721 protein-coding genes, 4 tRNA genes and 7 pseudogenes (2 of these 732 only partly in view) are annotated in these 922,746 nt (G+C 72.2%); 376 read left to right on the top strand and 356 right to left on the bottom strand.

Translation table 11 applies throughout. From position 1 onward, the window contains the following. From EDD30_RS09100 to EDD30_RS09085, 4 genes are all read left to right on the top strand, one after another. Nucleotides 1-1,209 carry the 3' portion of an ABC-F family ATP-binding cassette domain-containing protein gene (locus tag EDD30_RS09100; protein ID WP_071803531.1) on the top strand. Its footprint begins 396 nt before the window's first position, so the window shows 1,209 of its 1,605 coding nt (coding positions 397-1,605); its start codon lies off the left edge, out of view; it ends in the stop codon at nucleotides 1,207-1,209. Nucleotides 1,210-1,717: 508 nt separating this feature from the next. Beyond that, complete coding sequence (locus EDD30_RS09095; protein WP_015620263.1) at nucleotides 1,718-1,945, top strand: helix-turn-helix domain-containing protein; 228 nt, start codon at nucleotides 1,718-1,720, stop codon at nucleotides 1,943-1,945. Then, nucleotides 1,942-2,721 carry an enoyl-CoA hydratase/isomerase family protein gene (locus tag EDD30_RS09090; RefSeq protein ID WP_071803530.1) on the top strand — a complete coding sequence of 260 codons (780 nt, stop codon included), beginning with the start codon at nucleotides 1,942-1,944 and terminating at the stop codon, nucleotides 2,719-2,721. The genes EDD30_RS09095 and EDD30_RS09090 overlap by 4 nt, the downstream gene beginning before the upstream one ends. Nucleotides 2,722-2,817: 96 nt before the next feature. Further along, nucleotides 2,818-4,755, top strand: a complete 1,938-nt coding sequence (locus EDD30_RS09085; protein WP_394328213.1) for an ABC transporter ATP-binding protein — start codon at nucleotides 2,818-2,820, stop codon at nucleotides 4,753-4,755. 136 nt (nucleotides 4,756-4,891) lie between these two features. On the opposite strand, the gene EDD30_RS09080 is transcribed toward EDD30_RS09085, so the two are convergent. Together EDD30_RS09080 and mug are read right to left on the bottom strand one after the other, a co-directional pair. Further along, on the bottom strand, nucleotides 4,892-5,623 hold the full coding sequence (locus EDD30_RS09080; protein WP_084556150.1) for a hypothetical protein: 732 nt from the start codon (nucleotides 5,621-5,623) through the stop codon (nucleotides 4,892-4,894). Continuing rightward, a complete protein-coding gene (mug, locus tag EDD30_RS09075) occupies nucleotides 5,620-6,162 on the bottom strand; it encodes a G/U mismatch-specific DNA glycosylase (RefSeq protein WP_071803528.1) in 543 nt (180 codons plus the stop codon). Before mug ends, EDD30_RS09080 begins: the two co-directional genes overlap by 4 nt. Nucleotides 6,163-6,462: 300 nt before the next feature. Here mug and EDD30_RS09070 point away from each other — a divergent pair, with 300 nt between their 5' ends. Both EDD30_RS09070 and EDD30_RS09065 read left to right on the top strand, forming a co-directional pair. Further along, entirely contained in the window at nucleotides 6,463-7,473 is a 1,011-nt protein-coding gene (locus EDD30_RS09070; RefSeq protein ID WP_071803527.1) for a threonine ammonia-lyase, read from the top strand. A gap of 100 nt (nucleotides 7,474-7,573) precedes the next feature. Next, nucleotides 7,574-8,209: a M15 family metallopeptidase gene (locus EDD30_RS09065; protein WP_071803526.1), complete on the top strand. Its 636-nt coding sequence runs from the start codon at nucleotides 7,574-7,576 to the stop codon at nucleotides 8,207-8,209. A gap of 4 nt (nucleotides 8,210-8,213) precedes the next feature. Here the strand turns inward: EDD30_RS09065 and EDD30_RS09060 are convergent, their stop codons facing one another. Beyond that, entirely contained in the window at nucleotides 8,214-8,969 is a 756-nt protein-coding gene (locus tag EDD30_RS09060) for an SDR family oxidoreductase (protein WP_071803525.1), read from the bottom strand. Between the two features lie 87 nt (nucleotides 8,970-9,056). Here EDD30_RS09060 and EDD30_RS09055 point away from each other — a divergent pair, with 87 nt between their 5' ends. Then, nucleotides 9,057-10,337 carry a hypothetical protein gene (locus EDD30_RS09055; protein ID WP_071803524.1) on the top strand — a complete coding sequence of 427 codons (1,281 nt, stop codon included), beginning with the start codon at nucleotides 9,057-9,059 and terminating at the stop codon, nucleotides 10,335-10,337. Nucleotides 10,338-10,481: 144 nt separating this feature from the next. Here the strand turns inward: EDD30_RS09055 and pulA are convergent. Then, nucleotides 10,482-13,694, bottom strand: a pseudogene (gene pulA / locus EDD30_RS09050) (pullulanase-type alpha-1,6-glucosidase); the annotation flags it as partial. A gap of 89 nt (nucleotides 13,695-13,783) precedes the next feature. Beyond that, a complete protein-coding gene (locus tag EDD30_RS09045; RefSeq protein ID WP_071807326.1) occupies nucleotides 13,784-14,173 on the bottom strand; it encodes a hypothetical protein in 390 nt (129 codons plus the stop codon). 188 nt (nucleotides 14,174-14,361) lie between these two features. Between EDD30_RS09045 and acnA the strand changes: the two genes are divergently transcribed. Beyond that, nucleotides 14,362-17,136, top strand: a complete 2,775-nt coding sequence (gene acnA, locus EDD30_RS09040) for an aconitate hydratase AcnA (protein WP_071807325.1) — start codon at nucleotides 14,362-14,364, stop codon at nucleotides 17,134-17,136. A gap of 96 nt (nucleotides 17,137-17,232) precedes the next feature. Beyond that, nucleotides 17,233-17,478, top strand: a complete 246-nt coding sequence (locus tag EDD30_RS09035) for a DUF2630 family protein (protein ID WP_071807324.1) — start codon at nucleotides 17,233-17,235, stop codon at nucleotides 17,476-17,478. 103 nt (nucleotides 17,479-17,581) lie between these two features. On the opposite strand, the gene EDD30_RS09030 is transcribed toward EDD30_RS09035, so the two are convergent. After that, a complete protein-coding gene (locus EDD30_RS09030) occupies nucleotides 17,582-18,499 on the bottom strand; it encodes a serine protein kinase RIO (RefSeq protein WP_071807323.1) in 918 nt (305 codons plus the stop codon). Nucleotides 18,500-18,652: 153 nt separating this feature from the next. Continuing rightward, entirely contained in the window at nucleotides 18,653-19,303 is a 651-nt protein-coding gene (locus tag EDD30_RS09025) for an HAD family hydrolase (protein ID WP_071807330.1), read from the bottom strand. 160 nt (nucleotides 19,304-19,463) lie between these two features. Between EDD30_RS09025 and EDD30_RS09020 the strand changes: the two genes are divergently transcribed. From EDD30_RS09020 to EDD30_RS08995, 6 genes are all read left to right on the top strand, one after another. Next, nucleotides 19,464-20,039 carry a TetR/AcrR family transcriptional regulator gene (locus EDD30_RS09020; RefSeq protein WP_071807322.1) on the top strand — a complete coding sequence of 192 codons (576 nt, stop codon included), beginning with the start codon at nucleotides 19,464-19,466 and terminating at the stop codon, nucleotides 20,037-20,039. 63 nt (nucleotides 20,040-20,102) lie between these two features. Then, a complete protein-coding gene (locus EDD30_RS09015) occupies nucleotides 20,103-21,014 on the top strand; it encodes a TIGR04222 domain-containing membrane protein (protein ID WP_071807321.1) in 912 nt (303 codons plus the stop codon). After that, the gene (locus EDD30_RS09010) at nucleotides 21,011-21,832 is read left to right on the top strand and encodes an MbnB/TglH/ChrH family RiPP precursor modification enzyme (protein WP_071807329.1); all 822 of its coding nucleotides are present in this window, start codon (nucleotides 21,011-21,013) and stop codon (nucleotides 21,830-21,832) included. The genes EDD30_RS09015 and EDD30_RS09010 overlap by 4 nt, the downstream gene beginning before the upstream one ends. Beyond that, complete coding sequence (locus EDD30_RS09005) at nucleotides 21,829-22,266, top strand: SCO6045 C-terminal-like domain-containing protein (protein ID WP_071807320.1); 438 nt, start codon at nucleotides 21,829-21,831, stop codon at nucleotides 22,264-22,266. The genes EDD30_RS09010 and EDD30_RS09005 overlap by 4 nt, the downstream gene beginning before the upstream one ends. 178 nt (nucleotides 22,267-22,444) lie before the next feature. Then, entirely contained in the window at nucleotides 22,445-26,326 is a 3,882-nt protein-coding gene (locus EDD30_RS09000) for an nSTAND1 domain-containing NTPase (protein WP_170047456.1), read from the top strand. Between the two features lie 132 nt (nucleotides 26,327-26,458). Beyond that, nucleotides 26,459-26,971 carry a hypothetical protein gene (locus EDD30_RS08995; protein ID WP_071807319.1) on the top strand — a complete coding sequence of 171 codons (513 nt, stop codon included), beginning with the start codon at nucleotides 26,459-26,461 and terminating at the stop codon, nucleotides 26,969-26,971. A 64-nt stretch (nucleotides 26,972-27,035) separates the two neighbouring features. On the opposite strand, the gene EDD30_RS08990 is transcribed toward EDD30_RS08995, so the two are convergent. Then, on the bottom strand, nucleotides 27,036-29,531 hold the full coding sequence (locus tag EDD30_RS08990; protein WP_071807318.1) for a S8 family serine peptidase: 2,496 nt from the start codon (nucleotides 29,529-29,531) through the stop codon (nucleotides 27,036-27,038). Nucleotides 29,532-29,662: 131 nt separating this feature from the next. Here EDD30_RS08990 and EDD30_RS08980 point away from each other — a divergent pair, with 131 nt between their 5' ends. Continuing rightward, entirely contained in the window at nucleotides 29,663-31,540 is a 1,878-nt protein-coding gene (locus EDD30_RS08980; RefSeq protein WP_244945578.1) for a polysaccharide deacetylase family protein, read from the top strand. Nucleotides 31,541-31,757: 217 nt separating this feature from the next. On the opposite strand, the gene EDD30_RS08975 is transcribed toward EDD30_RS08980, so the two are convergent. Together EDD30_RS08975 and EDD30_RS08970 are read right to left on the bottom strand one after the other, a co-directional pair. Continuing rightward, complete coding sequence (locus EDD30_RS08975) at nucleotides 31,758-33,227, bottom strand: aminopeptidase P family protein (RefSeq protein ID WP_071807316.1); 1,470 nt, start codon at nucleotides 33,225-33,227, stop codon at nucleotides 31,758-31,760. Nucleotides 33,228-33,335: 108 nt separating this feature from the next. Continuing rightward, nucleotides 33,336-34,010, bottom strand: a complete 675-nt coding sequence (locus tag EDD30_RS08970) for a superoxide dismutase family protein (RefSeq protein WP_084556678.1) — start codon at nucleotides 34,008-34,010, stop codon at nucleotides 33,336-33,338. Nucleotides 34,011-34,126: 116 nt separating this feature from the next. Here EDD30_RS08970 and EDD30_RS08965 point away from each other — a divergent pair, with 116 nt between their 5' ends. Next, a complete protein-coding gene (locus EDD30_RS08965; protein WP_123678188.1) occupies nucleotides 34,127-35,065 on the top strand; it encodes a carbohydrate kinase family protein in 939 nt (312 codons plus the stop codon). A gap of 9 nt (nucleotides 35,066-35,074) precedes the next feature. Here the strand turns inward: EDD30_RS08965 and EDD30_RS08960 are convergent, their stop codons facing one another. From EDD30_RS08960 to EDD30_RS08945, 4 genes are read right to left on the bottom strand one after another with little or no spacing between them, the layout of a single operon-like run. After that, nucleotides 35,075-35,470: a thioesterase family protein gene (locus EDD30_RS08960; RefSeq protein WP_071809494.1), complete on the bottom strand. Its 396-nt coding sequence runs from the start codon at nucleotides 35,468-35,470 to the stop codon at nucleotides 35,075-35,077. A 9-nt stretch (nucleotides 35,471-35,479) separates the two neighbouring features. Then, on the bottom strand, nucleotides 35,480-36,871 hold the full coding sequence (locus tag EDD30_RS08955; RefSeq protein WP_071809495.1) for a PH domain-containing protein: 1,392 nt from the start codon (nucleotides 36,869-36,871) through the stop codon (nucleotides 35,480-35,482). Continuing rightward, on the bottom strand, nucleotides 36,868-37,473 hold the full coding sequence (locus EDD30_RS08950; protein ID WP_084557735.1) for a PH domain-containing protein: 606 nt from the start codon (nucleotides 37,471-37,473) through the stop codon (nucleotides 36,868-36,870). Before EDD30_RS08950 ends, EDD30_RS08955 begins: the two co-directional genes overlap by 4 nt. A gap of 30 nt (nucleotides 37,474-37,503) precedes the next feature. Next, nucleotides 37,504-37,710 carry a hypothetical protein gene (locus EDD30_RS08945; RefSeq protein WP_071809496.1) on the bottom strand — a complete coding sequence of 69 codons (207 nt, stop codon included), beginning with the start codon at nucleotides 37,708-37,710 and terminating at the stop codon, nucleotides 37,504-37,506. Between the two features lie 328 nt (nucleotides 37,711-38,038). Between EDD30_RS08945 and EDD30_RS08940 the strand changes: the two genes are divergently transcribed. The 4 genes from EDD30_RS08940 to nhaA (EDD30_RS08925) all read left to right on the top strand — a co-directional run bounded on the left by EDD30_RS08940 (nucleotide 38,039) and on the right by nhaA (EDD30_RS08925) (nucleotide 42,576). Beyond that, nucleotides 38,039-39,235 carry an AAA family ATPase gene (locus tag EDD30_RS08940; protein ID WP_071809512.1) on the top strand — a complete coding sequence of 399 codons (1,197 nt, stop codon included), beginning with the start codon at nucleotides 38,039-38,041 and terminating at the stop codon, nucleotides 39,233-39,235. Nucleotides 39,236-39,245: 10 nt separating this feature from the next. After that, nucleotides 39,246-40,265, top strand: a complete 1,020-nt coding sequence (locus tag EDD30_RS08935) for a DUF58 domain-containing protein (RefSeq protein ID WP_071809497.1) — start codon at nucleotides 39,246-39,248, stop codon at nucleotides 40,263-40,265. Then, complete coding sequence (locus EDD30_RS08930; RefSeq protein ID WP_071809498.1) at nucleotides 40,262-41,212, top strand: 26S proteasome regulatory subunit RPN10; 951 nt, start codon at nucleotides 40,262-40,264, stop codon at nucleotides 41,210-41,212. Before EDD30_RS08935 ends, EDD30_RS08930 begins: the two co-directional genes overlap by 4 nt. Before the next feature lie 98 nt (nucleotides 41,213-41,310). Beyond that, the gene (nhaA, locus tag EDD30_RS08925) at nucleotides 41,311-42,576 is read left to right on the top strand and encodes a Na+/H+ antiporter NhaA (protein WP_071809499.1); all 1,266 of its coding nucleotides are present in this window, start codon (nucleotides 41,311-41,313) and stop codon (nucleotides 42,574-42,576) included. Here nhaA (EDD30_RS08925) and EDD30_RS08920 read toward each other — a convergent pair. Continuing rightward, complete coding sequence (locus EDD30_RS08920; protein WP_071809500.1) at nucleotides 42,564-42,968, bottom strand: ATP-binding protein; 405 nt, start codon at nucleotides 42,966-42,968, stop codon at nucleotides 42,564-42,566. The genes nhaA (EDD30_RS08925) and EDD30_RS08920 overlap by 13 nt on opposite strands. A 208-nt stretch (nucleotides 42,969-43,176) precedes the next feature. On the opposite strand from EDD30_RS08920, the gene EDD30_RS08915 reads away from it, so the two are divergent. From EDD30_RS08915 to EDD30_RS08900, 4 genes are read left to right on the top strand one after another with little or no spacing between them, the layout of a single operon-like run. Beyond that, the gene (locus tag EDD30_RS08915; RefSeq protein WP_071809501.1) at nucleotides 43,177-44,181 is read left to right on the top strand and encodes a multicopper oxidase domain-containing protein; all 1,005 of its coding nucleotides are present in this window, start codon (nucleotides 43,177-43,179) and stop codon (nucleotides 44,179-44,181) included. Then, nucleotides 44,178-48,080 (top strand): ThuA domain-containing protein, encoded by a 3,903-nt coding sequence (locus EDD30_RS08910; RefSeq protein ID WP_071809502.1) that lies wholly within the window; start codon nucleotides 44,178-44,180, stop codon nucleotides 48,078-48,080. Before EDD30_RS08915 ends, EDD30_RS08910 begins: the two co-directional genes overlap by 4 nt. Nucleotides 48,081-48,082: 2 nt before the next feature. Further along, nucleotides 48,083-49,612 (top strand): OmpL47-type beta-barrel domain-containing protein, encoded by a 1,530-nt coding sequence (locus EDD30_RS08905; protein WP_071809503.1) that lies wholly within the window; start codon nucleotides 48,083-48,085, stop codon nucleotides 49,610-49,612. Continuing rightward, nucleotides 49,609-50,586, top strand: a complete 978-nt coding sequence (locus tag EDD30_RS08900) for a hypothetical protein (protein ID WP_071809504.1) — start codon at nucleotides 49,609-49,611, stop codon at nucleotides 50,584-50,586. The genes EDD30_RS08905 and EDD30_RS08900 overlap by 4 nt, the downstream gene beginning before the upstream one ends. Nucleotides 50,587-50,594: 8 nt before the next feature. Here EDD30_RS08900 and EDD30_RS08895 read toward each other — a convergent pair whose 3' ends face one another. Next, a complete protein-coding gene (locus tag EDD30_RS08895; protein WP_244945176.1) occupies nucleotides 50,595-51,710 on the bottom strand; it encodes a neprosin family prolyl endopeptidase in 1,116 nt (371 codons plus the stop codon). Nucleotides 51,711-51,930: 220 nt separating this feature from the next. On the opposite strand from EDD30_RS08895, the gene EDD30_RS08890 reads away from it, so the two are divergent. Then, nucleotides 51,931-53,079, top strand: coding sequence for a sensor histidine kinase (locus tag EDD30_RS08890; RefSeq protein WP_244945175.1), 1,149 nt, complete (start codon nucleotides 51,931-51,933; stop codon nucleotides 53,077-53,079). Between the two features lie 44 nt (nucleotides 53,080-53,123). Here the strand turns inward: EDD30_RS08890 and EDD30_RS08885 are convergent, their stop codons facing one another. Further along, nucleotides 53,124-53,672 carry a DUF1062 domain-containing protein gene (locus EDD30_RS08885; RefSeq protein ID WP_071809505.1) on the bottom strand — a complete coding sequence of 183 codons (549 nt, stop codon included), beginning with the start codon at nucleotides 53,670-53,672 and terminating at the stop codon, nucleotides 53,124-53,126. A 362-nt stretch (nucleotides 53,673-54,034) separates the two neighbouring features. Between EDD30_RS08885 and EDD30_RS08880 the strand changes: the two genes are divergently transcribed. The 3 genes from EDD30_RS08880 (at nucleotide 54,035) to yidC (ending at nucleotide 56,055) form a co-directional block, all read left to right on the top strand. Beyond that, a complete protein-coding gene (locus EDD30_RS08880; protein WP_071809515.1) occupies nucleotides 54,035-54,517 on the top strand; it encodes a GNAT family N-acetyltransferase in 483 nt (160 codons plus the stop codon). Nucleotides 54,518-54,636: 119 nt separating this feature from the next. Beyond that, nucleotides 54,637-54,918, top strand: a complete 282-nt coding sequence (locus EDD30_RS08875) for a DUF6412 domain-containing protein (RefSeq protein WP_244945174.1) — start codon at nucleotides 54,637-54,639, stop codon at nucleotides 54,916-54,918. 231 nt (nucleotides 54,919-55,149) lie between these two features. Then, on the top strand, nucleotides 55,150-56,055 hold the full coding sequence (gene yidC, locus EDD30_RS08870) for a membrane protein insertase YidC (protein WP_244945173.1): 906 nt from the start codon (nucleotides 55,150-55,152) through the stop codon (nucleotides 56,053-56,055). 608 nt (nucleotides 56,056-56,663) lie between these two features. Here yidC and EDD30_RS08865 read toward each other — a convergent pair. Genes EDD30_RS08865 through EDD30_RS08855 form a run of 3 tightly spaced genes read right to left on the bottom strand, consistent with a single transcriptional unit; the run spans nucleotide 56,664 to nucleotide 59,952 of the window. Then, nucleotides 56,664-58,205, bottom strand: a complete 1,542-nt coding sequence (locus EDD30_RS08865; RefSeq protein WP_071809506.1) for an alpha/beta fold hydrolase — start codon at nucleotides 58,203-58,205, stop codon at nucleotides 56,664-56,666. Nucleotides 58,206-58,231: 26 nt separating this feature from the next. Beyond that, on the bottom strand, nucleotides 58,232-59,035 hold the full coding sequence (locus EDD30_RS08860) for an ABC-2 transporter permease (protein ID WP_071809507.1): 804 nt from the start codon (nucleotides 59,033-59,035) through the stop codon (nucleotides 58,232-58,234). Then, the gene (locus EDD30_RS08855) at nucleotides 59,032-59,952 is read right to left on the bottom strand and encodes an ABC transporter ATP-binding protein (protein WP_071809508.1); all 921 of its coding nucleotides are present in this window, start codon (nucleotides 59,950-59,952) and stop codon (nucleotides 59,032-59,034) included. Before EDD30_RS08855 ends, EDD30_RS08860 begins: the two co-directional genes overlap by 4 nt. Nucleotides 59,953-60,109: 157 nt before the next feature. Here EDD30_RS08855 and EDD30_RS08850 point away from each other — a divergent pair, with 157 nt between their 5' ends. Genes EDD30_RS08850 through EDD30_RS08835 form a run of 3 tightly spaced genes read left to right on the top strand, consistent with a single transcriptional unit; the run spans nucleotide 60,110 to nucleotide 64,337 of the window. Continuing rightward, complete coding sequence (locus EDD30_RS08850) at nucleotides 60,110-61,792, top strand: sensor histidine kinase (protein WP_244945172.1); 1,683 nt, start codon at nucleotides 60,110-60,112, stop codon at nucleotides 61,790-61,792. Further along, complete coding sequence (locus tag EDD30_RS08840; RefSeq protein ID WP_071809509.1) at nucleotides 61,783-62,421, top strand: response regulator; 639 nt, start codon at nucleotides 61,783-61,785, stop codon at nucleotides 62,419-62,421. The genes EDD30_RS08850 and EDD30_RS08840 overlap by 10 nt, the downstream gene beginning before the upstream one ends. 2 nt (nucleotides 62,422-62,423) lie before the next feature. Then, nucleotides 62,424-64,337: a sensor histidine kinase gene (locus EDD30_RS08835; protein WP_071809510.1), complete on the top strand. Its 1,914-nt coding sequence runs from the start codon at nucleotides 62,424-62,426 to the stop codon at nucleotides 64,335-64,337. On the opposite strand, the gene EDD30_RS08830 is transcribed toward EDD30_RS08835, so the two are convergent. After that, nucleotides 64,271-64,567 carry a hypothetical protein gene (locus EDD30_RS08830; RefSeq protein ID WP_170208264.1) on the bottom strand — a complete coding sequence of 99 codons (297 nt, stop codon included), beginning with the start codon at nucleotides 64,565-64,567 and terminating at the stop codon, nucleotides 64,271-64,273. The genes EDD30_RS08835 and EDD30_RS08830 overlap by 67 nt on opposite strands. An 88-nt stretch (nucleotides 64,568-64,655) precedes the next feature. Here EDD30_RS08830 and EDD30_RS08825 point away from each other — a divergent pair, with 88 nt between their 5' ends. Further along, on the top strand, nucleotides 64,656-65,327 hold the full coding sequence (locus tag EDD30_RS08825) for a response regulator transcription factor (protein ID WP_071809760.1): 672 nt from the start codon (nucleotides 64,656-64,658) through the stop codon (nucleotides 65,325-65,327). A gap of 56 nt (nucleotides 65,328-65,383) precedes the next feature. Here the strand turns inward: EDD30_RS08825 and EDD30_RS08820 are convergent, their stop codons facing one another. The 3 genes and pseudogenes from EDD30_RS08820 to EDD30_RS40475 all read right to left on the bottom strand — a co-directional run. Further along, nucleotides 65,384-66,019 carry a phosphatase PAP2 family protein gene (locus EDD30_RS08820; RefSeq protein WP_244945171.1) on the bottom strand — a complete coding sequence of 212 codons (636 nt, stop codon included), beginning with the start codon at nucleotides 66,017-66,019 and terminating at the stop codon, nucleotides 65,384-65,386. Nucleotides 66,020-66,406: 387 nt separating this feature from the next. Continuing rightward, nucleotides 66,407-68,641 carry a putative bifunctional diguanylate cyclase/phosphodiesterase gene (locus EDD30_RS08815; RefSeq protein ID WP_071809759.1) on the bottom strand — a complete coding sequence of 745 codons (2,235 nt, stop codon included), beginning with the start codon at nucleotides 68,639-68,641 and terminating at the stop codon, nucleotides 66,407-66,409. A gap of 54 nt (nucleotides 68,642-68,695) precedes the next feature. Then, nucleotides 68,696-69,176 (bottom strand): annotated as a pseudogene (locus EDD30_RS40475) (methyl-accepting chemotaxis protein); the annotation flags it as partial. Between EDD30_RS40475 and EDD30_RS40470 the strand changes: the two are divergent. Further along, nucleotides 69,166-69,561, top strand: coding sequence for a hypothetical protein (locus EDD30_RS40470; RefSeq protein ID WP_123678186.1), 396 nt, complete (start codon nucleotides 69,166-69,168; stop codon nucleotides 69,559-69,561). The pseudogene EDD30_RS40475 and the gene EDD30_RS40470 sit on opposite strands and share 11 nt — an antisense overlap. A gap of 495 nt (nucleotides 69,562-70,056) precedes the next feature. Beyond that, on the top strand, nucleotides 70,057-71,577 hold the full coding sequence (locus tag EDD30_RS08800; protein WP_084556456.1) for a methyl-accepting chemotaxis protein: 1,521 nt from the start codon (nucleotides 70,057-70,059) through the stop codon (nucleotides 71,575-71,577). On the opposite strand, the gene EDD30_RS38920 is transcribed toward EDD30_RS08800, so the two are convergent. Continuing rightward, nucleotides 71,574-73,526 (bottom strand): MFS transporter, encoded by a 1,953-nt coding sequence (locus EDD30_RS38920; RefSeq protein WP_071806050.1) that lies wholly within the window; start codon nucleotides 73,524-73,526, stop codon nucleotides 71,574-71,576. The genes EDD30_RS08800 and EDD30_RS38920 overlap by 4 nt on opposite strands. Nucleotides 73,527-73,716: 190 nt before the next feature. Between EDD30_RS38920 and EDD30_RS08790 the strand changes: the two genes are divergently transcribed. Then, nucleotides 73,717-74,148: a universal stress protein gene (locus EDD30_RS08790; RefSeq protein WP_244945170.1), complete on the top strand. Its 432-nt coding sequence runs from the start codon at nucleotides 73,717-73,719 to the stop codon at nucleotides 74,146-74,148. Between the two features lie 24 nt (nucleotides 74,149-74,172). On the opposite strand, the gene EDD30_RS08785 is transcribed toward EDD30_RS08790, so the two are convergent. Both EDD30_RS08785 and EDD30_RS41420 read right to left on the bottom strand, forming a co-directional pair. After that, complete coding sequence (locus EDD30_RS08785) at nucleotides 74,173-74,811, bottom strand: HNH endonuclease family protein (protein WP_071806048.1); 639 nt, start codon at nucleotides 74,809-74,811, stop codon at nucleotides 74,173-74,175. Nucleotides 74,812-75,004: 193 nt separating this feature from the next. Beyond that, nucleotides 75,005-75,133, bottom strand: coding sequence for a hypothetical protein (locus tag EDD30_RS41420; RefSeq protein WP_280526137.1), 129 nt, complete (start codon nucleotides 75,131-75,133; stop codon nucleotides 75,005-75,007). 355 nt (nucleotides 75,134-75,488) lie between these two features. On the opposite strand from EDD30_RS41420, the gene fabG reads away from it, so the two are divergent. The 6 genes from fabG (at nucleotide 75,489) to EDD30_RS08755 (ending at nucleotide 81,045) form a co-directional block, all read left to right on the top strand. After that, a complete protein-coding gene (gene fabG / locus EDD30_RS08780; RefSeq protein ID WP_071806047.1) occupies nucleotides 75,489-76,193 on the top strand; it encodes a beta-ketoacyl-ACP reductase in 705 nt (234 codons plus the stop codon). Nucleotides 76,194-76,214: 21 nt separating this feature from the next. Continuing rightward, entirely contained in the window at nucleotides 76,215-76,982 is a 768-nt protein-coding gene (gene fabI / locus EDD30_RS08775; protein WP_071806046.1) for an enoyl-ACP reductase FabI, read from the top strand. A gap of 116 nt (nucleotides 76,983-77,098) precedes the next feature. Further along, on the top strand, nucleotides 77,099-78,127 hold the full coding sequence (locus EDD30_RS08770; protein ID WP_071806045.1) for a ferrochelatase: 1,029 nt from the start codon (nucleotides 77,099-77,101) through the stop codon (nucleotides 78,125-78,127). After that, nucleotides 78,124-78,903 (top strand): HAD-IIA family hydrolase, encoded by a 780-nt coding sequence (locus EDD30_RS08765; RefSeq protein ID WP_071806044.1) that lies wholly within the window; start codon nucleotides 78,124-78,126, stop codon nucleotides 78,901-78,903. The genes EDD30_RS08770 and EDD30_RS08765 overlap by 4 nt, the downstream gene beginning before the upstream one ends. A gap of 3 nt (nucleotides 78,904-78,906) precedes the next feature. Further along, the gene (locus tag EDD30_RS08760; protein ID WP_071806043.1) at nucleotides 78,907-79,512 is read left to right on the top strand and encodes a class I SAM-dependent methyltransferase; all 606 of its coding nucleotides are present in this window, start codon (nucleotides 78,907-78,909) and stop codon (nucleotides 79,510-79,512) included. A 30-nt stretch (nucleotides 79,513-79,542) separates the two neighbouring features. Further along, nucleotides 79,543-81,045, top strand: a complete 1,503-nt coding sequence (locus EDD30_RS08755) for a PP2C family protein-serine/threonine phosphatase (RefSeq protein WP_071806042.1) — start codon at nucleotides 79,543-79,545, stop codon at nucleotides 81,043-81,045. A gap of 4 nt (nucleotides 81,046-81,049) precedes the next feature. Here the strand turns inward: EDD30_RS08755 and EDD30_RS08750 are convergent, their stop codons facing one another. Together EDD30_RS08750 and EDD30_RS08745 are read right to left on the bottom strand one after the other, a co-directional pair. Further along, entirely contained in the window at nucleotides 81,050-81,454 is a 405-nt protein-coding gene (locus EDD30_RS08750; RefSeq protein WP_071806041.1) for an ATP-binding protein, read from the bottom strand. Next, nucleotides 81,447-81,785 carry an STAS domain-containing protein gene (locus EDD30_RS08745; protein ID WP_071806052.1) on the bottom strand — a complete coding sequence of 113 codons (339 nt, stop codon included), beginning with the start codon at nucleotides 81,783-81,785 and terminating at the stop codon, nucleotides 81,447-81,449. Before EDD30_RS08745 ends, EDD30_RS08750 begins: the two co-directional genes overlap by 8 nt. A 140-nt stretch (nucleotides 81,786-81,925) precedes the next feature. On the opposite strand from EDD30_RS08745, the gene EDD30_RS08740 reads away from it, so the two are divergent. Together EDD30_RS08740 and EDD30_RS08735 are read left to right on the top strand one after the other, a co-directional pair. After that, nucleotides 81,926-82,672: an alpha/beta fold hydrolase gene (locus tag EDD30_RS08740; protein ID WP_211277815.1), complete on the top strand. Its 747-nt coding sequence runs from the start codon at nucleotides 81,926-81,928 to the stop codon at nucleotides 82,670-82,672. A 55-nt stretch (nucleotides 82,673-82,727) separates the two neighbouring features. Further along, on the top strand, nucleotides 82,728-83,915 hold the full coding sequence (locus tag EDD30_RS08735) for a methyl-accepting chemotaxis protein (protein WP_071806039.1): 1,188 nt from the start codon (nucleotides 82,728-82,730) through the stop codon (nucleotides 83,913-83,915). Nucleotides 83,916-83,984: 69 nt separating this feature from the next. Here EDD30_RS08735 and EDD30_RS08730 read toward each other — a convergent pair whose 3' ends face one another. Next, nucleotides 83,985-84,488 carry an NUDIX domain-containing protein gene (locus EDD30_RS08730; RefSeq protein WP_071806038.1) on the bottom strand — a complete coding sequence of 168 codons (504 nt, stop codon included), beginning with the start codon at nucleotides 84,486-84,488 and terminating at the stop codon, nucleotides 83,985-83,987. Further along, entirely contained in the window at nucleotides 84,481-85,263 is a 783-nt protein-coding gene (locus EDD30_RS08725) for a hypothetical protein (protein ID WP_071806037.1), read from the bottom strand. The genes EDD30_RS08730 and EDD30_RS08725 overlap by 8 nt, the downstream gene beginning before the upstream one ends. Nucleotides 85,264-85,351: 88 nt before the next feature. Between EDD30_RS08725 and EDD30_RS08720 the strand changes: the two genes are divergently transcribed. Then, on the top strand, nucleotides 85,352-86,161 hold the full coding sequence (locus tag EDD30_RS08720) for a DUF3097 domain-containing protein (RefSeq protein ID WP_071806036.1): 810 nt from the start codon (nucleotides 85,352-85,354) through the stop codon (nucleotides 86,159-86,161). A gap of 322 nt (nucleotides 86,162-86,483) precedes the next feature. On the opposite strand, the gene EDD30_RS08715 is transcribed toward EDD30_RS08720, so the two are convergent. Continuing rightward, nucleotides 86,484-87,797 (bottom strand): serine hydrolase domain-containing protein, encoded by a 1,314-nt coding sequence (locus EDD30_RS08715; RefSeq protein WP_071806035.1) that lies wholly within the window; start codon nucleotides 87,795-87,797, stop codon nucleotides 86,484-86,486. A gap of 118 nt (nucleotides 87,798-87,915) precedes the next feature. Between EDD30_RS08715 and EDD30_RS08710 the strand changes: the two genes are divergently transcribed. The 3 genes from EDD30_RS08710 (at nucleotide 87,916) to EDD30_RS38915 (ending at nucleotide 90,349) form a co-directional block, all read left to right on the top strand. Continuing rightward, nucleotides 87,916-88,365, top strand: a complete 450-nt coding sequence (locus EDD30_RS08710; protein ID WP_071806034.1) for an NfeD family protein — start codon at nucleotides 87,916-87,918, stop codon at nucleotides 88,363-88,365. A gap of 10 nt (nucleotides 88,366-88,375) precedes the next feature. Then, nucleotides 88,376-89,491, top strand: coding sequence for an SPFH domain-containing protein (locus EDD30_RS08705; protein WP_071806033.1), 1,116 nt, complete (start codon nucleotides 88,376-88,378; stop codon nucleotides 89,489-89,491). Between the two features lie 168 nt (nucleotides 89,492-89,659). Then, a complete protein-coding gene (locus EDD30_RS38915) occupies nucleotides 89,660-90,349 on the top strand; it encodes a hypothetical protein (RefSeq protein WP_071806032.1) in 690 nt (229 codons plus the stop codon). A gap of 100 nt (nucleotides 90,350-90,449) precedes the next feature. On the opposite strand, the gene EDD30_RS08695 is transcribed toward EDD30_RS38915, so the two are convergent. Further along, nucleotides 90,450-90,995 carry a GNAT family N-acetyltransferase gene (locus EDD30_RS08695; RefSeq protein WP_071806031.1) on the bottom strand — a complete coding sequence of 182 codons (546 nt, stop codon included), beginning with the start codon at nucleotides 90,993-90,995 and terminating at the stop codon, nucleotides 90,450-90,452. Next, nucleotides 90,982-91,815 carry a TrmH family RNA methyltransferase gene (locus tag EDD30_RS08690; RefSeq protein WP_084556455.1) on the bottom strand — a complete coding sequence of 278 codons (834 nt, stop codon included), beginning with the start codon at nucleotides 91,813-91,815 and terminating at the stop codon, nucleotides 90,982-90,984. The genes EDD30_RS08695 and EDD30_RS08690 overlap by 14 nt, the downstream gene beginning before the upstream one ends. A 62-nt stretch (nucleotides 91,816-91,877) precedes the next feature. On the opposite strand from EDD30_RS08690, the gene EDD30_RS08685 reads away from it, so the two are divergent. Beyond that, a complete protein-coding gene (locus tag EDD30_RS08685) occupies nucleotides 91,878-92,996 on the top strand; it encodes a MalY/PatB family protein (protein WP_071806029.1) in 1,119 nt (372 codons plus the stop codon). 89 nt (nucleotides 92,997-93,085) lie between these two features. Beyond that, nucleotides 93,086-95,824 (top strand): hypothetical protein, encoded by a 2,739-nt coding sequence (locus tag EDD30_RS41415; protein WP_280526135.1) that lies wholly within the window; start codon nucleotides 93,086-93,088, stop codon nucleotides 95,822-95,824. 110 nt (nucleotides 95,825-95,934) lie between these two features. On the opposite strand, the gene EDD30_RS08675 is transcribed toward EDD30_RS41415, so the two are convergent. Next, entirely contained in the window at nucleotides 95,935-97,251 is a 1,317-nt protein-coding gene (locus tag EDD30_RS08675) for a MurL-like N-terminal domain-containing (RefSeq protein WP_483400366.1), read from the bottom strand. 64 nt (nucleotides 97,252-97,315) lie between these two features. On the opposite strand from EDD30_RS08675, the gene murD reads away from it, so the two are divergent. The 18 genes from murD (at nucleotide 97,316) to EDD30_RS08595 (ending at nucleotide 115,065) form a co-directional block, all read left to right on the top strand. Next, nucleotides 97,316-98,668 carry a UDP-N-acetylmuramoyl-L-alanine--D-glutamate ligase gene (gene murD / locus EDD30_RS08670; protein WP_071807298.1) on the top strand — a complete coding sequence of 451 codons (1,353 nt, stop codon included), beginning with the start codon at nucleotides 97,316-97,318 and terminating at the stop codon, nucleotides 98,666-98,668. 283 nt (nucleotides 98,669-98,951) lie between these two features. After that, entirely contained in the window at nucleotides 98,952-99,926 is a 975-nt protein-coding gene (locus EDD30_RS08665; protein ID WP_071807297.1) for a MurR/RpiR family transcriptional regulator, read from the top strand. Between the two features lie 46 nt (nucleotides 99,927-99,972). Further along, nucleotides 99,973-101,280: an extracellular solute-binding protein gene (locus EDD30_RS08660; protein ID WP_071807296.1), complete on the top strand. Its 1,308-nt coding sequence runs from the start codon at nucleotides 99,973-99,975 to the stop codon at nucleotides 101,278-101,280. A gap of 62 nt (nucleotides 101,281-101,342) precedes the next feature. Then, nucleotides 101,343-102,326, top strand: coding sequence for a carbohydrate ABC transporter permease (locus EDD30_RS08655; protein ID WP_071807295.1), 984 nt, complete (start codon nucleotides 101,343-101,345; stop codon nucleotides 102,324-102,326). Beyond that, entirely contained in the window at nucleotides 102,326-103,225 is a 900-nt protein-coding gene (locus tag EDD30_RS08650; protein WP_071807294.1) for a carbohydrate ABC transporter permease, read from the top strand. The genes EDD30_RS08655 and EDD30_RS08650 overlap by 1 nt, the downstream gene beginning before the upstream one ends. A gap of 36 nt (nucleotides 103,226-103,261) precedes the next feature. Beyond that, complete coding sequence (gene ngcE / locus EDD30_RS08645; protein ID WP_071807293.1) at nucleotides 103,262-104,692, top strand: N-acetylglucosamine/diacetylchitobiose ABC transporter substrate-binding protein; 1,431 nt, start codon at nucleotides 103,262-103,264, stop codon at nucleotides 104,690-104,692. Between the two features lie 48 nt (nucleotides 104,693-104,740). Further along, nucleotides 104,741-105,652, top strand: a complete 912-nt coding sequence (locus EDD30_RS08640) for a carbohydrate ABC transporter permease (protein ID WP_071807292.1) — start codon at nucleotides 104,741-104,743, stop codon at nucleotides 105,650-105,652. 19 nt (nucleotides 105,653-105,671) lie between these two features. After that, nucleotides 105,672-106,604 (top strand): carbohydrate ABC transporter permease, encoded by a 933-nt coding sequence (locus EDD30_RS08635; RefSeq protein WP_071807291.1) that lies wholly within the window; start codon nucleotides 105,672-105,674, stop codon nucleotides 106,602-106,604. A gap of 37 nt (nucleotides 106,605-106,641) precedes the next feature. Beyond that, nucleotides 106,642-106,803: a hypothetical protein gene (locus EDD30_RS38910; RefSeq protein WP_170047450.1), complete on the top strand. Its 162-nt coding sequence runs from the start codon at nucleotides 106,642-106,644 to the stop codon at nucleotides 106,801-106,803. Between the two features lie 41 nt (nucleotides 106,804-106,844). Then, the gene (locus EDD30_RS08630; protein ID WP_211277879.1) at nucleotides 106,845-108,611 is read left to right on the top strand and encodes a bifunctional 3'-5' exonuclease/DNA polymerase; all 1,767 of its coding nucleotides are present in this window, start codon (nucleotides 106,845-106,847) and stop codon (nucleotides 108,609-108,611) included. 574 nt (nucleotides 108,612-109,185) lie between these two features. Beyond that, nucleotides 109,186-109,518 (top strand): hypothetical protein, encoded by a 333-nt coding sequence (locus tag EDD30_RS38905; RefSeq protein ID WP_071807290.1) that lies wholly within the window; start codon nucleotides 109,186-109,188, stop codon nucleotides 109,516-109,518. Nucleotides 109,519-109,698: 180 nt separating this feature from the next. After that, nucleotides 109,699-111,339: a type I-E CRISPR-associated protein Cse1/CasA gene (casA, locus tag EDD30_RS08620; RefSeq protein WP_071807289.1), complete on the top strand. Its 1,641-nt coding sequence runs from the start codon at nucleotides 109,699-109,701 to the stop codon at nucleotides 111,337-111,339. Further along, on the top strand, nucleotides 111,336-111,971 hold the full coding sequence (gene casB / locus EDD30_RS08615) for a type I-E CRISPR-associated protein Cse2/CasB (RefSeq protein WP_084556670.1): 636 nt from the start codon (nucleotides 111,336-111,338) through the stop codon (nucleotides 111,969-111,971). The genes casA and casB overlap by 4 nt, the downstream gene beginning before the upstream one ends. Further along, on the top strand, nucleotides 111,968-113,086 hold the full coding sequence (gene cas7e / locus EDD30_RS08610; protein WP_071807288.1) for a type I-E CRISPR-associated protein Cas7/Cse4/CasC: 1,119 nt from the start codon (nucleotides 111,968-111,970) through the stop codon (nucleotides 113,084-113,086). The genes casB and cas7e overlap by 4 nt, the downstream gene beginning before the upstream one ends. Further along, complete coding sequence (cas5e, locus tag EDD30_RS08605; protein ID WP_071807287.1) at nucleotides 113,083-113,796, top strand: type I-E CRISPR-associated protein Cas5/CasD; 714 nt, start codon at nucleotides 113,083-113,085, stop codon at nucleotides 113,794-113,796. The genes cas7e and cas5e overlap by 4 nt, the downstream gene beginning before the upstream one ends. Further along, nucleotides 113,787-114,461 carry a type I-E CRISPR-associated protein Cas6/Cse3/CasE gene (gene cas6e / locus EDD30_RS08600; protein ID WP_084556668.1) on the top strand — a complete coding sequence of 225 codons (675 nt, stop codon included), beginning with the start codon at nucleotides 113,787-113,789 and terminating at the stop codon, nucleotides 114,459-114,461. Before cas5e ends, cas6e begins: the two co-directional genes overlap by 10 nt. Nucleotides 114,462-114,629: 168 nt before the next feature. Beyond that, on the top strand, nucleotides 114,630-114,782 hold the full coding sequence (locus EDD30_RS38900) for a hypothetical protein (RefSeq protein WP_170047446.1): 153 nt from the start codon (nucleotides 114,630-114,632) through the stop codon (nucleotides 114,780-114,782). A gap of 46 nt (nucleotides 114,783-114,828) precedes the next feature. Further along, nucleotides 114,829-115,065, top strand: a complete 237-nt coding sequence (locus EDD30_RS08595) for a hypothetical protein (protein WP_071807285.1) — start codon at nucleotides 114,829-114,831, stop codon at nucleotides 115,063-115,065. 12 nt (nucleotides 115,066-115,077) lie between these two features. On the opposite strand, the gene EDD30_RS08590 is transcribed toward EDD30_RS08595, so the two are convergent. Continuing rightward, the gene (locus tag EDD30_RS08590; protein ID WP_084556666.1) at nucleotides 115,078-116,253 is read right to left on the bottom strand and encodes a PucR family transcriptional regulator; all 1,176 of its coding nucleotides are present in this window, start codon (nucleotides 116,251-116,253) and stop codon (nucleotides 115,078-115,080) included. A 178-nt stretch (nucleotides 116,254-116,431) separates the two neighbouring features. Between EDD30_RS08590 and EDD30_RS08585 the strand changes: the two genes are divergently transcribed. The 3 genes from EDD30_RS08585 to EDD30_RS08575 all read left to right on the top strand — a co-directional run bounded on the left by EDD30_RS08585 (nucleotide 116,432) and on the right by EDD30_RS08575 (nucleotide 119,100). Beyond that, complete coding sequence (locus EDD30_RS08585; protein WP_143162818.1) at nucleotides 116,432-116,878, top strand: hypothetical protein; 447 nt, start codon at nucleotides 116,432-116,434, stop codon at nucleotides 116,876-116,878. Nucleotides 116,879-116,955: 77 nt separating this feature from the next. Beyond that, complete coding sequence (locus EDD30_RS08580) at nucleotides 116,956-117,483, top strand: RICIN domain-containing protein (RefSeq protein WP_084556664.1); 528 nt, start codon at nucleotides 116,956-116,958, stop codon at nucleotides 117,481-117,483. A 444-nt stretch (nucleotides 117,484-117,927) separates the two neighbouring features. Continuing rightward, nucleotides 117,928-119,100 (top strand): DUF8189 domain-containing protein, encoded by a 1,173-nt coding sequence (locus EDD30_RS08575; protein WP_143162817.1) that lies wholly within the window; start codon nucleotides 117,928-117,930, stop codon nucleotides 119,098-119,100. Between the two features lie 352 nt (nucleotides 119,101-119,452). Here EDD30_RS08575 and EDD30_RS08570 read toward each other — a convergent pair whose 3' ends face one another. Then, nucleotides 119,453-119,743, bottom strand: a complete 291-nt coding sequence (locus tag EDD30_RS08570) for a DDE transposase family protein (protein ID WP_071807280.1) — start codon at nucleotides 119,741-119,743, stop codon at nucleotides 119,453-119,455. A 190-nt stretch (nucleotides 119,744-119,933) separates the two neighbouring features. Here EDD30_RS08570 and EDD30_RS08565 point away from each other — a divergent pair, with 190 nt between their 5' ends. The 3 genes from EDD30_RS08565 (at nucleotide 119,934) to EDD30_RS08555 (ending at nucleotide 123,184) form a co-directional block, all read left to right on the top strand. Continuing rightward, nucleotides 119,934-120,518: a GNAT family N-acetyltransferase gene (locus EDD30_RS08565; RefSeq protein ID WP_071807279.1), complete on the top strand. Its 585-nt coding sequence runs from the start codon at nucleotides 119,934-119,936 to the stop codon at nucleotides 120,516-120,518. 250 nt (nucleotides 120,519-120,768) lie between these two features. Next, the gene (locus EDD30_RS08560) at nucleotides 120,769-122,691 is read left to right on the top strand and encodes an amylo-alpha-1,6-glucosidase (RefSeq protein ID WP_071807278.1); all 1,923 of its coding nucleotides are present in this window, start codon (nucleotides 120,769-120,771) and stop codon (nucleotides 122,689-122,691) included. Between the two features lie 10 nt (nucleotides 122,692-122,701). Then, a complete protein-coding gene (locus tag EDD30_RS08555; protein ID WP_123678183.1) occupies nucleotides 122,702-123,184 on the top strand; it encodes an NUDIX hydrolase in 483 nt (160 codons plus the stop codon). Between the two features lie 4 nt (nucleotides 123,185-123,188). On the opposite strand, the gene EDD30_RS08550 is transcribed toward EDD30_RS08555, so the two are convergent. Together EDD30_RS08550 and EDD30_RS08545 are read right to left on the bottom strand one after the other, a co-directional pair. Beyond that, entirely contained in the window at nucleotides 123,189-123,875 is a 687-nt protein-coding gene (locus EDD30_RS08550; RefSeq protein ID WP_071807277.1) for a response regulator, read from the bottom strand. Beyond that, a complete protein-coding gene (locus EDD30_RS08545) occupies nucleotides 123,872-125,068 on the bottom strand; it encodes a sensor histidine kinase (protein ID WP_244945168.1) in 1,197 nt (398 codons plus the stop codon). The genes EDD30_RS08550 and EDD30_RS08545 overlap by 4 nt, the downstream gene beginning before the upstream one ends. 222 nt (nucleotides 125,069-125,290) lie before the next feature. On the opposite strand from EDD30_RS08545, the gene EDD30_RS08540 reads away from it, so the two are divergent. The 4 genes from EDD30_RS08540 to EDD30_RS38895 all read left to right on the top strand — a co-directional run bounded on the left by EDD30_RS08540 (nucleotide 125,291) and on the right by EDD30_RS38895 (nucleotide 132,934). Beyond that, entirely contained in the window at nucleotides 125,291-125,743 is a 453-nt protein-coding gene (locus tag EDD30_RS08540; protein ID WP_071807244.1) for a DUF1707 SHOCT-like domain-containing protein, read from the top strand. A 92-nt stretch (nucleotides 125,744-125,835) separates the two neighbouring features. Further along, entirely contained in the window at nucleotides 125,836-126,657 is an 822-nt protein-coding gene (locus EDD30_RS08535; protein ID WP_071807243.1) for a metal-dependent hydrolase, read from the top strand. 282 nt (nucleotides 126,658-126,939) lie between these two features. Continuing rightward, nucleotides 126,940-129,552, top strand: coding sequence for an MGH1-like glycoside hydrolase domain-containing protein (locus tag EDD30_RS08530; RefSeq protein ID WP_394328283.1), 2,613 nt, complete (start codon nucleotides 126,940-126,942; stop codon nucleotides 129,550-129,552). A gap of 58 nt (nucleotides 129,553-129,610) precedes the next feature. After that, nucleotides 129,611-132,934 carry an SCO7613 C-terminal domain-containing membrane protein gene (locus EDD30_RS38895; RefSeq protein ID WP_170208263.1) on the top strand — a complete coding sequence of 1,108 codons (3,324 nt, stop codon included), beginning with the start codon at nucleotides 129,611-129,613 and terminating at the stop codon, nucleotides 132,932-132,934. 115 nt (nucleotides 132,935-133,049) lie between these two features. Here the strand turns inward: EDD30_RS38895 and EDD30_RS08520 are convergent, their stop codons facing one another. From EDD30_RS08520 to EDD30_RS41410, 5 genes are all read right to left on the bottom strand, one after another. Further along, nucleotides 133,050-133,319: a hypothetical protein gene (locus EDD30_RS08520; protein ID WP_071805751.1), complete on the bottom strand. Its 270-nt coding sequence runs from the start codon at nucleotides 133,317-133,319 to the stop codon at nucleotides 133,050-133,052. A gap of 43 nt (nucleotides 133,320-133,362) precedes the next feature. Continuing rightward, nucleotides 133,363-133,941 carry a DsbA family protein gene (locus EDD30_RS08515; RefSeq protein WP_071805752.1) on the bottom strand — a complete coding sequence of 193 codons (579 nt, stop codon included), beginning with the start codon at nucleotides 133,939-133,941 and terminating at the stop codon, nucleotides 133,363-133,365. Nucleotides 133,942-133,952: 11 nt separating this feature from the next. Beyond that, nucleotides 133,953-134,765 (bottom strand): class I SAM-dependent methyltransferase, encoded by an 813-nt coding sequence (locus EDD30_RS08510; RefSeq protein ID WP_071805753.1) that lies wholly within the window; start codon nucleotides 134,763-134,765, stop codon nucleotides 133,953-133,955. Between the two features lie 127 nt (nucleotides 134,766-134,892). After that, complete coding sequence (locus EDD30_RS08505) at nucleotides 134,893-136,476, bottom strand: DHA2 family efflux MFS transporter permease subunit (protein WP_071805754.1); 1,584 nt, start codon at nucleotides 136,474-136,476, stop codon at nucleotides 134,893-134,895. Nucleotides 136,477-136,782: 306 nt separating this feature from the next. Next, nucleotides 136,783-136,917 carry a hypothetical protein gene (locus EDD30_RS41410; RefSeq protein WP_280526134.1) on the bottom strand — a complete coding sequence of 45 codons (135 nt, stop codon included), beginning with the start codon at nucleotides 136,915-136,917 and terminating at the stop codon, nucleotides 136,783-136,785. A gap of 363 nt (nucleotides 136,918-137,280) precedes the next feature. Here EDD30_RS41410 and EDD30_RS08495 point away from each other — a divergent pair, with 363 nt between their 5' ends. Beyond that, complete coding sequence (locus EDD30_RS08495) at nucleotides 137,281-138,447, top strand: helix-turn-helix domain-containing protein (RefSeq protein WP_071805766.1); 1,167 nt, start codon at nucleotides 137,281-137,283, stop codon at nucleotides 138,445-138,447. Here the strand turns inward: EDD30_RS08495 and EDD30_RS08490 are convergent. The 3 genes from EDD30_RS08490 to EDD30_RS08480 form a co-directional block, all read right to left on the bottom strand. Beyond that, nucleotides 138,444-139,727, bottom strand: coding sequence for a reverse transcriptase family protein (locus tag EDD30_RS08490; protein WP_071805756.1), 1,284 nt, complete (start codon nucleotides 139,725-139,727; stop codon nucleotides 138,444-138,446). The two genes, EDD30_RS08495 and EDD30_RS08490, sit on opposite strands and share 4 nt — an antisense overlap. A gap of 244 nt (nucleotides 139,728-139,971) precedes the next feature. Next, nucleotides 139,972-141,774 (bottom strand): anthranilate synthase family protein, encoded by a 1,803-nt coding sequence (locus EDD30_RS08485; RefSeq protein ID WP_071805757.1) that lies wholly within the window; start codon nucleotides 141,772-141,774, stop codon nucleotides 139,972-139,974. A gap of 161 nt (nucleotides 141,775-141,935) precedes the next feature. Beyond that, the gene (locus EDD30_RS08480; protein WP_143162698.1) at nucleotides 141,936-142,454 is read right to left on the bottom strand and encodes a hypothetical protein; all 519 of its coding nucleotides are present in this window, start codon (nucleotides 142,452-142,454) and stop codon (nucleotides 141,936-141,938) included. A gap of 228 nt (nucleotides 142,455-142,682) precedes the next feature. On the opposite strand from EDD30_RS08480, the gene yiaA reads away from it, so the two are divergent. After that, nucleotides 142,683-143,174, top strand: coding sequence for an inner membrane protein YiaA (yiaA, locus tag EDD30_RS08475; protein ID WP_084556413.1), 492 nt, complete (start codon nucleotides 142,683-142,685; stop codon nucleotides 143,172-143,174). A 2-nt stretch (nucleotides 143,175-143,176) separates the two neighbouring features. Here the strand turns inward: yiaA and EDD30_RS08470 are convergent, their stop codons facing one another. Next, a complete protein-coding gene (locus tag EDD30_RS08470; protein ID WP_071805759.1) occupies nucleotides 143,177-143,416 on the bottom strand; it encodes a hypothetical protein in 240 nt (79 codons plus the stop codon). Nucleotides 143,417-143,583: 167 nt separating this feature from the next. On the opposite strand from EDD30_RS08470, the gene EDD30_RS08465 reads away from it, so the two are divergent. Beyond that, the gene (locus EDD30_RS08465; RefSeq protein ID WP_071805760.1) at nucleotides 143,584-143,958 is read left to right on the top strand and encodes a response regulator transcription factor; all 375 of its coding nucleotides are present in this window, start codon (nucleotides 143,584-143,586) and stop codon (nucleotides 143,956-143,958) included. Nucleotides 143,959-144,000: 42 nt separating this feature from the next. Next, complete coding sequence (locus EDD30_RS08460; RefSeq protein WP_170047279.1) at nucleotides 144,001-145,965, top strand: ATP-binding protein; 1,965 nt, start codon at nucleotides 144,001-144,003, stop codon at nucleotides 145,963-145,965. Nucleotides 145,966-146,027: 62 nt separating this feature from the next. On the opposite strand, the gene EDD30_RS08455 is transcribed toward EDD30_RS08460, so the two are convergent. Continuing rightward, the gene (locus EDD30_RS08455; protein WP_071805762.1) at nucleotides 146,028-147,800 is read right to left on the bottom strand and encodes a M4 family metallopeptidase; all 1,773 of its coding nucleotides are present in this window, start codon (nucleotides 147,798-147,800) and stop codon (nucleotides 146,028-146,030) included. 133 nt (nucleotides 147,801-147,933) lie between these two features. Further along, on the bottom strand, nucleotides 147,934-149,142 hold the full coding sequence (locus tag EDD30_RS08450; protein ID WP_071805763.1) for a pyridoxal phosphate-dependent aminotransferase: 1,209 nt from the start codon (nucleotides 149,140-149,142) through the stop codon (nucleotides 147,934-147,936). Between the two features lie 92 nt (nucleotides 149,143-149,234). Here EDD30_RS08450 and EDD30_RS08445 point away from each other — a divergent pair, with 92 nt between their 5' ends. Together EDD30_RS08445 and EDD30_RS08440 are read left to right on the top strand one after the other, a co-directional pair. Then, the gene (locus EDD30_RS08445) at nucleotides 149,235-150,932 is read left to right on the top strand and encodes a methyl-accepting chemotaxis protein (protein WP_071805764.1); all 1,698 of its coding nucleotides are present in this window, start codon (nucleotides 149,235-149,237) and stop codon (nucleotides 150,930-150,932) included. Between the two features lie 21 nt (nucleotides 150,933-150,953). Next, entirely contained in the window at nucleotides 150,954-152,150 is a 1,197-nt protein-coding gene (locus EDD30_RS08440) for a benzoate/H(+) symporter BenE family transporter (RefSeq protein WP_244945167.1), read from the top strand. 189 nt (nucleotides 152,151-152,339) lie between these two features. Here the strand turns inward: EDD30_RS08440 and EDD30_RS08435 are convergent, their stop codons facing one another. From EDD30_RS08435 to EDD30_RS08425, 3 genes are read right to left on the bottom strand one after another with little or no spacing between them, the layout of a single operon-like run. Continuing rightward, nucleotides 152,340-152,624 carry a YciI family protein gene (locus EDD30_RS08435; RefSeq protein WP_071805765.1) on the bottom strand — a complete coding sequence of 95 codons (285 nt, stop codon included), beginning with the start codon at nucleotides 152,622-152,624 and terminating at the stop codon, nucleotides 152,340-152,342. Nucleotides 152,625-152,657: 33 nt separating this feature from the next. Further along, nucleotides 152,658-153,395 carry a hypothetical protein gene (locus tag EDD30_RS08430; RefSeq protein WP_148088123.1) on the bottom strand — a complete coding sequence of 246 codons (738 nt, stop codon included), beginning with the start codon at nucleotides 153,393-153,395 and terminating at the stop codon, nucleotides 152,658-152,660. Next, a complete protein-coding gene (locus EDD30_RS08425) occupies nucleotides 153,299-153,922 on the bottom strand; it encodes a hypothetical protein (protein ID WP_071805750.1) in 624 nt (207 codons plus the stop codon). Before EDD30_RS08425 ends, EDD30_RS08430 begins: the two co-directional genes overlap by 97 nt. Nucleotides 153,923-154,067: 145 nt before the next feature. Here EDD30_RS08425 and EDD30_RS08420 point away from each other — a divergent pair, with 145 nt between their 5' ends. The 3 genes from EDD30_RS08420 to EDD30_RS08410 all read left to right on the top strand — a co-directional run bounded on the left by EDD30_RS08420 (nucleotide 154,068) and on the right by EDD30_RS08410 (nucleotide 155,138). Next, complete coding sequence (locus EDD30_RS08420) at nucleotides 154,068-154,442, top strand: response regulator transcription factor (RefSeq protein ID WP_071805749.1); 375 nt, start codon at nucleotides 154,068-154,070, stop codon at nucleotides 154,440-154,442. Between the two features lie 271 nt (nucleotides 154,443-154,713). Then, on the top strand, nucleotides 154,714-154,950 hold the full coding sequence (locus EDD30_RS08415; protein ID WP_071805748.1) for a hypothetical protein: 237 nt from the start codon (nucleotides 154,714-154,716) through the stop codon (nucleotides 154,948-154,950). Continuing rightward, nucleotides 154,947-155,138: a hypothetical protein gene (locus EDD30_RS08410; protein WP_071805747.1), complete on the top strand. Its 192-nt coding sequence runs from the start codon at nucleotides 154,947-154,949 to the stop codon at nucleotides 155,136-155,138. The genes EDD30_RS08415 and EDD30_RS08410 overlap by 4 nt, the downstream gene beginning before the upstream one ends. 237 nt (nucleotides 155,139-155,375) lie before the next feature. On the opposite strand, the gene EDD30_RS08405 is transcribed toward EDD30_RS08410, so the two are convergent. The 7 genes from EDD30_RS08405 to EDD30_RS08375 all read right to left on the bottom strand — a co-directional run bounded on the left by EDD30_RS08405 (nucleotide 155,376) and on the right by EDD30_RS08375 (nucleotide 166,297). After that, entirely contained in the window at nucleotides 155,376-156,080 is a 705-nt protein-coding gene (locus tag EDD30_RS08405; protein WP_071805746.1) for a DUF3159 domain-containing protein, read from the bottom strand. 30 nt (nucleotides 156,081-156,110) lie between these two features. After that, nucleotides 156,111-157,025: a phosphatase PAP2 family protein gene (locus EDD30_RS08400; protein ID WP_071805745.1), complete on the bottom strand. Its 915-nt coding sequence runs from the start codon at nucleotides 157,023-157,025 to the stop codon at nucleotides 156,111-156,113. Between the two features lie 44 nt (nucleotides 157,026-157,069). Further along, nucleotides 157,070-159,382, bottom strand: a complete 2,313-nt coding sequence (locus EDD30_RS08395) for a transglutaminase TgpA family protein (RefSeq protein ID WP_123678178.1) — start codon at nucleotides 159,380-159,382, stop codon at nucleotides 157,070-157,072. After that, nucleotides 159,376-160,503, bottom strand: coding sequence for a DUF58 domain-containing protein (locus EDD30_RS08390; RefSeq protein WP_071805744.1), 1,128 nt, complete (start codon nucleotides 160,501-160,503; stop codon nucleotides 159,376-159,378). Before EDD30_RS08390 ends, EDD30_RS08395 begins: the two co-directional genes overlap by 7 nt. Nucleotides 160,504-161,189: 686 nt before the next feature. Continuing rightward, nucleotides 161,190-162,176 (bottom strand): AAA family ATPase, encoded by a 987-nt coding sequence (locus EDD30_RS08385; RefSeq protein ID WP_071805743.1) that lies wholly within the window; start codon nucleotides 162,174-162,176, stop codon nucleotides 161,190-161,192. A gap of 10 nt (nucleotides 162,177-162,186) precedes the next feature. Next, the gene (locus EDD30_RS08380; protein ID WP_394328257.1) at nucleotides 162,187-164,868 is read right to left on the bottom strand and encodes a fibronectin type III domain-containing protein; all 2,682 of its coding nucleotides are present in this window, start codon (nucleotides 164,866-164,868) and stop codon (nucleotides 162,187-162,189) included. 124 nt (nucleotides 164,869-164,992) lie between these two features. Continuing rightward, nucleotides 164,993-166,297: a fibronectin type III domain-containing protein gene (locus EDD30_RS08375; protein WP_123678177.1), complete on the bottom strand. Its 1,305-nt coding sequence runs from the start codon at nucleotides 166,295-166,297 to the stop codon at nucleotides 164,993-164,995. Between the two features lie 222 nt (nucleotides 166,298-166,519). On the opposite strand from EDD30_RS08375, the gene EDD30_RS08370 reads away from it, so the two are divergent. Continuing rightward, nucleotides 166,520-167,791: a lamin tail domain-containing protein gene (locus tag EDD30_RS08370; RefSeq protein WP_244945166.1), complete on the top strand. Its 1,272-nt coding sequence runs from the start codon at nucleotides 166,520-166,522 to the stop codon at nucleotides 167,789-167,791. Between the two features lie 73 nt (nucleotides 167,792-167,864). On the opposite strand, the gene EDD30_RS08365 is transcribed toward EDD30_RS08370, so the two are convergent. Then, the gene (locus EDD30_RS08365; RefSeq protein WP_071803883.1) at nucleotides 167,865-169,112 is read right to left on the bottom strand and encodes an MFS transporter; all 1,248 of its coding nucleotides are present in this window, start codon (nucleotides 169,110-169,112) and stop codon (nucleotides 167,865-167,867) included. 211 nt (nucleotides 169,113-169,323) lie between these two features. Here EDD30_RS08365 and EDD30_RS08360 point away from each other — a divergent pair, with 211 nt between their 5' ends. Further along, nucleotides 169,324-171,195 carry an adenylyl cyclase gene (locus tag EDD30_RS08360; RefSeq protein ID WP_071803882.1) on the top strand — a complete coding sequence of 624 codons (1,872 nt, stop codon included), beginning with the start codon at nucleotides 169,324-169,326 and terminating at the stop codon, nucleotides 171,193-171,195. A gap of 126 nt (nucleotides 171,196-171,321) precedes the next feature. Further along, the gene (locus EDD30_RS08355; protein WP_071803890.1) at nucleotides 171,322-172,626 is read left to right on the top strand and encodes a hypothetical protein; all 1,305 of its coding nucleotides are present in this window, start codon (nucleotides 171,322-171,324) and stop codon (nucleotides 172,624-172,626) included. A 16-nt stretch (nucleotides 172,627-172,642) separates the two neighbouring features. On the opposite strand, the gene EDD30_RS08350 is transcribed toward EDD30_RS08355, so the two are convergent. Continuing rightward, nucleotides 172,643-173,083: a hypothetical protein gene (locus tag EDD30_RS08350; protein WP_071803881.1), complete on the bottom strand. Its 441-nt coding sequence runs from the start codon at nucleotides 173,081-173,083 to the stop codon at nucleotides 172,643-172,645. A 200-nt stretch (nucleotides 173,084-173,283) separates the two neighbouring features. Between EDD30_RS08350 and EDD30_RS08345 the strand changes: the two genes are divergently transcribed. Genes EDD30_RS08345 through EDD30_RS08335 form a run of 3 tightly spaced genes read left to right on the top strand, consistent with a single transcriptional unit; the run spans nucleotide 173,284 to nucleotide 175,983 of the window. After that, the gene (locus EDD30_RS08345; protein WP_143162589.1) at nucleotides 173,284-174,453 is read left to right on the top strand and encodes an EAL domain-containing protein; all 1,170 of its coding nucleotides are present in this window, start codon (nucleotides 173,284-173,286) and stop codon (nucleotides 174,451-174,453) included. 29 nt (nucleotides 174,454-174,482) lie between these two features. Further along, on the top strand, nucleotides 174,483-175,223 hold the full coding sequence (locus tag EDD30_RS08340; protein ID WP_071803879.1) for a YdcF family protein: 741 nt from the start codon (nucleotides 174,483-174,485) through the stop codon (nucleotides 175,221-175,223). A 40-nt stretch (nucleotides 175,224-175,263) separates the two neighbouring features. After that, nucleotides 175,264-175,983, top strand: a complete 720-nt coding sequence (locus tag EDD30_RS08335; protein ID WP_071803878.1) for a glycosyltransferase family 2 protein — start codon at nucleotides 175,264-175,266, stop codon at nucleotides 175,981-175,983. On the opposite strand, the gene EDD30_RS08330 is transcribed toward EDD30_RS08335, so the two are convergent. Next, nucleotides 175,957-177,786, bottom strand: a complete 1,830-nt coding sequence (locus tag EDD30_RS08330; RefSeq protein ID WP_071803877.1) for a sensor histidine kinase — start codon at nucleotides 177,784-177,786, stop codon at nucleotides 175,957-175,959. The genes EDD30_RS08335 and EDD30_RS08330 overlap by 27 nt on opposite strands. Further along, entirely contained in the window at nucleotides 177,783-178,478 is a 696-nt protein-coding gene (locus tag EDD30_RS08325; RefSeq protein ID WP_071803876.1) for a response regulator transcription factor, read from the bottom strand. Before EDD30_RS08325 ends, EDD30_RS08330 begins: the two co-directional genes overlap by 4 nt. Nucleotides 178,479-178,568: 90 nt before the next feature. On the opposite strand from EDD30_RS08325, the gene EDD30_RS08320 reads away from it, so the two are divergent. From EDD30_RS08320 to EDD30_RS08305, 4 genes are all read left to right on the top strand, one after another. Continuing rightward, the gene (locus tag EDD30_RS08320) at nucleotides 178,569-179,804 is read left to right on the top strand and encodes an efflux RND transporter periplasmic adaptor subunit (protein ID WP_211277711.1); all 1,236 of its coding nucleotides are present in this window, start codon (nucleotides 178,569-178,571) and stop codon (nucleotides 179,802-179,804) included. After that, the gene (locus EDD30_RS08315) at nucleotides 179,801-180,505 is read left to right on the top strand and encodes an ABC transporter ATP-binding protein (RefSeq protein WP_071803875.1); all 705 of its coding nucleotides are present in this window, start codon (nucleotides 179,801-179,803) and stop codon (nucleotides 180,503-180,505) included. The genes EDD30_RS08320 and EDD30_RS08315 overlap by 4 nt, the downstream gene beginning before the upstream one ends. Next, nucleotides 180,502-181,716 carry an ABC transporter permease gene (locus EDD30_RS08310; protein ID WP_244945165.1) on the top strand — a complete coding sequence of 405 codons (1,215 nt, stop codon included), beginning with the start codon at nucleotides 180,502-180,504 and terminating at the stop codon, nucleotides 181,714-181,716. The genes EDD30_RS08315 and EDD30_RS08310 overlap by 4 nt, the downstream gene beginning before the upstream one ends. A 216-nt stretch (nucleotides 181,717-181,932) precedes the next feature. Beyond that, nucleotides 181,933-182,628, top strand: a complete 696-nt coding sequence (locus EDD30_RS08305; protein WP_071803874.1) for a DivIVA domain-containing protein — start codon at nucleotides 181,933-181,935, stop codon at nucleotides 182,626-182,628. A gap of 17 nt (nucleotides 182,629-182,645) precedes the next feature. Here the strand turns inward: EDD30_RS08305 and EDD30_RS08300 are convergent, their stop codons facing one another. Next, the gene (locus EDD30_RS08300) at nucleotides 182,646-183,197 is read right to left on the bottom strand and encodes a TetR/AcrR family transcriptional regulator (RefSeq protein ID WP_084556199.1); all 552 of its coding nucleotides are present in this window, start codon (nucleotides 183,195-183,197) and stop codon (nucleotides 182,646-182,648) included. Nucleotides 183,198-183,433: 236 nt separating this feature from the next. Between EDD30_RS08300 and EDD30_RS08295 the strand changes: the two genes are divergently transcribed. Then, nucleotides 183,434-185,050 carry a CocE/NonD family hydrolase gene (locus EDD30_RS08295; protein ID WP_071803873.1) on the top strand — a complete coding sequence of 539 codons (1,617 nt, stop codon included), beginning with the start codon at nucleotides 183,434-183,436 and terminating at the stop codon, nucleotides 185,048-185,050. A 156-nt stretch (nucleotides 185,051-185,206) separates the two neighbouring features. After that, nucleotides 185,207-186,187: an EamA family transporter gene (locus EDD30_RS08290; RefSeq protein ID WP_071803872.1), complete on the top strand. Its 981-nt coding sequence runs from the start codon at nucleotides 185,207-185,209 to the stop codon at nucleotides 186,185-186,187. A gap of 5 nt (nucleotides 186,188-186,192) precedes the next feature. Here EDD30_RS08290 and EDD30_RS08285 read toward each other — a convergent pair whose 3' ends face one another. Then, nucleotides 186,193-187,239, bottom strand: coding sequence for a hypothetical protein (locus EDD30_RS08285; RefSeq protein ID WP_071803871.1), 1,047 nt, complete (start codon nucleotides 187,237-187,239; stop codon nucleotides 186,193-186,195). Next, the gene (locus tag EDD30_RS08280) at nucleotides 187,236-188,966 is read right to left on the bottom strand and encodes a YncE family protein (RefSeq protein WP_071803870.1); all 1,731 of its coding nucleotides are present in this window, start codon (nucleotides 188,964-188,966) and stop codon (nucleotides 187,236-187,238) included. The genes EDD30_RS08285 and EDD30_RS08280 overlap by 4 nt, the downstream gene beginning before the upstream one ends. Before the next feature lie 150 nt (nucleotides 188,967-189,116). On the opposite strand from EDD30_RS08280, the gene EDD30_RS41405 reads away from it, so the two are divergent. Next, a complete protein-coding gene (locus tag EDD30_RS41405) occupies nucleotides 189,117-190,580 on the top strand; it encodes a GGDEF domain-containing protein (RefSeq protein ID WP_071803869.1) in 1,464 nt (487 codons plus the stop codon). Nucleotides 190,581-190,592: 12 nt separating this feature from the next. On the opposite strand, the gene EDD30_RS08270 is transcribed toward EDD30_RS41405, so the two are convergent. Beyond that, nucleotides 190,593-192,167, bottom strand: coding sequence for a methyl-accepting chemotaxis protein (locus EDD30_RS08270; RefSeq protein ID WP_071803868.1), 1,575 nt, complete (start codon nucleotides 192,165-192,167; stop codon nucleotides 190,593-190,595). 92 nt (nucleotides 192,168-192,259) lie between these two features. Between EDD30_RS08270 and EDD30_RS08265 the strand changes: the two genes are divergently transcribed. Genes EDD30_RS08265 through EDD30_RS08255 form a run of 3 tightly spaced genes read left to right on the top strand, consistent with a single transcriptional unit; the run spans nucleotide 192,260 to nucleotide 196,490 of the window. Then, the gene (locus tag EDD30_RS08265) at nucleotides 192,260-193,108 is read left to right on the top strand and encodes a transporter substrate-binding domain-containing protein (protein WP_071803867.1); all 849 of its coding nucleotides are present in this window, start codon (nucleotides 192,260-192,262) and stop codon (nucleotides 193,106-193,108) included. 33 nt (nucleotides 193,109-193,141) lie between these two features. Further along, nucleotides 193,142-194,332, top strand: coding sequence for a MarP family serine protease (locus EDD30_RS08260; RefSeq protein WP_071803866.1), 1,191 nt, complete (start codon nucleotides 193,142-193,144; stop codon nucleotides 194,330-194,332). A 31-nt stretch (nucleotides 194,333-194,363) separates the two neighbouring features. Then, a complete protein-coding gene (locus EDD30_RS08255; protein ID WP_071803865.1) occupies nucleotides 194,364-196,490 on the top strand; it encodes a M14 family zinc carboxypeptidase in 2,127 nt (708 codons plus the stop codon). Here the strand turns inward: EDD30_RS08255 and EDD30_RS08250 are convergent. After that, nucleotides 196,442-197,191: an SGNH/GDSL hydrolase family protein gene (locus EDD30_RS08250; RefSeq protein ID WP_071803886.1), complete on the bottom strand. Its 750-nt coding sequence runs from the start codon at nucleotides 197,189-197,191 to the stop codon at nucleotides 196,442-196,444. The two genes, EDD30_RS08255 and EDD30_RS08250, sit on opposite strands and share 49 nt — an antisense overlap. A 33-nt stretch (nucleotides 197,192-197,224) precedes the next feature. Between EDD30_RS08250 and EDD30_RS08245 the strand changes: the two genes are divergently transcribed. Continuing rightward, nucleotides 197,225-198,250 (top strand): alpha/beta hydrolase, encoded by a 1,026-nt coding sequence (locus EDD30_RS08245; RefSeq protein WP_071803864.1) that lies wholly within the window; start codon nucleotides 197,225-197,227, stop codon nucleotides 198,248-198,250. Here the strand turns inward: EDD30_RS08245 and EDD30_RS08240 are convergent. Then, on the bottom strand, nucleotides 198,244-200,022 hold the full coding sequence (locus EDD30_RS08240) for a methyl-accepting chemotaxis protein (protein ID WP_244945164.1): 1,779 nt from the start codon (nucleotides 200,020-200,022) through the stop codon (nucleotides 198,244-198,246). The genes EDD30_RS08245 and EDD30_RS08240 overlap by 7 nt on opposite strands. Before the next feature lie 213 nt (nucleotides 200,023-200,235). Here EDD30_RS08240 and EDD30_RS08235 point away from each other — a divergent pair, with 213 nt between their 5' ends. Next, nucleotides 200,236-201,390 (top strand): RNA ligase RtcB family protein, encoded by a 1,155-nt coding sequence (locus EDD30_RS08235; protein ID WP_071803863.1) that lies wholly within the window; start codon nucleotides 200,236-200,238, stop codon nucleotides 201,388-201,390. Here the strand turns inward: EDD30_RS08235 and EDD30_RS08230 are convergent. From EDD30_RS08230 to EDD30_RS08220, 3 genes are all read right to left on the bottom strand, one after another. Beyond that, nucleotides 201,387-201,752, bottom strand: a complete 366-nt coding sequence (locus EDD30_RS08230; RefSeq protein WP_084556198.1) for an STAS domain-containing protein — start codon at nucleotides 201,750-201,752, stop codon at nucleotides 201,387-201,389. The two genes, EDD30_RS08235 and EDD30_RS08230, sit on opposite strands and share 4 nt — an antisense overlap. Next, the gene (locus EDD30_RS08225; RefSeq protein ID WP_071803861.1) at nucleotides 201,749-202,531 is read right to left on the bottom strand and encodes an ATP-binding protein; all 783 of its coding nucleotides are present in this window, start codon (nucleotides 202,529-202,531) and stop codon (nucleotides 201,749-201,751) included. The genes EDD30_RS08230 and EDD30_RS08225 overlap by 4 nt, the downstream gene beginning before the upstream one ends. A gap of 117 nt (nucleotides 202,532-202,648) precedes the next feature. Beyond that, nucleotides 202,649-203,491 carry a nitroreductase/quinone reductase family protein gene (locus EDD30_RS08220; protein ID WP_071803860.1) on the bottom strand — a complete coding sequence of 281 codons (843 nt, stop codon included), beginning with the start codon at nucleotides 203,489-203,491 and terminating at the stop codon, nucleotides 202,649-202,651. A gap of 338 nt (nucleotides 203,492-203,829) precedes the next feature. Between EDD30_RS08220 and EDD30_RS08215 the strand changes: the two genes are divergently transcribed. Further along, nucleotides 203,830-204,414 (top strand): AMIN-like domain-containing (lipo)protein, encoded by a 585-nt coding sequence (locus EDD30_RS08215; RefSeq protein WP_071803859.1) that lies wholly within the window; start codon nucleotides 203,830-203,832, stop codon nucleotides 204,412-204,414. A gap of 239 nt (nucleotides 204,415-204,653) precedes the next feature. Here EDD30_RS08215 and EDD30_RS08210 read toward each other — a convergent pair whose 3' ends face one another. From EDD30_RS08210 to EDD30_RS08200, 3 genes are all read right to left on the bottom strand, one after another. Then, a complete protein-coding gene (locus tag EDD30_RS08210) occupies nucleotides 204,654-204,836 on the bottom strand; it encodes a hypothetical protein (protein WP_071803858.1) in 183 nt (60 codons plus the stop codon). Between the two features lie 284 nt (nucleotides 204,837-205,120). Beyond that, the gene (locus EDD30_RS08205) at nucleotides 205,121-205,531 is read right to left on the bottom strand and encodes an SSI family serine proteinase inhibitor (protein WP_084556197.1); all 411 of its coding nucleotides are present in this window, start codon (nucleotides 205,529-205,531) and stop codon (nucleotides 205,121-205,123) included. Between the two features lie 271 nt (nucleotides 205,532-205,802). Then, nucleotides 205,803-206,825, bottom strand: a complete 1,023-nt coding sequence (locus EDD30_RS08200) for an SMP-30/gluconolactonase/LRE family protein (RefSeq protein ID WP_071803857.1) — start codon at nucleotides 206,823-206,825, stop codon at nucleotides 205,803-205,805. Nucleotides 206,826-207,035: 210 nt separating this feature from the next. Here EDD30_RS08200 and EDD30_RS08195 point away from each other — a divergent pair, with 210 nt between their 5' ends. After that, nucleotides 207,036-208,127, top strand: a complete 1,092-nt coding sequence (locus tag EDD30_RS08195; protein ID WP_123678074.1) for an IS630 family transposase — start codon at nucleotides 207,036-207,038, stop codon at nucleotides 208,125-208,127. A 188-nt stretch (nucleotides 208,128-208,315) separates the two neighbouring features. Here the strand turns inward: EDD30_RS08195 and EDD30_RS08190 are convergent, their stop codons facing one another. The 10 genes from EDD30_RS08190 to EDD30_RS08145 form a co-directional block, all read right to left on the bottom strand. Then, nucleotides 208,316-209,512, bottom strand: a complete 1,197-nt coding sequence (locus EDD30_RS08190; RefSeq protein ID WP_211353743.1) for an IS701 family transposase — start codon at nucleotides 209,510-209,512, stop codon at nucleotides 208,316-208,318. 1 nt (nucleotide 209,513) lies between these two features. Further along, entirely contained in the window at nucleotides 209,514-212,318 is a 2,805-nt protein-coding gene (locus EDD30_RS39830; RefSeq protein ID WP_123678176.1) for a helix-turn-helix transcriptional regulator, read from the bottom strand. Between the two features lie 197 nt (nucleotides 212,319-212,515). Next, nucleotides 212,516-215,353 (bottom strand): helix-turn-helix transcriptional regulator, encoded by a 2,838-nt coding sequence (locus EDD30_RS08180; RefSeq protein WP_170047713.1) that lies wholly within the window; start codon nucleotides 215,351-215,353, stop codon nucleotides 212,516-212,518. Then, on the bottom strand, nucleotides 215,350-215,775 hold the full coding sequence (locus EDD30_RS08175; protein WP_071809906.1) for a hypothetical protein: 426 nt from the start codon (nucleotides 215,773-215,775) through the stop codon (nucleotides 215,350-215,352). Before EDD30_RS08175 ends, EDD30_RS08180 begins: the two co-directional genes overlap by 4 nt. Before the next feature lie 101 nt (nucleotides 215,776-215,876). Next, on the bottom strand, nucleotides 215,877-217,325 hold the full coding sequence (locus EDD30_RS08170) for a PepSY-associated TM helix domain-containing protein (protein ID WP_071809904.1): 1,449 nt from the start codon (nucleotides 217,323-217,325) through the stop codon (nucleotides 215,877-215,879). 77 nt (nucleotides 217,326-217,402) lie between these two features. Beyond that, nucleotides 217,403-218,188, bottom strand: coding sequence for a TroA family protein (locus EDD30_RS08165; protein ID WP_071809914.1), 786 nt, complete (start codon nucleotides 218,186-218,188; stop codon nucleotides 217,403-217,405). Beyond that, nucleotides 218,112-218,996, bottom strand: a complete 885-nt coding sequence (locus tag EDD30_RS08160) for a metal ABC transporter permease (protein WP_071809902.1) — start codon at nucleotides 218,994-218,996, stop codon at nucleotides 218,112-218,114. Before EDD30_RS08160 ends, EDD30_RS08165 begins: the two co-directional genes overlap by 77 nt. After that, on the bottom strand, nucleotides 218,993-219,634 hold the full coding sequence (locus EDD30_RS08155; RefSeq protein ID WP_071809900.1) for a metal ABC transporter ATP-binding protein: 642 nt from the start codon (nucleotides 219,632-219,634) through the stop codon (nucleotides 218,993-218,995). Before EDD30_RS08155 ends, EDD30_RS08160 begins: the two co-directional genes overlap by 4 nt. Further along, nucleotides 219,631-221,250 (bottom strand): class I adenylate-forming enzyme family protein, encoded by a 1,620-nt coding sequence (locus EDD30_RS08150; protein ID WP_071809898.1) that lies wholly within the window; start codon nucleotides 221,248-221,250, stop codon nucleotides 219,631-219,633. The genes EDD30_RS08155 and EDD30_RS08150 overlap by 4 nt, the downstream gene beginning before the upstream one ends. Further along, complete coding sequence (locus EDD30_RS08145; protein ID WP_071809895.1) at nucleotides 221,247-222,851, bottom strand: CoA transferase; 1,605 nt, start codon at nucleotides 222,849-222,851, stop codon at nucleotides 221,247-221,249. The genes EDD30_RS08150 and EDD30_RS08145 overlap by 4 nt, the downstream gene beginning before the upstream one ends. 64 nt (nucleotides 222,852-222,915) lie before the next feature. Here EDD30_RS08145 and EDD30_RS08140 point away from each other — a divergent pair, with 64 nt between their 5' ends. Beyond that, nucleotides 222,916-224,040 carry an acyl-CoA dehydrogenase family protein gene (locus tag EDD30_RS08140; RefSeq protein ID WP_211278067.1) on the top strand — a complete coding sequence of 375 codons (1,125 nt, stop codon included), beginning with the start codon at nucleotides 222,916-222,918 and terminating at the stop codon, nucleotides 224,038-224,040. Here EDD30_RS08140 and EDD30_RS08135 read toward each other — a convergent pair. Further along, complete coding sequence (locus tag EDD30_RS08135) at nucleotides 224,009-224,995, bottom strand: hypothetical protein (RefSeq protein ID WP_071809893.1); 987 nt, start codon at nucleotides 224,993-224,995, stop codon at nucleotides 224,009-224,011. The two genes, EDD30_RS08140 and EDD30_RS08135, sit on opposite strands and share 32 nt — an antisense overlap. Beyond that, a complete protein-coding gene (locus EDD30_RS08130; RefSeq protein WP_084557899.1) occupies nucleotides 224,992-226,155 on the bottom strand; it encodes an MFS transporter in 1,164 nt (387 codons plus the stop codon). Before EDD30_RS08130 ends, EDD30_RS08135 begins: the two co-directional genes overlap by 4 nt. A 140-nt stretch (nucleotides 226,156-226,295) precedes the next feature. Here EDD30_RS08130 and EDD30_RS08125 point away from each other — a divergent pair, with 140 nt between their 5' ends. From EDD30_RS08125 to EDD30_RS08115, 3 genes are all read left to right on the top strand, one after another. Continuing rightward, nucleotides 226,296-228,089: an alpha/beta hydrolase gene (locus EDD30_RS08125; RefSeq protein ID WP_123678175.1), complete on the top strand. Its 1,794-nt coding sequence runs from the start codon at nucleotides 226,296-226,298 to the stop codon at nucleotides 228,087-228,089. Nucleotides 228,090-228,192: 103 nt separating this feature from the next. Further along, nucleotides 228,193-228,540 carry a hypothetical protein gene (locus EDD30_RS40455; RefSeq protein ID WP_244945163.1) on the top strand — a complete coding sequence of 116 codons (348 nt, stop codon included), beginning with the start codon at nucleotides 228,193-228,195 and terminating at the stop codon, nucleotides 228,538-228,540. Beyond that, nucleotides 228,540-228,824 (top strand): hypothetical protein, encoded by a 285-nt coding sequence (locus EDD30_RS08115; RefSeq protein WP_071806487.1) that lies wholly within the window; start codon nucleotides 228,540-228,542, stop codon nucleotides 228,822-228,824. Before EDD30_RS40455 ends, EDD30_RS08115 begins: the two co-directional genes overlap by 1 nt. 63 nt (nucleotides 228,825-228,887) lie before the next feature. On the opposite strand, the gene EDD30_RS08110 is transcribed toward EDD30_RS08115, so the two are convergent. The 7 genes from EDD30_RS08110 to EDD30_RS08080 form a co-directional block, all read right to left on the bottom strand. After that, nucleotides 228,888-230,279 (bottom strand): outer membrane protein assembly factor BamB family protein, encoded by a 1,392-nt coding sequence (locus EDD30_RS08110; RefSeq protein WP_071806486.1) that lies wholly within the window; start codon nucleotides 230,277-230,279, stop codon nucleotides 228,888-228,890. A 17-nt stretch (nucleotides 230,280-230,296) separates the two neighbouring features. Further along, on the bottom strand, nucleotides 230,297-231,631 hold the full coding sequence (locus EDD30_RS08105) for a hypothetical protein (RefSeq protein WP_143162754.1): 1,335 nt from the start codon (nucleotides 231,629-231,631) through the stop codon (nucleotides 230,297-230,299). Nucleotides 231,632-232,134: 503 nt separating this feature from the next. Then, the gene (locus tag EDD30_RS08100) at nucleotides 232,135-232,806 is read right to left on the bottom strand and encodes an enoyl-CoA hydratase-related protein (RefSeq protein ID WP_071806484.1); all 672 of its coding nucleotides are present in this window, start codon (nucleotides 232,804-232,806) and stop codon (nucleotides 232,135-232,137) included. Nucleotides 232,807-232,868: 62 nt separating this feature from the next. Next, nucleotides 232,869-233,507: a transcriptional repressor LexA gene (lexA, locus tag EDD30_RS08095; protein ID WP_123678173.1), complete on the bottom strand. Its 639-nt coding sequence runs from the start codon at nucleotides 233,505-233,507 to the stop codon at nucleotides 232,869-232,871. 54 nt (nucleotides 233,508-233,561) lie between these two features. Further along, entirely contained in the window at nucleotides 233,562-234,620 is a 1,059-nt protein-coding gene (locus EDD30_RS08090; RefSeq protein ID WP_071806482.1) for a tartrate dehydrogenase, read from the bottom strand. Beyond that, on the bottom strand, nucleotides 234,620-236,224 hold the full coding sequence (locus tag EDD30_RS08085) for an SLC13 family permease (RefSeq protein ID WP_071806481.1): 1,605 nt from the start codon (nucleotides 236,222-236,224) through the stop codon (nucleotides 234,620-234,622). The genes EDD30_RS08090 and EDD30_RS08085 overlap by 1 nt, the downstream gene beginning before the upstream one ends. Before the next feature lie 12 nt (nucleotides 236,225-236,236). After that, nucleotides 236,237-238,141 (bottom strand): acyl-CoA dehydrogenase family protein, encoded by a 1,905-nt coding sequence (locus EDD30_RS08080; protein WP_071806480.1) that lies wholly within the window; start codon nucleotides 238,139-238,141, stop codon nucleotides 236,237-236,239. A 194-nt stretch (nucleotides 238,142-238,335) separates the two neighbouring features. Here EDD30_RS08080 and EDD30_RS08075 point away from each other — a divergent pair, with 194 nt between their 5' ends. Then, nucleotides 238,336-239,625: a GGDEF domain-containing protein gene (locus tag EDD30_RS08075; RefSeq protein WP_071806479.1), complete on the top strand. Its 1,290-nt coding sequence runs from the start codon at nucleotides 238,336-238,338 to the stop codon at nucleotides 239,623-239,625. On the opposite strand, the gene EDD30_RS08070 is transcribed toward EDD30_RS08075, so the two are convergent. Continuing rightward, nucleotides 239,603-240,763 (bottom strand): alkaline phosphatase PhoX, encoded by a 1,161-nt coding sequence (locus EDD30_RS08070; RefSeq protein ID WP_071806478.1) that lies wholly within the window; start codon nucleotides 240,761-240,763, stop codon nucleotides 239,603-239,605. The genes EDD30_RS08075 and EDD30_RS08070 overlap by 23 nt on opposite strands. Nucleotides 240,764-240,979: 216 nt before the next feature. Here EDD30_RS08070 and EDD30_RS08065 point away from each other — a divergent pair, with 216 nt between their 5' ends. Next, nucleotides 240,980-241,786: a universal stress protein gene (locus tag EDD30_RS08065; RefSeq protein WP_071806477.1), complete on the top strand. Its 807-nt coding sequence runs from the start codon at nucleotides 240,980-240,982 to the stop codon at nucleotides 241,784-241,786. A 19-nt stretch (nucleotides 241,787-241,805) separates the two neighbouring features. Here EDD30_RS08065 and EDD30_RS08060 read toward each other — a convergent pair whose 3' ends face one another. After that, the gene (locus tag EDD30_RS08060) at nucleotides 241,806-243,305 is read right to left on the bottom strand and encodes an FAD-binding oxidoreductase (RefSeq protein ID WP_071806476.1); all 1,500 of its coding nucleotides are present in this window, start codon (nucleotides 243,303-243,305) and stop codon (nucleotides 241,806-241,808) included. Between the two features lie 284 nt (nucleotides 243,306-243,589). On the opposite strand from EDD30_RS08060, the gene EDD30_RS08055 reads away from it, so the two are divergent. The 9 genes from EDD30_RS08055 (at nucleotide 243,590) to EDD30_RS08015 (ending at nucleotide 252,454) form a co-directional block, all read left to right on the top strand. Next, on the top strand, nucleotides 243,590-244,636 hold the full coding sequence (locus tag EDD30_RS08055) for a hypothetical protein (RefSeq protein WP_071806475.1): 1,047 nt from the start codon (nucleotides 243,590-243,592) through the stop codon (nucleotides 244,634-244,636). A gap of 171 nt (nucleotides 244,637-244,807) precedes the next feature. Next, nucleotides 244,808-245,326 carry a sigma-70 family RNA polymerase sigma factor gene (locus EDD30_RS08050; RefSeq protein ID WP_244945162.1) on the top strand — a complete coding sequence of 173 codons (519 nt, stop codon included), beginning with the start codon at nucleotides 244,808-244,810 and terminating at the stop codon, nucleotides 245,324-245,326. Then, nucleotides 245,310-246,419: a hypothetical protein gene (locus tag EDD30_RS08045; RefSeq protein ID WP_071808066.1), complete on the top strand. Its 1,110-nt coding sequence runs from the start codon at nucleotides 245,310-245,312 to the stop codon at nucleotides 246,417-246,419. The genes EDD30_RS08050 and EDD30_RS08045 overlap by 17 nt, the downstream gene beginning before the upstream one ends. After that, entirely contained in the window at nucleotides 246,416-247,426 is a 1,011-nt protein-coding gene (locus EDD30_RS08040; RefSeq protein WP_071808067.1) for an ABC transporter ATP-binding protein, read from the top strand. The genes EDD30_RS08045 and EDD30_RS08040 overlap by 4 nt, the downstream gene beginning before the upstream one ends. Further along, entirely contained in the window at nucleotides 247,423-248,271 is an 849-nt protein-coding gene (locus tag EDD30_RS08035) for an ABC transporter permease (protein ID WP_071808065.1), read from the top strand. Before EDD30_RS08040 ends, EDD30_RS08035 begins: the two co-directional genes overlap by 4 nt. Before the next feature lie 492 nt (nucleotides 248,272-248,763). Beyond that, complete coding sequence (locus EDD30_RS08030; protein WP_071808064.1) at nucleotides 248,764-249,954, top strand: S8 family peptidase; 1,191 nt, start codon at nucleotides 248,764-248,766, stop codon at nucleotides 249,952-249,954. Nucleotides 249,955-250,061: 107 nt separating this feature from the next. Further along, nucleotides 250,062-250,706: an HNH endonuclease family protein gene (locus EDD30_RS08025; protein ID WP_071808063.1), complete on the top strand. Its 645-nt coding sequence runs from the start codon at nucleotides 250,062-250,064 to the stop codon at nucleotides 250,704-250,706. Between the two features lie 87 nt (nucleotides 250,707-250,793). Next, nucleotides 250,794-251,501 (top strand): substrate-binding periplasmic protein, encoded by a 708-nt coding sequence (locus EDD30_RS08020; protein WP_071808062.1) that lies wholly within the window; start codon nucleotides 250,794-250,796, stop codon nucleotides 251,499-251,501. Then, complete coding sequence (locus EDD30_RS08015) at nucleotides 251,498-252,454, top strand: cation diffusion facilitator family transporter (protein WP_123678171.1); 957 nt, start codon at nucleotides 251,498-251,500, stop codon at nucleotides 252,452-252,454. Before EDD30_RS08020 ends, EDD30_RS08015 begins: the two co-directional genes overlap by 4 nt. Nucleotide 252,455: 1 nt before the next feature. Here EDD30_RS08015 and EDD30_RS08010 read toward each other — a convergent pair whose 3' ends face one another. Then, nucleotides 252,456-253,340 (bottom strand): sulfotransferase domain-containing protein, encoded by an 885-nt coding sequence (locus EDD30_RS08010; RefSeq protein ID WP_123678170.1) that lies wholly within the window; start codon nucleotides 253,338-253,340, stop codon nucleotides 252,456-252,458. Between the two features lie 189 nt (nucleotides 253,341-253,529). Beyond that, nucleotides 253,530-254,357, bottom strand: a complete 828-nt coding sequence (locus EDD30_RS08005) for a M10 family metallopeptidase domain-containing protein (protein WP_123678169.1) — start codon at nucleotides 254,355-254,357, stop codon at nucleotides 253,530-253,532. Between the two features lie 158 nt (nucleotides 254,358-254,515). Here EDD30_RS08005 and EDD30_RS08000 point away from each other — a divergent pair, with 158 nt between their 5' ends. After that, the gene (locus tag EDD30_RS08000; RefSeq protein WP_123678168.1) at nucleotides 254,516-256,468 is read left to right on the top strand and encodes a S8 family serine peptidase; all 1,953 of its coding nucleotides are present in this window, start codon (nucleotides 254,516-254,518) and stop codon (nucleotides 256,466-256,468) included. A gap of 202 nt (nucleotides 256,469-256,670) precedes the next feature. On the opposite strand, the gene EDD30_RS07995 is transcribed toward EDD30_RS08000, so the two are convergent. The 3 genes from EDD30_RS07995 to EDD30_RS07985 are packed head-to-tail and all read right to left on the bottom strand — an operon-like array spanning nucleotide 256,671 to nucleotide 259,983. Beyond that, complete coding sequence (locus EDD30_RS07995) at nucleotides 256,671-257,003, bottom strand: hypothetical protein (protein ID WP_123678167.1); 333 nt, start codon at nucleotides 257,001-257,003, stop codon at nucleotides 256,671-256,673. Beyond that, complete coding sequence (locus tag EDD30_RS07990) at nucleotides 257,000-258,163, bottom strand: alpha/beta hydrolase (protein ID WP_123678166.1); 1,164 nt, start codon at nucleotides 258,161-258,163, stop codon at nucleotides 257,000-257,002. The genes EDD30_RS07995 and EDD30_RS07990 overlap by 4 nt, the downstream gene beginning before the upstream one ends. Then, a complete protein-coding gene (locus tag EDD30_RS07985) occupies nucleotides 258,160-259,983 on the bottom strand; it encodes a phosphatidylglycerol lysyltransferase domain-containing protein (protein ID WP_170208262.1) in 1,824 nt (607 codons plus the stop codon). Before EDD30_RS07985 ends, EDD30_RS07990 begins: the two co-directional genes overlap by 4 nt. 476 nt (nucleotides 259,984-260,459) lie before the next feature. Between EDD30_RS07985 and EDD30_RS07980 the strand changes: the two genes are divergently transcribed. Genes EDD30_RS07980 through EDD30_RS07965 form a run of 4 tightly spaced genes read left to right on the top strand, consistent with a single transcriptional unit; the run spans nucleotide 260,460 to nucleotide 265,949 of the window. Beyond that, on the top strand, nucleotides 260,460-261,674 hold the full coding sequence (locus tag EDD30_RS07980) for a hypothetical protein (protein WP_123678164.1): 1,215 nt from the start codon (nucleotides 260,460-260,462) through the stop codon (nucleotides 261,672-261,674). Continuing rightward, the gene (locus tag EDD30_RS07975; protein WP_123678163.1) at nucleotides 261,671-262,210 is read left to right on the top strand and encodes a hypothetical protein; all 540 of its coding nucleotides are present in this window, start codon (nucleotides 261,671-261,673) and stop codon (nucleotides 262,208-262,210) included. The genes EDD30_RS07980 and EDD30_RS07975 overlap by 4 nt, the downstream gene beginning before the upstream one ends. Continuing rightward, entirely contained in the window at nucleotides 262,207-262,866 is a 660-nt protein-coding gene (locus tag EDD30_RS07970; protein ID WP_123678162.1) for a hypothetical protein, read from the top strand. Before EDD30_RS07975 ends, EDD30_RS07970 begins: the two co-directional genes overlap by 4 nt. Then, on the top strand, nucleotides 262,863-265,949 hold the full coding sequence (locus EDD30_RS07965) for a coiled-coil domain-containing protein (protein ID WP_123678161.1): 3,087 nt from the start codon (nucleotides 262,863-262,865) through the stop codon (nucleotides 265,947-265,949). Before EDD30_RS07970 ends, EDD30_RS07965 begins: the two co-directional genes overlap by 4 nt. Nucleotides 265,950-265,966: 17 nt before the next feature. On the opposite strand, the gene EDD30_RS07960 is transcribed toward EDD30_RS07965, so the two are convergent. Together EDD30_RS07960 and EDD30_RS07955 are read right to left on the bottom strand one after the other, a co-directional pair. After that, nucleotides 265,967-266,443, bottom strand: a complete 477-nt coding sequence (locus EDD30_RS07960; RefSeq protein ID WP_280526132.1) for an NUDIX domain-containing protein — start codon at nucleotides 266,441-266,443, stop codon at nucleotides 265,967-265,969. 10 nt (nucleotides 266,444-266,453) lie between these two features. Continuing rightward, complete coding sequence (locus EDD30_RS07955; RefSeq protein ID WP_244945161.1) at nucleotides 266,454-266,789, bottom strand: hypothetical protein; 336 nt, start codon at nucleotides 266,787-266,789, stop codon at nucleotides 266,454-266,456. A gap of 369 nt (nucleotides 266,790-267,158) precedes the next feature. Here EDD30_RS07955 and EDD30_RS07950 point away from each other — a divergent pair, with 369 nt between their 5' ends. Genes EDD30_RS07950 through guaD form a run of 4 tightly spaced genes read left to right on the top strand, consistent with a single transcriptional unit; the run spans nucleotide 267,159 to nucleotide 273,178 of the window. Beyond that, entirely contained in the window at nucleotides 267,159-268,604 is a 1,446-nt protein-coding gene (locus EDD30_RS07950; protein ID WP_211353742.1) for a xanthine dehydrogenase small subunit, read from the top strand. Further along, nucleotides 268,601-271,039, top strand: coding sequence for a xanthine dehydrogenase molybdopterin binding subunit (xdhB, locus tag EDD30_RS07945; RefSeq protein ID WP_123678158.1), 2,439 nt, complete (start codon nucleotides 268,601-268,603; stop codon nucleotides 271,037-271,039). The genes EDD30_RS07950 and xdhB overlap by 4 nt, the downstream gene beginning before the upstream one ends. Next, nucleotides 271,032-271,880 carry a xanthine dehydrogenase accessory protein XdhC gene (gene xdhC, locus EDD30_RS07940; protein ID WP_123678157.1) on the top strand — a complete coding sequence of 283 codons (849 nt, stop codon included), beginning with the start codon at nucleotides 271,032-271,034 and terminating at the stop codon, nucleotides 271,878-271,880. Before xdhB ends, xdhC begins: the two co-directional genes overlap by 8 nt. After that, a complete protein-coding gene (guaD, locus tag EDD30_RS07935; protein ID WP_123678156.1) occupies nucleotides 271,877-273,178 on the top strand; it encodes a guanine deaminase in 1,302 nt (433 codons plus the stop codon). The genes xdhC and guaD overlap by 4 nt, the downstream gene beginning before the upstream one ends. Before the next feature lie 53 nt (nucleotides 273,179-273,231). Here guaD and EDD30_RS07930 read toward each other — a convergent pair whose 3' ends face one another. Continuing rightward, nucleotides 273,232-273,786 (bottom strand): hypothetical protein, encoded by a 555-nt coding sequence (locus EDD30_RS07930; RefSeq protein ID WP_123678155.1) that lies wholly within the window; start codon nucleotides 273,784-273,786, stop codon nucleotides 273,232-273,234. Between the two features lie 213 nt (nucleotides 273,787-273,999). Here EDD30_RS07930 and EDD30_RS07925 point away from each other — a divergent pair, with 213 nt between their 5' ends. Together EDD30_RS07925 and EDD30_RS07920 are read left to right on the top strand one after the other, a co-directional pair. Continuing rightward, nucleotides 274,000-274,797, top strand: coding sequence for a thioesterase II family protein (locus EDD30_RS07925; protein ID WP_123678154.1), 798 nt, complete (start codon nucleotides 274,000-274,002; stop codon nucleotides 274,795-274,797). Next, a complete protein-coding gene (locus tag EDD30_RS07920; RefSeq protein WP_123678153.1) occupies nucleotides 274,782-275,195 on the top strand; it encodes a YkvA family protein in 414 nt (137 codons plus the stop codon). The genes EDD30_RS07925 and EDD30_RS07920 overlap by 16 nt, the downstream gene beginning before the upstream one ends. 19 nt (nucleotides 275,196-275,214) lie before the next feature. Here the strand turns inward: EDD30_RS07920 and EDD30_RS07915 are convergent, their stop codons facing one another. Together EDD30_RS07915 and EDD30_RS07910 are read right to left on the bottom strand one after the other, a co-directional pair. Continuing rightward, nucleotides 275,215-275,487: a superoxide dismutase gene (locus EDD30_RS07915; protein WP_123678152.1), complete on the bottom strand. Its 273-nt coding sequence runs from the start codon at nucleotides 275,485-275,487 to the stop codon at nucleotides 275,215-275,217. Then, nucleotides 275,484-276,104 carry a superoxide dismutase gene (locus EDD30_RS07910; RefSeq protein ID WP_123678151.1) on the bottom strand — a complete coding sequence of 207 codons (621 nt, stop codon included), beginning with the start codon at nucleotides 276,102-276,104 and terminating at the stop codon, nucleotides 275,484-275,486. Before EDD30_RS07910 ends, EDD30_RS07915 begins: the two co-directional genes overlap by 4 nt. Before the next feature lie 127 nt (nucleotides 276,105-276,231). Here EDD30_RS07910 and EDD30_RS07905 point away from each other — a divergent pair, with 127 nt between their 5' ends. Continuing rightward, entirely contained in the window at nucleotides 276,232-276,786 is a 555-nt protein-coding gene (locus EDD30_RS07905) for a sigma-70 family RNA polymerase sigma factor (protein ID WP_244945160.1), read from the top strand. 19 nt (nucleotides 276,787-276,805) lie between these two features. On the opposite strand, the gene EDD30_RS07900 is transcribed toward EDD30_RS07905, so the two are convergent. Both EDD30_RS07900 and EDD30_RS07895 read right to left on the bottom strand, forming a co-directional pair. After that, the gene (locus EDD30_RS07900) at nucleotides 276,806-277,471 is read right to left on the bottom strand and encodes an HAD family hydrolase (protein WP_123678149.1); all 666 of its coding nucleotides are present in this window, start codon (nucleotides 277,469-277,471) and stop codon (nucleotides 276,806-276,808) included. A gap of 7 nt (nucleotides 277,472-277,478) precedes the next feature. After that, entirely contained in the window at nucleotides 277,479-288,725 is an 11,247-nt protein-coding gene (locus tag EDD30_RS07895) for a non-ribosomal peptide synthetase/type I polyketide synthase (RefSeq protein ID WP_123678148.1), read from the bottom strand. A 78-nt stretch (nucleotides 288,726-288,803) separates the two neighbouring features. Between EDD30_RS07895 and EDD30_RS07890 the strand changes: the two genes are divergently transcribed. The 10 genes from EDD30_RS07890 (at nucleotide 288,804) to EDD30_RS07845 (ending at nucleotide 300,667) form a co-directional block, all read left to right on the top strand. Then, complete coding sequence (locus tag EDD30_RS07890; RefSeq protein ID WP_123678775.1) at nucleotides 288,804-289,793, top strand: 1-aminocyclopropane-1-carboxylate deaminase/D-cysteine desulfhydrase; 990 nt, start codon at nucleotides 288,804-288,806, stop codon at nucleotides 289,791-289,793. Between the two features lie 92 nt (nucleotides 289,794-289,885). Continuing rightward, on the top strand, nucleotides 289,886-291,415 hold the full coding sequence (locus tag EDD30_RS07885; protein WP_123678147.1) for an alkaline phosphatase family protein: 1,530 nt from the start codon (nucleotides 289,886-289,888) through the stop codon (nucleotides 291,413-291,415). 79 nt (nucleotides 291,416-291,494) lie between these two features. Then, nucleotides 291,495-292,676: a sensor histidine kinase gene (locus tag EDD30_RS07880; protein ID WP_123678146.1), complete on the top strand. Its 1,182-nt coding sequence runs from the start codon at nucleotides 291,495-291,497 to the stop codon at nucleotides 292,674-292,676. Continuing rightward, nucleotides 292,673-293,344, top strand: a complete 672-nt coding sequence (locus EDD30_RS07875; RefSeq protein WP_123678145.1) for a response regulator — start codon at nucleotides 292,673-292,675, stop codon at nucleotides 293,342-293,344. The genes EDD30_RS07880 and EDD30_RS07875 overlap by 4 nt, the downstream gene beginning before the upstream one ends. Nucleotides 293,345-293,439: 95 nt before the next feature. Beyond that, nucleotides 293,440-294,225 (top strand): ABC transporter ATP-binding protein, encoded by a 786-nt coding sequence (locus EDD30_RS07870; protein ID WP_123678144.1) that lies wholly within the window; start codon nucleotides 293,440-293,442, stop codon nucleotides 294,223-294,225. Next, nucleotides 294,222-296,702, top strand: coding sequence for an ABC transporter permease (locus EDD30_RS07865; protein ID WP_148088122.1), 2,481 nt, complete (start codon nucleotides 294,222-294,224; stop codon nucleotides 296,700-296,702). The genes EDD30_RS07870 and EDD30_RS07865 overlap by 4 nt, the downstream gene beginning before the upstream one ends. Nucleotides 296,703-296,777: 75 nt before the next feature. Further along, on the top strand, nucleotides 296,778-298,103 hold the full coding sequence (locus EDD30_RS07860; RefSeq protein WP_071809411.1) for a GH1 family beta-glucosidase: 1,326 nt from the start codon (nucleotides 296,778-296,780) through the stop codon (nucleotides 298,101-298,103). Further along, nucleotides 298,100-299,335, top strand: a complete 1,236-nt coding sequence (locus EDD30_RS07855; protein WP_123678142.1) for an MFS transporter — start codon at nucleotides 298,100-298,102, stop codon at nucleotides 299,333-299,335. The genes EDD30_RS07860 and EDD30_RS07855 overlap by 4 nt, the downstream gene beginning before the upstream one ends. Nucleotides 299,336-299,393: 58 nt before the next feature. Further along, nucleotides 299,394-299,777 carry a PadR family transcriptional regulator gene (locus EDD30_RS07850; protein ID WP_071809404.1) on the top strand — a complete coding sequence of 128 codons (384 nt, stop codon included), beginning with the start codon at nucleotides 299,394-299,396 and terminating at the stop codon, nucleotides 299,775-299,777. Further along, on the top strand, nucleotides 299,774-300,667 hold the full coding sequence (locus EDD30_RS07845) for a hypothetical protein (protein WP_071809405.1): 894 nt from the start codon (nucleotides 299,774-299,776) through the stop codon (nucleotides 300,665-300,667). Before EDD30_RS07850 ends, EDD30_RS07845 begins: the two co-directional genes overlap by 4 nt. Nucleotides 300,668-300,739: 72 nt before the next feature. On the opposite strand, the gene EDD30_RS07840 is transcribed toward EDD30_RS07845, so the two are convergent. From EDD30_RS07840 to EDD30_RS07830, 3 genes are all read right to left on the bottom strand, one after another. After that, nucleotides 300,740-303,898, bottom strand: a complete 3,159-nt coding sequence (locus tag EDD30_RS07840) for a penicillin acylase family protein (RefSeq protein ID WP_071809406.1) — start codon at nucleotides 303,896-303,898, stop codon at nucleotides 300,740-300,742. Nucleotides 303,899-304,024: 126 nt separating this feature from the next. Then, nucleotides 304,025-304,987, bottom strand: a complete 963-nt coding sequence (locus tag EDD30_RS07835; protein WP_071809407.1) for an MBL fold metallo-hydrolase — start codon at nucleotides 304,985-304,987, stop codon at nucleotides 304,025-304,027. A 141-nt stretch (nucleotides 304,988-305,128) separates the two neighbouring features. Beyond that, nucleotides 305,129-306,001: a serine hydrolase gene (locus tag EDD30_RS07830; protein WP_071809408.1), complete on the bottom strand. Its 873-nt coding sequence runs from the start codon at nucleotides 305,999-306,001 to the stop codon at nucleotides 305,129-305,131. Between the two features lie 23 nt (nucleotides 306,002-306,024). Here EDD30_RS07830 and EDD30_RS07825 point away from each other — a divergent pair, with 23 nt between their 5' ends. Next, complete coding sequence (locus EDD30_RS07825; RefSeq protein ID WP_071809412.1) at nucleotides 306,025-306,990, top strand: LysR family transcriptional regulator; 966 nt, start codon at nucleotides 306,025-306,027, stop codon at nucleotides 306,988-306,990. Between the two features lie 28 nt (nucleotides 306,991-307,018). Here the strand turns inward: EDD30_RS07825 and EDD30_RS07820 are convergent, their stop codons facing one another. From EDD30_RS07820 to EDD30_RS07810, 3 genes are all read right to left on the bottom strand, one after another. Continuing rightward, entirely contained in the window at nucleotides 307,019-307,483 is a 465-nt protein-coding gene (locus EDD30_RS07820; protein ID WP_071809409.1) for a GNAT family N-acetyltransferase, read from the bottom strand. A 63-nt stretch (nucleotides 307,484-307,546) separates the two neighbouring features. Continuing rightward, the gene (locus EDD30_RS07815) at nucleotides 307,547-309,091 is read right to left on the bottom strand and encodes a serine/threonine-protein kinase (RefSeq protein ID WP_170208261.1); all 1,545 of its coding nucleotides are present in this window, start codon (nucleotides 309,089-309,091) and stop codon (nucleotides 307,547-307,549) included. Between the two features lie 221 nt (nucleotides 309,092-309,312). Then, complete coding sequence (locus EDD30_RS07810) at nucleotides 309,313-309,822, bottom strand: Lrp/AsnC family transcriptional regulator (RefSeq protein ID WP_071804155.1); 510 nt, start codon at nucleotides 309,820-309,822, stop codon at nucleotides 309,313-309,315. Nucleotides 309,823-309,941: 119 nt separating this feature from the next. Here EDD30_RS07810 and pdhA point away from each other — a divergent pair, with 119 nt between their 5' ends. The 4 genes from pdhA to EDD30_RS07790 are packed head-to-tail and all read left to right on the top strand — an operon-like array spanning nucleotide 309,942 to nucleotide 315,714. Beyond that, the gene (gene pdhA, locus EDD30_RS07805; RefSeq protein ID WP_071804149.1) at nucleotides 309,942-311,027 is read left to right on the top strand and encodes a pyruvate dehydrogenase (acetyl-transferring) E1 component subunit alpha; all 1,086 of its coding nucleotides are present in this window, start codon (nucleotides 309,942-309,944) and stop codon (nucleotides 311,025-311,027) included. Nucleotide 311,028: 1 nt separating this feature from the next. Beyond that, the gene (locus EDD30_RS07800) at nucleotides 311,029-312,054 is read left to right on the top strand and encodes an alpha-ketoacid dehydrogenase subunit beta (RefSeq protein ID WP_071804147.1); all 1,026 of its coding nucleotides are present in this window, start codon (nucleotides 311,029-311,031) and stop codon (nucleotides 312,052-312,054) included. After that, on the top strand, nucleotides 312,051-313,364 hold the full coding sequence (locus tag EDD30_RS07795) for a dihydrolipoamide acetyltransferase family protein (RefSeq protein WP_071804145.1): 1,314 nt from the start codon (nucleotides 312,051-312,053) through the stop codon (nucleotides 313,362-313,364). The genes EDD30_RS07800 and EDD30_RS07795 overlap by 4 nt, the downstream gene beginning before the upstream one ends. Nucleotides 313,365-313,380: 16 nt before the next feature. Beyond that, nucleotides 313,381-315,714, top strand: a complete 2,334-nt coding sequence (locus EDD30_RS07790; protein WP_244945158.1) for a transketolase-like TK C-terminal-containing protein — start codon at nucleotides 313,381-313,383, stop codon at nucleotides 315,712-315,714. A gap of 1 nt (nucleotide 315,715) precedes the next feature. Here EDD30_RS07790 and EDD30_RS07785 read toward each other — a convergent pair whose 3' ends face one another. Further along, complete coding sequence (locus EDD30_RS07785; protein WP_071809428.1) at nucleotides 315,716-316,315, bottom strand: TetR/AcrR family transcriptional regulator; 600 nt, start codon at nucleotides 316,313-316,315, stop codon at nucleotides 315,716-315,718. Between the two features lie 78 nt (nucleotides 316,316-316,393). Here EDD30_RS07785 and EDD30_RS07780 point away from each other — a divergent pair, with 78 nt between their 5' ends. Then, a complete protein-coding gene (locus EDD30_RS07780) occupies nucleotides 316,394-317,335 on the top strand; it encodes an LLM class F420-dependent oxidoreductase (protein WP_084557676.1) in 942 nt (313 codons plus the stop codon). A gap of 25 nt (nucleotides 317,336-317,360) precedes the next feature. Here EDD30_RS07780 and EDD30_RS38880 read toward each other — a convergent pair whose 3' ends face one another. The 7 genes from EDD30_RS38880 to EDD30_RS07745 all read right to left on the bottom strand — a co-directional run bounded on the left by EDD30_RS38880 (nucleotide 317,361) and on the right by EDD30_RS07745 (nucleotide 321,975). Further along, nucleotides 317,361-317,711 carry an STAS domain-containing protein gene (locus tag EDD30_RS38880; RefSeq protein ID WP_071809427.1) on the bottom strand — a complete coding sequence of 117 codons (351 nt, stop codon included), beginning with the start codon at nucleotides 317,709-317,711 and terminating at the stop codon, nucleotides 317,361-317,363. Between the two features lie 250 nt (nucleotides 317,712-317,961). Continuing rightward, entirely contained in the window at nucleotides 317,962-318,873 is a 912-nt protein-coding gene (locus EDD30_RS07770) for an ATP-grasp domain-containing protein (protein WP_071809430.1), read from the bottom strand. A gap of 87 nt (nucleotides 318,874-318,960) precedes the next feature. Then, entirely contained in the window at nucleotides 318,961-319,299 is a 339-nt protein-coding gene (locus EDD30_RS07765) for a hypothetical protein (RefSeq protein WP_071809426.1), read from the bottom strand. Nucleotides 319,300-319,389: 90 nt separating this feature from the next. Continuing rightward, nucleotides 319,390-320,160, bottom strand: a complete 771-nt coding sequence (locus tag EDD30_RS07760; RefSeq protein ID WP_211278038.1) for a cytochrome c oxidase assembly protein — start codon at nucleotides 320,158-320,160, stop codon at nucleotides 319,390-319,392. Between the two features lie 7 nt (nucleotides 320,161-320,167). Continuing rightward, entirely contained in the window at nucleotides 320,168-320,674 is a 507-nt protein-coding gene (locus tag EDD30_RS07755) for a DUF2243 domain-containing protein (RefSeq protein WP_071809425.1), read from the bottom strand. A gap of 90 nt (nucleotides 320,675-320,764) precedes the next feature. Beyond that, nucleotides 320,765-321,664: a hypothetical protein gene (locus EDD30_RS07750; protein ID WP_123678140.1), complete on the bottom strand. Its 900-nt coding sequence runs from the start codon at nucleotides 321,662-321,664 to the stop codon at nucleotides 320,765-320,767. After that, a complete protein-coding gene (locus tag EDD30_RS07745; protein WP_071808103.1) occupies nucleotides 321,658-321,975 on the bottom strand; it encodes a PadR family transcriptional regulator in 318 nt (105 codons plus the stop codon). Before EDD30_RS07745 ends, EDD30_RS07750 begins: the two co-directional genes overlap by 7 nt. A gap of 174 nt (nucleotides 321,976-322,149) precedes the next feature. On the opposite strand from EDD30_RS07745, the gene EDD30_RS07740 reads away from it, so the two are divergent. Next, nucleotides 322,150-325,563: a Tc toxin subunit A-related protein gene (locus EDD30_RS07740; RefSeq protein ID WP_071808102.1), complete on the top strand. Its 3,414-nt coding sequence runs from the start codon at nucleotides 322,150-322,152 to the stop codon at nucleotides 325,561-325,563. Continuing rightward, nucleotides 325,560-331,355 carry a toxin TcdB middle/N-terminal domain-containing protein gene (locus EDD30_RS07735; protein ID WP_170208260.1) on the top strand — a complete coding sequence of 1,932 codons (5,796 nt, stop codon included), beginning with the start codon at nucleotides 325,560-325,562 and terminating at the stop codon, nucleotides 331,353-331,355. Before EDD30_RS07740 ends, EDD30_RS07735 begins: the two co-directional genes overlap by 4 nt. 47 nt (nucleotides 331,356-331,402) lie before the next feature. Here the strand turns inward: EDD30_RS07735 and EDD30_RS07730 are convergent, their stop codons facing one another. From EDD30_RS07730 to EDD30_RS07715, 5 genes are all read right to left on the bottom strand, one after another. After that, nucleotides 331,403-331,759: an alpha/beta hydrolase gene (locus EDD30_RS07730; protein WP_071809413.1), complete on the bottom strand. Its 357-nt coding sequence runs from the start codon at nucleotides 331,757-331,759 to the stop codon at nucleotides 331,403-331,405. Further along, nucleotides 331,729-333,756, bottom strand: coding sequence for an AAA family ATPase (locus tag EDD30_RS07725; RefSeq protein WP_071809414.1), 2,028 nt, complete (start codon nucleotides 333,754-333,756; stop codon nucleotides 331,729-331,731). Before EDD30_RS07725 ends, EDD30_RS07730 begins: the two co-directional genes overlap by 31 nt. Before the next feature lie 133 nt (nucleotides 333,757-333,889). After that, the gene (locus EDD30_RS38875; RefSeq protein ID WP_170047687.1) at nucleotides 333,890-334,063 is read right to left on the bottom strand and encodes a hypothetical protein; all 174 of its coding nucleotides are present in this window, start codon (nucleotides 334,061-334,063) and stop codon (nucleotides 333,890-333,892) included. 11 nt (nucleotides 334,064-334,074) lie between these two features. Then, the gene (locus tag EDD30_RS07720) at nucleotides 334,075-334,521 is read right to left on the bottom strand and encodes an SRPBCC family protein (protein ID WP_071809415.1); all 447 of its coding nucleotides are present in this window, start codon (nucleotides 334,519-334,521) and stop codon (nucleotides 334,075-334,077) included. A gap of 131 nt (nucleotides 334,522-334,652) precedes the next feature. Further along, nucleotides 334,653-335,432, bottom strand: coding sequence for a sulfite exporter TauE/SafE family protein (locus EDD30_RS07715; protein ID WP_071809416.1), 780 nt, complete (start codon nucleotides 335,430-335,432; stop codon nucleotides 334,653-334,655). Nucleotides 335,433-335,891: 459 nt separating this feature from the next. Here EDD30_RS07715 and EDD30_RS07705 point away from each other — a divergent pair, with 459 nt between their 5' ends. Further along, nucleotides 335,892-337,571 carry a hypothetical protein gene (locus tag EDD30_RS07705; protein ID WP_123678137.1) on the top strand — a complete coding sequence of 560 codons (1,680 nt, stop codon included), beginning with the start codon at nucleotides 335,892-335,894 and terminating at the stop codon, nucleotides 337,569-337,571. Nucleotides 337,572-337,640: 69 nt separating this feature from the next. On the opposite strand, the gene EDD30_RS07700 is transcribed toward EDD30_RS07705, so the two are convergent. The 3 genes from EDD30_RS07700 to EDD30_RS07690 form a co-directional block, all read right to left on the bottom strand. Continuing rightward, nucleotides 337,641-338,825 carry an RNA polymerase sigma factor gene (locus EDD30_RS07700; protein WP_071802680.1) on the bottom strand — a complete coding sequence of 395 codons (1,185 nt, stop codon included), beginning with the start codon at nucleotides 338,823-338,825 and terminating at the stop codon, nucleotides 337,641-337,643. A gap of 20 nt (nucleotides 338,826-338,845) precedes the next feature. After that, entirely contained in the window at nucleotides 338,846-339,202 is a 357-nt protein-coding gene (locus tag EDD30_RS07695; protein WP_071802679.1) for a YciI family protein, read from the bottom strand. A gap of 64 nt (nucleotides 339,203-339,266) precedes the next feature. Continuing rightward, nucleotides 339,267-339,680 carry a DUF6069 family protein gene (locus tag EDD30_RS07690; protein ID WP_071802678.1) on the bottom strand — a complete coding sequence of 138 codons (414 nt, stop codon included), beginning with the start codon at nucleotides 339,678-339,680 and terminating at the stop codon, nucleotides 339,267-339,269. Nucleotides 339,681-339,929: 249 nt separating this feature from the next. Between EDD30_RS07690 and EDD30_RS07685 the strand changes: the two genes are divergently transcribed. Beyond that, entirely contained in the window at nucleotides 339,930-341,123 is a 1,194-nt protein-coding gene (locus tag EDD30_RS07685; RefSeq protein WP_071802677.1) for a sensor domain-containing phosphodiesterase, read from the top strand. A gap of 68 nt (nucleotides 341,124-341,191) precedes the next feature. Here EDD30_RS07685 and EDD30_RS07680 read toward each other — a convergent pair whose 3' ends face one another. Next, nucleotides 341,192-343,606: a hypothetical protein gene (locus tag EDD30_RS07680; RefSeq protein ID WP_123678136.1), complete on the bottom strand. Its 2,415-nt coding sequence runs from the start codon at nucleotides 343,604-343,606 to the stop codon at nucleotides 341,192-341,194. 104 nt (nucleotides 343,607-343,710) lie between these two features. Beyond that, nucleotides 343,711-344,832 (bottom strand): MFS transporter, encoded by a 1,122-nt coding sequence (locus EDD30_RS07675; RefSeq protein ID WP_071802675.1) that lies wholly within the window; start codon nucleotides 344,830-344,832, stop codon nucleotides 343,711-343,713. Nucleotides 344,833-344,932: 100 nt separating this feature from the next. Between EDD30_RS07675 and EDD30_RS07670 the strand changes: the two genes are divergently transcribed. The 3 genes from EDD30_RS07670 (at nucleotide 344,933) to EDD30_RS07660 (ending at nucleotide 347,137) form a co-directional block, all read left to right on the top strand. Beyond that, a complete protein-coding gene (locus EDD30_RS07670) occupies nucleotides 344,933-345,979 on the top strand; it encodes a DUF5937 family protein (protein WP_071802674.1) in 1,047 nt (348 codons plus the stop codon). Between the two features lie 267 nt (nucleotides 345,980-346,246). After that, on the top strand, nucleotides 346,247-346,828 hold the full coding sequence (locus EDD30_RS07665; RefSeq protein WP_071802673.1) for a hypothetical protein: 582 nt from the start codon (nucleotides 346,247-346,249) through the stop codon (nucleotides 346,826-346,828). A 6-nt stretch (nucleotides 346,829-346,834) separates the two neighbouring features. Beyond that, on the top strand, nucleotides 346,835-347,137 hold the full coding sequence (locus EDD30_RS07660) for a hypothetical protein (RefSeq protein WP_071802672.1): 303 nt from the start codon (nucleotides 346,835-346,837) through the stop codon (nucleotides 347,135-347,137). On the opposite strand, the gene EDD30_RS07655 is transcribed toward EDD30_RS07660, so the two are convergent. Both EDD30_RS07655 and EDD30_RS07650 read right to left on the bottom strand, forming a co-directional pair. Further along, nucleotides 347,126-347,557 carry a VOC family protein gene (locus EDD30_RS07655; protein ID WP_143162514.1) on the bottom strand — a complete coding sequence of 144 codons (432 nt, stop codon included), beginning with the start codon at nucleotides 347,555-347,557 and terminating at the stop codon, nucleotides 347,126-347,128. The two genes, EDD30_RS07660 and EDD30_RS07655, sit on opposite strands and share 12 nt — an antisense overlap. 303 nt (nucleotides 347,558-347,860) lie before the next feature. After that, complete coding sequence (locus EDD30_RS07650; RefSeq protein ID WP_071802670.1) at nucleotides 347,861-348,205, bottom strand: MmcQ/YjbR family DNA-binding protein; 345 nt, start codon at nucleotides 348,203-348,205, stop codon at nucleotides 347,861-347,863. Nucleotides 348,206-348,355: 150 nt separating this feature from the next. On the opposite strand from EDD30_RS07650, the gene EDD30_RS07645 reads away from it, so the two are divergent. The 9 genes from EDD30_RS07645 to EDD30_RS07605 are packed head-to-tail and all read left to right on the top strand — an operon-like array spanning nucleotide 348,356 to nucleotide 358,788. Then, on the top strand, nucleotides 348,356-349,327 hold the full coding sequence (locus EDD30_RS07645) for a VOC family protein (RefSeq protein ID WP_071802669.1): 972 nt from the start codon (nucleotides 348,356-348,358) through the stop codon (nucleotides 349,325-349,327). Between the two features lie 59 nt (nucleotides 349,328-349,386). Beyond that, a complete protein-coding gene (locus EDD30_RS07640; protein WP_071802668.1) occupies nucleotides 349,387-350,391 on the top strand; it encodes a hypothetical protein in 1,005 nt (334 codons plus the stop codon). Further along, nucleotides 350,388-351,593, top strand: a complete 1,206-nt coding sequence (locus tag EDD30_RS07635; RefSeq protein ID WP_071802667.1) for an NAD(P)/FAD-dependent oxidoreductase — start codon at nucleotides 350,388-350,390, stop codon at nucleotides 351,591-351,593. Before EDD30_RS07640 ends, EDD30_RS07635 begins: the two co-directional genes overlap by 4 nt. Continuing rightward, nucleotides 351,590-352,393 carry a VOC family protein gene (locus EDD30_RS07630; RefSeq protein WP_071802666.1) on the top strand — a complete coding sequence of 268 codons (804 nt, stop codon included), beginning with the start codon at nucleotides 351,590-351,592 and terminating at the stop codon, nucleotides 352,391-352,393. Before EDD30_RS07635 ends, EDD30_RS07630 begins: the two co-directional genes overlap by 4 nt. A gap of 18 nt (nucleotides 352,394-352,411) precedes the next feature. Beyond that, nucleotides 352,412-353,389, top strand: a complete 978-nt coding sequence (locus EDD30_RS07625) for a VOC family protein (protein WP_071802665.1) — start codon at nucleotides 352,412-352,414, stop codon at nucleotides 353,387-353,389. Between the two features lie 3 nt (nucleotides 353,390-353,392). Next, entirely contained in the window at nucleotides 353,393-354,874 is a 1,482-nt protein-coding gene (locus tag EDD30_RS07620; protein WP_071802664.1) for an FAD-binding oxidoreductase, read from the top strand. Next, nucleotides 354,871-356,412, top strand: a complete 1,542-nt coding sequence (locus tag EDD30_RS07615) for a class I adenylate-forming enzyme family protein (protein ID WP_084556014.1) — start codon at nucleotides 354,871-354,873, stop codon at nucleotides 356,410-356,412. The genes EDD30_RS07620 and EDD30_RS07615 overlap by 4 nt, the downstream gene beginning before the upstream one ends. A gap of 5 nt (nucleotides 356,413-356,417) precedes the next feature. After that, complete coding sequence (locus tag EDD30_RS07610) at nucleotides 356,418-358,097, top strand: CoA transferase (RefSeq protein WP_143162513.1); 1,680 nt, start codon at nucleotides 356,418-356,420, stop codon at nucleotides 358,095-358,097. Continuing rightward, on the top strand, nucleotides 358,090-358,788 hold the full coding sequence (locus tag EDD30_RS07605) for a PIG-L deacetylase family protein (protein WP_071802661.1): 699 nt from the start codon (nucleotides 358,090-358,092) through the stop codon (nucleotides 358,786-358,788). The genes EDD30_RS07610 and EDD30_RS07605 overlap by 8 nt, the downstream gene beginning before the upstream one ends. Nucleotides 358,789-358,803: 15 nt before the next feature. Here EDD30_RS07605 and EDD30_RS07600 read toward each other — a convergent pair whose 3' ends face one another. Beyond that, complete coding sequence (locus EDD30_RS07600) at nucleotides 358,804-359,658, bottom strand: helix-turn-helix transcriptional regulator (protein ID WP_071802660.1); 855 nt, start codon at nucleotides 359,656-359,658, stop codon at nucleotides 358,804-358,806. Between the two features lie 29 nt (nucleotides 359,659-359,687). Then, complete coding sequence (locus EDD30_RS07595) at nucleotides 359,688-360,953, bottom strand: ABC1 kinase family protein (RefSeq protein ID WP_084556013.1); 1,266 nt, start codon at nucleotides 360,951-360,953, stop codon at nucleotides 359,688-359,690. 188 nt (nucleotides 360,954-361,141) lie between these two features. Here EDD30_RS07595 and EDD30_RS07590 point away from each other — a divergent pair, with 188 nt between their 5' ends. Together EDD30_RS07590 and EDD30_RS07585 are read left to right on the top strand one after the other, a co-directional pair. Next, the gene (locus EDD30_RS07590) at nucleotides 361,142-361,948 is read left to right on the top strand and encodes a helix-turn-helix domain-containing protein (protein ID WP_071802659.1); all 807 of its coding nucleotides are present in this window, start codon (nucleotides 361,142-361,144) and stop codon (nucleotides 361,946-361,948) included. Between the two features lie 147 nt (nucleotides 361,949-362,095). After that, nucleotides 362,096-363,967 carry an AfsR/SARP family transcriptional regulator gene (locus EDD30_RS07585; RefSeq protein WP_071802689.1) on the top strand — a complete coding sequence of 624 codons (1,872 nt, stop codon included), beginning with the start codon at nucleotides 362,096-362,098 and terminating at the stop codon, nucleotides 363,965-363,967. On the opposite strand, the gene EDD30_RS07580 is transcribed toward EDD30_RS07585, so the two are convergent. The 9 genes from EDD30_RS07580 to EDD30_RS07540 all read right to left on the bottom strand — a co-directional run bounded on the left by EDD30_RS07580 (nucleotide 363,968) and on the right by EDD30_RS07540 (nucleotide 377,902). Beyond that, nucleotides 363,968-364,618: an NADPH-dependent F420 reductase gene (locus tag EDD30_RS07580; protein WP_071802658.1), complete on the bottom strand. Its 651-nt coding sequence runs from the start codon at nucleotides 364,616-364,618 to the stop codon at nucleotides 363,968-363,970. It abuts the gene before it with no gap. A gap of 15 nt (nucleotides 364,619-364,633) precedes the next feature. Then, complete coding sequence (locus EDD30_RS07575) at nucleotides 364,634-365,080, bottom strand: acyl-CoA thioesterase (protein ID WP_071802687.1); 447 nt, start codon at nucleotides 365,078-365,080, stop codon at nucleotides 364,634-364,636. 5 nt (nucleotides 365,081-365,085) lie between these two features. Then, entirely contained in the window at nucleotides 365,086-370,716 is a 5,631-nt protein-coding gene (locus EDD30_RS07570) for a type I polyketide synthase (protein ID WP_071802657.1), read from the bottom strand. A 10-nt stretch (nucleotides 370,717-370,726) separates the two neighbouring features. After that, on the bottom strand, nucleotides 370,727-371,680 hold the full coding sequence (locus tag EDD30_RS07565) for an RnfABCDGE type electron transport complex subunit D (RefSeq protein WP_071802656.1): 954 nt from the start codon (nucleotides 371,678-371,680) through the stop codon (nucleotides 370,727-370,729). Between the two features lie 36 nt (nucleotides 371,681-371,716). After that, nucleotides 371,717-373,609: a CRTAC1 family protein gene (locus tag EDD30_RS07560; RefSeq protein WP_071802655.1), complete on the bottom strand. Its 1,893-nt coding sequence runs from the start codon at nucleotides 373,607-373,609 to the stop codon at nucleotides 371,717-371,719. Then, nucleotides 373,606-374,592: a DUF1702 family protein gene (locus EDD30_RS07555; protein WP_071802654.1), complete on the bottom strand. Its 987-nt coding sequence runs from the start codon at nucleotides 374,590-374,592 to the stop codon at nucleotides 373,606-373,608. The genes EDD30_RS07560 and EDD30_RS07555 overlap by 4 nt, the downstream gene beginning before the upstream one ends. 156 nt (nucleotides 374,593-374,748) lie before the next feature. Beyond that, entirely contained in the window at nucleotides 374,749-375,675 is a 927-nt protein-coding gene (locus EDD30_RS07550) for a hypothetical protein (protein ID WP_071802653.1), read from the bottom strand. Further along, nucleotides 375,672-377,201 carry an aminotransferase class I/II-fold pyridoxal phosphate-dependent enzyme gene (locus EDD30_RS07545; RefSeq protein WP_071802652.1) on the bottom strand — a complete coding sequence of 510 codons (1,530 nt, stop codon included), beginning with the start codon at nucleotides 377,199-377,201 and terminating at the stop codon, nucleotides 375,672-375,674. Before EDD30_RS07545 ends, EDD30_RS07550 begins: the two co-directional genes overlap by 4 nt. Further along, nucleotides 377,201-377,902 (bottom strand): VOC family protein, encoded by a 702-nt coding sequence (locus EDD30_RS07540; protein WP_071802651.1) that lies wholly within the window; start codon nucleotides 377,900-377,902, stop codon nucleotides 377,201-377,203. Before EDD30_RS07540 ends, EDD30_RS07545 begins: the two co-directional genes overlap by 1 nt. Nucleotides 377,903-378,055: 153 nt before the next feature. Here EDD30_RS07540 and EDD30_RS07535 point away from each other — a divergent pair, with 153 nt between their 5' ends. Continuing rightward, a complete protein-coding gene (locus EDD30_RS07535; protein ID WP_071802650.1) occupies nucleotides 378,056-378,421 on the top strand; it encodes a VOC family protein in 366 nt (121 codons plus the stop codon). A gap of 98 nt (nucleotides 378,422-378,519) precedes the next feature. Here EDD30_RS07535 and EDD30_RS07530 read toward each other — a convergent pair whose 3' ends face one another. The 6 genes from EDD30_RS07530 to EDD30_RS07505 all read right to left on the bottom strand — a co-directional run bounded on the left by EDD30_RS07530 (nucleotide 378,520) and on the right by EDD30_RS07505 (nucleotide 384,540). Continuing rightward, nucleotides 378,520-378,939 (bottom strand): ester cyclase, encoded by a 420-nt coding sequence (locus tag EDD30_RS07530; RefSeq protein ID WP_071802649.1) that lies wholly within the window; start codon nucleotides 378,937-378,939, stop codon nucleotides 378,520-378,522. A 77-nt stretch (nucleotides 378,940-379,016) separates the two neighbouring features. Continuing rightward, a complete protein-coding gene (locus tag EDD30_RS07525; RefSeq protein WP_071802648.1) occupies nucleotides 379,017-379,970 on the bottom strand; it encodes a TIGR03619 family F420-dependent LLM class oxidoreductase in 954 nt (317 codons plus the stop codon). An 8-nt stretch (nucleotides 379,971-379,978) separates the two neighbouring features. Continuing rightward, complete coding sequence (locus tag EDD30_RS07520) at nucleotides 379,979-381,574, bottom strand: DegT/DnrJ/EryC1/StrS family aminotransferase (RefSeq protein ID WP_071802647.1); 1,596 nt, start codon at nucleotides 381,572-381,574, stop codon at nucleotides 379,979-379,981. 19 nt (nucleotides 381,575-381,593) lie between these two features. Beyond that, the gene (locus EDD30_RS07515; protein WP_084556010.1) at nucleotides 381,594-382,493 is read right to left on the bottom strand and encodes a VOC family protein; all 900 of its coding nucleotides are present in this window, start codon (nucleotides 382,491-382,493) and stop codon (nucleotides 381,594-381,596) included. After that, on the bottom strand, nucleotides 382,487-383,512 hold the full coding sequence (locus EDD30_RS07510; RefSeq protein ID WP_071802645.1) for a methyltransferase: 1,026 nt from the start codon (nucleotides 383,510-383,512) through the stop codon (nucleotides 382,487-382,489). Before EDD30_RS07510 ends, EDD30_RS07515 begins: the two co-directional genes overlap by 7 nt. A gap of 95 nt (nucleotides 383,513-383,607) precedes the next feature. After that, nucleotides 383,608-384,540 carry an NADP-dependent oxidoreductase gene (locus EDD30_RS07505; protein ID WP_071802644.1) on the bottom strand — a complete coding sequence of 311 codons (933 nt, stop codon included), beginning with the start codon at nucleotides 384,538-384,540 and terminating at the stop codon, nucleotides 383,608-383,610. 76 nt (nucleotides 384,541-384,616) lie between these two features. Here EDD30_RS07505 and EDD30_RS07500 point away from each other — a divergent pair, with 76 nt between their 5' ends. Genes EDD30_RS07500 through katG form a run of 3 tightly spaced genes read left to right on the top strand, consistent with a single transcriptional unit; the run spans nucleotide 384,617 to nucleotide 387,777 of the window. After that, nucleotides 384,617-385,015 carry a winged helix-turn-helix transcriptional regulator gene (locus EDD30_RS07500; RefSeq protein ID WP_071802643.1) on the top strand — a complete coding sequence of 133 codons (399 nt, stop codon included), beginning with the start codon at nucleotides 384,617-384,619 and terminating at the stop codon, nucleotides 385,013-385,015. Between the two features lie 38 nt (nucleotides 385,016-385,053). Then, nucleotides 385,054-385,491, top strand: a complete 438-nt coding sequence (locus EDD30_RS07495; RefSeq protein ID WP_071802642.1) for a Fur family transcriptional regulator — start codon at nucleotides 385,054-385,056, stop codon at nucleotides 385,489-385,491. A gap of 15 nt (nucleotides 385,492-385,506) precedes the next feature. Continuing rightward, nucleotides 385,507-387,777, top strand: coding sequence for a catalase/peroxidase HPI (gene katG, locus EDD30_RS07490; protein WP_071802641.1), 2,271 nt, complete (start codon nucleotides 385,507-385,509; stop codon nucleotides 387,775-387,777). A gap of 59 nt (nucleotides 387,778-387,836) precedes the next feature. On the opposite strand, the gene EDD30_RS07485 is transcribed toward katG, so the two are convergent. After that, nucleotides 387,837-388,745: a cyclase family protein gene (locus tag EDD30_RS07485; protein WP_071802640.1), complete on the bottom strand. Its 909-nt coding sequence runs from the start codon at nucleotides 388,743-388,745 to the stop codon at nucleotides 387,837-387,839. Between the two features lie 104 nt (nucleotides 388,746-388,849). Here EDD30_RS07485 and EDD30_RS07480 point away from each other — a divergent pair, with 104 nt between their 5' ends. Next, nucleotides 388,850-389,494, top strand: a complete 645-nt coding sequence (locus EDD30_RS07480; RefSeq protein WP_071802639.1) for a LysE family translocator — start codon at nucleotides 388,850-388,852, stop codon at nucleotides 389,492-389,494. 69 nt (nucleotides 389,495-389,563) lie between these two features. Continuing rightward, entirely contained in the window at nucleotides 389,564-390,217 is a 654-nt protein-coding gene (locus tag EDD30_RS07475; RefSeq protein WP_071802638.1) for a TOPRIM nucleotidyl transferase/hydrolase domain-containing protein, read from the top strand. Here the strand turns inward: EDD30_RS07475 and EDD30_RS07470 are convergent. Further along, the gene (locus tag EDD30_RS07470; protein ID WP_084556009.1) at nucleotides 390,174-390,797 is read right to left on the bottom strand and encodes a phosphotransferase; all 624 of its coding nucleotides are present in this window, start codon (nucleotides 390,795-390,797) and stop codon (nucleotides 390,174-390,176) included. The two genes, EDD30_RS07475 and EDD30_RS07470, sit on opposite strands and share 44 nt — an antisense overlap. Before the next feature lie 173 nt (nucleotides 390,798-390,970). On the opposite strand from EDD30_RS07470, the gene EDD30_RS07465 reads away from it, so the two are divergent. From EDD30_RS07465 to EDD30_RS07450, 4 genes are all read left to right on the top strand, one after another. Continuing rightward, a tRNA-Lys gene (locus EDD30_RS07465) sits at nucleotides 390,971-391,043 on the top strand. A 1-nt stretch (nucleotide 391,044) separates the two neighbouring features. Beyond that, nucleotides 391,045-391,121 (top strand) — tRNA-Met (locus EDD30_RS07460). A 2-nt stretch (nucleotides 391,122-391,123) separates the two neighbouring features. Further along, nucleotides 391,124-391,196, top strand: a tRNA-Val gene (locus EDD30_RS07455). A gap of 15 nt (nucleotides 391,197-391,211) precedes the next feature. Beyond that, nucleotides 391,212-391,287, top strand: a tRNA-Asn gene (locus EDD30_RS07450). On the opposite strand, the gene EDD30_RS38870 is transcribed toward EDD30_RS07450, so the two are convergent. From EDD30_RS38870 to EDD30_RS07440, 3 genes are read right to left on the bottom strand one after another with little or no spacing between them, the layout of a single operon-like run. Next, nucleotides 391,288-391,449 (bottom strand): hypothetical protein, encoded by a 162-nt coding sequence (locus EDD30_RS38870; protein WP_170047047.1) that lies wholly within the window; start codon nucleotides 391,447-391,449, stop codon nucleotides 391,288-391,290. Then, nucleotides 391,446-391,874 carry a DUF2231 domain-containing protein gene (locus EDD30_RS07445; RefSeq protein ID WP_084556008.1) on the bottom strand — a complete coding sequence of 143 codons (429 nt, stop codon included), beginning with the start codon at nucleotides 391,872-391,874 and terminating at the stop codon, nucleotides 391,446-391,448. Before EDD30_RS07445 ends, EDD30_RS38870 begins: the two co-directional genes overlap by 4 nt. A 6-nt stretch (nucleotides 391,875-391,880) precedes the next feature. Continuing rightward, nucleotides 391,881-392,963, bottom strand: coding sequence for a carboxylate-amine ligase (locus EDD30_RS07440; protein ID WP_071802636.1), 1,083 nt, complete (start codon nucleotides 392,961-392,963; stop codon nucleotides 391,881-391,883). Between the two features lie 273 nt (nucleotides 392,964-393,236). On the opposite strand from EDD30_RS07440, the gene EDD30_RS07435 reads away from it, so the two are divergent. Then, nucleotides 393,237-395,951, top strand: a complete 2,715-nt coding sequence (locus tag EDD30_RS07435; RefSeq protein WP_143162512.1) for a winged helix-turn-helix domain-containing protein — start codon at nucleotides 393,237-393,239, stop codon at nucleotides 395,949-395,951. 21 nt (nucleotides 395,952-395,972) lie between these two features. Here EDD30_RS07435 and EDD30_RS07430 read toward each other — a convergent pair whose 3' ends face one another. Genes EDD30_RS07430 through EDD30_RS38865 form a run of 4 tightly spaced genes read right to left on the bottom strand, consistent with a single transcriptional unit; the run spans nucleotide 395,973 to nucleotide 398,792 of the window. Next, nucleotides 395,973-396,449: a hypothetical protein gene (locus EDD30_RS07430; protein WP_071802635.1), complete on the bottom strand. Its 477-nt coding sequence runs from the start codon at nucleotides 396,447-396,449 to the stop codon at nucleotides 395,973-395,975. A 12-nt stretch (nucleotides 396,450-396,461) separates the two neighbouring features. After that, nucleotides 396,462-397,856, bottom strand: coding sequence for a hypothetical protein (locus tag EDD30_RS07425; protein WP_084556006.1), 1,395 nt, complete (start codon nucleotides 397,854-397,856; stop codon nucleotides 396,462-396,464). A 5-nt stretch (nucleotides 397,857-397,861) separates the two neighbouring features. After that, complete coding sequence (locus EDD30_RS07420) at nucleotides 397,862-398,263, bottom strand: DUF7144 family membrane protein (RefSeq protein ID WP_084556005.1); 402 nt, start codon at nucleotides 398,261-398,263, stop codon at nucleotides 397,862-397,864. Between the two features lie 55 nt (nucleotides 398,264-398,318). Next, on the bottom strand, nucleotides 398,319-398,792 hold the full coding sequence (locus tag EDD30_RS38865; RefSeq protein ID WP_071802633.1) for a DUF6069 family protein: 474 nt from the start codon (nucleotides 398,790-398,792) through the stop codon (nucleotides 398,319-398,321). 177 nt (nucleotides 398,793-398,969) lie between these two features. On the opposite strand from EDD30_RS38865, the gene EDD30_RS07410 reads away from it, so the two are divergent. After that, nucleotides 398,970-399,500 carry a DUF1269 domain-containing protein gene (locus EDD30_RS07410; RefSeq protein ID WP_071802632.1) on the top strand — a complete coding sequence of 177 codons (531 nt, stop codon included), beginning with the start codon at nucleotides 398,970-398,972 and terminating at the stop codon, nucleotides 399,498-399,500. On the opposite strand, the gene ppk2 (EDD30_RS07405) is transcribed toward EDD30_RS07410, so the two are convergent. From ppk2 (EDD30_RS07405) to EDD30_RS07380, 6 genes are all read right to left on the bottom strand, one after another. Next, nucleotides 399,452-400,237, bottom strand: coding sequence for a polyphosphate kinase 2 (ppk2, locus tag EDD30_RS07405; RefSeq protein WP_084556004.1), 786 nt, complete (start codon nucleotides 400,235-400,237; stop codon nucleotides 399,452-399,454). The two genes, EDD30_RS07410 and ppk2 (EDD30_RS07405), sit on opposite strands and share 49 nt — an antisense overlap. After that, the gene (locus EDD30_RS07400) at nucleotides 400,234-403,038 is read right to left on the bottom strand and encodes a cation-translocating P-type ATPase (RefSeq protein ID WP_071802631.1); all 2,805 of its coding nucleotides are present in this window, start codon (nucleotides 403,036-403,038) and stop codon (nucleotides 400,234-400,236) included. The genes ppk2 (EDD30_RS07405) and EDD30_RS07400 overlap by 4 nt, the downstream gene beginning before the upstream one ends. A 75-nt stretch (nucleotides 403,039-403,113) precedes the next feature. Continuing rightward, entirely contained in the window at nucleotides 403,114-403,656 is a 543-nt protein-coding gene (locus EDD30_RS07395; RefSeq protein WP_071802630.1) for a DUF308 domain-containing protein, read from the bottom strand. Next, the gene (locus tag EDD30_RS07390) at nucleotides 403,638-404,753 is read right to left on the bottom strand and encodes an AI-2E family transporter (RefSeq protein WP_244945157.1); all 1,116 of its coding nucleotides are present in this window, start codon (nucleotides 404,751-404,753) and stop codon (nucleotides 403,638-403,640) included. Before EDD30_RS07390 ends, EDD30_RS07395 begins: the two co-directional genes overlap by 19 nt. Nucleotides 404,754-404,762: 9 nt before the next feature. Beyond that, complete coding sequence (locus tag EDD30_RS07385) at nucleotides 404,763-405,218, bottom strand: DUF7144 family membrane protein (protein WP_071802628.1); 456 nt, start codon at nucleotides 405,216-405,218, stop codon at nucleotides 404,763-404,765. 54 nt (nucleotides 405,219-405,272) lie between these two features. Then, the gene (locus tag EDD30_RS07380; protein WP_084556003.1) at nucleotides 405,273-405,734 is read right to left on the bottom strand and encodes a hypothetical protein; all 462 of its coding nucleotides are present in this window, start codon (nucleotides 405,732-405,734) and stop codon (nucleotides 405,273-405,275) included. 137 nt (nucleotides 405,735-405,871) lie between these two features. Between EDD30_RS07380 and EDD30_RS07375 the strand changes: the two genes are divergently transcribed. Beyond that, the gene (locus tag EDD30_RS07375; RefSeq protein WP_170208259.1) at nucleotides 405,872-407,161 is read left to right on the top strand and encodes a cation:proton antiporter; all 1,290 of its coding nucleotides are present in this window, start codon (nucleotides 405,872-405,874) and stop codon (nucleotides 407,159-407,161) included. Between the two features lie 14 nt (nucleotides 407,162-407,175). Here the strand turns inward: EDD30_RS07375 and EDD30_RS07370 are convergent, their stop codons facing one another. From EDD30_RS07370 to EDD30_RS07360, 3 genes are read right to left on the bottom strand one after another with little or no spacing between them, the layout of a single operon-like run. Further along, a complete protein-coding gene (locus EDD30_RS07370; RefSeq protein WP_071809932.1) occupies nucleotides 407,176-407,418 on the bottom strand; it encodes a hypothetical protein in 243 nt (80 codons plus the stop codon). 34 nt (nucleotides 407,419-407,452) lie between these two features. Continuing rightward, nucleotides 407,453-408,232: a polyphosphate kinase 2 gene (gene ppk2 / locus EDD30_RS07365; protein WP_071809930.1), complete on the bottom strand. Its 780-nt coding sequence runs from the start codon at nucleotides 408,230-408,232 to the stop codon at nucleotides 407,453-407,455. A 57-nt stretch (nucleotides 408,233-408,289) separates the two neighbouring features. Continuing rightward, on the bottom strand, nucleotides 408,290-410,998 hold the full coding sequence (locus EDD30_RS07360) for a winged helix-turn-helix domain-containing protein (RefSeq protein ID WP_071809928.1): 2,709 nt from the start codon (nucleotides 410,996-410,998) through the stop codon (nucleotides 408,290-408,292). 181 nt (nucleotides 410,999-411,179) lie between these two features. On the opposite strand from EDD30_RS07360, the gene EDD30_RS07355 reads away from it, so the two are divergent. Then, nucleotides 411,180-412,613, top strand: a complete 1,434-nt coding sequence (locus tag EDD30_RS07355) for a DUF2252 domain-containing protein (RefSeq protein WP_071809926.1) — start codon at nucleotides 411,180-411,182, stop codon at nucleotides 412,611-412,613. Between the two features lie 18 nt (nucleotides 412,614-412,631). Here the strand turns inward: EDD30_RS07355 and EDD30_RS07350 are convergent, their stop codons facing one another. Next, nucleotides 412,632-413,498: a M48 family metallopeptidase gene (locus tag EDD30_RS07350; protein WP_071809942.1), complete on the bottom strand. Its 867-nt coding sequence runs from the start codon at nucleotides 413,496-413,498 to the stop codon at nucleotides 412,632-412,634. A gap of 154 nt (nucleotides 413,499-413,652) precedes the next feature. Here EDD30_RS07350 and EDD30_RS07345 point away from each other — a divergent pair, with 154 nt between their 5' ends. Further along, nucleotides 413,653-414,993, top strand: a complete 1,341-nt coding sequence (locus EDD30_RS07345) for a diacylglycerol/lipid kinase family protein (RefSeq protein WP_071809940.1) — start codon at nucleotides 413,653-413,655, stop codon at nucleotides 414,991-414,993. Further along, nucleotides 414,990-415,778 (top strand): metallophosphoesterase family protein, encoded by a 789-nt coding sequence (locus EDD30_RS07340; RefSeq protein ID WP_071809924.1) that lies wholly within the window; start codon nucleotides 414,990-414,992, stop codon nucleotides 415,776-415,778. The genes EDD30_RS07345 and EDD30_RS07340 overlap by 4 nt, the downstream gene beginning before the upstream one ends. Before the next feature lies 1 nt (nucleotide 415,779). Here the strand turns inward: EDD30_RS07340 and EDD30_RS07335 are convergent, their stop codons facing one another. The 3 genes from EDD30_RS07335 to EDD30_RS40450 form a co-directional block, all read right to left on the bottom strand. After that, nucleotides 415,780-416,196 (bottom strand): RDD family protein, encoded by a 417-nt coding sequence (locus EDD30_RS07335; protein WP_071809922.1) that lies wholly within the window; start codon nucleotides 416,194-416,196, stop codon nucleotides 415,780-415,782. Between the two features lie 7 nt (nucleotides 416,197-416,203). Continuing rightward, entirely contained in the window at nucleotides 416,204-416,710 is a 507-nt protein-coding gene (locus tag EDD30_RS07330; protein ID WP_071809920.1) for a hypothetical protein, read from the bottom strand. Nucleotides 416,711-416,917: 207 nt separating this feature from the next. Then, nucleotides 416,918-417,775, bottom strand: coding sequence for a hypothetical protein (locus EDD30_RS40450; RefSeq protein WP_244945156.1), 858 nt, complete (start codon nucleotides 417,773-417,775; stop codon nucleotides 416,918-416,920). A gap of 120 nt (nucleotides 417,776-417,895) precedes the next feature. Between EDD30_RS40450 and EDD30_RS07320 the strand changes: the two genes are divergently transcribed. The 7 genes from EDD30_RS07320 (at nucleotide 417,896) to EDD30_RS07290 (ending at nucleotide 426,600) form a co-directional block, all read left to right on the top strand. Next, nucleotides 417,896-418,402 (top strand): DUF1269 domain-containing protein, encoded by a 507-nt coding sequence (locus tag EDD30_RS07320; RefSeq protein ID WP_071809918.1) that lies wholly within the window; start codon nucleotides 417,896-417,898, stop codon nucleotides 418,400-418,402. Nucleotides 418,403-418,484: 82 nt separating this feature from the next. Further along, nucleotides 418,485-418,937 (top strand): DUF7144 family membrane protein, encoded by a 453-nt coding sequence (locus tag EDD30_RS07315; protein ID WP_071809916.1) that lies wholly within the window; start codon nucleotides 418,485-418,487, stop codon nucleotides 418,935-418,937. A gap of 14 nt (nucleotides 418,938-418,951) precedes the next feature. Continuing rightward, nucleotides 418,952-419,518, top strand: a complete 567-nt coding sequence (locus tag EDD30_RS07310) for an Rv1733c family protein (RefSeq protein WP_084557908.1) — start codon at nucleotides 418,952-418,954, stop codon at nucleotides 419,516-419,518. Then, nucleotides 419,515-421,272 carry a SulP family inorganic anion transporter gene (locus tag EDD30_RS07305; RefSeq protein WP_071809934.1) on the top strand — a complete coding sequence of 586 codons (1,758 nt, stop codon included), beginning with the start codon at nucleotides 419,515-419,517 and terminating at the stop codon, nucleotides 421,270-421,272. The genes EDD30_RS07310 and EDD30_RS07305 overlap by 4 nt, the downstream gene beginning before the upstream one ends. Before the next feature lie 56 nt (nucleotides 421,273-421,328). Then, complete coding sequence (locus tag EDD30_RS07300) at nucleotides 421,329-424,067, top strand: MGH1-like glycoside hydrolase domain-containing protein (RefSeq protein WP_123678773.1); 2,739 nt, start codon at nucleotides 421,329-421,331, stop codon at nucleotides 424,065-424,067. After that, nucleotides 424,064-425,536, top strand: a complete 1,473-nt coding sequence (locus EDD30_RS07295) for an alpha-amylase family protein (RefSeq protein WP_071808082.1) — start codon at nucleotides 424,064-424,066, stop codon at nucleotides 425,534-425,536. The genes EDD30_RS07300 and EDD30_RS07295 overlap by 4 nt, the downstream gene beginning before the upstream one ends. Next, nucleotides 425,500-426,600, top strand: coding sequence for a YhjD/YihY/BrkB family envelope integrity protein (locus tag EDD30_RS07290; protein ID WP_071808081.1), 1,101 nt, complete (start codon nucleotides 425,500-425,502; stop codon nucleotides 426,598-426,600). The genes EDD30_RS07295 and EDD30_RS07290 overlap by 37 nt, the downstream gene beginning before the upstream one ends. Here the strand turns inward: EDD30_RS07290 and EDD30_RS07285 are convergent. From EDD30_RS07285 to EDD30_RS07250, 8 genes are all read right to left on the bottom strand, one after another. Then, complete coding sequence (locus EDD30_RS07285) at nucleotides 426,515-427,945, bottom strand: MFS transporter (protein WP_071808080.1); 1,431 nt, start codon at nucleotides 427,943-427,945, stop codon at nucleotides 426,515-426,517. The genes EDD30_RS07290 and EDD30_RS07285 overlap by 86 nt on opposite strands. A gap of 119 nt (nucleotides 427,946-428,064) precedes the next feature. After that, nucleotides 428,065-428,802: an urease accessory protein UreD gene (locus tag EDD30_RS07280; RefSeq protein WP_071808079.1), complete on the bottom strand. Its 738-nt coding sequence runs from the start codon at nucleotides 428,800-428,802 to the stop codon at nucleotides 428,065-428,067. A 4-nt stretch (nucleotides 428,803-428,806) separates the two neighbouring features. After that, entirely contained in the window at nucleotides 428,807-429,514 is a 708-nt protein-coding gene (gene ureG, locus EDD30_RS07275; protein ID WP_071808078.1) for an urease accessory protein UreG, read from the bottom strand. Then, complete coding sequence (locus EDD30_RS07270) at nucleotides 429,504-430,148, bottom strand: urease accessory protein UreF (protein ID WP_123678133.1); 645 nt, start codon at nucleotides 430,146-430,148, stop codon at nucleotides 429,504-429,506. The genes ureG and EDD30_RS07270 overlap by 11 nt, the downstream gene beginning before the upstream one ends. Continuing rightward, nucleotides 430,148-431,866: an urease subunit alpha gene (locus EDD30_RS07265; protein WP_071809667.1), complete on the bottom strand. Its 1,719-nt coding sequence runs from the start codon at nucleotides 431,864-431,866 to the stop codon at nucleotides 430,148-430,150. The genes EDD30_RS07270 and EDD30_RS07265 overlap by 1 nt, the downstream gene beginning before the upstream one ends. Further along, complete coding sequence (locus EDD30_RS41400) at nucleotides 431,863-432,333, bottom strand: urease subunit beta (RefSeq protein ID WP_071809666.1); 471 nt, start codon at nucleotides 432,331-432,333, stop codon at nucleotides 431,863-431,865. Before EDD30_RS41400 ends, EDD30_RS07265 begins: the two co-directional genes overlap by 4 nt. Beyond that, the gene (locus EDD30_RS07255; RefSeq protein WP_071809665.1) at nucleotides 432,330-432,632 is read right to left on the bottom strand and encodes an urease subunit gamma; all 303 of its coding nucleotides are present in this window, start codon (nucleotides 432,630-432,632) and stop codon (nucleotides 432,330-432,332) included. The genes EDD30_RS41400 and EDD30_RS07255 overlap by 4 nt, the downstream gene beginning before the upstream one ends. A gap of 179 nt (nucleotides 432,633-432,811) precedes the next feature. Next, a complete protein-coding gene (locus EDD30_RS07250; protein ID WP_148088121.1) occupies nucleotides 432,812-433,069 on the bottom strand; it encodes a three-helix bundle dimerization domain-containing protein in 258 nt (85 codons plus the stop codon). A 269-nt stretch (nucleotides 433,070-433,338) separates the two neighbouring features. On the opposite strand from EDD30_RS07250, the gene EDD30_RS07245 reads away from it, so the two are divergent. Beyond that, nucleotides 433,339-434,598 carry a PP2C family protein-serine/threonine phosphatase gene (locus EDD30_RS07245; protein WP_244945155.1) on the top strand — a complete coding sequence of 420 codons (1,260 nt, stop codon included), beginning with the start codon at nucleotides 433,339-433,341 and terminating at the stop codon, nucleotides 434,596-434,598. 27 nt (nucleotides 434,599-434,625) lie between these two features. Further along, complete coding sequence (locus EDD30_RS07240) at nucleotides 434,626-435,429, top strand: DUF6745 domain-containing protein (protein ID WP_071809662.1); 804 nt, start codon at nucleotides 434,626-434,628, stop codon at nucleotides 435,427-435,429. Here the strand turns inward: EDD30_RS07240 and EDD30_RS07235 are convergent. Beyond that, entirely contained in the window at nucleotides 435,411-437,393 is a 1,983-nt protein-coding gene (locus EDD30_RS07235; RefSeq protein WP_071809661.1) for a protein kinase domain-containing protein, read from the bottom strand. The genes EDD30_RS07240 and EDD30_RS07235 overlap by 19 nt on opposite strands. Before the next feature lie 88 nt (nucleotides 437,394-437,481). On the opposite strand from EDD30_RS07235, the gene EDD30_RS07230 reads away from it, so the two are divergent. After that, nucleotides 437,482-437,823 carry a hypothetical protein gene (locus EDD30_RS07230; protein WP_143163051.1) on the top strand — a complete coding sequence of 114 codons (342 nt, stop codon included), beginning with the start codon at nucleotides 437,482-437,484 and terminating at the stop codon, nucleotides 437,821-437,823. 11 nt (nucleotides 437,824-437,834) lie between these two features. On the opposite strand, the gene EDD30_RS07225 is transcribed toward EDD30_RS07230, so the two are convergent. Beyond that, nucleotides 437,835-438,536: a VIT1/CCC1 transporter family protein gene (locus tag EDD30_RS07225; RefSeq protein ID WP_244945573.1), complete on the bottom strand. Its 702-nt coding sequence runs from the start codon at nucleotides 438,534-438,536 to the stop codon at nucleotides 437,835-437,837. 222 nt (nucleotides 438,537-438,758) lie between these two features. Here EDD30_RS07225 and EDD30_RS07220 point away from each other — a divergent pair, with 222 nt between their 5' ends. The 9 genes from EDD30_RS07220 (at nucleotide 438,759) to EDD30_RS07185 (ending at nucleotide 450,119) form a co-directional block, all read left to right on the top strand. Beyond that, nucleotides 438,759-439,778 carry a LuxR C-terminal-related transcriptional regulator gene (locus EDD30_RS07220; protein ID WP_170047700.1) on the top strand — a complete coding sequence of 340 codons (1,020 nt, stop codon included), beginning with the start codon at nucleotides 438,759-438,761 and terminating at the stop codon, nucleotides 439,776-439,778. An 86-nt stretch (nucleotides 439,779-439,864) separates the two neighbouring features. Then, a complete protein-coding gene (locus EDD30_RS07215; protein WP_071809657.1) occupies nucleotides 439,865-441,307 on the top strand; it encodes an amidase in 1,443 nt (480 codons plus the stop codon). A 19-nt stretch (nucleotides 441,308-441,326) separates the two neighbouring features. Further along, nucleotides 441,327-441,578 carry an alcohol dehydrogenase catalytic domain-containing protein gene (locus tag EDD30_RS40440; RefSeq protein ID WP_342353760.1) on the top strand — a complete coding sequence of 84 codons (252 nt, stop codon included), beginning with the start codon at nucleotides 441,327-441,329 and terminating at the stop codon, nucleotides 441,576-441,578. Continuing rightward, nucleotides 441,541-442,005 carry an MDR/zinc-dependent alcohol dehydrogenase-like family protein gene (locus EDD30_RS07210; protein WP_071809655.1) on the top strand — a complete coding sequence of 155 codons (465 nt, stop codon included), beginning with the start codon at nucleotides 441,541-441,543 and terminating at the stop codon, nucleotides 442,003-442,005. Before EDD30_RS40440 ends, EDD30_RS07210 begins: the two co-directional genes overlap by 38 nt. Before the next feature lie 138 nt (nucleotides 442,006-442,143). After that, nucleotides 442,144-445,812: a nitrate reductase subunit alpha gene (locus EDD30_RS07205; RefSeq protein WP_071809654.1), complete on the top strand. Its 3,669-nt coding sequence runs from the start codon at nucleotides 442,144-442,146 to the stop codon at nucleotides 445,810-445,812. Next, nucleotides 445,812-447,542, top strand: coding sequence for a nitrate reductase subunit beta (gene narH / locus EDD30_RS07200; RefSeq protein ID WP_071809653.1), 1,731 nt, complete (start codon nucleotides 445,812-445,814; stop codon nucleotides 447,540-447,542). The genes EDD30_RS07205 and narH overlap by 1 nt, the downstream gene beginning before the upstream one ends. Beyond that, nucleotides 447,539-448,162, top strand: coding sequence for a nitrate reductase molybdenum cofactor assembly chaperone (narJ, locus tag EDD30_RS07195; protein ID WP_071809652.1), 624 nt, complete (start codon nucleotides 447,539-447,541; stop codon nucleotides 448,160-448,162). Before narH ends, narJ begins: the two co-directional genes overlap by 4 nt. Next, on the top strand, nucleotides 448,159-448,917 hold the full coding sequence (gene narI, locus EDD30_RS07190) for a respiratory nitrate reductase subunit gamma (RefSeq protein ID WP_071809651.1): 759 nt from the start codon (nucleotides 448,159-448,161) through the stop codon (nucleotides 448,915-448,917). The genes narJ and narI overlap by 4 nt, the downstream gene beginning before the upstream one ends. Beyond that, nucleotides 448,914-450,119, top strand: coding sequence for an MFS transporter (locus tag EDD30_RS07185; protein ID WP_071809650.1), 1,206 nt, complete (start codon nucleotides 448,914-448,916; stop codon nucleotides 450,117-450,119). Before narI ends, EDD30_RS07185 begins: the two co-directional genes overlap by 4 nt. On the opposite strand, the gene EDD30_RS07180 is transcribed toward EDD30_RS07185, so the two are convergent. From EDD30_RS07180 to EDD30_RS07135, 10 genes are all read right to left on the bottom strand, one after another. Then, nucleotides 450,109-450,288, bottom strand: coding sequence for a hypothetical protein (locus tag EDD30_RS07180; protein WP_071809649.1), 180 nt, complete (start codon nucleotides 450,286-450,288; stop codon nucleotides 450,109-450,111). The two genes, EDD30_RS07185 and EDD30_RS07180, sit on opposite strands and share 11 nt — an antisense overlap. 40 nt (nucleotides 450,289-450,328) lie before the next feature. Further along, the gene (locus tag EDD30_RS07175; protein ID WP_170047701.1) at nucleotides 450,329-452,464 is read right to left on the bottom strand and encodes a (Fe-S)-binding protein; all 2,136 of its coding nucleotides are present in this window, start codon (nucleotides 452,462-452,464) and stop codon (nucleotides 450,329-450,331) included. A gap of 52 nt (nucleotides 452,465-452,516) precedes the next feature. Next, entirely contained in the window at nucleotides 452,517-453,491 is a 975-nt protein-coding gene (locus tag EDD30_RS07170) for an electron transfer flavoprotein subunit alpha/FixB family protein (RefSeq protein ID WP_123678131.1), read from the bottom strand. A 44-nt stretch (nucleotides 453,492-453,535) separates the two neighbouring features. Beyond that, entirely contained in the window at nucleotides 453,536-454,315 is a 780-nt protein-coding gene (locus EDD30_RS07165; RefSeq protein WP_123678130.1) for an electron transfer flavoprotein subunit beta/FixA family protein, read from the bottom strand. A gap of 112 nt (nucleotides 454,316-454,427) precedes the next feature. Further along, the gene (locus EDD30_RS07160; protein WP_071808170.1) at nucleotides 454,428-454,856 is read right to left on the bottom strand and encodes a YbjQ family protein; all 429 of its coding nucleotides are present in this window, start codon (nucleotides 454,854-454,856) and stop codon (nucleotides 454,428-454,430) included. A gap of 66 nt (nucleotides 454,857-454,922) precedes the next feature. Continuing rightward, nucleotides 454,923-456,749, bottom strand: coding sequence for a GMC family oxidoreductase (locus tag EDD30_RS07155; protein ID WP_123678129.1), 1,827 nt, complete (start codon nucleotides 456,747-456,749; stop codon nucleotides 454,923-454,925). Beyond that, entirely contained in the window at nucleotides 456,742-458,175 is a 1,434-nt protein-coding gene (locus EDD30_RS39825) for a hypothetical protein (RefSeq protein WP_211277764.1), read from the bottom strand. The genes EDD30_RS07155 and EDD30_RS39825 overlap by 8 nt, the downstream gene beginning before the upstream one ends. Next, complete coding sequence (locus tag EDD30_RS07145) at nucleotides 458,138-458,902, bottom strand: FadR/GntR family transcriptional regulator (protein ID WP_211277763.1); 765 nt, start codon at nucleotides 458,900-458,902, stop codon at nucleotides 458,138-458,140. The genes EDD30_RS39825 and EDD30_RS07145 overlap by 38 nt, the downstream gene beginning before the upstream one ends. 45 nt (nucleotides 458,903-458,947) lie before the next feature. After that, the gene (locus tag EDD30_RS07140) at nucleotides 458,948-461,857 is read right to left on the bottom strand and encodes a galactose oxidase family protein (protein WP_071805097.1); all 2,910 of its coding nucleotides are present in this window, start codon (nucleotides 461,855-461,857) and stop codon (nucleotides 458,948-458,950) included. 169 nt (nucleotides 461,858-462,026) lie between these two features. Next, nucleotides 462,027-462,374, bottom strand: a complete 348-nt coding sequence (locus EDD30_RS07135; protein ID WP_071805096.1) for an ABC transporter permease — start codon at nucleotides 462,372-462,374, stop codon at nucleotides 462,027-462,029. An 84-nt stretch (nucleotides 462,375-462,458) separates the two neighbouring features. On the opposite strand from EDD30_RS07135, the gene EDD30_RS40435 reads away from it, so the two are divergent. Next, nucleotides 462,459-463,109: a hypothetical protein gene (locus EDD30_RS40435; RefSeq protein WP_071805095.1), complete on the top strand. Its 651-nt coding sequence runs from the start codon at nucleotides 462,459-462,461 to the stop codon at nucleotides 463,107-463,109. 47 nt (nucleotides 463,110-463,156) lie between these two features. Here the strand turns inward: EDD30_RS40435 and EDD30_RS07125 are convergent, their stop codons facing one another. Further along, nucleotides 463,157-463,531, bottom strand: coding sequence for a cupin domain-containing protein (locus tag EDD30_RS07125; protein ID WP_071805094.1), 375 nt, complete (start codon nucleotides 463,529-463,531; stop codon nucleotides 463,157-463,159). Between the two features lie 55 nt (nucleotides 463,532-463,586). On the opposite strand from EDD30_RS07125, the gene EDD30_RS07120 reads away from it, so the two are divergent. After that, entirely contained in the window at nucleotides 463,587-464,057 is a 471-nt protein-coding gene (locus EDD30_RS07120) for a MarR family winged helix-turn-helix transcriptional regulator (protein ID WP_071805093.1), read from the top strand. Here the strand turns inward: EDD30_RS07120 and EDD30_RS07115 are convergent. The 3 genes from EDD30_RS07115 to EDD30_RS07105 all read right to left on the bottom strand — a co-directional run bounded on the left by EDD30_RS07115 (nucleotide 464,054) and on the right by EDD30_RS07105 (nucleotide 468,061). Beyond that, nucleotides 464,054-464,929, bottom strand: a complete 876-nt coding sequence (locus tag EDD30_RS07115; protein ID WP_143162654.1) for an ATP-binding protein — start codon at nucleotides 464,927-464,929, stop codon at nucleotides 464,054-464,056. The two genes, EDD30_RS07120 and EDD30_RS07115, sit on opposite strands and share 4 nt — an antisense overlap. A gap of 136 nt (nucleotides 464,930-465,065) precedes the next feature. Then, nucleotides 465,066-466,406, bottom strand: a complete 1,341-nt coding sequence (locus EDD30_RS07110) for an ABC transporter substrate-binding protein (protein ID WP_071805092.1) — start codon at nucleotides 466,404-466,406, stop codon at nucleotides 465,066-465,068. Between the two features lie 11 nt (nucleotides 466,407-466,417). After that, nucleotides 466,418-468,061, bottom strand: coding sequence for a methyl-accepting chemotaxis protein (locus tag EDD30_RS07105; RefSeq protein ID WP_170208258.1), 1,644 nt, complete (start codon nucleotides 468,059-468,061; stop codon nucleotides 466,418-466,420). A 499-nt stretch (nucleotides 468,062-468,560) separates the two neighbouring features. Between EDD30_RS07105 and EDD30_RS07100 the strand changes: the two genes are divergently transcribed. Together EDD30_RS07100 and pntB are read left to right on the top strand one after the other, a co-directional pair. After that, on the top strand, nucleotides 468,561-470,084 hold the full coding sequence (locus EDD30_RS07100) for a Re/Si-specific NAD(P)(+) transhydrogenase subunit alpha (RefSeq protein WP_071805090.1): 1,524 nt from the start codon (nucleotides 468,561-468,563) through the stop codon (nucleotides 470,082-470,084). A 4-nt stretch (nucleotides 470,085-470,088) separates the two neighbouring features. Then, nucleotides 470,089-471,537, top strand: coding sequence for a Re/Si-specific NAD(P)(+) transhydrogenase subunit beta (gene pntB / locus EDD30_RS07095; protein WP_123678127.1), 1,449 nt, complete (start codon nucleotides 470,089-470,091; stop codon nucleotides 471,535-471,537). 103 nt (nucleotides 471,538-471,640) lie between these two features. On the opposite strand, the gene EDD30_RS07090 is transcribed toward pntB, so the two are convergent. The 4 genes from EDD30_RS07090 to EDD30_RS07075 form a co-directional block, all read right to left on the bottom strand. Beyond that, nucleotides 471,641-472,057 (bottom strand): ATP-binding protein, encoded by a 417-nt coding sequence (locus tag EDD30_RS07090; protein WP_244945153.1) that lies wholly within the window; start codon nucleotides 472,055-472,057, stop codon nucleotides 471,641-471,643. Beyond that, complete coding sequence (locus tag EDD30_RS07085; protein WP_084556346.1) at nucleotides 472,050-473,954, bottom strand: PP2C family protein-serine/threonine phosphatase; 1,905 nt, start codon at nucleotides 473,952-473,954, stop codon at nucleotides 472,050-472,052. The genes EDD30_RS07090 and EDD30_RS07085 overlap by 8 nt, the downstream gene beginning before the upstream one ends. 13 nt (nucleotides 473,955-473,967) lie before the next feature. Further along, entirely contained in the window at nucleotides 473,968-474,288 is a 321-nt protein-coding gene (locus EDD30_RS07080; protein WP_071805088.1) for an STAS domain-containing protein, read from the bottom strand. A 122-nt stretch (nucleotides 474,289-474,410) separates the two neighbouring features. Beyond that, on the bottom strand, nucleotides 474,411-475,535 hold the full coding sequence (locus EDD30_RS07075) for a baeRF2 domain-containing protein (RefSeq protein WP_123678126.1): 1,125 nt from the start codon (nucleotides 475,533-475,535) through the stop codon (nucleotides 474,411-474,413). A 126-nt stretch (nucleotides 475,536-475,661) separates the two neighbouring features. Here EDD30_RS07075 and EDD30_RS07070 point away from each other — a divergent pair, with 126 nt between their 5' ends. Further along, complete coding sequence (locus tag EDD30_RS07070; protein WP_071807437.1) at nucleotides 475,662-476,039, top strand: DUF2795 domain-containing protein; 378 nt, start codon at nucleotides 475,662-475,664, stop codon at nucleotides 476,037-476,039. Nucleotides 476,040-476,087: 48 nt separating this feature from the next. On the opposite strand, the gene EDD30_RS07065 is transcribed toward EDD30_RS07070, so the two are convergent. Together EDD30_RS07065 and EDD30_RS07060 are read right to left on the bottom strand one after the other, a co-directional pair. Further along, nucleotides 476,088-478,313, bottom strand: coding sequence for a M4 family metallopeptidase (locus EDD30_RS07065; RefSeq protein WP_244945152.1), 2,226 nt, complete (start codon nucleotides 478,311-478,313; stop codon nucleotides 476,088-476,090). A gap of 87 nt (nucleotides 478,314-478,400) precedes the next feature. Then, nucleotides 478,401-481,157, bottom strand: coding sequence for a helix-turn-helix transcriptional regulator (locus tag EDD30_RS07060; RefSeq protein WP_071807436.1), 2,757 nt, complete (start codon nucleotides 481,155-481,157; stop codon nucleotides 478,401-478,403). Nucleotides 481,158-481,345: 188 nt separating this feature from the next. Here EDD30_RS07060 and EDD30_RS07055 point away from each other — a divergent pair, with 188 nt between their 5' ends. The 5 genes from EDD30_RS07055 (at nucleotide 481,346) to EDD30_RS07035 (ending at nucleotide 489,707) form a co-directional block, all read left to right on the top strand. Continuing rightward, a complete protein-coding gene (locus tag EDD30_RS07055; RefSeq protein ID WP_143162833.1) occupies nucleotides 481,346-483,193 on the top strand; it encodes a GGDEF domain-containing protein in 1,848 nt (615 codons plus the stop codon). Nucleotides 483,194-483,358: 165 nt separating this feature from the next. Further along, a complete protein-coding gene (gene lanKC / locus EDD30_RS07050; protein ID WP_071807434.1) occupies nucleotides 483,359-485,971 on the top strand; it encodes a class III lanthionine synthetase LanKC in 2,613 nt (870 codons plus the stop codon). Between the two features lie 5 nt (nucleotides 485,972-485,976). Then, nucleotides 485,977-486,096, top strand: a complete 120-nt coding sequence (locus EDD30_RS07045) for a SapB/AmfS family lanthipeptide (protein WP_071807433.1) — start codon at nucleotides 485,977-485,979, stop codon at nucleotides 486,094-486,096. Nucleotides 486,097-486,192: 96 nt separating this feature from the next. Beyond that, nucleotides 486,193-487,893 carry an ATP-binding cassette domain-containing protein gene (locus EDD30_RS07040; protein ID WP_071807432.1) on the top strand — a complete coding sequence of 567 codons (1,701 nt, stop codon included), beginning with the start codon at nucleotides 486,193-486,195 and terminating at the stop codon, nucleotides 487,891-487,893. Then, nucleotides 487,890-489,707, top strand: coding sequence for an ATP-binding cassette domain-containing protein (locus EDD30_RS07035; RefSeq protein WP_123678124.1), 1,818 nt, complete (start codon nucleotides 487,890-487,892; stop codon nucleotides 489,705-489,707). Before EDD30_RS07040 ends, EDD30_RS07035 begins: the two co-directional genes overlap by 4 nt. Here EDD30_RS07035 and EDD30_RS07030 read toward each other — a convergent pair. The 3 genes from EDD30_RS07030 to EDD30_RS07020 all read right to left on the bottom strand — a co-directional run bounded on the left by EDD30_RS07030 (nucleotide 489,620) and on the right by EDD30_RS07020 (nucleotide 492,210). Next, nucleotides 489,620-490,228, bottom strand: coding sequence for a response regulator transcription factor (locus tag EDD30_RS07030; RefSeq protein WP_071803724.1), 609 nt, complete (start codon nucleotides 490,226-490,228; stop codon nucleotides 489,620-489,622). The genes EDD30_RS07035 and EDD30_RS07030 overlap by 88 nt on opposite strands. A 158-nt stretch (nucleotides 490,229-490,386) precedes the next feature. Next, complete coding sequence (locus EDD30_RS07025; protein ID WP_071803725.1) at nucleotides 490,387-491,229, bottom strand: hypothetical protein; 843 nt, start codon at nucleotides 491,227-491,229, stop codon at nucleotides 490,387-490,389. 684 nt (nucleotides 491,230-491,913) lie between these two features. After that, nucleotides 491,914-492,210 carry an antibiotic biosynthesis monooxygenase family protein gene (locus tag EDD30_RS07020; protein WP_071803726.1) on the bottom strand — a complete coding sequence of 99 codons (297 nt, stop codon included), beginning with the start codon at nucleotides 492,208-492,210 and terminating at the stop codon, nucleotides 491,914-491,916. Nucleotides 492,211-492,295: 85 nt separating this feature from the next. On the opposite strand from EDD30_RS07020, the gene EDD30_RS07015 reads away from it, so the two are divergent. The 5 genes from EDD30_RS07015 to EDD30_RS06995 all read left to right on the top strand — a co-directional run bounded on the left by EDD30_RS07015 (nucleotide 492,296) and on the right by EDD30_RS06995 (nucleotide 500,551). Beyond that, nucleotides 492,296-492,628 (top strand): PadR family transcriptional regulator, encoded by a 333-nt coding sequence (locus EDD30_RS07015; RefSeq protein ID WP_071803727.1) that lies wholly within the window; start codon nucleotides 492,296-492,298, stop codon nucleotides 492,626-492,628. Beyond that, nucleotides 492,625-493,701 (top strand): hypothetical protein, encoded by a 1,077-nt coding sequence (locus EDD30_RS07010; RefSeq protein WP_071803728.1) that lies wholly within the window; start codon nucleotides 492,625-492,627, stop codon nucleotides 493,699-493,701. The genes EDD30_RS07015 and EDD30_RS07010 overlap by 4 nt, the downstream gene beginning before the upstream one ends. A 212-nt stretch (nucleotides 493,702-493,913) precedes the next feature. Further along, on the top strand, nucleotides 493,914-495,158 hold the full coding sequence (locus EDD30_RS07005; RefSeq protein ID WP_071803729.1) for a BtrH N-terminal domain-containing protein: 1,245 nt from the start codon (nucleotides 493,914-493,916) through the stop codon (nucleotides 495,156-495,158). Between the two features lie 153 nt (nucleotides 495,159-495,311). Continuing rightward, nucleotides 495,312-499,220, top strand: a complete 3,909-nt coding sequence (locus tag EDD30_RS07000) for a Pls/PosA family non-ribosomal peptide synthetase (protein WP_425321276.1) — start codon at nucleotides 495,312-495,314, stop codon at nucleotides 499,218-499,220. Then, nucleotides 499,217-500,551, top strand: coding sequence for a M1 family metallopeptidase (locus EDD30_RS06995; protein ID WP_071810228.1), 1,335 nt, complete (start codon nucleotides 499,217-499,219; stop codon nucleotides 500,549-500,551). Before EDD30_RS07000 ends, EDD30_RS06995 begins: the two co-directional genes overlap by 4 nt. A 2-nt stretch (nucleotides 500,552-500,553) precedes the next feature. Here EDD30_RS06995 and EDD30_RS06990 read toward each other — a convergent pair whose 3' ends face one another. After that, on the bottom strand, nucleotides 500,554-502,140 hold the full coding sequence (locus EDD30_RS06990) for a methyl-accepting chemotaxis protein (RefSeq protein ID WP_071810226.1): 1,587 nt from the start codon (nucleotides 502,138-502,140) through the stop codon (nucleotides 500,554-500,556). Nucleotides 502,141-502,288: 148 nt separating this feature from the next. Between EDD30_RS06990 and EDD30_RS06985 the strand changes: the two genes are divergently transcribed. Beyond that, entirely contained in the window at nucleotides 502,289-503,149 is an 861-nt protein-coding gene (locus EDD30_RS06985; RefSeq protein WP_071810227.1) for an ABC transporter substrate-binding protein, read from the top strand. Here EDD30_RS06985 and EDD30_RS40430 read toward each other — a convergent pair. Then, nucleotides 503,146-504,975: a flavodoxin domain-containing protein gene (locus EDD30_RS40430; RefSeq protein WP_244945571.1), complete on the bottom strand. Its 1,830-nt coding sequence runs from the start codon at nucleotides 504,973-504,975 to the stop codon at nucleotides 503,146-503,148. The genes EDD30_RS06985 and EDD30_RS40430 overlap by 4 nt on opposite strands. Further along, the gene (locus tag EDD30_RS40425; protein WP_244945150.1) at nucleotides 504,897-506,558 is read right to left on the bottom strand and encodes a molybdopterin-dependent oxidoreductase; all 1,662 of its coding nucleotides are present in this window, start codon (nucleotides 506,556-506,558) and stop codon (nucleotides 504,897-504,899) included. Before EDD30_RS40425 ends, EDD30_RS40430 begins: the two co-directional genes overlap by 79 nt. Nucleotides 506,559-506,800: 242 nt before the next feature. Between EDD30_RS40425 and EDD30_RS06975 the strand changes: the two genes are divergently transcribed. Next, on the top strand, nucleotides 506,801-507,055 hold the full coding sequence (locus EDD30_RS06975; RefSeq protein ID WP_143162997.1) for a hypothetical protein: 255 nt from the start codon (nucleotides 506,801-506,803) through the stop codon (nucleotides 507,053-507,055). Here EDD30_RS06975 and EDD30_RS06970 read toward each other — a convergent pair. After that, nucleotides 507,033-507,980 (bottom strand): saccharopine dehydrogenase NADP-binding domain-containing protein, encoded by a 948-nt coding sequence (locus EDD30_RS06970; protein ID WP_071808989.1) that lies wholly within the window; start codon nucleotides 507,978-507,980, stop codon nucleotides 507,033-507,035. The two genes, EDD30_RS06975 and EDD30_RS06970, sit on opposite strands and share 23 nt — an antisense overlap. A 98-nt stretch (nucleotides 507,981-508,078) precedes the next feature. Here EDD30_RS06970 and EDD30_RS06965 point away from each other — a divergent pair, with 98 nt between their 5' ends. Together EDD30_RS06965 and EDD30_RS06960 are read left to right on the top strand one after the other, a co-directional pair. Next, complete coding sequence (locus EDD30_RS06965; RefSeq protein WP_170047670.1) at nucleotides 508,079-508,558, top strand: MarR family winged helix-turn-helix transcriptional regulator; 480 nt, start codon at nucleotides 508,079-508,081, stop codon at nucleotides 508,556-508,558. 179 nt (nucleotides 508,559-508,737) lie between these two features. Next, nucleotides 508,738-510,294, top strand: a complete 1,557-nt coding sequence (locus tag EDD30_RS06960; protein ID WP_071808987.1) for an FG-GAP repeat domain-containing protein — start codon at nucleotides 508,738-508,740, stop codon at nucleotides 510,292-510,294. On the opposite strand, the gene EDD30_RS06955 is transcribed toward EDD30_RS06960, so the two are convergent. Beyond that, the gene (locus EDD30_RS06955) at nucleotides 510,276-510,896 is read right to left on the bottom strand and encodes a TetR/AcrR family transcriptional regulator (RefSeq protein WP_084557524.1); all 621 of its coding nucleotides are present in this window, start codon (nucleotides 510,894-510,896) and stop codon (nucleotides 510,276-510,278) included. The genes EDD30_RS06960 and EDD30_RS06955 overlap by 19 nt on opposite strands. Before the next feature lie 65 nt (nucleotides 510,897-510,961). Here EDD30_RS06955 and EDD30_RS06950 point away from each other — a divergent pair, with 65 nt between their 5' ends. Then, a complete protein-coding gene (locus EDD30_RS06950) occupies nucleotides 510,962-512,572 on the top strand; it encodes an FAD-binding oxidoreductase (RefSeq protein ID WP_071808986.1) in 1,611 nt (536 codons plus the stop codon). A gap of 20 nt (nucleotides 512,573-512,592) precedes the next feature. Then, a complete protein-coding gene (locus EDD30_RS06945; protein ID WP_071808985.1) occupies nucleotides 512,593-513,192 on the top strand; it encodes a gamma carbonic anhydrase family protein in 600 nt (199 codons plus the stop codon). Here EDD30_RS06945 and EDD30_RS06940 read toward each other — a convergent pair. The 7 genes from EDD30_RS06940 to EDD30_RS06910 all read right to left on the bottom strand — a co-directional run bounded on the left by EDD30_RS06940 (nucleotide 513,159) and on the right by EDD30_RS06910 (nucleotide 519,742). Next, a complete protein-coding gene (locus EDD30_RS06940) occupies nucleotides 513,159-515,051 on the bottom strand; it encodes a family 20 glycosylhydrolase (protein ID WP_071808984.1) in 1,893 nt (630 codons plus the stop codon). The genes EDD30_RS06945 and EDD30_RS06940 overlap by 34 nt on opposite strands. A 57-nt stretch (nucleotides 515,052-515,108) precedes the next feature. Then, on the bottom strand, nucleotides 515,109-516,302 hold the full coding sequence (locus EDD30_RS06935; protein ID WP_170047668.1) for an ROK family transcriptional regulator: 1,194 nt from the start codon (nucleotides 516,300-516,302) through the stop codon (nucleotides 515,109-515,111). Nucleotides 516,303-516,433: 131 nt separating this feature from the next. Then, the gene (locus EDD30_RS06930; RefSeq protein ID WP_143162996.1) at nucleotides 516,434-517,402 is read right to left on the bottom strand and encodes a hypothetical protein; all 969 of its coding nucleotides are present in this window, start codon (nucleotides 517,400-517,402) and stop codon (nucleotides 516,434-516,436) included. 64 nt (nucleotides 517,403-517,466) lie between these two features. Further along, nucleotides 517,467-517,817: a hypothetical protein gene (locus tag EDD30_RS06925; RefSeq protein WP_123678121.1), complete on the bottom strand. Its 351-nt coding sequence runs from the start codon at nucleotides 517,815-517,817 to the stop codon at nucleotides 517,467-517,469. Nucleotides 517,818-518,141: 324 nt separating this feature from the next. Continuing rightward, nucleotides 518,142-518,429, bottom strand: a complete 288-nt coding sequence (locus EDD30_RS06920; protein WP_071808980.1) for a hypothetical protein — start codon at nucleotides 518,427-518,429, stop codon at nucleotides 518,142-518,144. Then, a complete protein-coding gene (locus EDD30_RS06915) occupies nucleotides 518,426-519,304 on the bottom strand; it encodes a hypothetical protein (RefSeq protein WP_123678120.1) in 879 nt (292 codons plus the stop codon). The genes EDD30_RS06920 and EDD30_RS06915 overlap by 4 nt, the downstream gene beginning before the upstream one ends. Nucleotides 519,305-519,544: 240 nt before the next feature. After that, entirely contained in the window at nucleotides 519,545-519,742 is a 198-nt protein-coding gene (locus EDD30_RS06910) for a hypothetical protein (RefSeq protein ID WP_211278010.1), read from the bottom strand. A gap of 20 nt (nucleotides 519,743-519,762) precedes the next feature. Between EDD30_RS06910 and EDD30_RS06905 the strand changes: the two genes are divergently transcribed. Then, the gene (locus tag EDD30_RS06905) at nucleotides 519,763-519,915 is read left to right on the top strand and encodes a hypothetical protein (protein ID WP_211278009.1); all 153 of its coding nucleotides are present in this window, start codon (nucleotides 519,763-519,765) and stop codon (nucleotides 519,913-519,915) included. A 21-nt stretch (nucleotides 519,916-519,936) separates the two neighbouring features. Here the strand turns inward: EDD30_RS06905 and EDD30_RS06900 are convergent, their stop codons facing one another. Then, the gene (locus tag EDD30_RS06900; RefSeq protein WP_071808978.1) at nucleotides 519,937-521,004 is read right to left on the bottom strand and encodes an alkene reductase; all 1,068 of its coding nucleotides are present in this window, start codon (nucleotides 521,002-521,004) and stop codon (nucleotides 519,937-519,939) included. Between the two features lie 176 nt (nucleotides 521,005-521,180). Between EDD30_RS06900 and EDD30_RS06895 the strand changes: the two genes are divergently transcribed. Further along, nucleotides 521,181-521,672, top strand: a complete 492-nt coding sequence (locus EDD30_RS06895; protein ID WP_071808977.1) for a MarR family winged helix-turn-helix transcriptional regulator — start codon at nucleotides 521,181-521,183, stop codon at nucleotides 521,670-521,672. 443 nt (nucleotides 521,673-522,115) lie between these two features. Next, nucleotides 522,116-522,637 carry a PASTA domain-containing protein gene (locus EDD30_RS06890; RefSeq protein ID WP_084557516.1) on the top strand — a complete coding sequence of 174 codons (522 nt, stop codon included), beginning with the start codon at nucleotides 522,116-522,118 and terminating at the stop codon, nucleotides 522,635-522,637. 89 nt (nucleotides 522,638-522,726) lie between these two features. Here EDD30_RS06890 and EDD30_RS06885 read toward each other — a convergent pair whose 3' ends face one another. The 18 genes from EDD30_RS06885 to EDD30_RS06800 all read right to left on the bottom strand — a co-directional run bounded on the left by EDD30_RS06885 (nucleotide 522,727) and on the right by EDD30_RS06800 (nucleotide 539,032). Then, the gene (locus EDD30_RS06885) at nucleotides 522,727-522,978 is read right to left on the bottom strand and encodes a hypothetical protein (protein WP_071808975.1); all 252 of its coding nucleotides are present in this window, start codon (nucleotides 522,976-522,978) and stop codon (nucleotides 522,727-522,729) included. 53 nt (nucleotides 522,979-523,031) lie between these two features. Then, nucleotides 523,032-525,290 carry a heavy metal translocating P-type ATPase gene (locus EDD30_RS06880; protein WP_071808974.1) on the bottom strand — a complete coding sequence of 753 codons (2,259 nt, stop codon included), beginning with the start codon at nucleotides 525,288-525,290 and terminating at the stop codon, nucleotides 523,032-523,034. A 12-nt stretch (nucleotides 525,291-525,302) separates the two neighbouring features. Then, nucleotides 525,303-526,283: a hypothetical protein gene (locus EDD30_RS06875; RefSeq protein ID WP_071808973.1), complete on the bottom strand. Its 981-nt coding sequence runs from the start codon at nucleotides 526,281-526,283 to the stop codon at nucleotides 525,303-525,305. After that, a complete protein-coding gene (locus tag EDD30_RS06870; protein ID WP_071808972.1) occupies nucleotides 526,280-526,495 on the bottom strand; it encodes a heavy-metal-associated domain-containing protein in 216 nt (71 codons plus the stop codon). Before EDD30_RS06870 ends, EDD30_RS06875 begins: the two co-directional genes overlap by 4 nt. Nucleotides 526,496-526,838: 343 nt before the next feature. Further along, nucleotides 526,839-527,243, bottom strand: coding sequence for a hypothetical protein (locus tag EDD30_RS06865; RefSeq protein ID WP_071808971.1), 405 nt, complete (start codon nucleotides 527,241-527,243; stop codon nucleotides 526,839-526,841). A gap of 26 nt (nucleotides 527,244-527,269) precedes the next feature. Continuing rightward, nucleotides 527,270-527,773 carry a MarR family winged helix-turn-helix transcriptional regulator gene (locus EDD30_RS06860; protein WP_084557496.1) on the bottom strand — a complete coding sequence of 168 codons (504 nt, stop codon included), beginning with the start codon at nucleotides 527,771-527,773 and terminating at the stop codon, nucleotides 527,270-527,272. 229 nt (nucleotides 527,774-528,002) lie between these two features. Further along, nucleotides 528,003-529,172, bottom strand: a complete 1,170-nt coding sequence (locus tag EDD30_RS06855; RefSeq protein WP_071808970.1) for an ABC transporter permease — start codon at nucleotides 529,170-529,172, stop codon at nucleotides 528,003-528,005. Nucleotides 529,173-529,231: 59 nt separating this feature from the next. Next, on the bottom strand, nucleotides 529,232-529,636 hold the full coding sequence (locus EDD30_RS06850) for a hypothetical protein (RefSeq protein ID WP_071808969.1): 405 nt from the start codon (nucleotides 529,634-529,636) through the stop codon (nucleotides 529,232-529,234). Further along, entirely contained in the window at nucleotides 529,633-530,295 is a 663-nt protein-coding gene (locus tag EDD30_RS06845) for an ABC transporter ATP-binding protein (RefSeq protein ID WP_071808968.1), read from the bottom strand. Before EDD30_RS06845 ends, EDD30_RS06850 begins: the two co-directional genes overlap by 4 nt. Further along, nucleotides 530,285-531,523: an ABC transporter permease gene (locus EDD30_RS06840; RefSeq protein ID WP_084557492.1), complete on the bottom strand. Its 1,239-nt coding sequence runs from the start codon at nucleotides 531,521-531,523 to the stop codon at nucleotides 530,285-530,287. Before EDD30_RS06840 ends, EDD30_RS06845 begins: the two co-directional genes overlap by 11 nt. Nucleotides 531,524-531,533: 10 nt before the next feature. Then, nucleotides 531,534-532,682 (bottom strand): chromate efflux transporter, encoded by a 1,149-nt coding sequence (chrA, locus tag EDD30_RS06835; RefSeq protein WP_071808966.1) that lies wholly within the window; start codon nucleotides 532,680-532,682, stop codon nucleotides 531,534-531,536. After that, nucleotides 532,679-533,713 carry an ABC transporter ATP-binding protein gene (locus tag EDD30_RS06830; RefSeq protein ID WP_244945570.1) on the bottom strand — a complete coding sequence of 345 codons (1,035 nt, stop codon included), beginning with the start codon at nucleotides 533,711-533,713 and terminating at the stop codon, nucleotides 532,679-532,681. Before EDD30_RS06830 ends, chrA begins: the two co-directional genes overlap by 4 nt. A gap of 14 nt (nucleotides 533,714-533,727) precedes the next feature. Beyond that, nucleotides 533,728-534,564 (bottom strand): ABC transporter permease, encoded by an 837-nt coding sequence (locus EDD30_RS06825; protein WP_084557489.1) that lies wholly within the window; start codon nucleotides 534,562-534,564, stop codon nucleotides 533,728-533,730. Next, the gene (modA, locus tag EDD30_RS06820; protein WP_071808964.1) at nucleotides 534,561-535,340 is read right to left on the bottom strand and encodes a molybdate ABC transporter substrate-binding protein; all 780 of its coding nucleotides are present in this window, start codon (nucleotides 535,338-535,340) and stop codon (nucleotides 534,561-534,563) included. The genes EDD30_RS06825 and modA overlap by 4 nt, the downstream gene beginning before the upstream one ends. Nucleotides 535,341-535,345: 5 nt before the next feature. Next, nucleotides 535,346-535,618 (bottom strand): MoaD/ThiS family protein, encoded by a 273-nt coding sequence (locus EDD30_RS06815; RefSeq protein WP_071808963.1) that lies wholly within the window; start codon nucleotides 535,616-535,618, stop codon nucleotides 535,346-535,348. Between the two features lie 11 nt (nucleotides 535,619-535,629). Then, nucleotides 535,630-536,406 carry a HesA/MoeB/ThiF family protein gene (locus tag EDD30_RS06810; protein ID WP_071809001.1) on the bottom strand — a complete coding sequence of 259 codons (777 nt, stop codon included), beginning with the start codon at nucleotides 536,404-536,406 and terminating at the stop codon, nucleotides 535,630-535,632. 396 nt (nucleotides 536,407-536,802) lie between these two features. Then, nucleotides 536,803-538,335 (bottom strand): sensor histidine kinase, encoded by a 1,533-nt coding sequence (locus EDD30_RS06805; protein WP_071808962.1) that lies wholly within the window; start codon nucleotides 538,333-538,335, stop codon nucleotides 536,803-536,805. A gap of 13 nt (nucleotides 538,336-538,348) precedes the next feature. Continuing rightward, on the bottom strand, nucleotides 538,349-539,032 hold the full coding sequence (locus EDD30_RS06800) for a response regulator transcription factor (protein WP_071808961.1): 684 nt from the start codon (nucleotides 539,030-539,032) through the stop codon (nucleotides 538,349-538,351). Between the two features lie 637 nt (nucleotides 539,033-539,669). Between EDD30_RS06800 and EDD30_RS38185 the strand changes: the two genes are divergently transcribed. The 3 genes from EDD30_RS38185 (at nucleotide 539,670) to EDD30_RS06785 (ending at nucleotide 541,471) form a co-directional block, all read left to right on the top strand. Then, complete coding sequence (locus tag EDD30_RS38185; RefSeq protein ID WP_143162995.1) at nucleotides 539,670-540,239, top strand: hypothetical protein; 570 nt, start codon at nucleotides 539,670-539,672, stop codon at nucleotides 540,237-540,239. Nucleotides 540,240-540,296: 57 nt separating this feature from the next. Continuing rightward, on the top strand, nucleotides 540,297-540,662 hold the full coding sequence (locus EDD30_RS06790) for a hypothetical protein (protein WP_143162994.1): 366 nt from the start codon (nucleotides 540,297-540,299) through the stop codon (nucleotides 540,660-540,662). Between the two features lie 68 nt (nucleotides 540,663-540,730). Then, a complete protein-coding gene (locus EDD30_RS06785) occupies nucleotides 540,731-541,471 on the top strand; it encodes a GntR family transcriptional regulator (RefSeq protein WP_071808958.1) in 741 nt (246 codons plus the stop codon). A gap of 20 nt (nucleotides 541,472-541,491) precedes the next feature. Here the strand turns inward: EDD30_RS06785 and EDD30_RS06780 are convergent, their stop codons facing one another. Further along, complete coding sequence (locus tag EDD30_RS06780) at nucleotides 541,492-542,853, bottom strand: phytase (RefSeq protein ID WP_071808957.1); 1,362 nt, start codon at nucleotides 542,851-542,853, stop codon at nucleotides 541,492-541,494. Between the two features lie 97 nt (nucleotides 542,854-542,950). Between EDD30_RS06780 and EDD30_RS38860 the strand changes: the two genes are divergently transcribed. Together EDD30_RS38860 and EDD30_RS06770 are read left to right on the top strand one after the other, a co-directional pair. Then, entirely contained in the window at nucleotides 542,951-543,136 is a 186-nt protein-coding gene (locus EDD30_RS38860; RefSeq protein ID WP_071808956.1) for a hypothetical protein, read from the top strand. Then, entirely contained in the window at nucleotides 543,133-543,675 is a 543-nt protein-coding gene (locus EDD30_RS06770; protein WP_071808955.1) for a GNAT family N-acetyltransferase, read from the top strand. The genes EDD30_RS38860 and EDD30_RS06770 overlap by 4 nt, the downstream gene beginning before the upstream one ends. Before the next feature lie 10 nt (nucleotides 543,676-543,685). Here EDD30_RS06770 and EDD30_RS06765 read toward each other — a convergent pair whose 3' ends face one another. Together EDD30_RS06765 and EDD30_RS06760 are read right to left on the bottom strand one after the other, a co-directional pair. Beyond that, complete coding sequence (locus EDD30_RS06765) at nucleotides 543,686-544,480, bottom strand: isocitrate lyase/PEP mutase family protein (protein ID WP_071808954.1); 795 nt, start codon at nucleotides 544,478-544,480, stop codon at nucleotides 543,686-543,688. Between the two features lie 20 nt (nucleotides 544,481-544,500). After that, nucleotides 544,501-545,433 carry a LysR family transcriptional regulator gene (locus EDD30_RS06760; protein WP_071808953.1) on the bottom strand — a complete coding sequence of 311 codons (933 nt, stop codon included), beginning with the start codon at nucleotides 545,431-545,433 and terminating at the stop codon, nucleotides 544,501-544,503. 80 nt (nucleotides 545,434-545,513) lie between these two features. On the opposite strand from EDD30_RS06760, the gene EDD30_RS06755 reads away from it, so the two are divergent. Then, entirely contained in the window at nucleotides 545,514-546,182 is a 669-nt protein-coding gene (locus EDD30_RS06755; RefSeq protein ID WP_071808952.1) for a type 1 glutamine amidotransferase domain-containing protein, read from the top strand. Here EDD30_RS06755 and EDD30_RS06750 read toward each other — a convergent pair. Beyond that, on the bottom strand, nucleotides 546,166-547,716 hold the full coding sequence (locus EDD30_RS06750; RefSeq protein WP_071808951.1) for an alkaline phosphatase D family protein: 1,551 nt from the start codon (nucleotides 547,714-547,716) through the stop codon (nucleotides 546,166-546,168). The genes EDD30_RS06755 and EDD30_RS06750 overlap by 17 nt on opposite strands. A 154-nt stretch (nucleotides 547,717-547,870) precedes the next feature. On the opposite strand from EDD30_RS06750, the gene EDD30_RS06745 reads away from it, so the two are divergent. Continuing rightward, nucleotides 547,871-548,350: a nitroreductase/quinone reductase family protein gene (locus EDD30_RS06745; protein WP_170047666.1), complete on the top strand. Its 480-nt coding sequence runs from the start codon at nucleotides 547,871-547,873 to the stop codon at nucleotides 548,348-548,350. 35 nt (nucleotides 548,351-548,385) lie between these two features. On the opposite strand, the gene EDD30_RS06740 is transcribed toward EDD30_RS06745, so the two are convergent. The 5 genes from EDD30_RS06740 to EDD30_RS06720 form a co-directional block, all read right to left on the bottom strand. Further along, nucleotides 548,386-549,177: an SDR family NAD(P)-dependent oxidoreductase gene (locus EDD30_RS06740; protein WP_071808950.1), complete on the bottom strand. Its 792-nt coding sequence runs from the start codon at nucleotides 549,175-549,177 to the stop codon at nucleotides 548,386-548,388. Nucleotides 549,178-549,228: 51 nt separating this feature from the next. Beyond that, nucleotides 549,229-549,864, bottom strand: a complete 636-nt coding sequence (locus tag EDD30_RS06735; protein WP_211278008.1) for a TetR family transcriptional regulator — start codon at nucleotides 549,862-549,864, stop codon at nucleotides 549,229-549,231. Between the two features lie 94 nt (nucleotides 549,865-549,958). After that, the gene (locus EDD30_RS06730; RefSeq protein WP_170047664.1) at nucleotides 549,959-550,435 is read right to left on the bottom strand and encodes an ATP-binding protein; all 477 of its coding nucleotides are present in this window, start codon (nucleotides 550,433-550,435) and stop codon (nucleotides 549,959-549,961) included. 116 nt (nucleotides 550,436-550,551) lie between these two features. Beyond that, nucleotides 550,552-551,112: a TetR/AcrR family transcriptional regulator gene (locus EDD30_RS06725; protein WP_071808947.1), complete on the bottom strand. Its 561-nt coding sequence runs from the start codon at nucleotides 551,110-551,112 to the stop codon at nucleotides 550,552-550,554. Beyond that, complete coding sequence (locus EDD30_RS06720; protein WP_071808946.1) at nucleotides 551,105-551,938, bottom strand: alpha/beta fold hydrolase; 834 nt, start codon at nucleotides 551,936-551,938, stop codon at nucleotides 551,105-551,107. Before EDD30_RS06720 ends, EDD30_RS06725 begins: the two co-directional genes overlap by 8 nt. Before the next feature lie 154 nt (nucleotides 551,939-552,092). On the opposite strand from EDD30_RS06720, the gene EDD30_RS06715 reads away from it, so the two are divergent. The 5 genes from EDD30_RS06715 to EDD30_RS06695 all read left to right on the top strand — a co-directional run bounded on the left by EDD30_RS06715 (nucleotide 552,093) and on the right by EDD30_RS06695 (nucleotide 557,227). After that, nucleotides 552,093-553,313: a PQQ-binding-like beta-propeller repeat protein gene (locus EDD30_RS06715; RefSeq protein ID WP_170047662.1), complete on the top strand. Its 1,221-nt coding sequence runs from the start codon at nucleotides 552,093-552,095 to the stop codon at nucleotides 553,311-553,313. Between the two features lie 71 nt (nucleotides 553,314-553,384). After that, nucleotides 553,385-553,765 (top strand): hypothetical protein, encoded by a 381-nt coding sequence (locus EDD30_RS06710; protein WP_071808945.1) that lies wholly within the window; start codon nucleotides 553,385-553,387, stop codon nucleotides 553,763-553,765. 106 nt (nucleotides 553,766-553,871) lie between these two features. Beyond that, entirely contained in the window at nucleotides 553,872-554,762 is an 891-nt protein-coding gene (locus EDD30_RS06705) for a hypothetical protein (protein ID WP_071808944.1), read from the top strand. 279 nt (nucleotides 554,763-555,041) lie between these two features. After that, a complete protein-coding gene (locus EDD30_RS06700; protein WP_071808943.1) occupies nucleotides 555,042-556,346 on the top strand; it encodes a choice-of-anchor B family protein in 1,305 nt (434 codons plus the stop codon). Between the two features lie 71 nt (nucleotides 556,347-556,417). Continuing rightward, a complete protein-coding gene (locus EDD30_RS06695) occupies nucleotides 556,418-557,227 on the top strand; it encodes a hypothetical protein (RefSeq protein WP_244945149.1) in 810 nt (269 codons plus the stop codon). Between the two features lie 36 nt (nucleotides 557,228-557,263). Here EDD30_RS06695 and EDD30_RS06690 read toward each other — a convergent pair whose 3' ends face one another. Next, on the bottom strand, nucleotides 557,264-558,409 hold the full coding sequence (locus EDD30_RS06690; protein WP_071808942.1) for an FAD-dependent monooxygenase: 1,146 nt from the start codon (nucleotides 558,407-558,409) through the stop codon (nucleotides 557,264-557,266). 60 nt (nucleotides 558,410-558,469) lie between these two features. On the opposite strand from EDD30_RS06690, the gene EDD30_RS06685 reads away from it, so the two are divergent. Then, nucleotides 558,470-559,090, top strand: coding sequence for a TetR/AcrR family transcriptional regulator (locus tag EDD30_RS06685; protein WP_071808941.1), 621 nt, complete (start codon nucleotides 558,470-558,472; stop codon nucleotides 559,088-559,090). A gap of 20 nt (nucleotides 559,091-559,110) precedes the next feature. Here EDD30_RS06685 and EDD30_RS06680 read toward each other — a convergent pair whose 3' ends face one another. Together EDD30_RS06680 and EDD30_RS06675 are read right to left on the bottom strand one after the other, a co-directional pair. After that, nucleotides 559,111-559,947 (bottom strand): LacI family DNA-binding transcriptional regulator, encoded by an 837-nt coding sequence (locus EDD30_RS06680; protein WP_071808940.1) that lies wholly within the window; start codon nucleotides 559,945-559,947, stop codon nucleotides 559,111-559,113. Nucleotides 559,948-559,960: 13 nt separating this feature from the next. Then, nucleotides 559,961-561,166 (bottom strand): ROK family transcriptional regulator, encoded by a 1,206-nt coding sequence (locus tag EDD30_RS06675; RefSeq protein WP_084557475.1) that lies wholly within the window; start codon nucleotides 561,164-561,166, stop codon nucleotides 559,961-559,963. Between the two features lie 217 nt (nucleotides 561,167-561,383). Here EDD30_RS06675 and EDD30_RS06670 point away from each other — a divergent pair, with 217 nt between their 5' ends. Genes EDD30_RS06670 through EDD30_RS06655 form a run of 4 tightly spaced genes read left to right on the top strand, consistent with a single transcriptional unit; the run spans nucleotide 561,384 to nucleotide 566,840 of the window. After that, a complete protein-coding gene (locus tag EDD30_RS06670) occupies nucleotides 561,384-562,697 on the top strand; it encodes an ABC transporter substrate-binding protein (RefSeq protein WP_084557473.1) in 1,314 nt (437 codons plus the stop codon). Next, the gene (locus EDD30_RS06665; protein ID WP_244945148.1) at nucleotides 562,694-563,563 is read left to right on the top strand and encodes a carbohydrate ABC transporter permease; all 870 of its coding nucleotides are present in this window, start codon (nucleotides 562,694-562,696) and stop codon (nucleotides 563,561-563,563) included. Before EDD30_RS06670 ends, EDD30_RS06665 begins: the two co-directional genes overlap by 4 nt. Then, nucleotides 563,560-564,381 carry a carbohydrate ABC transporter permease gene (locus EDD30_RS06660; protein ID WP_084557471.1) on the top strand — a complete coding sequence of 274 codons (822 nt, stop codon included), beginning with the start codon at nucleotides 563,560-563,562 and terminating at the stop codon, nucleotides 564,379-564,381. Before EDD30_RS06665 ends, EDD30_RS06660 begins: the two co-directional genes overlap by 4 nt. A gap of 14 nt (nucleotides 564,382-564,395) precedes the next feature. After that, nucleotides 564,396-566,840, top strand: coding sequence for a glycoside hydrolase family 2 protein (locus EDD30_RS06655; RefSeq protein WP_071808939.1), 2,445 nt, complete (start codon nucleotides 564,396-564,398; stop codon nucleotides 566,838-566,840). Between the two features lie 151 nt (nucleotides 566,841-566,991). On the opposite strand, the gene EDD30_RS06650 is transcribed toward EDD30_RS06655, so the two are convergent. Next, nucleotides 566,992-567,735 (bottom strand): SDR family NAD(P)-dependent oxidoreductase, encoded by a 744-nt coding sequence (locus EDD30_RS06650; RefSeq protein ID WP_071808938.1) that lies wholly within the window; start codon nucleotides 567,733-567,735, stop codon nucleotides 566,992-566,994. Between the two features lie 39 nt (nucleotides 567,736-567,774). Next, the gene (locus EDD30_RS39815; RefSeq protein WP_071808937.1) at nucleotides 567,775-568,053 is read right to left on the bottom strand and encodes a TetR-like C-terminal domain-containing protein; all 279 of its coding nucleotides are present in this window, start codon (nucleotides 568,051-568,053) and stop codon (nucleotides 567,775-567,777) included. 468 nt (nucleotides 568,054-568,521) lie between these two features. Between EDD30_RS39815 and EDD30_RS06640 the strand changes: the two genes are divergently transcribed. Continuing rightward, nucleotides 568,522-569,214 (top strand): hypothetical protein, encoded by a 693-nt coding sequence (locus EDD30_RS06640; protein WP_211278007.1) that lies wholly within the window; start codon nucleotides 568,522-568,524, stop codon nucleotides 569,212-569,214. Nucleotides 569,215-569,263: 49 nt separating this feature from the next. Continuing rightward, nucleotides 569,264-569,626: a hypothetical protein gene (locus EDD30_RS06635; protein ID WP_071808936.1), complete on the top strand. Its 363-nt coding sequence runs from the start codon at nucleotides 569,264-569,266 to the stop codon at nucleotides 569,624-569,626. A 132-nt stretch (nucleotides 569,627-569,758) separates the two neighbouring features. Here the strand turns inward: EDD30_RS06635 and EDD30_RS06630 are convergent, their stop codons facing one another. Next, nucleotides 569,759-570,250: a MarR family winged helix-turn-helix transcriptional regulator gene (locus EDD30_RS06630; protein WP_244945147.1), complete on the bottom strand. Its 492-nt coding sequence runs from the start codon at nucleotides 570,248-570,250 to the stop codon at nucleotides 569,759-569,761. 88 nt (nucleotides 570,251-570,338) lie between these two features. On the opposite strand from EDD30_RS06630, the gene EDD30_RS06625 reads away from it, so the two are divergent. Next, complete coding sequence (locus EDD30_RS06625; protein ID WP_071808935.1) at nucleotides 570,339-570,755, top strand: SRPBCC family protein; 417 nt, start codon at nucleotides 570,339-570,341, stop codon at nucleotides 570,753-570,755. Between the two features lie 189 nt (nucleotides 570,756-570,944). On the opposite strand, the gene EDD30_RS38850 is transcribed toward EDD30_RS06625, so the two are convergent. From EDD30_RS38850 to EDD30_RS06620, 3 genes are read right to left on the bottom strand one after another with little or no spacing between them, the layout of a single operon-like run. Continuing rightward, nucleotides 570,945-571,091, bottom strand: a complete 147-nt coding sequence (locus EDD30_RS38850) for a hypothetical protein (RefSeq protein ID WP_170047660.1) — start codon at nucleotides 571,089-571,091, stop codon at nucleotides 570,945-570,947. A gap of 11 nt (nucleotides 571,092-571,102) precedes the next feature. Continuing rightward, entirely contained in the window at nucleotides 571,103-571,270 is a 168-nt protein-coding gene (locus tag EDD30_RS38845; RefSeq protein ID WP_170047658.1) for a hypothetical protein, read from the bottom strand. Nucleotides 571,271-571,301: 31 nt separating this feature from the next. Further along, entirely contained in the window at nucleotides 571,302-572,303 is a 1,002-nt protein-coding gene (locus EDD30_RS06620; RefSeq protein ID WP_071808934.1) for a glycoside hydrolase family 26 protein, read from the bottom strand. A gap of 242 nt (nucleotides 572,304-572,545) precedes the next feature. Here EDD30_RS06620 and EDD30_RS06615 point away from each other — a divergent pair, with 242 nt between their 5' ends. Beyond that, entirely contained in the window at nucleotides 572,546-573,442 is an 897-nt protein-coding gene (locus tag EDD30_RS06615; protein ID WP_071808933.1) for an ABC transporter permease, read from the top strand. Between the two features lie 117 nt (nucleotides 573,443-573,559). Here the strand turns inward: EDD30_RS06615 and EDD30_RS06610 are convergent, their stop codons facing one another. Further along, entirely contained in the window at nucleotides 573,560-573,988 is a 429-nt protein-coding gene (locus EDD30_RS06610) for a GNAT family N-acetyltransferase (protein ID WP_071808932.1), read from the bottom strand. Between the two features lie 107 nt (nucleotides 573,989-574,095). Between EDD30_RS06610 and EDD30_RS06605 the strand changes: the two genes are divergently transcribed. Further along, the gene (locus EDD30_RS06605) at nucleotides 574,096-574,518 is read left to right on the top strand and encodes a VOC family protein (RefSeq protein WP_071808931.1); all 423 of its coding nucleotides are present in this window, start codon (nucleotides 574,096-574,098) and stop codon (nucleotides 574,516-574,518) included. A gap of 59 nt (nucleotides 574,519-574,577) precedes the next feature. On the opposite strand, the gene EDD30_RS06600 is transcribed toward EDD30_RS06605, so the two are convergent. The 10 genes from EDD30_RS06600 to EDD30_RS06555 all read right to left on the bottom strand — a co-directional run bounded on the left by EDD30_RS06600 (nucleotide 574,578) and on the right by EDD30_RS06555 (nucleotide 586,307). After that, nucleotides 574,578-575,975: a M36 family metallopeptidase gene (locus EDD30_RS06600; RefSeq protein ID WP_071808930.1), complete on the bottom strand. Its 1,398-nt coding sequence runs from the start codon at nucleotides 575,973-575,975 to the stop codon at nucleotides 574,578-574,580. A gap of 87 nt (nucleotides 575,976-576,062) precedes the next feature. Beyond that, nucleotides 576,063-578,045: a purple acid phosphatase family protein gene (locus tag EDD30_RS06595; protein WP_394328316.1), complete on the bottom strand. Its 1,983-nt coding sequence runs from the start codon at nucleotides 578,043-578,045 to the stop codon at nucleotides 576,063-576,065. Between the two features lie 64 nt (nucleotides 578,046-578,109). Then, nucleotides 578,110-579,123: an NADP-dependent oxidoreductase gene (locus tag EDD30_RS06590; RefSeq protein ID WP_071808928.1), complete on the bottom strand. Its 1,014-nt coding sequence runs from the start codon at nucleotides 579,121-579,123 to the stop codon at nucleotides 578,110-578,112. Beyond that, the gene (locus tag EDD30_RS06585; protein ID WP_071808927.1) at nucleotides 579,120-580,268 is read right to left on the bottom strand and encodes a phosphotransferase family protein; all 1,149 of its coding nucleotides are present in this window, start codon (nucleotides 580,266-580,268) and stop codon (nucleotides 579,120-579,122) included. The genes EDD30_RS06590 and EDD30_RS06585 overlap by 4 nt, the downstream gene beginning before the upstream one ends. Beyond that, on the bottom strand, nucleotides 580,265-581,011 hold the full coding sequence (locus EDD30_RS06580; protein WP_071808926.1) for an SDR family oxidoreductase: 747 nt from the start codon (nucleotides 581,009-581,011) through the stop codon (nucleotides 580,265-580,267). Before EDD30_RS06580 ends, EDD30_RS06585 begins: the two co-directional genes overlap by 4 nt. Beyond that, complete coding sequence (locus EDD30_RS06575) at nucleotides 581,008-581,820, bottom strand: SDR family NAD(P)-dependent oxidoreductase (protein WP_071808925.1); 813 nt, start codon at nucleotides 581,818-581,820, stop codon at nucleotides 581,008-581,010. The genes EDD30_RS06580 and EDD30_RS06575 overlap by 4 nt, the downstream gene beginning before the upstream one ends. Beyond that, nucleotides 581,817-583,082, bottom strand: coding sequence for an acyl-CoA dehydrogenase family protein (locus EDD30_RS06570; RefSeq protein ID WP_071808924.1), 1,266 nt, complete (start codon nucleotides 583,080-583,082; stop codon nucleotides 581,817-581,819). Before EDD30_RS06570 ends, EDD30_RS06575 begins: the two co-directional genes overlap by 4 nt. 71 nt (nucleotides 583,083-583,153) lie before the next feature. Then, complete coding sequence (locus EDD30_RS06565) at nucleotides 583,154-584,164, bottom strand: AraC family transcriptional regulator (RefSeq protein ID WP_071808923.1); 1,011 nt, start codon at nucleotides 584,162-584,164, stop codon at nucleotides 583,154-583,156. A gap of 31 nt (nucleotides 584,165-584,195) precedes the next feature. After that, nucleotides 584,196-584,657: an SRPBCC family protein gene (locus tag EDD30_RS06560; protein ID WP_071808922.1), complete on the bottom strand. Its 462-nt coding sequence runs from the start codon at nucleotides 584,655-584,657 to the stop codon at nucleotides 584,196-584,198. A gap of 69 nt (nucleotides 584,658-584,726) precedes the next feature. Next, nucleotides 584,727-586,307 (bottom strand): COG1361 family protein, encoded by a 1,581-nt coding sequence (locus EDD30_RS06555; RefSeq protein ID WP_071808921.1) that lies wholly within the window; start codon nucleotides 586,305-586,307, stop codon nucleotides 584,727-584,729. A 262-nt stretch (nucleotides 586,308-586,569) separates the two neighbouring features. Here EDD30_RS06555 and EDD30_RS06550 point away from each other — a divergent pair, with 262 nt between their 5' ends. Further along, the gene (locus EDD30_RS06550) at nucleotides 586,570-587,799 is read left to right on the top strand and encodes a hypothetical protein (RefSeq protein WP_123678118.1); all 1,230 of its coding nucleotides are present in this window, start codon (nucleotides 586,570-586,572) and stop codon (nucleotides 587,797-587,799) included. Nucleotides 587,800-587,947: 148 nt separating this feature from the next. On the opposite strand, the gene EDD30_RS06545 is transcribed toward EDD30_RS06550, so the two are convergent. Together EDD30_RS06545 and EDD30_RS06540 are read right to left on the bottom strand one after the other, a co-directional pair. Continuing rightward, on the bottom strand, nucleotides 587,948-588,757 hold the full coding sequence (locus EDD30_RS06545; protein WP_123678771.1) for a DUF4142 domain-containing protein: 810 nt from the start codon (nucleotides 588,755-588,757) through the stop codon (nucleotides 587,948-587,950). A gap of 143 nt (nucleotides 588,758-588,900) precedes the next feature. Continuing rightward, nucleotides 588,901-590,406 carry a GGDEF domain-containing protein gene (locus tag EDD30_RS06540; RefSeq protein ID WP_071808014.1) on the bottom strand — a complete coding sequence of 502 codons (1,506 nt, stop codon included), beginning with the start codon at nucleotides 590,404-590,406 and terminating at the stop codon, nucleotides 588,901-588,903. A 190-nt stretch (nucleotides 590,407-590,596) separates the two neighbouring features. Between EDD30_RS06540 and EDD30_RS06535 the strand changes: the two genes are divergently transcribed. Beyond that, on the top strand, nucleotides 590,597-591,052 hold the full coding sequence (locus EDD30_RS06535) for a hypothetical protein (protein ID WP_071808015.1): 456 nt from the start codon (nucleotides 590,597-590,599) through the stop codon (nucleotides 591,050-591,052). 5 nt (nucleotides 591,053-591,057) lie between these two features. Continuing rightward, complete coding sequence (locus EDD30_RS06530; RefSeq protein ID WP_071808016.1) at nucleotides 591,058-592,014, top strand: hypothetical protein; 957 nt, start codon at nucleotides 591,058-591,060, stop codon at nucleotides 592,012-592,014. A gap of 11 nt (nucleotides 592,015-592,025) precedes the next feature. Here EDD30_RS06530 and EDD30_RS06525 read toward each other — a convergent pair whose 3' ends face one another. The 9 genes from EDD30_RS06525 to EDD30_RS06485 all read right to left on the bottom strand — a co-directional run bounded on the left by EDD30_RS06525 (nucleotide 592,026) and on the right by EDD30_RS06485 (nucleotide 600,957). Further along, nucleotides 592,026-592,580, bottom strand: coding sequence for an RNA polymerase sigma factor (locus tag EDD30_RS06525; RefSeq protein WP_071808017.1), 555 nt, complete (start codon nucleotides 592,578-592,580; stop codon nucleotides 592,026-592,028). Then, the gene (locus EDD30_RS06520; protein ID WP_170208257.1) at nucleotides 592,577-593,986 is read right to left on the bottom strand and encodes a dynamin family protein; all 1,410 of its coding nucleotides are present in this window, start codon (nucleotides 593,984-593,986) and stop codon (nucleotides 592,577-592,579) included. Before EDD30_RS06520 ends, EDD30_RS06525 begins: the two co-directional genes overlap by 4 nt. Before the next feature lie 20 nt (nucleotides 593,987-594,006). Next, entirely contained in the window at nucleotides 594,007-596,328 is a 2,322-nt protein-coding gene (locus tag EDD30_RS06515) for an Hsp70 family protein (protein ID WP_123678116.1), read from the bottom strand. Then, complete coding sequence (locus tag EDD30_RS06510) at nucleotides 596,329-596,631, bottom strand: hypothetical protein (protein ID WP_071805951.1); 303 nt, start codon at nucleotides 596,629-596,631, stop codon at nucleotides 596,329-596,331. Then, nucleotides 596,628-597,581 carry a cysteine peptidase family C39 domain-containing protein gene (locus EDD30_RS06505; RefSeq protein WP_071805950.1) on the bottom strand — a complete coding sequence of 318 codons (954 nt, stop codon included), beginning with the start codon at nucleotides 597,579-597,581 and terminating at the stop codon, nucleotides 596,628-596,630. Before EDD30_RS06505 ends, EDD30_RS06510 begins: the two co-directional genes overlap by 4 nt. Further along, the gene (locus EDD30_RS06500; RefSeq protein WP_071805949.1) at nucleotides 597,578-599,476 is read right to left on the bottom strand and encodes a dynamin family protein; all 1,899 of its coding nucleotides are present in this window, start codon (nucleotides 599,474-599,476) and stop codon (nucleotides 597,578-597,580) included. Before EDD30_RS06500 ends, EDD30_RS06505 begins: the two co-directional genes overlap by 4 nt. Before the next feature lie 125 nt (nucleotides 599,477-599,601). Next, nucleotides 599,602-600,162, bottom strand: a complete 561-nt coding sequence (locus tag EDD30_RS06495; protein ID WP_244945568.1) for a riboflavin biosynthesis intermediates N-glycosidase — start codon at nucleotides 600,160-600,162, stop codon at nucleotides 599,602-599,604. A gap of 121 nt (nucleotides 600,163-600,283) precedes the next feature. Next, nucleotides 600,284-600,493: a hypothetical protein gene (locus tag EDD30_RS06490; protein WP_071805947.1), complete on the bottom strand. Its 210-nt coding sequence runs from the start codon at nucleotides 600,491-600,493 to the stop codon at nucleotides 600,284-600,286. Between the two features lie 104 nt (nucleotides 600,494-600,597). Beyond that, entirely contained in the window at nucleotides 600,598-600,957 is a 360-nt protein-coding gene (locus EDD30_RS06485) for a hypothetical protein (RefSeq protein WP_071805946.1), read from the bottom strand. Here EDD30_RS06485 and EDD30_RS06480 point away from each other — a divergent pair, their 5' ends adjacent. Then, nucleotides 600,958-601,845, top strand: a complete 888-nt coding sequence (locus EDD30_RS06480) for a hypothetical protein (protein ID WP_071805945.1) — start codon at nucleotides 600,958-600,960, stop codon at nucleotides 601,843-601,845. A 3-nt stretch (nucleotides 601,846-601,848) separates the two neighbouring features. Here the strand turns inward: EDD30_RS06480 and EDD30_RS06475 are convergent, their stop codons facing one another. Next, nucleotides 601,849-602,634 carry a copper resistance protein CopC gene (locus EDD30_RS06475; RefSeq protein WP_143162707.1) on the bottom strand — a complete coding sequence of 262 codons (786 nt, stop codon included), beginning with the start codon at nucleotides 602,632-602,634 and terminating at the stop codon, nucleotides 601,849-601,851. A 226-nt stretch (nucleotides 602,635-602,860) separates the two neighbouring features. On the opposite strand from EDD30_RS06475, the gene EDD30_RS06470 reads away from it, so the two are divergent. Continuing rightward, the gene (locus EDD30_RS06470) at nucleotides 602,861-603,715 is read left to right on the top strand and encodes a S1 family peptidase (protein ID WP_071805953.1); all 855 of its coding nucleotides are present in this window, start codon (nucleotides 602,861-602,863) and stop codon (nucleotides 603,713-603,715) included. A gap of 17 nt (nucleotides 603,716-603,732) precedes the next feature. On the opposite strand, the gene EDD30_RS06465 is transcribed toward EDD30_RS06470, so the two are convergent. From EDD30_RS06465 to EDD30_RS06455, 3 genes are read right to left on the bottom strand one after another with little or no spacing between them, the layout of a single operon-like run. After that, a complete protein-coding gene (locus tag EDD30_RS06465) occupies nucleotides 603,733-605,037 on the bottom strand; it encodes an MFS transporter (protein WP_084556437.1) in 1,305 nt (434 codons plus the stop codon). A 3-nt stretch (nucleotides 605,038-605,040) separates the two neighbouring features. Then, the gene (locus EDD30_RS06460; RefSeq protein ID WP_071805943.1) at nucleotides 605,041-606,522 is read right to left on the bottom strand and encodes a flavin-containing monooxygenase; all 1,482 of its coding nucleotides are present in this window, start codon (nucleotides 606,520-606,522) and stop codon (nucleotides 605,041-605,043) included. Beyond that, a complete protein-coding gene (locus EDD30_RS06455; RefSeq protein WP_071805942.1) occupies nucleotides 606,519-607,865 on the bottom strand; it encodes a cytochrome P450 in 1,347 nt (448 codons plus the stop codon). Before EDD30_RS06455 ends, EDD30_RS06460 begins: the two co-directional genes overlap by 4 nt. 133 nt (nucleotides 607,866-607,998) lie before the next feature. Here EDD30_RS06455 and EDD30_RS06450 point away from each other — a divergent pair, with 133 nt between their 5' ends. The 13 genes from EDD30_RS06450 to EDD30_RS06390 all read left to right on the top strand — a co-directional run bounded on the left by EDD30_RS06450 (nucleotide 607,999) and on the right by EDD30_RS06390 (nucleotide 625,721). Next, nucleotides 607,999-608,628: a TetR/AcrR family transcriptional regulator gene (locus EDD30_RS06450; RefSeq protein WP_071805941.1), complete on the top strand. Its 630-nt coding sequence runs from the start codon at nucleotides 607,999-608,001 to the stop codon at nucleotides 608,626-608,628. Nucleotides 608,629-608,963: 335 nt separating this feature from the next. Further along, on the top strand, nucleotides 608,964-610,343 hold the full coding sequence (locus EDD30_RS06445) for an asparagine synthase-related protein (protein WP_143162706.1): 1,380 nt from the start codon (nucleotides 608,964-608,966) through the stop codon (nucleotides 610,341-610,343). A gap of 445 nt (nucleotides 610,344-610,788) precedes the next feature. Further along, a complete protein-coding gene (locus tag EDD30_RS06440) occupies nucleotides 610,789-611,727 on the top strand; it encodes a zinc metalloprotease (RefSeq protein ID WP_071805939.1) in 939 nt (312 codons plus the stop codon). Nucleotides 611,728-612,403: 676 nt separating this feature from the next. After that, on the top strand, nucleotides 612,404-613,429 hold the full coding sequence (galE, locus tag EDD30_RS06435; RefSeq protein WP_071808144.1) for a UDP-glucose 4-epimerase GalE: 1,026 nt from the start codon (nucleotides 612,404-612,406) through the stop codon (nucleotides 613,427-613,429). 11 nt (nucleotides 613,430-613,440) lie between these two features. Further along, the gene (locus EDD30_RS06430; RefSeq protein ID WP_071808143.1) at nucleotides 613,441-615,873 is read left to right on the top strand and encodes a glycosyltransferase family 2 protein; all 2,433 of its coding nucleotides are present in this window, start codon (nucleotides 613,441-613,443) and stop codon (nucleotides 615,871-615,873) included. Next, nucleotides 615,870-617,231 (top strand): FAD-dependent oxidoreductase, encoded by a 1,362-nt coding sequence (locus EDD30_RS06425; RefSeq protein ID WP_071808142.1) that lies wholly within the window; start codon nucleotides 615,870-615,872, stop codon nucleotides 617,229-617,231. Before EDD30_RS06430 ends, EDD30_RS06425 begins: the two co-directional genes overlap by 4 nt. Before the next feature lie 2 nt (nucleotides 617,232-617,233). Next, complete coding sequence (locus tag EDD30_RS41395; RefSeq protein ID WP_148088120.1) at nucleotides 617,234-619,027, top strand: ABC transporter ATP-binding protein; 1,794 nt, start codon at nucleotides 617,234-617,236, stop codon at nucleotides 619,025-619,027. Further along, complete coding sequence (locus EDD30_RS06415) at nucleotides 619,024-620,829, top strand: ABC transporter ATP-binding protein (RefSeq protein WP_084556063.1); 1,806 nt, start codon at nucleotides 619,024-619,026, stop codon at nucleotides 620,827-620,829. Before EDD30_RS41395 ends, EDD30_RS06415 begins: the two co-directional genes overlap by 4 nt. Further along, entirely contained in the window at nucleotides 620,826-622,004 is a 1,179-nt protein-coding gene (locus EDD30_RS06410) for a glycosyltransferase family 4 protein (RefSeq protein ID WP_071802912.1), read from the top strand. The genes EDD30_RS06415 and EDD30_RS06410 overlap by 4 nt, the downstream gene beginning before the upstream one ends. Continuing rightward, a complete protein-coding gene (locus EDD30_RS06405; protein WP_084556244.1) occupies nucleotides 621,991-623,007 on the top strand; it encodes a GNAT family N-acetyltransferase in 1,017 nt (338 codons plus the stop codon). Before EDD30_RS06410 ends, EDD30_RS06405 begins: the two co-directional genes overlap by 14 nt. A gap of 1 nt (nucleotide 623,008) precedes the next feature. Then, the gene (locus EDD30_RS06400; protein ID WP_071802910.1) at nucleotides 623,009-623,647 is read left to right on the top strand and encodes a PIG-L deacetylase family protein; all 639 of its coding nucleotides are present in this window, start codon (nucleotides 623,009-623,011) and stop codon (nucleotides 623,645-623,647) included. Then, complete coding sequence (locus EDD30_RS06395; protein ID WP_071802909.1) at nucleotides 623,641-624,552, top strand: polysaccharide pyruvyl transferase family protein; 912 nt, start codon at nucleotides 623,641-623,643, stop codon at nucleotides 624,550-624,552. Before EDD30_RS06400 ends, EDD30_RS06395 begins: the two co-directional genes overlap by 7 nt. After that, nucleotides 624,549-625,721 (top strand): glycosyltransferase, encoded by a 1,173-nt coding sequence (locus EDD30_RS06390; protein WP_071802908.1) that lies wholly within the window; start codon nucleotides 624,549-624,551, stop codon nucleotides 625,719-625,721. Before EDD30_RS06395 ends, EDD30_RS06390 begins: the two co-directional genes overlap by 4 nt. Here the strand turns inward: EDD30_RS06390 and EDD30_RS06385 are convergent. Then, nucleotides 625,702-626,886, bottom strand: a complete 1,185-nt coding sequence (locus EDD30_RS06385; protein ID WP_143162531.1) for a hypothetical protein — start codon at nucleotides 626,884-626,886, stop codon at nucleotides 625,702-625,704. The two genes, EDD30_RS06390 and EDD30_RS06385, sit on opposite strands and share 20 nt — an antisense overlap. Before the next feature lie 146 nt (nucleotides 626,887-627,032). On the opposite strand from EDD30_RS06385, the gene EDD30_RS38180 reads away from it, so the two are divergent. Then, the gene (locus EDD30_RS38180; RefSeq protein WP_148088119.1) at nucleotides 627,033-627,656 is read left to right on the top strand and encodes an FIMAH domain-containing protein; all 624 of its coding nucleotides are present in this window, start codon (nucleotides 627,033-627,035) and stop codon (nucleotides 627,654-627,656) included. Nucleotides 627,657-627,677: 21 nt separating this feature from the next. Here EDD30_RS38180 and EDD30_RS06375 read toward each other — a convergent pair whose 3' ends face one another. The 5 genes from EDD30_RS06375 to EDD30_RS06355 are packed head-to-tail and all read right to left on the bottom strand — an operon-like array spanning nucleotide 627,678 to nucleotide 639,214. After that, nucleotides 627,678-628,541 carry an SDR family NAD(P)-dependent oxidoreductase gene (locus tag EDD30_RS06375; RefSeq protein ID WP_280526217.1) on the bottom strand — a complete coding sequence of 288 codons (864 nt, stop codon included), beginning with the start codon at nucleotides 628,539-628,541 and terminating at the stop codon, nucleotides 627,678-627,680. Nucleotides 628,542-628,572: 31 nt separating this feature from the next. Beyond that, on the bottom strand, nucleotides 628,573-629,955 hold the full coding sequence (locus tag EDD30_RS06370) for a phthiocerol/phthiodiolone dimycocerosyl transferase family protein (RefSeq protein ID WP_123678114.1): 1,383 nt from the start codon (nucleotides 629,953-629,955) through the stop codon (nucleotides 628,573-628,575). Then, on the bottom strand, nucleotides 629,952-630,914 hold the full coding sequence (locus tag EDD30_RS06365) for a phytanoyl-CoA dioxygenase family protein (RefSeq protein ID WP_071802903.1): 963 nt from the start codon (nucleotides 630,912-630,914) through the stop codon (nucleotides 629,952-629,954). The genes EDD30_RS06370 and EDD30_RS06365 overlap by 4 nt, the downstream gene beginning before the upstream one ends. 12 nt (nucleotides 630,915-630,926) lie before the next feature. Next, nucleotides 630,927-632,105, bottom strand: a complete 1,179-nt coding sequence (locus tag EDD30_RS06360) for an FAD-dependent monooxygenase (protein WP_071802902.1) — start codon at nucleotides 632,103-632,105, stop codon at nucleotides 630,927-630,929. Continuing rightward, nucleotides 632,102-639,214 carry an amino acid adenylation domain-containing protein gene (locus tag EDD30_RS06355; RefSeq protein ID WP_071802901.1) on the bottom strand — a complete coding sequence of 2,371 codons (7,113 nt, stop codon included), beginning with the start codon at nucleotides 639,212-639,214 and terminating at the stop codon, nucleotides 632,102-632,104. Before EDD30_RS06355 ends, EDD30_RS06360 begins: the two co-directional genes overlap by 4 nt. 631 nt (nucleotides 639,215-639,845) lie before the next feature. On the opposite strand from EDD30_RS06355, the gene EDD30_RS06350 reads away from it, so the two are divergent. The 16 genes from EDD30_RS06350 to EDD30_RS06280 all read left to right on the top strand — a co-directional run bounded on the left by EDD30_RS06350 (nucleotide 639,846) and on the right by EDD30_RS06280 (nucleotide 658,973). Next, nucleotides 639,846-640,226: a hypothetical protein gene (locus EDD30_RS06350; RefSeq protein ID WP_071802900.1), complete on the top strand. Its 381-nt coding sequence runs from the start codon at nucleotides 639,846-639,848 to the stop codon at nucleotides 640,224-640,226. After that, entirely contained in the window at nucleotides 640,213-640,734 is a 522-nt protein-coding gene (locus EDD30_RS06345) for a hypothetical protein (protein ID WP_071802899.1), read from the top strand. Before EDD30_RS06350 ends, EDD30_RS06345 begins: the two co-directional genes overlap by 14 nt. A gap of 29 nt (nucleotides 640,735-640,763) precedes the next feature. Beyond that, nucleotides 640,764-641,126 carry a hypothetical protein gene (locus EDD30_RS06340; protein WP_071802898.1) on the top strand — a complete coding sequence of 121 codons (363 nt, stop codon included), beginning with the start codon at nucleotides 640,764-640,766 and terminating at the stop codon, nucleotides 641,124-641,126. Further along, on the top strand, nucleotides 641,119-641,913 hold the full coding sequence (locus tag EDD30_RS06335) for an SDR family NAD(P)-dependent oxidoreductase (protein WP_071802897.1): 795 nt from the start codon (nucleotides 641,119-641,121) through the stop codon (nucleotides 641,911-641,913). The genes EDD30_RS06340 and EDD30_RS06335 overlap by 8 nt, the downstream gene beginning before the upstream one ends. Continuing rightward, nucleotides 641,910-643,439 carry a pyridoxal phosphate-dependent decarboxylase family protein gene (locus EDD30_RS06330; RefSeq protein ID WP_071802896.1) on the top strand — a complete coding sequence of 510 codons (1,530 nt, stop codon included), beginning with the start codon at nucleotides 641,910-641,912 and terminating at the stop codon, nucleotides 643,437-643,439. Before EDD30_RS06335 ends, EDD30_RS06330 begins: the two co-directional genes overlap by 4 nt. Continuing rightward, nucleotides 643,424-644,506: a GNAT family N-acetyltransferase gene (locus EDD30_RS06325; protein WP_123678113.1), complete on the top strand. Its 1,083-nt coding sequence runs from the start codon at nucleotides 643,424-643,426 to the stop codon at nucleotides 644,504-644,506. Before EDD30_RS06330 ends, EDD30_RS06325 begins: the two co-directional genes overlap by 16 nt. Nucleotides 644,507-644,537: 31 nt before the next feature. Further along, nucleotides 644,538-645,722: an MFS transporter gene (locus tag EDD30_RS06320; protein WP_170047073.1), complete on the top strand. Its 1,185-nt coding sequence runs from the start codon at nucleotides 644,538-644,540 to the stop codon at nucleotides 645,720-645,722. Next, nucleotides 645,719-646,852 (top strand): pyridoxal-phosphate-dependent aminotransferase family protein, encoded by a 1,134-nt coding sequence (locus EDD30_RS06315; protein ID WP_071802893.1) that lies wholly within the window; start codon nucleotides 645,719-645,721, stop codon nucleotides 646,850-646,852. The genes EDD30_RS06320 and EDD30_RS06315 overlap by 4 nt, the downstream gene beginning before the upstream one ends. A gap of 150 nt (nucleotides 646,853-647,002) precedes the next feature. Further along, the gene (locus tag EDD30_RS06310) at nucleotides 647,003-650,080 is read left to right on the top strand and encodes an AfsR/SARP family transcriptional regulator (RefSeq protein ID WP_071802892.1); all 3,078 of its coding nucleotides are present in this window, start codon (nucleotides 647,003-647,005) and stop codon (nucleotides 650,078-650,080) included. 41 nt (nucleotides 650,081-650,121) lie between these two features. After that, on the top strand, nucleotides 650,122-650,277 hold the full coding sequence (locus EDD30_RS38840) for a hypothetical protein (RefSeq protein WP_170047071.1): 156 nt from the start codon (nucleotides 650,122-650,124) through the stop codon (nucleotides 650,275-650,277). Then, the gene (locus EDD30_RS06305; RefSeq protein ID WP_071802891.1) at nucleotides 650,270-650,803 is read left to right on the top strand and encodes a hypothetical protein; all 534 of its coding nucleotides are present in this window, start codon (nucleotides 650,270-650,272) and stop codon (nucleotides 650,801-650,803) included. The genes EDD30_RS38840 and EDD30_RS06305 overlap by 8 nt, the downstream gene beginning before the upstream one ends. Beyond that, entirely contained in the window at nucleotides 650,791-651,720 is a 930-nt protein-coding gene (locus tag EDD30_RS06300) for a sporulation-delaying protein SdpB family protein (RefSeq protein ID WP_071802890.1), read from the top strand. Before EDD30_RS06305 ends, EDD30_RS06300 begins: the two co-directional genes overlap by 13 nt. 50 nt (nucleotides 651,721-651,770) lie before the next feature. Further along, complete coding sequence (locus EDD30_RS06295) at nucleotides 651,771-652,790, top strand: radical SAM protein (RefSeq protein ID WP_071802889.1); 1,020 nt, start codon at nucleotides 651,771-651,773, stop codon at nucleotides 652,788-652,790. After that, nucleotides 652,787-655,342, top strand: a complete 2,556-nt coding sequence (gene lanKC / locus EDD30_RS06290; protein ID WP_071802888.1) for a class III lanthionine synthetase LanKC — start codon at nucleotides 652,787-652,789, stop codon at nucleotides 655,340-655,342. Before EDD30_RS06295 ends, lanKC (EDD30_RS06290) begins: the two co-directional genes overlap by 4 nt. A 200-nt stretch (nucleotides 655,343-655,542) precedes the next feature. Then, nucleotides 655,543-657,240 (top strand): ABC transporter ATP-binding protein, encoded by a 1,698-nt coding sequence (locus EDD30_RS06285; RefSeq protein ID WP_071802887.1) that lies wholly within the window; start codon nucleotides 655,543-655,545, stop codon nucleotides 657,238-657,240. Next, nucleotides 657,237-658,973 carry an ABC transporter ATP-binding protein gene (locus tag EDD30_RS06280; RefSeq protein ID WP_244945145.1) on the top strand — a complete coding sequence of 579 codons (1,737 nt, stop codon included), beginning with the start codon at nucleotides 657,237-657,239 and terminating at the stop codon, nucleotides 658,971-658,973. Before EDD30_RS06285 ends, EDD30_RS06280 begins: the two co-directional genes overlap by 4 nt. On the opposite strand, the gene EDD30_RS06275 is transcribed toward EDD30_RS06280, so the two are convergent. Continuing rightward, nucleotides 658,970-663,046 carry a hypothetical protein gene (locus EDD30_RS06275; RefSeq protein WP_143162530.1) on the bottom strand — a complete coding sequence of 1,359 codons (4,077 nt, stop codon included), beginning with the start codon at nucleotides 663,044-663,046 and terminating at the stop codon, nucleotides 658,970-658,972. The two genes, EDD30_RS06280 and EDD30_RS06275, sit on opposite strands and share 4 nt — an antisense overlap. 139 nt (nucleotides 663,047-663,185) lie before the next feature. On the opposite strand from EDD30_RS06275, the gene pyrF reads away from it, so the two are divergent. Continuing rightward, nucleotides 663,186-663,893 (top strand): orotidine-5'-phosphate decarboxylase, encoded by a 708-nt coding sequence (pyrF, locus tag EDD30_RS06270; RefSeq protein WP_123678112.1) that lies wholly within the window; start codon nucleotides 663,186-663,188, stop codon nucleotides 663,891-663,893. 23 nt (nucleotides 663,894-663,916) lie between these two features. On the opposite strand, the gene EDD30_RS06265 is transcribed toward pyrF, so the two are convergent. Both EDD30_RS06265 and EDD30_RS06260 read right to left on the bottom strand, forming a co-directional pair. Further along, nucleotides 663,917-664,603 carry a class I SAM-dependent methyltransferase gene (locus EDD30_RS06265; RefSeq protein WP_071802884.1) on the bottom strand — a complete coding sequence of 229 codons (687 nt, stop codon included), beginning with the start codon at nucleotides 664,601-664,603 and terminating at the stop codon, nucleotides 663,917-663,919. A 140-nt stretch (nucleotides 664,604-664,743) separates the two neighbouring features. Beyond that, nucleotides 664,744-667,821 carry an ExeM/NucH family extracellular endonuclease gene (locus EDD30_RS06260; RefSeq protein ID WP_071802883.1) on the bottom strand — a complete coding sequence of 1,026 codons (3,078 nt, stop codon included), beginning with the start codon at nucleotides 667,819-667,821 and terminating at the stop codon, nucleotides 664,744-664,746. 241 nt (nucleotides 667,822-668,062) lie between these two features. Between EDD30_RS06260 and EDD30_RS06255 the strand changes: the two genes are divergently transcribed. Together EDD30_RS06255 and EDD30_RS06250 are read left to right on the top strand one after the other, a co-directional pair. Then, a complete protein-coding gene (locus tag EDD30_RS06255; RefSeq protein WP_244945144.1) occupies nucleotides 668,063-668,461 on the top strand; it encodes a hypothetical protein in 399 nt (132 codons plus the stop codon). Next, on the top strand, nucleotides 668,458-669,645 hold the full coding sequence (locus EDD30_RS06250; RefSeq protein ID WP_071802881.1) for a zinc-dependent alcohol dehydrogenase: 1,188 nt from the start codon (nucleotides 668,458-668,460) through the stop codon (nucleotides 669,643-669,645). The genes EDD30_RS06255 and EDD30_RS06250 overlap by 4 nt, the downstream gene beginning before the upstream one ends. Nucleotides 669,646-669,719: 74 nt before the next feature. Here the strand turns inward: EDD30_RS06250 and EDD30_RS06245 are convergent, their stop codons facing one another. The 3 genes from EDD30_RS06245 to EDD30_RS06235 all read right to left on the bottom strand — a co-directional run bounded on the left by EDD30_RS06245 (nucleotide 669,720) and on the right by EDD30_RS06235 (nucleotide 672,611). Further along, nucleotides 669,720-670,163: a DUF4383 domain-containing protein gene (locus tag EDD30_RS06245; protein ID WP_071802880.1), complete on the bottom strand. Its 444-nt coding sequence runs from the start codon at nucleotides 670,161-670,163 to the stop codon at nucleotides 669,720-669,722. A gap of 195 nt (nucleotides 670,164-670,358) precedes the next feature. Next, nucleotides 670,359-671,948, bottom strand: coding sequence for an FAD-dependent oxidoreductase (locus EDD30_RS06240; protein WP_084556061.1), 1,590 nt, complete (start codon nucleotides 671,946-671,948; stop codon nucleotides 670,359-670,361). A gap of 51 nt (nucleotides 671,949-671,999) precedes the next feature. Next, complete coding sequence (locus EDD30_RS06235) at nucleotides 672,000-672,611, bottom strand: TetR/AcrR family transcriptional regulator (protein ID WP_071802878.1); 612 nt, start codon at nucleotides 672,609-672,611, stop codon at nucleotides 672,000-672,002. 119 nt (nucleotides 672,612-672,730) lie between these two features. On the opposite strand from EDD30_RS06235, the gene EDD30_RS06230 reads away from it, so the two are divergent. Further along, on the top strand, nucleotides 672,731-673,966 hold the full coding sequence (locus EDD30_RS06230) for a cytochrome P450 family protein (RefSeq protein ID WP_071802877.1): 1,236 nt from the start codon (nucleotides 672,731-672,733) through the stop codon (nucleotides 673,964-673,966). 60 nt (nucleotides 673,967-674,026) lie between these two features. Then, on the top strand, nucleotides 674,027-674,629 hold the full coding sequence (locus tag EDD30_RS06225; protein WP_071802876.1) for a hypothetical protein: 603 nt from the start codon (nucleotides 674,027-674,029) through the stop codon (nucleotides 674,627-674,629). A gap of 11 nt (nucleotides 674,630-674,640) precedes the next feature. Here the strand turns inward: EDD30_RS06225 and EDD30_RS06220 are convergent, their stop codons facing one another. The 3 genes from EDD30_RS06220 to EDD30_RS06210 form a co-directional block, all read right to left on the bottom strand. Further along, nucleotides 674,641-676,455, bottom strand: a complete 1,815-nt coding sequence (locus EDD30_RS06220) for a dynamin family protein (RefSeq protein WP_071802875.1) — start codon at nucleotides 676,453-676,455, stop codon at nucleotides 674,641-674,643. A 155-nt stretch (nucleotides 676,456-676,610) separates the two neighbouring features. Next, nucleotides 676,611-678,242: a hypothetical protein gene (locus EDD30_RS06215; RefSeq protein WP_071802874.1), complete on the bottom strand. Its 1,632-nt coding sequence runs from the start codon at nucleotides 678,240-678,242 to the stop codon at nucleotides 676,611-676,613. Nucleotides 678,243-678,365: 123 nt separating this feature from the next. Further along, nucleotides 678,366-680,696, bottom strand: a complete 2,331-nt coding sequence (locus EDD30_RS06210) for a helix-turn-helix transcriptional regulator (protein WP_071802873.1) — start codon at nucleotides 680,694-680,696, stop codon at nucleotides 678,366-678,368. A gap of 318 nt (nucleotides 680,697-681,014) precedes the next feature. Here EDD30_RS06210 and EDD30_RS06205 point away from each other — a divergent pair. The 11 genes and pseudogenes from EDD30_RS06205 to EDD30_RS06155 all read left to right on the top strand — a co-directional run bounded on the left by EDD30_RS06205 (nucleotide 681,015) and on the right by EDD30_RS06155 (nucleotide 694,798). Beyond that, nucleotides 681,015-682,488, top strand: a pseudogene (locus EDD30_RS06205) (dynamin family protein). A gap of 94 nt (nucleotides 682,489-682,582) precedes the next feature. Continuing rightward, entirely contained in the window at nucleotides 682,583-684,727 is a 2,145-nt protein-coding gene (locus tag EDD30_RS06200; RefSeq protein ID WP_123678111.1) for an Hsp70 family protein, read from the top strand. A 443-nt stretch (nucleotides 684,728-685,170) separates the two neighbouring features. Continuing rightward, nucleotides 685,171-686,847, top strand: coding sequence for an ABC transporter substrate-binding protein (locus EDD30_RS06195; RefSeq protein ID WP_244945143.1), 1,677 nt, complete (start codon nucleotides 685,171-685,173; stop codon nucleotides 686,845-686,847). A gap of 93 nt (nucleotides 686,848-686,940) precedes the next feature. Next, complete coding sequence (locus EDD30_RS06190) at nucleotides 686,941-687,948, top strand: ABC transporter permease (protein WP_071802870.1); 1,008 nt, start codon at nucleotides 686,941-686,943, stop codon at nucleotides 687,946-687,948. 14 nt (nucleotides 687,949-687,962) lie between these two features. Continuing rightward, the gene (locus EDD30_RS06185; protein WP_071802988.1) at nucleotides 687,963-688,904 is read left to right on the top strand and encodes an ABC transporter permease; all 942 of its coding nucleotides are present in this window, start codon (nucleotides 687,963-687,965) and stop codon (nucleotides 688,902-688,904) included. A 6-nt stretch (nucleotides 688,905-688,910) separates the two neighbouring features. Continuing rightward, nucleotides 688,911-689,894 carry an ABC transporter ATP-binding protein gene (locus EDD30_RS06180; RefSeq protein WP_071802869.1) on the top strand — a complete coding sequence of 328 codons (984 nt, stop codon included), beginning with the start codon at nucleotides 688,911-688,913 and terminating at the stop codon, nucleotides 689,892-689,894. Then, complete coding sequence (locus tag EDD30_RS06175) at nucleotides 689,891-691,090, top strand: ABC transporter ATP-binding protein (protein WP_244945141.1); 1,200 nt, start codon at nucleotides 689,891-689,893, stop codon at nucleotides 691,088-691,090. The genes EDD30_RS06180 and EDD30_RS06175 overlap by 4 nt, the downstream gene beginning before the upstream one ends. Nucleotides 691,091-691,216: 126 nt before the next feature. Next, nucleotides 691,217-691,714 carry a hypothetical protein gene (locus EDD30_RS06170; protein ID WP_244945140.1) on the top strand — a complete coding sequence of 166 codons (498 nt, stop codon included), beginning with the start codon at nucleotides 691,217-691,219 and terminating at the stop codon, nucleotides 691,712-691,714. A 182-nt stretch (nucleotides 691,715-691,896) separates the two neighbouring features. Then, a complete protein-coding gene (locus EDD30_RS06165; protein ID WP_071802866.1) occupies nucleotides 691,897-692,592 on the top strand; it encodes a helix-turn-helix transcriptional regulator in 696 nt (231 codons plus the stop codon). Between the two features lie 98 nt (nucleotides 692,593-692,690). Continuing rightward, nucleotides 692,691-693,068, top strand: coding sequence for a VOC family protein (locus tag EDD30_RS06160; protein WP_071802865.1), 378 nt, complete (start codon nucleotides 692,691-692,693; stop codon nucleotides 693,066-693,068). A gap of 278 nt (nucleotides 693,069-693,346) precedes the next feature. Beyond that, nucleotides 693,347-694,798: a gluzincin family metallopeptidase gene (locus EDD30_RS06155; protein ID WP_071802864.1), complete on the top strand. Its 1,452-nt coding sequence runs from the start codon at nucleotides 693,347-693,349 to the stop codon at nucleotides 694,796-694,798. A gap of 187 nt (nucleotides 694,799-694,985) precedes the next feature. Here EDD30_RS06155 and EDD30_RS06150 read toward each other — a convergent pair whose 3' ends face one another. Beyond that, nucleotides 694,986-695,609 carry a DUF4360 domain-containing protein gene (locus EDD30_RS06150; protein WP_071802863.1) on the bottom strand — a complete coding sequence of 208 codons (624 nt, stop codon included), beginning with the start codon at nucleotides 695,607-695,609 and terminating at the stop codon, nucleotides 694,986-694,988. Between the two features lie 245 nt (nucleotides 695,610-695,854). Beyond that, nucleotides 695,855-696,718: a polysaccharide deacetylase family protein gene (locus EDD30_RS06145; RefSeq protein WP_071802862.1), complete on the bottom strand. Its 864-nt coding sequence runs from the start codon at nucleotides 696,716-696,718 to the stop codon at nucleotides 695,855-695,857. A gap of 187 nt (nucleotides 696,719-696,905) precedes the next feature. On the opposite strand from EDD30_RS06145, the gene coaD reads away from it, so the two are divergent. Both coaD and EDD30_RS06135 read left to right on the top strand, forming a co-directional pair. Next, nucleotides 696,906-697,343: a pantetheine-phosphate adenylyltransferase gene (gene coaD / locus EDD30_RS06140; protein WP_071802861.1), complete on the top strand. Its 438-nt coding sequence runs from the start codon at nucleotides 696,906-696,908 to the stop codon at nucleotides 697,341-697,343. 116 nt (nucleotides 697,344-697,459) lie between these two features. Beyond that, nucleotides 697,460-698,440 carry a zinc-binding dehydrogenase gene (locus EDD30_RS06135; RefSeq protein ID WP_071802860.1) on the top strand — a complete coding sequence of 327 codons (981 nt, stop codon included), beginning with the start codon at nucleotides 697,460-697,462 and terminating at the stop codon, nucleotides 698,438-698,440. A 45-nt stretch (nucleotides 698,441-698,485) separates the two neighbouring features. On the opposite strand, the gene EDD30_RS38835 is transcribed toward EDD30_RS06135, so the two are convergent. Further along, nucleotides 698,486-699,403 carry a DUF4328 domain-containing protein gene (locus EDD30_RS38835; RefSeq protein WP_071802859.1) on the bottom strand — a complete coding sequence of 306 codons (918 nt, stop codon included), beginning with the start codon at nucleotides 699,401-699,403 and terminating at the stop codon, nucleotides 698,486-698,488. Nucleotides 699,404-699,671: 268 nt separating this feature from the next. On the opposite strand from EDD30_RS38835, the gene EDD30_RS38830 reads away from it, so the two are divergent. From EDD30_RS38830 to EDD30_RS06100, 6 genes are all read left to right on the top strand, one after another. Further along, the gene (locus EDD30_RS38830; protein WP_170047069.1) at nucleotides 699,672-699,950 is read left to right on the top strand and encodes a hypothetical protein; all 279 of its coding nucleotides are present in this window, start codon (nucleotides 699,672-699,674) and stop codon (nucleotides 699,948-699,950) included. 320 nt (nucleotides 699,951-700,270) lie between these two features. Next, nucleotides 700,271-703,009, top strand: coding sequence for an ATP-binding protein (locus EDD30_RS06120; RefSeq protein WP_244945139.1), 2,739 nt, complete (start codon nucleotides 700,271-700,273; stop codon nucleotides 703,007-703,009). A 122-nt stretch (nucleotides 703,010-703,131) separates the two neighbouring features. Next, on the top strand, nucleotides 703,132-703,995 hold the full coding sequence (locus tag EDD30_RS06115) for an ABC transporter ATP-binding protein (RefSeq protein ID WP_211277648.1): 864 nt from the start codon (nucleotides 703,132-703,134) through the stop codon (nucleotides 703,993-703,995). Then, nucleotides 703,992-704,975, top strand: coding sequence for an ABC transporter substrate-binding protein (locus EDD30_RS06110; protein ID WP_071802855.1), 984 nt, complete (start codon nucleotides 703,992-703,994; stop codon nucleotides 704,973-704,975). The genes EDD30_RS06115 and EDD30_RS06110 overlap by 4 nt, the downstream gene beginning before the upstream one ends. Continuing rightward, on the top strand, nucleotides 704,972-707,101 hold the full coding sequence (locus tag EDD30_RS06105) for an iron ABC transporter permease (protein ID WP_084556055.1): 2,130 nt from the start codon (nucleotides 704,972-704,974) through the stop codon (nucleotides 707,099-707,101). The genes EDD30_RS06110 and EDD30_RS06105 overlap by 4 nt, the downstream gene beginning before the upstream one ends. A gap of 26 nt (nucleotides 707,102-707,127) precedes the next feature. Then, entirely contained in the window at nucleotides 707,128-708,027 is a 900-nt protein-coding gene (locus EDD30_RS06100; protein ID WP_071802985.1) for a siderophore-interacting protein, read from the top strand. Between the two features lie 58 nt (nucleotides 708,028-708,085). Here EDD30_RS06100 and EDD30_RS06095 read toward each other — a convergent pair whose 3' ends face one another. The 8 genes from EDD30_RS06095 to EDD30_RS06055 form a co-directional block, all read right to left on the bottom strand. Further along, a complete protein-coding gene (locus EDD30_RS06095) occupies nucleotides 708,086-708,433 on the bottom strand; it encodes a hypothetical protein (protein WP_071802854.1) in 348 nt (115 codons plus the stop codon). Between the two features lie 255 nt (nucleotides 708,434-708,688). Beyond that, complete coding sequence (locus EDD30_RS06085; RefSeq protein WP_071802853.1) at nucleotides 708,689-709,210, bottom strand: hypothetical protein; 522 nt, start codon at nucleotides 709,208-709,210, stop codon at nucleotides 708,689-708,691. A gap of 41 nt (nucleotides 709,211-709,251) precedes the next feature. Next, nucleotides 709,252-710,400, bottom strand: coding sequence for a WD40 repeat domain-containing protein (locus tag EDD30_RS06080; protein WP_071802852.1), 1,149 nt, complete (start codon nucleotides 710,398-710,400; stop codon nucleotides 709,252-709,254). Nucleotides 710,401-710,788: 388 nt separating this feature from the next. Next, on the bottom strand, nucleotides 710,789-712,837 hold the full coding sequence (locus EDD30_RS06075) for a galactose-binding domain-containing protein (RefSeq protein WP_211277647.1): 2,049 nt from the start codon (nucleotides 712,835-712,837) through the stop codon (nucleotides 710,789-710,791). A gap of 478 nt (nucleotides 712,838-713,315) precedes the next feature. Continuing rightward, nucleotides 713,316-713,612, bottom strand: a complete 297-nt coding sequence (locus tag EDD30_RS06070) for a MoaD/ThiS family protein (protein ID WP_071802851.1) — start codon at nucleotides 713,610-713,612, stop codon at nucleotides 713,316-713,318. Continuing rightward, nucleotides 713,609-714,703, bottom strand: coding sequence for a WD40/YVTN/BNR-like repeat-containing protein (locus EDD30_RS06065; RefSeq protein WP_244945138.1), 1,095 nt, complete (start codon nucleotides 714,701-714,703; stop codon nucleotides 713,609-713,611). Before EDD30_RS06065 ends, EDD30_RS06070 begins: the two co-directional genes overlap by 4 nt. Nucleotides 714,704-715,024: 321 nt before the next feature. Then, on the bottom strand, nucleotides 715,025-716,494 hold the full coding sequence (locus tag EDD30_RS06060; protein ID WP_071802849.1) for a GGDEF domain-containing protein: 1,470 nt from the start codon (nucleotides 716,492-716,494) through the stop codon (nucleotides 715,025-715,027). Beyond that, the gene (locus tag EDD30_RS06055) at nucleotides 716,494-717,672 is read right to left on the bottom strand and encodes an FIST signal transduction protein (protein WP_071802848.1); all 1,179 of its coding nucleotides are present in this window, start codon (nucleotides 717,670-717,672) and stop codon (nucleotides 716,494-716,496) included. Before EDD30_RS06055 ends, EDD30_RS06060 begins: the two co-directional genes overlap by 1 nt. Nucleotides 717,673-717,899: 227 nt before the next feature. On the opposite strand from EDD30_RS06055, the gene EDD30_RS06050 reads away from it, so the two are divergent. Further along, nucleotides 717,900-718,631 (top strand): VOC family protein, encoded by a 732-nt coding sequence (locus EDD30_RS06050; protein WP_071802847.1) that lies wholly within the window; start codon nucleotides 717,900-717,902, stop codon nucleotides 718,629-718,631. A gap of 324 nt (nucleotides 718,632-718,955) precedes the next feature. Here the strand turns inward: EDD30_RS06050 and EDD30_RS06045 are convergent, their stop codons facing one another. Together EDD30_RS06045 and EDD30_RS06040 are read right to left on the bottom strand one after the other, a co-directional pair. Next, a complete protein-coding gene (locus tag EDD30_RS06045; RefSeq protein WP_071802846.1) occupies nucleotides 718,956-719,363 on the bottom strand; it encodes a nuclear transport factor 2 family protein in 408 nt (135 codons plus the stop codon). Nucleotides 719,364-719,646: 283 nt separating this feature from the next. Further along, nucleotides 719,647-720,495: an alpha/beta fold hydrolase gene (locus tag EDD30_RS06040; protein WP_071802845.1), complete on the bottom strand. Its 849-nt coding sequence runs from the start codon at nucleotides 720,493-720,495 to the stop codon at nucleotides 719,647-719,649. A 280-nt stretch (nucleotides 720,496-720,775) separates the two neighbouring features. Between EDD30_RS06040 and EDD30_RS06035 the strand changes: the two genes are divergently transcribed. Together EDD30_RS06035 and EDD30_RS06030 are read left to right on the top strand one after the other, a co-directional pair. Then, a complete protein-coding gene (locus EDD30_RS06035; protein WP_071802844.1) occupies nucleotides 720,776-722,608 on the top strand; it encodes an alpha/beta hydrolase in 1,833 nt (610 codons plus the stop codon). A gap of 492 nt (nucleotides 722,609-723,100) precedes the next feature. Further along, on the top strand, nucleotides 723,101-726,448 hold the full coding sequence (locus EDD30_RS06030) for a S8 family peptidase (protein WP_071802843.1): 3,348 nt from the start codon (nucleotides 723,101-723,103) through the stop codon (nucleotides 726,446-726,448). 335 nt (nucleotides 726,449-726,783) lie between these two features. Here EDD30_RS06030 and EDD30_RS06020 read toward each other — a convergent pair whose 3' ends face one another. Further along, nucleotides 726,784-727,332: a hypothetical protein gene (locus tag EDD30_RS06020; protein WP_071802983.1), complete on the bottom strand. Its 549-nt coding sequence runs from the start codon at nucleotides 727,330-727,332 to the stop codon at nucleotides 726,784-726,786. A gap of 222 nt (nucleotides 727,333-727,554) precedes the next feature. Here EDD30_RS06020 and EDD30_RS06015 point away from each other — a divergent pair, with 222 nt between their 5' ends. After that, nucleotides 727,555-728,763 (top strand): amidohydrolase family protein, encoded by a 1,209-nt coding sequence (locus EDD30_RS06015; protein WP_071808505.1) that lies wholly within the window; start codon nucleotides 727,555-727,557, stop codon nucleotides 728,761-728,763. Here the strand turns inward: EDD30_RS06015 and EDD30_RS06010 are convergent. After that, the gene (locus EDD30_RS06010) at nucleotides 728,732-729,589 is read right to left on the bottom strand and encodes a nicotianamine synthase family protein (protein ID WP_170047610.1); all 858 of its coding nucleotides are present in this window, start codon (nucleotides 729,587-729,589) and stop codon (nucleotides 728,732-728,734) included. The two genes, EDD30_RS06015 and EDD30_RS06010, sit on opposite strands and share 32 nt — an antisense overlap. A 2-nt stretch (nucleotides 729,590-729,591) precedes the next feature. Beyond that, nucleotides 729,592-730,125, bottom strand: coding sequence for a GNAT family N-acetyltransferase (locus tag EDD30_RS06005; protein ID WP_170047612.1), 534 nt, complete (start codon nucleotides 730,123-730,125; stop codon nucleotides 729,592-729,594). A gap of 904 nt (nucleotides 730,126-731,029) precedes the next feature. Between EDD30_RS06005 and EDD30_RS06000 the strand changes: the two genes are divergently transcribed. Further along, a complete protein-coding gene (locus tag EDD30_RS06000) occupies nucleotides 731,030-731,686 on the top strand; it encodes a DUF305 domain-containing protein (protein ID WP_211277974.1) in 657 nt (218 codons plus the stop codon). Between the two features lie 122 nt (nucleotides 731,687-731,808). Here the strand turns inward: EDD30_RS06000 and EDD30_RS05995 are convergent, their stop codons facing one another. The 3 genes from EDD30_RS05995 to EDD30_RS05985 form a co-directional block, all read right to left on the bottom strand. Continuing rightward, nucleotides 731,809-732,528, bottom strand: coding sequence for a VOC family protein (locus EDD30_RS05995; protein ID WP_071808508.1), 720 nt, complete (start codon nucleotides 732,526-732,528; stop codon nucleotides 731,809-731,811). 113 nt (nucleotides 732,529-732,641) lie between these two features. Next, complete coding sequence (locus EDD30_RS05990; RefSeq protein ID WP_244945137.1) at nucleotides 732,642-733,874, bottom strand: MFS transporter; 1,233 nt, start codon at nucleotides 733,872-733,874, stop codon at nucleotides 732,642-732,644. Continuing rightward, nucleotides 733,871-735,388, bottom strand: coding sequence for an FAD-dependent oxidoreductase (locus EDD30_RS05985; protein ID WP_071803031.1), 1,518 nt, complete (start codon nucleotides 735,386-735,388; stop codon nucleotides 733,871-733,873). Before EDD30_RS05985 ends, EDD30_RS05990 begins: the two co-directional genes overlap by 4 nt. 400 nt (nucleotides 735,389-735,788) lie before the next feature. Between EDD30_RS05985 and EDD30_RS41765 the strand changes: the two genes are divergently transcribed. The 4 genes from EDD30_RS41765 (at nucleotide 735,789) to EDD30_RS05965 (ending at nucleotide 738,545) form a co-directional block, all read left to right on the top strand. Further along, the gene (locus tag EDD30_RS41765; RefSeq protein ID WP_071803019.1) at nucleotides 735,789-736,505 is read left to right on the top strand and encodes an ArsR/SmtB family transcription factor; all 717 of its coding nucleotides are present in this window, start codon (nucleotides 735,789-735,791) and stop codon (nucleotides 736,503-736,505) included. 84 nt (nucleotides 736,506-736,589) lie between these two features. Next, on the top strand, nucleotides 736,590-737,276 hold the full coding sequence (locus EDD30_RS05975) for an arsenate reductase/protein-tyrosine-phosphatase family protein (protein WP_071803020.1): 687 nt from the start codon (nucleotides 736,590-736,592) through the stop codon (nucleotides 737,274-737,276). Between the two features lie 77 nt (nucleotides 737,277-737,353). Then, a complete protein-coding gene (locus EDD30_RS05970; protein ID WP_071803021.1) occupies nucleotides 737,354-738,100 on the top strand; it encodes an aquaporin in 747 nt (248 codons plus the stop codon). A gap of 37 nt (nucleotides 738,101-738,137) precedes the next feature. Continuing rightward, nucleotides 738,138-738,545: an arsenate reductase ArsC gene (locus tag EDD30_RS05965; RefSeq protein WP_071803022.1), complete on the top strand. Its 408-nt coding sequence runs from the start codon at nucleotides 738,138-738,140 to the stop codon at nucleotides 738,543-738,545. Nucleotides 738,546-738,752: 207 nt separating this feature from the next. On the opposite strand, the gene EDD30_RS41390 is transcribed toward EDD30_RS05965, so the two are convergent. Further along, a complete protein-coding gene (locus EDD30_RS41390) occupies nucleotides 738,753-738,884 on the bottom strand; it encodes a hypothetical protein (protein WP_280526131.1) in 132 nt (43 codons plus the stop codon). A gap of 342 nt (nucleotides 738,885-739,226) precedes the next feature. Between EDD30_RS41390 and EDD30_RS05960 the strand changes: the two genes are divergently transcribed. Further along, nucleotides 739,227-740,879: an alkaline phosphatase D family protein gene (locus EDD30_RS05960; protein ID WP_071803023.1), complete on the top strand. Its 1,653-nt coding sequence runs from the start codon at nucleotides 739,227-739,229 to the stop codon at nucleotides 740,877-740,879. A gap of 105 nt (nucleotides 740,880-740,984) precedes the next feature. On the opposite strand, the gene EDD30_RS05955 is transcribed toward EDD30_RS05960, so the two are convergent. The 4 genes from EDD30_RS05955 to EDD30_RS05945 form a co-directional block, all read right to left on the bottom strand. Beyond that, nucleotides 740,985-741,959 (bottom strand): GGDEF domain-containing protein, encoded by a 975-nt coding sequence (locus tag EDD30_RS05955; protein ID WP_071803024.1) that lies wholly within the window; start codon nucleotides 741,957-741,959, stop codon nucleotides 740,985-740,987. A gap of 189 nt (nucleotides 741,960-742,148) precedes the next feature. Continuing rightward, nucleotides 742,149-742,904, bottom strand: a complete 756-nt coding sequence (locus tag EDD30_RS05950) for an SDR family oxidoreductase (RefSeq protein WP_071803025.1) — start codon at nucleotides 742,902-742,904, stop codon at nucleotides 742,149-742,151. A 370-nt stretch (nucleotides 742,905-743,274) separates the two neighbouring features. Then, a complete protein-coding gene (locus EDD30_RS41760; protein WP_342353759.1) occupies nucleotides 743,275-743,391 on the bottom strand; it encodes an HAD family hydrolase in 117 nt (38 codons plus the stop codon). Between the two features lie 20 nt (nucleotides 743,392-743,411). Continuing rightward, nucleotides 743,412-743,612, bottom strand: a complete 201-nt coding sequence (locus EDD30_RS05945) for an HAD family hydrolase (RefSeq protein WP_071803026.1) — start codon at nucleotides 743,610-743,612, stop codon at nucleotides 743,412-743,414. A 110-nt stretch (nucleotides 743,613-743,722) separates the two neighbouring features. Here EDD30_RS05945 and EDD30_RS05940 point away from each other — a divergent pair, with 110 nt between their 5' ends. Continuing rightward, entirely contained in the window at nucleotides 743,723-744,070 is a 348-nt protein-coding gene (locus EDD30_RS05940; protein ID WP_071803027.1) for an ArsR/SmtB family transcription factor, read from the top strand. A gap of 79 nt (nucleotides 744,071-744,149) precedes the next feature. Here the strand turns inward: EDD30_RS05940 and EDD30_RS05935 are convergent, their stop codons facing one another. Beyond that, a complete protein-coding gene (locus EDD30_RS05935; protein WP_071803032.1) occupies nucleotides 744,150-744,521 on the bottom strand; it encodes a hypothetical protein in 372 nt (123 codons plus the stop codon). A 333-nt stretch (nucleotides 744,522-744,854) separates the two neighbouring features. Here EDD30_RS05935 and EDD30_RS05930 point away from each other — a divergent pair, with 333 nt between their 5' ends. Further along, complete coding sequence (locus EDD30_RS05930) at nucleotides 744,855-745,232, top strand: hypothetical protein (RefSeq protein ID WP_143162538.1); 378 nt, start codon at nucleotides 744,855-744,857, stop codon at nucleotides 745,230-745,232. 113 nt (nucleotides 745,233-745,345) lie between these two features. Here EDD30_RS05930 and EDD30_RS05925 read toward each other — a convergent pair whose 3' ends face one another. Both EDD30_RS05925 and EDD30_RS05920 read right to left on the bottom strand, forming a co-directional pair. After that, nucleotides 745,346-747,160, bottom strand: a complete 1,815-nt coding sequence (locus tag EDD30_RS05925; RefSeq protein WP_071803029.1) for an AMP-dependent synthetase/ligase — start codon at nucleotides 747,158-747,160, stop codon at nucleotides 745,346-745,348. 308 nt (nucleotides 747,161-747,468) lie between these two features. Beyond that, nucleotides 747,469-748,425 carry a DUF808 domain-containing protein gene (locus EDD30_RS05920; protein WP_071803030.1) on the bottom strand — a complete coding sequence of 319 codons (957 nt, stop codon included), beginning with the start codon at nucleotides 748,423-748,425 and terminating at the stop codon, nucleotides 747,469-747,471. A gap of 790 nt (nucleotides 748,426-749,215) precedes the next feature. Between EDD30_RS05920 and EDD30_RS05915 the strand changes: the two genes are divergently transcribed. From EDD30_RS05915 to EDD30_RS05870, 10 genes are all read left to right on the top strand, one after another. Further along, complete coding sequence (locus EDD30_RS05915) at nucleotides 749,216-749,425, top strand: MbtH family protein (RefSeq protein ID WP_071803033.1); 210 nt, start codon at nucleotides 749,216-749,218, stop codon at nucleotides 749,423-749,425. A 429-nt stretch (nucleotides 749,426-749,854) separates the two neighbouring features. After that, nucleotides 749,855-755,668: a non-ribosomal peptide synthetase gene (locus EDD30_RS05910; RefSeq protein WP_170208256.1), complete on the top strand. Its 5,814-nt coding sequence runs from the start codon at nucleotides 749,855-749,857 to the stop codon at nucleotides 755,666-755,668. After that, nucleotides 755,665-758,883, top strand: coding sequence for a non-ribosomal peptide synthetase (locus tag EDD30_RS05905; RefSeq protein ID WP_071803014.1), 3,219 nt, complete (start codon nucleotides 755,665-755,667; stop codon nucleotides 758,881-758,883). Before EDD30_RS05910 ends, EDD30_RS05905 begins: the two co-directional genes overlap by 4 nt. Continuing rightward, nucleotides 758,880-760,220 (top strand): FAD-dependent oxidoreductase, encoded by a 1,341-nt coding sequence (locus tag EDD30_RS05900; RefSeq protein ID WP_071803013.1) that lies wholly within the window; start codon nucleotides 758,880-758,882, stop codon nucleotides 760,218-760,220. The genes EDD30_RS05905 and EDD30_RS05900 overlap by 4 nt, the downstream gene beginning before the upstream one ends. Nucleotides 760,221-760,227: 7 nt before the next feature. Then, entirely contained in the window at nucleotides 760,228-760,965 is a 738-nt protein-coding gene (locus EDD30_RS05895) for a DUF6875 domain-containing protein (RefSeq protein WP_071803012.1), read from the top strand. Beyond that, nucleotides 760,965-764,276, top strand: coding sequence for a non-ribosomal peptide synthetase (locus EDD30_RS05890; RefSeq protein WP_071803018.1), 3,312 nt, complete (start codon nucleotides 760,965-760,967; stop codon nucleotides 764,274-764,276). The genes EDD30_RS05895 and EDD30_RS05890 overlap by 1 nt, the downstream gene beginning before the upstream one ends. Then, on the top strand, nucleotides 764,273-768,730 hold the full coding sequence (locus tag EDD30_RS05885; RefSeq protein WP_123678107.1) for a non-ribosomal peptide synthetase: 4,458 nt from the start codon (nucleotides 764,273-764,275) through the stop codon (nucleotides 768,728-768,730). Before EDD30_RS05890 ends, EDD30_RS05885 begins: the two co-directional genes overlap by 4 nt. Before the next feature lie 46 nt (nucleotides 768,731-768,776). Next, a complete protein-coding gene (locus EDD30_RS05880) occupies nucleotides 768,777-770,240 on the top strand; it encodes an MFS transporter (RefSeq protein ID WP_244945565.1) in 1,464 nt (487 codons plus the stop codon). Next, complete coding sequence (locus tag EDD30_RS05875) at nucleotides 770,240-771,280, top strand: methyltransferase (RefSeq protein ID WP_071803009.1); 1,041 nt, start codon at nucleotides 770,240-770,242, stop codon at nucleotides 771,278-771,280. The genes EDD30_RS05880 and EDD30_RS05875 overlap by 1 nt, the downstream gene beginning before the upstream one ends. A gap of 94 nt (nucleotides 771,281-771,374) precedes the next feature. Beyond that, nucleotides 771,375-771,722 (top strand): FtsX-like permease family protein, encoded by a 348-nt coding sequence (locus EDD30_RS05870; protein ID WP_170047086.1) that lies wholly within the window; start codon nucleotides 771,375-771,377, stop codon nucleotides 771,720-771,722. A 420-nt stretch (nucleotides 771,723-772,142) separates the two neighbouring features. Here the strand turns inward: EDD30_RS05870 and EDD30_RS05865 are convergent, their stop codons facing one another. The 5 genes from EDD30_RS05865 to EDD30_RS05845 all read right to left on the bottom strand — a co-directional run bounded on the left by EDD30_RS05865 (nucleotide 772,143) and on the right by EDD30_RS05845 (nucleotide 777,773). Then, complete coding sequence (locus tag EDD30_RS05865) at nucleotides 772,143-773,078, bottom strand: sensor histidine kinase (protein WP_071803008.1); 936 nt, start codon at nucleotides 773,076-773,078, stop codon at nucleotides 772,143-772,145. Next, nucleotides 773,075-773,977 (bottom strand): MEDS domain-containing protein, encoded by a 903-nt coding sequence (locus EDD30_RS05860; protein ID WP_170047082.1) that lies wholly within the window; start codon nucleotides 773,975-773,977, stop codon nucleotides 773,075-773,077. Before EDD30_RS05860 ends, EDD30_RS05865 begins: the two co-directional genes overlap by 4 nt. A 67-nt stretch (nucleotides 773,978-774,044) precedes the next feature. After that, the gene (locus EDD30_RS38175) at nucleotides 774,045-774,440 is read right to left on the bottom strand and encodes a hypothetical protein (RefSeq protein ID WP_143162537.1); all 396 of its coding nucleotides are present in this window, start codon (nucleotides 774,438-774,440) and stop codon (nucleotides 774,045-774,047) included. A 91-nt stretch (nucleotides 774,441-774,531) separates the two neighbouring features. Further along, nucleotides 774,532-775,215, bottom strand: coding sequence for a response regulator (locus EDD30_RS05850; RefSeq protein ID WP_071803005.1), 684 nt, complete (start codon nucleotides 775,213-775,215; stop codon nucleotides 774,532-774,534). Continuing rightward, nucleotides 775,212-777,773 carry a sensor histidine kinase gene (locus EDD30_RS05845; protein WP_071803004.1) on the bottom strand — a complete coding sequence of 854 codons (2,562 nt, stop codon included), beginning with the start codon at nucleotides 777,771-777,773 and terminating at the stop codon, nucleotides 775,212-775,214. Before EDD30_RS05845 ends, EDD30_RS05850 begins: the two co-directional genes overlap by 4 nt. A 191-nt stretch (nucleotides 777,774-777,964) precedes the next feature. Here EDD30_RS05845 and EDD30_RS05840 point away from each other — a divergent pair, with 191 nt between their 5' ends. Beyond that, complete coding sequence (locus EDD30_RS05840; RefSeq protein ID WP_394328209.1) at nucleotides 777,965-778,363, top strand: hypothetical protein; 399 nt, start codon at nucleotides 777,965-777,967, stop codon at nucleotides 778,361-778,363. 52 nt (nucleotides 778,364-778,415) lie between these two features. Here EDD30_RS05840 and corA read toward each other — a convergent pair whose 3' ends face one another. Continuing rightward, nucleotides 778,416-779,504: a magnesium/cobalt transporter CorA gene (gene corA, locus EDD30_RS05835; protein WP_084556078.1), complete on the bottom strand. Its 1,089-nt coding sequence runs from the start codon at nucleotides 779,502-779,504 to the stop codon at nucleotides 778,416-778,418. Nucleotides 779,505-779,805: 301 nt separating this feature from the next. Further along, on the bottom strand, nucleotides 779,806-780,159 hold the full coding sequence (locus EDD30_RS05830; protein ID WP_244945136.1) for a saccharopine dehydrogenase family protein: 354 nt from the start codon (nucleotides 780,157-780,159) through the stop codon (nucleotides 779,806-779,808). A 178-nt stretch (nucleotides 780,160-780,337) separates the two neighbouring features. On the opposite strand from EDD30_RS05830, the gene EDD30_RS05825 reads away from it, so the two are divergent. Next, nucleotides 780,338-781,390: a helix-turn-helix transcriptional regulator gene (locus EDD30_RS05825; protein ID WP_071803002.1), complete on the top strand. Its 1,053-nt coding sequence runs from the start codon at nucleotides 780,338-780,340 to the stop codon at nucleotides 781,388-781,390. A 171-nt stretch (nucleotides 781,391-781,561) separates the two neighbouring features. On the opposite strand, the gene EDD30_RS05820 is transcribed toward EDD30_RS05825, so the two are convergent. Beyond that, nucleotides 781,562-782,455 (bottom strand): ATP-binding protein, encoded by an 894-nt coding sequence (locus EDD30_RS05820; RefSeq protein ID WP_071803001.1) that lies wholly within the window; start codon nucleotides 782,453-782,455, stop codon nucleotides 781,562-781,564. Nucleotides 782,456-782,986: 531 nt separating this feature from the next. On the opposite strand from EDD30_RS05820, the gene EDD30_RS05815 reads away from it, so the two are divergent. Both EDD30_RS05815 and EDD30_RS05810 read left to right on the top strand, forming a co-directional pair. After that, complete coding sequence (locus EDD30_RS05815; protein WP_071803000.1) at nucleotides 782,987-783,253, top strand: STAS domain-containing protein; 267 nt, start codon at nucleotides 782,987-782,989, stop codon at nucleotides 783,251-783,253. Between the two features lie 278 nt (nucleotides 783,254-783,531). After that, nucleotides 783,532-784,278: an ATP-binding protein gene (locus EDD30_RS05810; protein ID WP_143162536.1), complete on the top strand. Its 747-nt coding sequence runs from the start codon at nucleotides 783,532-783,534 to the stop codon at nucleotides 784,276-784,278. Between the two features lie 180 nt (nucleotides 784,279-784,458). Here EDD30_RS05810 and EDD30_RS05805 read toward each other — a convergent pair whose 3' ends face one another. Together EDD30_RS05805 and EDD30_RS05800 are read right to left on the bottom strand one after the other, a co-directional pair. After that, entirely contained in the window at nucleotides 784,459-785,853 is a 1,395-nt protein-coding gene (locus EDD30_RS05805) for a hypothetical protein (RefSeq protein ID WP_123678106.1), read from the bottom strand. Next, nucleotides 785,850-786,644 (bottom strand): alpha/beta fold hydrolase, encoded by a 795-nt coding sequence (locus EDD30_RS05800; protein WP_071806791.1) that lies wholly within the window; start codon nucleotides 786,642-786,644, stop codon nucleotides 785,850-785,852. The genes EDD30_RS05805 and EDD30_RS05800 overlap by 4 nt, the downstream gene beginning before the upstream one ends. 138 nt (nucleotides 786,645-786,782) lie before the next feature. Between EDD30_RS05800 and EDD30_RS05795 the strand changes: the two genes are divergently transcribed. Further along, the gene (locus tag EDD30_RS05795; RefSeq protein ID WP_071806790.1) at nucleotides 786,783-787,598 is read left to right on the top strand and encodes an alpha/beta fold hydrolase; all 816 of its coding nucleotides are present in this window, start codon (nucleotides 786,783-786,785) and stop codon (nucleotides 787,596-787,598) included. A 163-nt stretch (nucleotides 787,599-787,761) separates the two neighbouring features. On the opposite strand, the gene EDD30_RS05790 is transcribed toward EDD30_RS05795, so the two are convergent. Beyond that, nucleotides 787,762-788,775, bottom strand: coding sequence for a sulfotransferase family protein (locus EDD30_RS05790; RefSeq protein ID WP_071806789.1), 1,014 nt, complete (start codon nucleotides 788,773-788,775; stop codon nucleotides 787,762-787,764). Nucleotides 788,776-788,907: 132 nt separating this feature from the next. Here EDD30_RS05790 and EDD30_RS05785 point away from each other — a divergent pair, with 132 nt between their 5' ends. The 5 genes from EDD30_RS05785 (at nucleotide 788,908) to EDD30_RS05765 (ending at nucleotide 793,293) form a co-directional block, all read left to right on the top strand. Continuing rightward, on the top strand, nucleotides 788,908-791,040 hold the full coding sequence (locus EDD30_RS05785) for a glycosyltransferase (protein ID WP_170208255.1): 2,133 nt from the start codon (nucleotides 788,908-788,910) through the stop codon (nucleotides 791,038-791,040). Between the two features lie 122 nt (nucleotides 791,041-791,162). Continuing rightward, nucleotides 791,163-791,378, top strand: coding sequence for a DUF2795 domain-containing protein (locus tag EDD30_RS05780; protein WP_143162784.1), 216 nt, complete (start codon nucleotides 791,163-791,165; stop codon nucleotides 791,376-791,378). A 411-nt stretch (nucleotides 791,379-791,789) separates the two neighbouring features. Beyond that, the gene (locus EDD30_RS05775) at nucleotides 791,790-792,452 is read left to right on the top strand and encodes a phosphoribosyltransferase (RefSeq protein WP_071806787.1); all 663 of its coding nucleotides are present in this window, start codon (nucleotides 791,790-791,792) and stop codon (nucleotides 792,450-792,452) included. 44 nt (nucleotides 792,453-792,496) lie between these two features. After that, complete coding sequence (locus EDD30_RS05770) at nucleotides 792,497-792,742, top strand: hypothetical protein (RefSeq protein ID WP_071806786.1); 246 nt, start codon at nucleotides 792,497-792,499, stop codon at nucleotides 792,740-792,742. Nucleotides 792,743-792,876: 134 nt separating this feature from the next. Continuing rightward, nucleotides 792,877-793,293, top strand: coding sequence for a CBS domain-containing protein (locus EDD30_RS05765; RefSeq protein ID WP_071806785.1), 417 nt, complete (start codon nucleotides 792,877-792,879; stop codon nucleotides 793,291-793,293). 236 nt (nucleotides 793,294-793,529) lie between these two features. Here the strand turns inward: EDD30_RS05765 and EDD30_RS05760 are convergent, their stop codons facing one another. Further along, nucleotides 793,530-794,165: a superoxide dismutase family protein gene (locus tag EDD30_RS05760; protein WP_071806784.1), complete on the bottom strand. Its 636-nt coding sequence runs from the start codon at nucleotides 794,163-794,165 to the stop codon at nucleotides 793,530-793,532. An 89-nt stretch (nucleotides 794,166-794,254) separates the two neighbouring features. On the opposite strand from EDD30_RS05760, the pseudogene EDD30_RS41960 reads away from it, so the two are divergent. The 3 genes and pseudogenes from EDD30_RS41960 to EDD30_RS05745 all read left to right on the top strand — a co-directional run. Further along, a pseudogene (locus EDD30_RS41960) lies at nucleotides 794,255-794,401 on the top strand (SulP family inorganic anion transporter); the annotation flags it as partial. Nucleotides 794,402-794,804: 403 nt separating this feature from the next. After that, complete coding sequence (gene cspE / locus EDD30_RS05750; RefSeq protein WP_071806782.1) at nucleotides 794,805-795,008, top strand: transcription antiterminator/RNA stability regulator CspE; 204 nt, start codon at nucleotides 794,805-794,807, stop codon at nucleotides 795,006-795,008. Nucleotides 795,009-795,626: 618 nt separating this feature from the next. Then, the gene (locus EDD30_RS05745) at nucleotides 795,627-797,987 is read left to right on the top strand and encodes a putative bifunctional diguanylate cyclase/phosphodiesterase (protein WP_071806781.1); all 2,361 of its coding nucleotides are present in this window, start codon (nucleotides 795,627-795,629) and stop codon (nucleotides 797,985-797,987) included. A gap of 332 nt (nucleotides 797,988-798,319) precedes the next feature. Here the strand turns inward: EDD30_RS05745 and EDD30_RS05735 are convergent, their stop codons facing one another. Together EDD30_RS05735 and EDD30_RS38170 are read right to left on the bottom strand one after the other, a co-directional pair. After that, nucleotides 798,320-799,345, bottom strand: a complete 1,026-nt coding sequence (locus EDD30_RS05735) for a fatty acid desaturase family protein (protein WP_123678102.1) — start codon at nucleotides 799,343-799,345, stop codon at nucleotides 798,320-798,322. Further along, entirely contained in the window at nucleotides 799,342-799,881 is a 540-nt protein-coding gene (locus EDD30_RS38170; protein WP_143162783.1) for a sigma-70 family RNA polymerase sigma factor, read from the bottom strand. Before EDD30_RS38170 ends, EDD30_RS05735 begins: the two co-directional genes overlap by 4 nt. 296 nt (nucleotides 799,882-800,177) lie before the next feature. On the opposite strand from EDD30_RS38170, the gene EDD30_RS05730 reads away from it, so the two are divergent. Further along, nucleotides 800,178-800,915 carry a GAF and ANTAR domain-containing protein gene (locus EDD30_RS05730; protein WP_280526130.1) on the top strand — a complete coding sequence of 246 codons (738 nt, stop codon included), beginning with the start codon at nucleotides 800,178-800,180 and terminating at the stop codon, nucleotides 800,913-800,915. A gap of 58 nt (nucleotides 800,916-800,973) precedes the next feature. Continuing rightward, the gene (locus EDD30_RS05725) at nucleotides 800,974-801,681 is read left to right on the top strand and encodes an ANTAR domain-containing protein (RefSeq protein WP_244945133.1); all 708 of its coding nucleotides are present in this window, start codon (nucleotides 800,974-800,976) and stop codon (nucleotides 801,679-801,681) included. A 54-nt stretch (nucleotides 801,682-801,735) separates the two neighbouring features. Here EDD30_RS05725 and EDD30_RS05720 read toward each other — a convergent pair whose 3' ends face one another. Continuing rightward, entirely contained in the window at nucleotides 801,736-802,188 is a 453-nt protein-coding gene (locus EDD30_RS05720; protein WP_071806779.1) for a DUF5994 family protein, read from the bottom strand. Nucleotides 802,189-802,202: 14 nt separating this feature from the next. Between EDD30_RS05720 and EDD30_RS05715 the strand changes: the two genes are divergently transcribed. The 5 genes from EDD30_RS05715 (at nucleotide 802,203) to EDD30_RS38165 (ending at nucleotide 806,205) form a co-directional block, all read left to right on the top strand. Beyond that, a complete protein-coding gene (locus EDD30_RS05715) occupies nucleotides 802,203-802,931 on the top strand; it encodes a DUF5994 family protein (protein ID WP_071806778.1) in 729 nt (242 codons plus the stop codon). After that, nucleotides 802,931-803,875, top strand: coding sequence for a nitroreductase family protein (locus tag EDD30_RS05710; protein WP_143162782.1), 945 nt, complete (start codon nucleotides 802,931-802,933; stop codon nucleotides 803,873-803,875). The genes EDD30_RS05715 and EDD30_RS05710 overlap by 1 nt, the downstream gene beginning before the upstream one ends. A gap of 189 nt (nucleotides 803,876-804,064) precedes the next feature. After that, nucleotides 804,065-804,289: a hypothetical protein gene (locus tag EDD30_RS05705; RefSeq protein ID WP_071806792.1), complete on the top strand. Its 225-nt coding sequence runs from the start codon at nucleotides 804,065-804,067 to the stop codon at nucleotides 804,287-804,289. A gap of 449 nt (nucleotides 804,290-804,738) precedes the next feature. Next, the gene (locus EDD30_RS05700; RefSeq protein ID WP_071806777.1) at nucleotides 804,739-805,107 is read left to right on the top strand and encodes an STAS domain-containing protein; all 369 of its coding nucleotides are present in this window, start codon (nucleotides 804,739-804,741) and stop codon (nucleotides 805,105-805,107) included. A 354-nt stretch (nucleotides 805,108-805,461) separates the two neighbouring features. Then, the gene (locus tag EDD30_RS38165; RefSeq protein ID WP_143162781.1) at nucleotides 805,462-806,205 is read left to right on the top strand and encodes a hypothetical protein; all 744 of its coding nucleotides are present in this window, start codon (nucleotides 805,462-805,464) and stop codon (nucleotides 806,203-806,205) included. 57 nt (nucleotides 806,206-806,262) lie between these two features. Here the strand turns inward: EDD30_RS38165 and EDD30_RS05690 are convergent, their stop codons facing one another. Further along, entirely contained in the window at nucleotides 806,263-807,471 is a 1,209-nt protein-coding gene (locus EDD30_RS05690) for an MFS transporter (RefSeq protein WP_244945132.1), read from the bottom strand. Nucleotides 807,472-807,989: 518 nt separating this feature from the next. On the opposite strand from EDD30_RS05690, the gene EDD30_RS05685 reads away from it, so the two are divergent. The 4 genes from EDD30_RS05685 to EDD30_RS05665 all read left to right on the top strand — a co-directional run bounded on the left by EDD30_RS05685 (nucleotide 807,990) and on the right by EDD30_RS05665 (nucleotide 811,364). Then, nucleotides 807,990-808,331 (top strand): ArsR/SmtB family transcription factor, encoded by a 342-nt coding sequence (locus tag EDD30_RS05685; protein ID WP_071806774.1) that lies wholly within the window; start codon nucleotides 807,990-807,992, stop codon nucleotides 808,329-808,331. A 3-nt stretch (nucleotides 808,332-808,334) separates the two neighbouring features. Further along, entirely contained in the window at nucleotides 808,335-808,820 is a 486-nt protein-coding gene (locus EDD30_RS05680; protein ID WP_071806773.1) for an SRPBCC family protein, read from the top strand. Nucleotides 808,821-809,361: 541 nt separating this feature from the next. Continuing rightward, nucleotides 809,362-810,195, top strand: a complete 834-nt coding sequence (locus tag EDD30_RS05675) for an aldo/keto reductase (RefSeq protein ID WP_071806772.1) — start codon at nucleotides 809,362-809,364, stop codon at nucleotides 810,193-810,195. 698 nt (nucleotides 810,196-810,893) lie between these two features. Next, a complete protein-coding gene (locus EDD30_RS05665; RefSeq protein ID WP_123678100.1) occupies nucleotides 810,894-811,364 on the top strand; it encodes a hemerythrin domain-containing protein in 471 nt (156 codons plus the stop codon). Between the two features lie 51 nt (nucleotides 811,365-811,415). On the opposite strand, the pseudogene EDD30_RS05660 reads toward EDD30_RS05665, so the two are convergent. The 6 genes and pseudogenes from EDD30_RS05660 to EDD30_RS05635 form a co-directional block, all read right to left on the bottom strand. Further along, nucleotides 811,416-812,221 (bottom strand): annotated as a pseudogene (locus EDD30_RS05660) (IS5 family transposase). Between the two features lie 141 nt (nucleotides 812,222-812,362). Beyond that, entirely contained in the window at nucleotides 812,363-813,754 is a 1,392-nt protein-coding gene (locus tag EDD30_RS05655; protein ID WP_071803650.1) for a glycosyltransferase, read from the bottom strand. Between the two features lie 369 nt (nucleotides 813,755-814,123). After that, a pseudogene (locus tag EDD30_RS05650) lies at nucleotides 814,124-814,513 on the bottom strand (transposase); the annotation flags it as partial. A 382-nt stretch (nucleotides 814,514-814,895) separates the two neighbouring features. Beyond that, nucleotides 814,896-815,105 carry a hypothetical protein gene (locus tag EDD30_RS05645; protein ID WP_071803652.1) on the bottom strand — a complete coding sequence of 70 codons (210 nt, stop codon included), beginning with the start codon at nucleotides 815,103-815,105 and terminating at the stop codon, nucleotides 814,896-814,898. A gap of 162 nt (nucleotides 815,106-815,267) precedes the next feature. Continuing rightward, nucleotides 815,268-816,839 (bottom strand): chaperonin GroEL, encoded by a 1,572-nt coding sequence (gene groL / locus EDD30_RS05640; protein WP_071803663.1) that lies wholly within the window; start codon nucleotides 816,837-816,839, stop codon nucleotides 815,268-815,270. A 750-nt stretch (nucleotides 816,840-817,589) separates the two neighbouring features. Further along, nucleotides 817,590-818,303: an SDR family NAD(P)-dependent oxidoreductase gene (locus EDD30_RS05635; RefSeq protein WP_071803664.1), complete on the bottom strand. Its 714-nt coding sequence runs from the start codon at nucleotides 818,301-818,303 to the stop codon at nucleotides 817,590-817,592. Between the two features lie 115 nt (nucleotides 818,304-818,418). On the opposite strand from EDD30_RS05635, the gene EDD30_RS05630 reads away from it, so the two are divergent. After that, nucleotides 818,419-819,357 carry an AraC family transcriptional regulator gene (locus EDD30_RS05630; RefSeq protein WP_071803653.1) on the top strand — a complete coding sequence of 313 codons (939 nt, stop codon included), beginning with the start codon at nucleotides 818,419-818,421 and terminating at the stop codon, nucleotides 819,355-819,357. 31 nt (nucleotides 819,358-819,388) lie between these two features. Here the strand turns inward: EDD30_RS05630 and EDD30_RS05625 are convergent, their stop codons facing one another. The 3 genes from EDD30_RS05625 to EDD30_RS05620 form a co-directional block, all read right to left on the bottom strand. Beyond that, on the bottom strand, nucleotides 819,389-820,291 hold the full coding sequence (locus EDD30_RS05625; RefSeq protein WP_170047153.1) for an RNA polymerase sigma factor: 903 nt from the start codon (nucleotides 820,289-820,291) through the stop codon (nucleotides 819,389-819,391). After that, nucleotides 820,281-820,586, bottom strand: a complete 306-nt coding sequence (locus EDD30_RS38825; RefSeq protein WP_071803655.1) for a hypothetical protein — start codon at nucleotides 820,584-820,586, stop codon at nucleotides 820,281-820,283. Before EDD30_RS38825 ends, EDD30_RS05625 begins: the two co-directional genes overlap by 11 nt. Nucleotides 820,587-820,883: 297 nt before the next feature. Continuing rightward, nucleotides 820,884-821,804 carry a universal stress protein gene (locus tag EDD30_RS05620; RefSeq protein WP_071803656.1) on the bottom strand — a complete coding sequence of 307 codons (921 nt, stop codon included), beginning with the start codon at nucleotides 821,802-821,804 and terminating at the stop codon, nucleotides 820,884-820,886. Nucleotides 821,805-822,097: 293 nt separating this feature from the next. Here EDD30_RS05620 and EDD30_RS41955 point away from each other — a divergent pair, with 293 nt between their 5' ends. The 5 genes and pseudogenes from EDD30_RS41955 to EDD30_RS38820 form a co-directional block, all read left to right on the top strand. Further along, nucleotides 822,098-822,262, top strand: coding sequence for a hypothetical protein (locus EDD30_RS41955; RefSeq protein ID WP_123678099.1), 165 nt, complete (start codon nucleotides 822,098-822,100; stop codon nucleotides 822,260-822,262). A gap of 556 nt (nucleotides 822,263-822,818) precedes the next feature. Next, the gene (nhaA, locus tag EDD30_RS05610) at nucleotides 822,819-824,135 is read left to right on the top strand and encodes a Na+/H+ antiporter NhaA (RefSeq protein WP_071803657.1); all 1,317 of its coding nucleotides are present in this window, start codon (nucleotides 822,819-822,821) and stop codon (nucleotides 824,133-824,135) included. A 231-nt stretch (nucleotides 824,136-824,366) separates the two neighbouring features. Continuing rightward, nucleotides 824,367-824,573 carry a hypothetical protein gene (locus tag EDD30_RS38160; protein ID WP_143162574.1) on the top strand — a complete coding sequence of 69 codons (207 nt, stop codon included), beginning with the start codon at nucleotides 824,367-824,369 and terminating at the stop codon, nucleotides 824,571-824,573. A gap of 508 nt (nucleotides 824,574-825,081) precedes the next feature. Beyond that, on the top strand, nucleotides 825,082-825,516 hold the full coding sequence (locus EDD30_RS05600; RefSeq protein ID WP_071803659.1) for a response regulator: 435 nt from the start codon (nucleotides 825,082-825,084) through the stop codon (nucleotides 825,514-825,516). 117 nt (nucleotides 825,517-825,633) lie between these two features. Then, a pseudogene (locus EDD30_RS38820) lies at nucleotides 825,634-825,804 on the top strand (cation:proton antiporter); the annotation flags it as partial. 66 nt (nucleotides 825,805-825,870) lie between these two features. Here the strand turns inward: EDD30_RS38820 and EDD30_RS05595 are convergent. Together EDD30_RS05595 and EDD30_RS05590 are read right to left on the bottom strand one after the other, a co-directional pair. Continuing rightward, complete coding sequence (locus EDD30_RS05595; RefSeq protein ID WP_071803660.1) at nucleotides 825,871-826,470, bottom strand: STAS domain-containing protein; 600 nt, start codon at nucleotides 826,468-826,470, stop codon at nucleotides 825,871-825,873. Then, on the bottom strand, nucleotides 826,467-826,769 hold the full coding sequence (locus EDD30_RS05590) for a hypothetical protein (RefSeq protein WP_071803661.1): 303 nt from the start codon (nucleotides 826,767-826,769) through the stop codon (nucleotides 826,467-826,469). The genes EDD30_RS05595 and EDD30_RS05590 overlap by 4 nt, the downstream gene beginning before the upstream one ends. A gap of 147 nt (nucleotides 826,770-826,916) precedes the next feature. Here EDD30_RS05590 and EDD30_RS05585 point away from each other — a divergent pair, with 147 nt between their 5' ends. The 3 genes from EDD30_RS05585 to EDD30_RS05575 are packed head-to-tail and all read left to right on the top strand — an operon-like array spanning nucleotide 826,917 to nucleotide 829,506. Then, the gene (locus tag EDD30_RS05585; protein WP_071803662.1) at nucleotides 826,917-827,600 is read left to right on the top strand and encodes a response regulator transcription factor; all 684 of its coding nucleotides are present in this window, start codon (nucleotides 826,917-826,919) and stop codon (nucleotides 827,598-827,600) included. Beyond that, nucleotides 827,597-828,940, top strand: coding sequence for a sensor histidine kinase (locus EDD30_RS05580; protein WP_123678098.1), 1,344 nt, complete (start codon nucleotides 827,597-827,599; stop codon nucleotides 828,938-828,940). Before EDD30_RS05585 ends, EDD30_RS05580 begins: the two co-directional genes overlap by 4 nt. Further along, nucleotides 828,937-829,506, top strand: a complete 570-nt coding sequence (locus EDD30_RS05575) for a GerMN domain-containing protein (protein ID WP_071808121.1) — start codon at nucleotides 828,937-828,939, stop codon at nucleotides 829,504-829,506. The genes EDD30_RS05580 and EDD30_RS05575 overlap by 4 nt, the downstream gene beginning before the upstream one ends. A gap of 6 nt (nucleotides 829,507-829,512) precedes the next feature. Here EDD30_RS05575 and EDD30_RS05570 read toward each other — a convergent pair whose 3' ends face one another. Then, complete coding sequence (locus EDD30_RS05570; protein WP_143162897.1) at nucleotides 829,513-829,935, bottom strand: STAS domain-containing protein; 423 nt, start codon at nucleotides 829,933-829,935, stop codon at nucleotides 829,513-829,515. A gap of 146 nt (nucleotides 829,936-830,081) precedes the next feature. On the opposite strand from EDD30_RS05570, the gene EDD30_RS05565 reads away from it, so the two are divergent. Together EDD30_RS05565 and EDD30_RS05560 are read left to right on the top strand one after the other, a co-directional pair. After that, entirely contained in the window at nucleotides 830,082-830,972 is an 891-nt protein-coding gene (locus EDD30_RS05565; RefSeq protein ID WP_084557009.1) for an ABC transporter ATP-binding protein, read from the top strand. Continuing rightward, nucleotides 830,969-832,606, top strand: a complete 1,638-nt coding sequence (locus tag EDD30_RS05560) for an ABC transporter permease (protein ID WP_071808117.1) — start codon at nucleotides 830,969-830,971, stop codon at nucleotides 832,604-832,606. Before EDD30_RS05565 ends, EDD30_RS05560 begins: the two co-directional genes overlap by 4 nt. A gap of 433 nt (nucleotides 832,607-833,039) precedes the next feature. Here EDD30_RS05560 and gsmA read toward each other — a convergent pair whose 3' ends face one another. Beyond that, nucleotides 833,040-834,167 carry a sporangiospore maturation cell wall hydrolase GsmA gene (gsmA, locus tag EDD30_RS05555; RefSeq protein ID WP_123678097.1) on the bottom strand — a complete coding sequence of 376 codons (1,128 nt, stop codon included), beginning with the start codon at nucleotides 834,165-834,167 and terminating at the stop codon, nucleotides 833,040-833,042. A 323-nt stretch (nucleotides 834,168-834,490) separates the two neighbouring features. Next, on the bottom strand, nucleotides 834,491-834,982 hold the full coding sequence (locus EDD30_RS05550; protein WP_244945131.1) for a CAP domain-containing protein: 492 nt from the start codon (nucleotides 834,980-834,982) through the stop codon (nucleotides 834,491-834,493). A gap of 455 nt (nucleotides 834,983-835,437) precedes the next feature. Between EDD30_RS05550 and EDD30_RS05545 the strand changes: the two genes are divergently transcribed. Next, a complete protein-coding gene (locus tag EDD30_RS05545; RefSeq protein WP_244945130.1) occupies nucleotides 835,438-836,976 on the top strand; it encodes a CBM96 family carbohydrate-binding protein in 1,539 nt (512 codons plus the stop codon). A gap of 214 nt (nucleotides 836,977-837,190) precedes the next feature. Here the strand turns inward: EDD30_RS05545 and EDD30_RS05540 are convergent, their stop codons facing one another. Continuing rightward, nucleotides 837,191-837,946: an aminotransferase class IV gene (locus tag EDD30_RS05540; protein ID WP_071802601.1), complete on the bottom strand. Its 756-nt coding sequence runs from the start codon at nucleotides 837,944-837,946 to the stop codon at nucleotides 837,191-837,193. A 127-nt stretch (nucleotides 837,947-838,073) separates the two neighbouring features. On the opposite strand from EDD30_RS05540, the gene EDD30_RS05535 reads away from it, so the two are divergent. The 5 genes from EDD30_RS05535 (at nucleotide 838,074) to EDD30_RS05515 (ending at nucleotide 847,442) form a co-directional block, all read left to right on the top strand. Beyond that, the gene (locus EDD30_RS05535; protein WP_071802602.1) at nucleotides 838,074-839,483 is read left to right on the top strand and encodes an acyl-CoA carboxylase subunit beta; all 1,410 of its coding nucleotides are present in this window, start codon (nucleotides 838,074-838,076) and stop codon (nucleotides 839,481-839,483) included. A 149-nt stretch (nucleotides 839,484-839,632) separates the two neighbouring features. Next, nucleotides 839,633-842,404, top strand: coding sequence for a hypothetical protein (locus EDD30_RS05530; RefSeq protein ID WP_071802603.1), 2,772 nt, complete (start codon nucleotides 839,633-839,635; stop codon nucleotides 842,402-842,404). A gap of 2 nt (nucleotides 842,405-842,406) precedes the next feature. Then, nucleotides 842,407-845,088 (top strand): LuxR C-terminal-related transcriptional regulator, encoded by a 2,682-nt coding sequence (locus tag EDD30_RS05525; protein WP_071802604.1) that lies wholly within the window; start codon nucleotides 842,407-842,409, stop codon nucleotides 845,086-845,088. A 582-nt stretch (nucleotides 845,089-845,670) separates the two neighbouring features. Continuing rightward, nucleotides 845,671-846,336, top strand: a complete 666-nt coding sequence (locus tag EDD30_RS05520) for a helix-turn-helix transcriptional regulator (RefSeq protein WP_244945129.1) — start codon at nucleotides 845,671-845,673, stop codon at nucleotides 846,334-846,336. 77 nt (nucleotides 846,337-846,413) lie between these two features. After that, the gene (locus EDD30_RS05515; protein WP_071802605.1) at nucleotides 846,414-847,442 is read left to right on the top strand and encodes a GDP-mannose 4,6-dehydratase; all 1,029 of its coding nucleotides are present in this window, start codon (nucleotides 846,414-846,416) and stop codon (nucleotides 847,440-847,442) included. 70 nt (nucleotides 847,443-847,512) lie between these two features. Here the strand turns inward: EDD30_RS05515 and EDD30_RS05510 are convergent, their stop codons facing one another. Then, nucleotides 847,513-847,821 (bottom strand): hypothetical protein, encoded by a 309-nt coding sequence (locus EDD30_RS05510; RefSeq protein ID WP_071802606.1) that lies wholly within the window; start codon nucleotides 847,819-847,821, stop codon nucleotides 847,513-847,515. 101 nt (nucleotides 847,822-847,922) lie between these two features. Here EDD30_RS05510 and EDD30_RS05505 point away from each other — a divergent pair, with 101 nt between their 5' ends. From EDD30_RS05505 to EDD30_RS05485, 5 genes are all read left to right on the top strand, one after another. Further along, entirely contained in the window at nucleotides 847,923-874,931 is a 27,009-nt protein-coding gene (locus tag EDD30_RS05505; RefSeq protein ID WP_123678095.1) for a type I polyketide synthase, read from the top strand. Further along, nucleotides 874,928-884,485: a type I polyketide synthase gene (locus EDD30_RS05500; RefSeq protein WP_123678094.1), complete on the top strand. Its 9,558-nt coding sequence runs from the start codon at nucleotides 874,928-874,930 to the stop codon at nucleotides 884,483-884,485. Before EDD30_RS05505 ends, EDD30_RS05500 begins: the two co-directional genes overlap by 4 nt. 33 nt (nucleotides 884,486-884,518) lie before the next feature. After that, nucleotides 884,519-899,905 (top strand): type I polyketide synthase, encoded by a 15,387-nt coding sequence (locus EDD30_RS39810; RefSeq protein WP_123678093.1) that lies wholly within the window; start codon nucleotides 884,519-884,521, stop codon nucleotides 899,903-899,905. A gap of 155 nt (nucleotides 899,906-900,060) precedes the next feature. Then, entirely contained in the window at nucleotides 900,061-915,036 is a 14,976-nt protein-coding gene (locus tag EDD30_RS05490; protein WP_071802610.1) for a type I polyketide synthase, read from the top strand. A gap of 44 nt (nucleotides 915,037-915,080) precedes the next feature. Then, nucleotides 915,081-922,746: the 5' portion of a type I polyketide synthase gene (locus EDD30_RS05485; protein WP_123678092.1), read on the top strand. The gene runs 21,386 nt beyond the window's last position; 7,666 of the gene's 29,052 nt are visible here — the first part of the coding sequence; its start codon is at nucleotides 915,081-915,083; the stop codon falls past the right edge of the window.

Below are 922,746 nucleotides of genomic sequence, written 5' to 3'. Positions count from 1 at the left end.
GCCGAGGCCGCCCGGATCTGCTCCAACCTGGGCCTGCCCGATCGCGCGCTGGCGCAGACCATCGGCACCCTCTCCGGCGGTCAGCGCCGCCGGATCGAGCTGGCCCGGATCCTGTTCGCCAACTCGGGCCAGAACGGCAAGGGCATCCTGCTGCTCGACGAGCCGACCAACCACCTCGACCAGGACTCGATCGCCTGGCTGCGCGGCTACATGGCGCAGCACAAGGGTGGACTCGTGGTGATCAGCCACGACGTGGAGCTGCTCGACGCCGCGGTCAACAAGGTCTGGTATCTCGATGCCAACCGGTCGGTCGTCGACATCTACAACGTCGGCTGGAAGAAGTACCTCGAGTCGCGCGAGACGGACGAGCGCCGTCGCCGCCGCGAGCGGGCCAACGCGGAGAAGAAGGCCGGCGCCCTGATGGCCCAGGCCGACAAGATGCGCGCCAAGGCGACCAAGACGGTGGCCGCGCAGAACATGGCCCGCCGCGCGGAGAAGCTGCTCGGCGGGCTGGAGGAGGTGCGCGCCTCCGACAAGGTGGCCAAGGTGCGCTTCCCCAACCCGGCCCCGTGCGGCAAGACCCCGTTGACCGCGGCCGGCCTCTCGAAGTCGTACGGTTCGCTGGAGATCTTCGCCGACGTGGACGTCAACGTCGACCGGGGGTCCCGGGTCGTCATCCTCGGCCTGAACGGTGCCGGCAAGACCACCCTGCTGCGGATCCTCGGCGGCCTGCTCAACTCCGACACCGGTGAGGTACGGCCCGGGCACGGCCTGCGGCTGGGTTACTACGCCCAGGAGCACGAGACCCTGGACGTGGACCGCACCATCCTCGAGCACATGCGCAGCGCCGCCTCGGAGCAGACCGACACCGAGCTGCGGAAGATCCTGGGCGCGTTCCTCTTCTCGGGCGACGACGTCGACAAGCCGGCGGGCGTGCTCTCCGGCGGGGAGAAGACCCGGCTGGCGCTGGCCACGCTGGTCTGCTCGGGCGCCAATGTGCTGCTGCTCGACGAGCCCACCAACAACCTCGACCCGATCAGTCGGGAGCAGGTGCTCGACGCGATCGCCAACTATCCGGGCGCGATCGTGCTGGTCACCCACGACGCCGGCGCGGTGCAGGCGCTGAAGCCCGACCGGGCGATCCTGCTGCCCGACGGCGACGAGGATGCCTGGAGCGACGACCTGCTGGAGCTGGTCGAGCTGGCCTGACCCGGTCCGTCGCGGCCCACACGGCCGCGCTTGATCGGGGATCATGGGCATCGTCAGTTGTCAACTGGTGCCCACACAGACAGTGCGACGTCGATCGGGCATCCATCCCCGTACGGCCTCACGATGGCGTGCCCGGACCGGGTCGGCGGGGCCCGGTGAGCTCAAGATCGTATCTCAGGGTGAACGTTCGTTAGACGCTGCGTGACAGCGTTGTCGGTCCCTCGGCCGGATGATGTTTGTGCAGGTCAACAACGCTTGATCGGGTCGGTCGGGGCGGCGCCTGAAGCGGTGCCGGAGCTCCCGCGAAAGGCGTCCGAGGCGCTTCATTGGCGCTCGATCGGGACCCACTGGCAACTGTCTGACATTGATGAGCGTGGTCATCGTCGGGTTCCTGACACCGCCAAAAGGGCACGTTCGCTAAGCCGAGATACCTAGCGCATGATCGTTGGAGGCGGTCTAATAGGTGGGACCGTATCGAACCGCACAGTCTGGGACGTGAGGATTCAACATGGCAGCCACGGGCACAGCCACCAGCACTGAGAAGGGTCGTCGAATCGTCGGAAGCGAGCGCCAGACGCTCGCCAAAGACCTGGTGAAGCGCTACACCTCCGGCGAGAGCATTCGTGCCCTGGCCGCATCCACCGGACGGTCGTACGGCTTCGTGCACCGGGTGCTGACCGAGTCCGGCGTGCAACTGCGCCAGCGGGGCGGCGCACGGCGTCGGAAGAAGGCGTGACGACCAGCGTAACCCCCGGATCCGAGGCCGGTGTTCGGTATGAGCAGGACGGGCCGGTCGCGACGGTGACGTTGAACCGGCCCGATGTGCTCAATGCGCAGACGCCGGCCATGTGGTCCGAGCTCGTCGACATTTCCCGGAAAATGCCGGGGGAGGTCCGAGTCGTCATTGTCCAAGGAGCGGGACGCTCTTTTTCCGCCGGACTCGACTTGTCGGTGGCGCGGGGAGAGGGCGATTCTTCGCTACCCGTCCTAGCCCGCTTGTCGCCGGAAGAGTGCGCGGATCGGATTGCCGGCTTCCAGGAAGCCTTCACATGGTTGCGGCGGCCGTCGCTGGTCACGATCGCGGCCGTCCAGGGGCATGCCATCGGCGCCGGATTCCAGCTCGCCCTCAACTGCGACATGCGGATTCTGGCCGACGACGCCCGCTTCTCCATGGCCGAGGTGACCCTCGGTCTCGTCCCGGACCTCGGGGGCACCAAGCGGCTCACCGAGCTCGTCGGTCCGTCCCGGGCGCTGGAGATCTGCGTCACCGGTCGGCGGATCGCGGCGGACGAGGCGGACCGGATCGGCCTGGCCACCGCCGTCGTGCCCCGCGACCAGCTCGACGGCGCGGTCTCGGACCTCGCCGCGGCGGTCCTGACGGCGGACGTGGGTGCGGTCGCCGAGATCAAGGCGCTGCTGGCCGGGGCGCCGGGACGCTCGTACGACGAGCAGGACCGGGCCGAACGGGAGGCGCAGACGCGCCGGCTGCGTGATCTGGCGGGGATGGAGTAAGGACCGCGCCGGAACAACGGGGTTACCGCTCAGGTTGTCATACCCAGCGGGCACACTTGTGGCCTGCTGAGCAGAACGACGCCTGGGAGGTGACGCATGGGGCCTATGTCCGGTGGATCGAGCTGGGCCATGCTGCGCTCGATTCAGAATTCCGACCGGGTCACCCAGCACCGGCTCAGCCAGGGCACGACCCGGCGCATCCTGCGGTTCGCCCGGCCCTACCGGCGCGACATCGTCGTCTTCCTCGTCACTGTCGTGTTCGCCGCGGGCATCGGCGTCGCCACTCCGGTGCTCGCGGGTCACGTCATCAACGCGATCACCACCGGCGGCGACGACGCCGCGTCGGCCGTCGTCCGGCTCGCGCTCGCCATCGCCGCGCTGGCGGTCGCGGACGCCTTCCTGTCGCTGGCGCAGCGGTGGTATTCGGCCCGCATCGGCGAGGGCATCATCCTCGACCTGCGCACCCGGGTCTACGACCACGTCCAGCGCATGCCCCTGCAGTTCTTCACCCGGACCCAGACCGGCGCGCTGGTCAGCCGCCTCAACAACGACGTCACCGGCGCCCAGCGCGCGTTCACGTCCACACTGTCCGGCGTGGTCAGCAACGTGATCCAGCTCGTGCTCACCGCGGCCGTGATGTTCACTCTCTCGTGGCAGATCACCGTGCTCTCGCTCGTGTTGCTGCCACTCTTCATCATTCCGGCGCGCCGGGTGGGCAAGCGGCTCGCCGAGATCACCCGCGAGTCCTACAACCTCGACGCCAAGATGAACGCCACGATGACCGAGCGCTTCAACGTCTCCGGGGCGCTGCTGGTCAAGCTGTTCGGCCGGCCGGAGACGGAGGCCGCCCGCTTCGGCGAGCGCGCCCAGCGGGTCCGGGACATCGGCGTGCAGCAAGCCATGTATTCCCGCACCTTCTTCGTGGCGATGCTGCTGGTCGCGTCCCTCGCCCAGGCCCTCACGTACGGCCTGGGCGGCTGGCTCGCGGTCACCGGCAGCGTCACCGCCGGCACCGTCGTGACCCTCGCGCTGCTGCTCACCCGGCTGTACGGTCCGCTCACCGCGCTCAGCAACGTCCGCGTCGACGTGATGAGCGCGCTGGTCTCCTTCGACCGGGTGTTCGAGGTGCTCGACCTCGAGCCGGGCATCGAGGAGAAGCCCGACGCCGTCGCCATCCCGGCCGGAGCGGGCCGGCTGGAATTTCGCGACGTGCACTTCCGCTACCCGAGCGCCGCCGAGGTCTCCCTGGCCACGCTGGAGGACGTGACGGCGCTGGACCGGACGGAGAACGCGCCCGTCCTGCGCGGCGTCGACTTCACCGTCGAGCCGGGGCAGATGGTGGCGCTGGTCGGCCCGTCCGGCGCCGGCAAGTCCACGACCTCGATGCTCGTGTCCCGGGTCTACGACGTGACCGAGGGCGCGGTCCGCGTCGGCGGCATCGACGTGCGCGACGCCACCCTCGACTCGCTGCGCGACACCATCGGCGTGGTCACCCAGGATTCCCACCTCTTCCACGAGACCATCAGGGAGAACCTGCGCTACGCACGCCCCGGCGCCACCGAGGAACAGATGTGGGAGGCGCTCCACGGCGCTCAGGTCGCCGCCCTCGTCCGTGCCCTGCCCGACGGCCTCGACACGGTGGTCGGCGAGCGCGGCTACCGGTTCTCCGGCGGCGAGAAGCAGCGCCTCGCGATCGCCCGCCTCCTGCTCAAGCAGCCGTCCATCGTCATCCTCGACGAGGCGACCGCCCACCTCGACAGCGAATCCGAGGCCGCGGTCCAGCGAGCGCTGTCCGCGGCACTCACGGGCCGCACCGCGCTGGTCATCGCCCACCGGCTCTCCACCGTCCGCGAGGCCGACCTGATCCTGGTCCTCGACGACGGCCGCATCGTCGAACGCGGCAACCACACCGACCTGGTCGCCGCCGGCGGCCTGTACGCGGAGCTGTACCGCACCCAGTTCGCCGACAGCAGCCCCCTCGCCCCGGAGGTGGAACCCGTCATCATCCCGATCCCGACACCGATCGAGCCCTGAGCCGCCCATCTCCGGCCGAGCCTTGATCCGGCCGATCTGCTCCGGGCCACCGCGACCCGGCGCCAGGCCGGCGCGAGGCCGCTGGGGGCCGGTGGGGACGTGGGCCGACGCCGCGGTCCGGTGCGGTCGGTCGGGTTCACGTGGGTGGATCGAGGCCGCCACGGCGTGCGGGGTCTGTGGACGCCGACGCCAGCCGTAGGATTTCGGCCGTCACCGCCTCCGGGTCGCACACCATGTGGAGGTGACCGCCGGTCATGGCATGCACCGGCCAGCCCCTGCCCCGCGCGTCGGCGAGCTCTGCCGCGTAGCCGTCGCCGAAGGCCAGGTACGCCGCCGGGACGTGATCCCAGCCGGCCGGCAGGTCGACCCTCGCGGAGAGGTAGCCGAACGGAACCCGCTGTTGCTCGGCTGCCACCCTGCGCCTCGTCGCCGCGTCGGGGAACAGCCCCGCGACGTCGTCCTCCGGCCACCAGTCGGTCCACGGCGGCAGCCGGCCGTCCGCGTCGACCCGGTCGCGGAGCAGGTCCTGCATCGGCGCCGGGGCCGTCGGAAGGTCACCGGTCGGCGGTGGCAGTACCGCGTCCACGAACACCACGTTGCGGACCCGCGGGTCGGTCACCAGCCCCGGCACGTAGAGCCCGGCGTTGCTGTGCGGCACGAGGACGAGGTCGTCCCGCTCCGGAAGCTGGTCCCGCAGGGTGGCGAGCACCACCGCGGGGTCGGCGACGGCGGGCACCGGCGGCGTGGGCACCACCGCCGTCAGACCGAGGCGACGCATCGCCGCGGCGACGGGCTGCCACGCGGCCGGACCGAGGTAGACGCTCGGGATCAGTACCGGCGTGCAACGCGTCGCGGACCGGGGGGTCACCGGCAGGCGGCCGTTCTGAGCTCGGCGAAGGCCGCGCCGAGGGTCTCGGCCGTGTAGTGGGCGTTCAGGCCGCTCGGGTTGGGCAGGACCCACACGGGGACGCCCGCGATGCGCTCGGCCTGCGGTCCCATCGTCGCCTTCTGCCGGGCGAAGGCGGTCCGGTACGCCGTCACGCCGAGCACCGCCAGGAACCGGGGCCGCCACTGGCTGACCAGCGCGGCCAGGATCTCGCCGCCGGCTACCAGCTCCGCGGTGGACAGTTCGTCGGCTCGGGCGGTCGCTCGGGCCACCACGTTGGTGATGCCCAGCCCGGCCTCCAACAGCGACCACTGCTCGGACGGGTGCAGCAGCCGGGGCGTGAAACCGGAGCGGTGCAGGGCCGGCCAGAAGCGGTTGCCGGGCCGGGCGAAGTGGTGGCCGGTCGCGGCCGAGTAGAGGCTCGGATTGATGCCGGAGAACAGCACTTGCAGGCCGGGACCGACCAGATCCGGGATCGTCCGGCCCGCTGCCGCGGCAACCTCCGCGGGCGTCGGCCGCACCGGCGGCGACGAAAGCGGCGGCGCGGGCGGTGACCAATGCGGGGACGCGGGTGGGGATGAACGCGGCGGCGCGGGCGGTGATGAACGCGGCGGCGCGGGCGGTGATGAACGCGGCGGCGCGGGCGGAGGCGAATGCGGCGGCGCGGGCGAGGACTGGGGCGCGGGCCGGGGCGTCATGCGGCGAGCCTATCCACCGAAAGTCGCAGACCCGCCGCTCGCATGATCTACCCGCGGACCGAGGTCGCGCTGAAAGTTCGCTGTGAGACTCGGGCCCGTTGGTCGATGGGCAGGGGGACGGGCATGGGGAGTGCGGTCACGCAGCGGCGGCTCGCGCGGGCCGACGTCGAGGAGGCGGCGCGGTTCCTCGAAGGGCGGGTGGTGCGGACGCCCGTCGTGCGCTCGGCGGCGCTCGACGCCCGGGCCGGGGCACGGCTGCTCTTCAAGGCCGAGAACCTGCAGGACGGGGGCTCGTACAAGATGCGGGGTGCGACCGTCGCCGTGGGCCGGCTGGCCGAGGCCGGGGGTGCCACCGGCGTCGTCTGCCAGAGCACCGGCAACCACGCGCTGGCCGTCGCGCTCGCCGCCCTTCGGCACGGGCTCGCCGCCGTCGTGGTCCTGCCGCCGGATGCTCCCCCGACCAAGGTGCGGCAGGCCGAGGCGGCCGGTGCGCGCGTCGTCGTGGGTGGCGCGAGCGCCGAGGAGCGGTTGCGGCTGGTCGGCAGCATCCACGCCGAGACCGGGTACGCCGTGATCGACGCGTACGACCATCCGGACGTGGTCGCCGGGCAGGGTACGGCCGCCCTCGAGCTGATCGAGGAAGCGGAGCGGGCCGGCACCCCGCTGGACGCCCTCGTCGTGCCGGTCGGGGGCGGGGGAGGCGCCGCCGGGGCGAGCCTGGCCGCGGCCGGCCGCGCCATCGACCTGTACGGCGTCGAGCCGATCGGCTGCGACTCCCTGGCCCGCAGCCTCGCCGCCGGTCGCCGGGTGCCGGTCGTCCCGGCGCCGACCCTCGCCGACGGTCTGCGGCCCACGTGCGTCGGTGCCCTGCCCTTCGACATCCTGCACGAGGCCGGCATCGGCGCGGTGCGGGTGGGCGACGACGCCATCTCCGAGGCGTTCCGCCTGGTCCTTTCCGAGCTGCGCCTCCTGGCCGAACCTTCCGGCGCGGCCGCGCTCGCCGGCGCGCTGCGGGTGGCCGAGCCCGGCATCCACCGTACGATCGGCGTCCTGCTCACCGGCGGCAACGTCGAAGGCGCCCTCGTCGCCGATCTGCTGGCGAGCGGCGGAAACATGACCCGGGAGGCAGCATGACCGTGTGGTGCGACGAGCGGACGTGGCACTCGACCGGCGATCCGGAGAAGCAGGTTGCGGGGGCTGCGACGGGACGGTGGTACGTGAACGAGCTCGAACGATGATCCTCCTCTCCGATCCCCGCGTCGCCGCGGTGCCCAGCGTGGACGGCGGCGAGCCGATGATCGACCTGCGCGAGGTGCCGGAACTGAGGCTCGACGGCCGCGTCGCCGACGCCGAGGGCTCCTACGCCCGGATGCGCGCCGAGGTCGCGTCGCGGCTGGTGGACGCGCAGCGCAAGCTTCCGGACGGACTGCGCCTGCTGGTCGTCGAGGGATATCGGCCGTACGCGGCGCAGCACGCCATCTGGACCCGCTACCGCGACGAGTTGCGCCGGCGCCACCCGTCCTGGCCGGCCGGGCGGCTGCTGGTGGAGACGAGCAAGTTCGTCTCCCCGGTCGAGGTGGCCCCGCACAGCACCGGCGGCGCCGTCGACCTCACCCTGTGCACGGCGGACGGCATCGAGCTCGACATGGGTACGCCGATCGACGCGACTCCCGTCGAGTCCGGAAACGCCTGCTTCACCGATGCCCGCAACATCGCGGCCGCGGCGGGCGAGAACCGCCGGCTGCTGATCGACGCGCTCTCCGCGGTGGGCATGGTGAACTATCCGACCGAGTGGTGGCACTGGTCGTACGGCGACCGCTACTGGGCCCTCACCACCGGCGCGTCGCACGCGCCGTACGGACCGGTCTGACCGATCAAAGCGTGCGCAGCGCGCCGCCGTCGACGGGCACCGAGATGCCGGTCAGGTAGCCGGCCGCGGGGGAGAGCAGGAACGCCGCCACCCGGCCGAATTCCTCCGGTTCCCCGAGCCGGCCGAGGGGTACCGACGCCGCCGCCTCGGCCGCCGCGCGTTCAGGGTCGCCGGTGGCCTCGAACAACTCCCGATTGCGGTCGGTCATCACCCGGCCGGGGAGCAGGCTGAGCACCCGGACGCCGCGGGGGCCGTACTCGTCGGCCATGTCCTTGGCGACGCCGGCCAGGCCGGGCCGCAGGCCGTTGGACAGGCCCAGGCCCGGGATCGGCGTGCGCGACGACGTGGACAGGACGAAGCCGATCGCGCCCCCGGCCGGCAGCGCCGCCGCGAAGGTCCGGGCGGCGCGCACCGCGCCGAGAAACACGGTCTCGAAGGCGGCACGCCACTCGTCGTCGGTGCGGGAGGCGGCCGTGCCCTGGCCCGGCCCGCCGACCGAGATGAGCGCGCCGTCGCAGCGGCCGAACCGTTCGGTCGCGGTGCGCAGCAGCAGGTCCGGCGTGCCCGGAGCGGTGAGATCGGCGGGAACTCCGGCGGCGGCATCGCCCAGGGCGGCGATGGCCGCCTCGACTCCGGCGGGTGACCGGGAGGAGATCACGACCCGCGCGCCGTCGGCCACGAGGGCCCGCGCGGTGGCGAAGCCGAGGCCCCGCGAGGCTCCGGTGAGGATGTAGACGCGGTCGGCGAGGCCCAGATCCATGCCCCGATCCTGCCATCACCGCCGGCGAGGCTCACCGCGACGGCACGAGTGCGACGGCACGCGGGTCACGACGGGTAGGGTGCCCCGATGCTCGACGTCCACGGGGTGAACCAGGCGGCATTGACCGGGAGGGATCCGGAGGCCCGCCTCGCCGCTGTGGGAGCGCTGACCGTGCGCTGCCAGGAGTCCCGGTCGGCGCCCGCACTGCTCGTACCGTTGCTGGAGCCTTTGGTGCGCGATCCGCGGGCGTGCGACGAGGCGGTGCTGGCGCTGCGCCGATGTGGCCGGGCCGCGGCCCGGTATGCCGGCTTCCTCGGCGAGGTGGCGGCCGCGTCGCCGGAGCTTGCCACCCGGCGCCGGGCGGTCGAGACGCTGATGCTCCTCGGCGATCCGCGCTGGGTCGACCCGGTGGTCCGAGAGGGAGAGGCCCTGCTGCCGCATTCCCTGATGCCGTTGCCGTGGCCGAGCGAGGTCCGCGACGCGGTCCGCCGGCGCCTCGCCGCCCTCACCGGGTCCGAAGGGGTTCTGTGCGAGATCGTCGCCCGGTGGGGGACCGAAGCCGCGGACGTGGTGCCGGAACTGCTCGGTGCGCTGCCGCATGCACCACAGGCGGCGACCCGGGCGCTGCTGGCGGTGGGCCACCTAGGTGCACCGATGGTTCCCGGGCTGCGGGCGGCCGCGTCCCGGCCCGGAGGACTGCTCGCCGCCACCGCGCTGTTCCGGCTCACCGGTGACCCCGCGCCCGCCCTGCGGGCCCTGCTGACCGCGCGCCCGCCCGTGCCGCCCGGCGTGGTCGCGCTGCTCGGCCCGCTGGCGATGCCGCTGGTGCCGGAGTTCGAGCTGCTGCTGACCGGGGAGGCCGCCGACAGCCCACCGCAATGCGCCGCGCAGCTCCTCGCGGCGCAGGTGGTGATCGCCGCGACGGGAGACACGACCGCGGCGCTCCCGACCCTGCACGCCGTCCTCACTGCCGGCGGGCACCGCGCGGTGCTGGCCGCCGCCGTGGTGGCCGACCTGGCCGGCTCGGGAATGAGCGGGGTCGGCGGGTGGCGCGGCGAGATGGCTGTCTGGAAGCCCGAGCTGCGGGAGCTGCTGGACGACCCGTGGGCCGGTGTGGCGGCGGCCGGTGCCCTGTGGCGGCTCGGCGCGCCGGCCGGTGAGCTGGTGCCGGTCGTGGTGCGGGCGATCGAGGAGGGCCGGCGCCCGGCCGCGGCGGTCTCCCTGCTGCACGAGCTGGGCGCGGCGGCGGAGGCAGCTCGGCTCGCCGCGCGCGACGAGCGCTTGCCCGTCGGCGGCGCCGACGACGACATCGTCATCAACGACGAGCTCCTGCGCGACCGACTCCTCGCGACGGCCGCATCCCGTTGAGCGCGACTCGAACCTTCAGCCGCAGTCCACTGCCGCCGAGAGGCGACGTTCGGTCAGCAGTCAGGCCTGATCACTGCCGACATGCCGACGATGGCCGGCGAACAGCGGTGAGTGCGACAGGCCGCTGCTGGCGGGTCACCTCCCTCAAGCCAGGTCGGCGACGAATACGGCCACCGACCGGGGCGGCACGGTGAGCAGGCCGCCGTCGGCGCCGGCGGAGCGCAGCAGCGGGTCCGCCGACGCCACGAGTTCCGGGTGCAGGCAGAGGCGGACGTCCGCCAGCTCCGGCACCGTCTCCTCGGCCGGGGCTCCGGTGGCGTTGAAGACCGTGACGACCGTGCCCCAGCGCGGGTCGAGGCCGGTGCCGTCGAGGCACATCACGATCACACCGGGGGTCTCGTCGGGGCCGCCGCGCGGGAAGGTCAGGCGCCGCTGCACCTCGTCGGCCGTGGGTAGGCCGAACACCGGTGTGGAGCGGCGGATCCGGAGCAGTTCGGCGTAGCGTGCCGCGGTGCGGTCCATGTGCTCCGCCGACGGGACCAGGGACGGCTTCGCGAGCAGCGGGCGGGCCCACGGCCACTTGTCCTCGTTGTCCTCCGCCGGGGGAAGGCCGCGGCCGAAGCCGTTGCCGTCCGCGCCGTTCCACAGAATCTGGTTGAACCAGTCGCCGGAGTTGTACGAGTTGCGGTCGAGCGACTTGGAGCGCAACCGTTCGGTGCCGAGCGTCACGAAACCGACGCCCTGGCCGAGGACCACCAGGGCGAGCGCGAGCACCTGCATCCGCGCCCGGTCGGCCATCGGCAGGCCGGCCGGCAGCTTGAACGCCATCGCGTCGTAGAGGATCTCGTTGTCGTGGGCGTCGACATAGGTCACGCACTCGCCCGGGGCGGCGGTGTAGCCGCTGGGCGAGCCGTTGTAGTCGATCTGCGCGCCGCTCAGCTCGACGCCGCTGTGGGTGGTGAACCGGTACGTGGCCAGGCCACCCGAGAGGCCCACCTTGATCCGGTCGTGCAGGGCGAGCGGGGTGTCCGCGCCGAGCCCGGTCGCGAAGCCGCGCACCGAAGGGTCGTCGCCGTGCGAACCGCCGCCGCGGACCGCGTCGCGCAGGCGGTCGTTGAAGGTGCCGATGCCGGTGCCGGCCATGTTGACCTGGGTCGCCTGGGCGAAGCGGGAGTCGTACGCGACCTCGCCGAAGTTCCAGCCCTCGCCGTACAGATAGATGTCACGACCGCCGTCGAGGCGGTCGAGGGCGGCCCGGGTCTCGAGGATGTTCGCCCGCGGGTGGTGCCCCATGAGGTCGAAGCGGAAGCCGTCGATCCGGTAGTGCCGCGCCCAGGTGAGGATCGAGTCGATCACCAGCCGGCCCATCATCCGGTGCTCGGGCGCGGTGTTGGAGCAGCAGGTGGACTCGGCGACGGTCCCGTCGTCCAGCAGCCGGTGGTAATAGCCGGGCACGATGCGGTCGAGGACGCTGAACGGCGCGAGGCCGTCGGCCATCGTGTGGTTGTAGACGACGTCCATGATCACGCGCAGCCCGGTGGCGTGCAGGGCCGCGACCATGCGGCGGAACTCGACGATGCGGGCGGTGCCGCAGGGATCGGTGGCGTAGCTGCCCTCGGGCGCCGTGTAGTGCAGCGGGTCGTAGCCCCAGTTGAAGCCGTCGTGATCGGCGACGGCCATGACCGCGTGCTGCTGCTCGGGCGAGTCCGGCGGGAACGACGCCAGGTCGCAGGTGGGCACGGCCTGGCTCGAGCGCCGGTCGGGCACGGTGGCGAAGTCGAACGCGGGCAGGAGGTGCACGTGGGTCAGCCCGGCGTCGGCGAGCATGCGCAGGTGCCGCATGCCGGCCGTCTGCTCGTCGGTGAAGGCCAGGTAGGTGCCGCGGTGCGCCGCCGGCACGGTGGCGTCGGCGATCGAGAAGTCGCGGATGTGCACCTCGGAGATCTGCATCCGGGCCGGCGCCACGGCGGGCGGCCTGGCCTGGGTCTCCCAGCCGGGCGGGCACAGCGCCGGGTCGTCGAGGTCGACGATCTGGCTGTGGGTGGAGTCGGCCGACAGCGACAGCGCGTACGGGTCGGTCACGCTGGTGGTCACCACCCGCTGAGCGGCCGGGTGCCACACCTCGACGCGGTAGCGGTAGTAGCGCCCGAACCACTTGCGCTTGCCGGCGATGCTCCAGACCCCGGTCGCCGGGTCGCGCTCCATGGGCAGGATCTTCGGCTCGTCGTCCGGCGTGCGGGACAGCTCGAGCGAGACCGCGCGGGCGGTGGGCGCCCAGACGGCGATGGTGGGCCGGTCGCCGTCGACGGTCATTCCCAGCGCGGCATCGGCGGCGTCCGCGTAGAGGTCGTCGAGCACGCCGGGCAGTTGCACGGCGGTGGTGGTGGCCACGTGCCCCGCGTGGTCGCGGCCGATCACGAGCAACTGCCCGCGCAGGAGGTGGCCGAGGGCCGCGTCACCCAGCTCCGGCACCGCGAACGCCCGGTAGGCCCGCAGGTGCGGGAACTTCCGGCTCTGCGCCTGGAAGAGCCCGCCGGGTCGCGGCGTCAGCGGCAGCATGATCCGCTCGCCGGACAGCTCGTCGCCCTCCCTGCGCAGGTCGCCGCCGGCCGCGGCGACCAGCGCGAACCCCTCGGCAAGCTCGGCGATCCGGGCGGGCAGGGCGATGGTGGTGCGGTCCACGAAGACCGCCAGCGCGCGTGCCGGGTCAAGCTCGGGACCCAGGGACCGCAGATCTGGACGTACGGGCGCAGGCTCCCCCGCAAGCAGCCACACCTCGCGCCCCACGGAGAAGTCCAGGCGCTGGTCGTCGGGCAGGTCCTTGTGGTCGTCGCGGTGGATGACGAAGCGCAGGCCCGCCGCGTCGGGCCGGACCGGCACCCGGAACACGGCGCCGAAGGCATCGAAGCGCGCGGGAGCCAGGGGGCGGTGCCAGACCGGCTTGTGGGGCGTGCCCTCCCAGGCGTGGACGCCCCAGCCGCGGTAGTCGCCGTCCGTGCGGCGGTAGTGGATGACTGCGACGTCGTCCTCCGCGAAGGGCAGGATGACGCCGGCTTCCGCGGCGCTCGCGTACACCCGGGGATCGCCGGACCGCAGCCAGATCTCGGGGGTGACCGCGGGGTCGACGTGGCGGTCCTCGGCGACGTCCTTCGCGCCCGCACGGTCGGCGACCAGGAAGCCGACGTCGCGGGCCCCCTCGGCGAGCCGGACCCAGGCGAAGCGCCCGTAGGCGTCCTCGCCGGCGAACGCTCTGCCGCCGGGAAAGTCGGTGACCGCGGCCGGATCGATGTCGCCCCACGCATACAGGACCCGGTCGTCGTAGCCCGCGTCGTCACGCCGGTAGTGCACGACCAGCCATTGCGGCCGGTGCGGCGCGGTGAGGGCGTCGGCCTGGGCGATCTCGATCGTGGTCACCTGGCCATGATGGCACCGGCGTCCGACGGTTTTCAGCGCGTGGCGATCACCGTAGTGATCCGCGGCCCGTCGACGTCGGCACGGATCAGGTAGCGGTAGCGCTCGCCGGGCACCGCGTTGCCGAGGCTGTCGAGGTACTCCCACTCGACCGCGACCAGCGCCAGCGCGTCACTGAGCCACTGCACATCGTGCAGTTGTGCGTGCGCGGCCACGATCTGCTGCTCCTGGTACGCCGGAGCCGCTCCGAGAAACGACAGCGCGACCGCCGCCGGAGAGGCGAAGGTGAAGCTATACGAGTCGGACACGACCAGGCCGGGCAGCGCGTAGCACCCCGCCACCGCCGCCACGTCGCCCCTGGTCAGGGCGGAGCCGTAGCGGCCGAAGAAGTCGGTGAGAGCGTCGAGCTCGGTAGAGGACTGCACGGAACGCCGTGTTCCCGATGATCACCGGCGGTAAACCTTCGGACCGGGTTGCACGCAATAACAAGACGGACGTACGGTTTACCGGAGACGTGAACCCTGAGTTAGGTAGCCCTAACTGGCGGGCGGCCGTGACCGGTGCGACAGACTGCTGAGGACTACTCACAGTCGCTGGGTGTGAAGGAGATGACGTGGCCAGCCTCGACACCTTTGGTGCGAAGAGCGAGCTGCGCGTCGATGACGCGAGCTACGAGATTTTCACGATCGACAAGGTGGAAGGGCACGACCGTCTGCCCTACTCCCTGAAGATCCTGCTGGAGAACCTGCTCCGCACGGAGGACGGCGCGAACATCACCGCCGACCACATCCGGGCCCTGGGCGGCTGGGATCCCACCGCCGACCCCAGCGTGGAGATTCAGTTCACCCCCGCGCGGGTGCTGATGCAGGACTTCACCGGCGTGCCCTGCGTCGTCGACCTCGCCACCATGCGCGAGGCCGTCAACGACCTGGGCGGCGACCCGAGCAAGGTGAACCCCCTCGCGCCGGCCGAGCTGGTCATCGACCACTCCGTCATCGCCGACCTGTTCGGCCGCGAGGACGCCTTCGCCCGCAACGTCGAGCTGGAGTACCAGCGCAACCGCGAGCGCTACCAGTTCCTGCGCTGGGGCCAGACCGCGTTCAACGAGTTCAAGGTCGTGCCGCCCGGCACCGGCATCGTGCACCAGGTCAACATCGAGTACCTGGCCCGCACGATCATGGAGCGCAACGGGCAGGCGTACCCGGACACCGTTGTCGGCACCGACTCGCACACCACCATGGTCAACGGCCTGGGCGTGCTGGGCTGGGGCGTGGGCGGCATCGAGGCCGAGGCGGCCATGCTCGGCCAGCCGGTCAGCATGCTCATCCCGCGCGTGGTCGGCTTCAAGCTCTCCGGCGAGGCGCCGGCCGGCACCACCGCCACCGACCTGGTGCTCACCATCACCGAGATGCTGCGCCAGCACGGTGTGGTCAGCAAGTTCGTCGAGTTCTACGGCCCCGGCGTCAGCGCCGTGCCGCTGGCCAACCGGGCCACCATCGGCAACATGTCGCCCGAGTACGGCTCGACCGTCGCGATCTTCCCGATCGACGAGCAGACCATCGAGTACCTCAAGCTCACCGGTCGCACCGAGGCGCAGGTCAAGCTCGTCGAGGCGTACGCGAAGCGCCAGGGCCTCTGGCTGGACCCGAACGCCGAGCCGGACTACTCCGAGAAGCTCGAGCTGGACCTCTCGACGATCGTCCCGTCGCTGGCCGGCCCGAAGCGTCCGCAGGACCGCGTCCCGCTGAACACCGCGAAGCCGATGTTCCGCGACGCCCTCAAGAACTACGTGCAGCCCGAGGGCCACGCCGACGAGGCCAGCGCCGAGTCCTTCCCGGCCAGCGACTCGCCGGCCAACGGCGTCGACGACCCGGCCGACAGGCCGCACGTCTTCAGCGCGGCGGCCGGCGCGAACGGCCGCCCCTCGAAGCCGACCCGGGTCAAGGGCGAGGACGGCGTCGAGTACGAGCTGGACCACGGCGCGGTCGTCATCGCCGCCATCACGTCCTGCACCAACACCTCGAACCCGCAGGTCATGATCGGTGCGGCGCTGCTCGCCAAGAAGGCCGTCGAGCGCGGCCTGACCCGCAAGCCGTGGGTCAAGACCACCCTCGCCCCCGGCTCCAAGGTCGTCTCGGACTACTACGACCGGGCCGGTCTCACGCCGTACCTGGACAAGATCGGGTTCAACCTGGTCGGCTACGGCTGCACCACCTGCATCGGCAACTCCGGTCCGCTGCCCGAGGAGATCTCCGCGGCGATCAACGAGGCCGACCTGACCGCGGTCAGCGTCCTCTCCGGCAACCGGAACTTCGAGGGCCGGATCAACCCGGACGTCAAGATGAACTACCTGGCGTCCCCGCCGCTGGTCGTCGCGTACGCCCTGGCCGGCTCGATGGACATCGACATCACCACCGAGCCGCTCGGCATCGGCGCGGACGGCAAGCCGGTCTTCCTCTCCGAGATCTGGCCGAGCGCCAAGGAGATCGACGACGTCATCGCCCACGCGATCGGCGCCGAGGGCTTCAGCACCGCGTACCAGGACGTCTTCGCCGGCGACGAGCAGTGGCAGTCGCTGCCCACCCCGACCGGCAAGACGTTCGAATGGTCCGAGGACTCCACCTACGTCCGCAAGCCCCCGTACTTCGAGGGCATGGCCGCCGACCCGAGCCCGGTGAACGACATCTCCGGCGCGCGGGTGCTGGCCAAGCTCGGCGACTCGGTCACCACCGACCACATCTCGCCGGCCAGCTCCATCAAGCCGGACTCGCCCGCGGGCAAGTACCTCGCCGAGCACGGGGTGCCCCGGCACGAGTTCAACTCGTACGGCTCACGCCGCGGCAACCACGAGGTCATGATCCGCGGCACGTTCGCCAACATCCGGCTGCGCAACCAGTTGGTGCCGGGCGTCGAGGGCGGCTTCACGGTCAACCACCTGACCGGCGACCAGACCACCATCTACGACGCGTCGGTGGCCTACAAGGAGGCCGGCGTCCCGCTGGTCATCCTGGCCGGCAAGGAGTACGGCTCGGGCTCGTCGCGCGACTGGGCGGCCAAGGGCACCATGCTGCTGGGCGTCCGCGCCGTCATCGCCGAGAGCTACGAGCGCATCCACCGCTCCAACCTGATCGGCATGGGCGTGCTGCCCCTGCAGTTCCCGCAGGGCCAGAACGCCGAGTCGCTCGGCCTCACCGGCACCGAGACCTTCTCCTTCGCCGGCGTCACCGAGCTCAACGAGGGCCGCACGCCGCGCACGGTCAAGGTCACCACGGACACCGGCGTGGAGTTCGACGCCGTCGTGCGCATCGACACCCCCGGCGAGGCGGACTACTACCGCCACGGCGGCATCCTGCAGTACGTCCTGCGCAAGATGCTCACCAGCAACTGACCGTACGCACGCGAAACGCCCCGTCGTCCCGGGTGGACGGCGGGGCGTTTCGCGTCGGCGTACCCGTGCCTGCGTCGCAGGCCGTAGGCTCACGCCATGGATGACAAGACGGTGCTGAACCGCATCCACGGCCTGGTGGACGAGGAGCACAAGCTGCGCGAGCAGCTCCGCCGCGGCGAGATCACCGGCGAGGAGGAGCGCACCCGGCTCCAGGAGCTCGAGGAGGCCCTCGACCAGTGCTGGGACCTGCTGCGCCGGCGGCGGGCCGCCCGGGAGGCCGGCCACGACCCGGACGCCGAGCGGGCCCACAGCACCGGCGAGGTGGAGAACTACCTCCAGTGACGCGGCGCCGGCTCCGGCCGCCGGGTGGCCGGCGGCCGCGGACCGAATCGCGCGCGGCCGACCGCCGGGATGGCCGGCGGCCGCGGACCGAGTCGCGCGCGGCTCAGCGCAGGCCCGCCTCGTAGGAGAGCCGCTCGATCACCTCGTCGACGTCCACCCGCAGCCCGCGCGAGGTGAACCAGGCCCCGACGTTGCGCACGTCGCGGGCGAGGAACTCGCCGCCCTGCGGGTTGGCGATCACGTCGACCACCTGCGGCAGGTCGATGAGGACCAGCCGGCCGTGGTGGACCAGCGTGTTGTACGGCGACAGGTCCCCGTGGGCGAGCTGCGCGCGGGCGAGCACGCTGAGCGCGTCCACCATCTGGGCCCACAGGTCCTCGAGGCCGTCACGGTCCGGGCGCACCTGCGCCAGGCGCGGTGCCGCCTCGCCGGTCTCCCAGTCGCCGATGAACTCGAGCATCAGCTCGGTGCCGAGGAGCTGGACCGGGTACGGCACCGAGATCGTGCCGCCCTCCTGGCCGACCTGCCAGAGCCGGGACAGCGCGCCGAACTCGGCGGCCGCCCACTGGCCGGCGATCAGTTCCTTGCCGAAGGCCGTACGGTTGGTCATCGCCCGCATCTCGCGGGACCGGCGCACCCGGCGTCCCTCGAGGTAGCCGGCGTCGCGGTGGAACAGGCGGTGGTCGCCGTCGCGGTAGCGCTTGGCCGCGAGCATGCTGACCTCGCCGGTGGCCGGGACCGCACGGCGGACGAGATGGACATCGGCTTCCTTGCCGGTCTTGAGCATGCCCAGCTCGGTGTCCACGGCGCCGTGCTCGGTGCGGACCCAGTCCGGTCGGGGTGCGGGACCGTGCAGGGCACCGTCCCACGTCGACCAGCGGTCGCCGGTCCCGGGCAGGTCGGGATCCTCGGTGAGCCGCGGCTCGAGCCGGCCGCGCCTTACGAAGTCGGAATCGTCGTCGTCGAACTTGCGGCGGCCGCGGCGCATGGTGGACGGGCCGAAAGAGTCGTGCTCGCGCACTGGAGGGTCTCCTCGGAGAAGGAAGAAGGAAGTTTCGGAACCTGGGCACGGCGAAGGACAACGACAGCCATGAGGGTCCACCCCCTTCTCTCTCGAGGAATCTCGCGGAACACGTACGGGAGCACTCTGTCGGGTGATCCCGGGTCACGCAACCTATTTAGCGGTCGCCATGATGGCGGACAGGCCCTGGATGACGTTGCCCACCACGCGGGTCGGCGCGAAGCGGTTGTCGATCCACTCCCGGCCTCGGTGCAACCACACGCTGGGTAGTCCCATCGCGGCCGCGCCGCCGATGTCGGCCTCGGGGCTGTCGCCGCAGATCCAGGCCCCGCTCAGCCGCATCCGGACCCGCTGGGCGGCGAGCGCGAAGATGCGCGGGTTGGGCTTGCTCACCCCGGCCTGCTCGGAGATGACCCAGTCGGCGATGTAGCGGTCCAACCCGGTGCGCCGGATCCGGGATTCCTGCTGCTCATGGGGACCGTTGGTGACCACGACCGGCACCCATCCGGCGTCACCGGCGATCTGCAGCGCGCAGGCGACGAGCGGGTCGAGGCGCTCGTAGGCGAGCGGCCCTTCATGCAGCTCCTCCATCAGATCGATGGAGGGGACGTCGAGCTGGTAGCGGTCGCGGATCAGGTCGGCGAGATCCCACCGGGAGGTGAGGCCGTCGGCGTCCACGGACAGTAACCAGTCGAGGTCTTCCTGTGGCGCCGCGATCTCGTCGAGGAACCCCTTCGCCCACAACTTGAACGCACCGCTGCGGTCGAGCAGGGTGTCGTCCAGGGCGAGGAAGACGAGAGGCACCCGGGCACTGTACGTGAGTGAATACGGCAGCGAACAGCCCACGAGTGCTAACTCGGGTCGGTCTGCCGGGTCTTTTTGCACCATCAGGAGGCTGAGGCCGAACTGCCAAGCCGTACGTACGGATTGCAAGCGCGACCGAGGGCGTGACACCATCGCTTCCGTGCCCAGGGTAAGTCAGGACCAGCTAGAGGCCCGCCGCCACGAAATCCTCGCCGCGGCCCGCGGATGCTTCGCGCGGTACGGCTACGAGGGCGCCACCGTGCGCCGCCTCGAGGAGGCCACCGGCCTGTCCCGGGGCGCGATCTTCCACCACTTCCGGGACAAGGACTCGCTGTTCCTGGCCGTGGCCGAGGACGACGCCGCCGCGATGGTCGAGACCGTCGCCCGTAACGGCCTCGTCCAGGTCATGCGCGACCTGCTGGAGCGGGCCGGGGCGAGCGGCGACACCGCCGGCTGGCTCGGCACCCAGCTCGAGGTCTCGCGCCGGCTGCGCACCGACCCCGAGTTCGCCAAGCGCTGGACCGAGCGGGCCGCCGCGATCGAGTCCGCCACCCGGGAACGCCTGCAGCGCCAGCGCGACGCCCGCGTGCTGCGCGACGACGTGCCGGTCGACGTGCTGACGCAGTTCCTCGAGCTGGCGTACGACGGGCTCGTGCTGCATCTGGCCACCGGCCGCCCGGCGGGGGAGCTGGGCCGGGTTCTCGACGTCGTGGAGGAAGCCGTCAGGCGGCCGTGACCTGGATGTTGCATAGATCTGCACAATGAGGGCCAGCAACCCTGCGAACCCGGGAGGTCACACATGGCCCTCGAAGCACAAGGCGACACCTGGGGCATCCCCGGTCCGACCTTCCTCCTGCTCTACGTCGCCGCGATGGTCGCCGTGGCGATCATCGCGGTCGTCCACCGCCGCATCCTGTTCGCCGGCCCTCGCGACGCCATCGTCAGCACGCTCGGGCCGCAGCAGATCGCCTACCTCAACGGCGGCGACAAGCTCGCGGTCTACGCGTCGCTCGCCGGGCTGCGCGCCGCCGGTGCCATCCGCAGCTCGGCGGGCAGGAATCTCGCTCAGAGCGGTCCGATGCCCGCCGGCGTGACCCCGCTCGACACCGCCGTCTACAACGCCGCGGGCCGCCGGATCCGCGCCCGCGAGGTGTTCACCGACGCCTGGGTACGCTCGGCGTTGGGCCAGCTCCGCGACGGCCTGGAGCAGAGCGGGCTCGCCGTCAGCGCGGCGAAGGCACGCGCGGCCAGGTCGTGGATGTTCGCCGGCCTGGCACTGATCCTGCTGGGCGCCGCCCGGCTCTACGCCGGATTCGCCGGCGACAAGCCGATCGGCTTCCTCGTCGTCGCCCTGATTCCCGCCGTCATCCTCACGATCGCACTGGGCCGGGTCACCCGCCGCAGGACCTACGGCGCCAGCAAAGCCATGGGTGAGCTCCGGCGCCGCCACGATCACCTTTCGCCCCGCCAGTCCCCGTCCTACGCCACCTACGGCGCGGCGGGCGCGGCGATGGGCGTGGCCCTGTTCGGCGCGGCCACGCTCTACACGATGGACCCGGCCTTCGCGGCGGAGGCGGAGATCCAGCGCGCCGCCGCTTCCGGCGGCACGAGCGGCTGGACCTCCACCTCTTCGTGCGGTAGCAGCAGTTCCTCCTCCTGCGGAGGCGGTTCCTCCTCCTGTGGCGGCGGTGGAGGCGGGTGCGGCGGGTGAGCCTGCCCGCGTACGGCGTCGGCATCGGCTGGCGCCCCGAGATCTCCGGCTACGTCGCCGGACTTCCCGGGCTGCGCTTCGCCGAGGTCGTCGCCGAGTCGGTGCACGCGCACGCGGAGCTGCCACGAGGCCTCGCCGAGCTGCGCGAACGCGGCGTCGCCGTGATCCCGCACGGCGTCAAGCTGTCCCTCGGCGGCGCGGAGCCGGTCGAGCCGGCCCGGGTCGCCCATCTGGCGGCGGTGGCCCGGCGGCTCGGCGCCCCGCTGGTCAGCGAGCACATCGCGTTCGTCCGGGCCGGCGGGGTGGAGGCCGGGCATCTCCTTCCCGTGCCCCGCAGCCGGGAGGCCGTCGACGCGGTGGTCGCCAATGTGCGGCGTACCCGCGAGGATCTGGACGTGCCGCTCGCGCTCGAACCGATCGCCGCGCTGTTCGACTGGCCGGACGACGAGCTCGACGAGGGTGCGTTCCTGAGCGAGATCCTCGAGCGTACGGACGCCCTGCTGCTGCTCGACGTGGCGAACGTGTACGCCAACGCGCGCAACCGCGGCACCGACCCGGCGGCCCTGCTCGACCGGCTGCCGCTCGAACGGATCGCGTACTGCCACGTGGCCGGCGGCTCGGCGCACGACGGCGTCTACCACGACACGCACACCGACGCCGTGCCGCCGGAGGTGCTCGACCTCGTCGCGGAGCTCTGCCGGCGGCACCGTCCCCCGGCGCTGATGCTGGAGCGCGACGGCGCCTACCCGCCGGCCGCGGAGCTGACGGAGGAACTGGACGCGATCGCCGCCGCATCCGGCTACCCGGCGATCACATGACGTCCCTGGCCGCGCGGCAGGCGGCGCTCGTGGCAGCGCTGACCTCGGGCGCGCCCGTACCCCCGGGTTTCGACGCCCGGCTGGTCGAGATCGCGCGGGTCGCGCTGCTGCGCAAGCGGGCCGGCGAGGTTGCGCGGCAGTGGCCCGAGCTGGCCACGGCCCTGGGCCCGCGGTGGCCGGGCGCGTGGGCCGGGTGGGCCGCGACCCGCCCTACCCGGGGTTCCCTACGCGACGGCTGGGACCTGGCCCGCGACCTCGCCGGACGCGGCGCCCTGCCGGCGGCCGCCGCGGCCGAGCTCGCCGCGCGGGAGGCGGCGATGCGCTACGACGGCCGGTCGGCGCCCCGCACCCGCCGCCTGCCCGCCCTGCGGCGCGTCGCCGGGTCGGTGGCCCTCCAGGCCGGTGGCCGGGTCCGCATCCTCCGCCGTCCCTGACTTACAGTTGTCGTCCGCTTACGGTTCCGCCGTGGTGTCACGGTAATGTCCGCCCCCGAGTCGGATGCATCGACATTCGTCGACGGCGATCGGGATGGACGGAGAATGCCAGATGGCGGAACGGGGTTTGGCGGCCACGGAGAGGCCCGGACCGGATGCCCCGAATCCGGAGCGGATCGTGACCCGGGACGACTTCGGCCGGGAGCTGACCCTGCTGCGCCAGGAGGCGGGGCTCAGCGTCCGTCAGGTCGCGGCCCGGACCGGTAGCTATCGCCATCACAGCACCATCGGAGACTGGTTCGCCGGCCGTGGCTTGCCCGCCGCGTCGTCGCGTGAGCTCTTCGTCCAGGTACTTCAGGCGTGCGGCGTCACCGAGCCGGAGCCGATCTCCGCATGGGTAGCGGTCTGGCAGCGCGTACGGCGGGCACCGGGTCCTCGTGCGCAGGGCCCGGAACCGTACCGGGGCCTGGCGAGCTTCGAACCCGAGCACGCGGAATGGTTCTTCGGACGCGAGACCCTGACCGCTCAGCTCATCGAACGACTCGCCACCGCGTACGAGGCGGGTGGCGGGATGCAGGTCGTCGTCGGCGCGTCCGGTTCGGGGAAGTCGTCGCTGCTGCGCGCCGGGCTGATCCCCGCGGTCCGGCACGGCAAGCTCGCCGGCGACGGTTGGTCGGTACGGCTGTTCACCCCCGGCCGGTCGCCCCTCGACGAACTCGCGGCCCAGCTCGCCGCCGCGACCGGCCTGCCGGCCGAGGACGTGGCGTCCGACCTGCGCGACCGCCCCACCCGCGCGGCGGATCACGCCCACCGCGCCGATCCCGACCGGCACCGCCTGCTGCTCGTGGTCGACCAGTTCGAGGAGATCTTCACCAACTGCCTCGACGGGGCGCAGCGGCAGGCATTCGTCACCGCACTGTGTGCCGCCGCCGAGCGGGGCCCGGCCCTGGTCGTGATCGGGCTACGGGCCGACTTCTACGCCCCGCTGCTGCGCCACCGCGAGCTCGTCGCCGCGGTCTGCGCCCACCAGCTCACCGTCACGCCGATGGCGGACGCGGACCTGCGCCGCGCGATCACCGAACCGGCCCGCAAAGCCGGCGTCGAGGTGACGGACGGTCTCGTCGAGTTGCTGCTCAGCGAGGTCGGCTCCGGCGGCCCTGGCGACGGTCCCACCCGGACGCCCGACGCTGCCGTACTCCCGCTGCTGTCCCACGCGCTGCTCGCGACGTGGCGGCACAGCCGCGACCGCCGGCTCACGGTCGCCGACTACCGTGAGGTCGGCGGAATCGACCGCGCCGTCGCGGCCTCCGCCGACGAGGTCTACGCGGAGTTCGACGAACATCAGCGCCACCTCGCGCGGCAGGTGTTCCTCGGCCTGGTCCACATCGCCGCGGACGCTCCGGACACCCGGCGCCGCCGCGAGTGGGCCGAGCTCGTCACCGAGTGCGACGGCTCGACGGGCCAGGTCACCGAGGTGCTCGACCGCTTCGTCGCCCAGCGACTGATCACCGTGGACGCCGACCGGATCCAGCTCAGCCACGAGGCGCTGCTGACCGCCTGGCCCCTGCTCCGCGGCTGGCTGGAGATCGACCGCGCGGGCATGCTCACCCGCCGCCACCTCGTCGAGGCCGCCACCACCTGGCAGCGTGAACAGCGTGACCCCGCAGCCCTGTACCGGGGTGCCCGGCTCGCGGTGGCACGGGATTGGGCGCAGCGCTCCGGCGCGCCGGCGCTGAGCCCGGTGGCCCGCGACTTCCTGGCCGCCTCGGTGTCCCGCGAGCTCGCCGAGCAGCACGCCGATCGGCGCCGGACCCGCCGCCTGCGCCAGTTGGTCGCCGGGCTCACCGTACTGTTCCTGCTTGCCACGACCATGACCGTGCTGGCGGTCCGGGCCCAGCGGATCTCGACCCAGCAGCGGGACGAGGCCGTATCCCGGCAGGTCGCCGAGGAGGTCCACCTGCTCCGGGGCGACAACCCGGCCCTGGCCAACCAGTTGAGTCTCGCCGCGTACCGCCTGGCCCGCACCCCGCAAGCGCGGGGTGCGCTGCTCAGCTCGTTCGCCGCGCCGTACTTCATCCGGTTGACCGGGCACACCGGGTACGTGCACGCCGTGAAGTTCAGCCCCGACCACCGGCTCCTCGCCAGTGCGAGCAGCGACCGGACCGTACGGCTGTGGGACACCACCCACCCGCACCGCCCCACGCTGCGGGCCGCGCTCGACGCGGCGTCGGACTACGTGTCGTCGGTGGCGTTCAGCCCGGACGGCGCCACCCTCGTCACCACCAGCGCCGATCGCACGGTAGGCCTGTGGGACGTCCGTGACCCGAGCCACGCGACCCGGATCACCGTCCTGACCGGTCATGCCGACGCCGTCAACCAGGCGGCGGTCAGCCCGGACGGCCGCACGCTGGCCACGGCGAGCAGTGACCGCACCGTCCGGCTGTGGGACGTCACGGACCGGCGACACCCTCGGCCGCTCGCCACACTCACCGGCAAGCGGGCGATGTTCTCCGTGGCGTTCAGCCCGGACGGCCGCACCCTGGCCGCCGGCGACGAACGTGATGTCCGGCTCTGGGACGTCACCGATCCGCTGCGTCCCGCCGTCACCGCCATGCTGACGGGACACACCGACGCGGTGAGCGCGATCGCGTTCGGTCCCGACAGCCGGACCCTGGCCACCGGAAGCTACGACCGCACCGCACGGCTGTGGAGCCTCACCGACATCACCGCACGGGCCGGCACCGCATCGAGCGTCCTGAGCGACCACACCGGCCTGGTGTACTCCGTGGCGTTCAGCCCGGACGGCCGGACCCTGGCCACGGGCGGCGGCGACGCCACGGCGAGGCTGTGGAACGTGACGAATCCCCGCAAGCCGGTGGCGGTCACCACCCTCGACCGTCCCACCGACGAACGCGGCGACACGAACGCCATCGCCGGCGTCGCGTTCAGCCCGGACGGCCGCAGCCTGGCCACCGGAAGCTACGACTACACGGTCCGGCTGTGGGAGCTGACCGGCCCGGCACCGACCGGCCAACCCGATGCGGTTCGTCAGCTCCGGTTCGGCCCGGAGAACCGCCGGCTGCTCCTCGGACCCGGCCAGACTCCGACGGTGAGGACCTGGACGGTCGACGACCGGTCACGGATGACCGATCCGACCGACGTCCCGGCGGAGGGTGCGGTGGCCTTCTGCCGCGGCTCCCGGCTGCTCGTCACCGCGACGGCGACCGCCGTACGGTTGTCCGACCTGGGCGACATACGGCACGTCACGGAGCTGGCGCGTCTGCCCCACGGCCCGGCCGACGACGTGCCCCTGCCCGTGTGCAGCCCCGGCGGGAGCCTGCTGGCCGTGCTCGGCGCGCGAAGCCGGACCGCTCGACTGTGGGACGTCACCGATGCCCGCCGCCCGGCCGCCCTGTCCACGTTGTCGATGTCGAGTCACACCAACGCGCTGAACACGGCCCTCTTCAGCGCCGACAGCCGGCTCCTCGCGACCGCCAGCCTTGACCACACGGCACGGTTGTGGGACCTGACGGACCCCCGCCGCCCGATCGAGGCGTCGACACTCGCCGGCCATACCGACGCGGTCAACACCGTCGCATTCAGTCCGGTCGGGCGGCTCCTCGCGACCGGCGCCAACGACGGCACCATCCGTCTCTGGGACGTGACCGACCCCTACCATCCGTCCGCCCTCGCCACACTGACCGGGCACACCAGTTACCTCGAGGAAGTCACGTTCAGTCCGGACGGCCGCACCCTGGCCAGCAGCAGTGGCGACCACACCGTGCGGTTGTGGGACGTCGGCGACCCCGGCCGGCCTGTGAAACTCGCCACCCTGACCGGTCACACCGCCACCGTCAACACCCTGACGTTCACCTCCGACGCTCACCACCTGGCCACGGCGAGCGCCGACGGCACGGTCCGTATCTGGGACCTGGACCCCGAACGGATCGCCGACCGCGTGTGCGCGCTCGCCCACCCCACCGTCACCCGCGCCGAGTGGGACCGTCACTTCCCCGGCATCGGCTACCGGCCGCCGTGCCGTACGGCCTCGTCCGGATAACCGTCCCACCTGGTCCGGCAGCCGTCCGGGCTCGTCCGGATAACCCCGCCACCCCTTTCCGGCCGAGCTCCGTGGGCCCGATCGTCAACGGCACGTCCGGCAACGAGGGCCGGCAACGAAAGGATCTCCACCATGGCCATGCAATCCGTACGGGCACTGAAGCGCGCGATCACCGGGGTCACCGCCGCTCTGCTCGTCACCGCGGGATTCGCCGCCACCGCCTCACCCGCCCAGGCGGGTCGCATCGGCGCCTGTGCCGAGATGCGCGCCTTCACCCTGACCCTCGGGTCCGGGGGTGACGACCTGCGGCACAACTCGGAGGTCGTCGTGTGGCTGACCGGCACGCCCGGTGGCGACACGGAGCTCCAGCACGTGTGGGGTGGGATCCCGAACTGGAGCAACCGTACGTACTCGATCTCGTACCAGAACACCAACTGGCACGTGAACAGCTGCTCCGTGACCGGCATCAGGGTGCGGATGATCTCCCACAACGGCACCTTCGAGACCAACGACAACTGGAACATGCAGTCGATCACCCTCCACGGATTCTCCGACGGGGGCGCGCCTGCGTACGCGATCTCCGCCAACGGAGACCCGGTCAAGCGGTTCACGGGCAGCGCTCCCGAGTGGACCCGTCGCGGCTGACGCCGGCGTAGGCGACGCGGGGACCGCCCCCGACCGGCACGGTCCGGCCGGGGGCGGTCGTCTTTCAGCGGCCGAGGACCCGCGGACCCGGGGCGCCGGGCGGGCGGAAGATCACGCCGCCGCCCTCGCTGACCACGCCGGCGCCGTACGAGAACTGCAACCCGTCCGTGCCGTCGGCGTTCTCGATGCCGATGGTGGCGCTGCCGCCGTCGGAGAGGGCACCCTGCAGGCCCCGGTGGTGCACGGCGATCGTGCCGTCGCGGCCGAGCACCACGCTGATCGAGATGCGCTGCGACGGGTCACCGTAGAACCGCACGTTGCGCCACTCGATGACCACCGTGTCGGTGCCGATCCCGGTGTAGATGCCGCCCAGCTCGTCGACGTAGAGGTCGTCCCAGAACGCGGAGATCATGTGGTTGGGTGGCAGCGGGTCCGGGATGGCGAGGTTGGTGAACGCGGTCTCCGGCCCGCCGAACGCGATCTGGCCGTTGGTCGACACCCACGCCGCCGACTGCGGATGCCCGTAGTACGTCATCGGGAACGGCAGGTCGATCCGGGCCGTTCCGTCGTCGGGAACGTCCGGCTCCAGCCGTCGGGTGCCCTCGGCGTAGCCGCCGGTGGTCGCCCCGCACGAGTACCCGTAGGCGTCGCGGTGGGCCGGCAGCGTGAGGTCGACCGACATGTCGGCGGTGAAGTCGACGCCGCGGGTACGGACGCCGTCGCAGCCGTCGCGCGGCTCCACCCGCAGGTCGTACCGGCCCGTCGGCGCGGTCAGGCCGAACCGGCCGTCCGCGTCGGTCCGGGTGGCCGCGGGCGTGCCGGCGAACCTGACCGTCGCGCCGGCCACCGGCCCCTGCGCACCGGTCACCGTCCCGGTCAGGGTCGCGACCGGTGCAGGGTCGAGGGTCGCGTCGAGCCGGGCGGTCTCCCCGGCATCGACGACCACCGTACGGGTGGTGGCGCGGTAGCCGTACCGGGTGACGGTGGCCTCGTAGGTGCCCGGCGGAAGGAGCGCCAGCCGGTATGCGCCGTCGGCCCCGGCGGTGCCCTGCCGCGCCACCGGGCCGGAGACGGAGACCGTCGCCCCGGACAGTGCGGCGCCCTCCGCCATCACGGTGCCGATGAGCACGCCGGACGGCTGCCGGGCCCCGGACACCGCCGCGTACGCGTCGAGCCGGCCCTCGCCGTACACATGGTTGTCGGCCGGGGTGCCGCCGCACGACGTGTCGTCGGTGTCCGTGGCGGTGGCGTCGAGCACCTGCCGGGTCGTGGCGACGTCGCGTCGCAGGCCCGGCACCGCCGACCAGAGCAGGGCGACCGTCGCCGCGGTGTGCGGCGACGCCATCGAGGTCCCGCTGAAGCTGGCATATCCGCCGGGAACGCTGGAGACGACGTCGACCCCGGGCGCGGCGATGTCGGGCTTGACGGTGTCGTCCTGGCCGCCACCCCGGCTGGAGAAGGAGGCGATCGCGCCGGCCGCGTCGTGGGCGCCGCTGGCGTACGCCGCGGTGTAGTTGCCCGGAGAGCCGGCGCTGGCACACCCGGGCCCGGCGTTGCCGTTGGAGAAGGCCGGGAAGATGCCGGCCGCCAGCCACGCGTCGACGATCTGCGAGTACCAGGGGTCGAACCCCCAGCCGCCCCAGGAGTTGTTCACCACGTCGGGGGCGAGGTCGGGCCGCGGGATGTTCCCGGCCCGGTCGGTCGGCGCGACGATCCACTGGCCGGCGGCGAGCAGCGAGGCGGTGGAGCAGGCATGCGACTCGCAACCCTTGGCGGCGATCCACCGGGCGCCGGGCGCCACGCCGATCGCATGGTCGCCGTCGAGACCGACCATCGTGCCGGTCGTGTGGGTGCCGTGCCCGGCGTTGTCGCACGGTACGCCGTCCACGCACAGGCCGGTCGGGTCGAACCAGGAGTAGTCGTGCTGGAGCGTGCCGTCCGCCGCCCGGCCCCGGTAGCTCGCGGCCAGCGCCGGGTGGTCGTACTGCACGCCGGTGTCGACGGTGGCGACGATGACCCCGTCGCCGCGGACGCTCATGTCGTCCCACACCCGCGGCGCCTGGACGCGAGCGAGGTTCCACTCGGCATTCTGCGTGCCGCTGCGGACGCGGGGGAGCGTGGCGGCGGGCGTCAGCTTGGGCAGCGGGACCACCTTGTCCGCGAGCACCCGGCTGACCTCGGGCCGTTCGGCGACGGCCGCAGCAAGGCGGGCGTCCCCCGTGACCCGGATGGTGTTGGCGATCCAGTACGGCGTGAAGCGCGCCCCGCGGGACGCCAGCAGCGCGCGTACCGGAGCCTGGCTGCGCGCGGCGTGCTCGGTGGCGGCCCGGTACACGCGGGCGGCCCGCTCGTCGCGGGCGGCGCGCCGGGCCGGGCCCAGGTCGGCCCGATCCCTGAGCACCACCCAGAAGGTGGTGCTGCGGTTCTCCGCGAGCTGGGCACGCAGCTCCGGCTCGAGTTTGGAGTCGCCGGAGGCCGCGTATGCGGGCACCGCGACGGTGGTCAACGCCAGGACGAGCGCCGCAACAAGCGCACTTCCCGGCCGGCGGTGGACAGACAACGATCTACCCCCTCTGCGCGGCCGCGGTGTTCCCACGGCCGCAGGGGAGTCTCGCCGCATGTCGTTAAGTGACGGTTACCGATGCCTTGCCCATGTAAATTCTTCCGTAGCCCGCAAGAAATTAACTCGTGATGGAGGTCGGCCTCGACGGCGGTTCGGGTGATCCGTACGGCCTGCTCGGCGTGCGGCAATCCGATGCCGCCGGGCGCGGCGACGGTGACGGCTTCGACGGTGCGTGTCTCGGATCGGCCGTGACCGCGGTCGCGCGTCCGGTCACCGGCCGGGATCTGCGCCAGGGCAGCCGTTCGAGTTGTTCGAACAGGGTCGGCTGGTTGCTCTCCACCTGCACAGGGCCTGGGTTCCAGTCCGCCCCGGGGTCGATCGACAATGCCGATCCGCTGCGCGCCGGCGGCAAGGGCGCGGCGCCCGGAAACGACCAGTTCGCCGAGGCGATCGACGGTTCTTCATCGCTGTCGGTAAGCCTTGTACTACAGGCCCAGATCGTGAAAGGGGGGCCACTAGCACCGGGATCTCCTGCCGGTCGACCGGGTACTAATGTGGCGGCCATGAGTGATCCAGTACGGCGCACGTCCCACCGAACCCCGTCGCGGCGATCCCTGCTCAAGGCGAGTGCGGTCGGAGCTGGCGCGGTGGTCGCCGGGGCCGGTGCCACCATACTGGGTACCAGGATCTTCAACAGCGGATCGGCCCGCCCCGTGTGGCTCAGCGCGCCCTTCTCCGTTGCGGCATTGACTCCGGCGTCCTGGTCGCAGAACTTCCAGAAGGGCCATGGCTGGACCGCCACCGGCGGCAACGTCGAGAAGGTCATCCTCGACGACACCACCGAGTTCGTACGCGGCACGCAGTCGGTTTCGCTGACCACCGCCGGGAAGGCGGGCGAGGACGGGACCAATGCCGACCAGGCCAGCGTGGAGCGGCTGGGCGGCCCAGCGGTGAACCTGAAGGGTAAGGCCATCCGCCTGATCTTCAAGGTGTCCGACGTGAACAAGCTGCGCTGGATCAACTTCTACGTCGGTACGTCCGGCCTGGCCAACGCCTTCCGGTGGCGGGTGCACACGCACTCGAACAAGCAGAACTGGGTGCAGTCCGGCGAATGGGTGGCGGTCACCCTGCAGTGGGGTGACCTCAACGCCTCCAGCGGGACGTACAAGATCAATGCGGTCCGTGTGCCCTCCGTCCAGGCCGGGTTCACCGACATGCGGTTCTCGGTGATCGACGCCGGCACGGGCCCGTGCACCGTCCGGCTCCAGGCGGTCGAGATCGTCCCGGACACCAACTCCACCTATTCCAACGGGCTGGTGTCAATCACCTTCGACGACTCGTGGCAGGACGTTTTCACCAACGGCCGTCCGCTGATGGACAAATACGACTTTCGCGGAACCACGTACACGATCGCCGACCAGATCAACACGGGCGGCAAGTTCACGACGGACCAGCTGCGGGCGGCGCAGAACCTGTCCGGGTGGGAGGTGGCCGGGCACTCCTATGAAGGCGCCGTGCATGCCGCCCGCTACAGCGGTGTGAGCGCTGAGGTGGTCGACAAGGACGCCGGCGCGCTGCGCGGCTGGATGAGGGAGAACAACTTCCACAGCGACTCGTTCGCCTATCCCGGCGGCCAGTTCGGGAAGACGACCGACGGCCACAGCGTCGAGGCGATCGTGCAGCGTTACTTCTCTACCGGCCGGTCGATCCTCGCCGAGGACAACCGGGAGTGCACCCCGCCGCCGATGCCGATGCGGCTGCGCTCCCTTACCGGCATCAGCTCCACACAGAAGGGGATGTCGAACCCGGACACCCTGATCGGCCCGGGTGGCCTGCTCGACCGCGCCCAGTACGCCGGTGGCTGGCTCATCCTCTGCTTCCACCGGGTCGTCACGACGACACCGGCGAACAGCTCCGAGTGCCATCGGGACGACTTCGCGAAGATCATGCGGGCAATCAAGGTTCGGGGCATGGAAGTCCGTACGGTCGGCGAGGTGATGAGCTGACCGCCCCACGGGGAGGCACGCGCTTAGGCCGGTGCGGCGGGGGAGACGAGGAAGTGCCCTCGGCGCCCCGGACCGGCGGTGGACAGCCACGGTGAGTGTCGGTGTGCACGCCGGGTGCGAGGCCGGGCTGACCAGCGGCCCGGCCCCGTGCGGGAGCCGGGCCGGGGCTTGCGTCGGCGAGAGCCGGGCGGGGCCGGCGTCGGCGAGGGCCGCCGGATCACTCCGGGAGGCGGGGGCCGGCCTCTCGCTGCGCGACCAGCCAGGACTCCACCTCGGCGGAGGAGCGGGGCAGGCCGGCCGACAGGTTGCGGCAGCCGTCGGCGGTGACCAGGACGTCGTCCTCGATGCGGACGCCGACGCCGCGGAGCTCCTCGGGGACCAGGTCGTCCTCGGGCTGGAAGTAGAGACCCGGCTCGACGGTCAGGACGTAGCCCTCCTGGAGCGGGCCGTCGCGGTAGGTTTCCTTCCGGGCGGCCGAGCAGTCGTGGACGTCGATGCCGAGCATGTGGCCGAAGCCGTGCAGCGTCCAGCGGCGGTAGACCGTGGACTGCTCGGACATCGCCTCGTCGACGCTGACCGGCAGCAGGCCCAGGTCGTGCAGGCCCTCGGCGAGCACGCGCATGCAGGTCTGGTGGACGTCGTGGAACTTCACGCCGGGCTTGATCGCGTCCATGCCGGCCTGCTGCGAGGCGTGCACGATGTCGTAGACCTGGCGTTGCAGCGGCGTGAAGGTGCCGGAGACCGGGACGGTGCGGGTGACGTCGGCGGTGTAGAACGAGCGGGCCTCGACGCCCATGTCCATGAGCAGCAGCTCGCCCGGGACGGTGACGCCGGTGTTGCGGACCCAGTGCAGGATCGTCGCGTGCGCCCCGGCGCCGACGATGCTGCCGTAGCCGACGTCGTTGCCGTCCGTGCGGGCGCGCAGCGCGAAGACGCCCTCCAGCAGGCGCTCCTTGACGCCGCGGTCGGCGGGCAGGATGCGCGCCACGTCCTCGAAGCCGCGGACCGTCGCGTCGATCGCCTCCTGGAGCTGGGCGATCTCCCACTCGTCCTTGACCAGCTTGAGCTCGGAGATCACGCTGGCGAGGGCCCGGTCACGCCGGAGCGCAGGGTCGGGGTCGTAGGGCAGCACGGCCCGATCGACGGCGGCGTCGAGCCCGCGCAGCACCCGGGTGCGGCCCGGCGCGCAGTCGGCCAGCGCCCGGCCGAGCCCGGTGTAGGACGCGGTCTCGATGCCCAGCTCGGCCGACTTCTCGCCGAGGGTGTGCCGGCGACCGACCCACAGTTCGCCGTTGCGGCTGCGGAAGAAGGCGTCGGTCGCCTTGGAGTTGCGGTCGTGGGTGTAGAGGACCGCGTCGTGGCCCGAGCCGCTGGGGCGCAGGACCAGCACGCCGTCGGGGTCGCTGTCGCCGGTCAGGTAGACGAAGTCGCTGCCGGGCCGGAACGGGTAGTCGGTGTCGTTGGCGCGCACCTTCTCGTTGCCGGTGGGGATGATCAGCGTCTCGCCGGGGAAGGCGTCGGAGAGCGCCGCGCGGCGCTTGGCGTAGTGGGGCGCCTCGGGCCGGGCGGTGACGTCGAGCGCGTCCTCCCGCCAGCCGCTGCGCATGAATTGCAGGAACGCCTCGGGGAAGTCGGGGTCGTGCGATTCCGTCTTCGCCGCCGTCGTGCTCTCGCCTTGCTCGGCCATGGTGGCTCTCCCTTCTCCCGCGTGGCGTCCCTGACGTTACCGCCTCGGTGCGACGGATTTCGCGGGCGGAGTGCCTCGGCGGGCGAAGCGCGGCGTGATCGGCGACATTCAGCCGCGCAGGGTCAGGCAGGCCACTCGCGCACCGGCGGTCCCGGCCTTCCCGGGATCGGTACGGGTGAGCTGCGCATGCAGCACGAGCGACCGCGGAGGGCGCACCGGATCGAACGTCCAGCTCTGCTGCGCCGCGATCGTGGCGGCGCCGCGAGGATCGGTGGTGAAGTCCAGCCACACCTCGTTGCGAGGGTTGGCGAACGCCGGGTCGACCGACGGCTGCGAAGGGTCCGCCTGGTGCTGGTAGTGCGGGCCGGCGTCGTCCGGCACGGAGGTACAGGTCTTCGTGTGCAGGTGCGCCCCGTACGCCCGGCGGCTGACCAGGCCCGTGACGGCCAGCCGTACGCGGATCCCCTGGGTGGTCGTGGCGACGCTGACCTGGGCCGTCGCACCCGGCGGAACCGCCGTCGAGTCATAGGTGATGGCCTGGGTGCCCTCCGGGGCGGGCTGGAAGGTGCCGGACGCCGTGCCCACGGTCAGCGGCGCCTGGCCGGAGGGGGTCGGGAGCGGGGGGTTCGAGGCGTCCGGGTCGGGAATGCCGCTGGAGACGATCCAGGGGGTGCCGGCCGGCGGCGGTGACGGGGGAGTGGTGGCGGGGACGGTGCCGCCCGTCCCCGAGCAGCCGGCGAGCGCGGCCAGGGCGACGGTGAGGAACGGCAGAGGACGGCGCATGGGCGAAGTATGCCAAAAACCGGCATATCGGGCGAGCATCCGCCGAGTGCTAGCTTTCTCCCACCGCGGGCGGCAGGGTGACGGACAGACGGCGGTGGAACGTGGAGGGCTCGTACATGGGTTACGCGGTGGTGCTCGGGGAAGCGCTCGTGGATCTCCTGGAAACCGTGCGTGACGGTGAGCTGATCTACCGGCAGGCGATCGGCGGCGCGCCCCTGAACGTGGCGGTCGGCGCCACCCGCCTCGGCGGCGAGGTCCGCTACGTCGGCTCGCTCGGCAACGACACGCTCGGCGACCGGATCGCCGCGTTCCTGCGCCAGACCGGGGTCGGCACCGCCTCGACGACCCGGGTGCCGGTGCCCACCACCCTGGCGGTCACCACCTTCGAGGGCGCGGAGCCGACCTTCCAGTTCTACGGCGAACCCCCGTCGTATTCGCTGGTGCGCCCGGAGGACGTCGACGAGGCGACCGTCGCGGGCGCCGACGTGCTCTACGCCGGCTCCATCGCGCTGATGCGCGAGCCCTTCCAGGCGGCGGCCCGCAAGGCCTGGTCCGTGCCGGGTCCGCTGCGGGTCTTCGATCCCAACGTACGCCCGAAGCTCCTGCCGGACGCCGCGGCGGTCGGCGCCCTGCGCGACCTGGTCGAGGAGTTCTTCGCGACGGCGGACCTGGTGAAGCTCAGCTCCGCGGACGCCGGCGTCCTGTGGGACGGCGCGACTCCGGCGGCGGCCGCCGATCGCATCCTCGGGCTCGGCGCCCGCGCGGTGGTCGTGACCTGCGGCTCCCAGGGTGCCTACGTGGCGGCGGCGGACGGGTCGGCGATGCTGAACGCCCCGGCGGTCACCGCGATCGACGCGACCGGCGCCGGCGACTCGGTCATGGCCGCCCTCGTGCGCCGCCTGCTCGCCGGAGGCGTGCCGGACGGCGTTGCCGGCTGGCAGCAGTACGTGACCTTCGCGCTCGCGGTGGCGGGCCTGGTCTGCGAACGCCACGGCGGCGCGGTGGCCATGCCGACGCAGGACGAGCTCACCGCCCGCTGGGGCGCCCTGATCTGAGCCGGGGCCTCACGCCTCGCCCAGCGCCTTGGCGATGAACCGCTGGCGGTCGAGCATCACCCGCTCGACGCGGACCTCGGCCACCAGCTCCTCGCCGTCGCGGAGGACGACGTCGAAGTGCAGCGTGCGGCCGTCCACCTTGGCCAACGTGGCCAGGGCGGTGACGTGGCGCCCCACCGGCGTCGGCGCCCGGTGCTCGACCTCGGCGCGGGTGCCGACCGTCGTGACACCGCCCGGCATCTGCCGGGCCGTCGCGGCGACCGTGGCGGCCTCGGCAAGGGCCAGGACCCGGGGTGTGCCGAGCACCGGCACGTCGCCGGAGCCGAGGGACTGGGCGGTGTCGGCATCGGTGACGGTCAGCTCGACCCGTGCGCTGAGACCGGCGGTGAACTCCGGAAGCTCCATGGCACCAGCTTAGGGGTGTCGCGCGGCATCAGGTGTGTCGCGCGGACCGGCCGTCGTCGTGGACGTCAGTAGAGGCGCCGGGCCGCGGGCCGCGCGGGCCCGGATCGACAACTGCTCCGCGAGCCACCAGGCCTCCGCCAGGTCCCGGTCCTCGGCCACGCCGGATCGTCCGCCCGCGGTGTCCGCGTAGACCGACGCCAGGCCCAGCAGCCGCTGAACCGGCCCCTGCAGCACCCGCACGCTCTGCAGGCGGGCGTACGGCACCAGCGTCATCTCCCGGGTCAGCAGGCCCGAACGCGACACGAACACCTCGGCCGTCAGACCGATGCCGAGGTAGCGCAGGCCGATCGGGTGCTTCCAGCGGGCCCGGGGCGGCGGTGTCACGGTGGCCAGCGCCGCCAGGTCGACGCCGGGCAGCACCTGGAAGACCAGTTGCCGTGCCGCCTGGAAGTCGCCGACGGGCAGCAGCCGGTCCGAGTGCTTGGCGTCGCCGGACTGCGGTCCGCCGTACCCGGCGATGTCGAGGCGCAGGTGCAACCAATCCTTCACCCGCCACAGCAGCGGCCAGGTCACGCCGATGGTCTGCACCCGGTGCAGCGGCACGATCTGGCTGCGCGTCTCCAGCAGGCCGTAGTGGACCGCCAGCCGGCCCTCGGCGTCATGCGCCAGCCGGAAGTCCCAATCCTGCAGCACGCGGCGGATCGGCTGCAGGATGACGCCGGCCATCGCGGTGACGGTGCTCGCGATGCCGACGAAGGTCCACGAGCCGTCGAGGATGAACTGCATGACCACGAAGGCCACGCCGATGGGCAGGAAGAACGCCTGCGGGGTCAGTGACTGGCTGATCAACAGGTCCCGGTTGGCGACGCGGAACAGCGGCCGTTCGGGCGCCGGTCCGGCGTGCTCGGCGGCCGCCGGATCCGCGGGGTCCGGGGCCCGTCCGGCGAGAGCCAGCAGCCGTCCGCGCAGCGCGGCGGCCTCCCGTACGGTCAGGTAGGCCAGCGGCGCCTCGGTCTTGCCGCCGCCGACCACCTCGAGGCGCAGCTCGGCCAGGCCGGTGAGCCGGGCGAGCAGGGGGCGGCGCAGCTCGACGGCCTGCAGCCGGTCGAGCGGGATGGCCCGGTTGCGGCGCCACAGCAGCCCGTCCTGGATCCGTAGCTCGCGGCCGACGACGTGGTAGCCGGTGTTGAGCCACCCGACCACGGAGAAGACCACCACGCCGACCGCGAGCACGGCGACGACGAGGGCGAAACGCTCCAGACCGACCTGGGAGAGCGTCTGCCAGCTCAGTGCGGCCACGATGACGGCGATGGACTTGGCACCGTGCAGGAGCGGGCTGAGCGGGTGCAGGCGCTTGCGCGGTTCGTCACCCTGACGTACGGCTTCCGGCGGCGCGGTCACAGGCCCTCGGCCCGGTCCTCGCCGAGCGCGGTCAGGCGGTCGCGCAGCCGGGCCGCCTCCTCCGGAGGCAACCCGGGAATCCTGGCGTCACTCGCCGCCGAGGCGGTGTGCAACTGGACGGTGGCCAACTGGAACGCGCGCTCGAGCGGTCCGGCCGTCACGTCGACGAACTGCATCCGGGCGTACGGGACGATCGAGAGCCGGCGGATCACCAGGCCGTGCCGGACCAGCAGGTCGTTGTCGCGCTCGGCGTAGCCCCAGGCCCGGACGGCGCGCACGGTGACGAGGCAGCGCCAGATCCCGAGCAGCAGGACCGCCGCCATGGCCGCCGGCCAGAGCCGGGAAGCGGTGATCACCCAGCCGGTCGTCAGCCCGGCGAGCAGGACCACGATCCAGGCCGCGCGTTCGAGCAGCTCCACAGTGATCAGCTTCGGGGAGACCGGACGCCAGTCGACCGTGTCCGGCCACGGCTCCAGCGCAGTGATCGCAGGGAGCGGGCCTGGGGCGGCGGAGCCGGCGGCCGGGCTTGCAGCGGTGGGGTCGGCGGCCGGGCTTGCAGCGGTGGGGCCGGCGGGTGTCGGTGCCGGGGCGGCGGGGCTCACCGGTGCGCTGGGCTCGGTCACGACGCAAGCCTAGGCCGTGGTGCGGAACTCGGTCACCTCGCGCAGGAAACCCCGAACGCCCAGGAAGTCGCCGAGGGTTTCGCGGTGCCGCGCACAGGCGAGCCAGGTCTTGCGGTAATCCGGCGTATGCAGCCGGGGGTTGTTCCACCGCAGCTCCCACTCGGCGGCCGCGCGGCAGCCCTTGGCGGAACACTGGGGTGCAAGCTCCTCGACCACTCCGGGAGCCTATCGAGGGCCGGAGGGGAGTTGAGCGCCGGGCGACCACGGGGGAAGTCGCCCGGCGACGCGCTGAATGTTACACGGCTCATCCGGCCCGGCGTCTACCCGATGGGCGTGCCCGTCCGTGCGCATCGCGCAGAAAGATCGACATGTTCGTACCCTTGTGGTCGGCGCGTAATACGGCTCCGCCGGACCGCTTCGGCGCATGGTCGTGTAAGTCTTGAGCGTCGGCACCCGCGCCGGCGCAGACCGCGAAGTGCGACACGCTGTTGGAGGACCGGTGGCCGACCCGACCACACCCGAGGGCACGACCGGCGCGACCGGCATGACCGGCACCCCCGGCGCGACCGAGCCTGCCGGGGGTGCGCCGGTGCCGCCCGCGCAGGACGCCACCCAGCTCGAGCGGGCCATGTTCGAGGTGAAGCGGGTCATCGTCGGGCAGGACCGGATGGTCGAGCGGATGTTCGTCGCGCTGCTGGCCCGGGGGCACTGCCTGCTCGAGGGCGTGCCCGGCGTGGCCAAGACGCTCGCGGTGGAGACCCTGGCACGGGTGGTCGGCGGCACGTTCTCCCGCGTCCAGTTCACCCCCGACCTGGTGCCCGCCGACATCGTCGGCACCCGGATCTACCGGCAGTCCAGCGAGAAGTTCGACGTCGAGCTCGGTCCGGTGTTCGTCAACTTCCTGCTTGCCGACGAGATCAACCGGGCACCGGCGAAGGTGCAGTCGGCGCTGCTCGAGGTCATGGCCGAGCACCAGGTGTCGATCGGCGGCGAGAGCCACCGCGTGCCGGACCCGTTCCTGGTGATGGCGACGCAGAACCCCATCGAGCAGGAGGGTGTCTACCCGCTGCCGGAGGCCCAGCGTGACCGCTTCCTGATGAAGATCCTCGTGGGCTACCCGACCGACGCCGAGGAACGCGAGATCGTCTACCGGATGGGCGTCAGCGCACCCGAACCCAAGCCGATCTTCACGTCCGAGGATCTGCTCGGCCTGCAGCGCCGCGCCGACCAGGTTTTCGTCCACAACGCGCTGGTCGACTACACCGTGCGGCTCGTGCTGGCCACCCGCGCCCCGGCCCAGCACGGCATGCCGGACGTCGCCCAGTTCATCCAGTACGGCGCCAGCCCGCGCGCCTCACTCGGCATCGTGCGCGCCACCCGGGCCCTGGCGCTGCTGCGCGGCCGGGACTATGCGCTGCCGCAGGACGTGCAGGACATCGCGCCGGACATCCTGCGGCACCGGCTCGTTCTCAGCTACGACGCGCTCGCCGACGACATCCCGGCCGACCACATCGTGGCCCGGATCATGGCCAGCGTGCCGGCGCCGTCGGTGGCCTCCCGGCAGGACGCGGCGGTCAACGGCCACGTAGCGCCCGCATCCGGCATTCCGGCTCCGGCGAGCGGAGCCCCGGCGTTCGGCACCCCCGCGCCGGCATTCGGCACCCTCGCCCCGGGGAGCGGCGGCCCGGCGTACGGCGCGCAGCAGCACCCGCCGCACTCCGCGTGGCCGGGACAGCAGTGACGGTCCACTCGTGACGACAGCCGACATCCCGTCCCCGACCGCCGGGCCCGGCTCGGCGCGTGCCGAGGCAGTCCTCTCGCGCCTGCAACTGCTGGTGACCCGCAAGCTCGACGGGCTGCTCCAGGGCGACTACGCCGGCCTGCTGCCCGGGCCGGGCAGCGAGGCGGGGGAGAGCCGGGAGTACCGCCCCGGCGACGACGTACGCCGCATGGACTGGCCGGTCACCGCCCGCACGACGCTGCCGCACGTCCGGCGTACGGTCGCCGACCGCGAGCTCGAGACGTGGATGGCGATCGACCTCTCGGCAAGTCTCGACTTCGGTACCGCCCGGTGCCTCAAGAGCGACCTGGTGCTGGCGGCGGCCACCGCGATGGCGCACCTCACCGTGCGCGGCGGCAACCGGATCGGTGCCGTCGTCGGCACCGGCTCGGGGCAGGTGGCCGCCGAGCCCGGGGGCGGCGGCCTCGGCTGGCTGCGTCGCAAGCGCCCGCCCGCGGCCGTGCCCACGCCCGCGCCGGTCGTGCGCCTGCCCGCGCGACCCGGGCGCAAGGAGGCGCAGGGGCTGCTGCGGGCCATCGCGCGTACGGAGATCAGGCCCGGCCGCACCGACCTGGGCGAGCTGATCGACATGCTGAACCGCCCACCGCGCCGCCGGGGTGTCGCCGTGGTCGTCTCGGACTTCCTGGCACCGGTCGAGGGCTGGGCGCGGCCCGTGCGCAAGCTCGCGGTGCGCCACGACGTCCTGGCGATCGAGGTCGTGGACCCCCGGGAACTGGAGCTGCCGGACGTCGGCGTGCTGACCCTGGCCGACCCGGAGACCGGTGCGCTGCACGAGGTGCAGACGGCCGATCCGGCGCTGCGGGCCCGCTACGCCGAGGCGGCCGGGCAGCAGCGCGGCGAGATCGCGCGTGCGCTGCGCGCGGCCGGGGCCGCCCACCTGAGACTGCGTACGGATACCGACTGGCTGCTGGACATGGTCCGTTTCGTCGCGGCCCAACGACACGCTCGCACCCGGGGGACCACCCGATGATCCGTTTTCTGCAGCCGTGGTGGCTGCTCGCCGCGCTGCCGGTCCTGCTGGTGGTAGCCGCCTACGTCTGGCGCCAGTTCCGCCGGCGCCAGTACGCGATGAAGTTCACCAACGTGGACCTGCTGCGCTCGCTCGCGCCGAAGGGTCTGGGCTGGCGCCGGCACGTGGCCGCCGGGGCCTCCCTGCTCAGCCTGTTCGTGCTCGCCCTGGCGATGGCGCGCCCGTCGGTCGACCGGGAGGAGCCGCTGGAGCGGGCCACGGTCATGCTGGCGATCGACGTGTCGCTGTCGATGGAGGCCGACGACGTCGCGCCGAACCGCATCGAGGCGGCGCAGGAGGCGGCCAAGGCGTTCGTCCAGGAGCTGCCGCCGACGTACAACCTGGGCCTGGTGTCGTTCGCCAAGGCCGCGAACGTGCTGGTCTCCCCGACGAAGGACCGCGCGGCGGTGATCGCCGGCATCGACGGGCTGACGCTGGCCGAGGCGACGGCGACCGGCGAGGCGGTGTTCACGTCGCTGGACGCGATCCGCTCGGTGCCGGCCGACGGGGCCGACGGCGCGCCGCCAGCGCGGATCGTGCTGCTCTCCGACGGTTACCGCACGTCGGGGCGCTCGGTGGAGGATGCCGCGACGGCCGCCTCGGCGGCGAACGTCCCGGTCTCGACGATCGCCTTCGGCACGGACTCCGGCGTCGTCGACATCCGGGGCGTGCTGCAACGCGTACCGGTGGATCGGCTGTCGTTGCAGCAGCTCGCGGAGAAGACCAAGGGGTACTTCTACGAGGCCGCCTCGGTCAGCGAGCTCAAGCAGGTCTACGAGGACATGGGCAGCTCGATCGGGCACCGGGTGCAACCCGAGGAGATCACCCAGTGGTACGCCGGCGCGGCGCTGCTGCTGGGCCTCGCGGCGGCGTTGCTGAGCCTGCTCTGGACGTCGCGACTGCCGTGATCGCGGGTCGCGTGGCGCCGTCAGCCGGTAGGGTTGGCGGCGGTGCGCCGGGAAGTCTGGTCGGCAAGTGGATCGACCGACCCCGGAAACGGAGCCTTGTGACCCCCAACCTGTTCAGTCGCGGTTCGTGGCCCGAGGCCCGGCGGATCGCCGACGTGCTGCGCAAGGAGACGATCGGCGGGGCGCTGCTGCTCGCCGGGGCGCTGATCGCGCTCGTCTGGGCCAACTCGTCGTGGGCGGACAGCTATCACGCTCTGCTCGGTCTCAGGGTCGGGCCGGCCGCCTGGCACCTCGACCTCTCCCTGGCCACGTGGGCCGCCGACGGCCTGCTGGCGATCTTCTTCTTCGTCGCCGGTCTCGAGCTCAAGCGCGAGTTCGTCGCCGGCGACCTACGCGATGTACGCCGGGCGGCGGTGCCGGTGGCGGCCGCGGCCGGCGGCGTGGCCGTGCCGGCGTTGTTCTACACGGCCGCGAACCTGGGTGGCGCGGCCCAGGGCTGGGCGATCCCGACCGCCACCGACATCGCCTTCGCTCTGGCCGTGCTCGCGGTCGTCGGGCGCCACCTGCCGACGGCGCTGCGGACGTTCCTGCTCACCCTCGCGGTGGTCGACGACCTGCTGGCCATCGTGATCATCGCGCTGTTCTACACCGCCGATCTCGCGGTGCTGCCGCTCGGGCTGGCCCTCGTCCCGCTCGTCCTGTTCACCGTGCTGGTGCAGCGCCGGGTCCGGTCGTGGTGGCTGCTGCTCCCGCTCGCCTGCGCCGCCTGGGCGCTGGTGCACGCGTCCGGCGTGCACGCCACCGTCGCCGGCGTCCTCATGGGCTTCGCGGTGCCGGTGCTGCGCCGCGACGGGGCCGACGAGCCGGGCCTCGCGGAGCACTTCGAGCACCGGTTCCGTCCGCTGTCCGCCGGGTTCGCGGTGCCGGTCTTCGCGCTGATGTCGGCCGGCGTCACGGTCGGCGGCCTGGACGGGCTGTTCTCGGCGCTCACCGACCCGGTGGCGATCGGGGTCGTGCTGGGCCTGGTCGTGGGCAAGCCGGTCGGCATCACGCTCGCGACCTGGCTGGCGGCCAGGTTCACCCGGGCGACGATCGACGCCGGGCTGGCCTGGATCGACGTCGTCGCGCTGGCGGTGCTCGGCGGGATCGGTTTCACCGTGTCCCTGCTGATCGGCGAGCTGGCGTTCGGCGCCGGCACGGCACGCGACGCCCACGTCAAGGTGGCCGTGTTGACCGGCTCGCTGACGGCGGCGGTGCTCGCGACGGTCATCCTGCGTCTGCGGAACCGCACCTATCGGCGTCTGCACGAGGCGGAGCAGGTCGACGCCGACGGCAACGAGATTCCGGACGTCTACGAGCGGTGAGCCCGGTGCCCGGCCGGGCAGGGGAGGAGATCGGCCCAGACCTGCTTTCCGCCCTGGTGGTCGCGGACTCCCCAGCGGGTCGTCAGTGCCTCGATGAGCGCGAGCCCGCGGCCCCCGCAGGAGTCGGCGTCGCGGCGCCGCGGCACGACCGACGAGCCGTCGGCGACCAACAGGGTGACCCGGCCGTGGTGGCACTCCATGCTCACCTCGACGCACCCGCCGCCGTGGCGTACGGCGTTGGTCACCAGCTCGCTGATCACCACGGCCGCCTGGTCGAGCCAGATGTCGTCCCGATATCCCCAGCCCGTGAGCACGGCCGTCGTGGCGTGCCGTGCCGTGCGGGGCGCGTGGGCACCCAACGGCACGTCGAAGCGGGCAGTCAGCACACTCATCGTCGGATCCGGTCTTTCTCCCCGCCGCTGGTCACGCGGAGCAGCCGGTTACCCCGATGAGCGCGACGGCCAAACCTGCGAACGCCGTCATCGCACGATCGTGCGAGCCGGAGATCGACGACTTTCCGAGGACGGAACCTTTACTTTCGTCGGCCGCAACGCATAGATTGCTGTCAATTGATGAAAGTACCGGCCGGACGGAGTGCGCATGGACGACAACGTTGTCGGCCGGGCCGTGTCGCGCCGTGCAGTGCTCACCGCCGGGGCCGCCGGGCTCGCCGTGCCCGCCGTGGCGGCCGGCGCGTCCCTCGCCGGGCGGCCCGCCGGAGCCGCGGCCGGCGCCACCCGCAAGGTCACCATCTACGCCGAGGCGCTGCCCGGCGGGCTCTACGGTTACGGCCTGGCTCCGGGGCGGGCTACCGTACCCGGGCCGATCCTGGAGATGTGGGAGGGCGACACTCTCGAGATCACCCTGGTGAACCGCACCGACCAGCGCCTGTCCATCCATCCGCACGGCGTCGACTACAGCACCGACTCCGACGGCAGCCCGCTGAACGCGTCCTTCAACGGCCCGGGCGAGACGCGTACCTATGTCTGGCGCTCCCGCGAGATGGTCGCGGCGGAGGGGCGGCGGTTCCTGCCGGGCAGCGCCGGTTACTGGCACTACCACGACCATGCGATGGGTACCGAGCACGGCACCGGCGGCGTCGCCAAGGGCCTCTACGGCGCGCTGATCGTGCGGCGGCGCGGCGACCTGCTGCCGGAGAAGCAGTTCACCGTCGTCTTCAACGACATGCTGATCAACAATCGGACGGCGCCGGACACCCCGATGTTCGAGGCGAACCTCGGCCAGCGCGTCGAGTGGATCGCCATCGGCCACGGCGGCACCTTCCACACCTTCCACCTGCACGCCCACCGGTGGGCGGACAACCGGACCGGCCTGCTCGAGGGGCCCGCCGACCCGAGCGCCGTCATCGACACCAAGGACCTGAACCCCGGCGGTTCGTTCGGCTTCCAGGTGCGGGCCGGAGAGGGCGTCGGCCCGGGCGTGTGGATGTACCACTGCCACGTCCAGTTCCACTCCGACGGCGGCATGGCCGGGCTCTTCCTCGTCCGCAACGCCGACGGCAGCATGCCGCCCGGCGCCGAGGACGCCATCCACCGATTCCACGGCCACGCACACGCGGCGCATCACGAAGGGGTGCTGGAATGAGACATCGGATCGGCCTCGTGGCGACCGTGGTGGCCGCGCTGCTCGCGAGCTCGGCCCCGGCGGCCCCGGCCGCGGTGCAGGAGGAGCCGTTGCGGGTGCTCGTCTTCCACGGCCCGGCGGCGGAGCAGCAGGACCCGGTCGAGCGCGCCGCGCAGACCATCGAGGACCTGGGGGCCGCCGACGACATCGCGGTGACCCGGTCGAACGACCCGGCGGTGTTCACCGCGGCCGGGCTGGCGCAGTACCGCGCGGTGGTGTTCCTGTCGGCCACCGGCGCCGGCCTCGGCCGTGACCGGGAATCGGCGCTGGAGGCCTATGTCAAGGCCGGCGGAGGCTTCGTCGGCATCGGGGACGCGGCCCGGGCCCAGCTCGACTCCGCCTGGTTCACCGGGCTCATCGGCACCCGCCCCGCCGGCAGCATTCCCACGGCGGAACCCGTCGCGCGCGTCGGCGCCAACGCGGAGAACCCGCCCCAGGAGACCAAGGAGAAGCTGACCGACGGCGACGCCACCACCAAGTGGCTCGCGCGCACCCCGACCGCCTGGATCACGTACGAGCTGACCAGACCCACCGCGATCAGCGGCTACGCCCTCACCTCGGCCAACGACGCCCCCGGGCGCGACCCGAAGGACTGGACGCTGCAGGGATCCGCCGACGGGACCACCTGGACGGACCTCGACCGGCGCACCGGGCAGACGTTCCCGGACCGCTTCCAGATCCGCCGGTTCACCGTCGCCGCCCCGCGCGAGTTCGGAATCTACAGGCTCTCCGTCACCGCCAACGCCGGCGAGCCGCTCACCCAGCTCGCCGACCTGCGGCTGTTCACCGGTGCCGTGACCACGCCGCCGCCTCCGGCCGTCCGCGAGGCCGTGGTGGACATCCTCGACCGGCAGCACCCGGCCACCCGGGCCCTGCCGCCGACCGTGCGGCGGGCGGACCGCTGGACCAACTGGGACCCCAACCCGGTCGGCACGGTGCACACCCTCGCGCAGGTCGAGGAGCGTTTCTACGACCCGGGCCCGGGCGCCAACGGCCCGTTCCACCCGATCTCCTGGTGCCGGGACTACGACGGCGGCCGCTCCTTCTACACCGGGATGGGCCACACCGCCGACGGGTACGCCGAGTCCGGCTTCCGCGCCCACCTCGCCGGCGCCCTGCGCTGGACCACGGGCATCCAGCGCGGTGACTGCCAGGCCACCATCGCCGCCAACTACCGGGTCGAACGGCTCACCGCGGCCAACCAGGCCGGCCGGCTCGACCAGATCGGCGAGCCGCACGGGCTCACCATCGCGCCGGACGGCACGGTGTTCTACGTCGGCAAGGCCGCCTGCCCGAGCGGCCCGGTCGTCGACTGGTCCGACCCGGACGTGGGCCTGGGCTGCGGCACCATCCACGCGTACGACCCGGCGAGCAAGCGGGTCACGCTGCTCACCACGCTGCGGGTGATGGGCAACCGAGGCAGCGGCTCCGAACTCGTGAAGAACGAGGAGGGCCTGCTCGGCATCGTGACCGACCCCGCCTTCGCCACCAACGGCTGGCTCTACGTCTTCTGGATGCCGCACGAATCGATCGACCGCGAGAACCGGATCGGGCAGCGCACCATCTCCCGGTTCACCTACGACCGCGCGGCCGCGACCATCGACCAGTCCACCCGCAAGGACCTGCTGCGGTTCCCGGTGCAGATCCACAGTTGCTGCCACGCCGGCGGCGGCATGGCCTTCGACCACCAGGGCAATCTCTACGTCGGCTCGGGGGACAACAACTCCTCCGAGGGGTCGAGCGGATACTCCGGCAACAACTGGACCGCGGAGTACAAGGGCGTCTCCTACCAGGACGCGCGGCGTACGTCCGGCAGCACCAACGACCTCGCCGGCAAGATCATCCGCATCCACCCGGAGCCCGACGGCACGTACACGATCCCGCAGGGCAATCTCTTCCCGCCGGGCACCGCGAAGACCCGGCCGGAGATCTACGTGATGGGCGTCCGCAACATCGCGCGGCTGGCGATCGATCCGGTGCACCGGTGGCTCACCGCCGGCTGGGTCGGTCCGGACGCGCCCGCGCCCAGCCCCACCCTCGGCCCGGCCAAATACGAGACCGCCACGATCATCACGTCCGCGGGGAACCAGGGCTGGCCGTACTGCATGGGCAACCGGCAGCCGTACCGCGACCGCAGCGACACCGACGCGACGGTCCTCACCGGCTGGTACGACTGCGACGACCTGAGAAATACCTCGCCGCGTAACACCGGCCTGGTCGACATCCCGCCGGCCCGCGACAACATGATCTGGTACGCGCCCGGTGGCGGCGGGCCGGTCTTCCCCACCCGTACGGATGGCAGCGGCCTGCCCACCTACAACGCCGCCGACGCGACGTACACCCAGCCCTACCTGCGCGGCGGCGGTCAGGCGATCATGTCGGGGCCGACCTACCACCGGGAGCTCGTCGACACCGCCAGCGGGGTCGCGTGGCCGGCGTACTGGGACGACAAGTGGTTCATCGGCGACCAGTCGAACTCGCAGAACCGGGTGGCGGTCACCGTCGACCCGGCCGGGGTGCCGCGGCAGGCGCCGCCGCTCTTCGGCGAGTCCCTGCGCGCCATCATCCCGGCCGGCAGCGGCGACACCCGGCTGCAGAGCTGGATGGACGCCAAGTTCGGCCCGGACGGCGCGCTCTACCTGCTCGACTACGGCGGCGGATTCTTCAGCCTGCACCCCAACCAGAAGCTGATCCGGGTCACCTACCACGGCGGTCCCGCCACGCCCGCACCCTCGGCGTCGTCGGTGGCCGTGCAGAACAAGCCGTTGACCGTCGCCTTCGACGGTGCCCGCTCCGGCGGCGTCTCCCACCGGTGGGAGTTCGGCGACGGCGCCACGTCGGCCGAGGCGAACCCCCGGCACACCTACGTCCGGCCGGGCTCGTACCCGGCGAAGCTGACCGTCACGTACGCCGACGGCGAGACGGCCACGACGCGGATCACCGTGACGGCCGGCTGCGCGACGCCCGATCGCCGGGACACCGTGTGGCTGGGGGAGGCGGACACCGGGGTCCCCAATCGGTCCGCCGGCGGTGACTGCACGGTCGACGACCTCATCGACGACGAGAGCACCTGGCCGGACCACGACGGCTTCGTCCGCCACGTCACGGCCGTCGCCGACCGGCTGCGCGCCGACGGCGTGATCGGCGCCCGCGAGGCCGGCGCGCTGACCCGCACGGCCGCCGGATCGCCGATCGGACGCCCGGGCCACACCGGGTACGAGTCGCTGTTCGACGGCACCGCGGAATCGCTGCTCGCCTGGCAGCAGGCCGGGCCCGGAGCGTTCACCATCCAGCCGGACGGCTCGCTGCGCGCCGGCGGCGGCCTGGGCATGCTCTGGTACGCCCGGCGCCCGTACGGCGACTTCTCGCTGAAGCTGCGGTTCCGCGACGTGGCGCCGGGGACGGTCCGCGCCAACAGCGGCGTCTTCGCCCGCTTCCCCGACCCTCGCATCCCGCTGGACCAGCGCCCGCCCGACAGTTGCGGCACCGTCGGGGCGGCCCGCACGTCCGCGGCCTGGGTGGCGATCTACTGCGGACACGAGATCCAGCTCTACGACGGCGACACCGGCGAGCCGCAGAAGACCGGCTCGATCTACAACTTCGACCCGGTGCCGGTGCCCGGCACGACGCCGAAGAATCAGTGGAGCGACTACGAGGTCCGGGTCACCGGCCAGCACTACACGGTCGTCCGCGACGGTGTGGTGATCAACGAGTTCGACAACACACCCGGCAAGCAGTCCGCACGCGCCGGCGATCCGCCGACGGATCTGAGGCAGTTCGCCTCGGGTTTCCTCGGCCTGCAGAACCACGGGGACGCCGACCTCATCGAGTTCCGCGACATCCGGGTTCGCGAGCTCTAGCCATGGTGTCGCGAGCGCTGGTGAGCGTGCTCCTCTTCGTCGCCGCGGGCCTGGTCGCGCCGTCGCCGGCGGTCGCCGCCGCGGTCCTCACCTGGACCGCGGACGATGACATCACCCGCTACAAGTCCGCGCCCGCGCAGGCCGAGGCCGGGGCGGTCACGATCGTCTTCGAGAACAGCGCGGCGACCGGCAACGCCACCGGGATGCCGCACACCCTGACCTTCGACACCACCACGCCCGGCTACAACCACGACGTCAGCCTCAACATCCTGGCCGGGCCCTTCGACACGAACAACGGCCGCCACGAGGCGACGGTCACCCTCACGCCCGGGCGCTACCGATACTTCTGCGCGATTCCCGGCCACGGCCAGATGGCCGGCGAACTGGTCGTCACCGGCGGCGGGCCGGACACCACCGCGCCGACGGTCGGTGCCGAGGTCGCGGGGGAGCGGAACACTGCCGGGGACTACCTGGGCCGGGCCACGGTGACCGTTGCCGCATCCGATGAGGGGTCCGGTGTGGACACGATCGAACACCAGCTCGACGGCGGCGGCTTCGTGCCGTACACGAACCCGATCGAGGTCGGCGCGGTCGGCGACCACGTGGTGCGCTATCGCGCCACGGACCGGGCGGGCAACGTCAGCGAGACGGGCACGGTGTCGTTCCGGATCGTCGAGCCCCCGCAGCAGGACACCACGCCGCCGACGGTGACGGCCCAGGTCTCCGGGTCGCGCGACCCGTCGGGCGCATACCTCGGTACGGCAACCGTCACAATCTCCGCCACGGATGCCGGATCCGGCGTGTCCGAGGTGGAGTACAGCCTCGACGGCGGTGCGTTCGTCGCGTACGCCGCACCCCTGGTGGTGAACGGCGCGGGCGCGCACATGGTGCACTTCCGGGCCACGGATGCCGCGGGCAACAGGTCGGCGGAACAGATGGTGGGCTTCACCGTCGTCGTGCCGCCCGCGGAGGACACGACGCCGCCGCAGACCTCGGCGTCGGTGGCCGGCGAGCGGGATGCGACCGGCGCCTACCTCGGCCGTGCGACCGTGACCGTCGTCGCGTCCGACGCCGGCTCCGGCGTCGCCGCCGTCGAGTACGCCCTCGACGCGGAGGCATGGATGATCTACCGCATGCCGGTGGTCGTGTCGGCCACGGGCTCGCACACCCTCCGCTACCGGGCCACGGACGCGGCAGGCAACATCGCTTCGGAGCGGACGGTCGCCTTCACGGTGGTGCCGACGGGTGCGGACCCCTGCCCCGCCTCCGACACCCGAGCGACGGTGATCATCGGTTCCGAGGACACCGGAGTGCCCAATGTGGACACGGGAAACGGCTGCACGGTGAACGATCTGATCGCCGAGCATGCCCCGTACCCCGATCACGGCACCTTCGTCCGCCACGTCGAGGCGGTCACCGAACCGCTGGTCGCCGCCGGCACCCTGACCCGCCGGCAGCAGGGCGTCATCGTGCGGGCCGCGGCCCGCTCAGACGTCGGCACGCACATCCACCGACATGGAGTAGCGCAATGAGACGTACCGCCGCCACGCTGGCGCTCATGGGCACCGCCGTCCTCGTGTCGACGCTGGTGGCCGCACCCGGTGCCCACGCCGGACTGGTCACCCACTGCGTCGGCACAGGTGGTGCGGTGACCGTACCCAACGACCTGTACGTGCCGCCGGGCGAGTCGTGCGCCCTCACCGGCACGACCGTCACCGGCAACGTCAGCGTCGCCGCGGGAGCCAACCTCGTCGTCACCGGCGGACGGCTCAGCGGCGAGATCCAGGTCGCCGCGGACGGCTATTTCGACGCCACCGACACGACCGTCGGCGGCGCGGTCGAGCTGGCCTCGGGCGGCTACGGCGTCTTCCTCTCCAACGTCCGCAGCGGCGCCGTCAACGTCCGGGCCAAGGGCACCGCGACGATCGACAGCTTCCTGTTCGCCGAGCGCAGCACGATCGACGGCAACGTCACCACCCACGCGGGCGAGGTGCGCCTCGACCGGACCACGCAGGTCACCGGCAACGTCAGCAGTTCCGGCACCTACTACACGGACCTGCACGACTCATTCGTCGACGGCACGTTCTCGGTGCTCAACAGCGCCACCGGCAGTGTCGTCTGCGGCAGCGCGGTCCGCGGCAGGGCCACCTTCGCCGGCAATCTCGGCGGGGTGCAGCTCGGCCCGAACGGCAGCCTCGACGGCTGCGCGTCCGGCGGATACTGGGGTCGCGACGTCAGCATCACGAACACCACGGGCGGCGTCACCGTCGACGACACCATCATCGACGGACAGTTGACGGTGACCGCCAACAACCCGGTCGCGCGCATCGCCTCGAACAACCGCATCCGCGGCGGCGTCGTCGGCGAACAGGCCTCGGCAGCGGCCCGCTCCCGGGCCGCTCTTGACGGAGCCGCCGACCGAGGCGAGGCCGGTGACCGGCGTGCCGGCACGCGGCGGGCAGCCGCCGTCGAGGAGGCTCAGGTGGCCGGAGACGCCGGTCTCTGACTCCTCGGTCAGCAGGGGCCGTTGCCCGGTCCGCCGTACCGGAAGGTGCTGGGGCTGAGCGACAGGACGCCGTAGTGCGGATTGGTGCTGCGCACCGACGCGTTCGGATCGGGCCCGTTGACCATCTGGATCGTGCCGATGCGCGACGCCGTGCCGTCGGTGGGAGGCAGCCCCTTGCCCATGTCCGTACACGTGCTCTCGGTGGCGCTGGCGACCTCGCCGAACCACTGGGTCGCGCCCGCGCGGGTGAAGGTGCCGTTCCACAGCTTGTCGGGGAAGTAGCCGACCCACTCCGAGTCGTAGGCGATCCACCACGCCGCCCCGGACCGCTGGACGCCGAAGCGCTTCTGCACGCCGGTCGGCAGCGTGGCGCCGGGCTTGATCGTGGCCTGGCTGTAGACCTCGAACCCGCACGCGTTGTAACAGGTCGGCTTACCGTCCTTCCAGTGGAAGACGAACAGGTGAGGATCGTCGTCGCCGTTGACCTTGCGGTCCACGGTCCAGCCCACCTCGACGACCTGCTTGCCATCCGCGGACTGCACCGCGATCTCGGTCAGCGTGTGTGCGTCCGCGGAGGCGAGCTCGGGCTTGGCGACGTGGAGATTCGCCGAGGTCCCGTCCGTCGCACCGATCTGGGAGCCCGCCGCGTAGTGGTAGAACGTGCCGGACCGGTCGCCCCGGTTGCCTCTCTCGACCTTGGCAGCCGTCACGCCCGGGGCGCTCGTCGCGGCCCTCTCCGCCTGGGCGGCCCTCTTGGCCCGCTCCGCCAGGGCGGCGGGTGCCTGTGCGATCGTGATCCGCGTCGGCTCCTCGGACACCGCGACGTGGCCCTTGGGCGCGAACACGGGCTCGGGCTCCCGCGATTCGCCGGCCTCGGCCGGTGCGGCGTCCGCACCGGCGGCCGCGACCGCGGCACTGCTGAGGCCGGCCTGCGCGCTCTTCAGCCGGGAGGGCCGCTCGCCCCAGGGCAACAGGGCGGGCGGCACGGGCTCGCCCGCCTCGGCGGCGGCGACCGGGGGCGGTGCCTCCTCGGCGTACGCGTTCAGGGTCCAGCCGGTGCTCAGGGATCCGGCAACGACGGCGGTGAGGCCCGCGGCCAGCCAGCCGCGGCGGGTGTTCGACACGTGTCAGTCCTCGTTCATCGGCAGTGGCTGAGGCGTCGGTGACCATACAACGACCTGGATGTATCTGGCTGCCTCCGGGTCCGCATTCGAGCTGAACGGCTGAGCCGGCGGATCTTCGTACGACGCGACCGGATCCTGCCGCGTCATCTCGCCGAGGCACACTTGGGGAGCTAATTGTCGGATATATCCTGCTCCTATCAGCCGTCGACGGATGCAGCGCTTGTTCGGGACCGGGCCGCGCATCGCGGCCCGGCAATCCGCCGCGCTCTTCGCCCTCGCCGGGACGCTCGCACTCGTCGGCATCCGGAACGAGCCGGGGCGCGCCCACGATCTGCTCCTGATCGCCATCGCCGATCTCCTGCTGGCCGGCATGGCGTGGATCCTGCCGTGGCACCGGTGGTCGCGCCGGAGTCCCGCCGTCCTCGCCCTGCCGGGCCTCGCCGTCCTCGGCTTCTCCACCTGGGCTTTCGGCGGGGTGGCCACCGGCACCGGACCCTTCCTGGTGCTGCTCTACACCTGGGCGGCACTGCACTTCCCGCGGTGGATCCTGCTGGCCCTGCTCCCGCCGGCGGCAATCGCGTACGTGGTCCCGCTGATCGTCACCGCCCAACCCCCGGTCGTGCTCGGCAGCGCCCTCATCCTGCTGCCGGTCGCCCTCGCCGTCGCGCTGCTGATCGAGGCGCAGGCGCGGCACCTGCGTGACGACCGCGAGCGCCTCTCCCGGATCGAACGCTGGCGTGCCGCCATGATCGGCGCACTCGCGCACGACGTACGGTCGCCGCTGGCCACCGTACAGATGACTCTCGAGGAACTGCGCGACGGCGCGACCGGGCACACCACGCGGATGGTCGACGCGGCGCTGCGGCAGACCTCGCGCATCGACCGCCTGGCCGCCGGCCTGCTCGACCTGAACCGCATCGACACCACCGGCCACCTGCGGCTCGACCGGCAACCGACATCCGCCCGCGAGGCGGTGTTGTCGGCGCTGTCGTACGTCAGCTCGGCGGACGTACGGGTCCAGATCCCGCACGACCTCACGCTGGACGTGGACCGCGAACGGTTCGAGCAGATCATCGTCAACCTGGTGGGCAACGCCCTGCGCTACGGCGGCCCGCCGGTCATCGTGACGATCACGAGCGACGGGACCACCGACCGCCTGGAGGTCCGCGATCACGGCAAGGGCGTCCCGGAAGAAGTCCGGCCGCGCCTGTTCACCCGCTTCGGCGCGGGCGACCGCGAGGGCGTCGGTCTCGGCTTGTGGATCGTGCGCGAGCTCGCCCAGGCGCACGACGGGGAGGCGCATTATGAACCCGGCGATCCCGGGGCCCGCATGATCGTGACCTTTCCCGCGGCGGGCACCCGCGGTTAGGGCCTGCCCGGCGGCTGTTGCCGGACAGGCCCCTGGTGCCGAGATCAGCGTTTGAGCGTGAAAGTGAAGTCGCCGCAGAGCTTGCCGCTCAGCCGGACCGCCGAGACGAGCTTCCCCTCCGTGATCAGCCTCTCGACCTCGGCCCGCGAGAGACCGCAACCGTCGGCGATCAGTCGCACCGGCCGGACAGGAATCCGCGCCGCAAAGCGGACCGAGACATCGATCACTTCCCGGTCGAGATGATCCGATCCGCCGGTGTCGAGGCGCCAGGCGTTGTTCCAGTCCAGGGCGATGCGATTACGGCGCTGCACGAGCGGATCCTGGATCAGCTCGGCTGTCAGGCGAGGATCGTTGTCATGCAGTCGGTCCAGCAGCTCAGGTCGTATGGAGCGCACGTTCATCCGCTCCAGGAGCGTGAACTTTGCAGTGTCCCCGCAAGCGGTGCACAGCGCGAGGAGCCAGGCGTCGATGAGCTTGTGGTTTGCGTTGATGCGAAATTTGCCGCTCGCCCGGAAGCGTTCGGACGCGCACGCGTGGCAGCGGCGGAGGACCAGAGGTAGGCAGGTGGGCACGACCGCCCAGTTATTGAGCACAGAAGTACACCGTTTTCAGTGAGAAGTCCGCAGCAGGAAGAAGCGCGGCGCACATGCGCGACGCGCGACGAATCAGCGCTCGGGAGGTCTCACAGGGTGTACAACGGCACGTCCTTGCCTAGACGACGTGGTTCGGCAGCACGGTAGTGGCGCACAGCGGCGCTGTTCCACTGGTTTTCGAGCGCCTCACCGCCGGGCTCCGTTCCCGCGGGTCATGGCGGTGCCTAGGGAAGACGTAGTGGGCGCGTCGATGCGGCCTGCCCGGGTCGACGTCCGCTCGGACGCCCTGCTTCCGCACGCCGTTCGCCGACGAGCATTTGTGTCGCTCGTGGACGGTCCGCACCGTGTGCCAGCATCACACCATGCCTGAGTTGATCGTGCGCCCGATGCGAGAGTCCGAGTTCGACGAATGGAACGAGGCGACCAGAAAGGTGCTGGCCGCTTCGCAGGTCGCCATCGGCAACTGGTCCTCCGAAAACGCTCCGGAACTGGCCCGCAAGGCCCGCCGTGACCTGCTGCCGGACGGCCTCGCGACGGAGGGCATGCTCTTCCTGAAGGGCCTCCGGCCGGACGGCACCCCGGTAGGCGCGGCATGGCTGGGTCTGACCCACCCTCGCGGCGTTCCTGACTGCGCATTCCTGTACTTCATCCATGTTGATGAGGCACATCGCGAAACGGGCTACGGACGCGCTCTGCTCTCGGCAGCCGAGGAGGCCGCCTTGTCCCATGGGATGAAGTCGTTGGAGCTCAACGTATTCGGGTTCAACGCCCCAGCCATCCACCTGTACGAAACCTCGGGATACCGCGTCGTGACACAACAGATGAGGAAGTCCTTGGGCGCGTAAATGGCTGGTCTGAACTCGTGATCCCGGCTCGGTCCTGCGTCTCGTTGCTAACCGACAACGGACGCCAGTGCGTTTGATGTACGCGATGGGAAGTTGCACCCTGACGGTACGGTAGCGGCGTGATCTGGTTCGAGGCGTTCCGGCAGGTGGTCAGCGTGCTGACTGATGCCGGCCCGACCGGTCTGCTCGTCGGCACGGGTGCCCTCGCCGGCGTGCTGCTGATCGCTGTACTCGCCGCAGGCGTGGTGCTGAGCCGTCGCGCCACCTCGGTCACCCCGGTCATCACCCGCCGGGCGTTGCGAGAGTGCGCAGGGCGTACCGGCGTTCCACGCCATCGTGATCCCGATGCCGCAGGACGTACCCGGCCGAGAGGGCCCACGGGGCTCCTCGCGGCCGCCTGAGCGTCTTCGCCTCACTGCTCGAATCCCTTACCGCTCGTCGCGGCCGCTGGCGATTACCCATGTCCTGATCCGGCCACTGCCGTTCTTCGAGGGGTTCGTCATGCCCATTGTCCTGCCCTGTCTCGCCGCCGTCGGGTATCCACCCGGCAGCGGTCACACGCCTTCCGAATCCCACTCACGCCGAGCCTTGTCGCCGGCTTCCCACACCTTTCAACCCCGGCGGGTTGCGCGATGAGTGCACTGTTCAGCCCGCTGATGGCGGTGGTCTACTCGGCAATCTCCGCAGTCCTGCTGTTCTGGCACGCTGCCTGGGACACGGTGCTGGAGGGTGCGAACGGCTGGCACACGAACTGGTCCTGGGTGCTCGGCATCGTCTTCCTGGTGCTGACCGTCCGGACCGCACTGATCCCGATCGTGATCAAGCAGGTCAGGTCACAACGAGCGGTGCAGCTGCTGCAACCCAAGGTCAAGGCATTGCAGGGCAGGTACACAGGTGACCGGCAGACCCTGCACAAGGAACTCCGAAAGCTCTACCGAGCGGAGCAGGTCAACCCCCTGATGAGCATCCTGCCGATGCTGCTGCAGGCCCCGGTCCTGTTCGGGTTGCTCCACGTGTTGCGTCACCTCAGGCCGACCGTCACCAGCGACGCCTCCCGCACCCTGTACGGCTGGACTTCGGCACAGTTCGACAGCGCGGCGAACGCACAGCTTTTCGGCGCGCCGATCGCCGCGAGCTTCAGCTCGACCGGAGGCACAGTCAAGATCGTGGCGGCGGTCCTGATCGCGGTGATGGTGGCCACAACCTTCCTCACCAGCCGACAGATGATCCTCAAGACCGGATGGGCTCCGGACCCGCAGGCGAGAACGGTGCAGCGACTGATGCTGTTCGGCATCCCCTTGTCACTGCTCGTCTCCGGCGCGCTGTTCCCCATCGGCGTGGTCCTCTACTGGACAACGCAGACCCTGTTCGCCTACGGGCAACAGGCGTGGATCCTGCGCAGGTACCCACCAACGGACACCGCGAACACCACCGGAATGCGGATCGTTCCCGCCGAGAACACGAGCGGCCGAGCCCCGACATCCGCAGCACCCAAAGTCGGTGCCAAGCCGACGAAGCAGAAGAAGCCCTCCAACTAGGCGACGACCGTGCCGCCCGGTGTCGGGCAGGTGGTTGTGGTCACCTGCCCGACTGTCGTCATGCCGTGCTCAAGGGGCTCGAATAACGCCGGGAGGTCGCGGTAGCCGACGGCTTCACCGCATGCGTTAAGCGCTGCCTCCTGCAGTTCGCCTCGCCGTCGGCCACCGCCACCGCTGCAAGCCCCACCACCACCGCGACCGTCTGCAGCGGCCTCAACCGCGTTCCGGCCGCGCAAGTAATCGCCCGGCCAGCCGTGCCAGCCAAGCGGCGAAGCCGGCCGATGAGCGCACCTCGTCGGAGAATCGGCAACGAACGCCTTCGCCGGATTTCCCTGAACCGCGTTGCAGACGGCACCGTCGACGCGCTGCGCTGCGGCCACACCGGCGGTCCCGGGCGGGAGCCGGTCGCTTCCTGGCCGGGTGCTGGGTCGCTTCCGGGCGGGAGCCGGTCGCTTCCGAGGCCGAGAGCCGGTTGCTTCCTGGCCGGGCGCTGGTCGCCCCGAGCCAGCACCAACGGCAATTCGGCCGACGGAACCGCCACGATCGTTGCGATGACAGTCCTTTCCCTCCAATGCGCACGATCGAGGTGAACGTCTCGGCGCGGCAGGCTATGGGGAGCAGGTCAAATCGGATGCAGGCAGGTTGCCGCTAACTAGGTAGGTGTTCACGGCCGTATCGACGCATGCGGACCCTCGGAACAGATAGACGCCGTGGTCGCGGACACCGGCCAGAGTGATCATTCGGGAACCGGTGAGGGCGCGATGCATGGCCTGGCCCATCTCCAGGGTCGCGTTGATGTCGCCGGCGGCCTGCACGATCAGGGCTGGAACGCCCGTCCTGATGCGGGTCGCCCCCGCCCGCGGCAGCCTCGGCCAGAATGCACACGGGTTGATGTTGCTGGCCAATGGGCCGAACAGGGGTGCCTCGGCGCGTGCCGCCTGGACGTCGCGCCAGTATGTCTGGACGTTGCGCGATGCCGGCGAGTCACCGCACAACATGGCGGTCGCTGCGCTGCGCTGCGCGGAGTCCCGCCCGGTCAACTGTCCCTCCAGCGTGGCCGCGAAAGCCGGCGTCGGTTCGGCGCTGCCATTGTCGGTCGCCCGCGCCAGCACGCGCACCGTGGCCGCCAATTCGAGGGCGTTCTCCTCGCTGTCGCCGACCAGGAGTGTGCCGATGACACCGGGGATGATGGTGTCGTCGACCAGGTAGGCACCCACACGCAGAGGTGTGCGGGCGGCGGCCAGATACACCCGGTTCACCGTCTCGAGAACCCGTTCGGTCGTCGTCCCGAGGTGAACACTCGCGTCGTGCGCCGCGGCCCATCCGGCCCATTCCCGAAGTGCCGCCTCATGACGTGCGGTCGCCGTGCGGTCACGCAGGATCGCTACTCCGGGGCGATTCGGGTCGATGGCGCTGTCGAGGACGATGCGCCCGGCCCTCTGCGGGAACTGCGCGATGTACTGCGCGCCCAGATAGCTTCCCTGCGAGTAGCCGAGGAAGGACAACTTCGGCGCACCCAGCACGGCCCGGATGACGTCCATGTCGCGGGCGGCGTTCTCCGCGCTCGCGTACGGCAGGAGGTCGGCGTGAGCGCGGACACATCGGGAGGCCAGGTCGTTCGACATCGTGACCATCCGGCGGAAGCTTTCCCGGTCCGCGCCGGCGGAGCGCGGCAACCAGCTCGCCGGCCAGCCGCAGTCGATCGGCGTGCTGCGCCCGGAGAATCGGATGTCCATGCCGATGATGTCGAATCTGGCGCCGGTTTCGCCCAAGCCCTGCCTGGCCTCCGGAACGCGGGAGAGCACCGGGTTCGCGGGACCGCCCAGGTTGATCAGCAGCGGCCCGGCGTAGTGAGCCGGGTCGGTGGCCTTGCTGCGGGCCACAGCGACCGTGATGGTGCGCCCGCGCGGCCGGTGGTAGTCCAGTGGTACGCGGACGTCACCGCATTGCACTCCCGCCTCGTCCAGAGCGCGTCCGTCGGCGTCGTCCACGCCGTGCTGACACGACTTCCAGTCGATGGCCTGGTGATGGAACCAAGCGAGTCCTTCGTCAGCGTCCTGCGTCGTACCGGCCTGAGCGGGAACGATTCCCACCCCCGCCGTAGTGGCCAACACTGCGGCCAGCACCGCGCCCAACCGTGGTCGTTTCATCGAATTCTCCTGATAGGGGTGGCAGCTCAGGCATCCCGGCGGCGCAGTTGCCACGCGGCCAGCCCGAGCACGATTGCGGTGTAGAGACAGAACAACCCGAATCCGGCCCACGGAGCGAGCGTGACCGGGTCTCTGTAGACGCTGCTGACGGCCGCGCCGGCCGGGGTCGGCAGATACCGGTAGGCCGCGTCTGACATCGACTCCGGCAGCAGCCCGAATACGAGTTGCGGGGCGAAGAGGAGTCCGAACAAAGCCGAGATCCCGGCGGCGGTGTTACGCAGCAGCGCGCCCAGACCGAGGCCGAGCAGGCCCACCGCGGTGAGGAACAAAGCACTGCCGAGCACGGCCCGCATCACGCCAGGCTGGCCGAGGCTGGTGTCCAGGCTTTCGGCGGCCAGGATCGATTGGCCGGCGAGGAACGCGACCAGCACGGCGGGCACTGCCAGCAGGAGAGTAGTGAGGCCGAACGTGATTGCCTTGCCCCACAACATTGGCAGGCGGCCCGGCACCGCCGCCAGGCTTGCCCTGATCGATCCCGTGGCGTATTCGCCGGTGATGAACAGCACGCCCAGTACGCCGATTGCCAACTGTGCAAGCTGTACACCGGCAAGGCTGACCGCGGTGGAATCGAAGGTGGACGGATCGGCCGGCGGCCGGGCGGCGCGCAGGCTGGCGTACGCCAGCCCGACGCCGATGACGAGCGCGACGGTAGCCGCCAAGCACCAGATCGTGGATAGCAGAGAACGCAGCTTCGTCCACTCGGACCCGATCACGCGGAGGTAGGTGACACGCTGTTCGTGGCTGTAGGGCGGAAGGAAGAGACTCGTCACGACGGCGCTCCGACGGTAGCCGCGCGGTATTCGACCGCGTCGCCGGTCAGGTCGATGAAGGCGTCCTCCAGCGAGGAGTGTTGTGCGGTGAGCTCGAGCAGCGTGATCCCCGCCGCACCGGCGGCCTTGCCGATCTGGTCGGTGGTCAATCCGGACACGGTCAGTGCTTCGTCCGGCTCGAACGAGACCTCGATGTCGGGCCCCGTCAGGTGGGTGATGAGCGCATGAGGTTCGGCGGTGCGTACCCGCACCACGCTGCGAGCGTGAGCTCGTAGGAACTCCGCCATACCGGTGTCGGCGATCAGGCGACCCTTACCGACGACGATGAGATGCTGGGCGGTAAGTGCCATCTCGTTCATCAGGTGCGAGGAGACGAAAACGGTGCGTCCCTCGGCGGCGAGGCTTTGCAACAGCGCACGCACCCAGCGGATGCCCTCGGTGTCGAGACCGTTGAGTGGCTCGTCGAGCACGATCGTGCGCGGGTCGCCGAGCAACGCCGTGGCGATGCCGAGCCGCTGCCCCATCCCGAGCGAGAACCTGCCGGCCCGCCGCCGTGCAACGTCGGAGAGACCGACAGCCTCGATCACGTCGTCGACCCGCGAGCGGCGGATGCCGTTGGTGCGAGCCAGTGCCAGCAGATGGTGGAACGCGGTGCGGCCGGGGTGGATCGAGCGTGCCTCCAGCAGCGCGCCCACCTCGTGCAGCGGTGCCGGGTGTGCCCGATATGGCCTGCCGTTCACCAGCACCGAACCACTCGTGGGCGTGTCCAGGCCGAGAATCATCCGCATGGTGGTGGATTTGCCGGCGCCGTTGGGGCCGAGGAAGCCGGTCACCAGGCCTGGGCGGACAGTGAACGTCAGCTCGTCGACGGCAAGCTTCTCGCCGTACCTTTTCGTCAGGTTGCGTGCCTCGATCATTGGTTGCTCCTCATGTCGTCAGGCCGGTGTTGACGCTGCCAGTGCACGAGGGCGCTGTAACTGGGGTTGGCAGCCCCATCGCCTTGGGGTTTTCCCTACCCTGAGACGTGGGGTACGCCCGATGGCCGACTGGCGCCGGCATCCCTACCGTGAACGCATGACCCGCAGCTCGAACGAAGTCGCGACGCACCCGAGGCCCTCCAGGCCCGTGATGCTGCTGCGCTCGCTGGCTTCGCCGGAAGCCTGGCGCGCGACCTTCCATGTGGTGACCGGGATGCTCTTCAGCGCCGTGACGGGCGCCACTATCTGGCTTCTGGGTGTGGTGTGGTGGGCGTCCCTCGCCAGCCTTGTCGTCGGGCCGACCGGTCACTGGCTGCTACCCGTTCTGTACGTAGCCGTCACCCTCACCAGCCCGCTGGCACTCCTCGGCTGTGTGCGGTTCCTCAGCGCGATGCAACGGGAGCGGTTCCGGGCCGTGCTCGGTCTCGACATCGCCGCGCCGATGCCCGACCCGGGCACGGGTTGGCACCGCATTCTCCGGCCGTGGACCGCCGCCTCCGTGTGGCGGCAGCTCGCCTACCATCTGCTCGCCCCGCTGCTGGGCGGCCTCGGCGGGGTGGTTGTTCTGTTCTGTTGGTTTGCGCCCGTGCTCGCGATCCTGTCCGGCGACAATCTGTCTCTGCGGAGCTCCGTGGTGTGGTTCGGCGGCGCCGCGGTGCTGCTGTTCGCAGCGCCGTGGGTCGCGCGCGGCGTCGCCGTGGCCGACACGGCCGCGGCCCGACGCCTGCTTGGTCCTGGCCGTGCCGAAAAGCTCGCCGAGCGGGTCGAGTCGCTGGCACGCAGCAGGGCAGATCTCGTGGACGCCGCCGACGCCGAACGGCGCCGCATCGAGCGCGACCTGCACGACGGTGTGCAGCAGCGCCTCGTCTCGCTCGCGATGAATCTGGGCATGGCCCGCGCGACACTGTCCGACCGGTCACCGGACGTGCAGGAGGTCGTTGCCGCTGCCCACGAAGAGGCCGTGACCGCGCTGGCCGAGCTGCGTGACTTCGTCCGCGGCCTGCACCCGGCGGTGCTCAACGACCGGGGACTCGATGCGGCGCTGTCCGGCATCGTCGCCCGGGCACCCCTGCCGGTGAAGCTTCGCGTCGATGTCGCACAGCGCTGCTCGCCGAGCATCGAAGCGATCGCCTACTTCGCCGTATCCGAAGCGCTGACCAACGTCGTCAAGCACGCGAACGCGAGCAGGGCCGAGGTCGTGGCGGAACGCCTCGGTGACCGATTGATCATCACGGTGACCGACGACGGGCACGGCGGCGCATCGGTGGACGGCACCGGCCCAGCCTCCGCCTCCGTCTCCGCCTCGGGCTCGGGCTCGGGCTCAGGCAGGGGCTCGGGCACAGGCTTGCGCTCGGGCATGGGCCTGCGCACGGGCACGGGCACGGGCTCGCGCTCGGGCATAGGCACGGGAACGGACTTGGGTTTGGGCAACGGCGTGGGCGTGGGCAACGGCGTGGGCGTGGGCAACGGCGTGGGCGTGGGCAACGGCGTGGGCCTGAGTAGCGGCGTGGGCACGGGCACCGGTACCGGCACGGACTTGGGCACCGGCACCGGCACCGGCACCGGCACTGATCTGGGCTTGGACATGGGCGCCGGCTTGGGCTCGGGTTGGCCCTCCGGCTCCGGTCACGGCTTGAATTCCGGCTTCGGCTCGGGCGGCGGCGCCGGCACCGGGCTGCGAGGGCTGGCACAGCGGGCGGCGGCCGTCGATGGAAGTCTGACAGTGGTGAGTCCCCCGGGAGGTCCCACGACCGTTACCGTGTCTATCCCATGCGAGTAGTGCTAGCCGAGGACTCCGTTCTCCTGCGAGCGGGTCTTACGAAGTTGCTCACCGATGGTGGCTTCGAGGTCGTCGCCGCGGTGCCCGACGCCGACCAGTTGCTGGGCGCCGTCGATGCGTACCGGCCCGATGTCGTGGTGATCGACGTGCGGATGCCACCGACCTATACCGACGAGGGGATTCGCGCCGCCCTTGTCATCCGGCGGCAGCATCCGGAGATCGCGGTGTGTGTGCTCTCGCAGTACGTGGAGGAGCGGTACGCCACCGACCTGCTCTCGGTCGACACCAGCGGCATGGGTTATCTGCTGAAGGACCGGGTCGCGCACGTGTCGGATTTCCTGGACGCGCTGCGCCGTGTGGCTGCGGGCGGCACGGCGTTGGACCCCGAAGTCATCTCCCAACTACTCGTGCGGCACGACGACCCGATGCGGCGTCTGACACCGCGCGAGCAAGATGTGCTCAGGTTGATGGCAGAGGGCCGCTCCAACGGCGGCATCACCGAGGCGTTGAAGGTCAGCCACAGCGCGGTGGAGAAGTACGTGAGCCACATCTTCGTCAAGCTCGACCTGCCACCGACCGACACGGACCACCGCCGGGTCCTGGCCGTGCTCAAGTATCTCGGGAGCTAGGGGTGGTCCGTGGCAAGGCATACGGCGGCCTTCATCTCCTGTCGGCCGAGCCGCGCGATCTCAGCATGCAATCGGGTGTGGGCATCGGAGAGGCGGACGCGGACCACCAACTGGTGCAGCGCCCGGTCGGTACGGTACCTCTGGTGGTGAATCTGACGAACCTCCGGGACCGGATCGCGACGGCGGGCACGGGGGCGGTCCTGCGGGTGTCGCTGCTTTGGGCGGTGATGTGCCTGTCCCTCGCCGTGAGCTCAACGGGCGACGGCCGTCCGTGGTGGAGCCTGGCGCCGAGCGTGGTCGCGATCACCGCCGGGTTGTGGTTGAGCCGTTTCCGTCCGCTCGCCGCGGTGCTGGCCGTCCTGACCGTCAGCGTGCTGGACTGGCGCTTGTTCGTCGCTGTGTTGTTCATGGGCTACCACGCCGGGCGGCGCCGTCCGGTGACTGCCGGGTCGCTCGGCGGGTTCGCCGCAGTGGCAGCCATCGGCAGTATCGTGCAGTCACTGCAGGGCTCGGATCTCTACACGATGCTGGTGTGGCTCGGCGGCGCAATCGTTCTCGGCCTGTTCCCGCTGCTGATCGGGTCGTCGCGCCGGTTGCGGGCCGAGCTGGTGATCTCCGGCTGGGAACGGGCCGCCCAGCTCGAGCGTGAGCAGCGCATCGTGGCAGAGCAGGCGCGCCTGCAGGAGCGGGCGCGCATCGCCCGGGACATGCACGACTCTCTCGGGCACGAGCTGAGCCTGGTCGCCCTCCGCGCGGGCGCGCTCGAACTTGCCGAGGGGCTCGAGGCGCGGCATCGCGCAGCGGCCTCCGAGCTTCGGGCCGGGGTGGCGACCGCCTCGGAACGGCTCGGCGAGATCGTCGGGTTGTTGCGTGATGAGGCCGACGAGGTGCCTCTGTACCCGGTCGACGAGCAGATCGAGGAACTTGTTGTCCGTGCCGCGAAGTCTGGCGTCCCGGTGACTCTGCACGTCGGTGGCGAATACGACGACGTGGCACCGATGCAATACCGCGCTGCTTACCGCGTGGTGCAGGAGTCGCTCACCAATGCGACCAAGCATGCCCCGGGCGGTTCGGTGAGCGTGAGCCTCGGCCGGGTGGAAGACGAAATTGTGGTGTCCGTGCGGAACAAGGCGTCCCCGCACCGCGCCACCGTGTCACCCATGACCGGCGGGCGCGGCCTTGCGGGGCTACGAGAGCGGGTCAGCCTCGCCCGTGGGGTGCTACGCGCCGAGCCTTGCGACGGCGGCTTCGAGGTCGAAGCGCGAATCCCCGCGAATCCAGATCCGGATCTCGTATCGGCTGGCGAGCCGGAACCGGCACGCATAGGTCCGGGCAGGCGTGAGGTGTCGGCTGGCGGGTGGGGGGCGGCTCGCGTGCGTGGGGGCGAAGGCGGGGTGTCGGCTGACGGGTCAGGGGCGGCTCGCGTGCGTGGGGGCGGGCGGGTGTCGGCCGGCGGACGAAAGTCGGCAAGCCAGCGTCCGGGGCGGGCTCAGGTGTCGGCTGGGTCGGAGCCGCTAGCTGTGGCTCCTGCGTACGCGGCCGGATTTCGTGACGCCGACCGCAATGCGCGACGCGGGCTCGTGCTTGCCCTCAGTGTCCCGTCGGTGCTGGTCGCGGTCCTCGTCGGCACCTTGATGCTGGTGTACGCGCACGACAGCCTGACCTCGCGCCTTGCCCCGGCCGACTTCCGCGCCCTGCAGCTTGGCGCCGGCCGCGATGAGGTCGCCGACCGGCTCCCGGGCCGGCAGGTGCCGGAACGGCGCGATACTGCCGGCCCGTTCCCGCTGCCCGGCGCCACCTGTGAGTACTACCGGTCCGCCGCGGGTTTCGTGCCGGCTCCCTTCGACGTCTACCGGCTGTGCTTCCGCGACGGCCGGCTTGTCACCAAGGACGTGCTGCCGCCGCCGGGCGGGTGAGGGCGCTGCTGCCGGGTCGCGGCGGTGGCGTGCGGGGGCGCGGCGGTGGCGTGCGGGGGCGCGGCGGTGGCGTGCGGGGGCGCGGCGGTGGCGTGCGGGGGCGCGGCGGTGGCGTGCGGGGGCGCGGCGGTGGCGTGCGGGGGCGCGGCGGTGGCGTGCGGGGGCGCGGCGGTGGCGTGCGGGGGCGCGGCGGTGGCGTGCGGGGGCGCGGCGGTGGCGTGCCGGCGCAACCGGTGTATCTGCCGTGCTCCGCGCGGGACACGCGGCGGCTCAGCGGAACGTGTCCCGGTGTGGCGACGATACGAGGAAGGTGTGAATGTGATCCGGGTGTTGCTGGCCGACGATGAGGCGATGATCCGGGCCGGGGTGCGGGCCATCCTGGCCAGCGAACCGTCCATCGAGGTCGTCGCCGAGGCCTCAGACGGACACGATGCCGTCGAGCGGGCGCGGCTGCACCGTCCCGACGTTGCCTTGCTCGACATCCGGATGCCTCGGCTCGACGGCTTGCAAGCGGCCGCGGAGATCCGCCGGCTGGTCCCGGGGACCGCCGTCATGATGCTGACGACGTTCTCCGAGGACGAGTACATTGCTCGTGCGCTTGCCGAGGGTGCCGCCGGATTCGTGCTGAAGACGGGCGATCCGCGGGAGCTGATCGCCGGCGTGCAGGCGGTGGCGGACGGTGGCGCCTACCTTTCGCCCAAGGTTGCCCGGCGCGTCATCACCCACTTCAACGGCGGGTCCACCAGCGGGCACCTGACCCGGGGAGCGGCGGCGCGCACCCAGCTCTCCGGGCTCACCCACCGTGAGCGCGAGGTGCTGCGCCTGGTCGGACATGGTCTGTCCAATGCGGAAATCGCCGCTCGCTTGCAGCTCGTCGAGGGAACCGTGAAGACCCACGTCAGCACGATCCTGAGCCGGCTCGGGGTGCGCAACCGGGTGCAGGCGGCGCTGCTCGCGTATCAGGCGGGGCTTGCCGACCCGGAGATGTGAAGATCTCGGCCGGTAACAGCCCGTGGTCACGGCTGTGTCGTGCGGTGTGCCGGAGATCAGCGCCGTTCGGCGGGGGACATCGTGGTGTCGTGCGGTGTGCCGGCGGTCAGGAGTCTGCCCACAAGCGGCCTCCCGCGCATCCTGCCGACGAGGGCGGTTGACGGGCGGACAAGGGACGGTGTCAGGACCAGGACGGTAAAGGCGCCCAAGAGGAAGCCGGCCGCGACATCGTGCGGGTAGTGCACTCCCACGAACACGCGGGAGAACGCGGCCGCTGCGCCGATCGGCACGGCCGGCAAGCCGACGCGCCAGGATGCGAGCAGGATCGCGGCGGCCAAGGCTCCGGCGATCGTGGAGTGGTTACTCGGGAACGACCAGTCACCGGTCGGCGGGCACTCATTGGCGATGATCACGACGTCGGCGAAGGTGCGGCAGGGGCGTTCCGCCTCGAGGTAGGTCTTGGCCCATTCGCTGAGCGCGTACGAGACCACCACGCCGACGCCGCCGAGGAGCGTGAGTGCCATGGTGCGGTCCGCCTTGCGGCGGGCATGCCACCACACGAGCGCGAGCAGCCCGGCGAGCAAAACGATGGCCAGCTCGGTGAAGTGCTCCATAAAGGTCTGGATCGGCCTCGGCGTGCCGGCGGCGAACTTCACGACGGCGAGGTACCACTCCCCGAAGATGTCGGGCACATTCGTGATCGTGACGGTTCGGACCTCGGCGAAGGCGAACGCCGGGGACGGCGCCGTGCCGACCACCGTCAGCGCCGTCAACCCGACGCATGCGGCCACATGATTCGATGTCGTCGTCATACCTACGCTCTCTGCATGCCGTGAGCGGTGTCCGCGCATGTACGTCGACCGTAGGGCGCCTTCACGGACCCGCCATCCGGCGTTGGTCAGGGTGGACCCCTTACTTTCGTAAGGCCGAGGCGGCCCCGGAGGCGACGCGCCGACCACGACAGAAAGCCGGCCGACCACGACAGAAGCCGGCCGACCACGACAGAAAGCCGGCCGACCACGACAGAAAGCCGGCCGGCCGCGGCGGAAAGCCGGCCGGCCACCGCCGACGGGTCGGCGTCAAATCGCGGCGGGATCCACCGCGCTCTCCCGATTGCGGCGGAAGTCCGGCTGAGCCTCGGGTATGCCGAAGTAGTAGCCCTGTGCCAGCCGGTACCCGAGGCGTTCGAGCTCCGCCGCCTGCTCCGCGGTCTCCACCCCCTCGGCCACGGCCGTCAACCCCAGACCGTCGGCGACCTGGATCAGGGCCGTGGCGATGACCGCGTGCCGACCCGCCATGGTGATGGTGTCGACGAAGCTCTTGTCGACCTTCAGCACGTCGACCGGCACGGTCTGGAGCAGCCCCAGCGACGAATGCCCGGTGCCGAAGTCGTCGAGCGCGATGCGGACGCCGAGGTCGTGCAGCCGGTGCAGGGTGTCGACGGCCGGCCCACCCTCGAACACCGCGGTCTCGGTGACCTCGATGGTCAGCCTCGTGGCGCTCAGACCGCTGTCCTCCAGCGCCGACGCCACCAGGGCGGCGAAGCCGCGGTGGGCGAGCTGGCGGGCGGAGGCGTTGACGCTGATGTGTTCCGGTGCGACGTCGCCCAGCTCGGCGTACCAGCGGGAGGCCTGGTGGCAGGCCTCGCGGAGGATCCAGGCGCCCAGTTCCATGATGAGGCCGTTGCGTTCCGCGACCGGAATGAAGTCGACCGGGCTGATGAACCCGCGTTCGGGATGATCCCAGCGGACCAGGGTCTCCACGGCCTTGATGCGGCCGTGCGGCAGTTCGACGATGGGCTGGTAGACGAGCCGGAACTGCCCGGAGTCCAGGGCCGTGCGCAGCTCCGCGCCCAGCCGGGCCTCCTCGCCCGCCTGCTGGTCCAGCTCCGTGGCGTACCAGCGGCAGGTTTCGCCGCTGGTCTTGGCGGCGTACATGGCGATGTCGGCGCGGCGGACCAGTTCCATGGCGTCGGTGGCGCCGGTGGCGTCGGCCATGCCGACGCTTCCGTTGACCAGTAGTTCGTGGCCGCCGACGCGGAAGGCGTCGTGCAGGGCCGCGGTGATGGCGTCGACCACGGCGGCGGCCGAGTCGGGGGTCGCATCGTCGATCAGGATGGCGAACTCGTCGCCGCCCATGCGGGCCACCTGGGCACGGTCGTCCATGCCGGTGGACAGGCGCCGGCCGACGGCGACGAGAAGTTGGTCGCCGACGGCGTGGCCGAGCTGGTCGTTGACGGATTTGAAGCCGGTCAGGCCGAGCAGTGCCACCACGGGCCGGCCGCCTCTGTGCAGCGCCTTGCCGAGGTCGCGTTCGAAGCGGCGCCGGTTGGCCAGGCCGGTCAGGTCGTCGCGCATGGCCATGTCGGTGAGCTGCCGGGCCTGGCGCTGCACCTGGCCGACGAAGCCGGACATGCGCAGCAGCACCAGGAGGAACAGCACGATCGCGCCGATACCGATGGCGGTGCGGTCGTTGACGTTGCCGCCGATGCGGGGCACGAGCAGCAGCGCGGGTCCGAGCAGCGAGCTCGTGGCCAGTAGCAGGATGCGTCCCGCGGTCATCCGCGACTCGACTTGGGCGACGGCGACGCGGGGGAACATCGACGGATGCAGGGCGGCGGCGCCCCACGTCACGTACGAGAGCATGAACGCCGCGTCCAGGAGGGTGCCGTCGGAGTCGGTGTACAGGTCGAGCAGCGAGTAGCCGGTGTCGGCGATGAGCAGCAGCACCACGCCGACGGCCAGCAGTCGCATGGTGGGTGTCCAGGCCGCCATGCCGAAGGCGAGCCGCGCGAGCAGGGCCAGCAGCAGCACGTCGACGGCCGGGTAGGCGACGCTGACGAGGCGTTCCAGCATCGGCGCGGTGGAGTCGGAGGCGACGGGCTCCATCATCGCGACCCAGAACACCAGTCCCAGGCCGGTCGCGAGGATGGTGGCGTCGACCAGGCCGGCGAGGTCCCGCCTGCCGTTGTCGCGGGACATCCGGTGCAACGCGAACAAGATCATCGGGTACGCGCTGAGATAGAACGCGTCGGCGGCCGAGGGGTACGGCGCCTCGACCTCGGTGTACTGGTAGTACTCGTAGACGATGTCGCCGACGACCCAGACGGCCTCGGCGGCGGCGAACCAGTACCACATCGCCGGGTGCGGCGGCCGGTGCAGCCGGATGGCCAGCACGATGCCGAGCGCGGAGGCCAGGCCGATCACGTTGTAGACGATGTTGCGGCCCATGCCGCCTTCCGGCAGCAGGTAGTAGCTGCCGGTGGCGAGCGTTCCCACCGTCAGCCACAGCCACCAGAGCCTGCTATGCCGCACGCCCCGACATCGGCGTCGGAGAGTGGCACTTGAGGGATCCGCCGAGATCACGCCTCAGTACCGGAGGTGGCTGACAAGTTGGTGCAGGCCGGTAGACATCCGTGCCAGCTCGTCGGCAGCGTGCCGGGCCTCTTCGACCTCGCTGCGGGTACGCCCGGTGACGTCGGCCACGTCGTCGGCGGCGGCGGCGGAGGCGATCTCGGTGCTGCCCCGGGCCGCCCCGGTGATGCCCCGGCTCACCTCGGCGCTGGTGACGCTCTGCTCCTCGACGGCGGCCGCGATCGTCACCTGCTGGCTGTTGATCTCGCCGACCACGGCGCCGATCCGTTCGATGCCCTCCACCGCGGCGCCGGTGTCCGTCTGGATGGCGTTGACCTGGGCGACGATGTCGGCGGTGGCGCGGGCGGTCTCCTGCGCCAGCTCCTTGACCTCGCCGGCGACGACCGCGAAGCCCTTGCCGGCCTCGCCGGCCCGGGCGGACTCGATGGTGGCGTTGAGGGCGAGCAGGTTGATCTGCATCGGCGATGCTGGTGATCAGCCCCACCACGGCGCCGATGCGTGCGGAGGACTCGCCGAGGCGGCGCATGGTGCTGTCGGTGACGGCGACGATGTCGACCGCCTGGGCCGCCGCGTCGGCGGCGACGCCGGCGCTGCGGGCGATCTCGGCGATGGCCGCGTCCATCTCCTCGGCGCTGGCGGCGACCGCCTGCCCGCTGCCGGAGACCTCGTCGGCCGCGGTCGAGGCGGTGGCCGCCTGGCCGGCGGCGTCGGTGGCGTCGGCGGCCAGCCGGTCGCTGGCCTCGGTGAGCTGGGCCTCGGGAAGCGAGTCGAGCAGCTCCAGTACCTGCGCCTTGCTGGCGAGCAGGCCGTATCGGCTCGTGTCGGGGTTGTTCCCGTCCAGGTACTCGACGCCCCACTGAACGACCTCGCCCCAGACGTACCCCTGCCAGCCGTTGATGTCGTTGTCCAGGAACCGGAGCTCGGTGACCTGCTTGACGAGCGCGTTGAGGCGCACCATGTCGGCCTGCAACGACGATTGTCGTCGGGCGCCCCACAATCCGGCCCCGGCGACGCCGGTCATCAGCAGACAGACGGCCCAGGAACGCCATGCCCAGCCGAGAATCGACAGACAAATTCCTCAGGCGCCGGCGCATGTGCCGCTCTTTCCCTCAGACGATTCGAATGCATCTGTCAGATTGGCCTGACCGTTGGTGGACTGAGAGTCATGGTGTTTGCGCGGATTGCTCCGGATATGCGCTTGCCGGCTTAACATTCGGTGAACTACGTATTTTTTCGCTCCCGGCCGCCGATGCAGACCTTGCCGGGTGATCGGTCCGGCCAGAGACGAAAGCGGGGCAGCGGTGCGCGCTGGAAGTTGGGTACGGGACCGCCGTGTATCGGCGAAGATCCTGGCAGTGGCCGGTGTCGCGGTCGCCGGCACGGTGATCACCGGGATACTGAGCCTGGTCGGCATCGCGGACCTGCAGAGCACTCGGGCGCAGGAACTACAGCGGGCCGTGCCGTACGTCAGCCATCTCAACGAGGCCGCCCTCGCGGCGAAGGCCGCGGCCAACGACGAGCGCGGCTATTTCATCGGTGGGGACACCAAGTTCCGCGACGAGGCGCTGGGCCGCAAGAAGACCGTCGACGAGGGCCTGGCCGCCGCGCGATCGCTGGGCGGCCCGGCCGAGCAGGCCACCGTCGATCAGCTCAAGAGCAAGACCGACGCCTGGTTCGCCGCGGTGGAGGCGGAGTTCAAGACGTACGAGACCGACCCGAAGGCGGCGGTGGCCGCCGCGATGGGCCCCAACCGGGACCTGCGCAAGGCCTACGAGACGGCGATGGGTGAGGAGATCGACCGGGCCAGCGACGCGGTGGTGGCCGGGCATGAGTTCGACTCCACCGTGACCACCACCCGCACGGTCGTGCTCGTCTCACTGGTGGTCGCCGTGGCGCTCGCGATCGCGCTGGCGCTCGCCGTGTCCCGGATGATCCTGGGCCCGCTGCGCCGGGTGTCCGGCGTGCTGGACGCCATGGCAGCCGGCGACCTGACCCGCGACGCCCAGGTCGACCAGCGTGACGAGCTGGGGCAGATGGCCGGCAACCTGCGCCGGGCCACGACGACGCTGCGCGAGGCGGTCGGCGACCTGGCCCGCCACTCGGGCGAGCTGGGCACGGCGGCGGACTCGCTGGCCCGCACCAGCCGCGACAGCGCGGCCGGTGCGGAGGCGGGTGCCCGGCAGGCCGGTTCCGTGGCGGAGTCCGCGGCGCTCATGTCGACGAACATCCAGACCGTGGCCGCCGGCGCCGAGGAGATGGGCGCCTCGATCCGCGAGATCGGCGAGAGCGCCACCCAGGCCGCCGGGGTCGCCTCCCGTGCGGTGGACGTCACGGCGGCCACCAGCGGCGTGATGGCCAAGCTCGGCGAGTCGTCGATGGAGATCGGCAATGTCGTCAAGGTCATCACCGCGATCGCGGAGCAGACCAACCTGCTGGCGTTGAACGCGACCATCGAGGCGGCCCGGGCCGGCGAGGCGGGCAAGGGCTTCGCGGTGGTGGCCTCGGAGGTCAAGGACCTCGCGCAGGAGACGGCCAAGGCGACCGAGGACATCAGTCAGCGCGTCGCGGCGATCCAGGCCGACACCACCGGCGCGGTCACCGCGATCGAGGAGATCAGCGAGATCATCGCGCGGATCAGCGACTTCCAGACCACCATCGCCTCGGCGGTGGAGGAGCAGAGCGTGACCACCGCCGAGATGAGCCGCAACGTCGCCGAGGCGGCGACCGCGGGCGGGCAGGTCGCCTCGACCATCACCGACGTCGCCCACTCCGTGCAGCTCACCACCGTCGGCGTCGGCGAGGCCGACCGGGCCGCCGGTCAGCTCGCCGCGATGTCGGTGGACCTCAAGCGCATCGTGGAGCGCTTCGTCGTCTAGCCGGGGGGCCGGGCGTCCGGGCCGTCGTCGGTCATCGAGCCGGCGGCGGTCCGGTCCGCATCGCGCTCGGCGTGCGCGGCGTCGGCGCCCGGCGCCGCGAACATGCGATCCTCGTCCAGCGCCGAAGTCTGCACCACGAGGACGTCGCAGACCGCGTTCTTCACGACGCCCCCGGGCACCGATCCGAGGAGCTGGCCCCGGCTCGCGCCCAGCCCGCGGTTGCCGACGACGATGAGGTTCGCCGGGTTGGCGCCGACCGTGTCGAGCAGTGCCTGGGCCGGATCCCCGGCGACGAGCCGCTGTTCGATGAAGCGCGCCCGCTCCCGGGTGAGGCCGGTGACCGACTTGTCCAGGGCCTCGCGTGCGGCGTCGACGCCGTAGATGTCGCGGCGCGCCCCTTCTCCGGGTGCGGCGGCGGAGGCGGCGTCGTCCTCGCGGTATGCCGTGACGACGACCAGTTTCGCCTGGGCGGCCTGCGCCACCTCCGCGGCGCGGTCCACGGCGTACAGGCTGGTGGGGGTGCCGTCCGAACCGACCACGACCCGGTCGTACACGGTGATGCTGCGCTTGCTGCCGAGCGGGACGATCGGGGACTCGTCCGCCTCGTCGGGCGGGTTGACCCACAGCATCGCCACGGCGCCGATGGCCATCAGCACGCCGGCCAGGGTCATCGCGTTGCTGCCCCTGCTGTCGAGCAGGTGGGTGTAGATCCAGCCGAACGTGACCGTCTCGATCAGCATCGGTACGACGATCATCATGTTCAGGATGCCCATGTAGACGCCGGTGCGCTTGGCCGGCACCATGCTGGCGACCATCAGGTACGGTACGCCGACCGCACTGGCCCAGAAGATGCCGAGGCCGATCATCGGCGCCAGGGCGACGTACTGGTTGTCGATGCGGGCCAGCCAGATCAGCGCCACCGCGGCCAGGCCGAGGGCGATCGCGTGCACCCGCTTGGCGCCGAGCCGCTGCGCGAAGCCGACCAGGAACAGCGCGGAGATCATGGTGACGAAGTTGTAGGCGGCGTTCTCCAGGCCGCTCCAGGCGATCGCGTCGTCCCAGGCCGGGCCGCCCTGTTCGGGCGTGGCGCCGAACACCGTCTCACCGAGACTGACCGCCAGGAACTGCCAGTAGATGAACATGGCGTACCACTGGAAGAGGAAGACCACGCCGATCTTGTGCATGGCGATCGGCATCGCCTTGACGGCGTCCTTGATCTCGACGACCGCGTGGTGCACGCCCTTGGGCGCCGAGCGGATCTCCGCGATCTCCTCGTCCGAAGGGGTCAGTTCCTTGGTACGCGCCATCGCGGTCAGCACCGTGAGCAGGATGCACACCGTGCCGATCATGAAGCAGACGTACATCCAGTAGGGCACGCCGTTGCCGGCGGTCTTCTCCAGTGCCGTCACCTTCTGCAACAGGAACAGCGAGAGGTTCGCGAGCACCGCCCCGGCACCGGTGAACATGCTCTGGGTCAGGAACCCGCGCGCCAACTGGGACTTGGGCAACCGGTCCGAGATGAACGCCCGGTACGGCTCCATCGAGGTGTTGTTCCCGGCGTCGAGCAGCCAGAAGCAGAGCACGGCGATCCAGAGGACGCCGACGAAGGGGAACGCGAACAGGATGATCGCGCAGAGGATCGCGCCGGCGGTGATGAACGGGCGGCGCCTGCCCCAGCGGGGATGCCATGTCCGGTCGCTGATCGCGCCGATCAGCGGCTGGATGATCAGGCCGGTGACCGGCCCCGCGAGGTTGAGGATGGGTAACTGGTCGGGGTCCGCCCCGATCAGCAGGAAGAGGGGGTTCACCGCCGACTGGGTGAGGCCGAAGCTGAACTGGACCCCGAAGAAGCCGAGGTTCATCATCAGCAGGGCGGTGCCCGTCATCAGTGGCCTGCGTTCGGCCTGGCCGGCACCGGTCGAGACGGACTCCGTCGTCGTGGCGGTCATGGCGACCCCTCCGGACTATGTGATCCAAGTCACCTGCGCCTCGACGCTAAGCCCGGCGTGTGGGGGCCGCAACAGATGTCGATGGCCGCGCGGCCGTCACCGCACATCGTGGAGGATGCGTCCGCTCGGATGGCGGCCCGGCGGGAACGCGCCCACCATGAGGGCGGTCGACACTGGAGAGGAGACGACCGTGGGCGAGTGGAAGACCATCGTGGTCGGCGTCGACGGATCACCCGGCAGCCGCAAGGCGCTGAGCTGGGCCGCCGCCGAGGCTGCGGAGCACGGTGCCGATCTGGTGGTCCTCAACGTGTGGGAGCACACCCTGCTGCCGCCGGCGGGCAGCGTCAGTGTGTCGGAGCACTACGTGCCCGACCCGAGCCAGCGTACGGCCGAGGACCTGGTCCAGGTCATCAAGGAGGAGCTCGGCGAGCGGCCGCCGGTACTCGTCAAGCCGCAGGTCAAACAGGGCAGGGCGGCCAAGGTCCTGATCGAGGAGTCGGAGGGTGCCGACCTGCTGGTGGTCGGCAAGCGCGGTCACGGCGGCTTCGCGGGCCTGGTGCTCGGCTCGGTCAGTCAGCACGTCGCCGCGTACGCGAACTGCCCGGTGACCGTCGTCCGCTGACGCGGACGACGGTACCTCGCGGCCCTAGGCGGTGCAGGTGTTCAGGGTGTTCTGCAGTGCGGTCCTCTCGGACGACTGCAGGGTGAGGTCCCAGTGCGACTTCACGGCGATCCACATCTTGGCGTACGTGCAGCGGTAGCCGCTGACCGGCGGAAGCCAGGTGGACGGGTCCTGGTCGCCCTTGGCCTGGTTGACGTTGTCGGTGACGGCGATGAGCTGGGGCCGGGTCAGGTCGTTGGCGAAGCTCTTCCGCTTGCTCGTCGTCCAGGAACTGGCGCCCGAGCGCCAGGCCTCGGCCAGCGGGATCACGTGGTCGATGTCGACGTCGGAGGCGGCGGTCCAGGTCGCGCCGTCGTACGGGGAGTACCAGCGGCCGGAGGTGGCGGCGCAGGCCGCATCGGTGGTCACCGAGCTGCCGTCGCGCTGGAGGACGGTCTCGCGGGTGTTGCAACTGCCGCTGACGGTGCCCCAGTGCGGGAACAGGTCGCGCGAGTAGCCGCTCATCGAGCCCTGCGCGGCGACCGTCAGCGCGTGCAACTGGGACTGGGCGGTGGCCTTGCTCGGGATGCCGGGTGGCGTGGCGGATGCCGGCGCGGCGGCGATGCCGACGGTGGCCACTGCGGCTGTCAGGATCGCGGCGAACAGCGTCTTGCCTCGGCTCATGGCCGGCTCCCATCAGAGTCTCAGCGGTGCCGTGGCCGGCACCATCTGAGGTATAGATGCGAGTCAGTGTCGAGCAGAGTGTTGCTTGTGTGAACATCTCATTGCGGTCGTACGACGGAGAGCCGTCTCCCGTCGCTGGTGGTGGGCCCGCGAAGGTAGACGGCTGGTGTCCGAAGTGTGAACCGGGTGGATCTCAGGGTGCGTGGTGGACCAGGACGAACACCACCACGATCCAGGCGGCGGCGATCGTGAAGCTGAGCGGGGCGACGAAACGGCGCATGGCAAGACTTTCCGGCGAGAAGCGGAAGGGAGAGGTGCGCACGGGAGAAGTCGCGGCCGGCACCCTGCTCCGTCGCGGCGCGGCACGACAGCACCGGGCTTCGTACGGAATGCACGAAGCCGCGCTGGGCAGGGGAGCGGGGTGGGTTCTCGTCAGCGGGAACGGCGGTGACGAGCGGCCCGGCCACGACTGGGAGGATCGCTATCTCGCACAGCGATCACCTCCGTCGGTCGTGCGGGCGTCTGAACCGTCGACGAGCGTACCGCTTGCCGGCAACCGGACGAACCGACACCCCGTCGGTGTCATCCACCACGTGTGCCCGGTTCCGCCTACCCGTAGGTAACGCCTAGTCTTCGAGCGGTTCGTATCTTGCACAAGGCGAGGAGAGGAGCAGCGCGTGGCCCGCACCGTGTTGGTGACCGGAGGTAACCGCGGAATCGGCCTGGCGATCGCCCGCGCGTTCGCGAAGCAGGGCGACCGGGTGGCCGTCACGCACCGGGGCAGCGGCGCCCCCGAGGGACTGTTCGGCGTCCAGTGCGACATCACCGACGGTGCCGCCGTCGACGCGGCCTTCACCACGGTCGAGAAGGAGCTGGGCCCGGTCGAGGTGCTCGTCGCCAACGCCGGCATCACCGACGACACGCTGATCATGCGCATGTCCGAGGAGCAGTTCACCCGGGTCCTGGACACCAACCTGACGGGCGCGTTCCGCTGCGCCAAGCGGGCCAGCACCAAGATGCTGCGCGCCAAGTGGGGCCGGATCATCTTCATCTCCTCCGTCGTCGGCCTCTACGGCGGACCGGGCCAGGTGAACTACGCGGCGAGCAAGGCCGGCCTGGTGGGCATGGCCCGCTCGATCACCCGGGAGCTCGGCGGCCGTAACATCACGGCGAACGTCGTCGCGCCGGGCTTCATCGACACCGAGATGACCGACGTGCTGACCGAGGCCCGCCGGGAGGAGATCCTCAAGGCCATCCCGGCCGGCCGGCTCGCGGCTCCCGACGAGGTGGCGCAGGCGGTGACGTTCCTCGCCGGCGACGGGGCGGCGTACATCTCGGGTGCGGTCGTGCCGGTCGACGGCGGCCTCGGCATGGGTCACTGACCCTCGACTTCAGGAGAGAGCGTGTCTGGACTGCTGGCCGGTAAGCGGCTGCTCATCACCGGCATCATCACCGACGCGTCGATCGCGTTCGCGGTGGCGAAGCTCGCCCAGGAGAACGGCGCCACCGTCGTGCTGACCGGGTACGGCCGGCTGTCGCTGGTCGAGCGGATCGCCAGGCGGCTGCCCGAGCCCGCGCCGGTGATCGAGCTGGACGTGACGAACCCGGAGCAGCTCGCCGGGCTGGCCGGCAAGGTGCGCGAGCACGTCGACGGCCTGGACGGCGTGGTGCACTCGATCGGGTTCGCGCCGCAGAGCTGCCTCGGCGGCGGATTCCTGGACGCGCCCTGGGAGGACGTGGCGACGGCGCTGCAGGTGTCGACGTACTCGTACAAGTCGCTGGCCACGGCCTGCCTGCCGCTGATGGGAGAGGGCGGCAGCGTCGTCGGGCTGACGTTCGACGCGACCAAGGCCTGGCCGGTGTACGACTGGATGGGCGTCGCCAAGGCCGGGCTCGAGTCGGCGTCCCGCTACCTCGCCCTGCACCTCGGCAAGCAGGGCGTACGCAGCAACCTGGTGTCGGCCGGGCCGCTGCGGACGATGGCGGCCAAGTCCATCCCGGGCTTCGAGCAGTTCGAGGAGGCGTGGGCCGACCGGGCGCCGCTGGGTTGGGACCTGACCGACCAGGAGCCCACCGCCCGCGCGGTCTGCGCCCTGCTCTCCGACTGGTTCCCCGCGACCACGGGCGAAATCATCCACGTCGACGGCGGCTACCACGCCTTGGGTGCTTGAGTATTTGGCCTCCGCTTCGCTCCGGCGGGCACTGCGCCCTCCTCATCGGCGGGCGCAGTGCGACTTTGGTCGCGGTGGTGGGGAAGGGCAGATGACGGGCGTGTAGGTTTCGTCCGGTGGTGTATGACGCGTTTGTGCTGCTGTCGTTCGGGGGGCCTGAGCATCCCGATGAGGTGATGCCGTTCCTGCGGAATGTGACGCGGGGGCGGGGCATTCCCGAGGAGCGGCTCGCCGAGGTGGCCGAGCACTACTACCACTTCGGCGGCGTTTCGCCGATCAACCAGCAGTGCCGGGACCTGCTCGCCGCCGTGCGGGTCGACTTCGCCGCGAACGGGATCGGCCTGCCGACGTACTGGGGCAACCGCAACTGGCAGCCGATGCTCGCCGACACCGTGGCGCAGATGCGCGACGACGGCATCACCTCGGCCCTCGGCTTCGCCACCAGCGCGTACGGCGGGTATTCCTCCTGCCGGCAGTACTGGGAGGACATCGCCCAGGCACGGGAGAAGGTGGGCCCCGGCGCGCCGGCGATCACCAAGCTGCGGCAGTTCCACGATCACCCCGGTTTCGTACGGCCGCACGCCGACGCCGTCCGCGCCGCTCTCGCCACCCTGGACCCCGGCCGCCGCGCCACCACCCGGCTGGTCTTCACCGCGCATTCCATCCCGGTGTCGATGGCCGCGACCGCCGGGCCGGACGGCGGCCGGTACGAGGCGCAACTGCAGGAGACCGCCGCGCTGGTGCACGCCGCGGCCGCGCCGGAGCTGCCCTGGGACCTGGTGTGGCAGAGCCGTTCCGGCCCGCCGCAGGTGCCCTGGCTGGAGCCGGACGTCAACGACCATCTCGGGGTGCTCGCCGGCAAGGGTGTCACCGACGTCGTGGTGAGCCCGGTCGGCTTCGTCTCCGACCATCTCGAGGTGATCTGGGACCTCGACAACGAGGCCCGGGACACCGCGGCCCGGCTCGGCCTGGGCTACGCCCGCGCGGCCACCCCCGGCACCGACCCCCGGTTCGTCGCCATGGTCACCGAGCTGGTGCGGGAGCGGACCGCCGGCGTCGCGCCCCAGCGGCTGGGTACGCTCCCCGTCTGGGACGAGTGCCCGGCCGCCTGCTGCCCGGCACCGCAGAGACGAGGAACTCCATGACCGAGCGCAAAGCCATCGAGAGCTGGCTCACCGACATGGACGGCGTGCTCGTCCACGAGGGCCAGCCGGTGCCCGGCGCGCCCGAGTTCGTCAACCGGATGAAGACGTCGGGCAAGCCGTTCCTCATCCTCACCAACAACTCGATCTACACACCGCGCGACCTGCAGGCCCGGCTCGCCCGGATGGGCTTCGACGTGCCCGAGCAGTCGATCTGGACGGCGGCGCTGGCGACCGCGCAGTTCCTCGCCGACCAGCGCCCGGGCGGCACGGCGTACGTGATCGGCGAGGCCGGGCTGACCACCGCGATGCACGCGGCGGGCTACGTCCTGACCGAGTTCTCGCCGGACTACGTGGTGCTGGGCGAGACCCGCACCTACAGCTTCGAGTCGATCACCAAGGCGGTCCGCCTGATCAACGGCGGCTCCCGCTTCATCTGCACCAATCCCGACGCGACCGGCCCGTCCACCGAGGGCGCGCTGCCGGCGGCCGGGTCGGTGGCGGCGATGATCTCCAAGGCGACCGGGGTGGAACCGTACTTCGTGGGCAAGCCCAATCCGATGATGATGCGCTCGGCGCTCAACGTCATCGGCGGGCACAGCGAGAGCACGGCGATGATCGGCGACCGGATGGACACCGACGTGCTGTGCGGCCTGGAGGCCGGGCTCGAGACCATCCTCGTGCTGACCGGCATCAGCACGCGGGCGGAGAGCGAGCGGTATCCGTACCGGCCGTCGCGCGTGGTGGACAGCGTCGCCGACCTGATCGGGGAGATCTGAGCCGTGACCCGACGACCGGGCGACGCCGAGGCGCCGCGGGCAACCGTCTCCGCCGAGCATTTCCTAGGGCTGTATCTGGCGAAGGACGACCCGTGGGACAACGCGACGAAGTGGGACGACCAGCGCAAGTATGCGGTCGCCGTGGCGAGCCTGCCCCGCGAGCGCTACCGCCGCTGCTACGAGCCCGGCTGCTCGATCGGGGAGCTGACCCGGTTGCTGGCACCGCGCTGCGACGAGGTCCTCGCCGTCGACTGCGTCGACGCGGCGGTGGACCAGGCCCGCGAGGCGGTCCGGGATCTGGCGAACGTACGGGTGGAGCGCGCGATGCTGCCCGCCGAGCTGCCGGACGCCACCTTCGACCTGATCGTGGTGGGCGATCTGCTCTACTACCTCTCCGCCGAGGACCTGGACCGCCTGCTCGACGGCCTGGTGGCCCGGCTGGAGCCGGACGGGGACATCGTCGCGGTCCACTTCCGCGACCGGCGGCACGGCGGCAACTACGACGGCTTCAACGTGCACGCCGCCCTGGCCGAGCGCCCCGGGCTCGAGCGGCGGGTCCGCCACGAGGACGAGTGGTTCGTGCTCGACGTCCTGCGGCGGCTGCCCTGACGCACGCCCCGCCGGGGCTAGGCTGCCGGCATGGCTGAGGACCTCGCCGCACTCGTGCAGAAGGTGCTGTCGGCGATTCCGGCCGGGTGCACGTGGCTGCTGCCGGTCACCGGCCCCGGCGGCGAGATCGTCGACTTCACGATCGCCGCGACCAGCGACCGGGTGGCGGACCTCTACCACCGGGGGTCGAGCCGGCGGCAGGCCCGGATCGCCGAGCTGTACCCGTCGATGGTCGGCGGTCCGCTGTGGAACCTTTATCAACAGGTGCTCGCGGACGGTGTCCCCGGCGAGCTGAGGGACTTCGTCTACGAGGATCACCACGCGGGTGTGGTCGCGCAGTCGCACTTCGTCGTCACCGTGCAGCGGGTGCTCGGCGGCCTCATGGTGTGGTGGCAGCGCTCCGACGAGACCCAGCGCCGGATGGAGCGCACCGAACTGCTCGGCAGCCTGGGCTGGACCGAGTACGACCTGGTCACCGGCCGCAGCGACTGGTCCCCGGGGATGTACCGGATCTTCGGACGGGACCCTGAGCTCGGGCCGATGAGCTGCACCGAGCAGGGGGCCGCGATGCTCGCGGAGGACCGGGGGATCGCGGAGACCGCCTGGCAGACCCTCGACACCGGCGCGACCTCCGACGTCACCATCCGCTTCTGCATCGGTACGGCCGTGCGGCACCTGCGCATCCTCTCGGACGCGGCCCGCGACGCCGGCGGGGTGCCGGTGAAGATCTACGCCGTCGTGCAGGACGTCACCGCGCGGGAGGAGTCGCGGTCGGCGATCCAGCGGCTGGCCGACCGGTTGCGGACGCGCGAGACGACCGCGCTGGCCGAGCACCGCCTCGCCGCCCAGCTCCAGCAGTTGATCCAGCCCGTACCGGCGGAGCCGATCGCGCTGCCCGGGCTGGAGGCGGTGGTCGGCTACCTGCCCGCGGAGAAGGCGGTCCGGGTGGGCGGCGACTGGTACCACGCGCAGACGCTGCCCGGCGGGCACGCGCTCCTGGCGGTGGGCGACGTGGCGGGTCACGGGCTGGAGGCGGCCAACGGGATGGCGCATCTGCGGTTCGCGCTGATGGCGTGGCTGTCGATCGGGATTTACGACCCCGGCACGCTGCTCGGGCACATGAACCGGTTGTGCGTGCAGCTCGGGCTCACCGGCACCGCCGTGGTGGGCCGGCACGATCCGGTGACGAGGCGCCTGTCCTGGGCCCGCGCCGGGCACCTGCCCCCGCTGCTGGCCCGCGCGGGGACCGCGACGGAGCTGCCCCCGCCGCCGGGAATGTTGCTCGGCGCCGACGCCGACGCCCGCTTCCCGGCGGCCGAGGTGCCGCTCGTGGAGGCCGACCTGGTCCTGTTCTACACCGACGGCCTGGTGGAACGCCGGGGCGCCCGCGCCGTGCTGCCGGACGTCAAGCGGCACCTGTCGGCCGTGTCGGCGAGCCCGGGCCCGGATCCGCTGGTCCGGCTGCGGGGCCTGCTGCACGCGGCGAACCCGGACGACGACACGTGCCTGCTCGCCGTACGCGCCAGATCCTGACCGGTCAGAGCCGCAGCCGGATGCGCACCCGGGTGCCGTCCTCGACGGCGGTGGTCTCCACCTCGTCGCAGATGTGGGCGACGATGGCGAGCCCTCGGCCGCCCAGGGCGTCGGCGGCCGGCATGCGACGTCCCCACTCCCGCATCGGCCCCTGGTCGACGACGTCGCAGACGACCACGCCCGGCCGAGCGAACACCCGGACCCGGCCGCTGCCCGCGGTGTGCTGCAGCGTGTTGGTCGCCAGCTCGCTGACGGCCAGGACGAGCAGCTCGGCCCGCCGGTCGCCGAGGCCGAGCGCGGCCGCCCGGGCGGCGACGAAGGCGCGGACGGTGCTCAGGTCCGCGGGTTGGTGGTAGTCGAGCGAGTCGGCGTCGGCGACGAGCGGCGGGTCGAAGACGGGATCAGCCATGGTCGGCCTCCCGGGGACCGGTCTCGGGCGGGGCGAGCAACTGCGCCACGCCGGTGATCTCCAGGACGGTCGCGACGGGTCCCCGGGCGTTGACCACATGCAGTCGCCCGCCGGCCCGCTTCGCCGCGTGGTGGGCGGTGACCAGGGCGTGGATGCCGCTGGAGTCGACGAACGTGACCGCCTCCAGGTCGACGACCACCAGGTCGGCGCGGTCGATCGCCCCCAGCAGCAGCTCGCTCAGCCGGTCCCGGCCCTCGAGGTCGCATTCCCCGGCCAGCGCCAGTACGAATCGGCCGGGTGCGGTGGAGGTGGTGGCCTCGAAGCGCGCCATCGTGGTCAAGCACCCTTCGCTCGCAACGGGAGGACCCGCACATCATGCCACCGGCCCGCTGCTGTGGCGCGCACTGTACGGCCTGAGCGGGAGGAGCTGCCCACTGTCCACCGTGCTCCAAGGTCGTCATAATGCGTGTCATGGTGACGACTGTGGGTAGTGGACCCGCCAGGGTCCTGGCACTGCACGGCTGGTTCGGCTCGGCCCGGGGCTGGGGATACCTGCCGGACCTCATCGACCGCGCGCGCTTCACCTGGGCATTCCCGGACTATCGCGGATACGGCGACCGCCGCGACGTCGCCGGAGAGCACACCATTGCCGAGATCAGCCGGGACGCCCTGGCCGCCGCCGACGACCTGGGCTGGGACCGGTTCGCCGTGGTCGGTCACTCGATGGGCGGCAGCGCCGCGCAGCACGTGCTCGCCGACGCGCCGGAGCGGGTCACCCACCTGGTCGGCATCAGCCCGGTCCCGGCCGGCGGGGTGCCCTTCGACGAGCAGGGCTGGGCGCTGTTCGACGGAGCCGCGGGCGACCCGGCGAACCGGAAGGCGATCATCGACCTGACCACGGGGAACCGCCTCTCGGCGCACTGGCTCGACCGGATGGTCCGGGAGAACCTGGAGTCGTCCACCGCGGCGGCGTTCGGTGCCTACCTGAGCGCCTGGGCGCGTACGGACGTCACCGACCGGGTCAAGGGCAACCCGGTCCCGGCGCTCGCCGTCGTGGGCGCCCACGATCCGGCCCTGGGCGCGGCGACGATGGAGGCCACCTGGATGACCACGTACCCGCATGCGCGGCTGGAGGTCATCGCCGAGGCCGGCCACTACGCGATATACGAGACGCCCGTGCGACTGGCGACGATCCTGGAGGAATTCCTGACGATCTGAGGCCTGCGTCACAAAAACGGCTCAACTCTGGCGTTCTCCCGTCGATAAGTCGGACATGTTCTCCCTGCTGGATCGGGTGCCGCCCAAGCTCCGTACCTTGATCGCCATGCTCTGCTTCGTCGGCGGGTTCGTGGTGCTCGCGGTGGTCACCCGGTCGCTGGCCGGTTCGGTCGCGCAGACCCTGCCTGCCGGCTCATCCAGCCGGGAGGACCTCGAACTGGTCGCGAGCCTCGCCCTGTGGGTGCCGCTGGTCGTCGTGCCGCTCGTCCTGATCCTGCAGGTGTCGGTGGTGTCCAGCCTGGTGCGGGTCCTGAAGATCTGCGCGAACGTGATCAAGGACGCGGCCGCCGGCGACCTCGCCCCCCGGATGCCCGTCGTCGGCAAGGACGAGCTCGGCCAGATGGCCGTCGCCTACAACGCGATGATGAACCGCTTCCAGGATACGGTCGACGGCATCCGGCAGGCGGTCGCCGAGCTGAACTCCTCCACGGGCACCCTGGAGCAGGTCAGCACCACCATGACCCGGGCGGCCGAATCCACCGCGGGCGAGCTGGAGACCGTGGCGCACTCGGCTCGGCGCACCAGCGACGAGGTCGGCTCGATCGCCGACGGCACCCAGCAGATGCGGGTGGCCATCGAGGAGATCAGCACCAACACCTCCGACGTCAGCCGGATGACCGACGAGGCGGTCTCCGGGGTCGCCGTGGCCACCGAGAACGTGTCCCGGCTGCGCGACTCCAGCCAGGAGATCAACGACGTGCTGCGGTCGATCAACGCGATCGCCGCGCAGACCAACCTGCTGGCGCTCAACGCCACCATCGAGGCGGCCCGGGCCGGCGAGGCGGGCCGCGGCTTCGCCATCGTCGCCGGCGAGGTCAAGGAGCTCGCCCAGGCGACCGCCCAGGCCACCGAGGAGATCGCCCGCCGCATCGAGGGCATCCAGCACGACACCGGCGAGACGGTCGAGGCGGTCAGCGGCTTCTCCGCGATCATCGGCTCGATCGCCGAGCACCAGATCACCATCTCGGCGGCGATCGAGGAGCAGACCGCCACGACCGGCACGATGGTCCAGGGCGCCAGCCTCGTCAGCACCGGCACCGCGCAGATCAGCCAGGCCATCTCGGCGGTCAGCACGGCGGCCAACGAGGTACGCGGCGCGGCCGCGGACACCCAGCGCTCGGTCGGCCAGTTGACCGGCACGGCTGCCCGCCTGCAGAGCCTCGCCGCCGTCTTCCACTCCTGACCGGCGCGGCCGTCGCTCTCTACAGCCCGGCGGGCCACCCGGGCTCCAGGCCAGCGGCCGCCCGGGCTCCTACAGTCCGGCGGCCACCTGGGAGAACCAGCGGTCGGCCACCCTGGTGTGCAGCTCGAAACCGAGCGGCCGCGGCCCGTCCAGCACCAGCCGTTCCCGGGTCTCGTCGTTCGGTGGCGCCTCGGGCAGGTCCGTGGCGGCCGCCAACGCCGGGAAGAGGCCGAAGATCAGCAGGGTGCCGTCGGGGGCGCTGAGCGCGTCGTACAGGCGTACCGAATCGGCGTCCGCCCGCAACCCGGTCTCCTCCCACAGCTCGCGCGCCGCGGCCTGCTGCCAGGTCTCGCCGACGTCGATGAAGCCGCCCGGCAGGGCGAGCCGGTCCCGCGCGGGCGGAATCGCCCGCCGGACGGCGAGCAGCCCGCCGGCCACCGGCTGGACCGCGACGGCGACCGGCGCCGGGTTCTGATAGCTCGTCTCACCGCACGCCGCGCAGCGGCGGGGCCACGGCTGGTCGGGGGTGAAGCGGGCACCGCAGAACGTGCAGTGCGCGAAACGATCAGGCATGCAAGGGAGAATTGCACGCCGCGACGAGCGCCTGCCGGCAGGCCGTCGTCAGCGGCCGCAGGGCCGCGTCGCGCTGCTGCGCCTCGTAGCCGTTGACGGCGCCGCCGGGCGCGTTGTGCTCGGCCAGCGCGAGCACCTGGTCGAGGATGCTGGCGCGGGCGAAGAGCCGGCGCGACCGCGGGTCGAAGCCCGGCGGCAGCGTCGCGGTGCTCTCCGGGCGGCGCAGGGCCTGCAGCGCGCCCGCCAGCTCCGGGCGCCACTGGGCGACGTCGAGGCGGGTCAGCCGGCTGGTCGCCTCGGTGAGGGCCTGGGTCAGCTCCGCCTCTGCCTCCGCCGATCCCATCTGGAACACCTGCCGGTATTCCGTGACGGGGAAGAAGCGCCACAGGACCGTCTCGAACGTGACCCCCGAGCCCGACGTGTGTCGGCGCACCTCGGGAACGACGCCGAACCCGGGCGTCATCACCGCCTCGCCGGCCACCAGGGCGGCGCCGGTCAGGTCGCCCGGCCCGGGCAGCCCGCGCGGGTCGCCGGGCACCGGCAGCACCAGGCGGATGTCGTCGGGATGCAGCTTCGTGAACGCCGGCAGCGCCTGTCCCAGCGGCACGTCCGTCCAGGTGCCGGGGGCGTCGGCGACGAGGTGCTCCTCGTCGCCGGAGATCTCGTCGGCCAGCTCGTCGAAGGGAACGAGGCCGGCGCGCCAGGCGCGCACCCAGGCGACGAACCGGGTCGACCGGCGCGCCGTGAGGGTCGCCGCATCTGCTGCGGGGGACATGCGAGCAAGGGTACGTGTCCCGCGCCGACGTTGTCTCGGCCGGAGCGTCGGTTACGGCGTGTCCGCGCGGACGAGTTACGGTGCGCAGATGTATGGGGAGGACGTACTTGCCGGCAATTGGCGACGCCGCTCGGTGATACCTGAGGTGGACGCCGAGCCGGGCCTGGTGGTGGAGGACGCCGACGCCGGTTTCTGCGGTGCGGTGGTCGGCTTCGAGTACGGCGCGGTGGTGCTCGAGGACCGGCACGGCCGGCGCCGCAACTTCCCCCTCGCACCCGCCGGCTTTCTGCTCGACGGCAAGGTCGTCACTCTGCGCAGACCCGCCGCGGCCCCGGCCGCCCCGCAGCGCCGACGTACGGCCTCGGGCTCGGTGGCGGTCCGCGACGTGCGCGCCCAGGTCGCCAAGGCCAGCCGCATCTGGGTCGAGGGCATCCACGACGCCGCTCTGGTCGAGCGGATCTGGGGCGACGACCTGCGCATCGAGGGCATCGTCGTGGAACCGCTCGCCGGCATCGACGACCTCGCCGGGGCGATCCGCGACTTCCGCCCGGCCCGCTCGCGCCGCGTCGGCGTCCTCGTCGACCACCTCGTACCGGGCTCCAAGGAGAGCCGCATCGTGGCCGCGGTCGACGACCCCGACGTGCTGGTCACCGGCCACCCGTACGTGGACGTGTGGCAGGCGGTCAAACCGCAGCGGGTGGGACTGCGCGAGTGGCCGGTGATCCCGCCGGGGCAGTCCTGGAAGGAAGGCGTCTGCCGGGCGGTCGGCGTCGCCGAGCCGGCCGACATGTGGCGCCGGATCCTGGGCAGCGTGAACAGCTACAAGGACGTCGAGACGCCTTTGATCAACGCCATGGAACGCCTCATCGACTTCGTGACGGAGCCTGTCGACGAGTGAAGCAGTGCTCACCACGAGGTCGCTTGGTGTAGCGGACGACGTGCAGAAGGTCTCCTCGGCTCGGGCGTTCGGACGAGCGGACGTGCGCCGGCTCGCCACGGTCGTCCGTCGAGTGGCCACGGGGCAGGCCGAAGGCTAAGGGGTTTGCACGGGGCGGTCGATGCGGGTGCCCGTGCCCGGCAGGTTGCTGCTCGGATGCAGGCCTGTCAACGTGCCGCCGGGCGCCTCTTTCCGCACCCTGGCCCCGTACAAATGGTCGAACCTGTTCCTCGGCTGGGACGAGGAACTGATGCCGTTCGGCGTCCGGCGACATTTCTGGGCGCTACGCCAGGTGGCGGGGGTCGCGGGCGAAGACGAAGGTGGCGATGTCGAGCTTGTCGACCGTGCCGTCCGCGGAGCGCAGCACCGCGAGGACCTCGCCCGCGTTGACGCCCTTCGTGCCGCGCCAGCGGTCCGGTGCCTCGCGGGCGAAGCGCCACGGCTCCCGCGCCGAGTAGCCGACCGGCGCCATCACCAGCTCCTCGCCGTCCGCGACGACCTCGTACTCGCCGCCCATCCACCACCAGCGCCCGCAGAGCTCGGAGGCCTCGCCCTGGGGTGCGGGCGCGGGGCGCCACGGCTGCGGCGGCGCCGGCTCGGTGTCCAGCACCGTCGTCAAGGTTTCCAGGGCCACCGCGCGGATGGAGGTGCCGCGCAGGCCGTAGGAGTTGGCGAAGGCGACTACCCCGGTGCGGCTGGGGCGGTGCACCAGCAGGCTGGAGACGTACCCGGGCATCGATCCGCCGTGGCCCGCGTACACCCGCTCGCCGACCCGGTGCAGCTCCGGGCCGAGACCGTGGCCGGCGGTCCAGGTCTCGTCCTGCATCACCACCGGCGTGCACATCTCGTCGACGGTTCCGCGGCTCAGCACCGTGGGCGCCGGATCGGCGAGGAACGCGGCCCACTTGGCCATGTCGGTCACCGTGGACCAGAGCTGCCCGGCCGGAGCCATCGCACCGGCGTCCGGCCGGGGCTCCTCGTGCAGGGTGCCGTCGAGGGCGTGGACGACGTAGCCGCGGGCGTACGGCTCGACGGGGGAGTAGGTGGTGCGCTTCATGCCGAGCGGGTCGAGTACCCGCTTGCCGACCAGATCCCGCCAGGACTCCCCGGTGACCCGCTCCAGCACCGCCCCCAGCAGCCCGTACGCGAGGTTGGAGTAGTGGTACGTCCGGAACGGCGGCCCGGCGATCTTGTCGAAGCCCAGCTCTCGGAGCAACTGCTCGACGTCGCCGCCGTCGCGGCGCTCCCACCACGGGCCGTCCGGCTCGCGTTGCAGCCCGGAGACGTGGCCGAGGAGTTGGCGCAGGGTGAGCCCGCCGACGGGGGTGCCGGGCAGGTGCCGGTACAGCAGGTCGTCGAGGGCGAAGAAGCCCTCGTCGCGCAGTTGCATGACCATCGTCGCGGTCAGGGTCTTCGTGATCGACCCCAGCCGGTACTGCGTCTTCGGATCCGGTGGCGGCGTCTCGCCGGCGCCGGTGAAGTGCAGCAACGAGCGGTCGCGGACCACTGCCAGCGCCAGTGACGGCGCCCGGCCCGCGGACTGCGCGCGGGCGGCGATCTCGGTGACACGTCGGCCGGTTTCCGGCAGCAGGGACACGGTGAGCCTTCCAGGAAGAGGAGTCATGGGTCTAACTGCGTGGAAACGGATATGGCTACGCCGGCAATGGTGCTGACGCGGTGTCGCCCCGCGTGCGCGAACGTGTCACGATCAGGGGATGGAAGCCGTCCTCTGGTTGGTCCTCGCCGTCGCCCTCGCGATCGCGGAAGCCTTCACCGCGACCTTCCTGATCATCTTCTTCGCCGCCGGCGCCCTCGCGGCGGCCGGCGCCGCGGCGCTCGGCGCCCCGGTCCTCGTGCAGGCCATCGTCTTCGCGATCGTCTCCGGTCTCTCCGTCGGCGCCGTCCGTCCCGTCATCATGCGCCATCAGCGGCCGGCGCTCGAGTCGGGCGAGACGCCGTTCGGCATCGAGGCGATCGAGGGCGCCCAGGCGACCGTGCTCGAGGAGGTCGACGCCGACCACGGTCTGATCAAGATCGATGGCGAGCTGTGGTCCGCCCGCTCCTTTGACGGGACCGAGAAGTACCTGCCGGGCGAACATGTCCGGATCATCAAGGTCAAGGGCGCCACGGCCATCGTGTGGCGCGATGACACGCCCCATATCTAGAGAGGCACCCATGGAAGTCGTTGTCGGTGTACTCGTTTTCGTGATCGCGCTGTTCGCGGTGATCACGTTGATCCGGTCGGTCCGCATCGTCCCGCAGCAGCGGATGGACGTCGTCGAGCGACTCGGCAAATACAAGCGCACCCTGTCGCCGGGCCTGAACCTGCTGGTCCCGTTCGTCGACGCGGTCCGCACCAAGGTCGACATGCGCGAGCAGGTCGTCAGCTTCCCGCCTCAGCCGGTGATCACCTCGGACAACCTCGTGGTCAGCATCGACACGGTGCTCTACTTCAAGGTCGTCGATCCGGTGCGTGCCACGTACGAGATCTCCAACTTCCTGCAGGCCATCGAGCAGTTGACGGTCACCACGCTGCGCAACGTCATCGGCTCGCTCGACCTGGAGCGCGCCCTGACCAGCCGCGAGGAGATCAACCGGCACCTGTCCAGCGTGCTCGACGAGACCACCGGCCGGTGGGGCATCAAGGTCACCCGGGTGGAGATCAAGGCGATCGAGCCGCCGCCCAGCATCCGCGACTCCATGGAGAAGCAGATGCGCGCCGAACGCGAACGCCGGGCGACGATCCTCAACGCCGAGGGCCACAAGCAGGCGGCGATCCTCACCGCCGAGGGTGAGAAGCAGTCGCAGGTACTGCGCGCCGACGGTGACCGGCAGGCCCGCATCCTCCAGGCCGAGGGCCAGGCGAAGGCGATCCGGACGGTCTTCGACGCGATCCACACGGCCAACCCGTCCCAGAAGGTCCTGGCCTACCAGTACCTTCAGGCCCTCCCGCAGATCGCCAACGGCACGGCCAACAAGGTCTGGATCATCCCGACCGAGCTGTCCAAGGCCCTCGACGGCCTCGGTGGCGCCCTCGGCGGCCTGGCGAACATGGTCGGCGACCAGCCGTCCGAGTCGGTCGACGCCGGCGCGGTCGAACGCGAGGCCGCGGCGGCGGCGCAGGAGGCGGCGGCCGAGGCGGCGGCGGTCCACGCGCAGGTCCGGGCAGCGGAGGCCGAGGCCTCCGGCGACACCGGCGCCAAGGGGCTGCCCGCGCCCGAGGCGATCCCGCCGTCGGCCGCTCTCGGCGCCGCGGACTACAACGGGGCGGGCGAGCCCGAACGAGCCTGACGCCCCCGGCCGGTCGTCCCGGCGACCGGCGGTCCCGCACCCGGGCGGGTGCGGGATCGTAGCGAATATCGCAAAACCCCGCGCCGATGCGCGGGGTTTTGCCATGGTGGTTTCAGGATTCCGACCGGTGCCCCCGGCCGCTCGGCTTGAGCCCACCAAGGCGGAGCCATGAGCATCAGTCAGTACCAGACCGCCAGTGGCCGCCCGTTGCGGGTGGCCCCGGCCTGGGTCGGCGCCCCGAGCACGGCGGCCACCGACGACCATCTGCTGCCGGTGCGCGAGGCGGTCTGGATCTGGTCCGTACGCCGATATGCCCGGGTCGCCCTGTGGGCCCTGCCGGCCGGCGCGGCGCTCTACGGCTGGTCGACCCTCGGGGTCCCGGCCTGGTCGGCCGTCGGGGTGTCCGCCCCGGCCGGGCAACTGGTGGTCGAGGTCGCGGCCGGCTGGCTCTGCACCCTCGCGATGATCGCGCTGGCGGGGCTGCTGGCCGGGTCGCGTACCCGTCGCCCGGCGGTGGCCGGACTGCTGATCGGGCTGGCCGGCGCGCTCCTGTGGCTGCCGCTGCTGGCCCTGCCCGCCGGCGGGTCGCCGGGACCCGGTCTGACCCCGGCGCAGATCCACACGGCGTCCACGCTGGCCGCGGCCGTCATGGGCCTCGGCTGGCTGCTCCTCGGCTGGGCGGTGCTTCGCTCCAAACTGGTCAATCCGGCCGACGGCGTACTGCTCATCCTCGCGGCGGTGTCCATCGGGGCGGGCTCGCACGCGGTCACACCACTGCCGACGGTCGGCGCGCTGCTCCTGCTGGCGGCGGGCATGGGTCTCGCCTGGACCGGCTCCCGCCTGATCCCGCCCGCCTAGATCGTCAGAAGCCCGCGCGCGTCCCGCATCCGGCCGGGCTGGGTGGCTGATCGGGGAGCCGACGTCCGGCGGTACGGTGCCCGCACCGTGCCGCCGGGGCTCAATGCGGGCGGCTGCGCCTGATGCGGTAGACCACCGAGCGGCGCAGAGGTCCCGGCGGGACCGTGGGATCGTCGAAGTCCTCGGCCGGGTCGTGGGTCATGCCGAGCCGGTGCATGACCGCCCGCGACCGTTCGTTGCCCGTCGCGGTGATCGACAGGATCTCGGGCAGGTCCAGGACGTCGAAGCCGTAGTCGAGGCAGGCGTGCCCGGCCTCGGTCGCGTACCCCTGGCCCCAGGCCGAGCGGGCGAGCCGCCAGCCGACCTCCACGCCCTGGAACGGCAGTCCGGGTTCCACCGGGTCGAGGCCCGCCATGCCGACGAACTCGCCCGTCGCCGCCACCTCGAGCGCCCACCAGCCCCAGCCTCGCCGGGCCAGTTCGTCGCGGAAGGACGACGCCGAGGCGGCGCTCTGCTCATAGGTCAGGATGGACGGAAAGTGTTCGCGGACCAGGGGGTCCGCGTTCATCGCCGCCCATGGCAAGGTGTCGTCGTCGCGCCACTGGCGCAGCATGAGCCGCGCGGTCTTCAGCTCATAGATCGTCATCGCGTCCCAACTCCCAGAAGGCCACCGCCGCCGCCGCGGCCACGTTGAGCGAGTCCACGCCGCGGCGCATCGGCAACCGTACCGGGACATCGCATGCGGCCAGGGCGTGGCGGGACAGTCCGGGGCCTTCCGCACCCAACAGCAGGGCCGGACGGGCACGCTGCGCCGCGTCCAGGCGCTGCATCGGCACGGCGTCCGGCGCCGGGGTCAGCGCCAGCACCGAGAAACCGGCCTCGCGGACCCGGGCCAGGCCGTCCGGCCAGGGCTCGAGGCGTGCGTACGGCACCGCGAACACCTCGCCCATGCTCACCCGTACGCTGCGCCGGTAGAGCGGGTCCGCGCACGACGGTGACAAGAGGACGGCGTCGATGCCGAGGGCCGCCGCGCCGCGGAAGACGGCGCCGATGTTGGTGTGGTTGTTGACGTCTTCGAGGATCGCGACGCGGCGGGCGTCGGCGAGCACCTCGCCGGCGTCGCGCAGGGGCAGCCGGTGGAAGGACGCGAGCACGCCGCGGTGGACGTGGAAGCCGGTCGCCTGCTCCAGCACCGCCGGGGCCGCCGCGTAGACCGGCGCGTCGTCGAGGTCGTCGAGCTGGTCCACCCGCTTGGCGTCGACCAGATAGGACCGTGGCCGGTAGCCGGCCCGGCGCGCCCGGCGCAGGACCAGCTCGCCCTCGGCGATGAAGAGCCCGTGCGGCGGCTCCCACTTGGTGCGCAGCTCGAGGTCGGTGAGGGACCGGTAGTCGCCGAGGCGCTCGTCGGACGGATCGGTGATCAGGTGGACGTCGGGCACGCCGCGAGCATGCCACCCGGGTAGCACCGGACCGGGCGCCGGGGCGGCCCCGGTGCCGGTTTCCGCCCCGGGCAGGCGAGGATGGGCCGATGATCGTCGATTCGCTCGATATCCTTCGCCGGCGGCGCAGCGCGAAGTGGCGTGCCTACCCGGACGACGTCCTGCCCCTGTTCGTGGCGGAAATGGACGTGCCGCTCGCGCCCGCGGTCGCTGATGTGCTGCGCGCTGCCGTGGAGGCCTCCGACACCGGTTACTCCGCGGCCGGGCCCGAGCTCGGTGCCGCCGTCGCCGGGTTCGCGGGTCGGCGCTGGGGATGGGAGGTCGACCCCGGCAGGGTCACCCCGGTCGCGGACGTCGGCGTCGGGGTCGTGGAGCTGCTGCGGGTGCTGACCCGCGCCGGCGACGCCGTGGTGATCAGCCCGCCGGTGTACCCGCCGTTCTTCCACTGGGCCGCCGAGGCCGGGGCGCAGCTCCGCGAGGTGCCGCTGACCAAGGACCTGCGGCTCGACCTCGCCGGGCTCGAATCCGCCTTCGCGGCCCGTCCGGCGGTCTACGTGCTGTGCAACCCGCACAATCCGGTCGGCCGGGTGCATTCCCGCGACGAGCTGGCCGCGCTGGTCACGCTGGCTTCCCGGTACGGGGTGACGATCGTCAGCGACGAGATCCACGGCCCGCTGGTGCTGCCCGGCGCCACCTTCACGCCGTTCCTGAGCCTGCCCGGGGCGGCCGAGGTCGGCGTCAGCCTGGTGTCGGCGAGCAAGGCCTTCAACCTGGCGGGCCTCAAGTGCGCGGCCGTGGTCGAGGGCAACCGCCCGCTGACGGCGTCCTTCCCCCCGGACGTCCGCTGGCGGACGGGGCACTTCGGCCTGCTGGCCACGGTGGCGGCGTTCACCCACGGCGACGAGTGGCTGGACGGGCTGCTCGGCTTCCTCGACGAGCGCCGTACGCACCTGGATGAGCTGCTGCATACCCAGATGCCCTGGATCTCCTGGCGACCGCCGCAGGCGACCTATCTGGCCTGGCTCGACTGCCGCGCCGGGGATGCGGACGGGGAGCCGGCCGAGCTGTTCCTGGAGCGGGGCAGGGTGGCGCTGGAGCCGGGTCTGAAGTTCGGTGCGGCCGGTGTCGGGCACGTTCGCCTCAACTTCGGGACGAGCGGGGCGATCCTGGAGGAAGCGGTGACCCGCATGGCCCGCGCCGTCCGCTGACCGGCGGCACACTGGGTAGGGGCGGCGGATCACGCCGGGCGGCAGTACGGTTGTACTGTTCGCGTCGTTCTGCGGTCGGGGGTGTGCAGGTGTCATCCGGTTCCGGTTCCGACCCGCACATGCTCGCGCTGCTGCGGGCCATGCGACTGCGTTCGGCCGCGCCCGACGCGGCGGCCGCGGGGGAGCGGGACGCGGCGGCGGCCCTGACCGGCCGGGCCCGCAGGGACCGCGACGACCAGGATCCGAGCCGCGATCGCGAGGGCCAGGAGCGGGAAGCCCGCAGCCCGGAGGGCGCCGCCGAGCCCGTGCATCCCGAGGGTCGGCTGCATCCGGACTGGCCGGCCCGCGCGGACGACGGCGCCGCGCTGCGGGACACCTCGCCGTCCGCGACCGGCAGGCCGGAGCTGCCGTCGGCGCACCCCTTCCGGGAGCTGTCGACACCCGGCATCCCCCAGCCCGAGGAGGCTGAGCAACTCGGCGCGGTTCAGGACCAGCGCTCCGGGACGGCCGGTGGCTTCCGGGCCTCGGTCGGACCCGTTCCGTCCGGTCCGCGGTGGCCGCAACCGACGGTTCCCGGCACGACCGGCCCGGCGTCGCCCGGACCCGAACCGTCCACGCCGGTTCCGGACACATCCGGCTCCGCCCCGGCGGCTCCGGCGGCGACGCCCGGCACCACCTCTCCGGGCGTCTGGTGGCCCGACACCGCCACTTCGGGCACGCCCTACACCGCCACGCCCTACACCGCTACTGCGGGCACGTCCACGCCCGGCAGCGCCTCACCGAGTGCCACCCCGCCGGGAACGACTCCGCCGGGTGCCGACGACGCGGCTCCGGCCTGGTCTCCGAACGCGACCCCGCCGGACGCGGACGGCCCGACCCTGCCCCCGGCCCGCACGCCCGGCGTCGTCCCGCCCGGCTTCGTCCGGCCCGGCGGCGATCCGGCGGCGCGGACCCCGGCCACCGACGTCGATCCCGGCCATCTGATGGACCTGCTCCCGGAGGACCTGACCCACCCGGCACCCACCCGGCAGTTTCCCGCGACGCCGCTCCCGGGCGCGATGCCGTCGGCGAACCCGGCGAACCCGGCGGCCCCGACCGCCCCGGGCGCATCGGTGCCTCCGCCGGCTCCGGGCGCGCCGGCCGCTCCAGGCGCACCCCTGCCTCCGCCGGCTCCGGGCGCGCCGGCCACGCCGGCCGCCCCGGGGGCCCGTCCGGCTGTTCCGGGCGCGTTGCCGGCCGTTCCGACTGCTCCGGCGGTCGGTCCTGGCATCCCCCCGCCCGTCCCAGGGACGCCCGTGACCGGTCCGGGGGCGGCGCTGCCCCCGATCCCGCCCGTTCCGGGAGCCCTGCCGTCCGTCCCGGGCGGGTCACTGCCGGCGGTGCCGCCAGTTCCAGGAAGCCGGCCGGCCGTTCCGGGCGCGACGCCGCCGGCGATCCCGCCCACTCCGGGGCTTCCGGCCGCCGCTTCCGGCGCGGTGCCCGCCGCGCCGACGAGGCGCCCGACCATTCCGTATCCGCCCGGCGCCGGTCCGTGGGCCGTGGGCCTCCCCGGCGCCTCTACCGACCCGATCGGCGCGATTCCCGCCGTCGGCGGCCCGCGCGTCGCCGGCCCGGCGTGGCAGGGCGACCTTCCACCGATCGGCCCGCTGCCGCCGGTCCGGCCGCCGGCCGCCGGTCGTCCCGCCGCGCCCGTCGACGGGATGAATCCGGCCGACGACGCCGAGCTGCATGCGGTGCAGCGCCTGCTGATCAGCAGCCTGGAGCAGGCCGGCGGGCAGGTGGAGGTGGCCACGCGCCTGCGGGCCGCGCTCGCGCAGGCCGGACCCGCCCTGTTCGCCAGGATCCCCGGCGGCCCACTCGCGCAGGTCGAGCAGCTCGCCGAGGGGCTGGCCTGGCTGGCGCAGCACACCGATCAGCCGCCGGCGCTGGTCGCCGGGTTCGGTCGGCTGGGTGCCGTGCTCGCCGAGTGCGGGATCGCCCCGCAGCAGTTGCAGCTCGCCGGCGCGGCGCTGGCCGAGGCGATGCGGGCCGGCATGGCCGCCAACGGCTGGCGGCAGGACTACGACCAGGCGTGGCGGTCGACCTGGCAGCACGCGTACCAGTGGATCGCGCACGGCATGGTGGCCGCGCAGTACCGGCCGGTGACCTGGACCGCCGTGGTGGTGTCGCACGAGCGTCGGCGGGAGGATCTCGCCGTGGTACGACTGCGGCCGTACCTGCCGATGCCGTACAGGCCGGGGCAGTTCGCCCGGATCGAGGTGCCGGAGCTGCCCGGGGTCTGGCGGCCGTATTCGCTGGCCGGTGCGCCGCGCCGGGACAACGTCGTCGAGCTGCACGTGCGGGCGAAGTCGATGGACGGGGTCAGCGGCACGCTGGTGCACCGGACGCAGGCCGGCGACAAGGTGAAGATCTGGCGCGCCGAGGGGAAGATGACCCTGCCGCCGTCCGGCCGGGATCTGCTCATGATCGCGGGGGACACCGGGATCGCGCCGCTGAAGGCGCTGCTGACCGAGCTCGCGGAGACGGGCGATCCGCGCTCGGTCGTGCTCTTCTGGGGCGCGCGGACCCTCGACGAGCTGTACGACATCGAGGAGATCACCGCGATCGCCCGGGCGGCGCGGCGGGCCACCATCGTGCCGGTGATCTCCGAGGGGCCGGCCGGTCCGTACGCGTCCGGCCTGGTCACCGATGCGGTCGCGGCCTACGGCGAGTGGTCGGGCCACGAGGTCTACCTGGCCGGTCCGCCGCTCATGCTGACCGCCACCGCGCTCGCGCTCTACGAGCTCGGCGTCGCGCCCGAACGGATCCACCACGACCGCCCCGAGTGACCGGCGCGTGGGTCGGTCAGGGGTCGCCGGGCGTCGCGGCGACCCCGCAGGAGCTCGACGCGTCCATCGAGCAGGCCGCGTTGCGGGCCGGGTCGGTGGTGCTCGTGCGGTCAGAGCATCTGGGCGAGGGCCTTCGCGTACGCCGGTGGCACGAAGGTCTGCCCGCCCGGGGTGAGCACCGACTCCCGGGACGCCTCGGCCCAGGCCGCGGCCGGGACGGCGGCGCGCAGCGCGGTGACCACCGGCGCGTCGCGCCACTGCGGGTCGTCGGCGAGCATGGTGAGGGCTACCAGCGACTCCTCGACCTCGCCGACGCACTCGAAGGGCTTGTGCGCGTCGATGCCGAGCAGCTCCAGATAGCCCGGGACCTGCGCCGGGTCGGCGAACAGGTCGCCGCCGAAGATGCGGGTCAGCCGCTCGCGGGACATCGACGGCGCCATGGCCAGGGCGACGAAGCGGCACTTCGGGCAGTCGCCGCACCAGCGGGCCGTCGGGTCGTGCAGCTTGAACGCCTTGTTGCAGCTCGTGACCACGTCGTCGTACGCGGTGAACCGGGCGAAGAGCTGGGCGATGTGCAGCTCGGACAGCGACCGCAGCAGTGAGAAGTACGGCTCGGTCAGCCCGGTGTGCGCGGTGACGGCGGCCCGCAGCAGGCCCTCGGCCGCGACGCCCTTGGACCACTGGTGGTTGATCGGGTGACCGTTCCAGATCAGATTGGGGTCGGAGGCGGAGCGCTCGTTGGACATCACCACCGGGCCGAGCCCGTGCAGGGTGGCGGTGGCGATCGCGATGAGCGAGTTGATCGCCGTGACCGGGATGTGGCCGTTGCGGGCGCCGGCCTTGTTCAGCGCGAACAGGTGCGGGTCGAGCTTGCGGCGGGCGGCCAGCGCAGTCAGGCCGGATGCCGCGTTGACGTTGACGATCACCGGGTTGGGGTTGACGGAGAACGGCACCGGGTCGAGGCCGGCGGCGCGGAGGATCTCCAGGGTGACGATGGAGTCCTTCCCGCCTCCGACGGCCGACAGGGGGCGCCCGCCGGAGTTGTCGACCGGCGGGGCCGGCGGGGCCACCGCGGGCACGTGCACGGTCATGTCGAGCACGTACGGGAGCTGGTTCACGTACGCGTACTCGCCGAGGCCCTGGCTGTAGACGGCGTCGAACAGGGCGGCGGCCTCGGCCGGCACGGCCGTGGGCGCCTCGATGCGCTCGGGCGCGCCGACCTTGTAGTAGCTCACCCCGGCGACGACGTGCAGCAGGTCGAGCACCCGGAAGAAGCTGTCCGGCACGTCTGCGCCCGCGGGGACCGGGAAGGTGATCGTCTCGGTGAAGGACTCGGGCTCCGGGCCGTCGAGCAGGTAGTCGAACGTCGCGACCCCGGTGGTGGGGTCGTATGCGTACGAGGGAAAGCGCATGACGTCGAACTGCACCCGCGAACTCCTGTCACTGGACCGACGGGCAATACTAGTGCGAATCGACCGAGGGAGTATTCCAGTGCGCCTGGCAGACCTGCGCGGACGTTCCGTAGCCGTCTGGGGCACCGGCCGTGAGGGCCGGGCCGCCGTGATCGCGATCGCCGCGCACGGGCCTGCCCGCCTGATGGCGGTGGACGACAGCGCGAACTTCCTCTCCGTGCCCTGGGAGGGCGAGCTGGCCGCGCTGGCGCCGCTGGCCGGCGGCGACCACGCCTTCCCCGCGCTCGCCGCCGCCGACGTCGTGGTCCGCTCGCCCGGCGTGCCGCAGACCCACCCGTGGATGGCGGAGCTGCGCGGGCGTGGCGTGACGGTCACCGGTGGCAGCGCGCTGTGGATGGCCGACTACGCCCGGCGCACCGTGGGCGTCACCGGCAGCAAGGGGAAGAGCACGACCTCGGCGCTGATCAGCCATCTCCTGGCCGGCGTGGGGCGCCCGAACGTCTTCGGCGGCAACATCGGCGTGCCGCTGCTGGACCTGCCCGAGGCGCAGCAGTACGTGCTGGAGCTCTCCAGCTACCAGTGCAGCGACCTCACCGATTCGCCTCGGGTCGCCGTGGTCACCTCGCTCTTCCCGGAGCACCTCGACGCGCACGGCGGCGAGCGGGAGTACTACCGCGACAAGCTCAACCTGCTCGCCCACGGACCGGAATTGATCGTGGTGAACGGCGCCGACCAGCGCCTGGTGCGCGAGACCATCTCCGTCCGCGACCTCAACGGCTTCCCGGCGATCCCGGCGGGGTCCGGCGACTCGCGGTTCCGGGTGGACGACGACGACCTCGTCTACTGCAGCGACGAGCCGCTGTTCCCGCGGGACGCTCTCCGCCTGCGGGGCAAGCACAACGGGCGCAACCTGTGCGTGGCGCTGGCGGTGCTGGACGGCATGGGCATCGACGTGGTCGCTCAGGCCGAGGACGTGCGTACGGCGGTCGAGTCGTTCGAGGGACTGCCGCACCGCCTGGCCGAGATCGAGGATCCGTCCGGGCTGACCTTCGTCGACGACACCTTGTCCACCAGTCCGTATTCGGCCATGCATGCGATCGACGCGTACGAGGGCCGCCCGCTGACCGTGCTCGTCGGCGGCACCGACCGGGGGCTGGACTACACCCCGCTGCGGGAGCATCTGCGCGGGCGGGAAATCACCGTGATCGGGTTGCCGGACAGCGGGCCGCGGATCTTGGAGGAGCTGGCCGGGCTGCCGGGTGTGCGCACCGAGCCGGCGGAGGACCTGCCCGCCGCCGTACGCCTGGCCCGCAAGGTGACCCCCGCCGGCGGAGTGGTGCTGCTGTCGCCGGGGGCGCCCAGCTACGGCCGTTTCCGCAACTTCGAGCACCGCTCGGAGGTCTTCGCCCAGGCGATCCGCGACAGCGCCTGACCGCTTCTGGGCATTATTTTCACCGCTCCCGGAACGCCCTCGCCACCGTGCGAGGGCGTTCCTCGTGGTGTGCCGCGGATCGATGATCCTGCGTCGCGAATGCGGACGAAGCGCTGTTAGTGACGCCGGTCACCCATTAGTGGGCCTATGGGATTGCCGACCGTTGATCCGGCACGCGCTCTTGGTAACGACATGAAAACTTCGCCCACGGTCTTGACAGAAGGGGGGTCGCAGTAAGAACTTTTACCGCGACAGTTAACTCTCCTTTCTGAGAGGACGGCCCATGGCCGAGCCGGACGTGGACGGCACCGCCTCAACCGTGGTGGCCGATCCGCTGCTGCGCGATCAGGCGCCCGCCCCCGCGCCGCCCACCGCGAGCGACGGAGTGCTGGTGCGCGTGCGCACCCTGCTGCCGGAGTTCACCGGTGCGCTCCAGCGCGTCGCCGAGCAGGTCCTGGCCGACCCGGCGGCCGCCTCCCGCGCCACGATCGTCGAGCTCGCCGAGCGCAGCGGCACCTCGCCCGCCACGGTCACCCGGTTCTGCCGGGCGATGGGCTTCGACGGGTACGCGGACCTGCGGCTGGGCATCGCCGCCGAGACCGGTCGCGCCCGCTCGGCCGGCTGGACCATCGACATCGGCCGCGAGATCCAGCCCGGTGACCCGCTCGAACGGGTCCTCGCGCAGATCATGGCGGCCGACACCCGCGCCATGCACGACACCGCCGCGCTGCTCGACCTCGCCGAGGTCGAGCGGGCCGCGGTGGCGATCGCGGAGGCGCCCCGGGTCAACATCTTCGGTGCCAGCGGCAGCGCGCTCGTCGGCGAGGAGATGCAGTTCAGCCTGCACCGCATCGGCGTCGCCGCGTGGGCCTGGACGGACGTGCACAACGGCCTGGCCAGCGCCGCGCTGTCGCGCCCGGGCGACGTCGCGCTCGGCATCTCGCACTCCGGTGAGACCGGGGAAACCATCGAGCTGCTCGCCGAGGCCAGCAGCCGCGGCGCCACCACCATCGCGCTGACCAGCTTCCCCCGCTCGCCGCTGGCCGAGCTCGCGGACATCGTCCTGCTCACCGCCACCCAGGCCACGACTTTCCGGCCGGACGCGCTCTCGGCGCGCCACCCCCAGTTGGTCGTCCTCGATCTGCTCTACGTCGCCGTCGCCCAGCGGACCCACGAACGTTCGCACGCGGCTTTCCAGCGCACCGCTCAGGCCGTCCACGGCCACAAAGCCGCCAAGGACGGGAGCTCGGCACCATGAAACTGCCCTCCCACCCCATGTGTGACCTCGTTTTCAGGAGGAAAGCGTGAAGCGCAGACTCGCGGTCACCGCGACGCTCGCCGCGACGCTGCTGGGTGCCGCCGCGTGCGGCTCGAGCGGTGGCACCGGCACCACCCCCAACGCCAACGCGTCGGTCGACGGCGCGGGCAAGACCATCAAGGTCTGGCTCATGGTCGACGCCCAGTCGGCCTGGTCGGACGTCGTCAAGCAGGCCGGCGACCGCTTCACCCAGGCGACCGGCGCGCAGGTCCAGGTCGACTACCAGCAGTGGACCGACCACCTGGCCAAGCTGGACACCACCCTGGCCGGCAGCGAGGTGCCCGACGTCGTCGAGCTGGGCAACACCGAGATGCCCAAGTACGTCTTCAGCGGCGCCTTCGCGCCTCTGGACAAGGGGCAGTTCGAGAACTCGGGCCAGTGGCTGACCGGCCTCTCGGCGCCGTGCGAGCTGGACGGCAAGACCTACTGCGTGCCGTACTACGCCGGGGCGCGGGTGCTGGTCTATCACACCGAGATGTTCCAGAAGGCGGGTCTGGGCGTACCCAAGACCTATGACGATGTGGTCGCCGCCGCCCAGGCCCTCAAGAGCAAGAACGGCAGCGACAAGCAGTTCTCCGCCTTCCACATGCCGGGCAAGTACTGGTACGCCGCAATGGCCTGGGTGAAGGGATCCGGCGGCGAGATCGCCCGCAAGGACGGCGACAAGTGGGTCGGCGCCCTCTCCGAGCCGGCCTCGCAGCAGGGCCTCACCAAGTGGGCCGAGCTCGCCAGGACGTACTCCAGCGGCGACCCGACCAAGGACGAGACCGACCAGGCCGCGATCTTCGCGCAGGGCAAGACGGCGATGATGTACGCCAACGGTTGGGAGGTCGGCGCCGCTCAGGAGCAGCCGAAGGACCCCAACAAGCCGGAGGCCGGCAAGGTCAAGACGAAGGTCGACGGCAAGGTCGCCAGCGCCGCGATGCCCGGGATCCCGTCCTTCCTCGGCGGTTCGGACCTCGCCGTGACGGCGAAGAGCAAGAACGCCGACCTGGCCGCCAAGTGGGTGCAGATCTTCACCGACACGAAGTCGCAGGAGGGCCTGATCGCCAAGAGCGTCCTGCCCAACGCGACCAACCTGCTCGACAAAGCCGCGGCGACCAAGGGCAACGAGGCGGCCGCGCAGGCCGCCAAGGAGACCTGGTTCGTGCCGATGGCGCCGAAGTGGTCCGAGGTCGAGTCCGCGAACGTCCTGCAGAACATGCTGGTCGCCATCGCCACCGGCAAGTCCACCGTGGCCGCCGCCGCGAAGGACGCCGACACCAAGATCAACGAGATCCTCAACGCCAACTGACGCACGGCGCCGCCCGCCCGGGCGGGCGGCGCACCGAATGACCGCGAGAGAGGTGAGAACCGATGTCGGTCGTCGACTTTCCGTCCGCGCCGCCGGCGCCGGTGCCACCCGCCGCGAGCCCGGCCGGAACGGCCGCGGCACGCAAGCGCCGCAGGACCACCGGCGGCAAGGCGCCGTACGTGCTGGTGCTGCCCTGCCTGGCGCTGCTGGCCGCCCTGCTCGGCTATCCGCTGGTGCGGATGGCCGTGCTCTCCTTCCAGCAGCTCGGCCTGCGGCAGCTCTTCGGCGACCTGCCGCCGGAGAACGTCGGGTTCGACAACTACGCGCGGATCTTCACCGAGCCGGCCTTCTACCAGGTGGTGGGCCGGACCGTGGCGTTCACCGTGGTGTCGGTAGGACTGACCGTCCTCATCGGCCTGGGCGTGGCCCTGCTCATGCGGCGCGTCGCACCGAGCGTACGGATCATGATGATCGTCGCCATGATGTTCGTCTGGGCGATGCCGCAACTGGTCGCCACGCAGACGTTCCGATGGCTGGTCGACTCCGACTTCGGAGTCCTGAACTGGCTGATCGACCGGATCCCGGGCGTGGACTTCGCCAACCATAGCTGGTTCGCCGACCCGGTCCAGGGCTGGATCGTCATCACCTCGATCGTGGTCTGGGCCGGCATCCCGTTCATCGCGATCACCCTCAACGCCGGCCTCACCCAGGTGCCCCGGGAACTGCTCGAGGCGGCCGTGATCGACGGCGCCTCGTCCTGGCAGGCGCTGCGCCGGGTCACCATGCCGATCCTCAAGCCGCTGATGGTGATCGTCACGACGTTGTCGGTGATCTGGAACTTCGGCCTCTTCACGCAGGTGTGGGTGGTCCGCAACGGCCGGCCCGAGGAGGAGTACCAGGTGCTCGCCACCTGGGCCTACAGCCTCGCGTTCAAGAACAACGACTACGGCCTGGGCTCGGCGATCGCCATCGTCACCGTCCTGCTGATGCTCGGCGCGATGGTGTTCTACATGCGACAGATGTTCAGGATCGGAGATGTGGACTGATGGTCGCCGTCGCACCGCACTCCGCCGTCCGCAGGCGCCGCCGTAAGGCGCGCGAGTCCGACACGCCCACCGTCGGGCGCAGCCGGGCGGGCACGATCGCGGCCAACGCGGCCGGGATGCTCTTCGCGCTCGTCATGTTCTTCCCGATCTACTGGGTGGTGAACACGGCCTTCAAGCCGGCGCCCGAGATCCTGCAGTTCGATCCGACCTTCTATCCGCACGGCTTCACGCTCGACAACTTCTCCTCGGCCTTCCATGCGCCGTTCTTCCAGCAGGATCTGATCAACGGCGTCCTGATCACCGTGGGAGCGGTGCTCGGCGCGCTGGTCGTCGGCTTCCTGGCGGCGCTGGCGATCGCGCGGTTCAGGTTCTACGGCCGCAAGGCGATCATCCTCGTCGTCCTGTCGGTGCAGATGGTGCCGCTGGTCGCGGTCCTGATCCCGCTGTTCCTGATGCTGCAGGACTTCCGGCTCACGAACAGCCTGCTCGGTGTCACTCTCGTCTACATCGTGCTGATCCTGCCGTACACGGTGTGGACGCTGCGCGGCTTCGTTCAGGGCGTGCCCCGCGAGCTCGACGAGGCCGCCGAGATCGACGGCGCCAGCCGGTTCCAGGTCTTCTGGCGCATCATCCTCCCGCTGACCGGGCCCGGCCTGGTGGCGACCTCGGTCTACGGCTTCATCCAGGCCTGGAACGAATTCATCATCATCAATACGCTCAACGAGCAGGCCAACCAGAACCTCATGGCCTGGCTCATGCAGAACCAGACGAGCAAGGGGACCTTCTGGGGGCCCCTGATGGCCGGGTCCATCCTGACCGCCCTCCCGGTGGTCGTCTTCTTCCTGATCGTCCAGCGCAACATCGCAACTGGCCTGACGGCCGGCGCCGTCAAGGGCTGAACCGGCACCGCATCCACACCCCTGAGGAGAAAGCGCATGACCGACATTCTTAAGCCCCAGGTCGACCGCCGGACGCTGCTGCGCCGCGCGGCGGCCGTCGGCCTGGTGGCCACCCCCGCCGTGAGCATGCTGAGCGCCTGCGTCGGCGGCGGCGGCAGCGAGGACAAGGGGGACAAGCCGAAGGGCACCGTCTCGGCGACCAACCCGCTGGGCGTCAAGGAGGACGAGCCGCTGGAGATCATCATCTTCAACGGTGGGCTCGGCACCAAGTATGCGACCGACGTCGACATCCCCTCGTACAACAAGCTCTTCCCGAACTCCAAGGTCACCTTCAACCAGACCGAGGAGATCTCCACCGTGGTGCAGCCGCGGTTCACCGCCGGCAACCCGCCGGACATGATCAACAACTCCGGCTCCAAGCTGATGGACCAGGGCGCCCTCGTGCAGGCCGGCCAGGTGCAGGACCTCACCGAGCTGTACGCCGCGCCGTCGGTGGACATCCCGGGCAAGACCGTCAAGGACACCCTCATCCCGGGCACCGTCGAGCAGGGCACGTTCAACGGCAAGCCGTACGTGCTCAACTACGCCTTCACCGTCTTCGGCCTCTGGTACTCGGCGAAGCTGTTCAAGGACAACGGCTGGACCGTGCCGAGCACCTGGGCGGACTTCACCGCGCTGCTCGACAAGATGAAGGCCAAGGGCATCACGCCCTACGGGTACGCCGGAGCGAACGCGCCGTACTACCAGTACACGGTGATCCTCGCCAGCGCCGCCAAGATCGGTGGTGCCGACATCCTCAAGAACATCGACAACCTCGAGGACGGGGCCTGGACCAACGACGCCGTCAAGAAGGCCGCGGCCGCGTGGGCCGAGGTCGGCGCGAAGTACTCGGACAAGGCGTTCCTGGGCCAGAAGCACACCGAGGTCCAGCTCAAGCAGAACCAGTACAAGGTGGGTCTCTACCCGTCCGGATCCTGGTTGGAGAACGAGCAGGCCAAGGACGCCCCGGCCGGCTTCGACTACCAGCTCATGCCGCTGCCGAGCGTGACCACCGCCGACAAGCTGCCCGTCACCGCGCTCTACGCCGCTGCCGGCGAGCAGTACTTCGTCGCCAGCAAGGGCAAGAACCCGCGCGGCGGCATGGAGTTCCTGCGCCACATGCTCTCCAAGGCCGGCGCCGTGGGCTTCACCCAGCTGACCAAGACCCTGACCGTGGTCGCCGGAGCCACCGACGGCATGGAGATCAGCCCCGGCCTGACCTCGGGCAACAAGGCCCTTTCGGCAGCGGGTGCGGACACCTTCAGCTTCCGCTTCGACACGTGGTACAAGAAGCTCGACGACGAGGTTCGTGCCGCCACGAACGAGCTGATGTACCAGGGCGGCAGCGCCGACAAGTTCTGCGAGCGGGTGCAGAAGGTCGCCGACGCGGTCAAGAAGGACTCCTCCATCGAGAAGTTCAAGCGCTGACCCTCATCCCTTCGATTCAGACCGCGATCACGGACGGAGCACAGAACCATGAAGCACGGCAGGTACCCGTTCATCATCGGCTTCCTGATCGTGCCGGTGGCCATCTATGGCACGTTCGTGGTCGCGGCCTACCTTCAGGCCTTCCAACTGTCGTTCACCAACTGGCGGGGTTTCTCGCCGGAGGTGAACTACATCGGGTTCGACAACTTCACCAAGCTGTTCGAGGACACCACCTTCTGGAAGGCGATCCGGCACCACGCACTGCTGCTGATCTTCCTGCCGCTGCTGACGATCATCCTGGCGCTCTTCTTCTCGTTCCTGCTCAACGTCGGCGGCGGCTCGAAGAGCGGGCGTACCCAGGGGGTCTGGGGGTCGAAGTTCTACCGGGTGGTGTTCTTCTTCCCTCAGTTGCTCGCCCTGGCACTGGTGGCCGTGATCTTCTCCCGGGTCTACTCGCCCGACGACAGCGGCCTGATCAACGGCCTGCTGAACCAGTTCGGCGCGGAACCGATCCTGTTCCTCGCCGACAAGGACCTGGCCCTCTGGTCGATCCTGGCCGTGCTCGTCTGGCAGGCGGTCGGCTTCTACGTGGTGCTCTTCTCCGCCGGCATGGGATCCATCCCCACGGAGATCTACGAGGCGGCGGCGCTGGACGGCGCCACCCGCGGCACCCTGTTCTTCAAGGTGACGCTGCCGCTGCTCTGGAACACGCTCCAGGTCGCGTGGGTCTACCTCGGCATCGCGGCCTTCGACGCCTTCGCCCTCGTCAACGTGATGTCCGTGGACCGTGGCGGCCCGGACGGCGCGACCACGGTGCTCGGCCTGGAGATCTTCCGCAACATGCAGGACTACGCACAGTTCGGCTACGCCTCGGCGATGGGCGTCGTGCTGTTCTTCCTGACCCTCACCTTCGCGGCGCTGACCCTACGGGTCACCCGGCGCGACGCCGTCGAGCTCTGAGCCGTACCGGGAGCCTGAGATGACCAACCTGCGTACCGACGTTTCCACCCCGCCGCCCGGCACGGTGCCCTACCCGGGGGCGCGGCATTCCGCCTCCGCGGGCCGCGACAAGCGCGAGATCAAGCTCTTCAGCGGCTTCGCCCACATCGCGCTGGCGATCTGGGGGCTGCTCGTGATCGCGCCGCTGATCTGGGTGGTCCTGGCGTCGTTCAAGAGCAACACCGAGATCTTCACCCACGCGCCGTTCAGCCTGCCGAGCAAGCTGTCCTTCGAGACGTACAGGACGGCCTGGACCGAGGCCCACATCGGCCGCTACTTCCTCAACAGCGTCTTCGTGGTCGCCCTCAGCACCGCCGGCACCATGATCTTCGGCTCGATGGCGGCCTACGTGCTCGCCCGCTACAAGTTCTTCGGCAACCGCTTCATCTACTACCTGTTCGTCTCGGGCCTGGCGTTCCCGGTGTTCATGGCCATCGTGCCGCTGTTCCTGATCCTGCAGAACCTCAACCTGCTGAACACGTACACCGGCCTGATCCTGGTCTACATCGCCTACTCGCTGCCGTTCACCGTCTTCTTCATGACGGCGTTCTTCAAGACGCTGCCGAACCAGGTCGCGGAGGCGGCGGTCGTCGACGGCGCCTCGCACACCCGGCTGTTCTTCCAGGTCATGTTGCCGATGGCCCGATCCGGGCTGGTGAGCATCACCATCTTCAACGTCGTCGGTCAGTGGAACCAGTACCTGCTCCCGGTCGCGATCATGCAGGGTGCGGGCGCGGACGAGAAGTGGGTGCTCACCCAGGGCATCGCCAACATCTCGGTCTCGGCCGGTTACCAGGCCAACTGGGCCGCACTGTTCGCGGCGCTCACGCTCTCGATCCTCCCGATGATCCTGGTGTACGCGTTCTTCCAGCGCCAGATCCAGTCCGGCCTGACCGCGGGTGCGACGAAGTGAAGGGCCGTTCGTCGTGGCGGCGTGATACATCTTTTTCATGAAGCCGACGCATCTCGTCCTGGCCGCCGTCAGCGGCCTCGCCACGACGTGGTTGACCGATCAGATCATGCGGAGAGCGTCGCTGCCGGCGGTGCTCCGGCCGGTCGTGAGCATCGCCGCCGGCGCCGCGGTCGCGAAGGCGGTCCAGCGCCTCCGCTGATCCGCCGCGTTTCTGTCGTACCTCTGATCCAGAATGTCTTTGTGCTGGTAGCGGTGGTGTCGGACGACGGGAGCTGGCGGGGTCGCGGGCGGCTCCGGTCGCTGCATCCCGACGGCACCCCGGCGTCCGCGCCGGAGCCGGTCGCCGACCTGCCTGCCGCGATCGCCGCCCGGGAGGCGGCCGATCGGCCGCGCTGGGTGTGGGCTTCCACCGCCGACTGCTATCCCGTCCTGCTGCGTGCCGGGGTGCGGGTCGGGCGCTGCCACGACATCGAGCTGACGGAGGCCCTGCTGCTCGGCCACGCCGGCCGGTGGGGCGAGCCGCGGTCGCTCGCCGCCGGGTTCGCCCGGCTCACCGGGGCGCCGGTCCCGCCCGATCCGCCGCCGCGGGCGGCCGAGCCGCCGGGCTTCGCCCAGGGCGCGCTCTTCGAGGCCACCAGCGGTCCGCCGGCCGCCGCCGGCCCGGTCGTGCTCGACATCCTGACCCGGGTGTACGCCGACCAGCACCGGCGCATCACCGCTGCCGGTCGATCCGATGTGCCCGGGCACTCTCGGGTTTTCGGAGCGTCTCCTGCCGCGGGGGAGGTCGGTGGTTCCGGTCGATCCGGACGTTTCGGGCTGCTGGTGGCGGCCGAGTCGGCGGGCGCACTGGTCGGCGCCGAGATGGGCCACGCCGGCCTGCCGTGGCGCGGCGACATCCATGACGAGCTCCTGCGCGACCTGCTCGGGCCGCCGCAGCCGGTCGGGCCGCCCCGCAGGCTGGCCGAGCTGGCCGCAGAGATCAACGCCGCGTTCGGGATGCACGGCCTGCACCCCGACTCCCCGGCCGAGGTGCTGCGCGCCTTCGCCCGGGCGGGCATCGACATCCCCAACACCCGCGCCTGGGTCCTGCGCCGCGTCGACCACCCGGCGGTCAAGCCACTCCTGGAATACAAGGAGCTCTACCGCATCTGGACGGCACACGGCTGGACCTGGCGCGACGCCTGGGTCAGCGATGGCCGCTTCCGCCCCGAATACGTCCCCGGCGGCGTGGTGTCCGGCCGCTGGGCCACCCGAGGCGGCGGCGCCCTCCAGGTCCCCAAGGTGGTCCGCCGCGCCGTGGTGGCCGACCCCGGCTGGCGTTTCGTCGTCGCCGACGCGGGCCAACTCGAACCCCGGGTCCTGGCCGCCGTCTCCGGCGACGCCCGCCTGGCAGCGGCCGGCGAGGCCGACGACCTCTACGCGGCCCTGGCAGCGGACGCCTTCGCCGGAGACCGCCCCAAGGCCAAGGTGGCCCTCCTCGGCGCCATGTACGGCCAGACCGGCGGCGCCGCGATCCCCGCCCTCGCCGTCCTCCGCCAGAGCTACCCGACGGCCTTCGAATACGTCGAGGCCGCCGCCCGCACCGGCGAGGCGGGAGGACTGGTCCGTTCCTGGCTGGGCCGCACCTGCCCCCCGGCCTCCACCGCCTGGCGAGACCCGGGCCTCGACCCACCAGAGGAAGCAGGCTCGGCGGAGCTTCCCCAGGGCGGCGCCACAGGCCGGGCCCGAGGCCGCTTCACCCGCAACTTCGTCATCCAGGCCACCGCGGCCGAATGGGCCCTGGTGCTGCTCGCCACATTGCGCACCGCCCTGGCGGACATGCAGGCGGAGATCGTCCTCTTCGTCCACGACGAGGTGGGAGTGCACTGCCCGAAAGAGGAAGCGGACCAGGTGGTCGAGGCGATCCGCGCGGCGGCCGCCCAGGCGGGAAGGCTCCTGTTCGGCGACACGGCGGTCCGCTTCCCCCTCGACGTCTCCGTCGTCGAGTGCTACGCCGACGCGGCCTGACAGCTCCGTCGTGGAGCTCGAGGCCCGGTGCAGGCCGGGCGGAACCACCCCGCCTGCGCGGGGAGCATGACGTCACCGCGAAACTGACGTCCGCGAAGTGGGGACCATCCCCACGCGGGTAGGGAGCAGAGTCCCCGCCTCCGGAACTGTGTGCCGTATTCGGGACCACCCCCGCGGCACGGCCTCTTCCCGCTGTGGGGATCACCCTCGCGTGCGCGGGGAGCACGACATCAGGTTTCGAACCGGGAAGCCGGGTCTACACGAGCCGATACCTGGACCGGGCGCTGGAATGGCTGGGCGCCTACGGCGTCCCGGTGGTGGTCCTCTCGGCCACACTGCCGGCACGACGGCGGGCGGAGATGATGCGCGCCTACGACGACGGCCGCCTCGCGCACCCACTGACGGCGCCTCAGGTGACCACGCCTGAGGTAACCGAGCCTCAGGTGGCGGCGCACCAAGCGGGGGCGCACCAAGCGGGGGCGCACCAAGCGGGGGCGCACCAAGCGGGGGCGCACCAAGCGGGGGCGCACCAAGCGGGGACGCACGAGGTGGTGGCGCATGTGCCGGGTTGTGCGTGGTGCCGTGGCTCGAGGAGTCCGGTGGGAGGCCGGTGCCGATGGACACCGTTCCGCCGCCCGGGATGGCCCGGGCAATCGCCTCCTGCGCGGTGTCGTTGCCGGCCGTCATGGTGTCCGGGCCGGCGATGGATCGGGTGATCGCCGAACTCGCCGGACGGAACTCCGTCAAGGCCTGGGAGAAAGACCCGTGGCTCGGCGGTGAATTGTTCCTCGATCTCGATTCCGGAGGTGATGCGGAGGTCGCCGGGTTCCGGGTGCATGACGACCGCGATGACGGGCTTGCGCGTCGCCCGTACGACACCGCACGAGTGAATTCTCTTTGTCGGTAACGCGACAGCGAATATTCCTCGACGGGCGTGGTCCCCGCCGCGGTGAACTGCGAAATCCCCGCCTCGGCGCGGGGAGCACGTACCTCGATGAGGCAGTAGTGGAACACCCCACCGCAGTGGTGGGAGGGAGTAGCTTCGGGCGCCCGGATCGATTCCATTGTGGGAGGGAGAAGACTTCTCATGCGGAGCATCGGATCGACCTTCTCTCTGATCGACGAGCCGTGGATCGTGGTGCTCGATCGCGGTGGGCGCCAGCAATTGGTTTCGCTGCGGCAGTTGCTCGCCGACTCGCACCGGTTCCGGGCGGTGGTTGGTGATCTCCCGACTCAGGCATTCGCCATCCTACGACTGTCATTGGCCGTGCTGCACCGCGCGATGGACGGGCCCACCTCGGAGCGTCGATGGCGTGACCTGTGGCGACGAGAGGCACTGCCCGCCGAGCCGATCGACGGATATCTTGACGGATTCCGGGAGCGGTTCGACCTCCTGCATCCGGTCACGCCCTTCTACCAGGTGGCCGACCTGCGGACCGCCAGGGACGAGCCCGTGGGACTGGAGCGGCTGCTCGGGGACGTGCCCAACGGGCTGCCGTTCCTCAGCGCGCGGCTCGGTTCCGGCCTCGCGCGGATCACGGCGGCCGAGGCGGCGCGGTGGCTGGTGCACTGCCAGGCGTTCGACCCTTCCGGCATCAAGTCCGGCGCCGTCGGCGACCCGCGGGTCAGGGGCGGCAAGGGTTATCCGATCGGGACGGGATGGTGCGGGGCGCTTGGCGGCGTCTTCCTCGAAGGACCGTCGCTGCGCGACACGTTGCTGCTGAACCTGCTGCCGGAGTCGTCTCCCCACCTTCGGTGCGGCCCGGAAGACGCGCCGGTCTGGGAACGTGCGCCGCTGGGCGCGGCCGAGGAGGACGTGCGTGACCGGGGGCCGTTCGGCCCGCTCGGCCTCTACACGTGGCAGTCCCGGCGGATCAGGCTGGTCGGCGACGAGCGTGCCATCACGGGAGCGTTGATCGCCAACGGCGACCGGCTGGACCCGGCCGACCTGCATCGCGTCGAACCCATGACGGCCTGGCGGCGCAACCAGACCAGGGAGAAGGAGCTCAAGCGCACTCCGGTCCGCCTTCCGGCTCGACATGATCCCGGCCGTGCCCTCTGGCGGGGCCTCGAAGCCCTGCTGCCGGCGACCCGCCGCCCGGACGCCACCCGGCTCGGGCCCGCCGTCACCGAATGGCTCGCCACCCTGCGCGTCAGCGGCAGCATCCCCTCGGACGCGCGGGTGACCCTGCACGCCGTCGGCGCCGTCTACGGCACCCAGCTTGCGGTGATCGACCAGATCGTCGAGGACACCCTGACCATGCCGGTCCAGGCCTTCCACCCCGAGGCCGCCCTGCGCACGCTGATCGTCGACAGCGCGGCCGATGCCGAGGCCGCCGTCCGCCACCTCCGCACGCTCGGCGCCAATCTCGCCCGGGCCGCCGGCGCCCACGGTGACGCACCCACCCACGCCGCCGCGGAGGCGGCCGGTGCCGCCTTCGCCCTGCTGGACCGGCGCTTCCGGGCCTGGCTCGCGACGCTGCGGCCGGACACCGATCCGGTCACCGGTCGCCGCGACTGGCAGCACACCGTCAGGGACGCCTTGCTGACGTCCGGATCGGCACTGGTCGCCCAGGCCGGCCCCGCGGCCTGGGCCGGTCGCGAGACCGGCGGTGGCAGGTCGCAATACCTGTGCTCCTCCCTGGCGGACCTGTGGTTCCGTCGCGGCCTCGCCAAGGCCCTCCCGCTGACCGTCACGGCCACCGCTTGCCAGGAGGTACCGGCATGACAATCCCCGCACCCACGCCGCCCCGCGTCCGGCGGCGCCGGCCCTTCGGCCAGCACACCGCCCAGACGGTCTTCGCGTTGCAGAACCGCATGCTCGGGCGCCGCGACCCGGCCGCCGTCGCCGTCATGTCCAAGCTGCGCGGTGCCGTGACGAGACCGCCGGGATCCGAGTACGCCGTCCTCGACGTCACCAGCGTGCCCGACCGATTCTTCCGGCGCCCGCCCGGCGACGCACCGGTCGACGAGGAATGGGCCAAGCACACCGCCCTGACCCTGTACGCGGTGCACCAGCAGTCGCTGAGCTCGCCCATGCACGCCGACGGCGTCAGTCTGGGCTCCGCCCTCAGCAGACTCGCCCGCGAGGCGGAGAGCGGCACGGCCGTGCGCCGCCGGTTCACCGCCCTGGGCAACGCCATGACCTACGAGGGCCTGACCTACCACCTGCGCGGCCTGATCGGCCTGTTGAAGCAGCGGCGCATCCCGCTGGACTACGGCCTGCTCGCCGACGACCTGCTCGACTTCCGGCATCCGGACGGCAGGGACCGCGTACGCGCTCTGTGGGGACGTGACTTCTACCGCACCTCCCAGGACGCCGCCGAGGAGCCCCGGAGCGTCGCCGGTGAGGCATCGTGACCCGGAGCATCATCGACGTCCACATTCTGCAGACGGTGCCGCCGAGCAACCTCAACCGGGACGACTCCGGCTCGCCGAAGACGGCGGTGTACGGCGGCGTGCGCCGGGCGCGGGTCTCCAGCCAGGCCTGGAAACGCGCGGTACGCCTGGCGTTCGAGGAATATCTCGACGACGCCGATCTGGGGGAGCGGACCAAACGCGTCGGGGAGGCGATCGCCGCCCGGATCAGCGGTCTCGACCCGGCACTCGACAGCCGGGCGGCCGCGCTCGCCGTAAGCGTACTGAAGGCCGCCGGCCTGCTGAAGAAGGAGCCCAGGAAGGACAAGCCGGCCGAGACCGACTACCTCCTCTTCCTCAGCCACCGCCAGCAGCAACGGCTCGCCGAGCTGGCGGTGCGCTCGGCCCACGACGACACCACGATCGACGCCAGGACCGCCAAGGAGGCGGCGAACACCGCGCACTCGATCGACATCGCGATGTTCGGTCGCATGGTCGCCGACGTCAGCGACATCAACGTCGACGCCGCCGTCCAGGTCGCCCACGCCATCAGCGTGCACCACGTCGAGAACGAGTTCGACTACTTCACCGCCGTCGACGACCGCAAGTACGACCTCCAGGAGAGCGGCGCCGGCATGATCGGCACGGTCGAGTTCAACTCCTCCACCCTCTACCGGTACGCGACCATTGACGTCGACCGCCTCCACGACACCCTCGGCGATCCCGCCGCCACCCGCCGGGCGGTGGAGGCGTTCCTCCGGGCGTACGCGTTGAGCATGCCCACCGGCAAGCGCAACACCTTCGCCAACGGCACCCGTCCCGACGCGATCGTGGTGCACCTGCGCGACACCCGCGCGATCAACCTCGTCGGCGCCTTCGAGGAACCCGTCGGCCGCGCCGACGACACCCGGGGCCGCGTCGCCCAGGCGGCACGCACACTGGCCGCCTACACCGCCGAGGTCCACGATGCGTACGGGGAGAGGCCGGCCGCGACCTGGATCACGCATGTCGGCGACCGCACCGGGGCCCTCGCCGCGCTCGGCACCGTCCTGCCCCTGAACGAGCTGACCGAGGCGGTCGGCGCCACGATCGCCGGGCGGATCGGCCCGGGACGATGAGCGTCCTGCTCCTGCGGCTCGCCGGCCCGTTGCAGGCCTGGGGGACCCGCAGCCGCTTCGCGCACCGCCACACCGACGTCGCCCCCAGCAAGAGCGGCGTCATCGGTCTGCTCGCCGCCGCACGTGGCCTGCGCCGCACCGACCCGCTCACCGAGCTGCTCCCACTGCGGTTCGGGGTCCGCATCGACCAGCCCGGCGAGATCCTGCGCGACTTCCACGTGGCCCGCACCCTCGACGGGCGCACCAGCATGCCGCTGACCTACCGTCACTATCTTGCCGACGCGGCCTTCCTCGCCGCGGTGAGTGGCCCGCCCGCCCTGCTCGACAGCCTGCAGCAGGCACTGTCCCGGCCGTATTTCCCGCTGTTTCTCGGCCGCCGCTCCTGCCCGCCGGCGGGGCCGGTCAGCCTCGGCGTCCACGACGGCATGCTCCGGGAAAGGCTCGCCACGTGGCCCTGGCAGGCCGCCGGGTGGAAGCAGCGCAGGCAACGCGGGCACCCCGCCGTACGCCTGGAGATCCTGCGCGACGCCGAGTCCGGCGACCCGCTGACCGAGACCGCCCCCGACCAGGCCGTCAGCTTCGACCCCCGGCACCGGAGGCATTCCTGGCGCTCGGTGGTCCGCGAGCACACCGACATCCCGAACCCCGCGCACCACCCGGCTCCCGGCCACGACCCGATGGACGTCCTCGAAGGATGGACATGTTCCTGACCCGCCTGCGCCTCAACCCCGCCCGCCGCGACGCCCGCAAGCTCCTCGGTTCGCCGCAGGTCATGCACGCAGCGGTCCTGGCCGGCTTCCCCCGCCCACAGGACCAGATCCAGCCCCACGCCCGCACCCTCTGGCGCCTCGACCACGGCACCGACACCCGGGTGACGCTCTACGTGGTGAGCCCCGGCAAACCGGACCTCACCCACCTGGTCGAGCAGGCCGGCTGGCCGACCGCCGACACCTGGCGCACGAAGCCGTACCGGCCCTTCCTCGACACCCTCGAGCCCGGCCAGCGTTGGGCCTTCCGCCTGACGGCCAACCCGGTGCGCAACGGCCGCCCCGCGCAGGGCGGCGACACGCAGCGATACGGTCACGTGACTGTCGACCACCAGATCCAATGGCTGCTGAACAGGCAGCAGCGCAACGGCTTCGCCATCGCCGCCCAGGGCGACGGCCGTCCCAACCTGGCACTACACCGCCGCCAGACCCTCACCTTCGCCCACGGCCGGGGCCGACGTCCCGTCACCCTGGCCACGGCAACCTTCGGCGGCGTCCTGACGATCGAGGACGGCGGCCCGTTCCGCGCCATGCTCATGACCGGCATCGGCCACGCCCGCGCCTACGGCTGCGGCCTGCTCACCCTCGCCCCGCTCTCACCGCCATGACCGTCCCGCGTCCCGCACAGCGATCCGTTGCTCACATGCATCCCGCGCGGCCGTGGGACGGTCCGCAGACCACCGAAGTCAAGGGCGTGTATCGAAGTCGGTGGTTGTGGACTGGTAAGAGCGCGTCTCATTTGGATGGTTGTGGATCTGCGGCATGATCTGTGATCCGTGATCGAAGACATGGTCCGCACCTGGGCGCCGGACGATCTCTGGGACATCGCGGAGCCCCTGATCCCCACCCCGCCACGCCGCCAACGTGTCGATCAGGCGGTCGAGCATGGTGATGATCTGGTCGAGTTTCGCGCCGTGGTCCTGGCGTAGCGCGGTGACCGCTTCGGCGAGTTCGCGTAGGGAGGTGGTGTGTTCGGTGGCCCGCCACTCGACCAGCGCCCACTTGTCGGCCTCGCGCCGGCAGTGCGCCGGGGAACGCCATCAGCGCGACCTCGGCGCTGTCGTCGACCCCGGCGCCGGCGGTGCGGGCGGCGTCCTCGGCCCGGCTGGCGTGCGCCTCGACCACGCCGACCAGGGCGTGGGCCAAGCGCGCGGTGACCCGTTCGGGGCTGACCCCGCCGGCGGCCGCTTCGCTCAAGTCGTGGGGACTTGACGGATGCCCTGGTCACGGGAGGGGGCTGGCGAGGATCCGGGCGACGGCGGTGCTCAGCACTCGTACGCCGCGGGTGGAGCCGGGCTCCAGCCCGGTCAGCTCGCGCACCCGGGCCAGTCGGTAGTCGAGCGTGCGTGGGTGGATGCACAGGGCGGCCGCGGTGCGCAGCCGGTTCATGTCGTGCTGGTAGTAGGCGTCCAGTGTGGCGACCAAGTCGGGGCCGCCGGTGAGCTGCTCCGCCACCGCCTGGAGCCACTGTCCGACCTCCGCCAGCCGGGCGGCGCCCAGCTCGGCGAAGACGTCGGTCACCGCGTACGCGTGGCGCGGCACGGCACGCAACGGTGCCACATCGCTGACCTGCCGGGCCAGCGCCACGGCGTCGCCGAACGCGTGCACTCGCCCGGGTGCGGTGCCGACCGCGCACGGCCGCCCGACCATGCCGGCCACCTCGCGAGCCAGCGCAAGCACGCGATCGGCCGCCGCCTGCTGACCGCCCGGCGCGCTGGGGATCAGGGCGACCACCTCGTGCGGATCCTGCCAGCTCAGCGGCGCCCAGTGCGTCTTCAACAGCATGCTGGCGAACTCGTCCCGCGACGCCTGGTCCGGCCCGGGGGGCCCGCCGGCCACCCGGACCACCGTGGCGAGGACGTGGTCGGGGACGGACATGTGCAGGCCGCGCGCCAGCTCGGCAGCGTCCTTATCGTCGGCCAGCAGCATCACCGTGAGCAGTCGCACCTGGGCCACGGTCGACAGCGTGCGCTGCTGCCCCTCGATCCAACCCCGGGTGAACGCCCCCTGGGCGGCCAGCCCGGCGGGAGCCAGCCAGGCGAGGGTGTGCATCGTCGCGTCGATGTCGCTCGGGCCGGCCGCCTCGTACACCTCGCGCAGCGTCAGCCGGGTGTGCAGGAGCAGCCCCTGCCGCTGCGCGGTCAGGGTGAGTCCCTTCTCGCCGCGCTGGCGGCCCATCGCGGCCATGAACTCCAGATCGTCATCGGGAAACGGTGCGCCGTCCGCCGCGAGCTCGACCGTGCGCTGGCGCAGGAACACCGCGAAATCGAGCATTTCGGAGCGTCCCCGCGGGCTGCCCGCGAGGTTGCGGTACTCCAGCAGCTCCTCCTGGTAGGCGTCCACCGCCCGGCGGGCGTTGTCGGTTACCTGCTGGCGCCACAGTCTGAACAGGTCCCCCATATCGATACATGCTAATGGATGATTCACGCCACGTTGGCCGGCTGATGGGGACCTGACAGCCTGCGCGAAATGACGAAACCCGCGCCCGTCCGGCCATCCGATTTTCGCGGAATCACGAAGACCGCGCCACCCGCTCGCTGCCACGCTGGGCCCGTCGTGTACGGAGAGGGGACCGGACGTGACCAGAACGACCATTCCGTCGACCTATGTGGACATACGAGCCGAGTGGCTGGTTTCGATGGCCGGCACAGCGACCGAAGTGGTGGGGACGGCGGCGGGCGCGCCGGTGGGTGATGCAGTCATGCTCGCCGGCCCGTCCGCCGCCCGCGACCTGTGCGGCGCGCCGGACGACCACGCCCGGCCGCTGGGCCACGAACCGCTCACCCTGGTTCGCGCGCTGGAACCGGCCTTCGCCAACGGCGTGATATCGGTGATCGCTGTCCGGGTCGCCGACCCGACCCGGGCCTTCGCCTTCTTCGCGGTCAGGGACGCGGCCGGCGACTCGGTGGCCGCGCGTCGCCCCGAATCCGATCCATCAGCGCCTCCACCGAGACCGCGTGGCCCGCCTGCTCCGCCAGCGCCACTCCCTACCGTGCGCCCAGTGATGGCGCGCGTGCTCGCCTAGCGATCTTTGGTCTCCAGGTTCTTCATCGCCAGCAGCAAGGCAAACCTGCTCCTCCAAGGAAAGGGAAAGGGAGCGTCATGCAAAGTTTGATTCGTAAGGTCTCTGGACTGCTGTCGTTAATCCTCCTCGGCATCATGCTGGCTCCCGCAAGTCCATCGCACGCGGCATCGATTTCGCTGTCCCCGACACCGGGAACCTACAACCTCATCAACGATTGGCACAACAGGTGCCTGGCCGGGCGCGTTACCCGATCCGTTGTCATTTTCGACTGCATCGACAGTTACACCGATCAGGTTTGGCAAGTCGAGCCGTTCGGAGCCGCCGGCCACGTCCGGCTTCGTAACGTTCACACCGGCCAATGTCTGGCGATGCCGGGCTGGGACAACGGGTCCAAGGCGGCAATGTACGACTGCATCGACAGTTACTATGACCAATGGTGGGCTCCCGAGATCACACCGAACTCCACCTACCGGCTCCGCAACTACAAGACCGGCAAGTGCCTGGCCGTGAGCACCACGTCGACAGGTAACGGCCGACCAGGTATCCAGTACACATGCACATTGAACTTCAATGACCAATGGTGGCATTTCTGGCCGGTCGCCTAGCCCCAGGCCCCTTCGGCAAAGAATCATCTGTGATTCTTTGCCGCAACGCAAAAGTGCCTAGTTTAGGGACCTATGGAGAAGATGATCAAGCATGCCGGCGTGCTGGGGAATCGCTTCCTAGAGGACCCCGTAGGTGCGTACCAACTTCGTAGACCGGGGGAAGGCGTACATGAGATTGATTGCTGCGGCGTTTCGGCTGTTCACGGCCGGCGTGACGGTGCCGGCATGCCCCGCCCAGGCCGTCACCGGCCCAGCCCCTGGCGGGGCCAACCGGTCAGATGAACGTCAGCCCCATCGCCGAATCCGCCGACAACCAGATCATCAGCACCCGCATGGTCAAGAAACAACGGATGCGCCCTCGGTCTCGAGGGCGTCCTCGCCCAGGAAGGAGCTCCGCATGAGGAGAATCGCGTTCGCCTGCACTGCTGCGTTGGGGGTGCTGCGATGAGATTTGTCAGGAGACGACTGTTGGTCGCGGCCGCCGCACTGGTGGCCGCAATTGCCGCGGCACCAGTGCCCGGTGCGCACGCCGCGCCCTCGGCCGGCACGCCGGCCACCCCCGCGGCCCCAGGACCGCGTTTCGCCAACGTGCAGACCCGGGCCAGCACATCGATTGACGCCATCATCGGGTCGGTGGCGGTCGACGGTACGCGTCCGTACGTCTTCGTGCGTGGCGGTGACGGCAACCTGTGGGTCAACTGGTGGAGCGGCTCCGCCTGGAGCTGGTCCAACCAGGGACGTCCCGCCGGGGCCGCGATCGACGCCGGCATCGGTGTGCTCGCGGTCGACAACGCCAGCCGGCCGTACGCGTTCGTGCGGGGCAGCGACGGTCAGCTCTGGACACACTGGTGGAGCGGATCGGCGTGGGCGTGGAGTCCCCTCGGCACGCCGGGCGGGACCTCGATGGGTGCCGGGATCGGCGTCGTCGCGGTGAGCGATTCGCGTCCGTACGTCTTCGTGCATGGCGGTGACGGCAACCTGTGGGTCAACTGGTGGAGCGGCGCCGCCTGGAGCTGGTCCAACCAGGGACGTCCCACCGGAGCCGCGCTGGGGACCGGCGGCAGCGCGATCGCGGTCGACAACGCCAGCCGCCCGTACCTCTTCGTCCCCGGTAGTGACGGCAACCTGTGGGTCCACTGGTGGACCGGCTCCCGGTGGCAATGGGCCAACCAGGGCACACCACCAAGCGCCTCCATCACTGCATATATCGGGGCCATCGCACATCTCGGTTCGCGTCCGCAGATCTACGTCCGTGGTAGTGACGGCAGCCTGTGGCACAACTGGTGGAACGGTTCCCGGTGGAACTGGAGCAGCCTGGGCCAACCGTCCGGCGCTCCGGTCGACGCCGGTTACGGCGCCGTGGAGGCCGGCACGCAACCGTACGTCTTCATCCGCGGCGGGGACGGCAACCTATGGACGCACTCCACGAGTTGGTCGAACCAGGGTCGACCCGGGGGCTTCGTCCCATTGCAGGCCAACGGCACCGCGCTCGCCGTCCGAGACCCGCTGAACAACGTCAGCGCGCCCTACGCCTACGTGCTCGGTGGCGACGGCAACCTGTGGGCCAACTGGTCGACCGGCTCCAGGTGGCTGTGGGGCAGCCAGGGCGCTCCGTAGGTGAGCCGGACCTGACCCTGAAACACCGGCCGGAGCATGATCCGGACGCAGGGGGCGCTCGACGGGTGTCAGGCGACCCACCCGGCGCGGTGTGGGGATCAGGACAGACCAGACCGGATCAAGATCGGCTCAGGCCCGGCTCGGCTTCCGGTTGCATCCAGGTCAGTACGCAGTTGCATCAGTCTTCGTCAGGGCCAGGCGCGAGGCTGAGCAGAGAAGACGGACTGGATCCGCGGAGCAAATGGGATGGTTGCGGCCCATACAGGTAGCCCGATCCACGCTCACCCCGACCCGCCGGCGATCTCCCGGTCGGCGGGTCGGGGCGGGTATCGGCCGTTGGCTGTCGTGGGTGTTAGCGGCCGAGATCAAGACGGTCAGTGGGATGCCGGTACGGCCGCACAGGACCTGGATCTCGAGCCGGATTTGCCTCGATCGACTGGGTTTGGGCCGGTCGGTACGCCCCCTTTTCCGCCCGTACGTTGATCGCGTCGACCACGGCCCTCGACCAGTCGATCTTCCCGATCTCGCTGAGTTGGTGCAGCAGTTGCTGGTGCAGGCGCACCCACAGGCCACTGGCGGTCCACTCGGTGAACCGGCGGTGCGCGGTCGCCCGGCTGACGCCGAACATCGCGCCCGTGGCCACCCGCTTCGAGAAACTCGCCGTGCGCTACGCAGCAACCGTGACCATCGCCGCGATCAACGAGTGGCTATGCTCGATACACGCCCTGGGAGCCTCCGGGAGAGATCGTCGTCATAGCGCAGGCCCGTTCGCGGGGGCACGGTGATTCGGTGACAACAGTGCAGTGGTATCGCGACAGCCGTGGAGGCGGGTGATGAGGTCGATCCTTTCGACGCCGCCCGCCGTCCCGGCCGGGACACTCGCCGGCGGCCCGCAGCCGGTGCTTTCCGCCTCGGATGGTCTGTTCCTCCGGCCTTGGGAGGACACCGACGCCGCGGTGTTCCTCTCGGCCTACCGGGATCCCGAGATACAGCATTGGCACACTCGTCGACCCGCATCCGAGGGACAGGTCCGGGAGTGGTTCGAGCACTACCGCCAGGACTGGATGCGGGAGACGGGTGCACATTGGGCGGTGGCTGACGGCGCCGGCGAGGTTCTGGGGCGCATCGCCCTGCGCGGGCTGAATCTCGACGATGGTGTCGCCGGATGCGCTTACTGGGTGCTTCCCGCCGCCCGCGGCGTGGGCGTGGCCTCCCGTGCGCTGACGGCCCTGAGCGTCTGGGCCTTGGGTGCGGCGGGATTCCACCGTCTGGAACTGGACCACTCGACTCGCAACGGCGCTTCCTGCCGGGTCGCCGTCAAGTCCGGGTTCGTCCTGGAGGGCACCAAACGCAGCGACGCCGTCCACGCCGACGGCCGGCACGACATGCACCTGCACGCCCGGATCCGGGGCGACTGACAACGGCCGGGCCCCGAACTGAAGTCCGCGCCCGGCCGGGTGAGAACACGACCTCGGGTGGTCAGTTCAGGGGGCCGCCGAGATGTCCGCGGCCTCATCGTCGGATCCGCCGGATGCGTTTATCCATCCTGGACATGGCCCACTTCTCGGTACTTGACAGCGGGAGGACGTGTCGTCACGCGGTGTCGCCGGGCCGTACCCGATAGCGTGCCCGGCGGGGAGTCCGGCCTGGCAAATGAATCGGGGGACAATGCGCCGCATCGCGTTCGGACCGCACGTGTGCGGGAGTCTCGACGAGGGCGCCCTGCGGGAATGGCTGGTCACCGACGGGCGGGGCGGCTACGCGATGGGCACCGTCAACGGGCTGCGGACGCGGCGCTATCACGGCTTGCTCGTCGTCGCCGGGGAGACGCCCGCCCGCCGGCGGCTCGGACTGGTCTCGCTCGATCCGGTCGTCACCCTCGCCTCCGGCGCGGTGGTGCCGCTCGCCGCGCACGAGTGGGCCGGTGGTGCCGTCGAACCGCGGGGCTACGAGCTGCTGTCGGGATTCGAGCTGGTCGACGGGCTGCCGCGGTGGCGGTGGCGGATCGGCGACGTGGTGCTCGAGCGGGAGATCGCCATGGTGTACGGCCGCAGCAGCGTCGCCGTCGTCCACCGGCTGCTCACGGGCGGGCCGATCAGCCTGCATCTGGAGGCGCTGTGCACGTGGCGGGACGTGCACGGCGAGCGGACCGACGGGGGACCCGCGCCGGTGGTCGACGAGGTGGCCGGCGGGTGCGTCGTCGACGGCGCCTACCGGATCTCGGGGCCCGACTTCCGCGGCGCAGGGGAGTGGTACCGCGGCGTGCGGCACCGCGAGGAGGCGGCGCGCGGGCTCACCCCCACCGAGGATCTCTGGTACGCCGGAAGCTTCCACGCCGAACTGCGCCACGCCGGATCCACCGCCTCGGTGTCGGCGTGGGCGGACGACCTGGAGGCGGCGCCCCCACCGGCGGAGGAGGTCGTCGCCGCGGCCCGTACCCGGCATCGGGCGGTCGCGGCAGCGGCCGGACCGGCCGACGACGTGCAGGCCACCCTGGCGCTGGCCGCCGACGCCTTCGTGGTGCAGACCGCGGCCGGACCGGACGTGGTCGCCGGATATCCGTGGTTCGGCGCGTGGTCGCGCGACACGATGATCGGCTACGAGGGACTGTTCCTCGCGACCGGGCGGGAGTCGCTGGGCCGGTCCCTGCTGCGGCACTACGCGGCGACGCTGTCGCAAGGGATGCTCGCCAACACCGCGGACACCGGCAGCGTCGAGTACAACACGGTCGACGGCACCCTGTGGTTCCTGCACGCGGTGGGGCGGCACGTGGCGCTGACCGGCGACACCGACCTGGCCGCCGAGCTGCTGCCGGCCCTGCGCTCGGTGGTCGACGCGCATCTCGCCGGTACGCGGTACGGCATCGGCGCCGACCCGGCCGACGCACTGCTGCGGCAGGGTGCCGACGGTGAGGCGCTGACTTGGATGGACGCCCGGGTCGACGGCGTGCCGGTCACGCCGCGCGCCGGCAAGCCGGTCGAGGTCAACGCGCTGTGGATCAACGGGCTGGCGATGGTGATCAAGCTGGCGTGGCAGGCGCGGACGAACGCGGGCGCGGCCGTGCGGGCCCATCCTGCGGCGCTCGCGTCCTTCGCGCGGCGGTTCCCCATCGCCAGGGCCGGCAACGGGCTGCTGTACGACGTGGTCGACGGCCCGGGCGGCGACGACGCGACGCTGCGGCCCAACCAACTGCTGGCGTGGTCGCTGCCGTACGCGCCGCTGCGCCCCGAGCCGGCCGCGTTGCAGGCGATCGGGACGGCCCTCATGACGCCGTTGGGACCGCGCAGTCAGGCGCCCGGGTCGCCCGGATACCGCGGGCGGCACCGCGGCACGCCCGCCGAGCGGGACTCGGCTTATCACACCGGTACGGTCTGGCCGTGGCTGACCGGCCCGTACGTGGCGGCCTGGCACCGGCTCGGGGTGTCGGCGGAACAGACCCTGTCGGACGCCGACGGCCACCTCGGCGAGTACGGGCTGGGCTCGGTCTCCGAGACGGCGGACGCCGACGCCCCGCACGGCGCGACGGGCTGTCCCTTCCAGGCCTGGTCGGTCGCTGAATCGCTGCGCGCCCGCCGGCTCTCCGGGCCGTAAGGTAGCCCGCGTGCCTGCATCGGATTACGTGAAGAACCTGCGCGCCAAGGTCGGCCACGACCTCATCATGTTCCCCACGGTGAGTGCCGTCGTGCTCAACGACCGCGGCGAGATCCTGCTCGGCCAGCGCAGTGACAACGGGCAGTGGTCGCTCCCCGCCGGGTTGATGGACCCCGGCGAGCAGCCCGCCGAGGCCATCGTGCGCGAAGTGCTCGAGGAGACCGCGGTGCAGATCAAGGTGGAGCGCCTGGCCGGGGTCGCGTTGCACGAGGTCACCTATCCGAACGGCGACCACTGCCAGATGCTCAACACCTGGTTCCGGTGCCGGGCGGTCGGTGGCGAGGCCCGGGTCAACGACTCCGAGTCGATCGCGGTCGGCTGGTTCGCGATGGACGGCCTGCCGGAGCTGAGCCCGTTCGCCCACCGGCGCATCCGCACGGCCCTCGAGGACGGTGCCCCGGCCTGGTTCGCCCAGCCCGGCGAGACTCCGTAACCGCTCAGGCCAGCCAGCCGGGGCGGATCAGGCCCGCTTCGTACGCGAACACCACGAGTTGCGCCCGGTCGCGGGCGCCGAGCTTGACCATCGTGCGGCTGACGTGTGTCTTCGCCGTCGCCGGGCTGATCAGCAGCCGGCCGGCGATCTCGTCGTTGGACAGCCCCTCGCCGACCAGCACCATCACCTCGCGTTCCCGGTCGGTGAGCTGGTCCAACCGGCGATCGGCCCCGTCCGGCGGCGTGCCGGCCCGGCCCCGCCCGGCCGCCGTGGCGAACTCGCCGATGACCCGTCGGGTGACGCTGGGCGACAGCAGGGCGTCGCCGGCCGCCACCGCCCGGATGCCGCGCAGCAGGTCCACCGGCTCGGTGTCCTTCACGAGGAAGCCCGACGCGCCGGTACGCAGCGCCTCGAAGACGTACTCGTCGAGTTCGAACGTGGTGAGGATGACCACCCGGGTCGCGGCGAGCGCGGGCTCCGCGACGATCCGGCGGGTCGCCTCGAGGCCGTCGACGCCGGGCATGCGGATGTCCATGAGCACCACGTCGGGGCGCGTCTGCGCCGCGAGGCTCACCGCGGCCAGCCCGTCGCCCGCCTCGCCGACCACGTCGATGTCCGGTTCTGCGTCGAGCAGGGCCCGGAAACCCGCCCGGACCAGCGCCTGGTCGTCGGCGAGCAGCACCGTGATCACGTATCCCCCTCGATGGCAGCGGTGGGCAGGGTCGCCGTCACGAGGTAGCCGCCCTGCGGCAGCGGGCCCGCGCTCAGCGTGCCGCCCAGGCTGGCCGCGCGGGCGCGCATCCCGGCGATCCCGGATCCGGACCCGTCCGGCTCGCCCGCCGCGGCGCCGTCGTTGCGGATCCGCAGGCGCAGCTCGGCGGGGGCGTACTCGATCGCGACCTCGGCGGCACCCGCGGCGGCGTGGCGGCGCACGTTGGTCAGGGCCTCCTGCACGATCCGGTACGCCGCCCGGTCGACCTCGGCGGGCAGCGGACGCCTGCCCCCGGACGTGGTGGTCGTGACCGGCAGCCCCGCATCCGCGGTGAGATCGTCGAGCCGGTCGAGGCCGAGCGCCGGCTGCCGGGGAGCCGCCTCCTCCTCGGGACGTAGCACGCCGAGCACCGCCCGCACTTCCCGCAGGGCCTCGGCGCTCGCAGTCTTGATCGCCGTGAGTGCCTCGCGGGCCTGCTCCGGGCGGTTGTCCATCAGATGCAGGCCCACCCCGGCCTGCACGTTGATCAGCGACAGGTGGTGGCCGAGGACGTCGTGCAGCTCGCGGGCGATCCGGAGCCGCTCGTCGGAGGCCTGGCGGCGCTCCTGCTCCTCCCGGGCGCGCGCCCGCTCGGCGTGGACCTTGGCCAGCCCGGCGAGGTACTCGGCCCGGGACCGCGCCGCGCCGCCGAGGAAGACGATCAGCGCCAGGGCGAGCGCGGTCAGCACCGCCACCCGCAGCCCCGGCCGGGCGACCTCGCCCACCCCGAGCGGTCCGGCGAAGAACAAGGTGACGCAGAGGTACGCGGCGTAGAGGGCGCCCGTCACCGGGACCGCCGGGCGTGCCCGGCCGGCCTTGACGGCGCCGAACAACGCGATGGCCGGGGCGACCGCGAACGTCCACGAGGGCGGGACCTGGGTGGCGAACCCGATGCTCGCCGCGCCGGCCACCGCCAGGACGGCGATCGGGGCCTTGTCGCGGCGGCTCAGCGCGAGCGGTCCGGCCAGCAGCAGCGCGCATGCGGCGAACCCTGCGGGACGTGGCAGGTCCACCGCCTGCGACCAGTTGCCGAAGACGTGGAAGCACAGCGCCGCGACGACCGCGCCGTGGCGGCCGCCGTGCCGCGCGGCACCCGGCCGCCACGGAGGCCGGTGCCGGCGGTGGTCTTCCACGCCGACGACGCTACGGCACCCCGGCCGGCCGGGCATCGGCGTGCGGGCGGGTTCCCCGCTGCCGCGCCGGGAGTACCACGGGCCGGTCACGTACTCCCGGTGGCGTATGCCGGTGCGCCTCGGCTGCGTCGCTCGCCGCGTCCGCGAATGCTCCGCCGGGGCGACGCCTGCCGGCGGCGCAACGGCCATCCTGGATCCAGATGCCACACCCAGGAGGTCAACATGCATCCCAGCGACGCACCGTGGTCCGGCCCGCAACGGCTCCGGACCTCCGACGCAGAGCGCGAGCAGGTCGCCACGATCCTGCGCGCCGCGATGGCCGAGGGCCGCCTCACCCTGGACGAGGGCGAGGAACGGCTCAGCGCCGGGTACGCCGCCACGTACCGTGACGAGCTCGTCCCGCTCACCGCCGACCTGCCCGACGGCGGCCGTCGGGCGCTCGCCGAGACGCCACAGGCCCGCGCCGCGACACGCCGGGACGTGCGCCGCCACGCCGGCATCGTGGCGCTGCTGGCGGTGCTTCTCACCGGGCTGTGGGTGCTCTCCGGCGCGCACTTCTTCTGGCCGGCGATCCCGCTCGCGTTCCTGGTCATCGGCCTGATGAAGCACGCCCGACACGGCGCGGCCCACCGCGACCGGTACTACCGCGCCCATCTCGCGCCGCACCATCGGTGATCTTACGCACTCCAGAGTGGACGTGGCGGTCGTTGCCTGCCCCATCCCTCGATGCGACAGTGGTCGCCCTACGGGGAGGGGTGGGCACAACCATGATGGGTCCGTCGCACGCACTGTCGGGTGCGTCCGTCTGGCTGGCCGGATGCTGGGCCATGGACCACTTCGGCGGGTACGGCCAGAGCCCGCTCGCCGTGGCGGTCGGCGCCACGGTCTGCGCCGGCGGTGCTCTGCTGCCCGACCTGGACCTGTCCGGAAAGGTCACCCGCAACCAGGGCGGCGCGACGGTGGCCCGCACCTTCGGCGTCTTCTCGCTCTTCGTGGCGGAGGTCGTCGAGAAGGTCTCGCTCGGCGTCTACACCGCGACGAAGCTCAGCCGCGACCCGCGCCGCACCAACGGGCACCGGACGTTCACTCACACGCTGCCGTTCGCAGGCCTCGTGGGCTGGGGCACGACCACGCTCTGCGCCTCGTACGGTAAATGGGCGGTCGTCGCGGTCGTCTTCCTCATGGCCGGCCTCGCCCTGCGCGGCCTTTTCGACGAATGGGCCGAGCGCGCCGGCTGGCTGATCGTGACCCTGACGTCCGGCGCGATCGCCTGGTTCACGGCGGCCCACCTCCCGGGCGACCGCGGCTACCCGATGCTGGGAATGGCGGTCGGCGTCGGCTGCGTCGTCCACCTCTTCGGCGACATGATCACCAAGAACGGCGTCCCCATCCTCTGGCCCATCCCCACCGGCCGCCGCATGTGGCGCATGGTCGGCGTCCCGAACGGCATGGCGGTCAAGGTCGGTGGCAAGGGCGAGACCCTGGTGCTGCGCTCCCTCTTCACCCTGGTGGCGGTCCTGGCCGTCCTGGGCATGTTCGCCCCCCACGTGCTGAACAATCTCGACCTCGAGAAGTGGGCGGGAGATTAGCCGGTCGCCGCCCACGGCACGCTCGACCAGATCATCACGATGCCCGGCCGCTCATCGAGCGAGACGACAACGGTCGCCCCGGCGAGTAGTCACCCGGTATGCCCTGCCCTCGCCGAGGTCGAGCGGACTGCCGCGCCGTCCGGGGGCAAGGCGAGCCTGAGCGGATGGGTCCCTTTGCGGCCGCGAATCCGGTAGTCGATCAATAAGGTGACGGTGTCCGTTAGTGTCGGGTGCAGCGGCTACCGCGGTGGGACGGTCGAGGAGGTGGGGGTGAGCTACGGCGTGGCGGAGCGGGAGCGCCTGGCGCAGGCGGACTCCGGGGAGCAGCCGTGGCGAGCCTGGGGGCCGTACCTCGCCGAGCGGGCCTGGGGCACCGTACGGGAGGACTACAGCGAGCACGGCACCGCGTGGGACTACTTCCCGCACGATCATGCGCGCTCGCGGGCGTACCGGTGGAACGACGACGGCATGGCCGGCATCTGTGACGACCGGCAGACGTTCTGTTTCGCCCTCGGGTTGTGGAACGGCCGGGATCCGATCATCAAGGAGCGGATGTTCGGGCTCGGCGGCGACGGCGGCAACCACGGGGAGGACGTCAAGGAGTACTGGTGGTACCAGGACTCCACGCCCACCCACTCGTGGATGACCTGGCGCTACCACTATCCGCAGGCCCCGTTTCCGTACAACGAGCTGGTCACCGTCAACGGGCGGCGCTCCCGGGACGAGCCGGAGTACGAGCTCGTCGACACCGGCGTCTTCGATGACGACCGGTTCTGGGTGGTGACCGTCAACTACGCCAAGGCCTCGCCGCGGGACCTGTGCATCGTGATCAGCGTCGCCAACCGGGGGCCGGACGAGGCGACCCTGCACGTTCTGCCGACCCTGTGGTTCCGCAACACCTGGTCGTGGGGGCTGCCCAACCGCCGGGTCCCGGTGCTGGCCGGAACGCCGGGCCGCCTCACCGGCCTGCACCGCAGCCTCGGGTACCTGACGCTCGCGGGTGAGGGCGACCCACAGGCCCTGATGTGCGACAACGAGACGAACTCGCAGCGCCTGTGGGGGTTGCCCGGCACGAGCATGTTTCCCAAGGACGGCGTCAACGACTTCCTCGTGGCCGGGGCCCCCACGGTGAACCCGGCAGGCACCGGCACCAAGGGCGCCCTGCACTACAAGGTCACGCTCGGGCCGGGGGAGAGCCGCGAGATCCGGCTGCGGCTGACCGAGGCGGACGAACCGGTGGAGCTCGACCTCGGGGCCGGCTTCGCCGAGGTGGTCGCGGCCCGCCGGGCCGAGGCGGACGCCTTCTTCGCCGAGCTCATCCCGGCGGCGGCGTCCGCGGAGGAAGCCGCCGTCGTCCGGCAGGGCATCGCCGGGCTGATGTGGGGAAAGCAGTTCTACCACTTCGACGTCAAGCGGTGGCTGCACGGCGATCCGGGGTCGCCGCCGCCGCCGCCGGGTCGGCGCTACGGGCGCAACAACGCCTGGTGGCACATGAACAGCTTCGACGTGATCTCCATGCCCGATCCCTGGGAGTATCCCTGGTACGCCGCCTGGGACCTGGCGTTCCACTGCGTGACGATCGCCCGCGTCGATCCGGGCTTCGCCAAGGCGCAGCTCCTGTTGCTCTTGCGCGAGTGGTACATGCACCCCAACGGCCAGATCCCCGCGTACGAGTGGGCGTTCGGTGACGTGAACCCGCCGGTGCATGCGTGGGCGGCGCTGAAGGTCTTCGAGATCGACGGCGGGCACGACCACGACTTCCTGGCCCGGATCATGCACAAGCTGCTGCTGAACTTCACCTGGTGGGTCAACCGCAAGGACGTCGGCGGCATGAACGTGTTCGAGGGCGGCTTCCTCGGCCTGGACAACGTCGGCCCGTTCGACCGCTCGGCCGCCCTGCCGGTGGCCGGCGTCCTCGAGCAGTCCGACGGCACCGGCTGGATGGCGATGTACGCGCTCAACCTGTTGGACATGTCGGTCCACCTCGCGCTGCACGACCGCGCCTACGAGGACATGGCGACCAAGTTCTTCGAGCACTTCGCGTATATCGCGGAGGCGGCGTACCGGCAGGGCCTGTGGGACGAGGAGGACTGCTTCTTCTACGACGTGCTGCGCCTACCGGACGGCCACAAGCTGCCGCTCAAGGCTCGCTCGATCGTCGGCCTGCTCCCGCTCGCGGCGACCACCCGGCTGAGCGCCGGCACGCTGAACCGGCTGCCGGAGCTCGGGGCCCGGTTGCGCTGGCTGCTGGCCAACCGGCCGGACTACGCCGACGTGATCAGCGCCCGGCGGCTGTCGGCGGACGGGCGCCAGCAGCGCCTGCTGTCGATGGTGGGTCAGGACCAGTTGCTGCGGGTCCTGGCCCGGATGCTCGACCCGGAGGAGTTCCTGTCCCCGTACGGGTTGCGTACGCTGTCGCGCTCGCACCTGGAGAAGCCCTTCACGGTGTCGCTGGGCGGCTCGGACTTCACCGTCGGCTACGAGCCGGCGGAGAGCACCAGCGGCCTGTTCGGCGGCAACTCGAACTGGCGGGGCCCGCTCTGGATGCCGGTGAACTTCCTGCTCATCGAGGCGCTGCGGGACTTCGCCGCGTTCTTCGGCGACGACCTGCAGGTGGAGTACCCCACCGGCTCGCAGACGAAGATGCCGCTCAGCCGGGTTGCCGACGACCTGTCCCGGCGGTTGGTGTCGCTGTTCGTGCCCGACTCGCAGGGCCGGCGGCCGATCTACGGGGCCTGCGAGCTCCTCCAGAACCACCCGGCCTGGAAGGACCTGATCGTCTTCCCGGAGTACTTCCACGGCGACAACGGCGCCGGGCTGGGCGCGTGGCATCAGACCGGCTGGACCGCCCTGGTCGTCGACCTCATCCTCACCCTGCACCGGCCGACCACCTAGTTACCGCTGAGTACGACGACTCAGGAGTTCCGCGGCCCGGGCCGCGAGGATCTACGGCGTGACCTCGTACCCGTGCCCCTTCTGCCGTACCGAAGCCTCGCTGGCCACCGGCTGCCCGGCCTGCGGCCGCGGCCCGGACCCCGACGCCGCCGAGGTCGTTCGCCTCGACGCGGAGATTCCCGTGCTGACCGCCAGGCTGGTGGCCGCTCGGGAAGCGGTGACGGCCGCCGACGGGGCGCTGCGCCGGGCCTGGACCGGGCGCGAAGCCGCCGCCGCGCGGGTGCGTGCCGCCGTCTCCACCGCCGCGAAGGCCGCGCCGCGGCCGGCCGGCGCGCCCGCGATGACCGCGCCGGTGACCACGGCCACCGCCGAGGCCTCCGCCCGGCTGGTGACCGAGGCGTCCACCAAGCTGGTGCAGAACACCCTGTTCTCCCTCGGCGGCCTGCTGCTGGCCATCGCCGCGATCGTGTTCACCGCCGTGGCCTGGTCGCAGTTCGGGCTGAAGGGCCGCGCCGGGCTGCTCGCCGTCGTCACCGTCGTGGCCCTCACCGCGCCGCTGGTCGCGCTCCGCCGGCGGCTGACCGCCACCGCGGAGACCTTCGCCGCGGTCGGCCTGCTGCTGGTCCTGCTCGACGGGTACGCGGCCTGGTACGTCAACCTGTTCGGCATCGCGGACTACTCGGCGCTCGGCTACGCGGGGGCCGTCTGCGCGGTGACCGCCGCGGTCGCCGCCGGATACGAGCACGTCACCGGCCTGGTCGGCCCGCGCTTCGTCGCACTGGCGGTGGCCCAGCCGGTGCTGCCGCTGTTGGTCGCGCCGTTCCACCCGGACGCGGCAGGGTGGGCGTTCACGCTGAGCGCCGTCGCACTGGTCGACCTGGCCGTCGTCCGGCTGCGGCCGTCGGCGGTGGGCGCGGTGCAGATCGCCGCGTACGGTCTCGGCGCGCTGGCGGCCGGTGTCGCGGGGCTCGCCGGGCTGACCGCGCTGGCGCTGGCCGGGACGGCCGGGAAGGCCGCGGTGGCGGGCGCGGCGCTGGTCGTGGCGGCGCTGGTGGTGCTCGCGGGCACGCGGGGGACGCCGTGGCCCGCCGTGCGGGCCGGCGCCGGCGCCCTGGTGGTGGTCGCTTCCGTGATCGCCGGCGGTCGGTTCGCTGCGGTCGCCGGTGGCGACCACCTGGCGCCCGTCCTGGTCGCCCTGGTTGTGACGGCGTCGGCGCTGGTGGTGCGTCTGCTTCCCGTCGCCGTCCGCCCGGGGCCGCGCCTCGGTGCCCTCGCCGTCGGGGGCCTGGCGGCACTGGTGGCCGTGCAGGAGACGGGGACCGCGGTGCTGACCGGGGACGCCGACTGGCGGCTTCCCGCGATGATCGCGGTGCTGACCGCGGGTGCGATGACCCTGCTGCCACTCGTCCCGGCCGGACTCGCCGGGGCGGCGGTGCTGGCGCTGGCGGTACCCGCCGGGTTCGGCCTGCCCTGGTGGAGTGCCTCCCCGCTGGACCTCGCGGTCGTGGTGGCCGCGCTCCTGCTGGTGGCACGCGGTGCCGGCTGGGCGTCCGGCGTCGCGGCGCTGCTGACGGCGCACGCGGTGGTGGTCTCGTGGCAGCGGCCGGGGGTGGCCGCGGCGACGCTCGTGGCCGTCGCCGCCATCGCGGCGGTGACGACGTGGCGAGCGCCCCGATGGATCGGGGGCGTGGCCCTCGCCGTGGCTGTCCCGGCCGTCCCGGCGGCGCTGTGGCAGGCCGCCGCGGAGGCCGGCTGGTCCCCCGCGGTGCAGAGCCGGGTGGCCCTGGCCGCCGCCGCGGCGCTGGTCGCGGTGGTGTACCGGATCGACCGGGGGTGGGCGTCGTCCGCGCTGCTGCTGGTGGTCGTGACCGCGCCGGCGTGGGCGCTGGCCTCGGGCGACTCGCCCGCGATCTACGCGGCCGCCGGTCTGGTGCTGACCGCGTCGATGGTGCCGGCGGTGCGGGGACCGGAGTCGTGGCGGGCCGGGGTTGCCGGGGCGGTGCTGGGTGTCACGCTCCTCGCCGGGGTGGCGGATGGTCTGCTGACGCTCTTCGCCGGACCCTGGCTGCACGCCGGGTCGCGGTGGACCGGGTTCGTGGCGTGGGCCGACGTCGCCGCCCTGGCGATCGCCGCGGTCGCGGCGGCCGTCGGCGCCCGGCTGCTGCGCGGGTGGCGAGCGGCGCTCTGGACGGCGGCGCCGGTCGTCGCGGTGGCGGCGGTGCTTGCCACGGCGGCGGCGCGGGCACCCTGGCCCGGCGTGCCGGGTGCGGCGCTGCTCGCCGGCCTCGCGGGTCTGGTCGTGGCGGCGCTGCACGGCACCGCCCGGCGTGCCGCGGTCATGACGCCGGTGGGGGCCGGGCTGGTCGGCGCCGCGCTTGCCGGGGCACTGGCCACGCACGCGGCGACGCTGGCCGCCTTCGGCGCGACGCTGGTCGCGGGTGTGGCGGCCGGTGCCGGCGGCCGGGCGCTCGCGGCGCGGGTCGCCGGATGGGCGGGGGCTGCGGGGTCCGCGCTGGTCATGGCGTACACGGCCGGGCGGGCTGCGGCGCTGCCCGTGGAACGCACGGCTCTCCTCGTGCTGGCCGCGGCGGCCGTGGTGCTGGCGGCCGGCGTCCTCCTGGCGCGCGGCGCGGCGGGCGTGTCTTCTCCGGTGGGCGTGCTGTCCCCGGTGGGCGTGCTTTCCGGGGCTGGCGTGCTTTCCCGGGCGGGCGTGCTTTCGGGGCGCCGCGCGGTGGAGGGGCGTGTGGTGCAGGCGGCGGCGCATGGCGGGGCCGGCGTGGCGCTGCTGCTCACGGTCGGTTCGATCCGGTATGCGGCCGCCGTGTGCACCCTCTGGGGCGTGGCGTTGGGCGTCCGCGCGCTGGTCCGGAAGGCGGGCGGACGGCGCTCGCACGTCGTCGCGGCGGCCTCGGTGGAGCTCGGCGGGTGGTGGCTGCTGCTGGCCGCGGAGCAGGTCGCGGTCGTGGAGGCGTACACGATCCCGGCGGCCGCGGTGGCGCTGCTCGCCGGCTGGCTGGCCCGCCGCCGCGCCGCGATGTCGAGCTGGGTGGCCTACGGTCCGGCGCTCGCCGCCGCGCTGCTGCCCACCCTGGCGTCGGTGCTGATCGCCGACGGCGAGCCGGTGCGCCGGCTGCTGCTCGGGGTGGCGGCGCTGGCGGTGGTGCTCGCCGGGGCCCGGGCACGCCTGCAGGCGCCGGTGGTGACCGGCGGGGCGGTGCTGGCGCTGGTGGCCCTGCACGAAGTGGTCCTGGTGTGGGACCTGCTGCCGCGCTGGATCCCGCTCGCCGTCGCCGGCCTGCTGCTCGTCGGCCTGGCCATGACCCTCGAACGGCGCCGCCGGGACATGAGCCGCGTCCGCGCCGCCCTCACCCGCATGGGCTGACCGGCCCGGCCGGCGACCCCGCCACCCGGGTGCGTGACCGGCCGGCGACCGCGCCACCCGGGTGCGGTGACCGGCTGGTGGCCCGTCACCCGGGTGCGATGACCGGCCGGCGGGATCAGGCTTCGCGGACGATGGCCTCCGCGACGCGGCGCAGCTCGCGCTGGTCCGGCACGAATCCGTCGGCGATGTCGCGGTGCAGGCCGGACTTCGTCTCGTCGAGCAGCTCCGTGGCGACCTCGTCGACCGGCTCCCCGGCGTACTCGTCGCAGACCCGCTCGGTCGCGGCCTGCAGGGCCGAGGAGAGCTGCTTCTCCAGCGGCCCGCGGAGCTTCTCCTCGACCGGGCTCAGGCTGTTCGGGTCCAAGGTGACGTGCGGCTCGACCATGGCGGGCCTGTACCCGCCGGGAAGCGGCCCGCAAACGCCGAGGTCAGGAATGGCCACGCTGAAGGGTGAAGAAGGTGTCGCTGCGGGCCAGCGGCACCACCGCGTCCCAGATCGCGAGGGCCTCCTCCCGAGCGGGCACGTCGCCGATCACCGGGCCGTGCACGGCCCGGGCCGCGCCCTCGACCAGCAGCACCGGCGAGCCGATGTCCGGCCCCGCCGAGCCGAACGCCAGCTCGTGCGACTCACGGACGGCCTCGTCCCACGAGGCGTCGTCCAGCACCGCCTCGGGGTCGGCGATCCCGGCGGCCGTGGCCGCCTGCACCACGATCTCGTCGCTCAGGGGCGTGCCCGCCTCGTGCGTCCGTGTGCCCATCTCGGTGTAGAACGCGGCGACGTCGTCGTCGCGGTGATCGGCACGCAACGCCTCGACCAGCCGCAACGCCCTGCTGGACGCCGCCGCCACCGCCCGGTAACGCTCCGGGATGTCGTCACCGTTGAGGATGGACAGGCTGAACGCCCGCCACCGCACCGTCAGATTGCGCTCCGGCGCCACGGCCACCAGCCACCGCGACGTGCGCCAGGTGAACGGGCAGGCCGGATCGAAGAAGTAGGTGACGTCCATGCCCTGCGATCCTAGGGGCGCTCCGGCGCTCGCACACCCACCGTGGTGAACATCAGGTAGGACGAGATGACGAAACGGGGATCGATGAGTAGCTCCCGGAGGGTGGTCAGCTCGTCCTCTGTGAAGCCGCCCAGCAGCAGGTGGGGCTGAAGCTGGATCGTGTTGCTCCGATGGAGGAGGCAGGCGCCGGTCCCGCCCGCCCACGACCGGGCGTGGACGGTGGTGGTGACGTCCGTGAGGCCGGCCCTGCGCATGGCGCCGTTGGCCCGGGCCGCCCACCGGGGATCGATGCCGACCGCCGGGCTTCCCGCCAGGCAGGTCTCGAGGAACCGCTGGAACACCCGGGTGCCGTTCTCGTCGGGGCTGTCCAGCACGAGGTCCAGATGACTGGTCTCCCAGTCGGAGACCACCAGGATGCCTCCCGGCTTCAGCGCCTCGACCAGCCGGCCGAGAATCTGCTCCCGCGCCGGCAGGTGCATCAGCAGGAGCCTGGCATGGATGAGATCGAAGCGGTCCGGCGGAAAGGGGTCGGTCCGTACGTCGTGCCGGAGAATCTCCAGGTTGTCCTGAACCTGAACATGCTGCGGCTTGATGTCGGTTGCCAGGACGCGCCCGTGCGGCCCCACGCGTTGCGCCAGCCACCGGGCGATGGACCCCGAGCCCGCGCCGACGTCCCAGCAGGTCGAGCCGGACTTCACGCCGAGGGTGTCGAGCACGGCGATGGAGTGGGGATCCACGGTGTCACCGATGTGCCGGAGCTGGTTCGCCGCCTCGGAGACGTCGTTGTCGAAGGCATATGTCACCGCAGGCGGCTCGGTGGTCATCCGCGACTCTCTCCCTTGTGGACGACGATCTGCGTGGCCACCGTAGCTCGAGGGAGTCGATACGTATACCGCCGGGACGCCGACACGGAGGGCGGCGGGTCCGGCTGGGACCGGCCGCCCCACGGCGTCAGTGCAGCATCACCGGCGCGGCGCGGTCACCCTGCTCGTCGTCGAGCAGGTGGGACTCCTCGCGCCTGCGCGGCAGGAAGAACGCCGGGATGAAGGTCACCAGCACCAGGACGAAGCCCACCCAGAACGTCGTGGCGAAAGAGTCGGCGACGAACTCCAGCCCGCGCTGCAGGAGACCCGGCTCGACCGGGAACTGCTGCGCCAGCTCCGGCTTCTGCTGGACGACGATCGCCAGGCCGGCCTCCGTGACCGGCTCCTTGGTGACCGGGTCGACGACACCGGGGATGGCCGGGGAGTCGTTGAGTTTGCTGGTGAGGATCACGGACATGAGCGCCGAGCCGACCGAGCCCGCGATCTGCTGGAGGATGTTCAACAGCGTGGAGCCGCGCGCCACCTCGTGGTTGGTGAGCGTCTTCAGCGCGGAGGTCATGATCGGCATCATGGTGCCGCCCATGCCGAGACCCATGACGAACAGCGAGCCGCACAGCAGCACGTACGACGTGTCGGTGCCGACCTGGGTGAAGCCGAAGAACCCGACCGCGAGCAGGATCAGTGCGAACGGCACCGTACGCCCGACCGGGATCTTGTCGGCCAGCATGCCGGCGATCGGCATGGTGACCATCGCGCCGATGCCCTGCGGCGCCATCAGCAGACCGGCATCGAGCGTCGTCTCACCGCGCACCTGCAGGAAGTAGCTGGGGAACAGCAGCCCGGCCCCCATGAAGGCGACCATGAACACGGCCATCGTGATGGAGGCGACGCTGAGGTTGCGGTTGCGCAGCAGCCGCAGGTCGAGCAGCGGATGCTGCGGCTTGAACGAATAGAACACGAACCCGACGACGAGCAGGCCACCGAGCAGCATCGGCACCCACACCTCGGGATCCGACATCGTGCCGGCCTCGGGCAGCGTGGAGACGCCGTACAGGAAGGCGGCGAGGCCCGGCGAGAGCATCAGCATGCCGAGGAAGTCGAAGGACTCGGACGGCTCCGGGGCGTCCTTGGGCAGCGCCCACGCCGCGTAGACGAGCCCGATCGCGCCGATCGGCAGGTTGATCAGGAAGATCCACTGCCAGCTCGCGACGTCGATGAGCCAGCCGCCCAGGATCGGGCCGCCGATCGGGCCGAGCAGCATCGGAATGCCCAGCACCGCCATGAGCCGGCCGATCCGGTCAGGACCGGCCGCCCGCGTCATGATCGTCATGCCGAGTGGCATCAGCATGCCGCCGCCGAGGCCCTGCAGCACCCGGTAGCCGATGAGCTGGCCGATCGAGTCCGCGGTGGCGCACAGGCCGGAACCGAGGGTGAACAGCAACAGCGCGGCCATGTAGAGCCGCTTCGTGCCGAAGCGGTCGGCGGCCCAGCCGGTCAGCGGGATCACTGTGGCCAGCGCCAGTGTGTACCCGGTCATGGTCCAGGCGACCTCGGCGTACGAGGCGTTGAACTTGGTCTGGAAGGTGGGCAGCGCCACGCTGACCACGGTCACGTCGAGGATCGACATGATCGCCCCGAGGACGACCACCCCGGCGACCTTGAGTACGGCGGCATCCAGCTTGTCTGGCGCCGCCACGGGTTGACTACTCACAGTGAATCTCCTGGTGTGGCCGTTCGGATCCCTGCCATTGTCAGTGCTGGAGGATCATCCGCGGTCCCGGTCGCGAGAACGCGTGACGGCGGCCACCTCCGCGGGCCACCATGCAGGCTCCGAATCCCCCTCGCAAATCCTTTTGGGTACGCGCGGACGCGCATAGGTCGGGCTTTTCGGCTGCACGTACCGGAGAGATAGCTGGTCACACCACGCCGACCTCGATCCACACCATGAGGACGCGCCGGATGCCGGTGGATCTGGTGACCGTCGCCACAGCATCGTCGACGGTGAGGTGCCCCGTCTTCAGGGCGGCGCCGGGAATGTGCAGCGACCATCCCTCGGGTGCCGGTGCGCGGTGGCGACGAGACGGCTGGCCAGCGGGCGGGGTTCGTCCGCGTCGCGGAACGTCACGATGGCGTCGGCCCCGATGCCGGTCATGGTCGCCGCCCGCCCTGCCCTCGCGCGGCCTGCCCTCTCGTCATCAGCGGCCGGTAAGAGGCAGTAGGTGCATTCCATCCGGGCCATCGATCGGGGTAGGCGATCTTGATCACCCGTTCCCGGGCGGCGGAGCGCTCGGTCGCGTCGGCGGTTTCCGCGGCGGCGAGATCCGCGGTGCGATCGCGCCGTATGCGGTGGCGTAGGCACGTCGTCCAGCCCATCGGTTCCTCCCATGTCGTTGATGCCCGGTCGTCCTGTGCGCCGGGTATTCACCCCATCTGGCGGTACCGTCATCGGTGGAATAGGTGCGGGTTGCCACGGTGGCGCCGGCAACCCCCGCAACAGGTGGTCGGGGAGGTCACTGTGGCGGCATTCGCGCAACGGGTCCGCGCGGCGCGGATCGAGCGCGGGTGGTCGCTGTCGGAGCTGGCCGCCGTCGTTCCGTGCGACAAGGGGCATCTGTCGCGGATCGAGAACGGAGGGCGTCGCCCTACGGCGGAGCTGGCCCGGCGTATCGATGAGGTGCTGGGCGCACGGGGTGACATCGTGGCGGCGTCTCATCTCGACGCGGTGGCCGCGGATGATGCGCGGCCGTGGGAGACGGCCGAGCTCCTACGTCGGGTGCAGGCCAACGACGCGGGTCCTGCGACCGTCGAGGCGTTGCATGCCACCGTTGTCGAGCTCTGTTGTCAGTACGCCACCCAGCCGGCCGCCGAGCTGCGTGGAGAAGCCCACGGGTGGATGCGGGAGGTGGCCCGGCTGTTGCACCGGCCGACCGGGCTCGCGGCGCACCGCGAGCTGTTGGTGGCCGCCGGGTGGCTGGCCCTGCTCGTGGGGTGCGTGGAGTACGACCTGGGCATGCGGGCCGGCGCCGAGGCGACCCGCACGGCCGCACGGCAGTTGGGTGACGAGGCCGGGCATCCCGAGATCATCGCGTGGGCACAGGAGATGGCCGCCTGGTTCGCGTTGACGCAGTCCCGCTACCGGGATGTGCTCACGGCCGCGCAGGCCGGACAGGCGGTCGCGCCGAGCGGCTCGGCGGCCGTGCAGTTGGCCGGGCAGGAGGCGAAGGCTTTCGCCCGCCTCGGGGACGTCGCCGGGGTGCAGGAGGCACTGGGCCGGGGCCGGGCGTTGCTGGACCGGATGCCGGCGCCGGATCGGCCGGACCACCACTTCGTGGTGGACCCCGACAAGTGGGATTTCTACGCGATGGACGCCTACCGGCTGGCCGGGGACGACGAGCGGGCCGCGCGGCACGCCCGGACGGTGCTGACGCTGGGCGCCGGGCCGGACGGCGAGAGGGCGCCCATGCGGATGGCCGAGGCGCGCCTGACGCTGGCGGCCGTCGCGGCGCGCGCCGGGAACCTCGAAGAGGCGGTGTCGACCGGGGTCGGGGCGTTGGCCGCGGGCCGGAGGTCGCTGCCGTCGCTGCTGATGGTGGCCGGGGAGCTGGATGTGGAGCTGCACCGGCGGTTTGCGGGCGAGCCCGCCGCCGACGGCTTCCGGGAGGCGTTGCGCGACGTCCGCTAAGGGGTCGTCACGGTGGGGGGTGCGGCGGGCCCGGCCAGGGCGACAGCCAGCATCCGGTGGAGCTTGGCGGCCCGGGCCGGGTGGCGGTGGGAGACCCAGGCGACCCGGCCTCGCAGGTACGCGGGGAAGTCGTCGTGTCCCTCGCGGTTCGCCACGAGGGGGCCCCGTCGGGCGGCGTCGTGCAGCACCGCCCGGAGCCGGTCGTAGTCCTCCCGGGAGGCGGCCGGTCGTTCGTTGACCACCAGACCGGCTAGACGCTGCCGGTCGCCTCGGCCTCGGACGCGGGTCTTGCGCGGGTGTACCCGGAAACCCTCGTCGGCGGCGATCGTATGGACCGCGGCGATGAGATGGGCCGGCTCGCCTCTGCCGAGGGTGCCGGAGAAGGCCAGGTCGTCGGCGTAGCGGGTGTAGTGCAGCCCGAAGCGGTCGGCCAGACCGGTCAGCCGCCGGTCGAGGCGGTACGCGACCAGGTTCGCCAGGGCGGGCGACGTCGGCGCGCCCTGGGGAAGATGGGGGCGGCGCAGCAGCGCGGCCCGGTGCGGGTCCGTGCGTCCGCGCAGCACCGCCGCGGGGGTGGCGGTCGTCGTGAGGGCGGTCAGCGTGTGGGCGACCGGCTCGGGGTAGCCCGCGGTGCGGAACAGGCCGTGGATCCGGGCGGCGGTGATCGAGCTGAAGAACGCGGTCAGGTCCAGGCCGATGACGAGCTTCTGCCCGGCGTGGGGTGCGGCGAAGGTGTGCACGCCGCGGCCGGGGACGAACCCGTGGGCGTGGGGGTGGACCGGCAGCCGTCCGAGGAGGTCGTCGAGGAGCCGGCGCTGGAGGGCACGCAGGCGGGGCTTCGGAGCCTCGATGAGGCGGTGGGGCAGCCAGGCGTAGCGGTAGTGCCGGAGCCGCTCGTCGCGGGCGTGGCGGTTGAGGTGCCGGCGGTCGGCGTACCAGTCGAGGTGGTCGCCGTCGACGCCGAGGAAGTCCGCGAGCGCGGCGAGGTCGTCGATGCGGGGAGTGTCCCAGCGCATGCGCACGATCCGGACCGGGGTGGCCCGGCGCAGCCGGATGGGATGGCGGCGCACCAGGGGGCGTCCGGAGCGTTCCAGACAGGACAGGAAGGCGGCGAGCTCGCGCGGACGGTCGGCCGGGGCGTGCCGGTACGCCCGCAGCACCGCGACCACGGCGATGCGCAGCCACGGCGGCCGGCCGCCGAGCACCGCCGTGCCGGTGCGCTGCAGGGGGCCGGGGCGCCAGCGGCTGGTCAGGAGGGCGTCGGCGAGCGCGGCCGACACGCGTACCGGTGGAACAGCGTGCCCCGACGTTGCCCGGTCGTGCCTGCGCTGTCCCGCGCGGAGCGCGGCGGCGCGCCGGCGATGCGCTGCGTGGCTCAATCTCTCGCCCCCGGGGGTACCCCGGAGAGGCCGTCGGCGGACCGGCGGCCAGCTCGGGGACACGCTGCCACCGGTGGACGAGTGTAGAGGGCCGGTGGCCCAAGCGGAGGCTCTCGATCCGCTTGAACCACCGACATCCCTAGCGCTACCCGCTCGCCGCCGGACTAATCGCCCGGGAGAGAAGTGGTGGGAGGAGTTCCGCGAGGACGCTGAGGCCGTCCGCGCTGAGCACGGATTCCGGGTGGAACTGCACCCCGGCGAAGCCGTCACCGCGCAGCGCGTGGACGGCTCCGTCGGCGTCCGCGGCGATCTCCACGCCGGGCACCGGCGCGTCCAGCGCGGTGAAGCTGGAGTAGAAGCCGACCCGCCGCCGGGTGCCGAACAGATCGATGTCGCGCGCCAGGCCCTGATAGGGCGCGTGCCGGCGGCGCAGGCGCAGGCCGAGGGCCGCGGCCAGGATCTGGTGGCCCAGGCACACGCCCAGCAGCGGGCGCCGGTCGGCGAGCGCGCCGGCTACCAGGGAGCGCAGGGTGCTCATCCGGTCGTCGTCGGCGGCGGGGTCGCCGGGGCCCGGGCCCATGATCAGCAGGTCGGCCGCCGGGACGACCGGGACCGTCCAGGGCATCACGGTGACGGTCAGGCCGAGCGCTCGCAGTTGGTGGGCCAGCATGGCGGTGAAGGCGTCCTCGGCGTCGACGACCACCGCGCTGCGGCCGGCGAGCGCCGGCATCGTGAGCGCGCCCGGCCGGCGCTGGTCCAGCCAGAATCGGGCGAGGCCGTCGTTGCGGGACGCCAGTGCGGCCCGGATCGCGGGGTCGTCGGGCTCCGGGCGTACGGAAGTCGTCATGCGGGTGGCACCGAGTGCGGCCAGAACGCCCGCGGCCTTGGCGTGGGTTTCCGCGATCTCGCCCGTGGGCGTGGAGTGCCGCACGAGCGTGGCGCCGACCGGCACGCGCAGCCTGCCTGCGGGTGAGATCTCCGCGGTGCGGATGAGGATCGGCGCGTCCAGCGTCTGCCGGCCCTCGTCGTCGTGCCCGAGCAGGGCCAGCACCCCGGCGTAGTAGCCCCGGCCGCGGCGCTCGTGGCGGGCGATCACCCGGCTGGCGTTCGCCACCGGGCTGCCGGTCACTGTCGGCGCGAACATCGTCTCGCGGAGCACCTCGCGCACGTCTCGCGAGCCGTGCCCGGCGAGCAGGTACTCGGTGTGGGTGAGATGCGCCATCCGCTTCAGGTGCGGCCCGATGACCTGGCCGCCGTGCTCGGCGACGGCGGCCATCATCTTGAGCTCCTCGTCGAGCACCATGGCGAGCTCGTCGATCTCCTTGGGGTCGGCGAGGAACTCCACCAGGTCGCGCTCGCCGTCGTGGCGGAAGGTGCCGCTGATGGGATTCATCATCGTCAGCCCGGCGTCGACGCTGACGTGCCGCTCGGGGGTGGCGCCGACGAGCGTACGGGTGCCGGTGTGCACCAGGAACGTCCAGTACGCGCCGCGCTCGCCGGTGAGCAGGTTGCGGAACGCCGCCCGGGCGGCCTCGAGCGGGTCACCGGAGAGGGTCGCCTCGAAGACCCGGTGGACGACGAAGTTGGCGCCCTCGCCGCGCCCGATCTCGTCGTGCAGGACCGCCTCCACGATCCGGCCGTAGTCCTCGTCCGGGATGTCGAAGCCCTGGCCGGTCAGGCGCGGCGGCGTGGCGGGCAGAGAGTCGATCATCTCGGCCACCGGTACGGTCCGGGCCGCCCGGATCCGCAGGCATTCCAGCGGCGTGCCGTCGTCGATGCAGGCGAAGCCGCGTTCGGCGATCTGGCGGTAGGGGACGAGGGCGAGCGTCCGCGGTCCGCTCCCGGCGGGCAGAGGTATGTCGGCGAGCGTCGGCACCGTGACGACGTCGCCGTGCAGGATCTCGACGTGCTCGGCGCCGTCGCGATGCAGCAGGGCGAAGGGTTCCATGGGTTCCTCGATCGGCTCAGGGCCGCCCGGCGAGGAATCCGTCCCTACGACGACGGCCGCCTCGTCGGAGGCGGCCGCGGTGGTGGGTTACGCGCGGGAGGGTGTGGCCGCCGGGTCGGCGGGCCACCACATGCTCGGTTGCGCGTACATGGCTGGGAAGCTTACGGGCCGTCGCGGTAGCAGCGCCACCCCGTGGGATCCCTGGAGACGTGCTGGGCGTACGCGCCGGTGCCGTAGCGCCAGCCGCACATCGCGTCCATGTCGATCGGGGCCGGGTCGCGGGATGCGCGGCCGCAGACCCATACGCCGCCGGTGAGCATGGCGATCGTGTGCTTCCCGGCGGTGTCCTGGCAGTAGGAGCCCAGGAGCGGGGGCAGCCCGGCGGCGTCGGACGGGCCGAGCAGCACCGGAGTCGCGGGAGCCGGGCTGGGCGTGGCGGTGTCGGCCTTGCGAGCCTGGGTGACCGCCCGCAGCGGCTGCCGGGAGCCCGGGGGCGGGTCGGCCGTGGGCGGCTGCGGGATCGAGACGGCCGGCAACGGTACGGCGGCCTGCGGCGTACCCGCGTCGCGCAGCAGCAGGGGAATCGTGGCGGCCAGCGTGAGCAGCGCCGCGGCGACCACCGTCCAGGGCCACCGGCGCGACCGGACCGCCCGGTGCCGGGCCCTCATCCGCTGCCGCACGACTTCCGCCCCTTCCCGGCTGTCCGCCGGTTACCGGGCGGAAACATCACCCACCGTAGGTGCACCGGTGAGCGCTTACGTCGGCCTTTCAGGTGTCCGTGGGCCGCCCGTCCGTACCGCGCGACGGCTCAGCGCGGATAAGTACGACTACTCACGGTCGTCGGCCCGGCCGCCCGCAGACTGTTTGAGCACGTCAACCCCGCCCTCCACGTGATTCGGAGAAATGCCATGACCGCTCAGCCGTCCTTCTCGGTCAAGCCCACCGCCGCCTTCGTCGGCGCCTCCTGGGCCGCCCTGTTCCTCGGCGTCCTGTGCTACGCGGTCGGGCTGTGGAACGCCGAGATGACGAAGAGTGAGAAGGGCTTCTACGCCTCGGTCCTCGTCCTGGGCCTGTTCGCCGCCGTGTCCCTGCAGAAGTCGGTGCGCGACAAGGCGGAGGGTCTGCCGGTGTCGGCGTTGTACCTCGGCCTGTCGTGGGCCACGGTCGGCCTCGGCGTCGTGATGCTGGTGGTCGGCCTCTGGAACAGCGGGATGCTGCTCAGCGAGAAGGGCTTCTACGGGCTGGCGTTCGTCTTGACCTTGTTCGCCGCGGTCGCCGTGCAGAAGAACGTGCGGGACATGCTGCTGTTCCGGGCGCCGTCGCACGCCGCGTCGCCGGCGCCGACGTCGTACGCCGTGCCGCCCGCGGCGGTCACGACCACCACGACCGTCACGCGGTGAGGTCAGGCGGCCTCGAACGCGCTGCGCACCGCCCCGCGGGCCCACCGCATCCGGCCCAGCGCGCAGTCCGGGTGCTCGCCGAACTCCTGCGCCACCAGCTCGGCGCAGCCCTGCTCGCCGAGGCGGTCGACCGTGGCGCTGACGGCGGCCCGGATGAGCTCGGGCGACGGGTGCTGAGAGCTCTGCAGGTCGGAGACGAACAGCGCCTCGGAGCGGATGTCGTCGGTTTCCACAGCGGTCATCAGATCCTCCTACCGTGCGCTCGCGGACGGGCGTCTGCGTCCAGGACACCCGGATGGGGCTGCATCTGCGCTGCACGGCAGTTGCCATGCGGTTGCGGCGAGCGGCAATCGCAGAGCGGACTAAACGGATATCGTGCTAATAACGAGCGAAACCCATAGGGGGAACCGTGCCGGTGGTGCTGGTCGCCGACGACGACGCCGACATCCGGGACCTCGTCGCGTTCAAACTCGAACAGGCCGGCCTCGAGGTGATCGCCGTCGAGGACGGGCAGGCCGCGGTGGAGCAGGCCCGGGCCCGGCGACCCACGCTCGCGGTCCTGGACGTGTCGATGCCCGGCCTCTCCGGCATCGACGTGTGCCGGATGCTGCGCGCGGATCCCGTCACCGCCGGGACGCTGATCATCATGCTCACCGCCCGGGTGCAGGATCAGGACGTCGAGGGCGGGTTCAGCGCGGGCGCCGACGACTATGTCACCAAGCCCTTCAGTCCGCGCGAGCTCGTGTCGCGGATCCAGGCATTGCTGAGCCGGACCCCGGCCTGACGGGACCGGCCGCCCATGCCCCGGGAGCGGACCGTCGGGCGCTTGCTGACGAGGGCGTTCGGCGTGCTGGTCGTACTGATCGTGTGCACCGGCGTCGCCGAGACCACCGCGCTGGTCATGCAGCACCGGGTCGTCGACGAGCTCTCCACCCGCGTCCAGCCGCTCCAGCTCGCCAACGCCGACCTGCGTAGCGTGCTCGCCGACGGCCAGCGCGGCCTGCGGGGCTACCTGCTGACCGGCGACGGCGAGCTGCTCGCCTCGTACGGGGCGGCACGCACCGACTTCGAGCAGGTCGCGGCCACGCTGCGGAAGCTGTCCCGGGACGACGAGAAGGACGCCGTGGCCCGGCAGCTCGCCAAGGCCGGCCACTGGTGGGCGCTCGCCGAGCGGCAGCGCACGGCCCCGCCGCGCAGCTCCGCGGCAGCGGGGTTCGTGGCACAGGGCAAGCCGCTCTTCCAGGCGTTCCACTCCGAGAACCAGGCCTTCGACGCCGCGCTGGCCGCCCGCGCCGCCGACCTGCGCGAGCGCAGCGCCACCCTCGGCGTCGTGACGACCGCCGTCGTCGTGGCCCTCACCGTGCTGGCGGCGATCACCGCCGTCCTCGCGGCGGTGCAGACCGCCCGCAAGATCACCCGACCGCTGGCGCGGATCATTTCCGTCATCGGCCGGCGGCGCTCCGGGGAACTGGACATCCGCGCCGACGCGACCGCGGGACCGGTCGAGATCCGGGCGGTCGCGCAGGCGATCAACGAGATGGCCGAGGTCGGCGACCGCATCCGCGCCGCCGAGAAGGACTCCGCGCGGCTGCGCGCCGAGGTCCGGCAGCTCGGCTACCGCATCCGCGCGCACCTGTGGGTCGGGGACGCGCTGACCGAGGCCGTACGCGGCCTCGCCGAGATCTTCCACGCCGATCACGTCCTGGTGCGGATGGCACCCGGGCAGACCGACGTGCCGCCGCTGGTGAGCCTGCGCGACGAGCACGCCGGCGGGGTGCTCGAGGAGCTCGCCGGATGCGACGCCTCCTGGCTCGGCAGCGGCGACGTCTGGACCACCGACGAGCAGGCCGCGGCCGGCCAGGCGGCACCGCCCGAGCCGGAACGGCGGGCCTGGGCCGCGGTCGGCGACGGAACGGTCCTGACCGCGGCGGTCAGCGTCGGCGACGAGCGCCTGGGCGCGCTCACCCTCATCCGCGACGGCGGGCCGGCCTGGACCCCGGCCGACGTACGGCTGGTCGAGGCGGTCGCCGCGGACCTGGGCCGCGGGGTGCACCACGCCCGCCTGTTCGAGCGGGAGCAGCATCTGGTGGCCCGGCTCAAGGAGCTGGACACGGCGAAGAAGGACTTCATGTCGACCGTCTCGCACGAGCTGCGTACGCCGCTGACCAGCATCGCCGGCTATCTGGAGCTGCTGCTCGACGCGGACGCCGGCGAGCTGGCACCGCCGCAGCGCAAGATGCTGGAGGTCATCGGGCGCAACACCCGGCGGCTGCGGGAACTGATCGAGGACATCCTCATCCTGTCCAAGATCGAGTCTGGGTCGTTCCGCGCGTCCCGCCGCCCCGTCGACCTGACCGAGCTCGCCGAGAGCGCGGTCGCCGGGATGGCGCCGGCGGCGGCCAAGGGCGAGGTCGAGCTGCGCAGCGAGGTGGACCGGTCGCTCGAGCTGACCGCGGACCCGGACCAGCTCGACCGCGTCCTGACGAACCTGCTGTCCAACGCGGTCAAGTTCACCCCGGCGCGGGGAACGGTCACCCTGGTCGTCCGCCGCGAGGCCGACGAGATCCACGTGTCCGTGTCGGACACCGGCATGGGCATCCCGTCCGGCGAACAACAAGGGCTGTTCTCCCGGTTCTTCCGGGCCAGCAACGCGGTCCACCGGGCCATCCCCGGTACGGGCCTCGGACTGGCCATCGTCCACAAGATCGTGGAGAACCACGGCGGGCACATCTCGGTGCAGTCCGTCGAGGGATCCGGCACGACCGTCACCATCCGGCTGCCTGCCGGATGAGGAGGACCTCGCCCCGTGGCGGACCGTCCCCGCCGGGTCCCGACCGGCGGGGACGGCCGGGCTCAGCTGATGCCGACGAGGTCGTAGGCGCGGCGGATCGCCGCCATCTTCGCGTCGCGCTGCGGGCTGCCGCCGAAGTACGTCGCCGCCACGTCCACGATCGACCGCAGCGCCTGCGGGAAGGTGGCGAGCGGGACCAGCCGGGCCATGCCCAGATAGGTCAGCACGGCCACATCCTGGACGGTGAACACGCGCGTGCCGTTCTCCTCCATGGTCAGCAGGTTGTGCACCGCCTTGTTGTGGATGTTGCTGTTGACGTGCACCCAGCCCGAGTCGTTGCGCTGCGGATGCGGCAGCTCGCCGGGGCGCAGGCGCTTGAAGTCGCGCATGTGCGCCGGATCTCCCAGCCGGGCGGGATCGGCGAAGTCGCGCAACGGCAGGTTGTCGCCGCCCAGGCCCGCGCCGATCTCCCAGTTCCACGTACGGACGTCCTCGCGGTCGGGAGCGGTGTACCAGTTGTTGATGATGACCCCTGCGCAGTCGGCGAAGGACTCGTTCAGTGCGCCCGACTGGGTCGCGTACACCAGGTTCGAGGTCGACTCGATCACGCCGTGGGTCAGCTCGTGGCCGATCACGTCCAGGTAGCGGGAGAGGCTCACGAGACGGCCCTGCGCGTCGCGGGTTTGGCCGTACCACATCCGGCCCTGCGACCAGAACGCGTTCTTGAGCTCCGGCGGCGTGCCGAAACCGGAGGCGGTGGTGTTGACGATCGAGACGAGCACCATGCCCTGCCCGTCGATGCCCTCACGCTGCAGGACCGACTTGTAGAAGTCCTGCACCCGGGAGGCGTTGAGGTGGGCGGAGACGGCGGCCCGGTTGGTGGAGCCGTAGTCGCTGGACGTGGCGGCCACCGCCCGCTGCGGCAACGGCGGGCCGTCGAAGATGTCCGCGAACTCGATGTCGTACGTGCGGACGTTGCGCAGCGGGTCGTCCATCTGGCAACCGGCGCCGTCGGCTTCCAGACGGCCGAAGAAGGTCTGCTTCGTCTCGTCCTCGTCGACGCCGGTGCACTTGGTCGGCGGCGGGATCGGGGCGCCGGTGGCGATCGCGCTGTAGCAGAAGAGGATGCGGCCGTCGTGGGCGTCGACGAGGTAGTTGACGCTCTCCGGGACCGGTCGCGGACCGAGGCCGTGCCCGCGCAGGATCGCCGGGTCAGGCTCGTCGGGAGCCGGCGGCGAGGCCGGCAGGGCCTTGAAGAACCATGCCAGGTGCCATTCCCCGGACTCGTCCTCCTTGTAGTACATGAGACGGCCGTCGACGCCGGCCTCGGCCGGGATCGTCTTGCCCGTCCAGGTGGCCACCTTCTCCAGCGCCTCCATGCGGCTCAGGCTCTCCACCGGGTCGACGCCGGTGACCTCGTCGAGCTGGGCGGTCACGCTCACCAGATCGCGGTCGCTGGTGAGCTCGACCACGGCGCCGGCGCCGAAGACCGGGATGCTTCGGTGCGTCTGGGTGAAGCGGACCTGGCGCGTACCCACGGCCGGAAGGTCCTCGTCCTTCTTGACGACCAGGCCGGGCACGCGCTCGGGCCGCTCGGGCGCCACCACGGCCTGCATGGCCGGGCGCTCGTCCCGGCGCAGCAGCTCGTCCAGATAGAACCGGGCCGCCGCCTCGTTGCTGGTGAACATCGGTCCCGCCGATGCGGCGGCATCCGTGCCGGCATCCGGGCCGGCGTCCGCAGCGCCGAACGAGGCGGGCGTGCGCGAGACCGCTTCCCGCTCGGTGTCCGTGTCCTCGGCGGCGCTGTAGTGGAATTCCTGCAAGGGGACAGCCATGCGAACCACTCCTCGTGTCGTCCTGCCGTTCAGCAGACGCCCGCGAGGCTCCGGGCACCATGGTCGCGTCGCGCGGCGGACAGCGCGAATGGCCGATCATCCGCCGGCCCGCGTACGGAAGGTGGACCTTCTGTTACTGCTGGTATGTCTCGAGGAAGCGGCGCAGGCGGTCGGTCGCGTCGTCGAGCACGTCGACCGGCGCCAGGAAGACCATCCGGAGGTGGTCCGGCGTGGGCAGATTGAACCCCGTGCCGTGCGACAGCAGCATGAGCTGCTGCTCCAGCAGATCGATGATCAGCCGCTGGTCATCTCGGATCTTGTGCACCTCGGGATCGAGCCGGGCGAAGAGATACAGCGCGCCCTCCGGCTTCACGCAGTCGACGCCCGGGATCTCGGTCATCTTGCGCCAGGCGTGCTCGCGCTGCTCGTACAGGCGGCCGCCGGGCCGGATGAGCGTGGTGATGCTCTGGAATCCGCCCAGGGCGGTCTGCACGGCGTGTTGGGCCGGCACGTTCGGGCAGAGCCGCATGTTCGCGAGCAGTTGCAGGCCCTCGAGGTATTCGGTGGCGTGGGTGGCCGGGCCGCTCACCGCCATCCAGCCCGACCGGAAACCCGCCGCCCGGTACGTCTTCGACAGCCCGCCCATGGTGAGCACGAGCAGGTCCGGGGCGAGCGCCGCCGCGCAGAGATGCCGCGCCTCGTCGTAGACGATCTTGTCGTAGATCTCGTCGGAGAGCACGAGCAGCCCGTGCCGCCGGGCGATCTCGAGCAGGCCCAGCAGGGTCTCCCGCGAGTAGACCGCGCCGGTCGGATTGTTCGGGTTGATGATCACGAGGGCCCGGGTCCGGGAGGTGATGGACGCCGCCACGTGCTCCAGGTCCGGCTGCCAGCCCTGCGCCGGGTCGCAGCGGTAGTGCACCGGCTGCCCGCCGCACAGCGTCACCGCGCCGGTCCAGAGCGGGTAGTCGGGGCTCGGCACGAGCACCTCGTCGCCGGTGTTGAGCAACGCCTGCAGGGACATGACGATGAGCTCGGAGACGCCGTTGCCCAGGAACACGTCGTCGGGCTGGACGTGCTCGACGCCGAGGGTCTGGTAGTACTGCGCCACCGCGACCCGGGCCGAGTAGATGCCGCGGGCGTCGCTGTAACCCTCGGCGGACGGCAGGTTGTGCACCATGTCGGCGACGATCGCCTCGGGCGTGTTGAGTCCCCACGGCGCGGGATTGCCGAGGTTCAGCTTGAGGATGCGGTGGCCCGCGTTCTCCAGCTCCTGCGCGCGCCGCAGCACCGGGCCGCGGATGTCGTACCGGACATTCTTCAGCCTGCTCGCCTGGGAGAACATACGCTCGAGCCTAGGCCTCGCCGGACGTGAGTCGCGTCATGGGAGCCTCTTCTCCGCTCATCTGTCCCGTACCGCCTGCCGACAGGCCTTCCGTGCCCGCAAAGTTCAGACGATTCATCCCGGTCATCGCCGCGCTCCTGGGCTGCGGCGCCGGCTTCCTGCTGCTGCGCAACGTGGCGACCAGCGCGTTCGACGGCCTGGAGGCGCGTCAGGTGGCGCAGGACGCCGACCGGATGCGGATCGGCCTGGACACCCAGGCCCGGCTGCTCATCACGTTCGGCGCCACCAACGCGGTCTGGGACAACGCCTACCAGGACGTGGCGAAGGAGGACGCGGAGACCTTCGCCGAGGACTTTTACTCCGATCCCGCCGATAGCGGGGGCAACTATGACGGCGTCCTCGGCGTCAGCCGTGACGGCCGGCTGGTAACCGGTGGCACCCTCAGCGCGGACGGCTTCCAGAGGCCGGCGGCGCAGCTCATCGACCCCGCGGTGCTCAGCGGCCTCTACGACCCCGAAGGTGAGGCCGGCAGCGCCCGCTGCGGAGTCGTCGCCGCCGACGTGATGTACCTCTTCTGCGGCCTGCCGGTCTACCCCAGCAGCGGCGAGGGCAAGTCGTCCGGAGGCCTGGTGATCATCCAGCGGCTCGGCGCGGAGCGGATGGCGCAGTTCGGCAAGGAGATCAACCTGCCCACCACCGTCGCCGAGCAGCCGCGCGGCGATGCGGTCACGCAGTCGCTGCCGAGCCTCGTCGGCACCCTCGACGTGGGAACCACCGTGCTGAGTGGGGACAGCATCGCGCTGCACGCGAGCATCGCCACCGTCGACGGCAAGCGGCTCGTCCTCGAGTCGGTGCAGGGCCGCCCGATCCACGCCGCCGCCACGAGCACCGCGGTCAAGCTGTTCGCCTTCATCGCCGTCGCCACCCTGCTGATCGTGGTGCTGGTCGCCTGGTCGGGCCGGCGGGCGGTGAGCCGCCGGGTCCGCCCGTTGCGGCAGACCACCGAGCAGATCGTCGCCTCGGGCGACTACGAGTTGCGGGTCGACGCCACCGGCAGCGACGACATCGCCGCACTGGGCCGCACCATCGACGCCATGCTCGACACCATCGCCGACCGTGACCGCCTCCTGGAGACCGAGCAGCAGCAACGCCGGGAGGAGCTCGAGCGGACGCACGAGCGGCAGAGCGCGGCGGAACGGGAGGCGCAGGAACAGGCCCGCGCGCTGGTCGACGAGACGTCGGCCTTCGTCGCCCGCCAGCTCGGCGACGTGTCCGACCGGGCCGCGACGGTAGGCGAGGCGGCCGGGCGCATCGACGAACGCGTCCGCGACGCCCGGCTGGCGGCGAGCCGCCTGCTGGAGAACAACACCGCGGCCAGCCAGGCCGTCGGGACCCTGCACGAGAGCCTGCTCAAGGTCGGCGAGGTCGCCCAGTTCATCGGCGGGATCGCCAAGCAGACCAACCTGCTGGCGCTCAACGCCACCATCGAGGCGGCCCGCGCCGGCGAGGCCGGCCAGGGCTTCGCCGTGGTGGCCAACGAGGTCAAGAACCTGGCCGGCACCACGGCCGAGTCCACCGAGACGATCAGCGCCACCCTCGGCGAGCTGAACCAGCACGTGACGGCGGTCGTGGAGATCATGACCGCGATGAGCGACACCATCTCGGCGATCGACCACACCACGGCGGACGCCCAGGAGCTGACCACCGAGCAGGAGTCCGTCGTCGCCGACCTCACCACGCGGGTGACCGACGCGGGGGAGCGGCTGGAGGCCTTGATCTCCCGCCGCTGACGGGGTCAGTAGAGTCACCCGGTGCCGCCGCCCCGCCTGCCGACCGCCGATCTCGCCCGCGCCGCCGGACGGGTGATGGCGCCGTCGGCCGTGACCGCCGGCCTGGTCGCGGTGCTGGTCGGCGTCACCAGTTCGGCCGCGATCGTCTTCACCGCCGCAGAGGCGGCCGGTGGCACTCCCGGGCAGATCGCCTCGTGGATGCTCGCGCTCGGCGTCGGCATGGGCGTCACCTGCATCGGCCTGTCGCTGCGCTACCGGGCCCCGGTGGTCACCGCCTGGTCGACCCCCGGCGCCGCCCTGATGGCGACCGGCCTGGACGGGGCCACGATGCCGCAGGCGGTCGGGGCCTTCCTCGTCTCCGCGCTGCTGATCACCCTCAGCGGTCTGACCGGCTGGTTCGAACGGGTGATGGACCGGGTGCCGGTGCCGCTGGCCTCCGGACTGCTCGCCGGGGTGCTGGTCCAGTTCGGCACCGGGCTGTTCGGGGCCCTCGACGACGACCTGCTCGTGGTGCTGCCCATGTTCCTCGCGTACCTGGCGAGCCGCCGCTGGCTGCCCCGGTACGCGGTGCTGGTGGCGCTCGCCGTCGGCGTGGTGGCGGCGACCCTCGACGGCTCGCTGCATCCGGGCGCCGTACGCATAGCCCTCGCCGAACCCGTCTTCACCATGCCCGCGTTCGACGCCCAGATGATCGTCAGCGTCGGGCTGCCGCTGTTCGTGGTCACCATGGCCTCGCAGAACCTGCCCGGCGTCGCGGTCCTGCGCAACGCCGGTTATCAGGTACCCGTCTCGCCGTTGATCGGCTGGACCGGCGCGGTCAACACGCTGCTGGCCCCGTTCGGCTGCTTCGGCCTCAACCTGGCCGCGATCACCGCGGCGATCTGCACGGGGGAGCAGGCCCACCCGGACCGCCGGCAGCGCTACCTGGCGTCGGTCTGGGCCGGAGCCTTCTACCTGGTCGTCGGCCTCTTCGGGGCCACGGTCGCGGCCCTGCTCACCGCGCTGCCCGCGGTCCTCGTGCTGGCCATCGCCGGGCTGGGCCTGCTCGGCACCATCGGCGGCTCCCTCGCGTCCGCCCTGACCGACGAGCGCTGGCGCGAGCCGGCCCTGGTGACGTTCCTGGCCACGGCGTCCGGGGTGAGCCTGCTCGGCATCGGCTCGGCCTTCTGGGGCCTCCTCGCCGGCGTCCTCACCGCCCTGGTGACCCGCCGCCGCTGATGGCGACACGGTCGTGGGTGGACGGCGATGGCTACTCTGTCGCGCGTCCTGCCGCCCTCGCGACAACCGCAACGGAGAGACGTCCCGATGGCCGACAGCCGCGACAGGTACGTGATCCACAGCGCGTTCCGGCGCCGGCTGACCTCCCGGGCGCCGCGCGGGCCGTGAATCACAAGATGCGGCCGGTGCCTACTTCAGATGTGCGAACCCTTCGGCCGTGCGGGCGGGAACGAACTCCGTCACCGCATAGTCGGCGAGGCCGCGCTGGTGGAAAGGATCCGTCGCGAGCCTGCGCTCGAGGTCTTCCCGGGAGAGGTTCCGGGCCAGGATCACGCCGCCGACCCGGGGCACCCGAGGGCCGGAGGCGATGAACACCCCGTCCGCATACTGCTGATCCAGCCAGGCGACGTGATCTTGAAGCGCTTCGTCGATCTGGGTGAGGTCGGTGCGGTAGGTCAGTGTCACCACGAACATTTCAAGATCATATTTCGCGGCGACGTCGACGCCTCAGGCGAGGTCGGCGGCGAAGAGCTCCGTCTCCGGGGCGGGAGCGGTGGTCGCGGCGGCGACCGTGAACCAGAAGATGCTGCCGCCGCCGGGGTTGGGTTCGCGCGAAGCCTGGTCGAGCTGCGCGGCGGCGTCCTCCACGAGCATCTCGGTGACGCTCGCGATCGTGTGCAGCGGGGCGTGTAGACGCTCGCCGGCCGCGGTCGCGAAGCCGGACAACTCCGCCTCCCGCTCCCGCACCGCATCCTCGGCGGCCAGGAGCTGGTCGCGCGCCGCGCGGGCCTCGTCGTTCGCCGCGCGGGCCCGGTCGTTCGCCGCGCGCTCCCGACCTTCGGCCGTGCGGGCGTCGGCGGCCTCGCGCCGGGCGCGCGCCGCGGCCCGGTTGCGACCCGCCTCGGCGGCGAGCAGTCCCGCGGCGGCCAGCAGGCTGACGACGACCGCGCCGAGCATGGTCAGCGGCGCCGCGACCGTACGCCCGGTGCCGGCCAGTGCGGCCGTCGGGCGGACGAGCACGTGCCACACGGTCCCGGCGACTTCCACGTCGACGGTGTCCCGGAGGCTGCCCACCGGGCCGCCGTCCCCGGTCCACCGGGCGATCTCGTGTGAGCGGCCGTCGGTGGCGGTCCCGGTGACGACGGCGGTCACGCCGGTGACGTCCGCCGTGCGCAGCGACTCCCGGAGCAGCTCGGGTGCGCGGACGGCGACCACGATCCAGCCGCGGAACCCGGTGCCGTACACGGGCGCGACCAGATCGAACGCGGCGGGCCGTCCGGCCGCCGGCAGGCCGCGGTCGGCGGGCAGGACGTGCACCGGCCCGGCGACGAGGCGGCCGTTCTCCCGGCGAGGCGCATGGTCTCGGCCAGGCGCGGCTCCGGGTCGAGCGCGGTGCGCGGGGGCGGCGTGCTGCCGTCGACGGTGTGCTGGGCCAGGATGCCGCCGGCCGCGTCGGTGACCACGACCTGGTGCGCTCCGGCGAGCCGGGCGCCGGCGATGCGCGCGACGGTGGGCGACAGGGTGGCGGCGGGCTGGGTGGCGGCGGCCGCGGCGATGTCGTGCACCGTGTCGGCGTACCGTTGGAAAGCGGTGTCGAGGGCGGCGTGCACGCCGGCGCTGCGCAGGGTGAGCGCCGCGGTCGTGGCGTCGCGTTCGGCGGTGGCGATTCCGGCGGTGGCGGCCGCGCCGGTGCCCAGCCCGAGGGCGAGCGTCGCGGCGGCGAGGGCGGTGCCGCGCGGGCCGGCCGCCCGCATCCACCTGGTGAACGTCACGTTGCCTCTATCGGAGCCGCCGGAACGCGATTGAGAGGCGGCGCGGGCGGTTGCCGCTTTGCTCCCGTTCGCGGCGAGGGAAGCTCACATAACGGATATGTTGGGCAGGTGAGGGGCCGGTCCGACGATCCGGGGGGGGGGGGCGATGAGCACCATTCTCCTCGTCGAGGACGACCCGGACATCCGGCATCTGGTGTCGCACAAACTCGGAAAAGGGGGCTTGGACGTCGTCGCCGTGGCCGACGGGGTCTCCGCGCTCCGCGCGGTCCGGGCGCAGCCGCCGGACCTGGTCCTGCTCGACGTCCGCATGCCGTGCATGTCGGGCATCGAGGTCTGCCGCGAGCTGCGCGCCGGGCCGCTGACCGCCGACGTACCGATCATCATGCTGACCGCCCGCTCGCGGCCCCAGGACCTCGAGCAGGGGTACGCGGCCGGCGCCACCGACTATGTCGTGAAGCCGTTCAGCCCGCGGGAACTGCTGGAACGCGTGGAGGCCGCGCTCGCGCGGGTGGCCCGGTGATGCTGGGCCTGTTCACGGTCGTCATCGCGATCCTCGCCGCCGTGGTCGCCGTGACCGCCGCCGGCATCATCGTCGTGCGCGTGACCCGCCGCGTACGCCAGTAGAAGCGCGCCCGGCTCGCCCCCCCCGCCCCGCAAGGCGCTGCTCGCCTTCGTGGCCGACAACGGCGAGGAGGGCGGCGACGAGCTCGTGGCCATCCCCGACGACGCTTGGCGTGCCGCCGAACCGCACGCCCTGGCGCTGCTCGGCAAGCTCCGCGGCGAGGCCGCTGGTGAACCTGCTAGGCGACGATGCGTTCCAGGTCGCCCACGAGGCCGCGCACGCGCTGCGCCGCAGCGGCCCCGCCGGCCTCGAAGCCCAGCGCGACGTCATCGCGGCAGACCGGGCGGCGGCCCAGGCCGCGGGGATGGGCGCGCACGACCAGCGGTCGGCGGCGGCCTCGCACGCCGAGGAGGCGCTCGCGCTCGCCGAGGTGCGCAGCGACGAGCGGGTCGGAGCCGCACGGTGACGGAGGTGGTGCGCGAGGCGCTGCGCTACACCGACCTGGCGATCTTCGGGTACTTCATCGCACTCAACAGCAGCTACCTGGTGCTGATCGCGCTGGCCGGCCTCGAGTTCGGCAGGCATCTACGGCGCATCCCGTTCGCCGGCGCCGACGATGTTCCGCAGCCCCGCGGACCGTGCCGGTGTCGGTGATCGTCCCCGCGCACAACGAGGGCGCCGGCATCGTCGCCGCGGTCCGGGCGATGACCGCGCTGCGCTACCCGCGCTACGAGGTCGTGGTGGTTCGTCGAGCTGGCGGCCGTCCTGGAGAACTTCGGCTACCGCCAACTGCTCGCCTTCTGGCAGGTCGCCGGCGTCCTCGGCGCCTGGCGTGGCCGCACGGCGGTGTGGGGCACGATGCACCGCGAGGGCTTCGGCGGCGACATCGACTCACCCGAGATGGTCAGCACCGGCCGGAGCTGACCCGCCCGGCGCTTCCCGGTCCGCAACGGTGGCGGTCGCGGGTTCGCCGGTCCGCGGATGCCGCAGCCCCGGATGGTCGCCGGGCAGGCTGCGCCGGATCACCCACCAGCTCACCGCCAGACACGCGGCGACCAGCGGCCAGGTCAGCACGGCCCGCGCGACCCCGAGCGCCACCACGGCATGGGCGGCCCACAGCGGCACGAAGACCGCTAGCCGCACGACATACTGCAAGACCCAGATCCAACTGCCGCGTCCGTACGCCCGGAGCAGGTCAGGATCGCGCCGCCACCGCGTCTTCTGCCCGAGCACCGCCCCGACGACCAGACCCAGCAGCGGCCACCGGATCACGATGCTGACCGCCCACAGCAAAGCGCTCGCGGCATTGCTGACGATCTGCAGCAGGAAGAAATCCTCGGCCCGTCCGGTCCGCAAGGCGACCAGCGCCGCGACGCACACGCCGAGCAACCCGACGAGCACGGCCCGCGGACGGTCGCCCTGCCGCAGCCGCATCCCGGCGACGACCAGGGCAGCCACCAGAGCGGCCCCCGCACCGACCCAGATCGAGCGTCCCCCGGCCAGCCAGCCACCGACGAACACGACGGGCGGCACGGTCGCGTCGAGGGCGGCCCGGCGCCCGCCCAGCACCTCGGCCAGCGACTCCGGTTCCGCCACGTCCCACCCCGCTCTCGAAGTTAGGACAGCCTACCTTCCGCTTCCGCTCGGGCCACCGCGCGGCCGCAGGTCTTCTCGGCTCCGCGGCCCGCCGTCGGAGCACGCGGGCTCTGGGCGGACCGGCGACCCGAGCATCGACGTCTCGGCCCTCTGCGGCGTGGGAGAAGCGAGTCCCTGGTCCACCGAGCTGCGCTTCGACGTCTCGGGCCTCTGCGGCGTGTGGGAAGCGAGTCCCTGGTCCACCGACCTGTGCTTCGACGTCTCGGGCCTCTGCTCTGCGTCGTCGGGGGTGAGTCCCCGGTCCACGATGGACCCGAGGCCGCGACGGGTGAAGGCCATCGTCGTTGCGGCCAGGAGTGCTACGCCGAGGAGCCAGCCGGCGATGACGTCGCTGGCGTAGTGCACGCCGAGGATGATCCGGCTGATCCCGGTCAGGGCCGCCACCAGGATGGCGCCGGCCCAGAGCAGGCGGCGGTGGCGTACCACCGGGAGCAGGACCAGAACGAAGACCCCGGCGGCGAGGGTCGCGTTGAGGGCGTGGCCGGAGGGGAACGAGAAACCGGTCGCCCGTGCGACCGGGTCGAGCAGGTCGGGACGATGCCGGCCGAAGAGCAGTTTCAGCAGGGCCCCGAGCAGGCCGCCGACCGCCATGGTGGTCACCACCCAGAGCGCCGTCTGCCGGGCATGCCGGCGGAGGAGCCAGATCACCAGGAACAGGGCGGCGAACCGGAGGGGAAAGGGGGCGAAGACGGTGGTCCACCAGGCCGTGGCGCCGGTCCAGCCGGGATGTTCCAGCGCCCACCTGTGCAGCGTGTCGGTGAGGCCGGCGTCCGCCTCGTGCAGCGGTGCCCAGCCGCCCGCCACGAGCGCGGCGAGCAGGGCGAACGGCACGAGCACGCCGATCGCCAGCGCGGAGGCGGTGGTGAGCCGGAGGCCGAGTCTCATGCTCAATTCCTACCCGCGGTCGGCGGGCTTACGCCGGGGACCGGTCAGCGGCGGGGTGGGTGCCAGCGCAGCGGGCCCGGGTGCAGGCTCCACCACGCGCGCCGCCACCAGGATCGGCGCTGCCGCAGGGCGGTGGCGTAGGCGACCGCTTGGCCGCCGGCGCGCTGCGCCTGGTCGTCCGTCGCCGACGCGGGGGCGAAGGCCACCGTGTTGACGGCCGTGACCAGCGCATCCAGCGGCGGCAGGCCGGCGTCCGCCGAGGGCGCGGCGCGGCGCAGGGGCGGCGCCTCGGCCGAGGCCTCCTCATGTGAGGCGTCCCGGGTCTCGGCGGTGTCCGGGGCCGTCGCCCGCGAAGGGAAGGCGTTGGCGGCGAAGGCTGCCGCCTCGGTGGCGGCCAGGTGGGTGGGTACCGGGCTGCCGGCCAACCTGAGCGCGTCGGTGAACTCGAACCAGGCGCCGGTGATCCGCTCCGCCGCGCCGCCGGTGGACAAGCGGCGGCGGCGCAGGCTCCGGCGCATCGACAGCAGTGTGGCGGCGGCCGCGGCGAGGACCAGCAGTGTCGCTCCGCTCGTACCCGAGGCCACCAGGACCCGGGACGGCCCGCCGCCGGTGCGGGCCGGAGGAGCGGCCACCGCCGGCGGCGCCGAGGAGCTCGGGAGGTCCGTCGCCGGCGGCGGTTCCGAGGCGGGTGGCGGAGGCGAGGGTTTGGGCGTGAAGTCGTCCTCGACCGGGCGGGGTGGGTCGTCGCTCTTGGGCAGGGGGTCGAACGCCACCCAGCCCAGGTCGTCGAAGAGCACCTCCGGCCAGGCGATCGCGTCGCCGCCGGTCACCGGGCCGCCCGCCTTCGGTGCGTCGAAGCCGACGACCACCCGCGACGGCAGGCCGGTGAGGCGCGCCAGCAGGGCGAAGGACGCCGCAAACTGCTCCGAGGTGCCGCGCTGGCCGCCGCGGTCACGGGGACCGAACAGGAAGTACGACAGATTCGGGTACGCGTGACCGCTCGGCGCGTCCGCCACCATGCGGTAGTGCTCGGCGAGGAACTCCTCGATCGCCATCGCGCGGTCGTAGGCGGCGCCGTTGCCGTCCGCCAGGTCGTCGGCGAGGCGCTGGATCGGCTCGGGCACGCCCGCGCCGACGGTGAGGAAACGGGCCACCGCGTCACCGGTGGGCGAGTCGGCGGTGGGCAGCAGGTTGAAGTCCGGCTCCTGGGTGTCCGACGTGACGGTGTAGCGCAGCCCGGGCCGCAGCTCCTCCGGGCGGATCACCGTGCCGGTGGCGGCGTCGTACGCGATGCGGGTGCCGTCCACGCCGGCCGGGGTCGGCACCACCGGCAGCAGCCGTCCGGTCAGCTCCTGCACCGTGATGTCCTGGGTGACCCTGGTGACGGGCACGTCCGGCAGCAGCGGCGCCCGGGGCAGCACCCGTCCGGCATTGCGGTACGTCGCCCCGACCCGCCACGTGATGCCGTCGTAGTCCGGGAGCACCGCGAGCCGCAGCCGCATCTTGCCCTTGCCCGCCACGGCCGGGCCGACCTCGAGCAGCTTCTGCTCCGGGGCGAGCGCCCAGCCCGAGATCCGGTTCAGCGGGCTTTCGTCCAGGCTGTCCACTCGCGGCGGTTCGACGTACCGTCGCGGGTCGACCGGGGTCGCGGTGACCCGGCCGCCGACCCACGGGCCGAGCGCCGCGATCAGGCCGACGAGGACCGTCAGGCCGGCGGCCGACCCGGCGAGCGCGCGGCCCCGCACCGCGGCGCGGGTCTTCGCCGGCATGCCGGCCAGCGACGGGCCGCCGGCGGGACGCGCGGTGACGGCCAGGGCGGCGACCACCGCGCCGGCGAAGGTGAGCGTCGGCCATCCGGCGCTTCCCGCGTTCGGCCCGACGACGTAGAGCGCGCCGCCGTACAGGGCCGCCGCCGGTACGCAGCCCAGCAGCACCCGGCCGGCGCGGACCGCGACCTCGCTCCCGGCGAGCCCGGCCAGCCAGGCGGCGATCACCGGTACGACCACGGTGTCCGGCGTGGCCTCCACCGGGATCATGGCGGTCAGCAGCCGCGGAATGCCGTTGACCAGGGCGTCGGTGACGATCTGCGACAGCGGGTCGGTGAGCGCGGCGTGCCCGGCGGCGATCTTGAGCGCTCCGACCGTGTACCCCGCCAGCGCCACGACCGAGATCGGCGCGACGGTCCACGACGGCAGCCGCCGCACGGCGACGCCGACGCCCACGGAACCCAGCGCCGCGCCCGCGACCAGCCGCAGCAGCAGATCGTCGGCATAGATGCGCCCGAGCACCACCCCGGACAGGGCGATCAGGACCGTCAGGGCCAAGGGTACGACCGCCGCCCGCAGCCACCTCACCATCCGCGGACCCCGTCCCAGGCACCCGCGAACTGCTCGCCGTCCTCGGCCTCGATGACGATCATCCCGCCGCCCGCGGCGACCGGTGCCGCGTCAGGGTCGCCGAACAGGCCGGCGATCACCACCGGGTACGGCCCGTGCAGCGCGCTCACCGTCCCGAGATCGGACCGGCCGCCCGGTCCGGTGAGGTAGACGAGGGTGTCGCCGAGCCGGCTCCGGCGCAGGCTGCGTACGGTCCGGGTGAGGTCGCCGTCGCGCAGCCCGGCCTCGGTGAGGACATCGAGGAACGGTCCGGTGACCGGGCCCGAGACGAGGTGCAGGGCGACGGGCAGATCCTCCCGGACGGCGGCGGCGACGATCGAGGCGGCTGCCTCGCATGCCGCCTCGAACGACTCGGCGACGCCGTCGCGCTGCGCCGGGTGCGCCGCGGCGCGGTCGTCGAGCACCACGACGATCGTCGGTTCGCTGGTGTCGAGCTGCTCGCGGACCATCAGCTCGCCGACCTTGGCCGAGCTGCGCCAGTGCACCCGGCGCAGCTCGTCGCCGACGACGTACTCCCGCAGCGAGTCGAAGGTGATCGTGCCGTGCGGCACCTTGTCGATCCGCCCGTCGAGGCTGCGCGCCATCCCCGCCGGTACGGCGCGCAGCAGGTGGATCCGGGGGTGCACCCAGACGGTGGTGGTGCCGCCGTACGCCCGCGACAGCGTGAGCAGCCCCAGCGGATCGTCACGCGTGACCCGCAGCGGCCCGACCGGCACCACCCCGCGCCGGGTGGTCGGCACCGGGTATTCCACGGTGGTGTCCCGCCCGGGGCGCAGGTGTAGCAGGGGCACCGGCACGCTCGCCGGACCGCACCGGTCGGTGGCGACGAGGTTGGCGGCCCGCAGGCGGCTGGTGTTGCGGACGGTCAGCGTCATCGACGCGGGCTCGCCCCGGGGGACGCGGTCGGGCTCGGCGACCCGGTCCACGCCGAGCCGGGGCCGCCACAGCCCGAACGCCACCGCGCAGAGAACGGCCGTGGCCGCGGCCGCGCCGAGCAGTGCGAGGTCGGGATAGCCGAAGAGGAACCCGATCGCGAGCAGCATGACGGCGGCGGCGACGACCCCGGCGCCCCGAGCGGTCATCTTCGCGCCGCGCCCGGCGGCCCCGGGACGACGCCCGGCAAGCCCGCGGCGCCCGGCAGGCCCGCGGCGCCCGTCAGGCCCGCGGCGCCCGGCAGGCCCGCGGCGCCCGGCAGGCCCGCGGCGCCCGTCAGGCCCGCCGCGTTCGGCAGGCCCGCGGCCGGTGGCAAGCCCGTCGCGGTGCGCGGTGAGCTCGGATCGGCGGGCGGCGAGTCCGAGCAGGCGGGTAAGGAGCCCGCGCCGGGGGGTGCCGCTGCCGGGTCCGGGCGCGGTGAGCTCGCTTTCGCGGGTGACGGTCTCGCTCACGTGCGCAGTGGTTGCGCTGCGGCGGGTCGTGATCTCGGGTCCGGCGGTGGCCCGCGAGGTGCCGCGAGTGGCGGTCTCGGGTCGGGGGGCGGGTCCGGAAGCGGTGAGCCCGCTCGCTCGGGTGGTGGTCTCGGTCCCGCGCGTGATGGTCTCGGCTCCGGCGGCGGGTCCGGGGACGGCGGCCTCGGTGCTGGGGGTGAGGGTGTCGGGGGTTGAGGGGTGGGCACTGACGGTGTCGGGGGTTGAGGGGTCGGCGGTGACGGTGTCGGGGGTTGAGGGGTGGGCGGTGAAGGTATTGGGCACGGAAGTGTCGGGGATGGGGGGTGTCGGTCGCCGGGGGCTTCGGCCGGGGAGGCGGAGCCGGGGGCGGGGGCCGGGTGCGCTCACGCTCCGGCGCGCTGGTTGTCGGGCAGCGGGACCGGGACCGAGCGGACCGCGTCGTCGAGGACCTCCGCCGCGGTCACGCCGCGGAGCTGGGCGTCCGGCGACAGCAGCACGCGGTGGGCGAAGACCGGCTCGAGCAGCGTCTTCAGGTCCTCCGGGAGGACGAAGCCGCGTCCGTTGATGAGCGCCCAGGCCGAGGCCGCGCGGGTCAGGGCGATCACGCCGCGGGGGCTGACGCCGACGCGGACCTGCGGGTGGTCGCGGGTCGCGGCGGCGAGGCGGACCGCGTACGTGTAGAGCGGGTCGGCGATGTGCACGCGAGACGCCATGCGGACCATCTCGCCGACGGTGGCCGTGTCGGTGACCGGTTCGAGCGCGTCGGGGGAGCGCAGCGCCGCGCCGCGCAGCACCTCGACCTCGACCTCCTCGGCCGGGTATCCCACGGAGAGCTTGACCAGGAAGCGGTCGAGCTGGGCCTCGGGCAGCCGGTAGGTGCCGTCCATCTCGACCGGGTTCTGCGTCGCCACCACGAGGAACGGCTGCGGCACCGGGTGCGGTACGCCGTCGACGGTGACCCGGCGCTCCTCCATGACCTCCAGCAGCGCGGACTGCGTCTTGGGCGAGGCCCGGTTGATCTCGTCGGCGATGACGATGTTGGCGAAGACCGGGCCGGGGTGGAACTCGAAGCCGCGGCTCGCCTGGTTGAAGATCGTGACGCCGGAGACGTCGGAGGGCAGCAGGTCGGGCGTGAACTGGATGCGGCGCCACTGGCCGCGGACGGCCGCGGCGAGCGCCCGGGCCAGCGTGGTCTTGCCGACGCCGGGCACGTCCTCCAGCAGGACGTGGCCCTGGGCGAAGAACGCGGCCAGCGCGAGCCGGACGACGTCGGGCTTGCCCAGCACGACCGTGCCGATCCGGTCGGCGAGCTGCGCCGCGATGCCGGCGAAGCCCTCGATGTGCGCGGGCGGTAGGGGTTCGGTGCTCACAGAGACGTCCTCAACACGTGGGCAGGTCGTTCACATTGTCGCCACCGTCGAGGTTGAGCCACGCGAACGGGATGTAGTTCTTGCCTTCGTAGTTGACCTGGATCCACCAGGTGCTGCGCTTGTCATTGTTGTAGATGTAGGCGTAGACCTCTTCGCCCTGCTTCTTGCAGTACGCCTCGAGCCGGGTGCCGGGCTTGGCCCAGCCGACCTGCCTGCCGTTGTCCTGCCGGGTGACGCTGAAGATCTCGTTGCCGTTGCGGCCGGCGCGATCCTCGTCGCAGTAGGTGGCGGTGTCGCCGTTCCTGCCGTTGTTGCATGTCGCGGTGCCGAAGAGGGCGTCGGTCCTCTGCTCCCGGGTCTTCGACTCCTCCCCGGCCGCGTTGCGCGCGCTGACCGTGAACGTGTAGGCCGTGCTGGGCTTGAGGCCGGTGAGCTGAAGGCTGGTGCAGCTGCCCGTGGCGGTGCCGCCGCCGTCGGAGGCCGAGATCGAGCAGGTCGCCGTGCCGCCGCCCGCGTCGACGGTGAAGGTCACCGTCGCGCTGTTGAAGGTGGCCGAGGACCCGGTGATCGTCACCGCGGGCTTCGCCACCGTGCGGGCGGTCGCGGAGCCCGGCTCACCCGGGCCGGCCTCGTTGACCGCGCGGACCTCGACGGCGACGGTCTCGCCCTCGCCGAAGCCCTCCAGCGTGGCACCGGTGCCGTCGGTGACCTCGGTGGTGCGGCCGCCGGCGGCGACGACGTACCTGGTGATCGGGCGGCCGTTGTCAGCCGGGGCGGCCCAGGAGACCCGGATGGTGCCGGGCCGGTCGCCGACCGTCGCGGCGTCGACGCCCTCGGTGCGGCCGGGCCTGGTGAAGGGCACCACGCTCGCGCTGACCGGCGACGCCTTCGAGCCGGCGCCGCGCTCGTTGACGGCGACGACGGTGAACGCGTACTGCTTGCCGTACTCGAGCTGGCCGCCGGGGACGGTGAACGACGTGCCGTCCTTGGCCTCGCCCACCGGCGAGCTGCCGCCCTCGCTGATCGCGGTGACCGCGTAGCGCTCGATCTCCAGTCCCTGCCCGTTGGCGGCGGGCCAGCTCACCACGACCGTGCCGTCCGGCTTGGCCTCGGCGTTGACGGCCGTCGGCGCGTCCGGCACCTCCGCCGTGGGCGTGACCGCATTGCTGGTGCGGGTCGGGCCCTCGCCCTTCTGATTGACCGCGCGCACGGTGAACTGGTACGTCTCGCCGTTGGTCAGCCCGGTGACGTCGAGAGACCGCTGGTTGGCGCCGACCGGGAAGGTGCGCTCCGCGCCCTCGACCACGTATCGGGTGATGGGCGCGCCGTTGGCGGGTGCCGCCTGCCAGGTCACCCGCACCTGGGCGTCGCCGGCCGCGGCCCGCACGGCACGGGGCGCGCCGGGCTTGGTGACCGGCGGCTTCTTCGGCTTCGGCGGGGGTGGCGGCGGGTCCGCCGGGGTCGGCGGCGGGTCGCCACCGAGGACGTCGTCGGCGTACTTGTCGACCACCCGCACGGTGTGCGCGCCGTCGACGACCCGGGCGGTGGACGCGCTGGGCGCGTTGATGAACAGGTAGCTCTCGCGGACCTCGAGCTCGAGCGGGCCGCCGGGGTCGGTGAAGCCGATGTCCTTGCGCACGCGCCCGGCCTGGTCGAAGACGTGCACCGTGCCGGTGGACTCGTCGGCGACGTAGAAGAAGCCCTCCCAGGCGACCGCGGCCTGCAGTTCGGGGCCGTCGCCCGGCACGGGGAAGTCGGCGGTGGTCCGGCCCTGGCTCACGCCGTAGACGCGCCGGGCGTCGGGGACGGTGACCGGGATGACGTCGCCCTCGGTGTGTGCGGGCAGCGAGCCGGGACCCTCCAGCGGCAGCTCGACGGTCTGCTTGGCGGCGTCGCGCACGGTCGTGAGCTCGTTGGTCGTGCGGTTGAGCACGGCGACGCCGCTCTCCAGCGTGGAGATGGTGAGGTCGTGGTTGCCCGGGGCGACCGACTCGGTGCGCACGAGCGCGGGGCCCGCGGCCGCCTTCCCGGCTCCCGCGGCCGACCCGGCGCCGGAGCCGCTGGTGGCGGCCTCGTCGGGCAGGGGCGCGGGAGTGATCACCGACACCGTGCCCTCGCTGGGCACGGCGATCCACAGATTGCCCTTGCCGTCGAAGACGCCGCCCGTGATGCCGGGCGGGAAGCGCAGCGACTGCCCGACCGGGGTCAGCGTGCGCGGGTCGAGCTGGCGCACCTCGCCCTGCACGGCGTCGATGATGAAGGCGGCGTCCTCGTCGAGAGCGACCCGCACGCCGAGGCCGGAGGTGGTCTGGGCGGTCGCCGCCTCTTTGAGGGAGACGAGATCCATCGTGCTCACCACGCCGGTCTGCACGTCGCGCAGGATGACGAAGCGGTCATTCTGGGTGACCTGGACCTGGTGCCCGCGGGCGCGTGGCACGTCGACCCTGGTGTCCACCCGGGCGGTGACGCCGTTGACCCGGGCGGCCTCGCCCTTGGTGCGGCTCCACACCCAGGAGGCGGCGTCGAAGCTGGCGACGGCCTGATCGGCGGCGCCGAGGCCCAACACGGTGAGCCCGAGGCCCGCGACGAGGGCCAGCACCGTGCCGATGGTGACGAGCCCACCACGGCCGCGCCAGCGCTTCCCACGCCGGTCGGTGACGGCGTCCTCACTGGACGCTTTCGCACTGGCCACGGTTCGCATCCCTTCCGCTGCACCGGCTTTCATCGCCGAGGACGCAGGCCATCATAGGGGCACGCGGAGCGACTTGGGCATGCGGCAAGTCACGGTTGTGGATTGTAATGATCGCGCACGGTGATCATCTGCGCGGTTGCCCGGGGCTGGCGTCACTCTGCGTACGGTTGGTGCACGCCTGCGGTGACGTGGCGAACTGGCTGGTGCTGTAGACCGCCACCACGGCGAAGCAGTAGTCCAGCCCGGCGTTGAGACCGTTGAGGTCGAACGAGGTCGTGGCGGGCCCGACCTGGCCCATCGGCTTGAGCTGCTCGCCGCGGCGGCCGCCGGTGACCAGGAACGACGTGCGGCCGTTCGCGGGGTCCGTCCAGGTCAGCCGCACCGACGATCCGTAATCGCGCATCCGCACATCGGTGGGCGCCGGCCCGCTCAGGGTCGGCACCTCGGAGTCGTCGCCGCCGTCGTCCGGCTTCGCCAGGACGACCACGAGCGCGACCACGGCGATGATCACGCCGAGGACCGCGGCGATCGCCGCGAACAGGGCGGGAGCCTTGCCGGCGTACGAGGACCGGCCGGTATCGGACGAATCGGACGGCGCCGTGGCGATCGCCGGCCCCGGCTGCTCGAACCGCGACGGGCCGGAACCGGGCTCATGACCCGCGCCGGTCGAGTCGGGCCCGGCCTGCGGGGCGGTGAAGACCGGCCGGGCCGGCGGGGCGGTGAAGGCGGACCCGGGTGGCGGGGCGGTGAAGGCGGACCCGGGTGGCGGGGCGGTAAAGCGATCGGGCTGCGGGGCGGCAAAGGGATCGGGCTGCGGGGGAGCGGGGGAGGGCTCGGGCTGCCGCTGCACCGGCACCGACGGCGGGGCGGACGAGAAGGCGGCGGCGACCGGCGGCGGGGCGGGCGAGTATGGGGCGGCGACCGGCAGGGCGGAGGCTGGAGGCGGGGGCGAGAAGGGGGTGGACGGCGGGGGGACCGGGAGCTCGATGCGTACGGTAGGAGGGTCCTCTCCCAGGTAGGAACGCGCCTGCGTGACCGTCCAGTGGTCCGGGCCGAGCACTGCCGGGCCGTGCGCGGCCACCCGGCCGAACGCCCGGCGCGCTTCGTGGCGGTTCTCCATCTCCTCGGCGACCGTGCCCAGGTCGAAGGAGATGCCCAGCATCACCGGATCGGCGTCGCCGAGCCGCCACTGCCCGGCCGCGTGGGCCTCCTCGAGCACCCGGCGGGCGGACGAGGGGTCGCCGGCCCGTCGATGTACGGCGGCCAACTGCTGCGCCGTGGCCAGCACCTCGGGGTCGTCCTCGCCGAGGTTGGCCCGTCCCAGGTCGACGGCGTGCTCGAGGAGCGCGCGGGCCCTCACGAGATCGCCGGAGTCGGCGAGCGCCTGGGCCTGCTGGCGGGGAGCCAGGAGCGGGGACGGCTGGGACACCCAGCCATGCTGCCTAAAACCCGGACCTTCCGCCAGTGCCGCACCTCGGAGTGGGACTTCGGGACCGTATCCCGGCGGAGGACGGCACAGCGGCGGGCGCCGTTGAGACGAGCCGGCACCGCCGAACGGTCAGAACTGCGGACGCGTAGCCGACGCAGCCGTTCTGCGCTGGTCACGACCGGGAATACGGTGCGGGAAGGCCCGGGTCTCGAGCCTTCCGACGTGGGTGGTGAGGTCGCCATGACCTATACGGTGCTGACCGGACAATTCGTTATTCGTTACGCGGATCTCCCGCGCCAGGGCCCGGAACCGGATGGGGACACCGTCAAGTTCCGCCCGGATTCGCCGGCGCTGGTGGAGAGGCTGCCCCGGCCGTCCGGCACGCCGCCGGACCTGAATGCCCGCGGGATCTCGGTACGCCTGGAGGCGATCGACGCGCTGGAGACTCATTTCGGCGAGACGCACCAGGAGCTCGCCGGTGCCAACGCCGCGCGCGACGAGATGCTGCACCTCCTGGGGTTCACGGGTGTGGAGTTCTTCGACGACCTGCCGAACAAGGTGCGCGCCGCCGACCGGGACAGCATGCGGGGGCACGTGCTGTCCAACGGGATCGACGCCAACGGCCGCATGATCGGCTTCGTCTACCCGGACGAGCCGCCGGGGCCCGCCGGCGGCACCGTCTTCCTCGACGACGCCGGTGCCGACCGGTCGGTCAACGCGCGGCTGCTCGCTGCGGGCCTGGCATATCCCGCGTTCTACGCCACGTTGCCGGCGACGCTGCGTACGCATCTCGCCGGGGTTTCCCGTAAGGCCCGCGCCGAGGGCGCCGGGATCTGGCCCGTCTCGACGGCCGACCCGGACGGCGCCGCCACGGTCACCGATCTGGTCGGCCTGCAACGGCTGGTCTGCTGGCCGAAGCTGTTCCGCCGGCTGGTGCCGTTCCTGGCCGCGGGCGCCGCGAACTTCGACGGCTTCGACGCCTGGCTGCGCTCGGATCCGGTCAACCGGGACGACTCGCTGTTCCTGCTGGACCGGCTCGAGAGCGGCAATCTGCACGACGTGATCGAGGCCGCTGGGCACCGCATCCGGATGACGGTGTGGCCCGAGGACTTCATCATCGACCCGGATCCGGCGCCGCCGGGCGCGCCGACGCTGCCGCCGGCGCTGGCCGCGGGCGACGTCCTCATCGTGGCGGCCCTGCCGGACCCGGCCGGGTCGGACCGCGGCAAGGAGCGGCTGACGCTGCTCAACACCACCGCCGGGCAGATCGACCTGACCGGGTGGACGCTGCGGGACCGCAACGGCCGCGCGCAGCGGTTGACCGGCACGCTGGGTGGCGGCGTGGTGGCCCAGATCGCCGGGAACGGCTCGTTCGCGCTGGGCAACACCGGGGGGACGATCACCCTGCTGGACGCGCTGGGCACGCCCATCGACGAGGTGACTTACCGCGCCGGGCAGGTCAAGGAGGGCCGCACCATCGCCTTCGGCCGCTGAAAGCCGGCTGCTGAGAGCCGGTCCGGGAGAGCCGGTCCGGGAGAGCCGGCCCGGGAGAGCCGGCCCGGGAGAGTCATCGGCGGGCGGCGCCGGCGGCGATGACCGGGAGCAGCGCCAGAGCGAAGACGCCGCCGGCGGTGGCCAGGACGGAGTAGCTCGCGGTGGCGACCACGACGCCGGAGGTCATGCCGCCGGTCGCCCCGGCGAGGGCGATGGCGACGTCGACCAGGCCCTGCGTCCTGGCGCGGGTCTCCAGCGGCAGGGCGTCGGTGACGATCGCGGTGCCGGAGACGATGCCGAGGTTCCAACCGGCGCCGAGCAGGCCGAGCGCCAGGCCGAGCGCCGGGATCGAGCCGCCGGGCGCGGCGGCGGCGACGATGCCGGCGGCCAGCAGCGTGACCGCCCCGGCGGCGGCGATGGGGCGGCTGCCGAACCGGTCGACGAGCCAGCCGGTCACCGGCGACGGCAGGTACATGGCCGCGACGTGGACGGCGATGACCAGCCCGGAGGCGGCGATGCCGAGGCCGTGGTCGTGCATGTGGATCGGCGTCATGGTCATGATGCCGACCATGACGACCTGGGTGAGGACCATGATGGCGGCGCCCACCATCACGCGCCCGGGGCCACCGCCGGGGGAGTGCGGCTCGGCGGTGCGTCCGGAGCCGGGCTCGGCGGTGGCGAGGGAGCGGGCCAGCAGCAGCGGATCGGGGCGCAGCCAGCGGGTCAGGGCGAGCGCGGCGAGCGCATAGGCGGTGCCGGAGAGCAGGAACGGCCCGGCGAGGTGCGGGATGCCGAGGGTACGGGCGAGGTCGCCGGCCACCGGGGCGAGGTTCGGGCCGACGACGCCGCCGACGGTGGTGGCCACGAGGACGGTGGACACGGCGCGGCTGCGGTGGGTGCGGTCGGCGAGGTCGGCACCGGCGTACCGGGCCTGGAGGTTGGCGGCGGTGCCGGCGCCGTACAGGAACAGGGCGGGGAACAGCAGGACGGCGCTGCCGGCGACGGCGGCGACGATCACGCCGGCGCTGCCGACGGCCCCGGTGAGGTAGCCGAGGACCAGGCCGGGCCGGCGCCCGCGGGCCTGGGAGAGACGGCCGACGACGACCGAGGCGAGGGCGGAACCGGCGGTGAACAGCGCGCTGGGCAGCCCGGCGAGGCCGGTGCCGCCGAGCATGTCCTGGGCCAGCAGCGCGCCGACCGTGATGCCGGCGGCGAGGCCGGCGCCGCTGAGGATCTGCGAGGCGACCAGGACGGACAGGATGCGGCGTTGGGTCGCGGCGCGGTCGTGGGTGCCGGGCGGAACCGTGGGGACAGCGCTCAAGGGACCTTCCGGTCTTCGGGGGGACTCGGCACGCGGATGGTATCGCCGGGCGCTCCTCCGTTCGGCCCGGCCGGTTCCGGAACCGGGGCGGGATGTCCGCATGCAGACCTGAATGTGGGGGCGGGAGAGCGCTCCCTGCCTTGACATCGGCCCTCGCCTATCGCTTGCTGTGACCTGGTTCCTGGCATACCTAGGGAAAGGACCACCCCGTATGACGACTCGCCCTCCCGGGCGCCGGCGACCCGGCCGGATCCTCGCCGCCGGTCTCGCCCTGGTGACCGCCGGCGCGCTGACGGGTACGTCCGCGTCCGCGGCACCGGCCCTCGGCGCCGCGCCGGCCCTCGGCGCCGGTGTCACCGTCTTCGACCCGAGCATGCCGGTCGAGCAGATCCAGGCCGTTCTGGACGCCACCCATGCCCGGCAGGTCGACAACGAGATGGGCACCGACCGCTACGCCTACCTCTTCAGGCCCGGCACCTACGGCACGGCGGAGAAGCCGTTGCAGATCAAGGTCGGGTACTACACCGAGATCTCGGGGCTCGGCGCCTCCCCGTCCGACGTCGTCATCAACGGCAAGGTCGAGGTCTACAACCGCTGCCTGGCCGACGGCGGCACCGCCAACTGCCTGGCGCTGGTCAACTTCTGGCGTACGCTCTCCAATCTGACGATCAACGTCAACGGCGCGGGCCAGGACGGCTGCCGTGCCTCGGCCAACTTCTGGGCCGTGTCGCAGGCCGTCTCGCTGCGCCGGCTCGACATCAAGGGCGGCAATCTGTCCCTGATGGACTACTGCACGGCCGGTCCGCAGTACGCCAGCGGCGGCTTCATCGCCGACTCCGCGCTGCCCGACGTCGTCAGCGGCTCGCAGCAGCAGTGGCTCACCCGCGACAGCTCCGTCAAGAGCTGGTCGAACGGCGTGTGGAACCAGGTCTTCTCCGGCGTCGAGGGGGCGCCGGACGACGCGACGTTCCCGGTGCCGCCGTACACCACCGTCGCGCGAACGCCGCTGAGCCGGGAGAAGCCGTACCTGTTCGTCGACGCGCGGGGCCGCTACCAGGTCCGGGTGCCGTCCGCGCACCGCGGCACCGCGGGCACGTCCTGGGGTGAGGGGCTGACCGCCGGGCGTACGCTCCCGCTCAGCGCCTTCTTCGTCGCCAGGCCCTCCGACCCGGTGTGGCGGATCAACGCCCAGCTCGCGCTCGGCAAGCATCTCCTGCTCACCCCCGGCGTGTACGACATCGACCGCAGTATCGACGTGTGGCGTCCCGGCACGGTGGTGCTGGGCATCGGTCACGCGACCCTGACCGCGGTCGGCGGCGCGACTCCGCTGACCGTCGCCGACGTGCCGGGCGTCATCGTCGCGGGCGTGACCATCGACGCCGGCACCGAGGAGTCGACGACACTGTTGCGGGTCGGCCGCAAGCACGGCATCGGGATCAGCTCGCCGGACAACCCGACGACACTGTCCGACGTGTACTTCCGCGTCGGCGGCCCGCACATCGGCAAGACCGACACGGCACTCGAGGTCAACAGCGACAACGTGCTCATCGACCACACCTGGGTGTGGCGCGCCGACCACGGCGTCGAGGGCTTCACCGAGGGCGTGAACGGCGACACCCAGCGCTGGCGCACCAACACCGGCCGGCAGGGCGCGGTCGTCAACGGCGACGACGTCACGGCGACGGGCCTGTTCGTCGAGCACTTCCAGCGCTACAACACGACCTGGAACGGCGAGCGCGGCACGACGATCCTCTACCAGAACGAGCTGCCGTACGACCCGCCGACGCAGGCGGACTGGATGAACGGGACGGTCGAAGGCTACGCCGGCTACAAGGTCGGCGATCGGGTACGCACCCACACCCTGCACGGCGCCGGCGTCTACGTGTTCAACCAGAACAACCCGTCGATCCACACCGAGAACGGCTTCGAGGTCCCGCGGCGGCCGGGCGTCAAGCTGCACCACATCATGACCGTGAATCTCAGCGCGGGCACCATCGACCACGTCGTCAACGGCGTGGGCGGCCCGGCCGACACCGGCCACGTCGGCGTGCCGGTCTACGTGAACGACTACCCGGCGCCCTGAGTGCCGTCCGGCCGTGTGCACCGCGACCCTGGGCGGTGCGCATGGCCGGTGCCTCATCGAGGGTTTGTTTGCCGGTGGGCGCAGCACCCGTTGTCGGGACGCCGCGGCGGCGCTTACGGTGCCGCCGTGCACTACTGGGAGCTGGCGTACGACCGTTACGGCACGCTGACCGTGCCCACCGAGACGACCTTCCTCGACGACCTGGCCGCGCACGGCATCACCGACCTCTTCGTGTTCGCCCACGGCTGGGGCAGCGGCGAGCAGCGCAGCCGCGGCCTCTACCGGTCGCTCTTCCCGCTCATCGAGGGCATGGCGCCGGGCACCGCCGGCTTCGCCGGGATCTTCTGGCCGGCGTTGTGGTTTCCCGACCCGCCACCGGAGGCCGAGGAGCGGGTGCGGGCGGCCATGGAGGCCAACCGGCCGGGCGTGGCGGACGCCGTGGTCTCCGGCGCGGAGATCGCCCGCTCCCTCGTGGACTCCTTCGAGGAAGGCCTGCACCCGGCCGTGACGCGGATGGGTGAGCTCGTCGACGAGGGCGTGGCCGGCGTCGGCATCGACGGTGCGGAGATCCAGCAGGCCCGGCTCGACGAGTTCCACCGGCTGCTGGGCACGGTCTTCGTCACCGCGCCGCAGGCTCCGGAGGACTCGGGGGAGCAGGTGCTGCTGTTCGCCGATCGGCCCGAGGTGGCGTACGCCCGCATCGCCGACATCCTCGGTAGCGCCCCGGCCCGCGGCGACGAGCGGGGCTTCGGCGACCTCTGGGGCAAGGTCTGGAACGGCGCCCGGGACGCGCTGCGGATGGCCTCCTACTACGAGATGAAGGGCCGGGCCGGCGACATCGGCCGCCGCGGGCTCGGGCCGCTGCTGGAACGGTTGGGCCGGCGGCTGCCCGGCGTGCGGGTGCACCTGGGCGGGCACAGCTTCGGTGCCCGGCTGATCTCCTTCGCGCTGGCCGGGATCGGCTCGGCGGCGGCGAGCCCCGTCGCCTCCGTCTGCCTCGTGCAGGGCGCGTTCTCGCATTACACCTTCACGCCGCTGAGCGCGATGCCGTTCGGCTCGGCGGGGGCCCTGCACCGGGTCGCCGACCGGGTCGGCGGGCCGCTCGTGGCGACGTTCACCCGGCACGACTGGGCGCTGGGCCGCTGGTATCCGAAGGCGTCGTTCCTCGCCCGCGACGACATCGCGGCCCGGGTGGACCCGGCCCTGCGCTGGGGCGCTCTGGGGGCTGACGGTTTCCGGGGCGCGACTCCGGCGCGGCGGCTGACGGTGCTCCCGGCCGGGGCGGCGTACGGTCTGGCCGCGGGAACGTTCCACAGCGTCGATGCGGCCCGGGTCATCGCCGACACCCGGAAGTCGGCGTTCTCGGGGGCGCACTCCGACATCGTGCACGCGGAGATCGCCTGGCTGGTCGCCGCGGCCGCGGCCCGCTGAAACGCCCGGGAGCCGGTCAGTCGATCTTCACGGTCCCGGGCGCGGGCCGCTCGGCCGCCGTCGCTGAGGGGCGCCGCCCGGCCGGGCGGGTCAGCCGGGCGATGATCCGGCGGGCGCTCGGCCGGCGCCGGGTGGCGACCAGGGCGAGCGCGACGAGCGCGGCCGGGATGGGCATCGGTGACCCCGGTCCCTCGGCGCCGCTGGTGACCTGGGCACAGGTCTCGACCACCGCCGCCACCGCGCCGAACAGCGCCGCCGGTTTGCCGGCCCCGGCGGTCGCCGCGACCACCACCGCCAGCCAGACCGTGCACCGCAGGGTGGCGTCGAACGGCTCGTCCGGGCGCAGCAGCGGCAGCGCGGCGAGAGCGACGGCGCCGCCGAGCGGCAGCAGGGTGAGTGCCGGACGCAGCCTCGAGGAGAAGCGCGACGGCCGGTCATCGCGCGCCGTTGCGGTCATGATCGGAGAATATACCGGTGGACTGAGTATGCGAAAACCTCGACCGTTTGATCGGGGAAAGCCGGGAGATCGCCCTTTTTATCGTGTTTCCCGGACCGTCGCGGGGGCGCCGCCGGAGGATGCGGGGAGGGCCGGTTCCTTGAGTCCGCGGTCCCGGTGTCGATAAGAGTGCCGATGCCGTCAGGTAGGGAGCTTTGATCATGCAAACCGCGTCCGCGCGGAGCACGGCGACTCCGGACACCGACGTCACGATCGGTGTGGTGCTGCAGGGGCGGCTGGTCCAGCCCTTGTTCCAGCCGATCGTCGACCTCTCCAGCCAGGCCGTGGTGGGGCTGGAGGCGCTCGCCCGCGGCCCGGCGGGCACCGCCCTGGAGTTTCCGGACCGCCTGTTCGCCGCCGCCCGGGACGCGGGCCGCCTCGGTGAGCTGGACATGCTCTGCTCCGAGCGGGCGCTGGAGTGCGCCGTGGCGGCGCCGGCCCCGCCGCCGCTGCTGTTCGTCAACGCCGAGCCCGCCGCGCTGAACCAGCCCCTGTCACCCCGGCTGATCGAGCTGGTGCAGGGTGGCCTGCCGTTCCGCGAGATCCTCGAGTTCACCGAGCGGGCGCTGCCCGCCGTACCCGGCAGCATGATGCGCATCGCCGCGCAGGCGCAGGACTGGGGCACCGGGCTGGCCCTCGACGACGTGGGCGTCGACCCGATGTCGCTGGCGCTGCTTCCCGTGCTGGAACCGGAAGTGATCAAGCTCGACATGAGCCTGATCCGCAACCCGGACACCGAGCACACCCGCGCGGTCTGCGCCGTCGTACGCTCGCAGGCCCGGCGCACCGGCGCCGTGGTGATCGCCGAGGGCATCGAGACCGAGGCGGACCTGGCCACCGCGCGCATGCTCGGGGCCATGTGGGGGCAGGGCTGGTTGTTCGGCCGGCCGGCCCGTCTCGACCAGATCGACCCGCGCCGCTACGACGCCGCGGGGGCCCACGCGCTGCGCCTGCCGCGGCCCGGTTTCCACCGGCCCACCGGCACGACCTATGAGACCGCCGAGCGCCACACCGCCGCCACGGCCGCCACGCCCGAGAGCATCTCGCTGGCCCTCGCCCGGCTCCGGGACACCGCGGTCGCGCAGGACGCCGCCATCGTGGTGGCCTCCGTGCCGGAGAGCCGACCGGAGCTCACCGTCCCCCTGCAGGAACTGGCCGGCCAGGCCCGGTCGGTCATCCTGCTCGACCACCCCGACGACGAGCTCACCGCCGTCGTGCTCGGGCCGGGACAGGGGTACGCACTGTGCACCCGCGGGGAGCACCTCGTAACCCTCGACGACCTGCCGCCGGTGGCGGCCGTGACCCGCATCCTGCTCAACCAGCTCGCCTGAGCGGTCGACGGCGGAGGTACGGTCGGACCATGACGGCGCCGACCGCCACCGTGCTGCTCGTCTTCGGGCGCGGCGTGCTCCGCTGCGGCGACGGGTACGCCCTCACCTCCGGAAGCGCCGCGCGGGTGGACGCCGCGGTCGCCTACGTGCAGCGCCACCGGGATGCCTTCCTCGATGCCGCGACGGCCGGCGAACCGGCCCGGATCGTCTTCAGCGGCGGTTGGGCCGAGGCGTGCGAGGGGGCGGCGGAGCCGCCCGTGGGCTGCCGCGAGGGCGATCTGATGCTGCGCCGCGCGCTCGCCTCCGGCATCGGCCGGTACGCGGACCTGCGCGCCGAGACCCGCTCGCGCAGCACACTGGAAAACGTCCTCCACGTCGCCGCGGAGGGTTTGCTCGCCGACCTGCGGGAACCGCTCGGTCTGGTGTCGCACTCCTGGCATCTGCCGCGGGTGCGCTACCTCACCGGCAAGGTGCTCGGGCTGCGTGGTGCGGGGCTGGTCGACGTACCGGTGCCCGGCGGGGAGGAGAATGCCCGGCGCGGGGAGCGGTGGGCGTACCTGATCTCCCGCGTCTTTCTCCTGGGCACGCGCGATGCCGCCGCCCTGCTACGGCGCGAGCGCCGCCTGGTCGCGGGGCTGCGCCGGGCCGAGCGGATGCTGCGCCGGACCGAGCGGATGGTGCGCCGCCGGGCGCCGGCGGCCGACCCGGTCGCCGCGGAGGTGCTCGATCGGGTCACTCGCACGCGTTCGGCGCTGGACGGGCGGGTATAGGACCCCACGACGCGGACGAGCGGCATCGAAGGGGGCGCCGATGGAGTCGGCCGAGGACTCGGCGGTGGTGCTGCTGCCGACGTACCAGCCGGGAGGCCACCTGCCCGAGCTGGCCGACGGCATACGCGCCGCGCGGGCGGGAACGGCCGTGGTGGTGGTCGACGACGGCAGCGACCCCGCGGCGGCACCGATGCTGACGGCCGTCGCCGGGCTGGGCTGCACCGTGCTGCGTCACCCGGTGAACCGGGGCAAGGGTGCGGCCCTCAAGACGGGCTTCCGGCACATCGCCGCCGCGTACCCGGGCCGGGACGTGGTCTGCGCCGACGCCGACGGGCAGCACAGCGTGGCGGACGTGCTGCGGGTCGCCGACCGTACCCGGGACGCCGGCCGGGCCGTGCTGGGCGTGCGCCGCTTCGCGCACATGCCGCTGCGCAGCAGGATCGGCAACACCGCCACCCGGCTGCTGTTCCGGGCCGCGACCGGGCGGCGGGTCGGCGACACCCAGACCGGGCTGCGCGGATTCCCGGGCGAGCTGCTCGGCTGGCTGGGATCGGTGCCCGGCGAGGGTTTCGACTACGAGATGAACGTGCTGCTGTACGCGTCGCGCCGCGGGCTGCCCTTCGACGAGATCACCATCGCCACGACGTACCTGGACGACAACGCGTCCTCGCACTTCGACCCGGTGGGCGACGCGGCGCGGATCTACTGGCGGCTGCTGCGCTTCGCGGTGTCGTCACGGGCTCCGGCCCGGGTCCGCTGAGACGGCGGACGGCAGCCGGACCGTGAAGACGGTGCCGGCGGCCGGCTCGCTGGTCACGGAGATCTCGCCGCCGTGGGCCTCCACGAGCTTGCGGACGATGGACAGCCCGAGCCCGCTGCCGCCCGTGGCCCGGTTGCGGGAGCGGTCCGCACGCCAGAACCGGTCGAAGATCTTCGGCAGGTCCTCGGCCGCGATGCCGGTGCCGGTGTCGCGCACCTCGACGGTGAGCCCGGCGTCGTCGGTGGCCGCGCTGACCGTCACCGCGCCGCCCGCCGGGGTGTGCCGGATGCCGTTCGACACCAGGTTGCCGACGAGCTGACGCAGGCGTACGGGATCCGCCATCACCTGCGGATCGTCCGCGACCTCCATGCTGAGCCGTACGCCCGCGGTCTCGGCCGCGCTGCGGTGCGCCTCCGCGACCTGGGCCAGGATGTCGCGGACGTACACCTCGTCCCGATGCACCCGCAGGTTGCCGGCGTCGGCCGCCGCCAGGTCGCTCAGGTCGTCGATGATGTGCTGGAGCTGCACCGCCTCCTCGTGCAGCAGCTCCAGCAGCCCGGGGCCGGTCGTGGTGAGGCCGTCCTGGGCGGCTTCCAGCCAGCTACGGATGTTGGTCAGCGGGGTTCGCAACTCGTGCGCGACGTCGCTGACCATCGCCCGGCGCAGGCTCTCCGAGCGTTTCCGGCGCTCGGCGAGGTCGTTGAGGGCCCGGGCCAGGTAACCGATCTCGTCGGCGGTGGTCACCGGCACCCGGGAGTGGTGGTCCGCGGGCCCGTCGGCGGCCGCGGTCAGGGCGCGCAGCGGCCGCACCAGGCGCCGTCCCGCCAGGATCGTCACCAGGACGGCGACGACGAGGACAGCACCGGTCACCACCGCGATCCGCAGGGTGTTGGTCCGCGACAGGTTGAACACCGGCTGCCCCGCCTTGTCGTCCGGGTCGGTGACGAAGAGCAGGGCCGGCGGGGCGACGTACTGCTTGAGCTGCGCCTGCCGGGCCCTCTCGATGCAGCGGGCGGCCTTGTCCGCGACCGAGGTGTCCTGCAGCGATCCGCCGTTGGGCAGCTTCAGCACCCGCGCCGTGAAGTCGGTGTCGATCCGCAGAAAGCTCCGGTCGTCCAGGCCGAGGCACGGCGCGGCCCGCCGCTCCAGGTCGGAGAGCGCCTTCTCCTCCGTGCGGGTCCGGCCGAGCTCACCGAGCCGGTCGCAGCTCACCCCCACATCCAGCTCGGCGATGCTGCCGCTGGTGCGCACCGACGGGCGCCCGGTGGGCGAGTTGACGAGCTCTCCGCCGGTGCCGGACTCCCGCAGGCAGGCGAGCTGATCCTGGGCGGCCTTGTCCAGGGCCGTCCGTTCGTCGGCGGGCAGCCGGTACGGGCCCACGACGCGGGGATCGATGCGCACGTCGCTGCCGGTCAGGGCGAGGTCGAGGCGCAGCGGGTCGACCGTCGCCGACGGGCGCGCGGCGGCCAGCGACGGGCCCGGCGCCGAGTCGGCGATCGGCCGTCGGTCCTCGGTCATCAGGGTGATCCGCCGGCCCAGCTTCGCCGCGCGCTCGGCGACGACGACGTCCACGCCGGTCCAGTCGCGGTGGGTGGCGGCGAAGCCCACCAGGGTGTCGTAGACGCTCTTGTCGTCCGCGAGCGAGCGGCCCTGCTCCTGCTGGATCGCGCGGGTGACGGTCTGGGTGGCCAGCCAGGCGGTGGCCACGATCGCGGCGACGGCCACCAGGACGGAGGTCGCCAGCAGCCGGGTGATCAGGCTGCGGTGCAGCGGAACCCGCCGGGCGCCGGCCGCCCTGCTCACTCCGCGCCGCCGGTGAGCTTGTAGCCGATTCCGTACACGGTCAGCAGCAGTCCGGGCCGGCGCGGATCCGCCTCGATCTTGCGGCGCAGGTTCTTCACGTGCACGTCGATGGTGCGTTCGGTGGAGCTGCGGTCGATGCCGCGGGTGTGCTCGAGCAGTTGCGCGCGGGTGAAGACGCGTCCCGGGTATGCGGCCAGCGCCTTCAGGATGGCGAACTCGCCCGGGGTGCAGCCGACCGGCGCGCCGTGGGCCCGCACCTCGTGGCGGGCCGGATCGACGGCGAGCGGGCCGACCCGCAGGACCGGTGCGGTGGGCGCGCCGGTCCGGCGCCCGCTGCGGCGCAGCAGCGTCCGGATCCGCGCCATCAGCTCCCGCGGGCTGTACGGCTTCGTCAGGTAGTCGTCGGCGCCCAGCTCCAGGCCGAGGAGCAGGTCATCCTCGGTGGAACGGGCGGTGAGCATGAGCACCAGCAGGTCGGACTCCTGGCGCAGCCTCCGGCACACGTTGAGGCCGTCGAGGCCCGGCATCATGACGTCGAGGACCAGCAGGTCGGGCGGATCGCGGCGGGCGCGCTCGAGGGCACTGCGGCCGTCGTGCACCACCGAGGCCTGGTGACCCTCCGCCTCCAGGTAGCGGCGCAGCACCTCGGCCTGCCGGCGGTCGTCCTCGGCGACGAGTACGTGGGCACACACGTCGGCGACTATAGGTGCGATCGGCCAGCGGGCCGAAGAACGCCGGCGATACCTGACAGGATCCTCATAATCGATGATCAGGATGCCCGCATGGATGTGACGTCCGAGGCGCCGACCGAGCTGATCCCCCTGGTGTCCGCACCCCCCGCCGAAGCGGACGCGCCGGCACCCCCGCGCCGCCGCCGGGTTCTGGTCGTGTTCGCCGTGGTGGTCGTGGTGCTGGCCGGCGCCGTGGCGGGGTTCTGGCGGTGGCGCGCCGCCGACGCGGCGCGTCGGCCGGCCGACGCGCCGATCGCGGTGCAGAGCGTCGCCCTCGTCCGGCAGGACCTCTCCACCAGCGAGTCGATCTCCGGCAAGCTCGGCTACGGCACCCCACGGACGCTGACCGGAAACCGGGAGGGCACGGTGACCTGGCTGCCCCGGACCGGGACCAAGGTGACCCGCGGCAAGCAGCTCCTGCGGGTGGACGACAAGCCGGTGCCGCTGTTCTACGGCACGATCCCGCTGTTCCGGACGATCTCCGGGCGCAACACGGTCGGCCGGGACGTCCGGATCCTGGCGGACAACCTCGAGGCGCTCGGCTACTCGATCGGCTACCAGCCCTCGCCGGGGGAGCGGGTGGCCCAGAGCCGCTCCGCGCCGCCTGCCTCCACGAAAGAGAAGGGCAAGACCGTCACGGAGTGGGTGACCGTCCGCAAGGGCGAGGGAGTCCTCACTTCCCCGCTGATCGCCGCGGTCAAGCGCTGGCAGGCCGACGCCGGGATGCCGGCGACCGGCAGCGTCGCCGTCGGCGACGTCCTGGTGCTCGGCGGCGCCGTCCGCGTCGACTCCGTCGCCGTGCAGCCCGGCGCGCCGGCGAACGGCCCTCTGCTCGCGGTCACCGCGACCGACAAGGTGATCACCGTGCCCCTCGAGGTCGCGCAGGCCGGCTCGATCCGACGCGGCGCCAAGGTGACCGTCTCCCTGCCGGACGACAAGACCGTGCCCGGCAAGGTCACCGCCGTGGGAACCGCCGCCGCGAAGCCGGAGGAGGGCGGCAACACCGAGCAGAGCCCGAAGGTCACCGTGACCGTCACCGTCGACGACCCCAGGACGGTCGCCGGCCTCGACTCCGCCGACGTCGAGGTGCTCTTCGCCGCGGAGACGCACGAGAACGTCCTGGTCGCACCGATCGGCGCGCTGCTCGCGCTCAGCGAGGGCGGGTACGCCGTCCAGGTGCGCGGCGGCGGCCTGGTCAGGGTCGAGACCGGCATGTTCGCCAAGGGCATGGTCGAGATCAGCGGCGCCGGCCTGGATGCGGGCATCGAGGTCGTGACGACCTCGTGAGCGCGGAGACCGTCCTCTCCCTGCGCGACGTCAGACGGACGTACGCCGGTGGCGTCACCGCCCTGGCCGGCGTCTGCCTGGACATCGTGGCCGGGGAACTGATCGCCATCGTCGGGCCTTCCGGTTCGGGAAAGTCCACGCTGCTGCACATGATGGGTACGCTCGACCGGCCGACCACCGGCTCGGTCCACATCGACGGGCACGACACGGCCCGGCTGCCCGACCGCCGCCTCTCCGCGCTGCGCGGCCGCCTGCTCGGCTTCGTGTTCCAGCACTTCCATCTCACCGACGGCCTGACCGCCGCGGAGAACGTGGCCACCGGCCTGCTGTACGCCGGCGTACCCCGGCGGCAGCGCCACGGCCTGGCGAAGGAGGCGCTGGCCCGGGTCGGCCTCGCCCATCGGATGGGACACCAACCGCGCCAGCTCTCCGGCGGCGAACGCCAGCGGGTCGCGATCGCCCGCGCGCTGGTCAACCGGCCGGCGCTGGTGCTGGCCGACGAGCCGACCGGCGCCCTGGACACCGCCACCGGGCAGGCCGTCCTCGCCCTGCTGCACCGGCTGCACGCCGACGGGACCACCATCGCGCTGATCACCCATGACCGGGACATCGCCGCGTCGCTGCCCCGCCGGGTCGAGATCCGCGACGGGCGGCTGGTCGCCGACAGCGCCCGCGCCACGACATCGGTGGTCCCACGGTGAGCCGGCTCCGCGAGGCGACCCGCCCGGTGCGGCTCTCCCCGCTCGACCTGCTCGGGCTCGGACTGATCGGGCTGCGGACCCGCAAGCTGCGGGCTGCGCTGTCCGCCCTGGGCATCTCCATCGGCATCGCCACGATGATCGTGGTCACCGGCATCCCGGCCTCCAGCCAGGCCGCGCTGTCGCGCGAGCTGTCCGCCCTGGGCGCCGACGTGTTGCAGGCCATGCCGATGCCGGACCAGGATCCGCCGGTGCTGCTGCCCGAGGAGTCGGTCGGCATGGTCCGGCGCATCGCCCCGGTGACGGTCGCCAGCGCGGTGGCCAACACCCACACCGTGGTCCGCCGCTCCGACCGGGTCGATCCCAAGGAGGGCTCGGGGCTGACCGTGCTGGCGAGCCGCCTCGACCTGCTGCCGGCGATCAACGCCCGGGTCCGGTACGGGAACTGGCTCACCACGGTCACCGCCACCTTCCCCGGGGTCGTCCTCGGGTCCGAGGCGGCGGCCCGGCTGGGCTTCGCGGACCTGCCCGCCGGCGCGCGGCCACCGCAGGTCATGATCCGCGACGAGTGGTTCACGGTGGTCGGCATCCTCGCCGCCACACCGCTGTCGCCGGACATCGACCGGTCGGTGCTGGTCGGCTGGGACGCGGCCCGCAGCCGACTGAGCTTCGACGGCCACCCGACCGTGATCTATCTGCGGGCGCAGGAGGCGCAGCTCGAGGCGGTCCGTGCCGTCCTGCCCGCGACGATCTACCCCGAGCGGCCCGGGCAGGTGATGGTCACCCGGCCGTCGGACGCGCTCGCGGCGAAGCGGGCCACCGAGAACACCTTCTCCTCCCTGCTGCTCGGGCTGGCGGCGGTGGCGCTGCTGGTCGGTGGCATCGGAGTCGCCAACACCATGGTCATCTCGGTGCTGGAGCGGCGCAGCGAGATCGGCCTTCGCCGGGCGCTGGGCGCCAACCGGGGCCAGATCCGGGTCCAGTTCCTCACCGAGGCCGTGGCGCTCGCGGCCCTCGGCGGCATCGCCGGCACGGTCCTCGGCGTCCTCGCGACGGTGGCGTACGCGGCGTACCACGGCTGGCCGGTCGTGGTGCCGGTGCCCGCGGTGCTCGCCGGAGTCGGCGGTGCCGTCCTGGTCGGCGTCGTGGCCGGCGTGTACCCGTCCGTCCGTGCCTCCCGGCTCACCCCGACCGAGGCGCTCGCCTCGGTCTGAGATCTGTCTCCCGCCGCTGCGTCCGGCGGGCGGCGCGCCCCACCCGGCGGGGCGCGCCCGGCCCGCGCGGGTTCCGGCCCTCCCCGGCCCGCGCGGGCCCTCAGTCCTCGCAGCCCAGGCGGGCTCTCGGCCCGCCGGTGCGCGGTCCGCCGCGAGCGGCTTTGCGCGGCGGCATAGGATCGATCCCCGTACGGTCGCCGAATCCAAGGGAGCGCGATGCCGCTGACTCCGGCCGACGTCCACAACATGGCCTTCAAGAAACCACCCATCGGAAAGCGGGGGTACGACGAGGAAGAGGTCGACGCCTTCCTCGACGAGGTGGAGCAGGAGCTCATCCGGCTGCTGGAGGAGAACGGGGCGCTGCAGGACCAGGTCCAGCGCGGCGGCGCATCCGGCGCTGCCGCCACGACGATGGTGCTGCCCTCCGAGTTCGCCGACGTCGCGGCGAAGCTGGAGCGGATGCAGGAGGCACGCGCCCGGGCGGAGCAGAACGCCCGCAGCCTGCAGACGCAGTTGGAGCAGGCCCGCACCGCGGCGCCGGCCGTGCCCGCGTCCGCCGGCGACGACGAGCGCCACGCCCGGGTCCTGATGATGGCCCAGCGCACCGCCGACGATCACCTGATCGACGCGCGGCAGGAGGCCGAGGCGCTGCTCGCCGCCGCCCGCGACCAGGCCGCCCAGCTCACCGGGGAGGCCCAGTTGCGGGCCGGCACGATCGAGGGCGACGCCCGCCGCAATCATTCCGACGCGATGAACAGCCTGGGCGTCAAGCGGGAGGCGCTGCTCGACGAGATCGACCGGCTGGCCCACCTCGCGCAGAGCTACCAGGTCGCGCTGCAGAACCACCTGATGCACCAGATGGAGGAGCTCGACAGCGAGCCGAAGCTGCCGCCGGACCACGCCCTGGGCTGACCGCCGCCCGGTCGCCGCTACGGCGCGGCCGGGAGGGTGTCCTCGTGCGGGGGATGGGTCTCGCGGAAGACACCGTCGAGCATCAGGTCGATCGAGCGGTCCGCGGCCGCGCGGGCTGCCGCCGTGTCGTCGCCGGTGGTGGCCACGCTCTGCACCATCGCGAAGAGCAGGAGCAGATCGCCGGGCACGAGATCCCGGCGTACGTACCCATGGTCCTGGGCGAGCCGCAGAGGCTTGGTGAAGGCCTTGATCATCCGCTGCTGGTAACGCCGGACGGTGCCGGCATCGAGCCCCTCGGCGAGGGCGATCAGGGCGCGCATCTCGATCAGCCAGTGCAGAACCGTGCGCAACAGCGGCCGGAACGTGGCGGGACGGTCGGTGCTCGCCGCGGCGGCCTCCTCGAGCTGATGGAGCTGGTGGCCGATGACGGCGGCGGTCAGCGCGTGCCGGTCGGGGAAGTGGCGGTAGAGGGTGGCCAGGGCGACGCCCGCCCGGCGGGCGATCTCCGGCATGAGGGCGGCGGATCCGCGACCCCGTAACACTTCGATCGCGGCCTCGACGATGGCCATGCGATTACGCCGGGCATCCCGCCGGAGCGACGTCCGGGCACCGTAGAGCACCACTGAACCGCCCCCTCGAGTCGGCGTACATGTTACCGAGAAGTAACGAGAATGTCACCGGCTTCAATTTCTCGGTACCGGCTCCTACGCTGCCGCCACTGACGCGCTGCAGCTCGCCGCCGCCCCCGACCGGGGGCGATGGCCGTCGGCAGGTCCATCGACACCCGACACCCTCAGGAGTGCCCATGGCGCCCCGTCGCCCTGTCGTGCCCGCTCTCGTGCTCTCGCTGATGACCGCCACCGTCCTGGCCGGCCCACCCGCCCCGGCCGCCGCCGCGACCACGTACACCCCTGTGGCGGCCCCCGCCGCCGCGGCGGCGCGGTCCACCACCGGCATCAAGTTCGTCGACATCACCAGCGGCGACGCGGTGCTCAAGGCCAACGTCGTCGCGCCGGCGGTCGCCGGCCGGTACCCCGCCCTGGTCCTGCCGTCGAGCTGGGGCCTCAACGACCTCGAGTACGCCGCCCAGGCCCAGACCCTCGCCGGGCGCGGGTACGTCGTGGTGTCGTACACCCCGCGCGGATGGTGGTTCTCCGGCGGTCAGATCGACACGGCCGGCCCGAAGGACATGGCCGACCTGTCGCGGGTGATCGACTGGACCCTCGCCAACACCCCGGCCGACCCGAACCGCATCGGCACCGCCGGCATCTCCTACGGCGGAGGGATCAGCTTGATCGGCGCGGCCCACGACAAGCGCATCCGTGCCGTCGTGATGATGAGCGGCTGGACCGACATCGTGTGGTCGCTCTACGCCGAGGAGACCAGGCACCGGCAGTCCGCCGGATTCCTGAAGATCGCCGCCGACACGCTGGGCGATCCGAGTCCGGAGCTCGACAAGGCCCTCGACGACTTCTTCGCCAACCGCAACGCGGCCGAGGTCGCCGCCTGGGGCAGGTCCCGGTCCGCGAAGACGTACCTCGACGGCCTCAACGCCAACAAGCCCGCCGTGCTGATCGCCAACGGCTGGGGCGACACCTTCTTCCCGCCGAACCAGCTCGTCGACTTCTACGGGGCTCTCGAAGGTCCGAAGCGCCTCGAGCTGCGCCCGGGCGACCATGCGATCGCCGAGCTGACCGGCCTCGCCGGCCTGGACAACGCGGTGTGGAACAGCCTGTACCGCTGGTTCGACCACTACCTGCGCGGCGTCGCCACCGGCGTCGAATCCGAGCCGCCGGTGGAGATCAAGCCGCTCAACGCGGCCACCGAGAAGTACGCCGACTGGTCCGCCCTCTCCGGCGACAACCGCCGCTACGGACTCGGCTCCATCCGTACGTGGGACGGCACGGGCCTGCTGGGCGGTGCCCCCTCGACCGGCTGGAGCAAGACCCTGCCGACCGACAAGGACACCTTCGCCAACGGTGGCATCGCGCTGATCACCAACGGTCTCGCCGCCTTCACCGGATGGCAGCCGTGGGTCTGGCTACCGACGGTGGACCGGTCCCGTGCCGGGGTCTGGGCCTCCGAACGGCCGTCCAGGACCCAGCGCATCCGGGGCATCCCGAAGCTGCACCTCGAACTCACCGGCACCGAGCCCAAGGGCACCCTCGTGGCGTACCTGTACGACCTCGACATCTTCGGCAACGCCTGGCTGATCAGCCACGCCCCGACCACCTGGCTCGACACCAAGGGCGGCGCCCGCACGGTCGACCTTCCCCTCACGGCGACCGCGTACGACCTGCCGGAGGGTCACTCCCTGACCCTGGTGATCGACACGGTCGACTCGCTCTACTACGACGAGAACGCGCCCCACAAGTCGATCACCATCACGGGCGGCTCCTACCTGGACGTCCCGATCCACTGACCCGGCCCGGTCCCGGCGGCCCGCCCACCGCGGGCCGCCGGGCTCACCGGCCGCGCTTCCAGCTCCCCGTCCCGGTCAGGGCCCCTGACGGTTGTCGATCTAGGCCCGGATACTGTGTGGCTGACCTGTCAGCGCTCGGTCCGGAAGGGGTGCCCCATGCGACGGTCGGCCGGGGTGGGTTTCGGGCTGGCGCTGCTGTCCGCGGCCACGTTCGGCACCTCCGGGACGTTTGCGCGCTCGCTGATCGATGCCGGGTGGTCGGCCGATGCGGCGGTGGCCGCGCGGGTCGGTGCCGCCGCGGTGATTCTGCTCGTGCCCGCGCTGTTCGCACTGCGGGGACGGTGGCAGGTGGCGGGCCGGTCGCTGGGTGACATCGGGCTGTTCGGCCTGCTGGCCGTCGGCGGGGCGCAGGTCGGCTTCTTCAACGCCGTACGGTATCTGCCGGTCGGGGTGGCCCTGCTGCTGGAGTATTCCGGGATCGTGCTGGTCGTGCTCTGGATGTGGGCCCGCCACGGTGAGCGGCCCCGCGGGCTGACCGTCGCCGGCGCCGCGGCGGCGGTTGCCGGGCTGGCGCTGGTGCTCGATCTCGCCGGCGGGGGTGCCGAGGTCGATCCGGTCGGGGTGCTGTGGGGGATGGTGGCGGCGGTCGGGCTGGCCGCCTACTTCGTGCTGTCCGCGCGGGTGGATCCGCGGCTGCCGTCGATCGCCCTGGCCTGCGGGGGGATGGCCAGCGGAGCGATCATCCTGCTCGTTCTGGGCGCGGTCGGGGCGATGCCGATGCGGGCCACCTTCGGCACGGTCGTGCTCGGCGGGCATGTCATGAGCTGGATCGTGCCGGTCGCGGGTCTGGTGCTGGTGGCCGCGGTCGTCGCGTACGTCGCCGGCATCGCCGCCGCTCGCGTGCTCGGGGCCGCACTGGCGTCGTTCGCCGGGCTCACCGAGGTGTTGTTCGCGGTCGTGATCGCCTGGCTGGTGCTCGGTGAGCTGCCGAGCGTGGCGCAGGGCGTCGGCGGGACCTTCATCATCGCGGGCATCGCGCTGGTCCGCCTCGACCAGCTTCGCCACCCCGCGCCGCCGCGCGACGAGGACCCGAGCGCGGCATCCACTCTGGCCCGTCAGGGAAACCGGGCCGGGTAAGCCGGTCAGAGGTCGTGCCACGGACCCGCATGCAGCACCGGCGGGGCCCACGCCGGCCGGGCCGGATCCGCCCGGCTTCCGGCGAGCTCGCGTACCGGCGGCGCGGTCCGGGTGGCGAGCTCGCGTACCGGCGGCGCGGTCAGGGCGGCGAGGGCGCGGCTCGGGGGTATCCAGATGGGTGGCGGACCCCACCAGATGATCCGTTGCGCCTCGGGGACGCGCGCCGGTTGCGGGGTCGTGGTCGGCGGCGGCAGAGCCATCGCGTTGGTCGCGGGTGCGGTGGCCAGCAGCACCGCCGCACCGATGGTGACCAGTCCGGCGACCGCGGCCGGCAGGTGCCATCCGGACCGGACGGTGTCGCCGAGCAGCACCAGGGCGACCGCGGACGGCGCGACGACCTCTGCGGTCCAGTGCACCGCCGTCACCGGCCCGACCTGACCCTTCTGCAAAGCGTGGGCGTAGAGCATCATGCCGGTGACCGCGAAGGCGAGCAGCGCCGGCATGAGCGGCTCGGTGAGCAGGTCCGTCGCCGCCGGCAGGGAACGGCCGGTCAGGGCGGCGCCGCCGAGGCAGAGCCCGCCGAGCGCGGCGACCACGCCGGGCGGGCAGTACCGGGCCGCGCCCCAGCCGGCCAGGGCGAGCACGACCGCCGCCATGCACAACCAGGCGCGTACGTCGCCCGGCGCCACCTCGTGCTGGGGGCCGGCCGACAGGGCCAGCACGGCCAGCGCGGCGATGCAGAGCACGACGGCGGCGACGTCGCGCCGGCGCAGCCGGGACTTGAGGACGATCCGGGCGGCGATGACGGTGACCGCCAACGAGCCGGCGAGAATCGACTCGACCAGGTACACGGCCAGCTCCCGCAGGGCGACCATCGAGCCGACCCAGGCCAGGACGTCGCAGCCGATGCCGAGCAGGTACAGCGGGTGGCCGAGGGTGCGCACGGTGCCGGCGCTGCGCCGGGCGGCGACGGCCTGCAGGATCGACGCGGTGCCGTAGCTCAGCGCCCCGAGCACGGTGATGCCGAGTGCGACCCAGCCCGCGGTGGTCATTCGCCGATCCGCAGGATCGTGATGGTGTCGTCGTCGCCGTTCGACACGTACGCGAGGCGGCCGTCCGGCGCGACCGCGATGGCGCGGGGGCTGCGTCCCACCCCGACGGTCGCCGTCGCGGCGCCGGTCGAGGCGTCCAGCACGGTCACCGAGTTGTCGCCCTCGTTGACCACGTACGCGTGCCCGCCGTCGCCGGCGAACGCGACGGCCTGGGGCTTGTCGCCGACCCTCAGCGGCCCGGTGCGCCGTAGGGTCCGCGCGTCGATCAGGTCGGCGGTGCCGGCCTCGTAGCCGGCGACCAGGACCCTCGCGCCGTCCGGCGACACGGCGACGCTGTGCGGGGCCCGGCTCACCGGTACGGAGCGCAGCACCCGGGACGTGGGCATGTCGATGACCGCGACCGCGTTCGACTCGTGGTTGGCGGTGAAGGCGCGCCGCAGAACCGGGGAGAAGGCGACGGCGTGCGGGTTGGGCGGCACGGCCATGCGCCCGTCCGCGCGCTGGGTGCCGCCGGTGGCGTACATCTCCACCCGGCCGCTGCTGTGGATCGGCACCCACAGGCGGTCGTCCGGGCCGACGGCCAGCGTGAACGGCTGGACGCCGGTGGCCAGGTAGCGGACCACCCGGCGGCTCGCGGCGTCGACCACGGCCACGCCGCTGCCGGACATGTCCTTCTCGTACATCGAGACGAAGACCAGGCCGCCGTCGCGGGAGGTGGTGACGAAGCGGGGGGTGTTGCGCAGGCGCACGGAGGTGGCCCGCCGGGTGGCCGCGTCCACCACGGAGAGGATGCGGGAGTTCTGGTTCGCGACGTACACCGTCCGGCCGTCGGGGGAGACGGCGACGCCTTCGGGCTCCGCACCCACCCGGATCGTGCCGACGGCGGTGGGTTTGGCGACGCTCGCCGCGCGCAGCGCGAGCGGCTGTCTTGCCACGGCCGCCGGGGCGGGCGCGGCGGTCGCCGGATCGGACGCCGCCGTGGTCAGCGGTCCGGGGGTGGCCGCGGGCAGGGGCGCGGCCACCGGCGCCCGGTCGCCGGGCAGGCCGGTGGTCAGCGCCACGGCGACGCCCGCGCCGCCGAGCAGCACCAGGGCGGTGAGCCCGGCGATCAGCAGGGTGCCGCCGGCGCGGCGGCGTGCGGGCGGGGGAAGCACGGTCACCCGCGTGGCGGGCAGGGCGCCGACGCCCGCCTCCGCCGCGAGCCGCTCCTCCAGCGTCGGCGCGGTCGCTGCGACCGGCGCCGGGCCGGTCGCGTCGACCTGACCGGTCACGCGGACGTCGGCCCAGCCGGCCGGGCCGCGGACGGTGACGGATCCGTCGAGCCAGTCCGAGGCCGGCCGCCACTCGATCCGCAGCCGGTGGCCGGCGAGCGTGGCGTGCAGACCGGGACCGGCGGCGGTCACCGTGGCCGCGGCGACAGCCAGGGGCGGGCCGTCCACCAGGACTTCCGAGACGAGCAGCGGGGTTTCCGGCGAGACCTGGCCGAAGTCGACGCGGTCCGGGGTGATGCGCACCGCCGTACGTCCCAGGGCCGCGGCCGCCGCCGCGGCGACGCTGCGGCTGTCGTCATCGGTGAGATGCCGCAGGGCGAGCCGTGCGGCGGCCGCCACGGCGAGGTCGGCGCTCATGGCGAGTTGGGCCAGCTCGCCGACGCCCAGGAGGCGGGCGTCCCGGCTCGCGCTGGCGATCTCGGCCCTGACGTGCGGTGGCAGGTCGTAGTCACTCATAGTGCCCCCTCGATCAGCATGCAGTGACGAGGGGGGTCAGGGGAACCCGTGGGACTAGATTGGCATTCTCTTCCCTCTCGCTGGACCCGCACTCAGGTCGGGCCGGTGGCGGCCGATCAAGGAAGCGATCGGCGACGAAAGGAGCTCCCGATGCCCCGGCCTCGCGCCACGGCACCGGCCTGGCTCGTACACGCCGGATTCCTCGCGGTGCTGGCCGTCGCCGGTACGGCGTACGCGCTGGCCGGACCGGCCGGGCGCCCGACGGTCTACACGCTGGTCACGGTCCTGCCGATCGTCACCTTCGTGGCCGCGCTCGCGAACGGCAACCTGCCGGACCGCCGCCCGTGGCTCATCGCGGTCGCCGGGCTCACGCTGCTCTTCGTCATCCAGTTGATCTGGCCCACCTGGATCGTCGAGCTGCATCTCGGCCGGGCCGAGGGCTCGCTGACCGACCTCACCCTGTCGACCGCCCACACCCTGTTCCTGGCCGGCACCGCCGCGGCGCTGCGCCGCCGGGCCAGCGCCGACCCGGGCGGCATGATCGACGCCGCGCTCTTCGGGCTCTGCGCCGGCGGCCCGCTGTGGGAGTGGGTGCTCCGGCCGCACCTTCCGCCCGGTGCGTCGCCGGAGGGGCAGTTGCTGATGCTGGCCGACCTGCTCGTGCTCTGCGCCGTGGTGGGCTGCCTGCTCCGGATCGGCATGATGGCGGCGGCGGGGCGCGGCACCCTCGCGTACCTGGTGGCCACCGGCGTTCTCACCCTCGCGGGCACGATCACCTCGACACTGGCGCCGGGCGGTACTTCCTTCTGGAGCGCCGAGCTCATGGTGGCGGCGTTCCTGGCCATCGCCGCGGCGCCGCTGCACCCCGGGGCGGCCTCGCTGACCGTGCCGCCGCCCGCCGTGGACCGGACGGTCCGCAAGCAGCGGCTGTGGTGGCTCGCCCTCGCGCTGAGCGCCAACCCGGTCATCGCGGCGGTGCAGGTGATCCGGGACGAGGGTTCCTCGAGCCTGCTGCTGCCGGTCGGGACGCTGCTGGTGGTACCTCTGGTGCTGCTGCGGATCCGGCTGCTCTCCGCCCAGCGGGACCGGGCCGAGCGGACCCTGGCCTACCACGCCACGCACGACGAGCTGACCGGGCTGCACAACCGCCGGCACATCACCGCCGAGATCGACCGGGCCCTCGCCGATCTCGACCGGGGTGCGCTGGACGAGGTGACGATCATGCTCTGCGACCTGGACGGGTTCAAGCCCGTCAACGACCGGTACGGGCATCCGGCCGGCGACGCCGTGCTCCGGGCCGTCGCGGCCCGACTGACCGCCGTCGTCCGCTCCGGCGACCTGGTGGGGCGGCTCGGTGGCGACGAATTCCTCATCCTGTGCCGGGGCAGCGCGGGTCTGGAGGCGCCCGCTCTCGCCACGCGGATCGCCGACGCCGTACGCGCGCCGATCCCCGTACCGGGAGCCGAGGTGTCCGTGGGTGTGACCACCGGCGTGGCCCAGGCGCGGACGGGCGATGCCGTCGACCGCGAGGCGCTGGTCGGCCGGGCCGATGCCGCCATGTACGCCGGCAAGGCCGGACGCAGCCGGACGGTGCAGGTGGCGCGGCTCGGCTGACGTCGTCCGGCGTCAGCGGCGGAAGCGGTCCGAGACCAGCCGGAGCTGGTGGGACAGGTGCGCGAGCTCGATCGCGGCGGACTCGGTCTGGTTCGCCGCCTCGTGGGTCAGCGACGTCGTGCCCGAGACCCGGCCGATGGAGCCCGCCACGGCCGCGGCGGACCGCTCGGCGACGTCGACGTTCGCGACGATCAGGCCGGTCGCGCTGATCTGCGCGTCGACCGCCGCGGAGATGGAACGCTGCAGCTCGTCGATGCGGTCGATGACCTGGCTGATCCGGCTGATCGCCTCGAACGCACCGGCGGTGTCCGCCTGCATCGCCGTCACCTTGGCGGAGATGTCGCCGGTCGCCGAGGCCGTCTCCCGGGAGAGGTCCTTGACCTCGCCCGCCACGACCGCGAAGCCCTTGCCCTGCTCACCGGCGCGGGCCGCCTCGATGGTGGCGTTGAGCGCCAGCAGGTTGGTCTGCTCGGCGATCGCCGTGATGATGTTGACGACGGCCGAGACCTCGTCGCTGGAGCTGCGCAGCCGCTCGATCATGCGGTTGGTGTTGACGGCCAGGTCCACCGCCTCGCGGGCCACCGCGTCGGCCTCGCCGACCGCGGAGGTGATGTCCTGGATGGAGGTGTCCAGGCCGCGCGCCGCCTGGGTGGTCTGCCCGACGCTCGTGGTGACCTGGTCGATGTCGCGCCTCGCCTCGGCGGCCTCCGACGACGCCGTGCCCGCCCCCTCGGAGAGGTGCCGGCTGGTCGCGGTCAGCTCCTCCGAGGCGGCCGCGACGGAGGTCGCGTTGTCGCCGATGTCGGTCAGGGCGGTCCGCAGCGACGCGACGATCGCCTGCAGACTGCGGCTGAGCTGGGCGAGCTCGTCGCTGCCGCCCAGCGTGGCGTCGTTGGTGAGGTCGTAGTCCGCGATGGACTGCGCGCTGGCCAGGCAGTAGTCCACCCGGCGGGCGATCCGGCGGGCGAGCAGCAGCGCCGCGCCGCCCAGCACCAGGGCCGCGAGCAGGCCGGTGACCAGCGTCGCCGCCTCCGCGCGCATGGCCAGCGAGTCGGCATCCTTGCCGGACTTCGTGACGCGCTCGGTGATCGCCGCCTGGAGCACGTCGATGGTCTCGGCCACCTTGGTGTCGACCGTGTCCATCGCGGGCCGGGCGGCGAGAGCCGCCGTCCGGGTAGGGTCGGAGGCGACCCGGCTGGCCAGGGTCACGATCCGCTGACCGGACGCGATCAGCTCGTCGAGGACCGGCAGCACCGCGTCCGCCTGCGGGCGCAGCTCGGGCACGAACTTGATGACGTCGTCGAGGCCGGTGCGGGCCTGGCTCACGTTCTGGCCCAGCTTGTCGAGGACCTCCTGACGCTCGGTCGCGTCGTTGGTGACCAGCGCGGCGAGCACGTTGCCCCGGAACAGCGCCCGCGCCAGGTCGGCCGACTGCACGGCCTGCAGCGCGGAGGCGGCGTCGCGGACCGTCTGCTGCTGGTTGGCGAGCGCGCTGGTGCCGGTGAAGCCGATGACGCCGGCCGTGATGACGAGCAGGAAGCCGACCACTGCGAGCGCCGCGATCTGGCGCCGGATGGTGAACGTCACGGTTTACCTCCTCGAATCCACGGTATGGCCAACCCCCGCATCCGGTGGCCGCTTCGGCTCAGTTCGGTGCAGGACCGGCCGAAGAGGCCGTCATGGGGCGACGCATCGTTTCTCTGCTTCTCGCCGGGCTGGTCCTCGGCGCGAGCGTGGCGGGCTGCGGCGGCGGGCCGGAGACCGGTAAGGCCGTGGACCGCCTCGCCGAGGCCAAGGCCGCGTTGCCCGCCTCCGTCAAGGAGTCGGGCGTGCTGATCGGCGGCACCGACCCGACCTTCGAGCCGATGACCTTCAAGGACGGCGAGACCTTCACCGGTCTGGACGTGCAGCTCATCGAGGCGATCGCGGCGAAGCTCGGACTGACCGTCAAGTGGCAGGCCATGGGATTCGGAGAGCTGCTGGACGCGGTGGAGGGCCACAAGATCGACGTCTCGATCTCCTCGATGTTCGACCGCGCCGAGCGCCAGAAGAAGGCCGACTTCGTCAACTACCTCAACGCCGGCACCTCCATCGTGGTGGCCAAGGGCGTCGGTGACATCGGCGGCATGCCCGGCCTGTGCGGGCGGCGCGTCGCCGTGCAACCCGACACCGTGTACGTCGAAATGGCGCAGGCGGCGTCCGACAAGTGCAAGGGGAAGAAGGCCGTTCTCGTGCGCTCGGACACGCCGTCGGCCACGGTGGCGAAGAAGGACGCCGACGCCGCCCTCAACGACTTCCCGATCGCCGCCCTGGACGTCCAGAAGGACGGCAGCCTCGAGCTCTCCGGGCCGCAGATCGAGGCCATCCCGTACGGCATCGGCGTCGCCAAGGACCGCAAGGAGCTGACCATGGCGATCCAGACGGCCCTGTACGCACTGATCAAGGACGGCACCTACGACGCGTTGCTGACCAAGTGGAAGGTCACCGAGGGTGCCCTGCGCACCGGTGCCATCAACGGCGGTGCCTGAGCCTTCTAGCTTGACCTTTGTACGCTGCGCGCAATGCGCGCCGTCGATTCGATCCTGATCGTGTTGGTCCTGGTCTCCGCCGTGGCGGGATACCGGCAGGGCCTGCTGTTCGGCGCGCTGTCCCTGGCCGGCTTCTCCGCCGGCGCACTGCTCGGCGTGCAGGCCGGGCCGCTGGTCGCCGGCCCGTTCACGGGCGTCCCGCGGGTCGTGGTGTCGCTGGTGACCATTCTCGTGCCGGCCGTGCTGGGCCAGTTCCTCGCCGCCCGGTGCGGCCTGCGCCTGCGCGACGCCGTCCGCGGCCACCCGCTGCGCCGCCTGGACGAGGCGGGTGGGGCGGTCATCTCGGCCCTCGCCATGCTGGTCCTGGCCGCGCTGGTGGTCGTGCCCCTGCGGGCGTCCTCGCCGGCGTGGCTCGACCGCGAGCTGCGGGGGAGTGCCCTGCTCGCGGGCGTGGGCGAGCTGCTGCCCGGCCCGGCCCGGGCCCTCTCCGCCGATCTCGCCCGGGCGCTGGACGCCGACGGTCTTCCCGCGGTGTTCCACGGGCTCAGCCGCATCTCGGCGGAGCAGGTGGACGTCCCCGACCCGGGACTCGCGGGCGCCTCGATCGTCGCCGCCGCCCGGAGTTCGGTGGTCAAGGTCCGCGCCACTCCCGGCGGGGGACCGCACTGCGCCCGCGGCACGGTCGGATCGGGATTCGTGTACGCCCGCGAGCGCGTCATGACCAATGCCCACGTCGTCTCCGGTGCCCGGGAGGTCCGCGTCCGTAACGGGCGGGCGGAGCTCGACGCCACGGTGGTGGCCTTCGACCCGGACCGCGACGTCGCCGTGCTGCACGTCCCCGGCCTGACCTCGCCGATCCTGCGGTTCGCCGACAAGCCGGTACGGTCCGGCGCCGACGCCGTCGTGCTGGGCTTCCCGCTCGACGGCCCGTACGACGCCCAGCCGGCCCGGATCCGCAGCGTCGGCCGCGTCGAGGGGCCGGACATCTACGGTGCCGGCGCGGTGGACCGGGAGATGTACGCCGTCCGGACAGTCGTCCGCGGCGGCAACTCCGGCGGGCCGCTCGTCGCTCCCGGCGGTCAGGTCCTCGGCGTCGTCTTCGCCGTGGCCGACGAGGATCCCGGCACCGGCTTCGCCCTCACCGCGGCCGAGATCTCGCACGTCGCGGAGCTCGGCGCCGTCCGGGCCCAGCCGGTCGACACCGGCCCCTGCCGACCGCGTTGACAATCATCGATGGGTGGGATGGGGTGGTGGCATGTCACCCCGACAATGCTGGGCGGCATTCGCCGCCGTGCTCGCCGCGACCGCCATCCTCCTGCCGCCCGCGGCGCAGGCGGCGCCCGCCCCGGTCGCGGAGCCGGTCCCGGCAGCCGTGCCGGTCCAGCTTGCGGCGCAGGAGCGGGCACTCGTGCGCTTCCGGCTGCCGGACGAGGCGGCGCTGGACCGCCTGGTCGGCGCGGGTGCCGACATCGCCGCCCGGCCCCGGACCGTCGCGGGCGCGGTGCAGGCCGACATCGTGGTGGACGGCGCCGGGCTCGCCGCGCTGACCCGCGACGGCGCCGTCGCCGTGCGACTGATCCAGCGCGAGTCCGTCGCCGCCCAGCGCTCGTCCGTCGCCGACCGCCGCGAGGCACCGAGCCGGGCCGCCGACACGCTGCACTTCCTCCAGGCGTACTGGTGGACCACCGCCGGGCGGACCTTCGTGCAGACGCAGGTCGCCACCACCGCGACCGACGACCCGGACGTGGAGATCACCGTGACCTGGCGCACCGCCGACGGCGCCACCGGGTCCTACCCGCTGGTCCGGTTCTCCGACGCGGGCGAGTACCAGTACCACTACGCGCTGCCGCAGCCGCTGCCCGCTCAGCCGGTGCAGGTGAGCGCCCGGTCGAGCCTCGGCGGCCAGACGCGGGCGGTCACCCCGGCGCGGTGGCCCGGCGCCGAGCCGCCCGCGCAGCCCGCCGGCTACCAGAGGGACTTCATCGACGCCTACCTGACGCCCGTCGACATCAAGGCCCGTATCCAGCGCCTGGCCCGGCAGTATCCGCGGCTGGTCGACGTCATCGACCTGCCGCACCGGACCCAGGGATACCGGCGTACGGCCACGGCGTACCTCGGCGACCCGGCCGTCGCCGCCGTCGTGGTGGAGTCCGTGCGCTTCGGGGACGAGGGGATGAACGGCGTCCAGGCGCGTACCGTCGATCCGGGCGGGCCCGACCGGCCGCTGTCGGCCACGTACCGGGACCGGGTCCTGACCGTCCGGCTCGCCACCGACGCCGGCGGCAAGGTGACCAGCACGACCGACGACGTGGCCGCTCTCGTCACCGCCCGCTTCCCCGACCTGTTCCGGGCCTTCGTCGAGGAAGGCTCGGCGGGTCTGCCGATGCCGGTCGCCGGGCCGGTACGCCTCGACGACGGCCTCCAGGGCGCCGAGGTGCCCCGCCGGCCGTGGACGGTGCAGGCCCTGCGCCTGGCCACGGTGCGCGACGGGTCCCGGACGGGGGTGCTCGCCTACTCCCAGGAGCACGCCCGCGAGTGGGCGACGCCGCTGGTCACCCTGGAGTTCGCGGAGCGGATGCTGGCCAACTACGCCACCGACCCGGCCACCCGCGAGCTGCTCGACGCGGTCGACATCTTCGTGATCCCGACCGTCAACCCGGACGGCGCCAACTACTCCTTCCACGACTTCGGTTTCCAGCGCAAGAACCTGGTGAACCACTGCACCGGCACCAACCGGGACCCGCGGTTCCGCAACAACTGGGGCGTCGACGTCAACCGCAACTACGCGGTCGGCTCCTACTTCGACGGCTACGTCGGGGGCAGCCCCAACTGCCTGTCCGGCACCTACACGGGCACCGCCGAGCTGTCCGAGGCGGAGAGCGGCAACGTGATCGCGCTGGCCCGGGCACATCCGAACATCAAGTTCGCGATGAACGTGCACAGCTACGGCGGGTACTTCATGTGGCCGCCGGGCGCGTACAAGGCCGACGGCCGGGTGACGCTGCCGCGCCCGTCGATCGACGAGTCGGCGTTCTTCCTCGACAGCGCCCGCCGCATCGTCGGCGCGATCGCCGCCGAGCGGGGCACGGTCACCTGGCCCTCGTACACCGGGCCGGTCGCCGATGTCCTCTACTCCGCGGCGGGCAACTCGGCCGATCATCTCTACTACGATCTCGGCATCGACGCCTGGAACTTCGAGGTGGGCAACGACCGCTGGAACGAGACCACGCAGCAGTGGGAAGGCGTGGGATTCCAGCCGCCGTTCGACGAGGCGCACGCGGAGTCACAGGAGTACGCGGGCGGCCTCGTGGAACTGGTCCGGATCGCGGCCGCTCAGGAGAGCCCGACCGGCGTCCACGACGGGAACTTGGCGCTCCGGTGATCTCCGGACGACCGCCCGCGCAGGCGCCGGTGGATCCACGGCAGCACGTGCTCGCGGTAGTAGCGGGCCTCGCCGAGCAGGCGCCGGCCCCCGGTCCCCGCCGGGTCGACCACGTGGGCGGCGGTGGGGTGGCCCATCGCGCTGAGGATGATTCCGGCCGCGCGCTGATGCCCGGCGGCGTTGAGATGGAGGCGGTCGGGTGACCAGTAGCCGGCGCGGCGGATCTCGGTGTCCTGGAAGACGTTCGCGAAGTCGAGGCCGTAACGGGCCGCCAGCCCGCCGAGCTCCGCGGTGAGCATGTCCCCGCGGCGGCGCATGACGCGGCCGAACGGCAGCCGGTCGGACGGGTCCGCGCCGCTGATCAGCACCAGTCGCACGCCCGCGTCGGCGCAGCGGCGTACGGCCCGCTCGGTGAGATCGATGAGCCGCTTCATGTCGCCGCCCGGGCGCATCATGTCGTTGCCGCCGCCGTTGAGCGTGATGAGCGTCGGCGCCGGAGTGAGCGCCAGCGCGGCGTCGAGCTGTTCCGTGACGATGGGCTCGAGCAGGCGCCCGCGGATGGCCAGGTTGGCGTACTCGACGGGCTCCCCGGTGGCTGCCAGCCCGGCGGCGACCCGGTCCGCCCATCCGCGCACCGTACCGTCCGGCAGCTCGTCGCCGAGCCCCTCGGTGAAGCTGTCCCCGATCGCCACGTACCGCATCTGTCCCAGCCTATACAGGAGGTGAACCGGGCCATGATCACCCGTCGCGTGCTCGGCACGCTGGCCGCGGTCGCGGCACTCGCCGCCGTCGCGGTACGCCGCCGCGCCGTCGCCGGCGTGCCACCCGAGCTGCGGCACCCGGCCCTCTACCTGCCGCTGAACGTCACCAACGCGGCCACTCTCGCCGTCGGCCGCCGACTGAGATTCCCCGGCGCCCGCATCCGGCCCGGCGTCCGGGTCGAGCGGCGCACCGTGCCCGCCGGTCACGGACACCCACCCGTCGGCGTGGTCGTCTACCGCCGCGCCGGATCCGCCGCGGCCCCCGGCGCCCTGCTGTGGATCCACGGCGGCGGAATGGTCCTCGGCACGCCGGCGATCGGCCACGCCTGGTGCAGCCGCGTCGCCGCCGAACTGGGTCTGACCGTCGTCAGCGTCGACTACCGGCTGGCGCCGGAGCACCCGTTCCCGGCCGGCCTGGACGACTGCTACCGCGTGCTGCGCTGGCTGCACGACGAGGCGCCGGCCCTCGGCATCGACCCGGCCCGGATCGCGGTCGGCGGCGACAGCGCCGGCGGCGGCCTGGCGGCGACCCTGGCGCAACGCGCCCGCGACACCGGCGTGGCGGTGCGCCTCCAGTTGCTGGTCTATCCGATGTTGGACGACCGTACGGTGCTGCGCGAGCGCCCGGACCGTCCGGTGTTCACCTGGACGCCCGCATCCAACCGCTACGGCTGGACGGCGTACCTCGGCCACCCGCCGCACGAGGACGACGACCGCCCCTACATCGCCGCGGCCCGTCGCACCGACCTCACCGGCCTCGCCCCGGCCTGGATCGGCGTCGGCGACCTCGACCTGTTCCACCGCGAGGACGTCGGCTACGCCCACCGGCTGCGTGAGGCCGGCGTTCCCTGCGAGCTCCTGGTCGTCCCGGGCATGTATCACGGCGCCGACGCCCTCTTCGACCGCCGCGAACCCACCATGACGGCCTTCCGTACCGCCATGCTGAAGGCCCTCCTCGCCGCCCTGACCGACGCCCGGCCGGCCGGCTCGCCTCAGTAGCGGAAGCGGGAGACCAGGCTGGTCAGTTCGCCCGACATGCGAGCGAGTTCGGCGGTGGCCTGACGGGTCTCCGTGATGCCCTCGCTGGTGGTACGGGCCGACGCGGCGACGCCGTGGATGGTGCGGGAGATGTCCTCGGTGCCGGAGGCCGCCTCGCCGACGCTGCGGTTCATCTCCGCGGTCGTCGCGGTCTGCTCCTCCACGGCCGAGGCGATGGTGGTCTGGAAGTCGCTGATGCGGGTGATGACGTCGGTGATGGTCTCGATCGCGGTGACCGCGCCGCTCGCGTCGGCCTGGATCGCCTGGACCCGGCGGGAGATCTCCTCGGTGGCCCGGGCCGTCTCCTGGGCCAGATCCTTCACCTCGGCCGCCACCACCGCGAAGCCCTTGCCGGCCTCGCCCGCCCGGGCGGCCTCGATGGTCGCGTTGAGGGCGAGCAGGTTGGTCTGGCCGGCGATCTGGGTGATCACCTTGACCACGTCGCCGATCTCGGAGGACGACACGCCGAGCTGGTTCATCGTGGCCGAGGTGGTGGTCGCCGCCTCGACCGCCTCCTGCGCCACCTGCGCCGCCTGCGCGGCGTTCACGGCGATCTCCTGGATCGAGGCGGCCATCTCCCCGCCTCCGCCGGACACGGTCATCACGCTGGAGGACACCTGCTCCGCCGACGACGAGACGACCTGCGCCTGACGTGAGGTCTCCTCCGCGGACTCGGCGATCTGCCGGGCGGTCTCCGACATCTCCTCGGACGCCCCGGCCAGCGAGACCGCCTGGCCGTCGATGGTCGACACCGTCTCCCGCAGCCGGGCGACGGCCAAGTCCAGCGCCCGTCCCATGCGGCCGGGCTCGTCGAGGGCGGTGAGACCGCTGGTGTGCGTCAGGTCCCCGTCGGCGAGGGCGTTGCAGACCTCTTCGACCCGGGCCAGCGAGCGGACGATGCTGCGGGAGACGAACACCCCGGCGAGGACGGCGGCGACGAGGCCGCCGATCAGCAGGCCGAGCGAGAGCGTACGGCTGGACTCGTACTCACTCTGCGCCGACGCGGCGGCCCGCGTGGCGTCTTCGGTCTCCACGGCGACGAGCTTGTCGACCTTCGCGGTGATCTCGGACATGAGCGGCACCACCTGGGTGTCCCGGACCTTCGTCCAGGCCTCGACGTCCTGGCTCTCGCTGATCGACATCAGGTCCGATTCCACCAGGCGGGTGTAGGTCTGCCACTTCGACTGCAGTTCGCTGACGGTCGCGGTGTTGCTGCCCGGATGGTTCCCCTGGTACGCCATCAGGGCGTCGTTGAACGCCCGGACGTCGGCCAGGAAGGCGTCCCGGAACGCCATCTTCGTGTCCGGGGAGGGAGCCAGCGCCTGGTTCGCGACGTTGACCTGCGCCTGGACCAGCGCGGCACGGACCTCGCTGATGGCTTTCACCGCCGCGACGTTGCGGCTGCCGATGCGCTGCGCCGACTCGCTCACCCCGGCCAGCGCGTGCATGCCGACCAGGCCGACGGTCAGGGCCACCAGCGCCGCCGTACCCACGGCGGTCAGGATCTTGACGCCGGTGGGCAGGTCGCCGAACCGGCGCGGCATCCGGAGCCGCTTCGGCATGTTCGGGAGGCGGAGCCGCTTCGGCGTGATCCGGAGGCGGAGCCGCGGGCGTCGGCGATGCGACGTCACGGTGGCCTCAGTGGGCGCGACGCGCTCGGCGGCCTCGACGGGCTCGGGCACAGTGGGCTCGGCAGGCTCAATCGGCTCAGCGGGCACGGCAGCGCTCGTCACGGCGGCTCCTGTCGGGTGATCCGGCGGCCCGGAGCAGGCTGCTGGTGCCGGATTCATCGTCAAAGCCCCGGCATACTTGACAGATTGGCACCACCGCCGGAATTCCGGTTGCCGTTCGCGGACCGGCTACGCCAAGGTGGTGCCCATGACGTTCTGACGGACATCCCTCGCTTTCCGCCTTTCACATATGCACCCGTCCGTAGGAGAACGTCCTTGTCTCAGCAGGAGCCCCTGCCGCAGTCCACCCGCGCCACGGTCACCGTGTTCGCCTCCCCGTCGAGCTGGATCGAGTCCGGCGCCGTGGCGCAGTGCCACCAGGTGGCCGCCCTCGACGGCATGATCCACGTCGCCGGGATGCCCGACCTGCATCCCGGTAAGGGCGCACCGATCGGCGCCGCCATGGCCTCGACCGTGTTGTACCCGTTCCTGGTCGGCTCCGACATCGGGTGCGGCGTCGCGGTGTTCCCGATCAGGCTCAAGCGCGCCGTACCCGAGAAGCTCGCGGCCCGCTTCCCGGACCTCGACCGCACGCCGGAGCCCGGCGACCCGGCCTGGGCGGCGGTGCCCGACGACATCCCGGCGGGGTACCTGGAGGGCCTGGGCACGGTCGGCCGCGGCAATCACTTCGCCGAGCTGGCCCGCGTCGACGCCGTCCTCGCGCAGGAGCACGCCGACCGCCTCGGGCTTGCCCTCGGTGACCTCGTCCTCATCGTGCACAGCGGCTCCCGCGGCCTGGGCGAACGGATCCTGCGCGCCCACACCGAAGTCCACGGCGCGGGTCCGGCCCCCGATCCGGCCGCCTACCTGGCGCGTCACGACGAGGCCGTGCGCTGGGGATCGCTCAACCGGCGGCTGATGGCGGCCCGGATAGCCCACGCCCTGGGCGCCGAGCCCACCGCGCCGATCGTCGACGAGTGCCACAACTCGGTCGAGATCCGCGACGGCGTCTATCTGCACCGTAAGGGAGCCGCCCGGGGCGACGGCCGCGACGTGCTCATCGCCGGCACCCGCGGCACGCACTCGTACCTCGTGGCGACGCACGCGGGCCCGGAAGCGGGCCACTCCGTCGCGCACGGCGCCGGTCGCAAGATGTCCCGGGCGGACGCCCTGCGGCGGGGCAAGGCCAAGCACACCGTCGAGGAGCTCCGCCGCACCCCGGTCGGTTCCGTGGTGGTCTGCGGCGATCGACAGCTCTTGTTCGAGGAGGCGCCGACGGCGTACAAGCGCATCGAGCAGGTCGTCACCGACCTCACGGATCACGACCTGGCCACCCCGGTGGCCACGACCGTCCCGCTGGTCACGTACAAGACGGCTGCCCCGGCGTCCCGCGACCACCGGCGCGACCGCCGTCCGGCCGGGCGGCGCTAGCCGTGCTCGCCGAACGGCTCGATGAGGTGCCCGGCGTCGAGATGATGCAGGAGCCATCGAATGTGTGCGCGGGGGTGGCGTAGGCAGTACGCCGCCCCCGTACCGGTGACCACCTGCCTCAGTTGCAGGAACATGCGCGCGCCCGCGATGTCGCAGAACTCGAGGCCCGCGACGTCGATGACGACCTGCCGGACCGGGCGGCGGTCGAGGATCATCCGCATCCGTGCCGACAGCGCCGGGGCGGAGGCGCAGTCGAGGTCGCCTTCCAGCGCGATCGTCAGCCGGGCGTTGACCGGGTCGGACACCACGGTCATCCGGGGAGACGGCGGGACGGTGGCGAAGCATTGGCTGCTGCTGGTCATCTGCGGCGTGCCCAGGGGTAGAGGGTGGCCCAGACCATCTTGCCGTCGCGGGTGGGCAGGGAGCCCCACACGGTGGCGGCCGCATCGACGAGCTGCAGGCCGCGGCCGCCCGACGGCTCGGTCGGCAGGTCCTCGGGCAGGGGGAGGTGCGCCGGAGTGGCGCGCGGCGCAGGTGGCCGGGGCAGGCGCGGATCGCCGTCGGCCACCACCAGATGGATGCCGGCGCCGCGGCGGGAGATCAGCACGGTCATCGGCGTACGGGCGTGCAGCGCGGCGTTGGCGACCATCTCGGAGATCACCAGCCGGCCGCGGTGCAGCAGCGTCGGCTTCTCCCACGCCGTACACACCTCGGTGATCAGGGCACGGGCGGCCCCGGCGGCCTCGACCTCCGGGGGCAGGACCAGCCTGCGGCGGCAGGCCAGCGACGGAGGTCCGGTCGCGTCCGCCCACGCCTGGTCCACGTTCTCGCACACCGGCAGGTACCGGGGAGCACCGATGCGGCGCAGCCGGTCCGCGAGCACGGTGTCGGTCGATACGCACACCAGGACCCGTACCGACGGGTCCATCGCCTGGCCGACGCGGCAGGCGGTGAGCCAGGCGGTGAGGCTGGCGGCGTGCGGGTCGTACATGCCTTGCAGATCCACGATGAGCGTGCCGGGATGCTCGCTCATGCACTTGTTGAGAATGCGATGCGCCTCTGCGCCGAGGCGCCGGTCCCAGTTTCCGTGTACGGCCATGACCACCGTCTCGGTCTCGATGTCCGCGCTGACGGTCAGCATGGGGTGCTCGCGGACATCGCGGTGGCCAAACCTCTGAGGGGGCTCACGTCGGCACAACGGAGAACCGGCGTGCGAGTGACGGCCGTTCACCCGTCCGGGTGAACGGCCGCGCGGCGATCAGGCCGGTCCCGCCCCGTCGAGGACGGGAATCAGCTCCTTCTCCTCGTAGTCGAGGTGGCGTTCCAGAGCGGAGGTGAGGTCGTCGACCCGGGCCTGCAGCTCCGCCTGCCCGAGGGCGGCATCGCCGAGGACCGCCTGGAGTTCGGCGAGGAGTGCGGCGATCTGCTCGTGCTCCACGCGCAGCCGGTCCAGCACCGGGGCCAGGTCGGGCCGCTGCCGGCCGACGCCCGCGAACATCGCGGTGTCCTCCATGGTGTGGTGGTTGTGCAGGCCCTTGCACACGGTCAGGCAGTTGACGCGCAACTGTGCGCCGAGCACGGGGCCCGACTTCGCGACCTCCTCGCGGATCAGCCGCAGCTCCCGGCGGAACGCATCGTGGATCAGCGTCAGCGCACCGCCCGCCGAGGTGGCGCTCGTCCGGGGCGGGCCGGGAATCTCGGTGAGGGCGACCACCGGCAGGACCCGGGTGGTCTTGGCCTGGTACTCGGCCCAGCCCGGGTCGTCCTCGACGGCGCGGGCGAACAGCCGGTCTCGTTCCTCCCCGGTGAGGACGGTCGCCGTCGCCTCGTACGTGAAGACCCCGTCCTCGACCGTCACGACCGGGTTGGCGAGCAGATTGAGGTACCAGTCGGGGTGCCGCGGTGAGCCGGCGGCCGAGGCGATGACGAGGACGCGGTCGCCGCCGTCGGGCAGGTAGCCCACGGGCGCGGTGTGCGGGCGGCCGGACCGGGCCCCGGTCGTGGTCAGCAGCAGCAGTCGGGCGCCTTCGAACCAGCCGCCGACGCGGCCGTTGTTGGCGCGGAACTCCTCGATGATGGGTGTATTGAAGTCGTTCGGCATTCTCAGCTTTCTGAAAAAGGGCAGCAGGGATCCGGGCGGCGACGAGCCGCGGAGAAGGGAGAAAGATCGTGTGACGGGCGTACGGCGGTGCGCGGGCAGCAGGCGGCGCTCGGGGCCGCCCGGCGGTCACGCGTCGGCCGGGTGCCCCACTCGGTAATGGCGCAAGGCCGACCCGGCAGTCACGCCAGCCACGCTAGCCGCATCGCGCACCTCTGTGCAAGATCCAAAGTGGCGCTTACGGCCCGGAACACGCGGATTCCCGACTCGACGCGCGTCGCCTGTGCCGATGACGCTCATACTGCCCTGACCATCAGCCGCAATCGTCCTCGGAGGCAGTCATGCGGCGTCTTCGATTCGTCACCGTCCTCATCGCTCTGCTGGCCCTGACCGTGGCCGGCTCGGCGGGCGCCACCGCGTCCCGCCCGGCGCACCGGCCCGCCGCGGCCGCCGCGCCCTACTGCGGCATCACCTGGGGGAGCCTGCCCAAGGCGGGCGGCGTCCACAGCGTGGCCTCTCTGCTGCGCGTCACGACGAGCAGGCAGGAGTGCTACGACCGCACCGTCTTCGAGTTCACCGGTCCGGCGAACGGCTACCGCGTCGAGTATGTCGACGCGGTGCTCACCGGTGGAGAGGGGTTCGACGTCACGCCGTACACGGCCGGCGCGGAGCACCTCGAGGTCGTGCTGCTCGCGCCGGTCTACACGACCGACGGCGTGATCACCTACAACCGCAAGCTGGGCGACCACGCCGTCAACGTGGTGCGCTACAGCACGCTGCGCGACATCCTGTACGCCGGCAGCTACGAGGGCTACACCACCTTCGACCAGGGTGTCCGGGCCCGGCTGCCGTTCCGGGTGACCACGTCGACCGGCTCGGACGGCAAGGGCCGGATAACCGTGGATGTGGCGCACCGGTGGGAGTAGCGGCCCGAGCTTGAAGCATCTTCCCGGAGGGAAGTGCCACATTTAAGGCAAAAGCCGCCATGAGGTACGTAGCTGCGAGGACTGAACGGCTGACCTGTTCGCGCTCGCGGCTACCTGCCGTTGCTAGCCATGGCGTGATGGCGCACGCGCTGTCGTTCCACCGGCGCACCGACGTGTCCATGATGGCCATTGCCCGCGGAGTTCAGGAACTGGAGCTCGGCCCGCGGGGTGAACCCCGGTCAATTGTTCTCGTCGAGAATTTCGCGCACCTGGGAGAACATCCGGAAAATCTCGACGCGGCCGTCGAGGAAACCCATCCGGTAATCCGCTCCCGTCTCCGGATGCTGCGCCTTCTCCCCGTCGCGGCATCCCGCCAGGGCGTCGTCGCGGCCGGCGGCGTACGCCAGCAGCGCGTCGTCCACGAAACCCTCCTGGGGTGTCACCAGTTTCCGCCTCCCGCACCGATTCGCGCGACAATGTCGCACGGCGCGGCGCAGCGTGACACCGGCTGTCCGCCCGACCCGGCACCGCCCGATCCGCCAGTCGGTACACCGTCGGTGATCGATCGATTACGCATACGCGCCGCACGGCCGACGCCCGGCTCATTTCTGAGCCGCACGGCCGACGCCCGGCTCATTTCGAGCCGGGCGTCCGGCAGTGTGCCCGGCGAGCCCGCAGCCTGCGGGTTCTCGCCCGGCAGGGAGAATCAGAAGTCGAAGATCGGGCCCGTCTGGCGCAGCATCTCGCAGCGGTTCGAGAAGGTCTCGCTGTAGCGGACCGGGCGCCCCTCCCAGTAGCCGAGGGCGCTCGCGGTGACCGGCTGGTATTCGCGGGTGCACGCGCCGTTGGGGTTCAGGTCGAGCACGCCGAGGTGACCGTTGACGGTCGCGACGGCGGTGCACGCGCCCGCGGCCTGTGGGTGCGCGCCCCCGGCCGGCTGGCAGGTGAGCAGCGCCATCCGCGGCTCCGCGCCGGTCTGGTCGTGCACCATCAGCGCCAGGGTGGACGATGCGGCGGCGGGCGCCGCCACGGCGGGCGCCGCGGTCGCGGCGAGGACGCCGGTGCCCATGGCGCAGGCGGCGAGCAGGCTGAGGGCGCCGCGCGCGAGGGTGTTCATGATTTTCCTCCTTGGCTGGGGTCCGTCGTGGGGACCGTGTCGCCCGACCGTCGTGTGGTCCGGGCCGCCGGTGAGCCTAAACGGCTATTGCGTCGTTCCAAGGAACTGTCTGTTGCTTTCCTTGAGGCGGGCTGTTAACGGCGAAAGACAATTCACGGGTCATTGTGGAGGAAAGAAAAATGATCGGAGCCGGGCGGCCTTCATCATCGTGGAAAATCGAATGACCGGACGCGGGCGGAATCATGGAGATCTGCCCGGCGGGGACCGGCGGTCAGGACAGAGGCGTCCGGGCGATCGCCTTCTCGGTGAGGCTGCCGAGCCACAACGTGTCGCCGTGCTGGCGCACCCCGGTCGTCATCACGTACCGGCCGGCCGGGCCGTGCAAGGTCCGCAGCACGGTGCCCTCGCCGTCGACCAGAGCGGCGATGGTGTGCGGCTGCGGCTGCGGCTGTAGCCGCTCGGGCAGCACGGCCGCCAGGCGGCGCAGCATCGGATGCGGCAGGAGCCGCTCGGCCACGGCCACCCGCGGGCTTGCGAGGGCGATCCAGTAGGTGCCGTCGCCGACCGCCGACATGTTGTCCGGGTACGCCGGCAGATCGCCCAGCACCCGTACGGTGCCGTCCGGCAGCGACAACCGCAGCAGCCGGTGGGCCACCGTCTCGCAGAGCAGCAGCGCGTCCTCCTCCGGGGTGAGCGCCACCCCGTTCGGGAAGTAGAAGCCCTCGGCCACCACGTCGGTGCGGTCTGTGCCCGGGTCGTAGGCCAGTACCCGCCCGTTGGGGCGGTGCTCCAGCAGGTCCCGCCGCCAGTGCGAGACGGGGAACCGGTGCGAGCTGTCGGTGAAGTAGACGACGCCGTCGCGGGCCACCGCCGCGTTGTTGCAGAACAGGATGCGGCTGCCGCCGGCTCGGTGGGCGAGGTCGGCGATGATGCCGTCCGGGGTCACGCGCAGCAGGCCCCGATAGGCGTCGCAGACCACGAGGCTGCCGTCGCGGGGGTCGATCTCGATGCCGAGCGGGCGGCCGCCGGTGTCGGTGAGCTGCTGCGGCACCGCGCCGGGACGCGCGTCGGGTGGCCAGCGCCAGATGCGGCCGTCCTCCGTACCGGAGAAGACATGCCCTTCCAGGCTGACCACGACGTCCTCGGGGCCGTGGCTACCGGGCACGTTCAGTACCTCGACGTCGTCGAGCCGGGTGTCGGCCGGAGCCCACGCGCCGGTCAGCGGTGGCGGGGTGGTGGCCGGGAGCTTCACGGGCCGGATGAGCCAGGGCGCGGGAGGGCGCGGAACAGTCATGACATGCATGATGCCCCCCCGGATGTCGACATGTATCGATCGCCACACCGCACCGGGACGTTACGGGGTCTCCAGGTTCGGCAGTGCGGGCAGGTCGGTGACGATGCTGTTCGCAACGTCGGCCAGTGACTGCACGATCCGCACATCGGCGTCATCGAGCTAGTGTGCTGCGCCGGAAATTCGCCTGATAAGTCGGTGTAGGGTGGGTTGATGGCACGTACCGGGCGCCCGACTGCACCGCTGGTGTTGACCGATGAGGAACGCGCGACGTTGACCCGGTGGTCGCGTCGGGCGAAGTCTTCGCAGGCCCTCGCTGTGCGATCGAGGATCATCCTGGCGTGCGCCGAAGGTGCCGCGAACACTGATGTAGCAACGGCTCTGGGCGTACACCTGTCCACTGCGGGTAAGTGGCGGCGGCGGTTCCTGGCCGAACGTCTCGACGGTTTGATCGATGAACAACGTCCGGGCCGGCCGCCGTCGATCGCCCTGGACAAGGTCGAAGAAGTCGTCGTCGCCACCCTGGAACAGACACCGCGTAACGCCACTCACTGGTCACGCGCGTCGATGGCGGAGAAGTCCGGGCTGTCGAAGTCGACGATCGGCCGGATCTGGCGCGACTTCGGCCTCAAGCCGCACCGGGCTGAGACGTTCAAACTGTCCACCGACCCGCAGTTCATCGAGAAAGTCGTCGACGTCGTCGGCCTCTACCATCATCCGCCCGAACGAGCCGTGGTGCTGTGCGTGGACGAGAAGTCCCAGATCCAGGCCCTCAACCGCTCCCAGCCGGTCCTGCCGATGATGCCCGGCATGCCCGAACGCCGCACCCACGACTACCACCGCAACGGCATCACCAGCCTGTTCGCCGCGTTCGACACCGCCGACGGCACCGTCATCAGCGAACTGCACCGCCAGCACCGCGCGACCGAGTTCAAACAGTTCCTGATCACCATCGACAAGACCGTCCCGGCCGACCTGGACGTGCACCTGATCTGCGACAACTACGGCACCCACAAAACCCCCGCCATCCGGGCCTGGCTGACGAAACATCCCCGCTTCCACATGCACTTCACCCCGACCGGCTCGTCCTGGATCAACCAGGTCGAACGCTGGTTCGGCTTCCTCGCCGACCAGAAGATCCGCCGCGGCACCCACAACAGCGTCCAGGCCCTGGAAGCCGACATCCGGTCCTGGATCGCCGACTGGAACAGCAATCCGCGACCGTTCATCTGGACCAAGACCGCCGAAGAGATCCTCGAATCACTCGCCCGATTTTGTAGGCGAATTTCCGGCGCAGCACACTAGCGGTAGTTTGTCGTCTTCATGGGGGTAAATAGAGGTTCAGGGCATGTCCGTTTCCGACGGCGTTCAGGAGTTTTTGGAGTTCGGCGGGCGGTGGTTTCTTGCTCCACGCTGTCCAGTAGCGGTGCAGTTGCAGCCATGGCGTGAGCCAGGCGCGGACGGCGCGGAGAGCTTTGGGCCAGCTCGGGTGTTCAGCCGTGTGGCCGGCTGTGGTGCCCCCTCTCTCCGGAGTCGTCGGGGACGGGCTCCGCAGGAGTCGTTACGTTGTCGTTTGTGGATGGTGGGTCGAACCAGGTGTTCCAGCAGAACGAGAACGCGCAGTTCACCAGGGTTTGGTGGCGGCGGATCGCGGTGGCAGAGCGGACTTGGAAGTCCGCCCAGCCGAGTTCGTCTTTTACTTGTTTGTAGCTTTGCTCGATCCAATGTCGGATTCCGTAGAGCCGCACGACTTCGGTCAAGTCCGCCGGTTCGTGGGCTGCCTCGGGGATGTCGTGTGGACCGCCGGGGCGTGCCAGGTTGGTGGCCAGATACCAGGTTGCCTTGTCGGGCAGGGTGGCCGGGTCGGTCGTGGCGATGACCAGGCGGGTATGTCCGTCGGGTCCCCACCAACCGAGCCGGGCGTCGGTGGCCCACCATGTTTCGGTGTGCCCGTCGCGGAACCGGCGCTGGACCGGTTGCCAGCCGCCGGGATGCTCAGGCCCGCCCCACGGCACGGTTCGGGCGGCGTCTTTCGGTGTGTGGGCGTCAGCGCCGTACTGCCAGGTGCCCCGGGACGGCTTGAGAGCCATGACGAAACCAAGGCCGCTCTGGCGCAGTGCGCCGCGCAGGTCGTCGTGCTCGCCGTAGAAGCTGTCCGCCACCACTGCCCGGCAGACCACGCCGGCGGTAAGCGCCTTGTCGATCAGGTCCGCGGCGATCTGCAGCTTGGTCCGGAAACCGGGGTCGGCCTGCTTGCGGGCGAAATGGGAGGCAGGGGTGTAGGCCTCGGCGTGCAACGGATAGTAGACACGTTCGTCGGCCCACACCGTGGTCACGGTAACGATGCCGTTGTCGGTCTTGCCGTAGCGGCCCAGCCACTGCCGCCCGACATGCGCGGTGCGGGTGCCATCCTTGCGGTCGCCGGAATCGTCGATGGCGATCACCCCGCGAGCATGCGGGGCGGTCACCGGAGCGTTCACCAGCAGCTCCAGCCGCCGCCGGTTGACCTCATCCGCGTCCCACGTGGACTGCGACAGGAAGTACTGCAGCCGTTGTACCGCAGCGTGTTGCGCCCCCTCGACCGGCTCCGCGCCGGCCAGGCCCGTCAACGTCTTGTTGCGATCGCGAGGCGCGAGCAGACCAGTCAAATACTCCCGAAACCCCCGCCGCTGAGCCAGCCGGGAGAACAACTCATCGAAACAAGCTGCATAATCCTCTAACGGACCCGCAGCCGGCGGACACACCGCACGAACCACCAGCACCCCACCCGCTCGACCCGACACCAGCCGGTGCAACGCCGCAGAGCGAAGGAAGGTTACGAAGGCGACAAACTACCGCTAGTCCCGCGCCGATGCCGGGCGGGCCGCCCGCGTTCCCCTGCGACGCGCCGGCGAGCCCGGCGCCGACCAGGCGGGCGGCGGCCGCCGCCCGCCGGGAGACGCCGAGCTTGGCGTACGCGCGTCCGACGTGGATCGACACCGTGCCCGGGCTGAGGAAGAGCCGGCGCGCGATCTCCTTGTTGGTCAGTCCCTCGGCGACCAGCGTGACCACCTCCGTCTCCCGCACCGTGAGCGCGGCCAGCCCGGTGGCGGCCCGGTCCGGCCTGGCACCGGCCGTCGCTCGGACCGGTGTCCGCGGGCATGGCGGTGCCGGGCCCGCCGATGCCGCCAGGGTGGCGTTCAGCCGGTCCCAGGCCTGCCGCGCGCCGAGCGGGTCACCGGCCCGGGCCAGAGCGTCGGCGGCGCGGCGGGCCGCACCGGCCGACGCCGCCGGATCGGTGCCGAGCAGCGAGTGGGCGGCGGTCAGCTCCGCGTATCCCCGCAGGCGGCGGCCCGGGATCCGGGCCGCGAGGTGTCGTGCCGAGGAGGCGCACGCCGTCGCGGCGGCGGAGAGCCGGCGCTCCGCGCAGGCCCGGGCCGCCAGTTCGAGCCAGCGGACCCGCACGAGGGGATCGCTCGGCGAGGATTCCAGGCCCCGCCAGAGGCGGTTCGCGGCGGCCGCGTCGGTGCCGAGCCGCTGCCACGCGCGGACGGCGCCGCCGCCGATCAGCCGGGACGCCACCGGGCCGTCCTGCTCGTGGGCCCGCGCGGCGAGCCGGACGGCCTCCGCGGCGTCACCCTGCCACAGCGCGAGCCAGGCCCGGCAGGCCGTCGCCTCCGCGACCCTGATCGGACTTCCGCTGCGCCGGGCGGCGGCGTCGGCGCGGTCGAAACCGTCGGCGGCCCGCGACAGGTCGCCGCCGAGCAGCCGGGCCCGGGCCGTGATGCCGTGCAGCGTGGCCAGCATGTCGTGCCGTCCGGCCTCGCGGGCGACGGCGATCATCCGGTCGGCGTGCCGCAGGGCGTCGTCGAGCCGCTCGGCCGACAGCTCCGCCTCGGCCAGCCAGCCGGCGAGATCCATCACGGCGACGAGCTCGCCGTCGAGCATCGCGTCCACCGACCCGGCCGCGTCGTCGAGGCGACCGGCCTCGAGGGCGGTGCCGGTCGGGCGTCCGGCCGGCGTGGCGGTGCCGGTCGGGCGTCGCGCGGCGGTTCCCGGGCTTTCGGCCGGCGCGGTGGGGCAGCCGCCGGCGCGGCCGGAGAGGGCGGTCGCGCGGTCGGCCAGCACCCACAGGGCCGATGCGGCGACGCGGTCCGCGCCGTCCGCGGCGTGGTCGAGGACCTCGGCGGACCACCGCCGGGCCGCGGCGGCGTCGCCGCGCAGCATGGCGCCGCAGGCCAGCGCGGCGGCCAGTCCGGGGTGCGGCGCCCGGCGTACGCCGCGGAGCAGCGCGTCGGCCTCGGCGTGCCGGCCCAGCAGTTGCTCCGCGCGGCCCGCGAGCACGGCGGCCGGCGCCCGGCCGTCGGGTGGCAGCTCGGCGAGCAGCCGGTGCAGGTGCCCGCGACCCTCCTCCGGGCGGCCGGCCAGGAGCAGGGCCCGCGCGTATGCGAGCCGCAGCCCGCTGCACCGCTCGGCGGTATCCGGACCCTCGGGCAACAGCCGCAGGGCGGTGGCGAGCCAGCGCGCGGCATCGGCCGGAGCCCGATGCAGGGCGCCGGACGCGGCCCGGCTCAGCGTCTCGACGGCAGCCTCGTCCCCCGGGGCGGCGCATTGTTCGAGGTGCGGGGCCCGCTCGGCCGCCGGTGCACCGCGCCCGCGCAGGGCCTCGGCGGCCCGGGCGTGCGCGGCCAGCCGCCAGCCCGCGGGGGCGGACTCGTACGCGACGCTCCGCACCACCTCGTGCCGGAACCGGAAGCCCGCCCCGGACGGGCGCAGCACGTCGCCCGCGACGATCCGGTCCAAGGCCCGGTGCACCACCGCCGGTGTGCACCGGGCGACGGCGGCGATCAGGCCGGGATCGGCGTCGTCGCCGGCCACCGCCGCGGCGCGGACCACCAGCCGCTCAACGGGGGAACCGGCGAACAGCTCCGGCAGGAGGGCGGCACGGACACGTTCCGGCACCGGCGCATCCGCGGGCGCGAGCAGGTAGAGCGGGTTACCCTCGCAGCCCGGCCGCTGTCGCGACGCGGGCAGCAGGGCGGCCGACTCGGCCGGGCTCAGCGGTCCCAGGGTGACCCGCTGGACCACGCCGGCCACCGCGGCCGTGGCCAGGGCCGCGGCGAGGGCGCCGGAGAGCTGCCGCGGCCGGTGCGCCAGGACCAGCAGCACCGGGCCGGTCGGCGGATGCCGCACCAGGCCGGCGAGCCGCTCCGCGGTGGCCGGATCGGCACGGTGCACGTCGTCGGCGATCAGCACGACCGGGCGGGTCCACGTCGGATCCGCCGCCGTGGCGAGGGCGGTCGGCGCGGACAGGACCTGCCAGCCGGCGCCGGACGCATGGCTGCCGAAGCGGGCCAGCAGCGTGGACTTGCCCATGCCGGGATCTCCCGCGACCTCGACGAGGATCCAGCGACCGCCGGGCCGGCACCGGTCCAGGGCCTCGCGCAGCGTGCCCAGTTCGCTCGCCCGGATCCCGGCGGCGTCGCTCGCGTGCTGGTCGTCGGGGCCGTCGCGCATCATCGTTCTCCCACACCGGCCACCCGGTGTGGCCCAACCGATCACGCTGTCAGGTGCGAGCGGCGCACGCATCCGTGTGCGCCCGCATGCCGCCGACACGTACGCGGGCTTACCGCGGGTTCAACGCGCCAGCCGGTTCCGCGCGTCAGCCGGCGGCCCGGCGCGCCAGCAGGCGGCCCGGCGCGCCAGCAGGCGGCTCAGCGTGCCAGCCGGCTCACCGCGGCGGCGCGGTGGCCGACGCCGAGCTTGCCGTAGATCCGCGACACGTGCGTCTCGACCGTGCGCACGCTCAGGTACAGCTCGGCGGCGATCTCGGCGTTGGAGCGCCCGGCGGCGATCAGCGTCGCGATCTCGCCCTCCCGCCGGGTCAGCGCGGCGACCCCCGTGACAGCCGGCACCGCCGCGTGCGGCCGGAGCCGCTCGGCCGTGCGCCGGACGGCCGCCGCATAGTCGGCCGCGTCCGTATGCCCGGCTATGTCCTCGGCGTGGCCGAGAGCGTCCCGCGCGGCCCGCTCGTCGCCCGCGCGCAGGCGCAGGGCGGCCGCCGCGAGCCAGGCGCGCCCGGCCACCAGCAGCAGTTCCGCGCCGGTCAGCAGGGCGCCGGCCTGTTCGGCGAGCTCGGCGGCGCGATCCGGGTCGTCGGGGGCGACCGCGTACACCCGGGCCAGCAGCGCCAGTCCGTGCCCGACCCGCAGTCCGGGCTCGGCGATCCGCTCGGCCAGGTCGGCCCAGTGCCGTGGTGACTCGGGCTCGCCCAGGTTCGCCGCGATCTCGCTCAGCGCGGTGCAGGCGATCAGCCGGTTGTGCGGGTACAGCGCGGGCAGCTCGCGGCCGTTCCCGGCGCTCACCAGGTCGGCGGCGCCGCGGCGTACGTCGCCGGCCGAGATCCGGCTGAACGCCAGCATCGCCCGGGCCGTAGCGAGCCAGCCGCTGCTCGCCGCCGCGGCGGCGACCGCCTGCTCGCCCGTGGCGATGGCCGCCGCATGCTCGCCGGCGCAGCGGTGCAGCCAGCACTGGGTGAGCAGCGCGAGGGCCAGCGGCTCGTCGGCGGCGAGCAGCCGCGAGATGGCGACGGCCTCGTCGGCGGCGCCCGTCGCCGCGCCGATCCGGCCCAGCCGGGCCTCCATCAGCGCCTGCATGGCCAGCAGGTAGGGCAGCACGAAGTTGTGCCCGACCCGGACCGCCACCCGCCGGCAGCGCAGGAGCCGGCGCAGCGAGTCGCGCGGCCCCTCGGCGTCGAGCCCGGTCCAGCACAGCCAGGCGAACAGGTCCAGGCGGCGGCCGATGTCGTCGTCGTCGAGCGTGTCCAGCAGGGCGGCCGGGCAGGCCTGCGGCGCGTCGGGCCGGTACGCCGGCCCGGTCGCGTACCCGGTCATCGGCCGCATGGCCCGAGCGATCGCCGCGGCCGCGCTGCCCGGCGCCTGCGCGATCGCCTGGCACAGCCGCTCGTCGGCCTCGCCGAGCCGGCCGCGCATCAGTGCGTACGTGGCGATCTGCAGCAGCACCTCCGAGTGGTCCGCGCCGGGCCGGCGTTCCAGCTCCGCGGTGAGCAGCGCCTGCGCCTCCTCGGGACGGCCGAGCAGCCGGCTGAGCACGCCGGTGTACGCGACGGCGGCCGGGCGCGCCGGGTGCCCGGCCGGGAGCAGCTCGTCGAGGACCACGCCCATCGTCCGGCGCGCGTCGGCGAGACAGCCGGCCGCCGCCTGCCGTTCCGCGAGGTAGGCGACCAGCTCGGCGCGCTCGGGCAGGCCGGCGCCGGAGGTGTCGCCCGGCAGCAGGCGCAGCGCGGTCCGCATCCACCCGGCTGCGGTGGCGGGCGCCTGCGCGCCGACCGCCCGGGCCGCCGAGACCAGCGTGGCCGCCGCGCCGGCGTCGCCGATCGCCGCCGACCGGGCGACGTGGTGGGCACGGGCCCGGGGCGGCGCGCCCACTCGTTGCAGGTGGGCCGCGGCTCGGGCGTGCGCGCCGAGGCGCCACCCGGCGGCGGCCGAGGCGTACACGACGTGCCGCACCAGGGGGTGCCGGAAGCGGAACCGGCCGGTGCCGGCCACAACCTGCACGAGGTCGCGTGCCACCAGCTCGTCGAGGCAGCGCAGCACGGCGGGCAGGGGCAGTTCGGCGATCTCGGTGAGCAGGGCCGGCTCGCACTCGTCACCGCCGACGGCGGCCGCGGCGGCCAGCAGGCGGCTGTCCGGTCCCACCGACTCCCACTCCGCGCCGAGCGCGGCCCGCACCTCGGCGGGCAGTGCGGCCAGGGCGGGGTCGAGGTCGTCCGGGGTACGCGCGGCGCCGAGCGCGGTCGCCCCGCAGCGGCGCAGTGCGTCCACATAGAGCGGGTTGCCGCCGCTGAGGCGGAATAGCTGGGCCGCGTCGCGGGGATCGGCGCCGGGTCCCAGCAGGGTCGTCACCTCGTCCTCGCGCAGCGGCGCCAGCGCGAGCCGGCGGTGCACGCGTCCGAGGTGGCCGGTGGCCAGGGCGGCCGTCAGCCGGGCCGGTGCCTGCGCCGGCCGGTAGGCGAGGGCAAGCAGCACCGGGCCGGCGGGCGGGCGGCGCAGCAGATAGTCGACCAGGTCGACGGTGGCGGGGTCGCACCAGTGCACGTCGTCGAGGATCAGCACCAGCCCGTCCGGCTCGGCGAGGATCTCCAGCAACCGGCGCAGCGCGCGCAGGGAGCGGTAACGCTCGGCCGCGTCGCCGGGCGATGCCGGTGCCGGCCCGGTGCGCAGGCCGTCGAGGATCTCGCCCAGGCGGGCCACATCGTCGGCGGCGAGGCGGGCGCGCAGGGACTCGCCGTGCCGGCGTACGTGGTCGTCGAGCGCCTCGACGACCAGGGCGAACGGGATCTCGGACTCGAACTCGGTGGCGCGGCCGGTGAGCGTGAGCCGCCGTCGCTCGCGCGCGTGGCCGGCCAGCTCGGCGAGCAGGCGGGTCTTGCCGATCCCGGGCTCGCCGACGACCTCCAGCACCCGGGCGCCGTCGCCGAGGGCGTCGACCGCATCGACGGCCGTGCGCCACTCGGCGTCCCGGCCGATCATCGCCGGCATCCGCCCGCCCCCATTCCCCTGCGCCACGGGCCGCCATTCTTGCAGCCCGTCCGCGGCGGTGTGGTCCCGTGGGCGGCCGGAAACGCGATCCGGCGGCGCTGCATGCGCAGCGCCGCCGGAAGATGGCCTACCGGACGTCCGGGTCCGTCACCGCACCCTGATGGTGAGCGCCCGACCCTGATGGTGAGCGCCCGGCCCTTGCCCGCGCCGGCCGCCTGACGGCCTGGACGGTGCAGCGGTAGCGGCTGTTCGCGCCAGTGAAGGTGAACGAGCGGACCTTCCTGGACCCGGCCAGCGACGCCCTTGTTGTCATCGGCGTCGATGTCGTCGATGCCGTACGGGTGGGTGATGCGGTAGCGCTCGCCCGCGGGGGCGTCGAACCGGATCCGGATCCGGATCCGGCCGAAGACCATTTCTTCATGGGACTCCTCAGATGTATCCGGAGCGTCACACCTTGCCGAGGAGTCCCGTGGCCCGCCTGAGGCCGGCCTGAAGCCGGCCTGAAGTGCGTTCCCTACCTGCCGGCGGGGGCGGGAGAGACCGGCACCGGCGGTGGCCGGCGGCGGCCGCGGATCGCGCCGGCCGCGATGTCGAAGAGCAGGAACGCCGCGAGCGGGATGCCGAACAGCGGTAGCGCCCAGCCCAGCGCGAGGACCAGCGGCACCCCGGCCACGATCCCCCAGGCCGGAAGCTGCTGCCATGCCCCCCGCGCGGGCGGCGCCCCGGCGAGCGCCCGGCGGCCGGCGCGGGTGGGGCGACGCTGCCACCACATGCGGTAACCCCACACGATGACGCAGATCAGGCCCACGGCGAGTGCGGCGAGCAGGAGCTGGTTGACGAGGCCGAACAGGGTGCCCATGTGGGCGTTGATGCCCCATCGGGTCAGCTTGGCGAGCAGTGGCCAGTCGGCGAAGTCGACCCGGTCCACGACCTTGCCGGTGGCCGCGTCGACGGCGATGACGTCGCGCCCGACCGGCCACTCGTTGCGGATCTGGCCGACGGACCACGCCGTGGCGGCGCCCTCGGGGACGGTGATCTCCAGGGGACCGGACAGGCCGTTGTCGCGGGCCACCTTCATGACCGCGTCGGCCGCCGCGGGGTCGACCACCGGAGTGCCGGTGCCGGTGCCGCCGCCGTGGTGGCCGCCCGGTGTCTCCGCGGCGCCGCCGGTGAGGCTGGTGGACACCGAGGGTCGACTGCCCTTGAGGGCGTCCACCGCGACGCTGAAGTTGTCCCCGGCGTAGCGCGACCAGGTCAGGCCGGTGGCGGACAGGACCAGCAGGCCGACGGTCAGCCAGACCCCGGTGGCGGCGTGCCAGCCGCGGGTACGCCGCACGCCCTTCTTCGCGCTCAGGTCCGGGGTCAGCAGCTTGCGGGCGGTGCGGTTGCCGCGTTGACGCCGCCACCACAGCATCAGGCCGCCCAGGGCGATCACGCCCAGCCAGCTCGCGGCGAACTCCGAGTAGTGCCGTCCGAGGTCGCCCAGATGCAGGTTGCGGTGCAGGTCGTCCAGCCAGGTCTTCAGCGGGGTGGTGGCCCACCAGGTGGTGAGCTGGCCCGTGACCTTGCCGGTGTACGGGTTCACGTACACCGTGTGCTGGTGTTCCTCGTCAAGCTCCGGCGAGGTGAAGTCGATCTGCGTGGTGGCGTCGCCGTCGCCCGGCCGTACCGTGATCAGGGCGCCCTCGGGGTGCGCGGCGCGGGCGGCGGCGATCTGCTCGCCGAGTGGGCGCGGCTGGGCGCCCGGGTCTGCGACGACGAGCTCGTCGGCGTAGACGATCCGTTCCGCCTGCGGCGCGAAGACGTACGCCAGTCCGGTCAGCGCCGCGACCAACAGGAACGGCGCGACCAGGACCCCGGCGTAGAAGTGCAGGCGCAGCAGGAGCGGACCGAAGCCCCCCGCCGGCCGGACCCGGCGCTGTTCGGCCGGGGGTGCGGCGGAGGGTGGTGCGGTGGTGGTCATGGGAACTCCGGTCACGATCGGCTGCGAGGGACTGCAGCGTTGGTCGTCCGTGATCAACGGTTGGTTCCCGCGGGTTCTCAGCCCCGCAGCGCGGTGGTGAGCGACGCGGCGTTGGCGCGGAAGACGCCCAGCAGGTCGAGGTCCTCCTCGGGGTAGTTGACGAGGTCGACGCGGGTGGCGCCGGAGATTTCGGGGTTGCCGCTCGGCAGATGGGCGTTGGCCAGGACGAGGCCGGGCTCGGTGGCGGTCAGGGCGGACAACTGCCCGGCGCTGACCGGTTGGGGGCCGTAACTGCCGGTGACCTTCAGACCCGCGAAGTCGGCCCAGTAGCCCAGGAAGGCATGCGTGACCGCCGTGGGTGCCGGGCTCGGCCGGGCGGCCTGCACACCGCCGGACAGCTTCGCGTACTCGGCGTCGAACGAGGTCAGCCAGGTCCCGGCCGCGGCCTGGGTGCCGAACATCGCGGCCAGGCGGGTCACCTCCGACCGGATCCTCGCCGGGGTGTTCTCGAGCGCGACGGTCACCAGCTTGCCGTCGCCCCCGGCCGCCTCCTTCAGCTTGGCGGCGAAGCCGTCGAACTCGGCGTACAGCACGTGGGTCGCGCCGGCGACGGCGGTCAGGTCGCTGGGCCTGGGGTCGTAGTCCGGCGGGTGCTGCACGCTCGGCGGGGCGATGACGGTGATGTCGCGGGCGCCGGCGGCCTTCGCGAGGGCGCCGGCCCAGGTGGTCGAGGCGACGACCTTCGGCCCGGCCGTCACCGGGGCGGCCGCGGCGGGTGTCCGCGTGTCAGTGCTGGTGCAGCCGGTCGCGGACAACGACATCAGCGCCAGCGCCGCCAGCGCGACGGCCCGGAATGATCGCATCGAGAGCTCCTTCGGGAATCAGATAGGTGAGCAGGGTCAGGACGCCGGCCGTCAGCACCAGCACGGGACCCGGCGGTTGGTCGAAGGCCAGCGCCGCGGCGAGGCCGGCCGCGTTGCCGACCACGCCGAAACCGATCGCGAGCGCGACCATCGAGGTCAGCGAGCGGCCCAGGTTGCGGGCGGCCAGGGCGGGCAGGATGGTGAGCGCGTCGACCAGCAGGGCGCCGGTGAGGCTGATGGAGGCGCCGATGGCGACCGCCACGACGACGAGCAGGGCCAGCATCAGCGGCCCGGCCGCGACGCCGGAGCACAGGGCGAGCTCACGGTCGAAGAGCAGCAGCGTGAGCTGCCGGCGATGCCGCCAGAACAGCACGTGCACCGCCACGGTCAGTACGGCCAGGATGATCAGGTCGACCGTGCGGGTGGCCAGGATCGAGCCCCAGAGCAGCTCGAACGCGCCGTTGGCGTTGACGCCGGAGGCGGAGAGCACCAGTAGCGCCCCGGCGATCGCGAAGGTCATCAGCAGGCCCATGGCGCCGGACAGGCCCGCGGGCCGCCGCGCCAGCGGTGCGACGCCGGCACCGGCCAGCGCGCAGGCCAGCAGCCCGCACAGCGTCGGGTCGAGCCCGGTGAGCAGGCCGAGCGCGATGCCGAGCAGGGCGACGTGCATGACGGCGAAGCGGACGGCGATGATGTCGAGCCCGATGATGAACACGCCGACGATCGGCAGGCCGATCGCGGCGACGGCCAGCCCGATCGCGGAGCGCTGCACCGCCGGCAGGGTGAGCAGGTCGAGGATCTGGTTCACGACGCCCGGATCACCCGCAGGCGGCCGGCGGCCATCTCGGCGACCCGGTCGCAGGCGCCGGTCATGGCCCGGTCGTGGGAGACCACGACCACGGTGACCGGCAGGGCGGCGATCATGCCTGCCACCTGCTCCTGCCCGGCGAAGTCCAGCGCGGCGGTCGGCTCGTCGGCGAACAGGACGCTTGCTCCCGCCGCCACCGCACCGAGGGCGCGGGCCAGGAACACCCGCTGGAGCTGACCGCCGGAGAGTGCGTGCAGCGCCCGGTGCCGCAGCCCGCCCACGCCGAGCCGGCCGGCCGCCTCGTCGGCGGCCTCGGGGTGCCCGCCGCTGCGCAGCAGCTCGCCGACCAGCAGCGGAAACCGGCCCGCGGTGAGCCGCTGCGGCATCCAGGCGATCCGACGTCGGCGATCGGTCCACTGCGCGGCGGTGGTGGCCGTGGTGCCGTCGACCGTGACGGATCCCGCCGCCAGCGGGTGCAGTCCCAGGGCGGTCCGCAGCAGCGTGGTCTTGCCCGAGCCGTTGGCGCCGGTCAGCGCGACCCGCTCCCCGGCAGCCACGTCCAGGTTCACCGCCGTCACGGCGGTGCGGCGGCCGTACCGGCAGGTGACGCCGGTGAAGAGGACGGCGGCGCCGGTCACGTCGCGGATCCGGCGAGGTGTTCGCGCAGCCACCGCTTGTCGATCTTTCCGGCCGCGGTCAGCGGCAGCTCGCCGAGGACCGCGAGCCGCTCGGGGAGCTTCGCCGTCTCGAGCCCGTGCACGCCGCTGAGGTAGGCGGCGAGCGTGGTCAGGGTGGGCGGTTCGGCACCCTCCCGGACGGCGATGCAGGCGCCCATCCGCTCGCCCATCAGCCGGTCCGGCACGCCCACGCAGGCGACCTGGCGTACGGCCGGATGCTGGGCCAGCAGCAGCTCGACCTCGACCGGCGACAGGTTGCGCCCGCCCCGGATGACGATCTCGTTGCGGCGGCCCACCACGTGCAGGTAGCCGTGCTCGTCGATGCGGCCGAGGTCGCCGGTACGGGCCCAGCCGCCGTCCGTACGGTAGCGGCCGTCGAATTCCGGGTCGACGTAGCACAGGGGACTCATCGGCCCCAGCCCCCAGATCTCGCCGACCTCACCGGCGGGCACGTCGCGACCGTTCTCGCCGACGATGCGGATCGCCGCCACGGCGCTGTTCGGGCGGCCCACCGCCTCGTGGATCTCCCTGGGCGGCTCGGCCGGGTCGGTGGTGCAGTTGACGCCGTCGGCGGAGCCGTAGCAGTTGACGACCGCGCAGCCGAACCGCTCGCGGACCGCCGCGACGGTGGCCGGGTCGATGCGGGAGCCGCCCGCCACCATGGCCCGCAGCGACGACGTGCCGGTCCGGGCGAGGCGTGGATGGTCGAGCATCATCGCGAACATCGTCGCCACGCCGAAGACGAGGTGGGGCTCGTGCCGGTCGATGAGCTCCAGGGCCCGGCCGGTCTCGAACCGGCCCGCCACGATGAGTGTGCCGCCGTGCCGGGCCAGCGTCACCGCGGTCCCGGAGGAGCCGAACGACGAGCCGAGCGGCACCAGGAACAGGTTGCGCATCGGCCGGTCGCCGTCGTGCAGCGACCCGATGAACGCGCCCCGGCCCCCGGTCAGCGCGTCGTGGGAGTAGACGATCATCTTGGGCGCGGCCTCGGAGCCGGACGAGACCAGGATCCGCGCCGGTCCCGACGCGTCGACCGGCGGCAGCGCCTCGAGGCGGCGCCCGGCGGCGAGCGCTTCCAGGCTGTCTGGACCGGATCCGCCCGCGACGACGACCGTCCGCAGGTCCGGCAGCCGATCGCGCAGGGCGTCGAGCTGGTCGGCGTACGCGACGTCGCCCGCCTTGGCCGCCACCACCGCGACCGCGGCCCGGGAGCGGACCAGCAGCGCCAGCGTGTCGCGGCGACCGCGGCCCACCGGGTACGCCAGGACCACCGCACCGAGCGCCGCCGCCGCCAGATCCACCGCCACGGACTGTCGGCCGCTGGGCAACTGGGTGGCGACGACCTCGCCGGGGCGCAGGCCGAGGTCACGCAGGCCGGCGGCCAGGCGCAGCGCCAGGTCGTCCAGCTCGGCGTAGCTGATCTCCCCGTCGTCGTCGATGACCGCGCTGCGGTGCGGATGGGCGCGGGCGTGCCGCGCGAACAAGGCGTAGATCCCCTCGCCCGGGTAGTACCCGGCCTGTGCCCACCAGCGGCGTAGCGGGGCGGGAACGAGATCGTGCGTGGCGAGCACCGTCATGGCAGGAACCTCCAGGGCGCGCGGACGAAGGCGCAGCCGTCGATGTCGAGCAGCGGACGTACGGCGGGATCGGCGGCCAGCTCGGCCAGGTCGGTGCGGACGCGGACGGCGGGCACACCGTCGGCGTGCAGCGCGCGGAGCGCCTCGTCGGTGCTCACCTGTGCGAGGGCCACCGGCAGCGCGGGATCGTCGTATCCGGCGGGCGTCCGCGGCGCCACCACGTATCCGTCGCGGGTCGCCACGGGGGCGCCGAGCGGTCCCCATGCCGGTCGGGCCGGCCGCCGCCCGCTCAGCGTGGGAGTCTGCAGGACCCCGGAGGCGGAGAGCAGGCTGCTGTCCACCCGGCGGCCGCGTCCGTCGATGTGCCGGGCGACCAGCGCGGCGAGCACGCCTTCGGCCGCGACCAGCCCGCCGAGCACGTCGAGCAGCGTCATCAGCGATCCTGCGCGCGGCTCGTCGCGGGGGCGCAGATACTCGCCGAGCCCGGCGTACGCCTGCACGGTGAAGTCGGTGCCGGGTGGCGCGCCGGGACCGCGCGCGTCGCCCCAGCCGGACGCGTACGCGTACACCAGAGCGGGGTTGACCTTCGCCAGGTCCGCGCTGTCGAGGCCGAAGGCGGCGGCCTTGCCCGGCGCCCAGTTGTGCAGGAACACGTCGGCTTCGGCGGCCAGCTCGCGGACCGCGTCCTGACCTGCCCTGGTGCGCAGGCGGGCCGTCACGACCCGCTTGCCCCGGTTGAGGGCGAGGAACCGCGCCGAGCAGTCGTCCACCATGGGCGGCATGCCGCGCAGCGGATCGCCGCCGGCCGGCTCGACCCGGATCACCCGGGCGCCGAGCAGGCCCAGCAGGTGCGCGGCGAGCGGGCCCTGGATGCGCCGCCCGGCCTCCACCACGGTCAGGCCCGCCAGCGGCAGGCCGCCGGGGTGCGCCGCCGCGGCGGGCCGTACCGCGTCGGTGGTGACGCTGATCGACCAGGGATCGTCGCCGACGTCGGGATCGGTCAGCCGTTGCGCGTGCGAGCGCACCGGCTGCACCGCGACGCCGGACGCCCGGGCCGCGCGCACCAGGTCGGCGTACGTCAGCCCCGCGACGGCCTCGTGCAGCTCGGGCGGAAGCGGCGCGGCCGCGGTCGCATAGCGGGTCACGAAGGCGCGCCACCCGGCGTCGACCAGCCGGGGCGCCACCTGCAGCCCGGTCCACAGTGTCCACCACGGCTCGGGGTCGAGCGTCTCCAGTTCGACGCGGATCCCGTCGATCGTGCAGAACGGCGGTGGCGTGCCCGGCTCCTCGAACCGTTCCGTGTGCTCGGGGTCGGCCGCGGTCGCCGCGGCGAGATACTGCGAGACGGTCAGCAGGGCGACCGAGGCCGGGTCGACCGAGACGTGTGCGACCGGGCGTCCCCGCAGGCCGGACAGCTTGGCGGCGAGGGTTCCCTGGGCGGCGACGATCAGGGTCGCGGCGGTCAGATAGTCGACGCCGATGCGTTGCGGGCGGCCGGTGGCGCGGCCGTGCACGGCCATCAGCCCGTACGCCGCCTGAGCGCTCACCTCGTCGAACGCGCCGATCCCGGCGGTGGCCCCCGGGTGCTGTGTCGTGTCCACGGTTAGAGGGTCGGAAGCCGGCCCGCTACGGTTCCCGGAAGATGTCACCCGGAGGAGATCCATCGTGGACGCACTGACCGAGCGAATGCGGGCGTTCATCGGCGCGCACGTCGTGCCCGCCGAGAAGTCCCTGATGGCAGGCGACGCCGCGGCCCTGCGCCGGGCTCAGGAGCGGGCCCGGGCCGCCGGGCTGTGGGGGTTACCACTCCCGGTCGCCCTGGGCGGGCAGGGGATGGCGCTCGCGGACTACGCCGACGTGGCCATCGTGGAGGGACACAGCGACGCGGGGCCGGCCGTCTGCGGCTCGGATCTCCTCCTCGACACCACCATGCTGGACCGGTACGGCAGCCCGGCCATCCGGGAACGGTACGTGCGGGCGATGGTCGCCGGAGACGCGTCACCGAGCTTCGCCATGACCGAGCCCGGACAGGCCGGCTCCGATCCGTCCGGGCTGACCACCACCGCCGTCCGCGACGGGGACGCGTACGTGCTGACCGGGCGCAAGTGGTTCACCAGCAGGGCCACGCACGCCGCCTTCACCACCGTGGCCTGCCGCACCGAGGACGGCGGCATCTCGCTGATCGTCGTGCCGGCCGGCGCCGGGGGCCTGCGGATCGTCCGGGAGGTGCCGGTCCTCGGCGCCGGTGGACAGTACGAGCTGGCGCTCGACGGCGTCCGCGTGGGCGCCGAACAGTTGCTCGGTGCTCCGGGCGAGGGCCTGGCCATCGCCGGTGAACGGCTGGCGCTCGGCCGCACTCTGCGCTGCCTGCGCTGGCTAGGGCAGGCCCGGCGGGCCTTCGACCTGATGGTGGCGCGGATGCGCGGCCGCGTCGTGCGCGGGCGGCCGCTGGCCGATCGCGAGCTGCTGCATCAGTACGTCTTCGACAGCCACGCCGAGCTCGCCGCCGCCGAGGCCCTCACCCGCGCCGCCGTCGCCGCCCTGACCGAGGGCACCGGGGTCAAGAACGCCGTCGCCACGGCGAAGGTGGTCACCGCCCGGGCCTACGGAACCGTCGTCGACCGGGCGATCCAGGTGTACGGCGCCGAGGGCCTCACCGACGACACGCCGCTGGCCATGTTGCACCGCGGTGCGCGCGCGGCCCGCATCCTCGACGGACCCGACGAGTCGCACATCTCCGCCGTGGCGCGCCGCCTGCTCACCAGCCCCGCGGCAGCCGTCCCGTCCTGACCGCGATCGCCGCGGTCAGGAAGTAGGTGCCCCAGATCAGCTCGTGCGCGCACGCCACCCCGGCGGCGAGGTCGTAGCAGCCGCCGGTCAGCACGCCGTCCGGGCGGAGATGGCCGGCGACGACGGTGTCGATGATCGCCCCGGCGGCCGCGTGGTCGCCGAGCGTCCACAGCCCGGCGGCGGCGATCACCGCGGCCGATGTATCGACGGAAGCGGCCGTGCCGAACGCCGCGGGCGGCACCCCGTGCCCGGCCAGGCTCAGCCAGCGCTCGGCGACCCGCTCGGCGACGGCCCGGTGCCGGCCGCCGAGCCGGTCGGCCGCGACGGCGAGGCCCAGCACGCCCCAGGCCTGGCCGCGGGACCAGAGCCCGTCGACCGCCGGGGGCGCCGACCCGGTCAGGTCCGCGTGCGGCCGGACCTCGCCCCGGTCGTCGACGAGCAGCGGCACGAGGGCGTCCACGTGGCGCACGGCGGCCGCGTGCCGGCCCGTCTCCTCCAGCAGGGCCACGACGGCGGCGAGCGCGTCCACCCCGGCGCGCGCCGCCCCCGCGCGCCCGAAGGCCGTACCGACCGGGATGAGGCCGGAGCCGGGCAGGGCCGAGGCGGCCACCGCCCGGGCGCCGGCGGCGGCGATCTCGCCCGCCTCGGCCTCGCCGCACCAGCGGTGGCCGAGCCCGGCGCCGTACCAGAACGTCATCGCCCGCGTGTCCGTGTCGTCCGCGGCGCGGGGCGGCAGCCGGGCCGTCCAGCGCCGGGCGATCTCGAGGTCCCGCGGCCGGCCGAGCGCCGCGGCGCGCAGCCACAGCAGCCCGGCCCAGAACCCGCCGGTCCAGGAGCCGCGCCGGGTCGTCGTCCAGCCCTCGTCCCCCGCGTGGAGCGGGAAGCGGTCGCCCACCGCGGCCTCGATCGCCGCCGTCCGGGCCTGGAGCGCGTCCCAGGCCCACGCCGCTGTCACGCGGGAACCGCACGGCGGTCGCTCACCCGCAGCGCAACTCCCGCGGAGGCGAGGAACACCGCCGCGACGGCGAGCCACGCCGGGCCGTAGCCGCCGGCGTCGGCGAGCAGGCCGAACAGCGTCGGGCCGAGCACGAACCCCGTGAAGAACCCCAGCGACACCAGGCCGGACGCGTGCCCCGTGGCGCCGCCCCGGCGTACCACCGCGAGCATCGACACCGCGTTCGCCGCCGTCGCCGACCCGCCGACGCCCACCGTGCCGAGCCAGATCAGCGGGGTCCAGACCGGCGCCGCCAGGCACACCAGAACCGCGAACCCGGCCGCCGCCAGCGACAGCCAACGCAGTGCCGCCGTCACGTCGGCCATCCCGTCCGCCACCCGGGCCCAGCCGATCCGGGCCACCAGGCCGGAGACGCCGAAGACGGCCAGCACGGCCCCGGCGGCCCCGGCGCCGAGGCTCAGCCCCTGAGCGGCGTAGAGCGGAAGATAGGTGTTGACCGCGGCCAGGCCCGTACCGAGCAGCAGCGAGTAGCCCATCAGCCGGGCCAGCCACGGCGACGGCCTGGACCACCGCCACCACGAGCCGCCGCCGGCGGGGCGCTTGTCGCGCGGCACCAGCCACATCACCGTGATCAGCAGACCCAGCGGCACGACCGCCGACCAGCGCAGCGCGGCCTGCCAGCCCACGGCGGCGCCGAGCACCGGCAGCACGACACCGGCGGCGAACGCCGCGAGCTGCACGCCGGACTGCTTGATCCCGATCGCGGTGCCGCGGTGCGGCCCGGGCACCACGGCCGCGACCAGCACGTTGGTCGCGGGATTGGCCAGCGCCTGCGCCATGCCCGCGACGGCCAGGGCCGCCAGCAGCCAGGCGTACCCCGGCGCGAAGGAGGCCGCGACCAGCGCCACGGCGACCGCCGCCGCCAGCACGAGCAACGACCGGCGCGGGCCGGCCAGGTCGACGACGCGGCCGGCGACCAGCGACACCGCGGCCGCGACGGCGAACGTCGTCGTGATCAACAGGCCGACGGCCGCACGGTCCAGGCGCAGGTCGTCGGCGAACAGCGGCGCGAGGGCGCTCGTCGCGTACAGCACGAGCATCGAGGCGGCCATCGCCGCAGTCGCCACCACGGTGCCTGCCGAACCCCGGCTTCCGGTCATTCCGGTCCTCCCTCCGACCCCCAACCAGCAGTCGTTCGGGTACGCCGGAAAGTTCCGCCCGGACCGATCGTCAAGTACCGCGGTCCGGTGCCGAAGGACAGCCGACGGAATCAGGGCCGAGCCGCCAGGAGGCGCTTGCAATGTCGCTCACCAGTCGTCTGTCGGTGTCGGGGGTGGCGGCCCTGATGATCACCGGGACGCTCTTCGCGCCGGCCCCGGCCGCCTCGGCGGCACCGGCGGCCCCTCGCGTGGCGGCGGCAGCCGCCGGCGACGTGACGAGCCCGGAGGAGGCCGCGCGGGTCGACCGCGTGCCGGTGTCGGAGCCGGCCTGGTACAACTGCTACGGCGTCGGCCAGTGCGCCACGGTCGCGGTGCCGTTGGACTACGACGACCCCACCGGTCCCACGGTGGAGATCGCCCTGCTGCGGGTGAAGGCCCGCAAGCCGCAGAGCCGGATCGGCAGCCTCTTCGTCAACCCCGGCGGCCCCGGCGGATCCGGCACCGCCATGGCGGCGGCGTCGTCGATGTTCCTCGGGGACAGCATCCTCGACCGGTTCGACATCGTCGGGTTCGACCCTCGCGGCATCGGCTTCAGCGACACCGTCGCCTGCTTCCCCTCCACGCGCGCGCAGAGCATCGTGATGGCGAAGATGAGGATGCTCTTCCCGTACGGCACGCTGCAGGAGGGCGCCTTCGTCAAGTCCGTCCAGTCGATCGGCCGGGGCTGCTCCACCACCGGGGCGACGCTGGCCGGGGCGATGTCCACCGCCGAGGTGGCCCGCGACATGGACGTGCTGCGCCGCTCGGTCGGCGACACCAAGCTGACCTTCCTGGGCTTCAGCTACGGCACGGCGCTCGGGCAGTACTACGCCAACATGTTCCCCGACCGGGTCCGCGCCCTCGCCCTCGACGGCGTCATCGACCCCGTCTCCTGGACCGGCACGCCCGAGACGCAGGACAAGCTCCTGGACGACCGGCTGCGTTCCGCGGACGGCGCCTACCGGGCGTTGATCAAGCTGCTCGGGCGCTGCGACCGGGTCGGTGCCCGGGGCTGCGAGTTCTCGGCGGGCGATCCCGTGAAGCACTTCGCCGCCATCGCCCGCAAGCTGCGGGCGAAGCCGCTGGTCCTCAGGTACGACGGCGGCAGCCTCAAGGTCACCTACGCCGACTTCATCAGCCTGGTGCTGAGTAGCCTCTACAGCCCGTACGCCGGTGAGATGGTCACCGGGATCGCGGCCTCCGTGGAGACCCTGTTGGCCGCGCCGGGGCAGGTCAGCGCGAAGCAACGCGCGCTGGCGCGGGAGGCCGTCCGGGACCGGATGGACCGGCTGCGGTCCCCGAAGCGGGACTTCCCGTACGACAACACCGCCGAGGCGTTCGCCGGCGTGATGTGCACCGACGCCCGGCACCCGGCCGACGCCGCGCGATGGCCGGTCCTGACCGCCCGCGCCGACGTCCGCGCGCCGTACTTCGGCCGGGCCTGGGGCTGGGGCAGCGCCGCCTGCGCCGAGGACACCTGGACCGTCCGCGACGAGGACGCGTACCTGGGCCCGTTCGACCGCAAGACCGCCGCGCCGGTGCTGTTCGTCGGCAACTACTGGGACCCCGCGACCAACTACCGCGAGGCGGTGTCGGCGTCGCGGCGGCTGCCCGGCAGCCGGCTGCTGTCCAGCGACAACTGGGGCCACACCGCCTACGGCACCTCGACCTGCGTCACCCGCGCCGTCGACACCTACCTGCTGAATGGCACCTTGCCCGCGGCCGGCACGCTGTGCCGCTCGTCGATGCAGCCCTTCGGGCGTAACACCAAGGGCGCGGTGGAGACCTCGACCACCATCCGGGTGGCGGCCGCCTCGACTGCGGGGGAGACCAAGTCCCTGCCGCCGGTCGCGGGCCTCTATCCGGCCTCGGTGCTCCCCATGAACGGCCGCTGACCGCCCTGTCGGTGCCATCCATCCGCCTCATCGACGCGGATGGATGGTACGGTGCGACGGAATGTCATTTTTGGCATACGGTCCGTAACACATGGTCCCTAGGGTGGGCATCTCGGTGTCCGAACACCGTCACAGGGGATCGGAGGGGTTGCAGCTGTTCGATGATTCTGCTGAGACGGAGCCGTACGAAGCCTACGTATTCACCGACGAAACCTACGACAACCTGCTCACCGCCCGGATGAGCCCGTTGTCGGTGATGGAGGTGCTGCACGCTCACGGGGTGGTACGCCGCCACATCGGGTCGGCCATGCAAGTCGCCGGGCAGGATCGCAAGGGAGACTGGCTCGTCGTGGCACTCATCGAGGACAGCGATGACGTCTACACCGTCGCCTCGGCCCGGTACCTGGACGATGAGGAGATCGAGGCGATCGCCCGGATCAAGGGGGACTGATGAGCAGATTCGAGGACGCGGCGGCGTCCCTGAACGACCGGGACTGGAGCACGGCACACCGGGACAACGGCCACCGTCCCGCCGCCGTCGTGCATGCGGTCTCGATGTCGTATGAGATCACCGAGCGCCTGGTCACCCTGGCGCAGAGCCGGGGCATCAGCCCCAACGAGGTGATCCGCGAGGTCGTCGAGGACTACTTGGACAACGACGCCGACGAGCTGATCACCATCCGGCGTGCCGACCTGCATCGGGCCATCGACATCGCGGTGAAGAACGCCACCTAGAAAGGCCTCCCGTACCGGGATCGTATTTCGGGCCGACCGGCCGAACCGAGCGCGTACCCCCCTTCAGGGGCGCAGCACGGTGATCGACGAGTCGGCTCCGGCGGACCTCCACGCCACGATCACCAGCATGCCGTCCCGCTCGAAGACCTGCGACGTGTCGCCCTCCGCGGCGACCGACCGCGGCCCCTCGGCGACCACCGTGGCCTTGCCGGTGTCCGCCGCCAGGCGCACCAGCTGTGGCCGGCTCGATCGGCGGTTGGGATGCCACAGGAGCAGGCCCGTGTCGTCCGCGCGGATGATGGCGGGCCGCCCGTCGCCGTCGTCGCTGGACACCCATCGGAGCTTGCCGGTGCCGAGGTCGACGGCGGCCACCCTCTCCTTCGACGGCCCCGCCCCGGACTCGACCCTGGCCGGCAGGTAGACGGTGCCGGCATGGAGGGCGTACGGACGGATCTCCAGGCCGCGTACGGACAGCGTCTCGTTGATCGAGGTGGTCGCCAGCTCGGCGCCGTCGATCTTCTCGGCGAAGCGCCCGGTCACCGTGCCGCGGTCGTCGAACACGAGGTACTCCTCGACGCCGATGCCGGGACCGGTGATCATGGGCTTCGCCGACAGCAGATAGCCCGGCGCCTGCTGCGACTTCGGCAGCGCCTTGTCCACACGGGTCTTGCCGCTCGCCGGGTCGAGCGTCAGGATGCGCCCGCCGCCGAGGGCGCAGCCGACCACGATCGCCACCACGGTCTCCGTGGCGCGCACGTCGTTGAAAGAGCAGTCGCCTGCCGTGCGCTGCCACTTCTGCCGACCGTCGGAGACACCGTATGCGAGCACCCGCCCGGCGGTGTGGACCACGACGACGCCCTTCGACGCGAACAGGCGCGGCGCGATGATCATGGAGGGCCGGTCGCTCTTCTCCGCCGGCACCTTGACCCGCCAGGTCAGCTTGCCGCTCCTGGCGTCCAGGCCGGCGACGGTGTCGCAGGTCCCCTTCGTCCCGAAGGCGACCGCACCCCGGCCGTCGCTCAGGAACTGGGTCGCCGCGCACAGGCTCGTGCCCTCCGGGGCGGGGACGCCCCAGGCGCGCCCCCCGTCGGCGAGCCGGTAGCCGATCACGCCGTCCCCCTGGGCGCGGGCGACGGTGTCCCCCAGCAGCCAGGCGCCGAGCGTGTTGAAGTCGTCGAAGTCGCCCTTGTCGTCCGGGTAGGGCGCGGTCCAGGCGACCCGGAGGCCGCCGGTGGACTCACCGTCGCTGACGACGGCCTGGTAGACCGCCCAGCCGGTGCCGGTGCCGATGGCCAGCAGCACGACCAGGGCGAGCGACACGAGGAGAGCGCCGGGCCGCCACGCCGGTGGGGACGCGGGCGCGGGCGCGGGCATCGCACCCGGCGGGGGAGCGTACGGCCCGGCCCACCCGGCCGGCGGACCGGGCGGCGACGGCTGCGGGGAAGGGGTGGTCATCCGGTCGCCTCCGCTGGTCATCGCGCCTGGGCGCGCACGAACTGCGCCCAACCCTGCTCGAACTGCTCCTTGCTCTGGCCCGTCGCCTCGGTGATCGCCTCGGCGTCGCTCTTGCCCCGGTAGTGGGCGGCGACGAGCTTGAACACGGCCGGCTCGCCGTACTGCCGGGCGGTGTACTCCATCGCCATGTGCCCGAGCCAGTAGCCGAAGTTCACCTGGGCGAGCGAGCCTTGGTAGATGTCGCCGACCGGGAGCCGGGCGGTGAAGCCGCCCGCCGCGATCTGCGCGCGGGCGGCGCTGATCTTCTGACTGGGCCCGTCGACGCCGCGGTAGGCCATGTAGTCGGCGAAGCCCTCGCGAATCCAGCCGTCGCGGTCCTGGAACAGCTTCGCGGCGTCCAAGGGGGTGACCATCGAGTGGGCGAGCTCGTGCCGGAAGATCTCCCGGGGTCCGCTGCTGCCGCCGGTGGTGAAGAACGACGACTGGATGTCCACCACGATCCGCGACCCTCCGAACGCGACCGGGTCGTCCGGAGTGAACCGGCCGCCGCTCATGGTGATGGAGACCCCGGCCTCGAACACCTTCTCCCTGGTGTCACGGAACAGGGTCCCCAGCTGCTTCTTACCCTTGACCAGTGCGATCAGATAACCCGTGGGAATCTCCCCGGCGACCCCGCCGGCCTTCCAGGCGGCGAGGTTGTCGGCCACGGCACGCTCGGCGATCGGGGCGTACTGTCGCGCGCTGCCGGCCGCCGCGGGTTCGGCCAGCACGATGGTGTGGGCCGTGCGCACCATGGCGATGTCGTCCCACTTGTCCCACGGCGCCGGATAGTTGACTGTCTTCGAATCGCCGTACGCCGAGGCGGGGGCCCCGGTGACGCCCTTGATCACGAGCCGGGCGTTCCGGTCCGCCTTCGTGACGGTCCAGCGGTACCACTCCGCGACCGGCCGCAGATCGATGTCCTTGATCTGGTGGACGAACGCCACGTCGAGGTCGAACCGCACCCCCCGGCCGAAGCCGTCGGCCGCCCGGCCGTCCTGCCCGACGGTCTTGAAGCCCACCTCGCTGAAGGGCATCTTCTGGAGGTTCTTGAACAGCCGCGTCTGTCCGGCGATCAGCTTCTTGTCGCTGGGGTCGAAAGCCGCGAGGAACCGCTTGAGGTCCTTGGCCTTCAGGGCGTCGCTCTGAGCCTGGACGAGCTTGTCGGTCTCCTCGCGGGTGACCTGGACGAGATTGCCCTGATCCTTCGCCACCGGGACGGCGTCGTCCCGGCCGCCGTTGTGCACGACGCCCGCCACCAGGCCGACGCCGGCGCCCAGGGCCATCGTCACCAGGACGGCGACGAGCGACAAACCGATCCACCGGCCACGGCCCGACCGCGCGGGCGGCTGCGGTGGCATCCAGCCCGGGGCACCGAACGGCGGAGCCGGATACCCCGGCATCGGCTGGCCGGGGATCGGCTGCCCGGGAACCGGATACCCGGGGATCGGCTGCCCGGGAACCCGTTGGCCGGGAATCGGCTGCCCGGGAATCGGCTGCCCGGGAATCGGCTGCCCGGGAACCGGCTGCCCGGGAATCGGGTGCCCGGGAACCGGATGGCCGGGAACCGGATGGCCGGGGGCCGGGGGCCCGGAAGCCGGGTGGCCGGGTCCCGCCGGCTGGGCCGCCGCGGTTTCACCGTGGGGATGGTCCAAGGGGCCGGAACCATGGCTCATCGGGCACCTCGTGCGATAGGGGGTCGCTGGCATGCACGCGCACGACAGAGCTGCCGTCCCCGTGGCGGCAACATCATGAACGGTCGTGATCGCCGGGCCAAATTCAGGTGCAAAACGGGCCGGCCGGTCAGCCGGGTCCCTCAGCCGAGCGGATTCTCCGTGTCACGCAGGGTGTCCAAGGCCCGCGCGTACATCCGGGCCTTGATCGTGCCGAGCGTAGGGCCGGCCTTGCCCGCCAGCGTCTCGGCCAGGGCGATCGCCGTCGGACGCACCGCCTCCTCCTCGACCGCCTGGTCGACGATGCCGGCCGCGGCCGCGTCGGAGCCGCCGTAGCGGTGCGCGGTGGTCATCGCCCGGTGCGCGGCCTGCGGCGAGAGCCGCGACTGGATCAGAGCGGACATCCCGCGCGTGAACGGGATCTCGATGTCGGCCTCCGGCAGGCACCAGTAGCCGCGGTCCGCGCGCATCACCCGGAAATCGTGCGCCAGCGACAGCATCGCCCCGGCCGCGAAGGTGTGCCCTTGCAGCGCCGCCACGGTGATCACGGGCAGGGCGAGGACCCGGGCGAACAGTTCGTGGACGCTCGCCGCGTACTCCTGGAACTTGTCGGGGTGGGCGCCCAGCCACTCCAGGTCCAGCCCGTTGGACCAGATCTTGCCGGTGGCGACGGTGACCAGGGCGCACGGACTGCCGGCCTGCTCGACCTTGTCGAGGGCGGCGTGCACGCTCGCGATCCAGTCGGGGTGGAACCGGTTCTCCCCGTTCCCGAGGTCGAGAACGAAGACATCGTCGTGGCGGTCGAGAGCGGGCACGGCGGACTCCTCCTGGTCGGTGGCCGGCCGTATGTTACTTCCAAGTAACTTCGTCGCGCCAGTCAGATCCGGCGCAGCACCGAGACGACCCGGCCCAGCACCACCGCCCGGTCGCCGTCGATCGGCTCGTACGCCGGATTGCGCGGTTCGAGCAGGACGTGCCCGCCGCGGCGGCGGAAGACCTTGACGGTGGCCTCCTCGTCGATCATCGCGGCCACGATGTCGCCGTTGTACGCCTCGCCCTGGCGCCGCACCACCACGATGTCCCCGTCGCAGATCGCCGCGTCGACCATCGAGTCGCCCTGGACCCGCAGGCAGAACAGCTCGCCGCGGCCGACGAGGTCGCGGGGCAGCGTCAGCGTCTCCTCGGTGTACTCCTCCGCCAGCATGGGAGTGCCGGCGGCGATGGTGCCGACCAGCGGGACGCCCACGGTGTCGGCGGCCCGGGGAGCCGGCGGCTGGAGGAACATGCGGACGTCGACCGGGCGGGTCGCACTGCGGCCCCGGCGCAGGAAGTCGCGCTCCTCCAGGACGCGCAGGTGCCGGCTCACCGACGACGTCGACGCGAGCCCGACCGCGTCGCCGATCTCGCGGGTGGACGGCGGGTAGCCGTACCTGATCGCCCAGTCCCGGATGACGGTCAGAATCGCCCGCTGCCGCGGCGTCAGCGTGGACGTGTCGAGATCCTCGGCCAGTGACATCTGAAGATCTTGACTGATGCACGGCCTCCGCGCGGTCAGGCGCGCCCCAGCGACTCAGCCGAGGTGATCGACCAGCGCGCCCACCACGGCCGCCGTGCCCGCCGTGCCGCCGAGATCCCGGGTCCGGGTCGCCGGGTCGGCCAGGGACGCCTCGATCGCGGCCACGACGTCGGCCGCCGCCGCCGGATGGCCGAGGTGCTCCAGCATCAGCGCCGCCGACCAGACGGCCCCGACCGGGTTCGCGGCACCCTGGCCGGCGATGTCCGGCGCGGAGCCGTGCACCGGCTCGAACATCGACGGGTACGTGCGGGTGGGGTCGAGGTTGGCCGAGGGCGCGATGCCGATGCTCCCGGCGACCGCCGCGGCGAGGTCGCTGAGGATGTCGCCGAACAGGTTGGAGGCGACTATCACGTCGAAGCGCTGCGGATCGAGCACCAGCTTGGCGGCCAGGGCGTCGATGTGCTCGGCGTCCCAGCGCACCTCGGGGAACCGGGCGGCCCGCTCGGCGACCACCTCGTCCCAGAACGGCAGGGTGTGCATGATGCCGTTGGACTTCGTCGCCGAGGTGACGTACGAGCGCCGGCCCGCGGCCAGCGCGAACGCATGGTCGGCGATCCGGGTCACGCCGGCACGGGTGAACACCGATTCCTGGACCGCGAACTCGTCCGGGAAGCCGCGGTTCATCCGGCCGCCGATCTCGCTGTACTCGCCCTCGACGTTCTCGCGGACCACGACGAAGTCGACGCTGCCGGGCGCCGCGTGGCGCAGTGGGCTCGCCACGCCGTCGAAGACCCGGACCGGGCGCAGGTTGACGTACTGGCGGAAGGCCCGCCGGATGGGGATGAGCAGACCCCAGAGCGAGACGTGGTCGGGCACGCCGGGCCAGCCGACCGCGCCGAGCAGGATCGCATCGTACGGGCGCAGCACCGCGATGCCGTCCGGCGGCATCATCGCCCCCTGCTCCATGTGCCTGCGGCAGGACCAGTCGAACTCCTCGTAGGACAGCTCGAGCCGGTGCCGGTCGGCCACCGCGTCCAGCACGGCCCGGGCGGCGACGGTCACCTCCACGCCGATGCCGTCACCCGGGATCACCGCGATGCGCTGCGGTGCCATCAGCCACCCAGCCCGACCGCCGCCACCATGAGCGGCAGCAGGAGCAGGATGAGGATCGCGCCGAGGACGTCGAAGGAGACCCCGGAGCGGATCATCGTGGTGATCGGTACGACCCCGGAGCCGTACACGACAGCGTTCTGCGGCGTGGACACCGGCAGCATGAAGCCGAACGACGCGGCGAACGTCGCCGCGAGCGCGGGCACCAACGGATCGACGCCCGAGGCCACCGCGATGGGGATGATGATCGGTACCACCACCGCTGCCGACGCGGTGTTGCTCGTGGTCTCGGAGATGATGATCGCCAGCACCACCGCGAACGCCGTGATGGCGAACGTGCTGGACAGCCCCAGCGCGCCCGCGCTGCCTCCGCCGATGGTCTCGGCCAGGCCGGTCTTCGCCAGCAGCGAGCCGAAGATGATGCCGGTGCCGAACAGCAGGATGGTGCCCCAGTCGATGCGCGCCGCGTCGCTCCAGCTCAGCGTGAACTCGCGCGAGCGCCAGTCGGTGGGCAGCAGGAACAGCAGCGAGGCGCCGAGCACCGCCACGATGCCCTCGTTGAGCCGGTCGCTGATCGTCTCGTACGCCGCCGACTCGGCGCCCGCGATCAGCGCGACGATGCCGGGCAGGATCCACAGCGCGACGGTGACCACGAAGGCGATGAGCGTGTTGCGCTGGGCGCGGGTGAACGGGCCGAGCTCGGCGCGCGCCGCCGCCACGTACTGCTCGACGCCCTCGATCCGGCGGATCTCCGGCTTGTTCAGCAGCAGCAGGACCACCGCGAGCACGACGAACATGCCGAGGCAGATCGGTGCCGCGACGGCGGTCCACTGGGCGAACGGGATCCGCTCGCCGGTCGCCTCCTCGATCAGGCCACGGCCGATCAGGTTGGGCGGGGTGCCGACCGGGGTGAGCAGGCCGCCGACGCTGGCCCCGTACGCGAGCATCAGCATCAGCGCGGCACCCACCCGCAACCGGGTGGGGTCGAACCGCGCGGCCACCAGGCCGCGGTCCTGCATCAGCTTGGCGATGACGGACAGGATGCCGAGCGCGGTGGGCAGCAGCATCGCCACCGTGGCGGTGTTCGACACGAACGCGGACAGCGCGCAGGTGATGAGGCCGAACGCGACGATCACCCGGGCGGTGGACCGGCCGACGCCGGGCAGCGACAGGACGCGGAACGCGAACCGGCGGGCCACTCCGTGCTTGAGCATGGCCTGGGCGAGGATGAAGGCGCCGATGAACGTGAACACCGTGGACGAGCCGAACGGCGCCAGCACGTCGGCCGGCGGGGCCACGCCCAGCACCACGATCAGGCCGACGCCGATCAGGCCGCCCACCGGGATGGGGACGGGCTCGGTCACCCAGAGCACGATCACGCCGAGCAGCACGCCGGCGAGCGTCTGCTGGCTCGGTGGCAGGTCCAGCGGCAGGGCCAGGAAGACCAGCGTCACCACCGGCGCCAGGAGAAGACCGATGGTGCGCCGGCCGCGCTCGAAGCGCTCCTCGGCGGGGGACAGTTGCTGTTCGCCCAAGCTGCGGTACGTGCCGCCGCCGAGCAGCCGGCTCTCGACGTCGGTACGCGCGGTGTCGTCCGAAGTGGACATGCTCCCGCCCGCCTACGGCAGCGGCGGGATGCGCCGGCGCACGTCCTCCACGGTGGCCGGGCCGGGCTGCCACGCGGCCACCCAGGCGGCGTCGGACGGCGGCGCTATCACGCCCTCCTCGAGGAAGGCGTAGCGCCCGTCCAGCGCCCGTCGCGCCGCCTTCACGTCCAGCGCGTCGGTGTTGTCCCAGAGCGCGGCGAAGAGCGCCTCCGCCCGCAGCCGCGCCTGCCGGCAGAAGAGGTCGGCCAGCTCCATGCCTTCGGGGGCGTCCTGGCGCTGCGCACGGGCACGGACGCACACCGCGGACATCGCGAACAGCTCCGCACCGATGTCCACGATGCGGCCGAGGAAGCCCTGCTTGTGCTCGAGTCTGCCCTGCCAGCGCGACATCCCGTAGAACGTCGACCGGGCGAGCTTGCGGGAGGCCCGCTCGACGTACCGGAGGTGGTGGGCGAGCGGGCCGAACTCGGCGTACCCGCCTGGCACCTGGCCACGGCCGACGGCCAGGGTCGGCAGCCACCGCGCGTAGAAGGCGCCGGCACGTGCCCCCGCCCGGGCCTTGCGACCGAGCCCGGCCTCCGGGTCGATGATGTCGCCGGCGACCGCAAGATGGGCGTCGACCGCCTCGCGGGCGATGAGCAGATGCATGATCTCGGTGGAGCCCTCGAAGATCCGGTTGATCCGCAGGTCGCGCAGGAGCTGCTCGGCCTCGGACGCGCGCTCGCCGCGGGCGGCAAGCGAATCGGCGCGCTCGAAGCCGCGGCCGCCGCGGATCTGGACCAGTTCGTCGGCGATCCTCCAGGCCAGCTCGCTGGCGAAGAGCTTCACCAGCGCCGCCTCGATCCGGATGTCGTTGCGGTCGTCGTCGGCGATGACGCAGCAGAGGTCGAGCATCGACTCCATCGCGTACGTGGTCGCGGCGATGAAGGCGATCTTGCCGGCCACGGCCTCGTGCCGCCCGACCGGGCGGCCCCACTGCACCCGCTCGGCCGACCATTCGCGGGCGATGGCGAGCGAGCGCTTGCTCGCGGCCACGCACATGGCGGGTAGCGACAGTCGACCGGTGTTGAGCGTGGTCAGAGCGATCCGCAGGCCCTTGCCGAGACCACCGATCACATTCTCCGCGGGGACGAGCACGTCGTGGAAGCGGGTCACGCTGTTCTCCAGCCCCCGCAAGCCGAGGAACGAGTTGCGTCGTTCCACGGTGATGCCCGGCGTGTCGCCCTCCACCACGAACGCGGTGATGCCCTTGCCGGGAACCCGGGCCATGACGACCAGCAGGGTGGCGACCGTGCCGTTGGTGGCCCACAGCTTCACCCCGTTGAGCCGGTAGCCGCCCTCGACCGGCTCGGCGACGGTGCCCAGGCGCGCGGGGTCGGAGCCGACGTCCGGCTCGGTGAGCAGGAACGCGGACACCTCGCCGGCCGCCAGCCGGGGCAGGAACGCCTGCTTCTGCGCCGGAGTGCCGAAGATCTTGAGCGGCTGCGGGACGCCGATCGACTGGTGCGCGGAGAGCAGCGCGGAGACCGCGGGGCTCACCGAGGCGACCAGCGTGAGCGCCTTGCAGTAGTGCAGGTTCGTCAGGCCGAGGCCGCCGTATTCCTTGTCGATCTTCATGCCGAACGCGCCGAGCCGGGCGAGGCCGTGGAAGACCTCGTCCGGGATCCGGTCCTCGCGCTCGATGCGGGCACCGTCGACCTCGGTGCGCAGGTATTCCGCGAGCCGGCCGAGGAACTCGTCGGCGTCGGGGCGGGGCTCGGCGGCGGGCCAGGGATCGATCAGGTCGAGCGGGAAGCGGCCCAGGAAGAGCTCCCGGCCGAAACTGGGCTTCCGCCATTCGGACTCCCGGGCGGCCTCGGCGACCTGTCGTGCCTGCTGCTCGGAGACATGGCCCGGTGTGCGCTGCGTCGTGGTCACGGTTTTCCCCTTCGACCCGGTACGGCTCGCTAGGCGACACGCTACTCACGTCTGTTACCGAGCGGTAGCCCTGCGTGCAGCCTCCCGCGCCCGTCCCCGACCGCGATGGGACCCCGATCGCTCCCGAGGCGGGCTCAGGACGGCCGGGCGCGCGCCGATCGGTGAGCTTGCAGCAACGATCGAGCGGGTGGTGCATGAGCGAGAATGACGGGCGGGCGATCCCGGCCCTGGGCGGCGCGGGTGACGCGGGGTTCCAGGCGTTGGTCGAACTGTCCCCGGACATCATCTTCGTGATCTGTGATGGGTACCACGTCTTCGCGAACGCCCGCGGGCTCGCGTCGATGGGTGCCCGTACCGTGCAGGACCTGCAGGATCGTCCGGCGATCGAATTCATGCACCCGGACTACCGGAGCCCGGGAACCGAGCGGATGCGCTCGCTGACCGCCGACGGTGAACCGTTGCAGTACGTCGAGGAGAAGCTGGTCAGCCTCGACGGCAGGGTGATCGACATCGAGGCGGCGGGCACCCCGCTGGAGTTCGACGGGCGCCCGGCGGCGCTCATCGTCGCCCGCGACATCACCGCCCGCAAGCGCGCGGAGGCCGAGCTGGCGGCGGCTCAGGAGCGCTTCCACGCGGCGTTCCGGCACGCGCCCACCGGCATGGCGATCCTCGACGGCCAGGGTGCGGTCACGGAGGCGAACCCGGCGCTGGAGGAGCTGCTCGCCATACCGGCCGAGGAGATCGTCGGCAAGACGTACTGGCACTGGGTCGACGTGACGGACCGGCAGCTTGCCCGCGGCGCCTTCCGCGACCTGGCCCACAAGACGGTCGACTCCTGCCGCGGCGACGTGCGCTTCCGGCGGGCCGACGGCTCGAGCCGCTGGGTGCACGTCCGCATGGCCGCGCTCGCCGACAGCGGCGCGTTCGTGGCCCACCTGCACGACGTGACCGCCGCCAAGGCGGCCGAGCAGGAGCTCACCCAGCAGGCCCGGACGGATGCCCTCACCGAGCTGCCCAACCGGGCGGCCCTGCTGCACCACCTGGCCGACGCGCTGGCCATGCGCATGACCCAGGTGGCGGTGCTCTTCCTGGACCTGGACGGCTTCAAGCAGATCAACGACGAGTTCGGGCACGCGGCCGGCGACGAGCTGCTGCGGATGATGGGCCGGCGGCTGCGCGGCGCGATCCGGACCGAGGACATGATGGGCCGGCTCGGCGGCGACGAGTTCGTCGCGATCCTCACCGGCCCGGACTGCGAGCAGCGCGCCCGCGGCATGGCCGCCCGGATCCGCGGCGTGGTGCGGCAGCCCGTGCTGCTCGGCTGCGGCGTGGTGTGCGTCGGCGCGAGCGTCGGCGTGGCCGTGGGCAACGGCATGGACTACGAGGCGAAGGACCTGCTGGCCGCCGCCGACACCGCGATGTACCGGGCTAAGACCGCCCGGTACGCCGCGGCGACGCCGGCTACCGCCGGAACGGCCCGGTGACGCAGTACGTGATCCCGCCGGACGACAGCCCGCTGGTGCCCCGCTGCGAGGAGAAGTAGAGGCGGTCCCCGGCCGGGGTGAAGGCGGGACCGGTGATCTCGGAGCCGTTGTGGCCGGTCACCCGCAGGAACACCGAGACCTTGTCGTCGGGCGTGATCAGGCAGATGTCCATGGTGCCGCCGTCCTCGGCGACGTAGAGGTCGCCACCCGCGGTACCGGTGATGTTGTCCACGCCGGTCAGCGGCGCGGGGCCCGGGTTGACCAGGTCGTCGTCGTAGGCGAGCTCGTAGGTGCCCGCGGTCAGGTTGACCTGCCAGATCCGGTTGTCGCCCTTGGTGGTGAACCAGACCGTGTCGTCGGCGTAGTGGCAGCCCTCGCCGCCGTTGAACGTCTTCGCGCCGGAGACCTGGCGGCGGGTCGCCAGGGGTGATCCGTCGGGGTCGGGGACCCGGGCCCAGGTGAAGGTGCCCGAGGTGGCCGTGCCGGCCCGCATCACCTCCAGCGTGCCCGCGGACAGGTCTCCCCAGGTCGTCGGGACGAAGCGGTAGAACTTGCCGTCCGACTCGTCCTCGGTGAGGTAGATGACCTTCCGTACCGGGTCCGCGGCCGCGGCCTCGTGCTTGAAGCGTCCCATCGCGAGCCGGGCGACCGCCGCGCCGCCCAGGGGATAAGTCTCGTACACCCGGCCCCGCGACACCTCCTCGCAGGACAGCCAGGTGTTCCAGGGCGTCTTGCCGCCGGCACAGTTCACATTGGTGCCGGAGAGGATGCGGGACGCGCCGACGACCGCCCCGGACGAGGAGAACAGGATCCGCGAGGCGCCACCGCCGGCGAACGCGGTGACCTCGGAGTTCGAGACGTAGATCCACCCGGTGCCGTTCGCGAAGACCGCGCCGCCGTCGGGGGCGTCGTGCCACACATATGACGTTCCCGGCACCGTCTGCCGGGAGCGCGCGACGACCGTACTTGTGAACCCGGCCGGCAGTTGGATGCCGTTGGCGTCCGGGGGAAGAAGCGGGCCGTACGGCCCGACAGCATTCTGCGCCGGTGCCCCGTACGCCGCCGACCAGGCGGTGAACGGCAGAGCCACCGCTGCCGTACCCACCACGGTCGCTCGTAACATCGTGCGCCGATCCATGGAACCTCCTCGATGGTTGTTTCGGGAATGTAGCCTCCTGTTTCTTGACGGCGGCGAGGCGAAAAATGAACTTCTGGCACACGGTGCCTAATCACCTCGCCGGGGATGCGGGATGCCGCGTCTTGCCAACCGTGCCGGGGAGGGTGAATCTGAGGCTGTGCCGCCGTGCCTCGGGCGGCGGCGACGGCTGACCCTGCGACTCGCCAGGAGGCGACCATGGTCAAGACTCGGATAGTGGTCGGCGTCGACGGTTCCGCCGGCGCGGTCGCGGCGGTGCGGTGGGCCGCGGCCGAGACCCGGCTCCGCGGTGCCGACCTGCGCGTGGTGACCGCGCATCACCGGAAGTCCCCGACTGCCCGGTCCACGGCGGACGAGGAAGCGGCGGCCGGCATCCTGCACACCGCGGTGACCCAGGCCCGCGCGATCGCCCCCGACATCGAGGTCCGCGTCCTGGCGCTGCCCGGCTACGCGGTGCCGGTGCTGCTGCACGCCGCCGAGGAGGCCGCCCTCCTGGTCGTCGGCAGCCGGCCGGGCAGCGGTCTCCCCGGGCTCCCGCACGGATCGGTACGCACCCAGGTGGCCACCCGGGCCAAGGGCTCGGTGGTCGTCGTGCGCGGCCGCTCCGGCCCGGACGCCGGCCCGGTGGTCGTCGGTGTGGGCGAGGACGGCAGCATCGCCGCGCCGATCATCGGCCGGGCCTTCGAGGAGGCCGCACTGCGCGGCGCCCCGGTGCTGGCGGTCACCGCGCAGGACGGCGCCCGCCGGCCCGGCCCGTCCGCCGCGGAGACGCTGGGCGACGATCTCGACGACCTGCTCGACCCGTGGCGCCGGCGGTTCCCCGGCGTGCCGGCAGCCCGCGAGTTCACCGGCGGCGATCCCGGCAAGGTGCTGGTGGAACGCTCCCGGCAGGCCCGGCTAGTGGTGGTGGGGCCGCGCCGGCACGGCTTCGAGGGGGTCATGCTCGGCGCCGCCGGGACGCGGCTGCTGGAACGCGCCGACTGCCCGGTCCTGATCGCCCGCTGACGCCCGCCGCCGCGCGGCGTCAGATCGCATACGGCGACCGGAACAGCCGCTGCGGGTCGACGGCGGCCCGGATGCGGCGCAGCCGGGCAAGCTGTCCACCGTGGTAGAGGGGGAGCAGCGCCGGGTCCGGCTCGACGTAGTTGACGTAGCGACCGGCCGACCACCGCGCCATCGCGCGATGCCCTCCGTCGATCCACCGGTAGGCGTCCGCCACCGTCGCCGCGTCGGCGGTGGGGGAGTCGACGAGCCACTGCAGCATCGTGTACGCGCCCCGCCAGGCGAAGGCGGTGGCATCGGGCCTGACCCGCCCCAGCGCGCCGGTCATCCGCTTGAGCTTCGCCATCCCCGGACGGCGCTGCCGGGCACGACGCTCCACGGTGGCCAGCAGCGCCGCCACACCCGCAGCCGGCAGCACGCGCCGGAAGATCTCGCTGCCGACCAGCTCGGTGGACCGGGCCGCGCAGGACGCGGCGTCGGTGCAGCCCGCCCGGTCGTGCACCACCTGCAGGTAGGGGCGGCGGTGTAGCGCCGCGGACCGCGGCTCCCGCCCGATCGCCCGGACGATGGCCGCCACCTCGGCGTCCGCGTCGCCGTCGAGCACGACACCGGCGATGCGGACGGACAGCCGCCCGCGCGCGTCGGCGGCGAACTGGCACGACGACCAGGTCTCGTCCGGCGCGACCGCCAGCCGGGCCTGCCAGCCGGCGGCGGCCCGGGCGGCGTCGCTCCAGGGGTACGTGAGCACGAACCTGCCGACCGGCGTCGCCCGATGGGTGCGCATGCGCCAGGCGGTGACCACGCCGAACTGCCCGCCTCCGGCGCCGCGCAGGGCCCAGAAGAGGTCCGGTTCCCGGGTGGCGTCCACGGTGCGGCGCCGGCCGTCGGCGGTCACCACCTCCGCGGCGGTGACCACGTCGCAGGTCAGCCCGTACGCCGAGGCGGCCATGCCGATCCCGCCGCCGAGGGTGATGCCGCCGACGCCCACGCTGCCGCACGAGCCGGACGGGATCGCCACCCCGTACGCGCCGAGCCGGTTGTAGACGTCGATCAGCCGTGCGCCGCCGCCGATCGTGGCGCCGCGAGTCGCGGCGTCGTACGCCACGGCGTCGAGGCGGCGCAGGTCGAGGACGACTCCGGTCCGGGTGGTCGACGCGCCGACGTACGAGTGGCCACCGCCGCGGGGCACCACCGGCAGCCTCATCCGGCGCGCGAACCGCACGACCTCGGTGACGTCGGCGCCGGTCGCGCAGCGCACGACCGCGGGCGGGCGGACGCCGTCGAAGCGGGGATCGGCGAGGCGGCGGGCGGCCTCGTAGGAGCCCGTGCCGGGCAGCTCGACCGTGCCGTCGAGGGAGGCGTCCAGCGCCCGCCAGTCCGCGGGGGTCGGTCCCGTACGGCCCGCGGCCTTTCCGGCGGCCGTTCCTGCGGCCTTCTCAGCGGCTGTCGCCGAGGCCGGCAGGGCTGCGGCGGCGAGACCGGCGGCACCGGCTCGGATGATGGCGCGGCGTGACATCGGCATGGCGAAATCCTCGCATATAGGCCATACCACCCAAGAATGCTCCCCGTTTGCGTCCTCGGCGTGATCTCAGGACGTCAACGTCGGCAAGCGGCTCGGGTTCTCCTTCTGCTGTAACGCTGCGACACCCCGCCCGCCGGTGGTCCACCGGCGGGCGGTTCAGGCACCTCCCGGTGTCCGAACGGCCAGGTCGTGGTGTCAGTCTCCCGTCCCGATCTTTCGCCGGAGCTAAATCGCTCTATGGTGTGGCATATATCTGGAGCGGGGGCCATTGGGAAGAGAGCGTCATGGTGCCCTTGTCCGCCGCCGGCGCAGCGTTGCTGGATGAGATCGTCGAGATCGCGCTGATGCCGGGTGGCCCCACCGAGCGGGCCGAGGCGCTCGTGGAGCCGCTGCGGCGGATCACGCCGTGCGACGCCGTCCTCGTCACCGTCTTCGACCCGGAACGCCGGCTCCAGGCGCCGCTGCTGAGACACGGCTACAGCGCCGCGGTGTCCCAGGCCCTGGAGGCGCCGCAGTTCAGCGAGGACGTCGAGCGGGCCGGACTGCTGGGTCCGCGTCCGCCCGTACGGCTGTGCGACCTGCCCGTACCCGCCGAGACGCTGCCGACGTGGTCGCGATGCATGTATCCGGCGGGACTCCGCGAAGGCCTGGGCGCGGGCCTGTTCACCCGCGACGGCCGGTATCTCGGCGTCGCGGGCACCCAGAGCGCCGACCCGACACCGGCCACCGAGGAGGCGGTCGCCCTGCTGGACCACGCCGGGCCGTGGATAGCCCACGCGATCGACCCGCTGCGTACGGTCAGCGCCATCGCCGCGCTGGTCAGTGACGCGATCGCCGGAGTGGCCCTCACCCGGGCCGGCACCACGGCACCGCTGAGCGGCCTGCCCGGACACCCGCTGCTGCGCCTCGGCACCCCCCTGATCACGGCGGCAACCACCCCCGCGTCCGCCGAGAACCCTCTCGCCACCTTCCTGTGCCCGGCTGACGACAACACGGACGCCGAGACCGATCTGTTCCGGGTCAGCGTCCTCAACTGCCCCCCGGAGCCACCCGGCTATCTGCGCAAGGTCGTCCTGCTCTCCCCGGCGCCGTACCCGTACGGGCTGTGTCGCGAGGAGCTCGAGATCCTCGGCCTGCTGATCGAGGGATGGCCGCACATTCGGATCGCCGCGACCCTGGGCACCAGCACCCCCCTACTGGCGGACTGCATCCACAAGATCCAGACCAAGCTCCACGCCACCTCCCACCACCTGGCGGCGGCCCGAGCCCTGCGCCGAGGTCTCTACGTCCCGGCCGCCCTCATCACCCGGGCCCTCTCCGAACGCTGCTGACCAGCCCCGGGTAATGCCGCGGTGTCACATACGGGGGCTCGGCGGTGCTTCGAAGATATGGAGGAAGAAGCCGAGCTTGCCGGGCGCCGGGGTTCATCGCCGGCGGCGGTTCTGGCCGCGGGTGGTCGCGGTGGGGTGACCGGGCGGGCGCAACGGAAGGACGGCGGTGCCGTGACGACTCTGCCGCGGCCGGGGGGCTTCCGGGGTGATCTCGAGGTGGTCTTCCGCTCGGCCTATCCGCGGGTCGTGGGGGTCGCCGCCCGGGTGCTGGGATCGCGGGACGAGGCCGAGGACGTGGCTCAGGAGGTGTTCCTGAGTTTCGCCCGGTCGTCGGTGCCCGCGGGTGAGGCGATGGGGTGGCTCTCCGTCGCCGCGGCGCACACCGCGCTCAACCATCTCCGGTCCGGCCGCCGCCGCGCTGCTCGGGAAGAGTCCGCCGGGGTGGAGGACGTCGTCGCGGGGGACGTCGCCGACGCCGTGGTGACGCTCGACGAGCGCCGGCGGGTGCGGGCGGCGTTGGCGCGGTTGCCCCGCCGGCAGGCCATCGCCCTGGTGTTGCGGCACAGCGGCCTCAGTTATGCCGAGGTGGCGGCCGCTCTTGATCTTTCGTCCGGCAGCGTGGGCACCACCGTGCGGCGCGCCGAGTCCGCTCTACGCGAGGAGTTGATCCGTCATGCGTCATCCGACTGACGGCATCCTGCGCCGGCTCGTGGACGAGCCGGCAGGTGTCGCCCAGGCCGACCGCGAGCACGTGGCGGGCTGTCCGGCCTGCCTTGCCGGCCTGGCCGCCGCCCAGCAGGACGCGGCGGTCACCGGCGCGGCGCTGCACGTCGCGCCGGCCGTCGACGTCGACGCGGGGTGGGAGCGCCTGTCCCGGGCGGTCTCGGGGGAATCCCAGGCCGTCTCCGGCGAGGGAAGTCGGCGGGGACCCGCCACGGCCGCGGGCCGTCGCTGGCACACGGCGCTGCGTAGCCCGGTCATCGCCGTGGTGGGAGTCGTCGCGCTGCTGGCCGGGGCCGGGGCCGCGGCCGCCGCCGACTGGTTGCCGATCTTCCGTGCCGAGAAGATCGCTCCGGTCACCGCCCCCGAGGCCGACCTGGTGAAGCTGCCCGACCTGTCCGCCTTCGGCGAGGTGCAGGTGACCGAGAAGATCAGCCTCCGCGGGGTCGACGACGCCGCGGAGGCGGAGAAGATCACCGGATTGTCCGTCCCGCAGATGGGCGCGCTGCCCCGCGGCGTCTCGGGCGAACCGACGTACCGTGTCGGCGCCCGGGCCAACGCGGTGTTCACCTATTCCGCGGAGAAGGCCGCGCAGACCGCCGCGGCCGCGGGCCAGACGCTGCCGCCGCCTCCGGCCGGCCTCGACGGCACCCGGTTCCGGCTGTCCGCCGGTCCCGGGTACGCCGCGATCTGGTCGCAGGGCCGCCCCGTGCCGGCCCTGGTCGTGGCGCGCGCGGTCGCGCCGACCGCGTACTCCTCGGGCGTGCCGTTCGAGACGGCCCGCGACTATCTGCTCTCGCTGCCCCTGCTGCCGGAGAATGTCGCGTCGCAGTTGCGGACCTTCTCCGCAGACGGGACGACGCTGCCGCTGTTCATGGCGGTCGAGGAGATGACGAGTTCCACCGCCGACGTCAACGGGAGGCCGGCCACGGTGCTCGCCTCGCGCGACGGTGTGATGGCCGCCGTGGTCTGGGTGGACGACGGCGTCGTCACCGCGGTGGCCGGTTCGCTCAGCGCCGACGAGGTGCTGGGTGTGGCCCGGGGGATGCGGTGGAGCCGATGACGGGCCCCACCGCGCCCGCCGGGGCCTCGCCCTCCGGCGGCGCGTCCTCCCTCGACGCCGCGCGGCAGTTGCTCACCGAGCTGCCCCCGGCGCCGGCCGTGTGGTGCTCCGGCCTGCGCAAACGGTACCGGCGGCGGACCGCGGTCGACGGTGTCTCGTTCACCGTGGGCCGGGGTGAGGTGCTGGGTCTGCTCGGGCCCAACGGGGCGGGCAAGACCAGCGTCATCAAGATCCTGCTCGGTCTAGTCCGGCCCGACGCCGGGGAGGTGCTGCTGCTCGGCCGCCCGTCGGGCGAGCCGCAGGCCCGGGCCCGCGTCGGCTACCTGCCCGAGCTCTTCCGCTATCAGCCGTGGCTCACCGCCGCGGAGGTGCTGGCCCTGCACGTCCGGCTGTCGGGGGCCGCGGTGCCGGCCGCCGAACAGCGCGAGTGCCTGGGCACCGTCGGGCTGGCCGACCGCGCCGGGGACCGGGTCGGCGGCTTCTCCAAGGGCATGCAACAGCGCCTGGGGATGGCCGTCGCCCTGGTGGCTCGCCCGGAACTCGTCGTCCTCGACGAGCCGACCAGCGCCCTGGACCCGATCGGCCGGGCCGATGTGCGGGATCTGCTGCTCATGCTCAAGGCGCGTGGGGTGGCCGTGCTGCTCAATTCCCACCTCATCGGCGAAGTGGAGCGCGTCTGCGACCGGGTGGTGATCCTCGACAAGGGCCAGGTCGCCGCCTCCGGCACCCTCGAGGAACTGCTCGGCGGGCGGGAGCTGCGGCTGCGGCTCGGCGCGGTCAGCGCTGCGGCGGAGGCCAGGCTGGCGGCCGTCGGCAGGCTCACGCGCAGCGGTGACGCGTTCACCGTCGACCTGCCCGCCGAGCCGGATCACGCGACCGTGCCCGAGCTCGTGGCCGACCTCGTCGCCCTGGGCGTGCGCGTCCACGCGGTCGAGCCGGCGCGGATCAGCCTGGAGGAACGGCTGCTGGACATTCTTCGTACCGGTCCCAGCGAGGAGCACCGATGACCGTCCGTACAGTGTTCGCCGTCGCCGCCCTGACGTTGCAGGAGGCGGCCCGCCGACGGGTGCTGCGGTCGCTCGCCATCCTGACCGTGGTGCTGCTCTCGCTCAGCGCCTGGGGTTTCGCCCGGCTGGACGCGGAGTTCGGCGGGCTCACCTCGGGCGAGGCCAAGGTGGCCGGCTCCACGGTGCTGAACCTGGTGATGTTCGGCCTCAGCCTGATCGCGGCGCTCGGCACCGCGTTCCTCGCCGGGCCGACGGTGGCCGGAGAGATCGAGTCGGGGATCGCGCTGTCGGTCCTCGCGCGCCCGATCCGCCGTTCGGCGGTGCTGGTGGGCAAGTGGCTGGGACTGGTCGTCTTCGGCAGCGGTTTCGTGTGCGTGGCGGGGCTCGCCCAGTTCCTCATCGTCCGCACGACCGTCGGCTACTGGCCGCCGCATCCGGCGACGGGCCTGACCCTGCTCGCGGCCCAGACGACGGTGCTGCTCACCCTCGGCCTGCTGCTGTCGACCGCGATCTCGCCGATGGCGTCGGGCATCGTGGCGGTCGGACTCTTCGGCGCCACCTGGATCGCGGGCGTGGTCGGGTCGGTCGGCGACGCCCTCGGCAACCACAGCGTGGCCCAGGTCGGCACGGTGTCCCGCATGCTGCTGCCGACCGACGGCCTGTGGCGCGGTGCCATGAACTCATTCCAGGATCCGACGCTGCTCCTGCAGGTCGGCTCCGGTATCGAGGAGTCGCCGTTCCTGAGTATGGCCCCGCTCGCCGGCACCTATCTGGTGTGGACCGGCGTGTGGATCGCCCTCGTCCTGGGTCTGACGGCGTTCGCCTTCCAGCGACGAGACCTGTAAGCCGGCTTATTTACATACATAGGCGTTCATAACGTGTACGCCGGATTGACGGCCTTCGCGCGGATATGAACCGGCGCCTGAAAAAATTTTCTCAGATCTTTTTCAGCCGTCTTCATTCATCTGTCCTTCTTGGACTGTTAAGGACGGCCGTGACGGACGGTGACGCCGCTCACCCAGGCGCCCACCCGGCCGGGCGAGGCGCGGGCGAATCGCCTGCTCACGCGGCGGGTTCCGGAAGGCTCGGCCGCGGTTTCCGCGAGACATCCGTCCCGGAGTCTGGGCGCGCTCCCAGCCGTGCCGCACCGCCCCTCCGGGCGTCGGGCGGATGAGCGATCGGCGGGCGTTGGCCCACGTTTCGGCGGTTGTGAATATCGACCGATTGTTATTAGCGTGCCAACCACTCAGTTGATCCTCTCCACCAAACGGGCAGCTACAGCCGCCCGAATGGGGGAGGTGGCAGGTCAGGGAGGCACGTTGCGAGATCGCAGGAAAATGACGCGTCGGGTGTGGGGTGCGACGACGGTGGCGGCCGGGGCACTGGCCGCCGCGGGAGTGGTGATGCCGGCCAGTGCGACGACGACGCCGCAGCCGGAGGCGGCCGGCACGGTCCAGGGGGCCGGTGCGGCCGATGCCGTGGCGGACCGCTACATCGTGGTGCTCAAGCCCGGCGCCGACAAGGTCTCGGCGGCTGCCACCCGGCTGGCCGACCGGCACGACGGCACGGTCCAGCGTACGTTCAGCCACGCGCTGCGCGGATTCTCGGCCACGATGAGTGCCGCCGAGGCGCAGCGGCTGGCCGCCGACAAGAGCGTGGCCTCGGTCCAGCAGGTCCGCCGGCTGCACACCATGGACACCCAGACCGACGCCGGCTGGGGCCTGGACCGCATCGACCAGGCGGCGCTGCCGCTGGACAAGTCCTACACCTACCCCAGCACCGGCAAGAGCGTGCACGCCTACGTCGTCGACACCGGCATCCGCACCAGCCACGAGGACTTCGGCGGTCGCGCGGAGAGCGGCTTCGACGCGATCGACGGGGGTACGGCCGACGACTGCAACGGCCACGGCACGCACGTCGCCGGCACCATCGGCGGCACGAAGTACGGCATCGCCAAGGAAGTGAAGCTGGTCGCCGTACGGGTGCTGAACTGCGAGGGCTCGGGCACCACCGAGCAGGTCGTCGCCGGCATCGACTGGGTCGCCGGCAACGCGGTCAAGCCGGCCGTGGCGAACATGAGCCTCGGTGGCGGCGTGGACGCGGCCATCGACTCCGCCGTGAAGGGCGCGGTCTCCTCCGGCATCACGTTCGTGGTGGCCGCGGGCAACGAGAACGCCGACGCCTGCGAGGGCAGCCCCTCCGGGGTGGCCGAGGCGATCACGGTCGGCGCGACCGCCGACACCGACGCCCGCGCCGACTTCTCCAACTTCGGCAAGTGCCTGGACGTCTTCGCCCCCGGTCAGGACATCGCCTCGGCCTGGATGGACGACGACACCGCCACCAAGACGATCAGCGGTACGTCGATGGCGTCCCCGCACGTGGCCGGCGCCGCCGCCCTCGTGCTGGACGCCAAGGCCGAGGCCTCCCCGGCCGAGGTCGCCACGGCACTGACCGACGCCGCCACCGGCGACGTGGTCACCAGTCCCGGCACCGGATCGACCACCAAGCTGCTGCGCGTCGGTAGCTGACTCCACGGCTCCACCCCCGCGGCGGCGGGCCTCCGGCTCCCGGAGGTCCGCCGCCGCTCTCTCTGCACGCACCTTCCCCTACCCGAGCCGACCCCTGGAGAACATCGATGCGCCTTTCCCGTGTCACCGCCGTCGCCGCCGCGGCCCTGGCGGCGACCGCCGCCGTCGCCATCCCCGCCTCCGCCGAGGACGTACCCGACGTACCCGCCGTGCCGTCCAAGGCGGTCGCGCAGGAATATCTGAACGCGCTGGCCGTCGACGCCGAGGGCGGCGGCGACGGCTACTCCCGCGAGAAGTTCCCGCACTGGGAAGACGTCGAGGGAAGCTGCAACACCCGCGAGACCGTCCTGCAGCGCGACGGCGACGGCGTCGTCGTCGACAACGCCTGCCAGGCCACCTCCGGCACCTGGCTCAGCCCGTACGACGGGCAGACCTGGACCGACGCGGCCGACGTCGACATCGACCACCTCGTACCCCTGGCGGAGGCCTGGCGCTCCGGCGCCGCCGACTGGACCACCGAGCGCCGCGAACAGTTCGCGAACGATCTGACCACCCCCCAGTTGATCGCCGTGACCGACGACGTCAACCAGGCCAAGGGTGATCAGGACCCGGCCGAGTGGCTGCCGCCCCGCACGGACTACCGGTGCACCTACGCCAAGATGTGGATCACCGTGAAGCACTCCTGGCAGCTCACCCTGCAGGAGGCCGAGAAGTCGGCGCTGCAGGGAATGCTCGACGACTGCACGTCCTGACCCACGCCGCCCTCGGAGGTCCTCCGGTGCGGATTCGCCGGGGGACTTTCCGGGTATGAGTAGATCTTGCCCGGGTGAGGAGGTCGGATGCGGCGAGGCGTCAGTCTGCTCGTCGTGGTGCTGCTGCTGGTGGGCGGGTGCGGATGGCCGCGCGACACAGGCAGCACCCTCACGGACGTACGCGACGGCGTCCTTCGCGTCGGTCTGACCGAGAGCCCGCCCTGGGCCTGGGCGCCCGACCAGGGTGAACCCCAGGGTGCCGAGGTGTGGTTGGTGCAGCGCCTGGCACAGCGGCTCGGGGCCAGGATCGAGTGGTATCCGGGCTCGGAGTCGGCGCTCATGCCGGCGCTGAAGGACCGCGTCCTGGACCTGGTGGTCGGCGGCCTGGACGCGCAGTCGCCGTGGATCGAGCACGCCTCGCTGACGCGCCCCTACGTGACGATGCGAACGCTCGTCGCCGCGCCGCCGGGCGTAGCGGTTCCGGGCGACCTGTCCGGTGTCAGGGTGGCGGTGCCGGCCGGTACCGCGGAGGTGGCGGCGCTGACCGCGGAGGAAGCCGTCGTCGTGGCGGTCCCGGAGGTCACGGGCGCGGAGGGGCTGCCGGTCGTGGTGGGGGAGTGGCGGCTGACCGAGTTGCGGTTGCAGCCCTCCGGGCACGAGCTCGGCAAGCAGGACCATGTGTGGGCGGTGCCGCCGGGCGAGAACGCCTGGCAGGTGCAGGTGGAGGATTTCCTGCTCCGCCTGTCGCACGCCGACGTGAACGAGCTGCTGGTGCGGGCGGAGGCGGCGCAATGAGGGTCTCCGACCGGTTCGAGCTGCCACCCGACAAGGCCGCGCTGCACCGCCGGGCGGTACGCCTGGAGTGGTGGACGATCGCCTTCTTCGTGGTCGCGGTCGCGCTGCTGGCCGTCACGCTGGGGCAGTCACAGGCGATGAAGGCGGCCTGGATCGAGGACATGCTGGGCCTGGTGCCGCCGGCGGCGTTTCTCATCGCCGCCCGCTATCGGACGCGCGCACCGACCAAGCGCTTCCCGTACGGATATCACCGCTCGGTGAGCGTCGCCTTCCTCGCCGGGGCCGTCGCGCTGTTCGGGCTCGGCGGATACGTGGTGTACGACTCGGCGGTGCGGCTCCTCGCCCGCGAGCGCCCGCCGATCGGCCTGGTCGAGGTGTTCGGTCAGCAGATCTGGCTGGGCTGGCCGATGATCCTGGTCCTGTTCGCCACGATGGTTCCGGCGATCGTGCTGGGCCGGATCAAGCAGCGGATCGCCCGCGAGCTGCACGACAAGGTGCTCTTCGCCGACGCCGAGATGAACCGCGCGGACTGGCTGACCGCCGGTGCCGCGATCCTGGGTGTGCTGGGCATCGGCGCCGGCTGGTGGTGGGCCGACGCCGTCGCCGCCCTCGTGATCGGCGGCGACATCGTCCGCGACGGCGTACGCACCCTGCGCGGCGCGGTGGCGGACCTGATGGACAGCCGACCCCTGGTGGTCGACGGCAGCCGCCCGCACCCCCTGCCGGACCAGTTGCTCGCGGCGGTTCTCGACCACGACTGGGTGGCGGATGCCTGGTTGCGCCTACGCGAGGAGGGCCACGTCTTCGTCGGCGAGCTCGTCGTCGTTCCCCGTCCCGGCACCGACGGCCTGGTGGAACGGCTCGAACGGCTGGAGAAGTTCGCCCGCGGCTTCGACTGGCGCATGCACGACCTGGTGATCGCGCCCGTCTCCGCCGTCGAGGGCAAGCCCTGAGTCAGACCCGCTCGCTCGTCCGCGGGCCGGAGCGCCGCTCGGCGTAGCCGAGGAGATCGATCAGGTCGCCCGTCGCCTTCGCGAAGGCTTCCTGGATGTCGTCGTCGAAGTGGTTGCGCCAGTCGCCGGGCTGGCCCTTGCGATAGTGCGACACCGTTCCCGCGCCCGCACGGCTGTTCATCTCCGAGAAGCTGTACCGGGAGAGGAGGGTCGTCAGCTCGGGCTGCGGAATGACGATCCCGCAGTGGCGCATCAGCCGGTCCACCTGCTCCCTCTGCCCGGGCCCGGTCAGGTCCTCGTAGCGGAAGAGCTGGACGGCGCCGTCGTCAGGGGCGGTCGCCCAGGACCGGAGCGCCTTGAACGTGCCCTTCTTGGCGAGATGGTGGATGAGGTACAGCATCCCGTCCTTGAACGGCCGCTCCTCGAGCTCCTTGCGGACCTTCGGGATGTCGCCCATGGGTGCGTGCGACTTGCGCGTGGAGAAGTAGCTCGACACGACCATGTCACGCGGGTCCCGCAGGACGAAGAACGCCCGGTGCTCCTCGGGCTTCGGGATGGCGTCGAAGCGCTCCCGGGAGAAGAAGAGCGACAGCGCCACCCGGTCGCGGGGGCAGACCTGCGGATGGCTCCAGTTGTAGAACCGAGGATCGTAGGTGAGCAGCCCGCTGTGGCGATAGACGATGGGATCACTGAATAGTGCCTTGATCCATTGACTGGCCGTCTTGCGTACCGCGCAGTGATAAATGTTCACGTATTCGCAACGCGAAACCACCGGGACGGTCAGCCGCAATCTGGTGTTGTGCGCCTCGAGCATGGTGCGGCGCATCACGACCCGCATGGAATTGGGTGTGTGCTGCTTGGCGTACATGACAGTGCGATTCAACATGGTCCAGGCCCTCGTCCTACCGCGCAGAAAAGATCGCCGCACTCGGCACCCCGCAGGTAGCGCAGATTACATCACTAACTGACGGACAGCCAGCGTTGCGGCCGAGGGATGCAGCGCGCACAGAAGATCACGGATAAGCGGCCGGGACGGTTCATCGAAACCTTGTTAGATGCGAACTGCCCGTGGCTCTCAGGAGCGGACGAACATGTTGATCTCCGCGACACTGCCGACGGTGAGCGCGCTCGCCGAGGCCGGAGGATCTCTGCGGACGCACCCGCCGGACTTGCCGACCAGCTTCAGGCCGGTCAGGTCCCCGGCACCCCAGACGGCCTTCTTCCGGGTCATCCTCGGGTACATGATCTGCTGCTGATCCTGGATCTCCGGGTGGTCCAGGCCCACCGCGTGCCCGAGCTCGTGCATCAGCAACTGACCGCGGGTGCCCTGCCAGCCCACCGTCGGGCCGGCGCCGAAGCCACCCGTCAGCGTCACCTTGGTGTTCAGGACGACACCCGCCCACTGAATGAGGCCGACCCTCTTCCCCTTCGCGGTGTAGCCGGTGCTCCACGCGGGCCCGCCGACGCCGGCCGGACCGTTCTTCGGCAGCCATTCGCTCTGCTTGCCGGGATCCACCCACGCGATGACGAGCTGGGTGTTGGCCGGGTAGTCGCGGTTGTACCCCTTCTTGGCCTGCGGCACGGCGGTGGTGGTGCCCCGATAGGCGAACTTCAGGCCGGTGGCACTGCTGATCCGCCGGATCGCCCCCTTGAGATCGGTCAGCGCACCCTTCGGCGCCCGTGCCGGATTGAAGCGGTAGCCGATGACCGCACACGGGTTCCAGCGGGCCACGGGGTTGCCCATGGTCGCGTAGGCCTTGCGGTTGCCCGGCGCGGCGGCCCAGGCCGACGCGGTCGCGGCCGGGGTGGCAGCGGCGGGTGCCGGAGCGGCGGCCGAGACGCCGCCGGTGGCCACGACGGCGGCGAGGACCGCGGCGACGCGGTGCCGGAGGGTGAGCGACATGGCCGTCCTGATCGGCAGCCCGGTCCCGGATCTGTAGGAACTTCGCCGGGGCGGTCCGCAACCCAACGGCACCTGTGTCACTCCTGCACTGCACCGGGTCCGGCCCACGCTGGGCTCGCGTCCTGCCGTTCCGGGCGGCGCGGGAAGGTGGTCGCCGGATGTCCCTCGTGATGCGTCGCTTCGCCGTGGCCGCGGTCGCCGCCGGTGCGCTGGCCGCCGCCGTGGCGACCGTGCCGTCCAGCGTCGCCACCACCGCGCCGCCGGTCGCCTCCGGCGCGGCGCCCGTCTGGACCCCCGTGACGTCGGGGCTCACCGAGAGCCCGGACGAACTGCTGCCGGAGCGGATCAGTGCCGACGAGCCGGTCAGCATCGTCAGCACGGTGCGGGATGCGACCGGCCGGCCGGTGGTGACCACCCGGCGCGCGACCGGCCGGGAGCAGGCGCAGCGGCTGATCCGCGCCGGGCAGCGAGCGCCGGGCGCGCTTGCCGTCGAGCTCGACGCCCCCGTGCGGAAGCTGGACGTCCCGACCGGCACGGACCCGCTCCGCGGCTCGCAGTGGGACTTCGCCAAGCTGCGGATCGCCACCGCGTGGCAGCGCTCCACCGGCGCGGGGGTCACGGTGGCGGTCATCGACAGCGGCGTGGAGGCCACCCATCCCGACCTGGCCGGTCGCGTCCTGCCCGGCGTCGACCTGGTCGCGGGCACCTCCGGCACCAGCTCGGACCCCAACGGCCACGGCACCCACGTCGCCGGCACCATCGCCGCCGTCACCGGCAACGGCGTCGGCGTGTCCGCCATCGCGCCGGACGCGAGAATCCTGCCCGTCCGGGCCCTCGACGCGCAGGGCAGCGGCTTGATGTCCGATGTGGCGACCGGCATCGTCTACGCCGCCGACCACGGCGCCCAGGTCATCAACATGTCGCTGGGCTCGTCCAGCCAGGTGGCCTCGGTGAGCAACGCCATCGCCTATGCCCGCGCCCACGGCGTGGTCGTGGTCGCGGCGGCGGGCAACTTCCGTGACGCCGGCAGCCCCACGTCCTGGCCGGCCGCCGACGAGGGCGTCATCGCGGTCGCCTCCACCGACTCGACCGACGGCTACAGCAGCTTCTCCAACCGGGGCAGCTACGTCGACGTCGCCGCGCCGGGCTCCCTCATCTTCAGCACCGTTCCCGTCGCCACGGGCACCTACGGCTACATGAGCGGCACCTCGATGGCGTCACCGCACGTCGCCGCGGTCGCCGCGCTGCTGAAGGGCGCCGACGCCGCCCTGACCCCGGACGCGATCGAACAGGCGCTGACCGCCACCGCCACCGACCTGGGCGCCGCCGGCCGCGACCCCGACTACGGTTTCGGCCGGATCAACCCGGTGGAGGCCCTCGCCACCGTTGCTACCGAGAGCGCGCCGACGACACCCCCGGCCACCGACCCGGTCGTGTCGCCGACCACCCCAACCGCGGTGCCGCCGACCACCGCCCAGCCGTCTCCGAGCGAGACGGCGACCGCCACGCCCGACCCCGTCACCACACCGACTTCGAGCCCGACGGCGACGCCGGTGCCCAGCGGCACACCGGCGCCGGGCGTGACGACTCCGGTCGTCACCGGTAAGGGCTCGGCCCGCACGGTGGACTACGGGACGGTGGTCACCACGACGTTCACCGTGACCGCCGAGGGCCGGCCGTGGGCACGCCAGCGGGCGTCGATCTGCGTCGCCGCCGCGATCGGGGGCTTCCGCTGCGCGGCGACCACCACGTCGGACGGCGGCACCGTGCGCTACACCCGGGCCGTCACGAGCCGTTACTCGGTGCGGCTGGTGGTGTCCGCGACGGCGAGCTCGCACCAGGTCTCCTCGGCGACGTTCGCCTATGTGCCGCGTGCCGTCGTACGGCTGGCGAAGAGCGGGAAAGGCGCGCTGACCGCGACCATCCGGGGTGCGACCCGGCAAACCGCGTCGCTGCAGCGCTACGACGGCCGGTCGTGGGTCACCGTGGTCGCCTACCGCGCGACGGAGCGGCGCACCGTCTCGCGCCTGCGGACCGGATGGCGCTACCGGGCCGTGGTGGGGACGACGGCTGCCGTCGCCGGCGCGGTCAGCGCGACCGTACGCCTCTGACCCGCCTCAGGGGCGCTGCGAGGCGCCGCGGCTCAGCAGGGCATGCACATGCGACCGGAGCCGGGCGGGACTGAACGGCTTCTCCAGCCAGCGGTCCACCGAGAACAGGTCGCCCTTCCTGTCTCTGCCCCGATCATGAGGGACGAGACGGCGGCTTCGGCTGTTCGCCTACTCCGCAACCGGCGCCTGGAAGCCGTCACGGTCAGCGGCACATCACCAGGAAGGGGCCCACCAGGCAGCATGAGCCGGCGACCGACGCCATGACGACGCCCGCCGCGCGGGCCGCGCCGGACGCGCCGCCCCGGTGCCGCCGGGTCCGCGGCAGCACCTGCTCGATCAGCACCAGCACCACCCAGCCGAGCGCCAGCAGCGGAAACCACATGTCCCACGCGGCATCTTTGAAGGGGCTCGCGTTGCCTGCCGCACCGTAGTTCGGGCACTCCGCCGGCGTGGTGGCGGGCTGGAGGATCACCAGCAGGAGAGCGAGCACGGCGCCGCCGGTGAACAGCGCCCACAGACCGCTGTACCGGTTCATTGCGGGGGGCTGAGGCGTGCCGGAGTCTTGTCGTCCCGGCCGGCTCCGGCGGTGAGCGTCCGGTTCAGCCAGGCGAACAGGTCGGGTAGCACTCCCTTCCAGGCGGCGAAGTTGTGTCCGCCCGGCCGGTCGTCGACGACCTGGAGCGTGTCCGGGGCGTGGACCAGCGGTGCGAAGGCCTTCAGTTCCTTGAGGGCCTCCCGGTCGCCCGTGCCGGCGAAGAGGAAGAAGTGCGTGGGTGCCGGCCGGCGCTGACCGATCAGCAGCCGAGGGTCGTTGGCGCGGCGGAGGTTCAGGTCGTCCTTGTAGAGATCGCCGGTCGAGCGGTCGATGATCGGCCGGAAGTAGCCGGACAGCACTCCGGCGGCGGAGAACTTGTCCGGGTGGCGCAGGGCCATGTTGGCCGCGCAGAAGCCGCCGGTCGAGTAGCCGACCACCGACCAGTTCTGGCGGCCGCTCGCCGCCCGGAAGTGGCGGCTGACCACGTCGGGCAGGTCGCTGGTGAGGTACGTGTCGGCCCGGACGCCGTGGGCGGAGTCGACGCATTCGCTGTCCCGGCCGCGGATGGGATCATGCTCGGCCAGAACGCCGATCACCGGCGCCAGATGTTTCGCGCTGATCGCCTGGTCCAGCGCCGCCGGCACGCCCATGCTCTTGGACCAGCTGTAATGGGTGCCCGGGTAGCCGGCGAGGAACAGTACGACGGGGAACTTCTGGGTCGCGGGGGCACTGGCGTATCCCGCGGGCAGGTAGATCTGCGCCGGGAGGCTGTATCCGGTGCGGGCGCCGGTGAGCATCGCCGGGATCACGGTGCCCTTGCCGGGCTTGGTGGGGTGGTCGGCGATCCAGCGGGCGACACCGTCCTCACCGGTGCCGTCCGCGGACAACGTCGGCGCCTGCGGCGGGATCGAGGCCGCGTAGCCGTCCTCCTTGCCCTGGCCGAACAGCTCGCCGAGGGTGACGTAGAAGTTCGCCCCCCGGTTGACCACCGTGCCGATGCTGAGCAGCACCAGCAGTTGGACGACGAGCAGTCCGATGGCGCGGTGCACGGTGCGGAACCGGCCCCGGTCCCAGAACTTCGCGGTGACCACGGCGGCGACCACGGTCAGCCCGATGACCACGGCGACCACCCAGCCGCTGGTGATGACGATGTCGCTCATCGGGACACCCCCGTCGGGGCGACCGTGCGGGGCGGGACCGCCGGCGAGACGGCCTCGGCGCGGGCCGTCGGCGCCACCGCGCGGCGGCGTCCCGGCGGCGTGACGAAGCCCTCGGCGATGGCGGCGCCCACGGCCACCCTCGGCAGGTCCCGTCCGCGCGGGTAGCAGATGAAGCGGGGCATCCAGGCGGGCTGGTACTTCACGTTGGCCCGGTAGAGCGACTCGAGCTGCCACCACCGGGAGGCGAACAGGAGCGCGCCGCGCCACCCGCGCAGCAGCGGGCCGGCACCGAGCTGCTCGCCGCGGGCGAAAGTGGAACGGAACATCGCGAAGTTGAGGGAGATGCGCGCGACGCCCATCGCCTCGGCCCGCGCCAGCAACTCCACGATCATGAACTCGAAGATGCCGTTGGGGCTCGCCGGGTCCTTGCGCATCAGGTCGAGCGAGAGGCCGTCGGCGCCCCACGGGACGAAGCCGAGCACACCCGCGGGGCGGCCCTCGGCGTCGCGCACCTCGACCACCACGTACTCCAGGTCGTCCGGGTGGGCGAAACGGCCCAGGGCCATGGAGAAGCCGCGCTCCACGGACCCGTCCCGCCACTGGTCGGCGTAGCGCGACAGTTCGTCCATCGTGCTGGGTGCGACATCCCCGACACGGTGGATGTGCACCTCGTAGCCGGCCCGCTGGACGCGGTGCACGGCCTGGCGGACGGCGCGCATCGGCCGACCGTCCAGACTGAACTCGCCGGTGCGCAGCACCGCCTCGTCGCCGATTTCCAGCACCCGCAGGCCCCCGCGGGAGTAGGCCCGCGCCCCGGCCGTGCTGGCGCCCAGGACGGCCGGGGTCCAGCCGTGGGCCTCGGCCTCCTCCCGCCAGGCAGCGATGGCACCGGACCAGTCCGCCTGCACGCCGATCGGGTCGCCGGAGGCGAGGCTCACCCCGTTGACGACGCGGTAGCAGACGGCCGACTTGCCGGTCGCGGACAGGATGGTGGTCTTGTCGTCGCGCAGGGCGAAGTAGCCGAGCGAGTCCTGACCGCCGTGCGCGGTGAGCAGTTCGCGCAGCCGGGGCTGCTCGGTGCTGGCCGCCCGCTCGGTCGCCCGACCCGGACGCAGGCCCAGGTACGCGGCGAGGATCACGACCGCGGCACCGGCCACGCCGATGCTCACCGGAATCCAGCCCGGAGGAGTCGCGTCGAGCTGCGGCTGCCGGATGCCCACGAGGCCGCGCACCAGATACCAGGCGCCGCAGACGGCGCGGTGGGTGCCGCTGGCGGTACCGGGGCTGAACGCCGTCAGCATCAGCCAGCTCGCGACCGGTCCCAGCACCGCCAGCGAGGCCAGCAGCGCGGTGGCCGACCGGCGCGCCCGCGGCCGGGCCACGGTGAACTCGCCGCCCGCGGCCAGCACGGCGGCCAGCAGCAGCACGCCGATGCCCAGGCGCAGCCCGGTGCCGTGCCCGCCGTAGCGGTGACCGCTTTCCACCAGGGCTCCGGCGGCCGTCAGCACGATCGTGACCGTCATCAGGCAGACCAGCCACACCCAGGCGGTGCGCTGCCGGCGGCTCAGGCCGCGGGCCACGATGAGGTACAGGACGCCGCCTGCGGCCGTACTCATGGCGGGCAGGCCGGACCACAGCGATGCGTCGCCGGCGAATTCGGCCCGGACGGCGCCGAGGGCCGCCAGGATCCCCAGCGTGCCGACGAGGCCACACAGCACGGCGGCGACCGCCGGCACCCGCCGGCGCCAGCTCAGCCAGCGAGCGGACCGCAGCGCGGCCTGCTCCTCCCCAGCGGGCGTACCGCCATCCTGTCGCGCCACAATGCCTCCCCGTCGAACCGACTGATTACCGGCGATCCGCGTCGGGCCATCGACGCCAAGATCGGCCAGTCGACGAGAGAGTGCCATCAGCGCGCTACTCCGGGCATCGGTCGAAGAGCAGACCCGTCGCGCGGCTTCTCCACCGTTAGGTGGAGCAGACCCCGAAATCTGTACGCAGTGGCGCGCGGCCGCTCACGCACCGTCGCCTACCGGATGCCGCCCTCCGGCCGGGCCGGCGGTCGCCGAGGCGTGTCCACAGTGCAGCGACAGGGGCCGGGTCGGCCGGGTGCCGAGCGACGGTCACCACCCCGGCGACCTTCCCCTCCATCACGATCGGGGCGGTGGCGGTCATCATCGGCACGTCCTCGCCGTTGATCGGTGGACGAAAGTGCCGAATCCGGTCCGGGTGCCCGTTGTGAAGATCGGCACGGCGGACTCGATCGCTGATCCTGCAGGATGCAGTGCACAATCTTGCGATGATCGCCGCGCTGCCGTTCGAGGAGAACACCGCCGGGTCCGCCGTCCTCGGCGTGTACCGGCAGGTCTTCGCCGTCCTCGCCCGCGAGGCGAACGGGATGGTCGACGATGCGGAGTCCGTCCGCATCGACGAGTCGATCCTGCAGGCGTTCGCGGACGCGGGCCCGGCCGGGCTGACGGTGGAGCAGATCGTCGCCGCCTGCGCAGACACGCCGGCGGTGGCGGTCCGGCGCCGGTTCGAGGTGTTGCGCTCGTACCGGGCGGTGACCCGGGTCAACGAGCGTCCGCACGAGATGTACTACCAGGCCGCATTTGCACCGTACGTGATGCTGCTGTTCCTGCGGCGCCTGGCGCGGACCGGCGGGCTCGGCGAGCTGCACCGGATCCTGTCGATCGCCCGGCTGGCGGTCGACGACGCCGCCACGACCCGCGACGAGGCGCGGGCGCACCTGCGCGAGATGACCAACGTGTTCCGGCTGCTCGCGAACCCGATCATGCAGCTCGCGAAGGGCGGGACGGTGGAGTCGCTGCGCTCGCAGGCGCAGCCGATGCTGGGCAACAGCGAGATGCTGGACCAGGCGCGGCTCTACCACGACCGGGCCGCGATCCGATGGCCGGAACTGCTGAACGAGTGCACCGCCCTGCGGATGGCGCTGGGCGCATACCGGGACGCGGTCACCACGGCCGCGCGTCGGCTGATCGACCAGGCCGGCCGGACCCGGGCGCTGGGGCTGCTGCCGGCCGAGCGATGGCGCAGCTTCGCCCGGGACGCGGGCGTCGACGAGCTCGCGGCCGCCGCCGACGGCCTGCTGTTCGACGCCCCGGACCCTTGTTTCACCGCCGACGACCTTCTCGACGCGGTCGAGGAGGGACTGCGCAGCGACGCGGGCCGCACGCCGCCGCCGCGACCGCGGATCGACGACGACGGCCCGGCCCCGGGGCACGCCGACACCGAGGCGGAAGCCCTCGCCGCCCGCGCCGAGCGGCTGCTCGGGAGCCGCGAGCAGGTCAGCGTCGCCGAGTTGCTCGCCGCCGCGGGGAACTGGCCGGCCGCGCGGCGGATCCTGTCCGACCTGACCGCGATCCAGTTGCGGTCCGAGCTGCCGTACGTGCTCACCTGGGAGGACGGGCTGCGCATCGATGCGGCGTCCGAGCCGGCCTGGGTCACCGACGGCTGGTTCCGCCGCCGCGGCGGGGAAGCGGTGCCGGCGTGACCGAACGGGAGACCGCCCTGTGGTGGGCGAAGGTCCGATCCGGTGGACCGCAGCAGGCCCCGGCCGGCACCGCGTCCCCGGCGGGGATGCGGCGGCTGATCGAGCCGGACGCGCAGTCGGTGTGGTTCCTGCCGGCCGTCGCGCCCGGCGCCGGCCCGCAGGTCCTCGCCGAGTACGGGCAGCCGGCGTCGACGCTGCCCGACAGCGCGGGCACGCTGCGGGTCCTCGCCGCCTGCCTGCGCTGCTGCTGGCCGGATCCGGGTACGGATCCGTGGCCGGGACGGCCCGCGGACCTCGCGCACGTCGACCGGGTCCTCGAGCTGCTGCACCCCGGCCGGGACCGGACCAGCCGGCAGCGCCTTCTGACCGCCGGGCTGCGCCGGCTGGAGACGGCCCGGTGGGTGCTGCAGGCGCCGGGCACGGTCCGGCTCGGGCCGCGGGTCGCGACGTGGGGCCCGCTGGAACTGAGCACGGTCCGGGAACTGTGGCGGCTGATCCCCGCTCCGGATCTCGACGAGCCGCAGGAGGCGCGGTGACCGGCCCGAACCCGGTGTTCGACGCGGTGCTGGGGTCCCTGAGCGACCGCCAGCGCGAACAGGTGGAGGCGGCGTACGCGCTGCTGGAGTACGCCCGCGAACCCGTACACCGGCAGGAGCTTCCCGCGTTGCGGGATCCGACGAGCCGGGACCGGCTCGAGCGGCTGCTGAGCCGCACGGGCCGGGTGCTCGTCCAGGTCGACGACCTGCGGTTCACGACGGGCTACGACGACACCGTCGCCGGGGAGCTGACCGCCGGCGGCTGGCAGCCCCTGACCGCGGTCGAACGGGCGGTGCTCGTGCTCGTCCTGGTGTACTCCGTCGCGATCCCGCGCAGCGAGGAACGCCTCGGCCAGGACGAGTGGACGAGCACCTACCCGGCGACGGAACAGGACGTCCTGCGGGCCGGCAAGGTGCCGCCGGTGGCCGCCAAGGCCGCGCTGAGCAAGCTGGTGTCGGCCGGAGTGCTGCGCCGGGTCCGCGGCGGCGACACCGACGGCGGATACGTGCCCGGCCCGCAACTGCTGCGCCTCACCCCGGCAGCGCGGGCCCGGCTGCAGGACCAGTTGATCCTCGCCGCCGCGCCGGACCATCCCCTCGCCGCCGCGATCCGCCAGCGGCGGGGCAGAACCACGAGCAGGGAGAACAACCGTTGACGGCAGCTGGTAGCGGCCCGGACGTGGACGACCTCGTCGGGCCGAGGGTGCTCGCCGGCATCCAGATGATCAACATTTCCCGGTTGTCGACCCATCCGGTGCCGATCACCTCCCGCGGCCTGATCACCGTCGCCGGGCAGGGGCCGTCGGACTCCAACGGCGCCGGCAAGTCGTCGTTCATCGCCGGGCTCAGCCTCCTGCACGCCGACGACCAGTGGCGGCTGCAGTCGGGGGCGCAAGCCGCCGCCGAGCTGTTGTTCACCGCGGAGCTGGCCGGGCAGGAGTCGCTGCACGCCAACGCCGACCGCGGCTACATCGTCGGCGTCTTCGTCCCGCCGGGCAGCCACTCCGTCGCCGAGCTCGAGGCGGACACGCTGACGGTGTGGCTGCGGATCAACCGCCAGGCCCCGCACGTGGAACTGCGGTGGGCGCCCCGGCTCCACGTCGCCTACGGCGACACCGAGAACGAACGCGCCGCCGGCGCCGACCGGCTCTGGACCGAGCTGCCCCGCAGCAACGGCCGGACCGACATCCGGGCCAACCGGCTCGCCCGGACCCTGTACGGCGGCGCGGTCCGCTGCGTGTCGTTCCTGTCCACCTCGGTGCGGGCCAGCCTGACGGCGAACCTGCTCGCCCAGCCGCTGAACGAGCTCACCCCGGAACGCATCTTCGACGCGGTCGGCGCGCTGACCGGCCTGAACCGGGAGATCGACGACGAGCAGCAGGCCCGGCAGCAGGAACACCAGCATGCCGTCGACGCGCGGCAGGCCCAGCAGGAGTACGGCCAGTGGAGCGACCGGATGGCCGTCGTCGAGGACGCGATCCGGTCCCGGGAGCAGGCCCGGACGCTGCTGGCCGAGGCGCGTGACGGCTGGACGTCACGGTGCGCCCGGCATCTGGTCGACGGCGTCGCCCAGGACGCCGACCTCGCGGCGGACCTCGACCGGCTGGCGACCCGCCGCGAGGAGCTCGAGCAGCAGATCGAGACCGCGGCGGGCGATCTGGCCCGGCTGACGGACGACACGACCTTCGAGGCGAGCTACCGCAAGCGGGTCGCCGAGCACGAGGACGCAATGGCCGCCGCGGAGGACCTGCGGACCCAGCAGAGCCACAATGTCGGCCAGCTCGAACAGTTGACCGCCCGCATCCGTACGCTGCGGGCGACCGCGGCCGCCGCCGACGGCCGGACCCTCGCCGAGGCCGACGCCGAGATGCGCGACGCCACCGATGCCATCCGCGACGCCGAACGGCACAAGGGCGTCACCCAGCAGGCCGTGATCGACGCCCGCGAGGCCCTCGCCGCGGCGGAACGAGGCGAGGACGTCGCCGACACCCAGGTACGGGCGCTGCGCGCCGCCGGGATCACCGGTGTCCCGCTCGTCGACGCGATCACCCTGACCGATGAGCAACGAGCGGTCTGGGAGGCGCGGCTGCTGCCGTACCGTCATGCGGTCGTGGTCGCCGACGTCGGCACGGCGGTCAAGGCCCTCGCCGACGTTCCCGGGTCGCTGCTGGTCGAGGCGGACCCGCGGGGCGTGACCGCCGAAGGGCTGCCCGCCGCGGCCGACCCGGCGCTGACGGTCCACCGGTTCCTCGGCGTGCTCCGCGACCGCGCCGGCGACGCCGCGCACCACCTCGACACGACGGCCGGTGTGCACGGCACGGCCGGATCCGGCGAGGCGATGACCGGACGGGCCGGCCGCATCCACGCCGCCCGGGAGGCGCTGCACCGGGCGTCGCTCGCCGACGAGGCGGCCGACGACGGCATCCGCAGCGCGAAAGGGGACCGCGACCGCGCGGGCGAGCACGTGCGGGCCGCCCGGGCCGCAGTCGAGGCCGGCACGCTCGACGCTCAGGTCGCCGAGCTGCGCGCGCTCAACGCCAGGATCGCCGAGGCGCTGGAGTCGCTCGCCCGCCAGCTTGCCCGGACGAAGGCCGGCTACGAAGCCGCGCTCGGCGAGCGCAACGCCCGCGACCAGCGGATCGCCGCTTCCCGGACCCAGCGCGACAACCTGCGCCGCGAGCTGGAGTACCAGCACGCCTCGTGGCGCCTGAAGACCGAGGAGCGGGCCGCGCTGGACCTGCCCGGCCGGCACGACGCGTGGCAGGGGACCGTCGCCTCGGCGGAGCGGCACCTGCTCACCCTCGACGAGCGCGAGCAGAAGCGCACGACGGCGGAATGGGACGACCTGTGCGCGTACCGGGCCGACCAGGCCCGGCGTGCGTGCTTCCCCGCGGACACGCCCGAGGAGCAGATCCCGGAGGAACTGCAGGTCGTCGACGAGCGGCGCCGCGACCGCCGGTCCGGCGCCTACCTGCGGCTCATCCCGCAGGTGCTGCGGATCGTCGGCGCTTACCTCGACGAGCTCGCCGAGATCGACCAGCAGACCCTCGACCAGATCCGTACCGAACGCGCCACCCGTACCCAGACCCTGCACAGCGCCGAGACGCACCTGCGTGAGGCGCAACTCGCGTCGGCCGCCCTGCGGGCGACGCTCGCCACGGCGATCAAGGCCAAGCTGCGGCAGGTCGCGGCCGAGTTCGACAACCTCGACCAGGCGTACGGCGGGTACGGCGCCGGCCTCGACTTCCCCGAGCCGGAACCGCCGGCCGACCCGCAGAAGCCGTGGCAGTGGACGATCACCCCGCGCTGGCGCCGGGGCGAGGGAAAGCCGCTGTCGTCCTACCGGCTGCGGGGCAACACCGCGCAGATGGACGACAAGGCGGTGAAGCTCGTGTGCGCCGCGGCGCTCGCCGGGTCGCACGACCGGCCGCTGCTGCTCGTCCTCGACGAGCTGGGCCGCAACCTCGGCTCCGCGCACCGCCGCGACGCCGTCGCCCTGTTCGAGAACATCGGCCGGGACCGCGCGATCAGCGTCGTCGGCGCGCTGCAGGACGACATGGAACGGTACGCGATCGGCTCGTCGAGCCTCTACATCAAGCTGCGGCGCACCTCGGACGCGTTCCCCTACAACCAGGCACCGGTCGTCGTCGGCAGCGAGGCGGAGTCCGCCCGCATCGCGCTGCTCGCCGACTGGATGACCTCCTACCGGCCGCCCCCGCGGAAATACATACGTAGTTGATTGTTGGAGTTGGCCGTCTATTTCGTAGCAATTGCGTAGCCGTGTTCGGCGTACGACGGCTTGCCTTCGCGCTTGGCATTGATGGCGGCGTGAAGGCGCCGAGCCAGTCGTGCTGGCACGTGCTCGTCCAGAGCGGATGGGTGCACGAACCGCCACTCGGTCAGCTCATTGTCAACAAGTTGGATGGTGCTCCGGCCGTCGTGGCTCAGCGCGCCCGCATCGAAGATGAAGAGGATCTTGTCGCCCTCGTCATCGGCGGGAGCCCAGTCGACGACGAGGTGATTCCCCAGGGCCACCGTTAGGCCGACTTCTTCTTTCACCTCGCGGATGCAGGCGGCTCTGGGGGATTCGCCGGGTTCGACGTAGCCACCCGGGATTTCCCAGCCGTCTTTATAGCTTGGCTTCACGAGGAGGATGCGACCCTCCTCGTCGAAGAAGAGGGCGCCGGCGGCGACGCGGGGAGTGGCCATGGGCGGGGGCTCTGGTGTCGTCACATCGAGCAGCCTAGAGCTCGTGGATCAGTCGAGCACCCGAAGCCGACGTGCCAGCCCGACGAGCGCAGCCGATGGCTTCGTGCGCTGCTGTCGGATCCATGTGAGCACCAACTGTCGCCCCAGGTAGTGATGCCGAACCCTGCTCCGGCGCCATCTGCTCGGCGTGCAAAAGCGTGGCCAGCGCTTCCTCCTGTCGGTTCCACGAGCTGTACGCCCGCGACACCTCCAGCGCATGACGGACGCGACGCTCCATCGGCATCGCGGCTGTGTCGACGCGTGGTCCGAGGTCGATAGCGACCTGGATTTCGCCGAGTTCGCCGATCTGGCGTTGACCAGCGGCAGCCACGTTACGAAGAGACCTGCCCCGAGCCGATGCGGGTGGCCGTGTCCCTGCGGTCCGTCGGCGCCACCCGGCCCGGCGATAGCACGCCCGGATCATCCGTACGACGGGGCAGTAAGTCATACCGAACCGGCGACCGAGCAGTCCGCGGCTGGAGACGATCAAAGGTAACGGGGGTGGTGGTGGGCCGCGGACTCGCTGATGGTGCGGGGCGTCTATCCGCTGGTGGGTCCCGGCTTGTAGAGTCGGGAACGGCTCGGGCGGTTGTTCACATGGATAACCAGCCGCCCCGGCGTCAACCGTCAACCATGTTCCGGCCCGGAGAGCACGGGTCCGGGGAAACATGTACGTGAAGACGGCTGACGGGAGCTGATCATGGGCGCCGCCATCAAGGTCAACGGGCGCGACATCGCGATGGGGGACGTCGCGCCGCACACCAGCGCGCTGGAGTGGCTGCGGGAGCAGGGGCTTACCGGCTGCAAGGAGGGCTGCGGCGAGGGCGAGTGCGGCGCCTGCTCCGTGCTGGTCGCGCGGCCCGGCGTCGACTCTCCCACCGAGTGGGTGGCGGTCAACGCCTGCCTGCTGCCCGCGCTGGGGCTGGACGGCCAGGAGGTCGTCACGGCCGAGGGGCTGGGCGGCCCGGAGCGCCTGCACCCGGTCCAGCACGAAATGGCGGTCCGCGGCGGCTCCCAGTGCGGGTACTGCACGCCCGGCTTCGTCTGCAGCATGGCCGCCGAGTTCTACCGGCCCGGCCGCGCGGCGGCGCCCGAGGGGACAGCGGCCGGCCAGGACCACGGGCCGAACGGGTTCGACCTGCACGCGCTCAGCGGCAATCTGTGCCGCTGCACCGGATACCGGCCGATCCGCGACGCGGCGTACGCGCTCGGGCCGCCGGCGCCGGACGATCCCCTCGCCGGGCGCCGGCGGGAGCCGGCGGCACCGGCGCGGCCCACCTGCGTACGCAGGGACGAGGGTGAGTTCATCCGCCCTGCCGCGCTCTCCGAGGCGCTCCGGCTGCTGCGGGAGCAGCCCGGGGCGACCGTCGTCGCGGGCTCGACCGACTGGGGTGTGGAGGTCAACCTGCGCGGCACGCGCGCCCGGTGCGTCGTCGCGATCGACCGGATCCCCGAGCTGCGGGAGCTGACGACCGGCGCCGAGCACATCGAGATCGGCGCCGCGCTCACCCTCAGCGAGATCGAGCGCCGGCTCGACGGCCGGGTGCCGCTGCTCGGCCAGCTCTTCCCCCAGTTCGCGTCCCGGCTGATCCGCAACAGCGCCACCGTCGGGGGCAACCTCGGCACCGGCTCGCCGATCGGCGACCTTCCACCGGTGCTGCTGGCGTTGGGCGCCGACGTGGTGCTGGCCGACGCCGACGGCGAGCGGTCGGTGCCGCTCGCGGACTACTACACCGGCTACCGGCGCAGCGTCCGGCGTGCGGACGAGCTGATCCGGGCGGTGCGCATCCCGCTGCCGCTCGCCGGTCTCACCGCCTTCCACAAGATCGCCAAGCGGCGCTTCGACGACATCTCCAGCGTCGCCCTGGGGTTCGCCCTGGACGTGGCCGACGGGACGGTCGTGCGGGCGCGCATCGGTCTGGGCGGCGTGGCGGCGACCCCGATCCGGGCCCGGGCCACCGAGGCCGCGCTCGAGGGGCAGCCGTGGACCGCGGAGACCGCGGAGGCGGCCGCGCGGGTGCTGCGCGGGGAGGGCACGCCTCTGGACGACCACCGGGCCAGCGCCGGGTATCGCGCCGCGATGCTCGGCCAGGCCCTGCCGAAGCTGTACGCCGAGAACCCGAGCCCGCAGGAGGTGGCCGGATGAGCGAGCTGTCCGAGCGACCGGAGAACCCCGCCGTCGGCGTCGCCGTGCCGCACGAGAGCGCGGCGCTGCACGTCACCGGCGAGGCGCTGTACACCGACGACCTGATCTACCGCACCAAGGACGTGCTGCACGCCCACCCGGTGCAGGTGCCCCACGCCCATGCCCGGGTCACCGCGCTGCGGGTCGAGCCCGCGCTGCGGGTCCCCGGCGTCGTCCGGGTGCTCACGGGCGCCGACGTCCCCGGGGTCAACGACGCCGGGGTCAAGCACGACGAGCCGCTGTTCCCGGACGAGGTGATGTTCTTCGGCCACGCCGTCTGCTGGGTGCTCGGCGAGACGTACGAGGCGGCGCGGCTGGGCGCGGCCGCCGTCGAGGTCGACGTGGAACCGCTGCCGTCCGTGGTGAGCCTGCGGGACGCGATCGAGGCGGAGAGCTTCCAGGGCGCCACGCCGCAGATCGTGCGCGGGGACGTCGACGCCGGGATGGCCGGCGCCGCGCACGTGTTCAGCGGCGACTTCGAGTTCGCCGGGCAGGAGCACTTCTACCTGGAGACGCACTGCTCGCTGGCGCACGTCGACGAGGCGGGGCAGATCTTCGTGCAGAGCAGCACGCAGCACCCCACGGAGACCCAGGAGATCGTCGCGCACGTGCTGGGCCGGTCCAGCCACGAGGTCACCGTGCAGTGCCTGCGGATGGGCGGCGGCTTCGGCGGCAAGGAGATGCAGCCGCACGGCTTCGCCGCCATCGCGGCGCTGGGCGCGACGCTCACCGGCCGTCCGGTGCGGCTGCGCCTGACCCGTACGCAGGACCTGACCATGTCCGGCAAGCGCCACGGGTTCCACGTGGACTGGCGGGTGGGCTTCGACGAGTCCGGCCGCCTGCAGGCGCTCGACGCGACGCTGACCGCGGACGGCGGCTGGAGTCTCGACCTATCCGAGCCGGTGCTGGCGCGGGCGCTGTGCCACACGGACAACGCCTACTGGCTTCCGCACGTGCGGCTCACCGGCCGCGTCGCGCGGACCCACAAGACCTCCAGCACGGCCTTCCGCGGCTTCGGCGGACCTCAGGGGATGCTGGTCATCGAGGACATCCTCGGGCGCTGCGCGCCGCTGCTCGGCCTCGATCCGCTCGCGCTGCGCCGGCGCAACTTCTACCAGGCCGGACAGAGCACACCGTACGGCCAGCTCGTGCGGCATCCGGAGCGCCTGTCCCGGATCTGGGACCAGGTGCTCGACAGTGGTGCGATCCGCGCGCGGCAGCAGGAGATCGCGGCGTTCAACGCCGGGCACCCGTACACGAAGCGGGGTCTGGCCGTGACGCCGGTGAAGTTCGGCATCTCGTTCAACTTCACGGCGTTCAACCAGGCGGGCGCGCTCGTGCACGTCTACAAGGACGGTTCGGTGCTGATCAACCACGGCGGCACCGAGATGGGCCAGGGCCTGCACACCAAGATGGTGCAGGTCGCGGCCACCGCCCTGGGCCTGCCGATCGAGCGGGTACGGCTGGCGCCGACGCGTACCGACAAGGTGCCCAACACGTCGGCCACCGCGGCGAGCTCGGGTGCCGACCTCAACGGCGGCGCGGTGAAACACGCCTGCGAGCAGATCCGCGAGAGGCTGGCGCAGGTCGCCGCCGCGATGCTGGGACTCAACGCCGCCGACGTCCGCTTCGCCGACGGCGTCGCGCGAGGCATCGGCGCCTCCACCGGCGTCGCCTGGGACGACCTCGTCCGCGCCGCCTACTTCCAGCGCGTGCAGCTCTTCGCGGCGGGCTACTACCGCACCGAGGGGTTGCACTGGGACTCTTCGGTGATGCAAGGCTCGCCGTTCAAGTACTTCTCGTACGGCGCCGCGGCCGCCGAGGTCGAAGTGGACGGCTTCACCGGCGCCTACCGCACCCGGCGTGTCGACATCGTGCACGACGTGGGCGACAGCCTGTCGCCGCTGATCGACATCGGTCAGATCGAGGGTGGATTCGTGCAGGGCGCGGGCTGGCTGACGCTGGAGGACCTGCGCTGGGACGAGGGCGCCGGCGCCACCCGCGGGCGGCTGACCACGCAGGCGGCCAGCACGTACAAGCTGCCCAGCTTCTCGGAGATGCCCGAGGACTTCCGCGTCACGCTGCTGACCGACGCCGAGGAGGACGGGGTCGTCTACGGCTCCAAGGCGGTGGGGGAACCGCCGCTCATGCTGGCCTTCTGCGTTCGGGAGGCGTTGCGCCAGGCGGCCGCGGCGTTCGGCCCCGAAGGGGTCAGCGTGGAGCTCGCCTCGCCGGCCACGCCCGAGGCCGTGTTCTGGGCGATCGAGCGGGCGCGCTCCGGCGCCGGGGGAGACCACACGGTGGAGGCGGACGTCGCCCCGCCCGGGCCCGGTGCCGACGCGCATCCCCTGCGGCCGGAGTCGGAACGGGTGGGCGAGGCGGTGAGTCGTGTCTGACCGCGGCTGGCTCGGCGCGGTGACCCATCTGAGGGCCGTCCGCGAGCCGGGCGTCCTCGTCACGCTGGTCGCGGTGCGCGGGCACGCGCCCCGGGCCGCCGGCGCGAAGCTCGTCGTGGGCGCCACGAGGACCTGGGGATCCATCGGCGGCGGCAATCTCGAGGCCGTCGCGATCGACCGGGCCCGCGCGCTGCTGGACACGGGCGGCGCGGCGCCGGAGACGTTCACGCTCGCGCTGTCGGACAAGGCGCCGTACCAGCACGGCGTGCAGTGCTGCGGGGGAGAGGTCACGGTGCTGCTCGAACCGCTGCCCGTGGTGCCCGCGGTGGCCGTCTTCGGCATCGGCCATGTGGGCCTGGAGCTCGCCCGCATCCTGGCCCGGCACGACATCGAGCTGCATCTCGTCGACACCCGAGCGGAACAGCTCTCCGACGAGAGGCTGGCGGTGCTCGCCGACGCGGTGGCCGGCGTGCACGTCCACCGGGTGGCGGTGCTGCCGGAGATCGTGCTGGGGGAGCTGCCGCCGGGCACCCACGTACTGATCATGACCCACGATCACGCGGAGGACTTCGCGCTCTGCGACGCGGTCCTGCGCGGCGGCGAGCTCGGTTCCGTCGGCCTGATCGGCTCGGCGGGCAAGTGGGCCCGGTTCCGCGCCCGGCTGGCCACGCAGGGCCACGACGACGCGACGATCGCCCGCATCACCACCCCGATCGGGCTCGCGGACATCCGCGGCAAGGAACCCGCCACGATCGCCGTCAGTGTGGCGGCCGACCTGCTGCGCACGATGGAGCGGGAGGCAGCCGCCGCCGTTCCCCTGACCCTGGATGCCGACACATGACCCTCTACCGTGCCCAGACCATCGACACCCCGCACGACCCGTTCCGCGGTGGCGCGCTGCGCGCCGACGCCGACGCCGGCCTGCTCGTCGAGGACGGCGTCATCGTCGACCGGGACGGCTTCGCCCGGCTGCGGTCGCGGCACCCCGAGGCCGAGGTGGTCGAGCTGCCCGGCGGCGTCCTGCTGCCCGGCCTGGTGGACACCCACGTGCACTTCCCCCAGGTACGGGTCATCGGCGCGCTCGGCATGCCGCTGCTGGAGTGGCTGGAGCGGTGCGCCCTGCCCGAGGAGTCCCGACTGGCCGAGGTGGACTACGCCCGCGCGGTCGCCGCCGAGTTCGTCGGCGCGCTGATCGGCGCAGGCACCACCACGGCCCTGGTCTTCGGTTCCCACTTCGCCACGGCGGTGGACACGCTGTTCGAGGCGGCCGCCGCGAGCCGCCTGCGCATCACCAGCGGCCTGGTGGTCAGCGACCGAATGCTCCGCGAGGACCTGCACACCACCGCCCAGCGCGGATACGACGAGGGGCGCGCCCTGGCGCAGCGCTGGCACGGCACCGGGCACAGCCGGTACGCGGTGACCCCGCGGTTCTCGCTCTCGTGCAGCGACGACCTGCTCGCCTCGTGCGGGCAACTGCACCGCGAGCTGCCGGAAAGCTGGTTCACCTCGCACATCAACGAGAACCTCGACGAGGTCGCCACCGTCGGCCGGCTCTTCGAGGACGGCACCTACCTCGACAGCTACGACCGGCACGGGCTCGTCGGCCCGCGCAGCGTGCTGGCGCACAACGTGCACCCGACCGACGCGGAGTTGAAGCGGCTGGCCGAGGCGCAGACGAGCGTGGCGCACTGCCCGACCAGCAATGCGGTGCTGGGCAGCGGCATCTTCCCGCTGCAACGCCATCTCGTCCACGGGGTGCCGGTCGCGCTGGGCTGCGACGTCGGGGCCGGCACCGGCTTCTCGCTCTTCAAGGAGGGGCTGCAGGCGTACATGCTGCAGCGGTTGAGCGGCCCGGACGGCGTCGCGCTGACCGCGGCGCACCTGCTGCATCTGGCCACCGCGGCCGGGGCGGAGGCGCTCGGGCTGCGCGATCAGATCGGCGACCTCAGCGTCGGCAAGCGCTTCGACGCCATCTGGGTACGCCCGACGCCGGGTACACCGCTCGACATCGGCATGCGGCACGCGAGCGGACCCTCCGACGCGCTCGCGAAGGTGTTCGCGCTCGGCACGCCGCACGACGTGGCCCGGGTCTGGATCGACGGCGCCCCGGTGGAAGCGGCCACCGCCGAGCGGGGGTGACCCGCGGTCCGGAGCTCGTAGCGCTGGATGCCGCCGAGTCTTTGCGGTAGTGGTCAGCCTTCGCGCGGGGCGAGCCGCCGCAGGATCGTCCAGGTGCGATCCAGAGCGGGCGAGAACGCCACGACGGCGGCGACGGCCGTCGGCGCCGCCTGGTGGAACTGTTCGTGGGATCGCCGAGGCCAGTTGCTCGGACGTCGCGAACCGGGACTGCTCGTCGCGGCCGTCCGTGAGCACCACGACGAGGGTGACGGTGCCGGGTCCGGCCGCCGCGCCTTGTCGGTGACGGGCTGGTGCATGGAGCCCGACGAGTCGGCCAGCAGCAACACCTGGAAGTGCCGCTTGTACCGGGACCACTGCAGCGCCGGCCCCAGCAGCTTGCCGGCCTGCGCCGGCACCGGCATCACCCGCGCCGGGGCCGCCGTCGAGAACCCGGCCGCGGTCAGCGCCGCCGGCTTGATCGCGGCGCGGAGCCGGGCGGCCAGCTCCGGCTGCTCGACCGTCTTCGCTACCGCGTACGGATAGTCCGCCTCGACGGCGCCGTCGGCGGGAACCGCGGCGACCGGATGGGCGGACAGAGGGGCGGCCGCCGGGGGAAACTGGTCATCCATGGTCGTCTGCGTCGCGTTCCCGTTGACTCGGCGCGCGGTCGCCCGCGGGGTGCGGGGTGAGGCGAACAGGTCACCGTCCCGGCCAAGCGGCCGGGAGAAGGGTCAGGTGGCGGGGAGCGTATCTCACGTCCGCTCCGCGGGGCGGCGCAACTTCATCGGTGTGGAGCGGAGCAGGTATACAGAGCATGGTTCGCCTCCTCGAGTAAGGAAGACATGACCGACGACAGCACCTGGTTCCGGCGTTTCCAGCCCGCGGACTCCGCGGCACACCGGCTCGTCTGCTTCCCGCACGCGGGCGGCGCGGCGAGCTTCTTCGTCCCCGTGGCCCGGGCGCTCGCCCCCGGCATCGACGTGTACGCCGTGCAGTACCCCGGCCGCCACGACCGCCGCGACGAACCGTGCATCGACGACATCGCCGCGCTGGCCGACCGGCTGCACGCCGCCATGGCGGCGTGGGATCCCCGGCCCCTGGCGCTCTTCGGGCACAGCATGGGGGCGGTCGTCGCGTACGAGGTGGCCCGGCGGCTGCGGCGCGACAACCCGGACCTGCCGTTGCACCTGTTCGCCTCCGGGCGGCGCGCCCCGCACCTGCAGCGGCCTGAACGCGTGCACCGGCGCGACGACGCCGGAATCGTCGCCGAACTGCGCGACCTCGGCGGCACCGACGCGGCGCTGCTCGGTGACCCCGAGATCCTGCAGCTCGTCCTCCCCGCGCTGCGCAGCGACTACCGGGCCGTCGAGACCTACCGCTGGGAACCGGGCGGCCCGCCGCCGTGCCCGGTCACTGCCCTGACCGGCGACCACGATCCGCACACGACGGTCGAGGAGGCACGCGAGTGGGCCCGGCACTCGAAGGAGCCCTTCAGCATCCGGATCTTCCCCGGCGGGCACTTCTTCCTCCTCGAGCACGCCCCGGCCGTCCTGACGGTGATCCGCGAACGCCTCTCCACGATGCCGCGCCGCGACGGCTCGGCGACCTTCCCGAGCGGCGGACGATGCGCAACTGGCTGATCGGCCTCGCCGTCGCCGTGGCGTGCCTGGTGGCGAGCTGGGCGCTCCTGGTCCTGTTGGCGCGCCGGCTTCCTCCCGGGGTCGTGCGGGACCTGGCCGCGTTCATCCCGGACTGTGTCACCACCGTGCGCCGGCTGCGCAAGGACCCGCGGGTGCCGCGCCGGGCCCGGGTCGCGATCGTGATCGCGGCGTTGTGGCTGGCGAGCCCGATCGATCTGATTCCGGAGTTCCTGCCGGTGATCGGTCCGCTCGACGACATCGTGGTGGTGGCGCTGGCGCTGCGCTACGCGGGCCGGCAGGTTCCCCGGGAGGTGCTGCTGGCCGCGTGGCCGGGCGAGCCGTGGCTGATCGAACGGCTTCTCGGCCCGCCCCGGCCGGGCGTCGCACCCACGGCCTGAGCACCGCACGCGACACATCTCACCGGTTGCCGGACCCGCCGGGCAGGGTGGCGGCGGCGAGCTGCAGCGACAGCTCCTGGACCAGCTCGTCCATCGTCTGCCCGGTGGCATCCTTGACCAGGGTCAGCGCCAGCTCGGCCAGGATCTGGAAGCCCCGGGTACGGGTGGCCTCGTCGGGGAACGCGGCGAGCAGTGCCTCCGCGCCGGCCAGGTCGCCGCGATGCTTGGCCGCGACGACCCCGGCGGCGCGCTGCGCTGCCCGGAAGGCCGACGACGCGTCGGCTCCGGTCACGGGACGAGGGGATTGCCGGCGGCGCGGGCCGCGTCGAACCGCTTGATCACGTCAGCCCAGTTGACCATGTCCCACAGCCGGTCCACATAGTCCGGGCGCACGTTCTTGTACTGCAGGTAGTAGGCGTGCTCCCAGGCGTCGAAGACCAGGATCGGGGTCGAGCCGTGACCGACGTTGCCGTGGTGGTCGTAGATCTGCTCGACGATCAGCCGCTGCGACAGCGGCTCCCAGGCCAGCACGCCCCAGCCGGAACCCTGCACGCCCGTGGTGGCGGCCGACAACTGGGCGGCGAACGCGTCGAACGAGCCGAAGTGCTCGTCGAGCGCGGCCCGGAGCTCGCCGTCGGGGCGGTCGCCGCCGTCGGGCGACAGATTGTTCCAGAAGATCGAGTGCAGCACGTGCCCGGACAGGTTGAAGGCGAGCGTCTTCTCCAGGCCGACCAGCGCCGAGTAGTCGCCCTTGTCGCGGGCCTCGGAGAGCCGGTCGAGCGTGTCGTTGCTGCCCTTGACGTACGCGGCGTGGTGTTTGCCGTGGTGCAGCTCCAGGATCTGCCCGCTCATGGCCGGCTCGAGCGCGCCGTAGTCGTAGGGCATGTCGGGAAGCGTGTAGACGGCCATCATCGATCCCATCTGCGTTGAGTTGGCTATTGCCAGTATTTTGCAGGAAGCTTCGTCCCGGCGTCGAGCGGGGGTCGAGGGGGCTTCGCCATCATCGGCAGGCATGAACCGCCGGCCGGAGCCGCCCGTGACCGACAGCCTCAGTGCGCTCGCGTACGCCGGTGCGCGCGGCGACCATGACGCGCTGAGCGACCTCATCCGCGCCACCCAGCAGGACGTGTCACGCTTCCTCGCCCGGCTGAGCGCTCCCGGCGACATAGCGGACCTCACTCAGGAGACCTACCTGCGCGCCATCAGGGCACTGCCCGACTTCGCCGGACGTTCCTCGGTCCGCACCTGGCTGTTCGCCATCGCCCGCCGCGTCGCCGCCGACCACGTCCGCACGGCCGTCCGCCGCCCCCGGCTCACCGTCCTGCCCGAGTGGCGGCAGGCCGCGGACACCGCCGGCCCGCACGCCCGGCACCGCTTCGACGAGTATCACGCGCTGACCGACCTGCTCGCCCGGCTGGATCCCGACCGGCGCGAGGCGTTCCAGCTCACCCAGGTCGCCGGCCTGTCCTACGCCGAGGCGGCCGACGCCTGCGGCTGCCCGATCGGCACCATCCGCTCCCGGGTCGCCCGTGCACGCGAAGACCTGATCTCCGCAATGGACAACCGCGCACCACGCACCGCGGCCGGCTGACCCCGGTCGCCGCAACCGCTCAACGGGCCAGGACGAGCTCGTGGAGGGAGCACACCCGGGGGACGCCGGCGCCGCGGTGGGCGTCGGTGCGGTCCACGAGAACCGCTTGCAGGCCGGCGGCTCGTGCGGCGAGGACGTCCTTGCGGAGGGAGTCGCCGACCATCAGGACGTCGGAGACGTCGAGTCCCAGGAGCGCGACCGTGTGCTGGAAGGCGCGTGGGTCCGGCTTTCCCGCGGGCACCATCGAGGACGCCACCATCAGGTCGATCTCGGCGCTGAGGGACAGCCGGTCCAGCTTGCGGCGCTGCTGGGCCTCGTCGCCGTTGGTCAGGACGGCGACCGGCAGGCCGGCGGCGCGGGCGCGCCGGAGCGTGGGAATCGCGTCCTCGAACGCCCTCCAGCCGGCCTCGTAGCGCACGAGGTAGCCCGCGAAGAGGTCATCCGCCTCCCGGTCGGTCAACGGGCCGGGCAGGAAGTCGCGCACCCGCTCGCGTCGCTGCTCGCGGAAGGTGAGCTCACGCCGCTGATAGCGGGCCAGGTGCCGGTCGGAGACGCGGGCCCAGCGCCGGGGAACCTCCGGATCGGTGATGCCGAGCTCGGACGCCCAGGCAACGACCGCCTCGCGGGCGGCGCTCTCGTGGTCGATCAGCGTGTCATCGAGGTCGAACAAGACGGCGCGCAGCACCGGAAGATCATGCCATGGGGACGCGCACCTCCCGGTCCAGCAGATGCAGGGGGGCCGCGCGGACGCCCGCCGCGTCCAGGGCGTCCCAGTAGGCGGCGGCCGACGCCGCGCCGACCGGGCCGCACACCAGCGGCAACCCCGGTGTCGTCGCGTGCAGCAGCGACTCGAGCTGGCACGACGCCACCGTGCCGGGGAGGCCGGGTCGGGCCACGGCCGGCAGCCCGGCGGCGATCGTCCGTTCGACCGGGCCGCAGTGCAGGAGCCCGCCGCCCACCACCAGCACGTCTCGCCGGTCGCGCATCCGGGCGAGGGCCCGCCCGGTGTCGAAGCAGTGCGGGAAGGAGTCGTCCACCACGACGGTGCCCGGCCGCAGCCGGTCGACGTCGAGGATGCCGGGGCCGCCGCTGGTCGCCGCCACGATGACGTCCGAGCGGTACACCGGGTCGGGCGCCGCAGGCCCGGCGGTGACGACGTCGATCGGACCGGCGTAGCCGTCGGCCACGATCGCGGCCGCCAGCTCCGCGAGCCTGCCGGCGGTGGCCAGCAGGTCGCAGAGCAGCAGCCCGGCCGGTGCCTGTCCGGCGCGGGCGAGCAGCAGCCGCAGGGATGCGGTGCCGATGGAGCCCACTCCCACGACGGCCACGACAACGTCCGCCAGCCTGCGGCCGCCGGCGGTGACCGCGGCGAGCGTCGTGCGGACCACCGAGGCGGCGGTCACCGCGTGGCCGCTGGTCACCCGGCCCGCCGAGCGTACGTGGCGAGCCACGCCCGTCCCGTACCCGGTGAGCGACGGGATCATCCCGGCCAGGGACGCGCTGCGGGCGCCGTGGGCGGCGGCGAGGTCGACCGCCGCGGCGCTGTGCGCGGCGAGGTTCGCGCCGGTCAGCTCGTCGGCGAACCGGGGCAGGCACACGAATCCCGACCGGCCGAGCGGCGTCAGGGTGGTCTCCAGCAGGCGCGGGCCGCCGTCCGGGAACAGGGCCGCCCTGATGCCCTCCCGGTCCAGGTTCGGCAGCGCGTCGCGTACCTCCGCGGGAAGGTCTCCCGCCAGGGCCGCAAGATGCGCGGGGGCCGGAAGGTAGCCGACCAGAGCGGCATCCAGTCGACCGGCCGCCTGGTCGCGCCGCGACCGCGGGCCGGCCGCGTGCTCCAGGCGCGACCGCAGGTCGGCGGCGAGCCGGTCGAGGGTGTCCGGTGTGGCGCGGCCGCGCAGCGTCAGCCGCAGACCGCCGTCGACCGGGCGGACCGCCAGCAGCGTCTCCGTGCCGGGCGGGACCGCCAGCTCGGCGTCGGCGTCGTCCCAGGACAGGCGGAGGGTCTCGCCCCGCGGCGGCCCGAGCGCGTCGAAGTCCAGGTAGGTGAAGAAGAACCGCCATCCGCGCGGCGCGATGAAGGTGCGGGTCCGGGCCTGAAGCACCGCGGCGGCCGTGCGCCGCAGGTCGCCTCCGTCCCCGGCCGGAGCGGGGCGCACGGCGACAGCCGTCGCGCACGGGCCGAAGATGCGGCCCAGGTCGGGCAGGGCATGGTCACGGCCGGTCACCGCCACGCCGACCAGCGGGTCCGGCTGCCCGGTCACCGTCGCGAGGCTCTTCCGGTACGCCGCGAGCACCGGCACGAACGGCGTCACACCGGCCGCGGCGCCACGGTGCCGTAGCCCGGCCGTGACCGCCGCGGGGAGCGTGAAGCCGGTCGTCACCACCGGGCCGAAGGCATTCCCGTCGTTCTCCACGGGAACGGCGGTGAGCCGGTCCAGCAGTGCCGCGTAGTCGCGGAACGTCGACCGCAGGGGCGGCAGGGCGTCCGCACCCCGGTCGTAGACCGCCAGCAACTCGCGGGCCAGCAGCGCCACGCTGTATCCGTCACCGACCAGGTGGTGCGCGTGCAGGACCAGGACGTGCTCCTGCGCGCCGACCCGCAGCAGCCGCAGCCGCACCAGCGGCCACCGCGCGGGATCGAACCGGTGGGCCCGTTCGGCGTCCAGCTCCGCGGCGAGCGGCCCCGGTGCCGGGTCGTAGCCGACGATCACCCGGACGGACGGCGGCAGCTCGTGCTGCGTCGGCGGGCGGGCGTCGCGGCGGAACGCCGTCCGCAGCATCGGATGCCGCGCGACGAGCACGTCGACGGCCCGCTGGAAGCGCTCCGGGTCGAGCGGTCCGTGCAGCCGCGGCGCCGCCAGCCAGGCCGACGGGGCACCGACCGCGTCGGCGAGCAGGTATCCGCGCTGACCGGGGGTGAGGGGAAACTCCGCGTCGTCTCCGGTGTCCGTCGCCGCGGGCTCGGCAAGCGCGGCGGGCTCGGGGGGCTCGGCGGGCTCGGCGCCTGCCGCGTCGATGGCGGCGGCCAGGGCGGCCAGCGTGCGATGCCGGTAGACCACGGTCGGGCGGGGGAGCGCCGGCAGATGCGGCTCCAGCCTGGCGAACAGGTCGAGGACGCCGATCGAGTCGCCGCCGAGGGCGAAGAAGTCGTCGTCGCGTCCGACCTGCGGCACGCCGAGCAGGCTCGACCACACCTCGGCCAGCAGCCGTTCGGTCGCCGTGGCCGGCGGTGCCTCGGACCCTGCTGCCGCGCCGCCCGGCGCCAGCAGCGCCCGGTCGACCTTGCCGGTCGCGGTGAGCGGCAACGCCGCCACGACCTCGATGCGGGCGGGCACCAGATACGGCGGCAACAGTTCTTCCAGGTACGTACGCAGCTCGGCGCCGCCCGGCCGCAGGTCGCCCCGGGGCTGCACCCAGGCGACGAGCCGCCCGTCGTCGACGCGTACGGCGGACCGGTCGACCGCCGGATGCCCCCGCAGCACGGCCTCCACCTCGCCCGGCTCCACCCGGTACCCGTGCAGTTTCACCTGGTCGTCCACGCGTCCCCGGAACCACAGCACGCCGTCGCGGTCGCGGTGGGCGCGGTCGCCGCTGCGGTACCACCGGTGCCCGTCGCGGTCCACGAACGCCGCCGCGGTCAGCTCCGGATCGTCGAGGTATCCGGCGGCGACGCCGACGCCGCCGATGTGGAGCTCGCCCACCTCGCCGGGTCCGCAGCGGCGTCCGTCGGGGCCGATCACCTCGGCCAGAGCGCCGCCGATCGGCCGTCCGATGGGCACGTGCACCTCGTCGTCGCCGGGGCGCCGGTCGATCACGTGGGCGGTGGCGTTGATCGTCGTCTCGGTGGGGCCGTACAGGTTGGCGAGGCGCGCGCCGGGGCCGACCAGGTCGAACCAGCGCCGCACGTGGGCGGCGGACAGCTCCTCGCCGCCGACGTGCACCCAGCGCAGCGCCGAGAGATCCGGCCGCCGGGCGCGTTTCTCGGCGGCGCCGAGCAGCCGCTCCCACAGCGTCGGTACGGAGCTCCACACCGTGATCCGATCGCGTTCCACCCGGCTCAGCAACTCCCCGGGGTCGCGTACGGTGTCCCGGTCCCAGGCGACGACGGTCGCCCCGACCAGGAGCGGCGCCAGCAGTTGCCGCACCGAGGCGTCGAAACAGATCGACGCGGTCTGCGCCAGCCGGTCGCCGGCGCGGTAGCCGAACGCCGCCACGGCCCAGTCGAGATAGTTGGCCATGGCCCGGTGGTGGACCACCACGCCCTTGGGCCGCCCGGTCGAACCGGAGGTGAAGATGACGTAGGCGTCGTCGTCCGGCCCGGTGGTCACGGGCAATACCGGGGTTTGATTTCGATTCTCCGCCGCGGGAGGGTTCTGTGGGGTTTGATTTCGGTTTTCCGCCGCGGGAAGGCTCGGCGTGCCGTCCGCACCGTCTCGCGTCTCGATCAGGGTGAGGTCGCCGAGGGCTCCGGCCGCGTCGCGGGTGCTGTCGTCGTGCACGACCACGCCCACCCCGGCGCGGGCGAGCTGCGCGGCCAGGCGGGCGGCGGGGTACGAGGCGTCCAGCGGCACCCACGCCGCCCCGGCCTTGAGGATGGCGACGACGCCGACGACCGTGCCCGCACCCGGCCCGGTGAGCAGGCCGATCCGGCGCGCACCGGTCGCCGCCAGCCGGACGGCGAGCCGGTCGGAGGCGGTGTCGAGGTCACCGTAGGTCAGGGGCACGCCCTCGGTGAGGACGGCGACCGCCTCGGGCGAGCGACGGCACTGCCGCCGGATCCGCATCGCCACCGGGACCGGTGGCGACGCCGCACCGGCGAGCTCACCGATCTCCGCCAGATGCTCCGCGGCGAAACGTTCCACGGTGGCCGTGGTGAACAGCGAAGTGGGGTAGTTCCAGGAGAAGTGCAGGGCGCCGTGCGCCTCGAAGCACACCAGGCCCAGCCGCGTCGCGGCCGATGCGGTGCCGGCGGTGGTCGCCACGACGTGGCCGCTCGTGCCGTCCGCATCGGGGAACCGGGCGAAGCTGAAACTCGCCGGGCTCGCCGCCCGCGGCGCGGCACCGTCCGCGGCCAGCATCCGGGCGAGGTCCACCGTGGAGACCGAGTCGTGCCGTTCGCTGTCCAGCCACGCGTCCCGCAACCGTCCGGCGAGCGCGAGCGCCGACTCGCCGGGCCGCAGCTCGGCGAGCACCGGAAGCGTGTCCGCGAAGGGGCCGACCATCCGCTCCACCGCCGTGAGCCGCGCGGTGCGCCCGGCGCGGGCCACCATCACCGGCACCGCGGACTGGCCGCTCCACCGGGACAGGCACCGCACATAGCCGGCCAGCAGCAGATGGAACGGCGACACCCCCGCGTCCCGGGCACGCTCGCTCAGCCGCGCGGTCAGCGCCGGATCGGCCGTCACCTGCTGGACGGCGTACGGCGGCTCCGGCTCGCTCCCGGCGTCACCGTCGAACGGCAACGCCAGCCCGGGGTACGCCGCCAGCGCCTCCCGCCAGTACGCCAGGTCCGCCGCGTCCGGTGCGGAGCGCGCCGCCTCGTGGTCGGCGAAGGTCGCGGCGGGTGCCGTGGGCAGCTCCTGTCCGGAGTAGAGCGCCCACAGCTCGTCGCCGAGGATCGCGAGGCTGTAGCCGTCGGCGGCGGCGTGGTGCGCGACCACCAGCAGGTGCGACAGCTCCGGGCCGGCGACGGCCAGGACCGCCCGGATCGGTGCCTCCCGGGTCAGGTCGAAGAGGCGGTTGCGCAGGGCGGCGTCGAGCGTCTCCACCGGCTCGGCGAGCGTGGTCACGCCGAACCACGCGGGCCGCCCGGTCCCCGGCGCCGTGAACCGCTGTCCGCCCCGGTGGAACCGCACGCGCAACATCGGATGGCGTCGTTCCAGCTCCGCGAAGGCCCGTCCCAGCCGATCCGGGTCGACCGGGCCGGTCACGGTCTGCCGGACGGACGCGTACGCGGGAACGCCGGGATACAACCGGCCGGTGGTGACGAAGGCGCGCTGCACCGGGCTGAGCGGGAAGTCCGCCGCGGCCGCGAGGTGCCGGGCGACGTCGCCGACCGTCCGGTGCTCGAAGAAGAGCGTGGTCGAGCACGTACGGCCGAGCCGGGCTTCCAGCTTCTTGACCAGGTCGACGGCGGTCAGGGAGTCGAGCCCGAGGTTGAGGAACGGCTCGTCGATGCCGATCGTCGCCGCTTCGACGCCCAGGGGACCGGCCAGCAGGTCCCGCACGATCGTGACGATCTCGTCGTAGCCGATCCCGGCCGTCGTGGTGCTGTGCTCGAGCGCCCCGGTCTCGCTCATGCGGGGCGCCGATGCCGGGACTCCGGATGCCTCCGGGGGTCGGCGCGGCGCGCTGACCAGCACCTGCGATGCGCCCACGGCGACGGCCGTCCACAGAGTCTCCGGCAGCCGGTCGAGTGGAAGCCCGTCGCCGGCCGCGGCGGGGACCCCGGTGACGAGGTCTTGAGCCGCGGCGAGCCCGCCGCCGGTCAGCATCGGCAGGTTCACCGCCACGAACCGCCGTCCGGCCGCCCGCTCCGCCGCGGCGAACGCGTCGAGATGGGCGTTGCCGGCCACATAGGCGCCGAGCGCACCGGCGAGCCCGGGCAGCACCGACGAGACCGACGACAACGCCACGACCAGCGGATCCTGCTCCCGCAACGCCTCGGCGAGCAGGCGCGTGCCCCGGACCTTGGCCGCCAGCTCGGCCGCGATCTCCGCCGGGGTCCCCGACCGCAGGCTGCCCGGCCGCACCACCCCGGCCGCGTGCACCACCACATCGAACTCGTGCCCGGCGACCAGCGCGACCACGTCCGCCTCCACCGACACGTCGGCCCGGCGGTACTCCACCGCCGCCCCCAGCGCCCGGAGCTCGTCGAGCAGGGCGGCCGGTGCCTCCGAGCGACCCGCGAGCACGAGATGCGGGCGTCCCCGGCGGGCCAGGTCCCGGGCGACCGCGGTACCCGCCGCGCCGGCTCCGCCGACGATCAGATACCGCCCGTCCGGCGGCAGGCTCACCGGCCCGGTCGCGGCGGCGCCGGCGAACCGGCGCTCGAGCCGCCGGCCGCCCCGCCAGGCGACGAGCCGCGCGGGCCCGGGCACCGGCGGGTCGGCCGACTCCCGCGCGACGGCGTCCCGCCGGGCGGCCGCCGGATCCGTCGAGGACAGATCGACGATGCGGACGCCGAGGCCCGGGCTCTCGTCCGCCAGCGCCATCGCCAGGCCCACCCAGACGGCGTGAACCGGGTTCGGCCGCTCGGCGCCGGCACCGGTGACGTGGACGTCCTCGGTGACGACGAGGAGGTGTCCCGATCGTGGTGCGTCCGCCAGCACCCTCGCGGCGGCGGCACCCACGTCGTCGACCGTGGCGGGTCCGGCCGTCACCACCGTCACCGGCGCGGTCGCGGTCGCGGTAGAGCCATCCGGGTCGGCAGGGTCGCCCGAGCGGGCCGCCGCCGGGGCGAGAGGCGCGTCGACCCACCGCGGCGTCGCCAGAACCGACGGCGCGTCGCTTGGCTCAGCCGTCGCCGATGCGGCGGTCCCGTCGGTCACCCAGTAGCGTCGCCGCTGGAACGGATACGTCGGCAGCTCCACCCATCGCGTGCCGGCGTCGAGCCGGGTGCGGTCGAGGGGAGCGCCGCGCTGCCACAGGTCTCCGGCCGTCGCCAGCAGGGCTCGGGCGTCGCCGCCGGCCGGGCGGACCGTTGCCGCCGGGATCAGCGGTGCCAGCGCGACGCTGGCGCCCACCTCCACGAAGGTGTCGAAACCGGCGCCGCGCAGCCGGTCCACCGCGGCCGCGAAACGCACCGGCCGCACCGCCTGAGCCGCCAGATAGGCCGCGTCGTACGCCGCACCCCAGTCGCCCGTCACCGTGCTGAGCAGCGGAATCTTCGGGATCCGCACGGCCGGGGCGAGGCGGCCGAGCGGGCCGGCCACGGGGGCCATGGAGGGGGAGTGGAAGGCGTGCGAGACGGCGAGCCGGCGGACGTCGATGCCGAGGGCGGCCAGCCGCCGGCTCGCCTCCTCGACCGCCTCGACCGGCCCCGCCAGCACCACTTGGTGGGTGCCGTTGTCCGCCGCGAGGACCACGCCGGCGTCCAGCACCGGCGCCACCGCGCCGGCGTCCGCGGCCACCGCGACCATCGCCCCCGGCGTGGCCAGCTCCGCGGTCAGCCGTCCCCTCTCGGCGGCCAGGAGCACCGCCTCCACCGGGGTGAGCATCCCGGCGGTCGCCGCGGCGGCCAGCTCGCCGATGCTGTGCCCGGTGACGGCCTCCGGCCGGATCCCGTTCGCGAGCAACTGGGCCGCCTGCGCGAGGCCGAACGCGACCACCAGCGGCTGGGTGATCTCGGTGCGGGCGAGGTCGCCGGCCGGCACCGCCGGGTCCGTGCACCACTCGCGCAGGGTGCGGCCCGCGACCGGACCGGCCGCCGCGGACACCTCGTCCAGGACCGCGCGGAACCGGGGCGCGGAGGCGTACAGCGCGGCGCCCTGGCCCGGACGTTGGGTGCCCTGCCCGCCGAAGAGGAGCGCCACCCGGGGCGCGCGGCCCACGGGCGGTCCGCTCGCCGCGGCCGCCAGCCGCCCGGCGAGGTCGCCGTCGGCGACCAGCGCGACCCGGTACGGCCCGTCGTCGCGGGCGGTGGAGGCGGTCGCGCACACGTCCGCCTCGCGCAGCCCGGAATGGGTCCGCAGATGCTCCGCGAGGTCGCCGGCCGCCGCCCGCAGCGCGACCGCGGACCGGGCCGACAGTGTGAGCAGGTGCGGCCCGTCCGCCGGCCCGGCATCCACAGATTCGGGTGTGGGCACGGGCGGCGTGGCCAGAATCGCGTGCGCGTTGGTGCCGCCGAAGCCGAACCCGTTGATCCCGGCGACGGCGGGACCGGCCCACGGCCGCCGCGACGTCACCACCTCGAACCCGGCCCCCGCCAGGTCGAACCGCGGCGACGGGCGATCGTGGTGCAGCGACGGCGGCAGCTCCCGGTGCCGCAGCGCGAGGACCACCTTCACCAGACCGGGCAGTCCAGCCGCGTGCAGCAGATGCCCGATGTTGGTCTTCACCGAGCCGAGCAGTCGGGCCCGCCCGTCCGGCGCAGGCGGGAACGCGTATGCCAGCGACTGCGCCTCGACGGGGTCGCCCACCACCGTCCCGGTCCCGTGCGCCTCCACGTAGGACACCTCGGCCGGGTCCACACCGCAGTCCCGGTACGCCCGGGCGATCACCTCCCGCTGCCGCAGCGGGTTCGGTGCCATCAGGCTCAGCGAGCGGCCGTCGTTGTTGACGGCCGTGCCGCGCACCACCGCCAGCACCCGGTCGCCGTCCGCGTCGCCGAGCCGGGTGAGCACCAGCGCCGCGCCGCCCTCGCCGGGCACGAAACCGTCGGCGTCCGCGGCGAACGCCCGGCACCGCCCGGTCGGCGACAGCGCCTGCGCCCCGCCGAGCAGCCGCTCGCCGGTCGGCGTCAGGTGCAGGTTGACCCCGCCCACCACCGCGACGTCGCAGTCGCCCGCGGCGAGACTGCGGTAAGCCAGATGCAGCGCGACCAGCGCCGACGAGCAGGCGGTGTCCACCGCGAGGGCCGGGCCGCGCAGATCGAGCAGGTGGGCCACCCGCGCCGGCAGCAGGCCGCGCATCGTGCCGGTCATCGCGTGCGGCCCGGCGGCCCCGCTCCGCGCCACCAGCTCCGCGTATCCGCTCTCGCCCACGGCCGCGAACACGCCGATCCGGCGCTCGTGGCGGCGCGGCCCGGCGAGACCGGCGCGCTCCAGCGCCTCGTACGCCAGCTCCAGGAAGATGCGCGCGTGCGGGTCGAGGTAGCGGGCCTCGGCGTCGTCGATGCCGAAGAACCCGGCGTCGAACAGCGCCGGGTCGCCGAGGAAGGCGCCGTGGCCGCCACCGGGCCACCGGGTCACCGGGGCGACGCTGTCGCGGCCGGCGAGCAGGTTGCGCCAGAACTCCTCCGGGGTGTCGGCGTCCGGGAAGCGGCACGCCATCGAGATGACCGCGAGCTCGGTGCCCGTGGGTTCCGTGCTCGGAGCCGGGCCGGGCGCCGGTCGGGCGGGCGGAGCGGCCAGCAAGCGGTCGGCCAGGGCGGGAACGGTCGCGCAGTCGCGCAACAGCACCGGATCGAGCGTACGTCCGAGCGTGTCCTCCAGCGCCGCGAGCACCTCCATGGCCGCCAGCGACGAGCCGCCGATCGCCAGGAACCGGTCGGCCGGGCCGATCCGCTCCTGCGGGATGCGCAGGACCCGGGACCACACCGCGCGCACGGTCCGTTCCATGTCGGCCCGGCTCTCCGGCATCCGGCCGGGGGAGGGCGGGGCCACCGGAGGCGCGGCCGGCGTCGCAAGTGGCGCCGGGATCTCGTCGGCCCCGATGCGCTCCCGCATGGCCTGGCGGCGGAGCTTGCCGCTGGTGGTACGCGCGAACGCCCCGTTGGGGACCACCCGCACCTCGACACCGTCGTACCCGAGCGCCTCCGCGACCCGGGCCCGCACCCTCGCGCCCACCTCCGGGACCGCGCGCACGGCCGGCGCCGCCAGGAACACCACGACCCGCTCCCGGCCGCTCGCCGGGTCGGTCGCGCCGACCACCGCCACCGGCCCCGCCCCGAGTCCCGGCGTCGCGGCCGCCACCTCCTCCAGGTCGCAGGCGTGGAAGGTGCGCCCGTGGACGAACACCACGTCCTTCTCCCGGCCGGTGACGCAGAGCCGGCCCGCGCGCAGGAATCCGGTGTCGCCGGTGCGCAGCCAGCCGTCGGCCAGCGCGGCGGCGCTCGCGGCCGGGTCGAGATGGTAGCCGCGGGTGACGTTCGGGCCGCGCACCTGGATGTGGCCGACCAGGCCGTCCTCGACCGGCCGTCCGGCCTCGTCGACGATCCGGATGCGGCAGCCCGGCACGGCGCGGCCGGCGTCCATCAGCTCCACGGCAGGGGTGTCCGCCGCCGCGTCCACGGCGACGCCGCGGGCCAGCGCCGCCCGGCTCAGCCGCAGCGGTCGGGCCAGCTCACCCGGCGGTGTGAAGGCGACGGCCACGCTCGCCTCCGCCAGCCCGTACACCGGCCGCAGGGCCCGGGGGTCGAGCCGGGACCGTGCCATCGTGTCGGCGAACGTCCGCCACACCGCGGGGGAGATCGGCTCGGCGCCCACCATCATCAGCCGGACGCTGCTCAGGTCGATCCCGTCGAGCGTCTCGCCGGCCACCCGCCGTACGGTGAGGGCCAGAGCGAAGTTGGCGGCCGACAACACGGTGGCCCGGTGTTTCTCGGCGGTGCGCAGCCACGTCTCGGGTCGCTTGGCGAACGTCAGCGGGCTGAGCCGCACCTGCCGGCAGCGCCGGTGCAGCGGCACCAGGTGGGTGCCGATCAGGCCCATGTCGTGGAAGTAGGGCATCCACGTCACGACGACGTCGTCGCCGTCCAGGGCGCTCGCCCGCGCGGCCTGCTCCAGGTTCGCGACCAGGTTGGCGTGGGTGAGCTCGACGCCCTTCGGTGTCGCGGTGCTGCCCGAGGAGAACTGGAGCATGGCGAGGTCGCCGGACGTGACCGGGACCGGCGCGGCGAGCGGCGCCGAGCGCCGCAGCGTGGACGCGGAGAGCACCCGGGCGCCGTCGAGCACCGCGTCGCCGGCCAGCGGCGGCCCGCCGAGCAGCGTCGCCACGGCGGCCAGGCGGGCCGGTTCCGGCGGCAACGGCACGGGTACGACGCCGGCCAGCACCGCGCCCCAGAACAGCGGCAGGAACTCGGCGCTGTCCTCGGCCACCACCAGCAGGCAGTCGCCGGCGGCCAGCCCCTCCCGGCGCAGGCCGCCGGCGATCCGCAGCGCGTCGGCGTACAGCTCGGCGTGGGTGGTGAGTCGCTCGGTCCCCGCGTCGCCGACGTGGACCACGCCCCGGTCCGGTGCGCGGGTCGCGGCCCGGACCAGCACGTCGGTCAGCGTCATGAACACTCCTGGCAGGTCTCGCTCGGCACGCAGCGCCGCCACGGTAGCTCCCGCGGGATATCGAAGTACGCTGCGGGGATGACGGTGCCGCTTCTGCACGAGCGCTTTCCCGCGATCGTGGGACGCCTGCCGTTCCGGCGGCTCGGCACCGCCCCGACCCCGGTCCGCGCGGTCGCCGGCCTGAGCGGCGTGTGGGTCAAGGACGACGGCGGCTACGGCACGCTGTACGGCGGCAACAAGGTCCGCAAGCTGGAGTGGACGCTGGCCGATCTGCTGCGGCGCGGCCGTCGCACGGTGGTGACCGCCGGCGGCACGGGCAGCCACCATGCCGTCGCCGTGGCCCGCTACGCCACGGCGGCCGGCCTGCGGGTGGCGGTCGTCGCGCTGGAGCAGCCGTACGACGACCACGTGGCCCGGCAGGCCGCCGCCGTGCGGGCGACCGGCGCGACCGTACGCCGGGTGCGCAGCGTCCCCGCCGGCTATCTCGCCGCCGGTCTGCTGCTCGCCCGCGCCGCGGTCACCGGCGGGCGCCCGGGCCTGCTGCCGATCGGCGGATCGAGCCCGCGCGGCTGTCTGGGCTATGTGGAGGCCGCCCTGGAGCTCGCCGCCCAGGTCGCCTCGGGCGAGCTTCCGGCGCCGCGGCAGGTGGTCGTGCCGGTCGGTTCGGGCGGTACCGCCGCCGGGCTGGCCCTCGGCCTGGGCCTGGCCGGTCTGCCCACGCAGGTCGTCGGCGTGCTGGTCAACGACCAGACCCCGATGGGCGAGCCCCAGGTGCGTCGCCTCGCCGAGGCGACCGCCCGCCTGCTGCGCCGCAGCGGCGCCCGGCTGCCGGCCCCGGCCCCGCTGGCGCCGCTGACAGTCCGCGCCGATTGGCTAGGCCCGGGCTACGGCCTTGCGACGCCCGCATCGACGGCCGCCGCTCCCTGGCTCGCCGACCATGCGGGCGTCCACGCCGAGCCGGTCTACACGGCCAAGGCCGCGGCGGCCCTACGGGACCTGACCGGCGCGGAGCCGGGTCACGGCCCGGTCCTGTACTGGCACACCGCGGACGACCTGCACCTCACGTAAGAGTTCGTCCCCGGCTCGGTGGGCGGGAACCCGGCGTTGACAGTGATAGTTTTCGATGCGTTCCAGGGAGCTCTCTCGTCCGGAGGTTACGCATGAAACGTTCCGTCGTGCGCGTGAGCCTGACCGCCGCGCTGCTCGCCGCCGCCGCTCCCGGCGGCCCGGCGGCCGCCGCTTCCGGCGCCCCGGCCGCGGCCCCGGGCGCTCCGGCCGCCGCGGTGCCGGTCCCCAAGCTGCTCGTGGTGGGGATGGACGGGCTCAACTGGGACAGCGTCGTGGCGGCGAACGCGCCGAATCTCGACGCCCTCGCGGCGCAGGGCGTGCTCGGCCGCAGCCTGGTGCAGTGCCCGTCGCTGGCCGACTCGTCCAGCGGCCCCGGCTGGTCGAACATCGCCACCGGCGTCTGGCCCGACCGGCACGGCGTACGGAACAACAGCTTCGCGGGCAAGCGCTACGACGCCTGGCCGGACTTCCTGACCCGCCTGGAGCGGGCGGACCCGGCCCTGGCGACGTACTCCGCCGTCGACTGGGCGCCGCTGCACGACCAGGGGACCTTCTCGACGGCCAGCGACACGCGGGTCACCCTCGACGGGGACGCCGACGGCTACGCCGGGGAGGACGAGAAGATCACCACGGACGCGGTGACCCGGCTGGGCACCGGCGATCCGGACGCGTCGTTCGTCTACCTGGGCAACACCGACGTGGTGGCGCACGCCGTGGGCACCGGCACGCGCTACCGGGCCGCCATCGAGAAGCAGGATCAGCAGCTCGGCCGGATGCTGGCGGCGGTGCGGTCGCGGCCCACGTACGCAGGCGAGGACTGGCTCGTCATGGTCACCACCGACCACGGCCACCGGGTGCCGTTCGGCGGGCACGGCGGCTGCCGCCTCGACGAGCGCGGCACGTTCCTGCTCGCCGCCGGCTCCGGGATCGCCGCCGGTGCGCGACCCACGGACGTCCGGCAGGTGGATCTCGCCGCGACGGCGTTGCAGCACTTCGGTGTCGTCGTGGCCCTGGACGGCACGAGCGTCCGGTCGCGTGCCGCCGACCGGTTCGACGGCCTGGCCCTGCGGACCCGGGTGGACGAGACGGGCATCCCGGCCACCCTGGCGGGCTGGACCCCGACGCCGCCGGCCGGCTGGTCCGTGGACCGTGGCGCGATGCCCACCGGCGGGGTCACCGAATGGCGCGGCTGGACGTTCGCCACCAACGAGTTCTGGAGCCAGACGCAGAGCGGCCAGGAGCGGGAGAACGCCGTGCGGGCGCGGGGCGTCTTCGCGGTGGCCGACAGCGACGAGTTCGCCGACAGGTCCGGCGGCACGAGCTTCGACTCGACCCTCGTCTCGCCGGCCTGGCCGGTCGTGGCGGGCGGCACGGCCCGGGTGAACTACGTGACCCACTACCGGCAGGAGGGCGCGCAGAAGGGCGACGTCCTCGTCTCCTTCGACGGCGGCGCCGACCAACTGGTGAAGCGCTACTCCGCGGACGCCCTCGCCACGGTCGAGTCGGTGCCGGTCCCCGTGCCGGCCGGGGCCACCTCGATGACCGTGAAGTTCCGCTTCCACGATGCGAGCAACAACTGGTACTGGGTGATCGACGACGTGACGGTCGTGCCCGGAAGCTGACGGTTCGCGGCGGGCGGGCCGGCGCCCGTCCGCCGCGCGAAGCCGCAGGCCACCGTGGTTCCGCTTGTACTATCGCCCCATGTCGTGGTCCTCGTTCCGGCCATACCAGGCTGTTCTGGTCGATCTGGCCGTGGCCGGATCGGTGGCTCTCACGGCCACGTACTGGTGGCACCAGTTCCGCGAGGGCGGCCTGATCTTCGGGCTGCTCGTCGGGTGTGCGCTGATGTGGCGTCGGCACCGGCCGGTCGCCGCGTTCGTCGCGGTGGCGCTGCTGTCGATGGCGATGCTGCCGATCGAGGTCCACGGCTCGCACCTGCACGAGGGCATGCTGCTGGTCTCGATGGCGGTGGCGATGTACGCGGTCGTCGTGTACGCCGCCCGTCTGAAGACGGGCATCGCGGCCGGTGTCGCCGCCGCGCTCCTCGGCACCGTCGCCCTCACCGCCCGCACCAGCCTCGAGTACAGCCACGAGCTGCCCGGGCTGGCGGACGTGCAGACCGGCCTGCTGTTGTCCGTCGGCTACGGCATCGTGATCTGGGCGGTCGCCTACCTCGCCCGGGGTCGGCGCCTCTCCTACGCGCAGGCCGAGGAGCGCGCGGCCACCGCCGAGCGCGAGCGTCAGCACCTGGCCCGGATCGCCGTCGCCGAGGAGCGCACGCGGATCGCCCGCGAGCTGCACGACATCGTGGCGCACTCGCTGTCGGTGATGATCGTGCACGCCAACGGCGGCGAATACGCGCTGGACCGGGACCCGGAGCGGGCGCGCGCGGCGTTGCGGACGATCGGCGCGACCGGGCGGGACGCGCTCGTCGAGATCAAGCAACTGGTCGAGATGCTGCGCAGCGACGAGCCGGACGCCGACCGCACCCCGGCCGGGCTGGAGCAGGTGGGAGCCGTGGTGGAACGGGCGCGCGGCGCGGGCCTGGCGGTCGATCTGGTCGTGGACGGCGCCCCGCCCGCCGTGTCCGGCGGCGTGGCCCTGGCCGTCTACCGGATCGTCCAGGAGTCGCTGACGAACACCCTGAAGCATGCGGGCCCGGCCCCGACCGCGACCGTACGGCTGCGGTACCGCCCGGAGGCCATCGAGGTGGACGTGAGCGACACCGGCACCGGCACGGTCCCGGCCGCGCCGGGCGGGCACGGGCTGGTCGGGATGCGGGAACGGGTGAGCCTCTACGGCGGCGCGTTCGACGCCGGCCCCCGCCTCGACGGCGGCTGGCGGGTCCGCGGTCGCATCCCGCTCGCCGAGGTGCAGGCATGAGTGCGCCGATCCGGGTGGTGCTGGTGGACGACCAGCATCTCGTCCGCGCCGGGTTCCGGATGGTCCTGGACTTCCAGGAGGACATCACGGTGGTCGGGGAGGCCGGCGACGGCGCCGAGGCGCTGCGGCTGCTGCGCGACACCGCGGCCGACCTCGTGGTCATGGATCTGCGGATGCCGGTACTGGACGGCGTGGCCGCGACCCGCCAGATCTGCGCGGCCGGCCCGTCGCCGCGGGTGCTGGTGCTGACGACCTTCGACACCGACGAGGAGGCGTTCGCCGCCCTGCAGGCCGGGGCGAGCGGGTTCCTGCTGAAGAGCGTGCCGCCGGAGGAACTCCTGTCGGCGATCCGGGTGGTGGCCAGCGGTGAGGCGGTGGTGGCGCCCCGCGTGACCCGGCGGCTGCTGGACCGTTTCGCCGACCGGCTCGTCCCCGGCCGGCCGGGGACGAGCGACCTGACCGAGCTGACCGACCGCGAGCAGGAGGTGCTGCTGCTGGTGGCCCAGGGAATGTCGAACGCGGAGATCGGCGGCAGACTGCACGTGGCCGAGGCGACGGTGAAGACCCACGTCGGGCGGATCCTGGCCAAGCTCGGACTGCGCGACCGGGTGCAGGCGGTGGTGTACGCGTACGAGTCCGGACTGGTGCAGCCCAGCGGCAATACCTGAGGGGGACGCCGGCGGCCCGGTGCGACCTGAGTCGTACCCGGCGATCGATCTTCGAGGGGACGCGCCGGGGCGAGGGGCGACCATACGGTCGTGGCATGTCGTCCCTCACCTCCACTCCGCCCGGCGGGCCCGCCGTCGAGGCCGTCGACCTGCACATGGCGTACGGCACCGGCGACGCCTCCGTCGACGCCCTCGCCGGCGTGAGCCTGGCGCTACCGGCGGGCATGTTCCACGCCGTCATGGGGCCGTCCGGCTCGGGCAAGTCGACGCTGCTGCACTGCCTGGCCGGGCTGGACCGGCCGACTGGCGGCACCGTGCGCATCGGCGGCACCGACCTGACCACGCTGGGCGACCGGCGGCTGACCCTGCTGCGCCGCGACCACGTCGGATTCGTGTTCCAGAGGTTCAACCTGCTGCCGGTGCTGACCGCCGCGGAGAACATCACGCTGCCGCTGACGATCGCCGGGCGGCGGCCGGACCGGGCGTGGTTCGACCGGGTCGTGACGGCCGTCGGCCTGACCGACCGGCTGGGCCACCGGCCGTCCGAGCTCTCCGGCGGCCAACAGCAGCGGGTGGCCGTGGCCCGGGCGCTGATCACCCGCCCCTGGGTGGTGTTCGCCGACGAGCCGACCGGCAACCTCGACTCGCGCAGCGGCACGGAGGTCCTTTCCCTGCTGCGCGACGCGGTCACCGACCTCGGCCAGACCGTCGTGATGGTCACCCATGACCCGCAGGCGGCCGCGCGCGCCGACCAGGTGGTGTTCCTGCGCGACGGCCGGCACGCCGGCACCCTGCCGCGGCCGACCGCCGACACCGTCCTCGAGGCGATGCACCGCCTGGAGACCGCCGGCGCCTCCCCGGCGGGGCGGTGGTCCGCATGATCCGGCTGACCCTGCGCTCGCTGCGCGCCAACGTCGCCCGGCTGCTGCTGTCCTCGGTGTCCATCGTGCTCGGAGTCGCCTTCATCGCAGGCAGCCTGATGTTCACCGACGGGCTGTCGCGGGCCATGACCGATCAGGCCGCCGCGCAGTACCGCACCACCGACGTCGAGGTCACCCCGGTCGGGCCGTCGGACGCTCCCGGCTCCGCCGATCTCGTCGGCCGGATCCGGAAGGTGCCGGGGGTTCGCGCCGCCGAGGGCGTCGCGAGTGCGACCTCGTTCGGCATCGTCGGCAAGGAGGGCCGGCAACTGCGCGGAGCCCACCGGGCCACCACCGTTGCGGTCGACCCGGCGCTGCGCATGCTGGATGCGAGCCAGGGCCGGCTGCCCCAAAAGCGCGGCGAGATCGTTCTCGACGAGGGCACCGCCCGCCGGGAAGGCCTGCGGGTGGGCGACGAGGTCCGGATCGGTGGCAGTGACGCAGCGGCCACGGCGTACCGGCTGGTGGGGCTGACGCAGCAGAGCAAGGGCGCGGTCGAAGCGCGCGGCGCCGTCGTCGGCATGGTGCTGCGCGACACGCTGGCGCTCAGCGGGGACGACCGGCCGCAGCGCGTCCTCGTCGCCGCCGGCGACGGGATCGCCGAGTCCGACCTGGCCGGCCGGATCCGCGCGGCGATGGGCGGCGGCGCCGAGGTGCGCACCCACGACGAGCTCGTCAGCGCCGCGCTGGAGCGGGCCGTCGGCGACGCCCGGACGTTCCGGACCGCGCTGCTCGGCTTCGGGCTGATCGTCGTGGCCGTCGCCGCGTTCGTCATCGCCAACACCTTCACCATCGTGCTGGCCCAGCGCACCCGGGAGACGGCGCTGCTGCGACTGGTCGGCGCGACCCGCCGGCAGGTGTTCCGGTCGCTGGTCGTCGAGGCGGCGGTGCTCGGCCTGGCCGGATCGCTGCTCGGCCTCCTCGTCGGCGCCGGGCTGGCCTACGCCCTGCGGGCGGGGTTCGCGGCGCTGGGCGCGAGCCTGCCCAGCGGCCTGACGCTCACCCCGGCGACCGTGGCGATCTCGGTCGCGGTCGGCGCGGGCGTGACCGTGCTCTCGGCGCTGCTGCCCACCCGCCGGGGCACCGGCGTGGCGCCGGTGGCCGCGCTGTCCGACACGGCCGTCCAGGACGCCCGCCGGACCGGGCGCGGGCGCCGAGGGCTGGGCATTGCCGCATTCCTCGGCGGCACCGCGGCGCTCACCGCCGCGGCCACCACCGGCGTGGTCGAGGCGGTGGTGGCCGGCACGCTGCTGGCCTTCGTGGGTTTCGTGCTGCTCAGCCCGGCCGTGGTGCCCGCCGTCGTGCGCTTGCTCGGCGTCCCGGCGGCGCGCCTCGGCGGGACGACCGTGTCCCTCGCGCTGCGCAACGCCGTACGCAATCCCCGCAGGATCGCCGCCACCACCAATGCGTTGGTGATCGGGGTGACCCTGGTGTCGACGTTCACCCTGATGAACGAGAGCGCGAAGGCACCGGCCGAGGGGAAGGCCGACGCGCGGTTCGGCGCGCACTTCCTGGTGACCGACGGCGGGACGCTGTCGGTGCTGCCTCCCGCCCTGGTCGACTCCCTGCGCCGGATGCCGGAGCTGGGCACCCTCTATCCGCAGTGGGAGGCGTTCGACGGCGGCGAGGACGACTTCCTCGCCGTCCACGCGGGCTACCCGGTCATCCTGAGCCGCGGCTATCCCGAGCATGACGGCTCGATCGCCGCGCTCACCCCCGGCACCGCCGTCGTGACCCGGGAGACCGGCATCCCGGTGGGCCAGAAGGTCACCGTCCGGGGCCGGGCCTTCACGGTCGTCGCGGCGGTCCCGGACACCGAGGACTCCGCCGTGCTGGAGCGGTCGGTGTGGTTGACCCCGGACGATCTCACGAAGCTGTTCCCGAAGCCGAGCCTGTCGCAACTGCAGGCCGACCCGGCCTCCGGCGTCCCGGCCTCGGCCGCGCGAGCCGCGCTCGACCGTGCGGCCCGCGACTTTCCGACGATGACCGTCCACGACCGGGCGGCGTACGTGGCCGAGCTCAACGCCCCGCTCGAGCAGATGCTCGCCGTCGTGACCGGACTGCTCGTCCTCGCCGTGGTCGTCGCGCTGATCGGCGTGGCCAACACCCTGACGCTGTCCGTACTGGAACGGACGCGGGAGAACACCCTGCTGCGGGCGGTCGGCCTCACCCGCCGTCAGTTGCGCGGCACCCTCGCCGCCGAGGCCCTGGTCATGGCCCTGACCGGCACCGTGCTGGGCGTCGTGGCGAGCCTCGTGATCACGCGGACCCTGCTGTCCGCGATCGGGCGGCGGGGCGCCGACCTCCCGCTCGTCGTGCCGTGGGACCGGCTCGGCGTATTGCTCGCCGTCGCGGTGGTCGCCGCGCTGGCCGCGTCGGTGCTCCCCGCCCGCCGGGCCGCCCGCCGTCCCGTAGCCGAGAACCTGGCCGGCGAATGAGGGGCTCGCCGAACCGGGGTCCCGCCGCTAATCTGAGCCGAACTCGCATTCGAGGAGGCCGGAACCGTGGTTGCCCTGCCCAACTTCCCCCCTGACTTCCTGTGGGGCGTCTCCACCGCGTCCTACCAGATCGAGGGCGCCGTGCGCGACGACGGGCGAGGAGTCTCCATCTGGGACACCTTCAGCCACACCCCGGGCCGGGTCCGCGACGGCGACACCGGCGACGTGGCCTGCGACCACTATCACCGCTGGCCGCAGGACGTGGACCTGCTCGCGGAGCTGGGCGTGGGTGCCTACCGGTTCTCCATCGCCTGGCCGCGGGTGCAGCCCACCGGCACGGGCCCGGCCGTCGCCAAGGGGCTGGACTTCTACGACCGGCTGGTGGACGCGCTGCTGGGCCGCGGCATCGCGCCGGTGCCGACGCTGTTCCACTGGGATCTCCCGCAGGCCCTGGAGGACGCCGGCGGGTGGCTCTCCCGCGACACCGCGCACCACTTCGCCGACTACACGGCCGCGGTCGCCGACCGGCTCGGCGACCGCGTCCGCCGGTGGATCACTTTGAACGAACCGGTCGTGCACATGGCCGAGGGGTACGCGCTCGGCACCCACGCGCCCGGCCGCGAGCTGATGCTCGACGCCCTGCCGGTGGCCCATCACCAGCTTCTCGCCCACGGGCTGGCGGTGCGGGCCTTGCGCGAGCGCGGCGCCGCCGAGGTGATGATCACCAACAACTGCACGCCGGTGTGGCCGGCCGGCGACGGCGAGGACGACCTCGTGGCGGCCGCGGTCTACGACGGCTTCCACAACCGGCTCTTCCTCGACCCGGTCCTGCGGGGCGAGTACCCGCCGTTCGCCGCGGGGCTCGTCGACGCCGGCGTCGTCCGCGACGGGGACATGGACGTCATCGCGACGCTGATGGACGCGCTGGGCATCAACTACTACAACCCCACCCGCGTGAAGGCGGCGCCGGACGGCGCGCCCCTGCCGTTCGAGACGGTCGAGATCGACGGTGTCCCGCGGACGGCGTTCGGCTGGCCCGTGGTGCCGGACGGCCTGCGGGAGCTGTTGGTCGGCCTGCACGAACACTATGCCGGCGTGCTGCCGCCCATCTACATCACCGAGAACGGTTGCTCCACCGTGGATGTCTCCGGCGACGACGGCCGGGTCCACGACGCCGCCCGCGTCGACTATCTCGACGCGCACCTGCGGTCCCTGCATGAGGCGATCGTCGCGGGCGTCGACGTACGGGGGTATTTCGTCTGGTCGCTGCTGGACAACTTCGAGTGGGCGGAGGGCTACAGCCAGCGGTTCGGCCTCGTCCGGGTGGACTACGACACCCAGCGGCGTACACCCAAGGACTCCTTCGCCTGGTTGCGCGCCGCCCTCGCCGAGCAGCGGTGACCGCGTACGCCGGCCTCGCCGACCCGCCGCGGGTGGGCGGGCGCTGGATCTCGCTGCTGTCGGTGGCCAATCTCGGCCTGTGGGTGGGCTACTACGCGCCGTTGCAGGTGTTGCTGCCGCTGCAGGCCGAACAGGTGGCGGGCGCCGACAAGGCCACCGCGCTGGGCGTCATCACCGGCGTCGGCGCGCTCGTCGCCGTCGTGGCGGGCCCGGTCGCCGGCGCGCTCTCCGACGCGACGACGGCCCGGACCGGGCGGCGGCACACCTGGACCGTGGTCGGCGCCCTGATCAGCCTCGTCGGGCTGATCCTGCTCTCCGGGCAGCACACCCTCCTCGGGCTGACGCTGTGCTGGTGCCTGGCGCAGGCCGGGCTCAACCTCCTGCAGGCGGGGATCACCGCCATCGTCCCGGACCGGACGCCGGTGGCTCAGCGGGGCAGCGTCTCCGGCTGGGTGGGGCTGGCCCAGTCGTCCGGCGTGGTGCTCGGCGTCCTGCTGGTCACCGCCGTGGTGAGCGGGATGAGCGCCGGCTATCTGCTGACCGGTGTCGTGGTGGTGCTCGCCGCCGTCCCGTTCGTGCTGCTTACCCGCGACCCGCCGGTGGCGGCGGAGCTCGCACCGCGGTTCACCGTCCGGTCGGTGCTGTCCGGGTTCCGGTTCGCGGCGGGCGAGGCCCCGGACTTCGCCTGGGCGTGGGCCACCCGGTTCCTCGTCCAGCTCGGCAACGCGATGGCGACGCTGTATCTGCTCTATTTCCTGCGGGACCAGATCCACCATCCGGACGCCGAGCAGGGTGTGCTCCTGCTCGTCCTGGTCTATACCGCCGGGATTCTGCTGACCGTCGTGGCCGGGGGAGTGGTGTCGGACCGCACCGGACGGCGCAAGCCGTCGGTCATCCTGTCCGGATACGTGATGGCGGCCGCGGCGCTGCTGCTGGCACTCTGGCCGACCTGGCCGGGGGCGATCGTCGCGGCCGCCCTGCTGGGCCTGGGCTTCGGCGTCTACCTGTCGGTCGACCAGGCCCTGATCACGCAGGTCCTCCCCGGGGCGCGGGACCGTGCCCGCGACCTCGGCATCATCAACATCGCCAACTCCGCGCCGCAGGTGCTCGGCCCGGCGCTGGCCTTCCCGATCGTGGCCTACCTGGGTGGCTACCCGGCGCTGTTCCTGTCGGTGGCCGCGGTGACCCTCCTCGGATCGGTGCTGGTGACCCGCATCCGCTCGGTGCCCTGAGGTCGATTACCACCGGTGCACTTGGCATATATACAAGCTACTTGTATATTCGGCAGCCATGAGATCAAGTTCGCGCGCCTCCCTGCGGGAGCCCTCATACTTCGTCCTTGCCGCGCTCCTCGACGGACGGCTGCACGGATACGCGGTGGTCAAGCGCGTGGCGGAGCTCTCCGGAGGACGCGTCAAACTCGCCGCCGGCTCGCTGTACTCGGTGATCGATCGGCTACTCGGCGAGGGCCTGCTCCTCGCCGACGGCGAGGAGATCGTCAACGGCCGAGCCCGGCGCTACTACCGGCTTACCGACAGCGGTCAGGCGGTGCTGGCCGAGGAGGCGGACCGGCTCGCCGAGGCGGCCCGCGTCGTGCACGACCGGCTGCCGAACCCGACTTCCCCCCGGCCGGAAACCGGCCGACGATCCACCCGGAGGGCCCTGCCAGCATGAGCAACGACATCCTCGAGCGCCGCTATCGGGCGCTGCTGCGGTCCTACCCGGCCGGCTACCGTCGCGAACGCACGGATGAACTGCTGGAGATCCTGGTCAGCGACGTCTCGGCCACCCGTCGATGGCCGGAATGGCGGCAGGCGGTCGCCCTGGTGCGCGGCGGCCTGCGAGTACGCGCGGGCAGTACGGCGGAGCGCCCGACGGCTGTCCTGTTCTGGCAGGGGATGCAACTGGCCGCCATGGCCGTGCTCGCCCTGGGCGCGTTGATCGGCCTCGACGACGCCGTGGAGCCCCTGGAGCTCGGCGGACTCGACTCGTTGCCGGCCGTGCTGGTGGATCACGGCCCGAACCTGCTCCTGATCCTGGCGGCTCTCGCGGCGTTGATCCTGGGCCGGCAGGGGCCCGCCGCCGGTCTGGTGGTCGCCGCGATCGTCGTACCGACCGCCGTCTCCGTGCATCTGTTCGCCAACAGCCTGCCGCAGTGGTGGGCCCCGGTGGTGGCGGCTTCCCTGGTGATCGCCGGCCTCCGTCGTCCCGCCGACGTCCCACCGGTCGAACGCGGCAACGCCGTCGTGGTCACGCTGGGCGTGCTGGTGCTCCATCTGATGCCGGTCGGCCGGCTGACGATGGTCGATCCGGTGCAGCGGTCCCTCGCGGCGATCGCGGTCGTCGCGGTGATGGCGGCCTTCCTGTGGGTCGCCTCGGCCGACCAGCGCATGCTGCTCGCGGCGGCGCCCACCTTCCTCCTGGTCACGCTGCACCAGGTCACGACGGATCCCGCGTCGATGATGTCGTTCTACCCCGCCGAAGGCCTGCCGTCGGTGATCGTCGGCGTCGCCATGGTCGCCGCCGCAACGGTCGCGACGTGGCGGCGGCACGCTCGCGCCTGAGATTCACCGTCCGCCGGGCGCCCGGTCCGACCACCTCGGCCGGTCCGGGCGCCCGATGCTCGAACGGCAGGCTCAGCGCGAGTACAGCTCCACTTCGTAGGCCGAGAAGCCGTAGGACGTGGCCCGGCTCTGCCCGGTCAGCCGCACGTACCGGGCGTCGGTCGCGGTGAAGGTGACGTTGTCGACCCCGCCGTTGCCGCCGGTCACCGCGGCGACCTGGGTCCAGGCGCTGCCGTCGGGCGAGACCTCTATCCGGTACGCGGTCGCGTAGGCGGCCTCCCACCGGATCACCATCCGGGCCACCCGCCTGCTGCTGCCCAGATCGATGCGCAGCCACTGGTTGTCGGACCACCGGCTCGCCCAGCGCGTGCCCCGGTCGCCGTCCACGGCGTGGGTGGCGGGATGGCCGGGTTGCGAGGTCGACGCCGTGACCGGGCGCCCGGCCGCCAGGTTGCTCACGTCGTCGCTGCGCCGTGCCGGGAACGAGACGACCTGCTGGTAGGTGGGCCGGTTCTGCCAGCTCGTCATCGGGTGGGTGATGCCGCCGAGCGGTGACTGCAGGATGGCGTCGGCGCACCACTGGTCGCCGGCCGCGCAGTGCGAGTCACCGGGATAGGTGGTGGTGGCCGGCACCGCCAGCGCCGCTGTGAGGCTCTCGAGCAGGGCGGCCCGGCAGGCGCCGAGATTGCCGTTCCCGCAGTACTTGCTCGGCCACCGGGGCACGCTCTCGCCGAGCACCGCACGCAGGTCCTTCTCCATGTAGCCCCACCAGCCGGACTGGAAGGCGGAGCCCTCGTGGCCCTGGCCGGTGGACGGCGACTCGTCGATCGGCAGGGTGTTCGCCAGCGCCTGGTAGAGCTCGTCGCCGAGGGGCGCCTTGAACTGCGCCGGCACCAGCCGCGGCCACCAGGCGTCGATGATGCGGATCGCGTCGGCGTCGCGGTAGGCCTTGCTGCCCGGCGCGGTCTCGACGCGCTTGGATCCGCCCTGCTGCCACGTGCGCAGCTTGGCGATCGCGGCGGCCTGCGCCGGGTCGGTCACCGGGGCGGTGTCGATGACGCGCAGCAGGTCGTCGAGGACCTCGATGCCGCGCAGGTCGGTGATCGCGGCGGTCTCCACGACGCTCAGCAGGCTGCCCCGGTCGAACTTGCGGCCCGCGGCCAGGGCCTCCCTGATCGGCCGGTCCAGCAGGTCGCCGCGGTGCACCGCGCCGAAGCTGAAGTTGCCGTCGGAGGCGGAGAAGCCGTCCGCCTGCTTGTTGTTCCAGCTCACGAAGTAGTCCTGGTTGACGGCCCGCGGATGCGCGGACGCGGGCTCGTAGGCGGCGACGTTGGTAGCCGGGTCCCAGCCGGACCACTCGTACGCGGGCCGGCCCCAGGTCGGCAGGTTCGGATCGGCGGCGGCGGACCGGACCGGATGTGCCCCGGAGGCGAAGTACGCCGCGTCGGCGGAGTTGACGTAGAACCAGTTGAACGCGAACGAGATCTGTGACGCCGCGGCCTGGAATCCCGCGGCCGTACCCATCTGGTCGGGTTCGTTGAACATCTGGAAGCCGAGCGCCGAGTCGGCCTCGTGCCGGTACGTCGCGCGCAGGCTGGTGAACGCGACCGGCTTGCCGCCGACCAGCCCGCGGTGCGACACCAGGCCGTACTTGGTCCGCAGCATGGTCAGGCGGTACGACCCGGCCGGGGTCGGGTCGGCGGTGCTGGGCTCCCACGCGTTGGACCTGGAGAGCGCCTCCATCGCGAGGCACTGGCCGTGGTAGAGGTAGTGCGTCGACGCGGTGGTCGGCGTGCCCCCGCCGGGTTCGCAGAGTTCCGCGGCGAAGGTGTCGGTGATGTCCTGGCCCGCGGAGGTGGCGCTCCACGCGTAGTCGGGCCCGCGGCCCAGCAGTGTGTAGAGGTTGAGTCCCGCGAAGGCGGCGCCCCGGCTGCTGATCCCCGGCCCCTGCAGCTCCTGCAACATGAGCAGTTGGGGAGCGAAGTAGCCGGTCTGCGGCCCGAAGACGGCGATCGGGTGGCCCGTCGCCGAGTGCGCGGCGGAAACCACCGCCGCGTTGGACATGCCGCGGCGGCCGTCGATGGTGAGCTTGCCGAGGGACTCGGCGATCTCGCTCCGGCCGTGCTTCCTGGCCGAGGTGGCCGTTCCGGACTGGTCGTAGACGAGTGGCTCTCCCGTGACCGTGCCCGGGTCGGGCATCGCTACCCCGGCGGCACCGCGGTTGTCCGGCGTGTACGGGAACGTCTGTCCGTGGTGCAGGGTCTGCACGGTCTCGGGATCGTTCTGCGAGCGGAATGTCGTCCAGACGGCGTCACCGGCGGCGTCGCCGTACTTGGCCCGCGCGGCGATCCGGACCAGGGCGGACTGCATCTCGCCGCCGCCACCCCCGCCGAACAGGCCGCCGATGACCCCGGCGACCGCGATCAGGTCGGTCAGCGTGAAGTCCTGCGGGCCCCCGGCGTTGGTGATCGGGTCGAGGTTGCCGGTGAGCACGTACTCGCCGGGGCAGTTGCGGGCGGCCATGCAGTCGGCGATGTAGTCGTTGACCCCGGCGACGTAGGCCTGGACGTCCTCGTAGAGCTGGTCGCCGCGCGGCCCGGAGGAGCGCAGCGCGTCGATCTGCGCCTGCAGATCCGCCTCGGTGTACGGCGAGTTGCGCCACACGCTCTGTTCCAGGGCGCGGTTGCCCGGGTTGCCGCCGGCGAACGGGGTGAGCTGGCCGCGGGCCACGTGCCGCATCAGGTCCATGAGGAACAGCCGGTCCTCGGCCCCGGCGTAGCCCGCGCCGAACATCGTGCCGGCCCGGGTGCTGCCGGTGACGTGCGGGACGCCGAGGGCCTTGTCACGGACCACGGTCACGTCGGGGCGGGGCTGATAGCTGCGCTCGACCTCGCCGGGCGCAACGCCGAACGAGGCGTCGTTGAAGAAGGTGCCGATCTGCTCCTCGGTGAGGCCGGTGTGGTGGTGCACGAGGTCGGCGTAGCGCCCGAGCTGGTCGCTGGAGTGCCGCGGCATGGTGCCGAGGGTCTGGTGGGCGATGATCTGCACGAGGTTGGCACTGCCGTTCGCCCCCGGCGGGAGGATGTCGTGGCACTCGCCGAGGCAGTAGTCGGTGTTGGTGGCGACGGCCGCGGTGGCGGGCGCGCGGGAGGCGGAGCCGACCGTGAGGGTGGTGGTCAGCAGCAGGGAGGCGGTCAGTACCGCGCGAACGCGCGGGGGGCGTCGGTGCATGGGCGGGGGTCCCTTCCGGGCCGCATGACGCGAGAAAGATTCATACTGCTAACCACCTGTTTACGTTCGGGGCAAGACTTTGACAAGAGTCGATTTCTTCGGCCTCCGGCAGATGCCGCGAACGGATCAGAACCTGTACGGCGTACGGAACTCCGGCCGCAGAATTCGGGTATGCGGCGACGCCGCCCGGATCGCCGCGAGGAACGCGTCCAGCCGGTCGCGGTCGGCGGGCGCCACCACCGGCGGGTTCTTCAGCGGCGTCTCGAAGTTGTCCCAGTGCACCGGCACCACCACGGCCGGGTGGTCGAGCGCCGCGAGGAGGCGAGGCACGTAGTCGAGGGTGGCGTTGCCGCTGTTGATCGGGATCATCGCGACGTCCGGCCGAATGCCGGTCAGGTTGCGCTCAACGAAGTCACTGGCGCCCATGAGGAAGACCGACGGCCCGCCGGGTACGTGGAAGACGTACGCCAGGGTGTCGCCCTCGGGCAGATCGGCGATGGTCGCCGGGGCGGCGGGGACCTGCACCCGGACGCCCGGGAAGGCCAGCGAATATCCGGCGTTGCGGCTGTGCAGCGCGGCGACCACCTCGATGTGGTAGTCGCCGAAGTCCAGCACCTCGCCACCCTTGACCGGGCTCAACTGCGCACCGGGTACGCCGGCGGCCAGACCCAGGTGGTAGGCGGTCAGGGTGCCCAGCACCCGCGCCCCGGTCGTGCGGGCCAGGTAGGGCACGTCGGCGAAGTGGTCCCAGTGGGTGTGCGTGACCAGTACGGTCTCCGGATCGCCCAGATCCGCGGCGGCGATCGCCCCGGGATCCACGGCCAACGGCGTGGCCGGGTTGAACGTGCCGCCGAACAGCCCGGTAGGGAAGCGGCTCACGTACGGGTCGATGAGGACGGTCCGGCCCGCGACGTCGATGCGCCAGCCGGTGGTGCCGAGCCAGCGGAACGTCGCGGTCCGCTTGCGCGTGGGCGCGGCGGCGGGCGCGGCGGCGGCCGGTGCGGGCAGCGCCGCGGGCAGTGAGGCCAGCGCGGTGCCGGCCGCGGCGGTACGCAGGAAGCCGCGGCGGTCGAAGGCGGTGCGAGACATCGGGGTCCTTTCGTCGAACGGACCCGCAGCACATCAGCGGCCCCGGCCGCGCGTCCAAGATCCCGTCGCCGCACCCGTCATAGCCGTCCGGATATCGGCCCAGCTCCCGGCGGACCCGCCGTACCTCTCGAGTGACGCGGCTCACTCGTCGCGCAGGTGCCGCACCGCGGCCGCGGCGGCCCGCCCGAGCAGCCGGTCCACGTCCATCCGGGACGTGTCGAGCCGGTGGGTCCGGACGAACACCGCCAGCGCGTACCGCCCGCCGTCCGGATACTCCGCCACGCCGGCCTCCATGTGCAGGCCGGGCAGCGTGCCGGTCTTGCCGGACACGCGGACGCCCGCCGGGAACGCGGCCGCGAGCCGAGTCCAGAACATCTGCCGCGCCATCAGGTCGCGCACCATCGCACAGGCCTCGGGCGTCCCGGCCGCGTCCCGCCAGACGAGCTGCAGCAGGCGGGTGATCTCCTCCGGCGTGCTCGACGTCGTCCGCTGCGGATCGAAGACGCGCAGCGAGCGCACCTGAGCGTCGGAGAGGGTGGGAAACACCCGGGCGAAACCGGCGGCGTCCGCCACGCCGACGTCGGCGAACATCGTCTCGAGCATCTCGCGGGGGCCGCCGACCACCCGGGTCCGCGTCAGGCCCAGCTCGGCGGCGAGCAGCGGCAGCAGGTCCGGCCCGACCCGGCGCAGCAGCACGTCCGCGGCGGTGTTGTCGCTGACCGACATGGTGAAGTAGGCCAGGTCGCGCAGCGACAGCTCGATGTCGTCGGCGCATCCGCCGGTGCCCCAGCCACCCAGCCGGTCGCCGCCGCCCACCGTCACCCGTTCCGCCGGGTCGAGCGCGCCCGAGGCCACCTGGCGGGCGAACTCCAGCGCCAGCAGAATCTTGAAGACGGAGCTGAGGACCACCGGTTCGCCGGCCCGGCACCCCATGGCGCGTCCGGTGTCGATGTCGCGGGCGTGCAGCCATCCCTCCACGCCACCGGCGGCGAACACGTCGTCGTCGAAGGGCATCGGACCACCCTAGGGTGGACGCCGTGGATCTTTTCCGGCACCTGCGGTACTTCCTGGTCGTCGCCGAGGAACTGCACTTCAGCCGGGCCGCGGAGGCGCTCGGCATCGCCCAGCCACCGCTCAGCCAGGCGATGCGCCGGCTGGAGCGTGAGCTCGGCGTCGCCCTCTTCGACCGGCTGCCCCGGGGCACCGCGCTGACCACCGCCGGTCAGGCCTTGGTCGAGCAGGCGAGGGAGCTGCTCGCGGCGGAACGGCGCATGCGGACGCTCATGCGCACCATCCGCGACGGTGATCTGGGCACGCTCCGGGCGGGCGTACCGCCGGACACCCCGGCGCCGGCCCTCGGCGAGCTTCTGCGCCGGCTGTCCGCGCACGCGCCCGGACTGGATGTGGATCTGCATGAGTTGACCACCGCCGAGCAACTTGACGCGCTGGCCACCGCCCGGCTCGACGTGGGCCTGGTGCACCGCCCGGCCGACCTGGTCGACCTCGACTCCGGCCCGGTTACCCGTACGCCGCTGGGCGTGGTCCTGCCTCGCGCCTCGCCGCTCGCCCGGTCCGCCACGCTGAGCCTCGCCGACCTGACCGGCCACGGCCTCGTCCTCTTCCCGCGCGCCACCGCACCCGCCTGCTACGACCACATCCTCGCGGTCGCCCGGGACAACGGCTTCGTGCCGGAGCGGATCCGGCATGCCCGCAGCCCGGAACTGCTCTGCGGCCTGGTCCTGGCGGGAAACGGCGTCGCTCTGCACCGCGAGGCCGTGGTACGCCGCGAACCCCGCATCGCCTGGCGTCCGCTGACCGGTGAGCCGCTGCACCAGGAGGTCTCCGCGGTCTGGCCGCGCCGCGGCGCGCACCCGGCGGCCGAGCGCTTCGCCACCCTGGCCGCCGAGGTCCTCACCGGACCGGCGTCACCGGCGGTGACCGCGCCGGTCGGCACGCCGGCGCCCTGGTCGGTCGTCTTCGACACGGTCCGCCCCGGCCGTTGACGGGTGCCGACCCGGGCGGGATCGAGCTTCAGGCGAGGTCGCGGTAGTAGAAGTACATCGGCTCGTCGGCTCCGGGCTCGGTGTGGGTGAAGCCGTGCGCCTCGTAGAAGCGCCGGGCGTCTCTGTCCTCGCCGTCGACGTTGATCTCGATGGTCTCCGCGCCGCGGTCGCGGGCCAGCCGGCAGGCGGCTTCCAGGAGGGCGTGGCCGTAGCGGCGGCCGCGGAGCTCCGGTCGTACGTAGAGCTCGTCGAGCAGCACCACCGGTCCGTCGCTCCAGACGTGGGGGCGCAGCGACAGGACGGCCACGCCGGCGGCCGGTTCCCCGGTCAGCAGGACCGCCAGCCGGCCGTCGGCGAGGAGTCCCGGCAGGCGCCGGGCGAGCACGGCGGGGCCCGGCGTCGGGGTGTCGAACTCGCGGTTGAAGGCGTCCAGCATCTCGGCGACGGTCGCCGTCTCGGCGGATGTCATCTCCCGTACGGGGTGGTCGCGCATCCCCGTACGGTCGCGCCCGCGGGCACCCGGCGCAACCGGTTTGCGGTCGTCAGCCGGCGCGGGTCACGGGAGAATCTCGGCGAGGATCACATCCGGCGTGGGCGCCGTGGTCACCGGCGGCGGGGTGGTGACCTGCGTGGACGGTTGCGGGACCGTGGTGGTCTCGACCGGTGGCAAGGTGGGCGGGGCCGTCGTCGGCTCCGTCGTCGGCTCCGTCGTCGGTGCCGTCGTGCCCGGCGGCGGCGTGCCCGGGGTATGGGTCGCCGGCGGCTCGGTGGCCGGGGCGGTGGTCGTGGGGTGCGGCGCCGGCCGGGTCCAGGTCACGGTGGCGGTCGGCGGCGCCACGATGTCGTGGATGGTGCCGGCGGGCGGCTTACGGACCGGGTGGTCCGCCTCCGCGGGGAGATCGCGCGCCGGCGCGCTCGTGGTCGGGCGCGGCATGACCTGCGGCGTCGGGGTCATGCCGGCGGCACCGGCCGCGCCGTCGGCGGCGGCCTCCGCCTGCCGTCCGTGCGGCGCCGCGCCGCCGTTGGCGATCTGGAGGCCGAGGACACTGACGATCGCCGCGGCGACGGCCATCGACGCGGTGGCGGCGGCGCGGCGACGGGACCGGGTCCGTCCGATCGCCCGGACACCGCCGACGACGGCGACCGGAACGCGGCCGAGGGCGGTCAGTGCCGGAGTGCTGCCGAGGGTGGCGAGAGCCGGGGCTCTGCCGGCGGCGGTGCGGGCCGCGGCGCTGCCGGCAGCGGTGGGAGCCGGCATCCTGGCGACGGCCGGGCGCACGGTCGGCATCCTGCCGATGGCCCGGCCGAGGATCTCGACGGCGGCCGCGGCCGACGGGCGGCGGGCGGCCTCCTCGGCCGTGCAGTCGTCGTAGAGACGGATGATCTCGCGGGGGAGGCCGGCGATGCGCGGCAGGCGCGGCGTCCGGCCCTCGGCCCGGGCGGCGAGAATCTCGCCGACCGTGGTGCCGGGCCACGCGCGCGAGCCGGTGAGGCACTCGAACAGCAGCAGACCCAGCGCGTACACGTCCGCGGCGGGGTAGGTCGGCTCGCCGCGCAGTTGCTCCGGCGCGAGGGTCGCCGGGGTGCCCCAGAGCCGCCCCTGGGTGTCGAAGCTGTTCTGTCCGGCGAGGGTGGCGATGCCGAAGTCGAGGACCTTGACGCCGCCCGGGGTGAGCATGACGTTGCGGGGCTTGACGTCGCGGTGCACCAGGTTGCGCACGTGCGCGGCGGCCAGGGCGGCGGCGGTGTCCGCGCAGATCGCGACGGCCCGTTGCCATTCGAGCGCGCCGGTGCGGGCAAGCTCGTCGGCGAGGGTGTCACCCTCGAGGAACTCCATGATGAGGTACGGGTGCCGCTCGTCGCCCTCGATCGCCTCGCCGTAGTCGTAGACCCGGGCGACGTTCGGGTGGCTGAGTCCGGCCGCGGCCCGCGCCTCCCGCAGCACGTCGACGGCGGGCTCCTCGGTGCCGTACCGGTACGGCGAGAAGAGCTTGATCGCCACCGGGCGCTTGAGCGTGCGGTCCCAGCCGCGGTGTACGACCGCGCTGCCGCCCCGCCCGACAGCGTCCTCCACCCGATAGCGGCCCGCGAGTGATCGCACCGTGATCCCTCCCCAGACCGTCGATCGACCGTGGCCTAACGCCACTACTCACCGTGAGATCCGCACCGGCTCGTCCCGGCGTCGCGGGATCGATCACGATGCTGATCGCCTCATGTGAATGGCCGACATCGTACCCGACCTGGGGAAGTGGTGCACCGACCGGAGATGGTAACGATCGTGAACGATTTTCACGGTCTGTGATGGCCGCCACAGTGCCCCGATCATCCCTCCCCGTCGCCGTAGGGCACCCCTCGCCCGGTTCGTTCCTCGAACACCAGCCAGGTGCGCGTGGTGCGTACGCCCGGAATGTCCTGGATGCGGTCCAGGACGACGTCTCGCAGCGCGGTGTTGTCCGGTGCCCGGACCAGCGCGAGGACGTCGTTGTCGCCGCCGATCAGGGCGAAATGCTCCACGTACGGGATCTCGCTGATCCCCGCCGCGACCAGGCGCCAGGCGGTCTGATCGATGGTGATCGCGACGTACGCGGTCGTGCCCAGCCCGACGCTGTGCGGGTCGACCTCGGCGGAGAAGCCGCGGATCGTGCCGTCCTCGACCATCCGGGAAACCCGGGTGTAGGCGTTCGACCGGGAAATATGGGTACGTTCTGCTAGCGCGCGGATCGAGATCCGCCCGTCGCGGCGCAGCTCCGCCAGCAGGGCCGCGTCGGTCGGGTCAAGCGGTCCGGCAGAACGTCCAGCCGGACCGTCCGCCGGAGGCCTCTCCGTGGACATGTTGCCGCTCCCGTCCGCCGGCATCGGCCATTCGTCTGAGATCATCCGGCGCTCTTGACCGTACATCGCCTCGAATCCACGCTGATGCGATCAGGCGTCCAGAGAGAGCGAGCGTCGCCATGCGGCTTGAGGATCTGCTGCCTTCCCCGGAACCCGTGCGTTTCGTCGCCGCGGACGGCACCGAGACGCCCGCTCCGGCCGGTCATGTGCGGCCGAGCGACGAGCTGCTCGTCGAGGCGCACCGGCGGATGGTGCTCGGCCGACGCTTCGACACCCAGGCCACCGCGCTGACCAAGCAGGGCCGGCTCGCCGTCTACCCGTCCAGCCGCGGCCAGGAGGCGTGCCAGATCGCCGCCGTCCTCGCGCTGCGCGACGACGACTGGCTGTTCCCCACCTACCGCGACAGCGTCGCCCTCGTCGCCCGGGGCCTCGACCCGGCCGAGGTGCTGACCCTGCTGCGCGGCGACTGGCACTGCGGCTACGACCCGGCGGCGGTCAAGGTGGCTCCGCAGTGCACCCCGCTGGCCACCCAGACCATCCACGCGGTCGGCCTGGCCGAGGCCCTGCGCCGCAAGGGCGAGGACGGCGTGGTGCTGGCGCTGATCGGCGACGGCGGCACCAGCGAGGGCGACTTCCACGAGGCGCTCAACTTCGCCGCTGTGCGGCGCGCGCCGGTCGTCTTCTTCATCCAGAACAACGGGTACGCGATCTCCGTGCCGCTGGCCCAGCAGACGGCGGCGCCCGCCCTGGCCTACAAGGGCGTCGGATACGGCGTCGTCTCCGAGCAGGTCGACGGCAACGACCTGCTCGCCGTGCTCTCCGTGCTCACCACCGCGGTGCAGCACGCCCGGTCCGGCCGCGGCCCCTACCTGGTGGAGGCGCACACCTACCGGATGGAGGCGCACACCAACGCCGACGACGCCACCCGGTACCGGGACGAGGCCGAGGTGACCCGGTGGGCCGCCGCCGACCCGCTCGCCCGGCTGCAGACGTACCTGCGGCACCGGGGTCTGATCGACGACGAGGCGGTGCGGACCGCCGAGGACGAGGCCGAGGCGTTCGCCGCCGAGGTGCGCACCAAGCTGAACGCGGACGTCGTGGCCGACCCGCGCACGCTGTTCGACCACGTCTTCGCCGAGCCGACCGCGCAGCTCGTGGAGCAGCGCGCGCAGCTCGTCGCCGAGCTCGACGCCGGGGAGGCATGAGATGACCACGGAACCCACCGAGCTGACCATGGCGCAGGCCTTGAACGCCGCTCTCTGCGACGCGCTGGGTGAGGACGAGAGCGTCCTGATCTTCGGCGAGGACGTCGGCGCGCTCGGCGGCGTCTTCCGGATCACCGACGGCCTCACCCGCAAGTTCGGCGAGGACCGCTGCTTCGACACGCCGCTGGCCGAGTCCGGCATCGTCGGTCTCGCCGTCGGCCTGGCCATGGGTGGCATGCGTCCCGTCGTCGAGATGCAGTTCGACGCGTTCGCCTACCCCGCGTTCGAGCAGATCGCCTCGCACGTGGCGAAGATGCGCAACCGGACCCGGGGCGCGCTGACGATGCCCATCGTGATCCGGGTGCCGTTCGCCGGCGGCATCGGCGGCGTCGAGCACCACTGCGACTCCAGCGAGGCGTACTACGCGCACACTCCTGGGCTGAAGGTGGTCACGCCGGCCACCGTCGAGGATGCGTACTGGCTGCTGCGCGACGCGATCGCCGACCCGGACCCGGTCGTCTTCATGGAGCCCAAGCGCCTGTACTGGAGCAAGGCGAAGGTCGACCTCGGCACCCGCTCGGCCGGCCCGATGGGACAGGCCGCGATCCGGCGCTCCGGTACCGACGCGACCCTGGTCGCCTATGGCCCCACCGTGCCGCTCGCGATGCAGGCGGCGGAGGCGGCCGCGGCCGAGGGGATCAGCCTGGAGGTCGTCGACCTGCGCACGCTCGTGCCGTTCGACGACGAGACCCTGGTCCGATCGGTACGCCGCACCGGCCGCTGCGTCGTCGTCCAGGAGGCGCAGGGCTTCGCGGGCGTCGCCGCGGAGATCGCCGCCCGGGTGCAGGAGCGCTGCTTCCACTCGCTGGCCGCGCCGGTGCTGCGGGTGACCGGGTACGACATTCCGTACCCGCCGCCGAAGATGGAGCACGCGCACCTGCCCACCGTCGACCGGATCCTCGACGCGGTCGACCGGCTCCAGTTCGACGACGAGCCGGACCTGCGGCACACCGGGACCACGGCATGAGCGCCGACCAGGTCTTCCGCCTGCCCGACCTGGGTGAGGGCCTGACCGAGGCGGAAGTCATCCAGTGGCGGGTCGCGGTCGGCGACACGGTGACCGTCGACGAGGTCGTGGTCGAGGTGGAGACGGCCAAGGCGGCGGTCGAGGTTCCCGTGCCCTTCGCGGGCACGGTCGCGGTCCTGCACGCCGAGGCCGGCTCGGTCCTCGCCGTGGGTGAGCCGCTGATCACCGTCGCCGCGTCCGCGGCGGCGCCGGACGGTGGCTCCGGTCCCGCCGAGCAGTACCGCACCGAGGAGCGGGCCGGCTCGGGCAACGTCCTGATCGGGTACGGCACCGGCCACGCCCCGGCCTCCCGGCGGCGTGCCCGCCGGGGCCGGACGGCGGGAACCGTGGCCGGCGTGGCCGCCGCCCCGGTGTCCCGCGAGCCGGCCGCGCCGAGGGTCATCTCGCCGCTGGTCCGCAAGCTGGCCCGCGAGCACGGCGTCGACCTCGCCGCGGTCGTGCCCGGCGGTCACGGCGTGATCCGGCGCCGCGACGTCGAGGAGGCCATCGCCGCCGCTACCGGGACGGCCGCCGTCGTCGCCACCGGACCGGCCGCCGCCGCCCGGCCGGTCGCGGTCGAGGCGGTCGCGGGGATCGAGCGCATCCCGTTGCGGGGAGTGCGGCGCGCGGTCGCCGACAAGCTGGCGCGGAGCCGCAGCGAGATCCCCGACGCGACCACCTGGGTCGACGTTGACGCCACCGGCCTCATCGAGGCGAAGAACGCGCTGGCGGACCGGGGCGTCAGCCTGCTGGCGCTGCTCGCCCGGATCTGCGTCGCCGGGCTGCGGCGCTTCCCCGAGCTGAACTCCACCGTGGACCTGGCGGCGGGGGAGATCCTGCGGCTGCCGTACGTCAACCTCGGCTTCGCGGCGCAGACCGACCGGGGTCTGATGGTGCCCGTGGTGCAGGGGGCGCACCTGATGAACGCCGCTCAGCTCGGCGCCGAGCTGAGCCGGCTGGCCGGGCTGGCCCGCGCCGGGACCCTGCCGCCCGCCGCGATGACCGGCGGCACGTTCACGCTCAACAACTACGGCGTCTTCGGCGTCGACGGCTCGAACGCGATCATCAACCACCCGGAGGCCGGTATCCTCGGCGTCGGCCGTATCGTCGACAAGCCGTGGGTGGTCGACGGGCAGCTCGCCGTCCGTAAGGTCACCCAACTGTCGCTGAGCTTCGATCACCGCGTCTGCGACGGCGGCGCGGCAGGGGGTTTCCTGCGTTACGTCGCCGACTGCGTGGAGAAGCCGGCGATCTTGCTCGCAGATCTCTGAGCTTGTGGAGGTAGACGTGACCGCGGTCGATCCCGCCGTTGTGCGGTTTGAGGGCGACGAGGACCGCTGGGCGGTGCTGCGCGAGGTGGAGCAGCGGGTGCTCTGGCTCGCCACCGCGATGATCGACCACGCCAACCGGGTCCGTCCCAATCCCGACGGGCTGAAGGTCGGGGGACACCAGGCGTCGAGCGCCTCGATGGCGACGATCATGACGGCGCTGTGGTTCGACCACCTCACCGCGAACGACCGGGTCTCGGTGAAGCCGCACGCCTCACCGGTGCTGCACGCGATCAACTACCTGCTCGGCAGCCTGGACGAGCGCTACCTGACCACCCTGCGCTCCTTCGGCGGCCTGCAGAGTTACCCGAGCCGCTCGAAGGACCCGGACCCGGTCGACTATTCGACGGGCTCGGTCGGCATCGGCGCCACCGCCCCGATCTGGGGCGCGCTGGCCCGCCGCTACGTCAACGCCTGCGGCGCCTCGACCGGTGCCGGCCGCCAGTATTCGCTGGTCGGCGACGCCGAGCTGGACGAGGGGGCGTGCTGGGAGGCGATCCTCGACCCGATGGTGGGCGAGCTCGGCGAGGTGTGCTGGATCGTCGACCTCAACCGCCAGTCCCTGGACCGGGTCGTGCCGCACGTCGCGGCGACCCGGCTGCAGGCCATGTTCGAGGCCGCCGGCTGGCAGGTGCTGACCGCCAAGTACGGACGGCTGCTCAGCGCCATCTTCGAGCGACCCGGCGGTGACGCGCTGCGCCGGCGGGTCGACGACATGTCCAACGCCGAGTTCCAGCGGCTGCTGCGCTGCTCGCCGGAGCAGTTGCGACTGCGGCTGCCCGGCGACGGCGCCGACGCGCCGGCGTTGCGGGAGCTGGTCGACGGCCTGGACGACAGCACCCTCGTGGCGGCGCTGCGCAACCTCGGCGGCCACGACCTGCGGACCCTGGGCGACACGCTCGCCGCGATCGACGACAACCGCCCGACCGTCATCTTCGCCTACACCGTGAAGGGCTACGGGCTGGCCACCGAGGGTCACCCGCAGAACCACTCCTCGCTGCTGAACGAGGCGCAACTTCGCGAGCTCGGCGCCCGCGTCGGCATGTCGGTGGAGGCGCCGTGGGCGCGCTTCGCGCCGCACTCGGCGGCCGGCCGGCTCTGCGCGGAGGTCACCGCCCGCCTGCACCGCGCGCCCCTGACCGCGGAGCCGGCTCCGGAGGTCCCCGTCGACCTGGGCCGGACCCCGTCCGGCACCTCGTCGACCCAGGCGGGACTCGGCCGGGCCCTGCTCGACCTGACCCGGCAGGCTCCCGCCGTGGCCCGCCGCGTGGTGACCGCGGCACCCGACGTGGCGTCCTCGACCAACCTCGGCGGCTGGATCAACAAGGTCGGCGTCTGGTCGACCGACAACCGCCGCAACTGGTTCGACGACGACCCCGAGACCATCCTGCACTGGCGCGAGCGCCCCACAGGACAGCACATCGAGCTGGGCATCGCCGAGGGAAACCTGGTCGGGTTGCTCGGCGAGCTGGGCGCCACCTGGAGCCGCTGGGGCCAGCCGCTGCTGCCCATCGGCGTGGTCTACGACCCCTTCGTGGAGCGCGCCCTCGAACCCTGGTCGTTCGGCATGTACGCCGGCGGGCAGTCGATCCTGGTCGGCACCCCGGCCGGCGTCACCCTCGCCGCCGAGGGCGGCGCGCACCAGTCCATCAAGACCCCGTCGATCGGGCTTGAGCAGCCGGGCTGCGTCAGCTACGAGCCCGCGTTCACGGTCGACCTGGAATGGACCCTGCTCGCCGCACTCGCCCGCCTCGGCAGGCCCGGCGGCAGCTCCGCGTACCTGCGGCTGTCCTCGCGGCCGGTGGACCAGGGCCTCGCCGACGTCCCCGCCGACCCGGCCGCCCGGGAACGCCGCCGCCGTCAGGTCGTCGCCGGTGCCTACCTGCTGCGCCGCGCCCCACAGCCGCCGGCGCTGACCATCGCCGCGATGGGGGCCATGCTGCCGGAGGCGATCGCCGCCGCCGACCGGCTCGCCGCGCTGGGCACGCCCGCCGACGTGGTCTGCGTGACCAGCCCCGGCCTGCTGTTCGCGGCCATGCAGGCCCGCGCCGGCCAGGGCGGCGCCGACACCTGGATCCTCGAGGCGGCGTTCCCCGCCGACCGGGCCGCGCCGCTGCTCACCGTGCTGGACGGCCACCCCCACACGCTCGCCTTCCTGGCCGGCGTGCACCGCCGGCCGGCCCGGCATCTCGGGGTGAGCACCTTCGGTCAGTCCGGTGCGCTCGCCGCGGTGTACCGCCACCACGGCATCGACACCGACAGCATCGTCCGCGCCGGTCTGGATCTCGTCTGACCTACCGCCGGGGCCGGGTGACCAGGGCGCGGGTCGCCGCGGTGGCCCGGTCGGCGACGGCGTCGGCGGAGTGCGCCTTGCGGGCGAAGAAGCCGTCCGCCAGCAGCGACGTGTAACCGTGGGCCACGGCGATCGTCGCCTCGACGAGCTGCAGAGCCTCCTGGAATGACGAGGAGCCGGTCGCCGTGGCCAGGTCGATCAGGGTGGTCATCAGGGCCCGGGTCTGCTCGCGGCGCGCGTCGTCCGGGAAGTCGTACAGCTCGGCGGCATAGATGACCTGGAAGCCGGCGCCCGTGCGGGCGACGTAGCGGACGTAGGCGCCCGCGACCGCCGCCAGGCGCTCGGCCGGGTCGGGGCCCGCCGCGTCGGCGGCGGCGGTGATCGCGGTGCCCAGGTCGCGGGCGGCGGCGGCGGAGACCGCTCCGAGCAGATGGGCGCGGTCCGGGAAGTGCCGGTACGGCGCCGCCGAGCTCACCCCCAGCCGGCGCGCGACCGCGGCGACGGAGAAGCGCTGCAGGCCGCCGTCGGCCAGCAGTTCGAAGCTGGCCTGGACCAGCGCCGTCCGGAGGTCGCCGTGGTGGTAGCCCCGTTCCGTCGACACGCCGGCCTCCCCGCTTGCCGATGGGTGAATGGGCTCTTACATTAGCAAGTGATAGCCCTCTTACATGGCGGAGGCACTGTGAGCATCCGGCTCGGATACCAGATTCCGAACTTCACCTATCCCGGCGTTGCCGTCGAGGACCTCTTCGGCGCCGTCGTCGCGCAGGCCCGGGAGGCCGAGGCGGCGGGGTTCGACACCGTCCTGGTGATGGACCACTTCTACCAACTGCCGGGCATCGGTGCGCCGGAGAACGCGATGCTCGAGGCGTACACGACGCTCGGCGCACTCGCCTCGGCCACGTCGACGATCCAACTGTCCACGCTGGTCACCGGGAACACGTACCGTAACCCCGCCCTGCTGGCGAAGACCGTGACGACCCTGGACGTGGTCTCGAAGGGCCGGGCGTTGCTCGGGATCGGCGCCGGCTGGTTCGAGCGCGAGCACCACGACTACGGGTTCGAGTTCGGGTCGTTCGCCCAGCGCTTCGAGCGGCTCGAGGAGGCGCTGACCATCATCGCCCCGATGCTCAAGGGCGAGCCCGCGACCTTCGACGGCAAGTGGTACACGGCGCGCGGCGCCATGAACAACCCGCGGCTGCGGCCGGCGATCCCGATCATGCTGGGCGGCAGCGGCGAGCAGAAGACGTTCCGGCTGGCGGCGCGCTTCGCCGACCACATGAACATCATCTGCGACATCGCGGACCTGCCGCACAAGGTCGCCGTGCTGCGCCGGCGCTGCGAGGAGATCGGCCGCGACCCCGCCACGCTCGCGACGAGCTATCTGGTCATGGGCCTGGTGGGCGACACGGAGCAGGAGCTCGGGGAACTCGCCCAGGCCGTACCCGAGGACCGCCGCAACCGGGTCTTCCTCGGCACGGCCGACCAGGTCGCCGAGCAGGTGCACGAGAAGGTCCTGGGCGCCGGGATCGACGGCATCACCATCAACCTGATCCGCAACGGCCACCGCCCGGGCGCCGTCGAACGGCTCGGCGCCGCCCTCCAACCCCTCGTCGCCGCCTGAGCCACGGGGCCGGTGCCGCCGGCCGCTAGGGGACGACCACCGCGTCCGTCGGGATGAGCCGCAGGAGCCGGGCGACGTGGGGTTGCGGCTTGCGCACGTGGCAGGTGGTGCCGTCCACCGTGAGCTGCCGGAGGATGCCGGCGAGCACGCGTATGCCGGCGGTGTCGCAGAAGCTCAGGCCGGCGAGGTCGATGACGACGTGCCGCGGGCTGCGCGCGGCGATGGCGTCGTGCAGCGCGTCGTGGACCGCGACGCGGTTCGCCGCATCGAGCTCACCCGCCACCGCGATCGTCAGCGCGTCGGTGGTCCCGACGACGGTGACGCTCGCGGGCGGCGGCGGTGCTGATGGTCCGGCCCATGGCTCAGTGTCCGTCACGGGCTTCTCCTTCCGGGACGCTGCGCCACCGGGTCTCCTCGCCCGAGGACGAGCGATACCCGAAGTGACGAGCGATACCCGAAGTCTGGCCCGAGGTGAGTGAGGCGGCAACCCGGAGGAGAGGAAAGGCCGCTCAGTCGGAGACGTCGAGCAGGTCGCCGCTCGTGAGGACCGAGCGCAGCGCCGGTGCTGCTCGCGATCTTCTCGGCCATGGCGACGTGCCCCTTTTACAGCCGATCCACAGCAGCTCTTATCCGGCTCTGGAGGAAACCCGGATCCGGCGGAGGATGGCGTCGGCCAGCCGGGCAGCCGCGCCGTCCGCGGTCCGCAGGAACAGCGTGGGCTCGGCGAGCTCGAGCTCGAGCAGCAGCGGGGCGCCGTCCTGGCCCGGGACCAGATCGATCCGGGCGTAGAGCAGGCGATCGGCGCCGCCCGGAACCAGCCCCAGCACGCGCTCGGCGAGATCCCGCTCCCGCGCCGAGGGGGTCCGGGTGGTGATGTCCTCGCTGTACTCGCCCAAGCGCTCGCCCCGGCCGTTCAGCAGGGGACCCTTGCGGATCGCGTGGCTGAAGGTCAGGGCGCCGGTGGCGTCCGGCAGGCACAGGATCGCCGTCTCGCCCGCGGTGTCGACCGCGGCGAGGTACGGCTGGACCATCGTCGTACGCCCCGCGGCGCTGAGCCGCTCCGCGAGTGCGCGGGCGGCGGTGAGGTCCTCGGGCAGCAGGTACCGGCCGGTGTCCCTGCTGCCGACGCTGATCGTCGGCTTGATCACCCACTCGCCCGCCTCCGGCGGCGTCCAGGCCTCGCCCGGCTCGACGAAGGTCGTCGGGGTGATCGGCAGGCCGGCGGCGGCGAGTTCGCCGAGATAGTGCTTGTCGGTGTTCCACTCCACGATGTCGGCCGGGTTGGCCAGCCGCGAGACCGTACGGGCCCAGGCGACGAACTCGTCCCGCCGCGACGTGTAGTCCCACGGTGAGCGCAGGACCACCAGGTCGTACCCGTCCCAGTCGGCGGCCGGATCGTCCCAGCGGACCGCGTCCACCGCCGCCCCGCGGGCCAGCAGCGCGTCGCGCAGTGGATGGTCGTCCTCGTAGAGGTCGGGAAAGATGTCGGCCGTGACGAGGGCGACCCGGGTGGCTCGCCCGCTCTTATCGTGGATCATGAAGATCTTGTACCCGGCTCCGCGGTCGTGTGCCAGCGCATTTTGATGACCGAGGCCGCCCGCCTCCGCCGTCATCCGGTGGTGCGGCTATGCCGCCGCGCGGTGCCCGATGTGGCGGAGCCGGTGGGCGGCCACGCCCGCGGCGGTGAGCTGCCCGGCCAGGGTGACCGAGGAGTAGTCGAGGAAGACGGCGACCTGATGGTCGTCGCCGAGGTGACAGGCGGCGGCGAGGGTGCCCAGGTTGATCGGGTCGAGGCCGTCGAGGTCGCCCAGGTCGAGGATCAGCCGCAGCGGGCGGATGTGCCGGACGGCGTGGATGAGAGTGCGGCGCAGCTCGACCGCATCCTCGGCGTGCAGGACGCCGTGGGGCTGGATGACGAGGCTGCCGTCGGACCTGGTGCCGACGTCGAGCGTCGTGCCGGTCATCGCGCTGCCTTTCGACAAGGGCTGTCCGAGTTAGTCAGAGTAGAGCGCGGGAGAACGGCGGTCGACGGTCGGGCGAAGATTTCACCCTCGTCACACGCTGCGGACCGTTCGCCCGAACGCGGACGTCAGCATGGCCAGGGCCAAGAGGAGTTCGGCGATGTCGCCGCCGTAGTACATGAGGTCGGCGCCCGCGCGGCGGTCGTCCGCGGGGACGTCCAGGTGGACGGCGACGCCCGCGTAGATCAGTTGGGCCAGCGTGGCATGGACGGCGATGGCCACGCCGAGCATCACCAGCCGGGCCGGGACCGACGGCCGGTGCGGTGCCGGATCGGGGCCGGCGATCACCCAGGCGAAGAGGTATCCGGCCGCCACGAAGTGAGCGTGTACGGCGTGGTGCAGCGGCGGGCTGGTCGTGGTCGCGGTGTACAGCGGCGTCAGGTACAGCGCCGGCAGTGCGCCGACGTTGAGCAGGAGTACGACAAGCGGGTGGGTCACCAGCCGGGCGGGCCGGCCGCGCAGGAGCCGGGTGATCTGCCGCGCGCGCCGTACGGGCAGAGCGCGCAGCAGCAGGGTGACCGGCGCACCCAGCGCCAGGCACAACGGGCCCAGCATGGCCAGCAGCAGATGCTGCACCATGTGCCCGTGGAAGCTGCGCTCGGCGTATCCGCTCACCGGCGGCAGCAATGCCACGGCCAGCAGCGCCGCTCCGGTGAGGAAAGCCGCGGTGCGATGGCGCGGCCAGCCCCGCCCGTCGCGCCGGACCGCCAGGACGTAGCCGACCGCCAGCAGCGCCGGCAGCGCCGCCGGGGCCAGGGTCGTCGCGACGCCGGTGGGGTGGCCGCCGTGCGCGAGGGGCGTCACGACCGGTTCACCGATCGGCGGCGTCGTACGGCTCCGCCCCCTCGCGGAGCTCCGCGGCGCCGCGTTGCAGCAGCCATCCGCCGCCGGTCAGGAGCGCCCCGAACGCCAGGAAGCCGAGGTCCCAGGCGAGTTGGTGCGGGCCGCCGCGGACGTGGTGGATTCCCAGGACGTGGTGGTCGACGACGCCCTCCACCAGGTTGAACAGGCCCCAGCCGACGAGCACCCAGCCCCACAGGGATCGCGACGACAGCAGGCCGGAGCGGTCGCGGCCGACCCGGGAGTACAACAGCGCGAGACCGCCCAGCACCGCCAGCCAGGTGAAGGTGTGGAACAGTCCGTCCCACAACGTGTTGATGCGCAACCCGTGCACGGTGTCCGCCGAATAGGACGTGCTGGTCAGCATGTGGTGCCACTGCAGCAGTTGGTGCAACAGGATCCCGTCGAGGAAACCGCCCAGGCCGATGCCCAGGATGATGCCGGGCGCCGTCAGACGTGGCCGCGCATCTGTCTGCATGAATCTGCGTCCTCCCGCCGTGGCGCCGGTCGGGACCGGCGCCGGATACCAGGCGCATGCCCACCCCGGCGGCGGCGAAACCGGACTTCCTCAGGGGACGGACGGTGAGGGTAGGCCGGACTCTTCGGCGGTGTTGCGCGCGGGCGCTCGGTGCATGATCGCCCCCAGGGCGATGCCGGTGCAGAGCAGGAAGATCTGCGGGTCCAGCTCGGTCTGGTCGAGGATGGTGAAGATCTCCCACCCGGCCGGACTCGGCAGCCCGAACCCGCTGCCGGTGAGGGCGGTGACCAGCCACAGTGGCGCCGACGCCGGGTGCGGCGTGCCGGTGGCGAGGAAGACCGGCACCATCACCGCGACGTCGGCGAGGGCCAGCGCGCCGAGCGCGCCGGTCCACCAGGCCCGCGCCCGCCGGCCGGTGGTGGCGAGCCGGGCGACGAAGTGGAGCAGCGCGCCGAGCCCGCCGAAGAAGATCAGGTACGCCGGACCGTGCGCCGCCAGCTTCGCGGAGTTGTCGGTGAGCGCGTACTGGAGGAAGCCGGCAGCGCACCCGGGCACCGTGACGGCCAGCACCAGCGCGGTCGTCGTGGCGCCGCCGACCGTCCACCAGCGGCCGAGCCGGGCGAGCACGACGGCGCCGGCGCCGAGGAGCAGCGCCACCGCCCCGTACTGGAGGCTGCCGGTGTCGGGCAGCAGGACGCCGGCGACGACCACCGCGACGACGAACATCGCGGCCGCCGTCAGCGGGGCGACGACGGTCAGCCGCAGGGCTCGCCCCATGGCCCGGGCCCGCACCGCGACGGAGGCGGGCTCGCGCGCGGGCCGGGCAACGGCGAGGCTCGCCGCGAACCGCAGCACCGCCCCGGGACGCTCCTCCTCGGCGAGCACGTGCAGCTCGGCTGCCCATTCGCGGCGAAGGCCGTCGCGGAGTCGGGCGGGCCAGCGACGGACGGCCAGCCCGAGCAGCGCCGTGGCGAGCCGCCGGATCACCATGCCGGCCTCGCCGTGCCGGGTGCGGCCGGGACAGTCGTCTGCGTCCGTAGCTCGGCGAGGGCCCGCCGTGCCTGCACCACGCCGTCGGGGGTCAGCCGGTAGAACCGGCGGGCCGGCCGGCCCTCGGCCACCGGGTCGATCTCCTCCCAGCGCGCGGTGAGCCAACCCGCGTCCTGGAGCCGGTGCAGGATCGGATAGAGGCTGCCGCTGGCCAGTCCGGTCGCCCGCATGAGATCGAGGCCGTACCGGTCGGTGCCGGGTTCGGCGAGGAGGGCGGCGAGCAGGCGCGCCGTGGTCACGGTCATCCGCATCGCCGGACTATATCTCATCTCTACATAGGGTCGCGGATTGCGGCGGGGTGGCCGTTCCGTGCCCGTCTGTGCCGCGAGCCCGTGCACGATGTCCGACACAACAGGTCACGGAGTGACTACGCGGAGGTAGACCGGGTTTCCACCACCCGTCGATTACCGCATCCGGGAGCTTCCATGACCATCGCCTCCGCGACCCTGCTCTACTCCGCCCATCCCACCATTGCCCGCGCCGAGGCCGTCCTGACGGCCGGATCGCCGCGTACGGGCGTCCTCGACGAGATCCGCGCCGAGACCGACCGCGCGCACGCCTTCGTGCTGGCCGGGAACTACCAGGCGGCCGTGCCCGTCTACCAGGCCGTCCGGAACCGGATCTTCCGGCTGCTGGCACCCGGCGGGCCCCGGGGCATCGGCGACCGGTACGCCGCCCCGCACGACCTGGCGCACCTCAAGGAGATGGTCCGGGCCAGCGCGACGCTGCTCGCCGACCTGGTCCCCGGCATCCCCGACCCACCCGTGATCCAGGCTGAGCTCGACCCCGGCTCCGTCCGCGAGTTCGCCGAGGGCGCCCGCGCCGTCCCGCAGGCCGGGACCGACAAGACCCGGCGGTTCGCCGACGTGGCGGCGCTCGGGCAGTTCGCGTTCGACAACGGCGACTACGAGACGGCGGTCAAGCACCTCACCGCCGCCGCGGAGCTGGCCGGCGACGACCGCTCCGCGCGGGCCGGCCTGCTGCTCAACGCCGGGGCCGCGTACGTGCAACTGGGCAGCCTCGACCGGGCCGAGCGGATGCTCGGCTCCGCCCTCGAGGGTTTCCAGGGGGCCCGGGACGAGCTGGGTGCCGCACAAGCCGCGCACAACCTGGCGGTGGTCAGCGCCGCCCGCGGCGACGTCGCGAAGGCCGACGGCGCCTTCAAGGAGACCGACGAGCGGTCCCGGGTGGCGGCCGGCACGGCGGGCATCGCCCTCGACGTGGTGCGTTCGCTGGGCCGCGCCGGCAACGGCCGGAACACCGGGCCGTCGATGGTCGCCGAACGGGTCGCCGGAGAGCTGGACCGCAAGGCGACCAGCGTCGACGTGCAGCAGACCCTCGGACAGGGCGCGCAGCTCATCGTCCGGGATCCGCTCGTGGCCACCGCCTGGTCCAGCCGAGCGCTGGGCGGCACCATCGAGCGGGCCGACCGGAGCGTCACGTACAGCGCCGGGGTGCTGATCGGCGCCGAGATCCGCACGGTGAGCTGGCAGAAGGCGAAGACGCCCACCGTCGAATCGCTGCTGTCCGCCGGATACGAGTCCCGGCTCGCCGCGAAGTCCCACGCCGACCTGCGGGCCGTCGTGCTCACCGGCGCGGACCTGTCGGTGCAGCTCGCGCACCTGTTCTACTACGTGATCCCGGTGGGGCTGGCCGAGGCGTACGCCGGGCTCGGCGACTGGGCCGCCGCCCGCACCTGGCTGTACCGGGCGGCGGACTACCCGTACCTGAACGCGGAGCTGGAAGCCCCCGCGCTGTGGCTGCGGATCGCGCAGACGCACCTCGGCGAGGGCGACGCCCTCTACAAGGCCGACGAGTTCGCCAAGGCCCTGGCCGCGTACGGGGGGATCGTCGCCACCGACGGCACCTCCGGTGACGCGGCGGTCTTCACCCATGCCGCACTGACCGCCACCGGCGCGCTCGTCACCACGCTGCTCGCCGACCCGGCGGCGCTGCCGGACGGCCTCGACGCGGGGCTCGGCGCGGTGGCGCTCGACATCGCCGCGAGGGTGCGCCAGCTCGTCGCGAACCTGGACTGGTTCGGGGTGCCGGCCGCGTTCGTGCCGCCGTTCACGTTCGACTATCTGCAGAACGCGGCCCGATTCCTGGGCCAGCAGGCGCAGGCCGCCGAGCGCGACTACATCCAGTTCATGGAGCGCTACGACTCCGGCAAGCTCACCCGGCTGCAGCTTCACCAGGCCGCCGCCGCATCCGCCGCCGACGAGGCCGTGGCCAAGCAGCAGGCCGTCGCGGCCCAGGCCGAGGTCACCCTCGCCAACACCGCGCAGTTGCTGGCAAACACCCGCAAAGCCAACGCGGACGCGGCCCGCAGCGCCTACCACACGATGGCGAACGAGCAGATTCGGCTCGAGACCGAGATGGCCTGGTACGGCTCGCAGAACAGCTGGGAGTTGAACAATCCGATCCCGGGCGACGGCCGGGACATCCACGAGGTCATCGCCGCCGACCGCAACCGGCTCGGTCAGATCAGCCGCGACTACGAGCTGCTGCGCATGCAGCAGACCGCGAATGAGCTCGGCATCGCCGCCACCCAGGCCGGAAACCAGGTCGCGCTCTCCCAGGCGCGGGCCCAGGCGGCCGTGCTGTCCTCGCAGGCCGCGACGCTGCGCCGCCAGCAGGCCCAGCAGCTCGCCGCCGCCTTCGAGTCGAGCGCGCTCACCCCGGAGGTGTGGCGCGCGCTCGCCGACTTCATGCAGCAGCAGGCCCAGCGCTACCTGTACTGGGCGACCCGGGTGGCGCGGCTGATGGAGCGGGCGTACGAGTTCGACTTCGACGCGACCGTCGACCGGATCCGCCTCGACTACTCCGCCGGGGCGGCCGCCGGGATGCTCGGCTCCGACCAGTTGCTCGCCGACATCGACTACTTCACGTACGACCGGATCACCCGGACCACCCACAAGATGCTGCGGGCGAGCCACCGCGTGTCGCTGGCCGAGCAGTTCCCCTTCGCGTTCGCGACCGGATTCCGGCGCACCGGCGAGATCCAGTTCAACACGCTCCTGTCCGATCTGGAACGCAGCTATCCCGGCTCCTTCAATCACCGGGTGCAGTCGGTCGAGGTCACCCTGATCGGCCTGGTGCCGTCCGGGGGCCTGCGCGGCACCCTGACCAACAGCGGCGTCTCGCAGTACCGGTCGCTGAGCGGCGATACCAAGTGGCGGCTGCAGGACATCGACACGATGCTGCTCAGCGCCTACACCCGCAACGACGCGATGATGTTCCGGCCGCGTCCCGAGCTGCTCGGCGTGTTCGAGGGTGTCGGGATGGCGTCCGGCTGGACGTTGCGGTTCCCGCCGGAGATCAACGACGTCGACTTCCGCTTCATCGTGGACGTCCAGGTCACCTTCCACTACGAGGCCCAGTTCGACCGGGCGCTCGCCGCCGACGTCGCGGCCCGGCCGCTGCCCGCCGAGGCGTTGCGGGCCACCACCTCCTTCAGCCTCGGCAACGACTTCCCGGACCGGTTCTACCTGTGGCAGCACTCGGGTACGGCCACTGTCACCATCGGACCGGAACATCTGCCGCACCAGAACCTCGATCCGAGGGTCCGGAGCGTCTCGGTGCAACTGCTCGGCGCCGGCACCAATCCCCCGCCGGTGCCGCTGACGATCACCGCACCCGGTGGCGCCGGCGCCGCGGTCACCCCGGACGCCGCCGGCCGCGTGCCGTCCGGCGATCCCGCGCTGGCCGCGCTGGCCGCCGCGCCGGTGGGCGGGCAATGGGTGCTGGCCACGACCGCCGGCCCCGGAGACCGGGCAGGCGTGGAGAACATCCTGCTGTTCATCGAGTACGACTTCACCCCGCGCGGTGCCGCGTGAACGGCACCGGCCCCGACGTGCTGGCACTGCCCAAGGGTGGCGGCGCCGTCGGGGGGATCGGAGGCAGCTTCACGCCGGACCTGAACACCGGGGGCGGCGGCTACGCCGTGCCGCTGGACCTGCCGCACGGCGTCGACGGGCACACCCCGCAGCTCACGCTGCAGTACAGCACCGCGTTCGGCAACGGTGAGTTCGGGCTGGGCTGGGCGCTCGGCACCGTACGGGTGGAGCGGGCCGGCGGCGCGTACACGCTCGCCGGTGCCGGCCGCCTCGTCGACGTTCCCGGCGAGCCGGGGCGTCTGGTGCCGGAGACCGACGGGCTCGGCTGGCGGATCGACCGCGACGGCGACGGCTTCGCGCTCACCGACCGCTCCGGCGTCCGCCACCTCGCCGGCACCACCGCCGCGGCCCGCGTCGCGGACCCGGACGACGCGACCCGGGTGGTCGCGTGGCTGGTCGAACGGTCGATCCGGCCGTCCGGCGAGGAGATCGTCTACACCTGGGACGGTGACCGGCTGCTGCGGTCGGTGGCCTGGGCGGCGTACCGTCTCGACCTCGACTACGAGACCCGGCCGGATCCGGTGCTCGACGGCCGTCCCGGCTTCGTGCGGACGATCAACCGCCGCTGCACCACGCTGGAACTGCACGCTCCCGCGCAGGCGTCGTCGCTGCTGCGGCGCTACACGCTGGACTACGCCGCCGGGCAACCCACCGGGCACAGCCTGCTCGCCGGGATCACCCTGTCCGGCCACGGCGCGGCCGGCGAGGTCGCCACGTTCCCACGGCTGGCTTTCGGCTACACGAGCTCGCGGTTCGGGTTACGGGCGGCCGGGACCGCGCTCGCCGCCGCGCTTGCCCGCCCGGACGCCACCGTCGCCGACCTGACCGGCGACGGGCTGCCCGACGCGGTCGTCCTCGGGGGCGTCCCCACGGTGGCCCGCAACCGCGGAGACCTGGCCTTCGACCCGCCGCGGCCGCTCGGCCGCAGCGGCCTGCCGGGCCTGGCATCCGGAACCGCGCTGTTCGCGGCCGACCTGACCGGCCGCGGCCGCGTCGACCTCGTCGGGATCGGCGCGGGCCTGCGCCACCGCTATCCGGTGGACGGCGCGGGCGTGCTCGGTGCGCCCGTGGTCAGCCCGTACGCGCCCACGTTCACCCCGATGGACGCCGGCGTACGGCTGCTCGACCTCGACGGCGACGGCGCCGCCGACCTGGTCAGCCTCGCCGCCGGGCTGCTCACCACCGCGACCAGCGACGGCAGCGGCGAGGACTGGCGCTCGGTCGAGCGCCGCGTCGTCGGCGACGACCCCCTGGCCGGGGTCGACCTGCGCGCACCCGAGATGCACGTCGCCCCGATGACCGGCGCCGGCCCGGTGGACCTCGTCGAGGTCCGCAACGGCCGGGTGCGCTACTGGCCCCATCTCGGCGACCACCACTGGGGTACCCCGCGGGACATGGCCGGCAGCCCGGTCCTACCCGCCGGATACCGCCACGACCGGCTGTTCCTCGCCGACGTCGACGGCGACGGCTGCGCCGATCTGGTCTATGTCGACACCGACGCGGTCCGGATCTGGCTCAACCGGGGCGGCACCGCGTTCTCCGACGAACTGACCGTCGGCCCGGTCCCGGGCCTGACGGCCGAGCGCGTCGAACCCGTCGACCTGCGCGGCATCGGCTGCACCGGGCTGTTGCTGTCCACCCGGCACGGCACCCGTCCGGCCGCGTACCACCTCGACCTGGACGCCAAGCCGTACCTGCTGCACCGGATCGACGACGGCCTCGGGCACGCGACGACGATCGACTACGCCACCTCGGTGGAGGAGTCGCGCCGCGACGCGGCGCGCGGGCGCACCTGGACGACGTCGTTGCCGTTCCCGGTGCCCGTGGTCAGCCGGGTCCGGCAGACCGACCCGGCCGGCGCGGACCGGGTCAGCCGGTTCCGCTACCACGACGGGCACTGGGACCCGGCGCTGCGCCGCTTCCTCGGCTTCGCCCGGGTCGACGAGATCGAGGAGGGCGACGACTCGGTCGCGCCCCTGCTCAAGCGCACCGAGTTCCACCTCGGTCGCACCCCGGAACGCGTCGACCAGCCACCCACCGACGCGGAGCGGCTGTCCGCCCAGGTGCTGCGCGGCCGGGTGGTCCGCTCCGCCGGGTATGCCGCCGACGCCGACCCGGACGTCGACGACCCGCTGTTCGAGGTACGCCAGGACTGGCAGGCGCACGGCGACGGCGTGACCGTCGCACCCCGGCTGGTCGAACGCCGCGAGGACCACCTCGACGGCGCACCGACCGCCTGGCGCAGCACCGTCACCACCACGGTGAGCTGGGACGCGTTCGGCAACGTCACCGAGCAGCGCCAGCGCAACGTTCTCGCCGCCGACCCGGGTGCCACGGCCGAGCTGCGCACGCTCACCACGTACGCGACCGACCCGGCGGCCTGGATCGTCGACAAGCCGGCCCGGATCACCCAGACCGACGGCGACGGAACCGTCGTCGATGCGCGGATCCTGCGCTACGACGGCCCGGCGTTCACCGGTCTCCCGGAGGGAGCGGTCGGCGCCGGACTGGTCACCTCGGAGGAGCGCCTCGCCCTGCGCGACGACCAGGCCGCCGCGGTCTACGGCGGCTCGGTCGACCTCGCCGCGCTCGGCTACCACCGCCGCGCCGGAGAGGACGGCTGGTGGGTCTTCGCCCGCCGCTACGACCGTTCCACCCCGGGCGTGATGGTGAGCCTCGACCCGCGCGGCAATCCGGTCACCCTCCACCTCGACGCCGACCGCCTCTTCCCGGTACGCCGGATCGACGCGCGCGGCAACGACATCGGCGCCGACGTCGACCGGCGGGCCCTGCGGCTGGCGAGCCTCGGCGACGGCAACGGCGGGTGGCGGCGCAACGCGTACGACCCGCTGGCCCGGCTCGTCGCCGAGTTCCGGCCCGGCGACGAGCCGGCGGCCCCGACGGTCACCTACCGGTACCTGCTCGATCCCGCCGGACCCGCCGTCGAGACCGACGAGCATCCGGCGGCGGACCGCGGCGACAAGGTCACCACCCGGAGGCTCCTGGATTCCGACGGCCACGACGTCGGCGTCGCCCGCCGCGACGGAGACGGCACCTGGGTGGTGGGAGAGGCGGTCACCCGCAACGCGCGCGGGCTCGTCGCCCGGGCGTACCTGCCGTACCGCAGCCCGGCCGGCCCGGATCCGCAGCGGCCCACCGCGGCGCTGCCGCACACCGCCACGAGCTACGACGCGCTCGGCCGGCCGACGAGGGTCGACCTGCCCGGGGGCGGGTTCCGGCTCGGCGTGCACCACCCGGGCCGCTCGGAGCTGTTCGACGAGGAAGACACCCGGGCCGGCGGCCCGCACGAGGGCACCCCGACCACGTTCCATCTGGACGCGGCGGGCCGGGTCGCCCGGGTGGTGTCGCGCAACGGCGCCGCCGAGGTCACCACCACGTACGCGTACGACCTGCGGGACCAGCCGACCGCCGTCACCGACCCGCAGGGGCGTACCTCGACCGTCCACTACGACCTGCTGGGACACCGCATCCGAGTGGAGGATCCGTCGGCCGGGACGGTGGTGTTCGTCCACGATGCGGCGGGCAACCTCGTGCGGCGCCGCAATGCCATGGGACAGCTCGCCGAGCAGGACTACGACGAGCTGAACCGGATCGTGCGGACCCGGGCCACCGGCCAGCCGGACGTCCGCTACCGCTACCTCGACCGCGCCGACGTGGGCGGCGGCGGTGCACCCGGGCGCCGGGTGGGCCGCCTGGCCGGCGTCGACGACGTCCGCGGGTCGATCAGCTTCGACTACGACGTGCGCGGCGAGGTCGAGACGCGGCGGGTGGTGCTGACCGGCGGGGACGCGTACACCGTGCGGCGGCGTACCGACCGGCTGGGCCGGGTCGCGTCGATCGGCTATCCGGGCGCGGCCGGGGACGTCCCCGGCCCGGTGCTCACGTACGCCTACGACCGGCGGGGATTCCTGCGCGCGATCTCCGGGGTGGTCGATGCGATCGACTACGACGAGGCGGGTAACCCGGTCCGGACCGCGTACGCCGGCGGCGCCCGCACGCACCGGCAGTTCGACGCGCTGTCGCGGCTGATCTCCGCGGAGACCCGGGACGCGGGCGACGTCGTGCTCGACCGGCAGGATCTGACCCGGGACCTCGCCGGGCACGTCACCGGCGCCACCGGGTGGGCGTACACGCACGACGACCTCCACCAGCTCGTCCGCGCGGAGCCGGCGGGCGGCACGGCGATCGACTACGCGTACGACCGGGCGGGCAGCATCCTCTCCCGGTCCGACGTGGGCACGTTCGTCTACGGCGAGCGCGGCGCGCCGCCGACCGCGGTGACCACGGCCGGTACGGGCAGCTACGACTACGACGCCTCGGGGCGGCAGGTCCGCGGACCTGCCGGAACGTTCACCTACGACGGCCGGGACCGCCTCGGCACGGTCACCGGCGCAGCCGCCACCGTCGCGCTGTCCTACGGCGCCTTCGACGAGCAGGCGGTGCGGGAGACGACCGCCGGCGGCACAAGCCGGCGGGTGGTGCTTCTGGACGACCTGGCGGAGCTGCGTGACGGCGCGCTGGTCCTGTTCGTCACGGACGGGCGTACCAGGATCGGGCAGCTCACGCCCGGGGGACCGGTGGCGCTGTGGCACACCGACCACCGGGGCTCGGTCACGCTCGTCACCTCGGGCGGCGGCACGGTGCTGCAGCGGATCGCCTACGACCCGTTCGGCCGGATCCTCGCCCTCGGGGCAGGGGAGACACCACGAGCGACCTACGACGGGTACGACCTGGTGAGCGAGTTCGGCATCTACCTGTCCCCGGCCCGCCCGTACGATCCGCTGCTCGGGCGTTACCTCGTGCCCGACACCGTAGCGCCGGACCTGTGGCATCCGGCGGGGCTGCACCGGTATGCGTACGCGGCCAACGATCCGGTCACCCTGCGGGATCCCGCGGGCCGCGCCTGGTGGCAGATCGCCCTCGCGATCCTCGCCGTGGTGGCGGTGGTCGTTCTCACCGTCGTCACGTTCGGCGTCGGCCTGATCGGACTCGGCGCGATGATCGGGGTGTTCGCCGCGATGGCGGCCGGGGCGGTGGTCGGCGGCATCGCCGCGGCTCAGGCCGGTGGCGACATCGCCCTGGGCATCCTGCTCGGCGCCGCCCTGGCCGGCGCCGCGGCCCTCGGAGGCGCCCTTGCCGGCGCCGGATTCGCCGCCGCGTTCGGGGCGAAGGCGCTGGTCACCCACCTGCTCGCGGGCGCGGTCAGCGGCCTCCTGCTCGGTGCGGCCACCGGGTTCGCCGCCGGCTGGGCGGGCGGGCAGGGCTCGGCCGGCGACATCTGGGAGAAGACCTGGAAGTCGGCGCTCGCCGGGTTGGTGACCGGCCTGGTGTTCGGGCTGGCCAGCTACGGCTTCGCCCACGGCTGGTTCGGCACCGGGAACATCAATCCGAGAATGCCCACCGGCGCCGAGTGGGAGCGCGCGGCCGCCGAGGGCGCCAAGGCGGCCGGGGAGGCCGGCAATGCCGGCGCGACCGCGGGCCAGGCAGCGGCGCAGGGTGCCGGGGCCGCGGCCACCAGCGCGGCCGGGGCGGCGGTGAACTTCGGGGCGTCGACCGGCTTCAACGTCCTGCAGACCTTCGTCTTCAACCCGGTGGCGATGACCCTGTTCATCGAGGCCACCGCGTCGCTGTTCGCGTTCGACCTGGTCGACGACATCATCGACGCGATCCGCAACAGCGGCGCCAAAACCTCCAAGAGCGGCACCTGGTGACAGACACGTCTGCGCCCCGGCTCCACGGCCGGGGTGCAGGCGTTTGTTCAGTTGCTACAGGTGGTGCCGGGTGCAGGGAGCTTCTGCGCGGTGAGGTAGGCGGCGGCGATCTTCTGCACGCAGGGCGAGAACAGCACCATGCTGTAGTCGTCGCCGTTGCGGGTCACCACGGTGCTGCCGGGAAGCTGCCGGCTCAGGGAGAGACCTTCGGCGTACGCGGCCAGCGACTGGTAGCTGGACTGCACGATGGGCGCGGGCGGCGTGTTGATGCACGAGAGCGCGTGGGCCCGCACCGGCGAGAGGGTGTCGTCGGGGCTGACGGCGAGCGTGCCGGCGTCGCCGGCGAGCTCCGAGGCTGGTGCTGGGCCGGCGGCTACCTCGATCCGTGCAGTTCGACGTCCCACAGGGCGGCGCACACGTCGTCGAGGCCCTGGCGCAGGTGCCGGCGGTAGGTGCTGAAGGCCATCCCCGCACGCCGGGCCGCCGCCTCCTGGGTGGGTGCACCCGAGAAGTACGTGGCGACCAGCGCCTCGTGCGCCTTGACGCCCTTGGCGTGGCGGCCCACCTCGTCGACCGCCCGCTGGACCAGGGCGCGCAGGTCCTCGACGGCGTCCGTGGAGTCCGCCACGAGCCGGGTCTTCAGCAGGTCCACGACGGCGAACGCGCGCGGCGACCGCCAGTGCTGGAGGGCCTCGCGGACCGCCTGGTCGAACGCCTCGCGGGTGGTGCCGGACGGGGCCGCCGGGGCCGGGACGTCCGTCTCGTTGATGACGTGGTGGAGCCAGGTCTCGAAGGGGACCTGGCGCCAGTCGTTGACGAACAGCGCGTACGTCCGGTCACCGACCCGGGGCCGCACCCCGGCGTCGGTCATGACGCCCTTGAGTCGTTCCGCCCACGCCTCGTGATCGTGGAAGACCAGCATTCCGTACGCGCGACCGCGGGCGCGGGCCACCTCGGAATGCGCCCGCGAGGTGTTCAGGTTGATCACCTGGGAAGGCACCTCGTGCGCCTCGGGGTAGATGCAGAACCGGGTCATGCTGATGTGTTCGCCGGGCCGCGCCGGAGCGGTCCTGGTGCAGAACTCCCAGGCCGCGGCGACGACCGGGTCGACCGCGATGTCCCGCTCGTCGGGCGGGAACGGCAGGTCCAGCCGGGCCGAGAACGCCACCGTCCGCCCGCTCGAGATGAGCCGGAAGACACTGAACGCCTCGGGCCGCTTGTCGATCCAGTAGCGGACCAGCGCGGCGGACTCGGGACCCTCGGTCGCGGCGGCCATCTCCACCAGGGTGTCGACGTCCTCGGGGCGCAGCGGATCGTCGTGCACCGCGTTCTCCCGGTCCCACACCTGGGTCCTCGCGATCGCCTTCACCTCGCGGAACAGGTAGAAGATCTGACCGGTGAGCCCGGCGGTGTGGTCCTCGGGCGCCTCGCGCAGCATGCGCAGGTACTCCGCGGTCAGCTTGCGCTTCATCGTCATGAACGCGGTGGGCGCCCGCCAGCGCAGGTCGGCGATGACGGCCTCGCGGGCGGCGTCGTGCGGGTAGATGCCGCGCGCCGTGGTTTCCATGAACGGCAGCCCGCGCAGCCAGGCGAACAGCGGGTGGGCATCCTCCTGCGGCAGCGCGGCCTGCAACAGCTCCTCGGTGGTGGTGTAGGCCTGCGCCGCCACCTCGAGCGCCCGCCGGTGCGCCGGCGACGGCACCTCGCCGATCAGGCCCGCGATGAGCGTGCGCAGCGTCCCCGCGGAGGCGGACCAGTTCCGGGCCGCACCGGGTTGCGCCGTGTCCACGGCCGCGGCCAGCGACAGCGCGAGCGGATTGCCGCCCGCGAGCCGCAGCAGGTCGTCCTGGCTGTCCGAGCCGACGCCGCTGACCGTCAGCAGCCTTCTCGCCTGCTCCTCGTCGAGCGGTCCCAGCTCGGCGACCCACAGCGCGTCCGCCCAGCCGGCGTCGGAGGCCCACGCGGCCATGGGTGCCTGCCGGCCCGCCAGGACCACCAGGGCGCCGTCGGCGATCCGCGGCAGGAACCGCTGCCACAGCCACGTCTCCAGCCACTGGCAATGCTCGAACGAGTCCACGACGAGGACGACGTCGCGGCGGTCCAGCACCGGCTGGGCGGAGCGCTCGAAGTCGGCGGGCGAGCGGCCGACGAACCGGCCGTCGAGCTCGACGAGCATGCGCCCGGCGTGCCGCGCCGCGTCGCAGAGCTGCCTGACCAGCGTCGACTTTCCGATGCCACCCGGGCCGTGCACGTACATGACCGGCGCTGCCGTCGGCTCGCCGCGCAGCGCCTCGTCGAACGCCGCCAGTTCCTCGCGGCGACCGACGAACGCCCGGGCCCGGGCCAGCCTCAACCGGTCGCCCAGCGACCGGGCGACCGGTGCCTTGTTGCTGTCGTCCATGTGCCCTCCCCAGGCAGGCATCCTGGCACGCCCAGCGGCGTCGATGATCACCGATGGGGATACCGGCAGGTAACGGAACCGGGGTGGGGCGGTCGGACGGGGGGAGGCCGGCCGCCCCGGTCGGGAGCTCTGGTCAGTCCCAGAGGCTGAGGGCGATGACGAGCATGAGCACGGGTAGTAGCAGCCACGGCTCGGCGAGGACCATGGCCGCCGTCAGGGCCAGGGAGAGCCAGGCCAGGGCCTTGGCGACCCGCCGCCGGGTCTTGCGCTTGGGGTGAGCGACGTACGCGGGAGTGGTGGTGGTCATGGTTCTCTCCTTCAGGCGGTGGGGTTCTCGGCGGTCTTGCGCAGTTGCTCGAGCCAGGAGGCGAGGGAGGCGTCGAGGGCCTCGCGCAGGTTGTCCGGGTCGGCGCGGACCGGGTTGCCGTCCCAGGACTCGGCGGTCCGCACGATCGTGGCGTCGCCGTCGGCGGTGAAGGTCCACTCGTGGATGCCGGTGATGCCGTGCGCGGGGCCGCCCCAGAGAATGCGGTGCGGGGCGTCGATCGCATACACGGTGGAGGCGATCTGCAGTCCCACGGTGCTCCAGTGGAACGTGGCGCCCGCCTGCAGCGGCCCGTCGGCGTACGCGGTGTCGATGTCGCTCTGCCATCCGGTCCAACCGTTGACGTCGGTGTGCAGGTGCCACACCCGGTTGATCGGGGCGGCGATCCGGATCTCGCGGCGTACGACGACGGTGGCGTTCTCTTCGATGGTCGTGATCATGATGCAACCTCCAGGCCGGAACAGCGACCCTCCGGTGGGTCGCACCGGCGTTCCCCGGTGCGCCATTGACTTTGCACCTCGCCACTGACCGACCGCGTGGTCACCAACTGCTCACTACTGCCCAGTGGTGCTCACGCAAGCCCTTGGACCAGGTAGAGCACCGCGAGGGCGATGGCGAGCGCGCCCAGCAGCAGCCGCAGGGCGGCCTCGGGCAGGCGGGGCTGCAGCCGGGCGCCGAGGTAGCCGCCGATGAGTCCGCCGGCACCGCAGAGCAGGCCGAGAGTCCAGTGCGGAGCGATGTCGCCGCTGCTGGTCAGGGCGAGGATGCCGTAGGTCGTGGCGCCGGCGACGGAGGTGACGAAGGTGGCGGTCAGGGCGGCGGGCGCGAGCGTGGTCATGGGGGTGCCGCGGCCGGCGAGGATCGGGCCGAGGAGGGAGCCTCCGCCGATGCCGTACACGCCGCCGACGGTGCCGACGACGAGGCTGAGGCCGAGGATGGTGGGCCGGGCCAGCGGCGCTCGGTCGGGCATGCCCGGTCGCAGGGCCCGGGCGCAGAGCCAGAGGCCGAGGGGGAGAAGGACCGCGGCGGCGACGAGGCGGAAGGCCCGGGGCCCGGGGAGGGCGAAGACCCGGATGAGCGCGCCGAGGACGACGCCGGGCAGGGTGCCGGCGATCAGGAGCCGGGCGAGCGGGCCGGTGAGCCGGCCGTTGCGCCGGTAGCGGACCAGGGCGCCGGGCCCGGCGACGACGTTGAACAGCAGGTTGGTCGGCGTGACCGCCGGACTCGGTACGTGCAGCACGCTGAGCTGGACCGGGAGCAGGAACACCGCTCCGGAGACGCCGACCGGCGCGGTGATGATCGAGAGCAGTAGTCCGGCGAGGAAGCCGGTCAGCCCGGCCTGCCAGGTCATGATCGGCCACGATATCGAGCGGTTGTTGCGGACTCTTTGCCGCAGGGCCCGATTCGGCGAGGGTCTGAGTCGAATCGGCGGATCGAGTCCCGGGCGGGGACTTCGTCGCCGGGTGGCCGCATTGTCGCCTCCCCGCCGTGAGCCCGGCGGCGCACCCCCGGATTCGTCCAAGAAGCGGCGCATTCCACCCACTGGGATGGACGCGAGAATATCGAGACCCCTCGCTCTCTGGGTAAGAGGCGCCCTGACGTGGGAAGACGCGCCGATACGGTCCACAGTGCATGGCTCGCTGTGAGGTGTTACATCTGACGCCGATCTGTACACCTGATCTTCGATGCGGTACTTGTCATCCCGCAAGGCCGCATCGATGGCGGCCCGCCCGCCGCGAGGGCGATCCGGGCGTAGCGCATCCACGACATCTGGAGGACGAGGTTGAAGCGAACCTCGAAGCGTTGGCCGTTGACCCTGGCGGTCGCCACCGCGGTGACCGGTGCGGCCAGCATCACGGTGGGCCTGGTCATCGCGCCGGCCGACCGATCGGCCACGGTCGCCACCGCGGCCGCCCCGGCGGGTCAGCCGGCCGCCGCGGCCGCCACTGTCGATGACACCTCCGGCACCGTGACGATCGCCCGGCCCGACGGGAACGGTGGAACCGAGCGTGTCGCCGGCGAGGAGCTGAAGCTCGCCTCCTACGACCCGCGCGCCGGCAAGGCCCGCCTCGTGGGCGCGGCCAAGCAGGGCGGCAAGCCGAAGGCCGGCAAGTCCGCGGTCCGCAACGGCGACGTGATCGCCAGCGGGCGTACGAAGGCCCTGCCCCACGGCGCGCTGGTGAAGGTCACCGACGACCGGACGGACGCCTCCGGCCAGGTCTCGGTCGCGCCGGCCACACTGCCCGACCTGCTGGGCGACCAGAAGGTCACCACCAGCACCCCGGTGCCCTCCACCGACGTGACGGTCAAGCCGCTGACCAAGGGCGTCACGGCCCGCATCGAGAAGGTCACCGGTCAGGCCGCGCCGCGGACCGAGGGCTCCGGCCCGCCCGTGACCCCGTCGTCGCCGGCGGCCACGCCTCCGGTCAGCCCGCCCGGGAGCCCGTCGTCGCCGGCCGCCGAGCCGCCGGTCGGCAAGCCGGCCACCGACGGCGGCCCGTCGGCCCCGGCGACGCCGTCGACCGGGGCGTCCGTCGCGCCTCCGGTCAGCCCGCCCACCCAGGCGTCGCCCTCGGCGCCGGCGCCTACCGAGTCGGCCACGACCACTGCGTTGGACGGCGCCACGCTGCTGCCGCCCGCCGCCGTCGCACCCGCGCCGCTGGCCGCGGCCGGGGGCAAGGAGCGGCACAACGTCGGCAGCGAGATCAAGCTCGACCTCGACGTGCCGGTCGGCGAGCTCGGCTTCACCGGCACCGAGCAGGGTGGCCCGACGCTGTCCGGCTGGGTGCGCCTGCAGCCGCAGGTCATCTTCAACTACGAGCGGGCGCACTGGTACAGCGTCGCCCCGTCCGCGGCGGCGATCGGCATCGGCGGCGCGTACGACTACGGCTGGAAGGTGCACGCCGGTCTGGCCGGCACGGTGGACACCGGGCGCAAGCCGCTGCGGCTGCCGTTCGCCGAGGTGCACGTGCACACCACGCTGCTGGTCGGCGGCTTCCCGGTGGTGGTCGACGCCGATCTGACGTACTTCTACCAGGTCTCCGCGTCCGGCAAGATCACGGTCGATGCCGAGCAGAAGACCACCGGTGAGCTGTCCCTCGGCGTGCGCTACCGCAAGGGCGAGGGCTGGTCGCAGCTTCCGCTGGCCACATCGCACGTGACGCCCGGCAGGAAGCTGGAGATCAACGGTGCGGCCGAGGCCAAGGCCACCATCGGCGCCCAGTTCGACGTCGCCCTGTACGGCTCGGTCGGCGCGGGCCTGGAATGGGCGCCGTACCTGCGCGCCGACGCCGCGGCGGGCACCACCACCGAGCCGCGCTGGGGCGTCTACGCGGGCTTCGAGGCCAAGGGGCGGCTCTTCGCCCAGTTGAAGATCCTCGGCATCACGCTCCTCGAGAAGCGGCTCGAGCTCCCGCCGCTGCGCAAGGAATGGCAGATCGCCGGCAGCAAGCCGCCGGCACCGGGCGGCGGCACGGCCGTCACGAGCTGACCCTCCCCACCACGACAGGGCCGGATCCCCGCGGGGATCCGGGGCCCTGTCGTGATGGTCGCCGGGTGGTCATCCACCGAGCCCGGACCGGCGGAACTCCAGGAAGGCGCGCTCGGTCTCGTTGCCGGCCAGGGCGATGGCCTCGTCGTAGGCGGCCGCGGCCTCCGCCTCGCGCCCGAGCCGGACCAGCAGGTCGGCGCGGGTCGCCGGCAGCAGGTGATAGCCCGGCAGCTCCACGCCCTCCAGCGCCGCGAGGGCCAGCGCGGGCCCGTGCACCTCGGCGACCGCGACCGCGCGGTTGAGCGCGACGACCGGCGTCGGGGCCAGGACCTGGAGCTGGTCGTAGAGGGCCAGGACCTGCGACCAGTCGGTGGCGGCCCCGTCGGTGTGCACGGCGTTGATCGCCGCCTGGATCTGGTACGGGCCCGGCCGGTTGCGCCGCAGGCACCGGCGGACCAGCTCGTGGCCCTCGGCGATCAGCGCACGGTTCCACAGTGACCGATCCTGGTCGCCGAGCCGCACCAGTTCGCCGTCCGGGCCGAGCCGGGCCGGCCGGCGCGCCTCGGTGAGCAGCAGGAGGGCGAGCAGGCCGAGGACCTCGGGTTCGTCGGGCATCAACGCGGCGAGCTCGCGGGCGAGCCGGACGGCCTCGGCGCACAGGTCGGTCCTGATCAGCGGCCCGCTGGTGGCCGCGTAGCCCTCGTTGAACATCAGGTAGAGCACGGTCAGCACCGGTGGCAGCCGGTCCGGGAGCTCCTCGGCGGCCGGCACCCGGTAGGGGATGGCGGTGTCGCGGATCTTCTTCTTGGCGCGCACGATGCGCTGGGCGACGGTGGCTTCCGGCACCAGGTACGCCCGGGCGATCTCCGGCACCTCGAGCCCGCCGAGCAGGCGCAGCGTGAGGGCGGTGCGGGCGTCCGGGGCGAGCGCCGGGTGGCAGCAGGTGAAGATGAGTCGGAGCTGGTCGTCCTGCACCGGTCCCACCTCCTCAGGCTCGGCCTGGTGGTGCAGCAGCATTGCCTGGGCGTGCCGTGCTTCGCGGGTCGACTCGCGGCGGAGCCGGTCGACGGCGCGGTGGCGGGCGGTGGTCACGATCCAGGCGCCCGGGTTGGGCGGCAGGGTCTCCCACTTCTCCAGGGCCACCGCGAACGCGTCCTGGACGGCCTCCTCGGCGAGGTTGATGTCGCCGAGGAGGCGGACGAGGGTGGCCACGCAGCGGCCGTACTCCGCCCGGTAGACGCCGTCGAGGTCCATGCCGGTGTGCCGGTCGCCGCTCAGCTCTCGGGCTCGTCTTCGAAGGGCCGCACCTCGACCGGCCCCATGCAGGCCTCGGCGCACTTGGCGGCCCAGGCCAGCGCCTCGTCGAGGTCCCGGCAGCGCAGGACCCAGAACCCGCCGAGCTGCTCCTTCGTCTCGGCGAACGGCCCGTCGGTCATGGTGGTCCGGCCGTTCTCGGCCCGCACGACGGTGGCGCTGTCCGGCGGCAGCAGGCCTCCGCCGAAGACCCACGCGCCCGCGTCCTGCAACTCCTTGTTGACCCGGTCGACCTGGGCGTAGGCGGTCTGCATCTCTTCCGGCGAGGGGGTCGGCTCGCCCTCGACCATGTGGACGGCCAGCAGGTACTGCTTCATGACGTTCCTCCTATGAGTTGTCGGCTGAAATGGTGGCAGAAGTGCGGTGACTGTGGACAGCGCGTCAGGCGGACAGGCGACGCGCGACGGCGGGGATCACGATCGCGGCGGCGACCAGGTGGGTGAGCATCAGCAGCGCCTTGGTGGCCGGAGTGGCCTGCACGATCACGTCCGGGACCAGCGAGAGAACGGTCAGCGCCACCGTCGTACGGACGAACGCGCGCCGCGGGTGGCGGACGGCGCGGGACAGAACCGAGGCGAGGATCAGGCCGACCAGCGAGCACAGCGCCGTCAGCACCGCGAATCCGGAGACCGGGATGGGCTCGCCGCCCACGTCGAGGCCGATCCCGGCGGCCCGGCCGGCCACGGCGACGGCCATGGTGGCGGCGCCGGCGACCGCCGTGGCGGCGAGACCGGTCCCGATCAGCGCGACGATGCGGGAGTCGGCGGTGCGGGCGGGCTTCGCGGTGATGGTCATGGTGCCCTCCGGTGTGTCGCGGACCGGCTCGGTGCCGGTCTCTCACCAGGGCTACGAACGGGCCCGGCGCGGATCGACAGGACCGCCGAAATTTTCCGGACTTTTCTTCTGGGACCGGCGGGGCAGGTGTGAACGGTGAGCGGCGCGCCGCGGCGGCCGGGGGCGATCCCGGTCGGGCGAAGCTCAAGACGGCGTCAATTCCGCCGATTGGTCCTGACAGCGGCGCGGGTGCCGCGGAGAGGAGGCGACGTGCTCAGCCAGCGTACGGAAGCGACACAGCAGCTCACTGACCTGTTGCGGACGGCCCGTCAGTCACTGGGCCTCGGCTGTGCCTTCCTCACCCGGTTGGACGGCACCCACCAGACCCTCGAGCTCGTCGACTCCACGAACCCGGACTCGTTGCGCGCCGGGATGAGCAACCCCCGGGAGAACTCGTTCTGCCAGGCGATCCTGGACGGGCGGCTGCCGCCGGTCATGGCGGACGTCACCGCCTATCCGGAGGCCATGAAGCTGCCGGGAGCCCAGATTCCCTGGATGCGCAGCTTCGTCTCGGTGCCGGTGGTCCTCAGCGACGGCACGGTCTACGGCACCTTCTGCGCGGCGGGCTTCTCCACCGACCCTGAGCTCGCCCCGCGGGACCGGGCGCTGATGGACGTGCTCTCGCACGCCGCCTCGGTGATCATCGAGCCCGGCCTGCGCGAGGCGGCCCGGCACGCCGAGATCGCCGCACGCCTCGGCCCGGTGCTGGACGCCGGAGGCCCGGTCGTGCTGCTCCAGCCGATCGTCGACCTGAAGAGCCGGGTCCGGGTCGGCGCGGAGGCGCTGAGCCGCTTCCCCCGAGCGTGGGACATGCCGCCGGACCGCTGCTTCGCCGACGCCCACGCCATCGGCGAGGGACACCGGCTCGAGCTGCTGGCGCTGCGCCGGGCCGCGGCCCACCTGGACCGCGTGCCGCACTACGTGACGATGAACGTCTCGCCGGCGACACTGATGACCCGGGCGTGCACCCGGCTGCTCGACCGCTTCCCGCTGGACCGGGTGGTGCTGGAGCTCTCCGAGCACGAGCAGGTCGAGGACTACGAGGCGCTCAAGGCCGTGCTGGCTCCGCTGCGGGCCCGCGGCATGCGGCTGGCGATCGACGACGTGGGCGCCGGATTCTCGTCGCTGCGCCACATCGTGCTCACCGCCCCGGACGTCATCAAGCTGGACCGCAGCATCGTCACGGGCATCGGCGCCGATCCGGTGCTGAGCGTGGTGACCCACTCCCTGGTCGACCTGGCCCGGGCCACGGGAGCCATCGTGGTCGCCGAGGGCGTCGAGACCGAGGCCGACGCCACGGCCCTGATTGCCGTCGGCGTCGACCTGGGCCAGGGCTGGCTCTTCGGCCGGGCGATCAGTCCGGAGGAACTGCGCGACGACTACGCGGTAGCCGTCGCCTCGTAAGCCCGCTGTACGACAAAGCGTCCCCGGGAGCTCCGCGCTCCCGGGGACGCTTTGTCGTGTGTCCGGACCTACGACACGGCCACGGTGGAGGGGGTGGAGTTCTCCGCCGCGGTGTACGCCACCACGTGGTAGGCCGCGGGCTTCGCCTGCCGCCGGGGCTCCGTCCACTGCTGGGTACGCGTGCCGGCGACCAGTCCGAGCCGGTCGACGAGATGCACCTCGCCGGCGACCGTGCCCTCGATGAGGTACCACGCCTGCACCGATACCGCGTCGGCGGGCGCCTCGACGGTGTAGTTGCTGGTCATCCAGCCGGTCGTGGCGTCGACGGTGGCCCGGTTGTTGGTCGCCAGGTTGTGGACCTTGCCGGTGGCCGTGGTGAACTTCAGACCCGCGCGCACCCAGCGGCCCGCGGCCTGTGCCTGGGCCGAAATGACCGAGGTGTAGAGCTGACCCGGGGTGGCGGCCATCTTCCTGCCGGCGAAGCTGACCTCGCCGGTGCCGCTGGAGGCCAGCGACATGGCGCTCGTGCCGACCGCGCCGGCGGTGCCGACCCGGGCCAGCGTGGTGCGGAAACCGGCGGTCCAGCCGGCGGTGCCGGCGGCGGCGTTCTCGAAGCTGGACTCGTCGGCGGTGAGCAGGTTGCCGGGGATCGTCGCGCTGCCGACCGGCAGGTCACCGACGACGCGGCCGTCGCGGTACACGCGGTAGCCGGCGATCGGGCGGCCCTCCAGCGCGTACGACTCCTCCCAGCTCAGCGTCCGTCCGTCCGCCATGAGGTTGTTCGGGGCCTCCGGGGCCTGGCCCACGCGGTGGTAGGTGGAGGCGATCACCCGGGTGGCCGTGTTGGTCTCGCCGGCCGGGCCGGTGAGCACCGTGTTCGTCGGCGCCGTGGGCGCGCGGCGGGCGCCCAGGTGGATGCCGTACCAAGTGGTCCGCTTCGCGGGGCGGTCGGCGATGGTGTTGCCGTAGATCCGGTCGCCGTCGCCGATCGACAGGCCGATGCCGGCGGTGTCGAAGAATCCGGCGCCGGTGTCGTAGCCCGTGGAGCCGCCCCAACCGGAGTTGCGCACCAGGTTGCCGGTGATGGTGTCCGGCGCGTCCTTGGCGTGCCCGTGGCTGCCGAGCACCAGGATGCCGGAGCGGCCCGCGTACTGGACCACATTGTCGCGGATGACGTTGTTGCCGCCGGGGCGCACGATGTGATCGGTGTCCACCGTGCTCTTGTCGTTCCAGCCTCCGACGGTGCCGGCCGTCTCGTCGGCGTCGCGGTAGTCGTCGTACACGACGACGATGCCCGCCTCCCCGGGGTAGCTGATCCGGTTGCCGGACACCACCGAGTCCCGCGGGTTGGTGATGTCCTTGTTCTCGCCGCTGTGCGCGTAGCCGCCGTTGGTCTTCAGGCTGATCTGGGCGCCGTGCAGCACGTTGTCCGCGACGGTGGCCTGCACCAGGCCCTCCAGGTACATGTTGCCGGAGCTCCACCGCTCGCCGCGGGCCGTGGCCACCGCGCCGTCGGAGACGACGGTGTTGCGGCGCACCGTGGTGCGGATGGCGTTGGTGAAGTCGAAGCTGTTGCCGTGGATGGTCTTGTCGAACTGGTTGTACTCGACGACGACGTTGTCGTTGCGGCTGCCGCCGCCCACGTTGTCCTCGTCGCCGGACTCGGCGCCGCCCCAGTTGTCGAAGCGGTTGTCGACGATCCGGACGTCCTTCACGCCGTCGCCGACCCAGACCTTGAAGTACTCCAGGTTGGTGAAGCGCACCTGACGGACCGTCCACCGGTCTCCGACGGCGATGCCGCCACCGGCGTTCGTGCTGGCCAGGTCGCCCTTCGGCCCGCGGAAGTCGCAGAACGCGCCCGGCCGGCCCGGCAGGTCCCGGCGGCTCGGGGCGCCGGCGCCCTCGCGGCAGTTGCCGTTCACGGTGAGGTCCGAGACCAGGTTGCTGCTGCCGGCCTGGCGGGTGTGGAAGTCCCAGCTGATCAGGTAGCCGTAGTTGAAGTTCTGCCAGTTCGCCGTGATCATCGAGACCGTGGTGTCCTTGATGCCCCGGCCGCGCAGGTTCACGTTGGGCGGCAACTGCAGGCCGCGGCTCAGCCGGTAGGTGCCGGACGAGAGCAGCACCGTCGCGGGCCGGGCCGGCGTGAGCACGGCCCCGCCGGCGTCCAGCACGGCCGGGACCGCCAGTTTGGCGGCCCGGTCCACCGCGGCCTTCAGCGCGGCGTAGTCGTCGCTGCCCGAGGGATCCGGCGCGAAGACGCAGGACGCGTCGGTGCGGCAGTCCCGGACCGACATGGCCGGCGGCGCCACCGTCGCCGTCAGCGAGTATCCCGGCGGCGTCGAGGAGGCGGCCTGCGCCGGCTGGCTCACCAGCACCGGCAGCGAGATCAACGGAAGCAGTGCGGCGGCGGCCAGCCGCTTGGCGGTGGCCGCCTCGCGGCGTCCTTCCCGACGGGACGCGCGGGGCCGGGCAGTGTCAGTCATGCGTACCTTTTCGATCGGGGAGGCGGCGCGGCGCGGAGGCCGGTCACCATGGCGGCGCAACCCATCGGCAACCGGCCGGCAATCGAAAGGGTTTTTCGCGAGAGTTACACCGCGGGCGCCCACCGCCGGACCGCTGCTGCCGCCGCCAGCGTCGATCCGGCCAGTAGCCCCCAGAGCAGCCCCGGACCGACGGACAGCAGGGTGGTCAGTACGGCGGGAGCGGCCGCGTTGCCGATCCCCGTGGAGAGCTGCCAGCGGGCCAGCGCGCGCCCGAGGGTCGCGGGTGGGGCGGCCGCGGCGACGAGGGCGGTGCCGCTGCCGGCGTACAGGATCTCGCCGAGGGTGTAGGGGACCGCGACCAGGGCGACCGCCGCCGGTCCGACCGGTCCCGCCGCCCAGAACCCGAGGTACGACGCGGCGAGCACCACGCCCGCGGCGGCCAGGACGGTCCGGCGGAGGAGGCGGTGCAGCCGGACGACCAGGAATACCTGGAGGGCGACGACGAGCACCGTGTTGCCCGCGAACAACGCCGCGGACCAGCCCGGCGCGGCGTCCAGATGGGTGACGAGCAGTGCCGGCAGCGCCACCTCCAGCACGCCGAAGCAGAGGGCGTACGGCAGGTTCGCCCACGCCAGCGGCCCGAGCCCGGCGCCGCCGCCGTCCGGCACCGCCACCCGGGTCACCGCGGGGCGTGGCAGGGACAGGATGAGTGCGCCCGCCAGGAGGTAGCCGGCGCCGTTGATCACGGCGAGCAGGCGGAGCACGTCCGTACCGCCGGTCACGGCCAGACCCGCCACCAGCGCGCCCACGCCGAGGCCGGCGTTGCGGATCGTCCGGGCGAGCGCGAGCGCCCGGTCCGCCGGCCCGTCGGTGAGCGCCGCGACCAGCGCCGCCTGCGCCGCCGGCAGCGCCTGGCCGCCCGCGCCGAGCAGCAGCGCCGCCGCGAGGTAGCCCGGCATTCCCTGCCCGGCGAGCAGCACCGCGATGCCCGCGGCGCGGACGAACATCGTCGCCGCCATCGGCGCCCGGCGCCCGCCCGCGTCGATCCAGCGTCCGAGCAGCGGGATGCCGGCGAGCCCGGCGAGCAGTCCGGCGCTCAGCGCCAGGCCCGCGGAGGTCACGCTCAGGTGCAGGACGCTGAGGCCGTACAGCAGGAGAAAAGGGCGCAGGAGGCCGGAGCCGAGGGCGTCGACCGCCAGGGCGATCGCGTAGCGATGCGAGAACATGCCGCCGACAGTCCACCGCGCGACCCGTGGCCGGCTCGTCGATTGACGGTTCCCGTCAACTGTCGCGGGGGCCCGCGCGGACCGGCGTCACAATGGGGCCGTGGCCCTGACCATCGACATCACCGGCATGCCGGCGGAGCGCCTCGCCGTCGCCGCCTCCCCGCTGGCCGAACTGGGCGCGATGCTGCACGTCCTCGCCGCGCCGGCCCACCATCCCGCGCTGCAGCCGTGGGCCGCCGGCGTCATGGCGGCCTGCAAACCGTCGTTCACCGATCGGCTGCTGGAGGCGGAATTCCTGTGGCATTCGTCACGCGCCGACTTCCTGGTGCCGGGCAGCCCGCGGGCGACCCTCGCCGAGGAACTGGACGACGTCGACGCGCTCAGCGACGAGACGTACGTGGCCGCCGCGCTCGTCACCACCTGCGGGTGCTCACGGCTGTCGTTCCGGCGCGGCGAGCCCGACCGGCTCAAGGACCTCGCGCGGGCCCGCGGGCCGGCCCAGGCCGCCTTCGCCGAACGGCTGCTCGACGATCCAGGCCCGGTCCGTGCCCGCGTGCGGCGCCTGCTGGAGGATTGTGTCGAGGAGTTCTTCGGCGAGGCCTGGCGGCGCGTGGCGTTCGACCTCGCGGCCGACGCCCGGCGCATGGCCGACCTGCACGAGCGGCAGGGCCTGGGCGCGGCGTTGGCGGCGATGTCCCCGGCCATGACCCTGGCCGGCTCCCGGATCGTGCTCGACAAGCTGCAGGACAGTTGGACCACCGCGGAGGACGGGATGACCTTCATCCCCACCGCGTTCGGACGGCCCCATCTGGTATCCGTGTATGCGCCCGGCTCCCGCCCGGTCGTGCAGTACCCCACCGCGGCCGACGAGTCGGTGCCGCTCGACGTGGTGCGGCGGCGGATCGATGCCTTCGCCCATCCCGTACGGCTGCGGCTGTGCCGGACGCTGGCGCGCGGGCCGCGGACCACGGGCGAGCTCGCCGAGGCGTGGCAGCTCAGCGCCCCGGAGGTATCCCGGCACCTGGCCGTCCTCAAGAAGGCCGGCCTCACGGTGACGACCCGGCGCGGTCGTTACGTCAGCCACCAGCTTGACTTGTCGGCGACGGCGGCGCTGGGCGTGGATCTGATCGCCGTTCTGCTGCGCTGAGACCCGCCGGCGCCGTGCCAGGCCCGCCGAGCGTGAGACCGGGCGCCCGATCGACTGGGGTGCCAAGCTGGGCCGGACGAACTCCGTCAAGGCGCTCGCGTTCAGCCCGGACGGGTACACGATCGCGGCGGCCGGCGGGACCGCCGGGTCGGCACGGCTCGCTCTGTGGCGGCTACGCGGCCGGTAAGAGCAAGTCTCGAGAAGTTCTCCGCGGGCGTCGCCGCTACCGTCGTGGCACTTGTGCTAGGACCGACGGAGAGGCTTCCCATGGCGCATGGCGGCTTCCTTGCTCCCCGCACCCTCAACGAGAACCACCACCGCGCCGCGCTGAACATCTTCATGCTGATCGTGCTGGCGCACTGGGCCGAGCACATCGTCCAAGCCGTCCAGATCTGGGGCCTGGGCTGGACGCCCCCGCAGTCGAGGGGCGTGCTGGGCATGCCGTTCCCCTGGCTGGTCTCCTCGGAGTGGCTGCACTACGGCTATGCGCTGGTCATGGTCGCGGGGCTGTGGATGCTCCGGGACGGATTCACCGCGGCGTCGCGCCGGTGGTGGCTGCTCGCCTTCGGCATTCAGGCGTGGCACCACGTCGAGCACCTGCTCCTGCTGCTCCAGGCACAGACCGGGCGGCCGCTGTTCGGCCAGGCGGTGCCCACCAGCATCCTGCAGATGGTGGTGCCCCGGGTGGAGCTGCACCTCTTCTACAACACCGTGGTCTTCGTCCCGATGGTCATCGCCGTCTATCTGCACCTGCGGCCCAGCGAAGCGGAGGCGCGGCGCATGCACTGCAACTGCCGGCCGTCGCCGGCGAGCGTCCGGCCCGAGCCGCAGCCGACGCCGGTCGCCTGACCACCCATGGTCCGAGCCGGCGGACTCATCGTCCTCGCGGTGCTGCTCACCGCGGGCTGCGCCGCGCCCACCACGACGCACCAGCACGGCCGCGGGATGAGCACGGCGGACGCGCTGCTGCTCGCCGGCAACGCCGTGCTGGTCGTCGTGGTGCTCGGCCTGCTCTTCCGCCGTCCGAGGGTGCGTGCGCGCGCGGACGGACGTTGGCGCCTGCCGGCGGCGGTCCGCGCGTCCGGTGACGACGCGAACCGGGAATCCGGTGACCAGGAGGCGGAATCCCCGCCCGGGGACGAGACCTTACGGCGCTGACCGCGGTGGGATATACACCACCGCGGACGGGCCGGCCCGCCATCCGACGCTCGGCCACATCAGACACTCGTCGGACAGGCTCAGCATCACGAACCTCGGGCCGTCCGGGACGGCGAAGCTGATGCTCGCGGAGCCGCCGGCGGCGGTGCAGCGCACGCCGCAGGTCTCCAGGGCCGCCTGGACCGCGTCGATCTCGTCGACCAGCAGGACGACGTCGCCGCGCGGACCGGCGTCCGCGGGGGCGGTGCTGTGGTCGAGGGACCAGTCGAGCACCAGGACGACGTCCTGCGCCTCGTAGCTGATCGACTTTGCGCCCTCCGCCACGACCCGCAGACACAGAGACTCGTCGAAGAAGCGCCGCAGCGCCGCCACGTCCTGGCGTGAGGCGTGCAGACATCCGATCCTCGGGTGCGTCGCCACCGTGATGCTCCTTGTGCCGGTCGTCCCCAAAGTCTGCAAGCCGCCGCCGTGGAGGGGGTACTCCCAGCTTGCTCATTTCGCCGCCGGTCGCCGCGCCCTAGGGCCTGTATCGAAGTCAGTCACAGCCATTCGTTGATCGCGGCGATGGTCACGGCGGTCACGACACTGCCCATCGAGGTGCGGCCCGTTGCGGGCTGATCAGGCGGCCATCGAGCGGGTGTTCCGGCAGGAATACGGACGCTCGGTGGCCGTGTCTGGTCCGCGTCCTTGGTGACATCGATCTGGCTGACCTCGATACCGGCCCTAGGTCGGCCGGTCCTTCTTGGGCAGGGTCTTGACGACCGCGTCGTACGAGGCGTCCACCGCCTCGCGCAGCTCGTCGTCCGGGATCGCCCCGCCGATCCGCAGCGAGTTCCAGCCGTACCGGCCGATGTAGGACGACGGCGAGGCGTCGTCCGGATAGCGCTTCAGCCACTCGTCCGCGGAGTCGCGGTCCTTGCCGCACTTGACGCCGACGGAGGTTATCTCCGCGCCGAGGAACGCGAAGACCTTCGCGCCCACCTTGGCCACGACGTCGCCCTCCCACGGCTCGTCCTGCCAGGCGCCGGGCTTGGACAGGCAGTACGCGAGCATCTCTTCCCCGGTCATGGCATCAGTCGTACGCCGTGGCGCCCGGACGCGCAACCACCGCCGCGCACCGGCGGCGATCTTCGTGGCCGAAAGAGCAACAGGAGAGAAGGCGTCAGGGGCGGCACCGGCCGAGCATGACGGAGACGGCTCCACGCCTGGAGGTAGCGAATGCTGACCGGTGCTCCCCTCGTCTCCCTGGTGATGTACGCGTCCAACGTCGCCGAATCCGCGGACTTCTACCACCGCCGGCTGGGCCTGCCCGTGCTCCCCGCCGAGCCGAACGAGGCACGGATCGGCGCGGGCGGCATCGACCTGTGGTTGCGTCCCGCGGGCCGCCACGGCGTGCAGTTGTTCGGCCGCCGCGACGACTCATCCGATGTGGTGTTCCTCGTCGAGGACATCGAGGCGACCCGGACCGCGCTCGAGGGCCGGGGGATCCAGTTCGAGCGGCGGCGCAGCTACGAGATCGGCTCGGTGACCGACTTCTACGACCCGAGCGGACACCGGCTGATGCTCTACCAGCCGTCGCCGACCGCGCTCGGCTGGCCGAGCGGACCCAAGGTGAAGGAGGTCTGGCGGTTGCACGGCCGCGGCGGTGAGGACGTCATCGGGCCCGCGGCGGGCCCGGCCGAGGGAACGCCCGCCCAGACCGGCCTGTCCGGCAATCCCTTGGTATATCTGTTCATGTTCGAGAACGACCAGACCGCCGCCCTCGACTTCTATCGCGACCAGCTCGGCCTCGAACTGCTCGAGCGGGTGCACTGCTGCAACCAGGACTGCGACGAGGAGATCGAGGGGATCGGCAAGTACGACGGTGGTGACGTGCTGCTGGCCACCCACCACATGCACGAGAAGAGCATGGTCTTCGACGACCTCGGCCGGCCGTACTCCCCGCGCGAGTTCACGCGAGCGCACGGCCAGGGCATCGCGCCGGTGTTCCTCGTGGACGATGTCGCCACGATGGTCCGCCGGTTGTCCGAGCGGGGAGTGGCGTTCCCCCTCGGCGCGCAGGCCGATCCGGCCGGCACACTGGCACGTTTCGAGGACCCGTTCGGCCATCCGTTCTTCCTCTTGGAGCGGGCGCAGGTTTCCGGTGCGAAGCAAAGCAAACCGCGAGAAGGCGCCGGCACCGTCCGCTGAAACAATTTGTACAGACGACTTCGTTGAACTCCCGTTGCACAAGCAGAGAGGGAACAGCCATGCCCGTCAACGTGTACCGCAATGAATCCCTGGTCCAGATGGAGACCTATGAAGCCGAGCCGGGCCAGGTCGACGAGCTCGTCGAGCAGGTCCGCGCCAAGTGGTCGCTGTTGCGGGAGCACGGCTTCGCCGGCGACTATCCCATCGAGGTGCTGCGCGGCGGCCGTAACGGCGGCAACATCAAGGTCGTCGAGGTCTTCCGGTGGAAGTCCATCCAGGACCGGATCAACGCCCAGAGCGACCCCGACTACGTCGCGCTGGCCGGCCGGATCTCCGGGCTCACCGCCACCGAGGGTCCCAAGGAAGCCTTCACCCAGGCCGTACGCGGCTTCAACCACAACTTCCCGCCGATCGGTGGGGTGGAACTGCTCAAGGGCGTCTGCTCCTGCCTGCTCACCATCGACGGGGTGGTGAAGGACTACCAGATGAGCGTGAAGAACGGCATCGTGCTCATGCACCGTAGCCCGCGCATGGACCTCGACGGCGACGGCAAGAACGAGATGTACCTGAAGATCCTCATGCACGGTGGCGAGATCATCCAGGCCGCCCTCGGACCGATCCGGGTCGAGCAGAACTTCAACCGGCCCAACGACGGCATCGTGAAGTCCAACAGCCCCGACGGCTCGGACTTCCCGGCCACGGCGATCTGGCGCGTGTCGTGGAAGATCCACACCCCGCTGGGCCCGGTCCTGACCGACCCCGACCAGCCGCTGATCTTCGGGCCGGCGACGGTCAACCACTACCCGCCGGTGGGCACGCACTTCCACTCGCCGACCGGTCCGGTGGCCCTGGTGCACGAGGAGACCGGCGCCCGGGTGGGCACGCTCACCCCCGGCGAGCTGACCGCCTTCGACATCGTCGTGACCAAGGACGACGAGATCTACGCCGACGTGCTCAACACCCCGCCGGCCGACATCTTCGAGGTGATGGCGGAATGGCAGGCACGGATGGGTGACAAGGAAGTCGAGCCTGTGGTGGCAGGGGCGACCGACGGCGTGATGTGACCGATCCAGGGGAGGGGCCGCCGACCAGTTGGCTGGCGGCCTCCGACCCGGACCCTTTCCCGGCACCGGACGCGCTGCCGCCCGCCGCCGACGTCGTGGTGATCGGCGGCGGTCTGATGGGCGTGTCGGCCGCCTACTGGCTCGCCCGCCGCGGCGGCTCGGTGCTGCTGCTGGAGGCGCGCCGGCTGGCGTGGGGGGCGAGCGGCCGCAACGCCGGGATCCACCTGGCCGGGCTGCAGGCGATGGAGGACGACACGGTGCTCCGCAAGGTGATCGGCGAGGAGGGCTTCGACCCGGGCTACCGGCGTACCGGCCATCTGTCCCTGGCCACGTCGGCGGGGGTGTGGGAGCAGTTCCGGGCCGAGGTGGCGAGGCGGCCTGCGACGGCCACCCCGCTGCACGCGCTTGATCGGGCGGCCTGTGCGGACCTGCTCCGGATGCGGATCGCGCCGCACTTCGCCGGTGGCCGGTGGATGCCGGACGGTCACGTGATCCAACCGGCGCGGCTGGTGCACGGACTGGCCGCCGCGGCCCAGCGGTACGGCGTCCGGATCGCCACCCGGACCCGGGCCCTGCGCGTGGTGGCCGGCCGCCGCGCGGGGATGCGCGTGCGGACCACCCGCGGCACGGTGGAGGCAGGTCAGGTGGTGTACGCCTGCAACGCCGAGGTCACCCGCTTCTGCCCCACGCTGGCGCGGTTCATCCGGCCGGTACGCGGACAGGTGCTGGCGACCGCACCCCTGCCCGCGCTGTTCGGCCCGGGCATGGCCACCGACTTCGGCAGCGTCTACTGGCGGCAGGCGAGCGACGGGTCGATCGTCATCGGCGGCTGCCGCTCGGCGTCGGCGTCGGACGACGCGGACGAGCGCCTCGACCTGCCGGTGCAACGTGCCCTCGAGAACTTCCTTCCCGCCGCCTTCCCGGGATTCCCGCGCATCGAGGTGCGCCGGCGGTGGGCGGGCGTGATGGACCAGACCGCCGACGGCCGGCCGGTGATCGGCGCCGTGCCGTGGGCGCAACGGCAGTGGGTGATCGCCGGCTTCGGCGGTCACGGCATGCCGCCCGGCATCGCCGCCGGCGCGGGACTGGCCGAGGCGATGGACACCGGGTGCCGGACCGGACCGGCGCCCGCCTTCGACCCCGCCCGCGCGGTGCCCGGCATGGAGAGACAAGCGGAGCCCGGCATGGAAGGACAACGATGAGCATCAAGACCGACGGCCTGGCCGACTCGCCGCTGATGTTTGTGTTCCTGGACGTCTCCTCGTTGCCCCGGCACCGCCGGCTGTACGAGGACGTGTTCGGCTTCCGCGTCATCGAGAACCAGTTCCACCCGCCGCACGAACACCACGGTCTGGTGAAGTACGACGCCGGCGGCACCATCCTGGCGGTCAACCTGTTCGCCGAGCGCAAGTTCCAGCGTCCGGACGCGGACGGCGTCACGCTCGTCTGCCGGGTCGCCGAGCCCGACCGGTTGCGGCCGCTGGCCGAGTACGGGCAGCGCACGGGCCGGGACTTCACGGACTCGGACGGGCATCACTACCGGTTCACCGACGAGGCGACCGCCGATCCCGGGCTGCACGCCGAGATCGCGGAACTGCGCGTGGCCGTACCGGATCTGGACGCCGCGGTGCCGTTCTACCGCGACGTGCTCGGGCTGCGTCCCGCCACGGTGACCGAGGACGCCGCGCGGTTCCGGACCGGAACGCTCGACCTGACCGTGTACCGCGGCGCGCAGAGTCCCGACGGGCGGCCGATCCGCTACAACGCCTGCCTGATGGTGTTCTACACCGGCGACGTGGTCGCCGCCGAGCAGGACCTGCGCGAGCGCGGCCTGACGTTCTCGCAGGGCGCCGGGTTCAGCGACATCGGTGGCACGGCACGCTTCCGCGACCCGTCGGGCCACGTCTTCTGCCTCTACCAGCCGTCGGCGGAGAGCCTCACCTGGGGCAGCGCCGACAAGGTCATGGAGCTCATGACCCACCGTGCCCCTACCCGCCGCTGAAGCAAGGGAGCCCTGCCCATGCCGACCGATGCTGCCACCCTGGCCGAGCGACGCGTCGTCTATCTCTTCCTCTACGTCCGTGACCTGGCCGTGTCGCGGGACTTCTTCGAGCGTGCCCTGCGCCTGCGCGTGCTCGAGGAGGACGACCGGTCCGTCAAGTACGACACCGGCGAGGTGATCCTGGCGCTGAACCGGGCGGACGACTACGGCATCACGCTGCCGAACGAACCCGACCACTCCACCGACATCGTGTTCCTGGTCGAGGACCTGGATGCCGCGCGCGCCGCGCTGGAGGAACGCGGCGTGGAGTTCACCGAGACCCACAACTACGAGATCGGCGGAATCAGCGACTTCTACGACCCGGACGGACACTGGTTCACCCTGTACGAGACGTCGGAGGAGTCGCTCACCTGGCCGAGCGGCGACCGGATCCAGGCGGTCCGCAGGCTGTACCAGGCCGACGGCAAGCCGGGCCTGGTGGGCCCGCACGGCGGACCGGACTTCAGCCTGGACGGCAAGCCGCTGATCTACCTGTTCCTGTTCATCCGCGACGCCGAGGAGGCCGTCAACGTCTACGCCGAGGGCCTGGCGATCCGCGACCTGGAGGGCGGGCCGTGCAGCCGCGCCTCCACGGCCGACGAGGAAGGCGTGATCAAGTACGACACCGGCGGGATCATCCTGACCACCCACTCGCTGGAGACGGTGCGGGAGGAGCACGAGATCGTCGACCACCCGTGCCCGCCGCGCACCGTGAACCCGCGCGAGATGGGTGGCAAGGCGGTGGTGTTCCACGCCCCGAACATCGAGGCGACGGTCAAGGAGCTGGCCGAGCGCGGGATCCAGTCACCCGAGGGAATCGTCCACTCGGAGATCGGCGCGACCGTCCGCTACACCGATCCGTCCGGCCACGTGTACTTCCTGTACGAGCCGTCCGAGGAGGCGTTGCGCACGCCGAGCGGCCGAAAGCTGCGGACGATCATCACGCGGACGTACTGAGCCGTGGCGGGCTCCGCCGGCCAGGCCGCGTACCGGGACCTGCGAGGACTGGTGCGCGGCCTGCTGCTGCGACCGGGCGACGACGGGTACGACGCCGCGCGCCGGGTGTGGAACGGCGCGGTGGACCGCCGGCCGATGGTGATCGTGCGGTGCGCCGACGCCGGCGACGTTGCCGGCGCGGTGCGCTATGCCGTACGCCAGGGCATCGAGCTGTCGATCCGCAGCACCGGCCACAACGTCACCGGCTGCGCCGTCAGCGACGGCGGTCTCGCGCTGGACCTGTCCGGGATGCGCGGGATCCGGATCGACCCGGACCGCCGGACGGCGGTGGTGGAGCCCGGGGTGCTCTGGGGTGACCTCGACCGGCGGGCGCAGGAGCACGGGCTGGCGACCACCGGCGGGCGCATCTCCACCACCGGCGTGGCCGGCCTGACCCTCGGCGGCGGCTTCGGCTGGCTGATGCGCCGCTACGGCCTGGCCGCGGACAACCTGCGCTCGGTGGATCTGGTCACCGCGGACGGAAAGCCGTCGCGTGTGGACGGTGCGAGGGAGGCGGAGCTGTTCTGGGCGCTGCGCGGCGGCGGGGGCAACTTCGGCGTGGCGACCTCCCTGGAGTTCGCGCTGCATCCGGTCGGTCCTCTGGTGACGGGTGGCGCGGCCTTCTATCCCGCGGCGGCGGCCGCGCGGGTGCTGCGGTGGTACCGCGACTTCATCCGGGATGCCCCGGACGTCCTGTCCGCGCAGTGCAACCTGTTGAAGCTGCCTTCCGCGCCGTTCGTTCCGGCGGAGCTGCACGGCATGCCGGCGGTGGCCGTCGCCGTGTGCCACCTCGGCGCCGAGGCCGATGCCGAGCGCGACCTGGCCGCACTCGGCGACCTCGGTCCGCCGCTGCTGCGCCGGATCGGCCGGATGCGCTACACCTCGCTGCAGCGCCTGTACGACATGGCGGGACGCTTCGGCTCCTTCGTGTACGGCCGCGCCGGCTATCTGCCGGCCCTGGACGATCGCGCGGTCGCGGTGCTGGACGGCCGCGCCGAAGCGGTCCCGTCGCCGCACTGCATCGTGATGATCTCACCGCTCGGCGGGGCGGTGGCCCGGGTCGGGCCGACGGAGACCGCGGTCGGCCACCGCGACGCCGCCTTCAGCGTGTCGGTGGACGCGGTGTGGCGGCGTCCGGCCGAGGCGCCCGCGCACCGTGACTGGGTGCACCGCCTGTGGGACGGGCTGCGCCCGTGCACGTCCGGGGTCTACGTCAACGAGCTCGGCGACGAGGGGCCGGAGCGGGTGCGCTCGGCGTACGACCCGGCGAGCTGGTCGCGCCTGCGCGCGGTGAAGGCCCGCCACGACCCGGCCAACGTCTTTCATCTCAACCAGAACATCCCGCCGGCCGACGGCGGGACAACCGCAAGCGCCGAGAAGACACCCGTCGCCGTGACCGAGAAGGTTGGGGTGACGAGCGTCCACGAACTCCGGGAGCGGCCATGAGTGCCGAACCAGCACCGACGTTGTCGGCAGCGCTGTCCGCGACCGCACAGCGATGGCCGGGCCGGGCGGCCCTGATCTGTCCCCGGCACCGGATGACCCACGCCGATCTGGTCGAGGCGGCCGGACGGCTGGCCGCGATCTACAGGAGGCTGGGCGTCGGTCCGGGCGACCGGGTGGCCTGTTCCGTGGGGAACCGCTGCGAACACCTGGTGGCGATGCTGGCGGCGTGGAGCCGGGGCGCGGTGCACGTGGCCACGGACCACCGGTTCACCGTCCCGGAGCTGGACGCGGTGGTCACGAGGACCGATGCCCGCCTGCTGATCTACGAGCCGGGCGACGAGCGGATGAATCCGTACGCGACCCCCTCCGCGCTGCGCCGCCGCCACCCGGACCTGCAGTTCGTCGTGGTGACCGGCCATCTCGCCCCGGCCGAGTTCGTCCGGTGGACGGTCGACGACCTGGGCGAGCCGGACCACGGTCCGGGCCCGGCGCCGGACGACCCCGCCGTCGTGTTCGTCAGCTCCGGCACGACCGGCACCCCGAAGACGACCGTCGGCTTCCACGGCAACCTGGCCGGCCGCTGGCGCGGGCTCGCTGGCTGGCTGGAGTTCCGGCCGGAGGACGTGCATCTCGCCCAGCTTCCGCTGTCGCACGGCTTCGGCATGATGATGGCGCTCGCCGGCCTGCTGGCCGGTGGCACGCTGGTGCTGCTCGACCGGTTCTCCCCGGAGGATGCCCTGCAGGCGTGCGGCCGGTACGGCATCACCGTGCTCAACGGCGCACCGGCGCACTTCTCCCTGCTGCTGGACCGCCTCGACCCGGCCGTACACAAGATCGACACGCTGCGGTTCAGCGTCGGCACCGCGGGCTCCTTCCCGCCGGAGCTGGTGAACGCGATCTGGGAGCGGCTCTCCGTCGACCTGATGGTCATGTACGGCTCCAGCGAGGGCATCGGCGTGGCGACCAAGGACGCGGAGGACGTGCTCCGTGGCTCGGTCGGGCGCCCCGACCCGGGCTCGGTCCGGATCGTCGGCCCGGACCGGGAGCCGCTGGCGCTCGGCGAGGTCGGCGAGGTCGCCTTCTCCCGGGCGGCGTTCCCGGTGCGGTACTACGGCGAGGCGCCGTCCCAGGACGCCTGGTACTACTCCGGCGACCTGGGCCGGCTGGACGAGCAGGGCCGCCTCTACATCCACGGCCGGCTGGCACACCGGATCGACCGCGGCGGTCTCAAGGTGGACCCCGTGGAGGTGGAGCGGGCGCTGCTGCGCTGCGCGGATGTGGCGGACGTGGCCGTGTTCGGCCGTACCGACCCGGTGGTCGGCGAGACGGTGTGCGCCTGCGTACGCCCCGCGGCCGGGCGGCATCCCGAGCTGACCGAGCTGCGCGCCGAGTTGAGCGAGCGGCTGGCGCCGTTCAAGCTGCCCGAGGAGCTGTGCCTGGTCGACGAGATCCCGCGGACGGAGATCGGCAAGGTCGACCTGCCCCGGCTGCGGGAGCTGGCCGCGGCGGCGCCGACCCAGCGCCTGGCCCGGCGGTGACCGGGGTGGACGCGGGCGCGCTCGTCGCCGACCACCTCGCTCTGCTCGCCGTGCCCGTCCAGGACGGCTGGGCCGACAGCGAGGTCCGCGTGCGCATCGATCCGGGCCCGGCCGAGCCGGAGGCGGTGGCCCAGGCGCAGGCCGGCCTGATGACCGTGCACGGGCGCGAGTACGGTGCGCCGCGCCGGCTCGGCCTCGACGTGGCCACGGTTGCCACCGGCATCCTCGCCGCACAGGGTGTGCTGGCCGCCCTGATCGCCCGGCGTCGCGGCCTGCCGGTGCGGGGTGTGACGGTGCGGGGTCCGGCGGGGGCGCTGCAGTTCGTCCGGCATCACCTGGCGATCGCGACCGGTGGCGGCGCGTTCCCGTACCGCCCGGCCGGCGTGCCCGGTCCGCCGTTCCGGACCGCGGACGGCGTGTGGGCCGAGATCGAGGTGCTGGCCGGCGACGACTGGGCGGCCTTCTGGAGGCGGCTCGGGCTCGACGGTGCGGGCGTGGTCGGCGCCGCCTGGCTGCCGTTCGTCTACCGCTATCTGGCCGGCGAGTGCCGGGTGCCGCCGGAGCTGCCGGCCGCGTTCGCCCGGCACACGCTGGCCGAGGTGCGCGCGGCCGCCGAGGCCTGCGGCGTCGCGGTCGTTCCCGTCCGCCTGACGCCGCTCGCGGGTGTCACGGAGCCGTGGACGGTCGCACCGCACGGTGCGGCAACGGTCGCCCGGCGCGCGGGTACGGCGTCGCCGGACGCCCCGCTGCACGGTCTACGCGTCGTGGAGGTCACTTCCCGGCTGCAGGGCCCCCTGGCGGGGCGGCTCCTGCGTCAGCTCGGCGCACAGGTGACCAAGGTGGAACCGCCGGGCGGCGATTTCGGCCGGCACAGCCCGCCGTTGGCCGGGGAGTACGGCGCCGCGTACCTGGCGTACAACGAGGGCAAGCGGATCGTCGAGATCGACTACAAGAACGCCGCCGGCCTCGCCGAACTGGGCGAGCTCGCCGCGGACGCCGACGTCTTCCTGCACAACTGGCGGCCGGGCCGGGCCGAGGCGCTGGGCCTCGACGCGGCCGCCGTCGCCCGGACGAACCCCGCCGCGGTGTACGCCCACGCATCCGGCTGGGACGGCATCAGCGACCCGCCGTGCCCGATCGCCGGCGACTTCGTCGTGCAGGCGCACGCCGGGTCCGGTGCCCTGCTCCACCCACCCGGCGCCGCCCCGCTGCCGAGCCGGCTCACCCTGGTCGACGTGGCCGGCGGCCTGCTGGCGGCGGAGGCGGTGCTGGCCGGCCTCCTCCACCGCGAGCGCACCCACCGGGGCTGCCAGGTCGGCAGCTCCCTGATCCGTGCGGCGGCGGTCCTCGCGGCGTCCGCCACGGCCCCCTGGGGTCCCCTGGACGGCCCGATCGAGACGGCCGCCGGTCACCTCGTGGTGGGAGCCGCCGACCCGGTCACCGCCCGCCGCTTGCGTGCCGCCTGCGGCCTGCCGGTGACGGCCACCGACGCCGAGGTCCGCGCCGGGCTCTGCCGGGGAACCGCCGCGCGGTGGGCGGACCGGTTGCCACCCGCCGGCGTGCCGGCCGTCGAGGTGCCGGTCGGGCTCGCCGCGGTGCCGGACGATCCGCGGCTGGCCGGTCTGCTGGAGCGGGCCGGCGACGCCTGCTGGGTGCCGGGTGTGCCCTGGAGTTTCGATGTTTGAGCCGGGCGCGCGCGTGCTGGTGGTGACCGCCCACCCCGACGATGCGGAGTTCCACTTCGGCGCTACCGTCGCGGCGCTGACCGACGGCGGCGCCGACGTGCGCTACCTGGTCTGCAGCGACGGCGCCCAGGGCGAGCCCGGGGACGGCCCGCTGGTCGAGGGTGTGGCCTCCGTACGCATGGCCGAGCAGCGCGCCGCGGCGGCCGTGCTGGGCGTGCGAACGGTGCGCTTTCTGGGCCTGCCGGACGGCAGCCTGGAGCCGACCCTCGCGCTGCGCCGGGAGATCACGGCACAGATGCGCCGGGACCGGCCGGTCCTGGTGCTCACGCACTATCCCCGCCGGGTGCTCGACATCCCCATCGAAGCCTCGCATCCCGACCACATCGCGGTCGGCGAGGCGACGCTGGCGGCGGTCTACCCGGACGCGGGCAACGCCCGTGCCTTCCCGGAGCTGGCGGAGGCCGGGCTCAAGCCGCACAAGGTCCGCGAGGTCTGGGTGCCCGGCTACGAGCGGCCGAACCACTTCGTCGACGCGACACCGTACGTGGACCGCAAGGGCGAGGCCCTGCGGCAGCATCGGAGCCAGACCGGCGGAGAACCGCCCGAGTGGGTGTTCGGGTGGATGCGCCAGGCCGGGCGCACCCCCGGGTACCGCTTCGCCGAGCACTACCGGCGCATCGAGATCGGCTGACGGGCCTGCCGGTCTTCAGCAGTCGGCGGCGGCGAGCGAGGTGTCCACGAGATCCGCGCCGGCGACCGCCATCAGCAGCGGCAGCGCCAGTAGGATCGGCGGGTCGGTCGGGCGGCGTCGGCGCAGCGGCAGTTCCACGGTGACGGGCGAGGTGGCGTCGTCAAGGAGGATCGGGCCGGGTGCGGCGGCGACGTAGCAGCGGTCGAGGTCGGTGGCGGCCACCGCCTCGCGAACCGTCACCGAGCGCTCGAAGCACATCGCGAGCGGCTGGCACGCCGTGTCCGGCGGAATGACGAGCCCGGCCGTTCCGGGGGTCCGGACCACGGCGCAGCCGGCCGGGCGGCGCTGCGGGATGGCGCCGTCGAAGAGTCCGATCACGGCCAGGGCCCCATCGCCCGGGCCCCCGTCGACGGACACCGTCACCTCGGGGTGCTCCGGCGGCGCGAGCGCCGCACCGAGCCGCTCCACGATGTCGTGGAACGGCACGTCCGCGTAGGCCTGCACCAGCCGGCGGAAACGTCCCGGCGGGACGCCCACCACGCGGGTGAACTGGGACGTGAAGGTGCCCAGGCTGGCGTAGCCGACGTGCATGCAGACGTCGGTGACGCTGTCGTCGCTGTAGGCCAGCAGGCGTTTGGCCTCGGCGATCCGCCACGCCGCGAGGAACCGGGCCGGGGTGGAGTCGGTCAGCCGATGGAAGACCCGGTGGAAGTGGAACGGGCTGAGCCAGGCCGCCTGGGCGAGCGTCCGTAGCGAGAGGTCGTCGCCTAGATGCTCGCGCATGGTGCCGATGGACCGTAGGACGGCTTGACTCCACATGTCCGCGGTGCGTTCGGTGACCGGCCGGCCCGCGGTCGATGTCAGCTCCATGACCTCTCCTCTCCGCCTGGCGGTGGCGGCTAGCTCCGCAGCGCCTCGAAGAGCGCGGGAATCGACTGGGCTTGAAAGTCCACCTGGACGTCGAAGTCGTTGATCATGCCTTCCAGGACGAGGAGCGACAGCAGCGGAAACACGAACTCCGGGTCGGCCGAGATCCGGTTCCGGCGCTGCAGGTCGAACAGCCGGGCGGCGAACGGTCCGAGCCGGAACTGACCGGCGCGTTTGCCGTGGTTCTCCCGGACGAGCTGGCTCAGGTCGCGCCGGAAGCCGTACAGGTCCGCGCCGGCCGGCAGCGCGCTGGCGCTGCGCAACACGATCTCCACGCACTCGTCGGGCCGGCCCAGGGCCAGGTTGAGGAAGAACTGGGCGAACAGCTTGCGCACCCTGGGGCTCAGCTCGACCACGAAGCCGGCGTCCAGCAGCACCACCTCGCCGCTCGTGCGCAGGTAGAGGTTGCCGGGATGCATGTCGCAGTGCACCAGGCCGTCGATGAACAGCATCTGGAACACCGCGCGCAGGATCTGTTTCACGATCGTGGATCGCTGGTCGCGGGTGAAGGAGGCCGGGCCGAACCGTTCCAGCCCGTCGAGGAACTCCATCACCAGCACGCCCTCGCCGGCCGCGTCGGGGACGGTGGCCGGTATCCGTACCATGGCGCCGAGGTTGAGCCGCAGCCGTTCCAGCATGACGGCCTCGCGCGCCAGGTCGAGCTGGTTGAGCACGGCGGGACCCACCTGGTCGATCATGCGCTGGGCGGGCAGGCCGCGCAGGCCCGGCATCCGTTCGCCCATCCTGGCGACCAGCCCGAGCAGCCGGAAGTCGGCCACCATCTGACGATCCAGGCCGGGGCGCCGCACCTTGACCGCGACCGCCTGCCCGTCGTGCAGGCGCGCGCGGTACACCCCGGCGATGCTGCCGCTCGCCACGGCCGTGTAGTCGAACTCGGCGAACGGCCACGGCCGGCCGTCGGGGTACGCCTTCGCCAGGGCCCGGCGGACGTCCCCGGCGGGCATGGCCGCCATCCGGTCGGTGAGCTGGGCCAGCGCCGCGCAGGACGCCGGGGACAGCAGGTCGGACCGGGTGCTCAGCAACTGGCCGCTCTTGACGAAGGTGGGCCCGAGCCGCACGAGCGTGGGCACGACCGACCGTCCGGGAGCACCCGGCGCCGGCCGGCGCAGCGCCCGGCCGACGGCCCACCGGGAGAGGGTGACCAGGAGGCCGGCGCAGGCCAGGGCCCACATGCTCAGGCGGGCGACCAGGATGGGCCAGGGGACGGTGGGCGCCATGCGGGCCTCCGGCGGACTGCGAGGTGCCGAGCTGTCTCGGTGCGATTCAACGGCGTGCCGACAGGCGCGGCAAGGTCGGGCGACGCAAGACCCCAAGCTGGAAGACCTGGTGCTCCGCGCCGTCAAGGATCCGTCAAGGTGATGGGTACAGACTCCGATGTCTCGGCGGCCCGACGCGAAGGGGGATCGTGTCCACGGCGACGGAGGCAGCAAGCAATGACACGCGGGCGGCCCACCTCGAAGCGGTCACCCGGGCGATCGGCGTCATGCGGAGGCGGCTCGCGCATCCGCAGCCCTTGCGAGCGCTGGCCGGCGTGGCCGCGTTCAGCCCCTTCTACTTCCACCAGATGTTCCGCGAGGTCACCGCGATGACGCCGGCCCGGTTCCTGGCGGTGCTGCGCATGGCCGAGGCCCGGCGGTTGCTGCTGCACTCGAACCTTCCCGTCCGGCAGGTGGGTGCCATGGTGGGCTACACCAGCCCGGGCACCTTCTCCGCCCAGTTCGCGCTGCTGACCGGCACGCCGCCGTCGCGTTTCCGCACCCAGGCCCGCGCGCTCGGCGATGTCCGGGCGGCCGGGGCGCGCTGGTGGTCGCGGTCGCGCCCGCCCGCGGCCGACGGCGCTCCGGTGGTGACCCTGTCCCGGGCGCCGGATCCCGGCTCGCTGGTCTGCGTCTGCCTGGTGCCGGCCGGCAGTCTGCGCGTGCACCGGGGAAGCTGGACCCCGTCCACCGGTTCGCCGTGGATTCCCGTGGGAGTGCCGCCGCCCTGCGGCGAGTACGCCGCGTTCTGCCTGGTGATCCCGGCGGGCGCGCAGGTCGTCGACGCCCTGGTGGACGACGTGCCCGGCAGCCTGCGCCTCGGCCGGGCCGCCCTGTCGGTCTGCGCGCATCCACCACCAGCGACGGCACGGACCGCGCTGCGCTGGCCGGCGCCGACGGATCCGCCGGTCACGGCCCTGCTGCCGCTGGCCAGGCCGCCCGGCGCGGCGGGGTGATCCGACGGCCCGCACCGAAGTGGACGGACGATTTGGATGATCGGCCACTCGAACCGATCGATGGCGGAAGGGCACACTCTCAATGCGGACCGGCGGGGCGGTGCTCGATGACCGTCGCCGGTGACGACCTCGACGGGGGAGCAGTCGATGTCCGACTCCAGGGCGATTCTGCGTATTTCGGCGCTAGGTTCGATGCAGGTGCACCGCGGTCCGGTGCCGGTCGATCTCGGTCCGGCCAAACAACGGGCGGTGCTGGCTTCGCTGGCCCTGCACGTCGGCCACGCCGTCTCCATCGACTGCATGCTCGGCATGGTCTGGGGGCCGGCGCAGCCGGTCAGCGCCCGGCAGTTGGTGCACACCTACGTCGCCCGGCTGCGTCGCCTGCTCGAACCCGATCTGCCGCCCCGGGGCCGCACCAACATCATCAGCTCCGGTCCCGGCGGCTACCGGCTCGTCACCAGCCGCGAGCTCGTCGACGTCACGCGCTTCGAGCTGCTCTACCGGCAGGCGAAGCAGTTCCTCTGCGCCGACGAGCCGCAACGGGCCTTCGAGCTGCTCGGCGAGGCGATGCGCCTGTGGCGGGATCCGGAGCTGGCCGAGCTCTCCGCACTGCTGAACTCCCCGGAGATCCTTGATCTGCTGCGCCGGCGGTGGTCCGAGGCCGCGCTGGACTACGTACGGGCCGGTCTCGACCTCAAGCAGGCCGTGGCGGTGCTGCCGGCGGCGCGTCGGCTGGCGATCACCGAGCCGATGAACGAGGTGGCCCAGGCGCTGTACATCGTGGCGCTGGAGCAGACAGGCCGCCGCGCCGCCGCGGTCCGGCACTTCGACGACATCCGGGTGATGCTCAAGGCGGAACTCGGCGTCCAACCCGGCTCGCAACTTTCCGACGCGTACCGCGCGGTGCTCGCCGGCGACGACATGGCGCACGGCCGGCCCGGCGGCCCGGGCCCGTCGGCCGAGCAGGTCCGGCCACCCTGGCACGGCCGGGGACCCGGCCTGGGTCCGCTGATCTACCGGGAGCGGGATCTGGACGCCGTGATGTCCCTGCTGGCCGAGCAGCGGCTGCTGACGGTCACGGGACCGCCGGGGTGCGGCAAGTCGATGCTGGCCCTGCGGGCGGCGGCCTGCCTGCGGGACAACCTCCTGGGTGGCGTCGCCGTGCTGGACTGCGCGGAGCTCACCACCCCGGCGCAACTCGACGCTCACCTCAGCGAGCTCCTCGGCGCCGAGCCGGGGACCCCGCCGTCCCGGCTGCTCGGCGACCAGCAGATGCTGATCGTCCTCGACGACGTCGAGCACGTGATCGACGCCTGCGTCGAGGTGGTGGACGAGGTGGTGCGCGCCTGCCCGAACGTGTCCGTCGTGGTCACCTCGCGGGAGCCGCTGGGCGTGCCGTACGAGACCGTCTGGCGGCTGCGGCCCCTGGCCGTGACCGTCGGCGACGAGGCGCGCTGGGGTGCCGAGCCGCCGGCCGTCCAGCTCTTCGCGCGCCGGGCCGCCCAGGTGAGCCCGGGCCTCCGGCTCGGCGCGGACGATCTGCGGACGGTCGCCGACCTGTGTGCACGGCTCGACGACCTGCCGCTGGCGGTGGAGCTCGCCGCGGAGTGCCTGGCCACCGAGACGCTGGACGAGTTGGTCCGGCGGCTGGACGATCCGCTGCGGGAGCTGAAGCCGCCGCGCCGGGGACAGCCGGTGCATCACCGGTCGCTGCAGGCCGCGCTGCTGCGCAGCCTGCACTGCCTGGACGGGCAGGAGCGGTGGTGCTTCCTGCGGCTGGGTGCCCTGCCGCTGTCGTTCCGTGCCGAGCAGGCCGAGGCCGTCTGGGCGGCGTCGCCGTACGGCCCGGTGGACGGCCGGTGGATGCTGATGCGCCTGGCCGAGAAGTCGCTGCTCTTCGTCCGGCATGATCTGGCCGGCCCGCTGTACGGCAAGCTCCGCCTGGTGCACCGGCTGGCCGCCGACCTCGGGGTGACCGAGCGGCGCCCGGTCGACGCGTCCGCCGTACCCATCCTCTGATCACCCGGCCACGTCCGCGCCCCGGCCGACCGGGGAGCGGTCCAGCTCGGCGATCCGGATGCCGATCCGCCCGTGCAGGTCATACGCCGCGCTGACCCGCGCCATGAGCACGGCCAGCGCCTCCATCTCCCGGCTGCTCTCGATGCCGCCGACGTCCACCGGCTCGAACCCCAGCCGCCCGGCCAGGTCGAAGACCGGCGGCTTGGCGTCCGCCGGCCCCGCCACCGGCAGGGTCACCGTGCCGCCGCCGATCCGGGTGGCGGCCAGATGCTCGGCCGGTACCGTGTTGAAGGCCTTGACCGTACGCCAGCCGGTGGCCGCGGACGCGATGAGCTCGCCGCCGGACAGCCCGGGCGGCACCACCCGGTCCCGGCAGAAGCCCGGGTTCGTGGCGTCGATCAGGATGCGGCCGTCACCGCAGCGGCCCGCCGGTCCCGAGACCAGCCCCACGGCCACCGGGAACGGCAGCGCGAGCAGGACCGGATCGGTGTGCCACAGCACGTCGTCCAGGGTGGCGGGCGTGCAGTCCGGCGGCGGGTCGGCCGCCGGGCGGTCGCACCGAGCGGTGCACAGGGCGGTCGGCACGCCGGCGGCGGCCAGCACGCGCGCCAGCGCCGTACCCATCCGGCCGGCGCCGATGATCCCCATCATCGTGACGTTCTCCGATCACCGGCCGGCCGGGGTGCCGGCCGGATCGAACGGGACCAGGGCCGCGCGGAGCTCGTCGGGGATCGGCATCGGCTCCAGCCCGTGCGCGGCGCGCCGCATGCACGCCACGGTCTGCCGGCCGCGGGCCAGCAGCTCCTCGCGGCCGTCACGGCAGCGTACGTAGTCGAACGTCATGGCAGCCCGGTTGCCGGTCATCCGGTCCAGCCCCATCCGGATCTCGATCTGGTCGCCGGCGAAGCCCTCCGCGTAGAACTCGACCGCGCAGTCCACGGTGACCAGCACCAGGTCGCCGGAGAGCTGGGCGATCACCCCCGGCGCACGGTCGAGCAGGAACCGCTCGCGGCAGTGGCCCTGCCAGCGTACGTAATGTGCGAAGTAGACGTTGCCCACCAGGTTGGTCTCGTCGAAGGTCACCAGGTGGCGGTGGACGAAGTGGCCGGCCATCGGCGTCACCCCACCCCGACGCAGATCGCCACCGGGCTCGCCGTGCCGGCCAGCACGATGCTGTGCAGGCCCACGTCCCCGGACCGGAAGGTCGTCCAGCCGTCCCGGGTCTCGGCCACGGTCAGCGGCGCGGACGGCGGCTCCCCGAGCTTGCCCAGCACCTCCCGACAGGTCCAGATCCGGAAAGCGGCGGTGGCGGCGCTCTCCGTGGCCACCTGGGCGGCCTCGGCGGCGACCGCCGTGTCCGCCGAGGACAGCGGCGGCGCCACCTCGCCCATCCAGGCCCAGTCGACACCGATCCGGCCGGGCCCGGCGGCCACCAGCAGGCGATCGCCGAGGTGGCTGGCCGACACGCCACCCGCCCCGGCGGTCACCAGGCGTCCGTCGTCGGCGTGCGTGACCGGCGTGCCCGTCAGCCAGCTCGCCACCGCGGCCGTGTGCGCCGGATCGGACCGGTCGGCCCGGGCGGTGACCAGGTCCACCGGCGGTGCCGACGGTCGGCGGGCCAGCGACCGGGTGAGATACGCCCCGGCCACTTCCAGCGGCCACCGGTGGAGGTCCAGTGCCCGCACGGCCCGCAGCCGCAGGCCGGTCCAGTCCTCCACGGGCGTGCCCGCCGGGTCGGTCACCGTCAGGTCGAAGACGAACCCGCTCGCGTCCTCCGACCGCTGGCAGGCGGCGACGATGAGCCGGCCGGCCGGCGGGCGATGCATGTGGATGCGGTCCACACCCACCGGGAGCACCAGCCGGTCCGGCACGCAGGCCTGCAGCAGGTGCAGGAACGCGTCGCGCGCCCCCGCGTCGCCCAGGCGCAGGCGCTGGTCCAGGAACGCCGAGAACCACGGTTCGCGCGAGCCGGCGTCGACGACGCCGACGCAGCGGTACGCACCGATCGCCCGGTAGCCCCGTACGCGCCGGAACCGGGGGCCGTGGAAGAACAGCGGCCCGTACAGATGCGCGGCCGGCATCTCGGAGCCGGGCAGCGCGGCGGCCGCCGGGACCGGTGCGGTGACCGGGCCGCCGTAGCGGGCGGTGAAGTGATCGGTGGCGAAGCCGGTCTCGTCGCTGCGGACCACCACGTCGACCGCGCCGTCGTCGCGGGTCAGGGCGGCTACCCGCAGCGTCCGGCGGTCCCGGTCGGGAACGGTGACCGGGTGGCTGAGTCGGACGCCGGTGAACTGCGCCGGCCCGGTGTCGCCGATCAGCACCCCGGCGCACTGGGCCATCGCCTCCAGGCCCATCACGGCGGGCAGCACGGCCGCACCGTCGATGCGATGGTCGCTCAGGTAGGGGTCGGTGCCGGTGGACACGTCGGCGGCCGCGACCAGCTCGGTGGCCGGCGTGTGGACGAGCGGCGTCTCCGGGAATCGCCCGGTCACCCCCTCGCCGCCGTGCCAGCGCAGCACCGGCCCGGAGGGCAGGCGGCCGGTCACCAGCACGGTCGGCGGCAGGTCCGGCGTGGAGAGCAGGCGCAGCAGGGTGGCCACTCCGGCGTCGACCGGGATCGGGTCGAGGCCGCGCCGGATCAGACCGTCGAGGACGCCCAGGCGTACACCCATGCCGGCGCCCGACCACGCCGACCATTCGATGTTGAGCCACCGGACGCCGGGGTGTTCGGCGGCAAGATGGATGCAGCGCCGGGCCAGCCACTCGTTGGCCACGGCGTAGTGCGCCTCGCCGGCCAGCCCGGTACGCGCGATCACCGAGCCGAAGGTGACCGCGAACCGCAGCTCGCCGAGGTCGAGGGCGGCCAGTACCCGGTCGAACCCGTCCGTCTTCGCCGCGGCGGCCGTGTGCATCGCCGTGACGTCGAGGTCCGGGATGAGCACCGGCACGTTCTGCCCGGCGGCGTGCAGCAGCGCCCGGACCCGGCCGTGCCGCCGGCGCACGTCGTCGAGCGCCGCGGCCACCGCGACACCGTCGGTGATGTCGACGGCGTGGTAGACCGCGTCCGGCAGCCGGGAGAGGGTGGCACGCACCGCGGGGTCGGTGCCCGGCGTCCGGCCCAGCAGCACCATCCGTGCGCCGGTCAGCTCGGCCAGCGCGACCGCGCATTCCGCGCCGATGCCCTTGGCGCCCCCGGTGACCACGCAGACCTCGCCGGGACCCAGCGGGATCCTCCCGGGATCGGCCGGGCCGAGCGGCACCGGCGCCATCGCCGGCACCGCGCGGCGGCCGTCGCCGGTGAGGACCACCTCCGCGTACGGCGCCGGCTCGCGGCGTGCCTCGGCGGCGGCCCGGGCCACGCCGGCCGGGTCCGCGGGAGCCTCGACCACCAGGACGGGAATCCGCGGCTCCTCGGCGGCCAGGCTGCGACCGACGGCGGCGCCGACGCCGCCGTGGTGCACGACCACGAGCGGGGCGCGGTCCCGGTGCGCCGACCGCAGGGCGGTCACCACGTCCGCCGGCGAGGCCTGCGCCGGCCACGGCGGCAAGGCGAGCACGTAGGCCGGGGTTGCGTCGCCGGCCGGGGTCTCGTCGCCGGAACGGCCGAAGGCGGCGCGGATCTCGTCGGCGAGCGGATGACCGGTGAGATCGCCGACCAGGGTGAAGGCACGGGCGACCGGAGCGGCCTCGGGTGGTGGTTGCGGAACGAGCAGCGGCGCGAACGCCCGTACCCAACCGGCCACCCCGGCAGGGGGAGCGTCCCGCTGGTCCGCGGCGGGCAGGCCGGCGACGGTCTCGGCCAGCTCGCGGACCGTCGCCGTGCTCAGCGAAAGCGGCGCGGCAGGCATGGCCCGGCCCAGGCGCGCGGCCACGGCGGTGGCGATCTGGGTCACCCGCAGCGAGCTGAGGTGCAGCTCCGCCAGCAGGCGGGCGTCCGGCGCGATGGTGTCGGCGTCCAGTTCCAGCGCCTCCGCGACGCACGCGACGGCGACGCTCAGGGGATCCCCGTCGTCCGCATCCGGGCCGGCCGGCCGGCCCGCAGCCGGCTCGGGTCCGGACGGCGCGCCCGGCACGGCCTCGCACGGGTTGGTCAGCAGCAGACGGTCCCGGTCGAGGGCGTACGGCCTGGTGAACCGGCCCGCGAACCAGGGCGTGAGCGTGCCGCACCGGCCCGCGGCGAACAGCGCCGCGGTGACCGAGGCGGCACCCTCGGCCGACGGCGACCCCGCGTCCAGGGAGACCGTCGTCGGCCCGGCCAGGCCGGCCATCATCCGGCCCGGTCCGACCTCGACGAACAGGTCGGCGGAGAGCCGGCCCAGCGCCTGCGCGAAGCGCACCGGCGTGGTGAGCTGCCGGACCAGCAGTTCCACCAGGTCCTCGCCGGCCAGCCAGTCGCCGGTGACGGTGGAGGCCACCGGCCGGCGTACCGGGCGCCAGCCGAGCGCCGCGGCGGCGGCCTTGAGCCGGGGCGCGGCCGGTTCCATGGCAGGGGAGTGGAAGGCGTGCGCGACCGGCAGCCAGGTCGCGCCGATGCCCGCGCGGGCCGCCGCGTCGATGACCCGGCCCACCTCGGCGCGGCCGCCGGACACCACGGTCCGGCGCTCGCCGTTGTCCGCCGCGATCACCACGTCGGTGCCCCGCAACAGGCCGGCCGCGGTGTCCGGATCGGTCTGGAGGTTCGCCATGCCGGCCCGGCCGGGGTCGGCCTCGGCCATGGCCGCGCCCCGGGCGCGGGCCAGCAGGTACGCGTCCGCCTCGCGCAGCGCCCCGGCCCAGACCAGGGCGCCGATCTCGCCGAGGCTGTGCCCGGCCGCCTGGTCCGCGTCGGCGCCGATCGCGGCGAGCCAGCGCAGCCCGGCGAGGATGCCGCGGACGATGGCCGGCTGGGCAGCGTCGGTGCCGACGGTGGTGTGGGGATCGTCGGGAAGCGGGAGCTTCTCGTCGTATCCGGGTGGCAGCGCGGCCAGGAGCTGCCCGAGCGCGCCGGGCCCGGAGTAGCAGGGCGCCGCCTGTCCGGGGAACAGCACCGCGACCCGGAGCCGGTCCGGGCCGCCCAGGAACACCCGGCGCGGCGGATCGACCAGCGTGGTGCCGCCGGCGGCCAGGTGGTCACGGGCCTGCCGGACGGCGGCCGCCAGCTCGTCCGGACCGGCTACCGCGGCGGCGAACCGGTACGGCGCATCCACCGTGGTGCCCGCCAGGGTCGCCGCCAGATCACCCAGCTCGCCGCGGGTCAGCGTGCCGCTCACCTCGGCGATGCGGGTCAGCTTCGCGGCCAGCTCCGCCCGGTCGGCGGCGGCGCACACCACCACCTCGTGGCTCGGGTGCGGGGCGGCGAGCCGCTGGTGGGCCGGAGCCAGCCGGCGGCGCCGGGCGGACGCGGTGCCGCCGACCACCACGTGCACGTTGATGCCGCCGAAGCCCATCGCGCTGACCGCGGCGTGCCGCCGGCCGGCGGGCCACGGCCGCGCCTCGTCGAGGATCTCCAGGCCGGCGCCGGGAGCGGTCAGCAGCGGATGGGGCTCCGCACACCCGGTGGTCGGCGGCAGCACGCCGTGGTGGACCGCCAGCACCGCCTTGAGCAGGCCGGCCACCCCGGCGGCCGCCTTGGTGTGTCCGATGTTGGCCTTGATGCTGCCCAGCGCCGCCGCTCGGCCGGCGCCGCGGCGCAGCTCCCGCAGCGCCTCCAGCTCGGCCTGGTCACCGACGGCGGTGCCGGTGCCGTGCCCCTCGATCAGGCTCACCGTCGCGCAGTCCAGCCGGGCGTGCTCGTACGCCCGGCGCAACGCCAGGCCCTGGCCGGCCGACTCCGGGCGGGTCAGGCCGCCGCTGCCGTCCGACGACATCCCCCAGCCCAGCAGGTGGCCGTACGTGCGCAGCCCGCGGTCGCGCGCGAACGACTCCCGGCACAGCACCAGCACGCCGCAGCCCTCGCCGGGCAGGAAGCCGGTGGGGCGCCGGTCGTACACCCGCATCCCGCCGCGCGCCAGCGCGCCCACCCGGGCGAAACCGACCAGCTCGAACGGGTCCAGGCTGAGGTCGACGCCGCCGGCCAGCGCCACCTCCAGCCGGCCGTCGGCCAGCGCCGTGGCGGCCGTGGAGACCGCCAGCAGCGACGAGGCGCAGGCACCGTCCACCGTGTATCCGAAGCCGTGGAAGTCGAAGTGGTTGCACACCCGGCCGGCGATCGTGTTGGCCAGCGCGCCGGAGAGGGTCTCGTCGGACGGCTCCGGAAACGGTGCCTTGTATGCACGCTCGATCGCCGCGATCAGGCCGGCCTGCTCGTCGGCCGGCACGGCGGAGCCGGCGAGCGCCGCCAGCACCGACCTGCGGACGTACGGCCAGCGGGTCCGCAGCGTGGCCGCCCGGGAGAACTCGCCGGTGAGCGAGTTGCCCAGCACCACGCCGGCGCGGGTGCGGTCCAGCCCGTCGCCGTCCGGGAACCCGGCGTCGGCGAGCGCGGCCGCGCTCACGTCGAGGGCGAGCCAGTGCGTGGTGTCCACGGCCCGGAACGTCGGGCCGGCCACGCCGAAGCGCGGCCGGTCGAACGTCCAGTCGCTGATCAGCCCGGCGTGGGTGACGTACGTCTGGTCCGCGCCGTCGCCGCCGTACTCGGCCAGCGGCAGCCGCCCGGGCGGCAGCGGGCGGAAGGATCGCCGCCGTGCCATGACGTTCTGCCACAGCCGGTGCGGGGAGTCGGCTTCCGGGTAGCGGCATGCCATACCGATGACGGCGATTCTCTCGGCCATGCTGGTCCTCCTAGCCGGCGACGTGGGCCGCTTCCGGCGCCGGGGCCGCCACGGGTGGCTGCGGCGACGGCGCCGGGCTCTCGTCCGGCCCGCGGCGGGCCCGGCGGACCACGGTGAACAGGAACCGTCCGGCGCACACGGCGGTCAGCGCGTAGAACAGCCCGAAGGTGATGTGGACGGCGACCAGGACGCCGTACACGCCGGCCGCGGCCGCGCCGAACAGGACCTGGTCGCGCGGGCGGGAGGGTGAGGTCTGCGGATCGGTGATCATGTAGTTGGTGAAGAGGATGAACGCGACGCCGGTCATCACCAGCAGACCGGAGGCCAGCGAGTCGGGGCCGATCGCTGCCCGGATCAGCGCCTGGAGGGCGAATCCGCCGACCCAGCCGAGGATCAGCGGCATCCGTCCGGTGAGCTTGGCGTTTATCATGGTGCCCGCGATCATGATCGCGCCCGGGAGCGCCCAGTCGATCACGGACCCGACGTTCTCGGTGAACTGGTACGGCGGTGCGATCGCCACCCAGCTGAACAGCACCAACGTGGCGCTGATCCCGAAGTTGCTCGGGTTGAGGAAGTGCTTGGGCACGCCGCCGATCCGGATCCGCAGCAGGTACTTGCTCGCGATGGCCAGGGTCACCGCGAAGACGGTGGGCATGAGCCGCTGGTTGCCGTACAGCAGCATGGCGCAGGCGAGCGCGGCGATGTGCGCGGGCAGCAGGAAATTGATCATGTTGACGGCGCCGCCGCGGTAGCGGGCCGGCCGGTGCTGCGCCCAGGCGTCCACGGTCTCCAGCAACAGGCTCAGGGAGTAGGACACCAGCATCGCCACGATCGGCGTCAGGTAGGCCTGCTCGAAGCCCAGGAACCAGTGGCCGACGACGGTGAACACGGTGATGGACACGGCGAACCGGCGCAGTGCGGTCAGTCCCTTGGCGGATCGGGTGGGCACGGAAGTCGTGGTCATCGCGGAGTCCTCCTGCGGCGTCGGGGGCCGGCCGCGTCAGGGGCCGAGGGTCAGGTCGTGCCAGCCGGGTGCCAGCGTGCGGGTGGTCGTGTGCGGGCCGGCGGCATCGCGCCAGGTGACCGTGACGGACACCGGGCCGCTCGCCGCCCCGAGGCCGAACAACAGCTCGGGCGCGTTCACTCCGGTGTGCCCATTGGCCGGATAGAGCTGGGAGCGCAGCACCGTGCCGTCGGCACGGGTGACGGCGACCGAGGCGCCGATGGCCGGCCGGGGACGGGCGTCCGGGCCGGTGGCCGGCAGCAGCAACCGCAGGCCCAGGTACGCGCGCGGCGCACCGGTGTTGTGCAGGAACTGCGAGCGCGCGAACTGGTTGGCGAGCAGCACGTCCGGGCGTCCGTCGTGGTCGACGTCGGCGACCGCGATGCCCCGGGTGGGACCGTGGTTCGCGATGCCGAGCTGCCGGGCGATGTCGACATACCGGCCGTCGGTGTCGCGCACGAAGAACGGGTCCCGTTCCCGGCCGGAGATGTCCGTGCCCGCCTCGAAGTTCGGCCACGCCGCCGGGAACCGCAGCACGTCGTCGTTGGCCATGGCGAGTTCCTGCAGGTTGGCCCAGCGGTTCACCCGGCCGCGGACGAAGCCGACCGCCTGGACCAGTTCGTCGGTGCCGTCGCCGTCGAAGTCGGCGGCCTTGACGTCCCAGCCCCAGCCGCTGCGGGAGAGCCCGAGTGCTTCGCTGTCGTCGCGGTAGGGGGCTTCGAGGTCGCGGAACGGGCCGGTTCCGGTGCTGACGAACGCGAAGTTGCTCTCCTCGAGGCCGCGCTGCACGGTGATGTTGCTGATCACGATGTCCTGCCGGCCGTCGGTGTTCAGGTCGGTGAACGCGACGCCCATGCTCTTGAACGAGTCGTCGCCCAGCGTCTTGGACTTGGGGGTGTCGACCGCCCGGGTGCCGCCGAGTTCGCGGAACGCCACCCGGCCCGGCGTCGACCGGTTGTGCAGAAGCTGGTCCGGTCCGAAGTCGTTGGCGACGTACAGCTCGGGCAGCGCGTCGCCGTCCAGGTCCTGGGCGCCGGTGGCCAGCGTCCAGGAGCGCGACTGGGTGGGGGTCAGGGCGGCAGAGGCGTCGGCGTAGCGGGGCACCCCCACACCGTCGACCAGGTCCACCCGCTCGAGCCGCAGGATGCGGTTGGTCCCGGCGTTGGCCGCCCCGGACATCGAGTCCTGCATGCGCATCAGCGGGTCGTCGCTCGCGGCGCCGTCCAGCACCCGGGCACCGTCCGGGAAGTAGTTGCCGATGAACAGGTCGAGGTGGCCGTCGCCGTCCAGATCCACCACGTTGGCCGTGGTGCTGTTCCAGATCTCGGTGGGATGCGGCGTGATGTCGGTGGCGCGGAAGGCGCCCGGTGCCAGCGGCGCGCCGGGCCGGCGCAGGTAGGCGATCGGCGTCCGTCCCCAGAAGTGCACGAGCACGTCGGTCCAGCCGTCCTCGTTGAGGTCGGCGGTCACGCAGCCCATCGGCGCGGTGGTCGCCGCGTCGTAGGCCACGCCGGTCGGGGCGAGCGGGAAGACCGCGAAGCGGCCGGCGCGTTCGGGCACGGGCCGGATGGTGACCGAGTTGTCGCGCGGATCGACCAGGCACGCCTCGCCGGGCAGTCCGTCGCCGTCCAGGTCGTCCAGGCCGGCGGCGGCGCCGACCGCGGAGATCCAGGCCTGGATCTTTCTCAGCGCCGGCTGGACCACGCGGTCGGTACGCCCGCCCACCGGATCCCGGTTGACGTCCTCGATCGCGAAGGTGAACCGCTGCGCCAGCGCCGTGGTGTCGGCGGCCGGGGCGGCCGGCACCCGGGTGAACCAGCCGGCTGCCACGCACAGTCCCGCGGCCAGCACGGCCACCAGCGCCGCCCGTCCGCTCCGTCGTGCCTTCATGCCACGTCCTCCGCACCCGCCGGGCCGACCGCGGTCGCGGTCGCCGACCGCTGGACGCGCAGCCGCCACTCGCGATAGTCGTCCGCCGTGTGGTCCGGGCCGGTCAGCCCCTGCCGGGCGGTCCAGGTCCATTGCGCGGCCACGGCGGGTGTGACCCCGGTCAGGATGGGCACCGCCGTGGCGGCGTGGTCCGGGGTGAAGCCGCTCAGCCGCCACGCCTCGGCGCCGAACGCGGCGCCCTGGGCGGCCGCCGCGCGATGGTCCGCCGCCCGCTCGGCCAGCAGTTGATACGTGTCCGCCCCGACGCCGCCGGCATAGACGGAGGCGAGGGCGATCCCGCTCCACACGTCCGCGTGGTGGTGGACGGGCATCGTGGCGACCAGGGCGGCCAGCCGGTCCGGATCGCCGCAGGCGCGGAACCAGAGGGAGCGGCCCAGACCCTGGTATTCGATCTCGCAGACCGCCGAACAGCGGCGGGCGTGCGTACGCCAGCGGTCGAGCGCGCGCGGCGTGGCGAAGAACGCCTCGCAGAACCCCTTGCCGTCGTAGGCCAGCCAGCGCAGCAGCGGGGCCTCGGCACCGATCCGGCCGAGGCGCCGGCGCCGCAGCTTGGCCAGGGCCCAGCCGCTGCCGACGTGCAGCAGATAGGCGTACCTCTCGCCGTAGGCCGCATGGAGCGCGGCGGTGCGCCGCGTCCCGGTGATCCGGCCGGCGTCCAGCAGGGTGGCGGCCATGGCGGCGCCCTCGGCGGCCAGGCCGCGGTGGTGCGGGAGCACGCCGGAGAGGTCGGGTGCGTCGTCCGGGGCGGTGGCCAGCTCGGCGTTGAAACCGTCCAGGAAGGACGTGGCCGCCGCCTCCAGCGTGGCCCGGGTCCCGGCCGGTCCTCCTGCGAAGCCGCGCGCCTGGAAGTCGACGAGGGAGTGTTTGAGCACCAACGGTCGCCGCCAGCCGAGTCGGCGCGACGAGGTCTTCGGTCCGGTCATGTCCGCCCCTCCCGGGAACACTCGGCCCGAAGCCAAACATGACCGGGTTGAACGCTTCTGGATCGTCCTGGACCGCACTGGACAGCCGCTGGAAGAGCACGGGAGCACGGCTCCACCCAGGGGCGGAGCCGTGCTCCCGTGCGGGTGGGTACGAGCTCAGTTCCAGGGCATGGTGGGGAACGCCCCGAACCCGAACATCGAGGGCACCCGGACGTCCCAGTACACGACGAGGAACGTGCCCAGCGCGACCAGCGCGACGCCGGCGATCTGCAGGGCGCGCTCGGGTCGCCGCGGACGTCCGGCGCGGCGGGACGCGGTGGCGCGGGCGACCAGCGCGATGAGGCCGACGAGCACGGCGACGATGAGCACGTTGCCGAGCGACTGCAGGATGAAAGCCAGGGCGCCGTACAGCGGGTTGCGGGTCTCCGCCGCGTATTCGAGCAGCTTGTCGAACAGCGGGTAGGGGCGTCCGATGAGGAAGCCGCCGATGAGCGCGCCGAGCGTCATCAACCGTGCCCGGGGCCGGCGGGCGAACGGGTCGGGGACCGCGCCGAGGGTGCACAGCCCCAGATAGATGAACGCCAGGCCGATCAGCCCGAACACGACGAACGACTGGACCAGGCGCTCCGGCACCCCGTTGGCCAGCACGCGGTCGGAGAGCTGTGGGAGCCGGTCGCCGAGCAGGACGGCGAGGAAGCCGTACCCGGCGGAGACCGCGACCATGCCGGCGGTCAGCCAGCCGAGCCCGGTCATCGCCGCGCGCGTGCGGCTGGTGGTGTTCCCGGCGAGCTGCGGCAGCGCACCGAAGACGGCGATGTTGCAGGCCGTGAAGGTGCCGGCGAGGCCGGAGACGAACGCGAACACGATGCCGGCCGCCGCCCCGCTGATCGCGGTCTCCTTGGCGTCGTAGCCGAGCAGCGTGTCGGCGGTGTTGTCGCCGATGACCCCGTCGACGAACCTGTACGACCAGACCAGGGCGAGGATCACCCCGAGCAGGATGCCGACGGTGACCGGTACGAGGCTCGGCGGACGGCGGGGCTCGGTGACGTCCGGGGTCTGCACCGGCCGCTCGGACAGGCTCATGGCGAAACGTCCTCTCGTACCGTGTCGAAAAGGGTGTCGAAGAGCTCGATGCGCCGTGCGGACAGCGGCACGGTGAGGTGCAGCCGCCCGGGCGCGGGCGGTGACGGGACCGGGGCGGGGGCGGGGAGCAGTCCGCGGATGCCGCGTCCCGCCAGCGTCCGACCGGCGGCGCCGTCCGCGTCGGCGACCACCACCCAGGGGATGTCGGGATGACCCGGCTCGACCGCGAGTCCGGCCGTGGTGAGCCGCTCGACGAACCGCGGCTTCACCGTGCGGACGCGCCGGCGCAGCGCGGCCAGGGGATCGCCGGCGGCCAGGACCCTTAGCGCCGCCAGCAGCGCCAGTTCGCCGATCAGCATCGGGGTCACCAGTTCGCGGACCCGGACGGCGATCGCCGGCGAGCAGACCGCGAAGCCGGCCCGCAGCCCGCCCCACGAGTACGCCTTGGTGAAGCCGCGCAACACGATCAGGTTGCCGGCCTCACCGACCACCGTGGCGGCACTGCCGGCCGGGCCGAGGTACGCCGCCGCGCTCTCGTCCACGACGACGGCCGCCCCCGCCTCCGCCGCGGTCCCGGCGAGTCGCACCAGGTCGGCGAGGCCGAGGATGCTCGCGTCGAACGCGGGCCGGTCGAGATGGACCAGGGCGGGCCGCACGCGCCGGATCTCCGCCGTCAGCCCGGCGACCGTGGCCGGTCCGGCGGCGATCTCGATCTCGGCGCCGCGGAACGCGGCCCAGGCCTGCAGGTCCGGGTGGGTGTGCGCGGGCGCGAGGACCGGGCCGCCGTCGGCGAGGCCGGCCAGGTCCCGCAGCAGAGAGGTCACCCCGGCGCCGAAGTACAACTGAGCGGGAGCCACGGTACGACCGAGGTACCGGCTGACCACCGGCGCGCCGCGCAGGCTGCCGAAGGGGTCGTCGACCGGATAGTGACCGGCGACCTCGTCCGCCGAGGCGGCGAGCCCGGCCCAGACCGCGGCCGGCGGGGGGTCCAGCAGTTCCGCTTCGTCGTCCGCGTACCGCAGGTCCAGCCGGGTGTCCGCTGACTCCTCGCCCCAGCCGGTGACGGCCAGGGAATCGGGCGGCGCGACCAGCGCCCGGGCCACGATCAGCACGCCGGGCGGTGCCGGCCCTTCCGCAGTCGAGGTCAGCTCCACGTGTGCTACCCGGAAGCCCGCGCCGCCGACGAGGGTGGCCAGCTCCGTCGGATGGTAGAAGCGCACCGGGCCGGCGCGTCCGGTCAGCGGGTCGAAGCCGGCGGTGGCGCCGGCCTGCTCGATGACGAGCATTCCGCTCGGCCGCAGCCGGCGGCGGATCTCGGCCAGGAACCGGCGGTGTGCCGCCTCGTCCCCCCGCCAGCGCCAGTCGGCGCAGACGGCGGCGTCGGATTGCGGTGCCTCGGCTTCCGGTGGCCAGACGCTGATCGTCCGGCCGGGCCGGGTGAGTGCGGTCGTCCAACCGGCTGCGTCCCCGGCGGCGAGCAGGATGCGCTCACCGGTGAGCCACCGGTCGATGTCGCCGGGGCGCATCAGCGGCCGGCCAGGATCTTGCGCAGCGTGGGGCCGCTGCCGTCGGCGAGCGCGTCGTCCGACGGCTCGTAGAGGCAGAACCGGTGCCCGGACGGGTCGGTGAAGCGGATGGTGCGGCCGATGTCCTTCGAGCCCACCCCGCGGCCGGTGAAGGTCAGCCCGGCGGCGGCCAGCTCGGCCGTGCTGCGGTCGATGTCCGAAGTGTGGAAGACGAGCAGGTACGTGTCGTATCGGATGTCGCGGCCGTCCGCGGCGAGCGGTGCCGGTTGCAGCACGATGGGCACCGAGCCGGTGGCGAAGGCCGGCGCCGCCGGATCGGGTTGCCGCAACCCGAGGACATCGCGGTAGAAGGCGACCGACGCGGCCACGTCCGCGACCCGCAGGCGCAGCTCGGCGACCGTCGCAGGCCGATCGCCGACCTCGAAGTGATGGCCGTGCGGGTCGGTCGTCAGCGTCGTCCCACCGGTGCACACGATGGTCAGTCCGTCCGAGCCGGACGTGCCGAATCGGGATGCGGGGGAGAGGTTGAGCGACAGGATCAGGGAACCGGCGTCGTACTTGACGACGCCGTGGCGGTGGTGGGGGTCCTCGTCGGTCTCGATGACGGCGAGACCCAGCCGGTGTTCCAGGAACGACCGCTGAGCAGCCAGGTCATGTGCCTCGAGGAAGACGTACAGCAGTGCCAGATCTCGAAAAGTCACCGGAACTCCTCGCTGTCCGTACCTGCGCAGAGCGTAGGCAGGGGACGCCCCGGCGGCTTCTCCGCGCTTGCTTCGTTCGGGTTTGCGGGTACCCGGACCGCCCATCTAGTGCCACTCTGGTCAGGACGGACGTACTCACCAGAGGGAGCACCCATGATCACCGGATCCCATGTGGTCCTGTACAGCGCCGACGCGGACGCGGACCGCGCCTTCCTCCGTGACAAGCTGGGGCTCGCCGCGACCGACGGCGGAGGCGGCTGGCTCATCTTCGCGCTTCCCCCGGCCGACGCGGCCCTGCACCCGGCCGAGAACGTGCCGCGGGGGGAGTCGGGCGATCTCAGCGAGTTCTACCTGCTGTGCGACGACGTCAAGGCGACGATCGCCGAACTGCGCGAGAAGGGTGTCGACATGTCCGGCGACGTCGACGACAAGGGCTGGGGACTGCTCACGTCGATTCCCCTGCCCAGCGGCGGCCGGATCGGCATGTACGAGCCGCGTCATCCGTCGGCACACGGCTGAGGTGTGACGGCGGGACCGGAAGACAAGCGGGCGCACCGGAGCGCGTCGCATGCGGCGTGGGTTCCGGGCGCCCGCATCCACAATGGGGCGCCGGACGGCTAGTCGAACCTGCTCCGGAGCATGCCGCCCTTGTTGTCGAGCGACCGGTGCTCGACCATCTTGCCGTCGCGGAAAGTCACCACGTCCTGCCCGGTGAAGCTGACCTTGCGGTTCGACGCCTGCTTGCCGAGGAACCTTCCCCGCTGGGTGCCTTCCAGCTTCCAGCGGAACGTGACCGTGTCGCCGTCGGACGTGATCTCCTCGATGCTGAACTTGCCGTCGGGGAACGCCGAGCGTAGGTGCTGGATCTTCAGCTTCAGGCCCAGCCTGTCGCGGGAAGTCCCGGGCATCGGCGTCTTCTCGACATCGTCGGTGTCTTCCACCAGCTCGTCGACGATGTCGACTTCGCCGGAGTTGAATGCCTCGGTCATCCGCCGGATCGCGCGTTCGTGATTCTTCTGCCTGTCTACCTGTGTCATCTCCCTACCTCCTGGACGTGCCGATATCGCGGAGCCTAGGCATGACAAGGGAAAAAGGCTTCTCCCACCTTGCTTGCTCAGTTGATTGTTTGTTCATCAAGGACCTGAGGGACCAGGTCGGCCCTGTCCGCCGCCACCTTGATGCGCTCCAGCAGGTCGAGCTGCTCGTCGAGCGGGGGCTGCCGTACGTTGGTGAACAGCACATGGTCGACGGCGAGCGCGGCGAGCTGCCGGAGATCCTCGACGACCTGGTCCGGCGAGCCGCCGAGGAACGGCCGGCCGAGCCCCATGGCGGACGGGGTGAGCGGGGTCGCGGCCCGCACCACGATCGACAGCCGGCCGGGGTCGCGCCCGGCGCGTGCGGCGGACGTCCGGAACCGCTCGATCGCCGCGCTCAGCCGCTCGAGCGACATCGACGTCGGATTGAACCCGTCGGCGATCCGGGCGGCCCGGTCGATGGCGGCGGGGGCGGCGGCGCCCACCAGGATCCGCGGGCCGCCGCGCCGATGCGGCTTGGGGTCGATGTGGGACGGCGGAATCCGGTAGTAGGGACCGTCGTAGGACACCGGGTCCGGCGACCACGCCGCGCGCAGCGCCGCGACGAAGTCCTCCAGCCGGGCGCCGCGCTGCTCGAACGGCACGCCGGCGACCTCGTACTCCTGCCGCATCCATCCCTGGCCGAGCCCGACCACCACACGTCCGCCGCTGAACTGGTCGAGCGTGGCCAGCCGGCGCGCCAGCAGGATCGGATGGTGCAGCGGCGCGGTCAGTACGCTCGTGCCGAGCCTGAGGCCGGTCGAGCGGGCGGCGACGAAGGACAGCGTGTCGAGGGGTTCGTAGGTCTTCCGGTAGTACATCGGCAGGGGCCGTGGCGGGCCCGGCGGCTGGTCGACGTCGCCCGCCGGATAGAGGACCCGTTCGTGGGTCCACACCGCGGCGTAGCCCAGGACCTCGGCCTCCCGGGCCATCCGGACGATCGCCTCCACGCAGGCATGCGGCCCCGAGGTCAGCAGGTCTATTCCCAGGTCCATCTCGGTCCCTACCGGCCTGCGCACTCGGCGTCGGCTTCGGAGAGCGCCCGGGCGATGGTCGCGCAGTGCTCGGGCTCCAGCCGCGGGTTGGTCTGCACGAAGGCGATCCGCTGGAGCAGGCCGAGGCTCTCGTCCATGAACCCCGGTGGATACTCGCGATCCGAGCCGGCCCAGGGGTCGTGGCGCGGATCGATGCCGACGCGGGCGACCATCGCGCGGAAGTTCGTCGCCCAGTGCGCGCCGGTGTTCGGGAGATAGCGGTCCGTGCTCATGGCCGCGTAGCAGTGCTCGATCTCGCCGCCGGCGAACAGCTCGCGCGAGGTCGTGACATGCCGGATCCCGCGGGCCCGGACGGCGCGGACGAAGGCCTGGCAGGCCCGCTCGTCGTCGAAGATGAGCGGGGTCATCCAGCCGGAGTCGCCCGCCGGGTCGTTCCCGGGCACCCGCCGGTACGTCCGTGCCGGCCCGGTCGCGTCGAAGATGAGGTCCCGCGCCACCCGGAGGCGGCCGAGCAGCTCGTCGAGGCGCTCGAGCTGCGCCAGCGCCACCGCCCCGGTCAGCTCGTTCATCCGCAGGCCGGTGGCGGGCATGATCCGGTCGCCGATCCCGATGTTCCGCTTGCGCGCCGGGAGGGTCCGGCCTCCCGTGTAGAGGACCGCGAACTGGTAGAGCTCGTCCGAGTTCGTCGCGAAGAACCCGCCGTCTCCCGCGGCCAGGAACTTCATGAACTTCGTGCTGAAGGCGGACGCGTCGCCGATGCTGCCCACCCGGCGCCCGCGATAGCTCACGCCCACCGCCTGGGCGTTGTCCTCGAGCAGGGCGACGCCGTGCCGGTCGGCGAGCGCGCGCAGGGCACCCAGGTCGCAGGCCGCGCCGAAGAGGCTGACCGCCATGACGGCCCGGGTGCGCTCGGTGATGTTGCGTTCCACATCGGCGACGGAGAGGCCGAGCGTCTCGTCCACCTGGGCGATGACCGGTACGGCGCCGCACAGGATCACGGCGTCGGCGCATCCCACCCAGGTCACGGCCGGAACGATGACCTCGTCGCCGGGACCGACGCCGATGCCCAGGAGCGCCGCGGTGAGCGCCGCGGAGCCGGAAACCGTGGCGTGCACGTGTGCGACACCGAGCAGCGATTCCGCGGCCTCCTCGAAGCGCCCGACGAACGAGCGGGCGGCCGGGATCTCGTATCGCCAGAGCCGCTTGCTCCGCAGGGCTTCGAGAACGTAGCGCTCCTCCGCCTCGCCGGTCAGATCCGCTCCCGTGCTCGTGTACGGGATGTCCAGATAGTTGCCCAGGCCCGCCGACCGCAGCGCGGCAGCGTAACGGTCGTCGCCCACCGCGTCGCGGAGCAGGGACAGCACGACAGCCACCGCCGGCGGGGCCGCCGTACCGGTGAGATGCCGGATCACCTCGGCGATCTCGTCGTCGTCCTTCGTGACGAACGCCTTGCAGAACTCCTCGTGGGCCTCGTCACCGGCGAGGGCCGCGTAAGCGGCCAGTTGGAGATCCTTGACCGCCTTGCGGGGCTCGGCCCGGCCGCCGTCCCCGGCCTCGTTCCCGGCGAGGGCGGCGAGCGCGGCGCGGAGGTCTTTGAAGTCCATGGTGTCCTCCTCCCCGGCGTCAGAGGTCCGCGCCGAGGATGCGTCGGATCTCCGCGCCGCCGGGTCCCGCCATGGTCTCTTCGGACGGTTCGCACAGGTAGTAGCGGTATCCGCCCGGATCCTCGAAGCTCGCCGTCGCCCCGATCCGGGACACCACCGGCTCCCCGCCGAAGGTGAGCCCGCGCGCGGACAGCTCGGCGGCGGAGGCTTTCAGATCGGCGGTGTGGAAGCCGAACGCGACACTCTTCGACCCTTCGGTGGCCACCTTGTGCAGCGCCGCGTGCTCACCCTCGCCGACGTGATGGGTGGTCAGGAGGACACCACCGCCGTCGTACTTCACGACGCCGTCGGCGACGCTCGTCACGCCGCGGTGACAGGTGTTCGTCTCCATCGGTACGAGGCCGAGCATGCGCTGGTAGAACTCCTCCGTCGCGTGCAGGTCCCGGACGTACAGGAAGACGTAGAGCAGCTCCTGGTGGTCGTCGCCGGGCTTGCGGTGCCCGGCGGACGCCTCGCGCAGCGCCTCGACCTTGCGGCCGCTCGGCCAGCCCATCGCTCCTTCGGACACCGCGTAGAGCGACAGCCAGTGCCCGTCCGGGTCGTAGAACTCCGCCATCGTGCCGGCCCGGGACGTCTGGGTGGGCTGCAGCCGGCCGCCGCGCTCCTCCATCGTGGCCCGTGTCTTCTGCACGTCGTCGACGAGCAACGCCAAAGTCAGGGACCGGTCCGGGTCGCCGAGAGGCACGGCGGAGTCCGGCGCGCTCTGCAGGCTCAGGATGACGTGGCCGACCGGATAGCTCACCGACGTGTCATCCGGGTCGAGGGCGCGCAGGCCCAGGACGTCCTCGTAGAACCGCCGCGACTCCGCGAGGTCGCGGACGTGGAGGGTGACGTACATCAGGCGCGATCTGGTTAGCATCGTTCCGGCTCCCGACCCTCGATGAGGCTGTAACCGTGCTTGGTCGACGTGATCCCGGCCAGCCGCAGACCCGCCGTACGGAAGAGGTCCGCGAAGTCCGCCGCCGTGCGCTCGCGGCCGTGACAGCCGACGAGCATCAACAGGTCCATCAGCAGGCCCGGGCTTGGTGCATTGTCGGGCGGCAGCACGAATTCCACGACGAGCAGGCGCCCGCCCGGACGCAGAGTGCGGCGGCAGTTCGCCAGGACCTCGGCCGCTTCCTCGTCGCTCAGGCCGTGCAGCACGCTCTTGAGGACGTACACGTCGCCCGGCGGGAGTGGCCGGTGGATGTCGCCGGCCACCGCCTCGCAGCGGTCGGCGACGCCGGCCCGGGCGAACACCCGGCGGGCCTCGTCGAGCACCCGCGGCTGTTCCACCAGCACGCCCCGGACTCCGGGCCGGGCGTGCAGAATCGCGGCGAGCAACTCGCCGTGGCCGCCGCCGACGTCGACGACCACCTCGACGCCGGCGAGGTCGTGCCCGGCGATCGCGCCCGCGACCGGTGCGGTGTGCCGCGACATCATCTCGTCGAACACCGCACCGGACTCGGGATGCTCGGCGAGGTATCCGAAGAACTCCTGGCCGAAAAGGTGCTCGAACGCGGGCTCGCCGGTGCGCACGCTGTGCTCCAGGGCACCGAACGCCTGGTAGCTGACGCCGCCGGACCAGAGCGCGAACGGCAGCACCGACCGCGGATCGTCGGAACGCAACAGTTCGCCGAGCGGGGTCAGGGAGAACCGTTGCTCGTCGTCCGCGGCGACGATGCCGTGACCGGCGAGCGCGCGCAGCAGCCGGTGCAGCGCATCGGGATGGGCGCCGACGACCTTAGCGAGCTCGGCGCTCATCCGGGGACCGTCGCGCAACTGGTCCGCGAGGCCCAGCCTCGCCGCCACGTGGACGGCCTGCTGGAGCTGGTTCCCGACGAGCAGCCGGGCGAGAGTCTGGGCGGCGGACGTCGTCGGTGCCGACGGGCTGGTCATCGTGACGGCTCCCCCTGATCGCCGGGTGCCGCGATCGTATGCAGACGAGTCGGGCGAAGCTTTCTCCTCGCTTGCTCTCTCGCGGCGCCCCCGGCTCAGGGCAGGAGTACGAGCCTTCCGCGCACACCACCGGCGGCGATCCGCTCGTGGGCCTCGGCAACTTGCGCCAACGGCAGCGTCTGCGCGACCCGGAGGGTGAGGTGACCGGCCTCGGCCAGGGCTGCGAGCTCCGCCAGCCGGGCGCCGTCGGCGTACACCTCCTGCACCACTACGCGGGTGCCGCGCAGCGGCGGCGGCGCGAACGGGGCGACCAGCGCGACGAAGACGCCGCCGCCGCGCAGCGCCTCGTGGGCCCCGATCCCCACGACGGCGGCGTCGATGACCGCATCGACGCCACCCGGCACCAGGTCCCGGACCGCGGCACCGAGCCGGTCCGTACGCGGCACCACGTGCTCGGCGCCCAGGCGCCGCAGCAACGGCTCGTCCGTGGCGTCGGCGGCCGCCACGGTCCGGATGCCACGGAGCGCGGCGAGCTGCAGCACGATGCCGCCCACGACGCCGGCGGCCCCGGTGACCAGCAGGGTCTGCCCGCGGCGCAGCCCGGTCAGCTCCAGCGACCGGTCCGCCGTCAGCCCGGCCAGCGGCAGGGTGGAGGCCTCGGCGTCACCCACACCCGCCGGGGCGGGAGCGACCGCGCCCTCGTCCAGCACCACCTGCTCGGCCTGGGTACCGGCGGCGGAGAGCAGGTCACGCAGCCCGATCACGCGGTCGCCGGCGGCGAATCGGGTCACGCCCGGCCCGGTCGCGGTCACCTCTCCCGCCACATCCCAGCCGAGGGCGACGGTGGGTGCCGGGGCGATCAGCCCGGCCTCGGTGATCCGGCCCGCCCGGGTGGAGAGGTCTATGCGGTTGACCGCGGCGGCGGCCACCCGGACCAGCACCTGCCCCGGACCGGGCCGGGGCGCGGGGACGTCGACGATTTCCAGAACTTCGGGGCCGCCGAAACGGCGGACGATGACTGCCTGCATGCCGTCGACGCTAGAAAGACTAGGGTGAATCGGTAAGGAGGCACCTCGAAGTGCCTGGGGCACCCGGAGGTAACGCATGGCCACCGTTTCCGCCGCCGAGCGCCGCGAGCGGGCGCGCCGGGCGTACAACGCCAACCTTGCCGAGTGCCCGGGCCACGAGTTGTTGTCCGCGTTGAGCGACAAGTGGCTCACGCTGGTGGTGAGCGCGCTGGCCGACGGGTCGCTGCGGCACGCCGACCTCGCCCGGACGCTCGCGGGAGCCAGCCAGAAGATGCTGAGCCAGACCCTGCGCAAACTCGAGCGCGACGGCCTCGTCAGCCGTACCGTCACGGCGACGGTACCGGCCCGGGTGGACTACGCGCTGACCCCGCTCGGCGAGGCGCTGCTGCCGCTGCAGCGTGCCATCAAGGAGTGGGCGGAGACCCACATCTCCCAGGTCCAAGCCGCCCGGGAGCGGTACGACGCGGAGCAGTAAACTTGATTTATTCCAGACTAGGGGCCTATGGTCGTCGGGTGACGTCCGACTTCGAGGCGCAGCTTCGGGCGGTCTCGTTGCGCGTGACCCGGCCCCGGCTGGCGGTGCTCGCCGCGCTGCACGACCACCCGCACGTCGACACCGACACGGTGATCGCGCTGGTCCGCGCCGATCATCCCACGGTCTCCCACCAGGCCGTGTACGACGTGCTGCGGGCGCTCACCGACGCCGGTCTGATCCGGCGCATCCAGCCCGCCGGCGCGACCGCGCGCTACGAGTCCCGGGTGGCGGACAACCACCACCACGTCGTGTGCCGCTCCTGCGGCGCGATCGCCGACGTCGACTGCGCCGTCGGCCACGCTCCCTGTCTCACCGCCTCGAACGACCACGGCTTCGTGGTCGACGAGGCAGAGGTCGTCTACTGGGGCACCTGCCCCGGCTGCGCGACCGACCGCACGCCCCAGAGACCCGAGTAGTCCGGAAGGAAACAGATGAGCCAGGACAACGTCCCCGCCAGCGCGCAGGGCGTGGACCAGAAGGCTGCGGCCGGCTGTCCGGTCGCGCACGACTCCGCCACCGCGCACGGCAGCGAGAGCGAGAACCCGGCGATCGACTCGCCGACCCCGAAGACCGGCGGCCGTCCCCGCACCAACCGGGACTGGTGGCCCAACCAGCTCGACCTGTCGGTGCTGCACGCCCACTCGGCCAAGGGCAACCCGCTGGGCGAGGACTTCAGCTACGCCAAGGAGTTCGCCAAGCTCGACGTCGAGGCGCTCAAGCGGGACATCGTCGAGGTGCTCACCACCTCGCAGGAGTGGTGGCCGGCCGACTTCGGCCACTACGGCGGGCTGATGATCCGGCTGAGCTGGCACGCCGCGGGCACCTACCGCATCCACGACGGTCGCGGCGGCGCCGGCGACGGCAACCAGCGGTTCGCCCCGCTCAACAGCTGGCCCGACAACGCCAACCTCGACAAGGCCCGCCGGCTGCTCTGGCCGGTCAAGCAGAAGTACGGCCAGAAGATCTCGTGGGCCGACCTGCTGGTGCTCGCCGGCAACGTGGCGCTGGAGTCGATGGGCTTCAAGACCTTCGGTTTCGCCTTCGGCCGCGCCGACGTCTGGGAGCCGGAGGAGATCTTCTGGGGCCCGGAGGACACCTGGCTCGGTGACGAGCGCTACCTCGGCGACGCCAAGATGTCGGACGAGGTCGGCGCCACCGAGATGGGCCTCATCTACGTCAACCCCGAGGGGCCGAACGGCAACGCGGACCCGCAGGCCGCGGCGTACTTCATCCGGGAGACCTTCGGCCGGATGGCGATGAACGACGAGGAGACCGTCGCCCTCATCGCCGGCGGCCACACCTTCGGCAAGACCCACGGCGCCGGCGTCGCCGACGACCACGTCGGACCCGAGCCCGAGGGCGCCCCGCTGGAGGCGCAGGGCCTGGGCTGGCTGAGCAGCCACGGCAGCGGCAAGGGCAGCGACACGATCACCAGCGGGCTCGAGGTGACGTGGACCGACCGGCCGACGCAGTGGAGCAACCGGTTCTTCGAGATCCTCTTCGGCTACGAGTGGGAGCTCACCACGAGCCCCGGCGGCGCCAAGCAGTGGGTCGCCAAGGACGCCGAGGAGATCATCCCGGACGCGTACGACCCGTCCCGCAAGCACAAGCCGACGATGCTCACGACGGACCTGTCGCTGCGCTTCGACCCGGCGTACGAGAAGATCTCCCGCCGTTTCCTGGAGAACCCCGACGAGTTCGCGCTGGCCTTCGCCAAGGCCTGGTACAAGCTGCTGCACCGCGACATGGGTCCGGTCAGCCGCTTCCTGGGACCGTGGGTTCCCGAGGCTCAGCTCTGGCAGGACCCGGTGCCGGCCGTCGGCCACGAGCTCGTGGGTGACGCCGACGTCGCCGCCCTCAAGACGAAGGTGCTGGAGTCCGGCCTCACCACCGCCCAGCTCGTCTCCACCGCCTGGGCCTCCGCCGCGAGCTTCCGCTCCACCGACAGGCGCGGCGGCGCCAACGGCGCCCGGATCCGTCTCGAACCGCAGCGCAACTGGGAGGTCAACCAGCCCGAGCAGCTCGCCACGGTGCTGAGCACCCTCGAAGGCATCCAGCGGGAATTCAACTCCGCCGGCGGCGCGCAGATCTCGCTCGCCGATCTGATCGTGCTGGCCGGATCGGCCGCCGTCGAGAAGGCCGCGCGCGACGCGGGCGTCGAGGTGACCGTGCCGTTCCACGCCGGCCGCACCGACGCCTCCCAGGAGCAGACCGACGTCGAGTCCTTCCGGGTCCTGGAGCCGCGTGCCGACGGCTTCCGCAACTACCTGCGGGCGGGCGAGAAGACCCAGCCGGAGGTGCTGCTCGTCGACCGCGCGTACATGCTCGACCTGACCGCGCCCGAGATGACCGTCCTCATCGGTGGTCTGCGGTCGCTGGGGGCCAACGTCGGCGGCACCCGGCACGGCGTTCTCACCGACCGGCCCGGCGTGCTCACCAACGACTTCTTCGCCAACCTGCTCTCCCCGGGCACCCGGTGGAAGGCGTCGGAGTCCGAGGAGCACGTGTACGAGATCCGCGACGTGGCCACCGACGAGGTGAAGTGGACCGCCACCGCGGTCGACCTCATCTTCGGCTCCAACTCCCAGTTGCGGGCCCTCGCCGAGGTCTACGCCAGCGAGGACGCCCGGGGCAAGTTCGTGGCCGACTTCGTCGCGGCCTGGACCAAGGTCATGGAGCTCGACCGGTTCGACCTGGCCTGATCCGATCGGCGAGACGGCCGGCGAGGCGACGCTTCGCCGGCCGCTTCGTCATCCACGCCTCATGGCGTCACGACGGCGTAGGCCCGGACCGGCAACGTGCCGAAGTCACGGACCCGGGGCGGCGCCGCGTGCAGGCGGGAGCCGGTGACCGGCAGGCCGGCCAGCCCGGTGAGGTGTTCCAGCACCGGGATTCCGGCCCCGAGCAGGATCGAGTGGGCCGGGCGCCCACCGCCGCCGTGGGTGTCGTCGATGTTGACGCTGTCGATGCCGACGAGGCGGGCGCCGGCCTCGACCAGGAACTCGGCGGCCTGCTCGGTGAGGAACGGCGCGGGGTCCCCGTACGCCTCGGTGCCCCAGTGCCGGTCCCAGCCGGTGTGCAGCAGCACTGCGGTGCCCGCCAGCTCGAGACCCGCCAGCGCCCGCGGTTCCACGCCGCGTTCCTGGCTGTCGGTAAGCCTGACAACCACCGCGGGCAGGTCCGCGACGGATTCCAGGGGCAGGGCGGCGAGGTCGGCGCCGTCGGCATAGCGGTGAAACGGGCTGTCCACGTAGGTGCCCGTGTTGCCGACCATGCTGAGGCGATCGATGGTGAACTCGACGCCCGGCGCATAGTGGGCGCGGGAGGCCTCGCGCGTCAGGTGGGGAGTGATCTCGGGCCCCGGCAGCCCCGGATAGGTCGTCATGCCCGCGGTGATCACGTGGTTGAGCTCCACCAGCCGGCGGGGCGCGGCCGAGATGCCGGCCGGCGGGACACCGCGCGAACCCTTGTGCGGCTCAGCCACCACTTCGGAGCGCACGATCCGCACCCGGTCGACCATCAACAGGCCGAGATGGCGGATCAGCAGCTCGCCGAGCTCGTCGTCGGTGACGGCGGCATGAGGAAGGTCGAGCCGGAATCCCTGCGTCTGCAGGCCACCACCGTTGAGGAAACTCACCTCGGCGTCGAACACCGCGCGATACTCGGTCATGCGTCCATGATCCACTAACTCGGCCGACGGGAGAAGTGATCGCGGGGCCACGGGACGACGATTGGCCGTGGACCGCCGGCGGCCCGGCGTGACAGTGTCGGCTCATGATCACGGTTGGAGCGGTACTCGGGGTCGCCATGGTCGCGCTCGGAATGGTCCTGACCCCCGGGCCCAACATGATGTACGTCGTCTCGCGCAGCATCACGCAGGGTCGCCGGGCCGGATTGGTCTCGCTCGTCGGCGTCGGCGTCGGCTTCCTCTGCTACGTCGCCGCCACGGCGTTCGGGCTCTCGGTCGTGTTCACGGCCGTGCCCGAGCTCTACACGGCGGTCAAGTTCGCCGGCGCCGCCTACCTGGGCTGGCTGGCCTGGAAGGCGGTCCGGCCGGGCGGCACGTCGGTCTTCGCGCCGGTCGACCTACCGCCCGACTCCGACCGGCGGCTCTTCGTCATGGGCCTGATGACCAATCTGCTCAACCCGAAGGCCGCCATCATGTACGCCTCGCTCATTCCCCAGTTCATCGACGTACGGGCGGGGCACCTGGTCATGCAGGGCTTCCTTCTCGGCGGCACGCAGATCGTCGTAAGCCTGCTGGTCAACGGCCTCCTGGTGCTGGCAGCCGGCGGCATCGCGGTCTTCCTGGCGAAGCATCCGGGCTGGCTGCGCGTGCAGCGGCACGTGACCGGCACGGCCCTCGGCCTGATCGCGGTGAAGCTGGCGACCGACCGCACCCCGGCGGCGGCCGCGTAACGGCGATATTCGTTTGCCCGGGGTCCCGCCTGCCGCCCAGGATGGGCAGCCACCGGACGGAAGGCGCCTATGGATGCCACCGATCGCCGCAAGCTCGCCCGCCGGGCGCTCGATGGTTACGTGAGTGGCCCCGCCGCTCCTCGGGAGGCGACGGCCCGCGCCCTGGCCAGGATCGGCCACGCCGGGACGGTGGCGCTGGTCGAGGGCATCAGCGACCAGATCGCCGTGGAGACGGCCGCGACCTGCCGTGGCCGGGACCTCGAGGCCGAGCGGGTCGTGGTCGTGCCGATCGGCGGTGCCCACGCGATCGGCCGTTTCCTGGCCGAGGCGGGACCGCTGCGCGCCGGGGTGCGGCTCGCGGGCCTCTGCGACCTGCGCGAGGCGGAGATCTTCCGGCGCGGACTGGCGGCCGCGGACGTCTTCGTCTGCGTCGACGACCTGGAGGACGAACTGATCCGTGCCGTCGGCGCCGCCGAGGTCGAGGCCCTCTTCGACTCGCAGGGCGACCTCGGGTCGTTCCGCTCCCTGCAGGCCCAGCCCGCCTGGCGAGGCCGGGAGCCCAAGGCGCAGATGCGGCGGTTCCTGGGCAGCGGCTCGCGCCGCAAGCTGCGCTACGCCCGGCTGCTGGTCGAGGCGGCCGTCGCCCGTGATGTCCTGCCGCACCCGCTCGACGGCCTGCTCACCGCCGTCTGCCCGCCGGGTTCACCGCCAGTTCGGCGATGACCGCGCGGATCATCCGACGGCAACCTTCGGCCATGCGCGGGAAGGTGTGCCGGTAGTAGTCGAGCCCGGTCAGCGCCGGCGCCAGGGCCCAGCCGCACGCGCGCCGCCAGGTAGCCCCGTCGTACCCCATCGCCTCCCGATATGTTTCCCGGGCCTGTGACCGGCCCCCGGACGGGTCCACCGCGTGCAGGGCACGGGCGAAGGCCGCCAGATCGCGGGCCAGCGCAATGTCGGCGGAGCCCTGCCGGGGAGGCGTGCTTCCACCGATCCACGGCACCACGGTCCATCGCCATGGATATCCCGCGCCGGGCCGGCCCAGATGGAGCGGAACCGGGATCCGCGCCGGGAGGTGGGACGCCAGCACGGGCAGCCACCGCGCGTCGGACTCGGCCTGGCCGACCGCCCAGCCGATCTTCGGCATCCGGGCGACGAGCTCGCCGCCGATCCGGAAGAGGACGTGGTCGGTGCCCTCCACCTCGTCGGGCAGAGGCGTCACCGAAAGGCCGGTCCACTGCGGGCACTGGGCCGCCACCAATCGACGCACCTGCCCAGCGGTGGCCCGGACCTCGTCATCATGCATGGGCACGGCCGCAGGCTATTGCCGCAACCGCTGTGGCGCCAACCGAATAACGGCCACCGAAATGCCTCGGCGTTAATTGGCTGGCGTCGCCCGCGAGCCGCATGCAGACTTTGCGTCGACGCCGACGTCGCCGAATGTTCCCGGAGAAAGGTCGAAATGCTTTTTGTCCACCCGCGCCGTTAGCTCAGCGGGTAGAGCAGCCGCCTCTTAAGCGGCATGTCGCAGGTTCGAGCCCTGCACGGCGCACTGCGGGGTAGAGGAGTTCGGTCGTCCTCGCCGGTTTCATAAGCCGGAGATCACGTGGTTCAAATCCCGTCCCCGCTCGCGTTCCGGTGGCTCAGTTGGTAGAGCGCCGCCTCGACAAGACGGAGGACCCTGGTTCGAGTCCAGGCCGGAACACGCACGCAATACCGATCCGGCGTCGCCCAATCGGCAGGGCAGCGGATTGTTAATCCGTACGGTGGTGGTTCGAGTCCACCCGCCGGAGCCACTACTCTCTCGTCCGGCGAGCTCCGACGGCGGATTCGACGGCGAGCGCGAGCAGCGCCCCGCCGGCCGCGGCGAGGAACGGCAGGACGAGAAGCATCCCGTAGTCCGGCCTGGACGAGCGGCCACGGAGCACACCCCATGCGGTAGCGAGACGGTACGTCATCGGCTCATTCCTCTCTCGGCTCGCGGCCGCACGGCGCCGGCGCCGTACCAGGCGCCGGCCGCGGCGATGGTCAGTCCCAGCAGCTCGACCACCAGGACGCCGGTCGGTGCCGTGCGGTCCGGCGTACGCATGCGCAGCAGCAGGACCACGGCGAAGACGACGAGTACGGCGAGGTCGAGCAGGAAGCGCTGCGGGCCGGCCGTACGGTCACGGGTGGCCAGGGCGTCGATCCACAGGGCACCCGCCGTCATCGCGCCTCCCACGAGTCCCGCGGCGATGGTGCAGTACGCCAGCGTGCCGACCAGATGCGGTGCGCCGAGGGCGCGGAAGACGTCCAGGATGACCGCCACGGCGAGCAGGCCGAAGGGGAACATCAGCAGCAGGGGCTGTACGGCGTTGCCGCGGACGGTGAGCAGGCTCGGCATGACGGTTCAGACCGACAGGGCGGAGGGGACCGTGGTTCCGGCGAGTGCTATGACGAACGCGGCGGGACACTCGGCGCGCGACCACAGGCTTCGTTGCCGATCCGCCCCGGTGCCCTCCCGGAGCTGGCGGAAGACCCAGGCGCGGACCTCGTGGAGGTCTCCGGCGGCGGCCAGAGCGGGCGTGACCTTGGATAGCAGTCGGGCGACGAGGCCCGCCGACGCCTGCGGAGGGCGCGGGGACGTGGTCCGCGTCCCGCGCTGGGCGGCCATGAGCAGGGCGGCGTCGACCGAGATCCGCGGCGCCGGATGCTGGGGCCGACGCTGCCGCTCGTCCTCGATCACCGTGGCGACCAGGGCGCGCACCAGGCCCGCGTACATGACGGCGTCCTCGCTGGTCAGGCAGGTGTCCGCGACGCGGACCTCCACCGTCGGGTACCGCGCGGAGGGCCGGGCCAGGAAGTACACACTCGCCTCGTCCAGCGCCGCGCGGCAGGTCACCAGGGAGTGCACGACCTCGTCGTACCGGCGGGCGTTCGGCCAGAACTCCGGCGCTCGGAAGGTCGGCCAGCGTCGCTGCGCCACGTAGCGGTAGCTGGCCCAGCCGGTGTCCGTGTCGGCGGTGTAGGGCGAGTTGACGGTGAGGGCCAACAGTGCCGGCAGCCAGGGGCGCAGGCGGACCGTGGCGGCGACAGCGAGATCGCGATCGGGCACGCCGACATGGACGTGGCAGGCGCAGGTGCCGCCCGCGGCGGTGGCCGAGGGGAACTGGCGGGCCAGCGCCCGGTACCGGGCGTGGTCGCTCAGCGCGTCGAGCGGACCGGCCCGGAACGGCGGTGTCCCGCTCGCGATCAGCCACACCCCGGCCTGCCGGGCACCGGCGGCCGCCCGTCGCCGGAGCGCCACCAGGTCGCTGCGCAGCTCGTCCAGCCCCCGGCACACGCGGCTCATCGTCTCGAGCTGGTAGCTCATGTACTCGGGGGTGATCCGGCCGTCGAAGCCGGCGTGTCGCGCCACCTTGGACGCCGCGGATGCCACGGCGCCGGTCCGGTCCAGCAGCAGGAATTCCTCTTCGACGCCCACGGTCAACATCGGTCCGCCTTTCGCGCCCGGCGAGGATGCTTAACACCCTCGTGCGATGCGGTTGACCACACCTCCTCCTTCGCGGATGAGATGCGCGGCGGCGCCGGTGTGGCAGCGTTGATCCGTGGCTGGAGGCGTGATTCGCTGGAAGGCCCTCACGCTCTCGAGGACGGTGCTGTTCTCTGCCGACGCGGATCGCAACCAGCCCAGGAGCACCCTGAAGCATGAGTTTCCATCGACGGTCTTCGATGGAATCCGGCTGCTGTCGAAGGGGAGGGTGGCGTGGAAGTCTTCGACAAGGCCGGACGGGCGACCGGCTCGCTGACCCAGGGGCGGCCGACCCGGCGACCGCGCCGGTGCCACGGGCCTTCGGCGCCCACCCCGGGTGATGGGGCGAAGGTGACCCGGCCGCAGATGTTCAGGGCGCACGTCCCTCGTCCGCGGCTGAGCCGCGTGCTCGACGCGGCGCTGCACGTTCCCGTGACGCTCGTCTGTGGCGGCGCCGGCTGGGGAAAGACCGTGCTGGTCTCGACCTGGTTGGACGACCGGCCCTTCCCGGTAGCCTGGCTCACCGCGGATCGCGCCGACGATGACGTGCAGTCCTTCTGGTCCGGCGTGGTGACGGCGTTGCGGGCGGCGGGGGCGGTGCCGCACGGTGATCCGCCGGAGGAGTGGCACGGTGTCCGCTCGGCCGCCCGGGTTCGCGCCCTGGCCGGCGGCGTCCTGCGGTTGCCGACGCCGACGGTCATGGTGATCGACGACCTTCAGGAATTCGAAAATGGTGAGGTTCTTCGCGAATTGGGCACGCTGATCGACCGTCCGTGGCCGAATCTGCATCTCATCCTGATCAGCCGATCAGAGCCCGCGCTCCCGTTGTACCGGCTGCGTCTTGCGGGAGGCCTGAGGGAGATCCGGGTCGTCGATCTCGCCTTCACCGCCGAGGAGGCAGCGCTGTTGTTCACCCGCCTCGACCTCCGCCTGGACGGCAACGACGTGGTCGCGCTTCTCGAGCGCACCCAAGGATGGCCGGCCGGCCTGCAGATGGCGGCCGACTTCCTGACCGCGCCGGGTGGGCCGCACCGGATCTCCGAATTCGCCGGCGACGTGCGGCCGGTCGACGAGTATCTGACGAACGAGGTCCTCGCCGAGCTACCGCCGCGGACGCTGCGCTTCCTGCTGTGCACGAGCATCTCTGAGCAGCTCTGCGGCGACCTGGCAGACGCGATCACCCTGGACGACGACGGCCGGCGGATCCTCGAGGAGCTCGAGCTGGCCGGCGACTTCGTCGTCCGGCTCGGTGCACGGCCGCTGTGGTTCCGCTACCACCGGCTTCTCCGCGACGTGCTGCGGCATCATCTTGCCCTGGAATGCGCCCCCCGCGTGCCGGAGTTGCACGGCCGGGCGGCACGCTGGCATCTCGCCCATGGCTCGATCCACCAGGCACTCGGTCACGCGTCCGCCGGCGGCGACTGGCCTCTGGTCGGCCGTGTGGTGGTCGCGCAGGCCGTCCCGCTGATCCTGTCGTCCGACGGGGCGGCGCTCGTCCGGGCCCTGCGGGGCATACCCGCCGCGGAGTCGGCGACGACGGCGGAGTTGACGGTGTGCGCGGCACTGCTGCTGTTCGACGCGGGGGACTGGGACGCGATCCCGGAACGTCTGGTGGCGGCGCGCGGACTTCTGCAGGGGCGGCCCGAGGAGGAACGGACGCCGGTCGAGACGGCGATCCGCGCGCTCGAACTGGGCGTCCACGGCGCGATCGGGGACATGCCGGCGGTCGTCGCGGAAACGACGCGGCTGCTGACCGCCCTCAGCAGGTTCGGCACCGCCGAGATACCTGCCGCCGCGCAGTATCGGGCGATCGCGCTGACCTTCAAAGGCGTCGGGCTGTTCTGGCTGGGACAGACGGATCTCGCGGAGCGGTTCCTGTGGAACGCGTCGACCGCCGCGCGAGCCGCCGGCACCGAGCTGGTCGAGATCAACGCGGTGGGACACCGGGCCCTGCTCGAGATCATGTACGGATCGGTCCAGGAAGCCACCCGCCTCGCCACGGCCGCCCTCGACCTGGCGGAACGGGGCGGCTGGAGGTCCGCGTGGCAGACCGTGGCCGCGCATCTGGCCATGACGCTGGTGCACGTCGGGCGCCGGGATCTGGCGCAGGCGGAGGGTGCCCTCCAGCAGGGCCGGCGAGCGCTCTGCCAGGAGCCGGAAGCCGCGCAGCAGTTGGCCTGGCTGGGCTGTCAGGCCGAACTGGCGCTGGCGCGGGGCGAGCCGAGTGTGGCACGGGCCGTGCTCGCGCAGGCGCGCCGGCAGCAGGGCTCACGGATCAGGGCACCCGCCCTCGACCGGTGGCTCCTGCTGATCGAGTCCCGGGTGGACCTGCGGACGGGCGCGTACGAGGCGGTCGAGGAGCGGTACGCGCGGGTCGGCGTACCGACCTTCGCCGAGCGGGTGTGCCAGGCCCGGGCTGCTTTCGCGGTGGGTGAGCTGTCCCGCGCGGAGGTGTTGCTCGCCGGGTCGCCCGCCCCGCTGTCCGAGACGGTCACCACCGTCGAGGCGCATGTGCTGACCGCCCTGATCGCCGACGCCCGGAGGCAGGGCCTCCGCGCCGCCGCCGCGCTCGCCGGTGCCTTCGCCCTGGCCGAGCACGAGGGCCTGATCGCACCGTTCGTCGCCATGGCGGGCGGTCGCCTGGAGAGGCTCGTCCGGCGGCAGAGTCTGCTGACGTACCGGAACACGGCGTTCGTGTCGGACGTCCTGAAGGCGATGACGGCGACCGGCGCCGGCGAGAACGCCGCCGTCCAGGCCGGAGAACTCAGCGAGCGGGAGCGGGAGGTGCTGAGTTACCTGCCGACCATGCTGACGGCCGGCGACATCGCCGCAGAGCTCGGCGTGTCGATCAACACCGTCAAGGCGCATCTCAGGTCGATCTACCGCAAGCTGAACGTGGCCCGGCGCCGCGAGGCGGTGACCCACGCCCGGGAGCACGGGCTGATCTGAGCGGCGGACGGCACGGCCGGGTCAGTGGAGCAGCGCCTTCAGGACGATCATCGCCACGCCGAACAGCCCCGCCACCACGGTGCAGACGAGCTGTTCCCGCGTGGAGAGCCGGCCCTGCCGGCCGATACGCCAGCCCGCCAGGCAGAGCAGGACGGTGCTGCACACCAGCGCCGACACCACCGCCGTGCGCAGGTCACGCCGCGTCAGCCACACCACGACGAGGACGCCGAGCGGCAGGAGCGAGGCGGTGATCATCTCCCATCCGGTCGTCATCTGCCTGCGGATGGTGTCCCAGCGGGGGCGGTGACCCGCGTGGATGCGCTCGGCGAGGATCCGGGCGTAACGCTCGGCGGCCCAGTAGACCGTCAGGGTGACGACCACCGTCACCACGGTGGCCCCGGCCGTCGGCGCGTGCGAGGCGGCCATGACGGCGGCGCTCACGATGATCCCGTAGAGTCCCGCCGCGGTGGCCTCCTCGACGTCGTGCGCCGGCCTCACCGCGGCGCCCGCTCAGCCCGCGCTCGTGGCGGCGCCGCCCGGCCGGGCGGCCACAGGGACGGCCGCGCTCGTCGCGGTCCGGCCCGGCCGGGCGACCACCGTGACGCCCACCTCGTACACCGCCAGCACCAGCGCGACCACGAGCAGGGAGGTCCAGGAGGACATCAGCAATGCGAGCACGGCGGCCGTGACGACACCGCCGACGCGCAACGCGTCCCGGTGGGCGGCAATCCAGCCGGGGCCACGCGTGACCAGGGCGCGACCGCCGGCGCGGGTCGCCCGCCAGGCGGCGCGCAGCCCGGCGGCGGCGTGACCGCGCAGCCACCTCGGCCATCGGCCCGGACCGATCAGGTACATCACCAGGGCCAGCACGGCGCCCAGCACGATGACCTGCACACCCCGGGTGCGCAGCGGCCCGAAGACACTCGTGAAGGTCGCCGCGACACCGTCGCGATAGACGCCGGCCGGGACCCTGTCGAGCAGTTCGGCGCGGACGACGCGCAGCGCCGCGGTCACCGCCACGGCGGCGACGACCAGCCAGAGACCGAGTTGCAGCAGCGTACGCCGGCGGTGCGGCGATACCAGGAGCGCGAGGGCCAGCAGGACGACCGTGCCGATCACGCCGAGGAGCAGATCGCGTTTGGCCGTCGCCACCGCCTGCTGGGCGGCCCAGAGCTGCCCGGAGTCGTAGACGGTGAACTGCGCGAAGTTCTGCGGCAGCGTCACCCCGAGCGCCTCCTGCACCCGGACCCGCAGATTCTCGGGGATCTCACCGCTGGTGAGGTCCGGGAGCGAGAGCTGCTTGCCGAACAGCTCCGGCAACTGGGCGCTCAGTTGCCGGAGCACCTGGTTGATCAGGGGTAACAGGTCGATCTCGACCCGGTCCGTCCGGCCGACCACGACGGTGCTGGTCCCCTCGATGACGGCGAGGGCGCGCTGGTGCGCCCGGCGGTTCAGCTCGGTCCAGATGCCGGCGAAGCGCTCGCTTTGGAGGATGTCGTCGACGGTCGAGCGTACGGTGCCGCGAAGCTGGCCCGTGGCCGGCGCCGCGAGGAACGCCGCCTGCTCGGGGAGGACCGCACGGACCCGCTGCTCCACGTCGACGGCCTCGAACATCGTGGTCGTGGTGTACTCCGCGACGGCCGCGGAGATCTGGGGATCCCGGGGCAGCGGCGCCACCGTCGCGACCCAGCGGTCGGTGTCGAGCACGGTGGTGGCCGCCCAGACCCCCACCACGCTCGCGACCAGGGCGAAGGCCGTGAGAGCGACGAGGACGGCGGCGGTGACCCGGCGCAGTGCGCTGACGGCGGCCGCGCGCCGCTGCCGGGTGTCGAGCCGGGCGTGCAGTGTGGAGATCTCGGCGCGCAGCCGCGAGAGCTCGTCGGAGGCGGCGGGATGCTCGTACATGTCCGTCATTTTCGACCGACCCGCAGCGCCCTGGCCGCACCACCGTGGACGATCAGGGCATAGATCGCCGACACGTCGAAGCACACCGCGAGGATCGTCCAGGTCGGGTACGCGGTCGCGAACCCCAGATTCACCAGGGCGTTGATGGACGCCACCACCACCCCGACGACCCGGGCCCACCGGTAGCCCAGCACGACTCCCGCGCCGGCGAACAGGAGCGTGATACCGAAGATCAGCAACGCCCATCCCCACACCACGTAGTCGACGTCGACCACCAGGGCCGACGTCGACGCCCGGTAGAAGCCGTCGTCGAACACCGCGACGAGACCCTGGACGGCGTTGATCAGGCCCGCGGCGCACAGGAGGATGCCGATGAAGACCACCCAACCGAGCCACGCCGTCGTCACCTCAGGTTCCTCAGCCTGGAGTCGTTGACTGTGTGTCATGACGCGTCCGTTCCTGTCAGTACCGGCGCGGCGCGGGCACGGTGCGGACGGCCGTGTGCGCGGAGCCCGCCACCAGCGAGCCGATGGCGACGCCGAGGATGAAGTTGAGGCCCGCGGTGAACATCCGGGAACCCAGGTCGTTGTCGGTGACGAACGGCGCCAGCATCGCCACCACCGTCGCCAGCGTCATCACCCAGCCGAAGAACAGCATCGGCCGCGGGGTGAACAGCAGCAGCAGGTGCATGAGACCGGTCGCCACGAGGCTGAGCATCGCCGCGCCGAAGGCGTACCAGAAGGTGCTGGCGTCGCCCCAGATGCCCGCGCCCTTCGGGGCGAGGACCTCGACGCCGAACAGGCCGCGACCGACCAGGATCCCGACGATCGCGATGAGTGCCGCCACGACGGCGGTCGCCCCGCCACCGGCCCAGAGCCGGCCGGCACTGACCATGGCGCGCGGCTGGGGGCTCGCGGACTGGTGCATCGCCGTCATGGTGTCCCTCCTCGCCCATGGCGGCGCCTACGGCCGCCCGTGGGTCGACGGTCCCGGGCGGGCGCCGGACGTGCCTCATCCGGTGGGGATGAGGGTGGCCGGCGGGTCACCGGCCACGATGGGATCGGCAGGTCCCGGGCGGTACGGCGCGGGGCACACCGAGACCGGGAGCCGGCGATGACAACGTTCACCGTGTGGAAGTTCGACGACGCGGACGGCGCGGACCGCGCCGAGCACATCCTGCGGAGCGCGGAACTGGACGGTCTGGTCAAAGTGGAGGACTATGCGATCGTCCGGTGGCCGTCGGACGCGGACCACCCCACGACCGCCCACGGGCGCCAGGGTATGTGGCAGGGGGCGGGCTGGGGCGCGGTGTTCGGTCTGCTGATCGGCACCCTGTTCTTCGTGCCGCTCGTCGGTGGCCTGGCCGGGGCCGCGCTCGGCGCCCTCGGCAGCGTGATCGAGGATGCCGGCATCACCAAGGACCAGCTCGAGAAGATCCGCTCCGAGGTGACCGCCGGGACGTCGGCGCTGTTCGCCGTCACGGAGCAGGGCGACCTCGACCGGCTGGGGGAGCGGTTCCGAGGCATGCGGAGCACCCTGATCGCCACCAACCTCACCGACGCCGAGCGCGACGTCCTGTTCGAGACGTTCGGCGGTCAGAAGGGCGTGGGAACGCGCCGTACCGACACGTCGGGCTCGCGGTAGCCGCCGGCCTTCTGCCCCTTCGGCAGGGTCACGTCGCTCGGCGGCAGCGGCAGGTAGGGAACGCGGCTGAGCAGATGACTGATGATGTTCAGACGGCCGCGCTTCTTGTCGTCGGTGTCCGCCACGTACCACGGTGCCCAGGCGGTGTCCGTGGCGCGGAACATGGCGTCGCGCGCCCGGGAGTAGTCGTACCACCGAGCGTACGAGCGAAGGTCGAGATCGGACAGCTTCCAGACCTTGCGGGGGTCGTTGATGCGGCTCTCCAGGCGCCGCGTCTGCTCCTCCCGGCTGACTTCCAGCCAGTACTTGAGCAGGATGACGCCGGAGTCCACGATGGCCCGCTCCACGCCCGGCGCGGCCTGGAGGAAGTCGTGGGTCTGCTGCTCGGTGCAGAAGTCCATGACCCGTTCCACCCCGGCGCGGTTGTACCAGCTCCGATCGAAGATCACCACGTCGCCGGCGCCCGGAAGATGTGGCACGTACCGCTGAAGGTACATCTGGGACCGCTCCCGTTCGGTCGGCGCCGGCAGCGCGACGACGCGGAAGACCCGAGGGCTGACCCGCTCCGTGATCGCCTTGATCGTGCCGCCCTTGCCGGCGGTGTCGCGACCCTCGAAGAGGATGCAGATCTTGGCACCGGAGGCCTTCACCCACTCCTGCATGGCGACCAGCTCTCCGTGCAGGCGGCGCAGTTCCCGCTGGTACGGCTTGTTCTTCATCCGTTCCTGCCTGGTCATGAGCTTCTCCTCATCGCGCCGGTCCGGGCTCTCGCGGGTGCGATCGCGCGTCCGGCGTCGAGGCCCACCCGCGGTGCGTGGACGCGCCGGATCCCCTTCGCGACCTCGACGGTCAGCGGCAGCGCCAGGGCGAGCAGGAGGCAGGCCAGCCACTGCCGTCCGGTCAGCGCCTGGGTCAGCAGGCTCTCTTGCAGGAAGTCGACGCGTGTCGCCAGCACGACCAGGCCGATCGGGATCAGTGCGATCGCCGCGGCCTTGAGCACCGGCGGCAGCAGCCCACCGGCGGGATCGCGGCGGTTGACGAGGGCGTTGCCGACGGTGCTCAGGCCCATGACCACGAAGGTCATGGTCATGGCGGCGCTCGGCGCGTCGGGGCGCGGCCGGTCCGGGCCGGCCACCAGGGGCGCGAACGCCGCGAGGAAGAGCACGGCCGCATAGAGGATCCAGAACAGGACGGCGGCGCGATTGGTGATCGGGACCGCGGGGTTCCGAGGCGGCCGGTGCATGACCTCGGGGTCGCCCGGATCGACGGCGATGATGACGACACCGACGGCGGTGGCGCAGAAGAACAGGTAGAGCACCATCGACGGGGTCAGCGCCACACCTTGGTTGACGTTGAAGGCGGTGGCCGCCACGAACAGCATCACCAGACCCAGGAGTTGAGTCATCTGGTAGCGCACGTACGCGACGATCTTCTCGTAGACGCGGCGGCCGATCTCGACGGCGCGGACCAGCGTGCCGAAGTTGTCGTCGGTGAGGATCATCCGCGCGGCCTGCTTCGTGACCTCGCTGCCGCTGCCCATCGCCACGCCGATGTCGGCCTGCTTCAGCGCCGCGGCGTCGTTGACCGCGTCCCCGGTCATCGCGACGATCAGGCCCTGCTCCTGCATCGACCGGGCGAGGCGCAGCTTGTCCTCGGGCGAGACCCGGCCGAAGACGTGGAGCTCCGGCAGCCGCCGGGCCAACTCGTCGTCGGACAGCTCTCGTAGCTCGCTGCCGCTGATCGCGCCCGGTCCCAGTCCGAGGTTCGCACCGATGGCCTGGGCCGTGACGGCGTGGTCGCCGGTGATCATCCGGACGTCGATGCCGGCCGCCAGCGCGGTGCGTACGGCGTCCCCGGCCTCCGCGCGCAGCGGGTCGATCATCCCCGCCATGGCGACGAAACTCAGGTTCCGTATGAGCGACATCGGGTCCGTGGTGAGCGCCGGAACCTCGTCGGGGCCGATGAGACGGGCCGCGAAGGCGAGCACCCGCAGCCCCTTCTCGCCCATGCGCCGATTCGCGGCGGCGATGTCGGCGCGGGCCGCCTCGATCGGCACCGGCGAACCGCTCAACGGGCCACCGGCCGTGGCGCAGCGCGCCAGCACCACGTCCGGGGCACCCTTGACCAGGGCGACGACCCGCTCGGTGCCGGCCACCGTGTACCGGTGGAACGTGGCCATGAACTTGTAGTCCGAGTCGAACGGCACCTCGGCCAGCCGCGGATAGCTGCGCCGCGTCTCCGCGGCGTTCACGCCGAGCTTGGCGGCCAGCACCACCAGCGCGGCCTCGGTCGGATCGCCCACCACGGCGCCGTCGTCGCCGACGGTCGCGTCGCTGTCCAGGGTGAGCCCCAGGGCCAGCCTGGTGAAGTCGGGTACCGGAGCCCCCGCCGCCGACGTGATGGTGCCGGACTTGCGGTAGCCCTCGCCACTGACGGTGTACCAGGCGTCGTGCGCATAGAGGACCGAGACCATCATCTCGTTCATCGTCAGCGTGCCGGTCTTGTCGGTGTTGATGGCGCTGGTGGCGCCGAGCGTCTCGACGTCGGTGAGGTTCTTGACGATGGCCTTCGCCTCCGCGAGGCTCTTGGCGCCGTACGAGAGCAGACCGGCCACGAAGGCCGGCAGGCCGGTGGGGATCGCCGAGATGGCCATGGCGGTGCCCAGCAGCAGGAGCTGGTCGAACGGCATGCCGCGCCACCAGCCCACGATCACGATGAAGGCGACCGCGCTCCAGGCGACGATGCCGAGGACCTTGGTCAGCGAGTCGAGCTCGCGCTGCAGCGGCGACCGGGTCCGGTGCACGGTGCTCAGCATCGTCGCGATCCGGCCCATCTCGGTGCGCATGCCGGTCGCCGTGACGACCATGGTCGCCGTACCCCGGGTCACCGAGGTGCCCTGGAACAGCATGCTCGTCCGGTCGCCGAGCGCGACGTCCTCGCCGGGCAGGGTACGGGCGTCCTTGGCGACCGGCGCGCTCTCCCCGGTGAGCGCCGCCTCCTGCGTCTCCAGCGTCGCGGAGCGCAGGATGCGCCCGTCGGCGGGAACCAGATCGCCGGCCTCCAGGCGGACGATGTCGCCGGGAACGACGTCGACCGCGGGCACCAGCGTGAGCTCGCCGTCGCGGAACACCCCGGCCTCGGGCACCTGCATCCGGGACAGGGCGTCCACGCTGGCCCGTGCCTTGAGCTCCTGCCGGGACCCCAGCACCACATTGAGCATCAGGAGCAGTCCCACGATGATCGAGGTGGAGATCTCGCCGATCAGGACGCCGGCGACGACGACGGCCACCAGCATGATGTTCATCGGATCCCGCATCTGCCGCAGCGCGGTGGCCCACGCCGAGGGTGGCTTCTCGGCGGCGATGCGGTTGGGACCGTACCGGCGCAACCGGTTCGCCGCCTCACCACGGCCCAGCCCCCGGTCGGCGTCGCTGCGCAACGCCGCGACCGCGGCGTTCGCCGCCCGGGCGAACCAGGGCTGGCGTCCGTCCGCGGGGTCGGCGCGCGGGTGGTCGATCGTGCTGGTGCCGTCGCTCATGGCGTGCCCCCTGCCGATGCCGGCCGGGAACCGCCCGGCCGGGCTCCACCTTCGTGGCCGTCCGGAGGCGATCCCTCACCCGGCGGGGATGGTTTCCCTGCGGGCCGCCCGCAGCCCGGCGATCGCGCCGAGCACCTGGACGATGCCGACGAAGACCAGGACCGTGGCCCCGACGGCGACGAACGTGGCGAGGCCGAGCCTCGGCCACACCAGGACGGCGATCGCGCCGAGGATCATCAGCAGGCCGCTGCCGATCCGCCAGCCCGAGCCGTGGGCGGCCGGGGTGCCGATGGCCGTGAAGAGCTCCACCAGGCCGTCCAGCAGCCAGCCGATGGCGATCACGACCAGCAGCAGGATCACCGAACCCGCGACGTTGCGCAGGCACAGGATCCCGACGATCCCGGTGAGGACGCCGAAGACGATGCCGACGACGCGGTAGATCAGCGGGTAGTCCGGGACGAAGAACAGCAGCGCGGCCCGGATGAAGCCCGTCACCACCAGATTCAGTCCGAAGAGGAAGCCGACGACCTGGACGGTGGCGGAGGGCCAGGCGAAGGCGGCGGCACCGACGGCGATGGCGAACAGGCCGAGGATCAGTCTCAAGGTTTCGCGATGCATGGATCTTCCTCCCTCGAGGGGTTTCCCGCGGAGATCAGCGAGCCGATCCAGCGCGTCGCCGGGTCGATGTCCACCAGCAGGCCCTTGGCGAGCAGGCTCAGCGGGATCGCCAGCAGGGCACCGAGAGGCCCCATCACCCAGCTCCAGAACACCAGGGACAGGAAGGACATGGTGGCCGAGAGGCCGACCGCAGCTCCGACGATCTTCGGCTGGATCACCGACTGGATCACGAAATTGATCACGCAGTACAGCACGATTACCATCATCATCTGCTGTGGACCGCCCTCCAGCAGTGCGAGCAGCGCCGGTGGCACCAGACCCACCACGAAGCCGATGTTGGGGATGTAGTTCGTGATGAAGGAGAGCAGCCCCCACAACAGCGGCAGCGGGATGTCCAGCGCCCAGAGGGCCAGGGTGTCGATGACGGCGACGATCAGTCCGAAGACCGTCGACACCATCAGGTAGCGACGGGTCCCCCGGGCGAAGGAGCGCAGCGCGCCGACGACCTCCGGCCGCTCGGCCGCGGCGACCTCGAGCCGGGCCGGGAACCGGACGGCGTCGAGGCACAGGAACAGCAGGACCGCGACCAGGAAGACGCCGTTGGACAGCACCCCGAGCACGCCGCCGAGCGCGGCCTGCACGAGATCGGCGACACCGCTCGGATCGATCATCTCCGCCACGTTCCGCAGGCGTTCCGCGTCGACGCCCAGGGCGCCGAGCGCGCCGGTCACGTCGGCCCGCAACTCCGCGAGCTGGCTCTGGTAGGCCGGCATGAGGTCGATCAGGCGGGCGACCGCGAGCACCACGGCGCCACCCAGCCCGAACAACACCAGGTACACCGTCGCGACGAGGGCCGCACCGGCCACCCAGGCCGGCGCGCCGAGCCTGCGCAACCAGGTGGTCAGCGGGCTCGCCGTGACGGTGAGCATCAGGGCCAGGGCGACCGGGGCGAGGAGGTCGGAGACCGACCGCAGGCCGGCCACCGTGACCACGACGCACGCCAGGCCGAGCAGCACGACCACCCCGCGCGGCATGACCGGCACGCCGCTCTCCGTGGTGCCGGGCAGGTGATGGTGTGGCGCCGTAGTGCGATTCACCATGCATCCTCAGCGGGACCTGACCTCGCGGCCGTGCACCGCCAGGGCGTAGATGATCAGGATGTCCATCGCGATGACGATCGTGCACCAGACCGGGTACGCCGGCAGGAACGCGATGTTGGCCAGCGCGCTCAGGACGGCGATCACGATGCCGAGCACGCGCGCCCACATCTGGCCGAGCAGGATGCCGAGTCCGACGGCGACGGCGACGAGCCCGAGGAACAGATGGGTCCAGCCCCACGCCGTGTAGTCGATGGTGAGAACGAGGCCGTCCTCGGCCACCAGGTAGTAGCCGTCCTTGAAGAGCGCGACGAAGCCCTCGATGGCCTGGAAGCTGCCCATCATCAACAGCATGATGGCGCCGAAGAACACAAAGCCCACCCAGGCGGTGGCTTGGCGGCCACTCGGCACCTCGTACGGCTCGTCGGGGGTGTAGCCGGGCGGCCTCTGCTGCGTGTCCGACATGGTGATGTCACCTTTCCTCTCCTCGGTCCGGTCGTCCGGCCGTGCGGCCGGACGTCAGGTCTGACGCCGGCGGATCGGCGCCCGGGGCAGGTCGTTGACCGCCGCCGCCACGTACGGCCCGACGAGCGCCAGGCGCGCCTCGCCGTCCGTGGCGATCTCCATCCGGCAGCCGTCCGGAATCAGCAGGCAGACGGCGATCGGGTGCGGCCCGCACCGCCTCGCATCGCCGGTGGCGAGGGTGTAGACGCCGGCCGACACCCGCGCCCGCAGCGAGATGACCCGGCCGAACACCGGTCCACGACGGACCGTCAACACGTCGTCGATCCAGGTCGCCCACATCCGCCGGGACCACCGCCGGCCGAGCCGGGGCCAGGTCGACGACGGGTACCCGCAGGTACGGATCCGGCACCGGAAGGCCTCTCCGGAGTCGACGAAGCGCCGCCGGCTGCGCCACGCGGCGATGTCCGCGCCGATGGCGGCGGCGAGAAGGGCCACGATCACCAGTGAGATCAGCACGGGACCTCCTCCGCTCGGCTGTCGCCGTATGCTCGCCCGGCGGTGAATTCCGCCGCGCCATCCGCCGCGAGTGAGATGCGGACGCCACCATTCGCGGCGGACGATCCACCCGCCGGCGTCCCGCGCTGAGATGGGTCGTGACCTCGAGCGCCCTCGCACTGATCGCGGTCGCCGTGTTCGCCTGGGGTGCCTTCTCGGCCAGGCTGGAGCGCGCCGATCTGACCGCGCCGATCGCCTTCGTCGGCCTCGGAGTCTTGCTGGCGGCGCTCTCGGACGTCGATGCGGACGCCGGCGCGGCCGGCGTCGCGGTGCTCACCGAGGTGACGCTCGCCTGGGTGCTGTTCTCCGACGCGGCCCGGGTCGGCGTCCGGGAGCTGCGCTCGGACGCCGGCGTGTACGGCCGGCTCCTCGGCCTGGCCCTGCCGCTCACCGTGGTGGTGGGCGCCGCCGTCGCCTGGGCGTTGCCCGGCATCGGGTCGCCGTGGATCGCGCTGCTGATCGGTGCCGCGCTCGCCCCGACGGACGCCGCGCTCGGCGCCGTCGTGATCACCCATCCCGCGGTGCCGGTCCGGATCCGGCGCATCCTGAACGTCGAGAGTGGCCTGAACGACGGCTTCGTCACGCCGATCGTGATGGTGGCGCTCGCCGGGGCGGCCTCGGCTCCCGGGCATGCCGACGCGAACGCATTCGCGGCCGTGCTGCAGCTCGTGGCGGGCGCGGTGATCGGCGCGGTGATCGGAGCCTCGGGGGGATGGATCGTACGGGTGGCGAGCCGGCGGGGCTGGACGGACGAGAGCTACGCGGGCCCCGCGGTCCTCGCGCTCGCTCTGGTGGCGTACGCCGGAGCCCTTGTCGGTCAGGGCAACGGGTTCGTCGCCGCCTTCGCCGGGGGCATCGCGTTCGGGCACGTCGCCGGGCGCGGCCGCCCGCGCGCGGTGTCCTACGTCGAGCAGACGGCCGGCCTGGCGTCGCTGCTGGTCTGGCTGCTCTTCGGTGCGATCGCCGTACCCCTGCTGTACGGACGAATCGACACTATGACGGTCCTCTATGCCGTGCTGAGCCTGACGCTGATGCGGATGGTCCCGGTGGCCCTGAGCCTCGCCGGTGCCGGTTTCGGGGCTCGCGCCGTCCTGTTCGTCGGCTGGTTCGGCCCTCGCGGGCTCGCCTCCGTCGTCTTCGCGCTGCTCGCCGTGGAGCATCTCGGCGGGCGCGCCGCGCCCGCGGTCGCTGTCATCGTCGTGACCGTGCTGCTCAGCGTCGTGGCACACGGGCTGACCGCCGATCCGTGGGCGACCCGGTTCGGCGCCCGGGTCGCGCCGCGCGGGGAGCCGGCACCCGGGGAGCCGGCCACCGGAGAGCCGGGAACCCGGGAGCCGGCCGCCACCGAGCGTTTGCGGCGGTCGCCGGCGGCCACGACGGGGCCGTGACCGTGGCGCGCGGATCAGCGTGCGATGCCGGGCGGCGGCACCGGGTCCTCGTCCGCGGGGAGCCGCCGTACCTCGACCAGGCGCAGCCCGAGACCGTGCAGGCGGGAGATCAGGCCGACGACCGCGGACTGGTCCGGCAGGCAGCCGTGCAGCACGGTTTCCGGCGGTTCGACGCTGACGGTCAGGTCGTGTAGTTCCGACAGCAGTTCGGCCGGGATCACCCCGGAGACCCTGACCTGGTATGACGCCTCGGACATGAGCCTTCCCTCCGTCGTCGGGTGCGCCGATCCGTCATCCCGTGAACCTGCCGCTGCGCCTGCGCTGGGCTTGCATCAGGGCGACCTCGTCCGCGCCCGGGACGACGATCAGCGGGTCCGGGCGGAAGTCGAGATCCGTCGCCCGCTCCTTGTAGTCGACCGCGTTGAGGATGACCTTGATGGTGTTCAGTCGTGCCCGTCGCTTGTCGTTGGAGCGGACGATCAGCCAGGGAGCAGCCTTGATGTCTGTGCGCACCAGCATCTCGTACTTGTGGTTGGTGAAGTCGTCCCATCGGTCCTGGGCCTGCAGGTCGATCTCGCTGAGCTTCCACCGGCGCAGCGGATCCGTCAGGCGCCGCTCGAAGCGGCGGGCCTGCTCCTCCTTGGTGACGCTGAAGTACAGCTTGACGAGGACGGTGCCCTGACGGACGAGGTCCTTCTCGAAGCCGGTGACGCCCCGCAGGAAGTGCTGGTACTCCCTCTGGCTGCAGAACCCGAAGACCCGTTCCACCATCGCGCGGTTGTACCAGCTCCGATCGAACAGCACGATCTCCCCGCCGGTCGGGAACTGGGCGACGTAGCGCTGGAAGTACCACTGGGACCGCTGGTCCTCGGTGGGCCGCCCGAGCGCGACCACGCGGTAGCGCTTCTCGTTCATGTAGCGGGTGACCCGCCGGATCGCCCCGCCCTTGCCCGCGGCGTCCCGGCCCTCGAACAGCACGATCATCCGCAGATCCTCGGCCTCCAGGTGGCGCTGCAGCTTGAGCAGCTCGACCTGCCACGGACGCAGACAGTGATCCGCCTTCGCGGGCATCGTCGTCCTCCTTCGGCCGGCCGGCACTCAGCCTGGGCCGACCCTCGTCGTGGTACGTCATCCCGGGCGAGTGACGTCGCCGATCAGGCCCAGCGAGCGGGCCCGGCGCACCGCCTCGTTGCGTCGCGAGGCGGAGAGTTTCCGCAGGATGCTGCGGACGTGGGTCTTGACCGTGTTGACCGAGACGTACAACGTGGCGGCGATCTCCTCGGTCGGCAGCATGGCCGCCATGCCGTGCAGCACCTCCATCTCGCGCCGGCTCAGCGTCTCGACGATCACCACGCCGCCGGCATCCGTCGCGCGTACGCCCGGGCGTGGAACCGCGGGCGTCTCGCCCTGCAGGAGCCGGTACTGCTGGGCGAGCTCGTCGTCGTCGCGCAGCACCCGGCGTAGCCGTGCCCAGACCTGCTGGACGGCGCGGCGCTGGAACTCCGGTCCGGCGGCGCGCAACGCGTGCCGCAGGGAGTTGCGTGCCCGCTCGACCTCGCCGAGCTGCTCGGCGATCGTGGCCATGACGAGCCAGGCCTCCACACAGGTCGGTGGGGTCAGCGCGGTCGAGGCCAGCACCGGCACGAGGGTCTCGGCCGCCTGCTCCGGTGCCCCGCCGGCGGCGAGGGCCGCGGCATGGAGCACGACCACCTCCGCCGGATGCGGCGTGGCGAACCGGCCGACGGTCTCGACCGCCTCGCCGGGCCGACCGGTGACGATCAGCAGGTGGCCGTGCGACACGGTCAGCTCCCGCGCGAGCCACTCCGGAGGCGGGGGACCGGGCGCCGTCAGAGCCTCCTCGAGCAGTCCCATGGCACCTCGCAGCTCGCCACGCGCCTGCAACCGGCGCGACTTCACCAGGCCGTAGGCGGCCGCTGCGACACCGTCGGTCCGCGGGTGATGCCTCGGGTCCGAGGCCCGCAGATGACGTCCGGCCGCGTCGACCTGGTACCGCTCCATCGCCACCCAGGCCAGGGTCAGATGGGCGAGCACGGGTCTGCGGGCAGGTTCCAGCCCGCACTGGTCGGCGGCCTCGAGGGCCTCGGTGGCCAGCTTGCCGGCCCGGTCGAGCCGCCCCCGGTAGGCCTCGACGAGCGACAGATGGGCGAGGGAGTCGATCGCCAGGCCCCGGCAACCGGCCGCCGTGGAGGTCGCGACCTGCGTCAGGCACGTCGCGGCCGCGTCGACGGCGCCGAGGTGGCTGTGGGCCGAACCTTGGGCGGCCGTGGTCAGCAGCCGCAGCTCGGGACGGTTCGTCAGCACCGCGGCCGGCACCCGGCCGAGTGCCTGCTCGATGGCCGGGCTGAACTGCAGCACCTGGGGATGATCGTCGCGCGCCGCCGCGAGCAGGACGCCGAGGACCGAGTCGGCCAGGGCGAGGGCCTCGGTGTACTCCCACCCGCGGCGGATGACCAGGTCCTCGGCTCGGGCAAGATGCCGGGCACAGCGGTCGACGGAGCCGTCGGCCAGGGCCAGCGCGGCGGCCACGACGGCGGCCTCGGCGTCCTCGCAGTCGTCCGGAAGCTGCCCCAGCAGGGCACCCAGCCGGCAGCTACGGCCCTCGAGCACCAGCCGGCCGATCATGTAGTGGTCGATGGCGATCGTGGCGGCCGCGTGCCAGTCCCGCGCCTTGACGGCGTGGCTGACCGCCTCGACGGTCTGGCCGTGCGCCGCCAGCCAGACCGCGGCGTGACCGTGGAGATTCGCCGTCCGTTCCGGGGCCTCGCACATGAGCTGGGCACGCAGCAGCTCGGCGAACAGGCGGTGGAACCGGTACGTCGCCGAGTACTCGGCCGCCGGCTGGACGAAAGCGTTGCGCCGCTCGAGCTCCGCGAGCAGCCGCCGGGCGTCGGCCCGCCCGGTGACGGCCTCGGCCAGCTCGGGAGTGAACGTGTCCAGGATGCTGGCTTCCAGGAGAAATGCCCGGACATGCGGTGGCTGGACCCGCAACACCTCGTCGACGAAGTACTCCGCGATGGTGGCCTCATTGCCGGTGATGGTGTCGACGAGATGTTCGGCGTCGCGGTGATCCTGCAGGGCCATGGCGAACAACCGCAGGCCGGCCGCCCAGCCCTCGGTGTGCTCCAGCAGCGACGCCAGCCTCGGCGGGCTCAGCTCGACGCCGTGCAGCGCGAGGAGCTCGGCCGCCTCCTCGGTGGTGAAGGCGAGATTCTCGCTGCGGATCTCGGTCAGTCGTCCGGCGAGCCGGTACCGGTGCAGCGGCAGGGGCGGGTCCCAGCGGCCGATCAACGCCAGCCGCAGCACCGGGCTCGTGTGCCGCAGGACGAACTCCAGGTCCGCGGCCCACTGTTCGCCGGCGAGGCTGGACGCGCCGTCGAGGACGAGCAGCAGGGGCATCTCGTGTTCCGACAGCTCCGCTGCCAGCCGTACCAGGAACGATCTGTCCACGCCCGACCGCGAGGGCAGGGCCGTCAACGCCGGGGAGATGGCGACCCCGGCGCGGCGTAGCGCCGCCACCACGTACGTCCAGAAACCCGACGCCTGGTCGTCCTCGTCCTCGAGGGTGATCCAGGCGACGGCGGCGTGCGCGGCCTCCCCGCGGACCCAGGAGGCCGCCAGTTGGGTCTTGCCGCTGCCCGCCGGACCGACCACCAGCGTGACCGGGGCGTCTCTGCGGGCGATGAGCGTGTCGAGCAGGCGGGGCCGTGCCACCATGAAACGCGGTCGTTCGGGAATCTCGAACTTGGACTCCAGCAGCGGATCGCCGTCCGTCTCCGGACCGATCACAGGCGTGGTGACAACGAGATCAGCGCGCACGTGCCCTCCCTCCTGTGCGGTGAACACGGAGCTTCGCCTCCAGCCTTGTCGCCGGACTCACCCTCCACATCGTCCGAATCGGATAATTTCGCGGTACTCCTCCCCGGAGGATGGTGCGTCCCGCGGCGTGCGGAATGTCTGCTGCTCAGCGGACCGGATCGCCGTTCCATGGAGGTGCGTCATGACAGAGCGGACGGCAGTCGCGACAGCGGCGGCGGACTATCCGACCCCCGACGCCCGGATGGCGGCGGGACGGTCGGCCCGGCTCCGGACGACGATCGACTCGCACGCGGCCCTGCCGCACGACGAGGACGGCCCGGATCCGGTCGAGCTGCTGACGGCCCAGGACGCGACCCGGGTGCCCGAACTCGTGCCGATCCGATACGGCCGGATGCTCGCCTCCCCGTTCGCTTTCTTCCGCGGCGCCGCCGTCGTCATGTCGGCCGACCTGTCCCGTACCCCGGTCTCCGGACTGAGGTGCCAGCTCTGCGGTGACGCCCACCTGAGCAACTTCGGGCTGTTCGCCTCGGCGGAGCGCCGGCTGGTGTTCGACATCAACGACTTCGACGAGACCCATCCCGGCTTCTGGGAGTGGGACGTCAAGCGCCTGGCGGCGAGCGTGGTCGTCGCGGCCCGGGACAACGGCTTCCGCCGGAAGGTACGCGCGGCCGTCGTCCGTGAGACCGTGGGCCGGTACCGGCAGGCCATGCACCGGTTCGCCTCGCAGCGGGAGCTGGACGTCTGGTACGCGCGCGCCGACCTCGAGGAGGTGACCGCCCTGCTGCGGAACCAGCTCAGCAAGGCCGGCCGCAAGCGCATCGCGGCCGCCCAGGCCAAGGCGCGTACCCGCGACAGCATGCAGGCGTTCCGCAAGCTGACGACGCTGGTGGACGGGCACCGCCGCATCGTGGCCGACCCGCCGCTGATCGTGCCGCTGACCGACCTGCTGCCCGACACCGATCGCGCGGATCTGGAGACACAGATGCGCGACCTGCTGGCCGGGTACGCCGAGACCCTGGCCGGAGATCGGCGGCATCTGTTCCGCGCATTCCGCTTCGTGGACATGGCCCGCAAGGTCGTCGGTGTCGGCAGCGTCGGCACCCGCTGCTGGATCGTGCTCCTGAGCGGCCGTGACCAGGACGACCCGCTGCTGTTGCAGGTGAAAGAGGCGATGCCCTCGGTTCTGGCACCTCATGTGGAGCCCTGCCCCCCGGCCGCGTGGCGCAGCGAGGGGGAGCGGGTCGTGTCCGGCCAGCGGCTGATGCAGGCCACCGGCGACATCTTCCTCGGCTGGCAGACCTTCGCGGGCATCGACGGCCGCACCCGCGACTTCTCGGTACGGCAACTGCGCGACTGGAAGGGCTCGGCTCTCATCGCGACCATGGACCCCGAGGCGATGCGGACATACGGCGCGGTCTGCGGCTGGACCCTCGCCCGCGCCCACGCCCGCACCGGCGACCGGATCGCCATGTCCGCCTACCTCGGCGACGGCGACGCCTTCGACCAGGCCCTGGTGGAATTCGCGGAGGCCTACGCGGACCGCAACGAGAGCGCCTACCAGCGCCTGGTCGCCGCGGCCCGCACGGGCCGCATCTCCGCCCGCGAAGGCGTCTAGATCTCCGCTCGAAGGCGTCTAGGGTGCGGTGTCCGCTGTGGTCTTGTGGAGGCGGGCGTGGAAGAGGCCGAGGCGGTAGAGGCGCTCCAGCCGGCGCACGGTGAACGGGTGCGAGCGCGGAAGCTGCGACAGCCCGACCCAGAAGCCACGGAGCTCCCGGCCCTGGCGGACCAGCTCGTCCACGTCGACGACGTTCTCGGTGTGCCGGCCCGAGGCGAGCAGCACCAGGCCGGTCATTCCCCGGGGCGACAGATGGGCGCCGTGCCGGTCGCAGGAGTATTCCCGCAGCCGGGACAGGGCCGGTCCCAGCAGGGGGATCCGTTCGGAGTACGCCACCGAGAGCTGGTACCACAACGAGACGTGGTGCAGCCGGATGTGGCCGAGCTCGTGTCCCAGGATGAACCGCAGGCCGTCCTGGTTGTGGTGGTACAGATTCACGAACAGCTCGTTGGACAGCACCACGTAGTCGTGGCCGGTCGCCTGCGCCGCGAAGGCGTTCAGGGCGCCGTTGCCGTTGCTGAGGTAGATCTGCGGGCGGCGGCGGAGCTCGAGGCGGCGCGCGAAGTCGTCCGCCGTGCGGTACAGGTCGCCGTACTGGCGTGGCGACAGCTCCACGGCGGTGCCGCGTACCGACGCGCGCTGCGTCTCGCGGATCACGATGAGTGCGGGGACGAGGAGCAGCAGGGCGATCAGCGCGGAGCGCACCGCCGTCGCCCACCCGGAGTCGGCGAGGCGCTCCGGCAGGTACGGCAGCATCACGGCGGCTTGCACGATCGCGACGATGATGAGCACGTTGAGTATCGCCATGAAGGCGTAGAACGGCAGCTCGGCCGGGTGCCGCAGCGGGCTGCCGCCGGTGGTGTGCTGGCGCGTCGACGTCGACACAGTGCCCTCCTCCTTCGGGGACCGGTGGTCGGGCACAGCGTCCGCCGCGGGCTCGGCGGCCGCCTCATCCTGGCTGGATAGGACTGGTGCGTACCCGCCGGCTCACCCTGCGGAGATGAGGTGCGGTTCCCGGCCGGACGCGAGGATGGCGGTCATGGTCGACTCCGGAGCCCGCAGCGCGTCCGCGCTGCCGGCGGCCTCGCGGCCCGCGCAGCGGTGGCTGGCGCGCTTCGCCTTCCTCGCCGCCGCCGCAGCGACGGTCCTCGTGCTCGCCGTGGCGGGTCTGCGCGGCGGGATCGCCCTGCTGGTCGTCGCGGTGGCGGGCATGGCGACCGCCCTCGCCGGGGTGTGGTGGTTCCTCACCCATCGGGGACTGCTGCGCTGGCTGGCCGCCGCGGTCGTGATCCTCGCGCCGCTGGCCGTCGCCGTGCTGTACGCACGCGCCCGGCTGGTCTGGGTCGTCGTGGTGTTCGCGCTGCTCTGGTCGGCGGCCCTGGCCGCGGGACGGCAGGCCCTGTCGGCATCCGCGGCCCGGCCCCGCGAACACGACACGCCACCGCCGCGGCGCCCGTACCTGATCATGAATCCCCGCTCCGGCGGCGGCAAGGTCGGCCGCTTCGGCCTGGTGCAGCGGGCCAGGGCGCTCGGCGCCGAGGTCGTGCTGCTCGACGGCGCCGGCACGGACGTGGCCGGGCTGGCCCGGCAGGCGGTCCACGACGGGGCCGACCTGCTGGGTGTCGCCGGCGGCGACGGCACCCAGGCCTTGGTGGCCGGCATCGCCGCGGAGCACGGGCTGCCCTTCATGGTCGTCTCGGCGGGCACCCGCAACCACTTCGCCCTCGACCTGGGCCTCGACCGGGAGGACCCCGCCAGTTGCCTCGACGCCCTCACCGACGGCGTCGAGCTGCGCGTGGACCTGGGCATGGTGGGATCGCGGACGTTCGTCAACAACGCGTCGTTCGGCGCGTACGCGGCCGTCGTGCAGAGCCCCGCCTACCGCGACGACAAGACCCGGACGACCCTCGACCTGCTGCCCGGCCTGCTCACCGGTCAGCGGGGGCCCGGGCTGCGGCTGTCGGCGGGCGACACGGTCGTGGCGGGTCCGCAGGCCGTCCTGGTCAGCAACAACCCCTACGCCACCGGCGACATCGCCGGCCTCGGTCACCGGCTCCGGCTCGACGGCGGTGTGCTCGGGGTCCTGGCCGTCAGGGTACGCGGCGCGTTCGACGCGGCCGGGCTGGTGCGCGGACGGCGGCGGTCGGGGTCGCTGACCGTCGTCACCGCCGACGAGGCGGTGATCGACGCCGATGCGCCGTCGGTGTCCGTGGGCATCGACGGCGAGGCCGTGACCATGCCCACGCCGGTGCGGTGCACGATCCGGCCCGGCGTCCTGCGGGTCCGGGTGCCGCGCAGGCGCCCCGGCGCCGGCTCGCCCCGGCCCGAGCTGGACTGGGTCCGGCTGCGCCGGCTGGCCCTGCCCGCCGGCCGGGCGTGACCGCACCGGGCCGCAGGGCCCCACTCGTCGTCGCGCATCTGTCGGACCTGCACCTGGGCGCCCACGATCCGGATGCCGTGGAGTCGGTGGTCGCCGACGTCGCGGCCGTACGCCCGGCGCTCACCGTGGTCACGGGCGACTGCACCATGCGCGCCCGCGTCCACCAGTTCCGCCAGGCGCGGGAGCTGCTCGACCGGCTGCCCGGGCCCCTGCTCGTGGTGCTCGGCAACCACGACGTGCCCCTGGTCAGCGCCGCGCGGCTGGTGGCGCCGTACCGGCGGTATCGTCGGCTGGTCCGGTCCGACCTCGACCCGGTGGTGCGGCTGCCCGGCCTGACCGCGCTCGGGCTCCACACCGCGCCGGCCTGGCGCTGGAAGAGCGGCCGGGTCTCGCGGCGCCAGAGCGACGCCGTCGTTGCCGTCCTCGGCGCCGCAACCCCGGAGGCGGTCCGGATGCTGGCGCTGCATCATCCGCCCCGGGCAACCGGCCCGGCCCGGCTCGCCGGTCGGGGCCGGCTGTTCCGGGCCCTCGCGGCCGCACGGGTGGATCTGCTGCTGGCCGGGCACACCCATCTGCCCGCGGCGGCCCTCGTGCGGGTGCCGGGGACCGCGCACCGGCTGGTCGAGGTGGTGGCGGGCACCGCGGTCAGCCGGCGTACCCGGGGAGTCGGCCGGTCGTGGACCGTGATCCGCGTGGACGAGCAGGCGGTCGTCGTCGAGGAGCGCCATCAGGCGGCCTCCGGCTGGCTCTCCGGTCATACGCAATGCTGGCCGCGGCGGCCTTGAGTCAGCGGACCACCCGGATCATGACGGTGCGGGCCAGTTTGTCGTGGACCGCCTGCCGCCGACGGTCCACGAGGGCCCACACCGCGCCGATCGGAAAGCACGTCAGCACCACGGCGCGGACGACGGCCGACGGCCAGGACAGATGGGCGGAGCGGACGGCGACGACCCGCAGGCCGAGCAGGGCCATGGCGGGGGTCCGGCCGGCCAGCGCCCAGAAAAGGGCGTGATAGCACGCCAGCAGGGTGGGCAACACCAGCAGATAGCCGGAGGCGACGGCCCGGGTCAGCTCCTGGACGCCCAGGACCGTCGCGATCACGCCGGCCACGGCGATGGCGCCGGTGAACAGGACGGCGACGATGACGGCGTCCAGCACGTACGCGATGGTCCGGCTGACCGGCCCGGCATACTCCCGCGACACCCGGGGCTCACAGGTCGACCGGCGGTTCCGGCTTCGGGCCGGGGTGGTGGAACATGCGGAAGGTCAGCCTGTCCACCGCGGTGTCGCCGGCTTCCGCGCCGGTCCGCAGCCGGCCGACCAGCTCGTCCACCATGCTCTCGCGCTGCCCGCGGATGAGCGTCCGGATCCGGTCGGGCTCCTTCTCCAGCAGCAGCAGGACGTCGTCGAGCACCGCATGCACGACTGGGCGCAGTACGCGCTGGAGCTGGTTGTCCACGATGTGGTCGACCAGCGGGGACGTCGCGACGGCCGTGACCGCCGCTTCGGCCGCTTCCGCGGTCCGCCGCCGGTAGCGGGCCCGCTCGGCCGCACCCCGTGCGGCCAGCTCGGCCAGCTGCCGCCGCCGTTGCTCGGTGACCCGGCGGAGGTCGCGGATCAGGCGGGTCGCGGCCGCCTCCGCCTCGAACGCCGCGCCCACTGCCGTGTCGCCCCACCGGGAGATCGTGCGCTGCGCCGCCGGGTCCGTGGTCGTCATGCCACGACGATCCCGCTTCGCACCGGCGGATCGCGCCACCCGTCACGGATGAAACACGGATGCAGCCGGACCCGGGTCCGGCTGCATCGGTGGTGCGCTGTCAGCGGCGACGACGGGACACGCGCCGCGCCGTGCGGCGGGCCGTGCGCCGGGCCACCCGGCGGGATCCGAACACGTCTGTACCTCCTTCTTCGTCGGCGACGGCCGTCAGCGGGCCGCCGCGGTCTCGAGGTCGTGCAGCTCCTTGGCCTCCTGCGCGGTCGCCAGGCCGATCTCGACGAGGTCGAGGGGGCTGATGAAGCCGTCGCCGATCCGGTAGCCGCCGGCCCGCGCGATGGCGTCGCGCAGCGGTACGGCCCAGTGGTGTTCGATCAGCAGCAGTGCCGCGGCGCTGTCGTCGGGGATCTCCGCGATGATGTCCCACGCGTCCGCGTCGGTGAACGCGTGCAGGCCTGTCGTCGCGGCGGTCTCGGCGCCCTCCGCGGCACCGGCCTCCATGCCGGCCTCGCCGTCGATGCCGAGCCCGACCAGCGCGCCGATCTTGCTGCCCAGCTCCACCGCCTCCTCGGTGGACAGGTTGCTCAGGTGCTCGACCTCCAGGTCGCCGCGGGCGTCCTTGTAGACGGCGAGCGCGTCGATGACGCGTACGGTGTCGCTCTTGCGCAGCTTCTCGAGCTCCGCGATGACCTCACCGTGGAAGTTCGGATGGGAAAAACCCAGGACGATCATCTGGACCGGACCGATGGACATCTGCTGCAACTCCCTTCCCGACCGGACAGCAGGGCGAGAACCACCCCTCGGCCGATCGTCCGGTGCCCCGCGCGGCGCCGCCTCATCCATCGAGGGTGACCGGCCTTGCGCGGGGTCGGCGTCCTGGCACCGCACGTGGATCAGCTCGACGCCCGAGCGGTCCAGATCGGCCAGCAGTCGCCGTAGTCCCTCGGCGGACAGGCGGGCGTGGATCGTCGACTGTCGGGCGACGGCCTGGCAACGGACTCCGGCGAACGCGGAACGCAGCACCGGGCCGAGGAAACCCTCCACACAGATCTCGTATCGCACGCCCATGGCGACACACTGCCCGTGCGCGTCCGCCGGTGCTTCATTCGTGCGGAATGAGGCCCGCCGCCCGCGTCGCATGGCTGACTGGGTGCCCGGTGCAGTTCAGCGAAGGGATGTGTACGAATCATGGCAACACTCGTCGCCATCGGCTACCCGGACGAGACCACCGCGACGGCCGCGTCACTCGAGGCACAGCGGCTCGCCAACGACCTCATCATCCAGCCCGACGCCATCGCGGCGATCATCCGCGACAGCGAGGGCAAGTTCCACGTCACCACCAATCATCATGCGGTGAAGGGCGGCGCCACCTGGGGAATGTTCTGGGGCCTCCTGTTCGGCATCCTGTTCTTCATCCCGTTCCTCGGCATGGCCGTCGGCGCCGGCCTGGGTGCCCTGATGGGCAAGATGACCAAGGGTGCGATCAACAAGGAGTTCCAGTCCCAGGTACGCGACATGCTGCAACCCGGCACGTCGGCGTTGTTCCTCGTGGTCGAGCACGTCACGCCCGACAAGGCCGTGGAGGGACTGGCCCGCTTCGGCGGCACGGTGCTCAAGTCTTCGCTGCCCAAGGAGACCGAGGCCGAGCTGCAGAAGGCGCTGCACGGCGAGGAGGCCACCGCGTCCGCCCAGTAGCCGTCGCACCAGATGCCCGGCCGGCGACGGCCGGGCATCATCCGGCCGGGGGTTCGCCCGCCGCACGAGTCAGGAGGATGCGATGTCAACGCAGGGTCCGACGGCGGATGCGCCGTACGCCGGGGTGGAGCACAGCGAGGCGTCGGGATGGGTCGCGGCGGTGCTGCTCGGCGGGGTCATGCTCGTCCTGCTCGGCGCGGTGCACGCCGGCACCGGCCTCGTCGCCCTGCTGCGCCCCGAGGTGCTGGCCGGCGGTCGCGCGGACCTGTTGCTGCCCGTGGGGTTGACGGCGCTGGCCTGGTGCCACTTGGTGATCGGTGCCGTCGCCGTGACGGCGGGCGTGGGGCTGGTGCGCGGGCTTCGCTGGGCGCGCGTCACCGCGATCCTGCTGGCGGGCGCCGCCGCGCTGGTGAACTTCGCCTTCCTGGCCATCTACCCGGTGTGGGCCGTCACGGCCATCACCATGACCGTCATCGTCATCTACGCGGTGGCCGCGCACGGGGCCGAGGTCGCCGGCGCGTACGGCCGTTCGTGACAGGGGAGGCCGGCATGTGGCGCAAGCGGATGCCATGGGCCCGGGTCCCGCTGCGCCGCGGCACGGACCGGGTGCAGGCCTGGCTGACGCTGGTCCTGGTCATGACGATGCTCTTCGCCGCACCCTGGACGGCCTGGTGGGCGGCGCGCACGACCTATCGCGACGTCGAGCGGGCGGTCGCGTGGGAGCGGCAGCACCGCCTCCCGGCGACGGCCACTCTCGTGGAGGACGCCTCCGTTCAGGACGGCCACGGGTGGTCCGCGACGGGAACCGTCCCGGTGCGGTCCCGGTGGACCGGGCCCGACGGCACGATCGGCTCGGGGGAGGTCTCGGCCCCGGCCGGCGCCCGTGCCGGCAGCACGGTGCCGATCTGGCTCGACGACCACGGCCAGGTCGTTCCCCAGCCCGCGCCGCGCAGTGCCGTGGCGGACGCCACGCTGGCCGCGGTGCTGGCCGGTGGCGCAGTGGTCACCGGCCTCGGCGGCGTGCGCCGCATCGTCATCTGGCGCCTCGACCGCCGCCGGCTGCGCTCGTGGGAGGCGGAGTGGCTGGTCGTCGGCCCGCAGTGGACCCGGCGATGACCGTGCCCGGCGCCACCGGCGCGCTGGGCCGCTGGGTTCCCGGCGTGCAGGTCGTGTCGACCTACCGCCGGGGCTGGCTGCCCAAGGACCTCGTCGCCGGCCTGGTCCTGTCGACCCTGCTGGTGCCGCAGGGCATGGCGTACGCCGAACTCGCCGGTCTCCCGCCGATCACCGGCCTCTACACCACGGTGCTCGGCCTGCTCGGCTACGCCCTGTTCGGCGCCTCGCGGATCCTCGTGGTCGGGCCCGACTCCTCGCTCGGCCCGATGATCGCCGCGGTGCTCATCCCGATCGTCGGCTCCGGCGGCGACCCGGTCGTGGCCATGGGACTCGCGTCGATGCTCGCGCTGCTGGTCGGCCTCACCATGACCGTGGCCGGGATCGCGAAACTGGGCTTCGTCGCGGACCTGCTCTCCAAGCCGACGCAGATCGGCTACATGAACGGCCTCGCGCTGACCATTCTGGTGGGACAGCTCCCGAAGCTGTGCGGGTTCTCCGTCGACGGCACCGGCCTGATCGACGAGCTGTCCGGCTTCCTCGGTGGGCTGGCCGCGGGCGACGTCGTGCCGGCCGCCCTCGGGGTGGGCCTGTTCACCCTGGCCGTCATCGTGGCCCTGCAACGCTGGCTGCCCAAGGTCCCGGCGGTGCTGGTCGCGGTCGTCGGTGCGATCGCCGCCACCTGGCTGCTGGACCTCGGCGAGCGGGGCGTGAAGCTCGTCGGGCCGCTGCCGGAGGGCCTTCCGCCGTTCACCCTGCCCCACGCGACCTGGTCGCAGCTCGCGCTGCTGCTGGTCGGCGCGGTCGGCATCACGGTCGTGTCCCTGACCGACACCGTCTCGACCGCGTCCTCCTTCGCCGCCCGCACCGGCCAGGAGGTCCGGGCCGACCAGGAGATGAAGGGCGTCGGCGCGGCCAATATCGCGGCCTCCTTCTTCCAGGGCTTCCCGGTCAGCACCAGCGGGTCCCGCACCGCCGTCGCCGAGCAGTCCGGCGCCCGTACGCAGGTGACCGGGGTGATGGGAGCGGCCGTCATCCTGGTGATGCTCGTCCTGACGCCGGGGCTGTTGCGGGATCTGCCGCAGCCCGCGCTCGGCGCCGTGGTGATCGCCGCGTCACTGTCGCTGGCCGACGTCCCCGGCACCCTCGGGCTGTGGCGCCGGCGCCACACCGAGTTCTCCGTGTCGATCGCGGCGTTCCTGGGCGTGGCGGTGTTCGGCGTCCTGCCCGGCATCGGCATCGCCGTCGGGCTGTCGGTGCTCAACGTCTTCCGCCGGGTGTGGTGGCCGTACCAGACGGTGCTGGGGCGGGCACGGGGAGTGCCGGGTTACCACGACGTGCACTCGTACCCGGACGCCGAACGCCTGCCGGGGCTGGTGATGTACCGCTTCGACGCGCCGCTCATCTTCGCCAACGCCCGGGTGTTCCGCGACCAGATCCGGCGCCTGGCCCGCACGGAACCCGCGCCGCGCTGGATCGTGCTGGCCGCGGAGCCGGTCACGGACGTCGATACCACGGCCGCGGACATGCTCGAAGCGCTCGACCGCGAGCTCGACGCCCGCGGGGTGTCGCTGGTGCTGGCGGAGCTGAAGGACCCCGTACGGCGCAAGATCGATCGTTACGGCCTGACCGGCCCCCTCGATCCGGCGCACTTCTTCCCCACGCTGGACGACGCGGTGGCGGCCTACCGGACCCGGACCGGCGCCGACTGGGCGGCCCCCGTGCCGTCGCCGGGGCGGGACGACTCCGGCGAGTGAGGTGCTCATCCTCGCGGGGTGACGTGTGCGCCGCCGTGCGTGGCGACCATGACGGCATGACGACCGCAGATTCCTCCGGGCCCGAGCAGCGACGGCTGCGCGAGGCCGGCACGACGGGCGCCGGCTGGCGCCGGTGGGGTCCCTACCTGAGCGAGCGGCAATGGGGCACGGTCCGCGAGGACTACAGCGCCGGCGGTGACGCCTGGGGGTATCTCACGCACGACCAGGCGCGCAGCCGCGCGTACCGCTGGGGCGAGGACGGCATCGCCGGCTTCAGCGACGACCAGCAGCGGCTGTGCCTGGCGCTCGCGATGTGGAACGGGCGCGATCCCATCCTCAAGGAGCGGTTCTTCGGGGTGACGAACGCCGAGGGCAACCACGGCGAGGACGTCAAGGAGTACTACTTCTATCTGGACGCCACACCCACGCACTCCTACCAGCGGATGCTCTACAAATACCCGCACCGCGAATATCCGTACGGCGACCTGGTCGCGACCAGCAGGTCCCGCGGCCGCGACGAGTTCGAGTACGAGTTGCTCGACACCGGTGTGTTCGCCGACAGCCGCTACTTCGACGTCGTCGCGGAGTATGCCAAGGCCACACCGGAGGACGTGCTGCTGCGGGTGACCGTGCACAACCGCGGGCCGGAGCCGGCCGAGCTGCGCCTGCTGCCGACCCTGTGGTTCCGCAACACCTGGTCCTGGGGCTCGGGCGGCGCCCGGCCGTCGCTGCGCGAGGTGCCTGGCGTGCCGCGGGCCACGGTCGTCGCGGCGCGCCACGCCGAGCTGGGCGACCGCTGGCTGCTCTGCCAGGGCGCGCACCGCCTGCTGTTCACGAACAACGACACCAACACCGAGCGGCTGTTCAGTACGCCCAACCCGTCGCCGTACGTCAAGGACGGCATCGACCGGTTCGTCGCCGGCGGCGACACCACCGCGGTGAACCCCGCCGCGACCGGGACCAAGGTCGCGGTCGACATCCCGCTGACGCTGCCGGCGGGCGGCTCGGCGACGATCCGGCTGCGGCTCACCGACGAGGCCGTCGTCGCCGGAGCCGAGGACGACCGCACCGCGGCCGAGCGCTTCGACGACATCGTGCGGCAGCGCCGGGCCGAGGCCGACGAGTTCTACGCCGGCGTGCTCGCGCCGCAGCTCGGCGACGCGGAACGGAAGGTGACCCGGCAGGCGCTCGCCGGCATGCTGTGGAGCAAGCAGTACTTCGGGTACGACGTGGAGCAGTGGCTCACCGAACACGGCCTGGACCCGCTCGACGCCCGGGGGACCCGCAACGGCGACTGGTTCCACCTGCTCGCCCACGACATCGTCTCGATGCCCGACACCTGGGAATACCCCTGGTTCGCCGCCTGGGACTCGGCCTTCCACGCGGTCACCCTCGGCATGGTCGACCTCGCCTTCGCCAAGGGACAGCTCGACCTGCTGCTGAGCCGGCGCTACCTGCACCCCAACGGCCAGGTGCCGGCGTACGAGTGGAACTTCGGCGACGTCAACCCGCCGGTGCACGCCTGGGCCACCTACCTGCTGTACCAGCTCGAGAAGTCGGGGACCGGCCACGGTGACCGCGCCTGGCTGGAGAACGCCTTCCACAAGCTCGCCAAGAACTTCACCTGGTGGCTGAACCGCAAGGACGTCGACGGGCGCAACGTCTTCCAGGGCGGCTTCCTCGGCCTGGACAACATCGGCGTCTTCGACCGCAGCGCCCCGCTGCCCACCGGTGGGCACCTCGACCAGGCGGACGGCACCGCATGGATGGCCCTGTACTGCCAGAACATGCTGCAGATAGCCGTCGAGCTGGCCGAGGAGGACCCCGTCTACCTCGAACAGGCGCAGACCTTCTTCGAGCACTTCGCCTGGATCGCGGTCGCCGTCAACCGGACGGCCGGCAAGACCGAGACCATGTGGGATGAGGAGGACGGCTTCTTCTACGACCTGCTGCGCCTGCCCGGCGGCGGCGCCACGCGGCTGCGGGTGCGCTCGATGGTCGGGCTCCTCCCACTGGCCGCGGCGACCGTGCTCGGCCCTCAGGTGACGGAGAGGTATCCGGAGCTGCTCGACGCCGCGCGGGACTTCCTCGACCGCCACCCGAGCGTCTCGTCGGTGCTGTCGCAGGGCCGGACCGGCGGCACCCGGGGCAACCGCCTGCTGGCGCTCTTCGACGAGCCACGACTGCGCCGCATCCTGACCCGGCTGCTCGACGAGGACGAGTTCCTCAGCCCGTACGGGCTGCGCTCCCTCTCGCGCCACCATGCCGATCGGCCGTACGAGCTCGAGGTGGACGGCCGCCGGTACGAGGTGTCGTACCTGCCGGCGGAGTCGCACAGCGGCATGTTCGGCGGCAACTCCAACTGGCGCGGCCCGATCTGGTTCCCGATGAACGCGCTGATGATCCGGGCGCTGCTCAACCTCTACGTCTGCTACGGCGACGAGTTCACCGTCGAGTGCCCCACCGGCTCGGGGACGCGGATGACGCTGTTCGAGGTGGCCCGGGAGATCTCCGACCGGCTGATGCGGATCTTCCTGCCGGACGCCGACGGGCGCCGCCCCTGCTACGGCGGCCAGACGATCTTCGCCGAGGACGAGCACTGGCGTGAGCTGGTGACGTTCTCCGAGTACTTCCACGGCGACAACGGGGCCGGTCTGGGCGCGAGCCATCAGACCGGCTGGACCGGGCTCGTCGCGGTGCTGCCCCACATGTTCGCCGGCCTGACGGGCGAGGACCTGCTCGAACGCGGCCTGATCGGCGCCCGGCGCGAGCGGTCCGGGAGGGACACGCAATGACCGGATGGCCGTCGTATCCCGTGGTGTTCGAGGTGGACACGCTGCCGTGGCTGACCGAGCTGAGGCGGTGCCTGGGTTCCTCGGCGACGCTGGCCGACCTGCCGGCGCGGGTCTGGGACGAGCTGGCACCGGCGGGCACCAACGCGGTGTGGTTGATGGGAGTGTGGGAGCGCAGTCCGGCGGGCCTGGAGGTGGCGGGCGGCGACGCCGAACTGCAGCGGGCCTTCCGTACGGCTCTGCCTGATCTGACTCCGGAGGACGTCGCCGGTTCGCCCTACTGCGTACGCCGGTATGTCGTCGACGCCCGTCTGGGTGGTCCGGCCGCGCTCGCCGTGGCCCGTGCGCAGCTTGCCCGGCGCGGGCTGCGTCTCGTCCTGGACTACGTGCCGAACCACGTCGCCCCCGACCACCCCGCCGTGACCGCGCATCCGGACTGGTTCGTGCACGGGACCGCCGCCGAGCGGGCGGCGACACCCGACGCGTGGTTCGACCTCGGCGGGCGGGTGCTGGCGCACGGCCGCGATCCGTACTTCCCGCCCTGGCCCGACGTCGTGCAGCTCAACGCCTACCGGAGCGAGGTGCGCCAGCGCACCGCGGAGGTCCTGGGCCACATCCTCGACCAGTGCGACGGCGTCCGCTGCGACATGGCGATGCTGCTCACCAACGACGTGTTCGGCAAGACCTGGGGCGCGCACGCCGGCCCGGCGCCGTTCGAGGAGTTCTGGCCCGTGGTCATCGGCCGGCTGCGCCGCCGGCACCCGGGCGCCGTCCTGATCGCCGAGGCGTACTGGGACATGGAGTGGACGTTGCAGCAGCACGGCTTCGACTTCTGCTACGACAAGCGCCTGTACGACCGCCTCGTCCACGAGGACGCGGGCGCCGTACGGATGCACCTCGGTGCCCGCGTGGACTATCAGCGGCGGCTCATCCGCTTCATCGAGAACCACGACGAGCCCCGCGCGGCCACCGCCTTCCCCGGTGGCCGCGACCGTGCCGCCGCCGTGGCCGTCGCCACGCTCCCGGGCGCCACGCTGTGGCACGACGGCCAGTTCGAGGGCCGGCGGGTGCAGCTTCCGGTGTTCCTGGGCCGGCGTCCGGACGAGCCGGTCGACGGCGACCTCGCCCGCTTCTGTCGGCGCCTGATCGTCGCGGCGGCGCAGGTGCGGCACGGAAGCTGGATCCTGCTCGGCGTCTCCGGCTGGCCGGACAACCCGACACATCGCGACCTGCTGGCCTGGGCCTGGCACGGCAGCCTGCCGCACCATCTGGTCGTCGTCAACCTGTCCGGCCACGCGTCGCAGGGCCGCGTGCTCCTGCCGTGGGAAGCGCTGCGCGGCCACGACTGGCGACTCTGCGACCTCGTGGACGGCCGGGTCTACCAGCGCGACGGCGCCGAGCTCGCGGGCGCCGGCCTCTACGTGGACCTGCCGCCGTGGGGTTCCCACGTGCTGGCACTGGAACGGCGCTGACCGGCACCGGCCGCGTCCGGCACCGGCTGGACCGCCTGCAGCAGCGGCGGGCGGTCCTGGGATTCCCGTACGCGGTGATCCGCAAGTATGCCGACGACGGCGGCGGTCGTGAGGCGGCGCTCATCACCTACTACGGCTTTCTCAGCATCTTCCCCGCGCTGCTGCTCGCGGAGACGGTCCTCACCCGGGCCCTGCCCCGTCATCCCGAGGTGGGGCACCGGCTTTTCGTCGCCATGGTGCCGCCGTCGCTGCGGTCCACGGTCGCGGACGTGGCGAGCGTGGCACCCGCCTCACCGGTGGCCGTCGCGGCCGGACTCATCGGCCTGCTCCTGTCCGGCACCGGGGTGGTCCTCACCGCGGCGCGGACGCTGAACCATCTCGCCGCGGTCCCGTACCGGTCGCGGACCGGGTGGGTGTCCCGGCCGCTGCGGGCGGTGGCGGCCCTGGTCCTCATCCTGGGTGGTGCGGTCACCGTCGGTGGCCTCGTCGTGGTCGTCGCGGCGTATCCGGGCGTGCCGTGGCTGTCACGAGTCGTGGCTGTCCTGGGGGAGTGGGCGATCGTCTGCGCGGTCCTGACGCTCGTCGCCCGCCTGCTGCTGCTCCGCCCGGCGCCCGTGCGGGCGCTGTGGCCGGCCGCCGTCGCGGGGGCGGCGGCGGTGACGATCACGCTGGAGCTGGGCGCGGTGGTCCTGCCGCGGCTGGTCCGGCGGGCCGGACCCGTCTACGGCGGGTTCGCCACCGTCGCCGGGATGTTCACGATGCTGTACGTGCTCAGCGTCGCCCTGGTGCTCGCCGCGGAGATCGCCGCGGTGCGTGAGGCCCGGCTGTGGCCGCGTGCCGCCGACGGGAGCCGGCCCACCGCGGCGGACGCCCACGCCCTGGCGCTGCTGGCCCGGGAGCAGGAGCGCCTTCCGGGCCAGCGGATCGAGTCCCGGCTGCCGGTCGGGTCCCGGCTGCCGGACGTGGGGGCCGGACCGCCTACGCCGCCGGGGCCGGCTCGCCGAGGGCCGGGGCCGGCTTGCCGAGACGGCGGGGGAGAAGAAGCGCGGCGATCAGGCCGATGATGCCGGCGGCTCCCACGGCGACCATCGCCAGGGCGTACGACCGCTCCGGCGTCACCGTGAGGCCCGCGACGAGGATCGTGCCGGCCAGCGCCGCCCCCAGGGACGAACCGAGGTTGGAGACACTGCGGGAGAGGCCGGAGATCTCGCCCTGCATCTCCTCGCCGAAGCTGGACTGCACGATGTTCACCGACGGGGTCAGCATCGCGCCCAGTCCCAGCCCGATCAGGCACAGCCCGGGCAGCAGGGTCCACACGGGGCTCGTACCGCTCACCAGGACCAGCCCGGTGACGACGCCGCCGATGGTGATGACGAAGCCCGCCACGATGATGGTCCGCTGGGCACGTCGTGTGGCGAGCCGCTCCGCGGCCAGCGAGGACACCAGCAGGCCGACCGTCGTCGCCGTGAAGACCAGGCCCGTCTCGACGGCGTTGTAGCCGCGCACCACCTGCAGGTACGCCGACACGGTGAAGGACGTACCCATCAGCATCAGCCACTGCACGTTCTGCGTGATCAGGCCCAGGTTGGACGTACGGCTGCCGAACAGCGTCAGTGACAGCAACGCCTCCCGGCCCGCGCGCTCCTTGGCCCGCATCGACACGAAGAACCACGTCAGGACGAGGGCACCGGCGAGGAGCAGGCCGCTCATGAGCCACAGGCTGTTGTCCGCCGCCAGGATGCCCGTGACGATGAACAGCAAGCCCACCGCCGACAGCACCGCGCCGCCCACGTCGAACGGCCGCGTCGGATCCGGCGGCAGCGGATCGCGGACCCAGCGCCGGCTCAGCACGACGATCACCGCGACGATCAGCGCCTGCAGGACGAAGGAGGCGCGCCAACTGAACGCCGAGGTGATGAACCCGCCGATCAGCGGCCCCGCCGCCGCGCCGATGCCGCCGAGGGCGCTGATCGCGCCGAACGCCCGGGCCCGCGAGGCGAGGTCGGTGAAGAGCAGGGTGGTGAGGATGTAGACGGGCGGGATCAGCAGGGCCGTGCCGACGCCCTCGAGGATCGAGTTGCCGATGATGAGTACGCCGAGGCCCGGCGCCACCGCGCTCAGCAGGGCGCCCACGCCGTAGATGACCAACCCGGCGGTGAAACACCGCTTGCGGCCGAAGCGGTCGGTCAGCTTCCCGCCCGGGATCATCAGCACCGCCATCACGAGCAGGAAGATCGTGATGGCGATCTGTATACCCTGCACCGTCGTACCGAGATCGGCGCTCATGTCGTTGATCATCACGTTCATGTTCGAGCCGGCGAAGCTGCAGATGAACTGTGCCAGCGCGAACGGGATCAGTGCCCGGCGTAGCTCACCCGACGGTCGTCCCGCCTCGACCCGAGCGTCCATTGCGCACCCGCCCTCCCGCCCGGCGAACCCCGCCGGACATCCACAGGGCAGGGTCCGCTCTCCGCGGCGCGCGGGCATCCTCCCGCAGGCATGATGCCCACCGACCGGTGCGGACCGGATCAGGGGCGGGGCAGCACGGTCAGTGGACCGAGGGCCGCGCGCACCTCGCGGATGTCCCGGCCGACCGCGCTCGCCAGCCGCCCCGGCCCCGCCATCGGCATCAGCACCGCGTCCCCGCCGAGCAGCGCCACCGCCGGCAGGCCGGGACCGGCCAGGATCAGCGTGCCGACCGCGCGGGCGCCACCGAGCACCGCGGCGCCCGACCAGCCCGGCGCCGACGGGCCGACGGCGAGCTCGTGCCGGTGGAGCGTACGGCCGGCGTAGCGGACCGTCACGTCCGCCCGGACGTCGCCGGACTCCTCCGCGTGGCGGCCGCACACCAGGTCGTCGCGCCACGCCAGGGTGCCACCCTCGTCGACCGTCACGTCGGTGATCGCGAGGTGGTGACAACCGGCCGCGGCGATCAACGGCTCGGGTGCCCAAAGCAGGGCACCGCCTGCCGCGACCGTCGCGGAGACCACGAGCCGCGACGGAGGCGTTCCGGCGCGCCCCGGCAGGGCGAGCTGGGCCGCGACGCTGCGTACCGACAGGCTCGCACCGGGACCGACGGTGATCGTCAGGCGCAGGTCGTCCCCGCACAGCGGTCCGGCCGCCCCACCGACGAGGTGGACGGTCGCCCCGGGGCCGGCGCGCGAGCCGGTGCGGCGCGGCAGCAGCGGTGACTCGCCCCGCAGGGTCGTCAGCCGCGTGCCGCCCCTGCCGTCCGCCTCCGCGACGATCGACGCCTCGGCCCGCACCTCGTCACGCGGCCGGGACGCGCGCCGCGAGCATCGCGCGGATCCAGTCCGCCACCGGCGCGGCCCCGGGGTCTCCGGTCAGCGACAGGAACACCGTCGGCAGGTCGCCCCGCCGGGCCCGCGCGTCGCGGTCCATCACCGACAGGTCGGCGCCGACGAGCGGGGCGAGGTCGGTCTTGTTGATCACGAGCAGGTCCGCCGTCGTCACGCCCGGACCGCCCTTGCGCGGCACCTTGTCGCCGCCCGCCACGTCCACCACGAAGATCTGCCGGTCGATCAGGCCCTTGCTGAAGGTGGCGGTCAGGTTGTCGCCGCCGCTCTCCACCAGTACCAGGTCGAGCGGCCCCAGCGTGGCTTCGAGGTCCTCGACCGCGTCCAGGTTGGCGGAGATGTCGTCGCGGATCGCCGTGTGCGGGCAGCAGCCGGTCTCGACCGCGCGGATCCGCTCGGCCGGCAGGACGCCGTTGCGCAGCAGGAAGTCGGCGTCCTCGGTGGTGTAGATGTCGTTGGTCACGACGGCGAGCCGAAGCTGCGCGCCGAGGGCCCGGCACAGGGCGGCGACCAGCGCCGTCTTGCCGGAGCCGACCGGGCCTCCGATGCCGATCCGCAGAGCCCGCGGCCCCCCTCGCAGGGGAGTGTGCGGGTCCACCGACGGATCCGGATGCGTGTGCGCAACCTCGTCAGGACCGTGCGCGTGGTCGTCAGGATGCAAAGAGACGCACCTCCCAGGTGGCGTGGAGTTCGGCGCCGATGTCGAGCAGGGGCGCTCCCGCGGCCGGCAGGGCAGCGGCCGGGTCGTCGGTCCGGGCCGCCGCGTCGGCCGCGATCCGGTCGCAGGCGGGCGCCAGGCGGGCGAGCAGGCCGTGCACCGCGTACGGGTCGAGCCCGAGCAGCCGGACCGCCGCACTCGCCGGGCCGGTGACGCTGCCGTGCGCCGCGGCCGCCGCAACCTCGGCGGGACTCGACCCGGCCGCCGCGGCCAGCACGCCGAGGGCGACGGGGTGGTGCGGCTCGCGGCCGATCGGCGGCAGCGTCCACATCGCCCGCCCGGCGCGGAGCAACGCGCGGCCCTGGGCCCGCGAGGCTCGGCGCAGAGCCGGCGACGGGGTGCGGGCGTCCAGCCCGTCGTCGAGCTCGCCCCACCGGGACGGGCGGGCACACGCGGCCGCGGCGAAAGCGGCGGCCACCAGCCCGGAGGTGAGCAGGCGTCCTCGCAGGAAACCGTCCAGATCCCCGACGTCGCGCACCCGTCCGGCGGAGACCGCGGCTTCCAGGCCACCGGAGTGCGCGTGCCCGCCGCAGGGCAGCCGCCCGTCCGCGAGCAGGAGGAGGGTGGCCAGGCCCATCAGAACAGGTGGTAGCGCTGGGCCATGGGCAGCTCGGTGACCGGCTCCGGCTCGACGACCTCCCCGTCGATGCGGACCGTGAACGTGTCCGGTTCCACCTCGATGCGCGGCGTCGCGTCGTTGAGCGGGAGGTCCGCCTTGCCCACCGAGCGGGTGTCCGCCACGGGCGCGAGGGCCCGCTTGAGGCCGATCCGGTCGGCGAGCAGCGCGTCGACCGCGGCCGGGGCGACGAAGGCCAGCGAGGTCACCGCGGGCACCACCCCGTACGCGCCGAACATCGGGCGCGGCAACACCGGCTGGGGCGTCGGTATCGAGGCGTTGGCGTCGCCCATCTGCGCGTACGCGATCATGCCGCCCTTGATCACCAGCGCCGGCCGTACGCCGAAGAACGCCGGGTCCCAGAGCACGAGGTCGGCGAGCTTGCCGGGCTCGACCGAGCCGACCTGGTCGGCGATGCCGTGCGTGACCGCGGGGTTGATCGTGTACTTGGCCACGTAGCGTCGGGCGCGCAGGTTGTCCGCGGCGCCGTCGCCGCGCAGCGCACCCCGCCGCGCCTTCATCACGTGCGCGGTCTGCCAGGTCCGCAGAACGACCTCGCCGATGCGGCCCATGGCCTGGGAGTCGGAACCGATCATGGAGATCGCGCCGAGGTCGTGCAGCAGGTCCTCGGCGGCCATCGTCGACGGCCGGATGCGGCTCTCGGCGAAGGCCAGGTCCTCGGGCACCGCCGGGTTGAGGTGGTGGCAGACCATCAGCATGTCGAGGTGCTCGCTGAGGGTGTTGCGCGTGTACGGGCGGGTCGGGTTGGTCGACGACGGCAGCACGTTGGGGTGCGCGGCGACGGTGATGATGTCCGGCGCGTGCCCGCCGCCCGCCCCCTCGGTGTGGTACGCGTGGATCGACCGCCCGGCGATGGCCCGCAGGGTCTCCTCGACGAATCCGGCCTCGTTGAGCGTGTCGGTGTGGATCGCCACCTGGACCCCGGACGCGTCGGCCACCCGCAGCGCCGCGTCGATGACGGCCGGGGTGGTGCCCCAGTCCTCGTGCAGCTTGAAGCCGCCGGCGCCGCCGCGGAGCTGTTCCCAGAGCGACTCCTCGCTCATCGTGTTGCCCTTGCCGAGCAGCAGCACGTTGACCGGCCACTGGTCGAGGGCCTCGAGCATCCGGGCCAGATGCCAGCCGTTCGGCGTGACCGTGGTGGCCTTGGTGCCCTCGGCCGGCCCGGTGCCGCCGCCGATGATCGTGGTGGTGCCGGCGGCCAGGGCGGTGTCCAGGACGGTGGGGCTGATCAGATGCACGTGGCTGTCGATCGCCCCGGCCGTGAGAATCTTGCCGTTGCCCGCGATGATCTCGGTGCCGGGCCCGATCACGAGATCGGGGTGCACGCCGTCCATGGTGTCGGGGTTGCCGGCCTTGCCGAGGGCGGCGATCCGGCCGTCGCGGATGCCGACGTCGGCCTTGATCACGCCCCAGTGGTCGAGCACGACGGCGCCGGTGATCACCGTGTCCGGGGTGCCCTCGGCGCGGGTGGCCCGGGACTGGCCCATCGACTCGCGGATGACCTTGCCGCCGCCGAACACCACCTCGTCGCCGGGGGCCGGGCCGGCGCTGCGGTCCTGCTCGACCTCGATCAGCAGGTTGGTGTCGGCGAGCCGGATCCGGTCGCCCGCGGTGGGACCGTACAGGGCGGCATAGCGGCCGCGGTCCAGGCCGGTCACCGGGCGCTGCCGTTCTCGGGCAGGTTTCCGTGCTCGGCCGTGTGTCCGGCCGGGCGGCCGTTCCCGTGCTCCTCCGTGCGTGCGGAGGCACGGGCGTTCCCGTTCTCGGGCAGGTCCTCGTCGAGGGCGCCGGCGGGCTCGATGTCGTCGCGGGGAGACGGGTCCAGCGGGCCGCCGGCCAGGCCGCGCAGGCCGGGCACGATCCGCCGGCCGGCGAGCGGCACCAGCGTGACGTCGCGCGGCATGCCGGGCTCGAAGCGCACCGACGTCCCGGCGGGCACGGCGAGCCGGTGCCCCCACGCGGCGTCGCGGTCGAAGTCGAGCGCCGCGTTGGACTCGGCGAAGTGGTAGTGCGAGCCGACCTGCACCGGTCGGTCGCCGGTGTTGCGCACGGTGAGATGCCGCACCGGCCGGTCCGGGTTGATGGTGATGTCGCCGTCGCCGGCGAGGATCTCGCCGGGGATCACGAGATCGGCCCGTGCACGGTGACCAGCTTGGTGCCGTCCGGGAAGGTGGCCTCGACCTGCACCTCGGCGAGCATCTCGGGCACGCCCTCCATGACGTCGTCGCGGGTGAGCACCCGCCGTCCGGCGTCCATCAGCTCGGCCACCGTGCGCCCGTCGCGCGCCCCCTCCAGCAGGAACGCGGTGATGACGGCCGTCGCCTCCGGATGGTTCAGGCGCAGCCCGCGCTCCCGCCGGCGTCGGGCGACATCGGCCGCGACGTGGATGAGCAGGCGTTCCTGCTCGTGCTGGCTGAGGAACAACCGAACCTCCCCTGAACGCGAAGCGATGCTCGCAGCCCAACGTTTCCGCCGTGTTACCCAGCGTCAGATCATGGGAAGATCAAAGCACGGGTACGGGCGCCGCGCGGGGCGGCCACGCCGTCATGGAAGCCGGCGGCCGCCGCGAGCGACGGAGGTCGGGAGTCGTTCCCTTTCGGAGCTCAGCGCTGAGCGGGCACATGAGGCCCGCCGCCGTCGGTGATCGCGGTGAGGCCCCTGCGCACCTCGCGTTCGACGAGCAGGGGCACGAAGTCGCGGATCGGCGCGCCGTCATAGCGACGGTAGATCTCGTAGACGTAGTCCGCGACGGTCGTCGCTCCCGATCCGGGAAAATGTTGCCGCAGCGTTTCGATGAGCTGTTCCACCGCCATTCTTTCGGCGTCCACAGGGGGGTCTGCCGCTTCATTACTGCTGCTCATCGTCCTCATTGAACCCGGCCGGTGGAACCCCGGCAATAAACCCGACGAGGGACGTAACGCCGAGGCATTCATTCGATCGTCATCCGATGTCCGCCGAAATTCGGCATTGACCGTCCGATCAATGGGCTCCGATGCCCAGAGGGCCGACGCAATGGTCCGTCGACCCGGCCGATCCGGACACACGGCAACAATCGGGTCGCGTCGGGCCCGTGACACTGTCACCCCGGGGAACCGCCTCCCGCGCCGCGACACACGCTAGGCTTTCCCCGGTGAGTTCCCCGGGCGCGATGCGCGACGACGAGCGGCTGCGCCGCGTCGAGGCCGTGACGGACGCGACGCTGTCCCGGCTCGACGCCTCCGACATGCTCGACGAGCTGCTGGAACGCGTGCGCGACCTGCTCGGCACCGACACCGCTACCATCCTCATGCTCGACCCGCATGCCCGCCAGCTCGTCGCGACCGCCGCCAAGGGCCTCGAGGACGAGGTCCGGTACGGCGTACGCATCCCGGTCGGCGGCGGGTTCGCCGGCCGGGTCGCCGCCACCCGCCAGCCGGTAGTCCTGTCCGACGTGACTCCCGACAGCGTGCTCAATCCCATCCTTCTGGAGCAGGGCATCCGGTCTCTGCTCGGCGTGCCGATCTTCGCCGCCGGGGAGGTCATCGGCGTGCTGCACGTCGGCACGTACACGCCCCGGCAGTTCGCCAGCGAGGACATCCAGTTGCTGCAGCTCGCCGCCGACCGGGCCGGCACGGCCGGGCAGATCCGCGCCCGCAAACTCGAACAGACGGCGGCGCTCGCCCTGCAGCGCAGCCTGCTGCCCGCCCAGCTTCCCGAGCTGGCCGGCCTGGCCACCGCCGCCCGCTACGTGCCCGGCCACGAGTTCGGCATCGGCGGTGACTGGTACGACATGTTCACCCTCCCGTCGGGCTGGACCGGCGTCGTCATCGGCGACGTGTCCGGCCACGGGCTCGCCTCGGCCGTCGTCATGGGCCGCATCCGCAGCGCCCTGCGCGCGTACGCCCTCGTCGCCGACGACCCCGGGCAGGTCCTCTCCATGCTCGACCGCAAGGTGCGCCACTTCGAGGCCGGCAACCTCACCACCGCCCTGTACGCGATGATCTCCCCGGACCGGGCCACCATCTACCTGTCCAGCGCCGGGCATCTTGCTCCCGTGCTCGCGGTGCCCGGCCGCGCCACCGCACCGGTCGAGGCACCGGTCGACACGCCGCTGGGCGCCGGCCGCCTCGACGGCGTGCGCCGGACCACCGTCGTCGACTTTCCCGCGGGCGCCCTGCTGCTGCTCTACACCGACGGCCTCGTCGAGCGCCGCGACCAGGTCATCGACATCGGCATCAAGGCCCTCGCCGGCATCGTCGAGCCCGCCGACCCCGACGACCTCTGCAACCGCATCATCAGCCGCCTCGGCATCGAACGACCCATCGACGACGTCGCCATCCTGGCCATCCGTCGAAACGCGGTTGCGGGCGGAGCGGCCTCCCGTCATCCTGGTCCACATGATCATCACTGAGCGAAAGGGCGTGCGCGCCCTCGGGCGTTGACCGCCACCGCGCGGCGCAGGGGCGCCGCCGCACTCCTCGATCACTGGCACCGGGCCGACGGCGTACGCCGGGAATGGCTCGACGTGGGCCTCGGCACCGCATCCGCCGACCGCGCCACCGCCGAACGGATTCTGAGCCGCCTCTATCGGCGGCTGGGCCGCGAAGGGCCGCGGTTCGTCTGGGTGGATTCCCCGGCCGCCGCGCTGCCGCACACCACGGGCATCCCCGGTCACGACGACCTGCACGCGTGGCTGCGCCCGTCGCCGCCGCCGGGCCGGCCGCCCGTCGCCGTGGACATCGCCGCGAGCTGGTCGCGCCTGCTGGCCGCGCTCGACGAGGCGGCCGGCCACCCGGATCTCGAAGCGCCGCGGCAGGTCCGCAAGGGCGACAAGCCGCCGCCGGAGCTGCCACCCGTGGCGGCCCTGGAGGCCGGCGTGCCGCTCCGCGTGGTGCTGCGTCGAGGCGTGCGCGACGCGTTGCGGACGGCGCTGATGGAGGACGTCGCACTGCCGGTGCGGGCCGCACTCGCGCCACCCTCCCGATTGCCGGTCTGCTGGTACGGCCAGCAGGACGCGTCCTGGATCGCCCACCACGACGCCCTGCGCCGGCTGGGCCTGTCCCAGCCCGCACCGCGCGACGCCGCGCACCTCGACGACTGGGCCACCCTCGCCCGCGCGAGCGGCTGGTGGTGGCCCGGTGAGGAGGTCTGCGTGGTCGTGGAGCGCCCGGCCCGCATCGGTGCGGGCGTCGTGGTGTACCGCGACGGCAGCCGGCTGCCCGCTCAGCGCGTCAGCGGGTAGGCCGTGACTCCCTCGCCGATGCACGCGAGGAGCATCCCCGCTCCTTCGAGCAGGTAGTCGACGGGACCGGGCGTGGCGGTCGACCAGACCGTCTGCCCGGTCGCCGGGTCGAGTTCGTGCAGGACGGAGTCGTACGTCGCGGCGAAGAGCCGTCCGTCGGTGGTCGCCAGGACGGTGGGACTGAGGAGCGGGCGGCGCCAGCGTGCGACCCCGTTCTCCACCGCGATGACGCCGGAGTAGGTCAGGGAGATCCGTCTGTCCGTCAGGCTGGTCACGGTGAGGGCGCCGAGCGTCACGACCTGCGAGACGTCGATCCAGGCCGAGGCCTCCTTCTTGACGTCGACCAGGGACACCTCCCAGCGCCGTTCTCCGCTGGCGGCGTCGTGGCGCGACAGCTTCCAGGTGTCCTTGTCGATCGTGACCGCATACAGATCCTTGCCCGCGTCCCAGGGCCCCAGCACCGCGCCCTTCTCGGTCATCAGGGTCCGCCAGGCCAGGTCCCCGGTCCGGGGTTCGATCCCGTACAGGTAGGACGGCCCGTCCGTGGTGGCGCTGCTGACCGCGGCGCAGAGCACGCCGCTCGGGCTGAGGTGAATCTGCCCGTCGAACTCGCCGCGGCCGGCCACCTGCCAGAGCCTGCGGCCCGTGACGACGTCGTACGCGATCAGTGTCCTGGGCTTCTCGCCGGTCAGGACGAGGCCGTCCACCGCGGAGGCGAAGCCCTGCCCCCGGGCACCGCGATCACGGCCGGTCGCGACGTCGAGGGCCCGGCCGCCGTCCCGGCCGCCGACGAAGACCAGCCGGTCGCCGGCGTAGTAGACGTACTGGGCGTCGTCGGAGCGCCAGAGCCAGCGGACTTCGCCGGTCGCGGCGTCGACGGCCCGGGCGCCGTCGGCGGCCGCGCCGATCAGCAGGGATCCCACCTCGACCGGGTTGTAGAGGTCGTCGCGCTGCCACACGACCGCACCGACACCCGACGGGCTCGGCGGCGGGCTCGGCGACGCCGCCCCGGCGCGCGACGGCCACTCGGGGCGCCACCACCTCCCGGCCGCTCCGGCGGCGATCGCGGCCCCGGTCAGCACGCCGGTGGCGATCAGCCGGCGACGGCTCAGAATCGGGCGCCGCACGGCGCCGCCGAGCAGCAGCTTGCGCGCCTGCTCGGCGGTCGGCCGCTTCACCGGATCGGCGGCGAGCAGACGCAGCAGGGTCGGCGCCAGCGCCTCCGCACGCCGCGGTGCACGGATGTCGTGCCGCGCGTACGCCACCAGCGTCGGCAGGTAGGCCTCCCGCTGGAACGGCCCCACCCCCTCGATCGCGTAGTACAGCGTGGCGCCCAGCCCGAACACGTCCGCGGGCGGCCCCGGGGGAAGCCCCTTGGCCTGTTCGGGCGCGAGGTAACCGGGGGTGCCGATGATCGCCCCGGTCTCGGTCAGCGTCTCGGCGTCCGGCAGGGTGGCCAGCCCGAAATCGGTCAGCCGCACGGCCCCGTCGGCGGAGATGAGCACATTCGCCGGTTTGACATCACGATGCGTGATTCCGACGGCGTGGGCGGCGCGCAGCGCCGACAGCAGTTGCAACCCGATGTCGACCGCCCGCTCGACCGGCATCGGGCCGTCCTCGGCCACGATCTCCTTCAGCGACCGGCCGGGCACGAACTCCATCACGATCCACGGCTGGCCGTCCTGCGCGGCGATGTCGTAGACCGCGACGATGTGGGGATGACGCAGGGCCGCCGCGGCCCGCGCCTCCCGCAGGCTCCGCTCCCGCCCTGCGGCGACCGACCGGTCGGAGCTTCCCCAACTGTGGCGCAACTCCTTCACCGCGACGCGGCGCTGGAGCACCTCGTCGTGGGCGAGCCACACCACGCCCATGCCGCCGGAGCCGATGCGCTCGATGAGGCGGTAGCGGCCGGCCACGAGCACGGAACCCGCCAGGGGCTCGTGAACGTTCTCGGGGCTCGACATGGTGGCCTAGGCTACCGATCTTCCCGTTCCCGCGAAACCGTCGTCGACCTGCGAGAAGGTGCGCCGGCCGGGATGGCACACTGGCCGGGTGCCCAGGGTCTACCACGGCGACCATACCGCGCATATCAGGCAGCGACTCAGGGCCGAGACGCGGCGCTGCTCCCTCGGCCTCGTCGTGGCGGTGCTGCTTGCCGCCCTCCACATCCTGGTGCTCTCGGCGGCCCTCGACGGCAGATACGCCCTCCTGTCGGCAGCCGCCTGGTGGGCCATCAGCCTGCTGGCCGCCATCTCCGTCCTCGGCCTGGTTCTCGTCGGGGTGCAGTACCTGGTGTACCGGCGTCGCCGTCCGGACCTCGACGCCGCCGGCGCCGAGGCCATGGGCGAACGGAACGCCCGCCTGCACGGGTCGCAGGGAGGCGAGCACCGGTAGCCCTCCGGGCGTCAGCCGACGGTCGTGCCGACGAGCGCGCCGATGCCGTACGTGGCGACCATCGCCACCGCACCGCCCACCACCAGCCGCAGCACCGCCCGGCCCGGCCGCGCGCCGCCGAGCCGGGCACTGAGGTAGCCGGTGGCGGCGAGCGCGGCGACGACCACGCCGAACGTGACGACGGCCCGGATCCCGGGGGGCGGCAGCAGGATCGCGGTCAGCGGCAGCAGAGAACCCGCCGTGAATGCGATCGCGGAGGCGCCGGCCGCCTGCCACGGGTTGGTCAGTTCGTCCGGATCGAGGCGCAGTTCGATGTCGGCGTGCGCGGCGAACGCGTCATTGTCGGTCAGCTCCCGGGCCACCTGCCGGGCGGTCGTCGCGCTGAGCCCCTTCGCCTCGTAGAGCGCGACCAGTTCCTCGAACTCCTCCTCGGGGAACGCGGCGAGTTCATGGCGCTCCTTGTCCAGCAGGGCGTTTTCGGTGTCGCGCTGGCTGCTGACCGACACGTACTCGCCCAGCGCCATCGACACCGCGCCCGCGACCAGGCCCGCGACCCCGGCGGTCAGGATCGGCCCGGTCGAGGTGGTGGCCCCGGCCACGCCGACCACCAGGCCGGCGGTCGACACGATCCCGTCGTTGGCGCCCAGCACCCCGGCGCGCAGCCAGTTCAGGCGCCCGGACACGGCGGCGTCATGCGGCTCACCGGCGTGCATGACCACAGCAGCTCCTCGAACCATCAGAGTGGAAAGCCGGCCGATGATACGCCGCCGGCGAAGCTGGCGCGTCCACGATCGGATACGCACAGTAGGCAGGCTCTAGGCTGGACGCCATAGCGATACATCAGAAGATTTGGATCTTTATCCCCCACGGAGGCAGCGCCGCCGCCGCAGCACGGACCCCCGATGGAGTTGACCACCGGAACAGGCGGACTGCCCATGTCCAGAAGATCGTCCGTTGCCGTCATGCTCACCGCCCAGATCGCGGCCGTCGCCGGCCTCAGCGCCGGCGTCGCCGAACGCGCTGAGGCGCTGCTCGAACCCCTGCGCGGCGTCATGTCCTTCGACGCGGCCTGCGTCACTCTGCTGGAAGCCGACCGGCGCCGGCAGCCTCCGCTGATCTGTCACGGCTACCCGTCCGCGGTGGTCGAGCACCTGCACAGCGCGGACTTCCTCCTCAGCGTGGAGAGGCTGGGGCTCGACCGCAGCGACAGACCGATGCGTGTCATGGACCTTCCGGTGCCGCCCCTCGAGCTGCCCGGCTGGGCCACCTACATGGCCCCCGCCGGATTCGGCGAGGGCATCGGCATTCCCCTGCGCACCAGCGACGGCCGCTACCTCGGCATACTCGCCACCCATACCCGGAGCCGGACCCCGGTCGACGACGAAACCCGCAACCTGCTCGCCAGGATCGCCCCCGTGATCGCGCATGCGATCGACCCGTTGCGCACCATCACCGCGCTGGCCGCCCTGATCACCGACGCCATCGCCGGCGTCATGCTCACCCGCAGCGGCGCCACGGCGCCGGTCCCCGGCCTGCCCGGGCACGGCCTGCTGACCCCCGGCTCATCCGTGCTGGCCGAGGCCGCCGCGTGCTACGCCGACGGAGACAGCCGCGCGACCTTCCTTACTCCCACCCGGTATCCCGACCCGCCCGGCTACCTGCGAGTGATCATGCTGGCCTGCCCCGACCAGCCACCGTACGACCTCGACGCGGTCGTCATGCTGCGCCCGCCCGGGAACCTGCACCGCCTCAGCCACCAGGAGATGTCCGTTCTCGGCATGCTCGTCGCCGGCTGGAGCGAGCCGCACAGCGCCGCACGCCTGCACATCTCCACCCGCGCCCTGCGCTCCGCCCTAGAGCACGCCCGCACCAAACTCGGCGCCCCCAGCAACGCCGCCGCCGTCGTGCGCGCCGCTGACCGGGGTCTCTACCTGCCGCCCGGACTCCTCGCCTGAGCTTCTATCGAGATCAAGCTATACGTGACGCCTTCCGTTACCTATCGTTTCGTTTCGATCCACCGCGACGACGACAGGGGGACTCCATGGCCAGTGTGGCTCCCGACGGCCTCACCGCTCAGGCGCACGCCCTCGCCGAGGGCGCCGTCACGTCGCGGTCGCTCGTCGAGCGGGCGCTGCGGCGCATCGAGGCGACCCACGGGACGCTCAACGCCTTCCGCCGGGTACGGGGCGAGGCCGCGCTCGCCGAGGCCGACGCGGCCGACCGCCGGCTCGCCGCCGGCGTACGGCTGCCGCTGCTCGGCGTTCCGGTGGCGGTCAAGGACGACATCGACGTGGCCGGAGACCCGACGGCGTTCGGCTGCGACGGCGAGTTTCCGCCACAGCAGGTCGACGCCGAGGCGGTACGCCGGTTGCGCGCCGCCGGCGCCATCGTGCTGGGCAAGACCAACACCTGTGAGCTGGGCCAGTGGCCCTTCACCGAGGGACCGGCCTTCGGCGCCACCCGCAACCCGTGGGCGCCGGACCGTACGCCCGGCGGTTCCTCCGGCGGCGCGGCGGCCGCCGTCGCCGCCGGTCTGGTGCCGGCGGCCCTCGGCTCGGACGGCGCGGGCTCGGTGCGCATCCCGGCCGCCTGGACCCACCTGGTCGGCATCAAGCCGCAACGCGGGCGCGTCTCCACCTGGCCGCACCCGGAGGCCTTCCACGGCCTGACCGGCTACGGGCCGCTGGCCCGTACCGTCGCCGACGCGGCGCTGCTGCTCGACGCCGCCGCCGGCAGCCACGCCGGCGACCTGCACCGGCCGCCGCCGGTGCAGGTCCTGCCGGCCGTGCGGCGCGATCCGGGCCGCCTGCGCATCGCGTTGTCGTTCCGCAGCGCCTTCGCCGGCGGCATATCCCGGCCGGTGGACCCGGCCGTGCGCCGCGCCGTCACCGACCTGGCGGCGACCCTGGCCCGGCTCGGGCACGACATCGTCGAGGAGGATCCGCGCTACGGGCTGATCGGCCTCGCCTTCGTCCCCCGGGCGGCCGCCGGCGTCCGGGACTGGACCCGGCGGGTGCCGGACCGGGCGGTCCTGGATCCCCGGACCCGGCACACCGCCCGCCAGGGACGGCTGCTGGGCGGGGCCGCGCTGCGCCTGTCCTGGGCCGCCGACGCCCGCCTGCGCCGTCGCATCGGGGCCGTCTTCACCCGGTGCGACGTGGTGCTGACGCCGACCACGGCCGTCCCGCCGCCGAAGATCGGCGCCTGGGCCGCGATGTCCGGCTGGGGCACGGACCGGGCGATGATCGCCGCGTGCCCGTACGCCTGGCCGTGGAACGTCCTCGGCTGGCCCGGGGTGAACGTGCCGGCCGGCTTCACCCCGGACGGGCTGCCGGTCGGCGCCCAGTTGCTGGGTCCGGCGTACAGCGAGCCGCTGCTGGTCTCGCTCGCCGCCCAGGTGGAGGATGACCAACGGTGGGCGCGGCACTGGCCGGCCGGCGCGTTCGGCGGCTCGGACGAGCTGATCGGCGAGGTCACCGAGTAGCGGCGCCGGACGCTCCGACCTGTGGCCCTACCGGGGGATCGACGCGCTCCGCAGGCCGCGCCCGATGGGCCACGAGTACGCCGGCATCGTCGAGGAGGTCGGGTCGGCGGTGACCACGGTCCCGCCCGGCCAGTTCGTGGTGGGCTCGTTCTTCGCCTCCGACAACACCTGCGAGATCTGCCGGGCGGGTTACCAGACCCACTGCGTGCAGCGGCAGTCGGCGGCTCCCGACGGTGCCCAGGCCGAGCGGGTCAGGATCGCCCGCCGGTGAGGTCCTTGATCCGGGCCACGCCTTCGTCGCCGCGTTCGGTGACGATGTCGGTGACGCCGAACTCGAGGGCGAGCTCGGCGCGCACTCGGTCATCGAGGCGGTCGGCACCCAGGAGTCGATGCTGCAGGCCATCCGTTCCACCCGGGCCGGCGGGCACGTCGGCTACGTCGGCGTCGCCCACGAGGTCACGCTACCGGGCATGGAGCTGTTCTTCTCCGGGGTGCATCTTCACGGCGGGCCGGCACCGGTCCGCAGGTTCCTGCCCGACCTGCTGGAGCGGATCCGGAACGGGCAGATCAACCCCGGCCGGGTCTTCGACCTCGAGCTGCCTCTCGACCGGGCCGCCGAGGGCTACCGGGCCATACGAACGCCGGGCGATCAAGGTGCTGCTCCGCCCGTAGCCGGGCACCGAGCCGGGGTCCGATGACCCGGGACCTCGGGACCTCCGGCCCCTTCCCCTCAGTCGGCAACGGAGTTGAATCGAGGGCGGAAATACGCGTTCCGGTTACGACCGTCATCTCATCGCCCAAGATTGGTCGTACCAGGCGAAATTGGAGATGGTGCGATGGCGGGCACGACGGAGCAGGCGGGCCGGGCACTGTTGGCGGTTGGTGGCCTGGTGCGCCGGGCGGAGGTGTCCGCCGACGGGCGCACGTTGCATCAGATCGGTGGCCGGGAGGCGGACGCGTTCTACCGCGACCGCTGGTCCTACGACAAGGTGGTGCGCTCCACCCATGGGGTGAACTGCACCGGTTCCTGCTCGTGGAAGGTGTACGTCAAGGACGGCATCATCACCTGGGAGCAACAGCAGACCGACTACCCGAGCGTCGGCGCCGACCGGCCGGAGTACGAGCCGCGGGGTTGCCCCCGGGGTGCGGCGTTCTCCTGGTACACGTATTCGCCGACGCGGGTGCGGTATCCGTACGCGCGGGGCGTGCTGGTGGAGATGTTTCGGGAGGCGAAGCGTCGCCTCGGCGGTGACCCGGTCGCCGCCTGGGCGGACATCCAGAACGACCCGCAGCGGCGGCGCCGTTATCAGAAGGCGCGCGGCAGGGGCGGCCTGGTGCGGGTGACGTGGGACGAGGCGCAGGAGATGATCGCCGCCGCGCACGTGCACGCTATCCAGAAGTACGGCCCGGACCGGGTCGCCGGCTTCTCGCCGATTCCGGCTATGTCGATGGTGTCGCATGCGGTCGGTGCCCGGTTCCTGTCGCTGATCGGCGGCAGCATGCTGTCGTTTTACGACTGGTACGCCGACCTGCCGGTGGCCTCGCCGCAGATGTTCGGCGACCAGACCGACGTGCCGGAGTCCGGCGACTGGTGGGACGCCTCGTACCTGATCATGTGGGGCTCCAACGTGCCGGTGACCCGTACCCCGGACGCGCACTGGATGGCCGAGGCCCGTTACCGCGGGCAGAAGGTCGTGGTCGTCAGCCCGGACTACGCCGACAACGTCAAGTTCGCCGACGACTGGCTGCCGGCGCAGCCCGGCACCGACGGCGCCCTGGCGATGGCGATGGGCCACGTCGTGCTGAAGGAGTTCTTCGTCGACAGGACGACCCCGCGGTTCGTCGACTACGTCTCCCGCTTCACCGACCTTCCGTATCTGGTGACTCTGGAACCGGTCGAGGGCGGCGGCTTCCGGCCGGGCAAATTCGTCACTGCCGCCGATCTGGGCGCGACGGATGCCGAAGCGGCGTTCCGGCCGGTGGTGTGGGACACCGCTACGGACGCGCCGGCGGTGCCGAACGGGTCGCTGGGTGACCGGTTCAGCGAGGCCGGTGTCGGTAAGTGGAACCTCGACCTCGGTGACATCGCGCCCCGGTTGAGCTGCGCCGGTGGTGACGGGGTCGCGGTGCTGCTGCCGCGGTTCGACAACGACACCCCGGAGCTGATGCGCCGGGGCGTGCCGACGGCGACGGCAGCGGGAAAGGTCGTCACGACCGTCCTCGATCTGATGCTCGCCCAGTACGGGGTGTCACGCCCGGGCCTGCCGGGGACCTGGCCCACCGGCTACGACGACCCGGATGTCCCCTACACGCCCGCCTGGCAGGAGCCGATCACCGGTGTCCCCGCGGCCGCGGTGGCGCGGATCGCCCGGGAGTTCGCCGACAATGCCGAGCGCTCCGGCGGCCGGTCGATGATCCTCATGGGGGCGGGGACGAACCACTGGTTCCACTCCGATGCCACGTACCGGGCGATGCTCGCGCTGACCACGTTGACCGGCTGTCAGGGGGTCAACGGGGGAGGGTGGGCGCACTACGTCGGGCAGGAGAAGTGCCGGCCGGTCACCGGCTGGTCGCAGCTTGCGTTCGGCCTGGACTGGGTCCGTCCGCCGCGGCAGATGATCGGGACCGCGTTCTGGTACCTGCACACCGACCAGTGGCGTTACGACCAGTACGACGCGGGAGTGCTCGCCTCCCCGCTCGGCCGCGGTACCTTCGCCGGCAGGCACACCGCCGACCTGCTGGCCCAGTCGGCGCGGCTGGGCTGGATGCCGTCGATGCCGACGTTCGACCGTAACCCGCTCGACGTCGCGGACGAGGCGCTGGCGGCCGCGCCCGACAATCCCGCCGCTCATGTGGCCAAGGAGCTCGTCGACGGCCGGCTCGGGTTCGCGTGCACCGATCCGGACGCGCCGCAGAACTGGCCGCGGGTGCTGACGGTGTGGCGGGCCAACCTGCTGGGCTCGTCGGCGAAGGGCAACGAGTACTTCCTGCGGCACCTGCTGGGCACCGACTCGAACCTGCGCGCCGCCGAGGCACCGCGGGAGCGTCGCCCCACGGACGTGGTGTGGCACGACGAGGCGCCGGAAGGCAAGCTCGACCTGCTGCTGTCGCTGGACTTCCGGATGACGTCCACCACGCTGTTCTCCGACATCGTGCTGCCGGCCGCCACCTGGTACGAGAAGCACGACCTGAATACCACGGACATGCACCCGTTCGTGCACGCGTTCACCCCGGCGATCAATCCGCCGTGGCAGACCCGCACCGACTTCGACGCGTTCCACGGCATCGCGAAGGTGTTCTCCGAGCTTGCCGGGCCGCGCCTGGGCGTGCGCAAGGACCTGGTCGCCGCGCCGCTGCTGCACGACACTCCGGACGCGATGGCGACGCCGGGCGGGGTGGTGCGGGACTGGAAGACCGGCGAGACCGAGGCGATACCCGGTAAGACGATGCCGAAGTTCCTCGTGGTCGAGCGTGACTACGGCGCCGTCAGCGCGAAGATGGGGGCGCTGGGGCCCCTGTTGGATCGGCTCGGCACGACCACCAAGGCCGTCACCGTGGACGTCAATCCGGAGATCGAGTTTCTGAAGAAGGTCAACGGCACCGTGCGGGGCGGCGTCGCGGACGGCCGTCCGCGGCTGGACACCGACATCCGGGCCTGCGAGGCGATCCTGGCGCTGGCGGGCACCACGAACGGTCGGGTCGCCACCGAGGGGTTCCACTTCCTCGAGCGGCGGACGGGGCAGAAGCTGGCGGACATGTCGTCCGAGCACGAGGGCAAGCAGATCCGCTTCGCCGACTGCCAGTCGCGGCCGGTGCCGGTGATCACCAGTCCGGAGTGGTCGGGCAGCGAGCACGGCGGCCGCCGGTACTCGCCGTTCACCATCAACACCGAGCGGCTCAAGCCGTGGCACACGCTGACCGGGCGGCAGCACTTCTACCTCGACCACGACTGGATGCAGGAACTGGGGGAGGAGCTGCCGGTGTTCCGGCCGCCGCTGGACATGCACAAGCTCTTCGGCGAACCACGGCTCGGCCGCAACGGCGAACTGGAACTGACCGTGCGGTATCTGACGCCGCACTCGAAGTGGTCGATCCACTCCGAGTACCAGGACAACCTGATCATGCTGACGTTGTCCCGCGGTGGCCCGACGATGTGGATGAGTGAGGCCGACGCCGCGAAGATCGGCGTGCGGGACAACGAGTGGATCGAGGCGGTGAACCGCAACGGCGTGGTGGTGTGCCGGGCCGTGGTGACCCACAAGATGCCCGAGGGCACCGTCTACATGTACCACGCCCAGGAGCGGGTGATCGATGTGCCGAAGGCCGAGGTCAACGGGCGGCGCGGTGGTATCCACAACTCGCTGACCCGGCTGCTGATCAAACCGAGCCACATCATCGGCGGCTACGCCCAGCTCTCGTTCGCGTTCAACTATCTCGGCCCGACCGGTAACCAGCGTGACGAGGTCACCGTGATCCGCCGCCGGTCGCAGGAGGTGACCTACTGATGCGCGTCATGGCTCAGATGTCGATGGTGATGAACCTCGACAAGTGCATCGGCTGCCACACCTGTTCGGTGACGTGCAAGCAGGCGTGGACCAACCGCTCCGGCGTGGAGTACGTGTGGTTCAACAACGTCGAGTCACGGCCCGGGCAGGGCTACCCGCGCACCTACCAGGACCAGGATCGGTGGCAGGGTGGCTGGGTGCGGACCCGCACCGGCCGGCTCAAGCCGAAAGCAGGCGGGCGGGTGAAGAAGCTGTTCAGCATCTTCGCCAACCCGAAACTGCCCGCCATGCAGGACTACTACGAGCCCTGGACCTACGATTACGAGCACCTGCTCTCCGCCCCGGCCGGTGACGACATCCCGGTCGCCCGCCCCAAGTCGCTGCTCACCGGCAAGGACACCAAAGTCACCTGGTCGGCGAACTGGGACGACTCCCTGGCCGGCGGCAACGAGATCGCCGCCGGCGACCCGGTCCTGCAGCAGGTCTCCGAGAAGGTGAAGCAGGAGTACGAGAAGGCGTTCCTGTTCTTCCTGCCCCGCATCTGCGAGCACTGCCTCAATCCGTCGTGCGCCGCATCGTGCCCCTCGGGTGCGATCTACAAGCGGGCCGAGGACGGCATCGTGCTGGTGGACCAGGACCGCTGCCGCGGCTGGCGGATGTGCGTCACGGGCTGCCCGTACAAGAAGGTCTACTTCAACCACCGCACCGGCAAGGCCGAGAAGTGCACCTTCTGCTTCCCCCGCATCGAGCTCGGCCAGCCGACCATCTGCTCCGAGACCTGCGTCGGCCGGCTGCGCTACCTCGGGCTGATGCTCTACGACGCCGATGCCGTCGGGAAGGCCGCCGCCGTCAAGGACGAACACGCCCTGTTCGAGGCGCAGAAGTCGGTGTTCCTCGACCCGCACGACCCGCAGGTCGTCGCCGCGGCCCGCGCCGCGGGCATCCCGGACGACTGGATCACCGCCGCCCAACGGTCCCCGATCTGGGACCTGATCATGAAGTACCAGGTGGCGCTGCCGCTGCACCCGGAATACCGGACCATGCCCATGGTCTGGTACATCCCGCCGCTGTCGCCGGTCGTGGACATCCTGCGCGACACCGGCCACGACGGCGAGGACATGAACAACCTGTTCGGCGCCGTCGACGCGCTGCGCATCCCGCTGGACTACCTGGCCGGGCTGTTCACCGCGGGCGATGCCGCCCCCGTGACCGACGTGCTGCAACGCCTGGCGGCGATGCGTGCCTACCAGCGGCGGATCAACCTCGGCGAGGACCGGGACGAGTCGATCGCCGCCCGGGTCGGCATGACCGGCCGCCAGATGGACGACATGTACCGGCTCCTCGCCATCGCCAAGTACGAGGACCGGTACGTCATCCCGGCCGCGCACGCCGAGGACGCCCACCGCCTCGAGCAGCTCGGCACCGAGTGCAGCCTCGACTACGAGGGCGGGCCGGGGATGGGCGGCGGCGGACCCTACGGCCAGGGCCCGTTCGGCGAGTCGTCGGGCGTTCCGGCGCCCATCCAGGTGGAGACCTTCCACATGCTGCGGGACCGCCAGACCGCCGACGGCTTCACCGATCCCGGCGACGAGGCCCGCCGGGTGAACCTGCTCAACTGGGACGGCAAGGGTCGTCCGGAGGGCCTGTTCCCCCCGCGGCGCGACCCGGCCGCCGGTGGAGGCGAGACGGGCGGTCCCGGGACCGTCGACACCGAGGGGAGTCCACGATGACCCGGACCGTCGCATGGCGGGCGGTAGCCGCCCGCGCCGCGTCCCTGCTGCTGCGCTATCCGGACGAGGAGGTCCTGGGGTCGCTGCCGGTGATCACCGGTGCCCTGCCCGACCTGCCCGCGGATGTGGCCGCACCGCTGCGGACCGTGGCGGAGCACCGGGCCGCGAGGGAGGCGTCGCGGCTGCGCACCGAGTACGTCGAGCTGTTCGACTTCCGCCGCCGCTGCGCGCTGCACCTGACCTATTACACCTGCGGCGACACGCGTAAGCGGGGTGAGGCGCTGGTCGGCTTCGCCGCCGCCTACAAGGCCGCGGGCCTCGAGGTCGTCGGCGGTGAGCTGCCCGACTACCTGCCCGCCGTGCTGGACCTGGCGGCCACCGACGACGGCGGGTGGCGGCTGCTGCGGGACAACCGGGTGGGCCTGGACCTGCTGACCGAGTCGCTGGGCCGGGAGGAGTCGGTCTACCGGCACGCGATCGAGGCCGTGCGCGCCATGCTGCCCGCTGCCGGTCCCGCGGAACTGCGGGCCGTCGCGCAGCTCGCCGGCACCGGGCCGCCGGTCGAGCAGGTGGGCCTGGAACCGTACGGGCTCGTCGACACGACCGGAGGCCGCCGGTGAACGTCCTGCTGTGGGTCGTGTACCCCTACGTGGCCATCGCCGTGCTGGCCGGTGGGCTGATCTGGCGCTACCGCTATGACAAGTTCGGCTGGACCACGCGCTCCTCCCAGCTCTACGAGACCGCCGTGCTGCGCTGGGGCAGCCCCATGTTCCACTTCGGGATCCTCATGGTCCTTGTCGGGCACATCGGCGGCCTGCTGATCCCGAAGTCCTGGACCGAGGCGGTCGGCGTCACCGAGCACACCTACCACTTGATGGCGGTGTTCGTCGGCACGATCGCGGGCTTCTGCACGCTGATCGGCATGGCGATCCTCATCGCCCGGCGTCGGCTCACCGGACCGGTCTTCGCCGCCACCACCAGGAACGACAAGTCCATGTACGTGGTGCTGGCGTCCGTGATCGTCCTGGGTCTGTGGACCACGGTCCGGGCCAACATCGCCGGCGACGGCTACGACTACCGCGAGACGATCTCGCCCTGGTTCCGGTCGCTGTTCTACCTCAGCCCCGACCCGGAGGTCATGGCGGCCGTGCCGATCGGCTTCCAGATCCACATCATCGCCGCGTTCGCGCTCTTCGCGTTCTGGCCGTTCACCCGGCTCGTGCACGCGTTCAGCGCGCCCGTCGGCTACCTCACCCGCCCGTACGTTGTCTACCGCAGCCGCGACCTGCGCCCGCGGCCCGGCCTGCGCGCGACCCGGCCCGGCTGGGAGGGTCCGCCCCAGGCCCCCGCGACCCGCGCCCGGGGCGGACGATGACGACGACCACTTCCCGTGCGGCCACCGTGAACCTGGCCGTCGCCACGCTGGGATTCACCGTCAACTTCTGGGCCTGGGCGCTGCTCGGCCCGCTTGCGCCCGGCGTCAAGGAGCGCCTCGGCCTGAGCTTCGCCGCCCAGTCGCTGCTGGTTGCCGTGCCCGTCGTGGTCGGCTCGCTCGGCCGCATCCCGGTCGGCGCGCTCACCGACCGGTTCGGCGCCCGCATCATGTTCCCGCTGCTCAGCCTGGCTACCACCGTCCCGGTGCTGATCCTCACCGTCGTCGAGGGTTACGGCGCGCTGATCGCCACCGGATTCTTCCTCGGCCTGGGCGGCACCACGTTCGCCATCGGCGTCCCGCTGATCTCCGGCTGGTTTCCGCCCGAGCGCAAGGGTTTCGCCCTCGGCGTGTTCGGCATCGGTACGGGCGGCACCGCCATCGCCAACTTCACGACCGTACGGCTCGCGGACACGTACGGGAGGAACACGCCCTTCCTGCTCGTCGCCGGCATCCTCGCCGGCTACGCGGTGCTGGCGTTCCTGCTGTTGCGTGACCCACCCGGGCGCACTCCGCCGGCGGGATCCGCGGTCGCCCGTACCCTCGACGTCTGCCGCCTGACCGTCACCTGGCAGCTCAGCTTCCTGTACGCGGTGGGCTTCGGCGGGTTCGTGGCCTTCAGCGTCTACCTGCCCGCCTACCTGGGCACCGCATACGGGCTGACCGCCGGCGACGCCGCCCTGCGCACCGCCGGTTTCGTGGTGCTCGCCGTGGCGGCCCGCCCGACCGGCGGCTGGCTGTCCGACCGCTACCACCCGGTGCCCGTGCTGGTGTGGTGCTTCTCCGGCACCGCGGTGTTCGCGGTCCTGCAGGCGTTCCAGCCGCCGCTGATGCCGCTGTCCACGGTCGCGTTCCTCGGCATGGCCGCCCTGCTCGGTGCCGCCGGCGGCGCCGTCTTCGCCCTCGTCGGCAAGGTCGCGCCCGCGGACAAGATCGGCTCGGTCACCGGCGTCGTCGGCGCCGCGGGCGGCCTCGGCGGCTTCGTCCCGCCACTGATCATGGGCTGGGTGTACGGAACCGAGGGCTCGTACTCGATCGGCCTGATGCTGCTGTCCGACGTCGCACTCGCCGCGGCGGTCTACACCGCCGTCCGGATGCGCGGCCCGGTCGCACCGACCGCCGCCGTGTCCTCGGTCAGGTCGTGAAGCCGGCCACGATGCCACGGAGGCGTTCCGCGGTCTGTGCGAGCTCTCCCGCCGACCGTGCCGTGGATTCTGCGCCGGTGGTGGTCCGGTTCGCCTCCTGGGTGACGGAGCCGATGCCGGCGGCGATCCGCTCGGCGCCGGCCGCCACCTCGCTGATCCCGTAGGTCATCTCCGAGGTGGTGGCCGATTCGTACCGTTCAGGCTGGGCCTCAGAGGGATCTTGGCGGCTCCGTATTCCCCTGTTGGGGATTTCCGGGCGCCGCGCCGTTGCCGCGTACCGAGCGGAGCAGCAGCTCGGACACGTCGGACACCCGGACGTCCTCCGCCGCCTTGCCCTGCTGCTTGCGGGTGGCGACGCCGTCGGTGAGCATGCTGATGCAGAACGGGCACGCCGCGGCGACCACGCTCGCCCCGGTGTCGAGCGCCTGGTCGGTGCGGGCCTCGTTGATGCGGGTGCCGAGGGGCTCCTCCATCCACATCCGGGCGCCGCCCGCACCGCAGCAGAACGACGTCTCGCGGCTCCGGGTCATCTCGGTGAACTGCAGTCCGGGCACGCTGCCCAGCAGTTCCCGTGGCGGGCTGAAGACGCGGTTGTGCCGCCCGAGGTAGCAGGGGTCGTGGTAGGTGACCGCGGTGTCGACGGGGTGGGCCGGGCGCAGCCGGCCGTCGGCCACGAGCCGGGACAGCAGTTGCGTGTGGTGGACGACCTCGTAGTCGCCGCCGAGCTGCTGGTACTCGTTGCCGATCGTGTTGAAGCAGTGCGCGCACGTCACCACGATCTTCCGGGCTCCGGCGGCGTTCAGGGTCTCCACGTTCTGCGTCGCCAGCTCCTGGAACAGCATTTCCTGGCCGAGGCGGCGGGCGGCGTCGCCCGTGCACGTCTCGCCGCTGCCGAGCACCATGAACTCGACGCCGGCCTCGTGCAGGAGCTGCGCGACCGCGCGGGTGGTGCGCTTGGCGTTCTCGTCCAGCGCGCCCGCGCAGCCCACCCAGAAGAGGTACTCGACGTCGTCGGGGAGCCGTTCCTCGCCGCCGGTGCCGAAGACGCGGACCTCGAACGGCAGCCCGGCCGTCCACTCCAGCCTGGCTTTTCCGCCGCGGCCCCACGGGTCCCCGGCCCGCTCGAGGTTGCGCAGCATGACGTTGGCTTCCTTCGGGAACTGGGACTCGATGAGCACCTGGTAGCGCCGCATGTCGACGATGTGGTCGACGTGCTCGATGTCGACGGGGCACTGCTCGACGCACGCCCCGCAGGTCACGCAGGACCACAGCACGTCGGGGTCGATCACCCCGCCGGCCTCCGCCGGTCCGACGAGGGGCCGGGCCGCCTCCGCGCGGACGTCGTCGCTCAGGGCATCGCGCTCGGCATCGGAGGTGGCGAGCAGGTACGGCGCCTTCGCCAGCGCGTGGTCGCGCAGGCCCATGATGAGCAGCTTGGGGTTGAGCGGCTTGTCGGTGTGCCAGGCCGGGCACTGGGACTGGCACCGGCCGCACTCCGTGCAGGAGCCGAAGTCCAGCATGCCCTTCCAGGTGAAGTCCTCGATCGCGCCCCGGCCGATCTTGTCGTCCTCGTCCGGGTCCTCGAAGTTCACCGGTGCGCCGCCCGAGTGCACCGGCAGCAGCGGGCCCAGCGCCCGGGGGCGGCGGGAGAACAGCACGTTCAGCGGTGCGAGCCCGATGTGCAGGTGCTTGGAGTGCACGACGATGACGAGGAAGGCCAGCACGGCGCCGAGCGTGGCGAGCAGGCCGACCGTCTCCAGGACCTCGTTGGCGGCGTGCCCGGCCGGCTGCAACACCTTCGCGACCGCCTCCGAGGCGAACGCGCCGTCGGCGAAGGGGAAGTTCCCGGTGTTGATCTGTGCGCCGCGGCAGAGCAGCAGCGTCCACATCACGTTGAAGATCATGAACAGGACGAGCCACGCGGCGCCCAGATGCGACCCGAAGAACCGGGACCGGCGTCCGTCGCGCTGCGGGCGGTGGCGCAGGCGGATCCCGGCGAAGACGACGAGCGACAGCAGCACCGCCACGATGAAGAAGTCCTCGAGGAAGCCCAGCCAGGCTTGCTTGCCGATGAGCGGGATGTGGAAGTCCGGGTCGAACAGCGCGCCGTAGCCCTCCACGATGGTCGCGCCGAGGATCACGAATCCCCAGAACACCGCGAAGTGCGCGAGGCCGGGTGTGCTCCACTTCAGCAGCTTCCGCTGGCCGAACACCTCGGTCACGATCGCCCCCAGGCGGGTGCCGAGGTCCGTGGTGCGCTCGGGCTCCGCCGGCTGCCCGGCGCGGGCCAGCCGGAACAGGGTGAGGACCCGCCGCCCGGCCAGCGCGAACGCGGCCGCGGTCATGGTCAGCCCAAGCACCAGTCGTATCGTCACGTCGTCTCCTCGCTGTGGCTGATCACCGGGTGGCCTTGCGTCTGCTGATCTCGGCGAGCAATTCGGGCACCACGCGGTGCACGTCGCCGACCACGCCGAGGTCGGCCAGGTCGAAGATGGGCGCGGCCGGGTTGCGGTCGATCGCCACGATCGTCTCCGCGTGCTGCATGGCGGCCCGGTGGCGGACCGAGCCGGAGATGCCGAGCGCCAGGTACAGGCGGGGGTGGACGATCGTGCCCACCTGGTCGATCTGTTCGCACCGCGGGCACCAGCCGAGCTCGGCCGCGCTGTGCGACCCGCCGGCGGTGCCGTGCAGTGCCTTGGCGAGCGCGCCGACCAGGCCGAAAGACTGCTGCGAGCCCAGACCCCGGCCGCCGGCGACGACGACGGCCGCCGTGGCCAGCTCCGGCCGGAGCTCGGCGCCGGCCGGCCGGCGGGCGATCCGGCGCACCGCACGGACGCCGGGCGGGAAGCCGATCTCGACCCGCTGGACGTCCGGCTCCACCGGCGCGGCCACCGGCTCGACGGCGTCGGCGCGCACGGTGAACACCGGCACGCCGCCGGTCACGCGGGACTCCACCCGGTACGTACCGAGCAGCGCCGGCTGGACCGCGACCGGCCCGTCGGCGTCCCCGCGCAGGTCGACGACGTCACTGACGAGGCCGGAGCCGAGCCGCGCGGCCAGCCGGGCGGCGATCTCCTGGCCGAGCCGGTGGGAGGCCACGAGGACGGCGGCGGGTGCCGTCCGGCGTACGAGGTGGGACAGCAGCTCGACCCGGGCGGCGGCGGGATACTCGTCGAGCTCGGGGCGGGCGGTGGTGGTGACCGTGGTGGCGCCGTACCGGCCCAGCAGGGCGACGCTTGCCGCGCCGGGCGGGCCGCAGAGGACCGCCAGGGGCGGGCCGAGCCGGCGGGCGAGGGTGAGCAGCGCGCACGTGGAGCGGCACACGGTCCCGCCGGTCGCGGTGCGATCCACGAGCACCAGCACAGGTCTCATGACACCTCTTCAGGATTTTGTGCGACGGCTACCGGAAGCGACGACTAGAGGAACTGGTGGAGCGCCAGGAAGTCCGCCAGCCGGATGGCGGCTACCGCGGGGTCGTCGGCGAGCAGCACCTGGGTCCGCCCGGCCGGGTCGGCCGGGACGGGGCGGACGATGGTCGTGGTGGCGCCACCGGCGTCGTTCCCGGCGATGCCGAGGTCGTCCAGCGACCAGGTGTGGACCAGCTTGTGGTGGGCGTCGAGGGTCGCCGTCAGGGTGGGCAACAGGGGTTCACCGCAGCGCTCGGTGATCGAGACCACGGCGGGCAGCGCGGCGACGTACGTCTGCAGGCCCGCGCCGTCGTCCCGGGCGATCTCGACCTTCTGCTCGCGGACCCGCAGGATGTCGGCGAAGCAGAGCACCGGAACCCCGAGCAGCTCCGCGACCATGGCCGGCACCGCGGACATCCCGGCGTCCGACGACGCCGAGCCGGACAGCACGAGGTCGAAGCCGAGCCGGTCCACGGCGGTGGCGAGCACCCGCGCGGTGGCGAGCGCGTCGCTGCCGTGCAGCCGGTCGTCGAGGACGTGGACCGCGTCGTCGGCGCCGAGGATCAACGCCTTGCGCAGCGCCGCGGCGGACGCGGCCGGACCCATCGTCACGGCGGTGATCTGCACGTCGCGCCGCCGCCGTGCGATCCGCCGGGCCTGGTCGACCGCGTACTCGTCGGCCTCGTTGAGCCGACCGGGCCGCGCGGCGCGCTCCAGCGTGTGGTCGGCACCGAACGTCATGCCGCGCAGCGTGCACGGCACGTGCTTGACCAAGACCACGATCTTCATCGGCGACAGCCTCCGCCCGGTCCAAGAGCATGATGCTGTCGCGAGTGTACAGAGAGATATTGATCAACGTAGATTTTTCGGCCGGCGGCGCGCGACCGGCCGAGGCCGTGGCTCAGTGCGTCGCGGGCGGCCCGTGCTCGTCCACGTTCGTGGCGTACTGGTGCTGGTGGGGTAGCCGGCCGGCGCGGGCCAGGGCCTCGTGCTGGCGCTTGGCGTACTCCGAGACGGGCACGATCCAGACCGCCGTGCCGTAGGCGCAGATCTCGATCCAGTTGCTCGCGAGCTCACCGCTGTCGAAGCGGTACGCCACGATGGCATTGGCACCGTGGGACTTCGCCGCGTGGATCATCCGGCCCATGGCCTCGTTGCGGCTCTGCAGCATCAACTGGGTCATCTCGGGTATCTCGCCGCCACTGAGGGCGCGGAACCCGGCCGAGATGCCCGTGCCCATGTTGCGCGACCGGACGGTCACGCCGAAGACCTCTCCGAGGACTGCCTGGATCTCGTATCCGGGGATGTCGTTCGAGCTCACGATCAACATCGACGAACTATAGGATCGAGCGACCGCCCGCGGAAGTAGGCGATCTCCCGCCGGCCGCATCCCGCGTCAGCGGCCCGCCTCGGCCGCCGCGGCCCGGCCCGCGGCCAGGGCGACCGCCATGATGCTCACCTGCGGATTGACCTCCGGGCAGCCGGGCAGCGTGGACGCGTCGGCGACCCACACCCCGTGGACGCCGCGCAGCCGCCCGTCCGGGTCCACCGGCGCGCGCTGGGGATCGGCGCCCATCCGCGCGCTGCCCGTCGGGTGGAACGCCGCGAGATGCAACTGCCGGGTGTCGGCCGTGGCGACCGCGTCGCGCAGCTCGCCGACGCTGTGTGCGTGCGGGCGGTGGGCGAGCCCGGTGAGGACCGCCTCGGCGCCGGCGGCGAACAGCAGCTCCCCGATGGCCACGATGGCGAGCCGGAGCCGGTCCGCGTCGCTGTCGGCCAGCCGGTAGCGCACCGTGCGGGCGCTGACCCGGCCGCTCGGCTGGTCGGCGATCATCGCACCGACGGTGGCCAGCCGGTCCGCGGAGGCGAGCTCGGCGTGCAGCTCCCGGCCGATGCCGGGCGGGACGAACGAGACCAGCCCCGGTGGGCCGGCGGTGGCCTCGATGAGGACGCCGTCGTCGTGGAGTTGCTCGACGCCGACGCTCTGCAGGACGCCGCGCCAGGCGATCACGGGCTCGCCGAACCGGCCGGCCAGGCTGACCGCCGGGTGCACCGCGAGCCCGCGGCCGATCCCGGGATGCCCGCCCAGCCCGGACCGGGACAGCAGCCGGGGTGTCTCCAACGCGCCGGCCGCCGCCACGACGAGCGGGGCGGCGATCAACCGGCCGCGGAAACGCACCCCGACGGCGCGCCCGCGAGCCGTGACGATCCGCTCCACCCTGGCGCCGGTCACCACGACCGCGCCGGCGGCGCACGCCTGCGGCAGGGCGTTGAGGTGGACGCCGTTCTTGGCGTTGCGCGGGCAACCGACGACGCACTGGCAGGAGCCGGCACAGCCGGGCGCGTTGCGGCGCATCGGCGCGGCCTTCCAGCCGAGCGCCGCGGCGCCGGCCAGCACCAGTTCGCCGTTGCGGCCCAGCACGTCCGTCGGCTGGGGCGCCACCCGCAGGGTGCGCTCCACCTCGTCCAGTAACGGCCCGAACCGCGCCGGGTCGGCCAGCGCGAGGCCGTGCACGTCGCGCCAGCGCCGCAGGACCCGCTCCGGGGTGCGGTAGCAGGTGCCCGAGTTCACGAGCGTGGTGCCGCCGACGCCGCGCCCCTGCGGCAGCAGCACCGGCGGGGTGCCGAGCGCGAAGGTCGCGCCGCCGTCGCGGTACAGGTCCACGAAGCGATCGGCGGCCGGCCGGTCGCGGAACTCCGCAGCGGTGAACCGCCGGCCTTCCTCCAGCACCACCACCGAGAGTCCGGCCCGGGCCAGCTCGCGGGCGGCCATCGCACCACCGGCCCCGGAACCGATCACGACGGCGTCGGCCCGGCTGCGCCGCGGCCAGTCATCGACGGCGACACAGGTCAGCTCCGGCTCGGGCGCGGGCGGGGAGGCCGCCGCCGGTGCCGCGTCCGCCGGCGCCGCGCTCGCGGCCCCACCGGCCGCCGCGGCCAGCAGCAGCGGCATCTTCACGGCGTCGAGCAGCGCCCGGCCGCCGGGCCGGGCGGCGAGCGCGGTGCAGACCGCCTCCCGGGTGGCTGGGTCGAGCCGGGCGAGCGACTTGCCGCTCAGCAGCCGGGCGGCCAGGTCGAGACCGCCGCCGGCGACGCCGAGCCCGAGCCGTACCGGCCGGGGGAAGGCGGCGGAGAGGCGGGTCAGCTCGGTCGCGATCCGCCTGCCCTCGTCGGCGTCGGTGCCGAGCAGGGCGGCGGCGAGTGCGCCCAGGCGATCAGTCACGCTCGCCCACCTCCGCGTGTGCGGTGGCGATCAGCTCCCAGCGCCGTTCCTCGCGCCAGCCGTCGCGGTGACGCCGTTCCAGCAGGACGACGGCGTCGGCCACCTCGCAGTTGTGGCAGACAGCCGGAGCTCCGTCCGGGTCGGCGTACGGCACCGCGATGGTCCGCTCGGGCGGCATGGTCACGGCCACGGAAATCCTCCGGTCGCCGCTGCGCCCGGTCACCGTCCAGCGGGGCCGTCCCAGGCGGGCACGGAAGCGCAGCGCCGCCAGCAGCGGATCGCCGGCCGGATACTCGATGCCGCCGACCCGCAGCCGGACGAACGGCAGGGCAGGCAGCCGGTTGAGGCCCGGCCGGGTGGAGACCGCCGCCACCACCTCGCACACGTCGCCGTCGCCGAGGTCGGCGTGCAGCCAGGCCCACCGGCGGGCGTTGCCGTGGCCGTAGATGCGGGCGAGGTTCCCGGGCGCGTCGCTGAGAGTCAGCTCGCGCTCTCCCACCTGGACCGTGCCGGTGAACCGGCCGGTCGGCACGGGAAGGATCTGGGCGGCCGGCAGCAGCTCACGGTGCCAGGCCCAGCGGGGAAAGGTGAACATCGGGTCGCCATCGCCGCTCACCCGCAGCCGCCAGCGCAGGTCACCGGCGGCGCCGGTCAGCTCCTGTGCGGTGACGGTGATCCCGCCGGCGTCGTACCCGGCGACCGGACGCTCGGCGGGCCAGGGGGCCGGGCCGAAGCGTTCCCAGACCGGTGGGGCGTCGCGCGGGAAGACCGCGGCCCATCCGTGTGCCCGGGCCGGGGAGCCGTCGGCCGGGGCCACGAGCTCGTGGTGCAGCCAGATGCCGGTGCCCGTCGCCGGGTCGGTGACGGTCGCGTACCAGACCTCGAGCCGCCCGGGCTGGCCGCGCCACCGCGAGGGCAGCAGGTCGTCCGGTGCGACCGGTGCGGGACCGCCGTCGGCCGGCCGGGGGAGCGGTGTGCCGCGGGTGCCCGGCGCCTGCGGCCACGGCCGGCGCCTGCGGCGCAGCCGCATGCTGGCCAGGAACGGCAGGAGATCGCGGCGCAGGTCGAACACCAGCCGGGCGTTGCCCACCACGGTCCCCTCGGCGTCCAGCAGCCGGGCGCTGAGCCGGGTCATGCTGGCCAGCGGGCGGCGTACGGTCACCGCCTTACCGCCGTCCAGCCACAGCCGCCGTCCGTCGAGCGCGGTGAAGGCGAGCCGGTAGCCGATCCGGCCGGCCCGCAGCGGGGCGATCTCCATGCTGCCGGTCGCCGCGGCATCGTCGGCGAACCCCGCCACCTGGACCCGGACGGTCGCCTCGGCCCGGAGGTCGGCGAGGGGATGCAGCGCGCCCGGTGCGGTGAACCGCAAGGTCAGCCGGATCGGCCGCTCACCGGCCTCCCCGCTCAGCCGGACCGCCCCCGTCATCACTTCTCGCATCGTCGTGAACACCGTCGTCTCCCAGCATGAGTCGTTCGGTGGAGAGGTAGTAAGCGTCGGCGGCGGCGTGTGCCGCCGCCGGGTCGCAGGACCGGACCGCCTCGACCAGCGGGGTGATCCGCCGGGCGGCCTCGGCGGGGTCGGCGAACGGGGCGGCGAAGAGTTCCCGTACGTCGTCGTACGCCCGCAGCAGCGAGTTGACGAGCAGCTCGTACACCCGGTTGCCGGAGGCGGCGGCGAGGGCGCGGTGTACCTCGGCCTCGGCCTGCTGAGCCGGGCCGGGAGCCGGCGCGGCGGCGATGTCGTCGCGGAGCCGGACCAGCCGTTCCCGGTCGGCCTCCTCGGCGTGCCCGGCGGCCCGGGCCGCGATCAGCGCGCCGATCTCGCGGCGGACGGTGAACACCTCCGCCAGCCAGCTCGGCCCGTCCAGCGAGACCAGGAACGGCAGCAGGTCGGGGCCTGCGGTGCGCCGGAAGTCGCGCACGCGGGTGCCGATCCCGTGCCGGGTCTCCAGCAGGCCCGCCTCCACGAGGCGGACCAGCGCGTGCTTGAGCGACGTGCGGGTCACGCCGTAGCCCGCGGCCAGCTCCCGTTCGGGTGGCAGCAGGCTGCCCGGCGCGTACCGCTCGCCGAGCACGTCGGCGCGCAGCCGCTCGACCAGTTCGTCGACGACGGAGCTCCGCACAATGGGCGAGTGGATCAGTGGATCAGCCACTCGCCCACAGTGTCAGAGGCGGGCACGCCCGTCAATGGGTCGCGGTCATCCGATGCGGATGGTCTTCGCGACGCTGGGCACTCCGCGCGCGTCCATCGCGAAGAGCATCCAGTAGCCGGGCAGCGCGACACCCCGGTCGGCCGGGATGGTGAGCCGGTAGCCGCCCGTCACCGCCGTCGGCGCCAGGGCGATGCGGCGCTGGTCCGTGTTCACGCTGTGCGTCGCCGTGCCCATGCGGACGATCGCGAACGAGGACACCGCCCGGTCGGTCGCCACCGTGATCGACGCACCGTTGCCGGCCGTGGCCGGGGCCGTGGTGATGACCGGCCGGGGCGCCCGCGTGCCGTCGGGATTCAGCAGGTTCGGCGGCGTGAAGATCTCGCCGTCGAAGTGGTTGGTCCCGCAGTTGCCGCACAGGCCGCCGCCGCCGGTGAAGACCCGCGCGTCCGGCATCAGGAGCGCCACGCTGTGGTACGTACGCGGGATCGCCGCCGACGCCAGAGTGGTGAACGACTCGGTGGCCGGGTCCCACATCTCGGCGCCGAGCACCGCGGTGTTGTCCGAGAACGGCACCGGATAGTTCTGTCCGCCGAACACCACCACCTTGCCGTCGGGCAGGACCACGCTGTTGGCGAACGACCGCGCGTGCGTCAGCGAGCCCGTCCGGCGGGCGGTCACCGTGGTGCCGGAGATGCTCAGGGCGTAGGCACTGGTGCTGGCGTCGACGTTCTCGTACGACGTGGCGCCCCCGACCGTCAGGATCTTGCCGGCGTCGTACATCACGGCGTTGCCGTTCATGGCGTCCACGTCGTCGGCGCGGTTGCCGGCCGGCGTGGTGCCCCCGGTGCCGGCCGTCGTATACCAGTTCATCGCCCGGCTCGGCCCGGCCTGCAGCACGGTGCCGCCGCTCCACCCGAACAGCCAGGCGTGGTTGTCCTTGCGGTAGTCGCCGTTGGGGTTGGCGTCCGCGGTCAGCATCGGTTCCACCCGGGCGCCCGGCAGGGCGGTCCAGCCCGTCGCCGTCGAGTACACCTCCCCGGCCTTGCGCGGGGTGCCGTCGGTGCCGCCGACCCCTCCGCTCCACGAGCCGCCGATGGTGAAGATCCGGCCGTCGGAGAGCGTGGTGCTCGACTGGTAACCGCGGGCGGTGGTCATCGCCGGGCCGGTCGTCCACGCGTCGGTGCCGGGGTCGTAGATGCTGGTCCTGGCACTGTCGTTGCCGCCGGTGACGACGATGCGCCCGTTGGGCAGCACCGAGATCCCGGGGCAGAACATGTCGTGGCCGGTCTCGGTCACGGTCCGCTGGGTGACCTCGCCGGTCGCCGGGTCATAGGTGGCGGTCACCGTACGCCCGCGGCCGCCCGAGAACGTGTCCCGCGCGTACGCCGACCAGGTGAGAATCTTGCCGTCGGGAAGCTGGGCCGCGGCCGCCGGCACCAGCGGGAAGCCGACCGGCGCACTCCACGTGCCGCGGGCCGGGGCGACCGAGCCGCTCGGGCCCAGCAGGTTGATCTCGGCGGCGCTGCTCCAGGGTCCGCGCGTGCCCGCCTCCGACTCCGCCGTCAGCCGCACGTACCGCGCGGTCGCCGGCGGGAACACCACGGTCTGCAGTGCGGGGTTGTCCGCGAAGGCGCCGCCGGTCACGCGCGCGCTCCACGCCGTACCGTCGGTGCTGGTCTCGATCTTGTAGCGGCCGATGCGGCCGTTCGGCGACGCCGCCGGGCGCGGCAGATAGGCGAGACCACCCACCCGAACGGCGGTCCTCAGGTCGACGGTCAGCAAGTGCGGCAGCGGCGCGGGTGGGGTGCTGCTCCACGCCGAGTGCCAGATCGTGGCGGCGTTGCCGTCCAGGACGTTGGCGGCCGCGCCGTTCTCCCGGGCGGTCTCCTGGTCGGAGGCGGTCACCGTCCAGCCGGTGCGGGCCAGGGTGGGGTCGGCCCGCCCGAGCAGGTTGAGCTCCGCCGCGCTGCTCCACGGCCCGCGGTTGCCGGCCTCGGTCAGCGCGGTGAGGCGGACGTAGCGCGCGATCCGCGGGTCGAAGGTGACGGTCTGCGCGGTGCTGACGTCCGCGAAGCGGCCGGTCGCCGCCGCGGCGCCCCACGTCGCGCCGTCCGTGCTGGTCTCCACCCGGTACTGCCCGATGGTGCCGTTGCGGCCCCCGCCCTGCCGGGGCAGGTAGCTCAGCCCGGAGATCAGGTGGGTCGCCTTCGTGTCCACGGTGATCTGGTGTGGCAGCGGCGCGGCGGGCGCGGTGCTCCACGCCGTGTGCCACATCGTCGCGGTGTTGCCGTCGAGCACGTTGGCGGCAGCCCCGTTCTCGGCCGCGGTCTCCTGGCTGTCCGCCGAGACCGTCCATCCGGTACGCGCGAGCGCCGGATCGGTGCCACCGAGCAGGTGGATCTCCGCCGCCGCCGACCACGACCCGCGGTTGCCCGCCTCGCTGAGCGCGGTGAGGCGTACGAAACGGGTCAGCACGGTCGCGAACGTGGAGGTCTTGACCCCCTCGTCGTCGGCGAACGTCCCGTTCGCCACGTCGGTGTAGGCGGTCCCGTCGCCGCTGACCGAGATCCGGTACCGCCCGATGCGGCCGTTCGGCGAGTCGGACGGCGGCAGGTAGCTCAGGCCGCCGACCGCGACCAGGTTGCCGGTGTCGATGGTCAACGTGTGGGGGAGCGCGGTCGCCGCCGTACGCCAGGTGGTCGCCGGGTTGTCGTCGATGGCGTTACCGGCGCCCGTCCCGCTCGGCGAGCTGTCCGCCGTGACCGTCCATCCGGTCCGCGGCAACGGCCCCGGCGCGGTGATCGCGACCGGCACCATCCGCGGTATGAGGTGCGCGGCGTGCGGGTCGCGCGCCGCCGCCGGTTCCCCGTCCTGCTGCGTGACGACCACCACCGCGCCGGTGACGGCGCACATCATCAGCGTCGCCGCGCCCCGCGACCACCGTTTCGCATCCATTCCGCCCCCAGTGGAGAGCCCGCCAGATGCGGGTCACTCAACTCCGGGTCGCGCGCCGGAAGAATCGGTGAATCAATTGCCGGACAATGGCAAGTTGCTTACCGGGTAGCCCGCTGGTTGTACTTGCGCCTGGTCCACACAGGTACGACACCAGCGAGATCCCGGCGCATCAGGAGAGCGCGACGACGGCACTGGCACCGATCCCGGAGCCGAGCAACAGCCCGCGCAGCGTCTCGATGACCGGCGTGAACGGCCGGTACCCGGCGAACGCGCGCAGCCCGGCCGGCATCGTCTCGGTGGGCACGAATCCGCTGCCGAGGAACGGCAGCAGGCTCAGGAACATCGGTGTGTTGCTGGCCGTCTCGACGCTGTCGGCGACCATCCCGAGCGCGACGGCGAACCAGGTCAGCGCGAACGCGGTCGCCATCAGTACGCCGAGCGCGGCGAGCCACTCGAGCGCCGTGGCGTCCGGGCGGAATCCGACGAGCAGAGCGGCCCCGAGGACGGTCGTTCTCACTCATTACGAGAAGATTTCATATCGCCGCGCGCGGCTGAACCCATTGATGGTGGTCTATCTAAGTCCATCTATGAGGGGAGCCCGATGAGACGCCTCGTCCGAACCGCAGGTCTGCTCACCGCCGCCGGAGGTCTGGTGCTGGCCGGCCTCCTGGCGGCCGTTCCCGCCGCCCACGCCGCGGCCGCGGTCCCGGTCACGCTCGACTGTCAGGGTCGGCCCCCGCTGGGTCCGCCGCAGCAGTTGACGCTGTCGACCGCGATCCAGGCCGACGGTCCGGCCGAGGCCGGCACGGGCACCGACTTCGACGTGACGCTCTCGCCCGACCCGATGACCGCGCCGCCCACCGCGGGCGGATTCACGGTCAACAACCTGCGCACGCTCGTGCTCAGAGTCGCCGTGTCGTCCGGCGCCGGGGTGCGGTCGGCCGCCCTCAGCGGCGGCGTCGACATCGGTTCCGGCACGCCTACCGTCACCCACGCCGACGGCCTGGTGACGGCCACCGTGCCCGGCCCGATCGCCGGCGGAGCCACCTTCCAGTTGCCCACTCTGCACCTGCGCCTGACCGCCGTCGGCGCCGCGGGCACGGCCATCACCACCACCCTGGCCGGGACCGGCTACACCGACCCGAGCCTGACCTTCGCCGCCAACGTACGGGCCGGCGTGCTCAACCTGAACGTGCCGACCGCGTGCTATCCCACGCCGTCGCCGACCTTCACGAGCACCACGATCGTGTGAACCGGCGGCCGGCGGCAGCCTCGTGCCGACGCCGGCCGCCGGCGGTGTCACTGCGCCCAGGGTGGTGTCCCGGCCGGCGTGCCGTCGGCGCCGCGGGGGACGAACCCGGCGCGGACCACCACGTACGCCTCGGCCGGGGCGTCGCCCGGGTTGTCAAGCTGGATCGGTTCTCCCGCCGGAACCACCGCGGCATCCCCGGGGTGGAGCGTCTCCGTGTCCGGGCTCAGGCGGATGGTGCCGGCCACGACCATGAAGATCTCGTCCTGGTCGAGCGTGTGTGCCTCCGGTGACCGCAGGCCCGGCGCGACGGTGATCCGCCAGGTACAGATCTCGGCCGAGCCCCGGCTGGGTGCGGCCAGGGCGGTGAACTCGACGCCGGGCACCTCGAAGCGAGGGGCCTGCGCGGTGCGGATGACGTGCATTGCTCCTCCAATAGTCAAGCCAGCTTGTCCAAGCTGGCTTGACTATCATGGAGACATGTCCGCTCCGGCGCAACCCCTCGACTTCGGCATCCTGCTCGCGCTCGCGTATCAGAACTTCGTCCGCGACCTTCGCGCGTTCCTGGCCGAGCAGGGCTTCGACGACCTGGGCCGCTCCGACGGGTTCGTCTTCCGGGCGCTGGGGGACCGTCCGATGACGGTCAGCGACCTGGCCGGCCGGCTCGAGGTGACCAAGCAGGCAGCGGCCCAGATCGTCGACGACATGCAGCGGCGCGGTTACGTCCGCCGTACCCCGGATCCGGACGACCGCCGGGCCCAGCGCCTGGAGCTGACCGACCGCGGTGCGTCGGCGCTGGCGGCCGCCCGCCGTTTCCACGAGCGCTACGAACGACGCCTCACCCGCGACCATGGTGCCTCAGCGGTCCGTGCGCTACGGGACGTCCTCGCCGCGATCGTGACCGAGCCCGACGAGACCCCGGACCCGCGGCTGCGCGCGCTGTACCTCTAGGAGGGCGGCCACCGCCGGCCGGTCCCGGGACGGATCGTGGCCCAGACCACCTTGCCGTCCGCCGTCGGCGCCGCACCCCACACGGTCGCCGCCGCGTGCACGATGTGCAGCCCCAGTCCGCGCTGATGCGGCTGGACGTCGAGGGACGCCGGGAACGTATCGCGGAGCCGGGGGAGGCGTGGGTTCTCGTCCCCGACCGCGAGATGCATGGCGGAGCCACGGCGGAACAGGACCACGGTGATCGCGGTGCCGGCGTGCTGGACGGCGTTGATGACCAGTTCGGAGACCACCACGCAGGCACGGTCCCGCAGCTCGGGCAACTGCCAGGCGGCGCAGGCGTCGATGACCGCGGCGCGGGCCCGGGCCGGGGCTCCGGAGCTGGGATGAAGCTGCAGCACCAGGCGGTCGGTCAACGGGCGTCGTCCGGCCGCGGCGCGGGCCAGGGCGATGGTGGGGTAGATCGACAGGAACCGTGCGGCGCCCAGGCGGTGGAGCCGAGCGCCGAGCGCGGTGCCCGAGGGAACGCACGCGAGGATCTGGACCGGTGGCTCCATCCCGTCGCCGAGCCGCCGGGCGGTCATCCACATGGTCACACTGGCGGCGTGCGGATCCGTCACAGCGCGCAGGTCGAGGAGCAGAACGGCGGGATGCTCGCTCAGGCACTTCACCATGGCGGCGTAGGTCGCGTGCTGCAGGCGGGATTCCCAGGCGCCGTGCAGGGCGAGCGTCACCATGGACACGTCCATGTCCACGGTGACGTCGATTCCCCCGCCGTGCAGGGGATCGTGCCGCTCGAACAGGTACGGCGGCTGCCCACCCGGCGCTCCGCGGGACGGCTCTTTACCGGTCCCGCCACTGCGTTGACGATTCACGGTGGACCCGCTCCGTCGGACCGCCGCCTCATGTGCGACGGTATTCGCCCAGCGTCCCAAAAGGCCTGCATGGTCACAAGCCGTTCACCGCCGTGTGAACCACCGATGACGCAGATCGACGGGGAAGCGTGCCGACTCAGTCCTTCCAGGAGGCTTCGATGGCGTCCAGCGTGCTGCGCGTGTCCTCGCCCTTGATCCAGTCCGTCATGCCGGTCCAGAAGGAACCCGCACCGACGGTGCCGGGCATCAGGTCGGAGCCGTCGAACCGGACCACCGACTTCGGGTCCTGCAGGATCTCGGCCGACAGCTTGTCGATCGCGCCCGTGTAGGCGCCGAGGTCGACGCCGCGGTTGGCGGACACCCAGGAGCCGAGCTGAACGCGGGCGGTGGCGAACTCGGCGCTGGCCAGGAAGGTCTGGAACGCCTGCACCTCGGGTCGGTCCGCGAAGGCGACGACGAACTCGCCGCCGACGAGCACCGGCTTGCCCTTCGCCGGGTCGACGGCGGGGAAGTAGAAGGCATAGACGTCGCCGTCCTCGGCCACCTTCGTTCCGGACGGCCACTGGGTGGCGTAGAACGACGCCTGCCGGTGCAGGGCGCAGCGGCCCTGCAGGATCGGCAGCCCGGCCGTCTGGAACGGCGTACTGGCCACGCTGGTCACGCCGCCGAAGCCGCCGTTGACGAAGCGCGGGTTCTTCAGGATCGAGCCGGCCTTGTCGGTCGCCTCGACGACCGAGGGATCGTTGAACGGCAGTTCGTGGGACACCCATTTGTCGTAGGTCTCGGGACCCTGGGTCCGCAGCATCACGTCCTCGAGCCAGTCGGTGGCCGGCCAGCCGGTGGCGCCGCCGGACTCGATGCCGGCGCACCACGGTTTCACGCCGTCCGCCGCGATCTTCGTGCTGAGCGCGATCAGCTCGTTCCACGTGTCCGGGACGGCGTACCCCTTCTTCCTGAAGGTGGCGGGTGAGTACCAGACGAAGGACTTCACGCTCGCGCCGAGCGGCGCGGCGTAGAACGTGTCCTGGACGGTGCCGTAGGACAACCAGTCCGCGGACCAGTTCTGCCCGGCGAGCTGCTTGGTGGCGGCCGACGCCGGCTTGACCGCGCCGTCCGCCGCCAGCTTGGGGATCATGCCGGGCTGCGGGAGGAATGCGATGTCCGGGGCGTTGCCGTCGGCCACCCGGGCCTGGAACTCCTTCTCGAAGTCCCCGCTCGCCTCGTAGGCGACCTTGATGCCGGTGCAGTCCGAGAACAGGCGCCAGGCCTGCTCCAGGTTGACGCCCTCGACGTCGCGGATCGACGAGAAGACCGAGACGGTGGTACCGCTGCGGCCCTGGTAGCTCCGATAGGGCTCGCACTGCGACGAATCCGCGAAGCTCGCCTCCTCGGATCCGGCACCGCCGCATCCGGCCAGCAGAGCCGTCGCCAGCACGCCCGCCAGTGCCCGCCGGCGGCGCCCGCTTCCCTTGCCCATGATGTCCTTCCTCATGCCCGGAACCGGCGTACGGCCTGGCGCAGCTCCTCGGCCGTGCCGGCGAGGTTCTCGGCGGCGACCCGTGCCCGCGCGCCGTCGTCGGCCGCACTGTTGACCGCGTCGGCGAGGACCTGGATCGTGCCCGCGATCTCGCGCGTGCCGGTGGCCGCCTCGCCGACGTTGCGGTTCATCTCGTTGGTCGTCGCGGTCTGCTCCTCGACGGACGAGGCGATGGACAACTGGAAGTCGTTCATCTGTTCGATGATCCCGCTGATCCGGTTGATCGCGGTCACCGCGCCGGAGCTGTCCGACTGGATGGCGTCGACCCTGCGGGCGATGTCCTCGGTGGCCCGCGCGGTCTCCTGGGCGAGCTCCTTCACCTCGCCGGCGACCACGGAGAAGCCCTTGCCCGCCTCGCCGGCCCGCGCGGCCTCGATGGTGGCGTTCAGCGCCAGCAGATTGGTCTGCTCCGCGATGGCGGTGATCACCTTGACGACGTCGCCGATCTCGGCCGAGGAGTTGCCCAGCTTCGCGACGGACGTCGTGGTGTCCGCCACCACGGCGACCGCCTCCGACGCCACGCGGACGGCCTCGTTGGCGCTGTGCGAGATGCTGCCGATCGACGCCTCCATCTGCTCCCCGCCCGAGGCGAGGGTGAGCACGTTCTGGGAGACGAGCTCCGCGGTGGAGGTCGCGCTCACCGCCTGCTGCGCGGCGCTGGCCGTGGAGGTGGCGATGCTGGCGCCGGAGGCGGACACCTGGTCGGAGGCCTCGCCGACGGCGTTCGCCGCCGTGGTCAGGGCGGTGACCGTGTCGCGCATGCCCTGCCGGGCGCGCTCGTACCAGCCGGCCATGCGCCCGATCTCGTCTTGGCTGTCGACCTCGACGGTCGCGGTGAGGTCGCCGGCGGCCATCGCCTCGAGGGCGGTCTCCACCCGGCGCACGGGCCGCAGGATCGACGACGCCGTGAGCAGCGCCCAGGCGGCGGCGAGCACCACGCCGAGCGCGGTGGCCGCCACCATCAGCCGGGTGGCGTCGGTGCGGGCGTCGCGGATGCTCCGGCCCCCGGCCGTCACCGCGTCGGTCTCCATCTTGGCCAGCTCGTTGAGGTTGCCCTTGGCGATGCGCAATACCGCAATCTGGGTGAACCGGGCGTTCTGGAACGCCCCGAGGTCACCCTTCTGGCTGGCCGGCAGCATGGTGTCGTCGCGGAACTGCCGGTACGTGGCGACGCCGGCCTCCGTCGCCCGGATCGTGCCGTACCGGTTGCCGCCGGCCTTCGCGTACGCCGCCCACGCCTGGTCGTACGCGGCATCGGCGGCCTTGATGTCGTTCTCCGCGCGCCGCCGCGAGACGTCGTCGGTCAGCGCCACGTGCTCCAGCAGGGTGGTGTCCGACTCCAGCAGCGACGTCCGAGCCGCCTCCAGTCGCAGTGCCTGCTGCACCCGGTGGTCGGCGATCCGGGTCGCGGTGTCGGCCACGGAGTCGAGTTGCACCATGCCGCCCACGCCGACGCCGACCGTGGCCAGCCCGGCCACCGCCGCCACCATGAGCAGCTTGGCCCGTACCCCCATGGCCCGGCCACCCGTGGCCCGTGCCGCCATGGCCCGCAGGCTCCGGGTCCACGCCCCGAGCTTGCGCGATGGAATCCGCACGTAATCCCCCCATAACACGTCTTTCACCATGCCTGCGGGCGCCGATCGGGCACGGGGGGCGGCGCCGATCATCTAAGGGAACAATTCCACAAAATCGGCGCCCGGATCCGCCGAATCGGCGCCAACGAGGTTCGGCGCGGCTCTACGGCGCCGGAATGTGCCGTCGGCCGGGCCGGCTGAGCGGCGGCGGGTCCAGGCCCGCGGCGCCTTCCAGTGCCGCACCATCGCCACCACCGGAACGCGAACACGAACGCCGCGGCGGCTGGCGCCGCGGTCATCGGCAGCCGGCTCGAGGACGCCCAGCGCGGCATGACTCGACACCGCACCAGTGTCCCTTGACGATCATCCGATCGGCCTACGCAACAGTGGCCGTCGGGCTCTGGGGATGCGGCCCCGGACCGCCCAACATCCCTACTGGCGAGTAGGAATTTTGTACGGGCATTGAACCGGCCGGTCGTATCCCACGTTTCCATGGTCAAGTTCAATAGGGGAGTCAAGGATGATCATCGGTGTACCGCGTGACCCGCATCCGGGTGAGCGGCGCGTCGCGGCGACACCTGCCACCGTGACAGAGCTGGTCAAGCTCGGATACGACGTGGTGGTGGAGGCCGGCGCCGGTTCCGGCTCCTCGTTCTCCGACGAGGCGTACGCCAGTGCCGGAGCGAGCATCGGCGACCCTCTGGCGGCGGACGTCCTCTTCACGATCAACCCGCTGCCCGCGGAGCAGCTCGACAAGATCGGCGCCGGCGCCACGCTGATCGGGATGCTGAATCCGCGCCTGGACCAGGATCTGGTCGCGGACCTCGCCCGCCGTCCGATCACGGCGCTGTCCATGGATGCGGTCCCACGCATCTCCCGGGCCCAGTCCCTCGACGTGCTGTCGTCGATGGCCAACATCGCCGGCTACCGCGCGGTCGTCGAGGCCGCGCACGCCTTCGGCCGGTTCTTCACCGGTCAGGTCACCGCCGCGGGCAAGGTGCCGCCGGCCAAGGTGCTCGTCGCGGGCGCGGGCGTCGCCGGCCTGGCGGCCATCGGGGCCGCGGGCAGCCTGGGCGCGATCGTCCGCGCGACCGACCCCCGGCCCGAGGTGGCCGACCAGGTCAGGTCGCTCGGCGGCGAGTACCTGTCGATCGAGGCCGCCGATGTCGAGGTCTCGTCGACCGGCTACGCCAAGGAGATGTCCGACGACTACAACGAGCGCGCCGCCCGGCTCTACGCCACGCAGGCCGGCGAGGTCGACATCATCATCACCACCGCGCTGATCCCGGGGCGCCCGGCGCCGCGGCTGATCACCGCGGCGATGGTGGCGAGCATGAAGCCGGGCAGCGTGATCGTCGACATGGCCGCGGCCAACGGCGGCAACGTCGAGGGCACCGTCGCGGGCGAGGTGGTGGTCACCGCGAACGGCGTGACCATCATCGGCTACACCGACCTGCCCGGCCGGCTGCCGGCGCAGGCCTCCCAGTTGTACGGCACCAACCTGGTGAACCTCATGAAGCTGCTGACGCCGGAGAAGGACGGGCAGCTCGTCCTCGACTTCGACGACGTCGTCCAGCGCTCGATGACCGTCGTCCGCGACGGCGAACTGACCTGGCCGCCGCCTCCGGTCTCGGTCTCCGCCGCGCCCGCCGCGGCACCGGCCGTCGCCGCGCCCGCGGCACCGGCGCCCGCGCGCAAGCGGCCCGGGCGGCAGCTCGCGATGGTCGGCGCCGGTGCGGCCGCGCTGTTCCTGCTCACCGCTCTCGCGCCGGCCGCCCTGCGCGGTCACCTCACCGTCTTCGCCCTGGCGATCGTCATCGGGTACTACGTGATCGGGCACGTGCACCACGCCCTGCACACGCCGCTGATGTCGGTGACCAACGCGATCTCCGGAATCATCGTCGTCGGCGCCCTGCTGCAACTCGGGCACGGCGACAACCTGGTGACCGGACTGGCGTTCGTCGCGATCCTGCTGGCCAGCATCAACGTCGTCGGGGGCTTCGCGGTGACGCGCCGCATGCTCGCCATGTTCTCCAGGAGCTGATCTGATGACCGTCGAAACCGCGGCGCAGGCGGCGTACATCGTCGCCGCCCTGCTCTTCATCCTCGCGCTGGCCGGTCTGTCGAAGCACGAGACCGCCAAGGCCGGCAACACCTTCGGCATCGCCGGGATGGCCGTCGCGCTGGCCGCCACCATCGCCCTCGCGGTCGAGCGCAAGATCAGCGGCACCGGCCTGATCCTGCTCGTCGTCGCCGTCCTGATCGGTGCCGCCATCGGCCTGTACCGGGCCGGCAAGGTCGAGATGACGGGCATGCCCGAACTGATCGCCGTGCTGCACAGCTTCGTCGGTCTCGCCGCGGTGCTGGTCGGCTGGAACGGCTACCTGCACGTCGAGGCCCACCCGGACGGCGCCGAGGCCGCGCTGCTGAGCGGTCAGGGCATGCTCGGCATCCACAGCGCCGAGGTGGTCATCGGCGTCTTCATCGGCGCCGTCACCTTCACCGGCTCGATCGTGGCGTTCCTCAAGCTGTCCGCCCGGATCAAGTCCAGCCCGCTGATGCTGCCCGGCAAGAACCTGCTCAACGTCGCCGCCCTCGCCGCGTTCGCCGCGCTCACCGCCGGCTTCGTGGTGTCGTCCCAGCTCTGGATGCTGATCGCCGCCACGGTGGTCGCCCTGCTGCTCGGCTGGCATCTCGTCGCCTCGATCGGCGGCGGCGACATGCCGGTGGTGGTGTCGATGCTCAACAGCTACTCCGGCTGGGCCGCCGCGGCCGCCGGCTTCCTGCTCGAGAACGACCTGCTCATCGTCACCGGTGCGCTCGTCGGCTCGTCCGGTGCGTACCTGTCGTACGTGATGTGCAAGGCGATGAACCGGTCCTTCCTGTCGGTGATCGCCGGCGGCTTCGGCATCGAAGCCGGCCCCGCCGGCGACAAGGATTACGGCGAGCACCGGGAGACCAGCGCCGAGGGCGTCGCCGAGCTGCTCACCTCCGCCGACTCCGTGATCATCACGCCCGGGTACGGGATGGCCGTCGCCCAGGCGCAGCACGGGATCGCCGAGCTCACCCGGGTCCTGCGCGAGCGTGGCGTGAACGTCCGCTTCGGCATCCACCCGGTGGCGGGCCGCCTGCCCGGTCACATGAACGTGCTGCTCGCCGAGGCGCGGGTGCCGTACGACATCGTGTGCGAGATGGACGAGATCAACGACGACTTCGCGGGCACCTCGGTGGTGCTGGTGATCGGCGCCAACGACACGGTGAACCCGGCGGCCACCGAGGACCCGGGCAGCCCCATCGCCGGCATGCCGGTGCTCACCGTCTGGGAGGCCGACGACGTCGTCGTCTTCAAGCGGTCCATGGCCTCCGGGTACGCCGGCGTGCAGAACCCGCTGTTCTTCCGGGACAACTGCGCCATGCTCTTCGGCGACGCGAAGGACCGCGTGGACGACATCCTCCGCGCGGTCACGGCCGCGGCGCCGGCAACTGCGCGCCACTGACCGGCTGCGGCGTCAAGCCCGGCGCACGGCGGGCAGCCGGAGCGCCGGGCTGCTCCTGACGTCCCGGACGCGCTCTCGGCCGGCACCGTCGTGGGCCCGGCTGCTAGGAGGCGAGGCAGGAGAGGGTTATCTTCGTGCCGTGCCTGCCGGTGTCGATGGTGAGGTCATCGATGCCGGCGCTGGCCAGCCACAGTCCCCGTCCGCCGACGGCTTGCGGGCCGGGGCGGGCGGGCCGGTGCCGGTCGGCGGGCAGGCCGGTGCCCTGGTCGCTGACCCGGCAGTGCAAGCGGTCGCCGGCGCGCCACAGCTCGATGCGGCCCCGACCTCCGCCGTGGCGTACGGCGTTCGTGGTGATCTCGTTGACGGCAACCACGAACCGGTAGAGGGCCAGGTCGGTCAGGCCGTTGCGCTGTGCCCATTGCTGCACCTCGTGGCGGAGGGCGACCAGCGTGGCCAGGTCGAAGTCCCGGGTCAGCGGATGCGTCCGCCTCGGGGTGTGCGTTTCGGACGGGTCAGCCACGGCGGGTTCCCGGATCCGATTCCGGACCCCCGGCGTGCCGGTGGGCGGCGAGGATGCAGGTGTCGTCGTCGGGGTTGGCCCGGCGTAGGGCGCCGAGCAGTGCCTCCAGTGATGGGGGGCCGGGTTCGGCGGTGACCCGCCCGAGGACGGTGAGGACGGGGGCCAGGCCCTCGTCGAGCGTGCGCGAGCGGTGCTCGACGAGACCGTCGGTGTAGAGCAGCAGGACGTCGCCGAGATCCAGGCGGGTGGTGGACGTGGCGTACGCCGCGCCCAGGATGGCGCCGAGCAGCGGCCCGGGCCGGTCGGACAGCTCGGTGACGGTTCCCGCCCGGGCGAGCAGTGGCGCGGGGTGCCCGGCCCGCGCCCAGGCGAGGTCCTGGGTGGCCGGGTCGAAGCGCGCGATCGCGGCGGTGCCGGTCTCGGCATCCGCGGCGTAGAGCAGTCTGTTGAGGTGGGTCAGAAGATCGGCCGGGTCGGACGTGGTCGTGACGGCCAGGGCGGCGAGGGCGTGGCGCAGCTGGGCCATGGTGGCGGCGGCCTGCAGGCCGTGCCCGGCGACGTCGCCCACGGCCAGGACGATGCTGCCGTCCCCTGCCGCCGCCGCGTGGTACCAGTCACCGCCGACCCGGCTGGCCTGCTCGGCCGGCAGGTAGCGAACCGCCGCCCGGAGCCCGTGGAGCTCGATGGGGCCGTCCGGGATCGGCAGGACGATGTGCTGAAGGCGAGCGGCCAGGCGGTGCTCGGCGAGGAGGTTCTGCTGCTGCGTACGCAGTTCCTCCTGCACCTCGGCGAGCTTGAGGCGGCTCGTCTCCCGAGCCGTGACGTCCTGGATGATCCCGTAGATCTTGACCGGCCTGCCGTCGATGTCGCGGACCGCGTCGATCACCGCTCGCAGGTGTTTGACCTTGCCATTGATCCTGGTGCGGGCGGTGAGATCGACCGTCTCACCGCGGCCGAAGGCCTCCGCGGCCTGCCGGCGCAGCGGCTCGTCCTCGGGCAGGCCGAGGGCCTCCGACTCCTCCCGGGGTAGGGGACCGTCGGCGGGATCTCGTTCGTAGATCCGGTACAGCTCGTCGGACCACACGGTCGCGTCGGTGACCAGGTCCCACTCGCCCCAGCCGAGGTTGCCCAGCCGTTCGGTCTGTGCGATGCGCTCGGCGAGGCGAGTCTGCTCGTCGAAGCGGACCCAGGAGTTCAGCAGGCCCGTTCCGCACGGGTGCACCCGTGCGGACAACAGATGTTCGGAGGACTTCCCGTCGTCGCTGTGGACATAGGGGAAGGGACCGACCCGGCGTTGCCGGCCGTCGGCGAGGACGTCGGCCCACGCCTGCCACACGGGCCCACCGACGATCGTCGGATACGTCTCGCTCACCCGCCGGCCGATCAGCCGCGAGCCGGTGTTGCCGGACAGGTCCACCAGGGTGCGGCTCACCGCGACGAGCCGGTAGTCGACGAGCAGGCCGGCATCATCGTGCATGGGGACGAGCACGATGTGATTGCCCGGCATGGCGTCCAGGGCCTGTTGCACGATGGCGGCCCAACCGGGCGCCGCGTCGTCGGAAGACACCTCTGTCCGGTGCCGCGGACGTGGCGTCGGCGGCTGACGTGCCACCCGCAGCACTTCCTCGGCGCTGCGGCGTAGCCGCCGGGACGGCGTCGCCTGGCGGGTCTCCAGGACGGAGATGATTCCGGCTGCCACGGTCCCGAGGTCCTTGTCCTGCTGACCGGCGAGGGTCCGCATGTGGGCGTGGGCCTCGTCGATGCGGCAGCCGATCCGCCCGGCGAGCATTCCCGCGGCCCGCTCGCAGACCACGGCGGGACTCAGCCGGGCACTGCCGATCTGCGCCTCCAGGTCGGCCAGGCGCTGCAGGTACCCCTGATGTCCGTCCGCTGACATGCCCGGCCTCTCTCTACTCGGTCTGGGGTAGGCCGAACGCCTCCAGCAGGCCGGACATCCGCAGCTGATCGAGAACTTTGTCGGTGGGATTCTCGACGCGGAAGTCGGCGCCGACCTCGTCGGCAGCCTTCATGGCACGCACCAGGAGACCGATGCCGGAGGAATCCAGAAAGGTGACCTCTGCCAGGTGCACGCGTACCGCAGGTGGCCGGCCACCGGTGATCGCTTCCTTCACCACCTTGGCGACCTGCGAGGCGTTGGTGAAGTCCAGCTCTCCCCGCAGCACCACGTCCAGCCGGCCCTCGACGCTCGTGTCCACCGAGACTGTTTGCACGCGCGCGCCCCTCTCCGCATGTCCGGTTCTTCACGCTACGCCCCGGACGTCGCCGGGGGGAGGCACCGATCGGCCGACCGCCATGCCCCGGACGGCGAAGGCCGTCCGGGCACGACCGATCGTCAGGATGCCGCGGTGCTCGCGTCCGCGTAGCGCAGCACAGCGCCGATGCCGTGCTCCAGCGCCGCTTCACCGGGACCGACCAGGACGAGGTTCGCGTCGGTGCCGGCTGTCGCCCGGACGAGGGCGGCGTCCGCGCGGACCCGCTGGGGTGTGTCGACGCCGGACTCGCGCAGCAGACGTTCGTCGACCGCGATGAGCGTGGGGTCGTCCGGAGCGATCCACAGCATGTCGGTGGAGGACGAGTCGTTGACCAGCAGGACCGTGTCGACCTGTCCGCGCTGCAACCGGGTGACCACGTCGGCCAGCCCGGTGCCGGCCTCGTCGGCGCCGCGCTGGGCGCCGTAGCGGTCGACGGCCTCGCGGACGTGGCGCTCCGCCACCTCGGCGATCGCCTGGATGGTGACGTCGTCGAGGGCTTCCTCGTCGGCGCCGGCGTGCCGCGACCCGGCGTCGGTGGATACCACCCGGTCCTGCCAGCGGCGGGGCAGCCGGTCGGTGAAGTTCTGTACCGCCCGCACGTCGCCGCCGACCACGATGACCTCGGCGCCGACGGACTCGGCAAGATCGACGGCAGCCGCCGCCACGTCGGAGGCGTTGCGCTTCCACGCCTCCTCCACGGCCATCTGGTGGTGCCGGTGCGACCAGCCGCCGGGGTGCACCTTCCGGAGCGGGAAGGTCTCGTTGCCGGTGACCGTTCGCCGGCGCGGTGCGCCGCCGACGGACAGGCCTTCGAGCTCGGCTCCGGTGCGGTCGGCGAGCACCCGGACGTACGGCACGTCCTCGCCGCGCTGGGCGAGCAGTGGCATGGCGTGCGGCAGGGGGCCGTGGTGGGCCTCGTCGGTGGCCGGGGGAGCGGACAGGGTCTCCAGCAGGACGACCTCGCCGGCGTTGGCGAAGATCGCCAGCCCGTACCGTCCCGGCTGGTACGGGTGTTGTGCGACGGCGGCACCGACGGCGTCCACGGTCGCCGGGTCCGCGCCCTGGTCGAGCAGTTTGTCGCGCAGTGCCTGCCAGCGCAGCGCTACTTCGTGATCGGCGTTCTCGCTCGCCCGGGTCGCGTCCAGGTACACGGAGACCCAGGACCCGGGCCGGTCGTAGAGCGGCCGGAGAAAACTCAGATTCATCACATCGCCTCTCAGTTCGGGCATGCTGCCTACCCACGTCCGGCGGCTTCTCGCCGGCCGCGGTCGTGTTGACGGACTGCCCGTCCTGACCGGTTTACCCCAGCTTGCCCGGGGCACTCGGCAATCATGGAACGAGTGAGCAGCAAACACGGGCCCCGTCTCGACGAAGAGATGGAGCAGGAGGTTCGCGGCATCGTCCAGGGCGTGGCCGGCGGCCGGGCCGAGGAGTGGAAGACCGCCGAGCCCGCGGGCGAGGACCAGCCCGAGGCGAGCCGGATGCAGGCCATGGATGACCACGCGGACCTCAGCCGCTTCGGTCGGTACATCGGCTTGTCCAGCATGCCGGGCGACCGGGAGGCGATCCGGCGGGGAGCCGAGACGCTCGGGGCTCCGACCGACGTGCTCGCGGATCTGGACAGGTTGCCGGAGGGCGTCGTCTTCCACACCGTCACCGAGATCTGGGCGGCCCTCGGCCGGGGACCGGCGGAGCGCGCACCGCAATGAGACCCGGGCCGCCGGATCGGCAGCCCGGGTCACGCTCGTCCCGCCGGATCAGAGGGTCAGGGTTCCGGTGTTGAGGTAGCCGGTGTCCGCGCTGTACACGTCGCGGACCTGCAGCTTCCAGGCGCCGTTGCCGGCCTCGCCCGACAGGTTGGCCGTGTAGGTGGCGTCGACGTTGTCGGCGCTGTCGGTGAGGCTGCTGTTCTTCAGCCGGTAGGCCGTGCCGTCCGGCGCGACCAGGTCGATCACCAGGTCACCGCGGTAGGTGTGGACGATGTTCACCGCCACCGTGGAGGTCGCCGACGCGTTGCGCCCGCAGCCGCTGATCGTGATCGTGCTGGTCACCGCCGCGCCGGCGTCCGGGATGGTGACGTCGGTGCCGTTGCTCCCGGTACAGTTGCCGCCGGGTCCGCCGGTCACGTTCAGCGTGTACGTGACCGAGTGGGTGGCCGAGCCGGTGCCGGTCACCGTGATCGGGTAGCTGCCCGAGGGGGTCGACGCGCTGGTCGAGATCGTCAGCGTGGAGGAGGCCCCCGAGGTCACCGACGCCGGGTTGAACGTCGCGGTGGCGCCGCTGGGCAGGCCCGAGGCGCTCAGCGCGACGGTCTGCGCCGAGCCGGACGTGGTGGCGGTGGCGATGGTGGTGGTGGCCGCCGAGCCCGCGGTGACGCTGCCCGAGGCCGGGGAGGCCGAGATCGAGAAGTCGTTGCCCGGGGTGCCCGTGCAGGTCGACTCGCCGGTCTGCGCGGGGACGCTGATCGCGTTCCAGGCCGCCTTCACGGTGTTGAACTCGGTGCAACTGTTCGGGTAGAGGTTCTTCGCGGCGGTGAGCGACGCCGTACGGATGTTGGCGTACCGCCAGGTGGAGGTCTTGGCCTGCAGGGCGTTGTAGTAGATCTCGCCGGCCTTGCGGATGGTGATGCCGGTGACCGTCGACGAGTTGCAGGTCGGGCTGGAGGGCTGGCCGTTGCTCGGCGCCGAGCCCTCGGCGACCAGGTAGAACCAGTGGTTCAACGGGCCCGCCGCGGCGTGCACCTCGGTCGACGGGATCGCGGTGGACCAGCAGTTGGGGTCGCCGGCCAGGGACGGGTTGTACATGTAGCGGATCGGGCCGTCGCCGACCAGGTCGACCTCCTCACCGACCTGGTAGTCCGGCGGGTCGAGCGGGCTGTTGGCGTACGCCTCGGTCAGGGCGCCGAAGATGTCGCCGGTGGCCTCGTTGATGCCGCCGTTCTCGTTGCCGCCGCCGGCACCGCCCGGCGTGTACTGGAAGATCGCGTGACCCATCTCGTGCGCCACCACGTCGATCGGCGTGGCCTGGCGGGTGTTGGCCTGGTTGTGGCCGAAGTTCGTGAAGGACCCGTTCCAGTACGCGTTGACGTCGTTCAGCCCGACCCGGATCGGCGGGTTGTTGCCGTTGCCGTTGATGCTGCCGCGGTTGAACCAGGCGGCGAGCATGTCGACCTGGCGCTGGGCGCCCCACAGCGCGTCGACGCAGGCGGTCTCGAGATTCGTCCCGGAGCCGTTGCCCCAGGCGTCGTCGGTGCCGGTGTACGCGCTGCCGTTCTGCCCGCCGCACTTGAGGCCGGTCCGGACGGGGTCGGTCATCGAGAACGACGAGCCGGAGCCGGAGGTGTTGATCGTGACGTTGCCGTAGTAGTAGCCGTTGCCGGTGCCCGCGCGCACGTAGTCGACCTGGTCGACCACCTTGCCGGTGTGCGCGTCGACGAAGACGTGCAGGTTGCTGGGGGTGTGCTGCGCCGTACGGCCCTCGACGACGGCCTCGTACACAAGCTTCGGCGTGCCCCAGGCGAGCACCTTGAGCTGCGGCGCCGCCGCGCTGTCCACCGAGGCCAGCCGGCCCTTGGCGGCCGCGGTCGCCTTCTCGGCGGTGACGGTCGCGGTGGTGCCGACCGCGATGTGCGCGGTCTGCGCGACCGCGGTGTCCTTGACCGTGCCCGCCGCGTCGGTGGTCACCACGACGTCGCCGCCGACCACCGGCAGGCCCCGGAACGTCCGCGCGTACGTCACATACTGCAGCCCGCGGGTGCCCTGCACGACGCCGGTCCGCTGGAGCGTGTCACCGTCGGAGCGGCGCAGCAGCGACGCGGTGCCGGCGCTGTTCACGAGCCGGTCGGCGGCCGCCGCGGCCAGCTCGGGGCCGGACGGCGGACTGGGCGCCCGCTGGGGTCGGGCCGAGGCCGGCGCCGCGGCCAGCGTCAGCGCGGCCCCGGCGGCGAGCGCCGCCGATGCTGAGATGAGTCTTCTGCGTCCCACGCTCATCACTCCTTCTCTCGACCCGGTCCGGGCGAGGCCTGGATGGCCTCCCGGGGTCGGGAGGAACCAGGCTGTTGAGCAGTGACGCTATGCATCGACGGTCGTCACCGAATCGGGGAAAACCCTTGTCGCCGGGAGCCGCTGGGAGAGCTGGGTCCGCGAGCGGACGCCGAGCTTGCGGTACACCCTGGTCAGGGTCGCCTCCACGGTCTTGATGCTGAGGAACAGGCGGCCGGCGATCTCGCGGTTGCTGGCCCCGTCGCGCACGAGTCCCGCGATGCGGGCCTCGGTCGAGGTCAGCCCCAGGTCGGTGGGGGGTGCGGCGGTTCCTTCGGTATGCGCGAACGCCCGCTGCGCCTGCTCGGTCCACGGCTTCGCCTCGGCGGCGAGGAACAGGGCGAGCGCCGCGCCCAGGGCGGCGCGGGCGGCCGCGTACCGGCGGCGGCGCCGCTCCGCCCCACCCTGTACCAGCAGGGCGTGGGCCTGCTCGAGCGGCTGGCGCAGGTCCGCGAAGTGCTGCGCGGCGGCGGCGCAGAGCAGCACCGCGGAGTCGGCCTGGCCCCGCTCGGAGAGCACCACCGCGGTCGCCCGGTCGAGGTAGCCGTTCAGGCCCGGGGCGGTCCCCAGGCGGGCCGCGGCGGCCCGCGCCTCGGCGAGGTTCGCGGCGGCCTCGTCGTGCTCGCCGAGCGCGGCCAGGCCGCCCGCGAGGTCGCCCTGCCAGCGCACGATCATCGGGTCCGCGGCGCCGTCGCCGAGGCCGCTCAGCCGGCGCAGGGTGGCGACGCCGCCCCGGGTCTCGCCGGCGCGGAGCTGCGCCTGTCCCAGGGCGTGCAGGTTCCGGCGCAGATACAGGCTGTCGCCCTCCTGCTCCGAGGCGCGCACGCCGCGCCGGGCGTACCCCGAGGCTGCGGCGAGGCTGCCTCCGGCCAGCTCGGCCACGGCCGCGGTGTACCAGGTGGGGCCGGGACTCATGCCGGCCTGTTGGGCGGCGGCGACGGCGCGGTGGGCGTACCCCAGCGCCTCGCGGCACCGGCCGGCCCTGGTGGCCACCTCGGACAGGCTGCGCAACACCTCCACCAGGGCCTCGCCGGCGCGGTCGTGCTCGGCGACGGCGAGCAGGGTGAGCAGCTCGGCGCGGGCCTCGTCCAGCCGGTCGTCCATCATGGCGAAGCGTGCCGCCAGGTAGCGCGGGCTCAGATGCAGCAGGCCCGGCACCTGCGGCGCGGGCAACGACAGCGCCCGGTGCAGGGTGCCGGTCCACTGCGGATCGCCGCGCAGCCGCTGGACCTGGGCGAGGGAGCTGAGCGCCATCGCCTCGGTCGTCGGATCGCCGGCCGCGCGGGCCGAGCGGGCCGACTCGGCGGCGCACATCCCGGCCGTGCGCACCGCACCGCCTAGCATCGCGGCCCAGGCGAGCCGCAGCTTCACCGGCGCGAGCAGAGTCGCGTCGGTGCCGGCCTCGTTGAGCGCCCCGGCGAACGTCTCGTCCATGTCGCCGAGGGCCTGACCGGCCAGGTCCAGGAGCACGATCCGGGCCTGGACCCGGTGGGCGGCCGGTGCGTCGGCGGCGGCCAGCACGGCTTCCGCGGCCCGCCCGGCGACCGCGGGGGCGCCCGTGGCGCTGGCGGTGCGCGCCGCGGCGACGAGCCAGTCGAAGCGCTCGGCGGCGAGGCTGCGCGGGCAGCGGTCGGCGGCGAGCAGGTACAGCTCGGCGGCCGTACGCCCGGCATTGCGGCGCAGCGCCCGCTCGGCCGCCTCGAGCAGGTCGCGGGCCACGTCCGCGTCCGGGCGGCCGCTGCGCAGGGCCCGGTGCCGTACGGCGATCGTCTCGTCCAGCGCCGTGTTGGCGAGCGCGTCGTGGACCCCGGCCCGGCGGGCGGCGCCGGCGTCCTCGGCGAGCACGTCGGCCAGCGCCGGCGGCGTGAACAGGATCGTCTCCCCGTCGGTCCGCACCACTCCGGCGGCCGCGGCGACCCGCAGATCCCGGTCGGCGTCCTCGTGGCCCGAGCGCACCAGCACCGTGAGTGTCGGTTCCGTGGCCAGTGCAGCCACCAGCAGGGTCGCGGCGACCGGCGGCGACAGGACGGCGACCCGGCGGCGCAGCAGGTCCCGCGCCGCCTCGGGCAGCGCCGCCGGACGCCAGGGCGGCCCGGGCGCCACGGCGGCCAGCGTCAGCGCCAGGAACGGGTTGCCGCCGCTGGCCTCGTGCAGCCGGGCCGCTGCCCGGCACGGCAGTCCCCGCGCCTCGAGCAGCGCGGTGAGATCGTCGGCGTTCAGCGGCGGCACCGACAGGTCCGCCACCGGGGCCGGGCACAGCCGCGCGGCCCGGTGCCGCCCCGCGTCGTCCGGGAGGCGCTGCGCCGCGACCACCCGGACCCGCGGCCCGGGACGCCGGCGCATCGCGAAGCCCACCAGCTCGGCCGACTCCGCGTCGAGCCACTGCACGTCGTCGAGCACGAGCAGCACCGGCCGCGTCCGGGCGCAGTGCGCGAGCAGGCTCGGCAGCACCAGGCGGCGGGCCGGCGCCGGGGCGCCCGTCCGCGGGGCGGTGCCCTGACGCAGCATCGTCAGGGCCGCCCGGTGGGCCGGGGGCAGGGTGGCGACGGCGGTCGCCGGCAACTGCGCCACGAGATCGGCGATCCCCGCGTACGGAAGGAGCCGCTCGGCCGCCGCCGGCCGTAACCGCACGACCAGTTCGTCGCGCGCGGTGGCCGCGGAAGCCACGGCGTCGAGCAGGGCGGTCTTACCGATGCCCTCCGGCCCGTGCAGCGCCACACCCCCGCCTGAAATCAGGCGCGCCTCGACGGCGGCGAGCAGGGGCGCCCTGCCGAACAGGGTGGTCATGGGCCGTACACCGGTGTCCAGGGCCGTCTCCCCCCGTGCAGGGCGAATCGAGGACTTCAGCCTAGAGAAATTCACCAGAAAGCATCAATGCTTGTGAATATGACAATCTTGATAAGCCCCTGTGACGGCACCCGTCCGGCAACCGGGCGACACCCGGCCGGAGAACGGCTCGCTGGTGTCATGGTGGCGTGACATCTCTGAATCGCCCGGCAGGGGCCGCCGCCACGCGTACGACGCCGTCTGCCTGGTCGTGGGCGTGGATCGCCTGGTCGGTCGGCGCTCTGGTGCCCGTTGCCGGCTACTTCATGGTTCCCGCCACCGAGCGCGGAGCCACGATTCAGACGTTCCTCTACTGCCTGATCAGTGCGTCGACCGCGGTCGCGCTCGCGGTGGGCATCCGCAAGCACCGACCGGAGCCCAGCTCGACCTGGTGGCTGTTCGTCGCCGGCCAGGTGATGTACACCGCGGGCGACGTCACCTACTACGTCGCCTCACAGGACGACGCCAGCTACCCGCCGGCGGCGAACCTCCTCTACCTCTCGCAGTACGTCCTCGTCGCCGTCGGCCTGGTGAGGCTGATCCGGCGGCGCTCCCCGCAGCGCAACACGGCCGCGCTGGTCGACACCGCGATCCTCGCCGTGGGCGCCGCGGTGCTGTGGTGGGTGTTCCTCATCCACCCCACGGTCACCGCCCCGGACATCAACATACTGGACCGCATCGCGGCCACCGCCTACCCGGTGATGGACCTGTGCGTGCTCACCGTGGCCATCCGCCTGATGCTCAGCGGCGGGGTCCGCCAGCGGGCCTATCACCTGCTGCTGGCCTTCCTCGGGATGAACCTTTTCGGCGACACCACCTACGGCCTGCTCACCCTGACCGGCTCGTTCGAGGACGGCAACTGGCCCGACGCGTTCTGGCTGCTCGGCTACGTCGCGCTCGGTGCGGCCGGGCTGCACCCGTCGATGCGCCACGTGGGCGACCCGGCGGACGTCCGCTCGGGCGCCACGCCGTACCGCGTGGTGCTGCTGGGGTTCGCCACCGCGATGGCTCCGGCCGTGCTGGTGGTGCAGAACCTGCGGGGCGCGGCCAAGTCCGACCTCGTCGTGGTGGGCGCCTCGGGCGTGCTCTTCCTGCTCGTGCTGATGCGCATGGCGGGTCTCATCGCGGTGCAGCGCCGGCTGGCCATCACCGACGCCCTCACCGGCCTCTACACCCGGCGCTTCCTCTCGGAGCAGTTGCGGGTGGAGGGCGAGCGTGTCGCCCGGTCCGGTGGATCGTCCGCCCTGCTGCTGCTCGACGTCGACCACTTCAAGTGCGTCAACGACACGTACGGTCACCCCGCCGGCGACCAGGTCCTGGCCGAGGTCGCCCGCCGGCTGAGCACCACCTGCCGCGCCAGCGATGTCGTCGCCCGCTTCGGCGGCGAGGAGTTCGCCGTCCTGACCACGGCCACGGACCCGGAGAACCTGGCCGTCCTGGCCGAACGCATCCGGACCCGGATGAGCGAGTCGCCCGTCCTGGTGGACGGCCGCACTCCGGTCGCGATCACCGTGTCGATCGGGGGCGTCGCCGCCCTGCCGCCGCAGGCGCTCACCGCGGACGACCTGGTCAACACCGCCGACGCCGCCCTCTACGCCGCCAAGCGCGGTGGCCGCGACCGCGTCGTGATCGGCGATCTCGAGGACCGTACGGAACCGGCCGCCGTCCACCGCGACGCGCTGTCGGACCTCGACCGCCGCATCCAGGACTGGGCCGCGGTCGTGGCCGAGGCCGCGAGCCGCCGCCCCGACGCCGTGCCGGTCCCGGCCGGCGCGGTGTCCGCGGTCTGCGCCGCCTGGGCCGTCATGCTCTCGCCGAGCCGCGAGCGGCCGGCGATGACGCAGGACCTGGCCCGCGCGGAGCTCCGCCGCTGCCGCGGTGTGCAGTTCCCGTCGCACATCGTGGACCAGTTCCTGGCTCTCGTGGCCACCGGCGAGATCGGCAACCCGGCCCCGGCCTCCGCCGCCGAGGACGTGCCCGTTGCGGTCCCCGCGTAAGGCCGACCCGTACCGACCTGCTGCTGCGCGGTGGAAACATGACCGCGGTCAGCAAATCGTCCTGACTCGGCTCACCGCCACCAGATGACAGCGCTCACTGGGGCGGATCCGCGCCTGCCCGAAGACTGGTGACAAGCAACCAGCGACGGTGGGGAGGAGCGGGCCGTGGACAAGCAGTACGAACGGTTCTGTGTGGTGGATCCGCTCTTCTACGACTCCCTGCACACCCGGCGTCCGACCGCGGCGCTCTTCGCCGCCGCCAGCCGACCGGTCCCGACCGGCTGGCAGCGCGAGGCCCTCGACGACTGGCTCGTGTACGCGCCGACCGGCGGCAGCCTCCCAAACCAGGGCTGGAAGATCCACGTGTCGGCCTGTCTGGACAACGCCGAGCGGGTGCTGGACGTGGTGCTGGACTACTGCGTGGCCCACGCCGTGGCGTTCAAGTTCATCCACGGCCCGGCCGCCCTGCTGATGCGCAACGCCAAGTACGCCCGGCGCGGCACGAGCGGCAAGTTCGTGACGATCTACCCGCGCGACGAGGCGGAGCTGGAGCTGGTGTGCAAGGAGCTGGGCGAGCTGCTGCGCGGTGAGCCCGGCCCGTACATCCTCAGCGACCTGCGCCTCGGCACCGGCCCGCTGCACGTGCGGTACGGAGGCTTCGCCGCCCGCTACTGCGTCGTGGACGGCGTGGTCGAACCCGCCATCTCCGACCCGTCCGGCCGACTCGTGCCGGACCGGCGCGACCCGGTCTTCCGTACGCCCGAGTGGATCTCGCTGCCGGCGTTCCTCGCCCCGGATCTCGCCGCGCGCAACGCCACGACCACCGCCGATCTGCCGTACCGCATCGACAGGGTGATCCACTTCTCCAACGGCGGTGGCCTGTACGCCGCCACCGACACCCGCTCCGGCGACCGGGTGGTGCTCAAGGAGGCCCGGCCGCACGCGGGGCTCGACGCCACCGGCGCGGACGCGGTGACGCGCCTCGGTCACGAGCACGACGCGCTCCGGCGGCTGTCCGGCCTCGCCGTGCCGCGCGTACACGATCGGTTCCGGCTCGGCGAGCACGAGTTCCTCGCGCTGGAGTACATCGACGGCACGCCACTGAACAAGGTGCTGGTCGAGCGCTATCCGCTCATCGACGCGACCGCGGACCCGCAGCGGTACGCCGCCTACGCCGCGTGGGCGATGCGCATCCACCGGCAGGTGGAACGGACCATCGAGGCGATCCACGAGCGTGGCTACGTCTACGGCGACCTGCATCTGTTCAACGTGCTGGTGCGCACCGGCGACCCGGAGGGGGACACGGTCGCACTGGTCGACTTCGAGGTCGCCGGCCCGGTCGGCGGCTACCGGCGGCCGGGCCTGCGCAACCAGGGCTTCGCGGCACCGCGCGAGGTCGGCGGGCGCGACATCGACCGGTTCGCGCTGGCCTGCCTGAAACTGGCGCTGTTCCTGCCGCTCACCGCCATGCTGCGCCTGGCGCCGGAGAAGGCGTACCACTTCGCCGAGGTGATCACGGAGCGGTTCGGCGTACCCGAGGACTATCTGGCCGATGCCGTCGCCGTGATCGCCGCGTCGTCCGCGCCCCGGCCGCGCGGTGTGTGGCGGCGGTTCCGGTCCGGCGCCGCCGGGTGGCCGGTGCTGCGCCGGCAACTCGCCGAGGCCATCGTGGGCAGTGCGACGCCGCAGCGTGACGACCGCCTCTTCCCGGGCGATGTCGAACAGTTCCACTCGGGCGGGCTCAACCTCGCCCACGGCGCGGCCGGTGTGCTGTACAGCCTCCATGTCACGGGCGCCGGCCGCCATCGCGACTTCGAGGCATGGCTGGTCAAGCGGGCGCTGGACCCGCCCTCCGGGGCGCGGCTGGGTTTCTACGACGGATTGCACGGCGTGGCGTACGCACTGCACCGGCTGGGCCACCGGCAGGAGGCGCTCGACGTCGTCGACCGCTGCCTGCGCGAGAAGTGGGACGAACTCGGCCCCGACCTGATGAGCGGGCTCGCCGGCATCGGGCTGAACCTGCTCCATCTCGCCGAGGCCACCGGCGAGCCGGCGTTCTCCACCGCGGCCTGGCGAGCGACCGGCCTGCTTTTCGAACGGCTCGAGGCCGCCGGCGACGCTCCCGCGACCAGCGGCGCACGCCCCCACCACGCCGGGCTCACCCACGGCTGGACCGGTCCCGCGCTGCTGTTCCTCCGGATGTACGAGCGCACCCGCGACGTCGCACTGCTGAACGGGGCCACGACGGCGATCCGCCGCGACCTCGACCGCTGCGTCGTGCGCGACGACGGCGCGATGGAGGTCGACGAGGGCTGGCGGACGATGCCGTACCTCGCCCGGGGCAGCGTCGGCATCGGCGCGGTCATCGACCAGGTGCTGGCGTACCGTGCCGACGAACGCCTCGCCGAGGCGAGCGACGCGATCAGCCTCGCCGCGCGATCGCCGTTCTACGCGCAGGCCGGGCTCTTCGCGGGCCGGGCCGGGATCATCCGGTACCTGGCTCAGCGCGACCGCGACGGCGAGGAACTGCGGGCCCAGATCCGCAACCTGGCCTGGCACGCCGTGCCCTTCCAGGGCCGGCTCGCCTTCCCCGGCGAGCAGTTGCTGCGCCTGTCGATGGACCTGGCGACGGGATCCGCCGGCGTCCTGCTGGCGCTCGGTGCCGCGCTGCACGACGAGCCCGTGGACCTGCCGTTCCTGGCGCCCGCGGCGGGCACTTCCCCAGCTTCCCTCCGACCGGAGGGTAAGAAGATCCACACCGAGCACGGAAAGGGGTAAACGAGATGGCACTTCTGGACCTGCAGGGGATGGAACTGACCTCCGAGGCCGCGTACGGCGGTGGCAGCCGGGCCAGCCTGCTGCTCTGTGGCGACAGCTCGCTCAGCGTCACGACCTGTAACTGACGCACACCAGCCTGTACCCCGGAACCGCCCCGAACCGGACCGCCCCTTGCTCCGGTTCGGGGCCCCACCGTGCGAGCTCAGCGGCCAGGAGGTGCCATGTCCGTCGAGGAGGGTGATCGGCTGCTCGTCCGGGCGGTCCGGCACGGCGGACCGTGGACGGCCGGTCTGGCGCTGGCGGCCCTGACGGCCGCCGCCGCGGACCTGCTGCTTCCGGCGGCCCTGGGTGCCGCCGTCGACGCGGTGCTCGCACCGGACGGGAACCCGGCACGCTGGCTGGCGGTCGCCGTCGTCCTGATCGGACTGGTCGCCGCCGCCGAGATCCTGACCGATCTCGCCGCCGGGATGAGCGGTGCGCGGGCCACGGCCCGGCTGCGGCACACGGTCGCCGGCCACGTCCTCGCGCTCGACCCGCGGGCCTCCCGCCGGTGCCCGCCCGGAGATCTCGTCAGCCGGCTCGTGAGCCAGGTCCCCGAGGCCGGGGGCGCCGCGGCCGCCGTGGTCCTTGCGGGCGCCGCCCTCGTCCCGCCGCTGGGCAGCCTGGCCGCACTCACCCTGATCGACCCGTGGCTCGGCGCCACGTTCGTGGGCGGGCTGGTGGTGCTCGGCCTGCTGATGCGTACGTACGTCACGGACGCCGCCGAGGCGACCACCCACTACCAGCGCACCCAGAGCGACATCGCGGCGCGGCTGACGGAAGCGCTCGCCGGTGCCCGGACGATCGGCGCGGCCGGCACCGTGGACCGGGAGATCGCGCGGGTCCTACGGCCGTTGCCCAGCCTGGGCCGCCACGGCGCCCGCACCTGGGACACGATCGGGACGGCCGCGGCGCGCGGCGCGGTGGTGGCACCGCTGGTGCAGATCGCCGTCGTCACGGTGGCCGGCCTGGCCCTGACCGCCGGCCGGCTCACCCCGGGCGCGCTGCTGGCCGCGCTGCAGTACGCCGCCCTCGGCGCCGGCCTCGGCAGCGTCGTCGGCGTGCTGGGACGGATCGCCCGTGCCCGGGCGGGCAGCCGGCGGATCGCCGAGATCCTCGCCGCGCCCGCACACCGCCACGGCGACGCCGACCTGCCCACCGGGGCGGGCCGGCTGGAACTGCGCGCGGTGACCGTCCGCGATCCCGGCGGGGGCGACCGGCCGCTGCTCGACCGGGTCGACCTCGTGGTGCCGGGCGGCGCCACCGTGGCGGTCGTCGGCCACTCCGGCTCCGGAAAGTCCACCCTCGCCGCCGTCGCCGGCCGGCTTCTCGACCCGGACGACGGCGACGTACGGCTGGACGGCGTGCCGCTGCGAAGGCTGCGTCAGGAGGTGCTGCGCCGGTCGATCGGGTATGCCTTCGCCCGCCCGGTGCTCATCGGCGACACCGTCGGTGCGGCCATCGGGCTCGGTCCGGACCGCCGTGCCCCGGACCTGCTGCGCGCCGACGCCCGGGCCGCGCGGGTCGACGCGGTGGTCGACCGGCTGCCGGCCGGCTACGACACCCCGCTGCGGGACGCCCCGTTGTCCGGCGGCGAGACGCAGCGACTCGGCGTGGCCCGGGCGCTGCGTGCCGAGCGGCTGCTCGTGCTCGACGACGCCACCTCCAGCCTCGACACGGTCACCGAGTACGAGGTGTACCAGGCGCTCCTGGGCACTCGCGATCGCCGTACGCGACTGGTGGTCACCCACCGGGCCGGCACCGCCGCGCGGGCCGACCTGGTGGTGTGGCTGGACCACGGGCGGGTCCGCGGCTACGCGCCGCACCACGCGCTCCGGACCGAGCCGGAGTACCGGATGCTCTTCCCGGCGGCCGGACGATGAGAATCCTGCGGGTATTCCTGCGCCGCCGTCCCCGCGTGCTGGCCCGGCTGGCCGGCTGGTCGGTGCTCGAGGCGCTGCCCGCCATCCTGTCCGGACAGGCCGTCGCCCGCGCGGTGGACCGCGGCTTCCTGGCGGGCGACCCGGCCGCCGGTCTCGGCTGGCTGGGCCTGCTCGCCGCGGCGGTCCTGGTGGGCGCGATCGGCACCCGCCGCACCTTCCGCTGCCTCGCCGACCTGGCCGAGCCGCTGCGCGACGAACTGGTGGCGCACGTGGTCACCGGCACGCTGCGCCGGGCGGCGGTCGCCGGCGGGGGAGTGGACCGGTCGGCGGTGGCCCGGCTCACCCACCAGGTGGAGATCGTCCGGGACACCTTCGCCGGTCTGATCATGACCACGCGCGGGTTCCTGTTCGCCATCGCGGGCGCCCTGCTCGGCCTGGCCTCACTGGCCCCGGTGGTGGCGCTGCTCGTCGCGGTGCCGCTGCTGACGGGACTGGTCTTGTTCGCCGCGGCGGTGCCGAGGATGGCCGCCCGGCAGCGCGCGTACGTGCTCGCCGACGAGGACCTGGCCGAGCACGCCGGCCGGGCCTTCGCCGGACTGCGCGACATCGCCGCCTGTGGCGCCGGGCACCGGATGGCCGCCGAGATCTCCGTGCCGGTCGACGCGCAGGCCGCCGCGGAACGGGCGGTCGTCCGGATGACCGCGGCCCGCGGGATCAGCCTGGCCGTCGGCGGCTGGCTGCCGCTGGCCGTCGTCCTGGCGGCGGCGCCATGGCTGGTGGACCACGGGCTGACCGCCGGAGCGATCCTCGGCTCGCTCACCTACCTGCTGCACGGGGTGCAGCCGGCGCTGACCATGCTCATCGGCGGCCTGGGCGGCGGTGGCGTGCGCCTCGTCGTGACGCTCGACCGCATCCTGCGCGGTGGCGGGCCCGAACCGGTCGCGCACGGCGGTCCGGCGGCACGGCCGGACGGCGCGGACGTGCTGCTGCGCGGCGTCACCTTCGCGTACGGCCGCCGCGCCGAGCCCGTGGTCTCCGGCCTCGACCTGGAGATCCGTGATGGCGACCATCTCGCGATCATCGGCCCCAGCGGGATCGGCAAGTCCACTCTGGTGGGCCTGCTCGCCGGCACCCTGCAACCCCAGCAGGGTGAGGTACGCCTGGGCGGCGCGCGCACGAACCGGCTGGACGTCCGGACGCTCGCCCGCCAGCGGGTGCTCATCCCGCAGGAGGCGTACGTGTTCACCGGCACGCTGCTCGACAACCTCCGCTACCTGCACCCGGGCGCCGACGTCCACGAGATCGACCGGGCGGCGGAGGCGGTCGGTCTGTCCACGGTGCTCCAGCGGCTGGGCGGCTACGACGCGTACGTCACCCCGGACGCGCTGTCCGCGGGTGAGCGCCAGCTCGTGGCCCTGGTCCGCGCGTACCTGTCGCCGGCGCCGCTGGTCCTGCTCGACGAGGCCACCTGCCACCTGGACGCGGCCGCCGAGGCCCGCGCCGAGCAGGCATTCGCCGCCCGGCCCGGCGCGCTGGTCGTCGTCGCCCACCGGGTCAGCTCCGCCCTGCGGGCATCGCGGATCCTTTTGCTCGACGGCACGGCCGCGACGCTCGGCACCGACGGCTCGCTGCGCCGCACGTCACCGCTCTACCGCGACCTGGCCGGGCACTGGTCGGTCGAGCTGCCGGTCTTCCCGGCCCGGTCGAGCCTGCCTGTCTCCCCGGCTCAGTCGAGCCAGCCGGCCTCCTCGGCGATGCGGACCGCCTCCAACCGGTTGCGGGCGCCCGTCTTGCGCAGGATCGCTGAGATGTAGTTGCGGACCGTGCCGGCGGTCAGGTGCAGCTTGGCGGCGATCTCCTGCGACGGCGCGCCGGACGCGGCGACGACCAGCACGTCCCGCTCGCGCGGCGACAACGGGTTGCGCGGCGCGGCCAGCACGGCGACCGCGAGACGCGCGTCCATCACGCGTTCGCCGCGCGCCGCCTGCCGGATGCCGTACGCCAGTTCGCGCGGCCCGGCCTGCTTGTCGATGAAGCCGCGCACCCCGGTGTCCAGTGTCCGGCTCAGCCGGGCCGGCGCGTCCGCGCAGGCCAGCAGGAGGATCCCGCAGTGCGGCAGCTCCAGGTTCATCCGGCCGACGACGCGCAGATCCGGGTCGGCGAGCAGATCGGTGTTGATCACGGCGACGTCGGGTGACACGGCCCGCGCCATCGGGAGCACCTCGTCGAGCCGCCCGAGGTCGGCGACCACGTCGAGGTCCTCTTCCAGCGACAGCGTCGCGGCGAGGGCGCCGCGAAGAAGATTCATGGGTTCGGCGAGCAGAATGCGGATCACGGTGGCCTCCCAGGCCAGGATGAAAGCTGGGCGGTGGGACGCCGGCGCCGGGAGCGGACACCCGTGGGGTGCCCGGAGGTCACACGTGGCGCTGGCGGACGGCCGTCAGCGGGAACGCCGGTGACGGCCTGCTGGCTGTCCCCCGAGGGGAGGCCTGATCAGCTGGGAGGTCCTGCATAGTTGACGGTGCGTCCCCGGGCGGTGGTCGTCTCGCCCGGCAGGGCGAAGGCCGGCGCCGGGCCGGGACGCCACGCCGACGGGAGGGCACCGATCGCCGGTGCGCCGTTGGCGGCCCCGCCGGCCGCCCGCTCGGTGGTGCCATGCGGGGTGGGCTGCGACGGAAGAGCCGGCGGTGCCGTCCGGCCCGCTGCCGACGCGGACCGAGTCCGGTCGGCGCCGGGAGCCGCGAGCGGTGCCGGGGCGTACATCTGGCACTCGGGCCCGTCGCCGCACCGCACCACGCTGCCGGCCCGGGCCGACGCCGCGGGTGCGGCCGCCGAAGCTGCGGCCACCGGCGGGGCGGCGTCGACGGCCGGGGAAGCGGCGGGCGGAGTAAGTCCCACCGGGAATTCCCTCGCAGGGAGCGGGGCGGGCAGGGAGGACGGCGTGCCGGGACCGGGCCGCACCGGCAGATGCAGTGCGACGCTCAGATCGGGCAACGCCGGCACGTGCAGCGCGACGTCCAGGTCGAGAGCCGCCGGAAGGCGCAGCGCGACGCTCAGGTCGACCAGCTTCGGCAGGTGCAGCCCCACGCTCAGGTCGACCAGCGTCGGCAGGTGCAGTCGCAGGCTCAGATCCAGCAGCGTCGGCAGGTGCAGTGCGACGCTCAGGTCGGGCAACGCCTGCCGGCGTAGCGCGACGTTCAGGTCGAGCAGCGTCCGCGCGTGCAGCGCGATGGCCGGGTCGGGCAGCGCCCGTGCGTGCAACGCGACGTCCGGGTCGGGCAGCGGCGGCAGAGCCGACCGGGCGGGTGGCGTCAGGCCCGTCAGGCGGCCGGCCACCGTCGCAACCTTCCGCAGACGAGGTGCCGTGCGTGCCTGCTCCCGACCCGCGGCCGCCGCCCGGCGTGGTGGCCCGGCGGCGTGCCGGATCGGCCGTGCGGTTCCGGGCGGCTCCGCGGCCAACAGGCGCCGCCTTTCCGCCCGGCGTGGTGGCTCGTCCGTCCGGCGTGGTGGCTCGGCGGCATGCCGGTCCGGCCCGGCCGCGGGATCGGACCGCCTGGCGGCCGGCCGTGATGGCTCTGCTGCCGCATCCGATCGCCTGACGGCTGGCCGTGCCGGCTCTGCCGCGGGATCCGACCGCTTGACGGCCGGTCGGGCCGGCTCCACGGGGATCGCCGGCCGGAGGATTCCCGTCCGTAGGGCTGCCGTCCTCGTGCCCGGTGCCGGGAAGTCGTCACCCCGGATCACCCGGGAGTTGCCCTCAGGCACCTCATCCCTGAGGCCCGCGTCGGCGTGGGCCGGATGGTCCAGCAGACCGAACACGAGGTAAGCCGCGGCCGCCAAGCCGGCCATGAAGAGGAGACGGAGCAGGGCAGTGACCGCCGGTGCGGCAACATGTCGGCGCACAACCCCCACCTCCTCGACCGAGGCTACCGTCGCTCGAGGACTGTCGCGAGTCGACCAAGAAGCGCCGACGGCCGGCACGGTAGGCGGTTCACCCAGGAGCGACGGGTACGGATGCCGTCAGGCGTGGAGGACCTCGTCGTAGTGCTCCACCCTCGGGAAGGGCTCATAGAAGTGATGCAGCAAGTCCCGCCACCGCTGGTACTCCGCCGAGCCTCGGAAACCGACGGTGTGGTCCTCCAGCCGGTCCCACTCGACCAGCAGGAGGTATGTGCCGGACCGCTCCAGGCAGCGCGACAGGGTCAGCCGGCCGAACCCGGGCATGCCCGCGATGATGCTCGTGGCCTGCCGGAAGGCCGCCTCGAAGGCGTCCTCCTGTCCCGGCTTCACCGACAGCAGCGCGTGTTCGAGGATCATCCACGGATGATCTCAGACCGACCTGGCCGCAGGTAATGCACAATATCTTGTCTTGCATTATATTGGGCCCATGACCGCACGCCCCATGACCGAGCCGGCGTTCTTCATCCTCGCCGCGCTGGTCGACACGCCACGCCATGGTTACGGGATCGTCAGCGAGGTGAACCAGCTCTCCGAGGGCCGGGTCGCGCTGAAGATCGGGACGCTGTACGGCGTCCTCGACCGGTTGGTCGCCGACGGCCTGGTCGAGCTGGACCGGGAGGAGCCGCACCAGGGGCGGCTCCGCCGCTACTACCGGCTCACCGAACAGGGCCTCACCGCGCTGAGCGAGCAGGTGGCGCGGCAGGCCGCCAACGCCGAGGCGGCCGCACGGCGGCTGGCCGCGCACCGGCCCGCGACCGCCGGAGGCCTGGGATGACCAGTCTGCTGGAGGAGCGCTACCGCCGGGTTCTGCGCCTGCTGCCGGCGGACTACCGGCACGCCTGGGAGGAGGACATGGTCGACTCCTTCCTGCAGGGCGCGTACGACGCCAATCCCGAGGATCCGGAAGGCGTCGAGATCAGCAGCCCGAGCAGGGCCGAGGTGGCCAGCGTCGCGGCGCTCGCGCTGCGGTTGCGCCTGGGCGGCACCGGTGCCGCCCCCCGGCGCTTCGCCCGGGCCGAGGCGATCCGCCTGGTCGCCCTCGCCGGCCTGCTGGCGCACGTCGTCACCGCGCTGACCGACACCCTGACCATGGCCTGGATGGTCTGGCGGCTGGACGACCTCATCGGGCCGGACGGCATTCCCGAGGGGAGCTGGCTCACCGACCGCTGGCATGCTCTGTGGGCCCTGGCCGGCCTGCTGTGGCTCCCGGCCTACCTGTCACTGCTGTTCGGCCACCGGCGCGCGGCCCGGGTGCTGGCGGTGGTCGCCCTCCTCCCGATGCTGTTCTCCGGCGCCGTGGGCCCGGCCGGCTACGAGTTCACCTCCGGCCAGGCGTACGCGCTCTTCTTCGGCGCGTTGCCGGTGCTGGCCCTCGCCGCCTTCCACCAGGACGCCCCGCCGATCCGGTACCGGCCGTGGCTGATCGCCGTGCCTGTCGGCGTCGCGCTCGCACTCGCCGTCCAACTGCCCGTCCACCTCAACTCCCACCGGCTCGGCGCCGGCCGGGACCTGTGGTTGCTGGCCCTGGTGGACTGGCCGGGCCTGTGGTGCACGGCGCTGGCCGGGGCGACCGTCATGCAACTCGTCGCGACCCGCCGGTCGGCCATCCCGAGCCGGCCGCTGGCGCTGGCCCTGCTCGTCGCGGCGGCCTTCGGCCTTCGCCTGGCGACGACGCTGGACTACTTCCGTTGGGGAGCCCCGGACAACATCCTGCCTACGGCGGTCGGCGCCGTGCAGTGCGCCGTCATGCTGGCCGCGGGCGGCTACCTGATCACGGTGGCGGCCCGCGGAATGCGGCGGCTACCGGCGCCGTCCGCCGCGACCGGGGCCGACGCTCGCCACGGCTGACCTGCGAGGGGTACGATCGCGGGCGGCGCGGTCCGCGCGCCGTACCCCCTGACCGGCGCCCACGCACGCCGGCGATGCGGGGGCGAAGGTGGCCACCATGCCATCGCGGAGCGTGAGTCGCAGTCGTCCATGTCCGCCGCAGTGCAGCCGGACGGGGCGCGGTCAGCCGGCGTGGGGCAGTGCCGCTGCCGCCGTCCCGGACAGGACATGACGTGACCGAACAACGCCGCCTCAAGAAGCTGGTGCGGGAGCGCATGGCGCGCACCGGCGAGTCGTACACCACCGCCCGCCGCCATGTGGTCCGACCGCAGCCCCCCGCGCTGCCGAGCGGCCTCGTCCCCGGGTACGACGCGTTCGGGCCGGGGCAGCACCGGCTCAGTTCACTCGCCGTGCATCTTCTGCGCCAGGCCGGGGTCGCGTGCTCCGAGGCGATGGTGTGCGGGCTTGCCGGAGGCGTCGGCTTCATGTACGCGGTCTTCGAGTACCGCGGCATGCCGCCGATCGTGACGATCGTGGCCCAGCACCACCCGGATCCCTGGGTCGAGTCGGCGCTGCGCCGGCTGCCACTCACGTTCGTCGAGGAGCACAGCACCTCGACGCCGCGTGCCCTGGCCGCGCTGCGCGCTGCGGTCGAGCGGGGCAAACCGGTCTACGTCAGCGTGGACCGGTCGCGCCTGCCCTGGCACGGCGGCCAGGCGGCGCTGGCGACGGAACCGTACGGCATCGTGGTGGCCGGCATCGACGGCGACACCGTCCTCATCGACGACTCCGCCGCGGTGCCGCACCGGCTGTCGCTCGACGAGTTCGCGGCGGCCTGGGCCGGGCACAAGAAGGGCCGGCACCACCGGATCGTGGTGGAATCCGTCGCGGCCGGCCGGCCGGAGGTCGATGACGCGATCGCGACCACGGTCGCGCACCTCACCGGGCCGGTGCTCGGGCACGGCTTCGACGCGAACTTCGGGTTCTCCGGCATGCGCCGGCTTGCCGACCAGCTCCGCGACGGCCGGACGAAATCAGGATGGCAGCGCAGACTCGGCTCGCCGGAGTCGTTCGGCACGGCGATGCGCCGGCTCTACGAGTGCCTCGAACTGTCGTACACCGGGCCCGGCGGCACCCGCCCGCTCTATGCGGACTTCCTGGACGAGGCGGCCGCCATGCTGGGGCGACCGGCACTGGCCGGCGCGGCGAAGCTGTTCCGCGAGTCGGGCGACCGCTGGTCGGCGCTCGCCGCGCGGGCCGAGGCACACGCGGGAGAGTACGGCGAACTGTCCGAGCGCCGGATGATGCTCGCCATGACCGGCGCCGACGTCCGCGAGATCGACGAACGCATCGCCGCACTGCCGCCGGTGCCCGACCTCGGCGCCGAGGGCCGGGCCGCGCTGTTCGCCGAGCTCGCCGACCTGGTCGACGCCGCGCACGACCTGGAAACCCGCGCGGTGGAAATGCTCACCGGCTGAGGGACCTGCTGTGGCGGGCGACACGAATGCGCCGCATATCCGTCATTGTGCGCTCACTCGACGTAACGTGGAGGGCTGCCCCGGGCGGGTCCGCATGCCGGACGCCCGGTTCACGCCGACCCGTGAGGTGAATGTGGTGCACGCCTGGTGACCGTGACGACTGATCTGCCACTGGTGGAGCTTCCCCCCGTCGCTACCGAACCGGTGGCGCCCGCGGTGTTCCGGTCCACTTCACCCCCGGTCCGCCGGACGCTGCTGGACATCCTGGACGAGACCGTGGATGCGCACCCCGGGGCCCTGGCTCTCGACGGCGGCGCGACGGTGCTGACCTACCGTGAGCTGGCCGTGGAGGTCGACGCCGTGCGGGCGTCGCTGGCGGGACACGGGATCGGCCCCGGCGACCGGGTGGGGGTCCGGGTCTCGTCCGGTACGGCCGAGCTGTATCTCGCGATCCTCGGTGTGCTCGCGGCCGGTGCCGCCTACGTGCCTGTCGACGCGGACGATCCCGAGGAACGCGCCGAGCTCGTCCTCGCCGAGGCGGGCGTGTCCGCAGTGGTCGGCGACGGGCTCGCCGTGTCGCTGCGCCGTACCCCCGGCGGGCGGTCCGGCCGGCCCGGACCGGCCGACGACGTCTGGATCATCTTCACCTCCGGCTCGACGGGAACTCCGAAGGGCGTCGCCGTCAGCCACGGCGCGGCGGCGGCCTTCGTGGACGCCGAGGCACGGCTGTTCCTCGCCGGCGAGACCGACGAGGCGATCGGACCGCATGACCGCGTGCTGGCCGGTTTGTCGGTGGCGTTCGACGCGTCCTGTGAGGAGATGTGGCTGGCGTGGCGGCACGGCGCGTGCCTGGTGCCGGCCGCGCGGTCGCTCGTCCGTAGCGGCGCCGACCTGGGCCCGTGGCTGGCCGAGCAGCGCATCTCGGTGGTGTCCACAGTGCCGACGCTCGCCGCGCTGTGGCCGGTCGAGGCGCTGGACGAGGTCCGGCTGTTGATTTTCGGCGGCGAGGCCTGCCCGCCGGAGCTCGCCGAGCGTCTGGCCGTCGAGGGACGCGAGGTCTGGAACACGTACGGGCCGACCGAGGCGACCGTGGTCGCCTGCGCCGCGCGGATGACCGGTGACGGGCCGGTGCGCATCGGGCTGCCGCTCGCCGGCTGGCAGCTCGCGGTCGTCGACCCCTCGGGCGAGCCGGTCGCGATGGGGGAGACCGGCGAGCTGGTGATCGGCGGGGTGGGACTCGCGCGCTACCTGGATGCGCACAAAGACGCCGAGAAGTTCGCGCCGCTGCCGGCGCTCGGCTGGCAGCGGGCGTACCGCAGCGGGGACATCGTCCGGGCGGAGCCGCAGGGTCTGTCGTTCGTCGGCCGCGGCGACGAGCAGGTCAAGCTCGGTGGGCGCCGGATCGAACTGGGCGAGATCGACGCCGCGTTGCAGGCACTGCCGGGGGTCGCCGGTGCGGCCGCGGCGGTGCAGCGGACCGCCGCGGGCAACCAACTGCTGGTGGGGTACGTGGTGCCTCGCGACGGCGCCGATCTCGACGTCGCGGCGGCGACGCGGTGGATCCGGGAGCGGCTGCCCGCCGCGCTCGTCCCGCTGCTGGCCGTGGTGGACGCTCTGCCGACCCGGACGTCCGGGAAGGTGGATCGGGCCGCGCTGCCCTGGCCGCTGGCCACCGTCGCGGATGCGGCGGCCGAGTTGACCGCGACCGAGGAATGGCTCGCCGGCGGGTGGGAGGAGACGCTCGGCGTCCGTCCCACCGAGGCGGACGCCGACTTCTTCCACCACGGTGGCGGCAGCCTGAGTGCGGCGCAGCTCGTGGCGTGGATCCGGCGCCGGCATCCGCAGGTCTCGGTGGCCGACATCTACCGGCACCCGAAGCTGTCACAGCTCGCGGGGGTGCTCGCCGCGCTCGGCGACACGACGGCGGTCCGCCGGGAGGTCCGGCCGACGCCGCGGTGGTCCGGGCTGGTCCAGCTCGCGTTGATGCTGCCGATGCTCGCGCTGGTCGGGCTCCGCTGGCTGACCGTCCTGGCCGCGCTGGGCAACATCGCCGCCGTGGGCGTCCCGGCGCCGTGGGCGCCGGCGGTGTCCTGGTGGTGGGTGGCGCTGGGTGGGGTGCTGCTGTTCAGCCCGCCCGGCCGGATCGGCCTGGCGGCCGGGGGAGCGCGGCTGCTGCTGCGTGGCGTACGCCCGGGCAGCTACCCGCGGGGCGGCGGCGTACATCTGCGGTTGTGGGCCGCCGAGCGGCTCGCCGAGCTGACCGGCGCGACGAGCGTCGCCGGAGCGTCGTGGATGATCACCTATGCCAGGGCGCTGGGGGCCGAGATCGGCCCCGACGTCGACCTGCATTCCGCGCCGCCGGTCACGGGTCTGCTGAGGCTCGGCCGCGGCGCGGCGATCGAGCCCGAGGTCGACCTGGCCGGTCACTGGGTCGACGGCGACGTCGTGCACATCGGCAAGGTGCGCGTCGGCGCCGGCGCCCGCGTCGGGTCGCGCAGCACGCTGATGCCCGGCGCCCGGGTCGGCAAGGGCGCGCGGATCGCCGCCGGCTCGACCGTGGCCGGCGCCGTGCCGGCGCACCAGCGCTGGGCCGGCTCACCGGCGGCACCCGCCGCCAGGGACACGGCCGCATGGCCCGCCCGGCGCCCGCCGCGGTCGGCGGTGCGGTCCCGCTTCTGGATCGCGGCGTACGGGCTGACCGCGCAGCTCATGGGGCTGCTGCCGGTCCTGGCCGCCCTGCCGGGCCTCGCCGTGCTCGGCGCAACGATCGCCTCGCGCCCGGCGGCCGGCCCGGTGCTGGCCGCCGTCGCGGTGGCGACCCTCGCCTACTTCGCCGGCTATGCGCTCCTGGTGCTCGTCGCCGTCCGGGCGCTCAGCATCGGCATGCGCGCCGGTTGCCATCCCGTCCACGGGCGGGTGGCGTGGCAGGTGTGGACGACCGAGCGGCTGATGGGAATGGCCCGGGTCGGACTGTTCCCGCTCTACGCCAGCCTCTTCACACCGGTGTGGCTGCGGCTGCTGGGCGCGAAGGTGGGTCGCGGCGCGGAGGTGTCGACGGTGCTGGCGCTGCCGGCGATGACCACGGTCGCCGACGGCGCGTTCCTGGCCGACGACACCATGGTCGCCACGTACGAGCTGAGCCACGGGTGGCTGCGGGTCGCCCCGGCCCGCATCGGCAAGCAGGCGTTCCTGGGCAATTCCGGGATGGCGGCGCCCGGGCGTTCGGTGCCCAAGCGCGGCCTGGTGGGCGTGCTGTCGTCGGCGCCGCGCAAGGCGAAGAAGGGCTCGTCGTGGCTCGGCGCTCCGCCGATGCCGTTGCGCCGTACCGTCGAGTCGGCCGACACCAGCCGTACCTTCGACCCGCCGGTCCGGCTGAAACTGGCCCGGGCCGCGGTCGAGCTGTGCCGGATCGCCCCGGTGATGTGCGCCGCCGCCCTCGCCGTCGGCGTTCTCGCCGCCCTCGCGTTCGTGTGGCAGGTCGCCGGAGGGTGGGCGGCCGCGCTCGCCGCCGGCCCGGTGCTGCTCGGCGCGGCGCTCACCGCCGCCGCGACGGCGACGGCCGCGAAGTGGCTGCTGGCCGGGCGGTTCCGCGCCGGCGACCGCGCGCTGTGGACCTCCTTCGTCTGGCGCAACGAGCTCGCCGACACGTTCGTCGAGGTCCTCGCCGCGCCCTGGCTGGTCCGCTTCGCCGCCGGGACGCCGCTGCTCACGGCCTGGCTGCGGACGCTCGGCGCCCGGATCGGCCGGGGTGTCTGGCTGGAGACCTACTGGCTGCCCGAGTACGACCTGGTACGGCTCGGCGACGGCGCCACGGTGAACCGCGGTTGTGTGGTGCAGACCCACCTGTTCCATGATCGTGTCATGAGCATGGATGAGGTGACCCTGGGTGCGGGAGCCACGCTCGGCCCGCACGGCATCGTTCTGCCCGGCGCGAGCATCGGTGCACGGACCACCGTGGGGCCCGGCTCGCTGGTGACGCGCGGCGACGCCGTACCCGTCGACAGCCGGTGGCTCGGCAACCCGATCGCGACCTGGCCGGCGCCGGCCTCCCGCCGGGGATGACCCCGAAACCGACGGTCGGCGCCACGCCCGGCGCCGACCGCTCGACCGACTCGTACCTTCCCGAGCACGGCAACGGCGGCTACCGGGTGCTGCACTACGACCTCGACCTCGACTACCGGGTCGCCACCAACCGTCTCGCCGGCAGGGCGGCGGTCACCGCCGTGGCCGCCCAGCCGCTGTCGAGGCTCACCCTCGACCTCGGCCGCTTCCGGGTCCAGGACGTCCGGGTGGACGGGCGGCCGGCGAAGTTCGCCCACCGCCCGGACAAGCTGCACATCAGGCCGGAGCGCCCGCTCGGCGCCGGCGCCGCGTTCCGGGTCGACATCCGGTACTCGGGCAAGCCGGTGCCCGTCGCCAGCCGGTGGGGCGACATCGGCTGGGACGAGCTTACCGACGGCGTCATCGTCGCCAGCCAGCCGCTCGGGTCACCTTCGTGGTTCCCCTGTGACGACCAGCCGGGCGCCAAGGCCAGCTTCCAGGTGGCGGTCACCACGCCGTCGGCGTACACCGTCCTGGTGACCGGCGACCCGATCTCTCGGCACCGCGGTGCCGGCACCACCACCTGGGTGTTCGAGCGCCGCGAGCCCACCGCCCCGTACCTCATGAGCGTGCAGATCGGCCGGTACGAGCGGGTCGACCTCGCCGTGGGCGGCGTCGTCCAGCACGCCGCGATCCCGCACACCGTGCGCGCCGACTTCGCGCACGACTTCGGCCGGCACGGCGAGATCATGGAGACGCTGCAGCGGTTCTTCGGCCCGTACCCCTTCCGGGAGTACGTCGTGGTGGTCACCGACGACGATCTCGACGATCCGATCGAGGCGCAGGGCATGTCCGTCTTCGGGAAGAACCACGTCGACGGGCGGCGTACCCACGAGCGGCTCGTGGTGCACGAGCTGGCCCACCAGTGGTTCGGCAACAGCCTCACGGTCGCGGACTGGCGGCACATCTGGCTGAACGAGGGCTTCGCCACGTACGCCGAATGGTTGTGGTCCGGGGTCTGCGGCGACCGGCCGGCGGACGCCCTGGCGGCCGAGTGGCACGCCTACGTCGCGGCTCGCCCGGAGAAGATGATCGTCGCGAACCCCGGCGTTGAGCGGATGTTCGACCCGGTGGTCTACAAGCGCGGCGCGCTCACGCTGCACGCCCTGCGGAAGACGGTCGGCGACGACTCGTTCTTCGCGCTCTTGCGGGCCTGGGTCGCCGAGCATCAGCACGCCACCGTGACGACCGAGCAGTTCCGGTCGCACGCCCAGCGGTTCGCCAGGGAGCCCTTGGCAGGCCTGTTCGCCGCCTGGCTGGACAGCCGGGCGCTGCCGCCACTGCCTCGATAGCGTCAGGTGAGCTGGAACTCGCGGACGAGCGTGCGCAACTGAACCGCCAGCCGCGCCAGGTCGACCGCCGCGCTCTGGGTCTCGCCGGCGCCGACGCTGGTCAGCGACGCTCCCTGCACGACCTCTCCGAGGCTGTTCGTGATGCCGTCGACCGCGGCCACGGCGCGCTCGACGCTGGCCGAGATCTCCGCCGTCGCCCGGCTCTGTGCCTCCACGGCGTCGCCGATGACGTCCTGGGTGCCGTTGATGTCGCCGACGATGCGGGCCACCTCGGCGATGGCCTCGCGCATCGCCTGCGAGTCGCGCTGGATGGCGTCGATCTGCCGGGAGATGTCCTCGGTCGCCGCGGCCGTCTCCCGGGCCAGGTCCTTGACCTCACCGGCGACGACGGAGAAGCCCTTGCCGGACTCGCCGGCCCGGGCGGCCTCGATGGTGGCGTTGAGGGCGAGCAGGTTGGTCTGCTCGGCGATCGAGGTGATCAGCTTGACCACGTCGCCGATCGCGGCGCTCGACGTGTCGAGGCGCTGCGCGAGCTCCCCGGACGTCGCGGCCGCGCCGGCGGCGTCGGCGGCGATCCGCCGGGCCTCGACGGTACGAGCGGCGATCTCGTCGATCGAGTCGCCGATGTGGGTGACGCTGGACGCCGCCCCGTTCACCGCCTCGTGGACCGAGTCGGCCGCGCTGGACAGGATGGAGGTGCGCTCCACCGTCGTCTCGGCGCCCTGGGTCATGCTGCCGCTGGTGGCGTGCATCTCCTCCGAGGCGCTGGCCAGAGTGTCCGCCGCCTCGTCGAGCTCGGTGATGGCCGTACGGACGTTCTGGGTGGCCCGGCCCATCGCCTGGGAGAGCTCGGTCAGCTCGTCCGACCCGGTGACGCGCGGCTGGACGGTCAGGTTCTTGTCGGCGATGGCGTTGGCCACGTGCAGGCAGTCCTTGAGGCGCCGGCTGGTGTGCCGGGCCAGCACCACGGCGGAACCCAGCAGCAGCACGGCGGCGACGATGCTGCCGGCGATCGTGAGGGTACGCGCGGAGCGCTGAGCGGCCTCGGCGTCGAGGCTGGCCTGGCGGGCCTCGGCGGTGATGGCCGCCTCGACCGGCTCCAGCGAGGCGCCGAGCGCGTCCGAGGCCTTCTGGAACTCGGGCAGCGCGGCGCGAGCCCGGTTCTGGGCGGGGTCCGTGACGCCGAGGTTGGCCAGACTCACGACCCGCTGGCTCAGTGTGATCAGTAGCTCGACCTTGTCGTCCAGGCCGGCGGCCGCGGCCCGTACCGGGGCCGGTGCGGTGTCGGCGTGCAGGGCCGCGATGCTGTCGCGCAGCGTGGCGGCGTCGCCGCCGAGGCTGTCGAGCGCGGCGCGGCGCTGTTCGGCGGTGCGGGCGACCATGGCGGCGAGCACGTCGCCGCGCAGCACCGCCTGGGCGGCGGCGACGGCCCGGTCCGCCCGGACCGCATCCGTGGCGCGGACGAGACGATCCTGCGCACGCTGTTGCTGGCCGGCCGCGAGCAGGCCGATTCCGCCGACGGCCAGGACCAGTGCCAAGCCGGCGGTCGCCAGCGCGACGATCTTGCGACCCAGTGTCAGGCGCGGCATTACGCGGACCATGGTGACCTTCCGACGGAGGACTTGCCTTTTCCAAATCGGCTGACTATTGCGGAAGCTGAGCGGTGATCGAGTCTCATCTCCCCCGGGCACCGGCCGATGAGAAGGTCACAGGCAGTCAAGTTCTCGGGAGAAGCTCATGCGCGCGATCCGTGTCATGACGGCGTTGGCCGTCGCGACCGCTGTCACCATCGGCGGTGCGAGCTACTCGGGCGCGGCACCGAGCGGGCAGGGAGCCGCGGCCGCCGCGGTCCCGGCCGACGTCCGCGAGGCCGGGGTGCTCGTGGTGGCCTCGGAGATCGCCTACCCGCCGTTCGAGTTCTACGACGACCAGAAGAAGCCGCAGGGCGTCGACTACGACCTCGCCGTCGCCCTGACCGAGCGGATGAACCTGCGCCTGGACTTCCGCAACGTGGCGTGGGACGACATCATCCCCACCGTCGCCGAGCACAAGGCCGACGCCGTCATGTCCGGGATGACCGATAACGCCGAGCGCCAGCAGAAGCTGACCTATGTCGACTACCTCATCGAGGGTTCGCAGGTCGTGGTGGCGCAGGGCAACCCGGCCGGGATCAAGGGCCTCGACGGCGTCTGCGGCCGCAGGGTCGCGTTCCAGGCCGAGACGACCCAGGACGAGCTCGTCAGGGCCCAGGCCGAGCTGTGCGCCGACGCCGGGCGCCCCGCACCGCGCGTGCGCGCCGTCGAGGCGGGCGAGGCCTACCCGCTGCTGCAGAAGGGCACCGTCGACGCCGTGGTGGACGGCTACACCAGCGCCGCCACCCAGGTCGAGGAGGGTCAGGGCGCGTTCGAGCTGGTCGGTGTCCAACTGGAGGCCAGCCCCATGGGCATCGGCCTGGCCAAGGACCGGCTCGAGCTGCGCCACGCCGTCCAGCTCGCCCTGCGCGAGATCATCGCCGACGGCACCTACGCCAAGGTGCTCGACAAGTGGGGCATCGGCGCCGAGGCGCTGACCACCGCCGCCATCGACGGCGGGGTCTAGCCGGCGCGACCGCGGCCGGAGGCCCGGTCAGTACACGTCACGGACGTAGCGCTTGTCGGCGGACAGTTGGTCGAGGTAGGCGTTCGCGGCGTCGGCGTCGAGCCGCCCGTGGGTGGTGGCGATGTCGTGCAGGGCGCCGTCGACGTCGCGAGCCATCCGGCTGGCGTCGCCGCAGACGTAGAGGTGGGCGCCGTCCTGCAGCCAGTTCCAGAGCCGGGCGCCGTGTTCCCGCATGCGGTCCTGGACGTAGACCTTGGTGCGTTGGTCCCGGGAGAAGGCCAGGTCGAGATGCGTGAGGACGCCGTCCTTGCGCAGCTCGGCGAGTCGGCCGCGGTGGCGCGCACGGGCCGGTGGGCGATGACGTCGAGGGCCTGCCGGCTCCGTGTCCAGGTGGCGAGTTCGCCGGTGTTGCCGGGGCGTAGCAGGGTCTTCAGATGTGGGTCGCCGGTGCGGTCGGCGACGAAACGCAGCAGGCGGCCGGTGATCCGCGTGATGTCGAGCTGCTTGCGCAGCGCGTCCTCCAGGCGGGTGGGGCCCAGCCCGGGTATCTCGATCGCGTCGTCGGGGTGCAGCCCGGTGGCGGCCAGCCATTCGATGACCAGGTCCGGACGGTTGGCCGGCCACACGCCGAGCGCGTCGCCGGCCTCGTAGTCCAGGCCGCCGCCGGTGTCGAAGGTGAATCGGCGGACATCCTTGGCCGAGCCGGGCAGGCTCAGCCGGCAACTGCCGGTGAGCACGGCCGTCAGCGGCGTGGCCTTGGTCGGGGCCGCCACCGGCGCCGGTGTGCCGCGCAGCGCGACGATGACCCGGTCCAGCCAGGCAGCGGCGGCTTGTTCGTAGTCGGGTTCGCAGTCGACGCGCCGGATGAGTCGGGCGGCGCCGAGGTCGTGCAGGCGGGAGTCGAGGCGGCGGCCGTGGCCGCAGAAGTCGTCGTAGCTGGAGTCGCCGAAGGCGAGCACGGCGTAACGACGGCCGTCCAGGCGCGGTGCGTCGTCCGCTTCGAGGCTCCGCCAGAACTTGTCGCCGTTGTCGGGAGCCTCGCCGTCGCCATAGGTACTGGTAACGACGAGCAGGTCGGCGGTGGCGCCGAGGGCGTCGACGGCAGTCGTGTCCATGCCGCGCAGGACCGGTCGCAGGCCGGCCTCGGACAGCCGGGCGGCAACGGTGCGGGCGAACTCCTCGGCATTGCCGGTCTGCGAGGCCCACAACACGTGCACCTCAGCGGCGGGTTCCGCCGGCACCGAGGCCCGCTCGTCGCCGGCCGCGCCGGTCGCCCGCTCGTCGCCGGCCGCGCCGGTCGCCCGCTCGTCGCCGGCCGCGCCGGTCGCCCGCTCGTCGCCGGCCTCGCCGGGGGTCCGGGCGTACGCGCCGGCGAGCAGCCCGTTGAGCCAGAGCACGGTGTCCGGGTCGAACGGTGCGTTGTCCGGCAGCACCGGTGCCGCGCCGGGCGCGGGTGGTGCCGTGGCGAGCGCCGTCATGAACCCGGCCAGGTAGTGCCGCTGCCCGGCAGACAACGGCGGCACCGCGGGGTCCAGCCCGAGAGCGCCCCGGAGAGCGGGCAGGGGGCTCGTACCGACCGGTGCGAGCGCGGCGGCCGGGGCGGTGACGCGGGCCAGGGCGACGGCACAGACCTTCAGTTCGGGCTGGAAGGAGACCGGGTCCACGGCGTCGCTGGTCACGGCGTTGATGCTGAGGTGCTCGCCGAACAGGTCGTTCCAGTGGAACGGGGCGAAGCAGTTGCCGGGCATCACCCGGTCGGTGACGACCGCGGGCAGGACGGCGCGTCCGCGGCGGGAGGCGATCTGGACCCGGTCGCCGTCGGCGATGGCCAGCGCCTCCGCGTCGGCCGGGTTGACCTCGACGAACGGCCGCGGGTTGAGCCGGTTGCGCGGGTGAACGCCTCGCCGTGGCCCATCTCCGTCGCGACCCGGGCGATCAACTGCCAGTCCGGCAGGGCCTGCCCGGGCGGGTCGACGGCGGGCCGCACCCGGGTGAGGGTCCGCTCGGAGTTGACCATGATGCCGTCGGTCTCCGACCACGTCGCCGCGGGCAGGATGACATCGGCGTACGCGGTGGTCTCGGTCTCGGCGAACGCGTCCTGAGCCACGACGAACTCCGCGGCCTCCAGCGCCTCGATGACGGTCCTGCGGTTACCGACCGAAGCGACCGGGTTGGTGCAGATGATCCAGCATGCCTTGATGTGCCCCTCGGCCATGCGGGAGAACATCTCCACGGTGCCTTTGCCGACATCCGTCCGCAGGGTTCCCGCGGGCAGCCCCCAGACGTCCTCGGTGAAGGCCCGGTCCTGCGGCACGAGTACGGACCGCTGCCCGGGCAGACCGGGTCCCATGTAGCCCATTTCCCGGCCGCCCATCGCGTTGGGCTGACCGGTCAGCGAGAACGGTCCCGATCCGGGGCGGCAGATCGCGCCGGTGGCCAGATGCAGGTTGATCAGGGCGTTGGTGTTCCAGGTGCCGTGGGTGGACTGGTTGAGGCCCATCGTCCAGCAGCTCGTCCAGTCGGCGGCCGAACCGATCAGGTCGGCGGCGCGGCGGAGGTCGGCCTCGGGAATCCCGGTGATCTCGGCGACCCGGCCGGGCGGATAGCCGGCCAGGAAGGCGGGCATCGCCTCCCAGCCCTCGGTGTGCGCGGCGATGAAATCGTGGTCGAGGTGCCCGTTCGCCACGATCAGCTGCAGCAGGCCGTTGAGCAGGGCCAGGTCGGTGCCGGGACGGATCTGCAGGAACAGGTCGGCCTGGTCCGCGGTGGCGGTGCGCCGCGGATCGACGACGATCAGCTTCGCCCCCGCCTTGAGCCGGTCGCGCAGGCGCAGGAACAGGATCGGGTGGCAGTCGGCCATGTTCGCGCCGATGACGAGGAAGACGTCCGCATGATCGAAGTCGTCGTAGGAGCCGGGCGGCCCGTCCGCGCCGAGCGACAGCCTGTATCCGGAACCGGCGCTGGCCATGCAGAGCCGCGAGTTGGACTCGATCTGATTCGTGCCGATGAACCCTTTGACGAGTTTGTTCGCCAGATACTGCGCCTCGAGGGTCATCTGCCCGGAGACGTACACGGCCACCGCGTCCGGTCCGTGCGTGTCGACTATGGACCTCAATCGCCGGGCGGTTTCCGTGATCGCGGCGTCCACGTCCAGGTCGGCCGGCGCGGTGCCGCGCTCGCGCCGTACCTTCGCGGTGGCCAGCCGGCCCGGCGCGGAGAGCAGGTCCACACTGGTCGCGCCCTTGGCGCACAGCCGGCCCGCGTTCGCCGGATGCGCCCGGTCACCCGTGGCTTTGCGCACCGTGCGGCGCCCGTCCGGGCCGTGGCCGACGTCCAGCACTATTCCACATCCGACGCCGCAGTACGAGCAGACCGTCCGGACCCGCGTCACGTCGCTCCCGCCGACCACCCACACCTCCGTGCATCCCCGGTCCCGGAGCGTACGTAAAAGATCACGCCGGCGCTGCCCCCCGCGACGCCAGGAGACCGTCGTCACCGGCGTACGCGGAGCCGCGACGGCGCGAATCGCCGCATTCCTCCAGGGAACCGGCGGCCGATGGAGACACCAGGAGCGCGTTCCGACCCTGCGTGAGGGAACGCCTCAAACAGCGTCGAAACGGGGAAGTGGAAGCCCGCTGCTACGGTTCCGCCATGCCCGGTGACCTCATGCCGGCCGCCAACCATGGCCGGCCTCCGATGCCCGCGTCCTCGGCTGCTCCCTGGCTCGCTGCCGCGGTGTTCTTCCTCGCCTGCAGCGGGTGGCTTCTCTTCACCCTGGTGCTGGAGGAGGTCCATCTCTCCCACGACCTGAACTCGATCCTGGAGGACGCCGCCATCATCGGTGTTCCCGGGGTAGCCGGTCTCGCCCTCGCTGCCATCGGCCTCAGGCGCTGGACGAAGAAGTAGTCCCGCACGAGCCGCCGAGCAGGATGTGCTGGTGCGCCGGAAGGTCGGCGAGGGTGGTGACCTGGTGCAGGTGGTGGACGCCGGGTGGCAGGCCTGCGGCGATGTGCGCCGCCGCGGCGGCGATGACGGCGGTGGCTTGCGACTGCCCGCGTCCGGTTGCCCACCGCAGGCCTCCGGCGGCCGTACGGGCCAGGGCCACCCAGCCGTCTCCGCCGGGGAAATGCAGTCCGCGCGGGGCGTGGGCGGCGCCGGGTAGCCAGGTCAGCCCGGCCAGGGCGGTGGTCGCCAGCGTCGAGTCCAGTCCGAAGTACGTGCGTACCGGTGCGCCGAGGTCGCGGGTGAGGACGTGCTGGTCGCTGAAGTCCGTCCGGTACAGCCGGCGGCGGCCGTGGCCGGGCAGGTCGAAGCGGCGGGGCCGGCTGTAGTTGCGGACGGGGCCGCCGCTCGCGTCGGCGAAGCGCCGGCCGAGGAGGCGGTAGGACCACGCGGTGGCCGCGGCGCCGTGCCGCTCTCCCGCACCGAGCAGCACGGCGATCTCCACCGGCCCGGGCGCGGCGGCATGGGCGGCGGCCGCGAGCAGGTTGGTCAGCCCGGGCGCGAGACCGACGCTGGCCAGGATCGGTCGCCGTGGACGCAGCCGCTGCAGGGCGGCGACATACGCGGTGGTCGCGGTGACATCGACGAAGGCCGCCCCCGCGTCGGTGACCTCCTGGGCGATAGCCGGGTCCTCGTGGCCGGCGGCGTTGACGACCACCTCCGCGCCCGCCGCGGCCGCCCGCAGAGCGGCCGGATCGGCGAGGTCGACGACGCGTTCGGCTCGTTGCGGGTCGCGGCCGGCGACGATCGGCTCGTCGCCGCGGCGGCGCAGCTCGGCGACGACCCGGGCGCCGACCGCGCCGTAGCCGCCGAGGACGAGGACTCTCACCGGTCGTCACCTCGGCCGTGGTGATCGGACAAGCGCATGGAGGTCCCTTCGGTTGTATGATGCAACTCTGGTGGAGGAGCGTAGCTCGGCATAGTTGCATGACACAACCGTGGGGGTCGTGGGTGGCGGACGAACCGGATCTGCTGGAGCAGGGTCTCGGGTTGCTGTTCCGCCTGCGGGGCGTCCTCGACCCCACCCGGGCGGTCCCGGGCCTGGGCGCCTCCCTGTCGGAGGCGATGGCGTTGCAGGAGCTGCATTCCCGCGGGCCCGCGTCCCAGTCGGAGCTCGGGGAGTTCCTCGGTCTGGAGAAGAGCACGGTCAGCCGTCTGGTCGACGCCCTGACCGTCAAGGGTTGGGTCGTCAAGGAGCGGGACCCGGCAAACCGTCGCTTCGCCCGGGTCCGGCTCACCGACGCGGGCGTGCGGACCACCGCCGGAATCTGCGCGGCGATGCAGGCGCGGCATGAGCGCATCCTGGCCGCGCTGACCCCGGTGGAGCGGAAGGCGGTGGCGGTCGGGCTGACCGCCCTGACGCGGGAGATGGCCGCCGAACTGGACCGCGCCGCCGAGGCCGGCTGAGAGTCCCCGCTGAGATCACACTGGACGAACCTCTCAGCCAGCTCCCAGCCGAACCGTCTTTCCCCACCGGTGCGGCATATGGCAGGTTGAGGCAGCGGGACCGTCATCGGGCAAGGGGATCGAAACATGGCAGTTGATGCGGTGCATCCTGTGGACCTTCACCGCCGAGGATGCGCGGCATGAGGCGTCCGGGTTCGACCTGCGCCGCCATGGTCGCCGCGCTCGCCGCTGGATTGCTGATCTCCCCTGCCCCTGCCTCCGCCGGCAGCTCGCTCGAGGTCGGCGGGCTCACCCGGTTCAAGGCGATCCCGTCCGCACCGTGCCAACCCGACGGTGTCGCAGGGGTCGACACGGTCATCGCGGACCGGCTGCGGCCGTTGATGAACGGCCGGCGGCTCGGTGCGGCCGTGACCGGCTACCACATCTCCTGTGCCCGCGCCATCGTGAGCAACGTGCGGACCCGCGGGCTGGACGAGCGGGCGGCGGTGATCGCCGTGACCGCGGCCATCGCCGAAAGCACTCTGCACAACTACACCGTCGCCGTCGACCATGACAGCCTGGGGCTCTTCCAGCAGCGCCCGTCGCAGGGTTGGGGCCAGCCCGGCCAGCTCACGGACCCACGCCATGCCACCCTCGCGTTCGTCAACGCGATGATCCGCAAGCACCCGGGGGACGGCTGGCGGACCGGCGACATCGGACAGATCTGCCAGCGGGTGCAGGGCTCGGCCTTTCCGCTGGCGTACGCCCCGGAGGCCCACGACGCGCAATTGATCGTGGGCGCGCTGTGGCCGCTCAAGGACAACCCGGCCGCCGCCTCGGCCCGGCCGAAGAACGCGCCGGCGTCGCCGAAGAAGCCGGCCGGGCCGTTCCAGCGTTCCCTGATGGCGACCGCGACCGGACAGGGCCCGACGGACACCCGGCACGACATGTCCGTGGCCGATTGGAACGGCGATCGCCGCCCCGACCTGGTGGTGGTGCAACGCTCGGGAACCGGCAGCGGCCGCACCGAACTGTACATCCTGGACGCGACCTCGGCACTGCCCAACCAGGCGTCGAGCTTCCAGCATCTGCTGTTGCACACGGGCACCGCGCTGGGCCCGACGGACGAGCGCCACGCATTCTCGATGGCGGACTGGAACGGCGACGGCCGCCTCGATCTGGTGGTGATCCAGAGGTCGGGCGCGGCGAGCGGCCGGACCGAGGTGCGGGTCATCGACGGCGCCGCGGGCTTCCAGCGCTATCTGCTCGAAACCAGCACCGCCCTGGGCGTGATGGACCAGCGGGACACGCTGTCGACGGCGGACTGGAACGGCGACGGCCGCCTCGACCTCGTGGTGGTGCAGAAGTCCGGCACGAAGAGCGGCAGGACCGAGGTGCGGGTCCTGGACGGTGCCACGAACTTCCAGGGCTACCTGCAGGAGACCGTGACCGCGTTGCCCGCGACCGACGAGCGGCACGCATCGTCGCTCGCGGACTGGAACGGCGACGGCCGCCTCGACCTCGTGGTGGTGCAGAAGTCCGGCACGAAGAGCGGCAGGACCGAGGTGCGGGTCCTGAACGGCGCGTCGGGCTTCGGGCGTCAGCTCGTCCAGGCCGGCACCGCCTGGGGCGCGACGGACGAGCGGCACACGTTCTCCACCGCGGACTGGAACGGCGACGGCCGCCTCGACCTGATGATGGTGCAGAAGTCCGGCACGAAGAGCGGCCGCACCGAGGCTCAGGTCCTCGCCGGATAGAGAACTGCCAGGATCCGGCCGAGTCTCGCGATCATGTCTTCCGCGGTCTGCTCCGGGTGATGTTGCCACCATGCGACGGCGGCGCTCACGGTCCCGTACCACAGGTGGATGGCGAGATCGGCATCCAGCGGTTCGCCGGCCTGTGCGGTGTGGAGGACCTCGCCGACGCCGACCGCTCCCATCCGGTTGAGCTCCCGCCGGTATCCGGTGGCTGCGTCGTGGAGCGGGCCCTCGGCCGGCAGGGTCGAGTCGTAGATGAGCGCCCAGTCGTGCACGCGTGACTCGAGGGCCCGGAAGATGGCCTCGAGAGTGCGTGCGGCGCGGGTGATGTCCCACGGTCCCTCCTGGGCGGCCTGCACGGCGGCGACCAGGCGGGAGCCCGCACGGTCGACACAACTGAGGTAGAGGCCGTCTCTGGACTTGAAGTACTCGTAGATCAGGGGTTTGGTGATCCCGGCCCGCGCCGCGACCTCCGCGGTCGACCCGCGCGCGTAGCCCTTGCCGGCGAACTCCTCCGCCGCCGCGTCCAGGATCAACTGTTCCCGTTCCTTGCGGGGCATGCCCTTGGTGCCCACCGCGCGCGTGAGGTTCTGCTTGCCCATGACTCCACCCTCTGTCAAAGTGACCACTAAGTAACTTACCCTGCGTTCAGATAGGTGGTGCGGCCGTGGGCGGCAAGACGCGTTCGTGGTGGGGATGGGGACACGTCGAGGACGCGGTGGCCGGCCCGGAGCGTGCGGAGCTCACCCGCCGCACCGCGACGATGCTGCCGGGCGCGGACCTGACCGTGCACGAAGCGCCGCCGGTCGAGTCGTTCGGCGTGGGGGCCGGCCGGATCCACGCGCCGCGGGCCATCGCGCCGATCGCCTCGCAGGACGCCCGCGACCGGCTGGCGCACAGTCACGGGCAGGCGTTTCGCGACGTGGTCAGGGCGCTGCTGGGCAAGCTGCCCCACGTGCCCGACCTCGTCCTGCGCCCGTCCTCGGAAGAGCAGGTCGTCCAGGTGCTGGAGTGGTGCACCGACGCGAACCTCGCGGTCATCCCCTTCGGCGGGGGCACCTCGGTGGTGGGAGGCGTCGAGCCCCGGGTGGGTGACGAGTACGCCGGGGTGGTCAGCCTCGACCTGACCTCGATGAACCGGGTCCTGGAGATCGACCCGGTGAGCAGGGCCGCGCTCGTCCAGGCCGGGGTTCTGGGCCCGCACCTGGAGGAGCAGCTCCGGCCCCGGGGCTACACCCTGCGGTTCTTCCCCCAGTCCTTCGAGTTCTCCAGCCTCGGCGGCTGGCTGGCCACCCGGGCCGGTGGCCACTTCGCCACCCAGCTCACCCACATCGACGACCTCACCGAGTCCCTGCGGGTCGTCACCCCCTCCGGCGTCGTCGAGACGCGCCGGCTTCCGGGTTCGGGTGCCGGCCCTTCCCCTGACCGGATGTTCCTCGGCTCCGAGGGGTCGCTCGGCGTCATCACCCAGGCCTGGGTACGGCTCCAGGAGCGGCCCCGATGGCGGGCCGGCGCGTCGGTGAGCTTCGCCGACTACGATGCCGGCGTGCAGGCGGTGCGCGCGTTGTCCCAGTCCGGGCTCCACCCGGCCAACTGCCGGCTCCTGGACCCGATGGAGGCGATGATCAACGCGGGCGCGGCGGCCTCCGTCCTGGTGCTCGGGTTCGAGTCCGCCGACCATCCGGTCACCGCGTGGATGGAGCGGACGCTGGAGCTGTGCCGTGACCACGGCGGGGTCCTGTTCGAGCCGGCGCGGTACACCGACGCCGCCGACCAGGACGCTCGCACGGCAGCCGCCGACACCTGGCGCTCCTCCTTCCTGCGGATGCCGTACCAGCGGGACGCCCTCGCCGCCCAGGGCATGATCGTGGAGACCTTCGAGACCGCGTGTACGTGGGACCGGTTCGACGCCCTGCGCGCGGCGGTCAACGTCGCGGCACAGGACGCCATGGACCAGGTCGGCGCCGTCGGCGTCGTGACCTGCCGCTTCACCCACGTCTACCCCGACGGCCCCGCGCCGTACTTCGGGATCTACGCCGCGGGGCAGTGGGGCAGGACCGTGGAGCAGTGGGATGAGATCAAGATCGCGGTCTCCGATGCGCTGATCGCCGGCGGCGCCACCATCACCCACCATCACGCGGTGGGTCGCGACCATCGGCCCTGGTACGACCGGCAGCGCCCCGACCTGTTCGCTTCCGCACTCCAGGCGGGCAAGGCGGCCCTTGACCCGGCCGGAATCCTCAACCCCGGCGTGGTCGTCGACCCCGTGCGCCAGTGATCGACAGAGACGGGACAGGCATGAGAATCGCGTTCGACGGACACACTCCCTGGGTCGCGCCCACCGCGTGGACGGCACCCACCGCCACGCTCATCGGCCGCGTCCGGATGGGCGAGCAGAGCAGCCTGTGGTACGGCGCCGTGATCCGGGCCGACTGCGAGAGCATCACGGTCGGTGAGCAATCCAACGTCCAGGACGGCTGTGTCCTGCACGCCGATCCCGGCTTCCCCCTGGTCCTGGGAAGCCGGGTCTCCGTGGGCCACAACGCCACCCTGCACGGCTGCACCATCGGCGACGACGTGCTGATCGGAATGGGCGCCACCGTCCTCAACGGCGCCCGGATCGGCAACGGCGTCCTCATCGCCGCCGGCGCGCTCGTGAGCCAGGACGCCGACATCCCCGCCGGCGTGCTGGTCGCCGGCGTGCCCGGAAAGGTCCGCCGCGAGCTCACGCCCGCCGAGCGGGAGGACATCACCGCCAACGCCGTCTCGTACGTCGACCTCGCGGCCGCGCATCAACGGCACGCCACCGCGCCGGCAACGCCGCCGTCCGCGGCGGTTAGCGCGTCGGGCTACTGGGGAGCGGATCAGGCGTACGCCTCGAGCGCCCACAGCGAGTAGCCCCAGCCCGTGCCCCGGGCGACACCCTGCATGCGGAGGTAGCGGCCGTGGGCGGTCAGACCGGTGACGTCGTCCACGCCGCCGTCGCCGCTGGACGTGGCATGGACGGTCGTCCAGGTGCTGCCGTCGTCGGAGGTCTGCAGCCGGTACGCCCTGCCGTACGCGGTCTCCCACCGGAGGATCACCCGGCGGATGCTCTGGGCGGCGCCCAGGTCGACCTGTAGCCATTCGGCGTCGGTGTACGCACTCGACCAGCGGGTGGCGGCCTCGCCGTCCGTCGCGTACGCGGCCGGGAAGGCCGGGGTCTCGACACTGGAGGCCCTGGTCGGCTTGCCCGCGGCGAGGTCGCCGGGCAGGCCGGCCGTCGGATAGCCCGGCGCGCGGCCGATTGTGACGATCATCGATCGGAAGGCGGCGTACGTGGCCACCGCCTTCGGTGTGCCCCAGGTCTGCTGGGCCAGACCCCGCAGGGAGTCACGGATCCCGGCGGCGATCTGCTCCTCGGTCTCGGCGTTCGGGGAGTCGCACCACACGTGGATCGCCGCGCCGGAGTTGCGGGTCGGGTCGGTGATCGTGGTGCCGCCCTCGAACAGGTCGGGGTTCCAGGCCTCGTACAGGAAGGTGACGTCGGGTTTGGGGCCGCCGAGCACGTAATAGGTCGGGTGGTACGCGCTGTTCATGAGCTGATGTCCCCGGCCGGCCAACTGCTGCGGGGTCAGGCCGGAGTTCGTCCAGTGGTCGACGACGATGGTGGGCGCCGGGGTGACGGTACCGTCGCCGGACCTGATTCCGTCGTTCCACATCCGCATCGTCTTGCCGCCGGCCCGCACGATGGCGTTCGCCCAGTTGATGAACCCGTAGTACGTGTCCTTCGCCGTCGCCGTGGGGCCGTAGTGGGCGCGGGCGTACGTCAGCAGTTGCGGGTAGGCGCTGTAGTTCGTCACGTACTCATCGGCACCGAGGTGCCAGAACGGCCCGGGGAACAGCGGCAGGTATTCGTCGATCAGATCACGCATCAGCGTGTACGACCGCTCGTTCGCGAGGTCGATGAAGCCGTGGTTGACCGTGCCGCTGCCGCTGACGAGCTTGAGATCGGGATGCGCGGCCAGGATGGTGTCCATGTGCCCGGGGAAGTCGATCTCGGGCACGATCGTCACGTGGTACTGCGCCGCGAGCGAGATCAGGTCGGCCAGTTCCCGCTTCGTGAGCCGCTGTGCCGAGACGATCTCCGGGTGGCTGCTGGACTCGATCCGGAATCCCAGGTTGTCGGAGAAGTGCAGGTGGAGATAGTTCAGCTTGAGGTAGGCCAGATCCTTGACGTGGTTGCGCAGCCACTGGGCGGTGAAGAACTTGCGGCCGTTGTCGACCATCAGGCCCCGCTCGGCCTTGCTCGGCCAGTCCCGTCCGGTGCCGGCGGGGATCGTCGGGGACTGCTTGATGAGCTGCAGCAGGGAGCGGGTGCCGTAGAAGGCGCCGGTGTCGGTACGCGCATCCACTGTGATCGATGCGCCGACCGTGAGGCGGTAGCCTTCCGTGCCGAGTTGCGTGTCGGTCGAGCCGCCGGACAGCCGGATGTCGCCCGTCCGGGCGGTGGCGCCGGTCACCACCGGAACTGTGCGCCCGGTGAGGTCGCGCAGGTCCGCGGCGAAGGTCACGCCGGACGGTCGGCTGGTGGCGTCCACGAGGATGCGGGTTGCGGCGCCGAAGGTGTACGAGCCGGCGCCGGCGGTCCACTCGCGAAGGGTGGGGATCATCGTGCGGTTCGCCGGTACGCCGGCGTCGGCGGGAGAGTCCGCGATGACGACGCCGATCAGCGCCGACGCGAGCAGGGCGGGCAGGGCGACGGTTCGATGACGCATTGCTGCTCCAATCACCGAGGTGCGCTGTCAGGGGGCGCTGTCAGGGAGGGCGCGCTGTCAGGGGGTCCCCGTGGTGGTGGTGTGTGACCCGGCGCCGGCGGGCATCGTGAGCATGACGCCGAGTTCCTGACGGATGGCGTGGGCGGCGGCGCCCAGCACCGGGCTGCGCTCGCCCAGCGTGGAGAACCGCAGCCGTACGGCCGGGAAGCCCGGCATCGGGCGGACCGCGAGCGTGTCGTTGACCGCCCGCAGCAGCGGTGGGCCGAGCGGATGACCGGCGACCGGCCCGCCGACCACGAACTCGGTGACGTCGAGGCTGGCCGCCAGCAGGGACAGCAACCGGGCCAGCTCCCGCGCGGCGCGCCCGACCCGCTCGCGCAACCCGCGGACCGCGGCGTCGTCGTCGCCGTCGAGGTACCGCGCGATCACGTCGCCGGAGGCGTCACCCACCATGCTCGGCAGGCTGGACACCGTCTCCAGGCAGCCGACCCGGCCACATCGGCACCGCAGCGACAGGCCGGTGTCGACATGACCGATCTCGCCGGCCCGGAACTCCGGCCCGGTGTAGAGCCGCCCATCCAGGACGATGCCCGCGCCGATGCCGGTGCCGATCCAGACCAGGGCCACGGTCGCCGCCGGCTGGCTGGACAGCGCGAACTCCGACAGCGCCACCGCGTTGGCGTCGTTGACGACATGCACGGACGCTCCGCCGCATCCAGCGGAGAGCCGGCGCGCGAACGGCACCATCCGCCAGCCGTAGTTGACGGCCTCCCGGATGACGCCGTCGCCGTCGATGATGCCGGGCAGCGCCACCCCGACGCTGGTGACCACCCCGTCCCGCGGACCCGACAGGCGCCGGACCGCGGCACCGACCGCGGCCACCACGTCGGATCCGTGATGAGGCACGTCGTCCACGGATTGCACAGTGCGGCCGGACAGGGTCAACCGGCTCGCGGCGATCGTCGAGCCACCGACGTGGACGCCGATGAACTGGTGATGGTCGCTGAGCGCGAGCAGCATCCGCGGCTTGCCGCCCCGGGAGCCGCCCGGGCCCACCTGACGAACGAGCCGCCGCTTCAGCAGCGTGTCCACGATGGCCGAGACCGTCGCCGCCGGCAGCCCCGTCCGCAGGGCGATGTCGATGCGCGCGAGCTCCCCTTCGCCGGCCGCGACCGCCTGCAGCACCAGCACGTCGTTACGCGCCCGAAGCGACTGCCTCGTGCCCTTCTGCGCGTCACGAAGCTGTGTCACAGGCCGTCCTGCCACTTTGTTCGCTCACCGGCGTTACTTGGTGGTAGACGCTACAACGCATCGACGTTCATCACCATGAGTGGGCGCTGATCGCGCCGGGATCAGCGCCTTCCTTCGCTGACCGACGTTAGTCAGCCGCTCTTGACGACGGCCTTCCTGCCGGAGGCCTTGACCGTGTACGAGACGGTCTCGTGGGTCCACGGGTTCGTCGCGTACACCCGCACGCCGCGGCTGATGTCCTTCACCTTGATCATCTTCAGGCCGGCGCGGTTGTTGTTGTTGGTCGCGGTCGCCCAGGAGCGGACGATCTTGCGTAGGGCCGCCACCTTCACCGTACGGCCCTGTGCCGTCCGGCTTGTATCCGCCGCGGCCTCGGACGCGACATGCTTCACGGCGGCCCGCATGGCCAGATAGGCCATACCCTGGTCCCACACCTTCTCGCTGATCGCCGTCGGCAGCGTCGCCTGCGGCACGCCGTAGGCATAGGTCAGTGTCACGGAGAGGCCGTCGGAGCCGACCAGGACCTCGGCCAGCGTCCCCGCCGGGCCGACCTGCATGGTGAAGGTGGTGCCGTCATCGTCGCTGTACTTGTAGTCGGCGGATCCGTTGTCGTGCACGGTCTTCGTGCCCGCGTAGGCGACGTCCTCGGTCAGCACCTTGGCGAATGTCGGACCGGTCGCCTCGACGTGGTCCTCCAGCTTCAGCGTCGGTTGGGGCTGGAACATGTGCCGGACCGTCGGACGGCCCATCATCCTCACCACGGCCCGGAAGTTCTTGGAGAAGGCCATGTAGGTGTACTTGCCCTTGCCGGCGGCGGCGTACTCGGTGGTGGGGCCGGAGCCGAAGTCCGACTGGTCCACCACGATCCCGCGGCCAGGATCGACGACGTACGAGGTGGAGATCGTCGCCGGGCCGCGGACGGCGGACATGGTGGCCTTCCAGCCGCCCTCCGCCGCGGCCGTCGACGTGGTGGCCACCGTCTTGAGCGCCGCGGCCATCTCGACACCGGACAGCGTGGTGGTGGTGGTGGTGGTGGTGTCGGCGGCGTATGCGGCTCCGGGGGTGGCGACGAGGCCGGCGGCCAGCGTCACGGTGGCCATCAGGAGAGCGGACCGGGACGGACGGAACATGTATCACTCCAGGCAGAAAGGGGGCTCTACGGCTCTACGGCTTCCAGGTGAACGTGGCGGTGGCGCTCCTCGGGCTCCTGCCGCTGTTCGTGCTGACCTGCAGATACGAGGTCCAGGCGGCTTCGTTGGCCACCAGTGCCAGTCCGTACCGGTCGGCGACGGCCTCGTTCGCGCTGATCCGGTCACGGACCGCGGCGTCGATGTCGCGGTCGCACATCTGCAGGAGCTTGTCGACGCCGCCGGCCTTGACCTGCGCCGCGATGGCAGGGGAGCCGGGCCGGTACGAGCGCGGGTCGCCGGCGATCCACGGCCCGGAGCAGGCGAAGCAGGGGGCGATGGCCAGCGCGTCGGCTTCGCGGCCGCTCCTCGGTCGCGGGTCCGGCATGTGCACGTGGCGTCCCTCCGCTCATCCCCGCGACCGCCGACGCGGGATGACCAAGCAGAGCGGGCCTACGGTGCGCGGCAGGGAGCGCGACGGTTGCAGGACGGTTGCCGGCGATACGCGCACCGGACGGCCGACGGACGTTCCTACCGACCAGGACGAGACCGAGTCGAGTGGAGCTCGCGGGCGCCCGTGGTGACGACGGCGCGGTGGCCGAGTCGGCGTGACCGGCCGGCCGTTCGGTGGGTCCGCCGGAGAGCGCCGCGCGTCGAGGGCGTCAACCCGAGCCGGGTTGACGCCCTCGACGGTGGTGCCTGTGCCCGGGGCCTATCCTCCGGGTTGCGGGCGCGGCTGCGTGGGGTTCCGCAGGACGTACTGGCGTCCTGGAGCGCCGTGACTCGCCAGCTCGCCCTGCGCCGGGAGCAGCGGGGCGATCTCCGCTCGCTCGAGCTCGCCGGTGATCTCGATGGTGCTGCCGGCCAGCGCGTCCCAGCCGGACATGCCCTCGACGTAGACCGGTGTGCCCTCGCTCACCAGGAGCACCGCGCCGCCTGCGGCGTCGCCGGCGATGCCGCGCAACGTCACGCGCCGGCCCACGAGGTGGTCGATCGTCACGGGTGAACTCGTGCGAACGTCACCGAGAAGACCTGGCGGTCGAAATCCAGCAGCGGGCGGGAGTAGTGCCTCAGGGTGCTCTGGTAAACCTTCATTCCCGGCTCGGCGTGGTTTGCGTGCCACCAGTTCCCGGTGCCTTCGTCCAGCCAGCCATAGTCGAAATTGACATATCCCGGCTTGGCCACGTAGCGATATTCCGTCATATCCACCTGGTCGGTCACCGGGTCCGGACGAAACGCGCGTTCGGCCTGCTCATCCGTCCACGACGGGTTCTGCTTGGAGTAGAAGCGCTTCGAGAAAATGACGGCCGTCCACTGCGAAGTCGGGCCGCTGGGCAACGAGCGCGTGACATTGTCGATCTGGCTCAGCAGGGGGTGCTGCTCGACGGCGCTGACGAACTGGGAACTGGTCGGATTGGTGGCCAGGATGTCGTTGATGGCATCCTGCACGTTGCGGGCGGTGGGGAACGTGCCGAACGACATACCGAGCGGCGGGTTGATGTTCCCGCGTTCCAGGTTGACGGTGGTGACGCCGATGCATCCCCTGGCCAGGGCCTGCTTCTCGGTCTCGGTCATCGGCCGGCCGTACTTGTTCTCGAAGAGCTCGATGAATGCCGGCACCGACCAGGTCTTGGTGCTGACTCCCGGGGGCAGGGCCGGTGCCAGGGGCGCCAGTTCCACGGCGGTGGCCGCGTTGGCATTCGCCAGAGACCTTTCCGCGGGCTGCACTTCGGCGATCGGCCGCTGAGTCGCGCTCACCGCCGGAGCCGGCGTCCGCGGATCGGACTCGGTGGCGAGCGCGGGAACCGCGCCCGACATGGCGAGACCAATTCCGGTTACAAAGATGACAGACAATCTACCGAGGCCCTTTGCCATCGATACCTCCCTATCTATGCGGAAGGAACTTACACCGGCGCGGCGGGGCCATTGCGCCGAGGGGGTGCGTCTTGGGGCCGGGTTTGTCGCGTACGCTTGCGCATTCGGTTTACCAATCCGAGGATTCCCTGGATTGGCCGTAGTGAATGGCGGCGTCGCCTGAGAAGCGCGGACGCGGGAGGCGGCGCAGCGCCCGGATCCGGAGCGCTGCGCCGCCTCCCGCGGGCGTCGAGATGGTCGTCAGCGGCCGGTGGACCTCCCGTCGCGGCGCTGGATGGGCAGGACGTTGTCGGTGACGGTGGCGATCCGTCCGCCGGGTCCGGCGGCACGGCGGCGTGGCATGTCGGCGCCCAGCACCGGCCACTGTGCAGAGTCGAGCCCGAGTCCGGCGGCGACTTCTTCGGTGTGGGGTAGTGCGCGTCGGGGTCTTGATTCCATGACCAGGGCGCGGCTGAGCCGTGGTCGACGATCAGCAGCAGCCCGCCGGGGACGAGCGTGTGCGCGGCGGTGCGCAGCCCGCAGAGCTGCTCACCCTCTTCGGCGCCCAGGGCGAGCGCGCCCACCTGTCGCCTTCCCCGACACTGCCCCGCGGCGCACGCCCCCGGATCTAGCGGGCGTGCGCTGCGGACGGGTCAGGCTAGGGCCGGATAGTCGGTGTAACCGCGGTGGTCGCCGCCGAAGAAGGCGGCCGGGTCGGGAGTGTTGAACGGGCCGCCGGCGGCGAGGCGTACGGGAAGATCGGGGTTGGCCAGGAAGAGGGCGCCGAAGGCGATGAGGTCCGCTGTGCCGTCCTCGATCAGCTCCAGCGCCTCGGGCCCGGTCACCGCCGGAAGGGTGAAGGGGTTGAGGATGAACGTGGTAGGCCATTCCTTGCGCAGCCGGCGCGTCAGATCGCGGTCGGAACTCTCGACCAGGTGCAGGTAGGCCAGGCCCAGCGGAGCAAGCCGGTCGACCAGCGCGGCGTAGACGGCGTCCGTGTCCTCCTCGACGATGTCGTTGTACGGGTTGCTCGGCGAGATGCGGAAGCCGACCCGTTCCCCGCCGATGGCCTCGGCGACGGCGGCCGCAACCTCGGCGCCGAATCGGATGCGACCCTCGACGGTGCCACCCCAGGCGTCGGTGCGCCGGTTGGCGTTGGCCGACAGGAACTGGTGGACCAGGTAGCCGTTGGCGCCGTGGATCTCGACGCCGTCGAACCCGGCGGCGATCGCGTGGCGAGCCGCCGTCGCGAAGTCGCGGATCGTCTCCGTGATCTCCTGCTCGGTCAGCTCCTTCGGCGTGGTGAAGTCCTGCGGCCCCTGCTGGGTGAAGATCTGGCCGGCGGGGGCGACCGCGGACGGCCCGACGGGGATCAGGTCGTCCGGCAGCACGGTGGGGTGACTGATGCGTCCCGCGTGCATGAGCTGAGCGAAGATCACGCCACCCTCGGCGTGCACGGCGTCGGTCACCTTGCGCCAGGCGGCGACCTGCCCGTCCGAGTGCAGGCCGGGGGTGTTGGGGTAGCCCTGCCCCGCGACCGACGGCTGGACCCCCTCGGTGATGATCAAACCCGCGCCGGCGCGCTGCGCGTAGTACGTGGCCATCAGGTCCGTCGGTGTCGCGCCGGGGCCGTAGGCGCGGCTCCGCGTCATGGGGGCCATCGCGATGCGGTTGGCCAGGCGCTTGCCGCCCAGCTCGTGCGAGTCGAATGCTGTGGTCATGATCAGTCCCGTCCCGTGAAGTACCTGTCCGAACAAGTAAACCAGCGAAGTGGGGCGCGGGGAACGCTCCGTAATCCACGTCACTCACGGCTATGAACTGGGAATATGTCCGTACGGTAGAATGGCGGCACCGTAATAACTGCTTGCACAATGTTTCAGGCCGCCGAGGAGAGCAAGTGTCAGCCTGTCCCGATCCGGATCTCGCGGGTGGTGCGGCGGTCCCGGCCTGCGCCCGGGGCGGCCCGGTCAGTCACGCGATCTTCCGCGTCGCCCGGCTGCACCGGATGTACGTCGGGCAGCTCCTGCGGCGGGTGGGTCTGCACCCCGGGCAGGAGCTGGTCATGATGCAGCTCTGGGAGCGCGGCCCCCAGCGCCAGGCCGACCTCGTGCGCCTGCTCGACTCGGACGCGGCCACCATGACCCGCACCATCCAGCGCCTGGAGCACGCGGGCTTCGTGCGCCGCTGCCCGTGCGCCAACGACAAGCGCGCCAGCTATATCGAGCCCACCGCCGCGAGCCTCGCCCTGCGCCGCGAGGTCGAGAACATATGGACCGAGCTCGAGGACAAGACCCTCGGCGACCTGAGCGCCGCCGAACGCACCGAAACCCTCCGCGTCCTCGAGCGCATCGAGGGCAATCTCACCCGCGCGACCACCCAGGACGGCTGAGCCCGATCCCGCGCCGGGCCCGGCGCTGTAATCGTTCCGACACTGGCGTCCATTGATCTTCCGGGTGCACCGTCCTACGTGCGAGATCCATGCGCTTCAATGGACAACGGGAGACGAAGACGTGAGTGGTGTGACGACGGGGGACGGTCGCGGCGGCGGGTCGCGACGGGAAGTGCTCCGGGTGACCGGCGGATCGGCGTTCGCCGCTTGTGTCTAGGCATCCTGTCTGGTGTCGATCGCTGCCTTGAAGCCATCAGAAGCGGTCCACTCCTTAGATCATCCCCTCTGCTTGGCAGACTGTGGCGGGCAGAAGATGACGTCGCCAGCTATGACGCGCTCATGGATGGGCATCGCTCTCGTCGCTACAGCACTCGTCGTCCTTGCAGGGTGTCGCGCGGGTACCCCCAGAGCCAGACCGGGCCGCAGAGACAACCTCAGACGGCATGGTGGCCGTCCCTGATCTCGTTGGCGACACCATGGACACCGTCCAGGCCCAACTCAAGGCGGTAGGGCTCTCGGCAAACGCTGCGACGCCGATCGGGGTGAGCGACTGGACGAGCGACGCCGTGGTCCTGAGCACCACGCCGGCCGCTGGCGCGCGGGCCTCTTCCGGCAGCACCGCGAAGATCCTGGAGGCGACGAAGGCGGAAGTCAGCTTCTTCGCGAAGCCGATGCCTGACTTGATCGGGGTGCGCTGGGATGACGTCGCGTCAGGCGACCTTGAGGCTGCGTACTTCTACTTGGACGCGTCTTGGCGCAAGCCGAAGGCCGGCGAGGAGGCGGGAACGATCGTCGCTCAGCAGCCGAAGGCGGGAACGACGCTGCGGATGAGCCAGCCGCTTCAGGTAACGGTTGCCGACCTTGCGCCCGTGGACTCAAAGGACGGCGCTGTTGGTGCAGTGCCTGAGGTCAACGTTCCGGACTTGTGCCGTCGTACCAAGTGGTGCTGGCTCAAGACGCAGTGAAGCCCGGCCCCCTGAGCACACCCCAAGGAACCGGGCTTCGGCCTATCGTACCTGCGTTGGTAGCGCATGATCAGACTGTCGTGGGCGTTTCACCAGGTGAGGCCAGCGGATTTGTCCGAGACGAGGCCGGCGATGGCGTTGATGGTCTCGGGGAGTAACTCGCGGCGGCCGGTGAAGCGTTGCAGGACGCGCCACCATTTCAGCTCCGCGATGGTGTGCTCGACCGCGATCCGTGGCGAGGACTGGCGTTTGCGGTCGTGTTCCCGCGCGGTCTGCTGCTCGGACGGTGCCCCGGGTCGTAGCTTCAACGGCGGCGCGGCGTTGTGTAGCCGGTATGACACGGCGTCGCTCTGCCAGGTGTTTTGCCGGCAGGGCGGCGCCGATGTGCGTGCGGCTAGTGCGGGGTGATGCTGGTGAAGCGGCGCAGTCGCAGGCTGTTGCCGACGACGAACACCGAGCTGAACGCCATCGCCGCGCCGGCGATCATTGGGTTGAGCAGGCCTGCCGCAGCCAGGGGCAGAGCGGCGACGTTGTAGGCGAACGCCCAGAACAGGTTGCTCTTGATGATCCCCAGCGTGCGCCGCGACAGCCGGATGGCGTCGACGGCGGCACGCAGGTCACCGCGGACCAGGGTCAGGTCGGAGGCTTCGATGGCTACGTCGGTGCCGGTGCCCATGGCCAGACCGAGGTCGGCCTGGGCTAGGGCCGCGGCGTCGTTGACCCCGTCGCCGGCCATCGCAACGACCCTGCCCCGATCTTGCAGTCGTTTGACAACGTCGACCTTGCCGGCGGGCAGCACGTCGGCGATCACCTCGTCGATACCGACCTCGGCGGCCACCGCCCGGGCGACGTTCTCGTTGTCGCCAGTGAGCAGCACCGGAGTCAGGCCGAGACCACGCAGGGCGGTGATCGCCTCCCGGCTGGTCGGCTTGACTGCGTCCGCAACGGCGAGGATCCCGCGAGCCTGACCGTCCCAGCCGGCGACCACCGCGGTCTGGCCCGACTCCTGCGCAGCCTTGAGCGCCTGCTCGATGCCGGCGGTGAGCGTATAGCCGTGCTCGCGCAGCAGCAGCGGCCGGCCGACGAGCACGTCGTGGTCGTCGACGGTGCCGGTGACGCCGAGCCCTTCCAGGTTCGTGAATCCGGTTACCGGGGGCAATGGGCCTCGGTCGGCGCCGGCACGAGCGATGGCCTGGGCGATCGGGTGCTCGGAGGCGGCTTCCACAGCGGCGGTCAGCCTCAGCAGCTCGTTCTGGTCCTCCCCCTCGGTAGCGAGGGTGGCGGCGAGGGTCATCCGGCCGGTGGTGACGGTGCCGGTCTTGTCCAGCACGATCGTGTCCACGCGGCGGGTGGATTCGAGGACCTCCGGGCCTTTGATCAGGATGCCGAGCTGGGCGCCGCGGCCGGTGCCGACCAGCAGCGCGGTGGGCGTGGCCAGGCCGAGAGCGCAGGGGCAAGCGATGATCAGCACAGCGACGGCGGCGGTGAACGCGGCTGTCCAGCCGTTGCCGGTGCCGACCCACCAGCCGAGCGTCGCGACGGCGAGAGTGATGACGATCGGCACGAACACCCCGGAGATGCGGTCGGCCAACCGCTGGGCGGCGGCCTTGCCGGTTTGGGCCTGCTCGACCAGTTTGGCCATCTGCGCCAGCTGGGTGTCGGCGCCGATGCGGGTGGCCCGCACGATCAGCCGGCCGCCGGCGTTGACGGTGGCACCGACCACGGTGTCGCCGGGGCCGACCTCGACGGGCACGGATTCGCCAGTGAGCATGCTCGTGTCGACGGCGGAGGTGCCGTCCTCGACGACGCCATCGGTGGCGATCTTCTCACCTGGCCGGACCAGGAACTGGTCGCCTTCGGCCAACTGCCCGACCGAGATGCGGACCTCAGTGCCGTTGCGCAGCACGATGACGTCCTTGGCGCCCATTTCCAGCAGCGCGCGCAGGGCAGCGCCGGCCCGCCGCTTGGAGCGGGCCTCGAAGTAGCGGCCGGCCAGCAGGAACGTGGTCACCCCGGCGGCGGCTTCCAGGTAGATGTTGCCGGCGCCGTCGGTGCCGCCGATGTCGAGGCTGAACGGGTGCGTCATGCCCGGCTCACCGGCGGTGCCGAAGAACAGGGCCCACAATGACCAGCCGAACGCGGCCAGAGTGCCGAGCGAGACGAGGGTGTCCATGCTTGCGGCGCCGTGCCGCAGGTTGGTCCAGGCTGCCTTGTGGAAGGGCAGGCCGGCGTAGACGACGACCGGTGCGGCCAGCGTCAGTGACGCCCACTGCCAGTAGGTGAACTGCCAGGCCGGCACCATCGCGAGCGCGATGACCGGGACGCTGAGCGCGATCGCCGTGAACAGTCGGGTCCGCACCGCCCTCAGTTCGTCGACGGGTTCGGCCGAGGCGTCCGGGTCGTCGGCGGACGCCGGCGGCGGCAGGGCCGCCGTGTAGCCGGTCGTCTCGACGGTGGTGATCAGAGCGTCCGGGGTGATCGTGTCGTCGTAGGCGACGAATGCCTTCTCGGTGGCGTAGTTGACGGTGGCGGTGACGCCGTCCATGCGGTTGAGTTTCTTCTCGATCCGCGACGCGCAGGAGGAGCAGGTCATGCCGCCGATCGACAATTCGATCCGGTTCGGCGCGGTTTGCAGCGGCCGCGTGATCGCCATGAGTGCTTCTCCTTAATCGTGGGTGTGGCCGTCAGCGTCGTGCTTCGACGCGCTCGGCGCCGCCGACGGGGCAGCCGGGGCCGGGATGTCGGCGCGTGCGCTGGCCTGGGGGAGCAGGGTGCCGGCGTTCGCGGTGAACTCCGCGGTGCGCACGGTGCCGTTGTGCTGGAAGTCGAGGTAGAGCCGGTAGTTGCCGGTGGAGGGGACGTCGGCGTGGAAGACGATGTCGGGTCCGGCGGCTGTCCTGCCGTCGCCGGGTTCGCCGTCGGGGTGCACGTGCACGTAGGCCAGATCGGCGTCGCGCAGGGCGACGAGGTGGCCGTAGGCGCCGAGGTAGGGCTGCAGGTCGGTGACCGGTGTGCCGTCCTTGCTCACCGACAGGGTCACCTGCGATGAGCCGCCCGGGACGAGGTCCCCGGTGATGGTGACGGTGTAGCCGTCGACGGTGGTGGTGCGTTCGGCCACCGGCAGCGGGCGGGGCTGGTAGTCGCCGGCGGCAGGGACGTCAGCGCCGAGGGTCAGCCCGTCGGCGCCGCCGTCGGGCTGGAAATCCGCGAACACCCGGTACTGCCCGGGTGCGGCGACGGCGAGGGGAATCGACCAGGTGCCGTCGGCCGCCAACTCCGGGTGTACGTGCTGGAAGCCGGACAGGTCGCGCCGGACGACGATCAGGTGCAGGTCCTTGTCGTGGCTGATGGTGTAGTCGGTGACCGGCTTGTCGTCGGGCCCGAGGATGCGGAACTGGAACGGTTTGGCTTCGCCGACAGCGAGATCGGTGCTGATCGGCTGCAGCCGGTAGCCGTCCTGGGTGACCTGCAGCCCTGCTGGCAATGCCGCGACGGCGGCGTCCTGGGCGGGTTCGTTGTGCTGGTCGTGGGCGGCTGTGCCGGCGGGCGTCGTGGTAGGGCCGACGGTGCGGCCGAGGCCGAGGGCTGCGGTGAAGACGACCGCAAGCCCCAGGCCGAAGGCTCCCAGCTTGGTGGGGGTGTTCATGACGACCGCACGAGTTCGTATCCGGCCTCGTCGATGGCCGCGGCGACCGCGGTCTCGTCGAGGGGCTGATCGCTGGTGATGGTGACCCCACCGGAGGCCAGGTCGACCTGCACGTCGGTCACGCCGGGGATCTGCCGGATCTCGGTGTCGACGGAGTTGACGCAGTGCGAGCAGGTCATGCCGGTCACGGTGTAGGTGTTCCGGGTCGTCATGACTGTTCTCCTTCACAAGGAACCAGCGGCCGAGTGCCGCTTTCCATCGACGGTACTTATACCCCCACGGGGTATCCACGACATGGCGGCCGCACCACAAGAGTCCCGCCGGGTGCGACCGGCGCACCAACGACAACTCGGCAGCGGACGGCGCGCCGGCGCCGCCGGCTTGCAGCGGCCGCGTCCGGGATGTGGTGTGGCGCAAGCCCGGGACCAGTAGCTCGGCGGCGACCACACGGGCAGCGTCGGCGCGATCCAGGGAACGCGTGCCTGACAGGCCGGACCACCGAGGGCCCGTCATCGCCGGGCTCGCCTGGTTCATGGCGTCATGGGCGGTCGGCTTCTAGCGCGGCTGGTGGCCGTGTCCGCTACTGCCCGGGCTCGGCCTGTGCTCGGTGTGCGCCGGAGCGTGCGGCGCCGGTTCACCCATTCCGGAGCGCAAGGCGGGGCCGATCAGCGTGGATGACAGGGTGAACATCAGCGCGTACCCGGCCAGCGCGATGCCAGGCCCCCACCACCTGAACCGGCGGTGCAGGCGCAACAGCATCGGCGCCATTGCGGCCAGTCCCACCGCCGCGAACAGGGCCGTGCCACCGGCTCCGGCGATCAGGGCGGTACCCGCGAACCAGCCGATGTGATGTGCCAGGTGAGGCAGCAGCCCGAGGACGGCACCGACCACCCCGGCCACGGTCGGCCGGGCACCGATCCGGTACCGACGGCCGGTCGGCGTCGCCTCACCGGCGGGCATCGGAGCCGTGTCTGGTGGGCCGGGCTTCATGAGGGGGTCCCGGCGGGAAAGGCACGCTGATCAAGGTCTGCCGCCCCGACGCCCACCGGCACCGCCACGGGTCCGGCGGCGGCCTGCACCAGTAGCGCGAGCGCGTCGACCACTGCCGGGCGCTGCTCGGTAGGGATGTTGTCCAGCAGAGCGGCGAACCGGGCCGCCCGCGCCGCGGCGAGTTGCCCGGCTGCCGCCCGGCCCGCCTCGGTCAGCTCCAGCCAGACCAGCCGGGCGTCGCCGGGGCGTTTGCCGCGCCGCACCCAGCCGCGGCCGATCAGCTGCCCGACCAGGCGGCTGACCGTGCTCTTCTCGAGCCGCAGCCGGCCCATCAGCTCCGTCTGGGTCAGCGCCCCGTCGTTGGCCAACTCGGCCATCGCATGCACCTCCGAGACCGGGACCACCTCACCGCACGGCGTGCGGTCCGGCTGATGCAGACCGAACGCCCGCACGAAAGCGCTGATCCGGTTCTGTAACGCCAGCGCGTCCACCTCAGTCATGGTTCCACTATACAACCATTTAGTTCGGCGGTACAACCATTGACGCTCTGGGACCGTGCTCGTCCGCTCGGCCGTGGCCATGTGGCCTCGGCCGGCTTGCGTACCTGCGTGGTGCGTTCCTGCTCGGGTCATCTGGCTATCGAATGGTCCGGGTTTCTCGGACGCGGCGGTCTTTGTCCGTTGCCGGCCGCGCCAGGGGTCGGCGCCGAGCGATAGAGGAATGCCGTCTTCACAGAGACACGAGGCTCCTTGCGGGCTTGAGCCGGGTTGCGCGGCGGGCTGCCAGGGATCCGGCGCCGGTCGCTCCGGCCAGGGACACCAGCGCGGCCGCACCCACAGCGGTGAGGCTGACCCTGACGGGCAACCCGGTGTCAGTGGTCTGTACGGCGTCGCTGTGCCCGGACATCGAGGGTGGAGCGGCAACGAGATCGGGGGCGGGGATGTAGGAGAGCAGCCAGGCCAGGACGATGCCGAGGGCGATGCCCACGGCGGCACCGACAAGGCCGAGAATCAGGGCTTCGATGCGGAAGGCGGCGACGACGTGGGACCGTCGCCAGCCGACGGCCATGAGTAGTCCGATCTCACGGGTGCGTTCGGAGACCAGGCCGCGTAGTGCCGTCCAGCTCAGAACCAGTCCGCCGATGCCGCCGATGATCGCCGCGATGGTGGAGAAGCGGGCGGAGATGCGTCCCACTGCTCCCATGATCTGTACGAGGCTGTCGGCGGTGATGGCGCTGACCTGTCCGACGCGCGCGGTGATTCCTGCGGTGACGGCTTCGGTGTCGGCCGAGTTGCCGACCTGCACGTGTACCTGGTTGACCTGGTTCGCGGCCAGGCCGGCCAGTTGCTGTGCGTCAGCGAGTGGGAGATAGATGTTCGAGGCCGCGGTCTGCGCTGAATCCTTGACCTCTACCACGCCGACCACGCTGAAGTCACGTCCGCCGACTGTGACCTGCTGGCCCACCTTGGTGTCATAGAACGCGGCATAGTGGCGGTCGAGGACGGCCACGCGCTGCTCACCGGGGTGGAAGGAGCGGCCCGCGATCAGGTTGTGATCCAGGATCCGGCCCGGGCCGACAGACCGCTGTCCGGGATCGACTCCGGCGATGGTGATGGTCGAACGGGGCCCGAAGTCCCAGATCTGCAGTGCGCCCACGGCCGTGTCGACGCCCGGCACGGCGCTCATCTGCCCGATCTCGCCGGTGTCGAAGGTGGACAGGCCGAACGGCTGGCGTACACCGCGTCCGGTCTGCTCGGAAGGGATGCCGCCGTCCGGGCGGGTGATGACGAGATCGGCGGCGATGCCGGCCAGCGGGGCACGGGCGGCCTCACGGAAACCGGAGCCGAGAGACGTGAGGGCGATCAGCAGTGCCGCACCCAGGGCCACCGCAGCCACCACCGCTGCGGCACGTCGCCGACGGTGGCGTAACTGCGAGCCAACGTAGTGGTTCACCGCCGTCAGCCGTTCGTCGTCCGCTGCTGAAGAGCAGCGTCGAGGTCCTTGATCTCCCAGTCACCCTCGGCGCTCTGCACGGGCGCCGCGCCGGCCGGGAATCCCTTGAAGGCCACCTCACCGTCGATGAGGATGGCGATCGCAACGTGCCCGGTCAGATGGTGCTCGTCGGCGAACTTCCTCCCGTCAGGGGTGTCGGCGTCGTACCGGGTGACGCTGATCTTTTCCTGGTAGCCGGCGAGGACCTTGTCGATGTCCCGCAGGACCGGTTGCACCGGGGGGTGATTGAGGTAGACGAGGTCGACGTCCACACCCGCGGTGGGGTCCGCGGTCTCTTGCTCCGGCGAGCTGCAGCCGCCGGCGGCGAGTAGTGCGCTCAGCGCCAGCGCGGCAATCCGTGTCCTGGTCATGCGACCTCCACTCCGTCTTGAAGTCTGATCTGCCGGTCGGCTGCGGCGGCCACCTTCTCGTCGTGGGTGACCACGACCAGCGCGAATCCGGTCTCGTGGCGCAGCCGCTGGAACATGTCGAGGATGTCCTGGCCCGTGGCAGTGTCGAGGTTGCCCGTGGGTTCGTCGGCGAGGACCAGCGACGGTTCGCCGACCAGCGCTCGCGCGATCGCGACCCGCTGCTGCTCTCCGCCGGAGAGTTGACCGGGTCGGTGGGTCGTCCGGTTGCCGAGGCCCACCTGCTCCAGGCGTTTGCGGGCCTGCTCCCGGCGTGCGGTGTCGCTCATCCGCTGGGGGTAGAGCGGGATGGCCACGTTCTCCAACGCCGACAGCGTCGGGATCAGATGGAATGCCTGGAAGACCAGACCGACGTGCGCGCGGCGCCAGTCGGCCAGGTCGTCCTCGCCGGTGGGCAGTACGCGGCCCTGGCTGCTGATCCGGCCGGAGTCGGGCGAGTCGAGGCCGGCGAGGAGATTGAGAAGCGTGCTCTTTCCCGATCCCGATCGGCCCACGATCGCGAGGAACTCGCCGGCCTGAATGGTCAGGTCGATGCCGGCCACCGCGGTGACCTTGCCGAAGGACTTGCGGATCCCCTCGGCTTTCAGGACTTCACTGGACACGCCAGGCCTCCATGGGTTTGATGCCGGCGGCGCGCCTCGCGGCGAGAATGCTCACCAGCGTTGCCGCAACCAGGCTGGCCAGTGCGGCGGCGGCGATCAGGAACACGTCCAGCGAGGCGTTCATCGGGACGGTGAGGGACAGTTGCCGGGCTCCGCCCGCCAGGAAGTGGGGGGTGGGGCTGAGTTCCCAGGGGACCGGCACGGTGACGGTCGTCGTGTTCAGGGCCCAGGTCACCGCCACGGCGCCCAGGACACCAAGTACCAGGCCGAGTGTGGTGATGGCCGCCGTCTCCGCGGTGAGCTGGGTTGTCACGGCGCGGCGCGGCCAGCCCACCGCCCGCATCACGGCGACGTCACGGCGCCGTTCGGCGAGGTTGGCGCTCACCGTGCGTGCCAGCCCGGCCGCCGCGACGAGCAGCGCGGCGATACCGACCAGCAGGCCGAAGCGGTCGATCAGGGAGAAGGTGGAGCCCAGGGCGTCGTCGAACGACTGTGGCGTGGTGATGAGGCTGTCCTTGCCGAGCGCGGCCGCGACTTCACGGGCGACCGCTTCGCTGCTGGCGGGCTGGGCGGTGACGAAGACCATGTTGACGTCGGTCGGGCCCGAGATTCCGGCAGATGTGGTGATCTTCTGTGCGTCGGCGAGAGGCAGGTAGGCGTTGGCGTTGGCGATCTGGCCGGCTCGGCTGGTGTCGACGAGGCCGACCACCGTGAACGCCTGCCCGGCGATGGTGAAGGTGTCGCCGGTCTTGATCTGCTTCTGCTCCGCATAGCTCAGGTCGAGCACGGCAACTCCGGAGTCTTGAGGTTGCAGGAACCGGCCGGCGCGGAGACCGGCGCTCAGCCGGCCCGGCCCGATCCGTTCCGCCGGGTCCATGCCGAGCGTGACGACCAGGTCGTCGTCCTGGAAGGACCAGAAGATCAGGGCTCGGCTGGTCGCCTCGACGCCGTCGGTGGCGGCGATGGACGATGCCTGGTCGTCGGTGATCACCGCGGCGGAGTGCGGGAAGACAGCGCCTTCGAACGCTTGTGGCCGGTCGCCTTCGCGCTGGGCGACGATGTCGGTGCCGATCTCCGACAGCGGAGCCCTGGCAGCTTGCCGGTATCCGCTGCCGTACGCCTGGAGGCTTAGGAAGAGCGCGAGTCCGATCGCAAGGCTGACCGCGCCGGTGAGGGTGCGGATCGGTCTGCCTGTCAGCTCCGCCCACACCAGAGTAAATCGTGGCACTATTCCTCCTTCACATGTAGTGGTGGGCCAGGAGCCGAAGCAACCCGAAGGCGGCGCCGGCGGCGACGAGGACGAGGGCGGACCGGGGTCGGCGCCACAGGATCAGGGCTGCGCCCGCGGCAACGGCAGCGGTGAGCGGATCGATGATCCCGGTCCGGCCGAACTCGACCGTGACTCCGGCGAGCACGCCGATCACGCCGAGGGTGACGCCGTCGAGTACGGCGCGGGTCCAGCTGTAGGAGCGGATGAGCCGTAGCAGGGGGCCGGCCGCTGCCATCAGCACGAAGGACGGCAGTACCACGACGATCGTGACGATCAGCGCACCCGGCAGCCCGCCGAGTGTGTAGCCGAGGAAGGTGGCCGTGTTGAGCACCGGCCCCGGGGTCACCTGGCCCACGGCGATGGCGTCGAGCAGCTGGGACTCGGTGATCCAGCCACGGTCGACCACGAGCTCGCCGCGCAGCAGCGCCAGCAGCACGGCCCCGCCGCCGAACAGCAGCGCGCCGGCCTTGAGGAACACGCCGGCCAGCGACGGTAGGTCGGGCTGGCCCATGGGCGCCGCCAACGCGAGCGTCAGGGCGCCCGGCTTGTGCGGCACGCCGGTGTGCCGCAGGTGAGCGGCGAGCCCGAGCACCCCCGCGACGGCGAGCAGGAGCAGTTCGTCGACCCCGATGACGTACGCGACGGCCACGCCGGCCATGAGGACGGCACGTCGTGGGCGGCGGGGTTTCGCGGAGCCGGCGAGCCGTATGACGGTCCAGGCGGTGACCGCGACGACCACAGGTTTGATGCCGTACAGCAGCGAGGCGGCCGCCGGGGTGGTCCCGTACTGCACATACAACGCGCCCAGGATCGTGGCCAGTAGGGCGCCGGGGAGGATGAACGCCACGCCGCCGGCCACGAAGCCGGCCCGCCCGGCCCTGTGGCGGCCGATGTGCATGGCCATCTCCACGGCGTTCGGACCGGGCAGCACACTGACAATGCCAGCCAGGTCGAGGAAGTCGCGTTTGTCGATCCATTTCAGACCGAGGACGACTTTGCTGTGGACCAGTCCCGTCGTCGCTGCGGGGCCGCCGAACGACAACGCGCCGATGCGCAGGAAGACCCAGAACACTTCGGCGGTTGCCCGGCGTCGGGCGGACCGGTCCAGATCGGTCATGCCGGGAACACCTCGATCTCGGTGGCCTTCAGGGAGGCCCAGACCCGGTCTCCGATGCGCAGCGCGAGATCGGCGAAAGCCTCGGCCGTCACCTCGGCGACCAGCGACGGTTTGCCCGCGAGGACGACGCGCAGCACCTCGCGTTCGACGTCGAGGCTCTCGATGCGGCACGGCCACGTGTTACGCGGCGATCCGTCGGGGCGTTCGCGGTGCAGGGCCACCGAGCGGGGCCTGATGCCTGCCCACACCTCGCCGTGCGCGGTTTCGGGCACTACCAGTTCGAAGCCGCCTTCCACGGTCAGCCGACCGCGCTCGGCCCAGCCCCGCAGCAGGTTGATGCCGACGAACTGGGCGACGTACTGCGAGCGCGGGCGGGCGGTCACCTCGGCAGGGGTTCCGGTCTGCACCACGCGACCCTCCTGCAGGATGATCAGCCGGTCGCCGAGGGTGAAGGCTTCGGTGGGGTCGTGGGTCACCACCAGGCGTACACCGGGGAAGGACTCCAGCGCCCGTTGCAGATCGCGGCGCATCTCGGCGCGCATGCCGACGTCGAGCGCGGACAGCGGCTCGTCGAGCAGCAGCATCTCCGGCGCCACCGCCAGGGCCCTGGCCATGGCGACGCGCTGTGCCTGACCGCCGGACAGTTCGGCGGGTCGTGCGGCGGCACGGTCGGCCAGACCGACCCGGTCCAGCCATGCAGCGGCCTGCCGGGTCGCTTCCCGGCGGGCAAGTCCCCGGCAGCGCAGCCCGAAAGCGACGTTGTCGACGGCGCTGAGGCTGGGGAAGAGGCGCAGGTTCTGAAAGACCACGCCGACGGGACGGCATTCGGGTGGCACGAACGACCCGGCGGCGGGGTCGTCGAGCACCCGGCCGTTGAGGGTGAGCCGCCCCGAGTCGAGGCGGTGCAGACCGGCCAGGGCGCGCAGCAGGGTGCTTTTGCCGGCTCCGTTGGGTCCGAGGACGGCGACGGTCTCCCGGTCGGCGACCTCGATGTCGACGTCGAGGCCGAAGGTTCCGTTCACCAGCTGCATCTGTGCGGAGAGGGTCATAGCCCACCGGCCCACTGTTTGCGCAGGCCGATCAGGATGCTCAACGACACCGCCACCAGCAGCAGGCTGAGGACGACCGCCGCTTCGGGGCTCTGTTCCAGGGCTACGTAGACCGCCAGCGGCAGGGTCTGGGTGGTGCCCGGAAGGTTGCCGGCGAAGGTGATGGTGGCGCCGAACTCGCCCAGGGCGCGGGCCCAGCACAGGACCGCCCCCGACAGCAGGGAGGGGCGGATCTGCGGCAGGGTGATCCGCCGGAACACCGTCCACGGGCTCGCGCCGAGGGTGCGGGCCGCTTCCTCCAGATGGCGGTCCGCGGACTGCAGCGCACCGCACACCGTCAGCACGAGGAAGGGCATCGCCACGAACGTCTCGGCGAGGATCACGCCGTAGGTGGAGAACGCGAGCCGGATGCCGAACGCGTCGTCGAGGAAACTCCCGAAGACGCCCTCGCGCCCGAACGCCAGCAGCAGCGCCACGCCGCCGACGACCGGCGGGAGCACCACCGGAAGCGTGGTGATGGCGCGCAGGATCGAACGGCCCGGCAGTTGGGTGCGCGTCAGGATCCATGCCACCGGAAGCCCCAGGATCAGGCACAGCGCTGTCGCGCACACCGAGCACAGCAAGGAGACCTGCAGGGCATCGCGAGCCTGCCGGGACCACAGCTGTGAGGCGGCTTCAGCCCACGGGACACGCAGGAGCAGGGACGCCAGGGGGGCGGCGAACAGCATCAGCCCCATGCCGCCGAGCAGTGTGACCGTCACCGCCAGCCACCGCGAGCGGCGGGCTCGCGGTGGCGGCGGCGTGGCGACCGGGTGGGATACCGCGGCCGTCATCGCGGCTCCTGGAAGCCGTGTTTCTGCAGGATCTTCTTGCCGTCGGCGGAGAGCAGGTAGTCGAGGAACATCTTGGCGCCGGCGGGGTTGTCCCCTGTGTTGAGGACACTCGCCGGGTAGCGGGCGACGATGTTCTGATCGTCGGCAATGGTGACCTCGTCCGCCTTACCGGCCACCGACTTGGCGTCGGTGGCGTAGACGATGCCGGCGTCCGCCTCGCCGAGAGTCACGCGGCTGACGACCTGCTTGACGTCGAGTTCCTCACCGCCCCTGGGCACGGGAACCTTCGCTCGCTCCAGTGCCTGCCGTGCGTAGCGCCCGGCGGGGACCTGCGGCCCGCACAGCGAGACCGTCAGATCCTCGCGGCTCAGGTCCACCAGCCCGTTGATCTTATGGGGGTTGCCCTTCTGGACGAGGATGCTCAGAACGTTGCCGGCGAAGTGCTGGACGGAGCCGACGGTCAGGCCTGCCTCCACCGCCTTGTCCATGGTCGGTTCGTCGGCGGAGGCGAACAGGTCTGCCGGGGCGCCGTTTTTCAACTGCGTGACCAGGGTGGAGGAGCCGCCCACGTTGAGCCGAATATGCAGTCCCGGGTGTACCGCAGCGAATTCGCGTTTCGCTTCTTCCAGGGCGCCGCTGAGCGATGATGCGGCGAAGACGGTGACCGTCTTCTGTCCGTGTCCGCTCTGTGCGGCGCCGTGTGCGTTGCCGCATCCGGTTACCGCCAGAGCCGTCGCGGCACAAATGACGGCCCTGGCGAGCCACTGTCGTGCCATCAGGGTCAGCCGCCGGCCATGGCGGGGAGAACGAGGACCTCGTCCTTCTCGGTCAGGCCGGTCTGTTCCCCGTCGAGCCCGCGGATGTCGTCGCCGTTGACGAAGACATTGAGGTACGCGCGCAGCCTGCCGTCGCTGCCGCGCAGCAGTTCGCCAACCGTGGGGTAGCTGACGAGGAGGTTGTCGATCGCCTCGGAGACGGTGCTGCCGGCCACCTCGACGGCGGACTGGTTCGCGGTGTGTTTGCGCATGATGGTGGGAACGAAGATCTTCGGCATGAGGCTCTCCCTCAACAGTCGTTGTTGTCGAGATGGCTACAGACGGTGCAGTCCGGTCGGCGGGCCACCTTGAGCAGGCGGGTCATGTTGGAACGCAGGTCGAAGAACATCAGTTGGTTGTTCAGCGGTTCGGCGAACCCGGTGAGCACCTTGATCACCTCCATGGCCATGACGGCGCCGACGAGTCCGGGTCCCGGGCTCATGGCCGGGAAGACCTTGATGTCGGTCCAGTACGGTGGCTTGGTCGGGTAGATGCACGACAGGCACGGCGTGCGGCCGGGCAGCACGGTGGTGATGTAGCCCTCGGTGTCGTACATCGCCCCGGAGACGAGCGGGCGTCGCAGTTCGACCGCGGCCTTGTTGAGGGCGTAGCGCTCCTCGAAGAGCGGCGCGCCGTCGGCGATGAGATCGGCGTCGCGCACGATCCGCAGGGCGTTGTCGTCGGTGACGTATTCCGGATAGGTGGTCACCTCGACATCGGGATTGATACGGGCAAGGCTGTCAGCGAACGCGTCCACGCACGGGCGTCCGATGTCCCGGGGGTTGGCGAGCAGCATCCTGTTGAGGTACTCGGGAACGATCTCGCCTCCGTGTGCCAGGGTGAGGCGGCCTACGCCTGCCATGGCGAGGTGCGAAGCGACCGTGCCTCCGACGCCGCCGCCACGTGAGATGGCGACGTGGGCGTCGCGGAGCCGGCGCTGGCCCTCCAGGCCGAAGCCGTCCAGGCGCAGCTGGCGTGAGTAGCGATCGAGCTGGAATTGAGTGAAGTCTGGCGCCTGAAGCGTCATCCTCATCCCCCGCGTGTCGTGTATCGACTTGTTGCCGGAACGTCAACGACCGTATCGAGGCGCAGATCAGGGGATGTGCAGCAGAACGTCAAGGGCGGGGCAAGAGCCCGACAAGGGCCGGACCAGCGGCCCACGGAACCGAAGGATGAGCAGGAGTAGCGGAACAAATCGCAGGTGGTTCGTTGTCCATCGGCGCACAGTGGGAGCCCGCGGTATGTGCTCGATGCACGGCTCCGGCCGCCAGGGAAGGAGGCATTGCCCACGAGGATGATCGGTCGGCGGCGATGAGCGCCACCGCCGGCCCCTCGGAGTTCATGGCGACACGAGTTCATGGCGACACGCATGTGCGGCCTCATCGAGTGCCGCACGACGGCCCGCCCCGCCGTGCCGCTGTGGTCAGGCGGGTTGCCTCTCACCGGCCGGCGTTGCCGCAGATGCACCCGCAAGCTGCCCGTGGAGGGTGGCAGTGTGTTGCTCGGCCGGCGATCTTCCGTTCACGGCAGCCCGAGGGCACGCAGGCACGAGCACACGGACCTCGGTCGCTGGAGCGGTCCCGGGGCAGAGCGGCATCTCCACCCGGGCCTCGGTGCCACGCGGGGTCACCGGCAGAAGGCGTAGCGATCCGCCGTTGGCCTTGGCGAGGGTGTCGGCGATCGCCAGTCCCAGACCGGATCCCTCCCGTTTGGCGGAGTTGCTGCCCCGCCAGAACCGGCCGAGCGCGCGCTGGCAGTCTTCCGCCGACATGCCGGGGCCCTCGTCGATCACCTGGATCTGCGCATATGCCCCGGCAGCCTTGTGACGTACGGTTATCGACGCGTTCGCGGCGGACGCATGGATCGCGTTGTCGATGAGGACGTCGAGAATCTGCTCGAGATGGCCGGGCACGCACGCCGAGACGGTCCCGTCCGGATCGGGCGCCAACAATGTGACACGTTTGCGGGCCGCGGCCTGCTCCCAGGCGTCCACTCTGGTCGTGATGACCTCCGCCACGTTCACCGGTGTCACGGACTGGTCCCGGCCTTCGGCCCGGGCCAGCCGCAGGAGTTGATCCAGCAGCATGGAGAGACGTTCGATCTCCGCTAGCGCCTGCTGGAGTCGTTTCCTGGACTCCGGCCGGACTCCCGATTCGAGAGTCTCGACTCGCAGCCGCAACGCGGTCAGCGGGTTGCGCATCTGGTGGGAGGCGTCGGCGACGAAGGCCCGCTGCGTCTCCAGCAGAGTGACGAGATGGTCAGCCATCCGGTTGAACCCGTCGACCAGTCCTTGCATTTCCGGTGGGCCGCCTGCGCATCGGACGCGCACGTCATACGCACCGTCGAGGATGGAACGCACGGTATGGTCGAACTGTCGGATGGGCCGTAACAGCCAGCGGGACAGCGGCACGCTGGCCAAACCGACCGCGGCCAGCGCCAGGACCGCTGCGCCGAGCAGCAGCAGGGCGTGCCTGACCACATCCTGTTGTACGGCCGTGCCTGAGGCGACGGAACCCAGGGCGCCGATCACATCGTCGCCTTCGAGGACGGGCTCGGCGATGATGACGTCCCCCGGCCACAGGGCGTGCCGGGCATGCTGGGACGGGCCGGCGCTCCTGCCCTGCAACGCCTGCGCCAGTGATGAGTGCAGCGCGGCGGCGGTGCCGTCGACGTCGGCGTGCGATGCCGCGGCCACTCTGCCCTTGACATCGACGAGGATGACCGTGGTCTGACGGTTGGCTTCGAAACGCCGCAGTCGCTCTTCGAAGGCCGCCGCCCTAGTCTCGTCCTCCAAGACCGCTCTGGCTTCGGCGGCCAGTTCACGGGTGTCGCGTGCCTGCGTGTTGGCCAGTTTGTGGTAGGCGTTCATTGAGTAGCTGAGGGCGAGAGGGACCTCCAGCATCAGCAGGATGACGGCGGTGACGGTGAGGTAGGTGAGAAGTAGCTTCTTCTGCACAGGTCACCCTTCCTCAGCCGCGCGGGTCGGTCAGCCGGAAGCCGACACCACGAACGGTCTCGATCCATCGTTTGTCGCCGAGTTTGGTTCGCAAGGTCCCCACGTGGACGTCGAGGGTCCGAGTCGAGCCGAACCAGTTCTCGTCCCAGACCTGCTCGATGATGTGCTCCCTGGTGAGCACCGCGCCGCGTTCAGCTGCCAAAAGGGCTAGCAGGTCGAACTCCTTGGCAGTCAGCGACAGTGGCCGGCCCGCCACGGAGGTCTTGCGTACCCGGATGTCGATGCTGAGGGCTCCTATCTCCAGCGGAGGATCCCCCGCTGGAGAGGCTGTGGGAACGACGGCTTGGGTGGTGCGCCGCATCACCGCCTCGATCCGGGCCAGCAGTTCGCGGAAGCCGTAGGGCTTCACGACGTAGTCGTCGGCGCCCGCTTGCAGGAGCATGACCCGGTCGATCTCCTCTGATCGCGCTGTCAGCGCGATGATCGGGATCGTCGATGTGGCCCGGATCCGGCGGCACACCTCATAGCCGTCGAGATCCGGAAGACCCAGATCGAGCAGGACGAAATCGGTCTCCCCCGCAGCCTCCACCGCTGCACCGCCGTCGGCCTTCCACAAGACGGTGTGGCCGTGTTGGCGCAGTGCGTCGGCCAGCGCGTCTGCAACGTGCTCGTCGTCCTCAGCCACAAGAATGCGCAACGTAGTCCCAACTCCCCCGAAACAGGACGGCGTTCCACCAGCGGTGGGAAGTCTAGCCAACGTTTCTGTGATGAATGTAAATACATTTCACCCCCTCGGCCAGACTGCGAGGAGACGCCACCCGGCAGCCGCGCCCGGCCCCGGCGCGAGAGGCATGACCATCGCCGACTGTCAATCTCATGTCCGACGCTGAACTGTCAATCTCATGTCCGAAGCTGAAGAGTCCTCTGCACTGGGCTTGACGGTTCGTTGCACATACCGGGCCTAGCGTGGGTGCCGAGGTTCAGTGATCCACGATATTGGTGGGGTCACGAACAGTCCGCTACCCGCGATGCCTGCAGGAGGCCGCCCATGCGGTTCACCAACTGGCTCCTGATGGCCACCGCGCTTCTTCTGCTGTTCAGCGCCGCCTGGCTGCTGTTCAACATCTTCATGCCGGTCACCGTCTGACGTCTCGTCGCCCGCCATCTCCTGACACCCTCGCCGCGCCCCGGGCAAATGAGCACGGCCGAGCCGGTCATGACCGGTGTCGACCCCGGTGCGCGGGCTGCTATCGGCGGTGCCATCGAGTGGTGCATCGGTTTCGACCTGGCCGAGGCTCTCCCGTACGGCGACGTCCTCGACCTGGTTCCGCGCGATGAAGCCCAACGCATCCTTCGCACCGCCGGCCTGCATCTGGATCCCGGGCAGGCAAGCGACGCAGGTCTTGGCCGATGGCGGCGACCAGCGTCGTGGACGCCGCCGTCGACCTCCGGCCTGGTGCGTGATGTCCGGTTGCTGTGCCAGTACTCCGCAGTCATGCGCAGGCTACGCAAACCCGGATCCCGCGCTGTGGCGACAGTCGTACCAGCAGTGGCTAGCCACGTTCGGCGACGTAGGTCTGCGTCCCGACACCGAGCAGGCGCTGCAGGCGTTGTGGCACAGCTATGTCACGACAGGCCGGCCCATGTTGATCGAGTTCGGGCCTCCGCGCGTCGTACGGCCGGTATTCGACGATGCCTTCGCGATCGGAGACCTGGTTCTGGGCGACACGCTGGTGGACGTCAAGACCTACGTGGATCCGATCTCTTCGTTGAGCGCCTTCGTCGATCAATCTCTGGGTTACGTCCTGTGCGACGTCGAAGACCGCTTCGCGATCCGCTCGATCGGCATCTACCTGGCATGGCAGGCTCAATTTTCCCCGCGCGGCACGACTCCACCTGCCTAGTGTCGGGCTCGTCGTGGGTGACGGGGGACAAGGTGCTGCGGCCACCCGATCGAGCTGATGCGTGCCGCCGGGGTGCCGAAACTGCCGCAACCGCAGATGTGTCGCGGCGGCCGCGCGTACGAAGTGAAGTGGGACGGTTGTCCAGAGGTGCTGGCGGACCATTGCGTCGATGCCCTTCTTGCTGTTGGCCGCCCGAGCGAACTGCTTGACCGCAGCGACACGACCGCGCAGCTTCTGGCCTTCGCCGCTGGGGTCGCCCGCAGCCTCGATCGCCTCGATCTCACGGCCCAGCTCGGCGGCCTCGGCCCAGAGCGCACCTGCGACTTCCTGCGCGGCTGTACGAACCTCGTCGAGCTTGTCCTGTCGCCACACGCCGCTTCGAAGGATGAAGAAGCCCGCCTCGGGCGAGTACCTCACGCCTGAGCCGCCGGTATTTGTCCTGACATTCTGACGAGCTGTAGCCTGGAGGGAGGCGATCGGGGGAGGACCTGGTGAGCAGTCCGGTGAACGTGGCGGTCGACCGGCGCAGCCCGGTCCCGCTGTATTTCCAGGTCGCCCAGCAGATCGAAGCAATGATCGACCGAGGCGAGCTGCTTCCCGGCGCCAGGCTGGAAAACGAGGTAGTTCTCGCCGACCAGATGGGGCTGTCGCGCCCCACCATGCGCCAGGCGATCCAGTATCTGGTCGACAAGGGACTGCTGGTCCGCAAGCGCGGCGTCGGCACGCAGGTGGTGCACGGTCAGGTCAAGCGGAACGTGGAGCTGAGCAGCCTTCACGACGACCTTCTCCGGGCCAACCAGTATCCCACCACCAAGGTCATCTCGGCGACCGTGGTGCCGGCGACGGACGACATAGCCGTGGCACTGCACCAGCCGCCGGGCGCCGAGGTGGTGCGGCTCGAGCGGCTGCGCTACGCCAATGACCAGCCGCTGGCCATCCTGCAGAACTGGCTTCCCACCGGATTGGCCGATCTGACCCCCGAGCGGCTCGAGAGGCAGGGTCTGTACGCACTGCTGCGAGCGGTCGGCGTGACTCTGCGGGTGGCCTCCCAGCGCATCGGCGCGCGCGCCGCCACCGGCCGGGAGGCGACCCTGCTGACGGAACGGCGCGGAGCGCCGCTACTGACGATGGTCCGGACGACCTACGACGACAGCGGCCGCGCCGTCGAATACGGCAGCCACGTCTACCGGCCGGCGCTCTACAGCTTCGAGATGGCGCTCGTCGAGCGGTGAGCGCCGGGACGGTCCGGTCCTCACCGCCGGGGATGCCAGCCGCTGGTGTCCACGGCGAGCCCGGTCTCGTCGGCGACGTCGTCCCACTCCACGAACTTGAAGTTCGTGTTCGTCCGCACCTCGCCCGCGGGGTCGCGGACGTCCGGGGTGTCGACGCCGTCCTGCACCACGAGCAGGCCCTCGTCGAAGTCCGGCCCGAGCGGCACGTTCAGCACCATCGCCCCGTCGCACTGCTCGGAGCCGTCCGGCCCGTCCGAATCGGGCCCGATCCGGAAGGTCGCCACGTACTCGTTGCCGCCGGCACGCTGGTACACCACGAAGGTGTCGTCGCCCTGACTCGACGCGAGCAGGTAACCCCGGCCGTTGCCGCGGTAGTAGATCGTCAGACCCTCGACGTCGGCCGAGATGTGCTTGCCACCCGCGCCCGGGTCGGGCCCGGAGACCTCACACTCCTCCGTGTCGGGATCGAAGGTGGCCGGCACCCCGAACTCCCGGACCTTGTCCATCAGCACGGGCGTACCGGTCAGGGTGGCGGGCATCCGCCAGATCCCCACGTCCTCCTGCCCCGCATAGAGCACGCCGGTCTGCGCATCGACGACCATGCCCTCCACCTGTGGCAGCTCTCCCGGTTCCCCGCACGGCGTCCAGCTCGAGCCGTCCGGCAACCGGAAACTGGACGGCAGCGTCAGGCGGCGTTCCACTGTGTAGGTGATCGTGCCGGCCGGCGTGGTGACGAGCCGGACCAGCGCCACCTGGGTGGTGTGGCGGCGGCTGACCAGCGCGTAGTGCTGCCCCGAGGCGGGGTCGCGCCAGGTCGCCAGTCCGTAGGCCGTCGCCTGGTCGCCGACCTCGTCGGGGCTGCTCGAGAAGACCGGCGGCGCGGCCGGGTCGCTCACGTCGGTCAGCGGCGCCCGCCCGCCCGCCGCCGCGGCGGGATCGATCCGGTACGTCCGCAGCGTGTCGCGTCCCCGGTCGGACACCACGGCGAGGTCCGACGGCACGCCGGCCAGCCGTACGCCGTACGCGAGGTCGACGTTGTTGAACCGTCCGGCCTCCTCCGATCCGGAGCCGACCGGCGCGGCGATGGACTGCAGTTGCCTGCCGGTCAGCGAGTAGGCCCGCAGGCCGCCCTCCTTGGCGGTGGCGACGACGACGCTGCGGCCATGGTTGGTGGGGTGGAGCCAGATGGCCGGGTCGTCGGCATTGGAGTTGCTGCCCGCCTCGTCGTCGAACAGCGCCGGCGTCTCCCGCTCGGCGTCGACAACGGGCAGGCCGGCGGCCAGCGCCACCGGGGCGAGGGGCAGCAGGGCGAGGGGCGGCAGGGCCGTGCAGAGAAGAGTCGTCGTCACGGTCAGCAGGCGGTGACCGGAGCGGAGATGCATGGCGCCTCCCGGCGTCGGGGTGCCCACGGATCCAATCGCAAGAGACGTTACATCAAGATGTCCTGACAACGAAGAACTTCGATGTGCGCGCAGGGGCGTGAGGTCGAGCTCGAGGCGTTCCGCCCAGCTCGGTACCCTGCTCGAGATCGCCGCGCCGGCGCCGGCCCGAGGAGTGCCCGTGATCATCGAGTCGTTGCCGCGCCGCCTGCCGGCCGGCGCCGCCGACGAGGTCGTCGTTGCCCACGATGACGCCTCTCCCGCCGCCGCCGGTGGCGACCGATGAACGGCGCCCGGGCCCGCCTGGTGCCGATGACCGCCGGGCACGCCGACGCCGTCCTCGCCATCTATGCCGCCGGCATCGCCACCGGGCACGCCACTTTCGAGACGGAGACGCCGAGCTGGGAGGCGTTCGACGCGGGCCGGTTGCGCGGGCACCGGTTCGTCTCCCTCGACGCGGACGGCGTCGTCACCGGCTGGGTGGCCTGCTCCCCGGTCTCCACCCGGCCGGTCTATGCCGGAGTGGTCGAGCACTCCGTCTACGTCCATCCCGGCCATGGCGGACGCGGCGTCGGCCGCGTCCTGCTCGAGCGACTGATCGCGTCCACCGAGGCCGCCGGGATCTGGACGATCCAGTCCGGGATCTTCCCGGAGAACGCCGCCAGCCTCGCCCTGCACCACTCCTGCGGCTTCCGCACCATCGGCACCCGCGAACGCATCGGCTGTCATCGCGGCCGATGGCGCGACGTCATCCTGCTCGAACGCCGCAGTCCCACCGTCGGCGGAACCGAGAGCGTCGAGGCCGTCCGCAGATGCCGCTCGTGAAGGGGGCTCGTCAGCCGAAGGCCGCGTCGCGGAGGGGGCGGGGGAGTGCCCGGTCGAGGTAGGTGCTGGTCCCGCTGTCGCGCAGTTCCTCGGCGGCGTGCACGAGCGCACCGTAGGCCGCCCAGGCCAGGCTGCCTCCGGTGGACACCCGGCGCACGCCGACGTCCGCGAGCCGGGGCACGGTGGGGCCGTCCCGCAACGCCAGGACGTTGATCGCGGCGCCGACCTCGCCGACCACCCGGGCGATGTCGCCGAGGTCGGTCAGCCCGGGCGCGTACAGGCAGGCCGCGCCGGCGTCCCGGTACGCCGTCAGGCGCGCAATCGTGTCATCCAGGTCGCCGATCCCGTAGAGGTGATTCTCCGCCCGGCCGGTGAGCACCATGCCGTACTCGGCGCAGACGCTCGCCGCGGCGGCGATCCGCTCGACGGCGACGCCGACGGGTGAGACGTCGCCGGTGACCGGGTCGTAGTCCTCGATCGACACGCCGCTGGCGCCGGCGTCGGCGAGCATCCGTACGGTCTCGGCGACGCCTGCCGGGTCCTCGGCGTAGCCCCGTTCGGCGTCGACCGACACCGGCACCCGGACGGCCGCGGTGAGGGCGGCGACATGGGCGACCAGTTCGTCGCGGGTGACATGCTGGTCCGCGCGGCCGAGCGTGGCGGCGAACCCGGAACTCGTCGTGGCCAGGGCCGGGAATCCGAGGTGTTCGAGCAGCCGCGCCGACGGCACGTCCCACGGGTTCGGCAGCACGAACGTGCCGGCGGTGTGCAGCAGGCGGAAGGCGGCGCGCACGTCCTCGATCACGAAGATCGATCCTACCCGCGTCACCAGTCACGCGCCTGGCGCAGCAGCTCGCCCCGGACGAGATCGACGTGCGGCAGCACCCGGGCTCCGGCCCGATGGGCGAGGAATCCGGTGTTGATGGGTGGGTCGTCCGGCTCCAGCAACGGCACCAGCCGTCCGTCCGCGAGCTCCTGCTCGCACAGGTAGCGTGGCAGCACCGAGATCCCGGCGCCGGCGACGGCCGCGGCGAGCACGGCGCGCAGGTCGGGCACGACCACGGCCGCCGGTGCGGTGAGGCGCCGGCGGAAGACGTGGCGCCAGTAGCGGCGCAGAATCGGCAGGTCCTCGGCGTAGCTGAGCAGCGGCAGCTCGTCGAGGAGTCGGGCGTCGCCGGGGTCGACCGCGCCGATCCGAGCGGCCCACACCGGGCCGGCGACGAGGACGAACTCCTCGTCCATGAGCGGCACGGCGGTCACCGCCCGGCCGCGCGGGCGGATCGCGGAGAGGACCAGGTCGAAGCGCCCGGCCCGCAACCCGTCCAGCAGGTCGTCGGCGAGGCCGTGGGTGACCCGCAGCCGGACCCCGCGGCCGACCAGCGGCGCGAGCGCGGGCATGGCCCGGACGGCGACCAGCTCGGCCGGGCCGGCCAGATGCACGGGCTCCTCGGCGGCGGCGACGTCGTCCGAGGGCCCGGCCACGGACGCCAGCCGGTCGAGGGGCTCGGCGATCTGCGCCGCCAGCTCCAGCGCCACCGACGTGGGCGCCACGCCGTGCGGCAGCCGCTCGAAGAGCTGGCGCCCGAGCCGCTGTTCGAGCGCCTTGAGCTGCGCGGTCACCGTGGGCTGGGAGAGACCGAGCAGCCGGGCGGCGGCGGTCAGCGAGCCGGCCCGGTGGATCGCCAGGAACGTGCGGAGCTGCATGAGGTCCAGCGGCCGCGTGGTGGCGCGAGCCTCATCGGTTTTCTGATCGGCCATCCCGGCAATCCTATTGGTTGCCGAGGGTGCGGCGGCCGTACCGTCGCCGAAGAGAAGTCCACCGAGAAAGGACGTACGCGATGTCCCAGGTCCTGTTCGTGATGACCGGCGCCGACCGGCTCACCCTGGCGGACGGCGCCGCCCACCCCACCGGCTTCTGGGCCGAGGAGTTCCTCGCGCCCTACCGCGCGGTGACCGCCGCCGGTCATGAGGTCGTCGTGGCGACCCCCGGCGGTGTGCAACCGCCGGTGGATCGCGCCAGTGTCGACTCGGAGGACGTCGAGGTGCAGCTCCTCTCGATCGGCGCGCTCAAGGACCCCGTCCGGCTCGAGGACGTCGATCCGGCCCGGTACGCGGCCGTGTACTACCCCGGCGGGCACGGGCCGATGGAGGACCTCGCGCAGAACCCGGCGTCCGCGGACGTCATCCGGGCCACGATGGCCGCGGGCCGGCCGTTGGCGGTGGTGTGCCACGGCGTGGCCGCGCTGCTCGCCACCGCGCAGGCGGACGGCGCATGGCCGTTCGCCGGCTACCGGCTCACCGCCTTCAGCAACGTCGAGGAGGAGGCCGCCGGTCTGGCCGGCAAGCTGCCGTGGCTGCTCGAGGACCGGCTGACCGGCCTCGGCGCACGCTTCTCCGCGGGCGAACCGTGGGCTTCGCACGTGGTGGTCGACCGCAACCTCTACAGCGGCCAGAACCCCGGCTCGTCGCAGGAGCTCGCCGCCGCGTTCGTCACCGCACTGCGCTGAGGGACCGCGCCGGCGCCTTCAGCGTGGTGGTCCAGAGCGACGCCCCGTCACGGTCGCGCAGGTCCACGCGGAAGTCGCCGGTGCGCCCGTCGATGCGTACCTCACCGAAGTGCTGGAAACCCTCGGCCGGCGAGGTGTTCGCCACCGGCGGTGCGTGGACGAACACGGCCCGCGGGCCGAAGGTGCCGTCCAGGGCGTTCGGGCCGAACCCGCCGGCGTGGGCCGGGCCGGACACGAACTCCCAGAACGGCGTGAAGTCCTGCACCGCCGCCCGCGCCGGGTCGTAGTGGTGGGCGGCGGTGTAGTGCACGTCCGCGGTCAGGAAGACGATTCCGGTCACCCCGGCCCGGTGCGCCGCCCGCAGCACCTCGGCGAATTCCAGCTCCCGGCCCCGGGGCGCGCCCGGGTCGCCCTGCGCGACGCCTTCCTGCGCGGCCGGGCCGTCCGGCACGACGAGACCCAGCGGCAGGTCGTTGGCGATCACCTTCCAGGTCGCCCGCGAGTCCCGCAGGCCGCGGATCAGCCATTCCCGCTGCTCGTCGCCGAGCAGACCGCGGTGGGGATCGGCGTGCGTATTGGCATCGTTGACGTCCTTGCACGTGCGCATGTCGAGCACGAAGACGTCCAGCAGCGGTCCGTACGGGATCTTGCGGTGGATCGGCCCGGCCGTGCCCGGCACGGGCACCCATTCGTGGTACGCCTGGCGCGCGCGGGCGGCCAGCACGTCGACCCGCTTCTCGGTGTAGCGCACGTCGTCGAGGATCTCGCCGGGATACCAGTTGTTGACCACCTCGTGGTCGTCCCACTGGCTGACCTGCGGCACCTGGGCGGCGAACGCCCGGTACGCGTCATCGAGCAGGTTGTAGGCGTACTGGCCGCGATACTCGGCCAGCGTCTCGGCGACCTTGGACTTCTCCTCGGTGACGAGATTGCGCCAGATCCGGCCGTCGGGGAGCGTCACCTGCGCCGGCAGCGGACCGTCGGCGTAGACGGTGTCGCCGCTGTGCAGCAGGAAGTCCGGCCGCCGGGCCCGCATGGATTCGAAGATCTTGAAGCCGCCGTACGCGGGGTCGATGCCCCAGCCCTGGCCGGCGACGTCGCCGGTCCAGAGGAACGAGACGTCCCGGCGCCGGGTCGGGGCGGTGCTGAGCTGCCCCGACACCGGTGCGCTGAAGAGGCCGGGACGGTCGAGGCTCTCCACCCGTACGGAATAGAACAGGCGCTCGCCCGACGGCAGGCCCCGCAGGCGCACCTTGCCGGTGAGATCGGTGTCCGGGGTGAGCACCGGGCCGCGGACACGCCGGGCACCACCCAGGTCCGGGCGGCGGCTCACCTCGACCCACATCCGGCCCGGCCGGTCCGCCCGGGTCCAGACGAGGGCCGACTCGGCGGTGGCGTCGCCGCTCTGTACGCCGTGGGTCAGCACGGGACGGCTCGCGCCCCACCCGCCGAACGCCGGCGCGGCGGGCAGGGCACCGAGGACACCACCGGCGAGGCCGGCCCGCAGCAGGCTGCGTCGATCGATCGTGGTCATGTCGCTGGTCTATCGGCTCGATGTGAACTGCCGGTGAATGTCAACCCGCGGTGGCCTGTCTTTGTCGAAGTCCTGTGCCGGCGGGCTGGATGACGACTCCGGCGAGGTAACGTCGAGGCGTACGTGCAGCGGCGTCGACCTTGGGGAGGCCGCCATGACGGCTGGTCGCACGGAACCCGGCAGGGGCAGGGCCAGGACGCTGCGCTTGCAGGGACTCGCCAACGTGATGGTGCGGGCCCTGCTCCGGATCCCGCTCCTGTCCCGGGTGGTCGGACGGAATCTGCTCACCCTGTACGTCGTGGGACGCAAGTCCGGGAAACGGTTCACGGTGCCCGTCACGTACACCCGGCATGAGGGCGACTTGCTGGTCGGCTCGCCGTTCGCCTGGGGGAGGAATCTGCGGACCGGGGAACCGGTGGAGGTGCGGCATCTCGGCCGGCGGCGGCTGGCGGACGTTCGCGTGCTGACCGAGGAGGCCGCGGTGGTCGAAGAGTATGGCGTGATCGCCCGGGACGTCCCGAGCTTCGCCGGCTTCAACAACATCCGCCTCGACGAGAACGGCGACCCGGACCCCGGCGATCTGCAACTCGCCTGGGCGGCGGGCGCCCGGGTCTTCCGGCTGACGCTGCGCTGACCCGCCGGGCGGACCGTCCACGCCGGGTCTGCGGCTCACACGGTGGCTGCTTCGCTCGGTGCGGTCAGGCGGCCGGCTATCGAGATCACCAAGCGCCTCGGCGCCCACCTCGTCGCCACCGCCAGCACCGCGTTGGCCAGGCCGTCGACCCGGCTCGGCCGGCTCTTCTCCAGGGCCGACAGCGTCGTCGCCACCACCTGCTGCGGGGTGCGCTTCTTGCCGACCGCCGCGTCCTCCCCGGCCACGTCGAAGAACGGCGTCTCCGTCGGGCCGGGGCAGATCGCCAGGACCTTCACCCCGGCCGGTCGGGCCTCGGCGTACAGCGCCTCGCTGAACGACAGCACGAAGGCCTTCGTCGCGCCGTACACGGCCATGTGCGGCACCGGCTGGAACGCCGCCGTGCTGGCCACGTTGACGACCGCGCCCCGTCCGCGGGCCACCATGCCGGGCAGGAACCGCCGCGTCAGGTCGACCAGTGCGACGCAGTTGAGCTGGATCTGCGCGGTGAGCCGGCCGGCGTCGCCGGCGACGAAGTCACCGTGCATCCCGAAGCCGGCGTTGTTGACCAGCAGGTCGACGTCGATCCCGAGCGCGGCCACCCGCGCGGCCACGCGGTCCGCGGCGCCGGGCTCGGCGAGGTCCGCGGGCACGATCTCGATCCGGCGGCCGTGTGCGCCGCGCAGTTCGTCGGCCAGCCGGTGCATCGCGTCCTCGCTGCGGGCGACCAGCACGAGATCGGCGCCGCGGGCCGCGAACTCCCGCGCGTACGCGGCGCCGATGCCGCTCGAGGCCCCGGTGATCAGGGCCGTCTGTCCGTTGAGTTTCATGAGTCCTCCCGGGGTGTCTTGCTCGTCATGAGGTGTGGGAAAGAAAGCCGGTCAGGCCGGGGTGACCAGGGCAAGCTCCACGAGCGCGAGAAACGTGTGCACCCGCTCGGTGAACGCCACGCCGCCCCTGTCCCCGGGTTCCAGCACGTCGGTCAGGTCCTTCAGCCCGTCGAAGGCGCCCACCAGCACCGCCGCGACCAACTCGGGTTTCAGGCCGGCACGCAGGTCGCCGTCGGCCTGACCGCGCTGGATGACGTCGGCGATGAACGCGAGCCACTCGGCCGGAACCTTGGAGACGTCGGCCGCCAGCGCCGGGTCGGCCGACAGTTCCCGGGTCAACCGGGTCACACTCCATGCCGCCGGTTCGCGCGAGATGAGGTCGAGCATGGTCGGTACGAGTGCCCGCAGCTGCTGCGACGCCGTCGGCTCGGCGAGGACACGCTCCCCGACCTCCGTGAGCCATCGGCCCTTCTGCTCCTGGAGCACGGCGAGGGCGAGGTCGGCCTTGCTGCGGAAGTAGAAGTAGAACGCGCCCTTCGTCAGCCCGGACGCGGCGATCAGGTCGCTCTGTGTGGTCGCCGCGTATCCGCGCTCGGCGAAGATCGCGGCGGCCGTGCGCAGCAGATGTGCCCGCGTCGCCTCTCCCTTGGCCGTGGCCGGGACGCGCTGCGTATGGGTCTCCTTCACACCGGAGAGCATAAAACCGACCGGCCGGTATGTACATACCGGCCGGTCGGTTTTTTCGAAAGGCCTGCGTCCGGGAGCGATGTCGGAGGAGGGATTACCGATCCCGGGTGTCCGCCACCGGCAGGCAGACGGTCACGGTTGCCGTCACGCCGTCCGGGCCGTCGCTGAACAACAAGCTGTCGGTGAAGTGCCGGGCCATCAGAATCCCGCGACCGCCCGGGGTGTTCGCCGGCGGCGGGCCGCCGGCAACGGGTAGCCCGTGGGGGAACCCCGTGCCGTAGTCGGTGACGTCGCAGACCAGGGTGTCGTCGTCGCGGCGCAGCCGCAGTGAACCGCGGCCGCCGCCGTGGCGCACCGCGTTGGCGACCAGTTCGTGGACCGCGATGACGAAGCCTTCGAGGGCGTCGCCGGCGAGCCCCGCCTTCTCGGCGCGCCGGCGAACGGCATGCCGCACGTCGGTCACGGTCTCGGCGTCGAAGTCCTGCGCCAGTTCCTCGGCCGGCGGGGACGCCGGCGGTCGTAGCGGATCCATGCTGAACGCCGCTGTCAGAGGAGACTCGGGCGTGGTCATGCGCCCCACCATAGCCGTGTGCCGAGCGCGCATCTGCGCCGCTCAAGCGCCGTTGCGCTGCGGCAAGGATCGCGCCGGACGTGCAGAACCGGACCCGGCCCGATCGCCGAGGGTCACTACGAGGTCAGGGCACGATCGACGAAGCCGATCAGCCAGTCGAAGCTGTCGTCGACGTCGGTGTCCATCTCGAAGCCCCCGGCGGCCTCGAGCACCGCGAAGCCGTGGAACAGGCTGCGCAGCAGACGCAGCGCGTGCACGGTGTCGGCGGGATCGAGCCGGTAGCCGGCCAGTACCGCGGACAGGGAGTCCAGCACCCGGGCTCCCGCCGCCGCGACCGGATCGTCCGGCGAGGCGGCATCGAGGCGGATCGTGGTCGCGTACCGCCCCGGGTGCTCGACCACGTAGGCCCGGATCGCGCAAGCGGCGGCCGCGAGCGCGGGTCGCCCGGAGCGCCCCTGGAGCGCGTCGCGCAGGGTGTCGCCGAGCTCGGTGAGCGCCAGCGCGGCGATCCGCCGGTGGAGGTCGGCCAGGCTGCTGACGTGCTTGTAGAGCGAGGGCGTGCGTACCCCGAGCCGCTCGGCCAGCAGGCTCATGGTCACGTTGTCGAGCCCGGCGTCGTCGGCGAGAGCGGCCGCCGCGGCGACCACGGTCGCCGGGTCGAGTCCCGCCCTAGGCACGGGCGTGCGCCGTGAGGAACGCCAGCACCAGGGCCGCGGTCTCGTCGGGGAACTGGGTGTGCGGATAGTGGCCCGCGCCCTCGATCACCGCCAGTTCGCCGATCCCGGCCGGCATCGCCGCCACGATCGCCTCGCCCTCGGCGCGGGGATCGGCCCAGTCGGGATCGAGGGAACCCTCGATGATCAGTGCGGGACAGCGGACGTGGGGGAGCTGCGCCCCGGCGTCGGCCGGCGTGGACCGGCCCATGCGCTGCATCGCCGTCATCCGGCCGGGCTCGCCCAGCATGGCCGCCATGCGTCGCGACTGCTCCGCCCAGTCCTGCGGCCTGCGTCCCGGAAAGGCGACGTCGAGGTATCGCAGCCACCACGTCACACTGCCGAGCATGCCGGTCATCAGCAGCCGGGTCATGCCGCTGCGATAGCGCCGCACCCGCAGGTCGCCCAGGCGGATCGACTGCTTGCGGGTGAACGGCCCCAGTTCGACGATGCCCTCGATCAGCTCGGGCGCGCGAGCGGCGGCGATGGTGGCCGCGCCGCCCGAGATGGAGTGCCCCACCAGCACGGCCGGGCCGCCGAGGTGCCGTACCAGCGCGATGAGGTCGCCCGCGATGTCGGTGCGGGTGTAGGACGGCCACCCGGCGCTCGACTCGCCGCAGCCGCGCAGGTCGACGGCGGCCACGCGATAGCCGGCCCCGACGAGCTGGGGCGCGACGAAGCGGTAGGACGCGCGGCTGTCGCCCATGCCGTGCGCCAGGACGACCAGCGGGCCGGCGCCGGTGACTTCGTACGCGATCGTGCCGCCGTCGACGGTGAGGAGCTCCGACATACCGACCTCCGAGCTTGGCTAATGTGATTAGCTACAAGCTAACGTCATTAGCCAGGCTCGTCAACGGTCTTTTCGCGGCCACGCGGTCGCCCTTTAGGGCGTACGTCTTCTGTTCGCTTAAATCCTGATTGTCTGGAATTCTATGGTCGCATCCATGCGATTCGCTTCGATTGCGCGCCCCGCCTTCCCGCGGCGGCGCCACCTTGGAATTCTGCTCGCCGGCGCACTCGTCGCGGCGGGGATACCCACGGCCGCCGTCGCGGCCACTCCGCTGGTGTCCGTCAGGCCGACCGGCTCGGTCGGATTCGACGGCCTGGTGTACGCCACCGCGTACGCCGGTAACACGGTGTTCGTGGGCGGCAGTTTCCGCAACGCCATCGTCGACGGGCGATCGGTGCCGCGCAAACGGCTCGCCGCCCTGAACGCCCGTACCGGTGAGCTGTTGCCGTGGGCGCCGGCCACCAACGGCACCGTCTGGGGGCTGACCGCGTTCGGACAGTCGCTGTACATCACCGGCAAGTTCACCACGGTGGGTGATCAGGCACGCGGCGGCCTGGCGAACATCAACCTGAGGACCGGTGCCGTCGGCACGCTGCGGCACACGGTCAAGGGAGAGGGCCACGCGCTCGCCGCGGGTGGCGGACGCTTGTTCCTGGGCGGGGCGATCAGCGCCGTGGACGGCCGCGCGCGGCGCAACCTGGCGGCATTCGACCTGACCAGCGGCGCCCTGGAAACCTTCGGCAGCGGCGCCGACGGGGAGGTCAAGACGCTGACCGTGGCCGGCTCCCGGCTCTACGTCGGCGGCGGGTTCAAGCGTCTGAACGGGGCCGACGGCACCGCACGGCTGGCCGCCCTCCGGCTCACCGACGGACGGGTCGACACGACGTTCCGTCCCGTCACGCCGTACGCCGTCGGTGCGCTCACTGTCGCACCGGACAAGGTGTACGCGGCACTGGCCGGACCCGGCGGGCGGGTGGCCGCCTACCGGCCGGACGGCCAGCTCGTCTGGAGCACGGTCACGGACGGCGACGTGCAGGCGATCACGCATCTGGGCGGATCGGTGTACGCCGGCGGGCACTTCACCGTCGCCTGCCCCGGCCCGTCGCGGACCGCGACCTCGTGGTGTCCGGCCACGCTGCGCAGCCAGCCGAAGCTGGCGGCGCTGAACGCCGCGAACGGCAAGCTGCTCGACTGGAACCCGAAGAGCAACGGCAAGTGGGGAGTGCTCAGCATGGACGTCCACCCCACGCTCGGCCGGATCGCGGTGGGCGGCGAGTTCACCGCCCTTGGCGGCCTCAGCCGTCCGCACTTCGCCCAGTTCAGCACGCCCTGTTCGTACGGATGTAACGGCCGGTCCGGATCCGGCACGCGATAGCACCCGGTCGACGATCCACGGGGCGGTGCCGGACGTCGGCACCGCCCCGTCCGGTGGGCAGGATGGTGGCCATGTCCCGTCGCACCCTCCCGTCCGTGCTCGTCTTCGCCGGCATCGCGGTCGCCGCCACCGCCGTCATCACCTGGGCCGTGGCCGACGTCCTGTACGACATCGGCCGGCCGCGCTGCGCAAGCGGGCGGCGGATGGTGAGCTGCGGCGGTGGCCACGGCTGGCACGACACGTCGTCGTGGGTCAGCGCCCTGCTCGCGGTGCCGATGCTGTTCACGCTCGTGGGGGCGTACCTGTATCTGTCGTCGCGGTGGGTACGCGCGGAGAAGGCGAAGCGCCGGGAGGCCCTGCGGTCGGCGGTACGGCGCCGGTTCGCGCTGGTGCTCGTCGTGGCCGTCGCGGTGACGGTCCCGGCGACCATGCTCGTCCGGTCCGCCCTGTGAGGGAGGCCATCGGGCGGCTTGCGGTGATCCGTACCTGCGCTTGAGCCTGGTTTGAGCCGCAGGCGGCAACCTGGATCAGGTAGCCACGTCACCGGAAGGACTCCCGATGAACTCCTCGCGTCTCGACCGCCGACGCTTCCTGTCGCTGCTGGGCGGCGGTGTCGTTGCCGGCGCGGCCGCGTCGGCGGGCCTCGGCCTTCCGGCGGTGGCGGCGGGCGATCGGGGCTGGCGCCGGCTCGGCGAGGGCACCGACCTGTCGGGCTGGGAGACCATCCTCGGCGACGGGCTGTACACGGCCGCCGGCCAGGTCCCGGTGAACGCCGCCGATGTCACGGCCGAGCACCTCGGTGGCTACTCGAACCTGCGCGCCAACATCGCCAACCGCGGCGTGATGGCGCACGTGCTGTCGTTCAAGCGTTTCACGGACGACTACCCGCTCAGCGAGCCCGACAGCTCCCTGATGCGCTGCTCCCACCGTGCCGACTACGAGTTCCGGCTGCCGTACCTGCCGTCGACGGCCGGCGGCCCGTTCAACGCCCAGACGGTGGAGGGCGGCCTGTTCGTGTGGGACGGCCTCGACACCCGGGTCGACCACGGTACGGCGTTCCAGTGGGTCCTCAACCCCTGGCTGCCGAACTACGGGCAGATCCAGGTCTGGTCCGACGGCGAGGACGGCAACGGCGCGTGGATCCCGGGCGGCTACCTGAAGCCGGACACCGAGTGGCACTCGGCACGGTTCCTCGTCAACCCGGCCGATCGGAGGGTGGAGCTCTCCATCGACGGCACCCTCTTCCCGGCGCCGTACTGCCGTACGCCGAAGATCGGCTGGGGCACCGATGTGTCCGCCCGCCTGCAGGCGGAGGCGATCTCCATCTGGCCCGGCGCCAAGGCCACCTGGGCACCGCAGCACGAGATGCACGTCCGGAACTGGCGCTGGGTGCGCAAGGCGCCGCACCCCACCCGTGATGACGCGCCAAAGTCGCCCTCGAAGCGCTAGATGCGGCTCGGGGTCGGCCCGACCCCGCCCCCGAGGGGCTCGGCGATATGCCGAGCCCCTCGTTCGCACGTCAGAACAGCGGGGGACCGATGACTCCATAACGCCGGGCCCATATGACTTGCGATATGCCTGGTGATTTCGACCGTCAATGTGATTTCCGAGGTCTTCCCGTCATCTTTTCCATTGACGGGTGTCACACTGTTGCCTAGCGTTTAAGGACACTACCGGCGGGCTCTGTTCCTGCCCGTGCCGGCTCCTTCGCGCGAAAGGGCGCCGACCATGCTCCGAGGAGTACGCCGCACGACGCTTGCTGTCTCCGCGCTCCTGCTGCTCGCCGTCGCCGGCGGGCCTGCCACGGCCCACGATCCGGGCACCCCGGAGGGCCGGGCCGAGCAGGCCGAGCTGCTCCGCACCTACGAGCCCACCTGGCGCAGCGGCGAACGCCTCGCCGGTGCGCCGCTGACCTGCGTCGACGGCAAGGTCGACAAATACCCGTGCAAGAACGTCGACCTGCTCAGCTTCCTACCGCAGTCCGAGTTGGGCGGCGGCGGCTCGTCGAGCATGTGGTACTGGACGGACGCCCGCGACAGCAACGAGTACATCCTGTACTGCCGCTCCAACGGGATGTCCTTCGTCAACGTCACCGACCCGGTCAACCCGCGGTACGTCGGAAACCTGCCGGCCGCGAACGGCACCAACTCATCCTGGTGCGACGTCCGGACGTACCAGAATTACGCCTACATCGGCAAAGACTCGGTCTCGCACGGCATTCAGATCTTCGACCTCAACAGGTTGCGCGGCGTGACCACCACTCAGACGTTCACCCCGGACGCTCATTTCACCGGCCTGACGAACAGCCACACTCTCTGGATCAACCAGAGCACCGGCTTCCTGTACGTCTCCGGCGCGAACACGTGCCGCAAGGGCCTGACCATCTACGACATCAAGACGCCACTCACCCTGAAGCATGCGGCGTGCTACGACCGGGAGGTCTACTCGCACGAGTCCATCGTGGTGAACTACGCCGGTCCCGACACCCGGTTCACGGGGCGCGAGATCGCGTTCAACTACACCGGCCAGGGCAAGCGGTTCCAGATCCTCGACGTGACCGACAAGTCGAACATCAAGGTCCTGTCCAGCGTCGCCCACCCGGGTGCCAGTTTCATCCACCAGGGCTTCGCCACCACCGACTACAAGCACATGATCGTCAACGACGAGACGATCAGCACCCGGGGCGGCAGTCCCGACTTCGTCTACAACATCGAACGGCTCGACGCCGCCCGGTACGTGGGCAAGGACGTCGCCACGCGGGGCACCTTCGTCAACCACAACGGCTACACGGTCGGCAACCGGCACTTCCAGGCTTCCTACCGCGGCGGCCTGCGCATCCTCGACACCACCTCCGCCGCCTCCGCCCGGCTGCCCGAGGTGGGCTACTTCGACACCGACCCGGCCTCCAACGCCAAGGGCTACAGCGCCACGTGGATGGTCCTGCCGTACCTGAAGGACGGGGTGGTCGCGGTCCAGAGCATCGGCGTCGGCCTGTACCTGGTGCGGCCCACCGGCGCGGCGGCCGTCCGCTGACCAGTCGGCTCGCCGGCGCGGACCGTACGGTCCGCGCCGGCACCGGCCGGCATCGCCGCCTGAGCGCGGCGGTGGTGCTCGCGGCGTTCGTCGCGGCCGCCTACCTGGTCGCCGACAGCCGTGGCCCGGCCCGGGCGCCGGCCCTCCCGCCGGTCACCTATCACCACGACGGCCTTTCCGACGCCTACGACGGCTTCCGCGCCGAGGCGCTGTCCCTGCCCACCGTCCGCGGCCCGGGCATCGTGTCCCTGCGCATCACCGGCCCCGACGGGCCGGCCACCGACTTCCGGCACGTGCACACCAAGCCGATGCACATGTACGTGCTGCGCGACGATCTGTCCGGCTACCAGCATCTGCACCCCGAGGTCGTCGACGGCGCGTGGACCGCCCCGGTGACCCTCACCGATGGCGGCGCCTACCGGGTGTACGCCGAGTTCGTCCCGCACGACCGGCCCGCGGGCGCCGACCCCACCGTTCTCGGCGTGCCGTTCGTCATCGCCGGCGACACCACGATGGTCCCGGTTCCCGCCCCTCGGGCGCTGGCGCGTTCCGGCCCGTACACCGTGCGCCGCCTCGACGGCACGGCCGACGTGGCCTCCGGCACCCAGACGGCGCTGCAGTTCCAGGTGACCCGCGGCGGCCGCCCCGCGACGCTCGAGCCGTACCTCGGCGCCTACGCCCACCTCTCCACCTTCGAGGTCCGCACCCAGGGCCTCAAGCACCTGCACCCCCTGCCGGCCAACGCCACCGGCGACGCGCCGGCCGACGGCGTCCTCTCCTTCCACGCCGCCTTCGCCGAACGCGGCGACAAGCGGATGTTCCTGCAGTTCCGCGCGGACGGCGCCGTGCACCAGGTGGCCTTCACCGTCTTCACGACCTGATGCGACCGCCGGACGGCCGGCTGGGTCGGGTGCGCATCATTCGAGCGATGGCGGCTGCCAGTCGGCGAAGCGGGCCATCGAGCGCAGCGCGAGCCGCGGCGGCGTCAGGCGCAGGATCGCATTGCGGACGGCCGCGGCGACCGGATGGTGCGCCTGCTGACCGAAGCGGCCGATCGCGCGGGACGCCCTGGCCACCTGCTGGCTGCGGGGGCGGCGCTGCCGGTCGTACTCGGCGAGCCCGCCCGGCCGGTCGGCGACGGCGGCGAGGACGACGGCGTCCTCCAGGGCCTGGTTGGCGCCCTGCCCCAAATGCGGTGTCATGGCGTGTGCAGCGTCGCCGACCAGGGCGACCCGCCCCTTGACGTAGGTCGCCAGCGGCTCGTCGAGGCAGGCGAGGTCGTCGCGCAGGACCGTGCCGGTCGCGGCGATGAGGGCCGGAATCGGGTCATGCCAGCTCCCGAACCGGGCACGCACCCGGCCCGCCTCGTCGCCCGGCTCGGCCGCCGCGGCTTCGGCGGCGGCGTTGACGGCGCCATACCAGTACACGCGGCCGTCGATGAGCGGCACCATGCCGAACTCGGCGCCCCTGTCCCAGGTGATCCCGACGACGAGGTCGTCGTCGGGGATCCGGGTGACGCCCCGCCACGCCGTCACGCCGATGCGCACCGGGCCGGCGGCCTCCGGCCACAGCCTCCGTCGCACCGGGCTGTGGATGCCGTCCGCCGCGACCACGAGATCGGCCCGGACCCGGACGAGCCCGTCCGGGCCGCGCCAGGTCACGTCGCCGTCCTCGGTGACGGCCTCGACGTCGGCGCCGGTCACCACCGTGCCCTCGGGCAGGGCGCCGAGGAGGATCTCGTGGAGGGCGGCGCGGTGGATGCCGACGGCCGACGTGCCGAGCATGTGCGCCAGGTCGCCGGCCCTGACGCGGGTCAGCCAGCGGCCGTCGGAGCGGCGTGTGCCGGCGGACATGTCGGGAAGCCCGCGCTCTCGCACTGCCGCGCCGAGGCCGAGTGCGGCGAGGCAGCGCAGTCCGTTGGCCTGGAGCACCAGGCCGGCGCCGACCGGGCGGAAGGCGGGAACGCGGTCGAGCACGGTCACCTGCCAACCCTTGCGGCGCAGGCCGACGGCCGCGCCCAGCCCCCCGATTCCGGCGCCGACCACCACTGCCGTCCGAGTCATCCTGGCCCTCCTTCTACATCTGTAGAGGGGAATACTACAACTGTAGAAAGGAGGCGCGCCATGCCGACCGACCGCTTCGCGGTGCTGACCGACGCGGCGATCGACCTACTCGCCGAACGGGGCATGCGCGGTCTGACACACCGCGCCGTCGACGCCGGGGCCCGAGTGCCCCAGGGCACCACGTCCGCCTACTTCCGCACCCGCAAGGCGCTCATCGAGGCGGTGGTGCGCCGGATCGCCGACCTCGACCGGGTGGACCTGGCGGAGAGCCGGCCGCCCCTGGACGCGGACGCGGCAGCCGCCACGATGGCCGATGTCGACGCGGCGGCCGCCGGAATCGCGGTGATCCTCGACCGTTGGATGAGCACCGCCCGCAACCGGACGCTGGCCCGCTACGCCTGCCTGCTCGAGGCCACGCACCATCCCGAGCTGCGGACCATCCTGCGGCACGGTGACGCGTCCCGCGCCCAGGCGAGGTCGATGCTGGCCGCCGCCGGTGCCCGGGACCCGGCTCGGGCCGGCGACCACCTCGTCGCCTGCATCGACGGCCTGCTGCTCGACCGGCTGATCGGCGCCGGCGCCCGGACCGCTCCTGCGCCCGGAACGGCGGCTAATCGCGCGGACCTCACCATGGCGATCACGACGCTCCTTCGCGCCTTCGTCGGGGAGGCCGGCCGCTGAGGAGGCTGGGGGTGACACCCCTATCGGGTGCTGTCGCGTACGACGATGTGGGCCCGGGGCGCCTCGTAGATGTCGGCGGAGGCTCCCCGCATCGCGTCGAGGACCGCGCCGGCCGCCAGTTCGCCGATCCGGCCGACGTCGTGGCTCATCGCGGAGAGGGCCGGCGCGGCGAGCTGGCACTGGGCGGAGTCGTCCCAGGCGACCACGGAAACGTCGGCCGGAACGTCGAGGTCATGATCCCTGATCGTCTCCAGGCCGCCGAGCGCCATGACGTCGTTGTCGTAGACGATCACAGTGGGCCGCACCGGGCGCGAGGCCAGCATCTCCGCGGTGGCCGCGCGGCCGGAGTCCAGAGAGTAGTCGCCCTCGGCGGTGACGAGGGTCAGGCCGAGGTCGGCGGCCTCGGCCTCGAAGCCGCCGCGGCGCAGTTGCGTGTGCGCGAACAGGAGCGGTCCGCACACATGGCCCAGCACGGTGTGTCCCCGGCCGGCGAGGAAGCGGACCGCCTCGCGGGCGAATCCCGCGTCGTCGGTCCAGACGGTGGGCAGCCCGGACGCGGTCGACGGGTCGCCGATCACGACGGCCGGCAGGCCGAGCCCGCGCACCAGGTCGACGCGGTCGTCGTCCGGGCTGAGGTCGACCAGGATCACGCCGCCGACCTGCCGCCGGGCGGCCCACTGCTCGTAGGTGGCGTGCTCGGCCGCGCGATCGGTGACGACCTTGACCAGCACCGACAATCCCGCGGGCGTCAGCACGCGTTCGAGTCCCTCGAGGAACTCGTGGTAGTAGGGCTCCTCCCCGAGAACCTGGGAGGCCCGGGTCAGCACGAGACCGATTCGCCCTGGTGCCTGAGTCACCGCATTCTCCGCATCACCCGATGGCCGACAGGTACGGTAGCGCCTGCCCCGGGGTGTGGCCCGGGGCGACGGACGCCTGGACCACGAGCACCGCGGCGCCGATGCCGGCCGCGTCGCGAGGCTGGGCGGAGAGTTCGACGGACACGGTGTGCCGCCGCCGGGAGCGCGCCGTGTCGCCGAGGTGGTTACGCAGCCGGCGGGCGAAGATCGATCCCGCGAGCGCGACGCCGGGCCCGGTGAGCACGAGGCGCCCGAGATCCAGCAGGTTCACCACCGACGTCGCGGCGACGCTCAGCCATGCGGCCGCCTGGTCCAACGCCTCGTAGGCGGCCGGGTCGCCACTGACCGCGGCCCGGGCGATCGCGTCGTAGGCGTCGGACTCGCTGCCGTCCAGCGGCAGCCGGGCCCGCAGCGCCGCGTTCTCCCGGGCCGCGCTCACCGTCGCCCGCGTCGACGCGTACTGCTCCACGCAGCCCCGGTTGCCGCACGGGCACGAGCGTCCCTCGTGGTGGATCGACACGTGGCCGAGCTCGCCGGCGCCGAAACTCACGCCGCGGAACAACGCTCCACCGAAGACGAAGCCGGCGCCGATCCCGGAGGACAGGTAGACGCACCCGAACGCCTGTTCCCGCGAGACGCGGCGGCTCCAGAACTCACCGAGCGCCGCGGCCGCGGCGTCGTTCTCCACCAGCACCGGCACGCCGATCCGCTCCGCCAGCTCGGCACGCACGCCGGCCGGTTCGGCGCCGCGCTCTCCGGATCCGGGTGCGGGGGCCGGCGCGACGATCGCCAGGCCCTCGATGCGGCCCCGGGGGAGATCGAGGCCGGCCGTGAAGTCGTCGAACCGGTCGGCCAGCCGGTCCGCGCTCCACGGCTCGGCGGGCGGCCGGGGGACGACCTCGCGGCCGACCACTCCGCCGGTGAGATCGACGGCGATGCAGGTCAGCGTCTCCGGGCCGAGGTGGAAACCGATGCCGAACCGGCTGCCGGGGTTGATGGCGATGAGCTTGCGCCGCCTGCCGAGCGTGGAGTCGGTGGAGCCGATCTCGTGGATGATGCCGTCCGCGATGAGATCGCGGACGATGTTGGAGATCGACGGCTGAGTGAGCCCGGTGAGCTGGGCGAGCTCACCCCGGCTGATGGTCACCGCGGAACGGATGACGTCGACGATGAGGGCGCGGCTCCCCGGCCCGGCCGCGGGCGATTCTCGACGTGCCATGGCGGGTGATGTCTCCGGTTTCTGCCGTGAGCGGTGATTCTCGCCCCCGACACCGTACCTGTCGCCGAACATGCCTCTCACCAGCGCCACGGTGTCGTGAGCGTAAAATAAATTAGTAATCTAACCTTGACAGCCGCGGAACGGCCGTCTCATGCTGAGCGCTCCAGCGGGCGGTTGACGCATCCACCCCCGTCGAACCGGCAGGACGGATATCGACATGATCAAGAGAAGGTCCTTTGCGGGCATCGGCGTGGCCGTCGCCCTTGCCCTGGTGGCCGGCTGCACCGCAGGCGCGGGCGACGAGACCGCGGCGAGCGGCGACTTCTCCGGCGAGGTCGAGGGCGCCATCACGGTGCTGACGAACCGGACAGACCTGGTGAACACGAAGCTGTCGGAGTACGCCCGCAGGTTCGAGGCCGAGCACCCCGGCACCGAGGTCACGTTCGAGGCCGTCACCAACTACGAGCGCGACGTCACCACCCAGCTCGGCTCGGGCGACTACGGTGACGTGCTCCTGATCCCGAACACCGTGGCCGTCGACCAGCTCTCGCAGTTCTTCGCGCCGCTCGGCAGCGTGGACGAGCTCAAGGCCACATACCGGTTCGTCGACGAGAAGGCGTACGACGGCAAGGTGTACGGCCTCTCGCCGGGCGGCGTCGCCAACGGCTTCGTGATCAACAAGCGGATCTGGGCCCAGGCCGGGATCACCGCGCCGCCGACAACCCCGGAGGCGTTCCTGGCGGGGCTCGAGGCGATCGCCGGCAAGACCGATGCAGTGCCGTACTACACCAACTACAAGGACGGCTGGCCGCTGAGCATGTGGAACAACCAGCGGGCCATCTTCGCCGATCCCCGGATCACCGACGCTTTCCCCACCGACGCGAACCCGTGGCAGCCGGGCAAGATCCAGTACATCACCGACGGCCTGCTCTTCGACATCGTGCGCGCGGGGCTCAGCGAGAAGGATCCGCTGACCACCAACTGGGAAGGCGCCAAGCCGATGATCGCCACCGGCAAGGTCGCCACCATGCTGCTCGGCTCCTGGGCCGTCCCGCAGATGAGGGACGCCGCCACGGCGGTCAAGGCCGACCCCGGCGACATCGCGTTCTGGCCGTTCCCATTCCAGACGGGCGGGAGGTTCCACGCCCGCATCGAGGGCGACTACAAGGCGGCGGTCAGCAGGACCTCGAAGAACAAGGCGACCGCCCGGGCCTGGCTGGACTGGTTCGTCACCGAGTCGGGATTCGCCGCGGACCAGCAGGCCATCCCGCCCGCCCTGGACCAGCCGCTGCCCGCCACCCTGCAGGCCTTCACCGCCACCGGCGTCGAACTGCTCGAGGTTCCGGAGGCCACCACCAACGCCGGCAAGGAGGACGAGATCATCAAGGAGTCCGAGATCGACCTCAAGGGCAACATCTACCGGCAGAAGCTGGTCGACATCGCCCGCGGTGCCGCCGAGGGCGACAAGGATTCGTACTTCGCCGAGCTGAACAAGCGCTGGGGCGCCGCCCGGTCCCGGGTCATGCAGTGATCGGTCGGCTCCGGCGCAGCCCGTGGCCGTACCTCGCGCCCGCGCTCGTTCTTCTGATCACCTTCACGTACGTGCCGGTCGGCAACATGGTGGTCTACAGCTTCCACAAGTGGGACGGCCTGGACCCGGTGATGGACTCCGTGGGCCTGGACAACTACGTCCGGGTCTTCACCGACGAACGGTACTGGCGAGTCTTCCTGATCAGTCTCTACTACTTCGTCGCGTCGTTCGCGCAGATCGCCATCGCTCTGTACTTCGCGGTCGTGCTCTCGTTCCGCGTGCGGTTCCGCAACCTCTTCAAGGGCATCCTGTTCTTCCCGTACCTGCTGAACGGCGTCGCTGTCGGTTTCGTCTTCCTCTATCTGTTCCAGCCCGACGGCACACTCGACTCGGTGTTGCGGCTGATCGGGCTGGGCGAGCACAGCAAGCTGTGGCTGGGCGACCCGGACGTCGCGAACATCTCGCTCGCCGGCACGTCGATCTGGCGGTTCACCGGACTCAACTTCGTGCTGTTCCTCGGTGCGATCCAGTCGATCCCCGGCGAGATCTATGAAGCGGCGGAGATCGACGGCGCGACCAGGTGGCACCAGTTCCGGCACATCATCGCCCCGGGCATCCGGCGAATTCTCAGCCTGTCCTTCATTCTGGCGATCTCCGGCAGCCTCTCGGTCTTCGAGATCCCGTTCATCATGACCGGCGGTGCGAACGACACCCGCACGTTCGTCGTCCAGGCGTACGAGACGGCCTTCCAGTTCCGGCAGATCGGCCTGGCCTCGGCCATGGCGGTCGTGCTGCTCCTGGTCGTCCTCGCTCTGACCTGGATCCAGCGCCGGCTCCTTCCCGACGACGAGGTGACCCTGTCATGAGCACCATGGCGCGCTTCGCCAAGTACACCTCTCTCGTCCTGGCGTCGATCGTGGTTCTCGTTCCGCTCGTGGTGGTCCTCTTCGCCGCCTTCAAGACGCATGCGGAATACCACACCACCGGTCCACTCACGCCACCGCGGAACTGGCTCAACGTCGGCAACTTCGTCACCGCCTGGAACGACGGGCACATGCTGCGCGGTTTCTGGAACACCACGGTCATCCTCGTGGTGTCGCTGACCGGCACCGTCGCGGTCGGCACGCTTGCGGCGTACGCGATCAGCCGTTTCGTCTTCCCCTTCAAGCGCCTGGTGCTCGGCCTGTTCCTGGTCGCCGCGCTCGTGCCCGGGGTCACCACCCAGGTGGCCACCTACCAGATCGTCAAATCCATGGGCCTGGTCAACACCCCGTGGTCGGCCATCGTCCTCTTCATGGGCACCGACATCGTGTCCATCTACATCTTCATCCAGTTCATGCAGTCGATTCCCCGAAGCCTGGACCAGGCCGCGATGCTCGACGGTGCCAACCGGTTCACCGTCTACCGCCGGATCGTGCTGCCGCTGATGAAGCCGGCGATCGCCACCGTGGTGATCATCAAGGGGATCGCCGTCTACAACGAGTTCTACATACCGTTCCTGTACATGCGATCGCCCGACCTCACCGTCATCTCGACCGCGCTGTTCCGCTTCAAGGGGCCGTACGGCGCGCAGTGGGAGACGATCGCCGCCTGCACCATGATCGTCATCCTGCCCACCGTGGTGGTCTTCCTGCTGCTGCAGCGCTTCATCTACAACGGCATCACCGCCGGAGCGACGAAATGAGAAAGGACGTCCGCATGCCGCACGTCGACGAACTCGGCGGGACATGGGATCTGCGGGTCGCCCCCCACGGCCCGGTTCCGGAGCAGGCTGAGGCACTGGCCGGCGTCACGGTGCCCGCGTGGGTGCCGGGATGCGTGCACACCGACCTGATGAGCGAGGGCCGGCTCGAGGATCCGTTCCGCGACGACAACGAGATCGCGGCCGCCTGGATCGGGCGCACCGACTGGCAGTACCGCCGCGACGTGTCCTGGAGCGGGCCGGCGCAGGAGCGGATCGACCTGGTGTTCGAGGGAATCGACACGGTGGCGGACATCGCGCTGGACGGCGTCGCCCTCGGCTCGACCCGCAACATGCACCGGAGCTACCGGTACGACGTCACGACGCTGCTCGACGGGGTCCCGCGGCCGCTCACCGTCCGCCTGACGTCGGCGTACACCGAGGCGGAGCGGGTTCGCGAGCTGCTCGGACCGCGACCCAACGCGTACCCCGGGCCGTTCAACTTCATCCGCAAGATGGCCTGCAGCTTCGGCTGGGACTGGGGACCGACGCTGGTCACCGCGGGCATCTGGCGACCGGTGCGGCTCGAGGGCTGGAGCACGGCCCGGCTGGCCGCCGTCCGTCCACTCGCGACGTACGACGGCACGGGCAGCCTGGACCTGACCGTCGACGTGCAGCGCACCCGGGAATGCGACCTTCGCGCCCGCGTACTGCTCGACGGGCGGGAGATCGCCGGCCTGGACCTGCCGGGCGGCGCGACGGTCGCGCACGCGGTCGCCGACGCCGGCGAGGTGACGCCGTGGAGTCCGCGCGGGCACGGCGAACCGGCGCTGTACGACCTGACCGTGGAACTGCTCGACGGCGACCGGACGCTCGACCGGTGGGAGTGCCGCACCGGCTTCCGCACCGTGGCGATCGACCGGACCGGCGGCGGATTCGTGTTCCACGTCAACCGCGAGCCCGTGCTCATCAAGGGCGTGAACTGGATCCCGGACGACATCTTCCCGGCACGGATGAGCCGGGAGCGCTACGAGCGGCGCCTGCGCGAGGCCGCCGACGCCGGTGTCAACCTGATCCGGGTGTGGGGTGGCGGCATCTACGAGGATCGCGCCTTCTACGAAGTCTGCGACGAGCTGGGTCTGATGGTCTGGCAGGACTTCCTCTTCGCCTGTGCCTGCTATCCCGAGGAGGAACCGCTCTACTCGGAAGTGGTCGCCGAGGCCCGGGAGAACGTGCGCCGTCTCGCGCCGCACCCCAGCTTGATCACGTGGTGCGGCAACAACGAGAACCTGTGGCTGCGCGAACCCTCCGGCTGGCCCGGGAAGCCCGGCGGCGAGTCGAGTTGGGGCGAGAAGTACTACCTGGAGACCCTGCCGGCCATCGTCGCCGAGCTGGACCCGTCCCGACCGTACCAGGCGGGCAGCCCGTGGTCGGGCGGCTGGGAGCATCCGCCGAACGACCCGGACCACCAGACCCACCACTCCTGGGAAGTCTGGAACCGGCAGGACTACACGCACTACCGCGACTCGGCGCCGCGGTTCGTCGCGGAATTCGGCTGGCAGGCACCGCCGGCGTGGACCACGCTGCGCGACGCGGTGTCCGACGAGCCGCTGCTGCCGGACTCCCCGGGCGTGCTGCACCATCAGAAGGCCGAGGACGGCAACGGCAAGCTGGCCCGCGGCCTGGCTCCCCACTTCGGCGAGCCGGCGAGCACCGAGGCCTGGCACTACCTGACCCAGCTCAATCAGGTACGGGCGGTCCGCACCGGCGTCGAGCACTGGCGCTCACACTGGCCGCACACCGGCGGCACCATCCTCTGGCAGCTCAACGACCTGTGGCCGGTCACCTCGTGGGCGGCGATCGACGGCGCCGGAAGGCACAAGCCGCTCTCCTTCGCCCTCCGGGAGCTGTACGCCGAGCGCGCCGTGACGATCCAGCCCCGCGACGGCGGCCTCGTGGTGGCCGTCCTCAACGACCACGCCGAGGAATGGACCGCCACGCTGCTCATCGAACGCCAGGACACCGGGGGCGCGGTACGGGCCACCGCGACCGAGCGCGTGTCGGTGGCCGGTCGGTCGGTGGCGCTGGTGCCGGTGCCGGCCGCCGTGGCCGATTTCGGTGATCCCGTCGCCGAGCTGCTGGTCGCCCGGCTCGACGCGGCCCGCGCCCTGTGGTTCGCGGTGGAGGATCGGGACTTCTCGTACGACGATCCGGCGCTCACCGTCGACGTCGAGCCCGTCCCCTGCGGGCTCGACGTGCACGTCCACGCGGTAGGCCTGGCGCGCGACGTCCTGCTGCAACCCGACCGTGTCCATCCGGAGGCGGTGGTGGACCGGGGCTTTGTCACGCTCCTGGCCGGCGAGTCCACCGTGTTCCACGTCCGCGCGCCCGTGGAGTTGGACGCCGGGCTCGTCAAGGCGCCCTGGGTGCTCACCGACCTGCCCTCCGTACTGCGCCGGTAGGGCAATGCACGAGGCCGTCCGGGTCACCTTCCGGACGGCCTCGCCGATCCCCGGCCGGGGGAGGGTCAGTGCCTGTCTTTGAACCTTGTTCTGCTGGTAGGAGGTACTCCTCGATGGCGGATCGTGTGGAAACGTTCGGGTCCGGCCCCGGTCAGACGGTGAAGCCGCCGTCGACGTTGACCGTGGCGCCGGTGACGTACCGGGCGTCGTCGCTGGCGAGGTAGGCCACGGCCGCCGCGATGTCGGCCGGCGTCCCGTACCGCCCGACGGCGGTGAACTGGCTGATCGTGCCGGCGGCCGGGCCGTCGGCCGGGTTCATCTCCGTGTCGATCGGGCCGGGGTTGACCAGGTTGACCGTGATGCCCCGCGGCCCGACGTCCCGGCTGAGCCCCTTGGTCAGGCCGACGAGGGCGGTCTTGCTCATCGAGTACAGCGAGAAGCCGGGGAAGACGGTCCGCTCCACCATGTTGCTGCCGATGGTGATGATGCGCCCGCCGTCGCCGAGGTGCCGCAGCGCCGCCTTCGCCGCGACGAACGGCGCCCGGACGTTGACCGCCATCATTCGGTCGAACTCGGCCACGCCCAGCTCCTCGACGGGGCCGACGAAGAAGACCGCCGCGTTGTTGACCAGGATGTCCAGCCTGCCGAACCGCGCGGCGAGCTCGTTGACCGCGGCGGTCAGCGCCGCGGGGTCGGCATTGTCCACTCGCACCGCCGACGCGCGGCGCCCGAGCGCCTCGATCTGCTCCACCACCGCGGCGGCGTCGTCACCCCGGTGCTGATAGGTCACGGCCACGTCTGCACCGTCCCGGGCCAGCCGGAGCGCCACACCGGCGCCGATCCCTCGGCCGCCGCCCGTCACCACTGCCACCTTGTCCGCAAGGATCATGCTCATGACGCCATCGTGACCCATCACCGGGTCCCGGTCCGGCGGCTATCGGACCTCGCGTTCCCCGGCTGCGGCGCGGCGGTCCCACCTGGACGGTGCCGGTGGCCGGAAGGCGCCGACGCCGACCCGCCAAGTGGTGTCGAGGTCCGCGTCTGGCGGAAAGCGGCCGGCGAGCTCCAGTAGCACCATGCCGTGCGCGAAGGCCCAGAACGCCCTGGCGCCGGTCGGTGCACCGGCGAGCAGCCGGTCCTTGGCCGGCTCCGCGGCGGGAGCCTGTTCGGGACGGAGTCGCCTGTCCGGGACAACGTTGTCTGAGCTGGTCACGGCGAGGGCCTTGTCCGGGACAGCGGCCGGCTATTGACGCTCCCGCATCGCAGTCCAAAGCATTGATCCCGCGAACACTCCTCGCGACCACGCCTTTGGGTCCCGGCCAGTGGCGAAGAGTGATTCTCCGGCGGGAGCGGCGGTACAGCCGGCGCTCGTGCGGTGGCCGGCACCACGGGTGCCGACGGACGAGGGAGCAACGTGATGCGACGAATCGGTGGTGGCGCGGCAGGAGCGGCCGTGTTCCTGCTGTGCTTGGTCGCGGGATGCGGTATTCAGCGGAGTCCGGGGGACTCGCCGCTATCCTTGCCTCCCGTACCGCCGCCCCGGCCGGGGACCGCACTTCCCCTGGACGGGTACCGGCCATCGCCCGACGAGCAGGCCCGGTCGGACCGTGCTCAGGCGACGCTGGAGCGCGCTTGTCTGACCCGCTTCGGGCTGCGCTGGGAGGGGCCGGGAGAGTCGGCTTTGGACTTCGGCTCACGGTCGATCGCGTCGGAGCGTGCCGCGCGGTTCGGGGTGGTGGACGAGGACCAGGCCGCTCGGCACGGATACCAGGCGCCGCCGTGGAGCGCACGCGACCCCGGCGTGCGCGCGGCCCTGACCGAGCACCACCACGACACGCCAACCGAGCTGAACAAGGTGCTCTACGGCCTCGCATCGCAGTACGGCGGTCAGCGCGTCCCCACGGGCGGGTGCCGGGCCGAGGCGGCCGCCCGGCTCATGAAGGGTGAGCCCAGCGTGGACCGGAGCCTTCCAGCCCGGTTGGAGCAGCAAGCGGTGGCGGCGAGCGTCCAGGATCCCCGACTTGCCGCGGTCCTACGTGCGTGGGCCTCCTGCATGGAACGCGCCGGCCACCGCTACGCCTCGCCCAAGGCCGCCGCGGACGACCCCCGGTGGAAGGGCGCCAGCACCTCCACCGAAGCGGAGCGAGCCGTGGCGCTGGCGGACGTCCGATGCCAGAACAAGACCCGCTACCTGCCCACCCTCATCGACGTGACGGCGGAGCATCAGCGCGAGCTGATCAGCCGTCATGCCACCGAACTCAGCCGATTGAAGCGCTTGGAGAACACCCGGGCGCGGAACGTCGCCGAGGCGCTCTCCGCGGAACCGACGGCCCTTTCCCCTTCGGCAGAAGGCGAGCGGGACAGCTCCGCGTGAGGGCAGCGGAACAGGACAGCACGATCCGGAAACGAAGAGAGGACCTGACATGCGACGTAACCTCAAGGCCGGGCTCGGCGCCTTGGTCATCAGCGCGGCCTTTGCCGGTCTGTGGGCCGCGCCGGCGAGCGCCAGCAACGTCAACCAGGGGAGCAACTATGCGCAGCACTCCTACGACGGCACCTATTTCGAATACTGCGACTACGAGGACGACAACCACTCGGTGTGGGTCAACTACTACACGGACGCGTCGACCAGCATGCGTTCGACGGAGTCGGTCAACGGCGCCGGCAACTGCAACGCGGTGTTCCTCAGCAGCGTGCTGACCAACCTCAGGGTGGTCGAGGACAACCCCTCCAGCAGCACCAACTACTACGGCGCTTGGCACGGCTACCCGGTCGCGGGTTCGTAACCCCGGCACGAGGACGATCCGACGGTGAGGACGGCGGGGCGCCACGGGGCCCCGCCGTTCCTTCACATACAGAGCAGGTGCCGGTAGCACAGCCGGCCATGACCCACGTCTCGGCCGGCGTATCGCGTGCGGTCACATCGGTTGGTCGCGGTGTTGCCGCCAGGCTCGCTGGTGGTGGGTGATCTCTTCGAAGCCCTCCCGGAAGGTGGCGAAGCGCTGTTCGCCGAGGGCGTGTTCGAGGCGGTGTTCGATGGCGGCCAGGATGGCGTGGGCTTTGGCGATCTCGTCGAGGCCGTGTGCGGTGGGCACGATGCGTTTTGCGCGGCGGTCGGCGGGATCGGGCTCCCGACGCACGTAGCCGAGGTCGACGAGCTCATCGACGATCGTGCCGACGATCTGTTTGTGCTGGCCGGAACGAGCCGACAGCTCCGTCGCCCGGGCCCCGTCGGCGTTGAGATACGCCAGGACCGTGCCGTGCCGCGCACGCACGTGCGGGTGTCCCTGTGCGGCGAGGGTCGCGAACAGCTCGTCCTGCAAGGCCCGCATCAACTGTCCGGTCAGCACCCCCAGGTCGGGGCGCGGCTGCACCACGTCCACGACGTCACCTCCATCAAACTTAGTCACGAACCTTGACCGTCAAGATTCGTGACTATACTCTGCTTCTCAGTCGATCCGCACCCCGCCACACTGGCGCCACACTAAGGAGACCACCATGACCGGCACCGGTTTCGAGTACACCCTCACCCGCACCCTGGACGCCCCGGTCGACCAGGTGTGGGCCGCCTGGACCACCGCCGACCGCTACGCGCAGTGGACCGGCGCCGAAGATGTCACCTTCGATGTCCGGCCGGGCGGCGCCTGGAGCTCGGTCATGGTCATTCCCGGCGGCGCCCGCATCCCGCTCTCCGGCACCTACACCGAGGTCGTGCCGCACCAGCGACTCGTGTGGGGCATGACCGTGCCCGGCCGCGAGGAGCCGGTCCTCATGACCCTCGACTTGAGCGCCGACGGGGACCGCACCAAGGTCACCCTCTCCCAGACCTTCGACGCCGCCGAAGAGCGCGACCAGGCCGAACAGGGCAGCAACATGCTGCTGGACAGCCTCACCAACTATCTGGCCACCGCCTGAACCGACAACACCAGGGCTGCGCGGGGTGTTCGGATCCTCAACACCCCGCGCTGCTGGGGGAGCTGGCCCGCCCCCCGGCGGCCCTCTGGCCCGCGGGCCGGATCTGGCCGAGCTGCTCGGCGACCCGGTCGTCGCGGCCGCCGAGACCCTGCGCCGGCTGCGCGAGACCCCGGCGACTTGCTCAAGGTCCTAGGTGGCGGGGTCGCCGAAGACGAACTCGCCGCCGTGCTTGGCCGGGCGGCCGCCCTCAAGGTGGTAAACCCGTGGCGGGTCGCCCGCCCGCGTGAGTGAGCCCGCTTCGACCGACGCCACGACGCCGGCGCGTTCAGGGTCCACGGCAACGTCGGTCAGACGATGCCGAGGAGTGCCAGCGGGCGGCGACTGTCGCGGGCGCGATGCCGGGTGGCGGCGGCGATGTTGGTCATTCCGGCGGTGCATAACGCGCCGATGGCGGCGTTGCCCAGGGCGGCCATGACCCCGGGTCCGGTTCCGGTGCGGTCCTCGTCGTGGGTCACGTCACGGAGCGCCTCAGGTTGAACGCCAAGCTCAGCCTCCGATGCGGACCTCGCCCCGGTTCAGCACCCGGGGGTGGAAGTACGCGGCCTGTATCTCGGCGTTCGAGTTGTTGCCGCGAAGCTGCTCCGACCAGACCATGAAGTAGGCCCAGCGCGGCTGCCCGGCGAGCAGGGCGTCGTCCGGCACCTTGCCCATCTCGGCGATCGCGATCGGCTTGCCCGCCGCGATCGACTGGATCTGCTGATAGTCCGAACCGGACGGATGGTTCTTGTACCAAGCGTCCAGGGAGACGACGTCCACGTAGCCGCTCCCCGGGTAGTACGACGCCCAGCCGCCGGCCGGATTGTCCTGGACGTTCCACACCCAGATGAGGTTGTCGAGCCCCTGGCTGTCGAAGTAGTCGCGCATCTGCTGGAAGATCTTGGCACCCCCGTTCGCGCCGGGCCGCGCCCCCCACCAGTTCCAGCTCTCGTTCATCTCGTGGAACGGGCGCCAGAGCACAGGGACGCCGGCGTCCCTGAGCTGCCGCAGGAAGGGCACGACCTCCGCCATCCGGCTGCGCCAGACCGAATTGAGGTACGTGCCGCCGGTGACGATCTCCTGGAACTGCGCGGGGGAGATCTGCGTCTTCACGCCACCCTCGAACTCACACGTGGCGCCGACGGTCGGCGAGCAGGCGTGCCAGGTGAGCGCGACCAGGGAGCCGGCCGACCACTGTGCCCTGGCCTCGTCGACGACGCTCTGCCGATGGGCGATGTCCTCGGCCCGGAACATCATGTCGCCGCCCCACAGCCCGGGCCACTGACCGGTGACGTCGTAGGCCTGCTGACTGTACTGACGGGGGGAGGTCGCCGGCTCCTTGTTGTGCTGGCCGGACACGATCGAGGCGCCGGTGATCGACCGCAGATAGCCGGTCACGGCCGACCGGGGAGTGGCCGGGAACGCCTCGGCCCGCGGGGCGGTGTGGACCATGCCGGCGCCGAGCAGCACCAGGGCGGTGCCGGCGACCCAGGCAGGGCGGGGAATCTTCATCAGGACCTCCGTGGGGGACGGACTTCCGGAGATTGCGGGCCCAGCATGCGGCCGCGCCTGCGCGGCTGTCAAGCTTAGATTAATAATTTAAGTTAGCGCCCGACATGCCGAACGCAAGGACGATACTGTTGCGTTCCGACGTGACCTCGACTAGCGTGGCGATGCGTCGATACGGGCCCGTCCCGTCGATGCAGGTACTGCGAATGGCAAGCATTGAACCGAGCAGATCGGAGCGCCTACCCATGGCACAGACGGCGGTAGCCGATCCCGAGACCGCTACGGGCCTCCAAGAGCTGGCTGCGCGCCACGGTCTTCGTACGGCCAGTGTGCTGCCTACCCTTCCGGCGTACGTCCAGGAACTCTGGAGTTATCGGCACTTCATCGCGTCGTACGCGAACGCTCGGGTGTCGTCGTCGCTCGGAGCCACCCGACTCGGCCGGGGCTGGCAGCTGCTGATGCCGTTGCTCAATGCGGTGCTCTACTACCTGATCTTCGGCTTGGTGCTGGATCAGAAGCGGCAGATCGACAACTTCGTCAGTTACCTGTGCATCGGTGTGTTCGTCTTCATCTTCACCCAGTCGACGGTGTCGACCGGCATCTCCTCGATCAGTGCAAACCTGGGCCTGATCCGGGCTCTGCACTTCCCGAGGGCGTGCCTGCCGATCGCGGTCACCCTGATCGAAGTACAGCATCTGATCGCGTCGATGAGCGTGCTGGTCGGCATCGTCCTCATCTTCGGCGAGCCCCTGACGTTGCAGTGGCTGCTGCTGCTGCCGGTCCTGCTCATGCAGACGCTGTTCAACGTCGGTCTCGCGTTGACCGTCGCCAGGCTGGGTTCCACACTGATCGACCTGAGGCAGGTTGTCCCGTTCGTCATGCGCTTCTGGATGTACGGCTCAGCCGCGCTCTACCCGGTCACCATGTTCGAGGAACTGCTCTCCGGCTGGCCGTTGGCAGTAGTCGAGACCAACCCGCTGCTCGTCTACATCGAGCTGGTCCGCCACGCCCTGATGGAAGGGGTACCGCTGGCGAGTTCGGCGCTGCAACTCTGGTTGACCGGTCTCGCCTGGGCGCTGGTCGCCGGACTCGGCGGCCTCATCTACTTCTGGCGTGGAGAAAAGGAGTACGGCCGTGGCTGAGAAGCCCATGACCCGACAATGCCGAAGGCTGGAAGTATGCGACTGCCGCCGAGAACGCGCGCTCGGTCCGCGTCCTTGCTCACGCGGCGCCGGGCTGTTCCGTTCGGCCATCGAGGGTTACCGCTTGACCGGCAGCCCGAAGGCTGCCATGCCCTGCTCCTCATGGGGGATGAGACCCAACGAACGGTAGAAAGGGTGCGACTTGCGGGCATCCTCGGTCTTGGCATGGTCAGTGGAGAGCAGGAAGAAACGGCACTCGATGTAGCGACGCTTGAGTTCCTCCATCAGGACTCGGCCGATGCCGCGACGCTGGGCCTCGGGACGCACCAGAAGGTCTTGCACATAGCAGACCGTCTCCCCGTCGGAGATGGTCCTGGCGAGTCCCACCAGCCGGCCGTCTTCCTGTCGTACGGTCAGAAGCACATGCGACCCGGCAAGGCTGCGGACCAGCTTGTCCGGGTCCCTGGTGTAGCCGAACCAGCCCACCGACTCGTACAACTCACTGGCCTCGTCTCGCCCGAGGCCGCCCTCGACCGCGATCTTCATCGGCGTAGCGTACCGATCCGTCGCGCCTCCCGAGCGGCGTCCTGGTCTCGTCGGGCATGGGTTAGGTTCGGCGTCGGCACAGGACGATCGAACGAGGAGTCACCCGCATGCCGTCTGTCATTCGACACATCACCGTGAACTGCGCCGAGCCGTACGAGCCCTATGAACTAGCCGAGTTCTGGAGTGCGGTGACCGGCTGCCCGGTGCATCCCGAGGACGAGCGCGGGGACGACGAGGTGGGCCTGCTGCCGGCCGTGGAGGGCGGGCCGATGATGCTGTTCGTCCGGGTGCCCGATGCCAAGGGGGCGGAGCGTAACCGCGTGCACGTCGACGTCCAGCCGTCGACCACCCGTGACGAGGAGTACGAGCGGCTGCTGCAGCTCGGTGCGAAGCTGGTGTCGGACGAGCGCAAGCCGGACGGCCGCGGCTGGATCGTGATGGCCGATCCGGTCGGCAACGAGTTCTGCGTCGAGCGCAGCCAGGCCGAGAAGGACGAGTGGGAGCGGCGCCAGGGGGCAGCGCAGGGCTGAGCCCGAGCTGCCGGCCCACCGCGGTCGGCGGCGGGCCGGCACTCACGCGATGATGCGCCCTAGGAGAGGATCCCGCGGGCCTGGAAGGCTTTGCGGGTCTGGGCCGCGGCGCGCGGTCCGTGCAGGACGCGGGCGGTGGCGACGGTCGCCTCGGCCGCCTGCGGCATGGTGACGTCCGGGGTGAAGCGGAACTGGGCCTCGAGGATGATCCGGTTGGCCCTGGTGCGGCCCAGGGCCTGGTTGATGTCCCAGAGGGCGTGGGACCAGATCTCGCCGTCGGCGTGGACCTGGCCGACCAGGTCGCCGGGGTAGAGCTTCGCGGTGTCGGTGCGGCGCAGGCAGTGCGGTTCGTCGTCGGTGTACGACGTGGCGTCCCAGTCCATGACGCAGGCCAGCGGCGTGACGGCGGTGTCGGGGCTGGTCGCCTGGGACATCGTCACGGCCCAGTAGTCGCCGAAGCCCTCGCCGATCGCGCCCGCCTCGACCGTGCTGCCGAAGCCCGGCACCTGGTCGTCCTGGATGGCGTGGCCCAGCTCGTGCCAGATCACCTCGTTGTCCTCGGCGTCGTCGACGCCGCCGGTGCCGAGGGTGATCGCGTCCACCGACGGGTCGTAGTACGAGTTGTCCGCGGTGAAGCCGGTCGTCCTGTAGTCCTGCGGTTCGTTGTTGACGTCGATGAACCCGAGCCGGTGGAGGTAGTCCTGGGCCGCGGTCATGCTGTAGTAGGTCATCACCTGTTCGAAGCCGGGATCCGAGCGCGGGTAGACGTACGTGCGGGGGGCGGAGGTGACGGCCGGCTCGCTGAGGTTGTTCGCGTACGAGCCCTGCAAGGTGTCCTTGTCCGGGTCGAGGTGGCGCAGCGTGACCCGCCGGTAGGCCGCCTTCAGTGCGGGGTGGTCGGTGTCGTCCTGGTCGGTGAGCGACTCGTCCTGCAGGGCGACGACCGGGTTCGGGTCGAACACCTGGCCGGTGCCGTTGGCCTCGCGGGCCGTGTTCTCCTCGAGCAGTACGGTCCCGCTGCCCGCGTCGAGCAGCGACCGGACGGTGCCGCGTGCGGTCGGGGTCAGCGTCTGCCAGGCCAGCTTGGCGGTCGGGCCCGGGAAGACGACGAGTTCGGAGCGGGCGGGCTGGCTGCCGAGCCGACCGGCCACCGTGGACCGGGCACGTTGTTCGCTGAGGCGCGCGGCGGTGCCGGTCAGGCCGGTGACGGTCTTGCGGCCGTCGGCGGTGGTCACGGTGCCGTCGGTGGTCCTGTGGGTGGCGTAGTAGCCGCCGAAGACCGGGATTCCCCGGTAGGTCTGCTGGTACCAGGTGTGGCTGCCGAGCAGCGACTGGCGGGTCTGGATCTGCCGCAGGTCGCCGGGCACGGCGGCCGGTGCGGCGGCGGCAGGACCCGCGAGGGCGGTCGTGAGGCTGGTGACGAGCACGGATACGAGCACGAGCGGTGTCTTCTTCAACGCTTCTCCCACTGTCGCACGTAGATCCGTCGATGCTATCCGCCTTCGATCATCATCGATACCTGCGTGCGTCAGTGCGTACCGGGATCAGGTCTCTCGTCGCTCGTCCGGCGTGATGGCACCGCGGCCGGCGGTGCGCGCCAGGGTGATCCGGTCGATCTCGGTGTAGGGCTTCCTGGTGCCCGGCAGTGCGTCGGCGAGGCTGCGCACCGTCAAGGTGGTGCGCGCTCCCCGGGCGGCGGGCACGACGTCGACAGCGATGAACGCATAGTCGTCGTAGCGCACCTGCGACCAGTCGACCACCTCGGGGACCCGGCTGCCCGCCGGATGACCGGCCGGCTTGACCGCGGTCTTCTCCTTCGACCAGAAGTAGCTGTTGACGATGTTCTCGGTGTTGTTCTCGCCGGTGTTGGGACCGCCGGGCGGCCGATAGCCGCGGTAGCGCTGACCGGCGGCGAGCTTCTGCGCTCCGGTCGGCGTGACGCCGGGGGGAGGCGGCGCGGCGGGACCCGGCGCCTGGCGGAACGGGTACCGCGGGCGGCCGCCGGACCCGACGCAGATGTACGTGACGCCGTCTTTGGCCGGGTCGATCGTCGAGCCGTCGGGCGCGGAGCGCGTCCGCTTGCCGTACCGGATCGGATCGGTGCGTTCCAGCAGGTGGTTGTGGCCCTGGACGACCAGGTCGACCTGATACTTGCTGAACAGCGGGTCGAGCGCGTCGCGCACCCCGCCGTCGGAGGCATGGTTGTTCGTCGTCGAGTACGCGCAGTGGTGCATGAACGCGACGATGAAGTCGATGTCCTTCGCCCGTTCGCCCCGGGTGCGCCATTCCCGCAGCGTGCGCTTGAGCCAGCTCACCTGGGCGCCGCCGGAGTAGCCGGTGTTGGTCTGCAGCTCGGCGGACAGGTCGTTGGCATCGATGGAGATCATGCCGACGTTGGCGTAGACGAACCGGTACACCGAGGGGCAGGTCTTCGGGCCGTTGGCCGGGAGGTCCAGGCGCTCGACGAGGCCACCGTATCCGTGGGTGGGGCTGTCGCCGAGGAACTTGGTGTCGCCGTAGAGCGGTTCCATGTCGTGGTTGCCGGTGGCGAACATCCACGGCGTGCGGGCGGCCAGCGGCTCGATCTGGTTGAGGAAGACGTCCCAGACGTACGGGTTGTAGAGGTTCTTGCCCTTCGGCGGTTTGCGGGTGAGCGCCGTCGTGTCGTCCGCGGGCAGGCCCGAGCCGGACGGGTTGGCGTAACAGATGTCGCCGGCCAGCAACGTGAAGACGGGCCGTTGCGTGGCCATGAGCAGGGTCTGGGTCAGCGCGGGACGCTGGTCGGTGCCCTGTGGCCCGGCGACCGGATCGTCCGCCAGGTACGAGTTGTCGTCGAAGACGCCCGCCGGCCAGGTGCCGCCGGCGGCGGTGACGGACGAGGGATTCTGGCCCCAGGCGTAGCGGGGATCGGTGGGGGCGGTGTTGGTGCCGACGTCGGCGAAGGCGGTGAAGGTGAACGGGGCCGGCACCGCGGAGCCGCCCGCCGGCGCGGTGGTGAAATGCGCGTCGCCGCTGACGGTGCCGTCGGAAAGTCGGACCCGGTAGTGGTACACCGTGTCCGGGCGCAGTCCGCCGACGGTCGCCTTGAGGTAGAACTGGCTGCCGATCGGGCCGCCGGGGATCGCGTACCGGCCGACGAGATGCCTGATGCCCGCCTCGACCCGGGTGCCGTACTGCCCTGGTGCCGCGCCGACGTCGATGAACGCCCGCAGCTTGGCCGGCAGGTTGCCGGTCTTGCTCACCAGTTGGGCCGTCACCGCCATCGCGGGCTGCAGCACGCCGTCGGCGGTGGGCACGAACGACAGGTGGCGGCCGGACACCACCACCCCGGCCCGGCCAGCCTTGCCGCCACCGGCGGCGAAGGCGGCCTCAGCGAGCTGGAACTGCGCGAAGGCGTAACCGCCGGCGCCCGCCATGACAGCCTTCAGGACGGAGCGCCGGCTGATCCGCTCTCGTGCCAGTTCCCGGACGTTCCAGTCGCTGAACTCATCGACCGTCTCGGGGCGGCCACCGTTCGTCAACACCACGACGGCCATCCTTGCGGCGCTCAGGACCGTCGCGTGTCAGACTTGCCCGGATTCGCCCGGAAGTTCACTCATCTGTCACCTTGAGCACGAGCTTGCCCGTGTTTTCGCCGTGGAACAGCCGCAGCAGGGTCTCGGGGAAGGCCTTCACGCCGCCGTCCACCACGTCCTCCAGCGACCGCAGTTCTCCGGCGGCCAGCCACCCGGACATCTCGGCGGCGGCCTCGGCGTACCGGTCGGCGTAGTCGAAGACCACCATGCCGGTCATCGACGCCCGGTTGATGAGCAGGGACATGTAGTTGGCCGGGCCCTTGACCGGCTCCGTCGCGTTGTACTGGGAGATCGCGCCGCAGATGACGATGCGGGCGCCCCGGGCAAGCCGGGTCAGGACCGCGTCGAGGATGTCGCCGCCGACGTTGTCGAAGTAGACGTCCACCCCGTCCGGTGCCGCCTCGCGCAGCGCCGTGCGTACGTCGGCGGACTTGTAGTCGATGCAGGCGTCGAAGCCGAACTCCTCCACCACCAGGCGGCACTTGCGCTCGCCGCCGGCGATGCCGATCACCCGGCATCCCTTGAGCTTGGCGATCTGCCCGACCACGCTGCCCACCGCCCCGGCCGCGCCGGACACCACGACGGTCTGTCCGGGCTGCGGGAGGCCGATGTCGAGCAGTCCGAAGTAGGCGGTCATGCCCGGCATGCCCAGCACACCGAGGTACACCGGCAGGGGCGCCAGCGTCGGGTCGACCTTGGTCAGGCCCCGGCCGTCCGACAGGCAGTACTCCTGCACGCCGAGGGCGCCCGAGACGTGGTCGCCGACGGCGAAGCGGGGATGGCGGGAGGCGACGACCCGGCCCACACCGCCGGCGCGCATGACCTCGCCGATCCGGACCGGAGGGATGTAGGACTTGCCCTCGTTCATCCAGCCGCGCATGGCCGGGTCCAGGGACAGGTAGATCGTCTGGATCAGCAGTTCGCCCTCGCCCGGCTCGGCGGCCGGTTCCTCGACGTACTCCCAGTCGGTCGGCTTCGGCAACCCGATCGGGCGTGCTGCCAGCCGGTACTGACTGTTGATGCGGCTCATCTGGAGGGCTCCTCGGTCGTCGGACGCCGCCCCTGGTGGGACGGGTGCATGCGGGTCGCGGCGGTGCGCGGTGACATCTTGCGGGCGCGGCGGATGATGCGGCGGCACCGCAGTTCCAGGACCACGACGGCGATCCCGAAGAGCCGGAACTTCTTGTTCGTGGTCTGTCCGCTGAGGTACCGCTGGTACACCTGCTGGGCGATGACGGCGACCCGGAACAGGCCGAAGACCTGGTACCAGGCCCATTCGGCGTGGGTGACGGTGGCACCGGTCCGGGCGCAGTAGTGGGCGACGACCTGCTCCCGGGTCATCATCCCGGGCAGGTGCGTGGGCTGGCGGCGGAAGAGCCGCAGCATCGGCCCGTCGCCGGGCTGCACCCAGTAGCCCAGCGCGTTGGCGAGGTCGACGAGGGGATCGCCCACGGTGGCCAGCTCCCAGTCGAGCAGGCCGATCGGGCGGGTCGGATCGGCGCGATCGAGCACCACGTTGTCGAAGCGGAAGTCGTTGTGGACGAGTGTGTGCGGCCGGTCCCCGGGCTGATGCTCGTCCAGCCAGCGCATCACCGTCTCGAAGCTGCCGACGTTGCGGGTCCGAGCCTTGCGGTAGCGCTCGGACCAGCCGGCGACCTGCCGGGCGACGTAACCGCCGCCCTTGCCGAGATCGCCCAGGCCGGTGGCGGCAACGTCCACCGAGTGCAGGTCCGCCAGCAGGTCGATGACGTTGCGGCACAGTGCGGCGGTCTGCTCGCGATCTAGTGGTACGCCCGCGGGAAGCTCCTTGCGCGGGATCGGACCGTCGAGCCGCTGCATGACGTAGAAGGGCGTGCCGATGACCGAGGTGTCCTCGCACAGAGCCACGGTGCGGGGGACGTAGGGAAGATGCCGGGCGAGCTGGGTCTGGATCCGGTGCTCGCGGGCCATGTCGTGCGCGCCCTTGACGTGGTTGCCCTTCGGGGGCCGGCGCAGGACGAGGTCGCCGCCGGGGTAGCGCAGCAGGTAGGTCAGGTTCGACACGCCGCCGGAGAACTGGCGCACCTCGGGAACCGCGGTGAGGTCGATCCCGGCGGCGGTGGCGTTCGCGGCCAGCCAGGCGGCCATGGCGCGGGTGTCGAAGGCGTCCTCGTCGCGAACCTCCCGGTCGCTCATGTGAGCTTCCGGACGATCCGCAGGGGCAGCACCTTCATGGCGGCGGCCAGGGGCACCCAGGGCCACTGCGGCACGTACGCCCTGGTGCGCCGCTTCTCGATGGCGCGGACCATGGCGCGCACACCGGTCTCGGTGTCGACCATGAAGCGGGTCTTCTGCTCGACGTGGGCGTTCATCTCCGAGCGGATGTAGCCCGGATAGATCACCGACACGTCGAGGCCCGTGATGCGCTCGGAGCGCAGGCCCTCGGCGATCGCGGCCACGCCCGCCTTCGTCGCGGCGTACGTGGTCATCGAGCGGCGCATGCCACGCAGCGCCGACATGGAGGAGATGAGGACGAGGTGGCCGCGCCCGTGGTCGCGGAAGATCTCCAGGGCGGCCTCGCACTGCGACAGGGCGCCGACGAAGTTGGTCATCGCCGTGGCGAGGTTCGCGTCGGGCCGTCCGGTGCCCAGGGGGGCGCCCTTGCCGATGCCGGCGTTCACGATGACGCGATCGAGCCTGCCGAACGTGGCGGCGAAGGTGTGGAAGACCTTGGTGACCGCCTCGGCGTCGGTGACGTCCAGTGCGGCCGTCTCCACCCGCCGTCCGGTCTCGGTGCGGATCCGGTCGGCGAGCACGTCGAGCCGGTCCGTGCGCCGCGCGCACAGCGCCAGGTCGTAGCCGAGAGCGGCGAACTGGCGGGCCATCTCGGCGCCGAGGCCGGAGCTCGCGCCGGTGATCAGGACGACGCCGCCGGTCACGGCGCCTCCTGGACGGCGGCGTCCTCGCGGAGCTCGATCTCGCGGATCCGGGCGCCGGCGGCGATCATCCGGCGGTCGTAGAGCGGACGCGCCAGGCGCTTGGTCCAGAACGCCCGCCGGGCCGGCCGGTCCGGCAGGACCAGGAAGCGCCCGGCGTCGACGCCACGCAGGACCCGGGCGGCCATCTCGGTGGCGTCGAGCGGCGCGCGGGCGATCAGCCGGGCGGCGATCCGCTCCATCAGCGGGTCGTCGCCGCCGAGGGAAGCGGCCAGATTGGTACGGAAGAACGACGGGCAGACGACACTGACGTCGACACCCCACGGGCGCAGCTCGTGGCGCAGGCCTTCCGACAGCGCGACGACGGCCGCCTTGCTGGCGTCGTACGAGCTCATCGCGGCGGGGTGAGTGAGCCCGGCGATCGACGCGACGTTGACGATGTGGCCGCGCTTCTGTGCCTTGAACATCGGTGCGAAGGTGCGGCAGCCGTTGACCGTCCCCAGGACGTTGATCTCGAGGACCCGTCGCCAGTGCGCGTCGTCGAGCCGGTCGACCCGCCCGCCGGCGGCGATGCCGGCGTTGTTGACGAGCAGGTCCAGGCCGCCGAGGTCGCGCTCGACCCGGTCCAGCGTGGCCGCCCAGTCGTCGCCGGAGGTGATGTTCAGGCGCTGGTAGAGCGCGCCCGCGGGCACCTCCCGGTCCGGCGCCAGGTCGGTGACGAGCACCCGCTCCCCGCGGGCCGTGAGCCGTTCGGCGAGCGCCCGGCCCAGGCCGGAGGCGCCGCCGGTGACCAGGACGCGACGCCCGCTCATCGGACCGCTCCGTGCTTTCCGAGCTCCACGCGGGCGACCACGCCCTTGTGCACCTCGTCCGGGCCGTCGGCCAGGCGCACCGCGCGGGCCGCGGTCCACGCCCCGGCCAGGGGGAAGTCGCTGGACAGCCCGGCGCCGCCGTGGATCTGCATGGCGAAGTCGACGACCCGCTGGGCCACGTTCGGTGCGGCGACCTTGATGGCGCTGACCTCGCTGAAGGCGCCCGTCGGGCCGTACCGGTCGAGTTTCCAGGCGGCGTGCAGGATCAGCAGCCGCGCGGAGTCGATGGCGATGCGAGCTTCCGCGATGCGTTCCCTGTTGCCGCCGAGGTCCACCAGCGGCTTGCCGAAGGCCTGGCGCGACAGGCCGCGCTCGCACGCGAGGTGCAGCGCCCGCTCGGCCAGGCCGATCATGCGCATCGCGTGGTGCACCCGGCCCGGGCCGAGCCGGCCCTGCGCGAGCTCGAACGCCCGGCCGGGACCGGCGATGACGTGGGTGGCGGGAACCCGGACGTCGGTGAACGACACCTCGCCGTGGCCGAACGGCTCGTCCAGGAAGCCCATGGTGTCGAGCATCCGCTCGACCTTCACGCCGGGTGTGTCGAGGGGGACGAGCACCATCGAGTGCCGGGCGTGCTTGGGGGCGTCCGGATCGCTGAGACCCATGACGATCAGGACGGCGCAGTCCGGGTGACCGATGCCGGTCGTCCACCACTTGCGGCCGTCGAGCACCACCTCGTCCCCGTCGACCACGGCGGTCAACTGCATGTTCGTGGCGTCCGAGGACGCCACCGCGGGCTCGGTCATCGCGAAAGCCGACCGGATCCGCCCGTCGAGCAGGGGATCGAGCCACCGCTCGCGCTGCTCCGGCGAGCCGTAGCGCAGCAGCAGCTCGGCGTTGCCGGTGTCCGGCGCGTTGCAGTTGAACACGTAGGGGGCGAGCGGCGACCAGCCCGTCGCCTCGGCGATCGGCGCATAGTCCACATTGGTGAGACCCGCACCGCCGCGGGTGCCGAACCGCTCGGCGTACGGGCCCTCGTGTCCCGCCGGCAGGAACAGGTTCCACAAACCCTGGGCGCGTGCCTTGCGCTGCAGGTCGCGTACCTCGTCGGACACGCGCCACAGGTCGGCGCCTCCGCCGTTGCGGCGCGCCTCGCTCTCCCGGGCGTGCAGGTGGCGCTCGACCGGGGCCACCTCGTTCTCGACGAAGGCGCGGACGGCCTCCGTCAGCTCGGCGGCACGGGGGGAGGGGGTGAAATCCATGCCCTCAGCGTAGGCAACCATCCGGCGAATAATTGATCGTGCGCGACAATGATTTGATCCAAGGCGACAGGTCAGTCGCGGTTCCGGACCTCACGCCGAAGTTGTGAGGGCGTACGTCCCCACCACCGCCTCGCGCACCGGGTCAGCACCGCCTGCTCGGCGAAGCCCACCAGGTTGCTGACCTGGGCGAAGGGCATGGTCGTGGTGGTGAGGTACGAGCGCGCCCGCGCCCGGCGCACCGAGTCGAGGACGGAGCCGAACGACGTACCCTCCGCGGCGAGCTGCCGCTGCAGCGTCCGAGGATGCACCGCCAGCACCCGGGCGACGTCGGCGAGCTCGGTCGACCCCGTGCCCAGCGACTGATCGAGGAGCGCGTGCACCTGCGACGTCACGGCCTTGCCCGCTTCGGGGGACTGCCGCGACAGGAAGGCCAGGGCCAGCCCGCGTACGGTCGCATCGACACCCTCCAAGGTGCGCGACAGCAGGCTGGACGGCAGCCGCAGCACCGCCGCGGAACGACCGAACCGCACGCGCGCGCCGAACGCCTCCTCGTACCGCTGGCGGGGCGCGATCGGATCGTGCGGCAGGTCGACCGACTTCAGTCCGTACTGGCCGCCGGCGAGGAACAGCACCGTACGGTGCAGGAACAGCACCGTCATGTCCGTCGCCTGCGGTAGCGGCCGTACCCCTGGGAACGCATAGCGGAGGGCGACCACACCGCGGTCCCCGTCCGGGTCCTCGCCCAGCGAGACACTCTGGTCGCGGGCGTGCACGAACATGTAGCGCGACGTGCACTCCAGGGCATCGGCCACCGACGGCGAATGCTGGATCGCGACCGCCAGCGGTCCCAGCAGGCCCAGATCCTGAGCCTGACCCACCCGCAGCCCGAGATCGGGACAACCGAGGTCGGCCGCCGCCACCTCGAGCACCGCCGCCAGCTTCGAGTCCTCGACCAGCAATTCGTCGGTGTCCAGCGCCTCCACCGGCAGTCCCACCCGCCGCGCGCAGCCGACGGCGTCACCGCCGAGAGACTCGACAACCTGCCGGAACTTCTGCAAACCGGCGGAACGGACCAGAGACACCCCTACAGGCTATTCGAGTAGCCCGCCCGCATCAGGCTTCGCCCGTGCAGGAGGAAGCCAGGTATTCGTTTCGCTTCGACAAGAGTCGCCGCATGTAGCCTTCGAGAACAAGACGGGTGACCAATCGACCCAGGAATCCGAGCGGCGCGGCGAACTCCACCTTGTCCCGCGCCACGGTCACGCCCCGGCTCTCGTCCCAGACGAAGACGTGTTCGTGCCGCCAGTATGCGAATGGTCCCCGTGCCTGCTCGTCGACGAAACGGGTGGGGCGGTCGTATTCGGTGATGCGTGAGGTCATGCGCCATGGCAGGCCGAAGTGGCGAGCCGTGAAAGTCACGGAGTCATTCAGGGCCAGCGGCCCGGAACGGACGCCGCCGACCGTCCGTTCGCCGGAGCCGGACATGGACGCTGTGTGCGCGTCCACGTCGATGGAGACATCGAAAGCTCGCGCCGGCGCTACGGGAAAGACGGTGGTGAGCTCGATGATGGTCACGGGCCCACCGTAGGCACGATGGGCGCCGCCCTGTGCAGAGGGTGGCGCCCATCGGTGTCGGAATGCGGATCAGGACTCGGAGCGCGTACGCCGCCGCGTCACCATCAGGACGGCCACGCCCGCCGCCACGAGCAGCGTGCCCGCCCCGGCGATCGCCGCACCCTGGGGCCCGGTGATCGGCAGCCCGCCGGTCCCGCCGCCCTGGCCGCCGGCGCCGCCCTTGGCCGGCTTGTCGTCGCCCTGGGCGGGCTTGCCCTGGGCGGGCTTGCCGGTCGGGTTGACGATCAGGGCGGCCTTGTCGTTGGCCTTGTTCAGGTCCTTGGTGAAGCGCTCGCACGGGCAGTCCGGGTTGGCCTCGACCGTGCCCGCCGCATCGGGAACGACCTTCTTGACGAGCAGGCCGAACTTCCACGTCACGGTGTCACCGGCGCGGAACACGAAACCCGTCTCGCAGTAGTACCGCCCCGCCTTGGCGCCGGGCCAGTTCTCGCCGTCGACGAGGTGGCAGCCGGCCGGCACGGTGACGACCTCGGTCCCGGCCGGGATGGTCACCACGGCGATGCTGGTGGGGCCGCCGCGGCGGCTGCTGTCCAGGGTGGCCGGGCCCTTGTTGCGCAGGCCGACCGCGGCTTCGACGGTGGCGCCGGCCGCACCGGAGACCCGGCCGCCCACGGCGACGATGTCCGCGCCCTGCTGACCGGTGGCGTTGACGATGAGCCGCTGCCAGTTGTCGTCCGGGTCGATGTCGGTCTGGGGTGCGGCGGCCGTGCCCCGCAGCGCGGTCTTCGGCTTCAGTGTCAGCGCCGGGCCGTCGCCGGCGGTGCCGACGTCGCGCAGGCCGGCGATGAGGTCGCGGTAATCCTCGGTGGTCATCCACTGGAATTCGCCGCCGGCGGAGCTGGGGGCGTACGTGTCCTTGCGGAGCCGGTAGGGCAGGGTCACGCCGTACCTGTCGCCGGGCTCGATCGCCTGGTCGAACAGGCAGCCGCGCAGGCGGTCGTCGACGTAGAGGCAGTTGCTGTACTTCCGGGTGGCCTGGAAGGCGTAGTCGGTGGCGAAGAACAGGCCCGCGCCGCGCACGGTCTTGTCGCCGGTGTTGGCCACCGCGAGCGGCGCGGTGAAGGTCGCGCCGGGTTTGACGTTGATCTCCCGGTCGGTCCCGTCGGCGGTGAGGTCGACGCTGTCGGCGACGGTCACCTTGGCGGTCTCGGTCACCGGGGTGACGCCCTCGGCGGCGAAGGTCACGGTCAGCGTGCCGGTCGAGCCCGCGACGGCGGTCTTGGCGGCCGCGAGCCCGGCGTCGAGGTCGCCCAGCGAAAAGTCGGGACCGACTTCGAGCTCGATGGGGAAGGTGCAGGTGAGCTTGGCCGGCGAGGCGACGGCGCAGTCGTCGTCGTCCTGGACGAGGCTGACTCCGGCAAGGTCGCCGGACAGCTCGTAGGTCATGGTGGCGCCGGAGAGGCTGACCTCGCGGTCGGCGGAGAGGGTGGGCCTGAGTTCGGTCCGCGCGCCGATCCCGACGGTGACGGCGGACAGACTCACGCCGAGGGTGGCGCCGGGCGCCGCCTGGGCGGGAGCGGCCAGGCCGAGGACGGCCGCGCCGGCGGCGGCCAGTCCGGCGAGCAACCGCCGGCCCGAATGGTGGTGCATCGAGATTCCTCCCCGTGAAGACATCAGACATCGAAGCTCTCGCATCCTAGAGATCGCGGGACGGCGGCGTGGACCCGGTGCCCACGCGGGGCGAAGATCCGAACGGATCGGCGACGTCCGGCCGATCGGTGGACGTCCGGATCACGGTGAGCGCGTAGCTTTGTCCGGGTTGTCGGCCCACCGCCCGGCCGGCCGTCCCGAGCCCCGAACCCGGCTTCCGCACCGGAACTCAACTTCCGTTCCGGAACTCACGAGGGAAACCATGCGCCTGACATCGTTCCGTACCCGGCTGACCCGGGGCGCCCTGGCCGTAGCGTTCGCCGCCGGGGGCCTGCTCGCGATCGGCGGGCCGGCGTCGCCGGCCGCCGCGGACGGCACCGACCACGCCGCCGCCGTCGCCGACGAGGCGTACTGGATCTCGCTGGCTCAGGTCCCCGACGGCCACGGCCGGGCGAGCGGCGCCATCTCGGTCAACATCCCCGCCGGCGGCATCAACGGCGCCACCGACGCCCTGGTGCGGCCGTACCTGGCGAACCTGGCGATCCCCGGCCTCGTCAAGGGCGGTCCGCGCTACTACCCGGCGGCCCGGGCGTACCTCACGTGGTATCTGAACCACGTGCAGTGGCCGGACCAGTACGGCGTCCACGGCACGGTCTGCGATTACCGGATCGACGTCACCACCGACACCGAATACCTGATCGACGGCAACGGCGAACACTCCGGCACCTGCTTCTACGACTCCTCGGACGGCTACGCCGGCACGTTCCTGGTGGCGATGCGGGCCTACGCCGAGGCCAACCCCGGCGACGCCGGCTGGGTCGCGCAGCAGGCATATCTGCTGGACACGATCGGCAACGTCATCAAGGCCACCCAGCAGCCCGACAACCTGACCTGGGCCAAGCCGGACTGGCCGGCCAAATACCTGATGGACAACGTGGAGGCGCAACAAGGCCTGGCCGCGCTGAGCTGGCTGATGAGCAACGTGGTCGGCAACGCCTACGCCGGCGATCACTGGGCAGCCGAGGCCGATCGGATGGCCGCCGCGATCCAGACGCACCTGTACTCGCCGGCGGCGGGCATGTACGGCAACGACGTCGGCGCCGTGACCACCTGCGCCGCCGGCGGCCGCTGCCCCACCTGGGCCGGCTTCTATCCCACCGCCGAGGACCAGTCGAACGCCGTCGGTCAGGTGTGGCCGATCCTGGCCGGGCTCGGCCCGGCCGAGCAGCGGCAGCGGCTGTGGGCGCAGTTCACCGCACACTGGCCAGAGTGGACCGCGGCGTGCCTGCCGACGGCGTCGGCCGCGCCCTGCGGCGGCACCCCGTGGGCGGTGCTCGCCCATGCCGCGGTCGTCCAGGGCGACCTGGCCGGGGCCAAGGCCTACGTCGCCAACGCCCGCGGCGTCTGGGGTGCGGCCGGCCGGCCGTGGCCGTGGACCGTCGCGGACTCCGGCTGGCTGGCGCTGGCCGAGGACGCTCTCGTCCGCGGCTGAACCGGCTCACGGACTCCACCGCGGTGCCCGGCCGGGCGACCGGCGCGCCGTGCTGATCGAGCTCGCCACCGCCCGCTGCACAGACCGCCGCGCTGATCGTGGGCCTGCTGCGGACCCGCGTGGCCGATGAGTCGCAGTCCCGCGCCGGTCAGGACCCGAGGTACCGGCCCTGTGGCCGCCGGTACGACCTTCGAGAGCCCTGTGTTCGGGAACCCAGGAGGAAGTGCCGGCAGATGAAGACCGTGACGGCCGCGCTCGCGAGTGCGACCATGACGAGGGCCAGCACCGGTGTGCCGCCTGCCGACGATGACGTCGGCTTCAACTGTGCGGTACTTGTCGATCCCGTGGGGGCTCCCGGCGGCGGTGCGGTCGGTAGCGCGGCGAAGTCGACGATGCCGCTGCTCTCCAGCAGGGTCATGTGCGTCATGACGAACTGGTTGGTGCGCTGGGCGAGTTTGCGCATCGTGTCGTTGCGGGTGCTCGCCCGGATCGTGGCGATGGCCGGGAAGATCTTGCCGTGGGCCGCCCGCAGCCGGTCGATGTACACCCGGTCGAACTCTTCGCCCTCCGCGTCGCGCATCTCGTCGAGCCAACCCTGTTGGTCGGCGTTGGGCTTGTTCGGCAGGGAGACGTCCAGCTTCTTGGCCGCGTCGCGGACGAGCTGGTCGAGCGCGACGTGCTGGGCGGCGATGTCGCGCCCGATGGACTGGATCCGGGGATCGTCCGACTTCTCCTGAGCCATCTTGCCGGCGGGAATCTCCCAGAGCCCGGCGAGGCGGACCTTCACCGCGAAGTCGCGGTCGGCGTCGGAGACCTCGCCCTTGCCCCGGTCGGTGATCAGCCCGTTCGGCGGGTCCGGTACGCCGGGTTCAGCACGTGCCCCCTGCGGGTCGAACAGAAGCAGAGCGACGGCGACCAGCGCCGCACCCGACAGGCGGCGGGGCCACCGTAACGTCATCGCGAACACATCAACCTCCAGCCATGACCGTGAATGGTCCCTGGTGAGCCGGAATACGTGGTCCGGCCGGCTTCGGATCAACCCGCGAGTCGAAATCTGTCTAATCAACCCGGCGGTGAGCGCGCGACGGTGCGCGAACCGACCTACAAGGCGGTGGCCCGAACCTGATTGCGCCCGCCCCGCTTGGCGGCGTACAACTGCTCGTCGGCGGTGCTGATGGCGAAGTCCAGGGTGGTGACGTGGTCGAGCAGCACCGCCCCGACCGACACGGTGACGTCGATCGCGCTCCCGTCCGGCAGCGGCACCGGCTCGCCGCACACGGCCGTGCGGACCTTCTCCGCGACCTGCCCCAGCACCTCGGCGTCCGGTACGGCGTCCAGCAGCACGCAGAACTCCTCGCCGCCCCAACGCCCCACCACGTCGTCGCGGCGCACCGCCGCCGCCATCCGACCGATCACCGCGACGATGACGGCGTCGCCGGCCTCGTGGCCGTACCGGTCGTTGATCTGCTTGAAATGGTCGATGTCGACGAGCAGGATGCCCGCGCAGTTCTCGTCGCGGCGTACCCCGTCGAAGGCCTCGCCGAAGGCCCGGCGGTTGGCGGCACCGGTCAGCGGGTCGGTCCGCGACAGGTGGTCGGCGGCGGCGCGCGCCGCCTCCAGCCGCGCCTGGACGCGGCGCACGTCGGCGAAGAGCAGACCCACGCGGGCCATCAAGGCGAGGTAACTGACCGTGACGAGCACGAGCGCGACCGGGTTGGAGTCGCCGGACGCGGCGTGCAGCAGCACCCCCAGCACCACGAGTGCACAGCAGGCGGGCGCCGCGAACATCCGCCAGCCGGTGACCTCGACCTGCTCCACCCGCCGTACCGCCTTCCACGCGGCCCGGGCGAGCGCCGCCGCCACGAGCGGCCAGGCGCCGAACAACACCCGGTCGGAGGCGTTCGCCGACAGATAGGCGCCGTCGATCAGGGCGCTGCCCGCCAGGCCCGCGACCAGCCAACCCCAGCCACCGTGCAGCCGCCAGCCGTGCACAGCGAGGACACTGGTGACCATCGCCAGCAGCACGATGTCGCCGGCCGGGTAGGAGAACGCCGCCACCAGGTCCACCCCGCGCACCGACGCGGCGTCGTCGGGCAGGTAGGCGCCGATCACCACGACCGCGTACACGGCCCCGGTGGCGCAGCCCACGACGACGCCGTCGAACCACAGATTGCGCGGCACCGCCGAGATCCGGGAACGTAACAGCAGCACCAGCGCGGCGCCGACGAGCGGATACCACGCCAGCCACAAGGCGTCGCCCCAGCTCAACACGGGGTACGTGTCGAGGTGGCGCAGCCACACCAGCGAGTACACATTGCCCAGCCCCCACGTCAGGAGCCCGGCGCCGAGCAGCGCCCACGCCGGCCGCTCCAGCGGAGTCGCCGCGGCCCGGCACAGACACGCGGCGGCCGAGAGCAGCACCGACAGGGTGTAGAGCACATACCGCCAGGTGTCCTCGCCCAGCACCACCCGAGGACCGAGCAGTGCCGCGAGGAGGGCGACGACGGCCAGGGCCATGGTGAGCAGCACCAGCGAGGCACCCGCCCGGGCGCCCCACCGCGGTACGCGGACGCCGACGAGCCGCCCCTCACTCCCGCTGTCGCTCACGTTTTTCGAGGCTACGGGAGGCGAGGAGCCGGCACTCTTCAATCGGCCGTCCCTGCGGCAAAGGGATTCGCGGCCCAGGGCGGGGCAAATCGCGCGCGGAGACCTACCGGTGGGAAGCTCGATCTGCGATGCCGGGAACATTCGCCGTCGTTCCCGCCTCAGACTCTCGACAACGAGGCAGGAGGAACCGATGTTCGAGTACATGGACGGCGACGGAGACGGTTACTACGAGACGGTGGCCGCCGACGCGGATCTGAACGGCGTCATCGACGGTGTCGGCCAGGATCGGGACGTCAACGGCGTTCTGGATGTCATCCTCGCCGACCGCGACGAGAACGGCATCTTCGAGGCCGCGGGCGTCGACACCGATCAGAACGGCCTGATCGACGCCGGCGCGTTCGACGACACCGGCGACGGCGTCTTCGACCGGGTGGTGGCCGACGCCAACGAGAACGGGATCGCCGATGCGGCCGAGACAGCGCCGGGCGCGGTGGTCGGTGGCCGGCCGAGCTTCGACGGCCCGGCGGGCCTGATCATCGAGATCGCCGAGCAGACCGGCCAGGTCACCGGCGGCACCCCGGACAGCGACGGCGACACCTTTGCCGACAACCGGGACGCCGCGCCGGGCGACCCGCGGCGGGCCTGACTCGGATGGCCCGGGACCGGCCGCCGCCTCCGTCCGGCTTCCCCGACGGCCCGCCGCCACCACCCACCGACCCCGCCCGGGAGCTGGACCCGGCCGTCATCCGGCCGTGGCCGGGCCTGCTCACGGTCGACCTCGGCGCGGAGTGGGCGGTCAGCTCACTGCGCCGGATGCGCGGACCGATGCGCGTGTCCGGCGGGGGAGCACTGCTCGACGAGGAGCCGTTCGCGCTGCTGCGGGCGGTGGTGCCGGCACGGGCGCTGGATCCGGGCGAGAACCGCTCGGTCGCCGACCGGCTGCGGCTGCGGCTGCGCAACCAACTGCCGCGCGGCAGCACGCCCACCGGCGACCGTGAACGGTGCCATGTCGGCCCGCTGCCGGGAACGTGCGACCGGTTCTCCGACGGTCACGGCGGCCCGCTCCGTGCGTTCGTCGCTGCCGCCGACACCGGCGAGGTGGACACGGCGGGCTCGCCGCTCGGCGTCGTCGTGCTGGCCAGCGGCCCACCGGACCGCTACGACACGGTGGCCGGGACCGGCTGGTCGCTCGCGACGACCGCCGGCCCGGACGCGGCGCTGCACACCTGGGTCCGCGTCGACGGCTGGTGGTGGCAGGAAACGCTGCAGCTCGACGCCGGCGACCGCATCGCCACCGCCTCCGTGGAGCAGGTCTGGCAGGGCGGCCTCGACGAGTGGACGGACGAGGTGTTCGCCCGCGCGCCGTTCCTGCGCGGCAGGCGGGCGCTCGGCGAACGTCCGGTGCGGGTCGACGGTCTGACCCGTGCGCGGATGTACCGCTTCGACTGGCAGCCGTCGGGCCGGGGCCGCATGCTGACCAACGTGGTGGTGGGCATCCGCGGCGACATCGGGTTCCAGTTGGTGATGGAGCTGCCGTTCCACGACGATGCGGCGCTGAGCGTCACGCTCGACGACCTGGTGCCGTCATTGCGGGTCGGCGCGGATTGACCGGTGTGCGGTCAGCTCGTCTCCGGACGGAGCAGCGCCGCCATCGCGGCCCGCGCCCGGTACAGCCGGCTCTTGACGGTCTGCACGCCGACGCCCTGGTGCGCGGCGATCTCCTCGTAGCTCAGGTCGCCGTACTCGCGCAGCACCAGGGCGGTGCGGAACGGCTCGGGCACCTGTGCCAGCGCCGACTGCACCCGGTCGCGTTCGGCGTGGTCCTCGGTGTGGTCGTCGACCACGATCAGGTAGTCGTGCGCCTCCGGCTCCAGGGGAGTGTCCCGGCGGCGCCGCACGATGCCGAGTGCCGCGTTCGCGGCGATCCGGTACAGCCAGGTGCTGAACCGGGCCTCCTGCCGGAAGGTGCCGATGTGCTGCCAGGCGGCCGTCAACGCGTCCTGCAGGGCGTCCTCCGCGTCGGCGTGGTTGCCGGTCAGCCGCAGGCAGATCGCCCACACCCGGGTGCGGCACTCGCCGGCCAGCGCCGCGAACGCGGCGCTGTCACCGGCCCGGGCCCGGGCGACGAGCGCGGCGTCGGACCCCGTCTCGCGTGAGGGGTCACCCGCCCTCATGGCCGGGCCCGCCGGGCGATCAACTGGTACGAGCGGGCGAGCACCCGGCCGGCCTCCACCTCGGCGGGCATCAGGGCGAACGCCGACTGCGACTGCGCGGCGGCGGCCCGCTGCCGCGCCGCACCGGCGATCTCGTCGGGCGTCGCCTCGTGCGGCAGCCCGAGCCGGGCGGTGTCGGTGGTGTCCGCGCTGACCTGTTCCAGCGCGGCGCGCAGCGGCGAGGCGGGTGCCTCGGCGACCAGGAGGCGAAGGGCACGCAGCTCGCGGACGGGGTGCAGCGCCGGATCGAGCCGAGCCTCCTCGATCAGCGCGAGCGCCGCCTCGGCGCCGGCGCGCTGGGCTGAGCGGGTCAGCACGGTCAGCGCCCGCATGGCCTTCAGCGCGTGGGCGCGGCTGAGCAGGCTGCGGCGCAGGAGCTCCTCGACCCGGGCCATCCCGGACACGGACTCCAGCCAGCCCACCAGCCGGTGCGCCCCGGCGCCGGCCCGCTCCCGGCCCCGGTGCACGCCGTAGTTCCCCAGGACCGGGTACAGCCGCTCCAGCGCGGCCTGGTCGACACCGTCCGGCAACGGCATCCGGTGTCGCAACCGCAGCCGCTGCTCGGGTACGTCCGCCGCGGCGGCGAGGACACGGGCGTCCTGCTCGCGGATGCGGCCGGTGCGGGCGGTCTCGGCGAGCAGGCCCGAGACGGCGACGACCGCCGACACGTCGGCGACACGGGCGGCGGCGAGCCGCGCCGCCTGGCCCTCCGCGGCGTCGAACGGATCCATGCCGGCGCCGTCGAACAGGTCGGCCTGCGACAGCACGCCGACCGCGTTGACGGCGCTGGCGGCCAGCTCGCCGGTGGCGGCGCGGAACTGCCGGAGGAACTCGACCTCGTCCTGTCGTTCCGCCTCGCGGAAGACGAACAGCACCGCGTCCGCCTGCCCCGCGTCGGAGGATCCGGCGGCCGGGTCACCGGCGCCGAGCACCGCCTCCCGGGTGGCGGCCTCGTTGGCGGCGGTCAGCGTGGCCAGTCCCGGCGTGTCGATGACCGTGTGTTCGCGCAATGCGCCGGCCTGCAGGTGAACCACGATCCGGGCGACGTCCGCGTCCGGCACGCCGAGGCTCTCCGGCAGCCGCCCGTCCACCAGCGGGAGCTCCTGCCGGGTGCCGTCGCGCAGGTGGAGTTCGGCGCGTTCCGGGGCGCCGTACCGGTACCAGGTGACCACGCGGGTGCACTCACCGGCCGCGGTGGGCGCGATCCTGCGCCCGACCAGGGCGTTGACCAGCGTGGATTTGCCGGCCTTGACCCGCCCGACCACCGCCAGCCGCAGCGGTTCGGCCAGGCCGGCCCGCACGGCGGCCGCGGCCTCGCGACCGGCGTCGTCGAGCAGCGGCGAGACCTGCTCGCACAGGCGGGCCACACGGGCGGGAACCGGGTGCGTCAACGCCGCCCCAGGTGGGTTCGGATCCGGCCGGCCAGCTCGGGAAGCTGACCGCCGCGCAGGTGTACCTCCGCGCCCGGCGGTGGGCAGGTGGCCCCGGGCCTGGCACTGGTGCTGATCACGACCCGACGGTGCGCGTTCGCCCAGTTGACCTTGATGGCCACGCCGGTCACCACGTCGGCGGTGAGGATGATCGGGAATCCGTTCCATGTCGGTGTCTCGGTGATCGTGGACAGCATCAGGCCCCGGAACGGGATCACCACTGCGGGCGGCCGGTGGCCCCGGGCGGGATAGAACAGCAACTCGCTGGGGTACCCCGACAGGCCCACCCCCATCACCTCCACCGGACGGCGTCGCACCGCCGGCAGGTCGCCCAGGAACTGCATCACCTGTCCCGAAGGCTCGGGGGCGGGGGCGGTGACCGCGGCCAGACCCACGCCCGGCCGGCTGCCGGCGTAGAGCTCGGCGAGGTCGTGGACGTAGTGCTTCTGCTGGGCGGTGGGATGCTCCGGGCGGGGCCAGTCATGGTGCGGCGGCGCGGCCGCCGTCGGCCTGACGGTATCGGGCGACAGGCAGACCTTGTCGGGTTCCCACGGATCAGCGCCGTGATATCCGTCCGGGTAGTGCGACTCGGTCGTCACCCACCGGTGCCAATTCGGGGTGTCGAAGATCTGGCGCCGTTCCTCCGGCGTCGCCGTGCACCAGGTGCGCAGCATGCGGTGGGTCCACCCGGCTCCCGAGCCATGGTCTTCATTCCACTTGCGCCGGGTGGCGGCGCCGCGGAACGCTCCGGTCCAGGCCTCGGAGTCGCCGAGGAACACCCGGACCGGCAGCGGCACGCCCTTCGGCGGCTCCTTCGCGACGTCGAGGACCGCGTTCTCCCGGCGTAGCCGGCCCAGCAGCGCCGGTTCGGCGGTGACGCGTTCCAGGAGGTCCGGCACGCACATCAGCGCCACCAGCGTCAGGGTGTCGTCGATGATCGCCGGGCCGTCCGCCGTGGTCGCCAGGGCCGCGGCCAGCGCCGGGTTGGCCGTCAGGACGCGCTGCGCGGGCGCGCTGAGGCCGTTCGGGTCGTCCGCCGCGTCCGGCACCGCCTCGCTCGCCGGCGTCGCGGCCCGCCTCGCCGCCGAGGTGGACTTCACCGCCGGGGTGGCGGCTGCCTTCTTCGCCGGGGCCGCCGGATCCGCCGGGGCCGCCGCCGGGGCCGCCAGGGCCGGTGGGGCCGTGGCGAGGACGGCGTGGTGGGCGCCCAGCGCGACCACGAGCTTCGGGTCCCCGAGCGTGGCGAACGGCCGGCCCAGCAGCGCTATCAACTCCCGCTGCACGGCGCGCAGGTACGACGACCCGCCCGTCAGGTACAGCGCGTGCAGGTCCGTGGCGGCCAGGCCCGCCTGCGCCAGCGTCTGCGTCGTCAGGTCGATCGCCCGTCGCACGTGGGGGGCGATCAGCTCGTCGAACTCGGTGGCGGTGATCGTCACGACCTCTTCGTCGTCGCCGACCGCGACCGGGATGCCGGCATGCTCGTGCTCGCTCAGCTCGTGTTTGGCCTCCCGCACGTCGTTGCGCAACGCCTGCACCGCTCGGGCGTTGGCCGGGTCTCCCAGGGCCTGGACCAGGTCACCGCGGTCACGCTCCTCCAGCCGGCGCAGCACCGCGGTCAGCAGCACGTGATCGAAGACGTCGCCGCCGAGCGGGTCGGCACCGGCCGAGGCGAGCACTCGCAACGCCGTCGCGTCCCGGTCGGCGCCGTCGACGGGGTCGGCGCGCAGCAGGGCCACATCGCAGGTTCCGCCGCCGAAGTCGAACACCGCGACGGCGCGGTCGGCCGGCAGCGGCGTCGTGTGTGCGTAGTGGGCGACCGCCGCGACCGGCTCCGGTACCAGCCGGACGGCCTCGCCGGCGAACCCCGCCTCGACGGCCGCCGCCCGCAGCACCTTGCGGCGCGGTTCCGCCCAGTCCTGCGGATGGGTCAGCAGCACCTCGTCCGGCCGGTCGTCGCCACCGACCCGGCTCGCGCGGGCCGCCACCGCTCGCAACACCGCGGCGACCAGCGTCACCACCGGCACGTCCCGGCCGCCCAGCAGCACGATGTCCTGGCCGATGAGCCGCTTCGGGGAGCGCTCGAAGCCGTCCGGGTGCAGCCGTGCGGACCGCACCGCCTTGCTGCCCACCCAGATGTCATCGGGCGTGACGAGGACCGCGGAGGGCATCTGTTCGGCCTGATCGGACAGCCGGATCGCCGCCGCGTCGCCACCGCCGCGGCGGTACGCGGCGGCGGTGTTGGAGGTGCCGAAGTCGATCGACAGGGTCCAGCCGGGCATTCAGTACATCTCCGGTTCGGTCCCCGAAGACCAGGGCTCGTCGAGCGGTGGGAGATCCTCCGCGTCATCGTGATCGCCGGCGGTGGCCTCGGTCAATTGTCCGGGTGGGTGAGACCACCCCGTGTCGTCGTCGCCCACGTCCGCCGGGCTGTCGTCCTGCGCCGGGTCGGGAACCAGACCCGTGGCGTCGATCGGGGGCGCCTGCGGATCCAGCGCCCGAGCGAGCACCGCCGCCCACACCTCCGGCGGGGGTGCGGGCGGTTCGCCGAGCACCCCCTGCGCCGGATCCAGCGCACCCGTCACCGGCGACGCGCCAGAATCGCGCCGCCGACCAACAGCACCGGCAGGACCACGTACGGACGTTCCACCAGCCACGACACGACGGCCTCGACCTGCCCCGAGGGTTCATCGGCCGCTCCGGGCACCGCCGCGCCGGTGACCACACCGGCCGGGGCGTCCCCGGCGGGCAGTACCGCCGGGACCACCTCGACGACCGGCCCGCCCGGCTCCGCGTCCACGAACGCCGGGCCGGGCACCTCTCCGGGCGGGTAGTCGCACACCAGCGCCGCGTTACCGCCGTCCGCCCACGCGTCGGCCAGCACGTCCAGCGGAACCTCCAGCATGTTGCCGTCCGGCGTACCCGGGTCGGACAGAATCGCCACACCTCGGGTGGTGTCGACGCCGGTCAGCACCACCGCGTGATCCGCGGCGGCCTCGTCCTCGCGGCCGTACCAGATCTCGTCGCTGTCCACCGCCAGCATCACCCGCCGGCCCTCGGCCAGGTAGCCGACCAACGTGTCGACCCCGATGCCGATCTCGATGTCGGCGGGTACGCCCGCGTCCTCCAGGAGCGCGTGTGCCCCGTCGATGCCCATGCTGGGCACGCCGTCCGGCCCGATCGTGAACAGGTGCAGAGCGTTGGCGCGGGCCACGAACGCCGACTCGTCGGCGTGGTGCGAGCCGCTGTACTCCGAGACGATCTGGGCGATGCTCGACGGCACGCAGTAACCGTTCGCCGCCTGCTCGAACCAGTGAGCCGCGTCGCCGGCCGGGTCGCCGACGAGCTGACCGCCGACCACCCACGCCACGCCGCCGGCCGGCTCCACCTCGGGGAACGGCAGCATGCCGGCCGGCTCGGGCAGCGTGAACCCGTCCTGCGGCTCCGGCGCCGGATCATCGGCGGGCGGCTCGGGGGTGGGATCCTCGGGGAGGAACGGCCGCAGAGTGTCCGTCCAGTCGTCGTGGTCCGTCATGGCGTCTCCCGAGGTGGGGTGGTGGGTCGTTGAGGGTGGGATGCGGCGGCGACCGCGGATGTTCCCGGCGTTGACAGCTCACCGAGCTGGCGCTCGACGAGGTTCCGGTGCGCGGTCACGGCCGCCAGTTCCCGCTCGACGGCCGCCACCCGTTCCGCGCGTTGGCCGGCCGACATCCGGGTCGTGCGCTCGGCGGCCTGCACCACGGCCTCCACCCGCTTGACCTCGGCCGTGAGGTGCTCCTGGACGCCGATCACGAGTTCCGGACGGCACTCGCGGATCGCGGCGTCGACCGCCCCGACCAGTTCGGTGCGCAGCGCGGTGACCGATTCGGCGAGCGCGGCGTCCAGCCGTTGCCGGCCGACGCGCAGCCGCCGAGCGCCGAAATTCACCAGGAACCAGGCCCCACCGAACACCAGCCCGAGCGGTCCCATCGTCGCTCCGGCCAGGCCGAGCCGCCCGGCCAGGCCCACGCCCATCAGCGCCGAACCCGCCAGGGCGGGATCGATCGCCCCGCCGCCGACATCCGGGCGCCGGCGCGCGGGGGACGGGGCGAGTCCGTCCAGCTCGGCTGTCGCCGGCCGCAGCACCTCGACGGCGGCGTCCACGCTGCCGAACAGCTCCGCCGCCATCGTCACGAGTCCGTCCTGCAACTGCCCGGCGACATGCGCCGCTACCAGGCGCAGTTCGCTGTCCAGCTCGGCGAGCAACTGGGTGGCGCCCGCCTCGGTGGTGCCCGCCCACTCCCGGCTGATCCGCAGCCGCCACCGGTCCCGTACGTCGTCGAGCAGGCGGCCGATGTCGCGGACCGCGGACTGGCGCAGCCGGCCCAGGTCGCGTTCCAGGTCGAGCCGCCAGCGGCGGTCGCGCTCGCGCAGCTCGTCGAGCGCCTCCCTCTCGGCCTGCACCGGGTCGCCGGCGTCGGCCGCGGCGGCCAGGCCCCGGAGTTGACCGTCGAGGTGCGCGGCCAGGCGGTCCAGGCCGGAGGCGGCGGTGCGCAGCACGTTCGCCAGGCCGACGCTGCGGCCGTCGGCGATGCGTTCGCGCAGGACCGCGGCCAGCGCGGGGATGTGGGATTCGCGCTCCAGCAGCGTGCGGATCTCCTGGTCGTCCGCCGCCGCGGCCTCACCGGCCAGCGCCGCCGAGACGGTCAGCATCGGGGCATCGGCGAACCGGGGGGCGTGCAGACGCAGCAGGGCGCGGTTCTCCGCCATGACCTGTCGCCCACCGTCGGGATAGCGGTCCGCCTTGGTCACAGCGAAGATCACCGTCTCGACGCCCTCGGCCGCCTCCGTCAGGAACCGCAGCTCCGGGGCCGTCAGGACCTGGCCCGCGTCGGTGACCACGAGTAGCCCGCCCGCGCGGGCCGCCAGCCACCGGGCCAGCCGCGTGTGCGCCGACTCCAGGCCACCGAACCCGGGCGTGTCCACCAGAGTCAACCCGGGCAGCCAGCGGCTGGCCGCCGCCACCTCCACATACCCGGGCGACTCGTCGCCGCCGGGCGGTGGGTCCGCGCCGGGCGCTTCGTCGGCGCCCGCGCACAGCACGGCCCACGCCTCCTGCCGCGAGACCCGGCGCCGTGTGCCCTGGCCGACCAGCGCCCAGCCATCATCCGGCAGCTCGGTGGACGGCGGTACGACACGCAGGAACGCCGCCGTCAGCACGGCCACGTCCACCGGTGACACGTGGCGTCCGGTCAAGGCGTTGACCAGCGAGCTCTTCCCCCGTTTGACCTCACCGACGACCACGACGGCCGGCTGCCCCGAGGCGGTCTCGCGCAGGCCGTCGCGCGCCCGCTCGGCGTAGTCGTCCAGCCCGTGCCGCTTGAGCAGGTCGCCGGTGCCGAAGATGGCCCGGTGCTGCTCCCGGGTGACGGTGAGCCGGGGAGACGGCATGCACACCCTCCATGATCGCCGAACCGCGAGCCCGTCGAGTCGCCCGCCGGTCGCTCCGATGCTGCCACGACCGCGACCCGAATCACGGCATACACCGCTCCCGGAGTGGAGTTCGCTCGAGCCGACTATCCGCCGTCACGCAGCCGGTCACGGACCTCCATCAGCGCGAACCCGAGGAGGTTCTGCCCTCGCCAACGGCCCGGAACAGTGATGTCGGGATGGTCGGCGGCCAGCCCGGCGCCCCAGACCCGGTCGACGGGGCTTGCTTCGACGAGGACGAGATCGCCTGTGTCGAGCAGGAAATCCCGCAGCGCCGGATGTGCGCCGAACTTGGCGAGGTTCCCGTCCACCACCACCGGGAAGCGGGTGGCCGTCCACGTCGGCTCCGTGAAACCCCGCACCTGTCTGCCGAGGGCCTGCGCCGTCGCCGGATCCTCGGCCGCCAGGATTCGGCGCGCCGTGTCCGGGTCGGCGAACAACGTCGCCTTACGCCACATCATGAAATGCTCGGCGCTGCGAAACGTCGTGCCGTCGACGGTGAACGGTGCCGGCCAGAACTGACTCAGGCATCCTGCCCCCACGCTGCTGTCGGGCTCGGGCTGTGGTTTCCAGAACGGCAGGAACCCGAGCGCACCGTCCACGCTTTCGGCAATGCGGGCCCACAGGCGGTCCCGCTGTTTGCGCAACGCGTCCACTGACATGCGGCAACCTTCCGGTCGACAGGCCCGCCCGGCAGGTTAGCCGATGGCCGGGCGAACGCGTGGCGGATCCGTTCCTCGACGGCCGCGGTGGCCCGAGCATCGAGGTCTACGTAGTAGACGTCGACGTTCCGGCCGGGATCGCGGGTGGGATGGCCGGCCGGTCCGGCCGGGTTCCGGTGAGCGTGGCGCCCACGGCCGCCAGTGCGCGGATGCGGCGGCTGCGGTCGTTCGCCTCCTGGGCGGCGGTGAGGTCGCCCGCGAGCCCGGCGAGCGCGAGCGCCGACGGATGGTTCAGCCCGCCCCGGATGCGGACCATCCGGGAGAGAAGGTCCGCCGCCGCCCGGCACCGCTGCGCAGGGGAGAGATGGGGCTGAGGCGCCAGCAGACCCTCGCCTCCGAGGTCATCGAACCTGCGGTGGCTCAGCAGGTCGAGGGCCCGGTCGAGCGGAGCGACTGGTAGTGCGCGCGGGGAACCTGGTGCAGCGCCAAGGTGCGAAGCGTGGCGACCAGGTGGTCCGGCGGCAGGTAGGGCGCGGCCCAGGCGATCAGGTCGGGAGCCTCGGCGGGCACCTTGACGGCGCGCCGAACGACCGCCGCCACGGCGTCGGCGCGCTGCGGGTCGGGCAGCCTGTCGACGAGGCAGCCGAGGGCCGCCAGCCGCGCGCCCGCTCCCTTGGCGGTCGCGACGACCGAGGCCGCCTCGGCCGTCTGCCCGCGATCATGCCGTACCCTGGTCGTCCGGACCAGCCCAATCCCGCAGGCCGATCGGCAGGTCGTCACATGCCCGACGATTTCCTCGGCGACGCCGATGTCGCGGTGCTGCGCGGCCTGATCGACATGCCGGTCGTGGACTTGTACGAGCTCCTCGGCACCGCGCCGCTGGACCGGCTCGAACGGCTGGCGGGAGCCGACCCGGAGCGTTTCGGTGCCGCGGTGGGTGAGCTGCTGCTGGCGCGGGACCGGCCGGATGAGGACCCCGGGGCGCTGCTCGGCTGGCTGCGGACGGTGGACGCCTCGTGGGTGCCGGCCGCCGCGGCGATGGCCCGGCGCGATTCGCGGCTGGCGGGCCTGATCGCGGCGGAGGTGGGAATGCCGGGCGCCGACCTGTGGGAGATCCTGCCGCTCTCCGCCGTGACGGCCGGGTACGCCGCAGGGGAGTGGTGGGCGCGGTCGATGCTCACCGACTTTCTCGGTACGGCGCAGAGCGCCCCCGACGACCGGTGGTGGGAGAGGGTCGCGGCGCTCCTTGATACCGGGGCGGAGGGCCCTGACCACCTGGCGGACCGGATCCGGGACAGCTTGTCGGCCACCGAGTGGGCGCGCGCGGACCCGTGGCCCGCGATCGCGCCCTTCGTCGACGAGGTGGGACGCCGCCGGACGGTTCCGGGGCGGGCGTTCGACCGGCCGTACTCCGAACTCTTCGGGCGTGACGAGCCGCGGGTCCGCCGGGCGGCGGTCGAGGCCGGCCATCTGGAGGCGACCGTGGCGCGGTGGCTGGACGCGGGCCGAGACGTCGGACGCTGGCTGGGACACCTCGGTCGGCTGCTGCCCGGCTGCGGTGAGCCCGGTTGCTGCCGTCCGAGCCTCCTCGAGGCCGATCTCGTACGGCGGGGGCACCGGCCGCGGCTCTGGCCGTGGCTTCCACCGTCATTCTCCTCGCGCCGGTGAGGGCTACGGGCGGGAGGTCACGATGCCGACCGTGGCGCGGCCGAGAGAACCGTCCAGCGGCCACGTGCGGACGGTGAACTCGCCGTCCTCCCGCAGCGGCCCGACGGTGAAGTCGCCCGGGCCGAACGCCACGCCGCGATAGGCGACGGCGTCGCTCTGCGCCCGGTGCACCTCGATCCACAGTCCCGGGGTCGCGCCCGCCTGGCGCGTGGCCATGGCGAAGTCGCTGATGCGCAGGGCGACGAACTGTTCGGACGTACCCGCAAGGCGCAGGTCCTTGTCCTGGCCGACCCGGTCGTAGCTCATCTGCCGGCCGGGGCCGTCGACCCGGGTCGTGCCGGCCACCTGGCGCGACGAGACGGAGGCCGCGACCCGCAGGGTCGACGTGGCCTGGATCGGCGCCAGCACCAGCGTGTACGTGCCCTCCCGCGACAGGGTCGGCACCGGCACCCGGAACGTCGGCCGCACCTGCGGGCTCTCGGCGCTGAAAGCGGCCACGACGGCGCCGCCGGGGTCGAGCACCGTCGCGCGGCTCGCGTAGCCGCGCCAGGTGCCGTCCTCGAGCGGGATGTAGAGGCCGATGACGAGGTCCTGCCCGAGTCGTCCCTCGAACGGGTAGCAGACGGCCAGCCCCGGCTCGGTGGTGGTGGCGTACGCGGTCTCGCCGTCCGCGGTCAGCAGGCCCCTGGCCTGGCAGGCGGGCCCGGCGGACGCCGCGGCGGGCGGGCCGGCGAGGGCGGTGGCCAGGCCGGCGATCACGATCGCGGCCATGATCCCGATTCGTCTCATGGCTCCACCCTCACCCGGCCGCCGGCGGCCGGCCAGGGATGTCGACGTGTCTTCATCGGACGTTGTCATGCGTGGAGAAGTGGGCGGAAACGTGAATCCCGGCGGGGATCTCTCGCGCGCATGATTTACATGTGTCGATATCGATGTCAGGATCGTGGGCATCGAGATCATGTGGTGTTCTCACGGCCGCCGACCCGGCCGCGGCACCCGGCAGAAGGGAATCCCCATGCGCCTACGTCGTGCGCTCACCCTCGGCGCCGCCCTGCTGGCGTCCGCGGGCGGCCTGCTCGTCGGCCCCGCCCCCGTGCAGGCTGCGCCCTCGCAGGCCGCCGCTCCGCCGACTGCCCGTGCCGTCACGCTGGCCTCGACGATCAGGTTGAGCAACTGCTCCGCCGCCCTGGTCCGCTACCCGAACTCGAGCAACACCGACCGGGCGTTGATGCTCACCAACGGGCACTGCTACGAGGGCGGTTTCCTCGCCGCCGGGCAGGTGCTGCAGAACCGGCCCAGCAGCCGCACCGGCACGCTGCTCAACAGCACCGGCGGCTCCCTGGGTACGGTCCGCGCCGACCGCGTGCTCTACGCGACGATGACCGGCACCGACGTCGCCCTCTACCGGCTCACCAGCACCTTCGCCACGCTGAAGAATCGATTCGGCACCACCGCGCTGACCCTGTCGAGCACCCACCCGGCCGCGGGCACCTCGATGAGCATCCCCTCCAGCTACTGGCGCCGGATCTGGAACTGCAAGGTCGACACCTTCGTCGACACGCTGCGGGAAGACCGGTGGACCTGGCGTGACTCCATCCGGTACGACTCCGCCTGCGACACCATCGGCGGCACCTCCGGGTCGCCGATCGTCGACGACAGCACCGGCCGCATCGTCGGGATCAACAACACCGGCAACGAGGACGGCGCGATGTGCACGCTGAACAACCCGTGCGAGGTCGCCGCGGACGGGACCACCCAGGCCTACCAGGGGCAGAGCTACGGCCAGCAGACGTACTGGTTCACGACCTGCCTCACCGGCGGCCGGACGATCGACCTGGCCACTCCGGGCTGCCTGCTCACCAAGCCGTGATCTCCGGGCCCGGCGGGTCACCACCCGCCGGGCCGCCTTGCGGCGGAAACCGGCCGCCGGCCACCACTGAGCAGGAGGACCGCGGGTACGAAGAGCAGGTTGCAGAGCATCGCGACGAACAGCCACCGGCTCCAGCCCGTGCCGCCGGCCGCGACCACCGGCGCCGCGATCAGCACTCCGACGATCATCAGCCGGACGGAGAGGCCGAACGCGCCCCACGCCGTCGCCTGCAGGTCCGGCCGCAGATCCTCCACGTCTTCGGAGAAGAGTGCCATCCAGGGTCCGAATGTGACCGCCATGGCGATTCCGAGAAGCGCGTGGATCCCCATCAGGTGCCACAGGCCGGCCCGGCCGCCGTCGACCAGGGCAACGAAGTACGCCATGCCGGCGATTCCCCCGATCGCGCCGGTGAGGATGACGGGCTTGCGTGCCTGTAGACGGTCGGAGAGCCGCCCGGCCGCGACCAGCGTGACCATGTTGCATCCCCAGGTGGCGGCCATGACGACCGCGGCCAGGCTTTCCGTCAGGCCGAACGTCTGCACCAGCAGCGTCGCGCCGAAGATGTTCAGCGTCCAGAACCAGACCAACCACAGGGTGATGCCCAGGAGGTGGACCCAGATCACCCGGTTCGCCAGGAGCCCGCGGGTCAGACGCAGCTCGGCCGCGCCTGCGTCCGCAATCGCCATGTCCCGCTCCGAGGTGATGACGCGTGCCCGTAACTGCGGCGACAGGTCAGCGATGAAGAACATGACCACGACGCAGGACGCCAGCGCGATGGTGCCCATGATGATGATCTGCGACCGCCAGCTCGCGAAGTGCGTCAGCGTCAGGCCCGCGATGCCGGCGGCCAGGAAGTTGGCTCCTATGGGGCCCCAGGTCCAGAACCCGAATGCGGTGGCCCGCCCCAGTCTCGGCGAGAAGTCCCGGACCAGGCCGGCGGTTGTCGTGGTCGCAGCTCCCTCGACGAACAACAGCAGGCAGCGGACCAGCAGGAATTGCGCCGGTGTCTGCACCAGCACCGTCGCGTAGTTGCATATCGCAGCGAGCAGCAGGGCGGGTACCAGAAGCAGGACGCGGCCGTACCGGTCGGCCAGCCGGCCACCGATCGCTGCCGAGACGCCGCCTACGGCCACCGCCAGGGCGCCGATGAGGCCGTAGGTCGTCAGCGACATGCCGAGGTCGTCGAGCAGCAGCGGCACGAGGGGCGAGATCTCGCCCTCGAAGTTGACGATGAGGCTGGCCAGTACGGCCATCAACAGATAACGCATCCGGCGGGAACCGGTCGGGTACTGCGCCAGCTCACGAGCGTAGAAGGGTCGCACGGCTTACGCCGGCCGGGGATCCGCCTCGCGGGCCACGGACCGGCGCGAGAACCGCAGGGCGCCGTCGTCTATCGCACCGTGGCGCAGCTTCAGCAGATCGTGCGCGTAGCTCATGCCGAGTCGCCACGGGGAGCGCGAGCCGGCCCGGGGGAAGTCGTCGATGGAGCGCAGCACGTAACCGGCCTGGAAGTCGAGCAGCGGCCGCTCGGTGACGGTGGGGTCGTCGTTCGCCGGTACGCACCAGTCGAGGTCGTGGCGGTCCAGATACCGCAGCAGCCGGACGACGTACTCGCTGACCAGGTCGGCCTTCAGCGTCCAGGAGGCGTTGGTGTAGCCGACCGTGAATGCGAGATTCGGTACGCCGCTGAGCATCATTCCCTTGTAGGCCATCGTCTCCGGGAGGGCGACCGGACGGCCGTCGACGGCGAGGGTGATGCCGCCGAGAGCGAGAAGCCGTAGTCCGGTGGCGGTGACGACGATGTCCGCCTCGAGTTCCGCGCCGGATTCCAGGCGCAGTCCCGTCTCGGTGAACTCCGCGATGCGGCCGGTCTGCACGGACGCCTGGCCCTGGCGGATCGCCGCGAACAGGTCGCCGTCGGGCACGAAACACAGCCGCTGGTCCCACGGTTGGTAGCGCGGCCGGAAGTGGGTGTCGACGGGATACCCGGGCGGCAGTTGCCGGACGGCCGCCCGTCGCAGCAGCGCCCGGACGAGGTGTGGGCGCCGCCGGCTGAGCTGGTAGAGCAGCGTGGCGATGGTGATGTTCTTCCACCGTACGATCGGATAGGCGCGGCGGACCCCGAGCACGCGCCGCAGCCTGGTGGCGATCGGGTCCTCGGCCGGCAACGTCATGGTGTACGTGGGCGAGCGCTGGACCATCGTCACGTGTGCCGCCCGCCCGGCCAGGGCGGGTACGACCGTGACCGCCGTGGCGCCGCTGCCGATCACGACCACGTTCTTCCCGTCGTAGTCGAGGTCCTGCGGCCAGTGCTGGGGATGGACGACGGTTCCGCCGAACCGTTCGATGCCGGGCAGGCTCGGCGTGTAGCCGGCGTCATAGCGGTAGTAGCCGGTGCAGAGGTGCAGGAAGCGAGCGGTCAGCCGTACGGTTTCGCCGCGGTGGACCGCTTCCACCGTCCAGCGTGCCTGCGCGGAGGACCACTCCGCACGTACCGTCCGGTGTCCGAAGCGGATGTGCCGGTCGATGCCGGCCTCGGCGGCGGTGGCGCGGATGTAGTCGAGGATGGCGGGACCGTCGGCGATGGCCCTGGCCTGCGTCCACGGCCGGAACCGGTAGCCGAGCGTGTGCATGTCGGAGTCGGACCGCACGCCCGGGTAGCGGAACAGGTCCCAGGTGCCGCCGATCGTGTCACGCGCCTCGAGGATCGCGTAGGTCCGGTCGGGAAGGGCGGACTGCAGATGGTGCGCCGCCCCGATGCCGGACAGGCCGGCTCCGACGATGAGGACGTCGAGATGCTCCGTCATGAGCGCGCTGCGGTGGTCGTGGCCACGGTGGGCGTCGGCGCGGCGTCGGCGCGGCGGCGGACGACCGCACGGCCTCCCCGGGCCGGAGCGTTGGCGACCCCCCGTGAGTGCCACCGCTCATCCGGCTCGACGGCCGGCAGTAGGACGACGTCACGAAGCATGGTGCGCAGGACGACGTTCATCTCCAGGTTCGCGAACGCGGCGCCGAGGCAGCGCCGGATGCCGCCGCCGAACGGGATCCACTGGTACAGGTCCGGCCGGGCATCGAGGAACCGCGCGGGATCGAACGTCCGGGCGTCCGGGAAGACCGACTCGTCGTCGTGGAGCAGCGCGATGCTGACCGCCACGACGTACCCCTGCGGCACCGTCCACCGGCCCACCCGGAGGCCGTCGGCCCTGACCTGCCGCGCCACGAGGTCGATCACCGGACGGGTGCGTTCCACCTCGAGGATCGTCGCCTCGCGCAGGGCGCTGCCGCCGGCGTCCACCTCGTCGGCGAGCGCGCGCAGGACGGCCGGGTGGCGGCGCAGCCGCTCGACCGCCCAGGCGAGGGTCGTCGCGGTCGTCTCGTGCCCTGCCGCGAGCAGCGTGAGCAGTTGGTCGGCAATGTCACCGCGGCTCATCCCGGTGCCGTCGTCGTAGCGGCTGCGCAGCATCAGTGCAAGAATGTCGTCGTGCTCGTCCAGGGCGTCGTCCCGCTCAGCCTTGGCGATCAGCCGTGCGACGATGGCGTCGTACTCGCGGCGCATCCCCCGGAACCGTCCCCATGGGCTGAGGCGTCCGAGCTCTGCCCTCGGCCCGGGCAGCAGCGTCAACCACGAACCGAGCTTGATCATCCTTGGCAACAGCTCGCGGAGCTCGGAGAACTCGGCACCCTCGGCGCCGAACACCGCCCGCAGGATGACGTTCAGCGTGATCCGCGTCATCGACGGCAGGGTGGCGAAGCCGCGGCCTTGCGGCCAGGACGCCAGCTCACGCACCGTCTCCTCTTCGACGGTCTTCTCGTACGCCGTCAGCCGGCGGCCGTGGAACGGCGGGACGAGCAACTTGCGCTGCCGGCGGTGCTCCTCGCCCATGAGCGCGAACAACGACCCCGGACCGAGCACGTGCCCGAGGTTCCGGTCCGGTTTGTCCGCGGCGTCGGAGCCCGCCAGGAAAAGCTGCCTGACCTCGGCCGGATCGCTGATGACCAGGGCCCGGCCGTACGGGGGCACATTGACGGTGAAGGCGTCGCCGTAGCGGTCCCGCAGCCGGTGCATCCCGCGCCGGGGAGCGGCCAGTGCCTGGAGAGCCTGAACGAATTGGGGAGCCGTCGGACCTGGAGGAAGCGTGATGGCTGTCATCTGACAACACCTTCTGGGCCTGGTTCACCTTCTCGGCCTGGTACATCTTCTCGGCCTGGTACGCGCACGTACCACGTCACGGTACGCTTGCGTACCACTTTGGACAAGGGTCCGGCCGGGTGAGGGGTGGGGCATGACGACCGTGCGGCAACGGGCCTTGGCGTCCGCACCGGACGAGAGCGGTGATTTCCGCCGGCGGCTGCTCGACGGCCTGTCCGCGTCGATCGTGGAGGTCGGCTACCGCAACACCACGGTCGCCGACATCGTGCGGCGCGCGCGTACCTCACGACGGACCTTCTACGCGCACTTCCCGGACCGGGAGGCCTGTTTCGTCGCGCTGCTCAGCGACGCGAATGCGCAGATGATCAGCCAGATCTCCGCCGCCGTCGACGGGGCCGCGCCCTGGACCACCCAGGTACGACAGGCGGTCGAGGCCTGGATCGCCTGCGCCGAGTCGCGGCCCGCGATCACTTTGAGCTGGATCCGCGAGGTGCCCTCGCTCGGCCCGGCGGCCCGACGTCTGCAGCGGGACCACCGGGATGCCTTCGTCGCCATGATCCAGACGCTCTGCGGCACCGGCATGTGGAGCGCCGTCCGCGCGGGTCCGGTGTCCCGGCAACTCGCGATCATGCTGCACGGCGGGCTCCGCGAGCTGACGGCCACGACGTGGGAGGACGGCGGCCGCCTCAGCGATCACACCGAGTTCGCCATCCAGGCCTGCATCGCGCTGCTCGGCCCCGGCGCAGACATGCCGCGCCGCTGAAGCTCGCATAACCGGACATAAGGCCCTATAGTCGCGCCGTGACTGCCACAGGTGAGCCTGCGTTCCGTTCTCGGCCGTATGTATGCGGCGTCCTCGGAACAGCGTCTCCGGCTGCATCAACCCGTCTCCTCCAGCGCTCCCCCCGCGGCCTCCGGGAGCTTGTTCGCACAGACCATCTCCGGCTGTGGGCATCGAGGGATCTCGAGCAGTGGCGGCGCGGGGCCGAGGAGGGGTTCTTCTGGGCGGCGAGCGCCGCCGGGTCGGCCCCGTCGTCGTGGCGGGACGCCGCGCAGGACCGGCTCGCGGCGGGGGTGGTCGTCACGCCGGAGTCGGCGATGGTGCACACGTGCGCGCTGGGAATGCAGGAACTGTACGTACGACGGCTGGGGGCGGCCGTGTACTTCTCGGCCCGCATCGAGCCGCTGCTGCACGTGGACGAGTCGATGCTGCATCCCGACGAGCAAGCCTGGGCAAGCATCATCTGCCTGGGCTATCCACTGGGGGAAGCGACACCTTTCGCCGAGGTGCGACGCATGGGGGCTGCCACGGCCTGGCGGGCGGCGGCCGGCAAGCTCGAGCGTCGTGCGTTCGCGCCGCGATACCTCGATGCGGAGGCGGAAGGTCGCCTCGGCCCGTCGGACATGTCGGCACTGTTGAGGGACAAGATGCCCCGGGCACCGCGATTGGGTTCGGTCCACAGCACCCTCAGCGGCGGCTGGGACTCCCGGCTGCTGGCAGGGTTGCTCGCACGATCGGGCCGGCGGACCCGGGCATGGACGACCAGCGCGGACGACGGCCGCGACGACGACCTCGAGCTGGCGGGCCCGGTCGCAAGAGCGCTGCGCATGAGACACAAGTCGGTCGTGCCCGCAGACCAGGCGTGGCTGCAGGACGTCAGAGAAGTCGGTCAGCGGGTTCAGTACCAGGCCTCCATGCACACCTGGTTGATGCCGCTCGCCCGCCGCCTGCACCGCGCCCGCGGGCCACTGGTCGACGGCCTCGCCGGCGACGTTCTCCTGAAGAGCCTGTTCGTGACCCCGGAGGTGGTGGACAGCCGGACGCCCGCCGCCTTGCGAGCGCGGCTGTGGGAGTCATTGTCGCGGGGCCGGGTGAGCCTGCCCGGCATGTTCGCCCCCGAGACCGCGGCGCGGCTGGAAGGGCTGAGCCGAGAATCATTCGACGAGGTCTCCGGGCACCTGGACGGGCATCCGGCCGCTGCGACCCTGAGTGTCCTGCTGAGCCGTACCATGCGCGGCGTGGCGATCTCTCCGATGCTGCTCTTCGCTCCCGAATGCGACGTACATCTTCCGTTCGTGGACCCGCAAGTGCTGACCGCCGCGCTGCAGGTGCCGGCGCACAGCAAGATGGGCGGCGGCTACTACCGCGAGCTGCTGGACGTGGCAGTGGGGTCGGAGGTGGGGCAACTGCCCTCGACCAACGACCCAAGGCCCAAGCGGCCCTTCGGCTACCGGCGACAGGCCAGCGCGCAGGCCGTGAGCTGGATGGCCGCCACCATCGACAACGACGACGCCGTCCGCCGCATGATCGGGCCGAAAATGCGCGCCGCGCTGGAAACCCCGGCCGGCAACGAGCGGCTGCGATCACAGTCCGGCCTGCTGGCCATGCTGCAGGCGGTCACGATGTTTGCGGTATGGCGCTCGGTGTACGCGTCGCGGCTCACGCACGAGGTACCTCTTCTTTCGACGACGCCGTAAGACACGGCATCGCGGGGGATCGCAGCCAAAGGGCCGGTTCTCCCGATCCCTCTACCTTTCGCCGTCGATACCCGCGAAATCGTTTTCATGCTTATTCTCACCACAAAGAGGGTCGTGCACGGTGCACGACGTCGATGAGGGCGAGAATGCGCGAAGGGATGATAGACCCGTTGAAGACGGCTGATATCCACGGGAGCGGCTCCGATGCCGGGTCACTCCCGGCGCGGTGACTGGCCGTTCGGCCGACCGGCAGTCGGTTGATAGTTGGGCTTCCCGCATCTGAACGGCGTCGCATTCTGTCCGGAGCGCCCCCATGGGGAGATGTGGATCACGCCTACGGTCTGTTCGTGTTCGCCGGCCCCGGCCATCGCGATGCGACACCGGAACGGATCCCTGTCGCGGTGACGCCATCCGGTCGGTTCAGCTCGACGGAAGGTGCACAACGATGCCCACATCCTGGACGCGACGGCTGGCACTCCTGAGCGTGGCGACCGCGTCTGTCGTGGCGACCAGTGGCCCGTCCGGACTCGCGTACGCGGCGACCGCGTCCGCCGGCGTCGCGGCCTGCGCCGCGGACAGCGTGGCTCGGGTACGCGCCGGGGCGACGGCCCAGGAGCCCGCGTTGTACTCGAAGAACGAGGCCAACGCCTACGGGGTCATCAAGGATGCACCGCGGCTGCCGAACGGCAGCGTCACCATCCCCACGGTGTTCCACATGGTCTCCGATCGCCCGTTCACGGCGGCCGACAAGAGCCGCTGGAGCTCGATGATCGCGGCGCAGATGTCGGTACTGAACAACTCGTTCGGTGGACGCACGGCGCCGGGCGCCGCCGGCACCCCGTTCCGGTTCTCGCTGACCAACACCACGTGGACGGTGAACAGCGGGTGGTACACCGTCGTGCCGGGCAAGAACGAACGGGACATGAAGAAGGCCCTGTACACCGGGGACGCGCGGACGCTGAACGTGTACGCGGCCAACATCGGCGACGGACTGCTCGGGTGGGCGTACTTCCCCAAGGGCTACAACAACGGCCGTGACTACCTGGACGGTGTGGTCCTGCTCGACGAGTCGATGCCGGGCGGGACGGCCGGCAAGTACGCCGAGGGCGACACCCTGACCCACGAGGTCGGTCACTGGCTGATGCTGGAGCACACCTTCGCGCACGGCTGCGCCGCCTCGGGCGACTTCGTGGCGGACACCGCCCCGGAGGCGGTCCCGCAGTTCGACTGTCCGGTGGGGGCGGACTCCTGCGCCGCGCCGGGGGCCGACCCGATCCACAACTTCATGGACTACTCGCAGGACTCCTGCATGAATATGTTCACTTCCGGCCAGGCCGACCGGATGAGCGACGCCTGGGTCGCCTTCCGCTCCGGTGGTGCCTAGGAATCGCATCGGCGGCACCCGGCCTTGCGGCTCGAAGCGGTCGGCCGACCGCTTCGAGCCGCAATAGCGATTCCGGGCCGCATATCGACGGGACGTCAGGGTTCATCGTCGTGGCTATCGCCGGCATTTCCGGCGGTAGGGTGGGTATCGTCCCCGTGGGTCCGACATTTCCCGTCGTTCGGATCGTCTCGATCCTGCGTAAAGCGGGACCAAGTGCCAACAATTTAGGCCAATGCACGATTCTGGGCAATTGTCTTCAAGCAAGCATCATCTCTGCTTAACGCCGTAGACGGCTTGCGGGCCGCGCGGGTCCCCTTTTCTGCGGCCTTCGAAAACCGTGGGTCGGCGCGGTGGTGATTGCCGTGCGGAAGCTTGTGCGCACACTGAGTGTTGACTACGATCGGCGACGAAGCGATTTCGCGGCTACGTGTGAAACAGCAACAGTATTACGAAATGCATCCTGCCTATTTCCCGGGCGGGCGCCGAACTATTCGTCTCGAGGATATGGGGACGTCGCCACCCGTCAGCCTGAACATTCCGGCGGGATCGGTCTTTTCGATCGCCCGGTTTCGTTACCGCTCAGTTGCCACGTACATGCATGGAGATCAGCCGGACGGCACGGTGGCCGGATGTCGGTCGCCCCCGCGGCGGTCACCATTCTGCGAAGCGAGCCGACATGCCCGAACCCAGGACGTTCCTGTTGACCGGCGGAGGCGGATTCATCGGCAGTCACACCTGCCTGGATCTCTTGGAGCACGATCATCAGGTCATCGTGGTGGACGACTTCTCGAACAGCGTGCCCGCCGCCGTGGAACGGGTGGAGAAGCTGGCCGGCCGGCAGGTGCCGGCCTACCAGGTCGACCTGCGGGACCGCCGCGAGCTCGCCAAGGTGTTCGCGGCGCACCCGGTCGACGCGGTGATCCATTTCGCCGCGAAGAAGGCGGTCGGCGAATCGGTGCGCAAGCCGCTGCAGTACTACGACGTCAACGTCTGCGGGACGGTGACGCTGCTCGAGGTGATGTACCGCTACGGCGTGCGCGAGCTGGTCTTCTCGTCGTCCTGCTCGGTGTACGGCCGGCCCTGCCGCAATCCGCTCGTGGAGGCGGACGCCGGCACACCCACCAGCCCCTATGGCCGGTCGAAGTGGATGTGTGAGCTGGTCCTGGCCGACGCCTGCGCACGCTACGGCGACTTGTCGGTCATCGCGCTCCGGTACTTCAACCCCATCGGGGCACACGACAGCGGTCTGCTCGGTGAAGACCCTCTGGGTGTGCCGAACAACGTGCTGCCCTATCTGGCGCAGGTGGCCGTCGGGCGCCGCCACCACCTGAACGTGTTCGGCCACGATTACCCGACCCGCGACGGCACTTGCATCCGCGACTACGTCCATGTGGCCGACGTCGCGGACGGCCACCGACTCGCCGCGGAACACCTCGGTGACCGGACCGGGCTGCGGGTCTACAACCTCGGAACGGGCGCCGGCACCTCCGTTCTCGAGCTCATCGCCGCCTTCTCGACGGCTTGCGGGCGTGAGTTGCCGTACCGGTTCGTCGGCCGTCGTCCGGGCGACGTCGCCGAGCTGGTCGCGGATGCGGGCCGGGCGGCCCGCGAATGGAACTGGTACGCCCGGCACGACCTCGCGACGATGTGCCAGGACACCTGGCGCTTCCAGCGGCTCAACCCCGCCGGCTACGACCGATGACGGCGCCGGGCATGTCGACACACCACTGCTCGCGCGTCCGGGCCGACGGGCGTCACCTGCGCGTCGCCGACGAGGTCTTCCATGTCCGGGGCGTCACCTACGGAGGCTTCGCCGCTCGTCGCGACGGCGCCGCTTTCCCGGAGCACGCCGTGCTCAAGCGCGACCTGGTGGCGATCGCCGAGGCAGGGTTGACCACCGTACGCACGTACGATCCGGTCCCCGACGACTTCCTCGACCTCGCCGGTGAGCTTTCCCTGCGGGTGCTGGCCGGGCTGCACCACCACGACTGGCGGATGGAGCCGCGGGCCGGACGGGCGGCGCGGCGGCGGGTCCGCGACGCCGGACGGCAGGCGGTGGACGCGGCGCTCGAGTCGTACGCGGGGGACCCGAGGATCCTCGCCCTCGTCGTCGGCAACGAGTACCCGTGCGACGTCGTACGGCTGCACGGCGCCGGTGCCGTCGCGGACGGCCTCGCCGACCTGGTGTCCCGCTGCCACGCGGGCGACCCGGAGCTGCTGGTCACCTACGGCAATTTCCCGACGACCGAGTTCCTCGACGTCGAGGGTCAGGACCTGGTCTGCTACAACGTCTTCCTGGACGAAGCCCCGCGGTTGCGGGCGTACCTACGGCACCTGCGCGTCGTGGCCGGCGACCGGCCGTTGGTCGTCGGCGAGCTCGGCGTTCCTGCCCTGGTGCACGGCGAAACCGCCCAGGCGGCGTCGCTCGCCGCCCAGCTCCCGATCGTGGACGAGACCGGCTGTGCGGGAGCCACGGTCTTCTCCTGGACCGACGAGTGGTCGGTCGCCGGGAAACCCGTGCAGGGCTGGGGCTTCGGCCTCACGGACACCGCGCGCCGTCCACGGCCGGGCCTGGAAGTGGTGAGCCGATGGGCGGCCGCCGGGCTCGCCGACCTGCGTCCGGCGTGGCCGCGGGTCAGCGTGCTCGTCTGTGCGTACAACGCGGAGAAGACCATCGACGAATGCCTGGCGTCGCTGCTGCGGTGCGGCTACCCGGACTTCGAGGTGCTGGTCTGCGACGACGGCTCCACCGACCGGACGGCGGAGATCGCGGCGCGGTACCCGTTCCGGCTGCTGTCGCTGCCACATGCCGGCCTGAGCTGCGCGCGAAACGCCGGGCTCGACGCGGCGACCGGGGAGATCATCGCCTACCTCGACTCCGATGCCGCGTGTCATCCGGACTGGCTGCACCACCTGGTGCTGTCCTTCGACGACGCGCGGGTGGCCGCCACCGGCGGCCCCAACCTGCCGTGTCCGGGCGCCGGCATCGTGGAGCGGGCGGTGGCCTTGTCGCCCGGTGCCCCCACCGAGGTGCTGATCGGTGACGACCGGGCCGAGCACGTCCCGGGCTGTAACATGGCATATCGGCGCGAGGCGCTGCGCGCCGTCGGCGGGTTCCGGCCGGCGTACACCGCCGCCGGCGACGACGTGGACGTGTGCTGGAAGCTGCTCGACGAGGGGCGCCAGATCGCCTTCGCGGGGGCCGCGCAGGTGTATCACCATCGGCGCGACACCGTCACCGGATACCTGCGCCAGCAGCGCGGCTACGGCCGTGCCGAACGCATGCTCTCCGGTGCTCATCCGCACCGCTTCAACCGCCTCGGCCAGGCCCGCTGGTCCGGCTTCGTCTACGGGGGAGCCCGCATCGCCGCCCGCATGCTGCGGCCGGTGGTCTATCACGGTTACGCCGGTACGGCGCCGTACCAGCCGGTCGCCCGGCGGCGGGCGGAGGCCGCGGCGCAGTACGGCGGTGTGTTGCTGCCGCTGACCCTGCCGCCGGTCGTCGCCGGCCTGTTGATCATGCCGGTGTCGTCCTGGGCCTTGCCGGTCGTCGCCACCGCGGTCGTCGCCGTGCTGGGCTACGCGCTCCTCGTCGCCACCACCCTCGCGGTGCCTGACGGCGAGCCGCGGCCGGTGGCGCTGCGACTGCTCGTCGCGGCCCTGCACGTGCTGCAGCCGTTCGTCCGGCTGTGGGGCCGGCTTCGAGGCCGTCCGCTGAGCGGGCCGCCCCCGCAGGGATCCACCTGGTCCGGCGACCGGCTCACCTGGCTGCGGCTCCTGGAGGACGACCTCAGGGCACGCCGGTGCGCCGTGCGTCGGAGCAGCCCGTTCAGCACCTGGGACGTCGCCGCGACCGTCGGACCGTTCCTGACCGCCCGGATCGTCACCGCCGTGCTGTGGCGCTGGCAGCCGGCGCACCGGGTCCGGTGGTCGCTGCGGCTCACCCTCCCGCTGCTGCTCGCGGTCCTCTCCGTGCTGGCCGTCGTCGACCTCGCGGTGGCGGCTGCCGGCGCCGGTGCGGCGGGCGTCGCGCTCGGATGCGAGGCGCTGCTGCTGGGCCGACGTGTTCGCGCCGGCCTGGCCCACACCACCCGGCAGGTGGCGCCGACCGCCTCGCCCCGTCGTGCCTCCGGGGAACCGACATGACCCGTACCGTTGCCGCACAGACCGTGGTCGTGGGTGCCGGACCGGTGGGCTCGCTGCTCGCGCTGCTGCTCGCCCGCCGGGGCCACCAGGTGATCGTCTACGAGAGCCGGCCCGATCCGCGCCGCCTCCCGGCGCCGCCGGGGCGGTCCATCAACCTGACCCTCGCCGAGCGCGGCTGGCACGCCCTGCGGGCGGTGGACGCCGACGCCGCCGTCCACGAGATCTGCGTGCCGCTGTACGGCCGCATGATCCACTCCCCGTACGGCGCCTGCGCGTTCCAGCCGTACACCAGCCGGCACGACGCCATCTACTCCGCGTCCCGCACCGAGCTGACCGACCTGCTCCTGGAGATGGTGCGTGCGCATCCGGCCGTGCGCATCCACTTCGACCACCGGTGCCTGGAACCGGACTTCGCCGGCCGGCGTCTGCACCTGCTCGGCCCGGGCGGCGTGACGACGACGGTCGCCGCACGGCATGTCTTCGCCGCCGACGGCGCCTGGTCCACTGTGCGGCGGGGGCTGCTGCGCGCGCACGGCGGCAGCTTCTTCCAGCGTCTGTCGCCGATGCTCTACCGGGAGCTGCGAGTGCCCCGCAGCGGTCTCACGGGGGACCTTGCCCGCCGCGAGGCCCTGCACCTGTGGCCCCGCGGGCAGTGCATGCTGGTGGGCTTCCCCAACCTCGACGGCAGCGCGACCGTGTCGGTGTTCATGCCCCTGACCGGAGAGGAGTCGTTCGCGGCGTTGACCACGCCGCCGGAGCTGACCCGGTTCCTGCTCAGCGAATGCCCCGACCTGCTCGCCGCCTCACCCGCTCTGGTGGAGGACTTCTTCGCCCGCCCGCCGTCGTTGCTGGTGAGCAGTAGTTGCCGGCCGTGGATCCACGAGGACTGGCTGGCCCTGGTGGGCGACGCCGCGCACGCGCTGGTGCCGTTCCTGGGGCAAGGACTCAACGCGGGCTTCGAGGACTGCACCGTGCTTCTCGAGTGCATCGAGGAGAGCGGCGGTGACTGGCACGCCGCCCTGCGGCGCTACGAACAGGACCGTACGGCGAACTGCGAGACGGTCATCCAGTTGGCCGAACAGCACTACGACGAGCTGGCGGTCCGGGCCCGCGACCCCCTGTTCCGGGTCCGCAAGTGGCTGGAGGACCGGGCGTACCGGCTGGACCCCGACCGGTTCGTCCCCCTCTACACGATGGTGGCCTTCTCCCGGCGGCCCTACACGGAGGTCCGCTGCCGCCAGGCCCGCCAGGAAGAGATGCTCGACCGCCTCATGAAGCACCCGGCGATCCGGGCGCGAGAGGTCGGCGGCCACGTCGACGCCCTCATCCGCGACGAGCTGGCCCAGTTGGCAGGCTGACGGTGCGCGCCGGACGGTACCGCCGCCTGCTGCGCTATCCGCGCGCGCAGCGGCGGAGACTGTCGGTGCTCGCCGTCGCGACCGCACTGTCGGCGACGCTGGCCGCCCTCCAGCCGCTGCCCCTCAAGCTGCTGGTCGACAACGGCCTCTCCGGCCGTCCGCTGACCGGTCCCGTCGGCGCGGCGTTCGCCGCCCTGGGCCTCGACGGCTCCGCCCGGTCCATCGTCCTGGTCACGGCCGTCCTCACGGGCCTGATCGCCATGCTCGCCACGACCGTGCACGCGGCCACGGCGTGGCTCGTCGAGACGACCGGCCTGCGCCTGACCCGGGCCGTCACCGTCGAGATGTTCGACCGCCTCCAGCGCCAGTCCTCCGGCTTCCACGTCACCCGGCCCGCCGGCGACTCCATGAGCCGACTCAGCACGGACAGCTATGCGGTCTATGCCGCCACCCATGCCGTGCTCGTCGGTCCGCTCCTGCATGTCCTGACACTGGTCGCCGTGGGGCTGTCCGCGTGGCGGCTGAACTCTCCGCTCACCCTGGTGCTGTTCGCCGCCGCGCCGGTGCTCGCCGTCATCGCGCACGGTCTCGGCACGCGGGTGAAGGGACGCGCACTCGGATTCCGGCGCGCCCAATCCGCGCTCGTCGCCTTCGTGACGCAGGTGCTGCACGCGCTGCCGGTCGTGCAGGCGTACACCGCCGAGGACCGCAATCTGCACACCATGCGCGACCGGGTGGACGGTGCCGTAGCCGCGGGACGGCGGGCCGCGACGACCGAGACGGTCGCGGAGTCCGTCGGCGGCCTGGTCAGCGCCGCCGCGGTCGCCATCGTGCTCCTCGCCGGCGGCCACCAGGTGCTGCGCGGCCAGCTCACCGTCGGGGCCCTGCTCGTCTTCCTCGTCTACGCCCGCACCATCGAGGGCGAGGCCCGGGGACTGCTCCAGGTCCAGCGGGAACTCCGGGTGGCCGAAGCGGGGTTGGAGCGCGTCCTGGAGGTCGTGGAGTCGGCGCGGGATCTGCCGGAGTGTCCCCGTCCGGCGGTCCTGCCCGTGGTGGGCCGTGGGTCGGCGGTGGTCTTCGACGGTGTGGTGTTCGGATACCGGCCGGGTCGGCCGGTGCTGCACGGCATCGACCTGCGCGTGGAGGCGGGGGAGACGGTGGCTCTGGTCGGGCCGACCGGTGCGGGCAAGTCGACTCTGGTGTCGTTGGTGCCGCGGTTGGTCGACCCGTGGGCCGGGCGGGTGCTGCTCGATGGTGTGGATGCCCGGTCGGCGCGGTTGTCGCAGTGGCGTGGTCGGGTGTCGGTGGTGCGGCAGCAGCCGTTGCTGCTGCCGGTGTCGGTGGCCGAGAACATCGCCTACGGGCGTCCCGACGCCAGCCGTCGCGACGTCGAGCACGCCGCCCGCCACGCTCTGGCCGATGACTTCATCGAGGCGTTGCCCGAGGGTTACGACACGGTGCTGGGTGAACACGGCAGCACGTTGTCCGGTGGTCAGCAGCAGCGGCTGGCCATCGCCCGCGCGTTGTTGAAGGACGCGCCGGTGCTGATCCTGGATGAGCCCACCGCGGCGTTGGATCCGGAGTCGGAGGCGGCGTTGGTCACCGCCGTCGCCCGGGCCGCCGCCGGGCGCACCGTGCTGGTCATCGCCCACCGGCTCAGCACCGTCCGCGGCGCGGACCGCATCGTCGTGCTCGACGCCGGGCGCATCATCGAACACGGCACCCACACCGAACTGCTCACCACCGGCGGCACCTACGCCCGCTACCACCGCCTCCACTTCGGGGTGACCCCGTGAACCGGCATCCGTGGTGGCGCATGCCGATGGCGTACGCACTGCGGCACCGCACTGCGCTCGCCGTCATCGCTCTCCTCGACGTCGCGCTCGCCGCCGTCGCGGCGGCGTTGCCGTGGCCCGCCAAGCTCGCCGTCGACTCCGCGCTGCGCGGCGAGGATCTGCCGGGCTGGGCGGCCTGGCTCACCCGCGTGCCAGGGCTCGGCACGCCCGCGGGCATGCTGGCGCTGCTCGCCGCCGCCTCCGTGGTCCTGGTCGCCGCCCGGTCGGTCCTCGCCGGGGTCCAGCGGGTGATGCGCCGCACGGCCGGGCAGCGGATGAGCGCCGACCTCGCCATGGACGTCCTCGACCGGCTGCAACGCGGCTCCCTGGCACGGCGCTCCGCGCGGCCGACCGGCGACCTCGTGCAGCGGGTCCTCGCCGACACCCGGTGCGTGGACACGCTCGCCCTGGGCGTACTCCTCGCCGTCTTTCAGGCCGCGACCGCGCTGACCGTGATGGCCGTCATCATGTGGGGGCTGGATCCCCTGCTCACCGTGGTGTCACTGGCCGTCGGACCGGCGCTGCTCCTGGCCGCGCGGGGCTTCGCGGGCTCGATGACCCGCAATGCCACCCGCGAGGCCGATGCGCTCGGCGACGTGATGACCTCGGCGGAACGCATGCTCAGCGCCGTACCCGAGATCCAGAGCTTCACGGCCGAGGAGCGCGAGCTGCGCCGCTTCGCCGCCTGCGCCGACCGTCAGGTCGCGGCCGGGCTGCGCGTCCACCGCACCGCCCTGCTCTACCAGCTCACGCTCGGCGGGATCACGGCGGCCGGCACCGCGGTCGTGCTGGCGCTCGCCGCCCTCGCGACCCTGCGTGCCACGCTGAGCGTCGGTGACCTGATCATTTTCACCGCGTACGTCGCGGCCCTCTACTCGCCCCTCGAGTCCACCGCGCACCTCGGCGACGCCGTCGCCCGAGCCCGGGCCGGGACGCGGCGGGTGGTGGAGGTGCTGGAGTCCACGCAGGACGTGCCGCAACGCCACCACCCGGTGACGCTGCCCCCCGCCGGCCACGGCTCAGCGCTGGTCTTCGACGGTGTGGTGTTCGGATACCAGCCCGGGCGGCCGGTGCTGCACGACATCAGCCTGCACGTCGAGGCGGGGGAGACGGTGGCACTGGTCGGGCCGACCGGCGCCGGCAAATCCACCCTGCTGTCGCTGGTGCCACGCTTCTTCGACCCCTGGGCCGGGCACGTCTTTCACGACGGCGTGGATGTCCGGCTGGCCCGGCTGCACCAGCTCCGCAGCCGTGTCTCGGTCGTGCGGCAACAGCCGTTGCTGCTGCCGGTGTCGGTGGCCGAGAACATCGCCTACGGGCGTCCCGACGCCAGCCGTCGCGACGTCGAGCACGCCGCCCGCCACGCTCTGGCCGATGACTTCATCGAGGCGTTGCCCGAGGGTTACGACACGGTGCTGGGTGAACACGGCAGCACGTTGTCCGGTGGTCAGCAGCAGCGGCTGGCCATCGCCCGCGCGTTGTTGAAGGACGCGCCGGTGCTGATCCTGGATGAGCCCACCGCGGCGTTGGATCCGGAGTCGGAGGCGGCGTTGGTCACCGCCGTCGCCCGGGCCGCCGCCGGGCGCACCGTGCTGGTCATCGCCCACCGGCTCAGCACCGTCCGCGGCGCGGACCGCATCGTCGTGCTCGACGCCGGGCGCATCATCGAACACGGCACCCACACCGAACTGCTCACCACCGGCGGCACCTACGCCCGCTACCACCACCTGAACCTCATCGGCGGACGCGGCGAGGTCCGATGAGGATCGCCTTCGCCGCGCAGCAGTTCCCGCCCTCGGCCGGGGGCATCAGCACGCAGACGGCCGCCAAGGCGTACGGCCTTGCAGCGCTGGGGCACGAGGTACACGTCGTCACGCACAGCCTCGACGGGAACCGCAGCGAACGCTACCGCGACGGCGTGCACGTGATCCGCATCCCGGGCGCCGGGTTCCCGGCGCGCCCCTACACCGAGGCCGGCCGGTGGCTCGGCTACAGCGTTGCGGTGGCCGCGGAGCTCACGGCCCTCGCCGACGGGCCCGGCCTGGACGTCGTGGACCTGCCCGACTACGGCGGCGAGGGGTACGCCTACCTGGCCGGCCGGGAGCCGCGGGACCGGGCCCCCGTCACGGTGCAGTTGCACGGACCGCTCGTCATGCTGGCCCACACCATCGGCTGGCCCGAGCCCGGCAGCACGCTGCACGAGATCGGCATCGGCATGGAGCGGGCATGCGTCCGGCTGGCCGAGCGGATCTACTCCTCCAGCTCCTGCTCGGCCGACTGGTGCCGGCGGCATTACGGTGCCCCGACCGGTCCCGTCCCGACCCTCCACACCGGCGTGGACATCGACCGGTTCCGGCCGGTGCACGGTGCCGAGCGGCACGGGGTGGTCTTCGTCGGCCGGATCGCCGAGAGCAAGGGCGTCCTGGATCTGCTCGACGCGGTGCTGGCGGTGACGGACCCACCCCCGCGACTACGGCTGACGGCCGTCGGGCCCGGCGAGCCGGACACCGTGCGCCGGCTCGTCGCGCGGGCAGCCGCCGCCGGCCGGCCGGACGTGCTGGAGCTGCGCCGGCCCCTCGATCATGACGAGCTGCCCGCCGTGCTGGCCAGGGCGGCGGTCGTCGCCCTGCCGTCGCACTACGAGGGTGGCCCCGGCCTGGTGTACCTGGAGGCCATGGCGTGTGGTGTGCCCGTGGTGGCCACCGCGGCCGGCGGCGCGGTAGAGGTCGTCCAGCACGGGCACACCGGGCTCGTCGTGCCGCCAGGCGACGTACCGGCACTGACCGGCGCCTTGCAGGCCCTGCTGACCGATCCGCCGAGAGCCGCCCGGATGGGTCACGAAGCCCGCGCGTACGTGGAGCGCAACGCCGACCGGCGCCGCTGTCTGCGGCGGCTGGAGTCCCTGTTGCAGGAGGTGGTGGAGGATGGTCACCGCTAGGGCGTGCCTTGCGGCCCGGGTGCTTCCCGGCCTCGGCGATCCGTCGCTGCCGGCAGCGCAATGGCGGGCATTGCTCGGAAGAAGCGACACCCGGGAGGTCTTCCTCACCCGGGAGTGGCTGGACGCCTGGCGACGCAGTCATCCCCGCGGGCGGGTCCTGCCCGTGCTGGTGCTCCGCGACGGCGTGCCGGTGCTGCTCGCGCCGTTCTTCGCCGAAGAGGGCATGGTGTTCTTCTGCGGCGTCGGCGGCGCCGACTACCTCGACCTGCTCGGCGACGTGACGGACACCGGGGCGGTCACCACCGCGCTGGCGACGGCACGGGCGGCCACTGCCGGGTTCGTCGGCTTCCGGCTGCACCACGTGCCCGACGACTCCCGTACCGCAGACTCGCTGTCCGGGGCCGCCACGGTCCTGGGGCTCGACCTGGTCGACGAGGGCACGCTGGCCGCTCCGTACGTCGATCTGGCCGCCGATGCCCGGTCTCAGCGGCCCGCGGCCCACCGGCGCAGCCTCGTGCGGCACGAGCGCGGCCTGCGACGTGACGGTGAGCTGAGTGTCGTCCACGACCGGACACCCACCGCGATCGACCTGGAGCCGTTCTTCGCTCAGCACGTCCAGCGGTGGGCGGACACCTCGTACCCGAGCGCCTTCACGGCGCCCGGCCGCCGAGCCTTCTTCCGCGCGGTCGCCGCCGCCGGCGCCGCGCAGGGCTGGGTGGTCTTCACGACGGTGCGCTGGAACGGCACCGCGGTCGCGTTCCATCTCGGGTTCGACTTCGCCGGCTCGCTGTTGTGGTACAAACCGTCGTTCGATCCGGCGTACGCGGCCCGATCGCCCGGCGAGGTGCTGTTGCGGCAGTTGCTACTGCTCGCCCGGGAGATTCCCGGCTGCACCCGCTTCGACTTCGGCATCGGCGACGAGGCGTACAAGTACCGGTTCGCCACCGGTGTGCGCACGGTACGGACCTGGGGGCTGTATCCCCTCGAGCCGGTGGCGCGCTGAGATGGCACGGCGGATTCTCGTGGTGAGCCCGCACCCGGACGACGAGACCGTCGGATGCGGCGGGGCGCTGCGGCTGCACGCCCTCGCGGGCGCCCAGGTGCGCGTCGTCTTCCTCACCTCCGGAGAAGCCGGCGGGCACGGCCTCGACCCGGCCGAGACCCGGCGCGTGCGCGAGGCGGAGGCGCAGGCCGCGGCCGCGGCTCTCGGCCTGGCCGGCATCGAGTTCTGGCGGCTGCCCGACGGCCGGCTGACCGCCACCCGCAGCCTCGTGGCGCGACTGCGCGAGCTGATCAGCGATTTCCAGCCGGAGGTGATCTACGTGCCGCACGACGGTGAGCAGCATCCCGACCACCGTGCCGCCGCCCGGCTGGTGCACGGTGCGACCACCCGGCTCAACGGCGCCGTCGAGCCTTTCCGGGTACTCATGTTCGAGGTGTGGACTCCGCTCGCTGACTTGGACGAACTCGTCGACATCTCGCCGGTGATCGACACCAAGCTGGCCGCGATCCGGCTCTATGCCAGTCAGTGCCGGGTGCTGCGGTTCGACGACGCACTCGCCGGGCTGGCCCGCTACCGCGGCGAGATGCACAACTGGCCGGGTGGCGACTACGCCGAGGCCTACCGGGAGCCACGGTGGTGATCCACCACGTCTTCGCCAACCGGTCCAACGCCGGCGACTGGCTGGCCGCCCAGGGCATCCAGAGCCAGCTCGTCGGCGTACGGGTCGTATCCCACCTGTGCGACGCCCCATTCGTACGGCGGACGCTGCACGTCCTGAAGCGTGCCGGTCCCGACGACCTGGTGGTGATCGGCGGGGGTGGGCTGCTGATGGACTACTTCGCGCCGTTGTGGACGGGACTGGCGGCTCTGTCGGACCGGTTGCGCTACTGCCTGTGGGGCCTGGGCGCGGTCGACCTGAAGCGGGAGGACTCACGCCTGGACCCGGACCTGCCGCGTGCAGTCGCCGGCCGCGCGCTCCTGTGCCGGGTTCGCGATGAACACACCCGCAGGCTGCTCGGCGGCCCGCGACTGCCCTCCGCGGTGAGCTGCCCGAGCGTGCTCATGCTGCGCCGATCCCGGCGGCACGGCTGGGGAGTGCTGCACGTCGACAACCTCACCACCGTCGGCGAGGCGGAGTACGAGGCGATGGGCCGTGCCGCCGTCCGGTTCGCGGCGCGGACGGGACGGGCGTACCGGGAGACCAACAACCTGCACCGCGACGGTGACGCCGCGGGCCTGGAGCGTGTCCTGGACCTCTACCGCTGGTCCGACGTCGTGGTGACCTCGCGGCTGCACGGCTGCATCATCGCCGTGGCCACCGGCCGCAGGGTGGTGGCCGTGTCCGGCGACTGGAAGATCGAGTCGTTCATGACGGCGGCCGGGCTCGGCGACTGGGTACTTCCGCAGGAGCAGGTGGACCGCGTGCCGGAACTGCTGTGCCACCTCGACGAGCAGCCCGACGCGGCGCCGGCCCTGGCCCGTGCGCGGCGGGCCCACCGGCACATCGGAGCACGGGTGCGCGACCTTGCGGCGAGGCGGCCGTGAACCGGTTGCGCATCGTCGTCAGCGGACTCGTCGGGTTGTACCCGCTGGGCGGGGTCGCCTGGGACTACCTGCAGTACATGATCGGCCTGGCCCGGCTCGGCCACGACGTGTACTACCACGAGGACACCTGGCGGTGGCCCTACCAGCCGGTCGACGTGACCTTCAGCGCGGACGGGACGTACTCCGCCGCCTTCATCGCCGGATTCCTCGCCGACTGGGCTCCGGAGCTCGCCGAGCGGTGGCACTACGTGCATCTGGCCGCCGAACACCACGGGATGAGCGCGACCGCGTTCCGCCGCGTGGCGCGCACGGCCGACGTGTTCCTCAACATCAGCGGGGGCAGCGCCGTCCCGGAGGAACTGCCGGCCGGCGCCGCACGGGTGTTCGTCGACACCGATCCCGGCGTCAACCAGATCATGCTGCGGCAGCGGCTGGCGTGGGCCGACGACTCCGGGCCGTGGGCCATCACCAGCCACGACCGGTTCTTCACGTACGGCGAGAACCTCGGCGGCGCGCAATGTCGCGTACCGGTCGACGACTTCCCGTGGCGTACCACCCGGATGCCGGTGGTCACCGCGCTGTGGCGGGACCTGCCTCCGGTGCCCCGCGGTGCCCCGTGGTCGACGGTCACGACCTGGAACGCCTTCGGCCACCGCATCGTGCTCGACGGGGTCGAGTACCGCAGCAAGGACGCCGAGTTCGAGCGCCTCATCGACCTGCCCCGGCGGGTGCCGGTGCCGGTACGGGTGGCGTTGGGCGGCCTCGGCGCGCCGGGTGACAGGCTGCGGGCGTACGGCTGGCAGGTGGTCGACGCGCCCGCCATGACGATCAGTGCGCGGAGTTACCGTGATTTCATCGGCGGTTCCCGTGGCGAGCTGACCCCGGTCAAGGAGGTCTACACCGCACTGCGGACCGGTTGGTTCAGCACCCGTTCCGCCTGCTACCTGGCGGCCGGAAGACCTGTCGTGGTCCAGCAGACCGGTCTCCCGGCCGCTCTGCCCGTGGGGGAGGGCATCCTCGTGTTCACGTGTCCGGAGGAAGCCGCGGAGGCGGTGTGCCGGGTGGAAGGCGACTACGACCGGCACGCCACGGCGGCCCGGCGGGTGGCGGAGGACTACTTCGGTGCGAGTGGGGTGCTGCGGCGACTGCTCAGCGACCTGGACGCCTGACCACCGGGGAAGCCGGTTCCGGGGCGGCTACCTGGAGGCCTATGGCCGTACCGGCCTCCGCGCACAACCGCAGCCTGTCCTCCAGTACGCCGCGCAACCGCCGGTCGAGCTCGTCGTCCCCCAGCGCGTCGAGCAATTCCTGATAGGCGGTGATGTGGTACTCCGGCCGCAGCGGAAAGCCCGCGAGGCGCTCGACGTCGATCGTGGACGGCAGGGAGGCGCACCGGTCCAGGGCTCCTACCGCCCGCAGCGCGATCATCGTCCGGACACACTTCTCGCAGTGTCCGCAGTTGTAGGCGTCGGTCAGCTCACCGGTGTTGCAGACCCGCAGGTTGTCCAGCAGCACCTGGTACTCCGGGTCGGCGAGAACCCTGATCTTGTCCATGCGGCCGGCCTCGCAGCCGTCATGCACGATGGTCACGCCCTCGGTGCCCCACAGCGGGTCCAAGAGGGGGTGCGAGCCGCCGGGGAAGAGATTGTCGTAGGTGAACGAGGCGGCGAGGTGCACGGCGTCGTAAGCGCCGCCGATACCGAGCACCGTGCTGGCCAGGCCGGCCGCGAAGTGCATGGTGACCCAGTCGACCACCCTGTCGGTGACCTCGCGCAGATTCGTCGTGACAGGCACGACGCGCGCGCCCGTGGCGGCGGCCACCCGCTCGGCCGCCGCGACCATGGGTGGGAACCGCTCCGACTCCCACAGGTAGACGTCGAAGCCCTCGATCATGATGAGGTCGTCGATGCGGTCCTCCACGACGGGACCGCCGTGACGGTTCTTCGCCAGGCAGTACGCCGAGTCCACGCCCAGGGAGAAGAACAACCCCCGCCGGTGCTCCCGCTCCGGCATCCGGGGTGCGCCCACGCCACAGTGCAGGCGTACGCGCTGGAAGTCGGCGTGCCACCGGGTCCAGATGTCCTGAATCGTGGTAGCCGCGTGCCGATGGAGCCGCGGCGAGACGTCGGCGTCGATGTGCAGGTCCTCGCCGAGACGCATGGCGACGCCGAGCAGGGCGGCGACGAACGGGTCGCCGTTGCCGGCGCTCAGCCAGGGCGAGAATTCGGGCGGGTAGCGGTACCACAGACGGAAGGGCTCGTCGCCCCACACCCAGTGAGTCTCGAAGTGCACATCGGCCCGGAGGATCAGCGAGCGGTCAGAGGCCTCTGTCATGATCCGGTCAACGTGCATCGGACCGCCTTCCGGCGCGGCTTCGGCGATCCTCGGAGAATACCTCCGCGGAACAGCCCGTAGGCGTGACCGGCGGGCGGCCGTTCCGCCTATCGGATATGCCGTCGTGCTCTGGCATGATGGCCGCCATGTCAGCCGCACCCTCGCCCGGTCAGCCTCGTCCTGACTCGCCGACGGCGCCGCTTCCCATCATCGGCGCCGCAACGCAACCGCTGGACGTGGTCGGGCACCGACGGACCGGCCCAGACCGGTCACGCTGGTACATGTGGGTCGCCGTGGTGGGCGCGGCGGTCACGACCGCTGTCGCCGCCGTCACGGTATGGGATACGGGGCACAAGACGGCGTCCGCACCCCCGGCCGCTGCGGCCACCGAAGCACCGGCATCCGCGCCGACTACGCCGGAAGCCGACTCGACCTCCACAGGTGCACCGTCGCCATCCGCGAGGGCGTCGTCCCCGCAACGCTCACCTCGAACCGTCCCTCGCCCGGCCGAGCTCCTGGCGGGGTTGCAGGCCACCGTCCGAGGACTGGTCAACAACGGGAAGCTGTCGCCGGACGCCGGCGACGAGCTCAGCCAACGCCTGGAGGAGACCGCGAACCAGCTCGCTCAGGACAAACCCCGGAAGACCCGCCAAAAGCTCATCGAATTTGCCGAAAAGCTCATCGATCTCCGCGAAGACGGCGAAATTTCCGAACAGGACTATCAGGCGATCGGAGAAGCGCTGGCACCGCTCCTCGGCCAGCTTTCCTGACCCGTATCCCCGGCACCACAGCTACCTTCGCGGAGCGGTCGCCTGTGCCGGCGGCACGTGACCGACGATGGTGGCGAAGGCCGCATCCAGGACCTTGTCGGGAAGGACCCGGGCCAGCACGCTCGTGAGCCGCGAGTCGCGGCCCACGCGGTACCGTGACTTCGGGCGCCGGGCGGTCATCGCGTGCGCGACGGCGTCGGCGAACCCTTCCGGCCGGGTGGCGCTCGCCCTGGCCCGCCGATCGTTGCCCTCCAGGAACCGCAGGAAGGATTCGCGATACAGCTCGGCGACATCCTCTGGCGCCCCGTCGAGGGTCCGGTGTCCCACCTCGGACACCTTCTCCCAGATCGGCGTCCTGATCGCACCCGGTTCGACGACCGAGACGTGGACGCCGAAGGGCCGCAGCTCCCGACGGAGGGCATCGCTGTAGCCCTCCTTGGCGAACTGCGACGCGGCATAGGCGCCCAGGTACGGGCTGGCGATCCGGCCGAGACCGGAACTGACGTTCACGATCCGCCCGCGGGCCATGCGCGCCAGGGGCAGGACGGCCCGGATCACCGCGTGGTGGCCGATCAGGTTGGTCTCCAACTGGTGGCGCAACTGCGCAGGAGCCACGCATTCCAGCGGTGCCGAGACGCAGATGCCGGCGTTGTTGACCAGCCCCCACAGGCCATGGTCGCCGACCTGGTCCGACACCAGCGCCGCGGCCTGTGCGACGGACTCCTCGCGGGTCACATCGAGCATGACGGGGCGCAGCCGGGCCGACGACGCGGCCTGGAGCGCCTCGGCGTCGGCCGATCGGCGGACGCCGGCGAAGACGTGAAAACCGAGCTGATCCAAGTGGCGAGCGCACGCACGGCCCAGTCCGGTGGACGCACCCGACACGAGGACCGTGCGGCCTTGCCCGACGACCTGCTTAGACAACGTGGGTCCTTCCTCGGTGCGGGTCCGCCGCCACGGCGGACAACAGTGTGGTGACGCACGCGTCCGCCAGCCGTTCCGCGCGGGCGCGGGGCACGATGCCGTCGACGTACGTGAAGTTCCAGAACAGGTGGTCGTGGGTGGTGTTCACGGTGGCCACGAAGTAGCCGGAGACGGAGATGCCGGCGACGAACTGCGCGCCGGACAGGCGCCACGGGCCGAGCTCGTCCGGGAACTGGTGGCGGCCGAGGTTCGACAGGCACAGATTGCCCGGTCCCTGCCGCTCCACCTGGCGGACGAACGGGGTGCTCGCGGCCAGGTCGGGCGGCCCCAGCCAGCGCAGCAGACCGATCATGGAGAGGTGCTCGCCGCGCCGTCGCCGTCGGGCGAGGTCGTCGCTGACGGCGCGGGCCGCCGGCCACAGCGGCGCGCCCGGGCGGTGGGGAACGTACGACGGTATCGTCGCCACGTACGCGCCGACCTCGTCCGGCGACACCGGGGGATCCAGCTCCCCTCGGAAGTCGACGGGCGAACCGACGACGACATGCCCGTCCGCGCCGCTGCCGGCATCCTCGGCGACGGCGGCCGCCATTGCCGCGGCGAGTGCTCCGTGCACGGTCGCGCCCTCCCGCCGGCACACGTCGGCGAGCGCGTCGACCTGCGCGGCGGACAGCGACCGGTGGATGAACCCGGTGCGCCGGCGGTCGAACGGCACCGCCGCGCTGGCCGCGATCCGCCGGGGCCGCCACCGCACCCTCGCGATCTGGTCACGCAACTGGGCGCGGACGACGGCGAGGGCGCCGCTCGTGCCGCGGTGGCGGCGCGGGAACAAGTCCTCCGGCGCGGGCAGGCTCCGGGCGCGGGCCGGCGCGCCGGCGCCCGACCGGTACCCGTCGGCGATCCGGATCCACTGCTGGAGCAGCGAGAGCGCGGTGGTGCCGTCGGCGATGCAGTGCGCGAGCGTCAGAACGAGGTCGTGGACCTCGTCGCCCCGGGTGACGACGACGGCGCGCAGAAGCGGCCCGGTGCGCCAGTCGAGCCGGTCGACCAGCTCCCGGTCGTTGATCTCCTGCTGCCACCGCGTCTCCGCGTCCGCGTCCGTCGTCGTGACCTCCCGCAGCGGGATGGTGCCGGCGCACGGCACGAAGGCCGCCGGCCGGCCGGCATCGGTGGCGATCGCGACCCGCAGCAGCGGGTGCCGGGCCTGCAACCCGTCGAGCGAGCGTCGTGCCAGCTCCGGCGCGAAGTGTCCGTGCAGCCGGACCCGGGCGATCACGTGGAGCGGGGAGATCTGGTCGGCGATCCAGTACCACCGTTCGAGCGGGCTCAGCGGCCGCCGGACGTCCGGGTCGGTGTGTTCTCCCGCGGAGGTGCTCATCGCATCGTCCCGGGGCCGCGCCGGAACCGCTGGGGGCGGACCAGACGAACCGTCTCCGAGCGGACGTGGTCACCGACGTAGGCCAGCAGCGCGCCGAGGTCGTACGACGGCCTCGACCGTCCCAGGTCCGCCGGCGGGTCGGGCAGGATCTCCGGGAACAGCGGGCCGCCCATCGGATCCCCCTCGGCCAGCCCGTGCGCGAACAGCAGGGGCATGGTGTGCGGGCGGGGGTCGTAGCGGATGTCCTCGCCGGTGAACCGCAACGAGATCGCCCGGCGGCCCCTGTCGCGTGACGGGTTTCCCCGGGAACCGTGCAGGAGACGCGGGCTGAAGAACAGTGCGTCGCCGGGCTGCATGTCCCACTGGACGATGTCGAACGCGTCGCGGTCGCCTTCGATGTCCGGGGCCCACTCGAGATCCTCGTTGGTGAGCAGGATGGCGTCGGAGGTGGCCGACTCCACCCGGTAGTCCTTGCCCCAGCGGTGCGAACCGCGGACGAACTCGAGGGCGCTGTTCTCGCGGCTGACCGCGTCGACCGGGACCCAGACGTTGATGATCTGCTGACCGGTGATCGGCCACGCGCTCATGTCCTGGTGCCAGGGCGTGGGCATCGTGCTGCCCGGCTTCTTGCAGAAGACGTCCTCGTAGAACAGGTTGACCCGCTCGGCGCGCAGAGCCTGCGCGGCGAACCGGGCCAGCGGCGAATGGAACCACAGCTCGCGGATCTTGTCGTGCTTCAACCAGACGAACATGTCGTGGTAGAGGCCCTTCTTGCGCCGCGACAGGAAGCGGCCCGACAGCGTCGGCCTGGCGGCGGCCTCGTCGAGGGCGATCCGGAGGTGTGCGACCCACTGCGCGTCGAGCACCTCACGGACGCAGATCACCCCGTCGCGATCCAGCGTCGCCAGTTCTCCGGCGGTGAGATCGCGGTGTGGTGTGCTGGGCAGGGTACCGGTCATGGCAGATTCCAGTCATCGAGAACCAGTGAATGGGGCCCGGAAGGTCAGGACGGATTCGTTCTGCCGGTAGAGCACGGGGGCGGGCACCCACCGGAAGTACGCATCCCGCAACCGCCTCGGCAGGGGACGTTCCAACTGCTCGATCAGGCTGACGGCGCGGGACGTCCGCACCATCCGCCGGGCCCGTGACCGGCGGCGGCTCTCGTAGCGGCGCAGGGCCTGCGGTACGTCGCCGGCCTCGGCGAGGCTGCCGGCCAGCACGACCGCGTCCTCCATCGCGGTGCCCGCGCCCTGGCCCAGGCTGGTCAGCATCGGGTGTGCCGCGTCGCCGAGCAGGGTGACCGGGCCGGTTCCCCACCGGTCGAGGAAGGGCCGGTCCTGCGCGGGGACGCTGACGATCGCCTCGGCCGGGGTGACCCGGATGGCCTCGCCCACCTCGTCGGCCCAGCCGGCGTACGCCCGCGCGATCTCGTCCTTGCCGCCGTGCCACCCGCGGGCCTCCGCGGCCGGCATGTTCTTCGTGCCCCACCAGTAGACCCGTCCGTGGCCGATGTCGATCAGCCCGAACCGCTGCCCCGCCCCCCAGTAGTGGCGGACCGCCCCGTCGGCAAGCCGCTCGTGGCGCAAGGGTACGACCGCCAGCCAGCACACGTATCCCGGCTCGCGGAGCCGTGTGGGACCGGCGATCTGGCGGCGGATCACCGAGTGGAGTCCGTCGGCGCCGAGGAGCGCGTCGCCGTGTGCCTCGCGGCCGTCCGCGAACGCGACGCGGACGCCGTCCGCGGTGGCCTCGAAGCCGGTCACGGTGGCGCCCAGCTCGACCGGTCGGCCGTCGAGGCGGTCGAGCAGCGCCTGTTGCAGGTCGGCGCGGCCGATGGTGATGCTCGGCGCGCCGAGCCGGTCGCCGATCTCCTTCAGCGGCAGCGACCGGATGGGACGGCCGTCGCGGGTGAGGAACTGGAATGTCTCGATGGCCCGGCCGCGCTTGTCCAGGTGCAGGTCGATGCCGAGCGTGCCCAGGGCGGACACCGCGTTACTCATGATCGACAGCCCGGTGCCGGCCGGGCGGAGCTCCTCCGCCCGCTCGTAGACCGCCACGTCGATGCCGACCTGGCGCAGGGCGACCGCCGCCGTCAGCCCGCCGATCCCGGCGCCGACGACGATCACCCTGGGCCGCCGGTCCCGCCTCACCGCGCGCTCCGCTGGGCGCAGGTCAGGTCGCGGATCCGCCGGGCGACCGTGGTGATGTGCGGTGGCTCCATCATCTGCAGGTGGTCACCGGGGACGTCCACGACGTCGACGCGGCCGGTCGTCCAGGTCGACCAGCCGTTCGTCGGGTCGAGGTGCATGCTGCCGACCGCGCGGTGCGCGGGAGCGAGCACGTCCGGCAGCGGCGCGCCGGCCCGCAGCAGCGTCAGGTCCTGGTCGACCGGTTCCGGCCGATAGCTGAGCAGTGCCTGCCAGTTGGCCTCGAACACGCCGAACAGGCGGCGTACGTGGGCGCTCGAGCACCCGTCCGGCAGGACGCCCGCGTCGACCGCGTGCCGCAGGATGGCGTCGAACGCCTCGTCGTCGGTGAGTCCCGGGGGAAGTGTCGCCGCGGCGGTGGCACCACCGCGTGCGAGCCACAGCAGTTCCCACAGGAACCACTCGAACAGCAGGTCCCGGTGCACGGAGGGGCGCCCGTCCACGGTCGGGATGATCGTGTCGAGCAGGACGAGGTGGTCCACCTGCGCACCCGCGCGCCGGAGCTGGCAGGCCATCTCGTACGCGACGAACCCGCCGAACGACCAGCCGCCGATCGTGTAGGGGCCCTCCGGCTGCACCCGCCGGACCGCGTCCAGGTAGCTGCGCGCGAGGGCGGGCAGGTCGCGCAGCGGCTCGGTCCCCGGCTCCGTCCCCGCCGCCTGCAACGCGTACACCGGCTGGTCCGCGGGCAGCGCCTGGGCCAGCCGTACGTAGCACAGGACGTTGCCGCCGATGGGGTGGACGAGGAAGAGCGGCGGTCGGCTGCCTTCGGTCCGGATCGGCACGAGTGGGTCGAAGGCCGTGGGCATACCGCCGCCGCGAAGCCTGCCGGCCAGCTCGGCGATGGTCGGGGCCTTCACGAACGCCGACAGTGGAACGTTCATGCCGTACCGCTTCTCGATCATGACGACGATCCGCATGGCGCTCAGGGACGTGCCACCGAGGGCGAAGAAGTCGTCGTGCGCGCCCGGCGTGGGCACCCGGAGCAGGTCGGCGACCAGGTCGGCCAGGACGCGCTCGTATTCGTCACGCGGCGGCGTACGCTGCGCCCCGACCGCCACCGGTGCCAGCGGGATCTCCCGCAACCGCGCGTCGTCCCGCTTGCCGCTCGGGGTCCGAGGCAGCCGGGGCAGCCAGGCGAACCGCGCCGGAACCAGGTGGTCGGGCAGCGACGCGCGCAGTTGCCGCCGTACATCCTCGAGGTCGACCCGCGATTCGTCGCCGACCAGGAACGCGGCCACATACGCCTCGGTGTCCCGGCGTCGCGCCACCACGGCCACCTCCCGGATGCCGGGGTGGTGTGCGGCGAGCCCCAGGATGGCCAGCTCGACCTCGGCGGGTTCCACCCGGAAGCCGCGCACCTTCACCTGGGCGTCGACCCGGTCGAGGCAGACGATGTCACCGCCGGGCAGCCGGCGGCCGAGGTCCCCGGTGCGGTACAGGCGGCCGGTGGGGTGCGCGACGAAGCGCTCGCGGGTCAGGTCCGGCCGGCCCTCGTAGCCCTCGGCGAGGCAGGCACCGCCCACGTAGATCTCTCCCCGCGCTCCCTCGGGCACCGGGCGCAGCCCGGCGTCGAGCAGGTGGACCTCGGCCCCGTCGATGGCCTGCCCGATCGGCGGCTGAGCCGGGAAACGATCCGGGTCGCCGCTCATCGGGTAGGCGGTCACGACGTGCGTCTCGGTCGGACCGTACTGGTTCTCCAGGATCGCGCCGGGCAGCGCGCGGCACAGCTTGCGGATGTCGGTCGTGACCCGGAGCTGTTCGCCGGAGGAGACCAGGACCCGCAGCTTCCGGGGATGAACATCCAGGGCCTGTGCCGTCTCGGCGAGCTGCTGGAGGGCGACGTACGGCAGGAAGACCCGCTCGACGCCGTCGCGGTCGAGCAGGCGGAGCAGGCGGGCCATGTCACGCCGCTCGTCCTCGTGGACCAGCCGCAGGGTGCCCCCGCCGCACAGGGTGGAGAAGATCTCCTGGAAGGAGACGTCGAAGCTGAGCGGCGCGAACTGCAGCGTGGTCCCGCCGAGAGCGCCGCTGGCCCGGCGGTTCTGCCACGCGACCAGGTTGGCGAGCGCGCGGTGCGGCATCGCCACGCCCTTCGGCTCGCCGGTGGAGCCGGAGGTGAACAGGACGTAGGCGACGCTCTCCGGGGCGATCGCTGCCGGGGCGAGTCGTTCGCCGGCGGTGCCGGCGGCGGTCACCGATTCGGCGCTCAGCAGCAGGGCCGGATCATCGACGAGGTGGGCGTGCCGCGCGTGCGCGATGATCCGGAACGGTCGGGCCACGCCGACCATGGCGGCGATGCGCTGTGGCGGGTAGCTGACGTCGAGCGGGACGCAGGCGGCGCCCGCCTTCGCGATGCCGAGGACGGCGGCGATCATCTCCGGCGAGCGGTCCATCGCGATGCCGACCCGTGCGCCCGGGGGTGGCCCGAGCTCGATGAGCCGCTGCGCTACCCGGTTCGCGGCCTCGTCCAGTTCCTCGTAGGACCATCGCTGCCCGGGGGACCCGGAGAAGGACAAGGCGACCGCGCGGGGGTTCTGCAGCGCCTGGTGTTCGAACCAGCGCACCACGTCGGCGCCGCCGGTGGTGGTGAGAAACGCCAGGTCGGCGGCTTCGCGCGGACGGTCGACGATCCGGCGCAGGATCTCCAGGTAGTGGCGTCCGAACAGATCGGCCTGCGCTGCGGTGATGGTACGGCCATCGCCGTCGATACGCAGGTGCACGCGCCCGTCGCGAGGGTCGGTGATCGCGTTGACCAGCAGCGCGAAGTGGGTACGTTCCCAGATCTCCACGTCGCACAGCTCGACGCCCGCGGTCGCCAACAGCGGTGTGAGCTGATGGAAGTTGACGTAGTTGAAGGCGGTCTGCAGCACCTCGGCGCCGTGGTCGGCCTGGATGGCGCTGAGGGGGTACCGCCGGTACGGGTAGCCCTCCCTCTCCTGGTCGAACACCGCGCGTACCGTGTCGAGCCAGTTGCGTGGCGTGGGGTCGAGCCGGCCCGGCACGGTGTTGAGGAACAGCCCGGTCAGCCGCTCGGCGTCCGGCTGCTCCGGCCGCCCGTGCGTGACCAGTCCGGTGATCACGTCGTCGCCACCCGTCAGCAGCCGCAGCGTGAGGCAGTGCGCCGCGAACAGCACCGACTTGAGGGGAAGCGCGTGGTCGTGGGCGAAGCGGCGGATCGCGCGGTCGAGCCGGGCCGGTAGCGGGACGCGACGGGTGACGGGTGCGCCATCGCCGGGCGGTTCGTAGGGTCGGAAGCTTTCGATCGGGGCGGGCGCGGCGCCGTGCAGCCGGTCCCGCCAGTACCGCCGGGTCGTCTCGTCCGACAGCGCAATCCGCTCGGCCCGCACGTAGGCGGCGGGCGACGGCGTGCCGGCCGCGGCGACCGGCTCGATGTTCATCCCGATCGCGTGCAGGTAGTCCTGCAAGAGCTCACCGACCAGGTTGGCGACGCTCCAGCCGTCCAGGATCGCGTGGTGGAAGCTGAACACGAGGTCGAGGGTGGTGGGCCTGACGAACACCCGGAGCAGGTGCAGCTCGGGCGACTCGAAGACGTACCCATGGTGGCGACGTGCGGCGATGTGCTCCCGGACCACGGCCTCCGCCGCCGTCGCGGTGTGCGAGCGCAGATCGACGACGTCCAGTGTCCTCCCCGAGTCGCGGTGCACGACCTGTAACGGCTCGGAGAAGTCGGCCACGTGCAACGACGAGCGCAGGACGGGATGGCGGGCCACCAGGCCCGCACGGGCCCGGCGGAAGGCCGCCTCGTCCCAGTTCAGCTTGAGCGTGTACCGGAAGACGTCGTGGTAGACGTCCGAGTCGTCGTGCTCGCGGCTGTGAAACAGCATCCCGAGCTGGAGCCGGGTCATCGGGTAGGCATCCTGCGCCGCTGCCAGCCGAGCCCGGTCGACGCCCGCGACCAGCGCGAACGGGGTCGGCGCGGGTGCGTCGCGCTCCGGCGCGGTGGTGGTGACGCGCGTGGCCAGCTCCGCGACAGTGGGGTGGGCGATGAGGTCGGTCAGCGCGAAGTGCAGTCCGCGGCGCGCGGCCGCGGCGCGGATGCGGAGCATGAGGATCGAGTCGCCGCCGAGGCCGAAATAGTTGTCGTGGACCCCGACGGTGCTCGTCTCGAGCACGTCGCACCAGATCGCGGCGAGCGTGGCCTCCACTTCGGTGCGGGGCCGCACCTCGGGTGCGGCGTAGAAGAGCGACGGTTCCGGCAGGGCGCGCCGGTCGGCCTTCCCGTTCGGCGTGAGCGGGATGCTGTCGATCCGTACGAAGTATGCCGGGACCATGAACTCCGGCAGCGTGGTCGCGAGGTGGGCGCGGAGCAGGACCGGATCGATCTCGTCGGCGGCGACGTAGTAGCCGACGAGGTGGAGGCCGCGTGCCGCCGTGCGCCGGTCCACGACCACCGCGCCGGCCACCCCGGGCGCGCTCGACAGGGCGTTCTGTACCTCGCCCAGCTCGACCCGGTTACCGCGGATCTTCACCTGGTCGTCGATGCGGCCCAGATACTCCAGAGTCCCGTCGGCGAGCCATCGGGCGAGGTCGCCCGTGCGGTACATGCGCTCGCCCGGGTCGAACGGGTCGTCGACGAACTTCTCCCGGGTCAGCTCCGGGCGGCCGAGGTATCCGCGGGCCAGGCCGGCGCCGGCGATGCACAGCTCCCCGGCGACGCCCGCCGGCTGCGGCCGGTCGTCGAGGTCGAGCACGTAGAGCCGGTGATTGTCGATCGGTCGGCCGATCGGCACCCGGCGTACCGGCTGTGTCGCGTCCGCCGGGCAGTCGAAGGAGGAGACGTCGACGGTCGCCTCGGTCGGGCCGTAGAGGTTCACCAGCCGTGGCGCCTCCGCGGTGGCGAACACCCGGTGGAACCGCTCGACCAGCGTCGCCGGTAGCGCCTCGCCGCTACAGAAGACGTAGCGCAGCGATGCCGCCTCCGCGCGCCGCTCGGGCGAGCTCTCCAGAAGATCGAGAAACGGACCGAACAGCGACGGTACGAAGTGGAGCACCGTCACGCCGTGCTCGGCGATGGCGTGCAGGATCCGGCCCGGCTCCTTTTCGGCGCCCGGTGGAAGAAGGGCCACCCGGGCGCCTTCCACCGCCCACCAGAACAGTTCCCAGACCGACACGTCGAAGGAGCTGGGTGTCTTCTGCAGCACGACGTCGTCGGCGCCGATCGGGTAGCGCCTCTGCATCCAGGCCAGGCGGTTCACCACCGAGTGGTGCTCGATCATGACGCCCTTGGGCCGCCCGGTCGAACCGGAGGTGTAGATCACGTAGGCGAGGCTGTGCGGCGACGCGGCCTCGGCGAGCGGCGTCACCGGCCCCGCGTCGGGGCGCAGGGCGGGGTCGTGCGCGGTCAGGACCGCCTTGGCCCCGCTGTCGGCCAGCAGGAACTGGATCCGATCCGGCGGGTAGCCCGGGTCGATCGGCACGTACGCCCCGCCCGCCTTGAGCACGCCCACCAGCGCGACGACGAGGCCGGGGCTGCGCTCGATCCGGACGGCGACCCGGTCGTCCGGCCGCACGCCGCGCTCTCGCAGTGCCCGGGCGACGACGGTGGCGCGCGCGTCGAGGTCGGCGTAGGTGAGATCGCCCTCCGTCCCGTTCCCCGCGACGGCGATGCGGTCCGGCGTCCGGGCGGCCTGCTCGGCGATCAGCGCGTGGAGTGTCACGTCAGCCCGGTACGGCCTCCGCGTGTCGTTGTTGCGCCGCACGAGGTCGTGGGTCTCGTCGCCGGAGATCATCGCCAGGTCCCGAACGGGCGTATGCGGATCGTCGACCGCGTGACGGATCAGCGTTTCGAGGTGCCGGGCCGCGGACGCGATGGTGAAATCCTCGTCGAACACGTCGAGTGCGTAGTCCAGGTCGACCCGGACTGCGCCGTTGTCGTCGTACTCCCTGATATATACGGTCAGGGCGTCCTGGTCGTGCCCGTGCGAGAGCTGGGCCTTCTCCACCGACAATCCGGGAACCTCGTCGGAGGTGGCGAGCCGGAGATACGAAACGGTGACGTCGAACAGGCGGCGAGGCCCTTCCGCCGACGACGGCAATGCGCGGAGAACGTCGCCGAGCGACAGTCGTTCGTGGCGTTTTGTGGCGACCGTCGCCGTGGCGATCTCCGTCGCAATGTCGGACGTCGACATGGTGCCACGTACCGGCACTCGTAGCGGGAGCATGTTCGCGAAATGGCCGACGGTCCGCTTTTCTCGGACATTGTGCCGGTTGAGATGCGGAATACCGAGCACTACCTCTTCCGTGCGGTGCACCCGGGCCAGGTAGGTGGCCAGCGCCGCGGTGAGAAAGGAGAACACGGACGTCTGCCGGTGGCGGATCCGGTCGACCAGGTCCCGCTCGATCATGAATGTGTGGCGGTCGGTGCGCCGTGCGCCGTCCCCGGCGGCGGCCGGGTTCCTGGCCGGGAACAGCGCCGGACGGACATCCGCGAAGGTGCTTCGGTAGAAGTCCCGGTCCCGCTCCCACCGATCCGATCCCTGATAGCGCGCGTGCTCCTCGACGTGTGCCAGGTACGAGCCCGGCGTGATCTCCAGGGCCCGGCCCGTCCGCGCGGCGTGCGCGTAGTCGGCGAGGATCTGCCGTACGAGCTGGTCGGCTCCCCAGCCGTCGACGATGATGTGGTGCACCGTCCCGTAGAGGTGGCTGACCGAGTCGCTCTCCCGCAGCAGGGCCAGTTCGTAGAGTCGCCGACCGGTGAGATCGACCGGGCGGCGCGCCGCGCGCTCCATCCAGGACCGGCATCGCGCCGCGGGGTCCGGCGCGGCGGAGAAGTCGTGGATGTCGACCCGGGCCGGCTCGGTCTGCCGCCACTGGACGGGGACACCGTCACGGTCACCGAACCGGAGTGTGAACGCGTCGTTGCGCGCGATGGCACGTTCGCAACACTCCTTGAGCACCGCAAGGTCCACATTTCCCGCCAGTCGAGCGGTCGCTGCGACATTGAAGCGCGGGAGTCCCGGAAAGTGCGAACTCGCGGCCCAGACATCGCGTTGGTAGGCGGTTAGCGGAATCAACGATTCGGCGTTCATGACATCCTCAGGATGGTGAGCCGGCCAGCATCAGTGCGGTGACCCGCGGGAAACGCCGCAATCGTCCGTCGCCCGGGGAGCATGGTGCAATGCGGACACCGATCGGGTGTCTGCAACATTGACGACCTTAGGTGCGTCGCGGCGGTGGTGGGAACCCCCGCCATTCATCGACTCCGGTGACAGATCCAACAGCCGCTCGAGGTGGCTAGTCGAAGTGGCTTCCCGTAGCGTCGTCGGTTGCTCCACAACAGAGCCTGCCCGGTCGGCCACGGGAGGCGGGGCGGCGCGGGATGTCCGCGGCCGGGCCGTCGAGCTGTGGAGCGGATCAGCGGGGAGGGGTACGACGAAGGCGCCGCGGACGGGTGCACCATCATGCCGCCGGTGCTGCCGTCCGGTCTGCCGGCCTGCCCTCCCGCTGACAGCGACCGGCGGCAAGCCGGGATGGACCGAAATTGCCTCGACCGTGGCGGCCGTGTCCCATTCAGTCCGGTAAATCCGTCCCACATATTGGCGGGCGCCGATTATGGCCATCGCGTAGTCGGGCTTGTGACAGCAGTCCTCGAAGAGGGACGCCTAAACTCTGCCGAGGCGAATGATCGTTCGAGTGCACTTAGTACACCACGGGGGAACGATGGCCGCACACGAGGATATTTCCTGTCCCGACTTCGAGCTGGTAGCGCCGATTGCCGTCCCGTCGAGTTCCAGGGTTCCCGATCAGGTCACCGGGCAGTCCACGAGCATGGAGTACGACCGCTATTTCCGACTCCAGCGCGATCGGATAGGGCTGCGGGAGTGGTCGAGGACCTGTCTCGAGGTGCAGCGCAAGGTCCTGGCCGACCTGGCGGACGTCGGATTGACGGCGGAGGAGCGCCAGAGCCTCCTGCATGGACTGCTGTTGATGGGCAATGAGGCCCTCCAGCAGTGGATCGACATCAGTGCCGAGCCGGATGCCGGACCCGCGCGGATGCGGGACGGCCGACATGAGCTGGTGGCGGCCCGTGAAGGCTGCTGAGCTGGACCCGGAGACCGAACGCGCGATCCGCCGCTGGAAGCTCGGCCACCACCTGTTCCACCTGTACCTGATCACGATGAACAGCGGAATGCAACGCGCTCAGGCCACCCTCCGCGCGGCGGAGTGGGGCGAGCTGGAGACCGAGATCGCCGACTTGGCGGTGCTCTATGACGCCGCCACCGCGGCGATGAAATACGCCGCCGGCTTCCGGCCGGAGAGCTACACGGGGGTCATCCGGCCGTCGATGAGCCCGCCGATGCTGAGCCCCGGCTTCTCCGGTCAGCTCAACCAGGACCACCAGGTGACGCTGCTGCTGTTGCGGTCGCTGAAGGCGGAATTCAAGCAGGCCCGCAAGGATTTCGCATTGCCGGAAACCCTGCTGTCGGCCTGGCGCCGGCTGATGTCCGCGCAGTCCAGGAATCGTCGGGATCACGTCCTGGTCTGTTCGAAATTCGTGCCCGAAGGAACCTCGCTGCTGAATCAGCATTTCGCTGACAATCCCATTTGATCATCAATCGAATGCTCGGGAGTGGCACAATGGTAACCGTTTGTGAGACGTGGCATCTCAAGGCCGAATACGCCGATCGCGCGCTGGAGCTCATGCAGGAGATGGACGACCTGGTCGGACCGCAGGCGCACGAGGACCCGGCCTGGTCGGGCCACGCCTCGTTCTTCCAGAGCCAGGCGGATCCCGGCACCGTGCTGATGATGTACGCGTGGCGCAGCGTGCCGGATCACCAGTCGCTGGCCGCGTCCGAGCAGGACCTGCTGGCCGATTTCCACGCGAAGTACTGCACCGCGCCGCGCGACATCACCTACTACACCGAGCTGCCGGTCGACGTCGACCACGACGACGATCACGACCACCACCACGAGCCGGAGCGGGGCACGCATGGGTGACCTCGTAGCGCTGGTGACCGGCGGTAGCCGGGGCATCGGCCGGGCGATCTCCCGCAAGCTGGCCGAGGCCGGGATGACCGTCGCGGTGAACTACCGCAGCGATCAGGCATCGGCGGCCGAACTGGTCGAGGCGATCGCCAGGGACGGCGGCGCCGCGTCGGCCCACCAGGCCGATGTGCGCAGCCCCGCGGGCATCAGCGCGCTCGCGCGGCAGATCGAAGGCGCGTACGGGCACATCGACGTGCTGGTCAACAACGTTGGCGAATTCAGCCTGAGTGCGGTGGCCGCCACCTCCGACCAGCACTGGCACGACGTGCTCGACAGCAACCTCGGATCGGCGTTCCACGCCTGCAAGGCGGTGCTGCCGGGGATGCGCCGGCGTGGTTTCGGCCGCATCGTCAACATCGGGCTCAGCCCGGTCTACCAGGTACGGGGGGCGCCGAACCTGGCCCCGTACGCGATCGCCAAGACCGGCGTCGTCATCCTCACCAGGTCGCTCGCCGTCGAGGAGGCCGCGCGGGGCATCACGGTCAACTGCGTCTCGCCGGGTCTGATCGACAACGGCTTCCTGCCACCGGAACAGGAGCGGTGGATGCGCAAGCGGGTTCCCTCCGGCCGGCTCGGGCGGCCGTCGGAGGTCGCCGACGCGGTGGAGTTCCTGGTTTCCGAGCGGGCCGGCTACGTCTCCGGCGCCAATCTGGCCGTCTCCGGTGCCTGGGACTGGGAGGACCGGCCGACCTATCACGACGGAGAGGTCACCGATCTGTTCGAGGGGAGGGCGTCATGACCGCTCCGGACGAGACGGGCGTCCGCGACGGCACCGCGTTCAGCGCCGGATACGGCGACTGGGAGCCGGATGAGTTCGTCGGCAACGGCGAGGCGGTGCTGGCCTTCATCGGCGACTACTTCGCCGGCATCCGCGACCTGCCGGTCAGCCCCACGGTCGACCCGAAGACGCTGTCCGCCAAGATTGACACCGAGGTGCCGCAGGTCGGTGAGGACTTCACCGCCATCCTGAAGGACACCCAATCGTTGATCGTGCCGTACCTGACCCACTGGAACCATCCACGGTTCCATGCGTACTTCAGCAACACCGGGAGCCTTCCCGGGGTGCTGGCGGACACGGTCAGCTCGGCGCTCAACGTCAACGCGATGCTCTGGAAGTCGTCGCCGGCCGCGTCGGCACTGGAGAAGACCGTGCTGAGGTGGATGGCCGGCATGCTGGGCATCGCCCCGGGCAACGACGGCGTCCTGGTCAACGGCGCCTCGCTGGCGACCCTCTACGCGCTCACCGCCGCTCGCGAGACGGTGGTCGGTCTCGACGTCCGCGAGCGGGGCCTGACCGGCTACGGACGCCGGCTGCGCCTCTACACGTCGGATCAGGCGCACAGCTCGGTCGACAAGGCGGCGATCGTCCTGGGCATCGGCCGGGAGAACGTGGTCCGCGTGCCCGCGGACGACGGCTATTCGATGCGGGGCGCGGCTCTCGCCGCGGCCGTCCAGGCCGACCTGTCGGCCGGCCACCAGCCGTTCGCCGTGGTGGCCACGGCCGGAACGACCGCGGTCGCCGCCGACGACGAGATCGATGCGATCGCCGACGTATGCCGGCAGTACTTCCTCTGGCTGCACGTCGACGCGGCGTACGGCGGATTCTGGCGGCTGGCCGGCAGCGGCGCGGAGGCCGCCGCCGACCTCAGCCGGGCGGATTCGGTGGTGGCCAACCCGCACAAGGTGCTCTACGCGCCGATGGAGGTGACCGCCCTCTACTGCCGCCACCGCGATGCGCTGCCCAACGTCTTCCGCCTCGTCCCGGAATACCTCAGGACCTCTCCGGACGATGGCGTGGTCGACTACATGAACTACTCGCCGCAGCTCGGCCGCTCCTTCCGCGCCCTCAAGCTGTGGTGGATCATTCGCAGCTTCGGTGTCCAGGGACTGGCGAACCGTCTGCAACGTTCGATCGACATGGCCCGGTGGCTGCGGTCCGCGGCCGGGTCCGATCCGGACTGGCAGGTCCCGGTGGACTCGACCTACCCGCTGGTCTGCCTGCGGTACGTGCCGCGCGGCCTGCGCCGGCGGTACGAGCCCGCGCCGGTGCCTCTGTCGCGGATAGCGAGTCTGAACGCCGGCGTCCTCGACGCGGTCAACGCATCCGGAGCGGCGTTCCTGTCCCATGCGGTACTGCGTGACGGGTACGTTCTGCGGGTCTCGATCGGCAATATCAGGACGGAACCGTCGGACATCGAGGCGCTGTGGGCACAGCTCCGCATGTCCGCCGAGCAGGTCTGGGACGACCAATGCGCACATCAGTGAGTGCCCGCTGGCTCCGCACGGCCGCCGAGGTGCCGGAGAGCGCGGTGGACGGCCGGCACTTCTCGACCACGGTCGGCTGGAGTCGTGGATGGGAGGGTGTCCGCACCGAGCGCGTCGTGGACCATCGTCACCTGCTGCTCGAGGGCGGGCCGGTGGCCGAGCTGGTGCCGTACTACCTCGTCAGCCGGTCACCCCTGTGGGACGCGTACGAGTCCGACGCGGGGATCGGCCCGATCTGGTCCGGCCCGGTCGTCTACTCGGCGAGCCTCTACGGCGAGTACGGCGGGGCGGGCGGCAGCACACCCGAATACATCGCCACGTGCGTCGACCTCGGGCGGGAGCAGACCGCCCGCTGGGCGGCCGAGGCACTGATCTTCGGCAACCTGACGTCCGCCGAGGTCGACGCGTGGTCGGCGATCCGCCCGGGCGGCACGGCGGTCCTGGTGGACCGGGCGTACGCGGCGCCGATCGGCGGTGCGGACTCTCCGCTGCCCGCCATGCGCGGCAGGGTCCGGCGCGAGCTGGTCCGTCAGTGGCGCCGGGCCAAGGACGGCGGGCTCCGGCTGCGGGTCCTGGCCGGTGCGGAGATGCTGCCGGCGCTCGACGAGTTCACCGATCTGGCCATGGCGGCCGCCGAGAAGCACGGAATCAACATCTACGGCAAGGACATCTTCGAGAACCTGGCCGGCGCTCCCGGGGCCATGCTGCTGGTCGCGGAGCACGATGGACGGATGGCGGCGGCGTTCCTGTGCTTCCTGCATCGGCGGCGGTTCAGCATGTGGACCGGCGGGATCAACTACCTGCACCTGCGGGAGCTGAAAACGTACGCGTTCCTCATGTACGAGTCCATGACGTACGCGGCTGCCCACGGAGCCGAGATCGTCGACCCCGGACGCGGCAACTTCGTGTACAAGGAGCGGCACGGCTTCCTGGGAACCGATCTGTGGGCCCTCGTCTATCCGACCACGCCGAGGCCGGCGCTGCGCGAGGCGCTGCGGCGAATGAGCGAAGGCATCCACGGCTACATCACGAGAAGTCTGCGGCGCGATGAGCTTGCTGCGCTCTGAACCGGCGTCGTCGTCGGGGTACACCGCCCGGATGGCCACCGTACTGTCCACGGTGATCGGTATCAACATCGGTTACATGGCGGTCCTGCCGTTCCTGCCCCGACTCGCCGAGGACCTGAGCCTGGACCGGACCGGCCTGCTGATCTTCGTCGCCGGCTTCGGGATCGCCAAGGTTCTGGCCCAGCCGGTCGGCGGCTGGGCGGCGGACCGGTGGGGACAGAATCTCACCGCGGTGACCGGCCTGGTGGTGGCGGCCGCCGGCATGGTGCTGGTCGCGTCCGCGAGCGACGGCGGCGCGGCGCTCGCCGGACGGCTGGTCTGGGGTGCCGGCGACGGCCTGGTCAGCCCGGCGATCTACGGCGCGGTCGCCACGATCTCGGCCCGGTACGGAAAGGACTCCTCCCGCGGTTATGCGAGGTTGGGCGTGGCCGCGGTCCTGAGCTTCGGCGCCGGCCCGTTGATCATCGGGCTGGTGCATTCGTACGCCGGCTATCCGGTGATCCTGTCCACGGCCGCCGGGGCGACGCTGCTGACCGCGCTGGTGGCGTGGTGGGCTCTGCCCGGCCGCACCCGGGATGCGTCCGTGGGCGCAGCCGCCGCGGCGGACGAACTCGCGCCCGAGCCGGCCTGGTCCTCGCGGGTTCTGCGTGCCGCCGTCTTCTTCGGCGCCATCGACCTGTGCGCCAACCTGGTGTGGGCGGCGATGGAACCCCTGATACCGCTGTATATGGATCGCGCGGTCGCCGATTCGGTGGGCCGGTCGGCGTGGGTGCTCGCGTTCGGCATGGCGGTGTTCGCGGGTCTGAGCCCCCTCATCGCGCGGTTGCCGGGCCGCCTGCGCCGGCCCGGAGCCGCGGCCGCCGGGCTTGTGCTGCTGGCGGCGGCGTGCGTCGCCTTGGGCGGCGTCGACCGTACGGTCGTCGCGGTGCCCGGCATGGCCGCCTTCATGGCCGCTCAGGCCTTCGTCTATCTGGTGGCTCGCGACGGCATCCAGCAGCACTGCGGTGGTACCGGCCGGGCCTGGGGCGTCTTCGGCATGCTGTCCGACGTCGGGTTCATGATCGGGCCGGGAATCGGCGTCCTGCTGTTCCAGGTGTCCGGCTCGGCGGCCTTTCCCATCCTCGGCGTGGGCTCGGCACTGAGCGCCGTCCTGATCTTCCTGATCATCCGGAGCACACGCATCCTGGCGGTGAGCCGGTGGGAGGTCAGCCGATGACGGCGCCGCACACGATCCGCCGGCCGCCGCCGGCCGGCATCGCCACTCCGCGCCTGATGATTCCGGGGCCGTGTCAGTCGCGGCCCGATGTCCTGGCGGCGTTTCAGCGTCCGGTGACCGCGCACTACGGGCCGTCGTGGGCCCGTACGCACGAGGAGGCGCTGACGCTGCTGCGGCAGGTGCTGGGGGCGCCCTGGGTCTACCTGCTTCCCGGCAGCGGGAGCCTGGCCATCGAGGCCGCGGTGGTCAACACGTTCCGGCCCGGTCAGCTCGTGGTGATCCCACGCACCGGCTACTTCGGCCGGCGTCTGATCGAGGTCGCCCGGGCACACGGGCTCAAGGTCCGCGACCTGGCCGTCGAGCCGGACCGGGCGGTCGACCCGCGTCACGTCGCCGATCTGCTCCCCGGTGCCGACGGGGTCATCCTGGTGCACGTGGAGACGTCGACGGGCATCCGGCACCCGGTGGCGGACATCGCCGAGGTGGCCCGCCAGGCCGGGGCCGCCGTCGTCGTCGACGCCGTGTCCAGCATCGCCGGCGAAGAACTCGACGTGCAGGGCTGGGGAGTCGACGCGGTCGCGGCCAGTACGCAGAAGGGGCTGGGCTGTCCACCGGGCCTGGGCATCGTCGCGCTGAGCGAGCACGGTCATGCCCGGACCCTGGACGATCATCCGCGCCCGTGGTATCTGGACCTGACACGGTGGGACCGTGAGCGCGAGGAGAGCTTCGACTGGGAGCCGCACCCGGTCACGATGCCGACGAACCTGGTGTTCGCGCTCATCGCGAGCCTGAGCACGATGGTGGACCGCGGCCTGGGGGAGTGGCGCCAGGAACGGGCGCGGGTCGCCGAGCACTGCCGTGAACGCCTCACCGAGCGCGGATTCACCCTCGTCGGGGCGCCCGCGGACCGCGCCGCCCTGGTGGTGGTCGCCCGTTGCGGCCGGCCGGCCGATGTCCGACTCCACGTGCTGCGCGAGGCCGGGATCGCGATCGCCGGTGGCCTGGACCCGGTGCGTGATGCCATCCGGATCGGCCTCATGGGCCAGAACGGCACCATCGAGATGGTCGACGAATGCACCGCGGCGCTCGGCACCAACCGCTGGCCCCCAACGGAGGCCTCCCTCCTTTGACGACCAGGTCGCGGTGCTCCTCCCGGCCGCCACCGAAACAGGGAGTCCCGGTGCCCGCGGGGGTCAGCGCACGGGCCGCCGGCTGGATACGATCGGCCGTCAGCTCACGGTCCACCACCGGGCGTATGGGGGCTACAGATGGATTTCTGCGTGCTGGGTCCGCTGGCGGCGACGTGCGACGGCCGGCCGGTAACCCTCCATGGTCCGCGCCAGCGCCGACTGCTCGCCGTCCTCCTGCTCAATGCCGACCTCGTCGTGTCGACGGAGCGCCTCGTCGACGAGCTGTGGGACGATCCACCGGCCACGGCGCGGCGGCAGGTGCACAACGCGATGGCGGCGCTGCGCCGCTCCCTCGGCGGCTACGGCGACGTGCGGATCGACACCACCGACGTCGGATACCGGCTGGCGATCCGGCCCGAGCAGCTCGACGCGGAGGTGTTCCGCGGGTACGTGCACGAGGCCGAGCGGCACGCGGCCGACGGTGGGGTGGGGGACGCGGTCCGGAGTCTGACCCGGGCGCTCGCCCTCTGGACCGGCCCCGCCCTGCCCGGCCTCGATGGTCCGCTGATCCGCAGCGCCGTCGCCGGGTTGGAGGAACTGCGGCTCACCTGCCTGGAACGACTCGGCGCGCTGCGGCTGGAGCTGGGCGAGGCGGCCGGCGTGCTGAGCGACCTCACCACCTGGGTGGCCGCGCACCCGCTGCGCGAGTCGCTGAGAGGCAGCCTGATGCTGGCGCTGCACCGGTGCGGCCGGCAGGCCGAGGCGCTCGACGCGTACGAGCAGGGCCGCCGGCTGCTCGCCGAGGAGCTGGGCCTGGATCCGGGCGCGGCGCTGCGCCGCCTGCACGAGCAGATCCTCCTCGACGCCGTCCCACTTCCCGCGGCGGTCCCTGCCGCGCCGCCGGAGCCGGCCGCGCAGACGCAGCCGGGCACCGGAACGGCCTGCACGCTGCCGCACGACATCGTGGACTTCTCCGGGCGGGCCGCCGAGCTCGCCCAGCTCCGCGACGGCATCGCGCGCTCCGCCGCCACCGCCCTGGCCATATCCACGATCGACGGCATGGGCGGCATCGGCAAGACCGCGCTCGCCGTACGCCTCGCCTACCTCGTCCGCGGCGACTACCCCGACGGGCAGCACTTCCTGGACCTGCGCGGGTTCACCCCCGGCCAGGACCCGATGACCTCCGCCCAGGCGCTCGACGTGCTGCTGCGCGGCATCGGCGTACCCGTGGAGCAGGTGCCCGCCGACGAGGACTCGCGTATCGCCTTCTGGCGGTCGCAGATGGCGAGCCGCCGGATGCTCGTCGTGCTGGACAACGCCGTCGACGAGGGCCAGGTGCGCCCGCTGCTTCCCGGCGCGGCGAAGACGCTGGTCATCGTGACGAGCCGGCGATATCTGGGCGGACTGGAGGGCACCAGCCCGCTGTTGCTCGACGTGCTGCCGGGGCCGGACGCGCTCGCGCTGTTCGAGCAGGTGTCCGGCCGGGGAATGGCGGAGCCGGACCGGGCGGTGGCCGCCGAGGTGGTCGAGCTGTGCGGACGGCTGCCGCTCGCCGTCCGCATCGCCGGCTCCCGGCTGCGGCATCGTCCGCACTGGACCGTGGCCGACCTGGTGTCACGGCTGCGCGACCAGCGCCGCCGCACCCGTTTCCTCGCCATCGGCGACCGTACCGTCGCCGCGGTGCTCGGGCTCTCCTACCGGTATCTGAGCCCGCCACAGCAGCGACTGTTCCGCTTGCTCGGAGTGCATCCAGGAGTCGATTTCGAGCCGTATGCGGTGGCCGCCCTGGCCGGCATCACGGCCGAGGAGGCCGAGGACGGGCTGGACGCGTTGGTCGACGACAACCTGCTGCTGCAGGGCACCGGCGGCCGGTACCGGATCCACGATCTGGTCCGCGACTGCGCGCACGAGCTGGCGCACCAGCACGACAGCGCGGCGGAGCTGCGCGCGGCGGCGCACCGGCTGCTCGACTACTACCTCCGGCTGGCATGGCGCTCGTGCGAGCCGATCGCGCGCGCCGCGCACCGCTTTCAGCCCGGGTTCCTCGACCCGGCGCCGGAGCTGCCCGCCGCTACCAACCCGATAGGCCTGCTGAAGGCCGAGCACGGCAACCTCGTGGAGGCGGCCCGGTACGCGGCCGAGCACGGCTGGCTCGACCACACCTGGCAGATCCCCGGCGCCCTGCAGCCTTTCCTGAACCGGCTGAACCACCATGGCAACTCCCTCGCGATGTTCGAGCGCGGCCTGGCCGCGGCCCGCGAGCTCGGGGACGCGCCGGGCGAGTCGGCGATGCTCGGCAGCATCGCGCTGATCATGCGGGAGCTGGGCCGGTTCGCCGAGGCGCAGCGGCTGTTCGCGCAGGCGATCGCGATCAGCCGGCGGACCGGGGCGCTCGCGGCCGAGGCGGGCCAGCTCTCCGGTTTGGGCTTCACCTACCGGCGCGCCGGGCAGTTGCGCCTGGCCCACGAGACGTTCGCGGCCGGCCGCGAACTGGCCGAGCGGGCCGGCGACCGGGCCGGATACGCGGCGGTGACCAACAACCTCGCCGTGGTGTGCATCGCGATGGGCCGGTACGCGGAGGGCCGTGCGTACCTCGAGGAGGTGCTGCCCATCGCGCGCGAGCTCGGCGCGGTGCACGACGAGGCGATGCTGCTGGGAAACCTGGGCCAGGCGCTGGACCGGCTGGGCCAGGGCGCCGCGGCGCTGGAGCGGTTCGACCGGGCGCTGGAGCTGAGCCGGCGGGTGGAGCTGCGGCACGGCGAGGCGATGAGCCTGGCCGGTCGCGGTGCCGCCCGGGTCAACCTGGGTGACCTGGCCGGCGGGCTGGCGGACGGGCGGGCCGGCCTGAGCATCGCGCGGGACGCCGGAGCCCCGTACGCCGAATGCGAGTCGCTGCTCGTCATCGGCGCCGCGCGCGAGGCAGCCGGGCGGTGGGCGCAGGCCGAGTCGGCGTACGAGCAGGCCCGGCGCTTCGCCGCGGCGAACGACCTCCCCATCCAGGAGGCGCGCGGCTGCGACGCGCTGGCGCGGCTGAGGGCACGGGTCGGTGACCGGGAAGAGGCCGGGCGGCTCCGGGAACGGGCGCTGCGGCTGTATCCGGCCGAGGCGGTCGAGGCGCGGCTGCTGCGCGCTGTCGTCGAGCCCGCCCGGGCAGCGGTCGACCAGGGCGAACGCATGATCGATACCGAACGGATAGCGCCCGGGTGCACGATCGTGCCGGCCCTGTAGGGGGACAGAAGCTGAGGGCGATCGATCGGGGGAAGCACCACATGAAGAAGCCGGTACTGATCGGGTTGCTGATCGCGGCGGCGCTGCTCGCGCTCATCGGCGTGGGGGGCACGGCCGGCGGCCACCACCGGGGCGACGCCGGGGACTCGCGGCAGGCGACCCCGCCGATGGACTGCATCCAGACCAGCTGTGGATGAACCGGCCCGCGCGACGCGCGGCGCCCGAGGGTTCACGACGAGCATCACCGCGCTGCTGGTGGTGCTCGTCGTGGCCGCGGCCTCGCAATTGCCGGGGTCGATGACGCCCGGCTGGCTCGGCGACCGGCGGGATACGTACCAGCTCCTGTGGCCGCAGCAGTGGGAGTTCTTCACCGCCGTCGGGTCGGTCGCCGTCGGGGTGTACCGCTCCGGCGGATACCAGCCGGTGACCGCACCGCTGGCATCCGCGCAGAACCTGGGCGGCCTGAGCCGGCGGGAGTACGCCACCATCGTCGAGGCGGCCGTTCTGGCCAGGTCCGTACCGGCCGCGCGGTGGCGTGACTGCGGGCGGCCGGCGGTGGCGGACTGCGCCGACCGGCTGGCCGGCGCGCCGGTGACCACCGTGGACAGCAGGGTCGCGTGGCAGCCGCTGTGCGGCACCGTGGTGTTCACCCGGGAGCGGCTGGTCGCCGGCGCCTGGCAGGTCCAGTCCGCCGCGCCCGCCGAACTGGCATGCGCGCGCTGACGCGCGTCCGCGCCGAACTGCTCCTCCGTGCGGCCGATTTCGACCCGCGGGACCGGCAGCTCGCGGTCGGGCGCTCGCTGCTCGCCCTTGCCACGCTCAGCGTCCTGCTCTGCACGCCGACAGGCGCGCTGTTCGCACCGCTGCCGGACATCCCGGCGGGGGCGCGCTGCGGCGGCGTCCGGGTCGCGCTGCTGTGGTGCATCGGCGGTCACGCCCCGTGGTTGTCGACGGCCCGGCTGGTCGTGGCCGTCGCCGTCCTCGCCGCGGTCGTCGTCGGTCTCGGCCCGAAGTGGACCTGCGTGCCGCAGTGGTACGTCACCCTCAGTCTGGGTGCGTCGATGACCGTACCGAATGGAGGTGACGCCGCCGGCCGGATCGGCACCATGCTGCTCATCCTGATGTGCCTCGGCGACGGCCGGCGTTGGCACTGGCGCCCCGGTCGCGACCCGTATCCGCCCGGCTGGGGCGGCGCCTCGTACGCCGCGCATCTGGTGCTGCGGCTGCAGGTGGCGTTGATCTACCTCGCCGCGGTCGGCACCAAGCTGGCGGTTCCGTCCTGGCGGGACGGCACCTATCTGGCCGAGATCTTCCACCATCCGCACTACGGCCCGTCCGCGGCGCTGCGTTCCGCGCTGGGGCCCGCGCTCGAGCACCGGCCGATCGTCGCCGCCCTCACCTGGGGCACCCCCGTCGTCGAGCTGGCCATCGCCGCTTCCGTCCTCGCCGGGCCGCGGCTGCGCCGCTACGGCCTCGCCCTGGCCATCGCCCTGCACGGCTTGATCATTGTGCTGATCGGCCTGGTCAGCTTCGGCGTCACGATGATCGCCCTGGTGACGCTCGCAAGCGGCGGAGCCCGCCGCCATCCGAGCGCCGATACCGCGCCGATGCAGGTCCGAGAGTCCGCGCCGGTTGCCTAGTTCTCGTCGCCGCCACCGGCGATCGGGTGGGCCAGCGGTGAGGAGTACCGGTGCAGATCGAGATCAACTGGGATGTCACGTACGCCTGCCCGCTACGCTGCGTGCATTGCTACTCGGAGTCCGGCCGGCGCCCGGCCCGGCAACTGAGCCACGCCGAACTGCTGGAGACGGCCGACGCCCTGGTGGCGATGAAGCCGCGCTCGGTGACGTTCGGCGGCGGCGAGCCGTTGCTGGTGCCCGGCATCCTCGAGGTCGCCGAGCGGATCTCGCGGGCCGGTGTCGAGGTGGCCATGTACACCGGTGGCTGGCCGCTGGTCCCGGACACCGCGCGCGAACTGGTGCGGGTGTTCGACCGGGTGAACGTCAGCGTGGACGGGGCCACCGCCGCGGTACACGACCGGATCCGCGGCCGGCGCGGCTCGTTCGCCCGGGCGGTACGGGCCCTGGAACTCCTCGACGGCGCGGCGGCCACGGACCGGCCGTTCATGTTCGGGCTGGACTGCGTCCTGGTGCAGAGCAACCTGCACGAACTCGACGAGGTGTGCATCCTGGCGCGGCGCTTCCCGCGCCTGTCGTCCGTCTGGTTCGGCGCGGCGGTACCGTCCGGGCTCGCCAGCCGGCCCGCCTTCGCCGAGCGGGAACTGTTGACGGACGAGCAGTTGCGCATGCTGACGAGCCGGGACACCCTGGCCCGGCTCCGCGCGCTGGCGCCGGCCGGGGTTCGTGTCGCCACCACGGACAACCGGATGCTGCAGATGCACCCGGACACGATGGCGCGCTTCGACTTTTCCATGATGCAGGTCGAGCCGGACGGACAGGTACGCGCGATGCCCATCTACGAAGGCACCGTCGGCAACGTCCGTACCGACCCACCCGACGTGCTCTGGGAACGCTCGGTGGCGCGTTGGAAGGACCCGTTCGTCACCGCGGCGCTGTCCACCGCGGACACCATGGTGCAGTGGGCGGCCGCGACCCGGCGGATCGACGAGCGGTTCGGCTCCGCCGAGGTACGGGCCCGGATCGCCCGCCGGCCCGAGTTCGGCGCCGCGCCCGTGGAGGTGTCCCGGTGAAACTCAACCCCGAACGGCTGCAGCCGTTCTGCCTCGCCGACCCGCTGTTCTTCGACACCCCGGAGCGCATCGCCGACCGGGCCGAGCGCCTGCCGGCCGCGGACCGGGAGACGCCGGCCGGCTGGACGCGCACCGAGCGCGGACTGTGGGTCTCGCTGCGCCCGCCGGGCGTGAGCCTGCCCGAGCAGGGCTGGAAGATCCACGCATCGGCGACCCTCGACGAGGTGAGCCGGGTCTGCGACATCGTCTGGGAGTACTGCGTGGCGCACGCCGTCACCTTCAAGTTCCTGCGCAGCGCCGGCGCGGTACGGTTCGCCAACAACAAGTACGCGCACCGAGGCAGCAGCGGCAAGGCGCTGACCTTGTACCCGGTGGACGAGGCACAACTCGGCCGGGTGCTGTCCGACCTGTCCGAGCTGCTCTCCGGGGTGCCGGGGCCGTACATCCTGAGCGACTTGCGATACGGGGACGGGCCGCTCTACGTCCGGTACGGCGGGTTCTCCGGCCGCACCTGTCCCGACGCCGACGGGGAGCCGACGCCGGCGCTGGCCGGTCCGGACGGAAAGCTGGTACCCGACGTGCGCGGCCCGGCGTTCCGGGTACCGCCGTGGGTAACCGTTCCGGAGGTGCTGCGCCCGCACCTGGCGCGGCGCGATGCCGACCACGGCGTGGATTTCCCGTACGAGGTGGAGCGCGCGCTGCACTTCTCCAACGGCGGCGGCGTGTACGTCGCCACGCACCGCACCACCGGCGAGCGGGTGGTGCTGCGGGAGGCGCGCCCGCACGCGGGGCTGGACCGCGACGGGGCCGACGCGATCGCCCGGCTGGCCCGGGAGCGCGCGGTGCTGGAGCGGTTGGCCAGCCTGTCCTGCGTACCCCGCGTGCTGGGCTTCGTGACCGCCTGGGAGCACCACTTCCTCGTCGAGGAGTACGTCGAGGGCGACAACCTGCTCGACGCCATGGTGAAGCGCCAGCCCCTGCTCGATCCGGAGCCCGATCCGGCCGCGGTGGCCGAGTACGTCGAGTGGGTGCACGACGTGATGTCCGGCTTGGAATGCGCCCTCACCTCGGTGCATGCGCGCGGCATCCGGTTCGGCGACCTGCACCCGGCCAACGTGATGGTGCGCCCGGACGGCCGCGTGGTGCTCGTCGACTTCGAGCTGGCCACCGACCTTGCCGACGAGCACCCTCCGGCCCTGGCCGCGCCCGGGTTCACCGTCCCGCGAGGCCTGTCCGGCGCGGCGGCCGACCGCTACCTGTTCCACTGCATCCGGCTGTGGATGTTCCTGCCGGTGACCGGCGGTCTGGCCCGCAGCCCCGCCGACCTGGCCCGCCTGGCCGGCAGTGCGCAGCGGCTCTACGGCTTGCCGGCGAGCTTCCCCGCCGACCTGGCCCATGCGCTGGGCACGGCCGTCCCGGCGGCGGATGCCGGACCCGCCGCGCTGCTCGGCGGCGACCAGAGCGACTGGCCGGCCATCCGCGCCTCGTTGATCGCCGGCATCCACGCCGGCGCCACCCCGGACCGTGCCGACCGGCTGTTCCCCGGCGATCCGAACCAGTTCGCCACCGGCGGGTACACCCTCGCGTACGGCGCGGCCGGCGTGCTGCACGCGCTGCACGTCACCGGAGCTGAAATACCCGACGAGTACGTCACCTGGATGCTGCGATCGGTCCACCGTGCGCAGAACCCGCGCCCCGGCCTCTACGACGGCCTGCTCGGCGCGGCCGCCGTGCTGTACGAACTGGGTCGCGTCGACGAAGCCCTGGACCTGGTACGCCGCGCCGTCGGCCAGCCGCTCACCACCCCCGGCCTGTTCGGCGGGGTCGCGGGCGCCGGCGTGAGCCTGCTGCACTTCGCCCGGGCCACCGGCGACGAGGGGCTGCGCGCCGCCGCCACCCGGATGGCGGACGCCCTGGCGCCGATGATCCGCGCGGTGGCGACCGGGCGGCCGGCACCGTCGGTGCGGGGCGGGCTGCTCCGCGGGATGTCCGGCCCGGCGCTGTTCCTCCTGCACCTGTACGAGGACACCGGCGACCCCGCCTACCTCGATCTCGCCGGGGCGGCCCTGCGCGCCGACCTCGCCTGCGGCGAACGCCTCGCCAACGGCACCCTCCAGTTGGTCGAGGAGGGCCGGCGGTACCTGCTCTACCTCGACGGCGGCAGCGGCGGCCTGGGCCTCGTCCTGCAGCGGTACCTGCGGCACCGCGACGAGCCCGCGTTCCGGGACGAGGTCGCCGCGATCGGCCACGGCTGCCGCAGCATCTTCGTCCGCCAGCCGGGCCTGTTCCGCGGCCGGGCCGGGCTCATCGCCGCGCTCAGCCACCTCCCCGGACCGGAGAACCCGGCCGCCATCGCCGCCCACGTCCGCCGGCTCGGCTGGCACGCGGAGACCTACCAGGGACATCTCGCCTTTCCCGGCGACAAGCTGATGCGCTTGTCGATGGACCTGGCCACCGGTTCCGCGGGCATCCTGCTGGCGCTCAGCACCGCCTTCGAGGGCACGGCCGTCCTGCCGTACCTCGACGCGCGGGTACCCGCCCCGACTTCCTGAGAGGAGGTGAACTATGTCCGAGATCCTGGAGCTGCAGGCGACCGAGGCCGACACCGGCGGCGTGGCGGCCTGGCCCTGCCTCAGCATCTTCACGTCGATCGACTGCGGCTGATCGTGAGGCGGCACCGTCCGGTGACCCACCGCCCGGCTCCGTCCGCGGCGGTGGGTCACCACAATGCCCCGGTGAGGAGGGCCGGTCCATGAACGCCGGACCGGCGACCCTCCGGTTGCTCGCCCGCACGGCGCGACGCACGCCCGGCTGGGGCGCGCTGCTCGTCGCGTCCAGCGCGGCGAACTCGGTGGCGATCCTGGCACTGCCGGCGGCGCTCGCCGCGGCCACCGACGCCGTGCTGGGCCGGGGCGGCACCGCCACGGCCGCCACCCGGCTGGGCCTGGTCATCGCGACGTCCGCCCTGTGCACGGTCCTCGCGACCGTCGCCGAAGCGGGCTGCCTGTCAGGCGGCACCCGGTGGCTGCGGCACGAGGTGCTGCGGGTGGTCGTGGCACGCGGCACCGCGGCGCGGCGCAAGGTCGATCCCGGCGACGTGACCAGCCGGCTTGTCAGCGCCGGCTCCGACGCCGGACACGCGCTCGACTCCACCGTGGACGTCATCGTCGGAGCCGCCACCTCGATCGGCGGCATCGTGGCGCTCTGGCTCATCGACTGGCGCTGCGCGGTCGCCTTCCTCGTCGCCGCGCCGGTCTCCTGGGCGGTGCTCGGCCGGTTCGTCGCGGACACCTCGGCGACGGTCACCCGGTACCGGACCGCGCAGGCGGCGATCGTCTCGCTGCTGCAGGACGCGCTGGCCGGCATCCGCACCGTCCAGGCGGCGGGCACGGTACGGCGCGAGATCGACCGGGTACTCGCCCCGCTGGACGGGGTCAGCGCGGCCGGGCACGCCACCTGGGCCGCCCAACGCCGGATGGCGTGGCAGGGGTCGATCCTCTCGGCAACCGTCAACCTGGCCGTGCTCGGGGCCGCCGGCTGGGGGGTGAGCGCCGGCCGGCTCAGCGCCGGGCAGTTCGTCGCCGCCGCCGGGTACGTGGCGCTCGCCCTGGGCCTGATCGCGCAGGTGGAGGCGTTCACCGGGCTCGGGTACGCCCGCGCCGGCGCGCGCCGGCTGGCGGAGCTGCTCGCCGAGCCGGTGCCCGCCGCCGGGGACTGTGCGCTGCGGGAAGGGCCGGGCGCGGTCAGCTTCCGCGGTGTCACCGTGCGCCGCAAGGAGCGGGCCGTACTCGACCGGCTGGACCTGGACGTGCCGGCGGGCTGCGCGGTAGCGGTGGTGGGTCGTTCCGGTGCGGGTAAGACGACCCTGGCCGGCCTGGTCGGCGGGCTGGTGCGCGCGGACGAGGGCGTCGTCCTGCTCGACGGCGTACCGGTTACGGCGTTCGCCGCCGGCGCCGTGGCGTACGCGTTCGAGCGGCCGGTACTGCTCGGGCGCACGGTGCACGACGCCATCTCGTACGGGAGTCCCGGGCTGGACCGGTCCGCCGTCCGTGCCGCCGCGGCGGCGGCCCAGGCCGACGCGTTCATCCGGCTGCTGCCGGACGGGTATGACACCCCGCTGCCCGAGGCGCCGATGTCGGGCGGGGAGGTGCAGCGGATCGGGCTGGCCCGCGCGCTCGCCCGGGACGCCCGGGTACTGGTGCTCGACGACGCCACCTCCGGCCTGGACACCGTGACCGAGGCACGGATCGGCGCCGTACTCACCGACCGGTTGGCCGGCCGTACCCGGATCGTGGTGACCCACCGTCCCGCCACGGCGGCCCGCGCCGACCTCGTCGCGTGGCTCGATGCCGGGCGCCTCCGCGCGGTCGGCCGGCACCGGGACCTGTGGGCCCGGCCCGACTACCGCGCCGTCTTCGCCGCCGGCGATGCCGACGGGACGCCACCGTGACCCGGCCGGAGGGGCGTCTCGGCAGGGCGGCCGCGTGGCGGCTGCTGCGCGACCCGCTGCGCGGGCGGCGGCGGGCGCTGGTCCGGATCGCCGCGTGGTCGGTGGTGGAGTCGGCGCCGGCGCTGGTCGGCGGCCTGGTCGTGGCCAATGCCGTGGACCGGGGCTTCGCGCGGCAGGCCCCGCTCGCCGGGCTGGGCTGGCTGGCCATGCTCGCCCTGGCCTGGTCGGTGCGGGTGGTCGCGGTCCGCCGGCTCTACCCGTGGCTCGCGGCCGTGGTGGAGCCGGTGCGCGACAGTCTGGTGCGCGCGGTCGTCACCGCCACTCTGGTCCGCGCGGCCGCGGGCGAGCGGCCGGATCCGGCCGGTGCGGCGCGGCTGGGCAGCCAGGTGGAGACCGTACGCCGGCTGGTGTCCGGCCTGCTGCGCACGATGCGTGGGGCGGCGGTCGGCATGATCGCGGCGGCCGTCGGGCTGACCGCACTCGCCCCCGCGGTCGCCGCGGTCGTGCTTCCGCCGCTCGCGCTGGCGCTCGTGTTCTACGGGCTGCTGCTGTCCTCGCTGGCGCGCCGTGAGTACGCCACCCTGCTGGCCGAGGAGGCGGTCGCGGCCTCGGCCGGCACCGCGCTGTCCGGGCTGCGGGACGTGGTCGCCTGCGCCGCACGCGACCGGGTGGCCGCCGAGGTCGGCGCGGAGGTGGACCGGTTCGCCGCCACGACCCGCGCGCTGGCCCGGGCGACGGCCGCACGCACCCTGGTGATCACAGTGGGCGGGCAGGGCGTGCTCCTCGCGCTCGTCGTCCTCGCGCCGTGGCTGACCGAGCACCGGTTGACCGCCGGGCAACTGGTGGGCGGACTGACCTACGTCACCGCGAGCCTGCTGCCGGCGATACGCACCCTGGTCACCGTGGTGGGGGACTGGCTGGTGGAGTTGGGCATCGCGCTGTACCGGCTCGCCGAGGCCAGCCGGACACCGCCGGCCCCGCCGCCGTCCCGGGCCGCGCCGCCCGCCGGACACGACCTGCGGATACGGGGCCTGACCTTCGCGTACGGCCCGCACGCCGCCCCGGTCGTGGACCATCTGGACCTGGACCTGCCGGAGGGCCGGCACCTCGCCATCGTCGGCCCGAGCGGGATGGGCAAGACCACGCTCGCCCGGCTGCTGTGCGGCCTCGACCGGCCGCAGTCCGGTGCCGTCCTGCTCGGCGGCGTCCCGGTCACCGCGATCGCACCGGACGCGCTGCGCCGCCGCATCGTGCTCAGCCCGCAGGCCGCCTACGTCTTCGCCGGCACCCTGCGCGAGAACCTCGCGTACCTGCGCCCCGGCGCCACCGACGCGCAGTTGGACGCCGCCGTACGCGCGCTCGGGCTGGGTGCCCTCGTCGCGCGGCTGGGCGGGTACGACGCGGTGCCGTACGGGCTGTCCAGCGGCGAACGGCAGCTTGTGGCGCTGGCTCGCGCGTACTTCTCGGAGGCTTCCGTGTTGGTGCTCGACGAGGCCACCTGCCACCTGGACCCCGCCACCGAGGCACGCGTGGAGACCGCCTTCGCCGAGCGGGGCCGCACGCTCATCGTGATCGCGCACCGGATCAGCTCCGCCCGCCGGGCCGACCTGGTACTGCTCATGGACGGACCCCGCACGGTGTGCGGCTCGCACGACGACCTGCTCGCCGGCTCATCGACCTATGCCGACCTGGTCGGGCAATGGGCGGTGCCCACATCCGACCGATCGCCTTAGGTCCAGTCGGGCTTGTACGGATACCACAGGAACGGCGCGATCTGCCGCGGTGGCGGCGCCACCGGCGGCGGAAGCTGGACCTCCAGGGGGTGTTCCAGCATCGCCCCCAGCGCGTCGTGGATCTGATCGCGTTCAGCCTGCGGCCGGCTGTGGTAGTCGGGAATCTTCTTGGTCAGGTAGCCGATGCGCTCCTCGCGTTCGAGTTCCCGCCAGTTGTCCGGTTTGATCTCCAGGGCGAAGCCGGCGAACAGGCCGCCGGGCAGCTTGCTCAGCAGCGTGCCGAAGGTGATCTCGGTGGCGACCTCGCCGGCCACCTGGAGGGCGCCCCGAAGGTCGCCCCGGGCCAGGTAGCTGGCCCCTTCGGCCACGGCGAGCACGAGCAGCACCCCGTCCAGCACGGCCGTACCGCGGACCGCCCGCTTGATCGCCCCGCGGGGGAGCTTGGTGAACGCCTCGAGCCACGCCGCCCGTTCGCCGGGTGCGAACAGCCGCATCAGGCGTACGTCGAAGACGTGCAGGCCGCTGTCGAAGATGGCCTGGGTGAAGCGGGTCTCCGCGCCGGCCCAGGCGTTGCCGACCACCCGGTTGATCCGGCCGGCGTCGATCGCCTCCACGGCCGGGATGGCGGCCGCCCGGTCCGGATAGACGTCGGCCAGGAACCGGCGCGCGTCGGCCAGGTTCTGGGTGTACTGCGGCCCGGTCAGCGCCCCGGCACCGGAGATGCCCTTCATCTGGGCCTTGTTGTCGACCAGCCAGAGCGTCTTGGTCGTGGGGTCGTAGGCGATCAGGTCGACGCCGTTGGCGTTGACGTTCTTGCTCCAGTCGTGGAAGACGGTCAGGCCCTTGGCCGTCAGGGCGTCCGCCAGGTTCTGCTCGCCGATCAGACCGAGTAGTGAGTTCTTCGTCGTGGCCGGCGGGGTGTAGCGGGAGTCCACCTGGTGCAGGTCGTCAGGGGTCAGCGCGTTCTGCACCGCTTGCCCGTACGCCGCCTGGGCCTGCTCGGGCGTCAGGTAGCCGGACTGCTGTGCCTGGCCCAGGGTGCGGCGCAGGTCCTGGAGGTCTCGGTTGACCGCGGACGGCTGCTGGGGGCCCGAGCGCTGGCCGCCGATCCCGCCCGCGCCCATCCCGCCGTACCCGCCGCTGTACCCGCCGGCCCCGCCGCCGAAGCCGCCAGGGCCGCCGGAGCCGCCCGGCGTCTGGATGCGGCGGGCCACGCTGGCCGCCTCGGCGATGCCGATCGTGTTGTCCGACAGCCGTTTGAGCAGGTCGGCCAGCTCGCCGCGGCCGGACATGTCGCGGAAGATGTTCGGGGTGGCGATCGCCGCCAGCGCGGCGGCCATCCCGGTCGGGTCGGGCGCGGGTGCCGGGTTGACGATGTTCACCACCGGCGAGGGCAGCGGGCTCGGGGTCAGGTCCGGGTTCTGCGGCTGCGGCTGCACGGGCTGCACCGGGGCGATCTCCGGGGCCAGATGCGGAATCGGCGAACTCTGCCAGTCCCAGAACCGGGAGTTGTCGATCTCCTCGGCCGCGCTGCAGTGGCCGAGCCGGGCTTCGGCGAACGCCCCGCGGGCCGGCAGCGTGATCAGGTTCTCGACCGGCGGCTCCGGCGGTGTCTCGCCGGCAGATGTGCGGATCTGGTCCGCCCAGGCCGGATCCACACAGGGGAAGCACACCCACGGGCCGGCGAACTCCACCAGCCGGTTCTCCACGTGCTCCAGCACGCTCGAGTTGTCGGGCAGGCGGATGCCGGCCAGCCACCGCTCGCGCTCGGCCGGACCGAGCGCGACCAGGAGCGCGCGGCCGTAGTGCAGGGGGTTGGCGCGAAGGTGTGCCAGGAGTTCACCGGTGCGGGCCAGGTCGTCCAGCTCCCCGGCCGGTGGTACGGCCGGCGCCCCGGTCCCGGCCGGGCGGTTCAGCGGCAGCAGGATCGACGTGGGTTGGGTGACGAACAGGTCGCCGCCGGATCCGCGGTAGTCCATGTCCAGCAGCGGGTGTTCCCGGCCGTCGGCATCCCTGGCGGTCAGCGTGATCCGTTGGATGCCGACGTCGCAGTTCTCCGGCGCGACGCCCAGCAGGATCGCGTCCACGTCCCCCCACGGCACCGAGCCGTTGCGTGGCGGGGCCGGCGAAACCCCGGCGACGAAGACGTAGGTGTGGTCGGTCGCCTCGAAGGCGCCCGGGTAGCCGAGCGTGTCGATGTCCCCGAGGGCGCGGTTGACCAGTCCGGTCGCGCCGCCGGGACCGATGAATGTGCCGCGGATCTCGACCCGCTGGTTGCTGCCGCCGGTCGCGCTCACGCCGCCGGTGCGGATGGCGAACCGGAAGTAGACCAGCGGCGGTTCGGGCCGAGCCGGCGGTGCCGGCACGGCCGTGTGCACCTGCCGGCGGTGGACCGTACGGATGAGGGCGTCGACATGTCCGGACAGCGTCGGGTCGAGCAGCGCGGCCCGGATCGTCCCGGCGAACCGGGCGGCCACCGCCGTGGCCGCGTCGTCGGCACCGTCGAACCAGTCCACCCGGGTCCGGACGAACACGGCCGGGCGCTCCCGCTCCAGCGCGGTCGCCACCCGGAAGTGGCGCAGCACCTCGTAGTAGAGGACGGTCAACGCGTGCGCGTGGTTGTAGTTGACGACCGTCCGGGTCTCTATCACCTCACGCTCGGCCTGCGTCGAGTGGACGACCACGGTGCTGCGCAGTTCCCGTACGGCGCTGCTGGCCTGGGTGATGTGGTCGCTGACCCGCTGCACCGTCTGGGAACTGAGATCACGCCGGCCCCGCGACGCCGACGACGCCCCGCCGATCGCCCCGCTGAGGCCGACGGCCGCGCCCGCCACGCCGATGCTGCCGGACGCGCCTGCGGACCCGGCCAGACCGGACATCGAACTGGAACCGCCCTGGTATTCGCTGAGCGCGGCGTCCACCGTCTCCGTGATGGTGCGGTCCCGTCGCTGGTCGTGCAGAAGCTGTTCGGTGACCTTGGTGTCCTCGTCGCGGGCCGCGTCGTCGGCCCGGGACCAGTCGATGACCGCGAGGTTGACCGACTCGCCGGGGGCGAGCGGCACACTGTGGACGATCCCGCCGAGGGAGTGGCCGAGTTGGAACCAGCGGACGGCGTACTCGTGCACCACGCCGAGGCGTACCGGATCCGCCGGCGCCGACACGTCGGTGAGCAGCACCGCCTGCTGCAACTGGAAGGCCTGGATGGCCAGGCTGGCCGGCAGCATCGTCTCACAGCCGTGGTCGCCGAACACCGCCGGAAGGGTGGCCGAGAACGATCCGGGGGACAGCCGCCAGTCGGCGAGGCTCGGTCGCTGGATCGCCGGCAGTCCCCGCCCGCGGAGCCGGTCCAGCAGCGGCGGGGCCGGCGCGGCCAGCCGGGCGACGATGACGGCCTCGGCGAATCGGCCGTCCACGAGGGCGTCCACCCGGTCCGGGGAGCCGGCCGCGGCCAACCAGACCGCGACGTCGCGCGGCCCGTCGGGCGACTGCCGCCGCACCTGCATTGCCTCGCCGATCGCCGCCCGGACCGGCGTGGGCAGGCGCGTCAGGTCGAACGACAGGTAGCCGCAGTGGTCGCTGGCCAGCACCCCGAGCGGGTACGCCCAGCCGCGCGGCGCCTCGCCGGGCGTACGCAGATCGAGCCCGCGCTCCCGGGCCACCGCGCGGACCGCCGCCTCGAACAGGCCGGGTAGTCGGGCCGGCGGCACGGCGCCGAGCCGGCCGGCCTCATTGACGGCGTGCCGGATCACCTCCGCCGCGAACGCCCGACCGGCGGCGCGGTCCGCCGCGAGGTCGGCGGCGGCCGTGGCGGACAGTGTCGCCGCCACCGCCGGACGGAACGCGTCCCAGCAGTCGCGGGCAACGGCCGCGTCGTCCCGCTCCTGCGGGTCGGCGTCCCGGAACGCGGCTACGAAGTCGTCGAAGTTGAACCCGGCGAGCGGCTCGCCCGGTGCCGCCGCATGAAACTGCACCTCGGCGTAGACCGGCAACCCGCGGCCGGCCGGGATGCCGGTCGCCGGGTTCAGGCAGAAGACGCTGAGTTGGGTGGGAAGGACGGCTGCGGTGCGGGGCATGCGGACCACCACCCGGGTGAGCGACCTGATCTGAGCCTTCAGGTTAGGAGGGGAACGGTTGTCCGTGATCGCACTATCGAGAACTGTCGGAAACTGTCCACTCCTCACCCGCTGACCGTCCTCTGGCAAGATCATGAATGTGGACGCTGCCCGCCGCATCATCGTCGCGCTCGACGTCGACACCGTCGACGCCGCCGAGGCGGTCGTCGCCCGGCTCGGGGACGCCGGCCAGGCGTACAAGATCGGCCTGGAACTGCTGACCGCTGCCGGCCCGGCGCTGGCCGCCCGGCTGGCAGGCGAGGGCAAGGACGTCTTCCTCGATCTCAAGTTGTTCGAGATTCCGACGTCGGTCGCCGGTGCCGTCCGGGCCGCCGGTCGGCTCGGCGCGACCATGGTGACCGTGCATGCCATGGCTGGCACCCGGATCATGGAAGCCGCGGTGCGGGCCGCCGCCGACTTTCCCCGGCTCCGGGTGATCGCGCTGACCGTCGTCACGAGCCTGACCGACGCCGACCTCGCGGACGTCGGCGTGCGGGCCACGACCGCCGAGCAGGTCCCGCGGTTGGCACGACTGGCCCAGCGTGCGGGCTGCCACGGCGTCGTCGCCTCGCCCCAGGAGGCGGCGACCCTGCGCGCACACCTCGGCCCCGGCATGCTGATCGTGACGCCGGGTGTGCGGCTGCGCGCTGAACTGGCCGGTCAGGCCTCCACCGAGCATGCCCGCCCAGCGGATCCGGTCGCCGCCCTCCGGGCGGGCGCCACGCACATCGTCATCGGCCGGTCCCTGACCCGCTCGCCAGACCCCGCCGCAGTGCTCGCCGCGCTCAGTGAGGAGTTGACTCTTTAGCTCGGGCTGCGCGAGCGCATGGGCTACTTCGCCTCTCGAGCCGCCGCGTTCGGGCCGGTCGTCGCCTCAGTTCTCCGAGCGAGCAGATATCCCTGCGGAGTGGCTTCCTGCTCCTGGGCGGGCCGGCCGCCCCAGAACACCGTGGTGAAGCCGGCATCGGTGACCCGGCGCTCCATCTCCTCCGGGGACAGCCAGAACGCATCGAATTCGACGCCGCGGCCGACGCTGCGGCCCCGACGCTGGGGCTTGCCGTCTCCGGCCTTGAAGGCGGTCACCAGATAGCCACCGGGCTTGACGACCCGGGCGAGTTCCCCGAACGCGGCCGCCCTGTCGGCAGGCGGGAGGAAGAGCGACGAATACCAACAGACCGCCCCTGCCAGCGAGGCGTCGTCGAAGGGCAGGTCGCGCAGGTCGGCAACGTCGAAGGCGAATCCCGGGTAGTCCCGTCGCGCCACGCGCACCATCTCCGGCGAAAGATCCACTCCTCGCGGGGACAGCCCGTGCGCTGCCAGGTACGGAGCGAGCCGCCCGGTTCCGCAGCCGACGTCCCCGACGCTGGCACCGAGGCCGGCGGCCACGGTCAACTCACAGAACAGGCTCAGCACCGCCCGCTCGACGGGCTCGGTCTCCAGCGCCCCTGCCAGCAGGTCGACATAGAACTCCGCGAGCCCATCGTGTGCGGCCCTCAACTCGTCAGTCCCGGCATCCATCGACGCACCATAGCGGCCTCGCCCGAGACCGGCGTCGCCCGACCGGGCCGGCTCGCCGCTCCGGGCGCCGCGCGACGCGGTCTGCGCGGTTCGGGCCGCCCTCGGCTGAGCGAAGGCGGCCCGAACGGTTACCTGCTGCGTCAGGCGGCGGGCTTCCAGGGGCCCCGGGGGCCGGAAGCCGTCGGCTTCGCGTTACGGCTCCACCACTTGGCGACGTACTTCTTGCCCCCGTAGACGGCGGTGTCGCCGGCCTTGAAGATGCGCGAGGGCGTCCAGAGCGCGGTGCCGTCCGAGGTGACCGCGATCTCTTCCCAGGCGCCGTGGGGGGAGCCGGGCGGGAGGAAGGCCGTCCACCAGAGGGCGCGCCACGTCGCGCCGTGGTAGCTGACGAGGTCGCCGGCGTGGTAGATCTTCTTGGCGTTCCACTCCGGGGTCGACGGCAGGTTCAAGCCGACGATCTCAGGGTTGTGGTCGGACGCGGCGAACGGGTCGTCGCCGTGGAACAGCATCGTCGCGTGGTAGTTGTAGCGGCTGTAGCCGAACGCCACCGCCTCCTGCGCGTTGATCTGCCACACGTCCGCGCCGGTGACCATGGCCTTGGCGGCCGGGCTGGCGAGCACGTGGTCGAGCGAGCCCGCGAGGCCGTTGTACATGTACGTGTGTTCACTCGGGTCGAAGGTGCTGCCGAGGCTGGTGTAGCCGGCCGCGTACAGCTTCTCCATCGGGTCCTCGTGGGTATAGGCGTTGAAGTCGCCCACCAGGAAGATCCGGTTGGTGCGCAGCGTGTCCGCCGTCTGCGCGGCGAACGTCACCACGGCCTCGGCCTCGCGCACCCGGGTCTCGTTGAAGGCGCCCTGGTTGGCCGCCGGCGACGACTTGTCCTCGACGTCACCGGGGTACAGCGGGGTGCCGGGGCTCTTCGACTTCCAGTGGTTGGCGACCACGAGGAAGGTGTCCCCGTCGCCGGCGCCGGCCTTCTTGAAGCCCTGGGCCAACGGCTGGCGGGCGATCGAGAACGGCTCACCGGGGTCCGACTCGGTCGTCAGCACCACCGACGGGCCGACCGGCGCGACCTGCGCCTTCTTGTAGATGAACGCGGTGCGGATGACGTCCTGCTGGCTCAGCGTGGGCAACTGGTCGGCGGCCGGCGACGGCACGTACGACCACACCGCCGAGCCGGCGGCCGCGTTGAGCGCGTCGACCAGGCCGGCGAGCGCGGTGTCGCGCGGCTCGCCGAACTTGACCGAGTTCTCGACCTCTTCCAGCGAGACGATGCTCGCGCCGAGCCGGTTGATACCGGTGACGATCTTCGACTGCTGGCGCGCGAAGTTGGCGGCGTCCGCCGCGCCGCGGGGGCCGGGACCGCCGTCGGTGCCGGTGCAGCGGTTCACGGTGATGTGGTTGCCGGCCCGGTCGTTGTAGTACGTGCACGTGCCGAGGCCGGCGGCGACGTACCGTTCGCCGGTCATCGGGAAGTAGTTCTGCACGTTGAAGGTGGCCAGGCGCCCGGTGCCGTCGAGCGCGGCCGGCTGCTGCTTGCCGGTGCGCATGTCGCTGAACGTCGCCACGGCCGAGCCGTCGCCGGTGACCTGCGCGGTCGGCTGGAAGTTCCACAGCGAGAACCGGTAGTCGAGCACGACCGGCTGGTGGAACGTCACCTTCGCGCCGACGCTGACCGGGTTGTCCGGGGTGAGCCACGGCAGCGGGCGGCCGTTGTTGGCGCTCGTGCTGTAGTTCGTGGTCGACGCGTCGTCGAGGGTGATCGTGCGGGCGGCGTTGTCGGCGACCGCGGCCTGCGCCTGCGCACTACCGGCGCGTCCGGCGTCGGTCGGCTGGCGCAGCGGCTTGTCACCGGCGGCCAGCGTGAACGAGCCGTAGAAGTTGGCGTCGTAGTTGTCGGTCACGGTGAAGGTGCCCTGCGGCGCGACCAGCTCGCCCTCGTGGGCCTCCTTCTGCGCGTCCGTCGTGAGCTGCGCCCACGGCAGCGTGCTCGCCTTCACGGCCGGCAGCGGCGTGTCGAGCTTCGTCACGACCGGGCCGGTGATCTCGGTCAGGCCCTGGAACTCGGTGACCTTGCCGGTGACCCGCACCGAGTCGCCGACGGCCACCTGCGCGGCCGCCTGCGAGCCGAACACGAACACCGCGTCCGAGGCGCCCGGCGTGGCGTCCTCACCGCCCGCTCCGCCGGTCTCGAGGAAGAAGCCGTTGAAGCCCCCGCTCGGGTAGGCGGCGGTCACGACGCCCTCGGTGGTGACGGCCCGGCCCGCGTACGGGGAGGTGTCGGTGTTGGTGCCCTGGATCTCGGCGATCGTCACGACCGCGGCAGGCGCGCTCACCCGGAACTCGAACGTCGCCGAACCGCTGAGCCCGGCCGCGTCCGTCGCTGTCACGGTCACCTTCGAGGTGCCCGCCGTGGTCGGGGTCCCCGAGACCACGCCGGCCTCCGAGATCGTCAGGCCGGCGGGAAGATCAACCGCCTTCCAGGTGTACGGCGCCGCCCCGCCCGCCGCCTGCAGCGTGAGCGGCGTGATCGCGGTGTCGGTCGTCGCGTTCTGCGTGCCGGGGTTGGTCACCGTCACGGACTCCGGCGGCGTCGTGCTGCCGCCCGAGGAGTTCTGCGGGGTGGGGACGGCCGCCCTGAAGTCGGCGGCGTTGTTGTCGGTGTCCGCACCGGTCGTGGCTCGCTGGTAGCTCAGGACGAGCGAATTGCCGGTCGACGCCGTGCCCTCCGGCGCGTTGCTGGTGCCCCAGCCGATCCGGTCGATGACCGCGGTGTCCGTGGGCAGCACGCCCGAAGCGCCGGCGACGAGGTAGAGGGTGCCACCGGCAGCGCCGGGATTGATGCTGGTGCCGGTGTTCAGATCGGGCGCGGGCAGCGCCGCGCCGGGGTTCGTGCTCGCGCCGTTACCCGGCAACTGGACGAGGAAGTGGCCGTGCGCGGCCACCGACCCCGACAGCGCGAACACCTGCGAGCCGCTCGGCGTACCGGTGCTCGTCGCGGACCGGTACTGCAGAGTGTCCCCGGCCAGCGAGATCGCGCTCGCGGTGGGGTTGAAGAGCTCGACGAACTTGTTGCTGTATGTGGCTCCGGACGAGCCGCCGTTGACGTAGACCTCACTGATGACCAGTCCGGTCCCGGCCGTGTCGGCGAACGCCGGAGCGGCGGTCCCGACGACGGACAACGACAGTGCAACGGTCCCGATTGTTAGACGCCTCATGAGCGCAGGGGACAACGGACCCGACCTCCAAATATGCATGACGCGACTCCCACGAGCGTGGCCCGGCCGACGGACGTCAGCGGCTGACCGAGGGAGGACAGAATGTGAACGGTTGACGACACGCTAGAGCACCTTCGTCGATATGACGAGACCGGCTCACTTCCCGCCCTCCAGTGAGAGGTTTGGATGGCGCCGGGCTTGGTATCTCTCCCGCATGCGACGTACCGGAAATGTCTTGATCATGACAGGCGCCGCGACGGCGGTCGCTGCCACCGTCGTCTCGAAGCGGCGGGCCCGGTCCCGGGCTCGAGATGCCGCGCGGCGGCATGTCATCACGGTGTTCCGCCCGTTCGACGAGCTGGCCGCGGAGCAGATGCCCGGCTCGCTCACCGAGCTGGGCGACGCTGTCAAGGTGAGCCTGAGCGCCGCCCCGGGGGGTCGTGGCACCGAGATCGCGGTCGCGGCGGTAGGCGACAGCGCGTCACCCGCCCGGATCCGCCGCGCGTTGCGGGAGACCCGGTCCCTGCTCGAGGCGGGCGACGTCCTGCTGCCGGCGGGGCCGCCCACCACCGAACCGACACCACTGAATCGGCCACTGCGTGCGGTGACCCGGCACGGCCGCGAAGGAGGCCTACTGTGAAGGCTCTGCAGTGGCAGGGAGTCAACAAGCTCGCCGTCGGCGACGTCCCCGACCCGCAACTGCGCAACCCCGGCGACATCATCGTGAAGGTCACCCGAACCGTCACCTGCGGCTCCGACCTGCATCTCCTTGGCGGCTACATCCCCTTCATGGAGAAGGGTGACGTGCTCGGCCACGAGTTCCTCGGCGAGGTCGTCGAGACCGGACCGGACGTACGGCGGCACCGGGTCGGCGACCGGGTGGTGGTGTCGTCCTTCATCGCCTGTGGCAGCTGCTGGTTCTGCGACCAGGACCTCTACTCGCTCTGCGACAACGGCAACACCAACCCGGCGATCACCGAGACAATGTGGGGCCAGGCGCCCAGCGGATGCTTCGGCTACTCGCACGCCATGGGCGGCAATCAGGGCAGCCACGCCGAGTACATCCGCGTCCCGTTCGCCGACGTCGGCGCCTTCACGGTGCCCGAGGCGGTCAGCGACGAGCGGGCGCTGTTCGCCTCGGACTCGGCCGCGACGGGCTGGATGGGCGCCGATCTCAGCGGGGTGAAGCCCGGCGATGTGGTGGCCGTCTGGGGCGCCGGCGCCGTCGGCCAGATGGCCGCGCGAGCCTCCGTGCTGCTCGGCGCCGACCGGGTCATCATCATCGACCGTTACGACAACCGTCTCGAGCAGGCCGCCAAACACGCGGGTGCGGAGACGCTCAACTACACCCGCGACGACGTGGCCGGTGAGCTGCGGGAGCGCAGCGGCGGCCGGGGACCCGACGTGTGCATCGAGGCGGTCGGCATGGAGGCGCACACCCCAGGTGCGCAATTCGCCTACGACCAGCTCAAGCAGCAGTTGCGCCTGCAGACCGACCGGCCCGCCGCGGTCCGCGACGCGATCCACGCGTGCCGCAAGGGCGGTTCGGTGTTCGTGCTCGGCGTCTACGCCGGCTTCGTCGACAAGTTCCCGCTGGGTGCACTGATGAACAAGGGTCTGACCGTACGCGGCGCGCAGATGCACGGCCAGCGCTACATCCCGATGTTGCTGGAGCGGATGGCCCGCGACGAACTGGTGACAGAGCACCTGGCGACCCACGTGATGCCACTGGGCCAGGCGCCCGAGGGATACCGGCTCTTCAAGGAGAAGGAGGACGGCTGCGTACGGGCGGTATTCCTGCCTCATGCAGCAGCCGGCGCGTAGCCGCCGGATGACCTTCGTCGTTCGGCCTGGACGTGGTGCCGCCCTCGGCGGGCCTCGGGCGGCACCACGTCCGGTCAGACGGTGCGGCGGCGGGAGGTGGCCAGTCCGAGGCCGATCATGCCGATGCCCAGGAAGAAGTGCAGCCAGTCGTCGGCGGTGTTGACCGGGACGAAGTTGGCGGCACTGTCGTGGTCGATGATCAACCCGTAGAGCCAGAGCACGAGGTAGACCGCGCCGCCGATGATGAGGTAGAGACGTGCCGCCGACGCGGTGCGGGCCATCGCCAGGCCCGCGATGCCGAACAGCAGGTGCACGATGTTGTGCAGCACGGACACCTCGAACACGCCGAGCAGTCTCGCGTCGGACTCGTGTCCGGCGAAGGTCATGGCGTCGTAGTCGGTGGTGACGCCGGGGATGAAGCCGAGGACGCCGACGAGCAGGAAGACGGCGCCGACCGCGAGCGTCGCGGTCTGCACGAGTGAGCGGTGGGACGCTGAGCGCGCCTGAGCGGTGGACATGGATCGAACACCTCCGATTAAGAGCGGCAGGGGAGGCGCGTACCCCTTGCGCTCGTGACCATGCATAACAGTGGCGCCTCTCCTGTCCCGCGGTCGTGCTCGGTTCTCCACATGGTGCAGCCGTGCCCGCCCCACGGGGTCGCTCACCCGCTCGGCCTCGGCGAAGTACGCGTCACGATCCGCCGCCTGTCTCCGTCACGACGCGCCGCCTGTCTCCGGGGCGCGGGTCGCGTGCTTGTCGCCGACGGGGGAGGTGGCCGGGGACGGCTCGGCGGGGAGGTCGCGGCGTTCCAGCGGCCGGTTGGCCGGGCCCTGGATGACGGCGCCGTCGATGCCGAACCGGGAACCGTGACACGGGCACTCCCACGCCGTCTCGGCAGCGTTGAAGTGCACGAGGCAGCCGAGATGGGTGCAGCGTGCGGATACGGCATGGAGGCCACCGTCCGGGTCGCGGTAGGCCGCGCAGTGCTGGCCGCGTACCCGGACGACCGCGCCGTTGCCCGGTTCGATGTCGGCCGTCGTGTCGGCATGGGACGGCCGGACCCGGTCGCCCAGGAAGTGGCCGGCGACCTTGGCCTGCAGTTTCAGCATCGATCCGGCCTCGCGGGCCAGATTGAGCCTGCGGGGGTCGTACAGGTGGGCCCACGGCGGCTCCTCGCCCGTGAGGGACCCGGCGAGGAGCTGGCCCGTCAGCACGCCGGTGCTCATTCCCCAGCCACCGAACCCGGTGGCGACGTAGACGTTTTCCGTCCCGGGATGAAAGCGTCCGATGAACGGCACCCGGTCTGTCGTGGTGTTGTCCTGGGTCGCCCACCGGTAGGCGATGCTGGTGCCCGGGAACCGTTCTCGCGTCCAGGCGATGAGGCGTTCCCAGCGCCCGGCGACATCGTCCGCGCCGGGAGTGAAGTGCTCCCCGGTGACGATCAGTAGCCGTCGCCCGTCGCCGTACGGGGCGGTGCGCACCGAGCGGGTGTTCTGGTCTGGGGTGATGGAGACGCTATCCGGAGCCAGCTCGGCGGGAATCGCGCCGGCGACCACCAGCTCCCGGCGCGGTTCGAGGCGGGCGAACAGCAGGGCCCGATCGAACACAGGGTAGTGCGTGGCGATCACCACCTGCCGAGCGGTGATCGTGTGCCCGAGCTCGGTCCTCACGCGGCACGGGTCGCCGTCGTCGAGTCCGGTCGCGCGGGTTCGTTCGAAGATCTGCCCGCCGCGGCTCGTCAGGTCCTCCGCCAGCGCGAGCAGATATCTACGGGGGTGGAACTGGGCCTGATTCTCCACCCGCACGGCGCCGGCGACCGGGAACGGCAGGTCGGTGTCGGTGACGAACGACGCCGGGAGTCCCGCCCCGGCGGCGGCGTCGGCTTCGGCACGGATGGCGTCCAGTTCGCTGGGCGACTCGACGTAGGTGAACGCCGGCACGCGTTCCAGGTCGCAGTCGATGCCGAGCCGCGACGCCACGGCGGCGACCCGCTCCACGGCCTGATGCTGTGACTCTGCGTAATGGCGAGCCGCGTCGGGGCCGAAGGATGTGCGTACCTTGTCGTAGATCAGCGTGTGCAGCACCGACAGCTTCGCCGTGGTGTAGCCGGTGACGCCCGCCGCGATCATGTCCGCCTCCACCAGTGCGACGGTACGGCCGGCCTCGGTGAGCTCCCACGCCGTGCTCAGGCCGGCGATACCGCCACCGACGACGAGCGCGTCGACGTCCAGGTCACCGGCCAGCGCCGGGTAGGCGGTCGCCGGGGTGGAGTCCATCCAGTACGACTCATCCGCGATAGTCATGGGCGTCGGACTACCCCCAGGCGCAGCAGCTAAGCGGACGGCGGAGGGACGTTAGTCCGGGGCTGGGTGGTGGCGGGCCAGGGCGGTGAGCGCGACGTGCAGCTCGGCCGTGGGCAGGGACGCGTCCGGGTCCTGGAACCAGCGGGCGATCGAGGCGCCGCCGGCCACGCTGAGCAGGAATCGAGCGAGCTCTTCGGCCATCGGCGATGTTCCCGGGACGGAGAACACGGACCCGAGCGAGTCCGCCAGCCACCGGCGTAGCGCCAGCCGGTACTGCGAGAGTTCGGCTCGCGCCGCCGTGCCGGCGCTCTCCTCGAGCATGCTGATGCCGACGAGCAGGCGAAGGTCCTGCGGGTGCCGATGGAACAGCTCGTCCACCGATTCCAGAAATCGGGTGAGCCGCCGGGACTCGTCCGGGCCGGAGACGGTGGCGGGCGGAAGGCCGGCCAGCAAGGCGTGCCGGGCTCGCCGCAACACGGCGAGATAGACCCCCTCCTTGCTGCCGAAGTGCCAGTAGATGGAGCTGGCCGGCAAGCCGCAGGCGACCGAGATACGGGAGATGGACGTGGCGGCGTACCCGTGTCGGGACATGAGGGTGGTCGCCGCGGAGAGGATCGCCTCGCGCGACGGTGTCACGCGCTCACCGGCCGCCGTGTCCTGCATGGAATGACCATAAGGCGCGGGCGGGGTTGTCACCATCCGCAAGGGCGTAGACGCACATCGATCTGTCTGGAACGCTCGTTACAGAGATGGCCCGTCCACGACGTCTGCAAGGAGTTCCGATGGACGATCGCGCCGTACTTCCCGTACTTCCCGTACACCCCGTTCCCGCCGATCTGGAGCGGCGCCCCGACCCGTACCCCTGGCTGAACCACCTGCGGACCGAAGGTCCGGTGCAACGGATCCGGCTGCGAGACGGCAGCGACGCCTGGATGGTCACCCGCCACAGTGACGTCCTTGCCGCCGCGGGAGACCCGCGGTTGTCCAGCGACCCGCGCCGGCTCACCGCGCAGCCGGGCCGCTCGACCCGTATCGCCGGCGGCAACGCGTTACCTTCCATGCTGACCACCGACGCGCCCGACCACACCAGGCTGCGCCGCCTGGTGTCGCGGGCGTTCACCGCCCGGCGGGTCGAGACACTGCGACCGCGGGTGCGCGATCTCGCGCGGGAGCTGCTCGACCCGATCGTCCCCCGCGGTCACGCCGACCTCGTCGCGGAGTTCGCCTTCCCCCTGCCGGTGGCCGTGATCTGTGAACTGCTCGGCGTGCCCTTCGCCGACCGCGCCTACTTCAGCCGCCAGAGCTCCGACCTGCTGCGCCCTCCGGTGGACGCGGCCGCTATCGCGCTCGCCGACGCCGCCCGTGGCCGGCTGCGTGACTACCTCGCCGACCTGGTGGCGAGCAAGCGGACGGGCCGCGCCGACGACCTGCTCAGCGACCTCGTCGCCGCCGGCGAGGAGCAGCGGCTCACCGATGAGGAACTCATTTCGATGGCCCTGCTCCTGCTGGTCGCCGGCCACGAGACCACGGTCAATCTGATCGGTACGGGCGTGTGGCTGCTGTTGCAGCGGCCGGCTCATCTGGAAGCGCTGCGCACCGATCCGCAGTTGCTTCCTTCCGCGGTCGAGGAGTTTCTCCGTTTCGACGGGCCCGTCATGACCGGCGTGGCGCGATACACGACGACGGATGTGGAGATCGGCGGCATCACCATCGCGGCCGACCAGATCGTCATCCTGTCCACCGGCGCCGCCAACCGCGACCCGCAACGTTTCGAGCGCCCCGATGAGGTCCGCTTCGACCGCGCGGACAATCCCCATGTCGCGTTCGGTCACGGCCCGCATTTCTGCCTCGGTGCGGCCCTGGCCAGGGTCGAGGCGGTGGAGGGCATCGGCGCGGTGCTCCGGCGGCTCCCCGGGCTGACCGCGGCGACCGCCCCGGACAGCCTTCGGTGGCGGCCCAGCGTGCTCCGCGGCCTCCAGGAGCTTCCGGTCACGTTCGACCCCCGCTCCGCGCGTTAGGGGGTGGTCAGGGGATGTCCCCCTTGCCGGGACCAGTGGTGCTCTCCTTACAGTAGGTACATGGCACCGGCGCGATCCCTCCACGAGATCATCACGGGGTTGACCGGCGACGCCGGGACCCCGGGCGACCTCGCCGCCGTGCTGCGGGACGGCGGGCACACGGACCTGCCGGAGGAACTCCTCGCCGAGGCCGTGGTGAGCTTCGCCGACACCGCCCGGGCCGAGGTCGCCGAGCATCTGGCTCCGTTCGTCATGGCGCACGGTCCGATCGTCGAGGGCGACACCGCTGCCGGCGATATCGGCCAGTTGCCCGATCTTCTCGCCACCGCTCCCGCGGCGGCACTCGACGAGAGCTCGACCCTGGCGATGCCGGAGATCGACCCGCCCCTCGGGGCCGGGGACGACGAAACGCGCCGTACGGACGAGCACAGCGCGGACGAGCACACGTGGGCGCCGCTGGACACGGACTTCGGTCACGGACACGGCCTCACGGAGGCGCCGGTGGACGACGTCGCGTCCGGTGCCGTGGCACCGGACGCGGAGCCGGTCGGGTACGCCGATCTGCCGGAGCTGGACAACGTGGCGCCGCCGGCGGACGAGCTGTGGGCGGCGCCCTCGCTGCCCGGCGACGCCCCGGAGATCGACGACATCGACGGCGACTGACGCCGGCCGGGTCACGAAACGAGCGCCGCCGCGTACTCTCGCAACTGCCGCAGGCGCTCCTGCTCGGCTGTCAGATCGCGCAGACGGCTCTCGCGCTCGGCCGTGGTGCGCTGAGCCGCGTCCGACGCGGCGGTCAGCGCCTTGGCGTTGGACCGGGCCAGCTCGTCCGCCAGGGCGCTGTAGTGGTCACGGAGCTGACGCTGGATCCGGCGCAGGGTGTCCCGGGAGTCCTTGGTCATCACGAAGGTGACCTCGTCGCAGTAGCGACGGATCGCGTTCCGGGCCTGATTCTGCCGGTTCGTCCGTTGGCGCTTCTTCTCCTCGCGCAGGCCCTTGCGGCCCATCACCAAGCCGATCCCGATGCCGATCGGGCCGAGTGCGATGCCGGTCAGCGTTCCGAGCATGGTGAACATCAGCGCGCCGCCGTAGGCGCTCTTGAGTGCCACCATCGCCTGTTTCCGGCGATTCATCCTGACCAGATCGATCTTGTGCTCGACCTCGGCGGTGCCGGCCAGCGGCAGCGGGTCGGTGATCGCGACCTGGTGCAGGATCTGCCCCGCGGCCTCCTCGAAGTGGGTCGCCACGTCGTCGCTGAGACTGATCGCCCGGTCCCGAAGCATCATGTAGTTGGCCAGCAGTTCCTCGGAGACCCGGGCCTTCAGCCACCGTTCGGTCTCCTCCCAGGTGTCCGCCGGGTCGCCCTCCTCGACCTCCGCGTCGGCCTCCTCCACCAGCCGCCGGATCCGGCCGCGCAGGTCGTGGTCGATGTCGGCGTTGAGATCGGCGATCCCGTCGCCGAGGGTCTGCTGCCACTTCGCCGCGGCGGCCTTGAGCGCCTCCACGCGCTTCTTCACCCCGGTGAGGTCGTCCATCACCCTGGCCGCGGCAGCCGGGTCCGCGAGCGCGGCCCGTTCGGCCTCGAACTGGCTCTCGATCTGCTCGCAGATCCCGACGACCGACGCGCCCGCCTGGGCGGCGGCCCGGGCGGCCGCTCCGCCGGAGACTCGCTGGGCGACGAACTTCACCAGATCCGGAAACCCGGACTCGGCGTTGAGGTCCTTGTCACCGGCGGCGACGGCACGCAGGCGGAGATCGGACGAGACAGGGAGGATCGGCATCTCCCCGAGGCCGCGCAGATGTCCCGCGTCGAGGTCACGGATCTTGCGCCAGTACGGATAGAAGTCGGTCTTGGTGAGGACGCACACCGCCGTCGCGCACACCTCGCGGGCCTGGCGCAGGAACTCCAGCTCGCTGCGGGTGAGTTCCTGGGCAGCGTCGGTGACGAACAGCAGCGCGTCGGCCATGGACGCCGCGGTCAGGCTGGCGGCCGAGTGCACCGAGCCGAGGCCGCCGACACCCGGCGTGTCGACGAGGACGAGGCCACTGGAGAGAAGCTGGCGCGGCAGCCGGACCTCCACCCCTGTGACACCGTCCACCGCGCCTCCGGCGTCCTTCTCCAGGACGAACTCCCGCACCCGCTCGACGGGCACCGGCTCGCGCCGGGGCGGGACCTCGTCGAGAAGCACCTCGGCGGACGGCTCCTTGCCGTAGCGGACGTAGGTCGGCAGGGCGGTGGCGACGTCGTCGTTGACCGGGCAGACCTTGGTCCCGACCAGCGCGTTCACCAGCGAGCTCTTGCCCTGTTTGAATTCACCCACGACGACGATGTGCACCGCCGGGTCGGCCAGGGTGGCGCGGACGGCGGCGAGCCGACCGCCGAGGTCCGCGCGGTCGTACGCCTCGCAGGCGCGTTGCGCGAGATCGACGATCTCGGTCGCCCGTCGCAGCATGTCGCCGGCGTCCGGTGGTGCCGTGGTGGTGGTCAACGTCGTTCCTCCCGGTCACGAAGGGTACGGCGAACCGGAGCCGGCCGACCATGGGCCCGAGCGCGAGCGTGGCGTGGCAGGTCCACCGACCCGCCACGCCACGTTGTTCTCACCCGGCCCGCTGCCCGGTATCCGCCGGTTTCCCGGTCCGAGGATCAGGCCGCGGGGCTCGGGTCCGCGTCGGCGCCGTCGAGCGCGTCGCGGCCGTTCCCGGTGAAGTTGTCGGCCGATTCGCGGATGATGTTCGAGTCGTCGGCGCGGATCGAGTCGTCCGTGTTGAACGAGTCGTCCGTGTTGAACGAGTCATTCGTGGACTGGTCGTTGAACGAGTCGTCCGTGTTGAACGAGTCATTCGTCGACTGGTCGTTGAACGAGTCCTGCGTCGTGGACGCGTTGCCGCCGCCGGACACCGACGAGTCCTCCACGCGGGATCCGGTGACGCTGGTCTGGCTGCCCCCACCGAAGTTGAGGTTGATCGGGCCCACCGCTCCGCCGGCGCCCCCGCCGGCGTTGCCGCCGACACCGGCGCCGCCCGCGGCGCTGCCACCGACCGCGGTGCCGCCGTCGCCGCCGTCGCCACCGTCGCCACCGATACCCTGGCCGCGACCGTCGCCGCTGCCGCGGAGCCCGACGCCCACGCCGAGGCCGACTCCGGCGCCGACCGCGCCGTCGGCGCCGTTCCCCCCGTCGGCGGAGGCGTCGCCGCCGATGCCGCCGGCGCCTCCGGTGCCGTTGGCGGTGCCCCCGGCGCCACCACTGGTGTCGATGTCGAACTGAGCGGACTGGTTGTCGTCCCCGACGACGGCCTTGTCCACGTCGTCGCCGACGATGCCGAAGTTGTCTCCCAGGATCGCCTTGTCGACGTTGCCGCCCGCCTGCACGCCGGAGTTGATCCCGGTGTTGACCGCGCCGGAGATGTCGTCGCCCGCCGTCACCGCGTTGTCGCCGGTGTTGCCGACCACGTCGCCGTTGGTCGCGTTGCCGACGAACGCACCGTCCCCGGTCGCGCCGAGCACGTCGCCGTTGCCGGTGCCGACCACGGAGCCGTCGCCCGCGGTGACCTTGTCGCCGCCGACGACCTCCGCCGACGAGTTGTCGCCGGTGACGCCGATCGCGGTGCCACCCGCCGCCACCGAGCCGCCGGTCGCGGCGACCTGGTCCCCGTCGCCCTGCTGGGCCACGGCGCCGTCGCCGGTGGCCGCGTTGACGTCACCGTCGCCGGTGGTGCCGACGTTGCCGTCACCGGTCTGGTTGACGTTGGTGGAGTCGATGTCGATGTCGCCGAACACCGCGCCGTCCACGTCGACGTCGACCGAGTTGTCGATGTCGGTGGAGTTGTCGGTGAAGGTCTGCGTGTTCTCGATGAAGTTCTGGGTGGTGAAGGTCTGCGTGACCTGGCTGACCTGCTGCACGGTCTGCGGGGCCGGCGCCGAGGCGGCAGCGCCGGTCGCGGCGCCTCCGGCTCCGCCACCGCCGTTGAAGCCGCCACCGCTGCCACCACCGCTGAAGCCGCCACCGCTGCCGCCGCCGCTGGTGTAGCCGCCACCACCGCCGTAGCTGCCTGCGCTGTAGCCACCGCCCGCAGTGCTGTCGCCGCCGCCGTAGGCCGCCTCTTCGACGACCTGGTTGATGTCGACCGCAGTGAGCGACTCGGCGTCGATGTCGTTGGCGGCGAAGGCACCGGCCGGGTCGGCGAGGAACTTCGCGGTTTCCGCGTCGCTGCTGAACACCTTCTCGAACAACGCCCGAATGTTGTCGATGATCAGCGGGGTTACTTCAACGGCCATGACTTCTCCTGTATTCGGGCCCGCCCCGGTGGTCGGACATGAGCAAGCTTGCGGGTTGTCGCCCATGCCTCGCATCGGGGCTTTCCCCCTTCCGGCCGGAGGGGGGTTAGGGGGTGGTCCCGGCTAGGACTCCGTCGGCAGCCGACTACGCAGCGCAGCGATCATCTCAGCCCGGTTGGCGGCACCGAGTTTGGCACGGATCCTGGCCACGTGGTGTTCCACCGTCTTCGGGGACAGGTAGAGCTGCGACCCGATCTCACGGTGCGTACGACCCGCGAGCACCAGCCGTGCCACCTCCACCTCGCGGTCGGATAGACCACCCCGGCCCGCATCCGGGGGTGACTCGTCCGCGGATCCCTCCGGGCGGGACAGCTCCCGCGCCCGCTCCAGCAGCCTTCGCGCGGCCGACGGGTCGCTGGTTCGAATCGCGGCGTGCCCGAGCAACCGGGACGACTCCCACGGCAGGTCGACCGCGACGAGATCGGCGGCGTCCGCCAGCACGTCGTCCGGGCGTACGTCGCCGTGGAGCGCGGCGGCCCACCGGATGGCCGCACGGCACTGGGCCCGCTGCCGGGCGTCCGAGGGGTCGAGGCCGCCGAGGTGGTTCGCGGCGGCGGTCGCGCCCGCCTGGTCCTCGCCGACGACGGCGATCTGCAGCCGGATCCATCCGAGCGACACCGCCCAGGCGTCCGGCCGGCCGAGCCGCTCGACGACCGCCTCCAGGTCGTCGAGGATCGGCGTGATCCGCCGGTGGTGGCGCAGCCGGGCGGCGGCGACCAGAAGTTCCTCGATCATCTCCAGGTGGAACAGGTCCACCGCGCGCCGGGCGAGCACCGGCTCGGCGAGCGCCCACGCCGCACGAAGCTGGGCGATGTCGCCCCGGCGCCGGGCGATCCCGGCGGTGAGACAGGCGAATGCCAGACGTTCCCGGCCCGGCAGCGACGTGCCGGTCAGCCGGTCGAGCTCGGCGAGGGCGGTGTCGTACCGGCCGGCACGCAGCCGCACCCAGGCCAGCAGTGTGCGGTGCCGGTTGCGGGCGACGGGCCCACCGGCCCCGGCGTGCAGCGCCCGCTCCAGCAGGTGCTCGGCGGTCGCGGTGTCGCCGGCGGTCACCGCGACCAGCGCGCCGAGCGCGTGCGGCAGATCGGGAACCGTGACCGCCGGTGGGGCCTGTTCGAAGGCCTCGGCCGCCTCGATCAGCAGCGGCAGGGCCGCCGTGGGGCTGCCGATCGCCAGCGCCGCCTCGGCGAGGCGACGCAACGGCAGCGGGGCCTCGCCGGTCGCCGCGGACCGCGCCGGTTCCGGTTGACCGGTGGCCATCAGCGCCGGTACGGCCAGGACGGGGCCCGGCGGGCCGGTGCTCAGCAGCGCCTCGGCCGCCCGGCCGGCTCTGCCCTCGTAGGCCGCGGTGGCGCCGGCGACCATGGCGAGCCGGGCCGCGTCAGACTCCGACGCGGTCACGGCGTCCACGTCGACGGGCAGGCCGAGCAGGACGGTCGCCTCGGCGCGGGGGGCGGCGACCACGGCCGGGTCGGCACCGGCGTCGAGCGCCTCGTCGTACCAGGACAGGGCGCGGTCGGGCGCCACGAAGCGGAGCCGGTCGGCGGCCCGTCGGTAGACGTCGGCCGCCATAGGGGTACGCGCGCGGGCCGCGCGCAACTGCTCCGCGGCGCGGACCGGGTCGGCACGGGTGGCCAGCAGGGCCGCCGCCACGGTGTCGTGCAGCCGGCGGCGCTCCATCGCGGACAGGTCGGCGAGGAGCGCGCGGGCGACCGCCGGGATCATCCGTTCGCCGCCGGGCATCAGCAGTCCCTGGTCGCGCAGCGAGCGCGTCGCCGTCGCCGCAACCGCCGGATCCAGCCGCGCCGCCGCGCAGACGATGTCGTCGTCGAGCTCCAGTCCGAGCGCGAGAATTCCGGCCAGTTCCGCGGTGTCGCGGCCGGCCGCGGCGAGCCGGCGTTGCAGCCGCGCGACCAGCGCGGGCGGTGTGCCGTCCGGAGCCGCGGCCACCGCCGCGGCCACCGCGGCCAGGCCGGCCGAGGCGGCGTGGACGGCCGCCACGTGCTCCGGTGTCGCCGGCCTGCCGATCGCGGCGGTGACCAGCGCGGCCAGGGAGTCCGGGTCGAGCGGGCCGAGGTGATCGACCGGTCCCGCGGCGGCGACCGCGTCGTCCAGGTCGGCCAGCTCCGGGCCGTCGATCGTGGGGCGGCGGGCGATCGCCATCGGCAGCCCGGCGCGCGCGGCGGCCGCCAGCGTCCGCAGTGCCTCCGGGGGCAGCCGGTGGGCGTCGTCGACGATGACCATCGCGCCGTCGGTGCGGGCGCGGGCCAGGAGCGCGTCCAGGTCGTCGACCGTCGTGAAGACCACGCACGCGACCGGTCGGCCGGCGGCCGCGGCGATCTCTCTGAGCCGGTGGGTACGCCCCGCGCCGTCCACGCCCACCACGACAGTCACCCGTGCGTTCCCTTCACCCGTACCGACCTGGCAGTTTACGGCTGGTGGGGGTGACCGCACGGCCTGGTACGGCTCGCGTCAAGGGTGTACCGTCGGCCCGATTCCCGGCACCAAGACTCTCAGATGGTGGCGGGCGCGCGGCGTCACAGTGATGCACCACATGCGCCGGGCCGTCCGGCCAAGCGGCGGGAAGCCGCCGAGTACCTTGCTTCGAGAGGCTTGTTCCTGGGTGCCATCCGGGAGGCAGCGACGTGAGGATGTGGGGTCCGAGTTGGGCGGGTTGCGTGTGCTCGGGCGGCGGTCGTCCGCGGTGACCGGATGAGCCTGATCGACCGTACGCGGGGTGTGCTCGGCCGGGCCGTCGACGTGTACCGCGGAACGCCGTACGAGCGGCGGATCGCGGCCGTGCGCGACCGCCTCGACGAGCCGCTCCGGGTGGCCATCGCGGGCCGGATCAAGGCGGGGAAGTCGACGCTGCTCAACGCCCTGGTCGGTGACCGGCTGGCGCCCACCGACGCGGGGGAGTGCACGCGCATCGTCACCTGGTATCAGGACGGGCACACCTACCAGGTCATCGCCCAGCCTTATCAGGGTCCGCCGCGGCAGCTCCGGTTCGGTCGGGAGGACGGCGCCATCGAGATGGACCTGGGCGACCTCGGCGTGGACGACGTGGCGCAGTTGGAGGTCCGCTGGCCCTCGCAGGCGTTGCGGACCGTGACGTTGATCGACACTCCTGGTATCGGGTCGCTGTCCGAGCAGACCTCGCAGCGTGCCTGGAACCTGCTCGTGCCCGACGACGAGGAGACGCCCGCCGACGCCGTCATCTATCTGATGCGTCACCTGCACAGCAACGACGTCGAGTTCCTGCGAGCCTTCCACGACGTGGAGGTTTCCCGCCCCAATCCGGTCAACGCCATCGGTGTCCTGTCCCGGGCCGACGAGATCGCCGCCGGTCGGCTCGACGCGATGGCCTCGGCGCGCCGGGTCGCGGGCCGGCTGAGCACCGACGCGAGCGTCCGGCGGCTGGTGCAGTCCGTCGTTCCCGTGGCGGGCCTGCTCGCCGAGACCGCCGCGACCCTGACCGAGGTGGAGTTCGCCCGGTTGCGCCGGATCTCGGAGCTGCCGCCGGCGCAGGCCGAGCAGCTCCTGCTCTCCGTCGACCGGTTCGTCCAGACCATGCCGGAGCTGGGCATGACCTCGATCGAGCGGGAGGCGCTGCTGGCCCGGTTCGGCCTGTTCGGGCTCCGGCTGTCCGCCGCCCTGCTGCGGCACGGCACCAGCAGCACCGCCACGGAACTGGCCCGGGAACTGACCGAGCGCAGCGGACTCGCGCAACTGCGGGAGATCCTCGGCTCGCTGTTCTTCGAACGCCGGGATGTGCTCAAGTCCCGATCCGCACTGCTCGCCCTGGCCGAGATCACGCGCCTCTGTGCCCTGCCGGGCAGCGACCAGGTCGCCGCCATGGTGGAGGAGATCATCGCCTCGGCGCACCCGTTCAACGAGCTGAGGGTGCTTTCCAGCCTCCGCGCAGGATGGGTGACCGGCAAGCCCGACGTCGTCGCCGAACTCGAACAACTCATCGGCGGCACCGGCGCCGCGATCCACCAACGGCTGCGGCTGCCGCCGGACGCATCCGGCGCGGAGCTGGACGCGGCGGCGGACGCGGCGCTGGCCCGCTGGCAGCGCCGGGCCGAGAACCCCCTGACCACGGCGGAGATGGCGGTCGCCGCGCGGGTGGCCGTCCGATCCTGCGAGGGCATGATCGCCGACCGGCGGCGGTTGCGGTGAGTAACGGTTGAGTCGCGATCGAACCGGTTGACCCGCCGCGACGTGTCTCGTGCGACGACCTGAGCCCTGTCTTATGACCATAATCGGAGCACCCATCGATGTACGCGCTTGGTATTGACCTCGGAACCACCTTCACGGCGGCGGCGATCTGGCGGGACGGCCGGGCGGAGACCGTCTCGCTCGGCGACCGGAGCGCGGCCATCCCGTCGGTGGTGCTGCTCCGGCAGGACGAGACCTTCCTGACCGGAGACGCGGCGCATCGCCGGGGACTCTCCGAACCGCAACGGGTGGCACGCGAGTTCAAGCGGCGAATGGGCGACACCACCCCGATCCTGCTCGGCGGTGTGCCGCAGTCGGCCGAAGCGCTGATGTCGCGGTTGCTCCGGTGGGTGGTCGACGAGGTGGCCCGCCGGGAAGGCGGCCTTCCCACCGCGATCTGCGTCTCTCACCCCGCGAACTGGGGCCCGTACAAGATGGACCTCTTCCGCCAGGCCATCCGGATGGCCGACCTCGATCTGCCGGTGACCTACACGACCGAGCCCGAGGCGGCGGCGGTCAACTACACCCAGCAGCAACGCGTCGAGCAGGGCACCGTCGTGGCCGTGTACGACCTCGGCGGGGGCACGTTCGATGCCGCGGTGCTGCGCAAGACCGCGACCGGGTTCGAGGTCATGGGGCAGCCGGAAGGCATCGAGCGGCTCGGCGGCACCGACTTCGACGCCGCGGTCTTCCACCATGTCCGTACCGCTCTCGACGGCAAGCTCGAGGAGCTCGACGAGGACGACCCCGCGGTGATCAACGCCGTGGCCCGGCTGCGGGACGAATGCGTGCAGGCCAAGGAGGCGCTGTCGTCGGACACCGACACGACCATCCCGGTCCTGCTGCCCGACGTGTCCACGGAGATCCGGCTCACCCGGGCCGAGTTCGAGGCGATGGTCCGGCCGGCGCTGCACGGATCCGTCGAGGCGCTCCAGCGGGCGTTGCGGTCCGCCGACTGCACGCCGGAGCAGGTGCACTCGGTGCTGCTGGTGGGTGGCTCGTCCCGGATGCCGATCGTCGCCCAGTTGGTCGGCTCGGAGCTGGGACGGCCGGTGGTGGCCGACGCCCATCCCAAGCATTCGGTCGCGCTCGGCGCGGCCTGGCTGGCCGGGGGAACGCTGGCAAAGCCCGCGAGCGCCGCCGGCGTGGCGTCCCTCGCGGTCTCGCCGCCCCAGCAGGCGACGCCCGCGACTCCGCCTGTCGTGGCGACGCCCGCGACTCCGCCCGTTGGGGCGGCAACCGCGACTCCGCCTGTCGTAGCGTCCGCGACTCCGCCCGCCGGGGTGGCGCCCGCGACTCCGCCCGTTGGGGCGGCAGCCGCGACTCCGCCTGTCGTAGCGTCCGCGACTCCGCCCGCCGGGGTGGCGCCCGCGACCGCGCCCGCCGTGCCGGCGGCATCTGCGGGCGCGCCGGTACGGGTGTCGTTTCACGGGGAGCCCGTGATTCCGAATCCGGCACCACCGGTCAACCCGGCCCCTCTTCCGACGACGACCGTGGTCGGCAACGCGGGCGTCCCGGCGCCTTCCGCCGGCCCGGTCGGCCGACCCGCCCGGACGACGACCTACACATCGACCACTGCCGTGCCGGCCGCCGACTCCACGGCGGCGGCGTCGAAGCCGCCGGCCAAGCGGGGCCGGGTCGCTCTGGTGGCGGTGGGCGTGGCGCTGGTCGTGCTGCTCGGCGGTGGCGCCGCGACCTGGGCACTGATGAGCGGCAAACGCGCCGAGGCGGGCAGCGACAAGCGCGCCGAGGCGGGCAGCGACAAGCGCGCCGTGGCGGCCAGCGACAAGCCCGCGGTCCCGGCCGACGAACAGTGCACGAACGAGATCAAGCGCAACCTGCGCTGGGTCTGCCTCACCTCGGCGAAGGTCGCCGACGGCAAGTTCACCGTCGCATACGACGCGGGTTTCAACGGGACCCCGCCTGCCATCAAAGGCGGATTCCACCTGCACCTCTACGGCAGCGACGGTACGAACCCCCCGGACAAGATCATGGGCGAGCAGGCCGCCGACGACCAGCAGGGATTCTGGTACGTCGAGGACCAGCAGCCCTCGGTGCTCTCGACGAGGGACCAGCGCTTCGTCAGGGCCATCGGCGACTCGCCGAAGGTGTGCGCCCGGATCGCGGAATACCACCACGGCCTCGTAACCGACAGCCGAGGCACCTACAAGACCGGCAACTGCGTACCGATCAAGTGGTCGTGAATCTCCTCAAGCCGGGCGTCCCGCCCTCGGCGGAACGATCGGTCCACCGGTCAGAGAGTTGCGATTGACGCTGGCGCTCGTTCCCGCCGCATGACGAGCAAGGCCACCGGCCCGCGCTCGGCTGCCTCACCACCGGGCACATCGGACTGCCTGCAATGGAGGCGGGCGTGGCCGCCGGGCAGGACCGTCGGGTGTGGCAGCTCGCGTGGACGCGCACCACCAACATCACCGAAGCCACCCGATGCGCCCCCCCGCCACCTCGTCAACGCTATGACCAGGATCAATCCCATCGTGCTGCATAAGGACGGGTCTCGGTTCCATAGACCGGGAAGGACACGATCCGATACCAACTCACGATGTGTCCCTCGTTAGTGGTTACTGTCGCGCCAGCGGTGACCAGCCGTCGCCGCGTTTGTCCGTACCCATAGGACGAGGTGAGCACGATGCGTGCATCAGGGATGCAGGCGAGGAGGCTCCGGACGGTCATCGCCGCCGGTGCCATTGCGGCGCTGACGATCGGCGCGGCCGGCTGCGCGGAAAGCGACCGCGACGGCGGTGGCAAGGGCAAGGCCGCTACCGGCGGCACCTTCATCTTCGCGGGTGCCGGTGATCCGAAGAACTTCGACCCGATCTTCAACGATGACGGAGAGTCGTTCCGGCCGATCCGGCAGATGTACGACACCCTCATCACCCATAAGACCGGCACCGCGGAGCTGGAGGGTGGCCTGGCGGAGAGCTGGTCCAACGACCCGACCGGCAAGATCTGGACGTTCAAGCTGCGCCAGGGTGTCAAGTTCCACGATGGCACCGCGCTGGACGCCGCGGCGGTCTGCGCGAACTTCGACCGCTGGTACAACATGAAGGGCGAGGCCGCCCAGTCCCAGATGATCTACTACACCGACATCTTCGGTGGGTTCGCCGGCAGTCCGGACGCCGTCTACGACAACTGCAAGGCGCCGGACGCCTCCACCGCCGTCGTGACGATGAAGAAGTACAAGGGTGCCTTCCCGGGGGCATTCACGCTCACCGCGTTCTCCATCGCCAGCCCGACCGCGATGAAGAAGTACGGCGCCGACACGGTCACGCAGAACGGCGACTCCTTCTCGTACAGCGCGTTCGCGAACGAGCACCCGACCGGCACCGGGGCTTTCACGTTCGGCGGCTGGAACAAGGCCACAGGCGAGATCACGCTGAACAAGAACCCCGACTACTGGGGTGACAAGGCCAAGGTCGACAAGACGATCATCAAGATCATCAAGGACGAGAACACCCGGAAGCAGGAGCTGCGCGCCGGTACGGTGCAGGCGATCGACTTCCCGGCCCCGGCCGACCGCAAGGCGCTGGCGGGTGAGGGCTACAAGGTGCTCGACCGGCCCGCCTTCAACATCCTCTACCTGGGCATCAACCAGAAGAACCCGAAGCTGAAAGACCTGCGGGTCCGCCAGGCGATCGCGTACGCGCTCAACCGCGCCCAGTTGGTGCAGACCAAGGGTCCGGGCGGCTCGGCGGTGGCCGACGAGTTCCTGCCGAACTCGGTGCTCGGTTACGCCCCGGACGTGCAGAAGTACGAGTACAACGTGGACAGGGCCAAGCAACTGCTGGCCGAGGCCGGTGCGACCGGGCTGACGCTCAACTTCTACTACCCGACCGAGGTGTCCCGGCCGTACATGCCGAACCCGCAGGAGATCTTCACCGTGCTGGCGAACGACCTGCAGGCCGCCGGCATCAAGGTCAACGGTGTCCCGCGGCCGTGGAACGGCGGCTTCAAGGACGACGTGCAGCAGTTCGGCAAGCAGGACCTGCACATTCTCGGGTGGACCGGCGACTACAACGACCCGGGCAACTTCGTCGGCACGTTCTTCGGCCGGGCCAAGACCGAGTTCGGCGACGCGTCGATGACCGAGATGTTCACCGCCATCGGCAAGGCCGACGCGACCGTCGACCCGGCGGCCAAGAAGGCCGCGTTCGAGCAGGTCAATCGCGACCTCGCCGCCAAGTGGCTGCCGGCCGTCCCGATCTGGCACGCCCCGCCGGCCCTGGTCACCACGAAGAACGTCGAGGGTCTGGTGCCGAGTCCTCTCACCGCCGAGAAGTTCAACACCGTCTCGCTCACCAAGTAGTCCGCAGTACCAGGCACCGCCGCGGCCCGGACCGGGACGATCTTTCGGCTCCGGGCCGTCCGGCGAGAATCCGAGAAGGATGCGTCACTCTTCATGGTGAGAGTCATCTTGCGCCGCCTGATCCAGCTCGTCGTCACCCTGATCGCCCTGATGACCCTGGTCTTCTTCTGGCTGCGCAGACTTCCCGGCGGACCCGTCGACGCGTTGCTGGGCGAACGTGCGACCCCGCAGACCCGCGAGTTGCTGACCCGGGCCCTCGGCTATGACCAGCCGATCTGGGTCCAGTACGGCCGCTTCCTCAAGAATGTGGTGACCGGCGACTTCGGCAACTCCATCCGCACCGGCGAGCCGGTCATGGACGTGATCAGCCGGTCCTTTCCGGCGACCATCGAGCTCGCCATCGCGGCGATCATCATCGCGATCGGGCTGGGCATCCCGCTGGGATATCTCGCGGCCCGGCACCGCGGACGGCTGCTCGACAACGCGACCATCATCGTCACCCTGATCGGCATCTCGATCCCGATCTTCTTCCTGGGCTACCTGCTCAAGGACTGGCTGACTCAGGACATCCACTTCTTCCCGCCGTCCGGCCGGATCACCACCGGCCTGAACAACACCGACGTGACCGGCTTCTTCGTGCTGGACGGGCTGCTGACCCGCGAGCTGGACGCATCCGCCGACGCCCTCTGGCATCTGGTGCTGCCCGCCTTCACCCTGGCGACGATCCCGCTGGCGATCATCATCCGGATCACCCGGGCGAGCGTGCTGGACGTCCTGGACGAGGACTACATCCGCACCGCGGACGCCAAGGGTCTGCGCAACGCCACCATCCGCAAGCGGCACGTGCTGCGCAACGCGCTGCTGCCGGTGGTCACCACCATCGGCCTGCAGACCGGTGCGCTGCTGGCCGGCGCGGTGCTGACCGAGAAGGTCTACAACTGGGGCGGCCTGGGCACGCTGATCACCGACTCGATCAGCGGCAGTCGCGACTATCCGGTGCTCCAGGCGCTCATCCTGCTCGCCGCCGTCGTCTACATCGTGGTCAACCTGCTGGTCGACCTTTCGTACGCGATCATCGACCCGAGGGTGCGTGTGCAGTGAGCGGAACCGGCGGAATCTCGACGCTCGCCGACCACAAGCGCCGCCGCATCGACGAACTGACCGCGCGGACGTCCGAAGCGGGCGGGGTCAGCCTGATCCGCGACGCCGGCCGACGGCTGCTGCGCAACCCCACCGCGATCGTGGGCGCGGCCATCATCCTGCTGTTCCTCGTCATCGCGATCTTCGCGCCGCTGGTGGCGCCGCACGACCCGGTGCAGCGGTTCCCGGAGCTGACCAAGGACCTGACCGTCGACTCGATCCCGGGCGCCACCGCCGGGCATCCGCTCGGCAGCGACCCGCTGGGCCGCGACTTCGCGTCCCGGATGGTGTACGGCGCCCGGCAGACCCTCTTCGTCGGCGTCCTGGCCACGCTCATCGGCCTGCTGCTCGGCGTGCTGCTCGGCGCGATCGCCGGCGCCGTCGGCGGCTGGGTGGACGTGCTGATCATGCGGATCACCGACGTCATGCTGGCCCTGCCCAGCCTGCTGCTGGCGATCACGCTGGTCGCCCTGGCCAGCAGGTCCACGCAGTGGACGGTGATCATCGCGGTCGCGGTGGTGAACGTGCCCATCTTCGCCCGGCTGCTGCGCGGATCGATGCTGGCGCAACGGGAGAGCGACCATGTGCTCGCGGCCCGCGCGCTGGGTGTGAAGCAGCGGAACATCGTGCTGCGGCACATGCTGCCGAACTCGCTCACCGCGGTCATCGTGCAGGCCACCCTGACCTTCGCGGTGGCGATCCTGGACGCGGCCGCGCTGTCCTTCCTGGGCCTCGGCGACCCGGACATCAACCGGGCCGAGTGGGGCCTGATGCTCGGTGTGGACGGCGTCCGGTACTTCGAGGTCCGTCCGGAGCTGGCCTACTTCCCGGCGTGCGCGATCATTCTCGTGGCCCTCGGCTTCACCTTGCTCGGCGAGAGCATGCGCGAGGCGCTCGACCCGAAGAACCGGCGGTGATCTGTCATGCCTCTGCTCGACGTTCGCGATCTGTCGGTCATCTTCCAGCGCAAGGGCGCCAAGCCCTTCACAGCGGTGGACGGCGTCAGCTTCTGCGTGGAACCCGGCCAGACGATCGGGCTGGTCGGCGAGTCCGGCTGCGGCAAGTCGGTGACCAGCCTGGCGATCATGGGTCTGCTGCCGCGCCGCGGCAACAAGGTCACCGGTGAGGTCCGTTTCGCCGACACCGACCTGCTCAAGCTGCGCCCACAGGAGCTGCGGGACCGGCGCGGCCGGGACATCGGCATGATCTTCCAGGACCCGCTGTCCTCGCTGAACCCGGTGATCCCGCTCGGCCTGCAGGTGGCCGAGGTGCTCGAACGCCACCAGGGCCGGACCCGGCGGGCGGCGCTGAGGGAGGCCCGGGGACTGCTCGACGCGGTCGGCATCCCGGACCCGACGCGGCGGCTCAAGGAGTTCCCGCACCAGCTCTCCGGCGGCATGCGGCAGCGGGCGCTGATCGCCGTCGCCCTGGCCTGCAGGCCGCGCCTGCTGATCGCCGACGAGCCGACCACGGCGCTGGACGTGACCATCCAGGCGCAGATCCTCACGCTGCTCAAGGACCTGGTCGACCAGTCCGGTACGGCGCTGGTGATGATCACCCACGACCTCGGTGTGGTGGCCGGGCTCTGCGACACCGTCAACGTCCTGTACGCCGGCAAGGTGGTCGAGCGGGCCGGACGCCATGACTTGTTCGCGGAGCCGCGGCACCCGTACACCCATGGGTTGTTGCAGTCCGTGCCCCGGCTGGACGTCGACCGCGGTGGGCGGCTGCACCAGATCCGCGGCTCGGTCAGCGACAACATCCCCTGGCCGGAGGGCTGCGCCTTCGCGCCGCGCTGTGACCGGGTGATCGACGACTGCATCGGCGAGACGGTGCCGCTCGAGCCCACCCTCCGCGGCGGCGCGCTGCGGTGCAAGAACCCCGTTCCGCAGGAGGTGCCGGTGTGAGCGACGCAATGAACCGTTTTCCACCTGGCGACGGGCCTGAAGCCGCCGGGCCGTTGACCGCCGCCGGCGCAGCGGGCCCTGCCCACGTCGAAGAGAGTTCACTTGTCGAGATCGACGACCTCAAGGTCCACTTCCCGATCAAAAGCGGACTGCTCTTCGACCGTACGGTCGGCCATGTCTATGCCGTCGACGGGGTGTCGCTGAGGATCAAGCGGGGCGAGACCTACGGCCTGGTCGGCGAGTCCGGGTGCGGCAAGTCGACGCTGGGCCGCGGCCTGCTGCGGCTGGTCGAGCCGACCAGCGGCGGGATCACCTTCGACGGTACGGACGTCCGCTCGCTCAAGGGAGAGCAGATGCGGCTGTTCCGCCGGCGCATCCAGATGGTGTTCCAGGACCCGATGTCGAGCCTGGACCCGCGGCAGTCGGTGGAATCCCTGCTCGTCGAGGGCCTCAAGGCGCATGGCCTGCACAAGGACAAGGCTGAGGTGCAGAAGCGGCTGAAGTCCACGCTGGACTCGGTCGGCCTGCCGGCATCGGCGCTCCACAAGTATCCGCACGAATTCTCCGGCGGGCAGCGGCAGCGGATCGGCATCGCCCGGGCCCTGGTGCTCGGGCCCGAGCTGATCGTGGCCGACGAGCCGGTGTCCGCGCTGGACGTATCGATCCAGGCGCAGGTGGTCAACCTCCTCGGCGACCTGCAGGATTCACTCGGGCTGACCTACCTGGTGATCGCGCACGACCTTGCGGTCGTCCGGCACATCTCCGACACCATCGGCGTGATGTACCTGGGCTCGCTGGTCGAGGAGGCGGACGGCGACCAACTGTACGAGCGTCCGCTGCACCCGTACACCCGGGCTCTGCTCTCGGCCGTGCCCATCCCCGACCCGCAGGTGGAGGACCGGCGGGAGCGGATCCTGCTGGCCGGCGACCTGCCGTCGCCGGCCGATCCGCCGAGCGGATGCCGGTTCCGCACGCGCTGTCCCTGGTCGCGGAGCCGCTGCACGGAGGAACGGCCGGAGCTGCGGGTGTTCGACAACTCGGGGCAGCGGGTGGCCTGCCACTTCGCCGAGGAGATCCTCAGCGGTGAGCTGACGATGCACGAGGTGCGTGCGGAGCTCGTCCGTCCGGATGCGGACAGGGCACCCGACGTGGGCGCCGAACTGATCCAAACCCGGACGGACCTGCCCGCGCCGTAGCCGACTCCCGTCGTTGCGCGGCGGGACAGAAGTCGACCCCGGACGGGGGACCAGAAACTTCACCCGGGCTCGGCGCCATGCCCGTCGGGACATCGGTCCCGGTGACTCTTCACTAGGCTGCGAACGTTGCATGCGGTCACGATCGACGTGCGGGGGACGACGATGGGTGTGCTGTTCGACTACTTCCGGGCGCCCGGCGTGGACGAGGTGCGCAGTCACATGAACGAGAACGACGCCTTCTCGCCTGTGCCGGAAACCTTCGACGGGATCGAGCTGAAGACCATCGACCCGGGCGTGATCCTGGGGCGGCTGCTCGGTTTCGCGACCGGTCGGGACTGGAGTACGGACCTGGTCGGCGATCGCCTGATCTGGCCGGAAGGCGGCGAGCAGGACACCGCGCACGAGGGTCCATGGGTGACCATCCTCGGCGACCGGGCGCGGGACGTCCTTGCCGACATGCCGGCCGAGCGGCTGCCGGAGCTGGCCGAGCGGTGGGCAACCGTCGAGGAGTTCGACGGATATGGCGATCCGGAGTTCCTGCGGGAGGTGCTGGCCGACTTCGCTGCCCTGGCCGGACGGGCCCGGCAGCACGGCGAATCCCTCTACTGTTGGATGAGCCTCTAGGGATCGTGCATCGATGGCATTGCTGAGCTCTGCCAATATGTCCGGATCCTTCACGTCAGTCCGGGCTTCGGCCCGCAACCGGCCGGGGAGCGACGAGGCGGAGGCGGGAGTTCACGTACGCATAGCGGCCTGACGCGTCGAGCCGGTCGGCGGTGTCGTACCCCGCGTCTAGCGTGCAGCGCATGAACCGCACCGATCGCCTCTACGCCATGGTCGAGGAGCTGCGGGCCGTGGCTCCTCGCCCGCGTAGCGCCCGCTGGCTCGCCCTGCGCTTCGAGGTCTGCGCCCGCACGATCGCCCGCGACATCGGCGCTCTGCAGCAGGCCGGGGTGCCGATCTACGCCGAGCCGGGCCGCACCGGCGGCTACATCCTGGACAAGGCGACGACGCTGCCGCCGGTCAACCTCACCCCCGGCGAGGCGGTGGCGATGGCCGTCGCGCTGCACGGCCTGGCCGGCACCCCGTTCCATTCGGCGGCACGCTCGGCGCTGCGCAAGCTCGTCGCCGTGATGCCCGAGAGCGCCGCCGCCGTCGCCCGCGAGGCGGTCCAGCGTGTGCATCTGGTCGGCGACGGCCCGACGGCGCCCGTCCCGGCCGTCGTCGCCGACGTGCTGCTCGCGCCGCGGGTGCTGCTCATCGAGTACGCCGACCGCACCGGCGCCCTCACCGCCCGCCGGATCGAGCCACTCGGCTACGTCGGCAGCCGCGCCCACTGGTACCTGGTCGGTTGGTGCCGGCTTCGCCGCGCCGTACGGGCGTTTCGCACCGACCGGATCGCGTCGGCGTGCGCGACCGACGAGGCGATACCGGCCCGCACGCTGACCGCCGCCGACGTCGCCATCCCGCACCGGCAGGTGAGCCAGCTCACCCTCGACTAAGAGAAACACGGACAGGACGGTGTCGCGGTCGGCACGCAGGCTTCTCGTCACGGAGGCCGACGCAGAGGGGTCGGCCGGAGACGACAGGAGGCCCGTACATGTCCGAGGTAACCCACGGCATCGGCTGGTTCGAGATCGGTACCGACGACCCGGCCGCGGCCGAGCGCTTCTACGGCGAGCTGTTCGGCTGGAGCTTTACCGACGACGCGAGCGGCATGCCGTACCGGGTCGTCACCACGCCGGAGGGTTCCGTCGACGGCGGTGTCTTCCCCACCGGCGGCCACACGCCCAACTACGCCGTCTTCTGCGTGGTGGTGGCCGACGTCGAGCAGGCGTGTCAGCGGGCGGAGGCGGCGGGCGGCTCGGTTCTGGTGCCGCCGCAGAAGGTCGACAGCGGGCTGGTCTTCGCGCACCTGCGCGACCCGGGTGGCAACCACTTCGGCATCTACAGCCAGCCGCCGGGCCAGGCCGGCTGATCCGCCGGCGCGGCTCGCCGCCGGCGGCGCGGGGTCGGGCACCCCGGTCGGAGGCGAGCCGCCCCGATCACCGGCGTGGACCCTCCCGGCATCACCCCGACGATCCGCCGGCTCACCCGCGCGAAGGGTAGGCAGGTCGCGCCGGCCCGCTCACGCTCCATGGATGGGCCGGCAACCTCCGGATGACCTTGCTGGCGACCCCTTTTTCGGGACTGCGCGGGTGGGACTCGCCTGGAAGGATGAGCCCGCGATAGGAGAAGAATCTTCAAGGAGTGGCTGTGCCCGACGGAGACGACGTCATCACCCCAGCGGCGGGGCCCGGCGCCCCGGCATTCGTGCCCTCACCGCGTGTGCCGGATCCGGCGGAGGTGATCGCCGATGCGCCGCTCCCCGCTCCCGTGCCTTCTGCCGAGCAGCCGGACCTGCCCGCCGAGCCGCGGCGCCGCGGCAAGCGCCGGTGGGCCGGCGGGGTGCTCGCCCTGGCCGCCGCGCTCGCCGTCGGAGGCGGGGCCGCCTACGTCGCCCAGCGCGAGCCGCGCGACGAACGGGCCGAATTCGTCGCCGGGTCCGCCGAGCCCCTCCCGGCCTCCCCGGAAGGGTCGTTGAGTGCCATCCTGCAACTCCAGGCGCAGGCGCTGTTTACCGACGACGAGATCTCCTGGCTGGCGGTGGTCGATCCCGACCGCCCCGAGCTGCGCACCCGCTACCGCACCATGTTCCGGTCGCTGCGTGCGCTGGGAGTGAGCTTCTTCGATCCCCTCGTCGACGCCGAATCCGTGTCCGAGGAGGGCGAGGACACGTTCACGGCGGACGTGCAGATCAAGTACTGCCTGGCCGGCGACGATTGCGTGTTCGATGCCTCCCTCACCTGGGACAGCCTGCCGGAGGTGTTCCAGGAACTCACCTTCGTCTGGCGCGACGACCAGGTGCTGATCACGTCGGTGGCGTCGAAGAAGAGCGACGAGGCTCCGCTGCCCGCGCCCTGGGAGCAGAGCGAGTTGTTCGTCGCCCGCGGCAAACGGCTCACGCTGGTCGCCGGGCCCGGCGAGCGGAAACACCTCAAGCGACTGCTGCCCATCGCGGAACGGGCGGCAACCGTCACCGACCGGTTCGCCGGGCTGGTGGGGAACCTGCAGCGGCACTACCGGATCTACCTGGCCGACCCCCAGCAGTGGAAGACCTGGTACGGCGGCGATGACGACTCGGCGATGGTCGGGTACACGCAGACGCTCGCCCGCCCGATGACCGACGTGGTGCTGAACATGGCCGAGCTGAAGGACGACCCCGAGCTCCTCGCCCTGACGATCCAGCACGAACTCGGCCACGTGGCGACCCTCGGCGGGCTGGATCCGAGCGAGTCCGGCCGCAGCGGCATGTGGCTCGAGGAGGGCATCGCCGAGTACATCGGCTGGTATCCGCAGCGGGCCACCGCAAGCTGGAGCCGCGAGCCCGTGCGCGATGCGGTGCACGGCAGCGAGCCCCCGAATTCCATCGCGCTTTACGCACTCGCCGACGACGCCGACGGCGAGGAGGCCGACGCCTTCTACGGCCTCGGTCACTTCGCCGCTAGCTGCCTCGCCGACGAGTACGGCGAGCGGGCACTCTTCACCTTCGTCCGGCTGTACCTGCGCGAGGACAGCGACCTCGACCGGGCGTCCGAGCAGGCCTTCGGCAAGTCCTTCAAGACCGTCGACAAGGCTTGTGTCGCCTGGATCCGCGACAAGGCCTGACGCTGCGCCTGCCCCGAGGGCGCCGCCGACCACCGGGGTGTCATGGCTCGCTGCCTGCCGACATACACGTTGGGCGGCAAGTCGGCGCGGCCTACTCGCTATATCCCGTCTCCGGGTCGACTTGTGCGAGCCGTTCGCCGCCGTCGACTACCCAGTGCACACGGTAGGCCGGCTCCAGCGGGATGCGTCAGCAGTGGCGGTAGGTGAGGTGATACGTGCTGGCGACTTCGCTGTCGGTGGAATCCATGGTGATGTGGCTGGTGGGTGCGTCGGCCCGGTCCGCCCTCACGCGTAGCTCGGTATCGATGTCGACCTTGCGTCCCTGACCGCACGAGCTGAACACAAGGCCACCGCTGGCAGAGTCGGTGACCTGCCACATGTCGTCCAGTCCACTGGCGAAGGAGTGCACGGTATACGTCGGCGCACCGGAACCCTGGAAGTGGTAACGCGCGGAAAGGCTGGCCGAGGCACCCGCTTCGAGGTGGGCGAATCCGCGGTAATCCACGGCGGTGATGGCGTACTGCATGGTGGCCGGAACGTTGAGCCGCACGGTGAGGCTGCAGGTGCGGCGTTGATCCTGGTTCCTGGCGCCGGTGCCGGCCTGAGCGAGATAGGAGCTGTACATCACGGTGAATGCCTCTTTGTCGGGCGACAGCGCGACCGCGACCGTGTCTGCCCGGCAGCCGGTGCCATTCACCGTCAGCTTCTCGATGGTGACCTGATCATCGGATGGACCGGCAGCCGACATCCGTGCCGGCGTCATCATCGAGGCGGAAAGAAGTAGTGCGGCGATCACTCGCATTCCCAGCATGCAAACCTCCATGACTTCACACAGGGTCATCTGGACATCTGGTCGTGACGGCTGGCCACGCCGGCACTCTACGGAATCCGCCCGGATTGTGCGCGAGGCGTACCCCGGAACATTTGTCCCTATGCTCGGCCGGGTTGCCGGACGCGCCTGCGGATCCCGCCACGCGGATGGGCGACCGGGCAGCACGCCGCTACCTGAGCGTCCTCCGTGTCGGACAGCGCACCGACTGAGCCGCCAGCCTCACCTCATCCGGGCTGCTCACCCAACAGCTCGGAGAGGGTGACCGGCTCCAGGCCGCGTCGCTGGAGTCCCGCCAGGATGAGCGGCAGCGCCTCGTCGGTGTACTGGGCGTTCGCTTCCGTGACATGCATGATCACGATCGAGCCGGGCCGCACGGTCGACAACACCGCCTGCACCACCGGAGCCGCGCTTCGGGCGAACGGATCACCGCTGACCACATCGCCGTCGACCACGGTCACCCCGAGCGGCGCCAGGGCCCGAAGCGCCGCCTTGTCGTGGCAGAGGCCCGGGAATCGGAAGTACCGGGTCTGCCGCCCGCCGAACGGTTCCAGCACCCGAAAGGTCCTGGCGACGTCGCCGGTCATCCGGCCGGCCGGCAACCGGGGCAATCCGTAGCAGTCGGCGGTGAACGCCGCGTGCTCGTAGCTGTGGTTGGCCAGTTCGAATCGCGGATTGGCGGCAAGCCTGCGGGTCACCTGCGGATACTGCTCGGCCCACTGGCCGGTGACGAAGAAGGTCGCGGGTATCTTGCGCTTCTCGAGCAGGTCCAGCATCGACAGATTCGCGTACGAGGACACCTCGCCGCGCCGCAGCCGAACGATCATGGCGTCGGTCATGTCGGCGTCAAAGGTCAACGCCACCCGCTTTCCTCTGCGCGGGCCGTGGTTCACCACCGGTGGCAACGCCCCACTGCGGCGCGGTGCCGGCGTGCCGGTCGGGCCATGCGCCGACTCGAGCGGCGGGGGAGCGGACGATGCCGGGACGGCCGGCGTGCTCGTCGCCGGGGCGTCGGGCACCGCCTCCGTGGCGCCGCACCCCGCCAACGCCAGCACCGCGCAGCACGCGAGCATCCGCCCATAGATCGACATGCGGGCGATGATTGCACCGGCGCGCCACGTGTCCAAGGGCCTACGGGGTGGCAGATCTGTGCGACGAGATCGCCTTGCGGGTGGTTCGGTCCGTGAGTTGGGTCTCTGGCGCACGGAGTGCTATTGATCTTGTGACCTTTGTCCCTCCGTGCCGGTGCTGCCGCATCGGCACGGCTAACCTGCATCGATGTCCGAGCCAGCGTGGAGCAGCCGGCACGGCTCGCATGCCGTCTACCCGGGAACTTTCGACCCCTTCACGGCCGGGCACATGGATGTCGTCGACCGGGCGAGACACCTGTTCGACCGGGTCACTGTGCTCGTAGCGGTGAACAGCGAGAAGCAACCAACTGCGACGCAGGAACAGCGGGTGGCGGCCCTTCGCAGCCGGCTTTCAGAGGACTGGAGCAATGTGGCGGTGACGGCATGGGCGGGCCTGACCGCGGCGTTCTGTCATGAGCACCGGTCCAGCGTGATCGTCCGCGGCATCCGGAACCCCACCGATCTTCGACACGAGTATCAGCTGGCAGCGATGAATGAAGAACTGGGTATCACGACGCTTCTGGTGCCGGCGCGCACTGGATTGGCGACGGTGTCCTCCACAGCGGTGCGCGCCCTTCGTGCCTGAGCGGGCTCTCATCCGCGCCGCCGGCAGATGGGCGCACCTGAGCGTGCATGTTGACCTCAATCAAGGTTCAGCTTGAACACTGGTCGCGATGTTGTCTCACGTGAGGGGCGCTACACATGCGTGCGATCCAAGTGGCTACGTTCGGCGGTCCGGAAGTGCTGTCACTCGCGGAGGTCCCGGATCCGGTGCCCGGACCAGGGCAAGTTGTCGTCGGTATGGCAGCAGCGGACGTCATTTTCCTGGACACCCTGCTGCGCGGCGGCTGGGGACAGGACTTCTTCCCGCGCACGTTGCCATACGTGCCCGGTGGTGGGGGAGCGGGCACGGTGGTGCAGACCGGCGACGGGGTCGACCCGACATGGGTCGGCCGGCAGGTGGTCGTACGGACCAGCACCGGCTACGCCGAACGAGTCCTCGCGGACGTCGAGGAGATCACGGCCGTGCCGGACGGGTTAGCCATCGAGGCGGCCGCGGCGCTGGTGCACGACGGTGTGACCGCCCTCAACCTGGACCGGCTGGGCACGCCGCAGAGAGGCGAATGGGTGCTGGTCGCAGCGGCTGCCGGCGGAGCCGGATCACTGCTGGTGCAGCTAGCCGCCGACGCCGGAGCGCAAGTGGTGGCCGCCGCGTCCAGCACCGCCAAACTGGCCCTGGCCCGCGAGCTGGGTGCGGAGGTCGCCGTTGACTACACGCGGCCGGACTGGATAGACCGGGTACGTGAGACGACCGGTGGCGGCGCCGCGCTGGTCTACGACGGGGCGGGTGGCCGCCTGGGTACGGTCGCCTTCGACGCGGTGGCCGACGGCGGCCGTTTCGTCACCTACGGCACCGCTGACGGCTTCGCCGCCCCCGACCGCGAGGAGGCCGCGCGCCGCGGCGTACGGGTGCTCACTCCGCTCCTGGACGGCCGGCCGGACCAGCAGACCGTGCGCGAACTGTTGGGCCTGGCACTGGAACGGGCCGCGCAGGGACGCCTACGCCCGGCGATCGGCGCGACCCTCCCACTGGACCAGGCCGCTGACGCTCACCGAGCACTAGCCGCGCGGGCGACGGTCGGCAAGTCACTGTTGCTGGTCGGCGGCCAACCGGCCCGTTGACCTCGCAGTCGAGGCGAGGGCACAAGCCGGTCCGGAACGTCCGGCTTAGCGGCTCTCTCCTGTCGAAGACTGCGGAGCCTGAGCAGGTCTCACGGGCCTGACCTGCGGCCGACCATCCCAGACTCCCACGCCGCCTGCCCACGCATCGGACGCCGTTGTGGGGGCGCTGGGGAACGGCGCTGCGGTGGGGGCGCCCGGGGTGGTGGGCCAGGTTGCGGGAGCGCCGAGCTGTGATGAATAGGGCGCTCCGGCGATGACGTCCGGCGTGACGGCGCCCTGCAGGATCTGCTCCTGGAAGTTGGTGACCCGGCGGATGAGGAAGATGGCGCTGATCGCTGCGCCGATGGCGACGGCGGCTGTTATCACGGTGATGGCGATCGTGACGGGGTCGTCGGGATCGTCGAACGGCATCACGCTCGTTACCCGGTCGAGGATCAGGAACGCCGTCCACAGCGTCGCCCACAGGGCGAACCACGTACGCCGCGGGCCGCCGGCCGGCCAGCCTCGGCCTTCCATCAGGCGGCGCTCGGACTCGCGGTCGATCTCGTTGACGACGAGGAGCGGAATGACCAGGTTGGCCAGGGGCACGAACCAGCCGCCGATGGACCAGCCCGGGGCCCATCGCAGGGTGGGGACGCCGAACTCGTCGAGATTCTTGCGGGCACGGTGCAGCCAGGAGATGAACGCGATCCCCGCGAAGAGCATGGAGCAGACCGTGAGGGCTACGGCCAGCAGGGCGAGCCCCGTCAGCAGGGCCTCGGCCCGGTCAAGGTCTTCGTTGGTCTCGATCGCGGTGGCGGCGACTTCCAGGGCGTACCAGAGGATGCCGGCGCTGGCCAGCGTCGCCACCATGACGGTCACCAGCCCGCAGATCGCGACGATCGATCGGACGCGAAGCGACCTGGCGGTGCTGTAGGACACGAACGTCGGCGACGGCTGACTGTAGGGCGCGTACTGGGTCATGACTCTCTTTCGTTTCGCTGCCCACCAGGCATCGGCGGGCGCTGAAGGATAGCGGCTGGCCGGGCCGGGCCGCTGCCCCATCCGCTGCCCCATGCCGCGGCCACCGGTCCGCACCGGCTTCGGAGCGGCGTCACCGGGACGCCGATCCGGACGCCTTCGGTCAGCCGGTCGGCAGGTGCCGCATACGTCCTCCCGGTCGGCTTTCGCGACCCTGCCCTGGTGGCGGGTCGTACATCCGCTGTCGGAACTTGTCGGGGTGGTGGTCACGGTGGCCCTCATCGTCCACATCGGTCGGCGCCGGCTGCCGGTCGCGTGGCACCGACCGGCGCCCGCTCTCGCGGCTCGACCGTTCGTGTTCTGGCCGGCGGCCGTGCTGTCCGGCGTGACACTGGCCGTGGGCTCGGCCAGGCTTGCGGGCAACGACATCGGCATCTGGGTCGTTGGTGCCCGTCGGCTGGGCGCGGCGGTCCTCGGGCTGCTGCTCGCCGCCGCCATCACCCGTGCGGCCCGCACAGGCGACGGCGCCCGGACCGCATCGCCACGGTAACGCTGGACCTTTGGGTGCCTAGGTATGCCTAGGTGGTCCGCGCACCCTGCTAAACCCACCTGACCAGCGAAGATAGGTAAGCGCTTCCGATGTGGCGGCTCGCTCGTCGACCGAGGATTGATCCATCAACGGTTGACAAGGAGACAAGCCATGTTGTTGCACCCGGACCTGACGCTGGCTCTGGCGAACCAACATCACCGTGAGTTGATCGCCGAGGCCGACAGGAGGCGCCTGCTCTCCAGCGCCCTCCGGGCCCTTCGGGCCTGCCGGGCCCGTCACGCCTCGGCGGTCCGGGCGCGGCCCACCGGTACCCTGGCGTCGTGCGAACCATCCGCGGCGGTGCCAGCCCGGTGATGATCGGGCGGGAGAGCGAGCTACGCCGGCTGGCGCAGCTCGCTTCGGCGCACGAGCCGGCGGTCGCGATCATCGCGGGCGAGCCGGGCATCGGAAAGACCCGGCTGGTGCACGAGCTGCTGGCAACCGTGCCGGCGGAGACCGTGGTGCTGGTCGGGCAGGCGGAGCCCGGCTCGCTGTCCCGGCCGTACGAGGTGCTCCTGGACGCCATCGACGGCCGCCCGGAGGTCGACGAGGAGCAGTTGGCGGTGCTCGCGGACCCGCGGCGCAGCCCGGTCGAGCGCCTCCACACCGGTCTGGCCATCCTGGCGGACCTGATCGGCGACTGCGCCGCGGTCATCGTCTTCGAGGATCTGCACTGGGCCGACTCGGAGAGCGCGGCGCTGTTCGAGCGGATCGCCGACCAGCGCGGGCCGCGGCTGCTCATCGGGACGTACCGGCCGGACGAGGTGACCCGCCGCCAACCGGTGGCCGGCCTGCTGCCCCGGATGGAGCGCCGGCACACCGTCACCCACGTACGGCTGGATCGCCTTACCCCCTCGCAGACCGCGGCGATGCTGGCGGCGGCCACCGGCGCTCCGGCGCCGCTGCGCGCCGTGACGGCGCTGCACCACCGCACCGGCGGCAACCCGTTCTTCCTGGAGGAACTGCTGCGTGCGCTGCCCAGCTCCGATGTGGAGGCGCTGGTCGAGCAGCCGCTGCCGTGGAGCCTCGCCGAGGTGCTCCGTCGCCAGGTCGACGACCTCGACCCGGTCAGCCGCCGCATCGTCGAGGCGGCCACCGTGCTCGGGCACCGTATCCCGTTCGACCTGCTCGCCGATGTGACCGGTGCGAGCGAGGACGAGCTCATCGCCGTGCTGCGCGACCTGGTCACCCGGGGCGTCCTGGTCGAGTCCGGCGAGGACGAGTTCGCGTTCCGGCACGCGCTGGTCCGTGAGGCGATCGCCGACCAGATGCTCGGCCGGCAGCGCCGCCGGCTCCACGAGGCGGCGCTCGACGTACTCCTGAGCGGTGGCGCCTCCGACCCGGCCATGGTGGCGCACCACGCCCGCGGCGCCGGCCGGTACGACGACATGATCGCGGCGGCCCGCCGCGGTACCGAGCTCTACCTCTCCATCGGCTCCGCCTACCAGGCCCTGCAGTTGGCGGAGATGGGCCTCGACGAGGTGCCCGACGACACCGACCTGCTTGCCTCCGCGGCCCGAGCGGCGTGGCTGGCCGGGCTGCTGGACGACGCTCTGCGGTACGGCCGGCGATGGCGTGATCTCGCCACCACCATGACCGACCGGGCCGAGTCGCTGTACCTCCTGGTCCGCATCGCCTGGGAGTCCCGCGAGACCGACGAGATGCGTACCCTGACCCACGACATCGGGACCCTGATCGCGCAGTTGCCGCCGGGCGCCGACCAGGCGCGGGCGATGACCGCGATCGCGCAGTCGGCGTACCTGCGCGATGACCTGGACGCCGCGCTGCACTGGTCCGAGCGCGCGCTGGCGCTGGCAGACGAGTTCGACCTGCCGACCGTACGCCTGGCCGCGCTGATCGAGAAGGGCTCGACGCTCCTGGAGCGCCCTCATACCGCCGCCGACGGCCGCAAGATCCTGTCCACCCTCGTCGACGAGGCCGAGAAGGCGGGCGAGTGGGTGCTGGCCGCCCGTGCCCTCAACGTCCTGATGCACGGCGAGCCACCCACCTCACCGGTCGAGCACGCCGCAACTCTGGAACGGATGCGGGTCGACGCCGAGCGAGCCGGCTTCGAGTCGCTCGCGGTGGCCACGTACTTCCAGGGCCGGGCCCGGCTCGCGGTGCGGGCCGGCAACCTGAGCGCCGCGATCGCTGCGCTGGAGGAGGGGCGCGAGCAGGACCGTAGCTATCAGCGCCGGGGCCGCTGGGCCGACTACCACGGGCAGTTCCTCGCCGGGCTCTACCTGGAGGCCGGCGAGCTGGACCGGGTCGAGCGGCTCATCACCGACCTGGCAGCGCTGCCCGACAACCCGTCGACCACGATTCCCGGCCTCGCGTTCCACCTCGCCTGCCGCCGCGCCGACCTCGCGCGTGCCGAGGAGACGCTGGACGAACTCTTCGCGGCCCTGACCGAGCAGACGTGGCGCAGCGGCGAACAGGCCCACGACCTGATCTCCGCCGCGCTGGACGTCGGCATACCGACGCACAGGCTCGACCAGATGGCCGCAGCGCTGCTCGACGCCGACGTCTGGGACGCCTACCGCACGCTCGTCGACGCCCAGATCGCGGAGGCGCACGGCCGGCACGCCGAGGCGCTGGCGCGGTACCTGTCCATCACTGACGCGCACATTCTCGAGCCGGCGGTTCGCGCTTGCGTACGGATATACGCCGCGCGCTGTCTCCTCGCGGACGACCGGCGGGAGGAGGCCACCGCGCAGGTGGAGGCGGCCGTACCCTTGCTGGCCGATTGGCGTGGATGGCGGGTGACCCAACTCGCCCAGGTCCGCGCCCAGCTTGGCATGGCGCCGGCCGACGCGGCGCCCGCGGTCACCGGTCCGACCGCCCTGACACCCCGCGAGCGGGAAGTGGCAGTGCTGATCAGCGACGGGCTGACCAACACGGAGCTGGCCCGGCGCCTTTACATCTCACCGAAGACCGCCGCCGTTCACGTCTCGAACATCCTGCGGAAGCTGGGCGTCTCGTCGCGGACCGAGGTAGGCGACCGCGTCGGGCGTCCTTGACCGCCGGCGCGGTACTCCCAGGACCGGGCCGTGAGTTCCGGGGCCGCGGGCCGGGCGAGCCGTCCCAGGTCAGGAGGGAGCCGCTGCTTGACACCAGCAAAGGTTAGGCTAGCCTAACCGCCGTGTTCAGTGCTGATGACGTGCCGGTGGGTCTGCGTGGTGACCGCCTGGATCTGGGATACCACGGCAAGCCGGTCGTTCACGACGCGTCGATCACGCTCGCGGCCGGCGCGGTGACCGCGCTCGTCGGTCCGAACGGCAGCGGCAAGTCGACGCTGCTGCGTGCCCTCGCCCGCCTGCATCGCCCGGCCAGCGGCAGTGTGCTGCTCGCCGACGGCACGTCGGCGCTGGCCATGTCGGCCAGGGACTTCGCGCGGCGGGTCACGCTGCTCGCGCAGAGCCGGCCCACCCCGAGCGGGGTCACCGTGCAGGACGTGGTCGGATACGGCCGCCACCCGTACCGCGGCCGGTGGCGGGGCGACGACCCCGACGGACCGCGCGCCGTCGCCTGGGCGATGGACGTCACGGGCGTTGGGCCGATGGCCGGGCGTGCCGTCGATGAGCTGTCCGGCGGTGAGCGGCAACGGGTGTGGCTGGCGACCTGCCTGGCGCAGGACACGCGCGTGCTGCTGCTCGACGAGCCCACCACCTACCTCGACCTGCGCTACCAGGTGGAGATCCTCGACCTCGTGCGAGATCTCGCCGAGGAGCACGGCGTGGCGGTCGGCGTCGTGCTGCACGACCTCAACCAGGCCGCCGCGGTCGCTGACCGGGTCGTGCTGCTGCACGGTGGCGCGGTGCTGGCCAGCGGCGACCCCGTCGAGGTGTTCACTCCGCAGCGGCTGAGCACGGCCTACGGCATCCCTGTCGAGGTGTTCACCGAGCCGGATACCGGCCTGGTGACCACCCGCCCGGTCGGGCGGCACACCCGCCGTCCCTCGACCGTCTTCACCCACCCTTCCACGAATGGCAGCGCACCTTCATGACGAGATTCCGTATCCTTGCCGCCTCCGCTCTGGCGGCGGGCCTGCTCTTGACCGGCTGCGGCACCACCGAGGATCCCGCCGCCGGTAGCAGTGCGGCCGCGGCCGGCGGTGGGCCGGTCACGTTCACCGACAGCCGCGGCAAGGCCGTCACCCTCCCGGCCCCGGCCACCAAGGTCGTCGGGCTGGAGTGGGGTGAGGTCGAGATGCTGGCGACCCTCGGCGTTGCGCCGGTCGGCGTCGCCGACGTCAAGGGCTTCACCACCTGGAACACCGCGGTCAAGCTCGACGCGGGTGTCAAGGACGTCGGCACCCGCGGCGAGCCGAGCGTCGACTCGATCGCCGCCCTCAAGCCCGATCTCGTCGTGATGGGTTCCGACGCCGCCGCGACGCTCGCGCCGCAGCTCGAGAAGTTCGTGCCGGTGCTGGTCACCAAGGGCAGCGACGCCGCCCGCAACCTCACCCGCATGCGGGAGGACTTCACCCTCATCGCGACCGCGGTGGGTAAGACCGACAAGGCGAAGCAGGTGCTCTCCGACTTCGACTCCGCACTCGCCGCGGGCAAGAAGAAGATCGCCGACGCCGGCGCGGCCGGGCGGCACTTCGCGATCGCCGACGGGTGGAAGGAAGGCAGCACCATCTCGATCCGGATGTTCGGACAGGGTGCGCTGGTGTCCCAGGTCGGCATCGCGCTCGGACTGCAGAACGCCTGGGCCGGCAAGGTCGACGGGGTGTGGGGTCTGGGGCAGACCGACGTCGAAGGGCTCAACGCGCTGAAGGACAAGGACGTCCACTTCTTCTACAACGCCTCGGACGGCACCGACGTCTTCGCCGACGGGCTGGGCGCGAACGCCATCTGGAAGGCCCTGCCGTTCGTGCAGAAGAACCAGATGCACAAGATGCCCAACGGCATCTGGACCTTCGGCGGGCCGCTGTCCTGCCAGCAGTACCTCGACCAGCTCGTCAAGGTCTACGCCCCTTGAGCCAGATCGTCGAGGCGCCCCTGGGGCCGGTCACCGCGCCGGCCCCACCCGCGCTGGCCCCACCCGCGCCGGCGCCGGTGCGGGTGGCCCGCGTCCTGGTGCTGACGGTCGTGACGGTCGCCGTCGTGCTGCTGCTCGCGGCCGTGCATCTCACCCAGGGCACCAGCGACATCGGTGCCGCCGAGCTGCTCGGGCTGCTCTTCGGCGGGGGCGACGCCGACACGGCCCGCGTACTGGTGGCGGCCCGCCTGCCCCGGCTGCTCGCCGGGCTGGCGGTCGGGCTCGCGCTCGGCGTTGCCGGCGCCACTCTGCAATCGCTGGCCCGCAACCCGCTCGCGTCACCGGACACCCTCGCCGTGAACGCCGGCGCCCACCTCGCGGTGGTCGCCGCCGCCGCGTTCGGCCTCGCCCTGCCGGTCCTGCCCGCCGGCGGGTTGGCGTTCTGCGGCGGGCTCGCCGCCGCCGGATTCGTGCTGATGTTGTCGGCCGGCGGCACGTCCGGTCCCGCCCGGCTCATCCTCGCCGGCTCCGCGACCGCGTTCGCCCTCAATGCGCTGACCGTGCTGTTCATGCTGTTGTTCCAGCGCGAGACCGTCGGCTTCTACGCCTGGGGCAACGGCACCCTGGTGCAGAGCGATCTGCACGCCGTCGCCCACATGGCGCCGGTCATCGCGCTGGGCGTCGCCGGTTGCCTGGTCATCGGCCGCCGGCTCGACATCCTCGCTCTGGGCGATGACACCGCTACCGTGCTCGGCCTGCACGTGCGCCGTACCCGGATGGCAGGCACCGTGCTGGCCGTGCTGCTGTCCGCCGCCGCGGTGACCATCGCCGGCCCGGTCGGCTTCGTCGGCCTGTGCGCGCCGGTCATCGTGCGCTTGCTTGCCCCGCTCGCGCCCGGCCTGCACCGGCATCGGCTGCTCATGCCGCTCTCCGGCGCGGCCGGCATCATCGTCGTGCTCGGCTCCGACATCCTGCTGCGCCAGTTCCTCGGCGGACAGGCCGGCGTCGACGTACCCACCGGGGTCGTCACGTCGCTGTTCGGTGCGGCCATGCTGGTCTGGCTCGCCCGCCGGCACCGCGACACGGCCCCGAACCCTGCCGCCGGCACCAGCGCCCTGGCCCGGGTACGTTCGGCCGCCGTCGTCCGCGTCGTCGTCGTCACCTGTGTCGCCGGACTCGCCGGCGCTACCCTGCTCGGCGTGCTCGCCGGCGACACCTTGCTGCGCACCGGCGACGTCGCCAACTGGGTGAGTGGACGGGCCGGCCCGGCGGTCACGTACGTGCTCGACCAGCGCTATCCCCGCGTGCTCGCCGCGTTGCTCGCCGGGGCCGCGCTCGCCGTGGCCGGCACCACGGTGCAGGCCGTGTGCCGCAACCCGCTCGCCGAGCCCGGCATCCTCGGCGTCACCGCCGGCGCCGGCGTGGGCGCGGTCGCGCTGCTCACCTACGTCCCCCTCGCCGGGGTGTGGGCCATGTCGGCGGTCGCCGGCCTCGCCGCGCTGCTCACCTTCGCTCTGGTCTACGCGCTGGCGTGGCGCGGTGGGTTGAGTTCCGACCGGCTCATTCTTGTCGGTGTCGGAGTGTTCACCGCGGGCACCGCCGTCATCACGTTCATCATCATCTCCACCGACCCGTGGAACACCGGCAAGGCGCTCACCTGGCTGTCCGGATCCACGTACGGCCGTACCGCGGTCCAGGTGGCCCCGGTTGCGGTGGCGCTGCTGCTCATCACCCCGGTTCTGGCCGGCGTCACCCGGCGGCTGGACCTGCTCGCTCTCGACGACGACACCCCCCGGGTGCTCGGCATCCGGCTGGAACGCACCCGCCTGTTCACCTTGGCCGCCGCCGCGCTGCTCACCTCCACCGCCGTCTCGGCGGTCGGCGTCATCGGCTTCGTCGGGCTGGTCGCACCCCACGCCGCCCGTGCTCTCGTCGGCGGCCGGCACAGTCGGGTCCTGCCCGTCGCGGCGCTGCTGGGTGCCCTGCTGGTCAGTCTCGCCGACACCGTGGGACGCACCGTCATCGCACCCGCCCAGATCCCCGCCGGTCTCGTCGCGGCCATGATCGGCACCCCGTACTTCGTCTGGCTGCTGTGGCGTTCCCGCGTCCGGCCGGCGGGCGGATAGACATCAGACTGAAAGAGGGTCCACAGGTGACGGTCGATACGCCGTACCGCTTCTTCCGCGTCCGGGTCGGCGACCTGCGGCGGCTCAGCCCGTCGTTCCTGCGCGTCACGTTCACCGGCGCCGACCTGGACGCCTTCGCCGACAACGGGCGGGACCAGCGCATCAAGCTGGTCCTTCCGGCGCCGGTCGGCGGCTACGACGACCTACCCGACGGCCCGGACTGGTACCCGCTCTGGCGTGCGCTCCCGCAGCAGCGTCAGGCCCCGTTGCGTACGTACACCGTCAGCGCCGTGCGTCCCGCCCGCCGTGAGGTCGACGTCGAGCTTGTCCTGCATGGCGACGGCGGACCGGCCTCACGCTGGGCCAACCGCGCCCAGCTCGGCGAACCCATGAGGCTGATCGGCCCGGATGCCCGCTTCCCCGGCGACCACGGCGGCGTCACGTTCCACCCACCGCACCACGAGGCGCTGCTGCTGGCCGGTGATGAGACCGCGGTACCCGCCATCGCCTCCATCCTGGCCGGACTACCACCCACCGCCTGCGGCGAGGTGGTCCTCGAAGTGCCGCACACCGATGACGCGCTCGCCCTCGAAGCGCCGGCCGGCATCCGGACCACCTGGCTCGCCCGCGGGGATGCCGCACACGGCACCCTGCTCATCCCCGGCGTCCAGGCAGCGGCCGAACGACTGGCGCCCGCTCCGGCAACGCCCCGCCACGACGCGATCGACGACGTCGACATCGACGCCGGCATCCTCTGGGAGGTGCCGGACGCACCGCCGGCCACGACCGGCATCTACGCATGGCTGGCCGGCGAGGCCGGAGTCATCAAGATCTTGCGGCGGTATCTCGTCGCCGATCGCGGCCTCGATCGCCGAGCCGTCGCATTCATGGGCTACTGGCGGACGGGCCGCGCCGAGCAGACCTGACACGCCGACAACGCGCCCGGGCCGCGGCGAGGTCGTGGCCCGGACTCCAGCCGCTGGTCTACAGGCCGGCCGGCGCAGGCGATGCCTCGGCCGAGCCGACGACACCGCCGGAACCCCGGCCCGGGTCGTCGAGGACGGTGTGCAGGGTGGCGACTGTGGCGATACCGCAGAGCAGGATGACCGGTATGACGACGTGCAAGACGGAGACGGCGCCCTGATGGCGCGGCACTCTGGTGAGCGTGTACGCGGCCAGCACCCCGCTGGTGACGATCAGCAGCACGTACAGGGTCAGACGGAGCGGCGACACCGCGGCCGGTTTTGCCGGCACCTGCCCGGCGGTGTGCGTCATCGACGGGTGCAAGGCCGCGGCGCCCACCAGCGTCAGCGCCGCCGTCCACCCGAGCATCGAGACCGTGGAGTTGCCCGACCCGCCGTCATCCCCGCAGGTGCGACAACAGCAGCTCCGCCCACTCCAGGCGGCCGTTCCCGGCGTCCACCACGTGCAGGAGGTTGCCGAGCAGAGCGGCGCCGACGTGGGCGCTCAAGAACCGCGAAGGTCCCATGGCGTTGCCGGCTCGGGCCGGTAGGCCCGATGGCTACCTTCTCGGCTCGTATCGCATCGCTACTGCCCCCGAGCCGAACTCCAGCCGGCTCACGAGCTTCAGGTCCCGGATCCGCGCTCGTCGAAGCGCCGGATTCGCTGGGCGTGGCGGAGTCGGCGCAGAACCCAACTGGCGACGTTGAGCATCCACAACGTCGGCCAGTAGATGGCGAGCAGGAACATGAGGAAGGCCGCGAGGGCGAAGGCGAGATAGGCCGCATGCGACTCCACGAGCTTGACCATGGCGAGGACACACGCCGCTATCGCCACGAACAAGGCGATCGGCAGGAGCACCGCCATCGCTGTCCGGGCTCGGCCGCCACGCAGGACGAGCCGTTCCAGACCCACGGCGAGGGGCGCGACCGCCAGGGTCGCCACGCACACGGAGCCGGCCACCACCAGAGCGGCTCCGGCATACTCCGAGGCAGAGAAGGCGTCGTCGAGGGCGAAGACCGCGACGATGGGCGCGCTGGCGACAGCCCATGCGGCCATCACGACCAGGATCGTGACCGTGGTGGTGAGCAGGTGGCGGATCAACAGCCAGCGCCCGCTGCGCAGCGCGAAAGCAACCGGGGCGGACACGAATCCTCTTTCTGGATCGACCGGAGGAGTTGCGTACCCGGTCATGGCGTCGCCTGCCAGATCCGCGTCGTCCCGTCTTGGCTGACGGTGGTGATGGTGCGGCCGTCCGGGGCGTACGCAAGGTCGTCGACATCGTCGGTGTGACCCTTGAGTACCTGCAGTGCGGTGCCGGTCTCGACGTCCCAGACCTGCGGAGTGCTGTTCCAGGACTTCTGGCCGCCGGTGTGCCTGACCGCCAGGGTGCGGCTGTCCGGGGCCCAGACAACCTCGGCCACCTGTGTGTAGGCGCCGCCCCACACCAGCAGACCGGTCAGGCCGGGTAGCTCACGGAGCCTTCTGCCGCTCGCCGGATCACACAGCCAGACGCTGTCGACGTCGGTCACCGCCAGGAGGTTCCCGTCCGGGGCGTAGACCGGGTTCACCCCGTATGTGGACCACCGCAGAGAGCCTGTCGTGGGGTCCCAGGCGCGAAGCACGTTGCCGTCGGTGATGACGGTTCGTCCGTCGGGCGTGAACCTGACCGTCCAGTCGAACCATCCCTCGGCCGGAACCAAGGGGTGTATCTGGGCGCCGGTGGCGACGTTCCAGATACCGCCCTGGCGATGCCCTGCCGCGGCGATGGTACGGCCGTCCGGTGCGAAGGCCGCGGCTCGGGCCGCGATGTCGATTCGGTGGCGTTGCGCGCCGGTGGCCACGTCCCAGAGCTGTAGGTGGTCGCCGGTGGCGGCGATGGTACGGCTGTCGGGTGAGTACACGAGGTCGCTGACGCGTAGCGGTAGAAGGTTCTGGAGGTTGGTGACCGGAACCTTGATCACGGTGCGCGATGTGCCGGTCTTCGTATCCCAGATCTGGATCGTCTGCTCGTTGTTCAGCACCGCCGCCAGGGTGCTGCCGTCCGGTGCGAAGTCCACCTCACGAACAGTCGACCGCCGGTCGCTGCTGCCGGCGAACCGCAGGACGTTCCGAACCGTGCCGGTTTCGGCATCCCGCAGTTCTATGCCGCCATCGCCCCAGACAGCCAGGGTGCGCCCGTCGGGTGAGTACGCGGTCGCCATGAACGGCAACACCCGCAGTGTCACGCCGTCGGACAACGCGATGGGATCGCGCCGGCCCAGGGCGTCGTTGACGAGATGACGCGCTTTCGTGAACACGACGGGCGCGAGCGCGATGCTGCCGAGCAGTCCGGCCACCAGCGCGGCCGCCAGGATCGTCCGCCGACCGCGCCTGCGGGTGCGCTGCGGGCCGGGACCGGGGCCGTGGACCGGTCCTCTGGGAGCGCCGAGACGGTGGTCCCCAGGCGGAGGAGGCGGAGAAGGCGGAGAAGGCTGCCAGGGCGAACCCGGATGCGGACCCGACGGAAGCGGCGTGGGCCTCGAATCGCTCATAGTGCGGATAGGGCAGTCATACGCATCGTTCGCCTCCACGAAGCTCGATGAGGAAGCCTCACCTTAGACTTCGTGGACTCGTGTTCCGAGCGCATCGGTCCGTCGGGGCAGGGAACGAACCTCACCCGAACGCCACCCTTACCTCACCCGAACATCACCGGACCGAAGGCCACCGACCTTGCGCCGGCAATCCTCACCCGCCGTATACGCCGACCTCCTTCAGGGAGTACCCCCAGCCGGTGCCGCGCTGCACCCCGTGGACGCGCAGATAGCGGGCCGAGGTCGCGGTGAACCGGGCCGTGTCCAGGCCGCCGTCGCCGGTCGTCGTGGACCACACGGTCTGCCAGGTGCGATCGTCGGTGGAGACCTCGATACGGTACGCCTTGCCGTAGGCGTGCTCCCAGTCCAGGGTGACGCTGCGGACGACGCGGGCCGACCCGAGGTCGATCCGTAACCACTGGTCGTCGCTCCACCCGCTTGCCCAGCGGGTCGCCGGGTCGCCGTCGACGGCCCGGCCGGGCGCGTAGCTGGTGAACGGATTCCACTCCGTGGAGCTGGCCGACGCGGCCGCGTTCCCGGCCAGGTTGACCCCGGGAGCGTGGCGCTCCGACCCGGACCAGGTGCGCAGGTACGACTCCGCGCCCAGCAGCAGGTCGTCCACCACCTCCTGCCCGCCCAACAGCCGGATCTGTTCCACCCAGTCGGGAACCAGGCCGTAGTGGGCGGCGCCGTCGGTGTTGAGGTCCCAGGTGCGTTCGCCGGTGGTCGCCCGGTCGAGGACGGCGCTGCCGTCAGCGCTGCGGAAGGGGTACCGGACCGGGTTCGGCGCGTCCGCACCGCGGGGCGCCGGCCAGCCACCCAGACCGTTCATGTCGGTGCCGAAGCCGTAGCCGACCCCGTACCGGTCACGCAGCGCCTTGGTGCGCGCTGCCTCGGCGATGAATCCCTCGGCGCCGCTCATGTACTGGGCGACGAAGCCGCCGAGCCGGTAGACCCGCTCCGTCCAGCCCAGATCCATCCAGCCGTGCGACGAGATCACCCCGGGATACGACGCGGACTCGAGAACGTCCAGGGTCCGGCCCGCGGCCTTGACGCTCATGTGGTCGATCTCGACCATCATCTTGCGCTTCATCATGCCGCGCAGGGCGTGCTCGCCGAGCGTGGTGAGGCCGCGGACGTTGCACTGTGCGTCCGTACTGCTGCCGATCGGGTTGTCGTGCTGGGGTCCCGGGCAGTTCTCCGTCGTCCAGGAGGTGCCGGTGGACAGGAACTGGCCGGAGTTGATCGCGATGCCGGTGCTGCCCGAGTCGAACCGGACTCCGCACAGTGCGTTGTCGAACTTGTGGCACAGGAACATGCTGCGCACGCCTAGCTCGTACAGTTCGTCGAGGCCGCGGTCGATGTCGTCGCTGTCGCACTGCGGCACGTCGAGGATCTGCTTGCAGCCGAACGGCTCGGACGTCTCGACTCCCAGGACGACGGCGAGTTTGCCCTGCCGGATGACGTCGCGGGCCTGGCCGGTGTCGGTGACGATACGAAACCAGCCCTTGCCCGGGCCGCCGTACATCCGATCGATGTAGTCCTGCATCTCGTAGGTCTTGCGGGCCTGCAGGCGGATGGAGGTCATCTCGTCACAGCTTCGATCTTTGAAGAAGTAGACCGAGCAGATCACGCCGTTGGTGACGAGGTCGTTGACCAGCACCCGTTGACCGCCGCGCCAGGCTCGCTCGATCCAGGCGTAGTAGTTCTGCTGGTGGGTCAGCGAGTCGTGGGCCGGCCAGTCCCGGAACGTCGGCCAGCCGTCGGGGTCGTGCCGGCCGTCACCGCCGTTCATGATGTAGTCGAAGATGGCCAACGAGCCGTCGGGGTAGTGTTCGGGGCAGTCTTTGAGCGCGTCGGCGATGCCCGCCTCGGAGAACGGCTTGCCGCAGAGCAGCCGGCCGCCGAAGGCCTCGTTGGACATCAGGTGGTCGTGCGCGTCGACGAGGCCACGGACCCTGCCCTGCGAGTCGGTTCCCTTGAAGGGCTCGCCCGTGACGTTGACCTGGGAGTCCGGCGCCGGCCGACCGGTCGGGACCCACCAGCCGGACTCGGCCGCCGAACCGGGTGCCGCGCTGAGCAGCAGGGCCGTCACCGTGAGGACGGCAGACAGCACGGCGATCCGCCCGTGGGTGCGCACCGGGCATGCCAGCAGGGAGCGGAACGGGTGAGTCCCGCGGTGCCGCGACGTGGCGGTGCGCATCAGACGACCGTCGTCGAACCGGGCGCCGCGCCGACCGCCGGACCGGCGGCCGCAATCGGCACGCTTAACCCCAGGACCGTGAAAGACATGCCATCCTCCCATTCGGGTGCCGGATCGCTGTGGACAGCCGGGGCGGTCGCCGGCGTGGCCGACTCGCTCCGCTGTCCATGGCCGGAGCGCCCGGGACGCGTACGCGGGTCACGGTTCTGACTCGCACACGCCGGATCGGAAAGTGGCATGGGTGTGTTCTGTCGAGCCCGGTGCGCCCGCCTTTGACGGTCGGGCGCGATGCACACGGCTATAGCAACACATCGATCAATGTCCCGGCAACACTTGTCACGAAGGTTTCTCATCTTCGCCGGCCGGCGTGGGATCGGCGCAGCCTGCCCGGTCGCGGCGACGTCTTCGCGGGCACCGCTGACGTGCGCAGCCTCCGGTAGATTCGATCATGGAAACTGCGCATCCTGCCTGAGGCCGGTCAGCCGCCGGCCATGGCGCCGACGACCAGGAAAGGTTCCGCGCCGGCCAAGACCGGGTCGGGTAACGGCGCGTCCGGCGACTCGTTCGACAGATCTTCCTCGCAGGCGTAGAACCGGATGAACGCTCGGCGGTGCCCGGTCGTGCGGTCCCTCATCGTGCCGCGCAGCATCGGATATCGAGCCTCCAGCGCGTCCAGCACCCGGCGCTGCGTGACCGGCTCCGTCACCTCCAGCCGCACCTCGCTGCCCACCCGGGCGAGATTCTTCAGATGCGCGGGGAGCACGACACGGATCACGGCAGCACCTGGACTTCCACCGACAACACCGGCGGTAGGTCCCGCACAAGCGTGGCCCAGGTGTCCCCGCCGTCCGCCGAGCCGTACACCTGCCCGCCGCTCGTTCCGAAATAGATGCCGCCCGGGTCGAGCGTGTCGACCGCCATCGCGTCGCGAAGCACGTTGACGTAGCAGTCGGCCTGGGGGAGGCCCGTGGTCAACGGCTCCCAGTCGTCGCCGCCGGTGCGGCTGCGGTACACCCGCAACTTCCCGTCCGCCACGTAGTGCTCGGAATCGCTCTTGATCGGGACGACGTAGACGGTTTCCGGCTCGTGTGCGTGCACCGCGATGGGGAACCCGAAGTCGGTCGGAAGGTTACCGCTCACCTCGCGCCACGACGCTCCCGCGTCATCGCTGCGCATGACGTCCCAGTGCTTCTGCATGAACAGCACCTCGGGCCTGGAGGGGTGCATGGCGATGCGGTGCACGCAGTGCCCCACCTCGGCGTCCTGGTCGGGGATCTGCTCGGAACGCAGGCCGCGGTTGATCGGCAGCCAGGTCGTGCCTCCGTCGTCGGATCGGAACGCCCCGGCGGCCGAGATGGCGACGAAGATCCGCTCGCTGTTCGCCGGATCCAGGATGATCGTGTGCAGGCACATTCCCCCCGCACCCGGCTGCCAGCGCGGCGCGGACGGGTGGGTCCGCAGGCCCGACAGCTCCTCCCAGTGGTGACCGCCGTCGGTCGAGCGGAAGAGCGCGGCATCCTCGGCGCCCGCGTAGACCGTGTCCGGGTCGTCGCGCGCCGGCTCGAGGTGCCAGATCCGTTTGAACTCCCACGGGCGCGGCGTTCCGTCGTACCACAGGTGGTCGCCGACGGGACCGGCGTAGGCGAAGTCGTTGCCGACCGGCTCCCATGACCTGCCGCCGTCGTCCGAACGCTGGATGACCTGCCCGAACCAGCCGGACGACTGGGATGCGTACAGCCGGTCCGGGTGGGCCGGGGAGCCGTTGAGGTGGTAGATCTCCCAGCCCCCGAAATGGGGTTGGCTCACCTGCCAGTCCTGCCTCTTGCCATCCGCGGTGAGGATGAAGGCGCCTTTGCGTGTGCCCACCAGTATCCGTACCCCGGTCATGTCCCACCTCGATCCCGGCTCGGCAGCCGCCGAGTCCGTCGACGTTGTGCTCCTGGACATCCTCCGCCGGCCCTCCGACACTTTCCGGGCATCGCGGAATGTCAAGCCAACGGTCGACTCGTACGCCGGTGAGCGCAAGGGCCACTGCCGGAATCCCCCCGATCCCTTCGCCTCCTGACGGCGTAGTCCGAGGACCTGGGTCGGGGCGCGGTGGTTTCGTGTTCGGCTCGTGCGCGGGCGCGAGGCCTCTCCGCCAGGGCGGCGGCGGTGCGGTTCAGGGCGAGCCGAGCAGTTCTGATCTCATCCCGGACTGCGCGAGCCGGTTCCCTTGGCCCGGTACATCGCCCCGTCGGCGGCGCGCAGCAACGCCTCGGCGTCGTAGCCCACCTCGTCGGTGACCGCCACACCGAAGCTGGAGCCGGCCAGCAGCCGCGTGCCGCCGAGTTCGAAGGGCGGGGTGAGTACCTCCTCCAAGCGCCGCGCCACGGCCCGCGCTTCCTCCGGTCCGGGCAACTGCTCGCAGAGCACGACGAACTCGTCACCACCCAGCCGGGCCAGCAGATCGGGGACACGGATCGCCCCGGCCAGCCGCTGCGCCACGCCGACCAGAAGGGCGTCGCCGACATCGTGGCCGTACGTGTCGTTGACCGCCTTGAACTTGTCCAGGTCGGCGAAGATCACGCCGACCGAGCCGCCGGTGCGCTGCGCGTCGGCGACCGCCTGCTCGAGCCGCTCCATGAAGAGTGCGCGGTTCGCCAGCCGCGTCAGCGGGTCTCGCTGCGCCTGATCACTGACGCGCTCGAACAGCAGCGCCTTGGATATGACGAGCGCCGCGAGGTCCGCGAGGTGACGCAGCAGGGCGTCGGGTTCGCTGTCGACCGGTGGAGCACCGCGCACCATCAGCAGCCCCAGCTCCTTGCCGCCGGCGCCGAGTCGCAGCACCCGCGCCCCCGGAACCGGGGTCGCCGGATCGAGGCCGGCCGGCGGAGCATCGCCGGCCGCCGCGGCCAGTTCGACCGTCGTGCCGCGCTGCAGATAGATGGCGGCGCCGTCGACCGGCACCTCGGCCGTGACGATCCGCGCGATCGCACGGACCACCTCGGTCAGGTCGAGCATGCCCACCAGCTTCGCGGTCAGCTCGTGGAGACGATGCAGCCGCTGCAACTGCGCGCGAGTGCGGCGTTGCAGCCGCCCGTTGTCCACGGCGAGTGCCACCCGCGTGGCGACAGCCCTCAACTCGAGCGTGTCGGCGCTGTCGAACGGCGCTTCGGTGCGGCGTACCAGAAGCATGTATCCCAGAGTCTCGTCGCCGGTGGCGAGCCGTGCCCAGACGACGTGCCGCGGGTCATAGGGGGTCAGCCATGGTGGTACCGGTACGCGGTCGGCCGAGCCTGACACCAGCGGCTCGGCCCCGGTGGCGGACTCCACGCCGTCCGGAAGCTCGGCGGTGTCGGCCGTGAGATCGTGCGCCGGGACACCCCAGGAGCCGGCCAGCTCGGCGCGGCCGTCGCCGACCAGCCAGAAGAGCGCGATGTCGGCGGCGAACAGCTCGGCCACCTCGCCGGCGGCCCGCGCGAAGATGTCGTCCACATCGGTGAGCTGCCCGAGCACGCTCACCACCTGGGCGAGGCGGGTGGCCCTGGAGAGCGCACGTGCCGAGGTGGTCTGCGACGCGGTGATCTGGGCGCGCAGTTGTCGCACCTCCTCGCGCAGCCGATCTAGTTCATCGCTGTCGTCCCGAAGGGCGGACCCCGAGAACGTGTCGGTCATCAGAACGCCAGGACCGCGACGGTGGCATTGTGGAATCCGCTCGATCCGGTCACTCGCGCGAACTCCCCGTACGTGAAGAAGCCGCCGGCCGGCGCCCCGGCCAGTGCCGACGAGACGGCCTTCGCCTCCGTGTCCACCCGGTCGCCGAACAGGGCCGTACGTGCGGTGCAGCTGAACACCAGCGCACCGCGGGGCGGGCCGGCGAGCTGTCCGACGGCCGCGGCCGTCGCCCGTCCGGCGGCGTCGATGAGCTCCTCGAAGTCGCTCTCCATGATCTGCACGACCGAGTAGTCGCTGACGTACCCGAACATCACCAGGCCGCCCTCGGGAGTGCAGTCGAGGATGTGCCGGACGTCGAAGCGGCCGGACGCGTTCGGCAACCCCAGCGGGCGGTCCATGACGAGCCCGGCGAAGGCCATTCCGGCATGGTCGCGGGGATCGCAACCGCGCATCTCCAGATATGCCTCGCGGGCCGGTCGCCCGTCGATCTCGTGGATCACGTTGCCCTCGGCCCGGGTGACGATCATGCTCTCACCGGTCGGCCGCCAGCCGTGCTCGGTCGCCACACCCAGCGGGGACGGCGAGTTGAACCAGACGGCGACCACGCCGTTGTGCAGGACTCGTCCCTCGGCAAGCTGATAGGTCTGTTCCATCCGCAGCGGCTCGGCGGCCGCACCGCCGATGATCGGCACCATGGCGCCGGCGACCGCGTACGCGCCGCGCAGAACCTCGCGCTGGTCACCGGCAAGGCCGTCGGAGAGCACCATCAGGACCGAATGCGGGTGCCGCGTGCCCGCCCGAGCCCGGGCCGCCTCGGTGGCGCGGCGGGAGGCGCCGGCGATATCGGCGCCCAGCGGTTCCTCGGCCGCGACGCCGATCGAGGCGCCGTGCGCGGGGATGTAGACGGCGACGCAACCCGCCTCCACGTGCTCGGCGGTGGTGAACGAGGCGTACGACGAACAACCCACGAGCGTCGCCTCTCCCGCGGCCGCCTCGGCGGCGGAGAGCACGGCGTACGGGTCCTGGTCGAAGGTGGGGAAGACGACCACGAGGTCACCGGCGGCCGGCACTCGGCCGGCGAGTGCCTCTGTCACGGCCTCGGCCGCGGCCGAGGCCGCGTCGCCGGCACGACTCTGTCCCGTCCCGAGGGGGGACACCCCGGCACCGATTACGCTCATTCCAGGCTCCGTCGCGACGGTAGGTCGTTCTTCCCGTACCCATCGGCAGGCCGGCGGCCGGGCTGAGGGGCTCCGCGCCTGCCGCCTACGACGTCGCTGGTGAGGTCGAGGGAGCCGCGCCGGACCAGCGCCGATACCGCGCGGCGTGGGACGCGGGAGGCGCCCCGGCACCCGTCGCCTCAGTACGGCTGATCTTGATGTGCCGGACTGTCGCTAGCATCGTCGGCATGGCAACGCGACTTGTTCAAATCAACATGAAGGCTCGGGACGACTCCGCGCTGGGTGGTTTCTGGGCGGAGGCGCTCGGCTGGAGCGTTTCCAGCGAAGCACCCGGCGTGACCAACCTCGAACCCGAGGGCTTCGTCTACCCCGACCCCGTCGCGGTCTGCCTCGACCTCATCGCCTCCCCGGAACCCAAGACGGTGAAGAACCGCGTGCACGTCGACCTCGCCACCACCTCGGCGGCCCATCAGGCGGAGACGGTCGCGCGCCTGAAGGATCTCGGCGCAACACCCGCCGACGTAGGCCAGGGCGACGTCCCATGGACGGTCATGGCCGACCCAGAGGGCAACGAGTTCTGCGTGCTGGACTCGCTCTACCAAGACACCGGACCGATCGCCACGGTAGTGGTCGACTGCGCGGACCCGCGAACCATGGCCCGCTTCTGGGGCAAGGCCATGGACTGGACCCTGCACAAGGTGACCGATCACCACGCGGTACTCCGCTCGGCCAAGGGCGTCGGCCCATATCTGCAGTTCCTCCGCACACCCGACGTGAAGACCGTGTGGAACCGTGTCCACCTCGACATCCGCCCATACCCAGGCGACGACCTGGAGGCCGAGGCGGCCAGACTGCAGACTCTCGGCGCCGCCGCCATCGATCTGGGGCAGAGCGATGTTCCGTGGACCGTCCTCGCCGACCCGGAAGGCAACGAGTTCTGCCTCCTCGCTTCAGGCTGATCCCCACCGTCCTTCTCCGCTCACCACGGCCACGAGCCCGGATTCTCGACGCACCCCAGCGGCATCGCCTACGGGTGACCCGGCACGTCCGGATCTGGCCACGGGCGTCCTGATCGGAGATTCCGCGGCAGGGCGCGAGGTCGGCCATCGCAGGCCGCCAGAACTCCCGTTCGCCGTACGTGGTCATCCGCGTATCGCCTGCCGCGTGAAGCCGAGCAGGTCGGCGGAGCGAACGCATCGCGTGCGACCTCGCGCTCAGCCCGCCCGGAAGGTGGCGCCGCGAAGTACACAGGTGCCACCCGCATCTCGAATAGCGTTGCAGTATCAAGACCGGTAATTGAGGTTGCCATATTCCCAGTACGCTCGCAGCGCCGCGATCTTGCCGTTGTGGTCGCTCCGATAGGTGAAAACACCGCACACCTGGACGGAGTGTCCTCCCGGTAAGGTGAGGTGGATGCTGCCGACATCGGCGACCTCGTCGCCGCACAGGTAGGACCGCTCGATCTCGAAGCGCATCCCATCGACCCGCCCGATCACGTTGTCGTAGAAGGTGGCGATGGCTGCGGAACCGCGATGTCCGCGACCGTCCGGGCTGAGCGGAGACGGACCGATCGGGTCCTCCACGACCGCGTCGGCCGCGAACAACCCGAGCCAGCCGTCGCGATCTTTGGCCCCGGCCGCCGCCTGAGATCGACGCGCCAAGTCGCGGACTGTCAACACCCCCGACGCCATCGCATGCCTCCCATGCCGAACACTAGAACACGTTCCACCAGCGGGCAATCGCGCCTGCCGGGCATCGCGGTCGAGGTCCCGACCGCCCGGCGTCACCGTATGCGGAGGTTTGCTCCGAGCTGCCGGCGGCTCGACGGGTCACCACGATCGCTGCTGAGTACGCACCCGAGCTTCCCCAGTGCGCTGACACGCCGAACGGAGCGCACTCGATGCTACCGAGTTGCGGGCATCCGCGAATGAGTCCGATCGGCATTGCAGGGTCGGCCGTCGGGCGCAGTATCAGCTACTTCGCGACTCGCGCGAAATGCTGTAAGAGCAATGCGGTCACCTGCTCGGGCGTTTCCTCGGGCAGCCAGTGGGAGGCGCCGCCAAGTACCTCGAACCGATAGGGACCATCGACGTAACGCCCGCACAGTTCGGCCGCGGCTCGGCAGATGAAGCGGTCGCCGTCGCTCCACAGAAAGAGTGTCGGCACGTCGATCCGATCGGGCCGGTCCCGCAGACCGAACGGCAATGCCCGGTACCAGTTGAGCGGCCCACGCATGGCGGCGCGGTCGGCCGCCCGGGAGGCGTAGCGGCCTGCGTTGGCCGGGTCCAGTCCCGTACGGATCAGGGCCGCGCGCATGGCGCGGCCACCCCGTCGTGACAGCGCCAGTTCGGGCAGTCCCGGTACTTGAAAGGCGAGCATGTACCAGGAGCGGACTGCTTGACTGCTGCCGGCCAGGGCTCGCAGGAACGCCTCCGGATGGGGCACCGACAGAGCGCCCAACGAGATCACTCGGCGGGGGTGGCGCCCGGCCAGATACCAGGCCAAGGCTGCGCCCCAGTCATGGCCGACCACGTGGAACCGCTCCGCGCCGGCCGCGTCGGCCAGGGCCAGCACGTCTCCTGCGAGCCGGGAGAGTGTGTACGCGCGGCGCGAGGTCGGCCTGGCGCCAGCGGAATAGCCCCGCAGGTCGGGAGCCAGCACCCGGTAGCCGGCCCCGGTCAATGCCGGAGTCACCGCGTCCCAGCAATGGCGGTCCTCGGGGAAGCCGTGCAGCAGCACGCAGGCCCGCCCTGTCCTGCCGCCGTCGGCCGCGGGGGTGTCGGTGACGTCGAAGCGGTAACCGTCGTTGGTGAAGCGCTCCATCCCGGCATCATCATGGATGTTCGTCCATATGACTACCGACCGGTGGGGACTTCGGTCGCACCTGGCCGGGCATGGGTCGCAGATCCGGTAGCCCTCGCTGTTCGCTCCGGGCCGATAGCAATGCGCGTTTGCGCGGGTGCACCACCTGCGGCAGCAGGGCGGGGGGAACGCGCTTCACGGGGGTTTCACACTCGACCCGCTTGAGTGTGGACCGCGGAAGATCGACAACGATGCATGATCTTGCCGCGAAAGGGTCCACCACCTCTGGAAGGTCACCTGCATGCCGACCACCAAACGTCTCCTGACAGCCACACTCTGCGGCGCGCTCCTCGCTGCATCGGCGGCTCCTCCCGCCTTCGCAGCTCCCATCGAGCCGCCGGCGACCACCGCCATGGCGCAGGCTCCGGACAAGACCAGCGCCGTCGAGAAGAAGCGCGTCGACAGCGTGAAGACTCCGAAACTCGGCTGGTACCCCTGCTACGGGCACGGTGAGTGCGCCACCGTCAAGCTTCCCCTCGACTACGACAAGCCCAACGGCGCCACCACCGAGATCGCCGTACTGAGGGTCAAGGCCAAGAACCAGCGGGCCAAGATCGGTAGCCTGTTCGTGAACCCGGGCGGGCCGGGTGGCTCGGGCACTCAGATCGCGTTGGCCGCGCCGCAGTTCCTGAGCGAATCGGTGCTGGAACGTTTCGACATCGTCGGAGTCGACCCCCGCGGCATCGCCAGCAGCCAGAACGTGCGGTGCTTCGCCTCGGTCGGGGACCAGACCAAGGCATACGCCGGTCTCAACGTGGCTTTTCCCTACGGTAAGGCCGAGGAGGTCGCCTACGTCAAGTCGGCCAAGGCCATGGGGCGCGGCTGCTCCACCACCGGCAAGCCGCTGTCCGGTGCGATGTCCACCGCCGAGGTGGCCCGCGACATGGACGTGTTGCGCCGTGCGGTCGGCGACAGGAAACTGACCTTCCTGGGCTTCAGCTACGGCAGCGCCCTCGGGCAGTACTACGCCAACATGTTTCCCGACCGGGTACGAGCAATCACCGTGGACGGTGTCATCAACCCCGTCAACTGGACCGGTGCCGCCAAGACCCGCAACGTCACACTCGACGACCGGCTCCGGTCGGCCGACGGCGCCTACAAGGCGCTGATCGAGATCCTCAAGCGCTGCGACACCGCCGGCGAAACGCATTGCACCTTCGCCGCCGGCGACCCGGTGAAGAACTTCGCGACTCTCACCGAGAAACTGAAGGCCAAGCCGGCCGCCATCACTGACGAACTGGGCACCTCCACGATCACCTACGCCGACTTCATCGGTGGACTGCTCGGCTTGCTGTACAGCCCGTTCGCGGGCGAGGAGGTCATTGGCCTGACGACGTTGGTGTGGGACGCCGTCAACCCCGATGGCAGCGTCACCGCCGCCCGGCAGGCCGCTGCCCGGTCGACCCTGGCCAAGCGAATCGCCGACGCTCGCCGAGCCGCACCGGCCCGCGACTTCCCGTACGACAACGGCCTCGAGACCTTCGCCGGCGTCGCTTGCACCGACGGCCTGCACCCCAAGGACGCCGCATCATGGCCGGCACTGACCGCAAAGTCCGACAAGCGAGCCCCGTACTTCGGTCGCGCCTGGGCCTGGAGCACCGCCGCCTGCGCGGCGAACACATGGACGGTACGTGACGAGGACGCCTACCGAGGCCCCTTCACCAAGCGGACCGCCGCGCCGGTACTCGTCGTCGGCAACTACTGGGACCCGGCCACCAACTACATCGAGGCCGTCGAGTCCGCCAAGCTGCTGCCCAACAGCCGCCTGCTGTCCAGCACCAACTGGGGACACACCGCATACGGGACCTCCAAGTGCGCCACCGATGCCATCGACACCTACCTGCTGACCGGGACCCTGCCCGCCGTGGGCACCGTCTGCGAAGGTGACATCCAGCCGTTCACCGAGCCTCTCGCCGGCGACCAGCCCGACGAGCCGACCGCCCGCAAGGCCGACCGGGCAGACGAATCGAAGGCTGAAATCGCCACCGACGCGCCCCCGACCAGCGATGAGGCCAAGCAACTGCCTCCCGTCACGGTGCGGGTACCCGCATCCACCCTCAACGGCACCCGCTGATCAACGATCCCCGTAGCACGAAGGCGTCCCGCCCACTCCACACGGATGGGCGGGGCGCACCTTCAGTGGGCCTCCGACAGGGACGCGACGAGGAAGGCGCCGTCGTCCAAGCACGAGGCGCTCCAGAATGAGCCAACGGTGTGGTCATCGCGGTCGACGGCGCCTCTCCACGATGAGCCGCGGCCTCGGAGACTCTGAAGGTTCGCGTGGCCCGGGCGGCAGGCCGTCGCGGTGTGGAGGGGGCGGACCTCGCCCGCGCAGGCGATGTACCGCTGGCAGAGGCACTGCGAAGCATGTCTGTCAATAGCTGAGAACTCGCCTCATCCGCGAGTCCATCGACACACTCCACAATGTCGATGCCTTGATCACTTTGTCGTAGTCTCCGCCCCGGACCTGCTGACGGCGGGCCGGAGAGGACGAGGGAGATCGATGGGGATGCATAGGCGGGGCTCACCCGGGCGGCAGCGCGGGACGGCATCATGGCGGCGGTGGGTGGCGGGAATCGGAGCGGGGCTGATCGTCGGCCCGCTCGCCTGGTACGGGCCGGCTTACGCCGCGACCGAACCGGACGTCGCGGCCATCCCCGCGGCCCGGGTCGCCGGCGCAGATCCTGCGCGGCCGGGGAAGTCCCCGACGACCCGGACCGTCACGCTGATCACCGGTGATGCCGTACACGTCACCGGCGAACGGATGACGGTGGTCCCGGCCGCCGGCCGACGCGGGATCCCGATGCTCACCTCGCGGACCAACGGCCATACGTTCGTCGTGCCCGCCGATGCCGAGCCGCTGGTGCGGCGCGGCCACCTCGATCGGCAGTTGTTCGACGTGACCGAGCTGCTGGCTACCGGCCTCGACGACGCCTCCAGCCGAGGCGTCCCCCTGATCGTCCAGTACAAGAACAGGCAGCGGACCGCCGGCATGCGGTCGGCGCTGAGCGCAGGGGGCCGGAAGGGCCGCACGTTCGACAGCATCGACGCGAGCGCGGTGACCCAGCCCAAGGCCTCCACCGCCTCGCTATGGCGAGCCCTCGCCGGGCCGCCCGCCCAGCGGCGCGCCGCACAGGCCACGGCGGCGCCGGGAATCCGGCGCGTGTGGCTCGACCGGAAGAAGACACTGTCGCTCGACGTCAGTGCACCGCAGATCCAGGCGCCCGCCGCCTGGGCCGCCGGCTACACCGGCCGCGGGGTGAAGGTGGCCGTGCTGGACTCCGGGTACGACCCGGCCCACCCCGACCTGAAGGACGTGGTCAAGGCCAGCGCCAACTTCACCACCGCGCCCGACGTCGTCGACCACTTCGGCCACGGCACCCACGTCGCCTCGATCGTCGCCGGCAGCGGGGAGGCCTCGAACGGCCGGCACCGGGGCGTGGCGTCCGGCGCCGAGCTGATCGTCGGCAAGGTCTGCCCGGACCGGGGCTGCCCCACATCGGCGATCCTGGCCGGCATCGAGTGGGCCGCCGGGCAGGGCGCGAAGGTCGTCAACATGAGCTTCGGCGGCGTGAGCATCTTCAACGCGAGCGAACCGGAGGAGCAGGCCATCGAACGGCTCACCCGGGACAAGGGCATGCTGTTCGTGGCGGCGGCCGGCAACGACGGGCCGACGGGCTGGGTGGACTCGCCGAGCACCGCACCGTCGGCGATCAGCGTGGCGTCGGTGGACCGCCAGGACCGCATCGTGGCCAGCTCCAGCCGGGGCCCCACGCTGTCCGGTTCCCTGAAACCCGACGTGTCCGCCCCCGGCGACAGCATCGTCGCGGCCAAGGCGGCGGGTACGGACCCGGAGGCCGCGGATCCGTACTACACGTCCATGGGCGGCACTTCGATGGCGACACCACACGTCAGCGGCGCCGCGGCGATCGTGTTCTCCCGGTACCCCGACTGGAGTCCGGAGCAGGTCAAGGCGGCGCTGCTGGCCAGCGCCCGGCCGGCCGCCGAGGGCGACGTCTACGCCCAGGGCGCCGGTGTGATCGACGTGGCCAAGGCCCTCGGACAGACCGTGCTCGCCACTCCCGCGGCGGTGGATTTCGGCGGCTTGTCGGCTGACCCGGGGGACCAGCGCCAGACGGTCACGTACCGCAACAGCGGCGCCGCACCGGTGACCCTCACCCTCGATCTCCAGATCACCGGGCCGGGCGGCCGCCCGCTGCCGCAGCGTTTCGCGGTGGACGTACGCGAACTGAGGGTGCCGGCCGGTGGCACCGCGTCGGCCATCGTGACGGCGAACATGGACGGGATGTCGAATGTGTACGCGGGCGGCTGGCTCACCGCGTCGGCGGGCGGGGTCACCGTCGTCCGCACCGCGGTCGGCGCGGTCCACCGGGCCACCCCGGCCCTGATCAAGATGGCGGTGCTCAACCGCGCCGGAGTGGTCGACGACAAGACCATTGTGCGGCTGATCAACCGGGAGACCGGCCGGGTGGAGGACATCCGCCCGGAGCAGGGCGAGTACCCGAAGGTGTACGTGCCCGAGGGAGCGTACGACCTGCTGACCGCGATCTTCACCCCGGCAGGTGCCGCACCGGCGAGCTGGACACTGCACACCCGGTCGGCCCTGCGGGTCAGCGGTGACATGACGCTGACCGTCGACGCGCGACAGGGCACCCGGCTGAGCATCGACGCCGGCGAGGCCGGCACGGAGCAGTACGCGACGTCGGTCAACCTGGCGCTGACGGTGCCCGGCGGCGTCGAGAACATGGCGGTCTCCGCGGGCACCGCGCCGGACGAGCAGGCGAGGGAGATGTACCTGCTGCCCGGCGAGGCCGCCGACCACCTCACCGTCACCACCCGCAGCACCCTGGTGCGCCCGGTGGACGGCGACGTCACCCGCAGCCCCGTCGTCTACCACCTGCTGCTGCCCGACACCCACCAGCTTCCCGGTCCGGCGGTCACGGTCGATCCGAACCAGCTCGTCACGGTACACACCCAGTACGCCGAGCAGCTCCGCGGCGAACTCCACCAGGTGAAGACCTTCGCCTGGCCGCCCGTCGACAAGCCCGGGGTGGACCTGAGCGCACCGTCACTGCCCGTGGCGTCGCCGCTGGAACGCACCGAGTACTTCACCGCCGCCCCGGTCTACTGGCTCCAGGACGTGTGCCTGAGCGGACCGGACAACCCCCAGGAGAACTGCCTGACCGGCGTCATGCAGGACTATCCGGCGGGTAGCCGGACCGAGGTGCGGTGGAACGGCGCGGTCTTCGGGCCGGCCCTGCTGGCGTACGCGAACCTGCTGCCGGAACGCTCCGGCGAACACGTCTCCCTGCGGACGCCGTTGCTGACCGATGCCGCACCATGGCACTACAAGACCGACGCCGGCCTCCTGGGAACCACCAAGCTGTCGGTGAACGGTGAGCTGATCGAATCCACCGACTCTCCGAGTACCGAGTTCTTCGTCGGAGAGAGGTCCGGCACGTTCCGGGTCGAGGTGGAGGCCGCACGACCCCCGGAGGATCGACTGCGGCCCACCTCCCGGGAGACCGTGGCCTGGACGTTCCGCTCCGACCACCCGGGAGCGGGCACGACCCGGATGCTGCCGATCATGGTGGTGCGCTTCGCCCCGGTGCTCGACCTGCACAACCGGGCACCGGCCGGGCAGCCGTTCACCCTGCCGGTCACCGTGCAGCGGGCGCCGGGGATGCCGGCCACCGCCGCGGTCACGGTCGAGGCCTCCTACGACGACGGAACCACCTGCCACCGTGCCGAGGTCGCCGGGGCCGAGGACACCTGGTCGGCCCGGCTCACCCACCCCGGGTCCGCCACCCAGGTCTCGCTACGGACCACCGCGACCGACCGCGAGGGCAACAGGGTCGAGCAGACCCTCATCCGCGCGTACGCACTGCGGTGACGGCGGGGCCGGCGTCCCCCGGGGACGCCGGCCCCGCCGCTCGTGTCAGCTCGATCTCCACCAGAGGGCTTCCTTCGATCCAGCTTTCCACGCTGCCCGCCCAGTCCAGGCCCGGCGCGGGCGCCCGGTCCGGCGCCCCATCGTGGTGATTTCCACGGTCTGCTGCCCATCCAGCGCCCGTCGCGCCGAATCCGTCTCCGCCATGCGGTCATCCTGCATCCTCAAGCGAGCTTCAGATCAAGACCTGCCCCGGCGGGTTCTTCTCCGAAACCTGGCGCGAGGCCGTCGAAGGCTTCGAGTACGGCGAAGTCGAGTACGGGCTCACCCGCACTCGCTCAGGCGTCCGGCCGTGCGGGGAGGTTCAACTTTTCCGCCAGCCAGTCCGACTGGGGCACGGCCGGTCCACGGATGCCGAGACTCGCCCGCGCCGCCTGGTAGAAGCGATCGCGTGTCTCGTTGGCGTGGTCGAACTCGGTAGCCAGCTCGAATTCCGGACGAGTCATGCCACGGGCGTAACGGGCGACGTCCGTCACTGCGGCGCGCCACTCGCGGGCCGCGGTGATCGATGCGGCGTCGCCCAGGAGGAGGACGCTCTCCCATGTCTTTGTGCGCCGGATGTCGGCTTCTTCCATCCTGGCCAGGGCCTGCTCACGATCGACATCGTGAGAAAGCGCGTTCAGGTTGGCGATCCGGAGCGCGTACGTATGCACTTCCTTGACTGCGTTGGCGAACTCGACGTACGCCTGAAGCCGGCGCTCGTCCCACCGCGCCGCCTGCTGGCGCTGCCACCGCGAGCGGTCCGCGATCCCGGTGGCGAGGATGGTCCCGCTTGTTCCGAGGAGGACGCCGAGCAAAGCCGGCAGTTGGTCCGTCAAGGCGCTCATGGCCTCATGGTGCACGGGCGCCACAACATTGGCGACTGTCCGGCGAGGTGCCCGACTCCCGGCAGATCCGGTCGGCCGCGGCGGCGGGTCGCCGACCACCGGTGACCAGCACGTCGAGCTCATCGCGGGTGCCCGCCCGGAAGGCGACGTGGTTCCTGCCGCTGCGCAGAGCACCGGGTATCGGCCGTTGTCTTCGGCGTCCCGAGACGCTACGTTCCGGGCATGGGCAGCTCCTTTGTGGTCCGGGCGGCACATGCGTTCGACGGGGAGGTCTTTCTTCCCGATGGGGTGCAGGTCCACATCGAGGGCGATCGCATCGTCGCGATCCGGCCGCGTCGCGCGCCGCTGCCGCATGGCCAGCCGGTATGGGACCGGCCCGATGCCACCGTCCTGCCCGGCCTGATCGATACCCACGTTCATCTTGTGGCCGGCGACGAGCCCGACGCCCTCACGTGGGATGCCGGACGGTCCGCCGCCGAGCGCGAGCAGGTGATCCGTCGCGCCCTGCTGGCGCAGGTCAGTGCGGGGGTGACGACGGTGCGAGACCTGGGCGACAGCCGCTTCGCGGTCTTGGACCGATCGGTTCGGCACGACGAGCCGTCGGTCGTCGGGTCGGGCCCGCCGATCACGTCGGTCAACGGCCACTGCGCCGCGCTCGGCGGCGGGGTGAGCGGAAGGGGTGCGCTGCGGGCCGCCGTGGCGGAGCGGTATGACCATGGTGCCCGGATCGTCAAGGTCATCGTGAGCGGCGGTGCGATGACCGCCGGTTCGGATTTGCTGCAGCTCCAGTTCGATGTCGCCGACGTCCGCGTCGTGGTCGACGAGGCTCACCGTCGCGGGCTGCCGGTGACGGCGCACGCCCATCCGGTGTCCGCTGTCGAGGTGTGCCTGGCCGCGGGCGTCGACGCCATCGAGCACTGCACGTGCTTGACCGCGAACGGTATCCATACCCCGGACGCGGTGATCGCCGGACTGGCCGCACGCCGGATCAAGGTATGCCCGACGTTCGGCCGGCTGCCCACGCTACCGCCGTCCCCGCAGGCGGTCGAGGTCATGCGCCGGACGGGGATGACGTTGGAGGCCCGGTTCGCCCAGGTCGGCCGGCTCCATGCCGCCGGGGTGCCGTTGCTCGCCGGTTCGGATGCCGGTATCCATCCGGCCAAGCCGCACGGAGTGCTGGCACATGCGGTCGGCGAGCTGGTCCGGTCAGGGCTTCCCGTGCGAGCCGCGGTCGCGGCCGCGACATCGGAGGCCGCCGAGGCGTGCGGGCTGGCCGGCACCGCCGGGCGGCTCCGCAGGGGCATGGTGGCCGACCTGGTCGTCGTCGACGGCGACGTGGAGCGCGACGTCCTAGCCCTGACCCGGGTCCGCGACGTCATCCTGCGCGGGCGGTCCGTCGTCAGCGGCGCCGAGCCACGAGCACCGAGTTGACGACGTCCCCGAGGGGGTGCAGGAGGAGCTCCGGTACCAGTCCGGCGTTATGTACGTCGCTGATGTCGACCGCGGGGTACAGCAGAGAACGCAGGCCGTCCGCGCTGCGGATGACGACGTGCGTTCCCCGCTCGACCGACGTGCCGATGGCTCGCAACGCCGCCCGCTTCTGCGCCCGGGTCGTGCCGACAAGAGCGGCGACGACAACGACGTCGCACTCGGCGACCGCGCGCGCCATATCGGACGGGGACGCCGCATCGGCCAACACGACGCTGATCCGCTCCGCCGGGACGAGCCGATGGACGAGGCGGCGGGAAACCTCGACGGCTTCGCGGTCCCGGTCCACGACCGTGACGTGGACCCCCAGAGTGCGGCACAGCAGCATGGCACTCAGTGGCAACGGACCGCCGCCGACAAAACAGAGCCGGCGGGCGGTCTCGCTCTGGTGGCCGGCTGCCGCCAGCGCGTGCAGCTCCAGCCGGGCCAACTGCTCGTAGTTGTCGAGGTACGGGAACGCGGCGATCTCGGCGCCCGGGTCGGCGGCGGCGAGCGCCCTCCGAGCCCAGGCATCCTCGAGCAGGGACTCGCCCTGCGCACACAGCCGGATCAGGTGGGATCGCACTCCGTCGATCCGCGAATCGGACAGGACCGACTGAACTTCTCCAGCATCGGCGGAAATGCAGGCGTTGACCAGGTCGGCGAACAGCGCATTGACCAGAGGCGACGGGGCAAGATCCCTTTGTGCGCGCAGTCGCTCGTACAGGCTGAGAATGCGGCAGGAAAGCAAACCGGCCGGATCGACGTCCCGGACGGGCGCTGCGGACACGCTCAGCATCCGGGCACCCGCAACAACGCGTCGACGTCGATCTCGAAGTGCACCGTGTGGAACGGATCGGGCCGATCATCGTGGACCTCGCGGGTCGGCAGCGAACGCCAGAACGCCTCCGCGCCGGGGACGCTGGCGTCGGTGTGCAGGTACACACGGCGATATCCGCCTGGGCCGACGCTCCAGCCGACAGCCCGCTCGGCAAGGGCGCGACCCACACCACGGCGACGTGCCCCAGCGGCGACCCACACCCGCACGAGTTGGCAGACGCCCGGCTGGTTGTACTCGCGTGCGAGCCAGTCCGGATTCGGCGGAGTGGCCAGCAGGCACGGCTTGACGGCGGCGGTGCCCACGATGCCACCCTCGTCCCGGGCAACGACCAGCGCGCACCCAGGGCGCCGCAGATAGGCCGCCTCGAGGTGGTCGAGATCTCGATGCCACTGCGCGCGGTATCCGCCGAGGTCGGTACGTAACACCTCCCGCATGACCGTTTCCGCCTCGACCAGGTCTGCCGGCGCGGCAAGCGCGACGCTCAAATCCGAGGATTCGACCAGGCCCGTTCTCTGAGGGCTTGACATACTTCGACTTCTCCCATCAAGTCTTTCCATAGCTTCTCACCAGCGTCGCTAATAGCAACGATTTTCATTTGCTTAGGTGACGACGCGACGCTGACTCAGGCGGCTGGTTGCGGCGCCTCTGGGGATGGTTCCGCCATCGCGCGCACTGCCACGGCGCGCGTTCGAGGGTGGATGCGCCGGTGAGGTTCGGGGGAGTAGCCGGGTCAGCGTCAGCGAGTTTGCCAGTATGGCGGCGGCAGTCAGAGCGGTGACGACGCTCGACCGGGTGGACCAGAGGCGCTGCCCGGCCTCGAGGTTGATGTCGACGTGGGTGAGCGCGGGTGTGCCGCGGTAGCCGACGCTGGCGCCACGGCGGGCGCGGCGGCGAGAGAAAGACGTTGCCCCTGCTTCATGAAGACACTCCGTTCCTGAAGACCGGAACGGTAATCGTTTTCATTAAGTATCGTCTAATGGCGAGGTGACGATGTGGGCGAGCCGGTGTGCCGACCGGAGGCGTCTGATGGTCTTTCAGCTTCGAACCGAGGTCCGGCGCGCCCGGGCACGGTCGAGTCGTTGAACTGATCGACGACGCCGCGCGTACTGCAGACGTGCCTACCGATGTGTCCGCCACCGAACTGGCCGCCTACTGCCTGCACGCCCTCCGTGCCTGCGCCGGTATGCCGAGGAGGCGGTGCAGCGCCTGGTGGCGGTGACATTGTCGGGCCTACGGCCGTGACGTCCACGACCCGGCGCGTCGTGTTCGGGATGCCTGCGCGACCGGCTTCCCGGCGCGTCAGCGCATATAGCACGCCCTCGGGCGCGCCAAGGAGCGCGAAGACGTTCCTGCGCACCACCGTCATCGGCTCTTGAAAGGTCAATACCCATGATGAGAAGTTCTGCCCTGTCCTCTGTCGTCCTGCGGCGCGGCCTGCTCGCGGGCGCTGCTGTCACCGCCACCCTGGTGCTGTCCGCCTGTGGCGGAGACGGCACGTCCTCCGGCACGGGGATGAACCACGGAGGCACGAGCTCGACGAGCGATGCTCCGGCCAGTGCCGCGGCCGGTGCGGCACCGTCCAACGACGCCGACGTGACGTTCGCCCAGTCGATGATCGAACACCACCGGCAGGCGATCGAGATGGCCGCGATGGCCGACGGCCGGGCCTCCGACGCCGAGGTCAAGGACCTCGCGACCAAGGTCCGGGCCGCCCAGCAGCCTGAGATCGACACCATGACCCAGTGGTTGACCGCCTGGGGCAAGCCCGCCGCCATGCCCAGCATGGGCGGACACGGCACGGATCACGGCTCGATGCCCGGCATGATGTCCGAGAAGGACATGGCCAAGCTGGAGGACGCCCAAGGAGCAGCCTTCGACAAGCAGTTTCTCGCCTTGATGATCGCCCATCACGAGGGTGCGGTGGAGGTGGCTCAGGAGGAAACGGCGCAGGGGTCGAGCCCCGACGCCAAGACCCTCGCCCAGAAGATCATGACAGATCAGCAGGCCGAGATCGCGACGATGAAGAAGATCCTCGAGGGGCGCTGACGGTGCCGCGCGTGTGCTGGGCGTCGAGCAGGCGCCCAGCACACGCGTGTGACGACTACCAGGCCACGCTCATCCTCGCCGCCGATCTCCTAGGCGCCGGACGATGAGCCGGAAAGCGGTTCCTAGGCCAGCGCTACCGCGGTGTCGATTGCGCTCTGCAAGGCGGCCTTCGCCCGCTCGGTGTCCTCGGCGCTCAGCGCGACGCGATCGATACGGGCCAGCATTTCTGCCGCGGTGGCCGGCTCGTGCAGCGCCATCGCGACCTCGGCGCGGTAGGCGAGGACCTCCGCGAGCGCGACCGGGTCGTCACCGGCCTCAGGGCGCGACAATGCAGTGTCGAGGATCCGGGCGGCCTGCCGGAGATCCCCCTTGGAGTCGCCCTGCACCACGGCGTTGGCCAAGGCATTGGCGAGCCGCCCGGTCGGCGTGGGCGCAGGCGTGCGGTCGACCACCGCGTTCTGCACGACGCGGATCCAGTTGCCGCCCGGGTCGATGACGCTGAAGCCGCTGAGCCCGTCGTAGTTCTTCCGTGCCCGTGGTCGGGTCATCCGCGGCGTTCCGGAAATCAGCACCTTGCCGTACGCGGCGCGCATACCGGCCGCGAACGCCCGGTACAGCTCGCCGGTGTCCGAGGTCAGGACCAGGCAGGAGCCGTAGGACTGCTGCGGATCGAACCCCGGCATCTCGAAGAAGTGCAGATGCAGATCTTCTCGCTGGACCGCCACGTACGGGTTGGGCTTTCGCTGCCGGTGCGTGGTCCGGAAGCCGAGAACCTCATAGAAGGCAACGATGTCGTCGAGGGACGCGCAGGGCAGCAGCGGAACGGTCACTTCGTCAGCCATCCGTCCTTCCTAGCCGCCCCCGGAGGATCGCCGCACACAGATATAGCCGATCGTCGCTAGTGGACCGCCCGAACGGCCGATGCAGGCGGCGCGCCCCGCACGAATGCGGCTCTCTACGTACGGGTGGCGGCGGCGATCGCGGCGGCGGCGATCGCGCAGCAGACGGCGATGGCGGTGAACACCGTGGCGTAACTGCCGGTGGCGGTGTGCAGGTAGGCCGCAGCGAGGGGTGCGGCGGCCTTGGCGAGAGTCACCGGGACGACGAGGGCGCCGGCGAGGGTGGCGTAGCGGCGGGTGTCGTAGCGTTCGGTGAGCAGGAGGGGTTTGGCGATGGTGGCGACGCCGAAGCCGAGTCCGAAGCCGACGACCGCACCGATGCTCCCGCCGATGCCGGCACCGACAACGGGTAGCAGCAGCGCCGCGGCGGCTTGGAGGGTGAACACGGTGGCGGTGACGGTGGTGGTGCGGTGACGGCGTTGCAGTCCGGTGGTGATGAGCCGTCCGGCGACGGAGAGCACGCCGAGCAGCCCGGCGATGGTGGCGGCGAACGCCGGCCGGTGCCCCCACGAGGTGAGGGCGGCGACGAGGTGGACGGTGAACGCGCTGACTGCGGTGGTGTGTGCGGTGAAGCCGATGGCGAGCAGCCAGAACCCGCGATCGGCGAGAGCCGCCCGTATCGACTGCGGCGCAGCCCTTGCTGAGGCGTGCGGTGCGGCCGGTGTGGAGGGCCGGCGCAGGAGGAGGGCGTGCAGGGGCACGGTCACCGCTTGCACGGCGGCGAGGATCAGTAGTGCGGTACGCCAGCCGTGGGCGTCGGTGAGCCATCCGGTCAGGGGCAGGAACACGGAGCTGGCGAACCCGGCCACCACGGTGATGGTCAGCAGCGCGCGGGAGCGGCGCTCGACGGTGGTGACCGCGATGACGACGGCGAACGCGGTCTCGTAGAGGCTGGCCGCGGCCGCGGCGCCGATGCCGATCTGCACCAGGTAGAGCTGCCACAGGTGGTGCACCTGCGACAGCACGGCCAGCAGCAGGGCACCGGCGGCCGAGCCGCATGTCATGAGGAATCGGCCGCCGTGGTGATCGAGCCGGCGCCCGATGGGTACGGCCAGGGCTGCGCCGGTCAGGACGCTGGCGGTGAAGGCGCCGGTGACCGCGGTGGTGGAGGTGTGCAGGCCGGCGGCCAGCGGGGTGAGCAGGACGGCGAAGGCGTAGTAGAGGGTGCCGTAGCCGATGGTCTGGGTGATGGCCAGGGCGGCGACGATGGCGGTGTTGCGGGTGGGTGTCACGGGTTCGTGCCCACCGGGGTGGCCGGCGGGCACGAGACGGGTGGCGGACGGGCTCACGCGCGGCAACTGCCGCCGGTCGCCGGGGTGAGGCTGATCAGTCCTGCGACGCTGGCCGGCGCGCCGGGCTGGTCGGTGAGAGCGGCGATCTGCAGGGCGATCTCGGAGTCGAGCCCCATCTGCTGAGCGGCGGCGCGGACGGCGTCGCCGGTGCTGGCCGCGGTGGGCAGCAGCGCCATGGTCGCGGCGGCGAGCTTCCTGGGCACGTCCTGCGCGAGACCGAAGCGGGCGGCGATCTCACGGGCGGCGTTGTCCGCGACCAGGCTGGAGCTGCATACCCCCGTCTCGGGCAGGTCGAGCCGGACGTCGTCGGCGGCGGCGACGTCGCCGGCCAGGGCGGCGGCGATGGAGCGGACCTGCTCGTAGCCGGTGGCCATGAGGAACGTGGGGGCCCGGCCGTAGGACTTCATCCCGACGGCGTAGTAGTTCGCTTCGGGATGGGCCAGTTCCTTGTGCCCGTGCGGGCGGACGGTGCCGCAGGAGTGCTCGTTCGGGTCGATCAGGTCGGCCAGGGTGCGGGTGCAGCCCAGGATCGGGTCGAGATCCAGGCGCAGTTCGCCGGCGATCGAGTGGTCGGGCCGGAACCCGGTCGCGGACACCACCCGGTCGCCGGTGAGGATGCGCCCGTCGGCGGCGACCAGTGTGATGCCGCCTGCGGTGCGGCGTACGGTGTGGACGCCGAAGCCCTGCACGAGGGTGACCGCACCGGTGTCGACCAGTGTCCGCAGGCCGCTGCCGAGCGCGCCGCGGGCGGGCAACTGGTCGGCGTCCTCGCCGCCGAAGGCGCGTTGCGCGGAGCCGCCGCGCACGGCCCAGGTGATGCGGGTGCCCGGGGCGGTGCGGGCGAGGCGGGCCAGGTCGAGCAGGGTGTTGGCGGCGGAGTGGCCCGCGCCGACCACGATGGTGTGCCGGCCGGCATGCGGGTCGCGGTCGGCGCCGAGCATGTCGGGCAGGGCGTGGTCGATGAGGTCGGCGGCCTGGTCCTCGCCGTGGGCGAGCAACCCGTTGACGCCGAGCGGGTTCGGGGTGCGCCAGGTGCCGGAGGCGTCGATGACCGCACCGGCGGTGATGTCGGTGCCGTCGGCCAGGCGCACGACGAAGGGCAGGTCGGTGCGGCCGGCGGTGCGGACCCGGTCCACCCCGACCCGGCTCATCGCGACGACCCGGGCGCCCAGCCGCAGGTGCGCAGCGATCGCGGGCAGCTTCGCCAGCGGCTGCAGGTACTCCTCGACGAGCTGCGCGCCGGTGGGCAGGGCGTCGTCGGCGGGCGCGGCCCAGCCGGCGGCGTCGAGCAACCGGCGGGCGGCGGCGTCGATGTCGTAGCGCCAGGGGCTGAAGATGCCGACATGTCCCCACTGCCGCACCGAAGCGGCGACCTCGTCTCCGGCCTCGAGGACGAGGAACGGCAGGCCGCGCTCATGCAGGTGCGCGGCGGCGGCCAGGCCGACGGGCCCGGCACCGATCACCACGACCGGCAGCGCCGACTCGCCGTCGTCGAGGGGCGCGGCCCGCACGTTTACATCAGTAGCCAGTGATGTGACGGTCGTGGCGCAGCAGTCGCCGCTCGACACCGGTGCCTCGGCGGCCGGTGCCTCGGCGGCCGGTGCCTCGGCGGCCGGGGCCGAGGCGGGGCCGCAGCAGCCGGCGCCGGAGGCCACCGCTTCGCTCTTCGCGGCAGGGTCGCAGCAGGCGTCGGCCGCGGCAGCGGCTCGGGCGGTGCCACAACAGGGGCCGGCGCTCGGGTTTTCGCTCATCGGAAGCTCCTTGCAGGTGGTGCCGTCTCGTGACGACGCGGGACGCGATGCGGGTCGACGCTGCAGACGCAGCCCCGCATCACTGATGACTGATGTGTCTTGATCGGCGTCGAACTACGTCTACCTTGCATCGTAGTTAGAGAGATGTCAAGCTATCCGTATGTCGGTTCTTCCCGTGCTCGAGACCACTGCGGCGCAGGGCTGCTGCCCGCCGTTGTCGGTGCAGGCACTCGCGCCGCAGGTCGCGGGTGAGCTCGCGCCGCTGTTCAAGGCGTTGAGTGACCCGATCCGGTTGCGGTTGCTGTCGCTGATCGCCTCCAGCGAGGAGGTGTGCGTCTGCGATCTGACCGGCGCATTCGACGTCACGGGCGCGACGATCTCGCATCATCTGCGGGTGCTGCGCGAGGCGGGCATGGTCGAGGCGCGCAGGGACGGCACCTGGGCTTACTACCGGCTGCGGCCGGAGGCGCTCGACCTGCTCGGCGGCCTGCTGAGCGCGGATGCTGCGGCGGCGCCGCGCCTGTCGGCTACCGCCGCCACGCCGACGACCGCCGACGTCGACGTCGAGGGTGCCGCGATATCAGCGAATCCTGATGTGGTGCGGTTGCTGGCGGATCCGTTGCGGGCGCAGCTCGTACAGATCCTCGCCACAGGACCGGCCACCACCTCACATCTGGTCGCCGACACCGGCGCCAAGCAGCCGAACATCTCCGGGCACCTCAAGCTGCTGCGCGAGGCCGGCGTCGTGACCACGGAGTCCCGCGGCCGGTACACCTACTACCGCCTCGCACCCGACGCCTTGCAGGGCGCCGCGCTGCACCTGGCCGACCTCGCCGCGCAGGCGCGAACCACCGCCGACGACTTCCGCGCCCTCTGACGGCTCCGCCGGATACATGGCCGGTAGATGAACAAGCCGGCCGCAGCTTGCTCCCCGCAGTTTAGTTCAGTAATCATTGAGTCAATGAGCACTGAAGGTTCCTCGGTGGTGGGACGAGCGCGGATCCACGCCGCGTTGGGCGACCCGGCGCGCCTGGCGATCGTCGACGCGTTGTGCCTGGGCGATGCCTCGCCGGGCGAGATCGCCCGCGACCTCGGCTTGCCGAGCAACCTTGTCGCCCACCACGTCAAGGTCCTGGCGGAGGCCGGGCTACTCGAACGGACCCGCTCGGAAGCCGACCGGCGCCGCACCTACCTGCGGCTGCGTCCACAGACCTTGGCGCTGCTGCGCTCACCGGGGCTACCGGAGGCGCAGCGGGTGGTGTTCGTTTGTACGCACAACTCGGCCCGCTCCCAGCTTGCCGCAGCCCTGTGGGCGGACCGCACGCGCCGACCGGCCGCGTCGGCGGGCACCCACCCGGCCTCACACGTCCACCCCGGAGCGGTCGCCGTGGCCCGCCGGCACGGGCTGCGGCTCGATCCGACGGGCACCGCGCACGTCGTCGACATCGTCGACGACGGCGATCTGGTCATCGCGGTGTGCGACAACGCCCACGAGGACCTCAGCACCGGCGCGACCCGGCCGCGGCTGCACTGGTCGGTGCCCGACCCCGTCCGCTCCGGCACCGACGCGGCCTTCGAAGCCGCCTACACCGACTTGGCCGGGCGCATCGACCGCCTCGCACCCCCGCTGGCAGGAGACCGCCCATGACCGGCCTCACCGCCCCCGTCCTGGCGCCGCGACCCGTCCACCGACCAACCGCATCACCCTTGGGAGAACCCGCGCTCATGAATCCTGTTGCGACCTGGCGACGCCTGCTCGCCGAGTTCGTCGGCACCGCACTGCTCGTGACGGCCGTCGTCGGCTCCGGCATCATGGCCACCACGCTGTCACCCGGCAACGTCGGCCTGCAGTTGTTGCAGAACTCGGTCGCGACCGCGTTCGCGCTCGGCGCGCTGATCCTCGCCGTCGGCCCGGTCTCCGGCGCCCACTTCAACCCGGTCGTGTCGGCCGCCGACTGGTGGCTCGGTCGCCGGCACGGCACCGGTCTCACCGCCCCTGAGCTGGCCGGCTACGCCGCCGTGCAAACCCTCGGCGCGATCGCCGGCAGCGTGCTGGCCAACGCCATGTTCGACCTCGCCCCGGTCACCATCTCCACCACCAGCCGCTCCGGGGCTCATCTGTGGCTGGGCGAGGTGGTAGCCACCACCGGCCTGCTGCTGCTCATCTTCGCCCTCGTCCGCTCCGGCCGGGCCGCCGTCGCGCCGGCAGCGGTCGGTGCCTACATCGGGGCGGCGTACTGGTTCACCTCCTCCACCAGCTTCGCCAACCCCGCCGTCACCATCGGCCGGGCGTTCACCGACACCTTCGCCGGCATCGCCCCTGCCTCCGTGCCCGCCTACATCGGCGCTCAACTCGTCGGCCTGCTCGCCGGCATCGGTCTGGTAGCCGCGCTCTACCCCTGCGCCGGGGCCGACGCCGACCAGGTCGTCGTCCCGCACGAGGACACCGAACCCGCCCGAAGCCGGGCCTGAGCACCCACCACGCAGCACCACATCTCGAGGAGAAGACATGAGTGCCAAGCCGTCCGTCCTGTTCGTCTGCGTCCACAACGCCGGCCGCTCACAGATGGCCGCCGGCTGGCTGCGCCACCTCGCCGGTGACACCGTCGAGGTGCGCTCCGCCGGCTCCGCGCCGGCCGACCGGATCAACCCGGCCGCGGTCGAGGCCATGACCGAGGTCGGCATCGACATCACCGACCAGACCCCGAAGAAACTCGAATGGGAGACCGCCGAAAGCAGCGACGTCATCATCACCATGGGCTGCGGCGACGCCTGCCCGACGTTCCCCGGCAAGCGCTACGAGGACTGGAAACTCGACGACCCCGCCGGCCGGGGCGTCGACGCCGTCCGCCCCATCCGCGACGAGATCAAGGTACGCGTAGAGAAGCTGCTCGCCGACCTCATCCCCGCCACCTGACCTGGACACCGGCCGAAACCTGGGAGGTGCCTCGACCAGGCAACCTCGGACCCTCGTCACGCTGGTCCCTCACAGAGCCCGCCATCAATGCCGCACCGGCCGCGCGACCGACGCGATATGTGGAATGACAGCGGGCGCGACGCCGTTCGGCGCTCCCGTGCCCGGACGCCGGTGTCCGGGCACGGAAACGTCATGACCGACGCATGTTCACGGCCGCAGGATCGAGAGAATCTGGTTCAACAGGTCAACGATGATCTGCAGCCAGTGGCGGGCCACGCCGGTCGCACTTCCGGTGCCGGACACGAGGGTGAGTGCGACGCTCTGCGTTTCGCTACCCACGGTTCCCCGTTCGAGTCCACGAGCGTGGCAGCAAGGGGGCCGACCGCGACGATGCCATCGTCGGCGACCTCGAAGCGCTCGGGAACGAATGTGCCGCTGACCGTGCGCGTGGCGCCGGTCGCATCGGTGAAGGTGCCGGAGACCGCAGACGTCATGGTGCCGGGCGTTCCCGGCAGGCGTTCCCGGGTGGCGGCGACCCGGCAACGCGCCTCCGCACGAGCGTCCAGCGTTGCCGTTCGAGTTCGTCGCGTCTTCGGCGCCCATTAATCCGGGTCATGTGCTCCTGACATTCACGGCTATCAGTCTGCGCTGTGTCCGTGTCCGTACTTTCTGGGAGCCGACATGGCGCTGTCGCGTCGTACCCTCCTGCTCGGCAGCGCGGCGGCCGGCGCAGCCGCCGCCACGACGACCTGGCCGCTCGCGGTTTCGGCCGCGCCCGCCCGAGGCCCATTGCGCACCGATCCGTTCACCCTCGGCGTCGCCTCCGGGGACCCGGATTCCGACGGCTTCGTGCTCTGGACGCGGCTCGCGCCGAACCCGCTCGCCGAGGACGGGGCGGGCGGCATGCCCTCGCGCGACGTGGCGGTGGAATGGCGGATCGCGGCCGACGAGCGTTTCCGGAAGGTCGTCCGCCGAGGCGTGGTGGTGGCTCGGCCGGCCTCCGCGCACGCCGTACACGTGGAACTGGGCGGGCTGCCGCCGGCGCGCGAGTTCTTCTACCGCTTCCGGGCGGAGTCCTTCCTGTCGCCGATCGGGCGTACCCGCACCGCCCCGGCACGCTGGTCGCTTCCCTCGGCGCTCGCGATGTCGTTCGCGTCGTGTTCGCAGTACGAGCACGGCTACTTCACCGCGTACCGGCGACTGGCCGAGGGCGAGCCGGACCTGGTTCTGCACCTGGGCGACTACCAGTACGAGTACCCCGCCGACACGTACACCATCCCCGGCGGCAACCCGCGCGACCACCAGGGCCCCGAGACCGTCACTCTGGCCAACTACCGGCAGCGGCACGCCCAGTACAAGACCGACCCCGACCTGCAGGCCGCCCACGCCGTCGCGCCGTGGGCGGTGATCTTCGACGACCACGAGATCGAGAACAACTGGGCCGACGAGGTGCCCGAGCAGCCCGACCCGGACTTCCCCGCCCGCCGCGCCGCGGCGTTCCAGGCCTACTACGAGAACATGCCGCTGCGCCGCACCTCGATCCCGCGCGGCATCGACATGCGGCTCTACCGTCGGCTGCACTGGGGCCGGCTGGCCACCTTCCATCTGCTCGACACCCGCCAGTTCCGCGACGACCAGGGCTGTGGTGACGGCTACAAGGACTGCCCGGCCGCCGCCGACCCGACCCGCTCGATCACCGGCGCCGAGCAGGAGGCCTGGCTGCTCGACGGCTTCCACCGCTCGTCGGCCCGCTGGGACATTCTCGGCCAGCAGGTCTTCTTCGGCCGCCGCGACAACAACTCCGGCCCGGCAACGGTGCTCAGCATGGATAGCTGGGACGGCTACGCAGCCTCCCGCGACCGAATCACCCGTGGCTGGGTCGACGCGGGTGTCCGCAATCCCGTCGTCCTCACCGGCGACGTCCACGCCCACTGGGCCGACGACCTGAAACTCGACTGGGCCGACCCGGCGTCGATCACCGTCGGCGCCGAACTGGTCTGCTCGTCGATCACATCGTCCGGCGACGGAGCGGACGTCGTACCGGGAACCCACCCGTGGGCAGCCTGGAACCCGCACTTGCGCTTCTACAACAACCAGCGCGGCTACGTCCGTACGCGCATCACCACGGACGCATTGACCGCCGACTTCCAAGTCGTGCCGTTCGTGACCCGGCCCGGCGCGCCGGTGCACACCAGGGCGACCTTCGTCATCGAGGACCGGGTGCCCGGCCTGCACCAGATCGCCGACACCCCCACCGCGGGCGGTACGGCAGGACTGCGGGCACCGTCCGCCGCGGGCGCGGAGACGGTCCGCCAGGAGACCCGGCGGCCCTGACCCGGCATCAGCGTCGAGAGGTGATCAGGTTCGTGGTGGGCTGTCGAGCGTGCCGCGGCCGCGCCCGGAGTAGCCGTGAACGGCCCGCGGGACGGCTCCGCCGTCCTATGCGGCGATGGTGTGCCCGGTGCCCTTCCTGCGCCGGGTTTTCTCCCGGTACAGGCGCTTGTCCGCGATGTCCAGCAGGAGCGCCAGATCGCTTCCGCCGACGCTGGTCGCGGTCCCGGCCGACACTCCGATCCGCTCCGCCATCGCCTCGACGATGCGCACCGACGCCTCGGCCGCGCCGGCCGCGTCGGTGTGCGGCAGGACGATGACGAACTCGTCGCCGCCGAGCCGGGTGATGAGCGCCTCGGCCGGTATCACCTGGCGGCAGGTCCGAACGGCCCACTGCAGCAGGTCGTCTCCGGCGGCGTGACCGATCGTGTCGTTGACCTGCTTGAAGCCGTCGAAGTCGAAGCAGATGACGGACACCGGCGAGGTCGGCGTGGCGGCCGCGACCATCGGCCTGGCCCGCTGGTCCAGGCCGCGGCGGTTCAGGGCGCCGGTCAGCGGGTCGACCAGCGCCAGGCGGCGCAGCTCCGCCCGTTGCCTGGCGACGATCGAGGACTGCAGCGCGCAGATCGCGCTGACCCCCAGCATGCCGGCGAGGTGCACGAACGCGTACCCGGGCCGGGCCGGCTCGCCGACGTGGGCCACGGTGACGTAGGCGCCCGCGAGCAGCGCCTGGAGCGCGATCATGATGCGCGGCGGGCAGGAGATGGCGAACAGTACGCAGGGCGCGACGAAGCCGTGGGCTGCGGGCGACGCGACGCCGCCGTCGAGGTACGCGGCCACCGCGACGACCATGATCGATAGGACGCTCACGGCCAGCATGACGATCCGCCTGGTGGACCGGCGGGTGATCCACCGGGCCGTGGCGAGCACGGCAACGCCCATGAGTGTGCCGGGGCCGTAGATGGCGGCGAGGATGGGGCGGTTTGGCTCGCTCCACGTCAAGAGGCAGTACGACGCCGCTACCCCGTACGCCATGACGCACATGGCGCCACCGAGCATCATCTGGCGCTGGGCGCCGCTCACGGCGTGGCACGGGTTCCTCACGGTTGGCCCATCGGCGCGAAGATCGCGGAGCCGAGCGGGAGTCCCCCGGGCGACCCGTCTTGCACCCGTACCGCTCCTGACGGCCGGTGCCCGCGGTCAGCCCGGACTGCACCTCGGGCCGGTGGCGGTCATGGCGGTCACCTCCGTGACCAGTGCGGCGAAGGGGCTCTATCTGCCGGCCACGGTGCGGCCGGGCCAGTCGCGGTAACGGGTCTCGGCGAGGATCACGTCCCTGCCCGGCACCAACGCCCCCTCACTCAGCTCGGCGCCGAAGTAGCGGGCGCGAGGATCCGTGACGACCGCCCGCGGATCGTGGCGTGCGGCCAGGGCGTCGGTGAAGAAATCGTCCATGCGGAACCGCTCGGGCCCGGCGACCTCGACGTGGCCGTGCAACGGCGACCCGGTCGCGACCCGGGCTACCGCCTGGGCGACGTCGTCGCCCGCGATCGGTTGGAACCACACCGGGGCCATCCGGACCGTGCCGCCGACGGTGGCGGCGTCGGCGATGCTGCCCACGAACTCAAAGAACTGTGTCGCGTGCACGATCGAATACGGGATCGAGGCCTTCTCGATGAGCTGCTCCTGAGCGACCTTCGCCCGGAAGTAGCCGCTCCCGGGCAACCGATCGGTCCCCACCACCGACAGGGCGACGTGGTGGGCGACGCCGGCGGCCGTCTCGGCGGCGAGCAGATTGCGTGTGGAGGTCTCGAAGAACCTCATCACCGCGCTGTCCTCGAACGACGGCGAGTTCGACACATCGATCACCACGGACCCGCCGACCAACGCGTCGGCGAGTCCGTCACCGGTGAGCGTGTCGACCCCGGTATCCGGCGCTGCCGCCACCATCTCGTGGCCCTGCTCCCCGAGGGTCGTCACGAGTTTCGCACCGATCAGGCCGGTGCCACCGATCACGACAATCTTCATCGCAAAACCTTCCTACGGGCCTCGGCCGGCGACCGAACCTGCCAGGTCAGCGACGGCGCAGGACATCGATGAGGGCTGCAGCCATCGTCGGAACCTCCGGGCAGCGGCACCTCACCCCGCAGGGATGAGGTCGTGGCCTGCCTCAGGCGCGACGCACCTCGGCATGAGCGGAGGTTTCAGCTCGGCGCAGCCGGGCGTCGGACGGGCCGGCCCGTCCGAGACGCCGACGCCGACGTCTCGGACGCCGACGCCGACGCCACGCCGCGCCGGCTCGGCCGACCCGTCCACTCACTCTGGTCGGTAAACATCGCGCTGGATCGGCCAGCGTCGCTGTCGCCGTCCGCGGCAGCGCCATGCGCCGCCAGGTTCGTCAGTCGAGCTGGCCGTTGTAGTCGGGAAGCTTGAACGTACGCTCCGCGTGCCCGCCGCCGAGGTCGGTGGCGCTGTTGCCGATGCTCGCCACGATCGTGTATCCGCGTCGCTCGATGGCGATCCGTGCGTTGGTCTTCAGGGTCTGGTGTCGCTGAAATCGAGGGTGGTCCGGGTGTAGAGGTCGGTCCAGTGGTAGTCGACCAGGCTCAGGTTGAGTTCGGTGACCTTGTCGATGATCTCCGGTCGGGCGGTGACGAAGAAGACCACGGAGTCGTCAGCGGCGTGCATGGTGGCGCTGGCGTGGTGGGTGCCCGCTCGGTCGTGGTCCGTTCGCAACGACTCCGGATAGCCTGTAACAGGCCTCCCGCTGATCCGGTGGTGGGATGGTGGCGGGTCGAATACAGCCATCAACGCTCGGTCGGTGGCGACCTTGTAGGGAGACACTCGTGTCAGTGCCGCTGTACCAGGCCAAAGCAGAGATGTTCCGGACCCTTGGGCATCCTGTTCGGATTCGCATTCTGGAGTTGTTGCAGCCTGGGCCGCAACCGGTGCGTGACCTTCTCGCGGAGATCGATGTCGAGTCGTCGAACCTGTCGCAGCAACTTGCCGTGCTGCGCCGGGCCGGCATCGTGGTGTCCTTCCGTGATGGCGGCGCCGTCATGTACGCGCTCAGTACCCCGGCCGTCCTCGATCTCCTTGCCGCTGGTCGCCGTATTCTCGGTGAGATCCTGACCGACAGGGACAGACTGCTGGCCGAGCTACAAGATCGAACTCGTTCTCTGCCGCAGCCGTGACGGCGCGCCACGTCCGGGAGAAAGGGTGCGCTGACGCCGTCGTATCGTCGGCGGTGCAACACCGCACCGGTACTGGTGATCACACGTCGAGCCCCTGCTCGATCGCACGGAGCTGGTGACGGGCCATGGCCAGATTGGCCCGGTCCTTGTTCAGGACCAGGTAGAGGAACAGGCCCCTTCCGGACCGGCTGCTGACGGGACGGATCAGGTGGTACTGGGTATCCAGGGTGATGAGGATGTCCTCGAGTTTCTCCGTGAGGTTGAGCACCTCCATGGCGCGCAGCTTCGCGCGTACCACGTCGGTGTTGCCCGCTGCGGCGACCGTCAGGTCGAGGTCTCTGCTGCCGCCGGCGGTACCCAGCGCCATGCCGCTGGTGTGATCGACGAGAGCAGCCCCGATCGCGCCGTCGATCTGCATCGTGCCCTTAAGTGCCACGTCCATCTCTGGCATGTCCGACTCCTCAGCGTTCGTGTGTCGTGATACGTCGAGGATCGCGGCGACCGGCAGACGTGAACCGCACATGGTGTCCGGCGCCCGGCAGGCCACGATGGACAAAGTTGTATCGTGTACACATTGACTTGAAGACTTTTGCAACTCATGGATTCATCAGCTCGTTCGAGTACGGCATGAGCGTCGCGTCCGGCGTGTTGGCCCGGCTCGGCCTCACCGGGGCGCCCCCGCCAAGAGGGAGCCGCGGCCGGCTCGGCTCCCCCTTGGCGGCCACTGGAGCGCACCCGCAGTTCAGGCCCTATGTAGCGGAAGTGGTTCGGGATGATCGGGGACGTGGCGTTGTTTCTGCTGCCGTGGACAGTGTGCACGGTCGCATTCGGGTGGGCGGTCGCGCGCCGCTGGTTGGCGCCCGTGGTGGAGCCCGCCGTCACCGTCGTCACGCTTCCCGCGGTGCTGGCGCCGCTCATCTGGGCCTCCATCGTCCTGCCGGTCGGCGGCGCCTGGACCGCGTTGGCCGGCAACCCGCCCATCAACGGCTCCGACGAGGACGTCATTCACGCCACCTTGACCATCCCGGTCGCTGTCGTCCTCGGCCGGCTGCTGCGCAGGCTGCCGCCGGACCGGCCCCTGCGCCGCCGGACGCGCTCGACCGCGGCGTCGCCCCCGGCACAACGGCCTCGTCCGCTGCTGGTCCCTCCTGGCCCGGCGTGACCAGGGCGGATGGTGTGCCCAGGCAGCAACCGGGCACACCATCCGCCGCGCCGTGTCGGAGTTCGAGGCGAACCATTTTGCGTCCCCGGCTCACCAGCGGATAGAACAGCGCCTCAACGTCGGTAAATGTCGGCGATCTCCGCCGCGTACGTCTGGTGCACGACTTGGCGCTTGACCTTGAGCGACGGAGTGAGCTCCCCGGTCGCCTCGGTGAAGTCACGGGGGAGGATGCGGAACGCTTTGATCGCCTCGGCCTTGGAGACGGCCTGGTTGGCGGTGTCGATGGCGCTCTGGATCTCCGCGCGCAGGCTGTCGTCTTCGCGTGCCTGCTCCACGCCGGTGTTCGTCGGCAGACCCGCCTCGGCCAGCCACTTCGGCAGGGCCTCCTCGTCGAGGGTGACCAACGCGGCGATGAAGGGCTGCCGGTCGCCGATCACCACGCACTGGCTGACCAGTGGGTGGATACGGACCTGCTCCTCCAGCACGGCCGGGGCGACGTTCTTGCCGCCGGCCGTCACGATGATCTCCTTCTTCCGGCCGGTGATGCGCAGGTACCCGTCGTCATCGAGGTTGCCCAGGTCACCGGTGCGAAACCAGCCGTCGGCGGTGAGCGCCTCGGCGGTCGCCGTCTCGTTGTGCCAATAGCCCTGGAAGACCAGGTCCCCGGCGATCAGGACTTCGCCGTCGTCGTCGATGCGCACGGTCACTCCCGGCAGGGGCCGGCCGACGGTGCCGATCCTGATGCCGCCGGGCCGGTTCGCCGCGGCGGCCGGAGACGTTTCGGTCAGGCCGTACCCCTCACAGATGGTCACCCCGATGCCGCGGAAGAAGTGGCCCAGCCGGGCGCCGAGCGGCGCACCACCGGAGATGGCGTCGCGGCATCGGCCGCCCAGGGCCGCCCGCAGTTTGCGATAGACCAGCCGGTCGAAGAGGGCATGTTGCACCCGCAGCGCGATACCCGGCTTGGCCGTCGTCTCCAGCGCCTCGCTGTACGCGACGGCCACCTGCTCGGCGCGCGCGAAGATCTTGCCCTTGCCGTCGGCCTGTGCCTTCTGCCTGGCCCCGTTGTAGACCTTCTCGAACACCCGGGGCACCGAGAGCACGAACGTGGGACGGAACTCCTGCAGTTCGGCGACCAGTTTCGTGGTGTCCGAGCAGTAGCCCATGCGAGCCCGGATCTGCACCACGCCCACCTGGATCAGCCGGGCGAAGGAGTGCGCCAGCGGCAGGAATAGCAGGGTCGAGGAGCCCGGTCCGAACATGTTCGGCAGCGCGCCCACTGCGTTGACGGCGTCGGCGTACAGGTTGCGGTGGGTGAGTATGCATCCCTTGGGACGCCCGGTGGTGCCGCTGGTGTAGATCAAGGTGGCGAGGTCGTCGGCGCGCAAGGCCGCGCGGCGACGCTCCACCTCGGCCGGGTCGACCGCCGCACCGGCTTGGACCAGTTCGTCCACCCCGCCGAGGTCGATCTGCCAGACGCATCGTAGGTCCGGAAGCTGGTCCCGCACGCCGGCCACCACACTTGCGTGCGCGCTGGTCTCCACCACGCATGCCACCGCGCCGGAGTCGGCCAGGATCCACGCGGTCTGGTGGGCGCTGGAGGTTTCGTAGACCGGCACGGTGACCGCGCCGACCGCCCAGATCGCGTAGTCCAGCAGGGTCCACTCGTACCGGGTGCGGCTCATCAGCGCGACCCGGTCGCCGGGCTGCACGCCTGCGGCGATCAGCCCACGGGCGACGGCGATGACCTCGTCGCGGAACTGGCGGCAGGTCACCTCGCTTCGCGCCTCGCCCGTGTCGGACAATGTCACCGAGGATCGGATGAACTGGACTGCGTCGGGGGCGCTCTCCGCGTTGTCCCACACCGGATCGGTGAGGTCGGCCGTATCGGCGATGGTGACGATCGGCGGGACGGAAAGTTCGCGCACCCTTGCTCCTCTGCTCCTGCTGTCCAATCCGCATCGCCCACACCAGCTCGCGCCGGTCCTGGCCGGTCCTTGCGTCGGACATCGCGTGACCGGTGCGCAACTGTACCTACGGCGGCCGGCCTGGTGATCGCCGCCCGCATGCAGCACACCGTGCCGCCCGCAAGGTCACCCGGGAGGTCGACGAGGCCGTTCGAGCAGACCAGATCAGTCCGACCGTGGCTGTGCGGGCGGTCGTCGTCGCGGCTTGCGTACGACCGGTCGCAGAGGGTCACCGTGCGGCGCAGCTCGACGCCGCGTCGACGAGGCCGTCAGTGTGAGTCCGTGCCGTCCTCCACCGCGATCGCGGACGTGCGACGGTGGAGCGTGAGAGTCATGATCAGCACGACCAGTGCGCCGACGATCAGTCCGAGGATGGCGCTGGCCACCGTGTTGACGAGCCAGCCGACGAGCCCGCCGAGCACACCCGTGGCGTCGTGGGCGGCTTCCTCCAGGTGGTGCACGGCGTCGTACAGGAAATGCAGGCCCAGTTCGTCGGCGCCGACCAGCAGGATGTGCCCGCCCACCCACAGCATCGCGGCGGTGCCGACCACCGTCAGGACGGTGAGGACGACCGGCATCGCCCGCACGAGGCCGCGGCCGAAGGAGGCGGCGGCGCCGGACAGTTGCGACAGGCGCAGTCCGGCATCGTCCATCCGCACGATCAGGGCGACCGCGCCGTACACCAGGACGGTCATGACGACGGCGACGACGGCCAGGATCGCCAGGCGGGACCAGAACGGCTCGTCGATCACCTCGTTCAGGGTGATGACCATGATCTCCGCCGAGAGGATCAGGTCCGTTCGTACCGCGCCGGACACCAGGGTCTTCTCGTCCTGCACCTTCTCCTCGCCCGCGCCGTGGGCATCATGATGGGCGATCTTGGCCCAGACCTTCTCGGCGCCTTCGTAACACAGGTAGGCGCCGCCGAGCATGAGGATCGGCGTGAGCAGCCAGGGCACGAACTGGCTGAGCAGCAGTACTGCGGGCAGGATGATGAGGAACTTGTTGCGCAGCGATCCCAGGGCGATGCGCTTGATGATCGGCAACTCGCGCTCGGATGCCAGGCTCCGCACGTACTGCGGCGTGACAGCGGCATCGTCGATGACGACACCCGCCGCCTTGGCCCCGGCCTTCGCGGCAGCCGCCCCGATATCGTCGACCGACGCCGCCGCGGCGCGAGCCAGCACCGCCACGTCATCCAGCAGGGCTACGAGTCCACCGGCCAAGGCACAGTCCTTCCAACGTTGAGCAGAGTCCCTAGCGTCTCATCTTCGCCCAGGTCCCTGTCCGCACATGCCACCGCCCGGTCATCTCCTGGGCGCGGGATCCGGGCGGCGAGGACGAGCTCCGGCGGGCGGACTGATGGGCATCGATCACGGATGCGACCTCTACGTGCCGACTCACGCGGTCGGCCGGGCTCTGCGGGCGGTCGCCGCGATCGCCCGCCTGCCTGGTGCTGGATCGGGAGGGCGACGGCGACGAGGTCTGCCGGCCAGTCGGCGGTGGCGATCTCGCGGCGCTCGCCGCCACCTGGCGCGAGGTGGGCTGAGCGAGGATGCGCTCCACGACCTGGCGTCTCGGATCCACCGCGAAGCCGTGCGGCGGCCGGTTTCCGGACGATCTCCCGGTCGTCTGAAGCGTCTCCGCGGCCCGTCGACGAGTCCTACCCGGACGCGGACATCATGCAGACCACAACTACGGCGTGTGCATCGTTGGCCGGCGGGGGCGTCCGGTGTGGAGCACGGCCGGTGGCTCTCGACCATCCCGGGTGGATCCCTCACCCATGCGACATACTCCCCGACTCCGTCATAAGGGGGCGAGGTGGCATCGGGCAAAGCCGCAGGTGCAGTCAAATGCCCGCCATCGGCCGCTATCCGGGACGCTGTGGTCCATACCCGGAGTTAGATTCTTAAAACCAGGCGAGCCCCTGTAGCGCAATTTCCGACATTGAATTTCGGGCGGCGAAGGGTATAGTCCATTGTCATCGTTCATTTACCGGATTCCGAGGTGGGGGACATGGATGACTCGGTGGATGACCGCCGGTACCTCGTCGTCGTAAACGACGAGGAGCAGTACTCGGTGTGGCCGGTCGGCGGGGAATTGCCGCTCGGATGGAGATCGACCGGGATGACCGGCGACCGCGCCGCCTGCCTGGCGCACATCGACGAAGTGTGGACCGATCTTCGCCCGCGTGGCCTGAGGGAGTGGCTCTCCTCCAACGGCTGACGCAAGATCGACGCTCAGTCTGGGGATGGTTGCCCAGGGTGTGCCGTCGACGGCGGCAAATCATCGCATATTCGGACGGGCGGCGAGTTCCGGCACGACAGTGCGCGACCGCCCGGCAGCCGCCGGTTCGCCGGCGGTATGGACGTGCCGTCCTGTTCACGGGGGAGAGGTGGCATAGCGCGGGCGAATTCCGCCCGGCGGGGTATCACTCGAGCGTCGAGTATCGACGCCATTGCCAGCATGCTCGGACATCGTCTCCGACCGTTGGCAGGTATGTGCGGTCAGGCTGTGTCCGCGATGACTTCCGGCTGCTGTCGCCACGCATTTCATTGCTCGTCGTTCGAATGTCTGCGGCGTGCCGAAAGGGCTGCCCGGATGCCGCCGGAGGAGATTCCTCCCACCATTTTGCGTAATCACGAAGGAGGCTCGTTGACATCGACCCAGGATCGGTATGACACGGTCGCCATCCAGCAGGGCCTGCTCTTCAATCACCGGTACGAGCCGGGCGCCGGGGTGGACGTCCTCCAAGTGGTCTGTGACTGGCCCGAGCCGCTGGACAGAGCGGCGATGGGACGCGCCTGGCAGCACGCGGCCGCCCGACACGACGTGTTGCGCACCTCGTTCCGCTGGGACCACGCGGGCGACGCCGCCGGGCCGTGGCACGCGGTCAGCGATGAGATCACGGTTCCGGTGTCCTGGGTCGACACCACCACCGACACGGCCCCGATCGACGAGCGGGTGCGCCGATTCCTGCGCGTGGACCGCGCCCGCGACTTCGACCCGGCCGAGCCGCCGCTGATCCGGGTCACGCTGCTGCACCACGGGCCGCAACGGTCCACGATGGTGCTGAGCCTGCACCACGCGATCCTCGACGGTCGTTCCGTCCGGCTGCTGGTCGCCGAGGTGGTGGCGGAATACGAAGCGCTGTGCCGGGGCGTGGAGTATCGTCCGCCGGCGCGGCGACCGTACCGGGACTATGTTGCCTGGTGGAACCGGCGGCCGGCCGCCGACGACAGGCTGTTCTGGCAGGCCGAGCTGGCCGGAGCGACGCCCACGGCGCTGCCGCTGAGCCCGTCCGAAACGGCCCCGCCGCGCGGTACCGACTCGATCCGCGAGATCGGTACCGAGCTGTCGGCGGCCGAGACCGACCTCGCGCGCGCGGCGGCCGACGAGGCCGGGGTATCGCTCAGTACGCTGGTCACCGCGGCCTGGGCCGTGCTGCTGCACCGGTACGGCGGCGGCACCGAGGTGCTCTTCGGCACCACCCGCTCCTGCCGGCATTCCACCGTGGCCGGTGCCGAGGACATCATCGGGATGCTGGTCAACACGGTCCCGCTCCGGCTGAGCATCGACGGCGACGCCACCGTGCGCGAATGGCTCGGCCGGGTCCGGGAACGGATCGTCGCCGTCCGGGCGCACCAGCACGCCTCGCTGCCCGAGCTGCACGCGCTGAGCGGGCTCCCGACCGACGTGCCGCTCTTCGACAGCCTCATCATGTACGACCACCGGGACCTGCACGGCCGGCTCACCGAAGCCGACCCCGACTGGCGCCGCCGCACGGTACGGGTGCACCGCCACCCGAGCCAGCCGATCACCGTCTGCGTCTACGGCGAGCCCCGGCTACGCGTGCTGCTCTACCACGACCGCCGTCGCCTGGCCGATCCGCTCGCCGACCGGATGCTGCGACAGTTCCGAACGGTGCTGCTCGCCCTCGGCCGCCAGCCCGCGGCCCGGGTCGCTGCCCTGCCGCTCCTCGACGCCGCCGAGCGGGACGAGCTGCTGCGCGGCTGGCAGGGGAGGCGTAGCGGCTACCCGCGCACCGGCACCGTGCCGGCGGTCTTCGCCGAGCAGGTCGCCCGGGCACCGCAAGCCGAGGCGGTACGGTGCGGCGCCGCCGCGCTGACCTACGCGGAGCTGGACGAGCGCGCCAACCGCCTCGCCCACCTCCTCGCCGTTCGTGGGCTGCGACCGGACCACCCGGTCGGGATCGCCCTGCCGCGCGGCCTGGACCTGGTGGTCACGCTTCTCGCCGTGCTGAAGGCGGGAGGCGCTTACCTGCCGCTCGACCCGGCCGACCCACCGGCGCGCACCGCCCGGCTGCTCGTCGGCGCCCGTGTGGCGCTCACCGTGACCACCACCGTGGACGCCGGGCGGTTGCCGGCCGGTGCCGCGACGCTGCACCTCGACGACGTCGCCGACGCGCTCGCCGCCCAGCCCGCGACGCCGCCCGCCGATCCCTCGGACGCGGACTCCCTGGCGTATGTCAGCTACACCTCGGGCTCGACCGGTGAACCGAAGGGCGTCGCCGTACCGCACCGCGCCGTGCTACGCCTCGTTCACGACCCGGACCATTTCCGCCTGGGCCCCGGCGAGCGGGTGCTCCAGCTCGCCCCGGTCGCGTTCGACGCCGCCACGCTGGAGGTGTGGGGTGCCCTGCTCACCGGCGCGAGCCTCGTCGTCGCGCCGCCCGGCCCGCTGGGCGTGCCGGAGGTCGCGGCGCTGCTGCGCGCCGAGCGGATCACCACGCTGTGGCTCACCGCGGGGCTGTTCCACCAGGTGGTCGAGTACGACAGCGGCTGCCTCGCCGGGGTCCGCCAGCTTCTCGCGGGCGGCGACGTGCTGGCCCCGGACGCGGTCCGCGCCGCCCTCGCCGCACGTCCCGGCCACCCGGTCGTCAACGGGTACGGGCCGACCGAGAACACGACCTTCACCACCTGTCACGTGATGACCGCCCCGGACGCGGTCGGCGACCCCGTGCCGATCGGCCGGCCGGTGCCCGGGACCACGGTGTACGTCCTCGACGGCCGGCTGCGCCCGGTGCCGGTGGGGGTCCCCGGCGAGCTGTACACCGGCGGCGACGGACTGGCCCGTGGCTACCTCGGCGAGCCGGGCCGGACCGCGGACCGGTTCGTGCCCGACCCGTTCGCCGGGGTGCCGGGAGCACGGATGTACCGGACCGGCGACCGGGTCCGCTGGCTGCCGGACGGCACTCTCGAATTCCTGGGGCGCGCCGACGGGCAGGTCAAGCTCCGCGGTTTCCGGGTGGAGACCGGCGAGGTCGAGGCGGTGCTGCGCCGCCACCGGGGCGTGGGCGACGCCGCCGTCGTCGTGGACGGGGCTGGGGAGCGGCGGCGGTTGCTCGGCTACGTCACGCCCGCGGCCGGTCCACTCGGCCCGGCCGAGGCGTGCGCCCTCGCGGACGAGGTGCGACGCTTCGCCGCCGGGCAGCTCCCGGCGTACCTGCACCCGGCCGGGTACGCGGTGCTCGACCGGCTGCCGCTGACCGGCAACGGCAAGGTGGACCGGCGGGCGCTGCCGCCGATCGGCGCCACCGCTCCGGACGGCACCCGCACGCCGCCGGCCGGCCCGGTGCAACGGGCGCTCGCCGAGAGCTGGGGCCGGCTGCTGCCGACGGCGCCGACCGGTGCCGACGACGACTTCTTCGCCCTCGGCGGCAACTCGTTGCTCGCCACCCGGCTGGTCTTCGAGGTCGCCGCGGCGTTCGGCGTGGAGCTGCCGATCCGAGCGGTGTACGACCGGCGAACGCTTTCCGGGCTCGCCGCCGAGATCGAAGCCCGCCGTGGTGCCCCCGCATCCACCCCCGCCCCGGCGCTCGTCGCCCGCGACCGCGAGGCGTTCCGCGTCCCACCTGCTCCGGCGCTGCCACGCGCGGCGCTCGGCGAGGGGCCCGGTCACCTCTTCCGGCCCGGGGACGGCACGTGGGGCATCTGGCGCTGGGCCGGCCTGCGCCGTCCCGGCTTCCCGATGGCGCCGCTCGTCGCCCTAGGCGATCCGGGCCTCGTCGCCGCCGCGGACGCTCTCGCGGGCGCGGAGGACGCGCTCATCGCGGCCCGCGACGAGCTCACCGGCCTGCTGCACGCCGCTCGCCGGGCCGCGACGGCGACGGCGACCGCGGCCGAGCGGGGCCGGTGGAACCGGATGCTGCGCGCCGCCGCCCGCGATGCCGACGTCGACCTCGACCCGTCCGCCGGGCCGGAGGTGGCCGCCGCGGCCGGCCGCCACGCCGGTGCCCGCGCCCGGCGCGCCGAGGCCGCGGCCACGTACGCCACCGCGGCCGGGCGGGCTGCCGCCGACCGGTCCGCGCGGCTGCGCGACGCCGCCCGCGACCCGGCCGTACGGGAGGCGGTGACCTGGCAGAACCTGCACGCGCTGCGCACCGCCCTGGACCCGGTCGCCCATCGCGACCCGGCCGCCGGCCCGGGCGGCTCCCAGCACCGGCAGCACGAGGCGCTGGTCGCCAGCTACCTCCAGCGGTACTGCGCCAAGAACGACACCGTCGGCTTCTTCGGCCCGGTCGGCTGGGCCCGGATCCAGCCGGAGTCCGGTGGCCCGCTCGCCGTGCGGCCCGGCCGGGAGCTCGAACGCCGGACCGTCTACTTCGAGAGCTGGGCGGTGGTCGAGCTGGCCGAGGCGATCACCCGGCACGAGCCCGGTCTGCGCCCCTGGCTGGTGCCGCGGCGGCTGCCGTTCGTCGCGGTCGATCGCCGGGACGGCGGCGACGCCCTGCTGCTGCCACTCACCCCGCCCGTGCCGCTGGCCCGCGACACCGCACGCCTGCTGCGCCGCTGCGACGGGGTACACCCCGCCGCAGAGATCGCCGCCGGCCTCGTCGCCGACCCGGCCACCGGATTCACCACCGAGGAACAGGTGTACGCCCTGCTCGGGCAGCTCCGCGACGAGAAGCGGATCACCTGGTCGCTGGAGGTGCCCAAGGAGGACCTGCACCCCGAGGAGGCGGTGCGGGCCCGGCTCGCCGCCGTACCTGACGAGGCCGTCCGGGATCGGGCGCTGGCCGCGCTGGACGCGCTGACCGCGCGGCGGGACGCGGTGGCCGCCGCCGCCGGCTCCCCGGACCGGCTCGCCGCCGCCCTCACCGAGCTGGCCGGTGAGTTCACCGCCCGGACCGGGCGGGCCGCGACCCGCCGTGCCGGCGGCGTCTACGCCGGCCGGACCCTGGTCTACGAGGACTGCCGCTCCGGCACCGAGGTGGCCCTCTCCGACGCGATGCTGGAGACGCTGTGGCCGGCGCTCGGGCTGCTGCTCGACAGCGCTCGCTGGTTCACGTGCGCCGGCGCCGCGCTGTTCCGCCGCGCCTGCCGGGAACGGTACCAGGAGCTGGCCGCCCGGACCGGCGACGCCGAGGTGCCGTTCGCCGACTTCTGGCTGTGGGCCAACGACCTGCTCTTCGACCTGCCCGAGCGGCTGATCGCGCCGGTCGTGCGAGGGCTGCGGGAGCGATGGGCCGCGCTTGTCGGCGCCCCGGCCGGAGCCCGCCGGGTGCAGGTCTCCACGGCCGACATCCGGGCCGCCGCGGCGTCGGCGTTCGCCTGCCCGGCGCCCGGCTGGCCCGGCGCGTGGCAGCACAGCCCCGACGTGATGGTCGCCGCTGACGGCCCCGACGCGATCCGCCGCGGCGAATACTCCTGGGTCGTCGGCGAGGTGCACCCGGGAGTGAACACCCTGCGGTCGGCGCTCTTCGTCGCCCAGCATCCGGACCCGGCCGAGCTGCTCGCCGCGACCGCCGCGGACCTGCCGGTGCCCCGGGTGGTGCTGGCCGCGACCGACGCCGACGGCGGCGCCCCGGCCCGCCTCACCGACAAGCTCGTCACCGGCCGGGACCTGCGGCTGGTCTTCGGGCACGACAGCGGCGGCCTCGACCCGCGCACCGCGGTGTCGGTGGCCGACTGCACGCTCGCCGACCGGGGCGGCCGCCTGATGGTGCGCAGCCGCGACGGCCGCCTCGATCGGCCCCTCGCCGACGTCGTCGGCGAGGCGCTGATGATCCAGCTCCTGCAGCGGTTCGACATCCTGCGCCCGGCCGCGCACCAGCCGCGGATCACCGTCGACCGGGTCGTCCTGGCCCGGGAGAGCTGGCGGCTGCGCGCGGCCGACCTCGCCTTCGCCGGCACCGCCGACGAGGCGACCCGCTTCGCCGAGGTGCGGCGCTGGCAGCGCGGGCTCGGCCTGCCTCGATTCGCGTTCGTGAAGACGCCGGTGGAGAAGAAGCCGTTCTACGTGGACTTCGCCAGCCTGGCCGCCGTCGACGGCCTGGCCCGGGCGGTACGGCGCACCCTCGCGGGTGCGGGCGCGGACGCGGAGCTGCGCATCGGCGAGATGCTGCCCGGCCCCGACCAGCTTTGGCTGTCCGACGCCGCCGGCGCCCGGTACTCCGCCGAGTTCCGTCTCGTGGCGGTCGACACCCGCCGGGAAGGCTCCGAATGACACTTCACGCTGGCCCAGGGTCATATGCTCTGCCGGCCTCCGCCAACCAGCAGCGGCTCTGGATGCTCGACCAGCTCGACCCCGGCTGCCCCGCGTACAACATCACCTGGGCGGTGCACCTTGCCGGGCCGCTCGACGTGGCGGTGCTGGCCCGTTCGCTCGGCTGGCTGCTCGCCCGGCACGAGGCGCTGCGTACCGTGCTCGGCGCGGTCGACGGGGCGCCGGTCCAGTTCATCCGGCCACCATGGACGGTCACTCTCGAGGTCACCGACGCGCCACCGGGCGCCGACCCGGCCGCCCTCGCCGCCGCCGAGGGTGCCCACCCGTTCGACCTCGCCACCGGCCCGCTGGTGCGGCACCGCCTGCTGCGTCGGGGACCCGAGCGGCACGTGCTGCTGCTGGTGGTGCATCACGCCGTCGCCGACGGCTGGTCGTTCGACACCCTCTTCGACGAGCTGGCCGCCGCGTACGCCGCGGGTGGCGACCCCGGCCTGCCCCCACCGCCGGTGCAGTATGCCGACGTGGCGCTCTGGCAGCGCGCCCGGGCCGCGGCCGGCGACCTCGACGACGGCGTACGGCACTGGCGCGACCTCCTCGCCGGGGCCCCTGCCGTGCTCGCGCTGCCCACCGACCGGCCCCGTCCGGCCGAGCTGTCCTGGGCCGGTGGGCTGGCCCGCCGCGACCTGCCGGACGGGGTCTCCACCGCGGTCGACCGGCTCGCCCGGGCCGCGGGGACCACACCGTTCGCCGTGCTGCTCGCGGCGTTCCAGGCTCTGCTGCACCGGCTCAGCGGCCAGGACGATCTGCTCGTCGCGGTGCCCGTCTCCGGCCGGCTACGGTCCGAGACCACCCGGGTGGTGGGCTTCTTCGCGAACACCCTCGCGTTGCGGGCCCGGTTCGGCCCACGGCCGACGTTCCGCGACGTGCTCGGCGGCACCACGGCGGCGATGGCCGATGCCCTGGCCCATCAGGAGACGCCGTTCGACCGTGTGGTCGACGCGGTCACCTCCGGCCGCAGCCTCGCTCACGCCCCGCTCGTGCAGGTGATGTTCGCAACGGAGCGGCAGCAGAAGCCGCGCACCGCCGGGGCGCTGCGGATCGCGCCCGAGCTGTGCGAGAACGGGAGCGCCAAGTTCGACCTCACGCTCACCGTGGAGGAGCGCCCGGCCGGGCTGGGGCTGCGGCTCACCTACCGGCGGGATCTCTTCGACGCCGACCGCGTCGCCGCCCTCGCCGACGGGTACGCCGAACTACTCGACGCGGCCCTCGCCGACCCGGACGCGATCCTCCCGTCCGCTGGTGGCGGCGCCCCGACGGGGTACAACGACACCGCCCTCGCGCTGCCGGCCGCCGACCTGGCGACGATGGTCCGGGACCAGTGGCCCGGCGACCCGGCCACGGTGGCGGTCGCCGGTCCGGACGGCGCGCCGCTGACCTACGGCGAGCTGGCCGAGCGCAGTGACCGGCTGGCCGGGCGGCTGCGCGCCGAAGGGGCCGGCCCGGACACGCCGGTCGGGCTCTGCCTGCCCCGCGGTGCCGCCGTGGTCACGGCGATCCTGGCGGTGTGGAAGGCCGGCGCCGGTTACCTGCCGCTCGACCCGAGCCTGCCGGTCGGGCGCCTCGCGGCGACGGCGGCCGACGCGGGCGTACGGGTGCTGCTCGCCGATGCGTCGACCCGGACCGCCGCCGAGTGGCCGGCCGGTGTCCGAGTGCTCGATGTGGACGATCCGGCCACGGAAGCGCCGCCGTCCGGTGCCGTGTCCGCGGACGGGTTGGCCTATCTGCTTTATACCTCCGGCTCCACCGGCACGCCGAAGGGTGTCGCGGTCACCCAGCGGTCGCTCGTCAACCTCCTGACCGGCGTCGGCGCCACCCTCGGGCTCGGGCCGGACGATCGGGTCGCGGCGCTGACCACCCCCGCCTTCGACATCTCCGTGGTGGAGCTGGTCCTGCCGTTGCTGGCCGGTGCCCGGGTCGAGGTCTTCGACGAAGGCACCGTCCGCGACGCGGCGCTGTTGCGCCGGGAGCTGGCCCGCCGCGGCGTCACCGTCGTGCAGGCCACCCCGACGAACTGGCGGATGCTGCTCGCCGCCGGCGGGGTGCCGGCCGGGGTGCGACTGCGGATCAGCGGCGGCGAGGCGCTGACCCGGGAGCTGGCCGACGCGTTGCGCACCGGCGGTGCCCGGCTGCTGAACGGGTACGGCCCGTCGGAGACGACGGTCTACTCCACGCTCGGCGAGGTCGGTCCGGACGGTCCCGTCGACCTGGGGCGGCCGGTCGCCAACACGCGGCTGCACCTGCTCGACGCGCGGATGCGGCCGGTGGCCCCCGGCGTCGTCGGGGAGATCCACCTCGCCGGCTTCGGGGTGGCTCGTGGCTACCACGCCCGTGCGGGGCAGACCGCCGACCGGTTCCGCCCGGATCCGTTCGGCCCTGCGCCGGGCGGGCGCCTCTACGCCACCGGCGACCTGGCGCGCTGGCTGCCCGACGGGCGTCTGGAATATCTGGGTCGCACCGACCACCAGGTCAAGGTGCGAGGTTTCCGGATCGAGCTGGGCGAGGTGGAGGCGGCGCTGCGGGCCCGGCCGGAGCTGCGCGACGCCGTCGTGACGGCCTGGCGCGGCTCGGCCGGAGACTCGGCGGATGTCCGGCTCGTCGCGTACGCGGAGCCCGTCGACCCGGCCGGCAGCGTCGGGCTGTGGCCCGCGGTGCGGGAGGCGCTGGCTCGTACGCTGCCGGAGTACATGATCCCGGCGATGCTGGTGCCGCTCGACCGGCTGCCCCGCACCCCCGGCGGCAAGATCGACCGGCAGGCGCTGCCGGAGCCGCGCTGGGGCGACGGTGGCACCACCGGCGCCGCGCCCAGCGACCCGGTGCAGGAGCGGCTGGCCGCGTTGTGGTGTGCCGTGCTCGGCCTGCCCGGCGTGGGTGTCCACGACAGCTTCTTCGACCTCGGCGGCCATTCCCTCACCGCCACCCGGCTGATCGCCCGGATCACCGCCGAGTTCGGGGTGGCGCTGCCGCTGCGGTCGCTGTTCGCGGCGCCGACGATCGCCGGTCTGGCCGAGCGGCTGACCGAGGAGGCGACCACCACGGTCCCCGGCCCGGCCGCCTGGGCTCCCGGCGGCCCGGACCCGGCCGCCTCGCTCGACAGCCTCTCCGACGACGAGATCGACGACCTGCTGGACACCCTGATCGCGGAGGAGAACGGATGACCCGGCACGCGGTGATCGCCGGGGCGGGCCTGGCCGGCTCCCTCGCCGCCGGCTACCTGGCCCGGCGCGGCTACTCGGTGCGGGTCTTCGAGCGCCGGGGCGATCCGCGCGCTGCGGGCGCCGGGGAGGGCCGGTCGATCAACCTGGGCCTCTCCGCCCGGGGGATGCGCGCGCTCGCCGCCGCCGGGCTGCTCGACGACGTCCTGGCTCGCAGCGTGCCGATGCGTGGCCGGGTCGTGCACCACCCCGACGGCACGACGGCATTCCAGCCGTACGGGGTCGCCGCGCACCAGATCCTGTACTCGGTGCTGCGCCGTGACCTCAACGCGCTGCTGGTCGACGCCGCCGAGACCCGGCACGGCGTGACGTTCCACTTCGGCCACCGGCTGGACCGGATCGACCGGGACGCCCCGGCGGTACGGGTCGTGGACGCCGCCACCGGCGCGGCAACCGAGGTCGCCGCCGACCTCGTCGTGGGCGCCGACGGCGCGTTCTCCGCCGTGCGTGAGCAACTCCAGCACGGCCGCCGCGCCGACCTGCACCGCGAGTTCCTGGACTGGGGATACAAGGAGCTGACCATTCCGGCCGGCGCCGACGGCCGTCCCCGGGTACGCCTCGACGCGCTGCACGTCTGGCCGGGCCAGGCGGCGATGATGGTGGCCCACCCGAACGTCGACGGGTCTCTGACCTGCACTCTGTTCGCGCCGTTCGAGGGTGAACCCAGCCTGGCCACACTGGACACGCCGGCGGCTGTGCGCGGCTTCGTCCGCCGGTACTTCCCCGACGCGGAGGCGCTGATGCCGCGGCTGGTCGAGGAGTTCTTCGATCATCCGGTCGGGCAGCTCACCACCGTGCGCACCGCGCCGTGGCGCCACGCCGGCAAGGTGGTGCTCGTCGGCGACGCCTGCCACGCCGTGTACCCGTTCTACGGCCAGGGCATGAACTCGGCCTTCGAGGACTGCCTGGTCCTGGACGAGTGCCTGGGGGCGTACCCGTACGACGCGAGCCGAGCCCTCGCCGAGTACGAACGGCGCCGGCGGCCGCACACCGATGTGCTCGCGGACCTGTCGGTGCGCAACTTCGTGGAGCTGCGCGACCGGGTGCACCGGCCGGCGTACGCCGCGAAGGCCGCCGCCGACCGAATGCTGAACCGGCTCGCCCCGCGGGCCTGGACCCCGCTCTACACGATGGTCGCCCACACCACCGTGCCCTACGCCGACGCCCTCGCCCGGGCCCGGCGGCAGGACCGGATCCTGCGTTGCTCGGCCGCGCTCGCCGCGGCGGGCGCGGCCATCGGCAGTTACGCGGCGCTGCGCCGCCGCCCCGGACGACGGTGAGGACCGAATGCTGACGCACCCCGACCACCCCGGCACCCTCCTGTTCGAGGTCGCCGACCTGGCCGCCGCCGAGCCCCATCCGGCGGCCGCGGGCGCCGTCGACCAGCTCCGCGCGGTCGTGCACTGGGCCCGCGAGTACCTCTGCCGCCCGCACCCCGAACTGGGCCGTCGCGGACCGGTCTGCCCGTACGCCCAGGCGTCACTGGAACGCGGCTCCTTCTACCTCGCGGTGCGGCGGGGGACGTCGATCGACGCCGCGGCCCTGGAGCGGCTGCTCGTGGAGTACCGGGACTGGTTCCGGCGACTGGAACCGGTCACCGGGCCGGGTGCCCAGTTCAAGACGATCCTGCTGGTCTTCCCGGACCTGCCGGTCGAGGCGGCGGCCACCGTGGTCGACGCCACCCAGCAACGGCTCAAGCCGCGGTACGTCGCCGACGGGCTGATGATCGGTGAGTTCCACGGCGGTCCGCCCCCGAAAGCCGGGCTGTGGAACGCGGACTTCCGGCCGCTGCGCAGCCCGCTGCCGCTGCTCGCGATCCGGCACATGGTCGTCACCGACTTTCCGTTCCTGGCCGGTGACCGCGATCTCGTCGCCGCTTACCTGCGGCTGTTCGGCGAGGTGGTACCGGCGGCGCTGCGCCGCCGGGTGGCGGCCGAGGCGGCCCGCTGGGGACTGCCGGCGCCCGGTGTCGCGATCGGGGACGAGCCCGGCCGCGTTGCCGCGCCGCAGCCGCAGGGGGTGTGATGAACGAGGACAAGCGCGCTCAGGTGGCCCGGCTGCTCGCCCGGCGGGCACAGGCGCCGCGTGCGTACCCGCTCTCGTCCGGTCAGCGCCGGTTGTGGTTCCTGGACCGGTTCCATCCCGGCGACCCCGTCTACAACATTCCGGTGGCGTCCCGCATCGCCGGCCCGCTGGACCACGCGGCGCTGCGGGTCGCGCTGGACACCGTGGTGGCCCGGCACGGGGCACTGCGGACCACCTTCGCCGACTCCGGCGGGGAACCCGTGCAGCTCGTCCATCCCCCGCGCCCCGCCGAGCTGACCGTCACCGACCTGGGCGCCGCCGATCCGGGCGCCGACCCGGCCGCCCGGGAGGCCGAGGCGCAGCGGCTGATGTGGGCGGAGGCCGCCCGCCCGTTCGATCTCGTCACCGGTCCGCTCTTGCGCGCGCTGCTGGTCCGGGCCGACGACGAGGTGCACTACCTCGCGCTGTGCCTGCACCACATCGTCGCCGACGCCTGGTCGCTCGGGGTGCTCCACGCCGAGCTGAACGCCGCGTACGCCGCCGCCCGGGACGGCACCGACCCCGCGCTGGCGCCGCTGCCCACCCAGTACGGGGAGTTCGCGGTCTGGGAGCGGGAGCGGCTCGCTCCGGGCAGCGAGGAACCGGCCCGCCGGCTCGCCTACTGGCGCGACGCCCTCGCCGGAGCCCCGGCACTGCTGAGTCTGCCGACCGACCGGCCCCGCCCCGCCACCCGGTCGTACCGGGGTGCGGTGCACTACGCGGCGGCCGGTCCGGCGCTGACCGCCCGGCTGAACGACTTCGCCCGGGTGCACCAGGCCACGCCGTTCATGACGCTGCTCGCCGCGTTCCAGGCGCTGCTGTCGCGGTACAGCGGGCAGCCCGACGTGGTGGTCGGCACCCCGGTCGCCGGGCGGTCGCACCCCGACGTCGAGCCGCTGATCGGCTTCTTCGTGAACTCGTTGCCGCTGCGCGTCTCCACCGCCGGGAGCCCGGGCTTCGCCGAGCTCGTCCGCCGGGCGCGAGAGGCGGTGTTGAACGGACTCGGCCACGCCGACGTGCCGTTCGAGAAGCTGGTGGAAGAGCTGCGCCCGGCCCGCAGCCTCGGCCACGCCCCGATCTTCCAGGCACAGCTCATCATGCAGAACGCCCCGCGCGCCGAGCTGGATCTCGTCGGTACCAGCGCCACGTCACTCGCGCTGGACAGCGGTACCGCGAAGTTCGACCTCACGCTCGTCGCCGTGTCCGACGGCGACGACCTGCGGCTCGCCGTGGAGTACAGCACCGACCTGTTCGACGCGGCGACCATCGAGCGGTTCGTCCGGCACCTGCTCACGCTGATGGACGCGGGCCTTGCCGACCCGCACCGGCCGGTCACCGAGATCGGGCTGCTCAGCGGGGTCGAGCGATGGCGGACGCTGGTCGAGTGGAACGCCACCGACCGGGAGCTGCCGCCGGTCGGCAGCGCAGTGGAACTGCTGGGTGAGCCGAACCCGGCGGCGACCGCCGCGGTCGTCACCGGCCCCGACGGCCAGTGGACCGCCGGCAGGCTGCACGGCGACGCGGCCCGGCTGTCGGCGGTGCTGCGCGAGCGCGGCGCCACCCCGGACAGCCCGGTCGCGATCTGCCTGGAGCGCGGCGGGCGGCTCGTCACAAGCGTTCTCGGGGCCTGGCGGGCCGGCTGCGGCTACCTGCCACTCGACCCGGCGCTCCCGGCCGACCGGCTGCGGTACATGATCGACGACTCCGGGACGCGGGTGCTCGTGACCGAGCGGGCCGTACGGGCCCGCCTGGGCGCGGCGCTCGCCGGCGTCGCCGAGGTCGTCTGCCTCGACGATGACGCCGCCGTGCTGGCCGCGGCCGACCCTACGCCGCCCGCGCCGGCACACCCGGACGGGCTGGCGTACCTGATCTACACGTCCGGCTCGACCGGCCGGCCGAAGGGCGTCGCCGTCCCGCACGCCGCCGTGGTGAACCTGCTCGCCGGGTTCGTGGACGCCGTCGGCCTCGGCCCGGCCGACAGGTTCGCGGCGGTCACCACGCTGTCGTTCGACATCTCGGTCCTGGAGCTGCTGCTGCCGCTCGTCACCGGCGCCCGACTCACCGTCGTCGGCGCCGCGGTGGCCGCCGACGGTGCCGCGCTGCGGCGCCTGCTCGCCGCCGAGCAGATCACCGCGATGCAGGCCACCCCGGCCACGTGGCGGCTGCTGCTCGCCGCCGGTGGCGTGCCCGGCACGCTGCGGCTGCGGCTCTGCGGTGGCGAGGCGTTGCCCCGCGACCTCGCCGACGCCCTGCGCGCCGACCACGCCGCCCTGTGGAACTGCTACGGGCCGACCGAGACGACGGTCTGGTCGGCCGCGGCCGAGGTTCCGCCCGCCCCGGCCGGCATCGACCTTGGCGTCCCGATCGCCAACACGCGCCTCTACGTGCTGGATCGGGCCGGGCAGCCGGTGCCGGCCGGAGTGGTCGGCGAGGTGCACATCGGGGGCCTCGGCGTGGCCCGCGGCTACCACGGCCGCCCGGGCCTGACCGCCGACAGGTTCCGGCCGGACCCGTTCGCCGGCCGCCCCGGCGCCCGCCTGTACGCCACCGGCGATCTGGCCCGGTACCGGCCTGACGGGCGGCTGGAGTATCTGGGACGGGCCGACCATCAGGTCAAGGTGCGCGGCTTCCGGATCGAGCTCGGCGAGATCGAGGAGCTGTTGCGGGCGCAACCGGAGGTCGCCGACGCGGTCGTGACCACATGGGACGGCGGGGGCGGTGATGTGCGGCTCGTCGCGTACCTCGTGCCGGCCGGCGGGACGGGGACGGACGCCGCCGACGAGCTGTGGGCGGCGCTGCGGTCCCGGCTCGCCGTCCGGCTGCCCGAGTACATGCTTCCGACCGCGGCGGTGCCGCTGGCGGAACTGCCCCGCAACCCCAACGGCAAGACGGACCGGACGGCCTTGCCGCCGCCGGCGTGGACCGACGCGGAGGCGGGGGAGTACGTCGCCCCGGACGGCCTCGTGGCGCAGGTGCTGGCCGAGGTGTGGCGCGACGTGCTCGGTGTGGCCCGGGTCGGCGCCCACGACGACTTCTTCCGGCTCGGTGGCCACTCCCTGCTCGGGGCGCAGGCGCTCTCCCGGGTGTCGGCGCTGTTCTCCGTCGACGTGCCGCTCCGGGCGCTGTTCGAGGCGCCGACCGTTGCGGCGCTGGCCGAGGTCCTGCACCGCCTGGAGCCGCGTCCCGGCCATGTGGACGAGGTGGCCGCGCTGCACCGTGACGTGGCGGCGATGTCCGACGACGACGTACGCGTGCTGCTGGGGGACGCATGACGACCGAAGCGACCGACCGCCAGGCGTTGCTGCGCCGGCTGCTCGCCGAGCGTGGCCTGGCCCGCACCGAAACGCCCATCGCGCGCCGTGAACCCCACCTGCCGGTGCCGCTGTCCCCGTTGCAGGAAGGGTTGTGGTTCCTCGACCGGTTGAGCCCGGGCAGCTCCGCGTACGTGCTGTCGTGGGCGGCCCGCCTGCGCGGACCGCTCGATCCGGAGGCGTTGCAGGGCGCCGTCGACACCGTGGTGGCGCGGCACGAGGCGCTGCGCACCGGGCTGGTCCCCGACGCCGCCGGTGGCGCCCGGCAGCGGGTCCTCGCCCCGGACGCCCCGCGGGCCCGGGTCCGGATTCGCCACGCCGAGCTACCCGGCGCGGACGCCGCCGCCGTCGACCGGGCCGTTCGCGCCGAGATCGAGACCCCGTTCGACCTGGCCGCCCCGCCACTGCTGCGGGCGCTGCTGATCCGGCTGGGCGCCGAAGACCATGCGCTGGTGCTCGCCACCCACCACATCGTCGGCGACGACCGGTCGCTCGTGGTGATCGTCCGGGAGTTGACCGCCGCCTACGCCGCCCTGCACGCCGGGCACCGGCCGGAGCTGCCGCCGGTCGGGTGCCAATACCCGGATTACGCGCTCTGGCTGCGCGATCGTGACGGGGGCGAGGGACTGAGCCGGCAACGCGCCTACTGGGCGGGTCGGCTCGACGGCGTACCCGACGGCCTCGACCTGCCCACCGACCGGCCCCGCCCCGCCGCCGCCTCGGGGCGCGGTGGCACCCGTGAGCACCGGTTCCCGGCCGGCCTGCGTGACGGCGTCGACGAGGTCTGCCGGGCGCACGGCGCCACCCGGTTCGCGGTGCTCCTCGCCGCGTTGCAGATGCTGCTCGCGCGACTCACCGGTAGCGACGACATCTGCGTCGGTTCTCCGGTGACCACTCGGAACCGGCCGGAACTGGCCGACGCGGTCGGCATGTTCGTCAACAGCGTCCCGATCCGCACCGACCTCGGCGGCGACCCTACCCTCGCCGAGGCGCTGGACCGGGTCAAGGCCGGGTACGTCGAGGCGATCGACCACGCCGGGCTGCCGTTCGACCGGATCGTGGAGGCCGCCCGGGTGTCCCGCCGGGACGGTCGCAACCCGCTGTTCCAGGTCATGTTCGTGCTCAACCCGCCGCGCGGGACGGGCGGCCGTGCCGTGGCCGGGCTGGCGATCGAGCCGCTCGGCTTCGCTCGCGACACGACCCGGATGGACCTCACGTTCTTCGTGGACGACACCGGCACTGGGCTGCGGGTCGTCGTCGACCACGACACCGACCTTTACGACGCGGCCACGGTCGACCGGATGGTCGACCGCTACCGGCAAGTGCTGGCCGCGCTCGTCGACCGGCCCGGCATCCGGCTGTCCGAGCTGGACGTCCGCGGCCCGGCGGAGCGCGCGGCGCAGGTCGGCTGGCGCGGCGGCCGACGGGAGTACCCGGGCGCGAACGTCGCGGAGCTGGTCGCCGCCCGGGCCGCCGCGCAGCCGGACGCACCGGCCGTCGTCGCGGGCGACGAGGTCGTCAGCTACGGCGAACTGCTGGCCCGCGCCGACCGGCTGGCCCGGAGGCTGCGCGCCGCCGGCGCCGGCCCCGAGGTCCCGGTCGGGCTGGCGCTGCGCGCCTCACCCGCCGCGGTCGTCGCAATCCTCGGCATCCTGCGCGCCGGTGCCGGATATCTGCCGCTCGACCCGGGCCATCCGCCGGCCCGCCTCGCCGCGCTGCTCGCCCACGCCGGTGCGCCGCTGCTGGTCGCGGACGCGGGCATTCCCGGGTACGGCGGCACGGTGCTGGCGCCCGACGGCCCCGAACCGGACGACCCGCCGAGCGGCGCGGCGCCCCACCACCCCGACCAGCTCGCGTACGTCATCTACACCTCCGGCTCCACCGGCACCCCCAAGGGTGTGCAGGTGAACCACCGCAGCCTGGTCAACCTCGTCCACGGTTTCGTCGAGGTGCACGGGTTCACCCCGGCCGACCGGCTGCTCATGCTGCCTCCCCTCAGCTTCGACGCCTCCGCCGGCGACGTGTTCCCGGCCCTGGTCAGCGGGGCCGCGCTGCTGATGTGTGAGCGACCCGCGGAGCTGACCGGTCCGGCGCTGCTGGCCTTCTGCACCCGGTACGGCGTCACCGCCGTCGACGCCGCCGCGCCGCTGTGGCGCCGGTGGGTGGCCGACCTCGCCGACGTCCGGCCCGCCGCGGTCCCGCCAGCGCTGCGGCTCGTGATGGTCGGCGGCGAGGCGGTTCCGGCCCTCGCCGTGCAGCGGTGGGCCACGCTGACCGGCGGCAGGGTGCCCCTGGTCAACCACTACGGCCCCACCGAGGGGACGGTCTGCGCCACCACCCACCGCAGCGTCGACGCCGCCGAGACCACCGGCGCCCCGTTGCCGATCGGCGTGCCGCTGCCGAACGTGCGGGCGTACCTGCTCGACGGTGCCCTGCGGGAGGTGCCGGTCGGGGTGACGGGCGAACTCCACCTCGGCGGTGCCTCCCCGGCCCGCGGCTACCTCGCCGACCCCGCCGCCACCGCGGACCGGTTCCTGCCGGATCCGTTCGCGGACCGGCCCGGCGCCCGGATGTACCGCACCGGCGACCTCGCCCGGCAGCGCGTGGACGGCAGCCTGGAGTTTCTCGGCCGTGCCGACCGGCAGGTCAAGATCCGTGGGCACCGGATCGAGCTGGCTGAGGTGGAGGCCGCGGTCGCCGCGCTGCCCGGGGTCCGTCAGGTCGCGGTGACCGCCCGCCCCGAGCTGGTCGCGTACGTCGTCGGCGACGACCCGCCGCCGGCCGCCGCCTGGCGGCGGGCGCTGCGCGAGAGGCTGCCCGAATACCTCGTCCCGGCGGCGTTCGTGGTCGTCGCCGCACTTCCGTTGAACCGGCACGGCAAGCTGGACGAGACGGCACTGCCGCCGCCCGGCTCGGCCACCGCGGCGGTGCCGCACCTTCCCCCGCGAACCGGCACCGAGCGGTGCCTCGCGCGGATCTGGGCCGAACTGACCGGTACGCAGGAACCGATCGGGGCCGGGGACAGCTTCTTCGACGTCGGCGGGCACTCGCTGCTGGCCGGGCCGCTGATCGCCCGGATCGCCGCGGAGCTGGGCGCCGAGCTGCCCGTCCGGGCCGTCCTGGCCGCCGCCGACCTCGGCGCGCTGGCGTCCCTCGTCGACGGCGCCCGCTCCGGGACGTCGACGGATGGTGCCGCGGCGGCGGAGCTGGAGCGGACGCTGCGGGCCGACGCGGACCTGCCCGACGACGTCTGCGCGGCGCTGCCGGCCGGGGCGCCGCCGGCCGTGCCGGTGACCGCACTGGTCACCGGCGCTACCGGCTTCCTCGGCGCCTACCTGCTGCGCGACCTGCTCGACGCCGGTACGGCCAAGGTGTACTGCCTCGTGCGCGCCGCCACCGGCGATGCCGCGCTCGCCCGGGTCCGGGAGAACCTGGCCCGCTACGGGCTCTGGCGCGCCACCGACGCCGAGCGCCTCACCGGGCTCCCCGGTGACCTGGCCGCGCCGAACCTGGGGCTGACCGCCGCCGTCGCCGATCGGCTCGCCGACACGGTCGACGCCGTCTACCACAACGGTGGCGCCGTCAACTTCCTCCATTCCTACGCGGCCCTGCGCCCGGCGAACGTGCAGGGCACGCTGGAGGTGCTGCGACTCGCCGGGCGGGGCCGGCCGTGCGCCGTGCACCTCGTGTCCACGCTGGGCGTCTACCTGACCTCCGGCCGGATCGGTACCACCGTGCGAGAGAGTGACCCTCCGGACGACAGCGCGCTCGGCGACGGGTACAACGCCAGCAAATGGGTGGCGGACGCCCTCGCCCGGGCCGCCCGCGAGCGCGGCCTGCCGGTCTCGGTGTACCGACCGGCCCGGGTCACCGGCGACGCCGCCACCGGCGTCGGCAACGTCGACGACTGGTTCAGTCGGCTGCTCGTCACGTGCGTGCAGCTCGGCGGCGTACCGGATCTCGGCGTACCGGTCGACCTCGCCCCGGTGGATCATGTGGTGACGGCGATCGGTCGGCTGTCCCGCCAGAGCGCCGGAAGCGACTGGCACTTCTACGGCCGGACCCTCGGCCACGACGAACTGGCCGCCGCCCTGGCCGAGTACGGCTATCCGGTCGAGCCGATGCCGTACCCGCGCTGGCGGGCGGCGCTGCTCGCCCGGCCGGACGCCGCTCTGGCGGCGTTCGCGCCGCTCTTCCCACCGCCGACCGGTGAGGCGGGACCGCCGGGTGGCGGACAGCCCCGGTTCGACTGCTCGGCGACCGAGGCGGCGGCCGGCGCGCCCTGCCCGCCGGTCGATGCCGCGCTGCTGCACCGCTACCTCGACCACCTCGTCCGCGCCGGCGCCCTCGACCGGCCGACAACCGTCTGCGCCGGCGCCCTCGACCGGCCGACCAATGGGAGCCGCCGTGCCTGAAACCGCGACCGTGCCGCCGGAGCGCGCCGACCCCCGGCGGGCCCGGTTGCTGGTCACCGTCTGGGCGGGGCAGCTCGTCTCGCTCGTCGGCTCCAGCCTGACCGCGTTCGTCCTCGGCGTCTGGGTGTACCAGCGCACCGGCTCGGTCAGCCAATTCGCGATGATCTTCCTGGCGAGCACGCTGCCGGCGATCCTGGCGGCGCCGTTCGCCGGCGTCCTCGCCGACCGGTGGGACCGGCGCCGGTTGATGCTGGGCGCCGACGCCGTCGCGGCGCTCGCCACCGGTGCCGTCGCCGTCCTGTACGCAGCCGGGCTGCTGGCCGTATGGCATGTCTACGTCACCACGGCGGTCGGTGCGGCGGCCGGCGTGCTGCACCAGATCAGTTACGCCTCCCTGACGCCCCGGCTCGTCGGCAAGCGACATCTCGCCCGGTTCAACGGGATGATGCAGGCCGGGCGTGCCGTGCAGATCGCGGCGCCGCTGCTCGCCGGGGCTCTCGTGGCGTCGATCGGGGTGGGCGGCGTGATCGCGCTCGATCTGGGCACGTTCGCGGTCGCCGCGGCCACGCTTCTCGTGGTGCGGATGCCACCGGAAGTGACCCGGCCGGCCGGCGCGGGCGGTGCCGGGACCGCGGCCGGGCCACCGGGCCCGGCCTGGCGGCAGGCGGCAGCCGGCTGGCGTCACCTGCGCGAGCGGCCCGGGCTGCCGGCACTTCTCGTCGTCTTCGGCCTCTACAACGCGCTCTTCGCCCTGGCCGGGGTACTCGTCCAGCCTCTCATCCTGTCCTTCGCCCCGGCGGCGACACTCGGCGCGCTGATGTTCGCCGGAGGTGCCGGTCTCTTCGCCGGAAGCCTCGTGATGAGCGCCTGGGGCGGGCCGCGGCGGCGGGTCACCGGCGTCCATGCCGGTCTCGCCGCCGGCGGCGTGGCGCTGGCGCTGCACTCCCTCGCCCCGTCGCCGTGGCTGATCGCGGTCGTGGCACCGGCGTTCCTGTTCACGCTGCCGATCATCAACACCGCGGCGATGACGTTGCTGCAGACCAAGGTGGAGTCGGCGGTGCTCGGCCGGGTGATGGCCGCCGCCCGGGTCGTCGGCGACGCCGCCGTGCCGCTGGCGTACGTCGCCGCCGGGCCCCTGGCGGACCGGGTCGCCGAGCCGCTGATGCGCGACGGTGGGGCGCTCGCCACCGGCCCGGGCGCGCTGCTCGGCACCGGCCCCGGCCGCGGCATCGCGCTGATCTTCGCCGTGACCGGCGTGGCGATGCTCGCGCTCGCCGCCGTCGCGTACGCCGTGCCCAGCCTGCGCCGGGTGGACGATCTGCCGGACGCGCAGGACCTCGACGCCGCCCCGCTCGCCGCGACAGCTCCCGACGCCGTCCCGCTCGCCGCGACCGCTCCCGAGGCCGGTCCGCTCGCCGCGACAGCTCCCGACGCCGGCCCGCCCGGCGGAAAGGCGGCGTCGGCAGCCGGAACGTCCAAGGAGTCCACCGTACGGGAAGGAGTCGGCTGATGCCGGTACCACTGACCCCCGAGGAGGCCGCCGGGATCCCGGGCGCCCACCTCGACCTGCTCAGCACAGTCGGTTTCCACGCCGCCGGAACCGCGCAGCGGCTCGGCGTCTTCGAGGCCCTCACCCGCGGAGCGCTCCATGCGGACGAGCTGGCCGGCCGATTGGACCTCGACCCCGACGGGGCCCGTGTCCTGTGCGACACCCTCGTCGCGTTCGGGTATCTGACCCGTGTCGGCGGCGCGTACACCAACAGTCCCGACGCGGTCCGCTGGCTGCTGCGCGAGGGATCCGACAGCTACGCGCCCGTACTGTCGTTCTGGCACACCGTGCTGACCGAGCGGTGGGGCGGCCTGGAAGAATCGCTGCGCCGCGGCAAGCCGGACGGTGACTTCTACGCCTGGCTGGACGCGCGCCCCGACACCCTCGCCGACTTCCACACCATGCTGAGCCGGCTCGCCGGCTGGCTGGCCGGTGAGGTGGTCCCGCGGGTACCGGTGCCGGACGGGCCGGCGAGCCTGCTGGACCTCGGCGGCGGGCACGCCGCGTACCCGGTGGCATTGTGCGCCGCCTACCCCGAGCTGCGGGCGAAAGTGGTCGACCTGGCCGGCGCACTGGAGCAGGGCCGGGCGACCGTGGCCGCCGCGGGCCTCACGGACCGGATCGAGCTGTGCCCGGGAGACCTGTTCACCGCCGACCTCGGCACCGGGCACGACGTGGCACTGCTGTTCAACATCGTGCACGGGTACCGCCCGGCGGAGGTCGCGACGCTGCTCGGCCGGGTGGCGGCCGCCCTGCGCCCCGGAGGCCGGCTGCTCCTGCTGGAGCCCCTCGCCGATGTCGAGCGGCCGCCGGGGCCGGCAGAGGCGTTCGTCCAGGCGTTCAGCCTCAACCTGTTCCACACCCAGGGCGGCCGGGTGTACGGCTACGCCGAGCTGACCACGCTTCTGACCGACGCCGGCTTCACCAGCGTGGACCGGCACGTGCTGGAACGCTCACCCACCGATCATCTGGTGACGGCCGTACGGGGGTCCAGGTCGTAAAGCACAGCCGTGCTCCGGCACGAGGTGCAGGCGGAGTGCCGGCAGCGCAGCCCGGCCTGCGCGAAGACCGGCTGCCAGGGACGGCGCCGTCGCCGTGGGCTACACCGGGCTGGCCGCCGCCAACAGCATGGCCATGTCGGCGTTCGGGCGTCGCACCGACCTCACGGTCATGAAATCGGCGGGCGGTACCCTCCGGCAACTGCTGTCGTTCGTGCTCTCGGAGACCGTCCTGGTGGTGGTCGTCGGCGTGGGCCTCGGCCTGCTGGTGACACTGCCACCGCTAAGCGGACCGGCAGCCGGGCTCTCGCAGGTCACTGGTACACCGGTCACCCCACACCTCAACGGCGCGGTCGTGTCCGCGGCGATTCTCCGCTCCCTGATCATGGCCGCCGCGGCCAGCGGGATCGTCACCTGGAACGTCATCCGGCCGCGACCCGCATGAGCCGGGCGGGACCGGTGCCGGCCGGCCGCGGGCGGAGCCGAGATTCTTCCCTGCCGTCCAGGCACGGCGGCGGCGAGCTGCCGTCATGCGGCCGAGGGTCTTCGTCCGTACTTCGCCCGGGTGGATGCGGGAGAGAGATGGGCGTTCGACTCCGGCTCCGATCGATGGTCGTCGTGGAGTGTGTCCGGACCGATGACCACGGTGGGAGCTGATGGGCCGAAGGATGGCGGCCGGCGCGTGGGCCGAGGCGACGACGCAGGCAGGCCCGAGCGGCAGGCGATCATCGCGCACGAGCAGCTCAGGCCGGTGTGGCAGCGGGGCAATGTGCAGCAGACTCGCCGGGACGCCGCACATCTATCAGGCCACCCGGGTGCCGGGAGATCAGACCTCATGACACATTGGTCAGAAGCAAGCCGGCTGTCAGCGGTGCAGGTGGGCGCGGATGGTGGTGCCCTCGGGTGTGGTGTGGATGCGCACCAGGTCGCAGAGCTGGTGGACCAGCAGCAGTCCCCGGCCGCCGTTGAGGGCGTCGGCCGGTACGGGGATGCGCCCGGCGAGGGGGTCGCTGAGGTGCCCGCCGTCGGTCAGTTGGCAGACGAGGTGACGCTCGTGGGTCCAGATGGCGAGTTCGCCGGTGCCGCCGCCGTACTTGACGGTGTTGGTGGCCAACTCGTTGATGGCGAGAGCGAGATCGGCGATCCTCTCGGATGTCAGACCGGCCCGGTCGGCGTGAGCGGCGGCGAAGCGACGTACCGCCTGCAGGGTGCAGAAGTCGATGGTGATGGTGGCCGCGTCGGCGGGCGGGTCGGGCAGTGGCCGGTTGAAGCTGGCGGCGACGGCGACCGGATCGTGGTAGGAGGCACTGTCGAAGCGGCGGTCCGCGTCGAGCATGACCGGATGTGTCTTGTACGCGTCCTCGATCCACACCGGGTCGAGCAGCTCGGTGTTGTACGGGCACAGAATCGTGGCCGGTCGGTCAGCGAACGCGGCGTTGATCAGGGCCTCGTGCTGGGCGCACGCGGGGTACTCGGTGGCGCTGCGGCCGGCCCAGATGGGCTCGCCGATCAGACGAACCCGCCGCCCTGGGTGGGCGTTGGCGAAGGCGAGCAGGACGGTGGGGATGATCCGGCCAGGGTTGCGGCCGGCCACCGTCATGTCGCGCAGCAGCACCCGCTCGGCGTCCGCGCCCAGGGCGTCTCGGATCAGTGTGAGGTTGGGGCCGGGGACGGCAACCGCGACCGGTTCCCCGGCGGCCAGCCCGTCGAGGATGTACGGCACGGTGCCGGCCAGGTACTCCTCATCGTCGCGGTACAACAGCGCCGGGTGCACGAACTGTTCCGCGGTGGCGGTACTCACGCGACCATCTCCGTCCCGGCACCGTCGCACGCGCGAGTCAGGTGCAGCTTGCTCAGTTGTGTGACGCCAAGGCGGTCCAGGGCCTTGGCGACGGTCCCATGGCATCCGCTGATATGGACCCCGCCGGGCGCCCGCAGCGTGAGCCGGACGAGCAGCGCGGCGGTGCTGGCGTCGGCGAACCTGAGGCCCTCGACGTCGACGACGATCGGGGCGACCGGGTCAGGCTGCCGGTCCAGTACTGCATCCAACGCTGCGGCCAGAGCCGTCTCGTTGCTGAAGTCGGCCTCGCCGATCAACCGCAGCCCGTACGGGTGGCTGGTGCGACGGATGCGTAACAGCGGCGTAGCGTCAGCCGCGGCGCCCTCGATGAGTGTCGCCGGGTGCGCACGCGCCACCTTCTGCAGCAGACCGCGGCTGAAGGCACGCCGGTCGTAGAGGCAGACCCCCAGCGCGCGTCCCTCCATGTACAACCGGTTGACCTGCGCCTCGTAGGCGACCATATGATCGGCTGCGGCCGGCTCGCCCGACGCCCACGGCATGTCGCCGACCAGCCGCAGCCCCGGGTGGCCATCCGCGGCGGCCTGTTCGAGGTGGCCGGTCAGCGAGTCCAGCATGCGGGCGGGCTCGAACCGGCCGGCCGGCAGGTACACCTCGGGAGACGGCAACACCTGTACCTGCCCGGCCCGCTGGGCCGGCGCCACCGCGACGCCACGCGCCTCCAGACCGGCCAGCACCGCGACCGGAAGCAGCGACTCGGTGAACACCATCACCTTGTCACCGGCGTCGAGACCGGCCGCGACGGCTCGTGCGATCAGGTCGAGACCATCGTTGGTGCCGTCGACGAACGCACAGACGTGATCACCGAGCTGGAGCTGCTCCATCGTCCCCGCCTCTGACATGACACCCCTCTCCAGCGTCCGAGCCAATTGTGCACGCGATGCCGGTTGAGCGGCATCCTGGCCGGAGTCAGGCGGTGAGCTGACAGTTGTCATCGTTCTCGCCGGCAAGCAGCTTGTCTGCGATCGCGGTCGCAACTTCGTTCGGCTCGTGGATCTCGTCGGCGACTGCCTTCATGGCGTACGCAGATCCGACCGCGGCGACACGGAAGAACTGCGCCGCCTCGCCGACGCGGGCAACCGCGACGCCGCCGATGTGCTCACCGAACTCGCCGCTCAGGACTCTTGCGGCGAGTAGCGCGCGTCGCAGGTGGTCCATGCAGTTCAGGTCGCGTGGGCGAACGCCTGCACGCTGCCGGTGGTGCCCGCGACGATGAGCATGTCGCCGGCGGAGACGGTGGTGTCGGCGGTGGCGCAGCGCCAGCACTGCCACGGTGATCGGGCCCGGCCAGCCGATGAACATCAACGGGATGAGGATGGCTGCCGCCGAAGCACGCCGTACCCACTGTCGTAGGCGCGCGCCGACGACGCGTGGCCACCAGCGGCGTGGTGGTCGGTCAGGGCTGGAAGCGGTAGCCCATGCCGGGTTCGGTGAGCAGGTGCCGGGGTCGGGTGGGGTCGGGTTCGAGCTTGCGGCGCAGGTGAGCCATGTACTGCCGCAGGTAGTGGGTTTCCTGCTGGTAGGTCGGCCCCCAGACCTGCTGCAGGAGGTGGCGTTGGCTGACGAGCTTGCCGGGCTCCCGCAGCAGCACTTCGAGCAGGTGCCATTCGGTGGGGGTGAGGTGCACGGCGTGGTGGGTGTCGTCGGTGGCGCGGACGGTGTGAGCGGACAGGTCGACGGTGTACCGCCCGATCCGGGTCTGGTGGGGGGTGTCGGTAGTGGTGTTGCGGCGGGTGACGGCGCGGATCCGGGCGAGGAGTTCGTCGATGTTGAACGGCTTGGTGACGTAGTCGTCGGCGCCGGCGTCGAGGGCTTGGACCTTGTCGGGGCTGCCGGCGCGGCCGGAGAGCACGATGATGGGGATCGGGGTCCACTCGCGGAGCTTGCGGATGACATCGACGCCGTCCATGTCGGGCAGGCCGAGGTCGAGCACGACGAGGTCGGGCTGGTGGTTGGCGGCGGTGTGCAGGGCTTCGGCGCCGTCGGCGGCGGTGAGGACGTCGTACCGGCGGGCGTGGAGGTTGATCCTCAGGGCGCGCAGGATCTGCGGCTCGTCGTCGACGACGAGGATGCGGGTCATGCCGGGTCTCCCGGGACGTGGGCGCAGCGGGTGGCGGCGGGCAGGGAGAGGACCATGGTGAGCCCGCCGCCGGGGGTGGAGTCCGGGTTCAGGGTGCCACCCATGGCTTCGGCGAGGCCGCGCGCGAGAGCCAGTCCGAGACCGACGCCGGTGGCGTTGTCGGTGTCGCCGAGGCGTTGGAAGGGCAGGAAGATCTGGTCCCGGTGGGTGTCGGGGATGCCGGGGCCGTGGTCGATGACGCGGATCTCGAGGTGGCCGCCGTGGGCGCTGACGGTCACGGCGGGTGGCCGGTCGGGCGGGCTGTGCCGCAGCGCGTTGGACAGCAGGTTGACCAGGATCCGTTCGACCAGGTCGGGGTCGGCGTGCGCCTCGGGCAGGTCGTCGGGGAAGTGGATGGTGACGGCGGCGCCGGGCGGGCCGAGGTCGTCGACGGCGCGGGGCACGATCTCGGCGGCGCTGACAGGCTGGGGGTGCACGCCGAGCGCACCGGCCTGCAGGCGGCTCATGTCGAGCAGGTTGTCGACCAGGCGGCCGAGCCGGTCGAGAGATTCGTCGGCGGTGGCCAGGAGCTCCTCGCGATCGGCGTCGGCGAAGACCACGTCGCGACTGCGCAGGCTTCCCACGGCGGCCTTGGCGGCGGCGAGGGGGGTGCGCAGGTCGTGGCTGACGGCGCGCAGCAGCGCGGTGCGGACGCGGTCGACTTCGGCGAGGGGCTCGGCGGTGGCGGCGCGTTCGGCGAGGCGTTCCTGGCGCAGGGCGACGGCGGTCTGCGCGGCGAAGGCTTCCAGTACGCGCCGGTCGGCGGCGGTGGGGGCGTGACCGCGCAGCACCAGGGAATAGGTGTGTTCGACGAGGACGTCGGTGTCGCCGTCGGTCGGGGTCCGGCTGGCTTCACCACCGACCGCGGCGACGACACGCCACGCGGCGGGCAGCCGGTTCAGGTCGGGGCTGTCGGGGGTGTCCGGGTCGCGCTCGAGCAGGGTGACGGCGTCGAGGTGGAAGGTGTCGCGGAGCTGGTCGAGCATGGCGGTCAGGGGGCGTTCGCCGCGCAGGACGCTGCCGGCGAGGGTGGACAGGGTTTCGGCCTCGGCGCGGGCGCGGGCGGCTTCGCTGGTGCGTCGGGCGGCCAGGTCGACCACGGTGCTGACCGCGGCGGCGACGATCAGGAACACCAGCAGGGCGAGCAGGTTCTCCGGCTCGGCGATGATCCACCGGCGCAGCGGTGGGGTGAAGTACCAGTTGAGGGTCAGGAAGCTGGCGATCGCGGCGGCGACGGCGGGCCAGATGCCGCCGACGAGCGCGACCGCGACGACGGCGACGAGGTACAGGGGGATGATGCTGGACAGCCCCAGTGTGTCGCGGGAAGCGGCGAGGGCGGCAGTGAGTAGGGGCAGGCCGGCGCCGGCGAGGGTCAGTCCGGCGAGGCGGCGACGCGGCGACAGGCCGTGGGTGGGTGGGAAGCCGCCGCGCCGGCCCCGCTTGACCTGCTCGTGGGTGACCAGGTGCACGTCGATGGGGCCGGACTCGGCGGTGGTGGTGACGCCGACGCCGCGGGACAGCAGCTGGGCGAGGCGTCCGCGGCGGCTGGCGCCGAGGACGAGTTGGGTGGCGTTGACGCCGCGGGCGAAGTCGAGCAGCGCCGTGGCAACGTCGGTGCCGACGACCTGGCGGTAGACGCCGCCGAGCCCCTCGACCAGCAGGCGTTGGCGGGCCAGGTGGGCGGGGTCGGCGTCGGCGAGGCCGTCAGTGCGGGCGACGTGCACGGCGACGAGGTCGGCGCCCCTGCTGCGAGCGGCGATGCGGGCGGCGCGACGAATGAGGGTGTCGCCCTCGCCGCCGCCCGTGAGCGCGACGACCACGCGTTCGCGGGTCTCCCAGGTGGCATCGATGCGGTGGTCGGCGCGGTAGCGGCCGAGCTCGGTGTCGACCTTGTCGGCCAGCCAGAGCAGGGCCGCTTCCCTCAGGGCGGTGAGGTTGCCGACCCGGAAGTAGTTGCCCAGCGCAGCGTCGACCTTCTCGGGAGAGTAGACATTGCCGTGGGCCATCCGGCGGCGCAGGGCCTCGGGCGCCATGTCGACCAATTCGACCTGCTCAGCGGCGCGGACCACCGCGTCGGGAAGTGTCTGCTGCTGCGGCACACCGGTGATCGCGGCGACGACGTCGTTGAGCGACTCCAGATGCTCGATGTTCACCGTGGTGATGACGGTGATGCCGGCGTCCAGGAGGAGTTGCACGTCCTGCCAACGCTTGGCGTGGCGGGAGCCGGGGACATTGGCGTGGGCCAGCTCGTCGACCAGGGCCACCTCGGGCCGGCGCGCGAGAACCGCGTCGACGTCGAGCTCCGTGAACATCGCGCCCCGGTAGCTCACCGCTCGGCGCGCGATGACCTCGAGACCGTGCACGAGGGCCTCGGTCTGCGGGCGGCCGTGACACTCGACGAAGCCGATCACCACGTCGGTGCCGCGCGCCGCGCGCCGGTGCCCCTCCTCCAGCATCCTGTACGTCTTGCCCACGCCGGGGGCAGCCCCGAGGTACACGCGCAGATGTCCACGCGCCACATTGCCCTCCCGCCTGCTGGCCACCCAGAAATACCGGCGCTTCAGGTTGCCGTAGGCGTCGGTGCCAACCGCTCCGCCCCTCCGCCGACGAACCGGATTTTCACGCGATTTCTACGCCCAGCGTTCGAGGCGGGACGCCCCACAGACCCCAGACTGATCCGGCCTGATCGGGCGGCCGTCCGGTCGCAGCCGTGAGAGCCGATGTCGTGACGAGCAGGGTGGAAGACGTGATGGACGCCGGGCCCACCGGAGCAGACGCCGCTATGGTCTCCGGCGCCTTCGCCGTCACCGCCTGGGCGCGGCGCCACCGCCGACGCCGCGCCGCGGCCGGCTTCGGGGCGCTGACCGCCGTGCTGCTGTACGCCCTGGTGGAGAACATCGTCGAGAAGCCCGACGGCATCGCCATCTCCGGCATGCAGCCCCCTGTTCCACATGATCCGCTACTTCCTCCTCGGCCGCGGCGACACCGCACCCGTCACCCGCGAGATCATCCGCAGACACGAACCCGAGCAGGCCCGCCGGCCCGGCATCCACGTCGGCTCCTGATCAGGTACGCCGCCAGGCCGGCCAGCATCCACGTCGGCGCATGATCGGGCAGCGGTATGATTCCCGGCCGCGATCGCGGCCGGTGCCCGACGGGCATCAGAGCCAACCGGCTCGGCGTAGCCGCCGGTAAAGTGCCACGGCACTGAGGACCATGACGGTCAGCACGCCGGGGTAGCCGTAGCGCCATTGCAGTTCCGGCATGAAGGCGAAGTTCATGCCGTAGATGCCGGCGATGGCGGTCTGCAGAGCGGCGATGGCCGCCCACGATGCGATCTTGCGCATGTCGTTGTTCTGGGCGACGGTCACCTGGGCCAGGCGCGCCTGCAGGATCGAGGTCAGCAGGTCGTCATGGCTGATCACCTGCTCCACGACCCGGGCGTGATGGTCGGCGACGTCCCGGAAGTAACGCCGGATCTCCTTGGGCAGGGCGCCGGCCTGCCGGTCCACGATCGTCGACAACGGCCGCTGCAGCGGCATGACAGCGGCCTTGAACTCCATCAGCTCGCGTTTGAACTGGTAGATCTGCTCGATGCCGAGGTTCGGGTCGCGGCTGAACACCGACGCCTCGACCATGTCGAGGTCGGTCTGCATGGCGGCGGCGATGTCGACGTAGGCGTCGACGACCCGGTCGTACACGGCGTGCACGACCGCCCACGGGCCCTGCGCCAGCAGATGCGGCACGGCTTCGAGTTCGGCGCGTACGGAACGGAGTTCCCCCACCGTGCCCTTCCGGACGGTCACCACGAAGTGCTCACCGACGAAGATCCACACCACGCCGGTATGGACGATCTCGCTGGTGTCGGTCAGCGCCGCGTGATCGACGTACTGTGCCGCCCGCACGAGGAGGAAGGTGACATCCTCGTAGCGTTCCAACTTGGGCCGCTGCTCCTGATGCACGACGTCCTCGACGGCGAGGGGGTGTAAACCGAAGATCTCCGCAACCCCGGTGAACGTCTTCTCGTCCGGCTCGTGCAGGCCGATCCATACGAACGCACCATCGATGTCACGGGCCTGCGCGTACAGCTCAGCCGTACCCTCCGAGCCCTCCACGCGGGCACCGTCGCGATAGAGGGCGCAATCGACCACACCCGACGTCGCGCGCGCCGGGGGCGGACCATCGACGCCGGCTCGGGCGCCCTGTCCTCGAAGCAGTCCTGGCAGATGCACTCCCGGGCGTTCACGCATGGGTGTCTCCTCTGCAATCCGTTGGTGATTCCGCAGAGGCCGTATCCCCTGAGCGGCTGCGGCCTTCACATGCTCCCAAATCCCGCCCGAGGCTATCCCGGCAGATGGTCCGGGCCGCCGGCAACGGCGACGGTGGGGAATACGATCCAAGCGGTGAAGAGCAGCACGGACAAAAGGCGCGGTGACTCGATGTGCCGGACGGCGTGGATCCACCGCTTCACCGAGGGGCCACGACGATGGCGGTCACGATCGCGGCGAGCGATGTGAGCAGGCACAGTGCCAGGCCGGCACGGATCGCTGGTCAGCCGCGGGTGTCCGCTGGTGCATGCAGCGTGAGGTGCGCGGATAGGGCGCCACCGCGCCGCTGCGCCGAGACCACGCCAGAGGCGAGCGTGCCGTCGGTCGGGTACCAGCTACTCAGGCCGTAAGCGACGTGCACCTCGTCTGCGGACGTCCAGTTGCCCATCGCGGTGGTGACCAGCAGGTCGCCGAGGCCGCCGTAGAAGGCCATCGCTGGGACCACCACGGTGCCGGCGGCGAGGGCGCGTTCGGCGAAGTGCGCGAACGTGTCGACGTTCGCCTCGATCTCAGCCGCCACGTCGACGTACGGGATACCGGCGCGTAGTGCCGCCTCCACCACCGCGCCGGCGGTCAAGGCGAAGGGCCCGGTTGGGGTGGCCGAGGCTTCGCCAGGTGGGGCGGACGGTACGGCGGGGTGGCCGAGCGGTGTAGCCGACCGTGTAGTGGTATGGCAGCCGGCGAGAGTTGACATCGGCGTAGAGAGCGGACAATGGATAGTGAGGAAGGCCGATGCGAGCCCGGGGCGGTGCGTCATGGTGGAGGTATCCGCGCAGGTGAGGCGGGCGGCGGGCGAGATCATCCGCATCGCCACCATGCCGGCGAGTATCAAGGACCGGGCGTTGGCGCTGCTGGGGCCGCTGCGGCGCATCACCCCCTACGACGCGGCCTTCATCACCCTGTTCGATGCCGAGCGGCACCGCCACCTGCCGCTGGTCCGTTCGGGATTCGAGGGGGCCCATCGCTATCTCGACAGTCCGGCGCTCGTCACGGACCTCGAGCGGATGGACCTGCACGGCAGCCACCGGCCCCTGCGGGTCTGCGACCTCGCCCCACTGCCGGACGAGCTGCCGTTGTGGGCGGACCATCTGTATCCGGCGGGGTTTCGCGAGGGTCTGGGCAGCGGGCTGTTCACCGCCGACGGCCGTTTCCTCGGTCTGTTCACCGTCAACAGCGCCGATCCCCGCCCGGCCAGTGACGCCATCCGCGACCTGCTGCACGAGATCATGCCGGTGATCGCCTATGCGGTGGACCCGCTGCGTACGGTCGCCGCCGTCGCGGGCATAGTCACCGATGCCGCCGCCGGAGCGGTCGTCTCCCGCGCAGGTGAATCCATCGCCCTGCCGGGCCTACCGCGCCATGCCCTGCTGGCTCCTGGGGGACCGGTGCTTTCCGCCGCCCTCCACCGGCTGCACGGGGGCCGGGTCCACACGACCTTCCTGTGCCGGCACAACGATGCGGACCTGCCCGGGCCGCCGCTGCTGCGGCTGACCGCGCTGGCCTGCTCCCCGCAGCCTCCCAGCGACCTGCGGGTGGTGGTGCTCCTGTCGCCGCCACCGCCGTTGCGCGGTCTGGCCCTCACCGAGCTGGAGGTCCTCGGCCTACTCGTCGAGGGCTGCCCCGACGCGCACATCGCCGTGGCCCTGCACGTCAGCGGCCGCACGGCGGCCGTCCTCCTTGCCCGCATCATGGAGAAACTAGGTGTGGCATCGCGGACCGAGGCGGCGGTACGCGCGGCCCGCCGAGGCCTTTACATCCCCGCCGAACTGACCCTCAGGACACCACCCCGCGAAGGGCGTCATGATTGAGCACAGTCGGCGCCAACGATGGCCGTGGAGATCGCCACGCCACCTTCGCGTGCGCTCGGAACAGGTCTGGAACGCCGGCTCCACCGCGGTCGCGTCGGACTCGACGCACTTCGGCGCGTACGACGAGAACATCTTCACGTGTGCGGGGTGACGCCGGGCGGTGCCTGCTGTTCAGGATGGTGCTGTCCTACCCGTGTCCGTTGGTGGTCGACCGTGTCGCGGGCAGGCACGGGCAGGGTTCGCTGCGCTCCGGCGAGGCTTGCGTTCTTGGAAGATGGTCCAGACGACCTTGCCCGTTGTGGTGGGCATGGCGCCCCACGAGGTCGCAACAGCATGGACCACCCGCAGTCCCTGCCCTCGGTATTCCCCGGCAGGGCCCGGGGGCGCCGATGCCGGATCGAGCAGCCGGGGCAGTCGCGGGTCATGGTCGGCGACGGCCAGGTGCAGACCGCGACCGCGTTTGGACACCGTGACCTCGATGGGGGTGCCGGCGTGTTCGACGGCGTTGAGGACGAGCTCGCAGGCAACCATCTGAGCCGGGTGCCGCAGCTTCTTGAGGTGCCAAGCACGGCAGGCTTTCGCCACCAGGTCGCGGGCCAGGCGGGCGGCATCCGGTTCGGGCGCCAAGCGGAGCCGCTCCCGCTCGGTCAGCGGCAGCCGGCCGGCAACGGCCGTACGCGCCTGCGGCACGCTCGCATAGAGGGGAAGGCTCCATCGGGCGCCCATGCGGCCCAACCGTACGGCGAGCGGTGCCGCCGGCGGCAGGCAGACGAGGACCGGCACGGGCGGCCCCAGCGCCCGGCCCCGCAGCCCGGCGGTGAACCAGGTCGGTGCACTGGCGGCCAACGGATCCTCAAGTTCGAGCAGGTCGACGATGACGGCCCTAGGGCTTTCCGCGAAGCACTTGCTGATCCCCGTAGCGGCCAGGACCGGCAGGTGACGACTCCAGCGTCCGTACACCTTCAGCTCGATCACCGCGTTGTCGATGTCGCTGCGGGCGGTCAGCGTGGGTTCGATCCGCCGCGGTCCTCCGGTGTTGACCATCAACGGCGCGCGAAGATCCATGATGCTCCCTCCACTCAGCCGACGGACGAAGAGGCCTATTAGATGCTATAGAGCAATGATTGCTGTACGTCTTAGATGCTATAGAGCAATGATTGCTGTACGTCGCGAGTGGCGTCCACCCTCCACCACCGCGAACCGTTGCGTGACGACTCAGGGCGGCGTCCGCAACGGCGGGGCGACCACATTTCCGGTGGCGCCAGGTGATCGGATCTGCGGGTTCACGCGTCTTCCGGGGTGGCCGCCGACCTGCCGAGCATGGCAGCGGTCAAGGGCGGCACGGTCGTGCTGCCGGCGGCCGGGCGCGGGGACCCGCGATGTTTCTGCCTTGTCGATGGATACCGACCATGGTGCAGGGCGTGGTCATCATGGCCACGCAGCAATGTTCGAGTGACTCGCCGGGTCAACGGGGACCGACCCGTCACGTGAAGAGGCGGGAGCACGACGATGGCTGGCACGAATGTCGGTCGCCAGAGTCCACGGCCACTGGTGGTGACCTGTGTACGCCGGGGCGGCGGCAGGCAGCGGATTCGGGTGATCGGTGACCTGGACGCCTCCGCCGTTGCCGGCTTCCACGCCAAGGTGACGCCGCTGGTGGCGCCTCCTGCCCGTATCGTCGAGCTGGATCTTGTGGGAGTGGGGTTCTGCGACGTGGCCGGTGGCCGGGAATTGCTGATGCTGCGCTGCCAGGCCGCTCGGCAGCAGATCAGACTGGACCTGGTGGCGGCTCACCCCGCGGTGTGGTTCCTTCTGCACCTCCTCGACGAGCAGGCCTGGCTTCTCCACCCCGGTCAGCAATAGACCGGCATCCAACGTCGGGCCGGTCTGGTCGGGCGGGAAGTGAGCGCGCGAGCCCGGGGCCCGGGTGCGGCGTGCGACCACACCCGTGCGGAGTGGCTCTGTTCGGCAGGACCGCCGATGGATGAAGACCGAGCGCCCATGAATGCGTTTGCGGCGGCACTGTCGTGGTACTCCGCGCGGCATGGTCCCCTGTGCACGCCACGGTGTTGAGAAGCATCATGGATGCTGACCGGTCACCGACACTGCTGCAACGTCGTCTCAGTGACAACGGTCGAAGGGTGGCAGTGGTCGCCGACGTGGACACCGCGATGGTCGAGGTGACGGTAAGCGGTCGCTGGGACCGCTGGCTGCAGGAGGCCACCGCCCCCATGCTGCGCGGCTGTCTCGCTGCACATCCTGCGGCGATCATTCTGGACCTGCACGACCTCGGTGATCCTCGCGGTGCCAGTGCCCCGTTGTGGCGCGCTATACGCCTGTGCGGTGCACAGATGCAGTCACCTGTGCCGGTCGTGGCGTGCCTGCCCATCCAGGCACCGCTGGCCGGTGCGCTGCGCCGCCGTGGCGGGCGTCGAGTTCTGCCGCTGTACCCGAGCGTGCCCGAAGCGCGCGCCGTCCTCGGCATCAGCTCGACGACCGACCAGCGACGACGGCTGCGGCTGGTACCCGAGCTGGCCGATGCCGTCCGGGCACGTCAGATGGTCACCGATGCCTGCGCCATCTGGCATCTGTCCGAGCTGGCGCCGCGCGCCCGCCTGGTGGTCTCCGAGCTGGTCGTCAACGCGGTCGAGCACGCCGTCCCGACCATCGAGGCGACCGTCACCCGGCTCCCGGCGGGCATGCAGATGGCCGTCTACGACGACGATCCCCATCTGCCGTGCCTGCGCCGTTCGGGCCGCGAGCCCGGTGACGTCACCGCACGCCGCCTCGGGTTGCGGGTGGTGCATCATGCCGCCTCGGCCTGGGGATCCTTGCCGACCCGTACCGGCAAGATGGTGTGGGCCGTCGTCACCTGCCACCAACGCTGAACCGTCGCGGAGCCGCTCCGCGACGCGACCGACGCCGGATGATCACGATCTCGATGCGCGGACCGGTGAGCAGGCCATCAGTCAGCGTCGATGCTCGAAGGCGGCGCAGATGCAGAGCGTCACACGCAGTGATCCGCGCTGGGCGAGCGCCAGGACCCGGCCCACTGACCGCGGGTCCGCTCACGCTGTCAGGAGACGTACGCGCGGATATCGCCCTGCGTGATCATCAAGGAAGCCGGCGAAGGTCGCTAGCTTCAGCGGTGGCGGCAACGGATGCCGCTCGGGGATGGCACGCAACGCTCGCGGGAAGCCGAAGAACGTCCGCGGATCGCTCGGATAGAGGTCCGGGGAGACGCCCGCGAAACCACCGCTGACCCGGGCACGCCGCAACAGCTCACGCCACTGGCCGACGCTGACGCAGCCGACCGAGTCGACTCCGTGGCAGAACAGCGCCAGGTGTATGCGGTCGAAGGTGTCGGAGTGGTCGAGGTAGTGGGTCAGGGCGTCGAAGGACGGCTGGACGGGGAATGTGGTCCAGTAGGGCACACTGCCGGTGCGCAGCGTCCACCACGGGTCGAGCAGGATGAACGAGTCGACGATCAGCCGGGTGGCGCTCAGTCCGCGTTCCCGCAGCCACCAGCGGTACAGGTCCGCGACCAATGGACTGAGGTCCTCCGGCTCGTCGTAGACAAGCCGGCGCACCCGGTAGTTGCGGGACGCGGCGAAGGCCTCCACGTCGTCGCGCAATCCTTCCTCGAATCCCCATTCGGCCTCGGGCGCGTCGGTGTCGGCCGGTGGGGCCTCCCACCGCTCGACCGGCGCCCCGTACCGGCGCAGGTATCCGCGCACGCGCGCGCTGTCCGCACGGTACTCGTCCGGGGGCATGCCGCCGATCGCGCCGAACTGGAACAGGTGCCGCTCGCCGACGGTCGTGACCGGCCAGCGCTGCCTGCACTCGGCCAGCAGGATGGTGCCACCGGGTTCGAGCCGCTCGGTGAGGAAGCGTTGGTAGGCGTCGCCGAGCCGGGTGCGTTTGACCCGGAAGTAGGCCACCCGGCGCAGCGTGAGCCGGTCCTGGTTGGGGTCGTGCATGTGGTGCAGCACAAGGTCGGGGTTGCGGTCGAGCATCGCCCGGGCTGTGCGGTCGAAGACGTGCACCGCGTGGCCGGGCCGGTCGGGGTCGACGCCGCGCTGGCGGACGGGCAGCAGCAGGGTCTGTGGCAGCCACGGCACGCCGAGGGCCGCGCACAGGTGTGTCAGCGCGCCGCCGGAGGAGCCGATGACCACGGCTGGGTATCGCCGGGCGGGGTAGAGCCCGGCCACCGCGTCGGCCACCCGCTCGGCGTCGAGTCGGGCGAGCCGGGCCTCCGGTTGGCCCTCGGCGCCGCTGAACACGCTGTAGATGTGCTGCCGGGCCGATTCGGGCAGCCGGGCGACCGCGGACGCGACCGGCCCCAAGGCCCGGAACGCCGGCTGGCCCAGCGGCGGGGTGTCCCGCCGGTGCAGGAACCTGGCCAATGCGATGGCCATCGCGCTGGCGGAGTCGAAGCCGGCGACTTCGCGGGGCAGCTTCACGACGCGCTCTGCAGGTCGTTGCGGGCGGCGAAGGCCGCGATGGGCGGTGACCAGGCGGCCGGGTCGCTCCAGCAGAAGGTGTGCGGGCCGGGCACCTGCGCGTACTCGCCGTGGGCGGCCAAGGCCGCCAGCCGCCGTCCCCACGATGGCGGGCTGAGCGTGTCGTCGCTGCCGCACAGGATCAGCACCGGCATCCGCAGCGCCGCGATCGGCGCCTCGATGCGGTGCCGCAGATGGATGAGGAGAAGGTGCGCCTTTCGCCGCAGGTTCACCCGCCGCCGGTCGGGGCGGTGCACCTCGTTGAGGCCGGCCGCCTCCCGTCGCTGGTTCATCCGCCAGCGGCGCAGCAACGGCAGTGGTCGGCGCAGGACGGGGTCGAGCGTCGGGCACACCAGCACCACCCCGACCACGTCGCCGGGCTCGCGCGCTGCGGCCTCGGCAACCACCTGCGTGCCGCTGGACTGCCCGGCCAGCAGCACGCCCCGGTGCGGGCACGCGTCGAGCCAGTCGAGGACGGCGTCGGCGTACTGTCCGAGAGACAACTCGTGCGGTGGCTCGCCGCTGCCGCCGCAGCCCGGCAGATCGATCAGGTGCACCCTGGTCCAGCGGGCAAGCTCCGCAAGGCCGGGCAGCAGATAGTCACAGACGGCCATGCCGTGCACCATGACGATTTCGGGAACGCCGGGGTGCGGCCGTCCGAACGTGCGGCTACGCACCCGCCCGTACGCGCCGTCGTGGTAATCGACGATCCCGCCGTCCTGGGCACCGGTCACCACCGCAGTCTCCACCATGACCCGGGCAGTTCCTCGCCATCGACGCTGGGAAACTTCCTCCGCCGGACGTCACACTGCACGACGAACCCGCCTGGTGCGGGTGGTCGCGGGGGTGGGTCCGGGTGTCGCGCTCATGGGCGTGGGTACCCGTCGTGGATGAGCAGGGACAAGACCTACCGGCCCGCCTTGCCCGCCGGCGTGCGGATCGCATTCCACGACGGGGTGCTGGGGCGCATGCGGATCCGTTCGCTGGGTGAGCCGCGTCCGGGTGTGCCGGAGATCGTGATGATCCAAGGCATGACCGTGAGCGACTATCTGCTGCCCGGCCTGGGCGCGCTGAGCGCTTGGACCCGTACGCACCTGGTGGAGCTGCCGGGAGGCAGCGGCAGCGGCGCGCCGCCGCACGACCTCACCGTCACCGAGTACGCCCACGCGGCCGCGGACTGGCTGTGCGCACAGCGACTGGGCCGGGTCCTTCTCGCCGGCCACTCCAGCGGCACCCAGGTCGCTGCGGAGGCGGCGTTGATGTGCCGGGACCGGGTCGCCGGGGTCGTGCTCGCCGGACCCGCGATCGACCCGGCCGCCCGAGGTGGCGTGCGGGTCTTCGCCCACTGGTGGGCTGACCGCCGGCGGGACCCGAAGAGCCTGGACGAGGTGCACAAACCCGAACGCCAGCGGGTCGGATTCCGGCGCCTGTTCCACGTCCTGCGCGCCCATCTGCGCCACGACCTGGAAAGGCCGGTCACCGCCCTGCCCGTACCGGTGCTGATCATCCGCGGCCGGGAGGACCGCCTCGGCACCGCGCGTTGGGGCCGTCACCTCGCCGACCTGGCTGGCGACGGCCGATACGTCGAGGTTCCCGGAACGCACTCCTTCTGTTGGCGCTATCCAGACGCGTGGTCGATACCGATCCGGGACTTCGCCGCCGGCACCTGGAACCACGCGCCCGCGAAGGCGGATCCGAGGCCCTGAATCAGCGGCGACGACAAGGGCCCGCGACGCGGCCTGCTTGATGCGGGGTGCGCATGGGGACGGTCGGTACGGTTGCTCGCCGCATCGACACAGGCCCGCTACGGCACCTCATGCGGAAGTCGGTCACACGTCGCCCGCTTCGCACCGGCCTCGTACCGGGCGGTCAGCCGGCGCCCAGGCCCGCCCGTTCGCGTTGTCCGCTGGTCAGTCTGGCCGCCACCGGTGCTCCCGTCGCCGGTCGCTGCGTCGTTCGCATCCTGCGCACGGCCCGGGCTGTAGTACGGATCTGGTCGTGTGTGGCGCGCCAGGCATGCCGGCGCCAGAGCGGCCATCGCGGTCCGGCCGGCTCGTACCCGAACTGGATGAGTCGATCGCCGAATGCGGCCTCACAGAGCGCGACCTCCTCGGCCGTCAGCCGGTGCCGCCAGCTACCGATCCGTTGGTTCGTCACGTCGGCATGGGTCAGCGTGTGCCACGTCTTGTACTCCGGCACGGCGGTCGGTGCCACCTCGGAGGGCTTCGTCATTGCAGAGTCGTACTCCTCGCCGAGGAAGGCGCAAATGTCCCGCAGCCTCGACTCCGGGTCTCTCACCAGGTCCTCGTACCGGACCTGGTGGTAGACGTCGGACCGGAGGTTGCGGGCAGCGCGAGCCGTGGCCTCGGCCGATTGCGTCCAGAACTCGATCAGCTCCGTAATGGTGCGCTTGCGCCACGGCGCTTCCTTCAGTGACGCGACGCAGTCCCGTCCGTCGCGCACGATGTTGATGATCTGCGCGTCAGGGAACAAGCGGAAAATCACCTTCAAGTGCTTCAGGTACGCGGGTCGTTTGTCACCCCAGCGGGGTTTGCCGAACCGGTCCGCGTACGCCTGGAGCACCGTGCCCAGCGCCGAGCCGAGTGTGGGCGGCGCGGCGACGATGCGTTCCACCACGTCGTCCGGGTCAAGTCCGAGGTCGCCGAAGCATCTCTCGCCGACGATCCATCGGCCCAGCGCGCGGCGCCGTTCGGGATCGGTGAGGTCGCCGAACGTGTGCCGCTGGTGGTACGCCGGCAGAACGAATCGGTTCTCCGGCGGAATGGCGATGCGCGGGTGGGCATGCAGCATGAGTTGCAGCATGGTTGTCCCGGATCGTGGACATCCCACGACGAAGATCGGCCGATCGTTGCCCTGCGTCATAAGCCGACAAGATAGCCTAACTATGGACATTATGGGACTCAGGGGTGCGGCAGTCGAGCGGACGCGCCGCGTATGCTGCCCGAAATATCCCGTATTCTCCGAGTGGGGCCTTCTCCACGCGATGGTGACGAGGTGGCCGTGCGGATCCTGTTCCTGCTCTGTGATGCGTTCGGCGTCGGCGGCACGGTGCGCACGACCTTCAGCCTCGCCTCCGCGCTGGCGGCGATCGGGCACGACGTCGAGGTGCTGTCCATGTTCCGCTCGGCCGAGCGGCCGGTACTGCCGCTCGACCCGGCAGTGCGGCTGCGGTGGCTGGTCGAGACCCGCCCGAGTCACGAAGACTTCGCCAAGGACGATCCACGGCAGCAGCAGGCGGCGCGGGTCTTCCCCCTCCAGGAGGGGCGCTACAAGGCCTTCAATCTGCTGGTGGAACAGCGGGCCAGGGCGTATCTGTACCGCAGCGACGCGCAGGTGGTGATCAGCACCCGTTCCGGGTTGATCGCCTACGCCGCCGAATTCGCTCCTGACCACATGATCCGCATCGGTCAGGAGCACCTGACCCGGCGGATGAACCACAAGGGGCTGCGGGCCGAGATGCGCCGGCACTACCGCCGCCTCGACGCCTTCGTCACGGTCACCGCCAGCGACGCCGAGGACTACCGGACCCACCACCGCTTCGGCCGTACCCGGCTGCTGCACATTCCCAACGGCGTGCCGGCGCCGCAGGTCGCCCCCTCGCACGGGCGGACGCCACTGGTGGTGGCCGCCGGCCGGTTGGCCAAGGGCAAACGCTTCGACGTACTGATCCGCGCGTTCGCCAAGGTCAGCGCCGCGCACCCCGAGTGGCAGATGCGCATCTACGGCCGGGGTCCACTGCGCGACGACCTGCGCGCGCTCGTCGCCGAGCTGGGTCTGCACAACCGTGTGCTGTTCATGGGCGTCTACTCGCCGCTGGAGCCCGAATGGGCCAAGGCTGCCATCGCTGCCGCCTCGTCGGATCGTGAGGCGTTCGGCATGACCCTCGTCGAGGCGGCACGCTGCGGAGCTCCGGTGATCAGCACCGCCGCCCCGCACGGCCCTGCGGAGATCGTGCGCGACGGCGTCGACGGTCGGCTCAGTCCCGTCGGCGACCCTGAGGCCTTCGCCGACGCCCTGCTGGAGCTGGTCGGCGACGAACCGCGCCGGCTGGCGATGGGTGCCGCGGCGCGCGAGGCCGCCGCCCGCTTCGATCCCGCGGTGGTCGCCGGCGCCTACCACCGGCTCTTCACCGAGCTGGCCGCCGCGAAAACCCGGCCGCTGCGCCGCTGCACGGACGCCGCCCACCGGGCAGGACGGCGCCTGAGAACCGCCGCCGCCGGCTCCCGGGGCCTTCCGACCGGAGCGGACGGGGGATCCGACGAGCTGGCATTCGGCCCGCTCACGCACACCACGGCCACAGTCGGCGACGTCGACGTACACCCCAATGGCGACCTGGTTGTGCGGCTGCCCGCGGCGGTGTGCCGCGACGGCGAGCTGAGCCTGGTCTGTCGGCGCAGCGTCGAGCTGGAGCACCGCTATCCGCTACCGAGCCCGGCGCCGGGCGCTTCCCAGGTCCAGGTGGTGCTGCGCCGCGGCGCCGACGGACTCACCGACGGACCCTGGAACCTCTTCCTGGCCCGTCCCGGCGACGCCGGAGAGCCGCTGGTGGCAGGGATGCGCGAGACTCGGACGCTGCTGGATGCCCCGCCGGAGGGCCCGGACGGGGTGCACGTGCGCCTGCCGTACCGGAAGCAGGACGGCTTCCTCGCTCTGCGAGTGTGGCATCGGCGCGTCCACGCCGAGGTCGGCGACGTGCACATCGGCGAGGAGACGATCACCGTCGCGGGCCGGCTCATCGGCGCGGCCTTCGGCAACCACCAGCCGGTGCTGCGGCTGCACAGTCACACAGAACCGACGCATCAGCGGGAGGTGCCGGTCGAACCGCTCGACCCGCACCGCTTCCAGGTCAGTCTGCCGGTGGAGCTGATGATCCGGCAGCGTGGGGCAGAGACCGACAGATGGCAGCTGCGTTTGTTCCACGACCTGGCCCTACCCGCGGTGCGCCCGGGTCGGCTGCTCGACGACGTGGTCGACAAGCGCACCGCATACGCCTTTCCCGCCCTGACCGTGGCAGACGCCGAACTCGGGCCGGTCCGGGTCCAGGCGCAGTACACCACCGCGAACGAGCTCAGCCTGCTCGTCGAGCCGGCGGAGCCGGCCCAGATCCGGGCGCGAGCCGCATCATGAGACGCGGCTCCCAGTCTTAAGACGACTTTCGTCTCACCGGCATCACCCCGGTCGAGGTTCGGCCACCCGAGGTGGGTGACGCGGACCGGTATGGGACGTTCGTCTGCGGGTATGGGGAGACCATGAGCACAGATACCTTTGCCGAGGTGCAGGCCCTGCTGGAGGATCTCGACTTTCCCGCGGACAAGGACGCCATCGTGAGGCATGCCGCCGGACGAGGTGCGCAGGAGAACTCCGCAGCGGTCCGGGCACTTCGCGGCATGCCGCTGGCGACGTACCGGAACATCTCGGAGATTCGCAGCTCGGTCGACCTGGACCCGTCGGAGACACCGGACTGACTCGGAAGTTCGGACCCGTAAGGGCATCAGCCCGGATCCGTCCGGGCTCGTTAGGACGACTTGGTACCCGGTTTCTTCGTGCGGGTCTCGAATTCCGTGTGGCCCTTCGGGCATTCCGCGGGCCCTGCGCGCCGTGCCGGACCCCTACGCATGTCGCATGCGCCGCAGGAGTTCGCGAATGCACTGCAGCATCATCTGAAACATGACCGAGCAGGCATGTGGTGTCGCTGACGCCAGCGCTGGTGCGCTTCGCTCGACGTCGCAAGGCCGCGGAAGCTGTTCTGGTTTCACCCGATGACGCCAGGCAGGAATGAGCCGGCTGCTGTGGGGTACGCGGCCGCCTATGACCAGCAGCCCGACTGCGGATCATGCCCACCGCCCACCGCCCACCGACGGTGAAGGGAGCCCACAATGATTTTCGCGAATCGTGACGAGGCCGGCCGGGCGCTCGCCGAGCAGGTCGCCCAGCAGCTTCCCGCAGCCGAGACGACCGTACGGCCTCTGGTGCTGGCCCTGCCGCGCGGCGGTGTGCCGGTGGCCGTCCCCGTCGCCGAACGCCTCGGTGCCGACCTCGACATCGTCATCGCCCGCAAGATCGGCGCTCCGGGCCGGCCCGAACTCGGCGTCGGCGCGATCGTCGAGAACGGCCCACCCGTCTTCGACGAGACCCTGCTGCGCTACCTCGGTCTGACGGAGCAGGACCTGGCCGGCACCCTCACCGCCGAGCGCGCCGAACTCGCCAGGCGCACCGACCGCTACCGGCACACCCGCGCGGCCCCGGCAGTGACGGGCCGCACCGTCGTGGTCGTCGACGACGGTCTGGCCACCGGCATCACCGCCCACGCCACCCTGCGCTGGCTGCGCCCGCAACAGCCACGGCGGCTGGTGCTCGCCGTGCCGGTCTGCTCCCCACACGCCCGCGGCCTGCTGGCGCGCGACGCCGACACGGTCATCTGCCTGCACGCCCCCGAACACTTCAACGCCGTCGGACAGTGGTACACCGACTTCGGGCAGCTCACCGACGCCGACGTCGACGAAGCGCTCGGCCGGACGACGCGAGTCACCGCCCGGTAGCCCGTGCGACACGAACCTGCTTGCGTGACAGCCGTCGATCATCGGTGATATCGCGCCCGGCCGGGGGTAGGGCAGCGCTCGACCGGGTAGATCACAACGATCGGCGATCCGATGTCCGGCACGGCTGGCTCACCGACCTCACCGGTGTTCGCGCCGCCATCGCCGCCGGCGGCGGCGCACTGCTGCTCGTCCTGCTGGCCATCTGCGTCCGCGCGACAGTGCCACCCACCCTCGACACCCACACCCGGCAAGAGGTGACGCCGAGCTCTCCGCTGCGGGTCGCCGGCTGAACCTCGGTCAGCCAGGCATTCCCTTCTCAGATGATCGCGGCGAGACGCCGTGTGAGACAGGAGGCAAGGGGTATATCGCCCATAGTCACATGACGTTTCCGCACTGTCCGTGAACAACTCGGAGGGAAAGCACGATGCCGACTGCTCGAGAGATCATGACCCCTGACGTCACCTGTGTCAGCGAGCGGGAGACGCTCGCCGACGCCGCCCACAAGATGGCCGACCTCGGCGTGGGATCACTGCCGATCTGCGGCCAGGACAACCAGCTCAAAGGCATGCTCACCGACCGCGACATCGTGATCAAGACGATCGCGGCGGACAAGGACCCGGCGCAGGTCACCGCGGCCGACGTGGCGCAGGGCAAGCCGGTGACGATCGGCGCCGACGACGACGCCGCCGAAATCCTGCGCACCATGGGCCAGTACCAGGTCCGGCGCCTGCCGGTCATCGACGGACACCAGATGGTCGGCATCGTCGCCCTCGCCGACGTGGCCCGGGCACTGCCGGATCGGCCGGTCGGCGACCTGATGGACGCCATCTCCACGCCCTGACCATCGCCGATCCGGCCCGCCGGATCGGTCCTGACCTGCGCAGCGCACGACGGTCCACCCGGCCGGTACGCATCTGCGCGATAGCCGACGGTGGGCCGCGGGCGTTCGTCCTGCGGACCACAATGGGGCCTGCGGTGTGCCCGCCCTGCCGGGGCACCAGTCCGCGTGTGACAACTGAGCGCGGGCAAGGGGTGTGGCGGGCGCTGCCCTGGTCGCTGCGGTATCCGGCCAGAGGGTCAGCCGGGCAGGCTGAGACAGCCCGCGCGGCTGCCTGCTTGACCGGCCTCGCCCGGGGCGGTCTTGGTGGTCTCGGCGTGGATGACCAGCGAGCGAGGGGTCCGCGGCGGGTTGAATGTCCACGGCTGGGTGGCGGTGGCGGTGGCGGCGCCCTGGGCGTCGGTGGTGAAGTCCAACCAGACCTCGTTGCGGGGATTGGCGAAGGACGGGTCGACCGATGGCGGCGAGGGCGAGGCGGCGGGGTCGGGCTGCTGCTGGTAATGCGGGCCCGCGGCGTCACCGGTGGCCCCGCACGGATTGACGTGCAGATGGGCGCCGTAGGCGCGGCCCGCCTGCAACCCGGTCACCGCCAACTGCACCGTGGTGCTGTCTGCGGCGGGCATCACGGTGACAGTGGCGGTCGCCCCGGCGGGTACCAGCGCGGGATCGTAGGTCACCGCCGTGGCCCCAGCGGCGTACCGGGCGAACGTGCCGGTCGCTGTGTGGTTGGATGCCGGGCCGCTCGCGGTAGCGGATGCCGAGGTGGCCGGTGCGGCGCCGTCCGGCTCATCGGGGTCGTCACCGCAGGCGGCGAGCCCGGTGGCAGAACACAGCAGGGCGGTCGGGAACAACAGGACGGCACGACGGCGTCGCATGGCTTCTCCTTCAAGTCGGAAGCGGGCCGTTGCTCGCGGCATACCCCACACCTGGGTGCGAAACCCCCGCAAGGACAGCCGCTGAGGGGGAAACCCTGCGGCTGCCAGCCGTGGTCCCACCTTCCGAGGCGACGCCAGTGCTGATGGAGTCGCTGATGACCGCCAAGCTCGTCGACGACATCACCGACACCCACTCGAACAAGACCCGCGAGTCCTGGGGTCAGGGTGTCGCCAGTCCTCGATACCAGGCCATCTGGCGCCACCGGTCAGTCAGCTCGAGGGGACGAAGCCGGAAGGGCACAAGCGAGATCGACTGTCGAAGTGGCCAACTGACCGTTGCGGAGGCGGACCGGCTTGCCACGTCACAGGGTTCCTGCCCGGAGGTCCGCGTGGCGTTTGAGCGCTGAGCCCTTAATCAGCCCGGCTGAACTGACAAGAGTTCGCCCGGCGAGCGGCTGCTCATGTGCTACCGTGTCCGAGTTGCCGGTTTGATTTCCATAGACGTTTTCGGCGCCTGTATGGGTTATCCAAACCCCCTACGGGCGCTTTCTCGTTGACGTGTCGGTTCCGGCACGGGTGTCAATGCGGCGACGTAAGAGTCCGCACAGTGCGGCCTCTACAACCTGCGAAAGAGCAGACATGACTACAGGCACCGTGAAGTGGTTCAACGCCGACAAGGGTTTCGGCTTCATCACCCCGGACGACGGTGGCGCCGACGTCTTCGCTCACTTCTCCGCGATCTCGACGAGCGGCTACCGCAGTCTCGACGAGAACCAGAAGGTGGAGTTCGACGTCACTCAGGGCCAGAAGGGCCCGCAGGCGTCGAACATCCGCCCGCTCTGATCCACGCTCCGCGAACGGCGGCCCGACTGATTCAGCGGGCCGCCGTTCGGCGTTTCACCAGGCACTCGGAGACTTCTCCGGAAGCCGGCCCGGCTACTCCGCGGTTCCGCTGTCGCCGGCCGACGGCTGGCGACGTGACCGCCAACCTTCGCGGGGGTTCAGTCGCGCTCGCGTTGGCAGGCCTGCACCCAGCGACTCATGTGCCGCTCAACGACCGCTCGTACCTGACGGCGTATGTCCGTGAATCCAAGATCTGAGCTTCCGTCCGTACGGTTGTCACCGGCGGCCCCCACCGAAGAGTCGGTGCAGATCGGGGCCGCCATCCAGGTGGATCCTGGCCCGCGCGCGGTGCCGGTCGTGCCCCACGTGGGTCGCCTGGACGGTGTTTGATCACCCGTGGGGTTCCGGGACAGTGCAGCGACGCCTTGATCTGCCGAAAAGCGGAAGTTCGATCATGCATAGGCGTGCGTGTCCAGCCCTAACCTGCGAAACAAGCTCAGGCGGCGACTTGCTACGTAACTAGCGCCCGTTTGCTCAGTTCCGGCGTCCGCGTACCGATGGGGGTAGGGCTGTCCGAAGGGTTGGCAACGGTACCGCGCGGTCGAGGGAGGGTACGGGATGTCCTGGCTGGTCGCGTCGATCACCGGCCGGCACCTGTGGCGCCTGTTCGCGATCGCCGGCGTGCTGGCGACCGTGCTCTACGCGCTTGATATTTCCTCCGTGATCAGTGTCGGGTGCTCTGCCGTCGTGGGGGTGGGCGGTGTCTGGGCCTGTTTGGCCGGGCCACGCCGCTGGCGCGCCGAGCCCCGCGGAGGCTGGCGCCTGATGGGCGCCGGGGCGCTCTGCTTCCTGCTCAGCATCCTGATCCGACCGCTGGTCGACGGCCACGGCCCAGCCCTGCATCTGCTTCCCCACGCCGCCGCGTTGTCCGGCTATGTGCTGCTCTTCGTCCTCCTGGTCCGGCTGCTGCGAGCCCGGCAGAGCCTGGAACGGCACGCCGTGCTCGACGCCCTCACCGTCTGCCTTGCCCTCGGCCTGGCCAGCGTGTTGCTCCTCGCCCTGCCGGCCCTCGACATTCCGGGCCGGCCACCGGTCGAGGCGGTGATCACCGCGTTGTACCCGCCGCTGGACGTCATCGTCCTGCTCCTCACCGTGAACGTCACGTTCACCGCGACCAGGTTGCCGGTCAGCCTGGTCGCCTGGATCACCGGTGCCACCATGATGTTCGTCGGTGACGCCGCCGCCGCGATCACTGCCCTCTCCGGCCGGACGTCAGCGTCGCCGCTGCTGGACGTCCCCGCGCTGCTGACGTTCACGATGCTCGCGGTGTGCGCGCTGCACCCCTCCGTGGCAGAGCTGAGCCGGGCCGACCGCCGCCCGGCACAGGCGTGGTCCAGGACTCGGATCATGGTGCTCGCACCCGCACTGGCGACACCGTTCGTGCTGCTCGCCACGATCGGCGGCCGGTCGACCGGAACCCGGCTGCTGATCACCATCGGCGGCGTGCTCACCGTGGTGATGTTGCTCTTGCGCGCGGTCTCGGCGGTCCAGGTCGGGGCTGCGGCGCAGCTGAGCTCCGAGTACCAGGCCCGGCACGACGTGCTGACTGGGCTGCCGAACCGGCAGAGGATGTCCAAGGAGATCACCCGGTTGCTCGACGACATCCCACCCGGCGACGAGGGCCGGCGGGTGTGGGTCTTCCTGCTCGACCTGGACGGGTTCAAGTGGGTCAACGACTCCTGGGGGCACGACACGGGCGATCAGATGGTGATCGAGGTGGCCGGACGACTGCGGGCCGCGCTGCCGGCGAGCGTGCCGGTCGGGCGGGTCGGCGGCGACGAGTTCCTGCTCGTGTACGTCGGTGACAAGAACGGGGCGCTGAGCCTGGCCGATGAGATCCGCGGCTGCTTCGATCGACCCGTACTGGTCCGCGACACCGACGTGGCGATCAGCGCGTCGATCGGCATCGCCCATGCAGCGGTCGGCCACGAGCAGGCCGCGATGACCGCCGACGCACTGATGCGCGACGCGGACACCGCGATGTACCGGGCCAAGGGCGAGGGCCCCGGCCGGGTCACGTTCTTCGACACCTCGATGCACGACCAGGTGCGGGAACGGACCGAGCTGGAGGCCGCGCTGCGCCAGGCACTCGGCGCCGGCCAGATGTACGTCGCGTACCAGCCGATCGTCGGGACGGAGAGCGGCCAGCCGGTCGGCGCCGAGGCCCTCGTCCGCTGGGTGCATCCCGAACGGGGCCAGGTCCCGCCGTCCGTGTTCATCCCGATCGCCGAGGAGGCCGGGCTGATCGGTGTGATCGGCACCTGGGTACGCCAGGAGGCGCTGCGCCAGCTCAGCGAGTGGCGGCAGGACGGCACGGTCGGCGCCGACTTCTACCTGTCGATCAACGTGTCGCCGCGGCAACTCACCGACCCTGAACTACCGCTGATCGTCGCGGGCGAGCTAGGGCGCTTCGGTGTGCCGGCCCACTGCGTCGCGCTGGAGATGACCGAGTCGGTGATGGTGGACGGCTCCCGGGTGACCGGGCAGGTGCTGTCCGAACTGCGGAAGCTCGGCCTCAAGCTGCTGATCGACGACTTCGGGACGGGCTTCTCGGCGCTGGGCTACCTGCGCCGTTTCCCGGTGACCGGGGTGAAGATCGACCGGTCGTTCGTGACCGGGCTCGGGTCGAGTACCGAGGACGAGGAGATCGTCCGGGCCGTGGTGGCGATGAGCCACGCGCTAGGGCTGAGCGTCATCGCCGAGGGCGTTGAGACCCCGCTCCAGCAGGGCGCGCTCGCCGCGATGGGCGTACCGAACGGCCAGGGCTGGCTGTGGGGGCCGGCGGTGCCCGCGGCCGAGTTCGCGGCGCACTGGCACGCCGGAGGGCGGGCCGCGCTCGCCGCGGCCACCACAACGACGAGTCAGCCGAGCCCGGGCCGCGCGGCGGAACTGCTCAGAGGCGCCCGAAGGAACGCATGAGAGCCGTCGCCGTCTCCGCGATGAGCGCGTTGTCGTCATCGGCGTTCGGGGCGGACCGGTTGGTGTAGATCGCCAGGATCAGCGGCGCGCCGGTCGGCGGCTCGATGAGCGCGATGTCGTTCGCCGCGCGCCGTACGAGTTCGACGACCCGGTCTTGTCGCCGATCGTCCAGCCGGACGGAAGCCCGGCCCGGATAGGGGCGCCGCCCGTCGTGTTCGATCGCATCCAGCCGACCAGCCGGGCGCGGTCGTCGGCGTGCAGGCGCTCCCCAAGGTCAGCGCCTGCAGGTCACGGCCCATCGCCTTCACAGCCACGATCCACGAGAGGGAGACCTAGCCGGACGGCGCGGTCGCTCTGCCGATGGTGTCGAGGTGCCGCAGCGCCTGGGCGTACGAGGAGAACAGTCCGGTTTCGAGGTAGGACACGTGCTGATCCGCGCAGAATTCCTTGACCAGACGCTGGGCCCGGCGCAGGTTGCCCCTCGGCATCGAGGGGAACAGGTGGTGCTCGATCTGGTAGTTGAGTCCGCCCAGGACGAAGTCGGTGAGCCAGTTTCCGCGTACGTTGCGCGAAGTCAGCACCTGCCGCCGCAGGTAGTCGGCGCTGTCGGTGGCGCTCAGCGGCGGCATGCCCTTGTGGTTGGGGGCGAAGGAGCAGCCCAGGTACAACCCGAACAGGGCTTGATGTATCGCCACGAAAGCCAGCGCCTTTCCAGGCGGGAGTACCACGAAGACCGCCGTCAGATACGCCGCGACATGCAGACCGATCATCAGGGCCTCGCGGCTGCGGGAACGGTCCCTGCCGGCGAGCAGGTACCGCAGACTGGAGACTCGCAGGTTGATCGCTTCCAGCAGCAGCAGCGGGAAGAACGTCCACGCCTGGTAGCGGTAGAACCTCCGGGCGATGCGCCCGCTGGCCCGTGCCTGGCGGGTGGTGAAGATCAGCGCTCCCACGCCGACGTCCGGGTCCTTGTCCTCGTCGTTGGGGTGCGCGTGATGGCGGTTGTGTTTGTCGACCCACCAGCCGTAGCTGAAGCCGACGCCGAGGTTGGCGAGCGCGACGCCGAGTCGATAGTTGCGGCGCGTGGACCGGAAGATCTGCCGGTGCCCCGCGTCATGGCCGAGAAAGCCGAGCTGGGTGGAGAGCATCGCGAAGAACGCGGCCACGAGCAGTTGCCACCAGGAGTCGCCGATCACCAGCAGGGCGGTGACACCGGCGACCACGAGGGTCAGGACGAGGGCTATCTGCGCGGCGTAGTAGCCGGGCCGCCGATCGAGAAGCCCGGCCTGCTTGACCTGTCGGGACAATGCGGAGTAGAGGCTTCCGCGGGGTGTCGTGGGTATGTCGATGGACATCATGATCGCTCCCACCGCGAGGCCGGGGACGGGCAGCCGCCGGGGTCTGGGGCGATCTCCTGTCCGTTACCCGGCCACCGGTTGTCAAAACGCCGAAGGAACCGGGGGACTCGCTCAGATCGGCCAGAGGCGGTCGATCGGCCGTTCCAGCAGAGCCGAGAGTTCGAGTTGCGAGTGGCAGGGCCGCGGCTCGCTGTGGACACACCGCGCCGTGGCCGGGCGCGCATCGTGATGCGCCGATCAAGAATGCGTCTGACCCATTGCGTGACATCGGGTTCCACGCCGCTGCGGCAGCCTGCGAGCCACCACACCTCGAGGTAGCTGGCCGCGAGAATCGCGGCCCGCTGCTCCGGATCCCGAAGGCGCGTCGTCAAATCGGCGCCGACGACCCCGGCCGTGCGATCGAAGAGGACGCCGAATGCCTCCTGGCTGCCTCGCGCGATCGCCTCCAGCAAAGAGTTCTCGAGATTCTTGTCCGCCAGCGAGCCGGCATTGCTCAGACCTGCGCGGGTAGTCGAGTGACGGAAGAAGATGCGCATATGCGCTCCAGGGTGGGGGGTCGGGTGCTGCCGCCGGGGTCTGGAGCGACCTGCTGGGTCCTGTCGGGCCGGATTTCCAGGCTACGGCCCGCCGCGCCGCCGCGCCTCCCCTGATCGAGTCATCGTCTCCGGACGGCCCCGAAGGGGCGGTGACCGGCGACGATCGGTCTCGTCGAGTACGGTGACATCGTCACGTCTCGAAAGCGGCCCCGGTCCTGGCCCTACCCGATGGGATGGTGCGGCCATGTGCGCAAGGATGCGGCGCCGCTCGGTCGATCGAGCCGGGCCCGAGGCGCGTGGAGACTAGCGGCGGCAGCCTCGGCGACCGGGCAACGGCGATCAGGCGCCGCATCGCGGCGGACCCGGGTGCCCCGGAGGATCTGGCCGGTCTACTGGGTCACGTGTGCCGGATCGCCGCCGGCGAGTTGACGGCTTCCGGCGTGGGCGTCAGCGTGATGACCGCCGACGGCACGCGGAGCCTGTCCGCGGCATCCGCCCCGGCGAGTGAGCGCTTCGAGGATCTGCAGTTCCTCGTGGGTGAGGGTCCGTGCCTCGACGCGTTCGGTACGCGGCGCCCGGTGCTGATCGCCGATCTGTCGAGTTACGCGATGACTCGATGGCCGCTCTACGCTCCCGCCGCATACGAGGACGGGATACGTGCCGTTTTCGCTTTTCCATTGCAGGTCGGCGCCGCCCGGCTCGGTGTGATGGACGTCTTCCGGGAACGTCCCGGCCCACTCACCGAGCTTCAGCTCGGCTCGGCGCTGCTGATGGCCGACATCATCGTCGAGGCCCTGCTCGATCGCCAGGAGAACCGGGACAGGCAGGGCTTCACCGACGAGCTTGTCTGGAGCGTCGGCAACCGCGCACAGTTGTTCCAGGCACAGGGGATGGTGATGGTGCAGTTGGGCATCCCACTCAGCGAGGCCATGGCGCGGATGCGCGCGCACGCATTCGCCGAGAATCGCCGATTGGACGACATCGCACGTGATGTCGTGAACCGCACCCTCAGGTTCGACCAGGACGCACCGTGATCGGGTCGACGATCGACAACGCCGGGAGGCATGCATGACCACTGTTTCGGCAGAGCGGTTGGCGGTCATCTTCGTCGAGGCCGCAGACACCCTCGTCGACGAGTTCGACCTGCTGGACTTCCTGCAGATGCTGACCGAACGGGCGAGCACCCTCGTGAATGCCGGCGCGGTCGGTCTGATGCTGGCCGATCAGCACGGCAGGCTGCAGTTCATGGCCGGGTCCAGCGAGAGCGTACGGCTGGTGGAGTTGTTCCAGCTGCAGAACCAGGAAGGGCCCTGCCTCGATGCTTTCCGCACGGGCCGGCCGGTGATCAACGTCGACCTGGCCGGGGCCGCACACCGGTGGCCCCGGTTCGTGCCCCGGGCCGCGGAAGCCGGATTCCTGTCCGTGCACGCGTTCCCGCTGCGCTTGCGCGAGCACGTGATCGGCGCGCTGAACGTCTTCGGCACCGCCGAGAGCGGCGAGCTTGCCGCTGCCGACGCGCCCGTCGTTCAGGCGCTGGCGGACGTTGCCACGATCGGCCTGTTGCAGGAACGCACCATCCGCCGCGCCGAAGAGCTCACCGAGCAACTGCAGAGCGCGCTCAACAGCCGCATTGTGATCGAACAGGCCAAAGGTGCCATCGCGCAGGCGCGCTCCGTCGGCGTCGATGACGCCTTCACGATCATCCGCACCTACGCCCGGAACCACAATCGCCGACTGATCGACCTTGCACACGAGATCGTCGAGGACCCCACCAGCCTCCCCGAGCTGTACCGGTCCTGAAGGCGTCGCCCGGGGCCCTGGCCGTCGAGGACCCACCCGGCGGGGACGAGGTGGTCAGCCGGTGTACTCGATCTCGGCGAGCAGTTCGGGCGTGTGCCGCCTGTCGGTGGCATCCGCCGCGGCGGCCGACACCGCGTCGGCCGACGCCTGGCTCGCGTCGGGCGGCACGACCAGCAGGTCGAAGCGGTCGTGCCCGAACTCGCTCATGATGGTGACCAATCCGGCCGGCTGGGACGTGTACCAGCCCAGCCGCACCGCCCGGTGGTCGACGGCGGTCCGCCCTGGATGGGGAAGGTCCCACTCGGCGGTGTTCAGCAGCACGTGCGTGATCTCGCCGCGGAGCCCGGCCAGAGCCCTCACCAGCCGGGGGAGTTCTGTGACGGCATCGGTCGACCGCGGCCACCAGGCTCCGTCGAGGACGGTGGTCCGGGAAGGATGCGGGTCCAGCCGCAGGCGTACGGTGTCATCCGGTGCTCGTGCGGCCGGGGCCGCGGTGGTCTGGGTCATGACGGTGCCTCTCTGTGGACGACATCCGCGCCATCGGGATCGGGCCTGACGTGCGCTCGTCGGAGGACGTCGAGAAGCCGGTGTCGCTCCACCGTACGCTTTCCGGCGTCGAACGCGCGTACAGTGAAGGGGCGACCGATGGCTCCGTCATCGGTGCCGGCCCCGGCCGGCGTGCGCTGACCCGGCGGTTGCCGGGCGCGGTGCCCTCCTCATCGGCCTCGGTGGACCTCGTCCTCGCCCTTGTCATCGGGCGGGTCCCGCGCCTGCGTTGGTCCCGGACGACGGGAACGTCCATGGCATCCCTGATCACTCAACGCGAATCGTCGGCCTCGACCGGCCTGCCCCGGGTGCGGCTCGAGCCGGTCCGGCTCCACTACACGCTGCTCGACGGCAGTTGGTGGCCCAGCTCGACCGACCTCAACGCGGAACTGCGCGTACTGGTGCCGGTCCTCGAACAGGTCCGCGGGCCGGTGACGCGGCTGCTGCTCGGTGCAGCGAACTGGACGGCCCGGCCCCATCATCTCGTGGTGGCCGGCCGCGTGATCACCGTGCTTTACCTGGCCGGCCAGTCCCCGTCGATGATGACCGTGGTCTGTGCCGACGGCGGCACTTTCACCCTGCGGGTGGCGCCGCCTGGACCGCCACCCGGTATGCCGGACCGGCCGGAACCGGGCCCGGACGAGGAGACTTGGGAGACCGAGGGAGGCGGGCTCGGCCCGCTGCGGACTCGAGCAGTCCGATGATGTCCGCCTCGCCCGGCGTCGTACGCCCGCACAGCGGTCGCATCATGAACGAGGCCTTCTACCGGGCCGTCGTCGCGGCCCGAAAGGCGCCCTCGGCCCACAACATGCAGCCGTGGCGGTGGCGGGTGAGCAACGGCGTTCTGGACCTGTTCGCGGACCACGCCCGGATGGCGGGACTCCGCGAACCTGACCGGCGACTCGCCACGATCGGCTGCGGCGCCGCCCTGCACCACGCCCGCCTCACCCTCGCCGCGCGGGGCTGGCGGGTGACCGTGACCCGTCGGCCCGACGCCGCCGACCCGGTCCACCTCGCGCGCCTGCACATCGACGGAGCCGCCCCGGTGAGCCCGGACACCGCCGAGCTGGCCCGCGCCATCGGGCTGCGTCACACGGATCCGCGCCCGGTCACCGGCGATCCGATCGAGCCGGAAGAACTGGCCACCATCAAGGCGGCCTTCGAGGCTCAGCACGTCCGCCTCGGCGTGCTCCGTCCGGACCAGGTGCTCGCACTCACCGTGGCGACAGCCCGTGCCGACATTGTCGAACCGTCCGACGCCCAATGGCATGCGGAACTGGCACTGTGGACCGGCGGCGGCCGGATCGCGGGTGCCGCCGACGTCCTGCCACTGCCCATCGCATACGGCGAGCACGACCGGGCCGCGACCTTCGCGGTCCTGCACGGCCTCCGTGATCAGGACCTCGACTGGCTGCACGCCGGCGAGGCTCTGTCCGCGGGCTCTCTCGTCGCCACCCGCCTCGGGGCGTCGGTCCTGCCGTTCAGCGCACCGATCGAGCACGCCGGCGCCCGGGAGACACTGCGGCGCGCGGTACCCGAGCTCGGCTGCCTCTACCTGATGCTGCGTCTGGGTCGCCACGCGACTGAAACGGCCGCGCCGCACAGCCCACGGCTGACCGCCGCTCAGTCCATCGAGCGTCCTCGTTAGGACCCGGTACACCGCGCCGCCGGGGCCACGTACGACGCCGGCACCGTGCCGAACTCGGGCGGCGTCCCAGGAAAGGCGGGACGTGCTGCTGGTGCGGGCCTCGGCACGCAGAGCCCGGCAGGTGAGGGTGACCGTCCTCGTCGCCGGATCTACCCTATGGCCCGAATGCCGAGTCTAGAGTCCGTGACTATGACGACGATTGTGTTGCGCGTTCGTCTTGTGGACGGCGATCGCATGGATGTCAGGTACGAGGGAGCTGAGGCGGACACCGAAGAGGAGGTCATCGAGAATGTGATCTCGACGCTTGCTCAGGACACCGGTGTGCTTCGTTGCCGCCATGGCGACCGCCTCGTAGTGCTGTACAGCCGGGGCATCGCCGCCCTTGAGGTGGCGCCACGTGGTGCGGTTCTGTGATCAGGTCCCCGTCGGATGTCTTGCCGGGCCCGGACCTGAGCGGCTCACCGGTCCGGTCTCGCGTCCTGGCGGTGGGCACCGCCGCTACTTGCCGCGACCAGGTCCAGCTTGCCGCCCCGACCTGTCAGATGTGCGCGCGGCGTCGCCGACGGCGGACTGGTTGTTGCGGCTGACGGACCCTGCCGCCGGATTCGCATGTACTTCCCTACGCGGTGACACCACAACGTCAACGTCCCCCTGTGAAAGCCCGACGTAGGTCATCGGACGGGTGCTCACCGACGTCACCAGCAGCAGTGTGGAAACCTTTCCGTGACCGGTGGGTCGGGTCTGCGGCCGTTGGCGCCGCCGAACGTTGGTCGAGCCAGATGTAACGACCTCGGCACGTCGGGCGCTCTTGTCGAGGGAGACGATCAGCTCCGAGCAGCGTGGCGCGGGAAGAGGGACCTATCATGGCGTTCAGTCACATCATCGAACGCTCCGGCGGCCTCGTACGCGTGACCATGGCCGGCGAAGCCGACTTCGCCGCGGCGGAGAAATTGCGCGACACTCTGGCCGACGCGCTGCGTGAACATCCGGAGCGCGTAGAGGTGGACCTGTCGGCGTTGGAGTTCATCGACTCCCGCTCCGCGGGTGCCCTGGTGGGCGCCTGCCAGGCGGCCGCCGGCTTCGGTTGCCAGATGGTCGTGAACAACCCACGCGGTCGCGTGCTGCACGTCCTGCAGACGATGGGTGTCCTTGACGCACTCACGGGCGGCACACCGCGACCCCCGTCCGGTCCTCGCCCGCGGGCGCCGAAGCGTGAGCGCGGCACCTCCTGATCGACGGCGACCCCGATCGAGCATCGTCGGAAGTGGCGCACCCCGGAGCGGCGCGGTCCGAGGCCCCTGACTCGCTCGACGTTCTCCCGCATCTGTGGTTCGATGCGCAGAACCGTTCGGCTCATCCTCAGCGTGACTCAGCCGCTACACGTACCGATGATCTGCAGCAAGATCGGGTTCGAGAAGCATAAACCGTTGTCCAGCAAGAATAATGGCCAATTAGTCGATCGATCCGCCCTTGGAATGTTGGCCCGGGTAGTCGGCCTTTCGATGGCACCTCGAAGGCAGCGCGGGGGTGTCATGCCAGTCGAGATCGGCAGTGCCGATGTGGAACGGGGTGAATACTCTGAGCGTATGACTGAACACGCGGAGCGACGTGATCTCGCAGTCAACACGGCGGTCGGTGGAACCTTGGCCGCCCTTGGTGCATCTGCTGGCGGTCCGCTCGGAGCGGGCTTGGCGCAAGCGGCTACACCCGTGCTGTCAGCCGCGGTGAATCGCATCCTGACCAAGCTCGATGCTGACAGTGCGCTCCGTGCAAGTCGAACGGTAGCCAGCGCTGCTCAGGCCGCCGGCGTGGACGAATCCGTACTGGTGGACCAGATGCTGTTGCATCGCCCCAGGGCGGTTCTGTTGGGCCGTGCAGTTGAAGGCGCCGCACGCAGCGTCGCAGAAGAAAAGCTCGAATGGTTCGCCAGATGCATCGCCAACGGGTACATGGCCCCCGACGATGCCGCCGTGGATCGTGAGACGTTCTACGTCAGTGCCTTCGCCGAGTTGGAAGCTCCGCACGTTCGGGTGCTGCTGTTCGTCGCCGACTGGGAGCGCACCGGGGAACACGCTGGTCCTCCCACGACTGACGACCTGTCCGATGCCTTCTCCGCGAGCCTGTGCCCGGTGATCAGGCCCGTTCTGACCACCCTGGAGCGGGCCGGCCTCGTGGTGAAACGAGCTGGTCCACGACAACCCGGCTCGGCACCACACCGGGAGACCGGCGTCCCCCACGTATGGGAGGTGACCACCTTCGCCGGCCACCTGATGCGACGTATCGGGCACGTACCTCCAGACCGTAGCCGCCCCGACGGCATGGCCGCTTGACGCGCTTCCCGGAGCCCCGCTGTTGCCGCGTTGACCGGTGACCAGCATTGGCCAGCCTCAGGGTGCTGCCTTACTCTCCGCCTGCTCCTGTCGCTGAGCGACCGGCTCGGACCGGTGAGGGTGCATCCGTCGCGCCCATCGCACCACGGGCGGCACGAGGCAGCCTATCGTCGCGAACGCCGCACCCAGGAGCAGCCAGCCGGGTGTGCCCCCACCCAAGGCCAGCGACGTCACCACCAGCGGCGCGACGATCCGACCCAGCTGCATACCCATCGCGTACGCGCCTTGGTACTGACCATGCGCGTCGGCCGGAGCAAGCCCGAACGAGATACTCCACCCCGCCGCGGCATGCCACAGTTCGCCGCCGACGTGCAATGCCGCTCCCGCCATCAGTAGGGCGACGGTGACGGCGCCGGTGGCAGTCCCGGACAGCGCGAACAGCCCGCACCCCGCCAGAAGCGCGAACCCGGCCCGCCGGGAGGCGGCGGCAGCGCCGGCCAGGTCGTCGGTGCCCCGTGCGGCCCGGACCTGCAGGAGCACCACGGCGGTCGTGTTGACGAGGAAAAGTGCGGCGATCACCCACCGTGGCGCATCGGTGCGGTGGGCCACCCACAGCGGCAGGGCGACCTCGAACAGCCCGAAGTGGGTCGCCATCAATCCGTCCAGGACGACGAATGCCAGGAACGGCCGGTCACGCAGAGCGATCAGTCTCGGTCCGGTCGCCGGGGCCGGCACCGCCGGGATCGGCGCCAGGCGGCTCAGGATCCCCGCGGCGAGGAGGTACGTCGTTGCATCGATGAGAATCAGTGTCAGGTATGCGGCACGGGTGTCCACCGCGAGCCCCAACCCGGCCACCGCGGCGCCTCCGGAGATCCCGATATTGGTCAGCGACCGCAGGTAGGCGCGGGTGTACACCCGCCGCTCGAGGGGAACCGCTCCGGCGATGACGGCACCCTTGGCGGCGCGCTGAGCCGCTTCGAACACCGCGGTTGGCACGGCCACCAGGAGGAAACTCACGAACGAGTCGACCAGCGTGAGCGCCGCTGTGCCGACGGCCATCGCGCCAAGCCCACCGACCAGCATGCCGCGTGGCCCGACCCGGTCGGTCAAGTAGCCCAGCGGTGTGCTCACCACGAGGCTGACCAGTGCGGTGATGGTCAGCGCCAGTCCGGTCTGCCCGATGGACAGCCCCACCGACCGGGTCAGATACAGCGCGCTCACCACCATCCACAGACCGTTGCCAAAGGTGTTGACGAGTGTGGACACTGCGAGGAGCCGCACTGGTCCGGGTTCTGGGATGCCGCGCATGCCGACATTAAACCGTACGGACGTACGGTTAGACTGCCCCGTGGCACTGATATCGGTGATCTGTCATGGATGTCACGCAACGCCGCTCCGGTCGCTTCGCGATGGCCTCCGTTGCCGCCTGCTCGCCTCGACTCTGCTCCGGGTCACGACGCGCCCGGTGGCCCGTGGCCGCCACAGCACGGCGCCCGTGGTGGCATTGGATGGAAATACGGTGATGGTGCCGATCGTGTAGACGGTGACCGGAGCCCGGTTGTCGCGGCGGCGGCTCGGCGTGACCGAGCCGGATTGGCGCCGTCGGCAGAACCAGGGGAGTGACAACGCCGCCGGTCACGACAGCCACCCCACGAGGGGAAGCAGCGCAGAAGGGGACCAAGGGAAGGGCGAACCGCGCTCGGGCTACTGCCACCGCCAGCCGAACGCACCGCGGGGAGCGGGAGCCTTGACAACGTACAACCGACTGGTTGTATATTTGGTCCATGACCGAGGAGAGCGTGGACCGGGCGGACGCCATGTTCCACGCGCTCGCCGACCGCACCCGGCGTGACATCCTGCGCCGTGTGCTGGCCGGGGAGCACTCGGTCTCCACGCTCGCGGCGAAGTACGACATGAGCTTCGCCGCGGTGCAGAAGCACGTCGCCGTGCTGGAGAAGGCCGGGCTGCTCACCAAGCGGCGCAGCGGTCGCGAGCAGTTGGCAAGCGGCGACGTGGAGGCGGTGCGGTCGGTGGCGTCCATGCTCACCGAGCTCGAACAGATCTGGCGAGGCCGCATCGCGCGCATCGACGTACTCCTCGCATCCGACCTCGACCAGGAGGACTGAACCATGCCCGTGACCGACGTCCAGCACGACATGGAGACTCTGACCCTGACCATCACCGCCGACTTCGCCGCGCCGGTCGAGCGGGTCTGGCAGGTGTACGCCGACCCGCGCCAGTTGGAGAAGGTGTGGGGACCGCCGACCTACCCGGCGACGGTGGTCGACCACGACTTGACGCCCGGCGGTCGCGTGACCTACTACATGACCGGCCCGGAGGGCGACAAGCATGCCGGCTACTGGCACGTCACCACAGTGGACCGCCCGACGGGTTTCTCGTTCGACGACGGCTTCGCCGATCTGGACTTCAACCCGAAGCCGGGCCTGCCGGTCTCCCACAACGTCTTCACCTTCGCCGCCCACAGCGGCGGCACGCATGCGACCTACGTCAGCAGGTACGCGTCCGCCGAGGCGCTGCAGCAGGTGCTGGACATGGGCGTTGTGGAGGGCGCCACATCGGCGATCAATCAGATCGACGACCTGGTCGTCTCCTGACACCGTGCGCAGCTCGGGACCGCAGCCGGTCCCGGGACGCCGGGAGGAGGCTCGCAGCTCCACGCGCACGGTGCCAATAGCCTCGGTGGCTCCGCTGATCGCGACAAGGCGGCACTGGACCGGTAGCCGGGTGTCCCACACGCCCTGATGTCGTCGCCGGTTTGCGAACTGTTATTCCTTCATCTCCGCGTAGAAGCCGCCGTCTCCGTCGGTGATGCTCAACTCATCGCACGCGGGCAAGCGCTCCAGAGGTCGTCGACGAGGGTGATCCGGAAGACCTGGGTGGTTGCCGCCCATGTCCTGGGAATCTGCACGTTGAGGTGCCAGTGCGGCCGGACTTGGCCATCTTGTAGCTCGCGTCGTCGGTCAGGAACCTGGCCGAGGTGAGGGTGTCAGCGTCCACGTCGGGACCGGTGATCGAAGCGTGTCGCTGCGGCGGCGGCGCGGACGCGGATCCGCGCGTGCCGTGGGTTCCGATCCTCGACCACGGACAGATGTAGCCGAAGCGCGCTACTAGGCTTGCCTTGATCGGGGGAGACGAATGACCACAACCACATTCCATATCAGTGGAGACCTGGAGGTGCGGCGGCTTGGGTTCGGTGCCATGCAGCTGCCGACCGAGGCGGGCGCTGCCCGGAGGACCTCTCTGACGGTGGCCCGGCGGGCCGTCGAGCTGGGCGTCACACTGATCGACACCGCCTACATGTATGGCGGGGGAGCCAATGAGGAGCTTCTTGCCGAAGCCCTGTACCCCTATCCGGACGGGTTGGTCATCACGACCAAGGTCGGCGTTGCGCGATCGGGTGGCGAGTGGAAGCTGGACGGGCGTCCCGCAGTCCTGCGCAGGCAGGTCGAGCAGGCGCTGCGTCGACTGCGTGTCGAACGGATCGAGCTGCTCCAACTGCACCGGATCGATCCGGAGACGCCGCTCGCCGACCAGCTCGGCACGCTGCGGGAGCTGAGGGCCGAAGGCAAGATCGGGCGGATCGGCCTGTCCGAGGTCACCGTCGCCGAGTTGCAACAGGCGCGTGAGATCGTTGATGTGGCCAGTGTGCAGAACCGGTACAACCTGCTTGACCGCGTGCATGAGCCCGTTCTCGTGGCCTGCGAGCGGGCAGGGATCGCGTTCATGCCGTGGCGGCCTGTCGCGGCAGGCACGTCGGGGGCGAAGGCGGAGATTGCCGCCGTGGCGTCCGAGACCGGTGCCACTGCCACCCAGGTTGCGCTCGCCTGGCTCCTGGGCCGATCGCCGGTCATGCTCCCGATCCCCGGCACCGCCCGGCTTGACCACTTGGAGGAGAACCTCATTGCCGCGGAACTCCATCTGGCTCCAGCCCAACGCGCCAGCCTGGACCTGCTGCAGGAGCCGGCATAGGGCAGGCGAGCAAGTCATCAGCCTGTGTCGATGTCCGAGCAGGTGACCGCGCATCCTCGGCGGCCTCGACTGGTCGGCCGTCGCCCAGCGCGGCCTGGCGTACCGGCCCGACGACGACACGTTCTACCTCGGAGGGTGGGGCCAGGGCGTCATCTACCACATCCCTGGGCTCGGCCACCCGGAACCGGGCCGGGTGATCGGCCGGTGCAGGCCCGCCGACCCGGCCATCTCCGGCCTGGGCTGGAGCCCGGGGTTCGGCCTGCTCTGGGTCGCCACCCACAGCGCGGACGATCTGATCCACGCCGTCGATCCGGACACCTGCGCGACGCTTGGCACCCTCGCCCCGCCGGACGGGGAACCATTCACCGGCGCCGGCCTGGACGTCGACCCCCGCGGCAACCTCTGGGTCGTGTCCACGGGTTCGCCTGGCACGGCGTACCTCATGGACAGCGGTGTGCCGAGCTTCCGCGACGTGCCCTGGCTCTCGGTCACGCCGGATTCCGGTGTCCTCGCGCCGGGCGCGCGGCAGCAGCTCAGAATGCCCGGTTCAAGGACACCACCCCTTGCCCCCGTGGACGGAGGCTTGGCGTTAGGGTGGGCTACAGCGTCGCGTGCCGGTGGCAGACCGTGTCAGGCATGGAGGCGCCGGACCGAAGGGAGCACGACGATGATGATCGTCGTCCCTTCGCCCTTCACTCGTGAGTGAGGGCGAGAAGACCAGGCTGGTTGCCTGGAGTCGAGAGCTGCGCAGCGTCCATGACAGGCTGCGCCAAGCGCTGGCCGTCACCCGGCAGGCCCTCGCTGACGGCGAGCCGGCCGAGCCAGCTACCCGGGACCTACTGCTGTTCTGTCACGGGTTCTGCGCCGCGCTCACGGCACACCACGAGGGCGAGGATCGTCACCTGTTTCCCGCCATCGCCGAGCAGTACCCCCAGCTACGCGACACGCTGCACTACCTACGGCAGGACCATTCGATGATCGCTCACCTGTTGGCCGGGCTGCAGGCTGCCGTAGCCCGTGGCGCCGCGCCTGCAGAGCTGCACCGGCATCTGGAGGGTGTGGCAGCGATCATGGAGTCGCACTTCAGGTACGAGGAACGTCAGCTGCTGACAGTCCTGGAGACACTGGCACTAGACGCCGATCCGTACGCAGTGCTGGGACCTCTGTGACCGCCTGGAGTCGCAGGGGTGCGGCCGTCCCACCGGCCCTTGGAGATCAGCTCAGCATGAGGTCAGGAGGTTCCGAAGGCAGATGACAGAGCAGGCGAGGCTGATCATGGCTTGGTGGATGTCGGCGCGGCGTTCGTAGCGGGTCCGCAGGCGGCGAAAGCCGTGCAGCCAGGCGAGGGTGCGTTCCACGACCCAGCGTCTGGCGCCGAGTCCGGAGCCATGCGGGATGCCGCGACGGGCGATGACCGGGGTGAGGCGCCGTTGGCGCAGCAGGCGGCGGTACTTATCGTGGTCGTAACCGCGGTCGGCGTAGACCTTGCGCGGACGCCGCCGTGGTCGGCCGCGCAGGCCGCGAATGGGTGGGATCGCATCGATCAACGGTAGGAGTTGGGTGACGTCGTTGCGGTTGCCGCCGGTCAGGATGACCGCCACGGGCATGCCGGTCGCGTCGGTGATCAGGTGGTGCTTGCTGCCCAGCCGGCCCCGGTCGACCGGGGCTGGCATCGGTGAGGTCCTCCCTTTGAAGCGCGCAGGTGTGAGGAGTCGACCACGGCGTAAGCCAGGTCCAGCAGGCCCGCGGCGCGCAGCTCGGCCAGTAGCACCTCGTGCGACTGCTACCACACCCCGGCCTCGTACCACTCCTTCAACCGTCGCCAGCACGTCGCCCCGGACGCGCCGAGCATGGCGGTAGGCAGGTCGTTCCACCGCGTCCCGGTCCGCACGACGAACAGGATTCCCGCCAACGCGGCCCGGTTGTCGACCCGTCGCCGTCCCGGGAAGCGATACCGCCGCGCCGGCGTCGGGATCAACGGCTCAAGCCGCGCCCGCAACTCATCCGTCAGAATCAGCTCGGACATGCCCGGCAGCTCCAACCTGTAGCGGCAGGCATCGACGCACACCATGTGCGCTCATTCTGAACTGATCCCTAAGGCACGTCAGCCGGACGGAAGGCCGCCGCCGACGACGCCGTCAGCCGAGCGGCGGCACCCGGCTGCAGATCACCGCTGGACCGCCGGCTGCTCGTCCTGGCCGGCGCTCGTCACCGCCGCGCAGCGCAGAATGAGGTCGGCGGCCCGGCGTACCCCGCCGGCCTCGTGCTGAATCTGGGCGAAGTGCTCGGCCCGCGCGCGGAACGACGTGTCGTCCAGAAGCGCGGTGAGCTTGCTGTGGATCTCTGCCGGGTCCATGGTGCCCGGCGCGACACTGAGCCCTACGCCGCTGTCCACGGCCCGAACGGCGTGGTCCAGGCAGTCAAACCACAGGGGCCGCACTAGTGACGGCTTTCCGAAGTAGATCCCCTCGTGGAAGCTGTTGTTGCCGCCGTGGCCGAAGAACACCCGGACGTTCGAGTGGGCGAGCACGTCGTATTGAGAGGGCAACCAGTCCTCCACGCGAAGGTTGGCGGGCAGCTCCGCGGCGGGAGGCAGGAACCGCTGCTGCTCACGGGGCAACTTCCACAGCACGTGGTGCCGCTCGCCCAGCCGCCGGGCCACGTCGACCACCGCCCGCACCTCCGCCTTGGTGAGCCGGGTGATAGTGCCGAAGGCGATGAAGACCACCGACGGATGTGCATCCAGCCACCGGTCGGTCTCGCCAGGCACCGGGTTCTGCGGCAGCGGCGGGACCATCGCGCCGACCATCTGCAACTTGGGCGGGTGGGGGAAGGGATAGTCCAGGCCGAACACCGAGAAGCAGAGCACCAGCTCCGCCTCCTCCATCCAGGCGCGCTGCTGCAGCTGGCGGCGGTCCAGGCCCAGCTCGTCGGTGGCCTTCAGCATGGCGCCAACCGTCCTGAGCAGTGCCGGATCCAGCATGGACAGCAGGTTGCGGTGGCGGAAGAGCCGATTGCCGATCCGCTGCCGCAGGTTCATCCGCCGGGGCAGGCCGGAGTACGGCACCGGGTAGTCGTCCGGCAGATCGAACTGCCAGATGTCGCTGGCCAGCGACGATCCGGTGATGACATACGGCACACCCCGCTTCATCGCCACCTGGATGCCGTGGATACAGAGGTTGTTGATCACCATGAGGGCTGGCTGGATCCGCTGCACCGCCGCGTCCAGCTGGCGGAACCGGTCGGCGTGGTGCACCGGGTCCATGAGCTGGCGCAGCCGTGCTCGATTGCCTTTCCACCGGGACCGCTGGGTGATGCTGCGATACGTCTCGTCGTCCCACATGGTCGGCGCCACACGGGGATTGACCGGACCCGTCGAGACGAAGCCGACCTCGCTCGCCCCGCTCAGCCCGGCGACCGCCGCACGGTGGTTGTCGTCGGACGCAAACCACAGGTTCTTGACGCCGCGGGCGGCGAACTCGCCGGCCAAAACCAGGCTGGACGTGGCCTGTCCGGTGGAGTGGGTGCAACAGAACAGGATGGGACGATGCGATGTCATCTCGTCTCCTACGCTCGGGCGTTTGCCGGTGCCCTGCAAGGACACCCGCACCGATCCTGCGACCGATCGGTGCCGAATTTCCTTAGCTTTCCGTTTAACGCCGTTTTCGCCGTTTCGGGGTCTTGACTTGGGACTTCTTGACTGCGGGGTGGCGGGGTGCGGGCGTGGACCGGAGTCTTTCGGGCGTCCGGGGCCGGGCCGGGTGTGTTTCGGCCACATGGCCGGGGTGCCGATCTGGGGCAGTAGATGTCCGAAACGCTGGCGACCCGGCCCGGGGTCATCGCGGTGGCGGGTTGAGGCCTTTGCCAGGGCAGCCGGTGATCGGCAACCAGCATCCGGGCGGGGCGTAGCGTCGGGTCATGATGATGATCATTGGACCATCGCGGCGTGATGTTGCGGCAGGCATTCGTAGTCGCGGACGGTGCGTCGGCAGCGGTTGATCCAGGAGAATGTCCGCTCGACCGCCCACCTGCGGTGCAGCACGACGAACGTGGTCTGCCCGGAAAGTTCGGCGACGATCTGCACGGTCACGGCGAGCTGCGTGGTGGCCCAGTCGACGAGCTTGCCGGCGTATCCGGCATCGGCCCAGACGAGGCGGATGGTCGGGAAGCAGGCGTGCAGCGCCCAGAGCAGGGGCCGGGCGCCGTCGCGGTCCTGCACGCCCGCCCCGGTGATCAAGACTGCGAGTAGTAGTCCGCGGGTGTCGACGGCGATGTGGCGTTTCCGGCCGTTCACGCGTTTGCCGGCGTCGGAGCCGCGGCCGGTCCGGGCGACGGTGGCCTTCGGAGTCGAGCTGCTGGTTTAGTCACCTTTGCTCGTATCGAAGGCCCTTCCTCATGTCATCTCGCCACGCCGCACGCGAGCATGGTTATCGATATCCGCCGGAGACAGCAGCCATCCCAACCCCTTATTTACCAGGGTCTTAGGCGCGCCGCCCGGCAGTCGCGTGATGGGCTCGAGCCGGCCGTCGTCGCCGCGGCCGACGACGTGGTGGGTCCATGATCCCAGGACAGGTCGGCACCGGTGCCGTGGACCGTCACCTTGACCCGCCGGTCGGCCGCGCGCCATGCCGCGGGGCGCGCGGCCGACCGTCCGCTTGCGCCGGAGATCGATCGTCATGTCAGGTCCCGGGCCGGTTCGCTCACTCTGAATTGACCGCGTCGTATTCGGGCGAGGCATCAGATGTCAGGGCCTGGACGTCGATCCCGAGGGTTCGCAGCAGCGAAGCGTTCCGCGCCGTGTCGATGAGCGCGGGTAGCTCCTTCTCGACCCAGTCGGCCCTGCCGGCAAGGTCCCGCGATCGTAGTGTCGCCACCACGATGGTCTTCTTTACGCACGTTGCTGTAGCCATGGCGCCTCCGTTCGCCCTTGCGGGCTGGATTGTGGGTGAGGGAGAGTGCGCTGGCAAAGCACAGCGTTGAACCCAGCGCTGTGTTTCATCGCCGCCGCTCAGGCTCACAGATGGACCGCGATGCGGGCATGGTGTCGGCCGGCCGAGGCCGGACAGTGACGGTTAGAGCTTGTCGGCGACAAGGACTTCGGTGGTGAGGAACAGCGCGGCGATCGAGGCGGCGTTCTGCAGCGCGGAACGGGTTACCTTGGCCGGTTCCACGATGCCTGCCTTGATCATGTCGACGTACTCGCCGGTGATGGCGTTGAGGCCGTGGCCAGCCGGAAGTGCGTTGACCTTCTCGACGGCGACGCCGCCTTCGAGGCCTGCGTTGACGGCGATCTGTCTGAGCGGTGCGGTGAGCGCGACCCGAACGATGTTTGCCCCGGTGGCTTCGTCACCGGTCAGGTCGAGCTTGTCGAAGCCGGTGTGAGCGGCGTTGGCCAGAGCCACCCCGCCGCCCGCTAGTAGCCCTTCCTCGACGGCGGCCTTGGCGTTGCGGACGGCGTCCTCGATGCGGTGTTTGCGTTCCTTGAGCTCGACTTCCGTGGCCGCGCCGACTTTGATCACCGCGACGCCGCCGGCCAGTTTGGCCAGGCGCTCCTGCAGCTTCTCGCGGTCGTAGTCGGAGTCGCTGTTGTCGATCTCGGTGCGGAGTCGGCTGACCCGGCCGGCGATCTGTGCGGCGTCTCCGGCGCCGTCCACGATGGTGGTCTCGTCCCTGGTGACGACGACCCTGCGCGCCCGTCCGAGCATGTCCAGCGTCGCGTTGTCCAGAGTGAGGCCCACCGTGTGGCTGATGACCTGGGCGCCGGTGAGTATGGCGAGGTCGCCGAGCATGGCCGTGCGGCGCTCGCCGAAGCCGGGCGCCTTGACGGCGACCGATGTGAAGGTGCCACGGATGTTGTTGACGACCAGGGTGGCGAGGGCCTCGCCCTCGAGGTCCTCAGCGATGATCGCCAGCGGCTTTCCGGACTGCATGACCTTCTCCAGGATCGGGAGCAGGTCGTGGAGGTTCGAGATCTTGTGCTCGACGACGAGCAGGTACGGGTCGTCGAGGACGGTTTCCATTCGTCCGGTGTCGGTGGCGAAGTATGGCGAGATGTAGCCCTTGTCGAAGCGCATGCCCTCGGTGAGTTCAAGCTCCAGGCCGAAGGTGTTGCTTTCCTCGACGGTGATGACGCCTTCCTTACCGACCTTGTCCAACGCTTCGGCGATGATTTCGCCGACGGTGGTGTCACCCGCGGAGATCGACGCCGTAGCGGCGATCTGCTCTCTGGTCTGCACGTCCTGGGCCTGATTGGACAGCACCTCGGTCACCGCGGCGACGGCCTGCTCGATGCCGCGCTTGAGCGCGATCGGGTTCGCGCCGGCTGCGACGTTGCGCAGCCCTTCGCGAACCAGCGCCTGGGCCAGAACGGTCGCCGTCGTGGTGCCGTCCCCGGCCACGTCGTCGGTCTTCTTGGCGACCTCCTTGACCAGTTGCGCGCCGAGCTTCTCGTACGGGTCGTCGAGCTCGATCTCCTTGGCGATGCTCACCCCGTCGTTGGTGATCGTGGGCACGCCCCACTTCGCGTCCAGCACCACGTTGCGGCCCTTCGGACCCAATGTCACCTTCACCGTGTCGGCGAGGACGTTCATGCCCCGTTCCAGGCCGCGACGGGCCTCTTCACCGAAAAGGATCAACTTGGCCATGCGGATCATCCTCACCATTGTCGTGCCCACGTGCAGCACCTGCTCGGGCCGACCTGCGATGACCGCTGCTGCGGTCCCCCTGCCGGGGGTCCATCCCATTCGGTTGGCACTCACACAGCGCGAGTGCTAGTCCCAGTGCAACACCTGTTCCCGCGAAGCGCAAGACGAGGGCCGGTGCGCTCAGCCTCGGCGCCACCGTCAGCGCTACGCCTCCTCCCGCATCAGGAAGGTTCGTCGGCGTTGCGCCGGCGCAGATGGGCCTGCGTCGCTCGGGTCATGACGGATGATCGGCATGGTTCGACGCGACCACGAACGTCGGCAACGGCGCGACGTGTGCCTCGGTCGGGTTGCCCACAACGAGTAGGTCGGTAGGAGCCAACTCGGTCCGGATGTGTGTGATACCTGCATCAGGTGGGCGCATCGGCTACGCCGAACAGATGGCACGCGGGGCGCGCGGGCCCTTCGGGGAGCTGGGCTCGCCGGCTGGGTCGAGACTGTCAAGCGCGCCGAGCCGTGCAGATCGCCCGCAGAACCTTCGGTACCGCGCGTATCGCCCAACTGCGACGGCTTTCACGCCGCCACTGAGCTGCGACGTAGCCGAACCGCAAACCTCCTCACGCCCCGAGCCGTCGACCAGATTTCGTAGCTGATGATTGAGGGGCTGCGGCCCGGCTCAGCCGCGATACCGCTATGAACCCCCAACCGAAGCCATTCACGGAACGTGAGTGACTCGGTTGGGGGCCGATGTGGTCAGGAGCCCATTGCGGCGAATGCGGCGGTGAAGGCCCGGGGGTCGCGGTTCCACAGTTCAGCCATCTGGGCAGATCGAGGGTCGGGATAGATGTCTTGCTGACCGGCGACGAGTCCGTCGAGGATGGCGTCGGCAACGGCGCGCGGGTCGGCCTTGTCCTCGTCGAGGCCGGCGAGCATGTCGGTGTCGATGCCGGCGGGGTAGACGCCGTGCACGCGGACGCCGGCGCGGGTCAGGGCCGGGCGCAGCGCGAGGGTGAGGGAATGGGCCGCGGCCTTGGAGGCCGAGTAGCCCGCCATCGGCGGCGCGGGCGCGTAGGACAGCAGGCTCAGCACGTTCACCAGAGCGCCTCGGCGGGCGGTCAGAGTGGGACTGAACGCGCGGATCATCTGGTACAGGCCGGTGAAGTTCACCGCGAATTCTCGGGCGACCGCGTCGATGTCGGCGTCGAGGGCGGGTGCGAACGCGGCCGCACCAGCGTTGTTGATCAACAGGTCGACGTCGGTCGCGGCGGCGGCGAGCTTGTCGATGGATTCGGCGTCGGTCAGGTCGACAGCGACCGCGACGATCCGGTCGTCGACGCGGACGCTGCGAGGGTCGCGCGCGGCCGCGTACACGCGGGCGGCGCCGTGGTCGAGGAGGGCGTCCACGAGTGCGCGGCCCAGACCGCGGTTGGCGCCGGTGACGAGGGCAGTGGTGGAGGTGATTTCCATGACCACCACCCTGGGGCTCAACACCTGCAACGAACAATGCTCGATACACCCGCGTTCTTATCCCGCCGTCTCACCAAGCTCGCAGAGCGATCTGCGTGCCGCGTACTGTCGACGCATGGACGTGCTGGGTGACGTGCTTGCGGTGGCCCGTGTCGATGCCGCCCTGATGGCGACCTTTGATGCTGGTGCGCCGTGGGGCATCGAGCTGCCCGCGCGCCAGGGTGCCTCGTTCCACGCCGTCGTCGCCGGCACCTGCTGGTTCACCACCGACGGTGCGGCACCCCGCCAGCTCACCCCCGGCGACCTCGTCCTGCTGCCCGCCGGAGTACGTCACGAGCTCGCCACCGAACCGGGCATACCGTTGCGCTTGTTCGACGAGGACCTCAAGCGCAGCCTCATCCAGCCGGACGGGACACTGGGCCTCGACGGGCCAGGCGCCCGTACCCGCATCCTCTGCGCCGGCTACAGCCACGACGCCGACGTCGCCCACCCCGTCCTGAGCCTGCTCCCGCCCGTGCTCCACGTGGCGACCGCACAGCCGGACACCGGTCCATGGCTGCGCGCCCTGCTCGACCTGCTCGCCCACGAAACCCGCGCAAACACCGCGACCGGTTCCAGCACCGCTGCGATCCGCCTGCTCGACGTCCTGCTCATCCACGTCGTGCGCGCCTGGCTGAACACTGCACCCCCCACAGGCGACGGCACGGCCGCGTCCTGGCTCACCGGCCTTCGCGATCCGCTCACCGCACAAGCCCTCGCCCTGCTGCACGCACGACCAGGCCATCACTGGACCCTCGACGCCCTCGCCGCCGCCGTGCACGTCTCCCGCGCCACCCTCGCTCGCCGCTTCACCCACCACGTCGGCGAACCACCCCTGAGCTACCTCACCCGCTGGCGGATCGAACTTGCAGCCCGCAAGCTGCATGACACCACCCTGCCCGCCGCCGTCATCGCCCACCAGGTCGGCTACACCTCCGAATACGCCTTCAACCGCGCCTTCACCCGAGTCCGCGGCTGCCCACCCGGCCGCTACCGCCGACAAGGCCACACCTGAACCCGATCGTGAACGGACCTGCGCTTGTCGTTCACGTCTCGCTCCGATCGGCCCGGTCCGCCTGCTCGTGCGGGCCGGTGAGGGCGGGGCAGGCGCGTTGCAGGCTCCGCCAGACCCGCTCTGGTGCACGAAACTGAGGGCCGGACCGGTACGCCTCCGCGATGGCGGTGGCGAGGTCGAGTTCCCGGGCCGCGGCGGAGAGGCTGCCGGCGGGTATCGGCGCGGCGGCGCCGGGCAACGTGCTGAAGACCGGCCGGCGCGGGTCGAGGATGCCGTAGGCGATGCTCGAGTCGATCTGCCGGTCGCACCGGCATGGATGCTCGGCGCGGACGAGTCCGCACCGGTCGGCGATGATGCCGCGCATGACGGTACGGGCCCGGGCCAACCGTTGCCGGAACGCCTCACGGGTGATGCCCAACGTCTGCGCCCCGTCGACGTCCGACAGACCGACCAGGTCGCCGAGCAGATACGCCAGGCGCAGCGGCCGGGACAGGGCCAGCAGCATGCCGTACGTACACGCCAACCGCACCTCCCCGGCCAGCAGCCGGTACTCCGCCTCGTCGAAGTGATCGGGACTGTCAGGGGCGAGGTTGCGGTCGAGCCAGTCCGCGAACGGCTCCGGGCCGGCGACGCTGAGCTCCACCGGGCCCCGCACACTGCGCAGCAGATGCCGGGAGGCAATCGTGTACACCCAGGTGGTCAACTTCGACCTGCCCTCGAACTCGGCCAGGTGCGTGATGACCAGGATCAGGATCTCCTGGGTGGCGTCGGCCGCCGCCTCCGGGTCGGAGGAGAACCGCAGCGCCAACCGGTAGACCAGATCCTGCAGATGGCGACACAGCTCCTCCAGGGCGCGGGCGTCGCCGGCGACCGCCCGGCGGGCCAGACCCTCCAGGTCCGGCCCGCCGCCCGCCGCGTGGATCTCAGGCGGCACGGTCGCCCGCAAAGAAGATCTCAGCGTGTTCCATGGAGACCATCTCCTTGATGAACGCGAACGCCGCCCGACACTGCGGAATTTCACCGATCTTCGCCGCTGCTTCGTCGGCCTGCGCCCGGCTGGCCCAGACGACCACGTCCAGCCAGGTCCACTCATCCAGGCGGACCAGCCGCAGCGACTCGAACCCGGCGAAGCGCTCCCGCAGTGCGGCCAGCATGGCCGGTCGCGCCTGCAGCATCGCCTCCACGTCGCTCGGGTCCACGGTGAACCGGGCCAGTTCCATCGCCCTCATCGTCAGCTCCTTCCCGTCACCTGGACGGTCCTGGTGACAGAAGATGAGAGACGGTCTACCAGCCGGCTGTGACATCCCGCGCGAGTGACGACAACCACACCCATGAGACCGGAGGGCGGTCCGCAGGCGCCGCGTTCCCGGCGGTCTGGCTACCGGTGGTCGTTCGCCGGGTGCCGAGACGCCAACGGGGGACGGTGGCGGGATGGACAGTCGTGTGTTGGTCTGAGGGCGGGGCAACGTCCACGACGGGTCAAGCCGCGCGGCGCAGAAAGCCGGTCACCGGTGTGGCGGCCGGATCTATCCGGCACTCCCGGGCATCGTCGCCTTCGGCCATGGGTCGCGGATGACGGCGACGGGACAGGTGGTGTGGTGCAGCACGGCTTGGCTGGTCGAGCCGAGCAGCAGGCCGGTGAAGCCGCCGTGCCCGCGTGATCCGACGACGATCATCGCCGGCTCGGCGGCGGCCTCGAGCAGGGCTCCGACAGGGCCGGCTTCGACGAGCCGCTCGTCGACGGGCACATCGGGGAACTGCTTGCGGCAGTCGGCCAACGCGTCGCTGAGAACCTGCCGGGCGGCCTGCTGATACCGGTCCCGAGCCTGGTCGTCGGCCAGTACGGCCGCGGCGGCCTCGGCGGGCCCGGTCGGCAGGGCCGGACTCCAGGCGTGTACGGCGATGACAGTGGTGCCGAGGCGGCGGGCCTCAGCGAACGCGAACGTCAAAGCGGCGCGGGCCGGCTCGGACCCGTCGACGCCCACGACAACCGGTCCTGCGGCGGGTGCCGGCTCACGGACGACGACAGTGGGGCAGTGTGCGTGGGCGGAGACCTGCACGCCGACCGAGCCGAGCAGCATGCCTTTGAACCCGCCGAGCCCCCGCGATCCGACGACGATCAAGCCCGCGTCGGCGGAGGCGCTGACAAGCGCCGGAGCGGCTCCGCCGACGCGCAGGTCGGTGGTCACCTCGATGCCGGTGGCATGGTGGGATGCCACGTCGGCCGCCGCGGTCAGGACGGCTTCGCCGGTCTTCGCGAGGTATCCGTCCGGAGCGGCGGCGGGCGCGACCGCCAAGGGCATCGCCGGCGTGGGTGCCGGCACGGTATACGCGTGCAGTAGCCGCAGGCGAGCGCCGGTGTGCTGGGCGCGGGCGGCGGCCCACCGCACTGCCTCGTCGGCTTGCGGTGAACCGTCGACACCGACGACGACGTCGCTGTCATTCATTCTGGGTCCCCTTGTGCTTGCGGCATCGCGCTACCGGCCGAGCGCGGTGGCGGTGTCGCGGACGATCTGGAGGTCCTCACCGACTCGCACGACCAGGACCGGTACGGCGGCGCCGTCCGAGCTGACCGGCCGCCCTGCCGGCGGTCGCCGATCACCGCCAACGGTACGCCGAACAGGCCGGGTCCGACGCCGATGTCGTGGCGACCCTCGGATGATTTCCCCTGGTCTCGCCGGTGAACACCAGCGCATCGAGCCGTCCAGCGAGCTCACGTAAGACACGACCCGAAGCGGCCATGGTGCCGGTGCTGCACCTCAACGGCTACAAGATCGCCACGCCGACGGTGTACGCGATGATGCGTGCGGTCAGCCGCTGGTGCTGCCGCGGGAGGAGTTCCGCGCCCACCGGCGTGGACTTCCCGTACACGTCATGGCGGAGCCGAAGAAGACGCGCGGGGTGACCCGCGAGACCTTCCTCGAGGCTGCCAGACCATCCTCGGCACCTACACCGTCCAGACGGACGGGCGGGTGGCAGCATGCTGTGGTCTGGGCATGCGCGACGTCGACGAGCCGGCATGGTGCGGTGCAGTGATCGGCTCCGGGTGTCGCCTCGGCGCTGCGTATCGTCCAGGTCGGGTGGTCCGCGGGGTCTCACGCTCTCAGCCCCGTCTGCACCACTGGGGACAGTGCCGACTGCGCGGACTGATCGTCCGATCCGCGGTGCGCGACGCGCGTTCCGCAGGTCGGCGCGGGCGCGTCATCGACGCGTGCGGTCCGGCGTTACGCGGCCGGGGCAACCGGCGCGTCTTCGGCAAACCGGGTCTGCCCGGTGTGACGCCTAGGCCGACAACCGCCGCGCTTGTGGTGAAGGGTCGGCCGGGCGAGGCTTCGGTGCGCGGCGGCACCACGGATGTGATCGGATACGCGCGAACGAACTGGTGCGTTAGGGTTGGCGCTGGTGCGCCGGGAAGTCTGGTCGGCAGTGACCGGCCCGACCCCGAAAGTGAGCACCCCGTTGTGAGCGACAACTCCCGTGCGCCCCTGTTCCGGCGCGGCTCTTGGCTCGAGGCGCGCCGCATCGCCGAGGTGCTGCGCCAGGAGACGATCGGCGGTGCGCTGCTGTTGATCGCGGCGGTCGTGGCGCTCGTCTGGGCGAACTCGCCGTGGGCCCCGGCGTATGAGGCCCTGCGGCAGTGGAAGCTCGGACCGGCGGCCTGGCACCTCGACCTGAGCGTGGCGACGTGGGCAGCCGACGGCCTGCTCGCAATCTTCTTCTTCGTAGCCGGGCTGGAGCTCAAACGCGAATTCGTCGCCGGAGATCTGCGCGATCCGCGCCGGGCCGTGGTCCCGGTCGCCGCCGCCGCGGGCGGGGTGATCGTCCCAGCGCTGATATATACGGTGCTGAACCTGGGCAGCGGCGAGGGCGCGCTACGCGGGTGGGCCATCCCGACCGCGACCGACATTGCCTTCGCCCTGGCCGTGCTGGCGGTGGTCGGCCGGCATCTGCCGGCCGCGCTGCGTACGTTCCTGCTGACGCTGGCGGTGGTGGACGACCTGCTCGCCATCGCCATCATCGCCGTGTTCTACACCGCCGAGCTGTCGGTGCTGCCGCTGCTGGGTGTGCTGCTGCCGCTGGGAGCATTCGGCCTGCTGGTCCAGCGAGGGGTCCGCGCCTGGTGGCTGTTGCTGCCGCTGGCCGCCGCGACGTGGGCGCTGATGCACGGGTCGGGTGTGCATGCGACCGTCGCGGGGGTGTTGCTGGCGTTCACCGTCCCGGTCGTGCGCAGTGACAAGGTCGGTGGCCCGGGTGCCGGGCCGGGGCTGGCCGAGCACTTCGAGCACCGGTTCCGGCCGTTGTCGTCCGGGTTCGCTGTGCCGGTGTTCGCGCTGCTGTCCGCAGGGGTGACCATCGGCGGGCTCAGCGGCCTCGCGACCTCACTGACCGACCCGGTCGCCGTCGGTATCGTCGCCGGGCTGGTCGTCGGGAAGACCCTCGGCATCACCGCGGCGACGTGGCTCGTGGCCCGGTTCACCCGCGCGAGTCTCGACGAGGGGCTGAGCTGGACGGACGTGGTTGGTTTGGCGATGCTCGGCGGTCTGGGGTTCACCGTCTCGCTGCTCATCGGCGAGCTTGCCTTCGGTACGGGCAATCCTCGCGAGGACCATGTCAAGGTGGCGGTGCTGACCGGCTCGCTGATCGCCGTGCTGCTGGCCGGCGTCGTGCTGCGGCTGCGCAACCGGGTGTACCGGCGCATCCACGACGCCGAGCAGGTCGACGCCGATCGCGACGGCATTCCCGACGTGTACGAGACCGGGTCCGGCGGCGGGCACTGATTGCGGGCGGTACCACGGGCCAGGCTTCGTGTGCGGGCGCCCGCATCGGTACGCCCGCACACGGGCTCTGGGTGGGTTCGGTCCCGCTACCCACCATGTGATTCTGCCGTGACCGTTGTGGCGCGGCCGCATGACGGTTGCATGACAAGACAGCCTGAAAGCGCCCTAGCGCTTTCTGGGTGGTAAGCCGAAACGCGCACTAATCCATGACAAGTGTGTGACGGCTTTGACGTGGACGTTCTCCTCGGTTGGAGTTCGATCGCCGCAGGCTTCAATGACATTCCGGCGATCGTCTCCAACCCGGGCTCGGCCGTCTACGCCCTCGTCGCCGACTTCGAAAGGCCGAGTGGCAGCGGCATAACCGCCGGATACCGTTTGCCGCGCCGCCTGCAGGGTAGCCAAATCTGTGCCCCGCTCCGCGCGGGAATCGCAGCGTGAGAGGAGAACCGATGACCATTCAACGCATTCCGTCTGATCCGGATCGGTACCCGCCGCTCAATCCTGGGGCGCCGATACCCGACGATCCCGGTGAGCTGGCTCCGGACACGCCCGATCCGTTGCCTCCGCCGCCGATCGAACCGGTACCGGGCGAGCCGTCGCCGGATCCGAGCCCGCCGCCAGCGGTTCCCGAGCCCGCCTGAGAACGTCCGCGGAACGTCGTACGTGGGGTGACCTCGACCGGATCTGCCGAAGGCCCAGCCGCTATGACGAGAACGGTTCGATCTCGTGACAGTCACATGACAGTTCCTAGGCGGCCAGGGTGGCGTTCCAGCCGCTCCGACTTCTCGAGAAGCGCGAATATCTCCTGGTCAGGCGGCTGCGAAGACATTCATCCGAATGAGGCCCGGACCGCTCGCAGGTACGCCACGACCCCAGCCGCGCTTCCCGCGAGTCCCTACCATCGAACTCTCACGCAGGACGTCATGGGTCGGGTGGCAAAGAGACGATGAATCGCACGGCCGGGCACGTCGAGTTGCTGGTGGTCCAGGACGATCCGGCCGAGGCTTTGCTGATGCGTGAGGAGTTCGCCGAGCACCGGCTCATCAACCGGGTACAGATCGCGTACGACGTGCGGCGCGCGCTGGCCTACCTCGACGGCGAGCCCCCGTTCTCCCAGCCCGCGGTTCCGGCGGTCGTGCTGCTCGACGTGAACCTTCCGGGACGCGACGGGCGTGCGGTGCTGCGCCACCTGCGCGCCAAGCCGGAGACTGCCGCCGTCCCGGTGATCCTGCTGACCGATTCGCCGGAGGCCGAGCGGATCCTGCGCGCGGAGAACCTGCCGGTGCAGGGGTACGCGACAAAGCCCCTCGACTTCGCCTGCCTGGTGTCCGTTGTCCGGTCGCTGGAGGTGCTGGGTTTCCAGGTGAGCCGCGTCTCGTGACCGCCCCGCCGAGCCTCGCCAGGCGTGCGCTGACCTGTCGGGTAACGTGACGTCGAGGTGTGCTGGGAAGTCTGGTCGGCAGTGGTTGCTCGTCTTTCACCGACCGGAGCTTTCGTCGTGTTGCTGATCTCTTTCGCTTGTGTGCTTCTGCTGGCGGTCCTCGTGTCCACTCTCGCCGGGCGCACCATCTTGTCGACTGCGGTGCTGTTCCTGGCCGCGGGTCTCGTGCTGGGCCCTGAGGTGACCGGTGCGCTCGATGTGACCGCCGGCTCCAGCTTGGTCGGAACTAGCTGACGTGAGTGTGCTCGCCGGACATGGAGGTGCCCGCTTGGCGTAGCCGGTTGGGAATGCTGCTCAGCACGCCGTGACGGCGGGCGGTGCGAGGTGGCGCATTGCCGTTCGGGTGTCCGGGTAGGTGGGGAAGACATCGTCGAGGTGCATGGTGTGCAGGACGGTGAGAACGAATCGGGAGGGTGCGACCAGGCACACGGTCGCCCCGCGGTGCTTCGCCGCCCGGTACGCGCGGACCAGCAGGCCGAGCCCGGCGGAATCGATGACGCCGGCGTGGCGCATGTCGACGACCACGTGGCGGCCCGCGGCTGCGGCCTCCACCAGGGCAGGCCGGATCCGGTCGACCAGATGCTGGTCGAGGTCTGCGCGCAGCAGCACGATCCGGGCGCGAGGTTCCGCGACGTCTCGTATGTCGCAGGCGGCGTCCGCCGCTTCGTCCGGCGCCGGCGCTGCGGCGGGGAAGCGTTCGGCTCGTACGCTCTGCGCGCACCCGGGACAGCGGTGCATGCCCATTGCGAACGGCGAGCCGGTCCAGCCGAGCAGGGTGAGCGACGGCCACACCACGTCCTCGTCGCGCAGCACGTCGGCGGTCTCCTCCACCCCGCCGCAGGCATCGCAGATCACGGTGACGACCCCGCGCCCGTCCCCGGGAACCGCCGTCATGGTGCCTCCCTACCGCTGCGCTCCCAACGGGTACCGGCCGGTGGCCGGTCGGCGGTGACCGCGACCACGGCGACGCCGGCGGCGGCGAAGATCACCTGTAGGAGCAGTTCCACCAGGGTGGGACCGGGCCGGTCGCTGTCCGCCATCCGGGCGATGACGGTTGCCAGGATCGCCGCGGCGACGCCGGCGGCGACCGGCACCCACAGCGGCACCGGCCGGCTCCGACGGACCTGTAGCCCACCGGTGACGCCTGCGACGAGGCCGACCGTCACGGCGATGATCAGACTGAGCGCCGTCATGGCGGACCCTCCTGATGTGGATCGGTAACGGTCAGACTGCCTCGCCTGATCTGCGGGATGTCCCCGCACGCATGACAGTTGCGTGACAAACCGCGCTGTCACCGGTCCCCGCCGACCGATGACACGGTCAGGGGGCATCATGCGGATATGAGTGCCGTACTGCTGATCGAGGACGACGACCGGATCCGCCTGTCGCTGGCCATGGCCCTGGAGGACGAGGGATACACCGCGCACGCGGTGGCCACCGCGGAGGAAGGCATCGCCGCGCAGCGCCGGCAACCGGCGGACACCGTACTGGTGGACCTCATGCTGCCGGGCATGGACGGCTACGAGTGCATCCGTCAGCTGCGCCGCGACGACGACGTCCCGATCGTCGTGGTCAGCGCCCGTGACGACACCCACGACATCGTCGCCGCGCTGGAGGCCGGCGCGGACGACTACGTCGTCAAACCCGTCGCGGTCAAGGAGCTGGCCGCCCGGTTGCGCGCCCTGCGTCGCCGCGCGCGGGCGCCGCAGGCCGTCGTGCCGGTGACCTCGGTGCTGGCCTTCGGTGACCTGGAGGTACGCCCGGAGGCGGGGGAGGTGCGGCTGGGCGGGGAACTGGTGGCCGTCACCCGTACCGAGTTCCGGCTGTTGTGTGAACTTGCCGACCATCCGGGGCTGGTGTTGTCACGCCAGCAGTTGCTGCAGCGGGTGTGGGGTCACGAGTTCGGCGACGAGCGGGTGGTCGACGTGCACGTGGGACGGCTGCGCCACAAGATCGAAACTGATACCGGCCACCCTCGGCACTTGGTGACGGTGCGGGGCTTGGGTTACAAGCTGCAGCCGTGAAGCCGATCGGCCTGCGGACTCGGGTGAGCGCGGCCTTCGCCCTCGGGGCGCTGATGCTGTCGGCCTGTATCAGTCTGGTGTCGTACACCTCGATCCGCAACACTTTGTTCGCCGAGCGCGAGCGCACCGCGGTGCGCTCCACCTACTACGACGCCGCGGTGGTCAACGCCGGCATCACCGGCGCCGACCCGGACGTGCTGGAGGTGCTCCGCTCGTTGGGCACCGGCTCCGACCGGTACGTGCTGCTGCACTACGGCGGCCGCTGGCACTCGCGTAGTGCCGATCTGGCCGCCGACACCGCCGTCCCACGGGCGCTGCAGGAGATGACCTCGGGCGGCGAAGCCGGGGCGCAACGCGTCGAACGCGACGGCCGGCCGGCACTGATCGTGGGCGTTCCGCTGGCCGGTTCCGCCGCCTTCTACGAGATCATCTCGCTGGACGAGCTGGACCGGACGCTGCAAGCCCTCGCGCTGGTGCTCACCGCTGTCGCCATCATGGTCGCCGCGGGCGGCGCCGCCGTCGGCTGGTACGTGACCCGGCACGCGCTGCGCCCCCTGACCGCCGTCGCGAGCGCGGCCCGGGGTATCGCCGGCGGTGATCTGACCACCCGCCTCGACCCGGCTACCGAACCGGACCTGGCGCCGCTGTCGATCGCGTTCAACGACATGGCCGACCAGCTCACCCGCAGGTTGGACCGCGACCGACGGTTCGCCGCCGACGTCAGCCACGAACTGCGCTCGCCGTTGCAGACCCTGGCGGCCGCGGCCAGCGTGATCGAGAAACGCCGCGCCGGTCTCGACGAGCGGACCGCGGCGGCGATGGCACTGCTCACCGCGGAGGTCGGCCGCTTCCAGACGCTCGTCGACGACCTGCTGGAGTTGGCCCGCAGCGACCAGCCGGTGCACCGGGAGCCGGTGGACGCCGCGGAGCTGGCCCGGCGGGTCTGCCGCTCGCGGGGCCTGGCCGCCGATCTGGTGGAGATTGCTCCGGATACGCCGGAGTTCTGGCTGGTGGACCGGCGCCGGATCGAGCAGGTGCTCGGCAATCTGATCGACAACGCCATCCGCTACGGCGGCGGTCCGACCGCGGTCCGCGTCGGCGACGGCTACCTGGAAGTCGACGACGCCGGTCCCGGTGTCGCTCCCGAAGATCGGACGACCATTTTCGACCGGTTCGTGCGTGGCCCGGCCGCCCGCGCCCGCGGCAACGACGACGGCACCGGCCTCGGCCTGGCCATCGTCGCCGAGCACGCCGCCGCACACGGCGGCCAGGCCACCGTCGGCGAGCGTCCCGGCGGCGGCGCCCGCTTCCGCATCGACCTATCCGGACAGCAGACATGATCACCGTACGTGGTCTCGCCGTGCTCACCGCGACCCTGTTCCTGGCCTCAGCCTGCGGGGTGCCCACCCAGGATGAGCCCCATCCGGTTACCCTGCCGCGCCGCCCGCTCAACGCCAGCCCGTCCGCCGCCGCGAGCGAACCGGCGGGGGAGGTGGCTCAGGTCCTCTGCTTGGTCCGCGACAACCGGCTGGCGCAGACCGTCCGCCGCGTCGGTGCCGTGCCCGGCCCGCAACGGCAACTCGACCAGCTCATCGCCGGTCCCACCCCGGCCGAACAGGCGCAAGGACTGTCCACCGCGCTGGCCACCACCACGTTGACGGTGACCGTGCCGCCCGGTGCCGCGGTCGCCACCGTGGAGATCAGCGAGGCCGACGACAACGCGGCGCGCAGCGACGAGGTGCTCGCGTACGGCCAGATCGTCTGCACCCTCACCTCGCGTGCCGACATCGCCGCCGTGTCCTTCCACCGCGACGGCCAGCCCCTGCAGGTGCCTCGCGGCGACGGCACCTTGTCCAGCGAACCGCTGCGCGCCGCGGACTACCGCATCCTCATCGGCCCAGCCTGACCTCGCCTATTGCGGCCTACCGGAACCCTCGACCTCGAGTACCTGATCGACTCGTGCCACATAGAACAGGCGCAACACGGCGGGCCCGGGACGGCGCAGCAACAGCCGCCCGCCGGACCGCTTCATCTGGCGATGCACCCGTAGCAGGATCACGATGGCCGCCGTGTCGATGCTCGGGCACGCCGCCAGGTCGATGATCAGCCTGGCGGGACGGGAGTCCGAGGCGCGGGTGAAGGTATGGCTCCATGCCTCCACGGTCGAGCCGGCGAGTGCGCCGGTCACCTCGACGACGATCTCGGGCACCCTGCCGGACTGCGCGCGCACCATTTTCTCAACTTTCGATCCTCCGACGGTCCACGAGCCAGATTCGTCCGCCTCTGTCGCGGCGCTCCTGCGGAACCATGACAGTTTCGTGACATCGGCCGACACGAAGGATCATGTGACGTGGTCGAGTGAGCCGACGTATCGCCTGGACCATGCCCTTCTCGTCTCGGCGAGACAGGAGTACGGTGAGTTCAGGTGTGCCGGGAAGCCTGGTCGGCGGTTCTGTTTCCGCATGTGACCGGAGGCCGTCGATGAACAAGATCGCCCTGCGCACCGAGAGTCTGACGAAGCGGTATGGACGGCGGGTGCTGGCGCTCGACGACCTGACGCTGGAGGTCCCGGCCGGAGAGGTGTTCGGTTTCCTCGGACCCAACGGCGCCGGCAAGTCCACCACCATCCGGCTGCTGCTCGGGCTGGCGCGACCGTCCGCCGGCCACGCCTCGGTCTTCGGCGACGACGCGGCCGACGTGGCCCGCGCTCACCGCCACCTGGCCTACGTTCCCGCGGATGTGGCCCTGTGGCCCCAACTGACCGGGACAGAGTCGTTGGAGCTGCTGGCCCGCACCGGGCCCGGCGTCGATATGGCGTACCGCGACGAGCTGGTGGAGCGCTTCGAGCTGGACGTGTCCAAGCCGGGCCGGGCGTACTCGACGGGCAACCGGCAGAAGGTGGCGCTGGTGGCGGCGTTCGCCACGAGGGCGCCGCTGCTGGTGTTCGACGAGCCCACCAGCGGTTTGGATCCGCTGATGGAACGCGAGTTCCGCCGCGCCGTCGGCGAGGCCCGCGGCCGCGGCCAGACAGTCTTCCTGAGCTCGCACATGCTCACCGAGGTCGAGGCGGTGTGCGACCGGGTGGGCATCCTGCGCTCCGGGCGCCTGGTCGAGGTCGCCACCGTCGCCGATCTGCGCCGGATGCACCGCGCCGAGATCACCGTGACGTACACCGGCGCCCCGCCCCGGATGGACACGGTGCCGGGTGTGGAATCCGTCCACACCGCGCCCGGGTCGCTGCGTTTCGCGTTGACCGGCCCGCCAGGACCCGCGCTGCAAGCGCTGGCCACCAGCCAGGTGGCCACGCTCACCGTCCGGGAACCAACCCTGGAGGAGATCTTCCTCGACTACTACGGCGAGCCGGTCCGATGAGTACCCGGGCGCTGACCGCGGCGCGACGGCCGGGAGCCGCCGTTCAGAGACGGCCGGCGGGTGCCCTCGCCGGACTCGCCGCTCGTCTGATCCGGCGCGGCGGGCTCGTCGTGGTTGCTCTCGCCGCCGGCATGTCGGCGCTCGTCGCGGCCACCTACGAGCAGCTGATGGCTGACAGCGCCGTGGCCGGCGGCCTGCAGTCGCTGGCCACCAATCCCGCGATCCGCACGCTGTTCGGTGAGCCGGTGGCCCTGGACGATCCGGGCGGGTTCACCGTCTGGCGCACCGGCACCGTGCTGGCCGCCCTGATCGGCGTGTGGTGTGTGCTCACCACGACGAGAATCACCCGCGGCGAGGAAGACGCGGGGCGCTGGGACATCCTTCTGGCCGGACGGGTTCCCTTGCAGGCCGCCCTCGCCACCCACCTGCTCGTCGTCGGCGCGGTCCCGGTCGCGTTCGGCGCGGCGGTCTCAGCATCGCTGGCGGCCACTGGCACTGACATGAACGGTGCCGTCGTCCACGGTGCCGGGTTGTCTCTGCTCGGCGTGTTCTTCGCCGCGACGGCCGCGCTCAGCGCACAGATCCATACCGCGCGGTCGGCGGCGACCGGTACGGCGATCGCGGTGCTCGCCGTGACGCTGCTCGCCCGGATGGTGGGCGACGGCGTGGACACGGTCGCCTGGCTGCGGTGGCTCTCGCCGTTCGGGCTCCTCGAGCTCAGTCAGCCGTACGCCCGGAACCGGTGGGCGCCGCTGCTCGTCCTCGCCGCGGCCGCGATCCTCTTGGCCACGGCCGCTGTCGCAGTGGCGGGTCGTCGCGACGTCGGCGGCGCGCTGCGGTCCCCGGCGGCCACTCGGGCCTCACGGACGGCACTGCTCGGCTCGGTGGAGGGTTTCGCGCTGCGCCGCCTGCTGCCTCCGCTGGGCGGCTGGGCCGCGGGCGTCGCGTCCTACTTCCTGCTCATCGGGCTGATCGCCGACACGATGACAAGGTTCCTGACCGACAATCCGGCCTTCGCCGACGCGGCCGTGCAGGCCGGTTTCACCGGCCTGGCCACGGTCGAGGGTTACGCGGCCACCATCTTCGCCCTGCTCGCTCTGCCGGTCGGCGGGTTCGCGGCCAGCCGGGTGGACGCCTTCGCGAAGGCCGAAGCCGGCCGCCACCTCGCCCTGCTCGCCGCCCAGCCGGTCTCGCGCATCCGGCTGCTTGCCGCCGAGACGATTCCTGCGGTGATCGGCGCAGTCGTCCTCACGACGGTCGCCGGGCTCGCGACCTGGCTCGGCGTCACGGCCACGCCAGGAGACCTGGGGCTTACGGCGGCTCTGGGCGGCGTCTGGAACACCCTGCCCCTCGCCCTGCTCAGTGTGGGCGCGGCGGTCCTCGCGTTCGGCTGGCTGCCCCGCGCCGTGACGGCCATCGGCGCGGTGCCGACCGTGGGCGGCTTCCTGCTGCTGGTCATCGCACAGAGCGTGAACGCCCCGCAATGGGTAGTGGACGTATCGCCGTTCGCGCACCTCGCCGCGGTGCCCCACACGGCTCCCAACTGGCCGGCGACCGCGGCCATGACAGTGGTGACGCTGATCCTGGTTGCTGCCGGGGCGATCGGGTACCGGCGCCGCGATCTGCTTTCCTGACATCGGCCGACCCTGACCCGGCGCTGTGCCCTGCGCAACCGGCACCCGGGCGGGCCGCAGGGACTGTGCCGCCAACCGGCTGACCGTCCCCGCGAAGCACGCTGGCATATGCACCGTATGTCCTCGCGCGAGACCAGCCGGCCGAGGCGCTGAGGCGGCGCGCCTTCCTCGCCGCCTTCCCGGGAAGGACGGTCGATGGCGAATACCGGGAGGTGCCGCCGGAGCGATCATCACCGAGCAGACCCAGCATTGCGGCTCCGGCGGATGACGGTGGCGCATCACAGTGACACCATCAGCAGGACAGCCACCGAACGACCTGGCCCGTGACCGCCACGGAGGAGACCGGCCAGCCGTTCAACGCCGCCGCTCGCAAGGTCGCCGCAGTACCCGATTCGGCTTCCATCCACGGAGGGCAAGGCACGTCGGTCTACTTTCAGGTGTCGTACTGGTACAGCTTGTACTTAGCCATGATGCCGGTGACCTTGGTGTAGTAGTTGGGGTCCGTGGCGTAGCCGGCCTTCCAGACCTTCCAGATGAACTTGTTGGCGTTCTTGGTGTAGGCGAACGCCGGCTTGTAGCGCGGGTTCACCCGCAGGAAGCTGCCGTGGTCCCGGAACGAGTGCGACTGCGTGGCGTACGTCCGGAAGACGGCCGAGGTGGAGAAGCAGTTGCCGGCCTTGGTGCACTCCTGGGTGCGGTACGTGTGGCAGCCGTTCGCCAGCTTCCCGTAGGAACCGTTCTGGCACTTGATGCCGAAGTAGTTCTTGTCGACCGAGGCGAGGCCGCTGCGGCCCCAGCCGGATTCGAGGATCGCCTGGGCGATCGTCACCGAGGCGGGGACGCCGTACTCGCGCCAGCCGCGCTGCGCGCCCGGCACCGAGTTCTTGATGAACTGCTCCGGGGTGAGCGACACCGACGGCGCGGGGGTGCGCGAGGCTGCGCACACCGGCAACGGGCCGGAGTACATGTAGGCGTGTGAGATGTAGGTGCCGGCAGCGGTCCGGTTCCATTGGTTGGTGGTGCGTACCGTGCCGGCGACCCGGGTCCCGGCGACCCGGCAGACCAGGTTGAGCTTCGTGCCGTTGACGACGGAATCCCTACGGGCGGCGGATGTGGTTGCGCTGGCGCGGAGGTGGACGGCGCCGTCCAGACTTCTGACGGTGCCGACGACGTACTTCTTGTCGGTCGCCGGTTTGGTCTTGCGGGGTGCGACGCGGGCCGGCTTGGTGGCGCAGCGCGGGATGGATCGCGACGTCTTGACGTACGCGTGCGAGAGGTAGCGGCCGGTACTGAGGCGGTCCCATGCGGTCGTGGTGCGCACCGATCCCCGCACCTTCTGCCCGGTGATCGCGCAGATGACGGAGACCCTCTGGTTGTTCTTCACGGTGCCGACGACCTTGGCCGTCAGCGAGGGCGCCGAGCGGACCCGTAGTGTATTGCCGACCTTCACGGTGGCGGATACGCCGGCGGCATTGGCGGCCTCGGGCACCACGGCCGGCCCGGCACCGAGCGCGATGAGCAGCAGCGGTGCCAGTAGTCGGCGGGTAGTGGTAGGCAGCATCAATGTCCCCTTTATTTCGCCGGGTTTCGTGCTTCGGCCTCTGTTCGAAGGTCGCGACGGGCCGTTGCGGTGCGCGGCTGCGAAAGGATGCGGTCGAGTTGCCGCAACTGCTGTCCCGTGATCGCGAAACAGAGGTGGGAAGGCCGACGCCTACGGCCGTCGCGACGTGATCCGGATCGATGGACCGGTTGGCCGCAGGAATGACGTGTCCGGCCTGCGGCACGACCTACCGCTGGTACGACGTGGACAAGCTCGCCGACGTGCGCGACATCGACCTGCATGTGATCGGCTGGCATGCGGGCCGGTCTTGCGCACGGGTAAGGTCAGCGGCTGCCGAACATCTGCGTGTAGTACGGCGTGCCGTTGGTCGAGTAGACGACGCCGACGGCGAACGTCCTGGCGCCGCAGTCGAGCAGGTTGCGACGGTGGCCCGGCGACTTCAGCCAGCCGTTGACGACCTCGCGGGCGCTGCGGTAGCCCCAGGCGATGTTCTCGCTGCGCGCGGCGGTGTAGCCGGCGGCGCGGGCCCGGGCGGCGAACGTGGAGTTGCGGGCGCCGGTGTGGCTGAACCTGCCGCTGGCGGCCATGTACTTGCTGTGGCCGCGGGCGGCCCAGAGCAGCGCCGCGTTGACCTTCAGCGCCTTGCAGCCGGCCTTGACCCGCGCCTGGTTCGACAGGCTCACGACCTGCGTCTGCAGCGTCGAGGTGGAGACCACGGCCGCCTGCGCGGGCGCTCCGGCGATGACCAGGCCGATGAACGCGGCGGCGGGGATCAGCGCGAGGGTGGCGAGGCGACGGACCAGGGTCTTCGGCACGGGCACAACCTTTCGGGAACTCCGCCCCGGCGCTTGTTCGCCAGGTACGCCATTCCCTTCGGAGGCCTGGCGGCATTCACTGATGCCTGTTCAGGTGCCTTGCCGTGAGTGCTGAGTTGCCGCCCAGGTGCCTGCCGTCCGAGGGTTACGGCAGCGGTCAGCGGACGGTTGCCGTACGGGTGCGAGTTTCTGAACGCGGCGGGTCGCCGCCTCCCCGATGCGGCGCACCGCGACGCGATGGGGAAGCGCTGCGGTATGCACTCCGGCTCCCCGGTTTCCGTAAACCGGTGGGAACGGATTGTGTTCATCGGTGCCGGAACCCGCAACCGGGTGGCACCCTGTCGCGCTCTCGGTGCGCACCGCTCGCCCCGGAGTGTCGTCCAGGTATTCGGCCGACAGCGGCTGGACGAACCGGGGGAGACTTCATTTTGCGACGCGCCAAGCTGCCGAAGTCGTTGACAGCTCTGACCGCCGTAATCGCCGGCAGCTCCGCTGTCATGGTGCCGAACGCCGCCGCCGCGGCTTCCACCGTCCAGGTGGCCATCAAGGCCGCCCACGACAGCTACACCTCCAGCGGCCGTAAGAGCACCACTTTCGGCTCGAATGACAAGCTCGCCGTCGGTAAGCTCGGCAAGGACCGCAAGGTCGCGTACCTCAAGTTCACGGTTCCGGCCGGCGCGGACGTCAAGGCCGCGCGGCTGTACCTCAGCCCGTCCGGCAAATCTTCCGGCAGGGTCACCGTCTCACGGGTCGAGGGTACCTCGTGGACCGAGGCGAAGCTGACCTCCGGCAACGCCCCGAAGCTGGGTTCCGCGGTCGCCTCGGTGACTGCGCGCCCGAGCGACACCCGGATCGGGTTCAACCTCAGCCGTGCGGTGACCGGCCCGGGCACCTATTCGTTCGCGGTGACGTCGTCGCTGACCAACGGCACGGTGCGGTTCCAGTCGGCGGAGAACAAGGCCCGCGGTGGCCCGGAGCTGGTCCTCACTATCGCCAAGGCGCCGGCAGCCACCCCGGTGCCCGCGACGCCGAGCACTCCGGTCGGCGCCGGCAACGACGACTGCGTCACCGGGGCACTGCTGGTGCCCTCCTGCGGCGTGCTGTGGGGCGGCGCCGCCGGCGGTTTCACCAGCCTGCCCCGCGACGTGGAGCACCGCAACTGGGAGAAGCTGAGCGGGCGTACCGCCACCATCTTCCACACCTACCACAAGGGCGACGAACCGTTCCCCACCAAGGCCGAGATCGCCATGACCAACGACGCGACCCACCCGCGGGTCCTGCTGCTCAACTGGAAGATCGCCTACGGCTCCACCTGGGCCAAGGTCGCCCAGGGCGAGCAGGACAAGCGGATCGACGCGTTCGCCACCCGGATCAAGGCGTACGGCAAGAAGACCTTCCTGGTGCTGCACCACGAGCCCGAGAACGACGTCGTCGCCAAGGCCGGTTCCGGCTGGCAGGCCAAGGACTTCGCCGCCATGTACCGCCACACCATCGAGCGTCTCCGGTCCAAGGGCGTGAGCAATGTGGTGAACGTGATGGCCTACATGGGCAACGAGAAGTGGATGGCGCAGACCTGGTGGAAGGACCTGTACCCGGGCGACGACATCGTCGACTGGATCGGCCTGGACTCCTACGTCTCGGTCGAGAAGGGCTACTACCACTACGGTGACTTCGCCGACCTGCTCGACCGCGCCCCGACCGGCGGCGGCACCGGCTTCTACCAGTGGGCCACCACCCAGCACCCCGGCAAGCCGATCATGATCGCGGAATGGGGCGGCTACCACCAGATCGGCAAAGCCACCGACAAGTCACCCGTCTACCACAGCGTCCTGCCGGAGCTGGTGAAGCGGCCCGCGATCAAGGCCATCGTGCACTTCGACACCAAGGCCGACGACGAGGGCAACCGCGACATCAGCATCGACAGCACGCCGGCCGGCCTGGCCGCCTTCAAGAAGCTGGCCGCCAACCCGATCTTCAACGTCAAGCTCGGCTGACCCAAGCCTCCACAGACGAGGAAAGCGCCGCCCGGCCACACCGGGCGGCGCTTTCCTCGTTGCCCGTTACGTGGAGGCAACAAGGAGCCGCACGCCCCAGCGCGGCAAGGCCGGGGCGAGGATGGTTCCGACCGCAGAGGGGGAGCACCCAAACGTCGGCACATCGCTGCGGTGAGCACCGCTGTGTCACGGGCCTGCCGGGACGACGGTCGGGTCAGATGTATTCCGGCTCGATCCCTGCGTACTGCCTGGCCAGCAGGTCCAGCGCCTCGTGGGCGGTGCTGAACCTGAGGGTGTCGATGGAGGCGACGGGCCGGATTCCGCCGGCGGAGTTGGTGGCGAAGGCGGCCACCATCGTCGGCAGGTGGGCCAGTGGAACCGGTTCCGTGCGCTGCGGGCCGGTGTGCGCTCCGGCGACAAGTCGCATGGTCACGCCGGACAGCACCTGAGCCCGCGGCCAGATGAGGGTGCTGTCACTCGCGACGAAGCCCACGTTCCAGGTCACGCCCTCGCTGACTGATCCGTCTCCATCAACGAACAGCGCGTCGTCGTATCCGTCCAGCTGTGCGCGGCGGCGTTCGTACAGTGAGCCGAACAGCCCCGTGTGTTTGACCGCGGGTACGCCACGGTCGTGCCGCACGGAACGGACCCGCAGCGGCGGTAGGCCGACCGGAGAGGCGGCGCGGGTCGTGACGAAGATCTGCGGGTGGGACGGGGCGGCGGGATGGGTCACCGCCAACTCGGGGTCGGCGACGGTGACGCGCACCGTCAGCGGTCCCGCGGCGTCACGGAGCACCGTCCGGATGCACTCCCGGACGTACGTACGGGACAGCTCGGTCCCGAACACCGTGGCGCAGTCGGCCACCAGCCGATCGAGGTGCAGCGTGAGACCGCGGACCGCCCCGTGCTCGACCCGCATCGTGGTGAAGTGCCCGTACCCGGTGAGCGCGAGATTATCGATCGCCGTCATGGCGGCAGTCTGACACCGCCGTGTCGTCCGCGTTCCCCGGCGCGCGCCGGGGAAGCATCGAATCTAGCAATTCGCTTACCTCCGGTGCCGTTGTATTGCGCTGACAGTTGCCAAGGAGGGGACCCTCATGACAGCGGTTATCAATGCCGTCGAGAAATCCGTGGACGTGCGCGACCCGCTCCTGCGGATCCGCCAGATGGTCGACGTGGACACCGAGACGTTGCTGCACGATCCGGACGATCTCGGGGTGCTCGCCGCGCGCGGCCGCATCGACGGCCTGGACGTGGTCGTCTTCTGCACCGACGGCACCCGGATGGGCGGCGCGATGGGTTCGCTCGGCTGCCGCCGCATCGCCGAGGCGATCGACCTGGCGGTCGAGCACCGGGTGCCGGTGATCGGTATCTGGCACTCCGGCGGTGCGCGGCTGGCCGAGGGCGTGATGTCGATGGACGGAGTCGGTCACGTGTTCGCGGCGATGGTCCGAGCCTCGGGGCGGGTACCGCAGCTGTCGGTCGTGGTCGGACCTGCCGCCGGCGGTGCGGCGTACGGGCCGGCGCTGACCGACGTGGTGATCATGAGCGACGCCGGACGAATATTCGTCACCGGCCCGGACGTGGTGCGCTCGGTCACTGGTGAGGAGATCGACCAAGAGGGTCTCGGGGGCCCGGTGGCGCACGGCAGGCACTCAGGGGTGGCGCACATCGTCGCCGGTGACGAGGCCGATGCGTACCGGCGCTGCCGTCGGCTGGCGGTACTGCTCGCCCGCCCCGGACGCTGGGATCTCAGCGCAGTCAGCGCCGTCACGGCGGTGGAAGGGCTGCCGGAGAATACGCGGCGCGCGTACGACGTACGCCCGGTGGTCAAGGATGTCCTGGACGGCGGCTCGTTCGAGGAACTGCAGGCCAAGTGGGCGCCGAACATCGTCACGGGTTTCGGCCGGCTGGCCGGTCACACGGTCGGGGTGGTGGCCAACAACCCGTTGCGCAAGGGCGGTTGCCTGGACTCGTTGTCGGCGGAGAAGGCCTCGCGATTCGTCCGCTTGTGCGACGCCTTCGCGATCCCGCTCGTGGTCCTGGTCGACGTGCCCGGCTACCTTCCCGGGGTGGATCAGGAGCTGGGTGGGGTGGTACGTCGCGGCGCCAAGCTCCTGCATGCGTTCGCGGAGGCGGTGGTGCCCCGGGTGACTCTCTACATGCGCAAGTCGTACGGCGGCGCGTACATCGCGATGAACTCCCGCTCGCTGGGCGCGACGCGCGTGCTGGCCTGGCCGGGTGCCGAGGTCGCGGTGATGGGTGCGAAGGCCGCCGTGGGCATTCTCAAGAGGAGGGAGCTGGCGGCGTGCTCGGAGGCCGAGCGGCCGGAGCTTGAGGCTCGGCTGATCGCCGAGCACGAGGCGGAGGCCGGCGGCGTGGATCGGGCCGTGGAGCTCGGCCTGATCGACGAGGTGATCGAGCCGGCCCGGACGCGATCGAAGATCGCCGAGGCGCTGGCCCAGGCGCTGCCGGCTCGCGGAGTACACGGGAACATCCCTCTTTAAGAGGAATGTCAACCCCTAAAGAGATTGATGTTCCCCTCTTTATCTCGGGTGCGATATGGGTTTACCGTTCGTGACCCCCTGATCATGATGTGTAGCGTATGGAACGAGGCGGTCCGGACTCCGGCGTGCCGCCCTAGCTCGGGAGTGGCGTGACCGATCCGAACCCGGACCTCGTCGAGCGCCGAACGTATCTGCGGCGCATCGGCGCGGCGCTCTCCGAGGCCCGCGCCGGCAGGCCGTCCGTCACGGTTCTCTGTGGACGGCGTGGCAACGGTCAGCCGGCACTCGTCCGGCTGCTCGCCCGTGATGCCGCGGATCAGGGCATGCTGGTGCTCCAGGCCCGCGCCGGTCGGGATGAGCAGCCCCACCCGTACGCGGCGGTGCGCCGGTTCACCGCCCGATTCGCCGGTGGTGCCACCGGCGGTCGGTCCGCGGCCGCCGAGGCGGAAGCGATGCCGGTTGTCCTATCGGCGGTCCAGGCCCTGCACGGCAGACCCGCCCTGGTCGTCATCCACGATGCGCACGCGTGGGACGACCACTCGCAGCGCTGGTTCCGGGCGTTCCTGCGGCACCTTCCCGGGCTGCCTATGGCGGTGCTGCTCGCCGGGAGCCGATCGCTGGACCGGCCGGATCGGGCCGCATTGCACCCGGACCGGGTCCCGGTGACGGAGATTCGGCTGCCGCCGCTGACACCGTCCGGCGTCGCACGTGTCGTCGAGGCATGCTGCGGCGCCAAGCCCGACTCGGCGTTCGCGGCGGCCGCCGCCCGTCTCAGCGCGGGCAGCCCGGAGGTGCTGGGCGACTCGCTGCGGCTCTTCCGTGCCGGACCGCACCGACCGGTCGCCGCTCACGTGGCCGAACTGGAAGCGGCCGCTGGCTCGGCCTGGGTGGACTTCACCTTACGGGTATTGCGCGACGTGCCCGCGGAAGTGATCGCGGTGCTGCGCGCTGTGGCGGTCTGCGACGGCCTGCTCGATCTGCCGCTGGTCTACACGCTGGCGCCACCGCTTACCTCGAGCGCCCCTCGGATGCGCGCGATGCTGGACGCCTGCGGCCTCACGGTCGGCGACGGCGACCGCGTACGGCCGATCTCGCCCCACGTCGCCGAACGGTTGCTGGACGAGCTCTCCGTCGAGGAGCGGGCCGACCTGCACGCTCGCGCGGCGGAGCTGGCGCACCGGTCCGGTGCGGCCGACGAAGAAGTCGCCGATCTGTTGCTGTCGGCGCGTCCGGTGGGCGCCCGGTGGGCCGTGCACCGGCTCCGGCGTAGCTCCGCCATCCTGTGCCGGGCCGGCCGGTACGAGCGCGGCGTGGCCCATCTCGCCCGGGTACTCGACGAGCCGCTCAGCCCCGTCCTGCGCGGACGCATCGGGATCGAACTGGCCGGGATGGAGGCGGCCACGGGACCCGAGGCCAGCGACCGGAGGCTGGCCGAGATCGCCCGGACGGACGGCCACCACCCGAGCCGGGCCGTGGTGGCGGCCGTCGACCTGTGCCTTGCCCGGGGCGACGCCGACCGGACCCGCCGCGCCGTCCTTCGGGCGCTGGGCAGGGTCGGACCGGACGAGCGGGAACGGCTGCTGGCGTTGGGCGCGCTCGCCGACGAACTGCGTTCACATCCCGCCGACCTGGTCGCGCCCGCCATGCCGGCGCTAGCTGACCGGCCCCGGTGCCCGGCCCAGGCGGGCGTGCGTGCCTGGAGCCTGGCGGTTCGCGCCGGCGACCGTGCGACTGCCGTGGCCCTGGCACGGCATGCGCTGAGCGGCGACTCCGTCGAGGTGATGCCGCAGCTGGCTGCCTGCCGGGCTCTCATCCTGGCCGACGAGCTGGATGAGGCGGGGCTCGCTCTCGACCGACTGGCCGGCCAACTGCGTGGCGGGCACGCAACCGCGCCGTTGGCTCGTGTCCTGGGAATGCGTGCGGAGCTGCAAATGCGCCGCGGCCGGCTCGATCTGGCCGCCCGAGATCTCCAGGACGGCGAACGCGTCCTGCCTTCGGCCAGCTGGCACCCGCTGATACTGCCCCTGCTGCTGACCGTCCGGATCGCGCTGAGCCTGGAGGCGGACGACCGCGCCACCGTACAGAAACTGGCCGGCGCCGCGGTGCCGGCCGGGGTGGAGGAGGGGCCGTACTGGCCGTTTCTCCTGTTCGCCCGGGCCTTGGCCGCATGGGGGGACTGTCGGCCCGCCGATGCCGCCGACCTGCTGCATCACTGCGGTCGGGCGTTGGCCCGGCAGGGCTGGATGAACCCGGCGCTGTTGCCATGGCGGTCGCTGGCAGCGGAGGTCTGGCTACATCTGGGCGATCTCGGACGGGCCCGCCAGGTCGCCGCCGAGGAGTCGGCCCTCGCGCGCCGCTGGGGCGCGCCCGCCGCGCTCGGCTGGGCCGCCCGAACCCGGCTGCGAGTCGCGGCCTCCGGCTCCGGGAAGCCGGAGGACGCCGCCGGGGTGTACGAGGCCGTGCGATTGCTGCGCCGCTCGCCGGCGCGGCTGACACTGGGCTGGACAACCGCAGAACTCGCGGACACCCACCTGGCCCGTGGCGAGCACGACGCCGCCCGGCACTGGCTGAGCACTGCCGAGAGTGTGGCTGCCGCATACCCCTGTGGCCGGCTCGCCCGGCGGCTGGGCCCGATACGCGAAACGCTGCGCCCGGAGCCCGCCGCGGTGGTGCCCGGACCTCCATCGATCGCTTCGGCGCCGGGTGCCCTCATGCTCCATCCGGGCTGGGCCGCGTTGTCGGAGAAGGACCGGCTCACCGCCGTCCTGGCGGGCCGCGGCAACCTGAACCGGCACATCGCCGTGCTGTTGTCGATCTCCCAGCGCGCCGTCGAGCTGAGGCTCAGCCGGGTCTACCGGGCGATGCGCCTCAGCGGGCGTGACGACCTGCGGTCCTTGGTCCGGGCCGCCGAGAGCGGGTGACGATGCTGCTCGAGCGCTCGGGCGAGCTGACCCGGATCGAGGCGGGACTGGGCTGGGCGAGAACCGGCCGATCCGAGCTGGTCGTGGTCCGCGGGCCGCTCGGCATCGGGCGGTCCGCGCTGCTGCGTGCGATTCCGTCCGCCGCCGGTACGCGGGTGCTGCGCGCCGCCGGGCTTCCCGGTGACCGAGACGTCGCCTGGGGTGTGGTGCGCCAGTTGCTCGATGGCCTGCCATCAGGTACGAGCGGGAGCCGGGATCCGAGGCAGGTGGTCAGCCGCCTCGCCGTCCCCGGACCGGTGCTGCTGATCGTGGACGATCTGCAGGACGCCGACCAGCCGTCCCTGGCCTGGCTGGCGGAACTCGCCCTGCACCTCGACGGCCTGCCGGTGCTGATGGTCTGCGCCGTCCGGGACGGTGAGGTGGAGAGCCGCCATCCGCTGGTACTTCAGATCACGGAGGCCGCCGACGCCGTGCTGCGGCCCGCCCCGCTGACCTCGGCCGCCGCGCGCGAGTTCCTGCGGGGCTCGCTCGGCGCCGACACGGACAACCGCTTCGCGGACGCCTGTCAGCGAGCCGCCGACGGGAACCCCCTGGTGTTGGCGGAGCTGGCCGCTCACGCACTGGCGACGGGCATGACGCCGGACGCCGGGCACGCCGCGAAGATCGCTGCCGCGGAACCGGTCGGCCTGTGTGACCGGATTCTCGGGGTACTGGCCCGGCAGCCGAGCGAGGTGCGGGCGGTCGCCACGGCTGTCACCGTCCTGGGGGACCATGCCGAGGTCTCGTTGCTGGCCGAGGTCGGCGGGGTCGACCGGGCGGAGGTCGCGACGAGTCTGCGCGCGCTGCGCGACCTCGGACTGATGGCGGCCACCGGACACCCGCGGTTCACCCGCCCCGGCGTCCGCGGCGCCATCGAGTTCGACGTCCCGATGGTCGAGCGGCTGCGCGCGCACACGGCCGCCGCCGACGCGCTCCACAGCCGCGGATTTCCGGCCGAGGACGTGGCCCGGCATCTGATCGCGGTGCCCACGCTGCAACGGTCCTGGTTGGTCGAGGTGCTGCGCGCGGCCGCCCTCGCCGCGCACCGTCGGGGGAGTGCCGAGGCCGCCATCGGATATCTGCATCGTGCCCTGCTCGACAGCTCCGGGCTGGGTCAGGACCGGGCCTGGCTGTTGATCGACCTGGCGGACGCTGTGCGGGACGACGACCCCCAGGCCGCCGACCGCTGGGTCGATCAAGCGGCGTCGCTGTTCGACGATCCCCGGGACCGGGCTGCCGTGGCCTTGCGCATTCCGCCCGCGGTGCTCGTCATGCCGCGTCCGGATGTGGTGGACCTCTTCCGGCGGGCGGCGCGCGACCTCGGCGCCCCTGCGGCCGGTGACGCTGCCGCGCTGGATGCGGCTTGCGGTGTCGAGGCCCGGCTGTGGCACGCCGAGATGGAGGAGCCCGGCGAACTCGATCGTGCCCTCGCCCGGCTGCGGCGGCTGGGCGCGGTGACGTCGCTGGAGTCGGCCGCCGAACGCAGCCTGGTCGCGGTGCTGCTGAACGCCGCCGCGGTCACCGGGCGGCTGAACGCCGCGACCGTCGCCGATCTGGGCCTGCGGATCCTCGAGCGGGAGACGCTGGCCGGCATCCGGACCCAGGCGACCCTCCCGCTGACCGTGCTCGCGCTGGTCGCCGCGGATGCGCTCGACGGCGCAGCGCGCTGGTTGGCCGCCGGCGCGAACCGGGCCGGGCCCGGTCTGCCGCCGGCCACGGAGATCCAGATGGAGGCGCTGCGGGCACACGTGCTGGTGGGCCGCGGCCGGCTCTTTGCCGCCCGTACCTGCGCCGAACGCATCGCGCACCTGGCCGCACCCGGCTCGGAGACCGAGGCGCTGGCACTCTGCGTCCTCGCGGCGGTCGCGGTGGAGACCGGTGACGCCTCGCTGGCCGGCAGCGTCGCCGCCCGGATACGCCCGAGCTCGTTGAGCCTGTCGGTCGCACTGCGGATGACGCGCGCCTGCGTCGACGCCGACGCCGGACGCGTCGTCGCTGCTCGGCAGGTCCTGCTCGCATGTGGCACCGACCTGGGTGCTGCGGGATGGCACGGCCCCGGACTGCTGCCCTGGCGCGTGTACACCGCGGTCCTTCACCACCGGGCCGGGGATCGGCGGACGGCGACGGCGCTGCTCGACGAGGAGCATGCCGCGGCGCTGGCATGGGGTGCGCCCGCGCAGCTGGGGCGGGTCCTGCGCGTGAAAGGTCACCTGGAGGGCGGGCAGCACGGGGTGGAACTGCTGCGCGAAGCGGTCGTCGTGTTACGGCGGTCCGCGAACGAGCGGGAACTCGCCCGCGCGCTGCTGGCGCTCGGCCAAGCGTGTGCCGACACTGCCGAGGGCGGGGCCGCCACCGAGGAAGGCAGCGCGATCGCGCTCGTCTGCGGAGCGTCCGACCTGGTGGGGAGCGCTGCCGCCGGACGTCGGGCCGCACGCGAGCGTTCATTGACCAATGCGGAGCGCCTGGTGGTCTCATTTGTGGTGAGGGGCCTGACCAATCAGGAGATCGCGTCTACGTTGCAGGTCAGCCGGCGTGCGGTGGAGAAGCACCTCACGAACTGCTATCGCAAGCTCGACGTCGCCGGCAGGTCCGCTCTCGTCGCCTCGCTGGCCGCGGTCTCCACCCCGCCGCAAAGAATTTCCTGACCACGATATTCGTGGGCCCCTGTACCCACTTTTCATCTGACATCGAAAAGTCCCGATATCTATCTCACGTGCATTTTATTCGGTGTTCGGACGGGTTGGTCTGCCGGCGCTGTGGCGAGTTGCACTGCGGGCCATGCCGGAGTGATGTGAATTTCCAGGGTCATCCGTGCCGTTAGCCTTTCGGGCGCATAAACGGCAGGCCATCGCCGTGTTTCCGAAGGCGGGAAGAGGGCGGTGTCCGGCGGGGTTCGGTGCCGCCGCTTCGGGTGGGGTTCGGGTGGGCTGCCGCCTGACAAAGGCGGCCCTGAACTGCGACTTTGTGCTTCGGTCGGCCTCAAGGCAGTGACTCCGACCGAACCGTACGGTGATCGTCGCGGTGCTGGCACCGTACCTTGCCTTCCGCTGCGGACGACCTTTCTCGGATCCTGGTCGGACGTTTGACACCCACTTCTAAAGATTCCTAAACTGGCGCCGTCTTTCACCCCGCTCGCATCCAGTGCCTGCGAATATTGCCGGGGCTGAAAAAGTCGCCCCGGCGCGAGACGAACGATGCTGCGGGCTTTTGATAAACGGAGGCTCGCCATGTTCACTGGATCCGTCACGCCCCCGCCGCGGATCGCTGCCGCCCCCGTAGCCGGCGAGACCGCCCTCGACTCGGAAACGGGTCTGTGCATGGCGCACCTGGACCGGACGCTGGCCATACAGCACGCCAATCCCGAGTTCTTCCGGCGGTTCGGGGAAACCTCCGCCTCATTGTGCGGACGGCGCTTCGCCGATCTGATCCACCCGAGCCTGCAGGCGCCGATCCTGCGCAATTTCTCACATCTGCTGGAAGGCAAGCACCACCGCTTCGCCAGTCGCGTCATCGCCCTCCGCGGCGACGACGAGCCGCTGACCGGCACCCTGACGGGCGTCGCCGTGCAGGGCGGCGCCCCGGACGCCACGGGTGTGCTCGTCCTCATGCGTCCCCACGCGGAGGACGTCGACGAGTCGGCGATCGTCCGCCGCAAGCCGCTTCTCAGCAAGATCGACGCGAAGATCCTCGAGGGTATCGCCGCCGGGCTGTCCACCATCCCGCTCGCCTCCCGGCTGTTCCTCAGTCGGCAGGGCGTCGAGTACCACGTCAGCGGGCTGTTGCGAAAGCTCAAGGTTCCCAACCGTGCGGCGCTGGTCTCGCGTGCGTACTCGATGGGCGTGCTCATCGTCGGCGTGTGGCCGCCCAAGGTGGTCGAGGATTTCGTCAAGTAGCCACTGATCTAGTGAATTCGCGGGTGCCGTGCCTCGTAGCGTGACCCCAGTCGACGGTCGACGGTGAAGGGAAGGCAATGGCCAGGCGTGCGCTAATCACCGGAGTCACCGGCCAGGACGGGTCATATCTGGCCGAGCACCTGCTCAACGAGGGGTATCAGGTCTGGGGACTGATCCGTGGCCAAGCCAATCCGCGCAAGCTGCGGGTGAGCCGCCTCGCCGTCGAGCTCTCCTTCGTGGACGGTGACCTCATGGACCAGTCCAGCCTCGTCTCCGCCATCGAGAGGGTCCAGCCCGACGAGGTGTACAACCTGGGTGCCATCTCCTTCGTTCCGATGTCCTGGCAGCAGCCGGAGCTGGTGACGGAGATCAACGGCATGGGTGTGCTCCGCGTGCTGGAGGCCATCCGCATGGTCAGCGGTCTGGGCAACTCTCGCAACGGCGGCACCCAGATCCGCTTCTACCAGGCATCCTCGTCGGAGATGTTCGGCAAGGCCGTCGAGACGCCGCAGCGCGAGAGTACGCCGTTCCACCCGCGGAGCCCGTACGGCGTCGCCAAGGCGTACGGGCACTTCATCACCCGCAACTACCGCGAGAGCTTCGGCATGTACGCGGTCTCCGGCATGCTCTTCAACCACGAGTCGCCGCGCCGCGGCGCCGAGTTCGTGACCCGCAAGATCTCCCTCGCGGTGGCCCGGATCAAGCTCGGTCTCCAAGAGAAGCTCCACCTGGGCAATCTCGACTCGGTACGCGACTGGGGATTCGCCGGAGACTACGTGCGCGCCATGCATCTCATGCTGCAGCAGCCGGAATGCGGCGACTACGTCATCGGCACCGGTCAGATGCACTCGGTGCGCGATGCCGTCCGGATCGCGTTCGAGCACGTCGGGCTGAACTGGGAGGACTACGTGGTCATCGACCCCGCCCTGGTCCGTCCGGCCGAGGTGGAGATCCTGTGCGCCGATCCGGCGATCGCGAAGGAGAAGCTCGGGTGGTCGCCCACGGTCGACTTCCCGGAGCTCATCCGGATGATGGTCGAGTGCGATCTGCGGCAGGTCACCCGGGAGCACGAGTACGCGGACCTCATGACCGCCGGGGCTTGGTGACCAGCCACCCGACGGTATGCGAGGAGCCGGGCACCCGTTCAGGGTCCCGGCTCCTCGCGCACCGCCGGACCTAACCCGCCCGCGGCGGCTCCTGGGCGGAATGGGTCAGCTCCGCGGAATGGGTCAGCGCGAGCACGACCTGGGCGATCTCCGCGCCGCGAGGGCCGAGCCGTGCCGTGAACCGTTTCACCATCGCATACTCCGAGGCCATCGTGCGGGCAGGTAGCCCCGCCTCACGGCGGGCCGCCCGGTGTCTTCGCGCCTGCGCCGTCCGTGCGATGAGCAGTGTGACGATCAGGTCGTCGAGAGGGTCGCAGGAATCCTCCTCGAGGTCCGGTGCGAACAGGTCCAGGGACAGCGTCGTGACGTCTACCGTCATGCTGCGATCCTTGATCCGCGCCGTCCGGTGAATTCCTAGTGTCGGCGGCGGACCGCACTCTCTAGGGATTTTCGCGATCGCCACGGCGAAGACTCCGGATCATGACGGGCGCTGCGGACAAGGAACAGAAGCTCAGGGACTACCTCAAGCGTGCGACCGCCGATCTGCAGCGGTCCCGCCAGCGGGTGAGCGAGCTCGAGGCTGCGGCCGCGGAGCCGATCGCCGTCGTCGGCATGGCCTGCCGATTCCCGGGCGGCGTGGACAGCCCCGAGGCGCTCTGGCGGATGGTCCTGGCGGGCGACCACGGGTTGTCGGGCTTCCCGTCCGATCGCGGCTGGGACCTCGGCGGCGAACTCGCCGACGCCTCGGCCGCCGGCGGCTTCCTGCACGACGCCCCGGACTTCGACGCGGACTTCTTCGGCATATCGCCGCGCGAGGCGCTGTCCATGGATCCCCAGCAGCGGGTCCTGCTCGAGACGACCTGGGAGGCCTTCGAACGGGCCGGTATCCCCCCGGCGTCCCTGCGGGGCAGCCGCACCGGTGTGTTCGTCGGCGGCATGCCGCAGGACTACCGCGTCGGTCCCGAGGACGACGTGCAGGGCTTCGTGCTGACCGGAAACGCCACGAGTGTCCTCTCCGGACGCCTCGCCTACTTCTTCGGCTCGATCGGCCCTACCGTCACCGTCGACACCGCATGTTCGTCCTCCCTGGTCGCCCTGCACCTGGCCGCGCATTCACTGCGCCAGCAGGAGTGTGGAACGGCGATCGCCGCCGGCGTGACGGTCATGTCCAGTCCCACCACGTTCGTCGAGATGGCCCGCCAGGGCGGCCTCGCCGCCGACGGACACTGCCGCTCGTTCGCCGACTCCGCCAACGGCACCGGATGGTCCGAGGGCGTCGGCGTGCTGGTCCTCGAGCGCCTCTCGGAGGCGCGCCGCAAGGGCCGGACCGTCCTCGCCGTCCTGCGCGGCTCGGCCGTCAACTCCGACGGCGCCTCCAACGGCCTCACCGCGCCGAGTGGCCCGTCGCAGCAGCGCGTGCTCGAGGCCGCCCTGGTCAACGCCCGGCTCTCGGCGCACCAGGTGGACGTGGTCGAGGCGCACGGCACCGGCACCACACTCGGCGACCCGGTCGAGGCGCAGGCGCTGATCGCCACGTACGGCCGAGGCCGTGACCCCCACCACCCACTGCTGCTCGGCTCGGTGAAGTCGAACATCAGCCACACCCAGGCGGCCGCCGGCGTCGCCGGCATCATCAAGATGGTCATGGCTCTGCGCCACGAGATGCTGCCCCGGACCCTGCACGCCGAAGTGCCGTCCCGCCATGTTGACTGGAGCTCGGGCACCGTACAGCTCCTCACCGAGCAGCGGCCCTGGCCGCGGGGCGCGGAGCCCCGTCGTTTCGGCGTCTCCTCGTTCGGCCTCAGCGGCACCAACGCGCACGCCATCTTCGAGGAGGCCCCTGAGCCGCCCGCGGCCGAGCCGGCAACCATCACACCCGGCGAGCTGCCGTGGCTGATCTCCGCCCGGACCCCGGACGCATTGCGCGACCAGGCCCGCCGCCTGCTCGACTTCCTGCACACCGGTGAGGACCCGACGGCGGTCGCCCGCGCCCTGGCCATCTCCCGCTCCGCTCTGGAACACCGGACCGCCGTCACCGCCGCGGACCCGGCCGCCGCCCTTGCCGCGCTCGCCGCGGATCAGGACGCACCCGGCCTGATCACCGGAAACACCCACGGCCGCGGCAAGTTGGCGGTGTTGTTCCCTGGTCAGGGTTCGCAGCGGCTGGGCATGGGGCGTGAGCTGTCGGCGCGGTTCCCGGTGTTCGCCGAGGCGTTCGACGAGGTGTGCGGCCACTTCGAGGGCCTGCGCGAGGTCGTGTGGGGTGACGACCCGGCCGCGCTGGAGCTGACCGGCAGCGCCCAGCCCGCCCTGTTCGCCGTCGAGGTCGCCCTGCACCGGCTCGCCGCCGAGCACGGCATCGCCCCCGACCATCTGATCGGTCATTCGGTGGGTGAGGTCGCGGCGGCGCATGTGGCGGGGGTGTTGTCGCTGGTGGATGCGTGTGTGCTGGTGGCGGCGCGGGGTCGGTTGATGCAGGGGTTGCCAGCCGGTGGGGTGATGGTGGCGCTGGAGGCTTGCGAGGGTGAGGTGGTGCCGCTGCTGGGTGAGGGTGTCTCGGTGGCGGCGGTGAACGGGCCGGTGTCGGTGGTGCTGTCGGGTGACGAGGGTGCTGTGGCGGCGGTGGTGTCGCGGTTGCCGGGTCGTCGGAGTAAGCGGTTGGCGGTGAGTCATGCGTTTCATTCGCATCGGATGGATCCGATGCTGGAGGAGTTCGCGCAGGTGGTGTCGGGGCTGACGTTCGCCGCTCCGCGCATCCCGATCGTCTCGACCGTCACGGGTCGCCTCGCTACCGCCGAGGAGCTCACGTCCCCCGACTACTGGGTGCGGCAGGTCCGTGCCACGGTCCGGTATGCCGACGGCGTCACGTGGTTGCGCGACCACGGCGTTACCGCCTACCTGGAGCTGGGCCCGGACAGCACGCTCGCGGCGGCTACCCGCGGCAACGTCGAGGACGCCGCCGCCGTGGCCGTGCTGCGACCGGGTCGGCCCGAGGCCGCCACCTTCACCGGCGCGCTCGCCGAGCTGCACGTGCGCGGAGTGCCGGTGCGCTGGGAGGCGTGGTTCGCCGGCACCGGCAGTGAACGCGCCGACCTGCCCACGTACGTGTTCCAGCGCCGCCGGTTCTGGCCCCGGGGCACCCGCGCCGCCGTTCCCGGCACGGGCGCTGCCCACCACCCGCTGCTGGCGTCCGCCGTCTCCCTGGCGAACACGGACGGCTTGCTGCTCACCGGCCGTCTCTCGGTGCATTCGCACCCCTGGCTCGCCGACCACGAGGTCGGGGGAACCGTGCTGCTGCCCGGCACGGCGCTGCTGGATCTGGCCGTCCGCGCCGGCGACGAGGCCGGCTGCGACCGCGTCGAGGACCTGGCCCTCTCCAACCCTCTGACGCTGAGCGCTGAGCACGGTGTCGACGTGCAGGTCTGGGTGGGCAGCCCGGACGAAGCCGGTCACCGCACGATCGACGTGTACTCCCGGCCGGAAGGCGCCGAGGACGCGCCATGGACACCGCACGCCACGGGAACGCTGGCCCCGGACGCCGCCGATGCCGACGTCGTGCCCGGTCTGCCGGAGGAAGCCGGCGAGATCGACCTGACCGGACACTACGAACGGATGGCCGACGCGGGTTTCCGCTACGGCGTGGCGTTCCAGGGACTGCGCGCCGCCTGGCGCGACGGCGACGACGTGTACGCCGACGTCGCGCTGCCGGAGACCGTGGAGGCGGAGGCGTTCGGCATCCATCCGGCGCTGCTCGACGCGGTGCTGCACGCCACGCCGCTGATGGGTCTTGCCGGCCTGCCGTTCGCCTGGCGGGACGTCACCCTGCACACCACGGGTGCCACGACCCTGCGCGTGCGGCTGTCCCCGGCCGGTGAGGACACGGTCACCGTCGCCGCGGTCGATCCCGCCGGACAGCCTGTCGTCTCCATCGGCGCCCTGACCTTGCGCGCCCCCGACGGCAACGCCGCCGCGGGCCGGTCGGCCCTCTACCACCTCGACTGGGTGCCCCTGCGAGGCACCTCGGCGCTACCCTCGGCGATCGCCCTGTCCGGACCCGACGCCTTCGGCCTCGCCGCCGAACTGCCCACCGACGAGCGGGCACCGATCGTCGTGACCCAGGTCGCGCCCGCAGGTGAACCTGCCGACGCGGCGCACCGCGCGACGGCCGACGCCCTGACGGCGGTCCAAGCTTGCCTGGCCCGGAAGGACGCCGTCCGGCTCGTCTTCGTCACCCGCGGCGCGGACACCGACCCTGCCGCGGCCGCGGTACGCGGCCTGGTGCGTTCCGCGCAGGCCGAGCACCCCGGCCGCTTCGGCCTGGTCGACCTGGACCCGGCCGGCGGCACCGACGGCCTGCTCGCCGCCCTGGGCTCGGACGAACCGCAACTCGCCCTGCGCGGCGGCCGGGTCCTGTGCGCCCGGCTGGCCCGCGTCGCCGCCACCAGCAACGCACTCGCCTGGGATCCGGACGGCACGGTGCTCGTCACCGGCGGTACCGGCGGTCTCGGCGCGGTCACCGCCCGGCACCTCGTCGCGCGCGGCATGCGCGACCTGCTGCTGGTCAGCCGCCGAGGCGCGGACGCCGACGGCGTCACCGAGCTGGTGAACGAGCTGACCGAGGCCGGCGCCCGGGTCCGGGTGACCGCGTGCGACGTCGCCGACGCCGATGCCGTCGACGCTCTCGTCGCCGGCATCGACCACCTGACCGCGGTGGTGCACGCCGCCGGAGTGCTCGACGACGGGGTCGTGGAGTCGCTCACCCCGCAACGGCTGAGCACGGTGCTGCGCCCCAAGGCGGACGCGGTGTGGAATCTGCACCGCGCGGCCGGTGACGTCGCCGGCTTCGTCGTCTTCTCGTCCTTCTCCGGCACCGCCGGAGCCGCCGGGCAGGCCAACTACGCCGCCGCGAACGCCTTCGTCGACGCGGTCGCCGAATTGCGGCGTACCGAAGGCAAGGCCGCCCTGTCGCTGGGCTGGGGCCCGTGGGAACAGGCCGGGATGGCCGGCATGCTGTCCGCGACGGATCTCGACCGCCTCGGCCGGGCGGGCACGCCGGCTCTCACCACGGAGCAAGGGCTGGCGCTGCTCGACGCCGCTCTCACCCACGATGGCCCCGTGGTGCTCCCGGTCCGCCTCGACCTGCCGGTGCTGCGGGCCCGAGGTGACGTGCCGGCATTCCTGCGGGGCTTGATCCGGGCCCCGCGCCGGGCCGCGGTCTCCGGCACCGAGGCAGCGGCAGGTCTGATGCAGACACTCACCGGCCTCGGGACGGACGAGCGCCACGCCACCCTCGTCGGTCTCGTGCGCACGCAGGTGGCCCTCGTCCTGGGGCACGCCGGCCCGGACGACGTCGACCCCGTCCGTCCCTTCACCGACCTGGGCTTCGACTCGCTCACCGCGGTCGAGCTGCGCAACCGGATCGCCGCCGTGACCGGCCTGCGCAGCACCGCCACGATGATCTTCGACTATCCCACGGTGACCGCACTCGCCGCCCACCTGCTCGACGAGCTGACGGGCGCGTCACCGGCGGCCGCCCGGACCACGCCGCTCGCGGCCACCGCCGACGACCCGATCGTCATCGTCGGGATGAGCTGCCGCTTCCCCGGAGGGGTCTCCTCGCCCGAGGACCTCTGGCGGCTCGTCGCGGAGGAGGCCGACGCGATCTCCGGCCTCCCGGTCGACCGCGGCTGGGACCTCGAGCACCTCTACCACCCCGATCCCGACCACCTGGGTACCACCTACGCGCGCTACGGCGGCTTCCTGCACGACGCCGGCGACTTCGACCCCGCGTTCTTCGGGATGAGCCCCCGAGAGGCACTGGCCACGGACCCCCAGCAGCGGCTGCTCCTGCAGGCCTCGTGGGAGGCGATCGAGCGGGCCGGCATCGACCCGGTCACCCTGCGCGGAACCCGCGCCGGTGTGTTCACCGGCATCATGTACAACGACTACTCGGCCTTCCTCACCGGACCGCGGTTCGAGGGTTTCCAGGGCAGCGGCACCTCGGCCAGCATCGCGTCCGGCCGCGTCGCGTACGCCCTCGGCCTGGAGGGCCCGGCCGTCTCGGTCGACACCGCCTGCTCCTCGTCGCTGGTCGCCCTGCACTGGGCCATGCACGCCCTGCGCGCCGGCGAATGCACGATCGCCCTCGCCGGTGGCGTCACGGTGATGTCCACACCGACCTCACTGATCGAGTTCTCCCGTCAGCGCGGGCTGTCACCGGACGGACGCTGCAAGGCGTTCTCCGACGCCGCCGACGGCGTCGGCTGGTCCGAGGGCGTCGGCGTCCTCGTTCTCGAACGGCTGTCCGACGCCCGCCGCAACGGCCACACCGTGCTCGCCGTGGTCCGCGGGTCCGCGGTCAACTCCGACGGCGCGTCCAACGGGCTGACCGCCCCGAACGGCCCCTCGCAGCAGCGGGTGATCCACGCCGCGCTGGCCGGCGCCGGGCTCGGCACCGGTGACATCGACGTCGTGGAGGCGCACGGTACGGGCACCATCCTCGGTGACCCGATCGAGGCGCAGGCGCTGCTGGCGACGTACGGGCAGGAGCGGGCCGAGGATCGGCCGCTGCTGCTCGGCTCGGTGAAGTCGAACCTCGGTCACACCCAGGCGGCCGCCGGTGTCGCCGGCATCATCAAGACGGTCATGGCGATGCGCCACGGCAGCGTGCCACGCAGCCTCTACACCGACCGGCCGTCCTCGCACGTGGACTGGTCGGCCGGTGCCGTGCGACTCGTCGACGCCAGGACCGACTGGCCCGAGACCGGCCGGCCCCGCCGTGCCGGCGTGTCGTCGTTCGGCATCTCCGGTACCAACGCGCACGTGATCCTGGAGCAGGCCCCGGACACCCCGGTCGCCGAGCCGGCCGCGGAGACCGGCCCGGTCGCGTGGCCGCTCTCCGGATGCAGCCTCGCCGCGCTGCGCGACCAGGCCGCCCGCCTCGGTGCCTTCCTGACCGGCGAGCGCGCCGCCGACGTCGCTCTGTCGCTGGCGACCACGCGCAGTGCGTTCGAATACCGCGCCGCCCTGGTCGGGGACCGCGACGAACTGCTCAGGGCGCTGGCCGCACTCGCCGCCGGGCGAAGCGATGCCGCCCTCGTCTCCGGAGAGACCCGCACGGGCGGCAGGCTGGCGGTGTTGTTCTCGGGTCAGGGTTCGCAGCGGCTGGGCATGGGGCGTGAGCTGTCGGCGCGGTTCCCGGTGTTCGCCGAGGCGTTCGACGAGGTGTGCGGCCACTTCGAGGGCCTGCGCGAGGTGGTGTGGGGCGACGACCCGGCCCTTCTCGACGAGACCCGCTGGACCCAGCCTGCCCTGTTCGCCCTCGAAGTGGCGCTCTTCCGGCTCCTGGGATCCTTCGGCGTGCGCCCGGACGTCCTCGCCGGTCATTCGGTGGGTGAGGTCGCGGCGGCGCATGTGGCGGGGGTGTTGTCGCTGGTGGATGCGTGTGTGCTGGTGGCGGCGCGGGGTCGGTTGATGCAGGGGTTGCCAGCCGGTGGGGTGATGGTGGCGCTGGAGGCTTGCGAGGGTGAGGTGGTGCCGCTGCTGGGTGAGGGTGTCTCGGTGGCGGCGGTGAACGGGCCGGTGTCGGTGGTGCTGTCGGGTGACGAGGGTGCTGTGGCGGCGGTGGTGTCGCGGTTGCCGGGTCGTCGGAGTAAGCGGTTGGCGGTGAGTCATGCGTTTCATTCGCATCGGATGGATCCGATGCTGGAGGAGTTCGCACAGGTGGTGTCGGGGCTGACGTTCGCCGCTCCGCGCATCCCGATCGTCTCGACCGTCACCGGCCGGGTGGAGACCGAGCTGCTCACCGAGCCGTCCTACTGGGTGCGGCACGTCCGGGAGACGGTCCGCTTCGCCGACGGCGTCGTCGCCACCGGCGCCGACGTCTTCGTCGAGGCCGGACCGGGTGGCGTGCTCACCGCGATGGCCGAGGGAGCGCTCGGCGACGCCGCCGACTGCCTCCCCGTCCTGCGCGACGACCGCGACGAAGTCCGCGCGATCCTGGCCGCTCTTTCCCGGATGCACGTACGCGGGACGGGCATCGACTGGGCCGCCGTCGCCGAACCGGCCGCGCGCCGGGTCGATTTGCCCACGTACGCGTTCCAGAACGAGCGCTACTGGCCCGACACGGTCGCGCCCGCCGCGGGGGACACCGACAGCGCCGCGGACATGGCGCTCTGGCAGGCCGTCGAGGCCGGCGACGCCACCGGCCTGGCCGGCCTGCTCGGTCTGCGCGACGAACAGCACGCCTCGCTGTACGCGCTGCTGCCCGCGCTGTCCGCATGGCGCCGCCACCAGGCCGAGAGCGCAGCCCTGGACGCCATCCGCTATCACACGCGGTGGCGTCCGGTACGTGCCGGCGCGGCACCGGTGCTCGACGGCACCTGGCTGGTCGTCACCGCCAACGGGGTGGAGGCCACCGGGATCACCGACGCCCTGCGCGGCCACGGCGCCCGCCTGGAGGTGCGGGACGTGACCGGACTCGACCGCGCCGCGCTCGTCACCGCGCTCGAGGAGCACCGCGACGTCGCCGGCGTGGTGTCGCTGCTCGCCCTGGCCGACCGGCCGGAGGACGCGGCCGGAGGTCTCCCTGCCGGCCTGGCCGCGGTGGTCACGTTCGCCCAGGCCCTCGCCGACGCTACGTGGGGGGTGCCGGTGTGGACACTGACCCGCGGCGCGGTCACCACGGGTCCCACCGACGAGCCCGCCAACCCCGTCCAGGCGGCCGCCTGGGGCTTCGGTCGCGCCGCGGCGCTGGAACGACCGGTGCCGTGGAGCGGTCTGATCGACCTGCCGGGCACGCTCGACGCCCCTGCGGTGCAACGGCTGGTCGGCGTGCTCGCGTCGCACGGCGGCGAGGACCAGCTAGCTATCCGCGACACCGGGCTGCTCGCGGCCCGGCTCGACCACCGGCCGGTCGCCTCCGTCCCTGACGCAGACGCGTTGACGGCTCCCGAGACCGTGCTGATCACCGGTGGCACCGGCGCGCTCGGTGCCACCGTCGCCCGATGGCTCGCCGCCGCCGGCACGCGGCACCTCGTGCTGACCGGCCGGCGCGGCCCCGACGCACCCGGTATCGCAGACCTGGCCGCGGAACTGGAGGCCATGGGTACCCGGGTCACCGTGGTCGCCTGCGACACCGCCGACCGGGATGCTCTCGCCGAGGTCATCGCCGCGTGGCCGCCGAACGGCGTCGTGCACGCCGCCGGAGTGGGGCAGGCCGGCCCGCTCACCGCGGCCACCCTCGACGAGGTCGCCGCGACGGTCTCCGCCAAGATGACCGGCGCGGCCCATCTCGACAGCCTGCTCGAGGGGCACGACCTCGACTTCCTCGTCCTGGTGTCATCGATCGCCGGGGTGTGGGGCAGCGCGGGACAGAGCGCGTACGGCGCGGCCAACGCCTACCTGGACGCGCTCGCGCAACGGCGTCGAGCGCGCGGCCTCGCGGCCACCGCGGTCGCGTTCGGCCCCTGGGCCGACGCCGGCATGGCCACCCACGACGCGCTCTCGCAAACGCTGCAGCGCAGCGGTCTGAGGTTCCTGCGACCGGGCACCGCTCTCGCCGAACTGCGCCGCGCGATCGTGCAGCGCGATGTCACGGTCACCGTCGCCGACGTAGACTGGAACACCTACCACCCGGTCTTCTGCGCGGCCCGGGCCAGCCGCATGTTCGACGAGCTGCCCGAAGTGCGCCGGCTGGCGGACACGGGTACCAGCACCGGCGCGTCCTCGGAACTCGCCGGCCGGCTGCGCGGCCTGGACTCCGCCGAGCGCACCCGGCTGCTGGTCGAGCTGGTCCGCACCGAGGCCGCGGCGGTGCTGGGCCACGCCTCCGGTGAGGCCGTGGCGGAGCGCCGTGCCTTCCGCGACGCCGGTTTCGACTCGCTCACCGCGGTGGAACTGCGCAAGCGCCTGGTCGCGATCACCGGTCTGGCACTGCCGGCCACGCTTGCGTTCGACTACCCGACCCCGGTCGCGCTTGCCGGCTTCCTGCTCGGTGAGCTGGTCGGCGCGGATACCGGCATCGACCGCGCGACGGGTGGCGGCGCTGCCCTCGACGAGCCGATCGCCATCGTCGGTATCGCCTGCCGATTCCCCGGTGGCGTCCGCACCCCCGAGCAGTTCTGGCAGATGATCGCCGAGGGCGCCGACGCGACGAGCGAGTTCCCGGTGAACCGCGGCTGGGACGTGGCGAGCCTCTACGACCCCGACCCGGACCACCCCGGCACCACGTACTCGACGCGTGGCGGCTTCCTGCACGACGCCGGCCAGTTCGATCCCGGCTTCTTCGGCATCTCGCCGCGCGAGGCGCTGTCCATGGAACCTCAGCAGCGCCTGCTGCTGGAGACGACGTGGGAGGCGTTCGAGGACGCCGGCATCGATCCGACCACCGTTCACGGCACCCGCACCGGCACGTTCATCGGCTCGTCCTACCAGGACTACGGGCTCGGCCTCGACTCCGACGCGGCCGGGCACGCCGTCACCGGCACGAGCCCCAGCGTGCTGTCCGGCCGGATCGCGTACGTGTTCGGGCTGGAAGGGCCCGCGGTCACCGTCGACACCGCGTGCTCGTCGTCGCTGGTCGCGTTGCACCTGGCCTGCCAGTCGCTGCGCAACGGTGAGACCGACCTGGCCCTCGCCGGCGGTGCGACCGTGATGACGAACCCGAACCCGTTCATCGCGTTCAGCCGGCAGCGTGCCCTCGCCGCCGACGGGCGATGCAAGGCGTTCGCCGACGGCGCGGACGGCATGACCCTCGCCGAGGGTGTCGGCGTGCTCCTGGTCGAGCGGCTGTCCGACGCCCAGCGCCACGGCCACCCCGTCCTGGCCGTGGTCCGGGGGAGCGCCATCAACCAGGACGGTGCGTCCAACGGGCTGACCGCCCCCAACGGCCCCGCCCAACAGCGGGTCATCCGCGCGGCGCTCGCCGGCGCGGGACTGGACGCCGCGGACGTCGACGTGGTGGAGGCCCACGGCACCGGTACCGCGCTGGGCGATCCCATCGAGGTGCAGGCGCTGCAGGCCACGTACGGTCGAGACCGTGACCCGCAGCGACCGCTGCTGCTCGGCTCGGTCAAGTCGAACATCGGGCACACCCAGTCGGCGGCCGGCGTCGCCGGCGTCATCAAGATGGTGCTGGCCCTGCGGTACGGCTCATTGCCGCGCACCCTGCACGCCGACCAGCCTTCCACGCACATCGACTGGACGTCCGGCACGGTCAGCCTGCTGCGCGAGGCCTCCGAATGGACGGAGTCGGCGCAGCGGATCCGCCGTGGCGCGGTCTCCTCGTTCGGCATCAGTGGCACGAACGCACACGCCATCATCGAGCAGGCGCCCGCCGCGGCGCCGGAGCCACCGCGGCTCCCGCACGACCGGCCCGTGCCGTGGGTGCTGTCCGCCCGGACCTCCTCGGCGCTCGCCGGACAGGCCGCCAATGTCGCCGCCCTCGCCGCGGCCGACCCGGGCGACGTCGGCTTCTCGCTGCTCACCGGACGTACCTTGTTCGAGCAGCGGGCCGTCATCATCGGCCGCACCGCGGACGAGCTCGTGGCCGGCGCGGACGACCTGGCCCGTGGGAGATCCGCGCCCACCGTGGTCACCGGCACCGTCGACACCGACGGCCGGACGGTGTTCGTCTTCCCCGGGCAGGGATCGCAGTGGGCGGGCATGGGCGCCCGGCTGCTCGACGAGTCACCGGTCTTCGCCGAGCGCCTCGGCGAGTGCGCGGTCGCGCTCAGCGAGTTCTGCGACTGGAACCTGATCGACGTGCTGCGCCAGGCCGACGGCGCGCCCTCACTGGACCGGGTCGACGTCGTGCAGCCCGCGTCGTTCGCGGTGATGGTGTCGCTCGCCGCGATGTGGCAGGCGCACGGCGTCCGGCCGGACGCCGTGCTCGGGCACTCCCAGGGCGAGATCGCCGCGGCCACGGTGGCCGGAGCGCTGTCGCTGTCCGACGGCGCCCGCGTGGTCGTGCTGCGCAGCCGGGCGATCGCCGCCACCCTCGCCGGCACCGGCGGGATGATCTCCGTGGCACTGAGCGCCGAGGACACCGCGAGCCGCATCGAGGGGACCGGTCTGTCCGTCGCCGCGATCAACGGACCCGGCGCGGTCGTCGTCTGCGGCCCGGACGAGCCCCTGGACGCCCTGGTCGAGCGGCTCACCACGGAGGAGATCCGGGTACGCCGGATCCCGGTGGACTACGCCTCGCACTCCGACTCGGTCGAGTTGCTGCGCGCGCAGATCCTCGAGACCCTCGCGCCGATCCGGCCGCGGGCCTCGGACATCCCGTTCTTCTCCACCCTCACCGGCGACTGGCAGGACACCGCCGGGCTGGACGCCGGATACTGGTTCCGCAACCTGCGCCACACCGTCCGGTTCGGACCCGCCGTAAGCACCCTGATCGAGCAAGGCCACCGGACCTTCATCGAGTGCAGCCCGCACCCGGTGCTCACCATGGGCGTGCAGGCCGTCGCCGAGCAGGCGGGCGGGCCGGTCACGGCGGTCGGGACCCTGCGCCGCGACACCGGCGGGCTGGACCGCTTCCTCGTCTCGCTGGCCGAAGCCTTCGTGCGGGGGGTACGGGTGGACTTCCGCCCGATCTTCGCGGACACCGGCGCGCGGCGGATCCCACTGCCCACGTACGCCTTCACCGAGGAGTTTCTCTGGGCCATCCGACCGCCGCAGCAGGCCGGCGGCACCGCCGATCCGGCCGACGACGAGTTCTGGACCGCGGTCGAGGGCGAGGACACCGATGCCCTGGCGGCGAGTCTGCAGCTCGACGCGGCCACGCTCACACCGGTCCTGCCCGCACTGGCCCAGTGGCGTCGCCACCGCAAGGACCGCTCCACCATCGACCGGTGGCGCTACCGGGCGAGCTGGAAACCGGTCACCAAGCTACCGCCCGCCACGCTCACCGGCACCTGGCTGCTGGTGGGTGACGACCCGCAGGTGCAGGCCGCGCTCACCGCGCACGGCGCCACCGTCGTGCACGAGCCCGTCGCCGATCTGACCGGCATCGTGTCCGTGCTGGCCGCCCGGGAGGAGCCGACCCCCACCCATCCGGGCCTGACCGAGGGCCTGGCCCGCAGCATCGAGCTGATCCAGGCCGGGCACGAGGCGCCGCTGTGGCTCCTCACCCGCGGAGCGGTCGCGGCCGGCCGTTCGGACCGGATCACCAACCCGGGCCAGGCGCAGATCGCCGGCCTCGGCTGGACCGCCGCCCTGGAACACCCCCAGCGCTTCGGCGGCGTCATCGACCTGCCCACCGAGCTGGACCGGCGCGCGGGCGAACGCCTCGCCGCGGTCCTCACCGGCGGCACCGGCGAGGACCAGGTGGCGATCCGCTCGTCCGGAGTCCTGGCCCGGCGCGTTCTGCGCGCCCCGGCCGGCGAAAAGCGGCAGTGGACGCCGAACGGCACCATCCTGATCACCGGCGGCACCGGAACCCTCGCCCCGCACCTGGTCCGCTGGTTGGCGGACCAGGGTGCCGAGAAGATCGTGCTGATCAGTCGTCGCGGCCCCGAGGCGCCGGGCGCGGCCGAGCTCATCGCACAGCTGGGCGGGGTCGCCGAGGCGGTCGCCTGTGACGTCACCGACCGCGACGCGCTGCGCGCCCTGATCGACCGGCTCGCTGCCGAGGGCGCCCCGGTCCGTACGGTCGTGCACACCGCCGCCGTCATCGAGCTGGCCTCCATCGAGGCGACGAGCCTGGACGCCTTCGACCGGGTGATGCACGCCAAGGTGACCGGCGCACGCCTGCTCGACGAGCTGCTCGGCGACGACCTGGACGACTTCGTGCTCTACTCGTCCACCGCCGGCATGTGGGGCAGCGGCCAGCACGCCGCCTACGTGGCCGCCAACGCCTACCTCAACGCGCTCGCCGAGACCCGCCGCGCCCGCGGCGCCCGGGCCACGTCGATCTCCTGGGGCATCTGGTCCGACGACATGAAGCTGGGCCGCGTCGACCCGGCGTCGATCCGGCGCAGCGGCCTGGTCTTCATGGATCCGGTGCTCGCCCTGGCCGGCCTCAAGCAGGCTCTCGAGTCCGACGACACCGTCGTCACCGTCGCCGACGTCGACTGGGCCCTGTACCACCCGGTCTTCACATCGTCGCGGCCCACCACGCTGTTCGAGGACGTGCCCGACATCGCCGCGCTCGAGCAGGCCGCGCCGGTCACCGACGGCGAGTTCGCCGCCCGGATCCGCGCGCTGGCGGCCGCCGAGCAGGACCGTGTCGTCCTCGACCTGGTCCGCGGCGAGGCCGCCGCCGTGCTGGGTCACGCCTCCTCCGAGACGCTGTCCGAGCACAACGCCTTCCGCGAGGTCGGCTTCGACTCACTGACCGCCGTCGATCTGCGCAACCGTCTGGCGGGCAGGACGGGCCTGTCGCTGCCCAGCACGCTCGTGTTCGACTACCCGAACCCGCGAGCCCTGGTCGACTTCCTGCGCGGAGAACTCGTCGGCGCGGCCACCGCGGTCGCCACCCTTCCCGGGGCGGCCGGCACCGACGAGCCGATCGCCATCATCGGCATGGCCTGCCGCTACCCGGGCGGGATCGGCTCGCCCGAGGACCTGTGGCACCTGATCCTGGCCGGCGGCGACGCGATCACCGAGTTCCCCGCCGACCGCGGCTGGGACACCGACGGCCTGTACGACCCGGACCCGGACCGCTCCGGGAAGACCTACTCGGTGCGCGGCGGCTTCCTTCGCGACGTGGCGGACTTCGACGCCGGGTTCTTCGGCATCAGCCCCCGCGAGGCGCTCGCCATGGACCCGCAGCAGCGGCTGCTCCTGGAGACCAGCTGGGAGGCCCTGGAGCGGGCCGGGATCGACCCGGCCACCCTGCGCGGCAGCCGGACCGGCACCTTCATCGGCGCCAGCTACCAGGACTACAGCGCGGGCAGCGCGGTCCAGGACGGCGCCGAAGGTCACCTGGTCACCGGCACCATCTCGAGCGTGCTGTCCGGCCGGCTGTCCTACAACTACGGCTTCGAGGGCCCGGCGGTCACCCTCGACACCGCCTGCTCCTCGTCGCTGGTCGCGCTGCACCTGGCCTGCCAGTCGCTGCGCAACGGCGAGAGCGACCTGGCGATGGCCGGCGGCGTCAGCGTGATGGCCACCCCCGACGCGTTCGTCGGCTTCAGCCGCCAGCGCGCGATGGCCGTGGACGGGCGATGCAAGGCGTACGCGGAGGCGGCCGACGGCATGAGCCTCGCCGAGGGCGTCGGCCTGGTGCTGGTCGAGCGCCTCTCGGACGCGCAGCGCAACGGCCACCACATCCTCGCGGTGGTCCGCGGCTCCGCGGTCAACTCCGACGGCGCCTCGAACGGCCTGACCGCCCCGAACGGCCCCTCGCAGCAGCGCGTCATCCGGCAGGCGCTGGCCAATGCCCGCGTCGACGCCGACGAGGTGGACGTGGTCGACGGGCACGGGACCGGCACCCGACTGGGTGACCCCATCGAGGCGCAGGCGCTGCTCGCCACGTACGGCCGCCAGCGCACCCGTCCACTGCTGCTCGGCTCGGTCAAGTCCAACATCGGCCACACCCAGATGGCCTCCGGTGTGGCCAGCGTGATCAAGATGGTGCTCGCGTTGCAGCACGGCACGGTCCCGGCCACCCTGCACGTGGACCAACCGTCCACGCACGTGGACTGGGTACCCGGCGCGATCGAACTGGCCACCGCCACCGTCGACTGGCCGGCGGTGGACCGGCCGCGACGGGCCGGCGTCTCCTCGTTCGGGCTCAGCGGCACCAACGTGCACACCGTCCTGGAGCAGGCCCCCGCCGCCGCCCCGGTCACGCCGGGCGCCGGACAGAGCGGACCGATCGTGCTGTCCGCGCGCACTCCCGCCGCGCTGCGTGCCCAGGCCGTACGGCTGCGCTCCTATCTGGATCGGCGGCCGGAGCTGGCGCTGACCGACGTGGCCGCGGCACTCGCCACCGCCCGCGCCGACCTGCCGCAGCGCGCCGCGGTGATCAGCGACGATCGTGACGAGGTGCTGCGCGCGCTGGACGCGCTGCGCGACGGCACCCTCGATCCGGGACTGGTCACCGACGGCCCGGCCCCCGGCGGCCTGGCCTTCCTGTTCACGGGGCAGGGCAGCCAGCGCGCCCGCATGGGCCATGCGCTGTACCAGCGGTTCCCGGTCTACGCGCAGGCCCTGGACGAGATCCTGGCGCACTTCGACCAGCTTCTCGACCGGCCCCTCGGCGAGCTGCTCACCGCGCCGGACGGCCCCGACGCCGCCCTGCTGGACGACACCCGGTGGACGCAGCCGGCCCTGTTCGCGCTGGAGATGGCGCTGTTCCGCCTGGTCGAGTCGTGGGGTCTGACCCCGGACCGGGTGGCCGGCCACTCGATCGGCGAGTACGCCGCCGCTGTCGTCGCCGGCGTGCTCAGCGTCGAGGACGCCTGCACCCTGGTCGCCGCTCGTGGCCGGCTGATGGCCGAGCTGCCCGCCGGCGGCGTGATGATCGCCGTCGAGGCCACCGAGGCCGAGGTGCTGCCGCTGCTCACCGACGGCGTCTCGATCGCCGCGGTCAACGGGCCGCGCTCGCTGGTGCTGGCCGGCGACGACGGACCGGTCACCGCGGCCGCCGCCGGGTTCGCCCGGACCAGGCGGCTCGGCGTCAGCCACGCGTTCCACTCGGCACGCATGGATCCGATGCTGGACGCCTTCGCCGAGGTGGCCCGGTCGGTCACCTACCGGCCCCCGCTGATCCCGCTGATCTCCACGGTCGCCGGTGGGCCGGTCCCGGCCGAGCGCCTGACCTCCGCGGACTACTGGGTGGACCAGGTCCGCGCCACCGTCCGGTTCGCCGACGCGGTGGCCTGGCTGGCCGCCAACGGCACCGGCACCGCCCTGGAGATCGGACCGGACGCCACCCTCAGCAGCGCGGCCGGCGACACCCTCACGACGGTCCCGGCGCTGCGCCGCGACCGCGACGAGGTGAGCACCCTGTTCACCGCCCTGGCCCGGTTGTACGCCCGGGGGGCGGCCGTGAACTGGGCGGGCGTCTTCCCGACCGCCGCCCTCCGGGTGGACCTGCCCACGTACCCGTTCCAGCGGCAGCGGTTCTGGCCCGAGCCGGCCGACCTGGCGGACACCGTCGACGCGGAGTTCTGGGCCGCCGTGGAGAACGGCGACCTGCCGCTGGACGAGACCGCCCGGCAGACCCTCACCACGTGGCGCCGCCGCCGCAGCGAGGCGTCCGCCCTGGACGGTCTGCGCTACCGGATCAGCTGGCAGCCGGTCACCGGAGCAGAGGCCCGCCCCGGGCCCTGGCTCGCCCTGGTCGCCCCGGGCGACACCGGCGAGGTGGTCGCCGCGCTCGGTGCCACCCCGATCACCGTGGACGCCCCGGACCGGGCCGCGATCGCAGCGGCGCTGGCCGGCGCCGAGGCTGACGGGGTCGTGTCGCTGCTGCCCGACGCGGTCACCACCGCGGCCGCCGTGCAGGCACTCGGCGACGCAGGGATCACCGCGCCGCTCTGGGTGATCACCACCGGGGCCGTCGCGGTCACCGACACCGACCCGGCGCCGTCGCCGGAGCAGGCGGCGATCCAGGGCCTCGGCCGGGTCGTCGCGCTGGAGCACCCGGACCGCTGGGGCGGCCTGATCGACCTCGACCCGGCCGCCGCCACCCGGCTCAGCTTCGCCGGCGGCGAACTCGCGGTCCGCACCACCGGGGTCTTCGCCCGCCGCCTGGTGCATGCCCCGGCCGGTGCCGCCGCCGGCCGCCCGCTGGACCTGGCCGGCGGCACCACCCTGATCACCGGCGGCACCGGCGGCATCGGCGCGCACCTGGCCCGGCGACTGGCCGAGCGCGGCGCCGAGCACCTGCTGCTGCTGAGCCGCCGTGGCCCGGACGCGCCCGGCGCCGCCGAACTGGCCGCGGAGCTCGGCTCCAAGGCCACCATCGTGGCCTGCGACGCCGCCGACCGCGACGCCCTCGCCGCAGCGCTGGACGGGCACACCGTGGTGAACGTCTTCCACACCGCGGGCATCGTCGACGACGGCGTGATCGACGCCCTTACCCCGCAGCGCTTCGCCGCCGTGCAACGGGCCAAGATGGACGCCACCCGCAGCCTGCACGAGCTCACGCCCGACGCGCGCGCGTTCGTGCTGTTCTCCTCGACCGCCGGCGTGCTGGGGGCCGCCGGGCAGGGCAACTACGCGGCCGCCAATGCCTGGCTGGACGCGTTCGCGGCGGTCCGGCGCGCGCAAGGCCTTCCGGCCACCGCGATCGCCTGGGGCCCGTGGGCCGAGGCGGGTATGGCCGCCGGCCAGTCCCTCGTGGAGGAGCGCGTCAGGCGTGGCGGCTTCACCCCGATGGCTCCCGACCTGGCCTTCGCCGCCCTGGAGCAGGCCGTCGAGCGCGGCGACGTGGCGATCACCGTGGCCGGCGTCGACTGGCAGCGGTACGCGCAGATCTTCGCCGGGCCACTGCTGGCCGACCTGCCCGAGGTACGCCGGGCCGCCACCGCCGCCCCGGCGGGCAGCGCCGGCCTGCGCGAGCAGCTCGCCGGGCTCACCGGCCCGGCACGGGCGAAGTCCATGCTCGACGTGGTCCGTGCCAGCGCGGCCGCGGTGCTGGGCCACGCCGACCGCAGCGGCGTCGGTGCCGACCAGGCGTTCAGCGACCTCGGCTTCGACTCGTTGACCATCGTCGAGCTGCGCAACAGCCTGGCCGCGGCGACCGGGCTGGCCCTGTCCGCCACCCTGGTGTTCGACTACCCGACCCCGGCCGACCTGGCCGACCACCTGCTCGCCCGGCTCACGGGCGCCCCGACGGACACCTGTTTGCCCGCGGTCGCCGCCGCCGACGTGTCCGACGATCCTATCGTCATCGTCGGCATGGGCTGCCGGTTCCCCGGCGGCGTGCAGAGCCCCGAGGATTTGTGGCGGCTGCTCGACGACGGCGCCGACGCCATCTCCGGTTTCCCGGCGGACCGTGGCTGGGACCTGGAGGCCCTTGCCCGAGGCGGATCGGCCACCCTGGAGGGCGGCTTCCTGGACGGCGTCAGCCGCTTCGACGCGCCCTTCTTCGGGATCAGCCCCCGTGAGGCCCTCGCCATGGACCCGCAGCAGCGCCTCCTGCTCGAGACGTCCTGGGAGGCTCTGGAACGGGCCGGCATCGACCCGAGCGGACTGCGTGGCTCGGCCACCGGCGTCTTCGTCGGCACCAACGGCCAGGACTACCTCAACGTCCTGCGCCGTGGCACCGCCGACGTGCGGGGACACGTGGCGACCGGCAACACCGCCAGCGTGATGTCCGGCCGGCTGTCCTACACGCTCGGCCTGGAGGGTCCCGCGGTCACGGTGGACACCGCCTGCTCCTCATCGCTGGTCGCACTGCACCTGGCCGCGAGCGCGCTGCGCGCCGGCGAGTGCACCCTCGCCCTGGTCGGCGGCGCGTCGGTGATGTCCAGCCCGGACGCCTTCGTCGAGTTCAGCGCCCAGGGCGGGCTCGCCCCGGACGGGCGGTGCAAGGCGTTCGCCGAGGGCGCCGACGGCACCGCCTGGTCCGAGGGCGCCGGCATCATCGTGCTGGAGCGCCGGTCCGACGCGGTCCGCCACGGCCACGAGATCCTTGCCGTGGTCCGCGGCACCGCGGTCAACCAGGACGGCGCCTCCAACGGCCTGACCGCCCCGAACGGGCGCGCTCAGCAGCGGGTCATCCGGGCCGCGCTGGCCGCCGCCCGGCTGGCCCCCGGCGAGGTGGACGCGGTCGAGGCGCACGGCACCGGCACCACCCTCGGCGACCCGGTCGAGGCCGGGGCGCTCGTCGCGGCGTACGGCCCCGACCGCCCGGCCCCGCTGATGCTCGGCGCGGTCAAGTCCAACCTGGGCCACGCCCAGGCCGCGGCCGGCATGGCCGGCGTCATCAAGGTGGTCCTCGCCATGCGGCACGGCACCATGCCGAAGACGCTGCACGTGGACGCCGCGTCCAGCCGGGTCGACTGGTCGTCCGGCACGCTCGACCTGGTCGAGCAGGCTCGCGAGTGGCGCGAGAACGGACGACCGCGCCGCGCCGGTGTCTCCGCTTTCGGCGTCAGCGGCACCAACGCGCACGTGATCCTCGAACAGGGCGTCCCGGCCGCGGCGGCGCCCGCCGCGACCGTCGTCCCGCGAGCGGTGCCGTTGCTGGTCTCCGCGCGCGGCGACACCGCCCTGGACGCGCAGATCGTCCGCATCCGGGACGCGGCCCGGGACCGGTCCCCGGTGGACGTCGGCCTCTCACTGCTGGACCGGGCCACCTTCGCCCGGCGGGCGGTCCTGATCGGTGACACGGTGATCCGCGGAGCGGCCGCCGACCTCCGCGTCGGCATGGTCTTCTCCGGGCAGGGCACGCAGCGCCCCGGCATGGGACGCGAGCTGTACGAACGTTTCCCGGCTTTCCGCGACGCCCTGGAGGCGATCGGCGCGGACCTCGGCACGATGTGGGGCGACGACGCCGCCGGACTGGCCCGCACCGGCAACGCGCAGCCGGCCATCTTCGCCGTCGAGGTGGCGCTCTACCGGCTCCTCGAGTCGTTCGGGGTGCGGCCCGAGGTCCTCGGCGGGCACTCCGTCGGCGAGATCGCCGCCGCGCACGTGGCCGGTGTGCTGTCCCTGGCCGACGCCTGGACCCTGGTCACCGCCCGAGGCCGGCTCATGCAAGAGCTGCCCGGCGGCGGCGTGATGGTGGCGGTCGAGGCCTCCGAGGACGAGGTCCGCGAGAGACTGACCGACGGCGTGTCGATCGCCGCGGTCAACGGGCCGTCCGCCGTGGTCATCGCCGGGCCGGAGAAGGCCGTGGAGCAGGTCCGCCGCCGGATCACCGGGCGTACCACCGCGCTGAAGGTGTCGCATGCCTTCCACTCCGCGCTGATGGACCCGATGCTGGCCGAGTTCGAGGCGGTGGTCCGCACGCTGACCCTGCGCGCGCCGGACGTGCCGCTGGTCTCCGGCGTCACCGGCCGGGTCGAGGCGGAGCTGTTCACCGACCCGGCCTACTGGGTGCGGCACGTGCGCGAGACGGTGCGGTTCGCCGACGCCGTGGAGGCCATGCGCGGCCTCGGCGTGGACACCTTCGTCGAGGTCGGCCCGGACTCGGTGCTGACACCTCTGGTCGACGGCGTGCCGACGCTGCGCCGCGACCGGGACGAGGAGACCGCCACGGTCACCGCCCTCGCCCGGTTGCACGTAGCCGGTGCGCCCGTGGACTGGCCGGCCCTGTTCGCCGGGACCGGCGCACGGCGCACCGCCCTGCCCACGTACCCCTTCCAGCGCGAGGCCTACTGGCCGGAGATGGCCCCGGTGGCCGGCCCCGGCCCGGGCGCCGACTTCTGGGCCGCCGTCGACGCCGGTGACCTGCCCGCGCTCTCCGCCTGGCGCGAGCGCCACGACCAGCCGTCCTGGCGCTACCGGATCACGTGGCGGCCGGTCACCCCGGCCGCGGCGGACGGCCGCCGGCTGGTGATCGTCCCGACCGGCGACGACCCGTGGGTCACCGCCGTCGCGGCACGGCTCGGCGGCGACGTGACGGTCGTCGGCGATCTGACCGGCGGCGACTACGACCAGGTGGTCTCGGTGCTGGCCGGCTGGCCGCACGAGCTGGCCGCGAGCCTGGAGGCGGCCGGCATCACCGCACCGCTCTGGTGCATCACCCGTGGCGGCGTCACCATCGGCCGCTCCGACCCGCTGAGCGACCCGGAACAGGCCGCGATCTGGGGCGCCGGGCGGGTGACCGCCCTGGACCGTCCCGGCGCCTGGGGTGGGCTGATCGACCTGCCGGTGTCCGTGGACGAGCGGACTCTGGACCGGCTGGTGGTCGGTGATGAGGATCAGATCGCGGTGCGCGCCTCCGGCGTCTACGCCCGCCGCCTGGCCCGTGACGCCGCCGACGGACCGGCCTGGCGGCCCACCGGCACGGTCGCGATCACCGGCGGCCTCGGCGAATTCGCCGCACCGGTGGCCCACTGGCTCACCTCCCACGGGGCGGACCACGTGGTGATCGTCGGCGAGGACGACGGTTCCCGACCGGCCACCGGTCTCACCGTTGTCCCGAGCCTGGACGGGCTCGCCCCGAGCGCGATCCTGGTGATCGCCGACGGCGCCGCCACCGGCGACGACCCGGCCACCGTCCTGCCCGCGCTGCGCGCCCAGCTCGACGCCGTCGTCGACGCCGCGCCGACGGTGATCCTGTTCGCCTCCATCGCCGGTGTCTGGGGTGTCGCGGGCCAGTACGGCCCGGCCGCCGCCAGCGCCTACGTGGACGCCGTCGCGGCCCGCCACGACAACACGATCGCCGTCTCGTGGGGCGCGTGGACCGGTGTCACCCCGGACGCCCTGGCGGCGCACCTGCGTGTCAACGGCCTCCCGGCGATGGACCCGGCCCGGGCGCTCACCGCGCTCGCCCGCTCGATCGGCGACTCGGTGACCGTGGCCGACGTGGCCTGGGACCGGTTCGCGCCGGCCTTCACCCGTGCGCGGGCATCCCGGCTCTTCGCCGACCTGCCCGAGGCCCGCGCGACGAAGAGCGCCCCGGCGGTGGCGGCCGCGACGGCGCCGGACGCCGCGCAGCTTCTCACCCTGGTCCGCGCCGAGGCGGCCCGTGTGCTCGGTTACCCGGATCCGGACGCCGTGCCCACCACGCAGGCCTTCCGCGACCTGGGCTTCGACTCGCTCACCGCCGTCGACCTGCGCAACCAGCTCTCCACCGCGACCGGCCTGACCCTGCCCGCCACGCTGGTGTTCGACTACCCGACCCCGCAGTCCCTGGCCCGGTTCCTGCACGAGGAGCTGGCCGGCGGTGGCGAGGCCGTCACGGCCACCCCGGTGGCGAGCGTGGCCGGCGACCCGATCGTCATCGTCGGCATGGCCTGCCGCTACCCGGGCGGGGTCCGCTCGCCCGAGGACCTCTGGCAGCTCATGCGCGACGAGGTCGACGCGATCGGGGACTTCCCGGCCGACCGCGGCTGGGACCTGGACCGGCTCACCCACGGCGACGCCGACGGCCGCGGCCGCAGCGTCACCCGCAACGGCGGTTTCCTCTACGACGCCGCAGACTTCGACCCGGCGTTCTTCGGCATCAGCCCCCGCGAGGCGATCGTGCTCGACCCGCAGCAGCGAATCCTCCTCGAGGCCAGCTGGGAGGCCCTGGAGCGGGCCGGAATCGACCCGGCCGGGCTGCGCGGCGGCGACGCCGGCGTCTTCGTCGGCGGCGGCAGCGGCGACTACCGGCCCGACCTGGGCCAGATCGGCCACGTCGAGACCGCCCAGTCGGCCAGCCTGCTGTCCGGGCGTGTCTCGTACGCGCTCGGCCTGGAGGGCCCGTCGGTCACCGTCGACACCGCCTGCTCCTCGTCGCTGGTCGCGCTGCACCTGGCCGCGAGCGCGCTGCGGGCGGGGGAGTGCTCGATCGCCCTGGCCGGCGGCGTCACCGTGATGTCCACGCCGGTGGGCTTCGTGGAGTTCGGCGAGATGGGCGCGCTGTCGTCCGACGGTCGCTGCCGGGCGTTCTCCGATTCGGCCGGCGGCACCGGGTGGTCCGAGGGTGTCGGCATGCTCGTCGTCGAGCGGCAGTCCGACGCCATCGCCCGCGGTCATCAGATCCTCGCCGTGCTGCGCGGTTCGGCGATCAACTCCGACGGCGCCTCGAACGGCATCACCGCCCCGAACGGGCCGTCCCAGCAGCGCGTCATCCGGCGCGCGCTGGCTAACGCCGGGCTGGCCGTCACCGACGTGGACGCGGTCGAGGCACACGGCACCGGCACTTCACTGGGCGACCCGATCGAGGCGCAGGCGCTGATCGCCACCTACGGCCGGGGCCGGGAGACCCCGCTGCTGCTCGGCGCGGTCAAGTCCAACATCGGGCACACCCAGGCCGCGTCCGGCGTGGCCGGAGTGATCAAGATGATCATGGCCATGCGGCACGGCGTGCTGCCGAGGACGCTGCACGTGGACCGGCCGTCGTCGCATGTGGACTGGACAGCCGGCGCGGTGTCCCTGCTCACCGCCGAGACGCCCTGGCCGGTGGTGGACCGGCCGCGCCGCGCGGGTGTCTCGTCGTTCGGTGCCAGCGGCACCAACGCACACGTCATTCTCGAACAGGGCGCCGGGACGCCGGCCCCGGCCGGCGGGTTCACGCCCTCGGTGGTCGCGGTGCCGTTGTCCGCCCCCGGTCTCGACGCGGTACGCGAGCAGGCGCGCCGCCTGCTCGACACCGACCTGACGCCGGCCGACGTGGCGCTCACCCTGTCCGGCCGCACGCAGTTCGAGCACCGCGCCACGGTCCTCGCCTCCACCGCGGACGAGCTGCGCGCCGGCCTCGCCGCGCTGATCGACGGGACCCCCTCCGCCCGGGTCGTGCGCGGCACGGTGACCGGCGGCCGCACCGCGTTCCTGTTCTCCGGACAGGGCGCGCAACGAGCCGGCGCGGGACGCGAGCTCTATCACCGCTTCCCGGTCTTCGCCGCGGCCCTGGACGAGGTGTCGGCCCGCTTCGACACCGAACTGGACCGGCCGTTGCGCGATCTGCTCTTCGCCGAGCAGGGCAGCGACGACGCCGCCCTGCTGGACCGCACCGGATACACCCAGCCGGCGCTGTTCGCCGTCGAGGTGGCCCTGTACCGGCTCGTCGAGTCCCTCGGCGTGCGCGCCGACTACGTGGCCGGCCACTCCATCGGCGAGATAGCCGCCGCACACGTGGCCGGTGTCCTGTCCCTGGACGACGCGGTGACGCTGGTCGCCGCCCGGGGTCGCCTCATGCAGGCGCTGCCGGCCGGCGGTGCGATGGCGTCGCTGGAGGCGACCGAGGACGAGGTCACCGCCCGCCTCATCGGCGGCGTCGGTGTCGCCGCGATCAACGGCCCGTCCGCCGTGGTGATCGCCGGAGACGGCGCCGCGGTGGACGCGGTCGCGGCCGGATTCTCCGCCGAGGGACGCAAGACTAGGCGTTTGCGGGTCAGTCATGCATTTCACTCGGCTCATATGGACGCCATGCTCGACGAGTTCGGCCGGGTCGCCGCCACCCTGTCGTACGCCGCCCCGGCAACACCGCTCGTCTCCGCCGTGACCGGCGAGGTGGCCGACGCCGCGCTCGTCACCGACCCTGGATACTGGGTCCGGCACGTCCGCGAGACCGTACGGTTCGCCGACAGCGTCCGCAGCCTGGCCCGTGAGGGCGTCACCACCTTCCTGGAACTCGGCCCGGACGGCGTGCTCAGCGCCCTGGCCCAGGACAGCGCCCCGGACGCGGTCGCCGTGCCGGTGCTGCGCAAGGACCGCGCCGACGAGGCCGCCCTGGTGCATGCCCTGGCCCGCCTGCACGTCACCGGCGCCGGACCGGACTGGGCGGCGTTCTTCGCCGGCACCACCGCCCGCCGGTGCGACGCCCCCACGTACGCCTTCCAGCGGCGGCGCTTCTGGCCGGAGAGCCGCCCGGCAGCCAGGGGCGTGGACGCGGCCGACGCCGAGTTCTGGTCGGTCGTGCAGAACGAGGACTTCGACAAGCTCACCGGCACTCTGGGAGTGGACGGCGACTCGCTCGCCAAGGTCCTTCCCGCCCTGTCCGACTGGCGCCGCCGCCGCGCGGAGCAGACCACCGTGGAGGGCTGGCGGCAGCGGATCGCCTGGCGGCCGCTGAACCGGGCCTCCTCCGGCGCCCTGACCGGCACCTGGATCGTGGTCGTCCCCGCCGGCGGCGGGGACGACCCGTGGGTCACCGGCGTGGTCGCCAGCCTCGGCGCCGGCGTCACCTGCGTAGAGATCGCCGACCCGGACCGTACGGCGGTTACGCGGCTGCTGCGCGAGCACGTCGGCAGCCGTGACGTGACCGGCGTGCTCTCCCTGCTCGCCCTCGCCGAGGAGAGGATCTCCGATGTGCCGGCGGGCGTGCTGCTCACCACCGCGTTGATCCAGGGGCTCGGCGACGCCGGGGTGCACGCGCCGCTGTGGTGCGTCACCCGCGCCGCCGTGGCGGTCAGCCCCGGCGAGCCGGTTCCCGGCGCGCTTCAGGCGGCCGTCCAGGGCCTCGGCCGCGTCGCCGCCCTGGAGTACCCGCAGCGCTGGGGCGGCCTCATCGACCTGCCCGAGACGCTCGACGCCGGCGCGGCCGCCCGCCTCGTCGCCGTGCTGGACGACCCGCAGGGCGAGGACCAGGTGGCCGTGCGGTCCGCGGCGATCTTCGGCCGCCGTCTCGCCGCGGTGGCGCAGCGCCCGGCCCGCGAGTGGGACCCGAGCGGCACGATCCTGATCACCGGCGGCACGGGTGCCCTCGGCGCGCATGTCGCCCGGCGGCTCGCCACGGCCGGCGCGCAGCGCCTGGTGCTGCTCAGCCGGGCCGGCATGGACGCGCCGGGCGCCGCGGAGCTGGCCGCCGAGCTGGGGGAGCGGGCCATCGTCATGGCTTGTGACACCGCCGATCGGGACAGCCTCGCCGCGGTGCTGGACGGCATCACCGACCTGACCGGCGTCGTGCACGCCGCCGGGGTGCTGGACGACGGCATTCTGGACGGACTCACCGCGGCGCAGTTCGCCACCGTGTTCCGGGCCAAGGTCACCTCGGCGCTCCTTCTCGACGAGCTCACCGCCGGCCGTGACCTGACCGTGTTCGCGCTGTTCTCCTCGGCGTCGGCCGCGGTCGGCAACCCCGGCCAGGCCAACTACGCCGCGGCCAACGCCGTCCTGGACGCGCTCGCCGAAGCCCGGCGCGCCCGCGGCCTGGCGGCCACCTCGGTCGCCTGGGGCGCCTGGGGCGGTGGCGGCATGGCCGCCGACGAGAAGGCCGCCGTGACGGCCCGCCGCACCGGGATCCGGCCGCTCGACCCGGACCTCGCGGTCACCGCACTGCGCCAGGTGGTGCTCGCGCCGGAACCGGTCGCCCTGGTCGCCGACGTCGACCCGCAACCGTTCATCCGGGCCTTCACGTCGGCCCGGCCCACCCGGCTGCTGATCGAGCTGCCCGGCTACGACGCCGTCACGGCCGCCGGCGCCGCACCCGCCGCGGCCGCCGACGACTTCAGGGCCGGGCTCGCCGCGCTACCCGCCGAGCAGCGCCAGGCCGAGATGGTCTCGATGGTCCGCCGGGTCGCCGCCGAGACGCTCGGGCTGTCCGACACCGACGCGGTCGGCGACGAGAAGGCGTTCCGCGACCTCGGCTTCGACTCGCTCAGCGCGGTCGAGCTGCGCAACCAGCTGAACGCGACGACCGGTCTGGACCTGCCGTCCACGCTGGTCTTCGACCACCCGACACCGGCCGCGCTCGCCGAGCACATCCTCGGCTCGTTCTTCGCCGGCACCACCGCGCCGGACGACGACGAGTCGGCGTTGCGGTCCGTGCTCGCCACCGTCTCGCTGGACCAGCTCCGCGAGATCGGCGTGCTCGAGCCGCTGATGCGGCTGGCCGGCCGTGCGCCCACCGCCACCCTGGACGACGACTCGATCGACGCGATGGACCTCGACAGCCTCGTTCAGGCGGCACTCAAGGAGCAGGGGGACTCATGACCTCGCCCAGCGACCGGGTCGTCGAGGCACTGCGCTCGTCGGTCAAGGAGACCGAGCGGCTGCGCCGGCAGAACCAACAACTCATCGAGCAACGCACCGAACCGATCGCGATCGTCGGAATGAGCTGCCGGTACCCGGGCGGCGTCCGGTCGCCCGAGGACCTGTGGCGGCTGCTGATCGAGGGTGGCGACGCCATCGGCGGCTTCCCCGGCGACCGCGGGTGGGATCTGACCGCCCTGCGCGAGGCCGGTGTCGACGCGCGCGGCATGCCGGTCAGCCAGGAGGGCGGCTTCCTCGACGACGTGGCGGGCTTCGACGCCGGGTTCTTCGGGATCTCGCCGCGCGAGGCGGTCACCATGGACCCGCAGCAGCGGCTGTTGCTGGAGACCTCGTGGGAGGCGTTCGAGTCGGCGGGCATCGACCCGGCGTCGCTGCGCCGCAGCCCGACCGGCGTCTACCTCGGCACCAACGGGCAGGACTATGCGTATCTGCTGATCCGTGACGTGGACGACGCCACCGGTGACATCGGCACCGGCATCGCGGCCGGCGCCGTCTCGGGCCGCGTCTCCTACACGATGGGCCTCGAAGGTCCTGCGGTCACCGTGGATACCGCCTGCTCGTCGTCGCTGGTCGCCCTGCACCTGGCGGCGCACGCTCTGCGCAACGGGGAGTGCACGCTGGCGCTGGCCGGCGGAGTGAACGTGATGTCCACGCCCGGCTCCCTGATGGAGTTCAGCCGGCAGGGCGGGCTCGCCTCGGACGGGCGGTGCAAGGCGTACGCGGACGATGCGGACGGCACCGGCTGGGCCGAGGGCGTCGGCCTGCTGGTCCTGGAGAAGCTGTCCGACGCCCGCCGCAACGGCCACGACGTCCTCGCGGTGGTCCGCGGGTCAGCGGTCAACCAGGACGGAGCTTCCAACGGCTTCACCGCCCCGAACGGGCCGTCGCAGCAGCGGGTCATCCAGCGGGCGCTCCGCAGTGCCGACCTGCAACCGTGCGAGGTCGATGTCGTCGAGGGGCACGGCACCGGCACCCCACTCGGCGACCCCATCGAGGCCGGCGCCCTGCTCGCCACGTACGGCCGGGATCGCGACGTGCCGCTGCTGCTCGGCTCCCTCAAGTCGAACATCGGCCACACCCAGGCCGCCGCCGGGGTCGCCGGCGTGATCAAGATGGTGCTCGCGCTGCGGCGCGGCATCGTCCCCGCGACGCTGCACGCGGACCGGCCGTCCTCGCAGGTGAACTGGGCCTCAGGGGCGGTCCGGCTGGCCACCCGGGCGACGCCGCTCCCGCCCTGCGACCGGCCGTGGCGCGGCGGGGTCTCCTCGTTCGGCATCTCCGGCACCAACGCGCACGTCATCGTCGAGCAGGTTCCTTCCGACGCCGTCGAGCCGACGGCACCGGCGGTGGTCCCGCTGCCGGTCTCCGCGCGCGCCGGCGCCGCGCTGGAGGAGCAGATCGCGGCTGTACGCGCCGTCGAGGGTTCCCCGGTCGACATCGGCTTCTCCCTCACCCGCCGGACCGTTTTCCCGCACCGGGCGGCCCTCGTCGGCGATACCGAGATCCGGGGCGAGGCTGCCGGCCGTACCGTCGGGCTGGTCTTCTCCGGGCAGGGCACCCAGCGCGTCGGCATGGGCCGTGGCCTGTACGAGCGCTTCCCCGTCTTCGCTGAGGCGTTCGACGCCACCTGTGCGCACCTGAGCATCGACTGGGACGACCTGAATTCCACCGGCAACGCGCAGCCGGCGATCTTCGCCGTCGAGGTGGCGCTCTACCGGCTCCTCGAGTCGTGGGGTCTACGGCCGGCGGTTCTCGCCGGGCACTCGATCGGTGAGATCACGGCCGCGCACGTGGCCGGGGTGTTCAGCCTCGAGGACGCGTGCACGCTGATCTCCGCGCGAGCCCGGTTGATGCAGGCGTTGCCGGACGGTGGGGCGATGATCGCGGTCGAGGGGCGGGAGTCGGAGGTCCCGGCCGGCGTTTCGATCGCGGCGATCAACGGCCTGGACGCGCTTGTGCTGTCCGGCTCGGAGCCCGCCGTCATGGCGGCCGCGGCGGCCTTCGAGCGGAGTAAGCGCCTGAGCGTCAGCCACGCCTTCCACTCGGCGCTGATGGATCCGATGCTGGACGCCTTCGCCGACGCCATCGCCGGGATCGCATTCCACCGCCCGGCCACCCCGCTCGTCTCCCACGTCACAGGCCGGACCGAGACCGACCTGTTCACCGATCCCGCCTACTGGGTGCGGCACGTGCGGGAGACGGTCCGGTTCGCCGACGGCGTCGAGGCCATGCGCGCGGCCGGCGTGGACACCTTCGTCGAGGTCGGCCCGGATTCGGTGCTGGCTGCCCTGATCGACGCCGACCTCGTGGTGCCGACCCTGCGCCGCGACCGCGACGAGCAGACCGCCCTGGCCACCGCGGCCGGGCGCCTGTGGACCGCCGGCGTGCCGGTCGACCTGAGCGCCTGGTTCTCCGGCGGCCACCGGATCCCGCTGCCCACCTACGCCTTTCAGCACGAGCGCTACTGGCCGCAGCCTTCCGGCGGCGCCGGCGTCGCCGCGGCCGGGCTGACCGCACCCCGGCACCCGCTGCTCGGCGCGGCCGTGTCGCTCGCCGACACCGACGAGACCGTCTTCACCGGCCTCGTCCCCGCGCTGCCGGACACCGCCTGGCTCGAACTGGCCATCCGGGCCGGCGACGAGACCGGCACCCCGCACGTGCGCGACCTGACCGTGACCGCCCCCCTGGACGAGCCGGCCGCCCTGCAGATCCGCGTCGGCGCCGCGGAGGGCGGGACCCGGCCGGTCACCCTGTCCTCGCGGATGTCCGGCGGCGAGTGGGTCCGCAACGCGTACGGCACCCTCGACAACGGCTCCGATCTGCTGCCGGCCGGTGACGACGTCGCCGAGTTCGCGGTGGACGGTGCCGGTGCGTACGGCATCGATCCGGCCCTGCTCGCCCAGCTTTTCCCGGACGGCCGCCGCCCGGTCGCGTGGCACGGCGTCTCCCTGCACGCGTCCGCGGCCACCATGATCCGCGCCCGGGTCACCCCGACCGGCGACGACACGGTCGAGATCGCCGCGGTGGACCCGGCCGGCGAACCGGTCCTCACCGCCCGCCGGGTCACCCTCGGTGCCCTGCCCGGGACGGCCACGTCCGCGGGATCGCTGCTGCGCCTCGACTGGGTGCCGGCCCAGCCGGTCGCCGCCGCGGAAGCCGAGCCGACCATCGTGACGTTCGGGTCCGAGGGCGACGACGTGGTGGCCGAGACGCACCGCATCACCGCCGCCGCCCTGACGGCGGTCCAGGACTGGCTCGCCCGCGACGACCACGGCCGCCTGCTCTTTGTCACCCGTCGCCGGGATCTTGCCGCCGCCGCGGTGCACGGCCTGGTCCGTTCGGCGGAATCCGAGAACCCGGGCCGCTTCGCGCTCGCCCAGACCGACGGCGACCTGCCCGCTCTGGGTGGCTACCTGGCCTCCGGTGACACCGAGTTCCGTGTACGCGGCGGCGAGGTCTTCGTTCCACGCCTGACCCGCACCCCCGCGGCGGAGACCGCGTGGACGCCGCGCGGCACCGTGCTCATCACCGGCGGTACGGGCGGTCTCGGCTCGCAGCTCGCCCACCATCTCGCCGGGCGTGGCGCGAATCTGGTGCTGGTCAGCCGCCGCGGTCCGGACGCGCCCGGCGCGGACGGGCTGCCGGGCCGGGTCGTGGCCTGCGACCTGACCGACCGTGCCGCCGTGGACGAGCTGGTCGCGGGCATTCCCGACCTGTCCGCGGTCGTGCACACCGCGGGTGTCCTCGACGACGGCGTGATCACCGCCCTGAACCCGGACCGGCTCGCCACCGTGCTGCGTCCCAAGGTCGACGCGGCCTGGAACCTGCACGCGGCAACGAAAGATCTCGACGCGTTCGTGCTGTTCTCGTCCACCTCCGGTGTGATGGGCAGTCCTGGACAGGCCAACTACGCAGCGGGGAACGTGTTCCTGGACGCTCTCGCCGCATACCGGCGGTCGCGAGGCCTCGCCGCGCAGTCGCTCGCCTGGCCCGCCTGGGCGGGTGGCGCCGGCATGACCGCCACCCTCACCGACGCCGGGATCCGCCGCATCTCCGCGGCCGGTCTGCCGCCGCTCACCGCCGGACAGGGCCTCGCACTCTTCGACGCCGCCGTCGCCCCCGGCGGTGAGCCCTACCTGATGCCGGTCCGCATGCCGTCGTCCGGCGCCCCGATGCCGGTGGTGCCGGCGCTGCTCCGCAACCTGATCCGGGCCGGGCGCCGCGTCGCCGCGACCAGCCCCGGCGGCGACGCGGCCCTGGCCGCCCTCACCGCACGACTCGCCGCCCGGACCGGCGATGAGCGGCAGCGCGTGGTCACCGACCTGATCCGCGCCGAGGCCGCCGCCGTGCTCGGCCACACCTCGGCCGCCGCCGTCGACGCCCGGCGTGAGTTCCGCGACCTCGGTTTCGACTCGCTCACCGCGGTGGAACTGCGCAACCGGCTCACCACCGCCACCGGCCTGCGGCTGCCCGCCACCCTGGTGTTCGACCACCCGACGCCGGTCGCGCTGGCCGGACGGATCGTCGCCGACCTGATGGACGAGCACGCCGACGAGATCGTCACGGCGGGGGTGGCGGCCGGCGACGACCCGATCGTCATCGTCGGCATGGCCTGCCGCCTGCCCGGCGGCGTCACCTCGCCGGACGAGCTGTGGGACCTGGTCGCCGGCGGCCGCGACGCCATCGCCGGGTTCCCCGCCGACCGCGGCTGGGACCTGCAGGGCCTTTTCGCCGAGGGCCCGGACCGGCGCAGCACCAGCGCCACCCGCTACGGCGGCTTCCTGCGCGCCGCGGGCGACTTCGACGCCGGGTTCTTCGGCATCTCCCCGCGCGAGGCGCTCGCCATGGACCCGCAGCAGCGCCTGCTGCTGGAGACCAGCTGGGAGGCGATCGAACGGGCGGGCATCGACCCGGAACGCCTCACCGGCAGCCGCACCGGCGTGTTCATGGGTGCGGGCGGCCAGGACTACACGAACCTGGTGATGAACTCCCGCGAGGACGTCGAGGGGCACGCCACCACCGGCCTGGCCACCAGCGTCATCTCCGGCCGGGTGTCGTACACGCTGGGTCTGCAGGGCCCGGCCCTGACTGTGGACACGGCCTGTTCGTCGTCGCTGGTCGCGCTGCATCTGGCCGCGCAGGCGCTGCGAACCGGCGAATGCTCGCTCGCGCTGGCCGGTGGCGTCACCGTGATGTCCACCCCGACCAGCTTCACCGGCTTCACCCGTCAGGGCGGACTCGCGCCCGACGGGCGCTGTAAGGCGTTCGCGGACGCGGCGGACGGCACCGGCTGGGCCGAGGGCGTGGGTGTGCTGGTGGTCGAGCGGCAGTCCGACGCGATCGCCAACGGTCATGAGATCCTCGCGGTCGTACGCGGGTCGGCGGTCAACTCCGACGGTGCCTCGAACGGGCTGACCGCCCCGAACGGGCCCTCGCAGCAACGCGTCATCCGCCGCGCCCTGCAGGCGGCCGGGCTCTCCGCCGCCGACGTGGACGTGGTGGAGGGGCACGGCACCGGCACCACCCTCGGCGATCCCATCGAGGCGCAGGCCCTGCTGGCGACGTACGGGCGGGACCGGGACCCGGACCGGCCGCTGCTGCTCGGCTCGGTCAAGTCGAACCTCGGGCACACCCAGGCGGCCTCCGGCGTGGCCGGGATCATCAAGATGGTCATGGCGATGCGCCACCACGTCCTTCCGCAGACCCTGCACGTGGACCGGCCGACGACCCACGTCGACTGGGCCGCCGGGGCGATCCGGCTGCTCATCACCGCCGAGCCGTGGCCCCGGGTGAACCGGCCGGTGCGCGCGGGCGTCTCGTCGTTCGGCATCTCCGGCACCAACGCGCACGTCATCCTGGAGCAGGCCGAGCCCGCGCCGGAACACGCGACCCCACCGGTCGCCGGGCCGGTCCCGCTGCCGGTGTCGGCCCGTTCCGAGGCGGGGCTGGACGCGCAGATCGGCCGCGTCCGGGCCGTCGTGGGCGAGCCCGCCGACATCGGCTTCTCGCTGGCGACCAGCCGGGCCGCGCTGGCGCACCGCGCAGTGCTCATCGGTGACACTGTGGTCCGCGGTGTCGCTTCCGGACGCCGTCTCGGCGTGGTCTTCTCCGGGCAGGGTTCGCAGCGCGCCGGTATGGGCCGTGGTCTGTACGACCGTTTCCCGGTCTTCGCCGAGGCGTTCGACGCCGTCTGTGCGCACCTGACGATCGACTGGGGCGACCTCGATGCCACCGGTAGCGCGCAGCCGGCGATCTTCGCCGTCGAGGTGGCGCTCTACCGGCTCCTCGAGTCGTGGGGCCTGCGGCCGGACGTGGTGGGTGGGCATTCGGTCGGGGAGATCGTGGCCGCGTATGTGGCCGGGGTGTTCAGCCTCGAGGACGCGTGCACGCTGATCTCCGCGCGGGCCCGGTTGATGCAGGCGTTGCCGGCCGGTGGGGCGATGATCGCGGTCGAGGGGCGGGAGTCGGAGGTGCCGGCCGGCGTTTCGGTCGCGGCGGTCAACGGTCCGGACTCGCTGGTGTTGTCCGGTCCGGAGGCGGCTGTCGTGGCGGCCGCGGCGGGTTTCGCGCGCAGCAGGCGCCTCAGTGTCAGTCACGCCTTCCACTCGGCGCTGATGGAGCCGATGCTCGACGACTTCCGCGTCGTCGTCCGGACCCTCACGCTGAACGAGCCGACCCTGCCGATGATCTCCAACGTCACCGGCGGACCGGTCGAGTCCGGCCTGGTCACCGACCCGGACTACTGGGTGCGGCACGTGCGCGATACGGTCCGCTTCGCCGACGGCATGGACGCCATGCGCGGCCTCGGCGTGGACACCTTCGTCGAGGCCGGGCCGGACTCGGTGCTGGCCGCGCTGATCGACGCCGAGCTGGTGGTACCGACGCTGCGCCGCGACCGCGACGAGACCGAGGCGATCCTCGCCGCCGCGGCCACCCTGTACGTCCACGGCGTCGACCTGGACTGGACCCCCTGGTACCCGGGCGCGCGCCGGATCGCACTGCCCACCTACGCGTTCCAGCACGAGCGTTACTGGCCGCGTCCGGCCTCCTCCGGTGGCGACGTCACCTCCGTGGGACAGGCCGCGGCCCGGCACCCGCTGCTCGGCGCGGCCGTCGCAGTGGCCGGCGCCGACGAGGTCATCCTCACCGGGCTGCTGTCGCTGCGCGTGCACCCGTGGCTCGCCGAGCACGATACGGTGCCCGGCGCGACCTGGCTGGAACTCGCCCTCCGGGCCGGCGACCAGGTCGGCTGCGACCGCGTGGAGCGCCTCGAGATCGGCGCGCCCCTCACGCTCACCGAGCAGTCCGCCGTGACCCTGCAGGTCCGCGTCGGCGTGCCCGGCGACGACGGCGGCCGTGCGGTCGCCGTGCACTCGCGTACCGGCGACGGGCCGTGGATCGCACACGCCTCGGGTCGTCTCGCCGAGGACGGCGGTCGGCCGTACGAGATCGGCGACGCCCCGGTCGAGGCGGCGCTGCCGGACGGGCTGGCCGGTGACGCCCGCTACTTCGGCCTGCACCCGGAACTGCTCACCGCGCTGCTCGACGACGATCTGGAACCGGCCGTGTTCACCGGCGTCACCCTGCACGCCTCCGGCGCGACCAGGCTGCGCGCCATGCTGACCCGGCGCGGCACGAACGGCTACCGGATCGCGGCCGCCGACCCGGCCGGCGCGCCGGTGCTGTCCATCGAGTCGGTGACCCTGCGCGAGCCCGTGGCGGCCGCCGCCGACGGTCCCCGTGGATCCCTGCTGGACCTGCGCTGGATCGCCGCCGACGCGTCGACCGCGGGCCGGACGGTCACCCTCGCCGACGAGCTGGACGACGTGAACGGCGACGCTGATCTGGTGCTCGTGCCGATCGCGGGCGCCGGCGAGGACGTCGCGGCCGAGGCACACCGGCTCACCGCGTACGCCCTCGGTCTGATCCACCAGTGGTTGGCCACCGACCGCTTCGGCGACGCCCGGCTCGCCTTCGTCACCGACGGCGCGGTCGGCACCGGCGACGGCGACCCGATCCGCGACGTCGCGGCGAGCGCCGTCTGGGGTCTCGTCCGGGCCGCCCAGTCCGAGCACCCGGACCGGTTCCTGCTGGCCGACACCGCCACCGGTATCGAGGCGGTGCCCGCCGACGAGCCGCAGTTCGCGGTCCGCGACGGCGTGACGCTGGTGCCCCGCCTGGGCCGGGCGGTCCTGCCGGAGTCGGGCGCATGGACGCCGCGCGGCACCGTGCTCATCACCGGCGGTACGGGCGGTCTCGGCTCGCAGCTCGCCCACCATCTCGCCGGGCGTGGCGCGAATCTGGTGCTGGTCAGCCGCCGCGGTCCGGACGCGCCCGGCGCGGACGGGCTGCCGGGCCGGGTCGTGGCCTGCGACCTGACCGACCGTGCCGCCGTGGACGAGCTGGTCGCGGGCATTCCCGACCTGTCCGCGGTCGTGCACACCGCGGGTGTCCTCGACGACGGCGTGATCACCGCCCTGAACCCGGACCGGCTCGCCACCGTGCTGCGTCCCAAGGTCGACGCGGCCTGGAACCTGCACGCGGCAACGAAAGATCTCGACGCGTTCGTGCTGTTCTCCTCGATCTCCGGCATCATGGGCAGCGCCGGACAGGCCAACTACGCAGCCGGCAACGTGTTCCTGGACGCTCTCGCCGCATACCGGCGGTCGCGAGGCCTCGCCGCACAGTCACTCGCCTGGCCCGCCTGGGCGGGCGGCAGCGGCATGACCGCCACCCTCAGCGAGAGCGACATGCAGCGCGCCTCCTCCGGTCTGCCGCCGCTCACCGTCGCACAGGGCCTTGCCCTCTTCGACACCGCCACCGAGGTCGGATCGCCGTACCTGGTGCCGGTCAGCATGTCGTCCACCAGGGTGCGGATGCCCGGCGTCGTCCCGGCCGTGCTGCGCGACCTCGTCAAGGGCGGCCGCCGCACCGCGGCCGGCAGCGCCGGGACGGCGGCCACCCTGGCCGCACTCACCCAGCAGCTCGCCGGGCGCCGCGAGGACGAGCGGATCCGCTACGTCGCCGACCTCATCCGCACCGAGGCGGCCGGCGTGCTCGGCCACACCTCGGCGGCCGCCGTCGATGCCCACCGCGAGTTCCGCGACATCGGCTTCGACTCGCTCACCGCGGTGGAACTGCGCAACCGGCTCACCGCGGTGACCGGCCTGCGGCTGCCCGCCACCATGGTCTTCGACCACCCCACCCCGGCCGTGCTCGCCGAACACCTCACCAAGGAACTGGTCAGCGAGCACACCGCGCAGGACGGCCCGGCCCTGCTCGCGGACCTGGACCGGCTCGGTGCCGCTCTCAGCGCCAGCGAGCCCGACGACGTCACCCGGGCCGCGGTCACCACCCGGCTGCGCCGGATTCTCGACGCCTGGCGCGCCGCCGAATCCGGCACCGCCGGGGTGGCCGAGCGGCTCGGGAGCGCGTCCGCCGACGACCTGTTCGCCTTCATCGATAACGAACTCGGCCGCCAGGGCGATCGCTGAGTCGCGCACTCCGGTACACACGGAAGGTTTCGCATGTCCGACGACAGCAAGCTCGTTGACTACCTCAAGTGGGTCACGGCCGATCTGCACGAGACCCGCCGCCGCCTGGAAGAGGTGGAGTCGGGCCGGCAGGAGCCGATCGCCATCGTCGGCATGGCGTGCCGCCTCCCCGGCGGGGTGCACGGGCCGGACGCGCTGTGGCAACTGGTCGACGAGGGACGCGACGGCATCACCGCCTTCCCGGACGACCGCGGCTGGGACGCGGCAGCGCTCGACGGGGAAGGCGAGGGCAGCAGCGCCACCGGCGAGGGCGGCTTCATCGCGGCGGGCGACTTCGACGCCGGGTTCTTCGGCATCTCCCCGCGCGAGGCGGTCGCCATGGACCCCCAGCAGCGCCTGCTCCTGGAAACCTCCTGGGAGGCGTTCGAGCACGCCGGCATCAACCCGGTGAGCCTGCGTGGCACCCGCACCGGCGTCTTCACCGGCGCGTCCGGGGTGGACTACATCGGCGTGGTGATGGGCTCGCGCGAGGACGCCGAGGGGCATGCCACCACCGGCCTCACCTCCAGCGTCATCTCCGGCCGGGTGTCGTACACGCTGGGCCTGGAGGGCCCGGCCCTGACTGTGGACACGGCCTGCTCGTCGTCGCTGGTCGCGCTGCATCTGGCCGCGCAGGCGCTCCGCAACGGCGAATGCAGCCTGGCCCTGGCCGGTGGCGTCACGGTGATGTCCACGCCGATGGGCTTCTCCGGTTTCACCCGTCAGGGCGGACTCGCGCCCGACGGGCGCTGCAAGGCGTTCGCGGACGCCGCGGACGGCACCGGCTGGGCCGAGGGCGTGGGTGTGCTGGTCGTCGAGAAGCTCTCCGATGCGCGGAAGAACGGCCACCACATCCTCGCGGTCGTACGCGGGTCGGCGGTCAACTCCGACGGCGCCTCGAACGGGCTGACCGCCCCGAACGGGCCCTCGCAGCAGCGCGTGATCCGGCAGGCGCTCGACTGCGCCGGACTGGCTCCGCAGGACGTCGACGTGGTGGAGGCGCACGGCACCGGCACCACCCTCGGCGATCCCATCGAGGCGCAGGCCCTGCTCGCCACGTACGGGCAGAACCGCACCGAGCCGCTCTACCTCGGCTCGGTCAAGTCGAACCTCGGGCACACCCAGGCCGCCGCCGGCGTGGCCGGCGTGATCAAGATGGTCATGGCGATGCGCCACGGGACGATGCCGCGCACCCTGCATGTCGACACCCCCACATCCCACGTGGACTGGGAGCAGGGCGCGGTACGGTTGCTCACCGAACCGCGGCCGTGGCCCGGGGTGAACCGCCCGGCCCGTGCCGGCGTCTCCTCGTTCGGCATCTCCGGCACCAACGCGCACGTCATCGTCGAGCAGGGCGACAGGGTCGCGTACGAGCCGTCCCCGGTCCCCGCCGCCGCGCCGTGGCCGGTGTCGGCGCGCAGCGAGACCGCCCTGGACGCCCAGATCGCCCGGCTGCGCGAGTGGGTCGCCGCGCGGCCCGAGCTGTCACCCGCCGACGTCGGACGTTCCCTGGCCGTCACCCGCGCCCAGATGCCGCATCGCGCAGTGCTCACCGGTGACACTGTGGTCCGCGGTGTCGCTTCCGGACGCCGTCTCGGCGTGGTCTTCTCCGGGCAGGGTTCGCAGCGCGCCGGTATGGGCCGTGGTCTGTACGAGCGTTTCCCGGTCTTCGCCGAGGCGTTCGACGCCGTCTGTGCGCACCTGACGATCGACTGGGGCGACCTCGATGCCACCGGTAGCGCGCAGCCGGCGATCTTCGCCGTCGAGGTGGCGCTCTACCGGCTCCTCGAGTCGTGGGGCCTGCGGCCGGACGTGGTGGGTGGGCATTCGGTCGGGGAGATCGTGGCCGCGTATGTGGCCGGGGTGTTCAGCCTCGAGGACGCGTGCACGCTGATCTCCGCGCGGGCCCGGTTGATGCAGGCGTTGCCGGCCGGTGGGGCGATGATCGCGGTCGAGGGGCGGGAGTCGGAGGTGCCGGCCGGCGTTTCGGTCGCGGCGGTCAACGGTCCGGACTCGCTGGTGTTGTCCGGTCCGGAGGCGGCTGTCGTGGCGGCCGCGGCGGGTTTCGCGCGCAGCAGGCGCCTCAGTGTCAGTCACGCCTTCCACTCGGCGCTGATGGAGCCGATGCTCGAGGATTTCGCTGACGCCATCGCCGGGATCACCCTCAATCCGCCCACCCGGGACCTGGTCTGCAACGTCACCGGGCGCATCGAGTCGGACCTGTTCACCGATCCTGCCTACTGGGTGCGGCACGTGCGGGAGACGGTCCGCTTCGCCGACGGCGTCGAGGCCATGCGTGCGGCCGGCGTGGACACCTTCGTCGAGGTCGGCCCGGACTCGGTGCTGGCCGCGCTGATCGACGCCGACCTGGTGGTACCGACGCTGCGCCGCGACCGCGACGAGACCGAGGCGATCCTCGCCGCCGCGGCCACCCTGCACGTCGGGGGCATCGACGTCGACTTCGCCGCCTGGTACCCCGGCGCGACCACGGTCCCGCTGCCGACGTACGCCTTCGACCACGAGCGTTACTGGCCGCGCCCGGCTACCGGGGGCGGCGACGTCTCCGCCGCCGGTCTGGTCGCCGCCCGGCACCCGCTGCTCGGCGCGGCCGTCACGGTGGCCGACGCCGACGAGGTCATCCTCACCGGCCTGCTCAGCTCACGCGCCCACCCGTGGCTCGCCGGGCGGGCCACCGTGCCCGGCGCCGCCTGGCTGGAACTCGCCTTCCGGGCCGGTGACCAGGTCGGCTGCGACCACGTGCGCCGCCTCGACCTGGGCAGTGCCCTGGTGGTCGACGACCGGCCGGTCGCCATCCAGGTCCGCGTGCACCCCCCCGGCGAGGACGGCGAGCGCCGGATCACCATGCACGCGCGTGCGGACGCCCAGTGGGTGCAGCATGCCGAGGGTGTGCTCACCGCGATCGCCGTCGAGCCGCTCGCGGACACCGACGGTGAGGGCGCCGAGGTGTCGCTCAGCGACGACGCCGCCGCCGACGCCCGGTACTTCGGCCTGCACCCGGCGCTGCTCACCGCCCTGCTCGGCGACGAGATGGAGCCCGCGTCGTTCGCCGGGGTCACCCTGCACGCGGCCGGCGCCACCACCCTGCACGCCCGCCTGCGCCGCAGCGGCGACACCGTACGGATCGTCGCCGTCGACCCGGCCGACGCGCCGCTGCTCACCATCGACGCGGTCACCCTGCGCACCCCGCTCGCGGTGGCCGACGGCCGCATCCACCCCGGCTCGCTGCTCACCCTCGAATGGGTCCCCCCGCTTTCCGCCGAGGCCCGCACCGGGCTCACCGTGGCCGAGGGCGCTGACGACGTCCCGGCCGGCACCGACCTGGCCGTGATCCGGGTCCGCGCCGGCGACGACATGGTCGCGGACGCCCACCGGCACACCGCCGCAGCGCTGGAGACCATGCAGCGCTGGCTGGCCGGCCGCCACGGCGCCACCCTGGTGTTCGTCACCTCCGGCGCCACCACCGGCGCCGACCCGGCCGCCGCCGCGCTCTGGGGCCTGGTCCGCTCCGCGCAGACCGAGAACCCGGGCCGGTTCGCCCTGCTCGACGCGGACTCCGACGCCGAGGCGGACGCGGCGCTGCCGCTGCTGCCCGGGCTCGTCGCCACCGGCGAGGGCCAGTTCGCGGTCCGCGACGGCGCCCTCAAGGCGGGCCGCCTCGACCGGGTCGCGGCCGTCCCCGTCGAGGGCCCGTCGCCATGGGCCGGCCGCGACACCGTCATGATCACCGGAGGCACCGGCGGTCTCGGTTCCGCCCTGGCCCGCCATCTCGTCGCCGAGCACGGCGTGCGGCGCCTCGTGCTGGTCAGCCGCCGGGGCCCGGACGCACCCGGCGCGGCCGAGCTGACCCGGGACCTGCGCGACGCCGGCGCCCAGGTGCTCGTCGCCGCCTGCGACCTGACCGACGCCGCCGCCGTCCGCGAGCTGGTCGACGGGCAGCCCGACCTCTCCGCCGTGGTGCACGCCGCGGGAATCCTGGACGACGGCATCCTCACCTCGCTCACCCCGCAGCGCCTGTCCGCCGTGCTGGAACCCAAGGTCGACGGCGCCTGGAACCTGCACCTCGCCACCGCCTCCCGGCACCTCGACGCCTTCGTGCTGTTCTCCTCGATCTCCGGCGTGACGGGCACCGCCGGCCAGGCCAACTATGCGGCCGGCAACGTCTTCCTGGACGCCCTCGCCCGGTACCGCCGCACCGCAGGGCTGCCCGCCCAGTCGCTCGCCTGGCCCGCCTGGGCACCCGGCGCCGGCATGACCTCCACACTGTCCGAGGCGAACCTCGAGCGGGCATCCTCCGGGATGCCGCCGCTGACTCTGGAGCAGGGCCTCGCCCTCTTCGACCGGTCCACCGCGGTGGACGAGCCCTGTCTGGTGCCGGTCAGCATGCAGTCCGGCAACGCGCGGATGGCCGGCGAGGTGCCCGCGGTCCTGCGCACCCTGGTCCGCCCCGGGCGTCGATCGGCGGCGAGCACCCCCGACGGTGCGGCCACCTTCGCCGGCATCACCCGCGAGTTGTTGTCCCGGCCAGGCGCCGAACGCCTGCCGTACGTGCTGGACCTGGTCCGCGCCGGGGCCGCCGCCGTGCTCGGCCACGCCTCCGCGCAGGCGGTGGACGCGCAGCGCGAGTTCCGTGACATCGGCTTCGACTCGCTCACCGCCGTCGAACTGCGCAACAAGCTGACCGCGGCGACCGGCCTGCGGCTGCCCGCCACCATGGTCTTCGACTACCCGACCCCGACCGTGCTGGCCGGGTTCCTGCTCGGCGAGCTGCTCGACGAGCAGACCGACGAGGAATCGCCGGGCCCCCTGGCCGGCGCCGCCGCCGACCCGATCGTCATCGTCGGCATGGCCTGCCGCCTGCCCGGCGGCGTAACCTCGCCGGACGAGCTGTGGGACCTGGTCTCCGGCGGCCGCGACGGCATCTCGCCCTTTCCCGGGGACCGCGGCTGGGACCTCACCGAGCTGCGCCACGGCGGCGACGGCGGCCGGGGTCGCAGCGCCACCGAGCACGGCGGCTTCCTGGATCGGGTGGCCGACTTCGACGCGGGGTTCTTCGGCATCTCCCCGCGCGAGGCTTTGGCGATGGACCCGCAGCAGCGACTGCTGCTGGAGACCAGCTGGGAGGCGTTCGAGCACGCCGGGATCGCCCCGGCCGGGCTGCGCGGCAGCCAGACCGGCGTCTTCGTCGGCTCCGGCGGCCAGGACTACACCCAGGTGGTGATGAACTCGAGGGAGGACATCGAGGGCCACGCCAGCACCGGCCTCGCGGCCAGCGTCGTCTCCGGCCGGGTGTCGTACACGCTGGGTCTGGAGGGTCCCGCGGTCACGGTCGACACCGCCTGTTCCTCGTCGCTGGTCGCGTTGCACCTGGCCGCGCAGGCGCTCCGCAACGGCGAATGCAGCCTGGCCCTGGCCGGTGGCGTCACGGTGATGTCCACGCCGATGGGCTTCTCGGGTTTCACCAAGCAGGGCGGACTCGCGCCCGACGGGCGCTGTAAGGCGTTCGCGGACGCGGCGGACGGCACCGGCTGGGCCGAGGGCGTGGGTGTGCTGGTGGTCGAGCGGCAGTCCGACGCGATCGCCAACGGTCATGAGATCCTCGCGGTCGTACGCGGGTCGGCGGTCAACTCCGACGGTGCCTCGAACGGGCTGACCGCCCCGAACGGGCCCTCGCAGCAACGCGTCATCCGCCGCGCCCTGCAGGCGGCCGGGCTCTCCGCCGCCGACGTGGACGTGGTGGAGGGGCACGGCACCGGCACCACCCTCGGCGATCCCATCGAGGCGCAGGCCCTGCTGGCGACGTACGGGCGGGACCGGGACCCGGACCGGCCGCTGCTGCTCGGCTCGGTCAAGTCGAACCTCGGGCACACCCAGGCGGCCTCCGGCGTCGCCGGCATCATCAAGATGGTCATGGCGATGCGGCACGGGCTGATTCCGGCCTCCCTGCACGTCGACCGCCCCTCCACCCACGTGGACTGGACGGCGGGCGCGGTGCATCTGGTCACCGAGGCCACCGGGTGGCCCGAGCTGGATCGGCCGTGGCGGGCGGCGGTGTCCTCGTTCGGCATCTCCGGCACCAACGCGCACGTCATCATCGAGCAGGCCGCCGCTCCCGTCGCCGTGCCCGAGGCGATCACGGCCACCGGACCGGTGCCACTGCCGGTGTCGGCCAAGTCGGCCCAGGCCCTGGATCCGCAGATCGAACGGCTGGGGAACTGGCTCGCGAAGCGGCCGGACATCTCTGCGGCGGACGCCGGTTACTCGCTCACGGTGTCCCGGTCGCCGTTCGCGCACCGGGCCGTCCTGATCGGCGACACGATCGTCCGCGGCGAGGCCGCACACCGCCGCGTCGGTGTGGTGTTTTCGGGGCAGGGTTCGCAGCGTGTGGGGATGGGTCGGGGGTTGTATGAGCGGTTCCCGGTGTTCGCTGCTGTTTTTGATGAGGTGGTCTCGCGGTTGGAGATCGATTGGGATGGTCTGGAGGAGACGGGTAACGCGCAGCCGGCGATTTTCGCGGTTGAGGTGGCTTTGTTCCGGCTGTTGGAGTCCTGGGGTGTGAAGCCGGATGTGGTCGGTGGTCATTCGGTGGGGGAGATCGCCGCTGCGCATGTGGCCGGGGTGTTGTCGCTCGAGGATGCCTGCACGTTGATCTCGGCGCGGGGCCGGCTGATGCAGCGGTTGCCGGCCGGTGGGGTGATGGTGGCGGTGCAGGCGGGCGAGTCGCAGATCCCGGCCGTGGAGGGCGTGTCGGTCGCGGCGGTGAACGGGCCGGATTCCGTGGTGTTGTCGGGTCTGGAAGGGCCGGTGATGGCGGTCGCCGGGCAGTTCGGGCGGAGCCGGCGGCTGGCGGTGAGTCATGCGTTCCATTCGGCGTTGATGGATCCGATGCTGGATGCTTTCCGTGCTGTGGTGGAGACGCTCACCTTGAACGAGCCGGCGGTGTCGTTGGTTTCCAACGTCACCGGCCGTGTCGAGTCGGAGTTGTTCACCGATCCGGGGTATTGGGTGCGGCATGTCCGCGAGGCGGTCCGGTTCGCTGATGGTGTCGCCGCGATGCGGGCCGGCGTGGTCGTGGAGGTCGGTCCGGATGCTGTGCTGGCGTCGCAGATCGATGCGGAGTTGGTGGTGGCGACCCTGCGCCGTGACCGGGCGGAGGATGCCGCTCTGCTCGCCGCGGCTGCCGCCCTGTGGACCTCCGGCGTCGATCTGGACCTTCGTTCCTGGTTCCCTGCGGCGAGACGGGTGCCGCTGCCCACGTACGCCTTCGACCACCAGCGCTACTGGCCCGAACCGCGCGATCGACGTCGCGGCGACGGCGACGACCTGGACGCCCGCTTCTGGGCCACCGTCGAGAACACCGACCTGACCCAGATGGCCGGCGAGCTGGCGGTGGACGCCGAGGCCCTGCAGCGGGTACTGCCCGCCCTGGCCGGCCGCCGGCGGCAGCAGCGCGACCAGTCCCTGCTCGACTCGCTGCGCTTCCACGAGGCCTGGCGCCCGCTCACCGGGCACACCCCGCGCGGGCTACCCGGCACCTGGCTGGTCGTCGGCGACGCCCCCGACGTGACCGCCGCGCTGGACGCGACCACCCTGGACCCGGCCGCCGGCCGGGAGGCGCTCACCGCGCAGCTGCGCGAGCTCGTCGCCGAACCGGCCGGAGTGGTGTCCGTGCCGGCGGCCGGCGAGCACCCGGTCACCGCCAACGTGACGCTGCTGCAGGCGCTGCAGGACGCCGGCATCGCCGCGCCGCTGTGGTGCCTCACCCGGGAGGCGGTCTGCCTCGGCGACACCCCGGCGGACCCGCTGCAGGCCGCCGTGTGGGGCTTCGGCCGGGTCGCCGCCCTGGAGTATCCGCTGCAGTGGGGTGGCCTGATCGATGTGCCGGCCACCCTGGACGACGAGTCGGCCCGGCACCTGCGCGAGGCCCTGGCCGGTATCGGCGGCGAGGACCAGCTCGCGGTTCGCCCGCACGGCCTGCTGGCCCGGCGCCTGGTGCCGGCCCCGCCGGGCCCGGCCGGTGCCGCGTGGCGTCCCCGCGGCACCGTCCTGGTCACCGGCGGCACCGGTGGCCGCGGCTCGCACGTGGCCCGCTGGCTCGCCGCGCACGGCGCGGAAAAGCTCGTCCTGCTCAGCCGCCGCGGCCCGGATGCGCCCGGCGCGGACGACCTGGCGACCGACCTGCGCGCCCTGGGCGCACAGGTGGCCATGGTCGCGGGCGACGCCGGTGACCGGGACACGTTGAGCGCGCTGCTCGCCGAGCCCGGCCTGACCGCCGTCGTGCACGCCGCCTCCGCCGTCGACCACGGCGTCGTCGCCGACCTCACCGCGGACCGGCTCCGCCTGGTCGTCGACGCCAAGGTACGCCCGGCGATCCTTCTCGACGAGCTGACCGCCGGGCTGGACCTGGACGCCTTCGTGCTGTTCTCGTCGGTCTCCGGCAGCGTCGGCAGCCCCGGCCGGGCCGCCATCGCGGCGGGCGGCGCCGCACTCGACGCGGTCGCGCACAGCCGGCGCACCCGTGGCCTGAGCGCCACCTCGATGGCCTGGGGCGCGTGGATCGGTGAGCGGAGCGGGCCGGCCGGACGTACCGGGACCCCGCTGCCCGCCGTGCACCCGGACCTGGCCGTCGCCGCGATGCAGCAGGCGGTCACCGCGGGTTCACCCACGCTGATCGTGCTGGACCTGGGCCAGCCGAACATCCTGGACTCGCTGGTCGGCGTGCGTGGTAACGCCGCGCTGCGCGAGCTGCCGGTCGCCAAGGAGGCCGTCGAGGCCGCCACGGCCGCTCGTCTGGAAACCCGCACGGCCACCGGGCAGCTTCGCGAACGCCTGATGCCGCTCGCCACCGGCGACCGCGATGCCGTGGTACTGGACCTGGTCCGGGCGGAGGCCGCGGCGGTGCTCGCGCACGGCTCCCTGGAGGCGATCGGGCCCAAGGCCGAGTTCCGCGACCTGGGCTTCGACTCGCTCACCGCGGTGGAGCTGCGCAACCGGCTGTCCGCCGTCACCGGGTTGCGGCTGCCGGCGACGCTGATCTTCGACTACCCGACGCCGACCGCATTGGCCGGATACCTTCTCCACGAGGTTCTCGGCGACGAGCCGGAGACCGCCGTCCCCCTGGCCGCGGCCGCCGGCACCAGCGCCGACCCGATCGTCATCGTCGGCATGGCCTGCCGGCTGCCCGGCGGCGTGCGGTCGCCGGACGACCTGTGGCGTCTGGTCGCGCAGGAGCGTGACGGCATCAGTGCGTTCCCTGCCGACCGCGGCTGGGACCTGGCCACGCTGGCCGCCGGCGGCGTCGACGGGCAGGGCCGCAGCGCCGCCCTGGAGGGCGGCTTCCTGGACGGCATCGCCGACTTCGACGCGGCGTTCTTCGGGGTGTCGCCGCGCGAGGCGATGGCGATGGACCCGCAGCAGCGCCTGCTCCTCGAGACGTCGTGGGAGGCGTTCGAGTCGGCCGGCATCGACCCGGAGAACCTGGCCGGCAGCCCCACCGGCGTCTTCATGGGCACCAACGGCCTGGACTACTCGACGCTCATCGCCCAGTCCCGGGAGGACGTGGGCAGCCTGTCCGGCACCGGCCTGGCGAGCAGCGTCATCTCCGGCCGGCTGTCCTACACGTTCGGGCTGGAGGGCCCGTCCTTCACCGTCGACACGGCCTGCTCGTCGTCTCTGGTGGCGCTGCACTCCGCGATCGCCGCGCTGCGCAACGGCGAATGTTCCCTGGCGCTGGCCGGCGGCGTCACCGTGATGGCCACCCCGGTCAGCTTCACCGGCTTCAGCGTCGACGGCGGTCTGTCCGCCGACGGGCGCTGCAAGTCCTACTCGGACGCGGCCGACGGCACCATCTGGGCCGAGGGCGTGGGTGTGCTGGTCGTCGAGCGGCAGTCCGACGCCATCGCCAACGGTCACGAGATCCTCGCCGTGGTCCGCGGCACCGCGGTCAACTCCGACGGCGCCTCCAACGGCATCACCGCCCCCAACGGCCCGTCGCAGCAGCGCGTCATCCGGCAGGCGCTGTCCAGCGCCGGGCTGACCTTCGCGGACGTGGACGTGATCGAGGGGCACGGCACCGGCACCCCGCTAGGCGACCCCATCGAGGCGCAGGCGCTGCTCGCCACGTACGGCCGGGACCGGGAGCTGCCTCTGCTGCTCGGCTCGGTCAAGTCGAACATCGGGCACACCCAGGCGGCCTCCGGCGTCGCCGGCATCATCAAGATGGTCATGGCGATGCGCCACGGCCTGGTGCCACGCTCGCTGCACCTGGAAGAGCCGTCCTCACACGTGGACTGGGCGGCCGGCAACATCCGGCTGCTCCGCGAACCGGACGCCTGGCCGGCCGTGGACCGGCCCTGGCGCGCGGGCGTCTCGTCGTTCGGCATCTCCGGCACCAACACCCACGTCATCATCGAGCAGGCCCCGGGCGCCGTCCCGCACCCGAAGGCCGCCGAGCCCGTACGGCCGGTGCCGCTGATCGTCTCGGCCAAGTCGGCACGCGCGCTCGACGCGCAGATCGAGCGGATCCGCACCTGGCTGGTCGAGCACCCGGCCGAGGCGCCCGCCGACGCGGCATTCTCGCTCACCGGGCGCTCGGCGTTCGCGCACCGGGCCGTCCTGGGCGCCGACGGCACGGAGCTCGCCCGCGGCCTCGTCGCCCCGCGGCGGCTCGGTGTGGTGTTTTCGGGGCAGGGTTCGCAGCGTGTGGGGATGGGTCGGGGGTTGTATGAGCGGTTCCCGGTGTTCGCTGCTGTTTTTGATGAGGTGGTCTCGCGGTTGGAGATCGATTGGGATGGTCTGGAGGAGACGGGTAACGCGCAGCCGGCGATTTTCGCGGTTGAGGTGGCTTTGTTCCGGCTGTTGGAGTCCTGGGGTGTGAAGCCGGATGTGGTCGGTGGTCATTCGGTGGGGGAGATCGCCGCTGCGCATGTGGCCGGGGTGTTGTCGCTCGAGGATGCCTGCACGTTGATCTCGGCGCGGGGCCGGCTGATGCAGCGGTTGCCGGCCGGTGGGGTGATGGTGGCGGTGCAGGCGGGCGAGTCGCAGATCCCGGCCGTGGAGGGCGTGTCGGTCGCGGCGGTGAACGGGCCGGATTCCGTGGTGTTGTCGGGTCTGGAAGGGCCGGTGATGGCGGTCGCCGGGCAGTTCGGGCGGAGCCGGCGGCTGGCGGTGAGTCATGCGTTCCATTCGGCGTTGATGGATCCGATGCTGGATGCTTTCCGTGCTGTGGTGGAGACGCTCACCTTGAACGAGCCGGCGGTGTCGTTGGTTTCCAACGTCACCGGCCGTGTCGAGTCGGAGTTGTTCACCGATCCGGGGTATTGGGTGCGGCATGTCCGCGAGGCGGTCCGGTTCGCTGATGGTGTCGCCGCGATGCGGGCCGGCGTGGTCGTGGAGGTCGGTCCGGATGCTGTGCTGGCGTCGCAGATCGATGCGGAGTTGGTGGTGGCGACCCTGCGCCGTGACCGGGCGGAGGATGCCGCTCTGCTCGCCGCGGCTGCCGCCCTGTGGACCTCCGGCGTCGATCTGGACCTTCGTTCCTGGTTCCCTGCGGCGAGACGGGTGCCGCTGCCCACGTACGCCTTCGACCACCAGCGCTACTGGCCCCGCCCGCTCGCCCACTCCGGCGACGTCGGCGCGGTCGGTCTCACCGCCGCCATGCACCCGATGCTCGGCGCCGCGATGACCGTGGCCGACACCGGCGAGGTCATCTTCTCCGGCCTGCTGTCGCTGCGCGTGCACCCATGGCTGGCCGACCACAGGGTCGGCGATCAGATCACGCTGCCCGGGTCGCTCTGGCTGGAACTGGCCGTTCGCGCCGGCGACCAGGTCGACGCGGGCAGCGTACGCAACCTCGACCTGCACGCCCCGCTCGTGATCAGCGAACGCATCTCGGCCGCCCTGCAGGTACGGGTCGGCCCAGCCGGCGAGGACGGCGTACGCGCGGTCACCGTGCACTCGCGGCCGGAGAATGACGACGGTGCCTGGGTGCTGCACGCCGAGGGCTCCCTCGCGCCGGAAAAGGAGGCCGTCGACTTCGACACCTCCGCCTGGCCGCCCTCCTACGCCACCGGAGCCGACCTGGACGGCTTCCACGAGGTGCACGGCCACGGCCCGTCCTTCACCGGGCTGCGGGCGGTCTGGCTACACGCCGACGAGGCGTACGCCGAGGTGACCCTGCCCGAGCCGGTGGCCGGCGACGCCCAGTACTTCGGCATCCACCCGGCGCTGCTTGCCTCCGTCACCCACGTCACCGGGCTGCTCGGCCTCGACGAGGACCTGCAGCCCCGGGCCTGGAACGGCGTGTCCCTGCACGCGGCCGGTCCCTCCACGCTGCGCTGCCGGATCGTGCGGCAGGGACCGGACCGGGTGCGGATCGCCGCGGTCGATCCGACCGGCGCTCCCGTGCTGGCCGTCCGGGAACTGGTCCTGCACCGCCCGCCTGCGGCGGTGTCCGCCGCCGAGCATCTGCCGCTGTTCCGGATGGACTGGCCGGCCGTCGAGACCCCGGCGCCCGCAGCGGTCAAGTACGCGATGCTCGGCGATTCGGTGGCCGAGCTGCCCGCCGACGTCGAGATCGTGGTCGTGCCGGTCACCGGCGACCCGGACGACGTGCCCGGCTCCACCCACCGGGTCACCGGACGGGTGCTGGACGCGGCCCAGGCATTCCTGGCCGACACCCGGCTGATGGGCGCGCGGATGCTGTTCGTCACCGACGGTGCCGTCGCCGCCGGCGAGGGCGAGCCGGTGCGCGACCTGCCGGCCGCCGCGGTGTGGGGTCTGGTCCGCTCGGCGTACGCGGAGAACCCGGACCGCTTCCTCATCGTGGACACTCCCGACGTGGACGCGTTCCTGCCGCTCCTGCCCGGCGTCACCGCCGACGGCGACCAGCAGTTCGCCGTCCGCGACGGCGAGGTGCGCGTGGGCCGGATGGCCCGGCTCGCCTCGGCGGATGCCCTGCTGCCCCCGGCCGGTGGCGCGTGGCGGCTGGTCCGCGCCGGCGACGACGTCACATTCACCGCGTGCCCCGAGGTGTGGGAGCCGCTGGGCCCGTCCCAGGTGCGCATCGACGTCTACGCGGCCGCCCTCGGCGCTCATGGCACCGACGGGCCGCTCGGCTGCACGGTCGCCGGCATCGTCACCGAGGTCGGCGCCGACCTGCCCGGCCTCGACCCGGGCGACCGGGTGATGGGCCTGGTGGCCGGCGGCGTCGGCCCGATCGCGGTGGCCGACGGCCGGTCCCTGGCCGCGGTGCCGGAACAGTGGTCCTGGACCGAGGCGGCGGCCGCGGCCACCGACCCGGACCTGGCCCGCCCGGCCGTGGTCAACGCCTGGGACGTCCGCCGCGCCCGGGCCGCCCTGCGCGACACCGCCGAACCCGTCGCCGGACCGCTGGTCCTGGAGATGCCGGTGCGCTGGCACCCCGAGGGCACCGTGCTGATCACCGGCGGCACCGGCGCCCTGGGCCGGCACTTCGCCCGCCGGCTCGTGGCCAACGGCGCCCGCAACCTGTTGCTCACCAGCCGCCGGGGCCCGGACGCCCCGGGCGCCGCCGAGCTGGCCGCCGAGCTGGACGCGCGGGGCGCGTCGGTGCGTATCGTCGCCTGCGACCCGTCGGACCGGACCCAGGCCGCCGCGCTGATCGCGTCCATCGCCCCGGACCGCCCGCTCACCGCGGTGTTCCACATCGCCGGGGTGCTGGACGACGCCGTCCTCACCTCGCTCACCCCGGACCGCATGGAACGGGTGCTGCGTCCCAAGGTGGACGTGGCATGGAACCTGCACGAGCTGACTTGCGACATGGGCCTGGCGGCGTTCGTCTCGTTCTCCTCCGGCGCGGGCATCATGGGCAACCCCGGCCAGGGCAACTACGCGGCCGCCAACGCCTTCGTGGACGCCCTCGCGCACTACCGCCAGGGCCTCGGGCTGGCCGGCCTCAGCCTGGCCTGGGGACCGTGGGACGACGCGGACGGCATGACCGGCCTGATGGCCGAGACCGACCTGCAGCGCATGCGGGCCAGCGGCATGCCGCCGCTGCAGGTGGACGAGGGCCTGAATCTGTACGACACGGCGATCGGCTCGTCCGCCCCGTACGTCGCCCCGCTCGCCATGAGGTCCGGCCCGGCCGCCCCCGGAGCGTTCGTGCCGCCGCTGTTCCGCGGCCTGGTCCGGATGGCCCGCCGCGCGGCGGCCACCGCCGAGGCCGGCGGCGCCACGCTCACCAGGCAGCTGTCCCGGCTCGGCAGCGCCGATCGCACCAAGGTGCTGGTGGACATCGTCCGCGCCGAGGTCGCATCGGTGCTCGGCCACGCCTCCGCGGACGCGGTCGACGCCCAGCGCAACTTCTACGAGCTGGGCTTCGACTCGCTGACCGCGGTGGAGCTGCGCAACCGGCTCAGCACCGCCACCGGCCTGCGCCTGCCGGCGACGGTCATCTTCGACAGCAAGACCCCGGACGAACTGGCCGGATGGATCCGCGCCGAACTGGGCACCCAGGAGGGCGCCGACCCGGAGCTGGCCTCGGCGGCGGGCGGCGAACCGGAACGCGACTCGCTGGAACGGCTCTTCCTCGACGCGCTCGGCAGCGGCAAGGTGCGCGAGGCCCAGCGGATGCTCGCCACGCTCGCCGCGCTGCGACCCACCTTCGAGTACGCCTCCGAGCTGGAGGATCTGCCGCTGCCGGTGAACCTGGCCGAGGGCGCGGCGGGGCCGAAGCTGATCTGCATCCCGGCGCCGACCGCGAACTCCGGGCCGCACCAGTATTCCCGCCTGGCCGCGCACTTCCGCGGCGAGACCGAGGTGTCCGCACTTCCGCTGATCGGGTTCGCCACCGGCGAGCGACTGCCGGACAACGCCGAGGTGGCCGTGCGGGTCATCGCGGAGAGCGCGCTGCGGGCCAGCGACGGCAAGCCGTTCGTTCTGGTCGGACACTCGTCGGGCGGCTCGTTGGCGTACGCCGCGGCAGGCGTTCTGGAGAACACCTGGGGCGTACGGCCCACCGCGGTCATCCTGCTGGACACGCTCAGCTTCCAGCACAACGATGACGAGGGCGTCGACTACGGCGGCATGATGCGGCTCAACTTCGCCGGCGGCGGCGACGCCTCCCCGGTGCGGCTGACCAACTCGCGGCTGTCCGCGATGGGCCGCTGGATGGTGCTGCTGAACCGGATGGAAGTGGCGCACACGACTGCCCCGGTGCTGTCCATCCGCTGCACCCGCGAGAGCGTCGCGGGAAGCACCGCCGATCTCGGCCCGATCGTGGACGGCGCGGTCGTCGCCCCGATCGACGCCGACCACCTGTCCCTGGTCCGCGAGGACGCGGAGCGGACCGCCGGCCTGATGAGGGAATGGCTGGGCAGCCTGTAGGCCCGGCAGGACGAGCGCACCGGGCGGCACGGGACTCCGGCCGCCCGGTGCGCTCGTCCGCGTCAGGACAAGGCCTAGGGATTTTCGCAGTGCAGATCTTGCAGAGTGAGTCAGGCGGGGGTCCGACCCCGTGTCCCGCACTCGAGAGGCTGCCGATGTCGAACGAGGAGAAGCTCCGCGAATACCTCAAGCGGGCGATCGCGGACCTGCAGGACAGCCGTGATCAGCTGCGCGAGGCCGCCGAGCGGGACCGCGAGCCGATCGCGATCGTGGCGGCGGCCTGCCGGTACCCCGGCGGCGTGCGCACGCCCGAGGACCTGTGGGAGCTCGTCGACTCGGGTGTGGACGCGGTGTCCGGCTTCCCCGGCAACCGCGGCTGGGACCTCGGTTCCCTCTACCACCCGGACCCCGCGCACCAGGGCACCACCTACAGCACCGAGGGCGGCTTCCTGCACGACGCGGACCGCTTCGACCCGGCCGTCTTCGGCATCTCGCCGCGCGAGGCCCTCGCCATGGACCCGCAGCAACGGCTGCTGCTCGAGGTCGCCTGGGAGACGCTGGAACGCGGCAACCTCGACCCGCTCTCGCTGGCCGGCACGCCCACCGGCGTCTTCGTCGGCACCGGACACGGCGGGTACGACAGCACCGGCGGGCGCGGCCACGACGAGGCCGGTGGGCACCTGCTCACCGGCAACGCTGTCAGCGTCTCCTCCGGGCGCATCTCCTACGTGCTCGGCCTGGAGGGCCCGGCCATCTCGGTCGACACCGCCTGCTCGTCGTCGCTGGTCGCGCTGCACCTGGCGGTCCGCTCGCTGCGCTCCGGCGAGTCCGACCTGGCCCTGGCCGGCGGTGCCACCGTCATGTCCACCCCGCAGATGTTCCTCGAGTTCTCCCGCCAGCAGGGCCTCGCCGCGGACGGCCGGTGCAAGCCGTTCGCCGCCGCGGCCGACGGCACCGGCTGGGCCGAGGGCGTCGGCATGCTGCTCGTCGAGCGCCTCTCCGACGCCCGCCGCCACGGCCACCCGGTCCTCGCGGTGATCCGGGGCACCGCGGTGAACTCCGACGGCGCCTCGAACGGCCTGACCGCCCCCAACGGCCCGTCGCAGCAACGGGTCATCCGGGCCGCGCTGGCCGACGCCGGCCTGACCGCCGCCGACATCGACGTCGTCGAGGCGCACGGCACCGGCACCCGGCTCGGCGACCCCATCGAGGCGACCGCGCTGCTGGCGACGTACGGGCAGCGGCGCCCCGACCGCCCGGTGCTGATCGGTTCGCTCAAGTCCAACCTCGGCCACACCCAGGCCGCGGCCGGCGTCGGCGGCGTGATCAAGATGGTCCTCGCCATGCACCACGGCAGGGCCCCGGCCACCCTGCACACCGACACGCCGACCCCGCACGTGGACTGGACCGCCGGCGACGCCCGACTGCTCACCACGCCCGAGCCCTGGCCGGCGGTGGACCGCCCGCGCCGGGCCGCCGTCTCGTCCTTCGGGGTCAGCGGCACCAACGCGCACGTCATCATCGAGAGCGTCGAACCGGGCGCCCCGGCCGAGCCGTCCGCGGACACCGGGCTGCCGTGGCTGCTCTCCGCCCGTACCGCCGGGGCCCTGCGCGCCCAGGCCGCCCGCCTCGCCGAGCACGCCGGCGGCGGCGATGACGTCGCGTACACGCTGGCGACGAGCCGTGCCCAGATGGAGCACCGGGCCGTCGTCACCGGTGACCGCCGGGCCGGGCTGGCCGCGCTGGCCGAGGGCCGCGGCGTCACCGGTGTCGCGGCGAAGCGGATCCTTGCGCTGTTCTTCGCCGGGCAAGGCTCGCAACGCGCCGGCATGGGCCGGGACCTCGGCGCGCGGTTCCCGGTGTTCAAGGCCGCCTTCGACGAGGCCCGCGCCCGGCTGACGATCGACTGGGACGACCTGGACGCGACCGGCAACGCCCAGCCCGCCCTGTTCGCCTTCGAGGTCGCCCTGCACCGCCTGCTCGAGTCGTGGGGGATCCGCCCCGCGCTCGTCGGCGGCCACTCGGTCGGCGAGATCGCGGCCGCGCACGTCGCCGGCGTGCTGTCGCTGGCCGACGCGTGCACGCTGGTCGCCGCGCGCGGCCGGCTCATGCAGGCGCTGTCGCCCGGTGGCGCGATGGTCGCGGTGCAGGCCGACCCGGACGCGCTCGAGCTGCCCGGGGGAGTGTCGGTGGCCGCCGTCAACGGGCCGGAGTCGGTGGTGCTCTCCGGCCCGGCCGAGGCCGTACTGCCGTACGCGGGGAGTTTCGAGCGGACCAGGCGGCTCACCGTCAGCCACGCCTTCCATTCGGCGCTGATGGAACCGATGCTGGACGACTTCCGCGCCGTCGTCGAAGGGCTCACCTTCGCACCGGCCGTCCTGCCGGTGGTCTCGACCGTCACCGGCGAGCTCGCCGGACCCGAGTTCAGTACCCCGGGCTACTGGGTCGACCAGATCCGGCGCCCGGTGCTGTTCCGCGACGCGGTCCGTGCGGCCGAGGAGTTCGGCGCCACCGCCTTCGCCGAGGCCGGCCCGACCGGCGCCCTGGCCGCGATGATCAGCGACTCGGCCGTGCACGCCCCGGCCGTCGCCGCACTGCAGCGCCGCGACCGCGACGACGTCACCGCCCTGTACGCCGGGATCGGCGCGCTGCACGTCGCCGGGGTCCGGATGGACTGGACCGCGATCCTGGGCCGGCACCGCACGGTCAGCCTGCCCACGTACGCCTTCCAGGAGGAGTCGTTCTGGCTGATGCCGCCGGCCGGCGAGTCTTTGACCTACGACGTCGGCTGGACGCCGATCACCCCGGCCGGCGTCCCCGGCGGCCGCTGGCTGCTGGTCCGCCACGGCGACGACGAGCTGTTCGACGACGTCGCCCGCGCCCTCGCCGCCCGCGGCACCGAGGTGGTCACCGGCGCGCTCGCCGACGCCGGCCCGCTGGACGGCGTGCTGGCCCTGCTCGACGGCGACCCGGACGCACCGTGGCACACGACCGAGCTGCTGCAGACGCTGGACCGCCTGAACCTGGACGCGCCGCTGTGGTGCGTCACTCGCGGCGCCGTTTCCACCGATCGCACCGAGACCGCCGACCCGGCGCAGGCAGGAGTCTGGGGCCTCGGCCGGGTCGCCGCCCTGGAACTCCCACGCCGCTGGGGCGGGCTGATCGACCTGCCGTCCACTCCGGACGCGGCTGCGGCGGACGTGCTCGCCGCCCTGCTCGGCGGCCCCGAGGACCAGGTCGCGCTCCGCTGCGCCGCTGCGCTGGGCCGCCGCCTGCGTCACACCACCCCGGTGCCCGCCACGGACTGGTCCGCCCCCGCCACCGTGCTGGTCACCGGCGGCACCGGCGCGATCGGCGCACACGTGGCCCGCTGGCTGCTCCGGCACGGCACGCAGCGCCTGATCCTGGCCGGGCGCCGCGGCGCGGACACTCCCGGCGCCCGCGAGCTCGTCGCCGAGCTGGGTGAGCGGGTCAGCCTGGTGGCCTGCGACGTGGCCGACCGCGACGCCCTCGCCGCGCTCCTCGACGGCCTCGACCTCGACGGAGTGGTGCACGCCGCCGGAGTGCTGGACGACGGGCTGCTCACCACGCTCACCCCGGCGAAGCTGGACGCCGTGCTGCGGGCCAAGGCGCAGGCCGCGGCGAACCTCGACGACCTGACCGGCGACCTGGACATGTTCGTGCTGTTCTCCTCGATCGCCGGCAGTGTCGGCAACCACGGCCAGGCCAACTACGCGGCCGCCAACGCCGCCCTCGACGCGCTCGCGGAGCGCCGCCGCGCCGCCGGCAAACCGGCCACCTCCGTCGCCTTCGGGCCGTGGGCGGTCGGCATGGCCGCGGCAGGCGCCGCCGACGCCGCGGCCCGCCGCGCCGGGCTGCGGCCGCTCGACCCGCGCCGGGCCCTCACCGCGCTGCGGTCCGCGGTGGCCTCCGGCCGCGCCACCGTCACCGTGGCCGACATCGACTGGCCCGCCTACGGCGCCGCGATGACCGCGTCCCGGCCCAACCCGCTCTTCGCCGACGTCTACCAGGCGCCCGCCGGGCGTACCGGCGGGGCCACCTCCGACCGGGACCTGCTCACCCTGGTCCGCGAGCAGGTGGCCGGCGTCCTCGGCCACGCCTCCGCGGACGCCGTGGACGCGCGTCGCGCCTTCCGCGACCTCGGCTTCGACTCGCTCACCGCGGTCGAGCTCCGCAACCGGCTGACCGCCGCGACGGGGCTGAAGCTGCCCGCCACCCTGCTCTTCGATCACCCGACCGCCGCCGCCGTCGCCGCCTACCTGCGCACCGAGACCACCGGAGACGCCCACGCGGACCCGGTCACCGCGATCGCCGCCGCCTCCGACGAGCCGATCGCGATCGTCTCGATGGCCTGTCGTTTTCCCGGCGGTGTCGCCTCGCCGGAGGACTTCTGGGCGTTGCTCGCCGACGGCGGCGACGGCGTGACCGGTTTTCCCGAGGACCGTGGCTGGGACATCGACCGGCTCTACGACCCGGATCCGGACCGCCAGGGCACCTCGTACGCCCGCGAGGGCGGCTTCCTCACCGACGTGGCCGGTTTCGACCATGGCTTCTTCGGCATCTCGCCGCGCGAGGCGCTGGCCATGGACCCGCAGCAGCGGCTGCTGCTGGAGACGTCCTGGGAGTTGCTGGAACGCGCCGGGATCGACCCGGAATCGGTGCGCGGTACCGCCACCGGCGTGTTCGCGGGCGTCAACTCCAACGACTACCAGAGCATCATGGCGGGCAGTGCCGAAGAGGTCGCCGGGCACCTGCTCACCGGCAACGCGATGAGCGTGCTGTCCGGCCGCGTCTCCTACACGTTCGGTTTCGAGGGCCCGGCCGTCTCCGTCGACACCGCCTGCTCGTCGTCGCTGGTGGCTCTGCACATGGCGGTCACCTCACTGCGCGGCGGCGAGTGCGACCTGGCCCTGGCCGGCGGCGTCACGGTGATGTCCACGCCGTACTCGTTCGTCGAGTTCTCCCGCCAGCGCGGCCTCGCACCGGACGGGCGGTGCAAGCCGTTCGCGGCGGCGGCCGACGGTACCGGCTGGGCCGAGGGCATCGGCCTGGTCCTGGTCGAGCGGCTCTCCGACGCCCTGGCCAACGGCCACGAGATCCTCGCAGTCGTACGGGGATCGGCGGTCAACTCCGACGGTGCCTCGAACGGGCTGACCGCCCCGAACGGGCCGTCGCAGCAGCGGGTCATCCGGCAGGCACTCGCCAACGCCGGCCTCAAGCCCGCAGACGTCTCCGCGGTCGAGGCGCACGGCACCGGCACGAAGCTCGGCGACCCCATCGAGGCGCAGGCGCTCATCGCCACGTACGGCCGGGAGCGCAGCGAGCCGCTGAATCTGGGCGCGGTGAAGTCGAACATCGGGCACACGCAGGCCGCCGCGGGCATGGCCGGCGTGATGAAGATGGTCCTGGCCATGCGTCACGGGCTGTTGCCGCGCACCCTGCACACCGATGCGCCGACGCCACACGTCGACTGGAGCGACGGCACGGTCGCGCTGCTCACCGAGGCCACGCCGTGGCCGGCGGGCGAGCGGATCCGTCGCGCCGGCGTCTCGTCGTTCGGCATCTCGGGCACCAACGCGCACGTCATCCTCGAGGAGGCGCCGCCCGCGCCCGCCACGGCGACGCCGGTGGAGGACGGGCCGCTGCCGCTGATGCTGTCCGCACGCAGCGCCGACGGGGTTCGCGCGCAGGCCGCCAAGCTGGCCGCCCATCTGAGGGACACCACGGACAACCCGCGTGACGTCGCGTACTCGCTGCTCACCGCGCGGGCCGAGCTGCCGTACCGCGGGTCGGTGGTGGCGACCGGCCGCGACGCGCTGATCGCCGCGCTCGACGGGCTCACCGAGACGGCGCACGCGGAGACCGGCGAGCGGCCCGTCTTCGTCTTCCCCGGCCAGGGCTCGCAATGGGACGGCATGGCGCTCGGCCTGCTCGACGAGTCCCCGGTCTTCGCCGCGAAGCTGCGTGACTGCGCCGCCGCGCTGCGCCCGTACACCGGCTGGGACCTGATCGAGGTGCTCCGCGCCGGCGACCTCGACCGGGTGGACATGGTGCAGCCCGCGCTCTGGGCGATGATGGTGTCCCTCGCCGAGCTGTGGCGCGCGCACGGCGTCGAGCCGGGCGCCGTGGTCGGCCACTCCCAGGGCGAGATCGCGGCCGCCTGCGTCGCCGGGGCACTGAGCCTGGACGACGCCGCCCGCGTCGTCGCGTTGCGCAGCAGGGCCATCACCGCGCTGGCCGGCCGGGGCGGCATGGCGTCGATAAGCCGTCCGGTCGCCGAGGTCCGCGAGCGGATCGCCGCCTGGGGCGACCGGCTGTCCGTCGCCACCGTGAACGGCCCGTACTCGGCCGTGGTGGCGGGCGAACCGGCCGCGCTGGACGAGCTGATCGCCGCCTGTACCGCCGACGGCATCCGCGCCAAGCGCGTCGACGTCGACTACGCCTCGCACTCGGTGCACGTGGAGAGCATCGAGGCGGAACTGCTCGACGTGCTGGCCCCGATCTCCCCGCGCACGGGCGACGTGCCGTTCTGGTCCACCGTCACCGGCGAGATGACCGACACCGCAGGCCTGGACGCCGCCTACTGGTACCGCAACCTGCGGCAGACCGTCGAGTTCGAACGCACCACCCGCGCCCTCCTCACCGGCGGCCACCGCGTCTTTCTGGAGATCAGCGCCCACCCGGTGGTCATCCCCGGCCTGCGCGAGACCGTCGAGGACAGCGGGATCGCCGCGGCCGCGCTCGGCACCCTGCGCCGCGACGAGGGCGGCCTCGCCCGGTTCCGGGCCGCGCTCGCCGCCGCCCGCGACCACGGGGCCCGGATCGACGCCGACGCGTTGTTCCCCGGCGCCGCCCGCGTCGTGCTGCCCAGCTACGCCTTCACCCACCAGCGGTTCTGGCCGAGGGCGTCCGGCACGGCCGGACCGGGCGCGCTGAACCACCCGATGCTCGGCGCGGCCGTGCACCTGGCCCGCGCCGACGGTCTCGTGGTCACCGCCGACTGGTCCCTGCGCACCCATCCCTGGCTGGCCGACCACGCCCTCGGCGGCACCGTGCTGGTGCCCGGCGCGGCCCTGGTCGAGGCGGTCATCCGGGTCGGCGACGAGGTCGGCTGCGGACGCGTCGACGAGCTCACCCTGCACGCGCCGGTGCTCGTCCCGGAGCGTGGCGGGGTGCAGATCCAGGTCACGGTGGATGCCCCGGACCAGGCCGGCCTGCGTCCGGTCACCCTGCACTCGCGGACCGCCGACGCGTGGACCCTGCACGCCACCGGTAGCCTCGCCGCCACCGGCCCGGCGCCCGCTAGCGTGGACACGGCATGGCCGCCGGCCGGCGCCGAGGCCCTCGACGTGAGCGACTTCTACGACCGGCTGGCCGACACCGGATACGGCTACGGACCCGCCTTCCGGGGCGTGCGCGCGGTCTGGAAGCGGGACGGCGACATCTACGCCGACGTGGCCCTGCCGGACGCCGACGCGGGCGCGTTCGGGCTGCATCCGGCCCTGCTCGACGCCGCCCTGCATCCGGCCGCGCTGGGCCCGCTGTCGACCGCGGACGGTGCGGGGATGCCGTTCTCCTGGTCCGGTGTGTCGCTGCACGCGACCGGCGCCACCGCGTTGCGGGTCCGGATCACCGGCACCGGCCCGGACACCATCACCGTCCACCTGGCCGACCCCGGCGGCAACCCGGTCGCCACCGTCGACGCCCTGGCCGTCCGCCCGTACGCCCCGACCACGCCGCGCCAGGTCGACTCCCTCTACCAGATGGGTTGGGTCCCCGTACCGCCCGCCGACCGGGCTGCCGCCGACTACGCGCTGGTCCGCGCCACCGACCCGGTCGGCGTCCTGGCCGACCTGCAGGCCGGGCACGACCACCTGGTCGTGGTCACCGAGAACGCGGCCGGCGACACCGTCACCGACCTGGACGCCGCCGCCGTCTGGGGCCTGGTCCGCTCCGCGCAGTCGGAGAACCCGGACCGCATCACCCTCGTCGACCTGGACGGTTCCCCGGCCTCCGCCGCCGCGCTGCCCCGCCTGGTCGCCACCGGCGAGCCCCAGCTGATCGTCCGTCGCGGCGAGTGCTACGTGCCGCGCCTGGAACGCGGCGGCGACCGCCTCGCCATCGACGACCCCACGCGGCCGTGGCGCCTCGACATCCCTACCAGGGGCACGGTCGACAACCTGGCCATCGTGTCCGCCCTGGACACCCTGGAGCCCCTGGGGCCGGGAGAGGTCCGGATCGCCGTACGGGCCGCCGGTCTCAACTTCCGCGACGTCCTCAACGTCCTCGGCATGTATCCCGGCGGCGCGAGGTACCTCGGCTCCGAGGCGGCGGGGGTCGTCGTCGAGGTCGCCGACGACGTCACCACGCTCGCCCCCGGCGACCGTGTGACGGGCATGGTCGCCGGCGGCTTCGGCACCCACGCGATCGCCGACCACCGGGTGCTGACCACCTTCCCGGCGCACTGGACCTTCGCCCAGGCCTCGGCCGTGCCGGTCGCCTTCCTCACCGCCTGGTACGCGCTGCGCGATCTGGCCGGCCTCGCCGCCGGTGAGCGGATTCTGGTGCACGCGGCCACCGGCGGTGTCGGCATGGCGGCCACCCAGATCGCCCGGCACCTCGGCGCCGAGGTCTACGCCACCGCGGGTACGCCGAAGCAGCACCTGCTGCGCGCCGACGGCTTCGACGGCGCGCACCTGGCCGACTCCCGCACGCTGGACTTCGAGCAGACGTTCGCCGGCGGCGTCGACGTCGTGCTCAACTCGCTCGCGGGCGACTTCGTGGACACCTCACTGCGGCTGCTCGGCGACGGCGGCCGGTTCATCGAGATGGGCAAGACCGACATCCGTGACGCCGAGGCGATCCGCGCGGAGCGGGGCGTCGCCTACCGCGCGTTCGACCTGATCGAGGCCGGCCCGGAGCGCATCGGGGAGATGCTCGCCGAGCTGGTCGTTCTCCTCGAGTCGGGAGCCCTGCACCACCTGCCCGTCGCCGCCTGGGACGTCGAGCACGCCAGGGACGCGTTCCGGTTCATGTCCCAGGCCCGGCACACCGGCAAGGTCGTGCTGACCGTCCCGCGCGCGTGGGACCCGCAGGGCACCGTCCTGATCACCGGCGGCACCGGCGAGCTCGGCGGCCTGCTCGCCCGGCATCTTGTCGCCCGGCGCGGCGTCCGGCACCTGCTGCTGACCGGCCGGCGCGGCCTGGACAGCCCCGGCGCCCGCGAGCTGTCCGCCGAGCTGACCGCGGCCGGCGCCACGGTCACCGTGGCCGCCGCCGACGTCGCGGTCCGCGACGACGTGTCCGCGCTCCTGGCCCTGGTCGACGCGGACCACCCGCTGACCGCCGTGGTGCACGCGGCCGGCCAGCTCGACGACGGCACCGTCGCCTCGCTCACCCCGGACCGCATCCGCGCGGTGATGCGCCCCAAGGCCGATGCCGCCCGGCACCTCGACGAGCTGACCCGCGGGCACGACCTCGCCGAGATGGTGTACTTCTCCTCCGCGGCCGGCGTCTTCGGCTCGCCCGGTCAGGGCAACTACGCCGCGGCCAACGCGTTCCTGGACGCGCTCGCCCAGCGCCGCCGCGCCGCCGGGCTGCCCGGCACCTCCCTCGCCTGGGGGCTGTGGGCGCAGGCCAGCGGCATGACCCGGCACCTCGGCGACGCGGACAAGTCCCGCTCCCGGCAGGCCGGCGGCCTGGAGCTGTCCACCGAGGACGGTCTGGCACTCTTCGACGCCGCGCTGGACGCCCGCCGGGCCCTGCTCGTGCCGGTCCGGCTGGACACCACCGGACTGCGCACCCGGCCGCGCGACGAGGTCCCGCCGATCCTGCGCGGACTGTTCGGCGCGGCCACCCGCCGCCGCGCGGACACCGCGGCCGGCGCCGTAGACCTGCGGCAGCGCCTCGCCGGGCTGCCCACCACCGACCGCCGCGGCGTGCTGCTGGACCTGATCGCCTCGTACGCCGCGGCCGTGCTGGGCCACACCGGCGGCGACGCGGTTGACGCCGGGCAGGCGTTCCGTGACCTCGGCTTCGACTCGCTCACCGCGGTCGAGCTGCGCAACCGGCTGTCCACCGCCACCGGACTGCGGCTGCCCGCCACCCTGGTCTTCGACCACCCCACCCCGGAGGCGCTCACCGCCCACCTTCTCGCCGAGCTGACCGACGGGGACACCGCGACGGCGGTGCACGCCCCGACCGCGGCGAACGACGACGAGCCGATCGCCATCGTCGCGATGGCCTGCCGCCTGCCCGGCGGCATCCGCTCCCCGGAGGACTTCTGGGCGATGCTGGACGGCGGCCGCGACGGCGTCGCCGCGTTCCCCACCGACCGCGGATGGGACCTGGACGGCCTGTACGACGCGGTTCCGGACACCCCCGGCTCGTCGCGCACCCGCGAGGGCGGCTTTCTCGACGCGGTGGCCGACTTCGACGCCGCTTTCTTCGGCATCTCCCCGCGCGAGGCCCTGGCCATGGACCCGCAGCAGCGGATCCTGCTGGAGACCGCATGGGAGCTGTTCGAGCGCGGCGGCATCGACCCGCGCGCGGTCCGCGGCCGCCCTGTCGGCGTCTTCGCCGGCGTCTCGTCCAGCGACTATCTGACCCGGGTGCCGGACGTGCCCGAGGAACTGACGCCCTACATCAACAACGGCAACGCGGTGAGCGTCGTCTCCGGCCGGGTCGCCTACGCCTTCGGCCTGGAGGGGCCGGCGGTCACCGTCGACACCGCCTGCTCGTCGTCGCTGGTGGCCCTGCACATGGCGGTCAACGCGCTGCGTACCGGCGAGTGCGAGCTGGCGCTGGCAGGCGGCGTCACGGTGATGACCTCGCCACGCATCATCGTCGACTTCGCCCGCCAGCGCGGCCTGGCCATGAACGGGCGCTGCAAGCCGTTCGCGGCCGCGGCCGACGGCGCCGGCTTCTCCGAGGGCGCCGCCCTGCTGCTGGTCGAGCGCCTGTCCGTCGCGCGGCGCAACGGCCACCAGGTCCTCGCCGTGGTGCGCGGGTCGGCGGTCAACTCCGACGGCGCCTCGAACGGGCTGAGCGCCCCGAACGGGCCTTCGCAGCAGCGGGTCATCCTGGCCGCGCTCGCCTCCGCCGGATTGGCCCCGCAGGACGTGGACGCGGTCGAGGCGCACGGCACCGGGACCCGCCTCGGTGACCCGATCGAGGCGCAGGCGCTGCTCGCCACCTACGGGCGCAACCGTGCCGCGGACCGGCCGCTGCACCTCGGCTCGGTGAAGTCGAACATCGGCCACACCCAGGCGGCGGCGGGTGTCGCCGGAGTCGTGAAGATGGTCCTGGCGCTGCGCCACGGGGTATTGCCGCGCACCCTGCACCTCGACGCGCCCACCCCGCACGTGGAGTGGACCGACGCGGTCAGCCTGCTGGGCGAGGCGGCGGCGTGGCCGGCGGGGGAGCGGCCCCGGCGCGCCGGCGTCTCCTCGTTCGGCATTTCCGGCACCAACGCGCACGTCATCCTGGAGGAGGCCCCGGACTCGGCATCGTCCGAGCCGACCGCTCCGGAACCTGCCGGGGACCTCGCCCTCGCCACCGGGGAGTCCGCGGCCGGGCCGGTGCCGTGGGTGCTGTCCGGCCGCTCGGAACGTGCTGTGCGGGGCCAGGCCGAGGCCCTGCTGCGTTGGGCCGGTGACCCCGCCGACATCGCCCGTTCGCTGGTCGAGACGCGGTCGCTGCACGAGAAGCGCCTCGTCGTGGTCGGCGACGACCCCGCGGATGCGCTGCGGGCGTACGTCGGCGGTACCCCGGACCGGCGTGTGGTCGCCGGCTCCGCGCCCGGACGCGACCGCCGCGTCGTGTTCGTCTTCCCTGGACAGGGGGCCCAGTGGGCCGGTATGGGCCGCGATCTGCTGGCCGACCCGATCTTCGCCGCCCGCCTGGGTGAGTGCGCCGACGCGCTCGCCCCGTACCTCGACTGGTCGCTGACCGAGGCCCTCGCCGACCCCGCCCTGCTGGACCGGGTCGACGTGGTGCAGCCCACGCTGTGGGCGGTGATGGTCTCGCTCGCCGCGGTGTGGCGGGCCCACGGCGTACGCCCGGCCGCCGTCCTCGGCCACTCCCAGGGTGAGATCGCCGCCGCCTGCGTCAGCGGTGCCCTGTCCCTGGCCGACGGCGCGAAGGTGATCGCCCTGCGCAGCCGTGCCATCGCCGGCACGCTGTCCGGCGTCGGCGCGATGGCATCGGTCGCCGCGCCGCGCGCCGACGTGGACGCTCGCCTGGCCGGATACGACGGCCTCTCGGTCGCCGCGGTCAACGGTCCCGGCACGGTCGTCGTCTCCGGCGATCCGGCCGCCGTGGACGAGCTGGTCGCTGCCTGCGTCGCGGACGGCCTGCGCGCCAAACGCATCCCGGTCGACTATGCCTCGCACTCCGCGCACGTGGAGCGGCTCCGCGACGTGCTGCTCACCGGGCTCGAGGAGGTGCAGCCGCGGGCCGGCGAGATCCCTTTCCTGTCCACCGTCACGGCCGACTGGCTGGACACCACCGAGCTGGACGCCGGTTACTGGTACGAGAACCTCCGCCGCACGGTGCGCCTGGAGGAGTCGATGACCGCACTGCTCGCTCAGGGGCACGACGTGTTCGTCGAGTGCAGCCCGCACCCGGTGCTCGGTGCCGGCATCGAGGACACCGCGGCCGCCGCCGGGACCGACGCCGTGGTGATCGGCTCGCTGCGCCGCGACGACGGCACCCCCGAGCGGATGCTGCTGTCGCTCGCCGAGGCGCACGTGCGCGGCGTCGCCGTCGACTGGAGACTCACCGGCGGCCGCACCGTCCCGCTGCCCACCTACGCCTTCCAGCGCGACCGCTACTGGCTGGAGCCCGGCGCCCGGCGCGACCCGTCGGGCCTGGACACCGTGGTGCACCTTGCCGGCGGCGGGACCGTACTCACCGGCCGGATCGGCGTCACCGCCCAGCCCTGGCTGGACGCCCACCGCATCGGCGGGCGGGCCGTGGTGCCCGGCAGCGCCTACCTGGACTGGGCGATCCGGGCCGGCGACGAGACCGGCCTGCCGGTGATCGCGGAGCTGGACGAAGTCACCCCCCTGGTCCTGGACGGCGACCGGGACCTGCAGGTCATTGTCACCGGCGACGGCGAGCTGACCGTGCACGCCCGCCCGGACGCCACCCGACCGTGGACCCGGCACGCCACCGGCCGCCTCACCGCCACACCCGTCGCGGTGACCGCGGACGGCGACGGCGTCGACGTGTCGGTGCCGGACGCGGCCGGCTTCCGGCTGCACCCGGACCTGCTGCAGGGCGCGCTCGCCGGCCTGGGACTGCCCACCGGCTGGCGCGGCGTCACCGTGCACGCCACCGGCGCCACCGACCTCACCGTACGGGCCGTTCCCGGTACCGACGGCACGGTGGCCCTGGTCGCCGTGGACCTGACCGGCTTCCCGGTGGTCACCGCGGCGGCGGTCACGCTCACCCCGGCGGATCAGGTGGTCATCGCCGCCGGCAGCGCGCCGCTCTACCACGTCGAGTGGGAGCCGCTGGTCCTCGACGGCACGCCGGACGGCACCGTCCTGGCGGTCGCCGACGTGCACCGGGCCCTGGCCGAGGTGCAGGAGTGGCTCGCCGCCGACCGCGACGGCAAGCTCGTCATCGTCTCCACCGACCCGGGCGTGCACGGGCTGATCCGCTCCGCGCAGTCCGAGCACCCGGGCCGGTTCCAGCTCCTCGACGCCGTACCCGGCGACGCCCTGGTGGCCGTCGCGTCGGGATCGGACGAGCCGGAGGTCCGGATCCGCGACGGGCAGGCGTCCGTGCCGCGCCTGGACCGGGCCCCGGTTCCCACTGACGAGGCCGACTGGGGCACCGGAACCGTGCTGGTCACCGGCGGCACCGGCACGCTCGGCGCGCTCGTCGCCGAGCATCTGGTCGCCACGCACGGCGTACCCACGCTGGTGCTGACCGGCCGGCGCGGCCTGGACGCGCCCGGCGCCACCGCGCTGCGCGACCGCCTCACCGCTCTCGGCGCCGAGGTCGCCGTGGTCGCGTGCGACGCCGGCGACCGGGAAAGCCTGGCCGCCGTGCTGGCCGGCATCGACGACCTGACCGGCGTCGTGCACGCGGCCGGCGTGCTCGACGACGGGTTGATCGAGTCGCTCACCCCGCAACGCCTGGACGCCGTACTGCGCCCGAAGGCGGACGCCGCGATCCACCTGGACGAGCTGACCCGTGACCGCGATCTCCGCCAGTTCGTGCTGTTCTCCTCCTTCGCCGGGGTGGCCGGCGGCATGGCGCAGGCCAACTACGCCGCGGCCAACGCGATCCTGGACGACCTCGCCGCCCGCAGGCGCGCCACGGGACTGCCCGGCACCTCGCTGGCCTGGGGACTGTGGGAGCAGCGCAGCGCTCTGACCGGCGACCTGGACGCCGCCGACGTGGCCCGGATGACCCGGGCCGGGCTGCGGCCGATCCCGGCGGACACCGGGTTGGCCATGCTGGACGCCGCGGTCGCCTCCGGCGAGGCCCTGCTGGTGCCGGTGCTGCTGCACCCGACCGGCGAGGCACCGCCGCTGCTGCGCCGCCTGTCGCGCCCGGTCCGGCGTATCGCGGCCGCGGCCGCGCCGGCCGAGGACACGCTGGCCGACCGGCTCGCCCCACTCAGCCCGGCCGAGCAGGAGAAGACGCTGCTGCGGCTGGTCGCCGGGCACGTCGCCACGGTCCTGGGGCACGCCTCCCCGGACGCGGTCGAGGCCGAGCGCGGCTTCCTCGACCTCGGCATGTCGTCGGTCACCGCGGTGGAGCTGCGCAACCGGCTCAACACGGACACCGGCCTGCGCCTGCCGACCACTCTCATCTTCGACCACCCCACCCCGATCGGCCTGGCCCGCCGGCTACGGGCCGCGCTGCGACCCGGCGACACCGCAGGGACTCCGGTGTTCGCCGAGCTGGCGGGGCTGGAGTCGGCCGTCGGTCTCGCCGAGCTGGACGCCGCCGACCGCGCCCGGCTCGTCGCCCGGCTCAAGGCCCTGCAGTGGAAGCTCGACGACCCGGCGTCCGGCACGGACGACGACATCGACGTGTCCACCGATGACGAGATGTTCGACCTCATCGACCGGGAACTCGGCCGCGCGTGACTTCACGCGCCGCGGCCGAACAGCACAACGGAAGGTTCCCCGACATGCCCAGCTCCGAGGACAAGCTCCGCGACTACCTGAAGCTGGTGACCGCCGACCTGCGGCGCACCCGGCAGCGGCTGGAGTCCGTCGAGGCCCGGGACGCCGAGCCGATCGCCATCGTCGGCATGGCCTGCCGGTTCCCCGGTGGCGTGCACACCCCGGAGCAGCTGTGGCAGCTCGTGTTCGACGGTGTCGACGCGATCGGCGACCTGCCGGGCGACCGCGGCTGGGACGTGGAGAACCTGTACGACCCGGAGCCCGGCAAGCCCGGCAAGAGCTACGTCAAGCGCGGCGGATTCCTCGACGCGGCCGGCGACTTCGACGCCGACCTGTTCGGCATCTCCCCCCGCGAGGCCCTGGCCATGGACCCGCAGCAGCGCCTGCTGCTGGAGTCCGCGTGGGAGGCCGTGGAACGCGCCCGGATCGACCCGGCGTCGCTGCGCGGCAGTCAGACCGGCGTCTTCGTGGGCGGCACCGACACCCACTACGGCGAGCTGGCCCGCCAGTCCGAGGAGGCCGGCGGGCACCTGCTCACCGGCGGGGCGGTCAGCGTGCTGTCCGGCCGCATCTCGTACACGCTGGGGCTGGAGGGTCCCGCGGTCACCGTCGACACCGCCTGCTCGTCGTCGCTGGTCGCGCTGCACCTGGCGGTCCGCGCGCTGCGTTCCGGCGAGTGCTCGATGGCGCTGGCCGGCGGCGTCGCGGTCATGCCCACCACCGACCTCTACGTCGAGTTCTCCCGACAGCGTGGCCTGGCGCCGGACGGGCGCTGCAAGCCGTTCGCAGAGGGCGCGGACGGCACCGGCTGGGCCGAGGGCGTCGGCATCCTTCTCGTCGAACGGCTCTCCGACGCCCGCCGGCTGGGCCATGAGGTGCTCGCCGTGGTCCGCGGCACCGCGGTCAACCAGGATGGTGCGTCCAGCGGCCTGACGGCCCCGAACGGCCCCTCGCAGGAGCGCGTCATCCGCGCCGCGCTGGCCAACGCCAAGCTGTCCGCCGCCGACGTGGACGTGGTCGAGGCGCACGGCACCGGCACCCGCCTCGGCGACCCCATCGAGGCACAGGCGCTGCTCGCCACGTACGGCGCGGACCGCCCCGCGGACCGGCCGCTGCGCCTCGGCGGCATCAAGTCGAACCTCGGCCACCCGCAGGCCGCCGCCGGTGTCGCCGGCATCATCAAGATGGTCATGGCGATGCGCCACGGCGTCATGCCGCGGAGCCTGCACGCCGAGCAGGCCACCTCCGAGGTGGACTGGAGCTCCGGCACGGTCGCGCTGCTCACCGAGCGCACCGACTGGCCGGCCACGGACCGCCCGCGCCGGGCCGGCGTCTCCGCCTTCGGCATCAGCGGCACCAACGCCCACGTCATCCTCGAGGCTGCTGACAACGACACCCCCGCGCCGGACGACGTGCCCGGCGGCGTGCTGCCCTGGGTCCTGTCGGCGAAGTCCGCCGCCGGACTGCGCGCTCAGGCGGCCCGCCTGGCCGACCACATGGAGACCGTGGCGCCGCGGCCCATCGACGTGGTCCGCTCGCTGCTCACCACCCGCGCCCTCCTGGGCGAGCGGGCCGTCGTACTCGCCGCCGGACGCGACGATGCGGTGACCGCGCTGCGCGCCCTCGCCGCCGGCGAACCGTCCGCCGCCGTGGTCACCGGCGCGGTCCGGCCGGGTCGTACGGCCGCCATGTTCACCGGTCAGGGCTCGCAGCGCGCGGGCATGGGTCGTGGGCTGTACGAGCGGTATCCGGTGTTCGCCGACGCCTTCGACGCGGTGACCGAACACCTGGATGTCGACTGGGACGACGTGGATCCCACCGGCAACGCCCAGCCGGCGATCTTCGCGGTCGAGGTGGCCCTCTACCGGCTCCTGGAATCGGTCGGTGTCGTCCCGGACGTTCTGATCGGGCACTCGGTAGGGGAGATCGCCGCGGCGCATGTCGCCGGGGTGCTGTCGCTGGCAGACGCCTGCGCGCTGATCTCCGCGCGTGGCCGTCTGATGCAGGAGCTGCCGGTCGGTGGCGTGATGGTCGCGGTGCAGGCGGCAGAGGCGGACGTCGCGCTGGTCGACGGCGTATCGATCGCGGCGGTCAACGGCCCGGACGCCGTGGTGTTGTCCGGTGAGGCTGCCGCGGTCGAGGCGGTGGCGGCAGGCTTCGCGCGGTCCAAGCGCCTCCACGTCAGCCATGCCTTCCATTCGGCGCTGATGGACCCGATGCTGGACGCCTTCCGGCAGGTTGTCGACGGCCTCACCCTGAACCGCCCGCAACTGCCTCTGGTCTCCAACGTCACCGGCCGGCTCGAGAGCGACCTGTTCACCGACCCGGCCTACTGGGTGCGGCACGTCCGGGAGACAGTCCGCTTCGCCGACGGGATCGCCGCCGCGAACGCCGTCCACCTCATCGAGGTCGGTCCCGACGCGGTGCTGTCCGCGATGGCCGGCGGCAGCGCCACCCTGCGCCGCGACCGCGACGAGACCACCACGTTCCTGGCCGCCGTCGCCGCCCTGTTCACCGAGGGGCAGAGGATCGACTGGCCGGTCACCGGCGGGCACCTCGTGGATCTGCCCACCTATGCGTTCCAGCATGAGCGCTTCTGGCCCGCGCCCGCCCCCAGCGTGGCCGACGTCGGCGCGGCGGGCCTGGAGATCGCCGGTCACCCGCTGCTCGGCGCCTGCGTCGAGCTCGACGGCGGCGACCTGCTGCTCACCGGCCGCCTGGCGGTCGGTTCCCAGCCGTGGCTCGCCGAGCACGTCGTGCTCGGTGCGGTGCTGCTGCCCGGCACCGCCTTCGTCGAGCTGGTGCTGCGCGCCGGCGAGGAGGCCGGCTGTGAGCGGATCGGCGAGCTGATGCTCGCCACCCCGCTGGTCCTGCCCGCCCGGGGGGCCCGCCAACTGCAGATCCGGGTCGGCCCGGCCAACGCCGACGGCCGCCGCCCGGTCGGCGTCCGCTCTCGGCTCGAGGGCGGCGGCGACTGGGCCGAGCACGCCACCGGATTCCTCGCCGCCGGTGCGGACACCGCAGATGCGGCACCACAGGCCTGGCCGCCGGCCGGTGCTGTCGAGGTCACCCTGGACGGCATCTATGAGCGGATGGCCGCCGGCGGCTTCTCGTACGGCCCGACCTTCCAGGGCCTGCGCGCGGCCTGGCGGGACGGCGACGACGTGTACGCGGAGGTGTCCCTGCCGGACGGGGCGGACGCCGCCGCGTACGGCCTGCATCCCGCCCTGCTCGACGCCTGCCTGCACGTGTCCGCATTCAACGGCCTGGACCGCGGCGTCGTCCCGTTCGCCTGGCAGGGCGTCACCCTGCACGCCACCGGCGCGTCCGCAGTCCGCGTGCACGTCGCCCGCACCGCCGCCGACTGCGTCGCCGTCGCCGTCACCGACCCGGCCGGCGCACCCGTCGCCACCGTCCGCGCGCTGACCCTGCGCCGCGCCACGGGCGCCGTCGAGTCCCACGACGACCTGTTCGCACCGCACTGGACCCCGATCGCGGTGCCCGCCTCCGTCGACGTCGACGTCGACGTCGACGTCGAGCACGTCCCGGCCGCCGGCGACGACGTGGTCGCGTCGGTGCACGAGGCCACCACCTGGGCGCTGAACCTGTTGCAGGACAAGCTCCCCGGCGATCGCCGCCTGGTCGTCGTGACCCGTCCGGGCGATCTGGCCTCGGCGGCGGTTCGTGGTCTCGTGCGTTCGGCGCAGTCGGAGAATCCGGGCCGTATCACCCTGATCGAGGGCGATCCCACGCCGGAGGCGCTCGCTTGCGAGGAGCCTGAGCTGATGGTGCGCGGAGGTGAGACCTTCGCCGCGCGCCTGACCCGCGTCACCGGTACCGGGCAGCCGCCGTCCTGGCGCGGCACCGTGTTGATCACCGGTGGCACCAGCGGTATCGGTGCCACGATCGCCCGGCACCTGGCCGATCAGGGTGTCACCGATCTGGTCCTGGTGAGCCGCCGCGGCCCCGATGCCCCGGGCGCCGCGGACCTTCCCGGCCGTGTCCTGGCCTGCGACGTCACCGACAAGGCCGCGGTGGACGCCCTCGTCGCCGATCTGCCGGACCTGCGCGCGGTCATCCACTCCGCGGGCGTTCTGGACGACGGTGTGATCGGCTCTCTGACGCCCGAGCGTCTCGCCACGGTGCTGCGGCCGAAGGTGGATGCCGCCTGGAACCTGCACACCGCCACCCTCGTCCGCGACCTCGACGCGTTCGTCCTGTTCTCGTCGGTGTCCGGGCTGTTCGGCGGTCCCGGCCAGGGCAGCTATTCCGCCGCCAACAACGTCCTCGACGCCCTTGCCGAGCACCGCCACGCCCTCGGCCTGCCGGGCACCTCGATGGCGTGGGGACCGTGGACCCGCGACGGCGGCATGATCAGCACCCTCGCCGACGTGGACATGGCCCGTCTCGCCCGCAACGGCCTGCCCGAGCTGAGCCCCGCCGAGGGGACCGCCCTGTTCGACGCCGCCCTCGCCACCGGCCGCCCGGTCATCGCCCCGGTCCGTCTCGACCTCGCCGCGATCCAGGCGTCCGGGGTCGTGCCGCCACCGCTGCGCGGCCTGGTCCGCGCCCGGGTCCGCCGGGCCGTCGCCGCCCCCGCCGCGCCCGCGGTCAACGTGAGCGACCTGGTGGAGACCGTCCGCGGTGAGGTCGCCGCGGTCCTCGGCCACCCGACAGCGGCCACCATCGACCCGCAACGCGCCTTCCAGGACCTCGGCTTCGACTCGCTCACCGCCGTCGAGCTGCGCAACCGCCTCGGCACCGTTACCGGGCTGCGTCTGTCCGCCACCGTCGTCTTCGACTACCCGTCGGTCGCGGCCCTCGCCGGGCACCTGCGCGACGAACTCGTCGGCGTCGAGCCCGACGCGCAGGACCCCGTCACCGCGCCGCCGCCGGCGTCGGACGACCCGGTCGTCATCGTCGGCATGGCCTGCCGCTATCCCGGCGGCGTCTCCTCGCCGGAGGGCCTGTGGGACCTGGTCCGCGACGGCGTGGATGCGGTCGGCGACTTCCCGTCGGACCGCGGCTGGGACCTCGACCGGCTCTACAGCGCCGACCGCACGGTGGCGGGCACCTCGTACACCCGGCACGGTGGTTTCCTGCACGAGGCGGCGCAGTTCGATCCGGAGTTCTTCGGGATGAGCCCCCGGGAGGCGTTGGCGACCGACGCCCAGCAGCGGCTGCTGCTGGAGACCGCCTGGGAGGCCGTCGAGCGTACGGGCATCGACCCGCTGACCTTGCGTGGCAGCCGCACAGGCGTGTTCGCCGGCGTCATGTACACCGACTACGGCAACCTGCTCACCGAGGACTCCTTCGAGGGCTTCCGCGGCAACGGCAGCGCGGGCAGCATCGCCTCCGGCCGGATCTCCTACACGTTCGGCTTCGAAGGACCGGCGGTCACCGTGGATACGGCCTGTTCGTCGTCGCTGGTGGCGCTGCACCTGGCGGCCCAGGCGTTGCGCGCGGGGGAGTGCGATCTGGCGCTGGCCGCCGGCGTGACGGTGATGTCCACGCCGACCACGTTCGTCGAGTTCTCCCGGCAGGGTGGCCTGTCGCCGGACGGGCGTTGTAAGCCGTTCGCGGATTCGGCGGACGGCGTGGGCTGGGCCGAGGGTGTCGGTGCCCTGGTGTTGGAACGGCTCTCCGACGCCCGGCGCAACGGTCACGAGATCCTTGCGGTGGTCCGAGGCTCGGCGGTCAACCAGGACGGGGCCTCGAACGGCTTGACCGCTCCGAACGGGCCGTCGCAGCAGCGCGTCATCCGGCAGGCACTCGCCTCGGCCGGATTGTCCCCGCAGGACGTCGACGTGGTGGAGGCACACGGCACCGGCACCACGCTCGGCGACCCCATCGAGGCGCAGGCACTGCTGGCCACGTACGGCCGCGATCGTGACCTGCCCTTGCTCCTGGGCTCGATCAAGTCGAACATCGGGCACACACAGGCGGCCGCGGGGGTCGCGGGCATCATCAAGATGGTCATGGCCATGCGCCACGGGGTGGTCCCGCAGTCCCTGCACGTCGATGCGCCGTCGTCACATGTCGACTGGGAGGCGGGCGCCGTCCAGGTGGCCGCCGAGCAGAGGCCCTGGCCCGCGTCGGCGAAGCGCCGGGCCGCTGTCTCGTCGTTCGGCATCTCCGGCACCAACGCGCACGTCATCCTCGAACAGCCGGCCGACGCGGCGGCTCCCGTGGTCGAGCACGACGACGACGTCGTGCCGCACGTACTGTCCGCGAAGTCCTCGGGCGCCCTGACCGACCTGATCACCAGGGTCGAGGCACTCGACGCGCACCCGGCCGACGTGGCCGCCGCCCTGGCCGGCCGGTCGACGTCGTTCCCCCACCGAGCGGTGAAGATCGGAGGCACTCTGCTCGAGGGTGTCGCCACCGAGGCCCCGCTCGCCATGATGTTCACCGGTCAGGGTTCCCAGCGGGTGGGGATGGGCCGGGATCTCTACGTCCGGTATCCGGTGTTCGCCGAGGCCTTCGACGCCGTGGTCGAGCATGTGGATATCGACTGGGATGATCTGGATGCCACGGGTAATGCGCAGCCGGCGATCTTCGCGGTCGAGGTGGCGTTGTATCGGCTGTTGGAGTCGTGGGGGGTCACGCCGGATGTGATGCTCGGTCATTCGGTGGGTGAGATCGCGGCCGCGCATGTCGCCGGGGTGCTGGGTCTGGTGGATGCGTGCACGCTGATTTCGGCTCGGGGCCGTTTGATGCAGCAGTTGCCGGCCGGTGGGGTGATGGTGGCGGTGGCGGCGTCGGAGGTGGAGGTTCGGCGGCTTCTGGTCGACGGGGTGGACATCGCCGCGGTCAACGGCCCGGACGCGGTCGTGGTGTCCGGCGCCGAGGATGCGGTCCTCGCCGCGGCGGCCCGCTTCGAGCGCACCAAGCGGCTCAAGGTCAGCCACGCCTTCCACTCGGCGTTGATGGATCCGATGCTCGACGCGTTCGCGGCGGTCGTGGAGACGCTGACCCTCGACGAACCCGCCGTCCCGCTCGTCTCCGCTGTCACCGGGCAGATCGAGACGACGCTGTTCACTAGTCCGGCGTACTGGGTGCGGCATGTGCGCGAGACGGTGCGGTTCGCCGACGCGGTGAGCGCTGCGGGTGAGGCACGGTTGTTGGAGGTCGGTCCGGACGCGGTGCTGTCCGCGATGGCCGGAGGTGTTCCGGCGATGCGCCGCGACCGTGACGAGGTCACCACCCTGCTCACCGCTGTCGGCACGCTCTACACGCAGGGCCGGACCGTCGACTGGGCCACCGTGACCGGCAAGGGCAACCGCGTCGCCCTGCCCACCTACCCCTTCCAGCGCCAGCACTTCTGGCCCAGCGTGCAGGCCGGCGCCCCCGGCGGACTCGGCGCCGCCGGCCTCGACCCGGCGGGGCACCCGCTGCTCGGCGCCAGCGTCGAGCTGCCCGACGGCGACCTCCTCTTCACCGGCCGGCTGTCGCGGCGTACTCAGCCGTGGCTCGCCGACCACACCGTCGCGGGCACGGTCCTGCTCCCCGGCACCGCGTTCGTGGAGATTGCCGCGCGGGCGGGCGACGAGGTCGGCTGCAACGTCGTCGAGGACCTCACCCTCACCGCCCCGCTGGTCGTCCCGGAGACCGGCGGCGTCCAGTTGCAGGTGCTCCTCGGCGGCGACGACATCCGGCGTACGTTCACCG

It is taken from the genome of Couchioplanes caeruleus (genome assembly GCF_003751945.1).
Classification (GTDB): Bacteria; Actinomycetota; Actinomycetes; order Mycobacteriales; family Micromonosporaceae; genus Actinoplanes; species Actinoplanes caeruleus.
The sequence above is the reverse complement of the archived record's forward strand: the minus strand, read 5'-3'. Positions and strand labels throughout refer to the sequence as shown.

Bases quoted from the DNA above. Each gene is read 5' to 3' on its own strand.
- EDD30_RS06150 (WP_071802863.1), bottom strand. From the start codon at position 695,609: ATGCTGGGAATGCGAGTGATCGCCGCACTACTTCTTTCCGCCTCGATG.
- EDD30_RS06985 (WP_071810227.1), top strand. From the start codon at position 502,289: ATGCGCGCGATCCGTGTCATGACGGCGTTGGCCGTCGCGACCGCTGTC.
- xdhB (WP_123678158.1), top strand. From the start codon at position 268,601: ATGAGCGAGCTGTCCGAGCGACCGGAGAACCCCGCCGTCGGCGTCGCC.
- EDD30_RS40450 (WP_244945156.1), bottom strand. From the start codon at position 417,775: ATGGGCGTGCGATACGAGATCTGTGTGGAGGGTTTCCTCGGCCCGGTG.
- EDD30_RS07795 (WP_071804145.1), top strand. From the start codon at position 312,051: ATGAGCGCCGACCAGGTCTTCCGCCTGCCCGACCTGGGTGAGGGCCTG.
- guaD (WP_123678156.1), top strand. From the start codon at position 271,877: ATGACCCTCTACCGTGCCCAGACCATCGACACCCCGCACGACCCGTTC.
- EDD30_RS09060 (WP_071803525.1), bottom strand. From the start codon at position 8,969: ATGGATCTGGGCCTCGCCGACCGCGTCTACATCCTCACCGGAGCCTCG.
- EDD30_RS07510 (WP_071802645.1), bottom strand. From the start codon at position 383,512: ATGACCAGCCCGTCGGCACCGACGACGTCCGCCGCCCAGACTCTCGCC.
- EDD30_RS06370 (WP_123678114.1), bottom strand. From the start codon at position 629,955: ATGAGCACCTCCGCGGGAGAACACACCGACCCGGACGTCCGGCGGCCG.
- EDD30_RS06870 (WP_071808972.1), bottom strand. From the start codon at position 526,495: ATGACGACCCGGAACACCTACACCGTGACCGGCATGACCTGCTCGCAC.
- EDD30_RS07110 (WP_071805092.1), bottom strand. From the start codon at position 466,406: ATGGGCAAGGGAAGCGGGCGCCGCCGGCGGGCACTGGCGGGCGTGCTG.
- EDD30_RS07515 (WP_084556010.1), bottom strand. From the start codon at position 382,493: ATGCTAACCAGATCGCGCCTGATGTACGTCACCCTCCACGTCCGCGAC.
- EDD30_RS06075 (WP_211277647.1), bottom strand. From the start codon at position 712,837: ATGCGCACCGCCACGTCGCGGCACCGCGGGACTCACCCGTTCCGCTCC.
- EDD30_RS09015 (WP_071807321.1), top strand. From the start codon at position 20,103: ATGGCCCTCGAAGCACAAGGCGACACCTGGGGCATCCCCGGTCCGACC.
- EDD30_RS06225 (WP_071802876.1), top strand. From the start codon at position 674,027: ATGGCACCGGCGCGATCCCTCCACGAGATCATCACGGGGTTGACCGGC.
- EDD30_RS07285 (WP_071808080.1), bottom strand. From the start codon at position 427,945: ATGGACGCTCGGGTCGAGGCGGGACGACCGTCGGGTGAGCTACGCCGG.
- EDD30_RS07560 (WP_071802655.1), bottom strand. From the start codon at position 373,609: ATGAAGGCACGACGGAGCGGACGGGCGGCGCTGGTGGCCGTGCTGGCC.
- EDD30_RS08970 (WP_084556678.1), bottom strand. From the start codon at position 34,010: ATGCGCCGTCCTCTGCCGTTCCTCACCGTCGCCCTGGCCGCGCTCGCC.
- EDD30_RS05565 (WP_084557009.1), top strand. From the start codon at position 830,082: ATGAACAAGATCGCCCTGCGCACCGAGAGTCTGACGAAGCGGTATGGA.
- EDD30_RS41405 (WP_071803869.1), top strand. From the start codon at position 189,117: ATGCCCCGGCCTCGCGCCACGGCACCGGCCTGGCTCGTACACGCCGGA.
- EDD30_RS06475 (WP_143162707.1), bottom strand. From the start codon at position 602,634: ATGAGACGAATCGGGATCATGGCCGCGATCGTGATCGCCGGCCTGGCC.
- EDD30_RS08170 (WP_071809904.1), bottom strand. From the start codon at position 217,325: ATGACCACCACCGCACCACCCTCCGCCGCACCCCCGGCCGAACAGCGC.
- EDD30_RS07835 (WP_071809407.1), bottom strand. From the start codon at position 304,987: ATGTCTCGCACCGCCTTCGACCGCCGCGGCTTCCTGCGTACCGCCGCG.
- EDD30_RS06860 (WP_084557496.1), bottom strand. From the start codon at position 527,773: ATGACTGAGGTGGACGCGCTGGCGTTACAGAACCGGATCAGCGCTTTC.
- EDD30_RS06715 (WP_170047662.1), top strand. From the start codon at position 552,093: ATGCGATTCGCTTCGATTGCGCGCCCCGCCTTCCCGCGGCGGCGCCAC.
- EDD30_RS08205 (WP_084556197.1), bottom strand. From the start codon at position 205,531: ATGAACACCCTCGCGCGCGGCGCCCTCAGCCTGCTCGCCGCCTGCGCC.
- EDD30_RS07800 (WP_071804147.1), top strand. From the start codon at position 311,029: ATGACCACGGAACCCACCGAGCTGACCATGGCGCAGGCCTTGAACGCC.
- EDD30_RS07410 (WP_071802632.1), top strand. From the start codon at position 398,970: ATGACAACGTTCACCGTGTGGAAGTTCGACGACGCGGACGGCGCGGAC.
- EDD30_RS07185 (WP_071809650.1), top strand. From the start codon at position 448,914: ATGACGACGACCACTTCCCGTGCGGCCACCGTGAACCTGGCCGTCGCC.
- EDD30_RS06275 (WP_143162530.1), bottom strand. From the start codon at position 663,046: ATGCCCCGCACCGCAGCCGTCCTTCCCACCCAACTCAGCGTCTTCTGC.
- EDD30_RS07315 (WP_071809916.1), top strand. From the start codon at position 418,485: ATGTCAACGCAGGGTCCGACGGCGGATGCGCCGTACGCCGGGGTGGAG.
- EDD30_RS05520 (WP_244945129.1), top strand. From the start codon at position 845,671: ATGTTCACTGGATCCGTCACGCCCCCGCCGCGGATCGCTGCCGCCCCC.
- EDD30_RS08785 (WP_071806048.1), bottom strand. From the start codon at position 74,811: ATGAGCCGAGGCAAGACGCTGTTCGCCGCGATCCTGACAGCCGCAGTG.
- EDD30_RS07125 (WP_071805094.1), bottom strand. From the start codon at position 463,531: ATGCACGTCATCCGCACCGCGCAGGCCCCTCGCTTCGAGGTGCCCGGC.
- EDD30_RS07215 (WP_071809657.1), top strand. From the start codon at position 439,865: ATGGCCAGTGTGGCTCCCGACGGCCTCACCGCTCAGGCGCACGCCCTC.
- EDD30_RS06825 (WP_084557489.1), bottom strand. From the start codon at position 534,564: ATGACGGCCGCGGTATCCCACCCGGTCGCCACGCCGCCGCCACCGCGA.
- EDD30_RS08075 (WP_071806479.1), top strand. From the start codon at position 238,336: ATGAGCGAGAATGACGGGCGGGCGATCCCGGCCCTGGGCGGCGCGGGT.
- EDD30_RS07445 (WP_084556008.1), bottom strand. From the start codon at position 391,874: ATGCCGAGCCTGCTCACCGTCCGCGGCAACGCCGTACAGCCCCTGCTG.
- EDD30_RS06410 (WP_071802912.1), top strand. From the start codon at position 620,826: ATGAGGATCGCCTTCGCCGCGCAGCAGTTCCCGCCCTCGGCCGGGGGC.
- EDD30_RS09095 (WP_015620263.1), top strand. From the start codon at position 1,718: ATGGCAGCCACGGGCACAGCCACCAGCACTGAGAAGGGTCGTCGAATC.
- EDD30_RS06790 (WP_143162994.1), top strand. From the start codon at position 540,297: ATGCGTGCCGCCGGGGTGCCGAAACTGCCGCAACCGCAGATGTGTCGC.
- EDD30_RS06585 (WP_071808927.1), bottom strand. From the start codon at position 580,268: ATGAGCGACCGGGAGGTTCGCGACGAGGACGCCTTCGACACCCGCGCC.
- EDD30_RS39830 (WP_123678176.1), bottom strand. From the start codon at position 212,318: ATGCGCGACGGCCCCGACGACCAGCACGCGAGCGACGCCGCCGGGATC.
- EDD30_RS07310 (WP_084557908.1), top strand. From the start codon at position 418,952: ATGTGGCGCAAGCGGATGCCATGGGCCCGGGTCCCGCTGCGCCGCGGC.
- EDD30_RS06355 (WP_071802901.1), bottom strand. From the start codon at position 639,214: ATGAACGCCGAATCGTTGATTCCGCTAACCGCCTACCAACGCGATGTC.
- EDD30_RS06445 (WP_143162706.1), top strand. From the start codon at position 608,964: ATGGTGCACACGTGCGCGCTGGGAATGCAGGAACTGTACGTACGACGG.
- casA (WP_071807289.1), top strand. From the start codon at position 109,699: ATGCGGAGCATCGGATCGACCTTCTCTCTGATCGACGAGCCGTGGATC.
- EDD30_RS08065 (WP_071806477.1), top strand. From the start codon at position 240,980: ATGGTCAAGACTCGGATAGTGGTCGGCGTCGACGGTTCCGCCGGCGCG.
- EDD30_RS08060 (WP_071806476.1), bottom strand. From the start codon at position 243,305: ATGCCGATGTCACGCCGCGCCATCATCCGAGCCGGTGCCGCCGGTCTC.
- EDD30_RS08695 (WP_071806031.1), bottom strand. From the start codon at position 90,995: ATGACGATCTATGAGCTGAAGACCGCGCGGCTCATGCTGCGCCAGTGG.
- EDD30_RS05905 (WP_071803014.1), top strand. From the start codon at position 755,665: ATGACACTTCACGCTGGCCCAGGGTCATATGCTCTGCCGGCCTCCGCC.
- EDD30_RS06740 (WP_071808950.1), bottom strand. From the start codon at position 549,177: ATGAAACTCAACGGACAGACGGCCCTGATCACCGGGGCCTCGAGCGGC.
- EDD30_RS06365 (WP_071802903.1), bottom strand. From the start codon at position 630,914: ATGACCGGTACCCTGCCCAGCACACCACACCGCGATCTCACCGCCGGA.
- EDD30_RS05735 (WP_123678102.1), bottom strand. From the start codon at position 799,345: ATGATGTCCATCGACATACCCACGACACCCCGCGGAAGCCTCTACTCC.
- EDD30_RS06165 (WP_071802866.1), top strand. From the start codon at position 691,897: ATGAACCGCACCGATCGCCTCTACGCCATGGTCGAGGAGCTGCGGGCC.
- cspE (WP_071806782.1), top strand. From the start codon at position 794,805: ATGACTACAGGCACCGTGAAGTGGTTCAACGCCGACAAGGGTTTCGGC.
- EDD30_RS07865 (WP_148088122.1), top strand. From the start codon at position 294,222: ATGATCCGGCTGACCCTGCGCTCGCTGCGCGCCAACGTCGCCCGGCTG.
- EDD30_RS06315 (WP_071802893.1), top strand. From the start codon at position 645,719: ATGACGGCGCCGCACACGATCCGCCGGCCGCCGCCGGCCGGCATCGCC.
- EDD30_RS06555 (WP_071808921.1), bottom strand. From the start codon at position 586,307: ATGCACCACCATTCGGGCCGGCGGTTGCTCGCCGGACTGGCCGCCGCC.
- EDD30_RS06650 (WP_071808938.1), bottom strand. From the start codon at position 567,735: ATGAGCATGATCCTTGCGGACAAGGTGGCAGTGGTGACGGGCGGCGGC.
- EDD30_RS07600 (WP_071802660.1), bottom strand. From the start codon at position 359,658: ATGGAGCTGACATCGACCGCGGGCCGGCCGGTCACCGAACGCACCGCG.
- EDD30_RS06760 (WP_071808953.1), bottom strand. From the start codon at position 545,433: ATGGCCGATCAGAAAACCGATGAGGCTCGCGCCACCACGCGGCCGCTG.
- EDD30_RS06260 (WP_071802883.1), bottom strand. From the start codon at position 667,821: ATGAGGCGTCTAACAATCGGGACCGTTGCACTGTCGTTGTCCGTCGTC.
- EDD30_RS08590 (WP_084556666.1), bottom strand. From the start codon at position 116,253: ATGGGGGACCTGTTCAGACTGTGGCGCCAGCAGGTAACCGACAACGCC.
- EDD30_RS07170 (WP_123678131.1), bottom strand. From the start codon at position 453,491: ATGAGACCTGTGCTGGTGCTCGTGGATCGCACCGCGACCGGCGGGACC.
- EDD30_RS08520 (WP_071805751.1), bottom strand. From the start codon at position 133,319: ATGGTCGAGCCGCACGTCACCTTGGACCCGAACAGCCTGAGCCCGGTC.
- EDD30_RS08000 (WP_123678168.1), top strand. From the start codon at position 254,516: ATGTCCCTCGTGATGCGTCGCTTCGCCGTGGCCGCGGTCGCCGCCGGT.
- EDD30_RS07910 (WP_123678151.1), bottom strand. From the start codon at position 276,104: ATGGCCGTCTACACGCTTCCCGACATGCCCTACGACTACGGCGCGCTC.
- EDD30_RS06530 (WP_071808016.1), top strand. From the start codon at position 591,058: ATGGCCCGGGACCGGCCGCCGCCTCCGTCCGGCTTCCCCGACGGCCCG.
- EDD30_RS07675 (WP_071802675.1), bottom strand. From the start codon at position 344,832: ATGTTCTCGCATCGCTACGCGATCGCCCTGGCGGTCGACGCCCTCGGC.
- EDD30_RS08450 (WP_071805763.1), bottom strand. From the start codon at position 149,142: ATGTTCTCCCAGGCGAGCAGGCTGAAGAATGTCCGGTACGACATCCGC.
- EDD30_RS08665 (WP_071807297.1), top strand. From the start codon at position 98,952: ATGGCCGAGCCGGACGTGGACGGCACCGCCTCAACCGTGGTGGCCGAT.
- EDD30_RS08245 (WP_071803864.1), top strand. From the start codon at position 197,225: ATGATCACCCGTCGCGTGCTCGGCACGCTGGCCGCGGTCGCGGCACTC.
- EDD30_RS06990 (WP_071810226.1), bottom strand. From the start codon at position 502,140: ATGCCGCGCCTGACACTGGGTCGCAAGATCGTCGCGCTGGCGACCGCC.
- EDD30_RS06850 (WP_071808969.1), bottom strand. From the start codon at position 529,636: ATGACCAGGACACGGATTGCCGCGCTGGCGCTGAGCGCACTACTCGCC.
- EDD30_RS06930 (WP_143162996.1), bottom strand. From the start codon at position 517,402: ATGGCCACCGTGACGCTGGCCGCCGGCCTCGTCGCCACCCCCGGAGCC.
- EDD30_RS08735 (WP_071806039.1), top strand. From the start codon at position 82,728: ATGTTCTCCCTGCTGGATCGGGTGCCGCCCAAGCTCCGTACCTTGATC.
- EDD30_RS06720 (WP_071808946.1), bottom strand. From the start codon at position 551,938: ATGTCGGAGCTCCTCACCGTCGACGGCGGCACGATCGCGTACGAAGTC.
- EDD30_RS07850 (WP_071809404.1), top strand. From the start codon at position 299,394: ATGAGATCAAGTTCGCGCGCCTCCCTGCGGGAGCCCTCATACTTCGTC.
- EDD30_RS06770 (WP_071808955.1), top strand. From the start codon at position 543,133: ATGAACGGCGCCCGGGCCCGCCTGGTGCCGATGACCGCCGGGCACGCC.
- EDD30_RS07505 (WP_071802644.1), bottom strand. From the start codon at position 384,540: ATGCAGGCAGTCATCGTCCGCCGTTTCGGCGGCCCCGAAGTTCTGGAA.
- EDD30_RS06525 (WP_071808017.1), bottom strand. From the start codon at position 592,580: ATGAGGGCGGGTGACCCCTCACGCGAGACGGGGTCCGACGCCGCGCTC.
- EDD30_RS06830 (WP_244945570.1), bottom strand. From the start codon at position 533,713: ATGCAGCTGGTGAACGGAACCTTCGGCCTCGACGTCGACATCGAGGTC.
- EDD30_RS06300 (WP_071802890.1), top strand. From the start codon at position 650,791: ATGCGCGCGCTGACGCGCGTCCGCGCCGAACTGCTCCTCCGTGCGGCC.
- EDD30_RS07180 (WP_071809649.1), bottom strand. From the start codon at position 450,288: ATGACCTACGGGATCAGCGAGGTGGCGGCCGGCGCCGAGCGGATCGCC.
- EDD30_RS08560 (WP_071807278.1), top strand. From the start codon at position 120,769: ATGCGCCGCATCGCGTTCGGACCGCACGTGTGCGGGAGTCTCGACGAG.
- EDD30_RS05860 (WP_170047082.1), bottom strand. From the start codon at position 773,977: ATGTCAGAGGCGGGGACGATGGAGCAGCTCCAGCTCGGTGATCACGTC.
- ngcE (WP_071807293.1), top strand. From the start codon at position 103,262: ATGACCGACATTCTTAAGCCCCAGGTCGACCGCCGGACGCTGCTGCGC.
- EDD30_RS08635 (WP_071807291.1), top strand. From the start codon at position 105,672: ATGACCAACCTGCGTACCGACGTTTCCACCCCGCCGCCCGGCACGGTG.
- EDD30_RS08320 (WP_211277711.1), top strand. From the start codon at position 178,569: ATGGATGTGACGTCCGAGGCGCCGACCGAGCTGATCCCCCTGGTGTCC.
- EDD30_RS06925 (WP_123678121.1), bottom strand. From the start codon at position 517,817: ATGCCGGACCCGCGACCGAGGAGCGGCCGCGAAGCCGACGCGCTGGCC.
- EDD30_RS06615 (WP_071808933.1), top strand. From the start codon at position 572,546: ATGGCACAGACGGCGGTAGCCGATCCCGAGACCGCTACGGGCCTCCAA.
- EDD30_RS07010 (WP_071803728.1), top strand. From the start codon at position 492,625: ATGACCAGTCTGCTGGAGGAGCGCTACCGCCGGGTTCTGCGCCTGCTG.
- EDD30_RS08180 (WP_170047713.1), bottom strand. From the start codon at position 215,353: ATGATCGGCCGGGACGCCGAGTGGCGCACGGCCGTCGATGCGGTCGAC.
- EDD30_RS07395 (WP_071802630.1), bottom strand. From the start codon at position 403,656: ATGCATCGCGAAACCTTGAGACTGATCCTCGGCCTGTTCGCCATCGCC.
- EDD30_RS08285 (WP_071803871.1), bottom strand. From the start codon at position 187,239: ATGACCACCGCGGGCTGGGTCGCACTCGGCATCACCGTGCTCGGGGCG.
- EDD30_RS38840 (WP_170047071.1), top strand. From the start codon at position 650,122: ATGAAGAAGCCGGTACTGATCGGGTTGCTGATCGCGGCGGCGCTGCTC.
- EDD30_RS06620 (WP_071808934.1), bottom strand. From the start codon at position 572,303: ATGAAGATTCCCCGCCCTGCCTGGGTCGCCGGCACCGCCCTGGTGCTG.
- EDD30_RS07645 (WP_071802669.1), top strand. From the start codon at position 348,356: ATGCTGACCGGTGCTCCCCTCGTCTCCCTGGTGATGTACGCGTCCAAC.
- EDD30_RS06015 (WP_071808505.1), top strand. From the start codon at position 727,555: ATGGGCAGCTCCTTTGTGGTCCGGGCGGCACATGCGTTCGACGGGGAG.
- EDD30_RS06780 (WP_071808957.1), bottom strand. From the start codon at position 542,853: ATGCATCTCCGCTCCGGTCACCGCCTGCTGACCGTGACGACGACTCTT.
- EDD30_RS05795 (WP_071806790.1), top strand. From the start codon at position 786,783: ATGAGCAGGGACAAGACCTACCGGCCCGCCTTGCCCGCCGGCGTGCGG.
- EDD30_RS07205 (WP_071809654.1), top strand. From the start codon at position 442,144: ATGGCGGGCACGACGGAGCAGGCGGGCCGGGCACTGTTGGCGGTTGGT.
- EDD30_RS06335 (WP_071802897.1), top strand. From the start codon at position 641,119: ATGGGTGACCTCGTAGCGCTGGTGACCGGCGGTAGCCGGGGCATCGGC.
- EDD30_RS05685 (WP_071806774.1), top strand. From the start codon at position 807,990: ATGACCGAGGAGAGCGTGGACCGGGCGGACGCCATGTTCCACGCGCTC.
- EDD30_RS07810 (WP_071804155.1), bottom strand. From the start codon at position 309,822: ATGTCCACGGAGAGGCCTCCGGCGGACGGTCCGGCTGGACGTTCTGCC.
- EDD30_RS07875 (WP_123678145.1), top strand. From the start codon at position 292,673: ATGAGTGCGCCGATCCGGGTGGTGCTGGTGGACGACCAGCATCTCGTC.
- EDD30_RS08655 (WP_071807295.1), top strand. From the start codon at position 101,343: ATGTCGGTCGTCGACTTTCCGTCCGCGCCGCCGGCGCCGGTGCCACCC.
- EDD30_RS08035 (WP_071808065.1), top strand. From the start codon at position 247,423: ATGACCGTCCGTACAGTGTTCGCCGTCGCCGCCCTGACGTTGCAGGAG.
- EDD30_RS05585 (WP_071803662.1), top strand. From the start codon at position 826,917: ATGAGTGCCGTACTGCTGATCGAGGACGACGACCGGATCCGCCTGTCG.
- EDD30_RS06745 (WP_170047666.1), top strand. From the start codon at position 547,871: ATGACGGCTGGTCGCACGGAACCCGGCAGGGGCAGGGCCAGGACGCTG.
- EDD30_RS08085 (WP_071806481.1), bottom strand. From the start codon at position 236,224: ATGTCCACTTCGGACGACACCGCGCGTACCGACGTCGAGAGCCGGCTG.
- EDD30_RS07370 (WP_071809932.1), bottom strand. From the start codon at position 407,418: ATGTCCGAGGCGTCATACCAGGTCAGGGTCTCCGGGGTGATCCCGGCC.
- EDD30_RS38170 (WP_143162783.1), bottom strand. From the start codon at position 799,881: ATGCGCATCTTCTTCCGTCACTCGACTACCCGCGCAGGTCTGAGCAAT.
- cas6e (WP_084556668.1), top strand. From the start codon at position 113,787: ATGTTCCTGACCCGCCTGCGCCTCAACCCCGCCCGCCGCGACGCCCGC.
- EDD30_RS06675 (WP_084557475.1), bottom strand. From the start codon at position 561,166: ATGGCACGTCGAGAATCGCCCGCGGCCGGGCCGGGGAGCCGCGCCCTC.
- EDD30_RS07755 (WP_071809425.1), bottom strand. From the start codon at position 320,674: ATGCAGACAGATGCGCGGCCACGTCTGACGGCGCCCGGCATCATCCTG.
- EDD30_RS38185 (WP_143162995.1), top strand. From the start codon at position 539,670: ATGAAGCCCAACGCATCCTTCGCACCGCCGGCCTGCATCTGGATCCCG.
- coaD (WP_071802861.1), top strand. From the start codon at position 696,906: ATGTCCGAGCCAGCGTGGAGCAGCCGGCACGGCTCGCATGCCGTCTAC.
- EDD30_RS05560 (WP_071808117.1), top strand. From the start codon at position 830,969: ATGAGTACCCGGGCGCTGACCGCGGCGCGACGGCCGGGAGCCGCCGTT.
- EDD30_RS07500 (WP_071802643.1), top strand. From the start codon at position 384,617: ATGGCCACCGTTTCCGCCGCCGAGCGCCGCGAGCGGGCGCGCCGGGCG.
- EDD30_RS08910 (WP_071809502.1), top strand. From the start codon at position 44,178: ATGAGACATCGGATCGGCCTCGTGGCGACCGTGGTGGCCGCGCTGCTC.
- EDD30_RS05635 (WP_071803664.1), bottom strand. From the start codon at position 818,303: ATGGAAATCACCTCCACCACTGCCCTCGTCACCGGCGCCAACCGCGGT.
- yidC (WP_244945173.1), top strand. From the start codon at position 55,150: ATGAGTGCACTGTTCAGCCCGCTGATGGCGGTGGTCTACTCGGCAATC.
- EDD30_RS08125 (WP_123678175.1), top strand. From the start codon at position 226,296: ATGTCGCTCACCAGTCGTCTGTCGGTGTCGGGGGTGGCGGCCCTGATG.
- EDD30_RS05975 (WP_071803020.1), top strand. From the start codon at position 736,590: ATGAGCACTGAAGGTTCCTCGGTGGTGGGACGAGCGCGGATCCACGCC.
- EDD30_RS08055 (WP_071806475.1), top strand. From the start codon at position 243,590: ATGGTGCCCTTGTCCGCCGCCGGCGCAGCGTTGCTGGATGAGATCGTC.
- EDD30_RS07665 (WP_071802673.1), top strand. From the start codon at position 346,247: ATGGCGCATGGCGGCTTCCTTGCTCCCCGCACCCTCAACGAGAACCAC.
- EDD30_RS40470 (WP_123678186.1), top strand. From the start codon at position 69,166: ATGCTGGTGATCAGCCCCACCACGGCGCCGATGCGTGCGGAGGACTCG.
- EDD30_RS07120 (WP_071805093.1), top strand. From the start codon at position 463,587: ATGTCCGCTCCGGCGCAACCCCTCGACTTCGGCATCCTGCTCGCGCTC.
- EDD30_RS08915 (WP_071809501.1), top strand. From the start codon at position 43,177: ATGGACGACAACGTTGTCGGCCGGGCCGTGTCGCGCCGTGCAGTGCTC.
- EDD30_RS07720 (WP_071809415.1), bottom strand. From the start codon at position 334,521: ATGATCACGACCATCGAAGAGAACGCCACCGTCGTCGTACGCCGCGAG.
- EDD30_RS07525 (WP_071802648.1), bottom strand. From the start codon at position 379,970: ATGGACCTGGGAATAGACCTGCTGACCTCGGGGCCGCATGCCTGCGTG.
- EDD30_RS08920 (WP_071809500.1), bottom strand. From the start codon at position 42,968: ATGAGTGTGCTGACTGCCCGCTTCGACGTGCCGTTGGGTGCCCACGCG.
- EDD30_RS07615 (WP_084556014.1), top strand. From the start codon at position 354,871: ATGAGTGCCGAACCAGCACCGACGTTGTCGGCAGCGCTGTCCGCGACC.
- EDD30_RS07295 (WP_071808082.1), top strand. From the start codon at position 424,064: ATGACCGGATGGCCGTCGTATCCCGTGGTGTTCGAGGTGGACACGCTG.
- EDD30_RS08110 (WP_071806486.1), bottom strand. From the start codon at position 230,279: ATGACCACCCCTTCCCCGCAGCCGTCGCCGCCCGGTCCGCCGGCCGGG.
- EDD30_RS08260 (WP_071803866.1), top strand. From the start codon at position 193,142: ATGCGCGCCGTCGATTCGATCCTGATCGTGTTGGTCCTGGTCTCCGCC.
- EDD30_RS08840 (WP_071809509.1), top strand. From the start codon at position 61,783: ATGCGAGTAGTGCTAGCCGAGGACTCCGTTCTCCTGCGAGCGGGTCTT.
- EDD30_RS05540 (WP_071802601.1), bottom strand. From the start codon at position 837,946: ATGACGGCGATCGATAATCTCGCGCTCACCGGGTACGGGCACTTCACC.
- EDD30_RS06810 (WP_071809001.1), bottom strand. From the start codon at position 536,406: ATGACGCTTCAGGCGCCAGACTTCACTCAATTCCAGCTCGATCGCTAC.
- EDD30_RS08220 (WP_071803860.1), bottom strand. From the start codon at position 203,491: ATGCCGAACGACTTCAATACACCCATCATCGAGGAGTTCCGCGCCAAC.
- EDD30_RS06605 (WP_071808931.1), top strand. From the start codon at position 574,096: ATGCCGTCTGTCATTCGACACATCACCGTGAACTGCGCCGAGCCGTAC.
- EDD30_RS05775 (WP_071806787.1), top strand. From the start codon at position 791,790: ATGATTTTCGCGAATCGTGACGAGGCCGGCCGGGCGCTCGCCGAGCAG.
- EDD30_RS06875 (WP_071808973.1), bottom strand. From the start codon at position 526,283: ATGAACACCCCCACCAAGCTGGGAGCCTTCGGCCTGGGGCTTGCGGTC.
- EDD30_RS08710 (WP_071806034.1), top strand. From the start codon at position 87,916: ATGGAAGCCGTCCTCTGGTTGGTCCTCGCCGTCGCCCTCGCGATCGCG.
- EDD30_RS05950 (WP_071803025.1), bottom strand. From the start codon at position 742,904: ATGAAGATTGTCGTGATCGGTGGCACCGGCCTGATCGGTGCGAAACTC.
- EDD30_RS07585 (WP_071802689.1), top strand. From the start codon at position 362,096: ATGTCCGACTCCAGGGCGATTCTGCGTATTTCGGCGCTAGGTTCGATG.
- EDD30_RS05500 (WP_123678094.1), top strand. From the start codon at position 874,928: ATGACCTCGCCCAGCGACCGGGTCGTCGAGGCACTGCGCTCGTCGGTC.
- EDD30_RS08975 (WP_071807316.1), bottom strand. From the start codon at position 33,227: ATGGCCGAGCAAGGCGAGAGCACGACGGCGGCGAAGACGGAATCGCAC.
- EDD30_RS07320 (WP_071809918.1), top strand. From the start codon at position 417,896: ATGGCAACACTCGTCGCCATCGGCTACCCGGACGAGACCACCGCGACG.
- EDD30_RS05800 (WP_071806791.1), bottom strand. From the start codon at position 786,644: ATGGTGGAGACTGCGGTGGTGACCGGTGCCCAGGACGGCGGGATCGTC.
- EDD30_RS06545 (WP_123678771.1), bottom strand. From the start codon at position 588,757: ATGACGTTACGGTGGCCCCGCCGCCTGTCGGGTGCGGCGCTGGTCGCC.
- EDD30_RS05820 (WP_071803001.1), bottom strand. From the start codon at position 782,455: ATGGATCTTCGCGCGCCGTTGATGGTCAACACCGGAGGACCGCGGCGG.
- pntB (WP_123678127.1), top strand. From the start codon at position 470,089: ATGACCGTCGAAACCGCGGCGCAGGCGGCGTACATCGTCGCCGCCCTG.
- EDD30_RS07840 (WP_071809406.1), bottom strand. From the start codon at position 303,898: ATGCACCGACGCCCCCCGCGCGTTCGCGCGGTACTGACCGCCTCCCTG.
- EDD30_RS08750 (WP_071806041.1), bottom strand. From the start codon at position 81,454: ATGGCTGATCCCGTCTTCGACCCGCCGCTCGTCGCCGACGCCGACTCG.
- EDD30_RS06490 (WP_071805947.1), bottom strand. From the start codon at position 600,493: ATGGTCCGCATCCGGGGCGGGCTGAACCATCCGTCGGCGCTCGCGCTC.
- EDD30_RS05790 (WP_071806789.1), bottom strand. From the start codon at position 788,775: ATGACGCAGGGCAACGATCGGCCGATCTTCGTCGTGGGATGTCCACGA.
- EDD30_RS08070 (WP_071806478.1), bottom strand. From the start codon at position 240,763: ATGGATCGGCGCACGATGTTACGAGCGACCGTGGTGGGTACGGCAGCG.
- EDD30_RS08045 (WP_071808066.1), top strand. From the start codon at position 245,310: ATGCGTCATCCGACTGACGGCATCCTGCGCCGGCTCGTGGACGAGCCG.
- EDD30_RS07660 (WP_071802672.1), top strand. From the start codon at position 346,835: ATGGTCCGAGCCGGCGGACTCATCGTCCTCGCGGTGCTGCTCACCGCG.
- EDD30_RS08395 (WP_123678178.1), bottom strand. From the start codon at position 159,382: ATGGTGAGGTGGCTGCGGGCGGCGGTCGTACCCTTGGCCCTGACGGTC.
- EDD30_RS06245 (WP_071802880.1), bottom strand. From the start codon at position 670,163: ATGTCCACCGCTCAGGCGCGCTCAGCGTCCCACCGCTCACTCGTGCAG.
- EDD30_RS05710 (WP_143162782.1), top strand. From the start codon at position 802,931: ATGTCCGCCTCGCCCGGCGTCGTACGCCCGCACAGCGGTCGCATCATG.
- EDD30_RS07980 (WP_123678164.1), top strand. From the start codon at position 260,460: ATGATCGCCGCGCTGCCGTTCGAGGAGAACACCGCCGGGTCCGCCGTC.
- EDD30_RS08510 (WP_071805753.1), bottom strand. From the start codon at position 134,765: ATGACCACCGAGCCGCCTGCGGTGACATATGCCTTCGACAACGACGTC.
- EDD30_RS07480 (WP_071802639.1), top strand. From the start codon at position 388,850: ATGATCACGGTTGGAGCGGTACTCGGGGTCGCCATGGTCGCGCTCGGA.
- EDD30_RS06655 (WP_071808939.1), top strand. From the start codon at position 564,396: ATGCCGCACGTCGACGAACTCGGCGGGACATGGGATCTGCGGGTCGCC.
- EDD30_RS09035 (WP_071807324.1), top strand. From the start codon at position 17,233: ATGGATGACAAGACGGTGCTGAACCGCATCCACGGCCTGGTGGACGAG.
- EDD30_RS06610 (WP_071808932.1), bottom strand. From the start codon at position 573,988: ATGAAGATCGCGGTCGAGGGCGGCCTCGGGCGAGACGAGGCCAGTGAG.
- EDD30_RS06255 (WP_244945144.1), top strand. From the start codon at position 668,063: ATGACAGGCGCCGCGACGGCGGTCGCTGCCACCGTCGTCTCGAAGCGG.
- EDD30_RS06320 (WP_170047073.1), top strand. From the start codon at position 644,538: ATGGCCACCGTACTGTCCACGGTGATCGGTATCAACATCGGTTACATG.
- EDD30_RS05875 (WP_071803009.1), top strand. From the start codon at position 770,240: ATGCCGGTACCACTGACCCCCGAGGAGGCCGCCGGGATCCCGGGCGCC.
- EDD30_RS07765 (WP_071809426.1), bottom strand. From the start codon at position 319,299: ATGACCGGCACGACGCTCGACGTCGGCACCAGGTCCGACGGCAGCCTC.
- EDD30_RS07085 (WP_084556346.1), bottom strand. From the start codon at position 473,954: ATGTCAGCGGACGGACATCAGGGGTACCTGCAGCGCCTGGCCGACCTG.
- EDD30_RS07160 (WP_071808170.1), bottom strand. From the start codon at position 454,856: ATGTTGATCGTGAGCTCGAACGACATCCCCGGATACGAGATCCAGGCA.
- EDD30_RS08295 (WP_071803873.1), top strand. From the start codon at position 183,434: ATGGCGCCCCGTCGCCCTGTCGTGCCCGCTCTCGTGCTCTCGCTGATG.
- EDD30_RS07225 (WP_244945573.1), bottom strand. From the start codon at position 438,536: ATGCACGCCGGTGAGCCGCATGACGCCGCCGTGTCCGGGCGCCTGAAC.
- EDD30_RS08995 (WP_071807319.1), top strand. From the start codon at position 26,459: ATGGCCATGCAATCCGTACGGGCACTGAAGCGCGCGATCACCGGGGTC.
- EDD30_RS08705 (WP_071806033.1), top strand. From the start codon at position 88,376: ATGGAAGTCGTTGTCGGTGTACTCGTTTTCGTGATCGCGCTGTTCGCG.
- EDD30_RS06635 (WP_071808936.1), top strand. From the start codon at position 569,264: ATGCGACGTAACCTCAAGGCCGGGCTCGGCGCCTTGGTCATCAGCGCG.
- EDD30_RS07250 (WP_148088121.1), bottom strand. From the start codon at position 433,069: ATGAGCAGCAGTAATGAAGCGGCAGACCCCCCTGTGGACGCCGAAAGA.
- EDD30_RS05675 (WP_071806772.1), top strand. From the start codon at position 809,362: ATGACCACAACCACATTCCATATCAGTGGAGACCTGGAGGTGCGGCGG.
- EDD30_RS07300 (WP_123678773.1), top strand. From the start codon at position 421,329: ATGACGACCGCAGATTCCTCCGGGCCCGAGCAGCGACGGCTGCGCGAG.
- EDD30_RS06265 (WP_071802884.1), bottom strand. From the start codon at position 664,603: ATGGATGCCGGGACTGACGAGTTGAGGGCCGCACACGATGGGCTCGCG.
- EDD30_RS05535 (WP_071802602.1), top strand. From the start codon at position 838,074: ATGACAGCGGTTATCAATGCCGTCGAGAAATCCGTGGACGTGCGCGAC.
- EDD30_RS06480 (WP_071805945.1), top strand. From the start codon at position 600,958: ATGCCCGACGATTTCCTCGGCGACGCCGATGTCGCGGTGCTGCGCGGC.
- EDD30_RS41955 (WP_123678099.1), top strand. From the start codon at position 822,098: ATGGTGCCGGTGCTGCACCTCAACGGCTACAAGATCGCCACGCCGACG.
- EDD30_RS05850 (WP_071803005.1), bottom strand. From the start codon at position 775,215: ATGACCCGCATCCTCGTCGTCGACGACGAGCCGCAGATCCTGCGCGCC.
- EDD30_RS09065 (WP_071803526.1), top strand. From the start codon at position 7,574: ATGATCCTCCTCTCCGATCCCCGCGTCGCCGCGGTGCCCAGCGTGGAC.
- EDD30_RS05780 (WP_143162784.1), top strand. From the start codon at position 791,163: ATGAGCACAGATACCTTTGCCGAGGTGCAGGCCCTGCTGGAGGATCTC.
- EDD30_RS06690 (WP_071808942.1), bottom strand. From the start codon at position 558,409: ATGACTCGGACGGCAGTGGTGGTCGGCGCCGGAATCGGGGGGCTGGGC.
- EDD30_RS08040 (WP_071808067.1), top strand. From the start codon at position 246,416: ATGACGGGCCCCACCGCGCCCGCCGGGGCCTCGCCCTCCGGCGGCGCG.
- EDD30_RS07235 (WP_071809661.1), bottom strand. From the start codon at position 437,393: ATGTCGAGCCCCGAGAACGTTCACGAGCCCCTGGCGGGTTCCGTGCTC.
- EDD30_RS07740 (WP_071808102.1), top strand. From the start codon at position 322,150: ATGACCATCGCCTCCGCGACCCTGCTCTACTCCGCCCATCCCACCATT.
- EDD30_RS07830 (WP_071809408.1), bottom strand. From the start codon at position 306,001: ATGCCCTTCGACGACGACGTGTTCGCCGCCGGTGGCGTGGAGGGATGG.
- EDD30_RS05760 (WP_071806784.1), bottom strand. From the start codon at position 794,165: ATGCGACGCCGTCGTGCCGTCCTGTTGTTCCCGACCGCCCTGCTGTGT.
- EDD30_RS08115 (WP_071806487.1), top strand. From the start codon at position 228,540: ATGAGCAGATTCGAGGACGCGGCGGCGTCCCTGAACGACCGGGACTGG.
- EDD30_RS07690 (WP_071802678.1), bottom strand. From the start codon at position 339,680: ATGACCATCACCGCGAAGCCCGCCCGCACCGCCGACTCCCGCATCGTC.
- EDD30_RS07485 (WP_071802640.1), bottom strand. From the start codon at position 388,745: ATGACCGAGTATCGCGCGGTGTTCGACGCCGAGGTGAGTTTCCTCAAC.
- EDD30_RS07355 (WP_071809926.1), top strand. From the start codon at position 411,180: ATGACAGAGCGGACGGCAGTCGCGACAGCGGCGGCGGACTATCCGACC.
- EDD30_RS08250 (WP_071803886.1), bottom strand. From the start codon at position 197,191: ATGCGGTACGTGGCGATCGGGGACAGCTTCACCGAGGGGCTCGGCGAC.
- EDD30_RS38915 (WP_071806032.1), top strand. From the start codon at position 89,660: ATGAGCATCAGTCAGTACCAGACCGCCAGTGGCCGCCCGTTGCGGGTG.
- EDD30_RS08540 (WP_071807244.1), top strand. From the start codon at position 125,291: ATGCATCCCAGCGACGCACCGTGGTCCGGCCCGCAACGGCTCCGGACC.
- EDD30_RS06590 (WP_071808928.1), bottom strand. From the start codon at position 579,123: ATGAGCCGCATCAACAGTCAGTACCGGCTGGCAGCACGCCCGATCGGG.
- EDD30_RS09005 (WP_071807320.1), top strand. From the start codon at position 21,829: ATGACGTCCCTGGCCGCGCGGCAGGCGGCGCTCGTGGCAGCGCTGACC.
- EDD30_RS08640 (WP_071807292.1), top strand. From the start codon at position 104,741: ATGAAGCACGGCAGGTACCCGTTCATCATCGGCTTCCTGATCGTGCCG.
- EDD30_RS06240 (WP_084556061.1), bottom strand. From the start codon at position 671,948: ATGACTATCGCGGATGAGTCGTACTGGATGGACTCCACCCCGGCGACC.
- EDD30_RS08850 (WP_244945172.1), top strand. From the start codon at position 60,110: ATGACCCGCAGCTCGAACGAAGTCGCGACGCACCCGAGGCCCTCCAGG.
- EDD30_RS08350 (WP_071803881.1), bottom strand. From the start codon at position 173,083: ATGACCGCAACGGCGCGCGATGACCGGCCGTCGCGCTTCTCCTCGAGG.
- EDD30_RS07625 (WP_071802665.1), top strand. From the start codon at position 352,412: ATGCCGACCGATGCTGCCACCCTGGCCGAGCGACGCGTCGTCTATCTC.
- EDD30_RS08930 (WP_071809498.1), top strand. From the start codon at position 40,262: ATGATCCGTTTTCTGCAGCCGTGGTGGCTGCTCGCCGCGCTGCCGGTC.
- EDD30_RS05620 (WP_071803656.1), bottom strand. From the start codon at position 821,804: ATGAATGACAGCGACGTCGTCGTCGGTGTCGACGGTTCACCGCAAGCC.
- EDD30_RS07220 (WP_170047700.1), top strand. From the start codon at position 438,759: ATGTCCAGAAGATCGTCCGTTGCCGTCATGCTCACCGCCCAGATCGCG.
- EDD30_RS07470 (WP_084556009.1), bottom strand. From the start codon at position 390,797: ATGCATGATGACGAGGTCCGGGCCACCGCTGGGCAGGTGCGTCGATTG.
- EDD30_RS06575 (WP_071808925.1), bottom strand. From the start codon at position 581,820: ATGAGCGGGCGTCGCGTCCTGGTCACCGGCGGCGCCTCCGGCCTGGGC.
- EDD30_RS08435 (WP_071805765.1), bottom strand. From the start codon at position 152,624: ATGTTCGTGGTGACACTGACCTACCGCACCGACCTCACCCAGATCGAC.
- EDD30_RS06405 (WP_084556244.1), top strand. From the start codon at position 621,991: ATGGTCACCGCTAGGGCGTGCCTTGCGGCCCGGGTGCTTCCCGGCCTC.
- EDD30_RS06440 (WP_071805939.1), top strand. From the start codon at position 610,789: ATGCCCACATCCTGGACGCGACGGCTGGCACTCCTGAGCGTGGCGACC.
- EDD30_RS05680 (WP_071806773.1), top strand. From the start codon at position 808,335: ATGCCCGTGACCGACGTCCAGCACGACATGGAGACTCTGACCCTGACC.
- EDD30_RS06285 (WP_071802887.1), top strand. From the start codon at position 655,543: ATGAACGCCGGACCGGCGACCCTCCGGTTGCTCGCCCGCACGGCGCGA.
- EDD30_RS08360 (WP_071803882.1), top strand. From the start codon at position 169,324: ATGACGACTCGCCCTCCCGGGCGCCGGCGACCCGGCCGGATCCTCGCC.
- EDD30_RS08345 (WP_143162589.1), top strand. From the start codon at position 173,284: ATGCAAACCGCGTCCGCGCGGAGCACGGCGACTCCGGACACCGACGTC.
- EDD30_RS06045 (WP_071802846.1), bottom strand. From the start codon at position 719,363: ATGGCGTCGGGGGTGTTGACAGTCCGCGACTTGGCGCGTCGATCTCAG.
- EDD30_RS07920 (WP_123678153.1), top strand. From the start codon at position 274,782: ATGCGCAACTGGCTGATCGGCCTCGCCGTCGCCGTGGCGTGCCTGGTG.
- EDD30_RS08390 (WP_071805744.1), bottom strand. From the start codon at position 160,503: ATGACCGCTCGGGGCGCCGGGGTCGTCGCCGCCGCCGTCATGCTGCTC.
- EDD30_RS08335 (WP_071803878.1), top strand. From the start codon at position 175,264: ATGGAGTCGGCCGAGGACTCGGCGGTGGTGCTGCTGCCGACGTACCAG.
- EDD30_RS06060 (WP_071802849.1), bottom strand. From the start codon at position 716,494: ATGACCGACACGTTCTCGGGGTCCGCCCTTCGGGACGACAGCGATGAA.
- ppk2 (WP_084556004.1), bottom strand. From the start codon at position 400,237: ATGACCAGGCAGGAACGGATGAAGAACAAGCCGTACCAGCGGGAACTG.
- EDD30_RS07175 (WP_170047701.1), bottom strand. From the start codon at position 452,464: ATGACCGCGGCCGCGTTCGCGCTGGCCGGGCGGCGGGTCCTCACCCTG.
- EDD30_RS07040 (WP_071807432.1), top strand. From the start codon at position 486,193: ATGTCCGTCGAGGAGGGTGATCGGCTGCTCGTCCGGGCGGTCCGGCAC.
- EDD30_RS07595 (WP_084556013.1), bottom strand. From the start codon at position 360,953: ATGGCGCCCACCGTCCCCTGGCCCATCCTGGTCGCCCGCCTGAGCATG.
- EDD30_RS07075 (WP_123678126.1), bottom strand. From the start codon at position 475,535: ATGAATCTGAGTTTTCTCCGGCCGCTCTACGACCGGCCCGGGTCCTGG.
- EDD30_RS05595 (WP_071803660.1), bottom strand. From the start codon at position 826,470: ATGACGGCGGTTCCCGGGGACGGGCGCGGGGTCGTCACCGTGATCTGC.
- EDD30_RS06995 (WP_071810228.1), top strand. From the start codon at position 499,217: ATGACCCCGAAACCGACGGTCGGCGCCACGCCCGGCGCCGACCGCTCG.
- EDD30_RS38910 (WP_170047450.1), top strand. From the start codon at position 106,642: ATGAAGCCGACGCATCTCGTCCTGGCCGCCGTCAGCGGCCTCGCCACG.
- EDD30_RS07750 (WP_123678140.1), bottom strand. From the start codon at position 321,664: ATGGTGATCCGGCGGCTCGCCACGGCGCTGCTCGGGCTGGCCGTCCGT.
- EDD30_RS07895 (WP_123678148.1), bottom strand. From the start codon at position 288,725: ATGACGCTGACCGACGTGCTGGTCCGGGCCGCGACCCGCGCACCGGAC.
- EDD30_RS06730 (WP_170047664.1), bottom strand. From the start codon at position 550,435: ATGACCACGCCCGAGTCTCCTCTGACAGCGGCGTTCAGCATGGATCCG.
- EDD30_RS06975 (WP_143162997.1), top strand. From the start codon at position 506,801: ATGCCCGGTGACCTCATGCCGGCCGCCAACCATGGCCGGCCTCCGATG.
- EDD30_RS08005 (WP_123678169.1), bottom strand. From the start codon at position 254,357: ATGTCGCTCACCCTCCGGCACCGCGTCGCCGCGGTCCTCGCCGCCGTC.
- EDD30_RS07345 (WP_071809940.1), top strand. From the start codon at position 413,653: ATGGTCGACTCCGGAGCCCGCAGCGCGTCCGCGCTGCCGGCGGCCTCG.
- EDD30_RS08755 (WP_071806042.1), top strand. From the start codon at position 79,543: ATGGCTGAGGACCTCGCCGCACTCGTGCAGAAGGTGCTGTCGGCGATT.
- EDD30_RS06705 (WP_071808944.1), top strand. From the start codon at position 553,872: ATGAACTCCTCGCGTCTCGACCGCCGACGCTTCCTGTCGCTGCTGGGC.
- EDD30_RS08745 (WP_071806052.1), bottom strand. From the start codon at position 81,785: ATGGCGCGCTTCGAGGCCACCACCTCCACCGCACCCGGCCGATTCGTA.
- EDD30_RS38180 (WP_148088119.1), top strand. From the start codon at position 627,033: ATGTCAGCCGCACCCTCGCCCGGTCAGCCTCGTCCTGACTCGCCGACG.
- EDD30_RS08880 (WP_071809515.1), top strand. From the start codon at position 54,035: ATGCCTGAGTTGATCGTGCGCCCGATGCGAGAGTCCGAGTTCGACGAA.
- narH (WP_071809653.1), top strand. From the start codon at position 445,812: ATGCGCGTCATGGCTCAGATGTCGATGGTGATGAACCTCGACAAGTGC.
- EDD30_RS05900 (WP_071803013.1), top strand. From the start codon at position 758,880: ATGACCCGGCACGCGGTGATCGCCGGGGCGGGCCTGGCCGGCTCCCTC.
- EDD30_RS07995 (WP_123678167.1), bottom strand. From the start codon at position 257,003: ATGAACCGGTACAGCGGTCTGTGGGCGCTGTTCACCGGCGGCGCCGTG.
- EDD30_RS05705 (WP_071806792.1), top strand. From the start codon at position 804,065: ATGACGACGATTGTGTTGCGCGTTCGTCTTGTGGACGGCGATCGCATG.
- EDD30_RS07605 (WP_071802661.1), top strand. From the start codon at position 358,090: ATGTTTGAGCCGGGCGCGCGCGTGCTGGTGGTGACCGCCCACCCCGAC.
- EDD30_RS07035 (WP_123678124.1), top strand. From the start codon at position 487,890: ATGAGAATCCTGCGGGTATTCCTGCGCCGCCGTCCCCGCGTGCTGGCC.
- EDD30_RS06955 (WP_084557524.1), bottom strand. From the start codon at position 510,896: ATGGGCAAGCAGAACCTCACGCGCGCGGTGGGCACCAAGGGCATGCCC.
- EDD30_RS06215 (WP_071802874.1), bottom strand. From the start codon at position 678,242: ATGGCCGTTGAAGTAACCCCGCTGATCATCGACAACATTCGGGCGTTG.
- EDD30_RS07385 (WP_071802628.1), bottom strand. From the start codon at position 405,218: ATGTCGGACACGCAGCAGAGGCCGCCCGGCTACACCCCCGACGAGCCG.
- EDD30_RS05965 (WP_071803022.1), top strand. From the start codon at position 738,138: ATGAGTGCCAAGCCGTCCGTCCTGTTCGTCTGCGTCCACAACGCCGGC.
- EDD30_RS08305 (WP_071803874.1), top strand. From the start codon at position 181,933: ATGCCGCTGACTCCGGCCGACGTCCACAACATGGCCTTCAAGAAACCA.
- EDD30_RS08940 (WP_071809512.1), top strand. From the start codon at position 38,039: ATGACCGGCACCCCCGGCGCGACCGAGCCTGCCGGGGGTGCGCCGGTG.
- EDD30_RS08685 (WP_071806029.1), top strand. From the start codon at position 91,878: ATGATCGTCGATTCGCTCGATATCCTTCGCCGGCGGCGCAGCGCGAAG.
- EDD30_RS07580 (WP_071802658.1), bottom strand. From the start codon at position 364,618: ATGATGGGGATCATCGGCGCCGGCCGGATGGGTACGGCGCTGGCGCGC.
- EDD30_RS08730 (WP_071806038.1), bottom strand. From the start codon at position 84,488: ATGCCTGATCGTTTCGCGCACTGCACGTTCTGCGGTGCCCGCTTCACC.
- EDD30_RS08020 (WP_071808062.1), top strand. From the start codon at position 250,794: ATGCGGCGAGGCGTCAGTCTGCTCGTCGTGGTGCTGCTGCTGGTGGGC.
- EDD30_RS05915 (WP_071803033.1), top strand. From the start codon at position 749,216: ATGGATGACTCGGTGGATGACCGCCGGTACCTCGTCGTCGTAAACGAC.
- EDD30_RS05765 (WP_071806785.1), top strand. From the start codon at position 792,877: ATGCCGACTGCTCGAGAGATCATGACCCCTGACGTCACCTGTGTCAGC.
- EDD30_RS05505 (WP_123678095.1), top strand. From the start codon at position 847,923: ATGACGGGCGCTGCGGACAAGGAACAGAAGCTCAGGGACTACCTCAAG.
- casB (WP_084556670.1), top strand. From the start codon at position 111,336: ATGACAATCCCCGCACCCACGCCGCCCCGCGTCCGGCGGCGCCGGCCC.
- EDD30_RS08765 (WP_071806044.1), top strand. From the start codon at position 78,124: ATGACCGAGCGCAAAGCCATCGAGAGCTGGCTCACCGACATGGACGGC.
- EDD30_RS06710 (WP_071808945.1), top strand. From the start codon at position 553,385: ATGTCCCGTCGCACCCTCCCGTCCGTGCTCGTCTTCGCCGGCATCGCG.
- EDD30_RS07990 (WP_123678166.1), bottom strand. From the start codon at position 258,163: ATGAGCGACATCGTCATCACCAGCGGCTGGGTGGTCGCCGTGGTCATC.
- modA (WP_071808964.1), bottom strand. From the start codon at position 535,340: ATGGCACGACAGTGGCTCGCCAGGGCCGTCATTTGTGCCGCGACGGCT.
- EDD30_RS08485 (WP_071805757.1), bottom strand. From the start codon at position 141,774: ATGGAACCCTTCGCCCTGCTGCATCGCGACGGCGCCGAGCACGTCGAG.
- pdhA (WP_071804149.1), top strand. From the start codon at position 309,942: ATGCGGCTTGAGGATCTGCTGCCTTCCCCGGAACCCGTGCGTTTCGTC.
- EDD30_RS08175 (WP_071809906.1), bottom strand. From the start codon at position 215,775: ATGGTCTTCGGCCGGATCCGGATCCGGATCCGGTTCGACGCCCCCGCG.
- EDD30_RS08720 (WP_071806036.1), top strand. From the start codon at position 85,352: ATGTATGGGGAGGACGTACTTGCCGGCAATTGGCGACGCCGCTCGGTG.
- EDD30_RS05510 (WP_071802606.1), bottom strand. From the start codon at position 847,821: ATGACGGTAGACGTCACGACGCTGTCCCTGGACCTGTTCGCACCGGAC.
- EDD30_RS05525 (WP_071802604.1), top strand. From the start codon at position 842,407: ATGCTGCTCGAGCGCTCGGGCGAGCTGACCCGGATCGAGGCGGGACTG.
- EDD30_RS05490 (WP_071802610.1), top strand. From the start codon at position 900,061: ATGTCGAACGAGGAGAAGCTCCGCGAATACCTCAAGCGGGCGATCGCG.
- EDD30_RS08195 (WP_123678074.1), top strand. From the start codon at position 207,036: ATGGCACGTACCGGGCGCCCGACTGCACCGCTGGTGTTGACCGATGAG.
- EDD30_RS38875 (WP_170047687.1), bottom strand. From the start codon at position 334,063: ATGACCACCACCACTCCCGCGTACGTCGCTCACCCCAAGCGCAAGACC.
- gsmA (WP_123678097.1), bottom strand. From the start codon at position 834,167: ATGCTGCCTACCACTACCCGCCGACTACTGGCACCGCTGCTGCTCATC.
- EDD30_RS08290 (WP_071803872.1), top strand. From the start codon at position 185,207: ATGCGACGGTCGGCCGGGGTGGGTTTCGGGCTGGCGCTGCTGTCCGCG.
- EDD30_RS05655 (WP_071803650.1), bottom strand. From the start codon at position 813,754: ATGACATCGCATCGTCCCATCCTGTTCTGTTGCACCCACTCCACCGGA.
- EDD30_RS07060 (WP_071807436.1), bottom strand. From the start codon at position 481,157: ATGACCACCCTGTTCGGCAGGGCGCCCCTGCTCGCCGCCGTCGAGGCG.
- EDD30_RS38870 (WP_170047047.1), bottom strand. From the start codon at position 391,449: ATGACGTACCGTCTCGCTACCGCATGGGGTGTGCTCCGTGGCCGCTCG.
- groL (WP_071803663.1), bottom strand. From the start codon at position 816,839: ATGGCCAAGTTGATCCTTTTCGGTGAAGAGGCCCGTCGCGGCCTGGAA.
- EDD30_RS08215 (WP_071803859.1), top strand. From the start codon at position 203,830: ATGCGGCGTCTTCGATTCGTCACCGTCCTCATCGCTCTGCTGGCCCTG.
- chrA (WP_071808966.1), bottom strand. From the start codon at position 532,682: ATGACCGATCTGGACCGGTCCGCCCGACGCCGGGCAACCGCCGAAGTG.
- EDD30_RS05630 (WP_071803653.1), top strand. From the start codon at position 818,419: ATGGACGTGCTGGGTGACGTGCTTGCGGTGGCCCGTGTCGATGCCGCC.
- EDD30_RS08855 (WP_071809508.1), bottom strand. From the start codon at position 59,952: ATGATCGAGGCACGCAACCTGACGAAAAGGTACGGCGAGAAGCTTGCC.
- EDD30_RS07070 (WP_071807437.1), top strand. From the start codon at position 475,662: ATGGAACGAGTGAGCAGCAAACACGGGCCCCGTCTCGACGAAGAGATG.
- EDD30_RS41765 (WP_071803019.1), top strand. From the start codon at position 735,789: ATGTCGGTTCTTCCCGTGCTCGAGACCACTGCGGCGCAGGGCTGCTGC.
- EDD30_RS08455 (WP_071805762.1), bottom strand. From the start codon at position 147,800: ATGGCTGTCCCCTTGCAGGAATTCCACTACAGCGCCGCCGAGGACACG.
- EDD30_RS08340 (WP_071803879.1), top strand. From the start codon at position 174,483: ATGACGGCGCCGACCGCCACCGTGCTGCTCGTCTTCGGGCGCGGCGTG.
- EDD30_RS08090 (WP_071806482.1), bottom strand. From the start codon at position 234,620: ATGGCACCGCAGCGCATCGCGGTGATCCCGGGTGACGGCATCGGCGTG.
- EDD30_RS07330 (WP_071809920.1), bottom strand. From the start codon at position 416,710: ATGACGACCACGGACCCGGCGGCGCAGCGCACGATCTCCCGGTGGGGC.
- EDD30_RS08130 (WP_084557899.1), bottom strand. From the start codon at position 226,155: ATGACCGGAAGCCGGGGTTCGGCAGGCACCGTGGTGGCGACTGCGGCG.
- EDD30_RS06425 (WP_071808142.1), top strand. From the start codon at position 615,870: ATGACCCGTACCGTTGCCGCACAGACCGTGGTCGTGGGTGCCGGACCG.
- EDD30_RS07400 (WP_071802631.1), bottom strand. From the start codon at position 403,038: ATGAGCGACGGCACCAGCACGATCGACCACCCGCGCGCCGACCCCGCG.
- EDD30_RS06965 (WP_170047670.1), top strand. From the start codon at position 508,079: ATGACACAACCGTGGGGGTCGTGGGTGGCGGACGAACCGGATCTGCTG.
- EDD30_RS06195 (WP_244945143.1), top strand. From the start codon at position 685,171: ATGCGTGCATCAGGGATGCAGGCGAGGAGGCTCCGGACGGTCATCGCC.
- EDD30_RS07140 (WP_071805097.1), bottom strand. From the start codon at position 461,857: ATGGATGCGAAACGGTGGTCGCGGGGCGCGGCGACGCTGATGATGTGC.
- EDD30_RS06020 (WP_071802983.1), bottom strand. From the start codon at position 727,332: ATGAGCGCCTTGACGGACCAACTGCCGGCTTTGCTCGGCGTCCTCCTC.
- EDD30_RS39825 (WP_211277764.1), bottom strand. From the start codon at position 458,175: ATGACGGGGGCGGTCCGGCTGAGCGGGGAGGCCGGTGAGCGGCCGATC.
- yiaA (WP_084556413.1), top strand. From the start codon at position 142,683: ATGACCGCTCAGCCGTCCTTCTCGGTCAAGCCCACCGCCGCCTTCGTC.
- EDD30_RS05515 (WP_071802605.1), top strand. From the start codon at position 846,414: ATGGCCAGGCGTGCGCTAATCACCGGAGTCACCGGCCAGGACGGGTCA.
- EDD30_RS08575 (WP_143162817.1), top strand. From the start codon at position 117,928: ATGAGATTTGTCAGGAGACGACTGTTGGTCGCGGCCGCCGCACTGGTG.
- EDD30_RS06350 (WP_071802900.1), top strand. From the start codon at position 639,846: ATGGCCGCACACGAGGATATTTCCTGTCCCGACTTCGAGCTGGTAGCG.
- EDD30_RS07550 (WP_071802653.1), bottom strand. From the start codon at position 375,675: ATGAGCCTGTCCGAGCGGCCGGTGCAGACCCCGGACGTCACCGAGCCC.
- EDD30_RS07695 (WP_071802679.1), bottom strand. From the start codon at position 339,202: ATGAAGCAGTACCTGCTGGCCGTCCACATGGTCGAGGGCGAGCCGACC.
- EDD30_RS06910 (WP_211278010.1), bottom strand. From the start codon at position 519,742: ATGGAATCAAGACCCCGACGCGCACTACCCCACACCGAAGAAGTCGCC.
- EDD30_RS07820 (WP_071809409.1), bottom strand. From the start codon at position 307,483: ATGCGCGACCACCCCGTACGGGAGATGACATCCGCCGAGACGGCGACC.
- EDD30_RS06470 (WP_071805953.1), top strand. From the start codon at position 602,861: ATGCGCCTACGTCGTGCGCTCACCCTCGGCGCCGCCCTGCTGGCGTCC.
- EDD30_RS09070 (WP_071803527.1), top strand. From the start codon at position 6,463: ATGGGGAGTGCGGTCACGCAGCGGCGGCTCGCGCGGGCCGACGTCGAG.
- EDD30_RS08725 (WP_071806037.1), bottom strand. From the start codon at position 85,263: ATGTCCCCCGCAGCAGATGCGGCGACCCTCACGGCGCGCCGGTCGACC.
- EDD30_RS08580 (WP_084556664.1), top strand. From the start codon at position 116,956: ATGCAAAGTTTGATTCGTAAGGTCTCTGGACTGCTGTCGTTAATCCTC.
- EDD30_RS05745 (WP_071806781.1), top strand. From the start codon at position 795,627: ATGTCCTGGCTGGTCGCGTCGATCACCGGCCGGCACCTGTGGCGCCTG.
- EDD30_RS08650 (WP_071807294.1), top strand. From the start codon at position 102,326: ATGGTCGCCGTCGCACCGCACTCCGCCGTCCGCAGGCGCCGCCGTAAG.
- EDD30_RS06505 (WP_071805950.1), bottom strand. From the start codon at position 597,581: ATGACGGACCACGACGACTGGACGGACACTCTGCGGCCGTTCCTCCCC.
- EDD30_RS07770 (WP_071809430.1), bottom strand. From the start codon at position 318,873: ATGATCCACGATAAGAGCGGGCGAGCCACCCGGGTCGCCCTCGTCACG.
- EDD30_RS07555 (WP_071802654.1), bottom strand. From the start codon at position 374,592: ATGACCGGACCGAAGACCTCGTCGCGCCGACTCGGCTGGCGGCGACCG.
- EDD30_RS05960 (WP_071803023.1), top strand. From the start codon at position 739,227: ATGGCGCTGTCGCGTCGTACCCTCCTGCTCGGCAGCGCGGCGGCCGGC.
- EDD30_RS06865 (WP_071808971.1), bottom strand. From the start codon at position 527,243: ATGCCCGCCGGTGAGGCGACGCCGACCGGCCGTCGGTACCGGATCGGT.
- EDD30_RS07880 (WP_123678146.1), top strand. From the start codon at position 291,495: ATGTCGTGGTCCTCGTTCCGGCCATACCAGGCTGTTCTGGTCGATCTG.
- EDD30_RS06500 (WP_071805949.1), bottom strand. From the start codon at position 599,476: ATGCCGTCTCCCCGGCTCACCGTCACCCGGGAGCAGCACCGGGCCATC.
- katG (WP_071802641.1), top strand. From the start codon at position 385,507: ATGAGCCAGGACAACGTCCCCGCCAGCGCGCAGGGCGTGGACCAGAAG.
- EDD30_RS06670 (WP_084557473.1), top strand. From the start codon at position 561,384: ATGATCAAGAGAAGGTCCTTTGCGGGCATCGGCGTGGCCGTCGCCCTT.
- EDD30_RS07305 (WP_071809934.1), top strand. From the start codon at position 419,515: ATGACCGTGCCCGGCGCCACCGGCGCGCTGGGCCGCTGGGTTCCCGGC.
- EDD30_RS08470 (WP_071805759.1), bottom strand. From the start codon at position 143,416: ATGACCGCTGTGGAAACCGACGACATCCGCTCCGAGGCGCTGTTCGTC.
- EDD30_RS05995 (WP_071808508.1), bottom strand. From the start codon at position 732,528: ATGGCTGACGAAGTGACCGTTCCGCTGCTGCCCTGCGCGTCCCTCGAC.
- EDD30_RS06455 (WP_071805942.1), bottom strand. From the start codon at position 607,865: ATGACAGCCATCACGCTTCCTCCAGGTCCGACGGCTCCCCAATTCGTT.
- EDD30_RS08535 (WP_071807243.1), top strand. From the start codon at position 125,836: ATGATGGGTCCGTCGCACGCACTGTCGGGTGCGTCCGTCTGGCTGGCC.
- EDD30_RS08865 (WP_071809506.1), bottom strand. From the start codon at position 58,205: ATGAAACGACCACGGTTGGGCGCGGTGCTGGCCGCAGTGTTGGCCACT.
- EDD30_RS06110 (WP_071802855.1), top strand. From the start codon at position 703,992: ATGACGAGATTCCGTATCCTTGCCGCCTCCGCTCTGGCGGCGGGCCTG.
- EDD30_RS06815 (WP_071808963.1), bottom strand. From the start codon at position 535,618: ATGCCGAAGATCTTCGTTCCCACCATCATGCGCAAACACACCGCGAAC.
- EDD30_RS07700 (WP_071802680.1), bottom strand. From the start codon at position 338,825: ATGGACCTCGACGGCGTCTACCGGGCGGAGTACGGCCGCTGCGTGGCC.
- EDD30_RS07890 (WP_123678775.1), top strand. From the start codon at position 288,804: ATGACGGTGCCGCTTCTGCACGAGCGCTTTCCCGCGATCGTGGGACGC.
- EDD30_RS07680 (WP_123678136.1), bottom strand. From the start codon at position 343,606: ATGACTGACACTGCCCGGCCCCGCGCGTCCCGTCGGGAAGGACGCCGC.
- EDD30_RS06570 (WP_071808924.1), bottom strand. From the start codon at position 583,082: ATGGATTTCACCCCCTCCCCCCGTGCCGCCGAGCTGACGGAGGCCGTC.
- EDD30_RS07575 (WP_071802687.1), bottom strand. From the start codon at position 365,080: ATGGCCGGCCACTTCGTCCACCGCCACCTGGTGACCTTCGACGAGACC.
- EDD30_RS06035 (WP_071802844.1), top strand. From the start codon at position 720,776: ATGCCGACCACCAAACGTCTCCTGACAGCCACACTCTGCGGCGCGCTC.
- corA (WP_084556078.1), bottom strand. From the start codon at position 779,504: ATGCGTGAACGCCCGGGAGTGCATCTGCCAGGACTGCTTCGAGGACAG.
- EDD30_RS06515 (WP_123678116.1), bottom strand. From the start codon at position 596,328: ATGCCCGGCTGGACCCTGTCGATCGACTTCGGCACCTCCAACACCGCC.
- EDD30_RS06230 (WP_071802877.1), top strand. From the start codon at position 672,731: ATGGACGATCGCGCCGTACTTCCCGTACTTCCCGTACACCCCGTTCCC.
- EDD30_RS08300 (WP_084556199.1), bottom strand. From the start codon at position 183,197: ATGGCCATCGTCGAGGCCGCGATCGAAGTGTTACGGGGTCGCGGATCC.
- EDD30_RS06535 (WP_071808015.1), top strand. From the start codon at position 590,597: ATGTTCGAGTACATGGACGGCGACGGAGACGGTTACTACGAGACGGTG.
- EDD30_RS06095 (WP_071802854.1), bottom strand. From the start codon at position 708,433: ATGCTCGGGTGGACGGCGGCGCTGACGCTGGTGGGCGCCGCGGCCTTG.
- EDD30_RS07015 (WP_071803727.1), top strand. From the start codon at position 492,296: ATGACCGAGCCGGCGTTCTTCATCCTCGCCGCGCTGGTCGACACGCCA.
- EDD30_RS06945 (WP_071808985.1), top strand. From the start codon at position 512,593: ATGAGAATCGCGTTCGACGGACACACTCCCTGGGTCGCGCCCACCGCG.
- EDD30_RS06160 (WP_071802865.1), top strand. From the start codon at position 692,691: ATGTCCGAGGTAACCCACGGCATCGGCTGGTTCGAGATCGGTACCGAC.
- EDD30_RS38865 (WP_071802633.1), bottom strand. From the start codon at position 398,792: ATGACGGCGATGCACCAGTCCGCGAGCCCCCAGCCGCGCGCCATGGTC.
- EDD30_RS06550 (WP_123678118.1), top strand. From the start codon at position 586,570: ATGCGCCTGACATCGTTCCGTACCCGGCTGACCCGGGGCGCCCTGGCC.
- EDD30_RS07565 (WP_071802656.1), bottom strand. From the start codon at position 371,680: ATGACCACGACTTCCGTGCCCACCCGATCCGCCAAGGGACTGACCGCA.
- EDD30_RS08565 (WP_071807279.1), top strand. From the start codon at position 119,934: ATGAGGTCGATCCTTTCGACGCCGCCCGCCGTCCCGGCCGGGACACTC.
- EDD30_RS08150 (WP_071809898.1), bottom strand. From the start codon at position 221,250: ATGACGGTGCTCGCCACGCACGATCTCGTTCCCGCCCCGCTACGCCGC.
- EDD30_RS06915 (WP_123678120.1), bottom strand. From the start codon at position 519,304: ATGGCAAAGGGCCTCGGTAGATTGTCTGTCATCTTTGTAACCGGAATT.
- EDD30_RS38920 (WP_071806050.1), bottom strand. From the start codon at position 73,526: ATGACCGCCACGACGACGGAGTCCGTCTCGACCGGTGCCGGCCAGGCC.
- EDD30_RS06960 (WP_071808987.1), top strand. From the start codon at position 508,738: ATGAGGCGTCCGGGTTCGACCTGCGCCGCCATGGTCGCCGCGCTCGCC.
- EDD30_RS06400 (WP_071802910.1), top strand. From the start codon at position 623,009: ATGGCACGGCGGATTCTCGTGGTGAGCCCGCACCCGGACGACGAGACC.
- EDD30_RS07020 (WP_071803726.1), bottom strand. From the start codon at position 492,210: ATGATCCTCGAACACGCGCTGCTGTCGGTGAAGCCGGGACAGGAGGAC.
- EDD30_RS07745 (WP_071808103.1), bottom strand. From the start codon at position 321,975: ATGCGGATGACCGTGACCACGGCGCGCCTGCTCGCCGCCCTCCTCGCC.
- EDD30_RS09055 (WP_071803524.1), top strand. From the start codon at position 9,057: ATGCTCGACGTCCACGGGGTGAACCAGGCGGCATTGACCGGGAGGGAT.
- EDD30_RS07545 (WP_071802652.1), bottom strand. From the start codon at position 377,201: ATGCGCCCCGGCGACATCGACCGGTGGCTCACCGGTGAGCGCATCCTG.
- cas5e (WP_071807287.1), top strand. From the start codon at position 113,083: ATGAGCGTCCTGCTCCTGCGGCTCGCCGGCCCGTTGCAGGCCTGGGGG.
- EDD30_RS06450 (WP_071805941.1), top strand. From the start codon at position 607,999: ATGACGACCGTGCGGCAACGGGCCTTGGCGTCCGCACCGGACGAGAGC.
- EDD30_RS07425 (WP_084556006.1), bottom strand. From the start codon at position 397,856: ATGTACGAGCATCCCGCCGCCTCCGACGAGCTCTCGCGGCTGCGCGCC.
- EDD30_RS06050 (WP_071802847.1), top strand. From the start codon at position 717,900: ATGGCAACGCGACTTGTTCAAATCAACATGAAGGCTCGGGACGACTCC.
- EDD30_RS05645 (WP_071803652.1), bottom strand. From the start codon at position 815,105: ATGGCTACAGCAACGTGCGTAAAGAAGACCATCGTGGTGGCGACACTA.
- EDD30_RS08200 (WP_071803857.1), bottom strand. From the start codon at position 206,825: ATGACTGTTCCGCGCCCTCCCGCGCCCTGGCTCATCCGGCCCGTGAAG.
- EDD30_RS06200 (WP_123678111.1), top strand. From the start codon at position 682,583: ATGTACGCGCTTGGTATTGACCTCGGAACCACCTTCACGGCGGCGGCG.
- EDD30_RS05825 (WP_071803002.1), top strand. From the start codon at position 780,338: ATGGTGGAGGTATCCGCGCAGGTGAGGCGGGCGGCGGGCGAGATCATC.
- EDD30_RS08960 (WP_071809494.1), bottom strand. From the start codon at position 35,470: ATGGAGCTTCCGGAGTTCACCGCCGGTCTCAGCGCACGGGTCGAGCTG.
- EDD30_RS40435 (WP_071805095.1), top strand. From the start codon at position 462,459: ATGAGACGCCTCGTCCGAACCGCAGGTCTGCTCACCGCCGCCGGAGGT.
- EDD30_RS06325 (WP_123678113.1), top strand. From the start codon at position 643,424: ATGCGCACATCAGTGAGTGCCCGCTGGCTCCGCACGGCCGCCGAGGTG.
- EDD30_RS08900 (WP_071809504.1), top strand. From the start codon at position 49,609: ATGAGACGTACCGCCGCCACGCTGGCGCTCATGGGCACCGCCGTCCTC.
- EDD30_RS05895 (WP_071803012.1), top strand. From the start codon at position 760,228: ATGCTGACGCACCCCGACCACCCCGGCACCCTCCTGTTCGAGGTCGCC.
- EDD30_RS08280 (WP_071803870.1), bottom strand. From the start codon at position 188,966: ATGAGTGACTACGACCTGCCACCGCACGTCAGGGCCGAGATCGCCAGC.
- EDD30_RS08030 (WP_071808064.1), top strand. From the start codon at position 248,764: ATGACGCGTCGGGTGTGGGGTGCGACGACGGTGGCGGCCGGGGCACTG.
- EDD30_RS08025 (WP_071808063.1), top strand. From the start codon at position 250,062: ATGCGCCTTTCCCGTGTCACCGCCGTCGCCGCCGCGGCCCTGGCGGCG.
- EDD30_RS06890 (WP_084557516.1), top strand. From the start codon at position 522,116: ATGGTGGCCGTCCCTGATCTCGTTGGCGACACCATGGACACCGTCCAG.
- EDD30_RS08015 (WP_123678171.1), top strand. From the start codon at position 251,498: ATGAGGGTCTCCGACCGGTTCGAGCTGCCACCCGACAAGGCCGCGCTG.
- EDD30_RS08225 (WP_071803861.1), bottom strand. From the start codon at position 202,531: ATGCTGACCGTCAGCGCGGACATCGAGACCGAGACGGTGGTCATGGCC.
- EDD30_RS06430 (WP_071808143.1), top strand. From the start codon at position 613,441: ATGTCGACACACCACTGCTCGCGCGTCCGGGCCGACGGGCGTCACCTG.
- EDD30_RS41410 (WP_280526134.1), bottom strand. From the start codon at position 136,917: ATGACCGGCATCGGGGCCGACGCCATCGTGACGTTCCGCGACGCGGAC.
- EDD30_RS07715 (WP_071809416.1), bottom strand. From the start codon at position 335,432: ATGACCTGGCAGGCCGGGCTGACCGGCTTCCTCGCCGGACTACTGCTC.
- narJ (WP_071809652.1), top strand. From the start codon at position 447,539: ATGACCCGGACCGTCGCATGGCGGGCGGTAGCCGCCCGCGCCGCGTCC.
- EDD30_RS08400 (WP_071805745.1), bottom strand. From the start codon at position 157,025: ATGAGACTCGGCCTCCGGCTCACCACCGCCTCCGCGCTGGCGATCGGC.
- EDD30_RS07950 (WP_211353742.1), top strand. From the start codon at position 267,159: ATGGGCGCCGCCATCAAGGTCAACGGGCGCGACATCGCGATGGGGGAC.
- EDD30_RS07930 (WP_123678155.1), bottom strand. From the start codon at position 273,786: ATGGATGACCAGTTTCCCCCGGCGGCCGCCCCTCTGTCCGCCCATCCG.
- EDD30_RS06625 (WP_071808935.1), top strand. From the start codon at position 570,339: ATGACCGGCACCGGTTTCGAGTACACCCTCACCCGCACCCTGGACGCC.
- EDD30_RS07725 (WP_071809414.1), bottom strand. From the start codon at position 333,756: ATGGACGACAGCAACAAGGCACCGGTCGCCCGGTCGCTGGGCGACCGG.
- EDD30_RS05575 (WP_071808121.1), top strand. From the start codon at position 828,937: ATGATCACCGTACGTGGTCTCGCCGTGCTCACCGCGACCCTGTTCCTG.
- EDD30_RS06330 (WP_071802896.1), top strand. From the start codon at position 641,910: ATGACCGCTCCGGACGAGACGGGCGTCCGCGACGGCACCGCGTTCAGC.
- EDD30_RS06135 (WP_071802860.1), top strand. From the start codon at position 697,460: ATGCGTGCGATCCAAGTGGCTACGTTCGGCGGTCCGGAAGTGCTGTCA.
- EDD30_RS06040 (WP_071802845.1), bottom strand. From the start codon at position 720,495: ATGGAGCGCTTCACCAACGACGGTTACCGCTTCGACGTCACCGACACC.
- EDD30_RS07870 (WP_123678144.1), top strand. From the start codon at position 293,440: ATGTCGTCCCTCACCTCCACTCCGCCCGGCGGGCCCGCCGTCGAGGCC.
- EDD30_RS05700 (WP_071806777.1), top strand. From the start codon at position 804,739: ATGGCGTTCAGTCACATCATCGAACGCTCCGGCGGCCTCGTACGCGTG.
- EDD30_RS05970 (WP_071803021.1), top strand. From the start codon at position 737,354: ATGAATCCTGTTGCGACCTGGCGACGCCTGCTCGCCGAGTTCGTCGGC.
- EDD30_RS39810 (WP_123678093.1), top strand. From the start codon at position 884,519: ATGTCCGACGACAGCAAGCTCGTTGACTACCTCAAGTGGGTCACGGCC.
- galE (WP_071808144.1), top strand. From the start codon at position 612,404: ATGCCCGAACCCAGGACGTTCCTGTTGACCGGCGGAGGCGGATTCATC.
- EDD30_RS07630 (WP_071802666.1), top strand. From the start codon at position 351,590: ATGAGCATCAAGACCGACGGCCTGGCCGACTCGCCGCTGATGTTTGTG.
- EDD30_RS08515 (WP_071805752.1), bottom strand. From the start codon at position 133,941: ATGGACGTCACCTACTTCTTCGATCCGGCCTGCCCGTTCACCTGGCGC.
- EDD30_RS07535 (WP_071802650.1), top strand. From the start codon at position 378,056: ATGATCACCGGATCCCATGTGGTCCTGTACAGCGCCGACGCGGACGCG.
- EDD30_RS06385 (WP_143162531.1), bottom strand. From the start codon at position 626,886: ATGACAGAGGCCTCTGACCGCTCGCTGATCCTCCGGGCCGATGTGCAC.
- EDD30_RS07650 (WP_071802670.1), bottom strand. From the start codon at position 348,205: ATGACCGGGGAAGAGATGCTCGCGTACTGCCTGTCCAAGCCCGGCGCC.
- EDD30_RS07885 (WP_123678147.1), top strand. From the start codon at position 289,886: ATGAAACGTTCCGTCGTGCGCGTGAGCCTGACCGCCGCGCTGCTCGCC.
- EDD30_RS07045 (WP_071807433.1), top strand. From the start codon at position 485,977: ATGGCACTTCTGGACCTGCAGGGGATGGAACTGACCTCCGAGGCCGCG.
- EDD30_RS06460 (WP_071805943.1), bottom strand. From the start codon at position 606,522: ATGACGGAGCATCTCGACGTCCTCATCGTCGGAGCCGGCCTGTCCGGC.
- EDD30_RS05720 (WP_071806779.1), bottom strand. From the start codon at position 802,188: ATGACCCAGACCACCGCGGCCCCGGCCGCACGAGCACCGGATGACACC.
- EDD30_RS06235 (WP_071802878.1), bottom strand. From the start codon at position 672,611: ATGCAGGACACGGCGGCCGGTGAGCGCGTGACACCGTCGCGCGAGGCG.
- EDD30_RS05600 (WP_071803659.1), top strand. From the start codon at position 825,082: ATGAATCGCACGGCCGGGCACGTCGAGTTGCTGGTGGTCCAGGACGAT.
- EDD30_RS06755 (WP_071808952.1), top strand. From the start codon at position 545,514: ATGTCCCAGGTCCTGTTCGTGATGACCGGCGCCGACCGGCTCACCCTG.
- EDD30_RS08010 (WP_123678170.1), bottom strand. From the start codon at position 253,340: ATGTTGAATCGCACTGTCATGTACGCCAAGCAGCACACACCCAATTCC.
- EDD30_RS08905 (WP_071809503.1), top strand. From the start codon at position 48,083: ATGGTGTCGCGAGCGCTGGTGAGCGTGCTCCTCTTCGTCGCCGCGGGC.
- EDD30_RS07570 (WP_071802657.1), bottom strand. From the start codon at position 370,716: ATGGCCGAGAGAATCGCCGTCATCGGTATGGCATGCCGCTACCCGGAA.
- EDD30_RS08165 (WP_071809914.1), bottom strand. From the start codon at position 218,188: ATGCGATCATTCCGGGCCGTCGCGCTGGCGGCGCTGGCGCTGATGTCG.
- EDD30_RS09085 (WP_394328213.1), top strand. From the start codon at position 2,818: ATGGGGCCTATGTCCGGTGGATCGAGCTGGGCCATGCTGCGCTCGATT.
- EDD30_RS06900 (WP_071808978.1), bottom strand. From the start codon at position 521,004: ATGACCACAGCATTCGACTCGCACGAGCTGGGCGGCAAGCGCCTGGCC.
- EDD30_RS07845 (WP_071809405.1), top strand. From the start codon at position 299,774: ATGAGCAACGACATCCTCGAGCGCCGCTATCGGGCGCTGCTGCGGTCC.
- EDD30_RS06340 (WP_071802898.1), top strand. From the start codon at position 640,764: ATGGTAACCGTTTGTGAGACGTGGCATCTCAAGGCCGAATACGCCGAT.
- EDD30_RS08230 (WP_084556198.1), bottom strand. From the start codon at position 201,752: ATGACCAGCAGCAGCCAATGCTTCGCCACCGTCCCGCCGTCTCCCCGG.
- EDD30_RS38835 (WP_071802859.1), bottom strand. From the start codon at position 699,403: ATGACCCAGTACGCGCCCTACAGTCAGCCGTCGCCGACGTTCGTGTCC.
- ppk2 (WP_071809930.1), bottom strand. From the start codon at position 408,232: ATGCCCGCGAAGGCGGATCACTGTCTGCGTCCGTGGCAGGTCGAGCTG.
- EDD30_RS06940 (WP_071808984.1), bottom strand. From the start codon at position 515,051: ATGCGTCATCGAACCGTCGCCCTGCCCGCCCTGCTCGCGTCGGCGCTG.
- EDD30_RS06750 (WP_071808951.1), bottom strand. From the start codon at position 547,716: ATGACCACGATCGATCGACGCAGCCTGCTGCGGGCCGGCCTCGCCGGT.
- EDD30_RS08980 (WP_244945578.1), top strand. From the start codon at position 29,663: ATGGAGGTCGGCCTCGACGGCGGTTCGGGTGATCCGTACGGCCTGCTC.
- EDD30_RS06660 (WP_084557471.1), top strand. From the start codon at position 563,560: ATGAGCACCATGGCGCGCTTCGCCAAGTACACCTCTCTCGTCCTGGCG.
- lexA (WP_123678173.1), bottom strand. From the start codon at position 233,507: ATGTCACTGGCCGAGGATCTCGACACGTCCACGCTGACGCCGCGGCAG.
- EDD30_RS05935 (WP_071803032.1), bottom strand. From the start codon at position 744,521: ATGCCAGAGATGGACGTGGCACTTAAGGGCACGATGCAGATCGACGGC.
- EDD30_RS38165 (WP_143162781.1), top strand. From the start codon at position 805,462: ATGACTGAACACGCGGAGCGACGTGATCTCGCAGTCAACACGGCGGTC.
- EDD30_RS07530 (WP_071802649.1), bottom strand. From the start codon at position 378,939: ATGACACAGGTAGACAGGCAGAAGAATCACGAACGCGCGATCCGGCGG.
- EDD30_RS08740 (WP_211277815.1), top strand. From the start codon at position 81,926: ATGGTGACGACTGTGGGTAGTGGACCCGCCAGGGTCCTGGCACTGCAC.
- EDD30_RS07165 (WP_123678130.1), bottom strand. From the start codon at position 454,315: ATGAAGATCGTGGTCTTGGTCAAGCACGTGCCGTGCACGCTGCGCGGC.
- EDD30_RS07440 (WP_071802636.1), bottom strand. From the start codon at position 392,963: ATGTTGACCGTGGGCGTCGAAGAGGAATTCCTGCTGCTGGACCGGACC.
- EDD30_RS07270 (WP_123678133.1), bottom strand. From the start codon at position 430,148: ATGGGCCTGGCCACCCTCCTCCTGCTCGCGGACGGGCGGCTGCCCTGC.
- EDD30_RS05885 (WP_123678107.1), top strand. From the start codon at position 764,273: ATGACGACCGAAGCGACCGACCGCCAGGCGTTGCTGCGCCGGCTGCTC.
- EDD30_RS06700 (WP_071808943.1), top strand. From the start codon at position 555,042: ATGCTCCGAGGAGTACGCCGCACGACGCTTGCTGTCTCCGCGCTCCTG.
- EDD30_RS08265 (WP_071803867.1), top strand. From the start codon at position 192,260: ATGGGGCGACGCATCGTTTCTCTGCTTCTCGCCGGGCTGGTCCTCGGC.
- EDD30_RS07925 (WP_123678154.1), top strand. From the start codon at position 274,000: ATGACCGACGACAGCACCTGGTTCCGGCGTTTCCAGCCCGCGGACTCC.
- EDD30_RS06145 (WP_071802862.1), bottom strand. From the start codon at position 696,718: ATGTCGATCTATGGGCGGATGCTCGCGTGCTGCGCGGTGCTGGCGTTG.
- EDD30_RS08965 (WP_123678188.1), top strand. From the start codon at position 34,127: ATGGGTTACGCGGTGGTGCTCGGGGAAGCGCTCGTGGATCTCCTGGAA.
- EDD30_RS07640 (WP_071802668.1), top strand. From the start codon at position 349,387: ATGCCCGTCAACGTGTACCGCAATGAATCCCTGGTCCAGATGGAGACC.
- EDD30_RS05890 (WP_071803018.1), top strand. From the start codon at position 760,965: ATGAACGAGGACAAGCGCGCTCAGGTGGCCCGGCTGCTCGCCCGGCGG.
- EDD30_RS38825 (WP_071803655.1), bottom strand. From the start codon at position 820,586: ATGAGGGCGATGGAACTGGCCCGGTTCACCGTGGACCCGAGCGACGTG.
- EDD30_RS06880 (WP_071808974.1), bottom strand. From the start codon at position 525,290: ATGGCGATCACGCGGCCGCTGCAAACCGCGCCGAACCGGATCGAATTG.
- EDD30_RS06180 (WP_071802869.1), top strand. From the start codon at position 688,911: ATGCCTCTGCTCGACGTTCGCGATCTGTCGGTCATCTTCCAGCGCAAG.
- EDD30_RS08255 (WP_071803865.1), top strand. From the start codon at position 194,364: ATGTCACCCCGACAATGCTGGGCGGCATTCGCCGCCGTGCTCGCCGCG.
- EDD30_RS07100 (WP_071805090.1), top strand. From the start codon at position 468,561: ATGATCATCGGTGTACCGCGTGACCCGCATCCGGGTGAGCGGCGCGTC.
- EDD30_RS05590 (WP_071803661.1), bottom strand. From the start codon at position 826,769: ATGACGGCGCTCAGTCTGATCATCGCCGTGACGGTCGGCCTCGTCGCA.
- EDD30_RS06000 (WP_211277974.1), top strand. From the start codon at position 731,030: ATGATGAGAAGTTCTGCCCTGTCCTCTGTCGTCCTGCGGCGCGGCCTG.
- EDD30_RS06190 (WP_071802870.1), top strand. From the start codon at position 686,941: ATGGTGAGAGTCATCTTGCGCCGCCTGATCCAGCTCGTCGTCACCCTG.
- EDD30_RS06685 (WP_071808941.1), top strand. From the start codon at position 558,470: ATGCCGACCGACCGCTTCGCGGTGCTGACCGACGCGGCGATCGACCTA.
- EDD30_RS06055 (WP_071802848.1), bottom strand. From the start codon at position 717,672: ATGAGCGTAATCGGTGCCGGGGTGTCCCCCCTCGGGACGGGACAGAGT.
- EDD30_RS07475 (WP_071802638.1), top strand. From the start codon at position 389,564: ATGGATGCCACCGATCGCCGCAAGCTCGCCCGCCGGGCGCTCGATGGT.
- EDD30_RS07520 (WP_071802647.1), bottom strand. From the start codon at position 381,574: ATGGACTTCAAAGACCTCCGCGCCGCGCTCGCCGCCCTCGCCGGGAAC.
- EDD30_RS08420 (WP_071805749.1), top strand. From the start codon at position 154,068: ATGAGCACCATTCTCCTCGTCGAGGACGACCCGGACATCCGGCATCTG.